Source organism: Terribacillus aidingensis (genome assembly GCF_040703035.1).
Classification (GTDB): Bacteria; Bacillota; Bacilli; order Bacillales; family Amphibacillaceae; genus Terribacillus.
On record NZ_CP159996.1, the window covers coordinates 2,358,593 to 3,281,338 of the forward strand.

Below are 922,746 nucleotides of genomic sequence, written 5' to 3' on the forward strand. Positions count from 1 at the left end.
TGGCATACAGCAGTCGCATTCCGAAAACAGAGAGCGGCCGCTGCTGCATATAAGACTGCAGAAATTCAGCCGTTTCCCCTTCCTCCTTCTTACAAAAGGCAGTCCTTGTGAATTCTGCCAAGTCACGAGCTGGATGGTCATAAATGATGTTATGAGGCAGCACATATGTATCTGCCAGTTCAGAACCGTATTTGGTGAATACCGTGGTCGGCTGATCATAGTCCGTGAAACGGAACTCATTGCTTGTTTCATTCAAATATTGAATGGCAAGCTCTGTCCTGCCGATAACATAGTGAAAGGTATCCAGAAATACCCGTTCTTCATGGACAAGCGGCCGTTTCTGATACATGTTTGAATAAAGCCGTTCTGCCTGCGACAGACGAGCAGTCCAAAGATCACTCCACTTTCCGTAGCTGGAGAGTGTATCAGGCGCAAATGGACATCCGGCACCCAGCTGATGAAATGCTGCCAGCTCTGCCCCATGCGCATCAAGACCCCTTGGATAAGGCGGCGGCATTTCCACAACGAGATACGCCGTATTTTCATAGACCGTCAATATCTGTCCATCCGTTGTCAGCATTGGCTGCGCAAGACGGGGAAAACCTGCCTCTTGCATATAAACAGTGATAGCAGCCAATTCATAATAACTGTCTTGATCCGTCCTTGCTGGTATAATGACATATAGTCGATCCGTTGTCTGATAAGCGTGATAATTCCGGTAGGATACCGGCTTGCCGCTGAAACCTGGAATATACTGCTGCATCAACTGCAACACGAGCAAACACCTCCTATTTCATTTTATGATGCATAGGTAAGAAACATGTTCCAGTACTGATGGTTGGCGCATAGGCTAGAAGGGTATACTGCTAAACAGAGAATCATACATAGGAAAGTGAAGTGATCTTATGACAGCTGAATTAGAGAAAAAAGCGCGGGAGTGGCTCATCGAACGCGGTGTGCAAGTAAAAGATATCGCGGAGCTTGTACATTTTCTCCAAGAGAAATATTATCCTGGCCTTACGATGGACCGTTGTATTTATAATGTAGAACGTGTATTGTCCAAAAGAGAAGTTCAAAACGCCATCCTCACAGGGATCCAGCTTGATGTACTAACGGAACAAGGAAAACTGGAACAGCCGCTGCAAGATAACCTGGCGAGAGATGAAAGCCTGTATGGTATCGACGAAGTGATTGCACTTTCCATCATCAACTTATATGGATCTATAGGATTTACGAATTATGGCTATATCGACAAACAGAAACCTGGTATTTTGGCCAAGCTGAATGACAAAAGCAGCGGGGAATGCCATACCTTTCTGGACGACATTGTAGGGGCAATCGCGGCTGCAGCAGCGAGCAGACTTGCACACAGCCAGAACGACGAAGAAAATATTGATGGATAACAAAGAAGCAGCTTTCTGGCTGCTTCTTTTTGTTGTATAAAAACTGTATCCATTCAGTATATTCCCGAATATAGTGTAAACGTCTAGTATACGAGGAGGGAATCTTTTGGAAAATACCACAGCCGGCTATCCGAACCACTTAGCATGGCATGAAACTCTTGAACTGCATGAACTTGTCGCTTCACAAGCTGTTGCCTTGATGAAAATGAAACAATTCATTGGGAATATCAACGACGGTGAACTTCGCTCCATTTATGAACAGACGATCAAAGGTCTGGAGAACAATTTGAATGAACTGCTTCAGTTTTTTCCTTATGCACCCGGACCCAACGAAGTAACAGATACACGACAAGTCAGTCCTGCTTTCTATGCCGGTGATTTGCTTCTTTTCGCCAAGACATCTGTCCGGAATTATGCGATTGCTATCACAGAAACTGCTACACCTGTTCTCCGCGAAACGCTAAGAAAGCAGTTACAGCTGGCAATCGATACGCATGCGAAAATCTTTGATTATATGTACAGAAGAGGCCTTTACCCAGCATATAACTTCGAGCGTCTGCTGCAAAATGATATCAGAAATGCCAATAGAGCACTGCAGATGGGTTACTGACATCTTGATATAAGGGCTTAATTAATAAGGAGCAGCCTCCAATAGAGGCCGCTCCTTATTTGAATTCCCATTCCGTTAACGTATCAATCGTATATGTTGGTTTGGGGTCTAAAGAAGGAAGCTCTTCCCTTCTTGTAAATCCGGTGCAAACCATCAGTGTATCCATTCCTGCCCGGATACCTGCTGTTATATCTGTTAAATAGTTGTCACCAACCATAAGAACTTGTTCCTTATCCATATCCAATAGCTTCCTTGCTTGCTCCATCATGATGTTCTCTGGTTTGCCGATAAAAGTCGGTTCAATACCAGTGCTGACAGAAATGACAGCTGTCATCGCACCGTTTCCCGGCATTAAGCCAGCATCTGTAGGCAGGGCTCGATCACTGTTTGTGGAGAGGAACTTTGCTCCTGCCCGAACAAGCAGACATGCCTTTGCCAGCTTCTCATATGTGATCGATGTATCAAGACCAATAACAACAAAATCACAATCTTCTTCTGCTAAGGTGAGCTCTTCTTTCGACAAGGCATCAAACAGCCCTTCCTCACCGATGGCAAATACCCGGGCAGCTGGATTGTGCTCACGGATGTATGCTGCGGTCGCCATGCTCGTCGTGAACACATCTTCCGGTTCTGCTGCGATATCCATTTGACGGAGCTTAGAAGCTACTTGCTCCTGGGTGCGCGTTGAATTGTTCGTTACGAAAAGATGCTTTTTACCGGCCGCCTTTAGTCTCTGAATGAATCCTGGCGCGGCTTCGATCCGCTCCTTACCGAGGTACATCGTTCCATCTAAATCAATCAGATATCCATCATAAGCTTTCATCTTGGCTGCTCCTTGAAAAAGCGGAAGCTGTCCGCGTCTCATCCACCAGATATGCTCTTACCCACTCTACATATTGCCCAAGCAAATCGTGATGTTTCTCCATCGTATCCGAAAGTCTTTGGTGATCCACCTGCTGATATTCAGCAGTGAGCATTTTACGCAGCACAATCACTTCTTTAAAGGCTGGTGCAGTGTCTTCGGCTATCACCTTTTCATCTGCAAGGATATCGATAATATCATCATAACTGCCCGGATCACGCATAATAAATCCATCAATTACACTGTTGCCCGTATCCAGTATACCTTCAATCAAGAGCTGCGCCCGCCGTTCAGCCGCAAGCTTATCTGTCAGCCCGGCAGAATGAGATACCTCTGCTGCCAGCAGTTCTTCCATATATGTAAGGATTGCTTCAATCTTTCGTTTATCCACAAAGTACATCGTATTTGCCCCTCTCTTGCGCGTTTACTTTGCCGGAACTTTTTTCACGACAAAGTATGCACAGCCAAAATTGCAATACTCATACAAATAATCTTCCAAAGTGCTGATTTTCGTATCGAAGGTGGCTTTTGGGTTGTCGTCATCAAAAAAACCTTTCAGACGAAGCTGCTCATATCCCCAGTCACCGACAATGTAATCATATTTCGTCAGGATTTCGCTGTAGCGGTTTTGGAATGCCTGTTCCTGAAAGGCTCCCTTTACATCCTGCACCACTTCATAGTGCTTGCCTTGTACTGTTGTTTTCACCATCTATCGACTCCCCTATCTTGTTTCTAGTGTAGCATATTTCTTTTATATTTTCGCATTCCTTCCTTTCAACTATTGATCGGGACTCATGAATTTCTGATCTCTGTACAAACTAACAGTAAACGTATAAGGAAAGGTGAGCAGCACATGAAAAAGATGCACATTGCCATGCTGCTAATTCTCCTGCTAAGCAGTTTCCCGTTCTCCGTCTCTGCAAAAGGAGAAGAAAACGTAAATAAAGCAAAGCAGGATCGCATGGCGCTTTACAAAAAAACAGCAGCTGCCACAGGTCTTCCTTGGTATTATTTAGCTGCAATCGACCAGTACGAGCATAATCTTCCGTCACAATCCAAAGAAGATAAGCTGATCGCAATCGAAATCCCGGAAGAAAAATGGTTCGGGGCTGCTGCACATGAACAGCAGGCAGACGAAGCTTCTATTTTATGGTTTCAAGGATTAGGACGTGATGGAGATGGAGACAAGAAAGCCGATCCGGACAATCCAGAAGATGTACTCTTTACGATGGCTTCATTTATCCAGCGGGTCGGGACAACGAAGAACGATATTAAAATCGCCCTTTGGCATTATTATGAGCGCGATCTCACCGTACAGACGATAATGAATACTGCCAAGCTATATGAGAAATTCGGAACAATCGAACTGGATAAACGCTCCTTCCCGCTTCCTCTCCATCATAATTACAGTTACCGCAACACATGGGGAGATGCAAGAGGGTTTGGAGGCAGGCGAATTCATGAAGGTACGGACATCTTCGCTAACTACGGAGTCCCGGTATATGCGACTACGTATGGCGTCATTGAATTGAAAGGCTGGAATTTGTATGGAGGCTGGCGTATCGGTCTTCGTGACAGCAATAATATCTACCATTACTATGCCCATTTAAACGGATTCGAAAAAGGCGTATCCGTCGGGAATGTTGTCAAACCTGGTGATGTGATCGGATATGTAGGTGCCAGCGGCTATGGACCACCTGGAACATCCGGCAAATTTCCGCCCCACTTGCATTACGGCATGTATAAGGACAACGGGCGCTCGGAGTTTTCCTTTGACCCATATCCTTATCTACGGATATGGGAGCAAAAATCCAAACAGCAAAAAAAGGAAGGCTGAGTTTATTCGCCTTCCTTTTGCATTGGGATGGAGAAAGATGGAGATGAACCGGACTCTCCTCCATTGTTATAGAATTCCGGCACTTGCCCTTGAATTACCGTACTTCCCAACAGAACATCCTGCGTGACGGTTGTCGTCTTCGTGGAAAACGGAATGATGATTCGGACATTCGCTTTTATTTCGACCATGAAGACGAACATTGCGTTATTTATACCGTATTCTTCCACCTTTACATCAACACCGGATTCTACATAGCCGATCATTTCGAATTTCACCGGGATCCGAGGACCAAGATTTGCAAGCAAAGCATTATTGGTTGCTTGACCGAGCGGTATCTCGACAAGTGTCGGATCTTCCTCCAATTTCTCCTGAATAACATCCGCCGCTGCTTCCTCAGCCAGCTGTTCTTCGCTGACTGCCGGCATTTCGCCATCCTCCATCAGCCGCAAATAGTTTTGGACGCGAAAGGTCACTTTCCGCAGCACTTCGTTCACTGTCGCTGCATCCCAGCTGGCATGTGTCACATTTCCGTTAGTATCTTTCTCTACTTGCACAAATGCGTTCAAGTCCAAATCCGCTTCCTTCTCTGCCTGTACAGCCTGATTTATCGCCTGTTTGGCAAACTGCTCTGTCTTTGTTTCAGCAATTGCCATAAGCGTCGGCTCCAGGCCCCTATTCACAAGCCAAAGGCTTAAACTAGTAAATAGCAGGAATAGCAGCAAGGTCATCAGGAGTACATGACGAAAGGAAGGTGATGCTTTAGTAGCTCTACGCTGCCATGGACGCATGGAAAAAACCCCCTCGAATCAAACATATGCTTGACCAAGGGGGCTTAGAATAAGCTAGTTCATCTCAGCAGATGTCGAACAAGCTACAACTGTTATATTCAAATGTTCATACAAGTCTACCTCATACGGTTCAGGTTCTGTACCATCCGCTTCCTGAAGAATACGGATAATTGGTCTCGTATTTATATCTTCATTTTGACGAATCACGATACCCGTTCTTCCATCACTAAGACGGACAGTCAGACCAGTAGGATAGATTGCCACGCTTCGCTTGAAAGCCTCGACCATCTCCATATCGAACTGATCCCCCGCGCCCGCAAACAGTATTTCCAGACCTTCATGCGGCAGCATGGCATCCCGGTAAACACGGTTGCTTGTCACGGCATCGAAGACATCGGCAATGCCAATGATTTTCGCATACAAGTGAATATCGGAACCGCTGATGCCTCGCGGATAGCCGGAGCCATTCATCCGTTCATGATGCTGGTATGCGCAATGCGCGACTACCAGAGGGATATTATTCATCTTGCGCAAATAATGGAAACCCTTTGTTGTATGTTCCTTAATCTGCTCGAATTCAGAGTCAGTTAATTTGCCGGTTTTCTGCAATACTTCCTGCGGAACGAACATCTTGCCTACATCATGGAGGATTGCTCCGAAACCAATCTCCTCCACAACGGAAACCGGAAGCTTCATTTCATTGGCGATGGCCATCGCATACAATGCTACATTGACTGAATGAGAGAAAATGTAATCATCATATATGAGCATATCGGAAAGAATCGTCAGTGTCTGACGCTTTGGCCGCAGATTACTAACCATCTCCTGGATGGAATGCGTAATTTTATCCGTCATCTTTTCAGTCAAATAACGTCCATTGTCACTCTTTTTGATTTCCTGAAAACTCTTATGGATAACCTGCATTGCCTTTAGCCGTTTTTCATTGGAAGTGGAGAAGTAAAGCTCGATGTCCTGCAGCCTGTCGTCTCGGATATAGACGTAGGTATATCGCAGCTCTCTTAAGCGATCGATAATATTTACTGTCAACTCCACATCCCGCTGGATGAGAATACTGCCTTTATCATTATATACGGGTTGAGCGAGCTTACTGCCGGGCTTTACCGATTTTGTCGAAACTAGTCTCATTGACGTACCCCTTATCTTCTCCGACATTCCATTCTGATAAAATAGTACCAGAAAATCGGAAAACAATCTAGATTGACAAGGCAAGCTTCGACAATTTTTTTAAGACAGTAGAAGTAATGCTTCTTTACCTATGATCCCAGGTTTCCAGCCATACGCCGCTGATGCTTCAGTCACCTTTTCAAGCGGTGCTGCCAGCAGCTGCTCGATCGTTTTAACTCCGACTGCCCTGCCAGATATAATGTTGCGATCTGCCAGCTTTTCATTCAGCAAATCTACGTCCAATGCGCCGCACATAATATAGCCGACATCATTCGACACAACAAGCAAGGTTGTTTTCGGCAATACCACGGTTACAGCGGTAAAAGGCTTGCCATCTAGAAATAAAGGTTCTACAGTCATCAATTTAAAAACACCTCCGTTATATCCTATGTAGGAGAAACGGAGGTGTTTGCTCATTTTTCTATTTCCTGAAATGCTTCCAGAAGTAAATCACGGAGCATCTCCGGCATGAAATATGTCTTGCCTTCTGCTTGCTTTATATTGGGCAGCAAGCTGCCGAAAGTAAAGGTATCCGCCATTGCGGTTAAATAAAGCTTGGCAGGATCAAGCGGCTTACCGTGTATCTTTATGTTTACAGCCACTGGTTTTGCTTCTGTTCCTGTAATGTCGAACGTCAGTCCGCTGTAAATCATCTTTCCGATGACCTTCCCACGGAAGCCGAATCCTTTAAGAGGGAATGAAACAAAATCAGGCTGCAATGCAGCATTTACGATTTGCTCCAACGCTTCTCCAGTTAATGGAACTGTTGCCGGATTGATAGGATGTGGGCAGATCCGGTGAATATCCATATAAGAAACCGCCCCTGCCGGAAAGCTTTCCAGCAGCACCCCTGCGTTCAGAAAAGCGAGATCTGCCTTCGTCCATCTGCGCAGATAATCCGTCAACAGATCCATTGCACGAGAATCCTCATAAGGAGCACAAGGCATCGGATCTGGCAGAACGACGGCAGGTCGATGCATTGCTTTTGCTGCATTTTCCGAATAAACAGCGACATGCTCCGCTGTGTCTGCGTCATCCTTCAAATCTGCCACAGGAATAGCCCTGGCTCGCTTGTCGATAATACATCCCTGTTCTGTGTCCCAAGTGATCTCCACTTCACCGAAATGAAAGCCCTGCTTGCCTGCAGTCGTAATCAGACATTGGTTCACATATTCTCCTTCATGAAGCAAATGATGCGTATGCCCGCCGACAATCACATCGATTTCCGGAAAAGCAGAAGCTATGTCCCTGTCTGCATAAATTCCGAGGTGGGAAAGCAAAACAACCACATCGCAAGAAGAGCGAAGCGGGGCAATTTCACGCTTCAGAACTTCCATCGGGTCCTGGACGTTCCAGCCGATTAGATTATAGAAATCCGGAAACGGCGCTGTCAGTCCGATCATACCGACTTTTACACCGCCAGCTGTTTCGACCACCCAGGACGACTCCATCCAGCTCGGATCCCTCTCGGACTGTGAATGAAGGTTTGCGACTGCAACACGGAATTCCGCTTCATCGTACAAATGATAAAGGTCATCATAATCTAGTGTGATCCCTTCATTATTGCCGATTGTTGCGAAATCATAGCCAGCTTCGTTCAGCAGGCTGATATTCGCCTTGCCTCGGAATGCTTCTGCAATCGGACGTGCGCGATCGACATGATCACCGATATCAATCAGCCAGCACGTCTCGCCCGCTTCCTTCAGCTTTTGTTTATTTTCCTTCAGATAGCCGACAATCTTCGGCCAGTTCTCGAAATAGCTATGCAAATCATTTGTGTAGTTGATAGTCAGCTTTTCCTGCATCCTTCTCTACTCCTTTATGAAGACAAACCGTCCCAAATCAAACGGACAGCAACTAATACGAGCATGATACGCAATATCCAAACGACAGTATTTCCTTTCAGCATCTGGTTAATCCTCGCGCCGAGGAACCCACCAATAATCGCACCTGGAATAAAGGCCCATACAACGTTCCATTCCACATGCCCAAGGGAAATATGCATAACGGTACTGACGATACTGAGGAAAAAGACCATTAGCATACTTGTGGCAACAGCAACATGTGCTGGAAAACCGAACAGAAGGATCATGGCAGGCACCATGAAACTGCCCCCGCCAATTCCGAACATACCAGAAAGCAGTCCGACGAACAAAGACAGCACAAACGCCGCTATGAACCGGAAGCTATATGTATAAGTGGTCCCGTCAATCTCTTTTGTAACGATGATTCCTTTTGGATTAATCACTTCACGTTCCTTACGTTTTACGAAGAACATAAAGAAAACTAGCAGTACAAGTATGCCAAAGTATAACGAAAAACCATCACCTGATATAAAACGATTCAGGAATGAACCAAGAATAGCTCCTGGCAATCCACCTGCCAAGAAAATGAGTCCGCTTTTATAATCAACCCGTCCGCTTTTCATATATGTCAGCGTAGAAGTCAGGCCAGTAAAGATCATAAAGATGACAGACACACCAACGATTGCTTGTGGTGTAGCCCAGCTGAATTCATTCCAGAAGTTGCTCAAGATCAGCAGCGACGGTACTAGGATGATTCCTCCTCCCAAACCTACCAAACTGCCAAGCGCGGCTGCAAGGAGCCCTATTAGTAAACTTACGGCAAAAACCATGTGTATCCCTTCCATCTTTTCAACTGTAATAAAAAAGTATGACTGCATACAGCAGTCATACCATTATAACAGAAATCATTTGTATTTGACCGACCCGCCGTTCACCGGGAATTCTGCTCCAGTGACATACGTCGCTTTGTCAGAAGCCAAGAAGACAATCACATTGGCAATCTCCTCAGGCTTACCTATCTCCCCGCGAGGGATCTGACGGACTTCCTTCGCGAAGTAGCTGACTGCTTCCTCGCCTTCTTTATCGAACATATCGCTTAGCATATCGACCATGCCGCCCGGTTTGTTCCACATCGTTGTTCGTGTCGGACCAGGGGATACAACATTCACTCGAATCTCTCCGCCAAACTCATCAGACAAGGCTTGAGTCAAATTCAGGATAGCTGCTTTACTGCCGCTATAATCAATTGCAAACGAATCAGGTACATGGCCGCTCTCTGACGCAACATTGACGATGCTTGCACCCGGCTGTTTCTTCAGTTCTGGAATAGCTGCTTTCGTTAATGCTACTACAGCAAATAAATTCGTTTCGAAAGTCTCTCGCCAAATATCCAATGTTACATCCATGAAACTATCTTTATAGGTAGCAATCCCCGCAACATTCGCAAGGATATCCAGCTTTCCGAAATGAGAAACAGCCGCCTCGACCACTTTGTCAGCAGCTCCTTCATCTGTCAGATCCATCTCCAGCGGCAGAAAGGAAGAACGGTCTGCAATATCCTGCACATCCTCCACCGTCAAGCTGACACCGACAACCTTCGCTCCTTCATTCAAGAAGGCTTTCACCGTCTCCAATCCGATACCATCATTGGCACCAGTCACGATTGCTACTTTGCCATCTAAATTGTAACTCATGGACTTCATCTCCTTCGTTTCTTCACATAAAGGAAATGTTCCCAGAGGTTGTTACAGTCAAACATTATATCTCTCGCTTTACTATGCTCAGCTTGCCATATAATTTGTGTTCTTTCCCTTAAACTGCTTCAGCGTCGCTACTATAAGAAAGCTGACAATTACTAATAATAGCCACGAGCTCACCTTGCCTAAATGAACAAGGCTCCATGCTTCGGTTTGGTTCGGATATTCCCAAGCTCCGAAGAATGTAGCTATGTTCTCAGCTACCCAGATAAAAAAGCCGATGAGTACAAAAGATAACGCCAGCGGCATTCGGTAACGAATCCCGCCAACCTCGTAAGTAACCCATGCTCGCCAAAAGACGAGGAGTACCAGTCCAGATAGGATCCACCGAATATCAATCCAGAAATGATGCAGAAAGAAATTCAAGTAAATCGCAGCAGCAAGAGGAACGACAATAAGATACGGCGGCCACTTCACGAGATCCACTTTTAACCTTCTCCATGCTTGGCAAAGGTAACTCGCAACACTTGCGTACATGAAGCCGCTATACAAAGGAACGCCGAAGACTTTGAAATAGCCTTCTTCTGGATAAGACCAGGAACCCATATGTACCTTGAATAATTCAAGCGCAAGACCGATAAAGTGGAACACCGTAATCACCTTTAGTTCATCCCGTGTTTCAAGTCCGGAACGCAGCATCAGCCACTGCATCAAAAGGCAGATGATAAGCAGCCAGTCATATCGCGGCAGAAACGGGAGCGGAATAACTTGAGTCAAAGCCAAAGAAGCAAAGATAACGACGGGAAACAAACAGGATAAAGCCTGCTCCCACCCAAAACGAACAAGCTGCGTCAATGCTCCAAGCATTCTCGAAGCTAACGTTCTCTTTTGAAATAATTCCTGTCCTGCATAGTAAGTAATGTTTCGATTTCTATACATAGCCATATCCCTCCGGTACTCTCTTCGGCTTACCACATGTATGCTAATTCATTATTCTTCATCACTTCGGTATTCCAGGATATCTCCAGGCTGACAATCCAAAGCTTTGCAAATAGCATCTAATGTTGAGACCCGAATCGCCTTTGCTTTTCCGTTTTTCAAAATGGACAGATTCGCCATTGTAATTCCGACCTTCTCTGAAAGTTCTGTAACACTCATTTTTCTTTTAGCGAGCATTACATCAATATTTATAATTATCGCCATGTTGTTCACCTCAGACCGTTAAGTCATTTTCTGATTTAATATCAATGGCATTTTTCAGCAGTTTTTGCAGGACAGCAGCAAAAATTGCAACTACCAACGGCGCGAAGATAAGCGCCATTCCTACCAAAATAAGTCCTGGAGCATCGTCTCTCTCGGCAACGACATAAATTAGCGGCAGAAGTATAACGTAAACAATACTTATAGTTATAGCGCAGAGTTTAATATTCTTTAATGCCTTGACAGACAAATCGGAAAAAGCTACATTTTTGTCAATATAACCAAGCAGGCGAAAAGACTGATAAAGAGCTAGGAAATATGCCAATGCTGTTACATACAATCCAACCAAAGCAGGATATTTTAAAAATTCCACTTCCGGATAATAATCTGCCGAACCAAAAGCTATATTCGGAATCGCAAAAATACATAATGCAAGAACCGGTAAAGCCATTAGAAAGACAGCTAGCTTTAAGAAGAGTGTTTCTCGTTTCATTATAAGCACCTCACTTGTTTTTCTTAATTACGATCTTAATATATTATTTATCGTTTTACAATAAATAATTATTCAAAAACGAAAATTTTATATTGATTCTAATAGAAAAAGGAAACTCTTGTCTTCTCAAAAAAACATTTTTACACAACAAAAAAAGACGAACTTCAAGAGTTCGTCTTTTTCATATTAATAGTAAAGCTATTAACCGATGGAACCTTCCATTTCAAACTTGATCAGACGGTTCATTTCAACGGCATATTCCATTGGAAGTTCTTTCGTGAATGGCTCGATGAAGCCCATTACGATCATTTCAGTTGCTTCTTCTTGAGAGATACCACGGCTCATCAAGTAGAACAATTGCTCTTCGGATACCTTGGAAACTTTCGCTTCGTGCTCCAAAGAGATGTTCTCGTTGAAGATCTCGTTGTAAGGAATCGTATCGGAAGTGGATTTGTTATCCAGGATCAGCGTATCACACTCGATGTTGGAGCGAGCACCGTCTGCTTTCTTACCGAAGTGAACGATTCCGCGATATGTTACTTTACCACCTTGTTTAGAGATGGATTTAGAAACGATCGTAGAAGAAGTATTTGGTGCCAAGTGAAGCATTTTTGCACCAGCATCCTGATGCTGTCCTTTACCTGCAAGTGCGATGGACAATGTCATACCGCGTGCGCCTTCACCTTTAAGGATGACAGCTGGGTATTTCATTGTAAGCTTGGAACCGATGTTACCATCGATCCATTCCATCGTACCGTTAGCATCTACTGTCGCTCGTTTTGTAACCAGGTTATAGACGTTGTTCGCCCAGTTCTGGATTGTTGTATAACGGCAGTAAGCATCTTTTGCAACGAAGATCTCAACTACTGCACTGTGCAGGGAGTTCGTTGTATATACAGGAGCTGTACAGCCCTCTACGTAATGTACAGACGCACCTTCATCAACGATGATAAGCGTACGCTCGAACTGACCCATGTTTTCAGAGTTGATTCGGAAATATGCTTGCAGCGGAGTATCAGTCTTAACGCCCTTCGGTACATAGATGAAGGAACCGCCGGACCATACTGCTGAGTTCAAAGCTGCGAATTTATTATCGGAAGGCGGAATAAGCTTACCGAAGTATTCGCGGAACAAGTCTTCATTTTCTTTAAGGGCAGTATCTGTATCTTTGAAGATGATACCCATTTCTTCTAGGTCTTCTTTTAGGTTATGGTAAACAACCTCGGATTCGTACTGTGCGGAAACACCAGCAAGGTATTTCTGTTCAGCTTCCGGAATACCTAGCTTATCAAATGTGTTCTTGATTTCTTCCGGTACCTCGTCCCATGAACGCTCAGAACGCTCAGATGGTTTCACGTAGTAAGTGATTTCATCGAAGTCAAGCTCAGCAAGGTCACCACCCCACTGCGGCATTGGTTTCTTATAGAATTGCTCCAAGGATTTAAGACGGAAGTCCAGCATCCATTGTGGTTCTTCTTTCAATTTAGAGATTTCTTCAACGATTCTAGGTGTAAGGCCTTTTTCCGTACGGAAAATGGATACATCACGATCGCTGAAGCCGTACCGGTAATCTCCAATTTCAGGCGCTTTTTTAGCCATGGTAAAACCTCCTTATAGGATTACATCTATTTCACACGACAGTGTTCACGTTTTAGTTCTTTTCGACGCCTTGCTCCATTGCCTTCCAAGCGAGTGTTGCGCATTTAATGCGTGCCGGGAATTTCGCAACTCCCTGCAATGCTTCCACATCGCCCATTTCCAGATTGCCAGGATCGATTTCCTTACCTAGCATCATATCGGAGAACAGCTGAGACATCCGGAGTGCATCTTCAACGGATTTACCTTTGATGGCTTGTGTCATCATGGAGGCAGAGGACATGCTGATGGAGCAGCCCTCTCCTTCGAATTTCGCATCCTTCACCTTGCCATCCTCCACCTGGATCTGCAGCTGGATTCGGTCCCCGCACGTCGGGTTATTCATATCGACCACAAGAGCGTCTTCTTCCAGCTTACCACGATTCCGCGGATGTTTATAGTGATCCATGATCACTTGTCGGTAGAGTGTATCAAGGTTATTAAAAGACATTTCCGAAAAACTCCTTCGTTTTTGCCAGTCCGCTGACAAGTTTGTCGATATCGTCTTCGGTATTGTAAACGTACATGCTTGCACGGGCAGTAGCTGTGACGTCCAGCCAGCGCATAAGCGGCTGTGCACAATGATGTCCGGCACGGACAGCGATACCTTCTGTATCGAGAGCAGTCGCTGTATCATGCGGATGGACACCATCAATATTGAAAGTGACCACTGCAGAGCGTTTGTCTTTCGAAGGACCATAGATGGTCAGCCCCTCGATTTCGCTCATCCGTTCCATCGCATATGCAGTCAGCTTCTGATCATGTGCTTCGATATTATCCAGACCGATTTCAGTAAGGAAGTCAATCGCAGCGCCAAGACCGATTGCTCCTGCAATGATCGGAGTACCTCCCTCAAACTTCCAAGGAAGCTCCTTCCATGTTGAATCATACAGATGTACGAAATCGATCATTTCACCGCCGAATTCGACCGGTTCCATATTTTCAAGCAGTTCCTGCTTTCCGTAAAGGACACCGATTCCAGTCGGTCCGCACATTTTATGACCGCTGAAGCAATAGAAGTCACAATCAAGATCCTGCACATCCACCTTTAAGTGCGGTGCGCCTTGTGCGCCATCAACTAGAACGACAGCATTCTGCCGATGAGCAAGCTCGACGATTTCTTTTATAGGATTAATGGTTCCAAGAACATTGGAGACATGAGTCAAAGCTACGATCTTCGTTTGCGGACCGATCGATTTCTTCACATCTTCCATGTTCAACGTACCATCTTCGTTCAGTTCAAAGTATTTCAATGTTGCTCCGGTCGCTTTGACCGCCTGCTGCCACGGGATGATATTACTATGGTGCTCCATCGGTGTGATGATCACTTCATCACCAGGTTCCAAGTTCGCACGGGCGTAACTGTGTGCAACCGTATTGATTGCTGTCGTTGTACCGCGTGTGAAGATTACTTCCTTGGTGCTTCTGGCATTGATGAATTGCTGCACCTTTTCTCTAGCACCTTCATATTTATCCGTAGCCCGGGTTCCAAGTGTATGCACACCACGGTGTACATTGCTGTTGTCGTTCCGGTAATAGGCATCCACAGCTTCCAATACTTTTATCGGCTTATGGGAAGTTGCAGAGGAATCCAAGTAGACCAGCGGATGTCCGTTGACTTCCTGATGCAGGATCGGGAACTGTTCACGGATAGAGCGGGCATCCATTAGTTTACTTTCCCTTCAATTACCTGAGTCAGCTGATTTTTTACCGTTTCAATCGGCAGCTGGTTAACTACAGGTGCAAGGAATCCATGGATGATTAGACGTTCAGCTTCATGCTTCGTGATTCCGCGGCTCATCAAGTAATAAAGCTGAAGCGGATCTACACGGCCTACAGAAGCTGCGTGTCCTGCCACTACATCATCTTCATCAATCAAAAGAATCGGGTTCGCGTCACCGCGTGCACCTTGGCTAAGCATCAAAACACGTGTTTCTTGGGTTGCATCAGATTTGCTGGCACCATGTTCGATTTTACCGATACCGTTGAATACAGAGCTTGCCTGGTCTTTCATAACACCGTGGGACAAGATGCTTCCAACAGAATTCTTACCGAAGTGAACAATATTCGTCGTGAAGTTCTGGATTTGCTTTCCGCGTCCTACAACTACACTTTTCGCTTCGGAACCGGAGTTATCACCGATCAAGTGTGTAATATGCTCACTGATTGTGTTACCATCGTTCATTTGACCGATCGCCCAGTCAATGCGAGCATCACGGTAAGCTACACCGCGGCGTTTTGCATAGACAGTCGTACCTGCAGCATAGTTATCAACCGCACCATAAGATACGTTGGCATTATCTGCTGCAATGACTTCTGTCACAACGTTTGCGAATGTTGCTTGGTCAGCGTTATGTGAAATGCTGTTTTCAACATATGTTACAGCACTATTCGCTTCCGCAACGATCAAAATATGATTGAAGGAAGCTACTTTATCATCTTCCTGCCAGAAGATAGTTTGAAGCGGCTCGTCCACTACAACATTTTTCGGAACATAGACGAACACTCCGCCGTTCATCAATGCTGCATGCAGAGCAGTCAAACGATTTTCATCAATATTCACAGCATCCTTCATGTAGAATCTCTTCACCAAGTCACCGTGCTGCTGCAGGGCAGTGAAAATATCCGTGAAGATAACACCTTGGTCGCTCCATTTTTCGCTTAGAGCAAGGTATGCTGCACTATTATTACGCTGAACGTAAAGGTTTGGAGCATTATCCGTATCAATCAAAGCCGCCACACTTGCTGGCAGGCTTTCCAACGTATTGATTTTCTCCCCTGCTACTTCATGCACATACGTATCGAAATCCCAGTTCTTGATCCCAGTTTTATCGGGTTTTGGCATGTCCAAAGATTCCGATTGGGAAAGAGCTTGCTGACGAAGTTCCTTCATCCATTCAGGCTCATTGCGGGAACTGGAAAAACGGCTGATATATTCATCATTATATTGTTGCTTCGTTTCAACAGTCATAAGATCCCTCCTCCAGTTTACGCGTTAATTGTTTCGTCTTCGATGTTAAGCTCTTGTTTGATCCAATCGTAACCTTCTGCTTCCAAACGCTGAGAAAGCTCGGATCCGCCGGATTTCACAACACGGCCTTGCATCATAACGTGTACGAAATCAGGCTCGATGTAGTTTAGCAAACGCTGGTAGTGGGTAATAATTAGGCAACCGAAGTTTTCGTCGCGCAGTTTGTTGATACCTTTTGCAACAACTTTCAGCGCATCGATATCTAGACCGGAGTCGATCTCGTCAAGGATACCGATTTCAGCTTTCATCATAAGAAGCTGAAGGATTTCATTACGTTTTTTCTCCCCGCCGGAGAAACCTTCATTCAAGTAACGCTGTGCCATGTTCTTATCCATTTCAAGGAAGTCCATCGCTTCGTCCATCTCTTTGATGAATTTCATCAATGGAATCTCGTCACCTTCTTCACGGCGAGCGTTGATGGAAGAACGAAGGAAGTCAGAGTTTGTTACACCGCTGATTTCACTTGGATACTGCATTGCAAGGAACAGACCCGCACGAGCACGCTCGTCCACTTCCATTTCCAAAACATCTTCCCCGTCCAAAGTGATGCTTCCGCTAGTCACTTCGTATTTAGGATGTCCCATGATTGCGGATGCCAATGTAGATTTACCAGTACCATTCGGTCCCATTACTGCATGGAATTCTCCGCTCTTTATCGTAAGGTTTACACCTTTTAGAATTTCCTTATCTTCAATCGAAACATGTAGGTCTTTGATTTCTAAAACTGAACCTGCCATTTATAAACCCTCCGATAGCTGCTATTTTATAAGTTTCGATAATACGTTATTTAAACACATTATCAATTTATTCTCATTACAATCTTAAAGCATTATTAGACCATTATCAACTTTTTTACTAGATAAAAACACAGTTTTAACATGATCTTCTCCTATTGTATCACACATCCATTTCAACCCAAAAATATAGCCTCTGCTGAGAATTCCAGCAAAGGCATGAGAATAGTATTTCTTATTTATCGACAGGAAGAATCGCTCCGTCATAATTGTCTTCAATGAACTGTTTGATTTCATCGGAATGAAGGACATCCATCAATTTTTTCAATGCTTCATTGTCTTTGTTTTCTGCACGTGCAGCCACGATGTTGCCGTATGGAGAATCTGTACCTTCAAGGATCAATGCGTCTTTAGAAGGCGTAAGACCTGCTTGCAATGCATAGTTCGTGTTGATGACAACAAGTGCATCTTCTTCTGATTCATACGTATCCGGAAGGAATGCTGGGTCAACATCCATGCTGAATTTCAAGTTTTTCGGGTTGTCGCCGATATCATCCAAAGTTGCATCTACAGGTTCGACGCCATCTTTGATCGTGATAAGACCAGCTTCTTGGAAAATAGATAGGATACGGCCTTGCTCTGCTACGTTACGACCCATGATTACTTCTGTACCATCTTTAATATCATCGACGTTCTTGATATTTTTAGAATACACACCCATTGGCTCCAAGTGAACTGCTCCAAGGCTGATCAAATCGTAGCCAGTATCTGCATTGGAAGTCTCTAAATAAGGGATGTGCTGGAAGTAGTTCGCATCCAAGTCGCCGCTTTCCAAGTCATCATTCGGAAGTACATAATCCTGATATTCTTCAATCTCCAGATTGACTCCCTCTTTTTCAAGGATAGGCTGCGCTTCTTTAAGAATCTCTGCGTGTGGTGTGCTGGAAGCACCAACTTTGATTGTTGTTGTTTCTTCGTCGCCCGAGCCGCTGCCAGATGAACCGCAAGCTGCCAGGAAAATCATGAAAGCTGCTGATAAAATAACTAATAATGCCTTTTTCAAATGAATCCCTCTCCTTTATCGTTTATCTAGTTTATTTGAAATCAAGTCTCCAATGAATTGGAAGACGAATACAACAATAACGATTAATAGCGTACAGATAAATACAACATCAAACTGACGTCGCTGGAAACCATAAAAGTAAGCAAAGTCGCCTAATCCGCCTGCTCCGATAACACCTGCTACCGCTGTGGATCCGATCAGCGCAATTGCTGTTACTGTAAGACCAGAAACAAGGGCTGGCATGGATTCTTTCAGCAGTACTTTGAACATGATCGTACTGTTCTTCGCACCCATTGCCTTCGCGGCTTCCACTACCCCGTTGTCCACTTCCTTCAATGCAATCTCGACTAACCGTGCATAGAAAGGCGCTGATCCAATGATTAGCGCGGGCAATGCTGCCTCTGGACCACGGATGGTGCCGACTACAAAATCGGTGAAAGGGAACAAAAGTAATATTAGGATGATAAAAGGTATTGCCCTGAATATGTTGACGACAGCTGCTACAACTCCATAGACAACTTTATTTTCCCACAGCTTCCCTTTACTAGTCAGGTAAAGCAAAAGACCAAGGATGATACCGATGATGAATGTACCGATCAAAGAAAGGATTGTCATATAGAATGTCTCATAGATGGCCGTATTCAAATCTGCAATATCTACATTCGGGAACCACTTCTCAAACAAGTTCCTGCACCTCCGCTCTCACATTCGCTGCGCGGATGAAGTTCAGTGCCTTCTCCACTTCCTGTTCACTGCCTACCAGCTGCAGGAACAAATTACCGACTGCTCCGGTTTGTGTCTGCAGTACATTTCCTTGCAGGATGTTAATATCAACATCAAATTGTTTCGCAGTCTGGCTGACAACCGTCTGATTGACGTTTTCGCCGGAGAAGGAAAGTTTCACGATCGTACCTGTACCTTCTTTCACTACTGCTGCAGACAAGGAATCATACTGCTCGCTTCCATCCAGCTGCTGGACGAATCGCTTTGTGATATCCTGCTGCGGGTCTTGGAATACATGAGCAGCATCGCCTTCTTCTACCACTTTACCGGTATCCATTACAGCTACACGGTGGCAGATTTTACGGATAACATTCATCTCATGCGTAATCAATACAATAGTCAGACCGAGTCGTTTGTTGATGTCCACAAGCAAATCAAGAATGGAATCTGTTGTTTCCGGATCTAGTGCGGATGTTGCTTCATCACAAAGCAGCACTTTCGGGTCATTAGCCAATGCCCTTGCAATGCCGACACGCTGCTTTTGTCCGCCGCTCAGCTGTGATGGATAGGCATTTTCGCGCCCTTTCAATCCGACTAGCTCAATCAGCCGGTCTACTTTTGCTTTTCTTTCTTTTTTCGGCACACCAGCTATTTCTAATGGAAAAGCAATGTTTTGGTGTACAGAACGGGACCACAGCAGGTTGAAATGCTGGAAGATCATCCCGATTTCTTGTCTGGCAAGACGAAGCTCGTTTTTTCGCTGTTTAACGATATCCTTGCCATTAATGATTATTTCGCCGGCGGTCGGTTCTTCGAGACGATTCAGCAGGCGTACGAAAGTACTTTTTCCAGCACCGCTGTAGCCAATCACGCCGAAGATTTCACCCGACTCAATCGTAAGATTAAGCTGATCGACCGCTGTAATATTCTGTTTTTTTGTGCGATATGTCTTGGAGAGGTTTTTGATAGTGATCAATATCCGCTCCTCCTTCCTCATGTGGCTTTATAACCATAAAAAAAGCGTCTTCTTGTCCTGAGAACAAAAAGACGCATCTGCGTTCGATAATTGTTCTCTCATCTGTACAGGTTTCCCTGCAGGAATTGGCACCATACAGGAAAACCTGTGGTTGCCGGGCTTCATCGGGCCAGTCCCTCCGCCACTCTTGATAAGAGTTTGGTATATGATTGCTAAAAGGAGTTTAGCATCTAGTTAATAATCTTGTCAACATATTTTACATACTTCCTTGAGCTCCCAGAAATAGTAGTGCCTCCACAAGTAAAATATGCTGATAATCCCCCTCCACCACTTGCCTGTGACGGATACTGCGAAGCTGCACCTCGCCGCTAAGGAGCTCCTGCAATGTCTGCTCATCGGTACGTATATGTAAAATGCCATAAGGCTTGGAAGCTGGTGTCGTGAGGCTGCTTCTATCTATATGCAAATCGAAATGGGCATCCTCCCATTCAATGAAGACCTTCAGCCGCTTGTCATTACATAAAGGCAGCAAATCCTCCCTCACCTCGATCTGATGCTTGAGCTTTGTCAGTTTTTCGATGATCATCCGCCATCCCCTCCATATACTGTATTTGGCTCTTCTCGTTCTGATTTCCTGCAAGAAAAAACAGCTTTCCGGAAAGGAAAGCTGTTTTTATTCACTCAGCATCTTGGCCAGCATATGCTGGACGGATTGAAAAGCGTATATTTTTTCCTGAACTTCACCTTGTTTGAAGGTAATGAGACAAGGCACACTTTCAATCTGATGTTCCTGCATGAAATCAGGAAAGAGAGAAGCGTTCAGTTTATGATAGTATTCCTGGCCCATCATTGCCTCCACCGCAAGGAGCATTTTTTCAGCAAGCTGACATGTGCCGCAAAAAGGCGTGTGCACAAATATCCTTGCTTGCTCCTGGTGTATAACGGACTGGACCTCCGTTTTGATAATGTTAATAATTCATCCCTTCTTTCTTCAGACGAGGAAGAATGGATGCACCATGATACTTCTGCTAAGCAGGGCTGTGGCCAATTCTGGGGCCGGGGTCGCCGCTACCTCTCGATAGGTTCTGTCTACGTAAATATGCTGGGCATGCGGCAGCTCTCGTGCTAACTGTTTTCGCAGCTTATGACCAGCGCTGTCCTCATCCACCATAATATATACTTGCTTGTGATCCAAGTCATAGTCATACAACAGCTGTTCCAGCCGCTCGATGCCCAATGTTCCATTGGTGCAGATGATCGTCACTTCCTCATCGATGATCTTCCTTATCTGCTCTTTATCCGAGCGTCCTTCTACGATAATGACTTTTTCTTCATCACCCATACTGGCATCACCTATTCTGATCGATATTTGATTGCTTTCTTGCCCGAGCCCCCGAATAAAGGCAGCTTAGCAATGAACGCTTGCCATAGTATATGAAAAGAGACCGCTGCCCTTGCTAACAGATATCAACAAGGACCCAAAAAATTAATCCTCTTTAATCCGTCCTTCGTAATCCTCAACAGAAAGCAAGCTCTCATACGCTGCTTCATCGTCTGTTTCCACTACGATCATCCATGCTTTCTCGTATGGGGATTCATTTACGAACTCGGGGCTGTCGTCCAAATCTTCGTTCACTGCTACGACTTTACCGCTAATCGGAGCATACAGCTCTGAAACTGTTTTAACAGATTCGACGCTGCCGAATGGCTCGTCTGCTTTCAATTCGTCACCAACTGATGGAAGTTCCACGAACACGATGTCTCCGAGTTCATCCTGGGCGAAGTCGGTAATACCGATTCGATATTGATTGCCTTCTTCTTTTTTAATCCATTCATGTTCCTCAGTATAACGTAGATCTTTCGGTAAGTTGCTCATTTTTATTCCTCCACCTATTTTCTACAAGAATAGCTAACATATTTACTATAAGAGGTAATAGATAAAATTACCACCGTTTCTGCTTAATTCGAAGCAGTCACAGTTTCGTACACTTCCGGTTTGAAACCTACCGCTGACGCCTTCTCCCCAACTAATAGCGGTCGCTTGATAAGCATACCGTTTTCGGATAGCCATGACTTGAGCTGGGCATCATCTGCCTCTTTGATTTTCTCTTTATATCCGCCCTCCCGGTATACCTTTCCGCTCGTATTGAACAGTTTGGTAAGCGGCAATCCGCTTTTATCCGCTACCTCTTGCAAGATCTCCGGACTTGGAGGGTTCTCTACGATATGTATCGCTTCATAGGATACGTCATTCGCATCCAGCCATTTCTTTGCATTTTTACATGTACTGCAATTCGGGTACCAATAAAATCGGAACATACAGATCTCCTTCCTTTTCATACTGCTATTTTAGCATAGTCCTTTGCATCTTTCGCACAGAATAATCGCGAGGATCCCGGGTACGATAAAAAGGAAAAAGGAGGGATCCCATGCCAGCAGAAAATCAGCAAAATGTTATGCTGCAGCCGCCAGAAATGATCTCAGAAAAAGACTTACTGTATTTGAGCGATATGCTCAACTGGAACTTGAATGCCGCAAAAAAGGCACAGCATGCTGCCGGTGAAGTGCAGCTGACAGATGCCCAGGAAGCGCTGCACACTATCGGCCAGATGCATCAGCGCCATTATGATATGTTACTGGAGCATTTGAAGACAAAACCGCTCAATTAAGGAGGGAACGTTATGCCAGAGAATCAAAAGATAGAAAATCCCCAGACACCTGTCCCGACAACGCAGAACATGAATGACCGGGATCACGTCACTGATCTGCTTGCTACCGAAAAGTATATGACAGCTTCTTACAGCACGGCACTCAACGAAATGAGCAATCAGTCATTATATGAAACAGTAGCCCGTATGTTCAAGGAGACACAAGACTCCCAGCGAAATTTGTATAACTTGATGTTCCAGCATGGTTGGTACAGCCTGGAGCAAGCTCCGCAGCAAAAAGTGGAACAGGCTTATCAGCAATTCAGCAAAACACGTCAAGAACTTCCCTATACATGACACAGACGGACAATCAGCTGCTGATTGTCCTTTTTTTAAACAATCCAAAAAAATTATTGACGCAGAGGATACAAACCCGTAATATACTTGCATGTGCAACTATTTGAGCTATCTGAAAGGAGCGGACCATGAGCAGGACACAAGACGAGTTAGGACTGCTTTTATCCCGGACATACTTATCCTTGAAACGGGAAACGTCCCGCATGCTTCAACAGTTTGAACTGACACCAGAACAATTCTCCCTTATTGCGGAATTGGACAAGCAGGATAACATCACCCAAAAAGAGCTTGCCGACTTAACGGAAAGAGAGCAGACAACCGTTACGAAGATAGTCGATAAGCTTGTCAAAAAGGGACTGGTCACCCGCGGACATGATCTCCACGACCGCAGGGCAATCCGTTTGCAAATTACAGCAGAAGGCCGGGATCTGGTCAAAGATATCAAACCGAAGATAGAAGAAATCGAAAATCATGCTTATTTAGGTTTCCAACGGAAGGATATAGAATTGCTGCATACTCTGATTCGAAAGCTGCATCAGAATTTGCAGTGATTTTTTTCGCTAAATACATGCACGTGCAACTAATATAGAATGGAGTTTTTATTTTGCGTTTACAACCTTTGCGGGAAATGCTTAAAATCCCGAATACGAAAGTGGGCATGGCTTTTGCCATACTTGTCCCATTACTATTTTCCGTCATCTGGCTGACAGGCTATCATGATGCAACAAATCATCTGGACCGCTTGCATGTTGCTGTCGTCAATGAAGATGGCGAACAGGCCAATGCATTGGCAGAAAAAATGATGGATAATATGCCATTTGATGCGGATCTTGCTTCTTATGATGAAGCAAAGAAACAGCTGGATAAAAATGATATTACGATGCTGATTGTCATTCCGGAAGCATTCACCGAAAACTTAGCCAAACAGAGTGACACGACATTACAATTCTACTTGAACAGCTCCAACTCACAGGTTGCTTTATCGGCAGCTGAAAGTACAGCAAGACAAATGACGGACTCTATAGCTGGTTCCAATGTACAAGCAGAAATCATCAAAGAAAATCACATTGATAACTTCGCAACCAGCATGGTACCGATGATCCTTGGTTTCATCATCTTCATAGCTGTCATGACAATGAATATCCAAATGAACATTGTCACACAAATCCTGAGTCGCAAATTTGGCAAATGGCAGCTCTTCTGGAATAAACAGCTGCTTTTACTGATTATCGGTCTTGTCGTAACGACGATTATCGTAACGATTCATGCACTTGCAAACGATACAGCTGCTTCCTACATGCAGCTATGGGGATTCGAGCTGCTAGTTGTCTTTGCCTGCATCGCTTTCACACAGATGAGCTTTGCTATTTTCGGCAATGCTGGTGCTTTATTCAACGTTGCTATGATTCCGTTCCAATTGATGGCAGCCGGGAATATCATTCCGACAGATCTTTTGTCTCCTGTATTCCGTGTAATAGGCGCTGCACTGCCAGCTTCTAATGGGGTGCAAGGCTTCACTCAGCTAATTTACGCTGGAGAAAGTGTACCATCAACTATCCTTCATCTTGGATTGATCTTGATTATCACGTTCTTACTTACATGTGCAGCATTAATGCTGAAAAAACAGCAGCCTGTTCAGTTTGTTAAAAAAGACGAAAAAGCTGCAGCAGTATAAAAAGAAACCTCCGCATGCAGAATGCGGAGGTTTTTCTTATACTACTACATCATAACCTTGTTCTTCGATTGCTTCTTTCATATCATCTTTCGTCACTAATGTGTCATCATACACAACATCGACTTTTCCGCTGGCCAAATCCACGTCCACTCCTTGAATTCCTTCCAGTTCTCCTAGTGCTCCTTTGACTGCTTTCTCACAATGTCCGCAAGTCATCCCGTTTACTTGTAATGTCATTTCCATGTCTCATCTCTCCTTTAATTGTCTTTTCAATCGTAAAGCATTTGCTACCACACTGACAGAACTGAAGGCCATTGCTGCTCCAGCAAGCCATGGTGCCAGCAGACCGATTGCCGCGACTGGTATACCCGCACTGTTATATGCAAGTGCCCAAAATAAATTCTGTTTGATGTTGCGTATTGTTTTCGCACTATACCCTAATGCTTTTGGTACGAGTTTGAGATCTCCGCCAAGGATGGTCACTCCTGCTGCTTCTATTGCAACATCTGTGCCGGTGCCGATGGCAATTCCGATATCAGCGGCTGCCAATGCAGGTGCATCATTGATGCCGTCCCCTACCATCGCGACAGTAAAGCCTTCCTCCTGCAGAGCCGCAATTCGATCTGCCTTTCCAGTGGGAAGCACACTGGCAAAAACGGTGTCGATCCCAACTTTCGCCGCTATGCTGTCAGCTGTTCGCTGATTATCCCCTGTCAGCATGACTGTCCGGATACCTTGTGATTTCAATTGTTTAATAGCTTCTGCTGCATCTGGTTTAACGGCATCACTGACGGCGATGATCGATTCTATCTTTTTTTCTGCAGCAAGGTACATGACAGTCTTTCCTTCTTTTTCTAACGTATCAGCCTGGAGCTTAAAGTCTTCAAGCGGCACATTATTTTCTGTCATGAGTGCACTATTCCCAATTAGAATAGGAGTCCCTCCAACTATTCCTTTGATACCCCTGCCAGGTATATTCTCAAACGTTTCCGCTTCCTTGACTGGAAGACTATGCTCTTCCCCGTATTGAACAAAGGATTGGGCAAGCGGATGCTCTGATTGTTTTTCGAGCGCAATCGCTTCAGACAAGTGGTGCGCGTCACCAAAAATATCTGTCACCTGCGGTCTTCCTTGGGTGATTGTGCCAGTTTTATCGAAGACGACAGCATCTACCTTATATGCTGTCTCCAGTTGTTCGCCGCCTTTGAACAAGATGCCTGCTTCTGCTGCTTTGCCTGTGCCGACCATGATGCTTGTCGGAGTAGCGAGTCCCAGTGCACAAGGGCATGCGATTACCAATACAGCGATAGCTGCTGTCAAAGCTGGAGCCATCTCCCCTGGATTCACCAGGAGGATCCATACTGCAAATGTAAGTATACTAATTACTATAACTGCCGGAACGAAAAACGAAGAAACGCGATCGGCAAAGCGCTGGATAGGTGCTTTGGATCCTTGAGCACGTTCTACTGCACGAATGATTTCCGCAAGAACTGACTCTTCATTTGAATGTGTCACTTTTACTTGGATTGTTCCATTTCCATTGACTGTAGCACCTGCTACCTTATCGCCAATATCTTTGCTGACTGGAATACTTTCTCCAGTGAGCATCGATTCGTCAACATGGGTACTGCCTTTCACAATGATGCCATCTGCAGGAAGTTTCTCTCCGGGGCGTACAATAACGATATCACCCTGCACCAGCTCTGCAGCCGCAATTTTCTCTTCCTGTTCCCCACGCAATACGGTCGCTTCTTTCGCCTGTAAGCCGATGAGGGAAGTGATTGCTGTAGTAGTTCGCCCTTTCGCCATCTTTTCCATATATTTACCAAGAAGAATCAAGGTGATCAAAATGGCACTCGTCTCAAAATAAAGCGCAGGCATATGTCCGCTGCCTTGAAAACGAATTACTTCATATAAACTGTAGAAATATGCTGCACTTGTGCCGAGCGCAACCAGCACATCCATATTAGCTGACCCGCTGCGTAAGCTATGATAAGCTCCTCTGTAAAATTGCCAGCCGATCAAAAATTGAACTGGTGTAGCCAATAATAGCTGCACCCACGGATTCATGAGGATATGCGGTACTTCATACAAGCCCAAATGTCCGCCCATTGTAGCGAGCAGCGGCAAAGATAGCAAAGCGGATAGCAGTAGTTTCATTTGCATCATCCGGATACCTTTGTCTCTGGCTTGCTCATTTTCTTCCCTGGATTTACGCAGGCTTGCATCATAGCCTAATTTCCGGATGCGCTCGATAAATTCATCTGTACCTGTAAGCAGCGGATTATAGCGGATGGCTGCCGTCTCTCCAGCCAGGTTGACAACAGCTTGCTGGATGCCCTCCTGCTTGTTCAGCACCTTCTCGATTCTTGCTGAACAGGCAGCGCAAGTCATTCCTTTTATATCAAGGGAAACTTCCTCAGGTTCCACTCCGTAGCCTAGCTTTTCAAGCTTACCTGTTAAATCTGTTTCATCCACCTGGTTCGGATCAAAAGAGATTGCTGCCTTTTCTGTTGCCAGATTGACATTGGCCTCTACCGTATCCATCTTGTTCAGCACTTTTTCGATACGGGTGGCACATGCAGCACAAGTCATACCGGTAATGGGTACTGTTACTTGCTTCTTCTTCATATGGACCGCCTCCTATTTGCCGAATTGCTGCAGTACTTTCATCAATTCATCAATGGCCTCTTCCCCATCTCCATGCTGAATTGCATGGGAAACACAATGCTTCATATGTCTTTCGGTTACTGCGGCTCCGGTTTTTTTCAGTGCCGCCTGAATAGCTGATATTTGAACAAGGATATCCACACAATATCTATCTTCCTCGACCATGTTCTGAAGTCCTCTAACTTGTCCCTCGATTCGTTTGAGCCGATTAACAAGCGCTTGCTTCTCTGTCGTAGTCCTTGATTTGACTGGCTTTTTATCTGAATGTTCCATAGCACACCTCCTTTATACCCCCTATAGGTATACAAATATAATATACCCCCACCAGGTATATGTCAATAAATTGATTTTAAATCGAAACGATTATGATTTACAAATCGAAATGATTACGATAGAATAAGTCTTTGTGAAGAAGTACGTGATTAGAAAGGTGATAGAAAATGACATCTATCCTTCAAATAGATACTATTAATTTCTCATATGAACAGAAGGCTGCCTTACGCGAGGTCTCCCTTCAAGTAAAAAAAGGTGACTTCCTCGGTTTGATCGGTCCAAACGGCGGGGGTAAAACAACATTGATCAAGCTGGCACTTGGAATGCTGCAGCCTAATAATGGCTCCATCCAGCTTTTTGGACAGTCTGTTTCTTCCTTTAAGGACTGGAATAAAGTGAGCTTTGTATCCCAAAAGGCGAATGCCTTCAATAAAGGTTTCCCAGCTACTGTTTTCGAAGTAGTCGCAATGGGGCTTACCCCGAAAATCGGTTATTTCCGCAGATTCTCCGCTAAGCACCGGGCCGCTGTAAAGCAAGCTGTTGCGCAAGTGGATATGAGCGATTATCTGCACGAAAATATCAGCAGTTTGTCCGGAGGCCAGCAGCAGCGCGTTTTCATCGCCAGAGCGCTTGTAAGCCAGCCGGAATTGATCATACTCGATGAGCCGACTGTTGGAATCGACCACGCCAATGTGAAAGGCTTCTATGAATTATTGCAGCGGCTGAATGAGGAAAAAGGACTTACCTTAGTGATGATCACGCATGATTTGGCTGGGATTGCGCATTATGCATCCAAACTTGTTTATTTGGATCAGCAAGTCCAATACGAAGGCAGCCCAGAACAATTCAGCCTGCCTGAAACCGATTTACATGTATTGCGAGGTATTCATGCATGATTGCTGATTTTCTTCAATTTGAATTTTTACGAAATACACTATATACCGGTCTGCTAATCGGCTTGATTGCTCCATTACTCGGCTGCTTCATCGTCGTACGCAGACTGTCTCTGATTGCGGATGCCCTATCGCATGTAACCTTAGCAGGTATTGCATTCGGACTGTTGCTGGAGAAAAAGCTGGCAACTCCTGTGATAACACCGTTTTATGCGGGTCTTGGGTTCTCGGTTGCAGCATCACTGCTAATCGAGAAGCTTCGCAGCATGTTCCGTAACTTCCAAGAAATCGCTATTCCGATCATCCTTTCTGGAGGAGTCGGCTTGAGTGTTATTTTCATATCTTTGGCTAATGGTTTTACAACGGATCTTTTTTCTTATCTATTCGGATCTGTATCTGCTGTCAGCAGTGAAGACCTGCGTGTTATTGTGATCATCTCAATTATTGTCCTGCTAGTCATCGGATTCTTGTACAAGCAGCTGCTTGTGCTTTCCTTTGATGAAGAGCATGCGCGTGTCAGCGGCTTGCATGCAAGAGCAATCCATTTTATCTTCATGCTGCTGACTGCCCTTGTCATTGCAGCGAGCATCCGGATCGTTGGTGTGCTGCTCGTCTCTGCCTTGATGACAATACCTGTAGCAGCAGCCATCCGTCTGGCAAAGGGCTTTAAATGGGCAATGATACTGGCTATCCTCTTCGGGGAGACATCCGTTATTGTCGGCCTCTTCTCTGGTTATTATTTTGAAATACCGCCAGGGGGTACTATTGTTGTCGTATCGATCCTGATTCTTCTGTTGAGTTTCATCATTCAAAAGCTGCTGCTTGCGAACAAACGAAAAGCGGCATTCGAGAAAGGAGTTTCCTGATATGCAAGTGGACGAAGGTATTGCGATTCTGAAGGAAAATGGTCATAAATATACGGATAAACGCGCAGATATCCTAGCTTATTTTATCCATGCCAAAGGATATCGAAGTGCAAAAGCACTGCTTGCTTTCATGGAAACTAGCTATGCTGGTATCAGCTTGGATACTATCTACCGCAATCTCCGTCTTTTCGAACAGCTGGAGCTGCTCGAATCCCGTGAAAAAAACGGAGAAAAGCTGTTTAAAATCGCTTGCAGAAGCGGCACGCATCACCATCATTTCATTTGTGAAAGCTGCGGACTGACCAAACCGCTCCAGAAATGTCCGCTGCCAGTTTACACAGAAGAACTTGCGGATTATCATGTAAATACACACGCTTTCGAGCTTTATGGTCTTTGCCCGACGTGTCACAATCGTTAAGGAGTCGATATATATGCCAATCATTACAGTTAAAATGCTGGAAGGCCGAACGGATGAACAAAAAGAACAAATGATCAAGAAAATGACCGACGTGATGGTCGAGACAACTGGCGCTCGCGCAGAAGCAGTTTCCATCATCATCGAGGAAATGAACAAATCAAATTATGGTGTCGCAGGAAAGCGCCTATCCTAATGAAAAAGCAGCATGCCAGTTTGGCATGCTGCTTTTTTTATAGTATCACTTCCTCCAGCACTTTCCGTTCCTCCAGCTCGAAGAGGTTTTTACCTTCCGTCTGCTGGACCTGCTTCTGCATATAACTCTCGATCAATTTGGCTTCTTCTTTATTACCGACGAGGTGGATGCTTTTCCATTCTCTATCTTTTGCGAGCTTATCAAGGTCAGGTGCAAGAGATTTGTACCAGCGCTTCTGGTTAGCTTCCAAGCGGTTCTCGATCGTGTCCTTCTTCGATCCTTTTCCGCCTTTCCCTTTAATGGACAATGCCCGCTGCGGGCTAGCCTGCACCTTCCATTTCTCGGTGTCTAAATCCATCTCATATATCTTTGTGTCATTTATCTTCCCTAGGACGGCATCGATTACTTTGACTTGATTTCTTTGCACCAGAATGACGCCTGACTCTGGAAATTTTTCATACAGAGCCTGAAATTGATCCAGCTTCGGCTCATCTTCCCAGTGAAATTCTGTCGTGACTGGCATTTGGAGGCATTCCGCAAACCAAATATCATCCGCAGATGCAAACACGACACAGCTTTTTTTCATGCTTTGACCGTTATCCTCCAGGAACGCTTTCACCTTATCCTTCACTTTCAAGAATTGCTCCAGCTCCTGGGGGTCGTTCTTGAGATATGTTTCGAAGTTCTTCAATCCATTCTTTACGTGAATCTTCCATTCGCCACCTGTCTGATCACGGTTGGCGGGATCCGTATTCACATACATGCTAAGTACTTTCTGAGGATGGCGCTTGGCTTTTTGTGCGAGTTTCTCCATGTCCTTTGCGTAACACAAACTGCAATCACTCCTCTTACAAATTTGCTTAGTAAAGTAAAACTAGCATATAGCACTACATACCACATACAAGCTGATTGAAACGTTAAAAAGGAAGGAAATAAGGGAATGATGTTAAGATCGAACTATGTTACCTGAAGGCTGTGATAAATCATGTTAAAAAGGACCCGCACACAAATCCTGCAATTTACGTCTATTGGCGTACTTAACGCAGCAGTTGACCTAGTCGTACTCAATATATTACTACTTATCTGGCCAACGAAGAATAATCTCCTGCTGCTGCTTTTCAATACCATCAGTTATTTAGTATGTATTTGGAACAGTTATTATTGGAATACGAGATTTACGTTCCGTAAGCAGAAAAAATCAAGCAGAGCAGAGAAAAGTCTGTTCTTTGCGCAAGCTTTAGTTGCATTAGTAATCAGCAATCTTGTTTTCATCGCGGGTCTAGCTATCCTCCGAACAATTACGTTTGTATCCTTCCCGGCATATATTGATAATAATATAGCCAAAGGAGCAGCCATGTTCCTCTCTTCGGCCAGCAGCTTCCTATTCATGAAGTACATTGTGTTCAAGAGAAAAAAATAGGCGTATACCATGCGGTATACGCCTATTTTCATGCCTGGATATAAGCCGCACGTCGATCAACGAGTGCTTGACTAGCATGGTCGAGATTACGGACATCCACCTGAATGCCATATTCCCTATATTTCAGCACTAGCTTGTCCAATGCTCCTACTGCTGAATCATCCCACAATCTCGCTTCCTGAAAATCCAAGATGATTTGCTGCGTATCCTCCCGTTTCGGATCAAATGAAGCTAGAAAATCAGTTACCGAAACGAAAAACAGCTGTCCTTTGACCATATAGACTTTCTGTCCTTCTTGCTTCGTTCCTTTGACATTCACTTTTGATATCTTGGCTGCAAAGAACACAGCGCTCATCAGTACCCCGATAATGACACCGACAGACAGGTTGTGCGTCCACAGCACAGCTGCAACTGTCACGATCATGACTGCAGCATCCGTCAGCGGCATCCGATGCAGATTACGCACCGATGACCAGTCAAACGTTCCGATACTCACCATGAACATAACCGCAACAAGTGCTCCCATCGGGATTTGGACCAAAACATCATTGAATACGATTATAAGCAGCATTAGAAACGCACCAGCAATAAAGGTAGACAGACGGGTCCGTCCGCCAGCTTTAACATTGATGACAGATTGTCCAATCATGGCGCAGCCAGCCATCCCACCGAAAAATCCAGCAGCAATATTAGCAATACCCTGGCCGCGCGCTTCACGGTTTTTATTACTGTTTGTATCTGTATAATCATCCAGCAACTGCGCCGTCAGAAATGTCTCCATCAGACCCACGATAGCTAAAGCAATAGCATATGGAAAAATGATTTGCAGTGTTTCCATATTGAACGGAACATCCGGTATGAAGAAGGAAGGCAAAGCCTGCTTCAATTCACCCATATCCCCGACTGTTTTTGTGGAACTATGCGTAAGTGCTGCGATTATGGTCATAACGACAATCGCAACAAGCGGAGATGGAATAGCTTTCACAAAACGCGGCAGCACATAGATAATCACTAGTGCACCAGCCACGAAAGCGTAGATTTGCCATGACTCGCCCTCGAAATGAACGAGCTGCGCGATGAAAATCAAAATGGCTAAACTATTAACGAAGCCTATCATGACTGGCCGCGGAATAAAGATCATCAATCTTGCTACTTTAAAGACGCCGAATAAAATTTGGATGATCCCGGTCAATATGGTTGTAGCGAAAAGATACTGCAATCCATGATCAGCGACAAGACTCCCCATTACAAGTGCCATCGCACCAGTGGCAGCAGATATCATCGCTGGCCGTCCGCCTGCAAACGCGATGACAACGGCAATACAGAAGGAGGCATATAATCCGACCATCGGATCTACGCCTGCAATAATAGAAAAAGCAATTGCTTCCGGAATAAGTGCTAAGGCAACTAAAACTCCTGATAATACATCCTTCGGTACATTAGAAAACCATGCTTCTTTTATATTTGTAATCATGTACGACATAAACTCCTATCTCTTGACTTACAGCAGGTTATTATACCATATTCTTTAGAACCGTTGCAGCTGTGTATACCAGTAATCAAAACTGGACATATTGTATAAAAAAAGCAGCAGGTGAACAATGATGAAACATGTCAAAGCCATACTTCTGAAAGGGATATTCGCCTTTGCGATCCTTTATCTTTTCGCAGGTTTAATCTATCAATTATCCTTTACCAAGGTATTCCAGCTTACAATGATCCTCACTGTAATAGGCTATTTGATCGACATGCTATTACTGCCCAGCAAAGCAAATAAGACAACAGGATGGCTTGATTGTATATTCTTCACCATTGTCAGCTGGATGCTCATTGTTCTAGCGACTGATGGTCCTGTACATCCATTAGTAAGCGCGATACCAGCAAGCTTGATTCTTGCATGGTTGGACGGGACGTTTTTGCATGCTTACGTACGGAAATATGTGATTCGAAATGGCAAAGATCAATATTATAATGTCATTTTCCTGGATCAGTTTCGTGCAAAAATTGCTGGGGATCTGCCGATACGCGGTCCACATAAGGATTCCTGAAGCCGATGCATGAAGAAAACCCGTGGAGATAACTCCACGGGCTTTTTTTTATGCTTTTGGATCCCATCTGATGATGATACCGCATTCGGTTAGACCGCCGCCGAATCCGTATAGCAGCATTGTATCGCCATCTTTGACTTTGTTTTCCTGTAAAGCGAAATCAAACGCAAGTGGGATTGTTGCGGAAGATGTATTTCCTGCATATGCCATGCTAGTCAGTGTTTTTTCAACTGGATAATCCAAACGATCACAGATAGATTCTACCATCCGCATATTGGCGCTGTGCGGGATGAACCAATCAATATCATCTAGTGACATATTTGCTTCTTCAACTAGTTTCTTAACGCCCTTTGGCACACCAGAAACGGCCCATTTGTAAACTTCGCGCCCGTTTTGAACCAATTTCCCTGGGTTAGTAAGCTCTTCACCGTTCAGTTTTGTGGACAGACCAGTTTGGTAAAGATGACGGCCGCCTTCACCTTTAGTTCCCATATGGAAACCAAAAAAGCCCGGATTTTCAGCATCATACTCGACTAATGCAGCTCCTGCACCGTCACCAAATAGAATACAGCTTGTACGATCCGTATAGTCGGTGATTTTGGACAAAGTTTCTCCGCCCAAAACAAGTACTTTCTTATGCAAACCGGATGAAACCAATCCGTTTGCCATATGCAGCCCGTAAACAAAGCCTGCACATGCGCCTCCCAAATCGAGTGCCCCTGTGTTTTTCAATCCAAGTCTTGCTTGCAGCTGACTGGATACACTAGGGAATTTGTATTCACCTGTAACCGTAGCTACCAGAATCAAGTCCACATCATCCAATGACTTGTTGAAGTTCTTTGCAAGGTTTCTTGCAGCATTTTCACATAGATCTGTTACATACTCGTCTTCAGCAGCGATTCTTCTTTCTTTGATTCCAGTTCGCTGTACAATCCATTCATCGGAAGTATCGACCATTTTTTCAAAATCTGCATTGGTCAATACCTTTTCCGGGATATATGTTCCAATTGCTGTTATGCGTGCTTTGGATTCCATATTATCTGCCTCCTTCACATCTGCCTCCATTATACCATCTAGTTTTAATACCTGGTACTAAAAAGAGAAATTTAATTATCTTTTTTCTCGGCATGGGAAGCTAACAGCTCTAAAACAGCATCGTCCATTGGCGGGTTATGCAAGCCGGCACGCACGTCCCGATAATGCTGCTCAAAAGCTTGCGTCTTGGAGAGACCTCGGCCGCCAGCAATCCGCATTGCCAAGTCGACTACTTTAGCTGCAGCTTTTGTTGCATTCACTTTAACTGCTGCAAGCTCTGGTCCCATCATTTGCCGCTTCTCAGGATAGCTATCCCACAAGCTGGCAACATGATACATAAAATGTCTCGCTTGCATTAGCTCCAAATCCATCTCACCTATTTTCTCCCGGATATGAGGCACACTGATAATCGGTTTATCCAATGTGTTTGGCTGAAACTCTTTAGCAAATGATACAGCTTCATCACGTGCACTTTTAGCAATGCCTAAGTAACAAGCAGGAATATGCAGTAACGACCCCTTCGGTCCAGATTTCTTCCTAGCTCTTTCCACGTAACAATTTGCTGGTACTCTTACCTGTTCCAGAATTAAATCGTCACTGCCTGTTGCACGCATTCCCATTGGATTCCAAGTCTTTTCGACACGTACCCCATTTATTTCCCTGGCAATTAAAAAGCTTCCGATGGTCTTATCTTCTTCTAAGTAAGCAGTCACTAAATAGTAATCCAGGTCAGCTGCCATGGATGTGAATGTCTTGCGGCCAGTTAGTATATAACCATTGCCTTCCCGCACAGCTTTCGTTTCAGGAATCCCCCCTCTTGTGGGACTTCCTGTTTTCGGTTCAGATGCTGCGCGATTGACAATTTTACGCTCCTGAACAACTTCTTCCAGAAACTTTTCGAACATACCATTTGGCCAATCTGCATTTTCGCATAAGTCCTGCATGGTACTCAAGTGCCACCCTATGGATAGAGCAGCTGCTCCATCGCCGGCGGCAACTATCTCCTGAGCCATTAAGAAATCATGCAGATTTGCTCCGTCACCTCCTTGTGCTTTAGGTACAGTCAGCAGTGTATACGCTGATGTCCGCAAGGCCTCCACCACTTGTGGCGCCAGCTGTGCCTGTTCATCACCAATCTGTTTGTATTTCTTTGCCACCTCTGCTACTTGTTTCGCTTTAGTAAGAATATGTTCTTCCTTTGCAATAATCATGCCGAACCTCCTCATTTATCCCCTCTATTTTAGTGAAAAGAAGAAAAGAATACAAAAAAACCCGCTCAAGAGAGCGGGTTTTCTGTGTTACATACTCATACCCATGTGCATGTGACCGGAAGTCATCAGCCAGTATGTGCCGACGATGATAACGATAGCGATGAAGAATCCGAAAAGTGTATTCCCGGAAATCAAACCGCCGTCTTCTCCTTCAGTCATGTGCATGAACATAACGAGCTGCAAGGCAGCCTGAATCACAGCGAAAATCAAGATAATGATGAAGATCGTTGTTGATGACCAGTCTGTCCATAGCGCTGTTGCGAAGGCTACAAGTGTCAACGCGATTGAGATCAAAAATCCGATGATGTGCTTCCAAGGGAAATGTCCTTTTTTCGTTTGTTGACTCATATTAATTCACCATCCCCATCAAGTAAACGCATGTGAAGATAAAGATCCACACAACATCTAAGAAGTGCCAATAGAGACTAGAGATAAAGACCTTTGATGCCGTTTTTGGTGTAAGTCCTCTTCTTGCTAGTTGGATCAGAAGAAGAATGATCCAGCCGATACCGATCGATACGTGCAGACCGTGTGTACCAAGCAAGATAAAGAACATAGACCAGTGTGCACTAGTTCCTAGTGTAACACCTTCGTGTACATAATGTACGAATTCGTATAGCTCATAGCCGATGAATCCTGCACCTAGGATAAGTGTAATGATCATCCAGCCAATAACACCTTTTACATTGTTCGCACGCATTTCGTGAATCGCGAGTCCGCAAGTGAAGCTACTTGTAAGAAGCAGCATTGTCATAATCATGACTAGGCCAGCTTCGAACATCTCGATGGATGTTGGTCCGTCGCCTACACGTGATTGTAACGCGAAATAAGACGCGAATAGTGTCGAGAACAAAGCGATCTCTGCACCAAGGAAGGTCCAGAAACCGGTGATGTTTAACCGGCCGGCTTCTGATTGGTATTCCAATGGCGCGTTGGGGTTCACATTGTGATCATGTGCCATTTCTTCACAACCTCCTTTATTTATTCGCTTTCGCTTCTGTTTCTTTTATTTCTTCCACGCTGACATAGTAACCATCATTGTAATCGAATGAACGAACAATCATAGTGATGAAGATACCGACAGCACCTACGATTCCAATCCAGTACCAATGGAATACAAGCCCGAATGCTGCCATACCCATCAATGCAGACATGATTGCCGGTGTAGATGAGTTACTAGGCATGTGAATTGGTTTATAATCCGTGTTCTTCTGTTGATCAAGACCTTTTTCCTTCATATCCCAGTAAGGATCAAGACCTGTTACTTCAGGAAGAACAGCGAAGTTGTAATGCGGTGGGATAGACGATGTAGTCGCCCATTCCAAGTTACGTCCAAGACCCCAAGCGTCACCAGTTTTCTCTCTTGGTGAATATCTCCAGCTATAGTAGATATTGTATACGAAGATGATGAATGCAAGACCCATCAGGAACGCACCGATTGTGGAGATCATGTTCAATCCTGTCCAGCCATCTTCTGGCAAATAAGTGGAAATACGTCTTGGCATACCGTCCAACCCTAGGAAATACTGAGGGAAGAAACATACGTTGAAGCCGATAACGAAAATCCAGAATGCCCATTTACCGATTTTTTCGTTCAATTTATGTCCGAACATTTTCGGATACCAGTAAATCAGACCTGCGAAACAAGCAAATACAGTACCCGAGATCAGCACATAGTGGAAGTGAGATACTAGGAAGTACGTATTATGATACTGATAGTCAGCTGCTGCCATCGCAAGCATTACCCCTGTTACCCCGCCAATTACGAAGTTCGGGATGAAAGCAAGGGACCAAAGCATCGGAGTCGTAAAGGTAATACGTCCTCGATACATCGTGAATAACCAGTTGAATATCTTAACCCCGGTCGGGATAGAGATAGCCATTGTTGTAATAGAGAAGAAACTGTTCGCTTCAGCACTATTACCCATTGTGAAGAAGTGGTGAACCCATACAAGGAAGCTCAATACAGAAATCGTCACAATGGACACAACCATCGCTTTGTAAGCGAATAGCTGTTTTCTTGCAAATGTCGAGATGATCTCAGAGAAGATCCCGAACGCAGGAAGAATAACGATATATACTTCAGGGTGACCCCATACCCAGAATAGGTTGACCCAAAGCATCGGGTTACCATCACCTTGCAAGGTGAAGAGTACGGAACCGAATAAACGGTCAAATGTCTGCATAGCAAGTGCAACTGTAAGCACTGGGAATGCAAAGATGATGATCAGCATTGTGATCAATGATGTCCATGTGAACATGGACATTTTCATTAGTGTCATACCTTTCGTACGCATCTTAAGGATGGTAACGAAGAAGTTGATACCTGTCATCAATGTACCGATACCAGCAATCTGGATTGCTAGCAAGTAGTAGTTCTGACCAGGGCCTGGGCTGAATTCATTCGTCGCAAGCGGCGTATAACCAGTCCAACCGGCATCAGGTGAACCACCGATGATGAAGGAAATATTGAATAGAGCCATACCGACAAAGAATGTCCAGAAGCTCAAGTTGTTCAAATACGGGAATGCAACGTCACGTGCACCGATTTGCAACGGTACGATGTAGTTGATCAAACCGATCAAGAATGGCATCGCCATGAAAAGGATCATGATAACACCGTGTGTCGAGAATACCTCGTTATAGTGCTGCGGATCCAGGAATTCCATCCCTGGCTTCGCAAGCTGCGTACGGATCATCAAACCATCGATACCGCCGCGGAAAAGCATTAATAGGGCACTAAGGATATACATGATACCCAGTTTCTTATGGTCAACGGAAGTCAGCCATTCTTTCCATAGCCAACTCCATTTTTTAAAGTAAGTAAGGGCAGCTACAACGGCGATTCCACCGAGCAAGATGCTGATCTGTGCGCCCAAAATCAATGGATCGCCGGTAATGATAAACTCATTCCATTTTAAGTCCAAAACTCTTCCCCCTCTCTCTGTTACTCATGACCCGCATGTGCATGTTCTTCAGAGTCCATGTCTTCATCCGAGTTGTCTACAGTATTGTCTTGCTGATAGTACGGAATTTCGTCTTCACGCAAGAGATTTTGAGATTTGTCTTTTGCATGCGGATTCTTCGGCTCATAGCCTAAGCGATCCCATGCTTCCAATGTGTAGTCCGCATTTTTTGAATGGTCAATCCATTGCAAGTGCGTACCATTGAATTCAGCTGTTCCGTCCTCATAAACACCAGGAATCAAAAGATTGTCATACTCGTATTGTGTCAGTTCTGGAGCGGAGTTTTGTACGTCTTCCACCCACTGTTGGTAATCAGCTTCTTCATCGGCGTAGACTTTGAATCGTTGTTCGTTGAAGCCTTCACCTGTGAAGTTAGCGTTTCGTCCATCGTACGTGCCAACGTGGTCTGCTTGCAGATAAAGAGTTGTCTGCATGCCTGCCATGTTATATTTCTGACCGCCTAGGCTTGGTATCCATAGAGCAGCCATGGAATCGGCAGATGTCAATTTGAATTCCACCGGACGGTGAATCGGAATATGCAGATAGTTCACTGTTTCGATGTCTTCTTCTGGATAGGTAAATACCCATTTCCAGTTGATGGATGTTGCATGTACTACTAGAGGGTCTTCTTGCGCTGCTTCAGCCGTCTTAGGCTGAGGCGCTTCCTCTAGTGAATAGATCGTTCTGACAGTAGGGACAGCCAAAATTACTACGATGATAATCGGGATGATCGTCCAGATAGTCTCGAGCAGCATGCTGCCGTGTAGTTCAGGGCTGTACTTGTCGTGATCCTTTCTTTCTCTGTACTTGACAAGGATAATCGTCAAAAGTACGAATACAACCGCAACGATTGTAAGCATAAAGATGATTGATAGAATAATAAGGTCACTCTGCTGACTTGCCACTGGTCCTTTCGGATCAAGCACTTCCGGTGTAGAACAGCCGGCGAGCATTAGCGGCAGGGCAAGGAACAATAGAAGACTTAAGGGTTTCAATTTTTTAAGCATGCGCCTGCTTCCCTTCCTTTCTTTACCTGAATTCACGAGAACGGTTGTTTTCCCTCTGCATAGGAAAACAACCATATCCGCTATAATAGGGTTTTGATAAGTATTTCACAATGAAACTTCCGCATTCCCGCAGGAGTGGCAGAAACTCAGCTGGAAACACACAATCACACTGCCGAATAGACAGTGTCTGACAACAATCCAGAAACTAGTGTAATACAAAGCAGCCAAAAAGACCAGACTTGCCTGGTAAGTAAACAGTTCATTTTTCATTCTAACACCGGCAAAAAGAGAGAATAAGAATAAGTAGTGAACAAAATTTGAACGTTTCATGTAAATCTGCAACTATTTCTGGTTTACCAGCCATTATCTGGTTTTGCTGTAATACACCGTATTGCGAACAGTCTTACCATCTACATGCAGGCTGTCAGAATAATGTATCCCCTCCAGCTTATAGCCGAGCCGTTCCGGAACAGCCCGGCTTGCACTGTTTTCTTCATCGCATAGTATCTGAACCCGCCGGACACCAAGCTCTGTAAAGGCATACTCCGTTTGAGCTTCAACGGCTTCCGTCATAAATCCCTGTCCCGTATGACGTGTGTCCATCCAATATCCGATTTCTACTTTTGGAACATCCCAATCTATCCCGTGAAAACCGCTGGATGCAATGAATTCTCCAGTATCCTTACGGAAAATGAGCATTCGCAGATTGGTCCGATTGATCCAATTTGCGACCGACTGCCGGATATTTTCCTCCGTTTCTTCCGGAGTCGGCAGTTCCTGCGCAAATGGCATCCAGAGCTGCAGCTCCGGCAGAGATGCTTTGATAGCTTCGTTCATAGCTTTGCCATCACCGATTTTAGGCTGCCTGATGATAAGACGCTCTGTCTCAATAGTAGTCTTGAAATCTCTTAATATTGGATTCATCGCTGCTTCCCCTCCTAGAAATTTATTCTAGTATGAAGGAAGGTATTGGACCTTGCAATACTATTCAGGCTGCTTCTGGTTGCTTTTTCTCTTCTCGATAAGATATTGCGGATAATAGAATTCCAATGATAGAAATACCGGCTCCGATAACAGAAAGCCATGTATAGCCGAGATTTGCATCCAGCACAAGTCCGCCTATATAAGCACCGCCAGCATTCGCCAGATTGAATGCTGACACACTTGCTGCTGCTGCAATCGTCGGGCCCTCTTTTGCTGCCATAACGATTTTTGACTGCAATAAAGGAGTTGTTCCAAAAGCACCGGCACCAAACAGGCCAATAATTAAAACAGCAGTGATCGCATATGGTGTTGCCAGCGGGAACAATAGGAGAATGACAGTCAGCGTTGCAAATACATAGATTAACGTTCTAGTCACATTGCCAGCAGCTAGCCGCGGCGTTGAAAAATTACCAATTACGCTCCCCATTCCGAAGAAGAAGAGACTGATCATGATTCCGACGCCTCCAAAGCCAGTAACCGACCGCAGCAGCGGTTCAATGAACGTGTAGGCAGTAAACACACCTGAGTAGCCAAATATGATGATAGCTATCGTCAGCAGCACCTGTTTATGTTTGAATACACTAAGCTCCTGCTTGATACGCGGCGTTTCTGCCGGCTTTGTATTCGGTGCACAAATAAGCAGCCCGATTAATCCTAACACTCCGAGAACTGCAATTAGCCAGAATACGAGACGCCATTCTATCAGTGAGCCAAGATAAGCTCCGAATGGGACACCGATCATGATCGCGATAGTAAGTCCACCATTGACGGCGGCAATCGCCTGGACACGTTTACGCGGTTCCACAAGGTCACTTGCCATGACAAAAGCGAGCGCGAAAAATGGACCGTGCATAAAAGCGGAAGCGACACGCGAAATAAGCAGCACTGTAAAATTCGGTGCTGTCGCGCTAATAATATTACTGATGATGAAAATCAGCATAAACAGAAGCAGCATCGGCTTCCTTGGCAATTTGACAGATAAGGTTGTCATAAGCGGACCGAATATTGCCACACCAAGTGCATACATGCTGACAACAAGACCCGCTGATGCAATTGTCACACCGAGATCCGACGCGATATGGGTAAGTACGCCAGTGACGACATATTCCGTTGTTCCGATGGAAAAAGCGCAAACCATCAATACGGCAATCACTGTCGTAGGTTTAAATTGTCTGCCTGCTAGAGACATGTTAACTCCTCCTTTTTTCTGACATAATATCCGCTAACGATACAACAGAAAAGCCCTCTATTCAAACCATAACCCGGTCATTTAACAAAAAATTTATAGGAAGCGCATCCAAATAATTTAACAGGTTTTAACGCTTTGCAGGAGGGGTAATTTCAAGAGGTAAATAGTATTTAAAAGCTAGGAGGGAATCGAAGCTGGGATAAAAAAAGCGACCCGCTGGCCGCTTTTAGAATTACTTCGTGAAGTTTTGTTGTATATCCTGCGTAATAGCAGTCACTTCCTGCATACTTGCTGCATTCTGTTCCGCGACAGATACGATGCTATTGATACTGTCAGTTACACCACGGGTGTTATCAAGAACCTCATACATAGCTGCTGAAATCGCTTCAATTTGATTGCTCGTTATGGTGATCTCTGCTTGCAGCTGTTCAAACGTGCTTTGGGTCGTTGTGATCTTATCAGATCCGGCAACAACTGCTTCCTTTCCTGCACCAAGAGCATCGACAGCTTCCTTGGATTCTGTCTGGATGGCTTGGAATACACCTGTTATGTCCGTTACAGCAACACGGACTTGATCGGAAAGCTTGCGCACTTCATCTGCCACCACTGCGAATCCGCGACCCTGGTCACCTGCCCGTGCCGCTTCGATGGCAGCATTCAGCGCAAGCAGATTCGTCTGTTCGGCAATATCCTTGATTGCCTGGAGCAATGCACTGATTTGATCTGTCTTCCCATTCAAGCCGATTACTTTTTCATAGGAGAATGTAATTTTGCTTGTTATCGTATCCATATGATTGACGGAATCATCCATATGAGATGCGCCTTCTTTAGTCAATGCATCCATCTCACCAGCAACCTGCTTGGCTTCTTCCCCTTTTAACGCCACCATCATGACATTCTCAGCGAACTTCTGCATTGTTCCAGCTAACTCAGCTGAAGCATGGGATTGATTCTCTGAACCGATCGTAACTTCTTCTAAAGCGGTTACAATTTGATTCAGCGCTTCACCTGTCTGTTCCAGCTTATCAGATGCCGAATCTCTTTCTGGTTCTATATCCGGCTCAACCGTCGCTGCTGTCTCCTGTGGAAATGGAATCTCTGCGGCAGGTTCAGCTGCTGTTTCTTCTGTTTGATTATTGGATAGCAAAACATAAGTAAAGCTTCCCCCGGCCAAAACAAGTCCGATTATTAGATTAACCCACCACTCGAACAAGAAAACCCTTTCATTTTGCAGAAACAGCAAAATGGCATAAAGATATGCTGTACTCAACACACTAATGGCTTGTCTTTTTTTCATCATAATTCCCCCTTCCTCTCTTTTTTATTTATCGGCTAATATGTGCCGTTCATGAACCTTTTTCTACAATTTCTGCCTAATAACGCCTTTTTACTTCCCACATGCTATACTACAAGCTGACTAAAGGAGGCTGCTGCTATGCAAGAACTATTGGAAGAAGCAACAGAATTCATCCAGATAAGCTATCAAGAACTCGGGAAATCAGATAAAGAAATACAACAGCGCCTGTCTGAGATCAAAAATGAAATAAACAAAAACTCTACATATAACCATACGGCTGAAGAGCTTGAGCACGGAGCTAGAATGGCATGGCGGAATTCGAACCGCTGTATCGGCCGCTTGTTCTGGAATGGCCTTCTTGTAAGAGATGCACGGGAAGCCACGAATGCAGAGGAGGTAATGGAGAAGCTGTTCGATCATATTGAACAAGCTACAAATGATGGAATAATAAAGCCGATGATCACTATCTTCTCACCGGATGCTAATATCCGGATTTGGAATCATCAATTACTTCGGTATGCTGGGTACGAGACAGAGCATGGCATAATCGGTGACCCTGCTTCTGTACGTTTCACCAATGTTTGCAGAAACTTTGGGTGGGAAGGCAAAGGAACGATGCACGACATTCTTCCGCTCGTCGTACAAGTGGGTGACCAACCGCCTGTACTTCAAGAAATACCTGCCGATATAGTGAAGGAGGTCCAAATCGAGCATGAGGAGTATCCCAAACTAGCTGATTTAGATATACGCTGGTATGCAGTTCCGATCATATCAGATATGAAATTGGAAATCGGCGGTATAACCTATCACGCAGCACCTTTCAACGGCTGGTATATGGGTACCGAAATCGGTGCACGGAACCTGGCCGATGAGGACCGCTACCATATGCTGCCGAAAGTCGCAGAGGTTCTTGAACTTGATCAAAGCAAGGCATCTACACTTTGGAAGGATCGCGCATTGGTTGAATTGAATATCGCTGTGCTTCAATCTTTCCAAAAATCCGGTGTTACGATTGTCGATCATCACACTGCCGCTAAGCAATTCGCCCATTTCGAGAAGCAGGAGCAAAAAGCTGGACGTAATGTGACAGGTATGTGGAGCTGGCTCATTCCTCCAATGTCACCTGCAGCAACTCATATCTTCCATAAACCTTATAAGAATGAAATCATCAAGCCAAATTACTTCCATCAAGAAGATAAGTATTAAAAAAGCGCAAATGCATCTCAGCATCTGCGCTTTATTTCTTTCTTAATTTAATGCATCGGATACTTCTTTCACTTTTTCCATTTCAGACTCTAGTCCGCCACCAGATAGATACCAATAATCCGGACTTAAGTAAGCGATGTGGTTTTCCTTGGCTGCATTCGTACCATTAACTAATTCATTGTCCAATACTTTTTCAGCTGAAGATGAACCGCCTTCAACGACAGCGCCTCGATCCACTACAAACAAATAATCTGGATTCTTCTCAGAAATATATTCAAAGCCGATGGACTGACCATGCGTAGAAGATTCGATTGTATCATCCACTGCGGGCACTCCGTAAACATCATGGATGACTCCGAAACGGGAAGCTTTGCCGTATGCACTTACACTGCCGTCATTCACGAGTGTGATCAGTGCTTTTTCATCCATGCTTTCTGTTTTCGTCTTCAGATCAGCAATAGCATCATCAATTTCACCCAGCGCTGTTTCCGCTTCTGTTTCCTTACCTACGATTTGTGCAATCGTTTCTGTATTTTTCTTGAATGAGTTCATATAATCTGTCGTATCAACGCCGATGTAAATAGTCGGTGCTAACTCACTAAGCTGTTCATAATAGTCGCTTTGACGGCCAGAGATAAAAATGACATCCGGCTGCATTTCAGCTATTTTCTCTAAATCCGGCTCTTTCAGACCGCCGACATTTTCATAGTCGTTACTGCTGTATTTAGAAAGATAATCAGGAAGGTTCTCTTGTGGAACACCAGCTACATCGACACCGAGTTTATCCAATGTGTCTAATGCGCCCATATCAAACGCAACAATCTTCTCTGGATTTTTTGCCACTTCTGTTTTACCAAGCTCATGCTCAATTGTAAGCTTCTCTTCTTCTTTATCTGCACCGCTTGCACTATCGGAGTTGCTTCCGCATGCTGCTAGCAGAAGTACGAATAATAGACCTGTCATCAATAATGTAAGTTTCTTCATTTTATCTTGTCTCCTTTTTCTGTTTGATGTATGACATGCTGGCCAAGAAAGGCAGTTAGCTTCATAACGGCATCACCCCTTTAACCTGTACGGGTTTTAGAAATAGACACATATACGATTACAGCTGATATTATGGACGTCGATATCCAAATCATAGATGGATTTGAGAACGTCAGATTGGATAATATCTTCAGTAGGTCCTTCTGCTACAATCTGGCCATCCTTCATTGCCACGATACGATCGGAATAAACAGAAGCAAAATTGATATCATGAATAACCAGAAGAATTGTCTTGCCAAAGTCCTCCACCAGCTTCCGCAGCAGCTTCATCATCTGAACAGCATGTTTCATATCGAGGTTATTAAGCGGTTCATCAAGCAGGATATAATCTGTATCCTGCGCCAGTACCATAGCAATGAATGCCCGCTGCTTCTGACCGCCGCTGAGCTCGTTCAAATATTTATCTTCCATTTCCTCCAAGTCCACGTATGCAATAGCTTCACTAACCTTTTGTTCGTCTTCGGCAGTAAGACGCCCGCTGGAGTAAGGAAAACGGCCAAAGCTTACTAACTCACGGACAGTCAGTCTCATCTGGACGACATTGGACTGACGCAGAATGGCGATTGTCTTCGCCAAATCCTTACTCTTTTGTTTATGAACGTCTTTTCCGTCAAGATAGACAATACCATCATCCTGTTTTAACAAGCGGCTCACCATGGAAAGCAAGGTACTCTTCCCTGCACCGTTTGGCCCGATGAAGCTAGTGATCGCACCGCGTTTCACCTCTATGGAAACATCCTGAATGACTTTCTTGGTTCCGAAATACTTGGAAAGCTTTTCTGCAACGATCATATCTTCTTACTCTCCTTTACTAATAAATAAATGAAGTAAATACCACCGACGAAATTGATGATGACACTGATTGGTGTTGAGAAAGAGAAGATCCTTTCGACAACTAATTGTCCGCCGAGCAATGCAATCACGCTGAGCAGACTCGCTGCAATCAGCAGGTACGTATGCCGGAACGTCTGGAGGAATTCCCGTGCCAGATTGGCAGTCAGCAATCCTAGGAAAGTGATAGGTCCAACTAATGCAGTCGACACGGCAACAAGTACTGCAATGACCAAGAACATCCGTTTGACGATTTTCTCATACGGCACACCTAGATTCACTGCATGGTCGCGACCGATGGACATGACATCAAAGTAGTGACGATAACGGAAGATGTATATACAAAGCACTATAATGATTACTGCTGAAATGAGCAGTAGATCCGTGTTTACATCCGTGAAGCTTGCGAACATGCTGTCCTGAATCAGAAGAAACTCATTCGGATCGATAATCATCTGCATGAAAGAGGCCAAGCTGCTGAAAAATGTCCCCAGTACCAACCCGACAAGCAGCAGCAGAAACAGATTACTTTGTCCCTTGCGGAATAGCAGCTGATAAAGCCCAAAAGCGAAACCGACCATCAACAGGATAGTAAGGAAGAAATACGCATCACTCTGCAGGATCACAAATGTCCCAGAACCGAATAGGAAGACCACGATGGTTTGAATGAACATATAAACACTATCCAGTCCCATGATGCTTGGCGTCAGGATTCTATTATGCGTAATGGTCTGGAACACGACAGTTGAAACACCAATCGAAACAGCACATAAGATCATAGCCAGGATTTTTTCCAGCCGTGTGCGCAGCAGATACTCCATTGCTTGGAAGTTCATATGGATGAAAAGGTACAAGCCAGCCAATGACAAGGCGACAATAATCAGTAAGATGATTTTTCGTTTAAGCATAGGCGTTTCTCCTTAACAGCATATAAAGGAAGATACCTGTGCCTATGACGCCAACCATGAGACCTACCGAGATTTCATATGGATAGATGATCAAACGTCCTGCTATATCACATATGAGCAGGAATGCTGCACCAAGCACACCTGTATGCCAGATACTGTTCTTTAAATTGTCGCCCCTGTACATACTGACGATATTCGGTACGATCAAACCGAGAAACGGAATGACGCCGACCGTCAAAATGACAACTGCAGTTATGATTGCGACAATAATCAATCCTACATTCACAACATATTTGTAAGGAAGACCGAGATTCGTTGCGAAGTCTTCTCCCATGCCAGCGACTGTGAACATATTGGCAAACAGAAAAGCGATGATCAGCAGCGGTACACTTATGTAAAGAAGCTCATAGCGTCCTTCCATGATCAAAGAAAAGTCTCCTTGAAGCCATGAGGACATATTTTGAACCAAGTCAAACTTTAAAGCAAAAAATGTTGCGATCGAACTGACCACATTCCCCAGCATAATTCCAACCAGCGGTATAAAAATTGTATCCTTCTGCTTCAGCCTCTGTAGAATTCCCATGAAAAGCAATGTGCCAAATAAAGCAAAAGCAGCAGCGATACACATCTTCCATATCGGGCTGGCATCGGTGAAGAACAGCAAGGAAACAAGAATCCCCAATCTCGCCCAATCCATCGTCCCAGCAGTTGTTGGAGATACGAATTTATTTTGGGTAAGCTGCTGCATGATAAGCCCGCATATGCTGAGACTTACTCCAGCCATGACAATGCTAAGCATGCGCGGCAGCCGGCTGATCATAACGATATTCCAGGATTCCTCATCCATCTTCCACAATGCAGAAAATGACACGTTTTCCACCCCGACAAACAGGGAACAAACAGCTAATAGAACAGTAATAACAACCAAGTAAATCAACTTCATAAGCGTCAAACCTCTTCAGCAGCATCAATGATACTGATATTCATTATCAATTAGATTCTAGCTTTAGTATAGTAAATGGAAAAAGACTCGTCAATAGGATTTTTGGACTGACAAAGAAATATAACAATATTTAACCTACATAAGGAGTGTATCTATGCTTCCGCTTTTAAAGAAAGAAGACATCAGCACCTCAAACCAACAGCTTCCTAATTGGGCTCTTGATGCCTATAAGCCTTTTGCTGAAACAGTCACTAAACGAGATTTCCCCTGCTACTTCGGAATTGCAGCTCAAAAGAAAGGTGACTTGCGATATGGCTTCGTACCACACGACAACTGGGATGACGCGCTCAAGATTATCAATGAATTCACAAAACTGATGCATACGCAGGAAAAAGCTGTGCGTCGGGGTTTGTTCCTTTTCTTTGAGCCTGAAGAAACGGAACAAGATCTCGAATATTACCGCGATTACTTCTGGCGCTTCCTTCAGCGGCTGCATGAAGTGGACGACATACCGTGGCCAGCAGAACGCCCGCGGGATCCGGATCATTTCCTCTTCGACTATCATATTGGCGGTGAGGCTTACTTCCTTTTTGGTAATGCGCCAGCATATAAGCAGCGTATCACACGTGACCTGGGTCCTTCCCTTGTCATTGGACTGCAGCCACGCAGTATCTTCGACGGGCTGGAAGGAGACAAGCCCGCGGGGACAAAATCACGGGGTTCCGTCCGGGATCGGGTAGAAAAATGGGACAAGCTGCCGAAACATCCAGATATCGGTCATTTCGGTGATCATAGTCATCACGAATGGAAGCAATATTTCATTGGAGATGATGCGGAGCCAATACAAGGAGGTTGTCCTTTCCATCATAGGGAATTGAAGTATACATAAACTTCCTTCCAGTAGCGGATACTACCTTATATCTGCTTCGAAAGGAGGTCTACTATGCCAAACCCGGACAACCGTGCAGACAATGCCGAACGGATTGAGGATACAATCCAGCATACCCTGCAGAATGTGCATCAAACAGAGGACTTCGTCAAAGCGAACAGTGAGCATTTGACGGATGAAGAAATCTCATTTTTGAAAGAGAAGAACGAGCGACGCGCTGCAAGCGTAGATAGTCTTCGTCACGAGTTAAAAGAAGAAGCAAATTACCAACAGAATAAGAATAAATAAGAAGGTCCGCCACGTGGCGGACCTTCTGTTTAATGCGTTTGATTCATTGGAGCTGAATCGTAACTTTGCATCATGGCAGCCATATCACTTGGCTGTAATTGTGCCACCTGATAATAATGGTGTTTGTTTTGATACAAGAAGATTTCGTAGCTCATTTCGATCAAATTCGGTACCGAATCAGCAACAATCCTTCTTAAGACAGGGTTAGTGATTTCACAAGCCCCGCGTGTGCTCATGGTAGCTAGACTCTTTGTCTGCGTGAGCATATAAGTGGAAACACATTCGTCCGTTAGCTCATTAACGGAAGTAATCGGCTTTTTAGGCTGGGAAGGCTTTATTCCATATACAACATCATTTCCTTGCTGCATGCTGTAAGATGTGGTTGGAACTGTTGGATCCTGGCCAGTCTTAAATGTTTCCACCATCGTGTTATACGTTTGAGTAAGGAAATCACCTTGGCGCTGAGCAACCGTCTTTAGTTCTGGATCTTGAATGAACTGGTCAAAAATTTTATATTGATCAATCACACTGATCATCCCCGTAAGGATTTCATGTGTATCAAAAATTTCATGACCACCATGGTTTTGCTTGCCATGCAAAGTTGTCGGCTGATTCATCTGTGCAGTCTGCATCTGATTTTCCAATGTGATAACCCCCTATAAAATGTCGTGCCTTGTTAGTATGCTGTGTCATACGAGGACTTATGACCGGTTATTTATGCCTTTTCGCGACACGCGCATCTGCTTTATCGGAACGTGCCTGTGCTTCCAAATCATCAATATCCGCTTCCTCCTGTGAAAAGGAGATATCTCTCCCATCTCCATCCAGATCGGTATAACGCATATAATATTCTTCCAATGATTTATCCTTGTCGTTCACGGGCTTTTCCTCCTTAACGATGCTTCAGATTTTCTTCCGCCATCCGTACAAGTTCACGGACCATATTACCGCCAATGCTGCCGCCTGTTTTGCCATTTTCTCTGCTCGTTCTATTCCCTAAATCATCAGCCTGCTCTGTCTGATATGACTGGTTGGCATCCTGAATGATTTTATGTTTCAGCTGATCAAGACCTTCCCGCGCCTCGGGCACGAGTATTTTATTGCGCCTTGTCATCGATAATGACCAAGCGTATGTGCGTCACCGGTCTCGCCTTCATAGTCGGCACGCACATGCTTCTTGTTTGGATCCTGTTCATCCCGATTGGCTGTAAGCCCTTCCTCCATGCCTGGCTGGTACGTATCGTCAATCCAGATACCGCCATCCACACGATTCTTTTTCATGATGCTTCTCCTCCTTTCTGCATTAGTTTCTGTCTTTGGCGTCATAATATGAAAGGCACTTCTAGCCAAAAAAAAAGACCCCTGTACAAGACAGGAATCAGTTGTTGATGATCAAGAAGATTACGATCACAATCGCCAAAGCGATACGATAGTAGGCGAAGGGAACGAGTTTGTATTTGGAAATAATTTTCAAGAATGTACGGATAGCAATCAGTGCAAAGATAAACGCGCTGATGAATCCGACGATGAAGAATGGAATCACATCAGGTGTAAAAGCATGCAAGTGATTACGCAGCGAGACAAGACTCGCACCAGCCATGATAGGCACTGCCATAATGAAAGTGAAGTCAGATGCAACGCGGTGATTCAATCCAAGAATGACACCGCCGGAAATCGTTGCTCCAGAGCGGGAGAAACCAGGCCATAAAGAGATACACTGGAATAACCCAATCAGAAAAGCTTTTTTATACGTAAGACCATCTAATGAATCGATTGTTTCTGTCTTTTTGGATGATACTTTATCTGCAAAGATCATGAAGAAAGCCCCAACGACTAGTGCTACGATAACGTACCATACGGAAAACAGATACTCGTCAATGATATCATCAAACAATAGCCCAAGAACCCCTGCCGGCAGCAAGCCAACAATAACGATTCCTAGGTTGAACTTGTTTTGTTTTCCTGGCATCGATTCTGTTTTTCCCTGCAGCTTGCGAATACCAAGGATCTGCATGAACTTGTCCCAAAATACAATAACAGAAGCCAAAATGCTGCCAAGCTGAATGACGATAATGAAAGTATTTGCTACTTCATCGTTGAACAATTCGTGGATCTTCAGCCACATATCATCAACGATGATCAAGTGGCCTGTAGATGAAACCGGGGCAAACTCTGTCAACCCTTCGACTAGCCCCATGATCAAGGCCGAAAAGAACTCAATGATACTCATGCCTCTACTCCTCTAGCTACTTTTTTTCTTTTTATTCCGTCTGATGAACCAAATGACGAACAAGACGATAAGAATCGCCAGTACTACGATGACGACATCCTGGTAGTAACCAAGATATGTTTCCACTGTTGTCCAGGATTCACCTAGCCACAGACCGAGCAATACTAATACTGTATTCCAAATGAGTGTTCCTAATGTCGTGAAAATGAGGAACAGCGGGAAATTCATATTGGACATCCCAGCCGGTATGGAAATCAAGCTCCGAATCACAGGTACAAATCGGCAAAGGAATATTGTCCATACCCCATACTTATCGAACCAAGCATCCGCTTTATGTATGTCTTCTTTTTTTATTCGCAAAATATGTCCCCAGCGGTCCACGATTTTCTCCAGACGTTCTACATCCAAGAGAAGCCCGATGCCATAAAGGATAATAGCTCCAATAACGGCACCGATTGTTGCCGCGATAATAACACCAACTGCTGTGACACTATCAGAGGTGGTTGTCAGGAAGCCGCCGAACAGCAGGATGATCTCTGAGGGGATCGGCGGGAATACGTTTTCGCCTGCCATCAGCAATACGATCGCAAAGTAACCGAATTGTTCCATAAACTGCGTTATCCAATTATCCATTTTACAACTCCAAACGTAAATTATTTACCAAATCATTATAGCATCCTGTACTCGAAAAGGTGGAATTTTTTACGGATAATTAACATTCTAGCAGACAGCACCCAAGAGGTTAATAGAAACAGAGACTTAGTTTTCATTGGGCTGAAGTCCTAGGTTCACATTGTCGCACCTTTAACCTTATTTGTGATATAGTCTATAGAAGAAAAATGATTAATGTAGTAAGGGGGAATACGATGAAAATCGTGACAATCGAGCCTACCCCGAGTCCATATTCGATGAAAATCGTGGTGGATGACATGCTGCCAATGGGCAGCAGTTACGATTATAAACGAGAAGCTCAATCGTCTGCTGATCCAGACTACATCCAAGCTTTATTCAAAATAGAAGGTGTCAAAGGGATCTATCGTGTAGCAGACTTCCTAGCCCTGGAACGGAGTCCGAAAACAGCTTGGGAGACGATACTTCCTGCTGTACGGGAAGCATTCGGAGAAAAAAGCCAGGATACGACTGCAGAAGCTGGCATCCAAGAGCCGCATTACGGACAAGTAGATGTTCAGATTCAGACGATTTATGGTGTACCGATGCAAATCAAGCTTCTTTTTGATGAACAAGAGAAGCGGATCGGACTTCCTGCTCTGTTTACGGAAGCAGCAATGGAAGCAGCCGGGGACGACAATATTGTGTTTGCCCGTAAATGGGAAGAACAGTACCCCCGATACGGTAATCCAGATCAGGTAGGACAGGATATATATGAAGAATTGCTCGCAAGCTATAGTTCAGAAAGGCTGCAAGAACTCGTAGCACGTGCCAGGAATCCCCAAGCTCCGCCGGTAAAGCGAGAGCAGCCTGCAATGGATGTGTGGGATGAAGATGATTGGCGTGTACGTTATCGTGCCCTGGATGCGTTGGAGCCTGAAAAAGAGCATCTTTCTTTCCTGGATAAAGCTCTGCAAGACCCGAAAGCCTCCATTCGCCGGCTGGCAACTGCTTATCTCGGTATGATAGAAGATAAGGCTGTCTTGCCGTTGTTATACCGCGCTTTGCAGGATAAGGTAGTAACAGTCAGACGCACAGCTGGTGACTGCCTATCCGATCTTGGGTTTAAAGAAGCAACACCGGCGATGGAAGCAACACTTGCTGATCCGAGTCGGATAGTCAGGTGGCGGGCTGCAATGTTTCTATATGAACTTGGGGATAGCGAAAGCCTGCCGATGCTTGAAAAAGCAGCAAGACAGGAAACTGAATTCGAAGTGAAGCTGCAGCTAAACATGGCAATCGAGAGGATTGCCGGAGGCGAAGCAGCAAAAGGCTCCGTCTGGAAACAAATGACGGAAGCAGCCAAACAAAAGGAGGAATAAGAAAAATGAACGCATACGAAGAATATATGCGCGGCATCGTCCAGCCAATGCGGGATGAGCTGACACAAGCAGGATTCCAGGAACTGACTGACGCTGAGCAGGTTGAAAACTATGTAGAACAGACAAAAGGCAGTACGCTGGTAGTTGTCAATTCTGTTTGCGGCTGTGCTGCTGGTCTTGCACGACCAGCAGTTCGGGAATCCTTACAAAACGCTAAAAAACCAGATCATCTTGTAACAGTATTTGCAGGACAGGATAAAGAGGCTACAGAAAAGATGCGGGAATACTTCACAGATCAACCGCCATCCTCCCCTTCTGTCGCATTGATGCAGGACGGTAAACTGGTTCATTTCATCCCTCGTGAACAAATCGAAGGATATGACGTGGAAGAAATCGTGGAAAATCTTACAACCGCTTATAACAACCATTTGTAAAGAGCTGCTATTGCAGCTTTTTTTGTTTGTAATGAAAACCATTATCCGTCTCTCCTGCTCCACTTACTTCTAATCCGGATTATGTACTTCCTCTCGCACTTGTCCACCTAACTGGCATGCTGATGTCTGCCTGTTACCTTATCTTTCTCACATCATTTCATTCCAGGATTCTCAGCAGCTGTTATATAGGTCTGTATATTGCCCAAGGCGCATTCTCTTCTTTTAATCGTTTTCAGCAACGGAAATATGTATGCATACCTCATCATCTTGCTTGCCTGCGCTTCACTTTTACCAATACAACCGATACTCTATGTCCTTATATCAGGTATTCCGCATATCATGCTTATCAATTTCACAGGCGGATTGGTAGTAAGCGAAGTGATCAATCTCAGTTTCTATCACTACTTGAGAAAAGACTACAGAAGCCAAGTGCAGCTGGAGGAAGAAAAACGTAACTTCAAGAGCCTGTTCTTTGCCAATCCGCAGCCAGCAGTACTTATTGATTTACATACTAAAAATATTATTCTGTACAATAAACAAGCTGTACACTTTTTTGGTATAAGTCAACAAACAGTCAGCAGCTTTTCCCTCTCCTCCTTCTTACCTGACCAAAAAGAGCAAGAAATACTGCTAGGACTACTAAAGAACGAAGTGAAAATCGAGAATTATATCCCCCATAATCTGGTACATCATCCAACCTGGATGATGCTGAATTTTGAGCTGCTCAGTTATAATAAAAAAGATGCACTTTTAATCAGCGTGACGGATGTGACGAGCTTCAAAAGGATTGAAAAGAAACTGCAGGAGCATGCCAGCCGTGATGTCCTAACTGGATTATTCAACCGCCGTGCGGGCATTCAATTTATAGAGGATTTGCTCCAACGGGGGAAACATCCCTTCTGCCTCTGTTTCGTAGACGTGAATAACCTGAAGCATGTAAACGACAAGTTCGGACACAATCAAGGGATCAGCTTATCCAACTGATTGCCTCCACCATAGCATCAACCTTAACTGGAGGTAGATGTCTTTTCCGACATGGCGGCGACGAATTCATTATTCTGCTGCCTAAAAAAGTTCGTCCTCAGGTAGAGTAATTCCTAAAAAAACTGCAGGACAAATTAACCTATTTAGATGGAGCTAAGATAAAACGATATCCGATCGCAGCAAGCTTCGGTATCCATGACTATGCCTCAAGCTATACGCTGACTGTTTCAGAAATGATAGATATTCCTGATCAGGAAATGTACAAATCCAAACAACAGCACAAAGAAGCTCAATTCCAATAATTGGGCTTCTTTGTATATTGAAAACCCTTTCATATTTTGATAGACTTAATTTATCGAAGGAGGAGGGGTGCCAATGTGGAAAACAAACTTATTAATCAGCGGCAGCATAGTAGGATGTGCTTTAGTCACATGGGTTGCTTCTTTTTAAAATTTATTGAAAACGGTATCATCCATATTAGAGGGTAAACTGGCTTTCAGGCTGGTTTACCCTTTTTCTAATTATCCTTATAATAACTTTATAATTATTATAAATAAGTATTGATTTTTAATAAAAAGATGTTACTATGTTTATAGATTTACAAACACTACATACTCTGAGGTGATTTTCTTGGCAGATAAAAAACTTACTACTAGCTGGGGTGCTCCAGTTGGAGATAACCAGAATTCCCAAACTGCTGGCTCACGTGGACCTACACTGATCCAGGATGTGCATCTTCTTGAAAAACTAGCACACTTTAACCGTGAACGTGTTCCTGAACGTGTTGTACACGCAAAAGGTGCCGGTGCACATGGTTACTTTGAAGTCACTAATGATGTTTCCAAATATACAAAAGCAAACTTCCTTTCTGAAGTAGGCAAAAAAACAGATATGTTCATCCGTTTCTCTACTGTAGCTGGTGAGCTTGGTTCTGCTGACACAGTACGTGACCCTCGCGGTTTCGCTGTTAAGTTTTATACAGAAGAAGGCAACTATGATCTAGTCGGTAACAATACACCTGTATTCTTCATCCGCGATGCAATCAAGTTCCCTGACTTTATCCATACTCAAAAAAGACATCCGCAAACGCATTTGAAAAACCCTGACGCGGTTTGGGATTTCTGGTCTCTTTCTCCTGAGAGCCTGCACCAGGTTACGATTCTTATGTCTGATCGCGGTATTCCCGCAACATTGCGTAATATGCACGGTTTCGGTTCCCACACATTCAAATGGGTGAACGAACAAGGCGAAGGCGTTTGGGTGAAATATCACTTCAAGACGCAGCAAGGTGTTAAAAACATGGATCCGGCCGTTGCAGCGAAAGTTGCTGGTGAGCATCCAGATTATCATACAGAAGATTTATTCAACGCAATCGAAAATGGCGATTTCCCTGAATGGAAGCTTTATGTTCAAATCATGCCGCTTGAAGATGCGAACACATACCGCTTTGATCCATTCGATGTAACAAAAGTATGGTCCCAAAAGGATTACCCGCTAATCGAAGTTGGCCGCATGGTATTGAACCGCAACCCAGAGAACTACTTCGCTGAAGTAGAACAAGCTACGTTCTCTCCAGGAACTCTTGTACCTGGTATCGAAGTATCTCCAGACAAGATGCTTCAAGGTCGTCTGTTCGCTTATCATGATGCACACCGTTATCGTGTAGGTGCTAACCACCAAGCACTTCCAATCAACCGTGCGCGTAACGAAGTGAACAACTATCAGCGTGATGGACAAATGCGTTTCGATAACAATGGCGGAAGCGGCGTTTACTATGAGCCGAACAGCTTCAACGGTCCGAAAGAAGATCCAGCAAGCAAAATGGCACCATTCGAAGTATCCGGACAAGCTGACAGTGTTGGTTACGATGAAAACGACCACTACACACAGCCTGGAGATCTTTACCGTCTTATGACTGATGATGAAAAAACTCGTCTTGTACAGAACTTCGTTGATGCAATGAAGCCAGTTACAAGAAAAGACATTCTAGAACGCCAAGTAGGTCATATCTACAAAGCAGATAAAGAATGGGGTCAGCGCGTCGCTGACGGTCTAGGCATTGCACTTCCACAAGAAGTTTAATCCTAAAAGATAAAACAAAAGGATAGATGAACAATTATGTTCATCTATCCTTTTTCTTTTGTATTACGCCTTATTCGATTCGGCTATGGATATACATTAAACACCAAAAAAGTACACCACTCTACAGTGATGTACTTTTCCTCATTTATCAGGAGCATCTCCTATGATTCGCACTTCCCGGTGAAGACTTACACCGAACTGCTCTTTGACTGTCTCCTGGACGTGCTTGATAAGATTGATATAATCTGATGCTGTACCGTTGGCTACATTCACCATGAAGCCTGCATGCTTACCTGATACCTCTACACCGCCGATTCGAGTCAACTGCAGCCCTGCATCCATGATCAGCTTACCAGCAAAGTGACCTGGAGGGCGCTGGAAGACACTGCCGCATGATGGATATTCCAGCGGCTGCTTCGACTCACGAAGGTATGTTAGTTCATCCATTTTCGCTTTAATCGCCGTTTGGTCACCATCTTCCAATACGAATGTTGCTTCCACAGCGATGTAATTATTCTTCTGCAGAATGCTGGTCCGGTAACTAAGCTCTAATTCTTCACTTGTCATTACCTTACGCTCACCAGTATCAGTTATTACCACTACTTGCTCCAGAACATCCTTGACTTCTCCGCCATACGCACCAGCATTCATATACAATGCCCCGCCGATGGAACCAGGAATACCACAAGCGAATTCTAATCCAGTCAAACTCGCATCCAGTGCAATTCTGGACACATCTATTATCGCTGCACCTGATTGCGCTGTGATCCTATTTCCATCTACCTTCACTTCATCGAGTTTCGTCAGTATCATGACCACTCCGCGCAATCCGCCATCCTGAATGATCACATTCGATGCATTACCGAGGATTGTCAGCGGCACTCCATTTTCTTTTGTATAAGCAACAACCTGTTCAATTTCTGTGTAACTTCTCGGGAAAACAAGTACATCCGCTTTTCCGCCCACTTTTGTATACGTATAATCCGCAAGCGGTGCTTCTATAAGTACATCTGTAGCCTCTAAAAATTGCTTTATGTCTCTCTCCAATGCATTCACATTCATCATATAATCCCTCATTACTGTATTAGCCGCTGCAAATGAGCGTGCCCCAACCTGTATTGTATACCACTTTTCGCACACGTGACAATGCCCTTATTTACCTGTTAGGCCAGACACCTATAGTTTATGCAAAAAAATGACCAATTGCGCAACAATTACAGTTTAGAACAATGTCCCGCAATCACTTGGTATTGATCACCGATCAGCTGCCACACACGTGTATAAATAAAGTCACCGCTGATCTTTTCGTCCCCTTCCTGTCCTTCCAGGTGGATACGGGAAATTGTTACTGCTCCATCCTTTGTCGGTTTGATTTGCAAATCGGAACAAGATACTTGCGTGAAGCGCACAGCAAGTGTTCGATGCGCCTCCAAGTCCATATCCTTGGTCACATAGCTGCCCTCATGATTGATAAAAACAAGATCATCATGCAGAAAAGTATCCAATGCAAATATATCTCTCGTCTGCATAGCTTCCCTGAATTGCTGTTCCAAAAGTTCAAACTGATCCGGATTCGATACCTCTTCCGTCTGTTCAAGCTCTTCTTGGCCCTCTCCATTATCTGTATGTTCAAACCGTATAGGTCTCTCGAATTCATCTGGAGTGGATTCAATCTTAACTATGTGCGCAGTGGCAATATGTACGTCCCCAATCACGACAAAAGCTTTATTCATCATTCCTTGGTTGTTCGTTATATGCTCCAGTATTTGCTGTTCAGGTGCTTCAGTTCGAATTTTCTCACCTGTTGATAACGTTATAATTGTTTCATTCATCAGTCGTCACTCCGTTCTATTTTCCTCCGTTATAATGCAGCTGCCTTAATTGTATCGCGATACAGGTACTCAAGGAAACTATATGGCCTGTTTTCGTATTCGCAAACAATAAGAAAACCTCCTATAACTGTTAAGAGTAAGTTTAAAAGGGAAGGGATAAACTATATATGTAAATCTGGAGGTGTACAAGTTGAGTAATGATACGCGCGAATACCGTACAGGACAAGGTGTACCGCAAACAGGTGTATACATCTGTCAGTCCGGTGAAAGAGTCGAAATAAAAGAAAATGATGTGTTTCCTGTATGCCCTGCTAAGGGCGAGGAAACAACATGGAAACACGAAGAAATATAAGGTGGTGCCGAGATTTTTCTCAGCATCATCTTATTTTTTATGTATATACTAAATCCCCGCTCAATTCCTTATACCAATTCACCTTACATAAAACTAAGTCATGAAAGAACTAGCTTCGGATAGATTTTAAAGATTTCACCCTTAAAGAGGCAAAATAATATGTGCAGTTTCATCTAAACAATATATATAATCAAATTTGTAAGCGATATCATTTATTGTGACAGGGGGAAATATTGATGAAAATTCTACTTGCTTGCTCTTCTGGAATGTCCACAAGTTTATTAGTATCCAAAATGAGAGATGCCGCTCGAGAAAAAGGAATTGAGGCAGAGATTTGGGCGGTGGCACAGGATAAGGCTGAATCCGACATGGAAAAAGCGGATGTACTGTTAATCGGACCTCAAATGAGGTTCCTCTTCAAAAAAATTTCAAAAGTTGCTGGTGAGAAAGGTGTACCAGTCGATGTGATCGACCCTATTTCTTATGGACGCATCGATGGGGAAGCTGTTTTGGATAAGGCATTAGAATTGATCCAAAAAAAGGTGTAATGAGGGGGATCCATTATGGGAAGTAAATTTACCGAGACTTTAGAAAATATATTATTACCTATTGCAGATAAGTTAAATAATAACCGGTATCTTGGCGCACTGCGCGATGGTTTTATGGTTGCTTTACCTTTTATTATTTTCGGTTCTCTTTTTGTAGTATTAGCGAACATTCCTTTCCTGGACAAAATAATTAGCGAAAATGCTCTAGCAGAATATCAAAGTATTTTAGGACCTGCTTCTGCCTCTACTTTAAGTATTATGGGTCTTTTTGTCATCTTCGGCATCGCCTACAAATTGACTCAGCATTATGAGTTGGAAGCTTTGTATGGCGGCTTCGCTGCTCTAGCTTCATTCATAATCTTAACACCTCAAGTCTTAGAAGGGGTTGCAGGGGTTATTCCTGCTTCAGCGTTAGGTGCTCAAGGTTTATTCCTAGGGATTTTCACGGCCTTTGTATCAGTAGAACTATACAGATTTTTTGTTAAGAGAAATTGGACTATCAAAATGCCTCAGGGTGTGCCTGATGCTGTGTCGAAATCTTTCAGCTCCTTAATTCCACTAACTTTGACATTAACTTTCTTTTTAGCAATCCGCGCTATCTTAAGCTACACGCCTTACGAAACATTACAGAATTTTATTTATACTCTTATTCAACAACCCTTAACTTCTTTAGGAAGCGGTTTAGTGGCAACAATTATCGCCGTTCTTTTAATACAGGTATTTTGGTTCTTTGGACTTCATGGACAGATTATTGTCAATTCAATCATGGATCCGATATGGATGACATTATCCCTTGAAAATTTAGAAGCATTTAATGCTGGCCTAGAACGTCCAAATATTGTTAACAACCAGTTTATAGATACATTCATTGTGGGAATGGGCGGAACCGGTATGACAATGGCAGTAATTTTAGGTATTTTCCTATTCACCAAGAGCAGACAATTAAAAAACCTTGGTAAGCTTGGTGGACCAGCAGCAATTTTCAATGTGAACGAACCTCTCATCTTTGGTTTGCCGATTGTCATGAATCCTATGGTGATCATTCCTTGGCTGCTTTCTCCAGTAGTTGTTACTATCGTCACTTACTTTGCAATGTCAACTGGACTAGTTCCGGTTTCAACTGGAGTACATGTACCTTGGACAACACCAATTTTCATTAGCGGTATGTTGGTTACGAATTCAATTGCCGGCGCAATCATGCAATTAGTGAACCTAGTAATTGTTGTACTGATCTGGCTGCCATTCTTAAGAATTCTCGATAAGCAATATTTCCAGACTGAGCAAACAACTGCTAAAGATCAAAAACAAGGACGGGATGATAAAATTGTCTAACAAAGTAATCAAAGTACCTGATAACTTCATTATTGGTGCAGCTTCTTCTGCCTGGCAAACAGAAGGTTGGACCGGTAAAAAGGATTTTCAGGACTCCTATTTGGACCTTTGGTATAAAAACAATAAGAATGTCTGGCATAATGGCTATGGCCCGGCTTTAGCAACCGATTTTTATAACCGTTACAAAGAAGATATTCAATTGATGAAACAAATTGGGCTTACTCATTATCGAACTTCTATAAATTGGGCCAGGTTTTTAGTGGATTATGAAAATGCCATAGTTGATGAAGAATATGCTTCCCATTATGAAAACGTAATAGATGAATTACTCAACAATGGTATTGAACCGATGATTTGCCTTGAACATTATGAGCTTCCAGCTGTTCTTTTTGAAAAATACGGTGGCTGGGGTTCAAAACATGTTGTGGAATTATTTGAGAAGTATGCAGAAAAGGTTTTCAACCGATACGGCAGCCGTGTCAAACATTGGTTTACATTCAATGAACCAATAGTTGTACAGACCCGTGTTCATTTAGATGCCATTCGCTGGCCCTTTGAGCAAAATACAAGAAAATGGATGCAATGGAATTACAACAAATCTTTAGCTACAGCAAAAGTTGTAAGGCTATTCAAGCAAATGCAGTTAAAAGAGAAATTCGGTGCAAAGATTGGTAATATCATTAATCCTGAAGTAACATATGCAAGATCTTCTGCAGAACATGATCAAAAAGCTGCACGCATCTATGATTTATTCTTTAATCGAGTATTTTTAGATCCTTCTATTAAGGGAGAGTTTCCATCAGAATTATTTGAACTAATGGAGAAACATGACATCACGTTTGACTATACGGAAGATGAATTAAGACTTATTAAAGAAAACACAGTAGACTATGTTGGTTTAAACCTTTATTTCCCTCACAGGGTGAAAGCAAGAACTGCAGCATGGAACGAGGATACACCTTTCCATCCGGAATATTATTATGACAAGCACGAATTAATAGGGAAAAAAATGAACCCATATCGCGGTTGGGAAATTTATCCGCAAATAATGTATGATATCGCACTTCGAATGAAAGAGGAATATGGCAACATCGAATGGTTCGTTGCTGAAAATGGTATGGGTGTTGAAAATGAACATCGCTTTAAAAACGAAGATAATATAATTCAAGATGATTATCGCATTGAGTTTATAAATGAACATTTACAATGGTTATTAAAAGCCGTTGATGAAGGATCCAACTGCACAGGTTATATGCTCTGGGCATTTACAGATAATGTTTCACCAATGAATGCATTTAAAAATCGGTATGGTCTAGTAGAAATCAATTTAAATGAAAATCGTAACCGGAGCCTAAAAAAATCGGGTTATTGGTATAAAGAACTGATCGAGTCGAGACAGCTTGAAGTTTTAGAAGAAGAATATAAATAAGTGACGGACAGACTCAATGCAAAGAAGGAAAATAATATGAAGAACTTTTTGGCTATTGATATAGGTGGAACATTTGTCAAATATGGAGTAGTTTCAGAAAACGCTGTAATCTCTCGCATAAATAAAGTGAAAACACCAGAGTCCCTCCAATCTCTATTAGATTTTATCCAGCATTTAAGTCAATCATTAAGTAATATTTCGGGTATAGCTGTTAGTTGTCCTGGCGCTGTTTCTGATGATGGAATCATTTATGGATCCAGCGCTGTTCCTTACATCCATGGCCCCAATATGAAACAGCTTATAGGAGAAAAAACAGGTTTGCATGTATATCTCGAGAATGATGCAAATTGTGCGGGCTATGCTGAGATTTGGGATGGAAACGGCAAAGGAAAGAACGATGTTTTAGTAATGGTAATTGGTACTGGGATTGGCGGAGCTATTTTTAAGAATGGCAGTTTACATAAAGGAGCCAATTTACATGGTGGCGAATTTGGATATATGCTGCTCACTGACAGTATAACAAATAGCGATGATGTCTGGAGCAGGCTAGCATCCACTAAAGCTTTAGTAAAAAAAGTTGCTACTTTAAAACAGATCGATCCGTATGTTTTATCTGGAGAACAGGTATTTGAATTAGCTGAATCTGGCGATGTTGAGGTATACAAAATTGTGGAGGATTTCTACCACCTTTTAGCAGTCGGAATATATAACCTGCAATACATCTATGATCCTGAGGTGATATTAATAGGCGGCGGGATCAGCCAAAGAGCAGACCTAATTGAAAAAATTAACCAAAAGCTAGATCTTATCATCGGGAAAATCGACTTAGCTAAAATCAAACCTAGTATTGCTACATGTAAATTTGCACAACATGCTAATTTGTTAGGCGCTGTATATGGCTATTTAAAGTCTAATGAGCATCGCAGATAAGTCTTATATTGGAGGTTATTGAATGGAAACGATGGAAGAAATATCATTTCAAATCATTCTTTATGCAGGAAACGGTAAAGCAAATGCAATGGAAGCGATACAGGAAGCAAAGCAAGGAAATTTTGAACGTGCAGATGAATTGATCAAAGAAGCTGGTGAAGAATTAAGTAAAGCTCACAGTGTTCAAACAAAGCTGTTACAAGAAGAAGCAAACGGTAATGGGAACATTATTAGTGTATTGCTGATTCATTCCCAAGACCATCTAATGACAGCAATGACCGTTCGAGACCTGGCAGTAGAATTTATAGAACTTTATCGTTTTAAATAGCAGCCTATAGATGGAGGTTTATAAATGCAATTATCCTATACATTCCCCGAGGGCTTTTGGTGGGGCAGCGCTACTTCTTCTACACAAATTGAAGGTGCTGCAAATAAAGACGGAAAAGGTAAAAACATCTGGGATCATTGGTATGAATTAGAATCAAACCGTTTTTTTAATAACGTCGGTCCTGAATCTACATCTGATTTTTACCATCGCTATAAAGAAGACATCCGTTTGATGAAGCAAATTGGCCATAATTCATTCCGAATGTCCATCTCGTGGTCACGTTTAATTCCAGCAGGTCGCGGAGAAGTTAACCAAAGAGCCGTTAGCTTTTACAACTCTGTAATTGATAACTTGATTGATAATGGTATAGAGCCATTTGTTAATCTCTATCATTTCGATATGCCGCTTGATTTGCAAGATGAAGGCGGCTGGGAAAGCCGAGAAGTTGTTGAAGCATACAAAGACTATGCGAAAATATGCTTTGACTTATTCGGTGATCGAGTTAAAAAATGGTTCACTTTCAACGAACCTATTGTTCCAGTTGAAGCAGGTTATCTCTATAATATGCATTATCCAAATGTAGTTGATTTCAAACGAGCAGCACAAGTAGCCTATAATACAATTGTAGCAAGTGCAAAAGCAGTTGAAGTTTATCGTTCCCTTCAATTTGAGAATGGAAAGATAGGTATTATACTTAATTTAACACCTTCCTATCCAAGAAGCAGCCATCCTGCAGATTTAAAAGCCGCAGGAATTGCAGATTTATTCTTTAATCGCTGTTTCCTGGATCCGGCAGTACTTGGAAAATATCCTCCAGAATTAATTGAGATTATCAAAGAATATAGTGAGCTTCCGACTATACTTAATGGAGATTTAGAATTAATAAAAAATAATACCGTGGATATTCTTGGCGTGAATTATTATCAACCTCGCCGTGTAAAAGCAAAAGAATATACTGTTAATCCAGAAAGCCCACTTATGCCAGAATGGTTTTTTGATAGATACGAAATGCCTGGCAGAAAAATGAATAAATACCGCGGTTGGGAAATTTATGAAAAAGGCATATTCGATATATTGATTAACCTAAAAGAAAACTATGGAAACATAGAATCCTTTATCTCCGAAAATGGCATGGGTGTTGAAGACGAAGAAAGATTTATACAAAATGAGCAAATTCAAGATGATTATCGAATTGATTTTATTCGTGAACATTTAAAATGGCTGCATAAATCTATTGAAGAAGGTTGTAATGTGAAGGGTTATCACCTATGGACTTTCATGGACAATTGGTCTTGGATGAATGCTTACAAAAACCGTTATGGATTCATTTCAGTAAATATTGAAACAAAGGAACGCACTTTAAAGAAAAGTGCTCAATGGTTTACCGAAGTTTCACGCAATAATGGATTTTAGCCAAGAAAGCAGAATATCATAAGCGATAATACTATCAAGCGGTTCTGGTTCAGTTTGAGCCAGAACCTTTCCAGCACGAAAATAGAAAGCGCTTTCCCATAAATGTAGGAGTGGTGATTACAAAATGTTAACAAAAAGAGGCAAAATTATACTAAAGCAATTGATGTCTCTTGAAACACCGATAAGTGGAAAGTATTTGGCCAATCATATTCAAGTTAGTATCCGTACCATAAGGGAAGATGTAAAAATATTGAACTCTTTAATCAATGACCACGGTGCAACCATTGAATCTATAATGGGTAAAGGTTATCAGCTTCATATTATTCACGAGAAGCAATTTTATAAATATATTCGTTCCATAACTGGAGACCTAGAACTTCAATATGTGCCAAGTCAGCCAGAAGACCGTGTATCCTTTATAATAAAGCATCTACTCATGAGCGAACATTATGTGAAACTTGACGAGATTGCGGATTTATTATTTGTTAGTAAATCCACTGTACAAAATGATTTAAAAATCGTTAAGGAATCCCTCTCTAAATATAATATCCAACTCACATCTCGACCAAATCATGGCTTGAAATTATCAGGAAACGAATTGAAAATGCGATTTTGTATGTCTGAGTATTTATTCAACAGAAAAGCAGAAGGCAATCATTATTTACTGAGTGAGCAATTTATGTCTGAGGAAGAACTCCATACAGTTAAGAGAATCCTTTTAGAAAAAATCAATATGCACCATATTCCTTTATCTGATATAGCCTTTCATAATCTGTTGATTCATATTTCAATTGCTATTAACAGAATTAACTTTAATAACTACGTTAAAATATTTAAGAACGATCTAGATGACATATTGGACAAACATGAATATGTTGTCGCCAAAGAGATCGTAAAAGACGTTGAGTATACGTTTGATGTTACTTTCCCAAAGGAAGAAATCGCCTATATTGCAATTCACTTACTGGGAACGAAGATAGTTGCAGATTCACATGGAAATAGGGCAGTTAAAGGGCTTATAGAAGAAGGGATCGGTCAACTAGTAGACTATGCCCTTCAAAAAGTAGAACAAGAACTGAACCTGGGAATCAACGAAGATGATGAATTAAGAATGGCTTTAGCATTACACTTAAAACCCGCCATTAACCGATTTAAATATGGAATGAATATTAGAAATCCAATGTTGGACGATATAAAAAAGAATTACCTATTATCTTACGAAGCCGCTGTAATAGCAGGTAAAGCCATTGAGGCAGCCATAGAATCTAAAATAGACGAGAATGAATTGGGATATATTGCCTTACATATAGGAGCTGCCATAGAAAAAAACAAGTTGAAAAAGGGTCCGAGTCGGTGTTTAGTTGTTTGTGCTTCCGGGTTAGGGACAGCAAAACTTATATTTTATAAACTCAATAACTACTTTGGCCAATCTCTTGATGTTGTTGGTACAACGGAATACTACAAGCTTAATCAATATGACTTAACTGATATTGATTTTATTATCAGTTCCATTCCTATTCAGCAAAAATTGGCTGTCCCGGTAATCGAGGTTAACGCAGTATTAAGAGAGGAAGACCTGCAAAAAATAAAGAGACACTTCCTCACAAAAAAGGAAAAGCATCAAATCTACTTTCCTGAGAATCTTGTATTTTTAAGAGAAAATTTCACATCTAAAGAAGAAGTTCTTGAATTTCTAAACAGTAAATTAGTGAAAGATGGGTTAGTTGATCATACATTTCTCGAAGCAGTTTATGAGAGAGAAAAGATCGCTCCTACTGCATATGAAAATCTAGTAGCTATACCTCATCCTATCTCACCTCAATCCAATGAAACAATTTTAGCCGTATGTACATTGGAAAAAGCTATCATGTGGAATGATAAACCCATACAATTTATAGGACTACTCTGTGTTAAAAAGAAAAGTATGGAGGACTTACAGTCTCTATATGATATCCTATTAAAAATAATTGAAAACAGATCCATTGTGCAAAAACTGATCAAAGCAAAAACATATAGTGAATTCATTAAATTGTTGTAAGGCAATGTTATTTTATCGCATTGCCTTTCTTATAAACATATTCTACTCATATTTCTATACAGAAACTAATGCAACGGACCCTGCAAAAATCCTTCATATTAATTACCTCCCACCTTCTTCTATCCCAGCTGTATCCATATATATCAAAGCTAACTAATTCTCCTATTAACCGAGCCAGATATCGATCGTAACACTTCTACTATTGCATAAAAAAGAGCCTGGAACGTTTAAATGTTCCAGGCTCTTCTACAATCCAACTATGAAAGTGTTGAGAAATTCGGATTAACTAATCCTTTTGAAAGCATCATAGCGTGACAATAATCGGACCATTCTTAGTAAGGATAATCGTATGTTCCACTTGAGCTACATAGCTTTTTTCTGTAGCATATGTCCAACCGTCTTCTTTTTGGAATACTTCTTCCTCAGAAGTTGAGATAAATGGCTCGAATGCGATAACCATCCCATCCTTTAATAATTCATCATCAAATGTATCCTTGTAGTTATAAATATGGTCAGGTGCTTCGTGAATGGTGTGTCCAATACCGTGTCCTGTAAGGTTTGTGATAACAGTTAAATCATTCTGTCTTGCTGTTTGGAATACTGCTCTTCCAATTCCGCTTTTTTTGGAACCTGGTTTTGCTTTCTTAAGGCCCGCTTCAAATGCTTGTTTAGCCACATCGCATATCTTCGTTAATACTTCTTCTCCTTCGCCTACTACAAAAGAGATTCCCGTATCTGCGAAGTAACCGTTCTTTGAGCCAGAAACATCCACATTTACAAGATCCCCTTCAGCAATAACGCGACTTCCCGGAATACCATGTGCCACTTCATCATTCACACTAATGCAAGTATGGCCTGGAAAATCATATTCACTTTTCGGCGCGGAAACTGCACCTTCTTTTTCAAACATCTCCCCGGCTATATTATCAAGTTCTTTGGTCGTAATTCCTGGAACCGTTCTTTGTACCAATTCGTCTCTAATCGAGGCAACAATTCTGCCAATTTCTTTCAGAGCTTTAAAGTCTTCTTCTGTTTTTGCAATCATTTTTTCTACCCCACTTTCTTTATCCCGCTTTAATTTTATACAAAAATCGTCATTTTATCATTGTATTCTATACCGAAACGAAAATGATGCATTAAACTTAAATAGAAACAAAAAGGCTTCGAAACACTGTAATCAGCATTTCAAAGCCTTTTTTCCATCCAATATGTAAGGATGGAGACGGTGGGAGTCGAACCCACGTCCAAAGATAACGGCACTCAGGCATCTACGTGTGTAGTCGTTATATTATAGTTCGCACACGCTTCGACCTAACGACAGGCTTTCAGCGAGGCTAGCTTGATTGTCTTCTTCCGATTATCCGCAAGCCGAGAATAATGGCGTAGCCCACTTAAGTTTGAGACCCTCAAATCTGCCACATGGGCGATAGCAGCAAGGATCCTCCAGTGCTACTTACGCAGCTGCTAGAGAGTAGTTGTTGTTAGTTTTGCCAGTTATATTTAGGCGTAACGTTTTACGAGCCGTAACCTCGACACGCAGCCTGAGCTCGAACTATCCCTGTCGAATCCGTAACGTCCCCATGATAATGGGAGCTACAGGAAGTAACCCGTTCAATCAGGATAATCAAATCCCAGACAACTTCCATTATATCATCTTTATTAGAAAATGCAAGTTTAGTAATCGCGGTCGCGCACAGCACGATCTACGTCACGTTTCATCTGCTTTTGCTTGAGGTCTTCACGCTTATCGTATTTCTTCTTCCCTTTACCGACACCGATCAATATCTTCGCAAAGCCATCCTTTATATACAGCTTTATCGGCACCAAAGAATACCCTTGCTGCTGTGTCTGACCGATCAGTTTATCTATCTGTTTGCGATGCAATAGCAGCTTTCTAGTCCTTGTCGGATCATGATTGAATCGGTTTCCCTGCTCATAAGGGGAAATGTGCATATTGATGATACGGACTTCGCCGCGGTCAATCCTAGCAAAACTATCCTTTAAATTCACCCGCCCTGCACGGATCGACTTGATCTCGGTACCTTGCAAGACGATACCAGCCTCGATCGTCTCTTCGATCGCATAATCGAAATTAGCCTTTTTATTCTGTGCGAGTACTTTACCTTGTCCCTTAGCCATAGTCTTCTTCCTCCTAACTACGAGCTTTATTTTATCAGAAACTGTATGATAATCCTAACGATTCAAATACTGAAACGGGTATACACAAGTGATCCCGATTGATTGGAGTGTACATACATGACAACCATTAGACAATTGACAATAAATGATTACCGGGCAGTGCTCAACATGCAGACCGGTATTGAGGACGACTATGTACTCCGGATCTTCCCTCAGCTGATCGAGAATCCAGCCCAAACCTTGTTCGGCTTGGAAACGGAAGAAGGTATTGCTGCATTGGCAGGAGTATATCGTTTACCGAACGGAAATGGAATTCTCGGCCGATTGCGCAGTGATATCCGTTTTCATTCCAGAGGAAATGCTACTGCTTTGCTGCAGCATATTATTGCCTTTTGCGAAAAAGATCCAACGATGAATTGGGTCGGTGCGATCACCCGCAAGTCCAATCTTCCTGCTCAGAGAGTACTGGATAAGCTCCATATACATGCTGAGAGCTCCTTTATCAGTCTGCTGATGGAAGCGCCTGACAAGTTTGTCAGCCCTTCTGCTGCACCATGGGAATTGATTGAAGGAACAGAGAATAAGCGAGCTGCCATCGAACAAGCAGCTGTTGATACAAAAGCCGCTTTCTATCCATTTGAGGCATATTTCCCGATTCCTTATGCTTCCGCTATATTAGAGGATGCATATATAGAAAAGCTGGCTGTATTCCGTGATCCTGATTCCAGCCGCGTCATGGCAATTCAAGAAGACCATAAAGGCATGGATATAGCTCAAATCCAATATCTCTGGCCAGATGTGTTTCAGCAAAACGGCTTATGGGCTGCTGTGTTCAACTATCTCAAACAATCGGACAAGCCGCTGGTACCGCAGCTGGATGTGTCAGCCAAAAATGCCTCCAGTATACCGGCAGCCTTTAGTGGCAGCTTTACGGAAGATGATGCTCCTTGGCTCATTTACGGAAGATATATCAGATAACAAATGCCCCGACTATGAAAGTCGGGGCGTTTTTGTTTATGGTCTTTTCCTTGTATTGCGTTTTTTGCTCTTCTTCCCTCTTGCCGGCGGTTTCCACTTTCCTTTGTTCTTCGGCGGGCGATGATCACCTGGCTTGTTTTTCTTTTCGGCTTTGATAATAGTTGGACGATCTCGATTCTCACGCGGCTTACGCGGCTTCATGCCTACTACTTCAAAGTCGATGACACGCTCTTCAATATTCACCTTCACAACCCGAACAGTGATTTCATCCCCGATGCGGAATTGGTTACCAGTACGTTCTCCTACCATCGCATAACGCTTATCATCGAAGTGATAGAAATCATCTGTCAGGTAACTGACATGAACAAGACCTTCAATCGTGTTCGGCAGCTCGACAAACAATCCGAAGCCTGTTACGGAACTGATGACGCCATCGAATTCCTCGCCGATCTTATCCTGCATATATTCAGCTTTTTTCAGATCATCCGTTTCCCGCTCTGCATCGACAGCAGCACGTTCGCGTTCTGACGACTGTCTCGCGATTTCAGGCATCCGTTCTTTCCAATGATCCTGTGTCTTTTTATCCAGCTGATTGTTGACAATATACGTGCGGATAAGCCGATGCACGATTAAATCTGGATAACGGCGGATTGGCGAAGTGAAATGCGTATAGAATTTCGTAGCCAAACCAAAGTGACCCAAGCCTTGCGGATCATATTTCGCCTGCTGCATGGAACGCAGCATAAGTCGGTTGATGATCATTTCTTCCTGTGTTCCTCTTACCCGTTCCACGATCTTTTGCAGGGTCTGGGGATGAATATCCGAAGATGACCCTCTGACTGTATAGCCCAGGCTCGTAATGAACTCGAAGAAGTTCTGCAGTTTATCTGGGTCCGGATCAGTATGGATTCTATGAATGGCCGGTACATCCATCCAATGGAAATGTTCCGCTACTGTTTCATTGGCAGCCAGCATGAATTCTTCAATCAGCTTCTCTGCTACAGAGCGCTCCCGAAGGATAACATCAATGGCCTTTCCTTCCTCATCGACAGCAACCCGCGCTTCTGGAAAATCGAAGTCGATTGCTCCCCTGTCCATACGCTTCTTACGAAGGATAGCGGCTAAGTCCTCCATTTGCTGGAACATCGGTACAAGATCCGAATATCGTTCTTTCAGCTCTTGATCATCCTCCAGCAAAATTCGGTTCACTTCACCATAGGTCATCCTTTCATTCGTCTTGATGACACTTTGGTAAATCTCATGTTCCACCACTTCTCCTTGCGGTGTGATTTGCATGTCACATGTCAATGTTAGCCGGTCTACTTGCGGATTCAAGGAACAGATACCATTGGAAAGACGGTGAGGGATCATCGGTATGACACGGTCTACTAGATAAACACTAGTTGCTCGTTCCAAAGCTTCTTCATCAATAGGAGAGCCCTCTTCCACATAATAAGAGACGTCCGCAATGGAAACAACAAGACGATAGTTCCCATTCTCAAGACGGCTGACAGAAACTGCATCATCCAAATCCTTTGCATCTGCTCCATCGATTGTAACAGTCATCATATCTCTGATGTCCCGACGGTTCTCTATCTCGGCAGGATCGATCGTATCTGGTGTATTTGCTGCCTGTTCCAGTACTTCTGGCGGAAACTCAGTAGAAATACCATGCTTATAAATGATGGACAGTATATCAATGCCAGGATCATTCTTATGACCAAGTATTCGGATGACTTCACCTTCGGCACTCATGCGGCCTTCTGGGTACTTCGTGATCCTAGCAATTACTTTGTGGCCGTCAGTCGCTCCGCCTGATGCACCGCGCGGTATGAAAATATCATTCGGGATACGTTTATCATCGGCAATAAGGAAGCCAAAACGGCCATTATCTTCATACGTACCGACTACCTCCTGTATTGCTCGCTCCAGTATCCGAACAACTTGTCCTTCTTGACGCTGTCCGCCTTCAGCCTGATTCTCGATGCGTACCAGCACTGTATCATTATTCATGGCAGACTGCAGATCGGAGTAGTGGATATAAACATCAGCCACTCCCTCTTCCTCTGGTATGAGGAAAGCAAAGCCTTTCGCATGCATCTGGATCTTGCCTCGTACGAGGTTCAATTTCTCAGGCAGTCCAAAGCGGTTGCTTCTTGTCCGCACGAGCTGTCCTTCTGCTTCTAGTTCATTCAGGCCTTTGACAAGGACAGTGAATTCACTTGTATCATCGAGCGCCAATTGCTCCTCGATTTCTTCAACGGTTAATGGTTTAGCCGCATTTTCTTTGAAATAAGCCAATATTTTCTGTTTGATTTCTTCCATTATTGCTTCACCTTCTTTTCGGCTCTTTTTTCATCTAGTATGAACTATTCCCAATCAAGCGATTCGAGAAACTGATACACATCTTCATGCAGCTGTTCCTTTTCTTTCCCCATCGTAATGACGTGGGAAGAGTTTTCGTACCACTTGATTTCCTTCAAATCTGACTCTGCGTGCTCATAAATGAAATTCGCACTGTCTGTATTGATCATTTGGTCTTCTGTTGCTTGCACAACGAAGAGTGGTGCATAGATTTCATCTACATGCTTGCTCACATCGGTGATAAAAGCACCAAGGCGCTGAAACATGTCTGATGTTGCTGGTGCTTCCATCAATTCAGCTAATTCCTGCTCTATTTCCTGGTTATCTTTACCTTGCAGCTGTTTATGTTGTCTTGCATATAACTTGAATCCTTTGTTCAACTGGGTTTCGTTATCAAAGAACATTGGTGAACACATCGTTACAACGCCCTTTACCGGATAGGAATAAGCAAGTTTTAAACTAAGCACCCCGCCCAGGGATAAGCCGGCAACTGCGATTTTTTCATAGCCTTTATCCTTTAAATGCTGATAAGCTGCTTGGACATCCTCCCACCATTCATCCGAACTGGAGGCAACGATATCATCGGGTGTTTTTCCATGCCCGCGATAAATCGGAGCGTGCGCCGTGTACCCTTTACCAGCAAGAAACCGGCCCATCATCCGTACATCAGCTGAATGACCAGTAAAGCCGTGCAGCAGCAGAACAGCGCGATCTCCCTCTCCCTCAAATGTGAACGGCTCTGGCTGTTTCATTGTGACCATATGTATCTCCCCTGTTATTTCTATATTATTTATAGTAGATTTCCGGACTAGTTTTCCCTTCATCGGGAATAAATAATCCCCCACCACAGAAGTTGTGACGAGGGATGAAATTGGCTATTCGATTATTGCAGGACGTACGCCAAAAGGAACGTCAAAATGAAAAGGATTACTCCTGTTACAATTGTTCCACGATGGAGGAACAAGTCCAGTCCACGGGCTTTCTGTTTACCGAATAATTGCTCTGCACCGCCAGATATCGCTCCGGACAAGCCTGCACTCTTACCAGATTGTAAAAGGACTAGCGCGATTAGCGCAATGGCATCGATTATCAATAGAACTACTAAAGTTGTTTGCATCCCAGCACCTCCTATAACAGCAAATACCTGTGTCAACTGTAGCATATGTGTCAGATAATTGGCAAGATGTTCTTGTCCAATCGACGATATGCGACAAAGTTATGAACTATTTTTACGAAAAATGAATTTTAATGAAGTTTTTTGAACTTTTTTGGTTGCAAGGTGAAACCGTTTCCTCTATAGTGGACTTAGGTTCAGGAGGAGGTCATGTAAATGCTTACACCTGAGCGGCAGAAAATGATTTTAAAGATGCTGCAAGAGCAGCGCGTTGTAACGATTCCAGAGTTCGTGAAAGCAACTGACGCCTCCATTTCGACAATACGCCGAGATCTTATTGAACTGGAGAAGCAGAAGCTGCTGCAGCGGGTACATGGCGGAGCGACGATTGTATCATCATTAAGCTACGAAATGAGCTATACGGAGAAGGAAACCCAAAACCAAACCAGTAAGCAAAAAATCGCCGCTTATGCTGCAAGTCTTGTCGGTGAAGAAGAATGCATCTTCTTGGATGCAGGTACGACGACATTTCAGATGATTCCTTTCTTATCAGGCAGAAATGTAACCGTCGTCACAAACGGTTTGACACATTTGGATGCACTATATGAAAAGGACATCACCGTGTATGTAACCGGCGGTTTAGTAAAGGATAAAACGAGAACTTTGATCGGCAGAGGTGCAATGACAGCACTTGCCCAGTATCGTTTTGATAAATGCTTTCTCGGAACCAACGGTGTTCATCCGGAGAACGGCTATACAACACCGGATCCGGAGGAAGCTGCCATTAAACGCCAGGCATTGCTTCGATCAGATGAGGCTTTCGTTTTAGCTGACCGCAGCAAACTGGACAAGACAACCTTCGCCCATATAGCGGATCTGACAGAGGCGAAACTTATCGTCGACACTGTCAGTTCAAAACAGCAGACTGCTTACAAGAAACTTACATCAATAAAGGTTGTGGACTCATGAATTACACATGTACGCTGAACCCATCCATTGACTACATCATGCATGTGGCCGATTTCAAAGCAGAAGATTTGAACCGTGCTACACAGACAGCTTATTTTGCTGGCGGAAAAGGTATTAACGTATCCCGCTTGCTGAAACGACTTGATGTGGATACAACAGCATTAGGATATATCGGTGGTTTTACCGGTGCCTTCATCAGGGAAACCCTTGAAGGTGCTGGAATTGCACATCAGTTCATTGAAATAAATGAACCGACACGCGTAAATGTTAAGCTGAAGTCAGGCGGAGAAACAGAAATTAACGGTCCTGGACCGTCCATCACAACTGAACAGCTTGCTTTGCTTTTCGAACAGATCAGAAGCCTAGGCAAACAGGATGCCCTGGTTGCGGCAGGCAATGCACCTGGCTCCGTTCCAGCTGACATCTATGCGAGGATGGCTGATATCTGTGAAGAAAATGGAACTAGGTTCATCGCCGATACATCGAGTGCTGCACTTCGAGATTTAATCGGCAAACGGATGTTCCTCGTAAAGCCAAACCATCATGAATTAGGTGAGCTTTTCGATACAACCATCTCTTCTATTGAAGATATCGTCAGCTATGCCCGGAAGCTGCATGAAACTGGCATCGAAAATGTCATCGTTTCCATGGGTGGTGAAGGTGCCATCTTCGTGAACAGAGATCATGCCTGGAAAGCAGAGACACCAAAAGGAACAGTTAAGAACTCCGTTGGTGCTGGCGATAGTATGGTGGCAGGCTTCCTGGCCGCATATGAAAAATCAGGTGATTACGAACAAGCTTTCACCTACGCAGTAGCAGCAGGAAGTGCTACGGCATTCAGTGATGACCTCGGCGAGAGACAATATATAGAAGAATTAGTCAGCCAAGTCAAACTCACATCTATTTAAGAGGGGTGTTAATCATGCGCATTACAGAACTACTAACAAAAGATACCATCATCTTGCAGCTCGGGTCTCAATCAAAAGCAGATGTGATCGAGGAGCTTGTTTCCAAACTGGACCAAGCTGGCAAATTGAATGATAAAGCAGGATTCAAAGACGCAATCCTTGCACGTGAAGCACAATCTACGACAGGAATCGGTGAAGGGATTGCCATTCCGCATGGTAAATCTGCTGCTGTTAAAACACCAGCCATCGCCTTCGGTCGTTCTAAGGAAGGCTTGGATTATGAAGCATTGGACGGACAGCCATCCCACCTATTCTTTATGATTGCTGCTTCAGAAGGTGCAAACCAGACGCATCTGGAAACATTGTCCCGACTTTCTTCTTTCTTAATGGATAGTACGTTCCGGTCTAACATTGAAAATGCAAAGACTGAAGAAGAAATCATGAGCATCATCGATGCGAAGGAAAAAGAAGAGCTAGGTGAAGAAGAAGCACAAGAAAATCCTGCTGTAGAATTGGCACAGGATGCACCAGGCACACAAGGTAAAGTACTTGCCATCACTGCCTGCCCTACAGGTATCGCACATACCTTCATGGCTGCAGATAAGCTGAAGCAGACAGCAGCAGAGATGAATGTCCCGATTAAAGTCCAGACGAATGGAGCCGGCGGAGTTAAAAACCGACTTACAGATGAAGATATTAAAGATGCAACAGCGATCATCGTTGCAGCTGATGTCAATGTAGATCTTAGTCCATTCGAAGGCAAGCACGTTCTGCAAGTACCAGTTGGACGTGCATTGAAAATACCGAAAGAACTGATTGAAAAAGCACTTGCCCAAGATGCACCAGTTCATCACAACAGCGGTCGCAGCACAGAAACAGCAGCTGAGGGCGGACAAAAGAAAGAACAGCGTTCCGGATTCTATAAGCACATTATGAATGGTGTTTCCAATATGCTTCCATTCGTTGTCGGCGGTGGTATACTGATCGCACTCAGCATCCTATTCGGAGAATTGTTCCCGGACAGCCGCTTTGCTGAAATGCTCAATGAAATCGGAAGCAGCCAAGCGTTCTTCCTGATCGTTCCTGTACTTGCTGGTTTCATCTCCAGCAGTATTGCTGACAAACCTGGTTTCGCACCTGGTGCTATCGGCGGTTTGATTGCTGTCACTTATGGTCATGGCGATGCAACTAGTTCCGGATTCCTGGGCGGTTTAATTGCCGGTTTCCTAGCAGGTTATGTGACCCTTGGTATTAAAAAAGCACTATCTGGTCTTCCAGCTGTATTAGAAGGATTGAAAACGATTCTCTTCTTCCCTGTACTAAGTATTTTCATTACAGGTATGATCATGCTATTGATCAATCCATCTTTGACACAAGTATATGTAGCACTTTCTGACTTCCTTGAAGGCCTAGGAGGTACGAACTTAGTATTGGTAGGAATCGTTCTTGGTGCCATGATGGCAATTGACATGGGCGGTCCGATCAACAAAGCTGCTTACACATTTGGTATTGCAATGCTTGATGCTGGTAATTTGGAATTCATGGCTGCTGTTATGGCCGGTGGTATGGTACCACCGCTTGGACTTGCACTGGCAACTTCCCTATTCCGTCATAAGTTTACAAAACAGGAAAGAGAAACAGGTAAGACAGCATACGTACTGGGCGCATTCTTCATCTCAGAAGGTGTCATTCCTTTCGCAGCTGCTGATCCGCTTCGCGTCATTCCAGCGACAGCTATCGGTGCTGCAGTAGCAGGAGGTCTATCAGCCTTCTTCGCAATTGGCCTGAATGCACCACATGGCGGCATTATTTCAGCAAGTCTTGTAGATGGAAACCCATTGCTTTACTTCCTTTCCATCATTATCGGTTCTTTTGTCACAGCTATTATTGTAGGACTGTTGAAAAAAGACCTAAGAAAAGTATAAAATAAGATAGAATGAAAGCATTCACAAAAATAGGATGAAAGCATTCACATAAAAATTCTTTGGAGGTATTTACCATGGCAGAAAAAACAATGACTATCACAGATGAGACTGGCGTACACGCTCGTCCGGCAACAATCTTAGTAAATAAAGCGGGCGGTTTCAAATCCGACATCCAGCTTGCATACAACGGAAAAAGCGTTAACCTTAAATCTATCATGGGTGTTATGAGCCTAGGTATTCCACAAGGTGCTGAGATCACAATCTCTGCTGAAGGCGACGATGCAGAAGAAGCAGTCAACACAATTGCGGAAACAATCAAAAGCGAAGGCCTAGGAGAATAATTCCGATGAGCATGATAAACGGAATTGCAGCTTCAAATGGTATTGCTATTGCAAAAGCATACCATTTAGCTGTACCAGACCTCTCTTTCGATAAAACAACTGTTGCGAATGCGGAAGAAGAGATCAGCCGTTTGGATGCTGCCCTCGAGATCAGCAAAAAAGAGTTGGAGAAAATCCGCGAGAATGCTCGTGTGTCACTTGGCGACGAGCATGCCGAGATTTTCTCGGCTCATTTGCTTGTATTGGCAGATCCCGAACTGATCAATCCCGTTAAAGACAATATCCGCAATAACAACATTAATGCAGAAGCTGCTCTTGACGAGACAGCGACAATGTTCATCGACATGTTCCGCAGCATGGATAATGAATATATGAAGGAACGCGCGGCTGACATCCAGGATGTTACGAAACGCGTTATGGCACATCTGTTACAGGTTTCCTTCCCGGATCCTGCACTTATAGACGAAGAAGTTATCATTATCGCTGAGGACCTGACCCCTTCCGATACAGCACAGCTTAACAAGCAGTTTGTGAAAGGGTTTACAACTGATATCGGCGGACGTACTTCCCACTCTGCTATCATGGCTCGCTCTCTTGAGATTCCTGCTGTTGTCGGTACGAAGTCAATTACATCTTCTGCTGCTAACGATGTGATGATCATTGTTGATGGTATTGAAGGTACTGTCATCATTGACCCGACCGAGGATGAACTAGCAACATACAAAGCGAAACAAGAAGCTTTCGAACAGCAAAAGCAAGAATGGGCGAAGCTGAAGAACGAACCTACTATTACAACAGATGGCGTGCACGTAGAGCTTGTTGCTAATATCGGTACACCAGAAGACGTTACTGGCGTTCAAAACAACGGAGGCGAAGGCGTTGGCCTTTACCGCACAGAATTCCTTTACATGGGTAAGAGTGAGCTTCCAAGTGAAGACGAACAATTCGAATCCTATAAAGCTGTTCTTGAAAACATGGGAGACAAGCCTGTCGTAGTTCGTACACTAGACATCGGTGGCGATAAAGAGCTAAGCTACTTGCAGCTCCCTAAAGAAATGAATCCGTTCCTAGGCTACCGTGCTATCCGCCTTTGCCTGGAGCGTGATGATATCTTCCGTGTGCAGCTTCGTGCCCTACTGCGTGCGAGCGTATACGGCAACCTGAAGATCATGTTCCCAATGATCGCTACATTGGAAGAGTTCCGCCAAGCAAAAGCAATCCTTCTGGAAGAGAAAGAAAAACTTGTTGCAGATGGCGTATCAGTCTCTGATTCTATCGAGATTGGTATCATGGTTGAGATTCCTTCTACAGCCGTTGCTGCGAAGCAATTTGCGAAGGAAGTTGATTTCTTCAGCGTTGGAACAAACGACTTGATCCAGTACACTATGGCAGCTGACCGCATGAATGAACGCGTTAGCTACTTGTACCAGCCTTACCACCCAGCTATCCTGAACCTTGTGCATAATGTCATTGAAGCAGCACATGCAGAAGGCAAATGGGCTGGTATGTGCGGTGAGATGGCAGGCGATGCAATCGCAATCCCGCTTCTTCTCGGCCTTGGCCTTGATGAATTCAGCATGAGCGCAACAAGCATCCTGCCAGCGAGAACACAAATCACGAAGCTTTCTAAAGCAGACATGCAGGAACTAAGTCAACAGGCATTGACTCTAAGCACTGCTGATGAAGTAGAAGAGCTTGTCCGTCAAAAGACAGGTCAATAAGAAACAGCTCTCCGTAATGGAGAGCTGTTTTTTTAAAGATATTGTGATACTACTTCTATCGTAGTTTCCTTCGCCTTGCTTATTACATCTTCCGCTTTCATCTCATAGTATTCCGGTCGAAACAGCTCTACAGTCACTGGTCCTTCATAGCCCTTTTCCTTCAGTACAGATAGAATTCCTTTCAAATCTATCACTCCATGTCCAGGCCATACTCGATCTTCGTCTACTAGGCTTCCAATCGGAAAATCCTCTGTATCGTTCATATGAAGAATGAATATCTTTGATATATCTGCCTGTTTTAATGCTTCTATGCTTGAGTTCATTGCATGGAAGTGGAAACAATCCAATACTAAACCAACATTCGAATTACCGACTGTTTGTACGATATCGTAAGCTTGCTCAAATGTATTAATTGTACATTCCGGGTGTCCGACAAATTCCAATGCAAGCTTAATACCGTACGGTTCTGCAAGAACGGCTAGTTCATTCAGTATATCCACACTGCTTGCTTTGATATCTTTTTTAAGTATTTTATCCTTGGTAACCAGCGGAACCACAACAATATAAGGCACTTGCAATTTGTCGGCATATTCCAGCATCTGTTTGAATTCGTTCAGCAATCGATCATAATCATCTTTGCTGCGGTTATTAAAGTATACTAGAGCGTTTAATGCCAAAGGTTTGATATGACTTTCTTTGAAATAATTTGATAGATCCTTTAGCGAATGCTGTTCCAAATACTCCGGCAGCTTGTCCATTGTGCGAATCTCGATATAGTCATAGCCTTGCTTTTCACATAACTCGAGATCGGTAGCTAAATTAGAATTCTCCAATGTTGTAGCTTGATTAAAACCTAATTTCATTGTAACCCTCCTACTTCTTTGTAAAAAATCTTCTTTTTTCCTCTTATTTATAAAATCTGAGCTTCTCCTTCTTCCGCTCTATAAAATGCAGGCATATCTTCTAGCTCTATCGGCTCTCTCTGACCGGATTCCTGTGCCTTCAGACATGCATCAGATGTAACTGCAGCTACATACCCTTCCCAGGCAGAAGGACCTTGCAATGCCTCTTTCTTGGCCACCTGATTGATAAAAACCTGTAATTCTTTATCATAGGCATCTTGAAAACGCACTTTCCAATCCTGTAAGACGTCGGTGCTTTGTTTCCCGTTATGCCGTATTTTAAGACTTTCTGTCTCCGGAAGGCTCACGATTCCTTCTTCTCCAACTACTTCACATTGAATGTCATAGCCGTATTTAATATTAACGGACACTTCTGCTTGGATAAGAACTCCGGATTCTGTCTCAAGTAAGATGACTTGCGGATCACGCAGATGTGGGAGAGCATGTTTATTCTTTCGTGGATATAGTACTTGAACAAAGACATAGTTGTCTCCTAACAGCCAGTGCAGAATGTTTATTTCGTGGATCAAGGTATCCGTGATCGCCATATCTGTGGTGTAGGCTGCATCAACTTCTGGAGCACGGTGCGCACATTTGACCATGAGCGGTTCCCCTACTAGTTTGGAATCAATGGCTTGTTTCAGCTGCTCATAGCCTTTGTCGAACTGCCTCATAAAGCCAACTTGCACAATACGTTTGCCATATTCCATTTCATCCTGCATGATTGTTTGGCAGCCCTTTGCGGTAACGGAAAGAGGTTTTTCACAGAAGATATATTTTCCTGCTTCTATTGCTTTACGTACTGTTGCTTCATGCGCTGGTCCGATGCTTGTAACGAATATCGCATCCACTTCCTCTGCGTCTATCAATGCCTGATCGTCCGGATAAAAGTTAGCTTTGATTCCCAATTCAGTAAGAGCCTCTTCTGCAACTGCTGGATTAACATCTGTAACGGCCGTAATCTTCGCTCCAGATAATTTTTGTTCTACTCTATTCATATGCTCTTTTCCAATAGCACCTGTTCCAATTACTCCGATTCTTATTGTCATATGATGCTTCTCCTCCTTAATGGCATGTTTCCCTCCGAAAAGGAGGTCATGAGCTAGCATATGTACTAGTACATGCTCTGTCCTGATTTATCGGTATGGCTTCTAATTTTAAGAAAAGAATTTCTCCCTCTTCCTATACCCGATTTCGTGGTCTGGAACACAAGTCCCCAAGACGCAAGCGTACAAAAAAAGCGGGACATTCGATTACAACTATCGAATGTCCCGCTTTACTAATTATATCTTATGGATTTGTTGACCACAGACCAGCAGATTTAATAAATGTACGGCTGTTTAATTTCAGCTGTGCTACGACAAACTCTGCAATATCCTCAGACTGCATGACTTTTTCAGGATTGCCATCTGTCAGCTTGTTTTCAATTGCCAAATCGGTTGCCACTGTACTCGGAGTCAAGGCAGTTACCCTAATGTTGTGTTTACGCACTTCCATAGCTAGAGATTCAGTCAGTCCCAGTACACCGAACTTCGAAGCACTGTAAGCACTTGTAGCAGGAGCACCTTTTTGACCAGCTGTAGATGAAATGTTAATAATGTCTCCTGATTTTTGTTCGATCAAGTCTGGCAATAACGCACGCGTGACGTTATATACGCCCATCAGGTTTACATCAATGATATGCTTCCATTCTTCTGGATCAAGATCCATGAATCCGCCAAACTTAGCGATACCTGCATTATTGATTAAGATATCAATGCCGCCTAGTTCCTCTTTAACTTTATTGACTGCTGCTGTAACATCTTCCAGACTGGAAACATCCGCTGCAGCGTAAGCTGTTTTCACTTCATTTATACTAGCAGCTACTGCTTTTACATGCTCTTCTGTACGGCCTATCAAGCCAATATGCACACCCTCTGCTGCAAGTGCCTCTGCAAGTGCTTTTCCAATGCCGCGTCCGCCGCCTGTAATGATAGCTCTTTTTCCTTGTAATGATTGTGCCATTATGTAATTCCTCCTTCAATGAGTCTATTCGCTTTATATTATCAGCCCTAAACAGGGTCAACAAGAGTTTTGCTCAACGTATTTATTATTGTTTAGCTAACTAAAAAGCATACCCTCAAATCGCTAGCAATATTTCACGTAAGAATGAGACTCAGTAATAATCTCCTTCTTCATTATAGTTGATAGCCTGTCTTCGAAAATGGATAAAAGCGAGATAATATAGCTAAAATTTTTGGAAGCACAAGAACCGTCCCTCTCCTTCCTTTTGGCCTATTTATTCTATTAAGTGAAACTAAATTTACACCATATCGTATACTAAACTAGATTTTCAAAACAATTTAACAATTAACAACTATAGTCATAGGAGGCATTTAGTTGAGAAAAGGTAGAATACCAATCTTAGATACGAATATAGTAGCCGTTGCACTTTTTGGCATCATTATCGCGGTAATTACGGGTGCTGTAACAGAAAGTTTGGAGATTTTTCTTGGCAATTTACTATCGCTTCCATTCGTCTTTCTTTTACTATTTATCCTTTGGTTAAAGTACGGATACAGCGGCGTTCACCTGAATAGCATTAATGTGTGTGTGATGTTGATGATGTGGTCAGCATATGGAGCTGTTCCGCTCTTTAGTATCATCTGGGGGCACTGGGTAGTGTGGCTAACAATTTTATTTCATATTGTTACATTTGTGGTCGGGTTTATCAACCGAGAGAAACTTATCCTTGGACTAAATGGAAAGAGTGCTAGGGGAGATAATGAAAACAATCCCTTTATTTTGTATTACGTTTTAGGAATATTTGTCCTTGGTATTGTCGGAACGATTATTTTACACGTTACATTAGTGACAAGTACAGACGCAGTTTATTTTTTCGGATTCATCTATCTTCTTAGTTACTGTTTCTATGCAATAAGCCCTGCGTTCCTTGTCCACCCACTCCGTGCATTAGAGTTGGGGGTCATATCACAGCGTCATTATGATGAATATAATTGATTATGTGATGTGAAGAATCTAGCTATTCCACTTTAATCTTTATTTCTTAGCTATCTATACAAAAATACATCATTTTAAATTATATTTAAAAAAACAAACAAAAGTATACATTGTTTGGGACTGACCTCCGTTTTTGAGACAGGGATCAAAACACCTTCAAACAGCCAATTGTCGATATCATATCGGTGATTGGTTGTTTAGTTTCGTTTGTTGAGTAGAACGTCTCAGACTTTAGTGAGGAATGAAATGATTCGATGTAGGCATTATCAGCGGGCGTTTCCTTGCAGGACATGCTCATGGTAATTCCTTTTGCTTTAACAGCCTCCTGATACTCATACGAATTATAGACAGAACCTTGATCACTATGTAATACACAGTTCTCTGGTAATAATGGTAGCTGAGCGAGTGTAACTAATACAAAAGCTGTATCCTGCTTTTCTCCAATTGTAGAAGCAATCACTTCGCCATTTTCAATACATTCTTCTTCCAACTGATAAGATGATCGTGAAATACTTAGATGAACACATGTTTCTTGCACTGTCATTGTACTTCCCAATACCTCTACCAGTTCGACTGCCGTTTCTCTATCAACTTCCTTTCCAATTCCTTGGACTTTTTTAAAACTTCGTTTTGTTGTCTTAAGAAGCGATTCTCTGCTTCTCTAATTCCGAAGAGTAAGTGGGCCCTTTCATGTACACATATTGCTTCCAACAGGCTGTTCGAAACGGTGTACTTTTCCTAATTTATATCATCTAATCCATGTATCAACCTGTGTCTTGTTCCTAAAAGTTCAGCTCATTCATAATTTCTTTTACAGGTAAGCCCGCCAATTTCATTTCTACTGCCTTTTGTTTAATCTCTACTGGATAACTCACTCTTGTCCCCATAGAAAAAACACCTCCAAGCCTTATTTCGGATAATAATAATCCGTTTTCAAGATTGAAGGTGTTTTAATTTGTCTCAGCTTATGGGGTCAGTTTAGTGGATGGTTCTTTTTTCAGGATTAGTAATGAGACATATTAAAAACCCATAGGAAAGAATGTTCCAAATAGTTTTATGATTACAAATTATTATGTGGAACTTAAAAGCTTTTAATAGTTGGAATGCTGTTTCAATTAGAAGCAAAAAAACTAATATAGTTAGAGTCGAAAAGGTTGTTACAAAAGAGTACGTTTTATATATAATTTATATTGTTGATTCAATAAATTCCAGTGTTTTTTCAATAATAATTTGCTGATCATAATCAAGGGTTGCAACGTGATAGCTGTTTCTTAATGGATATAATGTCTTTCTTTCTGACCCAATCTCATCATGGATAAGCTGTGCATTTACCGGTGGGACTACATGATCCTCATCTGAAACAAAAATCAGTGCGGGACAGGTAATCTTAGTAAGATCTCCTCTTACCTTCTCCATCAATTGCAGGATTTCTTTGACAGACTGAACCGGTGTTTTTTCATAAGCCAGCTCTTTCACTTCAGAATTTTTGATATCAGAACCGATAGCATCCAGGTACCTTACTCCTCTTAATTCATGCACGTTTTCCATCGATGGTACGGTTACTGCTGCATTGATTGGAATGATGGCATGGATATCCGGATAATTTTCCGCCATATATAATGCCAGAGTTCCTCCCATTGATAAGCCAGTAACAAAGATTGTATCACAACGTTCCTTTAGCCAGTGATAACCTTCTTCAATCGAAGCTATCCAATCTTTATACGTTGTTTGTTCCATATCTTCATAGTGTGTTCCATGGCCTTTCAGACGCGGTCCACATACCGTATAACCAGCTTGGGCATATGCCTCTCCCAAAGGACGCATACTCTGAGTAGATCCTGTAAAGCCATGGGATACGAGAATTCCTATACGGTTTCCCTCGAAGTGAAAAGGTTCCGCATCTTTTAGTACCGGATATTGATTTGACATCTGATCATTCCTATCTGATATAACTCAACTATTCAGAAAACGCTTTCTTCATTTATTTATTCTAGCGCCCGCTATTTTTTAAAGCAACGAAAATCTTATTCGCATTAAAAAAGAGGATGAGCCCATATGAGCTCATCCTCTTCTTTTAACTTATTTATTCAAGTTGTAGAAAGATGCAAGTCCGCCGTAGATGCCGGATGCTTTCAACTCATCTTCGATACGAAGAAGTTGGTTGTATTTCGCAACACGGTCAGTACGGGATGGTGCACCAGTTTTGATTTGGCCAGCGTTAGTCGCTACAGCGATGTCAGCGATTGTTGCATCTTCAGATTCACCAGAACGGTGAGAGATAACAGCTGTGTAGCCAGCGCGTTTCGCCATTTCGATAGCATCGAAAGTTTCTGTAAGTGTACCGATTTGGTTCACTTTAACAAGGATGGAGTTACCAACGCCTTGCTCGATACCTTGTTTCAAACGTTTTGTGTTTGTAACGAATAGGTCATCACCAACAAGCTGGACTTTGTCGCCGATGCGGTCAGTCAATAGCTTGTGGCCTTCCCAGTCGTTTTCGTCCAAACCATCTTCGATAGAGATGATTGGATATTTGTTTGTCATTTCTTCGTACCAAGCAACCATTTCTTCAGAAGAACGAACTACGCCTTCACCTTTAAGGTTGTATTTGCCATCTTCGTAGAACTCAGAAGATGCAACGTCCATTGCAAGCTGTACTTCTTCACCTGGTTTGTAACCAGCAGCTTTGATTGCTTCTACGATTGTTTCAAGAGCTTCTTCGTTAGAAGAAAGGTTTGGTGCGAAGCCACCTTCATCACCTACACCAGTGTTCAAGCCTTTAGACTGAAGAACTTTCTTCAGGCTGTGGAAGATTTCCGCACCCATGCGAAGTGCTTCTTTGAATGTAGGAGCTCCTACAGGCATGATCATGAATTCTTGGATATCTACGTTGTTATCTGCATGCTCCCCACCATTAAGGATGTTCATCATTGGTGTTGGAAGTGTTTTGGAGTTGAATCCTCCAAGATAAGTGTAAAGAGGTACTCCAAGGTGATCTGCTGCTGCATGTGCTGCTGCCATGGAAACACCAAGAATAGCGTTGGCACCAAGTTTACCTTTGTTTTCTGTACCATCAAGTTCGATCAAAAGCTGGTCGATGATTACTTGGCGAGTAACATCGATACCGATCAATTCTGGAGCGATTTTTTCGTTTACGTTAGCAACTGCTGTTTGAACACCTTTGCCAAGGTAACGACCTTTGTCGCCGTCACGAAGCTCAACTGCTTCGTATTCACCAGTGGACGCACCACTTGGAACGATTGCAGAACCGAAAGCTCCGGATTCTGTTAGTACTTCTACTTCGATTGTAGGGTTACCACGGGAGTCAAGGACTTCGCGTGCATATACGTCAGTAATGTATGGCATTATTTTTTCTCTCCTCTTATTTTTGAATTAGGCTTGTGCCTGTCATTTCTTCTGGTTTCTCAACATCCAATAGATCCAGTAATGTAGGGGACAAGTCAGCTAGGATACCGCCGCTGCGGAGTTCAACGCCTTCTTTTGTCACAATTACAGGAACTGGATTGGTCGTATGGGCAGTCATTGGCTTATCTTCAAGCGTAACTACTTCATCCGAGTTGCCATGGTCAGCCGTGATGATGGCGTGACCGCCTTTTTCAATAATCTTGTCGACGATTTTACCGAGGCATTCGTCAACTGCTTCAATTGCCTTCACAGTCGGTTCCAGCATACCTGAATGTCCAACCATGTCAGGGTTAGCGAAGTTCAAGATGATCGCTTGGTGTTTGTCCTGATCCAAGTCATCAAGTAACGCGTCCGTCACTTCATATGCACTCATTTCAGGTTTCAGATCGTATGTCGCCACTTTCGGGCTGTTAATCAGGATCCGATCCTCACCAGGGAACTCTTCTTCGCGGCCGCCGCTCATAAAGAATGTAACGTGCGGGTATTTCTCTGTTTCTGCAATGCGCAGCTGTTTGATGTTGTTCTGAGAGAGCACTTCACCAACCGTGTTATCCAAGTTTACTGGCTTGTACGCAACATCGCCGTCTACCGTTTCACTAAAGTTCGTCATGCAGACGAATTCATTGATCGTTGGAGGGTGTTCACCACGATCAAAGTCACGGAAGTCTTTGTTTGCGAATGTCCGAGAAATCTGGATAGCTCGGTCCGGGCGGAAGTTATAGAAGATGATAGCATCATCATCCTGTATTTTCGCTACCGGTTCGCCGTTTTCCTCTGTAATGACAGATGGAAGGACGAATTCATCATAGATTTCATTTTTATAGGAATCTTCGATGACGTCATATGGGCTCTTATAGGCAGGTCCTTCTCCGTAAACCATCGCATCGTACGCTTTTTTCACACGATCCCAGCGTTTGTCGCGATCCATGGAATAATAGCGGCCTGTAAGTGTTGCAATCCTGCCAACACCGAGTTCCTTGATTTTGGCTTCTGTCTGATCAATGAATTCTTTCGCGCTTTTCTGACCGACATCACGGCCGTCAAGGAATCCATGGATGTACACTTTCTCCAAGTCATGCTTCTTCGCAAGCTCTAAAAGAGCGAATAAATGCTCAATATGGCTGTGCACGCCGCCATTTGATAAAAGACCGAAGAGGTGCAGACTCTTGTCGTTCTTTTTCGCATGGTCGACTGCTTTAAGTAGCACTTCATTATCATAGAAGTCGCCCTCTTTGATGGATTTATTCACGCGAGTCAGACTTTGATACACGATGCGTCCGGCACCGATGTTCAAGTGACCTACCTCAGAGTTACCCATCTGGCCTTCCGGCAAACCAACAGCCTCTCCGCTAGCAGTAAGTTCGTTATGCGGATACTTGTTCCAGTAACGGTCGAAGTTCGGCTTTTTGGCATGCTTCACTGCATTACCCTTTTCTTCATCGCGGATACCGAATCCGTCGAGGATGATGAGGGCAGCTAGTTTGTCCTGACTCATTTTGCACCAGCCTCCACAAGCGCTAGGAAGGAATCTGCTTCCAGGCTTGCACCGCCGACTAAAGCGCCGTCGATATCAGATTCTGCAAGAAGTTCGTCCACGTTTGCTGGCTTTACGCTTCCCCCGTATTGGATGCGTACAGCATCAGCTGCTTCAGCGGATACTTTCTCTTTCACAACGTTACGGATGAAGGTGCAGACCTCATTCGCTTGCTGTGCAGTTGCAGTCTTACCAGTACCGATAGCCCATACAGGCTCATAAGCAAGAATTACTGTTGAAACTTGCTCAGCAGACAGACCTTCCAAAGCCTTTTCAACTTGTCCGCCGACTACTTCGTTTGTTTTATCAGCTTCACGCTCTTCAAGCGTTTCGCCGATGCAGACGATTGGAGTGATTCCATGCTGCAATGCTGCATGTGTCTTCTTGTTTACAGACTCGTCTGTTTCGTTGTAGTATTCACGACGCTCAGAGTGTCCAATTACCGCATATTCCACACCGATGCTTTTCAGCGCTGTAGGGCTGATTTCACCAGTGAAAGCGCCGCTTTCTTCATAATGCATTGTTTGAGCAGCAATCTTAAGGTCCGTACCCTCTGTAAGCTTCACTAGCTCAGTCAAATACAATGCTGGTGCACAAACAATCGCTTCTGCTTTGTCACTGGATGGAATCTTCGCTTTCGTCGCTTCGATGAATTCTTTTGCTTCAGAAATTGTTTTGTTCATTTTCCAGTTTCCTGCGATGACGTTTTTACGCATAGTTCTCCATCCCTTCAGTCTTTTTATTTATCGTTCAATGCAGCTACACCAGGCAGCTCCTTACCTTCCATGAATTCAAGGCTGGCACCGCCGCCAGTGGAGATATGATCCATTTTGTCAGCAAGGCCGAATTTTTCTACTGCTGCAGCAGAGTCACCACCGCCGATGATAGAGAATCCTTCTCCTTCTGCCAATGCTTCACCCACTGCTTTTGTTCCGCCAGAGAACGCGTTCAACTCGAACACACCCATTGGTCCGTTCCAGATGATCAACTTGGAGTCTTTAACGATCTGTTTGTAAGTCTCACGAGTTTTCGGTCCGATATCCAAAGCTTCCCAGTCAGCAGGAATTTCTTCAATGCTCACTTCACGCTTGTTGGCATCCTCCGAGAAATCATCAGCAACAACAACATCCTCAGGCATAACCATATTGACGCCTTTGTCTTTTGCTTTTTGCATGAATTCTTTTGCTAAATCGATTTTATCTTCTTCAAGCAAGGATTTTCCGATTTCGTAGCCGCGTGCCTTAACAAATGTATAAGCCAAGCCGCCGCCGATGATCAGATTATCTACTTTATCAAGCAGGTTATCGATTACACCGATTTTATCTTTTACTTTTGCACCGCCAATGATGGCTGTGAATGGTCGTTCCGGATTGGATAGTGCTTTGCCAAGTACCTCCAGCTCACGCTCCAAAAGCAAACCTGCAACAGCTGGAAGATGTTTTGCCACACCTTCTGTAGAAGCATGCGCACGGTGTGCAGCACCGAATGCATCATTCACATACACATCAGCCATCGAAGCAAAAGCTTTTGCCAATTCAGGGTCATTCTTTTCTTCACCTGGCTCAAAGCGTACGTTCTCGATAAGAAGTACTTCGCCGTCAGCAAGCTCAGCTACTGCTTCGTTCACTTCTTCGCCATGAACCTGATCTACTTTTGCAACTTCTTTATCAAGTAAATCGCTAAGACGCTGTGCAACAGGGTCCAAACGCAAATCTTCCTTTACTTCGCCTTTCGGACGGCCAAGATGGCTTGCTAGAATTACTTTCGCACCTTGCTCTGTAAGGTGCTTGATTGTCGGAAGGGCAGCCTTGATCCGTGTATCATCGGTTACTGTGCCATTTTCCATTGGTACGTTGAAATCTACACGGCAGAAAACTTTCTTGCCGGCTACATCGATATCGCGGATTGATTTCTTGTTCATATCTACGCCTCCTCGAATACTTGTTACCTATGTATCTGTTCCTTCTATGTATTCGCCAATGGCAGGTTCTGTTCCTTCTTGTCGAATACACAGAAAAAAGAACAGGCATAGGTTAAAAGGGAGGGAGGTGCACCCCCCTCCCTTTCTACCACTGCTTATTAAAAATTAGATGCCTTTGCTTTTCAAGAACACAGCCAAATCTACACAACGAGTGGAGTAACCCATTTCGTTATCGTACCAAGAAACAACTTTCACCATGTTATCTTCCAATACCATTGTAGAAAGTGCATCTACAGTAGAAGAGTTTCTGTTTCCGATGTAGTCGGAAGAAACAAGCGGCTCTTCGCTGTAACCAAGAACGTGGTTAAGATCGCCTTCAGCAGCGTCTTTCAATGCAGTGTTCACTTGCTCAGCAGATACGTTTTGGTCTAATTCGACAACCAAGTCAACGATGGAAGCATCAGCAACTGGCACACGCATAGCCATACCATTCAATTTACCTTTCAATTCAGGCAATACTAGAGATACAGCTTTCGCAGCACCTGTAGTTGTTGGGATGATGTTTTGAGCTGCTGCACGTGCACGACGGTAGTCTTTATGCGGCAAGTCAAGGATTTGCTGGTCATTTGTGTACGCGTGAACTGTTGTTACTAGACCGCGTTTGATTCCGAATGCATCATGAAGTACTTTTGCAACCGGCGCCAAGCAGTTAGTAGTACAAGAAGCGTTAGAGATTACAGTATGCTCGGATGGATCATAGCTGTTTTCGTTAACACCCATTACGACAGTTAGGTCTTCACCTTTAGCTGGTGCAGAGATGATAACTTTTTTCGCTCCAGCTTCGATGTGTTTCTTCGCATCTTCACCATTTGTGAAAATACCAGTAGATTCAACTACTACTTCTACACCAAGATCTCCCCAGCCAAGGTTAGCAGGATCGCGCTCAGAAAGAACTTTGATCTCTCTACCGTCAACAACTAAGTTAGAGCCGTTTACGGATACTTCTGCATCAAGGATACCGTGTACAGAATCATACTTTAACAAATGGGCAAGCATATTCGCATCAGTAAGGTCGTTGATTGCAACTACCTCTGCTTCGCTGTTAGTTAGCGCCTGACGGAATACGTTACGTCCAATACGTCCAAAACCGTTAATACCAATTTTTACTGTCATGAAAATTTCCTCCTTGTAATAACTGAATGATTAAAGGGTTCAATGGCCCTTTATTAACTGGTTCGCTGCCGCCTCATCCGTTACCAGGATATTGTTTCTTCCCAGTTTGAAGTATGAGGCGATTGCACGAGCTTTCGAGGCACCGCCTGCAATAGCTATTACATGTTCTGCTCTATCTAAGTCCTCCAGCTGTAATCCGACTGTGCGGACACGATGGACTACATTCCCCTCAGCGTCGAAGTAATAACCAAATGCCTCACTTACTGCAACACCGCTTTTTATCTTTTCGACAAGCGGCGCAGGCGTCCGTCTCCGCTCCGCCATCGTCATGGCGTCACCGATACCGTGAATGACTACATTCGAACGGTTGATGATGGACAGGACTTCCTTAACGGAAGGCTCTTCGATAATTGTCTGATATGATTCTTCCCCGATCGGATCAGGAACATACAGCAGCCGGTACTGACTTCTGGCTCGCTTCGCCATAGCAGCACAAATCGTGTTCGCTTCGTTTTCCACCTGCTCACCAATACCGCCGCGGGCAGGTACGAACATGACGTTTTCAGCTGTATGAATTGGCGGCATCGCTGCTGCCAGCGCGGCCATGGTGGTGCCACCTGTCACTGCAACCGTATAGTTCGGATGCAGCGTCTTTTCCAGAAGCTGGGCACACCGTTTTCCCATCTCTTGTTTTACCCAATCTTGGGTATCACTATTACCGGGGACAACAATACAATTATCTATTCCTAGTGTTTCCCGGACTCGCTGTTCCAAAACACTTATTTCAGAGGCTTCGAGCATAAAAGCTTCCAATTGTTCGTGAACTTCCAGGCCGAACTCGGTAATCTGTACCCCTTTTGTTGTGATATAGATCAATCCTTGGTTCTGAAGGAAGTCAATTTCACCTCTGACGACTCGTTCTGCAAGATTCATGTTTTCAGCAAGTGTGCGACGTCCCAGCGGTCCCATTGTTTTGACAAACTGCAGGATTCCGTATCTTCGCTGCATAATTGCCAGAACATCCGGGAAAAGCTTTTTTTGTAGATCTATTATCGATCGCATAACATACCCCTTCTTCATAAAGCTTAATGGGTCAAAAATGTCCCAGTATGTCATATATTGTCCCACTTGCTATAAAAAAAATTCCTCTTGCACGATTATCATAACAGTAAGATTCGCTATATTCAACTTAAATCCATCGAAATAAACAATTTATTTATATATTTTTTTAACTTAACATTTTCATAACAAAAAGGCACCGACTACAAGTCGATGCCTTCCTACTATATATTATGTTAATGCAGTTTCCGGAACAGCTGCCTGTTCTTTCTTTTCCCAAGGACGGGAACGCCATCTCCGGTAAGCGAAGAAGCCGCGGAACCATTCATCTACACCCATCGCGATCCAGACCCCAAGTAAACCAAGACCGAAGGATACGCCGAGTGTGTAGCTAAGGAGTACAGCAATACCCCACATGCTGATGACTCCGATGATTGCTGGGAATTTCGCATCGCCAGCAGACTTGAGTGAACTCATCAAGACGATATTCATTGCACGACCAGGCTCCGTGAAGGCAACTGCCCAGAGAATCGGGATACCTACTGCCAGAATAGCCGGATCATCTGTGAACATTTGCAGGATAGGGGCTCCAGTCAGTGCGAATCCTAATGAAACAATGAAAGATGCGACCATTGCTATTTTCAGGGTACGCAAGCCTCGTTTGAGCGCACGATCGAATTGCTTGCCGCCGATATATCGAGATACAAGCAGCTGCGTACCTTCTGCAATAGACAATGTAAACAAGTAGCATAGCATGGAAATATTATTGATATATACACGCGCAGCCAGTGAAGCATCGCCGAAATTCGCTACAATTGCTGTGATGACAATCTGCGAATATTGATAAGACAAGTTTTCTGCTGCAGAAGGTACACCGATAACCAGGATATCCTTGATATCTTGTACGTTCAGCTTAATCAAATGTGTTCCTGTAAAACGTATTGCCAGATAACGATAAACAAAGTAGAACAATACAACAACCGCAAAAATACGGGCAATCACGATCGTCCAGGATACTCCGACAACACCAGTGATCGGCATGCCGAACAATCCAAAGATAGCAATCATATAGCCTAGCACACTCAGAACATTCATCAATACGGCAACTACCATGGAAACCTTCGTCCGGCCATTTGCCCGCAAGATTGCACTAAGTGTTAATGATAGAGATTCCAAGAATAAAGATGCACCGCATATTTTCACAAAGGTGGTAGCATAAGCGAGTGTCTCACCTTTTAAATCAAAGAAACTTAAAAATACAGAACCGAACAAAACGACAACAGCAGAAACGATCAAGCCAAACCAAAAGTTCATACCGAACGCTGTCCGAGCTGTCTGCCGGGCATGCGCCAAATCCTCTGCACCGAGCTTCTGGCCGATGATGATCATAGAAGCAATAGACGTGACGTTAAAAACCAAAATAAAAATGCTAATCAGCTGATTCGCTACGCCGACTCCGGCAGCAGCTAAATCTGAGTAATGACTCAGCATCAGTGTAGCAACAATACCCATTCCCATATGAAGTGCTAATTCAATAAACAGCGGCCAAGAGATGCGAAACAATGTTTGCTCAGATGTAGAAGTTGGGTTACCCAACAGACATTCTCCTTTTCGTTAAAATCAAACTCACTCTATATTAATCCTTTTTTTGAGAATGTAAAGGGCTTTACCTAAAAAAGACAAAAATTATTTTTTAACTCTACAACAGCTCTATAAACGCTTATCCCCTCGCTGTTTAGTGAGTATTCTCACAATTTTACAGGAAGCGTTTTCAAAGAAAAATAACAAATCCTCTAACTCCTTTCGCTGCATTTCATTAACAACCTATCCTCACTTTTATCAATTATTTGAGATGACTTGTGATGAAAACAAAAAACGCCTTCCTTATTTGGAAGGCGCTTTTAAAGCTAATTGTTTTTCTATTTCCTGCTGCTTCAATTCCCGGCGCAGGATCTTCCCGCTGATTTGTGTTTTCGGCAGTTCTTCCATTACTTCGATTTCCCTTGGAGCAGCATGAGCAGCCAGGTTCTTACGGACAAACAGTCGTAAAGATTCCAGCAGCTCTGGTGTTTCCTCATACCCATCACGTAACGTGATGAAAGCTTTGACGATTTCCCCGCGAACAGGATCTGGTTTTCCGATCACCCCTGCTTCTGCAACTGCAGGATGTTCAATCAGTTTGCTTTCTACTTCAAAAGGACCGATTCGCTCACCGGAAGAATTGATCATATCATCGTTTCGGCCTTGGAAGAAGATATATCCTTCTTCGTCCTTCAATGCTAGATCCCCCGAAATATACCAGCCTGGATAAACAAAATAACTCTCATATTTTCCTCGGTCGCCCCAGATATCCTGCATAAGACCCGGCCATGGGGTCTTAACGGCAAGCTGACCAATTGAATTCGCCGGCAGCTCATTCCCCTCTTCATCGAGGATACCAACTTGAATGCCTGGGAATGCACGACCCATTGATCCCGGTTTGATGGGTTCAGAAGGCAGATTGACAATGATATGCCCGCCTGTTTCGGTCATCCACCACGTATCGTGGATACGTAGCTGTAAGTTATCCCACGCCCAAGTAATGACTTCCGGATTGAGTGGTTCTCCTACGCTGAGGATATGACGCAAGCTGGATAAATCATAATCCTTGTACAAATCTCCTTTTGCCTTGAGCAGACGGAAAGCAGTAGGTGCACTATAAAGTGTCGTTACTTTAAGCTCTTCAATGATTTTATACCATGATTCTGCTTGGAAGCGTCCTCCTTGGATAACTATCGTTGCTCGGTTCAGCCATGGTGCGAACAAACCGTAGACGCTGCCAGTCACCCAACCTGGATGGGACGTGCACCAATACACATCATCATCTTGCACATCAAGCACCCACTTGCCGGATACAGCATGGTGGATGAAAGAACGGTGGGCATGCAGGACGCCCTTCGGCTTACCTGTCGAGCCGCTCGTATAATGTATCAGCAGACCGTCTTCTCTGTCGACCCACTCCACTTCTCCTGAAACAGCCGCATCAGGCTCAGCTGCATCAATTTCTTCTATTAAAAGAATTTCCTGCAAGGAGGGGATATCCTCGGCCGGCACTCGGTTGATCAAGTCCTGATCCGTTATGAGCAGCGTACCACCGCAATCATTGATCCGATCACGCACTGCATCTTCCATGAAGGCTTCAAACAAAGGACCTGCGATGGCGCCGATGCGGATCGTCGCCAGGATAGCAACATAGCATTCCGGATTTTTCGGTAAAAAGATAAAAACGCGATCGCCTTTTTCCACTCCATGTGAGCGGAGGACCTTTGCATAATGCTCAATTTTCTGCTGCAGCTGTTCGAATGTCAAACTGGATTGCAGCACTCCATCTTTCACATAATGCAAGGCCGTTTTCGCACCATAGCCTTCCTCGACGTGACGGTCGACAGCTTCATAGGATGCATTGCATTTTCCATCTTTCCTGCCGGACAACTCCTCTTCCAGCGCCTTCCAGTCATGGTTGTTAACTGCCTCTTGATAGCTTGGCAGATTATGCTTTCTGTCCAATTTCGGTGACAAGGCTGTAGTCATATGTCTGTTCCTTCCCTTCCAGTAAATCTAGAATGTCTTCTTTCCATTTTCCTAGCGCTGCACTCCCTCGGGAACGCGGTCTTGATAAAGCTATTTTCAAGTCTTTGGCCAAAGTCGATGGCCGCCCCTGCAGGAGCAGTACACGATCACTCAGATACAAAGCCTCATCGATATCATGCGTAACGAGAATAATTGTTGTGCCAGTTGTTTCCCAGATCCTCAATAGCAGCTCTTGCAGCTGCATTTTTGTAAATGCATCCAGCGCGCTGAATGGCTCATCCAACAGCAGGATATCGGGCTCTGTCACAAGCGCGCGTGCAATAGCCGCCCGTTGTGCCATACCGCCGGAAAGCTCCCGTGGATATAGTTTTTCTGCATCTTTCAATCCGACAAGCTCCAAATACCGCCGTGCCTTTGCCTCATTCTCCTTGCGGTCGCCCTTCAAGCCGAAAGTGGCATTGGCTAAGACTGTTTTCCAAGGCAGGAGCCGCGGTTCCTGAAAGATAAAGCCAACACGCTGATCAGAAGGGATGCTGATATTGCCTTCATAATCCGAATCAAGACCTGCCAGTGCCCGCAGAACAGTACTCTTGCCGCATCCGCTTGTACCGAGCAGACTTACGATTTCTCCTTTTCCGACTGAGAAATCCACTTGCTGCAATACTTGTTTTTCGCCGAAGCGTCGTCCAAGCGCCTTCACTTGTAGTGTCATGCTGATCCCCCCTCATTTCGCTAATGCTGTATCCTGCCAATGAAGCGATCGCTTCTGAATAAGCTTTATCACCCAATCCGTCAATTTACCAAGCAGTGCAAACAAGAAAATGCTGGCGATGATCACATCGGGAGCGTATGTGTTCTGCCCTAAAATAAGCAAATAACCAAGCCCTTGGCTGGCACCCATAATCTCTGCTGCAACAACGAACATCCAGCCTAATCCAAGACCGCTTCGTAAACCGGTCAGGAAAGACGGCAGGGACGCCGGAAGAATGATTCTTCTTACAAGCGCTACTCCATCAAGGCCGTACATTCTGCCTACTTCAATCAGTTTTCGATCCACTCCGCGAATACCATCAACGATATTCAAATAAACAGGGAAGAACACACCGACTGCAATCAAAGTAACTTTCGATGTTTCTCCAATACCCATCCAAAGGATGAATAATGGAACCCAGGCTAGTGACGGGATGCTCCGGAATGCTTGGATCAGCGGATCGAAAAATCGTTCCGAAAGCTCAGAATAGCCGACAAGTGTTCCTAATAGAATTGCTGCGATAGTTCCGATGATGAAACCGACAAACAGCCGGTAAACAGTAAGTAATACATGATCCTGCAGCGTACCATCCTGCAAGTATGTAATGATAGTCGACAAAATGGCACTAGGCGCGGGTAGCTGATAGGCAGGAATGACACCTGCTCTGCTCAGAATCTCCCATGCTGCCAGCAAAACAATCGGCAGCAGGGAACCGAGCAGTACAGGATGTGTTCTTAATTTCTTCCACATAAATCATCATTCCTCTCCAAGGTCTTGTGCGAATTTCGGCTCGATATACGAATCAACCGTTTCCGCTACATCTTTGTTGCCTTTCCATAGATTCGCCTTTTCCAGAACAGCGCCTGACTGATTCAGAATCTCCTGCTGTGTATCACCTGGTACAGATTCCGAGAAATCATTCCGTTCCAGCTGTTTTGCTGCAACTTCCTGGCTGATTCCCGCCTCTTTGGCAACAATCTCAGCTGTCTCTTCTGGATTCTCTTCGATCCATGCTCTTGCTTTGTCATAAAGCTTCAAGACTTCCTTCACTTCTTCAGGATGATTTTCAGCAAATTCTTCCCGAACGTTCAGGAAATTATATGTGTTGAAATCTTCGTTACGATAGAAAAGCTGGGCGTCATTTTCCAATTCAAGCTTCGCCATATGCGGGTCAAGTCCTGCCCATGCATCTACATCACCTGAAAGTAGAGCGCTAGCTCCGTCTGCATGCTGCAGATTTACAATTTGAACATCCTGTTCGTCCAAACCAGCTTCCTGCAAAGAACGCTGAAGGAAGATATACGGATCAGTCCCGACAGTTGCGGCGACTTTCTTCCCTTTCAAATCTGCTGGTTCTTGGATATCGCTGTCCTTAGCAGCAACCAATGCTGTCCATTCTGGTTTTGATGCCAGATATATACCTTGAATCGGATTGCCATTCGCCTTGGCAAGCAAGGCGGCACTTCCTGCTGTAGAGCCGAAATCAACGCTGTTACTGTTCAAAAATTCCAGTGCTTTATTAGATCCTTGGCTTAGTGTCCAAGTTACTTCGATGTCAGAATCCTTGAATGCTTCTTCTGCCCATCCTTTATTCTTTATCACCAGACTTGCTGGGGAGTAGTAGGCATAATCCAAGCGAATTTGTTTTAGTTCACCTGATGCACTGCTGGAGTTTCCGCAAGCTGCCAGAAAGACGATGACAACTAAACTAAGTAAAGCTAGTAAACTTCTTTTATCTATAAGGGGAATCTTATTCATCAATCGTTACTCCTTTGTTATCCAGTTCACAGGCATACGTGCTGATCGAACCGCGCAAGCGTTGTGCTTCTTTGTATGTGCAGCGATTGTGAACGACTTCCAATCCTGCTTCTCTTGCAATAGCTGCGGCTTCCTGCGACACGACACCTTCTTGGAGCCAGAAGATTTCCGGACGAACTTCCGCCGCTTCTTTAGCGAGTTCCACAGCTGCTTCAGGACTGCGGAAAATCTGAGCGATATCGATTTTCTCCGGTACGCTTGTCAAATCAGGATAAGCTTTTTCTCCCAATACACTCGTTTCGGCAGGATTAACAGGGATGATTTTGTATCCGAGTCGCTGCATCTTCCGTGCCAAACGATTACTTGGACGCTGTTCCTTACTGCTCAAGCCCACTACTGCAATAGTTTTCTGACGGCCTGTCGCATCTGTCGCACTGCCGAGTGCTTCCCGGATGACGGCTTCATCATTGATAACGATTTTCCTTGACTCGGAACGGATTCCCGTCGCTTTTTCCAAGGCACGGTCTAAATCGTGGATAAGATCATCTACTGACTCGATTCCAACAGATAGACGTACCAATTCTTCTTTTACTCCTGTAGCAGCGAGACCTTCCGCATCCAGCTGTAGATGTGTTGTTGACGCAGGATGAATAATCAATGATTTGGCATCCCCGACATTGGCAACGTGTGACCATAGCGCAACATTGTTGATCAAAGTAGCACCAGCTTTTCTGCCGCCTTTGATACCGAAGTTGACAATCGAACCAGCACCGTTCGGAAGCACTCTCTTACCTATTTCATACGATGGATGGCTGCTGAGCCCAGGGTAAGCAACCCAATCAACTGCCGGATGCTGTTCCAGATAGCTTGCCAGCTTTTCTGCATTTTGGACATGGCGTTCAACGCGCAAGTGCAACGTTTCCAGCCCCTGAATCAGCTGCCATGCATTAAACGGGCTTAGCGCAGCGCCTAAATCGCGAAGCAATTGCACACGCAATTTCGTGCTGAAAGCGAGTGTGCCAAAATCAAATGCATAGCGGATGCCGTTGTAGCTTGGATCAGGTTCTGTAAATGTCGGAAATTTCGGTGAATTCCAATCAAACCTGCCTCCGTCTACAATCAACCCTCCTATAGAAGTACCATGACCGCCAATCCACTTTGTCGCACTATGGACGACAATATCAGCACCAAGTGTAATCGGTTTGCTCAAAATCGGTGTAGCAAACGTACTGTCGACGATTAGAGGAATACCAGCATCGTGAGCCACTGCTGCTACTGCTTCCACGTCTAGTACATGCAGACTCGGATTCCCGATGATTTCAGCAAATACAGCCTTCGTTTTGTCTGTAATTGCTGCGCGGAAAGCTTCCGGATCGGTCGGATCGACGAATTTAACGTTGATTCCGTAGCGTGGCAGTGTCGTGTGGAAAAGATTGTACGTTCCGCCATACAGATTGGTCGCTGCTACGATTTCGTCTCCAGCGCCTGCCAGATTGAGAATGCTGTAGCTGATTGCTGCCATACCAGACGCAACACCGACTGCTGCAACGCCGTCTTCCAGCAATGCAATCCGTTTTTCCAATACATCGACGGTAGGGTTACCAATACGGGAATATATGTTACCAGGCTCATCCAAGGCGAATAGGCGCTCTGCATGATCTGTATCATGGAAAAGGTAAGAAGTTGTTTGATAAAGCGGCACCGCTCTTGAACCTGTTGTCGGATCTGGTGCTTGCCCGCCGTGTAATGCTAATGTCTCTGCTTTATAAACTTGATCTGTCATTTTGTCATTCCTCCAATTATTTATAAATGAAAAAACAGCTTCTCGTAAGAAGCTGCTGCATAAGCATGGAACTTCTTATCTCTCAAACTCTTTGTTTGCTGGAAGTAGCACCTTCCAAGCATTGCTGCTTGCAGGTTGCCGGGCATCATCGGACCAGTCCCTCCGCCTCTCTTGATAAGCTATTATGAAATTTTTATAGGTTGCTGAAGCAAATGACGGATATGATGTCCCCACTTCTCAAATTCAAGCAAAAAGCCATCATGTCCATATATTGTTGTTACATCTACATGGCGCGCACCTGGAACTTCTGCCGCAAAGCGGCTAATCTCTTCCGGAGGGAACAGCAGATCCCTCGAGAAGCCGAACGACAGTACAATCGCTTTTATACTTTGGGCAGCAGACTGCCAGCCACCTCTGCCCCTTCCGATATCATGGCTGTTCATAGCCTCCAGTAATGTCATGTAACAGTTGGCATCAAAACGATTGACGAGCTTCTCTCCTTGGTAGTTCAAGTATGATTCCACCTCATATGCTGCATCGTCCCTTTGGGATGCAGCGCGTCGGAAGCGCTCATTATATTGATGATCAGAACGGTAAGTAAGCATTCCTACCATCCGTGCAAGTCCAAGACCTGCTGCAGGTAATTTGTCTGCTGTGTAATTACCATTGTTCCAATTCGGATCAGATGTGATAGCTGTCTTGGCCAAGTGATTATAGGCAATCGCATAGTCACTCACAAAAGGAGTTGCTGCAAGGGGGATTAGTACATCCATAAAATCCGGGTACATGACACCCCATTCCAGCACTTGCATCCCTCCTAATGATCCGCCGATCACAGCCCTCAAATGAGAGATTCCTAGCTTCTCCAACGCAGTGCGCTGAACCGAAACCATGTCACGAATCGTGATAGCAGGAAATGCCGATGCGTACCTCTCTCCCGAAATTGGATCTATTGATAAGGCACTTGTTGTCCCGTTGCATCCGCCAAGCACATTGAATGTAATTATCTGATACCGGTCGGTGTCGATAAAACCTCCGGGCTGCAGCAATCCGCTCCACCAGCCTGGATCTGCACTGGTGCCGGCCGCAAACTGATCCCCTGTCAGAGCATGGCAGACCAGCACCGTTTCTCCCGATTCAGGACCGCTTTTTTCATAAGCAACCTCTACCTTTGAAAGGATATGACCTGATTCAAGCTCGAAATCCCCGATGAGAAGTTTGCCGGTTTGGTATAACTGTTGTGACTTCATGTTCCGTACGCTTCCTCCCCTCAAATAAAAAAGCCACCCTGAGAGGACAGGGTGGCAATATGTACCGACTTGTCTCTCTCATCTCTAAAGTGCATACGCACTTTCAGGAATTAGCACCTTATAAGCATTTCTGCTTGCAGGTTGCCGGGCATCGTCGGGCCAGTCCCTCCGCCTCTCTTGATAAGAGCTTGCTATTTATTTGTTAACAGGATTGTAGCATGTGTTATTTTATGAGTCAACTATAAATTCTGAAATTTCCATTTACGTTATAAATATCCCTGGAAATTTGGACGCCCCGCATCAGCTAATGCCAATGCGGGGCTAAAATGTAACTTTTCTATTGTAAGTAGAGGATACCTAATACATCCTCCTGCCGCGGTACTTGTTCCACATGGTAGTTTACACTTAAACGATGCAATCCCTACCTCTATTGCATCCTCACGGCTCCTAGGCCGCTCCAGTCTGAATAAGTACTTCTGATTAAAACTATAGCAGAATGCCAATGATCTTCGATAAAGTTACTTAAACATCGAAGACGTTAACTATCTTATCATGCTTTACAATTATTGTCAAACTCCCGATGTAGCACTTCTCCGCAGCTGACTATCTATTCCCGCTAGCAACCTGCACAAACCACCCTAAATTTCCCATCTTTCTTAGATGCAGTCCTATTTTAAGTAACACTTCATGACGAAAGCCCTGAAAACACTTACACAAGTTGGTCAGAAATATTCACGTAAGATAACCTGACAAGTTTGTTACATTTTTTTGTCTGGCACTTATAATGAGAAAAGATTTAAATTTTCAAACAATAAAGATACTCACAGGGGGTAGAGAAGATGGATATGGCTAATACGGTATTCATGTTTGTCGCAACTGTCTTGGTATGGTTGATGACACCAGCACTCGCACTCTTTTACGGCGGGTTAGTAAGAAGCAAGAACGTACTGAGCACAGCGATGCATAGCTTTACGACAATGGCAATCGTATCGATTATCTGGATTATTATCGGCTTTTCATTGGCGTTCTCACCAGGTAACGGAATTATTGGAGGATTAGATTTCTTCGGACTTAATAATGTTGGTTTCGAACCGGCTGAAGGACACACTATTCCATTCAACTTATTCATGATGTTCCAAATGACATTCGCGATTCTGACAACTGCAATCGTGTCTGGCGCTTATGCAGAACGTATTCGTTTCCCAGCATTTATTCTTTTTACAGTTCTATGGGTCCTCATCGTTTACTCCCCGCTAGCACACTGGGTATGGGGCGGCGGCTGGATAGCTGAAATGGGCGCACTCGATTTCGCAGGCGGAAATGTTGTCCACATTTCCTCCGGTCTTGCAGGCTTGGTTGTTGCCATCGTCATCGGCAAACGAAAAAATGCTGGTTCCACAGCACCGCATAACCTGATCTTCACCTTGATTGGCGGCGCTTTGCTTTGGTTCGGCTGGTTTGGGTTCAACGTCGGCAGTGAGCTTGCTTTCGATGATGTAGCAATGTATGCCTTCATCAATACAAATACTGCTGCTGCCGCTGGTGTACTAGGCTGGATGATCATTGAATGGGTCGTCAACAAAAAGCCAACACTACTGGGAGCTGTATCCGGTGCAATTGCTGGTCTTGTAGCTATTACTCCGGCTGCTGGTTTCGTTTCCCCGATTGCCAGTATTCCAATAGGCTTCATCGGCGGCCTTGTCTGCTTCTGGGGTGTCGGCTGGCTGAAACAGAAGCTTGGTTATGATGACGCACTGGATGCTTTCGGCCTGCATGCAGTAGGCGGTACGTGGGGCGGCATCGCAACTGGTTTGTTCGCTAGCGACTCCATTAACGCAATCGTGGAGCACAATGGTCTTTTCTACGGTGGCGGTATTGATCTATTATGGAGACAGGTGGTTGCCATCATCGCGACATTTGCCTTCGTCGGCGTGGTGACATTCATCCTGATCACAATCGTCAACCTTATCTTCAAAGCACGAGCTACTGATGAAGAAGAAGCAAAAGGCTTGGATCTCACGATGCATGGCGAGCGTGCTTACCAGGACTAATTAAAAGGAGGAACGGTATATGAGTGACATGTTCAAGGTTGAGATTATCACTAGAAATTCAGCGGATCTTGAAGCTTTCAAAATGAAAATGGCTGAAATCGGAGTATCTGGCATGACTTTCTCCCATGTGCAAGGCTGCGGTTTGGAAGAAGGCTATACGGAGTTATACCGGGGCGTCAAGAAAGTACAGAATGTATTTGATCGACTAAAAGTGGAAATCGTCGTCAGTGCAGTTCCAGTCGATGACGTCATTAAAGCCGCTAAAAGCGCACTCCATACTGGTAAAGCAGGTGACGGAAAGATATTCGTCTATCCAATCCAGCAAACAATTGATATCAATACAGGAAAACAAGGTCCGGCTGCCTTGTAAGAAAAGTGCTCCCTCATGGGGGCGCTTTTTTCTACGTGAAAAAGCCAGCCCATTTTCAGGCTGGCTGGGAGAAGAACATGAGCAGGCTAGTAACATTAGGGCGATTGTTCTCATACGATACAGCAGATAGCTCTAGCAGCAATCCCGCTTTTGGCTTGGGGGCCTGGCGGGAGAGCTACCTTTATTTCACTATTCTATATGATAGATTTTAGCCGTATTCGGGTCATTTTCTATGTGGCGGCGATCTTCATCCACAAGATCTTTCAATTTTTTTATGGCATCTTCAAATTCATGCTGTGATAACTGGTTTGTTGCACGCAGGGAGCAAAGCATAGCATAGGCAATCGGCATCGTATTCACTTCTACAATCACATCTACATCAGAGTTGCCGCTATGGGCAACATGGGAACGGTTGTCATTTCTGCTGGTTGAGAACGGGTTTTTTTCATATTTTCTTACATTGCTCATGTTTATTCTCCTTCCTTATTCTTTCTTATCTTCTGCCGCAAGAACCGCCGCGTCTGCGTCTTGGACGGCGGCCTTTTCCGTGGCCTTTGCCATGGCCTTTACCGTGGTCGTGTCCATGATCGTGATCGTGGTCATGGTCGTCATCTTCGAAATCCAGATCAAATTCTTCTTCTACTTCAGCATCTGCTTTTGTTTTCACGTAAACCCAAGAGTTGCCGCTTTTAACGACTTTAGCTGTGTTGTAGTTTTTGGATTTGCTTTCAGATTCAGATTCGTTATCTACGTTTGTACCTTCAAATTCTTCTTCTTCACGATCGTGTTTGTAGTAGCTCATAGTTTGATTTCCTCCTTCGTATTTGCATTTCTTTTCCCATTTTTCACCCATCAGTTATTCCTCCTTCTTTTTTTGTTATCGCCTTACAGTTATAAGCTATGCAGTTATCCCTTGATGTGTATGGTCAAACTGTTCAGGGGCAAACATGGAATTTGATGATATAGTGGAGGAAAGGAGGAGCACACAATGACTTTTGATTGCGAAGCATATGCTGAGGGCATTACAGTTCGACCTCTCCGTAAAGAGGATTATGCGAAATGGTTCAGCGGTTTCAGCCGGCGCAAGCTGTCCCAGCATGCCCATGATCCTGGACTGCTTGATATGACAGAATGTACAGATTCTTGGTTTTCCGATTTAGTGGACAAGCATCAGCAGCTCGCTGCAGAAGATAAAGCCTATATATTTGCTGTTTTCCGGCTAACAGATGGCATCCACCTTGGGATGATCGATTTTTCCACTCTGGCACGTGATGATTTCCATTGGGGAAGAATTGGATATACGATCCATAATCAGCATTGGGGCAAAGGCTACGGTAAGACAGCCGTACGATTGGCACTGGAAATTGGGATTTCCCAGCTTCACTATAACCGGATTGAAGCTCATATCAACCTGGACAATCCGCAATCAATCGCACTTGCCAAAAGCGTTGGCATGCATTATGAATGCATTCGCAAAGGTTTCATCTTTGAGAATGGACAATGGACAGATCACCTCGTCTTTATCCATACAGCACAAAAATGACGGGCTTCTGCTGAAGCCCGCCGATTCCTTTATCTATACTCTTCTTCATATTCCCTCTTCAGATTCTCTGCTTCTTCCGGCATTCCATCATGCCGCTCGTACGTATCAGTACCTGTTTCTTCATATACCGCCTGCTGCTCATGACCAGCACTATTATCATAACGAATTTCAACATACCCGCCATCTGCATATATATAAATATCAGATGTATCACGAGTCAAATTCATATCGTCGCCTTGATCAGAAAGATGCTCATTTTCCAGTTCAATCACTTGTTCAATCTCGGGATCATACTGCAATCCACAAGCGGCTAGGAATACTAACAAATGAGGCAAGGCTAAGAGTAGTTTTTTCATGAGTAAAACTCCATCAACCACTTTTACTACTCCTTAGCTTAATCTCACCTTCTTTAAACTACCTGTCAGGCGGTTGTTTTCTTGTAAGAAGCGTATTGTAAATACCTGTGCTGGCCAATCCTGCAATGCCGCCTGCCCAAAGCCGCGCGGCAAGTTCGAAATCGGTAAATGGATATGCAGCAGCACCCAGCATCGCACCGACTACAAGACTGAGAAAAGCTTGATAAGGCACCATACGAGGAAAGCTCCGCTTTAGCAGTTCCATCACCGCTGTCACAATCGGTGCAAGGATTGTTGCAAAGACGAGTACTTGGTACATTATTTCATTTTGAATAGGTTCCATATGTCACACCTCCCTCTTGTACTGCATACTATGCGGACAAGAAGAAACGTGCATTTGATACGAACCTAATATAAAAAAGACGTACAAGCTGCATCTGTACGTCTTTACATATTACATCATGGATTTTGGCGGCATCGTATCATGATAGAGGAACGGAGCTGGTTTCAGCTTCGGAGCTCCGGCAAACGGCTGCGGCTCTGCCACATAATTAAACTGACCTCTGCCGTCCATACTAGGTCCGCTTGCCCAGCGCCCTTTGGAGCTTGCATCCCCTCTGGAGAAGTTAAATAAAGTATACGCGACTTCTTCCTTCTGCAAGCTTCTTGGGAAGGTAGTCGGTACAACGATGTCTCCTTCTCTTTCCTCTAGTTCCCTGATTGCAGCTACCCATTGGTTCTGATGCATCGTATCCCGAGCAATAAGGAATGACAGCATATCGCGAACACCTGGATCGTCAGTCATGCCGTACAAACGTGTTACCTGAAGACGCCCTTGAGCTTCTGCGTTAAGATTAGCACGGAAATCAGCAAGCAAATTCCCGCTTGCGATGATATATTTAGCATTCCATGGGTAACCAGCAGCATCCGCTGGCAATGCCCCTAGACCTGATACAATTGCATGCTGCGGATTTGTACCACCCATGACAGCAGCTAGGACAGGATCTTGGTCATACGCACTTTTCTGGTCCTCAAAAGGTGCATCGTCAAGGAGCCTGGCAATCATAGTGGCAAGCATTTCAACATGCGCTATCTCTTCCGTACCAGTGTCAAAAAGCAAATCCCGATACTTAGCATCTGCCCTCGTATTCCAGCCCTGCATAAGGTATTGCATCATTACACTAATTTCGCCGAATTGTCCGCCTAAGGCTTCCTGCAACTGTCTCGCAAAAACCGGATCAGGTTTAGATGGTTTGGCATGGTATTGGAGCTCTTTGATGTGATAAAACATGTTGCACCCCACCTCTTTCGTTTTTATCCAACGCAGAATTATATGAGCGTCGGGACGAAAGTATGTATACATACAATAATAACGCGGGGCCAGATTCTTAAATTAATTTTCCGATGAGGATTCCTGCTGATTATTGCCCTTCCATAAGAATGTAATAGCCAGACCAATAATCAAAATTACTGCCGAAAAAAGATAAGGGTAATGAATGTTTATATCGAATAATATTCCACCTAACGCTGGACCAATGATATTGCCCAAACTAGTATATGTTGAATTCATTCCGGCAACAAAACCTTGCTCCTTGCCAGCTGTTCGGGATAAAAACGTTGTCAGAGCTGGTCGCAGCAAATCAAAGGCAAGAAAGATAAAGCAAGTTACAGCGAGTACTAATAAGAAACTGGAAATTACCGTAGACACAACAGCTAAAACACCACCGATTATCAAGCATAGCTGTATCAGCTTCTTTTCACCCATTACATCTACCATCTTCCCAAACAGCAGGACCTGCACGATCACGCCGAAGATAGAACTCACCGTAATAATTAATGCGATGTCTTTTGGATTAAAGCCGAACTTATGGTCAGAAAAGAGACTAAATACAGTTTCATAAGCTGACAAACCAAATGCGAGTACAAATACAATGAAAAACGCAATAAAGTAAATCGGATTCAATGATCTTCTCAAGTCACCCAGAAAACTAGTTCCCTTTTTACTGTCCGCAATCTCAGCAAGCTGCTCCTTCGTCAGAGGCTCTTTCAGTATGAAAATAGATAAAAAGCATGCTAGGAATGCTATAACCGCAGCAACGTAAAAAGGTGTTCGAATGCCATATTCGGCAATATATCCGCCAAGTCCAGGCCCAATTATGAATCCTGTACTAATTGCAGCCGATATGTATCCCATCGCTTTCGGCCGTTCTTTATTCGTCGTGATGTCAGCTACATATGCTGTGACACCAGGCATAATAAAGGAAGCACTGAAGCCGCCTAATATCCTTGATAGATAGAGTAAAGAGACATGTGTCGCCAAGCCAAAAATCAACTCAGAAACAGCGAAAAGAAACAAACCTGCTGTAATGAGTTTCTTTCTGCCGTATCGGTCCACCCAGCGGCCTGCAAATGGCGACATAATCAATTGCGCCCCTGCGAATGCAGCAACAAGATAACCCATCGTCTTGCCTGATAAGTGCATAATCTCCATGAATGACGGCATCACAGGAATGATAAGTCCCATCCCTAAAAAAGCGATGAATAAATTGCTTAATAATATAATTAATACGGATTTTTGTTCTTTTATTGGCTTCTTCAAATAATCATTCTCCTTTTGCTGCAGGGCTATATCAAAAAAGTTAAGTTAAGTTAATTAATCTATCCTCATTATAATTGTTTACTTTACTTTGTAAAGCAGCTAAATCAGATTCCCGGAAAAGAAAAAAAGCAAGGCTGGCAAACTGCCAGAACCTTGCTCTTAGAAAGTACTTCTGCGTCCCACAATTTTTAAAGCTTATCGTTAAGCAAAACCAAAATGCTATTTCATCGCTTTAGCTCTTAGGCTATACTTCCCGTCGGGCAGCTGTTTATATAACTTCGTTTTGCTTCAGCGCTTCTATCTCATCACGAGAATAACCTAACCCTTTTAAAATCTCGTCATTATTCTCTCCTAAATCTGGTGCAACAGACCTAATACTGCCTGGTGTCTTTTCAAATTTAGGGACAATCCCTGGTACTTTGATTTCTCCCAGTCTCGGATGCTTCACTTCGACAATGTTTTCGCGAGCTTGATAGTGCTCATTTTCAAAAATATCCGCAATGCTCAGTACCGGACTGATTGGCACTCCGTGAGTATCGAGCTTTTTCAATAACGCTTCCCGAGGGTGCTCACTAATCCAATCTGCGACAATTTGATTGATACTATCATTATTCTCCAGCCGGCTTGCATTCGTATGATAACGCGTATCCGTCAGCAAATCTGTACGTTCCATAGCAGCCGCCAGACGGTTAAAGGTTGTATCTGTACTTGTAACAAGTACGACCCAGTGATCATCCTGTGTTTTAAATGTCCCGGAAGGAGAAGAATGTCCCGCTAGCCCGGGTGAACGTTCCCGTATTTTACCGAGCTGATCATATTCAGCTATGAGAAATTCCATCATTCGAAAGACTGATTCATAAAGCGCAACGTCTATCATCTGTCCCGTGCCCGCTTCATTTGTATCTCGGTGATAGATAGCAGTCACAGCCGCAAAGGCGACATAAATACCGCATATATAATCAGTCAGCGAAAATGGCGGACTTACCGGATGACGATCGGTGAACCCCTGTAAATAGGTGTAACCGCTGAACGCTGTCGCCGGCGTGCCAAATCCAGCCTTTTCCCGGTATGGTCCTGTTTGGCCATAACCCGAAACACGAATCATGATTAAATTTGGATTGATCTCTTTCAGTACATTGTAGCCTACTCCCCATTTCTCCAGCGTTCCGGGACGAAAATTTTCCACTAAGATATCATGTGTCGCGGCCAGTTTTTTCATGATTTCCACACCTGCTGCTTTATGCAGATCAAGTGTTAACGATTTTTTGTTACGTGACAGACCGGGCCAGCGCAGCGGTTCATCTCCTTTGAATGGTCCAACACTTCTTGATGTATCTCCTCGTCCTGGTATCTCGACCTTCGTGACTTCCGCACCAAAATCCCCCAGCAATGCCGTTCCGAACGGTGCTGCAATCATTGTGGAAACATCTAGCACTTTTACACCTTCCAAAGGTGTTGGCATAGTTCTTCCCTCCTTCCTCAAGGAATGCTTACATGTGATTTAGCTTGATCAGGTGAATAAATATCATTTATGTTCCATTTTCCATCTGTAGGCACCGGCTCATTTTTCATTGCTACATCAATGACAACTGGTTCATTTCTTGCGATCGCTTCTTTTAATGCCCCTTTGAATTGCTCCGCACTTTCAATCTTGATTCCTTTTATGCCATATCCATTCGCAATTGCAGCGAAGTCAGGCGAGTAACTAGTACCATCTATCTGGAATCTCGTTCCGTAAGTAGTGTCATAATGCGCCATTTCCAAGCCAGCAATTGTACCAAAGGCGCTATTATTCATGACAACCCAGACAACCGGGATGTTTTCTTCTTTTGCTGTTGCCAAGACAGAAGGATTTTGTCCGAATCCACCATCGCCTATCAATGAAACAACTACCTTTTCCGGAGCAGCTATCTTGGCGCCAAGAGCAGCTGAACTGCCAAAGCCCATCGTTGCGAAGCCCCCAGGTGTTAAGATAGATCCTGGCGTATAAATAGGAAACTGCTGTCCTACACCGTTTTTATTCCAGCCAACGTCTGTTGTAAGATAGGCATCCCGCGGCAGAACGTCACGAACCTCAGCCAATATACGCTCTGGTTTCATCGGGAAGGATGTGCTGTGCACATTTTTGGAAATGCGCTCGCGTAATGATTTGCGATAGGCTATGATCGCTTCTTTTAGTTGCTGATTACGGTCAATGCCGTCTGGATATAAACGACGTGCTACCCTATTCAGTGCAATGAACGCCTTTTTCAGATCAGCAACCGCCCCAATCTCAACCGGATAGTTACGACCGATCTCATTCGAATCAATATCGATGTGAATCAATTTGGTTTTTGGAAAATGGAAGGTTACGTTATCATACCAGCTGCTTGAATCTGCTTCTGAAAAACGAGTGCCTGCCCCGAAAATATAATCGGCATTTTTTGTTTGCTCGTTAATGAAGCTTGTTCCCCAGAAGCCAGTCATGCCAAGCGTCAGTTCATGATCGTCAGGCAGAACCCCTTTTCCCATCAGCGAATGAGCTACCGGTATGTTCATATGCTCCACAAATTCCCGTAGCTCCTCCGCTGCATCGGCCAGCACCACACCGCCTCCGGCATACAGTACCGGGCGCCTCGCATCAGCTAATTTCTCTACAATGCGTGCTGCTGTTTCTTCATCTATTGATGGTTTTTCCACTACCTGGGTATGGTGCTGTAACAGCTTGAAGCTGTCTTCGTCTATTTTCTTCGAGAATATATCCATCGGTACGGATATAAGAACAGGGCCGGGGCATCCGCTTTCCGCCAGCTGGAATGCCTTTTGAAGGATTTCCGGAAACAGCTCCGCCTGATCAACACGCCATGCTCGCTTTACGAACGGACGATAGATTTCATATTGTGCGCCGTCAGCATGCATATTCACTTCTTGGTGCGGATGTTTGCCGTAATAATAACTTGGCACATCGCCTGCGATTACGACCATCGGAGTAGAGTCTAAAGCTGCATTGGCAACTCCTGTTGCAGCATTTGTCAAACCAGGTCCTAAGTGACTGAGTACTACCGCAGCCTTCTTCGTTACCCGTGCATATCCGTCTGCTGCATGTGACGCAATTTGCTCATGTCGTACATTAATGAACTTAATAGTGCTTTTTTCTAATTTTGCCAACACTGCGATGTTGGTGTGACCGCATAGTCCGAATATATGTTTCACACCACGAGATTCCAGGTATTTGACTAACTGCTCCGAAACCAACTTTTTCATATTAAGGTATCCTCCTAGCTCTTCGTGTTCGCTTACAGCAAATCCTGAAGTACGACCATCTTCATTTCTGTCATCTCTTCTGCAGCGAATCGAGGACCTTCCCTGCCGATGCCGCTGTTTTTAATACCGCCATATGGCCAATGATCCAAGCGGAAATTTGATGATCCATTGATGATGACACCGCCTACCTCCAGTTCTTTTACCGCTTTACGGATCACTTCCAGTGAATTAGAAAAAATGCCACTTTGCAGACCAAAATCCGAATCATTCACTTCTTTGATTGCGTCGTCCAAATCATGATAGGGCAGCACACTGACTACTGGTCCGAACACTTCCTGGCAGACAACTTTACTTTGCTTTTTCGGACGAAGCAGAATTGCCGGCACTATGGAAGCGCCATTCACCTTCCCGCCATGAATTAGCTCCGCCCCTTCTGCAACAGCGTCGCCGATCCATTCACTGATCCGCTCTGCTGTCTGTCTATTCACGACACACCCAACATCTGTGTGCTCATCTTCCGGATTCCCAACAATAAGCTCTGCTGTCCGCTGCTCTAGCTCTGCAACAAATGCGTTCAAGATTTGTTCATGCACATAAATACGCTGGACGGAAATACAGCTTTGCCCGGAATTACTGAATGCTGTTTTCGCACAAATGGCAGCGGCCCGCTCAACATTGGCATCTTTATGGACAATGGTTCCCGCATTTCCCCCAAGCTCTAGCAGTACCTTTTTCATGCCAGCCGTTTTGCTGATTTGCCTGCCACCTGGAACTCCTCCAGTGAAAGATACAAGATTGACTCGATCATCCTGGACGAGCTGCTCGCCTATCTCTTTTCCACCTAGAATCATGTGGATTGCCTGCGCCGGCATGCCAGCCTCCAGCAGCAGTTCCACAAGTGCAGTCGCAATTAAAGGCGCTTGCGGAGCTGGTTTTAGAACAGTGATATTACCAGCGGCAAAACTTGGTCCGATTTTATGACATATCAAATTGAGCGGTGCGTTAAACGGTGTTATAGCTGCCACTACTCCTACAGGAACACGAAACGTCAAAGCCATGGAGGACGATCCTCGCTCTGAAGCTCCTCCCGGGATTGTCTCACCCAAAAGTCGTTTGGCTTCCTCCGCTGACAGCTGCAATGTTTCTATGGAACGAGCAACTTCATCCCGCGTATTTTTAAGAGCCTTCCCTACTTCTTTTGCTATCAAATTCGCAAATTCATCTCTGCGCTCTTCCAGCAAAGCAGCAGCCCGATACAGCACCTTAGCCCGGAAGGCCTGTGTAAGAGCCGCAATTTGCTTTTTATTGCTTTTAGCTGCTGCCAATGCCAGCTCGACCTCTGTTTTATTTGCTGTTAATTGAAAGCCAACTTGTTCATTTTTATAAGGACCCAGCACCGGAATATGTTCACGATCATCGTCAATCCATACACCATTTACAAAAGGTCTGGCCTTTCGCATTCCCTATCACTCCTTGTGCATATCTTCTGGTATATTTCCTGTATATTTAACTAGCTTCTCTTCATTAGGACACGGGCCTTTGATCAATGTGCCCTGCATTAATTCTTCATAGGCATGCGCAACGATTCCCATTCCCCTCGAGAGGGAGAAGATCCCTTTGGCGGCTTCTGCCGGGATACCGAGTTCACATTGAATGGCTGCAGAAATGCCGTCGACGTTGATCGTAAACGCTCGATTTTTTACTGCTGACATCGTTTGCCTGTAATTTTCTAGAATCGCAAGATATTCTCCGGTAATTTCTCCGCTGTCGATCACTCTTTGCGCCAGATCGTACAATCTGTTAACTCGCGGATCCTGATCATGCAGCTGATGGCCAAAACCAGGAAGCTTCTTCCCTTCAGCAAGGAAACGCTGCAAGGTATCCGATACAGCATTTTTATTAGATGCTAGTTCTGTATTGGTTATATACAATAATTCCATTGCACCTTCGACAGCTCCGCCATGAATGTCTCCCAGCATATTGATTCCTGTAGCAACAGCCGAATTAAAACTAACACCGCAAGTAGCTGCCATTCTTGCTGCCGCTATCGAAGGGGCGCGCGGACCGTGATCCGCACCGGCTACAAGCACACTTTCGAATAATTCAGCTTGCTGATCGGTCAGTTCCTTGCCGACAAGCAGAAAAAACAGCATTTGGCTGTAAGATACATTCCCAATGAGATCCTCAATTCGTTTACCGCGAAGAACGATTTGATTTTTCTTGATGTCGCTAATCTCTGTTTCCCACCAGGCACCGCCTTTTTTGTAATGCTCCAATGCACTTCGTCCACTCATTCTCTCACCTCGCAAAATCTCAATCTTGTACACTAGTATATGTTTACGTCATCCAGATTCAGACTGATATATTCCTTCGCCGATTGTAAGCATCTTCTCGCATACTCTTCGAACCCTAAATCCTTTGTTCGCTGCAAATGAGGAATTTCCAAAGAAAATGGGATTTTCGGAATCTCCTGTAAAATCTCTTTGAGGGGAATACCACCTTCTCCAACATAGAGGCGTTCCTCTCTCATTATCTTGATCATCTGCTCTTTCGATGCTGGAATTTCTTTGCTCGCATCACATAAATGAAACATATGAAACCATTCAGCGGGTATCTTTTTGATATCGCCTACATTTTCCTTCGAACGATGAAAATGATGGCTATCAATCATCAGCCCTGCATTATCCTGAGCAGCAGTTGTGAGCATGCTGACAGCCTGCGCTAATGTAGCCACGGATGCAACTGGCACAAATTCCAATTCTACCGTCAATTGATAGGTTTTTGCTAATCCACATAATTGGATAAAACGCTCGGTTGCAAATACCAGATCATCAGTCCAAACGCTGCAAAGCACATGCCGAGCTCCAAGCTCTGCTCCGACTTCAAAAGCTGGTTCATACTGTTTCGGATCCATACCATCCACTATTTTGGCTAGCTCTATATCTAACACTTGGATACCAGTTTCACGAAGTGCTGTTTTTGTTTGTCTCAGCATCTTTCGGTTGCTAGCCAAGTTATAATCCGGTTCATTTTTCAGTCCCATACAAATCGGTCTGATGCTTACAAAATCAAAGCCTGCCCTGGCTGCAATATAAGTTAGTGTTGGGGGAGGACATGCCAATGCTGTCAGATGCGCTAAAGAAAATTGATCCTTCAAAGTGATCAACCTTTCTGTATTCTATCTTCTGAGCAAAATCCGCCATTTTCTTTTTATTTGAGACTATCCACCCAATAAGAGCAGTGCTATTTCCGGAATGAGGATGAGAAGAATCAGTGCTAGAAGCATGATTGCAATATAAGGGACGATAGCTTTTGAGATTTTCATGATTGATAAGCCGGATATTTCGCTGGCAACAAATAGATTGACTCCGATAGGTGGTGTGATGAATCCGATCACCAGTGTTAGAATGATGATCATCCCATAATGTACCGGATCGAATCCCAGCTCCACTCCAACCGGCAGCAACAGCGGTGTGAAAATAATGATTGCTGCCGTTGTATCCATTACCATTCCGACGAAAAGCAGCAGGATTACAATCAGAGCAATCAAAATAATAGGATTGTCGGAAATCGACAGCATTCCGCCAGCAATTTTAGCGGGCATTTGTTCAATGATCATGATTTTTCCGAATGCTGTAGCCGCTCCGATGATCAGCATGATAGTTGCTGTCATCAACGCTGCATTCCGACATACTTCATACAAGTCCTTTAGTCGCAATTCCTTGTACAACAACACACCAGCTATCAAACCGTACACAACTGCGACAACCGCCGCTTCTGTCGGTGTAAAGAAACCACCATATATCCCACCTAAAATGATCACAGGTACTATTAACGCCCATTTGGCATCCCAGACAGCACGTAACAAACGTTTAAAAGAAAAAGCTTCTCCGGTTCCGCTAAATCCTTTCTTTCTGGCATAAAAATATACATAGATCAGCATTAAAATGGCAATCAGAAGACCTGGCAGTACGCCAGCAATAAAAAGATCACCAACCGAAGTCCCGCTAGCTACGCCGTATACGATCATTGGAATACTCGGAGGCACGATCACTCCTAATGTCCCTGCCGCCGCAACTATGCCAGCGGCAAACTGCTTGCTATACCCTATCTGAACCATTGCAGGAATCAGAATTCCCCCAACGGCTGCAACAGTTGCTGGACCAGACCCTGATATGGCAGCAAAGAAGAAACATGTAATTATCGCCGTCATTGCGAATCCGCCTGCTATATTTCCAACGATCGATCCTGCTACCTTGATCAATCGTTTTGAAAGTCCTCCCTTTCCCATGATTTCTCCGGCTAAAATAAAGAATGGCACTGCCATGATCGGGAAAGAGTCTACAGATGTAACTAATCCTTGAGCTAAAAATTCCAGTGGCATATCTTGCGCGTATAACAGTGTAGCGATGGATGACAAAGCAAGCGCAATACCAATCGGGACGCTTAATAACAGCAAGAGGCCAAAGCTGCCAAACATAATGATTGCAGACATTTCTCACTCTCCCAATATCATATTTCCAGCATTAAAACACAGATGGATGCTCTTCATCGGAAAGCTCTTCCCCGTTGCGGATTGTTCGAAAATGCTGTAGAAGCTGCTGGATTATACGCCAGGATGTCAGCAGCATACTGACAGGTGCTGCCATGTAAACCAACCCCATATTTATTTGCAATGCAGGAGAATTCTGCCCCCACAGATAAATCTGGTTACTGATTTTACCGCCATAAATCAATAGAATGACAGCAAATGATAAAAACAGCATATTTACAATGATATGGAGGATGACACGCTGCTTCCCCTTCAACAATCTATAAATTGCATCGATACTTATATGCCGCTGCTTTTTCACTCCGTAGCTTATTCCAATAAAAACAAGCCATATAAAGCAGTAACGAGCTAATTCTTCCGACCATCCAATAGACGATCCCAAGATAAAACGCATCATGATTTGTGCTGAAATGACTATGACCATAACGGACAGCAGAAAGACCATCATGCATTCCTCAGCATAGCGATTTAGCCATCGAATAGATTTCATACGTACCCCCTTCAATCCATCAATCGGTTTCTGCTTCTATCTGCCTTAACCAATCATCTCCATACTTTTCGATAAACCTCTCACGTACCGGCCTTGTTGCTTCCCGAAAACGCCCCAGCTCTTCCTCGGTTAACTCCGTAACCTTCATGCCTTTCGCTTTTATAAAAGCAAAGCTGTCCTCCACTTCCTGTTGATTCATCTTTCTTTGCTCCTGCTGCACATCATCAGCAACTTTCTTAACAGCTTTTTGCTCCTCTGCCGTCAACGACTCCCAAAATGATTTACTCACCATGAACGGACTCGCATTGTAAATATGATTCGTGACTGTAAGATGATCCTGTACCTCATAGAAGTGACTGTTCACTACATTACCCACCGGGTTTTCCTGTGCATCGACGGTGCCTTGCTCCAGTCCTATATACAATTCACCGTAGTTCATCGGGGTTGGATTGGCACCCAATTCACTCCAAAGTTCCATATGCCATTCATTTTCCAATGTCCGGATATCGATTCCCTTGACATCGTCTACCGTTTTGATTTCCCGTACATTGTTACTAAGCATTCGAAACCCATTTTCCCAATAATTCAAACCAACCACATTCTGATCATCCAGTTCAGCCAAGAGACGCTCTCCAACTTCACCATCCAATACCTGATAAGCTTCCTTCTCATCTGCAAATAGAAACGGAAGTTCAAACACATTGAATGTATCAGCAAACTGGGCGATTGGTCCTGTCGACATGGAAGCCCCCTGGATCGTATTCAACTGCATCCCTTCAAATATTTCCCTGTCTCCTCCAATAACGGTATTCGTATACACTTCCACATCAATGGAGCCATCCGTTTCTTCTTCCAGCTTGCCTTCAAACATATACAGTGCCTTACTTAAAGAACGATCATCAGGCGTAGCGTTTGCAAGACGCATGACTTTCACTTCTTTTTCTGTTGAAGAATCTCCACTGCAAGCGCTTACAAATAACAGCATGCTAAAAAATGATAAAAACAGAAACAATTGTTTCATCCAACCCCCACTTTCTCCTGAATGGAACGATTGTGTTTATTTACTTGAAATTTCTTGTAGCTTCACACTTCTCTTCTCTCGAATGGAAAGATTGATTGCCTCCAGTACTTCTAACGTTCTTAATCCAGCTTCTCCTGGTACGCGAGGAATAATTGCCCCCCTCAATACATCTTCAAAGTGGGCTAATTCTGCAGCTATTGGATCCACAGTATCTTCAGGCAAGTATCGCTTCTCAATCAAAGGATGCTTCCAGCCATACGCTTCCTCACTGTATTGATAGCAACGAAAGCTTGGAAATGCCAAACTCCCTTTTGTTCCGAAAAAGTAATAGCAATCTTCCTCATAAAAATGATAGATTGGATTTTCCTTCAGATTGAATTCATAAGACCAAGGAGATGGCACACCATCAGAAAGGAAATATTGGATAACAGTCCCATCTTCAGCCTCCAGGATTGCCGTTACCGCGTCCTCCACTTCTCCAGACCGTATCTTATTCTTCCCAACAGCGTAAACGCTTTCAATTTTTAAACCGGTAACATAAAGTAAGTTATCCAAGTCATGAATGCCATTGATCAAAAGCGGCCCTCCGCCTGCCTTTACACGCCACGCTTCTTTGTAATAGTCATGATCTTTGGCAAGGGCCCACATCATATTCACGCCGATTAAGTCCCCGATGACCTTACTATCCAATAGGTGCTTCAAATGATTGATCTTTGCTGAATAACGACGATGATGACCAACTAAAAGCTGTACCTGTTTTTCCCGGCAATAATCTATCATCTCCTGAGCGGCATCAGGTGTGTCAGCGATAGGTTTTTCCACCAGACAATGTAAACCTTTATCCGCACAGTACTTCACAGCTTCTTTGTGTAAGTGATTTGGTAATGTGATAATCACCCCATCCAACAAACATTCATCGATGAGTTCCCTATAATCCTCATATAAAGGCACATCCAGTTCTTTAGCCCGATCTTTTGCACTCGCGTTACTACCAGCTACAGCCACCAATGTAATTCCAGTCATCTTTTTCGCTTGTTGAGCCAATGTAAAGCCATGATTCAAACCGAGTACCGCAATCTTCAACTCCATTCCTCCTTTTAGCATACTAGTATACAAGTTATGGACGACACAAAGCTCAGCTACTGAGATTGAGCTTCAAAATAATCAGCATATTTTCCCATTATGTCGCCATAGTGCCTGGCAGCTGTATCGAGATGCTGATTCAGCCTTCGTGCAACCCCTTCCCTGTCATTATTCTGTATCAGCGCAATCAACTCGTCATGGTCATGTATGACACGATCCATTTCCCTTGTTTCGAAAAATTCCAAATAACGGATCCGATTCACATGACCTCTGACCTGACGTACGATAGCTCCTAAAGTATGATTGCCGCAAATTTCAAGGACCTTATCGTGGAACACTTCATCATAGTGGTAGAAAGTAATAACGTCCTGCTTTTTAGCTGCATCTCTTTGTTGGTTCATAATATGCAGTAAATCCGCCTTGTAGTCACTTACCTGTAAATTGGATTCATCCCACCTGCCAGCTGCTTCCTGAAATGCAACTGCTTCCAGACTTTTTCTAACCTGTAACGCTTCCTGCACCTTTTTCTTTGAAATATATTTCACCCGGATACCTTTTTGGGGAATAATCTGCAGGAACTCCTCTGAAGCAAGTATTTGAATGGCTTCCCTTACAGGCGTTCTGCTTAATCCTAGTTCTTCGGCTATCGTGTTTTCATAAATCATCTGCCCCGGCTTGTAATCTAACGTGATAATCTTGTTGTATAAGTGTTTATAAACTTCATAAGCCAGTGTCTTACGCTGGACAGTCAACTTATTCATTCTTATCAACTCTTTATCCTCTGGATTGTATAATTCGAAAATGATACTAGTATACAAGTGGTTGCGCTTCATGCTTACACTGTATGCTTGTTGTTGAGATATATTGCCTGGTCTTTTTTTTGCAAATAAAAAAACAGCAAGAGCGGCATAAAGCCAAACTCTTGCTGTTTTTCTATGTATAAGCGCGCTCGGAGGGATTCGACCCCCCGGCAGACGTGGTACCGGAAACCAATTTTTAAAATGAAATTGCAAAGGATCATTTGCTTAAGTGGGTGTTATCTGAAGAAGATGATATTCCATTTCCGGAAATAACACCGAAGCATCCGATGCTTAGAAAGTTCACACCGAGTGAGATATTTGCATTAGAGGACTTGTTCAGAAAAGATATGGCAGTTATACATAAAGGAAATATTTAGTTTCCGCTATAATCAAGCCCACTCCCTATACGGGATTGGGCTTTTTATTTAGACCATGTCCCTTTCCTAAAACTGATTAGTACTTAATTCAATCCTATTAAAATAACCAAATAACTTGACTCAGTACTAATAGGTACTGTAGTTTATTCTAGAAAGGAGAGAAAGCATGAATAATAAAAGAAAAATAATTGACGCTTCCCTTGTTTTATTTAAAGAGAAGGGTTATAACCGTACATCAGTTGAAGATATAGTACGAAAATGTCATATATCTAAAGCTTCATTGTATAAAGAATTTGAGTCAAAGAAACAAATATTACTTGCAGCACTGGCCCAAATACATGAAGAAATTTATAAAAAAAATGCAGAGATAGAATTAACTAACGATAGTGAACATGAGAAGCTTACTAAAAAGGTTGAAATGATTATTTCTCACCACCATTTTAACCGTATCTTTTTTGATTCTATCAATGAAGCTTTTTCAAAAGAGGAGATTGGCCAATTATTAAAGTATGAAAAACCGGCTAAGTTGCAAAATTATAGAATGTATATGAATAACTTCAAACTTGCTTTTGATATTAATCTTAATAAGGATTCTTTAATGAATTTAGCTATTATCTTTGAAGGATTGTATAAGGAATGGCTGAATATAATTCGTTGCTATGATGAGGATAAAGCTGACTTTCTACAAATAGCAAAGAATATTGTATCAACTATGAAAATAATTGTTCAAACACAGGATTATGCAACTATCAAGCAACCCTCTTTAATAAATCAACTCCTTTATGATGAGAGTCAGATGTCTTTGGAAAAGGAAAACTCTTTGTTAGAAAAAATACATCGTATGACAGGAATTATTCAAAACAGTCCTATCGATGAGGAAGACAAAAGTGATTATCTCTTAAATATAACGTTTCTACAGCAAGAGTTGATGTCATCTAGACCTAGAAAATATCTTCTAAATACTGTACTACACTACTTATCTCAATTAGATGAGCTCAAGGCCATCGCGCAGTCTGTTTCCTTGGCTCTTAAAGAAAGCGAGGAAATCTTATGAAGAGTAGAACAACAAATAAAACGCTAGTTACGATTGGCGTGATGCTCGGATTGCTGTTTGCCTCTTTGGACCAAACGATTGTATCTACAGCCCTTCCTACTATCACAAGCGATCTTGGAGGCTTAGCTTTTTACAGCTGGGTCATAGCGGTTTACATGCTTACTGAATCTATTGGCATTCCAATCTTCGGAAAGTTATCCGATTTATTCGACCGAAAAAAAATATATTTGATCGGTCTTGGCTTTTTCTTGGTCGGATCTATATTGTGCGGATTAGCTCACGATATTATTTTACTAGTAATCGCTAGGGGAATTCAGGGAATTGGAGCTGGAGCTCTATTGCCTCTTGCTTTTACTATGATTGCCGATATTTATTCTGTGGAACAGCGCGCAAAGATATCGGGAGTTCTTGGCTCCATGTTCATGATTTCAAGTATCATCGGACCAGCAATCGGCGGGTTTTTGACTGAGAATCTAAGCTGGCATTGGATTTTCTTTATTAACATTCCTATCGCTTTAATAGCCGCAGTATTCATTTGGGTAGGTTATCAGGAAAGTACTGAAAAACAACAACCATCCATTGATTGGTGGGGAGCTATTACGCTTACTCTCGGTATTCTGGCTACTTTATTGACAACAGTTTTAACAGGCGGTGAAGGGGGAGATTCAGCAAGCCATACTTGGGGATCCCCATTGGTGCTTACTTTATTGATAGGGGGTTTAGTTTTACTTGCGCTCTTTGTTTGGATTGAAACGAAAGCAAAAGATCCTATTCTACCTATGTATTTATTTAAGAATCGAATAACTTCTATTTTATCAGTTGTCAGTTTCTTTATGGGTTTAGGTATGTTTGGCGCGATTTCTTTCCTCCCACTTTACTTGCAGAATGTGAAGCAGATGTCTGCAACGGCGTCTGGATACATGCTACTACCGTTGATGCTTGGTGCAATGATTGCAGGTATATTTGGCGGTTTTGTTCTAACAAGAGTCAAATATAGGAATCTTCTTGTCATTAGTTTGCTTGGTATGGTTGGTGGTTTCTTAATGTTATCCGCTCTCACTTCGAGTACCTCGCTGTTGTACTTTGGCTGTTGTGCTGGAATTATCGGTTTAGGAATGGGAGTTTTAATGCCAGCTTTAACAACCTTGACACAAGAACTAGTACCTAAGAAAGACATTGGGGCAGCTACCGCATCAATAAACTTATTTCGCTCACTAGGAGCTACAATAGGAATAAGTTTACTGGGAGGCGTACTGAATAGTCAGGTAGCTAATGATGCACAATCCAGTCTTCATCAAAATCCTGATCTTGCTGGTGTTCTTAGCCAGAACATTCAAGATGCATTACGCAATTCAGAGGGAATGTCACAAAATGCTTATAATGCTCTGCAGACAATATTTATAGATGGGCTTCATACACTATTTCTGCTCTCCGCAGGACTGATAGCTGTTGCCGTTATTTTTGCTCTTTTCATTGGTAATGGCAAGCTCAGCAGCAGTAAGCCTTTGGAAGAAAATACAACGTCTCAACATTAGATCTACCGACGATACATTTAGATATTTCCACTAGAAAAGAAATAGATGTGGAATACCCCCTCCCTCTCAGGAGGGGGGTTTTTACTATCGTACATCTACATACTTGCTGGAAGCGGTGATGTACAAACCGGATTTGATTTGATACATTTTGGAACCGCTCACAGTGTGATTGTGAATGCTTCGCCGGGTTTTACTTTGATTGCTTTGTCATTCCAGTTGGCGCTTTTATAGGTCCATAGCCAGCAATCGGAGTTGTCCTTCACAACGACAAGTTTACCATTAGCACCTTTGTCAGCATCGGAGCCAGGGGCTGTCGGTTTCTTTCCGTAGATTTCACATAGAGCATCCACGATCCCCCAAGCCATTAAGCCATTTCTTCGCCGTCCATGAAAAGACGTCCTTCTTTACCTGAGATTGTATTTTGTGCCTTGAATTGTCCTGGCATATTATCTCACCTCCACATTGAAGAAGAATTTTTCTGCAGCATCAACAGGCTGCGCGGCCATGTGCAATAGAATCCTAACTAAATATGCTGATTATAACTTAGTAAATGCAACCGACACTGGAAACTATATTACTCCTCCAAATTTAAATAAGGTATTTTGGCGGACTATAGAGAATTCAGGTGTAAAACGGATATCATTTCACTCGTTGCGCCACACTCATGCAACCCTTCTATTAAAGATTGGCGTTCACGCTAGGGTTTTGCAAGAACGACTGGGGCATGCCAGCATACAAATAACCTTAGATACCTACTCTCATTTAATTCCTGGTATGCAATCAGCAGCTGCTAAAATGCTGGGTCAGCTTTTCAATAAAAGAAGAGATTAAATTTATTTCGGAACACGAAGGTTTGCAATATGTTTGCAAAGTGCTTATAAACAAAAAAATAGCAAGAGCGGCATAAAGCCAAACTCTTGCTGTTTTCTATGTATAAGCGCGCTCGGAGGGATTCGAACCCCCGGCAGACGTGGTACCGGAAACCACCGCTCTATCCGACTGAGCTACGAGCGCATATGTAATTAATGTGACAACGATAATTATACGATAATCAGCAGTTATAAGCAAGTTCTTTTTAAATAGAATAGAAGCCCCTCACCAGGGGCTTCTGCTTATTTTGGATACATATATTCTGGTGCTGGCTGCAGCTCTTGTTTTTCGCCGTGTGCTGTTGGCGCTTCTTGATAGTTGAATTGGCCGCCATCAGGAGCTGTACCATTTGCCCAGCTGCCTTCTTTAGAGTCTTCCCCTTCAGAGAAGTTGATCAAAGTATGGCCATAATCAGCCACTTCCAATTCTCTTGGGAAGGAGCCTGGTACGATGATGCCGTTCTTCTCTTCCAGTTCACGCGCTGCTGCAATCCATTGGTTTTGGTGCATGGAATCACGTGCAAGCAGGAAGGATAGCATATCGCGTACACCTTGGTCTTCGGTCATTTCATATAGTCGAGCCACTTGCAGACGGCCTTGTGACTCAGCGTTGATGTTGGCACGGATATCTGCTAGAAGGTTGCCACTTGCGATGATATAGCCTGCATTCCAAGGAACACCATTGCTGTCTGTCGGGCGTGGTCCAAGACCTGAAACAATTGCATGCTGTGGATTCATGCCGCCTAGGATAGCACCGATGACAGGGTCCTTCGCAGCTTCTTCCTGCTCCTTAACAGGTGCTCCATCAAGAAGGCGGGCAATCATGGTTGCAATCATTTCAACGTGACCGATTTCCTCAGTTGCTGTATCCATGATCAAATCTTTATATTTCTCCTCGCCTCGTGCGCTCCATCCTTGGAATAAGTATTGTAAGGCTACAGTGATTTCACCGAATTGTCCACCCAAGATTTCCTGCATTTTCTTCGCAAACAGTGCGTCCGGTTTGTCTGGTCTTGCTGGATATTGTAGTACTTTCGAATGGTTGAACATGTGTTACCTCCTAGAGTTTTTTGCTTTTCGCTGTTTACATTCCACCTGGTAAATTTTCTAAACCACTTCCTAATGATGTAATTTAAATGAAAAATAAACCAGTATGCAGGAGTTTATCAGTTAAAAGTCAAAGTTAACGAGAGACTCTATTTCAAGCGTTTATATGCCTCCCAACTAGGGAAGCATGGAATAGGCGAAAGAAAGTAAGTATTTTGTTTGACCTTTATTGACCTTTTAGGTAATATAAGGTTAGTCATTACTTAGAATAATGAGCTCATATCCAAAGGAGGATCTACCATGAATCTAATCCCTACAGTTATCGAACAGACAAACAGAGGAGAGCGTGCTTACGATATCTACTCCCGTTTGCTAAAAGACCGGATCATCATGCTTGGCAGCGCGATCGATGATAATGTTGCCAACAGCATTGTTTCCCAGCTGTTATTCCTAGCAGCAGAGGATCCAGAAAAAGATATTTCCCTATACATCAACTCACCAGGCGGATCCATCACAGCAGGTATGGCTATCTATGATACAATGCAGTTCATCCAGCCGAAAGTATCCACTATCTGCATCGGTATGGCTGCATCCATGGGTGCATTCCTATTGACTGCTGGTGAAAAAGGCATGCGTTATGCACTTCCAAACAGTGAAGTCATGATTCACCAGCCGCTAGGTGGTACACAAGGACAAGCAAGTGATATCGAAATCCATGCTCGTCGTATCATCGAAATGAGAAAGAAACTGAACGAAATCATGGCAGAACGCAGCGGTCAGCCTCTTGAAGTAATCGAGCGCGATACAGACCGTGATAACTTTCTTACAGCTGAACAAGCAGTGAACTACGGCTTGATCGACAAAGTAATGGAGAAAAAACCAGTTTAAGACATAAGAAAAAGCCATCCAGCATTTATGCTGGATGGCTTTTTTCATGGATAACAAGTGTGTCAGCGAACAAATCGTGCAAGCCTTGCTTTTTTGGTGTAAAAGCTACTACTGCGTATAGGAAAAACAAAAACAGAAGACGATGAATGAAACGGCCGACTACTTCCCGGATCAGTGTATCTGACCAAGACAGCCGCTCACCGTCCTTCCGAATGACTCGAAGGCCGAATATCATTTTGCCTAATGTCTGCCCGCGCCATTTGGTCATGAACAGGAAATAAGCAAAGAATACCAAGCCTCCAAGCAAACCACTGACGCTCCAGATCCAAAGCGTAGCTTCACGGAAGGAATCAATCATCGTGAATGGTTTGACGATCAGACCCGTCAAGCTGAATACGACAATTAGGTCAACGATATATGCCCAAAATCGCATCCAAAATCCTGCATAGCGTCGTTCATCTGCTAATGGTGTCAGAGAAATCTCTGTTTCTTGTTGGTCATTCCTTATCTCAGCAGCTGGCTTTCCCTGATACGTATTTTCACAGGCATCCGCTGCTTTCTCCGGCGCGGTAGATTCGTCAGTGTCCGTTGTTTCAGGTATATCTGTTCTGGAATAATCCTGATCGGATGACGTCAGTTCTTCTGGATGCTCACGTTTCTCTTTATCCATTTTCTAACGCCCCCTATTCCGTATAAAGGTACATAGCTTCAGGTGAGTTCGATTTACCCATCAGCTGCTTGATACCAAGCAAATCAGAATCGGAAACAAACAGACCTTCGGCTGCTGTTGCCCAGAAGGAGCCCATACCAAAGCCATCTCCTGTATATTCGAATACTTCCGCGTTTTCAAGTCCTTGCTCTTCTTTCATCATAGCGATAGTATCTTCCAGATCTCCTAAATCATCGACGAGACCATTTTCCATTGCTTGTTTACCAGAATACACACGTCCGTCACCAAGTTCACGTACTTTATCCTCCGGCATACCGCGTCCGTCTACGATGACTTGGACAAAGTCAGCATACATATCGTCGATGATGGACTGCAGGATATCACGCTCTTCATCCGTCATGTCTCTTGCTCCAGACATGATGTCCTTATGCTCCGCACTCTTGATAACTTCCTCTTTGATACCGATCTTATCAGCAAGCTCCGCATAATTGAGTGTAGACATGATAACACCGATTGATCCTGTGAGTGTAGCTGGGTGTGCGACAATTTTATTCGCACTTGCCGCTAAATAATAGCCGCCGGAAGCCGCCGTGTTCCCCATCGATACATAAACAGGTTTTCCGTATTCCTCTTGAATTTCCACTACCTTATCGTGAATTTCAGCACTTTCGACAACTCCGCCTCCAGGACTGTTCACTTCAATGATGACACCACCAACTGTATCATCCATGCCCGCCTGCTCTAACTGCTCTAAAAAGGCTGCATGATTATATGTACCGCTTCCCAATAGCGAAGCTTCTTCTCCCGTATCCTGAATCGTGCCTTCCACTTTCAATACAGCAATCCGATTCATCACATCTCCATCTTCCACAATTTCTTCACTCAGAAAAGTGCTTCCTGTTGCTGTATCAATCGCGTCTGTGAAGTTGCTATTTATCACAGCGAACAAGGTCTGAAAACCGACCGATATGGCGAGCAGCCCCGCTGCGATACCGATGGCAATCCAACGTTTTGCGTTCAAAATGTAATCTCCTTTCTTTCTTATAAAAATCTTACAATACATAGCCTACACTAGGATAGCCTCACTTACCACATATTAGCAAAAAAAGCCCTGAATTATTCAGGACTTTTCTGCGGGAAAATCAGCTGGCTGCTGAGGGAGTGGTAATGAAGGCTGTCAGCTCCTCCATTGCTTCCACTTCATCCGAGCCGTCGATTTTCAAGGTGATTAATTCTTCTTGGGCTATAGCCAGGCTCATTAAACCCATGATGCTTTTGGCATTTACCGATTTGTTCCCTTTTTCCACAAACACAGAGGCACTGAAACGATTGGCTTGCTGGACGAAGCTTGCTGCAGGTCTGGCTTGCAAACCAGTATCCAGGGTGACACGCAAGGTTTTTTGGATCACATGTGATTCCTCCCATCTTCCAAGTAAGCGCTATCAAAATCATGAAAAAGAAAACACCCAATTGAGTGTCTTCTAAGTATACCACAAGCTATATCGGCTTTATACCTGCTTACGCTTTTTTAATAGATGTTCCATTACGAAGTCTATCCGCAAATTCATCTATTTTGCGAAGGCGGTGGTTGATTCCGGATTTACTGATCTTTCCGGTGGAAACCAGCTCGCCGAGTTCTTTCAGCGAAACATCCTGATGCTGGACGCGAAGTTCAGCGATTTCCTGCAGCTTATCAGGAAGTGCCTCTATTCCAACTGTGTTCTTGATGAAATTGATATTCTCGACTTGGCGGAAGGCAGCTCCGATCGTCTTGTTGAGATTCGCTGTTTCACAGTTGACCAGCCTGTTAACTGAGTTACGCATATCCCGGACAATCCGGACATCCTCGAATTTAAACAATGCACTGTGAGCACCTGCAATATTGAGAAATTCCGTGATCTTTTCCGCTTCCTTCAAATAAGTAATAAAGCCCTTACGGCGCTCTGTACTTCGGGCGTGCAGATCAAATGTGTTCATCAGCTCGCAAAGCGCATCACTATGTTCTTTATGCGTATTGAATATCTCCAGATGGTAGGAGGATGTTTCCGGGTTATTTACTGATCCTCCTGCCAAAAATGCACCACGCAAGTAAGCTCTGCGCTTTTCAGCGGTATCTGTGAAAGATGTGCTGATCGTACGGACAAAAGTGAATTGATCTTCGAGGATTTCCAGATTACGCAGCAGGTCATCCACTTGTTTATTCAGTCGCACGATATACACATTGTTTTTCTTCAGCTTCATCTTTTTTCGTACAAGCAATTCGATTGGATGCTGATAAATCGCCTTCAGCAGTGTATAGATACGTCTTGCGATGGCCGCATTCTCTGTTTGGACATCCAGCATATATTCCTGTCTCGAATAGGAGACAGAGCCGTTCATCCGGATCAAAGCTGCAAGCTCGCTTTTTACATCCGTCATTTCAATTGGAATTGTCGTCAATTCCTTCTTTATTTCTGATGCAAAGCTCACGAAGCTCTCCCCCCTTCTCGTGCCTCGCTTTTACAGCATTGCGTAAAGCAGCTTAGCTATTTTATGTGTATCATGCCGGAGCTTGCGCTGGTGATGGTCGATAATATCGGCTTCAATTACTTCAAGGCCTAAAGACTTTAAGCGGCTGATATCATATACGACCGGTTCGGCATGCTCTTCTGCATAATTTTCACGTATATCTTGCTCAATTGCACTATTATTGACGACTATTGTTGACACTATATCTACTCCGATATGATCATGTATAGCTTGAATATGATCTCCTGCTGTATAACCCGTCGTTTCGCCGTATTGCGTCATTACATTACATACATAGACAACCTTGCCAGGTGCGTCTCGCAAAGCATTCTCAATCTCAGGTACAATCAGGTTCGGCATAACACTCGTGTAGAGACTACCTGGACTGATGACAATCAAATCCGCCTGCTTAATCGCTTCGATTGCATCCGGCAATGGTTTGACCGGCAGCGGACTGACAAATACTCGTTTGATCTGTTTATTCGCAAGCGGGATATTTGATTCTCCCGTTACAATCTCTCCATCCGTCATCTCCGCATGCAGCACGACATTCTGATTGGCAATCGGATAAATATTGCCCTTCACCTTAAGTACACGTGATATTTCTTTGATTCCATTATAAAAGTCCCCGGATATAGAGGTCATCGCCGCCAGCAGCAGATTCCCCATCGAATGCCCCGATAATCCATTGCCATCCTTGAACCGATGCTGGAATAAATCAATCAGCATCGGTTCTGCATCGGCCAATGCGGCGATGACATTACGGATATCTCCTGGTGCCGGCATCGCAAGCTCGGTTCGCAGTTTACCTGAGCTGCCGCCATCATCAGCTACCGTTACAATTGCAGAAAGATCCACCGGAAGCTGTTTTAATCCGCGCAGCAGAACAGGCATACCTGTTCCGCCCCCGATTGCAACTATTTTTTTCCTTATCATCAGTGGCTTTTCCTTTCTACATCACGGTGCGTCACATGCGTCGCATAATTATCGCTGTACCTTTTTGCCAGATACTCTGCGATAGCTACTGAACGATGCTGCCCGCCAGTACAGCCAATGGCTATCACAAGCTGGCTTTTGCCTTCCTTGCGGTACTGAGGCAGCATGAAGGTGAGCATATCCTCAAGCTTCTGCAGGAAAGTATGCGTATCAGACCACTTGAATACATAAGACGAAACAGGTTCATCCAAGCCCGTTTGCGGTCTGAGATTCTCTACATAGAAAGGATTCGGAAGGAAACGTACATCAAAGACAAGATCCGCATCAATTGGGAGCCCGTACTTGAAACCAAAACTCAGCATCTGAACCGTGAACTCTTCATAATCGGTATCCTTGAAGCGTTTCATAATTTTCTCGCGAAGCTGCTTCGGTTTCAAAGTCGAAGTATCCACGATGAATTGTGCTCTTCCACGCATTTGATCAAGCAGTGCACGTTCCTGCTGGATACCTTCCAGAGGAAGACCTTCCGGCGCAAGCGGATGCGTCCTGCGTGTTTCTTTGTATCTGGTTACGAGCACTTCATCCTTTGAATCGAGGAATAAGACTTGCGGCTCCAGCCAATTCTCCTGTGTCAGCTTGTCCAATGCTTCAAACAAAGAATCAAAGAATTCCCTGCCTCGCAAATCCATGACAAGTGCTACCTTCTTAATATCATTGGCAGCATCACGCATCAAATCAAGGAATGTCGGCAGGAGTGCCGGGGGCAAATTATCCACACAATAGTAACCCAAGTCCTCGAAGCTTTGAACGGCAACCGTTTTGCCTGCTCCGGACATACCTGTAATGATGACGAGCTTGGTTTCATTCAACTGTTTCTCCATGCGTATCCCCCGTTTTATTCTGGTGTCGTCGGATCCAGCTTGGACTGCAGCAGCTGGCGATCCTCCGTGTAGACGAATGTGCCGAACAATGGCTCATCTGTGTTAAACATATGGGCGAATATATCCCGATCTCCCTCTGCCATCGGCAAATCCTTGATTTTCTTTTTATCTATCCATTCCAGCTTACCTTCCTGGCTTTCTTCAAGCAGATCACCAGTATATTCCTCAGCGAAGAAGGTGAACATCATCCATTCATGCACAACTTTCTCGCCTTTCTTTATAACAAAAGTAAACGTACCTCGAAGCTCGGGTTCATGTATCGTCAATCCTGTTTCTTCCCAGAACTCCCGGACAGCAGTTTCCTTGACGGACTCACCTAGTTCCATTTTTCCGCCAGGCGCTGAGTACCATCCTTTACTCGGTTTCTTCAATAAAAGAACTTTGTCATCAACTGCCAAGATGCAGTTTGCAACACGTTGCATGCTTCCACCTCTTTCTCTGTGTAAGTGGACATGTCGGGTTCGTTTTACACATCACTCTATATTATACTATTTCTGTTTATCTTCAAACAGTATTATGTTTCCTAAGTCTTTACCAAAAATCGCCGTTAATCCCTAAAAGAACAAAAAAAATGCATAGGTGCCGAGACACCTATGCCAATAACTAATTTATCTATTAAAAGGGGGTCAATTAGTTAAAACCAGTATAGCAAATGATTATGTCGCCCATGTTACAGCAGCATTAAGAATCATTTACAGGAAGGGCCTAGCTAATTACTTGCCGATAGCATTCAGCTCTTCTTTCAGAGTTTCCACATAGCCTTGAGCAGCTTGGGCAGCGATACTGCCGTCTCCTGTTGCTGTCACGATTTGTCGAAGCTCTTTATCACGAATATCCCCGGCTGCGAAAACACCTGGTACAGCTGTTTCCATGCGTTCATTTGTATGAATATAGCCAAGATCATTTGTGATGCCAAGAGATTGGAACGGTTCGCTCAATGGTACCATTCCGACATAGATGAATACACCATCAGCAGTTTTTTCGTATTTTTCTCCAGTACGCTGATTCAAAAGCGTTACGCTGGATACTTTATTATTTTCACCATTGATTTCCTCAACGGTTGTATCCCAGATAAATTCAACTTTTTCATTTGCGATAGCACGCTGCTGCAGAATCGGCTGTGCGCGTAATTTATCACGGCGGTGAACGATTGTAACCTTATCAGCAAAACGAGTCAGGTAAACACCTTCCTCAACCGCAGAGTCTCCTCCGCCGACTACGATCAATTCACGATTTTTAAAGAACGCACCATCACAGACGGCACAATAAGAAACACCGCGTCCGCTCAATTCGTCTTCGCCCGGTACACCAAGCTTTTTCCACTTAGCACCTGTAGTAATGATAAGGGAACGTGTTTTATATTCTTTGTTTCCGGCGATTATAGTCTTATATTCCTTGCCGTCCTTCACTTCCTTAATATCTCCGTACGCATATTCCGCACCGAATTTCTTCGCATGCTCGAACATTTTGTTGGAAAGATCAGGTCCTAGGATGGAATCATAACCAGGATAGTTCTCTACATCTTCCGTATTTGCCATCTGACCGCCCGGAATACCTCTTTCTAACATAAGCGTATCAAGATTCGCACGGGAAGTGTAGACTGCTGCAGTCATACCAGCTGGTCCCGCACCTGCAATGATCACGTCATAAATTCTTTCTTCAGTCATGTAAATTAACCCCTTTCCTCTTTATCAGTCGTTTTATCTACTCGTTAGCATATAAGATTCTGTGCATAACGTCCATCTTTCTGCCTATAGCATTTAAGAAAGCCAATAAAAATCTTCTTTTGTCAGATGGCTGAATCTGCGGCTGCCTTCTTGCCATAGCTTTTCAGCATAAGCTCCGTTACCAGCCTTCTTTGCCGCCAAGCTGAACCACTTATAATAGGAAGCATGTCCTTTCACTCGTCTTTTATCCAGATGAAGGAAGCGTTCAACGGCGTCTTCATAGTATCCTGTCATGGAAAAGGCACATGCGATACGTAAATGCTGCTCTTCATGGATAGGGAAGATATTGCGAAGCAGACGAAGATGTTCGTCTCTTTGGTCGAATTGATTCATGTCATGGTAGAACATAGCGAGATTAACATGTGTGTATACCGAGACTTGCTCACTCAATAAATGCTCTTCTTCCATTCGCACTGCTTCCTTTTGATTTCCGGAGAAGAAAAGTGCTTTGGCAAACTCATGCTTCGCCAGCATATGTTCCGGAAACATGCTCATCATCTCTTCCAGAATAGGCAAAGCAAACTGCCATTCTTCCCGCTCTAAATAATAAAACGCCGACTCCTGGAACATGATGAGCTCATCTTCTTCCTCTGTTGTCCAAAGCTCATCGTCCTCTTCCTCGGCTTCCACGTACGTCAATAGTTCTTCTGCCTGTTCCCGAAAGTCACCCTCCGGATCCATTTCCAGGTACATGTTAGCGTACTTCTCTGCATCGTGCATGTAACCAAGCTTGGAATAATTATGGGAAAGCAAATAAAAGCATTCCGCGTAATCATCTCCATGCTCTTTAATGATGTCATCCAGTATATAAATTGCTTTATGGAATGATCCCATTTCCGTAAAAATAACCGACTTCTGGCAGTGATAGATCACTTCCGTCGGTTCTTTTTCGATCGCTTTATTAAGCCATTTCATAGCTTTGTCCAGCTTACCGCTTCGATAGGCTTCAATGCCTTTTGTATAATAGAAATCTCCTTCTGGGATGAAGGGGATGATATTTGACGGTCGTGCCTGCTGCTCTGCTGGTTCCAGCGTTTGCATGTGTTTCCTCCTACTGCTTTTAGATATCCCAAGAAGTATACCATATTTCCACATTTGCTCCTACACTTGATGAAAAAAAGACTGCTCCCCCTTAGGGAAACAGTCTCTTTTTGATGAGGAAGCTTATACAGTTTGCAGGTCGTCTTCTTTTACCGGCACAACTGCTTCTTTCGCCAATACGTCTAGCTCACGCGTATACTCAGCTTTCTGTTCTGCAGAATAGCCCAGTGTTTCAGCCATGTAATCGATAACCGCATCTTTGTTTGTATGAACAAAGTTGATGTTGAATAGCAAAGCACCTGTACGTCGAACAAAGAAATCGACTGGTTTGAATGCAAGCTCTTCTTCGATTGCATAACGAAGCTGTGCAAATACAAGCGGATCGATGTTAGCAGCTTTTGCTTCATCCTTCAGCGTTTCGAAGCGTTCGAATACTTTATCAACGTTTGCTCCGTAACGGCTTACCATCTTAAGTGCATCTTCAGCAGAAAGACCAATTGCTTTTCCTTCATCCACTTTACGCTCCTTGAAGCGTTCGAAGCCTTTGGATCCGCCAACTTCTCCCCCAGAGATCGGAAGGTTCTTCGTATCCGCTTGGGAATAAAGGATGCCTTCCTCTTTCTTGAACTGATCAGCCACAAGATTAACTGCTTCGATTGCCATTTTACGGTAGCCAGTAAGCTTACCGCCAGCCATGGAAATCAAACCGCTGTCAGAAACGAAGATTTCATCCTTACGGGAAATCTCACCAGGCTTCTTGCCTTCTTCCTGGATAAGCGGACGAAGACCTGCCCAGCTGGATTCCACATCATCTTTTGTGATTTCCACTGTTGGGAACATGTAGTTAATGGAATCGATGATATAGTCACGATCTTCAACTGTCATAACTGGGTGCTTGATGTCACCTTTATAAGTTGTATCTGTAGTACCGACATACGTCTTGCCTTCACGCGGAATAGCGAAGACCATACGGCCATCTGGTGTATCGAAATATACCGCTTGGCGCAATGGGAAACGCTCGCCATCGAATACCAAGTGCACACCTTTTGTAAGGTGCAGCGTTTTGCCTTTTTTAGAACCGTCTTTTTCACGAAGTGTATCTACCCAAGGACCGCCGGCATTTACAATTTTCTTCGCGAAGATACGGTGTTTTTCACCAGTTGTAAGGTCTTCTGCTACAACGCCTGTCACTTTACCGCCAGCATCATAGATGAATTCAATCACTTTTGTGTAATTGATTGCGTGGACACCTTTTTCCACGGCCTTTTTCAAAACTTCAAGAGTCAAACGCGCATCGTCTGTTTTGTATTCTACATAACGACCGCCGCCCAGCAAACCTTCCGATTTAACTAGTGGCTCTCTATCCAATACTTCATCACGTTTCAACATTGTACGACGTTCCGCTCTTTTTACTCCTGCAAGAAAGTCATAGACGCGTAATCCGATGTTTGTTGTAAACGGACCGAATGTTCCACCTTTGTGGAAAGGAAGCAGCATCCATTCTGGTGTTGTTACGTGAGGACCATTTTCGTATACGATTTCACGTTCTTTACCAACTTCAGCAACCATTTTCACTTCAAATTGCTTCAAGTAGCGCAAACCACCGTGAACCAATTTTGTTGAACGAGAAGAAGTACCTGCTGCGAAGTCCTGCATTTCAACAAGACCTACGTTCATTCCGCGCATTCTTGCATCTAGAGAAATACCAGAACCAGTGATCCCACCACCGATTACAAGAACATCTAGAGGTTTATCAGTTAAATTTGCATAAATATCGTTACGTTTTTTACTAGAGAAAACAGCCATGCATGAACACTCCTTTTTAGATTCAGCGCTCCCATTATTTCTATACCCCATTAGTGTAGAAGTCATGTATAGAAAGCAGAAAGAGACCACAAATAATCCATACAATGTATAGATATTCGCGGTCTCTCCAAAGTCTCGGGCCGAATCATTAACTTGTGATTTCAGTATAACATGCTCTTCCCGATTTGAAAAGTTATATTACTTGAAAGTACGTGTCGCTTCCACAGCTTTTTTCCAGCCTGCGTAGAGCTGATCTTTTTCTTCTTTGGAACGATTCGGTTTGAACGTACGATCGATCTGCCATTTGTTAGCGATCGCTTCGCGGCTTTCCCAGAAGCCGACTGCTAAACCAGCCAAGTAGGCAGCACCTAAGGCTGTTGTTTCCTGAATGACTGGACGTTCTACATCTACATCAAGCATATCACTTTGGAACTGCATAAGGAAATCGTTTTTCACGACACCGCCATCAACACGAAGCTGCTTCACATCGATACCGGAATCCTCGATCATTGCGTCAACTACATCTTTGGATTGGAAAGCAAGTGATTCCAATGTTGCGCGTGTGATATGCGCACCAGTTGTACCGCGCGTGATACCAAACATTGCACCACGAGCATCACTATCCCAATATGGTGTGCCAAGACCTACGAAAGCAGGAACTACATAAACACCGCCATTATCGGCAACACTTGTAGCCAGACGCTCACTATCCGGAGAAGATTCGATGATCTTCAAGCCGTCACGCAGCCATTGAACTGCTGAACCTGCTACGAAGATACTTCCTTCCAGCGCATATTCCACTTTTCCATCAAGTCCCCAAGCAATTGTTGTCAACAGACCATGATCAGATTTTACAGCTTCTTCACCTGTATGCATAAGGACGAAGCAGCCTGTGCCGTAAGTGTTTTTAACCATACCTGGCTCATAGCAAGCTTGACCGAATAGGGCAGCATGCTGGTCACCAGCGATACCAGCGATTGGTACTTCTTCACCGAAGAAGTGATAATCGATTGTGTTGGCATACACTTCTGAGGAAGGTTTTACTTCCGGAAGCATTGATTTCGGTACATCAAGGATTTCCAACAGCTCGTCATCCCACTTCAATTCATGGATGTTGTACATCAATGTACGAGCTGCATTGGAATAATCCGTTACATGTGTTTTACCGCCGGACAGCTTGTAAACAAGCCATGTATCGATTGTACCGAACAGCAAGTCGCCGTTCTCAGCTTTTTCACGTGCGCCTTCCACATTATCCAAGATCCATTTCACTTTTGTTCCGGAGAAGTAAGCATCCAATAATAAACCTGTTTTCTCACGGAATAAATCATTATGGCCTTTTTCAATCAATTCATTTACGATGTCAGCTGTCTGACGGGATTGCCAAACAATTGCTTTGTGGATCGGACGGCCAGTGTTTTTGTCCCATACGACTGTTGTTTCACGCTGGTTTGTAATACCGATACCCGCAACCTGTTTCGCGTCGATATCCGCTTTACGAAGCACTTCTGCCATACATGCAGAGATAGATGTCCAAATTTCGTTCGCATCATGCTCTACCCAGCCGGATTGCGGGAAGAACTGTTCGAACTCCATTTGTGCAGTTTCCACAATGTCGCCATTGTGGTTGAACAAGATTGCGCGTGAGCTTGTTGTACCTTGATCAAGTGCCATGATAAATTTTTCCATTATTTAATCCCCCTTGTTTTCACACCATTAGTCGCTGCTTCAGCATTAGCTTTTGCAAGTTCCCCTCGGACTGCAACGATAATGATAACTAAAATGACAGCAGATAAAATCCAGAAACCTACTTGCAAGTCTTCCTTGAAAAATCCGTTATAGAAATATGCACCATATGCTCCACCAAGCAGCGGACCAACAACTGGAACCCACGCATACTTCCAGTTTGAAGAACCTTTGCCTGGGATAGGCAGCAATGCATGAGCGATACGCGGACCTAAGTCACGGGCTGGGTTGATAGCATATCCTGTCGGACCTCCAAGCGCCATCCCGATTACAACTACGAGCAAACCTACTAATAATGGATTGAATCCTTCTGCTAAAGAGTTGCCTCCAATGAATAGAATACCAAGCATTAGGATGAATGTGCCAATGATTTCTGTCAGCATGTTAGAAACAGGACTATCAATTGCAGGATCTGTAGAGAAAACAGATAGCTTTGCCATCGGATTGGACGTTTTCGCCCAGTGCGGCAAATAGACTAGGAATACGAGTACAGCACCCAAGAATGCCCCTAGCATTTCACCAGCTAGATATGTTGGTACTTGACCCCAAGTTATATCTCCGTTAATCGCCAAACCAAGTGTCACTGCCGGATTCAAGTGAGCTCCCGAGAAGCCACCTACTGCATAGGCACCCATAGCTACTGCAAGACCCCAAGCGATTGTAATTGTGATCCAGCCTGTGCCTTCCCCTTTTGACTTACTCAAGTTGCTTACTGCTACAACTCCTCCCCCGAAGAGTATTAGAACCATTGTGCCGATTGTTTCGGCTGCGAAGATACTCATTACGATTTTCCCCTTTGTTGATAGATTTTTTTGGAGAGCGCTTTCATTAAGCGTCCAAAATAACTGCGCTTCAGAAGAATCATAGAAAATAGCTAAGATCATCCTAAAAATATTACAAGGAAGCGCTGTCTTTTGGATAAGAAAAATCCATCACCTAATATAACATAGTATGCCCTTTGGCGTGTACTAAAAAGGTAATGGATTCTCCGTATCTCCGATCATAAATATTAACTTATAGGTAGACTTTACACCTATTTGAAAGCGGTGTCAACAACTTACCACAAACTTTTTTTAGAAGTTGAAACCGCTGTCGCACCTGCTTCCAATGCAGAATCCACATCTTCACGGGTCCGAATGAGCCCTCCGGCGATGACCGGGATGCCTACTTGCTCGGATACTTCTTTTATCATATGAGGAATTAACCCCGGCAACACTTCGATAAAGTCCGGCTGTGTTTTCTTGATCAAAGAAAGATTGTGATCCAATGCATGTCCATCAATTAGAAATAATCGCTGAACTGCAGTTATCTTATATTTTTTAGCTGCATTGATGACATTCGTCCGTGTCGATATGACACCATCCGGTTTCAGACGCTGACAGACAAAGTCCATACCCGCATCATCCGTTTTTAATCCCTGTATCAAATCGACATGCAGAAACACCTTCTTACCAGCCTTCTTCGCATATTTGATCTGGGAAGGAAGCTGTGCAATCCTTGTTTCGAGCAGGACCATCATCTGCATATCTTCCCGCTGAAGCAATTCGTCGAAGTCTCTTTCATTACGAGCTGCAGGCAAAATGCGCTGTCCTAAATCCATTCTATTCCTCCTTATAAAACAAGCAGACACACTAAGTTGTCTGCTTGTTCTTGCGTTGTTCTGCTGTATAAATCACTTGCATCGGATTACCGCCGACCATCGCACCAGGAGGCACATCCCGATGGACGAGCGTGGCAGCTGAGACAACCGCTCCGTCTCCTATCGTGACACCTGGCAGTATCGTCGTATTGGCTCCTACCATCACATTATCCCCGATAATGACGTCACCAAGACGGTATTCTGTCGTCAAATACTCATGAGCCAGAATCGTCGTATTATAGCCGATAATCGTATTCTTACCAATCCTGATCCTCTCCGGAAAGAGGAAATCAGGCACGACCATGAGAGCCAGTGCTGTTTCTTTGCCGATATTCATCTTAAGCAATGTCTTATACAGCCAATTTTTCACACCAAGAAAAGGCGTATAGCGGCCAATTTGGATGACGATGAAATTCTTTACTACCTTCCAAAAGGAAACTGTTTTATAAAGCTGCCAAAGTGAATTCGGCCCTTTAACGGGATAGCTTTCCGTTTTGCGCATGTACTTCTTCCTTTACGATATCGAATAAGTCACGGATATCCTCAAGCATATAATCCGGTCCATAAGCCAGCAAAGATTGCTTGCCTTTGATTGACCAAGCCACACCCGCAGTTTTAGTGCCGGCATTTTTACCAGATTCGATGTCATGGTAATTATCTCCGATCATGATCGCTTCCTCTGGCAAGCTGTCGAGCGCCTCCAAACCTTTCATAACCGGTTCTGGATGAGGTTTTGCTTGTTTGATATCATCATACCCGATTACCACATCAAACAATCCGCCAAGCCCGCATACCTGTAGCCCTCGCTTAGCAGTATCGCGCATCTTCGTCGTAACGATACCTAGCTTGAAGCCAGCCTGCTTGAGCTGCTGCAATGTTTCTGCCACATACGGGTAAGCCTCAACGTAAGCATCATGATGCTTCAGATTGTGTTCCCGGTATGCTGCAATCATTTCTTCCGCTCTTACAGGATCGATATTTTCGAACACATCCATCAGCGGAGGACCTATGAACGGAAGAAGTTCTTCCCGCTCATACGTCCGCCCCGTATACTGCTCCAGTGTAGCAGTATACGAAGCTAGAATCAGACTATTAGAATCTATCAGCGTTCCATCAAGGTCAAACAACAATGTCGTGATTGTCATTTCCCACTCGCCTCTCTATTTCTTAATCTTTATAACGAGGTGTATTCGCACCAGGACGTCGGCGGAGAATAACTATAATTATCGCAATGACGATGGCCACGATTGAGACGATTTGCGCTGCACGCAATCCCTCAGCTACAAGACTATCTGTCCGCATTCCTTCGATAAAGTAGCGTCCAAGACTATACCAAGCAAGGTAGAACAAGAACATTTCCCCGCGTTTCAGATTCACTCTGCGAAGGACGAGCAAAATAACGAACCCAAGTATATTCCACAATGATTCATAAAGGAATGTTGGGTGATAAAGAACGCCCTCAATACACATTTGGTTATTGATGAAATCCGGGAGATACTGAATGTAGTTTTGATATGCTTCTGCTGAAACAGGTCCACCGTGCGCTTCCTGGTTCATGAAGTTGCCCCAGCGTCCGATTGCCTGTCCAAGAATTAAACTAGGAGCCGCTATATCCGCCAGCTTCCAGAAGGAAATCTTTTTCACACGGCAGAAAATAATTGCTGTGATGATGGAACCGATCAAGGCACCATGGATGGCGATGCCGCCTTCCCATATTGCAAACACTTTCCAAAACGGACCATCCGCATAGCTTTCCCATTCAAAAACGACGTAATAGATACGTGCCGAAATGATGGCTGCTGGTATCGCAAATACAAGGAAGTCGACGAATGTATCTTTATGTAATCCGCGTTTTTTGGATTCGCGGATAGCAAGCCATAGTCCAAGCGCCGCACCGACTGCGATAATGACGCCATACCAATAAATCGACACTGAACCGAGCTGCAGAAATACCCGGTTAAGCGGTTGTACTTCACACATTTCCATCCGTCATGTCTCCCTCATTATCTTTTCCAGTTTCAATCATTTTGGTAAGACGCTGTGAAAATTCTTCAGCTGCATTCACGCCCATACGCTTCAGACGGAAGTTCATCGCAGCTACTTCGATGATGACTGCCAAGTTACGTCCAGGACGGACTGGTACTGTCATCTTCGGCACATTTACATCCATGATTTTCATCGTGTCTTCATCCAGACCAACTCGATCATATTGTTTCGACTGATCCCATGTTTCCAAGTTGATGACGATGGAAATTTTCTTGTGACTGCGCACTGCACCTGCACCAAACAGTGTCATCACATTGATGATGCCTAGTCCTCGAATCTCCAGTAAATGTTCGATTAAAGACGGGGAATTTCCGATAAGGGTATCATAATCCTCCTGTCGAATTTCAACACTGTCATCTGCAACAAGACGATGTCCGCGCTTGACGAGCTCCAATGCTGTTTCACTCTTACCAACACCACTCTGTCCGGTGATCAGAATACCTATACCGTAAATATCCACCAATACACCATGGACTGCGGTAAACGGCGCAAATTTCGCCTCCAGGAAGTTCGTAATCCGGCTGATGACGCGCGTCGTCTTATGTGGTGAACGTAATATCGGTACACCAGCAGCTTCTGCCGCTTCCTTCATTTCAGGCGGAACTTCCTGGCCTCTTGTGATAATAAGACCAGGCGTCACATCAGAGCATATCTTTTCGAAACGCTCACGCTTTTGCTCGCTTGTCAGTTCCTCAAGGAAAGAAAGCTCTGTCTTCCCGAACAGCTGCAGCCGATCCTTCGGATAATATTTAAAATAACCAGTCAACTCTATACCAGGACGGGAAATATCACTCATGAAAATCTCACGCTGTACGCCTGTATCCCCTGTCAGCAATTCCAGATTGAAACGATCCAATAAATCTTGAATGACCACTTTTGCCATAAGAACCCTCCATCCTAACAATTCTTGTTTATTCTAGCATACTTCCAGAAAAGATAGATACCTAGGCACAAAAAAGCCCTGCAGCTGTTGCCGCAGAGCTTCCTTCAGCTCGTAATCCGATCACGGATGAGCCAATTCAGGATAAGGTTCAGCAATGCCAGGATGATTGCCGCAATGATCGCTGTACCGAATCCCTCGATTATGAAAGTCTCTCCAATGAGACCTTGTGTGATCATTAAAGTTACTGCATTGATAACAAACAAAAACAATCCAAATGTCAAAGCAGTCAACGGCAGCGTCAACACGATCAGCACTGGCCGCACTAGGAGATTAAGCACCGACAAAATGAAACTTGCCAAGATGGCGGTACCAAATCCCTCTAGATAAAAAGAATCGAATATATAGCTGACGATAACCAGTGACACGCTGTTCAGCAATAGCGTCAAAATCCATCTAAGCATAAACTATCTCCATGTTACGGAAGGACCCAGACAGAACCTGTCTTCGTGTTCGCTTCCAGGTGAAGCTTCTCCGTTGCAGCTGGATGCGTTTCGAATTTGAGAGCCTTTTTGACAACTTCCTTCGATTCATCAATGACGATATATTCATCCAAATCACAATGCAGGGATCCGATATTTGTCGTAATCCGTCCATTAAGCGGGATCGCCGCTAAAGATTTCAAGCGAATACTTCCATTGGTGGCCTTGAAGAAGGCACTGTCAGGATCCTCATTATGCCACTCGCAATGGATGCTGCCATTGAACGTTTGCGCATCCAGCTTACGGAAGCTTCCTTCCAGTCGAAGCGAGCCGTTAACGGACTCACACAGAAGATCCTTTGCTGTCACTTGCTTCAGCTTGATACTGCCATTGGAGGTTTCAGCACTGACGATTGAACCGCCTCCTCCTTGCAGATCGATACTTCCATTCGTCGTTTTGCAATATATGTTCGTGCTGCTAACGGAATCTACACGAATCGTGCCATTGAAGGTCTTTACGATACATTCCTCATATACAGCTTCCGGAACGTACAATGTAATTTCAGGTTTGATTCGTTTATCCTGCAGGGAAAACTGCAGCTTGCCATCTGCAATAGCGAAATATGCTTTATCAGTGAACCGTTTCCTTGCTGCTTGCTCATCTTCCTCCTGATAGACCTTCGCTTTCGTCTCTAGCCGTGCCAAAGGCTCATTCCAGCTCTTGACCGTAATCGAGCCATTATAGATTTTCAGCTCCAATTTCGCGAATGTCTCATCTGCTTGGAAAATATGCTCTACCGTATAATGATCGCCGAAATTTAAATCCAGGTCAGCATTCTTTATCTTACTGAAAGCCTGCTGAACATATTGCAGCACTTTCGGACCGACAGTCTTTTTCTTGACTGTCTTGCCCCCGGTACGCTGCGTTTTAGATTCTTCACCTGCCGTCACAAGCTCCTGGACTACCAGTTCCTTCTCTTCGTTGGTATCCTGCTCCTGCAAAGCACCAAAGGCCCGCTCATCAAGAGCCGCAAGCTGCAGTTCTGCTTCCTCGGCTGTGAGCTTCCCCTCTTCCAGCTGTTTCAGAATTCTCTTTCTCTCTGTTCTCATACATAGCCTCCTTTTCACATATACGGATTATATGTTTTCGAAGTTCCAAGTATAGAATGTTTCCTCTTTGAAATGTTCCAGTGCGATGGCTTCCATGTTCTCTTCTGTAAGTTCTGCTCCAGTGACATTTCCAAGCACACCTTGCGCTTGGGATTTATGGCAAAGAATCGTCTTCACTTTCGTTTTTACAAAAGGACGGATATCCTGTACGACGTCAGGTTTTCCTAAGATCTCCTGGTATCCGCGCATAAACGCCTGCGCCCAAACTTTCGGACGGGTACTTTCCTCCATCCGTGACACAGCATCGATCGCAGCTGCACCAAGTGCATTATGATCCGGGTGAACTGCATATTCCGGATAATGCGTGATTACAAGTGTCGGTTTGATTTTCTCAAGCAGCTCTTTCAAATGATCACTGACTTTCGAAAGATCCTCGAATTCCAGCACTTTGTCCCGGTAACCGAGCATCTGCAGTTCCACATCCATCACTTTGCAAGCATCTTGCAATTCCTTCTTCCGAATCTCAGGTAAAGACTCACGAGTCGCAAAAGTTGGATTACCCATATTGCGTCCCATTTCTCCCAATGTACCGCACAAGTATGTAACCGGCACACCTTCCTGTCTGAACTTAGCAATTGTACCAGCAGCTCCGAAAGCTTCGTCGTCCGGATGCGGGAAGATGACTACTACGTGTTTTTCCATGATTATTGCTCCTCCTTAGAACGCTGTCTCGCTTATTTCCAATGAAACCATCAATCGGCCTTCCCGATCATGACCAGCCATGAGCAGACGATTCTTATCATCCAATTCCCACGCATTCAGTCCTTCTGCGTAAACCCAGCCATTGTCTGTTTTCAATCCAACGCGATAGGCCGTTCCAGCACCTTTTATCTTGCCATGCTCATAAGTCATCTGTGCATTCCGGATAAAAGCACCAACATTGTACGCTTTTTCGTTTACATGATTAGCATATGCACCATTTGTCGTTTCCAGATGTATAAACACTTTTTTTCCAGCAAATGCATCTATTTGTTCTTGCACTTCATTCAAATCAATCGGCTTCACCGTAAGTCGCTCCTTCCAAAGCTATATCTAAACAAATATTTTACTACAAATTCCACTGTAATGCTCATCTTGACGTTTTCCTATGTAAAAAGATACAGCGGGCAAAAGCCACGCTGTATCTTTTTAGCGTTCCGCAACATGCGTTGCATACTCTATCTGGCTAGTCGTACGTTCGCGGTCACGCTCAAGAATCGGCTTCAAGTACTTCCCAGTGTAAGATGCAGGCACCTCTGCCACTTCTTCCGGTGTACCAGTCGCTACAATCTCTCCGCCTCGATCCCCGCCTTCAGGACCTAAGTCGATAAGGTAGTCAGCTGTTTTGATAACATCGAGGTTATGTTCGATAACAAGGACGGTATCCCCATTTTCCACAATACGCTCAAGCACTTTCAGCAATCGGGAAATATCATCTACATGCAAGCCGGTTGTCGGCTCATCCAGAATATAGAATGTCTTACCATTACTGCGTTTATGCAATTCACTGGCAAGCTTCACGCGCTGCGCCTCACCGCCGGATAATGTCGTAGCAGGCTGTCCAAGTTTTACATAGCCAAGACCTACATCAGATATCGTCTGTAATTTACGCTTGATTTTCGGGATGTTGGCAAAGAACTCCAATCCCTCTTCAATCGTCATATCCAGTACATCTGCAATACTCTTACCTTTATATTTGATTTCAAGTGTTTCACGGTTATATCGTTTACCGTGACAAACCTCACATGGCACATAAACATCTGGAAGGAAATGCATCTCAATCTTGATGATTCCATCACCGCGGCAAGCTTCACATCGTCCGCCCTTCACGTTAAAGCTGAAACGGCCTTTTTTATAGCCGCGAACCTTTGCAGCGTTCGTGCTGGCATACACATCACGGATATCGTCGAAAGCACCGGTATACGTAGCCGGGTTCGAACGAGGAGTCCGCCCGATTGGAGACTGGTCAATATCGATCACCTTGTCCAGATGCTCCAATCCTTTAATTTCTTTGTGTTTACCAGGTTTTATTTTGCTCCGGTTAAGCTTCTGTGCCAGAGTTTTGTGCAGGATCTCATTGACGAATGTACTTTTACCGGATCCAGAAACACCTGTCACCGCTGTGAACAAACCAAGCGGAATCTTGGCAGATGCTTTCTTCAAGTTATTTTCTTCTGCTCCGATGATTTCAATGGAACGCTCCATATCTGGACTGCGTCGTTCAAAAGGCAGCGGAATGAATTTCTTACCAGATAAATATTGTCCAGTAAGGGACTTTTTATCTTTCATCACCTTTGCAGGTGTTCCCTGACTCGTGATTTGCCCGCCATGTTCACCAGCCCCAGGTCCGACATCAATTAGCCAGTCCGCTTCCATCATCGTGTCCTCATCATGCTCAACTACGACAAGCGTATTGCCAAGATCACGCATTCGTTTCATCGTTTCGATCAGTCTGTCGTTATCACGCTGATGCAGTCCGATGGAAGGTTCATCCAGTACATACAAGACACCAGTTAAAGCTGATCCAATCTGTGTAGCAAGACGGATACGCTGCGCTTCTCCGCCAGACAATGTGCCCGCCGAACGGGAAAGCGTCAAATAATCCAAGCCGACATTATTCAGGAATGTGATCCTGTCTATTATCTCCTTGGTGATCATGAAGGCAATTTGTCTTTCCTTCTCGTTCAATTCAAGGTCCTCCATGAAATGCTTCACTTCAATCACGGATTTGGCTGTAACATTGCTGATATGATGTCCGTTGATAAGAACCGCGAGCGATTCCTCACGCAGGCGGTGACCTTTACATTTCGGACACGGGCGGTTGTTCATATACTTTTCCATCTGTTCACGGATGAAATCGGATGTTGTTTCCCGATACCTCCGAGCAATATTAGTCAGAACACCTTCGAACTCGATATTGCTTTCTCTGACGCGGCCAAAATCATTTTCATAGCGGAAGTGAATCTTGTCCTTCTTCTTACCGTTCATCAGGATATCAAGCTGTCCCTCCGGCAGTTTGTTCACTGGTACATCCATATCGATACCAAAATGGCTGCAGGCAGCTTCCAGAAGCTTCGGATAGTATTGGGAGCTAGTCGGTTCCCATGCAGCAATGGCACCCTCGCGCAGTGTCAAATCCTTATTCGGGATGACAAGATCGGGATCGACCTCTAATTTCGTACCAAGTCCGTCGCAGGACGAGCACGCACCAAAAGGATTGTTGAAAGAAAACATGCGAGGCTCCAGTTCTCCAATAGAGAATCCGCAAATCGGGCAAGCGTGATGCTCACTGAAAAGCAGCTCCTCGACATCCATCACGTCCACGATGACTTTTCCGTCTCCAAGCGCAAGTGCCGTTTCCAAGGAATCTGTCAAACGACCAGTAACACCTTCTTTTATGACAATACGATCGACAACAACCTCGATAGAGTGTTTCTTTGTTTTCTCCAGCTTGATGTCATCATGAATCTCCATCATTTCTCCATCAACACGAAGACGGATATAGCCTTCCGCTTTAAGCTTTTCGAGCACCTTCACATGCTCACCTTTCTTACCGGAGATTACAGGTGCAAGTACCTGCAATCGAGAACGCTCTGGGAATTCCAAAATTCGATCGGCCATCTGTTCCACTGTTTGAGAGCTGATTTCAATACCATGCCTCGGACAAGTCGGACGTCCTACTCTGGCATACAGAAGACGCAGGTAATCATAGATTTCCGTAACGGTTCCGACTGTAGAGCGCGGGTTCTTACTTGTCGTTTTCTGATCGATACTGATAGCTGGCGACAAGCCTTCGATTGAATCCACATCGGGCTTGTCCATCTGGCCAAGGAACTGGCGGGCATATGCAGATAAAGATTCCACATAACGCCGCTGTCCTTCTGCGTAAATGGTATCAAAAGCGAGCGAGGATTTCCCTGAACCTGACAGTCCAGTCAATACGACTAGACTATCCTTTGGTATATCAACATCGATATTTTTTAAGTTATTGGCGCGGGCGCCTCTGACAGAAATATTTTTCTTCGCCACTTTCTTCACCCTTCCACTTTAAGTTCCAATACAAGATCACGAAGCTCGGCAGCGCGCTCGAAATTGAGGTCGCGTGCAGCCTGTTTCATTTCTTTTTCCATCTTGGCTATGACTTGTTCTTTTTCTTTCTTCGTCAGCTTCGTCAAATCCGGTGTATCTTTCTTATTTGTTCCGGACTCTTCGGAACTAATCGTAGCTTTAATGACATCCCGTACTTCCTTCTGAATCGTCCGCGGTGTGATGCCATGCTCTTTATTGTAAGCGATTTGGATTTCACGGCGTCGAGTCGTCTCATCTATTGCTTTTTGCATACTGTCGGTGATTCTATCTGCATACATAATGACATGCCCATTCTCATTACGAGCTGCCCGTCCCATAGTCTGAATCAACGAACGCTCGGATCGCAGGAATCCTTCCTTATCCGCATCAAGGATAGCAACAAGGGAAACTTCTGGAATATCCAATCCCTCTCGAAGCAAGTTGATTCCGATAAGTACATCATACTTCCCAACGCGCAAATCCCGGATTACTTCTATTCGCTCCAGCGTTTTGATTTCTGAATGCAAATAAGCAACTTTAATACCGATATCTTTCAAATAATCGGTTAAATCCTCAGACATTTTCTTCGTGAGTGTCGTGATCAATACACGCTCATTCTTTTCTGTCCGTTTATAAATCTCACTGATAATATCATCAATCTGTCCTTCAATCGGACGGATGTCGATTTCCGGATCAAGCAATCCTGTAGGCCGGATGATCTGCTCGACCATTTCCGGTGTATGTTCGATTTCATAAGGTCCCGGAGTTGCAGAGACATAGACAAGCTGTTCTGTCTTCTTCTCGAATTCATCGAATGTGAGCGGCCGGTTATCCATTGCAGATGGCAGACGGAAGCCGTGGTCTACAAGCACCTTTTTACGCGCTTGGTCACCATTGAACATTCCCCTTATCTGCGGCAGCGTAACATGGGACTCATCGACGACGACAAGGAAGTCGTCCGGGAAGAAGTCCAATAGTGTATACGGCGTAGCACCACGTTCACGGAAGGTAAGCTGAGCCGAGTAGTTTTCAATACCCGAACAAAAGCCCATTTCCCGCATCATTTCCAAATCGTAGTTTGTACGCTGCTCAAGACGCTGTGCTTCCAGCAGTTTGCCTTGCTCCTTGAATACAGCCAGCTGATCCTTGAGCTCTTTCTCTATATTAACGATAGCTTTTTTAAGATTTTCTTCGCGGGTTACGAAGTGGGATGCAGGGAAAATCGCGACATGTTCGCGGTCGCCGATGATTTCGCCTGTCAGCGCATCCACTTCACGGATCCGGTCGATTTCGTCACCAAAGAACTCAAAACGGATACAATGCTCTTCTTTGGAAGCCGGGATGACCTCGACAGAATCGCCGCGTACACGGAAGGTTCCGCGCTGGAAGTCGATATCATTTCGTGCATACTGGATGTCAACTAGATTACGAAGCAGCTCATCCCGATCTTTCTCCATACCGACGCGAACAGACAGCACCTGGCTCTTATATTCCTCCGGGGAACCTAAACCATAGATACAGGACACACTTGCCACAATCAGCACATCATTGCGCTCGAAAAGAGCAGATGTAGCAGAGTGGCGCAGTTTATCGATTTCATCATTGATGCTTGCGTCCTTCTCGATGAAGGTATCAGTCTGCGGTACGTATGCTTCTGGCTGATAATAATCATAATAACTGACGAAATATTCAACTGCATTGTTTGGGAAAAATTCCTTGAACTCACTGTACAGCTGACCCGCCAATGTCTTGTTATGGGCAATGACAAGGGTTGGGCGATTAATTTCCTTCACCATATTTGAAATAGTGAACGTCTTACCGGTACCCGTCGCACCTAGCAATGTCTGATGCCGCTTTTTCTGATGGATACCGTCAACAAGACGGTCAATTGCTCTCGGCTGGTCGCCTTGAGGGCTGTATTTAGATACTAACTCAAACGTTTCCTTTTCCTTCAATGCCAAATTCCTCCGTTCTGTTTGCTATTTTCATCATAGCATAAAATATATAAAAACACGAACAAACATTCGTTTAAAATTCCACATACCTGCTAGTATAGATGTTTACCTAATATACGAAACATAAACAAATAGATAGCAAAAAGCCGCCAAAAATTGACGGCTTTATTATTAGTTAGAAGCTTGGTCGTATTGGTTGACCTCGAATAGATCAATCAAATCGACTTTCGGATTTTTATCCGTGAACCAGCGGAGGGCGAAATCGTTCTTGAACAATGCCAAGTAATCCCCTTCGCGATCCTGTACGAGCAGACTGCGCTCGTCGAATAGGCGTTCATCCACTTGCTCGGCTTTCAGCCAGCGAGGAATGCGTTCTCCCATCGATTCCAATACCACTTCTACATTATACTCGTTTTTCATTCGATATTCGAATACTTCGTACTGAAGCTCTCCGACTGCACCTAAGATATAGCTGTTGTCGCGTTTACCGCGGAACAGCTGGATTGCTCCTTCTTGAACAAGCTGCTCGATACCTTTCTGGAACTGCTTGGCTTTCATAACGTTTTTGGCGGTAACTTTCTTGAACACTTCCGGCGGAAATTGCGGCAGCTCATCAAATTCAAAATTCGCTTTGCCTTCGACGAGTGTGTCCCCGATTCGGTAGATGTTCGGATCGTAAATACCGATAATATCGCCGGCATAAGCTTCTTCGACTGTATCACGGGATGATGCGACGAATTGCTGTGACTGGGAAAGCTTGATCGGCTTAGCTGAACGAGATAAATTGACGCTCATACCACGCTCGAATTTACCTGAGCAGACCCGCAGGAAAGCAATCCGGTCACGGTGAGCCGGGTTCATGTTTGCCTGAATCTTGAAGATGAATCCAGAGAACTCTTCTTTCTCGGGAGACATGATACCTTCTGTCGTGCGGCGGCTGCCCGGCGCAGGTGCAAGATTAACGAATGTATCAAAGAAAGTCTGTACCCCGAATGGTGCAAGTGCACTTCCAAAGAAAACTGGTGTCTGCTTACCAGCAAGCACACGATCCAATGAGAATTGGTCGCCGGCTTCCTCTAAAAGCTCCAGTTCACCTTTCGTATCCTCAAAAGTGGAATTGCCTGTTAAATCGGCATACGCCGGATCGTCCAGCTCATCGTAAGGAATGAATGATTCTTCTTCATTTCCATTAAAGCGGACAAATTGCTTGTTGTATCTATCGAAAATACCTAGGAAACGCTTGCCCATTCCTGCTGGCCAGTTCATTGGATAAGTCTCGATATCCAATACGCTTTCGATTTCCTCTAAAAGCTCCAGCGGCTCGCGGCCTTCCCGGTCAAGCTTGTTGATGAAAGTAAAGATCGGAATACCGCGCATCCGGCAAACTTTGAATAGTTTCAATGTCTGTGCTTCGATCCCTTTTGTCGCATCGATAATCATGACAACACTATCCACAGCCGTCAGCGTCCGGTACGTATCTTCACTGAAATCTTCGTGTCCTGGTGTATCCAGGATATTCACTTGATAATCTTTATATGGGAAATTCATTACAGATGATGTAACGGAAATTCCACGCTGCTTTTCGATTTCCATCCAGTCAGATGTTGCGAATTTGCCTGATTTCTTTCCTTTTACCGTACCTGCAGTACGAATCAAATTCCCGAATACGAGCAATTTCTCAGTCATTGTCGTCTTCCCGGCATCCGGGTGGGAAATGATGGCGAAAGTCTTACGCTTCTGTACTTCTTGTTTTATTTGCATCGGTTCATTACCTACCGTTCTATTATCATTCGTATAGCCTGATTGTCTTTGTGATTGATTTCTTATATCACACTGCGTCAAACCTCATTTCCGCTCCAAAAATCAGTCTTTCTCTACTATACCTAATGTTAGCGCTTTTAGGCAATATCCAACTGACTGGATGTTTTTCATTGACCCACAAGGAGAAAACGCTTTAATATGATACTAATAAGATTTTCATCAAAATTCGATCTATCCCGAGGAGAGACATAATATGCTAAAGAAACTATTCGGTAAGAATATTACGGAAGAAAGTTTTGTAAGCCCTGTCAATGGCAGAGTGGTCCCGCTTGAGGAAGTACCTGATCCAGTGTTTGCCGAAAAGATGATGGGAGACGGTATCGCTATTGAACCGACAGATGAGACAATTGTCAGTCCTATTGATGCAGAAGTCGTTCAAGTGTTTGAAACAAAGCATGCCATCGGCTTGAAAACACAAATGGGGTTGGAGCTGCTCCTTCATATCGGTCTGGATACTGTCAATCTGAAGGGAGAAGGCTTTGAGACTTTTGTCAAAGCAGGCGATAAAGTCTCTGCTGGCGATAAGCTCGTTACCTTCGAAAAAGCATTCATCGAAGCAAATGCGAAAAGCAGCATCACCCCGGTGATCGTCACCAACTACGAAGCAAGCGAGTACACATTGGAAGCACTCTACCCGGAACAAGCTATCGCTGGAGAAACTCAGATATTCCAAGTCAAGAAGAAATAAATTGAAACGGCAGCCATGTGCTGTCGTTTTTTATTTTGCCCTATTAGGGAAGGCTATAGCTATATCTGTTATAATGATAGGATAATGATTTTTTTAGACTGGAGACTGGGCTTTCATGCAATCTTATTTTCTCGACAAACAAGATATCATCAAAGTGACAGGCGATCGATTCTACCGAAGAGGATTGGAGTATGTCAATAAAGGGCGTGTGCAAGGTCTGAGCTTCACGCCATCCATCAACCAATGGAAGGCTGTTGTCCGCGGCACCGAAAACTATCCTGTACGGATTTTCTTCTTTGAGGACGACGATCTTGATGGTGTGTGCAGCTGCCCCGCCTATCACACCCATTATACATGCAAGCATATCGCTGCCGTTCTGATCGCGGTCAGCCGGAACCGGTTTGACAGTAATGGATACACAGTTACCGAAGAAACAGCTGCACCGACAGCTGCCCGTCAAACTGATTTTACGGATCGGCTTGTACAAGCATTCGTATCTCCTTCCGAACGACTGACATCCAAGCCTCCGGAAACTTTGAAGCTGGAATATAAGGTCGAACAGCGCTTTATGCAAACGAACGGTAACACGGTCTTCGAGGTCGAACTGAAGGCAGGTACAGCCCGCACCTACATCGTGCGCCTAGCTGAGGACTTTCTCCGAAGTGTGCTGCATCAAACCCGCTATCAGCTGACGCCGAGTTTTGCATTCGATCCTCGTGTACATATTGTTACCCCCGAGGACAAAGCTATCCTGGAGCGATTGCTGGAAGCTTGTGAGAACAGTATGATTCATGATTTCACAGCTTCTTCCCTTCAGTCGGAAAAACGCGCGATCAAGCTGACGCCTTCACTAGCCAAGACTTTGCTGCCGCAGCTTGCAGATGCAGGTGCCTCACTCCATTTGCTGCATACTGAACCGATGGATACATTTCAAGTGAGCAGTCAGCCAGCACGGTTGGACTTCTATCTTTCGACGGATGAAGACGACATGCTGCAGCTAGGAGTACAGGATATCGCAGCATATGAATATATCAAAAACTACCATTACCTAGTCAAGGATGACACGCTATATCCTGTACCTCCCGACCAGCGGGAATTGGTCAAGGAACTGTTCGCCATCCTTCCTTATCGCCATGATACACCTCAGACTGTATCGGATAAGAACGTGGACCGTTTTGTGTCGCAGGTTGTTGGCAAGCTGGAACAAATCGGACATGTGCATGTTGCTGAAACAGTCCGGAGCAAAGTCGAAATGGCTCCCCTTGTTGCAAAAGTCTTTTTAGATGAGACGGACGATGTACTGCACGCCAGTGTATCTTTCCATTATGGAGATCACGTCATCCAGCCAGGACAACAGCAGTCAGATATGCCTGTCATCAAACGTCAGCCCGCTAAGGAAGACAAAGTCCTTCAGCAATTGCATGCAGCTGGATTCCGCTTTTCCAAAGGCCGTTTCCACTTGCTCAATGTAGAGTATATGTATGTGTTCCTTCATGAGCATCTGCCAGCTTTACAAGAAGTGGCTGAAGTGTATATATCCAGTCGGGTGCAAGCGATGCAGGCCGATGATCAGCATGAGGTTTCCTCTTCCGTCAGACTGCAGCAGGAAAAAGGGATGCTTGAAATCAGCTTTGATGTTTCCGGTCTATCAGAGGCACATATTAGCAATGTCCTGCAGGCAATGGTAGAGAAGAAAAGATATTACCGTATCCCAGATGGTGCATTGCTCGATCTGGAGCAGGAATCCATGGAGAACTTCCAAGACTTCCTTGAACAGATGCAAATCAAAAAGAACCAGCTGAATAATCAGCATATTTTCGTACCGATTGCTCAAAGTATGCAAGTAGAAGAGTCCTTACGCGGAGCTGAAATGGAAGCAGCATTCCAGACACTGATTGAGCGGCTTCGCCATCCGGAACAAATCGAGTTTGACTTGCCATCTGGACTGCAGGCAACACTGCGGGATTATCAGCTGACTGGCTTCAAATGGATGAAAACACTAGCTTATTACGGACTCGGCGGTATTCTGGCCGATGATATGGGACTTGGAAAAACACTGCAGACGATTACCTATCTCACATCAGAACGAGAAGCTAACCCAGATGCACGCCCTGCTCTGATCGTCGTACCTTCCTCTCTGCTCTATAATTGGCAGAAGGAATTTGAGAAATTCGCTCCAAGCATGCGTACACTAGTTATTTCCGGCTCGGCAGCAGAACGGCAGGAACAGCTTTCCCAGCTGGAAGAGCATGATATTATCATCACGTCTTATCCTTTATTGCGGATTGATCATCATGTGTACGCTGGGCATGTGTTCGATAGTCTGATCCTGGATGAAGCGCAGGCAATCAAAAACCATGCAACGCAAACTGCCAAAGCAGTCGGACTGATTCAAGCTGGTAAACGATTTGCATTGAGTGGCACCCCAATCGAAAATAGGCTTGAGGAGCTGTGGTCGATTTTCCACACGATCTCACCTGGTCTATTCCGCAGCCGGAGGTCATTCACTGATTTGGAACCGGAAAAGATCGCCCGGATGACACGTCCATTCATCCTAAGACGAGTAAAAACGGACGTTCTGCACGAGCTTCCTGAAAAGATCGAGACAACGAACTATTCAGATCTTACGCAGGAACAAAAAGAAGTGTATGTCGCCTATCTGGAGCGTATACGTAGGAAGATCGATCAGACGATTGCAGAGAAAGGTTTCGATCGCGGTAAACTCGAAATACTTGCAGGACTGACACGACTGCGCCAAATCTGCTGTCACCCATCTTTGTTCATTGAGAACTACAGCGGCCAATCAGGTAAACTGGAGCAGCTGCTCCAGGTTATCCAAGAATTGAAGCAAAGCAATAAACGATTCTTGATTTTCTCCCAGTTCGCCAGCATGCTGGGAATTATCCAGCAGGCACTGGATGAAACGGACGTCTTCTATCTGGATGGCAGTACACCTGCCAAGGAAAGAATGCAGATGGCAGAAGCGTTCAACGAAGGAGAAAAAGACGGCTTCCTGATCAGCTTGAAAGCCGGGGGGACAGGACTAAACCTGACAGGTGCTGATACCGTTATCCTCTTTGACTTATGGTGGAATCCAGCTGTAGAAGAGCAAGCTGCTGGAAGGGCACACCGTATCGGACAGAAAAATGTCGTTCAGGTGATCCGCCTGCTTACACGCGGAACGATCGAGGAACGAATATTTGAGTTACAGCAGCGTAAACGAGCGCTTGTCGATCAAATCATCCAGCCTGGTGAAACGATGCTTAACACACTTTCAGAAGAAGAAATACGCAGCCTGCTATCCATGCAGGTAGAATAAGGAAGGAGCAAGCCATGTGGCTTGCTCCTTTTTCTTATAATACAGATTCGATTATCTCATCGAATTTATCACTTACCAGACTTCTGTTATTCAAGATTTCTTCATTCTTAAACGAAACACTTCCTCTATGCTCGTCTAAATTCAAGTTCTCCATTAATGAAGAAAATACGCCTCTGCTTCGCTTATCTATTTCAAAGTAAATCGTCGTCTCATACTCGTCCTGCAGGATATAAACCTCCAGTTCATCGAGTTTCTTTAAGTATCTTCCATGGGTAGGGATAAATTCGTACTGCTGAATATACGGTCTGGCTATCTTGATTCCGTATGGAGGCTTCTGATTTTCCATTTGCCTGAATCTGAATCCGATTACCTTTATTGCATCGATGATATTTTCATGCACTTCTGTCGGCTCAATGGATATATGATCTATGTCACTTAAATCAACTGCATTCTTCACATCCACATCCGTACCGATCCAAACCGGCGGTACATTCTTGAATGTCTTAGGATCCTGCATCGTAATTGGTGTATCCAAAGGAATTCGAAAAGAAAATGGAATCTCCTTTCTTTCCCCTTTTGAGATAATAAACGGCTCATTCACTTTATGCGTATACACAACTGCCTGCGACAGACGATCACTATCCTCATGTCCATACACCGTCATCAGTTTCAGATTGATAGAGTCGATCTCTTGGTCAGTTACGCCGCCCTTTATTTCAACGACACCATACAGAATCTCTCCTTGAACGAAATAATTATTCCTGATCTTTGTATCCACCTTAGCTGAACCAATTCCAACACTAGCAATCAATTTATTGAAAATAGACATATAATCACCTCATATTATTGGTTAGACTGTATACGCGTGGAGTGGAAAATAGTTTCAATTATTCCTTTATCTAAAAAATAAAAGGAATAATTTTCTTTTTATGGTACTATCAAAACTAGTACTTATTTTTAAAGGCTTGATAGTTTAATAGAGTACAAAGCCAATTTACAAAAAGAAGGTAACAAAATGGAGATCATCACTGAAAAATTACTGTTTATCGCTTTGTTCATTTTTATCATTCACTCGATAGAAACACTCGCTTATGCTGTAAGATTATCCGGTGCAAGAGTCAAAATGATTGCTTCGGCACTGTCTCTCTTTAACATAATGGTTATTGTATCAAGATTGTCGAATACGATGCAGCAGCCATTCTTAGGAAGTCTAATCGATTCTGCTCCAAAAGAAAATACGCTGGAGTTTGTAGAGACTCAATTCCGTTTCCTTATTGGCGCATCAACAGTTGGAACAGCATTAGGTATTCTCTTACTTCCTACTTTCATCGCACTATTTTCAAGAGCGATCATTCATTTATCAGAGGAAAAAGGTTCTGTCCCTTCTTTAATGAAAAGGGTTTTTTCATTACATTACATAAAGCGCAGCATAATGCATTTTAGTCTTCCAAAATTTTCTATTTACGGGATACGAAGGTGAAAGATATTCCAATAAGGCTCTTCCTCGTAAATATGCTTATTACCGCAATCTATACAATCGGGGTGCTAGCTGCATTATATGCGGCTTTATTAGTTCCAGATAGAGGGACTACAGCAATCATGGCATCAGGATTGATAAATGGACTAGCAACCATACTTTTGGTAGTTTTTATTGATCCCAAGTTATCTGTCATGGCAGACGATATCGTGAATCAAAGAGGAAGTTATAACAAACTAAAAAGTATGACGCTCATAATGGTAACGTCCAGGCTGTTGGGAACGTTACTAGCTCAAGTATTCTTTATATGGGGAGCAGAATACATAGCTTGGTTCACTAAATTCATTGCCTAAGCGTAATCCACACATCTGAATCTAATAAAAAGCCTACTTAACTGTAATCAGTTAAGTAAGCTTTTTTAATTGACGAATTTGACATTAACTGCTGATAGGCACAGCTTTCTTCTTATGCTGTTCCTGTACAAAGATAATACCAAGCTCATGCGGCTCGCCTTCATACATCGCTCGTTGTTTAATCCGTATTTCACCTTGTTCATCCCGGATTTCCATTTTGCAATATTGACTGTTGGATTGCACTGCTTCATAAAATGCTCGTTCTGTCGTTACACGGACGCCGTTCACTTTTTCGATTCGCTCTCCCGGCAGCAGACCGAGTCTGTCAGCTGGGCTTTCCGGAATGACACCAAGAACAAACATCCCATTGCTGCTCTCCGTATAATACATGGCGCGCTTGCGATCTTTGTTCCGGAAGGAGAGTGTGATGGCCTCTCTGCCGATAAGTGCGATAACGAAAGCTGCGATCGCGAAGTAATAGGAATACATACTTGCCAAACTCACTGCCAAGGTAAGCAACGCAAGCATCAAGACCATTTTCCCTTGCTTACGTGCCTCAATAAATGCTGGACGGCCTTTGGCAATACCGTCTATACCAGTCAGCAGCGGCACTAGCAGCAGGCCGTAGCTTGTTCCGTTTAGATGGAAGAAAGGCCACCATGGAGCGAACGGTTCAATTGCGCCAGCTGGCACTAACAAGAAGAAAGGAATGAACAAAAGCTTACGGAAACGATGCTGGCCAATCCAGCGTCCCCGAGGACCCTTGACAAGCTCTGGCAACGTATCCTCTCTTTTGATTGTAAGCAGCAGCACAGCTTCTGCAACCATAACGATACTCATGATCAGTGCAAAGCTGATCCAATTAAGACCTGTAAGGTCATCTGCCCATCCAGCCGGCAAATAGTCAGCAGCATATGGCGCTGCGCCCAAAGCGAGCAGAAAACTGAATCCGAAAATATAAGCGGATGACAGCCATGTGAAACGAAGCAGCAACGTCAGCAGAATCGTTACAGCGCTGATTAATAAGACGACTGCTGGTGTAACTACGATTCCCGCTCCAACACTCACGGCCGTAAGCAAAAGTCCGAAAACAAGTGACAGAACCCATGTGCCTGTCCACTCTTTGCCAAAACCAAATACCTTCGTACCGAAATTGTTCCGCTCTTTTCTGATTCTGCGGTTGGAAACGAACAGAGTCAGCAGCACTGCCCAATAAAGCAGCGGATTTAAAAAGAAGTTTCCGATCCCATAAAGCAGTTCGGTCAACCAATCATTCACCATTATGTGTCTCTCCCTATAAACCAACTCTTATGTATATTGTCTATTCTAACATGATACTTCTTGTTTTCCTATGGCAATAGAAAAAGCCTCCCGTATGAAGGGAGGCCTTGTATCAATTACTAAAGAGCTGCTGCAGCGCTTTGTCCATTTGGTTATCATGCTTGCCATCGCGAACTTGCTCGATGATCTTCGTTTGAAGCAGATCTGCTGTTTCCTGATCCACTTCACCTGTTGCCTGCAAATCATTATCCTGCTGGAACTGCTTGACTGCTGTTTCTGTCTTTTCATTGAAATAACCGTCCTTACGGCTCGGGTCAAATCCGAGGCCGTCCAGCATGATTTGCAGGTTCTTGATCTTGTCATTATTATCATTGAATGTCAGCTTTTCATTTTCATCCAACTGGATTGGTGAACTGTAGAAATACTCTGGCTGATTAACTTCAACAGTTGGTTTGATACCTTTTTCATGAATCCAATCTCCGTTAGGCGTCAGCCATTTGTATAGAGTCAGTTTGAGCATCGACTCATTCTCCAAAGGTACAGTTTGCTGTACAGTACCTTTCCCGAACGTCGTTTTCCCAATTAGCTCATAACCGCCGGCCTGATTCATCGCACCAGCAAGAATTTCAGATGCCGAAGCACTCCCCTCATCAATCAGGACATTGATCGGGTAATCCTTCTTCTCGTTCAATTCGGTATAAAACTCTTGTTTCTCACCGTTCTTATCTTCAATTTGCAAATATGGCTTTTCTTTTGTCACAAAGTTCTTCAGAATGTCCTCCACGGTAGTCAGGATTCCGCCTGGGTTACCACGGACATCGATGATCAATCCTTCGATATCTTCCTGCTCTAGCTTATCCAGCGCTGTCTTGAATTCATCAGCTGTGCTCTCGGAGAATGATGTGATTTCTAAGACACCTGCTTTTTTGCCGTCCACTTCTTTTGTATCTGCATAGACAGTTTCAACTGGAATCTCATCACGGGTGACATCAATCTTCAATTCTTCGGATACACCAGGTCTCTTGACGGACAATGTCACTGTCGTACCTTTTTCTCCGCGGATTTTATTTACTGCTTCCTGCAGATCCAGCCCCTGCAAGGAGTCACCATCCACTTCAAGAACTTGGTCGTTTGGGCGTAAACCAGCATCCTCTGCCGGTGAATCCTTGATCGGCGCCACGATTGTCACCTGCTTATCGACCATGCTCACTTCAGCTCCGATGCCTTCAAACGAAGACTCCAGCTGCTGATTCAGCTGTGTAGAAGATTCTTCATCCAGGAAGGAACTGTACGGATCATCCAATGTTTCCAGCATCCCCTGGATTGCCCCTTCCTGCAGCTGCTGCGCATCTGGTTTCGCTAACGCATTATCCTTGATGAGCTCGTACGCATTTTCCACCTCGGTCAGACTGCCCGAATCATCTGAAGCTGATTGGAAACCAGACTCTTCCTTATCTGCATATGATGTAAAAGCATAGCTGCCGCCTGCCCCGACAATCAATGCCACAATAATCGCTATTACGAATGTCGCTTTTCTAATCTGCACGTTCGCCTCTCATCCTTTCTTACTTGTCCAATCCGTTAATCCTACTATTATGCTAAACTCCCTCTATCTTATCACTAAAAGAAGCAATTGATGTGAAAAAGGCACCTCCATTAATGGAGAATGCCTTTTACAATTCTGATATTAGAAATATTTCATTGGGTCTACTGCGTTACTCTTCGCACCGTTCCATTTACCTTCATGAATTTCGAAATGAAGGTGGGAACCAGTTGATCCGCCAGTGTTACCCATTTTCGCAATTTCCTGTCCTCTGGAGACTTTCTCTCCTTGAGAAACACCACGGCTGCTCATGTGACCATAAAGTGTTTCATACGTACGGCCGTTTATGGAATGTGTAATGATGATAACATTTCCGTAACCATTCATCGTACCGCTGTAAGAAACTACGCCGCTTGCCGCAGCATAGATTGGCGTTCCTGTAGCATTAGCTATATCTTGTCCATAGTGGTTGCCAGTTGATCCGCTTCCGAATGGATCTTGACGGACACCAAAGCCAGAGCTTAAGCGACCTGCTGCCGGCCATGAGAAGATACCAGCTTGTGCTGATTTTGCACTGGATGAGCTGCTGGAGCTCGATGAACTGCTAGAACTGCTAGAACTGCTGCTGGATTTAGAGCTGGATGAAGAAGACTCTTTTTTGCTTGAGGTAGAATCCTCCTGCGCAGCAGCTTTCGCTGCGGCAGCTGCTGCTTTCGCTTCTGCTGCTGCTTTTTCTTGTGCTGCGAGATCCATTTTCTCAGACTCGGCATCCTCTTGTGCTAAACGAAGTGCTTCCGCTTGGTTAGCTGCAAGCTCTTTCTGTTCTTCAGCAGAAAGAATTTGCTCGCCTAATCTCTCATATTCATCCTCAAGCTGCTGTTTTAGGTCTTCTTGCTCGCTTGCTTGGGATTTCAAATCAGATTTGATATCTTCCAATTTATCTTTTTGATCCTGCAAATTCTGTTTTTCATCTTCACGCTGCTGCTTTTGATCCTCAAGCTTCTGCTTCGCTTCGATGTAGCCGTTCAACAGCTCTTTATCAGAATCCATGATAGTAGTTACCGCGTTCAGACGGTTTACCATATCACCAAAGTTTTTGGAGCCCATCAATACTTGCAAGTACTGTACGTCTCCGCCGTTTTGCTGGATGCTGACGAGACGGTCAGATAATTTATCCTCACGCTTGTCGATGTCTTCTTCCGTTTCTACGATTTCACCAGAGATTTTTTCGATCTTTTCGTTCGTCTCAGTGATTTCGTCTTCTTTGTCATTCAAAGCATTTTCATTCTTATCGATCTGGTTATTCAAATCATCCAGTTTCGCCAGCAGATTGTCCTGCTCTTCCAGGTTTTCAGACTGCTCAGATTCTGCGTTATTGATTTGACCTTCAAGCTCGCTTTGCTTATTGCTGTTTTCCTCTTGCTGCTTTTGCAGATCCTCTATCTCGCTCTGTACATCAGATGAGGATTTCGCGAACGTGTGAATTGGAGTATGTAGGATTGCTCCCGTAGCTAGAACAGCTACAAGAACAGGCTTGATCATCTTCTTCATTCTTCTCTCATTCCCTTTCTTCCTTTAAAAGCATATATGGTAGGTTTATTAGACTTTAAGAAACTTGCGGACACTCATGACACTTCCCCAAACACCGATGATCGCGCCGATTGCCAGCAGTATACCTGCAAGCTGGAATGCGAATGGTGCATAAGGGAGAATCTCGACGAAACCGATACTGATGTTATCAGTCAAGTTGTGTGACAGGTAGTAGTACCCGCCAAGAACTAGTGCGACTGGTATTATGGCACCCAATACTCCGAGCAGCAGACCTTCGATAAAGAAAGGCCAGCGGATAAAGGAGTTTGTTGCTCCAACCAGTTTCATGATGCCGATTTCTCTGCTTCTGGCAATGATTGTTATTTTAATTGTATTTGAAATCAGGAAGATGGCCGTGAACACAAGACCAACGATCAAGACCGCACCGATAATCCGAGCGTACTTGTTTACAGTAAAGAGATTCTCTACCGTCCCCTTACCATAATCCACTTTGTCGACTCCATCCAGTTTCGAAATTTCTTCCGATACAGAAGCTATGTCATGCGGATCAGATGTTTTGACAATATACGTGTCACTCAATGGGTTGTCTTGTTCAAACAAATCCCATTCTGTTTGTCCCATATCTTCCATGAGCTGGTTTAACTGTTCTTCTTTTGAGGAATACTTTACAGAACCAACTTTATCAATCGATTCAAGCTGACCTTGGATTGACTGAACCTGGTCTTCAGCAAGTGTAGGATCCAGATAAACGCTCATTTCAACATCTGACTCAATATTGGTAGCGAATTTATTTAAGTTGAATACTACAGCCAGGAAGACACCGACCAGGATCAATGTTACCGTTACTGCCCCGATCGAGGCGATGGTCATCCAGCCGTTACGGAAGATGTTCTTTGATCCTTCCCGCAGATGGCGTTTCGCGGTATTAAATTTCATACCCGTAGTCACCTCCTGCTTCGTCACGGACGATACGGCCGTTTTCGATGGCGATGACACGTTTTTTGATCGTATTAACGATTTCTTTACTGTGTGTAGCCATGATGATGGTTGTTCCTTTGTTGTTGATATCCTCCAGCACCTTCATGATGCCCCAGGATGTTTCTGGATCCAAGTTCCCTGTCGGCTCGTCAGCGATCACGACCTTCGGGTTATTCGCAATTGCCCGGGCAATTGCCACACGCTGCTGCTCCCCTCCGGAAAGCTCATCAGGTAACGATCTAGCTTTATCTTTTATTCCAACAAGATCGAGTACTTCCATCACACGATCTCGGATCACTTTAGGAGACTCTTCTATTACTTCCAGGGCGAAGGCAACATTCTCATAGATTGTCAGTTTCGGAAGCAATTTGAAATCCTGGTACACAACACCGATTTTCCTTCTGACTCTTGGAATATGGCGTTCTTTATACGTGCTCAAATCTTTGTTATCTACTTTCACGATACCCGTGCTCGGTTTCTCACCTCGGAAGATCATCTTCACGAAGGTTGACTTACCGGCTCCGCTCGGTCCTACTAAATACACGAATTCCCCACTGTCGATATGCACGTCGACACCCTTCAGCGCTGTAACGCCATTGGAATACGTCTTATGCACACCCTTCATTTCTATCATGTTTTAACTCACCTTTGTTTTTATATTAATCTGCTAATTCATCAACTAAGTATGTCGAACATTGGCGAAAGCAAACGAAAAAGCTCTCAAACCTGAAACCATTATAACATCTTATTCCTATTTTTTTAGACATAATAATATTACATTTGTGTTTCAATATATGACAATAGACTCGGTTTTTGAAATATATTGCGTAGTATCTTGTCGCATCCACTCGCTGCTAAGGAAAAAAACACAACAAAATACCCATACAGCTTCTGTATGGGTATTTGTCGTTTATTACTTCTGCTGTTCCAGAAGCCATTCGGCGATTTTTTCCGCCTCTTCTCCTTCAGCCTGTCCGGCAGGCATACCGCCTTTGCCGTTTTCCATGATATCCACGAGTTCTTCTTTTGTATACGTAGAACCAAGGCTATCAAGCGGAGGACCGCCATTGCCGCCGCTCAAGTCCTGACCATGGCACATGGCACAGTTGTTTTCATACGCTTCTTGCGGTGTTCCGGCCGTGTCATCACTATTCCCGCAAGCAGCAAGGAAGAGCATGAACATCAAACTGCAGCCAGTTAAAACTAGTTTCTTCAAGAGAATCGCATCCTTTTCTTTGGGATGGAATAACGGTTCAGCTTGTTATGTTACAGGAATTTTACAAAAAGCTCTTAAATTGTGGAACGCAAGTATGCATTGATGAATGGATCTAGCTGTCCATCCATTACAGCTTGTGTATTTCCGGATTCTTCATTCGTCCGATGATCTTTTACCATGGAATATGGATGGAATACATAGGAACGAATTTGGCTTCCCCAGCCAATTTCCTTTTGTTCCCCGCGAATTTCGTTCAGCTCTTGCTGCTGCTTCTCAATTTCTAGCTGATACAGCTTTGCTTTCAGCATCTTCATTGCATGCTCACGGTTTTTGATCTGTGAACGCTCGGATTGACATGTCACGACAGTATTAGTAGGAAGATGTGTAATCCTTACGGCAGAATCCGTCGTATTGACGTGCTGTCCGCCGGCACCGCTTGAACGGTACGTATCGATTTTCAAATCCTCTGTCCGAATGTCCACATCGATATCATCGTCGAATTCTGGCATCACATCACAGGATACGAATGATGTATGACGACGACCTGAGCTATCAAATGGGGAAATACGCACAAGACGGTGCACTCCTTTTTCAGCCTTCAGATAGCCATACGCATTCAAACCTTTGATCAACAGCGTTACACTTTTCACGCCAGCTTCCTCACCAGGAAGGTAATCAAGCGTCTCCACTTTGAAGTTATGCTTTTCAGCCCAACGCGTGTACATACGAAGCAGCATGCTCGCCCAGTCCTGAGATTCCGTTCCGCCGGCACCTGGGTGCAGCTCCAGAATCGCATTATTCTTATCATACGGCTCACTCAAAAGCATAAGCAGTTCGAATTCATCCATTGCTTCACGCATGGAGACGATTTCTTCCTCCAGCTCATTGCGAAGATCTTCATCGTCTTCTTCCTTCACCAATTCGAAACTAACATCCAAATCCTCATGCTGGGATACTAGCTTTTCATAGCCTTCCACTGATTCCTTCAGGACATTGGATTCATTGATGATCTTCTGTGCTCCTTGCTGGTCATCCCAGAAGGATGGCTCAAGCATCAAATCTTCTAACTCGGCAATACGGGCTTTCTTCTGATCTAAGTCAAAGAGACCCCCTAAAGTCAGTTAGTTGTTTTTCCATTCGATCAAGTTCATTTCTGATTTCTGCTAATTCCATTTTCTCTCACCTCATATAAGTCTATAACACACACCATCATACTCTATGACTGGGACAGAACCCGTGCAACCATTAGTAGGGGTTTGTCAAAATCACTGACCATGGCAGTTTTTGTATTTCTTGCCGCTGCCGCATGGGCACGGATCATTTCGCCCTATCGTGTCACCTTTGACAACTGGAGCTTTTTTCTTTTTCTTATCGGCTTGTGTATCATCGCCACTGACAGCTTGGACACCTTTGGCAACTTGTTCACGCTGCAGGTTATCGCGGATTTCTGCTTTCAGTACGTAACGCGTAACTTCTTCCTTGATGGAACTAATCATCGCTTCGAACATGTTGTACCCTTCCAGCTGGTATTCACGAAGCGGATCGTTCTGACCATACGCGCGCAGGTGGATACCTTGGCGAAGCTGATCCATCTGATCGATATGATCCATCCATTTCGTATCAACTGTACGAAGCAGGATAACTTTTTCGAATTCGCGCATTTGATCTGGAGTCATTTCTTCTTCCTTCTGTTTCAAATGCTCACCGATTTTCTTAAGCAGCAATTCTTCAATTTCTTCTTCGTCTTTGTTCTTCAGCTCATCAACTGTAAGCTTGTCCTGTGGCAGCAGGTTGGCATGTACATATTCCACCAATGCATCCAGCTCCCAAGTTTCCTCTGAATCGTCAGCAGTATGTGCCTGAACAACCATATGAACCGTATCGCGGACCATTTCATCGATGATAGCATTCAGGTCATCGCTATCGATTACCTCGAAGCGCTGTTTGTAAATGATTTCCCGCTGTTCGCGTAGGACATCATCATAAGAAAGAACTGTTTTACGTGAGTCGAAGTTATTCCCTTCCACTCGTTTCTGAGCTGATTCTACAGCACGCGATACCATCTTGCTTTCAATCGGCGTGTTGTCATCCATGCCTAGACGATCCATCATGCTGCGCATGTTATCGGATCCGAAGCGGCGCATCAGTTCATCTTCCATAGACAAGTAGAACTGTGTCACACCAGGGTCACCTTGACGTCCGGCACGACCGCGAAGCTGGTTATCAATACGGCGGGATTCATGACGTTCTGTCCCGATAACAGCAAGTCCGCCAAGCTCTCGTACACCTTCACCAAGCTTGATGTCTGTACCACGGCCAGCCATGTTCGTTGCGATGGTCACCGCACCTTTTTGACCGGCATCCTCAATGATCTCCGCTTCACGGTGGTGGTTCTTCGCATTCAATACATTATGCGGTACACCAGCACGTTTCAGCAGCTTGCTGATCAGCTCGGAAGTTTCGACAGCTACTGTACCGACAAGCACAGGCTGACCAGTTTCATGACGAGCCTTGATTTCCTCTACAACCGCACGGAACTTGCCTTCCATGGATTTAAAGATGTAATCAGCTTTATCCTGACGCGTGATATCTCTATTCGTCGGAATCACAAGCACGTCCATATTGTAAATGTTACGGAACTCTTCTTCCTCTGTCTTCGCTGTACCGGTCATACCAGCAAGCTTTTTGTACATACGGAAGTAGTTCTGGAAAGTGATCGATGCCAGCGTCATGCTTTCATTCTGGATCTGCAAACCTTCCTTCGCCTCGATTGCCTGGTGAAGACCGTCGCTGTAGCGGCGTCCTTTCATCAGACGTCCTGTAAAGCTATCAACGATGATGACTTCATCGTCTTCTACAACGTAGTCCGTATCTCGCTGCATCGTCACATGGGCTTTCAATGCCTGGTTGATATGATGCGTGATGGATACATTCTTCAAATCGAACAAGTTTTCCAGGCCGAAGAATTTCTCTGCCTTGTTGATACCTTCCTCAGTCAGAAGAACGGACTTAGTCTTGATATCATTCGTATAATCTTCTTCCTTCTTCAACACACGAACAAAGGAATTAGCTTGTGTATACAAGCTTGCTGATTTAGCAGCTGAACCGGAAATGATCAATGGTGTCCGCGCTTCATCGATCAAGATGGAATCGACCTCATCGATGATGGCAAAATTGAGCGGACGCTGTACCATCTGGTTCTTATACAGCACCATGTTGTCACGCAAATAATCGAAGCCAAGCTCATTATTCGTGCTATATGTGATATCTGCCGCATATGCTTCCTGCTTCTGTTCACGTGTCATGCCCGAGCTATTCTGTCCGACAGTCAACCCAAGGAATTCGAATAGCGGACGGTTATTCTCAGCATCACGTCCTGCAAGATAGTCATTGACTGTGACAACATGCACACCTTCGCCAGATAAAGCGTTCAAGTATGCAGGCAGCGTACTTGCAAGTGTTTTACCTTCCCCTGTTTTCATCTCGGCAATGTTTCCGCCATGAATGGCGATACCGCCTAGCAACTGTACATGGAAAGGACGCATGCCGAGTACACGATCAGCTGCTTCTCTTACGGTTGCAAATGCTTCTGGCAGCAAGTCATCCAAGGACTCGCCATCCTTATAGCGCTTTTTGAATTCATTTGTCTTTTCTTTTAATTGTTCATCTGTATATGCTCGATATTCATCTGCTAATGTTTCTATTTGTTCGGCTGTTTTCTGGGCACGGCTGACTTGCTTCTGCGTACCGTCTCCAAACACCCGTTTAAGTAGTCCACGCATAATAACGCTCCTCTTTTAAATCAAAAAAGTATAGTCCAAAAATAATAATAACACTAGGTTTAGCGGTTTACAAGAAAGGGAAACCAGCTCCTTCCAAAAACAAAAAAACAGCGGCGCCCAGTCCCGGGACGCCGCTTTACATGGAAGGAGTGCCATGTCAGACATTCGCAATATTGTAATCGCTACTCCAGCCGCATGAGCCACCATCAGTTGGAATGCGCAGCCCCAAGGGAGGAGGCTGCGACATCCTGGTGGAGTCTTGCGGGGGAAAAGGAAGACTGCCCCTCAGAAGACACGTGATCTGGAGGACAGATCCCGCTGCATTTGTTCGATGCACCAGCGTTCGAGCTGCTCTTGCTTCCATTGAAGTTCCGCCAGCCTTCGATTGGTCGCTGCGATGATCTCGAGCAGCTGTGTGATCGTATGCTCATGCTGTGTGAGTTGGGAATGGGAGACTCGGTGGACAGCATAATCTGAATCTCTGATGGTCAGTACCTCCTTTTGTTGTAGCTGACTTATTTATATCATGGGACTTTCGAAAGGAAAAACGACCGTTTTCGTAAAACGACGAAGGACTTCCTCCATAAAACACTAGAATTCGTCATCATCCGACAGCTTTCATCCCAATTTTTAAGTGATTTTGAAATATTCCTTCTGCGTTTTTGCAAAACGGACCAAATTAAAAGGCAGACGCAAATGCGTCTGCCGCGTTCCAGTTTTCTTTAGGTAGGCTCGATAAGCCCATATCTTCCATCTTTACGCTTGTAAACGACATTTGTGTCTCCACTCGTCGCATTCGTATATACGAAGAAGTTGTGACCCAGCAAATCCATCTGCAAAATCGCTTCCTCGGAATCCATCGGTTTCAAGTCAAAACGCTTGTTTCGCACAATCTCGTACGGACTCAGATCTTCTTCTTCCTCCGTTGCGACGACAGCACTAGCTGCACTTTCATTCTCCATTGCAGCGAATGCATGCTTCGGTGCATCTCCGCTTTGACGGGAGCGTCGATTCACTTTCGTCTTATGCTTTTTAACCTGACGTTCCAGCTTCGTAACAACCAGATCAATTGCAGCATATAGATCAGAATGACTTTCCTCTGCCCGCAACAGCAGGTTCTTCATCGGAATCGTCACTTCAATCTTCGACTCATTGTTATGCACACTCAAGTTTACGTGAGCCTCGGAATCTACCGGGGAATCAAAATATCTCTCCAGTTTGCCTACCTTCTTCTCGATGTAGTCCTTGATCGCTTCTGTAGCCTCGACATTCTCGCCACGAATATTGTACTTCATAACAAGTGTCCTCCTTTCATCCTTATGAGGATACTTTCTACATTCCCTTTACAATACCTTCATAAACACAGAAAAGAGTCAGAAAAATAAGAAGTTTAATCGAAGTTTGTCACGAATTTCTCAACAAAACTTTACATAAGAAAAGTGCCTGAACCAAATCGGTTCAGGCACTTTTTATTTACGTTTATCGAGGAATCTGCCGTCAAGCATATGCATGCTGCCATACGGATTTATATATTTCTTGCCGGACTGCTTCTGCTTCTTAATTGTACGAATATCAGTCTTTAACTGGTCGAAAATATTTTGAACCTGCTTGCTGATTCGTTCATTCATCGGCAGAAGCTCTTTGCCCAAAAGATTTTCCTCCGTCGAAAAAGGCGGCTTCAGCTCCTCCAGCTGTCCAGAGCGGACTTCTAAAAGTGCTGTAAGGGATTGGACGACTTCTTCCCGGTTCTCAGCTGTTACCGGCTGGCTGACGAGTGTGTCTAGCTGGGCAGTCGTATCATACAGTGCCTGCACCCGATTCATCAGACAGTTGCTCCTGTGCCGAATTGCTGCTTGCGGGTTTGTTTTACGACTTCTTTCCATGTGTCGCGGAAATCGGTAATCAAATCCAATGCACTGCTGAGTGCTCGCTGATCGTTGTGGGTATTGGCTTGGATAAGCTGCTGATTGATGAAATCATACAAAGGCATGATCTCTTTTGAGATTGGCACCTCCGGGTCTAGAGTGATCATCAGCTCCCGCACGATGTTCTGTGCTTTTTGAATATTGGTGTTCTTCGATTCAATATCCTTCTTCTCAATGGCTTGCTGGGCAAATTTGATGAATTTGATACAGCCGTTGTAAAGCATGAGCGTCAGCTCACCTGGAGAAGCGGTCTGGACAGAATTTTGCTGATACGCCTGGTAATTTTGTACCGACATGATTGTATTACTCCTTTAGCGCTTATCCTCCAAAGTTGGACATTAGATAAGCGGATTGTTGGTTCATTTGACTAATGGCCTGTTCCATAGCAGAGAATTGGCGCCAGTAGCGATCCTCTACTTGGATAAGATAGTCTTGGAAGCTATCAATTCGGTCCTGGACATCATTAAGTTTTTTACCTATAGAGAACTGATCATTTGTGTAGGTTGACTTACCAGCTTTTTGATATATGTTGTCCATCGTAGTTTTTAATGTATCTTCAATCCGATTGACAATTCCTCTGTCTCCGCCTTCCACGTCATTAGAGAAAAGCTTGTATACCCCATCCGGATTCTCAGTTAATGCAGCCTTCAATTTTTCCTCATTGATAATCAGCTTTCCATTATCTAAGTAGTTGTTGGAAGTAGTGATACCAATTTGTGCAAGCTGTGTATACGATCCGTCACTTTCTACTTTATTATACCAAGCAGAGCGCAGTGAGTAGAGACTGTTTTGAAGGACAGAGTCTCCTTTTAACATGCCGCTTTTCGCTTTTTCTTCCCATAGCTTGATTTCATCTTCCGACATTTCTTTTTTCTGATCATCTGTCAAAGGCGGATAATCGCGATTTACTTTTTCGCTGAGTTTAGCATTTATGTCTTCTACTATCTTATTATAGGAATCGACAAAGTCTTTTATCTTGTTAAATGCCGCATCAACGTCATTGGAGACTGTAACTTTGACTGGACTATCTGTTTTTTCGGTAAAATTAAATGTAACACCGCCTAGCGTGTAACTATTGCTATGGGACGTTATAGGCAATGCGCCATTATATGTGAATTTGGCATCTACACCGCCAGTCTCAGCAGATTGATCAAGCTGTAGGAAGCTATTGAAAAAGTTATTACTAAATTCAATTTCTTTCCCAGCTGTATTAAAATCACCAGTATCCTTTTTTTCTAGGATGACTTTTTTTGACTGTTCATCGTAAAAAGCTCGAACACCTGCATCTGAGTTTGAGATATCTTTCAGGATTTTATCTAGACTGTCAGTTGTGCTAAATTCAAAATCGGTTGTTTGAGCCTCTCCATTCTTATCATAGGTTGTGATAGAGAACTTTAAATCGTCTGCGGTAACAGTACCATTTGTAAAACTCTGATCTCCGATTTCTGCTTTGGGATCGAAGTCTGTTCCAGCGATTGCTGCCTGACTTACATTAATCGCCGAAGTTGCAATCTCGTTCACTTGAATGGAATATGTCCCATTTGCGCTCGAAGAGGTTGCTGTTGCTGTAACAGCAGAACTAGTCGATGATGTAGTTTTCACGTTATAAGTAGTGGATAATTTCATGTTAAGTAAACTACTATCAAAACTAGATAACGACGTATTTACTTCTCTGTATGCATCCTGCTGCCAATTCAATTTTATCTGCTGCTGCTGAAGTTTATAAAGCTTCTGACGCTCAGCATTCATCAACTGCTCTACAAGGGAATCCGTATCCATTCCGGACGCAAGACCCCCGACTCGCATAGAGTTGCTGCCAGAAATACTATCTACCATATGATCACCTGCTCCTTATATTTTCTTATCAACGAGAAGTCCCATGAATTCTGCCATTTTGGCATATGCATCCAAAAGCTTCTTCGGCGGAATTTCCTTTATGACTTCTTGCGTATCTGAATCAACTACTGTCACAAAATAGCGATCCAATTCTTCATGAAGTTCAAATTTCATGTTTGTGTGGGTTGGTTCCAGGAATTGATTCATTGTTTCGATCACTTTTTCGATATCGGATTTGTCATAATCGATATACGTTTTGGAGGCATCTGAAGCCGTCTCCTGTTTATGTAATACTGTGTTTGCTACTGGACGACTTTCGCCCGAGGTGTGTGTAATATGCTGTGAAGCAGAAGAAGATAATTTGTCTATCATCAAAAAGCCAACTCCTTGCACATGCGTTTCTTTTTATATCGGCAGGATAGGCAGGATGTGTAGAGATGTAAATAAAAAAGCATAAAAAAAACGGGTACAGCAGCTGTACCCGCCTGTCCTAAAATCAATTAGAGAATACCGCCATTGATTAAGATAGCTTAATCTATCATGCAGGAATAATCTTCAGGTTTCTCAATGAGGTCAAGCGCAATTTTGTTGGTGGTAATCTTCGTTTTATACTAGCGCGGAAACCCCCAGGACAGTAGGCTCAACTTGTCAGAAGTTTCACACATATTATTTGATAGAGATACGATTACTTGTACGGATTGCCTGCGTCAATGTTGCCGTTGTTCTAGCGTTGAAGCTAACACCAAGCTGAACCGCAGTTTGCGCGATTTCCGGGCGCATTCCTGAGATTACCGTTTCGACACCGACTAGCTTCAATGCTTCTACTAGATAAAAGATTTGCTGTGCTACCATTGTGTCGATGATGATGACACCAGAAAGATCAATGAATAATAGATCCACATCCTGCTCAGTACAATTTCGAAGGGTATTCTCCAAAATAAGTTTTGCACGGTTTGTGTCAATATCCCCTACCAATGGCAGAAGTGCTGTCGTATCATTTAAAAGGATTACTGGCGAACTAAGTTCATTAATCATTTCCTGCTGAGCCTGAAGTTTCCGGTTTGAGTAATGATGCATCTCTTCTGTAACTTTAAGGATTACCTGATCAAAAGCTGTAATAATTTCACGATTCCAAAGATCGAGCATTTCAGGTTTGATAGTGTCTTTATGTAAAGTATAAAATTCATTTATTAAGTCTAGATGCTGTCCGCGAGTTACAACAAATTCACGGATTATTTGATGAGTCGGCGTACTCAAGTGATTCTCATCACGAGCTGTAGAAATAATCCACTCTTCAAAGCTCTTATTGAAGGTCTCCTTATCCTCAATGAAAATACGGAAGAAATGAAGATGAAAATCGTAGTTTTGCTTTTTGAGGTTTTGTATGGTCTCTGGATCAGTGGATGCGTAAACGCCTGAACTTTTAGATTTATCAAGCTGCTCATACCATCTGTCGTTAAGTTCCTTCGCTTTTTCCTTTAAAAACAAATATAAGTCCTTATTCCTATGCATATTCCTGCTCCTCCTAGAGATTCATTTGACATCATACCTGTTTAAATATACGTAATTTCGGCTTTTTTGTAAATTTATAAGAAAATTTCTGGAAACTGACCCATTCTCTTGTACTAGGAAGAATAGACCCCTCCCTGTACCCATATAGCTGAGTTTCAAAACATCTTTTTTTAAAAATGTATCTCTTTTATAACAATAATAAAACCGCCCCTGAAAAGGCGGTTTTATACTGGCTGGGTATAAGCTGAAATTTTCTCCTGAATAAACTGCCATACTCTTTCAGAAGACTTGCTGTCTTGGTAGTGATGCACTTGGTCTCGAATCTGTTTCCGTTCAGCGCTATACCAAGAAGGATTCTCTAAGAAGGTCGACAAAGCATCCTGCAGTGCCTCCTGCGTCGTCACCTTTGGTCCAGGTGTCCAGTTCGTATAGGAATCGAGAATGAATCCACGATTCTGCTGATACGATTGAAGATCAACAGGTGAAAAGATAATCGGCTTATCCAATAATAAATAATCAAAATAAATGGAGGAGTAATCCGTAATCAGCATATCTGCAAGCGGCATAATTTCATATAAATCCATTCCATAACGAGTCAGCATCTCATCTGTAAGCAAATGAACACGTGTCTGCATCTCGAAATGATTCAAGAATAGCTTTTCTTCAGCTGGATGCAGCTTTACAATCAGCTCCAAATTTTCTCTCTCTAAGAAATCGTAAAACTGATCATTATCGAAACTTTCCATCCCAAAAAGATTATCTCGATTAAGGTTTGTATCGGCTCGGTCATTGTGCGCCACTTGCCGATACGTCGGCATGAAGAAAATCATCCGGCTTTCACTTGGGTCTATATCGAATTCTTCTCTTAGAAAGTGCATATCAGGCCGTTGCAGAATCAGATCATTACGTGGTGCACCCGTCAGCTGGATATGCTCTGGATTCAGTTTAAAACAGCGAATCATTAAGTTACTGAAGAACTCAGAATACGAACACACATAGTTGATGCTTCCCCAACGATCTGCCAACACATGCTTGCTCTGTTCATTTTTGTCCTGGAATCCCATTGCTTTAAGCGGGAAGCCATGCCAAGTGTCTATGATCAGCTGATTAGGATTGTAAAGCTTTTTATTATGCTTGATATTCGCCTCGGTAATAACCAGCACTTCGGCAGCCTTGACTTTCTCCTGAAACTCCTGTGTCTCCTGCTGCTGCAGCAGTTCAACATCAAATGTATCATGAATGGATTCCGGAATATGCTTGGCTAAAGCGTACGTGTTCGAACCACTGCTATTACGCGCTACCATGACTAGCTTTTTACGACCAGTTGTAGATACAGATTGTTCCTCTGTACGGAAAGGCGCCTCCCGATGCAGCTGATCAATTTTCCACGTTCCAGCTTTATTTATTAACTCAAGCCGGCAATAGATTTTCTCGGACCGATTTTGCTCCTTCCACATTTGGATGAGAAGTAAACGTACCGAGGCCCTTTTATAATGATAATCGACAGATTCTACTTTTGGATATGCAACCTGCCTTGTTACATCAGCATCTACAGGCTTGAACTCCTCGCTTATATATCGCTGGGTAAAAAAGCTGGCTAAGTAGTCAATCTCTTCCTCTGATTGAACAACCAACTCTGTCCCTTCAATCGCACAAGCCAGGATATCATTAAGGACTTTATAATAAAGATATTGCGGGTCATGTATCGCCTGCATTGGAATTTCTGCAGAGCTCTCCTCTTTCAGGGCAGTTTCCAATTGATCAATTACCGATTCAATGTAGTACGGCTGAACCATAGCCTGACAAGCTTCAGGAGTAGGCAGTTCATATTTACCTTCTGCAATGGCTGGCACATCTTCAAGTGTAGGCATCGACCCATGAGAACCCAGGTTGATAGGAACAACGCCTCTTGCCAGCGCTTCTATTTTCATCTGATTCGATTCGGGATAGCTGCCATTTAAAATTAAAGCTGTCGCAGATTCTAGAAGTGACCAAAAGTCCGCAGCGCTATCTTTCCAAACAATTATTTCCTCTACCCCAATCTGCTGAGCCAATTGCTGTATAGCTGCCTTATCAGGTCCATCACCGATTATCGTTAGGGCCACATTGTCCTGTATGCTCCTGAAAGTGGTAAAAACCTGTTCGAAATAATTATCAAACAAAGTTAACTCTCCGACAAAAAAGAAATGGACTTTATCTTCTGGACGAGGTATCACAGCAGGCTTCCCCTGTATAATTGGCTCTCCGATCAAATGCAGCCACTGATCCTGAAAAGAATAGCGCTGCACAGCTTCCTCCAGTTGCTCATTCATCACTAAGTGACGATCACTAAATTTCAGCGCCTCTTCATATCCATATTCCTCTGGTGCTCCCTGCAGCCAAGAATAGATTCTCGGTAACGGACCATACAACTGCGCTACTGCTGTTCGGCATACATAATTCATCAGCGGTGCACGTACTGCTACTATCACGTCCGGCTTGCCATGATGCCGCAAGCTATTTGTATACCCTTCGATTAAAGAATCTGGATTCTCATATTCCAGTCCGCTCTTCTCTCCATAGTAGTGGATTTCTGGCAATGTTGACTCCCATTCTGTATCCTCTGGTCGATAGGATTGGAACACACGCACGTGGTGACCACGTTTAGCCAGCAGACTTGCAGTCTTGGTTATAATCTGTTCCAGGTGGCCGTTGCCATCAGCGTAGATAAAGGCAAAATCAATGATCATGGTAAATACTCCTTTATATTAAAAGATTCGTTTTACCTGCCAAGTTCCATTATCGTTCACAATTTTCACTCTGACTTCTTCTATATTATCATGCCTGTCTTTTTGATAGCTAAAACGAACGATTGCTCTTGTGTAAGAATAATTAATAGCATTGATTTTCAAGTCATACCAATGGATGCCATTCCCTGATAAGCGTTTTTCTAGAGCAGGATAAATATCCGCAGTTATGAATTTACAAGTAACTTCATCTTCTACATGACTCTCACTAACAACTTTTTCATTTACAATAAAGTCATTAGTTGTTAGACTTCGGAGAATATCATCCATTCTCTCTACCACTCTCTCAGCTTCGTATTCTATAACTGAATCGATACACACCTGTGGATCAGGCAGCTTAACTTTTCCAGATTGTATATCGTTAAGAAGGTCTTTTAATTTATTTTCATCCCCTTTGGGAACAATCCATCCGTTAATACCATTCTTAACTATATCCATGGGCCCATCACAATCAGTTGAGATAACCGCCACGCCGCGGGAGAGCGCTTCTACCAACACTAATCCAAACCCCTCAAAATCAGATGGCAAAACCAAAACTGACGCTTCATCTATCTCGTCCCAGGGAGCATCCTTCCACCCTAACCATGTTATCTTTTCATTAATATGTAATTCATCTGCTAAATTATAAAGCATATTCTTATCAGGACCATCTCCAATACAAGTTAGATCCCATTCATCATGAACACCCGCTAGCGCCCCTAATAATAAATCTAGTCTTTTTTCCTTATTACTCAATCTACCTATGAATATAATCTTCAATTCATCAGGACGAATTATTTCTTTTTGTTCTATGTCTACAGGGTTGTTCACTAAATAGATCGGCTGTTCCTCAGTAATGTCTTTTATTGTGCGTCCAATACTTGAAGAAATTGCAAAATGCGTATCGCTATACTTAAGAAATCTTCCTCCTCCGAAATAAGCCGGGGGTCCATGAAGCCAAGATACTACAGGAGTATTAGGTTTAAAGCGGGCAATAGCCGACCTGCAAATGTAGCTTAATATGGGAGCATGTGTGGCTATGATTACATCCGGAAGTTCCGCGCTCTTCAAGAAGTTTGTATAACCAGCTTGCATAGAAGAGACAGTCTCTTCCTCGACCTTTCCACCCTGGCCATAATAATATAATTCTGGTATTGTATCTGCCCAAGCTTTAAATTGCGGGGAATGTGTTTGTAATACACGCACTCTATTCCCTTTTCTCACAAGACCATTTACAACAGTAGTCAATACGTCCTCTAAACCGCCTTTTCCTTCTGCATATCCTAAAACGATATCAATTAGCATCATATTCGCCTCTTTCTCTCTTTTAAATCATAAAAAAGACACCTTATATAAGGTGCGCTTTTTTTAAATTCCTAATAGTTTCTCTTCAAGCCACATACTATCCTTGAATAAATCTAAAGCTTTCATCACATATGGCTCAGGATCCGCGTCAGTTTCAATTATCTGCTTATAAAATAGGTAATCATCATTATATTTATGTAACGCTTCTTTAGCTATTCTATTAGCTTCTTCTAAATTATCGTGCGCCTTTAACCATGTAATTATATTTAGGTAGTCTTGTCTTTCTAAAGTATGTTCTTCTGATTTTTCGTATAAAATCATAGCGAGATCTTGCTGTGATAATTCGAACAATATTCCTCCAAGTTTTGCATATATTGATGGAGAGAATAAAGAAATTTGTTCCAGCAACTCATTAGCAATTTCGTAATTTTGATACTTGATTAATTTCTTAATCATATAACTAAATTCTAAAGTATAATCTTCTTTTTTCAGTTCGTCTTTATTAAAATCGTCATCGATCATAAAACCTAATACTGAATTAAGTATGATATTTCTATATACATGTTTTAAGTTTTGGGAAGGTTTTAAGCGATGTAATAAATAGATATCCCCTGCATCGATAAATCTAAGTTGTAAAGCCTTAGCAAGTTTTTGTTCGTCGTTTCTCAGCCAATCATTTTCAAGTCCTGCAAATCTAATTGCAGATATTTTCACTTCCAAAATGTCTAAAACGTCTTTATCCAGTTTTACATTGTTTGCAATTTCTCTGACAAGTTCATATAGACCTTCATTTAGAAGAAAACGAATGACATCATATAGATGGAACTCTAGATAGGGTTTTGTGATAACAAATGTTTCTTTTGCAGAAGTATGGATTGCTAGTATCTTCAAAAGGCTTGTGAGTGAGTCAAAGCAGCGGTTATTTATATTCAAAGCTTTGGAATAATAAGCTACGGCCTTCTCCATATCTTTTTCGAGTTCGTAAATTTTAGCTAACCTTAAAGATGGTAGATATTCAATTGCATCCGAACTCTTCACAACAGTTTTAAACGTTGATTTTTCACTTAATATTAGCGTGAAAACCTGCTTAGCATCTTCAAGTCTACCTTGGGCTATATAAATAGAACCTTTAATATATAGGAAATCTGCTGCATCTCGATATATTCTTATCGCATCTTGAAGTACATTAAGCGCATCATTATGTCTATCCAACAAAATCAATGTTTCTGTAATATTAAGCAAACATATAGGAACCCAATTTATAAAAGGATCTTCTTTTTTCTTGTATGCAGTTACAAAGGCATCAAGTGCTTGTTCGTATTTCTTTTCTATCTTCAACTCGTTACCAAGATTATAATAGTCGAAACCACTTTTTTCTCTCTTAAGTTGTAGATTTATTAATTTCTTGTTTCTATTTGTCTTTTGCTTTGTTTTCACTACTTCTTCCATGTAACCAGAGTGATATGCGATTAGATCAGATAATTTAACAGTGATATTCTTATTTTCTTTATGTGTTATTTGTTCATGTATAGCTCTGGTATATTCGTAAGCACCGGAATTCTTATACAATCTGACATGTTTATTTTCAACAATTCGATTCCCATTGTCACCCACGAAATTAACTATATTTATTGCATACACATCGTCTTTACTATTTTTCAAATCTTCGATTACAGCGCGAGCATTTGTTGCCTCAAGAAATTCATCTGCGTCTAATACAAGAATCCATTCACCTAGAGCATGACTAGCAGCAAAATTCCTTGCATCAGCAAAGCTATTATTCCAGTCAAAGTAAAATAGACGTACATTTTCATACTCTTTAATTATTTCGATTGTACTGTCAGTAGAGCCCGTATCGACAATAACAATATCTTCTACTAAATCCACAACCGAATCTAAACAACGTTTTATCACTTTCTCTTCATTCTTTACAATCATACAAAGAGAAACAATTGGTTTTTTCAAAATAAACACCACCTCAATCTATAAAAATACTGGTCCAAAAAATTGGACCAGTATTTTTATAGGCGAAAAAGAATTCGCCTATAATGAAATTACTGAAGAAGTTGCAATACACCTTGTGGCTGCTGGTTAGCTTGTGCAAGCATAGACTGTGCAGCTTGAGAAAGGATATTGTTTTTAGTGAATTCCATCATTTCAGAAGCCATGTCAACGTCACGAATACGAGATTCAGAAGCTGTTAGGTTTTCTGAAGATGTTTGCAAGTTGTTGATTGTGTGATCCAAACGGTTTTGGTAAGCACCAAGTTTAGAGCGCTCAGCAGAAACTGTTTCGATTGCAGCGTTGATTGTAGAAATCGCAGCGTTAGCATCACTTTGAGAAGAGATGTTGATACCAGCAGTAGCAGAATCACCTTCTACGCCTAGCGCTGAAGCACCCATGTCAGCAATTGTAAGTTCAATGTTTTGATCTTGGTTAGCACCGATATGGAATGTCATTGCAGTTGCAGCTACATCACCGTTGATTAGTTTCTTCGTGTTGAATTCAGTGTCTGTAGAGATACGAGTGATCTCTTGAGCCAACTGATCCACTTCTTTTTGAAGCTCTGCACGGTCTGTATCAGTGTTAGTGTCGTTGGCAGACTGTGTAGCCAATTCACGCATACGCTGTAGGATAGAGTGAGTTTCGTTCAAAGCACCCTCAGCAGTTTGGATCAAAGAGATACCATCTTGTGCGTTTTTGGAAGCCATGTCAAGACCACGGATCTGTCCGCGCATTTTTTCGGAGATTGCTAGACCTGCAGCATCGTCTCCAGCTTTGTTGATTTTAAGACCTGAAGATAGTTTTTCCAAAGATCCTTGTGTTGCAGCAGAGTTAGCACTTAGTTTGTTGTAAGTGTTAAGAGCAGCGATATTATGATTGATTCTCATTTTAAAAATTCCTCCTTGAGTGTAAGTACAGCCCACATCCTTGTGGTTTTATTGGTTCGCAGCGGTCGGCCGCCCGAGCTTACCTTTGCTGTACTATTTATATCGGAGGATTTCAGCATATGTTTAGCTTTTTCTTTATTCTTTTTTTAAGAATTTAAGTAAATCGACAGAAGTGTCTGCAGCAGCACTATTTTCTTGTTCAATCGATAGATAAACTTCTTTACGATGTATAGCTATCTCTCTAGGAGCATCTATACCAAGCTTGATCTGTTCTCCATCGATGCTCAGGACTTTTATTTCAATATCGTCACCAATCTTAACCGACTCTCCTACTTTTCTTGTCAGAACAAGCATTATTCCGCCCTCGCTTTCTCAGATTGCAAAGGTGTACGGGAGGAGAAATCATCCGTAAGAATGATTTGCTGCCCTTTCAATGCATCTACATTGATAATAATCGGTGCTAATAGATTAATCGTGCTCTTCTCAAAAGGTTTCCGTAATGTGAGTATAGATAAAATCTTCACTTGATCCGGAGTTGTGATTGCCAGCTCGTCTTTCGTTTGATCTCCTAAGTCAAATGTATATTCCTTACGGAAATGGTATGGACTAGCCACTACAAATGCAACGTGGGCTGTTACAGTACTTTGCAGGATCTGAAATACAGGATTGTCAGGAAAATCAATCAATACAAACATCTTTTCATCCTGGAATCCGGGTAAACCTTTCACGAAGTGAATCACTTTATTTTCATCTACTGACATACTTCCAAAATATTTTGTTTCAATATCCATTTCTAAACTCCTTATATGTTTATCTCGAACCCATTAACACCATAGAATTTTAAGTTTTCGAAGTCTACTTTAAGCGACTGGTATTGCATGATACCTGTATCCACCTGGCCTCGCTCATAGGCAAACTGCGGTTTATTCGGCGTATTCTTTATTTCCGGAGAGTGGATCTTCACATCGATATTCAAATCAGAAGGCTGATAATCGATCTTTACAGAAAATCGAGAAGGGATCCACCCAATTGCGAAATCCTTCAGTTTCCGTTCATCTATCCGTTTTGCTTGGGCCACAATCGGATCTCCGCCTTTTTCAATTTCCATCATTTCCTTACCTTCCTGGACACGGCGCGCGATGCCTTCCAAGTTAGATTTCTTGCCAAGCTCCGCAAAATCCTCTATCCGTTTAAAGACAGATTTCAAGTCCATATCATTCCACGCTTGTGTCTGATCAATCGTAAGCTTGGATGGTGTTGTATGCATCGTAATTTCAGCTTGGGGCTGACGAATCGTTTGTTCTGCTTCAGGCTGTTGGATATTCACTGTCGCATCGGTTGTATTAATACTGATCTTAGCCTGCTGAGATTGTAATCGCACTTGAGGCATTTGCATAAGTATTACTCCTTTCTATACAAAAAGCCCCGCCTACTGGCAGAGCTTTATCTATTTTTATCGTAGAAAGTCCATAAGGGTTGGTTGAATAATTCGCGCACCTGCTGACATCGCCGCTCGATGAACTGCTTCCTGGGAAGTAAGATTCATTATAACTTCTTCCATTTCGGCATCCTCGTTATTGGACATCAATTCTGTGGCAGACAGCTCCTGATCACCCAAGCGGGATTCTACAAGATCCATCCGATTCATCCGTGCACCTATATCTGCTCTTTCGTTGACAAGATTATTGATATTCTCGTCTATTAGTCCAATATACTGATCTAAGTCTTCATCAGAACCATCTGAGCGGAGTGCTGCAGAGAAATTACTCAAGTCATCGAATAATTTATTTCCGAATACTGCACCTCCATCGACATTGATTTTAACATCAACACCTTTGGATAAAGTCAGATTAACTGCATTAGAATTAAAATCTACAGTAGTACTGCCATCCTCATTAATCGTAACTGGAGCAGTATTAGTGGCGGATCCATTAAAAATATATTTCTCATTCACTTGTGTATTTGCAATTGTTGCCAGCTGTTCTTTCAGCTGATCAACTTCCTCTGCAATATTACTTCGCTGTCCCTCTTCATATGTACCATTGCTCGCTTGGACAGCCAATTCGCGAAGTCGCTGCAGCGCACTTGTAGCGTTGCTCAGAGCAGAATCAGAGTTATCAATCCAAGTCTGCGCCTCTGATAGGTTTCGCTTGTACTGTGCTACATCACGTACTTCAGTTCGATAACTCATACCCTTTGTCGCAACAACGGGATCATCAGAAGGCCTTGTGATTTTCTTACCTGATGAAAGCTGTTCAGAATACTTATTCAAGTCGCTATAACTGTTGCTCAGATTACGCAGCATACTGTTGGACATCATACTTTGTGTTATACGCATGTTTCACTTACCTCCCTACTAATCCCATGTTGTTAATAATTGTATCGAGCATTTCGTCTACAGCTGTCATGCTGCGGGCAGCAGCATTATAAGCGTGCTGGAACTTGATCATGTTGGTCATTTCTTCATCTAGTGACACACTGGAAACAGATTGACGCTGCAAATCAGCTTGATCGACTAACGAAGTAGAGTTAGTTGCTTGTCTCTTTGCTTCTTGTGCGTTCACGCCCAATGTACCGATCATACCTTCATAGAAACTGCTGACGGAAGTGTTACCTAGTCCTTCTAATGGGGAACGCATCGCTTCGGAGAGCTTCTTCGCATTTTCGCCATTACCGGAAGTACCGTCTGCACTTACTGCTATTAGATCAGGATTGCCATTTATCTCATCGGACAAACTGATATTTGCTGCAGCTCCGTACTGCGATCCGCCTGCGTCAAAGAAATCAATTCCAGAGAGGGTGCCACCTTTTGTATAGCCAGTCTGCTGCACTGCATTGATAGCCTGTGCAAAGTTGAACGCCATTTTATCAAGGTTTTGCATCATTTCCGGATATGTACCTTTAATAGAACCATCTTCCAGATATCCGTATGAATCCATCAGGCCCTTAAGCTCCCCTTTGGAAGTAAAATCCTCTACAGAAATCTCTGTATCTCCAAAAGTAATACTTTCAACAGCCTGCATGCCGTTCTCATCTTGACCATACTGGACTGATAAAGGCTGATAGGTTTTCGTGTCAGGATCAACCAATACTGCTTGTGCTGCACCCTGTTCATCAACCAATGTGATTTTCGCAATACCTTGAGCTGCTGTTGGAGCTAAGCCGCCTGATTCCTGGTATTCCACTTTGATGTTGACCATCGAGGAAAGCTCATCGATGAGTACATCTCGTTTATCATACAAATCATTTGTCACCATACCGTGCGGTTCCATTTCGGCGATCTGTTTGTTCAATTCATTGATTTGGTTCATATAAGAGTTGATGCTCTTCACGGACACATTATCAATTTGATCACGTAGGTCGCCACGAACATTCGTAAGGCTGTCAGAGATATAATTGAACGTATCTGCTACTGCCTTACCCTTTTCTAAGGCAACAGAACGGGCTCCTGATTCATCTGGTGTAGCCGAAAGATCCTGTAAGGAGCTCCAAAAATCATCCAAAACAGCAGATAAGCCCGAATCAGACGGCTCGTTAATAATCCCTTCCATTCGGTTCAATGCTTCGGATTTCATGCTCCAGTAAGCAGAAGTTCCAGTCTGCGAACGGTATTGCGCATCCAGGTAGCTGTTGCGGATACGTTCGATTGAACCTGCTTGGACCCCTGTTCCCTGTTGTCCGGCTATTTGTGGACGATTTAGTCCTGCGGCTGGATATGGGGAGATTTGTTCGAAGTTAACGCGCTGTCTTGTATAGCCTTCTGTATTTGCATTCGCAATATTATTGCTTGTCGTATATAACGCCGTCTGTTGCGCAAAAAGCGCAGAGCGGGCGATTTCTAATCCTTGGAATGTTGATCCCATGTATATTCCCCTTTTACCGATAGCTTTTCCGTATCTGTGTTATGCTTTGGAGTCAAACAAGGCGCGATTCTGCGGTCGCTGCTGATCCTGGTTAGGTGTACCATAATTCAATGATTGGATGGAGGGAGCAAGCATATCCAGTGAAATCTGCAAGAATTGCATCGACTGCTCCAGCAGCTGCTGATTGAGCGCTTCCTGCTTCTTGAGCTCCGTCACCGTCTCAGTAAGGCCGATCAGTTGTTGTTCAAACTGAAGAGCTGACTTCTGATCTGTAATCAGTTCCAAAAGCTCCGAAACAGTAGACGGCACCGGAAGTCCAGAAGCAACAGCCCATGATTCTGTTTGCTGAATTCGCAATTTCTCAATCTGGGCGACAGCTTGCACATGCTTCTTTTCTGCAAGCAGCTGCTTCTGCAGGCTTTCCATGTCGTTTGATTTCAGATGATCTGTTTTCAGCCGACTGATTTCAAGAAGACTCCGATGCAATTTATGCAGTTTTTCAATCGTTTCTAATAATGCTTGTAAAGCCATGGTTGCTCCTCCTTGGTCTTATGACCAAAAATCCATCATTTTCTTAGCGGTTTTCTCTGCATCGACTTTATATTCGCCATTTTGTACTGCGGCTTTTATCTGTTCCACATGGCTCTGGCGGCTCGCCTGGATTTTGTCGCCTTCCTGAAGGCGTTTCGCCTCTGAGGAAATCTCCAATTTATCCTGGCGCTGACTTGCTTTTTGCAAATCTGCCTGCTGCTTGAGCTGTTTTGTGTACGGATTGAAACCGGATTGGTTCGGACCTTGAATTTTCAAAGATCTACACCCCTTTCCAACTTCTTAACACTCTTACAGATAGTATCGGTCAACATCGGGGAAATGTTAAGCGATTTAATGAATTATTTCACAGAACGATTTGCATTGTAATAGACACGCTGCTCTTTAACACCGGCAGCTGCTACACGTTTCTCATCCAATTCGCGAGCAACGTCCAGATCTTTGCGCATTTGATCTTTGCAATCTGTGCAAATTTCGCCTTCTGTAATTTGATTGGAACAGTTGCGGCAAGAATATGACAGCATCGGGAATTGACTTGGCTGCAATCGTTTTTCACGGACAAATTTGATGATCAATGATTCTGGTACGGTTGTGACTTCCGTAATTTGCTGGATGGTTGCTTGGCGATTTTCACGTTTGCGCAGATACTGGTAGACCATTTGGAAGGAACGCTCTTCCTCTCGATGGCAATTCGGACAAATATCTCGGTAATCTCGCGCGAATACGCTTCCGCAGCGGACGCAATTTGCTAGTTCTAACATAGGCTAACGCCCTCCTCCTAGTATAATAGGTACACTCGTAAGTGACCTGATTAGTATAATTATAGCATGATAATATAATAAACCCGCGGTTCACACGACATTTGGCATATGGGAAAGTTACCCCCTGATTAACGTACAGGCCGTTACAAATTCGGTACCATTTTCCTTCAAAACCTGCGCAGCATGCCGAAGCGTTGTTCCTGTTGTATAAATATCATCGATCAAAACAGCGAATTGGGGTGGTTCCGATAGTAAATAAAACGGATTATCAGCTGTCACTCTGTGCAATCGGCTACGCTTGGATTGCTTTTCTCCATGCTTTCTTCCTAGTGCATTCTTCCGCTTGGCCCGTGTAAAAGCTGCCAGCTCTTCCGCTTGATTGAAGCCTCTCTCTGCCATCCGCTCTGCGCTTAATGGAATAGGAACAACCTCATACTTGGACTCCTTGAAATGCTGAAGATAGAGTTTCCGAAATTCGGCTTCAAACACTTTTCCCAGCACATAATCGCCGCGATATTTCCATCTTGCTATATAATCCTGCATAAATGGCTCATAGCTGTACAAAGAAACATTCCTCTCCAGCATAGCCTGATAGCTCGTTTTCTCCCACTCGAGACAATCTGAACAAGTAATAGAAGCCGTCTGTTTCATGCAACTTGTGCAACCCGGCTCTTTCAGTCTGTGAAAAGACACTTCACAATCCAAACAAAGGAGTGATATCCGCTCCGGCCAAAAGAAAGTGGACCAGCTGGGACGGGAAGCGTACGATTCTCCGCATCCTACACATAGACTCATAGCCGCTTTGCCCTTCGATTCATGTCGGTGATGGACCGCACTGCCTTATCCATAGCATCGCTTCTTCCTTCATGAAAGAAGACAACCTCTCCTGTCGGATCAGCTGGACTTCTGCCGGCGCGGCCTGCAATCTGCACCAATGCCGCCTCATCAAAAACATCATGACCAGCATCCAAAATTGCCACATCCACAGAAGGAAACGTCACACCTCGTTCAAGAATGGTTGTCGTTAGGATAATGGCTATATCCCGATTTCGGAATGCCTGCACTTTTGCCTCTCTGTCTTTATCGGCAGCATGGACAGTTCTTATTAGTGTTTCCGCATCTCTTTTTGGCAGGATTTTTTGTGCGGATGGACGAAGCACTTCCTTTGCCTCTTCTTGCAGTCTATCAGCAAGCACGACGGTAGGAAGAAAAATCAGTACCTGCCTTGTCGGATTACTGCGCTTGTTGAGCCAAAACAGCAGCCTTTTCGGAAAATTCCCTTTTCGTAATTGTTTCTGCAAACCAAAGCAAAGCTTTGATGCAGGTACTGGAAGAGGCTGCCCATGAAAGCGTACGGGAACGAAAACATGAGGGAGGGTTTTGGCAGCGATTTGCCGCTTTTCTTTTCGCCGTGGTGTTGCAGTGAGGAAAATGGAGGCACATGTCGATTTCCTGGCTTTTTCCGAGGCGATATGGAGCATCGGGTCAGTATGATATGGAAAAGCATCGATCTCGTCAATGATGAGTACATCAAAAGCATGATAAAACCGCAGCAGCTGATGCGTGGTCGCCAGGATGAGCTGACCGTCACCCGTTTTATCCGGACTGCTGCCATATAATGCTTGAACAGTGACAGTTGGGAATGCCTGTTGGAATCGCGGCAGCAATTCCCTGACCACATCCGCTCGCGGTGTCGCAAGACAAATTCGTTTGCCCTGTTGGAGCGAGATCGTAATCCCTTGGAATAGCATCTCCGTTTTACCCGCACCGCAGACAGCATGTACCAGCAGCTTCCCATTCTGCTTCATCGCCAAATCAATTGCATTTGCGGCAAGCTGCTGATACCTGGTCAGTTCTCCTTCCCAAGCACAAGGATTATCATGATAGGGCCACTCAGGCTCCGGGTCAGTCCATTCATAGAGATGTTCACAGGCACTTACTCTTCCCATTTGAATACAGTTCCTGCAATAAAGATGGATACTGCCACAGATCTGACAGTTAATACTTTGCAAATGAGGCTGTGTCGCATTGCACCGATTACAATATAAGCTGTTTTTTTCTTTTCGGATTGTTGGAATCTGTTTGAAGTGATGTTGTTGGAGAGCTTCCTGAAGGGCATTAGCTGAGAGTGGAATTTCACGGCTTAATAATCGTTTACCAGCATAGCGTTTTGGATCAAGTTCCATTTACTTGCTCCTTTCTATAAAAAAAGGGGAGAGAAACTATCTCCCCTTACACTTTGTACCACAAAAATCCAATGGCACCTTCGCCAAGATGGGTGGCGATAACCGGGCCGAAATAAGATACTTCTATTTCTGCATTTGGGTATTCGGCCGCCCATTCCTGACGCAGACTTTCTGCTTCCTCAGGTCGATTGCCGTGAATGATGCAGGCCTTCATTTTTGCACCATCTGCAGCTTGCTCATCGAATAATGCTTTGATTCGGCTGATTGCTTTCTTCTTCGTCCGGATCTTTTCAAACGGTACGATCTTTTTATCCTCAAAATGAAGAACCGGTTTTACCTGGAGCAGACTGCCGATAATGGCTTGGGCTCCGTTCAAGCGTCCTCCGCGTTGCAGATTGGACAAATCATCAACGATGAAATACGCTATCATCGTTTCTTTCATTTCATCCAAACGCTTAAGAATATCTTCAACGCTTGCGCCTTGTTTCACCATACGTGCTGCTTCCAATGCATAGTAGCCTTGGGCCATACAGCTCAGTTCGGAATCATACGCATGGACGTCGATTCCTTCTACCATATCGTCGGCAGCCACCATGCTTTGGTACGTACCGCTGATTCCACTGGAAAGATGCACACTGATAACGGCATCATAGGATTCGCTCAGCTCCTCCAGCTTCTCGATCACTTTACCTACGACTGGCTGGGATGTCTTAGGCAATGCCTTTTGCTGCTTTATCTTGTCATAGAATTCCTCAGCAGTGATATCCACTTCTTCCTCATACGTTGCATCGTCGAAAACGACCTGCAATGGGATCATATGTATGTCAAATGCTTCTCGCTGTTCTGGCGTAAGATATGCTGTACTATCTGTCATTACAGCAATATTCATGCTATCGGTCTCCCTTACGTTTTTCTGCCTTCTATCTAACGATTTCTGCCTTCTATCTTACCCTATGCCTGTCCTTTTTGCATCCATCAATTAGGAATTCATCTCATGCCATTCTAAAGTGATTTACAGATTCCCAGTCTGGAATCACAGTTTTGTCCTAGCTCTCCATCAGAAAAACAAAAAAAGCCCGGGCTTTATCACCCGGACTCCCACCTTACAATACTTCGACCCAGCCGTTGCGGATTGCTGTTACAACTGCTTGTGTACGATCATTAACATTCATTTTTTGCAAGATATTACTAACGTGGTTCTTGACTGTTTTTTCACTGATATACAGTGCTTCCGCTACGCCGCGGTTGCTCTTTCCGTCAGCAAGCAGCTGCAGCACTTCACATTCCCGGCGTGTAAGCAGATGCAATGGACGGCGGTGTTCGCCGATTTTGCTGGAAATGGATGAGTTGCTTTCCTCAGAAAGGCGTCGGTATTCCTTCACAAGATTATGAGTGACTTTCGGGTGCAAATAGGATCCGCCTTCACTGACGACCTTGATGGCATCAATCAGAGAATCTGCATCCATTTCTTTCAGCAAATACCCTTGTGCGCCAGTTTTCAAAGCATGTGTTACGTAGTTTTCATCATCATGGATGGAAAGTATGATGACGTTGATATCTGGACGGTGTTTGATCAAGTCAGCTGTTGCTTGTACACCGTTTGTAGTCGGCATATTAATGTCCATCAGTACGACGTCAGGATTGAACTTTTCAACAAGCTCAAGTGCCTCTGACCCGTCGTCTCCTTCTGCTACAACCTGGAAAGCCGGTTCGAATTCCAGGATGCGTTTGACACCCTCTCGAAATAGCTTATGGTCGTCAATCAATAATATTCCAGTACTCATGTGTTCGCTCCTCCTACAAGTTCTTGTCATTTTCATCTTTTGCTGTGTGCTCTAAGAAATTATGAGTAAGTTGTCAATATAAGTGCGTTAACAAGTCCCGTCTAAGCGGTTGACATTACATGCTTCTAATTATAAGCATAATTACCTGATTACCGCCACTTATATCCTTCTTTTTATCCTTCTGTAAGCGGTACCTTGATTAGGACTCGGGTCCCTTTTCCGATATCGGAATGGAAGGCAATGGAACCATTCAGCATCTCGACACGCTCGCGCATCCCGATAATTCCGAATGAGTTTTCTTTCTTCACTGTAACATCGAAGCCCTTTCCATCATCAATAATGCTAATAACTACCAAGTCCTGCATTACTTCCAGGCGGACCTTGATTGTACTTGGTTCTGCATGCTTGACTGCATTCTGGACTGCTTCCTGGGTAAGACGGAACAATGCCACCTCATACTTCGGATCCAGACGCTTTTCTGCCTTTAATGCTGTGAAATCAATATGGATGTTATTGAATTCTTCGATATTGGCCAAGTACTTTCTAATCGTAGGCAGCAAACCGAGATCATCCAGCGCCATCGGGCGAAGGTCATAAATGATGCGGCGCACTTCGTACAGAGAGCTGCGGACCATCTTACGCATATTCTGGATCTCGAGCAGCGCTTCCTCTGTACTCCTTTCTCGGAAAGTACGGTCAACAAGTTCGGATCTGAGCAGGATATTCGCAAGCATTTGAGCTGGGCCGTCATGCATTTCCCTGGAGAGCCTGCGACGTTCTTCCTCTTGCGCTTCAATGATTTTCAAACCGAATTCCTGTTTCTCCTTCGCATCGATAATGAGCTGGGAAACTTGTTTGAAATCGTCATTCAAATAATTGAGGACCACACTGATCTTGCCTACCAGACCTTCTGCACGCTTCATCTTCAGTTCCAGCCCCTGCAATCGGCGCTGAATCTCATCACGGCGTTCACGCAGAAGCTTTTCCTTTTCACGGGACATGCGCAGCTCAATCTGCAGCTTATGGGTCTGCTCGTACACTTCCCGGATCTCTTCTTCCGAATAGCGATCAAAATCACGGCTCACATCAGACAAACGCATTTTGGAATAGCGGACTTTCTGCTCCAGCTGATCACCTTCCTTGATCATATCACCCACTTTTTCCTTTGTGAGCTGCAGATCAGCAAGAAGCTGCTCATATTCCATGCGTGACTCTTCCCCTATGTAAAAAATCTCATCCTTGCTGTTCTCGACAGCTTCCACCATCTCATTGATGATCCGGTCGAGCGCTTTGTCTTCGATTTTTTTACCCATTTCATTTCTCCAATCTTGTATGCTATATCATTCGAATTACCCAACTGCTTTATGGGGTTTGCGGGATACTTTTCTATGTAATTCGTCATGTTTTCTGCTATCTTTATATAATGAGTGCTCAAGGAGGTAAAATGCAAGATGCTTACAACTTATTTTACCGTAAAATCGGAAGGTTCACACGAAATTGTCATCCAAAAATCCCGTTTTATCGGTCATGTGAAGCGCGTTGAGACAGAAGAAGAAGCAGTCAACTTCGTTCAGAAAATCAAGAAAGAGCATAAAGACGCCACTCATAACTGCTCAGCCTATATGATCGGCGAACACGACCTGATTCAAAAGGCCAGTGATGATGGCGAACCGAGCGGAACTGCTGGTGTGCCGATTTTGGAAGTATTGAAAAAGAAGGGCTTGAAGGATACTGCTGTTGTCGTCACGAGGTATTTTGGCGGCATTAAGCTTGGAGCTGGCGGTCTGATTCGCGCTTATTCCGGATCTGCTGCTCAATCGATCGACGAAATCGGTGTCGTAAAACGGCAGCTCATGCAGCTTGCAGAGATTCATATCGACTATACACTGCTCGGAAAAGTCGAAAACGAACTGCGGCAATCTGCCTATACATTGCGAACCATTGATTATGCTGACCGCGTCGTGCTGCACGTCGCCTTGCAATCTGGACAGGAAGAGGAGTTCCAAGCATATGTTACAGACATGACAAATGCACAGGCAGAAATCACATTTGGCGGTCAAGAATATATAGAAGAAGATGTGTAAAAGTCAGCGCGACTTCTACACATCTTTTTTTCGACAAAATATTACCCGGGAAATCAATCTCCTGTATGATAGTCCGCTGCCTTCAAACCGCTTAGTGCACCCTGATCCGCGATGATGGTGACATTGGGATGCTCTTTAATGATGGATGCAGGAAATGCTTCGGTTTTATCACCGTATACTAGCCTTTCCAATACAGAAGCTTTTTGTTCTCCTGCCACAAGCAGCAGCAATTCTTTACTTTCCATAATATTTTGGATACCCATCGTGATGGCATGTGTCGGAACAGCTTCTAAGCTTGGGAAAAAGCGGGCGTTCGCATTTCTGGTCGTCTTGTCCAGCTCCACCACATGGGTCCGCTGCTCAAATGGTGTATGTGGTTCATTGAAACCAATATGCCCATTCAAACCAATACCGATCACCTGTAAATCAATACCGCCTGCTTTTTCAATCAGGTCCTCATAAGCCTGACACGCTGCATCCATATCATCTGCTCTACCATCCGGAAGATGCGCTTTTTCTGGAGACAGGTCAATATGGCGGAACAGATGCTGGTTCATATAATGTGCATAGCTATTCTCGTCATTTGACTGAAGTCCTACATATTCATCCAGATTGAAAGTTTCAGCTTCTGCAAAAGAGATGCGTTTTTGATTATACATCTCGATAAGTGCGTCATACATGCCCTCCGGTGTTGATCCGGTTGCAAGCCCAAGCACAGCATCAGTTTTTTTAGAAAGCTTCTCAGCAATACGCTCGGCAGCCATTCTGCTAAGCTCGTTATAATCCTTTGCTTTTTCCATTGTCAGCATGATTCTTCCTCCTTGTGATAAGCCAAGTTCCCCCTGCAATAGGTTGCTTGCAATGTCAGCTGGTCATCCAGCAGAACGATATCGGCGTCCTTGCCTATTTCCAGTGAACCTTTTCTGTCATAAATACCATACTGCTTGGCTGGATTCTCTGCCGTCATCTTGGCAATATCAGCAACAGAGACATCTGCATATGCAGCCATATTCCGTATAGCATCCTTCATTTGCAGCATACTGCCGGCAAGAGTCCCATCCGGAAGCAAAGCTTTACCATCCTTCACGTTAACAGCTTGCCCGCCAAGATCATAAGTACCGTCTTCCAGCCCTTTTCCGCGTAAGGAATCTGTAATGAGAATCAACCGGTCAGAACCAACATTCTGGTAAATCAATCGAAGCATTTCAGGTGCTACGTGAATGCCATCCGCTATCAGCTCGGACATAAGCGCTGGCAGTAAAAAACCAGCACCGACAGCTCCTATATCACGGTGGTGGATGCCATTCATCTGATTGCACAAATGAGTCAGCTGCGTAATGCCCTGTTCAGCTGCTTCCTTTATCTGCTCAAAAGAGGCATCCGTATGTCCTGCTGATACTGTGATCTGCTCCGAAGCAAGCAGCTGCGTCAGCTCATAGTCTTTGTCGCACTCTGGCGCAAGCGTCACTACCTTGATTTTATTCCCTGAGAGCTTCTGCCACTTCTGGAAGAGTTCTGTATCTGGCTTACAAATGTGTGCAAGCGGCTGTGCTCCTGCTTTTACCGGATTGACAAACGGACCTTCCAAATGTACACCGATCAGTTCAGCTTCTTCCGGTTGATGTATATACAAACGCACTTGTTCCAGCGCAGTCTCAATTGCCTCTTTTTCCTGGGTGATGGTAGTAGCCAGGAAGGCAGTTGTTCCTTCATTCGGCAGCCAGGCAGCCATCTTGTGCAGACTTTCCTGTGTCGCATCCATCGTGTCTGCTCCTGCAGCCCCATGAATATGCCCATCGATAAAGCCAGGCAGTGCATATTGATTTTTCCCATCAACTTCCTGATCATACTGCAGAGATGGCTTATCTTCTCCTATTTCTACTATTTCCCCATTCGTTATGCCGATATAACCCGTTACCAGCTTTTCTGGCAAGCATATTCGGACATTCCGAAGCAAGATGTCACCCATAGCAAGATTCCTTCTTTCCTTGATAGTATCAATAGCTTAGCACAAGGTATACACATTGTCTAACCATATAGACAATGTGTATACAATTAAAAAATGACATGGTATACTAAGCAAAATATAACGACAGAGGAGCACCCACATGATCGATAAAAATTCACCCATTCCGCTTTATTTTCAGCTGGAGCAGGCGATCCGTGAGCGCATCGAGTCGGGCAGCTTGCTTCCTGGGGAGATGCTGCCGCCTGAAAGGCATTATACCGAGTCTTTAGGTATAAGCCGAATGACTGTTAGGCATGCAATGCAAGCCCTGATAGAAGATGGACTGCTGGAAAGAAGACGAAACAAAGGTCTTTTCGTGAAAGTTCGTCCTTATCATCAATCTTTATCAAAATTGACAAGTTTCAGTGAAGATATGCAAGCCCGGGGACTCACTGCATCGAGCAGTATATTGGAATGGAAGGAAATAAAATTGAGCAGCCTGGCTGCAGACAAGTTGCAAAAAGAAATTGGTTCCTCAGCGATCAGAATCAAACGTTTACGATCGGCAGATCAGGAACCGATTGCTGTCGAAACCATAACTTCCCCTCTGGAAATGGCTAAGGATCTGACAGAGAACAAGCTGGAGGAGAGCTTCTACGCTTATTTAGAAAAGGTAATGGGGCTGACACTTCATCGCGCCGAACAGGAAATTGAAGCTGATTTAGCGGACGAGTATTTGGCTGACTTATTGAAAGTAACACCCGGCGATGCCGTCCTGCGCATCCATCGCTTATCCTATCTGGACGATGGCCGGCCCTTCGAGTATGTAACGAGTACGTATAGAGCGGACAAATACACGTTTACAAGCAGCTTCTACCGTTAAGGGCACACAAAAAGAGCAGCGCCGGATTCCGGAACACTGCTCTTTTAACTTTGGCTTACTGTTCGATATGATTGTAGTTCTTGAATTAGCTTTGTCATCATGTCTTCCATATTGTTGATCTGTTTGTTTTCTGTCTGGGAGATCAGCTTTACTAGGATGCTCTTGTATATTTCCTGCTCTTTCACTATGTCACCTCGTTTGATAAATCGATACAATACGTTATGTACGTAATCTGAATCGTGTGAATCATAGTGAATATACCACATTTTTTGCAAAAGGATGTCTATTTTTGCCATAAATGAGGATTTTGTAGCAGTTATGATCGTTTCCAGTAAATCTGATACAGATTTCTGCCGATAATTACCACAAGCAGTCCCACACATGCACCGATTGTATCGATGACCACATCTCCAACATATGGTGTCCTGCCGGGTGTCAGGCTTTGATGAAATTCATCGAAGCAGGCATATAGGATCGAAATCACCAATGCTATTCGCAGTGACAAGCGATATTTCAAACCAAATCCCTTATAAAGCGCCGTAAATGCAAGAATTGCAAGGCAGAAATAGACACCAAAATGAGCTGCTTTCCTTATGAAGAATTCCACGACAGAATATACTCCTACTGCCTGGACACTGACTTCCTGTCCATGATAGGCGAATTTGATAGGGGACAGGAATGGTTCAAGCGGACTTAAATCAATGTGGGAAGCAAGCATCGGCTTGATGTCCTGCTCCTGGTAAGGGGTGGCGGAAAATAGGAAGATGATGATGATGCAAGCCAGCGGCAGCATACCATAGACCCATTTTTTCAAACTCATATTCTCCCCTCCCTTTTTCTGGATAAGATTCGATTATATCATAACAGCACATAGAAAGGCAGCTCATCCTCTGCTTCACTTTACTAAACCTTTACACGAAACAGCTTCCGCGCTGGAAAATATTTATATATAATATAATTTAGAAAATAAACAAGCCTGCTTGTACATAAAGGAGAACATATGAAACGATTCGCTGTCATACTAGTTGTTGCGGGGCTTTTGTTAGTAGGATATGGAGGATTTGAATGGTATACGACCGCAAAGGCCCAGAAAGATTCCCTGTCCGATGCGAAATCAATGCTTCATGAAGCTCATGCAGCAGAGAAGCTGACACCTGAGCAAGCAGAAGAGGAAGCCAGCAGTTTCGAACCAGGCCAGGGCGATGTTGTTGGTGTGCTGCATGTACCGAAGCTGGATGCAGATTTGCCGATCGTCGAAGGTACAGATGCAGATGATCTGGACAAAGGTGTTGGCCATTATAAAGGAACTGCCTACCCGCTCCAAAATGACCAAATTGTCTTATCCGGCCACCGCGATACAGTATTTCGCAATATGGGGGAAGTGAAAGTAGGCGATACCTTTGTGGTTGAAATGCCATACGGCTCTTTTACCTATAAAGTTGAGAATACGAAAATCGTCGATAAAGATGATTTAACTGTCATCGTTCCAACTGCTCCAGAGGAAGTTTTGACTGTAACAACATGCTACCCGTTTTCTTATGTAGGAGATGCTCCAGAACGTTTTGTCTGGACAGCAGTACCTGTAGAAACAGAATAAACCGAGCAGCCTGGACTGCTCGGTTTTCTATTGCACTTGTTTCCAAATATATTTACCTATTTCCAGCGAAGCTGTCGCTGCTGGGGACGGCGCATTGCATACATGCAGTGTACGCTTTCCGCGTACCAGCTGAAAATCATCCACCAACCCTCCATCATGCTGCAATGCCTGTGCACGCACGCCAGCCGGGGCAGCTTCCAGATCATCTGCTTCAATAGCAGGAATAAGCTGCTGAAGACTTTTGACGAACTGACTTTTAAAGAAAGATCGGAAGTACTCCGCCGCTCCCTGCCGGTAATACTTTCCGGCAAGCTTCCAAAACCCCGGAAAGCGCAGTGTATCAGCCACATCTGCAAAGGCGACATCTGTCTTTCGGTATGCCTCCCGCTTAAAACCGAGCACTGCATTCGGCCCTGCTTCTACTCCACCGCCGATCATCCGGGTAAAATGGACACCTAGAAATGGGAATGCCGGATCCGGCACAGGATAAATCAAGTGTTTGACATAGTGCTTAGCTTGCGGTTTAAGCTCATAATATTCTCCGCGGAACGGAACGATTTTCGTGTCAGTCAAGTAACCAGCCGCTTTCGCGATTCGGTCACTGTGCAGACCTGCACAGTTGATGACATAGCTTGCTTGAAGCGAACCTGCTTTTGTATGTACGACTGCTTGGTGCAGCTTTTCCTCAATCTGCACCACTTCACTGCCAAGCAGGATCGTACCGCCCTTTGACTGAATTCGTTCTGCCAGCACATGACAGACTTGCTTATAATCCACAATACCTGCCTGCGGGACACGAATAGCCGCAATGCCATTCGCGTAAGGTTCGATTTGCTGTAACTGATCCCTATCTATTTTCTCAATAGCAAGTCCATTAGCCAGACCTCGGCGATACAGCTGATCCAATTGTTCCAGCTCTGCTTCTTTGGTCGCAACAATTACCTTACCGCATTGCTCAACTTCAATGCCTGCTTCCCGACAGAAGTTAAGCATGCTCTCACTTCCCCGCTTCGCAAAAGCGGCCTTGAAGCTGCGAGGTTTGTAATAGATGCCCGAATGGATCACGCCGCTGTTATGGCCGGTTTGATGCATCGCCAGCTCTTTCTCCTTTTCCAGGATAGCAATTCTCTTATCAGGTGCTTCCTGCAATATCGCATAGGCAGTGGCCAAACCAACAATACCGCCTCCAACAATAGCTATGTCATACATCTGTATCGCCCCTTTTTAGTCTTCAGGGGTTAGCTTCTTCTCGACATTCCGCAGATGAATCAAGCACTGCAGACGAGCTAGCTCTGCTTCCCCTGCCCGGATGGCTTCATAGATATTCTCATGCTCCTTGTAAATGATTTGCTTATTTCGCAAAAGATCTTGTTTTTCTTCAAATGACAACGCCAATGCTTTCTTATAGACAGTGTCCAGATTGGCAAAGGTCTGAATCATGACCGGGTTATGTGTCGCTTTCATCACAGCAAGGTGGAAAGCAAAATCTGCATTTCTCCCTTTAAGTGATCCAACACTGTCAACATCGACTTCCTTCATTAGTTCAAGTGCAGAGCGCATTTCATCCAATTCTTTCTCCGTACGTCGTTCTGCTGCCAGCATGGCTGCTTCCGGCTCAAGGATCTTCCGCATTTCGAAAAGATAGCGGAAGCTGGCAAGATTCGATTCATCTACCATCACTTGGTGGAAGAATTCACCATGAAATGCTTGCTCCACGTACGTACCGCCGCCTTGCTTTGATGTAACGGCACCTTGTGCTTTCAACTCGCTCAATGCTTCCCGTATGGAAGCACGGCTAACGCCATATTTTTCACAGAGCTTCTTCTCCGTTGGCAGTTTGTGTCCCGGTTTGATATCTCCTTCCACTATTTGTTCCAATATTTCAGCCGCAATACGATGCGCCACCTTCTCCTTTTTCATGTTGTATACTTCTTCTCCTTTTTTGTCTGACAAGTACTAACCTGTAAAAATTACAAAATCTCTTTTTCCATCCTGTTTGTTGACTCAAAATTGTTGATATATCTAGGTTTCTCTGACTCAATCATTATTCTATCATTCCTTTTGTAATCAGCAAGGATTTTTTGCCTTACAAATTTATCTTGCCAACACCTGTCTTTTATGTTTACAATCACAGTAGCGAAGGGGGTACGTGTATGGAAAACGAAAACAAATCGTTGGCGCCCGCCAGTCCTACTCCTCCGAAAACCTTCGGCCAGAAGCTCCGCAATGTCGGACCTGGCTTCGTCACCGCAGCAACGGGCGTCGGAACAGGCGATCTTATCGCAGCTCTTGTAGCCGGATCAGGCTTCGGCATGATGCTCGGCTGGGCAATCATTTTAGGTTCTATCATCAAATATTTCCTCACCGAGGGGGTCGGCAGATGGCATCTCGCAACTGGCAAGACCATCCTGCAAGGCTGGCACTCTCTTGGTAAATGGGCAACCGGCTATTTCGGTGTCTACGCAATTATCTGGGGCATCCTTTATGGTGCCGCAGCAGGATCCACGAGTGCATTGATGATGCGTTCGATGTTTCCGATCATGCCGCTCTGGGCATGGGCCATCATCCATCTTCTCGCAGGATTTGCCTTGATCTGGACAGGTAAATACATGCTCTTCGAGAAAGTGATGCTCGTCTTCATCGGTATCATGTTTGTCACAGTAGTAGGAACTGCAGTTATCTTGCTTCCTGATATCGGGAATATCGTTCAAGGTATTGTCATACCGAAAATGGATGCTGGAAGCTTCTTGCTCGTCATGGGTTTGATAGGCGGCGTCGGAGGAACGATTACGATGGCTTCCTATGGCTACTGGCTGCAGGAGAAGAAATGGCAAGGAAAAGCTTGGGTCTCTATGATGCGCGTCGACAACAGCGTCGCCTACATCGTAACTGCCATCTTCACACTTTCCTTGATGGTCATCGGGGCAGAGTTCTTGCACAGCTCCAATATCCAGATTAATGGAGAAGAAGGCTTAATCACACTGTCTGGCATGCTTGGAGAGGAATTCAACGGTGTTGTTTCCTGGATGTTTATGATCGGTGCATGGTCAGCTGCATTCTCCTCGTTAATCGGAGTATGGAATGGCGTTCCATACTTGTTTGCGGATTTCATCCGTACCATTCGAAAAAAAGGGCAGTCAGAAGACAAACCTGTCTCCGAAAAAGATCCTGCTTATCGTTTTTATCTTGTTTGGCTTACATTTCCGCCAATGCTGTTGTTATTCTTCGGCGAACCGGTCGGACTTGTATTGATTCAAGGAGCACTGGGAGCATTGCTCATGCCGTTCTTGGCAATTACACTCATATGGCTGCTCAACTCGAAGCGCGTTGAACCAGATTACAGAAATGGCTGGATTACAAATGGCGTATTGGGGATCAGTATTTTGTTATTCGGTGCATTAATGGTCAACGAATTAATCAATTTATTCTGATTCGCCGGGGGAGGGCACATCTGTGTCCTTCCTTTCCTTGTCAGGAAAGTTGACATGATTCTAGTAAGCTATGCTATTATTACACTTATGGATTTATTAATCTTACAACGTGGGGGTACAACATGAAGCGTTTTAAAATTGGACTAGCCTACCAGATTTTAATTGGTTTAGTGCTAGGTGTTATTGTTGGTTCCATCTTCTACGGCAATGAAACTGCCGTTAGTATTCTACAGCCTCTTGGCGATTTATTCTTACGCGCGATTAAGATGATTGTTATACCGATCGTTATCGCCTCTATCATTGTTGGTGTAGCCGGCACTGGTGACGGTAAATCAGTTGGTAGACTAGGTTTTAAAACACTCGTCTACTTCGAAATTGTTACAATCATTGCATTAGCAATCGGCCTTACTTTTGCGAATGTCTTCCAGCCCGGCGAAGGTATCAACCGTGCCGAGCTAGAAACAACAAGCATTTCTCAGTATGAAGAGACTGCCGAGACACAAGAAGATCGAACTATCGTGGATACGATTCTTGAAATCATCCCGACGAACGTCTTCCAAGCAATCGGTGAGGGCGATATGCTCGCTATCGTATTCTTCTCCGCCCTATTCGGCCTTGGGGTAGCAGCCATCGGTCAAAAAGGACAGCCTGTACTGAACTTCTTCGAAGGCGTCAGTCAGACCATGTTCTGGGTAACGAACCTTGTTATGAAATTAGCGCCAATCGGTGTATTCGGACTTATCGGTGTTACCGTTTCGAAATTTGGTATTTCGTCTTTAGTTCCATTAGGTAAACTTGCACTTGTAACATATGGTGCGATGGCGTTCTTCATCCTTGTCATCTTCACTATCATCGCTAAGATTGTAGGCATCAACTTGTTCAAGATGCTGAAAGTATTGAAAGATGAGCTATTGCTTGCGTTCTCCACTTCCAGTGGTGAAACAGTATTGCCTCGTGTCATGTATAAGATGGAACGCATGGGTGCACCTAAATCCATTGTTTCCTTCGTACTGCCGACTGGTTACACATTCAACTTGGATGGATCAACCATGTACCAGGCACTTGCGTCTCTATTCATCGCACAGATGTATGGTATCGATTTGACTATCTGGGAGCAACTCGGAATCATGGCATTGCTGATCGTTACATCTAAAGGTATCGCAGCGGTACCTGGGACAAGCTTTGTCGTATTGCTTGCAACATTGAGCTCTGTAGGATTGCCAGTCGAAGGACTTGCATTCATCGCTGGTATCGACCGTATCCTTGATATGGGACGTACTGTGGTAAACGTTGTGGGTAACAGTCTTGCAGTTATCGTCGTTTCCAAATGGGAAGGTAAATTCAATTTGAATAAAGAGTACTTGAACAATGGCGGTTCTGAAGAAGTAAAAGTAGGCTGAGGATTTTCCTCGCCTACTTTTTTTATACCCATATGATCTTAAAATGCCTGCTGCCTTCAATATAATTTAAAAGCGGCACATCCTCTGATACAACCTGTCCGATCACATTGACTTTATCGTCTTGCGGCAAGCTTCTCCTAGTGATTTGGATTTCACCTTTGTAACGCTTATACAGATCGTTATCGATGGTTATGCTGCCTTCGTTTCGTTCGATACAGTTGAAAGGTGTCACATCTGCATCCTCGAACATCCCGCTCATCCGTGACTCCTCTGATCGGATTACATCCCGAGCCCGATCCGGACGATTATGTGTCCCTTTTTCCAGTAAATGATGCGCTTCCGTTAATTCACCATAAGGTTGCGCACGAAGTGTAATCGTAGTTGATGCATCCTTCAGCTGCATCAAAGCCCCATCTGTCACATCTGGATCTCCAATCAGGATTTTGTCCACATTGTACGCTTTCAGTTCTGTGAAGGCTGCATACGTTCCATACATACGATGCTGTTCCAATGTTGGCAATCCTAGATGAAGCGGTCCTCGAAGATTACGGTCGCCTGGTACGAAGGCTTGGACCTTCAAGCCATATGATTGAAACAGCTGATTCTTTGTCAAAAAATCACTGAGTGCAAGCCCCGTTTCCGGCCGAGGGTAAAAATTGTGCCAAACTTCTGTGTGGGTAGTACGCAGACCCAGTTGAATAAGTCGCTCTAGCTGGTCTTTTGTAAGTGTACTAGCATTCAAAGCGACCTTCATCTTTTGAGATAAGCGGACAATAACATCATCCTCAATCCCATAATCTATCCGTAAACCTGTCAGTCCCCAATCCAATACCGTTTCTGCAGTATCCCAGTCCAAATCGAGCTTTTCCATCGAAGCCGTTGAAATATCCGCAATCAACTCCATATCCAGGGCAGAAGCAATTGAACCAAGAAGCTGCAGTTTTGTTTGATAAGCGGAGGCATCTTCCTCCGGGATGTGAAGCGATGTAAACAAACTCCGGAAGCCAGCTGCATGAAATCGCCTGATTTTTTCTTCCTCTATACGTTCCTGTAAATACACAGATATCCCTAACATCCTTATCCCTCCTATGTAAAAAAAGGGCGTCATACAGACGCCCTGTTATAGTTATATATCCTTTGCCATGTCTTCCTTAAACCCGAAGAAGTAAGTAAATACGAACCCAGCGATATAAGCGACAAAAATACCAATCAAGTATTGCAGGTACTTTCCTTCCGCGATGAGCGGCGTTAAAGAAAGTCCGGAAACACCGATTGAAGTCGCGCCTGTCGCAAACAACGCCTGCGTAGCTCCACCGACAGCGGCCCCAAGACATGCTGTTAAGAACGGACGACCGAGCGGCAAGGTTACCCCGTACAATAGCGGCTCACCGATACCAAGGAATCCGGCTGGCAAGGCACCTTTGATAATATTCCGCAGACGCTTATTGCGCGTTTTGACGAAGACAGCAATGGAAGCTCCGACCTGCCCGCCGCCAGCCATCGCCAATACAGGAAGCAATGCTGTAAAGGTGAAAGTCTGGATCAGCTCCATGTGAATCGGTGTCAAGCCGTGATGCAGACCAACCATAACGAGTGGCAGGAAGAATCCAGCCAGCAAAGCACCTGCTACGACACCACCAACATCAAGAATAGCGTTGATTCCGGTAGTAATGCCATCTGACAGCACACCGGCAACCGGCATAATGACTAGCAAAGATGCAACGCCGACAAACAGAACAGTTAAGATAGGGGTAAAAATAATATCAATACTATTAGGCATGAATTTTCTTACGCGTTTCTCGATGAAACTCATCAGCCAAGCTGCAAAGATGACGCCGAATAATCCGCCTCGGCCCGGAACGAGCGCTTCACCGAATAACGTAATATTCGCCAGCGCTGGATTGAACAAAATCATACCGGCAATGGCACCTAGTACCGGAGATCCGCCGAATTCCTTCGCCGTATTCCAACCGACTAGTATCGCTAGGAAACTGAACAAACTGCCGCCAATGAGCTGCAGGATCTGGATGATACTAAGCGTAGGATCCGCACCCGCATTGACAGCGAAGCTGACGCCTCCATTGATGATACCGGAAGCAATCAACCCAGGGATAAGCGGAATGAATATATTACCGATACGCTTTAATAGGAATTTGATCGGCGTTTTATTTTTTTCCTTCATGTTCTCCCGTTTGAGCTGGGCTTTTTCTTCAAAGGTAAGATTGTCGATTTCGGCTGCTTCTTCCCCGACACCGAGACCGGTGATTCGGCTGATTTCATCGGAGACTTTGTTTACAGTACCAGGTCCGACTACGATTTGAATCGTATCATCTGCCACTACGCCCATGACGCCGTCAATTCGTTTCAGAGCATCAAAATTCACCTTGTTATCATTCTTAACCCGTAAACGCACTCGTGTCATACAATGTGTCAATGAGACGACGTTCTGTTCTCCGCCAACTTCGCGGAGAATGTCTTCTGCCAATTGCTTCATCTTCGCCATTCTGATTCCTCCCCTTTACGCTTTTATCGCTGAACGGACAAATCCCTCTGCATTAAGAAGCTCCGACTCTGCCTCCTCTTTTGTAACATCAAGCAGCAGCATGACAATCGCTGTTTTTACCTGACCGTCTGCTAGATCCAAAACTTTCTCAGCTGCATCATATTTCGCACCAGTTGCTTCCATGATGATGCGTTTGGCACGCTCCTGCAGTTTGTCATTCGTCGGCTTCACATCGACCATCAAATTTTTATATACTTTTCCGACACCTACCATACTGGCAGTGGAAATCATATTGAGCACCAGCTTTTGCGCTGTTCCTGCTTTCAGTCTTGTCGAGCCTGTCAGTATTTCCGGCCCTGTTTCTACCTCAATGCTGATTTTCGCATGTTTAGAAATAGCTGCATCTTTATTGCAAGCAATGCTGACGGTTGCTGCACCTACGGCTGCAGCATAATCCAGCGCCCCGATCACATACGGTGTTCTGCCGCTTGCAGCAATCCCAATTACGGTATCTTTTGCTGATAATCCAATCTCCTCCAGCTCTCTTGCACCAAGCTCTGGATTATCCTCCGCTCCCTCTTTTGCCTTTCGAAAAGCGGACATTCCTCCTGCCAGCAGACCTTGCACCATGTCATCCGGTGTACTGAAAGTCGGCGGACACTCTACTGCATCCAAAATACCTAGCCTGCCGCTTGTACCTGCACCAGTGTAAATGAGCCTGCCGCCAGCTTGAAATGTAGAGATTACTTGTTTCACTGCTGCTTCAATTTCCGGCAGCGCTGCCTCGACCGCGTCCGGCACTGTTCTATCTTCCTTGTTCATCAGCTGCAGTACTTCCTTAGTGGAAAGCTGATCTAGCTTCATCGTACTTTCGTTGCGCTTTTCTGTCGTCAGTTTATCTAGCATTGTTTCCCCTCACTTTTGCTCTGTTTGGAATGCTTGCTGAATTGCCTGCCGTGATTTTTCCAATGCCTCGATCGTATGATCATAATTTTGTCCCGCCACTGCTGTGTAAATGATATCCATCAAGTACATTTGCACGATCCGAGAGCTAGTAGCCGCACTGCGAATGCGAGCTTCTTTTGCCACTGTGAACAGCTGAATGTCTGCCAGCTCCTGCAGACGATTAGGACCTAACTTTGTCATCACAATTGTCGTCGCTCCTGCTTCCTTCGCCTGTTTTAAGACAGGTAGCAGCTGTTCTGTTTCTCCGGAGTAACTGATAGCAAAAGCAACATCTCCATACGTCAGATTCGCAGCTGAAGCCAGCTGCTGATGGGCATCACTGTAAGCCGTGCACCATTTGCCAATCCGGCCAAATTTCTGCTCACCATCCTGTGCGACAAGATAGGAAGCTCCAACTCCATAAAAATCAATCTTCCTTGCTCTGGAAATCATGGATACTGCTTGCTCGATTGCTGCCGCTTCATTTACCTGCATCGTTTGGCTAATCGATTGTGTATGCTTCACGGCAATCGCTTCAATTAAGTGTGCAACCGAATCATTCGGCTTGATTTCACCAAACACATTTTTGTTACCGCTTTCATTTTGCAAATCTCCCGCAATCTTCAGCTTCAGTTCTCGGTATCCTGTCACGCCGATTGATTTACAAAGACGGATAACGGCCGCCTCACTGGACCCGCTTTTCCCTGCCAGCTCCTGCACCGAAAGCTTTACCACTTCAGATGGATGAGCAAGTATGTAGTTGGCTGCATTCTTTTCAGAGGGCTTAATCGAAGGTAAGCTTTCTCGAAGCAGTGTTAAACCGCCCTTCACTGTCAGGATCACCTGCTTTCATTTTTAAAATTTTAATTCATATTTAGATTATATTACTAAAATAAAATTTCATGAAGTGTTTTGTGAGAATTATTTACATATTTTTTCCTGCACATGGTTATGGGAATAGATAATGTGGGTATCGAAAGTCGCTTACATAATTTAGAATTTTCAATCTTTAGAATCATAAATTTAAATCCAATAATTTAAATACAGTAACTTTTTCCTGTTTATAACAGCGTTCACTATTTGTCACCATACTTATAGTAATGTTAAATTTCCTCTGTATGGTTCGGTACATCGAATGACAGACGGTTGTAATCTCCTATGTCTGCGAAAAGGATCCCTTTAGATCAGGAGCTTTCAAATTATGCCTTTAAATAAGAAAGATTTAAATAAAGCAGTACGCTTTTCATTGCTTCTATACAGTACTTTAATAGGATTAGCCAGTACTATCTGTTTCATAACCGCTATCTTCTTCGTGATTCCAAAGGAAGATTTACCTTATTTAATTGAACCCCTCGTAATGATGGCTGTGTATCTTTATGGGACTTGCGCCATTGCATTATTTGTACGTTAAAATTTTTTCAGTATGAAGAAGATAAATAATAAGGAACAATAATTATCTTCAGTAGATTGTGTGGTTAGTATATAAATAGTTACATAATTTATGAAGTATAAATTACATGGTAATAAAGTGAAGTTTAAATCCTATAGTGTAAAAGACAATAAACTCATAACAAAAAACCCGCCTCCCGGCGAGTCTTTTCTATGCCAAATACGCTTCCGTAATCGTCGGATCCGCAAGCAGCGTCTGGCCTTTGCCGCTGCGCCAGATGCTGCCGGTTTGGAGGACGTAGCCGCGGTGGGCGACTTTGAGTGCTTGGAAGGCGTTTTGTTCGACGAGCAGGATGGTCATGCCATCGTCATTGAGTTCTTTGATAATATGGAATATCTGTTCAACGATGATTGGGGCTAAACCCATGGATGGTTCGTCGAGCATGAGCAGGTCAGGGTCCATCATCAGAGCCCGGCCGATGGCTAGCATTTGCTGCTCGCCGCCGCTCATCGTACCGCCGAGCTGATGAAGCCGTTCCTTTACTCGCGGGAAATAGCCGAATACTTTCTCCATCCTTTGTTCAATCAGCTTTTTATCTTTTACCCCGAATGCGCCAATCTGCAGATTTTCCTTCACCGTCAGCTTCGGGAAGATCCTTCTTCCTTCCGGGACATGTGCTACACCTAGCTTCGTCGTCTGGTGGGCTTTTCGGGAGGTGATATCTTGGCCCTTATACATGACAGAACCTTCCTTTACTGGCACGAGTCCGCTGATCGTTTTCAGAGTAGTAGATTTTCCGGCTCCGTTACTGCCGATCAGCGTAACGATTTCCCCTTCCTCTACCGTCAAGTCAATTTGCTTCAGTGCTTGGATTGCGCCGTAAAAAGCAGTCACTTGTTTCAGCTCCAGATAGCTCATCCTTCCGCCTCCTGTTCCTCGGCCGCTCCCTTACCCAAATACGCCTCAATGACCTTTTTATCATGACGTACTTGGGCTGGCAGTCCTTCTGCAATCAATTCTCCATGGTCAAGTACATAAATATAATCCGAGATTTCCATGACGAGCTTCATATCATGCTCAATCAAGATGATCGTCATATCCATCTCTTGTTTGATTTTTTGGATAAGACCTGTCAGGTCCGCCGTCTCTTTTGGGTTCATACCGGCAGCAGGTTCATCGAGCAGCAGGACGGACGGCATCGTCGCAAGCGCCCTGGCAATTTCCAAACGTCGCTGACTGCCATATGACAAGCTGGCAGCTTCATCATTGTAATGCTCTTCCAGTCCGACATATTCCAGCAGCCGATATGCTTCCCGTTCGGCTATGCGTTCTTCCTTATCCACTCCTGGCAAATGAAAGATCGTCCCGAAAATACCTGCCCTCAAATGTGTATGCATACCGACTAGTACATTTTCCAAAACAGTAATTGGGCCGAACAGGCGGATATTCTGGAATGTACGGGAGATACCTTTTTTAGCAACCGCATGAGGTTTCAGACCACCGATTGACTCCCCGCGCAGCTTGATGCTACCGGATGTTGGTTTATAAACACCAGTAATCATATTAAAAAAAGTTGTCTTGCCAGCGCCGTTCGGACCGATTACAGCTGTTATCTTATTGGCTTCGGCCCGTAGGCTGATTTCCTTATTGGCAGTCAATCCTCCGAATGTTTTGGTCAGTTTCTCAACTTCCAGTATTGCCATGTTCATCCTCCTTTGGTGCACCAACGGATTGCAGTCGTTTCTTCGTGCCCTTCTCAGATAAAAATTTGCGTTTATCGTATACGACATTCTTTGCCGGTATTAGGCCTTTCGATCGATACAGCGCAAACAATATGAGCAATGCGCCAAAGAAGAAGCGCTGCATTTTCACCGGTGACATGGCATCTGGCAAGGTGATGATGCCTGCGGTGCTTAAGCTGTTGAACCACATCGTCAGTTCATTCAGCACTTGGGCATTCAGGATGGTCACGACGGCAGCACCAAGGATGACACCGGGCACACTCCCCATCCCTCCGAGCAGAACCATGACAAGAATGTTGATCGATTGGAGCATCGTGAAACTGGTTGGGTCAATGAAAGCTTGCTTGGCAGCAAAAACGACGCCCATCATACCAGAGAATGATGCGCCGATTGCGAAAGCCATCAGCTTCGTTTTTACGAGCGGGATGCCCATCGCTTGAGCCGCAATTTCATTTTCACGAACAGCTTTCCAGGAACGGCCCAGTTTCGAATGCTCCAGACTGCGAACAGCGAAAATGACGAAAAGCAAAATGAACAAAACGACAAAATAAATCTGGTTGGAATAAAGCAGTTCGATACCGAAAATCTTAGGTGGTGCGATCGAAGACAAACCTAGTGCACCATTCGTAATATTGACTGGCTGATCCATGTTATTGAAAACGATCCGGATGATTTCCCCGAACCCCAGTGTAACAATGGCCAGATAATCACCTTTCACCCGCAGCACCGGGATTCCAAGCAACACACCGAACAGTGCAGCGACGAAACAGCCGATGATGATGAAGATCCAGAAGCTGTTCCCCGATAACGGATACGTACCGAACGGCATGAAGTTGGACGCCTGTGCTGTGGCGAAAATACCGTATGTATAAGCCCCGACGGCAAAGAAGGCCACAAAACCAAGATCCAATAAACCCGCCATTCCGACGACGATATTCAAACCAAGTGCCATGCTGACATATATACCGACAAGCGTTGCTACATCCATGTATTCCTGATAAGCAGGTCCCTGCATCGCAGAAAATGGCAGGATGAAGAACATGATGGTAAGACCGATTGCCCACTTTGACCAGTTCGGCAGCTTGGTATAGTACAAGAGCAAAAACGATAACAGCAGCAGCAAAAATGCCGCGACCGAACGCTGTGCCAAGATCAAGCTAAGGGAAGTGAGCGCGATATAGCCGACTAAGAGCCCGAGCTGTAGCCACTTGTTCCCACGAATTTGTTCCAGGATTTTTTTCATATGTCACCTACACTTTCTCGATTGCGGCTCTGCCGAACAAGCCTTCTGGCCGGAATATCAATACGAGGATAAGGATGGCGAAAGCAAACACATCTTTGTATTCGGAGCTAAGGACGCCCGCTGTTATTGCTGAAAGATTTGCAGCTGCGAACATTTCCAATAGTCCGAGCAGCATACCGCCAGCCATGGCACCGCGGATATTTCCGATTCCGCCCAAAACCGCAGCAGTGAAGGCCTTCAATCCAAGGATAAAGCCGATATACGGGTCGATTGTGCCATAATGAATGGCGAACAGCACTCCCGTTGCACCGCCTAAAGCTGATCCGACAAAGAAGGTAACGCTGATAACTTTATTTACATTCACACTCATCAGGGAAGCAGTATCCTGATCTTGCGCAACAGCACGCATGGCCAGTCCCCACTTTGTCCGATTGACGAAAAACTCCAATGCGATCATCATCAGAATCGCAACCACGATGACGACGAGGAAAGAATAGCGGATGTTCAAGCCGCTAATCGACAAACTGCCTGGGAAAAGCGATGGTGTATTGACGATATAGTTATTCTGCTGTGTCTCTGTGATAAAGCGGACAATGTCCTGCAGCAAAAAGGAAACGCCGATTGCTGTAATCAAGGTAATCAGTTTCGATGCTTTTCGGAGCGGGCGGTATGCAAGTCGTTCGATACCCATGCCGAGCATACCGGTTAGCCCTCCTGTAATTACTAAAACAAGAAGCAAAACGAATATCGCTGGCATGACAGCAACCCAGCCAAGACCAGTCAAGCCGATCAGTACGGCTGTTCCGATAAAAGCTCCTGCCATGAAAATTTCTCCGTGAGCAAAGTTGATAAGTTCCAAAATGCCGTAAACCATCGTATAGCCGAGAGCGATGATTGCATAGATAGCGCCAAGCGTCAGGCCATCAATCAGTACTTGCGGAAGTGTATCCCAAACCTGTGTCATCATTCCAACTCCTTTCTTGTAATGAAAAAGGATATGGTTCCGTGACCATATCCTTTTCACTTCTTACTGTGAAATTTCGCCTTGGATTTTGGCTGGATAGCTTGCTTCATCGAATTTGTAAATGAATATTTTTGCGAATTCGTTATCTCCTTTATCGTCAAAGCTGACCTGAGTCATCTCCCCTTCATAATCATCGACTGCACGTACAGCAGCAGCGACTTTATCTTTAGCAGGAAGCTTGCCTCCGTTCTCCTCTGCTGCATCCAGTATGCCTTCCATCAGCACCTTGGCTGAATCATAGCCATAAATGGAGAAGGATTCCGGTTTGGCTCCATATTCATCTTCATAGTTTTTAGCAAATTCAGTCGCACTTGAATCGCCGGCTACCGAAGTCAGATAAACATTGCTGACTGTGTCACCAGCAATCTCGACAAGTGTGGAAGAATCCATTCCGTCACCACCCATAAAGGCTGCATCGATACCATTATCACGTGCCTGCTTGATCAGCAATCCACCCTCTGAGTACAGGCCGCCAAAATAGACAAGATCCGGATCAGCCGCTGATACTTGATTCAGCACACCATTGAAATCTTTCTCTCCGACAGTGATTCCGGCTTCCCCTACGATTTCGGCACCCTCTTCTGCAGCTGCCTCAGCAAAAGCAGTTGCCAAGCCTTGCCCATAAGCTGTCTTATCATTGATGACAAAGATTTTTTTTGCACCAATCTCCTGGACTGCATATTCAGCACCAGCTGGTCCTTGGAAATCATCTCGCGCTACAATCCGGTTGACCGATTTCAATCCACGATCGGTTACATCAGTTGCTGTTGAAGCCGGCGATACAGAAGGGATATTATAACGTTCATACACTTCGCTTGAAGGTATGAAAACTCCAGAGTTCAAATGAGCCACGACACCGTACACATCTTGATCGGAACCGATGATCTGCGCGTTGGAAACCCCTTTCTGCGGATCACCTTGGTCATCGTATTCCACTAGTTCCAGACTGAAACCTGCTTTCTCGAAAGCAGCTTTTTCCTCTTCCACCGCCATAGCAGCTCCATTTTTGATCGCTTCTCCTAATGTCGCACTGCCGCCAGACATTGGTGCTTGAAGCGCAATCTTCACTGTTTCGCTGCTTCCTCCGCCCGATGCAGAATCCGTATTACCGCATGCCCCCAAAAAACCAAGTGCCAATGTACTTGTCATCGCTAAAGCCATTACTTGCTTCCTCATCTGTATTCCCCCTTTGCTTCTTTCAGCGTTTGTAAGATTATGTACGTGCCGCCTCGAAGTTAGGTCTAATAATATACAGGCTAAAGAAGCAAGTCAAGATAGTTTTTAGAAAATTATTAATATTATGTATATTTGTCAGGAACCCTGACAAACCGCGGTTTTTAGGAGATGTTAGCGTATCTAACAAAAAAAAAGAGCACCTGCCAATATGGCAGGTGCTCTCAAATTTTACGACCACCACATCGTAGTGGCAGGTTCATTTATCACGACATTTTTCAAATTATCGACAGCTCGCTGGAAGCCTTCTTCGATCGACATCAACGAGTCTTCATGCTCAATGCTGATGACATAATCATAATCATATGTGCGCAGCGCACTGATCATCTTATTCCATTCCTCTTGACCGTGTCCGAGCCCGACTGTGCGGAAGTTCCATGCCCGCTGTTTGATATTGCTGTACGGCTGCATGTCAGTCAGGCCATACATGTTCACATTTTCAGGGTCGATATACGTATCTTTGGCATGGAAATGATGGATTGCGCCGGCTTTACCGAGTATCTTAATGGCAGCGGTTGGGTCGATTCCCTGCCACCACATATGACTTGGATCAAAGTTTGCTCCGATAGCATCACTCGTCAGCTCTCGAAGCTTGAGCATTGTATATGGTGTGTGAACGAGGAAGCCGCCGTGCAATTCCAGCGCAATTTTGACTTGATGCTCCTCTGCAAATGAGCCAAGCTCCTTCCAGTAAGGAACAAGCTTCTGTTCCCATTGCCAGTTCAGCACATCGCCATATTCAGTCGGCCAAGCGGTGACCGGCCAATTCGGCTTCGTTGCACTCTCTTCAGAACCTGCCACGCCGGAAAAACAGTTTACAACCGGAACACCCATTTTAGCAGCAAGCTTGATCGTCTTGCGCAGAGTCCAATCCGATTCTTCGGCAAATGTCTTGTCTGGTGAAATAGGGTTGCCATGGCAGCTGAAAGCTCCGATCGTAACGCCGTATTTCTCAAATGCTGCTTGGTATTGCTTCAACGCATCCTCACTCTGCAGCAGCTCATCAATCGGGCAATGCGCATTTCCCGGATAGCCGCCGGTGCCTATTTCCACTGTATCCAATCCTGCTTGTTTCACGCGTGCAAGCATATCCTCGAGTGAAAGCTCCTGGAACAGAACCGTAAAAACGCCTAGTTTCATACTTGTTCCCCTTTCTCTACTGCCTCTGCTGCAAGCGAAATTATTTTTTTCGTGCCATTGGAATCCAAGGCTGCCAAGATGACAGCTAGCGCGGATCGGCCTTTTTCTGCCGTAATTGGACATGTGGAATTGTTTTCGAGTACACAGCTGGCAAACGCGTCCACGACGCCAGAATTCGATTGTGTCTGGGAATCATTCGTTTGAATCGCTCCAAGTGAATGATTACTGCGATTTCCGTTATGATACTCGACAACCAAACTGTATTCAGGGCTTTCCTCGAGACGGATGACCCCTTTCTCGCCATAAATAATCGTGGAATTGTCTTCTTCCGCTACATACGACCAACTGGCCGTAAGTGTCCCGATGATTCCTGACTTTGTACGTAATACCGCAACTGCATTATCATCCACGTCTGCATAAGGCTTTGCCAACGTATCGACAAATGCCGCTACTTCGTGAATCGGTTCATCGAGAAGGAATTCAATCAAATGGGACTTATGCACGCCTAGATCACCAAGCGCTCCGATATAAGCTTTGTCTTTATCAAAGAACCAGCTGTTTTTCCCATCAATACTCCACTGTTCCGGGCCTCCGTGACCGAATGTCGTCCGGAAGCTGTAGATCTTGCCAAGCTCGCCGTTTTGAATCATCTCCCGCGCCTTTTGATGAGATGGGACAAAGCACTGATTATGTGCTATGAGCAGAAGCTTGCCACTCGCCTTTTGTGCTGCGATCATGTCATCCGCTTCCTCCAATGTCGTTGCCATCGGCTTTTCACAAAGCACATGTTTCCCCGCTTGCAGAGCAGCGATCGATACCGGTGCGTGCAAATGGTTGGCAGCACAAACGATAACGGCATCGATTCGCGGATCCTCGATCAGCTCTTCATATTCGGTATATGCTGTTGCGTTATATTCTTTGGCGATTTCCTCCGACCGGCTCGGCACCACATCACAAACAGCAGTGATTTCAGTATTCGGGTTGTTTTCAAGCTCCGGCAAATGGCGATTACGTGCAATACTTCCTAGTCCGACTACTCCTACGCGTAAGGTTTTCATTATCCAGCAGTACCTCCAAGTTTATTATTCTTTGACAGATCCGCTTGTAAGACCAGCGACGATACGACGCTGGAACAAGAGTACGAGAACAACGATCGGGATCGTCACGATAACGGTTGCAGCAGTGATATCTCCCCACGGAACGGTGTATTGACTTTGATAGAAAGAGATACCGACTGGTATTGTGCGCCAGCGATCATCGGTATTGATCGTCAAGGCAAATAGATATTCATTCCAGGCAGCAATAAAGACAAGAATGGCTGTCGTAAACACACCTGGTGCTGCCAGCGGGAAGATGATTTTGCGGAATGTCTGGAACGGGGTAGCTCCATCCAGCTTCGCTGATTCTTCCAGTGCAAGCGGAATTTTGATGAAAAATGTCGATAGAATCCAGATTGCCAGAGGCAAACTGATCGTAATGTACGGGATTACCAGACCAAGATAGCTGTTGCGCAAGCCTGCATCGGTGACAAAGTTGAAGATCGGTGATAGGACTGCGATTTGCGGAAACATGGATGCAGCAAGTACCAATCCTAGAATTAATCCTTTGAAGCGGATTGGCAGCCGTGTGACCGCATAGGCTGTGAATGATGCGACAATGATGGAGATGATCGTGGTGAGCGTTGCCACAACAAAGCTATTCAGCATGTACATAAGCAACGGCCTTGTTTCCAATGCCGATGCATAGTTATCCAATGTCATATTGCTTGAGAACCATTGGAAGGAGGAAAAAATTTCTCCCTGTGGTTTAATTGATGTCAGGAACACCCAAATAAACGGGAACATGACCAGGAATACAAAGATAATTAAAAAAATGTAGAAGCCGACGCCAGCACGTTTTACCATACTATTCTCCTCCTCCGTCCTATTGTTTTAGCCTTCCGCTGAACAAATCCGAGCCGATCAGCTTGATGAAAATCGTACTGAGCAATGCGACACTCAAGAATACAATTACACTCAAAGCAGAACCTGCACCGAAATTCTGCTGTTCAAACAGCAGTTTGTAAGCATAGACGCTGATGGATTCCGTCGAGTTGGCTGGACCTCCGCCAGTAAGGACGTAGATAAGGTCGAACACACGGAAAGCATCCAATGCACGGAATAAGACTGCAACTAGGATTGCCGAACGGATCATCGGCAGAGTGATGGAGATGAACTGCTGGAATTTATTTGCCCCGTCCACTTCCGCTGCTTCATAGAGCGAGCGAGGAATGGTCTGCAAGCCAGCTAAAAGTAAAAGTGCCATATACGGTGTCGTTTTCCAAATGTCTGCAAACATGATAGAGAACATACCGCCCGCCCCAGTCGAAAGCAGTGCGCCTGGGTCATCAATGAGACCGAACTGAGCCATATAATGAGCCATGATACCGGACTGGCCATCAAACAGGAAGGTCCACATCATTGCCGCTACCGCTGTCGGAATCGCCCATGGCACGAGTACAGCAGCGCGGACAAGCCCACGTCCAATGAACACACGGTTGATCAGTAAAGCAACAGCTAACCCAATGGCAAGTTCGACACCTACAGTAACGACGGTGAACAATAACGTGTTAAGCATCGCCGTCCATGTACGTCCATCACCAAGGTAAGTTGTATAATTCTTTAACCCAACAAAGTTCGGCTCAAGAATCGAACCTTGCGTATTCGAAAGCTGGGATTCCAGGTCCGTCAGCGGCTGGACAGCTTCCTCAGGAGCACCTTCCCGCAAAGCCTGGACAGCGGCCGTCTGCTCATCCAACGTGTTGGCAAAGCCATCCGCCCACTCCTCGGGCACCTCTGTCAGCCGGAGCTCCTCATCGTTTACAGGCTGGAAATTTTCCAGCATAGTGTTGACTTCTTCATACCGGTCTGCAAGTCCTTCATCGGTATTCAATAATGTTTCATGCTGTTCATCCAATGCTGTTGTGATATCATCCAATGCCCCGCCCGCATCCGGCATCGCTTCTCTGACATCTTCCATTGTGTCGTAAACGAGATATCGGTTATCGGCATAGGTCTCGAGATTGATGCTCAAGGATGAAATCCGCTCTGCTTTGGCCGGGTCATTCAAGCGGTAATCGAACAAGCTGTTCCATGCTGACAACATAATCGGCCAAATGATGATGACGGCAATAAGAATGATAGACGGTGCGACCATCGCGTAACCAAGCTGCCGTTCACTCAGCTGAAACCGTCTTTTTTTCGGTTGCTTCATACACTCAGCTCCTTTAATTGGTTACGGATTCCAACGCAGCTTGCATTTTCGTCTCCATACGCTCTACCGCTTCCTCAGCAGTAATATCTCCTGCCAGCGCACGGGAAAGCTCGATTTGCATGATATCGGAGATTTCTGGATAAATTGGCGTAATCGGGCGCGGTATCGCATTCTGAAGCGAATCGTAGAAATCCTCGCTTGCAAGAACGGCACTGACATCCGTGATCTCTTTATCGTCATACAAAGCTTCCAATGTCGGAGCTTTACCACCTTCGAGTGCGCTGATCTTCTGCCCTTCTTCTCCGCTCATCCATTTCACGAAAGTCCAGGACGCTTCTACTTCATCGGAGTAGCGGTTGATCATCCGCATCCATCCTCCAAGTGATGACGCAGCTCCTTCACTTCCGGCCGGAAGCGTAGCAATGCCGACATTCCCTGCTACCTTTGATATCTCCGGATCATTCGCTGTATCATTCAAATATGGCCAGTTCCTTGCATAGACGGCATTTCCTTCATTGAAAGAAGACTCTGTGTCGATTTCCTGGAAGTTAAGTATATTGTTCGGAACAAAATCACTATTCGTTATGTCGATCATCTTCTGTAAGCCTTCAATTGCTTCAGGGCTGTTAATAACAACGTTTCCATTAGCATCCAATACCTGACCGCCGTAGGAGTAAATATACTCAATGGCATTGGTCACGATGCCCTCATACTGAGCTGCTTGCATAAGATAGCCGAATTCAGTACCTTCCTTCCCCATATTCTCTTGGGCTAATTGTTCCAGCTCATCCCAGGTTTTGGGCACTTGATCGGTTATGTCCGTCCGATAATAAAGCAATCCTGCATCTGCATAACCAGGCATAGCATACTGTCTGCCGTTATATCTGCCTGCCTCTACCGTAGCTGGGAAGTAAGCGTCCATATCCACTTGATCCCGTTCAATCAATCGGTCGAGCGGCAGCACATAGTTTGCCTGGCCGAACTCTGCAGACCAGACAATGTCTGCATCAAATACATCGATTTCCGGGCTTCTGCCGCTGAACATTGTCACATACTGGTTATGGGATTCCCCAGTATCAGATGGCATTTCCCTCACCACCACATCAATGTCCGGGTGCTCCTTTTCGAATGCTTCGACTAGTATATCCGTGGCACCAGTCGTGTCCGTCCCCCTCGCGTATGTAATCTGGACTCTGTCATCACTCGCACCATCTCCGCTCGTCACGGCCGAGCAGCCTGCCAGCCCAATGCCGGCAAGTAAGGCAACCATCAGAAAGCTTCGCTTCATCACAGCTCCTCCTCGCATTTTGGTAAACGCTTTCTTTAGTGCGGTTATCTCATTCCCTCCTTTTTGTAAGATTAAGCCTATCCCCCTAAATTTTGTCTTTTCTGCAGAAGTTATAAAAAGTTTATCATAATATTGCAAACGCTTTCAATAATATTGTATATACAAGTTTCGCCAAAGAAAAAAACACGCCTGTCTCAGACGTGTTCCTTTCCTCTTCCTCATATAGTATGCAACAGCATATCAAGCAAATCATAATTTGCTTGTTTATCCGTCTTTTCATCGAGCATTGTAAGTAGATCCTTCTCAATCAGCTGATTTGCTTTGATTCCGATTGCGTAACCGGACTGGCCCTCCATCAGCATATTCACCGCTTTGACACCCATTTTGTTTGCAAGAATCCGGTCAAATGCAGATGGTTCACCGCCGCGCTGAATGAATCCAAGGACTGTTGTACGTACTTCGATATTCATCTGTTCTTCGATGAATTTCTGGAGTTCATCCAAATCATACATCCGTTCCGTGACAACAATGATATTATCATTCCTGCCCTTGGAAATTTTGTCTTGGAGCTTCTCACAAATCTGTTCGAAGCTAAGTTTATATTCAGGCGTGGAAATGATATCTCCTTCTCCTGCTACAGCAGTGAACAATGCCAGATCGCCGCAATGTCTGCCCATTACTTCCACGATGGTCGTCTTGTTATGCGATAGACCAGTATCCTTGATTCGTCCGATGGAGCTGAGCACTGTATTCAATGTGGTATCGAAACCGATAGAGTAGTCGGTGTAATCCAGATCATTGTCAATCGTTCCCGGAATGCCGATGACTCGGATGCCTAATTCATGCAGCTTTTGTGCACCTTGAAGTGAACCTTCCCCACCGATGACGATAACATCAGCAATACCATAGTTGCGAAGCACTTCCACTGCCTGCTTTCTGCCAGACTCATCCATGAAAGCAAGCGAGCGTGACGTTTTCAAGATTGTTCCGCCTTTATTGGCGATCGTCTCTACATCAGGTGTGCGGATGATAGATAATTTGTCCTCAATCAGACCTTGGTAACCGCCTTCCACACCATAAACTTCAATATCATGATAGTTTGCCGCCTTGACGATTGCCCGTATAGCAGCATTCATACCCGGTGAATCTCCACCGCTAGTTATAACAGCCACTTTATGTAACATCGGTTCACCTCTCCACCATATATGTCTTAGTTTTATTATACAACAAGTTTGGCAGGAAACAGAACAAAGACAGGCATGAAGCCTGCCTCTGTCATACAGAAATGACGAGTTTTCCGATCATGCTGCCATCTTCTAATCGTTTATGTGCTTCCTGCAGATTTTCGACGGTAAGGCCATCGAGCTCTTGTGCCTTCGTTGTACGTATGCGTTCGTCCTCGATCAGTTCTGCTACTTTGGACAGGATCTCGCCTTGCTTATGTCTGCTAGGTGTCTGATGGAGCGTACGTGTAAACATATACTCCCAGACAAGTGTGAGGCTCTTGGACGTCAAATCTGTTAATTTAATACCTTCGACCGGTCCTGTAATAGCGCTTATGATGCCTTCTGGTTTTACGACCTCAATAATGTCATCCCATGCCTTGTCCAGCTGATGCATACAGAAAACATAGTCAACACTTTCAATTCCCAGCTTTTCGAGCTGCGGCTGGAATTGTTCATGATGATTGATTACCCGTTCGGTTCCGTGCTGCTTCGCCCATGTAACTGACTCTTCCCGTGAGGCAGTTCCGACAACATTCAGCCCATACAATTTCGCGAACTGAGATGCAATCGACCCAACACCACCGGCTGCATTGACCAGCAATATCGTCTTGCCTTTATTCGCTTCCTCATCCAGCGGGATATGCATCTTCTCAAACATAGCTTCCCATGCAGTCAATGCCGTCAACGGCAATGCTGCAGCTTCTGCAAAACTGAGATTTGCCGGCTTTTTAGCGATAACCTTATGGTCGACAAGCTGAAATTCACTATTGGATCCTTGACGCGCAACGGACCCTGCATAATAGACTTCGTCTCCCGGCTGGAATCCTTCTACATTCTCTCCGACTTCCTCGATGATTCCCGCTGCATCGAAGCCGAGAATGCGGAATGTACCATCATTCTCTTTCAGCTTGCGCTGTTTTGTATCCACTGGATTGACGCTGACAGCCTTCACTTGGACTAGTACATCCTCACCTGAGGCAGTTGGCTTATCCACCTGTTCTTCTATAAAACTGTCTGCCTGATCCACGGATTTGTTTTTGTATATTCCGATTGCACGCATCTATTTCTCCTCCTCTATTTTTATCTGTTTATGTAAAAGCCGTCGACTTAAGACGGCTTTATACTCACTTCTTCGCTAGGCGCAGTATCGGCTCCAAGGCTTCTGACTTTCCGTAGTGCGGGACAACAGCTGATGGTGCTGCTGCCCACTCGCAAGCATTTCGGATAACAGTCTGCACATTTTTATCATAGTAAGTCGGGTACGTTTCATGACCGGGTCGGAAATAGAATATTTTCCCTTTTCCTCGATTGTACGTGCAGCCGCTGCGGAAAACTTCGCCGCCTTCGAACCAGCTGATGAACAGCGTATGGTCTGGTTCTGGTATATCGAAGTGCTCACCGTACATTTCTTCTTCCGGAAGCTCGAAATACTCACCAAGACCCCTCGTTATCGGATGACTCGGCTGAACCACCCAAATTCGTTCCTTCTCACCATCCTGTCTCCATTTCAGGTCACATGTTGTTCCCATCAGGTTACGGAATATTTTGGAGAAATGGCCGGAATGGAGGACAATCAGCCCCATGCCTGCCAGAACACGCTGCTTCACTCGCTCAATAGAATAGTCATTCACTTCATCATGCGCCTTATGTGCCCACCAGATCAGGACATCCGTTTGGTCCAGCGTCTCTTGGTCCAATCCTTGCTCCGTATCATCAAGTGTCCTTGTCTGTACAGCAAATCCGGCGTCCTCCAGGAATTCGGCAATTGCTCCATGAATGCCTCGGGGATAGATGCTTCTCACCTGGTCGTTTTCCTTCTCATGACGGTATTCGTTCCAAATGGTAACGCGCATAAGATGCTCCTTCTTCCTTTTTTTATCCTATTCCCCATGTTAAGTAGCTACCCGGTTCCCTACTAGATTATGCAGTGAATTTTATTTTACTAATTACATTAGCCCTTTTCCTTTCATCTCCTGCCCAGAGAAAAAGATCCTGCAAAAAATCTGCAGGATCTCATCCAAGAAGTACAGCACCATAGAACAGAGCACCAAGGATAACAAAGGCAGGGTGCACCTTCCATCTCTCCATAAGCAGATAGCTTAGTACAACCAAGATAATCGTATGTATCCAGCCTGCACTTTCATAGGATGTATGGAAAAAACTGATTGCCATCCCAGCCAGAAGCACAGCGATTGTCGGTCGAATATAAGCAGTCATTCTCTTCACACGAGGCGAATCCTTAAACTTCGCTAAAATACTTAACAATCCAATCATTAAAATAAGGGAAGGTGCTACTGTAGCGAACAAACCAATTGCCGCTCCAAGCACACCGGCTTGCTGAAAACCGATCACACCTGCCAGTTTCGTGGCAATCGGACCGGGAAGTGCGTTGGCCAGTGCCAGCATCTGGCTGTAATCAGCTGTTGTCATCCAGCCATATCTATCCACCACTTCATTTTCAATGAGCGGAATGGTAGCTGGACCGCCGCCATATCCGACGATTCCAGGAATGAAGAAGGCAAGGAATATTTGCCAATAAATCATGCTTTATCCTCCTCCTTCCTTTTCTCCGGTATGACAAGTGCAAACAGGAGAAGCGCCAGGATAAGGAATGCTGGATGGATATGAAGCAGTTCAATCAGCACGACAGATGCAGCTAACAAAGCAACGATCTGCCAGCTCTTCAACCCATTACGGGATTTTTTCAGAAAATCCAATGTCATCACTGCCAGCATGACCCCAACTACAGGGATAACGGCTGTTGTCATTCCGCTGAGCCAAGGCTGGTCGCTCAATGCATCGACAAAATAAAATAAAGCGATGAGCAGCACGACTGTCGGAATGACGGTAGCGATTAATGCGCTGATCATACCAATCCAGCCGCCGACTCGATAGCCGATGTAGCCTGCCAGCTTCGTTGCTATCGGACCAGGCAAACTGTTGCCAAGTGCCAGAGTGTTATCGAATTCCTCATCGTCCATCCACTTATACTGTTTGACGACTTCCTTTTCCACAAGCGGGATCGATGCAGGTCCCCCACCGTAACCGAGGATGCCGACACGGAAAAATGCCATAAATAATTGCCAGTAAATCATGTTGTTCAACCTCTCTAATACGAAGCGATACTGCCATCAGCTCTCGCTTCTGTTCCTCCATATAATGTTCCGTTCTCCGGGTCGCGCCAGATGACTTGTCCGCGTCCGAATGTGGATCTATCCGCTTTGACCTCGATATCATGCCCTTTTCGTATCAGTGCCTCTGCAATATGCTTCGGGAAATCGGCTTCCACGTGGAATGTTCTGCCTTTGATCCACTGCCAGCGTGGGGCATCCAGAGCTGTTTGTGGGTTGAGCCCGAAATCAAGCATATTCATGACAACCTGGGCATGCCCCTGCGGCTGCATGAATCCACCCATTACGCCAAAAGGACCGATCGCTTGATCGTCTTTTGTCAAAAAGCCTGGGATGATTGTGTGGAAAGTCTTTTTCCCGCCTTGCAAACTATTGGCGTGCTCAGGATCGAGACTGAAATTATGTCCGCGGTTTTGCAGCGCTATACCTGTACCTGGTACAACAAGTCCGGAACCGAAGCCATGGTAGTTGCTTTGAATGAAGGAAACCATATTTCCATCGCTGTCTGCCGTTGCCAAATACACTGTTCCGCCTGCTTTCGGTTCGCCCGCCTCTGGTTCTTGTGCTGTCTCTCCGATTTCGGCCCGTCTTTTGGCCGCATAAGCATCTGACAGCAATTCCTCCACAGTGACAGGCATATGCTGCTCTTCCGTTATGTATGCATGACCATCAGCGAATGCAAGCTTCATCGCTTCCATTTGCTTATGATACGTATCAATCGATTCTTTTTCCTGGAAAGAGAAGCCTTTCAAAATATTCAAAGCAGAAAGAGCAACCAACCCTTGGCCGTTCGGTGGAATTTCCCACACATCGTAACCGCGGTAATTCACCGAAATTGGTTCAACCCATTCCGGCTCGTAAGCTGCCAAATCCTCTTTCGTCAGGAAGCCGCCATTATCAGCAGAAAATTCCGTCATTTTAGCAGCTAGCTCTCCTTCATAAAAAGCAGCAGCGTCTGTACGTGCTATTTGGCGCAGTGTTTCAGCATGATCAGGAGATCTCCATATGTCACCTATTTTCGGATACTCTCCATTTGGAGCGAATGTATCAAACCAGCCAGTGTACATAGTATCTGTACATGATGTGCTGAACTTTTGGTATGCGCGTTCCCATAGCTTTGCAACTGTCGGCGTTACCGCAAATCCGTTTTCAGCATAGTAGATTGCTGGCTGCAGCACTTCGATTAAAGGGAGCTTCCCGAAGCGCTTGCTGAGGGCAGCCCAACCGCGTGGTGCGCCTGGTACAGTTACCGGGAGGAAGCCATGCAATGGCATTTCTTCGTGTCCAAGTTCTCTCACTTTATCGATACTAATGGATTGGGGTGCTGGACCGCTGGCATTAAGACCATACAGCTTGTCCTTGATCCAAACGAGTGCAAAAGCATCACCGCCTATTCCATTCGAAGTCGGCTCCACAACTGTCAGCATGGCTGCAGTTGCAATCGCGGCATCGACTGCATTGCCGCCCTTTTTCAGCATATCCAGTCCTGCTTGTGCAGCAAGCGGCTGCGATGTGGCTACCATTCCCTGCCTTGCAATAGTCGTCATTCGCTGAGAATGATATGGGTAATACAAATGATCTGTCTTCATTCAGAATCCCCCTTATGTAAGAAGCCCGGAATACCGGGCTTATGACCATCCTAGCAGATGATGGATTGCTTTTGCTACCCCATCAGCTTCATTTGTATCAGTCTGATAGTTTGCGACTTCCTTGACTGCATCCTGGGCATTGCCCATCGCCACGCCGCAACCAACAGCTTCGATCATCTTAATGTCATTGAGGCTGTCGCCCATGGCAATTACCTGCTCCATTTTGATACCAAGCCTGTCGCATACCTTTTGCACTGCTTCTGCTTTATTGATACCTACCGCGTTGACCTCGATGTTTGTCGGACTTGAATTGGATAGCTCCAGTTCATTCTTATCGGATAGTGCTTTGACGATCGCTTCCCGCTTTGCATCATCGAATGTATCAAAGCCGAATTTAAGCCAATCGTATTCCTCCATATTCGCAGGGAAATTACCGCGGAACACATGCTCTGTGCTGACTGCCCAATAATGCGTATCATACTCATCTGCAAGACGTTTCATTTTTTTGATCAAATCATCTTCGATCAATACACGCTCGAGCAGCTCGCCCTCAGCAGTCCATATTTCACTGCCATTTACTGTGACCAGAAAAGATTTCAGTCCAAGATCATCAGCATAAGGTTTACATGTCCGGATACCTCGGCCTGTGCTCAGGATGACATGGACACCTTCTTCCTGCGCGCGTTGTATCGCCTGCCTATTCGCATCCGATACCTCTTCGCGCGGATTGAGCATTGTTCCATCCATATCAAGTGCGATCAGTTTGTATTCCTTCTGTATTACGTTCTCAGCCATCCAATCTCCCCTTTATGTAAATGCTTAGTCCATGTCCATTATAGTATAGTCGTCTTTATTTTTCCTTTCAGACCGATTCCAGTTGGCCAGTAAAGCTGGCAGTACTCGCCAGTCAGAGAAACTCGGTACCCCTTCGAGCTTCCCGCCGAAGTAGACAGGCTGCAGTCCTGCATTTCTGCTCCCAGCTACGTCAACCTCGATATGATCTCCAACGAAAACGGCTTCTGATGCTGCTGCCTCTACTTCTAAGAGTGCCATCTCAAAGATTGCCGGATCCGGCTTTCGCAAGCCGACAGCTTCGGAAATAATCAAGCTTTGGCAATGCCAGTACAAGCCAAGCTGTTCGATCACCTGCTGCTGAAGCAAGGCAGGACCATTCGTGACCAGACCCAATGTATAGGACATACTGAGTTCCTGCAAAGTCTCAAGCGCCTCCGGAAACGCCACCGCGAACTGTGATACCCTTTCAAAATAATCTGCAGTCAATATAGACTCCATGCTTGCATCCAAGGAAAATCGGGTTAATAGCTCCTTATAGACAATCGGCTTCTCCACATAACCGTTTTGATCCAATTCCAGAAATGTTTCTGTAAAATCCGATTCACTGACTCCCGGAAGCTCAGATTGAAATCGCTGAAATTGATCAGCCAAGAACCGCTGTAATGTAGTATGCCTGTCGTGGATTGTTCCATCCAAATCGAAAAGAATTGCTTTCATTCTGTCTCTCCGTTTCTCTTTTTCTCCATCATACGCCTTTTGAGAAAGATTGTCAGTACTCCGCTATACTTACATTAGGAGGTGAGAAAAATGAAAATAACTATCTATCATGAACATCAGGAGCAGACACTGTTATTCCTACATGGAGGCGGTGTTGGTGGCTGGATGTGGAAAAAGCAAATAATGCATTTTAAAGACTACAGATGCGCCGTGGCGGAGTTGGACTTTGAGGCAGCCAACGTCACAATAGAACATCTAGCGAATCAGCTGTTGAAGTGGACAGAAAACAATAAGCGTAACGGTAAGCTAGCTTTAATCGGGTTTTCCATTGGCGCACAGATTGCCTTGCAGATGGTAAGCAAGCGCCCAGATTTGTTCTGTTTTACAATGCTTAACAGCCCGCTTACAATTCCAGTCAATCTACCAAGAAACATTATTCGAGTCGCTGTCAGCTTAACCCATCCATTGATCAAAAATAAAAGTTTTGCAGCTTTGCAGGCGCGCGCCCTCTCTATTTCTGCCGAAGACTTTGATACGTATTACCAGCATAGTTTACAAATATCCTCTATGGCACTCACTAAAATGCTTAAAGAAAATATGCAGTTTGCTATTCCCAAAAATTTCTCTAACATCGAAACCGATATTCTTGTAACGGTAGGTGCAAAGGAAAAGCAAATTATGAAACGATCCGCATCTGAAATAACATACCGTAATTCCTATTGCAGTAGCCTCTTAATTGCTGATATAGGACATGGTTTTCCTGTCGAACAGCCTCTGTTGTTCAACCATCTGCTGCGTCAAAAAATGACCGCCTGTCAATCCTGATTCCGATAATCCCATAAAATACGCCATTCTCCCTTATCCTTTGTTACATAGACATACTGGACAAAGGAAAAGCGCCCGTACTTTCCTTGATAGTTTTGTTGGACTGTATACGAATAGACGTCTCTATAAGTCTTTCCATTTGGTTCTGCCCGCCATTTTTTCTGCTTGTCTCCCTTTTCTATTTCAAATGAAAAAGTGTCTGCACCAAAATGACTCATAAATACATGCGAACGGTCTGACACATAATCCTTAAGCGGAAATCGAGTCTGCAGATCCTTATGCAGCAAGCCCCAGGATGAAGAAAATTCACCCTTCTGTTCTAACGTATAAAAATCTTCCACAGCCTTTTTAGCTTGATTGGGAGAAGTGTTTTTCAGAAAGAGGGCAAACAGACAAAGCAGCAGCATACTTAACAAGCATATAGCCATCAGTTGCTTACGTTTGATTCTCCGGTAATGACGCATAAACCAAGCCCCCTTTAGGACTAGCTTATTCACTACCCGCAGGAGGTAGTATGAAAAAATGAATGCGACAGAAGTCTTCGGTCAGTGAAAAATCCAAACTCAGATAAATCCTCAATTAAGAATTTATCTGAGTTTGGATTTATTATTTTCAAAAAAGTATGGATGGTCTTCCCTTAAACTTATTGCTTCTGCATTTTACCGAAGGATTCATTGGTTGCATAAAACCCGCTGCCTTTACCGGTATACCGTGACAGCTCCTCTTCTTCCTCCTCCGTTGCTTCCCCTCTGATGCTAAGGAAGTAGAGAAAACTCACATCCATCTCTTTATCCTCTGCACTGCCTTCTGGGCCGGGGTGAAGGTCACGGAGTTCATCAGCATCAGCCTCCATACCCCATTTTATATGGTTGTATAGGTTCTCGAATGTCCTTTCTGCATCTGGAGTAATATTCTCCGCCATAAACTCCTGTTTCACTTGTTCCAGATTATGCGTTCGAATATATTCGATAAACTCTTTTCCATCACCATACTGAAAGAACTCTCCCCAAATAGTTGGTGTCTGCTCTCCTAATTGGAACAGCATCAAATACTTGATTTCGAAACGCTCTCTTTCCTCCGCATGGCGCTCCCCGCGCTCAGAAGCATCTTCGGTAATTTCTCCTTCAAAGAAATCCATACAAAACTTCTTGTATTCGCCTTCAAATTGACGCATCACTTCCCATAGACGATGGATTTCCTTATCAAATAATTCCTTGCTGCGAAAAATGGACGCCAGCATGAAGAAGCGGAATAAACCCCGGAAATGCGTATTGATCTTTTTCTGACTCCAATCATAATGCTCCTTACGAAAGGCATCATTGATCTTATCCAAATAGTCGAAATCCAATGCTTGTCTCAGCCTGTCAAAATGTTCTTCATCTACCAATTCTGTCGGGCGCACCTTTAAGGTATCGTACTGCAGCTTCAGCTGTTCCCGGTGCCGTTTGGAATTCTGCATAGGGCGTTTACGCGCTCCCGTATTGTAAAATACAGCTATCCCTACAAGTATGAGGACAACTGCTATCCCTATAATCGTAACAATTCCATCCATCTCTTCTCCTCCTGCCCATGACAAATAGAGCTGACTCACTCGTCAGCTCTATTATGATTCCTTTAGCTTTGCAATACACGCAGCAGCTCTTGATTGAATTTTTCTTTCTCATCGAACATCAGTCCATGGCCGCTATTTTCAAAAGGTATAATTGTTGAATTAACAATTCCGCCTATTGTTTCATTAGCAAAATCGAATGGACAGATTTCGTCCCTCTGGCCATGGAAGATATATGTCGGAGTACTGATATGAACAAGCTCATCGCGCAAATCTTCATCACGAAGCGCCTCCATTGCTTGAATCGTACCATGACTGCTAGCTTCCAGACCAAGGTGGAAGAACCATTCCAGGAATGGATCAGAATGTTCCTGTGCGAAGAACATATCACTGAAGTCCTCCAGCGTTTTCGGGCGATCTGCTTGCAGCTGCGCAATCATGTCATCCGCTTCTTCTTTCTTCATGCCAAACGGATAAGCATCGCGCTGTGTGAACACTGGTAATGCAGCCGACAATAGCAGCAATTTGTCCACTTTGGCAAGACCGTATTTATTCATATAACGGACAGCAATCGGACCTCCCATCGAAAAGCCGGCCAAAACAAAGCGGTCCAGTCCAAGATGCTCAATTACTGCGTGCACCGCTTCAGCTTGTGCATCATACGTATAGGTGTTCCATGGTTTGTCTGATTTGCCGAATCCAAGCAAATCAATACCAATAAACCGATAGCCGTGCTTCGGCAGCTCATTCATTTGATACTCGAACATCTTGTGATTTACCGGCCAGCCATGAAGAAAGACAACTGGGATGCCTGCGCCAATATCTTCTGCGAAAATGTTATATCCTGATTCTGTTTTGATGATATGTCCCATTGTTATCTCCCCTTGCGGTTATAGTCTTGTTCTCTTGGTTCTTTCTTTTCTCTTGTTCTCAATTCACGGAATAAGAAAAATGCCCCAACTACACCTGAAAGAATAGTGAGCAGAAGAAATAGCGTATTGGTTGTAAATGCAAAGATTAGTAGGAAGACAAGCGCCAGGATGAAAAATCCAAAATAGCCTGCTATCTTCATACATCTCACTCCTTCCAACTTATGTTTTATGTTCTTGCTTTTATATACCCATTAGCTGCCAGTTTTAAGCAAAAGAAAAAAGCATGCCTCCCGTGCATGCTTAATGTGTGTGCAAAACAGTGCCTTCCGGTCCTATCAAGCTTATCTCCAATTCAATTTCCCTGTTGATATCATCCTCTAAGTCATGAGCCTCCACGACCTCCGCAGCTTCTCCCTTCACATCTTCCCAAACAGTATGCATTCCGTGATCAACTTCCTCTCCCTCGTTCTGGATGCGCAAGGTGATAATGCCTTCCGGCTGAAAACCAACTCCAAGCACTTCGTACGTATCATAAACAGCCAGTTCCTCAACTGCTGTATCGTTCACTTCCTCCAGTGCATGACGAATCATCTCTTCGTGGACATCATTATAGGGGACAGGGTGGGTGGATCGGTCAGTGAAGAAAAAGAGCAGGCCAGCTATCACCATTGTCCCCGCCAGAGCGAGACGCAATCCAAGGCTTCGTTTCATCAGCATACCTCCATTCCTTGCTACTATATGCAGCAAGCTATGGAAACTTGTCCATAGAAAAAAGGAGTACGCCTCCAAGCGCACTCCTTTCATTAATTTATTTATCTTCTTCTCTGCGTTTCCGTTTGAACGGCCACCAGTTCAGCTCACCAAGTGTCGTAGCTACTGCCGGGATAAGCAGCGGCAGTATCACAAGTCCATACAATAACAGACCGATGATAATGACTGTCGCAACTTCCAGAAGCGTCAAGACACCAGATGGCATCATGGCAGCGAATGTACCCGCCAAGATTATAGCTGCGGTAATGATAACTCCACCCATTTTCTTCATCGAGTGAATCATGCCTGCCTGCAAATCACCACGCGCTTCTTCTGTGAAGCGGTCGAGCAGGAAGATCGAGTAATCCACTCCAAGCGATATCAAGATAACGAAGCTGAAGAATGGGACAGCCCAACTCACACCCGCATAATCCAAACCGTTGACAAAGATCAATTCGGTAATAGAGATAGCTGTATAGTAGGTTAGCAGCAAGGATCCAATCATGTAAGCCGGAATGACCATAGAACGGAACAGTAAAGTCAGGATGATGAATAATCCGATCATCATGATGACCATTGTCCGTGAAAGGTCAGATGTAGATAGATCCTCCAGGTCGGCGTTGGTGCTTGTTACTCCTCCATAAACGATCTCTGCATTTTCATAAGGTGTGTCCTTCACTTCTGCATCGACACGGTCCTTAATTGTCTGCAATGTTTGAATCGCTTCCTCGGAATATGGATCTGCATCCAATACAACATCAAGTGTTACACCTTCTCCATCACGGAAGGCATACGTATCGATACTTTCCTGGAAGTCACCCTCCAAGGCATCCTCCGGAATATACATACCAGTCTCGCGGACTGTCTCGCTGTCGCTGATATCACGCAATGTATCAGATGCAGTTGTCAGTCCATCTGATACTTGTGTTAGCCCTTCGTTTGCAGAGCCGACGCCATCTGCAAGCTGCTGCAGCGTTTCAGTCAATGTACCAACCTGCTCCTGCTGACCTTGCAGCTGCGTATCAGCTTGTTCCAGACCTGATTGTATCTGTGCGAGCTGCTCGCTAATACCTGCGAGCTGAGCAGATGCTTGCTGGATATTACCTGTTTGCTGTAATTGGCCAGTTACTTGCTGCAATGCAGTATTGACTTGGCCAAGACCTTCTGTTGCATCAGATAGGCCGCCACCGCTTGATGAACCAGCACCGCCTGCCTGACCAGAAATTTGGTTCAGACCATCCTGTACTTGCGTCAGGCCATCCTGCACTTCTCCGATTCCATCAACAGCATCATTGATGCCATCCGCAATTTGACCAGTTTGGGAATCTACATACAAATCATCGATCTTCTCACCCGTTGGCTGTGTTGCTGTGCGGACCTTTTCCACACCATCAATCTTGCTGATTGCATCACTCAAATTATCAAGGTATGGCAGCGTGTTTGCTGTTGTCAGGTTTTCATCATCATTGATGACAACCTGTATCGGCATAGCTTCTCCTTTTCCGATAGCGTCTCCGATAGCATTAAGCCCTTTGATGGAACTATAATCACTGCTGATTTCTTCCGTTGAGTTAAAGGAAACTTGTTCATCATACGTGAGCACGAACGGCACTGTGATTGCTGCTGTGATTGCCAGGAACAGCACCGGTCTTGCAACCGAATGGCGTCCAAGGAAATGCCATAGTTTGTTGTCTCCGTGAGAGGCAGCTTTTTTGGAAGGCCAAAATAGTTTCTCACCAAGCGTTACCATGAACAGCGGCAGCACTGTCACAAGGACGATCAATAAAACTGCGACCCCTACAGCAACTCCCACTGCAGATTGGAAGATAGCAAACTTCGCAAAGAAGATAGATGCAAATCCTACAAACACTGCAATGGCACTGATGAATAGTGTACGTCCAGCTGTCCGATATGCCGTAATGGTAGCTTCGACTTTATCATGCCCATTAGCAAGCTCCTCCCGGAAACGGCTGAGCAGCAGAATGCAATAGTCAGTACCGATACCGAATAAAATCGCAACCAGGAATGTCTGGGTGAACGTTGAAATCGGGAAGTCCAACGTGTCCACTAAAATAGCCAGAATTCCCTGGCTGATCAAGTATGTAATACCTACTGTGATCAATGGAACGAATGGTGTCACGATCGAACGGAACACGATCAAGAGCAAAGCTACGATAATGAAAACTGTAATCAGCTCTGTCTTCTTCAAACCTTCTTCAGATGTATTGGCAAAATCTTGGTTGATCAGTGATGCACCCGTTACATATGCCGTAGCATCTTCAGGTACCGTATCATAAATCTCATCTGCTATTCTTTCCACTTCTTCATCCGATCCTTCGACCGTTACCGGCATCATGACCGTCTTTTTATCTTCGGATGTCATTTGATCCTGTATCTCTTGATTATCTGTCAGCGGTGTTGTAATCTCACTGACACCGTCAATTTGTTCGACTTTATCGATGACCCCCTGAATCATGTCCTCGCTCTCTTGATCCAAGGCCTCGTCAAGCTCGAACACGACACTTATGGAATTACTATTTCCCCCGGCATCTTCTAATATATCGCTAGCGCGTATGGAGACCGCATCTTCCGGAAGCTGTGTCTGTCCTTTATCTGATGCCAGCTGGGTCAGATTCGGTGAAAAAATCGTCAATCCAACCGCGAGCAGGATAACTGCAATCGCGATGACCCATTTGAAACGAATGATTGTCCTCAATTTTCCTTCTCCCCTTTTTTAAGCTGTTCTTTTACATCTGTAAAAATCCGGATGAATGCTTCTACATCTTCATCCTTAATATGCTCGAAAAGCCCGCAGAACCTATCATAGATGGCTTCCTCCGCTTGTTTCAGGATCTTTTCCCCATTCTCTGTAATTTGCACAAACTTCGTCCGCTTATCCCCTTCTGAATCGACCCATTCTACCCAGCCCTTCTCATGCAGTTTTTTCAGACGATTGGAAATCGCACTCTTATGTACTTGCTGCACGATAGCCAAGTGACCAGGCGAAGAAGCTCCATACAAGCTCAAGATTTTTATCAAACCAACCTGCTGTGGCGATACCTCCTTGAACACGTCATATGCAGAGCCTTTCTTATGGAACAATTCGGTTGCCATGAATGACACCTCATTGAAGAGATCAATTGCTTCTTTCAATTTATCCAAAATGGTTTACCCCCTATACCAATTCAGTTTATACCCTAAACTATTAGCAGTCAAACCTTTTACTATCTAAAAATATTATGTAATTAAGAAAAAGTCATGACAATAAGAAATGGGCAATTATAGGCAGCAAGCCATGAAGAGAGGATTTCGGAGATAACTTGAGCTGGCAGATGGATCAGGTTATCATCGGCTCAACCCGGAAGTGGTCCAAAACGGGCGGACCGATAAATGACGTCTGCACGGATTGCCGGGGCGTCGTCACAGTCGACAGCCAAACGAGCAGCATCACGGAGAACGTTGAATATTATGCACTCGGTCATATAAGCGAGTTTGTCCAGCACCTTCCATATACAATCGCTTCACAATCAGCCAGCACCTTTGTTTGAGATGAAGGACGATGAGAATGTTCAATATAAAAAAGGCGGCCTGCTTCATGCAGCCGCCCTTTTTATTTTTTTGCTGGAGTTCCTTGATGGAATAACATCCGCCAGCCGCCCGGCTGATAACGCCAAATGGAGCTTCGCAGCTGCTCTCTTCCCGATCCTGCGTCACGGGTACGAAATGTAGCCAGAACTGTGTCTTCAGACAATATCCGTACATCGAAATCCCTTATATCCAAATCAACTGAATCCAATCCATTTGTGACAATATCATTTTTACGGAATGATTGACCGGATGATCCGTGTTCCAAAAAGTCTTCTGTCAGTAAATTGCCGACAGCGTCTGTCGATAGTCTCGTGTCATCTTCCAGCAGGGATCTTTCTAATTGCAAAATTGTCTCTTTCACTTGCAGCTGTTCATCCATCTCGACTCGCCTCGCTTTTTATCTTAATTATATCTTTACGTCCATTCTATGAAAAGGGTTTCAAAATACAACAAAAAAGACCTGCTGACCATATTTGTATACATTTATGAAAACTGGTACAGTATTTAAAAGATGGGGTGACAAGATGGAATTGAAAAGAACACCGCTCGTTGCGGCACTATTGAGCTTTCTATTCGCTGGCTTGGGTCAGTTTTATAACCAACAGAATTTGAAAGGGACTATCTTCATCCTGATCAATCTGATCAACTTGTTCCTGATGTGGTTTGTTGTTGGTCTGTTCACGTTTTTCATTTTCTGGATCTATAATATCTATGACGCCTATAAAATGGCAAAACGCGCGAATATGAAGCTCGCCCGTCAGAGCGGAAAAGTCGAGCCTTCGCCTAACTAAAACAGCTGCCCTACTTAGGCAGCTGCTTTCATATTGATACAAGCGCCTTATAAAACTCCTCATACGACTGGGCTTCTAACAGTTTCTGAACATGCTCCGGCTCCTCGATGATGCGCACCAGCTGCTGATACATACCGGTAAAATCCTCATCGCTTTCCTTTTCGATACATAACAGACACACAAACCGTACTTGCTTACCGGACCAGTCGATTGGTTTTTTTAAGGTGCAGATCACCCACAAGGTCTCTTCCACTCTCGCTTCAATCGGATGCGGTACTGCTACAAAATTTCCAAAGCTGGTTGGCGCCATAGACTCTCTCTCATATACAGCAGCAAGAAAATCCTCGCCAACCTTTCCATCCGTTTGCAGCACCTCAGTCAAATAAGCCAGAACTTCCTCCTTGCTCTCTAGATCCTGCTGCAGGTATACATAAGCAGGATTAATATAGCGGATCTGCTGACCGAAATGCAGGTAAGCTTCCAGCTTTGAAATTGCTTCTTTATCCAGAATGACGGGGACGAGAATAACCGGTAATGGTGTGACAGCCGATTCAATTGGAATTGTACTGATTATCAAGTCAGCTTCCCATTCTTTTTCGCGAAGCAAGCGATAATATTCGATTGTATCAATGATATCCAACTTGTCCGGAAAAAGTGATTGCAGCTTATATCGAAGCAGCTGTGCACTGCCTGCGCCAGATGCACAAACTAACAAACATCTGATTTTCCGCCCTGTTTGCTTGCTTCGTTCTAAGGCAGCACCGATATGCAGCGCCAAGTAACCGATTTCCTCCTCTGCCAGCTGAATGCCGACCTCTTTTTCTACAGCACAAGAACCGATAACAGCAGCCTCAAATGCAAGCGGATAATGCCGTTTAATATCCTCAAGCAGCGGGTTGTGTACATTCATGCCATACAGGTGTCGATGCACAGCAGGCTTAAGATGCAAACTCAAGCCACGCAGCAGCTCTTGGTCAAGCCTGAGATCTAATCCCGTCTTATCATATATCCTCGCTACAATTGCTGCTGCCAAGTCCGGCATCCCCATGTGACCATCCAATTTACTTTTGGATACATAATCTGTTCCCATCAGATGAATCGTCATATAAGCTACTTCAACCTGCGGGAAAAACAGATGAAGCTCTGCCTCCAGCATAGCGGTAAGCTGGGCTGCTTCCCGGAAGGCCGGCTGCTGGATGATATCCTGCATGGCATCAGGGGCAAGCTCCACATATTGTTCATCCTTGATCCGCCGGCAGGCAATCGCTATATGCGTAACCAAGTTCTGCACTGCTACATCCGACAGTATCAATTGATTTTCCGTCACAAACTTATGCACAATATCATGCACGTAGCGAATCTCCGCTTCAGAGATAATGCTATCCGGTAAACTGTACGCTTTATGCCAACCGGCCTGCTTCGAGAAAAATGCAGACAGGAAATACCGTCTCTCTGTCTCTGTTCCAGCAATACGAATACCGTACTTCGGCTTTTTCTCCAGATCCAGCCCCGATTGCTGTAATAAAGAGCGCACTTGTTTAAGATCGTTCTGCACTGTCGGAAAACTGACAAAACAAGCTTGTGCCAGGTCTTCCATCTTGATAAAGCCATCTGCTAAAAGCAACAGCTGCATAAGATGATTCACTCTTTCTGCAGGTGTTTCTACCCGCGTATACAGACGCTCCTGCTTTACTCGGATAGTTTCCTGCAAGTACTGCTGAAAGAGCTTTTCCTCTATGACCATCAGCCGATAGCCCTGCCCTCGTATCGATTCGATTTTGGCATAGTCCGCCGGCAGTTCCTGCTGCAGCAGCTTGATATCAGAACGCACTGTCCTTTCAGAAACAGCCAGCTTCCTTGCCAGTTCATCCGCTGTCAGCGTTCGCGATTCAGATGACAGGAAAGTCAATACTTCCAACAGCCTTGGTTGCAGCATTCAGATTCACCCCCATATCCTCCATGCCTATGCAAAAAAGGCGATCAAATGACCGCCCAGCTTTAAACTGACCCTCTAGCTGCTGCCTGTCTGGCCAGCTCCTCCTGCAAATAAATGATCTCTTCCGCTAATTCCCGTACTGTCATGGCATTCATCAAGTGATCCTGCGCATGCACCATCAAGAGAGTCAAGGTCGTCTGTTCACCACCTGCCTCGGCAGTGATAAGTTCCGTCTGGATATGATGCGCCTGATTGATCGCTTCTTTGCTAGCCTGGATTTTCTGTTTCGCTTCCTCAAATGCATGCTGTCTGGCCAGTATCATTGCTTCCATCGCATAGCTTCGGCCATCACCGCCATGCAGTATCAACTGAAATGCTTTCTCTTCTATATTCATCACGTTCCTCCTTTTTACCTGCTCACCGGATCTGTGCCGTCTTCTGACGCTGCCACTTCACGCTGTCTTGCTTCCTCTTCCTTAAGCTGGTTTTTCTCAAGAGCGCGGAAGAACGGATAATAGATAACCATCGCAATCGCTAAGTTGATCAGCTGAATAACAGCACCTGAGATTTTCCCTCCTGTAGCCAGGTAACCCGAGATAAATGGCGGCATGGTCCAAGGAACAACAATTCCTGCTGGTTTAGCCACCAGACCTGTGCTCATCCCGATGTATGTGGTGATGACCATTACGAGCGGGACAGTGATGAACGGTATGATCATAATCGGATTCAGTACAATCGGAAGACCGAAAACGACTGGTTCGTTAATATTGAAGATCGCTGGACCTGTTGCTAGTTTACCCAGCTGTCTATTTTGCTTAAGCTTCGCCCGCCAAATCATGATCAAAACCAAACCGATCGTCGACCCTGATCCACCAACATGAATGAACACTTCAAAGAATTGAGCTGTAAAAATGTGCGGCAGTTCTGTGCCAGCAGCAAATGCTGTGGCGTTTTCAGCTGTCGCCTTCAGCCAAATCGGGGACATGATTCCGCCGACGATATTGGCACCATGCAGACCGCACACCCAAAGCAGCACGATCATCAATTCTGCGACAAAGCTGCCGATGAAGGAGGAACCGACGAGCGTAAGCGGTGATCCAATAACAGTTGCAATCAAATTATGGATATCACCGAACGATGTTGCTTCTACAAGCAAACGAATAAGCCAAACAAGGATGATGACAGCAAAACCTGGAATAAGTGCAATGAATGACCGCGCCACAGCCGGCGGTACGCCATCTGGCATGCGGATGACAATATTCTTTTTAACTATGAATCGATACACCTCGGTAGCTAGCATTGCCACCAGCATTCCGACGAACAAGCCGCCGCTGCCCAGTAAGGAAACCGGCACGAAATTGGCAGTAGCTTCTCCAACTTGGAAAGGACTGTAAGGTGTTGCAAGCAAGAATGCAGATAGCGCAATTGCTCCTGAAGACAGCGGATCCACGCCATCTGATTCATATGCTTGCGCCAGTCGGTACGCGATACCGAAACAAGCAAATAACGCCATAACATCAAAGGTTACATTAACAGGATATTGCAGCTTCGTACTCCATGACTCCCCAAAAATACCAGCCATGAAATCGGCGTATCCCGGAATCGGCAAGTTACCTAGAATAAGGAAGAGTGATCCGACAATGATCAATGGCATTGTCAGGATGATACCATCCCGCAGCGCTACCAGATGCCGCTGTGCTGCAACTCTACCAGCAATCGGCATTACCTTCATCTCAAGAAAATCATTGAACCGGCTCATCTAGCTCACCCCTTCTTCGCAAATAGCGATTCAGCATGATGAAGCACATTCTTTCCATTTCCAGTACCATAATCGACACTATTGATTACATCAACCGGAATACCGCGCTCTTCTCCTAGTTTTTTCATCTGTGGCAGCATGTAGCGTACTTGCGGACCAAGCAACAATACGTCAGCCTGTGCAATATGTTTTTTCGCCTGATCGGCAGATACAGCTTGAATATTGTACGTTTTCGATTCTGCTACTGCTGTTTTCTCCATTTTTGAGACAAGCAGACTAGTAGACATTCCTGCGGCACATACGAGTAAGATATTCATTTTTCTACCCCCTTCGGTTCTTACTCTCAATATACGATGAAAGCGTTTACATTTCCTGCTATTCTTTTGCCGTATCACAACGGAAACTTGTTTAAGTACAGGAAGCCGGCATGCATGCTGCATCCCGGCTCTGCCCTATAATACTTTTATATTCAATAGTCCTGCCAATTCCTTACGCAAACCATCCAGTTCCTCGATGCCTTTAAAGTTGGCAATCAAGCCTTGGATGAGCAGCTTTTTCGGCTCTTTTTTCTGCATCTCTTCCTGAATCAGTTCAACAACTCCTTGCAGCTCCTGCACATCCTGGACATCTGCATCAAGGGTTAGAATAACAACCTGCATCCGTTCTAACACCTGTTTTACTTCCCGCTCCTTCATCTCTTTCTCGAAAATGGAAGCTGAAACTGGTGTTGCATCTGTCACAAGTGGTTCAGCTTTCCTTTTCAAAAGACCTTCCACCATATCATCCATTCGTTCGAGAATATAAGAAGCTGTCTTGTCCAGATCCAAGATCAGCCCATGAAGAAGCATATCACCGATGATTTGTGCAAGAATCCCTTCCTGCATCATTCTTAAATCCTTTAAATACGGTTTGCTTTCTTCTCCGTATACTTCAAGCAAATCAAGCTCTGTCTTACGCCTTCCCTTTTCCATTTCCTCCAGGAAAAACAATTCCATCTCTTTCCCTATATCGGAATCGATATCGTGACGCTGCATTACGATGAAATTTCCGCGTTTGACGAGTTCACGCATCATGGTTGCCAGACGCAGCTTTGCTTTCTCCCGGCTGTCCAAATCCAGCTGATCGACTTTTCCGATCTCTTTCGTTATCAAACGGATATGATAGCGAAGGATTTCTGCCATCAGCTCTTCCTTGGATTTGAAGTAAAGGTAAAATGCCCCCTTGGAAAGCTTGCTCGCGACTGCAATCTCTTGAATGCTTGCAGCATGATAGCCCTTTTTGGCAATAATCTCAGTTGCTCGTTCAATTATTGTGATTTTTTTCTCCTGCATATTGCCTTTCCTTTCGACTGACCGGTCGGTCATAAGTGTGTTAAGAGACTGTGAATAATATATGAATTCTTAGAATTAAGCTGTAATTAAGCTATTGAACTTCCTTATATCCTTGATATAATTGTTGCATTGTGATGTGGTTGCCTATATAGTATAGAGGACTAATGACCAGTCGGTCAAATGGAGAGTAAAGGAGCTGGACCGTGAGAAAGTTTATCAACTTTTCTTTGAAAAATAAGGTTGCCGTATGGTTACTTACCATCATGGTTGTCGTGACAGGTATTTATGCTGGAACAAATATGAAACTGGAAACACTTCCGGATATCAGTGTACCAGTCCTCACCGTAACAACTACATATCCTGGCGCACCGCCAGAGGAAGTCATGGAAAATGTAACAGAACCAATTGAGCAAGCTGTCCAAAGCTTGGATGGCATAGAGAATGTAAGCTCTACATCGATGCAGAATGCATCAACTATCCAGTTGGAATACGCCTATTCCAAAAATCTGGATGATGCAGAAACGGAAGTAAAGGAAGCACTTGAGAATGTACAGCTTCCAGAGGATGCAGAAGAACCAGAAGCTGCACAAATCAATTTGAATTCCTTCCCTGTCATCACACTTAGTGCTTCTAATAGCAATCAAACAATAGAAGAACTGACACAGACTGTCGAATCCGATCTCCAGCCAGCACTGGAAGGAATTGAAGGTGCCGCTTCTGTTGGCATCTCTGGACAGCAGCTGCAGGAAGTTCAAATCACTTACGATGAAGATGCTCTGGCAGAAAATGGTTTGACACAGGATACTGTCGGTCAAGTCATCCAGAACAGCAGTGATTCTTACCCGCTCGGCTTGTACCAATTCGGTAACAGCGAGAAAAACGTTGCTGTAGATGGCAACATTGTCACACTTGATGATTTGCGTAACTTGGAAATTCCGGTTACAGGCAGTGCAAGTGCACAACAGGCACAAGGCGGCCAGGAAGCGGCTGCAGGTCAAAGCCCTCAGGCAGCTGCAGGCGGTCAAGCTGATGCTGCAGCACAAGCAGCTCAGGCTGCACAAGCTCCGACTGAACTTCCAACCGTCCAGCTGCAGGATGTAGCTGAAGTGGAAGTAGTCGGTGAAGTAGAATCTATTTCCCGTACAAATGGCGAAGATTCCATCGGGATTGACATTACGAAAGATCCAAACGCCAATACAGTAGAAGTTGTTAATGCAGTAAAAGAAGAAATCAAGCAGTTTGAAGATGATCATGAAGGTATGACCATCACGTCAACAATGGACCAAGGTGCACCAATCGAAGATTCTGTCCACACGATGGTGAACAAAGCACTCTTCGGTGCCATTTTCGCTGTGATTATCATTCTCCTGTTCCTGCGGAATATCCGTTCTACAATCATTTCTATCATTTCGATTCCATTATCGATTTTGATTGGTCTGATTTTCCTATATGAAATGGATATCAGCTTGAACATCATGACATTGGGTGCCATCACCGTTGCCATCGGCCGGGTAATTGATGACTCGATTGTTGTTGTAGAAAATATCTACCGACGCATGTCCTTGGCAGATGAGAAACTGCGCGGCAAAGACTTGATCATTGATGCAACACGTGAAATGTTCGTCCCGATTCTATCCTCTACTGTTGTAACAGTAGCAGTATTCCTTCCTCTTGGATTAGTTGAAGGACAAATCGGAGAATTGTTCCTGCCATTCGCATTAGCTGTCGTATTCGCTTTGCTGGCATCCTTGCTCGTTGCGGTTACCGTTGTACCGATGGTGGCACATACATTGTTCCGCAAACGATTGGATCGCGGCACTAGCGAAGAAGATGCAAAAAATTATGTACACAAAGAAGAAAAACCAAGCAAACTGGCGAATTTCTACAAGCGAGTCTTGAATTGGAGCTTGTCGCATAAAATCATCACTTTCGTTATTGCGCTTGTTTTACTAATCGGAAGTCTGTTCTTAGTTCCTTCGATTGGCGTCAGCTTTATTCCTAGTACCGGCGAGAATATGGTCGTTGCGTCTTATTCACCTGAACCAGGTCAAACACGCGAAGACATTCAGGAAGTTGCTGACCAAGCCGAGGATATGCTGCTAGATCGCAACGGCGTTGAGACGTTGCAGTATACAATCAGCAGCGGAGGTAATCCGCTCTCAGGTTCAACCGGAGATTCAGCCCTCTTCTATTTAGGCTATAGCGATGATTATGAAGATATCCAAAGCGAGACAGAAGCAGTCGTCGATGATCTGCAAGCCTTGACAGACCAAGGTGAGTGGGGATCCATCGACATGACGGGCACAAGCAGCAACACAACACAATATTACATCTACGGTGATAACGTAGAAGATATTCAAACTGCGTCTCAGCAGGTCATTGATCTAATTGAAAATGACAATAACTTTACTAACGTGGATTCTGATGCTTCTGAGCAATATGACAAATATACAATTGTAGCCAACCAGGAAGAACTGGCTCAGTTAGGTTTGACAGCAGCTCAAGTCACGGCTCAGCTGTCCAACATTGGCAGCCAGCCGTCAATCGCTACTATTCAAAATGATGATGGCGAAGCACTGGATGTTTATGTGCAAGTAGCAAACGAATCTTTCGAGGATAAAGAAGATCTGGAAAATACAACGATCCAAACTTCACTCGGAACAGAAGTGGCTCTGAACGAAATTGCTGAAATCGAAGACGGTCAGTCTCCGAATACATTGCAGCGACGTGATGAAAAACTTTACGGTTCTGTATCTGCTGATATTACAAGCGATGATATCGCAACTGCTACTAGCGGTTTGCAAGAAGAGATTGATAACCTTGAATTGCCTGATGGCGTAAGCATCGATCAGGGCGGGGTTTCTGAACAGATTAATGAATCGTTCAGCCAGCTTGGTCTTGCAATCCTGGCAGCGATTGCGATTGTATACTTCGTACTAGTATTAACATTCGGCGGAGCACTGGCACCGTTTGCTATCCTATTCTCCCTGCCGTTCACAGTCATTGGTGCGTTGGTAGGATTGCTCATCGGCGGCGAGACAATCAGTGTTTCCTCCCTTATCGGGGTGCTTATGCTGATCGGTATCGTTGTAACGAACGCCATCGTTCTAGTTGATCGTATCATTCATAAGGAAAAAGAAGGCATTCCGACTCGCGAAGCGATTCTCGAAGCCGGTGTAACTCGTCTTCGTCCGATACTGATGACAGCCATTGCTACAATCGGTGCACTTGCACCACTTGCTTTCGGCTTCGAAGGCGGCGGTTCCGTTCTTATCTCGAAAGGACTTGGAATCACTGTAATGGGCGGTCTTATCAGTTCTACCTTGCTGACACTTGTTATCGTACCTATCGTGTATGAAGCAACAACACGCTTCAGCCTGCAAGAGCATCATAAAGCAGAGCGCCAGCGCCGCAAGGAAAGAAAACGAGCGAAGAAAGCAGCTAAGGAATAAAACAAGAAAAGCCTGCAGTATTTATACACTGCAGGCTTTTCTATTAACTTGGAGGATTCGATGAAACCAGAACGCATACTGACCGTAGAAGCATCCGACTCTCTGAATTTTCTCTTGTATGTAAATAATTACGTTAAACAGGAAAAGCACCGCTTCCCGTACTTAGAAGGAAATCCATGGAATTTGCAAGAACCATCAATTTTACAGCCGTTATTACAGCATCACTGGAACGAAACCTTAACTGCACCTACTTATCCTCCCCTGCCTGTTTACCAACAAAAAGAAAAATTCCGTTTACTTTTTCATGATGAAAACAGCTTTGAAAGCTGCTTGAACACCTTCTATTCATGGTGGGGAAGCATGGCCGGAAAAATGGCTATTGAACGTTTTGTCGATCAAGACAGCATCAATTCGTTGTATACCCTTTTCCTTTTAACCAACAAAGATCAACTAACCATTAATCTTCTTTACGAAAATGACATTCTGGGAAGCCCCATCGTTGATAATCAGCTAGTTCTTAGCTTAAGAGAAACATTTGTGAGAGAGGAAATGATAACAACAATGCAAGATCGTCTAACTTTTAATGGGAATAAGTAAGAAAGCTTGAGTTATATACACATAATGTTGCAACTCGTATACACTTGTAACGTGCAGAGCGGGGAATCATCTACAGTAAAAAGCTCCGGCAATGTGCCGGAGCTTACATTATTCTTCATCTGATATTCTTCCAAGGAAGAATCCATCTACCTCGCTAATCTTTCCGCGCCATAGAAGATCAGAATTAGCTGGTGTAGTTTTATTTTCTGATAGATATGTGGACATATTTTTTAAATGAATGTACTCCGCATTGCTTTGCTTGGTGTCCGCCGATTCCTCCGCCTGCTTCAAAGCTTCCTTCAATTGCTTAGCCACATCATTTTTTTCTGAGATGCTGTCTTTTAAATTGGAGAAATAAGATGCGGCTGAAATGATAGTCCCAGTGACCAGCCCACCTTTCACATGCAGTGTTATATCCGTGGAGAAATCATGATGATTAGCTGCTTGTACAAAGAATGATAAGATTTCATCTTTAGCCATTTTCAACCCTCCTAATTACTTTGTTACGTCATCTTGTCGCACGATTGTTATTCCATTGCTGTTCGCAGTATCTTCCTCTTTTGACGAGTTATCATTCAAAAGCTGGTTCAATTTATTTTCCAATTCTTCGATTTTCTGCTTTAAATGCTCATTCTCATCACGCAGGTTCTCGTTAGCTTGGTTGTTCTGGCTGCTTGGATCCTTTTGTTTATCCTGATTGTTGTTATCATCTTGATTTTCTTGATTGTTGCTATCATCTTGCTTATCCTGATTGTTCTTATCATTTTGATTGTCCTCGTGGTTCTTATCATTCTCGTTCTTTTCTTCTTGTTCTTCTGTGTTATTATCTTCGTCCGAACTCTTGTCTTTTTTAAATTTATCCTGCACCATATTGATGGTCTGGTCTTTCATCTGCTTAACTGATTCACCTAAGTCTTTTCCCGTCACCTTCGTTTTCGCTGATTTGAAAGTACCTGCGATTTTCTTCCCGATATTTGGACTAGTTAGTAGTCCGATTGAGGCTCCGGCTATACCACCTGCAATTGTCCGATTCCAAGTATTATCTACCTTCCTTACTTTATCTGCTGTTTTAACTACTGCCTTATTTACAACTTTATCTTTCATTTCACTCATTTTCTGTTCCTCCTTAATCCGACATTTTTTGTTCTAGTAATTCCAGGCGTTTCTGAAGCTGTTCGTTTTCCTCCTGCAGCCTTTTCGTATTGCTGTCTGCTTTTGAGGATAGATATGGATCTGATTCCCACCAGTCTAAGCCAATTTCTTTTGCTTTATCGACCGAGGCTACGATTAAACGTATCTTGATGGTAAGCAGTTCTACATCAGCTATCCCTACTGTGATGTCCCCAGCAATAACGACACCTTTATCCAGTACTTTTTCCAATACATCGACCAAGTTACTCGTGTTGCTCTGAACGACTTGTTGATCTGCCATGTTTTCACTTCTTTCCTGGTAAGAGATTTCCTAATGGGCCAAGGTCAATATTCAAATCTTCATCTTTTAAGTTGAAGATTAGCTTCAGTTCTTCCATCTTTAATTCCAAATTCATCAATGCCATGCCAAGATCTTCAATTTGCTGATCCGATAGTGTTCCGCCTTCCACCCGACGAATGGCATGACGTTCGACAATCTGGCGAAGCAATTCGATCACTGTCATAACTAATTGTGCCAAACCATGTTCCGCATCATCAGGATCTAAATGGATTCGCCCGCTCTTCGGCTGCTGCACTTCCATGTTCCAACTCCTCCTTCTGTTTATCAAATGCTTCTGATGTAAAGTCCATCCGTGTATTACCGGATTGATTTTGTACTAGTGTCTCAACAGAGGCAATCAGCACTCGCAAGTCTAAGTACACTAAGTCAACTCCAGCAATTGAAATAATTAAATCTCCTTTTATTGCAACACCCTTATCGAGGATGACATCAAGTATATCTATCAAGGAAACATCCTTGTTTCTGTCGATCGTCTCACGTGTATTCATCTTGTGCCTCCATCTAATAGACGAAATGATAAGCTGGCCAAGGTCCAGTTGCTTCGAATCTCCATCCAGACGAAGCACTTTCTTCATTTTTCTGTTGAACAAGCTCTAAAAATGCTTCTACTTGGTTCTCCTGGATAAGATAAACACTATTCCAGCTCATTTCCAGCTCACGACCTGTGACGTCCTTGCTCCAGGCTGTCTTCACTTTCTCTTCTGAAGCAATTTCAGTTAGTTCAGCATGTACCTGTTCACAGAATTGGTTTTTCTCTTTTTCTAATTCACCATCAACAAGCTGATCGATTTTCCGCTTTTTAAAGAATTGACGGCCGGGAGGCAAGCTCTCTATTTCCTTCATCTTTTCTTTAATGCTGGGGCTGTGCTGCAGTACGTGCTCACGGAGGGGTTCATCATCACAGTAGATTTTCAGATTCCATTCCTGGCTGTCTTTAATTCTGACAAATAGACTTTGGATTGTATCTGCTTGTTCACGCAGCTTCTCTTCCAGACTGTCCTGACTCAGGTAGATTGTACAGAACTTCATTGGAATCAGCGTATACTGCTTTTGCAAATCAAGCAGCACTTCATGATGGTGCATTGCACTCTCCTGAAGCCATTCAAGGTCGTCCTTCATTCTCGACTCCAATGCTTCCCCTTCATACGCTTCCGCATCCACTTTCGTATAAATAGCTGCAATATCCCCGTATATTGCAACCGCTGCTTGCTGTTCCTTATCAATGCCAGCAAAAGAAGAAAATGGCGTTTTATCCAGTTCAATAACAGGTACAATACCGTATAAATAAATATAATTTTCCTTCTGTTCCATATCCCTTACTCCTTATCCTCTTCTTCAGCAAGCTTTTCCCACTCATCCAATTCACGCTGCTTGGCTACTTCATAGCGCAGCAGCAGTTCCTGTTCCTTTTCTTTGTATGCCGCTTCTGAGATTTCCTCCAACTCATACAGCATCTGCAGTTGAATCAACTTTTGCTGTATAACGGAGATATCGAAATACTCCTTATCAGCTTCGCCCTTAATTTCTCGCCCAATTCTTATCAGTAGTTTGATTGGTGCAGAGACCAGAAAAGGGATCATGATGGCTTTTCAACCTGTAAACGAATATTGATAAAGTTATATGCTGGCCATGGGCCGGAATATTTAAAATCTACTTTTCCTTCCCATTTGTCATGGAGCTCATTGACTGCTTCATCAAATTGAGATTCTTTTTCCTTATCCAGCAAAAACGCACTGTTAAGCAGCATTTTCTCGCTGATCGGTTCATTTGCTTTTGCTGCTGTGGCGAGCTTCTGAAGCGGCGTAAGAATCTGTTCTTCCATTTGCCGGCGCTTGTCTGTAAAGAACTTCTGTGTTAGTTCACCAAGCTTCATTCGATCATAGTATCCAGCTTCCTTGGATTTTTTGCTTACGGCTTCTTTCAGTCTGACGATAGCAGGATCTTTATGAATTTCCTCCTCCAGCCATTCCTGTTTGCCGATCACTTTCAATCCCAGCTCGATCTTATTGCGAATCTCCGGAAATAGTTCTGTAAACTGAGGTTCTAGTTTCTTCAGTATCACCTTGGCATCTTCATCCGTTTTAAAAACATTGCCGAAACTGACCGGAATCATCTCTTCCTGTTTCTTCATGACAGAGGAAAGGATAGCTTGATGAGCCATTAAATTATCCTTGGTAGGATGATAAATTTTCTGCGGAACTTTAGCCGCCACAAATGCCATATCCCTATGGTGAATCATATATGTGCTTCCAGAAACGCCATCCAGCTCCACATCTCCGAAGCTCGGCTGAACCGGATTCTGTACTGCGCAAAATACATACGTTCCATTCATTGCTGCTGCCTCCTTTATTAATGATCTACTGCACTTCTGTAACGTGTACTTTGTCTTGAATAAGATTCAATTTCTGCATCTTTATTCAGTGTGACGCTATACACACCAAGCATTTCGTCTTTTGCATACTTCTTCATATAATCCCTTTCTTCAAATACTTCTATAGTGACAGTCCATCCGTCTGCACTATCTTCACCCTGTCTCGGTTCCACTGCTGTGATTTTATGGGGCGGCGCGATATATTCTTCAAAGAAGCTGCTAACTTTTTTCATGATTTCTGTAATGCTCATATTCCCCCCCCTTTAACTAAATTATGAAAGAGGAAACAGTCCTAAAGCCTGCTCTCCTCATACACTGAATAAGGAATTGCTTCGTTCATTCTTTTGCTCCGGTAATCCCTCATTTTGTACTTCGTCACGCAATAGCCCGACTGCTTCCGCATATCGCAGCCATGTATCCACACTTGCGATTACGACTCTGGCCTCGATTGTTAGAATTTCAATTCCTACTACAGAGACCCGGACAAACGCGTCAATTACAATCCCTTTATCTAAAATGCGGTCAATTACATCTGCCAAGCCGGAACTATCTGTACTTTTTTGAACTGCCATGTTAAACACTCCTTCTTATTTTTTCTTCACGTCGCTCAACTTTTTCGCTGCTGCCGGCCCTTTTACATCCCGGTAGCTTTTTATATCTTCAATATGTTTGATTTTAGAAACAGACTTGACTTGCGGGCCATGGTTATCAGATCCGCGGTCACCCTCCACCTTGTCCTTCATCTGCTTTGCAGTATCCTGGAGTTCATCTTTCCAATCCAGTAATTTCGTCCTCAGCTTATCGGCCGATTGCTGAGCCTTTTCGTGTACATCAGTACCTTTGTTTTCCTTGATATGTTCAAGTTTTGAAGCGGCAGTTTCTGCTTTTTCTCCTACCTTATTCGATAGAGAGGCTTCCATTTGATCCTTTGCTATCTGCCCCATTTTTTTCTTAAGGTTTTTCTTCTTTTCCTCGGGAATAGCTTTTTTTAGAACACCGGTTACCAGCCGCGTTGCTGCCTTAGCTGTTATTGTTTTGTAAGCTTTAACGATTGCTCACCTCCTGTGCACATAGAAGCTACATTCCCAGAAGTAATCACTTTTATAGCAAAAAAATTGTGAATGAAGATATTGGCATCATTGGTAACAAAAAATAAGAAAACCGCGCTATCTGATGCGATAGCGCGGTTGCAACGTTTCTTGCTCTTAATAATATTGTTAATCACTGTTTCCTTGTAAAGATGTTCATTTTTTAGTTGACTTTCTAATTTCTAATAAGTGGAATCTTACCTTATATTCACCACATAATCATGTGCAGTTAATCCATAGACACTTTTGAAATGCTTATTCAAATGAGTCAGATCAACAAACCCACAAGCCGCAACTGCTTCATATATATCTTTGTTTTTCTCTATGATTTGCTTCGCATGCTGGACTTTGCTACTTAGGAAATACTGATACGGCGAAATGCCCGTATGCATGTTAAACAATCTAATAAATTTGTATTTCGAAATTTGTAATTCATGACTTATTTCATCCAGTTTTAGTACACCTTGAAGGTTGCTGTGAATCATTTCCTTCGCCTTCAGAATTAATGCATTATCCTTTTTACTGGTAGTATTTAATTCCGTTTTTGTGAGTCTATCTGCTAGAGAAACTGCTAGTTCATTACTTAGGACTTCTTCGGTTTCATTTAATATTGCCTGACCAAGTCTCAGGATCTTTTTTTCGAGTCCAGCATCATATACGATTGGCTCTGCAAAACGAATCAATTCCTTTTGCCCTGTAATTTCCTGCAGCAACTCCGGCTCCAAGTACAGCATCACATACTCAAGACCAGTCTCATCGTGTGCCATACCATCATGTGTCTGTTCCGGATTAAATAACATCACGCCATTTGGATAAGACAATTGCTTGTGGCCTTCCAAATTATATTGTTGTATACCTCGTAAGGTAACACCCATTGCATACTCCCTATGCGCATGTTTCTTATATGTGAATTCCTTCATGCTCGCCGACAAGACAGTGATCCCAGCCGACTTCTTATAGATGAACTTTTCCATTTCCTTCACCTCTGGTTATCTAAATCCATATCATGCAGGCTGCATAGAGTAAAAACACTGCCATGAGTATATTTACTACTTTGGTATGTTTCTGCAGGAATCTCTTAAAGATAGTTCCGAAAAGGATCCATCCAATGAAAGCCAAGAAACCAATTATCGTTATAACAGCAACAAAGATCAGTATCACTACATTTTCTGTATAGTTTTTCATAACGAAACTGGGAATGACAGTCAGTGTAAAGATAATCACCTTCGGATTTAAAAACTGCATGAAGAAACCGGATAGAAAAGTGCCGTTCAGTTGGCCGCTCTTTTTCGAGCTATCTGACTTATATATTTGATATGCAAGGTATACCATGTAAAGACTTCCGATTACTTGCAGGAAAACTAGTATTTTCGGTAAAACAGTTACAAGTACTGCATTCAGTATAGCAGATAGAAATAACAGCAGACTAAATGCGAGGGTCGCTCCGTACGTATAGCGCATTGCTCTTTTAGTACCAAATTGATTCACAGTTGATAAGATAACAATATTCGTAGGTCCAGGTGTAAATGTAACGATAAAGCAGTAAATAAGAAAAGAAGTGATATTCATGCTGACTCTCCTTTTTCAGTGGTCTAACATGAATATAAACCGAAACAACTGGTGTTATATAGTACATTATTGCAATTGCTTTCCAATAAAAAAAGACTGCCCTATAGGCAGTCTCCACAAATCTTCAACCTTATTCAGCAACGCAATTATTTTTCCGCGTTGCTAAACTCACTATAATCATGACAACGCAGTTGATGACCAAAGCAATGATTCCCGTGTTCACATCATTCCATGATGCTGGCAAGGCTGGGATAAGATCCACTAAGGTTGTTTGACTGATTGTAATATACGCAACAGTTATTAGTCCGGCAATGATTCCCGCTGCTGCCCCATACTTATTGATGAAGCTGCGCTTCCACAAGCTGCAGAATAGTGACGGAGCGAGTTGCGTCATCAGACTGTAGCCCATCAATATGATATTCGATAACGTTGCTCCTCCGTGCAGTGTGAAATAGACTGCCAGCAAGGAAACAATCGGAACAAACAATCTAGCCAACTTTCCTATTGTCTTGTCACTTGTCTTAGGTGCAAACACCTGATAGATATTTTTTGCAAGTAGAGTGGCTGTATTCATGACCAGCAAGGAACCTGGTACCAACGCTGTCAGCAATCCCGCGCCGCCGATGATACCGATCACCCACGGGTCGAAGGTCTCAATCGATAGTCGCAATAGGGAAAGATCCACATCTTCCCCTTCCAATCCAGGCACAGCCAGAATCGATGCTGTTCCGACGAAAAAGACGAATAAAAGCATAAGTGTATAAAGCGGGCTTATTATCGCGTTTTTACGGAAGACCTTCTCGCTTTTCGCTGTATACGTGGAACTGAACACTTGCGGCCACATATAGAACCCAAGCACGAGCAGCAAAACAGTTGAGATGACCCATGTCATACTATAGCCTTCATCCGGGAACTTGAGAAATTCAGGGTTAGCCGCGTGAACTGCCTCGAACATAGGCTGGAAGCCGCCATAATAATGAAGCGGCAGATAGATACCGAGGAAGCAAATGACGATTACCATGACAATATCCTTGATTGCAGCTGTCCATGCTGAACCATGTACGCCCGAAAGCATCACATAAATCGTTAAGCTGATAGCGCCGATCCATACAGCAGTTTGCATAGAAATAGCCCCATATGATGCTTGTGAAACGATGATTCCCAACCCCTTAAGCTGCACAACAATGACAGGAATCATACCAATCACCCCGACTAGTGCAACAAGTACACCTAGATACGGACTGTTAAACTTACTGACGAAGAAATCAGATTGTGACACAAGTCTATGTTCCTTCGCGTATCGCCATATGACCGGCAAAAGCCAATAAGACATAACATATGACAAACCAATATACATAAGTACATATAAAGCAGGTGCGCCTTTCCCATATGCCCAGCCGCTTCCACCCAGGAAGGAGAATGTTGTATAAATTTCCCCTGCCATTAACAGGAAGACAAAAATGCCGCTGAATCCTCGGCCTCCGACTGTCCATTGCTCCAGGTCCATATCCTTTCCTTTTGTGGATCTGATCCCCAGGAAGACTGCCAAAAGCAAAAATCCCGATATAATTATAAGTGCAATATTCATTTTTTCTCATCCTCTTTATTCCGTGGATCTAGTTTGTACATGATTGCCAAGATAACCGATGTAAGAACAGTCCATAGAACCACCCAAAACATCACGAACGGCATGCCAAGTACAAAAGGTTCCACTCTATTTGCGAATGGGAGGAATCCCAGCATCCCGATGAAGGGAATGACAGTGAGAAAATATAAACGTTTCATTTTTGATTTCACCATCCAAGTTTGTTTTACATTGCTTTTCTCTCAAAAAGCACATGATGATATCATAATCCTTCTGCTCTTGATAAGCAAAATTAATTTAACAAGAAGAAATCAAGTGGTTAAGACAAAAGTGCTATAGCCAAAAAAATCCGAACGAAGCAAATCTTTCATTGAATTTGCATCGTTCGGATTTTTTATTCGAATTACTAGTATGGATACCGCTCCGGCAGAATACTTCGCTTACCGCGGGCACAGCCTCAGCCTCCTCGCGGAAAATCACCGCTGTGGGGTCTTCGACTTGTGCTTTTCCCGCAGGAGTCTTCGTATTCTGCCTGCGCTGCTGTATCGATATATAAAAGAGATATTAGTTACTACTAATAACTAGCGGAGGAAATACACGGAGACTCCTCAAAATAAAGACCAATTTTTTCGTGCGATGTTATACAAAGTAGCATTCCTTGTCCTGCGGAAGGAAGGCCTAGGTGAGACCCCGGAGTGCGCCAGCACGAGGAGGCTCACCAGCCACCTGCTATACAAACAAGGATTTTCTGCATCAAACGAATATATCCATAATCAATACGCCGCCGAATGCTACAAATGACAGTATCGTTTCGAGAACGGTCCATGTTCGGAATGTCTCTTTGACGGTAAGTCCGAGGTACTCCTTGACCATCCAGAAACCGGCATCATTCACGTGGGAGAACATGAGGGAACCGGCTCCGGTAGCGATGACGAGTAGCTCTAGATTGACACCTGACATGTGCGCGATGATCGGAGATACAATACCTGCTGCTGTTGTCAGCGCAACTGTTGCGGATCCTGTTGCAATTCGGATCAGGCCGGCAACGATGAATGCGAGTACGATTGGAGAAAGAGATAGATGCTCTGACATTTGCGCAATTGTATCGCCAACTCCACTGTCGATGAGCACCTGCTTGAACCCTCCGCCAGCACCAATAATCAAGATAATGGAACCAACCGGCAGGATGCACTCCTCCGTCATTCTCTTCAAACGATCCTTATTCATACCTTGACGGAAACCAAGGAAATAGTAAGCTGCAAATACTGCAATCAATAGCGCTACTAACGGACTTCCGATAAAGACAAGCAGTTTCTCCGCTAGACTAGGAAGCGGCAGATATGGCCCAATTGCTGACAATATCATCAATATGACTGGCAGCAGGATAACAAAGAAGCTGATACCTGTGCCTGGCTTGCTTTCAGGCTGTGTCACTTTAATGAGATTAGGCTCTCCTACTGGAATAACCCGTTTATGCACCCACTTGGCAAATACCGGTCCGCCTAGAATACCTGCAGGGATAGCGATAATAAGGGAGTACAATAATACCATTCCAAGATCTGCCTCGAAAATGCTGATAGCTGCCAGTGCACCTGGATGCGGCGGCACAAGTCCGTGCACAATGGATAGACCGGCTATGACAGGCAAAGCGATCAGCAAAATATTCTGCTTTGTTGTCTTATAGATACTGATAACAAGCGGGAGTACGATCAGAATACCCACCTCAAAAAATACTGGAATTCCGATGATGAAACCGGCAATAAACATAGCCCACGGTAATCTTTTCGGCCCAAACATCTTTACGAAGAAGTCTGCCACCTGATTACCGGCACCCGAATCCGCCATCATCTTACCAAGGATCGTACCGAGCGCAAGGATACCGACTAGATGCCCAAGGACACCGCCGACACCTGTCTCATAAGCTCCGACAATCTGATCAAATGACAAACCTGCGGTAATGGCAAGGAAGAGACTGGCCACGGTCAAGCTGATAAACGCATGCCATTTGAAAACCGTGACACCGATGATAACGATCACGATTGATAATAAGGTCATGAGTAAAAGATAGATTTCCATCTCTCGATTTCCCCTCTCTCTATTTAAGCGCTTTCAAACCTATAGGCGAAAGTTGCTGCTTTAGCGCAGCATCCTCCGCTGGAAATCAGCGATTCGTTCATATTCTGTTTGGAAGCTTCTGGACAACTGAATATAAATACTCATTAGTTCCTGATACACTTCTACACAATCCGGATCTGGAGTATGATGATACGTTCTGCCAATCATATCGTTTACCACATCAAAGGAATCGATATCCCCTAAGCTGTACAAACCGAGAATAGCTGCTCCTAAGCAGGAGCTTTCATAGCTTTCCGGTATATGCACTTCCTGATCGAATATATCCGCCATCATCTGTCTCCACATTTCAGATCGTGCAAATCCACCTGTTGCTTGGATTCGTTTCGGCTTACCGGTAAGTTCCGTTAAAGCAAGCAGCACAGAGTACAGATTGAAAAGCACACCTTCCAGCACCGCCCGGATCATATGCTCCTTTTTATGATGCAGACCAAGTCCGAAGAAAGAACCGCGGGCATTGGCATCCCAAAGTGGTGCCCGCTCCCCGGCAAGGTATGGATGAAATAGCAAACCGTCTGATCCTGGATTTACCGTTGAAGCGATTTTTGTCAGCACTTGATATGGATCGATACCAAGTCTAGCTGCTGTTTCTGTCTCAGCAGCTCCGAGTTCATCCCGTACCCAGCGTAGCACGACGCCTCCGTTATTCACGGGACCACCGATAACCCAATGATTCTCCGTCAAGGCATAACAGAATATACGGCCCTTCGGATCAGTTGTCGGTTTGTCCGTTACAGCTCGGATCGCGCCGCTGGTTCCGATTGTTACGGCTACTACACCTTCTTCGACGGCGCCGACACCAAGATTCGAAAGGACACCATCACTTGCACCAATGATGAATGGTGTTTGCCGCAGCACACCAAGTTTTTCTGCCATTTGCTCGGTGAGACCAACAAATTGGTACGTCGTCGAAACAGGCTCAGATAGTTTATCTTCCGTAACCCCAGCTACCTGCAATGCTTCCTTATCCCAAGCAAGCTCTTCCAGGTTGAACATTCCGGTTGCAGATGCGATGGAATAATCGACCTTATAACTGCCGAACAGTTTGAAAAAGACATACTCCTTAATAGAGATGAACTTAGCTGCTTGTTCAAAAGTGGCTGGATGTTCTTCTTTAAGCCAGCGCAATTTTGATAGAGGAGCCATCGGATGGATCGGTGTGCCTGTGCGTAAGTAGATGCTATGGCTATCCGTCTCTTCTTTGATTTTTTCCGTCCATTTCGTCGCGCGGTTATCAGCCCATGTGATACATGCTGTGAGCGGTTTATCATTTGCATCAACTGCTATCACACTGTGCATGGCGGAACTGAAGGAAATACAGCGGATTGCCGCTTTGTCTACGCCGCTTACCTGAATCGTATCCCGGATTGCCGTTACAACAGCTTGGTAGATGACTTCCGGATCTTGTTCTGCGGTTTCAGCTGTAGGCGAATGCAAAGGATATTCAATGCCTTCCTTTGCAATTACCTCACCCTCGGTTGTGAACAGGACTGTCTTCGTACTTGTTGTGCCCATGTCCACACCGATCATATAGGAAGCTGCCAACGTCTTCCCCTCCCTTTTCTTTAGCGTTTCACCACTGCATGTCCACCGAATTCATTTCGCAGTGCTGCTACTACTTTTCCAGAGAAAGTATCTTCGTCCAAGGAACGGTAACGCATCATAAGTGACATTGCGATGACTGGAGTTGCAGCTTGCAATTCAAGCGCCGTCTCAACCGTCCATTTTCCTTCACCGGAAGAATGCATCACGCCGCGAATCGCATCAAGTTTTGGATCCTTGCTGAAAGCAGATTCCACAAGTTCCATCAACCAAGAACGGACAACGGAGCCGTTGTTCCACATCTTCGCAACTTGCTCATAATCAAAGTCGTAATCACTTTTTTCTAACACTTCGAAGCCTTCGGCAATTGCCTGCATCATGCCATACTCGATTCCGTTATGGACCATCTTCAGGAAGTGACCGCTGCCGCTTTTACCAGCGTAGTGATAGCCATTTTCCACGCTGATCGCTTGGAAGATAGGTTCAATCGTCTTGAACACCTCTGCATCGCCGCCAATCATTGTACATACGCCGTTACGAGCACCGTCTGTTCCGCCGCTTGTACCAACGTCGAAGAAGTGTACGCCTAGTTCAGCGAAAATTTTGGATCGTTCCACGGATTGCTTATAGTTAGAGTTACCGCCATCCATCAGGATGTCTCCCTCGGATAGATAGCCTTTTAATTCCTCTAGCACTTTATCAGTGATTTCACCAGCCGGTACCATCGACCAGACAATTTTAGGGCTTGGCAGCTGTTCTACCAATTCTTTTAAAGAACTTGCAGCTGATCCCTTGGATTCAGCGAATTTAGCACGTGCTTCTTCACTTACATCAAAAGCTGTAACATCGAAGTTATTATCCAATAAGTTCAAACCAAGATTGAATCCCATTTTTCCAAGACCGATTAATCCAATATGCATGATAAGTTAGCTCCTTCAAAATAATTTTCGATTTATGATACCATAATACGAAAATAATTTTCATATAGCAAGCGCTTTCAGTTAATTTGTGCTATACTGCTTGTAACAAATAGGACGAAAGGCAGCTGATTTTCTTGGCACAACAAGGTTTAACGGGGATTCGTTCACACTATCCAAGACTGAGTGAAAAAGAGAAAAAAATTGCAGATTTCATTTTGGAACACCCGGAAAGTATTGTTCACCAGACTATCAGCCAAGTAGCAGATCAGCTCGAAGTAGCAGATGCTACTGTTTCCCGTTTCTGTAAACGAATCGGCTACAAAGGCTTCCAAGCACTGAAAATTGCTTTAGCACCAGAAATCATTTCTCCCAATAAGATGCTGCACGAAGACGTAAACGATACGGATGAGGCAAAAATGGTTGCGGAAAAGATTTTTCATTCCAATATCCGAACCCTGGAAAATACATTGCAGGTGCTGGACAAGGCGGAGCTGGAGCAGGCTGTCTCATTGCTCCTAGAGGCAAGAAGAGTGGAGTTCTATGGTTTTGGCGGATCGAATATGGTCGCAATGGATGCGTATCATAAGTTTGTCCGCTCTGGTGTGCTGGCCTTCGCGTTTCCTGATGCTCACTTGCAGCTCATGTCTGCTTCCCAACTGACCGACCAGGATGTTGCTTTTATCTTTTCTCATTCGGGAGCCAGCAAGGATGCCTATCAGCTGCTGCAGACCGTCAAGAAAACAGGCGCCAGAACGATCGCCATCACTGGCTTCCCCAAATCCCCTATCGGCCAGCAGGTGGACGTTGCCTTGCATACTAGCTCAGAGGAAACCGATTATCGTTCCGAAGCGCTCGCGTCGCGGATTGCACAACTGAGTATCATCGATGCTCTTTATGTAACAGTCATCATGCGTCAGAAAGAAAAGGCACAAACTTCCGTTGAAAAAGTTCGTAACGCTATCGCCGCAACAAAAATGTGACCCGCCAGAAGCTGACGGGTCACTTTCCATTGAGATTTACTGTTGTAATTTCGAACTTGTCAAACCGATGTCTTGCAAAGGAATACTCGAAGGCAATACCGGTATTGAGATAAGCGACCTGCTCTATCACAAGTACCGGTTCATTTTCGGATAATCCCAGTTCCTTCATGTCTTGTGCTGTTGCTTGCTCCGCTCTGATCCGGCGGCGTGATCCTGCAATTTTCAAGCCTAATTCTTTTTCCATGTATGCATATACCGAGTTATGCAGGACTGTCGGGGTGATACCTGGAATAAGCGGCGTCGGCATATACGTTTCTTCGATAACATGAGGATTATCATCGACACAGCGTACACGGATATGATGATACACAGGCGTATCTTCTGAAATGGCCAAGTACGATGCCACTTCAGCTGTAGGAGCAATCATGTCAAACAATAAAAGCTTTGAGGTAACTTGCTTCTCCTTCATTAAACTGGTAAAGCCGAGCGTTTCATTCGTTCCCACATGAATGTAATCCGACTGGAAGGAAGACTGCACAATGAATGTTCCATGTCCGCGCTTTCGGAAAACGATTCCCTCTGATGCAAGTACATCAAGCGCGCGCTTAACTGTCATCCTGCTGCAGGAAAATTCTTCGACAAGGCTATGTTCATCTGGTAACGGCTGGTCCAGAGGGTAGAATCCTGATTCGATACGATGTCTGATTTCTTCTGATATCACTTGATATTTCATAGTGTTCCTCCTCTGCTGCCGATCTGTTTGTTGTTAGCTTATCAAAATACTGGAATTGCAGCAATCTGCCAATGAAAATGACGGCCATATTGGCCGCCACTATCAGAAACCGTTTCGCTGTACGACTTGTTTCATCCATTCGCCGCTTTTCTTGATTGTGCGTTCCCCGTCTTTCTCCAGGTTAACCGACACAAAGCCATAGCGATTTTTATATGCATTCGTCCACGACCAATTATCCATGAACGTCCACAGATGATATCCCTTTACATTTGCTCCTTCATTCAAAGCCTTGTGCACCCACCGTAAATGATCCTTGATGAAATCGATTCGGTAGTCATCTTGAATGATTCCATCACTGTCGCGGAACTTCTCTTCCCCTTCAACTCCCATACCATTTTCAGAGATGAAACAAGGGATGTTCCCATAATTATCTCGCAGGTTGACAAGTATATCGTAGATTCCTTTTTCGTAGATTTCCCAGCCTCGATGCACATTCATCTTCCGGCCAGGCATCTCATAGGAATCGAAGAATCTGTCAGGCATGAACGGTGCATCTGGGTGGACACTATGTTCCTTTGCCTTCACACGTCGCGGCTGGTAATAGTTCACTCCGAGCAAATCAACCGTATTCTCACGAATGATTTTCAAATCGTCTTCCGTATAAACTGGCATATATCCCTCATTACGAAGTATGTCTACCAGTTTATGCGGAAATTCCCCTTTCACAGATGGATCCAGAAAGGAACGATTGAAGAAAGCATCAGCAATCCGGGAAGCCTCCACATCAGCTGGATTGCTGCTTCGCGGATATGATGGGGTCAGATTCAGAATGATGCCAATCTCCCCATCCTGTGCTTGTTCCCGGTACGCCTGAATGGCAAGGGAACTTGAGAGCTGCGTATGATAACCTACTTGCACAGCTCTCCTGAAATCTACGACATTAGGATAGTGGAAATCATACAGATAACCACCTTCTACCGGCACGATCGGCTCGTTATGCGTGAACCACTTTTTCACTTTATCGCCGAACAAACGGAAGCATACAGACGCATAATCTCTGTAAGCCTCGACGACTTCTCTGCTTTCCCAGCCGCCTTTTTCCTGTAGTACCATCGGCATATCGAAATGGAACAAATTCACGAATGGCTCAATATCGTTATCCAGCAGTTCATCGATTACATTCTGATAAAACGCTGCTGCTTTTTCATTGACTGCTCCTGTACCCTCCGGTATCAGCCTTGACCAGGATATGGAGAATCGAAAAGAATTATGGCCAACCTGTTTCATTAAAGCGATGTCTTCTTTGTAACGGTAGTAGAATCCGGATGTATCGGCAGGGCCGATACCATTATGAAAACGATTCGGCTCCTGCTCATACCAATAATCCCAAATATTCGGCGTCTTCCCGTCAACATCCGCAGCACCTTCCATCTGAGGTGCCGATGAGGAGGAACCCCACCAAAAGTCCTCGGGGAATAGATAGTTTACTTGGTCTTTCTTCTGTTCTGTCACTTCCATATCAAATCTTCTCCTTTGGTACTTGCATATCCGATTTTGCATTTTTCTGTTCCGCTTCTCTTTCCTGCTTTATATTCATCCGGTCGATAAATTTGAGGAATGGGAACCAAATGGCGAATACGATCAAAACGTTAACGAGCTGCAGCAGAGATCCGGCAATTGAGTTGGTTGCCAGGAATCCGCTAATGAAAATCGGAACGGTCCACGGTATCGTTACCCCAGTCGGCGGCGGCACGAGACCAATCGCCATCGCTATATAACTGACCACCGTTACAACCATCGGCGCAATGATCCATGGCAGCAAAATCAGCGGGTTCATAACAATCGGCAGTCCGAAAATGACTGGTTCGTTGACATTGAAAATACCCGGCCCGATCCCAAGCTTTCCGACCTGCTTCATCTGCTTGCTCCGCATGAACAGGAGTATTGCCGCCAGTACGGCAAGCGTCATCCCTGTCCCGCCTGCACCGACCAGATAGACTTCGATGAACTGTTTATTGATGATATGCGGTACTTCACCACCAGCTGTATAAACTTGCAGATTTTCCAAAGACAATGTATTCCAGATTGGATCCATGACCGAGTTGATGATGATCTGTCCATGTAATCCGAAGAACCAAAGGATTTGGATGAAGAACACGGCAATCAAGGTAGCCGTAAGCCCTCCGCCAAGTCCGACGAGCGGTGCCTGCACCGTGTTGAAGATGACATCATGCAAATTCGTGTTGAAGCCTTGCGTCACAATGATATTAAGTACTAAAAATACCGACAGCGTGACAACCGCCGGAATGAGGGCAGCGAATGATTGCGATACTGCTGGCGGCACACCTGCTGGCATCCTGATGACAATTTTCTTCTGTGTAATAAATCGATAAATTTCCCCGGAAACAAACGCGACGATCATACCGAGGAACATACCCTTTGCTCCAAGACGGTCGACAGCAAGTACATTACTCACCACTTCCCCGCTCTCTGTCGACACAACGAATGGTGTCAGCAGCAGGAATGCGGTCAATGCTACAGCCCCGCCGAAAATGGCTTCCACTCCATAGCTTTTCGCCAAATAATACCCGATACCAAAGACGACGAAGACAGACGCGATATTCATTGTGGCATTCGGCGCTGGTCCAAGCGATTCTTGAATACCAGCGAGCAGCGATTCACTCATTACATTGTCCAAAAATGGCAAGTTTGCCAAAACGACCATGATAGAACCGAAAATCGTCAATGGGAACGCCAGCATGAAGGCATCCCGCAGCACACCAAGATAGCGATTGTTATTCAGCTTACCGGCAATCGGAATCAAAAACTTACTAAACTTATCGAACATTGCCTGCTTCCTCCTTTAGCTCTTCAGCTCTTGGAAAATTGGTATCATTTCTTTGACCATTTCTTTCATCGTCAATGTAGACATAAAATGGTCCTCTGCATGAAGGAACAAAAGAGAAAGTTCCTGCCGCTGGTGGCCTGCTGCTTCCTGCTGTACCAGCTGGAAATGGACCTTGTGTACAAGTGACAGATCATCTTCTGCATCTGCCAGCATGTCATTGACTTTCTCTATATCACCCTCACGATAAAGCCGAAGTGCTTGCAATACTTTACTTCTGGCATTACCGCTATGCAGGATCATCTGAAAACAAACCTGCTCCTCGGTCAGCTCTTCTAATTTCAGCTCACTCATGATGTTGCTCCAATCAGACCAAGCGCCTGTTTATACGCTTTCTCTCCATCAGCCATCCCATATGCCATCATGTCGATCACGTCAACTTGGATACCATATTTCTGCGCTTCAGCCGCGAGTTCCCCTTTGAGAAAGCTCATTTGCGGACCGATTAGTACAACATCTGCCTCTGCCATATCTTTTTTTGCCTGATCCTGACCGACTGCCCAAATCTTTGCTTCTTCTCCTATGGAATCTGCAAACGCTTGCATTTTGGTGACCAAAAGACTCGTGCTCATACCGGAACTGCATGCTAAAAGGATTCTGTTCATTTGATAACACTCCTCGGATTTATTAAAAGCGCTTTCATTTGTATTATATAACTAATTTTATATTTGTCTAGACATTTAGTAATAAATGTTTAGTCTTTTGTCGCACTGACTACATGTTAGGCAATAGTAATAGGCTTTCATTGCCTTAATATGTTAAACTAGCTTTATCTTTTTAGGGACGGTATAGCTGCTTTTGAATCAGTTGAAAGTAGTTTTCTTATCATCGCAGTCTATTAACACCACCCCCTTAACCGTCCAGCATATTATGACTAATAGGAGTATTGGTATATGGCTGTTATTGAAAGCACGGAACAATTTATCACCCATCTGCACACATGGCATAAAACAATCAAAACACGCGACCGGACTTTGTCGGCTAAACTGCGCGAAGAAGCATATTCAGCTTTGCATGAAGGTGAATTCACGGACGAACTATGGGATCGTTTTTTGCTGCTCGATGCACGGTTTGATTTTCTGAAAGGCGATACGGATCTTTGCGAGGAAAAACTGCAGCGGTTGAACCCGGATGAGTTGAACGATTACCAGTCTTTTTTCTACTATAGTTTTCTGGCAATCGTGAAGTATAGCAGAAAAGAATACTTTACAGCTATCGATTTATTGGAAAAAGCAGAGTTACATATGCACGCAGTTGAGGATGAAGAAGAGCATGCCGGCTTGCATTATAATAAGGCGATGCAATTCTATTACTTAGACATCAATGCCTTGTCCAGTTTTCATTTGGAAAAGGCAATAGCTATCTATTCTGCATATCCGCAATATGAACTGAAGGTTGCAAATTGCAAATCCCTCCAAGGATTGAATCAAATCGATCTGCGGGAATTCGATAAGGCAGAAAGCAATCTCCTCGAAGCCCTCTCCATTGCCGAAAAACTCGGACAGGAGGATATGGTTGTTGCATGCGGATTTAACATCGGTCTCATGTACCACAAACAAAATGCAGATGAAAAAGGCATCCCGTATCTGCTGCAGGCTGTTACGCACTCGGAACATCCCTTGTACATACAGGCACTATTCACGCTGACTCGTTCCCTTTACATTTTAGGAAAAGCCGATCAAGCGGAGACCTATTACAAAATCGGCATGCGTGTATGCGAAGAAAAGGGAAACCTGGAATATCGCTGGCAGTTCGCCATTCTTTGGGCGAAATATGTAGAGCGTGACACAATGGATTATGTGTACGATTCAGCCATTACTTATTTTAAGGAAAACGGTCTGTTCTACTTGATGCGCTGCTATGCCCGCGATTATTCACAATTCTTATGGGAAGCACAGCAAATCGAACAATTCCATTATTATCACAAACTTGCATTGTCGAATGACTTCCAATGAAAAACGGCTCATCAGTAGATGAGCCGTTTTAAATGGACTAGAATAATAGCTTTAATAGATATCTAATGTAGATCACACTTCAGCATTGATTTTTTATCGTGTTAAAACCTGGATCAATATATAAGCAAGGAATAAAATCTCCTAATCGGTTAAAAGTGATTGATCCAAATGAGCGCTTGTTCATAGTCATCAAAAAATTTCACGGAGTCTCTAGTATTAGATTGTTGTAAATAATCCATGATTTCACCTTCTTCAAGGAGAAATGCAATTGCCTTACTGTGATTCAGAATACTTTCATCAAAAAATTTATCTTTCCATGCTTTTTGAACAGAAAAATGATCTGGTGTGTAACCTTTTCTATCCACCAACAATTTGTATTTACGACCCTCAGAAATGAATTGCTGACAAGCTTGCTCAAAACCGTTGAACCATTCATTAACATCTTCAATTTTAATCTTACCAATTAGATGGGTAGTAATTAACTCTCCTGAAGTTGTTGTGCTGATATTCTGTTCAATCAACTTGTATCATCTCCTTGATTAACATCAGGTCTTGAAGTAAATCTAATGATGCTTTCTTTAAAGCTGGTTTCATTATTGCAAAATCTTCATCACTACATTCTTCTCTACTTAAGATGCCCAATGGAATGGCTGTACCAGATAGGAAGGCAACTGTGTTTGTTTATTACCTTTTGCCGAATTTATCTGCATCTGTGTCAAGAACATACTAGTAGACAGATTGGCCCCTTCCAGATTTGCATCCCGCAAATCTGCTCCGATAAAATCGACAGCCCTTAAATCGGCATCCTTCAGGTCCGCTGCAATCAGATAGGCTCCTTGAAAATCGGCTGCTCTAAGGTCTTTTCCTTTTGCACTTTTCCCTATCCAATCTGCACCTCTATAGTCCAGTTTCCGTTTGTTAGGAATGGAATTCGTTATCGTATGTCGGATGTGACTGCTTGTCTTGGAAAGTAACTCATTCACAGGCTTGCGCAGCTCTATTATATCCAAGGTCTGTAAGTTGTCGGCATCAAGAATTGTTAAGCTTTCTAAATCCTTTAGCAGAAGTGTAAGTTCTTTATGTAGATCCTGCGGCAGTCGATAAGACAATGCCTCTGTAACATAAGCCAGCATCTCGTACAGCTGTACCATCACCGGAAATACAGAGAACATCTTATCGGCTGTTTCCTTGCTTTCTGTCCAATCCTGTCCATTGAACGTTACTTGGGAGACTTGTTGACCAGCACCGAAACAATCAAATACGGTACATCCCTTAAACCCCTTCCCCCTTAGTTCACTATGAATCTGACACCGAAAATCAGATTGCAGGTTAGGACATGGTACACCTGCAGGTTTATCAATGGCAAAGTCGCTGGATGCTGCAATATGAAGCGCTGTACAGCACAAGCCAAAACAGTTAGCACAATCTGCCCGCATACTCTTCCTATACTCCTCAGCAGCAAAGTTATCAATCTGATAAGACATTAGCATTCTTCCTTATAGTGTAGTTTTTTACTTTTCTACTTTCCCCTAGTCATCAAATCCAACAGCAGCTGAAATCTCTGCAGTACATCCGTCAAATCAAGCTCCAGCGCTTCGTTGATCTGATTAATCCGGTAATTCACCGTATTCGGATGGACAAAGAGTGCTGCTGCAGTCGGTTTGATTTTGCAGTTGTGAAGCAAATACATTTCAAGGGTTTTCAGGAGTTCTTTCTTATCGTTCGGATCGAGCTTTTGAATCTTTTTCAGATGTTCGCTTTCATAGCCAAGTTCCTCATTCTTGTCAGCAATAGCCTGAAGATAGCGCCACACGTGTAAATCCTTGTAATAAAGAGATAAAGGGCGATGGGTCAGAATGCCGGCATGGATGACCTCTTTTGCTTGATTCGCACTTTTCAGCAAGTCGAAAGGATGTTGATAAATACCTCCAACACCACTCATCACAGTTGCGTCTTTATCCTTCACATAATCACGGATTCGCTGGATGACTTCCTTGGCTAATGCTTCAATTGGCGCATCTGCTCGCTTTCCTCCTAATACGATAAGCAGAATGTCTTCTTGTATGAGAACATGATGCAATTTATCTTCAAGCTGCAAGGAAGTTTGGGCAACCTGCTGTAAATCATAAAGAAGCGCTTCGTCCTTTGCTGTCAGCTGTACAGCCGCAACAGCAAAATGTTCCGGCAGCTTCACACCGAATTCCTTTGCTCCCCATTCCAAATCTGAAGCTGATTTATATACCCTATTAAAAATATTCTGATAAAATTGATCCTCTTTTTCCTCTTGCTTCAGCTTCGACTTCTGTATGTCATAGATGAGCCTGCCGATATGGAAGGAAATATCATATAAAAAGTCGATCCCTTCAACAGGGAGCGGTTCCTCCATCTGCTGAATCCAGATAAAGCCCATAATACGGCCTTCATGCTTTGCACTTACAACAATTCTCGTATTCAAGCCTATTTCCGGCATTGCTTCTACTACAAAAGGACGCTCATATGTTTTTAGCTTATTTACGACACCTGCTTCAATAAACGTTTCATAAATTGGCAGCGTCCACTTCTTTGTGAAAATCGTCTGCTGGTTCGCTTCATCAAAATGTTGGATGTAATGCGAATTATACGCAAGTAATGTATAATCGGCACTCTCGACAATCACTGGCCGTTCCAGCTCGAAGCTAAGCAAATCGATGACAGCATCCAAGTCATTGATGGATAATACACGATCGAATAACTCCATAGCTCATACCCCTAAGCATTTTCTTTTATCATACTCCAGCAGGAGGGCTTTGCCTAGATACTTCCTTTTTTTCTATAAAAACCAAAAATATTGATAAACTTTAACTGAGTATTAGTTCTCTTTAATTATTTATATTTAAAAAACTACATAATTCTATTTACCTACCGATAAATAATTGTAGCCGTAATATAAGCAGAGAGAGGGACAATATCAATAATGGAAGAAAATAAAAAAAGAGGTAATTTCTTTAGTAGGAAGATTTTACGCAAAATACTTTATCCTATTCTTGCAATGTTTGTCATTTCAGGAGTAGTAACAGCCTATTTCGGCTATGAATTCAGCCGTAACATGGTGCTTGAAAGCCAATCCAATCAAATGGAGGATCAAACAGTTGTTCAGCTGAACAGCATCTACGATCTATTCCTCGACAATATCGAGTCTACATTGGGAAGTATCAGCAGAACCCAATCATTACAGGAAGATGATATGGACCGACTAGCTGTAACGATGGAAAGCTATACAAAAGACAACCCAAATATTAGTACTATTTTCTACCAGCCAATTGACGGTGACATGGTAGCCTATCCGAAAGCCAATTTACCAGATGACTATGATCCGACTACACGGCCATGGTATCAGCTTGGTTTAGAGCTGGAAGAGCGCGCTGGTTATACAGATCCATACATGTCAGCCGATTCAAGCGAATCAGTAGTCGATGCGGTTAAGCCTATCTTTGACAATAATAATCAACTTAAAGGCATGGTTGTCGTCGAATTCAAGCTTTCCCGTCTGAAGGAGCTGACAGAGCAGGTTAAAGTCGGTGAGACAGGATTCGCTGCGGTATTTGATGGTACAGGACATTTCCTATCCCATCCGGATGCTGAAAAACTAGGTACAGATGCAACGAAAGAGAAGTTCTGGGAGAAGATACAGTCGACTGGGCGAAGCGGAATCATAAATTATGAATTTGAGGGCGAAGAACGTGTTCTTGCCTTTACAACGAATGATAGAACAGGCTGGACAATTGCAGCAATTGTTCCAAAACACGAGTTCAGTGATTTAGCACAAGGTATTATACTTCCTTTGATCATCACTGTATTGATTGTTTTAGCTGTTGCACTAATCGTTACCTTCTTCGTTGTGAACTCTGTAGTACGGCCGATAAAGCAACTGCGAGACAAGATGAAGCAAGTAGAAGATGGCGATTTGACTGTTAAGATGAATAGTAAAGCCTCTGATGAAATTGGCGATCTATCCAACAGCTTCAATAATATGATTGGGAACATCCATTCTATGATGCAGAATAATACTGCGATTTCTGCTAATGTGCAGTCCGCATCACAGGCGCTTGCGGCGAATGCAGAAGAAAATGCTGCCACTTCCGCTGAGGTAGCTGCGACCATGGAAGAAATTTCTGCAGGTACTACGAGCCTGGCTGAAATCATGGAGCGCAATACTGTTGCGACAGAAGCATTGTCCGAAAATATTAAACTAGTAAATGCGCACAACCAGCAAGTATATGAAGAAGCACTACAAATGACCGATTCAGCCAAAGTCGGCGGTTCACAGATGCAGCAATTGATTGAGCAATCCAAAGATGCCATCGAAGCAACCAGCAAGATTGAACAAGCTGTACAGAACCTGCAGCAAAAATCCGCTAACATAAGCGGTATCGTTAACACGATCACAGATATTGCCGGGCAGACGAACCTGTTGGCACTGAATGCTGCCATTGAAGCAGCACGTGCAGGCGAAAGCGGAAAGGGCTTTGCTGTCGTAGCAGATGAAGTGCGCAAACTGGCAGAACAGACAGAACACGCACTTCGCGATATCGGTTCCATCGTGCAGGAGATTCAAACTGAAACGGCTGAAACAGCAGCCTTCGCTTCGAAGACTGGCGACGTTGTCCGCGGTCAAGAAACAGCGGTAAATAATACAAAAGAAATCTTCATTCAAATCCAGCAAGCAATTGCGCATAATATGGAATTGACTGCACGGACGAAGGAAGAAATGAAACTCATGATGGAAAGAGAAGCTACCCTGGCAACCAATACTGGTGAAATTGCAGCAATCAGTCAGCAGACAGCAGCCGGTACAGAAGAAATTACGGCATCTGTAGCCGACCAAACTCATTCCATGGATCAATTAAAAGAGCTAGCAGAAAAGCTCGAGCAAGATGCCAATACCTTACAAGAGCAGCTTCAGCAATTCAAATTAGATTAACAAAAACCCGCTTTCCAACAGGAAAGCGGGTTTTTTCTATACAAAAGCTGGCAGCGGATCAGAAAATACTGCACTATCCTGTTGCATTTCCTCATCTGTCAGTAGGCACGAATCCAGATCCCTTCTAATTTCTTCTTTATCTAAACCAATCCCAATAAAAACCAGCTCCGTCATTCTGTCTCCATAAATGGGGTGCCATCTAGCATCCAGTTCTTTGTCCTCGGCTCGGAGAGCTTCCCGTTCATCTGGCGGATATGTGCTTATCCACGGTCCCGCAGCTTCGATTGCCAGCGAACGTCCCGCCTGTGACAATAAACCGCTTGTATCCGGGCGGGATGCAAGCCAGAAAAAGCCCTTCGCCCGCACAACATCGCTCGGCCATTTCTCCAGCCACTTCATCCAACGATCCGGATGGAACGGCCGTTGTCTTCGATAGACAAAAGAAGAGATTCCATACTCCTCTGTTTCTGGTATATGCTCACTGTTCAACTCCTTGATCCAGCCAGCAGATTGACTGGCTTTCTCAAATGAAAATTCCTTTGTATCTAACACAAGACTCGGATCTACTTTTCCAAACTCCGTTTGATGGATATTCGCTTCTGGGTTCAGTGTATGCATCAAGCTGTATAGCCGTTGCAGTTCATCCTTATCCAGCTGATCTGCTTTATTAAGCAAAATCACATCCGCGAATTCGATTTGGTCGATCAGTAAATCAGAAATCTCTCGTTCGTCCTCCTCTATTGCCTGCTGCTGCCGGTCCAATAAGGACTCTCCAGATTGATAATCATGCCAAAAGCTCCCTGCATCCACAACCGTCACCATCGTATCCAGCCGGCATTTGGCAGATAAGTCAATTCCGAGTACATCTTCTTGATACGTAAAGCTTTGCGCTACCGGAATTGGCTCGGATATCCCTGTTGATTCTACAATGATATAGTCGATGTCCAAGTCAGCCAGCTTGTCAATTTCGATTATCAAATCTTCTCGGAGCGTACAGCAGATACAGCCATTTTCAAGCTGGATTAGCTTCTCATCGGTGCGCTTCAATCCGCCCTTCTCGACCAAATGGGCATCAATATTAATTTCACTCATATCATTCACGAGCACACCTATTTTCAGCTGCTGCTTATTGGCAAGCAGATGATTAAGAAGCGTTGTCTTACCTGCTCCTAGGTAACCGCTCAAGACGGTCACTGGTATTCTTCGATCCACCGCTTACCAGCTCGCTTTCCGAACACCAGGCACTTGCCCTTTATGAGCATACTCGCGGAATTTAATCCGGCTCATGCCGAATTGCCGCATATAACCGCGCGGGCGTCCGGTTATTTCACAGCGGTTTTTCAATCGTGTCGGCGAAGAATCACGGGGCAGCTTCTGTAATGCTTCGTAATCTCCTTTTTCCTTCAGTTCCCTTCGCAGTTCTGCATACTTCATCACGAGTTCCTGTCTTTTTTTCTCTTTTGCTATTTTCGATTTTTTTGCCATTATTACTTCCTCCTATTTATTGAGCTGTCTGGATCTTCCAGCGAAATGGATCTGGCAGCTGTGACCAATCGCCTGCAAGCTCTGATTCTGTCAGCAGGCAACTGTCCAATTCCTCTGTTATTGCTTGCTGATCCAAGTCTGTTCCGATGAACACAAGCTGTGTTTTTCTGTCGCCATAGTGGGGATGCCAATCTTGATTGATGGACGGATTTTCCCGTCGAATGAACTGCTGTCGTTCCTCATCCAAGGAAGCAACCCAATAAGATACCGGCTCGATATTCGCTGCCGGACCAGCTTGCGATAGCAGCAAAGCATATTGATTACGCGTCGCACACCAGGTTATTCCTTTGGAGCGGATAATATTTTCCGGCATTGTTTCTACGAACTGCATAAAGCGCTCTGAATGAAAAGGATGCTGCCGGACATATGTGAACGAGCCGATGCCATATTCTTCTGTTTCAGGTGTATGCTGCTCTGGTCCATTCTCCAATTCCTTCAGCCAGCCAGCAGAAGAGCTCACTTTCTCAAAGTCAAACGATTGGGTAAACAGTATGTCATGCGGATTGACTTTACCGTGTGTTGCCTCAATGATTTTCGCTTCTGGCTGTAATAGACGCATGACGTGTTTCAGATCACGCAGTGCTGTTTCTTCTACAAGATCACATTTGTTCAAAATGAGTACATTACAGAACTCAATCTGATCGAGTAAGAGATCCGCAATTTCCCGTTCATCATTCTCAGCAACCTCCTGCTGCCGATCCAGCAAACTCTCACCTGAGCCGAAGTCATGCCAAAAGCGATTTGCATCCACTACCGTCACCATCGTGTCCAACGTCGTAAAATCGGATAAGTTGATGTTCAACTGATCATCGATATACGTAAACGTCTGTGCCACAGGAACTGGTTCACTAATCCCGCTCGACTCGATGAGTATATAATCAAAGCTGCCATTTTTGGCCAGCTTCTCCACTTCAACCAACAGGTCATCTCGCAGCGTGCAACAGATGCAGCCATTGGACATTTCGACCAGCTGTTCATCTACTCGCGATAATGTCCCCTCGTTTTCCACCAAGCCTGCATCAATATTGATTTCGCTCATGTCGTTGACAATGACTGCAACTTTCAAGCCTTCACGATTGTGTAGAATATGATTGAGCAGCGTCGTCTTCCCTGCACCCAGATAGCCACTAAGAACCGTTACAGGTATCTTCTTGTTCATTCTATTCCTCCTAAACGTAATTATTACGATTTAAAAATAACGAAATTTTTTTTTGCCTTATGCACCCTTTGTGTGAAAATCGTCTATATCACCAAGACAATAAGCGAAACCAGTCCGCAGTTCTTCTTCCTCCAGCTCTCTTCCTATGAAAATAAGTTCATTTTGCTTGTCTTCTCCTTGCTTCCACTCTCTGTCAGCAGAACTTGCAAATAGCATATGAACACCCTGAAACAGCACACGCCTGTTCTGCCCTTTCACATGGAGAATACCCTTATAGCGGAATAAGCTCTCTCCCTTTACCTGAACCAAATAAGAAAACCATTTATCCAAACGTTTCGGGTCGATCTGCCGCTGATCCTTCAGTACGATTGCTTGAATATCATCATGATGGTGGTGATTGTGATCCAACATGTTTGGACGAACACTCAACTTTTGATCAAGCGAAAAGCTGAATACATCCAGCAATTTAAATATTGGAACTTGACTGTTTTGTGCGAAGAAAAGTTCCGCCTCCGGATTCATTCTTTGAATGCGTGTCGTTAAAAGTTCCAACTCTTCCTTTGTAACTAAGTCCTTTTTATTGATGATAACTTTATCCGCAAAAGCAATTTGCTCCCGAGCAACAGCATGAGCATGTAACTGTCTATCGGTATGTAAAGCGTCCACGACTGTACAAACACTATCCATCTCAAACCAATACCGCATAACATCATCCATCAGGAAAGTCTGGATGACAGGCGCGGGATTTGCCAATCCTGTTGTTTCAATGATCACGCGCTTAATTTCGGTGCCTTCCTTGTGCGCACGAACGAGCATGTCTTTGAGTATTCTAATCAAATCACCGCGAACATTACAGCAAATACAGCCATTGTTGATTTCAATTATCTCTTCCTTCGTCTCCTCGACAAACCTTCCGTCGATTCCTGTTTCACCGAATTCATTGATGATAACGGCTGTATTACTGCTTCGTACATCACGAAGTATTCGATTTAATAACGTCGTCTTCCCTGCTCCAAGAAACCCTGTCAAAATCGTGACGGGAATTTTGTTTGTTCTGTTAGACATGATACACCTCTCAAATCTAATTCGTAATTGTTACGATTTAAATCATACATGATGAAACAAAGCTTGTAAAGTCTGTCCACTAAAAATTGTCCGGAGATAACCTTACAAAGTGTTTGTTAGATTGATGAAGAGTCTGTAAAATTGGTTTCAATATATCCTGCAGCGGGTATAATTTGGTTGAAACACCGAAAAGGAGAGATGTAACATGATTAACAAATTAGAAGAGACACCAAAAGTAATCCATTGCAAAGATGACGCTGAGTTCAGAGACTGGCTCACCAGATTGAGCGAACCAGAGAACGAAGAAGAGTTAGACGGCTAATCAGCTTCTCCTCTATCTTCCTTCTTTTTTTATCTCCTCATATATAAAAAGCGTGCCTATGATGGCACGCTTTCCTTCGTTTTTGGACGAGTTTTGCTTGCTCGGAGGAGCTGTCTAGCTACGAAAGCCGGGAACTGCGGCCTAAGCGGTCTTTTCCGCTTTTCTTTGTTGTCTAGCTGCGAAAGCCAGGAACTACGCCGGAAGTGATAAATCCCTGCGTAGTTCCTGGCTTTCTCTCTTCCTTCTCCGTTCCTAAACGGCTTTCTCCGCTTTTCGTTAATACATCTCGCTAACTGTCTTCGCCAGCATATGAAGCTGCAGATAATCCGGTCCGCCGGCTTTGGAGTCGGTTCCTGACATTTTGAAGCCGCCGAATGGGTGGTAGCCTACGATGGCGCCGGTGCAGTTGCGGTTGAAGTACAGGTTGCCGACGTGGAATCGTTCTTTCGCATATTCGATGTGGGCTCTGTTTTTCGTAATGACTGCGCCTGTGAGACCATACTCTGTGTTGTTGGCGACGTCGATTGCTTCCTCGAAGCTGGATACTTTCGAGAAGCCAAGGACTGGTCCGAAGATTTCTTCCTGCATGATGCGGGATGTCGGAGACAGTTCAGAGAAAATGGTCGGCTGAATGAAGAAGCCTTTGCTGTCATCGCTGGAACCGCCGCTTACGAGCTTGCCTTCCTGTTTGCCAACTTCGATATACTCGGTAATCTTATCGAAGGAATCTTGATCAATGACAGGTCCCATATATACATCTGCACTTTCTGGTGCTGCAGTAATGCGGGATTCTGTGATTTCAATTACTCGCTGAAGCACAGCGTCATATACCTTCTCATGCACAACAGCACGAGATCCAGCCGAGCATTTTTGTCCGGCAAAGCCGAATGCGGAAACTGAGATTGCTTCAGCTGCAAGCTCGATATCAGCATCTTCATCAACAACGATCGTATCCTTCCCGCCCATTTCTGCAATGACGCGTTTCAGATGCTGCTGCCCTGGTTGTACCTTGGCTGCTTTTTCGAAAATACGTGTACCAACATCACGGGAACCAGTGAACGTAATGATGCTTGTTTTCGGATGTTCTACAAGATAATCGCCTACTTCAGCACCACTTCCTGGTACGAAGTTAATAACGCCTTTTGGAACACCTGCTTCCTCGAGCACTTCAACGAACTTAGCCGCAATGACAGGTGTTGCACTTGCCGGCTTGAGAACTACCGTGTTACCTGTCACTAGTGGTGCAACAGTTGTTCCAGCCATAATTGCGAACAAGAAGTTCCACGGTGAAATAACGACAGTTACGCCCGTTGCTGTGTAAATGTAGCGGTTCGCTTCACCTTCACGAGACATGACAGCTTTACCTGGAGCAAGCTCTATCATCTGACGTGCATAATATTCCATGAAATCAATTGCTTCTGCTGTATCCGCATCCGCTTCCTTCCATGGCTTGCCTGCTTCCTTCACGAGTAGTGCAGAGAAATAATGCTTTTTGCGGCGGACAATTGCTGCTGCACGCATCAAAATATGGGCACGTTCCTCCGGCTTTGTATAGCGCCATGTTTCAAAAGCTGTTGCTGCAGCCTCGATGGCACGTTCCGCATGCTCCTGAGAAGCTTTGGAAACCTTCCCGACTACTTCTTCTTTATTCGCTGGATTGATAGAGACGATTTTCTCATCGGTCGTCACTTTTTCACCGTCAATCACAAGCGGGTACGATTCTCCCATCACCTTTTGTACCTGCTCCAGCGCTTTATGGAAAGCCTGCTGCTCTTTTTCCTCTGTAAAATCGGTGAACGGTTCATGTTTATAAGGTGTCGTCATGATCAATCGCTCCTTTTCTTCTATTTTTGTGTCATACCTTTGAATGCGAATGCAATATTCGCTGGCCGCTCGGCCAGTCTGCGCATGAAGTAGCCATACCAATCATCCCCATAAGGCAAGTAGATCCTGACTTTATAGCCTTGCTTGACCAGCTCCTGCTGCAGCTGCTGCCGCATGCCATACAGCATTTGAAATTCAAATTTGTCTTTCCCTATCCCTTTTTCCAGGGCATAATGTTTAGCAAAGGAAACCATCCGATCATCATGTGTTGCAATCGCAGTATAACTGCCGCTGTCCAGCTGTTTAGCAATCAGCTTGCGATAATTCGCATCTACATCCCGTTTTTCCGGGAAAGCGACCGATTTTGGCTCTTTATATGCCCCTTTGACTAAGCGGATGAACGGCTGCAGATGCTGCATCCTGTCCAAATCATCACTGCTGCGATAAAGATACGCCTGGATGACGGTACTCACATTTTGAAACTCAGCTTTGAGTTCTTGGAACAACTCCAGAGTCTTTTGACAGCGTTCCGAATCCTCCATATCAATCGTCACCATCACATCCAGACGATCGGCAGCCGTCAGGATGCGGCGAAGATTCAAACGGACAAGCTCTTCACTGATATCAAGTCCCAGTGACGTCAATTTCAAGGATACTTGCGCATCCAGATTCGCCGCTTTAATCATCTCCAGAGCTGCGACTGCCTCGCCAGCTCGTTCTACAGCTGTTTGCGGATCAGCCACGTATTCACCAAGATGATCTACTGTCACACTCATCCCTGTTTGATTCAACTTCTGGATGAATGGTACTGCTTGATCGAAGGACACACCTCCGACGATTTTTCCTTTGACCATTCGAATGCCATATAAATTAGCCAATTTGTTCAACGGCTGATTCTTTGATAAATACAAGAAAAAATTGCGAGATAAAGCTTCCAACTGTGACACCTCCCAATCCACTTGCACATGTGCTATATCTTTATTGTAGAAATCTATTGAAGGGCTTTCAATATGCAGAAAAGACAAACAATTTTAGCTTTTTTGTGTAAAATACACAAAAATATCTTGTGAGGAAAGTTACATTTTAGGGTTGGCTGGTTTACTGCAGGGTACTTTTGGAAAAAGGTACATAGCTGCCGACCCCATCCGATAACTACTATATTAATAATGGAGGGCTTCTTGTGAAAAAGCGTAAATGGATTTGGATCGGGGGAGCAATCCTCATTATTGGAATTGCCATTGGAGGGTATTTGATGGAGAGACAACCACTGCGCAAGCTTGCTCAAGACGATGATCTGCTTATAGGCTCTTCGATTCGCTATGATGCCCTGCTGGAGGATGATACATACCAGAAACTGGCTACCACAGAATTCTCCAGCTGGACGATCGAGAATGAAATGAAAATGGATGCCATGCAGCCAGAGCAAGGAGCCTTCAATTTTGTTAAAGTAGATAAGATGGTGCTAATGGCAGAAGAGCATGATATCAAACTCAGAGGACATGTACTTGTTTGGGGAGAAGCGCTGCCCGCATGGGTATCTCAACAGGCTGTAGATCGCGCTTCCGCAGAGCAAGTGCTCAAAACCCATATCCAAGAAATTGTCACTCATTATCAAGGCCGCATCGACACCTTTGATGTTGTCAACGAAGCGTGGAATGATGATGGTACCTTACGGGATACGATTTGGCTCCGCACGATTGGACCTGATTATATTCCCCTCGCCTTCCAGTGGGCTCGTGAGGCCAATCCAGATGCTAAGCTGTATTACAATGACTATGGTAATGAAATGTCCAACGCTAAATCAGAAGCGATGCTGGAAGCTTTGAGCAATTGGAAACAAGAAGGTATCCCAATTGACGGTATCGGTATGCAAACGCATGTAGATGCTGCTGACCCCCGCTTTTCCAAGGATCGCATCCAGGAATGGTTCACCCGTATAGAAGATGCAGGCTTTGAAATCGCTGTGACGGAAATGGACGTAAAGCTGCAAAATCTCAACAATGGGGATGCCAAGAATGTCCAAGCTGAACGGTACGGAGATGTGATGGAAGTGTGTCTGGATACACCAGCCTGCGGGGAGTTCACTGTCTGGGGCATATCAGATAATCATAGCTGGGTTACCGAGCAGGAATCTCCAAATGGCAAACCGCTCCTCTTCGATGAAAACGGGCAGCCGAAGAAGGCTTATAACACATTGAAACGAAAACTATTATTCTAAGCAAGGAAGTGATACATCATGCAAACTTCAGAAATCATTTGGCTAATCGCTTCCACAGTCATTCTGCTCGTTCTATATGGGTTGGCCCGGAAACATCTAGCTGCTAAGTATTTGCTGCTGGCTGCCTTTCTTGGTATCAACCTTGTCTACTTGATTTGGCGGACGGCATTCACATTGCCGACAGTCGGGATACTCAGTCTGATAGTCGGAATCCTGCTGCTGGTGACGGAATGGGCTGGATTTTTACAATCCGTCGTTTTCACCATCCTCTCCTGGAAGCCGTTCAGGCGGAAAACCATTCCGCTTTCGGAATTCAAGGAACTGCCGACAGTCGATGTATATATTGCCACTTACAATGAACCAGCAGATCTTCTAAAGCGGACGATTGCAGCGAGCCAAATGATGACTTATCCGCAGGACAAGCTCAAGGTCTATGTCTGCGATGATGGAAGACGAGCAGATATCCGGCAATTGACTGAATCCATGGGTGCTTACTATTTAGATCGACCGGATAATAAGCATCAAAAAGCCGGGAATCTGAACCATGCGATGACTAAAACAGACGGCGAGATCATCGTCACGATGGATGCTGATATGGTACCGCGCGCCAATTTCCTTGAACGCACGCTCGGCTACTTTACCGATAATAAAGTCTCATTCGTCCAGGCACCGCAAGTATTCTATAATGCAGACGCATTCCAGTACAATCTGTTCTTCGAGGATAATATTACGAATGAACAAGACTTCTTCATGCGCCGTTTGGAGGAAGGAAAGGATCGCTTCAATGCAACGATGTATGTCGGAAGCAATGCTTTGTTCCGCCGAACTGCATTGGAGGAAATCGGGGGTTTCGCAACGGGCGTCATAACCGAGGATATGGCAACAGGCATGCTTCTCCAGACAAATGGGCAAAAAACAGTCTTTGTGAATGAAGCATTAGCTGTTGGCTTATCCCCTGAAACGTACGCCGACCTTCTAAAGCAGCGCGACCGCTGGTGCCGAGGCAATATCCAAGTCATCCGTAAATGGAATCCGCTCACAATCAAAGGTCTGAGCTTCATGCAGCGCTTGCTGTACATGGATGGAATACATTATTGGTTCTTCGGTATCTATAAGATGGTGTATTTACTGGCACCATTGCTGTTCCTGCTGTTCTCCATCTATAGTCTGCAAACCGATTTCTCGACTCTATTGCTGTTCTGGCTGCCGGCGTTCCTATCGTCACAGCTCGCGTTCCGCCGCATGGCAGATAACAAAAGGACGACGATTTGGAGTCACATTTATGAGGTGGCACTCGCCCCTTACATGGCTGTATCTGTTCTAACGGAACTATTCTTCCGAAAATCGATCAAATTCAATGTTACCCGCAAAGGAATAGTGAATAATCGCCGGCATTTTCTCTGGCGGACAAGCACACCATATGTGATTCTGCTTGCAATGAGCATTGCTAGTATGATTATGATCGGAATAGATTTGTTTACCCCTATACAGATTTACGAAAATGTCGAAATGCTCTATATCAATATTTTCTGGGTGCTATACAATGCTGTCGCACTTGTCATGGCTTTGATCATTTCGGTGGAACGGCCGCGCTTCCGAGAAGCAGAGCGCTTTGATGTGACGCTGGAAGCAGAGCTTCTGAATAGTCTTGATGAGAAGAAGCATCCCATACGAATCATTGACTTAAGCGAATATGGCGCAAGGCTGGAACTGCTTGATGCAAAAGCAGCCCATCTGCTGTCAGCCGGAAGTCCGCTGACGCTTTCCTCAGGTCCGCTGCAAGGCTTGAAGCTTCACAAGCATTGGGTTTCCCAGCAAGGAAAAAGCTATTATGCAGGCGTATCCTTCCAGGATGTCACGCAGGAACAGTACCGTGCCCTTATCAAACTCCTGTTCGTCGATGCACCAGACATATATACGAGCAGGGAATATGTAAATTCAACACTATTGCATGCAGTTTCCCGCTTCTTCCGTCAAACACAAGTCGAACCAAAACAATCCGAGCGGCAGAGCATCAGGGAAACAATCTCGGTTCCTGGCGTCCTCTATTTTGCTGATACTGGTAAAATAGAAACCACTCTTATTGATTACAGTCTGAGCGGCTGCCAAATCGAACTGAAGAAACCGATTAAACCAGGTCAAGTACTGCGTCTGCACGCCAATCACAACAGCTTCCGCGAAAGTGATGTACGTGTCCAATGGGTGCAAAAACGCGGACGAAAATATTTAGCAGGTTTGCGATTCCTGACCGAGACAGCTGAATCGGATACTGCGTAAATAAATATGGACATCTAAACAATAAATGATATATTATGACAATAGAAAATGAAGCTTCGACTCTTTATCTGTATGTGGGCACTTGGGTAAAGAAGAGCTACTAGTGCAACCGCCATTTTATTGGCGGTTGTTTTTTATTTTGAATAAGAAAGTAGGTTTTACATGCAACTCCGGATCTTGTTGACATTTCTTTTATGTAGTTTTATGGCATTATCCTTTACAGCATCGTCCTCTATTCCTTTGACCGATGGTTCAATTCTGCTTTTAGCCATTTTTTCCATCCACGCCGGAAGCTTTGCCAGACAATTTATCACGTTGCTTATGCTTAGTCTTTCTTTTGGTTTCTTTCTACTTTTCTATGCATTATTCACGCATGCATCTTTGACAGAACAGGTTTATTATTTGCTTCGCCATATTCTCGTAACTGTTAGTATGGTTTTAATTTGGCTTACCTATGGAATAACATCACGCTATCGTAACGAAAATATAGCATTAAAAGAGAAGATCCAAGCACTTGAAAAATATGCTGGTTCTTCCCAATTACTAACTTTGACTGAATTTAAGAGTCGTGTGAAGTTGATTTCGACCGGGACGAAACGACGTAATGAACAAAATTATTATGTTTTTGCTTCCATCGTTACTCCTGATAAAGTGCTAGAAACAACAAACTCTATTTCCCACATTGTAAGTGAGGGGATTTTAAGCTCGATACGCGCCGAATTCGACTTAGTCACACAAGTAAAAGAAGAGCAATTCCTTATCTTCCTTCAGAACACCAATGAAGCAGGGTGTCAAATCGTAATTGACAGATTGATGGGTAAACTTCGGAATCAATTTAATCTAATTGATCCTCCTCTCATATGTGAAACTGTACTGGAGGAAGAGATAGAATCTATCTTAGAGATAACCCAGCCATTCAAAGGAGCAGCAGGATGAAGATTATTCTAGTAGCAGTTATGGCCTTTTTCTGGATTCTACTCATCTATTATTCCATTCTTACAATCGCCGGCGTTTTACAGCGATTGAAAAGGAAAGAAGAAATTACTTTACCGTCCTATCCTTCTATTGCTGTTTTAATTCCTGCGCATAATGAAGGAGTCGTGATAAAGCAGACTTTAGAAGCCATGATTCGACTAAAATACCCAGGAGCATTGGATGTCTATGTTTTGGATGATTCCTCTACAGATGACACAGCCGAGATCATTCAAAAATTCAGCAGTACTTTCTCCCGTATACATTATTTAAAAGTCCCTCCTGGGTCTCCGAAAGGAAAATCAAGAGTACTTAATTATGGGTTATCTGTAACGACATCCGATTATTTCATTGTCTTTGATGCAGATAATCAGCCCGCTGAAGACAGTGTGTTGGAATTGATTCACGCTGCAGAACGTACTCCTGACGCTGGGGGAGCAGTAGGATATGTTAAGACTATCAATGCAGACCGAAATGTATTGACCAGAATGATCTCGATCGAATTTCAGGTCTTTCAGCTATTAATGCAAAGTGGTCGATGGAAGATGTTTAAAACAGGTTCCCTGGCAGGAACGAACATGCTGCTTCGAAGAAGTGTTCTGCAAGAAGCTGGGGGGTATGACCTGTATGCTCTTGCCGAGGATGCAGAACTTACTGTTAGGCTGACGGCTTTAGGGTGGAAATTACCTGTTGTTCACCACTCGAGAACATGGGAACAGGAACCAGAAAAGATTAGTATCTTTGTCAGACAGCGTACAAGATGGCTGACAGGTAATATCTATCTATTGGAGAAATCGTTTCATGAATGGAGTTATTGGAAAGGAAAGACGTTTGTCCATAGCTTCCAGCATGTTTTGACTTATTTATTATTTGTATTAATGCTGCTATTTTCAAATACATGGTTCATTCTAAGCTTACTAGGAGTCAACCTGCCCGATTTTGAATCTCCTTTGCTGTTGTTCTGGTTTATGAGCTATGTAGTCTATACTGCTCAGGTTGTCAGTGCAATGGTGCTTGAAAGGACAATTACACCATTTAATGTACTTATCGGCTTAATCATGTATTTCACTTATGCTCAGATCTTCCTGTTATTGCTTTTACGAAGTGGACTTTCTTATATATGGAGCAGGCTGACGAAGCAAACTATTAAGTGGGATAAAACAGAAAGGTTTAAGGATGATGCAGCATAAAAGTTATGTTGCTAAAATACTTTTGCTGCTGATTTGTAGCCTTCTTCTGTTTTTAAATTTCTCTTCTTCTGTTGACCAGGAAACAGTTACTAGTACCGTCAAACAACAATACAAGAACAAAGAAGGTTTCATTGCTAGCTATGGAGATGGAGAACGCGACACTAGTCCTATCCTTCTTGAAAGCCTCGGGCAATACATGGAATATTTACTCCTAGTCGGAGATAGCCAAGAATTTGAGGAGCAGTTTCTCCTGCTTCAATCTAACTTCACAGTCAATACCAATGAGGGCATCTTTCTAAAGTGGCAGCTTGAAGAAGATGTAACTGCAAATGCTTCAGTAGACGATTACCGGATAATAAGAACACTGCTAAGAGGGGGAGAACAGTTTCATAATTCCTCTTACACTAATTTTGCAGGACAGATATGGGATACAATGAATAAAACACAAACTGTTAATGGTTTAATCGTTGATTTCTATGATTGGTCATCACAACAAAGAACATCCGAGATTCATCTCAGTTATATAGATTATGATGTTCTGGAGAAGCTGCAAGCTTCCAAATTACCTAGATACAAGCAAATCTTGTCAGATGGCCTGACAGACAAGATTTTTTTCAATGAAATCTACAACCCGGAAAACAATAGCTACCAAACAGCAAATGCAGAGACGGTAAATATGATTGATCAATTCTTGATTGCTATTCAGTATGCAGAAAGTACACATGAAAAACCGAAAAGTTTTCATGATTGGGTTCAAACTCAAATGCAAAATAATGGTATATTATATGGAAGCTATAACCGTAACACCGGCAAGCCCGTAGTTAATTATGAATCTAGTGCTGTATATGCGCTTGCTTTGATTTATAGTTTAACAGTAGATGATCAGCAAATGTCCAAGACTCTATATAGCCAGCTGCAGAAACAATCACCCTTGCAGGCTGACCCAAATTACAATGATATCCATTTTTTTGATTATATGTATGCTTCTTATGCAGCAACACTATATAAAGAACAAAAAAGCAGTCGTTGACTGCTTTTTTTTATCCTTTAATATATGCATACAGCTCCTGCGTCTCTGTTTCAGCACCAAACGCACGCGTTGCCCCCCAAATTTTATCCACTTCTGCTCCATTGATTTCTGCGTCCATATCATGAAAAATCCGATGCACATAACGCAGACTGTTCAGGTCCGCGCTGTCTGTTGCGATTCGCATGAACGCTTCAGTGTTCCACATATCGTTTACAGCTTCTGATGGAGCAAAGCCTTCTGTTCGCAGCCTTTCGACATCCTTCTGCAGCTGCTGCCATTCCTCTGATTGAGCCAGATAGTCGATATCTACATTATCGATGTGTCCCCAGCCAGTGAGATCATTCAAATATGCATGCTGGTCACTGATGATTTGTTTGACCAGCTCTTCATTCTGATAGGCAACTTGTTCATCATAGACGTCGTATGTGAACGTAGACAGGAAATCCTTTGTATCGCCAGAAAGTTCTTCCAGCTTGGATGCCCCATCTCCTTTCTCTACTGGCTTCAATTGTTTATCTTCCGGCATTTCAGCTGGCAATTGTTCCTGCTGCGGTGCCTCATTTTCTTTCCCGCTGGCTGTATCGTTTTCTTCCTGAGATAGGAAGAAGTAGATGCCAGTACCTGTTATTGCAAGTACACAAATACATAATAATGTTATAAAAAATGCCTTCACTGCTTCCACTCCTCTGCTAGACTGCTAGAATGAATTTCCAGTTTAAGATTGCTAGAGTCCATTATAGCAATAATTCCCAGCAGATTCTGTCGAAAAGCAAAAAAATAGGACGCTGATTGCGTCCTATCCTCATTCCTCATCTTCCATCACACGATAAGCTTCATTAAACAATATCAGCTGGCAATCTATCAGCTCTTCCTGATCGCCTCTTGTTACATAATGATAGACTCCGTTTTCATCCTGCTCTCTTGCCTTGCTATTATCCTTTAGCATGACATCCAGGATGTCCCGGATTCGTCGCTTGATAGGTCCGTCGAATATCGGGAAAAGGATTTCCACCCGCTTCTCCATATTCCTTGTCATCATATCAGCTGAGGAAAGCTGTATCTTTTCCTCCCCATTATGATGGAAATAATAGATTCGCGTATGCTCCAAATATCTGCCGACAATACTCCGTACACGTATATTATCGCTCACACCCTTGATTCCAGGACGCAGGCAGCAAATGCCTCGGATGATTAAATCGATCTTGACACCGGCGATGGAAGCTTCATATAGCTTCTGAATGATTGGCTTATCGGTGATCGAGTTCATTTTCATGATAATTCGCCCGTTACCATACCGTTTATGTAAGCGAATCTCTTCATCAATCATACTGATCATATCTGACCGGATATCAAATGGAGCTACCGACAGATGATGGAAGGTCGGTTTCTCAGTATAGCCGCTTAAGTAATTGAAAAAGTTAGTCGCATCAATGCCGAATTTCCGCTTGGAGGTAAACAGCCCCATGTCTGTATACAGCTTGGCCGTCTGATCATTATAGTTCCCTGTGCCAAGATGAACAAAGCGCTCAATTCGATTATGCTTCTTCCGCACGACAAGTGTTATCTTGCTGTGCGTCTTCAGATGCGTCATACCATAGATAACGTGACAGCCGGACTTTTCCAGTTCCTTTGCCCACTGTACATTATTTTCCTCATCAAAGCGTGCTTTCAGCTCGAACAGCACGGTAACCTGTTTCCCTTTTTCTGCTGCACGCTTTAACGCATCAATAATAGGCGAATCGCCGCTCACTCGGTAAAGCGTCTGCTTAATCGCCAGCACATCGGGATCATCTGCTGCTTTTGAAACGAAATCAACAATAGGCTCGAATGATTCATACGGATGATGCAGGAATATATCCCGATCATTGATAGCATCAAATAAATTCTCATCTGTTCCGATTTCAGCAGGCGGCTGCGGGATGAGCGTCTCATAAACTAGATGCTCCCGTTTTGCTGCAACAAGCTTGTAGAACTGCATCATTCGCGTCATGTCGATCGGTCCATCAATCTCATAGACATCCTTCCGATGGATATCCAGTGTCTCTGTCAGGAAGGTGATCATTTTGTAGTCATACTCTTGTTTTGGGATCTCCAGCCGGATAGCTGCTCCCCATTTACGTTTCTTGAGCTCTTTTTCTATTTCCTTCAATAAATCCCGGGCGCCTTCTTCATGAATCGTCATGTCAGCATTCCGTGTGATACGGAAAACTGTCACAGATTTAATTTGGTATCCGCGGAATAGCTTATAAATGTAGTGACTGATGATATCTTCCAGGAGAACAAAATGGAGTTCATCTTCCCTTGTATCCTCCAGCTGAATAAAGCGGTCCAGAACAGCCGGCACCTGCACGATGGCTGTCTTCTGCTGAGCAGCTTCATCCATCTCATGCTCGTCCAATAAGGAGACAGCCAGATTCAGACTTTTGTTTAGAAGCATTGGAAACGGACGATAAGCATCCACTGCCATCGGCGTAAGTACAGGGAATATTTCTTCTTCAAAATACGTTTCCAGACGAAGCAGCTGGGCACTGGACAGCTGCTCCATGTTCAATAATTCTACTTTCTCTTCTTTCAACTCCGGGATAATCACATCCTGGAATACACTGTTCTGCATCTCCACGAGACGATGCGCCTTTGCTCCAATTTTTTGAAGCTGCTGTTTTGGTGTCATACCAGCTTTATTTTCCGGCCGGTTGAATCCAGCTTTCACCTGATCCTTCAAACCAGCCACGCGCACCATGAAAAACTCATCCAGATTAAAACTGAAAATCGACAGGAACTTTAGCCTTTCCAACAAAGGGTTGCGCTCATCAAGCGCTTCCTCCAGCACTCGTTCATTAAATGCAAGCCAGCTCAACTCTCGGTTATTGTAATTTTTCGGGTTATTCAGATCAACCCGCAGCTGTTCCTCAGTTCTCAATTTCCATGCACCACTTTTCGACAGTATTCTTCACTTCTAGTATATCAGTCAGTAAAAAAAGAGATTATGAAGTTATTGTAAATTTCAACTTATATGGAAATGAGTATCTTCACGGAAAAACAGCCCTATATTTCGTCTCAGCTGTTTTTCCAGATGTTTTTTCTGTTTTTCCACTTGATACCATTCTGCACGCCAGTCTTTGTTACATATTACAGTAAGCAGAAGATCGTCTCCATCCTCCTGCAAGTCGATGTCAGCCACAATATTCCGTTTCGTAGCATGCAAGCTGCTTGCCAGTTTGATAATAGCTCCCAGCAGCCGGTAATGTGCAAGCTCCTCTTCCTTGAACCAGGACTTGAATACTTCTGCGTTACGATTATAGAAAGATTTATTCTTGAAGGAAGCGAGTAATGCCAGAATGATTCGATCTTTATGAAGCAAGCCATCGATTGTCCGATTCGCCAACAAGTAGAACGTGTGCTGATTTCCGGATTCTGTATCAATATACGCTCCGACATTATAAACATAAGCAGCATACTTCACGAGAAACTTATCATGGTCATTCAATTCTACCAGCCCTGTTGTCTCCACTAGCTCCGCCAGCAATACAGCTGTTTTTTGCCGCTGCAGTGCATGTGTTCGATCAATCTCGAAGTCCTTCGCCAGCTCCTCGAAGCTTCGTTCCTGTACGTCTGTGAATAATATCATTTCATTACGGCGATGCAGCACTTCATACAACAATCCATCCCGCAATCCTTTTCGGCTGAGAACAAAATCTGTTGTTCCTACGATATCAAGCAAGCAGCGGAACACCTGTATTGCCGGCAAAATGATATCAGCTCTATCCTTTGACAGACCATCCACCTTCTGCAGCTCGGCAAAGCTGAGCGGAGCAAGCTCTGATTCCATGTTTTCGATATCTTGCTTCTTCATCTTATATTGATGCAATCCAGCCAGTGGATAACCGACTTTTTCCTGATGCATCTGGACGACATTCCGAGCACTTCCGCCAATTGCGAGGATTGGCAGCTGTTTATCCAGCAGCCATTCCAATGTTTGCAGCTGCTCACATACAAATGTATGGATATGCTCCAGTTCTTCCTCCGTCGGCTTCTCTCCTGCTACAAATTGCCGCTTCAGAGATAAAGCTCCAAATGGGAAACTATGATAGTTTAGCAGCTTGCGATTCTCGAAATACGTCACCTCCGTGCTGCCGCCACCGATATCGATGGTTATACCATCCCGAAACGGTGTACTGTTCGCCACAGCCATATAACCGAGATATGCTTCTTCATAGTCTGATAGGACCCTGATAGTAAAGTCTGTTTCTTTATCTACCTGTTCTACTATTTCCTGTTGGTTCTTCGCATGTCGAACGGTAGCTGTTGCCACACATGTTGTGGATTCCAGCTCATAAAAGCGTGTCACTTCCTGGAAGCTGTGCAATGTTTTAATCAATGTCTGGATTCCCTTTTCGTCCAGGACTCCATCAGCAGTCAAATAATTGCGCAGACGCGCGACAACCTTCACATTCTCTTTTTCTTTGATTCTGCCGCTCTTGTCACGCAAATACACGACAAGGCGCATCGTATTCGATCCGATATCTATAATGGCATAATACTTTGTATTCATAACAAGTCCCCTCACGTCGAAATCCTTTCTCTCCATATTACCCAAAATGGAGCTGGCATAACATTGTCCCTAAAAGAAAAGCCGCACAATTGTGCGACTGTCTGATTTATCCTACTGCTTCTATTTCTTCCTTTTCATCCGCATCATCTGAAGGGTTTTCTGGTTGTTCGGAGTCTTGTTCCGGTACTGGGTCCTCTTCTGGTTCTTCCGCTGCAGGAGGCTTCGGATTTGGTTTCGGTTTATCTGCAGGTTTATCCTCTTCTTTTGACGGTGCAGTATTACTATCATTCTCTTTCTCTGCATCCGTTTCTCCAGAAGAAGCCCCCCCACCTGAACCACTAGATGATCCTCCACTGGAAGATCCTCCACTATACCTGCTGGAGCTGCTTCCACTGTAACTGGATGAACTGCTGCCAGATGTGCTGCTTGATGGCGCAGTGTAGCTTGATCCAGGTGTTTGATAAGTAGAATCAGAGCTAAAACCGGACTCTGTTTCATCTTCTGTAACCACTGGTTCTTCAGTTGTCTGAACTTCTTCCGTTTCAGACTCTAATTCAGCAACTTCTTCTTCCTCCACTGCAATCATTTCTTTCTGGAGGGCAAACTCTCCATCGATATGCTCGATTTTCACTTCTTTCGGTTCTTCTGTTAGCTTTGATTTAGCGGCATAAGACTGCTCTTTTTGCTCATTCGCCTTAAGGGAACTGCTTGTCACAGATTTGTTCTGGACATAGAAGAAAGCCGAGACTGCAATACCAAGGAAAAGGATGAATGTCCCGATCAGCAGCGTCTCCTTTTTCACTTTTCGGCAGCCTCCTCTTCATACAGTTCAATCGGCAATCCGTCTGGATCCTGGAAGAAAGTAAATGCTTTCTCTGTGAAAGGATCAATTCGGACAGGTTCTGTCTTCACACCCATTGCTTGAAGTCGTGTTACTTCCTTTTCGACATCATCTACTGTGAAAGCAAGATGCCGCAGTCCAGCTGCTTCTGGATAACTAGGCCGTGCTGGGGGATTCGGGAAGGAGAACAATTCGATAATATATGTATCTCCCAAAGCAAGATCGAGTTTATAGGAATCTCGTTCTTCCCGATATACTTCCCGAATTACTTGTAAGCCTAATATCTCTGTATAAAATCGCTTGGATTCTGTATAGTCCGAGCAAATGATTGCAATATGATGCAAAGCCTGCAGCACAGTGCTGCCCCCTTCCCGCATTTCCATTTCTTCCATTCTACTACAATTAATTCCACTATTCAGCACCATTCCACAAAATCATTTGCTTCTTTACAAAATGTCGGAAAAATCAAGACCTGCTGCCAATTCCTTTGCCTGCTTACGATTTTTCACACCAAGCTTTTCATAGATTCGGTGAAAATACACTTTTACCGTACCAAGTGATAAGTCCAGCTCCTCCGCTATCTCATTATTCCGTTTGCCAAGCTGAAGATGATAGATAAGCTGCAGCTCCCTGTTTGTCAGCTTGTTTTGCAGTTTCTGCTCTGTTGTCTCTTCCCACCAGTACGCCAAGATCTGTTCAACGTATTTCCGATGTTTCTTCGGTACTTTCTCTGTATCCATCAGTTCGTTCAGCATGTCGCGCACTGTATCGCCGTTTTTCCAATACGTACGCAAATATTTATGATCGGCGCTGAGATGCAGTGCATCACTCATAACTTGCAATGCTTGCTCACGTTCAGTTGGATACAGCAGCACCGCTTGAATGATGTACAATTCGATTTCTGCACTTATCCGATGACCGAATTTGACGAGTGGCAGCAGCTTTTGGATATAGCTCTGCGCCTTTTCTGCTTCACCCAGCGCAGCGTAAGCCCACACAAGTGTGATGTATTCAAATAGACTTTTCTGCTGCATTGGAGGCTCTTGAAGAACGAAAAGAGAAAGCCAATTTTGAATTCGCTTTGTATCACCTTGATGAATTGCGATACGAATTCTTGCCGCCTCTGCTTTCTTGAACCAATCTGCTGAAGCATTGCTCCGCGTGAGCATATCCTTTAGCGCATGAAGCGTAGCTTTGGCTGATTGAGCATCACCTTGCTGTTCGATTTCATGACGTGCTTTTAGAATATATGTAGGTACGAGCAGACCTGGCAGTCCAAACAAGTCAGCAATAATCGATGCTTGTTCCAAATGAATTTTCACTTTGCTAGCCATACCCCATTCGTAGTAAAGCTCGGCCATGCTCAAGTGATAATAGCCGCTGAACACAGACTCTTTCGAAACTGTATGTCCCAAAGCTTCGTATAAGCGCTGAACACCACGTAAATCACCACCTCCACCTAGAGGGGAATGAAGAATAGTGGCATCGTGACGATTATAATCAACCGAATGGGAAAAGTATCTGCTAGAGTTCGCACTGTACACTAATGCCTTGCTAGCATGATCCATTGCCCCCCTGGCATCATCCTCTAATAAGGAAATAAAACTTTTCAAGGTATACAAATCGGCAAAATGCCTCTTTTCTTCTTCTTCGGAAAGCTGTAGTTCCCGGCGCAGCAGCTGTTCTTCCATCATATATGCATGGCGCTGTGCGAGCTTCGGCTGAAAGCGCAGGCATTGCACCCAGCCATAAATGATCCCTAATTCCAGCTGATAAATAAACTTTCGCGGCAGTTTACCGATCCATTCCTGCAGCTGGTCCACACGTCCTTCCTGCAGCAGCAGCGGAGCTGTTTTGATCAAAAGCTGTTTGACACGCTCCAGGTCTCCTGCTTTCCATGCGTATTGGATAGCCATGAGCAGCATTTCTTCGTTCTCGTACCATTCGCTAGCCCGAATGTACAAGTCATTAACGTCTGTTGTCTGCATATCGAGCATTTCTTTCAGGTAAGTGCGGAAGTGCTTATTGTAGGAGAACCAGCCTGGCTCCTCCTGACTCTCGATGAGCAATCCTTGTGTCCTTAGCCGACGCATGATTACCCGGCCACGTCTTGTGCCTACAATATAATCACATAACCGGACGTGCATCGTATTCAAAATAGAAGTGCTGAGCAGATAGGTCCGCTCATTCTCAGGAAGGCTATGAACGATTTCCTGAATCAGCTGCCTTGCAACCACAATATTTGAAAACTGGAGCTCGGAGTAATCCTCCTGGAACTGCTCATACATGTGGATAAGCTGAAGACCGGCAGCCCACCCATTTGTCTGCTGCAGAATATTTTGAACAGCAGCCTCCGTTGGCTCCTTGTGCAAATGATTTCGGATATAAGTCTCAATCTCTTCCTCTGTGAAGATGAGATCCCGCTTCGTAATCTGAAGTACTTGCCTCTGCCGCAGCAGCCGTTTCATCGAAAGACCCGGAAAAGTCTGCCCCGATACTATAATGTGAAAAGTGTCTGGCATTTCTTCTAGTAATGAAGTCAATTCATACAGTTCATTGGAATTTGTCATCAGATGAAAATCATCAATGATCAGTGCACCAGCCACATGATGCTCACGCAAATAAGCACACCATGTGGCAATGAAATGTGTCGGCGAGTAAGAAGCGGATTGAATGATATCCAATAGTTTTTTTCGTTCCTGATCTGGCAGACCAGGCATATGTAAGATTGCCTTCTTCCAGAAAGCGACGCGCTGGATATCTTCTTCCTCTAGATTGATCCAGCCTACTTCCAAATCAGTCCGTGCGGCCCATTCCTGGAGCATTGTTGTCTTGCCGTAGCCAGAGGGAGCTGTCAACGTCGTCAGCTTGCACTTTTCGATCTTTGTCCAGACACTGTCCGGCTTAATCCGTTCTATTCTCATCTGACCGACTTTCAAAGTAGATTCAGCCGTTTCATTCCTGCTAGCTTCATGTTCCCGCATCCCCATCAACCTTTTTCATCTTAGTTGCTATTAGTATAGCAAAATTTGTAGAAATTTGGTGGCACAATCTAGCACTTTTGTATCTATAATTACAAATCGTAGTAGTATAATGGAAACATTTCCACAACAATCCAAAAGGCACCCGCTGCTGTGCAGCAAGGTGCCTTACAAATCAAAGTTCTTGTCCGTTTGTCGCGATTACACGCTGATACCAGGCAAAACTCTTCTTCTTCGTTCTTTTCAACGTGCCATTGCCTTCGTTGTCACGATCTACGTATACAAAGCCATAACGCTTCTTCAATTCCGCTGTCGAAGCACTGACTAGGTCAATCGGTCCCCAAGTCGTATAGCCGATCAAATCAACCCCATCAGCTACAGCTTCCCGCATTTGCTCGATATGAGCACGCAGATAATCGATACGGTAATCATCCTGAATGCTGCCGTCTTCTTCGACCTTATCCACGGCACCCAGGCCGTTCTCAACGATGAACAAAGGCTTCTGGTAGCGATCATAAAGAATATTCAGCGTCGTACGCAATCCTTTAGGATCAATCTGCCAGCCCCATTCAGAAGACTCGAGATAAGGGTTTTTTACCCCTGTCATCAAGTTTCCTGCTGCTGCTTCCTTCAGCTTTTCTTCATCTGTGGTCGCAATGAAGCTCATATAATAGCTGAAGCCAATATAGTCGACAGTGTGCTCGCGCATGAGTTCCTCATCACCAGCAGCAATCTCGAACTCTATATCATTTTCAGTAAAATACCGCTTCATATAAGTTGGATAATATCCACGTACTTGTACATCTGAGAACTGCAATGTTTTGCGATCCTGCTCCAGGGCTGCGAATACGTCATCTGGATTCGGCGTGAGTGGGTACGTCGTCATAGACGCGATCATACAGCCAATTTGTGCTTCCGGATTGATTTCATGAGATGCTTTAACCGCCAATGCGCTTGCAACGAATTGATGATGAGCAGCCTGATACATAATGTTCAGCTTGTTCTCACCCTCTTCGAACACCAAACCGCCGCCAGTGAATGGTGCATGCAGCACAACATTGATTTCGTTGAATGTCATCCAGTATTTCACTTTGCCGTTATAGCGCTCCAGCACAGTGCGGGCGAATTTCTCATAGAAGCCAATCACTTCCCGATTGCGCCAGCCACCATATTTTTTCACTAAATTTAATGGCATCTCATAGTGAGAGATGGTAACGACAGGCTCCATGCCTTGTTTGCGCATTTCATCGAACAAATTGTCATAAAATTTCAAGCCCGCTTCATTCGGCTCGGCATCATCACCATTCGGGAAAATTCGCGTCCAAGCGATGCTTGTACGGAAGCATTTGAAACCAAGCTCACCGAACAGTGCTAAATCTTCCTTGTAGCGATGATAAAAGTCGATTCCATCGTGATATAGATTCAGTTTGGCTGGATCCTCAGATGCTGGATACATAATGCCGTCCGGCGACACATCCGCAGTAGACAACCCTTTGCCATCCTCTTGATAAGCACCTTCCAGCTGATTGGCTGCAACAGCGCCGCCCCATAGGAAACCTTGTGGAAATTCTTTTTTCACTTCTGCCATGATTTAGTTCCTCCCTGTCTTTTCATTTTCCGTTAAATAATGATATAGCGCACCGTATAAATTAGCATCACTTTGATAATGGCAGCAGACAATTGCTGGATCCGCTGCATGGAACGGGTTTGCTTGCTTTAACTCTTTTACAGTTTGCTGAATTCGTTCTACCACTATTGGCTGCGCACTGATGCCGCCGCCAATGGCAAACACTTCTGGATCGAAAATATATTGGAGATTCAAAATCTGTACGGCGATGCTCTGGCAAAATTGATTAAAAATCTTATTCGCAGCCGTATCGCCAGCATTGATGAATTCGAATGCCTTCTTTCCATCTGTGACATCCGCTACTTCTTTTTCCTGATTGATACGTTTGATCATGTTGACTGCTGAACCAGTACCTCCAAAGAAGGTGGCTTTCTTTGACTTCTCGTCAACTGCTTCCATCACATAACTCAGTTCTCCTGCCAGCAGATTCCGGCCATGATGGACACTGCCATCCATTAGGATACCGCCGCCCACTCCGCTGCCAAGCACTAAGACGATAGCATCACGCTTGTCCTTGAGACTGCCGAGCCAAAGCTCCGCGAGCGCTGCACAGCGGCCATCATTTTCAACCGCAATAGTCACACCATAGCGCTTCTGGAGTTTTTCTTTCAGGTTCACACCATGCTGGAAAGGAAAGGATCCGCCATTATAGATAACACCAGTGTCTGTATCGACAGCTCCCGGCGTACTGACAGCTATGCCTCGTACATCCTCCTGATACATGTCATCTATGCAGGCAAACAAGATTTTATCGAAAGCTTCAACATTTTCCCGGGAAGCCGGCCGGCTGTCCTTTTTGATAATTTTGCCGCCTCTGTCCATCAAAGCGGTTTTAACCAAAGTTCCGCCGATGTCGACTACAAGATACATGCCCTGCACCTCCTCCGGTTGTCCTATTACAAAACCCCTGCATATTTATGATATAATGACACCGATTACATTTCTGGTATTGATTTCGTTTTTTTGGTAGTTACTTTCTATTTTCTGCAATGGGGGTTATGTATGCCGAACGAATGGTCCACCGTCACACGATTGCTTCAACAGACTTTTTCTATACCTGTTACCTATCAGTCAGAAGCTGCACCCTCTAGCTCTCCATATGTACAGGAAGAAGCTTCCGGCTTTTCTTTTTACATACCATTTGAAAATAACGGCGGGATGCTGCAGCTTGGTCCTGCACCAGAAACTAGCCTGTCAAAGGAGAAGCTAATTGATATCGGCTCACTCGCTTATTACATGCTCTACCAGCGCGAACTGGATGCGGCCGCATTGCAAAAGCCCTCCTTTGAACTGCCGATGATTCAGTCTGCCGAAAACAGACAGAATACCAATTTGCACCATCACCCTTATTTAGAGGAAAAGCTTTTCGACTGTATCCGTGCCGGCAAGCCAGATCTCGTCAAGGAACAGCTGCAGAGTTTTCCTGACGAGCTCAGCGGGACATTAGCGAAACAGAATGCAGTTCGAAACCGGAAGAACCTTGCTATAACGGCAATCACATTAGCCACGCGCGCTGCCATTAACGGCGGACTGGCTCCTGAGCTTGCCTTTACGATGAGTGATTTGTATATCCAGCAGATTGAGGAAAAGAAGGATTTGCCTGCACTTGTGCGTCTCCAAACTGAAGCACTGTGCACATTTGCTGAAAAAGTAGGCGAAATAAAGGCGGGAACATATTCGCGTAAGATCGCCCATTGCGTCCATTATATCTACCAGCATCTTTACGAGGTTCTCACGCTGAAGCAGCTCGCTGACATGCTAAAGATGAATCCGACATATTTATCCGCTCGATTCAAACAGGAAGTCGGCATGCCCATACGGACCTACATCCAGCACCTTCGAATCGAGGAAGCCAAGCTCTTGCTGCGGCTGACGGATCATTCTCTGCTGCATATTTGTGCTTTGCTTCAGTACCATGACCAAAGCTATTTCACGAAAGTATTCAAAAAACATACAGGCCTTACACCCCGGAAATTCCGGGAGCAGGCATAGAAAAAGCCGACAGCAGAAGCTGTCGGCTTTAAATTAGTTTGCTGGCTGATTCGATTTTTTGGCACGGATGACAGAAGGTCGTCCGATAGAATAGTAATCGATATTCGCTGTTTCTACATAGCTGAGGGGGTAGCAGTTACGGCCATCGATAACGATTGGCTGTTTCATCTGCTGTTCGAACACAGTCAGCGGAAGATCCTTGAACTCATCCCACTCTGTCACGATGATCGCTACGTCAGCATCCTGTAGTGCTTCCTCAGTACTTGCAGCATAATGAACAGTCTCTGGAAGCAATCGCTTCGCATTGTCCATAGCGATTGGATCAAATGCGGAGATGTTTGCACCAAGATCAGTCAATTTCTGGGCAAGAACAATGCTTGCTGATTCACGCATATCGTCGGTATTCGGCTTGAATGCAAGACCAAGCATGGCAACTTTCTTGCCTTCCAATCCGCCGCGTACGACCATTTGCGCCATATCAACAGGAATTTGCTGCTGCTTGTTATTTACATTGATAACGGATTCCAGCAAATCGAATGTATGATTCACATCTCCAGCAATCTGAACAAGTGCTTTTGTATCTTTCGGGAAGCAAGAGCCGCCATAACCGATTCCAGCATTCAGGAATTTATCACCGATACGTTTATCCATACCCATTCCTTTTGCAACATCTTCAATGTTGGCACCTAGCTTACCGCAAATCGTACCAATTTCATTGATAAAGCTTATTTTCGCTGCCAGGAAGGCATTGGACGCATATTTAATCATTTCGGCACTCTCGATATCCGTACGGAATACCGGTACGCCAAATGGTTTATTGATTTCTTCTATTAAAGCTGCTGCTTCTTCAGACTCAGAACCGATTACGATACGATCACCATTATATGTATCGTGTACAGCAGAGCCTTCGCGAAGGAATTCCGGATTAGATACAACCTCAATCTGCACATCACGATCAAGAGCTTCTGTAATCCAATGCTTCACAAGCTTGTTCGTACCGACAGGCACTGTACTCTTTGTTACGACAACTGCTCCTTTGTCTGTTACATGAGCAGCGATATCCCTTGCTACCTGCTGGACAAAGTCAAGGTTAGCAGAACCGTCCGCTCTCTCTGGGGTACCGACAGCAATATAGATAGCATCTGCATCATGGAATGCGATGCTGTGGTCAGTCGTGAAATGAAGATTGCCTCTTTCGATATTTTTGGTCATTAATTCTGCTAGACCTGGCTCATAGATTGGAGACAAGCCTTGATTCATCTTGGCAACCTTCGTCTCATCGATATCCACACATGTGACATCATGTCCTACATCTGAAAGTGCCACTCCTGTAACTAAGCCTACATATCCTGTTCCAACAATTGCAATTTTCTTCATTTTTACGATCCCTTCTTGTTTCGAGGTGTACAAACACTTCTACTAAGCTATAACTAAAACGAATTTTTTCTAAAAGATAATGATACTAGTTTACTATAAATTATCCAATATGCGGTTATTATTTACGATATTTTTTCATGAATTTTACAATTTTAACTGTAATGTAAAGAGGGCATAAAGATGCCCCCTCGCTTTTTTTCACTATTTTCTGCAATCCTGAATAAATGCAGAATCCCGCAGCTTGCGTTTCACTTCTTTTCCCCAGTTCTTCACTGCATCCTCCGTAGTCTGCTCGATTGCGGCGATTTCCTTCACAGCATAACCATGGATTATGTACCAGTACACCCATTTCCATTGCTTATCAGTGAGTGTATGTTTGACACGCTTCCAGAATTCTTGTTGTTCGATTAAGTCGAGTTCTTGCTGGATGAGTTCCTTTGTGTGGGCTTCATTGATGATGAGGTCGGTTTTTTCTTTTTCGCGGATGATTTTTCTGAGGTGGTCAATTAGGCGAAAGCGGATTGTTCTGTTGGCGTAGGCGTTAAAATCACCTTTTGATTCATCATATCCGGTCCAGGCGAGGAACAATGCCATAATTCCTTCTTGCAGAAATTCATCGTGCGGATCTCGAATACGCATTCGGTGGATATGATAATGAATCATATTTTTATACTGGTTCAGAATCAAACTAAAATCGTTATTGCGAATGTCCTTCAATGTCATCCACTCCCTTTGGTTTTTGGGTAGAACAGCTTACGAATACTTATCCTCCTTTATGCAATATTTAGGACTATTTATTCATCCCATGCCATTCTGTCTTATAATCGTATCTTTTGCAAGAAAAGGGTGAATTTACCATCTTCGACATCTTAAAGCATAAACAGCTCGTTTTTACAGGAACTTAACTGCAGGATTTGTCGCATTTTCAAGAAGCAAAACGAAAACACGCATTTTCCATTAAGAAATGCGTTTTTCAGACAGTGTATTAATAATTTGTAAAATAAAAAGATGGACTACCCTTCCAACGCTCTGAATAGGCTGTACAAGTCAGCCAAAAGGAGGCCAAGCATGGGTAATATACTCAATTATATATTGTTAGGAGTAAGTCTCTCTGCGCCAGTCGGTCCAGTCAATGCCGCTCAAATGGAAAAAGGAATCCGCGGGGGATTCCTGCAAAGTCTATCTGTCGGGTTCGGTGCCATGCTGGCAGATATCCTGTATATGCTGCTTGTATATCTTGGGTTTTATCATGTCATCATGATCCCGGTCGTCCAGTCTTTTCTTTTCTTCTTCGGAAGCTTTGTTTTCCTTTATCTTGGTATCGAGAGCGTTCTGAAAACACGGACCTTGACTCGAGCCAGTATGACGACGGTTGCGCCGCTGCAAGGACTTCGATATGGTTTCTTTCTTGCACTCGTAAATCCAATCAGCATTATGTTTTGGGTAGGCGTTTATGGATCCGTTCTTGCCAAGATAGTCGAACAAGGCGAGTCAAATCATTTATTGCTTTACACAATCAGCATCTTTGTAGGTGTTTTTCTATGGGATAATGTAATCGCCCTTTTATCCAGCAGCCTGCGTCGTTTCCTGAATGATCGACTGCTGCGGCTGATTACCTTTGTTTCTGGCATGTCATTGCTTGGTTTTGGTATCTATTTTGGCTATTTAGGCATTTTGAGTGTGCTCTGATTTTTTCCGTTTGACCCAAATACCGATAATAAGAATAAGTACCGCAAAGCCGGCACTTACATATAAGCCTGGACGTACTTCCGCTTCGACTGCTGTTCCGCTGATTCCTGCGAGCAGCAGAATACCTCCTATTACCGTCACCAGCTTATTGCCCATCTTGAACTTTTCAATCTTCCAGGCAGATGCCAGAATAAACATCCAATTGTACAATAGCAGCAATCCTGCCGCCGTGGTGATGTACTCATATATTTTCCCGGGCAATAATAAAGCGGTGATGATACTGGCAAGCAGACCTACTGCCGCCAGCAGCATACTAGCCAAAGGAAGATCTTTATATTTCAATTTCTTCGCAAACAGCTGCGGCGCATCTTTGTCTTTTGCCAAAACGACAAGCAGATTCGTTACCGCAAAAAGTGCTGCACATAAAGTGGAGAACCCAGCAATGATGACAGCAGCATTAAACACATGCGGGAAGAAATCAAGCGGCGTTTTCGATAGCGCCGTAACAAATGGACTTTCATTCATCTTGAAATCATGCGTCTTGACCATGCTGATTGCCAAAAGCAACGAAACGACATAAAAAATCGCCAGTCCGATCAGCATAATTGTCCCAGCCTTTGCGGCTTCTTCCTTCTTCTTCAACTGCATGGACATCATCCCGATAACCTCAATACCCCCAAAAGCATAAAAAGCATAAATCAGCGATGCCCATAGCCCTTTGTATCCATCATGAAGGAACGACTCCTCAAAAGGCTTATACGTTGATTCTGTAGAGATAACGTTAAATAACACAAGTGCTGCCAATATAATAAACATCGTAATTGCTGCAGTTTTGACGACCGCAAATATATTCTCCATCTTATTGAATCCCTTGGCACCCGTTAGGACTACAATAATTGCAAGTACAGCGTAAATGGTGGAAAACACCCATAGAGGTATTTTTTCAAACCAAAACTGGCTCAAAAGCGAAATCGCCGTCAGCTGACTTCCCATAATCAATATATTCGAGCACCAATAGCTCCACCCGCAGCTAAAAGCCGCCCAACCACCGAAGGCTTTGCCTGCGTAATAACAGAATGAGCCTTCCTGCGGGTCATTTGCAGTCATTCTTGCCAATGATAAAAATACAATCAATGTGCCGATTGCGGCAGCTACGAAAGAAATGACAATGGAAGCACCAGTCAAATGGATGCCGATGACCGAACCAAGGAAATACCCCGTTCCAATCGTACAGCCAATCCCGACAAGCGACAGCTGCCACCATTTCATATTGCCTGTATTGGATGTCTTGCCCTGCCCGTTATTACCTGGATGCTTTTTCAAGTCCGTTCCCTCCTCGTCCTGTTAGTATGAGGAGTAACGATGGAATTATGTAAGACAAGCATGGTATGATGTTGTTATTGATTATGCAAAAGGAGCAGTATAATGGATTCTAAACCATCTAAAGGTAAAAAGGCTTTCTTCTACACGATGCTCGTATTACTAGCTGTAATGATGATCTTAACGATTTATATGGTGATTAACGGATATAGCGATTTGCTGGGTTCCTAAGAAGCTGCTGAAGCTCCTTTCTCTTCCTAGCATAAATAAAAAAGCTGATGTTCTATTGAACATCAGCTTTTTATTCATACCTGCTGCAGCTCTATCTCCATAACAGACAGGTTTTCATTTGGGTTATCTCGGCTCAGCACTCTTTTTACATGACCATCTTGATTGAAAATGGTCACTTTCTTTCTTGTACCATCTTCAAAAAAGTCAACTTCCTGCTGCAGAGAGGATCCATCCGGATAATAAACAAATCGTTTCACTTGTTTGTTATTCTGGAACTGAACTGCGCGGTGCGGCTTATCCTTTTTGTAAAATATCTTTCGGAAGTATGTTCCGTCCGGGTTGTACTCTAGTTTTGTGTACAGACTGCCATCCAGATAAAAATCTGTTTTATTCTCCAAATTCCCGTCTTCATCATATTTATAGGAAGACGCCATTCTTCCGGCTCGCTTGTAGCCTTTTGCATACAGTACCTCCTGGAGCTTCCCATTTGCAGAAAATACTCTGGCTGTATGCAGGAACCCTTGCTGGAACTCATGCCTTGCAACTAATGCATTGAAGTTATACAGCAGGATAGAGAAATCATCTTTTCTAAACAAGATCTTAACCCTTTGAAGTTTATTGATAACGATCGATACTTCATTGGCTTTTTCGATATAGTTGCTTCCCTCTCGCAATAACCGGTATCCCTGGGTGCTCCAAGCAACCGCTGCTGCAAATTTCCCCGTTTCATCAGGCGTGTAGATATAATGATGTCCTTCTTTGATAATCACTTTTGCTATGATCTTATTCCTGACATAAAACATGAACCCGCGCTTTGCACCGTTAGGATAATAAATTTTGCATATTCTCAATCCATTTTTATCATGGAACAGTGCATCGACTGGCTTGTGATCCGGTATTTCTGTTAAAAGCAGTCTTCTGTCCGTCTCGAATCCTGCGGTAATATCCAGAATGTTTTGCTGAAGCTTGAAAAGGTGAAGATTATCATCAGCAATCAGCTTTTGCTTGTCTTCATCAGCTGGATTCCCGCTCACAATAGCATCTAATGCAGATAAGAAGTCCTGATAATATTCGTCATTATAATGATAATAACCCCGGCCGTACACATGGTCATGCGTGGAATAGTAGTCCATATGCTTGAGTTCGATAATAGGGATTTCAGGATAATTTGCTTCAATGTATTCGTATAACGAATGCAAATATAAATTAGTCTCTACTGCTCTTCTGGCACTGTACTTCCGATGACCTTCATCTGGAAATGTGTAAGCAAGAGGAACAAGCTGCTCCCCGTCCGAAACCTTAAACTGAGCAAAGGCTTTATGCAGGATGACCTTCTCTAAAGGATAATACTGCTGCAAACCCTCGATAAAGGTATCGATGTATCCGTATAGATCGTCCGCATTACCCGGCTCATTTAGAAAATCCACTCCGAAGCTCTCCAGAACCTTCTGGATCTCTGGACGACGTTCCACGTATGTCTCCCCGATTTTAAGTGTTGGCATTCGTTCGTCAATCAAATCGAAAATGAAGTAATCTGCGCCGCCAATAATGAACTTCTTCGTGAAGCTGTCATCCACCTGTTTGAGCACAAAGTCGCTGACACTTTCGTTATTGGTAAGCTGCAGCTTTATTTCTCTGATAATTGAAGCCTCATCACCGAGCGCAGCTGGAGCAGTGGAAATGACTTTTAAAGGCTTTTGAAAGATATACTTATTTACTTTGTATGTTTTCTTGTCCTGATAATTGAAGGACTCTCTCGTTACGCAGGATCCTTTTATTTCTATATTCAACATCAGCCAATCCCCTCTTCTTATCGAGAATTTCACGTATATAGTTGTACGTTTCTTCGGTATTGTTTCCGTCGGTTCTCTCAACCATCAGGCTGAATTTCGATTGGTAGGCTGCTTTCTGTTCCTGAACAAAATTACTCTGGATAAAAGCATTCAATTGATCGAAATCGTAAATAATGTCGCCAAATGCATTCTCCTTCTGCAGGATGTTCCGGGCACCATATTCTTTTTCTGCCTTTACCTTATCCTCCCAATAGAAGATGACATTGCTTCCGCCGGCAAATGCATAGAACGTAACAGAAGAATAATCAGAGATAAGCACTTTCGTTTTAAGAAGGATATCTTTTATGTCACCAGCGTATAGCTTGGATTGTATGTCGGCATAGATAGCAGGGAATTGATCACGCAGTATCACCTTTGCTTTCGGGTGAAGCACTACATTGATCTTTTTCCCTTCATAGAAAGGATCACTGTTGATCATACGGATAAATTGTATGTACCTGCCTACATAAGAACCTTCTGTTTTACCACCTGTCAGATCCCAAGGTCTCCATGTAAGCATGAAGGTTATTTCTTCTTTTTGGACTGTCTCTTTTGATTCGACATACAGGTCCAGATTAGGAAGACCGGTAGGTATAATATCGTCGTCTGTATAATTTGCATACTTCAAAAAATTCCGACTTTCTCTTCTGGAGCTCGTTACGATATAATCCGGTGCAATCGGCACTCTTTTATTGAAGTAGCCTCTTTCAAATACATTTGTTGCTAAAGCTACACCATGCTGAAGGAATATTTTATTTTTGTTATCTAGAATTTTCTTCTTGATCAACCGATCATTGTCGTACAGACGACGCTGGATATGAGTAGCTAAATCTGAGGAAATCAATGCATCTGCTTTGAAGATATTATAAAAGCTTCTAAGCGTATTTTTTTTGATGATATATTTGCTGCCAAACTGTTCGATTAATGCCGGGTATAAGTCCGATTTGCTATCAATAATGAATCTTGCCATCGTATCGTTTTGCTGTCTGGCATATTTAAAGATCTCATAGGCTGATTCGCTGGCTCCTTCACAAAACTTCTCAAAAAGGATGATACGATTATTTTTCCGGGCGAATACTTTCACAATCACATACGCAATTGCTTCTTTCATTACGATCGATTTATGCAGCTTGTTGGAGTACACGAAAACTAACTGCCCTGTGACCGATTTCCTGATAAATACAGATAAACTCTTGCTTATATGGTAATTGAACGTATTGTAAAGATAGTGCTTACGGCTGTACTTATCAAAGCCGCTCTTCTTGAACGGATAATAATAATTCGCCGTGTCGTTATGTATTCGAAGAAACATCGGTAAATTGATAGAGCTTGTTTCTATGTATATTCGTTCGAGATCCTTGGCTGGGATGATGCAGAAGAATGTATGATATAAAAGCTTCAGCTTACTGGTATTGAAGGTATTCTTCTCGCGTATCGTCTTTGAGAACAAATATTTGATCGGAAATCTGTGCTTCTTGTCATATCCTAGGGCGATCTCATATTCCTGTATATTTGTATACCTGAATCGCAAAACCCCTATGAACAGAATCATATTCAAAAGAGGAATGCTCCAAACACGCTGCGAAGGAGCTAATTCAGCTTTTTCAATTATCTGCTCCTCTGTAAGGCTTTTATGCTTACGGGTCACAATAAAGGATAATCTCATTCGCTTGTCCAAATAAAAAATGACTTGCTTTCCTTTGTGATAGACAATTTCCTTAATCGTAACGTTATGAGACTCGTCGTTCTCTTCCGTAATTATCTGGCCTGCTGCATCATACACATAGTATTTCTTATTGGTGCTTCTCTTTCTCGTAATCAAATTCACCGAACCGTTAAAGTCCAGAAACCCATCCTTGAAAACGAGAGAGCCATTAGATACTTCGCTGTAGACGGACAATCTGCTGTCTCCTCTCATATCTTCACTAATAATTTACAAATAAAAAAGATAATTTACATTCGCTTAAAATTATAGATTCATCCTTCTCCGCACGAAAGATGAAGAAAGTAATGAAGTTTTTAGTCGAAATAGATATAATCAGCAACTTTTCTCCCGTCTTTTTCCTTACTTGTTCCAATTAAATCATTCTTCGCCTTCCCGTCTAGGACAAGAGATGTACTTCCTCCTCCATCCAGCACATATGCAACCCGTATATATTTGATTTTATTTTTGATGATGTGATAAAAGTCCGTATAGGTTATGCCGCTGTTTTGCTCTGTTCTGCCATCGAATGTATAGATGTAAGTATTGTTGTAATAATCCTGCATGATGATTTGCCGAGGATTATCGATTTTTATATTTGGAATGGTATAGGAGCGATAGTAGTTTTTCCACTCACCATCTGCAACCAAAGGAAAGAAACCTTGCCACGTATTCACGATATTCTTCTCTTTTATTTCCTTATCCGCAAAGCGTGACTGAAACGTATACAGCCGGCCTGCACGATCACTGCCAAGCAGCCAGCTATTACCCAAATCACTTTCCTCTTTTTGGAATTCTCCATCTTTCATTTGTATACCATAAGCCTCACCCTTGTCGGGATTGAATACACTGGCATTGATCGCCACGCTAGCATCCTGTCTCTTTGAAAAGGATAGTACCTCCTCCAGGCCTTTGCCGAAGTCATCGTTTGCATATGCCTTCTTTACCGGGGAGGTCTTACCAAGTTCATTCTGATAATATATTTTGGTTACATAGTAAACGGAATCATTGTAGTCATAGGAATTAAAAACCACCTTGGTTTTATCATAGGTGGATGGGGAAAGATCTATAGGAAGGATGATGAAAGATAGCAATACTGTTAAGCAAATGAAACCTATTTTGAATGGCTGCTTCATGCGGCGTGCTCCTTTTTAGTTGCCTCAGGTTAGTAGTAAAAACATAAGCAGTTTCTAGGTTATCATTAATGTTTTAAGGTATAAATAGAGCGATAAGGCTAGATGATGTGAGGGAGAAACAGTTAAAAACAGTTCAGATAGCACAGATAAGACCAAGGCTTTCTAATTAATGCATAACAAATATATGGATGATTATAAGGACAAAAGAAACAGCCTCCCAATATTTAGGAAGGCTGTTTCTGGCTGTTTTCTATGAAATCATATCGTGGACTTTATCTCGTTCCTCTTGAGAAACTTCATAATAATAAATATCATCGATGGTTGTGCCTGCACCCTGGATTTGGTAATTCTCAGAGTTCTGACGCACATTCCGGTAGTTCTTGAATAGATCCGTCATCGTTGAGAAGTCCATATTCGTTTGGACGTTATCACCTAACGCACTTAAAATATCATCAATCTTGCTAACAGAGTTGATGCTTGCACCTTTATCGATAACCGCTTGGATTACTTGACGCTGTCGAGCATTACGGCCAAAGTCGCCATCTGGATCCAAGTGGCGCATGCGCACATAGCCCATTGCTTTTGGTCCGTCCAGCTGAATTTCTCCCTGTGCATAGTGATAGCCTTTTTGGTAATATCCTTCATCGATCCAATCAAGCTGGTTATTCACTGTGATACCGCCAACTGCATCAACAAAGTCGGATAAACCTTCCATGTTCATTTCTGCGAAATAATCGATTTCAGTATCCAGGAAGTTCTCTACGGTATCAATTGCCATATCCACTCCGCCGAATGCATATGCGTGGTTAATTTTATCGGTTGTTCCATGTCCTACAATTTCTGTACGTGAGTCACGAGGAATACTTATTAGTTTCATAGAATTATTCGCTGGATCAAGCGACATTACCATCAGTGCATCGGAGCGCCCTGCATCATCGTCACGCTGGTCAACACCTAGCAACAATACATTCAGCTTCTCTTGATCCTTCACTTTTGTCACTGATTGTTTCATGTCAATTGAATCTGAACCTTTTTGCATCGTATTAACTGTCGTCTTCGCTTTATTGGCAGCATAGATGCCCGTTGCTGCTACGGCAATTATTAATACAGCAATAATACTCAAGGTCACTTTCAGCCAAGTTCTTTTCTTCTTACGCTTTTCTTTCCTGCCCAAAACCATATCCCCCTTATTCTGCTACCACTGGAAATTAAATTATATCAGAAAAACCTCTTCTTTTTCCGTTTAATTGTAAAAAGAAGAGGTCTATATTACTGATTTAAGAAGTTTTGCGCTTCTTGGGCATTCTGTTCCAAACCGCCCACATTAAATTCCAGCACTGCTCCTACACCATAGCGAGCATCATGATAGGTGTCATCCATCGGAATACGCATAGTCTCCATATCCGCTGTTTTTCCTCTTAGGACATCTGTTCCCATCGACAACAACAATCCGTTACGCACATTTGTACTGATATACCCATTGGCAATACCAATCATCTTAGGCAGCTTCGCAACAGTCGTCACACTGGCAACTTCCTCTTTCAGCTTACCTAAGACTTCCTGCTGCCGCTGTACCCGACCGTAGTCACCATTCGCATCATGGCGGAAACGGCTGTATGCTAGCAGCTCTTCACCGTGAAGTCTTTGCGTGCCTTCCGTCAGCTGTACACCCAATGCTTTCTGGTCAGTTGTCATTTCTGGTGTCACTGTTACTTCAATGCCATCTGGTGCTACGGCATCAACGAGCTTCTCGAAGCCTTTAAAGTCAACCTCCGCATAATAATTAATATCGATTCCAAAGTTTTCGGTAACTGTCTTACGTACTAGTTCTGGTCCGCCGATTGAATAGGCCGCATTGATTTTATTAAAACCATACCCAGGAATATTCACATACGTATCACGCATGATCGATATCAGCTTTGGCTGTTTCGTATCCGAGCTGTAATTGGCAATCATGATTGTATCAGCCCGTGCATTATCTCCCCCGCGGGAATCACTGCCGAGTACAAGTACATTTACGTTATCAACATTTTCGTCGGAACCATTGAATTCAACTTCATCGCTTAAATTATTATCTGCGTTCGCAGCTCGCGAAGCAGAAATATATTCATATGCAGCATAACTTCCAATCGCTAAGAATGCGATCAGGAATACCATCATAAACAGTCTGAATTTGCGCACCTTCTTCTTCTTGCGCCTCTGACGTTGTAAAGTCACAATTATCCGCCTTTCTGAAAATACCTACTAAAGATAATAGCATGAAATGCCTATATGGAATATAGTTTTAATAATTTTTGCAAAGAATATCCAGTATAAATAAACCAATTTACTGTACGGCCAGTCAGAACTTATTTGTACTTATTTATTTGTATAACGAACCGGTACAAATGTACGGGATATTTCATTACATTTTGTTTGTCTTTTTTTGTAAATTAACTTATTAATTTCCGAATATATAGTAATATATCCTTATAGTATTAGTAGATTATAACAGCGAGGGAGGATAAAGCGAGGTGGAAGGAATAGTCCCCATTGAGCCGGCAGCACGTCAGCCAGTATTTGTTGGTCGCCAAAAGGAATTAACAGTGTTCCATGACTGGTTAAAGAATAATGACGCAACGTCTGCTTTAATTGCCATCTCTGGTATGGGCGGCATTGGAAAAAGTTCTTTGCTGGCAAGGATGAACTATCTCGCTAAAAAAGAAAGTGTCAGAACAGTTTTTCTGGATGGCAATGCCTGTCCGCAAACACCAGCAAGCTTTATGGAATATGTTCATAGCCTGTTGCAATCCTTCCATCAAAAAGCTCCTTTGGATGTGTTGTTCCATAATCCAACAGGCATTAAACTACTCCTATGTATCGATCATTTTGAAGGACTTGCAGTATTAAGAGACTGGTTTTTGCACACATTTGTTCCACAATTAGCTGTGAATGGCATTGGGATAGTAATTGCTACCCGAAAGCCCTTGCCCATATCCATTGCACATATACAGACACTATCTTTGCCGCTGGATTATCTATCTTATGAGGAATCGGTTCAATATATTGAGAAAACAACCTCTTTGTTTCCCAAACAAATTCATGACTTAGCGAATAAAACAGATGGACTGCCTTTAAGCCTTGCCTTAGCTGTAGACATGGTGACTACAAGTACAAATCCAGATGTGCGCGCTGTTAGTCAAACAATCAGTGCGAAAATATTAAAAGAAGTAACCGCTGTTTCACTCCACCCGCTACTTGAAGTACTTATTGTCATGGAGTATGCCAACCAAGAAATATTCGAAGCTGTACTCGGGCGGAAGGTGAGCTTGGAAGATTATCGTAATCTGCAACTGCTGTCATTCATTGATTTGCACCCTTTTGGATTGAAGCTGCATGACGTGGCGAAAAGTTACTTACTTCAGGATTTCCAGCTGAGGGAGCCGACCAGACTTTATCAGCTTCATCGATCTTGCATGCGGGCACTGTATCGAGAGCTTACACATGCTTCTCAAACAGATCGCGTAATCATTGCATCTGCGCTGCTCAAGATGAATCAAGCGATGTGGCCAAAACATAATGCTTATGCAAGTTTTACACAGCGAATTCATCAGGTGCGAACAGGCAGGCTGATAGCCAGTGACCTTCCCCGGCTTCATGAGCTTTTGGAGGAATGGTGTTTTTATAGTGTTGATAAAGAACATAACCAGAACTACCATGATTTCTTGGATGCCGTGGTTCAAATGGATCCAGACAGTATAACCATTTTACGCGATTATACGAATAAGCCGATCGGCATGTTCATCACGGTGCTTTATACGACACGAACGGCTCCTTTGCTGCTCCAGCATTTTCAGAATGAGCTAAATGCTATCTTTACAGCAAAGGTTTGCAGACACGCTGCATTGCAAGCAGATACTTATATTCCCATTCTTGTAACAGCACAGAATGACATTACTGCCTATACAAGAGAAGAACTAGTTGGCATGCTGATTGTGGAACAGCTTGTGAAGTTAGAGTCAGGCAGAAGAGCTATACTCGTAGCTACGAACAATTCACTCAAACAGTTCCTGCGTACAATAGGCTTTAACAGCCGCCCTGTAACAGACACAAGCTGCGATACTTCCTGGGCGAAAGCTGACATTATGGAGCTGGATCTGCGTACAAGACCTTTTGGTGATTGGGTCCTGCACATGATGCCGGAAGAACAACATAAACAGAACAGCTTATCTGTAAATCACATGCGGCGTATCCTTCAATCCATCCAGTCACCCAGTGAGTTAAACCGTTATTGCAGCATGTTCACAGACTGTAACGATGGACGAGCTGTACAGCAAAAGGTTTTGCAATGTCTTCAAAATCCTGATGGACTTTCTAAAGAACAACAGGACGTACTATTAAACAGCTTTGTCCGCTACCCGAATAATATAGTAAAAGCTGTAGCTGCGAGCAATATGAGCAGAGCTACTTTTTATCGCCAGCAGAAGAAAGCACTTCAAAAACTTACTGATATACTAGTATTATAAAAAAGAAGCGACACAGTGAGCCGCTGTGTCGCTTCTTTTTATGTATTATACAAACCGCTTTTTAAGCCCTTTTCTGCCAATCCTCTCAGGCTCTTCCCTTATAACCACAGCGCCTTCCACCATCTTCCAGCTGTTATTCATCAGCATATAAGCAGCCTGATTACCAAATTGTTTACCCACTTCCTGATAAGCCCTCAGCAAACCAAAGCCTTTACCAGATTGATGATTATTTGAACCAACAAAATGAACCAGATTGGAAGCAATCAGCTGCTGTGTGAATTTCCGTACCTTCCCACCATGATCCCCATTGACACTCCCTGCAGCAATCTGTACGAAGCAGCCGTTTTTGACTAGCTCGTAGAGAAATTCCGGCTGCTGATTCACATACCCGTTCTTCTCCGGACTAGCAATCACAGGATGAAACCCAGAAGCCTGCATCTCCCGGATCAATTGCTTCACATAGCTAGGAAGCGGATTCTCAGGTAACTCCAAGTAAAGATAGCTTGTATTTGTATTAACTGCCAGTAAATCCATGAAATCCCGTTCTTTGAGCAAATCATTGGATACAAGCGCTTCCTGCCCAGGCAGAACCTGTAATGGAATTCCCTCTTCCCGAAGTATTTCATTAAATTCATCTATACTGGCATAAATCCTTTGTCGATTATTAAAAGAATGCCGACTCTGATCATGCGGAGTAGCCACGATTGTATCAATTCCCTCAAATACAGCTTCCTCCGCCATCTTCAAGCTTTCCTCCAGCGTACTCGGACCATCATCCAAACCATGCAAGATATGGCAGTGGATATCTATCATTAGGAAGCCTCCATTTCAGTATATGTGCTTACTGAAATGGTAGCATGAGGATAGTTGTGAATTGTCTCATTTTTGTCTCATCATAGAAATAAACAGAGGATCCTACCAAAACACCTGTTACACTAATCCTTTCTGACGGATGCTATTATGTAAAATAATATAATTCAAAGGTGTTGTATTTAAGAGATTATTATTGGCTATTAAGGAAGATAGACTCTAAAAAAGAAAAAAATAGTAATATTACCTAAATTCTTATTGCCTTCACCAATTCTTTAAATTAGACTGATTGGTATAAAGAGGTGAAACATTAATTGAATAAGATGATAGAAAGTTTCCAAAGGCTTGGCGGAATTCATGGAATCATAGTAATGTCTTTTTATAGATATGGAAACTGGGTTTATTACAAAGTAAAAATTCCAGGAATAAGACACATACTATGGACATTTTACAGGTTAATTGATTTTTGTTTTGTAAGATTATTTTTGAATTGCGAGATACCTGCACAGTGTCATATTGGAAAGAACATTAGATTACCACATGGTGGAAATGGAATCATTCTTCATAAGAATGTCATAATTAAGGATAATGTAACAATCTTTCATCAAGTAACTCTAGGCATTGTAAATTATGGTATTGGCTTAGAAAAGATTGTCGTGGAAAATGGTGCTCTAATTGGATGTGGAGCTAAGATATTAGGCAATGTTACAATTGGAGAGAACGCAAAAGTAGGCGCAAATACGGTAGTATTAAAGGATGTTCCCGTTGGATATACAGCGGTAGGATCATCTGCAGAACTAAAGTTAAATAATAATAATAAAATACAGATTTAAAACTAAATTACAATTCTGCTCGACAAGTTAAGCGTTAACTAAATTGCATACAGAATACTAACTAATATGGGAAATAAAAGTGAGCACCTCATATAACGAGTTTTTTTCTAGGGCTAGTGGATATGTTGAAAAATAGTGACTGATTAGATTCATCTAACATTTACACCAATGCCCTAAAATTACGTAGGCCTTGTTCATAAATTTGGCAAACAGAAAAGAGTGTACATAGATAATTGAATGAATATTAAAAGAGCAGTGAAATCACTGCTCTTTTAATATTTCATTTTTTCTCCCTCGAGCAAGTAAAGACATTAATAGAAAGTAAAGTACATTAATTAAATAGTAATGTGCATTCGGGTTAAAGTTAGAACAAATTAAATTCCCTACAAATATAGAGATAACTAATAATTTTAAATGTCTATCGGGATTATTCTTTAGCGCTCTTATAAATAACCATATATTAAACCACACAAATAAGCCAAATATTATAAATCCATTCTCAGCTAAAATATTTAGATACTGTGAATGCAAATCAATATCTAATATTCCGAATCTCTCGTATAGAAAGGCGCGATATTGTCCAGTACCTACTCCAAACCAAAAATCATTAGAGATTACACGATCAAAAGCTAAATTGAATTGAGTAAACCGCGCAGATTGAGTATCTCCACGTTCTGTAAAGAGTTTTTGTATGATTTCATCTAAAAATACGAACAAGATAAAAGCAGCTATTGGTGCAAAGAAGCACGTAAAAATTATTTTAAAATATGTTTGAGATCTCTTTTTGGCTTTAGAAAATAGAAAGAAAATTATAATCTGAACAGCTATTGAAACGTACCCTATTCGGGTAAAAGTAAGCACAGAAGCTATAGTTGTTAAACATAAGACTAAAACATTGAAAAATGATTTTCTTTTAATGAAATTATAAAGCACAACTCCAAAAAGAATTGCACCGAAGTTACCAGCAGAGTTGTTCGTCCCCGCAAGACCAACAGCTCTTGAAGCTGCTTCAGCACCTTCTGTATAAAGAATAGAGCCGTTAAATGAACCTAGAAGAAGTCTTAAACCAGTTATATATTGTAAAATACTAAGTATGGCATTGATTAATGCGAGAACCGTTACTCCTTTCAAGATTTTTTCTACAGGTAAATATTTTATGCTCTTTATAATTAGGTATAGCATCAATACACTTATGTAAGTAAAAACAATAGAGTAATATTTGTAAAAATCTTCAACCCTTAAAGAGAGATCAAGAATAAAGCTTATAAATAAAGGTAAAAAAAATAGAGTTTCTTTACTAAAAGTGAAAGTATGTTTATTAACAACAAATAACAAACAGGCAAAAATAGCATAAGTTATAGTATTAATTCTAACTGGGTTTGTTTCGTTTAAGAGATATTGTTCATTTCCTAGAGACGGATTAAAGGTGAAAATAAATAAAATCATTAAAATGATAATGTTTTTATATTTATCGTCACCAACAAATAGAAATTTTGAAAACAGGAATATAGACCCGAAAAATAAAAGCATTAATAATGAGATAAGCATATGAGCCTCCGAGCTTAAAATTGAAATTGCTAAGACAATATTAACATACAAAAATATGATAAAAATACTCAATTTTCCATTGTTTCAAATAAAGAAGGCACGTCCTCTCGATTGATTAAAATAACAATAAGATGTTTAATTAAATAATTTCACCACTTTAACTCACAATTAGTAAAGTTAAAAAGCGTCAATGTCTCCAATTAAATAACCTCAACTAATCATCAAAAAAGGTACATCTATACCAAAAACTCAGAATTACTTCAATATAATAAACCTACATAAGAGGAAGTCAAAAAGGTTGTTAAGATTACGCTTAACAACCTAAAGGTATCAGCTTTATTAATAAAGGTTTAAGATTTTGACAATAAACTCTCATTAATTATACTATCCCATTCGAGAGAAATCCGGTGTATATCTTCCTCTACCAATTCATCTCCCATTTGTACTTCTATTATCTCTATATCTGTTATTGCTTTTATAGCATGTTTAGTAGCTAGTGGTATATGAATTGTATCTCCCGATCTAATATGTTTAAATTCTCCATCGAGTAGCATTATCCCTTCACCTTTAACAATTGTCCAGGTTTCACTACGCTTAAAATGAATCTGGTAGCTCAAGTTCTTCCCTTTAATAATCCCTATTCTTTTGGTTAGTACTTCATTACCCTCATTATATTTTTTATAGTCTAATACTTTATACCATCCCCATCTTCTCTCTTCATACATAGGTCTTCCATTAAACTTACTAACGTAATCTTTCACTTTGGGGCTTGAATCTTTATCAGACACTAATATCCCATCAGCACTAGCCGCTACAACTATATTACTTGAGCCTATTAAAGTAACAGGAATATCTAATTCATTTATTATATGTGAATTAGTAACTGTCGGATCTATGACTCCTTTACCAACAAGATTGTCAGTCATTTCATCAGTTAAAGTATTCCATGTGCCCAAATCCTTCCAATAACCTTTGTATGGGGTTACAGTCACATTACTAGCGTTCTCTACAATTTCATAATCAAAGCTGTTTTTTGGAATTGAATCATATTGAGATAATAAATCTAAATAATTAGTGGGCAACCCTCTATTCTCTAATAAATTCATTAAATATCCCAACTTAAATCCAAAAACACCACAATTCCAGAGGGCATTCTTTTTAATTAATTCTTCAGCAGTTTCTTTATTAGGCTTTTCATGAAATGAATTGACTGCTAGATAGTTTCTATCTTTCGTAGAAGTGATTTTTGGTTGAATATATCCATATTTTTCAGATGGAATAGTTGGTTTTACTCCTAGTAATGAGATGTCAACATTAGGTAAACTTATTACTTGCTCTAACTCCTTTACCTTTTCAAAAAAGCTAGATTCTACATATGGATCAACAGGTAACACAATCACAGGCTCATTATAATCACATTCTAATTCACTCTTTAAATAAGTAGTTGCTAGTGCAATTGCTGCGAAAGTGTCTCTTCTCTCCGGTTCAATTACTAAAGGTACACTTCCGATTTGGCTGTATATCATATCTTTTTGAGAAGCACTAGTGGCTATAATAGATTGGGAGTCTAAGCCACAACTTTTTAGCTGACTCCATACTCTTTGAACCATTGAAACCTTATTTTTGTTTTCATCTTCAAGAATCTTTATAAATTGTTTGGAACGGGCATCATTTGATAATGGCCATAGTCTCTTACCAGACCCACCGGATAACAATATAAGTTTCATAATTTCCCCCTCTGGAGTATTAAGCTGTCAATTTCGTCATCAATCACTTTTGTAAAGTTATCCCAGCTGAATTTTTGAACATGTTCCCTTGCATTTAAACCCATTTGTAACTTGTTTTCATTATTAATTAGTTTGTCTATAGCACTTTTATAATCATCAATATTATTATCTGCCAAATAACCAGTGACTTCATTAATTATGCTCTCTTTGGGACCACCTTGATTTATGGCAATTACAGGTTTCCCAGCAGCCATCCCCTCTAAAGGAACAATTCCCCAGTCCTCATTTGGAGCTGTAAATAAAACCGCCATACTATCTTTGTACAATTCCAGTAATTCCTCAGAAGAAGGGGACACTCTAAATGAGATCAAATCAGAATTTCTTAAATAAGATTGTAACTCCTCAAAGTATTGTTCACTTTTTTTATCTACTGCACCAGCAATTATAAGTTTTATATTTTTCTTAGGAGCCTGCGATTTAAGATAGGCCTTTATACCAAGCTCTATATTTTTAGTCCACATTATCCTTCCTGGTATAAGAAGGTAATCCCCACTTTTCACTTTCCAGGAGCTATACTTTTCAATATCCACACCCGGGTTTGCGATTGATATAATTGAATCATCAGCTAAATCTGCATTTAGAACTCTGTTCTTCACTTCTTGACTATTACAAATAACTCTTTCAAATTTCTTCCATGCAATTTTATCAATAGTCTTAAAAACTGTCCCAAAAAATAATAGCTTCAGTTTTGCTTTGTTTCCATTTAATTCGAGATATCTATTTTGAGTATGTTTATCATGTATTATTTTCAAAGGTGTGTGACAGAAACAAACACTTGGCAAATTTCTTTGCTTCTTAAAGTTTATGAAATCTCCTAGCCCTTCACTTGATATCATTAAAAGATCTGACTTAAAATCTATTCGTTTTTGGAATAGTATACGTAGTGCCGCTGCTGTAACATTAAAAATATCTCTCTTAACAGGAACTCTAAGAAGCTCATTCACTTCTAAATTATCAAATTCTGGAAAAGTGTTGTCTTTCTCATAACGATTTGTATAGATTATCCAGTCATGTCTACTTCTATGAACTAGTTCTAAGATAGTTTTCTCGGCTCCTCCTTTTAAATAAATCCAAGGATGATAAATAGCCACCTTAGCCAATTTTATTCCCCCAATATCTTTTCATATAGTCTTACTAATTCCACACTGGTTTTATCTCTGGAATACCTCGATAGTTCCTTAGTACCTTGCTCAACTAAATCATCTCTGGTTTTACTTTCATGAAGAAGAGTCCTAATTGCGTCACTTATTTCAGATATATTGTAAGGATCAACATAAATGGCTGCCTTCCCTGCTACTTCAGGCAAAGCTGTTGTGTTTGATGTTATTATAGGGATACCAGAAGCCATTGCTTCTAAAAGTGGTATACCAAAGCCTTCTGCTATTGTTGGATATACTAACATCGTGCTGCCTTTATATAAATTTGCAAGTTCAATATCACTAATAGAACCGGTAAATATAACTCGGTTCTCAATATTTAATTCCTTCACAAGACTAAATATTTCTTCATACAGCCATCCTCTCCCACCTGCAATAACTAATTTGAGATCATTGTAAGCATTAGAGAACTTAAAACTCTCAATAATTCTAGCTATATTCTTTCTAGGTTGAACTGTACCAACAAAAAGAATATAGTCTTCTATAATGTTTAATTCTCTTTTAGTTTTATGTATAGTGTCCGATGTAACAGTATTCAAAGCATTTTCAAAAGATAAGCTGAGAGAGTTTGGGATCATTGTTATTTTCTGTTCTTCAATTCCGTACTTTTCCATAATAGATTCTTTAGAATAATTAGAAACCGTAGTTATATGTGTGCATTTTCTTGTAGTAATAGGAGTTGTTAGTTTTAATCTCTTTAAAGTGCTTTTAGAAAAGAACTCTTTAAAATCTTCAAATAATATATCGTGAACTGTAACCAATGTCTTAGAGAAATTTACTGGTGGAATAGCAAAAGGCACATGAAGTAAATCAAAATTGCCTTTTTTAACTTGATAAGGAATCTCAAGACCTCTCTGCAACACAACTGAATTAGATTTTAAGTCCACTTTATTAATATTATGAGGCACCCATTTATCATCCTTAATTAAAACTGATAAGTCTAATTTATTATTATTCTTACTAAGACCCATAACTAAATTTTCAAAATATACTTCATTTCCTGCTGTTCTAACTCCGACATTATGAGCATCAATTAGTACTTTCTTCATAAGCCCACCTTTTTATAGTTTATTTAGTCCTTCGATAAATTCACTTAAAAGTAAAGCACGATTTTCCCATGAATATTTTCTGGCTTCTTCTTTAATTACATTTGATTCAAGTGAAGCATCATCGAGCAATCTTTTTACAGTATTAATAAGCTCCTTGTAATCTGAATATATACTTATAAAGTTATCTTTACGTCTTTCTAATTCAGTGGTTTTTTTTGCTACTACCGGTATTCCAGAAGCTGCATATTCATAGAGTTTCATAGGACTTCTACCTTGGTTAGAAGGATGATCTGATAAAGGTAATAGTCCAATATCTGCTGCTTGCAAATATCCAGGTAAATCTCGGTATTCACGAGTTCCAAACAAAAAGATGTTTTTTTCATACCTAATAAGTCGTATGTCTTTTTCTTCATAAGGACCTATTAAAATTAAATTCAACTCCGGAATACCTCTTGCTAGTTCAAAGATTGCATTCATATCAAGTCTTTTATCAATTGCTCCCATATAAACTGCTTTTGGTCCTTTTATATGTGCATAATCCTTAGGTTCAGGCCTATATGTATTAAAGTGTTCGAATTCAACACCATTTTCAATAAGCTGTCTTGGAATCTTTTTATTTAATAGCCTGATCTTATTCAGTACAGGTTCAGATGTTCCAATTAGAGCATCTGCATTATTCATAATAAGTGCTTCCGCTTTTCTTATTACTTCATCATCTTCCATATCCGTATACAAATCTGTGGGTCTATAAATTGTTATCTTCGGGTTAATAATACTCTCAATGCCTATAAAACTTGGTTGATCTAATATTAATACATCAACATGCTGGAATATATCGCTTTTTATTCCAGGGATCATAGTACTACATGTATAGTTCAATTTAGACGAGTTGAAGAAGTGCCTTGACATTTTCCATGGAATTAAAGAAAAAGGTACTATATCAATTAAATTGTCATTTATCTTGACCCTTTGATTCCTTAACGATCTCTTCAGCTTATAGTTAGTTACTTTATCTTTCCATTTTGCAAAATGAAGAGGCGTTACTGGTGAACTAAGATGTATAACGTCATTTTGTTTTGACAGCTCTCTAGCAAGGTGATGAGAGCCTACAACGAATGGTCCATTCATTAAAGTATGACTCGCAAAAAGTATTTTCTTATTCTTTAACATACTATTAGCCTATTTCCTTTTGTTTTAGAATTTTAATTAAGTCTTCCAGGTAATAGTCCGCATTATATTTTGCCATTACCTTTTTTAATGCATTGTCAGAATATATCTTTTGTTTTTGGATATTGTTAGCGAGATTAATTATTTCAATAGACAAATTTTTTATTAGCTCACTGTTATTCTCTATCACGATCCCAGAAGAGTCACCAAGAATTTCTGGGATTGCACCGACATTAGTCGATATTATAGGCTTACCTGCTGCCATTGATTCAATTATTGTAAGGCCGAATGGTTCATTCCACAGAGAGGGTAAAACCACAATATCAGCTGATTGTATGATCTTTGCAAGTGAAGGATGATCTAAATAACCAAGTAAGCTAATATTATTGTGCTGTGTTTTCGATAACAAGTTTGCTACTTTTTTATAATATTTTTTGTCCGAAAATTCACCCGCTATTAATAATCTAAGCTTATTATTTTGTTTATATGCTATATTAAAAGCTTTTATAAGTTCATATACACCTTTTTCTTTAATGATTCTCCCATGAAAGAGAATTATCGTTTCATTGTTTATTTTATTATTTTCTTTGTTACTGTTTTTGTTACTAAAAAGATTAACGTCTACTCTATTAAGAAATGTATGTACTTTATCATTTTTTTTGTTAGCTTTTACTTTATTTGATAAATATTCACTAACCCCTAAAATCTTGTCGTATCTACTTATAACTTCGTTTGTAAGATAGTCTTTTTCATTAAGAAAATCATTATGAAGGTGTAATGCGACCTTTGACTTTATCCCCATCCTTCTTAAGGTGAATATGAATAAAGGTCTATTTTCTACTATGATCCAGTCGTAATCTTTCTTTCTAATTTCACGTGCTGCATTAAAGCAGAATAAATCAAAATAATTCGGGATTTTAAAAATGCGATATACTTTATTTAGTAATTTTTGAATTAGTGGTTTTTTTGAATATCTAATGTAATAAAAAAGCGAGTTTTTGTATTTCTTGCTTTCTTTAATTGCTTCTTGGTTTTCTTTAGAATATATATCAATATTAATCAATTTATTATTTTCATTGTTTTTCAACAATAATTCTACTAGTGTTTCAACTGCACCTCCTTCTACTGCTGGGATAGGCTTAACTTCATTGCAAAGAATTGCAACATTCATATATCTCCCCCCTTAAGAAAAGTCATAAATCTCTTTATGTTTAAAAATATGAATAACATTTCTAATTGTCTTACTTTGTAGAGATATTATTAATATGAATATTATTAGATTGAATAACTGAATATACTTTAAGTCAATTGAATTTAAACATGCTGTTGCAAATAAGATTATAAAAATATAAGTGTGTAATCTTACGGATATTTTCATACCATTAAAATAAGAGAAAATTGATCTAACTACAAAAAATACAATGTAAGAAAATGCTGTCGATATAGCGGCACCAACAGCCCCATATGCCGGTATTAGGAGTAAATTAAGAAGTGTGTTAGGGACTAAAGCTATCAAACCTACCCAAACACTCAGGTAACTTTTTCTGCTAAATACAATACCTAAGCAAGTAGTTTCACTTATAGTATAAATAATCGGCTGAAGACAAAGAAAAGCAACCAAATACTTAGCATCTGCGTAATCAGTTGAGAGAATAGTTACAATTAAATCTTTACTGAATAATATAGCGAAAAACATAACAGACATAACCAATAAAATTATTTCACTGATTATCTTAAAGTAAAATATATCCTTATTCTCTTCATACCACCGATAGGCATTTGGTACCCAAAAAGTAGTAAAGCTCGATTGAACTATATTCAGTACTGCTGCAACCTTTAGTGTCGCTGTGAAGATGCCTACTTGGGTAAAATCGCTTAAGGATCTTAATAATATTTTATCTAACGAATTTAACAAACTAGAAATAGATGTAGCAATAACTATAGGAAACCCAAATATTATTAAACCTTTTAATAACTTTTTATCGAAATTTAAGGGAGTGATACTTAATATTTTTCTGTACCTTACAATCAAATATAAATCCCCTAAAATTTGCCCAATAGTAATTGAATACACTACTGCCAAGAAATCCCTACGAATAAAAAGTACAAAGATTAAAGTGACAACAAGTACCACTGCTTTCACTAGGATATTTAAAACAGAGTATTCAAATGCTTTTTCTTGCATTCTTAAGTCCAATAAAATAAATCTTTCAATTACCATAAAAAATATCATCATACCAAATAAATATGAGGCAATTTTAAATGCAGGATCTCCAAATAGCATAGTTGATATAAGATCCGGTAGTAAGATTGAAATAATTATAATAAGAAAAGATAATGTCATAGGAATGCTAATGGCATTCTGGAATAATTTTTTTTTGTCTGATAAGGCATGATATTCTCTAGTATATGCTTGATCTATACCTAGATAGATAAATGTAGCAAGCATCATTTGAAACACAGTAAACATGCTAGCTTTACCATATTCTTCAGGATTAATAAAATAAGTGGTTAATGGAATTGTTATAAGATTTATAAATGCGCCTATTAACGGCCCTATGGAAAACCCTACAAATTTTTTAATTAGGTTATTCATTATTATTAATGAGTCTATACTCCTTTGCCTTTAACTTATTCAACTCTTTAATCCATATACGTTCTATACTACTAATAGAAAAATCTTTTGATCTCTCCAGACTCAATGTGTGCAAGTTAACTCTTTCACTTTTATTATTTATCAAGTTATTAACAGCATTAATAAATTCATTACAATCATATTTATCTATTAAGATGCCATACCTCCCCTCTCCTGTAATCTCTTTTGGACCACTGTTATTAAAACTAACAATAGGTAATCCCGAAGCCATTGCTTCGGTTATTACTAAACCAAACCCTTCCCATCTTGAAGTAGAGATAAAGATCGAACCTGTTGCGTAAAGATCTGCTAATTCTTCTGAAGATAAAGCCCCTAACAGTTTTATTTTTTCTATTAGATTATTATTTTTTATTAATCTTTCGAATTTCTTCCTATCTGAACCATCACCTGCGATAATTATTTTCCATTCTGGATTCAGATGTTTAGAAATTTCCAATAAATAATCTAGTCCTTTTTGTTGAATTTCTAACCTTCCGACGAATATAATATTTTTATTGTTGAGATTACTTACTTTTGGTTCTGTCAATGTCAAAGGGTTGTATATACTAATGGTATTAGAATTATGCCTTGCAAATTCACTTACATCTTCATTAGTTAAACATACTACTAAATCAGCTTTTTCTAATCCCATACAGTAATCGTCAATAATATTGCTATAGTACTTATTCATATAAACATCATAATTATTGTGTTGCCAGGCTACTATTTTGCTAAAAGGACTTGCTTTCTTTATTAACGGTATAGCTGCAGTTAAGTTGCCTTGACAAACAATAATGAAATCAAAATTATTCACTTTTAGATATTTTAGTAGGTCTTTGTATTGATCCTTAAATATCAAACTAGCCTTTATAGGATCACCTGTAATTTTGTATTTATAATTTTTGAATTTCGTAATTATCTTTCTATTTATTGTCCTCTTTCTAATTGCGTTTGGTTTTTTTATGCTACTAGCAAGTTTATAGTAATAATAATTCTTTCCAGAGAAATCCAAAACGGTAACTTCATTATCATTTTTATTTAATGCGTTGGCTAACTCTGTAGTTACTCTTTGGACACCACCAAGATCAAATCCATCATTAACTAAACAAATCTTATACATTTCGTATACTTGTCTCCCTTTAATCAGTAAGCATTTTTTGAACCAAATAAAACAAACACTGTTTTAAGTATAAGCTTTATATCAATCCATAAGTTTCTTTCACGTATATATTTTAAATCTAACTCAATCCATTCTCTAAAACTTATATTACTTCTACCTCCAATTTGCCAATAACAGGTTAAGCCAGGTATAACAATGAGCCTTTGCTTTTCATAATCTGTATAGAGTTTAACTTCCTCTGGTAACGGAGGTCTTGGACCAACTAAGCTCATATCACCGATTAATACATTGAATAATTGCGGCAATTCATCTAGACTAGTTTTCCTTAATACCCTACCAATTTTTGTGATTCGGGGGTCATTTTTAATTTTAAATACAGGTCCATCCGCTTCATTCTCATTTATTAAGGTTGCTTTTAATTCTTCTGCATTGGACACCATTGAACGAAACTTATACATATTAAATTTACGACCATTCTTTCCGACTCTTTCTTGATAGAAAAATACTGACCCATTATAATCTTCAATCTTTATAATTATTGAAATTAATACAAAAACCGGAAGAAGCAATATGATTCCTATTAGCGACAAGATAACATCCATAATCCTTTTTGAAATAAGATATGATTTACTATCATCATTCAAAACAGTATTTACGTTTACTGTTTTTAGTATTTGTTGCTTAGACTCCGCCATTTACTATCCTCCCTCTATATTAGAAAATGCCAAGAATTTTTCTTCTAACTATTCTTTCAGGTAAATCCCCTACTATTGTTTCACCTGCAACCATAAGTTCCGCATTTTCTATATAACTATAGATAAGATCTTCGCCATATGTATCTTCAATTTCTTGAAACGCATCTCGCATGATAAATCCTCTACTACGAATATTATGTGCATCAGAAGCTATAAAATGAGTAAGATTAGATTGAATAATTTCGTGGCTAAAATTCCGTATTTTCTTTCCAAACTTCCCTACTATGCTTGCTGCAGTCACTTGAGTCAGTACTCCACTTTTTACAAGTTCATAAAGCTTGTCTGGCTTGGACAGCAATTCACTATTACGTTCAGGGTGCACGATTACGGGCATGTAACCTTCCACTTGAAGATCATAAAGCAGTTTGTTCGTATACTTAGGAACAGTTGAGGTAGGTAATTCAACAAGGATATAAGGAGTATCAAGATTCACGGGTAAAATTTCTTTGGCTGATAACCCTTCAGCAAGGTCACCATATATTCTGGTTTCTTGTCCTGGCAGGATATTAACTTCTATATTTTCTTCCTCTAAGATTCTGTTTAATTCATCTACACGCGTAAGGATGTCTTCTCGATAATTATCAAATTGATTATTGCGGTGATGCGGGGTAGCGACAATGGTATGAATACCTTGTGCCGCCGCTGACTTTGCCATTTCTATACTGTCTTCCAATGTTCTTGCTCCATCATCAACACCCGGAAGTATATGGCAATGAATATCTATCATACGATCTACACCCTTCATTTCCCCAAATTATTCAAAAAAATAATGACATATTTCCTATATCCCGCACGAAAATATATCCCCGTTAATCGAGGACATATTTTTGCTCAGGTTAACTACCATAGTAGTAGTAAGTATTCGATTTCTTTTGCGCTACATCATTCAGTACAATTCCAAGAAGCTTAGCATGTGCCGGTTCAAGCAGCTCTTTTGCTTTTTGAATCGCATCATACTCAGTCTGTTCGCTGCGCACGACGATCAGAGCACCATCACACGTATTAGCTAGGATCTGTGCATCCGTTACAGCCAATACTGGCGGTGTATCAAAGATAACCATGTCATACGTTTCATGTGCTTTTAAAATCAATTGTTTCATAGCGTTAGAACCCAATAGCTCAGAAGGGTTCGGCGGAATAGGTCCGCATGTCAAAATGTCTAGATTCGGAACGTCTGTTTCTTTGGTTGCTTCCTCTAAGGGTTTCTCGCCTACTAGTACAGTGCTAAGACCCGCACGATTATCTAGCTTGAATGTGTAATGTACAGTTGGTTTACGTAAATCAGCATCAATTAACAATACCTTTTTACCCTGTTGCGCAAAGACAACAGCCAGGTTTGCCGTTGTAGATGATTTCCCTTCGGATGGACCAGAAGATGTCACTAGAAGTGAACGCATCGTTGCATCCACTGATGCAAATTCAATATTTGTACGGATTGTACGATACTGCTCAGATATAGGAGATTTCGGATTGAACTTTGTTATGAGAGATCGGACATTTGTCTTAAACTGTTTTTTTCTTTTGGCCACTGTACTCTCTCCTAACTTGTCTCTTATCAGCAGGTGCTGCATATTGCTTACTCGTTTTCATGTCTTCCTCGGTCATATGGCTAATGATACCGATAACTGGTATGCCAATGCGTTTCTCGATATCAGCCTCTGTTTTAACAGTATTATCAAGATACTCTAATAAGAATGCGAGACCGATTCCCACCATTGCGCCCAGTACAAGGGCAATAGCAGTATTCAATAGGATGTTTGGACTAGCCGGTGATGGATTTTCTACTGTTTCAGCTAAAGATAAAGGCTTAACGTTTTCTAAATTCATTAATTCCGGAATTTCTTTTTGGAAAACATCCACTGTAGTATTGGCAAGTTCGGCAGCTTTTGCCTGGCTTGTATCAGTTGCTGTTACGGTGATGATCTGTGTATCAGCTTCGGAGGCAACTTCCAGCTTCTCTGCCAATTCACTGGAAGAGAGGGATAAGTTCATTTCCTTTGAGACCTCGTCCAGGATGACTGGACTTGTCATGACAATCTTATATGTATTGATCAAGCTAATATTGGATTGGATGGCATTATTCAGAGTGGAAACGTCCACGTTTTCTTCCTGGTTGACTACGACAGATGCACTAGCTTGGTAGGTCGGGGTAATCAAAAAATAACTGACTAAAAAAGCAATTGCAGCGAAACTGACGATTAAGGATAAAATCATTAGTGTCCGTTTCTTCAATACTGCGAAAATTTCCTTTAAAGAGATTGTCTCTTCCATTCATGTCCCTCCGATGAGATGTACTAAAAAAGATAAGTCCAAAGACAAAGAAAAATGCTAACTTTTAGAAATTTATATGTACTTTTTTATTATAAAGGCTTTGACCAGCCTTGCAATGACTGTTTTTGTCGAAAATATGTAAGCGCTACAATTGTCACTTGCATCTTGTCGAAACATCGTTATAATATATAGTCCATTTTTCTTAGTCAGCAATTAAAAACATGAAAAGTATACCACAAATTTCCCAGATACAACATAGAATTACCAAATTATAATAAAAAAACCGAACCCACTTGCGCAGGTTCGGTTTCTTCTTATTTGTTTTCTGTTACAACACTGTTATTCAGATATTCCTGAAGCTGATCTTTTAAGTCAGGACGATCAAGTGCGAATTCGATTGTCGCTTTGATGAATCCAAATTTATCACCAACGTCATAGCGATCACCAGTGAACTCACAAGCATAAACAGCTTGTTTCTTGTTCAATTCCTTGATCGCATCTGTAAGCTGGATCTCTCCGCCAGCACCTGGAGGAAGAGTTTCCAAGATATCGAATATCTCCGGAGTCAATACATAACGACCCATGATAGCGTAGTTAGATGGAGCTTCTTCTTTCTTAGGCTTCTCAACCAAGTCACTTACTTGCATCAGGTTCGGCTCGCTTGTAGAACCTTGAGGTGCAACAACACCGTACTTGGATACTTCAGATTCAGGTACTTGCTGAACACCAACAACAGAACCGCGATACTTTTCAAATGCCTCTGTTAATTGTTTCAATGCTGGAGTGCCTTCTGTTTTCACAATGTCATCACCTAGCAATACTGCGAATGGCTCGTTGCCGATGAATTTCTTAGCAGTAGAGATTGCGTGGCCAAGACCTTTTGCTTCTTTTTGACGGATATAGTGGATATCAGCCAGGTTGGAGATGTCTTGGATTTCCTCAAGCATCTTCATTTTATCCTTTTTAATAAGCTGATCCTCTAATTCGTAGGATTTGTCGAAGTGGTCTTCAATCGCACGTTTACCGCGGCCACTGACAATGATGATATCCTCGATACCTGATTTTACGGCTTCTTCAACAATGTACTGAATTGTCGGTTTGTCGACGATTGGCAGCATTTCCTTTGGCTGTGCTTTTGTTGCTGGCAGGAAGCGTGTACCTAATCCTGCAGCTGGGATGATGGCCTTTTTGATTTTCATACGTTCTGCACCTCTTTATGTAATGTATGTAGATAGCGTGTAGAGTGTTTCGTACAAATTATACTTCCCGATGCAATGAAGATAAAACATATTTCCATACGGCAAAGTGCAACTCATACTAAAGTCCCTCTACCTTTACTGAATCTGTAAAAATAGTAACATACTTTTCAGAATTGGCTCAATAGATAACTTTCTACATTTCCCTACAATATACGAGTTTAATATTACAGTTACATTACAACTGCGTAAATTCTGGTAATTCAGGTGCCAAATTATGCTATAGTATGATTAATTTCTATGGATTATGAAAATAAAGGAGAACGTTACTAGAATGAAAAAGACGATTGTTACCCTTGCTGCTACTGCGGTAATTGCTAGTTCATATGCCACAACTGTTGACGCTGCATCTTACAAGGTTCAGAAGGGCGACTCGCTCTGGAAGATTGCTAGCAAATACGACACTTCCGTAAATAAATTAATGGAAATCAATGGACTGAAAAGCTCCATTATCTTCCCTAACCAAGTATTGCAGACTTCTGGTTCATCCAGTTCATCTAAATCTACTACGAAAACATCTTCATCATCTTCTAGCAGTGCATCTACATATACTGTTAAATCCGGTGATACGTTGAGTGGTATTGCATCTAAACATAAAATTTCTTTGAGCAACTTGAAAAAATGGAATAATATCTCCGGATACTTGATCTATCCTGGCGACAAGCTGAAAGTTTCTGCAGGAGGTTCTTCTTCATCGAATAACTCTTCCTCCAATTCCGGAAGCTCATCCAACAATAACAGCAGCAGCTCTTCTTCTACTTATAAAGTGAAGTCTGGTGATTCACTATGGAAGATCGCTAACAACAACGGCGTATCTGTCGCGAACCTGAAAAGCTGGAACAACCTATCTTCTGATGTGATCCGTGTTGGTCAAACATTGAAGATCAATGGTAAAGCGAGCAGCGGTTCATCTTCTTCTTCGAAGCCTGCGAATAATACACAAGTGGATTCCGCTAAGACTTCTAAGAGTGTGGACAAGCTGATCAGCGTTGCTAAATCCCAGCTTGGCAAACCATATGTATGGGGCGGTTCTTCAACTGCTGGCTTCGACTGCAGCGGATTCATCTATTATGCTTTCAAGAACGCTGGATATGATATCTCCCGTACATCTGCGGAAGGCTACTTCAACCGTTCTTACTATGTAAACTCACCGCAGCCTGGTGACTTGATCTTCTTCAAAGGTACGTATAAAGCTGGTATCTCCCATATGGGTATCTACCTTGGCGGCGGTCAGTTCATCCATGCGGATAACGACGGTGTACGTATCACAAGCACAAACAACCCTTACTACGCTAAGCATTTCGATAGCTACAAGCGTTTCTATTGATCATAAGAGCTTGGGACAGAACCTTCTGTCTCAGGCTTTTTTATTTCGCTTTCTGGAGATATGAGCTGGCGCAGGTCTGTCAGCTTACGCGCTACTTCCGCCACCAGGAATAGCATAACAAGTACACCAATGATATAGAAAACAATTTGGAACATGTCGTTCCCTCCTATGTTAGTTACTTTATAAGACGGTTCGGAGGGCACTTTGGTTTCGTTTTATTTTATTGGTATGCATATTTCACAATAATGCTCCTTTAGAAGCTTCGCAGTGAATCTTTCAAAGGTAGGCCGACTATCAACTTCCAAACTACGATCGGATAACGTACCAAATATATCTTTCCATGCTTGCTTCATCGCCTCCACAGTATGCTGTACCGTGAAACTGATATACTTACCTCCTTTCAACTCTCCAATAAGTACTGTATCATCCTTCTGAAAATCTTCAGGTATGATTAGAGCAGCGTCATATCGACATTTGTGCGGATCTGTCGTTTCTACATTGTCCTGCGATATGCCCAGGATGATCGAGGTGTCATCCAGTAGTTTTTCTGCTGCTGCCCATTCCTTTAATTTTTGCATCGTTTCATAATTAGCAGCGCCATAAGGCCCTACTCTACGGAAGTAAGCAATCCGGTAAGTTGGGATGGTTTCAATTTTTACTTTCATTTACATCCTTCTTTCCTTTTTTTGTTTTCCTGCCTCTCGAATGTAATATGTTATAAAAAATTATTCAATTGAATTTTCAAAAAATATTTATTAGGCATAAAAAAAGGCTTATTCCTATATTCGGAATAAGCTTTTTTTATGAACGATCCGGTACTTGGCTACTTCTACACGTGTACCTTCCGTTGTGGAAGACGTAATATCGAAGTTATCCATAAGACGCTTCACTCCTGGAAGTCCGCGTCCCAATCCGCCACCTGTCGTATAGCCATCCAGCATGGCTTCCTGCAGGTTTTGTATACCAGGGCCGTTATCTTTGGCGATAATATGGATGCCTATCCTTCTTGTATCTTTTTCGCTGCGGATACAGATTGTTCCGCTGCCTGCATATTTGTAAATGTTCCGGGCAAGCTCTGAGATGGCTGCAGTGATGCGTGCTTGTTCGACCGCACTGAACCCTAAGTCTGCTGCTAGCTTCCTGCCGCATGATCTGCTTGTGACAATATCTTTTTCATTTTCTATCTTCATTTCAGTCACCTTCCCCTCACCAGGAGCTGACGCCGTGTGGTTACTTATACTGATAGATAGGTCTCCTTCTGTTTGGCCTAAATCCATTAAAATAAGCCAAAGTAAAGACGCTTTTCGCTGTCCCTACTTTGGCTTTATCGCTAGTTCCATGCCCAGCTGATTGCTAGCCAATATCATTTAGTTTCTTCAAAGGGTCGATTATAACGACTATGATGCTCCGATCTGATTCGAACTCCCAATCAGCGAACACCTCTTGTACAGCGCCTTCCAGCAGATGACTTTCTTTATCAAATGCCTTGCGGAACGCTTGCTTTTCCAGTTTACTCTTCGCTCTTCGCAATACTTCTGTCTCACCGAGATTGAAGATTTCCTTCTCAATGTCGACCAGAATGCCATCGCGGTAGATAACTAGAGTTCTACTATTCAGTTTAACTGTTTTTACTGTATTTGGCAACTTTTGAATCGATTCCGTAATCATAGCGACCAGCTCATTGATCTGCTGAGGGTATTCCATTTGCTCTAGTGCGATGATTGTTTCCCTTGTGGCTACTATAACACCGCCATTCGTCTCTATATCCCAATCATAGAAGAAATGCTGATATTCGCGCCCAGTCCACTTCTCAATTTGTTTTTTCAATTCGGGGAGGCATTTATCCATGAGTGTATCTCGTGTGTCGTATACCATAGCGTATTGCTCTTGTTCCAGAAGCACCTTTTCAACCGGTGTCAGCAAATCCCGCACATAAATACAGACTATAGCTTCAGAAATAGAAACAAATACCCCTTCAGGTCCTTTTCCGAAGTGTTTTCGCAAGAGCCCTGCCGTAAACCCTGCCAGCTCTTTTTGTTGTTCTTTAATATTCATTCTCGTATACCCTGTTCCCGATAGATTTTTTAATTTTATTGTACTTTATAAGCGCCTTATTTGGATATAAAAAAAAGCCTGCACTAACGAATTTTAATCGTCATTGTGTAGGCTTCGTTGTTCTGTTCCATTGACATGGATAATTCTTCTCCTTCCAGGATAATGCGGGGCATATCGTCCAATGTCCGCTTCGCTTTCGGGTTTTCATAAATGAATGATTGCGGCATAAAGAACAGGCTGTTTTTACCATCTGTTCCTTTTTCGAGTACGATGTCATGCAGATCTGGTATTTCGATCATATGATTGTCTATATATATTTTTGCAACTATTGGTTTATGGTTGAAAACGAAAAAGTAATTATCATTGATGGACGAACCTCTTTTTGTTCGCTCGACAAAATCCTGCACACTTAACGTCAATGAAGGGCAAGTCATCTCTTACCACTCCTTTCCTGTCTAAGCATATGGAAAGCTTTTTCATAGGTGGCTTGCTACTTAGTATGTACCCTTCCTTCAAAAAGATAAACGATTTATCCACAGGCTTTCTGAAACTTTTGAACCAGAGCAAATGTGCTTTAAAACAGGGGTTATGATACACTAGGTGCTGTGATTTTACTTTATTCGACAACTGGGGGCAGACTTATGTATCCTACGAACACGATACGTGAAAAAGCGTCTTTATTCTTTCACATATTATGGCCTATCCTCGTGACACAAATCAGCTACAATGCCATGACTGTGCTGGATACGATGATGTCTGGACGTGCCGGCACAGATGATTTGGCTGGTGTGGCCGTTGGCTCCAGTCTATGGATGCCAGTCTATACCGGATTGACTGGGATCATGCTGGCCATCACGCCGATGGTCGGACAGCTGATCGGCAACAACCGCCGCAGCGATGTCGGGCGGACAGTTATGCAAGGATTTTATCTGGCTATTGTAATCTCATTGGTTGTACTGGCTATCGGCGCAATTGCTCTGCAGCCTGTACTCGGAATCATGGACTTGAGTTCTGACGTACATACAGTGGCGACAGATTATCTGCACGGACTATCGATCGGTATCATCCCGCTGTTTGCCAGCGCCGTTTTGCGTAATTTCTTTGATGCACAAGGCTATACGAGAGTATCAATGGTGATTTTGTTAATGGCACTGCCAATCAATGCGTTGCTGAATTATCTGCTCATTTTCGGTAACTTCGGTTTTCCGGAACTTGGCGGGGCCGGTGCCGGCTATGCGACAGCCTTTACATATTGGTTCATATTCGGGGCAAGTGTGTTTCTGACATTCAAGCTGAAAGAGATGCGAACGCATTACCTGTTTGTCCGATGGTATAGGGTATCATTTCAGGCTTGGAAGGAGCAGTTGAAGATCGGTGTGCCAATGGGTCTCAGTACATTCTTCGAAGCCAGTATCTTCAGTGTTGTTACGCTGCTGATGGGTTCCTTATTCGATACGACTGTCATTGCAGCCCACCAGACGGCATTGAACTTTACGACACTCATGTTCATGGTACCGCTAAGCATCTCAATTGGTATGACAATCGTTGTATCGCATGAGGTCGGTGCCCGACGGATGAAACACGCCAAGCAATACGCCATTCTTGGTGTCAGTTCTGCATTAGTGATTATCGGTATTTTGAGCTTATTGTTATTCATTTTCCGCGAGCAGATCAGTTACTTCTACACATCTGATCGTGCGGTCGTATTGCTTGCCATGCAGTTTATGCTGTTCGCGATCATGTACCAGTTTTCCGATGCAGCCCAAGCATCCCTGCAGGGTGTACTGCGAGGTTATAAGGATGTTACCATCCCGTTCATCATTGCCTTTATTTCCTATTGGATCGTCGGTCTGCCAAGCGGGTATCTATTGTCCAGATTCACATCACTAGAACCATTCGGGTTCTGGGTCGGTATCACGCTCGGTCTCACCTGCGCCGCTATTGGTTTCTTCCTGCGACTGCGATTCATCCAGCGGAAACAAGAGCAAGCTGCTGTATAAACACCTCCATCTCGGAGGTGCTTTTTTGTACAACTTTCCTAGTTTCCCCAATCAACGCTTCCAATCTCAAATTAATGTCTCAAAATTCAACCTACTTTCCCAATAAAAATCTACTAGGAAACATGCTATGCTTGATACAGGCAAAATCTTACAGACTAGGGAGTGTAACTGATGCGTTCTGACGTCACATTCAACTCAGAAGAGCTAAGGGAACTGCTCAATTTGTGGTATATGAATATCAAATTGAAGAAAGTCCAAGCAGCGGAAAAGCTTAAAACGGAAGTATCCGAACAGCTCGCTAAAGGTGAAGCGAATGACGACGTCGTCAAGCTAGCACTTCTGATCCATAGCCGCCACCATATCCTATGCAAGAATTATTCCGAAGCAGAAAAGCTCATCAGCCAAGTAGAAGGATTCTCTCCTTATCTCAAGGAAGAGCACCTCTACTATCTGCATCTGTTCAAAGGCATGTATCTGTATTCGACCAAGGATTATTACAATGCCATCGAGGAATACGGGGAAGTCGAACCCTACCTCGGCTATATCCAGGATGAAATCGAAAAAGCGGAATTCTTCGATGTGTTTGCATCGGCGCTTTATTACTTGGATTATACAAATCGTTCTGCCATTTATGCAGAGAAGGCGATTTATATTTATCAGTTGTATCCGACGTATGAGAAAAAGCTGACAAGAGCTAAAATCTTGATTGCTTTAAACTATATCGATATGTGCGAATTCGATTTAGCCGAAGAATATCTTCACTCTGCTTTACAGGATACTAATACGAAACATGATGTTATGGTACAAGTGAGTGTCTATCATAACTTAGGGATTCTTTATGATCGAAAAGGACTCAATGAAGCAGCCAAACGTTATTTAACAAAGGTCATCCAGCATGAGGACTTTGAAAATTACTTATCCACTGTTTTTCTTTTATGTGAAATATCATTTCGGGAAAAGGAATATGAAAATGGGGTTACCTACCTTAAAATGGGTAAAAGACGCTTGGAACAGGAACCGGATGAAGATTACTATTGGAAGTTTCAGATCCTACACGCTAAATATATTGAACCAGATAAGTATATAGATACACTATCAAAAGCTGTAGATTACTTCTCAAGTGCTCATCGCATTTACGAGACACAAAAATACGCTGATGAGCTAGCTAGCTATTTTAGTAATGAGAGAAATTTTGAAAAAGCGAATCATTTTTATAGGTTGGCTTTAGGTAATCAAAATAACATTATTATGTTCCATTCAAGGAGGTGATGATGATGACAAAGAAAAGAATCGTAGGATTACTAGTACTTGTAACAATCCTAAGCAGCATTGCAGGCATTTCATTCAATGATACTGCTGAAAAAGGACACCTGCCTAACGCACCTGTTCTGACGGACCTCTAATACTTTAAAAATAGAAAAAACCGGCATCCGCCGGTTTTTTCTATTTTCCGTATCTATAGCTAGGTGCTCCCACTACATCTGCCTCGTATACAAAGATACCACCAGCAAGTGGCTCCTTCTCCAAGTCTTCTTCCGTCAGACCCTGTCTTGCTGTCGTGATGTACAATGTCTTCCGTTCCGGACCACCGAACGCACAGCTTGTCACTTGGCTGACTGGCAAATGGACATCCTCGAGACGCTCACCTGTTTGCGGATTCCATCGAGACACCTTGGATCCGCCATAATGGGCTATCCACAGATTTCCTTCTTCATCGATCGTCATACCGTCTGGTTTGCCATCCTTGAACGAAACAACTGTACGAGGGTTGCTGATTTCACCCTTCTTACCGTCGTAATCAAAGCATTGCACCTCGCCGGTCGGTGTATCTATATAGTAGAAGTACTTATGATCCGGACTCCACGCTAGACCATTGGAGTTCCCAATACCATCAATGATGCGTGTCAGCTCTTGATCCACTTCCATACGATAGAAGGCTCCTTTATGACCGCTACCCTTTTTCGGCATCGTACCTGCCCAAAGCCTCCCGTAAGGATCCGCCTTTCCATCATTGAAACGGTTGGAAGGTCTGTCAGTTTCCGGGCTGTGAAGCAGCACCTTCGCTTTGAGCTCGCTATCAGTTTCATAAATGCCTTCTTCCATCGCCATAATAAGTCCGCCATCCTTTTTCAGTATGACTGCTCCGATTTTCTGGTCGACTGGAATCTCCCGATGTTCTTCCGTTTTCGTATCATAAACATGAATTGCTTGACCATTTATATCCACCCAATATAACTCTTCCGTTTCTTCCCGCCAAAAAGGACCTTCGGCCAAGCTCTGTTTCGCATCTAAGAATAATTTCGCTTCTGCCACATTCTCCACTCCTTTACGTATGTATTACCTGCTATAGTAATAATACCATTATATGATTTACTTATTACCTGAATTGCTATCATCTAAGCATCCTATTGAAAAAAGGAGGGAATACGATGTTCGAAACAGAACGACTGCTTATTCGTCCGTATACAACTGAGGATCTTCCTTTTTTGGAGAGCTTGGTCAGCGACCCCCGCGTGGTCCGTTATATCGGAAACGGAAAACCAAGAACAAAAGAAGGCGCCCGTTTATTCTTTAATTGGAATTTGTCTCATATGAAAGAAGAGCAGCCATTAGGGCTGCAGCTTTTGGTTGAGAAAGCTAGCGGGGAACCAATTGGGCACGCTGGACTGGTTCCGCAGGAGGTGGATGATGTAACGGAGCTTGAAGTTGGCTATTGGATTGCTCCAGCATATTGGGGAAAGGGTTTTGCCACTGAAGCTGCTGCTGCATTTCAGGAGTTGGGATTCGATCATTTGAACGAAAATAGAATAATTGCCTTGATTTATCCCGAGAATATTGCCTCCTGCAGGGTTGCTGAGAAGCTAGGGATGCATGTTTGGAAAACGATCGAGCGCCATAACAAGGAAGTATTCGTTTACGCCAAAGAAAAAACCCCTCCTATTTAGGAGGGGAGGAAATTATGCATCATAACCATTCGGACGATTCTGATGCCATCTCCACGCATCACCGATGATGTCTTTCATATCTGTACGTGACGGATTCCATCCAAGTACTTCCTTCGCCTTCGCAGAGCTTGCGATCAAGACAGCTGGGTCACCAGCACGGCGTGGACCGACTTTGGCCGGGATTTCCTTGCCAGTCACTTCTCGTGCAACGTCAATCAACTCTTTAACAGAGAAGCCTTGGCTGGAGCCGAGGTTAAAGATATCACTTTCCCCACCTTTATCCAAGTAATCTAACGCCAGCAAATGGGCATCTATCAAGTCGACAACATGGATATAGTCGCGGATACATGTTCCATCTTCTGTTGGATAGTCATCACCGAAGATGCTGATATGCTCCCGCTGTCCGAGTGCTGTCTGGAGGATGATAGGAATCAGATGACTTTCCGGCCGATGATCCTCGCCAATCTGACCACTAGGATGTGCTCCGCCAACATTGAAGTAGCGTAGTGAGACGAATTTAATACCGTACGCTCCGTCACACCATTTCATCATTTTTTCCATCATTAGCTTGGACTCACCGTAAGGACTTTCTGGATTTGTGTCCAGATCCTCTGTCAATGGCACAACATTCGTGTCGCCGTATGTTGCTGCTGTAGAAGAGAAGACAATCTTCTTCACTTCATGCTTACGCATTGTCTCAAGCAGTACTTGCATACCATACACATTGTTGCCAAAGTACTTCAACGGATCTTCTACTGATTCTCCAACAAGGGAGCTAGCAGCAAAGTGGACAACCGCATCGACTTTTTCCTTTGTGAATACATCATCCAGGAATGCTGCATCACGAAGATCTCCTTCATAGAAAATGGCATTCTTGTCCGCAGCTGCGGCATGACCTGTAATTATGTTATCAATAATGACTGCCTCATGCCCTTTCTCCAAAAGCATGGCTACTGCATGGGAACCAATATAACCTGCACCGCCTGTAACTAGTACTTTCATAGATTTTTCCTCGATTCTCTTATTATTATCACTCAAATTATAGCATGCTTGCGGTCAAATAAATGGTAATTTTTACACCTTATTCCATTCGTGAAGATGCATACTGCGCACGCCATTAACCAAGTACGGATCCTGCTCAGCAAGCGTTCTTGCTTCTGCCTCGTCTTCTGCCTGATAGATAACCAGTCCGCCTGTTCCATCTGCGAATGCTCCTCTTGCAAAGATAAATCCCTTTTCATCCAAGTCAGCCAGGAAATCCAAATGTGCCTGGCGGTATTGCTGGTTCAATTCCGATTTCTCCATTTTAAGAAATGCAGCAAAATATTTCATTGGAAATCTCCCCTTCTATTTTATTTTGCGGTCTTGGCAAGCATGAGTGCTCCGACAATGCCTGCATTATCCTCCAGGCCTGGCGGAACGAGATAATTTTCCGGCAGCGGGACATAGCGCTGCATGAGAGTTTCAAGTTCTTGTTGAACCATCTCATGAAGCCCCTCCTTCTTCATGACGCCGCCGCCCATGACGATTTTCTCGGGGCTGAGCACCAAGGTGTAGCTCATGATTGCCTGAGCCAAATAATAAGCTTCCAGCTGCCATACCGCTTCTTGATGATACAGCTTTTGTGCCTTCTCCCCCCAGCGTGCTTCAATAGCCGGTCCAGCTGCCAGCCCTTCCAAGCAGTCCTTATGATACGGGCATTTCCCAGGATACGCATCATGCGTATTCCGACGTACAAGCAGATGACCCATTTCCGGATGGGAGAAGCCTCTTAAGGTTTCTCCATTCACAATGGCTCCTGCACCAATACCTGTTCCAACTGTAATATACAGACAGCTGCCTGCATGTTTTGCTGCTCCGTGCATATACTCCCCTAAAGCAGCTGCGTTTACATCGGTATCCAGCTTTACCGGCACACCGAGCCTGTTTTTAAGTTCCGACAGCAGCGGATAGTCCTTCCACTGCAGCTTTGGTGTGTTGCCGATGGTGCCGTAAGTCGGGCTGTCTTCTTTTACATCAACTGGCCCGAAGGCTCCGACTCCTAGTGCTTCGATCTGTTTGTCATGGAAGAAGTCAAACACCAGCTGCAGCGTTTCTTCCGGCTTCGTTGTCGGGAAAGATGCTCTTTCTTCTACATTTCCATGTTCATCACCAACAGCACAAACGAATTTTGTACCGCCAGCTTCAATTGCTCCATATCGCATCACTATCACCTCATTTGTCTCTCTTATTCTACTATGGGATTTTTCTCCTTCTCCGTCAATAGTTACCCTGGACTGTACAAATGCGGGAATTGTTATAAAATAGTAATACTGAATTGTATCTAATAATCTTAAAAACTAGATTAGTCTGTCAGAAATGGGGGGATGCATGATGACTGCTCTGCAAGCAGTAACTGCATTTGCGCATGAACGCGATTTACGTAAAAGTTTTAATAAACTAGCCAGAAAAACTTTCGGCTTTGATTTTGAATTATTATATAAAAGCGGATTGTGGAATGAACGCTATCATACACATGCCTTCGCTGATGACAAACAAATTGTGGCGAATGTTTCTGTAAGCGCACTCACAGTACATATCAACCAGCAGAAGACAAAGGCGGTTCAAATCGGAACCGTCATGACTGACCCAGCCTACCAGAACCAAGGACTGGCTACCCAGCTGCTGCAGCGTGTTATGCAGCAATACGAAACGGACACCGATCTCATCTATCTGTTTTCCCGTCCAGGAGTGGAAAACTTCTACGAAAAACTCGGTTTCACTGCTGTGCAGGAAAAATTATTTTCCATTCCGGTATCTTCTGAGCCGCGCCCGGTACCGGATTATCGGAAGCTGAAGCCAGCTGTCAACCCACAGGACATGGTAGTGCTGCTTGATCGCTATGGCAAACGCCATCCGCAGTCTACTATTCTCGATGTGTCAGACGCTCAGCACATTCTTGGCTTCCACACATTATATGACCCGGAAATAGAGATTATTGAGCTATTGGAGCCAGCAGCCCTGCTGCTTTATAAAAAGATTGGGCAGACGATGCATCTGTATGAAGTGATCAGTCAAACACGGCTTGTCTGGCGGCAGATTGCAGATTACGTCTCCCAGCCAGGGGTGACCGAGGTCATCTTTCATTTCACACCGACTTTTCCGGACTTGGAGCCTCTCTCCCACACGCACACGGAACGAGATACACTCTTTGTAAACAAACCGGAGCTGCTGCCCGCAGACTTCCAGTTTCCCGAATTGTCCCACGCATAATATAATGGGAAGAAAGCAGTAATAGAAAGGAACGAAAGCAATGCTAGATTTAGAAATGCTGAAAGACAAGGTCGAATTTTTCGAAGCACATGACTTGTCTACATTAGAAAAGAAAATCAATGAACAGATTCAGCACAACAAAGCGATTTTGCTTGAGCTGCACCACGTTGCACACAACATGCATGTAGATGAGAATGGCAGACGTTTTTTTAGTGCTGTAGCTCATTTTAAAGCGAAGTGAAGATAAAACTTCACACTAAAATACCGTCCATTCCGGACGGTATTTTTATATTCCTAGAAGATAATCCCCGTAACAATCGCTACCGCAATTACAGCAAATGCTGTTCCGGTTGCCCAGAGAATGGTGAATCGCTGGAATTCCCCGAAATCTACCTTCGACATTCCGACGAGCAAGTATGTAGCCGGAACGAGCGGGCTAAGTAAATGGACAGGCTGTCCAAGCAAGGATGCACGGGCAATTTCCGCTGCAGAGAAGCCATAGTTAGCTGCTGCTTCTGCCAGGATCGGAACAACACCAAAGTAATAGGCATCATTAGACATAAAGAATGTGAATGGAATACTTGTGACTGCAACGATGATACTGAAAGCAGGACCCCATGAATCAGGAATGATGGAAATAAGGCTGGATGCCATAGCATCTACCATTTCAGTTCCTGATAAGATACCAGTGAAAATACCAGCTGCGAATACAAGCGATACGACAGCCAGTACGTTTCCAGCATGATCAGCAATACGCTCTTTCTGCTGCTTCAGGTTCGGGTAGTTGATTGTGATAGCAGCGGCAAAAGCAAGCATGAACAATACCGGCAGCGGCATGATACCTTTGATCAGACCAAACATCAAAAGTGCAGTCAATGCAAAGTTGACCCACAATAGCTTCGGACGCTTCAATGATGCATCGACTGTGGCAGCCTGCTGCTGCAGGATGCGCTGTTCTGCATCATCGAATGTAACAACACCAAGACGTTTCTTTTCCCTGCGTCCCATGATGAAGGCAGTGAAGAAAATCCAGATTGCTCCACCAATCATAGTAGGGATTAGCGGAACGAATACATCGCCCACATCAACATTAAGGGCTGCAGCAGCACGCGCTGTCGGTCCGCCCCACGGCACCATGTTCGTCAAACTTACACACATGACGGCGATAGCCGGCAATATAAGCGGATTCATTTTCAAGCGCTGGTACAGCGGGAAGAACGCAGATACAGTAATCATATAGCTTGTCGTTCCATCTCCATCCAAGGACACGACAAGTGCAAGAGCAGCTGTACCCATAACGATCTTCGTCGGATCTCCTTTAACCGCTTTCAAAATACGGCCGACGACTGGATCGAATAAACCTGCGTCAATCATGATTCCGAAATATAGAATCGCGAATAATAGCATGATTCCAGTTGGTGCCAAATCTGTGATACCTTGCAGTGACATTTCCCCTAAGTCACCTGCATGCCCGGTCAGAATTGCAAATATAGCCGGGATGATCATCAGCGCAATGAGCGCAGATAGCTTTTTCGTCATAATCAAATACATGAATAGAAAGACCATCAAGAATCCCATTATTGCTAACATGCTAAATCCCCCTCATCGTCTCCTGAAACAATTCCCCCAAATCCTAAGCAGCGTTGAATAATATATTACAACTATTGTATGCGCTTCCAAAAATATTTTCAACAGTTTTGTTACTTTTTTAAGTAAGAAAAGTAGGCAGAGAAGTTGAAATGGCTCTACGACAGCTTTTCTTACTTAAAATCGGGTAGAATACCCTATGTTTAAATCATTATAAACGCAAGTCACCCTATATACTGTATAACACTTATACATATAATGAGTTACACTAAATCATCTTGCCGGATTTCCAATTTTAATAAACCTATTGCATGCTGCACTCTATAACTTTTAGCTGCTTCTATTAAAATATATGCTCTATCCAAATAGAATGCCGGCCAAATACACCACGATGGTAACAGTAATGCTGCTCAAAATTGTCGTCACCAGAACAGTCTGCGCCGCTAAATCCGGATTGTTATTATACTCCAGTGCGAATATCGAACTGTTGCGGGAAGTCGGGAATGAGCTGGCAATGAACAGTGACTGCGCGACAGTTCCGTCCAGACCAAGCAGGAAAATGATACCTAAGGCTGCAGCAGGTCCGATCAGCAGGCGAGCTATCGTACTCATATAAAGCACAACATGCGGACGCTTCAGCTGAATCTGTGCTACCTGGGCTCCAAGCGTGATCAAGGCAACAGCTAGGAAAGCATCAGCGATTGAAGTGATAGGATTCCATATAAAAGTCGGAATGTCCACATGGAATGATGCGCAAAGAATCCCTAGAATGATAGCATAAATCATCGGTAGCCGAACAAGCTCCTTCAATATAGCATTCCCTTGGCTTTTGACACTCACCATATTGTAAAGGCCGTATGTAAAGGTGAGCAGATTCTGGTACACCATGACAATCAGCTGAATGGATACCCCTAGCGGATTTGACTGAAAAACAAGCTGACTGACTGGAATACCGTAGTTTCCCGAGTTCATGAGCACCACGCTGTTCTTATAGGTGGCAGCCACTCCTCGTTCGAGCTTGAACAGCCTGCTCGTGATCTCCGTAAAACCAACGGAAAACACTGTGAACAGCAGCAGGAATAACATGATTTGACCGAACACCGAAAGCGGCATACTGCTTTGATACATATTGATAAAACCGTTCACAGGCAGGAAGCAATACGTCAGCAGCTTGGACAAGGTCCCAAGCTGTAATGAAAATTTTCGCTGCAGGATGACACCAACAGCAAGCAGAATCAATAACGGCGCAATTACTTCCAGGAAAATCAATGATAATACAGCCATGTGCTCCCTCCTTTTGTAAGCGTATACAGGCTCATTATACTGCTAACATTTTCAAAACTCTATAGGAAGCAATCAAAAAAACAGCCACCTTGTTGGTGGCTGTCACGGCTATGCACGCTTTCGAAGCTTATTGATGCCAAAGAATATGACACCTGCTGCCACCAGGGCAACCCCGCCCAGCAGCCAATTGAATACATTCGTACTTGTATTCGGTAATGGCTGTCCTTCCGCATCATCCGTATCTGATTTTGCAGAAGCAGCTGTCTGTCCACTATCCTTCTCATCAGTTGCTGGATCTGTCGTTGTAGTTTCCGTTACCGTTTCAGTTTCTTCTTCTACTTTTTCTGTCTCCTGCTTTGGTTCCTCATTTACCGGTGCAGTTGTCTCTTCTGCTGGTTCTTCCTTCTCCGGCTCATTCGGTTCTGTTACAGGCTGTTCAGGCTTTTCTTCTGGCACAGGTTCTGGCTGTGTTTCAGGCTTCTCTCCAAGTGCGTAGGCAGCTATCGTTCCTGACACTTCATGTGCCGCCAATAGCAGTGTCTGGCCAGTCGGACTTTCTTCTGCCGGAATGTATGTCAGCCCTTCCGGTGCAACATCGCCGCTTGCACTATCCACAGCCGCTTCATCTCCTTGGAAGTTCCGGCTGGAGAAATACGTTGAGAACGCCGGGCTCGCTGGATTTGACACGTCATAAGCCATGATACCGCCTGTCCGCTCCAGACCAATGAATGCATATGTTTTGCCATCTACGTCTCCAGTAATGACTGTTTCCGGCTCTGGCCCTTTGTCGTCACTGCGGTTATCCAGCTTGTCTTCGTCGTTTGTCGTATTGAAATACTCTGGATTTGCTTCAGCTGTGATTTTCTCAAAATCAGCACCGCTATCATATACTTGCTGCAATGAATCTGCATCCCAGATCGAGAAGCTGCGCCCGCCGAATCCGTAAACTGCTTCATATTTACCCTCTGCATTTTTAGGTGCCACAATACTTGTGTTCAAACGGCCAAGCTTTTCATCTTCAAACAGCCCATCCTGCACAAGCTGATCAAGCTGCTCCTGTGTGTATCCTTGATATAAATCCGCATTCAATGCATAAGCATCCTCTGCTGCCAGATCCGCTACCCGTACTTCCTCTGAAAAGCCTTCCCAGTCCTGGGCATCACCTTCATTGGCAGTAATGAGATACGTCTTGCCACCTGATTGGAAAGCTGTCATCCCATCTGGCATATACATACTGAGCACCGGCCAATTGCCGATTTGGATACCCTCATCTTTATTAGATGGATCAAGTTCCACGCCCTCTTTGGAGAAATCCTTGTATCCTAAACTCTTCACCGTTGTGAAGCTGTTCGACTGCAAGTCAAGCTTTGCAATGGCATTGCTCTCCTGAATAGCGACATAAGCATAACGGTTGTCCTTGTCTACAGTTATGTATTCTGGCTCCAGGTTTTCAGCATACGTTGAGTTTTCCGGATCTGGATTGACTTTACGGACATCCGAATCGACGATGTCATCCGTAAAATTAGCTGATTCCGCTGTAAGGTTGTCCAACCCACTTCCTACATTAATAATGCTGACCGAGCCCTCTGGATTGACTGTGTAATCATCGGAAGGCTCCCCCTCATTGGCAACAAGCACCTTTGTTCCGTCGTGCGTGAAAGTAACCATATCGGGCAAAACTCCGACCTCGACGCTAGCAAGCTTGTTCCCGTCTGTATCTAGCAAGACGACATGACCTGGATCGGTCTTCACCTCACTAGGTACCGACACCGCAATATAATCACCTTCCGGGTGGATAGCTACGCTAGTCACATCAGAAGCACTTACCCCAAACGATTCCAGAGATACCCGTTTCAGAAGCGGAATCTCTCCATTCCCATCCTTCAATCCATTCAAATCGAGAATATCCAGAGCTCTAGCAGCACCATTCACTGAAAAGGCACGTTTTGAATTAGCATCGTACGCTACAATCTCTGTACCGCCTTCACCAATACCACTGCCGCTGTTATAGCGGCCAATCTGTTCTACTTGAAGTGCTTGCGCTTGACCTCTGTTGTATACCTTCAGCTCTTCTGCATGCCCGACAGCAGGCAATGTTAAACTAGCCGCCGCCAGCGACATAGCCGTCCACTTCTTCCAACTCTTCACCTTCGCCACCCCAACTCTATCATTAGAATATGTATGATAGTCATGATAGCTTAGTGGCGTGAAGTTCCTGTTAAAAGTGTATGAAGTTCTTGTAATGTTGCAGGACAAAAAAGAAGACTGCCATTTCATGGCAGCCTTCAAGTTTCATTCACCGTATCCCTCAACGTCCCCAACGCTTTAAAGATACTATAGTTTGATGGTAAATCATCGCCTGCGCATTATCTAGTAAACAGAAAATACATGGACAATAGACAAGCATAGAACAATCCAGATACAAGAATGGCATTCCACAAACCAACAAAAAAGTCGTTTTCTTTCAGGATCATTGGTCCATCCTTTCTTCAGCAACAGCAGGGGTTTCTTATATCATTATCGGTTTGTATCTGGCTCTTCTTTAGATGTTTACAAATATTCCTATGAAGTTGTTGTAAATCCACTGGTAGCGAAATCTTCCAAAGTGAAGCACATAATCAGCTCTTTTGTACCTCTATTAATTTACCTGTTACAGCAACTCGCTGTTTTCCTGAGAGCGTACATGTAACTAACGTAATCTCTGGTTCATCTGTATTTTCCAGTATCGCGATATTATTAGGCTCAACAATCTTTACACTGTCTACTTCGTAGATATAGGTCGCATCCTTATCCTGAAGTTTAATTTCTGCTCCTGCCTTCACCTCAGGTAACTGTCTGAAGAAACGATCGCCGCGGTATCCGCGATGACCAGCTATCGAGAAATTGTCCTTAGCAGGATTCTGATCCGTCTTAATTTGCGTCAGCGCTGCAGCTAAATTCTCATCTGTTGTCTCATTAAGCACATATTGCTCTAATTCGATTGATGGAATTTCGAGCTTCATCATATTCGCTAATTCATCCTCCGACCACTTTTGATCTTGCTCTCCCCCTGCTTGCGGTACGTCTCCTGCCTCAATACTGGCGAATGCTTTTTCTAATTCACTTACTTCTTTCGCATGCATTCTTTCTATGGAGAGGGGAGTGGCAACTAGCGCCACTCCTAGCAAAAGAAACACAACACCTGCTATCAGTTTCCCTTTTTTCATCCTACTGCCTCTTTCTTACTGTCTGTGTTCGGAATGCGTTCCAAATGCACAACCCTCCAACACCGAACGATATGATACCAGCCATCAGTATCAATGATAGGAGCTGCTCGCCAGTCTGCGGCAAACTTGCTGGCAGTCCATTTTGGTTATTAGCAGTTGGTTTTTCACCTGTTCCGTCACCTGCTGCAGGGACAGTAGTGTTTCCTGGAGCAGGATCTTTATCGGATTCATTTGGTGTATCACCACTTGCTGGCTGTTCCGGCGTGTTAGGCTCTTCTGGTTCCTCAGGATTCTCTGGTGTTTGTTCGCGTGTATTTGTCACCGTAACAACTACTGCTTCCACTTGCGCTTTTTCAACTGTAAATGCAATCGGCTTATCGTCTAACTGATATCCAGCCGGAGCCTTTGTTTCAACGAATTGATAGTTTCCTGGCTTAAGATCATTAATAGTGATTTGACCAGCTTCGTCAGTAACTAGGTCTTCTTGGATTGTTTCTCCTTTGTCATTTACTAGTTTGAAAACAGCGCCTTCTAGTTTCTCAGTACTATCATCTGCATCGACTTTCTCCAATACAGCTGTTCCTGGCGTCAATTCGTTTACTGCTGTGACAACGGCAGCTTCTTTTTGACCTTTTTCTACAGTCACTTCGATAGGTGTAGTATCCAGCTCATACCCGATAGGTGCCTTCGTTTCTACGAAGGTGTAAGAACCTGGTGCAAGATCTTCGACTATGATGCGTCCTTCGCTGTCGGTATGCAAATGGTCTTTCACCACATTACCCTTTTCATCCAACAATCGGAATTCCGCATCAGCAAGATGAATTTCCGGATTGTCCTTATCTACTTTGACAAGCGACACAATGCCTGGCTGAAGCGTATTTTCCGCTGCTACTGCCAGTGGTGTTTGCTGCCCTTTTTCGATTGTGAAGTTTATCGGTGTTTCATCCAGCACATAATTTTCTGGAGCACTGGTTTCGATTAGCTGGTAATCTCCCGGCTTCAGATTTGTTATTGACAGAAGACCATCGATATTCGTTGTCAGACCTTCCTGCAGTGTTTCTCCATTGCTATCCAGCAAACGGAATACTGCTCCCGCTAATCTGATGTTGTTGTCTTTGCTGTCCACTTTCTCCAGGTGAACTGCTCCTGTTGAAAGTTGATTGTCCAGCTGAATCACAGCAGTTTCTTGCTGGCTGCGTTCAATTGTCACCTGTTTCGATGTCGGATCCAAGTCATAGCCGAATGGCGCTTCTGTTTCCTTGATAATATAATCACCAGGAACTAGATCACTAAATTGCAGCTTTCCTTCTTTATCCGTCTTACCGGAAGCTATTTTTTCTCCAGCAGCTGTCAACAGGTCGAATGAGGCTCCCTCTAACTCGACTGTTTCATCCTCACTGTCAACTTTATAAATTTCCAATGATCCTTTTTTCAGATCATTCTCAGCTGTAACTGTTACTTTTTCTGTCTGACTTCTTTCAATTGTGAACGGAATTGGCGTGCTATCTGTCAGGAAGTCAGTCGGTGCTTCTGTCTCAACAAATTGATAGCTTCCCGGTGCCAGACCGTCGATTGTTATCTTACCAGCTTCATCTGTCGTCAAATCCTTTTCGATGACATTGCCATCCTGATCTTGCAGGTCAAATACAGCTCCCGAAAGTTTTTCGCTATTGTCATGCGCGTTGACTTTCGTCAATTCCACTTCGCCAGGGATGAGTGTATTCTTTGCTGTGATGAGTAATGGCTCTTTCTGACTCTTTGCAATCTCGAAGTCTATCGGTTTGTCATCGAGTACATAATCTGCTGGTGCTTTTGTTTCAATGAACTGGTATGCACCAGGTTTGAGATTTTCCACTACTATTCTGCCGTTTTCATCCGTCTTCAGTTTCTCTGCCACAACGTTGCCTTTGTTGTCCACCAGCTTGAATTCTGCATCGGCCAGTGTAATAGATTCATCCACGCTGTCTTTCTTTTCTAACACAACACTTCCAGGAATCAGCTCGTTTTCTGCGTATACTACAGCAGCTTCCTTCTGACTCCGTGTAACTTCCACATCAATTGGTGTTGCATCCAGTACGTAATTTTCCGGTGCTTTCGTTTCAATGAATTGATACTTACCTGGTGCAAGATCTATAACAATGATACGTCCATCTTGATCAGTGACCAAGTTTTCCTGGACAGTTGCCCCAGTATCATCAACTATCTTGTATTCTGCTCCAGAAAGCGGCACATTTTCATTATCTTTATCCAATTTGATCAAAGATACAGCACCAGGTGTCAGTGTATTTTCCACCTCCACAGTCGGGATGACTTGCTGTCCTTTTTCGATTGTGAAAATGATTGGTGTATCGTCCAACTTATAATCTGTCGGTGCTTGGGTTTCGATCAGCTGATAATCACCCGGTTTTAAATCTGTGATGGATAGTTCGCCATTTTCATTGGTTGTTAGTCCTTCTTTAATCGTCTTGCCTGTTTCATCCTGCAATTCGAATACCGCTCCGGCAAGGCCTATCGCATTCTCTTTGCTGTCGACTTTCTTCAATAAAACAGAACCTGTTGTCAATTCGTCCACTTGCTGCACTGCAAGCAGCTTTTCTTGGCTGCGATCTACTGTTACAGGGATTGTATCCGCATTCAAGTCATAACCAAATGGCGCTTTTGTTTCGACAATCTCATAATCTCCAGGAAGCAGATCTTTGAATTGAATTTTTCCTGTCTCATCCGTTTTACCTGTTGCAACGACGTCTCCAGCTTTTGTCCGAAGCTCGTATTCTGCGCCTTCCAGACCTTTTTCCAAATTGTCTTCGCCGACTTTAGTGATCTCAACAGCGCCTCTTTTCAACTCGTTGACAGCTGTTACAGATACTGCTTTCTCTTGGCTGCGCGCAATTTCGAATGTGATTGGCGTTACATCCAAAACAAAGTGCTCTGGCGCTTTCACTTCTACAAATTGATATTTTCCTGGCGCTAGACCAGCTACAGCAATTTTGCCGTTTTCATCAGTCACTAGATTTTCTTTCACAACATTGCCTGATGCATCCTTCAGAGCATATTCTGCACCAGCTAATGTTTCGCCAGTATTGTGTTTATTGACCTTCTTCAGTTCGACCTCGCCTGGCTTCAGCGTGTTCGTCTGTTGAATCACAAGCGCTTCTTTCTGGCTCTTTTCAACAGTGAATTTTATTGGTTCGGCATCCAGCTCATAATCTTTTGGTGCATCGATTTCAATGAACTGGTACTCGCCTGGCTTCAGATTGTCGACTGTGATACGTCCGTCTTTATCCGTTACCAATCTTTCTTCCACAACATCGCCCTTGCTGTTCACCAGCTTGAAGGAAGCACCTTCCAGCGTGATGCTGTGATCGGCACTATCAATCTTCTCCAGGACCACACTTCCTGGAATAAGCGTATTCGTAGCAGTGACAACAGCAGCTTCTTGCTGTCCTTTTGCCACTTTCACTTCAATTGGTGTTTCATCCAGCTGGTAATGTTCCGGTGCTTTTGTCTCCACGAAATAATAAGTTCCTGGAGCAAGATCTTCAACAACAATTCTGCCTTCTTCGTTCGTGACAAGATTATCTTTCACAACCTCGCCACTCGCATCTTGCAGTTTGTATTCTGCGCCTGCCAAACGAAGATATTGATCATCTTCATCTACCTTGACCAAAGAAACTGCTCCTGGAGTAAGTGTATTCTCTGCTATGACCTGGGCAGCTTCCGCTTGACTGCGCTCGATCGTAAATGGAAGTTTTTCTCCATTCAACTCATAATTCACCGGTGCTTTCGTTTCTTGGAAATAATAACTGCCTGGCTGCAAATCGGAAACAGTCAGCTTTCCTTCTGCATCAGTCTTTAATCCTTCATGGATGAGCTCTCCATTTTCTGTATAAAGCGAAAACTCTGTATCAGCTAGAAGGGAATTATCTCTATCATCTACCTTTGTCAAAATGACTTCTCCTGGCAAAAGCTTGTTGTTCATTTCACGCTCTACCTGAATCGTTGCTTCATTGCTTTTCTCGATTGTGAAGGCAATTGGTGTCTGATCAAGTTGATAATCCTTTGGTGCTATTGTTTCGACCAACTGATAGTCACCAGGTGCAAGCTGATCGACAACGAGTACACCAGCTTCATTTGTTGTCAGTCCCTCTCTCAGCGTCTTGCCGTCCGCTGTTTGCAATTCAAACACTGCTCCTGCAAGCAATGTCTCCTTCTGGTCCCTATCAACCTTTGTCAGTTGAATAGCGCCAGTGACTAGCTTATTTTGAATTTTACCAAGATCAATTTCAGCCTGTTTAGCTGGATTAATTTCAAACTCATGCACTGCTGTGTCCAGCTGGTAGAATTCCGGAGCTTTCGTTTCCACGATTGCATATTTGCCTGGTCGCAAATCCTTTACTTCCACCAATCCATTTTCATCGCTTGTAAGGTTATCTTTAACGACTTTGCCTGCGGCGTCTTTCAAAGTGAAGACTGCACCCTGCAATGGGTTGCCTGCTTCATCGACCTTCTGCAGTTTCACACTGCCCTTTTTGACTGCATTGTCTTTTGTGACAGTCGTCACAGTTGTCTGGTCGGATTTGATTTCAAAGTAAACAGGATCTTTATTTAATTCGTATAGATCCGGTGCCTCTGTCTCAATAAAACGGTAATTGCCAGCATCTAAATCTGTTACGGAAATCGTTCCATCTTCATCTGTTGTCAAGTTCTCCTGGATTTGTTTCCATTCCCCATCCACTTGCTGCTCCAATGCAAAAACTGCTCCTTGAAGCTTCTCTCTCGTTTCACTATCATATTTCGTCAGTTTCACATCTCGTGTGATTTCTTTGTTTTGAATAGTCGTTTTTGTGTCGCCATCCACAGTAACTTTTTTTGTATCCTGGATGCCCACCACATAGCCAACTGGCGCTTTATCTTCTTTCAGAAGATAATCGTCATACAGCAGATTCTTGAATAACGCTTTTCCATCTTCGCCTGTTGTCACTGTACGGATTGCGATCTTTCCTTCACTGTCGTACAACGTGAATGTTGCACCAGCTAATGCCTCTCCTGTCGCTGCATCCACTTTGGACACTTCCAAGCTGCCGTATTCTCCCGAACCAGAACCACTGCCCCCGCTTTTGCGGACAATGATTGTCTTGCCAGATTCGACTGTTTCTGTTGTGATATTTTCACCGGAGAAGGTTGCTTTGTTGCTGACCGACTCACCGTTTGCGGCATTGATATACGATTGGTATTCCAGGATATAAGCACGATCAATATCATCCAGGAACGATAACTCAAACGTCTGGCTGCCATCATCAGCAGTAATGATATCGAGCTTATAAGCCTCTTTCGATACTTCCTCTCCTTTTGAAAGACCGCCATTTTGCGCGACATTCGTTTCATATAGCTTGAAGCTGTCTTCTAAAAGGATTTGGTTGGCTTGCTGTTCATCTCTCACTTTCGCTTTCGATACATGGGATTGACCTTTATTGATGTCAATCTTCCAATTGATCACGTTTCCGTTTTGGGTGCCATCTTTTTCGTTATAGCTGCCGCCATTCGCAACGGAAACCTGCGCGTTCAAATTGATCGGTTCTTTGCCATCACTCGTCAGCGTAGCAGTGTTGTCGTAACGATTGACAATCAGCTCCCCAGCAAGGCTGGTTTTGTATTCGATCCAATATGCTTTACTGTTATCTTTAAGAATGTGCAACTTAAAACCAGGTTCATTCTTATCATTCTTAACAGTTTCCACATTATAATCTGTGCCATCTTGCAGCTCTGCACCTTTTCTGACACCATTATTGCCGCCAGTCAGCTCTACTTCATACACCTTCAATGAGCCATCAACTAAGTTTTGCTTGCCTTGGATGTAATCTGTCACAACAATATTATCCAAGTCCTTCAAGTCATAGTTGACTCCGACATTCCATGTGATTTCCTTTGAAACAGCATTATAAGAACCGTTCTTGAATCCGTTGTTTACTGTGTAGTTATCCGGATTGAATCCTGCTGCCGCCTCTTTGGTCTGGTCATTGCCTGATTCATCTTTCCAATCAAGCTGGACATGGTTTCGGAATTGTTTTTGTTCTCCAAGCTGGTCGTAATTAAATGCAGTAGTATAGGTAATACGATACGGCGTCTTGATCTCGTTTTTGAATTTGATCGTAAATCCATCTGCTGATACGACAAGTTCATAATCGTTTTCGGATACTGTTTCACCAGTAGCACGGTCTACTATCTTAAACGTATCCTCTTTCATCGTCAGTCCCTTGTTCGGGTACGTGTCTGTAATAAAAACATCTGTCATCTTATGGGAATCTTTATTGAAATCAATGGTCCAGTTATTCGTTTTATCCTTATAATTAACATTGGAGTAGCCTTTAGAAAGTACTTGCTGACTGACTCCTTGACCCGTTTCACTCGTGTTTTCTCCGACTACCACACTATTGTTGATGCGGCCGTCTTCCATAACCCGGCCATCAGCTTTTGTCTGATACGTTATTTTGTAAGCGTTCTGGATATCTTCTTTAAATTGGAGCTGGAATCCGCGCTTTCCATCCGCAGCAGGCTGTTCATCTACTTGATAGTTCGTATACGGTTCAGCCCCTGTTTCCTGTCCATTTTCGCCAATCGTGATTTTTTCGACATTCAATGAGTCACGAATCAGTACGTGGCTAGCATCGAATAAGTCTTGCAATACAGCGTCTTGCTGCTGGATGTTTTTTTCATTGTAGTTGTATTGAATTTCCCATGTGATTGTTTGCTTTTCGGCATCATAAGCAATACTGCGTTTCGCAAGCGGTTTACCCCGGCTCACACTGACAGAAGCCTTTGCTGACAATTCTTCGGTGTTCGAACCTGCTAGGAATGCTGTATTCTCATATCTCGTACCTTCAGCGTCCGTAATATCTGTCTTGAACTCCACACGGTACGCATCTTTAAGCTGACCGAAATTGATCTGGAAAGGTTCTTCTTGGACCGTATAGGCGGAAGGACTTACCTCCTCCCCTTGCTTCACACTGCCATCCAGCTGCACATCCAGCTTATACACCTTGATAGAATCAGGCTGCAGCTGTTGATTGGCTTGAAGCGGGTCTTTCAGAACAGCATCTTCGATAGTCTTCAGTTGTTTGTTAAAATCAACTGTCCAAGTAATTTCTTTTGCGTTATAGCCGCGATCTGTCTTCCCGGATTTATCAATTGCACTTCCAGGTTTCGGCTGGAATTTAACTGGGATTACCGCTACATCTTCTTCTTTGATCGTAAAAATGATTTCCTGTTCGATACTTCCTTCAATTCTTTCATGGAACTCTGTCCAGAAATGCAATGTACCTTCTACATTGGATAGCTTAGTAATATTGTCATTGAAGGTCAGGACAACCGTACCATCCATGCTCATCTTATAAGTTCCGACACTTTCATTACCAAATTGAAGCTGGCCATCTACATCGTTATAAAGCTTAAAGTAGGCTGGCAAAGAGAAAGTAAAAGTCGATCCCGCTCCGTATGGATGGCCATTTTGCAAGGCCCAATCCATATCAATGGTAACTTCATCCCCTAAAGCCGGCTGATTATCCGGGTTTTCATCAGCATGTATGATGTTTCCGTCTTTGTCTTTTAATACGATGTTTGAGATGATATTCTCTTCTATTTCACCTGTAAGGCGATCTTGGGCTGCAATTTCATTGTTTGCCTGTTTTACTTCAGCGTTTTCTTCAGCTTGCTCTTGATCTGTGTCCTCAGTCTCTTCTTTCACAGGCTCATCTGTTTCCTCTGTCTTGTCAGCAGCTGCAGCTTCTTCCGCTGCTTTTTCTTCTTCCACAGGCTGCTCCTCTTCTTTCACTGGTTCAGCTGGAAGCTCATCTCCTTGTGGTTCCTCTGAAGGCTCTTCCTCCGGCAGGGGTTCTTTCTCAGCTGCTGGATTCAAAAATAGCGGAATTACCTGTTCTTTGTTTTCAACGTAGAATGTTAAGTTCGTCTCTTGTTCCTCGCTGGCTTGAAGGGTCTGAACAACCTGTGCTGTTACCTCCAGCTCCCCGCTTGCAGGCTCTTGTTCTTCATTCGTAAATTGGAAAGATAATACCCCATCTTTCAGTTCATAAATTCCGACTTCGGCTTCTTCTGCATTAAGCAGAGTTGTTGATTCAATTGATGTAAAGTCAAGTTGGTCTGGTAGTGTAATCTTGTATGTATGATCTGATGTGTGCTGGTTTTTGTTCCAATTCACTTTCAGTTTCAGCTGTGCATCTCTGTCTAAACGATTCTCTGAACTGATAACATTTCCGTCTCCATCAGTTACGTCGATTACCGCCTCAAAAGCTTCCGGATCATTTCCTTCTGCAAAAACTTGTGCGGTTCCAAGTGAACCGGACAAAACAGTTTGCATAAGCAGGATGGTAATAAGCATCATTACAGGAATCTTTCTTATCACTCTCTCGTTCTCCTCTACAATTTTTTATCGGGTGTCTGCCCAGACTTCCTCACATTAGCAAAGGCTTCTGAACAAAAACTGTACATTTTATCCAGAAAGAAGTGATAAAAGACCTGCAAATATTGTCGAAAGGCAAAATTTTTTCCAAATACAGGCTAATTTCCCACATTGGATTGTTATAATACTAGCTAGAAGACTTTATGCAGGAGGCTATAGTATGAAAGTGATGCTCGTAGATGATGAGCCATTAGCGCTGCAATTTCTCGAAACACAATTACATAGCATTGGAGAATTTAAGATTGTCGGTGCTTATCAAACATCTCGTGGACTAACCGAAAAAATTAAAGAGAAGAAACCTGAACTTCTTTTTCTAGATATAAAGATCGGCTCTGTAAATGGCGTCGAACTTGCAGCAGCCATCCAAGAAGAACATCCAAATTTACCAATTGTATTTGTCACTGGCTATCATGAATATGCTGTTCAGGCATTTGAATTAAATGCCCTGGATTATATTGTGAAGCCAATTCAGAAAGATAGACTAAGGAAGACGATCCAGCGCTTGTATACGGAAGTACAGAAAAATACATCTCATGCACCTATACAAATAAACTGTATGCCAACATTACAATTTCTTCAGAATGGTGAGGTACTGCCTGTACAATGGCGAACATCAAAAGCGAAGGAGGTATTTTGCTATCTGCTTCATCATGCAGGAAAGCCGATACGCAAAGATGTATTAATTGAAGAGTTCTGGAAAGATAAGGAGCCAGAGAAGGCTTTTACGCAGCTGTATTCCACGATCTATGTTATCCGGAAGACATTGTCTGCATCGCTTCCCGGCTTGTCCCTGCGCAGCGCCAATCAGTGCTATCAGCTATACCTGGGAGATGCTGAAGTGGATGTTATGGAATGGCGGAATCAAATAACCCATTTACCGGAACTAAATGAACATTCTCTATCCACTTATCAGAGACTGCTGCGACAATACAAAGGGGATTATTTCTCTGCAGAGACTTACGCCTGGGCAGAATCAGAGCAAAGGCAGCTGAGAGAGATTTGGTATAAAACCGCTGCACAGGTCGGGGTATTCTTAGAGGAGCAGAACGTATTGGAAGATGCTATTTCCCTTTACTTGCGTATGCAATCAAATTATCCGTATATTGCACACAGTTATATACGTCTCATGCATCTATACGATAGCTTTGGGGAAACCGGAGAAGTTGTCAGTCACTATGAACGCTTAAAGCAGATGCTGGAGGAAGAATTTGATATTGCTCCAGAGGCAGAACTGATGGATTGGTATGAATCGTGGAGAAAGCGGCATATGCAGGCTTAACTAGCAGGAGGACATGATGAGACGCAGCATGAAAATGATGATTATTTTAACTTTTGCAATTGTCTTGACGTTAGGAAGAGTGATCTGGTATCACTCCCAGATACCTGAAGTTCAGCCTGAGGCAATCAATGGACAGCTGGATGCACACCAAGTTGATTTTTCAAACAGTCACTCTATAGCATTGAATGGCGATTGGAAACAGCTAAACAATGCTGATACCCCCCTCTATACACCGCTTCCGAAATATATGGAAGCAAAAGCTGCAGGCACTTATGAAATGACGATACAAACCGGTGAACAGGTTGATCGCTATGCCCTGTCCGTCCGATCGCTTTACTCCAGTTTCTCGGTATATGCCAATGATCAGCTTGTCTACCAAAGCACAGATCTTGAAAAAGGACCTCCCACTCCTGTTTCCATTACAGATCTGCGTGCAAACGAGAATGGTCAAATCAAAATCAAATTCACGTTTGATGAATTCCAAGGCAATAAGCGGGCACGATCATTGATCAGCGTGAGATTCGGCTCCTCCCAGCAGATTCAAAAGGAGACATATCAAGCAGGCCTGCTCCAGTTTTTTGTTGGTGCCATCATATTTATCCACGCAATATATGCATTTGTACTTTACATAATGAAACCAAAAAAAATTGGTACTTTCTTTTTTTCCATTGCAGCTTTATTGGCGAGCATAGCTGTTGTAGCTTCCGATTACAATACACTGGGCTACGTCATGCCGCTGAGTCACGAGTGGTATGTTCGAATGGTTTATTTCAGTTATATTGGCTTAAGCTTTTTCTTTTTGCTTTTTGTCGTCTTCACCTATACAAAAGCAGCTTACAGGTGGCCATTTAAAATCCTTTATGTCCTTTTTATTGCCTATTTGATTTATATCCTTGCAGCACCGATTGAATTCGTTCGGTATGTTATCGGCATCGCTATTTCTTTGGTAGTAGCTTTCTCCATCATTTTCTTGATTTTATTCCGGACTGTTCTTCTCAGCGGCGAGAAAGCTTTGCCACTGTTCTTTGCAGGTGCTGCTGTTATCTCTCATGTCGTCTGGTCTATCATTGTAAGTTTTCTCCCTATCGGGGATACGTTGCGAGCTGCTATCAAGGCTGGCTTTTATCCTTTCGATATAACAGTTGCATTGGTATGCTTCTGCAGCTTTTGGTTCCTGCGCTTTTTCCAGACAGAAACTGAGAACGAGCAATACATTAAACAGCTGGAAGCGGAGCAGAGACGTAAGGACCAATTCTTAGCAAATACATCTCACGAGCTGCGCACACCATTGCATGGAATGATGAATATGGTCCAAAGCGTACTGGAACAGGAAAACAAGCTGACAGATCACAGCAGATATCAGCTGGAACTTGCGAAAACACTCAGTCGGAAGATGTCTTATCTTATAAATGACTTGATTGATGTCGATCAGATGAGGACCAATAAAATCCGACTCCAACCTTCTGCTATGTCCATTGAACCTATCCTGGTCGGAACAGTCGATATGCTTCGTTTTATGGCAGATGAAAAGGATGTAAAGATCCATATGCGACTGCCGCAAGGCCTTCCTTACATACATGCAGATGAACACCGTGTCACGCAAATCGTGACAAATATACTGCATAATGCTTTAAAGTTTACATCGGAAGGTAACATAACCATTGAAGTTTCAGCGGATGAGTCCCATCTCTTTGTTAAGATAATGGATACTGGAATCGGAATGGATGCCAAGACGCAGGCAAGGATTTTCAGCCCTTATGAAAAAGGAGAAAATTCCATTTCTGAAAGCGAAGGTATCGGTCTGGGGCTTAGTATCAGCAGACAGCTGGCCGAGCTGCATGGGGGTTCTTTGTCTGCAGAATCAGTTCATGGAAAAGGTTCGGTTTTTACTCTCAGTTTGCCACTCGAGGCGGACTGTCCGGAAGAATACAAAGCAGATGCAATGGCACGCGTCGAATCTGCCGCTTCAGAGCAGTTTGCCGAACCGGATCTTCAAGCAGACAGCGGCTATCGCATACTTGCAATAGATGATGATCCCGTGAACTTAAAGATCTTAAAACAAGCACTGAAAACAGAAGGCTACCAGATCAAAACAACTGCATCACCGCATGATTTTTTCCGGCAATTGGATACAGACAGATGGGATTTGTTGATTATTGATGTGATGATGCCTGAGATATCAGGTTTCCAATTAACGAAAATAGTGCGCAGCCGCTACAACCTTACAGAATTACCTGTTTTATTGCTGACTGCGCGCTCACAGCCTGAGGATGTATATGCAGGTTTTCAAGCAGGTGCCAATGAGTACGTTACCAAACCAGTGGATATGGTCGAGATGAAAATACGTATCAAATCACTGCTGGAGTTAAAAAGCTCCATCGAAGATCGACTCAGCATGGAAGCTGCCTGGCTGCAGGCACAGATTCACCCACATTTCCTGTTTAATACATTAAATACAATCGGCGCATTAAGTGCGATTGATAATGACCGCATGCTGCTATTGCTTCAAGAGTTCGGTAACTACCTGCAAGCAAGTTTCAATGGAAAGAACCTATCAAGCAGTATCCCCATTGAAAAAGAATTGGAATTGGTTCGATCTTATCTATATATCCAAAAGGAACGATTTGGAGAAAGGCTGCATATCAGCTGGGATATTAATTATGAACTTAAGTTCAGTATTCCTCCTCTGACGCTACAGCCCTTGGTTGAAAATGCAATTCTTCATGGTTTACAGCCAAAAGAAGATGGTGGCACCATTCTGATACAACTGTTTAGAAAAGGAGATAATGCCTTTATTCGAATTAAAGATGACGGCATTGGTATCACTCCCGATAAACAGCGGCGATTGAATATATCTACTGGCCACCAAGATAGCATCGGCTTGATCAATACGCATTCCCGACTGCAAAAGCTGAACGGCTGTGGGCTGATACTTTGCAGCGAAGAAGGATTAGGCACCACGATACAAATCAGCATCCCTATAATAGAAGGAAAGAAGAAGACCAGTAATCCCTAAGGAAGCTGGTCTTCTTCTTCATTTCAAATTCTCCGGCAGACTATGGATGGAAGCAATCAGTGTATTCAGCTTGTTTTCGATCCGGTGCATCAAATAAAATGTGACAGCTGCCGGAAACCCGAATTCCTTTATGATCGCAAGCCATGGATCCATCAGCTACGCCTCCTTTCTTATTAAAAAGGAGTGCAGCACGCAGCGGCTGCACTCCTTTGGGATTAGAATACTTCCTGTACAGTACGATCGACGATACGGGCTGCTTTTTTAGAGACAAGCGCTCCGCCGCTCGATGTGATGACATTCTGTGCGAGAATCGCATCCATCGCCTGATTGATTGCTGTCTCGTCGTATGGTTCCACAGGCTGCTCCAAACTGATGGTTACAGTCTTGCCAGCTTCATTTAAAAACTGCAGATCAAGCTTCTTCATGCTTTATTCCTCCTTTTTTGTCGAATTAAGATTCACGCAGGATGGAGTGGTCGTTCTTCTCCACTGCGTACAGATTGCGCTGCTGCAATGGTACCAATGCATTGGCGAAAGCCTGCAGCTCATCCGGTGTTGCATCGAGTCTGATGTTGTTAAAAGATTTTGTTTTGTATTTGTCTTTTCCTGTGTCAGGATCTACACCGTCGTATAAAACGATGCTGAGACGTGTTTTATTATGGGTTGCAATGACTGCCATGTTTCTCCCCTCCTTTCACAGCTATAATCGGAGCATGGCCCGAAAAAGTGTGGAAAAAGTTTAGAAAAATGATCAAGGGTACAGCCTCAGCCCAGTCACGAGCGGGATAGGCTTGTAATATAATAGTAATTTTACGTTGCTGCTGTTTCATAGTACAATTAAGGTTAGCATGTTCTGCTAACAGGTAGACTTTACCAGCAAAATTAATGAATAAACATACAGATACATCAGTAAATAAAGGAGTTTAATCATGAGAAGAAGGTCACCTTACCAATCCCAGCCTCCCAGGCGAATAGTGAAGAAAAAAGTAAATAAAAAACGAATTTTGATGCTGCTCCTTATCCCCGTTTTAATCCTTGGAGCAGGCGGAGCAGCCTATGCTGCTCATTTATGGACCTCCGCAGCCAGTGCCATTGACAATGCCCATGTCGCAGATACACGGGATAAATCAGCATTACGGGATGAAGCAGTCGACCCCGTCGAGGATAATGTTTCGATTCTATTCATGGGAGTGGACGACAGTGACACCCGCGATGAAGGTAATTCCCGCTCCGATGCAATGATTCTTGCTACTTTCAATAAAAAAGAGCATAGCGTAGATTTACTGAGTATTCCGCGTGACTCTTACGTATACGTGCCGGAAGTCGATCGCCAGACAAAAATCACCCACGCACACGCTTATGGCGGTGCCCAGGCTAGTGTGGAAACCGTTGAGAATTTCCTCAACGTCCCAGTCGACTATTATGCAGAAATCAACTTCAATGCCTTCATGGACATCATCGATACACTAGGCGGTATCGAAGTGGAAGTTCCTTATGAGCTATATGAACAGAACTCAAAGGATCAAAAAGACGCAATCCACCTGGAAGAAGGATTGCAGGAGCTTAATGGGGAAGAAGCACTAGCGCTTGCCCGTACCCGTCATTACGACAATGACATCGAACGCGGTAAACGCCAGCAGGAAATCATCAAGGCGATGATCACCAAAGCATCATCAGCTGGATCTGTATTCAAATATGATGCATTGATTCAGGATGTAGGCGACAACCTAAGTACAAGTCTTACATTCGATCAGATCAAGAGTTTCATCTCTTACGGAACAAGCAATGACCTGACAATTAACACATTGAATTTGGACGGCACCGGCGGTAAGCTATCTGACGGCATTTGGTACTATCAAGTCGACCCAACTTCACTGGCAGATGTACAGACACAGCTTCGTAAACATCTCGGCCTGTCTGAGGAAGTAGACACGGATAGTGTGGAAACGGATGGAAGCGGAGTTTACGATGATAGTACCGGAACTACTGACTCTACTGGTTCTACTAGCAGCGGAACCGGAGAAACTGGTACCACTGACAGCAGTACTGGAACAACAGGAAGCACTGGTACATCTGACAGCAGTACTGGAACAACAGGAGGCACTGGTACATCTGACAGCAGTACTGGATCTACTGGAACCACTGATAACAGTACCGGAACTAGCGGATCAACAGACAGCAGTACAGAATCAAGCGGGACTTCAAGCTATGATACAGGCAGCTCTAGCACTGACAGTACGTCCAGCAATTCAACTAGCGGTTCAACCTATGAAGGTACAACAGGTACCACAACGAACGACAGCACTTCGGTCGGCTCGACAGGAAATACTACAACACCATAAACCAAACAAAACTGCCACCCCTCTTTTGGGTGGCAGTTCCTTTTGTCACATTAGTCTTCGCCATTGTAAAGACAGTGTAAATTAAAATTGTTTTCTATTGTTGTTGCTAGTATAATTTAAGAGGTCTGAACAAAAGAACATCCTAGCAGGAAGGACTTTTTTATGAAATCAGCAATTACTGTTCTTAAAGAACAATTCAAGCATTTTAATCTCATTAGACGCATATCGCTTTATGAACTTAGGAATAACAATAATGCAAACTATCTAGGATTGGCGTGGGAGATTATCAGCCCTGTCATTCAAATCGCAATCTATTGGCTAGTATTCGGTTACTTGATTAGCGGTGGTGAAGGACGAACGATTCCGAATCCAACTCCTGGAGAACCTGATTTGCAGTTCTTCCCTTGGCTTGTTTCCGGTTTGATTATCTGGATGTTTTTCCAGCCCGCTGCAACTCAAGGCGCTAAATCAATCTATTCCAGACTGCGATTGTTATCCAAGATGAATTTCCCGATGAGCGTGATTCCAAATATCACGATCTTCTCTAAATTCTATCCACATTTGATACTCGTAGTTTTGACAATAATTCTTATGCAATTTACTGGTTATCCAATCAGCGTTTATATGCTGCAGCTGCCATACTTCATGGTTGCGACATTTGCATTCACGTATGCATTTGTGTTGCTTATGACAACTCTAACAACGCTTATCCGGGATATTCAGTTGCTTTTGCAAGCAACTTTAAGAATGGTGCTATATCTGACACCTATACTATGGGTTTCTCATAAGCTGCCGGATCCTTTGATTATCGTGATGAAGCTTAATCCGCTTTATTATTTGGTCGAAGGTTACCGCGCATCATTGATGGGACAGAATGGCTGGTACTTCATAACATCATGGGAGTACACAATCTACTTCTGGGTAGTCACTGCAATCATCTTCATGATTGGTGCTGCCTTACACATCCGTTTCAGAAGACACTTTATCGACTTTCTCTAATTAGAAAGGGATTTTTATGGATAAATCAATCATTGTTGAAAATGTAAGCAAAAAATATAAATTGTATAGCAAAAGCTCAGATCGTATTAAGGACATCATTTTCCCGAAGGAATACGGGGAAGACTTTTACGCATTGCGCAATGTCAGCTTTACGGCTGAGAAAGGTGATGTTGTCGGATTTATCGGTATCAACGGTTCCGGTAAATCTACATTATCGAATATCATAGCTGGCATCGTTCCCGAAACGACGGGCTCAGTTACCTTGAATGGCGATGCAGCTTTGATCGCTGTTTCCGCTGGTTTGAAGGGTGATTTAACGGGCAGACAGAACATTGAATTGAAGTGTTTGATGCTTGGACTTAACAAGAAGGAAATTGCCGAGCTTGAACCGAAAATCATCGAATTTGCTGAGCTGGAGAAGTTCATCGACCAGCCAGTTAAAAATTACTCGAGCGGAATGAAGTCACGCCTTGGGTTCTCTATCTCTGTTAATATCGATCCGGAAATCTTGATTATCGATGAAGCGTTATCCGTAGGTGATAAGGCATTCGCTGAGAAGAGCCTTGCCAAGATGCATGAATTCAAGGATAAAGGCAAGACGATGATATTCGTCAGCCACTCGCTTGGACAAATGAAGCAGTTCTGCGATAAAATCCTTTGGCTGGAATTTGGACAAGTACGGGAGTATGGCTCTATTCATGAAGTCATCCCGAGATACGACCAATTTCTGAACGAATACAAGAAGATGTCGAAGGAAGAAAAAGAAGCATATCGTGAGCGCGCCATCGCAGGTGCAGGGAATTAAAAAAGACAGAGAGGCTACTCGCCTTTCTGTCTTTTTATTTGCGTATAAGGACGCGGAACATAAATTCAAATGCTTTAAGGATCCGTTTCCACCGGAACGGCTGCTTAATCAAGCGGTAAAGCCATTCCAAATTCAGTTTTATCCATGCACGAGGTGCACGCTTCATTTCTCCGGCTAATATGTCGAATACACCGCCGACACCCATGAATACACCTTTTTCAAATAGATGCTTATGAGCAGCGATGAAGTTCTCTTGTCTCGGGAACCCCATTGCAACAAAGATAAGATCTGGTTTAGTTGCAGCTGCTTGCTCTGCAACTGCAGCTTCTGCATCTGCATTAAAATATCCATGGTGGCTTCCGGCAATGCGGATACCGGGATACTGAGAACGCACACGGTTTACTGCTCGTTCGTTCGCTTCCTGTTTCGCTCCAAGGAAGTAGCAGCTAAGGTTATGCTTTTCAGCATAGCTGAGCAGCTTGAACATAAGATCGAAGCCAGTCACGCGTTCTTCAATTGGGTTACCAAGTATTTTAGAGGCAATGACGACCCCTGCACCGTCCGGTATTATATAGTCAGCACTTTTGACACTTTGTTTATAAACAGCATCCACTCTTGTCTGCATGACAATCTCCGGGTTAGCCGTTACGATATACGTACTTTCGCCAGCGTTGATCCGTGGATAAAGATGCTGCTGCAATAGTTCTTTTTGCGTTAATTTATTAAAAGGAATATCCATTATTTCTACGATTTCTTGATTTGACACACTTGTAACAACCTTTCAAGATCAAACCATCAGGTAGGAATCTTCGTATGATAGACTTTCCCATTATGCCACGAAAACAATAACTTTACAATTATTCACATAGAATTTACACAAATAGAAAACAGCCGGTAATATACCGGCTGTTTTCTTATTTACGGCCAAATCCGAAGAAAGATCTTTTCTTCTCCTGCGGCTTCTCGTTTTCTGATGGCGTATAGGATTGTCCGAACATTTCTACCCAATCCTTTTTGTAGCTCTCTTCACTGAATCTCTCAATCACTTCTGTTGCACGCTCTGATAGTCTGTCACGAAGATTTTTGTCATTCATGATAGCGACTACTTTATCAGCCAGTGCCTTCTGATCGCCTTTTTTCACAAGATAGCCATCGATATCATCCCTGACAATATCTTTTGGTCCATACTTGATATCATAGGCGACCGCTGGCGTTCCCGCTGCAAGTGTCTCTGTAAGCACCATGCCGAAGCCTTCGAAATCGGAAGTTAAGATTGTACAAGCTGCTGACTGGTAGGATGCTGTCGGATCAGAGGAGAAGCCTAACAGCTTCACGTTCTTCTCCAGTCCAAGACGTTTGATTTGAGCCTTCAGCTCATCCTCAAGCGGTCCAAATCCGTAAATATGGTACTCTGCATCCGGGATCTTGTCCACCACGTGTTTAAAGGCTGCAATTCCTTCATCCAGGCGCTTTTGTCCCTCAAAGCGAGCCAGTGTGACAGCTACCTTCGGCTGGTAGGCTTGCTGTGCAGCTGGCGTGTCCGGTGCTGCGTGCGGAATGACATGCAGCTTCGTTGTTACCTGGTAGCGGGAAGTAATATCCTTTTCCTGTTCATGCGTCAGGAAGACGACATGGTCAAAGCTATTGATACCTTCCACGAAATGATTCCAGGATTTCTTCGTTTTCGCGCTATCATCATAAGGTGATTCGAAGTGGTTATTGTGCGCAACTGCAACTTTTTCCACATCTGCTTTTACGAGCAGGACAGTTTCATCTGTCTTTCTTGAATCAGACATGAGCACAGGTGCTTCATAATCTAGTACTGCTGTATCTATCCAAGCAGCATACGCATGGTTGATAGAATCGTATTCGACATCTTCTTCACCGAAGAGGATGGTCCTGCCTTCACTGCCCGATGGATTGACCCATACCGTAATACGGCATGTGCCGTCTTCCAAAAGATAGCGGTGCAGTTTCGGCTTATTCGTAAAGTGATCCATGTGGCTCGTCCTCACAAGACGACCATCCCGCAGGTATTCTGCTCTGCTGAGACGTGTACGGCTGTCATCCATATAATCGATGAGCTTCAGCGAGCCGTCCCCATTGAAGCGACGATATTCTTTATAAACGCCGTCCTTATAATAGCGAAAAGCAGGCTGCTTGCTCTTTTTATCCTGGATAGCGTGCAATCCCTCAACTTCGGCAGATGCTTCTTTAGGTTTATCCACCTTGCTGATATGAAGAAGATCCGTGAAATAATTTCTCACTTCGACTCTTCTATCCAGCTGGCCTGACTTATACAATTTTTCGATGATGTTCTTGTGGTCCTGCTGAAAAGCCAGTGTGAAGAAAACAACTTTCCCGTAATGGTCTGCGAGAATATTCGCCCGCTTCATTACTGCTTTCGTCAGGCCGCCTCGCTCCACATTCAGTGAATTGAACACGAATATTGGGGTCTTCATCATTTTATCCTCCTACTGGTATGCAATTTCGCTAAAAACACAGTACCAAACAGTCATTTACCATATCTAAGGGTATTACTTTTTCATAAAACCGAATAATGATTTTTTCTTCTTATTCCCTTGTCCTGATTGTGAGCTAAACACTTCTATCCAAGACTGATTATAATTGTCTTCGCTGAAACGTCCGGATATATCAATAGCCTTTTCAGCCATCTCTCTGCGCAGTTCACTATCCTCCATGACGGATAGTATCCGATCAGCGAGCAGTTTCTGATTGCCGGCTTCCACAATGAAGCCATCCACTCCATCCCGGATGATTTCCCTTGGGCCGTATTTCATATCATAGGTGATTGCCGGTGTACCTGCGGCCATACTTTCTGTCAGCACCATTCCAAAACCTTCGTATTTTGATGTAAGGATGGAGCATGCTGCTGATTGATAAGCTGCTGCCGGATCAGTGGTAAAGCCCATCAGCTTCACATTATCCTGCAGCCCAAGCTCCTTGATCAGTTTCTGCAGCTGCGATTCCAACGGTCCGAAGCCGTAAATATGATAGCGTGCATCTGGCAGCTTGTCTACGACATGCCGGAATGCACGAATGCCCTCATCCACAGCTTTCTCTTCCGAATATCTCGACAAGGAAACCGCAAGATGCTGATCGACGCTTCCTGCAGCAGCAGGGGCCGTTGGTGGCGCAGCATGCGGAATAACATGCAGCTTTTGTGAATCAACTTGGTATCTGGAAATAATATCCTGTTTCTGATGTTCTGTCAGAACGATGACCTTGTCATAATCATTGATTCCATCAAAGAAGGTATGCCATGTGATTTTCGTTTCAGAATCATCTTTATATGGTGCAGCGATATGAGAACTATGCGCGACGCCTATTTTCTCGTAATCACCTTTTACTCGAAGCACCGTTTCATCTGTTTTTCTGGAATCGGATAGAAGAACTGGTGAATCATAGATCTTGACCGCCTCTTCAATCCAATCCGCATAAGCATGCTCGATCTTTGCATATTCCTTGTTCAGATCGAACCGAATAGTGCGGCCTTCTGTATTTGGTTCATCCAGCCAAACAGCAATCCTGCAAGAACCGTCTGCATGAAAATACCTATGCAGCTTCGCCTTATTATTAGAGATATCCATGTGACTTGCCCTGACTAGACGACTATTACGCAAATATTCTTCTCGCCGCTGCCTTGTTCGGCTCTCGTCCATATAATCAATCAGTTTCAGCGAGCCATCCTGCTCAAATCGGCGATATTGTTCATAAAATCCATTGTTATAGTAGCGATAAGCTGGCAATTTACTTCTCTTATCAACAATATGGCTGTAGCCTGGAAGCTCCACGGCTGTTTTCACCGGTTCCGTAACATGCTCCATTTCGAGCAGCTCGGCGTAGAAATTCCTCACCTTGATACGCCTGTCCATCTGTCCGGATTCGTAAAGCTTTTCAATAATATTCTTATGATCCTGTTGATAGGCAAGTGTAAAGAAGACAACCTCCGGACAATGATTGACCAAGAGGTTGGCACGTTTTAATACCGCTTTTGTTAAACCACCGCGTTTAACATTCAATGAGTTAAACACGAAGATTGGTGTTTTCATTGCTGTGTCCTCCTAAGCGGAATTATTGTTCATTTAAGATAGCATAACTTAACAGTTATTTAAAACGATAACCTTATCATGCTCTTAGCATCCGCTTGATTTTGTTGGCGATACGCTGTTTTTTGCTAAGCTGTTTCGGTTTCTTTTTCGTCGTATCCTGCAGTTTAAAGGATAGGTTACCGTGCTTTGTATTGTAGGTTGTGACATTAAGCAAATGATTCTTTTTCTTGGAAGATGTAAGCTTAGTTGTCGCATGACGAGGCATCTCACCTAAGATTCGCGCGATAGCTGTATAATTCTCGATTCTGCTGACAAGATGCAAATCTACTATGTCCTTCTCCGCTTCGATCCTTTCGATTATGGATGCCGGGATGACAACATGGAATGCCGATAGCATCTGCTCTTGCATCACTTCAGGATTCACAGGAACTGGATTGTCTATATGATAAGCACCTTTTTGAACAGCAAGAGAGGTTACGCGGTCACTATCCCTGTCGCTAAGCTTCAAATAAAGCTGTTCCTCGGAGGCGTCAACCAAAGAATGATAGCTATACCCTTCTAGTAACAAGCCTTCTGCTTTTTTCTCCACACGTGTTACAGCTGCCGTAAGCTTATTCGAGCGGTGGAAGGATAAAGATTCAGCCTTAGCCAATTCATAAGCTTTTTCTGCCTTCGGATAGATGAGACCATGGAATACTTGCATATTACCTGGATGACGCTCTGCATACCAGAAGTTGATAAGATCATCAAGCTCACCTTGCTCAATGATTCGAAGCAGCAGCTTCTCCCTTGTATTGAAATTCGCATAAATCTCCAGGAAATTATGCTGCTTGATCAATTCTTTCAAGGAATTGAAGATGAATAGCTTATCCTCCATCTGGAAGGAGCGTGTGATCGTCGTGCGCAGTTCAATATTCAGTACTCGTGTTAAGTATTGATAATAGGTGAGCAGCTTTTTCTCTTTAGGAAGCTGCAAACCAGCAACTGCAGCAAGCGTCTCTTCAAACTGATGCATGTAAAGACGGCCAGTAATTGGTTTTTTTGTAAGCTGCTCTCTGCCTACAGTGAGATTATTCGTGAGATAATAGCATGGGTAATCTTTTACGATAGATATAGAATTAGAGTAAGCATAAGCTTGGATGACGAATGGCTGATCCTCACCAAGCGAGTAATGTTCTGGGAACCGGATATTATGCTCACGAAGCAAGCTTACTCGGAACAGCTTCTGTACGCTGACTGTGTACATGGCGTTAGAGCCATAGAAGCTGAAATTATCTGGGTTCCGCTTGAAAATGGCTTGGGGAACACCTCTATTGATACCGACATATCTCCCGACAACGATGTCACTGTCGTATTGAAGGATTTTCTCCTCCATCCGCTCTAATGCTTCTTCTCCAAGATAATCATCTCCGTCTACGAAGAAGATGAAATCACCTGTCGCAAGCTCGATTGCCTTATTTCGCGGACCGCTCGGTGAACCGCTGTTTTCCTGGTGGACAATACGTACAAAACTGTATGTATTGCTGTACTCCTCCAAAATTGCTGGGCTTTGGTCAGTAGACCCATCATTTACACAGATAATCTCCAGTTTGTCTTTATCAATGGTCTGATTGATGATACTGTCCAGACACTGCCTGATTGTATTTTCGTCATTATAAACTGGAATTGCAATTGTATACTTCAACTTCATCTTATCCTCCGATATTTACATTCATTTTACACTAACTTTATTTTACAACTAATTCCTACAATATGTAACAAAAAATCACACCACGTGCGATTTCACGTGGTGTGATTTTTTTATTTTAAGTATGCTGAATGAATCCATACTTCTTTCCCTGCCAACATACCTCGATACCAAGTATTATTTCCGACTTTCTCCGTCAAATTGACCTGAAACTCTTTACCTGCATAACTCGAGAGATCATAGACAAGGTCTTTCGAGCCGCCCCATGCTTTGGCATAAGCACTGCCTGTTCCTAAGACATGCAAGGTTTTACGTGTCTTATCAACTGTAACATGTGAATACGTCTTTATCTGTGCTGCTTCCACCCAGCCAATGGTACCGCTTGTGCTGCTAGGCTCTCTGCTGATCAGATAATATGTTTTCTTATCAAAAACAAGTTGTTTCTTTATGTAATATACCTGATTTGTATAGCCATTCGTTGCCTTTTTGGCACCTGTTGTTATACCAGGGGAAGTCAGAATGAGGGCTTCTGCCCTCACATGACCAAGCCTGCTTGTCTTGCTCTCTTCTTTTGTAGACAAATAAGCACTGTGCAGCCACATCTGCTTTCCGTCAAGAGTTCCGCGATACCAGGTATTATTGCCGACTTTCTCCGTCAGATTCACATAAAAGGCCTTACCTCTTGATGCAGACAGATTACCGCTGACAAGATTCTTGCTTCCGCCCCAGGCTTTATTATAAGACTTTCCAGATCCAGTCAGGTAAAGCGTCTGAGCAGTCTTATTGACGCCCTTATGGTCATGTGTCTGCAGCTGTTCCGCTTTTACCCAACCTACTACTTCTTCTGTCCTGCTTGGTGCATAGCTGATAAGGTAGAATAGCTGTCCATCTCTTTCAATCTGCTTCTTGATGTAATAGACCTGATTATATTCATTGCTTGCAGCATTTCTGTATTTAGCTGTATTTTTAGCTTCTGTGTAGATTTTGGCTCCACTGCGCAGATGTCCCAGCTTGCTTGTATTGCTTTCTTTTCTCTTATCAGTGACAAAGCTGGAGTGCACCCACACTTCCTTACCATTGAGGGTACCGCGTATCCAAGTATTGTTCCCGACTGTTTCCGTAAGGTTTGAGGTGAAAACCTTGCCCTTCATTGACGCTAAATCATACACTTGGTTCTTGGAACCACCCCAGGCTTTATTATAGGCTTTACCGACTCCCGCAACTGTGTACATATACTGATCATGGTTAACCGTTTTATGATCATATACTTTCACATCACTTGCTTTCATCCACCCTATTGTCCCGGAAGAGGGACTTGGCTGAGTGCTTAATAAATAGTAAGTGGTTCCGCTGACGTTGGCTTGCTTCTTGATGTAATAGACTTGGTCTGTTTTAGTTGATCCTGCTTGTATACTGCTGGACAAGTTCGATAGATTCGGATAGATTCTCGCACTCGTAGTCCGAATATGTCCTAGTTTGCTAGTGTTGCTGTACTTAATCGCTTTCTGGTTATACTTCTCCGTAACAAGTGTCACAAATTCGCTCCAGTTGTAGCCGTATTGTGCAAAGTAGCCATGCGGGTCTACATGTGTCGTACCACCCAGGAAATTGCTTACAGCTTTATGCGACCACAACGTTCCTCGTCCATTCGCTTCTGCACTTGTTACACCAAGATTATATTTTGCCAGCACATAAGCAATATAATCCGCATAGTTATTAATAGATTTTGCAAAGTCCTCGAAGTTATCCTCCCGGACCAATTCCACATGAACAAAACGTTGGTTCGCGTAATATCCCCCGCCCCATGCGGCATAATCAGTCGGATGGATTTCGATGATATTTCCATGATCGACAAATGCATGAACAAATGCATTATTGTAATTCTGTGTCATGTAGTTTATCTCACCGCGGATTGTAGAATTTGGATTTGCTGTTTCATGTGCTACGACACCTTCTACAGCACCTCTCCCGTTTCGGTAATTGAATTTGGGAAACTGGCTTTTATACTCATATTTAATGGAAGACGTAGACGGCGTATTTTTTTTAATCCAGTCGTTAACGTCCGGATAACTAGCTCGAATAGATAAGCGAGGTTCTGTAGAGGATTGTACTTCAGATTCATCCACTCCATCACGCCACTCAAGCGGAATGTATTGAAGCTCTTCAGCAGATAGCTTACTGATATCAATTCCATAAACCATCGTACCCTCTTTAATACCGAGTTCGTTGTATCGTGGCTCTTCTTCCTCTTGCTCTTTGACTGCAGATTCCTGCTTCGTACTGTCTTGTTCTGTATCTGGCGTATCTGTTTGTAATTCTGACTGCTCTGCCTGTTCTTCTTCAGATTCCTGTTCTTCTGCTGCTGGCAGATCAGTTTCTTCCTTGCCAATCGATTCATTATCTATCTGAGCAGACGACGCAGCAGGTTCCTTTTCGGTCTCTTTTGCTATCGATGAATCTTCTGTGTCTATTTCCTGAGGTGCAACATTAGTATTAGAATCACTAATGTTATCCTCTTTATTCTGAACATCATGCTCTTCTGCAAAAACTCCCACTGGCATGATACTGAAACATACCATCAAAACGACTATCAAGCTAATAACTTTTTTCATTTTTACCCTCTGTCCTCTAATTAGAAAATGGTTATAGCTGCCGTTTCAAAATTCGCCTCCTTCTCGGCCTGATTGGACTAGGAAGTATGTGATGTAAAATAATTGCTAAAACCTTTCCTACCTAATATATCGACAAAAAATTTACAATCTGAAATACTAATTTACAAAAAAAGCACATTATCCGTATCGGATAATGTGCTTTTCTGATTTAACGATAGTTTGGTATATCAAGATACAAGGTATATATACCCATATTTTGATATAAATTGTACATCGTTGAGACTTGTTTGGATGCCCAGCCGATATCGGTAGCGTACTGCTTGCCGAATGTACCGGTTGCTGCCATCGCCTCAGGGTTCCATCTCATCTTATACAATGTATTTTGACCTGAATTGATGTAGCCGGATCCTATATACTGTGCTCCCCCGACTATCGCAAGATATGGAGAAGTCCAGCCTTCTTCATAAGCACGTTTTGCCCCGCATTCTATTGCGCAGGAGTCATAAGCTCCGATGCCATACATGTTATAGACCTTCGTGCCGTTATACATTACTCCTTGGGCAAGTGTGGAAGAACCATTACCTGTCTCAAGTGTAGCATGTGAAACCAAATAAACATCATTGATTCCGTAAAGCTTAGCTGCATCAATGAATGCTTGTCCTTGTCCGGAAAGTGTTCCTTTTCCATTAAGGTATTTATTCAATGTCGCTGCGTCTGCATCACTGGCTCTCGTCAGATCCAGGAATTGGAAGCGCTGTCGCTCATCATTGATGAAGTTATTTGGATCCAGATAGTACTCGATATCCTCCGGACTTGCATTCACCCACTGACGTGAATTCGTGAATTCAATTTGCAGCCAGCTGCCTGATTGACCAAGAACAGTGACTTTTGCTCCTTTGCTCAATGTTCCGACTACCCAATAGCTAGTACTAGGACCGCCGCGTACATTCAGCAGGTCTGCCGTAACTTGGTTATTGCTGTTGATGTATTCAGCAGATACATATGTCTTGTACTCGCTGTCTGTCTGTGCAGATGCAGTACTCTGAATAGCTACTGCTTCTTCCAGTGTCAAATCGTATTGTGTTTGTTTATCGTAGCTTTCAACCACAAATGCTTCATGCAGCCACATCGTTTTCCCATCCAGTACACCACGGTACCAAATGTTGTTTCCGACTTTTTCTGTCAGATTGACTTTGAATTGAGAACCTTCATATTTGGACATATCGCTTGCGACTAAGTCCTTCGATCCACCCCACGCTTTAGCGTAGGAACTGCCTTTTCCATTCGAGTAGAATGTTTTTGCAGTTTTGTCGATAGTCGTATGTTCATGCGACGACATCTCAGTGGATTTCACCCAGCCGACAACACCAGTTGTACTGCTTGGCTCTTTGCTGATCTTATAATACGTTGTGCCATTCACTTCAACTTGTGCCTTGATATAGTAGACAGCATCCGTCAGGCCTGCATCAGAAGCATTTCTTCCTGATGTATCAGACCAGTTATCGTACACGGTTGCACTACCATTCAAATGGCCAAGACGGCTGATCTTCGTTTCACTTACTTCCTGGACGTAAGCACTGTGAATGAACACTTTTTTACCACCGAGCATTCCGCGGTACCACGTATTATTCCCGACTGTCTCAGTCAGATCAACACTGAAAACTTCATTCTTATAGTCTGATAGATTATAAACTAGATCCTTGGATCCGCCCCAAGCTTTGGCAAATGCCTGGCCAGTTCCTTTCACAAGGAAGCCCTTCTTCTCTTTGCTGATCGTTGTGTGATCATGCGTAGACAATTGGGATGCTTTCACCCAGCCAACAACTCCGTTAGTTGCGCTCGGTTCCTTGCTGATTAAGTAGTAAAGCTCACCTGCAACAGTTGCTTCTTTTTTAATGTAATAGACAGCATCTGTGTATCCGCCATTTACAGCCGAAAGTGTAGAAGCCGGGTTTTTCAAATCAGGATAAATCACTGCATCGGCATGCAGATGACCAAGCTTACTTACACGCTGCTCAGTGATTTCAGGCTCGTATGCTGATAGATAAGCAGAATGGATAAACACTTGCTTACCATCCAGCATTCCGCGATACCATGTATTACTGCCGACAGTCTCAGTCAAGTTTACATAGAAGGTTTTGCCTTCTAGATCGCTCAGGTTGTAGACAAGATCCTTAGATCCTCCCCATGCCTTCGCAAAAGCTTGGCCAGATCCTTTAACAGTGAAGGTCTTCTTGTTTTTATCGATTGTCGTATGAGTATGCGTAGACAACTGGGATGCTTTCACCCAGCCAACAACACCGTTAGTTGCACTTGGTTCTTTGCTGATCAAATAATGCAGTTCTCCGTTTATCTTCGCCTGCTTTTTGATATAGTAAACGGCGCTTGTGTAACCACCGGCTACTGCATTGATTGCAGAAGACGGATCATTGATATCTGGATAAATAACCGCACTGCTCTTTAGATGACCAAGCAGACTAGTTTTCTGTTCCTCTTCGATTTTAACTGGCTCATATGCTTCCACGTAAGCAGAATGGACATAGACAGTCTTACCAGCTAGGGTTCCTTTGTACCAAGTGTTGGCACCGATTTTTTCTTCAGCGCTCACTTTGAACTGCTGGCCTTTGTATTGGCTAAGGCTATAGACAAGATCCTTAGATCCTCCCCAAGGCTTGCTGTAGGCATTCCCAGATCCGCTGATGACAAATGTCTGCTGATCGCTGTTCACTACCGAATGCTCATGTGTAGTCATTTCAGTAGACTTCACCCAGCCGACAACACCAGACGTACTGCTTGCCTGTTTACTAATAAGATAATATGTTTCATTATTCCATTTCGCTTGTTTCTTGATGTAGTAAACAGCGTCTGTATAGCCGCCAGCGACAGCTCCTTTGAAAGTATCCATATCGTTAAGATCCGGATAGATGACTGCATTGGAACGCAAATGACCCATTAGGTCAATTGAAGTTTCCACGGGAGCAGCTGCTGCAGCACGCATCGTCTGCTTTTCAGAATCATCAGCCTCTTCGGTGTCAGTTTCGGAATCTTCCTCTACTGCCGGGGCATCAGTTTCTTTCTCCTGGTTCACAGCTTCATCCTCAATCTGCTGATCTTCGCTGTCGGTTTCGTTACCTGTTGTAACATCACTCTTGTTTTCTTGCGTTTCTTCAACAGGGGCTGTTTCTGTTTCATTAGTCTCATCGACAGTGCCAGTTTGATTCTCTGGAGCAACAGTTTCTGACTGCTCTGTCTGTGTCTCATCTACTTGCTGGCCAGATTCTGTCTGCTGATCAGACTTTATCGTTTCTTCCGCAGACACGTAGTTGGCCGGAGACACTAAGCTAAACAAAAGCAGAAAGATTAAAACATATGCAAATTTCTTCATTTCACCCTCCAAAATATTCAGTTTTCAATGTGCAGACGCCATAGCATCGTTATTGTGTATCGAAAAACGCATCGACCACTCCTTCGTTTTTACTAGGAATAGGCAACAATGGTATGTAGTAGGCAACTATTTACCTATTTATCTATAATTCTACAAAATCAAACAAAGCTTTACAATCTAATATCTGATTTTCATTTAGTTTACAATTAAAATAGTTCTATAGATTCAATTTTTTCCATTATATTGAAAAAGACTTTTCCCGCTTATATAAATCAAAATTAATTAATAAAAACCACCGTCAGCTAGTGACGGTGGTTCACATTATTTAATCACTTGTTTTACTACGCGTTCCGAAGCTTTCCCATCCTCTAGATAACAGAAACGGTTGTAGAATGCTTCAAATCGTTCATCCGGCTGATAGCCTTCCCTGTCAATTCGTTTTACTTCTTGGATGATTTGCTCTGTTTGTTTCAATAAAGGTCCAGGAGCAGTTTCTTCAAAATCAAAGTAGAATCCGCGAAGGTTATCCCGATAGTCATCCAAATCATACACGAAGAACATCATAGGACGACGCAGGTTGGCATAGTCAAAGAATACGGAAGAATAATCCGTAATCAGCATATCAGCCATCAAGTAAAGTTCACGGATATCTTCATGCTTGGAAAAGTCATAAGCAAATCCTTCATAGCTGGAAAGATCTAAATTCTCAGCAACAAGATAATGAAGACGCAATACAACGACATATTCGTCTCCCAGTTCCTGACGCATACGTTCCAGATCCAGCTCTAAATCAAACTTATATTTTCCTTTCTGATAAAACTGATTATCCCGCCAGGTTGGTGCATACAGGATAATTTTCTTATCCTCAGAAAGCCCGCAGCTTTTTTTAAGTGCTTCTATATTCTCCGGCTTATTATGTGTATAAAGGAAGTCGTTTCGCGGGTATCCTGTTTCAAGCATATCCTTCTCAAATCCGAACGCCCTCGCGAAGATTTCACTGGAGTACGCATTTGGCGAAACAAGATAATCCCATTTGGAAGCTTCGAATAAGAAATTGCGTTTATACGCCTCGGTATTCGTACCAGGCATATGCACCTCGTCCATATCTGCAGCAAGTCGCTTCAGCGGTGTGCCATGCCAGGTTTGCAAATAAATCGTATGATTTGGTTTTGGAATCCATAGCGGCAGACGACTGTTGGAGACCCAATACCTTGCCCTTGTCATAAGGAACAACCAACGAACGGAAAACCTGCGCACATAAGGAACGTCCTTTGTTTCAAAGTAAGGAACTGCACGTCGGTCCGAGCTCCAATACATTTTGTACTCCGGATGGTGTTCCCGCATGTACTCATAAATCGCTCTTGGATTGTCACTGTATTGTTTGCCAAGGAAACTTTCGAAAACCATAAGTTTTTTATCAACAGGCAAGATAGCTCCGAAAAGCTTGAACACCTGCTGATAACTATTTTTAAGGAATCTGCCTCTGCGGATACTGACCCACTTGCGTCTCGCTCGCGAGATACTTTCCCGAATAAAGAAATACTCAGAAGTTTGAACAGAAAGATATTTCGACTTCTTCGTTAATCTCACGGTCATTTTATATTTCTTACCATTGATAGTCGTTTTCGCAGCCGCTGGCAAGGTTGAATCTTTTTTCAGATGGCGCATGCGGATACTGCGGATGGTCTGGCGCACACCATTGTGTGAATAAGTCAGCTCTACATAAAATTTCAGAAACTTCTTATCTGACAAATCAATATGAGGTGTTATATCGAATAGTCCCTCAAATCCAGAGTGCCGGAGCAGCTCATTTCCTTCATATTTATCTGCTAAGTCCTCGCGTTCCTTAAACTGAAGCGGGAAAGTGAGCTCTTCCTCTTCATTCAAGTTGTTTGTCACCACGAGTTTCAGTTCTTCCAATTTATAAGCATCGCTTTGGTATAGCGGAGCATAGTTAATTGAACCGGAAAAATGCATGACTCCCGTTTTCTTTAAATGAACTTCTTCCAAATTGGCAAACAAAACATAATCGTTTACTCGGAAAGAGATGTTACCTTTTCCGGTGCGATACGGGTAGAAAACCTTGTCCGTTCCTGGTATGAAATAGGAATTATATTGCAGGTGCTCCGGCGGATTAGAAATCCGAGCCCGCTTCGTTTCTCCTTCATTTTCCCGTTCAACGTACAGATCCCACATAACTCCATCCTGAAGCATCTGTGTATGCTCCGACGGGTCCAGCGTTACTTTACAAATCGTATATTCATCTACGCTGTGATCTTCATTAAATGTAAGGTAAATGTCCTCATTTGTATAACGATTCATCAATAAGAACCGATATGTTTCATAATCAGCGATGTAGGAGGCTTTTATCGGAATCTCCATATAGAAAATTCCCGCTTCAATACGAACCGATATGGCTCTCCTATTTCGAAGGCTGATGTTTTCCATGCAGTACTTTCTCCTCTCGACTAGCAAATCCATTCCTTATTATAAATTTCATATGTAGGTAATTCAACAATGCTTTTGTAAAGTTCTTTACATATACTTCGTATTTGATTTGGTTTTTTTGCTCTTCCTTAGCATGTTTCATACCTAGTCATTTATACATTTTCTTAACCAATTGTAGGAAAATTAGGTAAATATGTATGCAGATTCGACAATTCGCGCATATATTTGCATTCTATTATCATAGCAGACTTGAAATTTAATTAAAATGTAAATATAATGTTAATCAGGTGTAAATGTTATGATCTATACTTACACTGTGACAATGATGATGCAGACAACTTTTATATATGAAAAACCAAAACTAATAAAGGAAATGAGGCACAACAATGAAGAAAGTAATTACGTACGGTACATTTGATTTGTTGCACTGGGGCCATGTAAACTTGCTTCGCCGCGCGAAAGAAATGGGCGATTATCTAGTAGTGGCAATCTCTTCTGATGAATTCAACAAGCTGAAAGATAAGAAGTCTTACCACAGCTTTGAAAACCGCAAAATGATCCTTGAAGCGATTCGTTATGTGGATGAAGTTATCGCAGAAGAAAGCTGGGATCAAAAAGTCCACGATGTAGTGGACCATAACATTGATGTATTCGTCATGGGCAGCGACTGGGAAGGCAAATTCGACTTCTTGAAAGACCATTGTGAAGTCGTATATCTTCCACGTACAGTTGGTATCTCCACTTCTAAGATCAAAGACGATCTTTTAGATGTTAATAATGGTTAGAGAACTTGCTATTTCTCTCTATCTAGCGTTCTTCAAAACGCTATTTATATGTTTCAAGCTATTTCCCCAAAAGAACAAAACCACCTTGGTTTCCTCTTTTGGGGATAATGTTTTGTATACGGCTAAATCGCTTGAAAAATGGAACGCGGGAGAAATAGTCATATTAAAAACATCTTCCTGCAGGGAAGAATTCACTGATCTGGATGCGGAGATTGTACCATTTGCCATGACGAATATCAGCGCTTTTGTAAAAGGTATCTATCATCTGGCCACTTCACGCGTCGTGATGGTAGATAATTACTTCGGATTTCTTGCCGTAACGGATTTCAAACCAAATGTCACATGCATTCAGCTGTGGCACGCAGCAGGTGCGATGAAGAAATTCGGCTTGATGGACCCTTCTGTCCAGACTAGAAGTCCAAAGGCACAGGAAAGATTCAAACGGGTTTACAGCCGTTTCACATATGTTACGGTCGGTTCGGAAAAGATGGCATCCATCTTCCAGGAGAGCTTCGGTCTGTCGAATGCGAATATATTGCGGACTGGTATGCCGCGAACGGATTTCTTCTTCGACGATAGTCAAATCGATCAATTCGAGAGAGAAATCACCGAGCAATATCCGATTATCAAGAAGCGTAAGGTTATCCTATATGCTCCGACTTATCGCGATGATGAGCTGGCCAAGCCTAAAATAGAACTTGATATCGAACGCTTATATCGGGAGCTGGGTCAGGAATATGTATTGTTCCTTCGCCTTCATCCTGCTGTTACATGGGATCTAGCAAACTATTACCCGAATTTCGTAATCGATGTCACACACTATAAAAATATCAATCCACTTTTACTAGTGACGGATATCTTGATTACCGATTATTCTTCCATACCATTTGAATATTCGCTGCTGAACCGCCCGATTATCTTCTTTACGTATGATCTGGAGGATTACCAGAAAAAACGCGGTGTGTCAGACGAATATCTAGAATCATTACCTGGACCAATGGTCAGAGATACAAAATCAATCATTAAAGTGATCAAAAAGAGTGATTTCCAACTGGAGAAGGTACAGGCTTTCTCTAAACAGTGGAACCAATACTCAAACGGACATGCGAGCGAGCAGCTGGTACAAGCGATGTATACATCCAACCCGGCCGTTGCTGCAACAGCCAATCCGTCCACACAGACGACACGCTGATAATTTCAGCGTGTTTTTTTGTATAAAAAAAACCCCTTCTCCAATGGAGAAGGGGTTTCCTTTATTGCTGATGCTGTTTGCGCCGTTCTTCTTCTGTTTCTGTCACTTTCGGGAAACCTACCATATTGAGTAATGGGCGATAGCGGTCGCTGATCAGTCCCGTAATCTCGACGATCAATTCAATCAGTATTGCCAAGGCAATAATCAGGATGGTCGATCCCCACATGGTTGCTTCCGTGTAAAGTACACCTGTAATGCTGAAGATTCCGCTGATCGCATAGATAACAATAACAGTCTGGCGATGCGAGAATCCTAGATTCAAGAGACAGTGATGCAAGTGCAGCTTATCCGGTGCTGACAAAGGCTTCTTCTGTACAATCCGGCGGATGATAGCAAATGTTGTATCCAGGATCGGAACACCAAGTATGATGATCGGCACGATCAAGGAGAACAATGCAACGTTCTTGAACAACCCGCTTACGGATAGAACAGCAATCATATAACCGAGGAATAATGCTCCTGTATCCCCCATGAATATCTTAGCCGGGTGGAAGTTGAACACTAGGAAGCCAAGTGTGCTGCCTAAAAGCAGGACGCCCATCATTGCAGAGATTGGGTTACCCATGCTGATGGCGATCATGGCAATCGTGAACAGCGCGATAGCTGACACTCCTGCTGCCAATCCATCCAATCCATCAATCAAGTTGATAGCGTTCGTTATACCGACAATCCACAGAATCGTGATTGGAATTGCCCAAACACCGAATTCAATTCGTCCAGTGAATGGCAATGTTACAAAGTCGATCTGGATGCCGCCCAATACCGTTACAGTAGCGGCTGCAATCTGTCCGATTAACTTCACTTTTGCGGATAGCATGAACTTATCGTCCAGCACTCCGATTAAAGTAATCATTGTTGCACCAATCAGGATTGGTGCTGTATTCGAATCATGTGGCATGAAAACCAAATAACCGATGATGAAACTGATGTAAATGGCCAATCCGCCCAGTCGCGGCATGATTTTCTGGTGTACTTTTCTAGCGTTTGGTTTATCCGTTGCTCCGATTGCGAATGCCAGCTTTTTCACCATAGGCGTCAGCGCAATTGAAAGGATGAAACATGCTGCCAACGCTACGATTAAAGGCGTTATGTGTACCATTTGTATCCTCCTAAATAGCTTGCAAATCGTTCCAAAAATGCTTTTATAATCCAAGTATCATAAATTACTAGATTTCGACAGTATTCTGCGTAGGTTCTGTACTATTATAATGTTTCTATTGACAAAACACAATTGCACATAATGTAAATTTTACATCATAACCGGGTTAAGCGCCTTTACATTTCTTTTACATTTATCAAGCTTCTTTGATAAAGTTGCTGAGAATCGTGAACATCCGCTCTTTCCCTGATTGAAATGGCTCTGGTTCAAAGTGCTCTGTCTCCTGTATTACCTTACCGAGATCTTCTCCTTCTCCCCAGCTAAGGATATGCTTCTGTTCCAGGAAGATGGACATCAGCTGCAGCTGATGATCATCATTATGTTCGCCGTACTTTTTCAGTCTGGCTGCCGCGATTACCTTTTTACCCTTTTTCAAGGCAGAGATAACCGATCCGGTACCTGCATGCGTGATCACAAGCCGGGCATCCTCCATCAGCTGATCCATGACCTCATAGTTAACGAATGGTTTTATTGTCAGTAAGTCACTGTCAAACTTCGTGTGTCCAGCTTGAACGATAACTTCCTCATTGATGATTCCTTCCCGTTTCAGCCGTTCCACCTCTTCAAGCAGTCGGGTGAATGGAAGCTCGTGGGTACCTAAGACGACCAGTATCAATAGATGGACCCCCCATAGACCGCTTTCGGATAAATCTGTTTCATCGTCTCCCATTGGACGATGAATAAATCGGCGATAGGATAAATCAGCTTACCTGAAATGGTCGGTGAAGTGGACTTTGCAAAGCTCTCGATGAAGATGACACGCTTCCCAAACAGCTTGGCGATATAGCACATCGGCACGGATGTATGTGCTCCCGTGGAGATGACAACATCCGGACGATGCTTCAGGAATAAAAAGATCGATTTTATAATGTTATAACTGAACTTGAATATATAGCGAAAAGGATAATTGCGTGCGCCGTATACAAGGAAGCTCATCGGGTGCTTGCCCTTCATCTGCTCCGTGATTTCAGATTTCTCTGTCACGATATGGTAGTCATATTCCTTGAAGAGCGGCTCCAGCTGCAAAAGCTGCGTTAAATGTCCGCCAATGGATGAGATCAGAAGCAATTTTTTCTTTTTCATTTTCATCACAGATTCGCTCCATTCCAGTTAAGGTGAGATGCTATTGAAAGAATTTCTCAGGCTTCTGTTTGACCAACCCATACAGGAACCCGAGGAACAACGCCAGATAAAATCCGGATGCCGGTGACGATAAAATGTGTCCGGCTATAAATGCTGCACCAAGACCGATACAAGCGCCAACACCGCTGAATAAAGCAGTTGTGCTTACTGTACGGAATCGCTGCTTGAAGATGAATACCAGGATTCTGCCGATAATAAACAAAAGCGGCAGTACGAGGATCAGTGTCCCGAGATATCCAAAGCCGAAGAACCAATCCAGGATATCCATTTCAATGATCCTAGGTTCTTCCCCGGTATAGTTTCCGCCAATTCCCATGCCAAAGACTTTCTGGATGACGGGTGCCCGTTCAAAGTAATAAAGTACTGTGCCAAAGAATTCTTCCCGGCCATTCAATGCCATGAGCTGCCAGGAACTCCACTGTCTTACGCTGCCAGGAGGCGGGACCTCCCCTTCTGCTTCCTCCGGCAATGGTGGCGCTTCTGCTTGTTCCTGCTGCTGTGCCGCCTTTTCATTTGCCATGTCTACAGATAACCCGAGGTTATTACCGATTGGCATCTCAGGAGAGATGAAGACGGTCACTGCTAGCAAGACTAACACGACACCAGACTGGATGAAGTTGCTTCGTGTGATGATTGCTTGTATGAGAAGTATTAGGAACGCCATTCCCAACACAAGCAGGGCTGCTCCGAATGCGACCTTCGTTCCGATTGTCAGCATCGCCCATATCATGACTGCTATAAGTGCTGTACAGATAATTTGCGCCACAAGTCCCTTCTTTATGAAGAGATAGTAGATGATTGCCCCGCAGAAACCCATACCTAAAATGGCACTGATTTCATTACCGGAAAAGAACCAGCCAGAATGTCCTTGCTTTGCTAAGTAATCATAGCTCCGCTTCCCTGTACCAGTTAGTTCGGCAAGAAGCATAACGACACTGACGACACTTGTGTTTATAAATAGATATTTCGGTACAATCACTTTCCATTCCCTATTTTCTCCTATATGGCGGAAAATCATCACATAGACAAGTAAGGCTGTGATAAAGAAGAAGGTCTTCAGGATAAACGTCAATTCGCCTGCCGCTGAAACGGGATCCTTCCATATCATATTGACACCGAAATTGATGGCAAAATAGACAGCCAGCACCAGCATGTAAATGAAAGTATTTCTGCTCCAGCGCCGATCCGGATAGCTAAGCATGTACAATGCCCCAATCGGAATGACGAGCAGCCGTACTGGATTGGAAATCGGTATCGAGAAGTACGACAGCAAGTCGAGAAACGGCTGAGCCAAAATGAAGAAAATAAAAAGTTTTTCGAATATATGATAGTTGTGCTTGAGTTTCTGTGTCAGAGCTTGCAAAATGATTGTCCTCCTTCTTGCCACTCTTGCCAATTACTTAGCAGCGGAGCCGCCTCTTCCCAATAGGATATAAAATGATTTGATTTTCATCAGGAATACGCAGATCAGAAATACGATGACACCGACTGCTGAACAGATCATAATCGTCAGGATAGGCTGTACATCGCTTAAAGTCTCTTTGATCAAGAGAACAGCGATTCCCATGATGAGTACACTGGCAGTCGTCTTGGCGACATCTGCTAGCATTGCACTTACAGATATGCCACCCGTGAGCTTCCGGAACAAAAGGAAGCAGGCAACTGCATAGATCAAGCCTGTCACGGATGAAGAAAGCGGGATACCGATGAAACCGAAGCTTTCTGTAAATAAGTAGTTGAGCAAAAGCTTCAAACCGATAGATAAGAACCCCAGCCGCATCATGTAATGTCCCTTTTCCATCGTATAAAAACCATTGTTGACGATAATGACCAGACTGTAGAACAAGATGGTTCCGAAGTAATAATATGCTGCGATGCTCGTCTCTCCTGCATGCTGTGCAGTGAATTCTCCGTTTACAAAAAGCAGGGTAACTATCTCAGGCATCAGCAGCATCATTCCTGTCAGAACTGGCAGCAGGACGAAATACATAATCTGCAGGCCGCGTGTGATGTTCTCCTTAAAGCTTTCCATGTCCCGCTTTGCATATGCGGCAGCAAGCAGTGGAAATACAATTGTACCAACTGTCACTCCGATAATATTCTGCGGGAATTGTGTTAAGTTCTTTGCGATATTTAAATATGTAACAAAGCTACTGCCAAGCATATTTGCAAAAGATGTATCAATCAGCAAAGTAATTTGACCGATCATCGCCGTAAGCGCTACCGGAATGAAGATATGGTAGAAGCGCTTGTTTTCTTCCCAATTTATTTTGCCTTTTAAGGTAAGCGTCCGTTTTGGGAGCAAGAGCAATAGCTTGAATAGCAAGCTCAGGATCACGCCTGCCAAGTTACCAAATGCAAAAGCATAAGCCCCGATCTCATCCGCGAAGAGCAAGGCGCTTCCAATTGTTCCTAAGAGCACGATTGCTTGTGCCAGTACCGATAAATAGTATTTGTTCTCGGCATCGAAGTAGGCTTCGAGCACCGCATTGACACCGACGAATAGTAACGAGGAAAGGAATATGATCGTCATGATCATTGCCATATGCGCTGTATCGCCTGTCAGATTCGGATATAGAAGACGGATATATACCGGCGCGATAAAAATGAAAACAACCGAGATCAGTAAACTGAGCAGCAGTGTCCCTTTCCATACATCCTGCAGATGTGAAAGCCCTCTGCTCTTTTCTTTGTATTTGATATAACTTGGAACGAACGCACTCTTCATACCTGTTGTCAGGAACAAGATGAACATATTCGGCAGTGCGAATGCCGCGTAGTAGGCGTCCGATTCGCCGCTGGCTCCGAAATAATTAGTTATGAGCATATCCCGGATCAACCCTGACACCTTCAGAACGAGGGTCACGAACAGCAGCAGCAGACTGGCGATGCGAAGTTTCGACTTCATGATAGGACCTCTCTCTATTGCCCATGCAGATATAGCTTATGGGATGCGTATTGCTGGCTAAATTATAAGACTGAACAGAAAGCCGTTTCAAGGCAATTTACAGTAACTTAACGTACCGCATAGCATGCAACACGCCTTCATCCCTTCCAGTAACTGGGCTGGGGCATAACTTTACAAAATATTCGCATATTCATACTATTTACAATTACTTCACCATTGGTTAACAGTTGCACAATAATCCTTTGCTAGACTTGGTTCGACATATCCTAGAAAAGGAATGGAGTGTACGTAGTGAAAATAGCTGTATTGATTCCATGCTACAACGAAGAACAAACAATCGGTGATGTTATCGATGCTTTCCGGAACCAGCTGCCCCATGCAGATATCTATGTGTTCGACAACAACTCAAAAGACAAGACGAGCGAGGTTGCCCGGAGGCATGGCGCAATCGTCCGTCATGAATATCAGCAGGGCAAGGGACATGTTGTCCGTTCTATGTTCCGTAATATTGAAGCGGATTGTTATGTAATGGTCGACGGGGATAATACATATCCTGCTGAATTCGTCCATGATTTGATTGCACCGATCCAGGAAGGCCGAGCCAATATGGTTATCGGGGACCGTCTGTCGAATGGCACATATGTAAAAGAGAATAAACGCAAATTCCATAACCTTGGTAACACAATGGTGAAAAGTTGCATCAACTTCCTATATAAAAAGAAGCTTAGCGATATCATGACAGGCTACCGTGCCTTTGACCGTCTTTTTGTCAAGACAATGCCCATCATGAGTCCCGGCTTCGAGATCGAGACCGAGATGTCAATCCATGCACTCGATAAGCGACTTGCAATCGTCGAAGTACCTATCGCTTATCGGGACCGTCCGGAAGGAAGCCATTCAAAATTGAACACACTGGCTGATGGCCGCAAAGTGCTGTATAAGATTTTCACCCTGTTTAAGGAATACAAACCGATGCTCTTTTTCACAGCATGGTCCCTGCTGTTTCTCATTCTCGGGCTAGCTGTCGGCATTCCGGTTATTGCTGAATACTTCGCTACCGATTTCATCACCCGGGTTCCTTCAGCCATCCTCGCTGTCGGATTAGTTGTCCTATCGGTGCTGAGCTTTGCTTGCGGCGCAATTTTGGATACTGTTGCTTCCAATCAGCGTAAGCAATACGAATTGGAATTGAACCGGATTCAGGCAGAAAGCAAACCGAAACCTGTCCAAGGTATGACCAGAACTGGAGGCTCCATGTAATGACGCTTGTTCGAAATCTTTTGATCAGTGTGGCTGCAGGTCTTGCAGCCACTATTTCTGTATTGGCTGTTATGCAGGAAAGGCAGGACACGTCACTTTTGAAATATGCTGTCCTTGCTGTTATCAGTATTTGTTTCTTTTATGCTTTCCTTATCTTTAGTAAACAAATTCTCCGGGCTGTTCTGGAGAAACGTTACATAATGATAGGCATTGCTTTGCTGTCAGTTTATACGCTGATCAGCTTGATTGACTGGCCGCTGTTCATCAATCGCCCTTGGTATGAGACGGTAATTGTAGATGTCATTTCACTCGCTACAATTTTCTGCTTCTTTTCCTTCATTGCTTTTATCCTGCTACGCGGAGGTTATATGTGGCATAGGACGGCGGTAAGCAGGTGGCAAATCCTTTGGTATATGCTGCCGATGATTCTTGTTTGGATGGTCTACTTGCTCGCTTTCTTCCCAGGTAATATGAGCCCTGATTCCTTGAACCATTGGCGGCAAGTAGAAAATATGGAGTTCAATAACTGGCATCCATTCGCTTACACAATGGTGATTCTCGTCCTGACACAGATTTGGGATTCTCCGGCCATCATCGTGTTATTCCAAATTTTGCTCATGTCGTTTGTGTATTCCTATGGAATCTATTCCTTCCGCCAATATGGACTCGGAAAAACGATCGCTTGGATTGCAGCCCTCCTATGGGCAGCACTGCCGGTAAACGGCATTTTCTCCACCATTCTTTGGAAGGATGTCGTTTATAGTACTTTCATCGTTTTCCTGACACTCTTTGTTATGAAAACAGTGCTGCAGGAAGGGAAAAATCTGCGGACTTGGAGTGGCATCGCGACATTTACAGTAGTTCTCCTCGGCATTGCATTCTTCCGTAATAATGGATTACCAATTGCCATTTTAACGGCGATAGGCATGCTCCTTGCTTATCGGAGAAACTGGAAGCAGCTGCTGACACCGCTCGTGCTCGTTTCCGCTCTTTATATTGTCGTCACGGGACCAGTATTTACTGCTTACAACATCCAATCTGCCAACCCGAATGAATCTATGAGCATACCGACGCAGCAGATTGCCGCAGTCGTATCCCAGGATGGAGAACTGACGGAAGAACAGCTCAATTACTTAGATACGATATTGCCGATTGAGGACTGGGATGCGTACAATCCATATCTGACAGATCGTATCAAGTTCCACGATAATTTTAAGGACGATGTCATTGTGGCCGATATGGGCAAGTACTTATCCATCTGGTTCGATATTGTCAAACAGAACCCAGCTACCGTCATCGAGGCATATCTGAAGCAGACTTCCCTCGTATGGCAGATCAATAAGCCAGTGGACGGTTATACAAATCCGTACACGATTGACGTGGATCCAAACGAGATGGGATTGGAAACGAGACCGGTGAGCCAAACACTATATGATGTAGTGGAATATGGTCTGGAAACATCCCGCTACCATACAGAAGAACTCTTCTGGCGTCCGGCTGTTTTCAGTATTCTCATCATCTTATTCAGCTTGATCGCTTCCCGGAAACTTGGAGCAATTGCTTGGCTGCCGATTTTGCCAGTGCTTTTGAATACGGCAACAATCTTTGTTGGACTGCCGGCTCAGGATTATCGCTATCAAGTAAGCAATAGCATGGTAAGTATCTTCTTCCTTCTCTTTGCATGTTTGTACAAGAAAGGAAAGGAGCCAAGCCATGGAGAACGCGCGACCTCAACAAAACAGTCATAACAAGCAAAAGCTCGGTATAGCTTTAATCTTATTGTCAGCTGTCTTTACAAGCGTCGGTCAGTTGTTGTGGAAGATCGCGGACGGGGAAATCAATATTCCCCTCCTGATCGGCTGTGCCTGTTATGGAGCAGGAGCAGTCACCATGATGATTGCATTCCGTTTCGGTAAGCTTAGTGTGCTGCACCCGATGCTGAGCCTTGGTTATGTGTTCGCATTAGTGATGGGCTCCATCTTTTTGGATGAGCATATTTCTGCCATGCATATCATCGGGACGGCGCTGATTATCGTTGGGGCGATCCTGATTGGGGGTGGGGAGAATTAGCTGGATCTTATTAGTTACCTGTACGATGCTCGGTGCGGGCGGCGGATTCTTCTTCAAGCGGGCCAGTGATCCATCAACACATACGTCTCGTACACTTCTAATTGGTCTCACTTGTTATGGATCTGCTGCATTGATCAACATCTATGTGCTCGCATTGCTGCCTTATTCTGTCGTCTTCCCACTGACGGCCATTACCTACGTGTGGACATTATTGCTGTCGTATTACTTCTTAAAAGAACATATTCGCTTACGGCAAATAGTCGGTGTCGGACTGCTTGTCGCCGGCGCTGCCTGTCTTGTCCTATAAAAAAACGACTCCCGCTTTAATCGCGGGAGTCGTTTTCTTTTTGTACAGTCTTATTGACTAGTCTGTAGGGGCGTACACGTACCAATTCAGTAAATTGTTCCGATAGATGCAAGGTTGAAAATTTGAAGTTCGAGTCTGCCCAGCGCATGATAAAGCCGACAGTAGCTGCCATTTGAAAATGAATCATCAGATCATAATCCACCGGAATCCTTGGAGTTTCTGTTTCCATATAAAAATCACCTGATAAGCAGTCGACGAATACTCGCAGCATCTTGTCAGCTATATCAGGATAAAGAATTCGCAGAGCCTGCAAGACATGCCTTTCTTCATAAATATGTGTGAATATGCGCATCGTGGAAGGAGCCTGCTCCTGTAAATCGACAAAAGCACTTTCCTTATAAGGTTCTAACAAAGCGATAGCAATACCATCCAGGAAATCAGCAAGGATACTTTCCTTCAGACTCTCTTTATCAGCAAAATGCTTATAGAAGGTGCCACGGTTATAATCGGCTTGATCGGCTATTTGCTGGATGCTGATCCTCTTTTCTTCTTCCTCCAGAATCAAATCGATATATGCCTGTTTAAGCGCCTTCACACTTCTTTTGCTACGTCGGTCCGTTTTCAATTTCATCAACAAAACCGCCTTTTTTGTATATTAAATCTATTTATCTTCTATCTCTAAAATCTTTTTGTTGATTAGGTTACATTAGCTAAATTATTGAGCATTGTTACCTAGTTGTCAATGCGCTAAGATTACTATGACATAACCTTCTAAAAATCTTCAGTAATATCTTCTATATATACTAAGGAGGCTCGCACAGTGAAGGAATTCCAAGGAAAGGTCGTTTTGATCACTGGCGCTGCCGGCGGAATCGGGTCAGCTGCAGCCAAAGCATTTGCAGAAGCAGGCGCCAAGCTTGCGTTGGTCGACCTTTCAGAAAAGGCATTAGACAGGGCTGCGGCAGCTATTGAAACAGAAAAGATCCTGCTTCCTGCAGACGTCACGAAAGAAGCAGATGTAGAACAATTCGTGGAAAAGACACTGCAGCGATTTGGAAGAATTGATGTGTTCATTAATCAGGCAGGATTGAGCGGTGACTTTGTTCCGATTACTGAACAAACTGCAGCGAGCCTGGAGGAAGTACTTCAGGTGAATGTGGTCGGTGCCTTCCTCGGCTTAAAACATGTTTTGCGTGTCATGATTGAGCAAAAAAGCGGCGTAGTCGTCAATACTGCATGCAGCGGCAGCTTACTGGGCGGACCGGGTATGAGCACGTACGTAGCCTCCAAGCACGCTATGCTCGGACTTAATAAGACAGCGGCTTTGGAAGTCGCAGATTACGGTATCCGAGTGAACGCAATTTGCCCGTCAGCTTTGGACACAGAATGGATGGAAGCTATCGAAACGAAGGCAGCTAAAGGGAATGAGAACACAGCCCGCCGAGGCTTTGAAGCGAGTTCACCTATGAATCGGTATGGAGAAGTCGAAGAGGTGACTGGACTGATGCTCTTCCTCGCTTCTGATCGCTCCAGCTTCATCACCGGCTCTTATTACCGTGTTGATGGCGGACAAGGAACAACATCAGTATAAAAAAGAAAGACGAGCGGACAGGTACCTGTCTGCTGCGTCTTTTTTAGTTGGAATCAAATTCTTCTTTCAGTTTATCAAAGAGGATGCGGGCACCTTCCGGACTTAAATACAAGTTGTCTGCATACTGCTTGTTTTCCGGCGTGATTTCTCCCGTTATAGCACAAGTAAAACCAGGCTGATACTTTCGGAAGATGATCTTGTCACCTTCGACAAAAATTTCCACAGGATCTTTTTCTTCTATGCCGAACTCTCTTCTAATTTCTTTCGGCACGACGACACGCCCAAGATGATCGACCCGTCTCGTAATCCCGGTACTCTTCATGAAAACGCCTCCTTTACTGTGATGTTAACACTATACTATATATTTCTTATTATTGAAAATATTATTGTCGTAAAAAGAAGCACAAACACTGATTCTGTTTGTGCTTCTTTTTGTTACTGAAGGATTCCTTCGAGTTCCTGTCGTGTCCGGTCTGCAATAGCAGCATCTGAGCCGAGATAGAAAATCTCAGGCTGATCGGTAACCTTATTTAGAAAAGCTCGTGTCGGCTTCGTAACAGCATCCGGTCTCGTCAGAACGATAGGTGCATCATATTTAGCTGCAAGCGGTGCACCAGACAGACTGTCTACCGTCGTTTGACCGTTAGCAAAGAATACTTGATCCGGATTGTTTCCATAATACTTCGTGATAACAGCAGCATTCGTCGAATAGCGATCAGGTCCGTATACACGTTCCACAGAAGCACCAAGCTGCTTGACTGCATCCGCTACACGTTTAGACACGACTGTCTCACTGCCGATAATTGTCACTTTTTTAATACTATTGCGCTTGATATAATTCTTTACTTCTTCATGCAGCTCTCCCGTTCTTGTCAGCAAGATAGGGATGCCTTCTTTTCCTGCATGAGGTCCGATAGTGAGCGCATCCGGCGATTTCTCATCTCCGACTGCAAGGAAGACCTCTGATGGCTTACTTGCAACAGCTGCTACTTCCTCTGCTACTTTTACGGCTGTCGCATAACGAGTAGAGCCGGCTACTCGTTCGACTGTGCTATTAGGAAACTTTTTACGCAAATCGTTCTCGACATTTTTCGAAATAGCTGGTTCTGCACCGACTATATAGATGGTAGACGGATTCAGTCGATCAATCTCCGTAATTGTCACCTGCTCCAGCTTATTCTGATCCGTTAACAGAAGCGGAGAATCCGTTTGGGCTGCCAGGACGCTTCCTGTGAAAGCATCAATTGGCAGATCGCTTCTTCCAATTACGACTGCTTCAGGAGATTCCAGATGCCAGCCGTAGTTGGAAATGCTCGCACTTGTGGCATTACGGCGTGAACCCTCCAAATTGTGCACGACCATAGGTGCCTTGCTCAAATAACCGCTGGCTACATAACCTGTTTTGCCGCTGCTAGTACGCACTGGATACCAGACATAGTGATTTACATTGGAATTATTTGCAGTGTAGCCGCCAGTGATTGTCAGCTTTTCCCCTCTTGACAAGGAGCCGATGGAAGAACCATTCGGACTATTGCGCAGCGTGAGCTGGTCAGCTGTAACATATACTGTGCTGCCATTTCCATAATTCTGTGTGCTTTCATGCAATGGTCCAGGCGTGGATACTTGGTTTGTCTGGAATGAGAAGTATGAACCAAGTTTTCCGCTAATTCTGCCAGGTGTCAAAAGATGAGTCGGGAAAGGCGTCGTGGTAATCAACGACTGATTCTCCATTTCCTTATACACAAGCTCCTGGTAAGCAGTTTGCGGATTTGCTATTGGATCATTCCGTTCTAACCGTCCATTGTATGCCAGAATAGCAAAGTACCAGTTTTCTAATTTATCAGGATTACCATCGTTGACCTTTGGAATCAGATTATATGCCAAAGTGGATTCAGCTTTCGCGTTAGCCTCATTCCATTTGTCTTTCAGAATACGCATCCCGCGATCGATATTGTAATCGATATCGTGCATCAGGCGCTCTATTTCCTCGGTGTCATTGCGGTTATAATCGGAAACCTGCATGATACCGATACCAATACAATCATAGCCGATCACCACATTGGATCCGTCCGAAATGCTGCAGGAAGCCTGATAGGAAGGTGTGCTCCCCGTCCAATACTGTTTCCAGCCGCTTTCACGGAAAGCGATTGATTTCACGATCTCTGCTGGCACATCGTATTTAACCGCAGCTGCTGTCAGCTTACGGCTGATGGTGTCATAGCTTGGGTTTGAATAGCTTGCAGCACTAGCACGAAACGTGCGTGCTTGTGAAGCACTTGCTGTCGGTTCTGTCCGCTTATCCTCTTTCGTCACTTGCTGCGGAGCTACTGTGAATGCTTCGATATATACTTCTTTCGGTTCTGCAAGCGGTACATCCTGTTCGATTTTTGGGTAGCTTACTTCAAGCTGTGTCCCTTCCTCATCTACAGTGAGTCTCGCTCCTTCATATAAATCGGATTGATAAATGCGTTCCAGTTTCTCATTTGTGACATGCAAGATATCGAATTGCAAGGCTTGTGCTGTTCCATGTGTACGATACTCTACAATTACATAAGATGTATTGTCCATTGTTGTTTCCTGAACAGAGGCAATATCTGCATCTGGAATCGTGGATTCATAAAGTGTCCCAGAATCTCCCTTAATCCGAATTACCCCGTTCGTATCATTCGTTACTTCGACAGTTTTACCATCTGACAATTGTACCGTTGCCGCACCCTCTGAAAAAGCATGACTATTCGACTCTGCTTGGACATCAGCAGGCTGGATAAATGCTAAGCATGCAAGAAAAAGACCAGCAAAAAAGACATATATATTCGTCGCTCTGCTTCTTTCCACCTGTTACCCTCTTTCTTTTACTAGATTCGCAATACAAAATGCTTATGTCGAATTTTGTATCACCTCTTTTAAACTATAAAAAGAGTAGGCGGAATTTACTATACCCTCAGAACAAACTTAACATTGCAAAAACCGATTTTACAATCGCTTAACAAAAAAGCCCAACCATAGTTGGACTTCATCGAGAGAATATTTTTGTCAAGCGAGGCTTGATTTCTTCCACTTCATAAGCTGCTGCTGTCTGTTTTGCCGATTCTTGAATCGTTTGCTTCGCTGCCTCTGGCAGTTCCATATAGGCAGTGATGCAGCCAGCCAGCTCCTCAGCAGATCCTGGTTCAAAAAGAAAGCCATTCCTGCCATGTTGCATATAGTCTAACAGTCCTGCCATCCGGCTGCCGATTACAGGTGTTCCGCAAGCCATCGCTTCCAGACCTACAAGACCAAGGCTTTCTCCTTCTCGCATCGTTGGAAAACAGAACACTGTCATACTATTGTATACACTGTTCAGCTTTTGTTGGGACAGAAGCGGGAAATGCACAAGATTTTTCCGTAATCCATAACTGTCCACCATATTATCAAAGCTTTCTTTCTCCAGTCCATCACCGATGAACAATAGCTTGCGTTTTTCCAGTTTGCCTTGTTCCTTCAGGAGCTTGGCAGCCTTCAGATAGACATCCCAGCCTTTTCCTCTATCAATCCTGCCAACAAATCCTATATAGCTATATGCCGGATTGATCTCAAGCTCCCGGCAAGCAAGCTGGGTATCTTTCTCATAGAAGGTATCCTTGTTAATGCCTCCGGATGGAAATATTTCGATCCGATTCGTCAAACCATATTTCTGCTGCACAAGCTGCTTATAATAATCACTCGGTGTAATGACAGTATCTGATACTTCTAATAAACGCTTCACGTAAGGCTGGTATTTCTGCCGTTTCTGAAACTCTGGCACAACATCACTGCCATGCACATTTGTGTAGACAACCATATTCTTGTTCAATTTCTTGGCAATCAGCACCGGAATTGAATTATGTGTTGCATAATGCACATAGGTAACATCATATTTCCGGAAAACAGATTTCCCGATCACTTTGATAAAATGACTGGCATAAGCAATCAGCTTACCTAAGGAACTCGATTGCTTTGTGACGACAGTACGGTCGAATGCTACTCCCGACTGTGCAAGGATCTTTTCTGTATTTTCGACAAACACCCCATAATTGGGATGCTGCTTGCTTGGATACATATTTGCGATCAAATGAACTTTCATACGAATGCCCCTTACGTACTTAATTGTAAACAAATTGTACGCTTATTCGACAATGCTTGCAGTAGGATTGTCTACTTCTTTAGAAACAATTTACAATCAATGATCAAGCAGACCGAGGAGGAATTCATAGCTTGAGAAGGAATCTCTCCAGGTCGACCAATTTATTTGCTGCGGTTTCCACGGCGTAACGAAAGGTTCATTTTGGTAATAATCACCTTGATTCGCAGGAAGGAATGCTCCTGTTTCGAGACCAGATGTGATAGCTGCCTGGTTATCATTCTGCGCTCCGATATCCACCTTGGTTGTGAATAACTGACCGTTTGCCATTCTCCAAACTTGATCGTCTTCCACCTGTGCCGGTTTAACGGTAGGAGCTTGACTGGCATAAGCAAGTAAAATATCGGTATCCACATGATAGCCAGCTAAAAGCTTATCTGCTTGGTCATCTTCTGCCAAGTAAGATGCTTCAAATTTGTACGTGCTTTCTTTTCCGGCATTAGAAACGGGCTGTTCAGCCAACTCCGTGATTTCCCCTTTCAAAGCAGGACCATCTTTAAGCTTCGCCTCAATCGTCATGGCATTCTGCACCTGTTTCCGCTCCGATTCGACCAGTTCTCCAGTAATAACGAGTTCACTGCTCTTTATCGTAATAATAGGTTTATTCCCAGGTTCATTGATAGCTTCCACAGTGCCTGCCGCTGGACTCGTGACAGTCACATATTCCCCTGTCTCCTCCAAACCAGCCAGCTGTTCTTCCGCGGCTGCAAGTTCTGCATTTTTCTGGGCAAGCTCTTTTTCCAAACTGATGCGGTATTGCTCCTGCAGCTGGGCAGTCTGCTCTTCCGTTGCCTGCTGCAGCGCTTCAGTTGCTTGATCTGTATTTTCCTCGTTCTCAGGTTCGTCAATCGTTTCTGGAACGCTCACATCTTCTGAAAATGCTGTAGCAGTAATATCAGACTCGCCTGCTTCTGAAATTGCTTGCTCCACTGCCGCCGCCTGTTCATCCAGCGAAGTAATGCTGGCTGTCAATTCACGGTACGTTTTCGCATAATCTGCTACTTTATAGGTGAAAAGGTCAGCTCCCTCTTCTACTGCATCGCCAGGCTCTACAAGCATTTCTGAGACAGATCCTGACTCGGAATCCAAGTAGACTGGCACTTCATTCGCAGAGGCTAGTACACCCGGAACAGATAACGTCTCTGTTACATCCTGCGCTGTTACCTGCTCCCACTTATGTATAAAATTCGTCCTGCCTACCCGGCCTTCATCATCCAAGAATAGGATGGAGATGTTGACCAGTACAAGGACGATTCCTAATGCTAGTAATAGCTTTTTCTTCATCCTTCAAGTCCTCCTATGCGAAGATGAATGCAACAATTTTGTTCCCGATGCCGCCAAGCAGAGTCAGCAAAAGCATGTAGCAAAGATAGATCATACCGACAACAGCCCATACATGCCATCGTTTAGCAGGGAAAAGCATAAGCAAACATCTGGTTTGGAAATACAGGATGAACAGCTGGAACAATGACATTGCGCCAAACAAGCTGATTACCCAGGGTCTGTCTGTAACCAAATCTGCAATGACACCAAGTGAAAACGGCGAGCGATCCCATTCCAGGCCGGCTGCTGGCAATAGGATCAGCCAGGAGAGAGCTTCCAGCAGGAATACAATACCTACACTTAATTGGATAACTAGCAGCTTCTGATAAGGAATTTCATAAAAAAGGTAAAATACGAGAGACACAACAAAAATGATAAGCAGTCCCAGTCCTAATCCGGAGACGAGACGGCCGATGATGAACCAAAACTTCGCGTATTCATAATCCGAACCTATGTAATCTGCTTTCAATTGATTCAGCGTCTCTGTCCCAGCACCAACCCATCCCAGCGCTGCATAAACGAGACAGAAAGCGAGGAGGATCAAGACAGTCCATAGCCAATGGCCACGCAGCTGCTCAGCTTCCCGCAGTTTGAATAATGTTTCCTTCGGGTTAGTCAGGAGACGGAAAGGATTCGTATGATATGTCATGTTATGCCATCCTTCTTCTATGTATATAGTAAAAGATTACCGTAATTTTTCAAAATTTGCACATATATTTACAATAAAAAAATAGACTGGCAATATGCCAGTCTATTTAATAAGACTGTTGCTTGGGCGAAGTGCAGTGCGATGCTTCGCGCGTTTTGGCACAACTGGGTTGCTGAGTTTTCCTTTCACGTACTGTATGCCTACATAAGAAAGCAGAGATAACATATACAGTATAGGTGCATAAAGCAGGCCCCAAGCAAACGTGTGCGTCACAGCTGATTGATCGAGTGCCTGATCAAAGATGCTGCGCCATAGTGTATGAATCAAGTAGATACCAACTACATTTTTAGCAATAATGCTAACATAACGATGCTTTCCGATGTTACGTGCTTTCAAGGTGAACAGCAGAAGGGAAATTGTCAAAGGAATTGTACTGATAAGATACTCTCCCTGCGGCAAATCCAGCCCGTAATATAGGATAGACCGCTCCATCAGCTGCAGAACAAATCCAGCAGCTACCATTATAACGATCGTCCTTACACGGATTGCTTGTGCTGCATGAACGATTTGTTTTTCATATAAACCAAAGCAAGCTCCTAGTGCTGTATAAAATAAACCAAAGTAAATTCCGTTTCTTGTCGTCTCTTCCATCGTGACATGGAAGAGTGGTCCATAAGATTGTCCCAGGAGACCAATTAGATTAAGAATAAGACCCACTAACAAGGTCACCTTCATTAGGCGTAATCTGTAAGCCGCATAAATGATGATGATTGAAAAGATCAAAGCGAACATAAACCAAAGCTGAAATTGCGTATAAGATATCCCATCCAATAATGTGCGCCACTGGAAGGTATCCTGAATGTATGCCGTCAGCTCAGCTTTTTGCTCACTCATTGTTCCGTTTGAAGTCGTAAGCATCTTTATAAAATCATATACCCAATAAAAAGCAAACCATGCAGCAAGCAAGCTGATCAGCTTTCCAGTATAGCGTTTGAAGTACGCGAATGTGTCATCTGTTCGCTGGAGTTTCATTGCAAATAAATAGCCTGATGCAGCAAAGAAGAACGGGACTGAGAAGCGTGCGATTGTATCGATGATGAATGCCCAGGTTTCACCGTTCCCGAATGGGACAGCGGTGTCTCGGAATGTATGTGTATGAATACAAACGACGCCGAAGATCGCCAGGCATTTGAAGAAATCAATGGAGTAATTCCTCGTCATGTGCATCTACCTGCTTTCTATATTCTAAGAAATCATATCCGTCTTTTCTTCTTTATATACCCTCAATTCGGGGTGCCGCAAGAGTTTTAACAGAACTGTAACGACAACACAATCTGCTCGCAATATGATTACAAACTCTATCCAATTAGCCCTAATTTTTCCCACAAAAAAAAGCACTTACAGTAGTAAGTGCTTAGGTGGTTTGGCTGAATGCCTGCACAAGCAGATCAAGCTTCTTGGCATCACTTGGCGGCTCATAGCTATCGTCTTTGAAATGCTCGTCGAATGCAGCAGTCAATGCGCCGAAACGGCTGTCCTGCAGAATGGATTGGTAAAACTCGAAAAGCTGACCGTATTGTTCGATATAACGCGTCATCTTCTTATCGAATCCAATCAAGTGATTGGCTGATGGCATACCTAGGAATGAAATTCTTGCCGGATCATATATCGGATAATGCACATTCAAAAGATGCAGCATATGCGTAACGAGGGGAAATTGCATGGAAGGGTTGCCCCGGCGATTTCTCACTTCATATAACGCTGCTGTCAATCCGACGATTTTCCGCTTGTCCGGCTGACATGCGGCTTCCTGGAACAGACGGAAAAAGGTTTGTTCGAATGCCTCTGTCAGATTGGGATTGACCAAGCCTATGTAGTGCTTCAATACGTATTGAAATACTGGACTGTGTTCAGGTCTTCTCGCTTCTTGGCGCAAGAACGCATCGAGGGCGATATCCTCCCGTCTGATTGATGATAGAAGCTGGTCTTTATGAAGCAGCAGCTGCTCCAGAAAATCGGCTTCGGTATATGTGTCGCGCATAAGACAGGTTTCCTCCTCCACTCCAAAGCTGGTAATGATAGTTTACATGATAACATAACCGCTTCGGCAGAAGAAGTGATTGATAGCTTCAGGATAAGCTTTGCCCCATGAAGAAATGTTCATTATTAAGTAAGGCAATGACAGTACCTGTCCTTTTATACTGCTGGTCGAAGGAACGCTCTGACGTTTCTACAAACAAAGCAGTACCATTATAGAAGCTGACTCGGGTGCGGCTTTTTGTTTCTTTAAAGGATTGAATATGATAGAAGGACAGCCAGACGCAATGGGTGTTCGTAGGTGAGGAAGTCGGGAGCATAAAAACGCCATGGGCCGGATGCACTGGAATAGGCACCTTCTTGTCCGTCCGCAGCAGTCTGCCAATTGCATGTACTCTGCCCTCATAAGAGGATCCGTACTGCATGCAGCTATGATCAATGATCGTAAGAGGTGATTGTTCCACCCATATTTCTTTATCGGCTTCAAGAACACGGGATTGGTACACTGGATCGCGCAAACGAAAGACAGCAATGGTATTGCGGGTGATGATGTACTGTTCCCTTTTTTCTATTTGCATAATTTCCCCCTCCAATTGACTGATACAAGACTATATTACTATAAACAGCTGCCCTAATATGTAAAGGAGTTGTAAAAAATAGTAAAAAAGGACGAAGCATACGCTTCGCCCTTTTATTTGATTGCAAAAGTGATTTCAGCTTCGCAAGCAAGCTCTCCATCAACAGTTGCTGTTGCTTTTCCTTTACCGATTGGTCCTTTCAAACGGACAATCTCTACTTCCAGCTTCAATGTATCACCTGGTTTCACCTGGCGTTTGAAGCGGCATTTATCGACGCCGGCAAGGAAGCCGATTTTTCCTTTGTTTTCTTCCTTCATCAGCATCGCAAATGCACCTGTCTGTGCAAGAGCTTCAAGGATCAAGACACCTGGCATTACCGGATAATCAGGAAAATGTCCTTGGAAGAATGGTTCATTGATTGTTACATTCTTCTTGCCGACAGCGCGTTTGCCTTCTTCGATTTCAGTTATTTGATCCACAAGCAAGAAAGGATAGCGATGCGGGATTATTTCTTTGATTTGTTGAACATCATACATAATATGGTGAGCCTCCTGAATGGTTGTCTTTCCTAACGTATTATACCAAAAATGATGCTTGCATGTTTAACGCGTTTTGCGTTAAGGGTATGGTTCTATAAAACTGCTGGGAGGGAAGCCAATTGCTTAATCTTTTATTATGGATCGGCATCATCGTAGTCGCGTTCTGGCTTATTGGTGTCATTTTCAATATCCTCGGAGGAATCATTCACATTTTCCTTATCATTGCTGTGATCCTGTTCGTTATTTATGCAATCAGGAAAAGCAGGGGAAGGAAATAGAAAAAAGGCTTGCCCGGTAACCGGAGCAAGCCTTTTTTATGACTTCTGGTTGATCAAGTCATATATGTGTGTCCATGTATCTCGTTTGAGGACGTCCAGCGCGTTGCCATCACCCAGTACGCCGTAGCCGAACAGCAAACCAAGCAGCAGGAAGACGATCAGGATAATCGGCACTACAAGCAAGCGAAGCCAAATCGGAAATAATCTTCTCCGCTGTTTTTTCGGCGCCTTTTCTCCTTCTGCCTGCTTCTTTTTATCATGTTGTTCTTTTGTCTGGAGTTTGGATGCATTACTCGGCATAGCGTTGTGGCTCCTTATTCTTATCTAATCTGGTTAATGAGACCGCTCATCTGATCACTCATGGAAATGGAGCGTGCATTGAACTGATAAGCGCGCTGTGTATTTACCATTGCAGTCATCTGTTCACTAAGATCAACGTTTGACCCTTCCAGGCTGCCTGCCTGCAATTCGCCTTCTCCCTCATTAAGCGCTTGGGCAAGCGCAGGGTCAGCAAGCTCAAAGGCAGTATCACCTGTACGTGTCAGGACGCGTGGATTATCGATGGCTGTAATCTGAAGGTTTGCTTCCACAGCATTTACTCCATTACGCTCTACAACGATTTCTCCGCGGTCATTGATTGTAATACTATCAAAATCAGAACGTAATGCAATAGGTCCATCGACACCGTTCACCAAGTTTCCTTCTGCTGTCGTCAAAGCAACTGTGCCGTCCTGCTGCGGCTGAAGGTAGAAATTCCCGGCACGTGTATAGAGCTGCTGTCCGTTTTCGCCTGTAATCGTGAAGTATTGGTTGTCATTCAAAAGTGCTGCATCCAGATTGCGATCCGTTGTCTGGATCGTTCCCATCGTCATGAGCGGGTTTGTACTGCTCATGTATGCTCCAGAGCCGATCCGGATGCCGTCACTTGTGCTTCGGCTTGTCGTATTCGCCTCATCATTCGGCGGGTTATACATCTGCTGATAAAGCAAGGAAGAGAAATTAGAGGTCTGTGCTTTATAGCCTGATGTATTTGTATTCGCCATATTATTCGCGATCAAATCCAATCGCTGCTGCAGCTGCCCCATTGTTACGGCAGCCTGTGTCATCATCCTGCTCATTTTGCTCCTCCTTTACAGCTTCCCGACTTCATTGACTGCTTTTCCAAGGCTATCATCATATGCTGTCAGTACTTTTTGGTTCGTTTCAAACGTCCGGTATGCCTGCATCATGTCTGCCATTGTCTGCTGCAAATCGACATTCGAGCCTTCTACTGCACCCTGGACGATATTATATGTCACTCCAGCAGTTGCCCGGGCATCTGCTGCCTGAGCTTCTTCGCTTGCGGTATATACGTTCTCACCCTGCTTGTCCAGCAAATTTGCATCCTGTACGTATGTCAGGCCGAGCTGGATATTCCTGCCGTCGGTGAATTGCATAGAACCATCGGCTGACATCGTATATGTTTGATTATTTGTCTGAATCGGGTTGCCTGCTGTATCAAGAACATAACTGCCTTGATCATTCGTCAGAAAACCTTCTGCATCAATGGTAAAATTGCCATTACGAGTATACGCTTCACCATCAGCTGTCTGCAGATTGAAGAATACAGAGCCATTTTCATCCGGGTACGCTCCGTCCACTAGAGCCGTATCTGTACTGATACCTGTTTCCCGTAAATCTCCTTGGACAAAGTTCGGAATCGTCTCTTGCACATACACGCCGGAATTGATACTGCCGATTTCCTTGGAAGTCGTAACATAGCGGGAGTTATCCGCTGATGTCGGCTTGCTCTCCATCGATTTCAAAAGCATCTCCGGAAAAGCCCGCAGCTGCCCTTGATCTGCTTTATATCCATTTGTATTCGCATTAGCTAAGTTATTAGACAGTACTTCCTGTCTGCGCTGCTGGGCGAGCATACCGGATGCAGCTGTATATAATCCTTTAAGCAATGTTTCGGTCCTCCTAGGCAGTTAGATTGCCAGTGTTTTTGGTTTCTATCTATTTATATCGGCAGAATCCTAAACAAATTGAACCTCTTCCGTATACATTAGAGAATAAAGTACACAGAAGAGGTCAAATTATCATACTACTTTACGTTTTTCCAGTTTGTCGATGTTTTCAAGCATGATGCCAGTACCTTTTGCTACACAATCCATCGGATCTTCCGCAATGAATACAGGAACCTTCAATTGTTCAGCAAGCAGCTGGTCAATACCGTGAAGCAGTGCTCCACCGCCAGTCAGGATAATACCGCGGTCGATGATGTCTGCAGACAGCTCAGGAGGTGTCTGTTCCAGTACAGTACGCGCCGCTTGTACAATCATGGCAACTGACTCACGCAGTGCTTCTTCTATTTCTTGCGAATGTACAGTGATCGTACGCGGAAGACCGCTTACCATGTCCCGGCCGCGGATATCAATCGATTCCTGACGTGCGCCTTCAAATACTGTCGCAATTTCAATTTTGATATTTTCGGCTGTACGTTCACCGATCAATAGCTTGTATTTACGTTTGATATACTGCAGGATTTCTGAATCGAACTTATCCCCAGCCATCCGAATGGACTGTGCTGTCACGATGTCACCCATGGAAAGAACAGCAACATCTGTTGTGCCGCCGCCGATATCGACGACCATATTACCGCTCGGCTGGAAGATATCCATTCCTGCACCGATAGCTGCAATTTTCGGTTCTTCCTCCAAGTATACTTTCTTACCGCCGGATTTCTCCGCAGCTTCCCTGATTGCTTTTTGTTCCACTTTCGTGATATTAGTTGGGCAGCAAATCAGCATTCGCGGTTTAGATAGAAAACCTTTTACATTGATCTTGTTGATGAAATAGCGGAGCATCGCTTCAGTTACATCAAAATCAGCGATTACGCCGTCTTTCAACGGACGAATCGCCTCAATATTTCCAGGTGTTCTGCCTACCATGCGTCGTGCTTCTTCCCCGACTTCAAGTACATTGCCTGTAATTCTGTCCATCGCGACAACGGATGGTTCATTCAGAACGATACCTTTTCCTTTTACATGTATTAGTACGTTTGCCGTACCGAGGTCAATTCCTATATCTCGTGCCAATATCCTCAGATCCTCCCTGTAAAGATAGAAACTTTGTCGCATCCGTTCGAGAACATAATGCTACTTATCTTATAGTGTAGCACAAAACATGGAGAATAGTAGCAAATTCTGAAAGAAAAGAAGGATAAAAGTAGGAATATTGGAAAGGGATTGGATGAACCTTTACAGGATGAAAGTTGGGTTTTAGGCAGGAGCGTCGGTATTTGTTTCCAGCTTATACTTCAATTTGGTAGCCTCCCCGCCCCTTAGATGACGGATAGCTTTGTGATAATCAAGGATCTCCTTCACTTCATTGGCCAAATCCGGATTGATCTCCGGCAGTCTCTCTGTCAGATCTTTATGCACAGTACTCTTGGATACACCGAATTCCTTTGCAATCACGCGAACTGTCTTCTTCGTTTCCACAATGTGCTTACCTATGCGCACCGTGCGCTCTTTGATATAATCATGCACAGCCCATGCCTCCTTAAGTTGACGGTTCTTGATGTTCATGAGACAAGATGAGAAGCGATGAAGTAATTCGGATATGTATTTTTCTTGTGCAAGTCATAGATGATTGGGCATCTGCGGCGTTGAGCGCTTCACACTCGTTCCCTTCAAACACTTGCTTTGGTTTGTAACATCTTATTAGCTGGAAAGCTGTTTTATTCCATAAAAAAGACCCTCTCAGCTAGTGGAGGGTCTGTCGTTATCTATTTTCTGGATTGCGTACATAGGTAAACGGGAAAAATAGAAGTCTTTATGTCTGCGGATGAATAGGTGATAGGATGCCACTAGATAATCCTTATTCTGGTGGATGAGTCCATAGAAGTATTTATAAAAAGCTGTCTGTTTTTCAGGCTTCCACTTAGGATAGCGCTTTCTTGCATTTTCCACTTCGCCAAGCTGAAACTCGATATATGCAAGTGCATGCGGGTCATCTGTCAAATACGTATGCAAAATCCCAAAGTGGGCTGCTACGATCGGCAGCACTTGCCGGTCAAGTAATTGTGCCAGACAAGTGATGCTGTATTGCTTTGCCATCTTGCTCCCTTCAGCAAGATGAGAAAAGCTTGCAATCTTGTCATCGAAAAGGAAGGTCAAACCCATCTTGTAATGCTGTACGGCTCGCTGGCCTGGCAGATATGTATGTTGGAGAATGTTCCTGCTATGTTTCCGGGCAATGATCAATTCGTTCCGTTTCCAATGATATTGGAACAGCAGCTTGTCCATTCGTACAGTCATCATGATGCGCAGGAAATAATCTTTGATAAGGATAATCGTCTCCTGTAATTCATCCAGATAATATGCAATGGCATGATAATCGTGGCATTGGAAATGCTGGTAGATCCTGCCGAACAGAATCAAAGCCTTCGCCTCTGGAAAATCCGCTTGATGGCGGCTTATCTGCCTTTCAAACTCATTACCTGGCAGCTTGTACACCTGGTACTGATTTATTAGTTCATATAAGTGGGCATATGACCTGTTCCGCCGGTGCAATGATTGCTTATTCTTTTGTATCAGCAGCTGAAGCTCTTCTTCATAAAAGTTCATACCAAGGAAATCCATTGCTGCCAACTGAACATCGGCAGATGCGGAATGTACACAGAAATTCGCAGTCAGGTCTGTTACCTGCTTCACATCATGACTTGTCTCTACTAGCTGAATGAAGGACCAAAGATCTGTCATCCGGCTTGTTGCTGCCGAGAGCTTGCCCAAGTCAGTCGCTTCCTTACGCAAACTGGATTGATTCAACGTTCCTTTCTCCTCTCACATTTCCCAATCTTACCTCCATGGAATCACTTGACTTCGACTTTCACTTTGTGTTTTGCACCATTTCATTATTCCATCTTTTCAGATAATTTCAAGCAGTTTCTAGTCTGATTCGTTCGACAAATTATTAGGTTTCCTGGTTTTATTGTTGGGCTGCTTTATGCCTAAAAAAAGCACCCCGGGCTCGGGGTGCTTCTGTCGAATCAAGTTTGGGCTGAAGAAGAGGAAGACGTTGCTTCGTCCTCTGGCTGCTCATCTTGTTCTGGAGATTTTTCTTCATCAGATGTATCAGGCGTTTCTTCTGTATCACCTGATTCATCTGTTGGAGTTGCTTCAGCATCTGCATTTTCTTCCGCTGGAGCTTCAGTCTCAGTCTGTTCATTCTGACCAGCTGTGTCAGCTGTATCTTCCTGTACTGCTTCTGCTTCAGCTTTTGCTTCCTGCAATTTGCTTACAGGCTGATTGAAAAAGCTTTCCGGGTTTACAGGTGTATCGCCGTTAAGCACTTCAAAGTGCAAATGTGTCGCTTTATCTTTTGCAAATAGGCTCTGTCCTGCTGTTGCAAGCACATCACCTTGTTTCACTTCCTGGCCTGCTTCTACTTTCACATCTTCCAGACTTGCATAATACGTTACTACACCATTTTTATGCTCGATCTGAACAACGTTTCCGTGGAGGGCATCTTCCTTCACTTCTGTGACTGTCCCGCTCAGTGCAGCAAGGACATCGAATGCTCCGCCATCAGCTGCAGCGTAATCCACTCCGGTGCTTTGATAGTATTTGTTGTCGTAGAGTACGAGTGCATTCTCTTGGGCTTCGCTGTCTGCATTGTGGTCATAGAATTTCGTTACGACTGTTGCTTCTGCGTCTTCAGCTACAGGAGCTTTCACTACTTCGTCTTGTTCTGCTACAGGAGTTGCTTCTTCATCTCCATTAAAATTCAGGGAGTCGAAGATGCCTTTGTCATCCTCTGCTTGTTCCGGATCATTCGTACCGCTTTGGTACCACAATACGGCTGTCAGAAGCAAAGCAGAAATACCAAGATACAACGCTGGGAAAAACCATTTTTTACGGAAAAGACGTTTCCACTTAGATTTTGAAACGCTATTTTTTTCCTTCATAGATCATCACCTCTGCAACCATTGTCGTCACAAAGATAGATTCCTATACATATGTTTCAGAAAATTTTTCCATCCTTACTTGGACACGAGCTTGGCGCCTTCTGCCGGCAGTTTATTAATCTCCGTATCTTTATAATAGTACGTCAGGATATCCTTATACGATTTGCCTTCTGCAGCCATGCCATTCGCACCATATTGACTCATCCCGACGCCATGACCATACCCCTTTGTTTGAAAGATGAGATGATCATCCTTCATTGATAACGTGAAATCTGTCGATTTGAGTCCTAGTTTTTCGCGAATTTCCCTGCCTGTGAACTGCTTGCCTCCAATTGCCACTTCGGCTACGCGCTGACTGCTGTTGCGTTTCAGCTCACCTGGGGGGGTATTCGGATCAATTTCGACACCAAGCAGCTTCTCTGCTTCCTCGATTTCAATTACTTTCTGATCTTCAAATTTCGGTGACTGCTTATCCCATGGACTTTCAACTGATTTCAAATATGGCAGCGGATTTTCCCAATAGTTCTCCGCATTTTCCGTGTATCCATTGCTTGTGGAGAAAAAGGAAGGCGTAATCGGTTCACCGTCATATGTGATAATCTCCCCGCTTGTTCCTTCCGCCGCCTCTGTCAGCTTCGTCATTTTTTCTTCATAATCCCTGCCCCATGCCTGGCGGAGCTCGTCTTCATTCTTGTATACTTGGTCGCTGGTAGAATCCGATACCTCAATCGCTTCCGGTTTCTCTGCTTGATGATCTTCCATATAACGTACCACGTAAGTCCGAGCTGCGACCGCTTGCGCCTTGAGTGCTTCCAGTTCGAAGTCGGCGGGCATCTCAGAAGCGACTACACGTGTCACGTACGTCTCAAGCGGAACCGTTTCAACTGTATTGCTTGCTGTACGGCTTACTTCCACTGCTACACTGGCTGTTTCCTTGATCTCTTTTTCTTGTTCCATTGCTGTTGCCGTCCTCTCCATTCCGCCGGGGTCTATAAATGGTACTACAATCAATGTAGGGAGCGCCACGATGACAGTGAATAAACAGACGATCAAGATGCTGATGACTATGTGGGACTTGAGACGTCGCTTTGTGCTTGGTTTCTTATTTTGCATAGAGGACCTCCTTATCTGCCTGCTGGTCTACTCTTTACTCTATGTATCTTCTGTGGATTGCTAGAACATCTGCCCATAAAAAAATAGAGTACCCGCGGGCACTCTATCAGCTCCAATATCTTCTGACGGCACAAAGCTCTGTTTCATATACTGTGCCCGCCAAATTCAGTATTTCAATTTGTCTTCCTGTTTTCGGGGCATGCAGCATTTTTCCGTTTCCATAATAGAAACCAACATGGTGAATACGTCCCTTTCCACCATCATAAGCGAAGAACAGCAAATCCCCCGGTTCTGCTTGATCCAAACTAATGGCTTTTCCCTCCAAAGCCTGTGCACTCGCATCCCGCGGAATGACATAACCGCTCGCAAGATGCATATTGTAAGCAAATCCGGAGCAGTCGTAGCCCCAGCTGCTCATTCCGCCCCATAGATAGTCCAGCCCAATGAATTGTTCCGCATACGTGATCAGTGCCTCACCGTCTTCCTCATGAAAAGTCCAGATACTGCTTTGGGCCTTGGAAAGTCGCCCCCGACCGAGCGGTGTCAGAACGGTAAAGGCTGTTCCCGACTCTTCAATAAATGGCAGCTTTGTCAAAAAACTGAGTTGAACTATCTTGCCGGAACCCTCTACTTGCAGAGCAGCCTGCTTCGCTCGTACTTCAACCATATGATCTGATTTTGGCAGCGGATCTGCAAGCTGACGAGCGGGAATCCATCCGGGATATCCTTGTTCATCTTTTGGTGTGGACTGGGAGGGTATCACCACTTTGACCCAGTCACCCTTCCGCTCCACTTCCCATACTGTTGTGCCGAATAGCACTTGTGATTGAAGCAAATTGTTTTCATGAAGCTCCAATCTATCGGCGTGAGAAAGGTCATGCACCCAGCGTGACGGATTAGACGGATTAGAAACAATCGGTGTATCCACTTGTCTGGAGGAGGCAGGATTTGTCCACAGATTAGCGACGGAAACAGCAATCACACTTTCTTTCATAATACCTTTTCTCCTTGGACATCCACTGCCAGGATACCGAGCCCTGGCGATGCATTGAGCAGCAGTCTGCTACCTTCATATCGGACACCGCCTGTAACGATATCCTCCCGGAGCATGAGCGGTGCATCAAAATCGACCCGTGTAATATGCTGCTGACTGGCAGCCAGATGCGCTGCTGCACTGATACCGATTCGGGATTCGATCATACAGCCGACCATGCATTCTACACCATAAGAGCGAGCTATACGGGCGATATCCAGGGCAGGCTGAATGCCGCCCGCTTTCATCAATTTGATATTGAGCAAGTCAGCCGCACGCATTTCCAGCAGTGCAAGGGCATCCTGCGGAGAAAATAAGCTTTCATCAGCCATGACTGGTGTCTGGACATTTGCTGTTACATACTGTAATCCCTTCAAATCTGCAGCAGCTGTGGGCTGTTCCACAAGTTCGATAGCAAGATCCATATCCTCCATCCTGCTGATGGCACGGACTGCGGTTTTCCTATCCCACCCTTGGTTTGCATCAAGACGAAGCGTGATACTGCTGCCTACTGCCTCCCGAATTGCTTGAAGTCTTTTTATATCCGTTTCGATATCATCCTTGCCGACTTTTATTTTCAAGGTCCGGAAACCGTCCTTTACATAGCCTGCAGCGTCTGACGCCATTTCCGATGGTGTATTGACGCTGACTGTGTAGTCGGTTTCCAATGTATCACGAGCGCCGCCCAGCAGCTGATACAGCGGAATACCTGCATACTGTGCAATACAGTCATGCAATGCCATATCTACAGCTGCTTTGGCGCTTGTGTTGCCGACGAGGCATTGCTGCAGCTGATGAAATAATGCGTCTCGTTCCAGCAATGACATGCCGATGATGGCAGGTTTGATGATGGCTTCAACAGCATAACGAATGCTTGCCAGGCTGTCTCCCGTTATCACATGCGTCGGCGGAGCTTCCCCCCAGCCAATCACACCATCATCAGTTGTCACTTTTACAACGATGCTCTCTGCTACTGTCACCGTTCGCAGCGCTGTCTTGAAGGCTTTTTTCAAAGGAACTGCAGATTGGTATACATCTATTCGAGCAACCTTCATGCTCTCACCCCAGCACTCACCTGCAGGGTTTTCGTTTTTGTATCCATCGTTGCTTCTGTTCCAAGCGGCACTGTGATATTCGGATTGCAATGTCCGATACGGAACCCTTTAAGGACAGGCTTTTCCAGGTCCGTCAGGTAATCAACAAGGACTTGATCAAAGGAGAGTGACGTTTCTGGATCCTTCGCTTCGCAATCCGTGAAATCCCCAATAAGAATGCCTGCTGCCTGATCCAGCTTGCCTGCCAGCTTCAGCTGATTCAGCATACTGTCAATTTTATATGGCGATTCAGAAACATCTTCTAACAAAAGCAGCTTACCCTTTGTATCAATTTCATCTGGTGTACCAAGTGTACTCGTCAGCAAGGATAGGTTGCCGCCAACTAATGCTCCTGTAGCTCTTCCATGCACGATAGCCTCCAGCGGAGAAATAGCTGTTGTATAAACAACATCCTGTGGGATGAAGAATTGCTGGAGCAAATCATAACTCAGTTTGGCAAAGTCAGATTCCCCCATGTCGGAAGCTACCATGGGACCATGAAAAGTAATCAGTCCAGTCCGCTGTCTGATTGCTGTATGTAGATACGTTATATCACTGTATCCGAGCAGCACTTTCGGGTTTTGTTTGATAGCTTCATAATCCAGCATTTCAACAATCCGAGCAGAACCATAGCCGCCTCTGCTGCAAATGATTCCTTTTACTTCATTATCTTTGAACATATCGTTCAGATCAGCAGCTCGATCAGAGTCAGAACCCGCAAGATAGCCATATTTGTCAAACACATGCTTCCCCAGCTTCACATGCAGACCTAACGATTCCACAATCTTGATCCCCTGCTCGAGTTCCTCGCGTTTAATCGGACCTGCTGGTGATACAATCCCGATTGTATCTCCTTTTTTCCACACAGATGCTTTCATCATTATCTCCTCCCAGTCTATATGTATGGTATGACAGACGGAAGAGAAGTGGCTCTCACCACTTCTCTTCATCTGCTTTATTCAATATCCGCCCATTTCAGCTCCAAGTAGCCGACTGGGTGCATGATGACATTCTTTACATTCGTCTTTTGCAGGTACACATGCTGGTAGAAGTGAAGCGGTACGATCGGCATTTCATCCATCAATATTTTCTCTGCTTCCATCAGCATCTCGTAACGCGTAGCCTCATCGCTTTGTGTTTTCGAGTCAGCAATCAGCTTATCGTATTCTTCATTGGACCAGCCTGTTCGATTAGAAGAGGATTCAGTCGTAAAGCTTTCCAGGAAGTTAACCGGATCGCCATAATCAGCCAAGAAGGATCCGCGGAACAACTGATAGACGAGCTTCGTCTGCTCTTCGCTGAACACACTGGATTCGACGGTCTGCAATGTTACATCAACACCTAAGTTTTCAGAAAGCATATTCTGCACGCCTTCAGCCAAGCGTTCGTTTTCTGTATTTGTACCATATGTCAGTGTCACAGCAGGCAACTCATCCCAGCCTTCTTCAGCCATGCCTTCTTCCAGCAATTTCTTCGCTTCGGCTGGATTATCTTGGATTAAATCGCCATTTTCTTCACGGAAGTCACCGCCATCAGGTGTTTCAAAGCCATATGGTACGAAGCCGCGAGCAGGCTGTTCGCCAATACCGCGGACAAACTCGACGATATCATCACGATTCATTGCCATAGCAAATGCTTTACGGATTTTTTCATTCGTAAATGGTTCTTTCTGTACGTTGAAGCGGAGGAATTGATCACCGGCCTGCACCTCAGTTACCAGCTCATCACTTTCCATCAGTTCCTTCGCATTATCCGCAGGGATGGAGGATCTGTCCAAGTCTCCGCTCTGATACATTTGGTACTCCGTATTCCGGTCAGCAACCATTGCCCAGTTCACTTGATCCAGCTTCACTGTTTCAGCATCCCAGTACTCTGGGTTTTTGACCATGATCAGTTCTTTATCATGCGACCAGCTGTCAATTTTGAATGGACCGTTGCTAACATATGTGTCTGCTTCGGCGAACCATTCCGGATTTTCCTCTGCTACTTTTTCATTGACTGGGAAGAAAGCAGGGTTAGTCAGCAGGTTCAAAAAGTATCCAGTTGGTGCTGTTAGTGTCACTTTGAACGTCTTTTCATCGACTGCTTCAATGGCAACATCATCCGCACTGCCTTCCCCGCTGTTATACGCTTCGGCTCCTTCAATCACATATGCCAGGAATGCTGGCTGATAAGCCTGTTCCGGATCAAGCATATGCTTCCATGCATAGACAAAATCGTTGGCAGTAACGTCATCACCATTGGACCACTTGGCATCTTCACGAAGATGGAAAGTATATTCCTTGCCGTCCTCGCTGACATCCCAGCTCTTTGCAATCGCTGCTTGTGGCTGGTGACTTTCATCAAGACGAGTCAGTCCCTCCATCAAGTTGTTGACCATTACCCAGGAAACACTGTCAAAGCCTTCTGGCGGATCAAGGGATGTAGGCTCCTGGCCGTTATTAAGGCGAAGGACTTTCTTATCCTCTCCTTCTCCACCATCGCCGCTTCCTCCGGCACTGTTATTCGCAGTACACGCAGATAGCAAAAGGACCAATGCAGCAAGACAAGCAATCATAGATAATTTCCAGTTTCTTTCCATCTCTTTTCCCCCTTGAAATTTGATCAGACTGGCTGCCGTTTGGCTCGTGCATCCTGCAGCCAGCATTCCACCTGATGTGAATCGGATAGATAACTGGTGCTAGGATGTACATTTGCGCATACCTGCATCGCATGCGCACAGCGGGCCGTAAATGGACAGCCTTGCGGCGGTGCGAACAAATCCGGCGGAGTCCCGTCGATTGGCTGCAGGATATCTTCTTTCATATCGAGCCGTGGCACGGATTGCAGCAAACCGATTGTGTACGGATGCTGCGGACGATAAAAGATATCATCCTTATCACCGGTCTCAATGATCTTCCCACCGTACATGACAGCGACACGATCTGCTACGCGGGCAACGACCCCAAGGTCATGTGTGACAAGAATGATGGATACTCCCGTCTTTTCCTGGATTTCCTTGAACAGCTCCATGATCTGTGCCTGGATGGTCACATCAAGTGCTGTCGTTGGTTCATCAGCAATGAGCAAATCTGGTTCACATATTAGCGCCATAGCGATGACAATCCGCTGCCGCATCCCGCCGCTGAATTGATGCGGGTATTGCTTCAGCCTGCTCTCCGGATTGGCTATACCGACAAGCCGGAGCATTTCCAAGGCCTTTGCCTTCGCTTCGCCTGAACTCACTGATGTGTGCTGCTTCAGTCCTTCCGTCAGCTGATCACCGACAGTCAAGGTCGGATTGAGTGCTGTCATCGGATCTTGAAAAATCATCGAGATGTCGACACCGCGGATAGCTCTCATTTCCTTTTTCGATGTTTGTACAAGATCCTTGCCTTTGAAACGAATCGAACCGCGGACGATTTTACCGGACGGAGATGGAATGAGCTGCATGATGCTGTTGCTCGTCACACTTTTCCCGCTGCCGGATTCACCAACAATCGCAAGCGTCTCTCCTTTTTTCAAATACAGATTCACACCCCTGACAGCCTGGACTGTTCCGCCATATGTCGAGAAATGCACATGCAAGTCATCAATTTCAAGTATCTTTTCCATTCTGTCACCTCCTCAGCTTCGGATCGAATGCATCCCGTAAGCCATCACCAAGTACATTGAAGGCGAACATTGTCAAACTGATGAACAATGCCGGGAAGAACAGCAGCCACCAATCTCCGGATAAAATTGCAGACAGACCATCATTGGCCATCGATCCCCAGCTCGCATTCGGCGCTTGTATACCAAGACCTAAAAAGCTTAGGAAAGCTTCTGCGAAGATTGCGGATGGTACAGTCAGCGTGATCTGCACGATGATCGGACCCATCGTATTCGGCAGCAAGTTCTTGCGGATGATTCGACCTGTACTTGCTCCTAATGTTTTGGATGCAAGCACATATTCATGGTTGCGCAGCTGCATCACTTGGCCGCGGACAATCCTAGCCATTCCAATCCAGCCCGTAATCGTCAAAGCAACAATAATCGTGAAGAGACTCGGCCCCATTACAACAAGCAGCAAGATAACAACCAGCAAATGCGGCAGTCCGTAAAGCACCTCGATGATACGCATCATGACACTGTCCGTACGTCCGCCTTTATAGCCTGCGACACCTCCATATATGATTCCGATAAAGAAATCGATCAAGGCAGCCGCTACACCGACAAATAACGAAACACGTGCTCCGTGCCAAAGCCGGGTAAACACATCACGTCCCAAATTATCAGTGCCAAACCAGTGTGCAGCAGATGGCGCTAGGTTTTGGTTCCGTAATGCCCCTTCTGAAATGGAATAAGGCGAGAAAATTGGAGCGAAGACTGCTGCTAGGATTAGGACGATTAGAAAGAATAACCCTGTAATGGCTAATCGATTTTGCTTCAATCGCAGCCATGCATCTTTGTAGAAGGACAAACTTGGACGAGCTACTTCCTCCGCTTTGTTCAGATCCTTTTCTATCGGCTGGAACCATTCATCCGGTATTTGCTGTCCAGTCGTATCAATCGGTCTATTATGATGTTCCATATCAGCTGCCTCCTTTCTTGTGCAGCTTGATTCTTGGATCCAGAATGCTGTAAACGATATCGACTAGGAAAAGCATGAAAATGAGAAAGGCACTGTAGAAAACGGTCGTCCCCATAATGACTGGGTAATCACGGTTGTTTATACTTTCAACAAAATACTTTCCCATACCAGGTATGGCAAAAATACGTTCAATGACAAATGTTCCTGTCAGGATAGCAGCCACCAATGTTCCCAGAATGGTAACTACGGGCATCAGAGCATTCCGCAAAGCATGCTTAATGACGATTTTAGCTGGTGACAGACCTTTTGCCCGTGCGGTCTTGATATAATCCTGTGTCAGAACCTCCAGCATGCTGGATCTTGTCAAACGGGCAATGATCGCTGTAGGTCCTGTCGCCAAAGCAATGATCGGCATGATCATATGCATCGGTGAAGACCAAGTCGCAGCTGGCAGTATCTGCAAATTCACTGCAAGCTGCTGAATCAGCAATGTTGCCAGGATGAAGTTCGGTATGGAGATACCTAATACAGCCAATGTCATCGCTATATAATCTATAATGCCGTTATGCTTCAGCGCAGCCAGGACACCTAAAGTAATACCAGAAATAAGGGCGATTGTAATTGTCCACATGCCAAGCTCTGCTGATATCGGGAAACCGCGGCCAAGCAAATCATTCACGGTTTCAGTCGGCTGCTTGATGGACGGACCGAAATCAAATGTTGCCAAGGATTTAAGCCAGATGCCGTATTGAACGATCATTGGCTCATCCAAATGATAATGTGCATTCAAGTTTTCCTGGACAGCTTCACTTGTGCTCCGATCCTGTGTCGTGAACGGATTCCCTGGAATGCTGTGCATCAGGATGAATGTCAGTGTCGCGATAACGAATATGGTTGCTATCATAATTACAAATCGGCGAATCAGATAAATCGCCATAAGCTGTCACTCCTAACTGAAGGTCGTATGCATGGCAAGCTCCGTCATAACGAGCATGGCACGATACGCTTCGATGATGTCTTTGGCTGGAAAAGCAACAATGGTTGTACCTGGCTCGATATAGGTTCCTGGCATCAGATGGGCCCATTCCGCTTGTCCATAGTTGGTGAATTCAATTCGCAGAACGATTTTATCCGGCGGGACGAGCGGTTCCGCCATAGTCACTCTCTCTATCGCTTCTTGGACCTTTTCACGAAGAAGCTTGCTTGCTTTCTTCGGTGTCAGCGTTAAAACTGCAGAGCGGGATAGTGACTGTTTGACTGGAGCTGTTACAACCCCTGGAATAAGCTGTTCTGCCTCTACACACGCTTGATCATCACCTGCAACCAGAAGGACCGGTACACCGTAATGCCCAGCAACGTACGCATTGAAACCCAGTTCTCCGATCGGCTCATCATTCAGAAAAAAGTTACGGACCCCGTGAATCATGCTGTGGGACATGACACCGAACTGTCCAGCTCGCGCATGATAGCCGGAAAACATCACTCCTGCAAAGCTTGCATCCAGACTTTGCACCATTGAAAGCGGTTTCACTTCACCAGATATCAAATAAGCCTCTTCATGTAATTCCTCTACCAAAAGGTTATTCATTTTAGAATGGCTGTCGTTAACAAGAACATATGCTGCACCTGCATCCATCGCTGCCCCAATGATGCTATTTGCTTCGGCAGTCATAATTCTTCTTGCCCGTTCGTAATTATGTTTTGAACTGTCTACATATGTATAATCCGGTAAACCGACGATCCCTTCCATATCCACCGACAGGTATATTTTCATTCTACCCCTCTCTTCCGAACATTCTTTATTAGTTGAATTTTCTAAATAATTATAGCATAGCGCTATACGCTTAGGAAGAAGAATTACCAATTTGTAGGGAAGGTTTTCTCACAAAGACATTAAAAATAAGCCCCTTCTAACAAAGGGACTTATCCTTAGTAGTCTTAATAAGTTGTTTCTTCCATTGTAGCAGCTGCTTCTTCGAACACTTCATCATTTACGCGTTCGATATCTGCACCAAGTGCTGCCAGTTTTCCATGGAAATTCACGTAACCGCGATCCAAATGCTTAAGCTCTGTAACGCGCGTATAACCATCTGCAATTAATCCTGCCAGAATAAGAGCTGCTCCAGCACGCAGATCTGTTGCCGCTACTTCAGCTCCTTGCATGTTTGTCGGACCTTCCATGATGACACTGCGGCCTTCGATTTTAATCTTTGCATTCATGCGGCGGAATTCTTCCACATGCATGAATCGATTCTCGAATACTGTTTCCGTAATGATGCTGGTGCCTTCTGCACATAGCATCAAGGCCATCATCTGTGACTGCATATCTGTCGGGAATCCTGGGTGTGGCAGCGTTTTGACATCTGTCGCTGTCAATTTGTCAGGACCGATAACACGAATGCCATTTGCTTCTTCCTTGATAATGACACCCATTTCTTCCATTTTAGCAGCAGCTGCACGCACGTGCTCCATTTCAATGCCTTCAATCAAGACATCACCTTTCGTGATTGCGGCTGCAACCATGAAAGTGCCAGCTTCGATACGGTCTGCGATCATGACATGCTCAGCGCCTGTCAATTCTTCAACACCTTCGATACGGATTGTTTCTGTACCAGCGCCAATGATCTTCGCACCCATCGCATTCAGATAGTTTGCTAGATCCACAATCTCTGGTTCTTTTGCACAGTTTTCGAGAATAGTAGTTCCTTCAGCTAGTGCGGCTGCTGTGATGATGTTCTCTGTTGCACCTACACTAGGTACATCCAGATATATTTTAGCGCCCTGCAGGCGTCCTTCAGTACGTAATTCTACATAGCCGTTGCCGACCTGTACACTTGCTCCCATCGCTTCGAACCCTTTCAGGTGCTGATCGATTGGTCGGGAACCGATTGCACAGCCACCTGGCAGTGCCACTTTCGCATGACCGAAACGTGCCAACAATGGGCCTAAAACCAATACAGATGCCCGCATCTTACGAACATACTCGAAAGGCGCTTCTGTCGTCATTTGCTTTGTAGCATCGACAGTGATAGTTCCATTGCTGAATACCACCTCAGCACCCATGCTGCGTAACACTTCATTGATGGTAAATACATCGGCTAAAGCCGGGACATTAGTAATAACACTTTTTCCTTTACTTGCAACTATACTTGCTGCGATGACAGGCAGTACGGCATTCTTCGCACCTTCGACCTTGACAGATCCTTTAAGCTGCCTTCCACCACGGACGATGATTTTTTCCAAGTTACATTCTCCTCCGCGTCCAATTTCACTATATTAATATTCAGTCGTTATGATAGGCGTTCCTACAGTTACGGTTGATTGCCCATTCCCATCATGCAGCGCAAGCTGGATATTCATGTTGTCTGCTAAGGAACGGCTGGCTTTCAATTGTGTTGTATATCCTGTTGTCGTAGTGTAAACGTTATCTTGCATATTCGTTAGTGGTTGAACATCTAATTTTTCCATGACATTCTGAAACAAAATACCACCGCTTATTTTATCACCGAAACCCGCTTTGAGACAAGCGAATTTTGTCGCATTATATGTGAAAAATCGCGATTCTGCCGCAGATGTCAAGTCTTGGACAGATTGTTGCACCTTTTCTGTCCATTCTGACCCGGAAACTGTATAAATAAGTTCTGCCTGGTATGCCTTATCTGTAGGTACTACCAACAATATACGTTCGGCAATGGTATTTTGTTTATGGGGGGTATGTACCAAAAATTTTGTAGCTTTTTCCGTTTTTTCTTCTACAATGGTTCCCGCATTATTCATATCCATCAACTTTCCCTCGATATCGTCCCGGGAAATTGTCTCTCGTATTGTGACCTCAAAGGATATAAGCTCGGCCCCTTCGCTATCCAAAACTTCATACATACGATTTACATCATCTGATACGTCAGCTTTCACTGCTCCATATGATTCCAGGCTATTACCTACCAGCATAATGATTATTACGATTAGTCCAAGATAATGTTTCATTTTTCTTTCTCCCCTGTCCGACCATTTTAGAAACAGTATGAACAGAGATGAAAAAGCTTATACACTTTTGATAGAATGCTAGAGTAAATATTGGAGCTGTTTGGTCCAGCTGACCAGTTGAAGAAATACATTACTTACAGTTGTCCCGATAACAATCGTCAGTAAAATAAGCAGCATCCTTGCCTCAAATACTTTCCCTTTTTTTATTAATGCATCTACATTGACCCCCATCAATATACGCCAAGTAATTGCCATAAAAGCTATGTGGGAAACTATACCCAGCATCGCATCCTGTCCTAATACCGCAAACATGATATACACTCCTTAACGGATAAACAGGTAAATACGCGCTTTTTAGCCACATAATACCTTGATATCCAAATTTCCGTACCATTAAACCCGTTTCTTTCAAATTATAACGGCATTTGCTAAGCCCCGCCATCATTATTGCCCAGGAAATGACATAATAAAAAAACAGCATTCCTTGTGGGAATGCTGTTTTTATCAGCGGGCGTGAGACGCGACATCAAGTCGGTTGATTGCCCGGTTAAGCGCTTGTTCAGCGCGGATCTGGTCTAAGTTAGCCTGCTTATCCTGCAGACGTTTCTCAGCGCGTTGCTTCGCCTGTTCTGCACGGTCCACATCAATGTCACTCGCTCTTTCGGCTGACTGAGCAAGGATTGTGATCCTGTCCGGACGGACTTCAAGGAATCCGCCGCTTACAGAAACCCAATCCGTGCGACCTTGGATCTGTAGACGAACCGAGCTAACCTTCAATGGCGCTACCAGCGGAATGTGACCTGGCAGGATACCAAGTTCACCATTTTCCGCCGTACAGCTAACCATTTCATAGTCTTCTTCCAGAACAGGGCCATCAGGAGTAACAATGCTTGTTGTTACGGTACTCATCAGGAGCCCCTCCTATCCTACTATTACATGATTGCTGCTTACTGGTTAACGCCAGCTTTTTCAAGCACTTCTTCGATACGTCCAACAAGGCGGAAAGCATCTTCCGGAATGTGATCGTATTTACCTTCAAGGATTCCTTTGAAGCCTGCAACTGTTTCTTTTACAGGTACATAAGATCCTTTTTGGCCTGTGAATTGCTCAGCAACGTGGAAATTCTGAGATAGGAAGAACTGTACGCGACGTGCACGTGCAACGACAAGTTTGTCTTCTTCACTAAGCTCATCCATACCAAGGATTGCAATGATATCCTGCAATTCACGGTAACGCTGCAATGTTTGCTGCACTTGACGTGCTACATTGTAATGTTCTTCTCCGACTACGTTCGCATCCAATGCTCTGGATGTAGAAGCCAATGGATCTACGGCAGGGTAGATACCTTGTTCGGATAGTTTACGGTCTAGGTTTGTTGTTGCATCCAAGTGAGCGAAAGTTGTAGCCGGAGCCGGGTCTGTATAGTCATCGGCTGGTACATATACTGCTTGGATGGAAGTAACGGAACCTACATTTGTAGATGTGATACGCTCTTGCAGCTGACCCATCTCAGTAGCAAGTGTCGGCTGGTAGCCTACTGCTGATGGCATACGGCCAAGCAATGCGGATACCTCGGAACCTGCTTGTGTGAAACGGAAAATGTTATCGATGAATAGAAGTACGTCCTGACCTTCTTGGTCACGGAAGTGCTCTGCCATTGTCAAACCAGTCAATGCAACACGCATACGTGCTCCAGGCGGTTCGTTCATCTGGCCGAAGACCATTGCAGTCTTCGCGATAACGCCGGAATCCTTCATCTCGAAGTACAAGTCGTTACCTTCACGAGTACGCTCTCCAACACCAGCGAATACCGAAATACCACCGTGTTCTTGCGCGATGTTGTTGATCAGTTCCTGGATAAGTACAGTTTTACCTACACCTGCACCACCGAAGAGACCGATCTTACCACCTTTGATATATGGAGCAAGCAAGTCGACAACTTTGATACCTGTTTCAAGGATCTCTGTTTCTGTTGCAAGGTTTTCGAATGCTGGTGCTTCACGGTGGATAGGATCTTTCTTGATTTCGCCTTGGATAGGCTCATCCAAATCGATTGTTTCACCTAATACGTTGAAAATACGTCCTAGTGTAGCTTCCCCTACAGGTACGCTGATTGCTGCTCCTGTATCCACTACTTCTTTCCCGCGCTGTACGCCTTCTGTAGAAGACATCGCGATTGTACGAACACTGTCGTCACCAAGGTGAAGTGCAACTTCCAATGTCAAAGAAGAAGTTTCGTTCACTTGGACAACTAGTGCATTATAGATGGCAGGCAGGTGGCCGTTAGGGAAACGTACGTCCACAACCGGACCCATAACCTGCGTAATGATACCTTTGCTCATCTGGACCCCTCCTATCTGTATTCTTAGGATTGCTGCGCAGCCGCTCCGCTGACAATCTCACTGATTTCTTGTGTAATAGCTGCTTGACGTGCCCGGTTATAAGTAAGCGTCAGCTCATCGATCCGTTCGTTTGCGTTGTCTGTCGCACTTCTCATTGCTGTCATACGTGCAGCGTGCTCACTAGCTTTCGCATCAAGCAACGCACCGTAAATCAAGCTCTCGGCATATTGAGGCAGCAATACTTTCAAAATTTCTTCTGCATCAGGTTCGAACTCGTACATGCTTTGTACGGAACGTCCTTTTTCCGAAGAAAGATCTGTTAATGGAAGCAGCTTCTGGGAAGTTACTTCCTGGGAGATAGCACTGTTGAAGTGGTTGTAGAACAATACCAATTCATCGATTTCTTCTTCTAGGAACATCTCCACTGCTTCAGATGCGATCTGCTTGATATCAGCAAAGTCTGGCTGATCAGGCAGTCCGATGATTTCTTTGGCAATCGGCAGGTTGTTCTTTTTAAAGAAGTCCCGGCCGAAACGTCCGGCAGCAATCACCGTATATTCATCTGCAGAAGCGTGCTGATGCTGGATGGTACGATACACTTCGCGGATTACGTTGTTGTTGTATCCGCCAGCCAGACCACGGTCAGCCGTGATGACAAGATAACCTGTCTTCTTGACTGCACGAGTTTGCAGCATAGGATGTGTCGCGTCGCCTGATGCAGCGATCTGCGTCACAACCTCCTGCATTTTCTCACTGTATGGTACAAAAGCTTTTGCATTCTGTTCTGCCCGCGTCAGTTTAGACGCAGAGACCATCTGCATCGCTTTCGTAATTTGTTTCGTCTTTTTGGTAGAGTTGATTTTACTCTGGATATCTCTTAAGGATGCCAAGGCGCATGCAGCCTCCCTTCCGTAAGGAATACGTGCAGCATTCCGAAATTTATAGAAACGTTAGTTTACGACGAATGTCTTCTTGAATGCTTCGATCGCATTGTTAAGCTGATCAGAATCAGCTGGGTTGCCAGTCTCACGGATGCCTTTAAGCAAGTCCGCTTGATTCGCAGCAAACCATGTGTGGAATTCATTCTCGAAACGAACAATCTGCTCAACCGGAATATCATCCAAGTAGCCATTTACTAGCGCATAGATAATTGTTACTTGCTTCTCAACGGAAAGCGGCTGATGCAGGCCTTGCTTCAGAACTTCTACAGTACGTGCTCCGCGGTTTAGACGGGACTGCGTCGCCGCATCCAAATCAGAACCGAACTGTGCGAAAGATTCAAGCTCACGGAATGCAGCCAAATCAAGACGCAATGTTCCGGCAACCTTCTTCATCGCTTTGATCTGTGCTGATCCACCTACACGGGATACAGATAGACCTGGGTTGATCGCTGGTCGTACACCTGAGAAGAACAAATCGGACTGCAAGAAGATCTGTCCATCCGTGATGGAGATAACGTTTGTTGGGATATAAGCGGAAATATCACCAGCTTGTGTTTCTACGAACGGCAATGCAGTGATGGAACCGCCGCCTTTTGCGTCACTTAGCTTCGCTGCACGCTCCAATAGACGGGAGTGCAAGTAGAAAACATCCCCTGGGAATGCTTCACGGCCTGGAGGACGTTTAAGAAGCAAGGAAAGCTCACGGTATGCGGCTGCTTGTTTAGAAAGATCATCGTATACGATCAAGACGTGCTTGCCGTTGTACATGAACTCTTCACCCATAGCTACACCTGCATATGGTGCTAGGTAAAGCAATGGTGCAGGATCAGAAGCACCTGCTGCTACTACGATTGTGTAATCAAGTGCACCGTGTTTACGAAGTGTTTCTACTGTACCGCGTACAGTGGATTCCTTCTGGCCGATTGCAACGTAGATACAGATCATATCTTGATCATGCTGGTTAAGAATTGCATCAATAGCTACAGATGTTTTACCAGTCTGACGGTCACCGATGATCAGCTCACGCTGACCGCGGCCTACAGGTACTAGTGCATCGATTGCTTTGATACCAGTCTGAAGCGGCTCATGAACGGATTTACGATCCATTACGCCTGGTGCTGGAGATTCAATTGGACGAGTGCTGCTAGCTTCGATTGGACCTTTACCATCGATCGGCTGCCCTAGTGGGTTAACAACACGTCCGATAAGCTCTTTTCCAACAGGTACTTGCATGATACGTCCTGTACGACGAACTTCGTCTCCTTCGCGGATGCCTTTGTATTCACCAAGAATAACGACACCGACATTTGATTCTTCCAAGTTCTGTGCAAGTCCCATGACACCGTTAGAGAACTCGATCAATTCTCCGGACATTACATTGTCCAAGCCATGGACACGTGCGATACCGTCACCAACTTGAATAACAGTACCAACATCACTTACTTCTATTTCAGCGTCATAACTTTCGATTTGCTGTTTGATCAACGCGCTGATTTCTTCAGCTTTCATGCTCATGCGGTCTCACCTCTATCCTTATTTGCTCACATTTACTAAATTTCGTTCGATACGAGTCAGCTTGGTTTTAATCGAGCTGTCGTAGATTGTATTGCCGATCCGTACTTTCAAACCGCCTAGCAGTGTCGGATCAATCTTGTTATCGATGGAAACAGCTTGTTTGCCGAGCTTTTTCGCAAATGTCTCTGCCACTGTCTGACGTTCCGCTTCGGAAAGCTCACGGACAGAATAAACTGTCGCTTGTGCAGTTCCTTGCTTTTCGTCATACAACGTTTGGAAAGCATCCGCCACTTGCGGGATACTGCTGATACGTCCAGCATCCAAAAGCAGTTTCAACGTATTGCGAACTTCGATGCTTCCTGCAGCGAAGCTAGTTTCGATCAATGCTTTCTTTTTGTCCAAGCCAATCTTAGGCTCTGAGAGGAATCGGAGGAAAGCAGCATCGTTTTGTGCCACTTGCTTCGCTGTGTGCAATTCCGCTCGCACGGTTTCCACGATATCGCGGTTCTCTGCCACTTCGAACAGCGCTTCTGCGTATCGTTTTACAATGGTCACATCACGCATAGCTTATCGCTCCAATTCTTTCACATAGTCACTAATAAGCTTGTCCTGATCGTCGGAAGAAATTTCTTTCTCGATGATTTTGCTTGCAATCTGTACGGAAAGGGATGCCACTTGTGCTTGCAATGCTTGCATTGCTTTTTCCTTTTCGTTGGCGATATCTTCGACCGCTGCGTCTTTCAGGCGTTCAGCTTCACGGCGCGCTGTAGCAATGATCTGCTCTTCCTGCTGCTGGCCCGCTTTTCTTGCTTCTTCTATGATAGATTGTGCTTCTGCACGTGTTTGTTTCAATTCCTCTGCTGCAGTTTTAGCTGCTGCTTCGGCTTCCTTGCGGCTAGCTTCTGCCGTATCAATCTCATTTGAGATATATTCCTGGCGGTCCTGCATGACTTTCAATAAAGGCTTCCATGCGAACTTCTTAAGAAGCGCCAGCAGGATGATGAAGCTGATAAGTTGAATCAACATGCTACCGATAGGTAATCCACCTACTGCAGCACCAATCGTAAGTGTTTGCAACTGTGCCACTCCTTTCGAGCTAAACTATCTTTTTCCCGATTTATCCGGGGCCTTACAAAAAGAATGGCGAATATTCAAGATATAGAATTTCGCCATTCATTCAAATTATAGAGTACTTGCGATAGGTGAATTACATTACCATGAACGCGATAACTAGGGCGAAGATAGGAATAACCTCTACTAGTGCGACACCGATGTACATTGTAGTTTGAAGTCTTCCAGCAAGCTCAGGCTGTCTTGCGATCCCTTCTACTGTGCGGCTAACGATCAGACCGTTACCAATACCTGCGCCTAGTGCGGCTAAACCAATTGCAATTGCAGCTGCTAATGAACTCATGTTTAAATTTCCTCCTTGTATTTAAAAACTGATTAATGTGCTTTTGAAACTTTGTGCGACATGTAAACCATTGTCAGCACTAGGAATATATAAGACTGGATTGTCCCGATGAAAAGACTGAAGCCCTGCCATGCGATCATCGGCACGAATGCCAATACTGTCGTAAATGGCGGGTTAACGCCAGCCAGAGACTCCCCAATCAAGGATAACAATACTTCCCCTGCGAAAATGTTACCGAAAAGACGCAATCCGAGTGTCAGTGTATTCGCTGCTTCCTCGATTAAGTTCAATGGAAGCAAGAACGGCACCGGACGAATGTAGCCCTTGAGGTATTCTTTTCCGCCAAGAATCTTGACACCATAGAAGTTGGTGAGCAAGATGACCATCACTGATAATGTTAGTGTGGTTGCTGCATCGGATGTCGGTGATTTCCACCAAAGATTATGGTCTTGACCCACGACAACCATGATGATGACACCAAGCATGTTACTCACAAAGATGTACATGAAGAGCGTCAGACCGAGCGGCAGGAATTGTTTGCCTGTTTTCCAGTCCATTGCGTCGCCAATCACTTTCTTTACGAAGTCAACTAGCATCTCCATCACGTTCTGGAAAGCACGAGGTCTGCGCTGCAGATTCCTGCTGCCCATTACACAAAGGATAAAGACGATAACAGAGGAGATGATGGTCATCAGAGATGTCGACAAGTTGAAGTCGAGCCATTCGATACCGAATGCATTATTCCACATTGGTGATCCGTGATTCAATTAATTTCACCTCTTTCATTACTAGTCTTTTAAACTCGTGAAGAAACTATCTATAAAGATAATGATGTAGCCAGCAGCTAAACCAATAACTACTGCAATAAGATGGAAATAAGCGTCAAAACGAAGTGCGAGCATCACAGCCAACACAGACGCTGCCATGCGGGAAAAGGTGCCTAAGGCTGGTATTCTGCCATGTGTAGCGACAGCTTCAGTGAACTGTCTGATCTTCCGTTGAAGAAGCCACACAGAGAAGAAGCTGACGGAGGCCCCAAGAAACAAGCCGAGGAAAATGCGCTGGTACGGAGTGAAACCCGCTCCAAGCATCAAAAGTGCCAGTAAATATAGCATCCATTTGAGTTGTCGTGCATGGATCATCTTATTGACTTGCTGCATCTTCATTACTCCCATGCGTGTAAGACGTACATTTACTGCTTATACTTATGTATGGAAAGCGGTAAATACGAAAAGATGGATCAACCTGCAAACCACATATAAGACATATAATTGCTTGTCCACCATTGTTCTTTCTTGCGCCGGTGTTTTACATGATCTGTAGGGACGCTGCGCGCAAACCACGCCTCACTTATGATACAAGCTGCCCACCACACGCAATGTATAGAATACAATAGGCCTATTCGTGGTGTCAATACAAGATTGTGAAATAAATTACAAAGTTAATAATTTCCTTCCACAACAACATTGGATACGCTTCCACGAAAGCAATTAAGCAAAGGACTATCCGTCATCAAACGCATAGGCCTCCGCTTACTATTATATAGGATAATCAGCTGTTCATATATGACAATTCTGTGACATATAATTCACTTACTTGTACTATTTCACGAGCATCCGGTCTGACAAATAAAGCGGCAGTTCCGTGGTCACATACTTTCCATCATTAAGACGAAGCTGAATCAAAGCCAGATAGACTCCGGGTTTTCCGGCTTCCCTCTTACTCAGTCTCCCCTCCAGCAGCCCTGCATCCACTTGTTTTTTGGTCAGCAGCTTTCTGTTATAAATAAGTGTATCTGGGTCATACAAGTCTATTCGGAGTTCAGCCGCTCCTTCAGGCAAATAGATTTGATAGTGGTAGGCACCTCTTCTGTCAAGCGGTTTCCATTCCATTTCGAGCCCCATTGCCTTCGGGTAATCAGCGTTTTTTAAGAGGAATAAGTAAGGGATCTGTACTTCCTGTTTCCCAAATCGGGCTGATACATATCCTTGGTGGACACCAGCTTCCTGTATATCAGGATTGACAGAGATACTTATTTTTAATCGTTTCGTTTCATGAGGCGCTAGCTTGACTGCCAATGGTACCTTCCAGCGTATACCACTCACTGCTTTAGGCTGATCGAATTGCAGATGCTGCTGGACGTCGCTTACATTATGGACAGTAAGTACGTATTCTGTTTCTTGCTTTGTATCAATCTTTCCGAATCGAATCAGAGGATTTTCAATGATGACTGGCGTAGAGATTGCTTTGGATGGCTGCATTTTCCCCATGCCTTGTTCAATCGGGGCATAGGGCTGCCCATCTGGCTTCAGGAGCTGCTGTGCCGTTGTAAGCAGCGCACCTATTTGCTGCTCATCAGTCCATTCTGGATGCGCTTCTTTAACGAGTGCCAGGGCTCCTGCCACATATGGCGCAGCCATACTCGTACCCTGTAGAGCTTGATAGCCGGATTGGGGGACAGTACTCCATACAGGAGCGCCAGGCGCAGCTATTTCCGGCTTGATGGCCCAGTTCCTAGTAACAGGTCCTCTCGAACTGAATGCAGCCATTCTATTCTGGAGCTCTATTTGCTTCGCCGACAGCTGTGCAGTCTGCACATTTTTTAGGAGCCATAATCCATCCCGCTTTGTGACGGCTGCCACAGGGATTGAAACTGGCTTTTTGCCATCCTGGATGGATGCTTCCAAAGGACCGCTCCCATCGTTATAAATGAGGACAGCTGCAGCATTCGCTTGCTCCGCAGCTCTAGCTTTTTCTGCAAATGGTATTTTTCCTCTTTTGAAGACGACAATTTTTCCTGTTGCATCCGGAAGCTGCCTTTCTCCCGTACCGCCATCCATTATCGGCAAGGAACGCCGCTGCTTCCACTCAACAGCTCCTTGAAGCGGCAGAATCGGAATCAGTTTCTTATAAAAACGCTCGTACAGGACAGCTGTTTTCTGCGGTGTGGTAACAGCACCGACAGATAATGCTTTCGTGGCAGTTGCAGGGGAACCGACTGTCCAATTAGCAGGACCTTCATTCCCATTTGCTGTTACGACGATCACGCCCAGCTCCACTGCTTTATTCACTGCCAGGCTGGTCGGCCAATCCGGTCCGTTCACAGAGCTTCCCAACGACAAATTGATGATATCCATCTTATCTTCGACCGCTTTTTCAATAGCCGCAATCACTTGGACTGATGTTCCTGTACCACCTGGTCCCAGTGCCCGATAGCTATAGATGTCAGCATCCGGGGCAATACCTTTCATTTTTCCATTTGCTCCGATAATGCCAGCAACATGGGTCCCATGAATTGTCGCTTCTCCTTCTTCAGGTTTTGTCTCCATCGGATCGTCATCCCAGTCAACAACATCAAAGCCGCCTTTGTAATTCTTTTTCAAATCAGGATGGGTGTAATCAATACCAGTATCGATGACACCGACTTTGACCCCTTTCCCGGTAACACCCGCAGCACTAGTCCCAAGGAACTCCTGCGTCACAAATGGAACTTCCGCTTTTCTTGTTTCTGCTTTATAGGTATGCACCTGATGGATATTCAGCAGGTGACTGTGCTGGGACAAGTCATTCAGCTGCGCGTCCGTTGCGCGCAGTGCCAATCCTTGGAACAAGGTGTCGAATTCTTCTACGACTTCGATAAAAGGATAATGCATCTCTAAATACTCCCGATAGGCAGATACATCTCCGTCCAATTCAATAATAACCGTCCTCTGCTCTGCTGCTTGAACCGGCTGAAAACCGAAGATGATACATACACATATGAACAGTAAACTTAATCGCTTCACAGCCTCTCCCCCCTCGTGCCATTAGGATGCACGTGTGAAGATTCCCTATGCAAAAACCAGCTGCCCTATTTAGGATCAGCTGGTTGGAAAGGTATAGGCGGCTGCGATTGTAAGCCGAAATAAAATTGAAGATAATCGGCAATACGAATCGAAGCTCGTCCATCTCCATAAGGATTGGACGCTTGTGACATTTCTTCATGTGCTTGACCATCACGAAGAAGCTTGTCTGCCATATTGAAAATGGTCTTTTCATCTGTACCGGCAAGTTTTAATGTACCTGCCTCGATACCTTCGGGCCGTTCTGTCGTATCACGAAGTACAAGCACAGGAACTCCAAGCGACGGCGCTTCTTCCTGGACACCACCAGAATCTGTGAGAATCAAGTAAGCCTGGGAAGCAAAGTTATGAAAATCAATCAGCCCTAGCGGCTCGATCAGTTGAATTCGATCATGGTTCCCGAGGATTCGATTCGCTATGTCACGCACTGCTGGATTCAAGTGCACCGGATAGACAATCAATGTGTCTGGATGAGCATCAGCAATCCTTCTGATCGCAGTGAACATATGCTCCATATTCTCACCAAGATTTTCCCGACGGTGGGCTGTGACAAGCACTAAACGTTTGCCAGCAGCTTGTTCCAGGATAGGATGCTGATAATTCGGGTCGACAGTAGTCTGTAAGGCGTCAATTGCTGTATTGCCTGTAACAGCAATAGCTTCCACGCTCTTATTTTCATTAAGCAGATTTTGCCGTGCTTGAGCTGTCGGAGAGAAATGAAGATCTGCTATCACACCAGTCAGCTGCCGATTAAGCTCTTCCGGAAACGGTGAATACTTGTTCCAAGTACGCAACCCCGCTTCCACATGCCCGACAGGGATCTGATTATAGTATGCAGCCAGTGATGCTGCAAAACTAGTTGTCGTGTCCCCATGTACAAGCACGATATCCGGCTTTATCTCTTGATATAGCTCGTCCAGCCCTTCCATCACCTTTGTAGTGATATGTGCCAGGCTTTGCCGTGCTTTCATGATATTCAAGTCATAATCAGGAGTGATGTCAAATATGGTTAGTACTTGATCGAGCATTTCCCGCTGCTGTGCAGTCACCGCGACAATCGTGTCGAACTGCTCTGACCGCTTTTTCAATTCAAGAACAAGCGGTGCCATCTTGACTGCTTCAGGACGTGTCCCGAAGACAAGCATGACTCTTTTTTTACTTGGTGCCATACAAACGATCCCCAGCATCGCCAAGACCTGGTACGATATAGCCGTGTTCATCAAGTTTTTCATCCATTGCAGCTAGGTAAATATCTACATCCGGATGTTCTTTCTTGATCACTTCCACGCCTTCAGGAGCAGCAATTAAGCACATTAGACGAATCTGTTTCGCACCGCGCTTTTTCAAGGAGTGAATCGCATCATTAGCAGATCCGCCCGTTGCAAGCATCGGATCGATGACAATCAATTCACGTTCTTCAATATCAGATGGGAGTTTGATATAGTACTCCACTGGCTGCATTGTTTCCGGATCTCGGTACATACCAATATGTCCGACACGCGCAGCAGGGATCAGGCGCAGGATTCCTTCCGTCATACCAAGACCCGCACGCAAGATCGGTACAAGTCCGATTTTCTTCCCAGCAAGTACCTTCGTTTTCGCTTCTACGACAGGTGTTTGAATCGTTGTCTCTTCCATTGGCAGATCACGTGTGATCTCAAACGCCATAAGCGCAGCAACCTCATCCACCAACTCACGGAACTCCTTCGTACCTGTATTCTTATCACGTATGTACGTAAGCTTATGCTGAATTAACGGATGATCCAAAACAAAAACATTACCCATTTCCGAACACTCCCTCTAAAAATATTCAAATCTTAACCAGTATACAGAAAGAGAAAAAGGAACGCAATGAAAATAAGGAAAGCAGAAGAGACCGTTTAGGGGACAGAGAGGTTAGTGAGATAGCAGGAATTAAGCAAAACCAGAAAAACGAAAAAACATTAGAAAAAGAGCCTGGGACATAACTAAAATGAACAGTGATCCTTGGCACCGCTTCGGCAGAACACTCCGCTTGGCTAGATAATCAAATAAAAAACCGAACTTACGTAAATCTCCTTAGAAGATTCACGATATAGTTCGGTTACAACTATTTAAGGCACTTATGTCCCAAACTCAATCACAGTAATACTCACTGGAATTCTTATTTTTTCACCTGGATTTCACAGGATCATCAGTAGACTATGTCTATAAAATAGGAAGCCAGATCCCATATTGCTGATAGCAGTAAAGATTGCAAGTATATTATTCCCCATCGTTAAAAAGTTTTGAACTGTTACCACTTCTCTTTCTGTTTCAATCTTATGACTTTTTAAGTTCCATAGAAATAAGCTTGTCATCATCAGCAATGGGAGGCCAATCCCCGTGGACACATTTTTGTGTTTCGACAAAATAACTATATCATCTCAATTATAATAAAGAAAGAAAGACAGCCGCTCATGCGACTGTCTTTCTTCAATTACTTATAAAGCGGGAAACGATCAGCCAACGCTTTGACGCGGCCTTTCACTTCCTCCAATTTCGCTGCATCATCATGATGCTTCAATGTTGTAGCGATGATAGCAGCAAGCTCGTCCATTTCCGCAAGCTTGAAGCCGCGGGTAGTGACTGCTGCTGTACCGATCCGCACACCACTTGTGATGAATGGACCTTCTTTATCAAATGGAATCGTGTTTTTGTTCGTTGTCACACCGACTTCATCCAATGCATGCTCTGCGTCTTTACCTGTAAGACCTAGTTTGCTTACATCAAGAAGAAGCAGGTGGTTGTCTGTACCGCCAGATACAAGACGGACGCCTTCTTTTGTAAGGCCTTCCGCAAGACGCTGTGCGTTATCAACAATCTGCTGCGCATAAGCTTTGAAATCATTATCCAGGATTTCTTTGAAGCTTACTGCTTTCGCTGCGATTACATGCATCAATGGTCCGCCTTGCATTGCTGGGAAGACAGCTTTATCGATCTGCTTAGCGTACTTCTCTTTTGTCAAGATCATACCACCACGAGGTCCGCGCAATGTTTTATGCGTTGTTGTTGTCACAACATCTGCATAAGGAACTGGCGATTGATGTACGCCTGTTGCTACAAGACCAGCGATATGCGCCATATCAACCATAAGATAAGCACCGACTTCATCAGCAATTTCGCGGAATTTCGCAAAATCGATTTCACGCGGATAAGCACTTGCTCCAGCTACGATCAGCTTTGGCTTTACTTCAAGTGCTTTTTCACGTACGACGTCGTAGTCAAGCTGCTCTGTTTCCTGATCCACACCATATTCCGTGAAGTTATACAGCTTACCGCTGAAGTTCACTGGACTGCCGTGGGTCAAATGGCCGCCATGACTGAGGTTCATCCCAAGAACCGTATCGCCTGGCTCCAAAAATGCGAAATAAACAGCCATGTTTGCCTGTGCACCGGAGTGCGGCTGTACATTGGCATGCTCTGCACCGAAGATTTCCTTTGCTCGGTTAATTGCGAGATTTTCTGCTACATCAACATATTCACAACCGCCATAATATCTGCGGCCTGGATAGCCTTCCGCATATTTGTTTGTGAGTACGGAGCCTTGCGCTTCCATGACAGCCTGTGATACGAAGTTCTCAGAAGCGATCAGCTCGATTTTGTCGTGCTGGCGCCCTCTTTCGTCTTCTATAGCTTGGAATAGTTCTGGATCATTCGCTTGAATATGTTTCATCGAAACATGCCTCCTCGTGTATTGTTGATGTATGTCGTAGCCGGTGTTTTAGTCAGGGTACACAGCCCTCACGCCGCCGATCAGTTTAGGTCTTGTGTAAGCTGTATTGATCCGGGCACCGCCGATATACCGCTGTTTGAGACGGAATGGCACTGCAACAGGCTTCAGATGCATCCCGATCATCGTTTCCCCGATATCAATTCCGGCATCCGCCCGGATATCTTCGACCAACACAGGATTCTCAAACTGCTCATAAGCGCAAGCAGCCATCGAACCACCGGCTCTTGCAACAGGTTTCGCGGAAACTTCGGTTAAACCGTATTGCCGACTGATATGCTTCTCTACTACAATAGCACGATTTAGGTGTTCACAGCACTGAAATACGAGATTTATGCCAGTTTCTTTTTTCAGCCATTCCAGCTGCTGGTAAAGCAGTTCTGCAATTTCCATATTTCCTGCACTGCCGATTCGCTCACCAGCTACTTCGCTTGTCGAACATCCGATCAAGAATAAATCTCCCTTATGCAAATGCCCACAGGAAGCAAGCTCCCTTACAACAGTTTTAATATGATCTGCGATTGCTTTCATGTATACCCTCGCTCTTTACTTGCTTTCGTACTCTGAAATTTTGTTGACGCGGTTTTGGTGACGACCTGCTGTAAATTCAGTTCCAAGCCACGTTTGAACGATTTCGCGTGCCAGTCCTGGCCCGATTACACGTTCACCCATTGCCAGCATGTTGCTGTCATTATGCTCACGCGTTGCTTTTGCGCTGAATACATCGTGCACGAGTGCTGCACGGATGCCTGATACTTTGTTCGCCGAAATACTCATACCAATACCAGTACCGCAAATCAGGATACCGCGATCGAATTCGCCGTTTGCTACTCTTTCTGCAGCTGGAATTCCGTAATCCGGATAATCAACGGAGCCCTCACAATCACAGCCTGTATCTACAAATTCAATATTCAACTCAGTTAAAAGATCTGCAATTTCCTTACGAAGATTTACTCCACCGTGGTCTGATGTTAGAATCACTTTCATTTTCTTCATCCTTCCTTCCGAATTCCGCGTGATGCACGGATGATTGTTGTGTAAAATGGAATTGTTTCATTTGTTCTCTGAGCCTGCCAGCTTGTTCCTCGAGTGATGCCGATAATTGCTCCAGGTTATGCATGACAGATGCTTGCTCCTGAACAGAAGCACTTACTTCCTGCGCTCCGGCTGACGCCTGCTCAGCAAGTGTCGCCACACCTTTGGACTGATCTGTAACCGAAGCAATTTCTTCTCGTTGCTGCAAGGTCAGCTTGCCGATTTCCTGAATCGACGTAACAACGTGTGTAATCGCTGCCGTCATTTCCTCCATGACGACACTGCTTTCGGAGCCTTTTTCTGCCTCAGTCCGTGCCAGTGCCAATTGCTCGTCAATTTCCGTAACAACTTGTCCAATGTTCTGCTGGATCTCTTTAATATTAACAGAAATGTCCTGTGCTGCCTGTCTGCTTTCATCCGCCAGCTTCCGAACCTCTTCAGCTACTACTGCGAATCCCCGTCCCTGTTCGCCGGCACGCGCCGCCTCGATAGAAGCATTAAGTGCAAGCAGATTAGTCTGTTCCGCTATATCACTGACAAAACGGATGATCTCTTCGATTTTTGAAGCGTTCTTTTCGAGCTGCTTAACATTGCCGATTGAATGCTCCTGTTTTTCTGCGATCATTTGAATTCCCTGTACCAAATCCATTACAACTGTCTGGGAACTATGCAATTTTCCAACCATCCCATTGGATAGTTCCTGTGACTGATCCGCTTTAGTCCGGACATCCTCTGACAAGGCTGTTGCGTTGTCGAGTGATTGCACAATGCTGCCGACCGCACCTGATGTAGATTGCGCTCCTTCAGCCATCGTCTGCATAATTCCATCAATCTCAATGACTTTTTCAGATGCAGTCATTGTTTCAGACTGGATCTGTCTGGCGTACTGATCATTCGCTTTTGCATTTGCATCAATGTCTGAGATCATTGACTTCAGGTTATGAAGCATTTTCTGAAAAGCGCGTGTCAAAGCACCAATCTCATCATTCGAAGGAACAACCTCCCATTCTTCCTCCAGGCTGCCGTCAGCAGCTTTTGTTGCAACCTTTTCCAAATCCTTCAACGGCTTCGTGATAAAGCGGGCTGCAGAAAAGGCTAGGATCCCGGTCCATAAAACACCGAGAAATAGTGTGAGAAGAACCAGTACCGGACCGGCAACATCCCAATATTGCTGTACAAAGGGATGCACAATATAAATGAATAATGCACTCACACTATAGGTGACCAATGCGAGAACTGTGGCGAAAATCGCCAGTTTGAGACGCAGACTGAAGCTTTTCATGACATAATCCACCATCCATGCTGATATTTTGGTATGAGAGTCTTTTTACCTACTTCTCATTGTGAATCTTTTCTGCCAATTTATCAACATAGAAATCCAATTCCTTCAGCGTCGTGCGGTACACTTCAACAGAACGCCCGAAAGGATCCATGATATCCGCTGCAGGCATACTTGCTTCAAGCTCCTGAATATGTGCGATCTCGTGCTGGTGGGCGCGCATGAATTCCCTTTGGAATGCAGCAGGGTCTCCAGAAAAACTGCTGGCGAACCGGACACGTTTCGTTTCCAGATCAGCATACGCTTCCTGCAATGATTTCCAAGCAGCTGCCGCCTCCTGAGACGCATATTCCGGCAAGGTATACAGTTTTTCAGCCGCATAAGGATACTGTTCCAGCAATAATTGTTTATGCTGTTCCGTCATCGTCAGGATCAAATCGGCCCAATCCACACGCTCTCTCGTCACAGGCTTGGATTGGTGACTAAACAGTACTCCAGCCTCCTCCATGACCGTTACCGCCTGATGAGAGGCCGGTGACCCGTCATGTGCGAATATACCAGCGGACTGTACCTCCACCTGCGGCAGCCGTTTGCGCACAAGTGCTTCTGCCATCGGGCTTCTGCACGTATTGCCAGTACAAACAATTAATAGTTTCATCCAAATATCTCCTTGCTTCTAGAATGGTTCTACTAGTAGTATACAACAGGTGAGGCATTCTTACATCGTCATGGACATCTGCACGAATCCGGTAATATTTATCATATGAAAAGGAACGTCACACTGGACGTTCCCTTTTTGCTTATATTCTTCCTGTCGCTGCCTTTTCGAGCCTATTCATGATAGCTGCACCGACTCCATGCTTCTCGAAGCTTTCACAAAGGATGACAGTTACATCTGATTTCTTGAAATGCCTGAGCGCATCGTACAGATGCTCTGCTACTGTGGAGAGATCGCTTCGTGTGCCGCAGATTTGAATCCGTTCACTCTGCAGCATTTGCGCAAGCTCCTCTGTCGCAATAATGCCGACCTTCTCACCTGCTTCAGTAAGCTTGTCCGCGTGCAGCTGCATCTCTTTGTCCACTAAATATAGCGGAGCTTCTGGTGCATAATGGGTGTATTTCATACCTGGTGCCTTTGGTTTCTCTTTCTCTCCGCCAGCTAGTCCAGGATCCACCATCACTGTTCCGATGACCTCTTGGATCGCTTCAGCTGTCACTCCGCCTGGCCGCAATATGACTGGCACTGCTTCCGTACAGTCAACCACTGTGGACTCCAGGCCGATTCCAGTCGGGCCACCGTCCATGATCCCGGCAATTCGTCCATCCAGATCATGGACTACGTGTTCAGCTTTCGTCGGGCTGGGTCTGCCTGATATATTCGCACTCGGTGCTGCAATCGGTAACGCTACTTCCTGCAAAAGACGTAAGCCAACCGGATGACTCGGTATCCGGATACCAATTGAATCTAGTCCAGCACTGACATTCGCTGCAACTGTCCCTTTGCTCTTCAATATAAGCGTAATCGGCCCAGGGCTGAATGCCTCTAGAAGTTTATAAGCAACATCAGGGATATCTTCAACAAGGTCTTTCAGCTGCTCTTTGTCAGCCACGTGGACGATGAGCGGATTATCAGACGGACGGCCTTTTGCCTCGAATATTTTCCGGACGGCTTGTTCATTTGTTGCATCAGCGCCAAGACCATAAACTGTCTCGGTCGGAAAAGCAACAGCCTCCCCTTTTTTAAGAAGAGCTGCTGCCTCCTCCATCGCTATTTTATCGAAGGACTGCTGTAACACAGTCCAATGCTTCGTTTCCATCATGGATCAGATGCTCCTTTTGCTAATATCACTAAGAGCTATGATACCACATAGACTGACAATCCCCAATGTCAGAGCGCCTTCTCCCAAAAGCCATGTCTAGCTTCAAATCCATACAGAGCCATTAGTTGGTCGAGCGTTTCATGGTGGCTGATCAGCCGCAGACTGCTCGCTTCCCGCCTTCTTGCTTCTATGCTGGCAAGCTCCATACAGGTTAAAATGATTGTCCCGTTAGCTGGCGGCTTTACGTACATGGAATGCACGCGCAGAGCCTCGCCATGCTGTTCCAAACAGAAAAACGCCCGCCATCCTTCTTCCGCCTCTATGATATAACCCTCTTCATATAGTTTCTGCTGCTCGAGATTCCACCGGGGCAGGCTATTCTCAAAAAAAGCATCCAGCTCGGACAGCTCGCACGCTTGAGCAGGTATCAATTGCATAAAAAATCCTCCCGTCTAGCAGTTATTACTAGATTATATGAACGGGAGGAATAGAATATGATCCTAGCTGAACCATTCTAATAGAAAGAACTTCACTTTAGGCTTTTCTTCTTCTGCTGGCGCTTCCGCCACTACTTCGACTGGCTCTGCATCTGCATTCTCTTCTGCTTCTGCTACACTTGTACCGCTGGAGAAGTCCAGAAAGCAAAGCGGCGGGAAGAGCACACACCACCAGTTTTCGCCTTCACCTTCTCCAAGTGTGATCAATACTGCCTCATACTGCCCTGCCGGATAAAGATAGGTTCCGTAAAGCTTTGCCGGAAAAGAAATCTCATCACTGTACTCCACGTTGAACCCTTGGCTCTTCCCTTGTTCATTCAGCACACGAGCGACCGTCTTCTTAATCTCAGGCAGCTGCTCTTCAATAAGTGCCCGCGCCTCTTCAATATCCGTCATATCCTTCACCCAGCTATTGATCTGTGCATTCACTTCATCCCGGATCAAGCGCTTCAGCTGCTGATCACCATCTGAATTGCTATTTGCCAGAATACGGAGACGTATTGCTTCATCCGGAATTTCTTTCACTGCTTGGGAACTATTGCTCACCTGCGCTTCTGTGCCATTTCCCGGATATAAAATATATAAAAATAATAGAACGATTGCAGTCAGGGAAAAACAAAGCTTCTTCATATCTGGTACCTCTTTCCTTTTTGTGTGATGGTACCAGTATGAACATGCTGGGAGGAATTAAACCTATGAATCTAGTTTTTTTCCACAAAAAAAGAACTATGCCTGAGCACAGTTCTTTTATTCTTGTATCCAAGCAAACACCATACGGTCCTTACCATTGATATCCTCTCGTACTTCCACTTCTGCGGATGGGAACTCCTCCACTAGCAAATCACGGACAGCCTGTCCTTGCTGCCAGCCTATTTCAAAGGCAGCAATAGCCGGAAAAGCGAGGATATCTGGTAATCCGGTAATGATTTCCTTGTAAGCCGCAAGTCCGTTATCATCGGCGAACAAAGCGAGACTTGGATCAAAGTTTTTCACCGTGTCGCTCATATGTTCTTTGTCCGCTTCATCAATATATGGCGGATTGGAAACAAGCACATTCACTTTTTTTCCAAGCTGACGGAGCGGTTCCAGGTAACTTCCTTGCTTTAGAGTGATAGATGCCCCTAATGTGCGGCTATTGCTCTGGGCAATGAGCAAAGCTCGCTCGGATATATCCGTTGCTATTACTTCAGCCGCAGGAAAAGCAAGCTTCAAGGAAGTTGCTATAATGCCGCTGCCAGTACCGATATCGGCAATCGTCAAATCCTGTCCGGTCAGCTGCTGTTGAATCATTTTTTCTAAACCAAGGACAAGCTCTTCCGTTTCCGGTCTTGGAATGAGCACATCCCGATTCACATAATAGCGTCGGCCAAGAAACTCTTCTTCTCCTGTCAAATGCTGGAGTGGTATTCCTGTTTCTGCATGCTCTTGTATGTCTTTTCGGAAAGCAGCATAAAGCACAGGATCCACCGGTTCCCTCATATTCATCAGAAGCTCCGTTTTATTGATGCCAAGATGAAACAGAAGCAACAGTTCCGCTACTCGTTCTTCCCGCTGATGTGCTTGCAGGATTGCTATCGCCTCCTGCAAAGCCTGACTGATAGTCGGATACTGCTTATTCTCCGATTTGCTCAAGTTTCTTCGCCTGCTCTTCCATGATCAATGCATCGACTACTTCATGGAGCTTCCCTTCCAGAATCTGATCTAATTTCTGGATTGTAAGTCCGATTCGGTGATCTGTCACACGGTTTTGCGGGAAGTTGTATGTTCTGATACGCTCAGAACGATCCCCTGAACCGACAGCCGATTTCCGGGCATCATCGTACTCAGCCTGCGCTTCCTGCTGGAACTTATCATAAATGCGGGCACGCAGGATTTTCATTGCTTTTTCTTTATTCTTGATCTGGGATTTCTCATCCTGCATGGAAACAACGATTCCTGTCGGCATATGCGTCAAACGGACCGCAGACATCGTCGTGTTTACACTTTGTCCTCCTGGACCGCTGGATGTGAATGTATCCACCCGGATATCTTTGTCCTGAATGTCTACTTCCACTTCTTCCGCTTCCGGCATAACTACTACAGTCGCTGTCGATGTATGGATACGACCGCCAGATTCTGTTTCAGGAACACGCTGCACACGGTGGGCGCCATTTTCAAACTTCAGATTGGAATAGGCATTGGCACCATTAATCATGAAAATGATCTCCTTATAGCCGCCAACTCCAGTCGAATTCGCTTCCATCAATTCCGTCTTCCAGCCTTGTGCTTCCGCATATCTGCTGTACATACGATATAGATCACCGGCAAACAATGCTGCTTCATCTCCGCCAGCTGCTCCGCGGATTTCCATGATAACGTTTTTGTCATCATTTGGATCTTTCGGCAGCATCAGAATGCGCATCTGCTCTTCCAATTCAGGAAGTCGCGGTGACAACTCTGAGATCTCCGCTTTGGCCATATCGATGATTTCCGGATCTTTCTCCTCGGCAAGCATGGTCTTAGCATCTTCTACTTGTGCGCTGATATCTTTGTATTCGCGATAAGCTTGCACAACATCTGTCAGCCCTGCTTGTTCTTTGGAAAACTCACGTAATTTATTCGTATCACTGATCACATCGGGATCACTTAGTAATTCATTCAGTTTCTCATAACGGTCTTCTAGTGCTTGTAAACGATCTAGCATAGCGACACCTCTTTCCTTGCTTTATTATAGCTTCTCCCAACAAACCTATCAATTCATGCTAAGCTTTTGGCGAATCTGTTCAGCCGCTCTCTTTTGGGCCTCTATGATCATGTCACAAAACTGATCGAATTCTGGATCTGGCCGCTGCCAATCCGGATGATTATTGAAATTTTCAATTGCTTCCCTGACTCCTTGGTCGAAGCGCTTTGTAGCTGTGAATGACGGTACGAGCCGTTTTATTTTACTAGTATCGAAAACAGCACATTCCGCCTTATCTCCAAGCAGCGATCCTTCCAGATCAGGTCTGCACATAACGAGGAAGTCTGTCGACACATGAACTTTATTTACACGCTTTCCTAAAGCATCTCCGATTATGTCGTAGATGCTGTTCCACGTCAGGACTTCATCAGAAGTGATGTGCACCGTCTCTCCAATTGCAGCTTGATTTCCCATCAACCCGACAAACCCTTTGGCGAAATCGGTATTGTGAGTCAAAGTCCAAAGCGAGGTCCCATCACCATGAATGAGAACAGGCTTGCCTTGCTTGATCCTCTCTACTACTTGCCAGCTGCCATTAGCGCCATAAAAAGCCACAGGAATCTTCTTATCTCCATATGTATGGCTCGGACGGACAATTGTTATAGGCAGTCCATTTTCCCGATATGCCTTTTGCAGCACTTCTTCTGCGTCTATTTTAGCCCGTGAATAGCTCCAGTAGGGATTCACGAGTGGTGTGCTCTCCGTTGTCTTATAGTGACGGGGCGGTTTTTGGTATGCAGATGCGGAGCTGACAAAGATGAATTGTTTTGTCTTATCTGCAAAAAGACGAATATCACGTTCAACGTCCGATGCTGAAAAAGCTATGAAATCTGCTACAACATCAAACTGCATATCCTGTAGTTTCGCTGCAACTGCTGCTTCATCTGTAATATCAGCTATGATACTATGACAGCCCTCTGGTACAGGCTTCGAGCCGCGATTAAGCAAATATAGCTCCCATCCTTGTTTTACAGCCAAATCGGTTACGCTTGAGCTGATTGTTCCGGTACCTCCGATAAATAACGCTTTCATTTCTGCCAGTCCCTTCATTCTTTAATGTAGTTTTTGTTCATTTCACAGGGGTGGATTGGTGTGGCATCTGCGGCAAACAGGATAATAAGAGTCATTGCCGCCAATCTGTATCTGATCTCCTGTATACACTGGCTTGCCATCGTCGACTCGCAGGTTCATGGTTGCTTTTCGTTCACAGAACCAGCAGATTGTTTTCATCTCTTCGATTTTATCCGCATAAATGAGCATATAACGGCTTCCTTCGAACAGCTCATTTTGAAAATCATTCTTCAGTCCAAAGCCCATAACAGGAATGTTGAATGTATCAACGATGGCCGCCAACTGGAGCACATGCTCTTTGCTTAAAAATTGCACTTCATCAATTAGAACACAATGCGGTGTCGGTTCGTGTGATTTGACGATTTCCATGATGTCGGTTTCTTCGAAAATCGGAATTGCTTTTCGGCGTAATCCAATCCTGCTGGAAACATAGCCGACTTCATCTCTTGTATCAATGCCGGATGTGAAGATAAGAACCGATTTGTTTTGTTCCTCGTAATTATTGGCCACTTTCAGTATTTCAATTGATTTTCCGCTGTTCATTGCGCCATATTTGAAAAATAATTGTGCCATGTCATTTCTCCTTGTCAAATAAAAAAGATAGTGCCACATTACACTATCTTTATCCATACTATATCTATCCCACTTATGTATATCTGGATGGTCAGTGTACATGTAATGGCAAGCTTTAAAAAAGGGTTAGAAGCAGAAAAAACAGGCAAAGGGTGTTTGCCTGTTTTCTTCTTCATATCTTAAGCTATTAGCTCAAGTTGTATTTCTTCTTGAAACGATCTACGCGGCCGCCAGCTTTGTCAGCTTTTTGCTTACCAGTGTAGAACGGGTGAGAAGCTGAGCTGATTTCCACACGAATCAACGGGTAAGTGTTGCCATCTTCCCATTCGATTGTTTCGTCAGAACTCTGAGTAGAACCAGTCAAGAATTTGTAGTCAGAACTAGTATCTAGAAATACAACTTTGTTATATTTCGGATGGATTTGTTCTTTCATGCGTTAGCACTCCTTTTTGCCCTGAATCCCTTGGAAACAGAGTTTATTGTGAGAGACCGATAACACTGTCGTGAAAGCTCACATAACGTGATTATAACAGTCTGTCTAGCCCATTGCAAGAGGAAATCCATGTAATCAGACGCGCTTATTCGTGCCTTTTCGTTTCATGTCCTCTTCCATATTCACAAGGAATTCCTCATTGTTTTTAGATGCTTTCAAACGGCGCAAGAAACGCTCGGCGAAGTCATGAGAATCCTGCATTGTCTTACGAATTGCCCACATTTTATCCAATTGACCTTTCGGGACAAGCAATTCTTCTTTTCTTGTGCCGGAACGAACCATATCGATTGCCGGGAAGATGCGTCTTTCAGCAAGGGAACGATCCAAATGCAGCTCCATGTTACCTGTTCCTTTGAACTCTTCGTAAATGACATCATCCATGCGGGAGCCTGTGTCGACAAGCGCAGTAGCAAGAATCGTGAAGCTGCCGCCTTCCTCGATGTTACGAGCAGCACCGAAGAAACGTTTCGGACGGTGGAAAGCTGCTGGATCGATACCACCGGAAAGCGTACGTCCGCTTGGCGGGATAACCAAGTTATACGCCCGGGCAAGACGTGTAATGCTATCCATCAGTACGATAACGTCCTTTTTATGCTCAACTAAGCGCATCGCGCGTTCCAGTACCAGCTCGGAAACCTTGATATGGTTTTCCGGTACTTCATCGAAAGTGGAACTGACAACATCGACATCCGGGTGAACGGAACGTTCGATATCCGTCACTTCCTCGGGACGTTCATCTACTAGCAAAATAATAAGCTTGGCATCTGGATGATTTGTTGTGATGCTGTTGGCAATCTGTTTCAGCAGCATCGTTTTCCCAGCTTTTGGAGGGGCTACAATCAATCCACGCTGCCCAAAACCAACTGGCGTCATCAAATCGATGATACGTGTAGACACTTTACGAGTCTCCGTCTCCAGTTTCATCTGCTTATCTGGATATAAAGCTGTCAGTGCAGGGAAATGCACGCGCTCCTTCGCCACTTCCGGATCTTCATTGTTTACCGCATCTACATGCAGAAGTCCATAATAGCGTTCATTTTCTTTCGGTGGGCGAACCTTACCGGAAACTTTATCTCCATTCCGCAAATCAAAGCGTCTGATCTGCGACGCACTGATATAAATATCCTCTGCACTTGGAGCATAATTGATCGGCCTGAGGAATCCGAAGCCCTCGGATGGTATGATTTCCAGGATACCGTCCATGAAAAGGAAACCATCCTTTTCAGCCTGTGCTTTCAGAATGGCAAAAATTAATTCGCGTTTCGTTAGTTTCGCATAATACGAAACACGGTATTCGCGTGCCATCGTGTATAATTCTTTCAATGTCAATGTTTCTAGATGAGAAATAGATAGTTCAGCCACAAAATCACCACACCTATTGTATTTAAGGACTTGTCCTTATCTGTTTGGCTGTTTATTGTCATTTCCTTCGTTGGTGCTTCAAAACTGGTGGAATCTGATTCAAGCTATTGGCCGGCATTCATGACCGAAGAGGTTGCAAGGGATTCTTTTTGACCATGCATAGCACTTGGAAGAAAAGGAAGGATGGTAGTGTATAACTAGAATAGAAGATTATAACTATCATTTTTTACCACAATACAGCTTTTTTAAACTTGCTGCGTTTTTTAGCATAACTAATCATACATTTTCGTACTTGAATATTCAACTGTATTTTTCACGTGAAACGAAGGAATTTTTAAATATAAAAAGACTGGCTTACGCCAGTCTCTGCATGAAGAAGGTTAGATGACAAGATTCGATTTCTCTTGCAGGCGGTGCCCGCACAGATAAAGAATAAGCTATCAGTTAAAATTTCTTCAGCTCTTAACCTGCAGCCGGTCAAGAGTTCTGAAACTGCTCTACTTCCTGCTCGCTCATCTCTTCCCGCCAAATATTGGCACCTAGTGCGACCAGCTTCTCTGTTATACGCTCATAGCCGCGGTCAATATGTTCAACACCGGTGATTTCTGTCACACCATCCGCCATCAAGGCAGCAATGATAAGTGCTGCCCCTGCCCGAAGATCACTCGCTTTTACCTTAGCCCCTTCCAGCTTAACAGTACCAGTAACGATGGAGGCTCCTCCCTCTACCTTTACCTGGGCGTTCATCCGGCGCAGTTCATCAATGTGCTTAAAACGTGCCTGATAGATGGTGTCCGTAATGACACCAGTACCATGTGCTTTGGTCAAGAGAGCAGTAAAAGGCTGCTGCAGATCAGTCGGGAAGCCTGGATAAACCAGTGTCTTTACATCGACACTATTCAGTCTGGCTCCAGGCCTGACTGTCAGCTGTTCCTCCCCTTCTACAATCTCTACGCCCATCTCCCGCAGCTTGGCTAGCAAGGATTCCAGATGCTGCGGAATGACATTGTCAATAACTACTTCTTCCCCTTGGGAAGCAGCCAGGATTGTATACGTACCAGCCTCAATTCGATCAGGGATGATGGTATGACGGCAGCCGTGAAGATGATCGACACCTTCGATACGAATCACATCTGTTCCAGCACCTTTGATCTTTGCGCCCATACTCGTCAAAAGCGTCGCTACATCAATGATTTCTGGTTCCTTGGCTGCATTCTCAATTACTGTCTTCCCTTCAGCTCGCACCGCGGCAAGCATGATATTAATCGTAGCCCCAACACTTGGAACGTCCAAATAAATTCGCGCTCCACGCAGCACATCCGCTCGCAAGTAGATTGCACCTTGCTCATTCGTCACTTTAGCTCCTAACGCTTCAAAGCCCTTGATATGCTGATCAATAGGTCGAGGGCCAAGATAACAGCCGCCAGGCAGGCCGATGACTGCCTGCTTGAACCGTCCGAGCATCGCACCCATGAAATAATAGGAAGCCCGGAGTTTCTTCACTTTTCCGTTCGGAAGAGGCATGGACGTCATTGCGGAAGGATCAATCGTAATTGTTTGACCGGTTTTAGATACTTTGCCGCCAATTTCTTCAAGCAAATGACTCAGCGTCTCAACATCTGATATCTCGGGCAGCCCTTCTATCGAAACGGAAGATTCAGCCAGTATCGCAGCTGGCAGCAATGCTACTGCGCTGTTTTTCGCTCCGCTTATCTTCACTTTTCCTTTAAGAAGGTTTCCGCCCTCTACTAGTATTTTCTGCATAAGGAACTCCTCACATTTAGGATAACAGCAACGTTAGTTTCCTCTATTTTACCATAATTATACTATATACGACTGTTCCAGTCTGCAAGAAATCGTTGGATACCTGCATCTGTCAACGGATGCTCTACTAATTTCCGCAGGATATCAAAAGGAACGGTCGCGATATGCGCTCCATGCTGAGCGGCTTCTGTTATTTGAATCGGATGCCGGATGGAGGCTGCAATGATTTTCGTCTGGATCATATGCCGATCGAAAATCTCCGCAATCGTACCAATCAAGTCCATCCCATTATGCCCGATATCATCCAGTCTTCCGATAAATGGCGAGACATATGTAGCCCCAGCACGTGCCGCAAGCAATGCTTGGTTCACGTTAAAGATAAGTGTCACATTCGTCTTGATATTCAACTCGGATAAAACCTTAACTGCCTTCATTCCTTCGAGGGTCATTGGAATACTCACGGTAATATTAGGGGCAACTTTAGCAAGCTCCTTGCCTTCTTCCACCATTTCATCTGCTTGTTCGGAAACAATCTCCGCACTGACAGAGCCAGACACCTCTTCCGTTATCTGCCGTAGCCTATCGTGAAATGATATACCTTCTTTGGCCACCAGCGTCGGATTCGTTGTCACCCCGGATAGTACACCAAGTGCATTAGCTAGCTTAATTTCTTCCAAGTTCGCAGTATCCACAAAGAACTTCATTTGTTCCACTCCTTAAGTAATTCCGAAGTAGTTTATGCAGGACTCCCTCATATGGCAAAGGATTAAATGAGCATACGGTAAATTTCTTCGGTTTCGGCGCTGTATGCAGGAGGTACATACTCCTGTAACTCCACTCTACAGGTTAAGTTACCGATTTTCCCATTCCTAAACCTTATGAGCTTTCTAAATCGACCCGTCGAAGATTCTGAGAACGAAGGAGATTATGCTTTCGCCCTCACTTTATTCCCTTGTTTCTGAACGGTTTTTTCTTTTCGTTTAAATAAAAAAAAGAAAACCAACCATATTGGTCAGTTTTCTTTTTTGTTTTGATATGCTTACGCTTTGCCTGAAGAGCCGAATTCGCGCATTTTGCCGATTACTGTTTCTTTGATAGCTTCGCGAGCTGGTCCTAGGTATTTACGAGGATCGTATTCATTTGGTTTTTCTGCCAATACTTCACGAACGCGTTTAGCAGAAGAGATTTGGTTTTCTGTGTTCACGTTGATTTTAGAAGTACCAAGCGTGATTGCTTTTTGGATATCTTTTGTCGGGATACCAGTACCGCCGTGCAATACCAATGGAAGACTTGTTGTATTGAAGATCTCTTCCATACGGTCAAAACCAAGGTTTGGTTCGCCTTTGTAAGGGCCGTGTACGGAACCAAGCGCAGGTGCGAAGCAGTCAACGCCAGTTTCCTCCACTAGTTGTTTACATTCAGAAGGAATCGCATACGCTGCGTCTGCATCATCTACGATAAGATCGTCTTCTTGTCCACCGATGCGGCCAAGTTCTGCTTCTACAGATACGCCGTGGAAGTGTGCAAGCTCAACTACCTTCTTCGTAAGTGCGATGTTTTCTTCCAAAGGATGGTGGGAACCATCGATCATTACGGAAGTGAAGCCAGCGTGGATCGCTTTCGCACATGTTTCAAAACTGGAACCGTGGTCAAGGTGAATTGCTACTGGGACAGTGATGTTATAGTCTTCCATAAGACCTTTAACCATCAATACTACTGTCTTGAAGCCACCCATATATTTCGCTGCACCTTCGGATACACCAAGGATGACAGGAGAGCTTTCTTCCTGTGCTGCTTGCAGGATTGCTTGTGTGAACTCAAGGTTGTTGATGTTAAACTGTCCTACAGCATAGTGATTGTCTTTTGCTACATCTAGCATTTCTTTCATTGATACTAAAGGCATAACAAAAATCCTCCTTCAAATTTGCACGACGGTCGGCAACTATCTATGTGAAGTCGTGTATTTATCGCTTCCATACATAAGAATACCAACTCACCCGCCATGGTGCAACATTTCCCGCACTTTTATACCAGATTCGACCCTTGTTTTAATACTTGATTCACCATTTTTCGCACATTAAGTATGTCGAAAGGCTTAGCAAGCACACAAATTAGAAAGTCATAATTCTGCAGGAAAGTTTCTGCTTCCTCCGCCAATCCGCTCATCATGATTGTCGGGATAGACAGACCCTGTTCCTTCAGCCTGTCCAGTACCGCTGGTCCATCCAGCACCGGCAGCTTATAATCAATCAGCAGTAAATCCGGCTTCTGTCTTTTTATCTGATCAAGAGCATTTGCTCCCGTGCCGACGGAAATCACTTCATGTCCTTCTTCCCGGATGACTTCCTCCAGCAATATTCTGATACCTGGCTGGTCATCCACGATCAACACGCGCTTATTCATCCGCATCTCCCCCTAGAAAACGAAGCAAGCAGCTGCTCGCTTCGACATAATGTTCACTGCTGTGACCCAATTACACCTTTTTCTAGTAAAAAGCTCCAAATTCCTGCTTATCCACTCAAAATATTGTATACGGTCGTATCAATCAGCCTTCTTTATGCTGTAAAGATGCTCCGACAAATCCGTGGAACAAGGCATGCGGACGGTTCGGACGGCTCTTGAATTCCGGATGATATTGAGAAGCGATGAACCAAGGATGATCCTTGATTTCAATAGTTTCAATCAGGCGTCCATCTGGGCTTGTACCGGAGAAGACAAAGCCTTTTTCCTCCATTTGTACACGATACTGGTTATTGAACTCGAAGCGATGGCGGTGACGCTCATAGATAACATCTTCATTGCCATAAGCTTCTTTTGTTTTCGTGCCTTCCTGCAGACGGCAAGGATATACGCCTAAACGCAATGTACCGCCAAGATCGGAAATGTCCTTCTGTTCAGGCAGCAAGTCGATAACTGGATGCGGAGTAAGCGGATCGATCTCACTGGAATGTGCACCCTCAAGATGCAAAACATTACGTGCGAACTCGATAGTTGCCAGCTGCATGCCAAGACAAATGCCAAGGAACGGAATTTTTCTTGTGCGGGCATAGTGGATTGCTTCAATCTTACCTTGAATACCGCGATCACCGAATCCTCCAGGTACAAGGATACCATCTGCATTGCCGAGCAATTCCTCTGCATTATCAGCTGTTACATCCTCGGAATTGATCCATTTCACTTCGATATCTGTGTCATAAGGGTAGCCTGCATGCTTCAAAGATTCCACAACAGAAATGTACGCATCCTGCAGCTCCACATATTTACCTACCAATGCAATTCGGACAGTTTTCTTAAGATTTGTTACATGCGCTGCCATCGCGGACCATTCTGTCATATCAGCTGGCGGACACTCCAATTTGAAGTGATCACATACAAACTGATCCAGGTTTTGACGCTGCAAGGCAAGCGGTACATCGTAAAGTGTATCTGCATCAATACATTCAACAACTGCATTGACTTCCAAATCACAGGAAGATGCGATTTTTTCTTTCATATCCTGGCTGATAGCCATTTCAGAACGAAGAACGATTGCATCCGGCTGGATACCAAGCGAGCGAAGTTCTTTAACGCTATGCTGTGTAGGTTTTGTTTTTAATTCTCCAGCTGCCTTGATGAAAGGCACAAGCGTACAATGCAGATACATCACATTGTCACGTCCGATATCGGATTTGATTTGACGGATTGCTTCCAAGAACGGCAACGACTCGATGTCCCCTACGGTTCCACCGATTTCCGTGATGACAACATCTGCGTTCGTTTGTTTACCGGCACGGAATACTTTGTCTTTGATTTCATTCGTGATATGCGGGATAACTTGGACAGTACCGCCAAGATAATCACCACGGCGTTCTTTTTTCAACACAGTGGAATAAATCTTTCCTGTTGTCACATTGGAGTATTTATTCAAGTCGATGTCGATGAAACGCTCATAGTGCCCAAGATCCAAATCCGTTTCTGCTCCATCTTCCGTGACGAAGACTTCTCCATGCTGATATGGACTCATTGTTCCTGGGTCCACGTTGATATATGGATCAAATTTCTGGATCGTCACCTGCAAACCTCTATTTTTCAACAAACGGCCAAGTGATGCCGCTGTGATGCCTTTCCCTAGAGAAGATACTACTCCTCCTGTAACAAAGATATACTTTGTCAACGCAATCCCTCTTTTCTAGCATTTATTTATAGAATACCCATGTCCTTAAAAAAAGTTTAAGAAAAAATAAAAAGCGCTCCCTTTGTTAAGGGAACGCGTCTTCGGACAATTAAAGAGCCCACATAAAATATTACTGATTCTCTAGTGTAAAGTCAATAACATTCAGCGAATATATTCGCTTAGCGGTCTTCCTCATCGTCGTCTTCGTCACCAGTCAGCTGTATGTCTTCTCCGACGATTTCACGAGTTTCTTCGTCTGTATCATCGCTTTGATAATCGCCTTCGTAATCATCTTCGGCTACGTCATCATCAGCTAGATCATCATCTTCTTCATCATCGCCGTAATCTTCATCAAAGCCTTCTTCGTCCAAAGTGAAGTCTTCTTCAAGATCATCCAGATCCTCATCTTCATCCGCAGTACGTTTCTTTCTTTTCTTCGTTGGTTCGACTGTAACGTCTTCGTCGAATTGATCTACTGAATACCAGCTTTTCAATCCCCAAAGATTGGATCCTGCTGTCATGAAACGGCCATCTACGTTCAAGTCCGTATAGAACTGAAGCAAGTATTCTTCACGCTGATCGGAGCTCAATTGTTTGATGTCAGCTACTTTATTGAATAAATCTTTATAATCGGTTGCTTTGTTTTCTTCCTCAAGAATCAGATTCGTCAATTCCACGAGGGAAAAATCAGCAAGCTCTTCTTGGCTGTATTCTTTCAAACCCACTGTCACAGCACTCCCTTTGTCAATAAGTTGGTTATGTTCACGTCTACCGTTTTAGAACCATACCTTACATTATATTGCCAGGCCTATCAAAATGCAATATTTCTTCAGATCAGCGGCGTTTTTTAACTTGTTTGACGTTTTTAGACAGCTGCTTGAACTGCTTCCTCTGTTCCAGCTGAGCTTTGGCAGAGGACTTTCTATCAAGATACTGAAGCTCCCGCTGCAGCTTGAAGTAGCTGTTGAGCCGTTCTTGCTCTATCTCACCAGTCTGTACTGCCTCCTGCACACGACAGCCAGGTTCGTTCTTATGTGTGCAATCACGGAAACGGCACACCTCACCAAATCGCTCGATATCGGAAAATGCTGCTGACACGCCAGTCTGCTGCTGATCCCATAGCTGCAGCTCACGCATACCAGGTGTATCGATGATCATCCCGCCGCCGGGCAGCTGTACAAGCTCACGATGCGTAGTAGTATGTTTGCCTTTTCCATCATCTTCCCGGATCTCCCCTGCCAGCTGTACTTCTTTTCCATACAGCATGTTGACGAGAGTGGACTTCCCTGCACCTGAGGATCCGAGGAAAGCCGCAGTGATTCCTGCTGTAAGCTGTCTTCTAATCGCATCGACACCTCTTCTGTCAACTGCGCTTGTGACATAAATGTCAACCCCCGGAGCTATTGCTTCGACTTCGCTCAATCTTTCTTCTGTATCCTGGCACAGATCACCCTTACTTAAAATGATAACTGGTAATGCACCGCTATCATAAGCAGCCAATAAATAGCGTTCCAGTCTGCGAAGATTATAATCCTGATTCAATGCCATTACCAAGTATACATAATCGACATTCGCAGCAACGATTTGTTCCCTAGTTACCGTTCCTGCTTCTTTCCGTGAAAACTTGCTTTTTCTTGGCAGCAAGACGTGTATCGTAGCTTTCCCTTCTTCATGCCGGGCATCTACCAGTACCCAATCCCCGACTGCTGGGAAATCGCCATTTTGCCGAAACTTCCCTGACGGTGTTGCCAGCATCTCTCCTCGGTCATCCAGCACTCTGTACATATGTTTATGCTCAAGCACGATACGTGCAGGCGTCCAAGCCTTATCATATGCTTGCTTTGCTGCTTCCAATTGGTCATTCCATCCTAATAAATTCCATGCTCTGTTCATGTTTTCCTCCTAGTGGGACCTTTTTTGGCCATAATAAAAAGGACTGTTTGCACAGCCCTCCCACTAGAAGTTTAAATAGCAGAAATATCCGCTATTCCAGACAAGCAGAAGGGATGTGCATAGTGACGGACGGCTTTTGAGTCATCGCAAATGTCAACATAATCATCATCCCTTTCTGCGTCCGGCTTTACCGTTCGCTTTGATTTGTTTTTATGATACATGATATTGGCTATATTTGTAAAGCCTATTATTACCTTAGGAAAGGAGATCGGTATATGTATGTCTTCTTCCTCCTGCTCGCTCTCCTGTTCCTCCTAATAGTTCTGGTATGGGTGGACTTGTCGCTTGGCAGGAAGTACAGCAAAAGAAAAGCAGTCAATCGGTTGGTCGGCGATAAACATGCCTTTGTTTCCACGTTCGATGATGGAGTCAGTTTCTTCGAGGCACTGATCCGTGACATAAAAGCTGCACAGCAGTCTGTTGATATTCAATTCTTTCTTGTGAAATGGGACGAACCTACACAACAGCTGACAGAATTACTGCAAAAACGCGCACAGGAAGGAATCAAAATCCGTTTCTTACTGGACAGAATCGGAGGCTACCGCTTGCCCCGGAAAGAACGACAGCGTCTGCGCCAATCTGGTGTAATGCTCCGATTTGCTAATACACCACGCTTTCCTTATCTTCTGTATAACCTGAACTTCCGTAATCACAGGAAAGTCACCATCATCGATCAGCGAAGTGTCTATATAGGTGGATTCAATATCGGCAAGGAGTACTTGAGCAAGGAGCCCCGGTTCGGTTACTGGCGTGATTGTGTTGTGAAGCTCGAAGGCGAAGCGGTCTACACATTTGTACAGCTATTTGCTTCCGATTGGGGTGATCCATTTCACGTACTGCCTAAGCAAGCTCCTGCACTCGATGGCGCCCAAATAGAAGTAGTAATTACAGAAGCTGATGGCTATGAAGACTGGCTGCTTCATCAGATTCATCAAGCAAAGGAATATCTTTACATTGGAACACCCTATTGTTCACCGACCAGACGCGTAGAAGCTGCCCTCAAGCGAGCTTCAGATAGGGGTGTCGATGTAAGATTAATGCTTCCGTCCAAGGTGGATCATTATGTTGTCAATCAAGTGTCCTTCCATTTTGCAAGGCGTCTGCTGCAGCATGGCATACGAATCAATTTATATTATAATGGCTTCTATCACGCGAAAATCCTGCTCAGCGATGGCGTATGGTGCGCTGTCGGTTCCGCCAATCTTGATGGTCGGAGTCTGTTGATTAACAAGGAGCTTACTGTGACCATTAGGGAAAACGACCTCTTTTACGCACAGCTGCTTGCTCTTTGGAAAAAAGATGAACAATCCAGTATTCCAGCAACCATCAAGACGATTCAAAAACGTCCTTGGATCGCTAAGGTTACCGGCATTCTGTTTAGGCCATTACGGAATTACCTATAAAAAAAAGCCCGCCAGCATTGCTGCCGACAGGCTTTTTTTTATTTTTTACATTTTTTCTGGTGCTTCCACACTGATTAGTCGCAATGCATTTTTGATTGTGATGCGAACTGCTTTCATCAACGCAATCCGAGCTTTTGTCAGCTCTTGATTATCCGGGTTCAATACCTTCTCCGCATTATAGAAGCTGTGGAGTGCAGAAGCCAGATCAAAGGCATATTGCGTTATACGGTGCGGCGTACGTTTTTCAGCTGCATCTGTCACTACTTGAGGGAATTCCCCAAGACGTTTTAGAAGATCCAATTCTTTCTCAGCAGTCAGAAGACTCGCATCGTAGGCTCCTTCTGTCTGGAATCCTTTATCAGCAGCCTGCGCGAGCATCGTGCTGATCCGGGCATATGCGTACTGTACGTAGAAAACAGGGTTTTCATTGGATTGGGATTTTGCCAAATCCATGTCGAAGTCGAGATGAGAATCACTGGAACGCATGACGAAGAAGTAACGCATCGCATCGATACCGACTTCCTCCATCAATTCACGCAGTGTAACTGCTTTTCCAGTACGTTTACTCATTTTAACCTTTTCGCCATTTTCGAACAGGTTTACCATCTGGATAATCGTAACTTCCAGTGTATCAGCGTCATAGCCAAGTGCTTGGATAGCAGCGCGCATACGCGGGATGTAGCCATGGTGATCGGCTCCCCATACGTTGATCAGTTTCGAGAATCCGCGATCAAGTTTTGTTTTATGATAGGCGATATCCGGAGTAAGGTACGTATAGCTGCCATCCTGTTTGATGAGTACACGGTCCTTGTCATCACCGAAATCTGTCGAACGGAACCAGACAGCGCCGTCTTCTTCAAAGACATAGTCCGTTTCACGAAGTGTTGCCAATGCCGTATCGATTTTTCCGTCTTGGTAAAGAGAAGTTTCTGAGTACCACACATCAAATGGAACACGGAAATCAGCAAGATCCTTCTCGAGCTTTTTCAGCTCATAAGTCAAACCATACTGACGGAAGAAAGCAAGGCGCTCCTCTTCCGGTTTAGACGCATAGCTATCTCCATGCTTTTCGGCAAGCTCTTTCCCAATTCCGATGATATCCTTACCGTGATAGCCATCTTCCGGCATCTCAGCATCTTGTCCAAGCGCTTGCAAATAACGTGCCTGTACACTGCGTGCAAGATTATCGATCTGATTACCAGCATCATTTATATAATATTCGCGTCCAACCTCATAGCCTGCTGCATCGAGGATGTTGCAAAGAGAATCGCCTACTGCCGCACCACGGGCATGTCCAAGGTGCAAGTCACCTGTCGGGTTCGCCGAAACAAACTCAACTTGGACTTTTTCTCCTTTACCTGCGTTCGTGCGTCCGAAATCATCGCCAGCTTCCAAAATAGTAGATACTAGTTCGCCAAGATAGCTGTTACGCATGAAAAAGTTAATAAATCCTGGCCCGGCGATTTCGATCTTTTCAACAGGTGCCTGGTCGTAATCGAAGTTCTTCTGCAGATCCTCTGCGATGGCGCGTGGTGCTTTCTTCGCAACACGAGCAAGCTGCATTGCAATATTCGTTGCATAGTCGCCATGCGCTTTATCCTTCGGCTGCTCTAAAATGACAGCAGGAATTGTCTCTTTATCAGCCAAACCAGCCTTCAAAACAGCTTCCTGAATCGCCGTTTTCAATTTTTGTTCTGTTTGTTGTACGATATTCATCCGTTACTCTCCTCCTGCACACGCAACGTCAATGCATGTCTTCTAGACTGCACCTGATTCAAAGTTACTGTATAGCTTATTGTAAGTTCCGCCGGGCTTCCAGCTGCCAGCGGCGAGAACGTCATCGCGTGTGTGCTTGTTTCCATATGCATTGTACCATAAGGATGGCGGTATACGTTCTCTGTCGGCTGATTCTTTATGAAAACTTGCTTCATATCAAATCCGCCTGAGCGTTTGATGCTCACCTTATCAGTCGAGATGGTAATCATAGTTTTCGTTTCCCCGACTTCTTCGGATTCCTCTGTGAAATTGACGACTGTCAATCCCCCATTGGCGGAATAGGTACCAGCTGCCTTCAGAGTTGTATACTCCGTATCATCTTCCTCCGTTATTGCCGTATCCATCTCGATCCATACCGGAATTTTCGTTTGACGCATGCAGCTCTCCCCTTTCAGTAAGAAAAACGCTTCTCACGGAAGCGCCTCTCCATTTTTATTTCAATAGATCTTGTACGAACTTCGGCAGTACAAAAGCAGCTTGATGCAGCTCTGGTGTATAGTATTTCGTTTCGATAGGCTGGAACCGTTCTGCTTTCACTTCTTTTGGATGATGCACCTTGCTGCCCATCGTGAACGTCCACAGACCACTTGGATAAGTAGGGATATTCGCCGTATACAGCTCTGTAACCTGGAAGATTTCTTTCACATCTTTGTACACCTGTGAAATCAGGTCTGCTTTGAACCATGGATTATCTGTCTGCGCAACAAACAAGCCATCCTCTTTGAGTGCTTTAGCAATCCCGGCATAAAAGCCTTTCGTGAATAGGTTGACTGCTGGTCCTACTGGTTCTGTCGAGTCGACCATAATGACATCATAGGCATTCTCACTTTCAGCAATGTGCATGAAACCGTCACCGACGCGCACATCTGCACGCGGATCATCCATTTTACCTGCGATGGAAGGCAAGAACTTCTTGGAATACTCGATAACTTTGCCATCGATATCAACAAGCGTCGCTTTTTTCACTTTGTCATGCTTGAGTACTTCACGGATAACACCGCCATCTCCTCCGCCAACAATCAGCACGTTCTCCGGATTCGGGTGCGTGAACAATGGTACATGGGCAACCATCTCGTGATAGACAAACTCATCCCGCTCTGTAGTCATGACCATGCCATCCAATGTCAGCATATTGCCCCATTCTTCCGTCTCCAGCATGTCCAATTTCTGAAAATCAGTCTGCTCACTGTGGAGGGAACGCTTCACTTTTGCTGTGATACCGAAGCTGTCTGTCTGTTTTTCTGTATACCAAAGTTCCATTAGCTGTCAAAACTCCTCTATGTGTAAAATCCTTTAACATCTCGCAACTAGTGTTAGTCATTTTTATAGCTTTAAACAATCAAATTATAGAGAAATTCCGAAAAAAAGCAACCCTTTCCAACGTTTATTATCCTACTGGATGACGATACTGTTTTTGACACCATGAAGGAAGCAGGCGATAGATTTGATTCGGATTCCGATAGCCAGTTGGCAGAGGTGGCTCCGGCCCAAAAGGCTGGCAGCTGTCATTCTTGGAAGCATGATAACTGCCATCGGCGGACTGCTCCTCATTTGTTATCTGATGGGCCCTCCGGCGATGACAAATAAATGGAGTACAACATTCTATGCGAACGACAGCACAATCCTCGGTGAACAGTATGGCAACACACAGAAACGCTGGATCGCCTTGGACGAAGTTTCTCCGCATTTGATTCATGCGACTATCTTGGCAGAAGACAAAAATTTCTACAAACATCATGGTTTTGCCTGGAAACGTATATTTGCTGCCGCCATGCAAGACATCAAGGCTGGCGCCAAGGTTGAAGGAGCCAGTACCATTACCCAGCAATATGCCAAAAACCTTTACTTAACGAATGATAAGACATGGACTCGAAAATTCAAAGAAGCAATATACAGTATCCGCTTAGAAATGTTTTACTCGAAGGATGAAATATTGGAAGGCTATCTTAATACGATTTATTACGGGCATGGGATGTATGGTATCCAAGCAGCGAGCGATTACTATATGGATAAAGATCCCGGCAGTTTAACAGCTGCTGAAGCCGCACTGCTTGCCGGCATACCAAAGGGGCCATCCTACTATTCCCCATTTCAAAATAAAGAGCTTGCTGATGAAAGGCAGGAATATATTTACGGACTGCTGCAGGATGCAGGTTATATCACAGAACCCGAATCACTTCCCGCTGTGTCGCTGTCGACAGAACAGGAACGGGAAACAATTAGACGTGCCGGTTATTTTCAGGACTATATTACAGATGAATTAGCCGAGGTTCTGGGGATGGATAAGGATGAGGCTGTAGCTTCTGGATATCATGTCTATACAACGATGGATTCTGACCATCAGCTTAAACTCGAGACGCAAATAGCTGATACGATTCCGGCTGATACAGAACTGCAGACAGGAGCCATTGCAATGGACCCAGATTCTGGTGCAATTACAGCTATGGTCGGCGGAACTGATTACAAGTTGAGCACATATAACAGAGCTACTACTAGTAAACGTATGCCGGGCTCCTCGTTTAAGCCTTTTGTCTATTACACTGCCTTGAAAAATGGTTTTACACCAATGACACAGTTAAGAAGCGAAGAAACGACCTTTGAGCTGCCAGATGGCGGCGAATATGCTCCTGGTAATTTTCACGGCTATTATGCAAATGAGGAAATCACGATGGCAGAAGCTATCGCGATGTCGGATAATATTTATGCGGTGAAAACGAATTTAATGGTTGGCGCGGAGAAAGTCGCTGCGGATGCCAAGAAGCTTGGAATAACAAGTAATTTACAGGCGGTCCCGTCCCTAGCCCTCGGAACTTCGCCGGTATCTGTTGAAGAAATGGGCGTTGCCTACAGCCGGATAGCCAACGGTGGTAAACAGATAGAGAGCTATACGATTGAAAAAATCGTCGATCGCAACGGGAAGACTATTTATACTCATAAACCGCAGAAAACCAAAAGCAAGCTGGATAAAAAAAGACTGTTCGTGCTCACGGATCTCATGACAGGTATGTTCGATGATTCGCTTAGCAGCTATATGCGCGTCACAGGAGCATCAATCAAGGATCAGCTGAGCCGGCCATACGCAGGCAAATCTGGAACGACAACGACGGATAGCTGGATGGTCGGATTCAGCCCTGACTTAGTGACAGCGGTCTGGACCGGCTATGATGACAACCGCTCCATGGAGAAAGTAAAGGAATTGGCCTACAGCAAGGAAATTTGGGCAGGCTTTATGGAAGCAGCCCATCAGGGCGAACCAATCAAAGCATTCCGCCCTCCTGCAGGCGTACGCGGCGTATTTGTTGATCCTGATTCCGGCTTCCTTTCTACGTCGTATTGTGAAAAGCGCCGATTCACTTACTTTGTACGAGGGACGGAGCCAAAGCTATACTGCCGGCCTGATTTGGATGAGTTTCCTCTCCGGCAAGATCAGAAAGAACCGATGAATAGACGGAAACGCTGGTTCGATTGGCTATTTTAATAGGAAAAGCCGCTGTCCTCCTTGAGGACAGCGGCTTTCATTTATTGCAATTGATTTTCTAAATCCTTCGGTGACCTGCTCCAGAATTCCGGCTTGTATTCCTTAAGGAAATCCAGCAGCAATCCCTTCGATAGCTCATCCATATGCTCGAGCACGTACTTCCCTTTCATGGATTGCTCCATATGCTTCACATGCTCCGGCATTGATTTATAGGCGATACGATTCGGTCGATCGACGAGGATCTCGCTGGCAGCAGCTCCAAAATAATAAGGGCCATCCCCGCCATTTTGCACGGTTACCCAGACAATCCAATACAGCTTCCCGTCTTGTACCTTATCCTTCTCATGCTGGAAACGTACGCGTCTTTCCACTTGACTGCGGGCGTGCATCGCCGCCATGTCCACGTACGCTGTTTTCTCGTGTGGATCAACGATGACCGGACTCATATTTTCCAGACTGATGGAACCGACCCCATATCCCCCGTGACCATCTGTAGAATCATCCTTCATGATCGTGAAAGCATTATTTTTCTTCTTTTCCACGTATACCGCTCCCTCGACTTTTGCTTCTATAGTAGCATGTGTCGGATTATTACTTCAATTCAATTGTTTTATCATGGAAGCGGAAAGCATTGGTTGAGACGACAGTTGATGCGGCAGCTTGGGTCAGAATTGTTTTCGATATCTTTTCTTTCTTTGGAAGATTAATCCCGAGTCTCCTTAACTCAACCCCTTTCAATCCGTCCACCATCAGTTGAACACAGCCAATCAATAGCAGGTATGCCAGTAAGATACTGATTGTATAAAAACCCTGCCCCGTCATTAGCATATAGCGGAGAAAGGAAATCTGAGAAGACCATTCACTAGTGGCTGGAGAACCAGAGAAGCCCTCTTCCCCAGGCACCGTACCACCGAAATACAACTGAAACACACCTAAATGGATGAATAGGACTATTACTTGAAGTGTTTGCTGGCCGAAAAGGATATAACATCTAATTTTGATCTGCGGCCACACATGTTTTCTTAAAAGCTGCAAGCGGCTCGCTCCAAGGACAACTCCGCTTGTTACGTATGCACTTGATAGGGATTGATGTATTTCCTTTCCTAACAGTATGGTAGTTAGCGGTAATACTAACAGGAACAGAATCACTATTTGCCATATGATCTTCTCTGGAAATGACAGTATCGAGTCCGGCGCAATAATTGGCGTTAAAAGCATTATCGCTAACAAAGACTGCGGCACATAATGTAATCCATCTGCCAGTTGGTCCAGGAACTTCCGGATCCTTGCTGGCATTAGCAGGACGCAGGGAATAGCAAGTAAGAACCCACCTCCGATCCGCAATGCAGCGACCAGCAAAGTGAATCCGATTGTATACTTAGCACCTGCCAACAGCACATCATCCAAATGCCTCCCCAGTCGATCCGTTCCCAGCCAATAGTCTTCTCCCGGTCCAAACGGCGCTTTTTGTACCATATTACCCGCATTATCATATTGATAGTGATCCACATTGATAACCGGATCCGCTGCTAGCGAATATATACAGCTGCTGATAAACAGCAAGGCAATCAACGCGAAACCCACGATGAACTTTTTATTTCTATAGATCTTTTGATTATGTGAAACTCTAGCGAATGGTATGCGGTTTCCATTGCTCCTTGTTCCAAACAGCGGTGCCGCCTTCCATGCAGGTGCGGAGGAAATTCCTGACTTTCGTCCGAAGATCATTTCTGCAATGGAATAGATGAAATAGAATGGCACAAAGAATGCTGCTAGGATAAAGAAAAAAATGATACTCTGTACTGGTTGCAGCAGCATCTCTTTCAAGATACTTGTAATACCGTACAGATTCATTAAATATTCAATCGCTGGCAGTGCTGAGAGCGTAGCCCAAGTAATGACTTTTGTATGCAGGAAAGCAGATGGCAGGATATTCGGTAAGACATGACGGAATAGAATAGCCTCCTATCCCCTTACTTTTCGCTAATAGTACATAGTCCTTTTGCTGCTCCTCTTCCAGCGTAGACAGTACGATACGGTAGAAGGTTACAAAAGGCAGAATCGCTAATATCAGAATCGGCAGAACATAGATTTCTTCTTGTCCTACAGAGCTGAAACGGAATAGTAAAAAACCGAATTGTTTATAAAAGAAAACAACAAATAATTGGATACCGAAAGCTAATATGACATCCGGGATGGATTCAAGCAGATAACCCAGCCGCTTAAATGGGAAGACGACTTTGTTTGGCAGCAGACAAGAAACGACTGCAAACAGCAACCCTCCAATAAATCCAGTCAACAATGCTCCAAACAGGATTGCCATGGAGTACGACATCGCAGGAGCAAGATAATCGAATAATGGATAAACCCGTCCATAACCTTGATCATATACCCAACGGGAAGGGTCTAGTATTTGCTCAACTAAAACAGCAACCGCACGGAAATAGCCCGATGAATCCGGCATGAATAGTGATGGGACACAGCTTATCATTACAAGTCCAACCAAACCAACAAACAGATAACCTACAAAAGAGACAGCTCGCATTCATCCCACTCTTCTTCCTCATGATATTTAGTGCCTTTTCAAAATTCCATTATATTATAATTTTCTGTTAATTATATACAAAAATGTAAGATTACTAAACAGGAATGTGCAAAATGGACAAATATTCGGCAGAAAGTACACAATTCAATAAGCCCTTCTGCATGTAAGCCATCTAAATAAGGATCAACACCACAGTAGGATTATGGCAAGTTCGAATCGGGAAAAGTACTCACGCAGCAACAATTGAAAGGGGAATTTTATGTATTTTTGGCTTAGCTTGATTTTCGCAGCGGGGTTTGCACTTATTCATTACTGTTCTAAATATATGAGTTTTCTAAAGGAAACACCTCGGAGCAAGTTCCTGTCGGTTTCTGCGGGAATTGCTGTCGCTTATGTATTTGTGCATCTTCTCCCTGAGTTGAATACTTATCAGGAACAATTGGAAGCTGAACTTGGAGATAGTGTATGGCGCTATGCAGAACATCATATTTATATTGTTGCTTTGATTGGTTTGGTACTTTTCTATGGATTGGAAAGAATGGTGACAGTATCGAAACATACAGATAGACTCAAAGATCCCGAAGCGGCCGGATCAGGTATTTTCTGGCTGCATATCAGTTCTTTCTTTTTATATAACGCTATTATAGGCTACTTGCTGGTACGGGAAGAGTATGAGTCTCCCCTCGGGATGTTGTTTTACTTTCTTGCTTTAGGTGTCCACTTCATTACCAATGACCGGAGCCTGCGGAGTGACCACAAGCGTATTTATGATAGATATGGAAGAATACTTCTCACTGGAGCAATTCTAATAGGATGGTTGATCGGTATTTTAACCGAATTGAACGAAGCTGCAATCTCGATCCTCAATGCCTTTATTGCAGGCGGTATCGTATTGAATGTACTGAAAGAAGAGCTTCCTGAGGAACGGGAAAGCAGTATCGGAAGCTTTCTGATTGGTGCAGTCGGTTATACCATATTGTTATTACTGGTTTAAGTAAAAGAGCGAAGGATCATGCGGATCCTTCGCTCTTTTCATGCTTGCTGCTTTTTTAGCGTATGGATGAATTCCCAAGCTTGGGTCATCTCTTCGTCTGTATAATTTTGTTTCTTTTTTACTGTCCGTACTTTTTCCTCTACTTCATCCTGCGGAAGCTCTTCGAAATACAGCATCGTGGAAACCAACTCCAGGAATCGGGAGCTCTTTTCTTTCAGCAGGCGGATAGCCTCCTGATAATCAGGGAATTGATTATCATAATGTGTGAGAAACTGTTGGCCTTCCTCCGTAATTGTATAACGGTATTGGAAATAGCTGCTTTTATCCTCTTTTGTCTCTTTGATCAGACCGAGGTTGCTCAGTTCATCCACACGCAGGGATAATTCCTCCGAATAGGGACCGAAAAGATGGAATTCATATTTTTCACCGAACGGAATACCATTTTTCTTCAGTATGTAAATCATCTTCTGTAGTTTCTTTCTTCCTACCACTTCTTCTACGGAAGAAAAAAATTGCAGGAGATTTGCGTGGTTGGCTAGCATAGCTGCTCCTCCTTATTGGAATAAAATCTCATAAATCCGTTGCTTCTGTTGACTGTCATCCGGCAGTGCTTCCAGAATGTCCTGAGGGAAATATAATTTATGGTCTGTTCGTTTCTTACCCGAAATCGCTTCGACAATATCCGATTGGCGCGATAATTCCTTCAATTTCCCATTAGGCAATTGTAAGTGAATCGGCAAGCGCTCCTCTTCCTCGCCTGGACGGTAGAAGTCATAAGGCAAATCAGATGAAGAATCATCAATCAGATAATATTCCGGATCGATTCCTACTTCGCTGAAGAGCCTGGACAGTTCGACCATCTCTTTCATATGCAGGAGCGGATTGAACTCGATATACTTGAATAATCGGCGATTCAGGAATCTCTCACACAAGTCTCTTAGTATATCATCATCTTCTTCAAGCCAAGCCTGGAAATAGAAGGATGTGACATTTTCATCAAGCCGTATATAATCGTCCAAGGTAACATTTTCATCAAACAAGGAAATGAAGTGCTGCGGTCGCAGCTTGAATGTATAATCACTTTTATAGAGCGCTTTTGCACGATGTAATATCTTCGTCAGAATCACTTCCGCACTGCGTGTTACAGGGTGGAAATATACTTGCCAATACATCTGATAGCGGCTCATGATATAATCTTCGACCGCATGCATGCCGGACTCTTTGATTACGACCTGATCTTCACGTGGACGCATCACACGAAGTATGCGCTCCATATCAAAATGTCCATAGCTGACACCTGTGAAATAAGCGTCACGCTGCAGATAATCCATCCTGTCTGCATCAATTTGGCTTGAAATGATACTGACAATCAATTTGTCATCATAAGTCTTATTAATGACTTCGGCTACTTTTTTAGGAAAACTTGCACTCACTTTCCGCAGCACATGATTGACCCCTGTATCCCCCAGGATAATCTTGCGGGTGAATTCCTCATGATCCAATCCGAAAACCTTTTCAAAGGAATGGGAATAAGGGCCATGACCAAGATCGTGGAGCAAAGCAGCACATAAAAGCAGCAGCCGCTGTTCCTTTTTCCAATTCTTGCGGTTCTCGAAATTGTTCACAATCCGTCTGACTATCTCATAAACCCCTAGGGAATGATTGAAACGGCTGTGTTCGGCACCATGAAACGTCATATAAGAGGTTCCAAGCTGCTTGATTCTGCGAAGCCGCTGGAATTCTGGCGTCGCAATCAGATCCCATATCACCCTGTCACGGACATGTACATAACGATGCACAGGATCTTTGAAAACTTTTTCTTCATCTAGCTTTTCATCTCGATACGCCATTTCCTCTGCCTCACTTTATGTCATTCTGTCTCGTATTTTTTTGTCCAATAGAATTAGTTTATAAAATATCGGCTCCCCAGTAAATAACCAAAAGTAATTTTTACTCGTTTCTTGTCTACCCTATTCTTTGCTATACTATGTATTGGCGTTTAACGCCATTCAGCTGAAAAGGAGCGCGTTCTACGTGTTACATACATTACTTCAAACATCTGAATTCCGTATTATTGATCATTCCGGTGAAGACGGTCCCGAACAGGCGATGGCCTCCTTCGCGATAGACGATGCATTGGCTATTTCTGTCGGCGAAAATTCGGCTCCGCCAACTGCAAGGATGTGGATCCATGACCGCACGATTATGCTCGGCATACCTGATTCCCGTCTGCCTTATATCAAGGAGGGAATATCTTATTTGCAGGAAAAGGGCTATAAAGCAGTCGTCCGAAACTCTGGCGGACTAGCTGTGCTGCTGGATAAAGGCGTTGTCAACCTATCCTTCATTTTCCCGGATGCCAAGCAAATCGGAATCCATGACGGGTATCAAGCAATGGTTTCCTTCATCCAATATATCTTCCAGGATCTTACCGATAAAATCGAGGCATTCGAGGTAGTCGGTTCTTATTGTCCCGGCACCTATGATCTGAGCATAGACGGCCGGAAATTTGCCGGTATCTCCCAGCGCAGGGTGAAAGACGGTTCTGCCGTCCAAATTTACTTATGTGTAGATGGAAGCGGCGCGTCACGTGCAGAAATCGTTAGAGGATTCTATGAAAGGGCTAAAAAGAAAGCGGAAACTCGCTTCACCTTCCCTGATGTAGTGCCGGAAACGATGGCATCATTGGAAGAATTGCTCCAAGTTACTCTTACTAGCGAACAAGTTTGTAGACGGATTGCTGATGGCCTTGCATCTATCACGAACATCAATCCTACTGCTGAGATGACGGAACGAGAAGTTCAGCTGCAGCAGGAACGGATGAAGCTGATGCGTGCCCGTAATGAGAATTTCCAATAAAAAACCGCTGACCGATTATCGGTTCAGCGGTTTTCTTCTTTTTCCAAAAAGGTTAAGGCTTGTTTAACCGAAGAAAAGAACTTAATGTTCTGATCACTGAAATCTGCTTGACGTACACTTTCCATGGCCATTTTCGGATGGAAGCCAGTGACAATCAGACGTGTACCCATCATATCCAGCAGCTGATGCAAGCGCAGTACACCATGATGGACACCGCTATGGAAGTGACTGATTCCTTGCAAATCAAGAAGGAAATTCCGCTCTCCTGACTGTTGAACATGTTCTCCTACTCGTTCCAATATCTGATTCAGTCTGCGATCATCGACATCCCCAATCAATGGTAGAATCGATGTCGTATCCGTGATTGGGACAATAGGCGTGGATAAACGGGAAACTTCCTCCAAGTAACGGGAAACAAGCTCTTCGTTTTGCTTTCGCTGTGTCACGTCTTTCTGGACACCAACAAAGAACGTCTTCTGCTCACTTTCCAAAAAGATAGGATAGATCTCCAGCTCGTTCCAGAACATCTCACCGTTCTTGCGGTAATTTTTCAGTTCGACCACAACAGCTTTTTCATTTCGTATTGCATTCCGAACAGCAGCAACATCTTCTTTTTTCGTATCTTCCCCTTGAAGAAAACGGCAATTATGGCCGATAATCTCTTCAGAGGGATAACCGGTAAGTTCTTCGAAACCTTTGTTTGTATAAATAATCGGATTATCAGGAAGTGAGGGGTCTGTGATTACCACTCCTGCTCCTACGTAATCGATGGCATGCTTCACAAACTGATCTGTTACTTCGGATGAATAGCGGATATCTTTGCCCAACAAATACTCACTCCTTTTGCATCTGAGACAAGGCTATTCTACTATACTTGAGCTGGAAAAACAAAACAAACAAAAAAGAAGCCTCCCTTTATGAGAGGCTTCTTTCCTATATGCTTATTCTACAGACTGTGCGGCAGTGATAAGTGTAAGCTTGTACACATCATCTGCATTACAGCCGCGGGACAAATCGTTTACTGGTGCGTTCAGGCCTTGCAGGATCGGACCTACAGCATCGAAGTTACCTAGACGCTGAGCAATTTTGTAACCAATGTTACCTGCTTCGAGGCTTGGGAATACGAACACATTCGCATCACCTTTCAATACAGCATCCGGCGCTTTTTTCGCAGCAACGGATGGTACGAAAGCTGCATCGAATTGGAATTCGCCATCGACCACTAGGTTAGGGTTTTTCTCTTTTGCAATCGCAAGCGCATCTGCTACTTTCTCTGTTTCCGGAGATTTAGCAGAACCTTTTGTGGAGAAGCTTAGCAATGCAACTTTCGGATCAATACCAAACATAGCTGCTGTTTCAGCACTTGCTACAGCAATTTCTGCAAGATCCTGGCTGTCAGGTGCGATGTTGATGGCACAGTCACCGAAAACATAGCGCTCATCTTCTCTTACCATTACGAATGCACCAGAAGTCTTTTTGTATCCTGGCTTCGTTTTGATGATTTGCAATGCTGGACGTACTGTATCCGCAGTAGAATGAGCCGCTCCGCTCACAAGACCATCAGCTTCACCAATATAAACAAGCATTGTACCGAAGTAATTTTCATCTTTTAGTAATTTCTTTGCATCTTCTTCTGTCGCTTTTCCTTTGCGGCGTTCCACGAACGCTGTAACCAGCTCATCGAATTTATCATACGTATCTGGATCAAGAATTGCTGCGCCGTGCAAGTCGATAGACAGTTCTTTTGCCTTCTGTTCCACTTGCTCTTTATTGCCGACCAAAATCGGTGCAATAATCCCCTCTTCGGCAAGCTTTCCTGCTGCTTCCAAAATACGTTCATCCAAGCCTTCCGGCAAGACGATCTTTTTATTTTGACCTGTTACTTTTTCCCGCAATGTTTGAAATAAATCACTCATCCTAAAACCCTCCTAGAATATGTCTGCATTTTCTATAGTAAATCTTTTTGTTTTACTTTTAAAGTCATATCAGCTGATGCTGATTTTTTTAATTAAAATAACCGCTTCTTTAGATGTTCCCATTTCTGTCAAAGTATACACACCAGGCATACGGAACAGTTGATATAATAGAGGTGGGAACTAGAAAGCAGCGACTAGCATGATGAGATGTCGTTTGTGTTACACTATACAAAGAATGTGAACGAAAAAGGAGTGTTTAGGCATGGCAGAAGCAGTAGAAACCATGGACGGCTGGTATTGCCTGCATGATTTCCGTGTAATGGATTGGACAAGCTGGAAACTGGCTTCCGAGGATGTGCGTCAAGCAGCAATCGAGGAATATCAGAACTGGCTTTCAAATATGGAACAAGTTGAGGAAGCAAAAAACGGCAGTCAGCTTGTCTATAAAATAATTGGTCATAAAGCTGACCTGATGTTTATGATTATGCGTCCGACAATGGATGAATTGCAGGAGATCGAAACAGCTTTCGATAAGATGCAGATCGCATCTTTCATGACGAAAAGCTTCTCTTACTTATCTGTCGTCGAGCTCTCCAAATATATGAGCAAACCTGGTGTTGATATCGAACAGAAACCAGAAGTACAAGCGCGTTTGAAACCAATTCTTCCTCGCTGGGATTATATGTGCTTCTACCCAATGGATAAACGTCGTATGAATGATGACAACTGGTATTCACTCGAAAAAGATGCTCGCTCAAAACTTATGTATGAGCACAGCAAAACCGGACGTAAATACGCTGGGCAAATCAAACAAATCATCACAGGTTCGTTTGGTTTCGATGATTGGGAATGGGGCGTTACATTGTTTGCACACGATCCACTGCCAATCAAAAAGCTAGTGTATGAAATGCGATTCGACGAAGTGAGCGCACGTTACGGCGAATTCGGTGACTTCTATTTCGGAAATAAGCTGGATAAAGAAGCAGTATCCGACTACTTCCAAATTTAATGAAAGCTGGACCAACTTGGTCCGGCTTTTTTTATTCCTTTGTTCTACTCCCCTTCCAGGCTTCATATCATGTCAAAGAACAGGCATGAGTTCCTTAGACATGAGGTAAGGCGATAACAGTTAAATGAAGGCCGGAGCATTTCTTGTATTCATGGTAGTCGTACGATCGAACACAATTCCTGCCTTCACAGTTTTAGCCAGCCAAAATGTCTTCTGAAAGGATATAGGAAAGGGGAATGAAAATGAGCAAGAACCCGAATCAAGAAAACCAGTCTCCGAGCACCCCGCAGTATCAGGAACAGAGCCCGGCTTATACTTATCCGCAAGTCCCGAACTATAGCTACCCAACTCGTCAGCAAAACCAACCGTTTTTCCCGCAGCAGCAACAACAGCAACAAGTCCCGTCACAAGTTCAAGGCGGAGGGCCAGCAGGACCAGGACTGCCAGTTGAGCAGTCTTATATCGAGAACATTCTGCGTCTGAATCGAAATAAGCTGGCCACCGTGTATATGACCTTCGAAAACAATGACCGTTGGAACGCAAAAATCTTCAAAGGCGTGATCGAGGCTGCTGGTCGTGATCATCTAATCTTACGTGATCCAGAGAACAACCGGCGTTACTTATTATTGATGGTCTATCTCGATTATGTAACATTCGATGAACCGCTTAATTATAGTTACCCTTTTGGCAATCCAGGCGGCACTGCAACTTATCCACCACGATAAAAAACCTCTGCTTCGGCAGAGGTTTTTTCCTTATAAATATTTAATTGCTGAATAGCCTAGCAGCACCCATCCGATCAGGAATGCCACACCACCGACAGGTGTAATGATAGCAAAGATCGTGATTCCGCTGACAGCATATATGTAAAGCGTTCCTGAAAATAGCAGGATGCCCGCGATAAAGAAACCGCCAGCAGTCGTCAAACTGCCTGCTTGGATCTTTTGCAGCAATAATGCTACTCCGATGATCGCCACTGTATGGAACATTTGATATTGAACTGCTTTTTCCCACGTGGCAATTGCCTTCTCTGACAATCTTCCTTCCAGTCCGTGCGCTCCGAATGCTCCAAGTGCTACAGTAAGGAACCCACTTATAGCTCCGATTATGAGTAATGCTTTCATTTTTCTGCTCCTTTATATCAAAAATCGAACAATGACTTACCGTTCGATTCTTCATCATCATCTTCAAATGCTTTTTTGGGCGGCTGCTGGGCCGGCCATTCCCCTGTCATCGCTGCCCATTCAGCTGCTGATGGGCTTACTGCTGCTTCTGACGGTTTAGACACCTTAGGCACCTGCGTTTTGACTGGATGCTCTGAACGCTCAATTTGCAAAAACAAGTCACACATCGAACGGACCGCCCGAACGTGTTCCCGCTGCTTTTGTACATCCTTAAGGTCCAATGCCCTTTCCAGCTCCTCTTTCATATGCCGAAGCACTGCTTCTTCACTTAACAAGTCGAACACCTCCATCGTTTTGCTGCTACATGCATTATAACAGATATAAAAGGAAATATTTAATCCCGAAACAAGAACACATGTTCCTTTTTGTTGAAAAATTGGTATACTGTTCATAACATATTCAAAAATAGGAGGTTAATAAGTGAAGACAGACGATATAGAAAAATTGATGCTATCGGATGGAATTACAGGTTTAAGTATGGCTTATATGGAGACTGGTCATTCTTTACAATCCTTTTGTGCCGGTTATGCAGATCAAGTGACAAGAAGAACAATTAACAGTTCCACTGCTTTTCATGCTTGCTCTATGAGTAAATTGGTTACAGCCTTTCTCATCCTCACTCTTGTTTCCAAGGACAAGCTCCCATTAGATGCTAATGTTAATGACCTGCTATGTAAGTGGAAATTGAAAGATACTTATTATAACGCACCTAGTCTAAGGCAACTGCTGCAACATCAAGGCGGCATCATTGATCCGGAACACAGTTTTCCAGCTCTTCCTTTCGATTCAGCTTTATTCAGCACGGCTGAGCTTTTGGAAGGCACAACAATAGCATGCGCAAGGCGCATTGTGACCGAACAAGAACCCAGCACAGTTTTCTCCTATAGTGATGCAGGTTATATGATTGTACAGCTTGCATTGGAAGATATATATAACAAGCCCTTCAAAGCACTTATGGAAACATACGTGTTAGATCCCCTAGGAATGAAGAACAGCTTCTATCACGATTCTCTGCGTCACCCATTTGCTTATGGACATCAGAATCTGAACCCAATCCCTAGTCTATATCCTTATTACCCGTATGATGCCGCTTGCGGTTTGTGGACAACACCGACAGATGCAATGAAGCTAGTTGTTGCATTCCACGAGTCCTTAAAGGGATCTTCCTCCGCTTTCATTGACAAGCAGGATGCGGAGGAGTTACTCCAGTCTAATAGCGAAATTCCTTATGCAGGATTGGGAGTCTTCTTGGAAAGTATTGAAGGAACTGTGGAATATTCTGCGCTCGGCTGGGGAGAGGGATTTCAGTGCCTGCTAGCAGGAAAACCGGAAACAGGAGATGCGCTTATATGCATGATCAATACCGATCCTGGCAAACATCAAATGGAAACCATTCTTGGCGACATTTATAAACGTTCTTCCCTAGCCAGAAAATAAAAAGACCCGCCGTATGGCGGGTCTTCTGTTATTGCGCTTGCTTTAGTATATCTAATTGTTCGGCGACATATTGTTCATGCATCCATTTCAAGAAATCATATTCTGTGGCTGTGGAAGGGCGCTTCATGTCCTGTTCCACCTGGTCGACAAAAGATAAAAAGCTAATCATTGCTAATTACCTCCTCTGGTTATACCTCTATCATCATTCTAATAGAGAATTGGATGCTTGACAACAAATTTTCAAAATATTCACGACAAATTAATAGTTCTATACAAATTTATCAATCTTCCTTATTTTGCAAACGCAGCTCCAAATGACTGATTCGCTGCTTCAAGGCATCAACATCTGCTTTCGTGGCAAGTCCCAGGTCATGGACTTTTTTCTGCATATTCTCTTGATTCTTCTCGTTCCATTCATTGGATTTGGCTTCTCCCTTATCTACAAAGCGCTGGATCAAATCCTTCGCTTGCTGTGGTGTTATCTCTCCCTTCGCCACAAGCTCTTTCAATTTAGCATCCAGCTTTTCCTTCCCAGCCAAAGCAGCACCAACACCTAAAAGAAATCCTTTTCGTAACAAATCCGCCATTATCATAACCTCCTAGTTTTATTTATGGATCTAAGCAGCAGAACATGCTTGATGAAGAGAATTAACCATAATCCAAAGAAAATGAATGTCAGGATGAACCCGACGAGGACGAGCCATAATGTATGGTGGATGATTCCTTGGATGCCAGTGTATGTCGAACCTGCCGTCAAAGCGAGTAACAGAACCGTATAAAAGAAGTAAAATTGGTGCAGCAGCTGGTTCTTTTGCTTATCCCTTTCCCAGCCGCGCTGCTTCTCTCCGTCAGTGAGCCAGTCGACGAGTGCTCTTGGCATCGACAGGAATGGACGAAGTGAATTAGTAATGATACCAGTATAAATGGAGCTATGTTTTTTCGACCCTCTCATCCACCGCAGGATGACGGGTTTCCCCCATTCTACTAAATCTGCTTGCGGATAAATGACAGCCACCAGGCCAATTGCCAAGAAAACTGCCCGTCCGAGGAAAGCGAAATCTGCCGGGAGCTGGATCGGCTGTTCCTTTACGATCACCTGCAGCTCCTCCATCAGCTGCAAGAAGGATTCAGTATCTCCTACATCCAGCTGCCCGCCCTTATACAGGTCCACTGTTTTCCGAAGTATCCGTTTCACTTTCTCCGAATCTGCTGACGGAAGCAAAAACTCCATTTTGTAAAGGGCTTGAATGACAGCCTCATAATCATCGAGTACGATGCCCTGGATAGCCTCCCGTAAGTATTCCGTGTCCGTTGCTCTAATCTCACCGACCATACCAAAATCGAGCAGTACGATTTTCCCGTCAGGCTGAACAATGATATTGCCTGCATGAGGATCAGCATGGAATATACCGCTGTTTAGAAACTGATCTGAAAAGAATTGAAAAAGTGCTTTGGCTACTTGCTCACGGGGGATCTTCTGGGCATCCAGATAATCTGTATCCGTCACTTTCCGCCCCTCTACCCAGTCCATCACAAGTACTCTGCCCGTGCAGAGCTCAGGATAATAATCAGGTACTCTGATATCAGGATTTCCTTTGTACCGTTTCCGGAAATAATCCGCATGCTCCAGTTCTTTCCTGAAATCCAATTCCCGGCTGATGATGGTTACTACTTCCGCGTATAAAGCCTTCAAGTCCGATTTCTTACCGATACTCGTAAATCTTCGGAGGAGGTAAAAAATGATTCGGAGCGCTTTGAAATCCATATGGAAGATCTGCCTGACATTGTGCCGCTGGACCTTGACCGCAATCTTCCGACCGTTCTGCAAGTATGCCTCGTACACTTCGCCGATAGAAGCAGAAGCAACTGCTTTAGGGTTCAGATGCACAATCTCCGTTTCATAGCGGCCGCCAAGCTCTTCCTTTAATATTGCTTCCGAATGTGTAAATGATGTCGGCTTTACCCTGTCGACGAGGCCTTCCATCTCCCGGATGAACACTTTTGGCAGCAAATCAGCACGCGAACTGAGAAACTGGCCTAACTTGATCAGCAATCCGCCCTTCTTCTCCGCCATTTTCCGATATTCCCGCGCCTGCTTGGTCAGTAATGCTTCCCATTCCTGTTTATCCTGTTCATCCCATACACGGCTATGCAGCAGGTAAAACCAATAGATCTGCACCATAAATCGGATAACCATCCACACGATAGCCATAATACGACGGGTGGATTTGACACGCATGCACACACCTCATTTTCAGACAATTGCCTTCTTTCTTGCTATTTTCTATTATAGCTAGTACTTCTCTTGCTTGTCTATTAACCTGTGGCTGTGTCGAAAAACGTAAAAATAGTAGTTTTATAAATATTTTTTAATAAAACAGTTTATTTTTTCTCAGAAAACGCTTACAATATTGATATATAAGACTGATGGTAAACCAAAAACCCTTAACGGAGGTATAGTATGTCTAGCATATCTAAAAATGCTGTTCTGCCTGAAAAACGTTCCGTCGAAAATACTAAGTCAAACAAACAATTTTTGTACCCTTCTTACCTGCTTGAAAACCAGCTGATGGATGCTGTATCCGATGGTGATTTGAACGGGGCATTATCTATAATTGAAAGCCTATCCACTTCAGAACGCCCGAAGTATGCCTTTCAACCATTACGTTCTGCCAAGAACCAATTGATCAGCATTTGTACGCTCTACACACGTGCTATCTTAAGAGGCGGCGCTTCCCAAGAAGTAGCATCGAGCCTCAATATGACTTATATGCTTGAAATCGAGAACTGCCAGACAGAGCAGGAACTTTCAGAATTGGAATATGATATGCTCGTCCGTTTCATCGAAGGCTTGAATAAAAGCAGAGCTACACAATACTCCAACATCATCAATGAAGCTATCGGCTATATTCAGTCACATATCTTGGAAGATTTGAGCTTACAGGCAATCAGCTCTCACTGCAATGTGAATCCGAGCTACCTTTCCCATCTATTCAAAAAAGAAGTTGGCGTTTCCACAGTCCAATTCATCAATCAAAAGAAGATTGAGGAGGCCAAATACTTCCTGCTTCATACAAACCAATCGATTGCTGATTTGGCTAAGAAGTTCAACTTCTGCAACCAAAGCTATTTCACGGCACAATTCAAGTTCTATACATCCATGACTCCAAAACAATTTCGCGACTCACGCGCAATTTAAAAATACCGCACAGGATAACCTGTGCGGTATTTTTATGGGCTTTTCAGCTCTATCAACGGTTTCCATATCCGCAGCATCCAGCGCTGGGAAAGTACCAGTACAATGCTTAGTGTGACAATCAGGAGACCTAACACATCCAGACTATTGCTTACTTCGAACAAATCATCCACCCTGATCCACTGAATGAAGAATCCGTGCAGGAGATAAACATACAGTGTTCGCTGTCCATACTTCGTAAAAGCCATTTCTTTGTTTGGTACAAGCGACAGCACGCTTATCATTATCAGCCCTGAAAACATATAGACCAACAAACGGATCAATCCGCCTGCTTCCCCTGCTCCTAAAACTGCATAAGATTTCGATCCGAGCAGCCAGTCAGTCGGGAAGTCAGGGTAGAGATAAAATAAAGCACCTGCTGCCAGCAGCAGCAGTCCGCCTCCTATCCTGACAGGCAAACTCCGAAGTACGGCAAGCTGATCCTTTGTCACCCAATATCCGATTAAGAAAAACGGAAAGAAAACAAATGTCCTGGAAAGGCTCATTGCTCCTCCAATTTCATTAAAGTAACCCACTAACAAACCGATGAACACTGCTAGCAGAATACCAAGGCTGGGACGTATCCTTTTGTATGGAATAAGCAGTATATGCCAGCAGAACAAGCTAAGTAAAAACCACAGCGCCCATTGCGGCACAAGAATGGATTCCATCCAGCCCTCTTTTCCGATCATGTAATAGTAAAACGTGTAGATGACTTGGAAAAACAAAAACGGTAAAAGCAGCTTTTTCGCGAGTTTTTCAATGGCAGCTTTATTGCCTGCTCCCCTTGCAAAGAAACCAGCCAAAAAGATAAAAATAGGCATGTGAAAGGTATATATCATTGTATAGCTCCATTGCAGGAATAACATGTCCTGATACGGCTGAATTAGATGTCCGAATACGACAAAGGCAATCATAAGCAATCTTGCATTATCAAAATACGCATCGCGTTCCATTCTATCGCTTCCTTCTTCCGGATGTATTCTTCCATAGTAAGGAGCACGGAGCAGAAACGCTATAGCGGACGCGGCTTCTTCATCTACTTGTTAGCCGGCTGTCAAGATGCTGTCATATACGACATCCGTGTGTAAAAAGAAGGGCAGAATTATCCAGCTTCCGGTTTCTTTTTAGGTCGGCTTGCCGTCTTTTTCCTCGTGGTCTTCTTGGCTGCGGGCTTATCTTTTTTCGCTTTATCGAGAGATGCCTGCAATGCGTCCATCAAGTTGGTTACATTGCTAGGCTGTTTCTTAGCTGTAGGAATATGAACTTCTTCATGATCCCGCTTCGCTTGAATCAAATCAAGCAGTGCTTCGCGGTAATCATCATTGTACTTCTCCGGATCAAATGTAGCTGTCAGCTGTTCAATAAGCAGCTTAGCTGTTTTCAGCTCTTTATCGACAATAGCATCCTCTGCAGGGATATTTGGCACATCAGCGACATTTCGAACCTCATCAGGATAATGGATCGTCTCCACAACGAGCACATTCTTATACACACGTATAACAGCCAGCTGCTGCTTCGAACGGATGACCATAGAGGCAACACCGATTTTCCCTGTATCCTCAAGTGCTTTTCGCAATAAGCTGTATGCTTTTGTTCCGCCTTCATTTGGAGACAAGTAGTAGCAGCGTTCAAAATAGATTGGGTCAATTTCCTCTAAGCTGACAAAATCGACGATCTCCACTGCTTTGTCTTCCTGCTCCTTCTGCAACGCCTGCAGCTCGTCCTCATCCAGCACGACAAATTTATTCTTCGTGTATTCATAGGCTTTGACGATATCCTCTGTCTGTAATTCCTTCTCACAATGCGGACAGACTTTTTCATACTTTACCGGTGTGTTGCATTCTTTATGCAGCTGCCGCAGCTTCACATCTTTATTTTCCGTAGCAGCATGCATTTTCACGGGAATATTTACAAGCCCGAAGCTGATTGTTCCCTTCCACATCGTATGCATGAACTGATCACTCCTTTTTATCCTAGTTTGTACGTCTGTTCCATGTTTAATTCCGGTGCAATGCTTCAAACTAAGAAAGAAAGGAGTGGAATACGATGCAGGTAATGAAACCAATCTATCGAGATGATTGTCCGGTCGGGGAAGGATGGATTTATGAGGTAAAGTATGACGGATTTAGAGCAGTTCTGACAGTTGCAAATGACAATGTGACACTGACAAGCAAAAATGGAGTCGATTTATCTCCCCAATTCCCCGAGATCATCTCGTATGCTGAACAGCATATGAGTTTAGTGGATAAGCACATTCCTTTCTCAATTGATGGTGAACTGATCATACCTAAAAATGCACTTAGCGGTGATTTTGGTTTGCTTCAAACACGCGGCAGATTGAAATCAGCTGATCGAATCAACCAGATTGCGTCTAACCGCCCTGCTGTGCTGATGGCCTTTGATTTGCTAATTGACCGTGGTAAGAATCAGGAAAAACGGCGGCTGACTTCCAGGAAGCAAGCATTACAGGAGCTGATCGACCTATTCAATAATCATTCAGGAGCTATACGGTACGTGGATTATTCCTTAGACTCATCTTCTTTGATGGATTCTGTCATTTTGCATCAGGGTGAAGGCATCATAGCTAAACGCTCAGCGAGTACATATAAGACTGGAAAGCAGCATCATGACTGGTATAAGATAAAGAATTGGCGTACAATTACTGCGATCCTGACAGGATATGATAAGGAAAATGATTATTTCCATGCACAGCTGTCAGATGGAACAGGTCATTTCGTGCCGATCGGAAAATGCAAGCATGGGATGGAAGAAACAGAGCGAAGCACACTGACAGCTTTTTTTAAGGAAAATGGAAAAACAGAAAATAATCTCCTGCTTCTCCCTCCAGCAGTTTGCGCCAAGATAAATTGCCTCGGGCAGGCGGACGAGGAATTACGCGAACCTAGATTCCATAGTTTAGCCCCCACAGTGGCAGCAGCCGATTGCACAGAACAGCAAGCAGCTATAGATCTTGCCCAGTTTCCGCAATCAGTCGAGCTGAGCAAACTGGACAAGCTATATTGGGAAGAAGCACAGATTGATAAGCTGCGTTATCTGCTTTATATTCGGACCGTAGCACCATTCATGCTGCCTCATATGATAAATCGGGAGATGACGATTATCCGCTGCCCCGACGGAATTGAAGCGGACTTTTTCTATCAGAAGCACAGACCTGATTATGCACCTGATTTTATTCCAGATACGAAGTCATTGCAGTGTCCGGATTTGCAGACGTTGATTTGGTTCGCAAACCACGGAAGTATCGAATTTCATGCACCATTTCATCATATCGGAAATGAGTTTCCCCGGGAAATCGCAATTGATCTTGATCCGCCAACGGATGATGCACTTCCTCTGGCTATCAAGGCTGCAAATTTGCTTAAGAACTGGCTGGATCAAATGCAGCTCTCTTCGTTTATCAAAACCTCTGGCAGCAAAGGGTTGCAGCTGTACATCCCGTTACCGGAAAACCAGCTTACTTACGAACAAGCAGGCACCTTTACAGAAGCTTTAGCAAGATTACTCGTCCAACAGCATCCAGATCTTTTCACAATTGAACGAATGAAGAAAAATCGCCATGAGCGTTTGTATATCGATTATGTTCAGTTCGGTATGGGAAAAACACTGCCAGTTCCATACACGGCACGAAAACGCAGCAGCGGCACTGTCAGTACTCCATTGTTTTGGGAGGAAGTTAGACAGGGGCTATCTCTTGAGGACTTCACCATTTTCACTGTGCCAGAGCGCTTACGCCAAAAAGGCTGCCCCTTCGCTTCCTATGGGGAAGCCAGGAACAGCCAAAGGTTGGATTCTATTATCCAATTGGTATGATCATTTGAATTCGAACGCCCATGCTCCTTGGCGGAAGACTGCGACAGTAGTGCCGTCTTCTTTCACGCCATCGATGTCCAGATCTGCAGATCCGATCATGAAATCTTCATGCATGATGCTGTCATTCACGCCTGCTGCTTCGAGTTCTGCAGCTGTCATATCATTGCCGCCTGCAATACAAGTCGGATATGCTTTTCCTAATGCAAGGTGGCAGGAAGCATTTTCATCGAACAATGTATTATAAAAAATCAAACCGGATTGTGAAACTGGAGACTTATGCGGAACCAGTGCTACCTCGCCAAGTCGTTTAGCACCAGCATCGGCTTCCAGAAGGTTTTTCAGCGCTTCTTGGCCCTTTTCTGCCTTATAGTCAACCACTTCGCCATCCTTGAAAGTCAGCTGGAAATTCTCGATCAGCTGGCCATTGAAGTTGTAAGGCAGTGTACTGGAGACTGTACCGTTCACACCATTCTTATGAGGCATTGTGAATACCTCTTCAGTTGGGATATTGGCATTGAATTCGACCCCTGCATCTGTCGGACCAGAACCGCCGCTCCAAATATGCCCTTTTGGAAGCTCGATTGATAAATCTGTACCTTTTGCTTTATAAATCAATTTGGTGAACTGCTGCTTATTCATATAGTCGGCAGCTAGGTGCAGCTGTTTGTTATGCGCCTTCCAGGCAGCATTCGGATCTTCATTCCCTGTAACGCGGCTGATGCGCAGGATTTCTTCCATCATTGCTTCCTGTGCTTCCTCGACCGATTTGTCCGGGAACACTTTCTTGGACCATGCTACGGTCGGATAAGCAACGATTGACCATTGCATTTTGTCCTTCATCATGTAATCACGATATGGTGTTAATCCTTTTCCAGCAGCTTTCATATATGCCGCAACTTTGGATCCATCTACTTTTTCCAAAAGATCAGGATTTTCACCAAGAATATTCAGAACTGCGTAATTATCCTTGACCATTTCGTTACGAGCATGAAATTTCCATGCAGGTACATTCTCCAAAGCTTCGATCGGAGCATGTGTATAACGCTGAACGACCAACTCATCATCTAACCACTCTGTATGTACATCTTTAGCACCTGCTTTATACGCCTCTTCCGCTACCATGCGCGTGAAACGAACAGATTCAATCGGTGCTACAAGCAGAAGTCCTTGTCCTTTTTGTAGATTAACACCGGTCTGGATAGCCAGTTTGGCAAATTGCCGAAGCTGTTCTTCGAATTTTTTCATTTGAATACCCCTCCATTAAAACAAATATACCTACCTATTATATCGTAAAATTTGAATATTCACGAAACATAAGTGAGCTTAGACATAACCGATTGTTTTTGCGTAAGAACAATTAATTTCCTGAGCAGTCAAAAACCCGAACTCACACAAATCTTTTTTGAAGATTCATGTCAAAGTTCGGGCTTTCGATTTAGTCCAGCTCTTACTTATTCGTCAAAGCTTGCTCCAATGTTTCGATATTTTTATCCATCAGACTGAAGTAATCTTCATCTGCATCAATTTCATCCTCTGTGACCGTTTCCAGGTTATGGATTCTGAGTACGTCTGCTCCGATTTCATCTTGAACGATGGTTGCAACCTTCGGCGAGATATTCTGTTCGAACAATACATAGTTCAGCTTGTTATCTTCTGCAGTATGGATGATTTCCTCTAATTCCTGCTGTGAAGGTTCATTTGTCGGTGAAAGACCAGTTATAGCAATTTGTTCGATACCATAACGATCTTCCCAGTAGCCATACGCTGCATGAGAAACGATGATTTTCTTGTTATCCTTGCCTTCTACAGCATGTTGGAATTTCTGATCAAGCTCGTCCAATTCTTCCGCTACCGCTGCATAGTTGTCTTCGTATGTTGTTTCATTATCTGGGTCAAGCTCAACAAGTGTATTTTTCATATTCTCTGCCATCTGCTTTGCACGTTCCGGATCAAGCCAGTAATGCGGATCGATACTTCCATGGTCGTGCTCTTCTTCTGTTGCCTCTTCTTCATGATCATGTTCATCTTCCGTAGCCTCATGACTATGATCATGCTCTTCTTCCGTAGCCTCATGACTGTGATCGTGCTCTTCTTCCGTAGCTTCGTGACTATGATCGTGCTCTTCGTCGAAAGGAAGCAGGTTGATACCATCTGCTAATTGGGCTATCTTAACATCTTTGTCCCCTATCGCATCGGCAATTGTTTTAGCGTATGTTTCCAGCTCATCACTCGAATAGAGGAATGCATCTGATTTCGCGATATCCACCATCTGATTCGACGTTGGCTCGAAGTTATGTGCATCACTTCCAGGCGGAAGTACGGATTCCACTTCCACTTGGTCGCCGCCAATTCGTTCAGCAAAATACTGAATTGGATAAATCGTTGTATAAACCTTTAGATTTCGATCTTCTGTGCTTTTTTGACTGTCGTCATTTCCACAAGCTGCAAGCAGAACCAAAAGCAAGGCCGTACTGATTAAAAATAATGATTTCTTCAAAATGATTCCTCCCGTTACATATAAACTCTAATCGAGATTATATCGTAACCATTACTATTTGTAAACAGTAGTAATTACGTTTCGTTCACAAAAAAATACTGCCTATCAATTATTGACAGGCAGGGCAAATGCCATACACTTCGAAATTATGGTTTTCTATAGTATAGCCACCTGGCAGCACCGTTTTCACATCTGCTATAGGACAAACATCAATTGCTTTCGTAATGCCGCATTGTTTGCAGATGAAATGATGATGATGGCCTTCTATATTGCAATGGAAACGGAAATGCTTATCTCCGTCAATAGTTGTCATTTCCAGGATACCAAGTTCGGCCATCGTATAAAGATTACGGTACACGGTATCATAGCTGGCACTCGGAAAGTCCTCACGAAATTCCTTCCAAAGATCATTCACCGCAGAATACTGGGACCGTTTCTGGAAAATATCCAGCAGTTTTTCGCGCTGCTTTGTCTGTTTAAAGCCATTTTCTTTCAGAATATGCATCGCACGTTCATTATTCATACGCTTTCCGTCCTTTATCTTGCAAAATTATAATGATTTCTTCTCGATATTCAAGTCTGCCTCTAAGCTTACTTCCACATTCCCTTTAATTGCTCTTGTGATCATACAGCTTTCTTCCGACTTGACGGCAAGCTTCTCCAGCATCTGGAATTGCTTCTCTGTTGCTTCTTCTTTCAAATATACTGTAGGTCTATGGATAATTCGCTTGTACGTAATTACGCCATTTGTTTCGTCAACAATACCTTCTGATTCCAGTTTCATTGATGATAGTGGCAAATTCGCACGTTCGATCATTGCTGCTAACGTGATGATATAGCAAGTAGCCGCTGCTCCGAGCAGCATCTCATCTGGATTTGTACCGATGCCGGGACCACCCATTTCTGGCGGAATACTAATTTCCGTCTTCAGGTTTCCTGCTTCTATTGTACCGGAGCTGTTTCTTCCTCCCGGCCAGGCTGCCGCTAAATGAAAATGATGTTCTGACATGGTACTCGTCCCCTTCTGCTATCGTTGTGCTATCTTCTATTTTAACGCTTCTCAGCAGGAAAAACAAAATGTCTGATCAAAAAACCTTCTACCAAAAGGTAGAAGGTTTTTTAAAATTATTCAGTTCCGCCAGCGGAATCCTCTTTTTTATGATCGCCTTTGTTTTTACCGGACACAATCCAGCCGACTACTGCAATTGCAACCAATACACCATAGAAGATTAGTTTCCAAGTAGTGGAATGAGCAAAGTCATGTGGCAACACACCCACAGCATCATGAGCAAGTGTACTAACTGTGAGCTTAACCCCTACCCAACCTACGATAATAAAGGCTGCAATCTCCAAAGCTGGTCTAGAGTGGAGAAGGTCCACGAAAATGTTAGCTGCAAAACGCATAATGATCAGACCAATGATACCGCCTGCAAAGACTACATAAAACTGTCCGCTATCCATGCTTCCTACCTGGCCCCAGCCAGTCGGAGGAAGTGCAACAGCGAGTGCTACTGCAGCAAGAATGGAGTCAACTGCAAAAGCAATGTCAGCAAGCTCGACTTTCAAAACAGTCATCCAGAAGCCACTCTCTTTTTTCGGCTTCTTGTTAGCAACATCATTGTTCTTGGCACTGAATTTGTCGTACAGGTTCTTTATGGATATGAACAATAGATACGCAGCACCAATCGCCTGTACTTGCCATACATCGACAAGGAAAGAAATGACGAATAGCGATAAGAATCTAAATACAAATGCTCCCATTAATCCATAGAAAAGTGCTTTTTTACGTTGATCTTCAGGTAAATGCCTTACCATGATTGCGAGTACTAATGCGTTATCCGCTGCAAGCAGTCCTTCAAGTCCGACAAGGACAATCAGAACCCAGCCATACTCGAGAAGTAATTGTGCATCCATGTAGTTACGCTCCTTTAAGTGTAGTATGCGATTATCTTTGCAATCATACCCCTACTTAGTAAAGGCGTAACACTTTTTACTAAAAAAAAGCGAGACCTTTACCAAGAAGGTAAAGGTCTCGCTAACAACGTCTGAGTTGCCAATAAAGCCGGAGATTTCTCTCGGAATGACGACTTTACTGTACAGCTACTCCCCTTTAAAAGCATATTGCGCTTATCACACATTCAGTCTAGTAGAATACAAGGCGAATGTCAACAATTTATTGCAGGTATTTGCCAAGATCTGCTTTGAGCTTCTCTAACAGCTCCAGACTGCTTTCCCGGCTTGCACTGTTTACACCATAATAACTCTTGATCTTTGGTTCTGTTCCGGATGGACGCAGGCATACCCAGCTATCCTTCTCAAGGAATAGCTTGATTACATTTTCCTGTGGAAGTGTGATTTTCTCTTCCGTATCGGATTCGAGAATACGGCGTGTTTGTGTGGAATAGTCCTCCACTGTAAGTACCTTCAGGCCGCCGAGCTCTTGTGGTGTGTCTGCGCGTACAGCATCCATCATAGCGGCAATCTTCTCAGCGCCATCCTTGCCTTTTAATGTAATGGAATGAAGATCTTCCAGGAAGAAGCCATGCTTCTCATACAATACATGCAATGCTTCAAGCAATGTCTTCCCTTGAGCACGCCAATGCGCAGCCATTTCGCAAGCGATCATAGCAGCCTGCACAGCATCTTTGTCACGGACAAAGTCACCGATCAAATAACCATAGCTCTCTTCATAGCCAAACAAGAAATTCTCGTCTGTTGTTTCGAATTGCTTGATTTTTTCACCGATATATTTGAAACCAGTAAGGGTATCGATTGTATCGACACCATAAGAAGCTGCTACCGCACGTCCCATTTCAGTCGTTACGATTGTTTTGATTAGTTTTCCGTTACGCAAATCAGCTTCTGAAGCATTCGCTAGCACGTAATCCAGCATCAATGTACCAAGCTGGTTTCCAGTCAGCACTTGATAAGCACCATTTCCGTCCTGTACAGCAACTCCTAGACGGTCTGCATCCGGATCAGTTCCAATCAGGACGTCTGCTCCAATTTCCTTTCCTTGCTCCATAGCAAGTGTGAAAGCCTGATGCTCCTCTGGGTTTGGAGATTCAACTGTAGAAAACTCTGGATCCGGCTTTGCTTGTTCTTTGACCACATGCACATTTTGGAAGCCAAGCTGGTCCAAACCGCGTAAAACAAGATCATGGGATGTACCATGCAGCGGAGTGAACACGATTTGGAGCTTGTCCAATTGCTCTCTCGCAGAATCAGACATATTAGAGATTGTTTTCAGTTCCTTCAGATAGGCACTGTCCACATCTTCTCCGATCGAATGCAGCAAACCGTTTTTACGGATAGTTTCCAGATCTTCAACCTCTACAGCCAGTTCGTTTTCCACTTTTGCAATTTCCGCAATAATAGCTTCTGCCTGTTCGGGAGGAATTTGGCCGCCATCTTCGTTATACACTTTAAAGCCATTATATTCAGGTGGGTTGTGGCTTGCTGTAATCATGATACCAGCAGCAGCGTTAAGATGACGTACCGCGAATGATAGAAGCGGAGTTGGTCGCAGGGATTCAAATACATGCGCCCGAATACCATGAGCCCCAAGAACACGTGCCGTTTCATCCGCGAACTCTGGTGACATGTAACGAGAGTCATACGCAACAGCTACGCCGCGTTCTTTATAATCGGAAATGTTCTTTTCCATATATACAGCCAAACCTTCTACAGCTTTGCGGACAGTATAAATGTTCATTCGGTTTGTACCCGCACCAAGCACACCACGCATACCGCCTGTACCAAATGTTAATTCTTTATAGAAAGCATCCTCCAAAGCTGCTTCATCATCTGCAAGCTTCGTCAGCTCCTCTTTATATTTCGGATCAAGTGCTTTGAATGTAGTCCATTTCTTATATGTATCTTGCCATACCATGAGCTTTCCTCCTGAAAAATAAGTATAGTGATATCCTATCACATTTATAAGTTGAAATGGCGCAGAATCCCATCCTGCTGGAAATTTAATAAATACTTGGGGAAAGGGTTACGCCATAGCCCGGCTATGCTATGCTAAGCTATATCAATAATTGGAAAGGATACTGATCTAAGTTGACTCAGAAAAAATGGTTTCAAGGCCTTGTGGCCGCTGTTCTGACTTTCACACTTATACTGTTGATTGCGAAAGTCGATTTCATCTTCCAGCCTCTGGCTACATACATAGGAGCGATTGCATTCCCGATGATTGCAGCCGGCCTTCTATTCTATATCACCAAACCGCTCGTCCGGCTCCTGGAGAAAATCCGCTTCCCAAAATGGGTAGCCATCCTAACGATATTCCTGCTCTTGATTGCGCTGGTATATTTCGTCTACAAATTCGCTGCACCAATCGTGCAAACCCAATATCAGGCATTGGTGAATAACATCCCGGGCATCACAAATCAACTCACATCGATTGTGGACTATTGGGAGGAGAATCACTCTGCATTGCCTGATCAAGTAGAGGAATCCATCCAAAATTTCGCAACAACCTTACAATCCAGCTTGCAGGATGTTCCAGGTTATCTGATCGGTTTCATTTCCAGCCTGGTCAACTTCCTGTTCACATTGGTTTTGATACCCTTTTTCTTATTCTTTATGCTTAAAGACGGAGAAAAATTGATTCCATTTATAACAAAATTTTTCGATAAGAGAAAAGGTGCCAGTGTTAAGAAGCTGATGGAGGATTTGAATCATACGTTAGCATCCTTCATCCAAGGTCAGTTCATTGTATCGGTGTGTGTCGGCACGATGTTATTTATCGGATATGTGATTATCGATCTCAAGTATGCCTTCACTCTCGCTATTATCGGACTGGTCTTTAACGTCATTCCGTTTCTCGGTCCGTACCTAGCTGCTGTACCTGCTATTCTTGTTGCTTTATTCCAAGAACCAAAACTAGCTATCTTAGCTGCAGTCGTCATGCTCATTGCCCAGCAGATTGAAGGAAACCTGATTTCTCCGAATGTCATGGGAAAAGCACTGAGTATCCATCCGCTGACAGTTATCACGCTTATTCTGGCAGCCGGAAACATTGCTGGCTTCCTCGGTCTTCTGTTCGTCATCCCATTCTATGCCGTGTGCAAGACTATCATCTCCCACTTCTACCATGAATGGGTCGATTATAGGATGAAGAAAAAATCTGCTGCTGGAGTTCAAGCAGAATAGGAGGTCAACTATATGGTAAACAATCAGCCTCCCTTATGGACAAGAGCCTTCATTTTCTTATTGCTGGGCAATTTGTTCACTTTTATGAGCTTCCAGATGCTGCTGCCGAATCTGCCGCCGTATATCGCCTCCATTGGCGGCAGCAGCTTACAGGTTGGATTGGTAACAACAGCATTTTCGATTGCCGCAATTCTAATCAGGCCATTCATTGGCCATATCCTGCTGACGAAGAAAAGGAAAACGCCGATACTGATCGGTTCTTTCCTTTTGCTCGTCTGTGCAATTCTATATCCCTTCACCCAAATCGTTACACTTCTATTAATATTCCGCTTTCTGCATGGAGCAGCTTGGGGATGGAGCACCACCACAAATGGCACAGCCGCGGTTGACCTTGTACCGAGAAGGCGTGTCGGAGAAGGCATGGGTTATTTCGGTCTTTCTATTACTATCGGTATGATCATTGCACCAAGTGTCGGTATCTTCCTCTATCAAACTTATAACTTTCGGACGCTAATTCTCGTATCGATCGTACTTGGCATGGTTGCTTTTCTATTTCTGGCACTAACTCGATATGCTGAACCTGAAGCATTGTCACGAAACCAAGCCCAGCCGCCTAAATTTTCTTTTTTCAAGTCATTGATCGAGAAGAAAAGTGCCTATCCTGTATTCATTACGTTTCTTACATCATTCGGGTACGGTTCCATCGTCACTTATCTTGTCCTTTTTGGACAGGAACAGCAGCTTACTGGAACATTTCTCTTTTATTTAGCCAATGCGTTATGCGCAACGGTTTCCAGACCATTTACTGGCCGTTTGTTCGATGCCAAGGGACCTTGGGTGCTGATCATGGGTTGTTCCGTTGTTGCTTTCCTTGCCATGTGGATACTCAGCATAGCATCAGCTAACTGGTATTTCATCGTCTCCGGTGCCTTATTCGGAATCGGTTATGGGTCTATGATCCCCGCTTTGCAAGCGTGGACAATTTCCAAGACAGATGTAGAAAGAAGCGGCATTGCCAATGGTATGTATTATTCATCTATCGATTTTGGCATTGGTTTGAGTGCCATCATCCTTGGCATTCTGCATCAATTCGTTTCGACATCTACCCTGTTCCAAATGTCGAGTTTCCTATTTTTGCTTGTATTTTTGTTCACGTTGACCGATTTTGTTATCAAGCGTCGAAGAGATCAGCAGCTCGCTTTAAATGTAAAGAAATTATAAAGAATACAACAAAAATGAGATAAATCAGTAATCACGGGTAAACAGGTACTATCGTCCTTTTTTCTGCATACTTTGGTGCTTTTATTTGTATTTATTTATAAAAGCATGTAGTATAGGGATAATATTTTCAACATTGTATTTATTTCGGATAGCGATGTTGATGTTGTGTTTCTTCCATAACCCGTTTCAGAGCGGCAGCGGTTTGCAAGGGATTTCCCCGGGAACCGGGAATTCAGGCTTACAAGATAACTGATTCCGGCTGAATGGGCTATTGAAGAGTATTTTAGGGTATTCCATACTTATAAGGAGGATCTACTTATGCAGACTACAAATGTTTTGGAGCTGAAAAAACAGTACGAACAAACACATTTCGAGCTGTTGAAATTGTTGAACGAACAGGCAAGCCTTAAGCAGCAGCTGAAGGATCTTCCTGAAAGTGAACGCAGCCAGTCCGAGAAACTTCTTCTGGCAGAACTAAAAGCACAGAATGAAGCTGGTGTGCTTGGAGATTCCACGATGGATTCGATCTTCAAGGCTGTTTTGCAAGCGAAGACGAAAGAAGAAGAGGCCGCGAGCAAGCGTCCGATGCTTGTATCCCGTGCTTATAAAAACGAAGATACAGTTATCGACTTGAAAGGTGAAAAGGTCGGTACCGGTAAAGCAAGCTTCGTCTTTGGACCTTGTTCTGTGGAAAGCTACGAGCAAGTGGCTGCGGTAGCGGAATCCTTAAAAGACAAAGGACTTAAATTACTACGCGGCGGTGCCTTCAAGCCCCGTTCATCACCATATGATTTCCAAGGCTTAGGTGTAGAAGGCTTGGAAATTCTGAAGCGTGCAGCGGATGAATACGATTTGGCAGTCATCAGTGAAATCGTCACTCCGCATGACATCGAGAAAGCACTTGATTTTGTCGACGTCATCCAAATCGGCGCACGCAACGCCCAAAACTTCGAATTACTGAAAGAAGCAGGACGCACCAATAAACCTATCCTGCTTAAACGTGCCCTGTCTGGTACTATTTCGGAATTCATTGCAGCGGCTGAATACATCCACTCCGAAGGCAATGGTCAAATCATCCTTTGCGAGCGCGGTATCCGCACATATGAAACAGCGACACGGAATACATTGGATATTTCGGCTGTACCAATCCTGAAACAGGAAACGCATCTTCCTGTAATGGTTGACGTAACACACTCTACTGGCCGAAAAGATATCATGCTTCCATGCGCGAAAGCTGCATTGGCTGTCGGTGCAGATGGAGTCATGGCTGAAGTTCATCCGAACCCTGCTGTTGCACTGTCTGATGCAGGTCAGCAAATGGATATTCCGGCATTCGATAAATTCTATAAAGAACTTGCTGCCTTCCAAAGCAAGATCTAAAAACGAAGAGGACCGTCACTATTTTGTGACGGTCCTCTTTTTATTTAAAGTCGATTGCACAGCTCTCAGCGATTCTTCGATAGCCAATTTTCTGGTACAGCTTGTTGGGTCCGGGATCATCCGCATTTGTGAACAAGCAGCAGAATTGCTTCCCATCCTCCAGCAATTTCGCAGAAAGTGCCGCTACGAGCGTCTGGCCATATCCCTTTCGCTGCTGTTCCTCAGGAGTGAATACCGCGTTAATCACAATCCCATTCCGACTTTCTCTTGAGCAGCCAGCCATACTTACGATCTGACCATCAACCATCCAGACATACATCCGCTTTTGCGCAATCAGTCTGCCGATTACTGTATCCGCTCGTTCCTCTGTCAAATGTTCTCCAGTAGCTTTTCCAAATTGTATTAGCCAATCACGTAACAGGACAAAATCACCATTAACGGCCGCACGCATCTCCCCTCTGGCAGCACTTATATCTGCTACTTTATCGAGCTGATAGATGAACTGATTCATGTGTACTTTTATCTGTGTTTCGTTCAGCTGCTGCCAAGCTCGCGCAAATTGATTCGCAAGTTTTACTGGACCGATAACTCCGGGGACATCGGGTGTTAATGTTTGAACAAGTTCGGCCAGCTGGGCAGCTTCTTCATCAGTCCAGACTGCGCCATCAGACAGGATGATCCGATTTCCTTTCGTATTCAAAAAGACTATTCGAATTCCTTCATGGTCCTCTCCATACCCAAAAACCGATCCCATATCTTCTCCCTCTGCCATTCTGCCAAGCAAACCCAACAGCAAATTATTTTCTGCTTCACGCTCCAATAAAAATGATTCAGCTTTTGCCAGCAGCCGATACACATCCTGTTCTTGGATAAAACGCATCCTTTCCCCTCCTCGCTTGACGTTTAGACTTCTTCTTTCCTATTCTTAGTGTAGAGGTGATGGCATGAATAAACAAGAGCTGGAAACCAAACTGGCTGAATTGAAAATGACGTATGCAAGTGTGCAGGCAGACGCTGATAAACTGGCATCAAGCGGTGCTGGCTCAGCCCACATGGAAAGACAGCTTGAGGAGATGGAAATCGAGATTAAATCGCTTCGTCAGCAGATCCGGGCACTGGAATAATTCCACAGTTCCCGGATATACTAATACATGCAGAGTATTTGGATTACACATAAAAAAAGCGTATAATGAGTATAATGAAAACGCATTTTTTGCGTTTATTTTTTTAAGGGAGAGATTTTATACATGAATAGTCCGGATGATCCTGGGAGTCCAGTTTTACTCCAACTCGTATTGATTGGTATTTTAACAGTACTGAATGCTTTTTTTGCTGCAGCAGAAATTGCATTGGTCTCACTGAATAAGAATCGCATCTCACAGCAAGCAGACGACGGTGATAAGAAAGCGGCAATGCTGCAAAAACTTATTGCTGATCCAAGTAAGTTCATCGCAACTATCCAAGTGGGTATTACGCTGGCAGGCTTCTTCTCAAGTGCCTCAGCTGCTACCGGACTTGCAGATCGATTCGCTGGTGTGCTTGGAGATATCCCTTACGCCCAGCAAATCAGCGTGGTGGTCATTACTGTCTTGCTGTCTTATGTAACACTTGTATTCGGTGAATTATTCCCGAAAAGGGTTGCCCTTCAAAACGCGGAGAAGATTGCCAGATTCTCTGTCACACCGATTCTATTTATCAGTAAAATCGCAATGCCATTCGTCAAATTCCTTTCCTTCTCCACGAATGTACTTGTGAAAATCACACGTGTAGGAAATGATGCAGAAGCTGAAAAGGTCTCCAGGGAAGAGATCAAACTTCTTGCTCAGACTGGACAGGAGGAAGGAATCCTGAACGCGGATGAATTCGACATGATCAAAGGTGTTTTCGACCTTGATGATAAAATTGCACGTGAAATCATGACGCCGCGGACAGATACATTCACACTTAGCATCGATACCCCGGCTGAAGAACTTGCAGATATTCTGCTCGAACAGAAATATTCCAGAATTCCAGTCTACCAGACAGACAGCGATACTATTGTCGGTATTCTGAACATGAAGGATTATTTCAAAGCAGTACGAGAGTATGGATTTGATGGAGTGCGACTCGAAGCAATTTTGCGGGAAGCGCATTTCGTGCCCGAGACTAAATACATTGATGACCTTTTAAAAGAATTGCAGCAGACACATAATCATCTTGCAATCCTGATCGATGAGTATGGCGGCTTTTCCGGCATCGTCACAATGGAAGACATGATTGAAGAGATTGTCGGAGATATAGATGATGAATACGATGAAATCGAAGGAGAGCTGACCCGTATCGATGATAATACGTATATGGCGAGCGGTTCCCTTCAAATTGATGAATTCAATGATTTCTTTGATACAGATATCGATGTACCGAACTTCGATACGATTGCAGGCTTCATTCTAAGCCGCATCGGTTCGATACCTGATGAGGATTCCGATACAGTTGTGGAATATGAAAACATGCTCTTCACTGTAGAATCTGTACGTGATAATCGACTGGAGAAAATTAAAATTGAATTGAAGCGCCCGCATAGCGAGGCAACGATTTAAAATAAGAAACTGCCTGTTCCATAACAGGCAGTTTCTTATTTTTCGACTAAAAAGCGATGAAGCCTCTAATCATGTTATGCTGTATGTAATGAGAAATAGGAAAGGGTTTTGAACGTGGAAGCTACAGCGCAGCAAATATTGAAGGATTATTACGGCTACGATACCTTCCGTAAAGGACAAGCCGAAGTAATCGAGCATGTGATGAAGAATGAAAATACATTAGCGATCATGCCGACAGGCGGAGGAAAATCGATTTGTTACCAGGTGCCCGCTTTAATGCGCCGTGGTACTGCACTGATCATCTCTCCGCTTATCTCCCTAATGAAGGATCAGGTCGACGCACTGACGGCAATGGATATACCTGCTGCTTATATAAACAGCACACTCGAAGCTGCCGAAATGGAATGGACGATGCAGCAAGCTGCAGAAGGTGCCTTCACCTTCCTTTATGTGGCACCAGAGCGACTGGAGAATTCTCGTTTCCTGCACATGATCCGTCGCCTTTCGATAAGCCTGATTGCTTTTGATGAAGCTCACTGTATTTCCCAATGGGGACATGATTTTCGCCCAAGCTACCGATCCGCTATCAGCATACTGGATAAACTGACAGAGACACCGCCTGTCATGGCTCTGACCGCTACCGCTACGCCACAGGTAGCAGACGATATTCAGAAACTGCTGGATATCCAGGAAGACTTCACGACTCGCACAGGCTTTGCTCGTGATAATCTTCGCTTTCAAGTAGTTAAAGGTGCAGATAAGGAGCGCTACATCCTGGATTTCATTCAAAAACGCAAGCAGGATACCGGTATCATCTACGCACCTACCAGAAAGCTAGTCGATCAGCTTTCCCTGTTCCTGGACCGACAAGGAATCAAAACAGCTAAATACCATGCCGGCATGAGCGAGGCAGACCGACAGGCCGCACAATCTTCCTTCATCCAAGATGAAGTCAGTGTCATGATTGCAACGAATGCTTTCGGAATGGGTATCGATAAAAGTAACGTACGTTATGTTCTGCACTATGCCTTGCCTATGAATATGGAAGCCTATTATCAGGAAGCAGGCCGTGCAGGTCGTGACGGTGAACCGAGTGATTGTGTACTGCTCTTCTCAGGGCAGGATGTACATTTACTGAAGTTCCTAATTGAAAATTCATCTTCCGATACACAAGCGGAATATCAAAAACTGCAGCAGATGATGAATTACTGCCATACACAGAGCTGCCTCCAGACGTATATGCTTCACTATTTTCAAGATCCGCACATCCCAGAGGATTGCGGCAGATGCAGCAACTGCCTGAATGAATTCGAGAAAACGGATATGACACGAGAAGCACAGATGGTACTTTCCTGCATCAAACGGATGGATGAGCGCTTTGGTGCTGTATTGGTTGCGAAGGTATTGAAAGGTTCCAAGGACAAACGAATCAAGCAATTCGGTCTCGAAAGTCTTTCCACTTACGGCATTATGAAAAATCGGACAGAAAAAGATATCACACATTTCATTCATTATCTTTCTGCTGAAATGATTCTCGCTCCAACTGATGATAAATATCCTGTTCTGACACTAACAGATGAAGCTGTCCAAATTCTTAAAGGTGAAAAGAAAGTAATGATGCAAATTGCCAAAGCTACGGAGACAGCCGAAGCGGATTATGATGAAGCGTTATTCCAAGAATTGCGGGAATTGCGCAAGCAGATTGCCCAAGCAGAAGGACTGCCTCCATACGTCATCTTCTCAGATGCAACACTAAAAGAGCTATGCCGATACATTCCGCATACGCAAGATGAGATGCTGGGGATCAAAGGTATCGGGGAAAGACGGATGGAACAGTATGGAGATCAATTCCTCGAAGTGCTAAAGCAGCATGAGCAGACAGCGATTGTACCTAACCGTGATCAAAAGCCATTACTCCAGGAAAAGCAAGATACTCCAAGTCATCTAATCAGTTATGAAGCCTTTGAGAAAGGCAGTTCCATGGAAGAAATAGCAAAGGATAGAGGCTTGACTCCAATGACTGTCAGCAATCATCTTTTCAAAGCCTATGCAGATGGAGAACCGCTGGACCTGCAGCAATTTTTCACATCAGAGCAGGAAACAGCAGTTCTCGATGTACTGAAGCAGCATGATGAACTTCCAAAGCTTCGGGAAATCAAGGAACAAATGGATGTAGCGTGTGACTACCATGCCATTCGTGCTGTACTCGTGCACCATGGTATTCTAGATCAATGAAAAACCCGCATTACTGGCTTACTCCAGTAATGCGGGTTTTTATTTAATCGAATTTGATTGCCCAGCTTCCATCACGGAAAACGGGTTCGGATGATCCATCTGCAAAAATGCCGTCAATGGATAGGTCTGCTGATCCGATCATGAAATCAGTATGTGTCAAACTGTCGTTAACTCCATGCTTATCAAGCTCTTCCGCATTCATGGAAGCTCCGCCTTCCAGTGTAGTCGGATAAGCTTTTCCTAAAGCAACGTGACAGGAAGCATTTTCATCATACAGCGTATTGTAGAAGATGAGACCAGACTGGGAAATTGGAGATTCATGCGGTACTAATGCAACTTCTCCAAGACGCAAAGCTCCCTCGTCTGTTTCAAGCAAGTGCTTCAATGTCTCCTGACCTACCTCGGCTTTATAATCGACAACTTTTCCTTCTTTGAAGGTAAGTGTGAAGTTATCGATTGTATTTCCATCATAAATCAATGGTTTTTTACTAGAAACAGTTCCCTCAACGTCGTATTTATGCGGCATCGTGAACACTTCCTCAGTCGGCATATTCGGATTGAATTCAGTACCGCCCTCGGTAGTAGAAGAACCGCCTTTCCAAATATGACCTTCTGGTAAGCCAATCGTCAAATCTGTTCCTTCAGATTTAAAATGCAGCTTCTTGTATCGTTTGCCATTCAGTACGTCGCGGGCATTGTGCAGCGTAGCATTATGCTCCTTCCACGCCTGAATCGGATCGTCCTGATCAATACGGACAATCTTGAAAATAGAATCCCAAAGAAGCTTCGTTGCTTCCTCAGCAGATTTCCCTGGGAAGATTTTTTGTGCCCAGGCGTCTGTCGGAATAGTTATGATCGTCCATGGAACGATATCATTCATTGTATAGTGCCGAAGATGTTGCAAGGCTTTAGCAGTAGCTTTCGTAGCTTGTGCTACCTTGTTACCATCCACATCCTTGAGAAGGTCAGGGTCAGTGGAACGAATCTGCAAAAGTGCTGCACCCTTCTTCATATAGTAAGCACGCTGCTCTACCAGCCAATCAGGGATGTCTGTCAGCACTTCCTCGGATTGATGCTTATATTTCAAAAGCATGAGAGTATCATCTGACCAATTGATATGTACCTCACTTGCGCCCAGCTCATAAGCACGTTTCGCAATCAAGCGGACAAATTCCGCTCCGTCAAGCGGTGCCATGATGAATAGCGGTTGATCCTTTTGGATATTTACACCTGTTCGCAAAGCGACCTCAGCATATTTTTCTAATAATTCCTTATCTGGCATTGGAATCAATCCTTCCCGTCATTAAATTCAGACTATTCTTCCATTCTAGTAAAGTATGCGTAAATTGGCACGAAATATGCCTTGTATGTGTAGCTGCAGTGATCAGAAACGGTTTCTTAGGCTTTTCTTGGTGTCTAACTCCAAAGACTAGAAACTGCGGTATAAGTGATGAATCCCCGCGTGGAAAGGACACCCACTCAGGGCTTTCTCACTTACCGCTCTGTTTCTGAACGGTCACCTCCGCTTTTCTTTCGCGATCCAGCTACAGAAACCAGAAACGGAGCGGTTTCTTACGCTTTTCTATTGTCTAGCTCCAGAAACCAGAAACTGCGCTGTAAGCAAGGAATCCCTGCGTGAGGGAAAACACCTCACTTCGGGCTCCCTTGCTTACCGCTTCGTTTCTAAACGGTTTCTTACGCTTTTCTATTGTTTCTGACTTTCGATTTCTTCTACTAGCAAGGACAGTGCTTCCCATCGCTCCATCTTTTGTTCCAGTTGCTGTTCCAGCTCTTGTTGTTCGGTAAACAGTTCTTGGACACGCTCACTGTTACTGCCTGCCTCGGTTATCCCTTCGGCACACGCTTCCAGTCGCTCTTCCAGATCAGCAATTTCGTCTTCTATAGAGTTCCATTCCTGCTGTTCTTTATAAGAAAGCTTCTGCTTTTTCTTTTCTTTCTGCGCTTGGACTGGCTCTGACTTTGTCTGTTGCAGTTTCGGCTGTTCCTGAACCTTTTCCCGGTACTCGCTATAGTTGCCATAGAACGTTGAGACTGCCCCTGCTCCTTCGAAAAGGATTAGCTGGTCCACTACACGGTCAAGGAAATAACGATCGTGGGAAACCGTTATGACGACACCTGGATAGCTCTCCAGATAATCTTCCAGAATGCCTAATGTTTCCGTATCCAGGTCATTGGTCGGTTCATCTAGAAATAGGACATTCGGTTCCTGCATCAATACACGAAGCAAATACAGCCTTTTTCGCTCACCGCCTGATAAACGGTGGATATACGTATATTGGTGATTCCGCGGGAATAGGAATTGCTCCAGCATCTGTTCTGCTGTGATGATGTTTCCATCTGCGGTACGGATAACTTCGGCTGCTTCCTTAATATAGTCAATAATGCGCAGCTGCTGGTCCATATCCTGCTGCAGCTGTGTATAATACCCCAGCTTTACTGTCTCTCCGGTCTCAACCTCCCCTGCTGTCGGCTGAATTCTGCCTGCAAGTGTATTCAAAAGAGACGTCTTCCCGCTCCCATTCGGACCGATAATTCCAATACGATCTCCTGGTTTGAACAGGAAGTCGAAATGACTGAATAACGGCTTATCCCCGAATTGGACCGTTACTCCTTTTGCCTCCAGCACTTTCTTTCCTAAACGGGCTGCTCCAACCTGTAAGTCCAGTTCGTTCTCCTGTGTCTGAAACTTGGTTTCTTTCATTTGCTCTACTCGCTGGATCCGTGCTTTTTGTTTGGTTGTCCGGGCTTTTGCTCCGCGGTGCAGCCAAGCAAGTTCCCGGCGCAATGTATTCTGGTGCTTTTCCTGATCCAGCAGTGTCTGAGCCTTCCGTTCGGCTTTTTTCGTCAAATATGTTTCATAGTTTCCTTCATATCGATAGAGACTGCCCATCTCCAATTCAAAGATGTGGCTCGTTATCCGATTCAGGAAATACCGATCATGTGTGACAAGCATAAGAGCTCCAGGATAGCTAGGCAAATAGCCTTCAAGCCATTCGATTGTCTCGTTATCCAGATGATTTGTCGGCTCATCCAGAAGCAGCAAATCAGCAGGCTGAATAAGCGCTTTTGCTAATGCTACCCGCTTACGCTGTCCACCTGATAAAGTGTCGACAAGAGCTGTATAATAATCTACGCCAAGCTTCGTCAGAATTGTTTTCGCCTGCGTACTTGCATCCCATGCATCTTCTGCATCCATTTTAGCTTGAAGGGTGAACAGCCTATTTTGCGTCTTTGCGTTATCCGGCTCCTTCTCCAAGCTTGAGAGTGTTTCCTCATATGCACGAATTGTCTGCAGGATTGGACTAGTACCGCTAAAAACTTCCTCCAGAACTGTTTTACCCGGAGTCAATTCCGGCTCCTGGGCCAAATAAGCCAGCTGAAACGTTTTGCTGTGGTCGATGTTTCCGCCATCCGAACTTTCGATACCAGCCAATACCTTCAGCAAAGTTGATTTTCCAGTTCCGTTTACACCTACCAGACCAATTCTTTCGCGGCTTTCGATGTGGAATTCGATTTCCTGAAACAGCTGTTTATCTCCATATGTCTTCGTAAGATTCTCTACACTGAAAATACGCATGTACTCCTCCTTCCCGGACAAGGAAAAAGCCGCCCGTACAGGCGGCTTTTCCTCATCCATCCCTGCTTATTGCTGTGGCATGGACTTTCTGGCACCATGATTGACAGGGCCTACATATTGATTAAGCTTGAAGCCTCCGCGAATCGCTTCTGTAATGAATGTCTTCGCTTCATAAATCGCTTCTTTCACACTGCTGCCGTTCGCTAGCAGCGCACAGATAGCTGCAGAACTTGTGCAGCCAGCACCGTGAGTATAAGTCGTATCGACATTCTCACTCTCAAGAATTCCAAAGCTTTCTCCGTCATAAAGCACATCAATTGCTTTATCTGTCTCAAGCTTGCTGCCGCCTTTTACAAGGACGTATTTCGCACCGAGTGCATGGATTTTCTGTGCTGCTTCTTTCATTTCTTCCACAGAATGAATCAGTGGCATTTGCGCCAGTTTAGCAGCCTCGAACAAGTTAGGTGTGATCACAGTCGCAAGCGGGACCAGTTTCTCACGGAGACTAACTGTGTTTTCCGGCTGCAGTTCTTCATCCGCACCTTTACATACCATAACCGGGTCAATTACTACATTGGGTATGTTGTTTTCTTTGATCATATTTGCAGCCAATTCGATGATTTCCGGAGAACCTAGCATTCCTGTTTTCACTGCATCAACACCAGCACCTACTACGATCGTATTCAGCTGTTCCTTTACAGTATTCACATCAACCGGGAATACATTATGATGCCAGTTATTATAAGGATCCATTGCAACGATTGTCGTCACAGCAGACATTCCGTATACGCCAAATTCCTGCATTGTCTTCAGATCCGCTTGGATACCTGCTCCGCCAGAGGAATCTGAGCCTGCAATTGTCAAAGCTTTTTTCATGTCCGTTACCCCTTTTGCACACATGCTGTCATTTTTTTCACTAGTTTTATTATACTCCTTTTCCTCCATGACTATCAACCAGCCTGCATATAAGCAAAGAGATGGAGTTAACTTTTGAGGAATTCTGCATTTTATAAGGTTTTTCGTCAATCCTCTCTCCTTTTACTGGAAAACTATGTTGGATTTGTAATACAATGAATCTAGTTGTTTTTACCTATTTTCTTAAGGAGGTGTTCCCTGTTGGAAGAGTATGGATTGGAAGAATCATATTTAAATAAGAGTTCTGCGCTCCATCGCCGGCATTATGGTCAGTATTTCACCCCCGATTATATTGCACACATGATGAAACAGTGGGTGCTGCATAATCTGGAGGGCAGGAGGCTGCTTGATCCTGCTGTCGGTATGGGGAAGCTGGTTAAAGATATACCCACTACATATGATATAGACGCTTACGATGAAGACTTAGAGATTCTGGAAGCTAACAGGCACTTTTTCTCATCCCATTCGTCCATTCAGCTATATGAGCATGATTTCCTTGTAGATGGATGGGACAAAACATATGACGGTATTATATGCAATCCTCCCTATATTCCTTTTCGAAACGAAGATGAGAAGGAAATATACTTAAACTTATTCCGGCAGAATATGGGCGTCTCGCTTTCTACATATACTAATTTGTACGGTCTATTTATTTTGAAAGCACTGCATCAGCTAGAAGAACACGGACGTGCTGCATTTATTGTACCTTCAGACTTTTTGAATGCACGTTATGGAACGAAAATAAAAGAATACCTTCTGAATGATAGCGGCTTGGAAATGATCATAAATACTGACATCCAAATGGGCTGGTTCAAAGGGGCAGCGACTACCAGCTCTCTGCTGCTATTCGATAAGTCAAACAGAAGTGACACAATTGAGTTTATTCGAACGCAATCCAATGAGGAGCTTCAGCAGGCAGCAGCATATATGCTGTCTGATCGGAAAAAGCCCTTGGGTATCATTCGCCGCCAACAGGATCTTGCCCCGGCTGATAAATGGAGATTACATTTCTATCAGGAAGACCAGAAACGTTTCAAGAACGTCCAGCCGCTTAACCATTTTGCTGCTGCTAAACAGGGTATAAAAACTGGATCAAATCAGTATTTCTGCTTCAATAATAGCAAGATGCGCCAGTGGAACATCGGTAAGCAGCATTTTCTGCCTTGTATTTCTAAATCAGCTCAATTGAAAAATCCCTTTTTTACGTATATTGATTACAAACAGCTCGTGCAAGAGGATGAACAAATGCTTCTGCTGAACGCAGATGATGAACAATTAGATCATGCATTGGTACAGTATCTAGAGGATGGCAAGGCCCACCGCGTAGATCAGCGCCACCTCATCAGATCCCGCAAACCATGGTACCGGTATCCTGTATTGGACGCAGCTTCGATCTTGGTAAGTGTATTCAACCGGAAGCAGATACAGTTTGTGCGAAATAAAACCAATGTCCGCCATCTGGACCAGTTAATCGGTATTCATTTTTATGAGGAATACGAACAAGATGCAGATCTTTTCATGGCTTATTTCCTCAGTGACAGAGCGCAGGAGCTAATGGCAAATCCTCACAAGGAATACGGTAAGGATCTGAAGAAACTGGAACCTGATGATCTGAACTCATCCCTTGTCTTGGATGTTCACGCACTTTCTGAGGATCAGAAGCAGGAAATCCGCAGTCTATACGGACGAATTGAATATTTAACGACACATGACGGAGATCAGCGGGAATTGGAGCACCACTATCGGCTGCTGAACGAGTTGTTTCATGATTGGATACAACCATATGAGGAAGAGGAGCTGTAAAAAAAGCTCCTCTTTTTTTGGTTAAAAACGCTAAACTATTCCTGGATTCCTCCGATAGATACGAATGTACATGTATAGCTACTAGGGGGATGACATTGGAAAATAAAATTGAAGCAATCATAACAGCAGTGCCATATATAAAAGCAATCCTTAGAGAAGAAGCAATGATCACCATTTTTGATGCAGAGCAGTATCTGTATTATTCTCCAAGTGCAGATCTAAACTTCCACCATAAAGCTGGAGATCCATTACCTGAAGATTACAAGCAATTCAAGCAAGTCAATCCAGACGGCGTTACTATCGTAAAAGTACCGAAAGAACAATTCGGCGTACCATTTGATAGCATTTCCATCCCGATAAAAGACGATGATGGGAAGATGATTGGCGGCTTGAATTGTGCAGTGACGACAGCCAAACAAGATCTGTTCAAGGACATTATCAGCAGTATGGAAAGCGCAACCGATGCTTTACTAGGAAAGATACAGCATATTGCAGCGCATTCTGAGGAGCTATCTGCAACGACTGAGCAAATCTCTGAGAATACACGCAATACAGTGGCACATTCTGCTAAAATAACTGATATTGCAGGAACGATCAAAGGTATCAGTGAGCAGACGAATCTTCTCGGCCTCAACGCAGCCATTGAAGCAGCACGCGTCGGCAGTGCTGGCGCCGGATTCGGAGTTGTGGCTACAGAAGTCCGCAAGCTCAGTATTGAATCAAAGAATGCAACTATCAGTATCGAAGAAACACTTCGTGCAATAAAGGATTCTATCAACCGGATGCAAAATGATTTCCAAGAAATTGCAAGCTCTTCCCAGGAAGAAGCCAAGCTGGTTACTGAGTTTATGACTGAAATTGAAACACTGACAAAAACAGCTGCCGACCTGCGGGAATATGCAGAAAAGAATATATTGACATAAAAAAGACGAGCCTAGCATGAAAGCAGGCTCGTCTTACTTATTATTCTTCGAAATTACGGCCATCGTTACGGTACCATGGATAGTCTGTTCCGAATGCCACTGCCATTTCCTTGGATCGTTTTAACCGTTCCTTACGATAGGCAGCACGCTGCGGCGCACCATCATGCAGCCACTTCTCTTCCGGGCTTTCCGGAAATACTTCTGGTACTACAACCGGCTGTTTGTTGTCATCCAATGCAACCATCGTTAAAAACGCTGTTGCCGATACCTTTCTGTCTCCTGTGCGCAAATCCTCTGTCACTGCTTTGACAAAAACCTCCATGGAGGTATTGTTTGTCCACGTAACAAATGCTTCTACACAGATTGTATCTCCTACTTTCACCGGTGCAAGGAAATCCACACTGTCGGTTGAAGCTGTCACAACAAGCTGTCTAGCATGGCGGTATGCAGCGATTGCTGCTACGTCATCGATATGAGCCATGAGCGTCCCTCCGAACAGCGTACCGTGGTTGTTCGTATCAGGAGGAAGTACATGGGACGTTTTAACTGTCAAAGATGCGATACATGGTTTCGATTTCACTATGGGTTCCTTCTTTCCGCCAGACTTTAGGCTACAAGATCGGGGAGATCAAACGCGAAAGGGATTCCTTGAAACGAATCCAGTTTGACCTCTGCTTATATAGTTTATGTGAAAGCTGTGTTGATAATAGGATATCCTCTTCAAATTTTTCTTTCAATACCCCTGCCGTATTTTGATCATATAAAAATGCATTTACTTCGAAATTCAGACGGAAGCTTCGGACATCGATATTAGCCGTTCCGACTGAAGATATCTTATCATCTACAACAATCGTCTTTGCATGCAGGAAGCCATTTTGATAAATATAAACTTGGGCACCAGCCTTGATCAAGTCACCCGCATTCGAGTAAGTTGCCCAATAAACAAATGGATGATCCGGCTTGTTCGGAATCATGATCCGGACGTCTACCCCTGACAGCACAGCAACCTTCAGTGCATCTGCCAGACTCTCATCCGGAATGAAGTATGGCGTCTGGATATATACATACTTCTTGGCAGAGAGAATCATCTTGATATAGCCATGCTTGATCTGCTCCCATTCAGAATCCGGTCCACTTGAAACGATCTGCACCCCGACATTACCAACTGGTTCAGATAAATAATAGCGGTCTTCATATTCGATATCATGCCGGGAAGCTTGGTTCCAATCCAAAATGAAGCGTGTCTGCATTGCTCTTACGGCCTCTCCAGTGATCCGCAGATGCGTATCACGCCAGTAACCGAATTTTTTATCATAACCTAAATACTCATCCCCGATATTAAAGCCGCCAATATAGCCTACCTTCCCATCGATGATAGCCAATTTACGGTGATTTCGGTGATTTAGCTTCAGATTGATTTTCGGAATGAAGGACGGGAAGAAAGCTTCGATTTCAACACCAGCTTTTACGAGTCTGCGAACATAGTTCTTCTTGATACTTCGCGAGCCCATATCATCATACAAAAAGCGCACTTTGACGCCTTCTTGTGCCTTCATAATCAATACATCTGCCAACCGTTCGCCAAGCTTGTCGCTTCGCACAATATAATACAAAAGGTGAATATGGTCCTTTGCCTGCGAAAGATCATGCAGCAGCGCATGAAACTTCTTCTGGCCATCCGTGAACAGCTCTACATCATTCCCCTGCGTCAAAATTGCATCATCATTCCGCAAATGCATGTAGGCCAGGTCTTTGTATTCCTTAACCGCCTCCTGTTTATAGACGAATGTATCTTCCTCGATAGCGCGTAATTGGGCCTGTACTTGCTTCTTCACGCCAAGTCTGGATTTCGTATCCCAGGTGAATATCTTACCCGAGAGCTTGCGGCCGAAAAGCAAATAAATAACGAAGCCCGCTACCGGAATAAAGACGAGTACTAGCAGCCATGCCCATGTGACACTGGCATCGCGCCTTTCCAGGAAAACAATCGCTAATGCCAGGAGAATATTTATGATAGTTAATAATCCTAATAAATACGCAAATATATGCACATGAGCGTCTCCCTTCATATGTAGCATATTTCCAATTACCCATACTAATATATAGTATCACAGCAAGCATTGACAACTTCTTGTAACCCCAAAAGAAACAAAAGTATTGAAAAGCGTCAAACTCAACCTTACACTTGAATCATACAGAGAAAGAAAGAGAGGCCATAATAATATGCAATCGCAATCATCCAAGTCCGGCGTCGTGTATGCAGCAATTGCATACGTGATGTGGGGCGTACTGCCGCTTTTTTGGAACTTATTAGGGGAAATAGACGCAGGTCATCTGCTGGCTCACAGAATCGTCTGGTCCTTTGTGACGATGATCCTTGTAGTTCTTTTGCTAGGGAAAATCCATCCCTTCCTGAAACAAGTAAAGGATTTAGTTTCAGATAAGCGTGCGTTCTGGGGTCTGTTCGCTGCTTCCTTGACCGTAAGCCTCAATTGGCTCGTATTTATCTGGGCGGTAAATTCCGGACATGTCCTGCAGTCCAGCTTAGGTTATTATATAAATCCACTGATCAGCATTTTGCTCGCGATGATTGTCTTGAAGGAAAAAAGTACTCGCTTGCAAATTGTCAGCTTCATCCTTGCCGCTCTTGGGGTACTCTATCTGACTATCAGTTACGGTGTGTTTCCTTGGGTATCATTCCTGCTCGCAATCAGTTTCGCTGTTTATGGCCTGTTGAAAAAAGTCGTTACCATTCCGCCGATGTTCGGACTGACAATCGAAACAATGTTCGTCACACCGCTGGCCATTTTGTATCTGCTATTTGTACCCGCAGCACATAGCGAACCGATAGCTGCAGGTACAGCTATCATCCTATTTTTGTCTGGGGCTGCCACAGCCGCACCGCTTCTGCTGTTTGCCCATGGAGCCCGCAGGCTTACTTTGACACAAATCGGTTTGCTCCAATATATTGGCCCGACACTCATGCTTCTCTTAGGTGTCACTTTATTCGGCGAAGCATTCACACATGCACACCTGATCGCTTTTTCATGTATTTGGGGAGCTCTAGTCCTCTACACCATTTCGGGTATCCGGCTGAAGCGCCTGACGACGAAGCAGCTAAAACAAGCCCAAGCTGCAAAATAAGCCACCTTTATTTACGAAAAGGTGGCAAGAAAAGCAATAACACAAATAATCCACATAAGATAGTAGCAAAGATGTATAATGTCCCTTTGATGATCTCCTCCTGAAACAAGAAGGAGAATACACTGGTAACAAGCAGCAGCAAAGCCGTTACAGCAGCCGGGATGAATAAGACGAACGGGTTCTTTGTGAAATGTCGCAGCACTCCGATACTAAGCAGTGCAATTCCAGAAAAAGCTAACAGCAGCAAGGAAAAATCCATACCTGCACCTCCTGCTGTTCAGCTTATTCAGGAACTGCCCAATCGGTTATAACATATCGGCAATTCCTGCCGGTATTTTTTTAAAACTGCCGTTCCTCCTCAATCTCCTGGTGAGCATCATAGATGACAACTTTGCTAGGCGCATTATCCTTGGCAAGTCCTTCCGCTTCCAGAACAGCATCATCACGCGAACTATGTTATTCCGTCGGTGCCACCTTTTTTATCTTCACGCACCAGCCAGACACATCCTTATTCGGGACAACACTGTATTCTTTCATACCATGTCCCTCCTTCATAACTTTACAAATTTTGTTCCCAGCTGTTCATCTCGTGAAACATTACATGCCAGCTGTTCCCACTATTCAACTCCCTTTAAATCTAGTAAAATATAATTTTACACTCAATTCACGATTGTATTTTATCGTATCCCGCTGTCTAAGGAATTTACTAGCGGGAATACGTAACTATATTTCTACCAAACGAGGGTGATGATGCTTGCAAAAAAGAAAAATCTACTTGGTTATCGCATCATTTCTGCTTGTTATCGTCATCGGCGCAATGATTGTCCTTGCTGCATCCGAACAAAAAACAACAGTCACCAATTCCCCTGCAGAGGTTGTTCCACCTGAAACTGATTCCTCCGGAAATCCTGATGAAGACGCTGCTGCATCGGAAGAAGAAGCGGATAGTTCTTCTGATATAAAAGATGCTTTCCAGCGATTGCTTAAGGATACACTAGGCCTCTTCATCAAGGAAGATTTGCATATTACGGCTGTTGGTGATAGTTTGACTCAAGGAGTCGGTGATGAGACCGAGAAAGGCGGCTATGTCGGTATTCTTCAGCAAACCTTTGAACAGACAGATGATCGTGTGAAGATTGATAACTTCGGTAAACGCGGAAATCGAACAGATCAGCTGCTGAAAAGACTGGATGATCCTATCATTTCAGCTTCCATCGAGAATGCTGATGTTGTCCTGATTACAATCGGTGCCAATGACATTATGAAAGTGACAAAGGATCACTTCACCGACTTGGATTATGAGGACTATAGTGCTGCCATGCCAGCCTATGAGGAACGAATGAATGATGTTTTCAATAAAATTGATACGTTGAATCCAGATGCAGAGGTATATTTGATCGGCTTTTATAACCCATTCGAGGAGAACTTCCCAGAACTACAAGACCAGCTCGGAACAATCATTAATGAGTACAATGCCATAGGCAAGCAGGTCGCAGAAGAGAAAGACCAGCATTATATCGAAACCGCTGATTTATTCGAAAATAAAACAGCTGATTTATTATCTGAAGACTACTTCCACCCGAATGAAGTCGGGTATGGAAAAGTTGCAGAAAGGGTATTGGAAAGCATCAAGCCCGTAATACAGGAAGACGATGAATAGGCAGGTGATGTATCGTGGAAAACAGGAAGAACGAATCTCAGCCACCGAAGCAGCGTGACTGGAAAAAATACTTTAAAATATTAGCTATTGCGAATGGTATCGTCCTGCTGCTTCTATTGCTGCTCATTTTCCTTCCGGCATTCAGTCCGGCACCGGAGCCTCCGAAGGAAGCACAATTTGACAGCTCTGACTCCTCGGAGTTCACAATCAGCTCAACGAAAGCAAATGTTAATGAACTGATAAACGCATATATTGATAAAGAGCTTAATGATAATTCCGATAATTATGCTGTCGTTCTAGGTGATGATGCTGTAGAGCTAAGCGGAGGTATTACGGCATTCGGCGTGCGGATTCCGCTGCAGATGACACTCGAGCCGCAGGTACAGGATAACGGAGATCTATTGCTTGTACAGCGTGATATCTCCCTCGGCAGTCTTTCCCTGCCGAATGATAAAGTTCTCAAATATATAGATAGATATTATAAAATGCCGGAGTGGGTAACTATCAACCCGGATGAAGAATCCATTTATGTTGCTGTTACCCAAATGGAATTAGAGAACAATTTCCATGTGGAAGTAGAGCAATTCGATTTACCGAATGATAATCTTAGCTTTAAACTGTATATCCCGAATGATACATTCGGCTTGTAAATAAAACAGGGCATCCCCTTAAAGGGATGCCCTGTTTTTTTACGGAAGAAGCCCATTCTCATGGACATAAATTGCAGCTTGTGTCCGGTCCTGCACTTCGAGCTTACTTAGAATATTACTGACATGCACTTTGACTGTCTTTAAAGCAATGAACAGCTCAGAGGCAATCTCTTGATTCGATCTGCCCTTCGCTATCAAAAGCAGCACCTCCTGCTCTCTCGCTGTCAATGTATCGTGTAAAACGGGAGCTTGGGGCTTTCGCATGCGTGCCATCACTTTATTCGTCACTTCAGGCTCGAAGACTGACGTGCCATTATATGTAGATCTGATTGCCTTCGCTATTTCAGAAGCTTTGGATGTTTTCAGCAAATAGCTGGCAGCTCCTGCTTCCAGGGCTGGATATACTTTATCATCATCCAGGAAGCTTGTGACGACGATTACTTTGGCTTCTGGCCAAGCAGCTATGATTTGTCTGGTCGCCTCAATTCCATCCATACGGTCCATTACAAGATCCATTAAGATGATATCCGGACGCAAATCAAGTGCAAGCCCCACCGCTTCCTCTCCATTATCTGCTTCACCTATCACCTCGATATCAGCTTGGGTGGATAAATAGGCTGAAACTCCGATTCGGACCATTTCATGATCGTCTACAAAAAGCACCTTGATCATGCTTCTTCTTCCTCTCTGTCAAGCATCGGAACGCGTACCTCCAAGCGTGTGCCTTGCTTCGGCACACTTACCACACGCAGATGAGCGCCGATTTCCGCTGCCCGCTCCTTCATATTTTGTAAACCGTATGCACCCGGCTGTTCGGTACCTATTTCAAAACCGATACCATCATCTGCAACAAGCAGGATAATAAAGCTGTCGCGCTGCAGCAGTTTGATTGACAAGCTTTCCGCTTTCGCATGACGCAGCGTGTTGGATACCGACTCCTGCACGATTCGGAACAGCTGATCCTCGATACCTATCTCTACAGGAAATGTGTCCAGTTCCCAGTCGATCGATAGGGGTACCTTTGCCCGCAAATCTTCCAGGAGCAGCTCCATTCCTTCCTGCAGCGTTTTCCCTTTCAGTGCAGCCGGTCTTAGATGCAGAAGCAGTGCCCGCATCTCCAGCTGTGATTGCTGCACCATTGCCTCCAGCTGCTTCAATGCTTTAAACAGAGCTGTCTCTTCTCCCTCGGATTCCGTCAAAGCAGAAATCAGCATAGATGCTGCAAACAGCTCTTGACTGACTGAATCATGCAACTCCCTTGCCAGGCGATTCCGCTCCTCTGATACAATACGCTGGACCTCTTCCTCACGATCGATCACACGCTCATTTGTCAGCTTTTGGGCAAGCTTAGCCTGTTCATTCATATAAGTCTGAAGACGTTCGAGTTCAGCCCATGTCTGCTGCAGCTCGGTTAAGCTGAAGCTGCGTTTCTTCAACGGCTGCTGGCCTTCCCGGATGCTTTCCATTTCCCTCGCCGCCTGATGCCAGCGCTTGCGCCAATACAGCCCGGAGAACAATCCAAGAATTGCTCCAGAAAAAAGGACAAAGAGCGGTGCTGCAACTAAAAATGGCAGGGTGCTTTCATGCATCGTCCAGATATCTTTCCAATCATCCAAAGGAAAATCGATAATATACAGAACAGTTAATCCTACCAGCAATAGCACACTGTACAGCATACCGAAGCCAACATGGCGTTTCACGATATTACTCATACGCGCACCACCTCCAGCTTACCGGCTACTACACTCGTAACGATTTTGATGCGCTGAGAGGATTGCTGATAGCCTTTCGTACGCAAATGGATCACTTTGCTCCAGCAGTTCTGTTCCCTGTGGTCGAAAATTGTGACTGAGCCATACACAACTGAATGATGGACATCGACTTCTATATCATATGGCACAATGATTCGTACATTACCGAGCACTTTTCGCACCATCAGGACGGCTTCTTCTTTTGGCAGCACAGTATAATTCAAATCAATGATTGTATCACCTATGAACGATTGGATATTCGTATCCTGCCACTCATAAACGCCACTGCCTGCCGACTGCGCACCAAACCAGCTGTTTTGGAATAGAGATTTCTGTTCGAATACTTGCTCCTCTGACGCAGCCTGGTCAAAGGAAGGCTGATAGGTTTGCGGTTTATTTGCCGCACTGTCATGGATTTTCGAAAAGTAATAGATAATGCCTGCTGTCAGAACAAGATAAAAAGCAAATGATTGCAATAAACTGAAGGCAACAATGACTATCCCTATCCAAAACATGACTGGTCTTTTACCATTGGAAAGCCTCCGTTTTCCAAGATAAATGAAGAATATCCCGATTCCGATCCCTATCAGGACACCTGTGCCTGATATCAATAATTCAGCCACAAAAACGACAGCTGCTGTGATCAGCAGCCAGCGGATCATATCGTTAGGCTTCAATTCCGAGGCACTCCCTTTCATGCGGCAAGTGTAAATAAGGAAGCACACAGCCGCCTGTGTCCTTCCTAGATTACCATGATGTGCCTATTTTAACTAGATTTCTTCTCAAGCTCTGCAAGCTTGGCATCCAATGTCATTTTCCTATAATCTGCGTCCACTTTCCGTTCCAAACGGTCAATATAGCCTTCCAAATCATTGAATTTGTTTGTAGCAAATTCGAATTCAGGTTTATGTTTCAATATTTCATTCATGCTTCGATGTGCTTTTGCGACATTCTCACGCTCCGCGAACTCCATTTTCTTTACATAAAGGTCTTTTAGTTTATGCTTCATCTGCACGTACTTCTTCTCAAGCTCTTGCAGATCAGAACTCGCTTTATCCATCATTGCTTTAATCTTGTCTGCGCGTTCCTGATATTGCTCACGTTCGTTTTGCGCTTGTTCAGCAAGTTCTGCTTCCCCTTGCTCGGCAGCAAGCTTCGCCTGTCTCTCACGTTTATCCGCCATTGCCTGCGCTGCATGATATTCCTTCGTGAAATCATGCTTGAGCTGGTATTGCTTTTCGATCAATTCACGAATCTTTTTCGCTTGCTGCTCGCATTGACGAATATATTGACTGAGTTGAACCGTTGGATTCTTTTCTTCCTTCTTATCCAAGATTTCGTGAAAATCTGCTGCTACCGCCTGTTTGATACGAGTTAAAATGTTTTCCATGTGTACCTCTCCTTTTTTGTTTAAAATATGTCATCAACAAGAGCCAATACTGGGATGAGCAGTGCCAAAATCGGGATAAATGCCCAAATCCACCTATTATCCTGCCGATTCGGCTTGGCCTGCTCCTTCAGCTCTTCCACTTCCAATTCCAGCACACGTATTCGCTGCTCCAAGTAATCGTCCACTATGCTCTTCCTTTCACTTACAGAGTATAATCGAACTTCTCAGCTTCCTTTTCCTTCTTCCAAGCCCGGTACATGTAATACAAAGCTGCAAGAGCAACCAATCCGATCAACGCCGGCAAATTGGAAAGTGAAATACATACACCAATTCCAATCACTACACCCCAGCCAATCTTGGCACCGACACTATCTGTCAGGATGAACCTCCTCAACCCGTAATAGCCAATTGCTACACTGATAGCCAGCACAAGCAGCGAGCCCAGATTAGTCAAGAGCACTGCCGCAGCAATAACCGCACCGATGATCAATAACACCTTCTTCATCAAGCCTCTCTCCTTCCTTTCATACTCCTAGTCTACCGCTATCCCCGCTCCCCCATAACGACCCCCAGCCATAACTTGAGTAAGACTTTGGTCTTACGAAAAGCGTAAGAAACCGGTTAGAAACGGAGAGGTAAGCAAGGGAGCCCGGAGTGGGGCGCTTTTCCCCCAAGTAGGGATTCATTGCTTACAGCACAGTTTCTGGTCACCGCAGCTAGACAACATTGAAAGGCGGAAAAAGCCGGTTAGGAACGGAGAAGGAAGTGAGAAAGCCCGGAGGGTGTCCTTCCATTGCAGTAACTAATCATATTGCTCCAATAAAAACAAACAAAAAACGCTCGTAAATTATCGAGATAATTTACGAGCGCCCTTATTAACTAAACGTCTAAATCAAATATGAAACTTCCGCTTCAACTTCTCTACCCACTTTTTAGGCATTCTATATGAAATCAGGAGCAAAATAGAACCTAATAAAGTAGACGGAAGAAGCTCATCCACAGAATGAAAAACTATGTTTTCTGTATCTGCATACCTGCCTACTATAAACTCAATTCCAATGAGGAGTATAAGAATAGAGAAAATGATATAGCCGCTTTGGCGAAACCAGCTTCTATTCCTTTTAAAAATAGCTATATTTATTACCAGCAGTAACAGAGAAATACCCAGGAGTGGGAATGCTGTTTCGACTGACCATCCTGTATATCCATTGATTACGTCAAAACCTACTAAACCAGCGCATATTGTTATGAGTAAGACGATAATTTTATCTCTAGTTCCTTTCACATAACCAAAGGCAACATATAGAAAACTCCAGCATATAACAATAGATAAGTTGCTGTATAAAGACCATGTCAACTCTTTATTCAATATGACATCTATAAGTGTAGGAATAAGGAATCCCAGGATCATCAGAACACATAGAACACGATACACAACACGTATGAAAAAATTCACCAGGTTTTCATATAAACTATAATATGTTGGAAACCCGTTCGTATCCAGCAATTCTTCATCGCTTACTATTTTCGGTATGTATGTAAAGCATAGCGGACAAGGAATTTGATCCTTTTCAACACTCACCCCGCATTTAGGACAGTAAGCCATTAATATGCACTCCTGTTGGTTTCGATTTTTATTTGTACGCCTTCTTTAACTAATTTCCTAAAAAACATTCTTTCTACCAGTCGGTCATTTGACAAATTACCAAAAGTAATATACATATCATCCTTGTAGCTTATTACTCCAGCTTTTATCTTGTTGCCGATACTTGGCGGAGGATAAAATTCAAAGCGCTCCACATGTTTTTCTAATTCTGTATCAAGTGATATTACTCCTAGATTGGAGATCGAGCTTGTGTATAAGTTTTCGCCAAACCTGGCGTGCACCATTGGAGAGATCCAATCTTTTACAAACAAAGGCAGCGCCCGTAGCAAAAAATTACGTTCTCCCCTCACTCCGCGCGCAATTAATGTTTTTAACTGTTTATCATTTAGATATCGTTTTAGCTCTATACTAATCGTTTCAATGATATCCTCGAAACTATATGTACCAAGACGAGGATCTACCGTTACCGGAACACTTACAAAGAAATTCTTCAATGTATTCGTTTTAAAGAAATTACGTAAATTAACGGGGACATTTATTGTAATAGGCCTTCTTGTTTTCGAATTTTGCGATTGAATATCAATCAATATTTCAGCATATAACGCTAGCAAATAAGTTGTGATACTTGTTTGGTATTGCTTTGCTATCTTCTTCAATTCCTGAATCTCCAGCTTACCAGTCGTAACGTGATACACGCCTCTTTTGTCCAATCTTAATGGCAGCTTATAAGCTCTATCCAGTGTGTCCTGCCAGTTTGGAACCAGCTTTTCGTAATGCTGAAAAAAGGCGTTATCAAAATTAAATCCATTAAGCCTTTCCCGTATACAAGGCAGGTCAACGCCTTCTTTTTTCAAATAGTTTCTTACCAACAGCTTTAAAAATTCTATTCCTCCAGTACCGTCGGTCAGCATATGGGACAGCTCTAGAGAAATTTTTTTATTATAGTAAAGCACTCTGTAAGGAAATGTGTTACGACCTCTGAAAAATAAATTGGAACAAGGATAAAAATGCTCTTCAGATACAGTAGGGATAGTGGCTGTTTTTTCGAAGTAGTACCAAAATACGCCTCTTTTTACGATAACCTTGAAGGAAGATATCTCTTCTAATGTTTCCTCTAAAGCTTCTTGAAGAAATGCAGCATTGACAGATTTGTACATACTTACAGAAAGACGAAAGACAGTGGATACCCTGGAAGAAACAGTAGAAGCATAAAGCTTACCAGCACTATCTAGTTTGTACCAATCTGTTTCCATACTACTATCTCCTTTTTGTGCTCGGTTTCTTAGTTATAAATAAGATGAACTCATTTTAAACCTAAACATAAAATTGTACTATATTCTATTTCATATTCTTTCAGCTATTTTGTTTACTTAGGCTTGAATACTTTCCTCTTCTCCCAGATTAAAACTGACAGACATAAAAAAACTCCGCTGATTATTTTGAACGGAGCTCTTCGTGGAAGAAACGTTTTCCGATAACAAATAATATAAGTATTATACCTAATAGTAAAATACCGGTACCCATAGCAGAAAAGACAACTTCCAAAATGGCAATCTCCGTAACCTGAAGGATATGATACATTGCTAAACCTCCAAACGGAAAAATCAAGATAAGACCTGTGACAATGCCTGGGGCGTATTTCCTCTCTGCAATCATTGCAACAGCATGGGGCACGATAACATTTAGAAGCATAGCGCCAATCAAACCGATTTGAAGGTACTGAAAATATACATTAGATGGCCAGAGCAGATACAATGTACCAATGGAACATGCAAGTAATGTTATGACAGTTACCGCAAAATGGAATACCTTTGGCTCCACTGTCTTTTGATACTTGCTTGTCTTAGACCAAGCAGGCAAAAAGATAGCTTCCTCTATATTATGTAATGTAACTGCGATAAGGAAAAGCAGGATTTCCATATAACCTCCCCCTCCCCTTCATTATCGCATATTAACCAAATCAGTTGTTTAACTTCCGAATATCAGCTAGTATCATTTGACTCTTCGGCATACTCGGCATGGCAGAATGACTATAGCTATAATCCTGCTTTGGTACATTATATTGCAGGCGATTTGTAAGAAAGTCAATGCTAACTTCCATCACCTGTATCGTGACCCATTCTCCAGCACAGCGATGTCCCATGTCAAAGTCCCCGCCGCCCTGCGGGATAAAGTCAAATGGGCTTTCCTTCCAATCGAGGAATCGGTCTGGATTGAATAGATCCGGCTGTTCCCATAAATGCGGATCATGATTGTTACCATACAAATCCAGCAAGGTCATGGTACCTTCCTTGAATTGATAGCCCTCCCATTCGAAATCCTGTTTCACTTTTGCCATGGTTGCGGGGAAGAATGGATAGAAGCGGCGGGTTTCTTGTACGAACCTGCGGATACTGCCATCCCCCTTTTTCAGCCGTTCTCTTTCTCCTGGAAACTGATGCAGGGCAAGTGCAGCAAATGCAATATAAATACTGATGGCGACTATCGGCCGCAGTATGTTCAGCACTTCTACAGCAACTATCTTTTTAGGAAGCAGCTTTCCATCACTATCCCGATGCTCGGAAAAAACGCGGAGTGCACCTTCCTTAGTCGCATGCAGATTCCCATTCCTTACCTGCTCGACAAGTCCGGCAATCCAGTTCTCCGCATCAGAACGGGAGGTTCGTCCTTTCCAGTGGGCGGGTCCTACGGCTGCTGGCGATTCGAATAGGTGTCGCATTTGCTCTGTCCTTTTTTCCTCATCATCCAGCGGCACCCCTGCCCAATCACATGCGGCCTTCATCAGGATTTTCTGTGATTCTTTATATAACGTTATCTGATCGATTTTTTCCCACTGCTCGCTAGCCTTCTCCCATTCCGATTCCAACAATTTATCGAGCTGCTGCAGCTGAGCCTTAGACATGATGGACATGAACATCCCCTTGCGATTACGATGCTGTTCCCCATCCAGCGTCTGAACACCGCCTTCGCCAAATAGTGTTTTAACAAGCCGATTCGGAGCAGCTCCAGCACGAATGAACTTATCTGGGTCATAAAAGAGCGCTGCACCTTCTTTTCCACCAAGACAAATAGCCTTTTTTCCGAGCAATGTAGTCTCAAACACATTTGACTGAAAGCTTTTTCTCCTATGCAGGATGAATTCATAGCCTTCTTTTAAAAAAGCTAGACTATGATCTAATCCTTCTTCCTTCGGCATGGACATATCATGTCACCCTTCCCTGTTTTGTTTGTCTATTTCCCTTGGATTGCAGGATGAAAACGAAAAGTACCTTGCTTATTTTCTCTAAGCAAGGTACTTCCTATGTATTAAAATGCTACATAAAATGGGTGCTGATTCTCATCGAGGCAGCTCTCGATCCGTTCCAGAAAGTTTCCCCAGGTTACCATTTCCTTTACTTCTTCAAGCGGAAAATAACCAGCTTCCAGACTTTCTTCCGAAGGCGTACAAACACCGCCAATCGGTTTACCTAGGAAAAGGGTATTGCAGATACTTTTTTCTGTATTTTGATAGACTCCGCAAAACCTGTTCACTTCTATATCGATTCCGCTTTCTTCCTTCACTTCCCGAATTGCTGCCTGTTCAAGTGATTCTCCTTCTTCCACTTGACCTCCCGGCATCTCCCAGCCTCGTTTTGGTCCTTTAATCAGTAAAATATGTCCTTGGTCATTCCGAACAATTGCTGCGGCGGAAACAATATGTTTTGGTGGCATCTTAAACTCCTCCTTCTTGTTTCGACGACGGTTCCTGCTGCTATAAAGATTTTTTATGAGCATTTCTCCCATCTACCGTTAATGGTAGAATCTAAAAAAAGGAGGCCATTCAATTGCCTGAGATCATTCTTCTTGGATTCGCTTTAGCTGCTACGCCAGGCCCTGATTTTTTGCTTATGACACGAAACACCTTGTCGCATGGCAAAGGATTCGGGTTCATCACATTGCTCGGCAACCGCTGCAGCCTGCTCATTCACATTAGTTTTGCCTTACTCGGACTATCGATGATTCTGCAGGAATCTGTAATCCTGTTCACTAGCATCCGGCTGCTTGGGGCATGTTATTTGATTTATCTTGGAATCCAGAAAATCATTCATCTTTTACGCAGCAAAAAAAGCACGCATGATAGCGCAGCATTTACCATCACAAAAGTGCAGGCTTTCCGGATGGGGTTCCTAAGCAACTTCCTGAATCCAAAAGTCAGCTTGTTCTTCCTGAGTATCTTCCCCCAATTCGCTAGTACCGACCAGCTGCAAAACCCATTTCTGCTTATCATCTGCTTCCTGCTTGGCAACAGTGCGTGGTACGTTGGGACATTGCTGCTTGTCGGCATGAAACAAATCCGTAAGATTGTCGTTAAATTTCAATCTTACTTGGATGTAGTGTTTGGCTTTGTCTTCCTCATCTATGGAGGGAAAATCGTCTGGGATGATGTGCTGCGCAAAATCATCTTTTCTCCCCGCCTGTATTAAAATAAGCCCTGCCAGATGGCAGGGCTTATTCGTTTATTGCTTCTTAAATTTAGCAAGTGCATCAGCTAATGCAGTATTTGCGAAGCTATCATCTTGCTGATTCTTCTTCAAATACTTCTGTACATCACGCTTACTCGCTTTATTGGTTTTCTCTTTCTTGCGGCGTTCGTTGAACGTACTCAGCTTTTCACGATGTCCGCATTTGCAGAAGAAAATCTGACCTTCCCCTTCACCGCGCAGTTCCAAACGTTTATGACAGTTCGGGCAGCGTGCATTCGTCGTTTTGGCGATATTTTTCTTATGTCCGCATTCCCGGTCCTGACAAACGAGCATACGACCGCGTTTGCCATTCACTTCAAGCATCAGTTTGCCGCAATCCGGACACTGTGTGCCCGTCATATTATCATGCTTATACTTATGCTCGCTGTTCTTGATTTCGGTAACGACTTCTTTCGCATACTGCTTCATTTCAGAAATGTATTGCTGCTGGTTCAGCTTGCCTTCTGCTATGGCACTTAGCTTCATTTCCCACTCTGCAGTCAATGCTGGTGATTTCAAGTCTTCCGGTACAAGCTCAAGCAGCTGTCGACCTTTGGAAGTCATTTTCAGATACTTGCCTTGTTTCTCGATATAGAATGTATTGAACAATTTGTCAATGATATCAGCACGTGTCGCAACTGTGCCAAGTCCGCCAGTCTGGCCGATCGTTTTGATAAGATCTTTGTTCTCACCAGCCATGAAACGGACCGGATTTTCCATCGCATGAAGCAAGGTGCCTTCTGTGAATCGTTCCGGCGGTTTCGTCTCGCCCATCGTCATCCGATACGCAAGCGACCACTCCTCGCCTTTTTCGACGTTCGGCAACGTTTGATCGTCATCAGCTTCCACGTCATCAAAGTTGTTCGCATAGACTTCCTTCCAGCCTTGCTTTTGTACGATTTTACCTTTGGCAGTGAAGGATTCTCCAGCTGCTTCAACAGTCAATGTTGTCTGTTCATATTCAAACGGCGGGAACAGGACAGCGAAGAAACGCTTGATGACCAAATCATAGATTTTCCGTTCCTTATCGGAAAGGTCAGCACCATACGCATTCTGATCGGTTGGAATGATTGCGTGGTGATCAGATACCTTCTTGTCGTCAACAAATGCTTTTGTCGCTTTAATTGGTGCGTTCGTAATTTTCGTTGCCAGACGGCCGTAGCTTCCTACACCTGCAGCTTTAACCCGATCCTTCAGCGTAGGAACGATATCAGAAGAAAGATAACGTGAGTCCGTACGCGGATATGTGAGAAGCTTATGACGCTCATACAGCTGCTGCATGATATTGAGTGTTTCTTTACCGCCAAACCCAAACAGACGGTTCGCATCGCGCTGAAGTTCAGTCAGATCATACAACTGTGGAGCATAGCTCTTCTTCAGCTTCTTCTCCACTTCCTTCACTGTACCCTTAACCTGATTCAGCTTCTGAAGCACCTGCTCTGCCTTATCTTTAGAGAACGTCCGTGTACTGTTATGCTTCTGATCCTTCCAGACGAGGCGCAAGCCTTTCTGAGTCTTTGCTTCGATGCCATAGAATGTCTCTGGCTTGAAGTTCTTTATCTCTTCTTCCCGGTGATGGACCATCGCGAGTGTCGGCGTCTGCACGCGTCCACTGGACAGCTGCGCGTTGAATTTCGTCGTCAATGCGCGTGTTGCATTCAGACCGACATACCAATCAGCCTCAGAGCGGGCTACCGCTGCTTTATAGAGATTCTCAAACTGCTTGCCGCTTTTCAGGTTTTTAAAACCGTCCTTGATCGCTTTATCCGTAACCGAGGAAATCCACAACCGTTTCACAGGCTTGTTCACACGAGCTTTTTCCAAAATCCAGCGTGCAACAAGCTCCCCTTCACGCCCGGCATCAGTGGCAATGACAATATCACTGACATCACTTCTGTTCAATTGCGTTTTTACCGTGCTGAACTGTCTGCCAGTCTGCTTGATCACAACAAGCTTCAGCTTATCCGGCAGCATCGGCAAGTCCTCTATTTTCCAAGTTTTATATTTATCGTCATATGTCTCCGGGTCTGCCAATGTCACTAAATGACCAAGCGCCCACGTTACAATATAGTCTTTTCCTTCCATATAGCTGTTCGTCTTCTTCGTACAGCCAAGAACACGCGCTATATCGCGGCCGACAGATGGCTTCTCTGCCAGTACAACCGTTTTACCCATGAAAACATCCTTTCTCGAATCACTTCCTATAGTTTAGCACATGGCGGCTTTTTTCGGGAGCAAGCGGCATGGGCAGCAGTTTCTAAAGGAGTCACTTCTCTGCTTTCATTCTACCCTTCACCATATCTTTTACAAATTTTTGAACATTGACTTACACTCTTATTTCCCGTAAGCTTAAGGCATGCGTGACATTTTTGATCATGGAGGAAAAGGTATACATGATAACGGTAAATAATGTAGGTCTACAATATGGCGACAAAAAGCTATTTGAAGAAGTTAATATAAAGTTCACCCCTGGAAACTGCTATGGGGTTATAGGTGCAAACGGTGCCGGAAAATCCACTTTCTTGAAAGTACTTTCTGGTGATGTTGAGCCGCAGGTAGGTAACGTAGCGATTGGTGATGGAGAGCGTCTTGCCTTCCTGAAACAGAACCACTTCGGTTATGAAGAGCATGAAGTTCTGCAAACGGTCATGATGGGTCATGAGCGTCTATTCAAAATCATCGAAGAAAAAGATGCGCTTTATGCAAAAGCAGACTTCTCTGAAGCAGACGGCATGCGTGCTGCTGAACTTGAAGGTGAATTCGCAGAGCTTAACGGTTGGGAAGCAGAATCTGATGCCGCTGTTCTATTAAAAGGCTTAGGTATTTCTGAAAACTTACATGATAAAAAAATGGCTGAATTGACTGGTTCCGAGAAAGTGAAAGTGCTCCTTGCACAAGCTTTGTTCGGCAACCCTGATGTTTTGCTTCTGGATGAGCCTACCAACGGACTTGATTTGCAAGCGATCCAGTGGCTGGAAGAATTCTTGATCAATTTCGATAACACAGTTATCGTCGTATCCCACGACCGTCACTTCTTAAACAAGATTTGTACACATATCGCGGATGTTGACTTTGGTAAAATTCAGCTTTATGTCGGTAACTATGACTTCTGGTATGAATCCAGCCAGTTAGCTACACAAATGGCACAGGATGAAAACAAGAAAAAAGAAGAGAAAATCAAGGAATTACAAGCGTTCGTCGCGCGATTCAGTGCGAATGCTTCGAAATCGAAGCAAGCGACTTCCCGTAAGAAGATGCTTGATAACATCACATTGGAAGACATCAAGCCTTCTTCCCGCCGCTATCCGTATGTAGGATTCCAGCAAGAGCGCGAAATCGGTAATGATGTGCTTACTGTCAAAGGCATTTCGAAGACAATCGACGGTGTTAAAGTACTCGATAACGTCAGCTTCACAATCGGCCGCGAAGACAAACTTGCCCTAGTCGGCCGCGATGAGATCGCGAAAACAACACTATTGAAAATCATCATGGGTGAAATGGAGCCTGACGCTGGTGAGTACAAATGGGGTATCACTACTTCCCAATCGTACTTCCCGAAAGACAACTCCAAATACTTTGATGGTGTGAATTTGACTTTGGTAGAATGGCTTCGTCAGTACTCTCCTGAGGACCAGACAGAGACGTTCCTTCGCGGTTTCCTAGGACGTATGCTTTTCAGTGGTGAAGATGCACTGAAAGAAGCGAACGTGCTTTCCGGAGGAGAAAAAGTACGCTGTATGCTATCGAAGATGATGCTTAGCAAATCGAATGTATTGGTAATGGATGAACCGACGAACCACTTGGATCTTGAATCCATCCAATCCTTGAACGAAGGATTGATCAAATTCAAAGGTGTGCTTCTCTTCACTTCGCATGACCAACAGTTTGTGAACAGTATCGCGAACCGTCTGATTGAGATCACTCCAGCTGGTATCGTAGATAAAGAAATGACGTATGATGAATATGTTTCTGACAAAAAGCTGCAGAAAGAAATTGCAGCAATGTACAGCTAATCTATCAAGCTCCAAGGCTTTCTGCTTTGGAGCTTATTTCTTAGGAGGCAATCATGTTCTATACAAGTAATATAGAGACGCCTTTAGGTAATGTACAGATCACAGCAACCGATCAACTCATAACAAGCATCCTATTCGGTGAACAGCTGCCGGCTAACGAGAACACGCTAACAAAACTGGCTCAAACACAGCTGCAGGCTTATTTTAACGGTGAACTTACCAATTTCCAGCTGCCACTGGCGATGAACGGAACTTCCTTTCAGCAGCGTGTGTGGGAACAGGTCAATCAAATACCATATGGCAGTTCCGCTTTTTATAGCACAATTGCCGAAGATGCAGGAAATGGACGAGCCGTTCGGGCAGCAGCCAGTGCGGTCGGGCGAAACACATTCGCTATCGTTATCCCCTGCCATCGGGTTGTCGGCAGGAACGGAATTGTAACAGGTTACCGCTGGGAGCCGTGGCGTAAGAACTGGCTGTTGGAATTCGAACAACAAAGGAGCAGATGAAAGATGAAAGTACTTGTGACAGGAGCCGCCGGTCATATTGGCAAGAATTTAGTCAAAGCTATCCACGATCAATATGATCTAGTGATGACCGATATTAAACAAGACGAAGACTTAAATCAATTCGGTACATTCAAACAAGCTGATCTTGCCGTAGCAGAAGAAGTCGAACAGCTGGCAGAAGGTGTGGATGCAATCGTCCATTTGGGCGGGATTGCAACGGAAAGCACATACGAGAAGATTAACCGAAACAACTTCAATGGAACCTACCATGTATACGAAGCAGCCCGGAAGCATGGTATCAAACGTATCGTTTTCGCCAGCAGCAACCACGCTGTCGGCTTCCACCCGATCAATCAATCAATCGGACCAGATGCCCCTCACCTGCCAGATACATACTACGGTTCCAGCAAAGCATTCGGCGAGAACCTGGCGAATATGTATCACAAAAAGCACGGCATTGAAACAGCCAGCCTGCGCATCGGCAGCTATTTGGAGAAACCCGCGGAGCATCGCAACCTGAATACATGGATCAGTGTCCGGGATATGAATCAGCTGATTGTCTGCTGTTTGGAGGCGGACCAAATCGGCACGAGTGTCTTTTATGGCGTTTCTTCCTTGCATAATGACTACTTTGATAATCGATATGCAGCCAAAATCGGCTATGATCCCGAAGACAATCCTGAGGATTACCGGGAAGAAATAGAAAATGTGAAGATGGAAAATGTGACTGACTTTGTTGGCGGGATGTTTACCAACTTCGGAAGATGATTCGAACTATCCGTCCAGTCTGGATGGATAGTTCTTTTTTACATAGATAGTAAAGGAATCTCGCAATCTGCCGCGAAATTCTTACAGGAATGAAATAAAACATAGAAAAGGATGAACTTACATGGTACAAGGAATCAATTCTTATATTGTGACAAACGGCAATGGACAAGAAGCAGTCAAATTATATGAGGATGCTTTAGGAGCTCAAGTACTGCATATACAAACTTTTGGTGAGATGCCGGAGGATCCTAACCACCCAATTCCGGCTGAAGCAAAGGATCGCGTTTTGCATGCGCATTTAAAAGTGGGCGGCAACGACTTGATGCTATCTGATACATTCCCAGGTCAGCCGCTCGAGCTAGGCGACCAAGTAGGAATTGCCGTTATTATCAGCGCTCCGGAAGAAACAAAGGTTGTGTTTGAGAAGCTATCAGTCGGCGGCCAAATCATTATGGAACTGCAGCAGACCTTCTGGAGTCCTTTATATGGGCAGGTCAAAGATAAGTTCGGTGTAACATGGCAGGTATCTACTGCAGATGAGCCGCAATAGAAGATAGGCAAGGTATAAAACACAGCTATAGAGGCAGGGACATAACACGGTCTCAACCTCCAGTTCACCACTGCGGGGTCTTCCACTCGCGCTGTTCCCGTAAGGGTCTCCGTGTTCTGCCTACGCTAGGTTAGATAAAGAATCAAAAATCCGAACTTATGCAATTTTTCGTATGAAGATTTGCACTATAGTTCGGTTTTTTATCTAACTAAAACACTTTTGTCCCAGCCCCTTATTTTTTTAATAAAAAACGTACAGAAAACAAGAAGTTCTCTGCACGCTCGTCAATCTTACCATCTCTATTTTTTTATATTTCCTGACAGCTTTAACGCTTCCTTCAGCTGATTGAATGATCCGCCTTTACCGTACATCAATACGCCGCCGCGATAGATTTTAGCAGCAATCCAAGCAATCAGCAAAATGGTTGCTACAAGGATTGCGATGGAAAGGGCTATTTCCCAGGCAGGAACGCCAAGCATTCCAATACGTAAAAACATAATCATCGGTGTGAAGAATGGAATGTAAGATGTCACGACTATGAGTGGTGAATCGGGTGAGCTAAGTCCATAGATAGATAGAAAGAATGCTCCCATCACCAAGAAGATAACCGGACTAACAAGCTGCTGGACATCCTCCATTCTGCTTACAACCGATCCGAGCCCTGCACAAATTGTGGCATATAAGAAGTAGCCTAGGATAAAGAAAATCAACGCAAACGTTAATGTGACCGGCGATGCATTTGCGATACCAATAAAATCGAAGAAGCCTCCGCCCAGTTCTTCCCCGCGGATCTGCACCATTGCATACACGGCTACCGTGATTAAAGCGACTTGTGTAAGTCCTACCATTCCAATCGCCAGAATCTTGGCGAACATTTGGCCGACTGGCGAGGAGCTGGAGATCAAGATTTCCATCACTCTTGATGATTTCTCATTGGTGATATCCGTTGCAATCATCATGCCGTAAACAATCACACTCATATATAGAGCAAAAACTAAAATATAAACAAGTCCATATGATCCTGCCAATTCTTCTTCCGTTTTTGCATTATCATCAAGGGCATCCCGCTGGAAAGACACTGGTGCATATATATCCTGCATGGTCGCTTCGTCAACGCCTGCCTGTGAAGCTGCTTGGGCAACTTTGATTTGCTGCAGCTGTGCTTCTATTGTTTCACTGGTACTGTTCGTGAGCTGCATACTGTAAAAAGCGGCTTCTGGCAAGCTTTGCTCAGACTGACTTAAAACGAGCAGTCCTTCATATTCCTCATTCTCTACTGCATCTTTCGCTGCTTCTTCGCTTCCATTAAATAATTCAGGCTGATATTCTTCTGCACTGGCATTTAATGCTTCAAAGGTCTGCTGATTTTCTGTTTCATCTATAACAGCTACGACCGGTTCTTCAGAATCGCCGGTAAAACGGTCGATAATATCCGGCACATAAAAGACTCCACAGATAACAAGTAAAAATATCGCACTCGAAATAACATAACCTTTTGTTTTTACTCGAGAGAGATAGGTATGCGAAAACACAGTCCAAAACTTACGCATAAGACTCACCTGCCTTTTCAATGAAGATATCATTCAGCGTTGGTTCCTCCACTTCAAATTTGCTGACAAATCCTTTCTCGGTCAGCTGCTTCCATACAGAAACGGCATCTTCTGATGATGCAATCTGAAGTCGGCATCCCTGCTGCGTTTGATGGTACTTCACCACACCTGATGCTTCCTTTAAAAAGGTTAAGTCATAGTCTGCTGATATGGTAATGTTCTTCTTGCGGAAAGATCGCTTTATTTCGATTAAGTCTCCCTCTACGACCGGCTTTCCGTGCTTCATTATGCAAAGAAAACGACATAGTTCTTCTACATGTTCCATGCGGTGAGACGAGAAGATGATTGATGTTCCATTATTTTTCAATTCTATTACAGCCTGCTTCAGCATTTCCACATTAACCGGATCCAGTCCTGAGAATGGTTCATCCAATATCAATAGGCGAGGATTGTGCAATACAGCGGATATGAATTGTATTTTCTGCTGGTTTCCTTTAGAGAGCTCTTCCACTTTCTTGTTTTCATATTCTGTTATATTAAATCGATCAAGCCAGTTCTTTATTGCTTTCACACTGTCTGCCTTTGCCATCCCCCTAAGCTTGGCTAAATACACGAGCTGATCCTTTACGGTAAGCTTTGGATAAAGTCCGCGTTCCTCTGGAAGATAGCCAATTTCATCACTCTGATCATACGTAATCTTTTTTCCACGCCAGAATATTTCTCCTTCTGTATTCTCCAATAAGTTAAGAATCATACGGAAAGTAGTCGTTTTACCTGCACCGTTAGCTCCTAGGAATCCAAAAATTTCTCCCTCTGGTATCGACAATGTCAGCTGGTCGACAGCAGTATGCTTGCCGAACCTCTTCGTCACATCCTTTAGTTCAAGCACTAGCACCATCCTTTCTTTTTCCTCTTAATGAATCTACGGATGGTTGCTGGAAATGTTTCATATATCATAAGTTTGAACTAAGCGTTTGGGGCTGGGGGCAGACAGATCTTTCTTCTCTTAAGCAAAAAAAGAGTGCAGGGAAATCATGATTTCCCTGCACTCCAACCACGGAGAAGCAAGTCATTTACACCTGCTTCCTTGCTCTAATCAACTCTTCCACTTGCTGTCTGTCTCCTTGATGCAATGCATCGACAATCTTACTTCCAACCACTACTCCATCACAATATTGGCTCAGTTCCTTCACATGCGCTGGTGTAGAAACCCCGAAACCAGCCAGTACTGGTGCGTTGCTGATTTTTTTCAGCTCCTGCAGATGTGCTCCCAGCTGATCGACGAAGGTCGCTCTCTCCCCTGTCGTACCTGCAACTGTCACGGCATAAAGAAAGCCTTCAGCGCGCTCAGCGAGTGCCCGGATCCTTTCTGGTGTACTGGTCAAAGCGACCAAACGAATCAGAGCTATTTCATGCTTTTGAAGAGCTTCGACAACAAGTCCTTCCTCTTCAAGCGGCAGATCTGGCAGGATAAGACCAGATATCCCTGCTGCAGCACAGGCTGACGCGAAGTCTTCCACACCAAAGGCGAAGACTGGATTCAAGTACGTCATGATAACAAGCGGCACATTGCGGCTGGCTTTTTCCTTAGCAACCTCATCGAGTACTGCACGGACAGTCGTGCCCGCCTCCAATGCGCGAATTCCAGCTGCCTGGATAGTTGGCCCGTCCGCGACTGGATCTGAAAAAGGAAGTCCCAGCTCGATTCCTGTTGCACCACTATCAGCAAGAAATTGAATGCGTTCATTCAAACTGTCCAAGCCGCCATCACCAGCCATTATATATGGTACGAAAGCTTTTTCCCCAGCTTGTGATACCGTTTGAAATGCATTATCCAGCATAGCTTTACTCATGCAGATCTCCTCCTGTTTCATGCGCTTCCCTGATTGTGTTTACATCCTTATCCCCGCGTCCGGACAAACAGACAACAAGCACATCCTCTTCACCCATCACTGGCGCCAGCTTTTTACAGTATGCAACTGCATGCGCGCTTTCCAGTGCTGGTATGATTCCTTCTGTTCTGGATAGGAGTCGCACAGCCTCTAGCGCTTCTTCGTCGGTAACAGCATCGTACGTAACTCGACCAGCATCTTTTAAATAGCTATGTTCCGGACCGACGCCTGGATAATCCAATCCGGCCGAAATGGAATGAGGCTCCTGTACCTGACCGTCTTCATTTTGAAGCAAATAGGATAATGATCCATGCAGAATTCCCGCTTTCCCCTCTGTAAGAGAGGCCGCATGCTTACCTGTTGGCAGACCCATACCTCCTGCTTCCACACCGTACATTTTAACATCGCGATCATCCACGAACGGATAGAACATGCCAATTGCGTTACTTCCTCCTCCAACGCAGGCAACAATTGCTTCCGGCAGCTTGCCTTCTGCCTCGATGATCTGCTTGCGGGTTTCATCGCCGATAATCCGCTGGAAATCGCGGACGATTTGCGGGAATGGATGCGGGCCGGCAGCTGTACCGAAAATATAATGTGTATCTTCTACATTCGCCGTCCAATAGCGCATCGCTTCGTTTACCGCATCCTTCAAGGTGCCGTTACCCTGATCGACGGATACGACTTGAGCGCCTAAGAGCTCCATCCGGTACACGTTCAATGCTTGTCGTCTGACGTCTTCTTTTCCCATGAAGATGATGCATTCCAATCCTAGCAACGCGCTGACTGTCGCAGTGGCAACACCATGCTGGCCAGCGCCTGTTTCAGCTACAACCTTTTTCTTGCCCATCCGCTGTGTGAGCAACGCCTGCCCGATTGTGTTGTTGATTTTATGTGCCCCTGTATGGTTAAGGTCTTCTCTTTTCAAATAGATCCTCGGTCCGCCAAGAGTTGCTGTTAAACGTTCTGCAAAATAAAGCGGGGTCTCCCGTCCGATATACTGTTTCAAGTAATAGCGCATCTCTTCTTGGAAGGCAGGATCTTCCTTCGCTTCCTTGAATGCCGCTTCTAGTTCCAAGATGGCTGGCATGAGTGTTTCTGGTACAAATCGGCCGCCAAAGCTTCCATAATGCCCGGTTTCTGTCGGATATGTTGCCATGTTTTTCACTGTCCTCTCTTTGCCGCTGTAATGAATTGTTTTATTTTAATCGGATCCTTTTGTCCATCTGTCTCCACACCGCTGCTGACGTCGACACCAATCGGACTTACTTCTTCAATCGCCTGCTGTACATTGCCAGCATGCAATCCGCCTGCAAGAAAGAGCCTTTCCGTCGGAATTGTTTCTGAGCTTGCCAGCGACCAGTCGAATGTGGTGCCGTTCCCTCCCCTATATGCTTCAGCCGGACTATCCAGCAGATAGTAATCACATGGGTAATCAGCCAGCTTCTTCAGGTCATCCTCTGAACCTACCGAAAAAGCTTTAATGACAGGCTTGCGGATAGCTTTAATGTAGTCTGGTGTTTCATCGCCATGCAGCTGAATATAATCCAGTTCTGCCGTCTCGGCTATGACCAGCAAACTCTCGATCGACTCATTGACAAATACACCTACTTTTTTCACGTGAGCTGGAAGCTTTTTCCCGATGCCGGCAGCTTGCTCAGGTGATACTCTCCTTCTGCTGTCCGCAAAAACGAATCCGATCATGTCAGCTCCTGCTTCCACCGCTGTCTGCCCAGCCTCCACCGACTGAATGCCGCAAATCTTGACGATCATGACTGCTCCGCTCCTACCGGAACTTGGAGTGTCTCCAGTACTGCTGCTGCATCGTCAGCTCGCATAAGTGTTTCACCAACAAGAATTCCCCTTGCCCCTGCTTTTGCTGCACGAGATGCATCAGCTGATACCGTTATGCCGCTTTCGCTGATAACAAGAGTATCTGAGGTGTCAATTCTTTCTATCAATCTTTCTGTTACACCCAAATCCACCTCGAAGGTTTTTAGGTTTCGATTATTGATGCCGATGATATTGGCACCAAGCTTTTGCGCTTGCTCTAATTCTTCTTCATTGTGCACCTCTACCAGCACATCCATCTCTTTGGATTTTGCATACTGATAGAGAGCGTGCAATCGCTCTTCTTCCAATGCCGCTACAATCAATAGAATTACATCAGCACCATAATCAGCTGCTCGGTCTATCTGAATTTCATCAAGGATGAAATCTTTATTCAATATCGGTACTTCCACTGCCTCCCGGACAGCTGCCAAATCATCCATCGTGCCTTTGAAAAACGGTAAATCAGTCAACACTGAAATTGCACCCGCTCCTGCGGCTTCGTAGATCTTTGCCTGGTCCGCAGGTACAACATCGGGATTGATCAATCCTTTGGAAGGTGAAGCACGCTTGATTTCTGCGATAATCTGCAGCTGTTTCTGTTCTTGGAATCGTTCATATAACGATATCGGCTTGCGCTGCGCTGCTGTCGGTCGATATGTTTGCTTCATTGTACTAATTTCCGTTCGCTTCTCTTCTAGTATCCTTGCTAAGAATGTCATGATCTCACTTCCCTTTGTTTATAATCGATCAAGTATTGCAGTTTCTGTCTAGCAGCTCCGCTATCAATGCTTTCCTTAGCAAGCTCGATGCCTTCCTGTATAGAAGCCACTTTTCCATTCGCAAATATGCCAAGTCCTGCATTCAAAACCACTGTTTCCTGATGGACACCTTTCTCCCCATTCAACACACGCAGAAGAATGTCTGCATTCTCAGCTGCATCACCGCCCTTGATTGCTTTAAGCGGATAAACCGGCAGGCCAACCTCATCCGGATGAAGAGTGAAAGCTGTCTGTTTACCGTCCTCCAGCAGGACAAGATGGTTCTCTCCTGCAAGTGATGCTTCATCCATATATCCTGCTCCATTAATGACAATCGCTCTTTTGCGTCCCAGCTTATGGAGCGCTTCGGCCATCATCCCAAGCATATCGCGGCGATAGATGCCGAGCAGCTGTGAATCAAGCTGGACTGGATTCGTCAATGGCCCAATTAAATTAAAGATCGTAGGAATTCGCAGTACTTTGCGCAGCTGCATCACCTGCTTCAGACCTGGATGAACATGAGGCGCGAATAAGAAGGCGATACCATTCTCCTCAAGCAGATGCGTCATCTCCTCTGCCGGCAAATACAATGGGATCCCCAGCTTCTCCAGTACATCCGCACTTCCGGTTCTGCTTGATACGCTGCGATTCCCATGTTTGGCGATCGTAATACCCGCTCCAGCAATGACAAAGGCTGCCGTCGTACTAATGTTGAAGCTTTGCGATCCATCGCCTCCGGTACCGCAGTTATCCATTACATTTGCTGCCTGAAGGGGAATTGTCTGCGCTTTTTCCCGAATTGCAGCCACCATACCAGCTACTTCATCCGCTGTTTCCCCACGGGTTTGCAGCATCGAAAGAAATGCACCTGCCACAGCATCCGGCATACTGCCATCCAGCAACTCCCGGGATGCCTGCAGCGTTTCTGCATACGTCAAAGCCTGTGTATTCGTAAGCTTAGCCAATAATGGTTCCATTACTTTCCCCTTCTTTCATGGTTAAAATATAATGCCTCACGATCTCCTTACCTGCTTCTGTTCCGATTGATTCCGGGTGGAACTGCAGTCCGTAAACCGGATAGCGGATATGCTGGACAGCCATGATTTCCTCGTCATCCTCTGAATAAGCGGTAACTTTCAATTCATTCGGAATATTGCGCTTATCGATGACTAGAGAATGATAGCGCATGATCGGCAAATCTTTTACTATCCCTTCGATTGCAGGTTCTCCCTCATATCGAAGCGTCGATGTCTTGCCATGCTTGATTTGCCCTGCACGGATAATGTCCGCACCGAAGGCTGTACCGATTGCCTGGTGACCAAGACATATGCCGAGTATCGGAATCTTTCCTGCAAAGTGGCGGATTGCATCGACACATATTCCTGCATCTTCCGGTCTGCCCGGACCAGGTGAGACGATGATTGCCTCAGGTTTCAACGTTTCGATGTCCTGGATGGAGATGGCATCGTTACGTACAACCTTGACTTGTTCCCCAAGCTCCGCTGTGTATTGGAAAAGATTATACGTAAAAGAATCATAATTATCGATCAGCAGTATCATGTAATCCGACCTCCGTTAAAGATTTCGCTTTATGCAGTGTCTCGTGATATTCTGTCTCGGGATCGGAATCATACACTAGTCCGGCTCCCGCCTGTACATACGCCTTGTTGTCTTTTATTATCATCGTTCGAATAGCCAGCGCCAGATCGAGATCGCCATTCATATTTATATAGCCTACCGCCCCGGCATAGAGCCCTCTTTTTTTCTTTTCAAAATGATTGATCAATTCCATTGCCCTAATCTTAGGAGCACCTGATACGGTTCCAGCAGGAAGTGCTGCAACCAATGCGTCCAATCCAGTCATATTATCTGCTAGTTCTCCTTGGACTTCAGAGACAATGTGCATGATATGCTGGTACTTTTCCACCGTCATATACTTTGTCAGCTCGACGGTGCCGACCTTACATACACGTCCCAGATCATTGCGGCTTAAGTCGACAAGCATCCGATGCTCTGCCAATTCCTTTTCATCGGCCAGCAGTTCAGTCGTCAGCTGTTCATCTTGCTCTGCCGTTTTACCACGGGGCCTTGACCCAGCAATCGGGTTAGCTGTCACTTTATTGCCGCTAGCTTTGATCAAGCTTTCAGGGGACGCACCCAGTACGGTATAGTCCTCAAAATCGAGGAAGAACATATACGGCGAAGGATTGCTTGCCCGCAGCTTTCGGTAAAAGCTAAAAGCATCTCCATGGAAGTCTGCTGTCAATCGCTGCGAAAGTACTATCTGGAATACATCACCGGCTTTGATGTACGTTTTGGCATCTTCCACCATCTGCATAAATGTTGTTTGATCCGTCTCAGGCTGGAAATAGACTGGCTTCAATACTGCATCGGGTATGTTCTTGAAGGTTGTAATCTCTCGCTCCATAACCTCCAAACGAGCCTGGAGCATATCCGCCGACCGGTTTCCTGCGCCATCAATAGCCAGTAAAGTTATCTGCTGATGCTTATGGTCATAAATGATGATATCCTCATAAAACATAAAATGAACTTCCGGCATACCAATCGGATCCTCTGGCACTTCTCCAATCACTTCATATTGCCGGATCGAATCATATGCCATATATCCGACAGCACCGCCATAGAAAGGAAACTCAAGCGGCAGCTCCATTCCGCTTATCTGTTTCTTCAGAACCTCTAACGGTTTATCTGCCAGCTTCTCTTCCTGTCCTGAAGACTTCAGCGTTGTTTCCTGTCCCTTCCCGATCAATTCTTTATAAGGATTAGCTCCAATGATGGAATAGCGACCCTTTCCTGTATGGTGTACCGAACTTTCCAGCAAAAACTTCTTTTCTCCTGCCAGCCGTTTATAAATTACGACAGGTGTGAGTGTATCTCCGTTCAATTGCTTCTTCTGAAATCGAACACTATCCGTAACCGTCATCTTTCTCGCTCCCTTTTCTTTGAAATAAAAAAACCGTCCCCTATGCACATGATTGGTTCATGTGCATAGGGGACGGTTTTACACCGCGGTGCCACCTCTATTGAAAGCTCTTTTGCTTTCCTCTCATTCGGTTACGAAAGCTTTAGCCTTGATATCCTATCCCGGTAACGGGGGAAACCGGATTCCCCTACTATGTTTCAAGGAATCTCTCTGAAGTCCATTCCATGCTGCCGATTTGACCTGGATCTCACCACACCAGGCTCTCTGTGCAAATCAAGCAGCATGTACTCCTCTTCATCAACGAGTTATGTGTATAAAAAAAGGGCAATCTCTCAATAAAGGACGAGATTACCCGTGGTACCACCTTTGTTAGCTAGCGAACTAGCTCACTTTGCTCCTGCTATCGGGGGAGTTGCCGCCACAGCTTACTGGTGATTTCAGCTATGGTGCTCGGAAGTCCATTCACGTATGTGTCACACCGGTTTCCACCATCCACCGGCTCTCTGAAGTGACCACATAAGCTACTACTCTTCGTCTTCGCTCACGTATCAGATATGTTGGATTCATTGTATTACCCTTGTTTTCGTTTGTCAAGGGCGACTTACTCTGCATCCAATAAATCAGGCTTGCCATTCTCTCCGAAAACAAGTTCTTTTCGCGGCAGATGCTGTTTTGTTTCTTTTTCAATTTGTTTTATTTGATGTCTGTCGCGAGGTGTCACAAAGGCTACCGTTAAGCCCGTACTGCCTGCCCTGCCTGTACGGCCGATGCGGTGGATATAGCTTTCAGTATCCTCCGGAAGATCGTAATTGAATACATGGGTCACACCTTCAACATCCAACCCCCGAGCTGCTACATCTGTTGCAACAAGGAACTGTGTCTTATACTCCCGAAAATTCTTCATAGCACGTTCCCGCTTTGCCTGTGATAAATCACCATGCAGTTCATCCGATTCGAAACCCTGCGCGCGCAAATATCCATGCAGCTCAGAAGCACGTCTTCTTGTCCGGCAGAAGATAATAGCAGCAAATGGACGATACATTTGCAATAACACCTTCAATGCATTCCGCTTCTCACGATCAGACATTTCCAGGACAATCTGCTTTATTTCCTTCAGAGTCACATTGGTTGTTTGAATGGTGATTTCCTTTGGCTTTTGCATCTGGGAGGATGCCAGCTGGCGGATTTCCTTCGGCATTGTAGCAGAGAACAGCAGTGTTTGTTTCGTATTCGGCAATGCATTTGCAACGTCCTTTACATCATGCCAGAATCCCATATGCAGCATCTGATCTGCCTCATCCAGCACGAATGTCCGGACATGGGAAAGATCCACTGTGCCGCGACGCATATGGTCTAGCAGACGACCCGGTGTCGCGACAACGATATCCACTCTGCCTTCCAGTTTCTTAAGCTGCTTGACGATATCCTGACCGCCATAGACTGCCAGCGTACCAATTTCTTCTTCCGGATGAATCAGCTTCGCCAGTTCATCATAGATCTGGATAGCCAGCTCCCTCGTCGGGCTCAGAATAAGTGCCTGAATGCCAGCGCTATCTGCTTCCAGCATTTCCAATATCGGCAGCAGGAATGCAAGTGTCTTACCAGTACCTGTCTGTGCTTTGGCAATCACATCTTTTCCAGCCAAAATTTCTGGAATAGCTTGCTTTTGAACAGGTGTTGGTTCTGTCAGACCTAATTTATGTAATATTTCCAAACGATTATTTTGTAAGTTTAGATCATTGAACACGTTCATGTTGTTCCCTCTTTCATACTTTTTACATAATTATTATGTGAAGTTTCCATAGAAGTACGCGCGAAAAGTTTGTAAGATACTAGTATACACATAAAAAGGGGGAAATTATATGCAAAAGTGGCTGATCGGCATTTTTGTCCTGCTGATCATCAGTTTCAGCATAATCGGTCTTTTTCGAGGGGAAGGAAATATCCAAAGCATTAACGAGACAAGTAAATCTTCTGTAAATTTAAAATAGTGATGCGTTTATCCTGCACACACGCGGGTAAACTATAATATAAATAAAAACAGGCAGAGCAAACCGCCATTTGCTCCACCTGTTACGCTATTTGTATTAGTCTAGTACTTTTACTGTTACAGTTTTACGTCCCCAGTTCAAAGCAGTTCCTTGATCAGGTACGTGTACATCGATCTTATTACCTTTGATTGCACCGCCAGTATCGCCTGCAATTGCTTCACCATAGCCTTCAACCCATACTTTGGATCCCAAAGGAATGACACTAGGGTCTACTGCAATAACTTTCGCATTAGGATTAGCGTTCAAATCGATACCAGTTGCTGTTACACCAGAGCATCCTTCACATTGACCAGTATATGCAGTTGCGGATACTGTCAATTCTTTCGTTGCTTCTTGGCTAGTACTTGTAGCTGCTTTTTCTTCTTGGGCAGGAGCTGCTTCTTGTTTAGCAGGTTCTGCTTTTTGTTCTGTTTGTGCAGGTGCTTCTTGCTTTTCTTCTTGTTTAGGAGCTTCTTGTTTAGGAGCTTCTGTCTTAGCAGCTTCCTGCTTCACTGGTGCTGTTTCAGTTACAGCCCCGCCAGTTACAGCTAGTTGCTGACCTATTACAATCAAATCGGAATTAAGGCTGTTCCAAGATTTCAACTCGCCTACCGATATATTGAACTTCCCTGCGATCTTAGAAAGAGAATCGCCTTTTTGTACTGTGTATGAGTCTGTTTGGTTTGTTTCTTTATCTATAGTTAATTTTTGATTAGGAAAGATTAGGTCAGAATCAAGTTGGTTAAGCTCTTTAAGCTGATCTACACTCACTTCGTATTTGTCTGCGATTTTCCAAAGAGAGTCCCCTGTTTGAACATTATATTCAGCAGCTGATGCTGTTGTACTGAATGCCCCCGCAATTACTAGTCCTGTAGCTAAAGATACGACTGTTTTTTTCATACGTCGTTTACCTCCTTAAATTTCTAACAGAACTTATGGTATCACATGGGCTTAGCTAGGTGGGTTACAGGAAGTTTAAGGTTATATTACAGGCTAGGACTCCAGCAATACTATTGTTACACTGTAATCTTTCTGTAATAAAACATTCGATAACCAAGCTTTTAGGGGCTTTTTTGTAATAAAAGGCCTCTTTTTATTCCATTAATTGTAAATGAGCAAAATTAAATTTCTTGTTGACTTTGTTTGCACTCGCTTTTTTCCATTCAGTTTTTGTCGTTTTTCCGGCTTTATTAGGACAAATGTTACAAAATCAATCCTTGATTTCCCTTTTTTATTCCAATTACAGAAGAAAACAGGAGCGGGAGCTCCTGTTTTCTACTTCTTCACTACCCAATTATGATTGCAAGTTGCTTCAATTACATTTCGCTTGCTGATGTAATCTGCAATTAGTTCCGTCATATCTGTTGTGATCTCCCTGACAACATGCTTTCCTTTGAACATGACGTAATCTCCACCGCCAGCTGCCCGGTAATTATTCATTACTACCTCATACATCTCATCTGCAATGACAGGGGTGCCCTTGATGGTCAATTCCTGTACACGGTCTCCAATTTCGCGGCTGATATCCAATATATAGCCGATTCCTTCCCACATGTCATAATTGTAGTGCTGCGGCTTAGGTTCCAGGAAGGAGCGGCTCACCTCAAGCTCACCCTCTTGATCCAAATTGAAGTAAGTGGCAGAGAGTTCAAGAGCATGCTTCATATCTGCTCCAGAAATCTCAATCACCTTTAACGTGTTTGGATAGATATAATTGGAGACGATATCGCGCATCGTAATATTCTGCGGAAAACCAGGTGACGCATTATGAAACAATGCTGTACTGGAGATGGCAGCATTTGCTGCATCCATCTGAACTTTATTGATGAACTCAATAAATGGTGTCTCCTTCACCCTCGTTTCAAAGGCATCATGGATGATCATATCTCCATTTATTTTCCCGATCGGCTGGTCCAGCCATTTCTGTGTTTCCTCTTCATAGGAAGAAACTAGTCTCAGAATCGTTTCATCAGGCAGAATTTCATTCGTGATCGTATGTAATTTCGTCTCTGATGTGACACGTTTTCTACTATTATACAGATGCTCGACAGCAATCGAGACTTCTCCTAGGAATGCACCATTGGATCCAGGCTGCACAACGGTCACATTATTCACCTTTTCAGCAAGTGATCGATGCTGGTGACCGGTGACCAAAATATCAATTCCTTCTATTGAATGGCAAATTTCATAGCCCACATTTTCACCAGTAAGTGATTCTGTTGGTTCTCCGGTTTCCAGATCACGTTCGAACCCGCCATGATAAGCAACGATAAGGACATCAGGCTGTTCTTTTTCCCGAACTTCCTTCACCCATCTTCTCGTCGATTCCAGGACATGCTCGAACGTAAGCCCCTCAATGTGGTTTGGATCTTCCCAGTTAGGAATGAAATGAGTGGTGACACCGATGATCGCCAGCTTGATACCATCGATCTGTTTGATTTCGTACGGTCTGCCGAATACAGGTCTCTTTTTCGTCTCATCCAGGATATTCCCGCAAAGATATGGAAAGTCTGCAAGCTGAATAGCTGATTGCAGATATGGCATGCCATAGTTGAATTCATGATTTCCTATTACCGCAGCATCATATTTGAGCTCGTTCATACATCGGATCAAGGGGTTATCCTTATCTGCTTGGTATTTTGCATGATGATACGTCAGCGGTGTTCCTTGTATCATATCCCCATTATCCAGCAGCAGAACATGCTTCTTTTCTTCTCTTATTCTTTTAATTAAGGTAGCTACCCGTGCCAGTCCCTGAGGAGCTGGTTCGTGATCCCGGTATGTAGTAGGAAAGATATTCCCATGCACATCACTAGTAACGAGCATGGTGATATTTGTCACTTTTTCAAGCATACTTTTGATTCCTCCGACCTCTTTTTCAGAATTAAAACAGTTTTTGCTATAATCTATCATAACATGCCAAAACTATCTTTACATTCTTATTACAGTAAGTTAACATAAATTGGAACAAGTCGTGATATAGTTGTTCATGCAGTGCAAATTAAACAATTTTTGGGGGTATATCATGTTTAAGAAAATTGCAGGTGTCGGTGCAACTCTATTTCTAGCAGCAGGGTTGCTTAGTGCATGCGGATCCGACGATTCAAACGCAGAGGGCGGCAGCGGCAGCAACGGAGATCTAGAAGAACTTCGTGTGCAGTTCGTTCCTTCTCAGAATGCAGAGACACTGGAAGCAAAAGCAAAACCGCTTGAAGGACTTCTTGAGGAAGAGCTGGATATTCCTGTCGAAGTAAGCGTATCCACTAACTACAACACTATCGTCGAGGCGATGTCTTCTGGTCAAGTTGACGTTGGTTTCCTACCGCCTACAGCATATGTTTTGGCGCATGACAAAGATGCCGCGGATGTTATCCTTCAGTCCCAGCGCTATGGTGTCAATCCGGAAGATGGTTCTCCTACAGATGAATTAGTAGACTACTATCTTGCACAATTCGTAGTTAAAGCTGATTCCGATATTAATTCTCTTGAAGATCTTAAAGGCAAAAGCATCGCTGTACAGGATGTAACTTCTTCTGCAGGTTATGTATGGCCAGCAGGCGCGCTCGATGAAGTAGGTTTGGATATCCAGCAAGATTTGACTCCGACAATCGTCAAAGGTCATGATGCTGGTATCATCAGCGTATTGAACGGCGATACAGATGCAGCTGTTACATTCCAGGATGCACGTAATACTGTAAGCGGCGACTATCCAACAGTATTCGAAGATACGAAAGTAATCGCTACGACAGAAAAAATCCCGAACGACACAATCGCAGTCACTCCAGAGATCAGTGACGAATGGAAAGAAAAAATCACTGATGCTTTCATTAACATCGGTAAAGATCCAGAAGGTCTGGAGATCATCCGCGATGTTTACACACATGAAGGTTACGTGAAATCAGATGACAGCAACTTCGAAGTTGTTCGTCAGTACGCTGAAAAATACGGTCTAGAATAATCAAGTTCGTTTCATAATCTATCTATCAATCCAGCCAGCCTGAGATATCCTTGGACTGGCTGGGCTTTTGTCTGTATGTATATATTTCCGAATAGTACTTCTCCGCTTTACTATTAAATTACATAAAAAGGTTGGTATAGAAAGTGATAGAATTTCGCAATGTTTCGAAAACATATCCGAACGGCGTCAAAGGTTTGAAGAACATCAACTTGACTATTGAAAAAGGCGAGTTCATTGTCATTGTCGGTCTTTCCGGTGCTGGTAAGTCCACACTGCTGCGCTCGATTAATAGATTGCATGAAATCTCTGAGGGAGAAATCCTGATTGATAACAAATCCATCACCGCTGCAAAAGGAAAAAGCTTACGTATGTTCCGCCGTGACATCGGCATGATCTTCCAAAGCTTCAATCTCGTTAAACGTTCTTCTGTTCTGCGTAATGTCCTTTCAGGACGTGTTGCTTATCATTCCACATTACGTACCGTTTTCGGCTTATTCCCGAAAGAAGATGTCAACTTGGCTCTAAATGCTTTGGATCGTGTAAATATCATCGACAAAGCGTACACACGTTCTGATCAGCTATCCGGTGGTCAGCAGCAGCGTGTCTCCATCGCCCGGGCATTGGCTCAGGAAGCTAAAATTATCCTAGCTGATGAACCAGTTGCATCTCTTGATCCGCTGACGACTAAACAAGTAATGGATGACTTGAAAAAAATAAATCAAGAACTCGGTATAACGACAGTTGTCAATCTTCACTTCATCGATATTGCCCGCCAATATGCAACACGAATCATCGGACTGAATGCTGGTGAAGTTGTGTTTGACGGACCAGTGGAAGAAGCGACAGATGAGAAATTCCAGGAAATCTATGGACAGCAGCTGGAAAAAGAACAGCAGCGTGCGCCAATTGGAGCTGGATCCGAATGAGTCAGCCTCCAAAAAAAATGGTTCCAAAACCCCCGTCAAAACTCAAGCATTATCTCACAGGCATCATTGTGCTCGCTTTGCTTGCCTGGAGCTACTGGCGCTCTGAAGCCAGCATCATGGATTTGTTTACCAATAGTGATCAAATGGCGACCATTTTAATTGAAATGTTTCCGCCAGACTGGGGCTATTTCCTTGAGATAATCGATCCTATGCTGGAAACGATCCGTATGGCTGTTATTGGTACAACATTTGGTGCGATTATAGCCGTTCCTATAATCCTGCTGTGTGCGAATAATGTTAACCGGATTCCTTGGATCTCCTACCCAGCACGTTTTGTGCTCAACTTGATTCGTACTGTACCTGAGCTCCTTCTTGCAGCTGTTTTTGTTGCTATTTTCGGACTCGGTATGATTCCTGGTATCTTTGCTTTGACGATTTTTTCAGTCGGAATCATCGCCAAATTGACTTATGAATCAATCGAAGGCATCGATAAAGGACCAATGGAAGCAATGACTGCAGTTGGCGCGAATAAAGTGCAATGGATCACCTTCTCTATCATTCCGCAGGCTGCTGCATATTTCGTATCTTATGTGCTTTACACATTTGAAGTAAATATTCGGGCCGCGGCAATTCTTGGACTAGTTGGTGCTGGGGGTATCGGTCTCCTATTTGACAGCAACCTTGGCTTCTTCAACTATCCGAATGTCAATACCTTAGTTTTCGCAACTCTTATCGTTGTCGTGATCATCGATTTTGTCAGCAATAAACTTCGGGAGAAATTACTATGAGCCAACTTTCAACACAAACCGTCGACAAACCAAAAGGCCGCGGTAAACGGGTTTTCAACCGTGTGCTAATTCTAGTAATTTTGGCTGCGATCTATGTTTGGGCATTCTCAGGCGTCGAGGAGTTCGAGATTAAGGATACAGCCGGACAAATTTCCAAGGCTATCTTTGAAGGAATTATTCACCCGGATTGGGACTTCATCAATGATGAGGAAGGTTTAATTTACGGGTTGATTGACACATTAGCGATTTCAATACTTGGTACATTTATTTCAGCGATCCTTACCGTGCCATTTGGCTTTTGGGCTGCAAGACGCCGTAGTAAAGGAGGCTTCTTCGTTACAGGAGTAGGACGTTTTATCCTTAGTTATATCCGGGTATTTCCAGAGGTTGTATTGGCTATAATCTTTATCAAAGCAGTTGGTCCAGGTTCCTATGCCGGAGTACTGGCATTAGGGCTTCACTCCATAGGTATGCTTGGCAAACTATTTGCTGAAGAAATCGACGCTATTGATCATGGTCCCCGTGAAGCACTTATAGCTACTGGTGCGAATCGTATCCAAGTACTGGTTTACTCCGTATTACCGCAAGTACTGCCTGGATTCATTTCCTATACGCTTTACCGTTTCGAGCTAAATGTCCGGGGGGCTTCCATCCTCGGTATTATCGGAGCAGGTGGTATCGGAGCTCCGCTTATCTTCGCATTGACTTCCCGTAACTGGCCGCGTGTCGGCATCATTTTATTAGGTATCATCATATTGGTATCTGTAATCGATTTGATTTCCGGCTACTTACGCAAGAAAATCGTATAAAGAAAAGCGATTCTGCTATAAGCAGAATCGCTTTTTTTAGTTCAATATTGTCGTACGTTCGCTTGCAGGCACTCTAGGCTTCACTTTCGGTTCTTTACCGATAAATCCGACTTGCAGTAGTCCGATGTTTCGTTCACCTGGTTTGATTTGCAGTAATTCCCTCGCATCTGGGTTCTCAAGCAATGTATTCGTCTTCCAGATCGTCCCGATTCCTTTTTCCCAAGCAAGCAGGCTGAAGTTCTGGATCAGCATACTTGCTGATGCATAATCTTCTTCACGGAGTTTCATTTGTGTGTTTTCCTCTAATACAACAGCTATCCAAAGCGGGACATCAGTGATTTTCTTTTTCAGCGCCTCTGCTTTTTTCTCTTTCTCTTCAGCCGTTGCCGCACCTTTCACTCCTTGCTTCGCATTGATTTCACCAAGCTTTTGTTTCGTCTCGCCATCAATCAGAATAAAACGCCAAGGCTGAGTCATTTTGTGATTTGGTACCCACACTGCTATATCAAGTAATTCCTGTATCTCCTTATAGGATAGTTGTTTGGTTGTATCATAGTTCGTTACGGATCTTCTGCCTTTTATCAACTGTTCCAATTGCATCTGTACCACTCCTCTTCCATTCTCCGTACTTTTCTTTAATTGAAAATCATTATCAATATCATATCTGAATATTCCATACACTGTCAATGTGCGAGTAATTTGGAAAAAATCTTACTTTTTTATGAAACTTTTCGGATAACGCTTGAACAGACACCAATTTTGTGACAATATAAATGATAACGAATCTCATTCTCAAAGCAACGAGAAGAGGAAAGGGGTACCAGTAATGGGACGTTTACAGACGGAATTACTCGAAGTAGCCTATGGAGATAAATCAATCGTAAAAGATTTGACTATAGAAATACCTAAAGGAAAGATTACAGCTCTTGTCGGAGCGAATGGTTCTGGCAAATCCACTATACTTAAAACGATGGCGCGTGTCATGAAGCCGAAGAACGGCACGGTACTATTGGATGGGAAAAGCATTCATAAACAGTCAACGAAAGCGGTTGCGAAGCAGCTTGCCATCCTGCCCCAGAATCCAGTTGCACCAGAAGGTTTGACAGTAGCTGAACTTGTTGCATACGGGCGCTACCCTCATCAAAAAGGATTCGGAACCCTAACTCCTTATGATAAGGAAGTAATCAATTGGGCAATAGAAGTGACTGCGATGGAGGATTTCGCACAGCGTGCAGTCGATCAGCTTTCTGGCGGACAGCGTCAGCGCGCATGGATTGCGATGGCATTGGCACAAGAAACGGAGACGCTCTTCCTTGATGAACCGACAACATTCCTGGATATGGCGCATCAGCTGGAAGTGCTTATGCTGCTGCATAAACTGAATCGTGAAGAAAATCGCACAATTGTCATGGTTGTACATGATCTCAATCATGCGACACGTTATGCAGATCATATGATTGCTATCAAAAAGGGACAGGTCATTTGTGAAGGTTCACCCGCTGAAACCGTCACTGCAGAAAACCTGCGGGAAGTATTCAATATCGAAGCTGATGTGATCATCGACCCGCGTTCAGGAGTGCCTCTCTGCTTGCCATATAATATTCTCGGAAGTACCGCTCCTGTTGAGCCAGAACGTATGATGGAGAAAACTTTAGCATAAATAAAACGCGTTGCAGCTTTCTGCAACGCGTTTTATAATGCCTGCTCTTCTTCGATTTGTCTTGTTGCTCGGATAAACGCTATTGCTCCGCCTATCTCCTTTTCAGTCAGCTTCCTTTGATCGACTGACAGCTCTGTATCCCCCCGCTCTGTCAGCTCCAGGCTTCTATCAAAATGACGTCCCAGCAAATCGTCACAGCTTGTTCCAAATAAGTCTGCCAGCATAATCAGTGCCTCAAATGACGGACGCCGATATCCGGATTCGTAGCCTGCATATGTGCTCTTGGCAATACCAAGACGGTCTGCTGTATCTTGCAGTGACCAATTTTTCTTTTTCCTTAATTCAGATAACCGATCCAGATTCATCCTACTTCCCCCGCTCATTTTTCCTTCCTATTATTATAGCATCGTTTCGTACGCGATACGAATAATATAATCTTGATTAACCCTAATACCTTCTCTATAATTAGGGTTAAAGTACGCAATTAGCGAATAACATTTTGAGATAGATAGAAGAGGTGCAGGGAATGAAGAAGCTATTATTACTTACCACCGGCGGCACCATTGCATCAGTCGAAGGATCAAATGGCCTGTCACCGGCTGTAGATGCGAATGAATTATTAAGCTATGTTTCCAATATGGATAATGATTATACAATGGAAACAATCTCGCTCATGAATCTGGACAGCACAAACATGCAGCCGGAAGATTGGGTGACGATGGCGGATGCAGTCAAAAATCATTATGATGCTTACGATGGCTTTGTCATCACGCATGGAACCGATACGATGGCTTATACGGCAGCAGCTCTGTCCTATATGCTGCAAAACGCAAACAAACCGATTGTGATCACTGGCTCGCAAATCCCGATTACGTTCCAGAAAACAGATGCGAAAAAGAATATTAAGGATGCCATCCGCTTTGCTTGTGAAGAAGTTGGCGGTGTCTATGTTGTATTTGATGGCCGTGTTATACAAGGAACACGGGCAATAAAGCTGCGGACGAAAAGCTATGATGCATTTGAAAGCATCAATTACCCGTACATCGCCTTCATCCATGAAGATGAGGTCGAATACAATAAAAAAATTCAAAGCGAAAAAGTCCCGTTTACCGTTGATACTTCCCTCTGTACTGATGTACTCTTATTAAGGTTGTACCCGGGCTTGAAGCCCGAGATATTAGATGCTTTAGGAAGCATGTATAAAGGAATTGTAATCGAGAGCTATGGCAGCGGCGGTATTCCATTCGAAGGACGCGACCTTCTCCTAAAGATAAACGAATTGGTGGAAAGAGGCATTATAGTCGTCATCACTACACAATGCCTTGAAGAAGGCGAAGACATGAGTATCTACGAAGTCGGGCGGCGCATCAACCAGGAGTTGGTGATTCGTTCAAGCAATATGAACACAGAGGCAATCGTACCGAAACTCATGTGGGCACTAGGCCAATCCACTGATCCTAAAGAAGTGAAACGCATGATGGAAACACCGATCGCTGAAGATATTACTATATGGCCCTCTTAAATAAGTGAAAAGGAAGGTTCAGTTCATGGCAGACTTACAAGAGAACTACCGGATTGAGAAAGACTTTCTGGGAGAAAAACAAATTATAAAGGATGCCTATTACGGCATTCAAACGCTGCGCGCGTCAGAGAATTTCCCTATAACGGGTTACCGCATCCATGAAGAAATGATCAAAGCACTTGGTATCGTGAAAAAGTCAGCTGCTCTTGCCAATATGGATGTAAAACGCTTGTATGAAGGACTCGGCAATGCAATTGTTCAAGCATCAGATGAAATCATTAACGGCCTATGGCATGATCAATTTATCGTAGATCCAATCCAAGGCGGTGCTGGCACCTCTATTAATATGAATGCTAATGAAGTTATCACGAACCGCGCCCTGGAGATCCTCGGTCATGAAAAAGGTGATTATCAGCATTTAAGCCCTAATACACATGTAAATATGTCTCAATCGACGAATGATGTATTTCCGACAGCCATCCATATTTCGACATTGAATATGCTTGAGAAATTACTCGATACGATGGAATATATGCAGCAGGAATTCAAGAAGAAAGCGAAACAGTTCGATTCTGTCATCAAAATGGGGCGTACGCATCTTCAGGATGCAGTGCCGATTCGTTTAGGACAGGAGTTCGAAGCTTACAGCCGTGTGCTGGAAAGAGATATCAAACGAATCAAGCAGTCCCGTCAGCATCTGTACGAGGTCAATATGGGAGCAACAGCCGTCGGTACAGGTTTGAATGCAAACCCTAAATATATCGAACATGTTGTCGAACATTTGGCTGCCAACAGCGGCCTGCCGCTTGTAACTGCTGAAAATCTTGTCGATGCAACACAGAATACGGATGCCTATACCGAGGTTTCCGCTTCTCTGAAGGTTTGTATGATGAACATGTCCAAGATTGCCAATGACCTACGCTTGATGGCTTCTGGCCCGAGAGCAGGACTGAACGAAATCAACTTACCGGCACGTCAGCCAGGATCATCCATCATGCCTGGGAAAGTGAATCCAGTCATGGCTGAGATGATCAACCAAATCGCATTCCAAGTAATCGGCAATGATAACACGATTTGCTTGGCATCCGAAGCTGGACAGCTGGAATTGAATGTCATGGAACCTGTGCTTGTGTTCAACCTACTGCAGTCCATCAGCATCATGAATAACGGCTTCCGCTCCTTCACTGATAACTGTTTGATCGGCATTGAGGCAAATGAAGCTTTATTGAAGGAATACGTAGATAAAAGTGTTGGCTTGCTAACGGCAGTCAATCCGCATTTGGGCTATGAAGTTGCAGCACGGATTGCACGTGAAGCGATACTTACTGGTAAATCTATCCGTGAACTTTGCCTCCAATATGATGTCTTAACTGAAGAAGAGCTTGATATTATCTTAAATCCTTACGAAATGACAAAACCGGGTATTGCAGGCGAGGAGCTTTTTGATAGATAATAGAAAAATGTGCGTGCGACCTATTTCTTTTAAAAAATAGGTCACAGGGCGCATGTTTATCCGTTTCTATTTGTAAGCGGGTTCATTATTATTTTTAGGAGGACTGGTTTTGAAAGAAGCAAGATTACCAACAATTACTGAGATAATCATCATACTAGGAATCTTTCTAGCACTTGTATTATCATTCACAGTCTATCTTGACCTGCCGATTCAGCTGGCAATTTTCATATCATGGTTTGTTGTCATCGTACTTGGCATACGACTTGGTCACCGGTATCAGGACTTGCAGAAATCGATTATGGGCGGTATATCGAACGGATTGGAAGCAATCCTGATTCTTGTTGCCGTTGGAGCATTGATTGGTACATGGATCGCCGGTGGTGTCGTACCGACATTAATATACTATGGTCTAGAATTCATTCACCCTAGTATCTTCCTGCTTGCAACCTTGATCATCTGTTCCATCATGTCCGTTGCTACAGGAACGTCCTGGGGAACAGCTGGTACAGCTGGTATCGCGATGATGGCGATTGGCGAAGGACTAGGTATGCCGCTGCCGCTAGTAGCTGGAGCTGTCTTATCGGGTTCCTATTTTGGAGACAAGCTGTCCCCGTTATCAGATAGTACGGTGCTTGCATCCTCTCTATCTGACGTAGACGTGCTCGAGCATGTGCGGGCTATGCTTTTCCTTTCTGTTCCAGCATTCGTTATCACCGCCATTTTGTTTACCGGTGCCGGATTTATCTACGGTGGAGATGATATTGACCAAGCAAGGGTCGATTCGTTGAAAACAGCCTTGATGGATAACTTCGATATCGGCATCATCATGCTGATTCCAGCTATAATCGTGCTTGTTTTGCTGGCTATGAAAAAGCCATCCATGCCAGTCATAGCTATAGGTGCGCTGTTTGGTGCCATTTGGGCAGCTGTGTTCCAGGGAATGAATTTTGCAGAAGCACTAGGCACTGCTTATAGCGGTTTCTCCATTGATACAGGTGTTTCATTCATTGATGGCATACTAAACCGCGGCGGTGTGTTGGGTATGCTCGATACCTTGATGGTAATCATCTTCGGTCTAGGTTTCGGCGGACTGCTAGAGAAGCTAGGTGTCCTGCAAGTCATCGTTTCTACTTTCGAAAGGAAACTGGTATCGGCAGGCAATACGACCGTCGCGACCCTCATTGTCGCATTTCTTGGTAATGTTCTAGGCTGTGCGATGTACGTTTCCTTGATATTGACTCCTAAAATGATGATGAAGACGTACGACAAGCTTCAGCTGGACCGTCGTGTTCTTTCTCGTAATACCGAGGTCGGTGGTACGCTCACTTCCGGTATGGTTCCTTGGTCAGATAATGGTATCTACATGGCTGGTATTCTAGGCGTTTCCACTTTCGCTTATCTGCCTTTCATGTGGCTGAGCTTTGTGGCAATCGGACTCGCTGTCATCTACGGTTACACTGGAAAATTCATCTGGTACAACAAAGAAAAAACAGTAGCTGAAAAGTAAAAAAAGACCTTCAAGCACATATTGCTTGAAGGTCTTTTTGTATTACCAGCGCCAAAACAGGTTCTTCACCCAATTCCACACAGTACCGATAATATTTTTGACTATGTCCACAATCGGATGATTTGGTTTTTCGTCTTCATCAGGCTGATCAGGTTCGGTCGGTGGTTCTTCCGGGTCCACTGGCGGCTCCTCGGGTTCTGTAGGAGGATCAGTCGGTGTATTTCCGCTCACTTCGGAAATGCGTCCCTCTGCTGTATAGCTTATCGGCCTCATTTCGAAGCTGCGTACATATTCCACAGTAGCCTCCAGGTCCTCTGGTCCCATTATAGGGTTGCGTCCCAGCTCGCTTATCGGACGATACTTATCTCCTAATGATGTACCCATGAAGTTATTCACTGTCAGTGTATATACTTCATCTTCGTCAATAGGCGAACCATCAGGAAGCTTAATGTCCACAACCTGATTTGTTTCTCCATCCCACGTATACGCAAAGCCGCTTATACTGTAATCCGGACCGTAGGAAGTGATCTGGGCATTCAATATAGGCGCCAAATCAGCTCCATCGATTTCAAATGTCATGAGTGTATTATTGAAAGGCTGGATATTGAAAAGCTCACCCCAAGTAATATCACCTTCCAATAAATCATCCCTGATTCCTCCGCCGTTCATCATAGCGAAATCACTATTCATTGCATGATTCATGCCATCAGCAAGCAAATTGCCAAGTGCATTATCACCTATTTCCCCTTTTACAGCATAACCGCCAGTCATCGTATTAGCTGCGACACCTACAACTTCGTTCATGATTGGCGCCACTTCTTCTGCGTATTTAGACAGTATAGCTCCGACTGTCGAATCAGGTGTGTAGTCCGCTTGATCTGCCCAGACAATTTCAGCTTGCTTGGATACGATATCGCCAGTTTCACGGTCGATTTCCAGGTCCACATCAGAGAAAGCTTTGCCGTATTCAGATGCTTGTACTATAAGTTTATTGTCTACAGTAGCGTTGACGACAGCATGGTTATGCGCTGCAAAGATAATATCAACTTCGTCATCTACCGCATTTGCCATGTCAGCTGCGTCACCTGTAGCACTATCTCCGCTCTGCTCCGCTGGCATATGAGACAGAACTACAATAGCCTTCACGCCTTGCTCCTTCAGTTCTGCTGTTGCTTTGTTGACTGCTTCTACCTCATCTGTAATGGTAATGTCTTGAATTCCTTCCGGCATGACCATACCAAGGGATGCTGTCGTATTTACTCCGATAAAGCCTATTTTTTCTCCGTCCACTTCCTGAATGCTGTATGGAGGAAGAATTGTCTCACCACTGTCTTTGTAGACACAGTTCGCACAAAGTGTGGCAAAGTTCGTACCATCATAGCCAGGAGTCCCATTCGGGTGCTCCCCGCCTTCCACGATACGCAGCAGCTCTTTTGTTCCTTCGTCCAATTCATGGTTGCCAATTGTACCGACATCGAAGCCCATCGCTTCCATAATCTCGATTGTCGGCTCATCCTGAAGCAGAGCTGATACAGGTGAGCTGCCGCCGATCATATCTCCGGCATGTACTAACAAACTATTTGGATTCTCTGCTTCCCGCTGTTTGATAGCTGCAGCAGTATAATCCATACGACCGAATGTACCATCCATCGTACCATCTTCGTTTGTATCAAGTTCGTATTGCTGATCAATCTTACCGTGAAGATCATTCATACCAAGCAGCTGCACCGCCAAGTTATCTTCATTAGCTGGAGGCTCTGTACCACCATCTGCAGTATAGCCTTCTGCAATTGCATCCTCTTCTGTCCAGAAGAAGATACGCTTATCAACCGGAATAGATTCCCATTCAGTTGGAACTACATATTCCTTTGTATCCGAGTTTCCAACATATTTATCCAGACCGCCGCCATCATAGCGGGCCCGGAATTCAAATGGCAGTTCCTCCAGCGGCGATTCAGGATTCCAGATACCTTTTTCCTGTTCTTTTGCATCCGCAACAGCTTGCTGGAAGATGTCATATTCGTCTGTATCCCCGATTGGTGAGATGAAATAAGTGACTGCCAGTCCTTCTTTCACCAATTCCAGATTCATATTTTCGCCTTCATCAGTGATGACCTGTGCCAGCAAACGGCCATAGTTATCTGTCGGCTCTTCACCCACTTTAAGGGTAATTTCTTCGCCTGCAGAAAGCTTTGTCTTCAAATAATCAGACGAAGCTTTTCCATGATCCAGCTGGTTCTGATCCAATTCATTTTTTACAGAGTGGAATGTCTCTGGCGTATCCGCATTTACAAAACGCACACGATCCGAGCCTAAAACAGGGTCTTGAAGACGGATTGTGTCTCCGTCTGTGACAGATTCTACAATTGCTTTGTACGTACCTTCCGTATGAGGTGCTTCTGGCTGTTCTGCCGCAACCTGCATATCCTCCTGCTTACGAGGAAGAATTTGATAGCTGTCGTATTGGCTCAGGATAGCGGTAACGTCATACCACTTACCTTCTTCGATAGTCGAAATATCCAACGCGGATTCCATGATACGCAATGTAACAGATTCATAGTTTTCATTGATAAACTGCACATTGTAGCCACCGCCAGCTGGGCTTTCCGGAATATCCTTGATGTAACCTGTCACCTGGACAAGCTTTCCTTCAGCCGGTTCAGCTGATGTTTCATCCTGAAGCTGACTGATTTTCATTTCTTCAGCTAAAGGTATCTCATTACCGACAGAAACGATTGTGACGCCATCTTCTGCTGGTTCTATTTCAGTTAGTCCTTTATAACTCGTAATTTTCCCAGTAACGCGGATAAGGTCGCCTTCCTTGATATCCGGAAAGACAGCTGTATCAGTATGATAGATATTGATACCTGCTGTATCGTCTTGAAGGAATGTGGATAACTTCCCACCGCCGATACTAGCATTATCTGCTGTAGCAATTCCTTCCACTGTTACCGTTTCACCAGTCTTGCCCTTCACATCGGCTATCGGCTGGACTGTACCTACCTCTGGCTCTTCTTCAGGATTCTCACCAGGCTGCTCTTGCCCGTGAGAGCCGATGGTGTTAAACGTATCCTTTTCCGTTACCTCCCACTGCTCTGAAACGAAGACTGTGCTGCCTTCGGTCACTTCAGTGGATCGGATGAGGCCTATATCCTTGGCTGTGTCCTGATCATTCCCGATTTCTCCAACCACATCCAGAACAGCACCATCCTGCTGGAGAGCAACTGCATCATTTCCATTGAAGTTAATGACGCTCCCGTTTGTCTGATCCGCCGCTGCAAGCAATTCTTCGCCAGCACGCGGGTTGGCAATCACATATGTAGCACCAGATTCCAATGTACCCGATAATGTCAGGGAAGCAGTCGCTTCCGCATTGCCATTGAAATATCCTGCCAGCTCGAATTGACTTAGATCAATCGGCTCGCTTGTCGGATTATAAAGCTCAATCGCTTTATTATAAGAGCTTCCTTCTACGTATTCCGATAGAATTGGTGCCGCAGCACGTTCTGCAGCTTGTACAGAAGAGAAGCTCGGCAAAATCCCGGAACAAATAAGTGTGACTATTGCAAAAACAGATATGATTCTTTTGCCCATCTACTTGATTCCCCCAAAATATTAGTAAGTTCGGCAAATACTGGCGAACTCCGTCATTTACCATACTAGCGGGAATGCCGTTTTCCTGATATAGGAGGATAGTTTTGATTCTGGTTAATTTTCTGTAAAGCAACCGGGGTATTTTGGGCAAAAAGGAAAAAAGCAGCCGAAGCTGCTTTTCTAACGTAGTGGATAGGCGTCCATATAAGCTTTGGCTGCATGAAGCACACGGGCATCCTGAAATCGGTTGGCAGCTAGCTGCATGCCGATCGGCAAGCGCCCTTGTGATAGACCTGCTGGCAGGGAAGCTGCCGGAAGACCAGTCACATTGTAAGCATGTGTCATCATCCAGTCTGCATCTTCCTTTACTTGCTGCCCATCAATGACAGACGGACCTAACAAATGATAGTCGAATGCTGGAACTGCCAGTGTCGGCGACAGCACCAAGTCGTAATCCTGGAGTACCGTCTGAAGCCTGTTCCAAACTGTCGAGCGATTTCTTTCGTATGCACGATAATCCGAGGCCATCAATGGCTTGCCTTTTTCGATCATATCGCGATAGGAATCTGACACCCATTCTGGATTGGTTTCAAGCAATTTGGCACTGCCTGCTGCTGAAGACGCATACCACATACTTGTAAAGAATCCATTGAATTCATGTCTATCCATGTCAAAATTAAGATCTACTGTCTCAATAGACATTCCGAGCGACCGCCAATTATCAAATGTTGCTTCGACAACTTTCTTCACTTCTGGATCCACAGCATACATGCCGAAGTCCGGTGTATAGGCGATACGCAAACCTTGAGCTTGTTCCTCCAAATAGGAAGAGCCGATATGACTATCCAGAAGCGGCAGACTGAAAGGATCTGTTGTGGACGGACCCTGAACTGCCTCAAGGAAAAGCGCACTGTCATCTGGATGATTGGAGAGCGGTCCATGATTGACGAACGGAGAACTTGATCCAAATACATTACCTAGATTGTTATCCATCGGAATACGGCCATATGTCGGCTTAAAGCCAAATACACCGCAAAGGCTGGCCGGAATTCGAATGGAGCCTCCTCCATCGCTTCCCTCTGCCAGCGGCACCATTCCTGCTGCAACAGCTGCAGCGGCCCCGCCGCTTGATCCGCCTGCTGTCTTGGTATGATCCCAAGGATTCACAGTCGCACCGAAAACCATATTATCCGTCGTACCTTTATGACCAAATTCAGGCGTGTTCGTCTTGCCCATGATCAGAGCACCCGCTTGGCGCAGACGCTTGACGATCGTAGCGTCCCGATCAGCAATATGATTCCTATAAGCCGGTGAACCAAACGTGGTACGCATACCTTTTACCGGAGTAAGATCTTTGATCCCGACTGGAATACCATGCAAGAGCCCTGTCTCTTCGCCGCGCATCACTGCCGCTTCTGCCTCTTTCGCCTCCGCAAGCAGCTCATCATTCATGGTAACGAACGCATTAATCTCGCCGTTTTTACGCTCTGTCTGATCCAAATAATAAGAAGCAACCTCAACTGGTGAGATTTCCTTATCTTTGATAGCCGTCACTAATTCGCGTACTGTTTTGCCTTCCACTGTCATCGCCCCTTTTTATCCTCTACACGTATCATAACGCTAGCATGTCCAGCGTTCAACCATCAGAGGATCATTGCAGCAACCCAGCCGAAGACGATGACAGGCAGGTTGTAGTGGAGGAACGTCGGGACGACTGTATCCCACATATGGTCATGCTGTCCATCCGCATTCAGACCCGACGTTGGTCCGAGCGTACTGTCAGAGGCAGGTGAACCAGCGTCACCAAGGGCACCTGCTGTACCAACAAGTGCAATGATCGCCATCGGACTGAAGCCTAGTTCGATTGCCAAAGGTACAAAGATCGTTGCGATGACTGGCACTGTTGAGAATGAAGACCCAATTCCCATAGTTACAAGCAAGCCAACAACTAGCATCATCAATGCACCAAGAGCCTGGCTGCCATGAATTGCTTTTGCTGCAGTTTCGACCAGCGATTCAACATCTCCAGTAGCACCAATTACGCTGGAGAAACCGGAAGCGGAGATCATTACGAATCCAATAAAAGCCATCAGGCGCATGCCGTTGGTCAAGATTGTATCCGCTTCTTTCCATTTGAGTGTTCTTGTAACATAGAGCACGATAATACCGGCCAAAGCACCGAATACCATGGAGTCAGTCCAAATCTGAACGGCTAGTGCTGCAACAATGGATAAAATGGAAAAGATTAAGGTAGAACGTTTCAGATTCACATTCTCTTCTTTCACTTCATCTGGGACTGGCAGTTCGACAGTTTGATACTGTCTTGGTTTTCGATAAGAAAATAGTGCAATAATCAGACCTGCCACCATTCCCAAGGATGGAATAAGCATTGCAGTCGGGATTTGATCCGGATTCACTTCCATACCACTGGCTGTCATATTCGTTGCTACGATTTCATGAAAAATCTGACCATAGCCTGCTGGCAGAAGCATGTATGGCGTTACCAAACCAAATGTCAAAATGGTAGCCGTCAAGCGGCGGTCAATTTGCAATTCATTCATGATCTTCAAAAGCGGCGGAATCAATAATGGGATAAAAGCGATATGCACCGGTATGACATTTTGTGAAAAGCAAGCCATGATCAAGATCAAGATAAGAATAAGTGCACGTGTACGCTTCTTAGCGTAAGCTGTGTCTTTCTTTCCACTAATGGAAATGATGCCTCTCACCATCGCCTCCGGAAGACCTGTGCTAGCAATTGCCACAGCAAATCCACCGAGCATTGCATAGCTTAAGGCGACATTTGCGCCTCCTCCTACACCATCTGTGAACGCACTAAGCGTTCCATCTATTCCAAGCCCTCCGACTAATCCGCCGATAAGAGATCCTAATATCAAAGAAAAAACGACATTGATTCGCAGTAAACTGAGGACCAGCACTGCGATAACTGCTAAAACAACTGCGTTCACTTCAAATTCCTCCATCACTTTATTATGGTAAAGTATTAAAGTACAATAACAGATAATCCAACTTTTTGTCAATGAATTTAGGATAAATCGGAATATTCACACCATAAGAAAAACCAGCATTTCTGCTGGTTTCCCTCTATTTAATCAGATATAACCACATCAATCAGCTCGAATGTGGTGACATCTGCAAGACCTCGGTTTGTTACGCGAATTTCTGGAATAACCGCCAAAGCAATCAAGGAGAATGTCATAATCGGATCCGTTATGCTGCACCCGAGGTTTTCCCAGGCTTTCACCAGACTACTTACTTGTTCAACGACTGTTTCCAATGGCTGATCGGACATCAGTCCGGCAATCGGCATCGGTAATTCTGCTAAAACTTCGCCATCCCGTACAGCAACAAGCCCGCCGCCGATTTCTGCCAGTCGGTTTGCAGCGATGGCCATATCCTCTCGATTTACGCCCATGACAAGCAGATTATGACTATCATGTGCCACCGTCGAAGCTACTGCTCCATGCTGGAACTGGAAGCCGTGGACAAATACATTGGATATTTGGCCGGTTCCTTTATGCCGCTCGATACATGCTAAATGGATGATGTCCTGTTCCTTATCGATCTGTACAGCCCCATCCTGCACCTGTAAGATGGCTGTCATCTTCTCTGTTCGCGCACTTCCTTCAATTGCTCTGACGACATTTACTTTTACGTCACCGTCTGAGCGATCTGTATGGTGAAGAAAATCGTCGGCTTTCATTTCACGCGCTAGATGAACGGAGCTTCGCACAGCATCCGGATATGTGTATGTAGGGAATGCTTGCTGCAGCTCACCATTTTCAAATTGGATGCTTCCATCCGCAATAACAGTAGCTGCTTCCATCTGCTGCAAATCCTCTATTAGAAGCAAATCCGCAAATTTACCAGCACTGATGCTGCCAATATCATTTTCCATATGGAAATATCGAGCCGAGTTGATCGTAGCCAGCTGGATTGCTGTCACAGGATCAAGCCCTTCCTCAATCGCTCGGCGGACAACGTGGTTCATATGTCCTTTTGTAATCAATGTTTCCGGATAAACGTCATCCGTCACCAGCGAAATATTGCGTGTGTCGACATTATACTCCGTGATTACCTTGATTACTTCCTTCACGTCACGCCAAGCTGAACCTTCGCGAATCTGCACGTGCAACCCTGCACGAAGCTTAGCCAATGCATCTTCTTTGGCAATTGTTTCATGATCGGATGTAACACCTGCTGCAATATATGCTTGCAGCGCATACGGATCCTCTGAAGGGAAATGGCCGGTAACTGTCTTCCCTGCTTTGATTGTCTCCGCTATTTCGCCATGCATTTTGCTATCTCCATAAACGACACCAGGGAAGTTCATTACTTCTCCCAGTCCTTGGACATTCTCCCACGTAAGTCCTTCCTGTATATCTGCTACAGAGAGGCTTGCTCCTGCATCTTCCAAATCATCTGTTGCCGGTACACATGACGGGAACGTCGTATACACTTTCAATGGCAGCTGCTGCCCTTCCTCGTGCATGTAACGAACACCTTCAATACCGAACACGTTCGCAATTTCATGAGGGTCCATGAATACAGTAGTTGTACCTTTTGCAAGTGCTGCCTTGGAAAATTCCGTCACGGAAAGCATCGTACTTTCCACATGCATATGACCGTCGATCAGCCCTGGTACTAGGTATTGTCCATTTGCTTCTATCACTTTTGTGTCAGGTCCTTCATGCTCTTTCAATGCTTTTCCGACCAGTGCTATCCGGTCGCCTGATACGACAACATCGGTATGCTCCAGCAGTTCTCCTGTGAATACGTTGACTAGCACACCATCTCGGATAATCAAATCAGCGGGACGCTTTCCTAATGCAACCTCACCTAATCGTTTTGCTGCTTCATATAATTTCGTTCTTTTTCCCACTGTGTTCAACTCCTATTATCCTTATACGTTATGCCCATAAACGTGTAAAAAATTCCCGGCACCGTGGAACTCAAGCTCGGGAAACGCTCTTTCTTATACGCATTTATTTCTATTTATAGAATCATACTTCCGCTGCTTGCGTCAACCCCGACATACGAAAAAACCGCCCTGTCAGGCGGTTTCCAGCTGTTATTTCTTTCTCGTATCAAGCGGTGTCAGCCTAGCTTCAATACTCTCCCGCTCACCTTCGAGAAACGGCGGCAGCGCCAGTGTCTCACCTAAAGCATTCGGATCTTCATCCGTTGCAAATCCAGGTCCGTCTGTGGCAAGCTCAAACAAAATACCATTCGGCTCCCGGAAATAAAGAGATTGGAAATAATAACGGTCCACCAGTCCTGAATTCGGCAAGTGAGCAGCATATAGGATTTTCTTCGCGCGCTCCAATTCGTCCCTGTCTTTCACCCGGAAAGCTACATGGTGCACACTTCCGCGGCCAGGACGCTCCCGCTGTAATTCAGGTACAACTTCTACCATTATTTCAGCGCCTGTGCCGCCTTGGCCAACCTCATATATATGCAAATTCGTTCCATCAGCAAGCTGTGCCTCTGTTTTCTTACGGAACCCCATTAGTTCTACTAAGACACGTTCTGTCGGTGCAAGCTCCGGCACAGTCAGCTTTACCGGCCCAAGACCAACGATAGCAAACTCCGCCGGTACATCGGCATCTTCCCAAGGAACTCCTGCAGGGACACCTTCGTTCTGTTCATCCGAAACAAGCATGAGCCGCTGCTTTTCCGGATCCTCGAAGAAGAGAACTCTTCGTCCTTGCAGTTCCACTTCTTGTGACTGAATATTATATCCTTCTAAACGATCAGCCCAATAACGAATTGCTTCATCTGATGCGACACGCAAGGATGTAAGGGAAATACTGTTATTCCCCGTATACGTCCGGCCAGCACGATGAATTTCGAAAAAAGTTAGATCTGTTCCCGGACTGCCAAGCTTGTCAGCATAGAAAAGGTGATACATCGACGTATCATCCTGGTTGACTGTCTTTTTGACAAGGCGCATTCCCATCACTTTTGTATAAAAATCATAGTTATTCGCTGCGTTTGCTGTTATGGCTGAAACGTGGTGAATACCGTGAAGTTCCATCATCTGCTTCGCCCCCTAAACGTACAATGTATTAGTTACTTACAAAATGTAACCTACTTCAAATAAAAATGCAAATGCTCCCTCTCTTTATTGATAGAATTAAAGTGAAGGAGGACAATTATGCTGACAACTCTTTATGTTGTGCGTCATGCGCATACTATTTATACACCCGATGAACGGAACCGGACATTATCCGAGAAAGGATATCGTGATGCGAGGATAGTTCAGAAGCTTTTAGCAGCCGAACAAGTAGACACCTATATCTCCAGCCCCTATCGACGTGCTTGGGAAACGATTGTGCGTAATGCTTCCGCTGCTGTGCTGGATGAAAGACTGCGAGAGCGGCAAGTAGCCACTGCACCGGTTGAAGACTTCCAAGGAGCTATGGACCGTTTATGGTCACAGGAAGAATATCTGTTTCCGGGCGGTGAATCGAATAGGAGTGCTAGAGCAAGAGGCGTGAATGCCTTTCAGGATATACTCGCTGCTTATCCTGGTAAACGGGTCGCCATCGGAACGCACGGTAATCTGATGGTGCTGACAATGGGGCATTACGACACCCGGTTCGATTATGAATTCTGGAAACAGCTGAAGATGCCTGCTATCTGGAAGCTAACCTTCGATGACCACCAATACATACAGGCTGAGCCTTTATCTATACAAAAATAGCGGACATCATCTGTCCGCTATTTTCCATCCGTATGCAATTTCAGGGTAAGAGACCCCTTCAATCTGAAGCTTGTCTTCAGCGATTTTCACTCCGCCTAAGCTTTCATAGAAATGCCTGGCATCATTTCCGACGAGCATCCATGCCACCACGCCTGTTAACCCGTCGGTGGCAAGCCGATTTTCCAAAGATCGCATAAGCATCTTTCCGATCCCACGATTCTTATTGGCAGGATCAAGATAAACTGCGTATACCTCGCCATCGTAATCTGGATGTATATTATCCCGGCATCTGCCTCCGCTGATAAAGCCGACAACCGTCTCACCTTCTTCTGCAACAAGCAGTAAGGATCCGGACCCCAGCACCCTTTCAAACCGAGCTGCTCTTTCTTCCGGTCGAATGGCAGTTAGATAATCAGCAGGCAATATATCCTGATAGGCAAATTGCCAGCCAAGCATACTAATTTCTCCGATCCTATTACAGTCAGCTTTTCTTGCTTCACGTATGGTAACTGTCATCCTGATCCCCCTTTTTAGATTAAGCTAATACAGTCGGCTGAAAATCAATCAATAAGACAGCTCGTACACCTGGGCGATCTGCTTCCCCTTTTTGGATTGGGCTGACATAGTGACTAACCGCCTCATCATGTACTCCGTAGGATTCCAACGGCTTATGGATTTCAAAGCTTTCGTGGAATTGACTGGAGTCCGCGTCTTTAGGCAGCTTTCCGGCACAAGCAGGAGTCGCAATGATATTAAGCCCTCCAACGACATTATCCCGCTTGATAAGATGGGCAAATGTGAATGGTTCGCCATCCTGATGAATCAGATTCGGCGAAGATACGCCCTCTTGTCCCTCTTCTGCCACTTCCAGCTTCACAAAGTGAATGCCCGCATGAACCGGTAAAATCAAATCCTCTTTACGCCAGAAAGTTTCGTGATAATCATGCATGATGATTTTCTGTAGTAATTTGTTTTCCAGGATATGATCCGGTAGGGACGGGAATTCACGGTAAGAATCCACATACTCCGGATTGAAGCGTCCCTGGAAATACTGCGCCATGCTTCCGTTTTCCCGTTCGATACCCGGCAGCCATTCCAATCGGTCATCCTTGTCGAAGATGATCGCCCGTGAATAGCGACGGTAACGATTTAAATCAAGCGCATAGCTATCTGCGGGCAATGTATCGAAAACAGCCTGTATTTCAGCTAAATCCTGTTCCATCCCCTCATATGCCAGATCCTTTTGTAAATCATATATGCTGTATCCTTGTTTCTCTAATGCATTCATGCTTAAACCTCCACAAAACTATAATCTTTCTCTATCATAATACATGCAGAGATAAAGGAACATGCTTTCGTTTGCGATTTTGTGACATTTGAAAAGGAGTGGACCATTTGAGAGAATCAAAAGCAGAATTTGAAAAGCTATTCCAGACAGCTTCCAACCTCCAAAAGCTGCTGCAGGCTGGTGACGTACTGTACAGTTCGATTGGTCCTTCCACCTTCTTCTTCAGCCACGCTGGTATAGTCGGCAGTGACGGGCGGATTTTCCATGCACACCCATCAGGCGGTATCACCGAATCATTGACAGTGTATCTGTCCCGTCACCGCTACGGCGGAACAATCACGCTGCTCCGGCCAAAAATAGATCCGTCTGGTGCAGCGGATTGGGCAGAACGTTCCATCAGCTTGATGAAAGGATACCGTTTCAGCCGCACCTTGGCAGACCCTGCTTGGAATTATTGCACCAAGTTCGTTTGGCAGGCATTTTGGAGCGGCGCCAGCACCGATTTGACCAGTGCTCGAAAACAGCTGCCCAAACGCTGGATCTTTCCGCACCATATCAAGCACTCCTCCCTTTTTGAGCCGATTGCAAAATTCTCTCTTGAGTATCGGCTCTAGTCATAATTTTCTGGTAAAATGATGAAGATAGTATAATTAAAGGGGGATCTTGACATGCAATTTGAACAGAAATTAGAGAAATATGCCGAGTTGCTGCTGCATATCGGCTTGAAAGTTAAGCAAGGACAGGACTTGATGATTGTAGCTGATCTAGCTGCTGCACCTTTTACAAAGGTCGTAGCTGAGAAAGCATACGAAGCCGGCATGCGGGACGTAATTGTCGATTATCAGGATGATAATATTACAAAAGCAAAAGTGAAGCATGCAAAAGAAGAAGATTTGGATTACTTCACCCCATTCCGAGGCCGTGTGTATGAAGAACTAGCAGCAGCGGACACAGCTTTCCTGGAGCTCAAGACACCGAATCCATCTCTTTTTGACGGAATTGATCCAGCAAGGGTTGCACGCTATACAAAAGCAGTGGGTGCTGCCAGACAAGGGTATCAAGCTTACAAAACAAATGGTCGTATTAATTGGCTGATCGCTTCGGTACCAACTGTCGAATGGGCAGAGTCTGTCTTTCCCGAATCACAAGGGCAGCAAGCTATCGATAAGCTATGGGATGCTATCTTCTTCACAACTCGCTCCGATCAGGAAAATACAGTCGAGCTGTGGGAACAGCATGTTGCAGCCATGAAGAAGAATGCTGACCACTTAAATGCACGCGACTATCGCAAGCTCCATTATACGGGGCCAGGTACTGATTTAACGATTGAACTGCATCCTGATTCCTTCTGGACTTGCGCAGAATTCATGAAAGAAGATGGCTCTACATATATCCCGAATCTTCCTACAGAAGAAGTATTTACTATTCCAGTTAAAAATGGAGTAAACGGAACAGTTAGCAGTACAAAGCCATTGAATTATGCTGGTACGTTGCTGGAGAACTTCTCCCTTACCTTCGAAAATGGAAAAGTAGTAGATTTCAAAGCAGAAAAAGGCTATGAAACATTGAAGAACTTGCTGGAAACGGACGAAGGCGCACAATTTCTTGGAGAGGTTGCACTTGTACCGCATCAATCACCGATTTCCCAGTCGGGAATCGTCTTCAATAATACCTTATTCGATGAGAATGCTTCGTGTCATTTGGCTCTCGGACAAGCGATTGGCATGTGCGTGAAGGATGCCCGCGAGAAATCTAAAGGAGAACTAGAGGCAATCGGCTTCAACTACAGTCTCACACATGTTGATTTCATGGTTGGCTCTGGGGAATTATCTATTACTGGCGAAACACCAGATGGCACCGTGGAACAAATCTTCGAAAAGGGAAACTGGGCTTTTTAAGAATATAGAAAAGGAGCAGCATTACGCTGCTCCTTTTGCTATGTACGGCAGATCATGAGTACTTCTCGGTAATAGCCAAGCTGATGAGGACAAAGTTCTTCATGCGCAACCTCGATTCGCTGACGTGGAGCTCCTGCAACAATTTCCGCTTCTACGCTTGCTGCTTTTCCTTCGACGAGCTTCTCCAAATCATTAACCCGCATCCGTACGATTTGTACCACTTCTTCATTCAGAAGAATATCCGGGAGTTCCTCCAAATAGTAAAAGAATTGGTGACAGAACTCTCGATCGACCAGGTTTTTAGCAAATAACTCTTCTTGAATGATTCCTTTATAAAAAAGATCGCTCTCCTGGAGCGTAACACCCAATTCTTCCTGCACCTCACGTAAACCTCCGACCACAGGCGTTTCGCCGCTTTCCAGATGACCAGCTGCGGTAATGTCGTATTTCCCGGGAAATTCACTTTTATTGAAAGAACGCTGCTGTAGATAAATGTATAGTTCTGTACCATCATGTTCCACGAACCAGCAGTGAAAAGTCTCATGCCAGTCTCCATCACGATGGACTTCCTCTCTTTCTTTCACCCCAAGCTCCCGATGCTGCTCATCGAAAATCGTCAATAGCTCCATGTTTTGCCCCCATACTTATTCCTTTTTTTCTAATGTAAGCGATATCGCCAGGCTTGTCTACCGTATATTTCCAATCAGATTGAGTTATCGCGCATTTCCTCGACTAATGGCATGATTTCCTTAGTAAAACGTTCCATTTCCTGCTTGTGCGGCGAAAATTGAAGCAGCAGAAGACTGACACCGGCATGCTCGTAGGCAAGTATCCGCTGCGCAATTTGCAACGGAGTACCAACCAGATGCGGCCGTAAGCCCCTTGCAGAAACAGCATCGTCACTGATCTTGCTTTTTTGTGCCAATTCTTCCTCTGTTACATATGATTCGTAATCCGCACCGGTAATTCTTTCCCATTCCTGGTAAGCTTCTTCCTCCGTTTCGCGGCAAATGACATAAGCTGTCATGCCGAATTCGGTAAACGGAGACTTGCCGGCTGCTTCACGGCGAATCTGCATATCAGCGATCATACTGGCCACTTCCTGTACAGTACCGCCCTTCATTACATAGGCATCGCATGTCTCGGCAATTGTCTGTCGTAAGTAGTCACTCTCTCCGCCTGCGTATAATGGCGAGATCTCTTTGCTCTTGCCAGCTGGTAAATAATCGACGTGCTGAACTTGATAGTACAAACCATCATAGGTGTAATTGCCAGCTGTCCAAACTCCGCGCAGCACTTCGAAAAATTCCTCGGTTTGCATATAGAAATCCTCTGATCCCGCTATATCGCCATCTTGGCGCTTTTGTTCCTCTTCGCGCAAGAAAGAAACGACTGCCAGGGAAAAACGGCTATTACTTACCTGATCAATCATTACTGCTTGTCTCGCGGCTTCCACGGGCTGATCAATGCTCGGCCGGACTGCTGCCATGATGTGCAGTCTATCGGTTGCTTCCGCAATAGCACCAGCAGCTTCCCAAAAGTTAAGCTGCTGATCGGCATTTTTCCCTTGGTATAGGTAGGTATCTGGAAGAAAGACGGCATCGAACCCTAAATCCTCCGCCAGATGCGCCGTTTCCTGCACATCTGACAAACTTAGCGGTCCACCATCCTCCACATGACGCAGCCAGCTGCTAGAAACTGGCTGCCAGTATGCATATTTCATTGTTATTACTCCTTTTGCACATAGGAAATCCTACCGAACGACACATCGATTCTACTAAAAAAGCTTCTTCGATGAGGAAGAAGCTCTGTATTGCAGCCGTCGTCATCTTATCACGCAGCTTTCGCTGCAGGTCGTAGCACCTTCCTGCAGGACTGCCCTCCTGCAGTGGGTTGCCGGGCTTCATCGGGCCTTTCCCTCCGCCACTCGTTATAAGATTTCTTATGAATTGTACTTCCTACTATACCAGATTTGCAGTGTCAGATTCAAACAGAACAACTGCTATGCCTGTTGCATATACTCCTCCATCAAAAGGCGGAACCCATCCTGTCTTGCTTTTTCTTCATAAACAGGACTGGTGAGCATGAACTCAATCTCCCCGCCGTAGTAGTCTTCCAGCTCTCCAAGCTGCTGCAGCACCTCAGCTGGTGTTCCGATTACCATGGTTGGACGATTGTCCTCAAGACGCTCCTTTTCATAAGGAGACATTTTATAATCTGCTGCTGTATCCGGACGCAGCATCCCTTTGACGGGCCTTCCCTGTTCCTGAAGCAGCGATGCAACCTCATGGCTCTTTGCCAATGCTTCTGCAGCTTCTGTCGTCTCTGCACAGAACAAAAACAGACTGACCATTATTTGCGGCTGCTGCTTCCCTTTCCGGAAGGATTTCTGATACACATCCATCACTGCCGCATCCTTTTCTCCCCGTATGAATTGGGCATAAGCGAATCCGATTCCATGATATGCAGCAAGACCTGCACTGCCAGCGCTGCCGCCCAGCAGCCAGACAGATGGAGCGGTGCCAATGCTCGGCATCGCTACCAAGTCCCCGAACCGATGTTTTTCTTCTTTTCTTATATTCAAATAATGAAGCAAATCACGTATCTGCCGATCATACCAATCCTCCGGCACAGCTCTATGCTCTTGCAGCGCTCTTTTCGCTGCCGGCATGCCTCCTGGCGCCCGCCCGATACCAAGGTCGATTCTTCCTGGATGAAGCGCTTCGAGCAATCTTGCATTTTCAGCAACTTTATACGCACTATAATGAGGCAGCATAACACCGCCTGAGCCAATACGGATACGGGATGTTTTAGCTGCAAGATGCCCCATCAGAAGCTCTGGACTGCTGTGGGCGAGGCTGCCGGCGTGATGCTCGGACACCCAGAAACGCACATAGCCAAGCTGATCGGCAAGTTCGGCCAGCCGCACTGTTTCCTCCAATGCCTCTGTTGCATTACCGTCTTCTTTGATTCGGGATTGATCCAATATACTAAACTTCATACTATCCACTCCTTCTTTGTATCATATCCTGTGCGAAAGACTTTTAAAAACAATCCGTTTTTCTGTATGCTAGAATTGACTGAATAAAAAGGATGGTGCTCATATGATTGGATTTATCGGATTAGGAATCATGGGTCAAAACATGGCAGCTAATCTGCTCGAAAAGGGCGAACAATTAGTTGTCTATAATCGTACAAAAGAAAAAGCTCAAGCACTATTGGATAAAGGTGCTGTCTGGGCAGATTCACCCCGGAAAGTCGGAGAACAAGCTAATATCGTATTTACGATGCTGACAGATCCTGCAGCTGTCCAAGCAGTTGCTTACGGAGAAGATGGGCTTTTCAGCGGGATGCAGGAAAACAGTTTATGGGTTGATGTCAGTACTGTTAAGCCAGCGTTCACAAAAGAGATGGCAGAAGCCGCTCGTGCGCACCATATCCGTTTTGTTGATGCACCGGTGTCCGGCTCAAAGGCACCGGCACAGCAAGGTAAACTTCACTTCCTTGTCGGCGGAGAAGAACAAGATGTCAAAAAGGTCACTCCGCTGCTTGAGAAAATGGGACAAAGCATCCAGCATATGGGCGCCAATGGTAATGGCTCAGCGACTAAGCTGGCAGTGAATATGCTGCTTGTTCAGTCCTTGACTGGTCTATCTGAAGCAATCAGCTTCGGCGAAGCAGTCGGCCTTGATAAAGAGCATCTGATGGATGTATTGCTTGCCCTTCCTGTTACAAGCGATATTCAAGCAGGTAAAAGGGATACGATTCTCCAGCAGAACTTTGAACCGCAATTCCCTCTGGAGCATGCTTACAAGGACTTGCAGCAGATTTCCGAAACAGCTTATGAAGCAGGCGCTCCTCTTCCAATGACAAACAGTGTGAAAGAACTGTATGCATTAGCGAAGAAAAATGGTTATGGCAAACAGGATGTTGCTGCCGTTTATGCACTTTTAGCAAGAGATTGAGACGAATCAGACTAAGAATCCGAATTTTTTCGGATTCTTTTTTTATTCTCATTTATTTTTTTTAATTAACATTGGCATATTAACAAAAGGCGCAGGGTATCAAGCTCCGAGATACTTAGTTTGTGTGAAGTAATTTTTTTGCTTATTTTCACCAAATTATAATCATTATCATCTGTCTAGTTTATTAAATTTTTTAAATCAGTTGATAAGTTGCATTGCACATACAGAACACTTTCATATCAATATTTTTATGCTAAGATAATTAATGGTTTTTATAATTTAATAACTTTCTAAAGGGGTCTTCATCATGGCTGATTCATCTAACAAACCAAAACGGGAGGTCAAGTGGATTCCGCTCCTGATCACTGTATTGATCGGCGTAATTCTTTGGTTCGTCCCTTCACCAGATGGTGTTAAAGCAGAAGCATGGCATTTATTCGCTATCTTTGTTGCTACGATCATCGGTCTGATCATTAAACCGATGCCAATGGGCAGTGTCGCTATCCTTTCGCTGACGGCTATCGTTTTGACGAAGACACTTGGACTAGAAGAAGCGCTGAGCGGCTTCCAGAACAGTACAATCTGGCTCATCGTCATTGCATTCTTTATTTCCAGGGGTTTCATCAAAACCGGCCTCGGATCCAGAATTGCCTATTTGTTCGTACGTCTATTCGGTAAGAAGACTTTAGGCTTGTCTTACTCGTTGATTGGCAGTGACTTGATTCTGTCCCCGGCTATGCCATCCAATACAGCTCGTGCCGGCGGTATCATTTTCCCGATCATCCAGTCGTTATCAAACTCATATGGCTCTAAAAGCGGTGATGGTTCGGAGCGCAAAATCGGTTCCTTCCTGACTTTTGCATCCTACCAGGGAAACGGGATTACTTCCGCAATGTTTCTCACAGCAATGGCAGCAAACCCATTGGCAGCAAGTGCTGCAGAGAGCGTCACTGGCCAATCCATCTCTTGGGGCAGCTGGATTCTCGCTTCCATCGTTCCTGGTATCATCAGTTTGATCGTTATTCCATTCGTCATCTTCAAGCTGTATCCTCCTGAAATCAAGGAGACACCGAAGGCAACTGAGATGGCAACAGAAAAATTGCAAAGCATGGGTAAACTGAAGCGTTCTGAATGGTATATGATCGGCGTATTCTTATTGCTGCTCGTATTGTGGATCTTTGGTGAGAGCTTCGGAATCGGCTCTACGACTGCAGCTTTCATCGGACTAGTCGTACTATTGCTGACAGAAGTTTTGACTTGGTCTGATATCAAGCAGGAACAAGGTGCATGGGACACACTTGTATGGTTCGCTGTGCTTGTCATGATGGCAAATTACTTGAACGAACTTGGTCTTGTCCCTTGGTTCAGTGACATTATGGGGAATGTCGTAAGTACGCTTTCCTGGCCTGTCGCTTTGCTCATATTAGCTATCGTGTACTTCTACTCCCACTATTTCTTTGCGAGTAACACAGCACACGTTAGCGCTATGTATGCAGCCTTTCTTTCAGTAGTTGTGGCAGCTGGCGCGCCGCCATTATTGTCAGCCCTACTGTTAGCTTTCTTTAGTAACTTGTTCGGCTGTTTGACACACTACGGCAGCGGTCCTGCACCTGTATTCTTCGGAGCAGGCTTCGTCACCCAGCAAAAATGGTGGGGACTTGGCTTCCTCATCTCCATCATCCATCTTGTCGTCTGGATCGGTATCGGCGGACTTTGGTGGAAACTGATTGGTCTATGGTAAATAAATAAAAACAGGAATCCTTTGTGGATTCCTGTTTTTTTAATTGCTTGTATAAGTAGCTGCATCTGCAGCTTCAATAAACGGACTCAAGTTACCAATGCTGTACATATGCAATTCATGCATCGCGCGTGTACATGCTGTATAAAGCAAGGTACGTTCTGATTCATGGCCATAAGCCTCATCTGAGACATCGTACAAAATGACAGCATCGAATTCGATACCTTTGGCAAGATATGCCGGAATAACCGATAACCCTTTTTTATACTGGGAAGTTGTCTCTGTAATCAAATCTGCTTCCATTTCATCCTTGATCCAGTTATGCGCTTCTTTGCTTTCTTTACTAGTTTTGGCGATAACAGCAATCGTCTCATAACCTGCCTCCTTCAAGGAGTGGATTTTCTCCAAGACCAGCTTGCGTCTCTCTGTATCATCGGCTGTTTTCGTCAGCGTCGGAAGATCTCCATCACGGTTGAATGGCTGGATTCGCTTTGCATGATCCAAAAGCTCCTTTGTAAAATCAACAATCTGCCTCGTTGAACGGTAGCTGCGCCATAGCTCGATCCGATGGCTGTCAACTGTGTTGCCGGAGAGCACATTCTCCCCTGTCAGTGCATGTGCCTGAATGGCCTGATTGATATCCCCAAGCAATGTCATCCGTGCATTAGGGAATGCCTGCTGTAAATAAGCGAATTGGAAAGCAGAATAATCCTGCGCTTCATCAATAAGCACATAACGGATGGTTTTATCCGAACGGTCACCAAGCACTTTATCACGGAAATAGACAAACGGCGTCACATCTTCCCAGCTCATGTACTTGCGGATGAGATTTTGCTTGGTTGTTTCATATAGTTCCGTCCATGATGCTGGCATTTCCGGACGTCTTTCAGCTGTCAGCATACGTAAATAGGATTTTTTCACATTGATGAAGGCATGCTTGCGCACTTTCTTGATCAACGGGCGAAGCTTTCGTTCCACAACCCATTTGCGAAGGATTTCTTCCTCCTGTTTGTTTTCCTCAAAATCATCTGTTTCTGTGCGGTCTTTCTTTTGAAGCTCGGAAAAGGCCTCGACATAGTCTTCCTTCTCCATCAGCTCTACTTCTTCCCGGACCCAATCTTTCCTTGTCTCCCAATCACCCCAAAGCTGCAGCTTTTCTACGATCCAAGCTGCCGTCAGCTCTGCTCGGTTCGAAATCGGCAAAGTGTTGGATAGGCTGTAGAAATAAGATTGAATCTCCTGTTTGCTCACGATACGCTGCTTGCGGAAGCTGACGTCCTTGAATATAAGGCCGGCGCGCTTGAATTCATCCAGCTTGTCATCGATATACTTTTTAAAATCAAGGCTTGCTTTATACTGGATTCCAGCCAGCCGCTGCTCTTTTTCCTGACCGGAAGCAAGCAGCATATACTCCATCTGTTCAAATGGTGTTTCGATCGTTTCTCTGCCCTCCAGCTGGGCATCCATATGGGCATAGAAAGTAGCTTGCTTCATATTATCTTCGCCAAGCTCCGGCAGGACATTGGAAACATAGCTATTGAACAGCGGGTTCGGCGACAGCAGTACAATATTCTCAGCTGTAATGCGGTCACGATAATGGTATAGCAGGTAAGCAACACGCTGCAGTGCTGCTGATGTTTTCCCGCTGCCTGCAGCACCTTGTACGATCAGATTAGCTGCTGATTCATTGCGGATGATTTGATTTTGTTCCTTCTGAATCGTGGCGACGATACTTTTCATCTCTGTACTGGCATTACCGCCCAGAACATATTGCAGCAGACTGTCTCCAATCGTCACTCCAGTATCGAACAACGCTTCAAGCTTGCCATTCCGGATGATGAATTGTCGTTTGAGTGTCATATCACCCTGAATCTTGCCTTCTATCGTTTCATACGAAGCACCACCAGGGGAGAAGTCATAGTACATACTGGAGATTGGTGCACGCCAATCATAAATAAGGAAATCTTCTTCTTTCTCATCCATCAGACTCGCTAAGCCTACATAGATTTCTTCGTCTTGATCAGCGCCCTCTTCCCGGAAGTCGATACGACCAAAATAAGGGTTGCGCTGCAGCCGATCCAACGTCTTCACTTCATTGTGAATCTGCTGATGCGTTCGTTCCCGCTCCCCTAGAAGCTCTGCTTGCTGCTTCAAGCTGGCTTGTGTTTCGTTCACATCATCCGGTTCATCCAGGTTTACGGTCACATCCTCCCAGAAGTTTTTCCGAAGATCAATTACTTTCTCCCGCAGACCCTGTATCATGCCTGCCGTTTTTTCACGCTTCTTTTCGATCGTCTCCTGGACGCGGGCCACACGGGCTTGTTCGTCCTTCAAATCCTTTTCATCTTCTGTCATTCCGGCGTCCCTCCAAAACAATTGACATTTATATATAAATGATGTATAATTTTAAATGGTTTGCTAAATTATGTTATGTTAGCAGAACATCCTCTATTTTATCATGTTCATTGTTCCCCTGCAATTTTTCTCTATCCTGTCATTTCCAAGCTGTCCTTTTGCATATCCTTTCTATTCGTGTGTATAATTAGTTAGGGAATCGAAATATTAACGCGAAAGAAGTGTTTTTCATTCATGACGGACGAACAGCTCGCAAAGCGTAATCTGTTTATCATGTGGTTCGCCAACTTCTTCATCTCGGCAAGCCTGAGTATGATCATGCCATTTCTATCCTTATATATTTCATCATTCGGCACATTATCTGAACGGGAGGTTCAGAGCTGGTCAGGTATCATTTTCGGGGTAACTTTTGTTACCGCATTCATCTGTTCGCCTTTCTGGGGTAAAATCGGCGACCGGTATGGACGAAAGCTGATCCTGATCATATCTTCCTTCGGCATGGGGGTTTCCATTCTCCTGCTCGGATTCACCGAAAATGTATGGCAGCTATTCATGCTTCGTGTGTTCATGGGTATCTTTACAGGCTTCATCGGTATATCCCAAGCATTCATCTCGACTCAGACGCCCAGCCACATTGCTGGACGTGTGCTAGGCACCTTACAGACCGGAAGCATCACCGGTATGCTTTTCGGACCAATGATTGGCGGCATACTTGCAGACAGCATCGGCTTCCACGGTACGTTCCTGCTCGTATCGATAAGTGTCTTCACCTCTGCTCTCTTGGTCACCTTCGGTACAAAGGAATATCCGGTCAAGATTCAAAAAGGCGAAAAGTCACACTATACCTCAAAGGAAGTGCTCGCACATATTCTGCGGGACCCGATTTTATTGGTCGTACTCATCTTAAGTTCATTGATCCAAATTGCCAATTTCAGTGTCCAGCCTATTTTATCCTTGTATGTGCAAGAACTGCACGGACCTGAGAATATAGCATTCTACTCCGGTATCGCCTTTTCAGCGGCTGGCCTTGGCAATCTGCTCATGACAAGGACTTGGGGTAAGCTTGGCGACCGTATCGGATATGTGAAGATTTTGATTGGACTTATTTTTGCAGCTGGTATCGTTTATATACCCGGCGCACTGGTCGGCTCCGTATGGGAACTCGCTGCTATCCGACTGCTTCTTGGTATGGCGATAGGCGGCATCATTCCTTTACGCGTCGCCTATATCAGGCAAGCTGCTCCGCTTACGATGCAAGGAGAAGTACTCGGATATAATAACAGCCTCCGCTTCCTCGGAAACTTCATCGGTCCGATACTTGGCGGGATGATGGCTGGATACTTCGGATTCTCAGCTGTATTCTACATGACAAGTGCACTGCTCATCATCTGCGGCATTACCTTGCTCACTGCCCATATCCGGAATGCTCGTGCACAAACACGAACTTCTTCCATTTAAAAAAAGATTGCCGAACAAATCGGCAATCTTTTTTTCTTACATATTAAAGCTTCGCACGGCAATCGCTTCGATTTCAACATTTGCACCTTTAGGCAGTTTGGAAATCTCTACCGTTGCACGTGCCGGGTATGGCTCGGACAAATGACGCCCGTATACTTCATTCACAGCTGCAAAATCATCTAAGGATGTAAGGAAGATTGTTGTCTTCACGACTTGATCAAATGACAATCCTGCTTCTTCCAAAATAGCAGACAGGTTCTTCATCACCTGATCTGTCTGTTCCTCAATCGTTCCTGCCATCTCTCCTGTTGCCGGATCCAATGGAATCTGACCGGAAATATAAACCGTCCCTGCAGTTTCTACCGCTTGAGAATAAGGTCCGATTGCTTGTGGTGCTTTGTCAGTTTGGATGATATTACGCATTCGTATCTCTCCTATTTAAACAGATTTAATTACGAAGTCTAAAACAGATTTTTGAAGAAGTCACCTATCGACTTGAAGAAATCTTTCACACTTTGCCAGAAACCATCATTTCCAGCCACTTCATCTATCTTATCCTGGATTGTAGTAGCGATGTCATCAAGCTGTGATTTTACCCCATCGAAATTGATGTCCAGCTCACGCATTTTATCGAAAAGATCGATAAGCAGCTGACGATCTTCATCGCTAAGGCTGATTTCCAGCTTGCTCAGCTGATCCGTTACGATCTGCTCCACATCTTCCCGTGTTGCAGGATTCTGCTCTGCAATTTCTTGCTTGATATCTGTTAAGAGCTGGGTAACCTTTTCGTTATCCAAGCCTTCTTTTTGCGCAAGATCTGTAGCCAGATCAAGCTCTTCATTAGCTACCTCTGTCCGCTCCGGATCCAGGTTCCCATCGGCTGTATCGTACGCCTTGTAGATGCCTGTCAAAGCGGAATGTCCGCTAACCTTAACCGGGGAAGCTACATCTACTGTTGCATCCTCAATACCAGCTGTCAGCAGCGCATTTTTATACATATCCACTGTTACCTGCGTGATATTGTCAGGTGTGACGATTTGGACATCCAGTCCATGACCCTCGTCTTCTCTTGTGATCATCGCTGAAGAATACATTCTGGAATTTGCATCTCCATTTATGTATTTCACGATATCATCGGCTGTAACCGGAATTTCTTCTATATTATCCGTATTTGTGACACCAAGGTCTTCTCTGACTTGTTCTTTTTGTGCTTCTGATAATGAATCTCCAACTACGACAATCGGCAAGCCGAATTTTTCATTGATACTATCCGTGTTCTTTCCTGTACTTGCGGATACAACATCGGAAAAGGCAAAGCTGAACATCAAAGCAACTGCGAAACAAGCCGCTATGCATTTGGTTAACCCTCTCATGGAAATGATCCACCTTTTCTTCAATATGGTCTTGCTTTCCCCATTATAAGCTTTTCTAGGAATAAATAAAGCATTATCCTGACAAGCAGGAAAAGCGGACATATAAAAAGAGCTGTATCATAAGTGATACAGCTCTCCCATTAAGAACGCTTCTGAACAGAACCATCTTTTTTATGGATAATCGTTTCTGTCCCTTTATTATCCGCAATCTCTTTCGCCCGTTTGATTGCGTCCTGTTTGTTATCGAAGACCTGCGACGGCCGTTTTGACCCTTTAGATTGTACTGCCCAGCCATCCTCATGCGGAACAACTTCCTCTGCATTATCGATCAAATCCGGATTACTATGTGAGGCATTTGAGTCACGTTTTGTCGGATCATCGTGCTTTAGAAAGTCCTTCACTTCCTTTTCGGAGGCATTCGACTTCCACTCTTTCGCCTGATTGGTCGCAATCGGAATAGCCCTGCCTTCGTCGTAGCCTTCATCCACCATCACATTGGCAATTTCTATCGCTTTCTTTTTTATCGGCTTGTCCAGATTCTTAAACGAAGCAGGATAATCGTCCATCGTCCATGGCATGCTAAAAACTCCTTTGCGTATTTTATAAACATACTATTCCCCCTGCTGTATCCATGAAACTCCCTAAGCAAAAGAGTTGTATGCGCAGTTTTCCCGTCTTACAATTGCCCTATTACGTAAGAGGAGATGATAGCACATGGCGAAAAACGAAGAAATCCAATTGGCTAAACGTCCGGAAGGCACACCAACAGAAGAGAACTTCCGCTTTGTCGAAACAGAAATTCCTGAACTTGAAGAAGGACAGGTGCTCATCAAGAGCATCTATATCAGCGTGGATCCGTATATGCGCGGAAGAATGAACGATACGAAATCCTATGTCCCGCCATATGAACTGGATGCTCCCATCTCAGGAGGCATTGTCGGCCAAGTGACGGATTCCAAATCCGATCAATTCCAAAAAGGCGACTATGTACTCGGAAACCTGCCATGGGCCCGTTTCAATGCAGCAAATCCTGATAATCTGCAAAAAGTAGATCCAGAGCTCGGACCGATTTCCACTGCATTAGGTGTGATGGGTATGCCAGGTCTAACTGCATATTTCGGTTTGACTGATATTGGCGAACCAAAAGCTGGTGAAACAGTCGTTGTTTCAGGTGCAGCTGGTGCAGTCGGTTCAACTGTTGTCCAAATTGCCAAGATTCTCGGTGCGCGTGTAGTCGGAATTGCCGGCTCTCCGAAGAAACTCGATTATGTGAAAAACACACTAGGTGCGGATGAAGTAATCAACTATAAAGAAGACAATGTAGCAGAAGCATTGGAAAAAGCATGCCCGGACGGCGTCGATGTTTACTTCGACAACGTAGGCGGACCCGTATCCGACGCAGTTTACCCACTGCTCAACGCGCACGCACGTATCCCTCTTTGCGGCAGCATTTCTTCTTATAATAAAAAAGAAGACCAAGGCCCTCGCGTCCACGGCTATCTCGTCAAATCCAAAGCCAAAATGCAAGGCTTCATCATAGGTGACTACAGCGACCGCTACGCCGAAGGAAAGAAACAGCTATCCAAATGGTTCAGCCAAGACAAGCTTACCTTCGAAGAAAATATAGTAGAAGGTTTTGAAAATGTGCCGGATGCTTTTCTTGGACTGTTCAAAGGGGAAAACCTAGGTAAGCAACTGGTTAAAGTAGCGGATGAAGAATAATAAAAATGCCTGACAGAAATTAATCTGTCAGGCATTTTTATTTAGAAAACGCTAATTAACCGTTCACTTTATTCTGTACTATTTGAATATAGTTGCCGCATGTATCGTCAAAAACGGCTAATGTGACTTCTCCCATTTCTGTCGGCTCTGTAGTAAACTTCACACCGTGTTCCAATAACCGTTTATACTCTTTCTCAATATCCGTCACGCCAAACATCGTTGCGGGGATGTCTTGCGCAAAAAGCTTCTCCTGATACTCTTTAGCAACTGGATTGTTATTCGGTTCGAGCAAAAGTTCGGTACCGTTTTGCTCTTCAGGAGAAACAAGGGTTATCCACCTGAATTCTCCAGCAGGTTCATCATGCTTTTTCACAAATCCCAGCGTTTCTGTGTAAAATGTCAATGCCTTGTCTTGATCGTCTACGAATATACTTGTCACAACGATTTTCATAATGTATTTCCTCCTTTGATAATTGCAGCACATGATACTCCGCTAGAATTCTTGATTCAAGCAGAGAAACATTCTAATTACTATAAATGAATTATAACACCTGAACAAAACAATCCTTCATCCATTTTCGCCATTACATGTAATAGTATGCACAAAAAAGACATCCCTTTATTAGGGATGCCTCCTCATAAACTCAAATGGTCATATTTTTACAAGTTCCCTATGGCCATACAGTTATTACCGCTTATCTATTATCCACTTTCTCTGGATACATATCATGGTTCATCATGCGATGATCAGCCATTTGCTCATACTTCGTGCCTGGACGGCCGTAGTTGACGTATGGGTCGATAGAGATTCCGCCGCGTGGTGTGAACTTGCCCCATACTTCGATGTAGCGTGGGTTCATCAGTTCTTTCAGGTCGTTCAGGATGATGTTGATGCAATCTTCATGGAAGTCACCATGGTTACGGAAGCTGAAAAGATACAGCTTCAGTGATTTGCTTTCCACCATCTTTTCATCAGGAATGTAGCTGATGTAAACCGTACCGAAATCCGGCTGGTTTGTAATCGGGCACAGCGTCGTGAATTCCGGACAGTTGAATTTCACGAAATAGTCACGGTATGTGTGTTTATTATCAAAGGTTTCGAGAACCTCAGGTTTGTAATCGAAGTCGTAAACATTGTTTTGGTTTCCAAGCAATGTTACGTCTGTCATTTCTTCAGGATTTCTTCCTGCCATTTGTATTCCTCCTTGCAAACTTTTACACAAGCGATTCTTATTATAAAGGATTTTCTTCTTTTTGTCTCATGAAGGCGATGACTTCTGCATCAGTCGGCATTCCTGCCTGCGCGCCGTGTGATCCGATCTGTAAGGCAGCAGCTGCATTTGCATAGCTGCAAGATTCCGCCAACGGGCTGCCGCTTGCCAGCTTCAGTCCAAGTGCTGCATTGAATGTATCGCCCGCACCTGTTGTGTCTACTGCTGAGACAGGGAATGCTGCCACATGACCGCCACTGTAGACAACGCCTTCCTCACCCTTTGTAATGACAAGCTTGTCGGGGAATTCCTGTAATGCTTTATCCGTATCTTCAAATAGGATTGCCGCTTCTGACTCATTCGGCGTAATGTAAGCAGCCTGGTTGATAATTTCATAAGGAAGCGGCTGCGCTGGAGCTGGATTCAATATGTAAGGCACGTTTGCCTCTTTACAGCACTTTGCAGCTGCTGCTACTGTCTCTAGTGGAATCTCTAGCTGGATAAGGACGATATCACTGTTTTGGATGACATCCCTTTTTTCCTCTATATAATCCGGCATAAGCTTAAAGTTGGCTCCTGGAATGACTGTAATGCTGTTATCTCCATCCACTACTTGGATGACCGCTACACCAGATGATGTGTCAGCTCTTCCAATATGCTCTGTTTTTACTCCTTCCTGACGAAGGACTTGCGTTAATTCATCCCCAAAAGGGTCCTGGCCGACCATGCCGATCATCGTAACGTCTGCTCCTAGACGCGCTGCCGCTACAGCTTGATTGGCACCCTTACCGCCAGGAAACGTCTCAAAACGTTCACCAAGTATTGTTTCCCCTGCTGCAGGACGTTTAGCTGAAGTTGCTGTCAAATCCATATTGAGACTGCCGATCACGGTTATCTTTGGCTGTTGCGACATAGCTAGCCCTCCTTAAAATACGATCGTTTTATTGCCGAATACAATTACCCGGTCATCTATATGCCATTTAATCGCCCGCATTAATACACTGCGCTCGACAAGACGTCCGACACGTTTCAAATCTTCCGCTTTATCCTTATGATTAACCCGATGTATATCTTGTTCGATGATTGGGCCTTCATCCAAGTCGGAAGTCACGTAATGGCTTGTTGCACCAATCAATTTCACTCCGCGTTCATATGCGCGTTCATATGGCTTGGCACCGATAAAAGCCGGCAGGAAGCTATGATGGATATTGATAATCTTATTTTTAAAATTCTCCAGGAATCCAGGTGTGAGTATCTGCATGTACCTTGCGAGAATGACTGTATCGATGTTGTATTGTTCCAATAGGTCAAGCTGCTGACGCTCTGCTTGCAGACGGATATCTTTGTTTGCAGGTATGTGATGGAAAGGAATATTGTAGGATTCCGCTAGTTCCCTTGCGTCTTCATGATTACTCACAATAACCGAAAGATCAGCCATGAGATTTCCACTCTGATATTCCCAAAGTATCTCCTGCAAGCAATGCAGCTCCTTGGAGACGAAGAGTGCCAATTTTTTCATATCTCGTACGCTCACTAGCTGCCACTCCATCTGAAAATGGGCTGCTATGTGCTGGAAGCCTTCCTCCAGCAGCTGCTGTGTGTCGCCATCTTGCTGACACTCGAATTCGATCCGAAGAAAGAAGCTCCCTCCATCTGGATCCGTTGTATATTGATTTGACTCCATAATATTTGCTTGCTGATTAAAAAGAAACTCGGAAACTGCTGCAACAATCCCCGGCTGATCAGGACAGGAAATGACGATTCTATATCTGTTTTCGTTCTTCTGCTGGAAAGCTTTGATTTTTTCTAGATAATGTACGGCCATGACTAACCTCCTAATATTCTTCTATCTTAACGATTGTATCTTGTTTCTACAACAGAGAATTGTGACAAAAAAATACGATTCCAAATGATTGGAATCGTATGTATTGTATGAGCGAAGAGAAGCTTTATTCACCCGCAATCTGTTTCAGTGTTTCAATGCAGAAATCAACTTCCGCTTTATTTGTATTGAGCGGTGGCAATATCCGTAGTACGTGCTCTCCAGCTACTAGCACGAGCAAACCGAGATCTCGAGCCTGATTGACGAGGTCAATCGCTTTTCCTGTTGTACCGAGACCAAGCAGCAATCCTTTTCCCCGTACATCAGTGAAAGCACGTGATGCTGCTGCGATTCCTTCCAGTTCACTACGGAAATAGTCAGCTGTCTCTTGAACTTCAATCAAAAATGGAGGATTCGCGATTACTTCCAGTGTTGATTTGCCAGCTGCCGCAGCCACCGGATTACCTCCGAAGGTGCTGCCATGACTGCCTGCTTCAAATGCCGCAGCTGCTTTGCCCGTTGCAATCATTGCTCCGATCGGGATACCAGAAGCCAGTCCTTTTGCCGTTGTCAGCACATCTGGTTCCAGCTCGTACTGCTCATAAGCATAAAGGGTGCCGGTACGACCGACTCCAGTTTGTACTTCATCCAGCATAAACAGTACATCGTGCTCCTTACAAAGGCGCTCCACTTCCTTTACCCAAGCAGAATCAGCCGGGATGACACCGCCTTCCCCTTGGACAAGCTCCAATAATACGCCGCATGTATCCGGACCGATCAGCTCATCAAGTGCTTCCACATCATTATAAGGAAGATGCCGGAAGCCTTTTGTCAGCGGTGCGAAATGCTTTTGTATCTTTTCCTGACCTGTTGCAGCCAACGTCGCTAATGTCCGGCCGTGAAACGACTGACTGAATGTGACCACCTCATAGGCATTTGTCCCTTTCACCTTCTGGGCATAGCTGCGCGCCAGCTTGATTGCCGCTTCATTTGCCTCTGCCCCGCTATTGGCGAAGAATACTTGATCAGCGAATGTATGACCAGTCAAAAGCTCCGCCAACTGCTCTTGAATCGGAATATGGTATAGATTGGAACAGTGCCAAATGGTGTCCAGCTGTGCCTTGACAGCTTCCTTTACTGTTGCGGGGGCGTGACCTAAATTACAAGTAGCAATTCCTGCAGTATAATCAAGGTATTGCTTACCGTCAGCATCCCAGACATAGCTTCCTTCTCCTTTTGCGATAGAGATTGGAAATCTGCTATACGTTGGCATCACAGATGATACAGCTGCATTCGTTTCAGACATGATGTGCCTCCTCCGATAAAGTGATGGTAGTACCTGCGACTTTACCTTCCACTAACTGCAGCAAACTGTCATCAGCCAGTCCGTTGACGATCGTAACCTTTCCTGCTCCATGCTCCAATGCTTCCAGCGCTGCCCGCACCTTCGGGATCATACCATCCTTGATGAACCCTTCCGCTATCATTTGCTTCAATTCACTGTCTGTTACATTTGTGAGCATCTGTTTTTGCCCATTCACTTGCCGATAAATGCCCGGAATGTCACTTATGAAGCACAGCTCCGCGTTCAATGCCCGTGCGATGGCTGATGCCGCTAAATCGGCATTTATATTGAATCTGGAATTGCCCTCACCTCCAGCGAGCGGTGATATGACCGGGATGTTGTCTTGAGAGACAATTTGCTCGATAAGCGCCGTATTTACTTCTGTGACAGTACCGACAAGTCCTAGTTTATCTGCATTCGCAACAGGTTCCGCGTAAAGCAGCTTACCATCCAGGCCGCTGACCCCATAAGCATCTGTTCTGCTCATCAGCTTACGGACCAGGAACTTGTTCACTGCTCCGCTGAGTGCCATCTCGACAACATCCAGCACCTCTTCGGTTGTCACCCTTAAACCATCGACGAATTCCGGCTTCACACCTGTTTGTTCCAGCAGCTCATTGATCAGCTTGCCGCCTCCATGGACAATGATAGGCTTCCAATCACCCTGCTTTTGAATAGCAGCGATATTATCATAGAAATTATCCGGCAGCTTATCGATTATACTGCCGCCGCACTTTATAATAAGAAAATTCATTTCGCCGCCCCCTTCATGTCCGGTAAGAAGCATTGATTTTGACGTAATCGTATGACAAATCACAGCCCCAGGCGGTCGCTTCTCCGTTTCCTTCCTGCAAATCGATCGTGATTACGACATTGTCCTGCTTTAAATGTTCGCTAGCTTCCAACTCATCAAATAAAGCGGGTGTTCCTTCCTTTACGACCAATACATCTCCGAGCCAAACCGAAATTTTTGCAGGAGAAAATGCTGCACCGCTATAACCTGCTGCCGTAATGATACGGCCCCAATTTGGATCGGCTCCATAAACTGCTGCTTTCACCAGGCTGGAGGCAACTACCGACTTTCCTATTTTCCGCGCCTCTTCTGCCGATTGCGCCTGACGTACACGAACTTCTACAAGCTTCGTCGCGCCTTCTCCGTCACGAGCGATTTTCTTGGCCAATTCCTGTGAAACATATTGGAATGCCGCGCAGAATTTTTCCCATTCCGGATGGTTTGGATTAAGCTCCTTGTTGCCTGCTTTTCCGTTTGCAAGTACAAGTACCATATCATTTGTACTCGTATCTCCATCTACCGTGATCATATTGTAGGATTTATCCGTCGTTTTCCGCAGCTGCTGCTCCAATACATCAGCCGGAATGACGGCATCCGTTGTCACGAAGGCTAGCATAGTCGCCATATTCGGATGAATCATGCCAGATCCTTTTGCAGCTCCGCCTATCGTTATTGGTACACCATCAATTTCGACGCTGACTGCAATTTGCTTTGTGCAAGTATCTGTTGTCAAGATGGCCTGAGCGAAATCCTCTGCCTTGCCTTCTCCTGAGATTGAATGAATACCCGACATTATCTTATCCATCGGCAGCTGGACGCCAATCAGTCCAGTTGATGCTACCGCCGTATGCTGTACTTGAATTCCGAGCTGCTCTGAGAAAGCTTTGCGCATCGCATAAGCATTTGTCAAACCCTCTTCTCCTGTACATGCATTTGCATTGGCGCTATTCACTACAATTGCCTGCAGCTTCCCCTCTTGCTTAATACTTTCCTCTGTCACAAGAAGCGGAGCTGCCCGAAAAGAATTCAATGTGTATACTCCAGCAGCTGCTGCTGGCACTTCTGAATAGACCCATCCCATATCGAGCTTGTCATGCTTGCGAAGGCCAATTGCGACACCACCCGCCTGGAATCCGCTCGGACTGGTGATATTGCCATTTTCAATGACTGTATATGCAGCCTGTTCTGTCTTTATCATTAGATCCCTCTCCTTTATGGATAAACCGGCAGCATCCACAATCCTGCAGTCTGCTCCCAGCCTTGCATGATATTCATATTCTGGATAGCTTGGCCTGCCGCTCCTTTTACTAGGTTGTCGATAACCGATACGATAGTCAGCCTGTTTGTCCGCTTATCTAGATGCAGCCCGATATCACAGAAATTACTTGTAGCTACTTCCTTTGTCGCCGGCCATTCTCCTTGCGGTCTGATACGTACAAATGGGTGTGATCGATAATAATTTTCATATGATTCCAATAATTCAGCTTCTGATAAGTCCTTTTGAAGATCTGCATAAATGGTAGCGAGAATCCCTCTCGTCATCGGAACAAGCTGCGTGGAAAAGGTAATAGGCTTCTGCGTACCGCCGACACCTGCCACAACCTGTTCTATTTCCGGGATATGCTTGTGTGCACCTAATTTATAAGCTTTCATATTCTCATTTATCTCACTATAATGCGTAACAGAACTTAGTGACTTGCCTGCTCCGGAAAGACCTGATTTGGCATCAACGATAATGGAAGATGGATCAATCAAACCATTATGTACTGCCGGCAGCAGACCGAGAAGCGTGGCTGTCGGGTAACAGCCCGGATTAGCTACAAATGCAGCGTCTGCAACCTCCTCGCTATTCAGCTCAGGCAATCCGTAAACAGCTCTTTCCAGCAGGTCAGCTGAAGCCGCGTCCAGCTTATACCATTCCTTATAGACTGCTGGATCCTTCAAACGGAAATCACCTGCTAAATCTACACATCGAATACCAGCTTCCACAAGCTCCGGAAGAAGATCCCTGCTCACACCAGGAGGAGCAGCAAAGAATGCAAAGTCCACTTGCTCTTTCAATTCCGAAACATCAAAAGTTTCCATAGTTCCTTCTACAAAACCATCCGTATGCGGATACAATGCTGTTAATGAGTTTCCCGCATTAGAATGGGAGATAATCGCCTTCACTTCTGCATATGGATGTATATGCAGAAGCCTTAGTAATTCCACCGCTCCATAACCTGTACCGCCTATTATTGCGACTTTCACGGACGTAACCTCCTATAAACAAGTACGAATTAGTTAGTAATTATACTTTAGTATGTATTTTTATTCAATAGGAAAGGTGAAAATTATACACTTGCTGCTGTCTCACCATATCCCAGTGTTATACGTTGTAAATACATTTACTTTTTAGGGGAATATTCCTTATCTCAGGTTAGTTTATTACGTCGCATACTATTAAGAGCAAGCAAAAGTTGTTACTTCTTTATTGAAAATAGAGGAGATTCTGAGATGACAAAATTGATCTGCCTACGCTGTTATGTGAGAGTGTTTCATCCTGATGAAAATATCCTTCTTCCTGAGCAGAAAGAACTTCGAATATCTCTAATAGAGAAAGCACGCACCCGTTGTGCGCTTTCATGCATATACTTATCAAAATCATTGCACTCACCATACAATATGTTATACTGCTATCAAGTAATTTGTAAGCGCTATCAATAAGTTCATCTTGCACTTTTCTGCTACTGCTGTAAAATTTGGTATGCTAAACTGCTAGACAAAGGAGAATGATATATGCGATCAAAGAAAACACTCATCCACGCTGCAGTAGATATCAATCAAACTGCAAACCAGTTCAAATCAAGTATTGTATTAGTAATGGATAACAAAGTGGTAGATGCCAAAAGTATGCTCGGACTTTCCAATAGTGTACTGACATCCGATTTTTTCCGCTTGGAGATATATGGCGAGGACGCTGAAGAAGCGAAGAAGGCAATGCGGGATGTATTCCTAAGTAATGGCTTGCCAGTGGAAATCAGCAATAAATAAAAAGACAGCTTCGGATAACCGAAGCTGTCTTTTCTATTAGATTCGGGCTGGTTTAGGAATGATCTTGTTGCGAAGCTGACCGATTCCTTCGATTTCTATCTCAACCACATCTCCGTCTTTTAAGAACTGCGGCGGATCCATTGCGAAGCCAACGCCATTCGGAGTTCCTGTCATGATGACATCTCCTGGTTCCAATGTCATGATGCCTGAGATGAAAGAAACCAAATGAGGTACTGAGAAAATCAGATGTTTTGTACTGGAATCCTGTCGTTTTTCCCCATTCACAAACGTACGGATCGAAAGATTGGATACGTCTTCGATTTCTTCCGCAGTAACAAGATGCGGACCCATCGGGGCACTGCGATCTAATGTCTTTCCTTGAAGGAATTGCGGAGTCCGGCGCTGCAAGTCACGAGCAGACACATCATTGGCAATGGTATACCCTGCTATATAGTCCATTGCCTCACTCTCTGTTACCTCCTGCGCCCTTCTACCGATTACAACCGCAAGTTCTCCTTCATAATCAAGCTTTTCGGTAAGCTTTGAATGGTATACACCTTGGTCATGCGCACATACCGCATTAGCGAATTTACCGAAAAGAACTGGGTAATCTGGCAGTTCCCGGCCCATTTCCTCGATATGGTCCTTATAATTCAAACCAACACAGACAATTTTCCCGGGCTTCGGCACAGGTGGTCCAAGTATGATTTCTTCTGTTCTAAACTGGACCTCCTCCAGCCCTTCCGCAAGCGCAAATGCCTCGGCACGGAATGCACGCTTCATTGCATGCGGACCCATTTCATAGAAAGCATTCGGATCAGCTGGCAGCAAACTCCCGACTGTCATCGCCAAATCCATCTCGTTCTCTGACAGTAAATAATACCGGTACGCTTCCTGTAAATCGATTATACGCCCTTCCACTCTGCTTCCGATTCGATACGGATTAAGGTCTCTGCCAACTTTATAAGCTACTAGCTTCATCCAAACCCTCTCCTTTTTATGCGAATACTCAAAATTGACTCTCTCTTTCTATGATATAGTAAGAAAGTCAGACAGCATAGAAGAAAGGGAGTCATAAAATGAAAAACGTCTATTTAAATCATGATGGCGGAGTCGATGATCTTATTTCGCTATATCTTTTATTGAAAATGGAGAATGTGCGTCTTATCGGCTGTTCCGTCATTCCAGCAGATTGCTATTTGGAACCTGCACTGTCAGCAAGCCGAAAAATCAATGATCGCTTCGGCAATCCGGACACACTTGAAATTGCTGCGTCCACTTCCCGAGGTAAAAATCCGTTTCCGAAAGACTGGCGGATGCATGCCTTCTTTGTTGATGCATTGCCAATTTTGAATGAATATCTTCCGGTGCGTACAAAGGTTGCCGAAAAACCTGCCCACCTAGATATCATAGATAAATTGAAAGCTCAGGAAGAGAAAACGACTCTCATTTTCATCGGACCGCTTACTGATTTGGCACGAGCATTGGAAATGGATCCGTCTATTGAACAGCATATCGAAAAGCTTGTATGGATGGGCGGCACATTGCTTCCAACAGGGAATGTGGAAGAACCAGAACACGATGGAACAGCTGAATGGAATGCCTTCTGGGATCCAGAAGCAATGGACACTGTTTGGAAAAGTGACATACTAATTGATATGGTAGCGCTGGAGAGTACAAATCAAGTTCCTCTTACTGTGGATATCCGCGAAGAATGGGCACGCAACCGCAAGCATGAAGGTGTGGATTTTGTCGGTCAGAGCTATGCTGCTGTACCGCCGCTCGTTCACTTCGAAACAAATTCAACGTATTATCTGTGGGATGTACTTACAACAGCTTCTGTCGGCAATAGTTCCTTAGTTAAAAAGCAGCCTGTTCATGTCAGTGTAGAGGCTGATGGTCCATCACAAGGACGTACATATGAGGATAAAAACGGGAAAGAAATTCAATTGGTTCATGATGTCGATCATGATGCTTTCTTCTCTTACATCCTGTCATTGATGAAAGCATAATACACCGCATTTTCATATAATTGGTATCGCATATATACAATAAATTTGTTATACTATTCCGGGGTTGTTATCCACATGTGGATAACCTAATAAGTACGAACGGAAAGAAGGCAGATTAGAGATTATGTATATGGATTACCATCATCACACGAATAACTCAATCGATTCCAAAGCTGTCATGCAGGACGTGTGTGAACAAGCTATCAGCAAAGGAATCAAAGAAATCTGTTTCACCGAGCATTTTTCCGTAAATCCATCTGCGCCTACATACGGTCATATGGATTTCGCTAAATATCAGCAGGATATTAAAGGCTCTCAGGATTCCTATGGTAACCAACTTACAATCAAGATGGGAATCGAGCTGTGCGAACCGCATCTCATGATGGATGTGTACCAGACAGAGCTCAGCTCGATTCCATTTGATTTTATCATGGGATCTGTTCATAATATCGACAACCAGAAGCTGCGTCTTCATCTTCGTGCGAATGAGGACACTTTTTACGATGATTATTTCGCAGAAATGTACAAGCTCGTTTCGGATGCCGATATCGACGTACTTGCTCACATTGATTTGATGAAGCGGTACGCAGTCCAAGAAGGGCATGATGTTTATCTATTCGAACAACATAAAGATCAAATTGCCGCGATTTTGGAAAAAGCGATACAGCGCGGTATCGGTATTGAGATCAACACTTCCGGTTTGCGGAGCTCACTTAAAGAGGCTCTGCCTACACCGCAGATCGTTTCTCTATATCGTGATCTAGGCGGGAAGATCCTGACACTTGGCTCTGATTCCCATAAAGCAGAGACAGTCGGGGCAGGTATAAAAGAGGCTGCACAAATTGCCAGACAATGCGGATTCACTCATATCTGCCAATTTGATAAGCGCGAACCGCGTGCTGTGCCTTTACCTTTAAGCTAATACTTCCTTTTCATTACGCAGCTTATGCTTGATAAAAGCTTTGAATTGCTCATCCTGACTGTCCGGCACCAATGCTGGATTGTCAGGATTTTGCATATAGGATTCTTCTTCACCCCATAATTCTTTCCTCAGCACTCGCAGTCTTACATAATACGTCATCAGCTTCAGATCAAGCCACATTTCTTCTTTGAAGAACTCAAATACTTCTGCCTGACTTGCTGTTGTCTCCTCTTTCTTCTGTGCAATCGTATATTGCGCCTGTACGATCTTATTCAGATGCTCTTCCATCACTTCCTGTTCAGCAGTTGTGAATGTCCCCTTACTGATTGTATCGTTCATCAGCTTCTCGGCTTCTGCTGTATGCTTCAATATTGATTCCTGCTCCTGCCGAATTGTATCCAACAGATCAAAAAATCTAGAAAATGCCTGCTGGATGATGTCGGTAGCAAGACGCATCACATTCTTCTCCACAGCCTCAAGCAGCTGACGAAAAGAATGATAGCGCGTGTCCGTCAGTTTAACTCCATCATCTGAAGTCAACCTCCGAATCATCTGCACACTGGTCATATAGCTATAGTAACGGGCAGCCAGATCCTCCACTTCATGCTGCGCAGGTACTCTGCCGTCCTCTGCAATAAGCAGGCGTTCATTGCTGGGCATAAATGTAAAATAATAATGCACTGGTATGTTATTGTCCTTGCATACAGCAGGACATACATCCATACGTTCATCATCCTGCTTCCGATTGCGCTCGGCCGCTTCACTCACCTGCTGCGGTAACAACTCTTTCGTAATCATCCGAATTCCTCCGTTCTTTCCTGCTTATATCTAGTATTTCACAAATTTAACTAACTCAATCCTACCTTATTTCCCTATTCTTATGTAAGCATTTTCATTCCATAATAAAAAATAACAGCCCTAATAGGACTGTTATTCTGTCTCAGCTTTTCGAGGCAATATCAAGACTTCCACTCGGCGGTTCTTTTCCCTGCCTTCAGCTGTATCGTTTGAAGCGATCGGTTTAAACTCACCGTATCCTTTTGAACTGAACCAGCGTGGGTCAAGCTCCTCGTTTTCCAATACGACTTTCATGAAATTAACAGAACGCATCACACTAAGCTCCCAGTTGGAATTGTATGATGATGTGCTTATCGGCACATTGTCGGTATGACCGCTGATGATTACTTCGCGCGGCGGATCCATCACAAGAAGATCCGAAATCTCTCTTGCGATCTCTTCATCACTTACACTGACCTCACTGCTGCCCGAGTTGAACAAGACATTGTCGTTGATAGTCAGCAGCAAGCCCTCGTCTGTCAACGCAGTTGAGAACTTATCACTCAGATCTTTATCCTTGATATATGTCTCTATCTTCTCCTGAATCTTTTTCAGCTCTTCCTGTTCGGCTGCTTCCAATTCAGCTTCATTAGCTTTCTCTTTATCAGCCTCTTCAGATGCAACTGTCTCTTCTTTCTTTTCTTCTTCATTATTCTGATCAATAACAGTTGAACTAGTATCGTTTCCTGGAGTCATGCTTGTATTAGATTCCAATAACCCTTCTCCGCCATGCAAGATACTGCTGAAGGAGTCAGATATTTTGGCGAACTTCTGCGCATCGATCGAGCTGGTGGCAAACAAGACGATGAAAAGCGCCAGCAGAAGTGTCAGAAGATCGGCATACGGGAGCAGCCAGGATTCGTCCACATGTTCTTCATGCTTTTTGTGCTTGCGCTTCCGGCTCATACTGCCACTTCCTCCTCCGTCTCAGCATCAGCAAACTCAGCTTTTTCTTTACTTGGCAAGTAAGCAAGCAGCTTCTGTTCGAGCATGCGCGGTGTCTCGCCTTCTAAGATGGAAAGGATACCTTCCACCATCAGCAGCTTATGCTGTACTTCCTGCTGTGTCTTCCGCTTCAATTTATTGGCGATCGGGTGACAGATGACATAGCCTGTGAATATCCCCATTAAAGTTGCAACAAAGGCAGCAGCAATAGCATGACTTAACTTATCGATATCTGATATGTCGCCAAGTGCCGCAATAAGGCCGATAACAGCTCCCAGTACACCTAATGATGGTGCATAAGTGCCGGCCTGTGTGAAAATAGATGCACCAATCGCATGACGATCTTCTAACGCATCAACCTCTTCATTTAAGACATTACGGATATATTCTGGTGACTCTCCATCAACAGCCATGCTCAATCCGTTCCGAAGAAAATCATCTTCTACATCACGAGCACTGTTCTCCAATGCAAGCAATCCTTCTTTCCGGCTGATCTGCGACCATTCCGAGAACATACGGACAAGCTCTTTTGTATTGAATTCCTGTTTATTCTTAAATACAACGCCAAGCAGCTTAGGGAATCGTTTCAATTCATTTCCCGGAAAAGCCAGTACAACAGAAGCTGCTGTACCTACGATGATGATCAGTATGGCAGCAGGGTTAATAAGTGCTGCAGGACTTACACCCTTCAATACCATCCCGACTCCTACTGCAACCAAGCCCAATATAACACCAATGATTGATGATTTATCCATATTTCCATTCTCCTAAAAAAGTTTGATTACCATTAATATCGGATGCAATTATAAAATCTGTATGCTTTTTCATAAACTTTACGTTTCTTTTCCAGCAGAGAAGGTTATCAGTAACAAAAGTGTCAAATTTTATTCGACAGTATAGTCTGCGGCCTTTTACCTAAGCTAAACATTGCAAAAGACACAGTTGGCAGGAAGACACGTGACAAAGGTGGTGTTTGTTTCTGTTGTGAAATCGCATACATACCACGTAAGATAGAAGCAAGCACTACTTTATACAATATTTTTTCACATATAAAAGGGGGAAAAAGCATGGCACAGGAAAAAGCCAGTGTCCGCGCTCGTGTTCAAAAGTTTGGCTCATATTTGAGCAGCATGGTTATGCCAAACATCGGTGCATTTATTGCTTGGGGTCTTATTACCGCTTTATTCATTCCGGATGGATACTTTCCAAATGAAACGATCGCTGCGATCGTTAGTCCGTCCATCACTTATTTACTGCCATTATTAATTGGTTTTACTGGAGGACGTCTCGTCCACGATATCCGAGGCGGTGTCGTTGGGGCAATCGTCACCATGGGGGCAATTGTAGGCTCTCCGGATACTCCGATGTTCCTTGGTGCAATGGCAATGGGTCCGCTCGGCGGATATGCCATCAAATTGTTTGACCAGTATATCGGTTCTAAAGTACGTTCCGGTTTCGAAATGCTAGTCAATAACTTTTCTGCCGGTATCATCGGCGGTGCACTTGCTATCGGTGCAATCTATTTCGTAGGTCCGCTTCTTGAAGGTTTGACGAACGTATTGTCAGCTGGTGTTGACTGGCTCGTTGGACTTGGTCTTCTGCCGCTTGTTAACGTCTTGATTGAACCAGCGAAAGTATTGTTCTTGAACAATGCGATCAACCATAGTATTTTTACTCCGCTTGGTCTTGAACAATCAGCAGAAGTCGGTAAATCCATACTATTCCTGCTGGAAGCTAACCCAGGACCAGGATTAGGTATCCTACTTGCTTTTATGGTCTTTGGAAAAGGAAGCGCAAGAGCATCTGCACCAGGTGCAGCAATCATCCATTTCTTCGGGGGGATTCATGAGATTTACTTCCCGTATATCTTGATGAAACCATTCTTGATCGTTGCGGCAATTGGCGGCGGTGTAACAGGTACACTTATCTTCTCCCTATTGGATGTTGGTCTTCGTGCGGCAGCATCACCAGGTAGTGTCATCGCAATCTTCTTGATGGGTAATCCAAGTGACTACCTCGGCCTGGCACTTGGTATTCTCGGTGCAGCTGCAGTATCATTCGCTATCTCTGCTGTAATCATGAAGAGCAGTAAAGCTTCCGAAACGAATATTGAGGAAGCAACTGCGAAATCTAAAGAAATGAAAGGTACAAAACCAACTGCTGCAGTTGGTATCAACCAATCAGCTGGTGCAACAGATGAAGCAGTAGAAGCTAACACACAGCATGCAGATACTAGCAGTAATTCATTCGACTACAGCAATGTAAACAAAATTACATTCGCTTGTGATGCAGGCATGGGATCAAGTGCAATGGGTGCTTCCCTTCTGCGTAAGAAGATGAAGGATGCAGGATTGACTGAAATCAAGGTGGATAATGCAGCCATCTCCAATATCCAGAATGATGCTGATATCGTCATCACACAGAAGAATCTGACGGACCGCGCCCGCAACAAACGTCCTGACGCTGAGCATATCTCAGTGGAAAACTTCTTGAACAGTCCGAGATACGCAGAACTGATCGAGAACCTTAAAAAGCATCAATAAGCAAGGAGTGATTGATTTGGAATTGGTTAGCAGCAGAGAAAGAAGAATAATCCTGCAATTGCTGCGTTCCAGAAACCAATTCATCTCCATTCGAGAGCTGGCAGAGCTATTACATGTCAGCTCTCGAACTATTCACCGGGAATTGAAGCAAGTGGAACGGACACTTGCCGAGAATAAGCTGTCCCTGCTGCGCGTTACCGGATCCGGTATCCGGATTGAAGGAGAAAGGGAACAGATGGAAGCATTGCAAGAGCAGCTGCGTGATGCGGTCGAGGTAGATACGACCCAGGAAGAGCGGCTGCTTCATTTGCTTTATCTACTAGTTGAGGCTGCCGAACCTGTTAAAGTAGCTTATTTGGCAAATGAAGTGCAATTATCGAAGACGGCTTTATCCATGTATTTGGATGCATTGGAAGCAAGACTAGCCGATTATTCGCTGTCCATCATAAGGCGTCGAGGTGTTGGAGTTGAGCTGGATGGAGAAGAGAACGAAAAAAGGAAGGTACTCGTCCAGCTCATGATGGAACAGCTGGATCAAGCATCCATCTATACTTTTACAAATGATCACGAAGAACAGAATTTGCATCAGTTCCTTCAAAACATCATAAAGGATCAGCGTATGACAATGGTCGAAAAGTACGTAATGGATCATTTGACCAAACTGTCGTATTCCATTGCAGATAATGCCTACGTTGCATTGATCACCTATATCAGTATTACAATCAAAAGAATACAGCAGGCCAAGAGCGTTACACTATCTCCCCCGCTGCTCGAATCTTTGCAAAAAACGGAAGAATATACGATTGCCGCGGCACTCTGCAGGGAATTGGAAGATACCTTCCCTGTAACGTTTTCAGCTTCTGAGATCGGTTATATTGCCGTACAGATCCAAGGTGCGAAGCGGAACGAAACGAAACATTGCTCTGATCCACTGTTTGAGCTGCAAGTACAAGCTTTCATCCAATTGGTTGCTGCTTCGATACAGCTGCCGCAGCTGGAAAAGGACGAAACTTTTACTGATGGACTGCTCGCTCATATCGAACCGGCTATCAGCCGAGCGAGGGAAGGTATTCAAACGTACAATCCGCTTACAGAGAAGATTGAACAAGATTATCAAGAAGTTGTAGCCGCAGTTCGAGAAGCTCTTGAAACGGTGTTTCCTACCTTTCGTTTCGGACAAGGAGAAGTTGCCTTCCTGGCACTGCACTTCGCTTCTGCAAGGGAAAGACAGCGCAGCAGACAACGATTGCATGCCTTAGTCGTTTGCGCAAGCGGGATTGGCACTTCCAAGATGCTTGCCAGCAGGCTGCAGAATGAGTTTCCCGAAATCACCCAGGTGTCGCTGTCATCTTTTCTAGAGTTGAAAGATATGGAGTTGGAAAGCTTTGATTTGCTTATTTCAACAATCAGCCTTGACCAATTCCACCGCCAATACTTGCTTGTCAATCCACTCCTGCCTGGACCGGATGTCAAACGAGTAGATGCATTCATTCAACAGGAACTTCCGACTATTTATAAGAAAAGAAAACATATAGCACCCACTAAAGCGTCACCCGCAACATTTCCGACAGTTTCAGCTTTCGATTCAAAATTAGAGGAATTGAAGAAATTGACAGCGGCGACTCGAACTGTATGGAATAACTTTATGATCGATGAGACATATCAATCGCAGATAGATTTGTTCTCCTATATCGATCAGCGTGCAGCGGATCATGCTGTCATCAAGAAACAAGGAACGCTTGCAATCCTTCTCCGACAACGTGATGAGCTCGGAGGAATGGGTATCCCTGATACAAGAATGGCTTTGTATCATAGTCGCAGTACAGAAATCGAGCAGCCCGCATTTTGGATGATGGCGCTATCCTCCCCTATTATGATCAAGGGGATGGACAACAAAGTGATGGAGGCTGACCGCCTTTTCATCCTTGCTGCACCGGACAATTTGCCTGCGAGCTGTTACGAGCTGTTCAGTAAGATCAGTATCCTTATTTTAGAAGAGCATATTCAGCACATGATTCGTTCTGCGGATCAGGATGCACTCAGCAAGGAATTGGCGCAGCTGCTCACTGCCCACATCCAACAATTCACAGATCACTTAGGAGGGTAATCATGGAAGTATTACAAGAAGCAAATATTTTGATGAACACGACATTGGACAATCAGGAAGATGCTATCCGGAAAGCCGGCCAAATTCTTGTGGATAATGGCTATGTAAATGAAACGTATGTGGATAAAATGATCGAACGAGAAGCATTGACATCTACTTATATGGGTAATTTCGTAGCTATTCCGCATGGTACAGAAGATGCAAAAGGCGAAGTTATCGCTTCCGGTATCTCTATCATTCAGGCACCAGAAGGCGTTACATTCGATGGTAATGAAGTGAAGCTCGTTTTCGGTATTGCCGGTAAAAACAATGAACATTTGGATATCCTTTCGCAAATTGCTATCGTTTGCTCCGAGGAGGAAAACATTGAAAAGCTTGTGAATGCAACAAGCAAACAGGAGATCATTGACATGTTCTCTGAGGTGGATGCGTAATGAAGAGCGTACACATTGGTGCCGGCAATATCGGCAGAGGCTTTATCGGCGCCCTTCTCTCTCATGCGGATGTACATGTTACTTTTGCTGATGTGAACAGTGACATCATCTCTGCTTTGAAGGAAAAGCAGCAATATGAAGTCGTCTATGCACAGGAAGAAGCACATTCCGAAACCATAACCGGTGTTACTGGTTTAAATAGCGCCACAGAAGAAGAAGCTGTCATCAAAGCAATTGCAGAAGCTGATCTTGTTACGACCGCAGTCGGCCCATCCATCCTGCCTCATGTTGCACCTGTAATCGCCAAAGGACTCGTCAAACGGGCAAAACAGCCCAAACCGGTCCATGTCATTGCATGCGAGAATATGATCCGGGGATCAAGCCAGCTGCGTGAGTTTGTCATTTCTCACATCGATGAACAGGATATGGAAAATGTAAAAAGCTATACAGCATTCTGCGATGCTGCTGTTGATCGGATTGTTCCGATTCAGGAGCAGCAGGATTTGCTGACAGTCCAAGTGGAACCTTATTTCGAATGGGTTGTGGAGAAGAAGAACTGGCAGGGTGAACTACCAGCAATAGATGCTATCACTTTTGTTGATAATCTGGAGCCTTATATTGAAAGAAAGCTTCTGACAGTTAATACGGGTCATGCTGCCATTGCCTATGCTGGCTACGCAAAAGGCTACGATACAATCATCGACGCTATTAAAGATGAAGAGATTCTTACTTTAGCTAAGCGGGCGCTGCAAGAAACAAGCTCTCTATTACAAGAAAAATGGGGCTTCGAGGAAGATGACCTGTCCCACTATATCGCAAAAATCCTTCAGCGTTACCAAAACCCATACATTTCAGATATGGTGACACGCGTGGGACGCGGACCGATCCGTAAGCTTGGACCTAAGGATAGATTGGTCTACCCAGCACAAGCATTGCTGGAGCAAGGCAAATCGGCTGATGCGCTACTTACGACAATCGCTTTTGCATTGGAATTCGATCCAGAAGGCGATGATGAAGCGAAAGAGTTGCAGGAACGCATCAAGTCTGAAGGAGCAGCTTCCGCTTTATCTCATATTAGCGGACAGCCTAAAGACAGCGAGCTAGTAAAGCAAGCTATCGAAAAATATGAACAACAAAAAGACAGAGCGTAAAGCCTGACCAAAAAGGAGGATCAATCCGTTCCATTTTGAACGGATTGATCCTCTTTTTTTATGTTATATCTTTCATTAACTTTATGATACGTCTCCTGCAAGACCTCTGCATACCTTTTCCCGTCGTTAGCCTCTATCTCCGCAAGGAATCGTTGAACTGTTTTAAATGTTATGTTCGATAGATTTTACTGTAGGCATAGATGCAAATACAAATTCTATTCCCTTAAGTTGGTCTTTTCATTTTGTCTTCAATAAACGCTTTTGCATCCAGATAGCTGCCTGCATGCCATCCCCCATCGCGATACTGACCTGCTCAGAATGAACCGTAATATCTCCGGCTGCCCAGACTCCTTCTACGCTTGTTTCCTTTGTACGGGGATTGTTTTCTATATGCTTATTCTTATGAAGTTCCACGCCCAATGATTCTGCCAGCTCGCTGTTCACTTTGTTCTTACCAAAAGCAACGAAAGCTTTCTCCGCCCATAGCTTCTCGCCATTCACTAGGAAGCCTTCCAATTTATCCTCGTCGTCTAGTACGACTTCTTGGATCGGCTGGTCATAGTATTCGATCGAGTGCTTTTTCAATTTCTCGAAAGTTTCCTCGGACACCGGCTCCCGCTCATGATTAACAAAGACTATATCATCCGACCAGTAATGAAGCATGATGGCTAAATGTGCCCCTGCTTCTCCTGAACCAGCAACAACTGTCCGCTTGCCGCTTATTTCATAGCCATCACAATCAGGGCACACATACACATCCGTACCAAGCAGCGGATACAGCTCCTTGATCGGTATACGGTCTGTTATTCCTGTCGAGAACAACAGAAGTTTTGCATCATGCGTATTTCCGTCTGCTGTTTTGACTGTGAAGCCTTCCTTCCATTTCTCCACTTCCACTGCTTCCTGCTGTTCAATACTAATACAGCCATACGAATCAATCTGTTTCCTGCCCAGCTCCAGCAAATGATTTCCTGATACCCCATCTGGCCACCCAATTAAATTATGGTAGCTTTTGCACCAATGCGATCTTCCGTCATTACGCTTATCGAGAACAAGTACATCACGCTTGTATCTGCCGAACTGTATAGCAGCTTGAATACCTGCGATTCCGCCGCCAATAATAATTACCTCATACATTAACTTGCCTCCTAAAATTTATAGCAATGTTTCTGCACCGTCCGCATAAAGGACACTTCCTGACATATGCCCGGAAGCATCGGATGCGAGAAAGCAGACAATAGATGCTACATCTTCTGGCTTACCAGGCTCCCCTTTTAAAGGATGCTGACCTTTGGGAAAGATTTTGGGTATTTCCACTTCTGCCAGATGCTCCTCGTCTTTGTTCGTCCGTTTTTCAATATTCGTTTCGATTCCACCTGGGCAAATGACATTCACCCGAATACGATAAGCCGATAACTCCAATGCAGCCATTTTACCGAAAGCAGTTTCTGCAGCTTTTGAAGCACTGTACGCACTCATGCCGAAACCAGAAAATGTACGATTTCCATTTATTGAACTTGTAATGATGATACTCCCGCCATTGCTTTTCATGTAAGGGATGGCGAATTTTACTGTCAGAAAAGTACCTTTCGCATTCGTTCCGAGGGTCTTATCCCAATCCTCCTCAGGCAAATGTTCAATCGGAGAAAGCGTGCCGTTGATGCCCGCATTAGCAAAGACGATATCCAGCTGTCCGAACTTATCCAGCACTTGCTTGTACGCCTCCTGCAGCTGACTGCTATCTGCTACGTTGACTTTGGCTGCTATCGCCGCTCCTCCAGCTGACTCGATTTCTGTTGCTGTCTTCTCTACAGCAGAAGCGTCCATATCAAACAACCCTACTCGGACACCCTTTTCAGCTAGCATGGCGGCAGCTGCCTTTCCGATACCAGATCCCGCTCCAGTCACAACCGCCACCTTACCATTCAATGATGCATCCATTCCGTCATCCACTCCTTCATCTATTTACTAGTTATTTCCTTACTAATCCTGAAGTAAAACCCGATCCATCAAAAAAGAGTATCCGTATAGGATACTCCATTAGTGTTCGTCTTCGTTTTTCAGCGCCAAGCGAATATGAGCCAAATGATGTTTGCCATGCCAAGCATAGATGCCGATATTTTCTTTCAAGCTCACCTCACCTGATTCCGGATGCCGGAATGTCCGAGCCAACTGTTCGGCAGTAAGTGATTGCAGCAGAATAACCCATTTATGGTGGATGGAATCAAGCAGATTTAAAGCAGCTTGAGCTGGCATGTCATAGTCTGGCAGCTTGGCCCATTCTGCTTCTTCGTATGATTTAATGATTGGATTTTCTTCTGTCAATGCCAATTTGAAACGGATGAAGGAGTTAAGATGGCTGTCAGCTAAATGATGTACAAGCTGCTTGATAGTCCAGCCACCTTCCCGATATGTATGCTGGAGATCAGACTCTGACAGCCCCCTCACTAATGATGTTACCTGCTCTGGCAGCTGGTTTATTTCTTCTATCCACCGCTTCACTTGCTCCTCCGCTATAGGTCCTTCCTGTCGAAACTGACCAATTGGATATTTCCTGTCCATCAAACCCCTCCTTCACTTCATTTTAGATAATTTTACCATAGAAAAAAGCCTGCACCCACTGGGCACAGGCTTTTTTCAAGATACTTGTGAAGCTGCGTTTGCTTCTGTAATCCGGGCTTCTGTTTCTTTATCGAAGAAATGTACTTGATCCATATCGAACAATAGCGTGCGCTTATCCTTGTTCTTAATATCCGAACGGGCGTCAACGCGAGCAACAAATTCCTGTCCAGCCATATCCGCATAAAGGAAGCTTTCAGCACCCATCAATTCGACTACATCGATTGTCGCTTCCACTTCATGCGCATGCGCCAGGCTTTCTTCATAATCTGCATCGTGGATATGCTCTGGCCTGATACCCATTACAACCTCGCCGCTGCCATAGCCTGCCTCTTGCAGCATTTTTCGTTTTGATGGCGGAAGCTGGAATGTAACATTGCCTAATTTTGCTTTGCCATCCTGGATAGTCACGTTGAGGAAGTTCATAGATGGAGAACCGATGAAGCCGCCTACGAACATATTATTTGGATTGTCATACACATCCTTCGGTGCACCTACCTGCTGGATGATACCGTCTTTCATGACAACAAGACGGCTTGCCATCGTCATTGCTTCTGTCTGGTCATGCGTTACATAGATTGTAGTCGTCTGCAAGCGCTGGTGAAGCTTTTGGATTTCCGCACGCATCTGCACACGCAGCTTTGCATCCAAGTTGGAAAGCGGCTCATCCATGAGGAATACTTTCGCATCACGGACAATCGCACGTCCTAGTGCAACCCGCTGACGCTGACCTCCGGAAAGGGCTTTCGGCTTCCGGTTTAAGTAATCTGTCAATCCCAGAATCCGGCTTGCTTCCTGCACTCGTTTGTCGATTTCGTCCTTTTTGAATTTACGCAGCTTCAGACCGAATGCCATATTATTGTATACGTTCATATGCGGATATAGCGCATAGTTTTGGAATACCATTGCAATATCCCGATCCTTTGGAGGGATATCGTTCATTCGTTCTCCGTCCATATAGAAGTCACCGCCTGAAATTTCCTCCAGACCAGCAATCATACGTAAAGTCGTTGATTTCCCGCAGCCGGAGGGACCAACGAAAACGATGAATTCTTTGTCATCTATCTCTAAGTTGAAATCTTCAACTGCCGTAACGTTCTTATCATAGACTTTCTGGATATTCTTCAACTGTATTTTAGCCATGTAAGCGCCTCCTTTTGTATACCTTTACTTTACCTTGTTTCGGAGTTTATTTCCATTTGTCACTTGCACAAAATGTAAGCGCTTTTATTGTGCGATATGCTAAGAAGCGCAGCTTTAGCTACGCTTCATCTCTCCTTCTTCCAAGAGCACTGTATCGTCCAAATAGACCGTCGGAGCTTTTACAACGCAATCGATATGGACACCAGCAGCCACCATGCCTCCGAAGGTGTTGTTGCTGCCAAAAGCGATATGAATCGTTCCATATACTTTTTCATCCTCCAGGACATTGCCAGTGATTCTGGCTTTGTCATTCGTACCAACACCGAATTCCGCTACATTGCGGCCATCACCACTTCCAAGCATTTGCAGCAGCATTTCTCCTTGCCGGCCAGTAGCTTCTGTCAAACGCCCTTCTTCTATTGTAAGAAGAATAGGTTCCTCCATCTTGCCTAAACCTGAAATCGAGCCATCGATCCATAAACGGCCTGAAGCTGTACCTTCCAATGGCGCGATATATGCTTCACCAGAAGGCAGGTTTCCGGATTGCCCCTTTTCCCGATAAATACCTGTACTTGGTACGCCGCTGCGGCCTTGGATGGAGAAGCTTAGTTCTTCGCCGTCTTTTTGGATTGTTACTTGTTTCGATTGGCTCAATTTTTCCGTTACTTCATATGTCATTCTTTCAACTGTATCATAATCTGTACTTATTGCGCCTTCCAAAAACATATCATATGTAATCCCCGGCATCGTCGCAACGCGAACTCCGGCTGCTACCGCATCTTTTTTTGCCTGTGTATGCGTTAGGGAATGCTCTGTAATACAAACTGCTACATCACAGTGCTTCATTGCTTCTGCCACTCCGCTCGGCGGTTCTTGACCAGACTTCTCCCTATCTTGCATAACTAGCAGCAATGTTTCCGACCCGATTGATCTGCCAGCTGCATAGAGGGCTTCCGCCAGCTCCTTCTTACTGTCATCTGTTACGATAAGCAAGGTTTCTTCTTTTTTCAGTGCCAAACTGCTGCTCAATACATTCCTGCTATTCTCCACCAATTTACTTCCCATTGGATATCCCTCCTGTTTCTTCCTATTATACACAAAGAAACCGACTGCTTAAGCAGACGGTTTCTAATTCAGATGAATAGAAGCAAACTGACAGCCATCACCATCATGCCGCTGATCAATCCATAAATGGAGGTATGACCTTCATCGTATTTCTTAGCAGCTGGCAGCAGCCCGTCAAGTGAGATAAAGACCATGATTCCTGCTACTGCAGCAAAGATAACTCCAAACATAATATCGTTCAGGAACGGCATCAGAACAAGGTAAGCAAGAACGGCCCCTACTGGTTCCGACAAACCAGATAAGAAAGAAAGCCCAAAAGCCTTCTTCTTATTGCCCGTCGCAAAGTAGACTGGCACAGCAACAGCAATTCCCTCCGGAATGTTATGGATAGCAATGGCGACTGCAATAGCTATGCCAAGTGAAGGATCCTGCAAGGCAGACGTGAAGGTGGCAATACCTTCCGGGAAGTTGTGGATGGCAATAGCCAATGCGGTGAAAGTCCCCATTTTGAGCAAGGCTTGATTCTGTACTGGATTATCCATCTCCTCCACTTTCTTGCCTTCATGCGGGTTGTTTTGCTTTGGTATCAACTTATCGATTAGTGCAATGAGGAGCATACCACCGAAGAATCCTCCTACAGTTGCCCAGTTACCTGCCTGGATACCCATCGCGCCAGTCAAGGCGTCTTTTGCCTTGACGAAGATTTCGACCATTGACACATAAATCATCACCCCGGCAGAAAAACCGAGACTGAGTGATAAGAATTTTGTATTTGTTGTCGAAGTAAAAAATCCCATCAGACTGCCTATACCTGTTGCAAGGCCGGCCATCAAGGTCAAACCTAAGGCCAGTAATACGTTTTCGTCCATCATTGCCCTCCTTGTTCTGCTCACAATCTATTTTCTCTTATTATGCACTATAACAATAAAGTTTCCTAGTAGAAACTTTTAAGCATTAGAAACCCCTATCCCTCCATACTATATGCAATACAAAGCCTAAGTTTCCAATAAAAAAAGCTGGCATCGATTGCCAGCCTCGTTTTATTCCAATGCATCGACGAACTCCATATTGACCAGCTCTTCGTATTTGTATTCTCCCTTATATACACCTGTCTTCGTGACTACATCCATCGTCTTATCTGTTGCTTCCTCTGTTATATACCCATCCTTGCTCCATAGTTCATCAGCATACGCCCGATCCAGTGAGGCTTGCAGACTCGCTTCCTCTGTTGTAGGAAACTCCTTCTTTAATACCCGCATCGCCAGCTCTTCATCCTTATCTACTGCTTTCAAAGCTTTTGTAATAGCAGTCACGAATTTCTGGACAGTTTCGGGATCTTCGTCAATGGTAGACTGCTTTACACTGATGACACTATACGGATAATCTCCCAAACTAGGAAATCCATAAAAAGGTTCCTTCCATACCCCTTTTTCAATACCATCGTATATTTGCGGTTCAGCTCCATTGGCAATATCCGCCTGGCCGTTTTCCACTAATGATACGACTGCACTTGCGTCGGCAGGCTCCTCAAGTAAAACGTCTTTGCCTGGCTCCATACCGAGCTCCATGATCAAATAACGTGTCAGCAGGTTCGGACTGCCGCCATAACGCCCAGCAGCGATTGTTTTTCCTTCCAGGTAAGCTGCCAGCTCTTCCTCTGATGCTCCTGCAGGAGGTGTGTCTCCGCCTGCCATCAAGTAGACATTCGCTCGATTAACCACGTTGACGACAGATACGATTGGGTCATTTGAGTCGATATTGGCAAGGGCATTCGAATCCGGACCGGCGATATTACCCCAGGCATCACCACTTACAACGGTTGTCACATGTGCTCCGCCAGTTGCGGTTACTACTTCTACATCCAGTCCTTCATCCTCAAAATACCCTTCATGGATTGCTGCATACAGCGGCAGATAGCCAGTCAAGTGCACTGGTTCTGCAATAGTGATTTTCTTCAGCTTCTCTTCCTCACCGCCACCTGTACATCCTGCCAGGATACCAAGCAAAACTGCCAAACAAATCACACCAAACAACCGTGCTTTACTCATTGGACACCTCCTATTGTTTCGGCTCTTGACCGCGAAGCAATAACTTTTCCAAGCTGACTGTCCCTGCGTACATGAGCAAAGACAATAGTGACAATACGACAACACCTACCCAAACAAGGTCAATATCTAAAATCTGTCCTGCATAAAGGATCATCCTGCCAATCCCTTGACGGGAACTGATGAATTCTCCGACGATGGTTCCTGCAAGCGCCAATGCGATATTGATTCGCAGACTGCTGACGATCCAAGGCATCGTTGTCGGGACAACTACTTTTGTAAAGACATGTCTGCGTTTCGCCCCTAAAGAATAAAGCAGCTTTTCCAGATCTCTATCAATTGCTTTAATGCCGCTATGAGCAGCCAGTGCAGTTACGATAACTGTCATCAGGAATGCGAGCATCACTTTGGAAAAGAATCCGATGCCGAAAAGAATAACAATGACCGGCCCAAGCGCAAGCTTTGGAATGGCATTAAATGCAATTAAATAGGGCTCTGATATTCTTGAATAGTAAGCAGACCACCAAAAAGACAGACCGACCAGGGAGCCAATAACGGTTCCTGATGCAAAACCAGCAAGTGTGGCAAGCGATGTATAGACCAAGTCATCCCAAAGCGTGCCTTCCAAAAATGCGACTTTGGCAGTTTCATAGATTGTACTTGGACTGCTCCAATAATAAGGATCCATCACCTCGTATCGTGTCAGAACCTCCCACAGCACAATCATCAGAATCCCAAGACCAATCTGACCGCCGAATACTATACGCTTCATGCGCTGCAGGCGTTTTTTCTCATCCTCGATGTAGCGTTTCTTTTCAGGTTGTGCCATTGTCTTTCGGTTCCTCTCTAAGCAAATCCAGCAATGTTTGCTTTAATGATATGAAATTGTCCGACAGCAATGTCTCTTCCCCGCGCGGCCGTTCCAATTCCACGTGAATTTTTGCTTTAAGCTTGCCGGGACGATGCGACAGGACATAAATATCATCTGATAAGTAAATTGCTTCATCTATATCATGGGTGATGAATAAAATAGTTTTCTGAAAATCCTCCCAAATGCGTAGCAGCCATCCTTGCATCTGCAGTCTCGTCTGTGCATCAAGCGCCCCGAACGGCTCATCAAGCAGGATCACATCCTGGTCATACAGCAGCGTCCGCAATAATGCTGCCCGCTGTCGCATACCGCCTGATAACTCTGGCGGATAATTATTTTCAAAGCCTTGCAAACCATATCTCTCTAGTAATGGCTGAGCTCGCTTCCTGGCCTCCCGCTTCGAAACACCCTTGACTTCCAAGCCTAGAATCACATTATCCAAGATTGTCCGCCATGGCAGCAGAAGATCCTTTTGAAGCATATATCCGACATAACCACTCTTGCCGACAATATCCTGCCCATCCAATAGGATTTTTCCAGTGGTCGGTTTAATAAGCCCGGCAATCATATTAAAGAGTGTCGACTTGCCGCAGCCACTGGGGCCAATAATACTGACAAATCGTCCAGCAGGTATTTGCATTGTAGTCTCCTGCAATGCAACAACTTCCTGTCCGTCGCGTCTGAATATCTTGCTAGCATCTACGACTTTTAATTTATACATTGCGCCACTCCTGTCATTTCTATAGACCCATCATACGCAGGAGCGTGCTAAATGATTACAAATTAATAGCATGTCCAGCACAATTTTCCTTATTTCCGCAAAAAGCACAAAAAAACAGCCTGCACAGTCGGATATGCCACGCAACATATCACCTGTACAAGCTGTAAGACAAGCCGAACAATGCATTCTGCTTGCAAATGAGAGGGATTAACCGAGAACATGACGAATGTTGCCTATTGGTTACAGTTCGTTTGTTACCCGAAAATCTTACCCTTACTTTAGCATAGGGAATATAGGATAACAGCAAACTTGTAAGAAAATATGACGCCCTTTTTACAAAGAAACAGCCAATGCGTAAATGCACTGGCTGTACTTGTCATAAAACTTTACTCAAGAAAGCTTTTGTCCGTTCTTCCTTCGGATTATTGAAAATTTCCTCCGGTTTCGCTTCCTCTACGATATAACCGCCATCCATGAACAGCACCCGATCACCGACTTCGCGCGCAAAGCCCATTTCATGCGTCACAACTATCATGGTCATGCCTTCATTCGCAAGCTGCTTCATAACTTCGAGCACTTCACCGACCATCTCTGGATCAAGTGCAGATGTTGGTTCATCGAACAGCATCACCTTCGGTTCCATGCATAAAGCACGAGCAATTGCGACACGCTGCTTCTGTCCGCCGGAAAGCGATTCAGGATATACGCCCGCTTTGTCCTCCAGACCAACTTTACGAAGCAGTGCAAGAGCCTTTTCTTCCGCATCTTTCTTTTTCCATTTGCGGACAACCATCGGAGAAAGCATGATGTTCTCCAGTACTGTCTTATGAGGGAACAGGTTGAACTGCTGGAATACCATGCCGACATCTGTACGCACTTTATTAATGTTTACTTTTCTCTGGGAGATATCTGTTCCTTCTATATAAACATGACCACCCGTAATATTCTCGATTCGGTTGAGGCACCGAATGAAAGTGGACTTGCCGGAACCTGAAGGGCCGATAACGACGACCACTTCCTTTTCCTCTATTTCGACGTTAATGTCCCGCAGCACCTCGAGATCGCCGAACGACTTTTTTAGATTTTTTACGCTGATCATCTGTCGCATACTTCCTTTCCAAAAAGCTCTGTACATATGATAATACTAAACAAACGACGAAATATAAAACGGCAACAGCCAAATACGGCTCCCAAATTCGGGAAGTCGCGCCTACCGCTACTCTGCCCCAGTAAAACAGTTCCGGTGCAGCAATGACGGCTCCAAGTGAGGAATCCTTCACCAACACAATAAATTCATTGCCAAGCGGCGGAATCATCCGTTTGAATGCCTGCGGCAGCACGACATGCCGCAGCACTTGCGCATGGTTCATACCGAGACTGTATGCAGCCTCCCGCTGCCCCTTATCGATTGAGTTGATACCAGCACGGAAGATTTCTGCAATATAAGCTGCAGAATTCAATGCCAAAGCCACGATCAATGATATAAGCGGCTCCGGCGGCTTAATGAAAATCGGCATCACCGCAAAGTGGATCAAAAAGATCTGTACTAACAGCGGGGTGCCTCTGAAAATATTCACATACCAAATGAACGGCAGCCTGAGGATCGGATTGTTCAAGCTTTTCCCCATTCCGATCACTAGTCCGATCAAAGCCCCAATGAGGAACCCTATCAAAGACGCCAGGATTGTATAACCTAATCCTCTCATGAAGAAAGGCATATATTCACTAATAATTTCCCATCTAAAATCCATTTCTCTCACCTCAGTATAGCTGATAAATCAACACATAAATATAGCGTAACGGTAATTATCGTTACGCTATATGATTCTTCTTATGGCTGTGCGCTTTCCAGACCTTCAATATCTGGTGTACCTTCGAACCATTCCTGATAAATCTCTTCATACGTTCCGTTTTCCATGATCGTGTGAATAGCTTCATCTATTTGTTCTTTATATTCACTGTCCTTCGGAAGCAGCATACCGTAGTATTCCTGTTCAAAGTTCTCATCGTCTTCAACTAAAGTAAGATTGGCATCAGGATTATTTTTCACATAATGCTGAGCTACTGCGATATCGGTAACAACAGCCTCTACATCACCGTTTTGCAAAGCCATCATAGTTGCTGCAGATGAATCGTACTTAGAAAGATTACTGCTGTTCTCCCCAACAAGTTTCTGTGCAGCTTCATCACCAGTCGTACCGTTCTGTACGCCGATCTTCATCCCTTGCAGATCATCGGCTGATTGAATATCTGTTCCTTCTGGTACAGCGATAACTTGCGTTGCCTCGAAGTAAGGTGCTGAGAAGTCATAAGTTTCTTTTCTCTCATCCGTTATTGTGATACCAGCCATTCCAGCTTGCAGCGTTTCATCCTCTACTCCGACAAGCATCGGATCCCAGCCAGTGTTTTCGTATTCATAATCGAGACCTGCTTCTTTCATGACAGCATCTAGCAAATCTGCATCAAATCCAACAATTTTATCACCTTCCATGGATTCGAAAGGAGCGAAGGTCGCTTCTGTTCCGATAGTGAGTTTCTCTTCACCAGAACCACTTGATTCGTTATTGGATATACACGCACTTAAGAATAAAACACTAAAAAGTCCCGCTGCTGCCATGAGCTTCTTTACTGATTTCATAGTTGATCTCCCTTTTCTATCTATATTGTAAACTTGCAATAAAATCTATAATTATTCATTCCGGTGCATTTATTTTACATAACATCCTATGCCTTGTAAATATAAAAATAGAACAAATCATTACTTTTCGACTATTTACGCTGTTTAAATTGTCAGTATATTGAGATTTTGTGTTACAGTACACGTATACCATAGGAAAGCAGGGGAATATATGACATCAACCAGCAAAGTATTCGCAAAGGAGTTTGAGCAGCTTATAGATCTTCAGCAAGTACGTGACGCCCTCTATTTTCTCAAGCAGGATAATGAACAGACGACAAAGGATCAAATAGAAGTGACAGAAGTGGAAGCACCTCCCTTCAAAGAAGAAGACCGCGCAGCCTTTTTCAAAGAGAAACTGGCAGCTTTTGGCTTGGAGGACTTGAAAACAGATGACGAAGGAAATGTATATGGCATACGAAAAGGCAGCGGCAAAGGACCTACGGTTGTCATCGCAGCCCATTTGGACACCGTCTTTCCTGCTGGAACAAATGTGAAAGCAAAAATTGAAGATGGAATCGTCTATGCTCCCGGAATCGGGGATGACGGACGCGGCTTGGCAGTTTTACTGACTTTACTGCGTACTTTGGAAGAAAATAAGATTGAAACGGAAGGAGATATCGTTTTCCTTGCTGATGTCGGAGAAGAAGGTCTGGGAGACTTGCGTGGAATGAAAGCATATTTCCGGGATAATACATATGTGGATGGCTTCATTTCTGTGGAACCAGGTGCGCCTGGCGACTTAATTTATTGCGGTGTCGGCAGCAAACGCTACAATGTAACCTTCAAAGGAAAAGGCGGACACAGCTTTGGGGACTTTGGTACTTCAAGTGCCATTCATGCAGCTGGACGCGCTATCGCTGCGTTAGCAGATCTGACCGTTCCAAATGATCCGAAGACAACATACAACGTCGGCACGATTCATGGTGGTACATCCATCAACACCATCGCACAACACGCAGGATTCCAGCTGGATTTACGTTCTGTATCCAGCGACGCTCTTGCAGAGTTGGAAGCCAACGCACTAGCTATCATTGAAGAAGCGGCACAGGCAGAAGGCGAAGCACGAAAGCAGCCGGGCAGCATCTCCGTTACGACAGAGCTTGTAGGAGACAGACCTGCTGGCAGCCAGCCAAAAGATGCACCGATTCGTCACATTGCACTACAGGCGGCTGAAGTTCTTGGTATTGAAGTAGAACGGGAGGAACCGCTTAGTACCGATGCAAATGTTCCGATCAGCCTGGGTATTCCAGCCCTAACACTAGGCGGCGGCGGTAACAGCGGCGGACACCATACACTGGAGGAGTTCTTCGATCCGACGGATGCCTTCTACGGACCGCAGCGAATTCTGCTTGCCCTGCTTGGAATGGTTGGCGTTAAGGATGCGACCGCTCCAATGCTTCCTATCCGAAACTAAAAAATAAGCAAGAGCCGGTACCGGCTCTTGCTCATTTTTTTCAATTATGCGGAGGATATTCATATTGGATATCGTCCCATTTACGAGAATACTTAACGCTCAAGTCTACCCCTTCAAAATACCATGCATCTGAACGTTCGACGAAGAATGTTATACCCTGTACTTCCTCACTTGTAATTGGATCATTTGGCTGTTCCGCGGAAATACCAAGTGAAAATCCTTCTTTAATGCCGCCCATCCCGCCATAGCGAACATAAAAACGCACAGCACTGCCAGGTTCAAGGTCCATTTCTTGAACAAACCAGTTTGATGCGGGCTTTGTAATGGAGATCTGCATAATTTCACCCCTTCTATACAACTATAACAAATAGTGACAAAGTGTACCTCATTCGACAAAAATCAAACGAAAACATTGATAATTATTAATAAAAAGTTTACAATCTCTAGAGGATAGTTTACAAAAAATTATCATTATATGTTCCCAGGAACAACCCTATTCAAACACCATTCGGAGGTTTTGTAATGTTCAAGAAGAAACAAGACAAATTCTCTTTGCTTTTAGCTGATATAGCAAAGAATATTGATGAGACTGCTGACTTTTTTGTTACGTATAAAGTGAAAGATGCAGCAACTTTATCCGAGTTTTCCAATAAATTGAAGGAATACGAGACAAAAGGTGATCAGCTTGTACATACGATCATCAAGGAATTGAATCATGCCTTCATTACACCAATCGAACGCGAAGACATCCTTCAGCTGACGAACAGCTTGGATGACGTACTTGATGGAATAGAAGAATTTTCTGGAATGATGGACACTTATGGTATCTATTCTTCCGATAGCTTCATCGACCAGTTTACAGAAGAAATCCGTTCTTGTGCAAAGGAAATCTTGATTACAATCGATTTGCTTTCACACAACAAACTGAAAGAAATACAAGAACATGCAATCAAAATCAAGGAGCACGAGCAAAACTGTGACACGATCTTCCGTAAATCCTTGAAACAGCTCTTCCAGAACGAAAAAGATCCAATCAAGGTGATTCAGTACAAAGAGTTGTACTACATCCTTGAAGAAATCGCCGACAGCTGTCAGTCTGTTGCGAACAATCTTGAAACAATCATCATGAAGAATTCGTGAGGCGTAAACAATGGATGTTTTATTAGTACTAACCATCTTAACCGTCATTTTCGCCCTTGCATTTGACTTTATCAATGGCTTCCATGATACGGCCAATGCTATTGCAACATCTGTATCAACTAAAGCATTGAAACCAAGACACGCTATCATTTTGGCAGCAGTCATGAACTTTGTGGGTGCCATGACTTTTACTGGAGTGGCAAAGACAATTACAAGCGATATCGCTAATCCGAATGACATCGTCAACGGATCTGTCGTTATCCTGGCTGCACTGATTGCAGGAATTGCATGGAACTTAATTACGTGGTACTACGGTATCCCGAGCAGTTCTTCCCATGCCATCATCGGTTCTCTTGCAGGCGCAGTTATAGCATCAAGCGGATTTGGAATTCTCAATGTAGAGGGATTTTTGAAGATCCTGCAAGCTTTGATCATTTCCCCGATTCTGGCTTTTGTTGTAGGTTTTATTCTATATAACATCATCAAGCTGATTTTCCGGGAAAAGAACTTGCCGAAGACAAACAAGAATTTCCGTCGCGTACAGATCTTGACTGCAGCGCTGCAATCATTTACCCATGGTACAAACGATGCCCAAAAAGCAATGGGGATCATCACGATGGCATTGATCACAGCAGGTCTGCACACAACATCTGATATTCCATTTTGGGTACAAGTTGCCTGTGCGACTGCGATGGGACTTGGTACTTCAGTAGGTGGATGGAAAATCATCAAAACTGTCGGTGGTAAAATCATGAAGATTCGTCCAGTGAACGGTGTTGCAGCTGATTTGACTGGAGCGTTCATTATTTTTGGTGCCACATATATTCATTTACCGGTAAGTACGACACATGTTATTTCCTCCTCTATCATGGGGGTTGGTGCAGCTCACCGACGCAAAGGCGTTAACTGGGGTACTGCAAAGCGCATGGTCATCACGTGGTTCATTACCTTACCGATCACTGCTACCCTAGGTGGCTTGATCTATTACATCTTAAATATTTTCTTCTAATATATAGAAAAGCACGCTTGGAATTAACCAAGCGTGCTTTTTTTAGTCTTTTCGCAATCGTCTTGCCAACACATTCCCGAATGTCTGCATTGCTTGTACAAGTATGATCAGGATGATGATAACGACATACATAACGACAGGCTCGAAGCGCAAATGCCCATATTGATATGCCAAATCTCCAAGACCGCCAGCACCGACTAAACCAGCCATTGCTGTGGCTCCGATCAATCCGATTGTTGCGATTGTTAAACCTAGAATCATCGTAGAACGTGCTTCCCTGATGATTACACTCCAGATTATTTTACTAGTCGATATCCCCATCGATTCATATGCCTCGATAACACCTTTATTCACTTCCAGTAGCGCAGATTCCATTAAACGCGCTATATAAGGAGCTGTATAGACAACAAGAGGAAGGATAACACCTTCTACGCCAATTGTGGTTCCGACCAAAGCCCTTGTCAGAGGTAAAAGCAGGAATAAAAGGATGATAAAAGGAATGGATCTGATTACGTTGATGATCGTATTCACGATTGAATAAAATACTCGATTCTCTGCTTGGCCGCCTTTTCTTGTCATGACCAGCAAAATACCTAGCGGCAGTCCGATCACGATTGAAATAGCTAATGAAATACCTGTCATCAGCAGCGTTTGCCAAAACGCCTCGGTGATGTCTGCACCCCATTCTGTCCAGAACTCAATCATGACGCCACCTCCTCAACCGTTACTTGCTGCGACTCCAAGTAAGAAATTGCCTTCTCCACTTCTGCTGGATCTCCTTGCAAATGGATAAGCAATTTACCAACGGAGCTGGCTTTCAGCTGATCAATTCCACCTGCCAGTATACTTGGAACAACATCAAATTTCTTTGTGATGGCCGCAAGGAATGGCTCATTGGAAGCTTCTCCGATAAACGTCAGTGAAACGAGACGCCCTGTAGCAGAAAGTCCTTTTTTCACGCTGTCCGGTACTTGGAAATTCGCATCATCAAAGACAAATTTCCGGGTCTGCGGATGTTTCGGTTTGGTAAAGACATCGATAACAGCGCCTTCTTCCACCAGCTCTCCATGGTGCATAACACCGACACGATCACAAATACGCTGGATGACATCCAGTTCATGTGTAATCAGGAAAATGGTGATGCCAAGCTCCTTATTCACTCGGAGCAGCAGTTCAAGGATGGAAGACGTCGTATTCGGGTCCAAAGCACTTGTTGCCTCATCACTTAACAGCACTTCCGGTTCTTGCGCAAGTGCTCGCGCGATAGCCACTCGCTGCTTCTGGCCACCAGATAATTGAGCCGGATATACATTCTTCTTTTCTTCCAGACCTACAATTTTCAGATACTTATCAACACGTTCCTTGATTTCATGCTTCGGTACCTTACTCAGCTTGAGTGGTCTAGCGACGTTTTCGTATACTGTTGCAGTCGTCAGCAGATTAAAATGCTGGAATATCATACCGATTTTCCCTCTTGCTTTACGAAGCTGCCACTTCTTAAGCTTCGTGAGGTCTACACCGTCGATGAATACTTCGCCCTCAGTCGGACGCTCCAGTAAATTGGCACAGCGGATCAGGGTACTTTTCCCTGCTCCGCTGAATCCGATGACGCCATAGATTTCACCTTTATTGATTTTCAAGGAGACGTTTTTCAACGCCTCCACTTTTTTCTTGCCAGTGGTAAAGGTCTTCGATACATTTTTTAGTTCAATCATACTGCTTCCCCCTTACCAGCTTGGAACAACGGATCCTTGGAATTCATCTTCCACAAACTGTTTCACTTCATCAGATTGGTAGATTTCTTGAAGCTTCTTCACAACCTCATCTTCCGTGTTCGCTGATCTTACAACAAAATAGTTGGACCAAGGATTGTTTTCTGATTCCTCTGCAAAGATTGCATCATCATTGATATTCAAGTCAGCACCCATCGCAAAGTTCGTGTTGATTGCCGCTGCTGCTACTTCTGGAAGCTGTGCTGGAAGCTGGGAAGCATCCAATTCAACGATTTCCAGGTTCAGTGGATTTTCTACGACATCTTTTGCCGTGGCAGAGTTTTCTGCTTCTGGATCAACTTTCAATACTCCAGCTGTCTCAAAGAGCTTCAACGCACGATATTCGTTGGCTGGATCATTCGGTACAGCGATCTTGTCGCCTTCCTTCAATTCAGAAATATCCGAAATCTTATCTGTATAAATACCCATTGGGAACGTTAGCGTCTTAAATACTTCTTTCAATTCATAACCTTGGTTCTTTACTTGGTCTTCTAGGAAAGGAAGTGTCTGATAGCTGTTCGCATCAAGGCTTCCATCATCCAACGCGCTGTTTGGTGTGTTGTAATCATTGAATGTTTTGATTTCGACATCGATACCTTCATCTGCTGCTAATTCTTTTACTTTTTCCATTACTTGCTCATGCGGTCCGCCGCTGACGCCGACCAATATTTTGTCATTTGCCAGTGCAGCAGATTTGTCATTGCCGCATGCCGCTAAGAATAATGCCAATAATCCGATAAGTCCAAAGCTTAAGATTTTTTTCATGTTGCTCTCCCCTTTTTCTTCGCTGTTATCAACTACAATAAAAAAGCGCCTCTCTAGAATAAGAGAGGCGCATGGTATCCGTATGCACTCATTCTCTTATCTCTCAGTACAGCTGTTCGCCGTCTGCAGGAATTAGCACCTAGATCATCGATCTGGTTGCCGGGCTTCATAGGACCTGTTCCTCCGCCGCTCTTGATAAGAATTTCATTATACATTTGTTGTTGATCTGTTTGTTACTTTACCTTCCAAACTAGTTATTGTCAATATAATTTTAAAATTTATAGAAAAATCAATCTGTTTTCTTGTATTATGATTGCTGGAGAGTATGCAGGCATTCAACCCAGTCTAAGAATACGAGAATATGACTGCATATCTTTAAAACAAACGATTGATCAAGCTGCAATTGCCGACAGAAGTCTACATTTATTCTTTGTGAATCACTTTGATAATGCTGTCTACTAATTGATTTATGACGAATTCGGCAGATTACCTTTTAGTTGTATATGCGTTTTGAATACTTTACTTCACGTATCCTATTTTTCATTAAAATTATTTAAACTGGCTAGATCACAGCATGTCAGAAAGTAATCCATTGATTTATAGAGTAGACTTTTTTGACAAAATAAAAAGCCGGATGATAACCATCCGGCTCTCCTGTGTACTAGGCCTCCCAACACATACGTACACACACTTACTCTCTCTGTATACCAAAGCGGGCGTTGATCTGCCCTCGCAGCATTTGCTGGCGGCTTTCTCGTTCCGCTTCTTTCCTCTTGTCTCTTAGCATCTGCTGACGAATTTCGAAGGTTTGCACACCCTCTTCCCTTTTGTTGGCGATCTCGATCAATTGCTCTACATCCGAAAAAGAGTACTTGCGATTTCCCTTCGCTGAACGTTCAGGAAAAATGAGCTTGCGTTCCTCGTAATAACGAATTTTGCGTTCAGTCAGACCAGTCAGCTCGCTCACAATACCTATTGTGATTACTTTCCTGTTCTTGTAAGAAGGCTCGTTACTCATCTGTTCACCTCATCACCATGTGCTGTTACTCCACATTATACCGTATTTATCCATTCATCCTAGTGTTGTGTGAGGAAACCTAACAAACAACAAAATAGTTCGTCAGCATCGCTAACATGTTTGATGCAAAATTATTCGGCTATAAGTATACTGAGCGTAACAGTAAAAAGGGAACATCAGAAAGGAGCGTCAAGCACGTGGCACATGATCAGGAAGCCCTTGATTTAGCCAAGCAAATCGTAGAACTCGACCTGAAGCGTGACGAGTGCTGGGAGGATCTTGCTGCACTTGCAGGAGACAGAGCATTCGAACTGCTTCGGCTCGTTCAGAATAGATAATATGAAAAAGGAGACCTGTAAAAGGTCTCCTTTTTATTTCACATAATTTGGGTAGTCTGTAATGATTCCGTCAACACCAGCTCGGATTAAAGGCTGGACTTCCCCAGGTGCCCGTACTGTCCATGGCATAATTCGCATTCCACGTGTATGGATTCTGCCAACTAATGTATCATCCTGTGTGACGTTTGTAAAATGCGTATTTACATAGTTTGCATACGTAGATATTTTATCAAGTTTACGATTTGTGAGGTCAGCACTTCTTGACGTCAATACACCAAGCGGTACATGCGGCAACAGCTGGGAAAGATACGCAATTGATCCAAAATTGAAGGATTGCAGAATCACTTCCTCATAAAGAACATTAGCCAAATCATATTTTTCCAGCAGTTCAGCTGCAGCTTCCTCTATTCCATCATAAAGCTCTGGCGATTTTAATTCGATCAGGAACTTTGTTTTTCCTTTATACCTTCTTATTACATCCTCTAACAACGGGATTCGCTGACCTTCATACACCGAATCATATCCAGCACCTACGTCATATGACTGTAAGGCGGCAAACGTAAGATCCTTCACGTACACGGCCTCTTCAGGAGCATCGACAGCTGTGCGATTTATAGATGTATCATGAATGACGACAAGCTGACCATCCTTGGACATTTGTACATCCAGTTCGATAAAATCGGCTTGCATCTCTACAGCCAGATCAAAAGCAGCGATTGTATTTTCAGGTGCAAATCCGGAAGCGCCGCGATGAGCGATGACAGGCAGTATTCCATTTTGCATGTACTGACTATCAAGCGACCTTGTAGTTACGGACTCATACGATGGATTAATCTGATTCATCATTCGGATCATCTCCCTGTAGTTATCTGGATTGTAATCTTTGTTCTATGCAGAGTACATGAATTGGACGGTGATCTTTGTTATCTTCTTGACTTTAATATAGCGACTTTTTATTAAGCAGATGTTGAGCTGCTGTGTAGAATGATGCAGCTTATCTTAAGAACGTGTAAACATGCCACAAAGCTTAGATGTTTGTAATCTTGTAAGATGGGGAATGCTATTATCACAACACATTAAATCACATCATTGTTTGGAGGTAGGTATTATGAGTTTCATCTTATATCTAATTGTTGGTGGTATTATCGGCTGGCTGGCAGGCTTGATCCTTGGACGTGACGTTCCAGGTGGTATCATTGGTAATATCATTGCAGGTATTATCGGGGCATGGCTTGGCGGACTTATCTTCGGAGACTTCGGTCCTGACCTCGCAGGTATAGCAATCATCCCTGCTTTGATCGGTGCCATTATCTTCGTATTTGTATTAAGCCTAATTCTACGCAAAATGCGTAGAAAGTAATGGAACACAAAAGGACTTGCAGGCAATATTGCCTGCAAGTCCTTTTTTTGTGCCGGGATTGTATGAGCTTTGTAAAATAAACAGTCATCTCCCTCTTTTCTGTAAACGCTTTTTCACCCACTCTTCACGTTAACTCAATTTTCACTCGTTATAGTATAGATGAATTCGCAGAAAGGAGCAGATTATGACACATGTATGCTTGGCTGGTTTGAAAAAGTCTTACGATGGCAAAAAAAATGTTATTGAACAAGTGGACCTGCAGCTGGAGCAAGGCGAGTTCTTCGTGCTTGTCGGTCCTTCAGGTTGTGGAAAAAGCACTATTCTCCGCATGATAGCTGGCCTGGAGCCGATAACGGGCGGGGAATTGTTTGTGAATGGCAAGAAGATGAATGATGCACCACCGAATAAACGGGATTTATCCATGGTCTTTCAGAATTATGCATTGTATCCGCATTTGAATGTGGAACAAAATATCTCCTTCGGCTTACATACAAAAAAAATTTCACGCGAGGAACAACGACGCCGCACTCTCGAAGCTTCCGACATGCTCGGATTAGCTGATTACTTAAAACGCAAACCACGTGAGCTATCTGGCGGCCAGAGACAGCGTGTCGCCCTAGCCCGCGCCATTGTAACACAAGCTCCTCTTTGCTTGATGGACGAGCCATTATCAAATCTGGATGCGAAACTGCGGACGCGGATGCGTTCGGAAATCCGGCAGATACAGCGGAAGCTCGGGATTACGATGATTTATGTTACACATGATCAGACCGAAGCAATGACGATGGCAGACCGGATGATGATCCTTCATGAAGGCGAAGCGATGCAAATCGGCAAACCGCTTGATATCTATAATAACCCTGCCAATACATTCGTAGCATCATTTATCGGATCACCTGCCATGAATGTAATGGAAGCTGACGTTTCTCCAAGCGGTATTGTTCTATCACCAAATTGCACCTTACCTAACCCAATGAAAGGCAATGTAAAAGCAGCAAGCAAGAATGTCCAGGTCGGTATACGGCCAGAGCACATCCTATTTGCTGCTCCAGAACAAGCCGATGCTATAGTAGAGGTCGTTAATACTGAGATTCTTGGTACAGAAACGCTCATTACTTTCATTCTGGATGAATCCAATGAGCAGTGGATTGCCCGATGGAACGGACAATGGCAATTCTCTGTCGGAGATCGGATTCCGATTCGTTTCGATTTGGATGCCATCCATCTCTTCTCAAAAGACAATGGACGGATTCTATGGGCAGCTAATGATGGACAACCGAAGCAGACAGCCAGAGAGGTGCTAAGATGAACGCTTCCCGGGATTTACAGTCTGTTCGACCTCAGGAAAGCGCGCCAAAGCGGAACCTATTTTCCTTTCTGGAGGGCTGGCTCTATTTGCTTCCTTCTATCATTTTGTTCGGCGTGTTCGTTTTCTACCCAATGTTCCGAACCATATACTTGAGTTTCTTTTTAGCTGACCAAATGGGTCCATTCGAATTCGTCGGATTGGAAAACTATCAGTATATCCTAAGCTCTGACAGTTTTCAGAGCAGCGTAAAAGCTACCATTCTTTTTGTGCTGTACACAGTACCCGCAGGCATCCTGCTCGCTCTTTTCCTGGCTTTGCTGACAAATGAAAAGATCCAAGGAATCGGCATATTCCGTACATTGTTTTCCTCCACAATGGGGATGAGCGTTGCAGCATCCAGCGTCATTTGGATGTTCATGTATAATCCTTCAATCGGCGTATTCAGCAGAATTGCCGAGTGGCTGGGCTTTCCGGCCGTACAATGGCTGCAGGATCCCGACTATGCCTTGCTTGCAGTATCATTATCCACGATTTGGATGAATGCCGGCTTCGCATTTCTGATCATACTTGGAGGATTACAGAACATCGATACACACCTATACGAGAATGCAAAAGTGGCGGGAGTAAGCTATATTTATCAGCTTCGCCGAATTACGCTGCCCATGCTGTCCCCCACTTTATTCTTTATCGTGACAGTATCGTTCATCAATGCCTTTCAGACATTCGGACAAATTGACATCCTTACAAAGGGCGGACCGGTAGAATCAACCAATGTAATCGTCTATTCCATCTATAAGGATGCCTTCATCAATAACGATGTCGGCTCTGCGAGTGCTCAGGCAGTCATCCTGTTCTTCTGCGTCCTGCTGCTGACAGCACTGCAGTTTAAGCTTGGCGAGAGGAAGGTGCATTATCAGTGATACTCGCAAAGCGTATCAGCCTTTATGCGGTCCTGATCATCTGTGCCATTATCATGATGTTTCCAATTTTCTATGCTTTCAGCATCTCGTTCATGGATGGCGGGGAAGTGATGGGCGGCCAGCTTCTTCCTAGCAGTCTATCGCTGGATAATTACGTCGAGGTATTTCAAAAAGTGCCGCTTCTAACCTACTTGCTCAATAGTTTCGTCACATCAGCCATTGTTATGATTGGCCAGCTGTTAGTCAGCAGTTTAGCCGCCTTTGCCTTTGTTTTCATGAAATTCAAAGGTAGGGATTTCGTCTTCTTCTTGTTCATTTCGACCATGATGATACCTTGGGAAGCAACGATGGTACCGAACTTCATGACCATACAAGGTCTAGGCTGGACAAACAGCTATCTTGGTTTGACAGTTCCGTTCTTTGCTTTGGCATTCGGAACCTTCCTATTGCGCCAGCATTTCAAGACAATACCGCAGGAACTCTACGAAGCTTCTCAGGTAGCTGGTATTTCAAGATTCCGTTTCTTCTGGAATGTCATCCTGCCTGTCAGCCGGTCGAGCTTAATCACCTTAGGTATTTACAGCTTTCTTACCAATTGGAATATGTATCTTTGGCCGTTGCTAGTAACAAATACGGAATCTGCAAGAACCGTTCAGATCGGGCTTAAACAGCTGCAAGCACAGGAAATCGCATCTGACTGGGGTATCGTCATGGCCGGTGTCGTCATCGTCATTCTGCCTACACTGCTGCTGTTGTTCGCCGGACAGAAAAAACTGCAAAAAGGTCTCACGCAAGGTGCAATCAAATAAAATCGAAAGAGGTTATATGATGAAAAGACTATTAGCTGGTTTATCTGTTTTATTTGTACTGTTCCTCACTGCTTGTTCCAGTACGGATTCTGCGAGCGGTACGACTGAGGATGGCAAGACTGAAATCATCTTCTGGCATGCCATGGGCGGAGAATTGGAAGCAAGTGTCAATGAAATCGTAGACGAATATAACAGTTCACAGGATAAATATACTGTAAAACCAGTTTATCAAGGTTCCTATGAGGAATCTTTAACAAAATTGAATACTGTTGCAGGTACTGCAGATGCTCCAGCAGTTACACAGATTTTTGAAGCAGGTACAAAACAAATGATAGACAGCGGAAACATCCAGCCTGTCCAAAAATTCATCGATGAAGAAAACTACGATACATCACAATGGGAAGAAAATATCTCCTCCTACTATCAAGTGGATGGAGAACAGTATTCTATGCCTTTCAACTCCTCCACTCCTGTGCTTGTCTATAACAAAGATGCATTCAAGGAAGCTGGACTTGATCCTGAGCAAGCGCCTCGCACTTACAGCGAGCTGAAGGAAGCTGCAGAAAAGCTGACGATCAAAGAAGGAGATAAAACGTCACAATATGGTCTTTCCATCTTGAATTATGGGTGGTTCTTCGAGGAATTGCTTGCCACACAGGGCGGAATGTTCGTCGATAATGAAAATGGTCGCGAAGGCGAAGCAACAAAGGCTTCCTTCAACGATGAAAAAGGTCAGAAGGTATTTGAATTGATCAGTGATATGTATGAAGCTGGAACCTTCTATAACAGCGGCCAAAATTGGGATGATATGCGGGCATCGTTCCAGACTGGAACGATGGCAATGATGCTTGATAGCTCTGCAGGCATCAAAGGGCTTGTCGATAATGCTGATTTCGAGGTTGGCGTAGCTTATTTGCCGCATCCGGATGATGTGGATCCGCAAGGGGTCATCATCGGCGGAGCATCCCTCTGGATGGCGAAGGATATTGATGAGAACCAGCAGCAAGCTGCATGGGACTTCATGAAATACTTATCAACAGCAGAAGTTCAGGCAAAATGGCATGTAGAATCTGGTTATTTCGCCATTAACCCAGCTGCATATGAAGAAGATATCGTAAAACAGGAGTGGGAAAAATATCCGCAGTTAAAAGTAACTGTTGATCAGCTGCACGATACAGTGCCAAGTACAGCAACACAAGGTGCTTTGATTTCCATCTTCCCAGAAGCACGTCAGCAGATTGTAACTGGTATGGAGAGTCTATACCAAGGTGAAAATCCTAAAACTGCATTGGATAAAGCAGCAGCTGAGGTGGACACTGTCCTTGAAAAAGGCAGTCGCAGCAGATAAAAAGACGTGAGAGCATTTTGCTCTCACGTCTTTTTAATACGAAGCTCTTCCAGAACGCTTTGCTTTGCGTTTATTGATAATTTTCTTAACGATCGGATAGATAACAGGTCCATACTTAATCGCTTTTCGAATAAGGTTTTTCATGCTGAAACGCCTCCATTCTTTTGTTTGTATATCCCCTGCATGAGAGTTACTTAAACATGTGCCAAAGAAAAGGCGATGAACATCCCTATTGCTGTTACAATCCCTACAGCTGGACCGCCCTCTTCATATGCCTCAGGAGCCATGGTGGATGCGACCATGGCAATAATTGCTCCCCCTGCAAATGAGTTTAGTATAGCTCTTGTACTAGCGCTCGTATCCTGGAGTAAAACAGCTCCTATTAGTGCACTTAAAGCGGAAATCACGATTACGGCTATCCACATGAAAATGATGCGCTTCCGGCTATAGCCGCTGCTTTGCATCCCTGAAGTACTGGAAAGACCTTCTGGAAAGTTACTGATAAAAATGGATACGATCAAAGCAGTACTAGCACCGCCCCCGCTCGCCAAGCTCAATCCGATCATGGCTGATTCCGGTATTGCATCCATTACTGTACCTGCGAATATTGCTAGTCCTGAACCCTTCTCGTCTTTATGATGTGTCTCGTGCAGTCGGCTGCTTTTACGATTCTTCCCGCCACTGCGGGATATAAGGATATCCAATATAGTAAAAATAACTGCGCCTCCAAGAAATCCAATCGCTTCTTCCTGCAACCCGCCACTGATTTCATATGCTTCCTCCAAGAGTTCATAGGAGGTAGAACCAATCAGTGCTCCTGTACCTAGAGCCATAATAAACCCGATAATTCGCTTTTTTACGGGTACAAGCATCAGTACGGCAGCACCAATTAAACTGGCAGACCCTGCTATGGCACCCCATAAAATTGCTTCCCACATATTCATCTTCCTTTCCGTGTCTTGTAGAGCCATTGCCAAAATGAGAAGAAATTAAACATGCGTGAAGTGTTCCTTATAAAGAAAAGAAGACCGTCTGAACGGTCTTCTTTTCAAGCAGCTGCTTGCTGCGGTTCATATTTTTTCAGAAGGCTGGAAAACACTGCTGCCAAAACCTGCTGGAACAGCATCCCTATTACAACCGGGATAGCGACAGGAGCCGGAAAGAAACTTACAGCAAGCACTACCCCTGCACTGATATTCCGCATTCCCCCAAGAAAGGTTACACTTACAATCTCCGTTCTATCGCAATGGAGTAGCTTACCAAGAAGCCAGCTTATCAGATAACCGGTAAACGATAAACAGAATACAAGCAATACAATCCCAATCACTGTCATATCGATGCCAGTTAAGTGAGGGGCGACCACTGATGCGTTAATGGAAACGACAGCTATAAGGCCTATTTTCGAGAATGGCGACAGGTTCTTACTTAATGCGCTTGTGACGCTTTTGCTGCAAAATTGATTAACTAACATACCCGCTACCGAAGGTATGACAATCATCCATAACAAACCCTCCATCATCGGGAGTATGTCCAGCTGGACATCGCCTCCTACCAGTAGATGCAGAATCAAAGGTACAAGCAATGGAGAAAGCAATGTGCCTAAGAGAATGGTTGATAAGGTAAGTCCAATATCCCCATTCTGCATAGCAACCCAGACAAATGCTGTAATACCAGTCGGAATTGCTGTCAGCAGCACTAGACCCGTTATCGTATTTATATCTCCAGGAAAGAGCAGATGTCCGAAGCCAAACGCGATCAAAGGCATAATGAAATGAAGCACTGCAAAAGCAAGCAGCATCGGTCCAGGTCTTTTAACAGCATGCAGCAGGCTGTTAAAATTAGCTGATAAGCTTCCAGCGAATGTCATACATGCAAATATCCAAGGGACCAATGCCTCTCCATGATGCAGGAAACTCGCAAAGATAAACCCCGCCAGCACACTCGCAGGGGTGAGAAAAGGCATGTATCTGGCAAGCACACGATTAAGTTGATCCATGAAGGATATCCTTCTTTCTAATTTTGTTTCTCCTTTCAGTATAACAATAATATTGTTAGCTGCATGAAAAAAACCGCAGCTTCGCAGCTGCGGTTTTGATTATTGAATTTCCATACGCAAATCGCCGACCTTGGCCCATCCGATCGATTTGATCACATGATAAAGACCAAGTGAAATGATCAGCGGCATGATGACGCCTGTTACTAAATAAATCAAGAAAGCTTCCCAGCCTTGGCTGGCCAGGATATTAAGCGGTGCAATGAATGAATTCAAGCCCAAACCTGCCAGTTCGTAAGACGTTGTAAACCCTAGCAGCACTGTTGCGATCGGTGCACAAACAACTGCCGCTACAAATGGCGGGATGACAAGCGCTGGATTCTTTATTAAGTTAGGGAATTGTACTTTTGGTGTAATGACAAACTGTGCCAGAAAACCACCTAAATCGTTTTGACGGATGCTCATGAACGTAAACCCGACAAACTGTGCCGTACAGCCGATCAAAGCAGCCGCACTGGATACCGGATCCAGCTGTAATGCAATTGCCAAAGCTGCAGAAGAAGCTGGTGTCATCAACAGGATACTCCACACCAATGAAATGACGATAGATGCAAGCAGCGGTGAGCCAGTAACAGAGTTGGCAATCTGTCCGCTCATCCATGTTAGCATCGGTGTTGTAACTGCAGCAAGTCCCGCTCCAGCAATCCCCCCTACAAGTACTGCCGCAAACGGGATAGCCATCATATCAAGCGGTGTCTTCCCTGCTACCCTTTTACCTACATATGTCGCAACGACAGCAGCAAGCACTGCACTGATCGGCTGTCCCGATACCATCGATGTCAGTAAGCCGTCATCGCCTACAGTCATTGCAGCTCCGCCGATCGTCGCACTGATCATTGCACTGAAAACAACCAACGTATTGCCGCCCAGCTGAACAGCGATTCCGGCACCTAAAGCGGGTGCCAACAATGCTTTAGCAACAGTACCGACAGCAATCAATGTCGGCCAGTTCAGAAATTCACCAAAAGTCTCCATCAATAGACCGATACCGAGGGTCACGAGGACTGCATTTGCCATTCCTTGTGATGCTTTGTACATTCGCTCGATTAAGTATTCCTTCATTCTTCTCGCTCCCTCTCCCTACCAAATAGTTTGTCAATTCAGACTATTTAGCTTTCCATTCTCTCTTTTTTTTTGTATAAGGGCGTGACTCCTTACACTCTAGTACATTTTAAATGAGTACATATTAGTATTTAGATATACTACCATCATTTTTAGGAGGAAGTAAATATATTTCTTATAACATTATTTAATTTTTCAGTTATTTTATGGTTTCCGTAGCCAAAACTTTCCCCTTATGTCGATAAGGAAATCCATTGATATATTATGCTCAGCCACCTTCAAGCCTAATATCCTCCCGATTACTCCACCATACTTAGTGTTATAAGTTAATCCTGTCTTTGTAATGGTTATTTTTTCATGTTAGGATGTTGGTTTATCTGGGTATAACAATAGGTAGTAAAAGTCTGATAAGACCTTTAGCATGACAAATTTAGGAGGTGCCCTCCCATTACGGATTTAATCGAATATTTCACTACTAATTTTACATTCATACTTGGATATACATGGGATCATATCAAGCTTGTCGGTTTAGCAATTATCATCGCAATTGTGATCGGTGTCCCATTAGGTATTTATTGCTCCGTCAATAAATACGCTGCCTCCACTATTCTCCAAATTGCTTCTATCATGATGACTATTCCAAGCCTCGCTTTATTTGGAATCATGATTCCAATTCTTTCACTCATCAACGAAGGAATCGGTACGTTACCGGCTGTTATCGCACTTGTACTTTATTCACAGCTGCCGATCATCCGGAATACGTACACAGCTATCAGCAATGTCGATCCCGACATACGTGATGCGGCAAATGGCATTGGACTGACTACATTCCAGCGCCTCTATAAAGTGGAGCTTCCAAATGCCATGCCATTAATTATGGCTGGTATCCGCACTGCTACCGTCTTAAATATCGGTGTTGGCGCCATCGCTACGTTAATAGGCGCTGGAGGTCTTGGCGGTATCATCTATCAAGGAATCCTTCGTACCAACAACACAATGATCCTTGCAGGTGCAATTGCGGTTGCTGTTTTGGCATTGATTGCTGATTTGTTCTTGCGCTTAATCGAAAATCTATTTACGCCAAAGGGTGTAAAAAAATAATAAGGGTGACATTATGATTCATTTCAACGATGTAACAAAGGTATACAACGGCAATGTAAAAGCTATTGAAAATATGAATTTCACAGTCGAAGATGGTGAATTAGTCATTATGCTGGGACCTTCCGGCTGCGGAAAGACGACTTTGCTTCGAATGGTGAACCAGCTGGAGAGTATTACAGACGGCGACATTATGCTCAACGGTAAAAGCGTGCGTCATTCCAATAAAATAGAGATGCGCCGCAATATTGGTTATGTCATTCAATCGAACGGCTTGTTCCCGAATATGAATATTGAAGATAACGCCATGATTGTTCCTAACCTGCTTGGCTGGGACAGAAAAAAAATGCGTGATCGCTTCAATATGCTGATGGAACTTGTAGGCTTGAAACCAGATGAATATCGGAAACGATACCCGCATGAGCTTTCCGGAGGTCAACAGCAGCGTGTCGGCGTGGCCCGTGCCTTGGCTGCTGATCCGCCAGTCATGTTGATGGATGAACCTTTCGGTGCACTGGATCCGATTATCCGCACCCATCTTCAAGAGGAATTCCTGCAAATTCAAAAAGAGCTAAAGAAAACGATCCTGTTTGTCAGCCATGACATTGACGAAGCGGTCAAGATGGCAGATAAAATCGCCCTGCTTAAAGGCGGCAAAATGATGCAATACGCTGAGCCAGCCAAAATGCTGAACAAACCAGCCAACAGCTTTGTTGCTGAATTCGTCGGTCAGGACCGCGTACTGAAGAGCATGAGTCTGTATACAGTAAAAGACCTTGCCGATGCAATTACATTAAAGCCTGTTATGGAATCACCTGATTCTCAGGATATCAACGAAAACCTTTCCCTGCGTGTGGCTATATCGAAGATCTTAAATCAAGAAGCTGATCAGCTGATTGTTGAGAACGACAATGGTACTCGCAAAGGAAGTATTACTTTGGACTTGATCGAGCAGTTCCTGCACCGCGAGATCAAGGAGAGCGTCTGAGGGGGCTGTAATCATGGACCGGACAAACAAGACCATCGCCTTGATTATCAAGCTTATCTTCTGGGCACTGCTCATTGCCTTCTTTGTGTGGGCATTCGCCAACAATATGTTCAGCAAAATCTGGGAACAGCCGGATACTTTCCTGCGCTTACTCGGGGAGCATATTACGATTGTACTCCTTTCAGGAGCTGCTGCTGTGCTGCTTGCAGTACCACTAGGCATCTTCGTTACACGGCCAAAGTTCCGTAAATCCGAATGGCTGATCGTAGGCATCGCGAATCTTGGGCAAACTATTCCGAGTTTAGCTGTGCTTGCACTCGCCATGGGCTTCCTAGGTATTGGAATCAGCGCAGCAGTAGTTGCCTTATTCGTCTATTCCCTGCTGCCTATTTTACAAAATACGATTGCTGGCCTGGATTCCGTTGACGACAACATGATTGATGCTGCCAAAGGAATGGGACTTACAAACACGCAAATCCTTTGGAAGATCGAGCTGCCGAATGCACTCACCTCGATTATTGCAGGCGTGCGGACAGCATTGGTCATCAATATCGGGACCGCTGCACTTGCCTATCTAGTCGGTGCCGGCGGACTGGGTGTATGGATTTTCACTGGTATCCGTCTCTTCGATAATGCTTTCTTAATGTCCGGAGCCGTTCCTGTCACACTGCTAGCTATCGTGATTGACTATCTATTCAAGTGGCTGCAGTTCGCCTTAGTGCCAAAAGGACTCCGTCTTGCTAGAAAAGCACAAAATTCGTGAAGAAAGGATACCTGAATTGATGAGAAAACGATTGACCCTATTTGCTTTATTAACAGCTTTACTAGTTGTGCTAAGTTCATGCGGTCCGGGCGGAAAAACTGTTACCGTCGGAGCAAAAACTTTCACCGAGCAGCTGGTAATAGCCAAAATGACAGCCTTCATATTGGAGGATAACGGTTATAATGTTGAAGAGATTCAAAATCTCGGCTCCTCTGCCATGCGTCAAGCAATCGAAACCCGCCAGGTTGATATGTCTTGGGAGTATGTTGGTACAGCACTTGTCACCTATTTGGATCAAGAACCGATTGCAGATAAAGATGAGGCAATGCAAAAGGTTCGGGAATTGGATAAGGAGAACGGCATTGCCTGGACAAACTTAACCGATGCTAATAATACGTATGCTTTGGTTATGGAAAGAGAAAAAGCCGATGAGTTAGGCATTGAAACTTTAAGTGATTTGGCAGCTTACGCGAAAGAAAATCCAGAAGACCTTCGATTCGGGATGGAGACGGAATTCGCAAATCGGAGAGATGGAATGCCTGGATTAGAAGAATATTATGGATTCAAAGTTCCTGATCCCAATATCCGTGAAATGGAAATCGGTCTTTATTACACAGCATTGAAAAATGATGAGATTGATGTCACTCAAGCTTTTGTAACTGATCCGCAAATTAATTCGATGGATTTAAAGATATTGGAAGACGATCAAAAATTCTTCCCTTCCTACAATTATGCTGCCACCTTCAATCAAGAAACCTTGGATGAGTACCCAGAGCTGACAGAATTACTGGAACCGCTCCAGAATGCTCTGACAGAGGATACTTTACGTGAACTGAACTACCAAGTGGATATTGAGCAAAAGAGTGTAGAACGTGTAGCCAAGGACTTCCTCGACGAAAATAATTTACTCAAGAACTAAAAAAACGACCCGGACAGGGTCGTTTTTTTACGCTATCATAGATGTATTACGTACTAGGAGACGAAAGAATGTTATTATCGATATTCATTTTTTTGCTTGCAGGAATTGCCGAAATTGGCGGCGGGTACTTGATCTGGATATGGCTGCGTGATGGCAGACCAGGTTATCTTGGATTTTTAGGCGGTATCGCCTTGATCATGTACGGTGTGATTGCCACTTTCCAGACATTTCCGACGTTCGGTCGTGTGTATGCAGCATATGGCGGTGTTTTCATTGTACTCTCCATTCTATGGGGCTGGTTCATCGACAAAGAAACACCGGATATGTATGACTGGATAGGAGCCGGCTTATGTGTAGCAGGCGTCGCTGTCATGCTCTGGGCTCCGCGACATTAAAAAAGCTGCCAGCATAGACTGGCAGCTTTCATTTTATACAGTTGTTGAACCATCAGAGCTTAAGATATTACGGTACATGGAAGGACGGCGGTCACGGAACAGCCCCCATTCCACACGCTGCATAGCCAGCTCGTCCAAATCGAACGTAGCAGTAAGGATTTCTTCTTTTGTACGTCCTGCTTCCGCCAGCAAATTCCCCTGCGGACCAGCGATAAACGAAGAACCATAAAACGTGATAGAGGAATCCTCATCCGTTTCCACACCAATCCGGTTTGAAGCCAAAACAGGCATCAAATTGGTTGCTGCGTGTCCTCGCATACACATTTGCCAGTGATCCTTCGAGTCAATGCTTGCATCCTCCGGTTCGGAACCGATTGCTGTAGGATACAGCAGGATTTCCGCTCCTTGAAGCGCCATGCTGCGCGCTGCTTCCGGGAACCACTGATCCCAGCAAATGCCCACACCTATCTTCCCGAATTTCGTCTCCCACACTTTGAAGCCAGTGTCCCCAGGGCTGAAATAATATTTCTCTTCATAGCCCGGTCCATCTGGAATATGCGTTTTCCGGTAGATACCAAGAACAGAGCCATCCGCATCGATCATAGCGACTGTATTGTAGTTTGCATTGTTCTTTTTCTCATAGAAGCTAATTGGAAGTACTACTCCAAGCTCCTTCGCCACTTGTTTGAAATGCTGCACTGCTTTGTTCTGCTCCAGCTCTGTTGCAAACGCGTAGTAAGCAGGCTTTTCCTTTTGGCAGAAGTATGGTGTTTCAAACAACTCCTGTAGCAGGATGACATTCGCACCTTGAGCTGCCGCTTGGCGGACAAGCTTCTCGGCATTGGCGATATTCTCTTCAACGACACTGGAACAAGCCATTTGTGTAGCTGCTAAAGTTACCTTTCTCACTTACTTCACTCCTTCACTGCAGGCATCTGCTGTGTAGTACAATGTACATTTCCGCCCTCTTTGATGATAGCTAGTCCATCAATTGTACGGATTCGGCGATCCGGGAACTGCTCCTGCAGCAGCTTGATTGCCCGTTCATCCGTTCCTGCTGCGGTATTACCGAAAACAGGAAGGATAATGCCTCCATTTACAAAATAGAAATTAATATAGCTCAAAGTCAAGCGCGTGTCATTCCAGGCAGCCTTAGGCGGCTGTTGGATAGCGATCACTTCAATCTGACGTCCTTTCGCATCTTTCGTCTCATCAAGAATGCGCAGATTCTCTTGAGTGATTTCATAGTTCTCGTCTTCCGGGTCATCTGTCACCTGCAGCAGCAGTTTACCAGGTGCGGCAAAGCAGGCGATATTATCGACATGTCCATCCGTTTCGTCCCCAGCAACACCACGCTTCAGCCAAATCACTTTTTCAATACCAAGATACTCTCGAAGATATGCTTCTATATCTTCCTTGGAAAGGTCTGAATTGCGGTTTGGGTTTAAAAGGCACTCCTCTGTTGTAATTAGTGTCCCTTCCCCGTCCACGTGAATGGATCCGCCTTCTAACACTAATGGAGCATCCAATTGCTTCACACCGAAGTGATTCAGAACAGCCGGAGCTACTGCATCATCCAGATCCCATGGGAAGTATTTTTCTCCCCATGCATTAAAACGCCAGTTTACACCAGCCAGTTTGCCAGCTTCGTCCCGGACGAATGTCGGGCCGTTATCTCGAAGCCATGCATCGTTATGAGAAACCTCAAGCAGTGTTACATTTTTATCTTGTCCTACATAAGCAGCTGCTGCATCGCGATCCTTGGCGTTCACCAATACGGTAATCGGCTCGAATTCCGCAATCGCAAGAATCAGTTCAGCATAACCCTTACATACAGCTTCCCAATCCTCCGGATAGACCATTGAGTCCTTCACAGGCCAGCTGATCAGCGTACGCTCATGCTTCTCCCATTCAGGAGGCATTGTATATGTCAAATGTTGTTCCATTTCGCATCACTCTTCATTATAGATTCTTTAAAACAGACTTTCCGGAATATCATATAACAAAAGCACCTGAACAACAATCAGAAAGAGGACTTTTTATGATAGATACCAGAAAATAACTGTTCACATTCATGTAACGTTTTCTTTAGGGATGGGTAGTCTGATGAACAAAAATAAAGGCTGCGGATGAACTGCTTAAAATTTGCGCGGATACGCAGGTTCGCTTCGGTCACTTCCGAGCTTACCGCCTAAATTATACCATTAAAAAACGAAGGATTTCTCCTTCGTTCACTCTGCTGCTTGGGCAACTGGTACTGCATTCGGTTTTGGAAGTGGTTTGGCGAATTTTTCTTTAAAGTAGCTGATAACAAATGAAGTAACTGCTATGGAAACAATGGAATAGATACCTTTGATAAGACCAACTGAATAAAGGCTGACCATGACCACGCAGAAATCAAATATAAAGTTGATCGTTCCAGGATTTGTTCCAAAACGTTTCTGCAGGAACAACGCAAGAATATTTGCTCCCCCTAAGGATGCTTGATTCGCAAAAAGGATGATCAAGCCAAATCCGACAATCAGGCCGCCTGCCACAGCTGCAACGATCCCCGGAAGTTCAATAGCGGGATAAAACGGATGGAGAAATGAGAACAACGTCAAAATTGATACGGATACTATGGTTGTTACCGTAAAACGCCATCCCATATTAATAAATGAAAAGATATAGAATGGAATGTTAATGATAAAGAAGACGACACCAAAAGGCATAGACAGTATATAGGATAATCCTAAGGAAAGCCCTGCTGTACCGCCCGTTACCAGCTCTGCACTTTTGAGCATATACAAGCCGATGCTGGCCAGGAAGCAGCCAAGAACGATTTTCAGATATTTTTGCGGCAAACGAATTGCTCCTCTCAAAGTTAAAATCCATGTTGAAACACGCCCATTATGGACAATATGAGCGAACATAATCACGACATCCTGTTTCTTCACTTTCTATGTTAGAATAAATAACACGAGAAATGAATAGATATTTGCAGGCAATATCTTGATTCGAGTTTCATATTGAAAATTATATGCAGAACTTACCTGCAATGTGAAAGGGAGCGTTTATATGGATCACATCGACCGCACACTGCTGGAGCTGCTGCAGCATGATGGCCGAATCACAATTAGCGAATTATCCAAGAAGCTAGCACTGAGCAGGCCGAGTGTTTCAGAGCGGATGGCAAGGCTTGAGGAGCGCGGTGTTATCGAGCATTACACAGCCCGAGTTGCGCATGCGAAGGTTGGATTGGATATCTTGTTGTTCATCCAGGTTAGTGAATTGAAGATCCCTCATTTGGAGTTTGAAAATCTGATTGCAAAGGAAGAAGCTGTACTTGAATGCCACAGGGTGACCGGACCGATCAATTATTTGCTGAAGGCAGCAGTCCCTGACATGAATGGCATGCGGGAATTGATCGACCGGCTGATTCCGTATGGCGCATTTAATACTTCAACTGTACTGACATCTCCAGTAGCTTATAGAGCGTTATTGCCTAGGGAAGATCAATAATGTTTCCATTCCTGTTGATAGATTTCAATCAAATGAGGATCAACCAATGTATTTGGGCGAAGGCTGACTTTCTCTCCATCCGCGCTGGTGATTTCCTTATCCTCATCCTTTCCGAATTCTGTCATTCCAGGAATCATGGAAGATTTTAAGTATTCGGTTGGCACGGTAACCTCTAAATTTTTTGGGTCAATCGGATTTCTGCTGCCCATGACAAATCCCCAGTTACCGAAACTTGGCACATCCAGATGCAGATTCTCTGTTTCAAGCCCCGTTGCGCGGATCGTTTCGTCTATTGTCCAATAAGATTCTGTTGCGAACACCGGGCTAGTGGCTTGGACAATCATTGCACCCTCCGGATGCATATGATTTCGCACTAGAGAGTAGAATTCCTCGGTGTATAGCTTGTTCAAGCTCTCGTCATTCGGATCGGGCAAATCAACGATGATCACATCATAAATCTGGTCCGTTTCCTTCAGATAAGTGAAGGCATCCTGATTGTGGATGGTGACTTTGTCATTCAGCAGAGAGCGATTGTTTAAATCTAGCAGTCTCGACTCTGTCTTAGCCATTTCTGTTACAGCAGGGTCGAGGTCGACCAAGGTAATGTCTTGAACGTCGTCATATTTCAAGAGTTCATTTGCTGCTAATCCGTCCCCTCCGCCAAGTATGAGCACATGATCATGCTGTTTGGCTTGGGACATGACCGGATGCACAAGCGCATCATGGTAGCGGTGCTGATCAAATGAACTGAACTGCAATCCGCCATTCAAATACAGCCGCAGGTCATCTCCATCCTGGGTAAGGATGATTTTCTGATATTGGCTTTGCTCCATGTGGATGATTGGATCCTCGTAAAGCTTCTGCTCGAACGAAAATGCAGTTTCCTCTCCGAAAAAGACACCAAGAATGAGCAAAATCCCGATGAATATACCGACTGCAGCATGCAAGGCAACCCGCTTCACTTCTTCCCGGAATAACCACAGTACGACCAGTGCAACTACTAAATTAACTAGACCGACTAGAAAAGCTGATTTAACGATTCCGAACTGCGGACGCAGCAAGAAGGCAAAAAGCAGACCGCCGATCAGTCCGCCTGCATAATCACTGAACAGAACACGTGCTGTACTCCGACCTATCGTCTCGCCGATCTCATTCGCCTTCCTAATCAGAATCGGCAGCTCCACTCCGGTTAACGCACCAACGATAATTGTGACGAAATAGAGATAGAACGCGTCAGTCCCGTCAGGGGTATATGCTGTGATCCCGAACATCGTAAAGCTAGAAAAGCCACCAATCAAAGCTACGAAAAATTCGATATAAATAAATGCTAGAATGAGTCGCTTCGTCACACGCTCACTTATGCTGGCACCAATCCCCATACCAGTCAAAAACAAAGAGATGGTGAGTGTATATTGCTTCACACCATCTCCGAGAATATAGGAACCTAATGCCCCGAACAAAACTTCAAATATAATACCGCATATGGAAACGATACCTGAAGCCCAATAAATAAATGAGGTTTTATTTGTTACTTTTTGCTGCATGTCTTTCATCTCCGAACTGCTTTTAGCTTACGTAATGGACGCACCGATGACGAACCCAAGACCGATTGAAACCGCTAAGGAAATAATTCCGACCGCAATATTGTTATCTTTCAGCTTGGATTGAACAGAAAATCGGCGTGTCACACCCTCAAATACGAAGTAGGCAATCATCTGCAGGACAACACCGTATGCGCCCCAGATGAGTGTTTCCCAAAGTTCACTGCTGTGGTAAATGGAGAATGACAGAACAAGGCAGATTCCGATGATCTTACCGCCGATAGATAAAGCTACAGCTGTATTGCCCTTTTCGATTTCCTCCCAGTCCCGGTACTTATGTGTGATCAGCTCAAAGATGATAAGTCCGATGATGACAATCACAACTGCAATGACAAAGTATAGAAAAGTCGATAAAAATGGATTCATGATTCTATGCCTCCTTAATTTTGATTATTTACCTGCATCCGGTCCGCCGCCACGATAGTTGGACGTACCGCGTCTCGTACTGCTGCCCGAACCACCGCTATCATCATTCGACCGATATGTTGACGTGTAGCCGCCATAACAGCCGCCATTCTGACAAGTATCCATTCTGTTCTGGCTCCAGTTACTGCCAAAGAGGGAATTCAACAGGGCAAATGTAAAGAATGTATTCAAATAGTTCGGTGAGTAGTTATTTCGTACAAATGTACGATCTGCTACTTCCATCAATGTGACATCGCTATCTTCGTCACTCGGTTTCAAGGTAATGAAAACATCGTCATAAATCATCATCAGCTGTCCGTTTTTCTTGTCGCTGATTTCATCCGGACCTTCGGCTTGCTTAAATAACTCTTCCAATTCATCTACTGTATAAAGGCGTGTCGCATACACATTTGCACTACCGCGTCTTTCACCGGAAACAACATCAAGCAAATAAAAGTTATTGTCGATCAACGTTTCGATCGATTCACCTACACTATTCTCAAATTTAGACGTGACTGTCTCCTTGTCCGGTTCATCAGGTATTTCGCTGACAGAAGCAGTTTGCTCATCGGAATTACCGCACCCGGCCAGAATAACAACAAATACAAGACAAAGACCCGCCAGCCAGTATTTCATGAAGGCTCCTCCCTTCTTTCGATTTCCTTATGTAAAGCAGACAGACGAAAACCCTTGCTTCACGCAAGGGTCAGCCTGCCGATGGCTATGGCTGCTTATTCTTTACCCATTTTCTTTTTCAGGGCAGCTAACTCATCGTCTACACCATTCTTCTCAAGAGCAGCGAATTCATCATCCAGGGATCGGTTAGATCGGGACATATCCTCGCTCGTCTCAGCTTCTGCTTCATACTGCAATACTTTTTCTTCCATGCGCTCGAAACCGCCGCGGGACTCGTCGCTGCCAATATTGGACATTGTACGGTTCATCTTTGTACGTGTTTTGGCAGATTCTGCACGTGCCTTGAGGGAATCTTTTTTCAGTTTCATTTCCCCGTATTCCTTTTTCATCTCATCCAGCTTCTGACGGATGGACGCTACATCGCTTGATGCACGCTCCCATGATGCGTAAAGTGAATCAGCTGTCTGCTGATGCGTCTGCTTATCTTCCAAAGCGCGGCGAGCCAAATCATCATTGCCAGCTTCAATCGCTGTCTCCGCTTGCTGCTGACGTTTATCAGCCATTGCCTTGGCATCATCGTATTTGCGTTTCAGCATCTTTTCGTTTGCAATTTGCTTCGCTACCGCTGTTTCTGCTTCACGGATATCTGCTTCCATGTCACGCATGAACTGATCCAGCATTTTCACCGGATCTTCTGCTTTATCAAGCATTGCATTCAATTCTGAGTTTACGACTGTTTTTACACGGTTAAAAAATTTAAACATACAATTCGCTCCCTTTAATTAATTTAATTTGAACCCGCAATGATTTTAATTTCACGCGGTTTGATTTCATAACCATAGCTGACTTCAATTTCGCTTCCCCAGCCTTCGAGACCAAGGAAATGCTCTTCATCTTCATCATAATAATCGGCAAAATGGACGATTGAGCCATTCACATTACGACTTCTTCCTTCACCGACGACTCGAGCTTCACCTTGCTCATCAAGGAAGTAAGTCCGGCCTTCGTGCGTCAGCTGCTTCGGATATGGTTTTGATACCGAAAGCGGAATTTTTTTATATATACCCAGCTCCAGTTCATCATCCATCTCAGCAGAGAGCCAAAGGATCGTATCCCCTTCCACCAGCTGGTAGTCGAACCATTCATAGCTCCCTTGACGGGAAGTGATTTTTCCGACTACTTCATAGGTGACCAAGTCATATTCGACAATGTCGCCCACTTGGATGGACAGTGCATTGCGTTCCCTTACAGCAGGACGCTCAGGGGACTTTTTCTTGAATATACGGGAAAGAATACCCAAAACCTTTCACCATCCTCTTATCTTGTATCTTATATACGGGCAGGGATACAGAAGGTTTCAAACTTTTTTCCTGCTTGTCTCTAATTATACAGGTGTACAGTCATACATGCATGCACTTGCTGCGGCGAAACAGGATTATCAATGTCAAAAGAAGGGGAAAATAGCTACAGATTGTCACAAAGGAGAAATTTTATGATCATCCGTTTCGGCTACGTATCTACCGCATTGAATTTATATGAAGCATCGCCAGCAAAAACCATGACATTTGCCAGGTGGTCCAAGCTTGAGAAAGAAGAAAGATTGGCACAGCTGCAAGCACTCACAAGGGAAAACCTAGAGCGGACGATTCGAATCCTTCATTATAATATTGCCCACCAGATCAAACTTTACCGTTTCTCTTCCTCTCTTGCGCCACTGGCGACACATGAGGAAGTAGGATGGGATTATATTACACCCTTGACAGACTTGTACGAGGAGATCGGAAGGCTCGTGCGGGATTACGGTATTCGTGTAAGCTTTCATCCGAATCAGTTTACCCTTTTTACAAGCGATAAACCGCATATTACGGGAAATGCTGTTAAAGATATGCAATACCATTACAATATGCTGACTGCTATGGGATTAGAAGACGAAGCATATATCAACATCCATGTAGGCGGAGCATACGGAAACAAAGAACTTGCCCTGGAGCGTTTCCATAAGAATATCAAGCAGCTTCCAGATCCGATCAAGAGACAGATGACGCTGGAGAACGATGACAAAACGTATACAACAACTGAAACGTTGGAAGTATGCGAGAGACATAACATTCCAATGATGTTCGATATCCATCATTACATGGCAAATCATGCAGAAGAAGAGCCATTAGAAGACATTCTTCCGCGTTTTATGGCCACATGGAAAGAACGTAAACATGTACCAAAAGTCCATACGTCTTCTCCTAAATCAGAGAAGGCATATCGCAGTCATGCTGATTATGTAGATGTGGAATTCCTGATGCCTTTGATCAAGCATTTGAAAGAAATCGACCAATCAGTGGATTTCATGATTGAAGCAAAACAAAAGGATAAAGCTGCGTTACAGCTGGCAGAGGATGTCGCTCGCATACGGGGTGTGAAAAGAATTGGCGAGGCTACCGTAGAATTATAAAAAACAGGCATTCCGATGATGGAATGCCTGTTTTCATTTCACTTTGATTGCTTTAATTCGATTTTGTAAATTTTTCTTTTCAGTAGAGGATTTCAGCTTATCAACTGCCGACTGAGCAGATTGCTTAGCCTTTTTCGTTTTGTCTTTCTCCGCTTTCTTCACTTTCGATTTAGCGTCAATCAGTTTCTTTGCATCCGCCGCTTTTACCTTCACTTTATCAAGACGCTTCTGAAGATTATCCTTATCCTTGCCGGATTGCAGCTCCTTGAGTGCATTCTGTGCCTTCTGAATATTAAAATCGCTAATGTTCTTCTCAGCTGCCTTCACCAGATCATTTGCTGACTTGATTTGGGCCTGCTTCACCTTATCAAGACGTTTCTGCAAATCTGTTTTGTCTTTGCCATTAGTCAGTTTTTTCACAGATTGCTGGGCATCATCAACATTCTTTTTAGTCTTGCTTTTCTCCGCCTTACTGGTTTTGTCTTTTGCTTCCTGTACTAGCAGAGCTTGCTTTACCTTATCTAAGCGCTTTTGCAGATTATTCTTTTCGGTTTTATCTGTCACTTTATTGATGGCAAATTGTGCTGCATCAATGTCTGTTTTCTTCTTGCTCTTTTCCGCTTTGGCGGCTTTGTCCTTCGCTTCCTGCAGCGTTAGAGCTTGTTTCACTTTATCCAATCGCTTCTGAAGGTTTTTCTTTTCAGTGCTATCCGTTACTTTATTGATGGCAGATTGTGCTGCATCAATATCTGTTTTCTTCTTGCTCTTTTCCGCTTTGGCGGCTTTGTCCTTCGCTTCCTGCAGCGTTAGAGCTTGTTTCACTTTATCCAATCGCTTCTGAAGGTTTTTCTTTTCAGTGCTATCTGTAACTTTATTGATGGCGGATTGCGCTGCATCAATATCTGCTTTACTTTTGCTCTTCTCCGCTTTGGTAACCTTATCCTTTGTTTCCTGTAGCGTTAGCGCTTGTTTTACTTTATCAAGCCGCTTTTGCAAATTCTGCTTGTCCTTATTATTCGATAAGGCCGCTACGAGTTTCTGTGCTGTATCATAGTTTCCCTGATTGCTAGCTTTCTCAGCTAGCTCAACGGCCTCCAAGGCTGGCTGATACCCTTTATCTTTCTCAGACTGATATTGGACTAGCCCGTAACCGAATAGACTGTCCCGGCCTTTTTGCCCAAGGTCCTTGCTATATCGCTGCAAACGTGTGCGCAGCTGATCATTCGCTTCATTCGGGTATTGCTGTTTCAACAGCGCAAGCATCGCTGTCACATGCGGTGTGGCTTGTGAAGTTCCGCTCATCATCGCATAATAGGTACCAAGATAGGTGCTTGTAATATCTGCTCCTGGCGCAGATAGTTCTACCTTACTTCCTACTGAAGAGAAGGAAGCGATGTTATTTTGCGATTCAGAAGCAGAAACAGCAATCACTTTGTCGAAGGCTGCCGGATAATCCAATGGTCGGCCTGCCCCTTCATTCCCGCTTGCTGCAACCAGCAAGATGCCTTTCTGGTATGCTTTATCCACAGCATCCTGTAATGCCATGCTCTTATAAGCAGTTCCCATGCTCATATTGATAATGTTCATATCATTGGATATTGCCCAATCGATACCTTCCAGCAGATCCGAGAGATTTCCTCGGCCGGCATTATCCAGCGCTTTGACTGCATATAACTGTGCATCCGGTGCAACACCATAGGTTCCATATCGATTATGCTTTGCTCCAATGATACCGGCCACATGCGTCCCGTGCCCTTCATCATCTTTATAAGAGGACGTATAGCTTACAGCGGAGTATCCTCCTGCTATTTTTAAATCCTCATGTGGATATATTCCACTATCTATTACGGCAATTTTGACACCTTTGCCAGTTAAGCCTTCGTTCCAGGCAAGGGACGCCTGGATTGGCTTTAAGTTCCATTGATCTAAAATTGGAGATGCAGCTTCTTTTACAGCTCGAATGCTTGTAATTCCGTTATCGGAAACTGAAATCTTAACGTCCGGCTCGACATACTTAATGTCCGGATCTTCCTTCAATTCCTCGATCGTTCCGGTATCAGCGGTGATCGCAGCCACCGGCAAATTATCGTATTCCTTTTCGACTGCTGCATCACTTCCCTGAACTGCTTCTTCTCCCTTCTTATTTTCATACACGATAATCATCTGCTTTTCTTCCTCAGCATATGTTTTAACAGCCGGAAACAGGAAAGTCAGACTCAGCAACAACGAAACAAGAAATAGGCTCTTTATCGAAACCTTCATCATTCGCGTAATTTTCCTCTCAATTAAGTGAATTTCATGATACTTATATCGGTCCAAACCAGGAAAACATAATAGCTAATACAAGAGTTTCAAAAAAGATTGATAGCTTCCATTACCTGCTTCTAAATTTAGTGTGTCGGTTCCTCATATAAAGTATCAATCCAGCCGCAGCTAACATGCCCCCTGCCGCAATCAAATTCCCAATTTGGGAGGCTGTATCCGGCAGCTGCTTTCCTTGTTGGTCTTCTGGATTTGCTTTGCCAGCTGATTTATATGTGAAAATAATCTCGTCTGTTACTCTATTGGATTCGTCAATCTGTTGCACAGCCCCTGAATCAACATTCTCCTTTCCAGCAGAGTCAGCCTGTTGCAGCACAGTTTCTAAATCAACTCTCTCCTTCTCAACAAAGTCAGACTCAACCGGTACATGGACTGAATTCCCATCAGTCAGATCGTCATTCACGGAAATGTCCTGAATTGTATCACCTTCTTCGTCATTCCCTTCAGGTGTACCCAGCTGATTTTCTCCGTTTTTAATATGCTGCTCCAATTCATTTATATATGCTGACAGTTCTTCGAGGGTATTAAAATCATCAAGTGTTAGATCTTCAGCTGCAAGCTGAAGATCAAGCTGCTCTCGAGCCAATCCCGCTTTTTCTAAAAGCAAATGTACAGACACTCCATTTATATTTTGATAGATTACGTCATTAACTTCATCAAGGTTTTGGTAGTTGTATAAATCGAAGCCATTTGCAGCAAACAAATCTGCCAGATCATCTATTGTCATTTCTAATTTATTTGCCAAAATACGTAATTCCCCAGCTGTGACTCTATCTTCCTTCACTTCATCTCCTGTATTTCCTGACATGCTTCCCTCCGAGTCATTTGAGAGAAGCTTTTCGTCCTGTACTGGAGCAGGGTATTGAATCAAGCCGTAACCATACAGCTGATCACGCGCTTCCTGCCCGAGATCCTTGGTATACTGTTGCAGCCGTACCCTTAATTGTTCATTTGTATCAGCAGGGAACTGCTGCTTCAATATAGCAAGCAAAGCAGATACATGAGACGTTGCCTGGGATGTGCCGCTCATGATACCATAACCGGAGCCTGGCAATGTACTCTTGATATTTGCTCCTGGTGCGGAAAACTCTACCTTCTCCCCAACCGATGAAAACGCAGCGATATTGTTTTCAGAATCGGTAGCAGAAACAGCAATGACAGGCTCGTAAGCAGCAGGATAATCCACTGGATACCCAGCTCCTTCATTGCCGCTGGCGGCAACTAACAAAATGCCTGCTTGATAAGCCTTTTGCATAGCTTCTTCCAGCGCATCACTTTCATCTGCAGTACCCATGCTCAGATTGATGATGTCCATGTCATTGGAAATAGCCCAATCGATTCCTTCCAATAAATCGGAAAGATATCCTTCCCCGGTATTATCAAGTACTTTGACAGCAAAAAGATCTGCATCCGGTGCTATACCATCTGTTCCTTTTTCATCGTGTTTTGCTCCGATAATTCCCGCTACGTGTGTACCGTGACCTTCATCATCTTCAAAGGATTCTGTGTAATCGACTGTCGAAATACCTCCGGCTACTTGCAAATCCTCGTGGGCAGCAATCCCGCTGTCCATGATGGCAATTTTGACACCTTTTCCTGTCAGACCGTCATGCCATGCCGCAGGAGCCCCAATGGCAGCAAGATTCCATTGATCCGAAACCACTGTTTCGTCCGGCTGCATGTCACCGCTCTCAGCAATTTTGATTTTGCTATCTGGTTCAACATATTTAATATCCGGATCACTCTTCAATTTATCGATTGTAGCTGTATCCGCAGCTATTGTTGCAGCCGAAAGGTGATCATATTGTTCTTCAATCGCAGCATCACTTGCCTCAACTGCTTTTTCACCCTGTTCGTTCTCATAAACGACGACCATACGTTTTTCTTCTTCCGCATATACCTTTTCAGTCGGCAGCTGGAACACTAAACCGACTAGAAGCAAAGCAAAGATACTTTGCTTCATTAAAATTTTATTCATTTGCAATATTCCTCTCAACAATAGAATCCTGCTATTTATATCGGTACAGATTAGCCAATATAAAATGTCTTACACCGAATCAATCAGAATTATGGTTAAGAGATTAGGATTTTTTAACAAGAAATAAGCAAGCAATCCACATTATGTAAAACATGTGGGTTGCTTGCTGTTTTTTGTTAAATCTTTATATAGAGGTTATCCTCATGAAGTACAAATCCGGACAGCGTCCTCCCTCTTATTGACTGTAAACTCCTCCCCGACCTTTGCCAGCAAACCGGTTTTATGAAGCAAACGTTTCGGCTGGCCGTGAACACCAAGGAATAGCAGCTGCTTATCATCCGCTTCATAATAATCGACGAGTTTATGCAAAGCTGCTTCAGCGGATGTATCCATATAAGATACCTTTTGCAAATCAAGGATAAGGGAATCTGGTTCCTCATGTATCGTCTTTTCCACTACTTCCTCCAGGATATCAGTAGATCCGAAGAACAAAGGTCCCTCAAATTGCCACACCCGCACACCATTGGTTTCTTTAACTTGAATTTGTTCGTCTTTTACAAATAGTACAGTGCTCATACGTTTGACGAAAACGACAAATGCTAGTAATAGTCCGCACCCCACACCGACAGTCAGATCAGCAAGGACTGTCAACGCGAAGGTGACAATCAAAATGAAGGAATCAAATGTACGCATCCTGATAATATGGATGACCTCTTTACGTTCACTCATATTCCATGCAACTACCATTAGAATCGGAGCCATGCTGGCAAGCGGGATAGCAGAAGCATAAGGGGCTAGCAAAAGCAGAATGATCAGGACAAAGGCACAATGCACCACTCCGGATACCGGAGAAAAAGCATTACTCCGTATATTGGTAGCGGTCCGGGCTATTGCTCCAGTCGCTGGAATACCTCCGAATAGCGGGACAGCGATATTCGCCACTCCTTGACCAATTAATTCTCTGTTGCTGTGATGTTTCGTTTTCGCCATATTATCAGCAACTGTAGCAGACAGGAGTGATTCTACTCCGCCCAGCAAGGCTATGGCCACTGCAGATGGCAGCAGGTAGATAATCTTGTCCAATGTGAAAGCGGGTAACTGGAGCTGCGGCAGCTGGCTCGGTATATCACCGTACACACTGCCGATGGTTGCCACCTGTCCTTGGAAAAACAGGACTGCTACAACTGTCGATACAATCAAGCCTGCCAGTGCTCCTGGTACTTTTGGCAAGATCTTAGGCGTGAGGAGAATGGCAGCAAGGGATACACCTGCAATGATCAAGCTGTATAGATTGATTGTATCCGCGGCTGCAAGCAGTGCTTGCATTTTCGGGAGGAATCCCTCTTCTTGTTCAGCCTGGATGCCCGTGAAATTCCCGATTTGCCCAGAAAAGATAATGACCGCGATACCTGCTGTAAAACCGACTACTACTGGCCGAGGTATGAATTTGATCAAACTCCCGAGCTTGAGCAGGCCGAAAATGACGAGCAATATCCCAGCCATTATACCTGCCACCAAAAGATCCTGATAGCCAAATTGAATGACAACACCTAAGAGAATCGGAACAAATGCTCCAGTTGGTCCGCCGATTTGGAACCTCGATCCACCAAGCAATGAAATAAGCAGACCGCCGATGATGACTGTATACAGTCCATATTCAGGATTCACTCCTGATGCAATAGCAAAGGACATTCCAAGCGGGATGGCCACGATACCGACAATGATTCCCGCAATGATATCCCGACGCAGCGCTTGCAAATTATAGCCGCTATATCTTCCAAGTCCCTTCATTTCATCACTACCCTTCTTTTTGTTGTCACCTTGCCTTTTCAGTTTGCATACATTGCAAGAAGCGTCCTGCTGCAACCTCCTTTACAGATTCGTTGGAATCAAGTATTCGACAAAAGCTGAAATTTGTATATCATACCCATTGGCTATAAATCCTGCTATTCTCATAAAAGCGTCTTTACTTACTTTAGTTTCTTAATCCTAACTATCTTCCTGCTCACATAGAAGCTAGGTTCGTAAAATATTAGTAAACGTCGTTCTATAGAGGTTTGTTTGTAAAATGTTTGTAAGTTAATCCATCCTATCCATACTTTCTGCCTGTCCCTTTCTGCCTGTGACTAACCACATGTTTAGAAGCTGGTTATCATCCTAATCTCCTCTTTAGATTGTTAGAATTCTTATAAATAAGAGAAAGATTAGAATTTGCTTAGAGTATTTATATATGCTAATATATGCATATAAGCAAATAAGAGGAGCGTCTGCATATGAAGTACGACACACACCCGGAACTGACAGAAGAACGATTGACACATGTATCGCAAATCTTCAAAGCCCTCGGCGATCCGACTAGAATCCGAATCCTGCACTTACTGCTTGATAAGGAGTACAGTGTCAATGAAATAGCGGAGAAGCTTGAGCTGCATCAGTCCACCGTCTCTCATCAGCTGAGCTCAATGAAGAAAATCCGGCTCGTCAAATCGAGGCGGGAAGGCACGACGATCTATTATTCCCACGATGACAAACATGTCATCGATTTACTGACAGAAGCCATCAACCACGCCTGCCATAACTAATAAACCGGAGGAATATGTATGGGACACGGACATGCACACGATCATGGACATGATTATCACCACCATCACGGACATAATGCGAATAAAAAAGCTTTACTGATAAGTTTTATCCTGACAGCTGGATTCATGATGCTGGAAGCAATCGGGGGTTTTCTTACGAACAGCCTTGCCTTGCTGTCGGATGCCGGACATATGCTTAGCGATGCTGTATCTCTCGGAGTCGGCCTGTTTGCATTTATACTCGGCGAACGAGTAGCTAATTATAGTAAAACATATGGCTATAAGCGATTCGAGATTCTGGCCGCCTTATTCAATGGCGTCACTCTCATCCTTGTATCCCTCTACATTTTCTATGAAGCAGTCCAGCGTTTCCGAGATCCAGCGGAGATTGCTTCCGGCGGTATGCTGATTATTGCTGTCATTGGTTTTCTTGTTAATATTCTAGTCGCCTGGATCCTGATGCGAGGTGATACGAGTGAAAATCTGAATGTACGCGCAGCCTTCTTACATGTAATCGGGGATTTGCTCGGATCTGTCGGTGCTATCGCAGCTGCATTGCTCGTGCTTCTGTTCGGTTGGAATTGGGCCGACCCGGTCGCAAGTGTCATTGTAGCCGCCCTAGTAATAATAAGTGGCTGGCGAGTTACAAAGGATGCCATTCATGTACTCATGGAAGGGACGCCACGGAACGTCGAAATGACTAAGATCATTGATTGTATAGAAAAAGCCCCTGGTATCATTGCCATTCATGATTTGCATGTATGGAGCATTACCAGCGGCCAGAATGCCCTTTCCTGCCACGCGGTAGTGGAAGGTGACTTGCTAATCGAGCAGAGTCAGGCCGTGCTGCGCAAGATTGAGCATGATCTAGAGCACTTAGGAATCGGTCATGTGACTATCCAAATGGAAACAGCCGCCCACACACATGAAGAATCACTCATGTGCCAGCATGATGCCGGCTCCCATGCGCATATTCATACACATTAAAAAGACAAGGATACTAGTATCCTCGTCTTTTTTTATGGAAGGAGCAAAACCTCTATCTAGTTGTTCGTTGTAACTAGTTACCAAATAAAAATTCTGCTAAACGTTCTCCAAATAGCATGACCACACCGGAACCAGCACCAAGCACAGAAATGATGCTGATCAAGATAGCACCACTGACACGTAGCTTTTCATTTTTGAAAGTCATATTGGACTGGAGTTCTTGTATATTCCTCTCCTGTTCATATAGCCTTTCCATAAACTTATCCTGTGCTTCCTTTTGCTTTTCCAAGGTATCTGCCATCTTTCCAGTGTGGCTCTCAATGTTTTCCAGCCATCTTCCCAAAGGAAGCAGCTTCTCATTGATGCTAACCAAGTCTTCCTTGATACTGTCGATTTCCTGTTGGAAATCTCCCCGAAGCTTCAGCTGCATTTCCAAGAGCTCTGCACGCGAAATTTGTTCGCTCTTCTTTTCGGGATCCAACCTCTTCTGCCCCTCTCTTCAGCCTGCTCCCTCCCTGGTTTTATAGTATGCATGTACTTTTCTGTCCGATTGTGTCCGCTCCTGTCGTACTACACTGCCTTTTGCTCGGCATTCAGCTTCCTGATATCAAGCTGTGGCGTAATCAAATACATAATGATAGTACCAGCCAGCCCGATCATCGTAAGCAATATCCCCATGGTGATGGATGACAGAAATCCGCTGAGCGTAACGGTCAAGGAAACAATCAGCATGGAGAGGTTATACTGAAGACCACCGAATGCCATGTATGCACTGCGCTTGTCATCCGGCGGAATTGCTGCCATATAGGACTGCTCCACTGGCACTCTGAATACTTCACCAATTGTTAGTACTGCCATCATGATGAACAGCACCCAGATATTATTCGAGAAAGTCAGCGCTGCATATCCCATTGTAAAGATAAGACAGCTGGCAACAAGAACGAATCTGTCCTTCATCCCAACAATAAGCTTGGCGGCAAATAAGGCAAGCAAAGCAACCAGAATGGTATTCTCACTCCGCAAAAAGCCCATCATCTTCACGCCATCCACTTCCCAAAACAGAAATTGCTGTGTCGGCATCTCTTCGGACAATCGGATTCCGATATAACTTGTCAGCTGGAATTCCATGCTCAGGACAAGGATCCCGCCTGCAATAAACCAGACAAACAGCCGATCCTGCATGACCGATTGATAGGTGCCGAAAATCTGGGTGATGTGCTGAAGCGGCTTAATCTCCACTTTCTCCGGAAAATGCGTCTCCGTAATAAAGAAATAGACAACAAACAACGTTCCTGCTGCTGCGATCGTCAGCGCCATGAATAATTGGAATAAATAGTTCTCAAACATGAACGCACCAGCAATACCACCTAAGGCGATAGATAAATTACTAGCCCAATATCCAATAGAATAAATCAAACGTCGCTGATCTGGTGTACTGACATCAATCAGCATGGCGTCATTAGCTGGTCCAGCCAATCCCCAGCAAATACTGTTCACCATGATCATTGCATACGTTATCTCAGCTGATTCGAACCATGGTGAATTACTCACCATCATCATGAAAAATGCCACCAGCCGGAGTGTTTCAGCTATAAGCATGATCTTGCGCCGTCCGAATAAATCACTAAAGTAACCGCCAAGCAAAGACATCCCGATTCCGAGGAATACATTGACAAGAAGCAGCAGTCCTGCCACTTTTGCTCCGAAATGCATTGCTAAGTAGATGGTCATGAATGGGGTTACCATACTGCCGATCAAGCTGGACACGAAGGATTCCACAAGCCTTATCTTTATATTTGGATGAAAATCCCTAAATCGCATCGTATTCCCCCTTTTCTATATTTTCTAATTATATAGATATTTTACAGGAAATTCCATGGTGATTGGAAGAAAAAATGACCCCTGGCTTAGCCAGAGGTCATTCCGAATGTGATTGCAGAAAGTTGATCATATGCTCAAAACTGTATTGCGCTTCTTCCAAATATAATTTCCGTTGGTATTCATGCCCGGCCGCCGGATGGGAAGTGTCAAAGAACATCCTTTCCACTTCCACCCCTTCCTTCTCCAGTTCATCTGCCATTTCCACACTTTGGGGATGCAGTTTATCAGACTCACCGGATGAAATGAAAGTAGGAGGATAATCGTCCGTAATCTGAAATACCGGAGACATGTCTCGCAGTCGTGGGTCATGGCTATAGTTTTTATTTCCTGTATACGACCAAAGGAATGTCGTCATATTGCTGAAACCCGTTTGCTGGGCTTCTTCAAGATTCAATACCCCATTGTAAAGCAATGTACCCCGAACCTGTTCCGGCTGAAGCGCTGAATTCTCGCCAATTACAGATTCTGTAGTTGGGTTGGTAGCCATTGCAGCGACCATGCCCGCAAGGTTTGCACCCGCTGATCCTCCGCCGACGAATACTTGTTCCGTATCACCATGGTAACGGGGTGCTTCTCTCAGCGCAAAGCTGATGGCATCATTCAATTGATAAAGCTGTGTCGGAAAATTATATTCCGGTGCCAGCCCGTAATTAACGTTCACAACAAGATAGCCTTTCGATGCAATCCACATCGTGAATGGATTTTGGGCTTCCTTGTCTCCTCCGATCCATCCGCCGCCATGAATATAGATGACGATCGGAAGCGTTCCTTCCGCATCCTCCGGATAATAAAAGTCCAATTTGCCGTCATAGTTCTCGGTCGGATAGGCAATATCCTTCACGGTTACGACATTTTCCGGGTAAGGCATTTCCGGCTGTTTGTTGCTTTGATCGATTGCCATAAAAGCTCTAATCTCGGAAGAAAAGAGACTGCCGATGAGGAGCAGGATACCGATTGCCAAAATGACAATTCCCAGAATCCAAGCTCTTTTTCTCCGCAACATGCTATCTCTTTCCTCCCCTCTGTCCGCTCATACGCTGTTCTATTAGCTTATAATAAATACGGTGTAATATCCAAGCCTTGCGTCTGTCCAAGTATTACCTCTGCTACAAGCTTGCCGGAATACGGTGCAAGGTTAAGCCCCGCAGGACCAAATCCAGCAGCCAAATGAAGTCCGTCCACATTCTTGACCGGACCAAGAATCGGATAAGGGTTCGGACCTGCAGGGCGAAGGCCGACACGGAATTCTGTCACTTCCTCATCCGCAAGACCAGGCGCTACCTTCAACGCTTCCCGTACCACTTCCTGCATGCCGGCCGCAGTCAGCTTCGTATCGTAGCCTGACCCGACTTCCCTCGTAGCCCCTGCCACAACTTTCCCGCCATCGAAACCGAGCAGATAATGACTGCTTTTCGGAAGAATGACGGGCCAGTTGCTTGTATCGGCATTCACATGCATATGCATGATCTGCCCTTTTTGCGGCTCTACCGGCAGTTTGATGCTAACCGGCTCCAGCAGTTTATTGATCCACGCTCCAGCAGCTGCTACAACAGTATCTGCTTCGATAGTTACCTCGTCGACACACACACCGGTAACCTTGCTTCCTTCATGGAGCAATGATGCTTCTCCCTGCACATACCGTACACCGCGTGCTTCTCCTGCTTCCAGTAAAGCTTGAAGCAGCTGCCGTCCATCAACCCGAGCGGCTCCTTCAAGAAAGAGAGCTGTCATATCTTCCCGCAGCGGCGGGAATTTAACCCGCGCCTCTTCTGCACTCAGTCTTCTGATTTCCCCTATTTCCGGTGTCTCAACCCGCTGTTTATAAGCAAGTTTTTCCAGCTCATCCAGCCGCTTCTTACTTGCACTCACATACAATGCTCCCACTTGCTTATAACTTACATTATTCTGACCATCCTCTTTCAGCATCTCAAGCAGCTCAGGATAATAGATAGCACCTGCTTTGGCTAAACTGAAATAAGGTTTGATTCTTACCCGCTTTGACAGCCAAGGAGAAATGATACCTGCTCCAGCAGCAGTAGCCTGCCCTTTTGCTTTTGAATCGACTATCGTCACTTCGGCTCCTGCTCTGGCCAAATGATAGGCTGTGCTGGCTCCGGCAATTCCTCCGCCCACAACGACAATATGCATTACGTTTCCCCCAATTTCTTTTTCTCCCTATTATACACTCATGCGTCATCTGTTTCAGTGTATACCTTTCATGCTAAACTAGTAATATAAACTTCAAGGAGATGAAGATAATGAAGCAAACATTGATCGACCGACTTTCTACATATGCGAAAGTGGATACACAATCCAATGAAGACATCGAAACAACCCCATCCACCCCAGGACAGCTTGAGCTTGCAAATATGCTTGTTGATGAGCTGAAACAGATTGGGATGGAAGAAGTCACAATCGATGAAAATGGCTATGTAATGGCAACACTGCCGGCCACAACAGATAAAGACATACCAGTTATCGGATTTATGGCACACGTCGATACAGCAACAGATTTCACTGGTAAAAATGTCAATCCGCAAGTGATCGAGAACTTTGACGGAAATGATATCACGCTCAATGAAAAGCTTGATGTCGTTTTGTCCGCAGCTGAATTTCCAGAATTGCCTGGCTACAAAGGGCATACGCTGATGACGACAGATGGAACGACGCTTCTAGGAGCAGATAATAAAGCTGGTATCGCAGAGATCATGACCGCGATGGAATATTTGATTCAGCATCCTGAAATCAAGCATGGCAAAATCCGAATTGCTTTTACACCTGATGAAGAAATCGGTCGTGGACCGCATAAATTCGATGTAGAAGCTTTCGGCGCTACATACGCGTATACAATGGATGGCGGTCCTCTAGGTGAATTGGAGTATGAAAACTTCAATGGTGCTCAAGCCAAAGTTATCTTCAATGGTAATAACGTGCATCCAGGCACAGCTAAAAACAAAATGGTCAATAGCATGAAGATCGCGATGGAATTCCATGCCAAGCTGCCAGAAGATGAAGCACCAGAGTATACAGAAGGACGCGAAGGTTTCTTCCATCTGCTTTCTATTCAAGGAGATGTTGAACAGACTAAGCTCCATTATATTCTGCGGGACCATGACCGGGACAAATTCGAGGCGAAAAAAGCATTGTTCGAAGAAATTACTGCTGAAATCAAAGCAGAATACGGCGACAAGAGTATCCAGCTTGATATGCATGATCAATATTACAATATGCGTGAAAAAATTGAACCTGTCATGGAAATCGTCGATATTGCATCCAATGCAATGAAGCGCCTAAGCATTGAACCAGTAATCAAACCAATTCGCGGTGCGACAGACGGATCCCAAATTTCTTATAAAGGCTTGCCGACACCGAACGTCTTTACAGGCGGTGAAAACTACCATGGCAAGTTCGAATATATCTCCGTCGACAATATGGAAAAAGCAACAAAGGTTATCATAGAAATCGCAAAACTGTTCGAGGAACAAGCTTAATAAACATGGAGCCGGTTTTTCCGGCTCCCCTATCATTGACATTCAGTCATTTATTTCATATAATTATCTCGAATTCGAGATAAAAAGGAAGCGTGAAAGACTATGGCAACTGATAACGTAGGCTTATCGTTAAAACTATTCATTGTACTGACAAGAGCTCTCCAGTCCATCAAGAAAAGGGTCGAGGAAGATATTAAGAAGCAAGGAATCAATTTGACGGAATTCGCTGTGATGGAACTGCTATTCCATAAAGGAGATCAGCCGATCCAGAAAATCGGCAGCAAAGTACTGCTATCCAGCAGCAGCATCAGCTATGTAGTAGACCGCCTTGTTCAAAAAGAAATGATCAGAAGACGTCCCTGCCCAGAGGATCGACGCATTACGTTCGCAACTTTGACCGAAAAAGGACGTGCTTTCATGGAAGATTATTTTCCAAAGCATGAACAAGCGATTCACAGCATTTTAGCAGGTCTTGACGACGATGAAAAAGCTCAAGTCATCGAACATATTAAAACATTAGGATTGTATGCCGAGGGTACTTCGACTGACAAATAAAAGGAGGAACACACATGATACATGTCTTCAAAGCTGCTAAACAAGCAGACAAGCCGACCTTCCTGCTGCTGCACGGTACTGGCGGAACCGAAAGGGATCTTTTGCCGCTGGCTGACCTGATCGATCCTGATGCAGCCGTGTTAAGTGTCCGGGGAAATGTTTCTGAAAATGGCATGCCGCGCTTCTTCAAACGTCTTGCTGAAGGCGTTTTCGATGAAGAGGATTTGATTTTCCGGACAGAAGAACTGCGCAGCTTCCTTGATGAAGCAGCAAAGAAATACGAATTCAATCGAGACAATATTATCGCAATCGGTTATTCCAATGGTGCTAATATTGCAGCCAGCCTCCTGTATCACTATACTGGTTCACTCAAAGGCGCAATTTTACACCATCCAATGGTGCCAAGACGAAATATCACACTTGCAGAGCAGCAAGGAACACCTGTGTTCATCACAGCAGGAGATAACGATCCAATCTGTCCGAAATCCGAAGCAATAGAGCTTGAGCAAATGCTGAAGGAAACTGGTGCTGATGCATCCATACACTGGGAAAGTAATGGTCATAGTCTAACCCATACAGAGGTTCAAGCAGCTGCTGAATGGTACCGTAAACACTTTTAAGCATACGCCTATGGCGTATGCTTTTTTTTGCACTAAAAGAGCCCGCACTACTAAGCGCAGGCTGTTTAGCATTATTCCATCCCTATCCAAACACTCTTTACTTCCGTATAGTTATCCAATGCGTAAGATCCCATTTCCCTTCCGATACCGGATTGTTTATATCCGCCGAAAGGAGATGCAGCATCGAAAGCATTGTAGCAGTTCACCCATACTGTTCCAGCCCGAAGACGGTTTGCAATATAATGTGCTTTTGTGACATCTTGCGTCCATACTCCTGCAGCAAGTCCGTATTCGCTGGCATTTGCGCGACGAATCAATTCATCCAGATCGTCATAAGGCATTGCCGATATGACTGGTCCGAAGATTTCTTCCTTGGCAATCGTCATTTCATCACGGACATCAGCGAAGATCGTCGGTGAGACAAAATAACCTTGCTCCTGCGGCTTACCGCCCCCAGTGACCAGCTCTGCTCCCTCACTTCTCCCCTTCTCGATATAGCCAAGCACTCGCTCCTGCTGCTCCAATGATACGAGCGGACCGATTTCCGTATCTGCATGAATACCAGCACCCTGCTTGATTTTCTCTGCATGGGAAGCCATGTCGGCAATCACATTATCGAATTGCTTCTTCTGGATGAAAACACGCGATCCAGCGCAGCAAACTTGTCCTTGGTTGAACATGACACCATTCAATGTGCCAGGAATTGCTTTTGTCAAATCGGCATCTGGCAAAACAATATTCGGTGATTTTCCGCCAAGCTCCAATGTTACTCGCTTGAGTGTTTTAGATGCATTCGCCATGATTTGTTTCCCGACGCTTGTGGATCCCGTGAATGCAATCTTATCAACCTGCGGATGATCGACAAGCGGCTGACCTGCCGTTTCCCCGAAACCTGGTACGATATTGAGGACACCAGCAGGGAATCCTGCTTCCTCTGCCAGTTCAGCTAAGTATAATGCAGACAATGGCGTCTGCTCAGCAGGCTTTAGTACAACCGTACATCCGGTAGCCAGTGCTGCTCCGAGCTTCCACATCGCCATTAAGAGCGGGAAGTTCCATGGAATGATCTGCCCCACCACGCCTAGTGCTTCATGTCTTGTATAGTTGAAATATGGGCCATTAACAGGAATCGTCTGTCCGACGATCTTAGTCGACCAGCCTGCATAATAGCGCATATGTTCAATTGCCAGCGGAATATCCGCATTTGTCGTTTCCCTGATCGGTTTCCCATTGTCCAATGTTTCGAGCTGGGCAAGTGCATCTGCATTTTCTTCCATTAAGTCCGCCAGCTTATACATGATTCTGCTTCGTTCTGCTGCCGTCATTGTTGACCAAGGGCCTTCATCGAATGCAAGTCGTGCCGCCTTCACTGCACGGTCGATATCCTCCGATCCAGCTTCATAAACAGTTGCTAGTACTTCGCCCGTTGCCGGGTTATACGAATCGAAAGTCTTCTCTGTTGCACTTGCCACGAACTCCCCATTGATATACAGCTTCTTCGTCCCATTCAGAAAACGCTCCACTTTCTCGTGCATACCTGCTGCTAATTGACTCATAGAAATCCTCCTCAGATTGTATTCTAGTTTTGTCTAAGCGTCATGATGCGAGATAATAGACTACAGGAAACCGCTTACAGTTGATATGGTAGCATCTTAAGGTTATAGAAAGCAATTGATAGCACAGAAGAATAGTACGCTATATTTCGACATAAAAAAAGCTCAACCGACAGGCTGAGCCTCCATCCTGATATTTTGCAGGAACTGCTTTACAACTTGTTCATATTCCTGCTTGTTATCGGCAAGCGACATCGCATGATCACCCTTTTCGAACAGATGCAAATGCTTGTACCCACTTCGTTTCCTGTCATATAAGTCTTTCGTCATCTGAACAGGTATATAGGAATCTGGCAAGCTGCTGATAAAGAGAACCGGTTTCTCGATATTCGCAACAGAATGGATTGGGGAAACATCCGGGAAACGATAGCCATCCAATTTACGCACGATTAATTCTGCAGCTGGCAGGAACACTTGCCGCGGAAGACGGAATTGGACTTTCAGCCTGTAAGCGACCTGTTCTGCAAAATCACTGTAAGGACAATCGGCGATATAGAAATCTGCCCCATCCTCCACTGTACCCGCATAAAGCAGAGCAGTTGCTGCACCCATCGATTCGCCATGCACACCAAGCTTCAAATCGTAATCATATCTTTCCTTCGTCCACTGTATCACCCGGGCAAGATCGTGCCTTTCCTGATAGCCATACGTAATACTTTTGCCATCGGAAAGTCCATGCCTGCGTTGATCGTACAATACAACGTTGAAACCTAGTTCCAGAAATACGTTCATGTATTTGATACTATTATATTTATTAACTGCTACTCCATGCGAGATGACCATGACATGCCGGGAATCTGGATCTCCTACATAATGTGTACCATAAATCTTCCCCTCACTTGAAGGTACACTGAATTCCTCCTTGCGCAGTGCATCGTAGGCCGCTTTGTTGTAGCGGCCAGCCTCCACCTCACGACTGATCGTCTCTTCCTCCGTGAAGGCTTTCATTTTCCGCAGTTCCTTGTTCACCAGTGTCGTAACAATAGCTGTGTACCCTCCAAGCAAGCCGGCAACGGAAAGAAATAACCCTTTTCTCCCCATATCACTACCCCCTTTTTATATTCTATTTTACAATAAGTAAGACAATCATTGCTTTTTCAAACAAAATGAGTTAACTTATCAATTGATAAGTTATTAAAGAGGGCAGGCATTATGGCTAGAAAAAAAGAAGTTTCCGCTGAACAGACCCAGCGCACTATTATTGCGACAGCTGAACGGCTTTTCATGACACATGGCTACCGGGCGATTTCAACTCGCCGGATAGCAGAGGAATGCGGCATTACACAGCCAGCGTTATATCATCATTTCCCAAATAAACAGGCCATCTATCTCGAAGTTGTCCGTTCCATCATGGTCCAGACAGAGGAAGCAATGGCACATGTGCTGCAGGATCATGCTGACAGCAAGGAGCGCATTCGGAAGATAGCCTATTTTATGATTATGAACCATCAAGGTGACATGACGCAGATGTTTCATGATCTGCAATACGAGATCGATGAACAGCACCGGAAAACGATTCAAGACTGGTGGATGCGCAGCTACTTCAATCCGGTTATGCAGACACTGACAGAAGGAATCGCAAAAGGTGATATATCTTCTATTTCTTCTGCCCCGCCAATGGAGCTGACATTTTTCGTACTTGAAATGATGAAATCCTTCCTGCCTCCATCCAAGGAGGATCATGAAGCCCGGCGTGCATTCGCAGACAAGAAATCGAAGATGCTTGTAGACATCCTTTTTGACGGAATCCGGAAAAAATAAAAGATTATGTGCATAATCTTTTATTTTTTGGGTATAACTTATCAGTTGATAAATTAATTAGGAGGATCATTCATGCAAAAATTAGGTGCTTTTATTAGCGGCAAATCTGGGCGCTGGATCATTCTGGCTGCTTGGATTGTCCTTGCACTCGTATTAAATCTTACCTTGCCGCAGGCAAACTCTCAAGAAGATGAGCAAGCTGAAACATTCCTGAACGATACGAACAGTGAGGAAGCAGCTCGTATCATAGAAGAGGAATTCACTGACAACAGCGGTCTGCCTGCCTTGCTGACGTGGTATCAGGAAGATGGGCTGACAGATGAAGACCTGCAGTCGATTCAGCAGTTCAGCGCTGATTTGCAGGAAGCTGACTTGGAAGCTGCAACCGTGACGCCATTCCAGGATATTCCGCTTCCAGCATTAAAAGAACAGCTTTCCGATGACGGTACGACGCTCGTCATGCCGATCCTTTTTGATAATGGTACAGCAACAGAGACAGTCGAAGCTGGTCTTGAAAAAATCCAAGATACAGCAAATGAAGCATTCACGCAAAATCCATTTGAACAAGATTTGAATAGCGGCGATCTGCTCGTCCGAGCAACGGGTCCTGCCGGTATTTCCGTTGATGCTGTCGGCCTCTTCTCTCAAGGAGATACGACACTTCTATTTGGAACCGTACTGATTGTGCTTATCTTCCTTCTCGTTATCTATCGATCTCCGATATTGGCATTTGTGCCTCTTATCGGTGTAGGTTTTGCTTATTTAGTCATAAGCCCAATCCTTGGTGCATTAGGAAAGGCCGAATTGATTTCATTTGATTCACAGGGACTTGCAATCATGACTGTACTGCTCTTTGGTGCTGGTACCGATTACTGCTTATTCCTCATCACTCGCTTCCGGGAAAACCTCTGGGAGATAAAGAGCAAGAAGACAGCAATCGTCCGGTCCCTCTCCTCTGCGAGCGGAGCAATTGCCATGAGTGGATTAACCGTAATCGTTGCCATGCTAGTCTTACTTGTTGCTGATTATGGATCGATTAATCGTTTTGCTATTCCATTCGGAATCGCTATCTTTATTATGCTGCTTGCAAGTCTTACACTCGTGCCAGCTTTGCTCACTATTATTGGACGCGCATCCTTCTTCCCGTTCATCCCTAGAACAGAAGATATGCAAGAGAAGCGCGCAAAAGAAAAAGGAAAGCCAGTTCGTACGAAGAAACCGCACAATAAGATTGGCAATAGCGTGGGCAGACTTGTCATTCGCCACCCATGGAAGATAGCTATCATTACACTTGTTGTACTTGGAATTCTTGCCGGAATTTCATCCCGTATCACGTATACGTATGATACGCTGTCATCCTTCCCAGATGATATGCCGTCAAAAGAAGGATTTGAAATACTGACAGATCACGTAAATGCTGGTGAGCTTGCACCTGTTTCCGTCCTTGCTGAGACAGATGATCCAGAGGCTGTCCGGAGCGCTTTGGAAGAGTTGCCTTATGCAGCTGCTGTAATGGATCCGGAGCAGTCAGAGTCAGACGATCAATTGATCCGTATCCAGCTTGAACTGGATGAAAATCCTTACTCAAATGAAGCAATGGCACACATACCTGACATAAAGGAAACCGTATCGGATACAACCGGAGATGCCGATAGTGTTTGGATTGGTGGTCAAACAGCAGAACAGTATGATACACAGCAAGTGACAAAGCATGATGAAAAATGGGTTATCCCAATCGTTGTCGGCTTCATCACTTTACTTTTGCTCACCTATTTGCGATCAATTACGGCTACGATCTATTTGGTCGCAACTGTTTTACTCTCCTTCTTTAGTGCATTGGGCCTTGGCTGGCTTATCCTGCACTACGGATTCGGTGTTGAAGCAATCCAAGGCTTTATCCCGTTGTATGCTTTTGTGTTCATTGTTGCGCTTGGAGAAGACTATAACATTTTCATGATCTCAAGCATTTGGAAACGAAGTAAAACGATGCCGCTTAAGCAAGCAATTGCTGACGGTGTTGCACATACAGGCGGTGTTATCACGTCTGCCGGTCTGATTTTGGCAGCAACATTTGCTGTATTGACGACATTGCCTATTCAAATACTTGTCCATTTCGGAACAATCACAGCAATAGGTGTGCTGCTCGACACCTTCTTAGTCCGTCCTTTCCTTGTACCTGCTATCACAACGATTCTCGGTAAATGGGCTTTCTGGCCTTGGAAGAAGCGGATTCAGCAAACAGAAGAAAATGAACAAAAGGCGCATGCCTAAAAATGCGGGACAGCTATGCTGTTCCGTTTCTTTTTTGCAAGCAAATCTTTTCCATATACACATGTCTATTTGCTACAGTTAGGACAGACTTATAAAAAAGGAGCTGAGCAAGAAATGACAGAACGTGTACAATTAGGAAAATCCGGTTTGTATGTTAACCCGATTGGTGTCGGTACGAATGCAGTCGGAGGCCATAATCTCTATCCAAACTTAGATGAGGATCAAGGCAAGGAGGTTGTCCGCCAAGCGATTGAAAATGGGATGAATTTCTTTGATACAGCTTATATTTACGGTCCGGAAAGATCTGAGGAGCTTGTCGGTCAGGTTATCAAAGAAAGCGGCAAACGCGATGACATTGTAATCGCAACGAAAGCAGCCCACAAAATCATCAATGGTGAAACACTGATGGACAACTCGCCGCAATTCTTGAAGGAATCTGTGGATAGCGCATTGAAGCGTCTGCAGACAGATTATATTGATTTGTTCTATATCCACTTCCCTGACGAAGATACACCGAAAGCAGAAGCTGTCGGTGCGCTGAAGGAATTGAAGGATCAAGGAAAAATCAAAAGCATCGGGGTTTCCAACTTCTCGATCGAACAGCTGAAAGAAGCGAATATTGATGGTTATGTAGATGTATTGCAGTCTGAATATAATCTGTTCAAACGCGGGGCAGAAAACGATCTTCTACCGTATACAGCTGAAAATAATATCTCCTTCGTACCTTACTTCCCGCTTGCATCTGGCTTGCTAGGCGGTAAATACGACGAAAATACGAAGTTTGACGATTTGCGCGCGAATGATCCACTATTCCAAGGTGAAACGTTCAAGCAAAACCTGAAAAAAGTTGATCAGTTGCGCGATATCGCTTCTAAGAAGGATGCGGAGGTTGCTCATGTCGTGCTCGCTTGGTACCTGACACGAGACAGCATCGATGCGATTATCCCTGGAGCGAAACGTCCTGAACAAGTACTGAATAACTTGAAGACGCTCGACGTCAAACTATCAGCAGATGATGTCGAAGCAATCGATAAAATCTTTAGATAAGAAAAAAGCGGATGCCAAAGCATCCGCTTTTCCTTTATTCTTGTTCAGATTGAACAAGAATCTTCACTTGGTTCTTTTCTTTGATCAAGGTCTCGAATCCTTCTTCGACTACTTCATCCAGCTTGATTTTCTTTGTGACAAGCTTCTCAGCTGAGAAGTAGCCCTTTTCCATTAAGGAAAGCACTTGCGGGAATACATCTCGATAACCAATGATACCCTTAATAGAACGCTCCTGAATCACTATATCATTTGGCATGATTTCAGCTGGTTTTTCCCAGATGCTGACGATCATTGTTTCGCCACCTATATCTGTAGACTGAATCGCCTGACGCAAGACCACTGGTACGCCTGTTACCTCAAAGGCAACTTCTACACCACCATCTGTCAATCTTCTGATTTCCTCAACTGTATCATCCACCTTGCTTGGATCGACGACAATTGCACCTAACTCTTCCGCTTTTGCTTGACGTTCCGGTGAAAGTTCAACAGCATAAATTTCCGTTGCACCTGCTGCTTTCAAGGCCTCTATAACAAGCAAACCGATTGGACCACATCCGAATACAGCTACTTTGTCTCCTGCTTTTACCTTACTGGAACGTACCGCGTATAACGCAACCGCTGAAGGCTCCACCAATGCACCTTGCTCATAGCTTAAAGAATCCGGAAGCTTGAACAGCAGCTCTTCATCGACTGCTACGTATTCACTCAAGCCGCCGCCTCCACCAGCAAGTCCAAGGAATCCCATTTGCTTGTCCAAATTATATGCGCCTTGATGTCCATGTGTTGCAAAGATAGGTTCTACAACAACACGATCGCCAACCTGATATTCTTTCACTTCTGGTCCTACTTCAACTACTTCACCAGAGAATTCATGTCCCATTGTCACTGGAGCCACTTCACCAGTCAGCGGATGCGGATTATCTACTGGAATGAAAATCGGTCCTCCAAGATATTCGTGCAAGTCACTTCCGCAAATACCGCACCATTTAACCTTCATTTTCACTTGGTTCGGTTTGATGACAGGCTCGTCAATCTCTTCTAATCTCACATCTTTCTGATTGTGCCAACGTAATGCTTTCATTTGTTCCATCCCCTTTTAGCAGCATTTATTTCTACATTTCTAGTATACTGCTGGAAAATGTTATAATAAATTTCGGGTTATTTAACTTAAATAAACGTTTGCTTAACTAAATGAATGAGGGATCGACATGACTATCGAACAATTGAAATATATAGTAGCCATCGCACGATCAGGCTCGTTAAAAGCAGCTGCCGCTGAACAGCATGTCACTCTCCCAGCACTGAGCCAAGCACTTACCAACCTGGAAAGAGAGTTGAATATCAGTCTTTTCCGCCGTTCCCGCACAGGCACGACGCCAACCGAGGAAGGCAGCAAGCTTATACAGCATGCAGAGTCTGTCTTAGAGAAACTGCAGGAATTCACTGATGAAGCAGAGACATATACAGAATCTCTGAATGGAGAGCTGAAGATTGCAAGTTTCCCTGGACCAATGGAAATTTTAGTTGAGCTTTTCTCTGAGTTCCGCAAGCTTCATCCAAATATTAAAGCTTCTTTATTTGAGAACACATCACAGCGTATCATGAGAAAAGTTGATGCCGAAGCTGTAGATATCGGACTTGTTATTTATACAGAGAAGGAAGTTCAAAAATATCGTAATCTTGTCTTTAAGAAACTGCTTGATGGACATATGGTGACAGCTGTCAATAACCGGCATCCGCTAGCTAAGGAAAAATTGATTACGGAAGAGATGCTTGTTAAGCAGCCGATCGTTCTTTATAATGACGCTTATATCCAGGCATTTATGCGCCAGTTCAAATCGCTACAATACGATATCCTGTTCACCACGAACAACGTACAAACAATACGAAATATGGTTGAGAATGAAACAGCTATCAATATCGGCTTTGACTATGCTTTCCGGACCGATGCCGAGCTTTCGAGAAGCAAAGACATCACACTTCTTCATTTTGCTCCGCCATTTTTTCAGACCTACTCTTTCGGCTATGTCTATCACGGAAACAATACACTCTCCCGCGTAGCTAGAACATTCTTACGTGAATTGGAAGAAACTATCCTTGCTAAGGAAGAGCTACACGTAAAGTCAGGTCCATCACTATACACGCATATAAAAAACACGCCTGTCCTTTGACAGGCGTGTTTTAAAATTAAGCAGATGTTGTTCCTTGTCCGCCATCGATTCGATAATAAGAACCAGTGATGAATGATGCTTTTTCAGAAGAAAGGAATAGCATCAAATCAGCGATCTCTTCCGCTGTAGCATAGCGCTTCATCGGTACACTTGCTTCAAAGCCTTTTCTAGCTTCTTCTTCATGTCCTTGCGCAGCGTTCGTTTCGATAGAACGCATCATTGCTGTATCTACACCAGATGGTGCAACTGCATTGACACGTACGCCATAGTCCGCTACTTCCAAAGCTGCCGTTTTATTGATTCCGATAAGGGCGTGTTTTGAAGCAATATAAGCACTCATGCCTGGAGCGCCAAGCAAGCCGCCGTTAGAAGCTGTATTCACGACAGCGCCGCTCTTCTGTTCTGTCATTACTTTCAATACATGCTTCAATCCAAGGAAGGCGCCTACAACGTTGACAGCCAATACTTTTTCTAAGTTTTCGACAGTTGAATCAACGATATTTTTGAACTCTCCGTTGATACCAGCGTTATTGATGAACACATCAATACGTCCGAACTGTTCCTTCGTTTTTTGCACGTAATCAATTACGTCTTCTTCTTTCGCAGCATTAGCTGCCAGCAAGATTTTCTCTGCATCAATGGATGCTGCAGCTTTCTCAAGCGCTTCCTGTGAAAGATCGACAAGAGCCAGTTTTGCTCCTTCTGCTGCAAATTTCTTAGCAGCTGCGATTCCAATTCCGCCTGCTGCGCCTGTAATAAGTACCACTTTATCTTTGAATTCCATCTCTTAAGTCCCCTCTCAGAATATGTACTATCCTACTTATTATCGGTAACCTTCTTACTATTTTCAACTAGAATGCTTATAATTTTACAAAAAAAACAGGAGAACATGATGTTCTCCTGTTACTCTGTAGGATTCAAAATGCGATGCAGGAAGCGCTGCGTACGCTCCTCTTTTGGATGAGACAGAACTTCCGCCGGCGGTCCTTGCTCAACAATGACACCGCCATCGATGAAGATGACTTCATCCGCAATCTCCTGTGCGAATTTAATCTCATGCGTGACAACAACCATCGTCCAGCCTTCGTTAGCCAGATCCTTCATGACACGGAGCACTTCCCCAATCAGCTCAGGATCCAGTGCTGAAGTAGGTTCATCAAAAAGCATCAATTCAGGCTTGATTGCAAGCGCACGTGCTATACCGACACGCTGTTGCTGCCCGCCGGATAGCTGATACGGATAAAGATCCTTTTTATCCTTCAATCCTACTTTATCAAGCAATTCAATTGCTTCCGCTTTAACAGTCTGTTTGTCCCGTTTCTGAACCTGAACAGGCCCTTCCATGACATTCTCCAGAACAGTGCGATGCGGAAATAGATTATAAGATTGAAATACCATCCCTGATTTACGGCGCAGCTTGATTAACTCCTGCTGTTTAACCTTCTGTCCAAAATCGACCTGATGGTCTTCGAAGCCGACAATACCTTCGTCCGGTATTTCCAATGCATTCAGACAGCGAAGCAAGGTTGTCTTACCAGAACCGGATGGTCCAAGGATTGCGATTACCTTACCTTTATTCACTTGCATATCAATAGATTTCAGTACTGTATTTGTACCAAAAGTTTTCTTTAAACCTTTTACTGCTAGCATAGCTACCCCTCCTTACCTTGCTGTATAGCGGTCTAATCTGCGTTCGAGCTGATGCTGTGCCAGCGAAAGGACGAAACAGATGATCCAATAAATGAAGGCAGCCAAGATATAGATGTAAACAATCTGATCCAAATTCGTCGCACCGATTTGCTGTGACTTACGAAACAGCTCGGTTACGAGAATCTGAGATGCCAAGGATGTTTCCTTCACTAAGCTAATAAAGCTATTGGATAAAGGCGGTACGGAAACTCGCAGCGCCTGGGGCAGAATGACACGAAACAATGTATTCCGATAAGTCATCCCGATTGTAAAGCCTGCCTCCCACTGCCCCTTAGGAACTGAGAGAATGGATGCCCGGATGATTTCCGAAGCATATGCTCCGACGTTTAAAGAAAAAGCAATAATTGCTGTCGGATAAGGATCTATCATAATATTTAATTCCGGCAGTAAGTAGAAAATAATGAATAGCTGAACAAGCAGCGGTGTGCCGCGGATAGCAGAGACATAAACAGAAAAAATCCACCGCAAAGGCTTGATATTCGAGATCCTAACCAATGCCGTGATGAGTGCGATAATGATGCCTAGAAAGAACGAAATAAGAGTCAAGGGGATCGTGACTTTGATCCCCTCGATCAGTATCGGCCAGAATGACTGCTGCAACAGCTCCCAAGGGATGACAATCCCGCCGAATACCATATTATTTGTTAACATCTTCGCCAAACCATTTCGTTGAGATTTCCGCTAATGTACCATCTTCACGCATCTCATCAAGTGCTTTGTTGAACTGATCGACAATTTCACCGCTATCCTTACGGAATGTGAAGTATGTCTCGGAAGGTTCGCCAGTTTCGAAAGCGATTTTCACAGGTGCTTCCTTATCCGTATTATTCAGATAGTCAAGCACAGCAAGCTTATCGTTGAAAGTAAGGTCAACACGACCTTGTTCAATCAGCTGAATGGATTGAGCCAAGCCTTCCACACCTTCAATTTCCGCGCCAGCTTCAGTAGCTAATGCATTGTAGTTACTTGTTAGAGACTGTGCGGATGTCTTACCTTCTACATCTTCAATCGATTTGATGTCATTGTTATCTGCAGCTGTTACCACAACAGACTGAGATTTTGTGTATGGATCTGAGAAGTCATACTGACCGACACGTTCGTCATTTTCCCCTTTACCCACTTGGTTCGCAATCACATCGAAACGATCACTGTTCAAACCAGAGAACATGGAATCCCATTGTGTCTCTTCAAATTTCACTTCAAGACCCAAATGCTTACCGACTTCCTTCATCACTTCCACGTCATAACCTGTAAGTTCACCGTTATCATCATGGAATGTGAACGGAGAGTATGTTCCTTCTGTTCCTACTGTAATTTCACCTTTATCTTGAACTTCTTGCCAAAGATCAGCGTTGCCGCCTTTATCACCAGAATCGGAAGCAGAATCATCTCCGTTGCCACAGGCAGCAAGAATTGCAAATATCGACATAAATAGTAGACCTAATAGTGCTTTCTTCATGTACCAAACCCACTTTTCTATAATTTTTAACTTCATCAGTTTAAGGCCAACATCAGGAAAAGTAAAGAAAAAAGTCTGAGTAAACTAATCAGGATTAAATCACATGCTCTGCGCTTATTATAAACGTAACTGCAGCTCGCCATTCAGCTTAATTCAAGTAGTAATCCACACATCCTCCCAAAAGGAAATTTAAGACGTTCCGTGTTACAATACCCAGCCCGTAAATGGATGGAACTTATTTCGCGGCAAATTAAACATATAATGCTTTCATTCCATGTGGAAGAAAGTACATGAAAGCGAATATGTGTAAAGAAAACACAGAATGGTCACATTAACAGCAGAGTGAAAGCTGGAGGTAACAGAGATGACCAACATCGTGAAAAAAAACTATAAAACTGCTTGTAAATTCGTTCTTCCTTCTATCGGCCTGAGTACAGAGGTCTCTTTCGGTATAGTGGAATGAATAAGAAGCAACGCGGCCTTTTCCTGACAGCTATCGCAACAGGGACAATGCTCAACCCACTGAATTCTTCGATGATTTCTTTGGCACTTCATGCTATACAGCATGATTTTTCACTGAGCTTTGCCACAGTCTCATGGCTAATTTCTACTTACTATTTAGCAAGTGCGATTGTTGTTCCAATTGCCGGCAAGGTCGGAGATCTTATTGGACGGCGTAAGATGCTTTTGATCGGCCTGCTGCTTGTTGCTGTTTCTGCTGTTGGTGCCCCATTTGCAGACACATTCCTTATTTTATTAGGCATGCGGCTGTTCCAGGCAGTTGGCAGCAGTTCCATTTATCCAGCTGGTATGGCACTTGTACGTACCCATATACATGAGAAACAAGCATCAGCACTTGCCATACTATCCATTTTCACTTCGTCCATGTCAGCATTTGGTCCAACCGCCGGCGGATTTCTGATCGACTTTGCTGGCTGGCAGTCCATTTTTACAGTGAATGCTCCATTCATTTTGCTTAGCTTTCTGCTGACTTGGTTCGCTGTCCCAAAGGATCCAGAAACCACGCACTACACTTTCCGGGAGTTCTGGAAACAACTCGACACCATTGGAATTATTCTATTTGCAATCGGTATGAGCTTTCTATTGTACTTTCTGCTGTCTTTCGAGCATGGCGTCCATTTGCTGCCATTGGGTATAGGCATTATTTTTCTTGCAGCATTCATTGTGCGTGAATTACACACTGCCTTCCCTTTTATCGATGTCCGTCTATTACGGAGCAATAAACGGCTGACGCTTGTCTATATCCAGTTCATACTATTGAACATATTCAACTACAGTCTCTTCTTCGGACTGCCGAGCTTCTTCCAGGATGTTTTGCATTACAGCCTGAAGACGAGCGGTTTGATGATGATCTTCCTTTCTGGTGCAAGTACGCTTGTGTCATTCTTGATGGGTCGCTGGATCGATCGTTCCGGTACAAATATTCCTACGATTGTCGGAGCTGTGCTCATGATTGGCGGAACTGCAACATTAGCTGCCATATCCCAGCACCTGACTCTCGGAAACATTGGTACTGTCCTCATTTTTCTAGGAATTAGCTACGGCATCGGTAATGTCACCTTGCAAGCAGCCATGCTGCACGCTTCCCCCGAATCTATTGTCGGGACAAGCTCAGGCCTCTTCCAGACATGCAGATACCTTGGTTCCATTCTTTCTTCTGTTGTCTTAGCGATTGTATTCGGCTCTGACTTGTCGCTGCCTGGGTTCCGGTTTCTAATGATTGTCCTCGTCATCACCGGAGTGACTTTCTTAATCACAGCTGTTTATTCAAAACAACTGGAAGAAGCAGCGGGATGAATTCGGCTGCTTCTTCCATAGCCTATTGACAGTACCTGTTAATGGTCATACAATTATACAAAATAACAAATAGTCCCATTCTTTTTTATTGCTTCTAATTGAAATCGCTTACAAAAGAGGAGGAATACAATTGAAATCCACGACTAACCCTTATTTTGTTAAAGTACATGAACAAGACAATGTTGCAATCGCAGTTGCCGATGGTGGTCTTGCTGGCGGAACTTCCCTTGCAGATGGCATTGTCACACAGGAGCACATTCCCCAAGGCCACAAGATTTCTCTGCAGCCCATCCAAACAGGCGAACCTGTTATCCGCTACGGTGAAGTGATCGGACATGCCACAACAGATATTCCTACCGGCAGCTGGGTCCAAGAACGTCACTTGCTCATGCCCACCCCACCGCCGCTGGATGAACTCTCTCTTTCCCCTGCTCCTGCTGTCCACCTTCCTTCATTGGAAGGCTATACATTCGAAGGTTATCGGAATCCGGATGGATCAGTCGGCACCAAGAACATACTTGGCATTATAACAAGTGTCCAATGTGTCGTCGGTGTCATGGATCACGCAGTTAAGCGACTGAAACAGGATATTCTGCCGAACTATCCAAATGTGGATGATATTGTCGGTCTTCATCATGCGTATGGCTGTGGGGTTGCTATCCAGGCACCAGAAGCAATCATCCCGATTCGCACTGTACAGAACTTAGCCCGTCACCCGAACTTTGGCGGTGAGACACTAGTCATTGGTCTTGGCTGTGAGAAACTCATTCCATCACGAGTCAATCCTAGCGGAAACGATGAGGATATTATTATGCTGCAGGATCAGCAAGGCTTTCATGCAATGGTGGACAAAATCATAGAAAAGGCCGAAGCAAAGCTAACTATGCTGAATAAAAGAAAACGGGAAACTTGTCCTGTCTCTGACTTGGTTATTGGCACACAATGCGGCGGAAGTGATGCTTTCTCCGGCGTTACCGCAAACCCTGCCGTTGGTTATGCATCGGATTTGCTCGTCCGCGCTGGAGCAACAGTAATGTTTTCCGAAGTGACGGAGGTTCGGGATGCGATCCATTTACTTACACCTCGAGCAGCCAGCAAGGAAGTTGCCGAAAAACTAGTTCGCGAAATGGATTGGTATGACCGTTATTTAGCTTCTGGTCAGGCAGATCGGAGCGCCAATCCGTCACCCGGGAATAAAAAAGGCGGTTTATCCAATATAGTAGAAAAAGCTTTAGGCTCTGTCGCCAAGTCTGGACAAAGCACAATTACGGATGTCCTCGCACCTGGAGAACGTGCTGAAACGAAGGGTTTAATATTTGCTGCCACTCCAGCCAGCGACTTTGTCTGCGGTACGCTCCAGCTCGCTTCCGGCATCCACCTGCAGCTCTTCACAACTGGCCGCGGCACACCATACAGTCTGGCGATGGCCCCAGTCGTAAAGATATCAACACGCACCGCCCTTCAGCAGCAATGGAAGGATTTAATTGATATCAATGCTGGTACAATTGCTACTGGAGAAGCAACATTAGAAGAAGTTGGCTGGGAGATTTTCAACTTTATACTGGATGTAGCAAGCGGAAGAAAACAGACCTGGGCAGATCATTGGGGAACCCATAATGATCTAGCTCTATTCAACCCTGCTCCAGTTACGTGAAAGAGAAAAACCCCGATGCATTGAGACTAGAGCATCGGGGTTTTTCTTTTATCCTATGAAAAAGCGCAAACCAGCCATGAGTACAACACCAATTACTACCGTAAATAATAGACTCTTGGTCCAAAGTGCGAAAAGAATGGTAGGAATCATGATTGCGATGACCTGCCAGTCGAAGGAAAGTGGTCCGTTTTCCCCTAGAACATTCGAGACAACAAGTGCAGTCAGTATACATATTGGGATGTAAGACAGCCATCTCAAGGCAAGCACTGGCAATTTTAGATTTCTGATGATCAAAAAAGGCAATACACGCGGTACTATCGTCACTGCCGCACAAGCAGCAATCAGCAGCAGCATGGAAAAAGATACGTTCATTTCTCCGTCACCACCCCTATCGTTGCGCCAAGAATGGTAGCAAGCAGTACAGCCATATGGGAACTGACAAAAAATGAGAAACCTATCATCAGTATGACGATACACAATATTAACCGAATATAGTGCTTTAATTTCGTCGATTCAATTGCATCCAGCTGCAGTACAAGCAGTGCAATGAACATACTGGTCAATGCGAAATCCAGACCAAATGCCTCTGGATCTGCTATCCAATTACCAAACAATGCACCGAAAGCACAAGAAATAATCCAGCATATATAAGCTGTCACGTTCAACCCATTCATCCAGCTTGCCGTCATTATCCGCTTCTGTTGCACCTTGCTGGAAGCCACACCAAAAGTCTCATCTGTCAGCAGCACGCCAAATCCGATGTTCTGCCAAACAGAATACTGCGTAAAATGCGGTGCCAGTGTCGCGCTCATAAGAAAATGACGTAAATTCACAATAAAGGTCGTTAAAATAATTGCGGCAGCCGGACTTCCATCAAGCACTAAGGCAGCAAATATAAATTGAGCCGACCCAGCATATACAAGTACTGCCAGTAACACTACCTCCAGCGCACTGAGTCCTGCTGCAATACCTACTACTCCAGCAGCAATACCTATGCTGATATATCCAAGCAGTGTAGGGACACAATCTCTTACCCCCTGCCTGAAAGTAATATCGTTATTCTCCTCCGCACCAATAGATGCTTGTACATCGGCCATTCTGCTCTCACCTTCAAACTTCTCTAGTATTGGTTGTCAGTATATCAAAGGGAGGTACTTAATGGGAATAACACAAAGCTTCTTAAAAACTTCCTGAAAAGAGTTTTAGCATTATATTCTTTCTCTGTATAGACTACGGTGAATCTAGTCAAGATTACATATTCCCATAGTCTTTCTCTATGCGCTATTAATAACAAAGTATATTATCAGTCAGAATTAACTTTTTTTAGGATGATATATATATAACTATAATATGTTTTCCAACCGACGAATCTGGGTATAAATACTTAGTTTCAAAAAGAATAGGAGAAGATTACAATAATAATTAACCAGCAATCTACGACACAAGTCCTGGATGACAATGCCGTTCTAACCGCAGCGGAGAAGTCTTTAGCTATGATAGAGTTCACGCCATTCGGCGAAGTATTGTGGGCTAATGAGAACTTCGCTGCAACCATAGGCTATCCAAAGACAGAGCTGCCAGGTAAGCACCACCGGCAATTCTGTGCTCCGGATTTTGCCCATAGCACAGATTATAACCAGTTCTGGAGCCGTCTGCGCAGCGGTCATTCTTTCCAGGATAAGATCATGCGAATTGCAAGGAATGGTGATGTAATCTGGCTGGAAGCTACATACATGCCTGTTCATGATGAAGATGGCGGGGTGCAAGCTGTCCTGAAAGTTGCAACTGACATTACAGCACGAGAAATTGGAACTAAAACCATTACATCCGACCTGCAGCAAATGGCGAATCATCTTCGTTCCCGCACGGGTTCCGGTATCGAAAAAAACAATGGCGCTGCAGATTCGATCGATTCCATCGTTGCTGCCACTACCGCTAATATAGATGCAGCGGAAGCCTTAAGTAAACAAGCAGGCTCTATTCAATCACTTGTCAAAACTATCAGAGACATTGCAAACCAGACGAATCTACTAGCATTGAATGCTGCCATTCAAGCAGCTCACGCAGGCGAACATGGCAGAGGTTTCAATGTTGTTGCGGATGAGGTACGGAAACTGGCATCACAAGCAGCAGAAGCAGCAAAGCAGGCTCAAGAGAATATTGGGAAGATGACTGAGCATATTTATCAGATTGAATCTGTCTCACATCAGGCTCAGCAACGGAGTATGGACGGTAAATTGCGAGTTCAGAAGGTTATAGAAGAACTTTATACCCTTGAGCAAGCAGCCCAGAATCTGGATAAACAAGCAAACGAGCTCAGCCTTCTTATGTAAAGAACCGCATTATTGTGGGATTTTTCACCTGCCCAGAAACAGACTAGTATAATACTCACATGTATTATCTGTCGAAACTAAAACATCTGATTACCAAGAGGACGAATGGTTAATTGACATAAATCAGCAAAGCTAGTACGCTAAATCCCGTTAAGGAATGAAGTTTGGGGAGTAATTCAGTATGTACAAATTTGAGATTGATGACAAACAGAAAGTGCTTCATATAACGGCAGAAGGGTTCTTTAAAAATAATGAATCCGCGGCCTTCATGGAGACACTTTATGAAACATTCGGATCTATCCAAGCCACCGAATACGACTTAATTGTCGACCTTATTCATTTGAATGTAATAAAGCAGAATCTGGTTTATCGAATTGCTGATGCTTTTAAGTTATATGACGAGCTCGGTTTCCGTAATATTGTCATCATCAATCCAATTTCCATTTTAGCGAAAGTACAGCTTTTTAATATTGCAAGAAGTGTGCATTTTACCGGCACCTTCGTAGATTCACTGGAGGAATGGCGGACGCGTTAACGCGCCGCCATCCCGTCCGGAGTTTTCTTTTTTGCCATATGGACAAGCAGACCTATCAGAGTGAGCACGATAAGTGAGGTCAATGCAATTCTGCTAGCCAAATCCCCGTATCCCCTTAAAACCAGCGTAATACTACCATAAATCATCGGCCCGATGATCGAAGATACCTTTCCCGAAAAGGCGAACAAGCCAAAGAACTGCCCTTGTTTTTCAACTGGAGATAAATCTACAATTAAAATCCTCGATGTAACCCAAATTGATCCTAATGCAATCCCGAAAAGACTGCCTGCTATCCAAAACATCCATTGTGCTGTTGCCAATACTCCTATCGTCAAAGCAATTACCATAATTAAAGCCACAAATGAAAATGATCGATGGGCACCTACTCGATGAGCTATCTGCCCAAAGCAAAATGACCCGATGATAGCTGTAACCGTGGACACTAGGTACAGAATGATGAATTGTCCTGAACTGAACCCAACAACCGTGACAGCATATACGCTCATGACAGCAATAGTTGTCGCTATCGCATCATTAACAAAGAAATAAGCTACCATGAACCTAAAAATGGATTGATGCTTACGTATTTCCTTGAAGGTGGAGAAAATTTCTTTATAACCAGTTAATAGACTCACACTAGCCTGTTTCTGTACCGACTTCTTTTCTTTTAGGAAGAATACAATCGGAAGCGTGAACACTAAATACAGACCTGCCGTAGCAAGAAATACATATTCATATCCTTCATCCAGCCAAAAATAAACAAGTAAGCCTACAAGCGTGCCCATATAACCAACAGCTACACCGAACCCTGATAATGTCGATAGACGATTCCGTGGTACCAAATCACTGATTTTCGCATCATAAAATATAAGGCTGCTGTTATAGAAGAACTTGGCCAGTACAAATACAAGAACAGTTGCTACAAACGGTACTGGCATTCCCCATAACATTCTTTCCGAATCCCACCCTGCAAATAAACCCATTAAAACTGTACACAGAATCGAGACCGCCGCGAACCGGATGATATAACGCTGTTTATAACCAGTCTTGTCTATCCACACCCCAAATAATGGGGAGAAGATGACGAGAAAGAAGCTAGCCAGCGCATTCGCATAGGCAATCAGCGTATTGCCTAGCTGTTCCAGTTCTGCGGTATTGCCAATTGTATCGGTTACATAAAATGGAAAGAAGACGGTTGTAATATTTGATGAAAAAATCGTATTGGCAAAGTCATATAAAGCCCACGACAAAATAGGCAGAGACAGCAAAAAACCAAAGCCCCGGTTTTGATCGGATGTCTGCCTTAAACGTTTACTTTCCATAGGAAACCTCCTTTTTCTTCCACTATACCTCATGCTTGTCTACCCGCATGTCTATTTACAAAAAAATTACAGTATGCCGAAAAGTTCCTGCTTCCAATGCGACTATGATTGATTAATGTTAGTTATAAGCTGGTGGATATGGGTGATTCGCTGTCATTTTCGTTTAAGAGAGAAAGGATAAAGCTTCTATGAACTTAAATTGCCATGCTGCCTGCCAGTTGTCCTGTAAATTCGATTGGTACGGTTAGTCATTAAACACGGCATACAAAAAGACACGGAAACAATATTGTAATTGTTTCCGTGTCTTTCACTGAGAGACGTTCTCCTTCAGCTTCTTCATTTCTTCCACCCATGCCATTACTTCGGCACGGATCTCTTCTTGCCGTTCATTTACCTGGTCAATCTTTTCTGCTTCCAGTTCGCTCAACTCTTGTTTCGCTGTATCAAAGCGTTCTTGGATAAGCTGCGATACAGCAGCGCTCATTTCCTCTGTGATGACTCCCTCGTTTGCAAGTCTTGTAAGTGCAGCTTCGTACCGCACCTCTTCATTACCCATTATATTTGTTATATTAGCGAGTACCTGCCGCTGGCGATCATATTCATCGCCTACCTCCCATCCATTCGGAGGTATATTGACAGGCGCCCATGCCAAGTCCAAGTTGGATGGCAGCCATTCATATTCAATGGTAGTTTGCAGATCTGCCGCACTATTAGCAGCGTAATATTCACCTCTGCCCGCGGTAGCTACATCAGCAAGTTGATTTTCCGATTCCTCATCGACATCGAACCCAATAACATTAATAATGCCCCTCTCATCCGATGCTGCCTGTTCGGCTGCTTTAACCGGATCACCGCCGCAAGTCTCTTTGCCATCGCTGACAATATAGATTGCGGTTGCACCATCCATTGAACTGCTTTTATCAGCTGCTTCTTCAATTGCTCCTGCCAGCGGCGTCCAGCCTCTGGCCTCGATTTGATCTGTTGCTTCACTAAATTTCTGGTTGTCATAAGCACCTGAGGCATATACCTCTTCAATACCCGAACACGATTCATCCATATCTGCATCTGATTCAGATCCTTCATGCCCATAGACAATCAGGGAAATATTACTTGAATTGCCTAGTGTTTTAGCGAAACTCTTCACAGCATCTTTGGCAACTTTCATCTTTTGCTCTCCGTCTACTTCCAGAAGCATACTGGAGCTGGCATCCAGCAAAATAATGGCGTTTTCAGCTTCAGATGATGCACCAGCATCTCCTGAAGCTTTCGGCTGCGGCAGATACGGATCATCGAAAGAAGGCTCCAGATCTTCTGCCTCCTGAATCGTTTCTCCATAATGCGGACTCCCCAGAACAGCTATTAAAGCCTTATGCAGTGTTTCAGGGTCATCATCAGCCTCGATTGTTTCCTTTAAGGATGGAACTGCTGCATCAACAAAGTCAGTAACAGATACATTTTCATCATTTTTTGCTGTATCAGCTTCTATTGGAATTTCAGAAGTCTCTCTTCCGCCCTGTTGTTCTTTTAGCTTTGACAGCGACCCTTCCGTGCTGACTTCCTGTATCGCGTTTACATCCAATTTACCGTCTGCTTCTTCAGTCGCCTCTTTAGCAGCAGATTCTTCGACTGGAGCACTATTCGAACTGCATGCTGCCAAAATGATAAGCGAAACCAAAAGCAAAAAAACGGAAGTGTTTTTCATCCGAACTTCACTCCTCTCCTTTATTGCTATCAGTACGAATCATCACCAGCTAAGTTTCAAGTTTAGTGAAACAGAATCCCCACTACTCCGTCACTTGTTCCACGATGGAATGCCCTGTCGAAGCATCATCGTACATCCATTGCCACTGTTCATGCAGACGTATCCTGCCATCTGCCAAGATTTCTGGTATGGAGACACAATGCCCGCTCCTAAGCTCATATTGATCATTAATATGATGGTAACGGAAACGAAGCTTACCATCTGGTTCCACCAAGCCGATCAGCCTTCCTTCCAGAATTGATCCGCCCGCATAATCCGCAGTCAGAATCTGTCCTTCTTGCTGATAATGAAAGGTAGTTTCACTGGATGTTTCTCCGTTATCTGTGTTCGTGACAGCGCGGAAAGTCAGATTATGATAATTCATCCTGTCCCTCCACTTTAAGCCGTTTCCTTGCCTGTTCAGCGCGCAACCTTGCCTCTTCCACTGTTTTAGCAACGGATAATGCTACAGCAACTCTGCGCCCTACTGTTGTCACTGGTTTACGGAAGACACGGATCTGCGTCTGGGGCTCCTGCAACGCTTCTCTTAAACCCGAAATGCGATAAGATTCCAATGCTGTATCTGCTTTTAACGGACTAGTTGCACCAGGCTGCACAAGCTTGATCTCTGTAATCGGCAAGCCTAATATTGCCCGTACGTGCAAGGCAAACTGAGACAGTTGCTGTGTCACCATTGTCACCATGCCTGTGTCATGCGGACGTGGTGATACTTCACTGAAGTAGACTTGATCCCCAGCAAGGAAAAGTTCTACTCCAAACAAGCCGTAGCCGCCTAATCCTGTTGTGATACGCTCGGCTATCTCCTGTGCTTCTTCCAGCTGATAATCTGTCAGCTGATGCGGCTGCCAGGAAGCGATATAGTCACCATTTTCCTGTTCGTGCCCAATTGGCTCGCAGAAGAAAGTGCCGTTTACCGCACGGACTGTCAGCAGGGTGATTTCCGCGTCAAAACGAATGAATTCCTCTACAATGACACGTGGTTTCTGCACCCTTCCGCCTTCCATGGCAATTTGCCAGCTTCGTTCGATGTCCTCTGTTTTTCGGCAGACACTTTGTCCTTTGCCAGAAGAACTCATCAACGGCTTGATAACACAAGGAAACCCGATCTCTTCTACAGCTTCCTGAAAGGCTTCATATGTATCCGCAAAACGATAGCCTGCTGTCGGAATATCCAATGTTTCTGCAGCAAATCTGCGAATGCCTTCACGATCCATCGTCAGCTGGGCAGCTTTTGCAGTCGGTACGACATGATAACCTTCCTTCTCCAGCTCAATCAATTCGTCTGTAGCGATTGCTTCGATCTCTGGAACAATAAAATCTGGTTTCTCCCAATCTACGATCTGTCTGAGCTTTTCTGGATCAAGCATATCGATAACATAGCTGCGGTCGGCAACTGCCATTGCCGGAGCCCCATCGTATCTATCGACTGCTATCGTCTCTACACCGAGTCGCTGTGCTTCGATTACAACCTCTTTTCCAAGTTCTCCAGATCCGAGCAGCAGCAGTTTTTTCGTTTGATACATACTATCGCCTCCTGAGTTGCAATTAGTAAAAAGTTTTGCGCCATGATTCGACTTTATCTGATAAACTTATGTTACCATGCCTGTCCAATTCAGGTAATCCTTACTTTTGCCGCAGGAGGAAAAACGTTGCTTCCGTTCATTGATATACCGGGTATCCATTTTCTTTATACAATTACCAGCGTATTGCTCATAAGCGTACTCACCAAGCTTGTATTATATGTGAGCCAGCAAATGATGCGGACTGCAGTCAGTACCTGGAAAGTGATTCTAGTATCATTAGGAACTGGCTTGAGTGCTGTACTGGCTACATATTCGTTTACCCTATCGATTGATGCGGGTCCTGCACCGCAAGCAACATGGATTTTTTTCGCAATCAATTTTTGTGTAAGTTCCATTAGCGGTGCTCTTATTCTGCTTGTCGTTCGCAGTCCTATTGGAAATACCAAACATGATTTGCTTTTCAGCCTTTTATTGGCCGCTTTGATATATCTTTTGTACATGATGACACCGTTTTTCTTATATCCGTATTTGCGTGATGTCCACCTTGTAGAAGTACTTACTTCCATAGTTATGACACAATCGACTATATTCAGCTTATTCCGTTTCGTCAATATGTACACAAATGGAGAACAAATGAAGTGGAGCAAGCTGCTATTATCACTCGGAAGCCTGATGTCAGGAATTGCCATTGTCGGTTTAGGTTATTGCATCTTTGCAGCTTTCACTTCTTATTATTCAACAGCATCCCATAGCTTTCACTTTTTAATTCCAACAGTTATCGTTTTGACTTCCAATACAGTCTTGACTGTCATTCCGCTGCTTTATAGAAACAGAGCACTGCTGATGACACATCAGCTCTATCAATCTCTGTTCAATGACAATCCTAATGCTGTATTGGCAGTCAAGAGTGATGGTTCGATTCAGCATGCCAATAAAGAAAGCAAGTTTTTGACTGGTTATGATGAGGACACTATCACAAAGATGGATGCAGCGGCTCTGTTCCTCGATAAGGAGATATTCCGTGATTACCTAAGTATTATTGAAAATGGCGGATCACATCAATGGGACACTAAATTAGTCAACCGTTCCGGTGTTCAAAAAGATGTACACATAACTGGCATACCTACTATTGTGAAGCATCATATCGTTGGTTACTTTCTCGTCATCAAAGACATCTCACATATGATTGAAACAGCCAAACAAGTTGAATTCCTTGCCTATCATGACGATCTGACCAAACTGCCCAATCGCCGCCTTATGCAGCAGCAAATGCAGGACTATGCAGACAAAGGCATTACTTTCAGTATTCTGTTGATTGATTACGATTTGTTCAAACGCATCAATGATATTTTCGGACATTCCTTTGGGGATAAGGTATTAATTGAAACAGCAATTCGACTGGAAAAGATCCTGGATGGCAAAGGCACCGTCAATCGGGTCGGCGGAGATGAGTTCCTGCTTATCGTTCCTGGAAAGCCCTCCAATCGACTGGCTCAAGTCATTGTCGAGCAGTTCCGGCAGCCGATGCGGCTTCACGATTATGAACTCGTATTGCAGGCAAGTATCGGTATTGCTTCCTTCCCGGAACATGCGGAAGACATGGATAGTCTCTATAAGTACGCTGATATAGCAATGTATCAAACGAAAGAAAACGGCGGAAATAATTACACTGTGTTTCAGCCGGAAATGGCAGAAAAACAGGTGCTTCGTTTCGAGATTGAGCATGAGCTGCAGGAAGCAATCGAAACACAGGCTTTTGATTTGTACTTCCAGCCAAAATTCCACAGCTTCACACGTACCATAACCGGAGCGGAGGTGCTGCTCCGCTGGCATCACCCCGAGCGCGGCTTCATTCCTCCAAATGTGTTCATTCCGATTGCTGAGGAGAGCGGATTGATTGTCGCAATTGAACGCAGTGTTATTGAACGTGTAATGGCTTGTTTATCGAAGTGGCGGAAAGAAACATACGAATGCACTATCCCGTGCATTTCCATCAACGTATCTGTGATTACATTCCTGCAGGATGATTTCTCAAGTTTCTTCCGGGAGCGACTGAAGCATTATAATCTGAATGGGAACATGCTGGAGCTCGAAATCACAGAACGTGTTGTCATGCAGAACGAAACCAAAATAAATTCCACCCTCCAGAAACTGCGCGAAACAGGCGTTAAGATTAGTATCGATGATTTCGGTACAGGATATAGTTCCTTGAACTACCTGGATAAACTCCAGGTCGATATTTTAAAAATTGATCAAACGTTCATTCAACATATCGAGTATAATCAATCCATTGTTGCCACCATCCTGTCGCTGGCTGAAAACCTCAAGCTTCACACAATAGCCGAAGGGGTCGAAACGGAAGCACAGCTGCAAGCACTTCGCGGACTTGGCTGCACAGAGGTACAAGGTTATCTGTTTTCCAAGCCGCTTCCCCAATCTGATTTTGAGTCAGCTTATATTATGCAAATACCCGCGGATGCCTAGCATTCCGGGTATTTTTTGTATAGATCTTTTCCTGCTGCCGCATACTAACAGCATTACTTTGGGAGGATGTGGGAATATTGCGGAACTATGCTGACAAAAAAGCCATACTGCTGTGCGTGGCAGCGATACTGGTCTTCGTCTCTCCCCTATTCCTGCTGGGAGATCACGCCCATATCCGGGTACATGATAATCTCGACTCCAATCTGGCTTGGTATAAAGTACTTGCTGAAAGCGGGCAAATGTTCGGCAACGTCCATGCAGTAATTCCACAGATTATCGGGGGGCTGCCCCGGGATGCTGTCGGCACAGAATGGACACTCATCGTTTGGCTGCACGCTTGGTTTCCGACAATGACCGCTTACGCAATCAGTCAGCTGCTTACCCGACTGATTGCGTTTCTTGGTATGTATTTGCTGCTCCGCACCCATGTCATACGGAATGTCAAAGCGCATTGGATTACAGCTCTCGTTTCACTAGCATTCGCTCTCACACCGTTCTGGCCCTCCGGCATGCTTAGCACTATGGGGCACCCGTTAGCACTTTGGGCTTTCCTGTCAATCAGATCCAAAAAAGCAAATTGGATGCATTGGACCGCTATTACCTTATTACCGCTATATGCTAGTTTCGTTCTAGGATTTTTCTTCTTCCTCGCTCTCATGGGGATTGTATGGCTGGTCGACCTGCTTCGGTATCGCAGGCTGAATCTGCTATTCTTGGCAAGCATCATCTGGATGACAGCTATTTTCCTGGCAACGGATTACCGGCTCGTCTATACAATGATTGCTGGTTCCGAAACGATGCATCGTGTTGAATTCGTGTCTTCGAGACAGGATTTTGCTCAAACACTACGTTTGTTCTGGAAAAACTTTACGCTGGGACATAATCACGTTATGACACTACACACCTTTGTGATCCTGCCTGTACTGACGATTGCTTTGCTGCTGGTCCTTTTCAGTCGAGGTCGGACAAGGCCAATGAACATTTATCTCGGCCTCACCGGATTGAATCTGCTGTTATCTTTTTGGTACGCCCTTTGGTTCAATAAGATATGGAGAATACCAAAAGAACATGTCGATATACTTTCTGCATTTAATTTTGCCCGGTTCCATTTCCTTCGTCCGCTCGTAATTTATGTTAGTTTCGGGTTGGCATGCTACCTGCTATGGCGGCTTGGAAAGCGCAGCATACGCGTTTTTGTGTACGCGTGCCTCTGTCTCCAGCTTGTCGTATTGGCACTATCCAACGAAGAGATCGTTTATGGCCTATATAAGCAAACACCTTCTGTCGAGGCCTTCTATGCTGTCGATCAATTCCGGGAAATCCGCGACTATATCGGCAAGTCTCAAGACACATATAAGGTGGCAAGCATCGGTTTGCATCCTGCTATTGCCCAATACAACGGTTTCTACACTGTCGATACATACAACAATATTATCCCTTTGACCTACAAGCATCAGTTCCGTGAAGTCATTGCAGGAGAGTTGGCAAAGAGTAAGAACCTGACACGTTACTTCGATGAATGGGGCAGCCGGCTGTATATTTTTTCGGCAGAGCTAGGAAAGCATTATGACTTTCGGAAAGATTCCGACCGCAGCATCCAGAATCTCGATTTGAATGCAGCGGCTTTACGAGAGCTTGGCGGTGCCTTCATCTTATCTTCCGTTTGGATCGAGAATGCGGCCGAGAATGATTTACATTATGAACGAAGTTTCGATCATGCCGACTCTGCTTGGAAAGTCCATCTATACCGGGTACAACCATAAAGGAGGGAATCCATTGAATACATCTTTGCCTGTCCTTACATTAGTGATTCCTTGTTATAACGAAGAAGAAATCTTGACAGATACTTGCTCTAAGCTCACATCGACACTTGCTGCCTTGATGCAGGAGCAGCTTATATCACCAGCAAGCAGTATTTTATTCGTGGATGATGGCAGCAAGGACCATACATGGCAGCTGATCAAAATAGAGCATCTAGCCAATCGGTTCGTCACGGGAATAAAGCTCGCAGCTAATGCAGGACATCAGCGAGCGCTTCTCGCTGGAATGCTCCATGCAAAGGATTATTCCGATTGTGTCATTACGCTGGACGCTGATTTGCAGGACGACATCTCCGTCATCCGTACATTCGTACTGCGTTATCTCGAAGGCTACGAGATTGTGTATGGCGTGCGCAATGACCGCACATCAGATACCGGTTTCAAGCGTAATACCGCTGCACTCTTCTATCGGACAATGGAGATGCTGGGTATCAAACTCATTTCCAACCATGCCGACTATAGGCTGCTGAACAACCGGGCTCTTTCGGAGTTGACGCGTTATGGTGAATCAAAATTATTCCTCCGTGGTATCATCCCGCAAATCGGTTTCAAGTCCGATATTGTGACTTATGAGCGAAAACCGCGCCTGGCCGGGGAAACGAAGTACCCACTAAAGAAGATGCTTAGTTTCGCTTTTGAAGGTATCACCTCATTCAGCGTTGCTCCTATCCGTCTTATAGCATTGGTTGGCTTTTGTCTGTTTCTTATCAGCTTGCTCGCAGCTTGCTATGCAGCTGTCCAGAAAGTATTTGGTAACCCCGATGCCGGCTGGACTTCCTTGATCATTTCTATCTGGCTTCTCGGAGGTTTGCAGCTCATGGCAATCGGTATTATCGGTGAGTATATTGGTACGATTTTTGCAGAAGTAAAAAAGCGGCCTTTATATACAATTGATAGTATTTTGAAGCAAATGCATCCGCAAGACAGTACGCATTTTACAAAAACTTAACAAATATTTTGCATTGCTGCAGTTTTTCTGTTAGAATGTCTTACAAACAGGATACCCCCAAAATATTTCTGTTTTGTTTGCTGCTGTGTGCTCAGTAGCAATAAAAAAGCCACTCATTTGAGTGGCTTTTTTGCTTTTATCAATCCCCGCTTAGTCTTGTCTCACGGGCAGTCTCCGTTTGCTTTTCAACATAATTATGATACTTCTGATGCCAAGTTTTAATAGATACGATATAAAGAACAACGTTTGCCGCAATGAGTATGGCGATAACCGGCCAGAACCAGTTCGAAACCGCAGCTTCCTCGTAAGCCAGTCCAATTGGAGAGAAAATGACATAGAAAATGACAATCGAGAAAATCAACGTAATGGACACAGGAATAGCGTGTTTCCAAGGAACAAGATGATCTTCCCCATTCTCCGCATAAAAGACCGGTTTGATCACTTTCAATGGTTTTACTTTTGCCATGATAAGCATGAATACAACCTCGATAGCTAACAAGATTCCGTATACATGAATATAGTTGATACCAGGATCCCAATCGAATATTTGCCGGAAGCCCCATACCATCATGTAGTAAGCAACAACGTGGAATATGATGACCACTTTAGCGGCTGAAGCTGGTACACGTTTAAAGATCATCCCCATCAATACGATAACAAGGATAGGGATATTAAAGAATCCAGTGAACTGTCTGATTAAATTCCATAAGCCATCCGGTGCGTACATAAGAAATGGTGCTACAAAGAAGGAAACGAGCGCAATGATAATACCAAGGATTTTGCTGACCTTGATCAATTTTTCATCAGAAGCATCTGGTTCGAATACTGGCTGGTAGATATCAAGCACCAACAAGGTAGCGACACTATTCAAGATAGAGTTGAAGCTGCTCAGCACGGCGCCGAATAATACGGCAAGGAAAAATCCGAGCATCCACACTGGCAATACATCACCGACAAGCGTCGGGTAGCTCAAGTCTCCATTTTGGATGGAGTCACCATATAAATGATACGCGATGACACCAGGAATAAGCATGAAAATCGGGACTAGCAGCTTTAGGTATCCAGTATACAGAACGCCTTTTTGTCCTTCTGCCAGGTTCTTTGCTCCTAAAGCACGCTGGATCACATACTGGTTTAACGCCCAATAAAATAGGTTGGCAAAAAGGATTCCCGTAAAAATGGAGAAGAACGGAACATTATCCGTACTGCTGCCAATAGCATTTAGCTTTTCTGGACTATTTTGGACGATATGCTTCATCCCATCTACCATATTTCCGTTACCTAGCAGAATGAAGCCAAGTATCGGGACGAGAAAACCGATGATGACCAAACCGATACCGTTCAGCGTATCGGAAACTGCCACAGCCCTTAAGCCTCCGAAAATGGCATAAACTGCACCAACGATACCGACGAACCAAACTGTCAGCCACAATGCCTGTGTATATGTAATATCGAGAAGTTCTGGTAAATCGAATAATTGGAGGACGGATACACCGCCGGAATAAAGCATGGAAGGAATTGTTACACACATATACCCGAGCAGGAACAAAATGACGGTCAAACGCCGGACAGTTTCATCGTACCGTTTGCTTAAAAATTCCGGTATGGTGGAAATACCAATTCCAAGAAACTTAGGCAGCAGGAAGATTGCCATGATGATAGCGGCAAGGCCAGCTGTCACTTCCCAAGCCATACCTGACATATTATTTGTGAAACTCTGTCCGTTTAATCCAATCAGCTGCTCAGCCGATAGATTTGTCAGCAGCAGGGAACCAGCTATGAACAACCCAGTCAATCCACGCCCAGCCAGGAAGTATTCATCCGCCGTGCTGACATGTCCTTTCGTCATATAGTAGGATACCACTGCGACCAGCGCCATGAAAAAGGCGCAGGAAAGCAAAATAAAAATGATTTCTCCAATACTGAACATGCGATCACCCTTTATGTAAGATATGCCTGATTTTTGTCGGGCATATCTTAAGTAACCGTTATCATGCATCAGGAAACCTATTTAACAAATAATTATCATTTATCTGCCCGAATATATACGAGCTCATAGTGATCTTCCTCATGAAGTGTAACCCATGACAACTCAAGCTGCAGTGAATCACCTAGCATCTGCTTCGCTTGCTCACCGGACATCAATTGTTTTTCTGCTCTAACTGCATCTGGAACAGTGTCTACTATACACTCTCTAATTAGTCCTGAATAAATTCCGACATGGATGCTTGCTTCCACCCCTTCTACAGAAATACCTGATTTAGTGTAAGCAAAAAGAAAGATATATGTTGGTTCAAGCTCGTCCTCGATAGCAGCATCCGGGGCAAGCTGCTCTCCTGCATGCTTCCATTCCTCCAGCGGCTGCTCGATTACAGCGGAAAGAAAGTGAATTGCTTGCTGTTTAAGATCTTCCTCTGTATATCTCCTGCCTTTATTCCATGGCGTTGCTCCTGAATAAAACAATACATCCTTATTCTTTCGAACAGCTACTTGATCAGGGATTTCCTCAATTGAATGTTGGTCAGCAAGGGCTTTTTCTGCCCAAAGCTGGACACCATCTTCGTTACAATAATTAATGTAGTCATCCGTTATTCCCATCAAACCGGTCCATTCCTTTTGACCTGCTGGTGCCTCGATATCTGTAAGAACCGGCGGCAGTTCGGTGAATAACACCGTGCCGTCTGTATGTACACCAATGACCTGATCCGAAAGCTTATAGGTTGTATGTCCATCTTCCACTCCAAGCACAATAGGTGATTCGGCAAGTAACCTCTGTTTTGCCTCTATCGTATCTAGAGGACTATCACTATCGATTAACGTATACGCATTTCGATATAGCTGCGCTGCCGTAACAAAGCCCGAATCATGAATCTCCACAGCCAATCCTGCACCAGGAATCGGTAAATGATAATCCGGATCCTTTTCAGCTAAACGAATCATCACGCTATGCCTCGAGTTATCCTCCTCTACTGCTTCTGTTGCTTCCGGATAAAAAACTGCAGCAAACTGCTGTGCGATTACACGAGCATCGGTTTCTCCTTTATCCGGCAGCATCATCTGCAAGTCAAACCCAATAAGATCTCCTTTTTCATCTATATCTACAATGCCACATGGCTCTCCTTCTGCTGTGAGAAGACGCAGCACACTGCCTTGTGCTGTAACCTGCACTTCTTCAGGAAGAAATTGCTTAAGACTCTGTATTAGTTGTTTCATCCGTGTACTCCTTTTATCATTTATTCCTATTATTATGACATACAAATAAAAATACACACAACAGCTGCTGCTGTTGTGTGTCAATCATTGTCCATGGACGACCAATTTCACTTTTGACCCTACCGGATCTATAAGTGTGTAACTATTCATTTCCTGTTTTATCGGCAGTCCAACTGACTCCGCTCTTTTAATCGCTTCCTGCAGTTTCTCTTCATCCGGGAAGACAATGGTGAACCATTCCATGCCTGCTTCGTTTGGATTAACAGAAGGTGCATTAGCACCATGCCACGTATTAAGGCCAATATGATGATGATAGCACCCTGTTGAGACGAATAATGCACCAGGATAGCTAGAGACAACTGTCTGGAAGCCAAGTACATTATTATAAAATGCAGCTGCTTCACCTAGATGACGCATATATAAATGGATATGCCCCATAACAGTTCCTTCCGGAAGACCACTCCATTCATCTTCAGACGCTTCCTTCAGCAAGTTATCCCCATCCAGCGGGTCCGTTGTCATTTGGATCTCTCCATCGATCCATTTCCAGCCTGTATCTGGTTTATCCGCATAAATCTCAATTCCATTGCCATCAGGGTCGTTTAAATAAATAGCCTCACTTACTTCGTGATCAGATGCCCCAAATGGAACTCGATTCAACACAAAAAATTTCACTATATCCGCTAAATCAGCTCTGGTAGGCAGAAGCAGGGCAAAATGATACAAACCAGCATGTCGCTCCGGCATTTTTTGAAGCTCTTGACCTTCCTCCAGATAAAGCAGGATGCTGCTTCCAGTTCCTAGCGCTGCCTTCCCTGGTCCTTCTTCGATAATTTTTAAGCCAATTATTTTTGTATAATAAGCAACAGATTGCGTCAAATCTGCTACGCGTAATTTCACTTGCCCGATATATGTTTGCGGCGGTTGTTGGTAGTGCATACAATATCCCCCTCATCACTTACTTTATGTAAGTAAGTATATTTTAGATATCTATTTACGTCAAGTAACAAAAAAAGGAACACCACATTATGTGGTGTTCCTCTTATTTATGGCATTAATAGACCAACAATCGTTGCAGAAAGGAAGCTGACAAGTGTAGCACCGTAAAGCAGCTTCAATCCGAATTTCGCTACAACGTTTCCTTGTTTTTCATTCAAGCCTTTCACCGCACCGGCAATGATACCGATAGAGGAGAAGTTCGCAAAGGAAACAAGGAATACAGAAACGATGGCAATAACGCGATCACTCAAGACAAAGTCTCCGCCAGAAAGAATCTGCATCGCTACGAATTCATTGGATACCATCTTCGTAGCCATGATGCTTCCTGCATCAACAGCTTCTGACCAAGGCACACCCATAAGGAATGCGAATGGAGAGAATACATAACCAAGCAAGTCTTGGAAGCTGATACCGAAAATTCCTGAGAAGATGCTGTTGATCATAGCAATCAACGCAACAAAACCGATTAGCATCGCAGCAACAACTATAGCTACTTTAAAACCATCCATGATATATTCGCCGAGCATTTCGAAGAAGGATTGCTTCTCGCCTTTTTCTTCCTCAATCATATCTTCCTTAGGATCTACCTCATAAGGATTGATGATAGAGGCGATGATGAATCCGCCAAACAGATTCAATACAAGTGCTGTTACGACATATCGTGGGTCCAGCATTGTCATATATGAACCAACGATTGACATGGAAACAGTTGACATCGCAGATGCACAAAGCGTATACAGACGATGACGCGGCAGCAAAGCAAGCTGTTTTTTCAATGAAATGAATACTTCTGACTGACCTAGAATCGCTGATGCAACTGCGTTATAGGATTCCAGTTTTCCCAGACCATTTACTTTGCTAAGTGCAAGACCGATATATTTAATGATGAAGGGAAGGATCTTCCAGTATTGAAGGATACCTATCAATGCCGAGATGAAGACGATCGGCAGCAGCACATTCATAAAGAATGTGGATTCTTCTACATTCACTAATCCGCCGAAGACGAAGTTAATTCCTTCAGCAGCGTAGCCAAGTAAGAGATTAAATCCATCAGAGATACCTTTTACTAAGATGTTACCTACTTCTGTATTCAATAGAATGAATCCAAGTACAAGCTGCAGGATGATCATGATGATGATCGGGCGAATCTTAATCATTTTTTTATTCGAACTAGCAATCCAAGCTAATCCCAGAAACACGAATAAACCGATGATGCCGATAATATAACTCATGTTGTTCCCCTTTCGCGTATATAGCCAAAACTGCGACGATGTTAATCATCAAAGTAAAACATATTTTTCACAACGTGTCCTATTATGCCATATTAATTACATATTACGTAGAACTAAATTAAAAGTAATTCTATTAACAATATTCAAACTACTAACCTAAGTGCACAGCCTCGTCTTATCAAAGACAAGGCTGCCAATTAGTGGGGTGAATCTACACTCAGAACGACCATTTCATCGTAGGTGACAGCTTCTCTTAGTTTAGCTGCTGTCGCCATAGATATACGTTCTTCCTGTACATATTCATGAATTGCATCCCTCTCCATCCGGATTGCGCGCATCCGGAACTTATGAAGCTGCTCTTGAAATGCTTCATCGCTTTCAAAGGAGCGATAGCGTCCGACTAGTTTCTTATTGTATAGCTGTGTCACAATCAAAGCTTCATGTCGGTTGGCAGTAGTCGTCTGCTCCCGTATCGCATCAATAGCTGCTTGGGCGCCAGCAGCCCGCAATTGTTTTATTTCATTGCCTACATCTGGATTCATACTAAGAATCTGTTCAGCATGCATCTCCCAATTTTCTTTCCAGCGCTTGCGGAATTTACGGCGTATCCTGGCAATCTGGAATGCCCGTTTAAACCTGCTGAAAGTGGTATTGACGAGGTATTGCTCCGGCTGTGTGATAATGACCTGGTATAACTGATAAGCATCCTCTGAAACAACCTCTTTTGATGCCATGTCTTTGATGCGTCTCTGCTCTGCTTCCCTTCCGACCTTAATCAAAGATTCAATCGTCTGCTTGTTCGGATCTTGCAATATTCCTTTTTCGAGATCGACAAGCTGCTCCTCCAAGTCACGTACAACCAAGTTAACTGCCAGCTGCGTTTCCCTGACTGCATCTGCTTGGAGCTGATTAATCGTCTGCTTAAGGATAAGTCGATATACCTCTTTGAAGGAAAGCAGGCCATCATCACTTTTAAACGGCTTTGGAATCAAGGTCGGTAACGCTGCAGCTGCAAAAATCAGACTAAGCAGAATCACTCCTGTTGCGACGAACAATACCGTATTCCGCATTGGGAACAGTGAGCCATCGTCCAAATAAAAAGGAATGGACAAAGCAGTTGCCAGTGTTATTGTTCCATGGATTCCACTGGTAGCCATAATAAGCGCATAATAACCACGTCCGACAGTTTCTGTATCCTCTGTATTCAGTTTGTATTGATAATTCCTGGATATAAAACGTTCCATCCGGCTTTTTGGCGGTATCGTAAAAGGCTTGTATAAGCTGTACACCCAAAGGAAGCGGATAACGAACAAAGCGATAAAGACGATGATAATAACCCCGAACAAGCGCCCCATCCCGATTTCGTCCGTATCTTGAATTCCCTGATACACTTCTGGCAATAAGAAACCTAACAATACGAATACAAGACCATTCAAAACATATTCGACAATAGTCCACGTATTATTTGACAGGATTTGGAGCTTAGTTGTTGTCTGCTGCAAGCGATCACGTTCAATTCCGTGAATGATACTAGCGGCTACCACAGCCAAAATCCCTGAAACATGCACCTCTTCCGCCAGTACATATAGGAAGAACGGCGTCATGACCTGCAGGACGATAAGCATGGAATCATCCTGGAAGCCATATTTCATCAGCTGCAGACGGATGGTGACAATCACATACCCAGCCACTGCCCCGATGACCAAGCCGCCTAATGAAACGAACAAAAATTCCACTGATGCTCCCCCGAACGAAAAGACGCCTGTCAGCGCAGCAGCAAGCGTAACTTTGAAAGACACGATACCGGCTGCATCGTTGAGCAAGGACTCTCCTTCTAGTATTGGCATCACATTCGATGGCAGCTTCAATCCACGCGTAATTGATTTCACCGCCACATTATCTGTCGGCGATATCGTTGCAGCTAAGGCGAAGGCAACGGCCAGCGGCATAGACGGAATAAGCCAGTGAATCAAAAAGCCGCCTAGTCCGACAGTAAGAAATACAAGTCCAAAAGCAAGGAGTATAATTGGCGTCCGCAGCTGCCATAACTCTTTTCGAGATGCTTTTTGACCCTCACTGAATAGGAGTGGAGCAATTACACAGATCATGAATAATTCGGGCTCGAATTCCAGTGATATATGAAGTGGAAGAATAGATGCAGCTAAACCTAAGATAATCTGGATCAGTGCAAGCGGCAGAGGCAGTATTTTACTGACTGCAGTCGAAAGGAGAACGGCTAATAATAATACGAACAATGCTGTAAAGAAACTCATGCTGTTTTTCAACCCTACCTTCAAATAATATAGCTAGTTTACGTTACTTCATCTTTTTCACTCAAAAAGACCGCTGCCATAAGGAGCGGTCTTTATTTTTAGAAGAATGTCATTCGATAGGAACTATTGAACTCTGCTTCCGGCGCCAATTTCTGTATCCCGGCCTTTTGTGATAGAACTCCTGCTGAATCCGTTGTATCAGCTATTCCGAACCATGGCTCGATACATACAAAAGGAGCTATCGTACCTGATGCTGCATCATACTTGGACCATATTCCGACATATGGAAAATCCGGCATAGATACTGCCACACCATTTCCCTTGTCGGATTGGAGACGAACTTCTTCGATGTGATCGTAAACAATGGCATCATTCTCGAAAAGTGCTGCCTGAATCGGCATAGCTGGCAATACAGCAGGCTGCTCTTTTTCACGGATTAATCCATCAGCCAGCGCATATGCCGTGACTTGTTTGTCTTGTACTGATTTCAAGTGAAGCTTATAATCGGCAGCATATTCACCCGAAGTGAGCGGGACACGAAAAGCAGGATGCGCACCTATAGAAAAGTACATCACTTTTTCCTTTTCCAAACTGTTCACTTTCCAGTCCACATGCAGCTGATCAGCCTCCAAGCGGTAACGAATCTCCACTCGGAATTCATAAGGATACACACCTTGGTATTCCCCATTGGCATCTTTTGTGAATGTAACAGAAGCAGTTTGTACGTCTGATACTTGAAAAACGGCATCCCGCAGGAAACCATGCTGGGTAAGTTCGTATATCTTACCTTCTGCTGTGTACTGTCCATCCTTCAATCGACCGACAATCGGGAACAAAACAGGAGAAACGCGCCCCCAATAGGCGGCATCTCCGCTCCACATATAAGAAAGCTGCGTTTCTTTATGCAGTACGCTTCTCACTTCTGCTCCAAGATCAGCAATCTCGACTACCAGTGTTTCATTTTCGAGACGTATCATGCTTGTCCCACCTCTAAGATCTTCTTGCGAATCGCTTCTGCAACGCCATGTGCGTTATTGGAAGTCGTAATAAAATCGGCAGCGTCCTTTATAGCTGGAATAGCGTTATCCATAGCCACGCCGCAGCCCGCATACTGGATCATGGATAAATCATTTCCATTATCCCCAATTGCCATTACCTCTTCCCGTTTGATTCCAAGCTGCTCGGCCAAATTTTTCACCGCGCTGCCTTTGCTGGCTTCCGGATGAAGTATTTCATAGAAATACGGCGCGCTCTGTACCATCGTAAATCGTGCTTTCCATTCATCCGGTACATTGGCAATCGTCTCGCTTAACCGCTCCGGCTCATCAATGAACATCACCTTTGGAACGAGCACATCCCGTGGAATTTCATCGACAGCCCGGTAATGCAACGGCATCTTCGTCATGAATGATTCCAAGACAGTATAGTTACTGATGTTCCTGTTCGATGTATACAAGTTTTTCGAATCAAAGTAATGCATTGGCGTATTGAGTTTCAAACTAAGCTGATGCAAGTCTATAAAGTCATCGTAAGATAAAGATAATTGCGATACCACTTCATTCGTGTGGGCATTCTGAACGAGTGCACCGTTGAAGGCAATGACAAAATCTCCGTCTTCATTCAGGATCAATTCTTCTAGGTACCGATACACACCATGAATTGGTCTGCCTGTACACAGAACAATTTTAACCCCAAGCTTTTTAGCTTCCTGAAGTGTTTCATGTACTTCCATTGTGACTTCATGCTGATCATTCAATAACGTCCCATCCATATCTATTGCTACGAGCTTATACATACTTCTTCCCCCTTTTTAGTTGTTTGCTATGTATTCTCTTTATCAGTATATCGAAAGTAAACTCGCTTCGGTGCTATAAACCTTTATAGTAGGCTGCGATTTTCCTGATAACTTTACAGCCATTCCTCTGGAATACCCGCTGCATGGTCAGATTTTCTGCATGGGTACTGCCTTCATAAACAACTGCACCCATTTCTTTCAGCATCCTTAAACTGGCGGCGTGGACAACTTGTCCTAAACCTCTGACGCGAGCTGGCGGTAAGGTGCCGACATAATAAATGCGACCTTCTCCATCACTTCCTGGTTCCAGATGAGGAATTGTCATGGCAACTGGTATATTCTCCTCATAAATGATTCGGCAGCTGTCTTTCCATTTTTCTCCTAGAAGGGCTTTTACGTCATCCAGCTGATTTTCTATCGAACGTGAAGAGGCACGATTAGCTGACTGCTCCATACTGGACTTCCATATCTCCAAAAATCTTTTTTCATCTGTTTCACCCATTCCGATAGCTTCCCAACGATAACTAGGAGAAAGCGGCTGTACGTCTTCCAGTTGTTTACGATACAGGTATTTCTTTGCAAATAGATCATATCCATAATCGGACAAAAGCGAATGAAAGGTGTCATAATGTTTATCTTCTGTACATACAGTTACTCTAGCATGAATAGAGGAGATTTTACCCATGACACTCTCCGCATGCTGGAGCAGCTTCTGCAAACTCTCTGCAGAAGCCGGCCTTATTTGCTCGATATCGACTTGATTCGAGAAACGCGCGAACTGAAAATGAGCTGCAGTGTCTACCATTTCAATTCATCCAGCAGCTTTTGAAGTCCGATAGCTTCATCTTCAGAAATGTTCCAATGCGCTATTTCTTCCTTGATAGATGCCAACGAGCCGTATTCCCTGACAAATCCATTCAGACGAGCTGTGATTGTGGAGGCATGGAATGCTGCTTCATTTGGAAAGTTCACCATCAGCTGCTCCGTCGCCTTTTTAAAACGTTTCAAGTAGTACTTCTGGTGATGCGGTTCTGCTTCGGTAAAATCATGCAAAGGAGCTATTTCTGTATATATAGGTTCTTCTCGGTCACCTTCCAGCTGCAGTTTTACAGCTTCCATTAATGTTTTCTGTTCGGCATTCCGATACATCAGCAGACTGATATACTGCCTTTCTTTATACGCTGGCCGGTTCGGATTATGATCATTCCAGAATTTGCGCAGCAGCTGTTCTAGTGAAATTGCATCTGGATCGAAGGATACTTCGAGTGTTTCGGTGTGATCACCCATCTGCCTATAAGTCGGGTTCGTTTTCGTTCCTCCGGCGAATCCGACTCTCGTACGGAGGACACCTGGCAGCTGACCGAAATTCGCTTCTGGACTCCAAAAGCATCCCATACCGAACACAAGCGTATCGATTCGTTTATTTTCTAGCATGCGCTGCTCAATAGCTTGTATGTTTATGTCCATATACCTATCTTCCCCTTCCATAATAGAGAATTAGAACTGTAAATCAATTCCACATCATTCGGCAGTAGTTGACGCTTTACATACGAATATTCCCATTATTTGACTAACGAATCATCATTCCAACAAGGTTTTCCTATGCTATTATGTGACTTATGAACCAGGTTGTAAGCAGGAGCTATTTCAATTTTTAATGATCATGACAACACGTGTTAACTTCCTATAAGCCTGCTCGTTATAAAAAAGGAGGAAGAAAGTAAGATGATGACAATTCCTGGCAGCATGGGAACACGTGCATTGCCACGTATCAAGCGTACGTATATGCGTCCGCGTATCGTCGCGTTCATTCCCGCTCACAATGAAGAAAAATCTATTCAAGACTGTTTGACGGGCTTAAAAGAGCAGGTACTGCCAAGCGGTGTCGAGCTTGACGTGTTTGTAGTAGCGGACAATTGCACTGACCGGACAGAAGAGGTAGCAAAAGAAACCGGCGAAGAACTCGGATTATCTATTGAAATAATCGTAACAGAAAACAACAAACAGAGAAAAGTCGGAGCACTTAATGCCGTCTGGAAAGCTATATACGGAGACAACATGGATATTTATGAAATGGAACGGACCGATTTCGAGATTGCATATCAGCGCTCTGTCAAAGGTATCCTTGGGATGGATGCTGACAGCAGACTAGCACCGCGTGCTTTGCAGCATTTATGGGATGGATTGATGAGTTCCCGGAATATTGGCGGCGTAATGGCGAAATATACGATGCGAATGCCGAAAAAGAAGAGCTTGCTGTCCAAGGATGACCCTTATTATGAGGAAAAGCTTGCTAGCGGTGAATATGGCGGTCCCATGTCCAGGTGGTGGACGCACCAGCAAAAACAGGATATGGCGAGCTGGCTTCTCAGCCTGCAATACCGCGGCGGAAGCACGTATGTACTTGGTGGCCAGGCTACGCTTTTCCGACCAGAGGCATTGTATGAAGTAATGCAAAGCAACAAGCTGGATGGACCTTGGCAGAATGATACAGATGTAGAAGATATGCTGTTGACGTGGCAGCTTCAGAAAAACGGTTGGAAAACACTGATTAGTCCGAATGCCCGCTGCTTTGTTGATGCCATGCGCTCTTATCACACTTTCCGCAATCAGCGGGTAAAATGGAGCTCTGGTACTGTGAACTTGCTGACTGATCGTGATCTGATGATGAAAACGAGGCATACCGGTCATTTGTGGCGCTCACAACTCAAGACAATGATGGATTTGCTTGTGCGTGTTTTCTTCGTCCTGCTTTTAGGTGCTGCCATTGCAACAGATCAATTCCTGTGGTCGTGGGTATGGGTAATACCGATTGCACTCGCCTCGGTACTCAACACGATACTGGCGTTGAAAACGCCGATGCATCGACCCATAGACGTAATCCTTGCTTTCCTGCTGATAAGTCCGGAGTTATATTTATGGGTCAATCTGATGACATTCGCACAAGTCTGGGCCGAAAAATTATCCAATGATAAAAAAGACGGCTGGGCCAATCAGTACCAAGCAGAGGCAGGTAAAACAAGAAGCAAGCTTCTGCAAGGTGTCCTTGCTGCGCTATTGTTCATTAGCATTGCCGTTTTTGCTTGCTACTATTTCCGTGATTATCTTACAAGTGAAGCTGTCCAGCAAGCGACGAAGCCATACTTGATGGCCGGCTGGATCGGACTGACTGGACTGACTGTTTTCATGTCCTTCATTATGATCTATCAAATCTGGACATTACGCACCAGACACAGCGCGTGAATTGACAGGCTGCCCTTTCCCTGGGCAGCTTGTATGTTTTATACTTGTAGCAATAGACAGAAAGAAGGGATTCCTTTGTTGTTCCGGCCTTGCATTGATTTACATAATGGAAAAGTAAAACAGATTGTCGGCTCGTCGATTACAGATGAAAATGATCATGTTATTGAAAATTTCGTATCCGCGCATGATTCTGCCTACTATGCGGATCTTTTCAAGGAGAAACAAATTGCCGGCGGACATGTCATCATGCTTGGTCCTGGAAATGAAAAGGCTGCGATAGAAGCATTAAAAGCTTATCCAGGCGGCCTGCAGATCGGCGGAGGTATTCGACCAGAGAATGCAGCGGACTATCTCGATGCTGGAGCCAGCCATGTAATTGTCACATCTTATATTTTCCATGATGGCATGCTTGATGAGGATCGGCTGCGTAAAATGAATGAAGCTGTCGGTAAAGAACAACTCGTCATTGATTTAAGCTGTACGTCTCATGATGGCAAATGGTTTGTCGCAACGGATCGCTGGACGAAGCGGAGCAGCTTCGAGGTCAATGCAGAGAATTTGGAGATGCTAGCGGCATTTTGCGATGAATTTCTCATCCATGCCGTTGATGTGGAAGGAAAACGGAATGGCATTCAAGAAGAGCTAGTCTCCCATTTGGCTGCACATATGCCCATTCCCGCAACGTACGCAGGGGGTATTCGTTCCCTTGAAGATATCGACCTTTTCCGCCAGCTGACAGATGATCGAATGTGCTATACCATCGGCAGCGCGCTCGATTTATTCGGCGGTGATATTCCTTTGGAAGCTGTAGTATCCAAGGAAAATAACTAAGACCCTCCCAAGATCGGAAGGGTCTTTTTTATTTCAGTTTATCTGTAAAATTCGAGAGGAAACCTTGTGCTTTCTCTGTCAGATTTCCGACGACATCATTAGCCTGATCCGTTACGCCTTGTGCAGCTTCTGTACCTTGTTCTACCGCTTCTTGACCTAATGCTGTCCCATGTTCTGTCAGCTCAGCAGCCTGATCTGCTAGACTATCGACGCCTGCTGCTTCTGTCACTTGGTCGACAGCTTGCTGCGCTTGCTCGGTTACTTGCTCACCGTTCAGCAGCTCACCTGCTTTGTTCACAAGCTCTTCTGGTGCTATGTCACTTATCTTATTCCCGATAAGCTCTTTGAAGGAATCAAAAATGCCCATATAAACACCTCCTATGGGTTCACTATATGGCATGCGCGCTTGCTATACAACTCATATGAAGCTATTTCCATGTAAAGAATCTGTGAACATTCTATAGCTGAGCTGTATATTCCCATACATCCGCCAAAGACATCTCCAAGGACCGGGTTGGCTCCCATTTGAGTGCCCTGATTTTTTCCGACATCATCGGCAGCTTCATTTCCATTGCTTCTTCTGTTTCAGACCGAATGGTAAAGTCAAAGCTGCTCACTTGGCGGAAGAGTGACAGAATTTCACCTAAAGAAACCCATCTACCAGAAGTAATTTCATATGTCTCTCCAGCTGTTCCTTTAAGAAATAGTGTTTCATAAGCCGTGACTAAATCTCTGACATCGATAAAATCTCGTGTCACAGCTGCATTACCAACCTGGAATTGTGATTTCCCGGATGTCTGCAGCTGTCTTAACTGCTTCGCAAATAATGTACACACGCCATTCGAAACTCCAGGTCCAATGATGTTGGAGGGCTTGGCGATGATCACATCGACCTGAAAAAGATTATGCCATGCCAGACCAACAGTCGTCTGCATCGTTTTCGTAAGACTGTATGGATGAGTCGGAGATGCTGCATCGCTTAGTTCATCCTGCAGCACACTTCCAGCTATCACCACACGCGTCGATAGTCCAAGAACCCGTACAGCTTCAACGAGATGCAGCGTCGAATCCACATTTGCCTGCCAGCTTTTAAAAGGTCTTTTCCATGATTCTGGCACACTGTTTTCCCCAGCAAGGTGCAGGATATAATCCGGATTCGTCTTCTCCAGCAATGCATGTACAGCGGCTTTATCACTTAAATCCAGAGAATGAATATGCAAGTTTTCTTGCATTAGGTCCAGCTTTGTCAGCCGAATCACAGCGTGAACAACATAGCCTTTACCCAAGAAATGCTGTACTGCATGTTTTCCAGTAAATCCGCTCGCTCCAGTAATCAAGATCCGTTTACTCATGTGTACCTCCTATCAGACAAGATAGATATCCTCAAACAATTGTGTCCACAGCGCATTATTTCCTTCCCAAATCTCGTTATTTGGCAGCTCTACGCTGTAGACATTGTTAAGCGGCCAATGCTTTTCAATAATCCCCGAAACTGGTCCATGGTTGACAACTAAAATACGGAAGTCATGGCTGATGATAGAACGGAGTACGCGCTCCAGCTCCGCTGTTTCTTTAAAAGAGGCGTTCGTCCTGACAAATAAAATGCGCTGAGCTTTATGGAGACTCTCAAGAAGTCGATTAGCCCTGCGGTCAAGCTTCGCTTTTACCTGCGGATACATACGTAATTGGGTCAAACTGTTACGCATGGTATCAAAATCATGATTGGAATAGATAACATTTCTTTCGTCCAGCACAAGCAGCATTTGTTCTGTTGCCTTCCCGATAATGCGCAGATTCTCCCGGAGCATAAAATCTGCAAATCTCTTTTCAAACAGCTCTCTCACTTTGGGTAATTGGGGAGTACCCATCCAATCGAGCGGGCCGGAAAACGGACGAAGACCATTCTTTTTCAGCTGAATCGCGCCCAGACATAAATCACCAAGACTGAATACCGCATCATAGCCGCCTTTTATCTGGTCGTTTCCCAAGCTTCATTCTCCTTTCGCAATCTCCCCTCCCTACCATATATTCGCTTACTGTTCTTACTGGCAGGGCATCTTGTACATTGCGAGGAAAATCACGACAGCTGCCACGTCCTTTTAATGCCTTCGTAAATACCAATAGCTGGATCCCAACCCAATCCAGCCGCTGCTTTCTTGTTACATAGACAGCTGTGGGATATATCGCCTGCTCTTTCAGATGTAAATGTAATGTCCAGTGAGGCACCCAGCTGTTTGAAACATGTTGCCAAATCGAGAATGGACGTGCTGGTACCAGTGCTAGCATGAAAGATTCCTATTTGATCTGCCTTCATTGCCTTAAGATTCGCCGTGACAATGTCTTTGACAAAGATGAAATCACGCGATTGAGAGCCATCCCCGTGAATCATGATAGGTTCTTTTCGTTTCAGTTTTTCAGTAAAAACAGCCACTACCCCACCTTCCCCTTTTGGCCTCTGCCCCGGACCGTAGACATTTCCATAGCGAAGGATGGTATATGGAAGCTGATACATGTTGTGGAAAAGCTTAATATAATATTCTGCCGTCAATTTGGAAGTCCCATAGAATGAGATCGGTTTAACTGGATCATCCTCTGTGATGGGCAGCTTGATCACATCTCCATAAACTGCTGAGGTAGAGGCAAAGATGAATTTCTTCACACCGGCTGTCCTGCTTGCTTCCAGCATATTGATAGTACCGCCGATATTCACATCAGCATCATAAACCGGCGCAAGAATACTCTTTGTTACATCTGCCTGAGCTGCAAGGTGAAAGACAACATCCGGCTCTTCCTCAATTACCGCACGATAAGCATCCGCACTTTTCACATCAAACTGATACAGTTTAACATCTTGCGGAACTGCTTCATTTCCGGAGTCGCTTGCAGAAAGATCATCCAAGATTACAACTTCCGCTTGCTCCTCCAGCAAAGCATTAACTAAATGACTGCCAATAAAGCCCGCCCCGCCTGTTACGATCGCTTTCATTGTCCCCCTCCTTCAACTCTTTGCAGCGTATCTTTTATAGATTTCCATAAGATGATCCACACCCGCTTCCATGGACCAATGTGACATCCCCCACTCCTTCGCTTGTTCACCAAGTACTTTTCGATAAGGCTCATCGTCAAGCAGCGTTTGGATGGCACTGTGTAACGCTGCAGTATCAGCTTTGGGGATGACTAAGCCTGTAACGCCGTGGTTAACCATTTCCGGCAGTCCCCCAGCATCACTGACGATGACAGCTCTTCCGCTAAGCTGTGCTTCTATCACACTTAAAGGCTGGTTATCTATCAAACTTGGACTTACCACTATATCCGCAAGCTTCAAAATGCTTGGTACGTCTTCCCGCTTACCAGTGAAGACTACATGTGCTTGCAGACCGGCATTCATCACCCGGTTCTGCAGCTGCTGTTTGTGCCTTCCTTCACCGATCATCCAGCAAACCCAATCCTGACGATCCTTCAATGAAGCCAGTGCATCGACAAGATAGCCTAGTCCTTTCAATTCAATCAAGCGCCCTGTGTAGACAATAAGTTTCTTTCCGGGAGGAACCTGCATCGTTGTAGGTAATGCCTGCTGCTCGAGAAACCTACCGATAGAAAAACCGTAATGCAGCTTCTCAAATTGCCCATTCGGGACAGCGAAATCCTCCACCAGAATGTTACGCAGCCAGTCATTGGCAACAATGGTAACACTTGCACTTTGTGCTCCCAGCTTCTCAATATGATCGAAGTATGCCTCTGCCAAATGAGAAGTAGATGACTTTTGGGAACTTTGCAAAATATGGCGCATCTCATGAGATACCAAACCATGCAAAGTTGCGATAAGCGGCACTCCATCAGGCTTGACTCTATCCAATGCTACCGTTGAAAGAACATCCTGAGTATGAATGATGTCATAATCGTGCAGTCCAAATTCAGCCGCTGCAAGTTCATATGTGTACCGCTGGGTTTCCATATACTCGATATAATTATTTCGATACATTTCCGGATACTTACTCCGCGGCAGAATACTGCTGACATAGGGAACCCAGCGTTCTCTTGGGATCAATTTATCTTTCCCAACGAGATGGACATACGAATTCTCTCCGCCATAGCCGAGAATGTCAGCAGTATGTCCCATCTCTTCTAAACGAGTCTTCAATTGCGACATATAATTCCACACACCGCCTAGATGCGGAATGGACCAGTAAGTTGCTAATAATATTTTCATCGTTTACCTCCCGCGCTTCAGACGCCCACTATACAGCCCTATCAGTATATGGAGGACCGAAAAGCATGTGCCTGGCAAAAAAAGCTTCCCATTATGAACGGGAAGCTTCTATTCTTTTGGTACAGCAGCCAGGATATCCAAATCAGGAATCGTGACCCTATGATTATTGATCCATATTGTTTTGGAGCCATTTTCGTTAGCCGTAATTGGGAAATTATACACTTTGCTGTAAGGTTCAAACGGAACTGGTGTGGCTGGAATAAGCTTGGGAGGCATCGCTGATGCAGCAGCTGCCCTTTTCGCTAGTTGAGCTGACTGCTGCTTTTCCTCTATTTCGGTCGATGCTGCAAGAGAAGTTGTTAGACTCCTGTGATGCAGAAAAGATCCTCCCCAGTTAGTTCCTCCGCTTCGATATTGATTTGCCATTATCATCACCTCTTCCCAGCCAGTATATGAATCTACCGGGTTCTTGCCATTCTTTCGCAAAACCCGGTGCATCAATCCAATCCCTTCTGTCAATCCATCCATATACTAATCAACGAAAATACGCTTAGAAAACAGCGGTTTTAAAGGAGGTTATTTGTGAAGGTTTTAACTGTTTTAGGAACACGACCAGAAATAATCCGACTGTCTCTCATTATCAAAAAACTGGATCTGCTCGCAGATAAGCATATTCTCGTACACACAGGCCAGAATTACACCTCCACCTTGAGTGATGTATTCTTCACTGAAATGCAGATTCGAAAACCAGACTATATCTTGTCGCAAAGCCAGCAGACACTAGGGGAACAGCTCGCAACCATGTATAAGGAAATGGAAGCGATCCTGCTCGATGAAAAACCTGACAAAGTACTTGTTCTCGGAGACACCAATAGTGCACTAAGCGCTTTGCTTGCTGAGCGGATGCACATACCGGTAGTTCATATGGAGGCGGGCAATCGCTGTTTTGACTTAGAGGTGCCGGAAGAGAAAAACCGGCGGGTCATTGATGCAATCTCCAGCCTCAATTTACCGTACACGCCCGGAAGCAGGGAAAATCTGCTGCGTGAAGGTCTGCCTGCAAAACGTGTTATCGTATCCGGCAATCCAATTTATGAAGTATTGAAACACTATGATTCTGACATTCGCAAGAGCCGGATATTGAAAGAGCTTAAGCTGAAGAACAAAGAGTATCTTCTGACGACTATCCATCGGGCGGAAAATGTCGATCACCCCGATCGGCTACGTGAGATCCTTCTTGGTTTAAGTGAGACAGCAGAGAATCTTCAAAAACGGATGATATGCAGCATCCATCCGCGCACAAAGTCCAAAATCACAAAAACGGACGAATTGACACTTAGTCCACTCGTCGAATTCTACGAACCTTTCGGCTTTTTTGACTTCGTCACATTAGAAAAGTACGCCTTCCTTGCCCTGACTGATAGCGGCACTGTACAGGAAGAATGCTGCCTTTTCCGCGTCCCAACTGTTACTGTCCGCAAAACGACAGAACGTCCTGAAACGGTTGCATGCGGCAGCAACATGGTATCTGGCATTGACGCAGCAGCTATCGAGCGGTCCGCCATGATTATGGCTGCCAGTTCAAAAGATTGGGAGTTCCCTGCAGGATATGCAGATTCCCACGTTTCGGATAAAGTGATTAAAATTCTTTTAGGAGGTTTGGAGATTGTATAAGGATAAAACAATTTTCATTACAGGGGGAACGGGTTCTTGGGGGTATGAGCTTGTAAAACAGCTGCTGCTCCATGACCCTAAGGAAATACGGATTTTCTCCCGTAATGAATCCCATCAATTCACAATGAAGCAGGAATTCAATAATAATCCTAAACTTCACTTCAAAATAGGCGATATCCGGGATCGGGATGCATTAATCGAGGCTACGGACGGAGCAGATTATGTATTCCACCTGGCTGCACTGAAACACGTGCCCGTTTGTGAAGATCAACCACTGGAAGCACTCAAGACAAATGTTATCGGAACCCAGAACGTCATCGAGGCTGCTATTCACCATAACGTTGATAAAGTCATCTATATTTCCACAGACAAAGCTTCTGATCCAGCCAATTTCTATGGATTGTCCAAAGCAATGGGGGAACGGCTGATCACGCATGCCAATACGTTGCACGCCAATACGACATTCGTCTGCATCCGCGGCGGGAATGTACTCGGCACAAATGGAAGTGTCATCCACGTTTTCAAAAAGGCTATAAAGCAAAAGGGAAAAATCGGGATAACAGATCCCAATATGACCCGCTTCTTCTTGACTGTCGAAGATGCCATCAAACTTGTTTTCAAAGCTACTTCCGAAGCAGTCGGCGGAGAGATATTCATTATGAAAATGCCGGCAATCAAAATTACCGATTTGGCAAAAGTCCTGATGGAATCATCCGGCAGTACCGACGTAGAATTCGAAATACTAGGTATTCGACCGGGTGAAAAGATCCACGAGCTGCTTTTGACTGTAAATGAAAGCCACTCTGCCATTCTTTATGATGAGCGCTACTTCGTCATTCTACCGGATATCAAATCCGAAGCGATAAAGAAACGGTACAAAGACTACAAGAAGGTGGAAATCACCAACTACAACTCCAGCCAAAACCTGCTATCCATGGAGGAAATCAAGACCATGCTATCCAAAGGCGGTTTTATCTGATGACAAAGATACTTATCCTCGGCGGTAAAGGTATGGCAGGACATGTGATGTATGAGTACCTGCGCAGACAGCCGGAATATGAGGTCCGCTTCACATCCCGCGACAAGACGGATAAGAGCAGTATTTATCTTGATGTTACGGATACAATTTCCCTAGAGAAACTAATAGCTTCTGAGAACCCTGATATTGTGATCAACTGTACCGGTATCTTGAACGCAGCTGCTGAACAGGATCCCTTGCTCGCTTTCCGCGTCAATAGCTTACTGCCTCACCAGCTTGCCGCTTTCATGGAAAGGCAGCAAGGACGCCTGATTCAAATCAGTACAGATTGCGTATTTTCAGGTGATAAAGGACGTTACACAGAATCTGATTTCCGGGATGGAAATTCTGTCTACGCCCAATCTAAGCAGCTCGGCGAAGTAACAACTGCTCCTCACCTCACTATTCGCACTTCCATCATCGGACCTGAGTTGAAAGACGATGGCATCGGCCTCTTTCATTGGTTCATGAGTCAAAGCGGCGAGATAAAAGGTTACGAACGTGTTTTCTGGAATGGGGTAACAACGCTTGAATTAGCAAAAGCGACTCATTTCTTTATTCAGCAGAAGACGAGCGGTCTTTTTCATTTATGTCCTTCAGATACGATCAGCAAGCTTGACTTGCTGCTGTTATTAAAAAGTGTATACGAAAAAGACGACGTCCAGATCATTCCAGACGACGTCCATGTATTGGATCGGACAATTGTAAACACAAGGGTTTCACCAGCATATGCTGTACCATCTTTTCGCGAGATGCTCGAAGAACAAAGAAAATATTACCCTTTGCTATCATCCTGAACACCTAATGCAAGCAGCATCTGTTTGAATGATGCTGCGTACGCAGAGTAATGGAAACGCTCCTTTACATGGCGGATGGCGTTTTCCCGTATCCGATTACGGAGCTCGGTGTTTTCCATCATTTCCTTTGCTTCCCGAAGTGCGGAATCCATGTCGCCGATTTGATAGTACTTGCCAGTTTCATTATGAATGACTGCTCTTCTGACGCCATCTGAATCTGTCGTAACGACTGGACAGCCGCAGCTGATTGCTTCCAGCACAGCATATCCAGCTCCTTCGACTTTGGAAGTGGCCAATAGGAAGCCGCCGGAATCAGCAATTAAGGAAAAATAATACGACATATCTTGATGCGGGACATCTGGCAGGATGGAGACATGACTCCTCAGCTGCAAGCTGTCCAGCATTTGTTCAAAAGCAATATTCTCATTAGGTTCCGCTAAAGAAGGATCATGGAACATATAAAGCTGCAAATCCGGCCGCAGTTCTGTAAGCAGCTTATGACCGATTTTCAAAAATTCACGCCAATTCTTATTGTCTTCAATTCTGCCAATCCAAGCAATGATAGGTTTTTTTGCTGCAGTTCCGGGCAAGTAGGTAAAGGCGCTTGCATCAAAGCAATTATCAAAAGCAAATGTCGGCGTATTCGGATAGAACTCCTGATAGATATCTGCTATATGATCTGTCATGGGATGCAGCAAAGCATTGGCATAGTTATTCACAATCGGTACAGCCATTTTCAATTGGGAATAAGCTAATTCCTTCGGTCCGAACCCCTGCACTTCCAGAATCAGTTTTCCCTTGAAGCCAAGCCTGCGAAAACGCGGGAAGCTGAGAAAATCGGAGGTTACGATTGCCGCGTCAAACTCGTTTTCATCAAATATTTGCTTGAGTTCGGTGTCCTCATTCGTAATATATAATGGCGCGCCATGGTCATTTACTAAGTCCCGACGTTTCCCATAATACAGAAAATGTGAAGAGATACCCACAAGCTCCAGGGCTGCCCGCCGTTGTCTATTGAGTGTTTCAACACCGCCGCTCGGTACGTAAAACACAAATAACACCTTCATGTCCTGCCTCCTTCATTAGGCGTGCCAAAGTTCATCCTTACCATGCTTATGCTGGAGCAGCGATTTTATGACGACTAGAGGAGGAAGCAGACTTGCTGCCAAAAGTAACGATCATCATCCCATTTTATAATGACAAATATGTCCCTCATGCTATTCAAAGCGCCTTAGATCAAACATATCCGAACATTGAGGTACTGCTTGTTGATGATGGGTCCACAACTGAAATGGATAAGCTCGAACCGTATATGGAACATATTACGTATGTACGGAAGGAAAACGGTGGTACAGCTACCGCCTTGAATCTCGGTATTGAAAAAAGCACTGGAGAATATATCGCCTGGCTCAGCTCCGATGATATGTTCCTGCCAGAGAAGATACAAGTGCAGATGAACTATATGCTTGCCAACAACGCACTTGTAAGTTTTGCGAACTACCATTTAATAGATAAAGATAATCAAGTTTTTTACCCTTGGTGCGGCAAACGTTTTTCTCCTGCCAATAATGAGAAGGAAGTCTACGAATCTTTCCGTACGGAAAACCCGGTTAACGGATGTACGATCGTCGCGCGAAAAGATGTCTTTGACACGACTGGCCTTTTCAATCCGGGCTTTTTGTATACCCATGATTATGATATGTGGTTCCGGATGCTCCTCACAGGTTTCCACATGCATTATATAGATGAAGTGCTGATCCATTTCCGATCACACGCAGAGTCCGGCACATCCAGATTCCAGCCTCAAATTAAGCATGAAATCAAGACAATAGAAGATTATTACCGCCCAATACTGGATGAATACCTGGATAAATATGCATCGTTCAATCAAAAGGAGTCAACATGATGGATAAACAGCAATTCAAATTACTGATCAAACGGGCTCCAGCGGGCTATACCCTTCCGGATGTCCGTTTCTTCCCGCTGATGGAAAATCACCGCAAAACAACTTAAAGGTGGCTGCCTATTATGAGAATACTGCTTGTTTCCTATTATCCGCTTCCGCATGTCGGCGGCCTATGGACAGTCGTGAACAATCTTTCAAATGAACTAAGACGGATTGGACATGATGTTGATGTCCTTGCACAGACGGAAAGTCTATCAGAATACCGAATCATCGGTCAGGATGCTCCCTTCCAGGTTGCCGATATTCGCCCTCATATTGAATCTGAGCTCTCTGCTGCCTTCCCGAATCTTGAAGCTGGTTCCTGGATTCATACGACGGAGGTCTTGCGTTACAGCCTGGAATTGACAGCTCTTGCTTTGGATATTTCCAAATATGATGTCATCCACGCCCAGGATGTGATTGCCGCTAATGCTATGAAAAGAATCAAGCCGGATCACATTCCCCTTGTCACAAGTGTCCATGGCTATTTGACGAAGGAAATTTTCCTGGCACTCCAAGGCATTTATCCGAGAAAATCTGATGAAGAACTATACAGCAGTTTGGAATATCAATACCATGAACATCTCGAACATATTGGCTGTCACGTTAGTGAGTTCGTCCATACGCAAGCAGATATTACGAAGCAGAATCTGATCCAGCAGCACCGGATTCCGGAAGCTCGATTTGTCCAGTTTCCATATGGGATGGATATTGCATCATTTAACAGCCGCCCGCATCAGCTTGATCGAATACCAGCTGCAACGAAACCTGTCATACTCTTTGTCGGCCGGCTCGTACAGTTAAAAGGCGTGCATGTGCTTATTGAGGCACTGCGTCAGCTGAAAGCAATCAACACGGAATGGGAATGCTGGATTCTTGGTGATGGTTTCGAAGAAGCGATCAAGCGCTTCACCGATCAGATGGAGGACGCGGATCTATTATCAGACATCCGCTTACTAGGTTCTGTGGCGAATGTGAAGGACTTCCTGGAGACAGCTGATATCTTCGTTCTGCCAAGCCTGCAGGATACCCAGCCCCATTCTGTCATGGAAGCGCAGCTGAGTGGTATACCAGTAGTGGTAAGTAATGCGGGAGGTCTGCCAGAAATGGTTGAAGAAGGTGTTACTGGATTACTTTCAGAAGCTGGTGATTCATCCAGTCTGGCAAATCAGCTCGCTCGCTTGCTGGCTGACCCTGCCCTGCGGCTGCGATTGGCAGCCCAAGCCAAGGAATGGGCAAGAAATCAATGGTCATTAGTAAACATGGGGGAAAACACAGAAAAACTCTATAAAAAAGCCCTTTCTATGCCAGACTGATAGAAACGGTGAACTTGTACCAAGATGGCTGTCCTTTACAGAATGAAGATACGTTCATATATTACAGTATCTTCTATATGAAGGGAGGACATAAACTTGGTTACAGTACTAGATGCTAGAACATCCCAAAATGCCAGCACCTCGAACTCTATTTCCATTCCTGTCACAGTTGGTACACCGCAGGCTTTCGGTCAGATTGGACTTATCACTGCCGGAACGACAACTCCGATCCGAGTGCAGATGAGCGGCATTATCTCGTTGCAGCTACCCCTTCTGCCAGCTTTGACAACTGTCAGTGTCACCATCGTCCGCGGTACTCAAATATCTGATCCGGTTGTTTTCTCAGCAGAATCTAACTTGGATCTCGAGATTCTTGGACCGCAAGCATTCAACTTCGTTGCAGCTGATGTGAATATTTCACCGCCTGTTAACGGACAACTAACGTATACTGCGTTCATTTCATCCAACTTGCTTGGAACCACTCGCGTAGGTCCGGAAAGCTTTTACGGCATTGCTTTCACTGGTTAATTGAAATTCAAAACTAGACGTATCTTCTCCTTCATCTGCCGTGCCTGTTTGACGACACATTCATATCTTATTTTAGAAAGGTGGTGAATTGAATGCCTAGATTTGATTTGAGAGTTTACGGACCAGGACTCCCTGGAGATCGCCGAAGAATCACTGGCCAATTTGTGACAGATGGTCCTGGGTTCGATGACGATGGAGATTTTGGTTTTGATGATGATGAATTTGACGTAGATCCAGAAGTTGGCGGTACTATCTGGGGTAATCAACGCGGAGCTTCATTCCTATCTCCTCGCACACCTGTACTGCCTTACTAATAAATAAAAACGGCAATCCAGTTGGGTTGCCGTTTTTGCATGGAAGAAAATAGGTAAAGCGTGTTCCGAACTTTCTCAAAAAGACTGCCTTAAGAGACGGCAGTCTTTGTCGATTATGGTTATGCTATTATTATCGCCGCTGAAGCTGTCTGGAGAAAGTCTCTACCAGCAATACGACAGCTGCTGCCGCGTGCAGGATCCATCCAACGAAAGGTATCCATCCAAGAGCGGATGCGGTAATTCCGATGATGCTGCCAGCGAGCGGTCCCTGAACCCGAACAGCGAGCACCAACGTGATGATGTGAAGCACCAGCATGATGACCAGCGGCATCCATCCATTGGATAATATGATGATACCGCCAAGGACAGGAATCGCCAAAACAGCCTCCAAAATTCCTGTAATCAGCTTCATAGTTCTTGTTGCAGACATAAAACTCGCCCTCTCTATACGTACTGGTTTTCTACATATACGTATCATACAGCAAAATGTTCCACGGTAAAAAAATTCTATTCAATGCGCCTTCTTATGTCGTATAATGGTACGTCAAGATTTTTAGCGTCAAAAATACGGAAAAGAAACAAGGGAGATGACAATGACAAAGAAACCGATCATTCAATTCAACAATGTAATGAAACAGTACGATAAAGATACCACCGTTTTGGACAATGTCAGCTTCGAAATCGAGCGTGGTAAATTCTATACCCTTTTAGGTCCTTCAGGGTGCGGAAAAACGACGATTTTACGTCTGATTGCAGGGTTCACAGAAATGACTTCCGGTGAGATGTTATTTGATGGAAAGCCTTTGAATAAGATTCCTGCCAATAAAAGATCTGTGAACACAGTATTTCAGGATTATGCTCTATTCCCTCATCTAAATGTATATGAAAACGTCGCCTTTGGTCTGCGCATCAAAAAGATGCCTCAAAAGGAAATCGATGAAAAGGTGAAAGAAGCATTGCGTTTCGTCAATCTGGCAGGATATGAAAAGCGAGAAATCAGTGAAATGTCTGGCGGGCAGCGTCAGCGCGTTGCAATTGCACGAGCCGTTGTGAACGAACCCGAAGTAATTTTGCTGGATGAGCCATTATCCGCACTTGACCTGAAATTGCGCACAGAGATGCAGTATGAATTGCGTGAGATGCAGCAGCGTCTAGGTATCACGTTCATCTTTGTAACGCATGATCAGGAAGAGGCACTGGCTCTCTCAGATGAGATATTTGTCCTTAACAACGGCAAAATTGAACAAAGCGGCACACCAACAGACATATATGATGAGCCGATCAACCGTTTTGTGGCTGACTTTATCGGAGAATCCAACATTGTGGATGGCCGGATGATTCGGGATTATGAAGTGGAGTTCACCGGCAAACGTTTCGCCTGTGTCGACCAGGGTTTGCAGCCGAATGAACCTGTTGAAATTGTCATCCGTCCCGAGGATTTGCATATAACAAGCGCAGAGGCTGGTAACCTGCGCGTCAAAGTGGATTCCCAGCTATTCCGCGGAGTCCATTACGAAATATCCAGCTACGATGATGCTGGTAACGAATGGCTGGTTCATTCTACGAAGAAAGCTGTTGTCGGAGAGGAAATCGGACTTGCATTCGATCCGGAAGCCATTCACGTGATGCGTCTGAATGAGACGGAGGAAGAGTTCGATAAACGACTTGAGGCGTACGACGATGGAGAATAAGACGACTCGCAACCTGTATACGATTCCTTATGTCATCTGGATTGCTTTCTTCGTTATCGCACCGATTCTATTGGTCCTGTATTATTCCTTTCAGGATTTGAACGGGAATTTCTCCCTGACTAACTATCGGAACTTCTTTACGCCTATTTATCTGGAGATGACATTAAGCTCCTTCTGGTATGCATTTTTAATTACGCTTATCACTTTGCTCTTTGCTTACCCGACAGCTTATTTGCTTACAAAGCTGAAGCATAAACAATTATGGCTTTTATTGATCATTGTCCCAAGCTGGATCAATCTATTATTAAAAGCATATGCATTCCTAGGTATTTTTGGCACATACGGCATGGTCAATAAATTTCTGGAAACAATCGGCGTCGGATCAAAGCAGCTTCTTTTCACAGATTTCAGTTTCGTGTTCGTTTCTGTCTATATTTTCATTCCATTTATGATATTGCCGATTTTCAATGCTCTGGATAAGCTGAACCCTACTTATTTAGATGCAGCGAATGATTTGGGGGCATCACGCTGGACGACATTCCGCCGGATTGTTTTTCCTTTGACGCTTGATGGTGTGAAGGCAGGCTGTCAGATTACATTCATCCCAGCTTTATCTCTATTCATGCTCACACGACTTATCGCCGGCAGCCAAGTGATTTCACTCGGTACTGCGATTGAACAGCAATTTCTAGTTACACAGAATTGGGGTATGGGATCGACAATTGCTGTCTTCCTGATCATATTCATGTTCATCATCATGCTTTTAACGGGAACAAAAAGGAGGAGAGCACGTGGATAAAAGAATTTCTCCCCTATCACGAATTTTTCTGATCATTATGTTTGCACTATTGTATTTGCCTATCTTTTACCTGATCTTTTATTCGTTCAACAGTGGCGGCAATATGTATGATTTCGAGAACTTTACGTTTGATTGGTACAAAGAGCTGTTTCAAGACACTCGACTGTTGATCATTGTTTTGAATACCATCGTCATTGCCCTCCTCTCCGCTTTGATTTCAACAATCATCGGTGTGCTTGGTGCGATTATGATCTATAAAATACGTTCCAGCCGAACAAAGTATACCTTGTTGTCACTGAACAATATTTTGATTGTGAGCCCGGATGTCATCATCGGTGCCTCCTTCCTCATCCTGTTTACGATCGCGGGTATTCAGCTTGGATTTTATTCGGTGCTGCTGTCGCATATCGCTTTCAGTATCCCGATTGTCGTTTTAATGGTGCTGCCTAAGCTGTCCGAGATGAGTCCTTCTCTGCTTGATGCAGCAAGAGATTTGGGGGCATCACGCTGGGAAGTCATCACTAAAGTTGTGATTCCTTATATCACTCCAGGTATATTCGCTGGCTTTTTCATGGCACTTACGTATTCGCTCGATGACTTTGCTGTTACGTTCTTTGTAACAGGAAATGGTTTCACCACATTGTCCGTCGAGATTTATTCCCTGGCAAGACAGGGAATTTCCTTGTCCATCAATGCACTTTCAGCAATCATTTTCCTTGTTACAATGCTGATAGTCGTCATTTATTATTTTATTACCCGCCGCGGCAAGCGATCACCTGATCTGGAGGTGCTCAAATGAAGCAGCTGATACGTTTAGCCGTTGTGATCGTTGCTGTGAGCGCTATTCTGCTTGTTACGATTTCGCGCTTGAATGCATCTCAAGGCTACTCTGGCGGCAATACGCTTACTGTTTATAACTGGGGCGACTATATTGATCCAGAAGTAATTGACGATTTTGAAAAAGAAACAGGTATTACTGTCGTCTATGAAACATTCGATTCGAATGAAGCAATGATGACAAAGATACAGCAGGGCGGAACAAGCTATGATGTTGCTGTACCTTCAGAATATACGATTGAAAAAATGAAGGAAGAGGATTTGCTGCTGCCGATCGATCACAGCAAGATACCGAACCTGAAAAATATCGATCCCCGATTCATGGATCTGACGTTTGATCCTGGAAACGAATATTCTGTACCATATTTCTGGGGAACTGTTGGTATTGTGTACAATACCAAGCAGATTGAAGGTATCGATTTTAATAGCTGGGAGGATCTATGGGATCCGGCCTTAAAAAATAAAATCGTGCTGATTGATGGTGCGCGTGAAATTATGGGAATGGGACTTAACAGCCTTCATTACTCCCTCAACGATACAGACCCAGAACATTTACAAGAAGCTTATGACAAGCTGGTCAGTCTGAAACCGAATGTCAGAGCATTACTTGGGGATGAAAACAAGCTGCTGATGGCATCCGGAGAGGTTTCCATCGGAATAACGTGGTCTGGGGATGCATCTGAGATCATGGCTGAAAATGAGGATCTCGACTATGTCGTTCCAGAAGAAGGCTCCAATCTATGGTTCGATAATATGGTCATTCCGAAGACAGCCAAGAATATCGACGCTGCACATGAGTTCATCAACTTCATGCTCGATCCAAAGATCGCTGCACAAAATACCGAGTATGTAAGCTACTCCACTCCGAACAAAGAAGCATTGCAATATATGCCGGAGGAAATGGTCAATGATGAACGCTTCTACCCGCCGACGGAACTGACAGATCGTCTCGAAGTATATGAGAACCTCGGCAAAGAAAACCTGGCTAAGTATAATGAATTATTCCTGAAATTCAAGATGGAATAAGCAAAAGCATGCGTCACGGCGCATGCTTTTTTCTATGAAAAAAACCTTATCCAGTTCATCTGGATAAGGTTTTCATCTGCTTACAGTTGTGCACCATTTGTTTCAATCACGTCTTTATACCAATGGAACGATTTCTTCCGGCTTCGCTCCAACGTACCGCTCCCATCATCATGCTTATCGACATAGATGAAACCATAACGCTTAGAGTACTCCCCTGTAGAGGCACTTACCAAGTCAATGCAGCCCCAGCTTGTATAACCCATCAAATCCACGCCATCTTCAATGGCTTCACCCATCGCTTTGATATGATCACGAAGGTATTCGATGCGATAATCATCGTTGATGCTGCCATCTTCTTCGACTTTATCATACGCTCCAAGTCCGTTTTCCACGATGAACAATGGCACTTGATAGCGATCATACATATCATTCAATGCAATACGAAGACCTAATGGATCGATTTCCCAGCCCCAGTCGCTTGCTTTTAAGAACGGGTTTTTCACACCAGACATGATATTGCCCTGTGCCTTCTCATCATCGCTCTTTTCTGCTTTCTCTGTGCGGGACATGTAGTAGCTGAAACCAATGTAATCGACTGTTCCTGCTTGAATTGTTTCCAAGTCACCTTCTTCAATTTGCAGCTCTACGCCTTGTTCCTTGAAGAAACGTTTAGCGAAAGCTGGATAAGCACCGCGTACCATCACGTCTCCGCAGTAGTTGTTGAACAGGCGAGCTTCCTGATCTGCGTAGAAGATATTTTCCGGCTTGCTGTCATAAGCGTAGACTGGTGCATAGATAATCATGCAGCCAATTTGTGCCTCCGGACTTACTTCATGACAGTATTGGACAGCTTTTGCACTGGCAATAAACTGATGATGCAGACCTTGGACTACTGATTGGTACTTATGCTCACCAGGCTGGATGGAGAAACCTAGGCTCATGATCGGCATGATAAGTCCGCTATTGATTTCATTGAATGTCATCCAATATTTCACTTTGTCTTTGTAGCGATCCAAAACAGCTTTGGCATAACGCTCGAAGAACGTAATGACCTCACGGCTCTTCCAGCCTCCATATTCTTTCACTAGGTTAACTGGCATTTCATAGTGAGAGATAGTAACAACCGGTTCAATACCGTGCTTAAGCAGCTCGTCGAATACACGATCATAGAAAGCAAGCCCTTCCTCATTCGGCTTCAGTTCATCGCCTTTCGGGAAAATACGAGTCCAGGCAATGGACATACGGAATACTTTGAAGCCCATTTCCGCAAATAGCGCGATATCTTCTTTATAACGATGATAAAAGTCGATTGCTTCGTGGTTCGGGTACGAGTATTTATCCGTATCGATTTCAAAATCAAATCCTGGCTCTGCCAAGATGCGCAGACGCTCTTTCCCGCCTGGAAGTACATCCGCGATATTCAAGCCCTTATTGCCTTCATGGAAGCCTCCTTCCATTTGGTTAGCTGCCGTTGCGCCGCCCCATAGGAATCCTTGTGGAAATACTGTTTGATTTGTCATAGTCTATCTCTCCTTTTATGATTTAGGATGCTTCTTTTGATGTAGTTGCAGGAACTGCCAAATCCAGTATTGCTTCACCGCTGTTAATAGTTCCTTCTGCAAGTGCTGTGATATCTTCATATTCAGCTGTATTTGTGATGATAATAGGTGTTATTACGTCATATCCTGCTGCTTGAATGGCTTCTATATCAAAGGATACAAGTTTTTGTCCTGTTTGAACTTTATCACCTGAGGCGATATGAGCTGTGAAATGCTCCCCATTCAATTTCACCGTATCAATACCGACATGAATCAAAACTTCAGAGCCATTTGTACTTCTTAAGCCAATAGCATGTTTTGTTGCGAATAACGTAACTACTTCACCATCTACAGGAGACACTACTTCACCTACTGTCGGAAAGATTGCTGTACCTTTACCCATGATTTCCTGCGCAAATGTCGGATCACTTACTTCAGCAAGCGAGCGAACCTCTCCTGTCAGCGGACTAGCAATGACTTCAGATGCTCTCTCAGAATCTGTTTCTTCTGCTGTATCTACTGCTTTTTCTTCTGTCGTTGTTGTTTCCTCAGCAGGTGCTGCAACCTCTTCAAAGCCCATGATCCATGTCATGATAGCTGCTGCAACGAATGCCAGGACTAGACCAAGAATGGCAAAGATGAACTCTGGTCCTACGAAAGTCGGAAGACCTGGAAGTCCTGCCATACCGGCAACGATATAGGCTTTTACATCCGTAAGTGCATATAGTAATCCACCGGCTGCAGCACCGATCAAGGCTGCAACGAATGGTTTCTTCAATCGCATATTAACCCCGTACATAGCAGGCTCTGTAACACCCATAGTTGCTGTTAAAGCAGTTGTGAAGGACAAAGACTTGAATTTTTTGTTTTTAGATCGCATTGCAACCGCGAATGCAGCACCAGCTTGTCCAAAGTTGGCAAGGAACATGGCTGGAATCATATAATCAAATCCATTTACTGCAATATTATTCAGCATAATTGGCACAAGTGCGTAATGCATACCAGTTATGATGATAAGTGAGAACGTTCCTGCAAGCAGGATCATAGCGATTATTCCAGCATTCTGGAATAAGAAGTTTGTTCCCGTAGACAAGTAGTTACCGGCTATAGCTCCAAGTGGCCCTACTGTAATCAAGGTAACTGGAACTACAACTAACAAAGTAACTGTCGGGACAACAATCAGTTTTAAGGAAGCATGTGTTACACGGTCTACCCATTTCTCCACATAAGACGCAATCCAGATAGCCAGCAAGATTGGTATAACCGTAGATGAATAGGTTGCGACTGTTACTGGCAATCCTACAAAGGAGATGGATCCTCCTTCTGCGAACATAGCAGTCAGCGTCGGATGCAGGATGGCTGCTCCTATCGCAGCTGCCACATACGGATTGGAGCCGAATTTACGTGCTGCACTGATTGCCAGAAGTATCGGCAGGAAGTAGAATGCACCGTCTCCGATTACAGTCAGGATTTGATACGTCTGGGAGGCTTCTTGCAGCCACCCGAATGTCACTAGCAACGCCGCAATACCTTTGATCATACCGGCACCAGCGATAGCTGGCAGAATCGGCGTGAATACACCGGAAATAACGTCGAAGATAGAGCTGATTACATTTTTCTTTTGTTTCGATTCTTCGCCCTCTGTACTCTTTGATTCACTTAAATTGCTATTTGCTATAATTTCCTTATAAACCTTAGGTACCTCATTGCCGATAATCAGCTGAAACTGACTGCCGCTGATATTGGAGCCAAGAACACCATCTACCTGCTCCAATGCTTGCCGATCTGCTTTACTGTTATCGTACAAGTTGAAGCGAAGGCGTGTCATACAATGGATGACATTTTGTACGTTCGATTCTCCGCCTACCAATTGCAAAATTTCTTCTGCTGTTTTACGATGATTCATGATAGACCCTCCATTCGGGGATATTATAGTGAGGATAAAGGATGCCGCCTTTATCCTTTTTTCTTTGATAAGCTCAAGGTTTGGTACACAAAAAAACCCAAACTACACCCCGTGCACAGAGTTTCCTCTGTCTTCGGAATATAATTTAGGTTTTGCCTGCTTATCAGTAACAATCCTAAAGGATAGTTGTATTCGGTTGTTTGTATTACACACTCAATTTATCATGTAAGCGGATTATTGTCAACGCTTTCATGATTTTTTTTATTCGTTCTGATAGATATCATTTGCTGCTGGCGTATTTTCCGGTTGTTTCCTCGTTAGCTTTCATACATTGCACACATAGGGGAATCCTCCCATTCATTTACACGCTCCAATAAAGCAATAGTCACCGGTACCTTCTGTCTTACATAGGCTATGGCACATGATGAGATGAAGGAGGAACCCCCGCTTGACAGACCTGACAATGGCCCATTGGATGTATCTGGCAGGAACACTTTTGATTATTTTAACGATGCTAGTTCGGCAGAATGTGCTGGTTCCAGCATTATTGATGACCTTCTTAGTAGGTTGGACGTATACGGGGACGCTTGTAGAGGGACTGCAGGCAACCTTCAGCGCAAGTCTCACAGCTGCCTCGGAACTATTTAATATCTTCTTAATTATTACCGTTATGACTGCTTTGCTGCAGTCTTTAAAAGCATTACGGGCTGATGAACGGATGATCCGTCCTTTTGGTTATATTATGACTAACGGCCATACTTCCTTTTGGGTATTGGCATTCATTACGTACTGTATTTCCCTATTCTTTTGGCCTACACCTGCCGTACCGCTCGTAGGTGCAATTCTGCTCCCTGTTGCAATAAAAGCCGGTCTGCCGCCACTAGCAACTGGTGTGGCAATGGCGATTTCCGGCCAAGGTATGGCCCTTTCTGCTGACTATATTATTAAAATCGCACCAATGCTGAGTGCAACAGCCGCTGGTGTAGAGACAGCAGCGGTGGCAGACAAAGCGCTTATATTATCGCTTATCACCGGTATCACAGCCTTGCTGCTGGCATACTTCCGTATTCGAAAAAAAGTCTCTGCCCCTTCCAATGTGCATCTGGAAAGATGGAATGGGAACGATGCGTCCAGTGAAGCTCATTCAGGTAATAACCCGAGGTTCAGTGTCTTGTTTGCAATTCTGGTGCCTGCTGCCTTTCTTGTTGTCGTTATCTACATGGCCTATACGGCCTTCAGCAATACAGCTTCTCTTGAGGGCGGGGCAGGTGCTGCTTTAATTGGAGGTGCTGCTATCCTTCTTATGATTGCAGCAGCAGTCGCTTACAATTGGAAACAATCCTTGCATAATGTGAGTGACCACTTGGTAGACGGCTTCACCTTTGCTTTCCGGGCAATGGGACCAGTAATTCCGATTGCAGGATTTTTCTTTTTAGGAAGCGGAGAAATATCTGCCAGGATATTCGGTCTGGAAGATGCGGCGCAGGCTCCTTCCTTTCTCTTTGATTTAGTAGAAGCTGGTCAGCACTATATTCCAGAGAATCCTATTTTCGCCGGATTTGGTTTACTGATAGTCGGCATGGTAACTGGACTGGACGGTTCAGGCTTTTCCGGGCTCCCTCTCGTCGGGGCCCTTTCAGGCGCCCTAGCACCTGCTGTCGGTATGGATGCCTCTACGCTTGCTGCAATTGGACAAATGGGAGCGGTTTGGGTGGGTGGCGGCACGCTGATTGCCTGGTCTTCTATTGTAGCGATCGCTGGATTTGCACGGGTACCAGTAATGGAATTAGTGCGGCAATGTTTTATCCCAGTCGTTACCGGACTTTTACTTTCTACCATCATCGGAATTTGGTTATTGTAAGAGCTACAGAGACTTTAGACATAAGTGCTTTACCCAAATCAAAAACCGTACTAAGTGAGATCTTCTTTGTGAAGATTTAAGTACGGTTTTTCTATTACAATGCTTGTATGATTTTAGACTTCTCCTAGGAAGGATAACGGCACACGATCATTTATACAGAGCTTGTCTCAGCTGAGAAGCTCCTTCTGCGACAGCTTGATGCGCTTCCTCTACTTGAGCTGTAAAACCAGCAAACCCATGGATCAGCCCTTCGTAATTCTTCACGAAAACATCGACACCCTCCTGCTTTAGCTGTTCAGCATAAGCCAGTGCTTCATCCCGCAACGGATCATATTGAGCTGTCAAGATAGCTGCAGGCGGCAATGTATGGAGCAGCTCAGAATGAACAGGCGATGCATATGGATTAAGACGGTCTGCTTCCGTCCGGTAATAATGACTGCGGAACCAATTCATTAAACGTTTGGTCAATAAAAAGCCTTCCGCATTTTCACGCAACGAAGCCGGCTCTTCTCCGATATATCCCGTCGATGGGTATAGAAGCAATTGGAATACAGGTTTATGTCCGCTTCTTTCTTCTGCCAGCAGACATGCAACTGTTGCCAGATTCCCACCTGCACTATCCCCTCCGACAGCTATTTTGTTGAGTTCGATTCCTAATCCTTCTGCATTGGCGGTTATCCATTGGTAGGAATCATACGCATCTTCCACTGCTGCCGGGAATTTATGTTCCGGTGCCAGCCGGTAATCTACCGAGATCACTGTACAATCTGCCAGATTGGCAATCTCACGGCAAGTTGCATCATGTGATTCAATGCTGCCGACAACCCAGCCGCCGCCATGATAAAAGACCAGTGCTGGCTGCACCTTGTTTTCAGAACGATAGATGCGGATCGGCAGCGCCCGATCATTTAATTCGATTCGACTGTCTTCAACTTTAGCTACTTCTTGTTTCGGTCCATCATCCTGCATTCTGGCTTGGTTGCGAAACTGTTCGGGTGAGACAGTTTCAAGCTGTATCGGCTGAGCATTCACTTCTTTCAAAAATGCTTGTATTTTTGGATTCAATCCCATGATACTTCCCCCTTTTCATTCTTTTTTCCACTATCTTACTGTAATTTAAACATGGGTGCATTGCAGCTCCCTCTAACAAGGTTTACAATAAGATAATTCCATACTGACGGGGGTACAGCTTATGAAGAAATCAACGTATATCTGGTTAGGCATCGCTTTATTCGCAGCAGCACTGAATTTACGCCCGGCAATCAACTCCATTTCACCGCTTATTGAAATCATTCAATCGGAATTACATATGAATGCATCCAGCGCAAGTCTGCTCACTTCCATACCCGTTTTATGTATGGGGATCTTCTCACCGGTTGCCGCCAAGTTGGCCAATCGCTTCTCGCTTGAATATGTGATCGGCTGGTCCTTAGCTGTCATTGGCATTGGTACCATCATTCGCCTGTTCACTCATACTTCCTTCTTCCTTCTATTAACTGCATTCCTGGCAGGTATCGGTATTGCAGCTGCAAGCCCCCTGCTTTCCGGGTTTATCAAAAAGTACTTTCCTAATAGTAGCGCGTTTATGATCAGCATTTATACTGCTGCCTTAGCTGTTGGTGCTGGCATGGCTTCCGGGGGTGCAGCACCGATTCAGCACATAGTTGATTCCTGGCAAGTCTCTTTGGCTGCCTGGTCATTATTAGCTCTGGTAGCAATCATAATATGGGTCCTCGTCGTATTGCCTCAAAAAAAGAAGGATAGGGCAATCCAAACATTCGGCGGCGCAGAGAAACTGCCTTGGAACCAGTGGAATGCCTGGCTGCTTACCTTTTCCTTCGGTGGTATGTCGTTTATTTTCTATTCGTTGACTGCTTGGCTCCCCCCTATTGTAGAAAATATGGGGTACAGCAAAATCTATGCGGCCAACTTGCTCGTCATATTCATGCTTCTGCAAGTACCAGCTAACTTAGCCATACCTTATCTGCTGAAGAAGATTCCAAGCCGTCTCTTCTGGCTTGTAACGGCCGCCCTATTCGAATTGATCGGCTTTGGGATGATCTCCTTATCCTTCCTGCCTTGGCTGGCAGCTTGTTTCATCGGCCTCGGGGCTGGCGGTTTGTTCGCAATGAATTTGCTGCTTCCGATCGATGTGACAACAACCCATCAGGCAGCAGCCTCCTGGTCTGCCATGGTGCAGTCAGTCGGCTATATCCTCGGATCATTCGGCCCTGTTATTCTAGGGGCTGTCAATGATATGACCGGAAGCTTTTCTTATTCCATCTTTGTATTGATAGCTGTGAATCTTTTGATGATCGTGATGCAGGTTCTCTCCGTCAAACGGAACTTCAAGCAAGAAAAAGTTGCCTCCAGACCAAAAATTGGATGATTAGCAGTTTGCTAGATTGGGTATCTTATTACTACAAACCCAATCACAAGGAGGATTCAAATCATGAGTTCATTAACAAAAGACGTTTTCACAACATATGCCGAGGAAGATACATTCGAGCTGGAGCCATACTTAGATCATCTGTTTGAATTGAATGAAGAAGAATCCGATAATGAATAAATAAAAGAAGCAGTAAGAAGCAGCGGCTGCGGAACCGCTGCTTCTTTCTATTCACCTTTTTTCTCCTGCTGTCCTTCGAGAATCTTCTTCTGCACAAAGCGCAGATGCTCATACATTGCTGTATGCGCTTTGTATGCATCTCTTTCCTTCAATGCTTCATATATACGCTTGTGATGTGCTACTGTCTTTTCTTTTTCCCTTACAATGATATGGTTATTGATTTTTGCATGATATAAGAGAAGCGAGTGAATCATACCATCGAGAATTAGGTTATTCGCACTTAAGGCAATGATCCGATGAAATCGTTTATCTGCCTGTCCATAGTTATTGTCCTGTGATTCCTCGATTTCCACGATCGTTTCATAAAGTTCTTCCAGCTGTTCGTCGGTAATCTTCTCCGTTGCGATAGTAATCAGTCCGAGTTCCAATACGATCCTTGCCTCGATGATCGCTTGGATATTATCACTTGCTAAATTAAGCATATCCGAAAAAGGCGCCGAGCCAACCTTCAGATTGAAATAAGTGCCTTCCCGTGTTTTGCGTGTAATGATGCCGAGGGTCTCCAATGCACTCAAGGCTTCGCGCAAAACAGTACGGCTCACGCCGAGGATCGTGATAAATTCCGCTTCGGTGGGCAGTTTGTCCCCCGGCTTCAGCTGGCCGCTCGATAGCAGATGCAAAATCCGTTCCACGACTTGTTTGGATAATGTTTTTCTGTTGACGTGCTCCACGTTCATTTGCAATGGGTCTCTCTCCATCATGTCCAACACCTTTATATGTGATAAACCTATGATACTGGGAATGGCACTAAAATACAAACGCATACAAAAGAGCCGCTCATAAAGATGCGGCTCCGAATCTATCATCGAACAAGACAAGGCTTCTTGTTATCGAATTTCCAATCCCGAATCAAATATTGCATGGCTGCAGCGTCATTCCGGGCACCAAGTCCCATCGATTTATACAGCTTATGGGCTTCTTCTACCTGCTCCATGTCAATCTCGATTCCCAGACCAGGCTTATCGGGTACCGCTAGCTTTCCTTCAATAATCTCATAAGGCTCTTTTGTCAATCGCTGTCCATCCTGCCAGATCCAATGTGTATCGATAGCTGTGATAGTCCCAGGTGCAGCTGCCGCTACATGTGTGAACATAGCCAAAGATATGTCAAAATGATTATTGGAATGCGATCCCCAGGTAAGTCCCCACTCATGGCACATCTGTGCGACCCTTACAGAGCCCTGCATCGTCCAGAAATGCGGATCGGCAAGCGGAATGTCTACTGCCTGCGACTGGATAGCATGCCCCATCTGACGCCAATCAGTTGCAATCATATTCGTGGCAGTCGGCAGTCCCGTAGCTCTGCGGAATTCCGCCATAATCTCACGTGAGGAATAGCCGTTCTCAGCCCCGCAAGGATCCTCTGCATACGCCAGGATATCATGCTTGCCTTTACAGAGACGAATTGCCTCATCCAGAGACCATGCTCCATTCGGATCAAGTGTTATCCGGGCATCCGGGAATCGTTTGGCTAATGCCTCAATTGCTTGTATTTCCTCTTCACCAGCCAGTACGCCGCCCTTTAGCTTGAAATCTCGGAAACCATACTTTTCATATGTTGCCTCTGCCAGACGTGCGATGGCTTCTGGTGTCAATGCTTCTTCATTACGTAAACGGAACCAATCCGATTTTGCATCAGGCTCACTCTTGTACGCAAGATCTGTCTGTCCGCGATCGCCGACGTAGAACAAATACCCAAGCACATCCACTTCGCTGCGCTGCTGCCCTTCGCCTAGAAGCGCAGCGGCTGGAACTTGCAGGAACTTGCCGAGCAAGTCGAGGAGTGCCGCCTCCAACGCTGTAACTGCATGGATTGTTGTGCGTAAATCAAAAGTTTGTTCACCACGGCCTCCTGCATCTTGATGAGCGAATTGCTGTCTTACTTGATTGAGGATTGCTTGATAAGAGGCGATTGACTCTCCAATTACAAAGGCTTTCGCTTGTTCAAGCGTCTGTCTGATCTTCTCTCCGCCCGGTACCTCCCCAACACCAACAGCACCAGAATTATCTTTGAGAATAACGATGTTACGTGTGAAATATGGGCCGTGTGCACCGCTCAAATTAAGCAGCATACTATCCCGGCCAGCCACCGGAATCACTTGCATCTCTGTAACAGCTGGCACGTGATTTGATTTCTCTGCTTTTATATTCTCTGACACTTGGTTCATGTTTCTATCCCCTTCCAGTTATTTTGTTGGTGCTTCCAATTCTACGCGTTCGATTTTTCCAACGATGAATAGATAGCTTAGGATGGCAACAAGTGCATTGGCTCCTACGAATATAAGTGCACCATTAAAGGAACCTGTTGCATTGACGATGTAACCAATGATGATCGGGGTTGTGATGGAAGCAATGTTTCCGAATGTATTGAAAAGCCCTCCGCTGACACCAGCTGTCTGCTTCGGAGATGTATCCGAAACGACTGCCCAGCCTAAAGCACCAAAGCCTTTCCCGAAGAAAGCGAGTGACATGATAACTACCACAAGCCATTCTGCATCGACATAGTTACAAATGATCATAGTGCAGGAAAGCAGCATTCCGATGATAATCGGAGTCTTACGCGCAATCGTCAAAGAAAGATTTTTCCGGAGCAGGAAGTCGGAGAACATCCCGCCAAGGATTCCCCCGAGGAAACCGCAAATAGCTGGCAGAGAAGCAATGAATCCCGCCTCTAGAATAGACATGCCGCGCCCTTGAACCAAATAAACCGGGAACCAAGTCAGGAAGAAGTAGGTCAGTGTTGTAATACAATACTGCGCGATATAAATACCAATCAGCATCCGCTTTTTCAACAGCTGTTTAATGAAAGGCCACTGAGATTGTTTCTCCCCCGTGTTTTCCTTCTTCTGATCCATATCCACGACTCCGCCGCCAGCTTCGATATAATCGATTTCCGCTTGGTTTGCCCTTGGATGCTCACGCGGATTACGGATCACTTTCAGCCATACAAATGCCAAAGCGATACCGATTGCTCCCATTACATAGAAGACAGACTCCCAGCCGAATCTGTAAGTCAGCCATCCCATCAGCGGTGAAAAGATGACAAGTGCGAAATACTGAGCTGAATTGAAGATAGCTGATGCTGTTCCCCGTTCATTACTCGGGAACCAAGCTGCGACAACTCGGCTGTTTCCCGGAAATGACGGCGCTTCAGCAAAACCGACAAGGAAACGAAGAGCAAACAAGACGATAATGGCTGTTCCTGCGGCAAAAAAGCCGATTGCTCCTTGTAGCAAAGTGAAAATTGACCAGAACAAAATGCTCATTCCGATAACAAGCTTGGAACCGAATTTATCCAGCAATATCCCGCCTGGTATTTGCCCGACTACATAAGCCCAGCCGAATGCAGAAAACACATAACCCATACTGACAGCATTCAATCCGAGGTCTGACTGCAATGCATCTCCCGCTATACTGATCGTTGCTCGGTCAGCATAGTTGACGGATGTGACTAAAAACAACATCATGACGATAAACCAACGGACCTTCGATTTCTTCATCTGTGAATTCTGCAGGTTATCTCTGACTTTATCCATATGCTTCATTCCTCCGCTCTATTGTAAGCGTTATCAATATTCAAGAAGGAAAAAGGGCCTAGAAACAGCCCTCTATCCTTTGACAAATACAGTCTTGATGCTCGTAAAGAATTCTTTGGCAGCTTCTCCCTGCTCTCTTGAGTGAGAGCTTGACTGCTTCATTCCGCCGAATGGAGCCTGCAGCTCTACACCGGCGCTTTCTGCATTGACACGGACAAGTCCTGCTTCCATATCTTCCACGAACTGCAGGAATCGCCCAATGTTCTTCGTGAAGATGGATGCACTTAACCCGAATTTCACATCATTCGCCACATCTATTGCTTTTTCCTCCGAATCCACCTTGATCAAAGCGATGACAGGACCAAAAATCTCCTCTTGAGCAATCACCATGTCATTGGTTACATCCTCAAAGATAGTCGGCTGGACGTAAAAGCCTTTACCATAATCTCCATCTGTCAGCTGCTCACCACCTAGGATAAGCTTAGCTCCTTCTTCCATACCTTTTTGGATATAGTGAAGGCAGTTTTCCAGCTGCGCTTTACTTGCTATCGGACCAAGCCACACGTCCTGCTCGAGACTGTTGCCAATCGTGATTTCCTTCGTCTTTTCAATCAGTCTATCCCGGAATGCTTCATATATCGGCTCTTCTACAATGACTCTGCTTGTAGCAGTACACTTTTGACCCGTGGAACGGAATGCACCGCTGATTGTTGCATCCACTGCCTGTTCGATATCTGCATCAGCAGCTACAATGACCGGATTTTTCCCGCCCATCTCCAGCTGATACTTTGCTCCTCTCTCCAATGCCGTCAAACCAATGCCTTTTCCGACATTATTGGATCCCGTGAAGGTAATACCATTTACCTTCGGATGCTCGGCCAACCCTTTCCCGATGACAGAACCAGCACCAGTAACCAGATTGATGACGCCTTTTGGAAAACCTGCCGCTTCAAAGCACTCGATTATTTTGATTGCTGTAATAGCAGTTTCAGAAGCCGGCTTAAACACGATTGTATTGCCGTAAATAAGCGCAGGTGCCATTTTCCAAATAGGAATTGCAACAGGGAAGTTCCACGGAGCAATGACACCGACAACTCCTAAAGGAACTCGCGTTGTATACATGAAGGCTCCAGGATCAGTCGATGGAATAACATCACCTGTTTTCCGCATCCCCTCCGCTGCATAATACTTCAGGATGGCAATACCGCGCTGCGTTTCACCGCGAGCTTCCGGCAATGTTTTTCCCATCTCTTTTGTGGCCGTTTCGGCAATCTCTTCGGTACGGTCCTCCAGGATAGCTGCAGCTCGATAAAGGAACTCTCCTCTGGCAGCACCGGATAAGCTTCGCCATTCCTTCCGTGCTGCATCCGCTGCTTCAACTGCCGATTCCAAATCGACGGTTGTAGAGCTCTGGATCTGACCAACAGGGTTGCTGGTATCTGCTGGATTAATGACCGTGATCTGTTCTGCTGATTCTGATTCCTGCCATTCTCCATTGATAAAGTTACGGTATACATTCGTTGTTACATTTGTAGCCATGTATTAGCTCTCCTTTATCTCTGAGATTTTCTCTTTGCGCGGATATTTGTCCAGTGCCTTCGAAAGTATCTGTTCCATTTCGTTATAGTGCTCTTTTGTTACTGGTACAACCGGAGGACGTACATACCCTCTTGTCTGCAAGCCGATGATCTCCATCCCTGCTTTGATCAAGGAAACGGCGTAGCCTTTGCGTTGTTTCCTTATACTGTTGATTGGCAGGATGACATCTGCATATAATGCATCCAGCGTATCCTGGTCGCCTGCTAGCAGCGCCTCATAATACATTCGGGAAATATGCGGGATATAATTTGAAATAGCCGAGGAATAAGTTGTTATCCCGAGCGGGACATAAGCAGGCATTGTGACCTCCGCCATCGGCATACCGTTCAGGAAATCAAGTCTCCCCTTAAATTCCTGCGTCAGACAAATATTCAAATCCATATTCCCGATGCCATCCTTAAACCCCTTCAGTTGGGGAAAAGCCGCCAGCCGTCTAACCGTCTCGACAGAGTAGACAGCATTATCCCTTTGATAGATAATCGCATCCAAGTCTGGTGCACTCTCGAATATTTCTTTTGCATACTGATAAAGTCCTTCCTGCTCCCCTTGAATTAGATAAGGCGGAAGCAGCAAAAATCCGTCAGCACCTTTTTCCTCTGATATCGCAGCAAGTTCAACAGCAGTACGGAGATTACCGCCGACTCCCGTGTAAATCGGAACCTTGCCAGCAACTGCTTCCATCGCTGTATCCAGCATCGCTTCATACTCTTTCCTATCCAAAGATTGGAATTCACCGGATCCACAAGCGATATAAATAGCATCCAGACCTTCTTCTACCAGAAAGTGGACATTTTCAAATAGTGCTTGTTCATCAAGCTTTCCAGCTTCGGTAAATGGTGCCACCGGAAACCCTAGAATACCTTTGGCTATTCCTGTTGATTGTCCCATAGTGTACCTCCTCAAGTAAGCGTTATCAATTCCGTTTGTTTAATTGTATTACAAATAGACAAAAGTGCAAATAATTTTTAGGTCTTTGAAAATACCGAAGAAAATATTGATAAAAGAAAAAACAGTATTCAACGAAACAGAGAAAGTATCGCCATAAAATACGGCATAAAAAAAGGGACCTAATCCCTATCTGTAATTTCTTCCGTAATTGGGTTTCGTTTCACTCCCAATCGGTTATACAACAACTAACCCCCATATCTTAATCAGTTACAAAATTGTTCAGCATGTATCCAATGAATTCGTTCATTGGATATTTTTTTGTGTATAAAAATAATAGTGAAGTACCAGAATACATCAAAGGAAACAAAATAAAGGAAAAAGCAATTTAAAGATGTAAAATTGCTTTTTCCTTATTTTGTTTCCTATTTAAGTGAAGACTCTTTTAAACGCTGAAATCTTCATGAATGAATCCGCCATAGAACTTGTTAGAAGGTACTTCGTAGCCTGTTACCGTTCCGAATTTCCGCATCATTACAGCGTTCCATGCCAGGAACCAAGCTCGATCCTCCTGCAGTCCATCCAGCATCATCGGCGTTACTTCCACTTGTCCGTCAAAGAGATGCACACCAAGTGAAGCAAGCTTCTCTAAATCCCCCGTCAGCTCATAATCAGCAAGCATCTGGCGATAATTGAATTGACAGCTGTCAAACTTGAAGTATGGTTTGAAGAGCTTGTACAGCCTGCTGTCACCCGCCATCAGATATAAGACGGCAAGGCAGCCTTTATGCTGTAATACTTCCGCATTCCCAATACCAGCCCGCAAATTCTGATACTTGATTTCGTGATCCTCATCGTGGAATTTAATATACATGTTCATCCCTCCTCCCAAATGAATTTGCTTATTCAGTAGTAGGAATCTTTTCCCTTTCCTTCTAAAAGACAAACAAAAAACCCCGTCCGACGGACAGGGTTTTTTAGCTATCAGGAAGATGTATAAGATCCTCCATTGATGTGGATTGCTTGACCAGTCATATAAGAAGCTTCATCAGATGCAAGCATTACATACGGCCACGCATGCTCGGAAGGCTGCCCTGGGCGTCCCATCAGGCTGTCTTGTCCGAACTGCTCAATTTTATCTTCCCCGATAGTAGCCGGGATGAGCGGTGTCCATACTGGACCAGGTGCTACAGAGTTAGCACGAATTCCTCTCTTGATAAGGCTTTGGGCGATACTGCGCGTCCAAGCTGTGATAGCACCTTTTGTCGCTGAATAGTCCATGAACATCGGGTTGCCTCGGTAAGCATTGATGGAAGACGTACTGATGATGGAGTCTCCTGCTTTCATATGACGCACAGCTGCTTTCGTCAAATAGAATTGGGAGAAGAAGTTAACACGGAATACTTCCTCAAATTGTTCTGAGGAAATCTCAAGCACATCCTCCCGCACATACTGAATAGCTGCGTTGTTCACTAGAATATTGATCTTGCCGAATTCCTCAACTGTCTTTTCGACTAAGCTGATACAATGCTCCTCATCCTTGATGTCCCCTGGCAGCAGCAAGCAGCGCTTACCTTCTGCTTCCACAAGACGTTTCGTCTCTTCAGCATCTTCCGTTTCATCAAGGTAGCTAATTGCGACATCCGCACCTTCTTTTGCATATAGGATAGCAACTGCACGGCCGATACCGGAATCACCGCCTGTGATAAGAGCTGCTTTTCCTTCCAATCTTCCTACACCTTTGTAATCTAGCGGCTGATGCGGCAGTGGATCCATTTTTGCTTCAATGCCCGGCTGGCGATCCTGCTGGTGCGCACTAGTTGAGCCATTCATCATATCTTTCGGTTCCATAGAAAAGTCTCCTTTGTATCTTGATTGATACAATACCTTTCCACATCTTCCTCGCAGTCAAACGTCGAACCGAAAGTAAACTATCAGGCTCTGCCATTATCACTTGCTCAGACGAAGCACTTTCACCTCATAGGAATCCAGCTGAATCTCTCCTTCTACATCCCCTTCCTCCAGTACATCCTCATACACTTGATCCAGTTGTATGTTACTTGTCTCTTCACTGAAATTCATGACAAAGATAAACAAGAAATCAGCATTATAGCGTACTTGAATGGATACTCCTTCTTGCTTCGTAATACCAACTGGTGCGTGAATCTGCTCTGTTTTCAATATTTCCGAATAAAAGTCGTCCTGGAATGCATCCTCTAATCTAGCACCAATATAATAGGCAATGCCCTCTCCATAAGCATGCTCCGTGACAGCCGGTGTTCCTGCATAGAAATCTTCTTCATATACGGCTAGCTCATTCGCGTTAATGAGTTCGAGAACAGTCGCATAATCTTTCAATTCATAATACTTGCCTCTATAAAGGACTTGATTGCGATCTCGCGGATACAGTGTATCCGTTTCGGTTGGCCGTAATCCGAATACATCCGAAAGCTTCTCCTGCCATGCTCCTTTATGCACCAGGTCGTGCTCATTCACCACACCGCTGATATACGTCATGACCAGTTTACCGCCATTTTTCACAAATGCTTCGAGTTTTTCTGCGGTCTGGTCATCCATCATATACAGCATCGGGACGACTAAAAGCTTATACTTGGAGAAATCGTGATTTTTCATAATAACGTCCACTGGAATATCCCGTTTCCAAAATGGCCGGTAGTGTGCATGCATCGTCCTAATATATTGCTTGGAATCCAATCCATATCCTTGTGCATCTTCTAACGCCCAGTCATTTTCCCAATCATACAAGAGCGCTACTTCCGCAGCACGATGCGTCCCTTTAAGGCTGGCTAGTTTTTCCATTTTCTCACCTAGCTCTGCCACTTCCCGGAATACACGATTATCCTGCGAACGATCATGATCGACGACCGCTCCATGAAATTTCTCTGTTGAACCACGTGATTTGCGCCATTGGAAATAAAGGATACTATCCGATCCATGAGCAAGCATCTGCATCGAAGCAAGGATATGCATGCCTGGCCGCTTCGCTTTGTTAACAGGATGCCAGTTGACGGCACTTGGTGTATTTTCCATCAGTAAAAATGGCTGATCCTTTAGTGTCCGGTACAAGTCATCAATGAATCCAACCTTCATCGCTAGCTCTGCAGTTGTTTCCCAGTCATTATGCCAAGTCGGATACGCATCCCAGCTAATTACATCAATCTTTTCTGCGAAACGGTTGTAATCCAGTCCGCGGAATGGGATTAAATCAGGTGTGTCTGCCATAAAATTAGTCGTAACAGGAACGTCCGGAGTAATCTCACGTATCGGAACCATCTCATTCTCCATGAAACGGACAGTTTGATCAGTTGAGAATCGCCGCCAATCCAGGCGCAGTCCATGCACGCCATCTTCTCCATTCGGTGAAGGTGATTCTACCTGTTCCCAATCAGTAAACGTATGACTCCAAAACGGTCCCCACCATGCATCGTTCAAGCTTTCTAGATTTCCGTCGTATTTCTCTTTCAGCCATTCACGAAAAGCACTCTGGCAACGTTCGCAATGGCAATCACCGCTGTACTCATTGGAAATATGCCATAGCAGTAACGCCGGATGCTTTCCATACCGCTCTGCCAGCTTTCGGTTTATCTTCTCTGTTTTCTCCAAATATGTCGGGGAAGTGAAGCAATGGTTATGCCTGCCTCCATGCAGCTGTTTTACTCTTGCTGCATTCACTCGCAGTACATCCGGATATTTTTGAGACATCCATGCAGGTCGAGCACCGCTTGGAGTAGCTAAAATCACTTTTCCGCCAAAGGAATGTATGTCATCGAAAATCTTATCCAGCCATTCAAAATTGTACACACCCTCTTCAGGCTCTAATGCACTCCAAGCGAAAATGCCAACCGAGAAAGTGTTCGTATGTGCCAATTGCATCAATTCAATGTCTTCTTTCAGAACATCGGGGTACTTCAGCCACTGATCGGGGTTGTAGTCTCCTCCATGCAGCAAAAAAGGTGCTTTTAACTCGCGCTTCGATTGATTCATTTTCTTCTCTCCCTTTTCTGGTTATCCTTTCGTTCCGCCTGTCGTCAGACCCGAAACAAAGTTCCGCTGCAGCAGCAGGAAGACGATGGCGATTGGAATACTGATCAGTATGGCTCCAGCTGCAAACGTCGTATAACTCGCTCCCATAACCTCATTCACTAAGTTAAACAGACCAATTGGAAGTGTATAAGCTTCCGTCGTACGCAAAATGACAGAGGACAAAACAAAATCGCCTAATGGCACCGTGAACCCATTCATGGCGACAACCGCCAGCATCGGCTTCGATAATGGCATGATGATTTGCCAAAATGTCCGGGTGAAGCTTGCGCCATCTATCCGCGCACTTTCATCCAGCTCCATCGGAATGGAATCCATATAGCCCTTCATTAAATACGTATTCATCGGAATCAGCCCCCCGATGTACAGCAGGATCAGCAGCCAATGACTGTTGACCATATCCAGCATCTGCGCCAGGACAAAAAGGGCGATTAGTGCTGAAAATTGCGGAATCATTTGCAGCAGCAGAAAGACAGTCAATGTATTCTTCCTGCCTCTGAAACGGAATCGTGAAAAAGCATAGCCTGTGAACGAAACACTGATGATAGCACCAAGCATCGTGAAGAAGCTGATCTTAACCGAATTCAAATACCACTGCACATACGGCAGGGATTCAGAGCCTTCGAACAGTTCTTTATAATGTGCCAGCGTCGGATTTTTCGGAATGATGGATGTACTGATCAAGCTGTTTCCAGGGTTGAAGCTTGCGCCAATTGTCCACGCGAGCGGATATAGAATCATTATCGACATAACAATCAGCACACCATAGGAAAGTGTAAGGCGAATCAAACGTGATCGATTCCGCATGCTCATGCTCCTTCCTTGAATGTACTTGATTTTCGGAACTGCCATAACGCAATGGATACGACAACAACAGATAACATGATAGTCAGGGCAGCTGCCAAAGCATATTGGCTGGACTGCATCGTCAGCTTATAAATCCATGAAACCAAAATATCTGTTCCGCCGGCAGTGGAATCCGGAACCGCCGGACCTCCCGCATTAAACAGATAGATAATATTGAAGTTATTAAAGTTGAATGTGAATTGCGTTATGATAATAGGTGAGATCGACAATAGAATCATCGGCATCGTAATATGGCGGAACTTCGAAAAAGCCGACGCCCCATCGATTGTCGCCGCTTCATACAAGTCCTCGGGTATCGATTGCAGCACACCAGTTGTCACAAGAAAAATGTACGGAAAACCAAGCCACCCTTGCATCATGATCAGTGCGAATCGCGCCCAATTCGGATCTGTCAGCCAAGGAATGGCATCGAGACCGAGTGCGGCAAGGATATCGTTGTTAACAGCTCCGAAACTGTCATTGAACAAGCCTGCGAAAATCAATATGGTGACGAAGCCAGGAACTGCCCATGGCAAGACGAGGATCGTACGAAACAGTTTCTTGAAACGTATTTCTTTTTGATTCACAACCACTGCGAGAAAGATTCCTAATGCCACTTGCAGTGTGGATGCTACGATTGTCCAGACTACTGTCCATGCAAGTACATCGAAAAAAGTTGAACGCCAGATATCGACAGTGAAGATTTCCTTGAATGTACTGAACCCGACCCATTCGACCAGTTTAGCTGGTGGTGAATTATATAAATCATAATTCGTAAAGGCGATCGCAAAGCTGAAAAGGATCGGGAAAACGACAGCGAACAATAGCAGCAGGAATGCCGGTCCGCTGATCAAATACGGATAGCCCTTGAACAGCACATGCTGATACTGCTGCCGAAGTGTGTAAAGCGTCTGCTTGTTATCTCGCATAACGCCCGTTTTATAAGCATCCCGCAGATTTAAATAATAGACGATCAAACCTAGGAAGATGACAATCAACGCTATGAGTCCTTCTGCCAATAGGAAAATCGAGTTATCTCTTGGGATCTCAGTCCCTAGCGTAACGATTCCCCACAGTCCCATATTCAACAGATCCTTAAATGCAACAAAGAAAGAAACTGTTATCAGCAGAAACAATAATCCTTTCAGCCATTGCCGATGATAAAACTGACCGAAACCTGGTATGATCGAGAGCAACAATGCTACTTTACGATGCTGCATGCCTATTCCTCCTCTTACATAGGAAATACGTGCCGGCATTGTGCCGGCACGTATCCATCATTTCTCGCCGTGATTTGCCTCAATTTGACCTTTAATTGATTTTACTGCCTGATCGAGAGCTTCCTGCGGCTCGGATTTCCCAGTCGCAATCGTCTGCAAAGCAGCATCCGTTGGTTTCCACACTTCATTCATTTCCGGTATGCCAGGTGTGAGGTCAGAGAACTGTGATTGTTCTGCAATCGCCTTTGAAGCATCGCTTTCCATCACTTCCTGATCCTCTGCCAGCGCCTTCACTGCCGGAACCTCTTTTGTCTTTTCATAACGAACCTTTGATACTTCTTCATTACTTAAATACTTCACTAGCTCTTCTGCCAGCTCCGCATTTTTAGAGAACGTGCTTACGTTATAGCTTTTTACTCCGATAAATGCGCGCATATTTTCTCCATTGGATAGCTTCGGCAAGGAAGCAATGCCATAGTCGACTCCAGCTGTTTCAAATGGTTCCAGATTCCATGGGCCTGATATGATGGCAGCCGCTTTCCCTTCGGTAAACAGCGACTCGATAACGTTGATTCCTTGCTCACCCACTAAGCCCGACGGGAATAGCTTCTCATCGTAGAAACGCTTGATCTCACTTGCGCCTTCTACCGCTCCTTCATTGTTTAATCCGATGTCTTCCGGATTAAACGTACCATCGCTGTTCTTGCCGAAGACGTAGCCGCCATAGCCGCTCAGCACGCTATTGGCATAATAGGTCTGATCAAACAGTGCCAGGAAACCATATTGCTCCCCTTGACGAACTTCTTTGGAATAATTGAACCACCCCTCCAAATCCTGTGGCAGTTCTTCTTCGGTAATAAGATCCTTATTATAGTAGAGCATCGTCGTTTCAACAGCTTTCGGAAGTCCATACACTTTACCGTCGACGATTTGCGATTGCATGGCTGATTCTGTGTAAGCGGATTGCAACGTTTCATCAACCGCCAATTCTTTCACTAAACCCTCCGCAACAGCAGATCCCATTTGGTCTCCCGGCATTGTGAATACATCAGGGCCTGACCCAGCTGGGCCGTCCAGCCGTAAATCTTCTAATTGCTGGGCATAGTTTTTCTCAACGATTTCTACCGTCACATCATGTTCTTTTTCAAACTCGGCTACAGCGTCTTCAATACCGATTGCTTTCTCTTTATCTTCCCAAATGACTAATTTGTCACTTTTTTCGGACTCACTTCCATCCGCACCGCTCTCTTGCGGTCCACACCCAGCCAGTAAAACTCCCGTCATTAAACCAGATACCAAGCCAAGGACTAGCTTTTTCCTTTTCACTCGACCCCACTCCTTTTATTGAAAGCGTTTACAATATTAAACATAGCATTCTGTCCATCCGAAGTAAACAATTATTTTACTTATTTAGGTAAATAATTTACGCAAACAAAAAACGACTTTTTTAGTCAGTCGTTTTCGTCATCGTACTCTTTCTTTCGACAATCTCGCCAGTAATTAGTACTGTCTTAGATAATGTCCGCTTACCTAGTATTTGTTCCAGCAGCAAATCAATAGCTGACTTGCACACTTCATTCAAATCGATACGGACAGTCGTCAAAGGAGGAGATACATATTTTGCCACACTGATATTATTGATACCGATAACGCTCACCTGCCCCGGAATAGCGATACCTTCTTCATTCAATGCCTGGAGCATACCTACAGCAATCGGATCAGCAGCCGCAACGAATGCACTCGGCAGCACACTCAATTCATCCATCGCCTTTTTCATTAAGCCATAACCATTTTCAACGCTGAAACCACGTCTGCAAAGAACGGATCGATCATCCAGGATACCCTTTTCCTCCATATAGGTACGGAAAGCCTTCTCTCTGGGATCCATCTCATCCATCATCGTATCCGGGTTTTGAAAGGTTCCGCCAATGAAGCCTATTTCGCGGTGCCCTTGCTCCAGCAAATGGTCTATCTGCTTCCTCGTAATCCATTCCAAATCGGGACGTACAGCATCGTAATGATCCGGATTTGGAGATGAATCAATGAAAACACCATTCTTAGTTAAGTTCTGCAGCTTTACGTGCTCCGCTTTCGTGAAGCTCCCCACCGCCAGAAACCCTTGGATAGTATCGGGAACAGCTTCTATCCCATCCTCTTTTTTGTATAAAGTCAATTCAACATTGCGTTCTTTCGCACATTGTTCCAGTGCCTTACGCATCGTTTTGAAATAAACATCCTCCAGCTCTTCTGTAACTGTTACCCAATAGAGAAAAGCTATTTGCTTAATCCGTATATGGACTTCTTTCTTTCGATAGTTCAGCCGTTCTGCCACTGCAAATATTTTGTCCTTTGTTTCTTCTGTCACAGATAGGCTTTCGTCGTGATTCAGCACCCTGGAAACTGTGGAAACAGAAAACCCGACTTCATTTGCGATTTCTTTTATTGTTGCCAAACCCCTCACCTCTTCTGATTAGATTATGACAGATAAACACACACCAGTAAACTTTTTACTAAATATTCAACTCGCAAAATAGGCTTAAGTATCCCTTGCTTCCAATTTCTCCTTATAGTACACTATCTGTAACTTAGTTAATTAAATTAATAAAGTACATTCAGGAGGCATCGTAATGACGCTTAATCAGAATCTAACAGCTTCATTTCAAAAAATCTTCCAAACTACTGAAAATCCACGCCAATTCTTTGCACCTGGCAGAATCAATTTAATCGGTGAGCACACTGATTATAATGGCGGACATGTATTTCCAGCAGCAATCTCTTATGGGACTTATGCTTTAGCGGCAAAACGCAGTGACAACTTACTCAGATTTTACAGCATGAACTTTTCTGAAACCGGTATCATTGAACGCAGGTTAGATGATCTTGCCTTTCAATCCAACGATGATTGGGCCAATTATCCAAAGGGTGTATTACTTTATTTACAGCAAGCTACCGACAAAATAACATCTGGCATGGACATCCTTTATTACGGAGATATACCAAATGGAGCCGGTCTCTCTTCTTCTGCTTCCATTGAGCTAGTTACTGGCGTATTGGCTGATAGCATATATGGACTTGGAATGGAACGTATTCCGCTTGTACAGCTTGGACAACGGGTGGAGAATGAATATATCGGTGTAAACAGCGGCATCATGGATCAATTTTCGGTCGGGATGGGTAAACAAGGGCACGCTATCCTGCTTGACTGCAACACATTGGATTACGAGCATGCACCCGTAGATTTGTCTGAACATGTGATTTTGATTGCCAATACGAATAAGCAGCGAACTTTATCCGGTTCAAAATATAACGAACGCCGATCAGAATGTGAAGCTGCCCTGCAGGATTTACAGCAAAAACTCAAGATTAATAGTCTCGGCGAGCTCTCACCAGAAACATTTGAACAGCATCACACATTAATCAGCAATCCTGTCCACGTCAAACGTGCACGTCATGCTGTATATGAGAATAACCGCACGATCGAGGCGTTGAAAAAGCTTCAAAGGCATGACTTGGCTGCTTTCGGGGAATTGATGAATGATTCGCATCGTTCACTGCGGGATGATTACGAAGTGACTGGACAGGAACTCGATACGATTGTTGAAGCTGCCTGGGCACAGGATGGTGTTCTCGGCGCTCGCATGACAGGTGCTGGATTCGGCGGCTGCGCAATTGCATTAGTGGAAAAAGATAAGATTGATGCAGTCCAAGCAGGTATCCAGCAGCACTATAAAGAAAAGATCGGATATGAGGCAACCTTCTATACTGCTACGATCGGTGACGGTGCAAAGGAATTAGCATAAAGGATGTGTTCATATGATTTATTCAGATATCGAGGCTTTACTAGAGCAGACTTGCAAGGAAGATTTAATAAAGGAACGGGATATCATCTACGTACGAAACCAAGTAATGCACTTGCTGAAGATGACAACATACCCGGCACATAAAATTTTGACGAGCTCTGGTTCGATACCGGATTTAGTCGATCGAATCGTCGATTATGCCGTGAATGAAGATATCATCGATAACATTTTGGATGAGAAAGAGATGCTTGCGGCATCGTTGATGAATTGCTTTATACCTCGCCCTTCCACTGTCCAGGCATCATTTGACAGCTATTATAAGAAATCACCGGAACAGGCAACGGATTACTTTTATAATCTAAGCAAGAACAGCAACTATATCCAGATGAATCGGATCAAAAAAAATATATCGTATAAAGTACAGACCGAATATGGCGAAATGGACATTACCATCAACTTGTCCAAACCTGAAAAAGATCCAGAACAAATCAAGCGCGAACGGATGATGAAGCAGGATAATTCCTACCCTCTCTGTGTGCTCTGCAAAGAAAATGAAGGCTATTCAGGAAGAATTGGATATCCTGCAAGGTCCAACCACCGCGTAATTGAATTGTCACTAGGAGAGGAGAAGTGGCTTTTCCAATATTCTCCTTACGTTTATTATGATGAACACAGCATCGTATTATCAGAGGAACATCGGGATATGAAAATCAATGCAGATGCATTCCGAAGACTGCTTGAATTTGTGGAGAAGTTCCCTCATTATTTCATTGGCTCAAATGCCGATTTGCCGATTGTAGGAGGTTCTATTCTCTCCCATGATCATTATCAAGCAGGGCGCTATACCTTTGCCATGACCAATGCGGAAGAACGCTATACCTTTTCGATTCATTCGCATCCTGACGTAAGAGCTTCTGTTCTTAAGTGGCCGATGACGGTCATTCGGCTCCAGGCGAACGACCAGGGGAAATTGGTAGAGGCAGCCGATAGTATTCTGGCCTTTTGGCGCAACTACGATGACAAAAATGCATCCATTCTATCTTATACAGACAACACGCCGCATAATACAATAACTCCGATTGCCAGAATGCGTGATGATTTGTATGAAATGGATCTTGTACTTCGCAATAACCGGACGACAGCTACCCACCCATTGGGTATCTTTCACCCGCATGCAGATGTGCATCACATCAAAAAAGAAAATATCGGATTGATTGAAGTGATGGGCCTCGCTGTATTGCCGCCGCGCTTGGAAAAAGAGCTAGAAACAATTTATAAGTTTCTAGCCGGAAAAGTCGATGCAGTGGACCCTCCGCACGAAGAATGGGCTCGGGTATTGCGTGCGGAACATGGATTCCTTCATAACGAACAATATGCAAAAGAAGTTGTTCAAAAAGAACTTGGCAAGAAATTCGTCCGCGTATTGGAGGATGCTGGAGTCTTTAAGGACGACAAAGTCTTTCAGCGCTTCATCACAAAACTCAATCAGAAAGTGGTGTCTTCATGATCGAAAAGACTATCCTCCAGGATGGGTGGGAATTGTACACGGTCACCAATAATAACGGAATGCGTCTTGAGGTTCTGAACTTTGGAGGCATCATCACGTCCCTGGAAGTACCTGATAAAGACGGGGACTTAGAGAATATCGTACTAGGCTATCGCGACCTTCAAGATTACAAAGATAATCCCAACTACTTCGGTGCTTTGATCGGCCGGGTAGCTGGACGGATAAGAGAGTCTGAATTCGTATTGGATGGCCAAACATACAAACTGGAAGCAAATGAAGGGAACCACCATTTGCACGGCGGTCCTGAAGGGTTTCACCAAGTACTTTGGAAGGTAGAACCTTTTGAAGAGAATGAAATAAACGGTCTTCGACTTTCTCACACAAGTAAGGATGGTGAAGGCGGCTACCCAGGGAGCCTAACAGTGAATGTCACCTACACACTCACAGAGGACAACAAATTAGTTATCCTTTATGAAGCAGCCACTGACAAGGCAACTCCTGTAACTCTGACAAATCATACGTACTTCAATCTCAGCGGAAACCTGAAAAGAACCATTGCGAAGCAGCAGGCATTGGTCGCAAGTGATCAGTACACAGAGTTGGATGAAGAACTGATTTCAACCGGCAGACTGCTGGATACAGCTGCTTCACCATTCGCCTTGCGGTCATTCAAACCGTTAGAGGAAGTATTCGGCGCACAGCATGAACAGCTTCGCATTGCCGGGGAAGGTATCGATCACTACTTCTTGTTTTCAAGCAATGAGAAACCAAAAGCTGGTCTCTATGATCCAGATAGCGGAAGACTACTGACTATCCAATCGAATCAGCCTGGCCTCGTCGTGTATACAGGTAATGGCCTGGATGATTCATTGGTACTTAGAGAACGCAAATCTGAAAAGTACCTGGGGATTTGTTTTGAAACACAGGCTTTCCCTGCTGGCTTGCATCATGTTGGTTTTCCAGATCTCATCTTGAAGCCTGAAGAGCCGTACCGAAAAGAGACTGTATTCTCTTTTTCAACCAAATAATTATAAAAGGAGCCAGCCAATCAATCGATTGGCTGGCTCCTTTTATTATACCGGTGCAAACAGGTCCACCAACTGCAGCGCTACTGCCCCTAATGCTGTCGCATGCTTTCCATGTTTACTTACCATTATTTCAGTCTGAGCCGCTTGGTCCGTCAGGGCTCGGCTCGCAATTTCTTCCTTCAGTGGGGGGAGGAGAAATTCTGCGCTCTCCATTACGCCTCCACCAAGAATGATCCGATCGGGATTCAACAGATGAATTAAATTGATCAGACCGATCCCCAGTATCTGGCCAGTCTTTTCCAGAGTGGTTTTAGCTTCTTCATCTCCAGCTCTTGCTGATTGATAGACAGCTTCTCCACTCGCCATACTCGCTCTCCGCGCGATAGACGGGCCACTTGCAAGTGTTTGCAGGCAGCCATTGTTTCCGCAAGCGCATTTCTCTCCATTCGGATCAATAGACATATGCCCAAGCTCTCCAGCCAAGCCAGCCGCTCCGTGGAAAAGCTTTCCACCGATGATGATTCCCGCACCAATTCCGCGTCCGATATTAACGGCCACCATACTATCCTGCATATCATACCCACCGAACCATGATTCACCGAGCGCCATCGCCCGTGCGTCATTATCCACCTTCACAGGAATGCTGAATCTAGTTTCCAGCTCCTCCTTGATTGCAATGTTACGCAATCCTAAAAGAGGAGCTACTCGCGAAACACCTGTCTCTACATCGACGACTCCATGCATCGCTACTCCAATACCTATGATCTGCCCCGTTTGCACGCTAAGCTGATCAAGCAATTGCTGGATCGCTGTTACAACTTGATGCAAAAACTCGCTATTCGTATGCACATGAAGTGGATGTGAGACGAGCCCTAATATCTCTCCTGTCAGATTCGTCAAAATGCAGTCGACTGTTCCAGGACCAGCATCGACACCGATGACGAACCACTCATCTGTCCGGATATGAAGCATGGTAGGCTTTCGTCCGCCGCTCGAGGATCCGAGCTTACTTTCCTCCACCAGACCTTGTTCCATCAGCTCTTTAACGATGATACTGACTGTCGGAGGTGTCAGGCCTGTCTCCTTTGCAATATCTGCGCGTGATATTGGCGCTGCCACGCGAATCTTATTGAGGATCAAAGATCTATTCACTGTTTTCATCAATTGAAATGTGCCACGCTGCATATAAACCGCTCCACTGTCAGTAGTAATTTCAGTATATCATCATTCAAACTAAGCCGACGCCATGTAAATCTAATCTCTAGATCTCTATATCTTTAATCACTCTTGCTGGATTTCCCCCGACTACAGTATTTGCAGGGACATCTTTCGTTACGACTGCACCTGAACCGACAACCGCATTATTCCCGATTGTAACACCAGGATTAATGACAGCACGTCCGCCGATCCAGACATTATCTCCAATTGTCACCGGCTTGCCCAATTCATATCCAGAATTACGTTCTACCGGATGCAATGGATGCGTTGCGGTATAAATATGTACACCTGGAGCAAGCATGCAATTATCACCGATACGAATTTCACAAATATCCAGCATTACACAATCAAAATTCGCATAGAAGTTCTCTCCAAGATGGATATTGTACCCGTAATCACAGCGAAAAGTCGGTTCGATGTAGGATTTGCCTTTTGCAGAGCCGAGTATCTGCTGCAATAAATTCGCTCTCTCGGCATGTTCATAGCTTGTCGTATCATTATATTGCCGAATCAACTCTCGAATTTCCATCCGTCTATCCGTTAATTCTTTATCGGACGGACGATAAAGCTCTCCAGCCACCATTTTCTCTCTTTCTGTCTTCAAATTACCTTCTCCCCTTTCTGATAATGATAATCTCTCACTTTATATATCTATTGTTATAAAACTCGTAAACACTGACCATACTGATTCTATTATATCGCAAAGGAGAATTACTATGCACACCCGCCTCAAAGTTGCACTGCCTCTATTATTCATACTCATTGCACTTTTATTGATCTTGCCAGTCCAAGCAGATGCCAGCGTTTCCAATACAGGACAGACGACTGCAAACCTGAACATCAGGGCAGCCCCCTCTACGGATGCCGCCATTATTGGTAAGTTCCCGGCAGGCACACAGTTCCAGTATATCGACAGAGGGGATGGCTGGGGACAGATTACGATTCAGAGCCAAACAGGTTATCTCAGCTTGGATTATGTAACAGCAGTGAATGAAGAAACAGCCGCCTCCGCATCTGCTCCCACTGAATCATCAAACGGGCAGCCTGTGCAAAAAATAGTTATTGATCCCGGTCACGGCGGCAAAGATCCCGGTGCAATCGGCAATGATACGATGGAAAAACGGGTTGCCCTTACTATATCCGAAAAACTGCAGCACAGATTGCTTGCTAATGGGTATGACGTAAAAATGACGCGCAGTGAGGATGTTTTTATACCTTTAACAGAACGAGCGACATTTTCGAATAACTGGAAAGCAGATTTATTTGTAAGCGTCCATGCCAATAGTGCTACATCTTCGTCAGCAAAAGGATTGGAATCCTACTACTATGGGGCAAGCAGCAGCGGGAAACAGCTTGCTTCCAGCATACAAACTGCACTAGTAGCTAACACGAATAATGAAAATAGAGGCACACATAGTGCTGATTTCTATGTACTGCGACATACATCCATGCCAGCTGTACTCGTTGAAACAGGATTTATCTCGAACCCTGCTGATGCTGTACTTCTAAACGATTCAAGTTACCAAGATAAAGTAGCTAATTCAATTGCAGAAGGAATAACAGAGTATGCAAGCTAAAGCAGAGCTGCCGATATGGCAGTTTTTTACATAATATTCACACTATCTCTATTCATATAATCGTATAATGGGAAGGAATAAGGGGGGGATTGATATTTGAAGTATTTCGTGGATTTCATTCTAGCAATCATACTTACCGGACTCTCCTATTACATCGGCAGCATCTTATTCCGGCACGGTATGCCGATCTGGCAAGCAATGGTAATCGGCTTTTCCGTCGTTGCTCTTGGCGCATTGACAGAAGCACTAGGTGCACCGATTTGGCTGATTGTGCTCGTTCCTTTCCCAGTAGGTATGCTGCTGCTGTACCTGTTCCTGCAAGCACCTATCTATAATTGGTTCATTACTTATGCAACAACCTTAACTATTTACACCCTGATTCACATCCCGATGAGCTACTACTTCCAATTTCATAGTTTGATACCTGCTTGGAAGTTATCCTAATGCTGGAAAAGGAGACTGCACGAAGCAATCTCCTTTTTCAGCATTACTCTATTTTAAAGCCAGAAGATAGTATCTGGATGCTTTTTCAAAGTCATGATTATCTGTGTAATATTTAGCCAGTCGTTCGGAAAAGTGACGGACGCTATTCTCATCCTCAATAGATTGAAAATACTCAATGCCTTCCCGCCAGACTAATTCGAAACTGTCCTTATCGACATATTGCTTATGAAGCATGGCGAACATCCATTTATACGCATCTTCATCCCGCTTCTTACTTAAAGCAAACCCCTCAGTAAAATACTCCATTGCACGATCCTTCAAGCCAAGCCGGAAACTGGATTCTGTCACGTAGTATAGACTCTTCAAATAATATTCAGGATGCTTGTAATGCATAGATTGTTCAAATTGCTCCATTGCCTTCTCAAGCTGATTTTGCTTGAAATACAGTACTCCAAGATTGTGATGGATATACATGGGTAGCTGCAATTCGGACTCTGCCGCATCATGCTGCAGAGCAGATAGGAACAACTCTTCCGCTTTACGGAAGTCTGCCAAATGCATATGATTCAACCCTTGGAGCATGCGGCATTTGGCAAGCTGCAATTTCTGATTGTACCGAAAAGCTGATTCGATTGCTTTATTAGCATTTAAGACCGAGAATGCAGTCATATTCATATAGTAGTACGTATTTGCCAATTTGTAATAGAAATCAGACACTTCACGGGGATTAAATTCCACTGATAAAAACGATTCAGCGCGCTCATATTGGACAATTGCTTCCTGCAGCTTGTTTTGCCGGTACAGCAGCAGTCCCTTGAAAAAGTGGAAGTAATAAAGATTTTCACCGGTGAGCACGAATGCATCAGCAGCACCTTCAAGCAGCTTTTCTCCCTTGTCCAAATCACCTTTCAGCATCTCCAGACGCGCATCGAACAGCATACTTTTTGCAAGCAGCTTTTCATCATGAATGGAAGGCTCCTGTTCAGTTATTCTACTACGGATATGCTCACCAACACGGACCTGTTCCAATTTAATATTTTCGTATAACTCATCAAGCAGCTCGTTAAATATCTCCGCATTCTTCAAATCTGTTTGGTACATCGGCTCACCCTCTTTCTATTCATATCTGAATCATCGGTAGATTTCCAGTAATGTTTAGGCGATCAGAAAGAAAAAGATCCACCATTTGGTGAATCGGTTTATTTTAGTTCTTTTCCATATATTCGGTATGCTTTCTCGTTCGGATAAACGAATCTTTCAGCAGTTCCCATCCATTACGTTCATAAAACTTAATTGCTCCAGTATTATTCTCACGAGAAGTCAGGACAGTGGTCCTGTTAGGAGCTGCAGTTAGCAGCTAATCTAATCAGCACAGAATTTCTGGCCAGTTTCCGGATCCTCATCCTGCACACTCTCCCGTTTCCAATTTTTATCTATTATATAGAAAGCCGAATCAATTTGTAGCCTGCCCTTGCATTGTTTTGGATCGCAGGCTGTAGGATGAAACCTTCTTCTTCTGATATTTGAATACATCCACTCTGTCTGGATATGGATACACAAGAAAGCGTCCTTGCTTAGTTTCTATCTCATACGGCACGCCTTCAGGAGCAGGCGCGTAATAGTATTTTTCTAAGAAGTTGGCCTGATTGAATTGATCGATAATAAGCTGCGCTTCTTCTTCTGAAAGAGCCTTGCCATCCCGTTTGACAGTTACATCATAGGATAGCTTCGGATGCAGCTGGAATCTCTTTCCAACTTTGTCCACAACACCACTCGGTGCTGATGCCGCTAAAACTTTAATCAAACTAGCTACAATCAATAAGACAATAAATACCCACGACAAATCTTTTCGCCTCGATTCCAATTAATCGTGCTTATGATAACACAATTTCATCAAACCTTCTTCTTCATTTTTGACAAGAAAATGACAGTTACACCTTCCGTCCTATTTCAAAAAATGGTTCTTTAAACTTATACTGGTAAAAGGAGGTGATATCATATGAAAACACCAAAAACGTTAACGATGATTTCATTAATCTTATTGATTTTACTCTTTATCGCTTGTCTTCTCTTCACGATCACTCTGCCCCAAAATCAGTCCATGGAACAGGCAGTGACCCGATATCTTGAGAACGATCCAAAGTACCAAAGAACACTTGATTCTGGTGAAACCCCTTCGATCTGCCCTGGTGAGATGGCTTCTGAAACAATGTCTGCCCTGCAAGTATTCTTCGCCATTCCTACCATATACATAGCCATCATTACTATCATTGTACTGATTGGCTACACCCTTATATCCAAAAGACCTAAAGGTGCCGCATTAACACTATCCAGCGCAGGGATTTTATCTCTGGCCACGGTCGTCATTCCTGTGCTTTTATTCATTGCTGGCGGTATGTTACGAAAGAGATCTGCATAAAAAAGTCTTCTCCGGCCTCGGAGAAGACTTTTTCTATTATTTCCGTAATTTTGATACAACCAATCCAAGCAAGCCACCGATGATCGAAGGTACCACCCAACCAAGACCTACCTCATAGAAGGGCAGCACCGCTTGGAAGAAGTCATTGACTGCTGTTATCTGCAACCCAGCTTCATTGAAGCCATCAAAGATACTTACACAGAATGTCAGTACGAGGCTTCCGATATATACTTCCCGTTTTCCGCCGAATAGCGGATGTAAGAATGTAAGGAACACCAAACTGATCGTAATTGGATAAATTGCCATCAAAACTGGGACTGAAATTGAAATTAATTCTGTAAGTCCAATATTCGCTACTATCGCACTGAAAACAGATAGCACAATAGCAAATGTCTTATAGGAAATACGCGGCATTAATTCATGGAAAAACGTCGAGCAAGATGTGATCAACCCAACGCTTGTCGTTAGACAGGCAACTGTAATCATCAATCCAAGGAAGATGATACCCCATGAACCGAAATAATAATTAGAAACATCTGCAAGAATTTCAGCACCGTTGCTTAAGTAACCAAGCTCACTGACACTGGATGCACCCATAAAGGAAAGTGCCGTATAAATCACTGCCAGTACAACAGCAGCTAGTGCAGTTGCCAATAAACAAACCTTCATAACTGAGCCTTTATTGGTTATACCTCTATCCTTCAGCGCATTGACGATTATAATCCCAAACACACATGCAACAAGCGCATCCAATGTCAAATAGCCTTCCTGGAAACCTTTGAAGAAAGCGTTTGACGTATACTCACTTTGAGGTGCATGGAATTTACCGATTGGAAAAATAATAGCAACGATAACAAGCAAACCGATAAAAGCAAGTTTGATTGGTGTCAGGAATTTTCCGATAACATCAATGATCTTAGTCGGATTCAACGACAACAAACATGTGACAGCAAAGAAAAGCACTGTAAACAAAACCAACGGAAGCGGACCTGGATCAGCAGATAAGAATGGTTTCAAACCAATTTCATACGATACATTTCCTGCACGCGGTATCGCAAAGAACGGTCCGATCGCAAGATATAAAATGATCGTATAAATCATTCCGAATACAGGATGCACCCTGCTGGATAATGACATTAGGTCTCTCTCGCCCGAATAAACAAAAGCGATGATTCCAATCAATGGTAAACCTACACCCGTTACAAGAAACCCTGCATTGGCTATCCATATATTTTCACCTGCTTGCTGCCCTAGCATCGGCGGGAAGATCAGATTCCCAGCTCCGAAGAACAAAGCAAAGAGCATCAAACCAAGAATGACGGTAAATGAACCTGGCACTTTCTTTGACACAAAAAAACCTCCACTAACTATTCGAATAGTCTGATAAATAACAAAATATTAATGTAATATGATTTTAGTCAGATTTTCTGACACAATACTGGTTAGTATAATACTGAATTGTGTAACATTCAAGGAGTTTTTGTTAGGAATGTTCTGTAAATATATGTATAACAAAATATTTCGGAAGCCATGGCGAATAATTTATCGGCTATTTCCGACAATAATCATAAAAGGAATATAATCATGGACTTCCCAATCATCCAGACGAACTTCTGGGATTCCGTTATTGGCATCCCGGTAACACTTATCCTTACCCAAATGCTAAAACTATTTTTCCCCTTACCAAAGCAGTATGTGCCTACAATCGCCGTTCTAATCGGACTGGCCCTCTCGATTTTCTACAGTCATCCACATGACTTGATAGCTGGTATCTTCATGGGCTATTTTTATGGCTATGCCGCAATTGGCAGTTATGCCGCTACAAAGACAACTTGGAAAGTTTTCCGTAGGGAAAAACGGGATTTTTCGTAAAGAAAAGCCCCTGCCATATGGCAGAGGCTATAAGAAGTTGCTTAGCCGGACTAGCATTATAACTACCATTATCCATATAAGCAAGGCTGATATACGATTAAGCATCAAAAGCATCTTGCCCTGAGCATCCAATTGCCCGATGAACCTTCCTGCTGCAGCTAAGCCAAAGAACCAAACCACGAAACAGTAATGCAAGCTATCGTGAAGCTCCATTTTTCGGGACCAGAATAATCAAGGGAGCTTGTTCCGAGTACACCGACTATTTCAAGAATGGCATGTGGATTAAGCAAAGAAACTGACGCAGCGAAAATGATTGCTTTCGGGGGACTGAACGTTCTTCGCCTGTTTGTACATTTCATATGCCTTTGAATTAATCGACCAGCTGGAATATGCATTAAAGCAACTAGCTGCCTTAGTCGTGAGCCTGCAAAAATAAACCCGTCAGAGAGAATTCTGACGGGTTTTACTACATTTACTTGTTTTACTTCCTTGTCTTTGCGTCTTTAAAAGCAGCCTTAGTTTGCTGAAGCAGTTCCTTGTCTGTCAGCAGCCGATAGCCCGTATGAGCTAATGCTTTGGCCCCTTTTATAACAGCTGCATCACCAATTTCTGATCGGGCAGCTTCCCTGAATTCTTCTGTATGACCAATCAGCTCTTCTGGCCCAATTTGGATATACGGGTGTGCAGTCGGCACTTCATAGCTGATATTACCTGTATCAGTCGATCCACGACCTTTATCTTTTTTCAAATGAACATACTCTCCGACTTTTTCTAATTCTTCTTTGAGCACTTCATCCAGTACTGGATTCAAAACAAAGTCCTTTACCTCGTTCTGGAATCTCTCAATTTTCACACTAGCCCCCGTAGCCAATGCAGCTCCCTTGGCTATATTCTTTACCTTATCGGAAACAGCCTGTGCTTTTTGCCACGTTTCTGCTCGGATGAAGAACCTTGCTGAAGCATACTCAGGTACGATATTCGGTGCATCTCCACCATTTGGAATGATGCCATGAATGCGTATGTCCTGCGGAAGGTGCTGGCGCAATGCATTTATTCCATTGAAAAGCTGAATAACGGCATCCAAGGCATTGATTCCTTTATCTGGCGCACCGGAAGCATGAGCTGGTTTTCCGTAGAAATGAAAATCAAGCGGATCGACAGCGAGAAACTCACCCGTTACACTTGTTCTGCCAGAAGGATGAATGATCAAGGCAGCATCAATATCCTTCAGCAGCCCATGCTTTACGAAGCTTCCTTTGGCACTGCCATTTGGTCCGCCTTCCTCGGCAGGTGTTCCAAGAACCGCTACACTACCACCTGCCTCATCCAATGTTTCCGCCAAGGCAACGCCTGCTGCTGTACTAGTGGTACCGATAATATTATGTCCGCAAGCATGCCCGATACCAGGTAGTGCATCATACTCAGCAAGGAATGCAATACGAGGACCTGGCTTACCGCTATCTTTCAGTGCATAAAAAGCTGTTTCATGTCCTGCTACACCTTTATCCACTTGGAATCCCGCTTCTTCCAGCAAAGCAATGAGCGTTTCGCTCGCGAAAAATTCCTGGTTTCCGATCTCTGGCTTCGCATGGATGGCCTGACTAGTCTGGATATACTTTTCTTTATTTGTATCCAAATGCAGTGAAATTCTGCTAACTTCCGTAACAGATCTACTCATAATCATTCCTCCTCCTGAAGTCTTTTCAGATGCTCCTGCAGTTCCTCTTTTGGTACATCTACCACGATAGAGCCACCATTTGTATCATTCTCGACTGCTTCCTTCACAGCTTCATCCTGATACAGCTCAACGATTTTCTGATATGTTTCATTGTTCTCGTCTTTCTTATTAACTGCGAAGACATTTACAAAGGGTGTAATGCTGTCATCTTTGGCATTTTCCAAATAAATTGGATCTTCCTTCGGATCAAGACCTGCCTGACCTGCTATACCATTATTGATGAAAGATGCTGCTACATCCGGCAAGACACGTGGAGTTTGCTGGGCAACAACAGGTACGATCTCAATGTTCTTCGGATTCTCTACAATTTTGGATGGATCTCCGAACTGGCCAAAGTCATCCGCTAATTTTATAACGCCAGCTGCTTCCAAAGCCCGCAGTGATCTAGCTTGGTTAGATGGATCATCCGGGATAGCAATCTTATCGCCTTCCTTCAGTTCATCAAGGCTTTCGATTTTCTCTGAATAAGCTCCAATTGGGGCAATGACTGTCGAACCGATTGGTACAATAGTATCGCCATTTTCTTTGGCATATTGACTTAGGAAGGCGATATGCTGGAATGAGTTCATGTCGATTTCACCGTTGGCCAACGCTTGGTTTGGCAGTGTATAGTCAGAGAATTCCACAAGTTCGATATTGATGCCCTCTTCCTTCGCCTTTTCCTTCAAAATTGGCCATTGATCCCCATCAGAACCTGTTACACCGATTTTCACTGTTTGGCTGCCATCTGCTGAGCTGCTCCCACACGCTGCAAGGATAAATACAAAGGCTAACGAAACGATTCCAAGTAGAGCTTTTTTCATGTCGATCATCTCCTTAAAATTTTTCTTGAAAGTGTATTGCCGACCCATTGGGCAAGCTGGACAAGCACAATTAAGATAACGACTGTAACAATCATGACGCTTGTATCAAACCGCTGGTAGCCATATGTCATCGCTACATGTCCGAGACCACCGCCGCCGACCGTTCCTGCCATTGCCGAGAAATCAATCAAACTGATGGTAATGAACGTCAATCCGAGAACGAGCGGACCGAGAGCTTCCGGAATCAAGATGGTAAAGATTATCTGAAGAGGACTGGCTCCCATGGCCTTGGCTGCCTCGATGACACCCGGGTCAATACTGATGAAATTATTTTCTACAACTCGTGCGATGCTGAATGCAGCTGCGATGCTCATTGGGAAGATCGCGGCCCATGTACCGATAGTCGTGCCAATCACCTCTCTGGTCAGCGGACTGATCGCGACTAGGAATATAATGAAGGGGATCGGGCGGATAATGTTGATCAGGAAGTTGATAATTTGAAAAAGAAACGCATTTTCTAGGATGTTTCCTTTACGGGTAATGAAAAGTAGAAGTCCGAGAATGATGCCGAATATAGAACCAATGACCAATGTGACAGCCACCATCAGAATCGTCTGACCAGTCGCCTCGACAATACGCGGCCAAAAAGTTTGCCAATCTACGCCCATGCCACATCCACCTCCTCTATTTGTACGATCTCTTCTAATTCCCTTACAGCACTGGCTGTTTTACCTTCGTCACCGTCAAAGCTGACAAGCAAATTGCCGTAGAATTTTGCCTGGATTTCTTGGACGGAACCATAGACGATATTCACGTCAATATCGTGCTTTCTTGTTACCCGGGATAAGACTGGATCGCTTGCCACCTCTCCTTTGAAAATGATTCGGTATAGCTGCTTCCCGCCTTTTTGCCGCCACTCATCTAATAACGATGGAGATGGGAGGTCCTGCTGAACGGAGCGGATAAAACGTTTTGTCGTCTGGTGGACAGGACTTGTGAATGTATCGAATACACCGCCAGTTTCTATAACCTCTCCATCCTCCATTACAGCAACCTTGTCACAGATTGCTTGAATCACATGCATCTCATGTGTGATCAGCAGAATTGTAATACCGAATTCCTTGTTCACCTTTTTAAGAAGACGAAGAATTTCACCGGTTGTATCAGGATCCAGTGCCGAAGTTGCTTCATCACAAATCAGAATATCTGGTGATGTGGCTAATGCTCTGGCAATGCCAACTCTCTGTTTCTGCCCCCCTGAAAGCTGCTCCGGAAAATCCTTAGCCTTGTCTGACAACCCAACGAAACGCAGCAGTTCTTCCACTCTCTCTTTTATTTTTGCTCGCGGCATTTTTGCTAGTTTCAAAGGATAAGCAACATTACCAGCAACAGTCCGCGAGGTTAACAGATTGAAATTCTGAAAGATCATCCCTATCCTGCGGCGTACTTTCCGAACTTCACTAGGACGAAGACTGGCTAAATCCACACCTTGCACTTCCACCGAACCTGCTGTCGGATTTTCCAGCACATTGACAAGCCTGAGCAAGGTACTTTTACCGGCTCCGCTAAAGCCGATAATGCCGAATATCTCTCCTTCCTCGATTGTCAGATTCACATTTCTAACAGCATGCACTTCCCGTTTTCCGATTGTAAATGTCTTTGAAACATCCTTGAAAGCAATCATCATTTTTCCTCCCATCAACACAAAAGAGCCCTCTTTTCCTTATCCAGAAAAAGAGGGCTCCACGTATGAAACTTCCTCATTCTCATCTTCCAAACGCTCATGAGCGTTTGCAGGAATTGGCACGGTATTTAGTAATAAACCCGTTGCCGAGACGTCATAGGGCCTGATCCCTCGGTCTCTCTGGATAAGAATAAAACAAGTATGTAGTTGTAAGATTTGATTACCATGTTATGGGATTGCAGATTGAAAGTCAATCTCTTTTTTAAAATTCTTTTCCCTGGTATTGGATAATCCCTTGCTGTGGCCAGCTTGCGTTAGCTATTTATACATTATCAAAAAAGGATTGCTTCACACAGCCTTTCAATCATAATAAGACGCATATTGGCTAGTTTGGATTAGTAGCTAAAGTATACGATAACCAAGCCTGTTTTCCTATACAGCCAAATTAAAAAGTCGCATCAAAGATTCGACTTTCAATGTTATTCAGCTTTTAGGTGCCAAGTGTAACTTACAAAATCCCCAATAAGGTCTGCAGGTACACGAATACCGCTGTATGCCAGTTCATCACCACTGTATATTTCTTCCGTACCATTGATTCTGTAGTTTTTAGCTCCATCCAATCCCTTCATCCGTAAAGAAGCGAGTGGTGCTGCTGGCTCTGCCAGAACACGATAATAGGAGACAAAAGCTTCTGTTTTATCTTCGTTAACAAACATCCAAGCAGTTTCATTGCCTTCAAAAGGACTTTTCAGCCGATAGAATCGACCGAACTGAACAAGTCTGCGAATCTCCTTATAGGTGTTAATCTGCTGCTTGACGACTTCCTTCTCCTCAGGACTAAGCTTTGTGAGGTCCAGCTCGTATCCTAGATTCCCTGCCATCGCGACGTCACCCCGCATCTCCAATGAAGTAAATCTGTGTACTTGATGGTTCGGAACATCAGATACATGGGCACCCATCGAAGCAATGGGATAAAGCAAACTTGTAGTATGCTGAATTTTAAGCCTTGAGACAGCATCTGTATTATCACTTGTCCATGTTTGTGGCATGTAATACAGAATTCCCGGGTCATAGCGTCCGCCGCCGCCTGAGCAGCTTTCAAACAGAATCTGCGGAAAACGGGAAGTGATCTTATCCATCACTTCATAGACTCCGAGAATATGTCGATGTGCTGTTTCCCGCTGACGCTCAGGAGGAAGCAAGGCAGAACCGACCTCAGACAGATGACGGTTCATATCCCATTTCACATAAGTGATTGGGGCACTTTCCAAGATGGCTGCTACTCGCTTAATAATCTCCTCCCGAACATCCTGTCTTGAAAAATCGAGCACGAGCTGATCACGGCTTTCCGTACGATACCGATTCGGCACATGCAGACACCAGTCAGGATGCTCACGGTACAAATCACTGTCCACCGATACCATTTCCGGCTCGAACCAAAGTCCAAATTGCATATCTAAATCGTTTACACGTTTCGCCACATCTTCAAGTCCATTCGGCAGCTTCGTTTTATCGACAAACCAATCTCCCAATGATGTGGAATCTGAATTCCGTTTTTTGAACCAGCCATCATCCAATACGAAAAGCTCGATCCCTAGCTCACTGCCAGCCTCAGCGATTGCCTCAATTTTATCAGCATCAAAATCAAAATACGTCGCTTCCCAGTTATTAATCAGAATCGGCCGCTCTTTATCTCTGTATTCTCCTCTTACTAGATGCTGCTGATAGAACCCATGCAGCGTTTGCGACATTCCTCCCAAACCATCCGCTGCATAAACAAGCACTGCTTCTGGTGTTTGAAATGTCTCATTTGGTTCCAGCAGCCACGTGAAGTCGAACGGATTGATACCCATTGTCACCCGAGTTGTCGCAAACTGATCGACTTCTGCCTGGGCTAGGAAATTACCGCTATAGACAAGATGAAAACCAAACACTTCCCCTTGATCTTCTGTTGCATGCTTCTCCATCAAGGCGATGAACGGATGCTGCTGATGACTGCTTGCTCCACGTGTGCTTTCTGTAGACTGTATACCCGCCTGCAAAGCACGCTTTTCGAGATGTCTTTCCTTTCCCCATGCCCCCGGCATGGTAAGCATGTCAAAGTCCGAACGGCGGAAGTCGATACTTGCACTAGCAGCCTGTAAGAGCTTTAAATTTTGTTTGCCATTATTACGGAATTGCACAGATCTTGCGACTACATCATACTGACTGAAAATTGTATAAAGCAAGATCACTTCCAAATGAAGTAATTCATCCTCCATCGTAAGTTCAAGCGTTTCTGCTCCTTCCTGACCAGCGTATGTTGCAGGAAGACCCGCCAGCTTCGGCTTACCACTGAAGATACGATGTGATTTGTAACGCAAATCAGTCACCGTTGATCCATTTTCCAACTGGATCTGATAGGCTGGTTTGCGAAAATCCGAATTGCCAAACTGTGGGTATTCCTGCGGCAGAGCATCCAACGTGAAAGTCCTGTCCCGATGATACGGATTCGGAGAAAATGAACGATCTATGTACTGCTGACGATTACTGTTGCGAAACTGTCGAATCTTCCTACCCCAATACTGATGCGTCAAATAACCATCCCGCTCCAGCTGCATCACATAACTAGTTGATTTCCCCTGCAGATGAAAAATACGTTTCTCTTTATCAAAAATGATTGTCATCGCTTTTTGTTCCCCCTATGATCATCAATTGTTAAAGTACATAAGCAAGCTCATAGTAACAAAGAAAGCGCTATCAATAAAGATATAATCGAATACTTAACAAAAAACACTGCTATGCATAGCAGTGTTTTTTTCACCTGTCTTCAATAACAATATAAGCTGCTTTCACGGGTCCATGTACCCCTACAACTAAGTTCATCTCAATATCAGCCGAGTTACTTGGTCCAGTAATGAAGTTAATACAGGATGCAATAGCTTTCCCTTCCTGTACTTGCTTTGAGATACGCTGAGCTGCCTGGGTCATGCGGGGTACGATGGTGCTTTTCGGTACAAGAGCAATATATTTATGCGGCAGCAGACTGACAGTACGGCCTTTCCCCTCACCTGAGAAGAGTACGACTGTCCCTGACTCAGCAAGAGTGATATCGCTGAATGTTATACCGATATTGGCCTTTTCCACAATTCCGATGTTGTCATGGCCAATAGAAGGATCCCATTCATGTACGTCGATTCCTTGGGCCGGCCATGTCTGAAGCTGATACCGTAAACCGAATGCATCGTAACGAGGATCCTGCCATATGGCCAACGGACCGCCTCCATATGCAGATACTGTTTCCGCCAGTACTTTCGAGAGGGAACGCGAATCGGTTTCAATCAGCTCGGTATGGATAAGCCGGCATTGTTCACGGAGTATATCTACCAGCTCATCCTGTGTTTTATCAGTCAGCGTCTTATCCTGCGGGCGATACTTCCAGTTCCGTACGGGCCTTTCTGTCAGTACTTCCGTGCGGCTGAGGCGGCTGGCGACATTCGTAAGGAATCTTTCACGGTTCTGTATCATACCTTGCCACTCTCCTTTTCGTGCTGCTTGAACCAATCTCGGAATCGTTCTTTGTTCGGAGCGGGAAAATCTCGAATTTCAGTCCATGCCTTCAGCGGTCCAGGACCTTTTGAAATCGTCTCATCCTTCGTAAAAGGCTTCATGACAGTGCTCGCCATTTTCGATCCAGCTGCATACAACGGATTCGAGGAAGCACCGATTCCAAAAGCTTTCATTGCCATTTTCTCTGAAATCGGCGCGCGGCCTTCCCGCTCGACAATCACTTGTCGATGACGGTGCAGCAGCTGATGCAATGGTATTTTAACCGGACAAGCATCCGTACAAGCAGCGCAAAGCGTCGATGCATACGGCAGCTCCTTGAAATCGTCATAACCTCCCAGCAGCGGCGTCAGCACTGCCCCGATTGGCCCTGGGTAAATGGAGTTATAGGAGTGGCCGCCAATGTGGCGGTATACCGGACAAACGTTGATACAAGCTGCACAGCGGATGCACTGGAGTACAGATTGGAATTCGGTCCCGAGAATACCAGAACGGCCGTTATCCACGATGACCAGGTGAAACTCGGATGGGCCATCAACCTCTTCTGCTGTCCGCGGACCAGTCAATGCCGTAATATAGCTCGTCAGCTTCTGACCGACTGCACTTCTTGTCAGAAGCCCAACCAGTACTTCGAATTCTTCAAATGTAGGAACGATTCGCTCCATCCCCATCACGCAAATTTGTGTATCTGGTAAATCAGAAACCATACCCGCATTACCTTCATTTGTGACCAGACCGACAGATCCAGATTCTGCGATGGCAAAATTACACCCTGTGATGCCGATATCAGCTTGCAGGAATTCCTGGCGGAGTTTCTCTCTGGCATGGAGTGCTAGTTCTTCCGGTTTTGAAGTCAGCTTATAGTCCAGCTTCTCAGTAAACACATCCTTGATCTGCTCTTTGTTTTTATGAAGCGCAGGTGTCACAATATGCGAAGGCGGATCATGGTCGTCCAGCTGCAGAATATATTCTCCGAGATCTGTTTCAATGACGTCACAGCCTTCTTGTTCCAATACACCATTCAAACCGATTTCCTCTGTGACCATGGATTTAGCCTTCAAAATTTTCCTGGCTCGTTTTTCCCTCACGAGACCTTTCACATAGTCATTTGCCTCTTCTGCTGTTGCAGCAAAAAATACATACCCGCCGCGCTTTTGCAGATTCTCGGAAAGCTCCTGTAAATAATAGTCGAGATGATCAAGTGTATGCTGACGTATCTCTTCCCCATGAGACCGCCATTCTTCCCAATTACCAAGCTCCTCCGCCGCATCCAGTCTTCTTGTCCTGAGGCGTTCCTGAGCCCCGGCAACTGCATCGCGCATAAACGTGTCTTCCATCTGCTTATTTACATTATCTTTGAACTTTTCATTCCCTATCTTCATCGCCATGCTGCCATCCCCCTTAACGACTGTTTAGTACCTCCGCGATATGCATCACTTTGACCGGCTTGCCGCGGCGCTGCATTCGTCCCCCAATATTCATTAGACAGCCGCCATCTGCTCCAATCAGGTAGCTAGCTTTCGTTTCAGTTACCGAATCTACTTTTTCATCGACCATCTGCTCTGAGATATTCCCCATCTTCACCGAAAAAGTTCCGCCGAATCCACAGCAATTATGCGCGTTAGGAAGCGGTTGCATTTCCAGGCCCTCTACATGCGACAGCAGCTTCATCGGTGCATCCTTCACGCCAAGCAGCCGTGTCATATGGCAGGATGGATGATAAGTTGCAATCCCTTCCAGCTTCGCCCCAACATCCTCTATTTTCAGGACATCTACAATAAACTCAGTCAGCTCATACGTCTTAGCCGCCAGCCGTTCCGCACGCGGACGCCACTCAGGATCATCCTGGAATACATGCTGATAATCCTTGAACATCGTGGCACATGATCCGGACGGTGTGACAATAACCTCTGCGTCTTCAAAAGTCGCAATCATCTTCTTCATTGCCTTTTTGGCATCTTCTACATACCCGGAATTATATGCCGGCTGCCCGCAGCACACCTGTCCCGATGGAAACACAATCTCACATCCGAGTCTTTCCAGTACTTCAACTGTGGCTATCCCAACATCGGACTGGAACATATCCACAATACACGTTGCAAATAGTGTAACCTTCATACCGTCACCTCTACAGATAAGGTCATCAGATGACCTGTATAATTTCTGTCTTCATCATACTACAATCGGTTACATTTTCCAACTCCTGTATAGACAGAAAAAGCCGACCCTAGTCGGCGGCTCATCCTATTCCATATAATTACGCAGTACTCCTTCTACATATTCCAAGTGTGCCACCATGGCAAGCCTTGCTTGCTCTGGCTGTTTCGTACGAATTGCATCCAGGATGGCTTCATGCTGCTTGTTCAATTCCTCAGGGGCTGCATTTTCACCAAATAAACAAATCTGCCTTGTTTCACGCATCGATTCCGCTGTTAAATCCGATACATGATGCATCAGACGGAGAAGCAGCTTATTGTTCGCCGCTCGGGCAATAATCATATGAAAAGCGAGATCAGCTCTCTCCCCCTTTTCTGGGTCTCCCGTATATGCCTTCATTTCCTTGAGCGCTTTTTCCATTTGTTCCAAGTCTTCTTCAGAACGGTTCAGTGCGGCCGATGCAGCAATACCTGTCTCCAATATATTACGGACCTCCATCAGCTCTGCCCGATCCTCCCCGCTCATGAGCAGCACGTGCTGAAGCGGATAAACGATTCCCTCTGGCTCGAACGCCTTCACGTATGTACCCTCGCCTTGCTTCATCTCTACTAACCCCATCGCACGGAGTGTGGCAAGAGCTTCCCTTATCGCAGAACGGCCCACATTGAAATTCTCAGCCAGCTGCGTTACGCTGGCAAGCTTCTCGCCCGGCTTTAAGTCACCATTTTTTATTAAAGCAAGCAGCTCATCTGCTACTTGTTCATATATTTTTTTCGGTTTGATTTGATTGTATTTCATTTGGGTGTCACCTCCCCTTTATTATAAACGGAAACTTCACAAAATTTCATTTCAAAAAAGGTCATAATATAAACAGATCATCTGTTCCTTCGGTATACTTTGAAGGTTTCCGATTAACCAAGTTATCCGCTTTTTGCATGATTAATCTGTTAATATATGCTATATAGATCCAATCTGTAATACATATGAATCATAATTGATAAAGAATTTAGTTAAACAATTCGCATTCCATCCAGGGAATTCTGGAAAGGAAGAGAGTTTATTATTTTTATGGGGATGTGGAAAAGTTGTTTGAAAAGAAAGTGACGTGGTTAGAACTTTTTTATGATTTACTTTTTGTTGCATCAGTTGCAGTTGCAACACACGTGTTGCTTCATGTAGAAGACGGTCATATACATGCTGAATACTTGTTTAAGTTTGTATTGATCTTTGTGCCGATCTGGTGGGCATGGGTAGGACAGACGATGTTTGTCAATCGTTTTGGACAGGACTTGTTCCATCAACGGTTGTTTTTAATTCTGCAAATGTTTTTTGCACTAGTCATGACCTCAAGTTTATCAGTCGATTTTGATCCATATTATCTTTCTTTTTTAATAGGCTATATTGGCTTAAGAGCTGTTACTGCTATCCAATACCTGGTTGTACAGCGAATAGAAGAGGGAGCCCGGAAGCAAGCAGCCCTGTATCTTGGAAAATACTTTTGGGTAGGAATTATCGTTTCGTTACTTTCCCTTTTCTTTGATTCATGGATCCGCTATGTTGTTCTCTACTTGGGGATCTTAATTGATATCATCATTCCTATGTTAGGAAGGAGATATTTAGTGAAAGTCCCCACCAATACGGCACATTTATTAGAGCGATTTGGATTATTCACTATCATCCTTTTTGGAGAATCCCTTGTCAGTACGTTGGCTGTTATCCAGCCAACACAAGGAGATTGGAATTCTATTGGACTAGCTGTCATAGCCTTTCTGCTCATTATCGCAATGTGGTGGCAGTATTTTGATAATGTAGAGAAGAAAGTGGATAAACACATTCAAACAGCCGGCCAAACGATCATTTATGGTCATCTCTTTATACTAATGTCATTAAGTGCTATTGCAGCATCCATCCGACTAATGGTCTTGGATGAGGTCGAGTACTTCTTTAACTTATTTTTTATTTTTGGTTCAGTATTGCTTTATTTCTTTTCAACTACTTTTGTGTTTCACCAATATAGACACGCGCATCATCGATTGAAAATATATCATCTAGGTTTATTTTTAGGTATTTTAGGCTTATTCTTCATTTTTAATCTGCTTGTGCCAGTTCCTTATATTGTAATAGTAGCAGAAATGACCTTATTCTTTATCATCTATGCAAAGTTGACTACGACTTAAAGGAATTCACGTAATAAAAAAACTTCCCACTCAGGAAGCTTTTTTTTACTTAACTACTAATCCTATCAATGAAGCCAATTGGATTGCTTGATTTGGAGAAACGATACAGCCTTTCAAATTTTCAATAGATACGGTCAACTGCTGGAAACTACTTGTGCTCAGATCAATTCCTTTGAGAGATGTCTGTTCAAAATTCACTTCATTCAGATCACAATCAGTAAATTCTATCTTTTTCATTCGGTTGGCATAGAAGTCCGCTCCTTGTAAACCGCAGGAGGAAAATATCACTTTCTCCATTTTCGATTGGCCAAATGATACAAGATTCACCAAAGAATCACGGAAAGAAACATTACCAAAACTAGACTCGGTCATATCTGCTCCGAGCATCTTACAGCCTTGGAATTCCACCCGGTGAATGGATGACTTGCCCATTTTCACATTGGAAAAATCACAATTCTCGAACCTGACATCCAGCAAGTCCATCCCGGTAAAGTCCGTATTGTTAAATCGGCTATTGCGGATTACTACCTTCGACAATCGCAGCCTGTACACTGATTCATTCGAAAGATCAGCTTGCTGCACCTGGCACATTTCTAATTCTGGTTCTTCTACAAAAAAGATATCGTGCATTCTTTTCTCAGGTAATTCCATCGCTACTTTTGGTTTATCAATCTGCATGATCTCTATCCTCTACTTTTGATTTCTTCCATTTGCTGTCTACAGTCTATCATATGGTGTCAATAGAAAAGAGCCCGCCTAAAAAGGCGAGCTCTTTATCAAGCTGCTTCCAGCTCAGTCTCTTTTTTCGGTCTGTGCTGCAAATGAGATACAATCCATCCAATGACACCGACCACTGCCAGATAAATCAATAGATCAACAAGCTGATGGCCTAGTACCGACCAGTCACCGAGCGTGATTGCTTCCTGCAAGCTATGCAAGGAATGGGCCATCGGCAAGTATTGACCTACGGATGCCAATGCAGACATAGTCAATTCGCTCGGGAACGTTCCGCCACAAGTTGCCAGCTGAAGAACCAGCAGTACAATGGCGAGCAGTTTACCGAGGTTGCCGAATAGTGTCACAAGCGTAAGAATGATCGTCATAACTGTCATAGACACAATGATACTGGACAAGAAGAATAACGGAACACTCTGCACATCAACTTGGAATCCGAACAAGAAGATAAGATCAAGAATAACCGCTTGTACAATCGCCACGACATACACCAGTGTCAGTTTACTGAAGAATTGTACCGTACCTGATACTTGCATATCCTGTCTTCTGCCAAGCGGCAGGATGTTGGCTGCCATCAAACCACCAACAAACAAAGCAAGTGACAAGAAGTACGGCGCAATGCCGACACCATAGTTCGGTACATCCGATAGCTGTTTCTCTGTCAGCTTAACCGGATCGGCGAACATTGTCGTCAACGCATCACTAGACTGGATGTTACTTGTTTTATCAGCCGCATCCTGCAGGCTTGTCGCAAGCTCATCGGATCCATCGGACAGCTTACTCATACCATCGTCAAGCTGTGCTGCCCCATCTGAAAGATCATTTGTACCGGAAGCAAGCTTCGCAGCACCACTCTGCAAGGATCCAAAGCCTTCTGAATACTCATCAAAGCCATTATTCAAATCTGTTGCTCCGCTAGCTAATTTATCCGCTCCGCTTACAGCTGAACCGAGTTTATCGCTGAATGAATCCATACCATCCGCTAATTTCTGCTCGCTTCCAGCCAGCTTATCTGCTCCTTCACCGAGCTGATGCTGACCGTCTGCTAATTTAGCTGAGGAATCTGCAAGCTGATCAGATGCAGCTGCTATTTGCTGGAACGTCTTATCGTCTTTAAGCTCTGGATGCTCTTTCATATACGATGCAACCAGCTTGCTCAAATCCTCAGAACCAGATGTGAATGCATCCTGATTATCTGAAAGCTTGTCACTTTGTGCTTTCCAATCAGCTAAACCGTCGGCAACCTTTTCCGTATTCGTCTGCAGAGAGGCTGCTCCTTCATCCAATTGACCTAAACCACTCGCCAAATCAGATGCACCTGTGTGCAAACTGCCGATGCCGTCAGAAAGTTTACCTTCAGCACCTGCCAGTTGATCAGCGCCGTTTGCTAAGTCGGACGCACCAGTCTTCAGATCACCAATTCCATTTTGCAGATTTTTCATACCGCTCTGCTCATCTGTAATCCCTTTATGAAGATCGCCAGCTCCATCACCTGCATCCTGTAATCCGTCAGCTACTTCATGGAAGCTTGTGAATACACTGTCAGCATACGATTTCGTAATACTGCTAGCCAATTTTGTTTTCATTTCCTCCATCGCAGAAGAACTGATTTGCGCAGCAACAAAGTTTTTCCCTGGATTCACTTCATACACAAGCTCCGCTTGCTGCGGTTTATCATCCATCAATGTTGTCACTTTCTCAGAAAAATCTTTCGGGATGGTTACTTTCATATAATACTTGCCATCTTCCAATCCATCTTCTGCCTTCTGGTCTGATACGAAAGCAAAGTCCATCGCCTGGCTTTTCTTTAATTCCTTAATGAAATCCTCCCCGGCATGCATTTCTTCGCCATCCATGCTTGCTCCATCATCCTGGTTGACGACAGCCACCGGTAAATCCTCGACATGACCATATGGATCCCAGTATCCGCCAAGGAACAACGCAGCGTAAATGACCGGAATAATCAGTAAGAATATAAGTGCAATACGCCCGTGCTTATGCTGAAACATCCGCTTTATATCAAAAAAGCCTAATTTTATTCCTTTCATAATTTCCCTCACCTTTATCTTTGTGAAATATTGAACATCTAAATAGCATAATGGCTCAGGTACATAATGTATAATATATATATCATTATAAATAATAGCCTCTATACTATCCGAAAGAAGGATGAACGTGGAATTACTACAGCTGCACTATTTCAAAAAAGTTGCTGAATTAGAGCACATGACACATGCTGCAGAAGCATTGAATATCGCACAGCCCTCACTCAGCAAAGCAATCAGCCGGTTGGAGGAGGACTTAGGTGTAAAGCTTTTCGAACGCTATAACCGGCAAATCAAATTGAATGAAAACGGCAGGATGTTCCTCCGGCGCGTTGATGCTGTCCTTCATGAGCTACAGGAAGCACGCCGGGAACTGAACGAAACGAATCAGAAAGCTGATCATACAATTCGGCTTTCCGTTACTATCCCACGCGTTTTACCTGATTTGATCAGCGGATTCCTTAGGGAAGAGTCCCAAGTCCACTTCAAACAATACGTACAGTCTGTGCCTTTGATGACGGAAAAGCTGCGCAGCGGCGAGCTAGATTTCTGTATCTCCTCCGTTCCGATTCAAGCTGAGGATATCGAATGGCAGCCGCTCATGACAGAAGAAATACTGCTGATTGCACCTCCCGGTCACTGGCTTGAGACAAAAAGCCATATCTCTCTTTATGAGCTGCGTGATGAAGCCTTCATCAGCATGAATGAAGGGTACGGTATTCGAAATTTGACCGATAAATATTGTCAGCTAGCCGGTTTTCAGCCACATATTGCCTTTGAGGGAGACGAACCTGGCGTCATTGGGGAGCTGGTAAACAAAGGGCTTGGGATAGCCTTCATTCCTTCTGTTTCATTAATCGGCAATAAAACATCCCACTTACCCGTCATTCGTCTGCAGGATCCTATTTGTGAACGAACAATCGGCTTGGCTTGGTCCACTAGAAGATACCTCAGCCCAGTTGCAGAGAGATTTCAGGGATTTTTATCTGACTACTTCGAGGCTCTGGAGAAAGAACTGCGAAAAACCGCTAACGTTCTAAGCAGCGAACTATAATAAAGGTTATTGACAAATCGTACAGAATTTTAAAAGAAAGGAGGGAATTCAATGGAGAAACGTCAGGAAATATTGCTTGGTCAAATGAGAACGTATCGTATGGAATTGCTTCAATTAGCTAAAAGCTTCACCGAAGAAGAGGCAGACATTATTCCCCAAGGCTTCCGAAATAATGTCAGATGGAATCTAGGACATGTTTTTCTGGATCAATATTTATGGATTCAAGCATTAACCAAAGAAGAAGCTCCCATCCCTAATGAATTTAAAGATTGGTTCAGCTACGGCACCACTCCTGCAGATTTTACAGACAATACCCCCGCTTTCACTGATCTGATTTCCTTATTACAAGCACAGCCAGATCAGATTTTCGAAAGGTACGCTGACCGTATGGATGAGGAGTACCAGGCTATCGATATGGGAATGGAAACTATCGAACAAGTACTTGTCAGGACAATATTTCACGAAGGAATGCACTTGCAAGCAGTATTAGATATAAAGAAGGCTCTGAACAACAAAAAATAGGTGATTCAGTTTTCTACAATAAGGAGTGTGAGATGATGAAATACACCAAAGCCACTAACTATGCACTCCATACTATCGCTTATCTGGGATTACTGCCTTCGGGAAGGGCAATTGCATGGCCAAGATGGCTATTTGGAAAAAGTGACTTTCACAGACAGAACTGAAATAGAACACTCAGGTGGTATTGTTACAACAGAATTGGTACAATCTCACTCCTTTATCTCCTCTCTCGGTTGTGATACGAGGCATAACGGCTATATCCTGGTTGACGAGTTAGGAAGGACCTCCGTCGAAGGAGTAGCTTATCCTAGCAGCACACGGAACCCGAGCAGCCATTGCATCAACTGTGATTTAACAATGGACGCGTTCCGGTAATCGAAAAGCCCTCAAAACGAGGGCTTTTCCTGTATAACGAATTATGGATTGCTAACCTAATTAGCTTCTGCTTCCATTTTATTTACTGACCTCTATCAAAAAGATTCTGTCCTCAAACCCACCGCGTTCTTCTTTCTTTTGCCGACGCGCGTATTCGATATCTTCTAATGATATACCCTTGGCATCAAGGAGAGCGTGCAGTACCTCCAGTAAATCAGCTGCCTCTTCAACAACTTCATTATGTTCTTCTGCTTTCGAAATTTCATTAGCTTCCTCTAACAGCTTAAGCTTCAATTCTTCTATATATCTATCTTGATCAAGGACTGCAGTTTTAGGTACTTTACCTGCTTGCTGAATAATGGCTGGAATATGATCACGCACCAGCTTGTTGTAAGTTGGCATACATCTCTCCCCTTCCGTAAACTAGGACTTTCCTGCTCGAATGGCATAAGCATCTAGAAGTATTCTCGATATCACCTGAAGCGGAAGTCTGGATCTTACCTCATAATCCGGAAAATAAGATGTTTCGGACTTATAACCTGTCAACGTCAATTCAGCTAGCGATGCGAGCGGACTGTTTTTATTACAAGTCAAAGCAATCATACTTGTATCATTTTCCTGACAGCTTTTTGCTGCATCCACTAGTTCTTCGGTATACCCGTTCAACGAAACAAAAATGACTAAGTCCCCTTCTTCCAGTCTCTTACTTTTCGTCCGGATAATATTTGGATCATCATGCAGCTCCGCATATTTATTCAGCAGTTGCAGCTTCACTTCCATTTCCTTTGCAATCAGCTCCGAAAAACCTCGTGCAAATAATATAACGCGCTTGCTGTGGCGAATTTTCTGGACAGTGTCTTCTATTAAACCGCTATTGAGCATTTCGATTGTACGCATCACCTCTTGTTCATTTTTTAAAATGGCATCTTTTATTTCTTCATCCACTTGCTCAATGATCGAAAAGTTCGGGTTCTGATCATTCTCATCCTTCAGCCGAATTTTAAAATCGGTAAACCCGTTATACCCAAGTTTTTTCATAGTACGAACAATGGTAGCCGTGGAAACATTCGCATCTTCACTTAACCGTACGATAGATAACTTAGGAATTGTGTTGAGGTTTTCCCGTATATAGCGGATTAAATACAGCTCCGCTTCACTCATCTTCTCTGTATGCTGGCTGACCCGAGTCAGAAAGGTTCCACTCATGACGATTCCCCCGTGTAAACGTTTACCAATATTGTAGCGAAATCAGCTGAGGTTGAAAACATTTACATAAAAATGCATGCCATAATGAAATTGTAAGAAAAACACAGATAGGCAGTGATGCGGATGATTTATACATGTACGATGAATCCAGCGATCGATCTTTTCTCTGAGTTTACCTCTTTTGATCCTTTCGTCGTAAACAGAAGCATATTTGAAGAGTATCAGCCGAATGGAAAAGCTATCAATATCTCATTTATGTTGAAGAAGTTAGGTATTTCCAATATGGCGACCGGATTCCTAGGTGGTTTTACCGGGGATTTCATTAAAAAAGAGCTTGAAGCTGCCGGAATTGAAACCGCATTCATAAAAGTGAATGGCATTACTCGTATCAATACCTTTATTCGTGCAGACAGCTTGGAATACAAAGCAGTAAACAGAGGGCCAGTCATTTCACAGCAGGCACAAGCGCTGCTGCTCGAACAAGTAAGGAATCTTAAAAATGGTGATTGGCTCTTTGTCTCGGGTAGTCTTCCACGCGGCGTAGATGATCAAATTCATATCGAGATCGCCGAAATTGCTCATCAGCAAGGAGTCAAACTAGTACTCGATATCAGCTCTCCTGTTTTACTGGATTGTCTCGCCTATGAGCCTTATCTCATTAAGCCGAATGATGAAGAGATAGCAAATTGGTTCAATCTTTCCGATCATACGGACCAGTCAGAACTGCAAACAGCAGCCGAACGGCTGCTGGAGCGAGGTGCGCAACGTGTCTTATTATCCTGTGGTTCTCGGGGGGCATTGTACTGCGACAGGAAGCAGGAACTGGCTGTAAACGCTCCTTCCGGCAAGATAGTGAACACTGCCTGTGCTGGTGACACGATGCTCGCTGCATTTGCTGGAAGATTAATGCTCGGAGATTCCGAAGAAGAAGCATTGGTTTATGCTACAGCTGCTGGCTCTTCTACAGCTTTCACATCAGGTTTATCTGATCTTAGTGATATCCCTTACTTAGCAGGGCAAATCCAATTAAAAAGAAAATGGGGTGTAAAGCATGACGTATAGAATTATTGCTGCAACCGGGTGTCCTACCGGTATTGCCCATACCTTTATGGCAAAAGAAGCCTTGGAAGAAGCTGCACGAAAACGCGGTATCAACATAAAGGTAGAAACACATGGACAGGACGGTATACAAGATGCATTGACGCAGGCTGAAATCGATGCAGCTGATGGTGTAATCATCGCTGCCGACAAAGATATAAATCGCGATCGTTTTATCGGTAAACGGATGGTGAACGTGGCTGTCAGCAAAGGAATCAAAGAGCCAGATAAACTGCTTGATAGCATCATCAATCAAACAGCGCCTATCTATAAAGATGGACAGCGTGCTGCTTCTGCTGGCAGTTCCGAACCGCAGCAAAAAGATTCTATTATTCGCAGTATCTACGTATCGCTCATGAACGGTGTCTCTCATATGCTGCCGATAGTTGTTGCTGGCGGTGTCATGATTGCCATCTCACTTATGTTCGGTATCCACTCTGCCGATCCTGAAAGTTCGCAGTACAACGAGTTCGCTTATTATATGAACACCATTGGCGGCATCGCCATGAACCTGATGGTACCAGTACTGTGTGCTTATATTGCAGAATCGATAGCCAAACGGCCTGGTCTCATAATCGGTTTCATCGTCGGGATGATCGCTTTCACCAATGGTACTGGTTTCTTGGGCGGTATTATCGGCGGTTTCATGACCGGTTATATCATTCTCGGACTTGGATACCTGTTCAAAGCTCTTCCAAAACAGCTTGACGGCTTGAAATCAATTTTCTTATTCCCAGTCTTCGGTATTTTCATCGCAGGTTTTGCAATGTGGTTCATTTCAGCTCCAATGGGCTGGATCAACCAAGCAATGATGGATTTTCTAGCAAGCTTCCAAAATTCAAATCCAATTGTATTAGGACTTATTGTAGGAATCATGTGCGCATTCGATATGGGCGGTCCAGTCAATAAAGCAGCTTACGTAACAGGAACTGCCCTGCTGTCAGATGGAAACTACTTCTTTATGGCAGGTGTCTCTGCTGCATGTATCGTTCCGCCGATTGCTACTGGCTTTGCAACACTATTTGCCGGCAAAGCTTACAGCACAAGCGAGCGCAGTGCTGGTCTGGTAAACTTCTTGCTCGGCTCAACTCATATCACAGAAGGGGCCATTCCATTCGCAGCGAAAAAACCGCTAAAGGTCATTCCGTTTCTAATGATAGGTTCCTCTATCGCAGCTATATTGACTTACCTATTTAAAGTACAGGTGCCAGCTCCCCACGGCGGATTTATCGTTCTGCCAATCGTTACGCATCCTTTCCTTTGGATACTGGCCATTCTCACCGGTGCAGTTGTAAGTGGATTCTTGATCGGTATGGATCAAAAGCGTACAGCTGCTAAAAACGCAGCGAAGGAAGCACCAATTGCTGAAACAGCAGCTGTGACAGAAAAAACAGCTTTACCAGTACAGGATGTCAGTCAGATTATGTCTCTCGACACAATCAAGGTGGATGTAAAAGCTGCAACACAAAAAGAAGTATTTCAGCAAATAGCTGCTACCGCTAAGCAGCACGGCATCATTACGGACCAAGCCGCTATAGTGGATGGCTTTCTCCAGCGAGAAAAAGAAAGTACAACCGGTATGGAACAAGGTTTCGCAATCCCCCATACCGAGCGGAGTGAAGTCCTGAAGCCAGCAATCATTATCTTCAAGCTAGCTGATGGAGTTGAATGGAACGCATTAGACGGGCAGCCAATTCAAATTGTCATCGCCATGCTTATACCAACTGGAACTGCCTCTAACCACCTGTATTACTTGTCAGAGGTTTCTAAAATGCTCGTACATCAGGAAACGATCGATCAGCTGCATCATGCAATCGACCCAAAAGATATTCTTGCCCTGTTTTCTACTAAACTATCTGCTTAAGGGAGCTGCTAACATGCTAAATTTAACACCCGCTAAACGAGAAGCACTTGAAAGACTATCAGACGAAAATGGTATCATCGGAGCCCTCGCTATTGATCAGCGAGGCTCCTTGAAAAAGATGCTGCAGCAGGAGAGCACAACAAATCAGGGAGACGATACAATCGTATCTTTTAAAGAACTGATTTCCGAGGAACTCACACCATACGCCACTTCTATCCTGCTGGATCCTGAGTATGGCTTGCCAGCAGCACAGAAACGCGACAAAAATGCCGGCCTGCTTCTCGCTTACGAAAAAACAGGATACGACGCGACACAGCCTGGGCGCATGCCGGATATTCTCGATGACTGGTCTGTTCAGCGAATCAAGGCTCTGGGCGCAGATGCGGTGAAATTCCTTTTGTACTATGATGTGGATGAGGATCCTAGCATTAATGAGAAGAAGCATATCTTCGTGGAACGTCTCGGATCTGAATGTCAGGCAGAGGATATTCTTTTCTTCCTGGAGCTCGTCTCCTATGACGCACACAATGATGATGTAAAGGGACCAGAATACGCCAAAGTTAAGCCACATAAAGTGAATGATATGATGATAGAGTTCTCGAAACCTCAATATAAAGTGGATGTACTGAAAGTTGAAGTACCGGTAAACATGGCCTATGTGGAAGGATACTCGGAAGAAACACCTGTGTACTCATGCGAAGAAGCACAGCGCTATTTCAAAGAGCAAAGTGAAGCAACTGATTTGCCTTTCATCTTCTTGAGTGCAGGCGTCAGTGCCTCCCTCTTCCAAGAGACATTACGTTTTGCAAAAGAAGCAGGTTCCAGCTTTAATGGTGTCTTATGCGGCCGGGCAACCTGGAAGGATAGTGTAGCCATCTTTGGTCGTGACGGAGAAGCTGCTGGGAAACAATGGCTGCAGCAAGAAGGCAGAACTAATGTAGAAGAGTTAAATGAAGTGCTGAAACAAACAGCGACATCCTGGAAACAAGCTGAAATACTAGCGTAAAAAAGGAGCATATGGGCCACCCCATATGCTCCTCCTGCTTATTGATTTAATACAAACTGTTGAAACACCTTTATCGCATCCCCAAACACATCTTCATCAATATCAAACTTCGGATGGTGGTGCGGATATTGACTCTTCTCTCCTTGCATACCGACCTTGACGAATACCCCCGGGATTTCCTGCAAGTAGTAGGAGAAGTCTTCTGAACCCATGACTGGCTCCAGTTCTTCATAGCGTTCTGCACCGAATGTTTTTTGCAGCAGCTCTTCTGCAAAGACTGCTTCTTTTTCATCATTGATTAGCGGTGGTGTACCGATGATGAAATCAACTTCCGCTGTAGCTCCAAAAGATTCACAAATCCCTTTTGTCAGCTTGCTAATCTGTTCTTGGATCGTCTGTACTGCTTCTGCAGAGAAGGAGCGCATAGTCCCGATGATTTTAGCTGAGTCTGGAATGACGTTATATGTGTTGCCGGCTTCAATTTTTCCCACAGAGATGACACTTGCATCCATCGGGTTGAGCTTACGGCTGACAATACTTTGCAATGCTTGGATGACATGTGTAGAGATATAAACCGGATCCACTGTCAAATGCGGTGTTGATGCATGACCGCCTGAGCCTTGGATCTTGATTTCGAAGTCATCAACAGATGCCATCATAGCTCCAGGACGAGTACCAAATTGACCCTTTTCCAATTCAGCATCAACATGAATGCCGTAGATGCTGTCAACGCCTTTCAATACACCTTCTTTGATCAGCTTATCCGCACCGCTCGGAGATGCCTCTTCAGAGGATTGGAAGATGAGCACGATATTCGGCTCCACTTCCTCTTTATGCAGTGTGATCCACTCTGCTACAGCAAGCAGGATAGCTGTATGGCCATCATGTCCGCACGTATGAGCTACCCCATGATGCTTGGAGATGTAAGGTTTATCCCCTTCTTCTACCATTGGCAGTGCATCCATATCCGCTCGAAGCGCGATCGTCTTCTCTCCTTTTGTGCCTTTCACAAACCCGACGACACTCGGCGGCTGGAAATCCAAGATCTCAATCCCTAGTTTTTCCAGTCTGTTACGTACGTATTTGCCTGTTTCGTACTCTTCCCCTGATAATTCCGGATATTGGTGAATATGCCGGCGATCCTGAATCGCCTGCTCTACTAATCTCTCTAATTCCATAATCTATTACTCCTTCTATTAAAACGGTCCGTATTGAATTAATTGGGCTATGATCAGCGCGATAATGGCAATGCCGATTTGGATAAGGAAGAATGGCAGGAACCACTTCACCCATTTCCCATAACCAATGCCTGCGATTGCAAGCAGAGCGATAATATTGCCAGTCGGCAAGATAGTGTTGGAGATACCGTCCCCAAACTGATAGGCTAATACAGCTGTCTGCCTTGTTACACCTATCATATCAGACAATGGCGCCATAAGCGGCATCGTCAAAGCTGCTTGTCCGCTTCCGGAAGGGACGAAGAAATTGATGCCCATCTGCAGGAATAGCATACCAACTGCAGAAAGTGCAGCAGGAATCATTCCAAGTGCGTTGGAAGCATGATACAGCAGCGTGTCCATCATTCCTGATGTGTTGAAGATGACAAGAATTGCCTGCGCAAATCCGATGATCAATGCGCCGCCAAGCAGGTCCTTCGCTCCAAGGATGAAGTTATCAGCAATACCAGAGAAAGAAATCCCTCCGAGGATACCCATCACCACACCGAACAGCAGGAATAACCCAGCAATCTCTGTAATGTACCAGCCGTATTTCAATACACCGATAATCAATACGACGTAATTAATCAAGAATGCTGATAGAACAAGCTTGTGACGAGTAGTCATTTTCTGCGTCTTGTTAAGAGCGGAAGTATCAGCTTTTCTGCCGAACTTTCCGTATTCACCAAGCTCTGGGTTCTTTTTCACTTTGCTTGCATAGCGTATCACATAGAAGACAGCCGCAAGATATAGGATAACGAAAAGTACAATCCGGAAACCGATTCCGGAGAAGGTTGGCAGTTCAGAAATGCCTTGCGCAATTCCGACTGTGAACGGGTTCATGACTGCTGCTGTAAAACCGACACCTGCGCCGAGTACAACAATGGCAAATCCGGTCAATGCATCGAATCCAAGTGCTATAGCCATAGGGGCCAAAATAGCTACATACACGATAGTTTCATCTGACATTCCCATTAATGCTCCAGCTGCTGCAAAGAACAGCATCAATACAGGGATAAGCAGCTTCTCTTTGTTCGCCATCTTTCTGGACAGCATATAAATAAAAGCATCAAGCGCTCCAGTGGCAGTGAAAATCCCAAATGCTCCTCCGACAATCAGGACGAAGAAAATAATATTAGCTCCATTCACCATACCAGTGTGAATGCTATTGAATATGCCGAGAAGACCGACATTTTCTCCATCGATGTAATGGAATGTTTCTGGGAGGATAACACTGCGGCCATCCTGATCCACACGGTCATACGATCCGCCTGGAATAATATATGTTAATATTGCTGCCACGATGATGAATGCGAAAATCATCACGTAGACATTGAAATGTTTTGGTTTCTTTTTGTTAGCAGCTTGCTGCTGCGAATCTTGTAAGCTGTTCATCTGGCTGTACTCCTTTAAGGAAGAATCTTCGTTGTATATTGTTTAATAAATATACAACGATTCATATAATAATACAACCGTATATTAATAAAATTTATAGCTTGATTATGCAAAGACATAAAAAAGCTAGAATCCTAAGATTCTAGCTTTTCTATTAGCTGCTGAAGAAGTCAACTAACGGTTTAAAGTCTTTACGCAGATCTACTTCATTTGGTTCTGCCTTCATCAGCTTCTCTACCATCTTTTCCAACAACTCCACGTCTTTGGAATCTGTATACTCAACAAAGTTGATAGAGTCCAGCCAGTCACGGTAGGAGTGCTTCGCCTTGCCGTAGCTGTTTCCGAAGACAAGACAAGGGGTTTTCGTGATGATGGAGAATACCATCGCATGCAAGCGGTCAGTAATGATCAATTTTTTAGAGCTGATCAGATCAAGCATCTCGAAAAAATGCTTTTCTCTGTCTGCATAATCAATGTTAGGTACGATGTTTTCATCAAGAACTGTATCTGTACGATCAACAGATCCAAATTTCTTTGTCCATTCCATTAGCTCGGAAACAAAGTCTTCTTCCATCACCTTTTCTTTATCAGCTCTCAGGAAGAACATAACCCCTTCCCGCTCCTGCTCACGAGGTACAACATCGAGTGACATTACCATATCAGGTGTATACATTACTTCTGACTCGAATGTATTTCTTACAACATCCAAGGTTTGCGATTCTCTGGCAGCAATAACCAGGTTTTTGTTCTGATGATACGCTTCCTGGGTTTTCTTTTTCTCCTCTTCCCCATGCTCATTGTCCTCAAAGAACACTGACTGTGGCATAGAGATGGATTTATAATCCTTGAAAGCAGCGAAGACCTTCCGTCGATCTTCTTCAATATCCAGATATAGGCTGCCAAGGTTTCCGCCGCCTGTGAACATGACGATATCATCTTCATGGATGATACCTTTAACAAACTCAATTCCCTCATCTGTCGCATAATCCATTATTTCAATGTACTCGTAATAAGGGAATCGGCTTTGGATGAATTTCTCGATGCTATAGGCAATTGCCTGGTCTCCGATATTTGTATAGCTCGGAGAACCGAATAGGAATACCTTACGTTTATCATTAGTAAAGGCTTCCGGCGAAACATTCGGCCCGATGCCCTTTGCAATATTAGTCGTATCAATTGGTTGTATAGTCATATGAAATGCCTCCTAAGCAATGCTTCTTTTATCCGTACTCTTCCATACCCCGAATCAAAAGAATTTATGCCTGAACAGCATCTCAATTTTTACCATTTACTATTCATCCGCCTACAAATCCGCCTGTTTATTCCAATGATAGTGGTAAATGTAATCCATCGTGCAATCCGGATCAGAAATCAATCGTTTACCGTCAGCCACCACGAAATTATCTATAAAATCATCGTAGAAGAGGTCATTACATAATAAGAAATACATCATGTAGTTTTCCCGCCCTCATCAGCAGTATCTGTGTAAATAAAATAGCCAACCTTTGTCGGATGATCCTTCACGAACTGGCTTGCTTTATATTTCCTCAGACTGCGAAAGATCAGCCAATCGCCTATACCTCCAGCTGTCAGGATTACGGAAACAGTAAGGAGTACTCCATTTCCGATGATAAATGAAATCACTAACGGAATCAGACCTGTCAGAATCACAGGCAAAAGTAATGCGACACGGTAAGCACTCACTTTAATTGGAATCATGCAATGTGCATAAGCAGCGCCGTCTTTCCAGGAGATTCCGTACTTAATTTGTCTAAGTTTTGCTTTCCCAAATACGATAAATCCGAATCCATGCAAGAGCTCATGCAGGATGATTCCTAAAACCACTAGCAGAAAAAATAGTAAAAGACCAAAAAGGCTTATGCGGAACTCCAATCCGTAAATAGCCAAATAAATAAAACTAGCTGCGAACATCAATCCAATCGTCAGGTACATCGCTTGTTTTTGTAATTTCCCCATATCAAACAATACTTCTCGCTTTTGCATGCTAAACACCTCCCCGGCTTTTACGAATCAGCAGCATCATCGTTTCATTAAATTGAGTCTATCTGTTTGGTATTTTATCTGACTGGCAAGGCTGAATGGTAGAAAGGGGCATACTATGACTGATTTTATCCATGATAATTTAATTGTTATCGGTCGGATTATTACCATCATTCCGTTAATGCTAGTTGTTACCTTATACATGGGTAAACGAGCAATTGGTGAAATGCCGGTCTTCGACTTTCTCATCATCGTCATCTTAGGAGCACTCGTTGGTGCTGATATTGCCGATCCAGAAATTGAACATTTGCCTACAGCCGTTGCTATAATCGCCATTGGCTTATTCCAAAAAGCAATCGTGAAGTGGAAAATATCTAATCGTAAAATCGGCAAGCTGCTGACACTCGGTCCTACAATCGTCATTCAAGACGGAATTTTACTTCGTGAGAATATGCAGAAAATCCAATATTCCATAGACAATATATTGTTTATGCTGCGCCAGAAAGATGTTTTCGATATACGAGACGTAGAGACAGCAGTAGTCGAACCAAACGGCACGCTAAGTGTCTTAAAAAAACCTAGCAAACTGCCTGTAACAAGGGAAGACCTTCAACTCCGGCAGCACACATCAGCGATTGCCTTTCCTGTCATTTCCGAAGGATACATACACCGCGATATTTTGACGCACTTCCATTTGGATGAAGAATGGCTAAGAAAACAATTAGCTGAACAAAACATCATTGGTTTGAATCAAGTCTTCTTTGCATCTATTTCACCCTCAAAGCGTCTTCATATCAGTTTGAAGAACCCGAAGATGCACACTCCTCCAGTCAACCATTAAAAAGAGCACTACCCTGTCAAGGTAGTGCTCACTGCTTGTTATGCTTCTGCCACTTTTAATTTTGAATCCTTATTTTGTTTTGCATTTTTCTTTTCCTTCATTGTCAAACCGGTAATTCCGTAGAACAGCGTGAATATCGGTGTGATAAAAGCAAGGAAGCAAAATGGCAGATACGTTACTGTTGCAATACCAAGTGCCCCAGCAGTATAAATACCGCCGCCGGTCCAAGGAACAAGCGGTGCTCCCTGCGTACCTGTATCCTCCAGGATACGGGATAGGTTCTCAGGTTCCAAGTTCAAACGATCAAAGATCGGCCGCATCAGCGTACCTCCCATGACCGTCGAGAAATACACCGAACCGCCAACCGCAAGCATGACATAGCTGACAATGACAGTAACCACCGTTAATACACCTGTATGCTTAATCTTCATCGCAAAGGAAGCTATCAATGCTTCGAGCACACCAGCATCAGCCAGCATGCCTCCTACTCCGAGCGCAAAGAGGAACAACGCAATAAGCTCAAGCATACTCGTCAAACCACCTTGATGCAGAAGTTCATCAACGACAGTAATACCGGATTCTACAGTATAACCGCCATAGAAGGTAGCCAATGTATCTACAAAGCTGAATCCTTGGTAAAAGATCGCAATAACCCCTCCAGCTGCAGCTCCTGCAAATATTGCAGGAATAGCTGGTTTCTTCATTGCCAGTAAAACTATAAGGACAACAATCGGAATTAGAGGAACAATCCCGAGATTAAAATTATCAGCTAAGTAAGATGTCAGTTGATTTACATCACTAGAATTAGTACTACTGCCCTGGTAGCGCATGCCGATAAAGGTGAAGATACCCGCAGTAATAATATAAGACGGTACAGTTGTCCAAAGCATATGCTTAATGTGCCGGAAGATGTTTCCACCTGTCACAGCCGGTGCCAGGTTTGTCGTATCAGATAATGGAGACATCTTATCACCGAAGAATGCCCCACTGACTATCGCCCCGCCGATTAAACCAACCGGTATACCAAGTGCCGTACCAACACCCATCATTGCCACACCAGCTGTACCAACCGTTCCCCAGCTAGTACCTGTTGCGACAGATACAAGAGAACAGAACAACAACGTTGTCACTAAGAAGAATTCAGGTGTGATTGCCTGCACACCATAATAGACTAAAGTAGGCACAGTTCCGGATGCGATCCATGCACCGATTAAAATGCCGACGGTCAGCAAGATGATTCCTGGCATCAATGCCTTACTCATAGATTTGACCATGGACTTCTCTATCTGCTGATAGTTGAATCCCAGCCCCATCATATAAGGAATGATGACTAGCATGCTGATAAACATCAGTATTTGAATCGGTGCATCAAATGCCAGAATTCCCACAGATACTACTGCCACGATGGACAAGAGCATCATTAATGCGTACATAAAAGATGGTTTCTTAATAGTCTTCTTATTATCGGTTTCCAACAAACCACTCCTTCGACCTGAGGTCGTTTATTTTCGCTGAACAAAAGTACAACTTTATTTCCCTACCCGTTCAGCTGTTTCACAAAACTCACTTTTATAATGCTACAGCATATCCACATCGAGTGAAAATAGCATCAGCCGCTGTTAAGCAGGATAGACTCGGCTCAGTTTGGCAGAACCGAAAATAAGTAGCGCGTTCTTACATATGCTCCAATATGATGCTTTATCTTCCATCTAATAGGCCATACCGTACCAATACTTTTCGGAAACATAAAAATAGACCTGCAAATATGCAGGTCTATCTAATCCAACTTATATCGAACAGTTATCGTCTGTGCACACACCAGCATCATCAGATCCGAAATTCTTGAATTTCGGCTGTTCGTTTTCTTCTTTCCAAACCTGATTCAACGCACCGATGAATGTTTCCATAGGCTGTGCACCAGAGATTGTGTACTTATTATTGAAGATAAAGAAAGGCACACCCGTGATGCCGTATTGCTGGGCCAATCGTTCATCTGCTCTTACCTCATCCAAGTGAAGTGATTCATTATCCAAAATCTCCGCTGCTTCTTTGCGATCCAATCCAGAAGCTTCTGCAACATCCAGCAGCGTTTCTTTTTCACTAAGGTTTTTCGATTCCGTGAAATATGCATACAGCAGTTTTTCGGTAATCGCCTTTTCTTTGCCTTTTGTTTCGGCAAACTTAGCCAAGCGATGTGCATGTAATGTATTCGTCGGCTTCATTTCCTCAAAATTGAATGTAAGCCCAACTTCAGCTGCGTGCTGTCCGATTTGCAGGTTGTTTACCTTCGCCTGCTCGATCGTCATGCCGTACTTCTCCGCAAGTGCTTCGTGGATGCTTTTTCCATTGTACACTCCAGCATTCGGATCCAGCTCAAAGCTCTTAAACTCTATTTCTACACTGTCCTTGTGCTCGAATTTCTCCAGCGCAAGTTCCAGCCTTCGTTTCCCTATATAACAGAAAGGACAGACAAAATCTGACCATACTTCAATTTTCATTGTGACACCCCTTTTCACATTAATTGATTTTAGCACAGACTAGACAATCCACAAAAATAGATGCCTGAAATTAACCTTTACGTAATTGGTGAATCTGGGTATGATACAGAAAAACAACATTGAGGGGAACGCTGATGCATCATCATAGACTAGTACGGCGGCCGTTAGCCTTTATCATCGTTTATGTAATTATCTATTATGGTTGGATTCTCCATTTCCATAAAAGTGAGATCGTTTTAACTTGGGGAGGTAACTTGCTAAGTATATTTGCCTGCCTTATAGCAGCTTTTTGGCTGGTACAAGCGGCTAGGCGAAAGAGTAAGACGACTGATCGCCTCTTTTGGATATGCATGGCAGCGGGTATGTTGAATGGCTTTCTCGCTGAACTTATATGGCTGTTCACGGAGAATCTGATTCATCAGGAAGTGCCATTTCCAGGACCGCCAGATGTATGCTATTTGCTGCAATATCTTCTCTATCTGATTGCTTTCTTTTATAAGATTTGGGCAGACAGAAGAAAAAATCAGCGCTTTTCTTTTCTATTTGATGTTCTAATTATCATGACTGTTGCATCCACCTTCAGCTGGCACTTTATCATTGATCCAATGGTACGTGCAGGAGATGTATCTACATTTTCACTAGGTGTATCCTTGGCCTATCCAGTCGGAGATCTCGCTTTATTATTCGGTGCTTTCTCGCTTTATTATACAAAGAATTTGCTGTCCAGCCCTGTTGTGCGACTCATTTTCTTCGGTTTACAGATCCAGATTATTACGGACTCCATTTATCTTTATCTTGTTTCTATTGATAGTTACTATTCCGGCAGTTGGCTTGATCCGTTATTTATGCTTGCCAATCTATTCATAGGTTATGCTGGCTGGATGTCACAGAAGGATGCATCTTATAACGTAGGTGAATCTATCTCAGGGCGTATAAGCATCTGGAAGCTTGCCTATCCATACTTGAGTGTAGTTCTGTTATTTGCTTTCTTGATTGCTCACTCCTCTCGGCTAAATGCTGTAAGCCTTGGTGCGGGTATGGCTATCACACTTGTTATAGCAAGACAGTGGTCTATCATTATGGAAAATCAGAAGCTTCTGCAGGAGATCTCATCTAAAGCAGATGCTCTGGAAATGAGTGAACAAAAATACAAATCATTATTTGAGCATCATCCTGATTCCGTTTTCTCGCTTGATCTTAATGGACGAATTCAAGGCACCAACAAAGCAGGCATGGATTTACTAGGCTATAGACAGGAGGAGTTGATCGGTTTAGCTAGTGCCTCCTTTGCTGAAAGTAAAGATCAGCCGATCGTCAACAACAAGATTGCTCAGATGAAGAATGGTAAACCTCTCGCCTATGAATTCACTCTGCGCAATAAGATTGGTAAATTCCACCACATAAGTATGACGAATATCCCTATTATGATAAAGGATAAGCTGGTTGGAATATTCGGTATCGGTAAAGATATTACTGTTGAGAAGAAAAATGAGGAAAAGATCCACTTCCTTGCCTATCATGATCCGCTGACAGGCTTAGCTAATCGCGCTCTTTTTGAGGAATCTTCTAAAAAAGCTATTTCCGAAAACAAATCACAGTTTGCTATTTTGTTCATTGATTTAGATAATTTCAAAAAAGTTAATGATACATTGGGCCATGATATAGGAGATAAACTGCTGCAGTCTGTCGCACAAAGACTAAAAGCTTGTATTAGGAGGTCTGATATTGCAGCTCGTAATGGTGGGGATGAATTTACAATTCTACTAAACCCGCTCACGAGTCAGGAGGAAACTCACAAACTGGCAAAAGATATCCTCCTCTCGCTCCGAGAGGTTCATCTTATCGATGGATACGAAATACAATGTCTTCCAAGTATAGGAATCTCGCTTTATCCTAACAATGGACGAACATGGACAGAACTTATGAAGCGCGCAGATCAAGCAATGTATAAAGTAAAAACAAATGGAAAAGGTAATTTGTGCTTCTATAACAATTAACTTAACCTGTGTCTCGTCGAGACACAGGTTATTTATCTTCTTGAATAAACGAATGAGGACATACATTATCCGCATAAAGTATAGCGTTTCTACTTATAAAGGAGCGATCGCATGAATCAGCCTCAGCAAACGACCTACGTGAGCAGCGTGGATCCGTATGTGTATCAAACGTTACAAGGAGTCAGAAACAAACAAATTGTAGTTGAAACCGTGCGCGGATCCGTCACAGGAAAACTGACAACAGTGCGTCCTGATCATATTGTCGTCGAGTCGGGAGGGTCGTCTTTTTTTATCCGTACTGCTCAAATTGTCTGGGTCATACCAAGAGGATAAGGAGGAAAGCAGATGATTAAACGCGAAAACAGACTTGCCATCGACTTGCCTATCCCTGAGCACGGGGATCCCAATGCTGCTGCCGCTGTCCAGGAACTGCTCGGCGGGAAGTTCGGCGAAATGTCGACCTTGAATAACTATATGTATCAATCCTTCAACTTTCGCAACAAGAAAAAACTGAAGCCCTTCTATGACTTAGTTGCAAGTATCACTGCTGAGGAATTCGGACATGTGGAGCTCGTTGCCAATACAATCAATCTCTTATCCCGCGGCAATACATTCTATACCGGAGATCCTGATGTTACGCCTCTCAGAACCGGTAAAGACAGCCGTAATACATATCAATTTATCGCTACGGCACAAACAGCATTGGCAGGAGACTCGATGGGCAGACCTTGGACAGGAGACAATGTCTTCTCCAGCGGAAATCTCGTACTGGATCTCCTGCACAACTTCTTCCTGGAGTGCGGAGCACGGACACACAAGATGCGTGTATATGAAATGACAGAACACGAAACAGCTCGGGAAATGATTGGTTACTTGCTCGTGCGCGGCGGTACGCATGTTTTGGCATATGCGAAAGCATTGGAGATAGCCACAGGTGTAGACGTTTCGAAACTAGTGCCTATTCCGGATCTCTCCAACACGAAGTTTGACCATGCCCGTAAGTTCGAGCAGCAAGGACTAGGAAATATCCTATTCACCTGGAATGACATGGGCGAATATGCGGACATCCGCAAAATTTGGAAAGGAGAAAACCCTGAAAACGGCAGTCAGCTAGTTGTTAAACAGGGCGCGCCGCGGGGCGGTCCGATTCCGGACTTGGAAGAGCTGCCGGAGGAATTCGCTCCTGGCATCGATCGGGATGACTACGAACGGATCGCGAAGCGTTTAATGGAGAATTTATGAGAGGCTGCCGGTAACCGGCAGCCCTTTTTAAACTTCATGTATCCAAATACGCATCTCACCTGCTTGTCTATTACACCAAGCATAATAGGGAATAGCACGTAATTTCACAGGTTCCAGGGAAGGCGAATCAGCCTGATAAAGCACGTCTGATTCTGCTGCTTTCACCCCCTCTGCCTCTAACACCACTACTCCGTTTAAAACTTCTTCTTCAAAAGCTGCCGTGATTTCGCTCTCTCGTGGAAGCTTTAATCCAGCAAGACTCTTACCGTTATCCACTTCCTCCAGACAGTAGACGACCGGCCCGCGCTGCAAGGCAACCTGGCCTTGATTCATTCCGATTTTCGGATTGCTATATACACGCATCACTGGCTGCGGCAGAAACAGCTCAACCTGATCACCCTTCTCCCACATTCGTTCTAATACTAGATAGCCGTTTACCAGATCGTCAGCTGCAACAGTCTCCCCATTCACGGATGCTTTCGCGTTCTCACACCAGCCTGGAATCCGAAATGCCAGCTTGAATTGCCCTTTTTCTTCTACTGTTACGCTAATACGAGCATCCCATGGATACTGATGTTTTTGTGTGAGCTTAATAGGCAGTTCACCAATCTTGGTTTCCACACTTCCAGCCATATAAAGATGTGTGTATAAGGTATCCTCTGTCTGCGTGTAGGCATAATCCTCAATGGACGCAATCATTCGAGCAAGATTTGGCGGACAGCATGCACAGGCAAACCACTTCTGCCGCACCTGTTTCACATGCTCTTGATCCTTGCGTCCAGCTTGATACGCATTCACTTCCAGCGGATTCACATAAAAAAATCGTTTACCATCCAAGTCCATCCCGCTAATCGTCCCATTATAGATTGCCCTTTCCAGCACGTCTGCATATTTTCTGTCTGGGGAGAGCAAGAGCATCTGCTTAGCCCAGAAGACTAGTCCGACGGATGCACATGTTTCACAGTACATGCTGTCATTCGGCAAATCATATGCATCAGTAAAGGCTTCCCCATTAACAGCTGAGCCGAGGCCACCTGTTATATACATTTTTCGCTTTGTCACATCATCCCATAACGTATCACACACCGCTTGCAGCTCCGCATCATTTGTTTTCCGTGCAAGATAAGCCATTGCTGCATATAAATACACCGCTCTTACAGAATGTCCGACCGCTTCCTCCTGCTGCCGCACAGGAAGATGCGCTTGCATATAGGCATAGCCGAGGCCAAAATTAGTATTCTGATCATTCCACGTCGGCGGGGCACCTAAGGTATGACGCCGCTCCTTTTCCATATCAAAATAATGCGGCTCCTGCCCGCGCTGCTCAATGAAATATGCTGCAAGCTCCAGATGCTCTCGATTCCCTGTAGCATCAAATAATCGAAGCAATGCCAGCTCGATTTCCGAATGTCCCGGGTAGCCCTGCAGCTTTCCGTCTTCTATTCCGAACGTACTCCGAATCAACTCTACATAGTTCTCTATAATCTCAATAAACGCACGCTTGCCAGTCGTTTCATAGTAGGCAACCGCAGCTTCAATCAAGTGACCTGCACAATACAGTTCATGGTTATCCCGCAAATTTGTCCATCTGTTATCAGGCTCCACCAGCATATAATAAGTGTTCAAGTATCCGTCGTCTGCCTGCGCTCTTCCTATTAACGCTATGACTTCATCTGCCGCTTCTTCCAATTCCGGGTTTGGGAAGCTTCGCAAGCTATAAGCAACTGTCTCCAGCCATTTCGCCACGTCACTATCCTGAAAGACAGTTCCATAATACTCGCCCGCTGCTTCCCCAGCTACGATGCGGAAATTTTCGATAGCATGGCTCGGAGCGGTATCCGGAAGCTGATCGTTCAATGCTTTCCATTGATATGGGATAACCTGTTCAGCTACAAGCTGCTTATAATTCGTCCAGAAGGCATCCTCTACAATTACTTTTTGGTTCTTATTCACACATGAAATTTCCATATCACACACTCCTCCTGCATACTGAAGTTAAGCGTTTTCAAAATACAGATTAGCATCTACAATAGAAGTGACATAGAACCAGATTCAACTTGGATTTACACTATTTCACCCAAAAGGCGGCGACACGGAAATGGAGAAATCCTATCTATCATTTTCAGCTCCACCACTGCCATATTTCGTGGAAGGAAACAGCACGACCTTTCACAAAGGACAGCAGCATCCTGCGAGAAGAAAATTAGGATTATTCGATATCATCCTCATCCGAAAGGGTACTTTATGTATCGGTGAAGAAGCATCGCAATGGGACATTTCTGCCGGCGATGCATTAATTCTTGAGCCGAACAAATATCATTATCCAACCGCTCGCTGCGCATCAGATACGACATTTTATTGGCTGCATATGCAAAGCTCATCCCGCTGGACGGAGCAGCCTGCTTGTGACCCTATCTTACCGGCTCAGACTATATCGTCGCTGCATTACCATACAGAGCATGCAACGATACATCTTCCAAAATATCAGCAAATACCTCACCGGAATGCGCTGTTCAAAACGGTAGAACGCCTGCTGCAATCCACCACCCAGCCGAGTTCTTTTGCTTTTTGGGAGACACAGCAATTGTTCATGCAAGTGCTGCAGCATTTATCTTATAATCCAATGCCACAGCACACCTCATTGCGATTAGCGGAACAAGTTGAAATGTATCTAAAACAGCATTACAACCAACACATCACGAATGCCACCCTGGCACAGCACTTCCATGTGCATGAAAACTACTTGGCCAGATGTATGAAACAAGCTTTTTCTTGCACTCCGCTTGCATACTTAGCAGCTTACCGATTACACCAAGCACGCTTGCTTCTTATAACAACAGACTGGTCTTTGCAGCAAATTGCGGGAGAAGTTGGTTTTACAAGACAAGGCTATTTCTCGAAAAGCTTCAAAGCGAAATACGGCTTATCACCAAGCCAATATAGACAGGACATGAGTAAAGCCTAGCTAACGAGTTTGGAGGTACGCTATAATGCAAATAACAAATACACAGCTAGGCAGTGATAGCATGACAGAAAAACAGACAACAGCTGATATAGAAAACATCATGAGCTCCATACTTGGTATCCAGCAAAAATCAAGAGCATTCATCAATTTGCTGACAGAAGGCGAAGCTCTCTCCGAGAACCATTTACTCCTCCTGCTCCAACTGAAGCTTACAGACGGCATGAAGGTCACCGCTATCTCCGATCTTTTTCATATCACACCTGGTGCAGCTACGTCCATGTGTGACAAAATGGAAAAAATGGGGCTTGTAGAACGAAAACGAGAAGATAAAGACCGAAGAGTTGTGCAGATGGTTCTAACCGCGACAGGCCACGCCAAAGTAGAAGACCTTTTCTTGAAATTCCAGTCAAAAAAACTGCAGGACATGGCTGCAGTTCTGACAGAAGTAAATGCTTTACTGCAGAAAATCATTATATAAAAAAGATCTCCGAGCTGGAGATCTTTTTTTATGCCTATTGACAGGACAGCAATCATTATACTTTAATTATAATATGTTTTAGTTATTAAAATATATTATAATTAAAGTATAGGGAGTGATCCGCCCTCGCCAAATAAAAATTTCAACTGCAACCAAGTCCGTGACCAGTATTGCTGCAAGTTTCATTAATCCATAAACATGATAAGGAGATGAAATAGATGCTGAAGTATCCTAAATCACTTCGTTTGTTATTATTGTCACCGGCAATTCTTGTGTTTGCTATCCTTTATGGCGGATTTATTACCGTCATTGTTCTCACTTTACTGGCCGGCATTTTAAATACATTTGGTTTCGAACAGTTCCAAATGTTCATCTGGCACAACATCAAACTCCCTGCAGCATGGAGTATCCCATTTGCGATTGTCGTGTCCGCCTTGCTTGGATATCTAACGATGCGCGTAAAACGGATCTTATCTTACCTTCTAAGTCAGGTGAAATAAATGGTATACAACTATTTCTCCTTCCCAATGCATTCAACAAAAATGATCCCCCCTGACACCAATGACATACCAAGCCATGAAACCAACAGCATCAGCTCTACTTCCTGCGATAAAGCTGAAGAAGATATAACTCGATCCGAGGCAGAACAAAAAAAATAAAGGAGCGAGTAAAATCGCTCCTTTAAAAACCAATTAGCAGTGTGTCAATTAGGTTCTCAGTTAGTCTTCGTTAATTTTCCGTGCAAAACTAACCGCCCATCTTCCGGATCCTGTAAATCATTGCATGTAGACAAGGTAATAATATCGTCCTTTTCGGTAACATGGATGTCAGTCTGCATCCTTGACTTATCTTTTATTACTTCTATAAAATTCATATACTCTTCGTCGTTAGAGAACTCGGTTTCAATATAATTAAAATCTGTAGTTGTTACATATACCGAGAAAATTTCTACTTTATAGCTCTCATAAATTGTATCAAATTGAAACTCTTTATGCTGTGAGAAGAAATCTTCCTCTAAGAACTTATCCAGCTGACCGAACATTGAACCGTCTTTCATCTGATGGCCGTAAATAATTGTTTGTCTATCCACTGATTCTGCCTGATTTCGATAATCCATAAAGATACTGCCTGATTTGGATATATCCTCTTTATAATTCCGATTCAAATAATGGTTATTATCGGAGCTTTGCAGTATAGGATAATCTATTTTTGTATCATCAACCGTTAACCAACCTACTATATTAGGATTGATGTCCAAGAGATTTTGAAATTGCGGGCGTACTGGATTTTCTGAAGCTATGGCTTTGTTTTCTTGCAGATTGCCTTTATACTGCTCTTGGATTTCCTTCATTACTTGTTCACTTTGAACATAATCAAAGCCAATCCCCCCTATCTTGATTAGGGAAAATAAAAACACAGCTACACATGTGAGCAGGATGACTTTTTGAAGCCAAGTCATTTTCTTGCTTTCCGTTTTCTTCATACTCTATCCGTACCTTTATAAGTCAGTATTGTTTTCCTTAAAAGCAATATGCCCCTTGAAGCTTCTGACAACTGCTTGCCTTTTTACTGCAAGGGGCACATGAATAGATATAATTATCTTCTTCTGAATTTTCTTTGCAGGACAACGATCGCAGCAGCAATGGCAGATGCTGCTAGTAATCCAACATACAAGATTATATTTGTGTCATCACCCGTTTTAGGGTTTTCAATTACATTTCCATCCGCCTTGCTCGACGCCACTGGCTTTACGGAATTGTTACTTTCCTTACTTGTTTCTTCTACATTAACATCCGTTTTCTTGTCTTCGTTTTCAGTAGGTGAATCTGTTGGGGTTTCCACTTTATCTGTTTCTTCCGGCTCTGGTGCTGATCCGTTATCATCTGTTGGATCCGTTCCAGGATTGTTGTCATCTCCTGTTTCAGTTGGCGGTACGACTGGAGAATTGTTTTCTTCCTCCTCCTGAGCATTACCGTCTACAACAAATAACGCATTTGCATCATAGGAAACTTCATAATTATCAGGAAGACCTGTGATTTCCACTGCAGAAAAGGCGCTCTTATCTGTCAGCGCATTATAAGAGATGATCGGTGTATCTGTATCAGGGATAAACCCTTCTGTAAAGTTTAGTTTTAGCGTTCCGCCAAATGTAGCCTCACCGTTAATATCAAGTACATCTTCCTTATTTCCGATTGTAAGCTCTAGTGTACCTGCTTCTGACTGCGTAAAGTCATTCCCAATCGTTACACCGCTTGATACATTCTCAATCAGCGTCCCATCCGTATTCACGACTTCACCTTCACCAAAAGCGGTGCCGGAGTTTGCAGCCAAAGTTCCTTCTTCCAGCAACGTACCTCCGGTATACGTGTTATCTCCCGATAACGTTAATGCACCTGTACCTGACTTGGTTAACTTACCAGAGCCTTCGATATCATTTTTCCACGTGTCGGCCTCACTAAATCCGCCTTGGGAGGCATCCATTGTTACAGTGACATCATTTTCAAACGCTTCATAACCTCCAGCAGCTGCAAATAAATTCAATCTTCCCCAGCCTTCCGTATCATCCAATACAGGATATCCGGATGGTAAGCCCGTTGTATATAATATCCAGCGGCGCTGCGCATCATCTAAATACGGGAAACGAGTCTCGATTAAAGCCTCGGCCCCCTTCGGCACTACCATTGGCTTTGTGGTATCTCCGATTTGTTCAAATCCATATGTAAGACGCTCGGTATAATTTTTCTTATTTGTCTCATAATCGCTGTAATTATCCTCAGAAGCACCTTCTTGGGTTAGCAATACTTCATGTGCCTGCGCATACGCAGCTTCTTTCACACTTTCGTTTGCCGGGTCATTCAGGGCAGATGCGGCAACAGCTGTTGCCATGACTCTTCCGCCCATAACATCCAGTGGTGAATGCATGCCGGCTACGATTCTGCTGTGCCCCATCTCAGAGGCTCTTGTCATTATTTCTTCGTATCTTTCTGGAACAGCATAGGCAAATCCATAAGAAGCAAGATAGGCTGCATTTGTATGTCCGCTCGGGAAGCCGCCATCGCTGCTGGGATCTTCTTTTATTCTTGGAACAAGTGTAGGAATTACACTTACTTCTTCACTCCATCGAAACGGTCGTTGGTAATTATAATAAGCTTTAGCATTAGAGGTCGATGCCCCAGTCCAACGTATGTTATTTATTAATTTCACCATACTTCCGAGGCTGGAATCTTCGTCAGCCCATACTCCATTGTTATTACTAGCGTCATCATACCCTACTGTTGTCGCGTCTGCCGGGATTTCATCCGGAATCGTCGTCCCGGCATTAGCACCAGCTATAAAATTATCAGTATACGAACCTAGTCCTGTAATTGCACTATAATTTTGATGACGACGATCAACTAAATAGGCCGTTATCGCCTCTTCATCTGTGCAATTTTCTGTGATCGAGATTGACTTCGCTATATTTTGATTATGTATTTCGGAATTTAACACTGTTCCATTATTCCATGAATCACCTGGTTCCCAGATTTCATGAAATTTAGAAAGCACACCAATAGAGGGATTTGATTCAGGGGTCATATTAGCCTTGTCGTTATTTGCATATGTATCGACGTAATAGCCATAAGAGGCTTCTTTTGGAGCAATCGCAGATTCATCCAAATTGTTTGCGGCTGAAACAGAATTAGTTCCTTGAAAACAAAAAGCTGCAGTTAATACTAAGACAGGGATGGTGGACTTACCTTTGTTTCTATTACTATTTTCATTATGCTTTCTTGGCATTCGCTCACTCCTCAACATTAGTACTACAAGATGATTCTAATGTTAAGTTGTAATGCTAGTATTAATTTATTGATAAGATATTGTATTTTTATACATTCTTCTAGCAATCACGCGTTGGATTTACTTATTTATACATAGTTTCTATTTCAATACTGTATATTCCTGTCATATATTGATATCAATATAAGAAGCTCTCAAGTGATTCGTATCACTAAAAAGATAGAATATGCTCACACAGACTCTATCTTTCTGGGAGCTAACGCAATTAGAACAATACCTCCCAATAACCTCCCAATGCCCACCCAGGCAAACAAACTAAGTTGCTCCCCTACTAATACAACACCTAAGACCGCAGCCGTAAACGGTTCAGCTAAGGAAAGTGACACAGCTGAGGATGCCGGAACTCGCTTCAGGCCTTTTGAAAACAAGAAATAGGCTGCTGCTGTCGCAACAATCCCTAGATGCAGACATACAGCCAGTCCGCTTGGCTGCAAAATCCAACTCATATCAAACAGGAAAAGGAACGGCATAAGGAAAACTCCTCCAATTCCAAAGATGACTGCAGCTGTCTCAAGAGGGCTTTTACCTTGCACAATTTGTGCGCTCAATAATGTATAACCTGCGAAGGATAGACCTGCTCCCAGTGCAAGCATAATTCCAACTGGCTTGATCATGACAGTATCATTTGTCAGAAACAGCAGTACACAGCCCATAATAGATAACAAAGTCGCTCCCCACCATATATAGCTTGGCCGTCTTCTGAATAATATTGACTCCAACACCCCTGACAAAATCGGCGCACTCCCTATCGCAATGACGGTACCTACCGCAACGCCGGTCTGATGGACTGCCGAAAAGAACAGCGGTTGATAGCACGCCATGCAAATCGCTGCGAGAAGCGTCAGTCCGATTGGCCAGCCTTTTACATTCAATCTTCCGAAAACGAGGGTTGACAAAATCAGAAACACTCCTCCAACCGCAAGCCTTGCAGCTCCAATTGCAATCGGATGGGCTATTGATGGTGCAAATGCCTGAGCCGTACCAGTCGTCCCCCAGAGTATTGCTGCAAACAGGATGAATAACGGTGCTATTTTCACGGCCATCTCACCTCGCCTTTTGCGTCCTTTTGTCCATCATGCCAGAAACTCTAGCATTCTGTAATGAATGAAAGGAGATTATCCGACATAAAACTTTCATATCTTTTCTCATGCTTGCCAGCACTTAGGTGATGCATTATCTTTTGCTTGAGCGCAAATACAGGACGATACCTTCTGCTATCAATAAGTTCACTGCTATCGATCCGTAGACCCCGATGGTATAACTTAGCGTATAGTCCATCCCTGCCTGAAACAGAACAGAAGAAATCAAATGAATGAACATATTTGTAAAACAGAAAAGATAACTGCGAATCATCCAGTGTTGATGCTTATCCAGCCTGCCTTTCCTGGCATGTACGATGGCAACTACAATCATGATCGGCCAAAACAAATTCACCAGATTGAACGGAACACTGACCAGTTTGCCTCCCGTTGCATAAGGAGCCAGGTAACCTGATGTCAACGATACAAGCATCACTGAAACAGCATACACATAGCCATTGATACGATGGAATTTCCGTTTATGCCAAGCCAATCCCCTCGAAAAATTCACCGCTCCACTCAGGGTCGCCAGACAAGCGACAAACACATGCACATACATGACATCCAGCCAGAGGGGCAGATGAAAGGATGCACGCAAATCTATTTTCTGTTCAAGGAAAAAGGCAGCTCGATGATCGAGGAGATAGTTATCTGCTAATGTATAAATGACATAAATGCTAATGAACAGAAGCAGCATTTTATATAAGATTCGGAAAGACATGAAGCCACTCCTTTTTTATTGTATGCATATGGATTAATGCTAATTGTTAGAGCTTCTATCCGTTAAAAAGGAATACAGCTTACCCATTATACTTAAAACATGATAATATGGTCTCCCAATCATAATACGGAGGATACACATGAAGAAGTATGTAGTTATTGGGCTCATTCTGCTGATTGCAGCAGGAGGACTCATTTATACCCAATTAAGATCGAATGCTCAACCTAACGAAAAAATGGTTCTCGGTTATACCACTTCGGATGAATCATCTTTTCATTCTTTGAAAGAATACCATGAATATCTTACTGCCATCGCAATGGATACATATTCTTTTGATACCGATGGCAAACTCTCTGGTGAAGCACCAGAAAACCAGCTTGAATATGCAAAGCAGCATGATATCGATACATATGCTGTGATCTCAAATTTCGGTAAAGCAGATTTCGATCCGGACTTGGCACATGCTGTTATGAGTGACAAAGACGCAAAAAGCAGTTTCATTGATCAGTTGGTACAGCTTGCCGCAGAAGATGATTTTACCGGCGTTAATATCGATTTTGAAGCTGTCTATCCTGAGGACCGAGACCTCTACTCTGACCTCATTAAGGATGTGGCAGGAGAACTCAAAGAGCATGACATACAAACGATGGTGTCTGTGCCAGCAAAAGATATCGATGATCCGGCAGATGATTGGAGCTGGCCATATAACTATGAAAAAATTGGAGCATATGCTGATTATGTACAAGTAATGACCTATGATGAACATGGCTCTTGGAGTGAGCCAGGCTCTGTAGCCAGCTTGGATTGGATGAATAAAATGCTGGCTTTTGCTACAGAAACGATCAACCCTAATAAGGTTATTATGGGAGTGCCAGCATATGGCTACGATTGGAATCTATCTAACCCAGAGGAGAATAAGTTGATGGAATGGGATAGCATCCATTCAAAGATAGTTGGTTACGATATAGATCCTATATACGAGGAAGGAACTGCGTCTACGTATTTCAATTTTGCTGAGGAAAATCAGGAGCACATGGTCTGGTTTGAGGATGAACGGTCATTGCAGAAAAAAACCTCCCTCACCAACACATACAGCATTACAGGTGTATCTGTGTATGCACTGGGACATGAGTCAGAATCTTTCTGGAAGGCCATTGGGTCAGGAATAAAATAAAACAGCAATCAAGGTTTACGCCTTGATTGCTGTTTTTCAATTACTCAATTACTTCGCTTTCTTAACTAGCTTCACAGCATCCTTCGACACGTAGAAGTTGCCGCCGCTTTGAACTGTTACACTATCCAGTTCATATTCGCGATCATTCACAATAACGATATTCTTGTTCACAGGGAATTCTGCTTTTTTACGTCCGTTTTTTACTATCAATACCGGGTTCGCAGCATCGGAGGAATCGATGCTCACTTCGCCCCAGTTACCAAACGCTGCTTCTGCTTCAACGAACATATTTTTGCTCAGCTTGTCCAGCTTGAAGCCCATGGCATCTGCTACGCTATGAGCAATGTCCGTGTTCTCGATCATACCTGATGGCTTACCTGGTCCATAGGAGTATAGGAACAGATCCTCACCCGTATGTCCGCCAGTCGTAAAGCCAAGGTTTGCTCGCTGCGCCAGGAGATCAACCAATGTGCCCCCAAGATCCTCGGATTTATTAATCGCTCTCTTCTCTTTTGCTGTTGGGTTCGTAATACCATATAGCTCCGCAACTTCCAATCTGTTGGAGCCATCTTCATTCAACTGGGACATAGCACCTTCCAGTGTCATTGTTGCTTCTTTCAACGGATCCACATAGGCAGATACTGGTGTAGAAGAATATGTGCCGTCCGTATTTTCATTTCCGATAGAGATTCCGCTGTTACCATGATCAGAAACTGCAATGACCATCGTGCTCTTATCTTTCTTAGCGAAATCCAATGCCTCTTTAACTGCATCATCAAATGACAGCGTATCGCTGATCATACCGACTGGATCATTTGCATGCGCTGCCCAGTCCGGCTTGCTGCCCTCTACCATCAGGAAGAAACCATCCTTATCTTTAGACAATGTTTGAATGCTTTTCTTCGTCATTTCTGCCAAAGTTGGCTCTTCCGGCTGCGTTACTTCCCGGTCCATATCGTAAGCCAGTGCTGCTGGTGCAAACGAGCCCCAAATCTTCTTCGATTTGGAATCAAGCAAGTCATCACGGTTTTCAACGAAATCGTAGCCTTTGTCATCAATGACACCTAGCAGATCCTCACCATCTTCACGGTTGCCATTTTCAAGGGATTCCTTCCCGCCGCCAAGGACGACATCAATATTTTGATAGACTTGCTGCTCAGCGATATTTCCATATTGTGAACGATGGTCCGCATGAGATGAAAAAGCTGCAGGAGTCGCATGCTGAATTTCAGATGTAGAAATGATACCAGTAGCTTTGCCGTTCAGTTTCGCCCCTTCCAGCACGTTCGTCACCGGACGATAGGGATCATTAGCGAGTTCTTCATCGACACCTGGGGAAGCAATCTTCTCCGGCAGGACACCGACAAACTTATCATTCGATTTATTGCCAGTAGCCATCGCTGTACCAGCAGGAGCAGAATCCGTAACGGCGGATTCTGCCGAATATGTACGCACACCACCAGAGGCCATCTGATCCATCGCCAAGTCATCGCCTTTGTACCATCTCGATAGCGTTGTTGTAGTAGAGCTCACTCCATCCTTAACGAGGACAATGACATTCTTCACCTTTGGATCCTTCTTCGCTTCTACCTCTTCCCTCTCCAAGTTCGTCAAACCGATTGAACCGACGGCTAGCGTCCCCGCTAACGTCACACCTAGTAATTTTTTGCTTAGCTTCATCTCTCATTCCTCCATATCATCTTTTTCGAAAAACACTCAAAAATAAAGTTAATAGATTAGGTCGTGTACGAGAGTAATTGTATAGGCTGATTGTTAACAGGATGTTAATGATGTATAAAGCTATCGTTAATTAATATAATGGAAATTCTGTCAGAAAAAAGGGTGAGGAGTTGCAAATAAATACTTTTATAATAGGGATTTTTCCTTATTATCGACACTATAAATACTACCGTGATTTGTTATAACCATTAATAACAATTATTTTTAAAGAGAATAATTAAAATAGTATAAATTACCCATTCAATCTCACCTTCAATATTTTCCAGTTATAATTACCCATCTAAAATCCGTCATAGTTAGTGTAAAACCGACAATTTTTTTGAACCGAAAGCACTTGTCCTATTATCGTTAAATATTCCCCCGAAGTGTCATACCATACTTCTCTATAAAAAAAACGACCCTTTCTCGGGTCGCTTTTCGATTTATAATTTGAACTTCGTCAGTAATTCCTGTAATTCCTCGGCCAAATTGGACAAGGCATTTGCTGATGCGGTGATTTCCTCCATAGAGGCTAGCTGCTCCTCTGTAGTACTTGCCATTGTCTCGGATGCCGCAGCATTTTCTTTTGCTATCGCTGCAAGCTCTTCTGCACTAGCAGTCATCTCCTGGACGCTTGCTGCTATTTGTTCGGTGATAGAGGAGATATCCTCGATCTGCGGGGATATTGTAAAGATACTATCTTTAATTTGGCTGAACTTTGTCGTTGTTTCATCGGTGGCCTGCAGTCCTGTTTCTACGTATCGTGCTGTCTGCGCCATTACTTTGACAGACTGCACAGTATCAGACTGGATATGCTGAATAAGTTCTGTGATTTGCATAGCCGAGCGCTGCGATTCCTCAGCAAGCTTCCGGACTTCATCAGCAACTACCGCAAAGCCTTTACCCTGCTCACCGGCACGCGCGGCTTCAATAGCAGCATTCAGTGCCAGCAAATTCGTCTGATCAGCAATACCAACTATCACATCTGTTATGCTTCCTATTTTCTTAGAACTTGTCTCAAGCTCCTGCATTCTAATATTTGATTCATTCACAGACGCATAGATATGTTTCATCTGTTCGACTGTCTGATTGACGGAATACTCTCCGTCCGCTGCTAAGCTAGCTGCCTGTTTCGTCGAATCCGACACCGTAGACAAACTGTTCGCTACACGGTCCATGCCGATTGCAATCTCACCAATCGCCTGCGCATTCTGTTCGACATGTATCCGCTGCGAGTCTGATCCTTCTGCTACCTCCTGCAATGTTGTCGTCACATGCTCGGTTGCAGAGGTTGTCTGCTCTGAGCTTGCAAGCAACTCCTCTGATGATGCTGCCAGCTGACCAGAATCAGTATCAATCTGCTTAATCAAACTGCTTAGGTTATCTGTCATTGTGTTGAATGCCTTTCCAACCTCAGCTAGTTCATCCTTAGAATGAATCTCTATCCGTTCACGCAAATCGCCCCCGCTCACTTGTACCGCAGTCTGCTTCAGCTTGTTCAATGGTTTAATGATAGAACGAACAACACCGAAGACCAGGAACCCTCCAGCAATTAGTGCTGCAGATAATACGATTAGCGTCGTGTATAGAATTGGTGCTGCTGCCTCATCTATCTCAGAAGCAGACATTACACCTGCAACCTTCCAGCCTGTTAATTTATTCGTCGTATAGACAAGCTCCTGTGTATCAGCACCCTGTTCGAATCGATATTTTCCATTTTCTTTCTCAAATTGCCGGATAAGATAATCGGCAGTAGCTTCAGATCCTTTTTCCTCTGTCGGATGGACGATAATATGCTTCGTCTGATCAAGAATAGAAGTATATCCTTCTTTGCCAATGTGTATCTTCTTAGATGTCTCTTCCAAATTACCTAATGTAATATCCATGCCAATGACACCACTGTTATCTTCGGTTGTCCGTGCAATTGTCACTACTAAGGTATTAGTGGATGCAGATACATATGGTTCTGTTATGACCACTTCGCCCGCTTTCTCTTTCGCCTGCTGGTACCAAGGCCGCTCCCGAGGATCATAATCGTCTGCAAGCTCCAAATCAGGGGACTGTATCATCAATCCTTCTTCGGTTCCGACATATGCCAGTTCAAGTTCCGGATGCAAGTCTGTGTATTGCTCTAGTTTCCGCCTTATCTCCGGGCTTTCCATGCCGTCATATAGATCAGAACCGATTTGACTGGCAAAGAAATCGATATCATGTATCTTTGGCTTGATTGTATCGTCTATCATACTGTTCAGTACATCCACGTTACTTGATGCACTTCCGATCAATTGAGCTGATAGCTCCTTCTTTGCACTCTGATACGCCAAGAAACCAATCAGAATGCTAGGTATAAGTAGAATGATGATAAAGGAAAGGATAAGCTTATTCCTGATAGTAAGCCCAACTCTGCCCTTCTCTAAGATGCGTTTCATAGTATTCCCCCTAATGTACTAAGCTGCTAACAACTTGTTACTTTCTTTATCGGCTAATGGAGGGGGAAGTTAGATAGCAATAAATAATTCTTTAGAAACAATATTTACCATCCATTCATTCTCATCTTCTCAAAAGAGAGGTCCAACTGACAAAACCACAACATCTATTAGCTATGCAAAATACTTAAACCAGATTAATGTCACATAAATTTAACCATTTCTTCTAATAGCGGAGAAACGGCGTGATTACGCCATTTCCATTGTGACACCCTTCACATAATCCCTTGACACAACTCTTTTAGTATTCTACTCTTACTAATAAATATAAATTTAGAATGATTATGTCTAAGTAATTCTAAGTTTCTAGTTATTAATTTATTTTGGGAGGCTATTTATTTATGTCACTTATCGGCAAAGAAGTACAACCATTCACAGCACAAGCTTACAAAAACGGAGATTTCATCGAAGTAACAGAAGCAAGTCTTAAAGGTCAATGGAGTGTAGTATGCTTCTACCCTGCAGATTTCAGCTTCGTATGCCCGACTGAGCTGGAAGATCTTCAAGATCAATACAGCACACTAAAAGATCTTGGTGTGGAAGTATTCTCTGTATCTACAGATACACACTTCGTACATAAAGGCTGGCATGACAGCTCTGAAAAAATCGGCAAAATCACATATGCAATGATTGGTGACCCATCCCAAGCAATTTCTCGTCAATTCGATGTGCTTAACGAAGAGTCTGGTCTTGCTGATCGAGGTACATTCATCATCGATCCAGATGGCGTAATCCAAACAGTTGAAATCAATGCAGACGGTATCGGCCGTGACGCAAGCACGCTTGTGAACAAAATCAAAGCAGCACAATACGTGCGTCAAAATCCAGGTGAAGTTTGCCCGGCGAAATGGGAAGAAGGATCTGAAACACTAACACCTAGCTTGGATCTTGTAGGCAAAATCTAAGGAGTGCGTTGAATATGGTACTTGATGCAAACATTAAAGCTCAATTGAACCAGTATATGGCGCTTATGGAGAACCCTATCGTTCTTAAAGTAAGCGCTGGTGCAGACGACGTTTCCAAGGAAATGCTTGCTCTAGTTGAAGAGCTTGCAGCTATGTCGTCCAAGATCACAGTAGAAAAAGCAGAACTAAACCGCACCCCGAGCTTCACCGTGAACCGCGTTGGCGAAGAAACCGGCATTGCTTTTGCCGGCATCCCGCTTGGTCATGAGTTCACTTCACTTGTCCTTGCTCTCTTGCAAGTAAGCGGTCGTGCACCGAAGGTCGATGAGAAACTGATCAATCAGATTAAGAACATCAAAGGTGAATTCCACTTTGAGGCTTATATCAGCCTGACTTGTCATAACTGCCCGGATGTTGTGCAAGCACTTAATGTGATGAGCGTATTGAATCCGAACATCACAAGCACGATGATCGATGGTGCGGCATTCAAGGAAGAAGTAGAAAGCAAGAACATCATGGCAGTTCCGACTGTTTACCTGAACGGGGAGAACTTCGGAAGCGGCCGGATGACGCTCGAAGAAATGCTAGCCAAAATGGGATCTGGTGCGGATGCATCCGAGTTCGATAACAAAGAACCTTACGACGTTCTTGTTGTCGGCGGTGGTCCAGCTGGCTCCAGCGCTGCTATCTATGCTGCCCGCAAAGGAATTCGTACTGGAATCGTAGCAGAACGCTTCGGCGGTCAGGTATTGGATACGATGAGCATCGAAAACTTCATTACCGTCAAGGAAACTGAAGGTCCGAAGCTAGTCGCAAGCCTGGAAGAGCATGTGAAAGAATACAACATCGATGTGATGAACCTGCAGAAAGCAACGAAAATCGCGAAAAACGATCTATTCGAGCTTGAGCTGGAAAACGGCGCGACACTGAAAAGTAAGAGCGTCATCATCTCCACAGGTGCACGCTGGCGTAATATCAACGTTCCTGGCGAGCAGGAATTCAAGAACAAAGGTGTTGCCTACTGTGCACACTGTGATGGCCCGCTATTCGAAGGAAAAGATGTAGCTGTTATCGGAGGAGGTAACTCCGGCATCGAAGCAGCCATTGATTTGGCTGGTATCGTAAACCATGTTACAGTTCTTGAATTCGCCGATACATTAAAAGCAGACGAAGTATTGCAAAAGCGTGCTTACAGCCTGCCGAACGTAACTATTATTACAAACGCGCAAACTACGGAGATCACTGGCGACGACAACGTCAACGGTATCACTTACGTAGAACGTGACACAAACGAAGAAAAACACATTGCACTGCAAGGTATCTTCGTCCAAATCGGTCTTGTACCGAACACAGAATTCCTAGCTGACGTCGTTGAGCGCACGCCGATGGGAGAAATCATCGTCGACAAGCACGGTCAAACGAATGTCCCAGGACTGTTTGCTGCTGGAGACTGTGCAGATACTGCTTATAAACAAATCATTGTTTCTATGGGATCTGGTGCGACAGCATCGTTGGGTGCATTTGATTATTTGATTCGGAATTAATTACTAGAAGAAAGCGTGCAGCTGTTATCAGCTGCACGCTTTCTTCTTGATATACAGACAAAATATACTTGTCCTACAGCAAACCTCAATTTACCTCTGCATTTTTATCAATCTGAGTAACTGTATTCAATTGTTCTAGGAAATCATGATAATAATTATCATGATAGTGTAATTGAAATACATCCCAACCGATAGTTGGCTTCGGAGAAATATAATACTGCTCATGATCCAGCTCTATAAATTTCAAGTCATACTTTGAAATCATATAGTTATCAAGCTTATCCCAAATATCATTATAATGTTGTAAAGAAGGCAGATAGGAAACCTTACCCTCTGAATCTAATAAACGATTGCTGAATCGCCCTTTATTAATGATCACTTCGCAATTAGGTACTTCCTTTTTTAAGAAATCCATGAATTTAGCTATTGAAGGCAACAATAAACCAAAATAGTCAGATGGACTTCTATCAATCTTCAAATGGAACTTTTCCGGCAGTTCATTAAAGAATGAAGTCTTGCTAATATAACCATTGTTTGTAACAAAACGATCTTGCGTGAAGAACACCCCTAAAAAGACATCTGTATAGAAGTCCATAATCAGATAATCCGGCTGCTTTACTTTTAGATCATGAAAGAAACTTTTGCTTAATTCTTCGATGGTCTTACGTTTATCAGCCTCATTATGCACGTTTTCTTCATCAATATAATCAATTTTAGTCTCGTCATAAGAAAATTCCCGGGAAAAAAGACTTATTAAAGATGCATGCAAAGATGTTGCTACACATTCATACCTCTCTTTATAGTTTTTATTCAATTTGGAGTTAAAATTATCTCTAGTGATACAAGAGCCATAACTGGCTATTTTAATAGTCATTATTTTCTCCTTAAAATACATTATTACTTATATATCGGATTAAAAAGTGATTAGTTGATACATTCTGTTTATTTTCTGCATTGCTATCATTATTACACCATTGATAAATTAGACACTGATTAATCCTGGCGTTTATTTATATTTCCCCGCATTATTTTTCACAGAAAAAAAGAAGATATCCGCGAACATCTTCTTCTTTTACACAATTATCTTCTCAAGTACACTTACAATTTTTTGTTTTTTGAAATAAAGATCCTGTGCTTCATCCATTCCGACTTCTTTGAAGCGAACGTGCGCTCCCGGTGCTGCTTGCGCTAACAACGGAATATCCGCGGATATTACTGTCGCTATCCTTGTATATCCTCCTGTTGTCTGCCGGTCCGCCATCAGAATAATCGGCTGACCATTGGCAGGCACTTGAATTCCGCCAAGCGGGATAGCTTCCGAGATTATGTCAGCAGTTATTTTGTGCCATAGTTCCGGACCTTTCAGACGATACCCCATACGGTCTGACTGAGGAGTGATTTCATAGCTCGATGATAGGAATGTTTTGATAGCCTCATCTGTGAAAGCATCTTGATGCGGCCCTAGGATGACTCTTGCAGTGACTTCCTTCTCGTACTTAGGTATTTCATCGTAATGAAGGGAACGCCCCGTTACTGCATGAGGATTCTCAGTACCGTACAGAATGTCTTCCTTCTCAAGAGCACGTCCGTTCAGACCGCCGATTTTTGCCTTCAGATACGTAGAGTTGCTGCCCATTACAGCTGGCAAGTCAAAGCCGCCTGCCACGCTGATATAAGAGCGAATCCCTTCCAATGGCTGACCGAATTCGATTAGCTGGCCCTCTTTCACGGCAAAACTCTTCCACATCGGCGCAGGCTGCCCATTCACTCTTGGCGACAGATTTCCTCCAGTTATCGCAATGACAGCATCCTCCAGCACCTTGAGTACCGGTCCCATCATTGTTACTTCGAGCCCTGCCTCGTCACGTTTATTTCCAACGAGAAGGTTGGCAATTTGCAGCGAGAAATCATCCATCGCACCTGCTACAACTACACCATATTCCTGGTAGCCAGTACGGCCGAGATCCTGAAAAGTTGTCAGCAGTCCGGGCTTGATCACTTGAAACAGCTTTCTACCCATGATGCTCGACTCCGAAATTCTGAATCGTGATTTGTTCTGCTTGAAGTCTTTCACGGAGCTGCTGGACGAATTGCAGTGCTTCCGGTTCATCTCCATGCACACAAATTGTATCTGCTTGAATGTTAATATCTGTTCCATCAACGGCAGTTACTTTACCTTCTTGAATCATACGAATGACACGATCAACCGCAACTGTCACGTCGTGAATCATAGCATTTGCTTGAGAACGAGGTGTCAGCGTTCCATCTGCCTGATACGTCCTGTCAGCAAAGACCTCCTGCGCAACGTTCAGTCCAGCTTTCTCTCCCGCACGTACTAGTTCACTACCGGCCAAACCGAACAGTACTAACTTCGAATCGACCGCATGCACTGCTGTCGCGATTGCTTCTGCAATAGCAGAGTCTTTCGATGCCATATTATATAGCGCTCCGTGCGGCTTCACATGCTGAACATATGTACCGCAGGCCTTGGCTGCTCCTTGCATTGCGCCTACCTGGTAAACAACAAGGTTATAGATTTCCTTCGGAGACAGCTTCATTTCCCGACGGCCAAAACCGGCTAAGTCGGGGAAGCCTGGATGAGCACCGATTCCAACACCAAGTTCGGCTGCTGTTTTAACCGTTTCAAGCATGACATTATGGTCACCTGCATGGAATCCGCATGCAATATTGGCAGATGATATGTATTTCAACACTTCCTCGTCATTACCAATTGTATAGGCGCCAAAACTCTCCCCTAAATCACTGTTTAAATCAATCGTCTTCATACCAGTCCCTCCTTACTTTTCCTTACTTACAATCTTATATTCCCCAAGACGAACTGCTTCCGTAATTGAATCGTACTCTTCTTTCGAAATTGGGACAAACCGCAGATAAGACCCGGAAGTCAATAAAATTGGCTGCTCTCTTTCCGGATCATATAATTTCAATGGTGTCTGACCGATGAGCTGCCAGCCTCCCGGAGTTTCCAGTGGATAAACGCCCGTCTGTGATCCAGCTATCCCTACAGAGCCTGCTGCAATTTTTGGTCGAGGATCCGAACGGCGTGGTGTCGCAATTTCTTCTGACATACCGCCCAGGTACGGAAAGCCCGGTACAAATCCCATCATATAAATCAAATAATCCTGACTCGAATGGATGCGGATGACATCTTCTACTGACAGACCGTTATGATCCGCAACGAAATTCAAATCAGGGCCTGTCTCCCCGCCATAGTAGGTAGGAATTTCATAAACAAGAGAAGCAGCCTCGGCCGCCCCTCCTTGAATATTCTCATATAGACGCTCCAATTTTTCCAGAAGCGCCTGGTAGCGGACCTTATCAGGACGATAAAAGATGGATAAAGTCGTATAAGCTGGTACCCATTCAATAATTCCCTCAATCTGTTCCGCCTTAAGCAGCTCCGCGAACAACCGGATTTTCTGATTTGTTTCCTCTGAGATCGTCTGTCCGAAAACGAGCTGAATGCCCGTATCTCCTAGCGGATGATAGGTAAGCTTCATTTTTGGGACCTCCTTCTCGATTTAGAACAATTTCTGCGCTTGGTTAATCAATGTCACAACCGCCAAATAAGTAGTTGCTAAAAGCACTATACCACCAAAGATCGTAAGCCATAGCGGATGTTTGTAGTCTCCGACGATAGATTTCTTATAAGCCGCTACTAACAATACACCAAGCCCGATAGGCAAAATAAGCCCGTTAATGGCACCTGCGATAACTAACAATGTCACTGGTTCGCCGATGAAGGAGAAGATGATTGTTGATACTACAATGAACAAAATTGTAACTAGCTTCTCATTCCTCGCAACCCATTTGGACAATGTCTTCAGGAATGAAACGGATGTATAAGCCGCGCCAATTACAGATGTAATACCCGCAGCCCATAAAATCAGACCGAACATTTTATATCCAAGTGTACCAGCAGCTTCCTGGAAAACAGAGGCAGCGGGGTTACTTGCATCCAACTTAAAGCCTGTCACCACGACTCCTAGCACAGCAAGGAACAGGAAGATACGCATGATTGACGCAATCAAAACACCTGAAACAGAACTTTGTGTTACTTGACGCAGACTTTCTTTACCGGAAATACCAGCATCCAAAAGACGGTGACCGCCTGCAAATGTGATATAACCGCCAACAGTACCACCAACGAGTGTAATGATTGCAAACACATCAATTTGTTCTGGAGCAAATGTACGCAAAACAGCTTCTCCGACTGGCGGTTCACTGCGGAATGCAACGTACAATGTCAGCAAAATCATAATCAACCCAAGAATGCGCGCAATCTGATCCATTGCCGCTCCTGCTTCTTTGGAAAGGAATATACCAATAGCGATAATACCAGTAATGATTGCACCAATAATTGTATCGATTCCGAATAATACGTTCAAACCAAGTCCCGCACCACCGACGTTCCCGATATTAAATGCAAGACCGCCCAATGCGACTGCAAAAGCAAGGAAGTATCCTAACCCTGGCAATACTTTATTTGCGATATCCTGTCCGCGCATTCTGGAAACGGCAATAATTCGCCAGATATTCATCTGTACACCAACATCCAGAATGATACTCATAAGAATAACAAAGCCGAAGCTTGCTAATAATTGATCAGTGAAAACAGCTGTTTGAGTCAGGAACCCTGGTCCGATTGCTGATGAACCCATCAGGAATGCTGCTCCTAATAGGACGCCCCATTTTCCTTTGGAAGACTGCTGCTGTTGTAATTCTTTTTCTTTTGACGCCATGTAAATCCCCCTTATGTAACGATTCTTTCAAATCATCTGTAGTATGTACTGCTTTCCATACATTATCACAAATATTTAATAAACAATAATTATTATAACTCGAAAATATTTGCTTACACAAGATGTAAAATAACCTCACATGATAAATCAGCTATCAAAAGCCATTTCACACAATATAAAAAAGGCCCGTAAAAGGCCTTCCTTAAGTAAATTATTGTGTTTTATCTATCCTCTTTATAGAAATATTATCAAACTTAGCACTGCCATCTTCCGCATACAAACTTATCGCTTGATCCTGCGGATGAGGGAATACTGTATTACTGTGCACCACATTCCCATCATCAACGAACATTTCCACACTTGTTTTATCTACGAGAATTGTGACATGTACGTGCTTCTTATCTGTATTAAATGGCGCCTTGCTTTCCTGATAGTCTCCAGTTTGATCAGGATTAGGAATGTAGCTTCTATTCACATATGAATAGCCTCCATCGACTGCGATACCTACATCGAGATGACGGGAGTGATCATTTGATCCCCGCAACTGCAGCCCGACGTTCGGACTTTCTGTCCACGAAATATCAGCATCCAATTGGTATGTTTCCGCCGAAACATCCAAGGTTTGCTTCTCATTTTGAAGACTTATATTCTCAACTGTGTCCGATGATTGAAAATGCTGATCCAGCGCAGCAATCGGCCGGGAAGCAAGATAAAAACCATCCTGATCCTGCTGCAATGTGATTTCCCTGACAATGGAGTCTGTACCATTGAATCCATCATATTTCATCGCGGGTGTGTGATCCGCATACGACCAGTTATTCATCCACGCGAGCGCATACCGCTTTGCTTGCTTATCTTCAGAAGGTCCGTCTTCGAAGGTGACCCCACCATACCAGTCAAAACCATAATCAAGCCATCTTGGATTTTCTTTATCCGGTGTAAAAGCTGCCCCTTCAAACTCTCCAGTCCAGTAGGCATAGGTTTTCGGTTCACCTTTCCCCTCTCCATTCGCACTCATACCTAGCACATATTTAACCGTACCATCCGGTGCGCGCAGCTGGAATAGATCCGGACATTCGAGTACGCCAATTCCATCTGTTTCAAAATCTCCAGTGAATGTCCAGGCTTTCAAGTCAGCAGATGTATAAAATCCAATTTTATCTCCTTCTGCCAAAAGCATGATCCAGCTATTTTTTTCCTCATCCCATATCACTTTGGGATCACGGAAATCCTGCGTACCCGGATTGGTAAGAACCGGTTCCTCGCTCTCCTGCTTAAAAGTATTTCCTCCATCTGTGCTGTACCAGAGATACTGTTCCTGCTGCCCAGTCTCTCCCGTCGGCTGGGTCATAATCGCAATTAGTGCATCCTCACCAAAACCGGCTGTATTGTTCTTATCGTGGACGACAGACCCCGTCCACGGATCACCGTTATCTGTTGTATATTTCGGAATTGCTACTCCATGATCCTCCCAATGAACTAAATCTTCTGATGTCGCGTGCCGCCATTCGGTACCGTTGCCTTCGGGGTAATCTTTATTGTAGAGATAATAATAGTGGTATTTGCCTTGATAATAAATTGGCTGCTGCGGATCATTTTTCCATTTGTCAGGAGAACTGAAATGGAAGACAGGACGATAAGAGATAGTTTGCGCCTTCCCTGGACTTTGATTTTGAGTTTTTTTCTCGTTGCTTAGCACAGAGGCTGCGACCACTGCAGCAACAAGTAAAATCAGCACGCCAAGCATCGTCCACCTCTTTTTCGAAAATCCATTAAACATATCGTCACCACACTTTTATTTGAAATGAAGGAAAAGGAAATGCCATATTGCTGACATTTCCTTTTCTGATTCTGATTTATTCCTCTTCGTACGTGATTTGCCCTTGCTCCAGGATACCATCTTCCACAACGGAAGAGCGTTTACCGTCGATATCCAGAAGGAACGAAGGCGCGAATGTAGATTTATGATCCTGGAAGAAACCGCGGTTCGTCATGTAGCTAGTTACGACGAAGTCATCCGATTTCTTTTGCGGAATCACATAATGTGCATATGTCCAAGTCAAATCATTAGGATCCAAGTCCTGATGCAGGACGATACCTGATTTGTTCATTGGCTTATATGGGCCAGTTAAGCTATTCGATACATAACCAAGCATATAGATGTCTTCATCGTCGATGCCATCGATTGTCATTTTGGCACCACGCGTACTCGTGAACAAGTAGAACTTGTCATCTTTCTTGAAGATGTTTGGACGCTCGATCTCATCTGTAACCGTATTGGAAACGATGAGCGGCTTCATTTCTTTTTTCAATGTGTAATCATCATTGATCTCTACAATACCGATTGCACCATTAGCCAGTTCCGCTGTGGACTTCTTATCGCTGTTTTGCAGCTGATTGAATTCTTCACGGAAGAACTTCATACCATTGCCGTAGTATGCACGATTATAAAGGGATTCTTCGCCAGAGTAGCCAAACTCTGTACCAGTATTAGCTTCGAATACTAGATACTTCTTACCTTTATCTTCAATGTAATGCGGATCACGCAATGTGTGGTTGTTGGCAAAATTACGGTCTTCAAATGCTTTATTCACATTTTCATATGTCTTTCCGTTGCCGCCATCATAAATGGACTTATAGTCTTCCACGCCATCAACTTGCAAGCTGCTTGTATCCTTTTCAGACACGTTCACCTGCGCAGTTGTCAAAGTTTGTTTACCAAAGATGCCTTGGCTTTCATCAAAGCCGCCGCGGTTTGTATAGAACAAGCGGATCTCGCCATCGATGAAGGCAGCAGAGCCAGACCATTCCTCCTGCTGACCAGCAAGTATTTTATCACCATTGAATTTATCATTGTCATCAAATACACGACCGGCATTCTTCCATGCATCAGCCGAATCATCGCCTGATTTTTTATAGAACATGTAAATGAATGTATCACTTGCATCTTTTGGATCACCAGCTAGCCCGAAAACAATTTGGTATCCATTGTAATCCGCTACTGTACCGTCCGGGTTTTGGAGCGGCCATGTATCCCAGACATCCATTTTGATTTCATTACCATTTTCATCGATCTTTGTAGCCGACTCGATATTTTTGATGGAAGAAGCATCAAAGCTAGGAACAGTATACCGTTCGTCCCCGTGCTGCCCGATCATTTCCTTCATGTCCTGACGTGTGATTTGTGAGGTACCATACGTTTCTTTGTACGGCTTCACATTTCCACCCTCATTGTTCGCCGAAGCCACTGTCAAACTGCTTCCCAGTACCAACGCTGCACTCAGTGAAACGACACTTGCTTTTAACGCCCGTTTCCGAAATTTCATCCCGTATTCCTCCTATGTATGATTGCTAATCCCGTGTAAGACAAGCCTTGGCAAACCTGACTTACGAGCTCAGTATAGGACAGTAAAACAAAAACCGGGATGGCTTATCTTGATCTTATTTTTGTCTAAATTTGATATCCATACAAAAAGTCCCTCCTGATTAGGGACTTCTACACTAGTGAGAGGAAACATTTTGGCGCCATGCATGATCCAGGTCCTGCAGTGCATCCCACTTCGACATCTCTTCATTCACGTATTGTTTCAGGATTCGGCCAAAGGCATCCTTCATAAACGGCGAATAGGAGGACCAATTAAAGTTCCGTCGCTCCTGCTGATCATATTGTCTCCACGCATCTCCGCTCAAGCTGGTTTCAGGCGGCTGAACAGTGCGGAATGCAGAAATGAAGCGAAGGTGTTCTGTTTGATATGCATGCCCTTCTTCAGATTCTGCCATCCATTTCAGGAATCGCTTCGCCTCCCTTTTCTCAGCTGCCCCGGATTGCTTATTGACGACCCAATAACTAGGCACACCAGTCACCAGCTGCGCATCCCCTCCGTCATCAAGTGGTATCGGAAACATTCCTGCATCCAGATCCGGCGCTTGTTTTGCCAATAGCGGCTCAACCCAATTCCCCTGAACAATCATAGCTGCCTCTCCTTTTTGGAAAGCTTCCATCTCAGCGTAATAATCTGCCGTTGCCGCATGCGGTTCTCCGTAAGCAAGTGTCAGATCCAGAAAACGCAGCATATTATGAAAGCTATCATTATCCGTAAAGCTTGCCTTACCTTCTGCCAGTTCCGACATAAACGCTTCGGGATCAGATTGCTCTGCGAAAGCTAAACTTGTTAAATGATGCCCAAGCTTCCATTCCTCGTAATAGCCATTGGCAAAAGGTGTCACACCTGCCTTTTTGAGCTGAGACGCCGCTCTCTCAAGCTCTGTATACGTATCAGGAAGCTCGTTGATACCCGCTTTCTCAAATAACACCTTATTATAAATAATGCCGAATCCTTCAATATTCATCGGCATGCCATACACCTTTCCACCCTCAGTAATGGGATCGAGTGTACCATCCCTAGCATCCGATACCCACGATTCCCCGCTCAAGTCCTCCAAGTAGCGCATCCACTCTTTCGTAGCAGTATAGCCGACATTGGTGAAGATATCCGGACCTTCCCCTACTGCCATTTGTGTTTTCAAATCAGAGAAATCATCCGAAATACCACCCACCGTTTCTACCTGGATATGAACATGGGGATGCGTCTTTTCATACATGCTAACCATGTCCTCGAACTCGGAAGCAACCTCCACTTTTGGATTACGAATTGTAAGGCTGACTGTTTCTTCTGCTTGCTTCTTCTCTTTTTCTGGTGGCATATTGCTGGCGGAAAGCAGCAGTAAAAGGATCGCAAAAAGTCCGTATAACAGTTTCTTTTTCATAATAATTATCTTTCCTCCCCCTGCTCATTATGCTCAGTTCTATAAGCAGTCGGGGTTAATCCTGTTTCCTTTTTGAATAGCTTCGAGAAATAGACTTCATCTTGATAGCCAAGCAGCCTGGCTATGTCATACATCGTTTTGTCGGTTATCTCCAGCCATTGCTTCGCCTGCTTCATACGGCAATCTGTCACATACCGGGATAATGTCATCCCGGTCTCTTGCTTGAATTTACGTGAAATATGCTCCTTTGACAGGAAGAAGAGCTTTGATAATCGCTCCAGGCTTACATCCTCCATGTAGTAGCTCTGTACATAAGCAACGATGTCTTGGCCGCGCTGTTCACTTTCCAGTTCTTCAAGTCTCCTAATGGTGCGATAACGATGCTCCGCCAGCTCTACTGTAAGCTGCTCGAATACAGAAGAAATCTCTTCCAGAGAACGCAGCGTCTTTTGTACAAGCCGTACGGGTATATCCAAATGCTGACGCAGCCAATTCTCTATCTGCAGCCACTGATCAGCTGCAGACATAACAACATACAAGTTATCCTCTTGCTGGAAACGGAATACATCACCAATTGCATATCGATGCAGTTCACTCGTCAGATCTTCCATTACTTGGTCCGGCTGATGCATATGATAAAAAGACAGCAACGTAAGATCGATTTTCTCTTCCTGCGGCAAAACATTTTGTAAGATGGAGAAATCCTTCAGCTCTCCCATACACAATGCCGAAACCTGCTGTTCCAAAATCAGCCTCCTCGCATCCCCGAGAACCTCTGCTTCGTTCTCCAGATACTGCTTATCAGCGATAATGGCTTGCGTCACGTTCTCCAGCACCTTAGTAAAAGCATCCGGATCGATTGGCTTCAGCAAATAATCAAAGCTGTTGAATTGAATAGCTTTTCGCATGAACTGGTAGTCATCATAACCAGTTACAAGAATGCACTTACCTCGGTAGTCAGCAGCATGCAACTGCTCCATCAGTTCAATGCCGTTCATACGCGGCATCTTGATATCAGTGAAAATGATCTCCGGCTGCTCCGATTCAATAAGCTCAAGCGCCTCTTCCCCGTCACTTGCTTCCAAAAGAACAGTTATTCCATTCTGCTCCCACTCACCAAGCGCACGCAGCACCTCACGCCCATTTCTTTCATCATCCACGAGTAACGCCTTCATGCTACTGACCTCCCTGCTCCTGTGCCGGAATACAAATCGTGACCTCAAACCCTTTTCCGTTCATATTATCAATTTGAAACGCTGCCTTATCGCCATGATGCAGCTGGATACGCTCCGCGATATTTTGCAGCCCTGTTCCGCCAGCAGCTCCCTTGCGCAGCAGACGAATCTCATCGGCGCTCACTGTTGCACCGTAGCTAGCTGCGCTGAATATCAGCAATCCGTCTCTTTCCGTTCCCTTTAGGATAAAGCTGCTTTTGTCTCGCATAGTTTCATAGCTATGCTTGAAGTAATTTTCTACAAGCGGCTGCAGCAGCATGCTTGGTATTCTGTATTCCTGCATATTCTTCTCTACTTGAATAGCAATCGGTAAATCTGCTCCAAAACGTTCTTTTTGCAATGTGATATAGGAGTCAATATAACCAAGCTCCTCCCGCACCGGTACGAGCTGATCGGCCTGCAATGCATATCGCATCATTTTGGATAAGGATACGAGCAACTTGTACACCTCCCGGTCATCAGACCGCAGCGCAACAGCTCCGATGGATTGCAATGCATTGAAGAGGAAATGCGGATTCACTTGTGATTTGAGCATTCTAAGCTGACTCTCTCTTGCCTCTAACTCAAGCCTATATTCACGTGCGATATGGGAATCGATTCGATTCAGCATCTCCTGCATATGCGCAGACAGGTGGCCAATTTCATCCTTACGGTCTGTTTTAAGCTGGACGTTCATCTGACCGCCTTCTATGGATCGTACCTTCTCACTTAATGTAATAATCGGTTTTGTAAACACACGGGAAACGACCAGAACCAGTATGGTCCCCAATAGGACAACGCCGATGCCTAATACGACATTCGTCCAGGCCGTCTCCCTCGCATCACGAAACAGCTCATCCTTTGATGTAACCTTGATCAGCTGCCAGTCAGCTAAAGGCTTGCCCAGCTCCTCCCGAAGGACGATATTTTCTCCCTCCGCAGCTAATTGAGACTCGTCCATATTTGTGCCGATCTGTTGAGAATCTTTGCTGTAGACGATCTCTTCCTTTCCATTCACAAGCAACACCTGTGTCCCTGCTTCTCTTGTGATAGCCTCAAGCAGCCGCGAGAAAGATGATACTTCTATATCAGTCGTCAGGAATCCTAGAAATTCTCCGCTAAGTACGTCTGTTATCCTATGCTGGATCGGCAGCACGATTGTATTGTCCGATTCCGGAACGATCGCTACTTTGTCTTCGTTCACGAGCACATGAGGAGTTTCCAGCATGTATGCTTCCTTCGACTCGTTCATCTCCCTGAAAGGTGAGTGCTCCAGATAATCCGGAGCAGGCTTTGGAGCACCGACATTTGATTGGTAAACCGTCAAAGACTGCTGATCTTGTTGAAAATAAAACCGCAGCTGCCGGATATCCGGTCGTGTCGCCGCATATGTCTCCACACTATTTTCAAAAGCTCGCACATGCTCTGTCGTTTCTGCCAGCATGCCATTCTCCAGTACCTGCTGGACCTCTGGCATATTGAACAAGCTGTAAGGCAGCCGGACCATCTCCTCTGCGTACTGTTCCAAATCTGCCCCGCTCTCATTTAATTCCTCTCGGCTCCTAGCCAAATCCCGCTCCTCGATACTCGATTTGCTATTCTCATAAATAAAAATCACAAAGAGAAAATAAGGCAGAATGATGAATAAGAGCAGCATGATGAATAACCGAGTCCTAATGCTCATGAATGCCTTCCTTCCATACCGTCCGTTGAAATAGTCAAACTTACCCTATAACATGCCCAATCAGCCGTCAATCCAACTTAAGTTACAATCAAAGATCCCGATAAACAGCGAAACATCGTTTTCACTCCCGCATATATGCTTCCACAGCCTGGACATCCCGAAATGGAAACCTTATCAAACATTTAATGTTAAAACACTGGATAAAAGGGAACAGTGAACATGGAGCATTTTTTCAGCTAAAAAACGAATTAAAGGAGTGGCAGATATGAACGACAAGCAATTTGATATCATTAAAAACGGCAAAGGCTTCATCGCAGCATTGGATCAAAGCGGCGGCAGCACACCGAAAGCATTGGCAGAGTACGGCGTATCCGAAGATGCTTATTCAAACGAAGACGAGATGTTCAAGCTCGTCCACGACATGCGCACACGTATCATCACTTCCCCTGCATTCAACAAAGACAAGATTCTAGGAGCTATCCTATTCGAACAGACGATGGATCGGGAAATCGAAGGCAAGTACACAGCTGATTACCTTTGGGAAGAAAAAGGGATTGTTCCATTCCTGAAAGTCGATAAAGGTTTGGCAGAGGAAAAAGACGGCGTTCAGCTGATGAAACCGATCGATAACCTGAACGAAACACTCGGCCGCGCATCCGAACGACATATTTTCGGAACAAAAATGCGTTCGGTCATCAAAGAGCCTAACGTCAGCGGCATCAAAGCGGTCGTCGACCAGCAATTTGAAATCGGAAAAAGCATCATCGCAGCTGGGCTCGTCCCGATAATTGAACCAGAAGTGAATATCCATAGTGAAGATAAAGAAAAGTGCGAAGAGATTCTTCGCGATGAAATCTTCCGCCATCTGAATGATCTATCGGAAGAAGAAAACGTCATGCTCAAGCTCTCCATCCCGACGAAAGCGAACCTATACAAAGAGCTGACCGAGCACCCGCGCGTCGTCCGCGTTGTTGTTCTATCCGGCGGTTATTCCCGTGACGAAGCAAATGAAAAACTGAAGGAAAATGAAGACTTGATAGCCAGCTTCTCCCGCGCATTGGCAGCAGATTTAAACGCAAATCAGTCTGAGGAAGATTTCAATGGAGCATTGAAGGATGCCGTGGATACGATTTATGATGCGTCTGTAAATAAGAAATGATGAAAAGCCGGAGAGCTGACGCTTTCCGGCTTGCTTTACTTTACCCAAACTAAACTATCATACTTGCCCATTACAAGCATTTATATTAACGATTGCACGAGAGCTATCGCCCAATGAAGACACAAGAAAATCAGGAATAAGCTTAACCCTCCTATAAATAAAATTAGTAAGCCCATCTGGTAAGAATTAGGGTTTTTATCAGCAAAATCCTTCTTGATTAGAGATCTAATTAATTTGAATAAAAACCAAATCAATACACAACTAACCGCTAGTACTAACAGAATGTACACAATATCTGTAATTAAATAAATTGCATCCAAAATAGCAGAATTCCAATTATAATAGGAAAACAGGTCATACCCGAATAGATCCAGTATTACTAAAACTGCTATAAGCGGCACCATTATGTATGCAGTTCTGCGTTCTTTTCTTCTGCGCTCTTCCTTATATCTTCGTATACTCTCTTTCTGTTCCTTAGATGGGCCTGGCCTATTTTTCTTTCTTTTTTTGTTTCTTGCCATTATAAACCCTCCATTAATAGGCATTATATATGCAAAAAAATACCATATTACAATATAAATATATCAGGAACAAAAACCGAGATAGAATACGTCCTTTTTCACATTCCAAATACAGTTTTGAGAGCTTTTATTTAAAATACAAATCTTCTAATCTTTCTTGATCTAGGTTATTTGATAAATCGATAAAAAAGTTTTGTTGCCACTTTTGCGTTTGTGCAGCTGTGTTATTTAAATCTCTTTCCCAAGAAGGGTATACTCGTATTGCCATTTTCCCTTTGATAGTTTCATTACTCAAAATTCCTTTTTCTAATAGTTTAGATTTCGGGAATATAAACTGACCCCTCAAATCGTTATCTATTATCGAAATTATAACTTTATCGGGACTTTCCGAAAAACTATAAGGTTGATTCTTATTATTTTCATCTTTTTCCCAAAACACTACAAAGTAGCCTCTTTTTTTAGGTGTTGCTTTGGCTAAACGGCTTCGATATGTTTTGTTCTCAATTTCAATCAACAAGCCTTCGTAGTCTTTATTATGATCTTCTGTAATCACTTTAGTAATTGTAGATTGATTAAAATTGGAAACGATATCTTCTATTAGCATCTTTGATTTTAGCAATTTAATTTCACCTCATTATATGTATACTTTTCAAGATAATTTATACAGACTCTAAACCTGGTGTAAATCAATGCTCCATAGTTCACCTGCCTGCAAAAAAGCCAGAGACGATATAGAATCTCTGGCTTTTTTTCTAATTTAATCCTTCGACATAATGCCGAGGAATCGCAATATATTCATAAACAAGTTGATAAAGTCCAAATACAGATTCAATGCCATTAGCGGAATCATCTCTTCTGTAACATGGTCTCTCGCCATTTGATTAAAATCATACAAGATGTAAAGAGAAAAGACGACAGAACCAATGCCTGAGAAAGCCAATAACGTGGTATCACTATACGGAACAAAAATTCCGATCAAACCTGTAACGATCAACGCAATCAAGGCTACAAATAAGAATCCGCCAAGGAAAGAGAAATCTCTTTTCGATTTAACTCCTACCAGCGCCATTACTCCGAAGATAACAAACGTCGTCGTGAAGGCATACAGGACGATGTTGGCTCCGCCAATGGAAGCATAATAAGCTACTGCCGGATACGTCGTGATACCCGAAATTACAGCAAAGATATAAATGAACGTATAGCTGACAGCCTTCTTCCTTCTAAGCCAGAAGGCAGCAATCAGCATACCTAATTCCACTACGATTAACGGCAGAATAAGCACAGGCGGCACAAAATGACCAGCATAGATTCCGATAGTCGCTAATAATAGCGTCATGAGGAATGTCTGCAGTACCTTCTGCATGATTGTTTTTTGATTTGATAGTGCGTATTCCAAGTTCATCTCTCCAGTTTCTAAAGATATTGTTAAGTTATATACGCAACACTTTAGCAAATGTTTCATTTTCTTCACAATTTTTGTAGAATCATGCGCTAGAGAAATGCATTTAAACTGACTTGGCCCTCTTAAAGAAATAGCAATTGTCTTGGAGCCTACAATTTTAGAACAAATGAAAACCCTGATTAAGAAAATCTCTAATCAAGGTTAATTGGATAGTTAAATTAATTAGGCGCTCTCGGCCCGAACTTTCTCAAGCCAATTTTTGGCAACTGACCCTGCAGTATTGTTAGGATCATTTGTATGGATAAGGTCATATTTATAATTTGCAACAATCTTATTGGCCTGTACATCGTAAATAATCTTAATTTCCGTTGGCATTTCGCGATCGTATTTCTTACATAATTTAATCATTTCTTTAATATCATCGTTTATGATTCTAACAACCGCTTTTTGTCGCTCAACTGACGTATCATATAAGAATTTTTCTTCTCCATCACTTAGCACATCATTTAGTTTGTGTCTTTCTAGAATATGCCCGTTGATATCATAAAAAAAGTCGTTAGAAATAAATCCTTCCTCGTGTGAGCAATATATATATATTTTATTCGCTCTTTCAGAAACATACTCTAAACATATAGAAACCATATCTGCTTGCAAATCACTAAAGAAATCCTCAAATACTTTACTCAATTCGCTCACCCCTAATTTAGTATACTTATTTCCTCGTACTTGCCGTCTACCTCATACTGTACGATAAATTCCGATGGCCGTGTATTCTTTCCATCGTATTTAATCTCAACATCTACTTTCACGGGTTTAGGAGGAATTTCTTTTAAAGCAGCTGCCCACTCATCCTCAAGCTTTTTATACTGCTTTAAGTTAACATCAGATAACTGCGACACCAAATTATCAATCTTAGGTGAACCCCCGAACCTATCACCAGCTAAATGACCTGCATGATCCTGTCCCTTTACTTTACCTAGTGTATTCTTACTGTGAGGTAATCTCTCTTCTCTTGTTGTTAATTGTAATTTTTCCGCCTCGAATTTTGTAATCCTTCCTGAAGCATCTGTTTCATAAAAATAATCGTACTCGCCCGTTTGATATCTAATATTTGGCTTCAGCCTGTTTCTTCTTCCGTTCGTAAACTGTTGCCCTTTTTCTACAACTGTTTTTACATCACTTGCACCGGAATCCCCTGCACCTGTGAGCCTAGAAGGCCCAAGTCGGTTCGCTACTTTTGCTGCACCCTTCTCAAGCTTATTAAAATTACCAGGAGATGCAAGTATTAAACCATTATCTGTTACAGCGCCAACTTGAGGAAACATATTTAATACCCTAGTAATACCCGCATCTCCCATTCGCGCAACTCTAACAGCTTCTTCTCCTAGCTTATTTTTTAGAATGTTTGTAGTATTAGTAACTGTGTGAGTAGCGCTCCTTAATCTTGCCGCAGTCTGCTGACCTGCTGTCTCTACTAATCTCACTACCTTTGACGTTTGATTAGTAATGTTGTCGGCGAGAGAGGAACTAAGTTTTGTCTTATTTAACAAGCTCCCTATATCTACCACCTTGCTTGTCGTACGCGCTGTTCCAGCAAAGCTCGTCACAGCCTTTCCAACAGGCAGAACATCAAGCGGTGCAAGCAAACCCCTCGTCCATCGTTCCGATGTATCCAGCTCCCGGCCTGAAGCCCAGTCCTGACCAGAAATAGCACTTCCCATTTCAACTGTCGCATAAGCCGCTCCTAGTACAGCACCAGCTGGCGGACACACAACAGTTACGCCGACGATGACGACGAGGGCTGCTATATTCACCCAAAATTCTTTTGTAAACTGCCCGTCCTCAATGGACTCATATTCAAAGGCTCGCGTGTTGACGGCAGCAGTGCGATAATCTTCGTAACTGATGTCTTCATCCGGGTTCTGTACTTTCCATTCCTCAAAAGAAGCCTTGATTTGATCGGCATAATAGTTGTCTCCGCTCAGTATATCATCGATGGTGATTTCTGTTTTCTCTGTTTCGTATTCTTGATAGGTACCATAATAAGAGATAGGTATTGTCTCCGTTGCACCAATATGGTTCGAGGTCGTGTAGTTGGAGATGGAAGAATCTCGCACTTTCTGGACAAAGGCATCAATATCTTCATAGAAGGGCTGATCGATTGTATCTTCTACTATATCGCCGACACTTCCACTGTAATCCTCCAGGACTTTAAAGTCCTCGAACAATCGCTGGTATTTATCTTTATCGCTTGTATAAGAGAACGAGACAACTCCGTCGGAATCATACTTCGCTACCTTTTCGCTTGCTTCGTCCAAGTTGTCTGTGATGTCTTTCATCGTATCGATCATGCCTTTGCCCCAGACACCCAGACCGATCAAGTTACGAAGACTATCTTTCGTCTTATCCCATTGGCTGCTTCGGTATTTTACATCCACGTTTTACACCTCCAATGCATCGATGATTTTCAAGGCGATGGCTTCATCTGTCTCGATCATCGTGTTCAGCGTTTCAATCACCAAGGAGGAGATGCGTGCATAGTGATCTTGCAATTCCATGAATTTATCATTCGCTTCAGGATAAGCTTCAATTGCTTCCATCGCTTTTCCTTCTTGATAAAATTTCGTGTTTTTTATAGTCTCGATTGCAGGCACGGCATTCGACTGCAGATCTTCCATAATAGCCATGAGCTGCTTATACATATCCGTGATTTCTATCGGATCAATCGTGATTTTCCCACTAGCCGCCATCTATCTTACCCCCTCTTTCTGTCGATATGGGAAGTCCAATGCATCAAATAATACCTTCATAAACCAATATTGACTTGCATGATAGTACTGCTTCTCTGTCGTATCAATCATAATCAGCTTGTCATGTTCCGAGAGGACAAGCCATTGCTGATAATGGTCCGGGTTGCTTGCGACCTGCGGCTTCACCCGGGGATGGAAAAGTTCTATATTTGCGATATTATTCGTTACACCAAGCTCGTTGATCGCTGCCCTTTCCTCAGCCGGCAGCTCTCGCCGCAGGAAATGTTTTTCTTCTTCGGCAGGCTCACGATTCAGAAGCGGTACTTTCTCGCTAAGCAATTTCAGAACAAGCGGCTTGGCCATCACATAGAGTTTGTACTCCTTCTCCGCTGTCTCTACAAGAATGATTACTTCTTCCGCTTGCTTCTCCCGAAACGCGAACATAAGGTTATTGATCCGCACATATTTTTGGCTGAAGAAGTATTCGTACAACGTTTTAATAATCACAGCACCCGATTTCGTCAGCTTGCCTTCCTCTGTGAAAATGCCTTTCTGAATCAAGCGTTTATGCGCCCGACTCCAAGGTTCTTCTCCCTGCAGCTGATAGATCTTTTTGTCCGGCAGGCCAAATAAAGCCTCCGCATCAAACGCCGCAGCGAGTAAATAGAGCTCGGTCACATGAAAGGTATCCCTATCTGGCTGCGTCATAGGCTCTTCACTTCCTTCACCAAATTATGGTTTTGGAAATCAGATTGGTAGTTCTCTATATTATCCAGCGCTTTCTTCTGCAAAGAGGCGGCATCCTTAAGATCAGCATGATACTGAAGCAGCAGCTCCAAGTAAGCAAGGAAGCTGTCACGTGACTTTCCTTCCCAGTTGGATCCTTGCACGAGCGAAAGCAGGGCTTCTCCTTGTGCATACGTATTATCCAATGATTCCTTCAGCTTTGCTGCCGATGATATCGCTGTTTCCAATTCAGCTTGATCGATCATCACATCCTTTGCCATAGCTTAGTCCTCCTCCGCTTCTTCCATTGCTTTACGCTTATAATGAAGATATCGTTCATATGCCCGATCACTCGCCGTAACGAGCTTACTGCGATATTCCTTCTCGTTATCCAAGTAATCCGTCAGCTTTTTATCAAGCCGCTCCTGCGCTGGTATGAAGTTATTACTCGGAATAGCATCCTCTGCCATACACGGTACACTCCCTTTATAGGAAGAAAAATAAGACTCCGCTTCGCTTACCAGCTTGTCATGTTCTGCTTTCGCTTCTTCCAGCTTGTTGTAAAGCTTAAGGTAGTCGTCTCTTTTTGCTTCCGTAGCTGTCTTAAACCATAAAAACGCCATCTTTTCAGCCCTTTCTGCCTCTTGATTCGAATTCTGAGGTTTCAGCCAATCAGTAAAATACATTTATATCCACTTATCTTCATTCATTCTATTATGAATCGCACCTGTATCAACGACCTACTCTCAAAATGCGTCAAAGCTACTAACAAGAAACATGCAAATTCAAGTCTTTTGTTATACAGAAATTGAAGTAATACAGGAAAAAAGATACAAACATCCAATTAAACAACAAAAGCCAGTGAATATGTACTTCAAAGGTACTCACTGGCATAAGTTATCTACGTTTAAACATCACAAGCAGATTCATATCCTATTATTTTACTTTTATTAATTGGAACCAATTTTTCGAACCATAAATAATACAGACAAAAAAGAGCACAACAGCCACTGCAGCTATTATTGGTGCAATCATGACACCTATAATCAAGCAGACCATGGCAGCTATAAAAAGAAGCAATGCAGTCATATTGATTCTTACCTCCACATTAGCCTCATCTACTACCTCCAGTTCCTTACTGCCAAAGAACCACTGCTTGGCCTTCAGCTTTACAGCCTCATCGCCAAGGCTGATAGTCGTATCCTCATCATTGCCGAGTTTTGCAGTATGCTGCCCATCTACATATAAAGCAACCCTAGCTAATCCACCCATCATACCTGTATTACGTTTCACATGAATCGCCATGCAGTGATCACTCCTATCCTATTGTAAAAGCATCAATAGCTTTAGCCACTGTCTGTTCGAATTTCTCGAGGGAATCCACAGCATCTTGGCTTGCCTCTACATGCTGCACTGCCATGTCCTGATATTCTTTTATAAGACTATTCAGCGATACATTGATATCATTGATTTTCGCCTGGACATCAAGCATCTCCCGGCCGCTGCCTCTATCTAGTTTTCCAGATTCGAAATTAGTCAGGGAATTTTGGAGATTCGTCAATTTCTGCTGAACATGATCTGCTTTTAATCTGATTTCACTCATGACTGCAGCTCCTTCTTCCGATCTGCACGAAGTCGTTCTAATGAATTTTGTTTTGTCGCCATCTGCATCTGACATGAATCGATTTCCGCAATAAGCATGCCCTTCGCCTGCTCTAACGCTTCCAGAACTCGCTGCACCTCATTTTGAGCCACATCTTTAAAGCTAGCCGACAGCTCTCCATTACGGAAAGCATCAAATTTATCTGCAAGCTCTCCCTTCCACGTCTGCGCTGTCAAATCGATATCCTGCCAATATTTCCTGCTTTCTTCATAATCCCCTTGCAGACCTGAGATTTCCGAAATCGCACGTTCAAGGCGCTGCACTTCTTCTTGCTTTTGGAGCACTTGCCCACGCAACCCATTGATTGAACTATTCATACTGCGGATTTGACTATCTATGGAAGCTAAAGACATTCCAATCATCCTCCTTGCTTTGCATCACACCGCACAAAACTTCATCACTACTACAGTAAAGGATTCCCAGAAAAAAATCTGTAAGACTTCTGCCTTGTTTTTCCAAAATACGACCGAATTGTACTGGTAAAAAGGTTGTGGATTTAGGAGACAGCCCATTTAGCTTCGACGCAACTTGAATCTATCGGCGAGGGTATCTATTACAAACTTTTAAAAATTTCATCCATGTTCCTCCTCAATAACTGAAGTACAGCTGTCATAAAGTCAGGACATATGTATAGTATCTGGAATTTCAGTTATGCATCATTTCCCCGTCCAGAACCATTTAAATCAAAATTATGTAATTATTTGGCATATAAATCCAACAAAACGGGTACTCAGATAGCGTAAAAAGCACTGATAAGAGCAAATATAACTATTTCCCTAGACACGATGTGAAAATACCCAAGGAAAAAGGTACTTAATACTCTACAAATTGGAAATTGAATTCGTTAGGGTGAAAATAACAGTTTTTATGGAAAGGAGCCCTTCCATGAGCGGAGAAATTAAAATTAACCAAGCCGAGGCTCAAAAAGGCATCCAAGAAATGAGTGATGCCCTGCAAGCATTGCAAAAACAGCTCGGCGAAACAATGGACGGCATTAAAAATATGCGCATGAGTGATATTTACAACGAAATTAAACAAGAATACGAAAACCTTATCGGTCAGTTCATCACGCTGTTTCAAGATAACATAGCTGTAACAGAGACAGCCGTACAGGAACTAGTCGAACTGGATCGAGAACTTGGCGATAACATTGCTTTAAAATAAACAACTGAGGAGGAAGTACGTTGAAAGAGTTCGCGGTCAAGGAAATTCACAAAGGCACAGAAACGTCCAAGATAGATCTAGACGCGCTTTCTGAACAACTATCAAACCTGCAGCAAAAAGTGAGGAATCTTTATAGCTTAGAAGAAGCTCTAAAAGGAGAAACAGGCAAGGCTATCCGATCTTTTTACAACGAAATCCATACCCCATTCATCACCTTCCTGCTTCAATCCATGGAAAATTACAAAGACAGACTGGATAAGATGAAGAGCGACGTCCAATCCTTCGAACCCAACCACCAGGGTTATATAAGTGAAGGTTTTCTAAACGACGAGCTGCACCCTGGACTTGATCAAGCTAAATCCAAGGTTGCCAGTGTCTCCGAGAACATCAATTCCGTATTATCCGGTGTGGCGGATATTACATATATAACAAAAATCAGTTATTCCGATTTTGAAACAAGTATTGAAGGCGGCAAACGTCAGATAGATGATGTCATTAAGGATCTTAGCGAACTCGACAGCAAACACGCATCAAAGCTGCAGGAAACACAAAGTGATCTGGATAAAATGAAAAAGTATCTGTCCGAATTGACCACCGGATTAAGTAGCGGCACTATATCGATCAGTGAATTCGATATGGCCTCCCTGCAGGATATGAATGCTTATATTAATGTCATTCAGCAAAGTTATGGAAATGGAAATATTGAGATCACGGAGGATAATATTGAGTATCTTCCTATGGCTGCGATTGCTGCTGCAACGAAAAATGCGGAAAAAGGGATGGATGAAGGTCCTCTCACTATCGTACAGAACGCCTACAAGAGCCTCGAGAAAGGTGAAATAACTAGAAAAGAATATAATGATATTCTCTCTACTGCTAGTAATAAAAATGGTTCTGATACAGATAAGACCGATACATTTATTGAATACACCAATAAAAATTGGGATAAGATTGGCCTTGATGTTACCAAGGATGGTGTAGCCAATGGAATTGAACAACTTGGTATATATATAGAAAAATCCGCTCATTCCGATGGTATGAAATTAGTTAGAGATATTTCATCAGGAACAGTGGGAATAACAACTAGAACTGCTAGAGGCAGAGCTAGTCGAATTAACAATAAGTTTGATCTAGGCAGTAAGCTAGCTAGTGGCGGCAAGTTTCTCGGAAAGTATGGACTCCCTGGGGCAACTGCTGTGTATGGTACGTATGAAGATATGAGCAAGAAAGACAAGACTTTTGGTGAGGCAGTTGCTCACAATGGAGCTTCATTTGGTCTGGGAACGGTTACAATGCTTGGAACCGCAGCCCTCGTTTCCAATCCTGGCGGATGGGCTGTATTAGGATCTATAGTCGTAGGTACAGGAGTTTCACATTTATTTAATTATGCTTACGATAACAATATTTGGGGACTTCAAGATGGTTTAGATACTATTGGCGGAAAAATAGATGATGCCTGGAATTCAACTGTAGATTCCGTACAGGAAATAGGAGAAGGTATAAAAGACGGCATAGAATCTTTAAGTAATCCTATGACTTATGTGAGGTGGATGTATTAATGCATGGAGAGATCAGAAGATTAAAGGGAAATTTAAGGTATAGAATATTAAATATCAATGAAGATTATTACTTAATAGACACTGGGGCATCTCCATGGAAAGCTATATCTCCTTTCCTTTTTCTATTATTTAGTAACCCAGGTTATAAGATTGATAAAGAAACCGCCTTACAGCTCTTAACTAATGAAAAAGTTCAAACAAGAAAATTTGCTCAGTACAGCTTGATCCCAGGAGGAATTGCAATTACGTTTTCCGGATTTCTAACATCAATAACAGATCGGATGCACATCAGTAGCACCATTCCAATTAATATTATTATCACTATTATATCATCAGTATTGATCCTTTTAACTTTTGGGTTTATCTTAAAAAAATTAAAACAAAACGTCGAGAATACTATTGACTATAATGAGCTACCAAAGCAAGAGATTAAGATATACATGCCCAAGATATCACATATTACAAAGATTTCATTTTTTAGTCTTTTTTTCATAACTGTTTCGGTCTGTGCTCTGATTATATTTATTCAAAATAATTATCTCTTTGCACTTTTAATTGGATTAGTTATGTTATTATTATTTCTTTTCTTAGGTGGATTAGGACTAGATCATGGTAAATACAAAATAAAATTTAAATAGGAGGAATGGTTATGCTCCCTATTGGATCAATCGTCTATCTTAATGAAGGAACAAGTAAATTAATGATCCTCAACCGCGGCCCCATTATAGAGCTTAACGGGGAACAAAAAATGTTCGATTATTCAGCTTGTGTTTATCCTCAAGGATTGGTTGCTGATAGTGTCCTTTACTTTAATGAAGAAAACATTGATGAAGTAATTTTTGAAGGATTTAAAGATAGTGACGAGGATCGCTTCCATTCCTTATATAAGCAATGGCTTGAGGAAAACGAGATTCAAAAAGGCGTTGTTAGCAGTCCATTGAAATAAAACAACAGACAAAGCATCAAGATTCTTGGTGCTTTATTCTGTTACATCTATTTTCTAATTAGTACTACAATAAAGATCTAAGGTGTTGGTATTATGAGCAGATAATTCATAGTAACAATGTTCTTTATAGGACGGCTATAGACAGTGGTAATTACAAAATAAACATATAGTAGAAGGATCATTTGCCAATTAAGCAATGAACACTTAACGAAAGTGGAATCACCCTATAAAGAAGTTGCAAGGTTTAAGACAATTTCATAAAAGAATGACTCTTCAAACACAAGGAGATCATGATATGAATTCCGAAGTTATTGTCATCTTAAAAAACTTTAGATATAACCTTATAAGGATAGATGAGGATTACTATATCTTGGATAGGGATAAGCCCTACGCACTGGTTTATTTCCTACCTTTCATATACTGGATGCTTCCTAAACGAGCAACAAAAATTAGTGCGCAATCAGCTCAACAACTGCAAACTGTAAGCCTCAATAATACAGATACGGGAGGCTCTAGTTTTGTTTATGCAAGTATTTCCATGACGATTGCCAACTTTTTAGCACCACTTGCTTATATGTTTGAAATTGATGTATCACCAGTATTAGCAGGTTTCATTGTATTTCTGTTGCTATCATCCGCTTTGTATTTCCGCTTTACGGTTAGTAAAATCAGTAAACGCTCCTTGATGAGACAGTTAAGATTACAAGATCATCATGACTACTGCTCAATGTGGATTATACCAAGATCATTAAAGATAATTGCGATGATGCTCTTCATGTGTCCTGTTTTATTATTCATGATTTCTGGTACAATTTATGGCTTTATAAGAGATGGAAGTTTATTCATACTGTTTCTTTCTACCTTTTTCTTTATCCTTTTGCTCTTCATGAATATAGTAACTGTCTTACCCGGTAAGAGTACAATGAGATTCTGGCTTAGAAAAAAGAAAAATACTGAATCCACAATTTTAGATAACGGCAGCAGCAGCCTGTAATATTCTTACTCAAAACATGTTTCTGACTATTTCTAGTCAAATAGAAAAGCCTCCCTTCGCAAACAGCAAAGGGAGACCTTTTCCTTATCTATCAAACGTAACTTTCTCAGAAACTTCACCAAGAGTCAATTTCGTTTCCCTCGGCTTCGTCTCCGCAATAACCTCACCATTCCGTACAGAATAAAGCACTGCAGCTTGCTTCCGAATCGCTTCGTATTCATTCTCTGCTTCCAGAACGATCAGATTAGCTGGCTTTCCTTCTTCAATGCCGTACTTGTCTTCGATATGCAGTGTTCTTGCGCTGTTTGCTGTGATCATGTCGATGCTATTAACAATTTGGTCGTAGCCCATCAGCTGTGTGACGTGGATGCCCATGTGCAGGACTTGCAGCATGTTGCCTGTTCCTAGCGGGTACCATGGGTCAAAGATATCGTCATGCCCAAAGCTGACGTTGATACCTGCTTCTTGGAGCTCTTTCACTCTTGTGATTCCTCTTCGTTTCGGATATGTGTCAAAGCGTCCTTGAAGATGGATGTTGACTAATGGATTGGCTACCATGTTGATATTGGATAGTTTCAGCAGCCGGAATAGCTTTGAAGTGTAGGCATCGTTATAGGAGCCCATAGCTGTTGTATGGCTGGCTGTCACTCGTTCGCCCATGCCATAGCGATGCGCTTCTGCGGCTACTACCTCGACAAAACGAGATTGTTCATCGTCGATTTCATCACAATGGATATCAACGAGACGATCGTATTTTTCCGCTAATTTAAATGCTGTCTGCAAGGACTCCACGCCGTACTCTCTCGTAAACTCGTAATGCGGGATGCCGCCGACAACATCTGCTCCCATGCGGAGTGATTCTTCCAGCAGTTCCTCACCATTTGGATACGATAAAATTCCTTCCTGGGGGAAAGCAACAAGCTGTAAATCAACATAAGATGCCATCTCTTCTTTTACTTCAAGCAATGCCTTTAAAGCTGTTAATTCTGGATCTGTCACATCGACATGCGTACGCACATGCTGGATACCTTGTGCAATCTGCCATTTCAACGCTTGCTTCGCCCGTGTTTTTACATCCTCCAGTGTGAGCAGCTCTTTCCGTTCCGCCCAGCGCTGAATCCCTTCAAACAACGTCCCGCTTTCATTCCAGTTTGGCTCTCCTGCTGTCAGCGTCGTATCCAGGTGGATATGCGGTTCAATAAATGGCGGCAGTACTAGGTTCCCCTGCACATCCATGATTTGCTCGTCTCGGCTTGCTTCGATCGATGGAGCGATTCTTTCAATCTTTCCTTCTGTGATTTGTATTTGCCAGAGGCCTTCTTTATTTCTTAGTTTCGCATTAGTAATAATCATGATTCTGTCACCTTTTCCACATTAAGATTTAGTTTCGCTTCAGCTGCTTTTGCTGTAATGACTGAAAGAACCACATATACTGCTGCCGCACCAATCAATCCGTTCAATGGCGGGATACCAGGCAGAAACTTCGCTGCACCAGCTCCGATCGCCCAGGCGATCATTGCATTCCAGTTCACTGCTTTGAATGTCATCGTTTCAAACGCTGGGTACTTCCCGCGGCGTACGATGAAGTAGTCTGCAATCAATATGGCGCCGATTGGCGGTAATACAGCGCCTAGCGTTGTTAGGAAACCGACAAAGTTGTTGTACAGCCACATCGCCAGAATCGTCCCGACAATACCGTTGAAGATAACCACTTTACTCTTTTTGATTTTCGTAATGTTGGAGATTCCTAATCCGGATGCATAAATCGCACTATCATTCGTCGTCCAGATATTCAGCCCTAGAACGATAATTGCTGGGAAGATAAGTCCTTGCAGGAACATTACTTCGGAAATATCCGATTGACCTGTTATAATCGCGCCGATCGCTCCGAAAAAGAACATAAGTGAGTTACCGACAAAGAAAGCGAAGACTGTTGTTATGACAGCATTTTTCGGTTTGTCAGCGAATCTCGTAAAGTCAGGTGTCAATGTTCCGCCGCTGATAAAGGACCCAACACAAATCGTCAGTGCTGCTGCAATGCTTATTTTCTCTGTTGGCTGATACTGCATAAGTTCACCAAATCCGCCAATAGTATCGACTGCCTCAAGGGCTGAAAACCCTCCAAGCGCAATGATCGACGGTACTGCGATAAAGCTTAGGATTGTCAGAGCTTTCATTCCGAAGAAAGCTGTTGCAGTCATTCCCAACCCCAGAATGATGATCAAAATATACGTATCTATTCCAGTTACTCTGTGAACCGGCACTGCGAACATAGCCGCGCCGACTCCGAACCAGCCCACTTGCGTTGCACTTAGCAGAAAAGAAGATAAGTAGGATCCTTTTTCACCAAAAGCATAACGCGTCAATAAATGCGTAGATAGTCCAGTCTTGGCTGAGATATGGGCAAGCGCCCCTGTATAGAGTCCCAGGATCAAGTTACCTGCTAGAACGATCCAAATAAATTCTGTCATGGACAAGCCTAATCCAAGCGTTCCGCCAGATACCATACTCGCTGAGAAAAATGTAAACCCAAGCATTACCATCATCATCTTCCAAAAACCGCTCCGATATGACCCCGGGACTGGCTGCAATGAAAAATCATGATCAATCTTTTTTTGTTCCATTATTATTCCTCCTGTTTTAGTTAGACTAAAACTGGTACCGAGGAAAAAAGAAAGAGGCTTCCTGCCATCACTGACAGGAAGCCTCTTTAAACATGAGGATATAAGGGTATAGCTATCCCATTACTCCGCATAGTTTCCGAATGTCCTTGTCAGCCTCACGGGACTGAATTAAAGGTACCAGTATCAAATTAAAGATATTATTACAATAATTTCGAGATAAGTCAACAACTTCTCGAAACACTCGTTTAGTAAAGCAGATTTTATATTAAGGAGATTTAATACAAAACGGCATCCCTTTAAGGATGCCGTTCCTATCTTACATCTGCTGCCATACCTAGAAGTCTTTCTTCACTGCCTTACCAATAACAAGATAAGCAATGATGAACCCGATGATACCAAGCACTACCGGCACAGCAGTGAAAGAGAACAAATTCGTGCCATCGCTATTAATCGAAGAAGATAAAATAACAATAATCAAAATTGAAGATGTGATCGTAGCAGGTACGGAATATTTCCTCATTCCGAAAAACAATGGAATAAGCGACATTCCCGCCACTGAAATCCCAGTGACCAACAGATGCCCCGTGTTTTCCCATAGTAGATTGATCGGGAATGAAAACCACAAGATGCCGTATATGTTATTCAGCAGACCGAAAATAATCGATAGCAGAAATACCGATACTAGAAACAATACAAATGTTAATAAGCTTATGACAATCACTTTAGCCATGAGCAATTGCTTCCGACTAACAGGTGTCGTGAACAGGACTGTTATCGTTTTACTCTTAAACTCCTCAATAACCATGTTCGATAGCAGAACCGAGGCATAAATGACAAATGCAGCTACCGCCATAACCTCAATAAACATCATAATTTCATCTGCGCTGGCAATAGAATCAGCGGTTATTTCCGTATCAACTCCAAGCAATAGAAGGATACCAAGTATTCCAGCGTTTATTAAAAGGAATGTCACACCTACCGTTAGGAAGTTCATTCTCTTCATTTCTAACCTCATCAGATTAAGCATGTTTTTTGCTCCCTTCCATACGCTGCATGAAATAGCCTTCCAGTGATAGATTTTTATTGTTGATCTTTCCAATTTCGACGCCATTGCGAACCATCGCCAGTATAATATCATTCTGAGAGATAGCAGGATCGTAGACGTTGATCAGATCCTCTTCTTCTTTCACTTGGAAGTTTTTCGCTTGAAGCTCATGCTCCAATACAAAAGCTGCTTTTGGATAGTCGGATACCGAAAGCTCGATATGCTCTGTGTGATTGCCTCGTATTTCTGCCATGGATGTTTCTTCAATCAACATGCCTTCACGGATAATCCCGATTGTATCGGCAATTTGCTCGATTTCTCCAAGAATGTGACTGGAGATCAAAAGTGTGATACCGTACTGCCTGCTGAGCTTGTAAAACAAGTCCCGCAGCTCCTGCATGCCGATCGGATCCAAGCCATTTACCGGCTCGTCTAAAATCAATAGCTCGGGCTTTGTCACGATGGCTCTCGCAATTCCCAATCTCTGTTTCATTCCAAGCGAAAATTCTCTGACCGGAATGTCTTCCACATTCTTCAAATTCACTAATGCCAACGCCTCCGAGATAGCATCTTTCTTGTAGTAGCCCATGTATTCACAATAGATTTCCAGATTCTTTCTGGCAGATAGCTTATCGTAAAAGATTGGATATTCGATGATACAGCCTATCCGTTTGAGTACTTCATGAGAATTGGCTTGCAGCCTCGTTCCGAGCACCTCTATGTCTCCGCCTGTTGGCTTGATGAGGCTGGTCATCATTTTCATAATGGTTGTTTTCCCTGCTCCATTCGGACCGAGAAATCCATAAATTTCGCCGCGCTTCACATTCATACTGACATTGGAAACAACGTCCTTCCCGCGGTACCCCTTTGTCAGCTGATGCGTTCTGATAGCATATGTCATACGCTAACCCCTTTTCGTTGATTTCCTTCACTTTATCAAAGGAAACTGTCATTCCACTTACGGAATCCTTACGACTTTCTTAAGTTTGCTGTAATCGCTTATTTTGGGCTTCGGGAATGTAAGTGTAAAGGTAGTTTTCGTATTTGGTATACTGGTGAAATGGATTTTCCCCTGCATTTGCTCCGTCAAGCGCTTGGCGATCATCAGCCCAAGACCGCTGCCCTGCGCTGTGGAGGTTCTCGCATCATCCCCTGTGTAAAGCCGCTCGAAGATCCGATCTTTATCAGTTTCCTGAATTCCTTTTCCTTTATCCCACACCTCTATATAGACGTTCTCCTCGTCCTGACGCAAGGTCATCCCAACGGTTTTTCCATCCTTCCCGTAGCGAATGCTATTGGACAATAGATTTTCCAAAATACGTGTAAGCGCAGCCGGATCTGCTTCTATATGTATCGACTCCTCTGGCAAATCAATATGTACAGCAAATCCCTTACTTGTTAACGTATCGTAATAGCCAAGTATCGCTTTGCGGCAAATCTCGTTCAGCTGAATCCGTTCCATTTCCAGCTGCCAATCCTCTGATTCGAGCTTCGCCAGGTCAAAGAAGGTATTGATCAATCCCGCAACCTCCATAACCTTTACTTGAACCTTGCCCAGAAGCACTTCTCTCTCTTGCGCACTAAACTGCTTGTCATGCTGAATCGTCTCTATATATCCAGAAATAACGGTGAGCGGTGTTTTCAAATCATGCGAAACATTCGAAAGCATCCGATTGGTGGATATCCGGAGGCGCGCCAGATCTGCCATGGATTCCTGGTGAAAATCCAGCAAATTATTAATCTCGTTCAGCAAATCGCGCAATCGCTGATCTTCCGTCACGAGCAATAACCGCTCAGCAGAATCCGTTGCAGTAATAGCTTTGAGTTTCACGGTCATATACTGCAATTGCCTGCTCATTTTCTTCTTTGTCCGGAAGTGCAGAAACAGCAAAATACCTATGCACACTACCAAAAAGGCAACAACATAAATCATGTGTTTATCTCCATCTTGTAACCAATGCCCCATATCGTTTTTATATACTTAGGAGCAGACGCATCATCCTCAACCTTCTCCCGCAATCTGCGGATATGGACATTAATGACATTATCATCCCCGTAATAGGCTTCCTTCCACACACTTTCAAACAGCTGTCCTTTTGTGAACACTTGATTTGGACTTGTTGCAAGCAAGCGTAAAATCTGGAATTCCTTTGCTGTCAGATTAACAGGCTCCCCTTTTTTGCTGACAGAGAAGTTATTCAAATCAATACGCAAATCATGCACACTCACGACTTGCTCCTTCTCTTCGTATGGCTGACTATACTGCTTCGACCGCCGCAGTGCCGCCTTCACCCTCGCGGTTAACTCAATGAGCGAAAATGGCTTTGCTATGTAATCATCTGCACCAAACCCAAGCCCCAGCGCCTTATCCACATCACTATCCTTCGCAGACATGATGAGTATCGGCAGCATGCTCTCACGCCTGATCAGCTGCACAATATCCAGCCCGTTATAAGCAGGCAGCATCAAATCAAGAATAATCAGATCTACACTTTCCTGAGCAAACAGATCCAATGCTTCCTGACCATCAAATGCCGTGAAAACCGTATATCCTTCCCTCTTCAAATGAGATGCGACCATCTCATTAATTTGTGTATCATCTTCCACTAGCAGTATGGATTCATTCATTTTTTCACTTCTTTCTCCCGAAATATTACATCTATAAAACCAGTATACGGGAAAAATAGAGGTGATTTTGTTTTATTTCTGATCTTTGACATGGTCCACAAATAAAAAAACAGCCTCCTATATACAGGAGGCTGTTCCTTTAAAATTTAAATTTCGCCAATGCTGCTTGTAAATCCATCGCCATCCCCGAAAGAGCTTCCGACGAAGCAGAAATCTCTTCCATAGCGGCAGATTGCTGCTGTGATGCAGCTGCATTCGTTTCATTGGATTCGGCATTTTCACGTGCCGTCATCTTGACTTTGTCCATTACTCCTACAATGCTATTACTTCCGGCTGAGACTCCTTTAATTGTTTGAGAGACTTCCTGGACGTTGTTTGTCACTTGATCAATTGCTTGTTTGATGGACTGGAATGATTCATTAACGTTTTCTGTTTTTCGGATGCCTTCTTCCACATTTTCTGCACCGTACTGCATGGCTGAAACAGCTTTATCTGTTTCAGTTTGGATATCCGAAATGAGAGAAGCAATCAGCTGTGTAGAATTAGCCGATTGCTCAGCTAGTTTTCTTACTTCATCCGCAACAACAGCAAAGCCTTTGCCTTGCTCACCAGCTCTAGCGGCTTCAATTGCCGCATTCAGCGCCAGTAGATTCGTTTGATTTGAAATATCACTGATCAGATGTCTCAGCGATTGTTTTCATAACATCTGACAGGTTCTCTCGCATCTCACTTAGATTCATTGTCAGCTGTCCAATTTCATCGTTTGAAGAATCCTCAACAACGTCAGAAAAATCACCTTTACCTGCATTATGCATGGCCTGAGAGATGCGACCCAGTCTTTTCTTAATACCTCGGGTGAAGAACAATACCACCACGATGGCTAAAATCACAACGATGACCAAGACTGCAATAAATATTTTTGTGAAGTCAGCAATACTTGATGCAACCATGCTATCCGAAGCCCCGACATACCATATGCCAACAACTTCTCCCCGGTCATTTTTTATTGGTGAATAAGCTGTCTGGTAACTGTTCCCGACTACCTCAGCTTCCCCATAATAGTTTTCTTCCTTCTCAATAACAGCTTGTTTAACTGCATCTGAAACCTGTGTTCCGACAGCGCGTTCTCCATCGGTCATTACATTCGTAGCAATACGAGTATCCTGTTGAAAGATCGTTACAGTATCCCCTGTCAATTCCCCTATCTCGTCTACCAAATCATAGTTATCGTTCATTTTGGTTTCACCTTTGTACAAGGCACCATCCCTGATTTCCCAGGAACCAGGATGAACCGCATTGATATACTCTTCGGCCAGCCGCAGATCTGATTTTGCTTTTTCTAATGCAATACCTTTCATTCCGTGTGTCATATTATTCATGACCACATAAGAGATAATTCCAGCGAATAGTAGAACAACTGTTAGCACAAGTAAATTTATTTTTGTGCCAAGCTTAAGACGATTGATGACTCTCATTCGTCACCCTCCTGATGTTTTCTAACCACTACTATCGTGAAATTAGCTGCAAATGTGGTTATGACGCACTTTCCCGTTTACAGTGGCTTATCATATATCGGCTATATTTTTCAGAATTAAAATTGTAAATTGTGGGATTGGTAGAAAATAGATTTATTTTCCATACCCCCCCTTATAAATGCGCTTACGCATCCTATAACCCATCAAATTTTTAGGTGATTATATGTTATTGAATTCTCGCTGACAACTTGCTATATTAAATTAATAAATAAGCAATCAATGATGTGACCAAGTAAATAAGGATTGTGAACCAGAAAATATAGCCTTGGCTGAGAGCTATATCACCCCTTCTTATTGAAACCTGCCACGGAGATGTTAGATAAAAACTAACCGAGTCGTTTCGTTACAAACGTAAAGGACTTAATACCTTATATTAAGTTGAACTAAGGTGGTACCACGTCTGTTAAGCATAGAGACGTCCTTTCTGGACTCTCTATGCTTTTTATATTTAAAGGAGGAAAAACAATGTCCCAAAAGACAAACGATTTTACAAAATGGTATATTGATACGATTCAAAAAGCTGATTTAATTGATTACACGCCAGTACGCGGCAGTATCGCATTCAAGCCGGATGGCTATGAAATCTGGGAGCATATTAAAGAAGAAATGGATAAGCGATTTAAGGAGACTGGTCACCGTAATGCCTATTTCCCTATGCTAATTCCTGAATCTTTCTTCCAAAAGGAAAAGGATCATATTGAAGGCTTCTCTCCGGAGCTTCCTTGGGTGACTGAAGCTGCTGGTGAACAGTTAGAAGAGCGTCTGGCATTGCGTCCGACATCGGAAACGATGATTGGCCATTTGTACTCTAACTGGATTAAGAGCTATCGTGATCTTCCTGTACTAATCAATCAGTGGGCGAATGTATTCCGCTGGGAGAAGAAAACTCTTCCATTCATTCGCACATCTGAATTCCTATGGCAGGAAGGTCATACGGCTCACGTGGATGAAAAAGATGCACGTAAAGAAACGATGCAAATGCTCAGCATCTACAAACAAGTCGTGGAAGAATTGCTCGCAATTCCTGTTTACGATGGACAAAAAACACCATCTGAGCGCTTCGCTGGTGCAGTAGACACCTTCTCCATCGAAGCAATGATGAAAGATGGTAAAGCCGTACAAGCTGGTACCTCTCACTACTTAGGAACAAAATTTGCGGAAGCATTTGATATCAAATATCTGAACAAAGAGAACAAGCACACGCACGTGCATACAACATCATGGGGTACATCCACACGTCTAATTGGTTCCGTCATCATGGTTCATGGCGACGAGCAAGGACTTGTTTTGCCACCGAGAATCGCACCGACGCAAGTTGTGTTGATTCCAGTCGGTCCATGGAAGAAGAACCCTGCAATTATGGAGAAGTTAGACGAAATATTTGCAGCTCTTAAAGCACAGGGCATCCGCGTTCGCCTTGATGATTCAGACCAATCTCCTGGTTTCAAATTCAATGAATGGGAGCTAAAAGGTGTCCCTGTACGAATTGAACTAGGACCACGTGATTTGGAGAATAATCAAGCTCTGATGAAAGCTCGCGATGCAGATGAAAAAGCAGCCGTAGCTTTAGAATCTGTAGTCGGGAACATCCAAAAAGAACTTGAAACGATGCAAACTCGACTATTCGAGAAAGCAAAAGCATTCCGCGCAGAGCACTCCCATACGCATATCGATACTATGGAACAACTGAAGCAGCATCTGGCAGAGTCCGAACAAAACGGCCAAATTCCTGGCTGGGTTCTAGCAGGCTGGTGCGGAGACGATGCTTGCGAGGAAGGCGTAAAAGAAGAAACGAAATTCACTACACGGAATATTCCGTTTGACCCGCCAGCAACTAAAAACACTTGCCTGCATTGCGGCAAGGAAGCAAAACATACAGTTTGGTTTGCTCGGGCATATTGATTTCTAAATTAAAAATGGATTGATCCAAGTGATCAATCCATTTTTTATACTTCACCATTCATAATGGATGCGGGACTAGTATCGTTTCTCCATCAAAAGACTTACCTTCCCTTCACGCACTTTCATTTCATACGGCGTATAGCCCATCTTTCCCCAAAAACAAACAGCTGATTTATTCCTTTTATATACCGCAAGCCGACACTTGTTCGTTTGCCGGCGCAACATACTTTCAAAATAATCATAAGCTTGCTTTGAGATATTCGAGCCCTGGAACTTCTTATGAATGACAAATGACTCTATCCAAGGTGTATTATCTAAAGGATTTTTCATCGTAAAATCGACGATCCCAATATACTTATGGTCATTTTTGATGAGCATACGTCTCATTTTATAGGATTGCGCCTTAGCAAATGTCGTTTCTATATCTGCTAAAGTAATTGATTTTCTATTTCTGGTTACTAGATTGTATTCCGGATTTGAATTCATTATTGCAAGTTCTATAAACATCTTATTCATGTCGTTTTTCTCTAGACTAAGCATAATAGTGATTAGTAGAACCTCTCTTTTGTTTGTTAGCTTATTTTTATATAAGCTACAACATCAACGTGTTTTTTACGTGTCCTTTACAAAGTGTTCATTGCAAAAGTGCATCCCAAGGACTCATTACCCAAAAACCTCTTCAAGGATTATAATCAAGTTTTGATGAAAGCTTGCGATGCAATGAAAAAGCAGCCGTAGCTTTAGATTCTAGTCGAGAACATTCAGAAAGAACTTGAAACGATGCAAACGACTATTCGAGAAAGCAAAAGCATTCCGCGCAGAGCACCCCCATACGCACATCGATGCAATGCATCAGTTAAAACAGCATCTGGCTGAGTCCGAACAAAGCGCCCAAATTCCTGGCTGGGTTCTAGCAGGCTGGTGCGGAGATGATGCTTGTGAGGAAGGCGTAAAAGAAGAAACGAAATTCACGACACGGAACATTCTGTGCGACCCGCCCAAAACTAAAAACACTTGCCTGCATTGCGGCAAGGAAGCAAAACATATAGTTTGGTTTGCTCGTGCATATTGATTTCAGCAAAAAAGGAATGATCTAATTTAGATCATTCCTTTTTTCTCTTAAGTGCCGAGCGTCATTTTCCGTAATTTAAGCTGACTAACTAAGGAAGTAATTAATGTATCCAATGGATTAATAATAGGACTAGAAGTCTTATTCTCAACTTCCTTAGCTGCATCCACCATAGATAATTGGGCAACGGAGATGACCTTACCTTCCTTAATGATAGTGCTGATAAACTCGAAAATCTCTCTATCATATTCCTGTTTCAAACCCTGCATTATCAACTTAAAAGTATCGTTTAGGACGATTACATCAATATCTAATGTTTTTTGATGATGTTCAGCATAGCGACTGAGACGTTCCATCGTACCTTTCACAGTAGCGGGATTAGTAAAAAGGATCGTCTGAGGATGTTTCACATTACTAATGATTTCAAAATAGGGTTCATCAATTTTGAATATTGGTACTGATATTGATAGCTGTTCTTCCTGTAAGAGTGCAATATAGTTTGTACAAGTAATGAGAATACCATCTACATTACATTGGGCAATCCATTCCAATTGCTCTTTCACTTTAATTTGAGCGTCCATTGATTTGAAATTATTATCGAATGTGACTCGATGCATTAAAGCAGGATCAACAAAATGGATTAATTCAACGTCATATGCAGCAAGTGCATTTTCCATATAATCAATATTTGAATAATGCGCGTGTAAACATCCTAACTTCCTTTTCAAATCCATCCCACCCCTCATTTATTTGAATCATTCTACCAATAGCCTTATAGAAATGTCTATGAACATAATTTTGAAAACTATTACCCGCCCTTCCCTTTTCTTTAATCCACACTATTTAAATAAGACTTTCGCCTCGTTTTTCTTATATGCAGCCGTTTATTACCAGTAAATTCGATGTGTTTTTCTCATTTTCCCACACACCAAAATTTTCCTTTATTATAATTAAACTAGGACAATAGCTAACGGAAAAATCTGGTGGTGAACAACATTAAAAATCTAGATGTTCGAGACATTCAGCAGCAAGTTGACAGTACCAAGGATTTCATCAGCAAAACAAAAGAAAGCGTCGAACAAGTCAAGCAAGCTCTTAACGGCATTACAACCCTTCATGACGGATTCGCAGGAAACACCGCAGATTCCATCCGCTCTTTCTATGAAGAAGCACACAAGCCCTTCCTCGAATTCATGGAAAGCTTTTTGGTACAATATGAAGAAGCACTAAGCACCGTCAGTGATCAGGTCCTCTCCTTCGAACCGAACGAAAGCGGCTTTATCCGCCAGGAGTTTTTAGAAGGAGAACTGACCAGTAAAATGCAGAAAGCACAGGACAGCCTATCAGCTACAAACTGACGCAATCAATCAGCAGCTTAATAGTGTCAGTGATCTAGCATCCGTATCACATGTAAAAGATGATGTTTTCCTTGATTCCATCACCGATGCAAAAAAGAGAATTACAGAACTCTCCCGTAAGTTTCGTATCAAACATTCTAAAAGATTTGGAATTATAATCCTAATGCGGACATTCTAAAATCCATATCCTTCTGTATGGTATTTATTTCTCATTAATTATACAGGAAATAAAAAATACGTAGTGAATGCGATTAAACTATTCTTTCTGAAATGCACACTTGGAAGCTGCCTCCACCATATTACCAGCCCTTACTTTTGATGAACTTTAGGAATTCATCCAAAAACTCATTATGCCCAAGATCACCATTGAGTGAATAGATAACCCCATCTATTTAACTCTTGTTTGTTTTAAACTAATTCAATTATTTCTTTTTAATACCAGCTTGTATTAAAAAAACTCTCTTAGAATATTTTAATTCTAAGAGAGTTAATATCAATTTCTATATTAGCTAATTAAATCACCTAGTCCAATGAGTACTAACAGCCACTTTAGTATAACCATCTGCATTTGATGTCACTTTTGCACGCATTGTACCAGGCTTAACATTGGTGAATGTATGATGTAGTGGTTTAGTAGCAGTAACAGTGCTCTGGTATGTTGCGATCGTTTTAAATGTACCACTGACCCTTCTCTGGAGTTCTACTTTAATGTTTACTCTACAACCATTACATTTGCCGTAACCAGGACTTACCCTATTTCCTTGAACAACAGAAATATTAACATTTGATCCACTATCAGAGGTAAAAAGAGTGTGGTGTATATATGTACCTATCGCATCATGATACTGAGTGAATCCTGTGGTGGTAGAGGCTGCTGATGCAGAATTTGGTTTTACTAGTACGCCTCCACCTATTATTAACATGGCTAGCATCATAAAAATTACGAGTTTTTTAGACAATATAATTGCTCCCTCTTCCATTTATTTGGTACAGTTAAAATATACCATGAATTGTAATAATGATCAATTTATACCAATAGTTAAAGCGAGTCTGGGAACATATGTTTCAGACTCGCTTTAACTCCTTTGAATTAACGTTCTACAACGAATGATCCTGTAATATTTTGATGAGTCCAATCACCACTACTCTTATTTTCACGACTATTAACTCTGACTCGATAACTCCCGGCAGTCATCTGTTTCAGTGGAAATACTTTTGTGATAGAGTTTTTGAAGTACCCATTCTGAATTTGCTTCCAAACCCATTTTCTACCTTCATATTTTTCTAGTCTTGCTTGATAGTAAAGAGTCCTTGGCTCATAAAAGTTATTTCCCTTCATATATAAATCAACTGATGTTGCTGTTCTTGAATACTTCTATGCATCTACTCCTCCAGATATCCAAAAATTAGGTTTACCAAGTCGTACATCAAAAGATACTGCTACCATATGAATCTCTCCTTTATTATTTATTACAGCTTAATTTTATACTGAAACTAGAGCTAAGAACTCTGGGGAAAATCTATAAAAAGAGGGACATACACTCGGTAGATACTTTACTATTTGTACCTACTTATAGCGCATTTATAGTCTGTTCGGTTCGGAAAAAAGCTATAGTCATTTCTTATATTAGTAAATTAGTAAACGAAATGTTCATGTTTAGGCGGTTCTAATTAATCATTCCAGCCTTGCGTGGGTGACATCGAGATTAAATACAAAGAAAGGACTCTCTAGTTTTGCTAAAGGCCCTTTAATGCATTTTCATTTAATACTGTAAATTTCACCTTTCTTATATTGTTTTTAATTGTCAAAGCTCGATTTAAATTAGATTAAACTGTAACTATAAAGTAGAAAAATAGGTTTAGTATTAATCTACAACTTGGAAAAGAGGGATAAAATCTTGAAAGATGAACCTGGTATCACTATAACATTGAGGGAAATATATGATTCTGTTCAAATAGTTGGGGATACATTAGAGAGAATGGAAAATAAATTTACACTACTAGAGGAGAAGTCAATGCTGGCTCTTAAATCCGAGGAGAAGAGCCAGGAAGCGTTACAAATAGCACAACAGGCTTACACGCTTGCAAAGGAAACACATGCTTTATTTTTAAAAGAGAGAACCGATAAAGAAGAACAGCAAAAATGGTTTAAGCGAACTATCATAGCAGCGTTAATTCCTTATCTTGTCTCAGGATTACTAGCCATTTCTTACTTTAACAGTCCTTGAAGCATTACTTTATTAGAGTAATGCTTTTTCTTTTTTCACAACCTATTCCCAAAATTATGGATTAAAGGAATACTCTCTTAACATGAAAGGGTTACTCAGTTATATAAGAAAAGAACTAAAATTAAATTAGAAAGAAAAGGCAATTAATCAGTAAAAATGTAAGTATTGTCCCTAAATTTAGGGTATAATAAGAACATACGTTCGCTATAGATTTTGAAAGGGGAACACATCATGCAAACAATACTAGAAAGCTCCAAATCAGAACGAAAGAAACTTATTAAGAACATTGAAAAACATCTTCGCAACTACAGTAACTATAAGATTGCCTCTGCTAACCTTCATAAGCAACTGGAATTTATATCTGATAATAAGCAGTTAAAACAAATTCCAGCTGGGCATGTCACCTTGCATATACCCGACAATGAATCATTAGCTCTACTACAGTCAGAATTCTGTCAACTACAGATTGTCATTGAGACGATTGATCGGTCTCTAACCGAACTAACAGATATCGAACAGAAGTTCATCCAGACTCGCTATTTCAATAAATGGTCTATTGAGAAAAGTGCCATGCATATTGGATATAGCGACAAAGCCCTTTTTGTCATTCGTAATCAAGTTATGGATAAGTTACTACTTAGCCTTGGCAGTGTGGCTTTGATGTAAGGAGGTGAAATTTGTGGATAAGGGAACCATAATACGCACTATTGTTTTGGTAATTGCTTTACTGAACCAATTCCTCGTAATATTTAACAAATCCCCTCTACCATTCAGCAATGAAGAATTAGAACAACTACTATCATCAGTATTTACTTTAGTAGCATCACTCATTGCTTGGTATAAGAATAATTACGTCACCAATAAAGGTAAACAACAAAGAGAAGCCCTACAAGAAGTCAACCTTACAAAAACATAATAAAGAGCACTTACATTTTAGTAAGTGCTCTTTATTATGTTTTCTATTAGGAACGTACTTTAAATTGCATAAGCATGTTCCCTCTTATAATACAAATGTATCTTATCTACACTATTAAGTAAGACCCCTTATATATATGTATCTAAGCAAATTAATTCTGACTTTTAGTTCTTAACTGAAGTTCTATGAATTGTTGAGCATCTTCAGGCATACGGGTTTTTGGTAATATTGAAACTCTCTTATCATGATAGAGGAAATAATACCAATCGTTCTCTCCTATATTTGATATCTTTTCCCATTCAATTTCATCTTTGTTATGTATGTATTCGTAATTTTGGATCTTAATTTTTTCCTCAAAGATTTCTGCAACATAATGTCCTGTAAACTGCTGACTCGACACTTTCTTCAAATCTTTTTCAACAGTAAAATAAAGAAAAAGTTTCTTTAAACTAAGGATGTAAATTAATAAAAATACTAATTCAATGATAATAACAATTGTTTCTGGAACACTTTGAAAGAGAAACCAGTACAGTACTAATAAAAAAACAAGTCCTAGCCCCATTCTAGTTCGATATGTCTTTTTGAAATCGGTGGAATTTTGGTAATAGTGCTCTAAATAGTTTCTATAATCCCCCATATCCAAATCATATTCGAATTTCAAAAATAACTCCTCCAAATTGTTTGTTGTATAGTGCAAACATAACATCCCCCCCACTCAAGCAAAGTGGGGGGAGTTATATTATGCGTCAGTTTCATCTTCATCTAAGTTTATACCAAAGAAACTAGCAAGTGCTGAAAGGGCTGCGCCTGCTTCAGGAGCTGTTGATCCTCCGGTAGTAGGAATTGATTGCAAAAGTAACAATGCAACCACACCGGCACCAGTAATTGCAACAGCTGTATATGCTGGGTTATTGACTCTTGTATTAAATAATTCTCATCGATAAGCGGTGCTTCTACCCAATGAAGGATGTACTTAAAAGTAAATGCTTATAAAAATAAAGATATACGTAAACGTTTATGTTTACGTATATCTTTATTCTTTAGCGTAGCCTCTAATGATTCTCACGATATTGAATATCTATTATGTTAAGGATTCACTATTATAAAAGCTACTCGTTATGAGTAGCTTTTTGTACTTCAAACGGAAACCAGGTTTGATATTATATGTTAGTTAACTTTACTTTTTATTCTCTTTATTAGTTCTGCATTTTCTTCTTCTGATAAATTATTTCGGAATTTAGGAACCACTAGCGTAATATCTTTAGGAAAGTAGAGAAAAATGTATAATTCGTCCTCGTCAACTTTCTTAAATTCCTTCCATTCCAAACGGTTCTTATTGCCATCTTTAGTGACCTCTAAAACTTGCGGGTTAAATTCAATCTTATATGTACCTTTTAAGAATTCATTGAATCCCTTCTTATAGCCTTCATTTAAAGCATTTTTTTCATTCAATTTATGGAACATGTAGTTACCTGCTAGAATCCAGATCACTAAAAGGATTGGATAAGTAATTAGAGCAAACATAAGGCTTACTTCACCTGTGAACATCTGATAAATAGCATAGCAAATAAATATTAAACTTGAGATTATTAAAGGTAAGATTCTCTTTTTTTTGTATTGACTCGAGTTTTTCACGAAGTTTTTTTGTAAGTGGACGAAAGAGCTATCATCTAACTTAAATTCAGCTATCATATCTTACTCCTTTCAAATATCAATGTTATGGTATGGTACCACAGTATATAAAATTTAGAAATAGGTCCTTTATCTAATAAAATAGGTGTGATATGGTTTCCAGCATAAAATAGGAAATTAATTTCCTTACATCTAATCTCGTCAGGATGTGTAGCTATAACCTAAGAAATTAGATCTATATGTTTTCAATATAAGAAGAGAGCCAGTTATCTATAAACGATAACTGGCCCACTTCATAATAATTTATATTCTTTAAGTGTTGTCCTCATCATCTTCGTCTTTCATTCCTAAGAATACTAACAGACTGGACATGGCTGCTGCAGTTAATGGAGCAGCTGACCCACCTGATTGTACTGTAGCATACAATAACACACCAGCAGCTACAGACACAGTTGCTACTTTACCTGCTGCTACTAGATTTTCACGTAGAAGTGTCAAATCAATGTCTGGAGCAAGGTTTCTAAATGTTAATGTTACTGCTACTTGGAGAGCTGCATCCGTACCAGCGGAAGAAGGTAGGTCAAACTTTCTTCCAATGAATTTCATTGCTAATCCCTCTGCAGTTACATTAAACTCTACTTCCATTTCACCGTTGCCGATTCCTAGTGCTAAGTTACGCATAAACCCTTCTGCTGTGTCTAGACGAGTAGTACTTATTTTTCCTTGTAACTCTTCCGCAGCCTGTGCTATTGAAAGTCCAATTTGTCCATTTGTTACAGTGACGGCATTTTCACTCTCACCAATTTTTACAATACGGGAGGCAATTACGTCAACAGTAAAGGCGGGCGAATCAAGTACTCTATAGTTTCTATCAAAAACAAACTCTGTAGAAAACAATGATGGATCAGATGTTACATAAGGTAGTCTGCTACCTACTACAGCCCAAGCTTGTCTAAACGCACTTTCCTCTGAGTTGTGTGGAGTAGTAATAGAAGAAACCCCTGCATCTCTGCCTGATGTATCTACTTTATCAATAGGGAGGCTTTCATTTTGTCCTGAATAGATGGTATATTCATAAAACTGGCTGAATGACCAATTGGATGGCATAGGATATCCTAGATTCCCACTAAAACCAGTAGACATATTTGATACAAAGCTGTGCTCTGCATATCCTTGTTCTGATACTTGAATGCAGGAATTTCGTGGCCCGTAAATACCTATCTTATATGCTGGGACGTCGCTATATTGTAGCATCCTATTAAATGTTGAAGATATTTCTTGGAAATAAGGAACGATTTTCTGCTTAACTTCGAAATCATAGGCATCAAAATCTACAGCAAAGTAAATTGTGGTTCCCGACTTAAATCCTAATGCACGTGCAGCAGAAATAGCGTTATTTGCGTCTACTATACCTTGACCAGCTACAAAATAATCAGAGTAATAACCACCATCTTGATAAATAGGGAAGACTTTTAAACCTTTACTAAACATTAAATTCAATTCAGCTCGAGTCAAGGCCTTAGATCTAGTTCCACCTACTGTACCGGTTAGATAACGCCCCACCATCTTATATCCATTATTAATGATAGTTTGGATGTTAGATGAGTTAAGAATAGTTGCAGTATCGCAAACGGTTGCTTTTCTACCAGTGTGTCCTGCACTACTTAACAATTGCTTAATTGTTGGCATGTCTGCAATCCCAGTTTGCGGAAGTGCAAGATCCTTTTGAAATTCAATAACTTTACTGCGAACATCATTATCGAAATTACCATCTACGCCGTTAAACCCGATCGTATCATAGCCGTTTCCAAGAAGTGCTCCTTGCAATATTTTTACGTTATTTCCTGTATTTCCTACAGATAAAACAGGGCACCCATTCGTTGTTCCTGGACCAAAGTTCCCGTTAGCTACATTAGGACTCATTCCCATTTCTGCTTGCAAACCATAAATCAAAGCTTTGTTTGTGTTACGCTCATATACACCGTTTGTTGGAACATAAGTGAAATACATTCCCCCATAATTAGCGTTTAAAAATTGTTGTACAGAACGCATATCTGCTGTTCCTAGGGAAGACAATTCATAACCATCTGTATTTAACAATGCTTTCATGACTTGTCCAGTTACTATACCTGTTTGCTCTATTCCAATATCCCTTTGAAAACGTTTTACAGCATTCTCAGTATCTTCATAGAATAAACCGGAGAAGCCTCCTGGATTATAGCCTTTCGTCCAAAAACCACCTTGCAGAATATAAACCATATTGCTTGGGACAGATCCAACTGGATGTCTTGATATATCCGAGAAAGCAGCCATTGTTTGATTTCCAAAACTATCAGCCAAGTTTGTGATACCTAACTCAATTTGTAGAGCACGAATTAATCCGTAGTATGTTTTATTTCTAGTTTGACCATCCTCAGGTACTTTGTTGAATCCTGTTACTCCGGAGTACGTCTTGTTTAACCATATCTGGGTTTCTCTTAACATTTCATCTGCCATTTATATCGCTCCTTGTAGTATATATATCAGAGATTTTTTGCTTAATAGCAGGTCATCTCTGTATATACATTCTGTCACAAGAGCAAGATACGCAACTCTACACTTTATCCTCTGTTACTCCATGAAAAGTTTAGAAGCTTAAGTTATAACTCAAATTTTAGTACTCAATAAAAATTTCTTATATTCATCTCTTGCTCTTTCTACTTTCTTTCGGATTGTTGTCGTATAGGGCTCCACGTAAAATTTGTTGATAAGATTCCCGACCCGCGTTCTGCACCTCCATCCGGGTTTGATAAATTTGCAAAGGGTACATGGGATTTCTTCACCGAAGATTTTTTCACAGTCTTTGATTCAAATGCAACTAAAGGGGAACGATTGCTTGCACTAGGGATGCTTACACCTTGGGGTAAAGGTTTTAAGGTTCTCAAAAAGGGCGGCGAAGGTATTTCCGACTTTGCAAAGTACATTGATGACCTTGGGGAGAGTAAGTCTGCTGTTAAAAAAGGATCCAAAGAAGTAAAAGAAGGTACGGATAATAAAATAAAAAGTGCTAGTGGAGCTAAACAAGATGACTCGTTTATTGGTACATTAAAAGGAGAAAAAATACATCTAAAAGATGTAAAAGTAGAAGAGATTACTTATACCAAGAGACTGCCCGAAGAGACAGCTATGCTGAGAAGGAAATTTAATAGCTCAATAAGAAAGAACTACCTAAAAGAATTTTCAACAGATCCAGTAAGAGTAGAATACCTTAAAAAAGCAGGTCTAAATGAGAATGATATAGCTAGAATGAAGAACGGGCTTAACCCCAAAGGGTGGCAAGTACATCATAACCTTCCATTAGATGATGGAGGTACTAATGATTTTTCAAACCTTGTATTAATAAAAAATGATCCATATCACAAAGTAGTAACCAATGAGCAAAACTCTTTGACAAGAGACTTACTACCGTCACAAAGCAAGAAAATAAACTGGCCTATGTTTAAAAATGAAATTTATCCACCTGAACAATCTAAATAACAGAAAGGAAGATTTTATGACTAGATGGAAAGAATTACTGAATAAAATAGCAAGTATAGAAAAAGAATATGACAGTACACTCAGTAAACCTGCAACAAAGGGTGAAATCACGAAAATGATCAATAGTCTAAAAGAGAAATTTGATCAAGTGTTTATACCTGACAGTTATCTAGATTTTTTACAAAATGTAAATGGCTTAGACTTTAATGGTCTTGTAATTTATGGGGTAGATGAATCTTTTCTGGATAATCCAGTAACTGAAGATGTTCATGGCTTTATAGAAACAAACGAATTGTGGTATGAAAATGACTGGCAAAAGCAGTATATATTTTTTGGTGACTCTGATACCGCGTGGTACGCTTATGACACAAAAGAAACCAGATATGTAGAACTTGATAAGCCCTCCGGCACGCACATTCAATCATTCGAATCCTTCGATGCGATGTTAGATGATGCCTTAGAACTGGTACTCTGAGATACTACTCTTGCGTTATGCTGTAATGGTCATTCGTTAAATAAACTTAACTTATAGTTAGATAGAATTACCGATCCTTGGGTTGGTAATTCTATCTATGTTTGTTAGATATCAAACTAATTCAGCTAGATATCATTTCTCACTTTACTTACTATATAATTTTTTTATTCTTTATTTACTCTCACCCAATACAACCCAAACAACAAAACAAACCACAAAGGAGTCAACAACAACGCCGGCCGTGTCTCATCAGCAACCAGCATAATAACCAGAACTCCCGCAAACAAAGCTAGCACCGCATAGTTCACAAACGGCGTAAATGGTGCCTTAAATGTTGATTTCTTCTGCAATTCCGGACGTGTTTTCTTATATTTAATATGACAGATAAGGATGATGCTCCATACCCATATAAAACAGATAGCACTAATGCTTGTGACAATTCCAAAGGCTTGTTCTGGGATAAGTTTGCTTAAGAGCGCTCCTACAGATACGACAATGGCTGATAGCCATAAGGCATTCGCTGGGACGTGCTTTTTATTCAGTTTAGCAAGCTGGGATGGCCCCTGATCTTGCTTGCTTAGATTATATAAAGTTCTACTTGTTGAGAACATACCGCTATTACCGGCTGATGCTGCGGATGTTAAGACGACGAAATTGATGATGCCTGCAGCGATCGGGATACCAACTAAACTAAATGTCTTCACGAATGGACTTTCGGCTGCATTCAGTTCTGTCCATGGGTTAATCATTAACAGAACGAGCAGTGCGCCAACGTAGAAAAATAGAATTCGTAAAGGTATCTTGTTAATCGCTGATGGGATGTTCTTAGCAGGGTTGGCTGTTTCGGCTGCCGATACCCCGATTAGTTCCACTCCGACATATGCAAAGACTACCATCTGGAAGGCTAGTAAGAAGCCAGAAATTCCATTCGGAAATAGTCCGCCATGCTCCCACAGATTTGTAACTGAAACGGTTCCTGCATCAGTCTGGTATCCGATCACCAACAGTACAATACCGATACCAATCAATGCAAGGATCGTAACCACTTTGATCAAGGCAAACCAAAACTCCAATTCCCCGAATAGCTTTACCGTTAATAGATTAAGCCCTAATAAAACGACTACACAGATAAGTGCAGGTATCCATTGCGGGATATCGAACCAATAGTTCACGTACACTCCGACAGCAATCACATCCGCCATCGCTGTCATGATCCAGCAAAACCAATACGTCCACCCTGTCACAAACGATGCCCAAGGTCCGAGGTAGTCTTCGGCAATGTCTGTAATAGACTGATAGCCTGCTTTCGATAACAGCAGTTCCCCTAGCGCTCGCATCACGAAAAACAGCGCTATACCTACGATCAAATAAGCGAAGATTATAGAAGGTCCTGCCAGCTGAATCGCTTTCCCGGATCCTAAAAATAATCCGGTACCAATCGTACCGCCAATAGCGATAAGCTGTACATGTCTATTGGATAAGTCCCTCTTTAACTCTTGTTGTGCCAACTCTAGCTCCTCCTTCATTTCAACCCAATAAAAAAAGAGATTGGAGGCTCTCCAATCTCTTGATCACAAGAATAACAAATACTATTGGTCATACGCGCGCAGCACAACACAAATACATATCCGATACTCTTCTGTCCTTTTGCCTGAGATTGTGAACCCTTCGGCGCCGCGTAAATAGCGGTCTCTCCAGAAGCTGCTCCTGCTATAGTGTGATCCATAGCATTCATAGCTCTATTATTAAGTTATTTAGATTCTGTTGAATAGTCATTATTCTATTCCTTGTTAGATTTTTTGTCAAATCCTATTTTGTATCTCGATTTGTCATTTCCGCTGACAGCTGCATCTCAATAATTTGTGTGCTGTTCACCAAGATTCCGCTAAACCCCTAAGATACTTGTACCCTTCCATATTTTATCAAGGACATATAATACCCTGTATCCTAAAATAATGGAGGTGAAGATATGTCAGTTGGACAATATCGTTCATTATGCCAAAAATATACCGGTAAAGCAGTTGAAATCCGTTGCCATGACGGAAAAGTCCATAGAGGAATCATCCAGCGGGTTGACCGAGATCGTGTTTATTTACAGCCAATGGGTCGCTCCAGAAATTTAGGCGGCTTCGGTTATGGCGGCTATGGCTATGGTTATGGCGGTGGTTTTGGGCGCGGATTTGGCTTTGGTTTTGGAGTAGCTTTCGGAGCCATCGCAGGGATAGCCTTGCTTTCTCTATTCTGGATCTGACTATATAGCAGTATTCCATATAAATTTGATTACCGTACGACAGCATGAAAAAGCCTGGAATTGGTGCAGCCGGGCTTTATTCATGTCCATGTCTCCGGAGTTCTCACAGGTTATGTAAGCATAAGCTCCATAAACCCCTACATAACTCCGGCAATAATACTAGCTTCGACAGCCAGCAAGTCTTCACTGGCTAAGCTGTATCTTTTCATATAATTTTTGACTACATGATAACCAACACAATACCCTAGCATCTTTGGATACCTACGATGACCAAATAAAATAGCTTGATATTCATGATCCTGCGGCAAAAGCTCCTGCTTCGGAACAATATAATCAGACCACATTTTCTCGATTTTCTTATCAGGATAAAACGATGCCCACCTGGCAGTCAGTTCCTCTCCCAATCTTTCCGTAACAGCATTTTCTGCTATCCCCTCTAATACAATCGTATCCAGCAAAGTGTACATCTCTTCGCTCTTATCAAAGCGATTCAGCCGGCAAACATGGTTATACTCATGCGTGAATATTGCTTTTATCTCCTCTTCTGTATTTTCTGGTGATAAAAATAAAAAGAGCTTATCCTTGAATGCTAAACCGGATTTACCGCCCAATTGCTTTTGCAGCCATTTATTACGCTCATCTGAAGGGAAGATATAGATAGGTATATCCGGACCTTCCCACTCCTTTTGCAGAAATGCCTCGTCCTGCTGCACAACCTCCCACACCTCTTGATCCAGCTGTTTACGCTTTTTCTTTATCGGACGGTACATGCCATGCCGTATGAAGTAATCATATATTTCAGCTGCAGAAGCGTCAGCAAAAAGTTCAGTTAGCTTCTCGCAAAGTGCGAGTGGATCTTCATAATCATCAATCAGCCATTCATCCGTTCTGATTACGCTCATTTTCTATCCTCCTAACATCACCAATTTATTCAGTATGAAGACTATTGGCACAAAACTTTTCTCTATTCATAGCATATTGCAATGATGTCATATAAAGGCAGGGGTTACGTTTGAATTACACATATCTTGATTGTCTCGCATTATTTGGAGTGGGCGGCGCCCATCCCGGCGGATTGCAGTTAACAAAGAAAATCTTGGCTGAGGAGAAAATCAGTAGCGATACAATACTTCTGGACGTAGGATGCGGCACGGGGCAAACTGCTGCTTACCTAGCTCAGCAATTCGGCTCCAGTGTTAGTGCCTTAGACAACAACAGCATCATGGTGGAGAAAGCCCTGGAAAGGTTCTCAGGTTTGAATATACCGATTGTTGCCAAACACGGAGACACTGAAAATCTCCCCTACCCGGATAAGCATTTTGATATTGCCCTCTCAGAATCCGTCCTTTCCTTTACCAATGTTACCTCCGCTATTCGTGAGCTCAAGAGAGTGCTGAAATCGAACGGAAGATTACTCGCAATCGAAACTGTATTGGAGCAAACAATCCCAGAAGAAGAACGGTCTTCTATTGTGGATTTTTATCGCTTCCCACAATTATTAACGGAGGATGAATGGCTGACAGCCTTTAAAAAAGCTGGATTTCAGCAAGTTGATATAACGAAATACCAACCAACATTGGATCAAGTTGATGAACAGAACGCTGCTGATTTCTCCCTATCAGAATCTATCGATGATGCATTGTTAGAGATATTGGAAAAACACAAGGAAATCATGCAGCGAAATAAAGATAAGTTGGGGTTTCGCATATTCAGATGTAGTTGAAACAAAAAGAAGCTCAACGCTAAATGTTGAGCTTCCTTTTTCATATTATCAAATGCTTCATGAATCCAAGGATTTTATTTACCACCATTCAGCATGCCTTCTTGTGGTATTTCAAGCTTGAAATGCGTGCCATTCGATGAACTGTCGACTATACTTATATCCCCTAAGTGTTCAGTCATCATCTTCTTCACAAACGCTAGACCTAATCCCATTCCTTGCTCTTTATCTCCCAGCGAAATAAAGGGATCAAATACACTCAACCAGTTCTCAGGATGTATACCCACCCCAGTGTCGATAAAGTGTATGATGATATTCCTATCATCAATCTCTGTGCAGATTGTTATCTTCTTTTCTGTCCTGTTTTCTGGTATTGCTTCCACGCTATTTTTGATCAAATTTATAAATACTTGTTTTAAGTTTGCTCTATTCAGATAAACATTCAGTGGTGAATATATATTTATGAACTCCAACTCAACTTTGTTTTCTTGCAGCATTCCGTCTGTAAATTCAATAGATTCTTGGATTATTTTCGCAAGATCATCTGTTTTATAGATCAATGCTGACGACTTCATGTACGCACTATAATTATCTGTAAGCTGCTCTAAATGGTCAGATGCATTACCTATCATTTTCAGTTTACGTTTATCACTTTCATCTAGGGAACCATTTTTGTCCATTATGCTTGAGAAGCCTTTAATAATAGAGTTTGTGTTCCTCACTTCATGAATCAAACTGCCAGTCAAATGACCCGTGTAGTCTAGTTTTTTCTGTTTTTCCAATAATTCATGAGAATGAGCCTTCAAATCTACATTCAGCTTTACAAAAATGTGCATGCTTGCAACCGAAAATAGTATTACACCAATGCTGCTAGTAAGAACGCCGGTTAAAGGAAAAAAGTTCAGAATTCCTGGTATGACCAGCAGCAATGCATTGAATGAAAAACCCATAAGGAAGTTCTTGAAGTGTGAATTCCGAATTCTCTTTGACAATACAGGCATAACTATTAAGAAAATTACAATGATAGCCATGTGTATGAAGTACACCCAAAATAGCGACCCATAATCAGGAAAATAGTAAACACCAGTATACCTCTCTTGGGTAACAGTCAATCCTTTTATTCCTAAGTCCGTCCAATTTATCACATACACGATAGCACTCCATATAGTGAAGCCAATCAGTGCTTTTTTGGTGAAAAAAGCATACGAAACATTCGTCAGCCAATTCCTCTTTTTCACCATTGATGGCTGGTCTTTGATAATCCGGTAAGCTATATATAATACAATAGGGAGCCCGAATGTCGGCCCCGCACGAAACAGCTTGAATAGAAATAGAATCATATCTTCTGACAGAACATCCTTAAAATAAAGAACTCCGATATCCAGCTGCCAAATGGTTATCAGGATCATATATATGATCATTCCCGTCGACAGCTTTGTTTCATTGTAAACTTTGCCTATGCTCAACGCTAAAAACAATGGCAGTAAACCAATGGCACATATTAATATACCAATAATCATACCTGCTAACCCCTAACTGCTGAAATCCACATCATGGATTTGACTATGTTCTTTTGTACAAAGTAATGTGGATTCCATTACGCGAATTAGTAGCTATAAAACCATAATTTTAGCTGCCTATTCTCATATATCCCTTTATAACTTATGCTTGTACATTATATCAGATGTATTCCGAGAGTTTTTAGATATAAATATTCTAGACGGTAACCGTTTATCAAGACCTAAATTATAAAAATCCTTAAAAATAAAAGAAGAGCACATATTAGTCATGTATAATATGTGCTCTTCTTTTATTTAATTTTAGTACCCGTTGACTGAAGACTTGATTTGAATATAATTCTAATATATTTAGAGTACGACAACGATTCCTGTTTTTTTGGCCATTTTAAACCAGCTGGGCCTGTTTTACGAATCGTTATCAACTCTCCAAATTGGGACCTCACTCACTTCAACTGTCCATCAAGCCCTGCCAGTGAATCGTTTGATCGCTTCCTCGGTCACCGGCGAGAAGAGGTTAACGAGGTTGCCGTCTGGGTCACGGAACAGTATAGCACGGTTCCCCCACGGCATCGTGGTCGGTTCCTTTACCCAATCCTCGATAAACGGCTTTAATCGTTCGTATTCTGCATCGACATCGTGGACAAGGAACTCTATGATGACAGAGTGATTGTCGGTCGCCACTGCTGAACCTTCACCGAACAGTGGCACAGTCTGGGAGTGGCCGATCGCCAGGGTGCACAATGGCGCAATGAGTTCGGCAAAGACGGGCGCGGGACGCTCCGCTGATAAGCCCATGACTTTCTCATAGAACTTGACTAGACGATCCACGTCGTCTGTAATGATGCGTACAGAAGCAAAATTCACAAGATACCATCCTTCCGATAATAAATGTATACAACAATACCATATACACTTTATTTTGTTATAAACTTCAGTAAAAACCAAATCCATTCAAAAACTGAATTATTTTACTGACTCCGATTATAAAAAAACGCTACTGACAACATTATGTCAGTAGCGTTTTAACATTTTTCGGGCTTCCTCAAGAATCCGATTTCGAAGTGATTCAGGCTCTAATACAATCACATCGGCTCCCCAGCCAAGTACCCATCGCAGCAATTCGTCCAGTTGACGAACGCGTAAGACCACATGCAATCCATCTTGATGCTCTTCCATATTCTCTATGTAATGATTGTTTGATTCCTTCACCTTATCTGCGATGTCTTTGTTAAATCGGAGGCGAACTCGCAAATGCCGATCGTCCGGAGGGGTATACTCCATTAAGTTAAAATGCACTGGTCGTTCAAATCGTTCTTCCAGAGCAATAAATTCCGTCATTCGAGACAATCGAAAATGGCGAATGTCTTGGCGCAGTTCACAACGGGCCACGAGCATCCATGATCCTTGAACGAGAACTAATCCATAGGGGGAAACGGTACGAACACTATGACGATTCCCATCGAAATCTGCAAGTTTTTTTACATAATGGAAGCTGATCATTCGCTCGTCTAATATCGCCCGACGAATTTTTTCTAAATATTCTTTTTCTTTTGATGGCGTGACCTGTTTATCGGAAATGAGCAAACGTATAGCCTTGCGTACACGTGATGTTTCATTGCGGACGCTCTCCGGTAGAATGACCTCGATTTTGCCGCGGGCAGCTTGTGCTCTGACACGATAATCATTATCAAATCGTTGTTCAATAAACTCCGTTCCCATCAACAAGCTTACGGCTTCTTGTACCGTGAAACTGATCGGCGGCAGGAAATAGCCTTCCATCAGAGAATACCCTGTCCCAGGAGCACCTATGATCGGAACGCTTGCTTCACTTAGCGCCTGAATGTCACGGTAGATGGTCCGAACACTCGTTTCAAATCTAGTTGCCAAATCTTCGGCACGTACAACTTCTTTACGTTGTAACTCCAGCACGATGGCTAACAAACGGTCTGTTTTGTTCATTGGTTTCCCACCTTGATGTTTGATAAAGAATAATAGTACCACGCCTTAATAGAGAAGATGCTATAACGAACCTGGTGCTGGCATCTTTCAGGAATCTCTACAAAATAAGGGTAAGACTTCTGTTTTGTGTTAGACTTTCATGAATTTGCTTTAGGCGCTTTTTGCGGTCATATGTGGCCATATTATAACCCCTGCTTAGATTTTATTCTTTCGATTCGTCCGAATATTATATTGCCTTGTTTAGTCATATTATAAATATCCTGGAGTCTCTCTAAATTCTTCTGGTTTTTTTGTGCTATTTCTTCACGTAAGACAGATCATCATGTGTAGTATTGTGTATTTGATATCCTTTACTATAAAGGAACCAATGCAATGATAAAACCTTTGATCGAACGGAAACTGTTGCTGCAGGAAGTGCTGCCGGCAGATGAAAGGTTTATATATGTACAGAGTTTTGAAGGTCAAGACGCTGAGTTGTTAATAAAAACTCAAGCGCTTGAAGGAATCGTCTTGAAGAAGGCTGATTCTCTATATAAGCCAGGCACAAGATCACCCAATTGGTTAAAGGTGATAAATTATCAATTTGAAGAGGTTGGTTTTTCAGGACTTCGCAAAGTCAAATTCGGTGTCCTAATGTCTTTTAAAGATGGATAGTTACAACCATTCAGCATTCCTTCTTGCGGTATTTCAAGCTTGAAATGCGTGCCACATGGCGAACTTTCGACTATCGTTATATCTCCTAAGTGTTCAATCATCATTTTCTTCACAAAGGGAAGACCCAATCCCATTCCTCGCTTTTTATTTCCCAAGGAGATAAACGGATCAAATACACTAACCCAGTTCTCTTGGGGCATGCCCTTACCAGTGTCGATAAAGTGTATGATGATATTTTTATCATTAATGTCTGTTCTAATAGATATCTTCTTTTCCGTCCTGCCTTCCGACATTGCCTCTACGCTATTCTTTATGAGATTGATAAACACTTGTTTTAAGTTTGTCTTATTCAGATAAACATTCAGTGGCGAATAGTTATTGATGAATTCCAGCTCGACCTTATTTTCTTGAAGCATCCCTGCTGAAAAATCAATAGACTCTTGGATAATCTCCGCTAGATCCTCTGTTTTAAAGGCTAATGCAGAGTCCTTCATATATGCACTATAATTATCTGTCAGTTGATCTAGATGTTCGGATGATTTACCTATCATCTCCAATGTCCGCTTATCCCTCTCATTTAGATCATCACTTTTTTCCAGCATACTCGTAAAACTTTTAATAATGGAGTTTGTGTTTTTCACTTCATGAATCAAGCTGCCAGTCAGCTGACCTGTATAGTCTAGTTTTTTCTGTTTTACCATTAATTTGTATGAGTGGCTTTTCAAGTCTACATTGAACTTAACGAAGACATACAGGCTTCCCAATGAAAATATAATGACACCAATACTGCTTGCTAGAAGGCGAGTTATAAGAATGTTGTTTAGACAGCCTGATACAATTAGCAGCAATGCGTTGAATGAAAAACCCATAAGGAGGTTCTTAAAGTATGAGTTTCGAATTCTTAATGATAATACACATACCACTAACAAGAAAAATATAATACCAGCCATGTGCAGGTAATAGACCCATAAAAGCGGTCCATACTCAGGAAAATAGTGAGTACCAGTGAATTCTTCATTAGCAATGACCAACCCAGTTACTCCCAAGTTCGTCCAACTTATGAAGTAAACAACCAGACTCCATATAGTGAAGCCAATTAGTGCTTTTTTTGTAAAAAAAGCATAGGACATTTTCGTAAGCCTATTCGTTTTTTTCGTGACGGATGGTTGATTGTTGATCATCCAATAAGCTATGTACAATACCATGGGAAGGGTGAAAATCGGCCCTGCACGAAACAGCTTGAACAGGAATAGTGCAATATCCTCTGACAGCACATCCTTAAAATAAAGAACTCCTATATCTAACTGCCAGATCGTGATTAAGATCATAGATATGATCATCCCCACCGATAACTTTGTTTCATTGTAAACTTTGCCTATGCTCCATGCTAAAAACAACGGCAGTAAACCGATGGCACATATTAATATACCAATAATCATATCAACTAAACTCCTAACCGCTAAAACCCACATCATGGAGTGTTATTTCAACCATGTCCATGTATTGTAATAGCTGCTAATCCCCTCACCATTTGGAGGTTCAGCATCATGTACTATGCTTAAAAAAGAAAAAAATCATTCCAGACTATGTATAAATTATTACACCATTTGTTATAGGATTTATAACCCATAACTCATTGCTACTATTATCATAAATTCCTTCATACCCAATGGATACTTATACCCACATATTATACCAGAGGTCTTCCATTTAACTACTACTGTTAGTAAAGAAAAACCTATTTGGAATACTTTACCTTGGATTAATCTGGGGTACAAATGAAGAGTTCATACTTTGAAAAGATAGAATGACCTAAACGAAAAAATGGTCATTGACAGCTGATACCCTTTATATATCTGAAAAATTTAAATATTGAAATTTATTATAATGTGTTATACAATCTCACAAACAGTGAATGAAGAGGTGGATGATGAAAACGTTAGAGCGATTTAGTCAGTTTGTCGGAAGTACCTTTGCGTATTGGGTCATTTTGTTTGCGGTAATAGCTTTTATGCTGCCGGCAGGATTCACATGGATTGTCCCGCTTATTACCCCGCTGCTCGGAATCATTATGTTTGGTATGGGTTTGACTTTGTCAGCAAGTGATTTTAAAGGCGTGGTAAAACGTCCATTTGAAGTTATGGCAGTCGTGGTCGCACAGTTCTTGATCATGCCGCTGCTTGCCTTTGCATTGGCAAAAGGGCTGCAATTGCCTCCCGAAGTTGCTGTCGGCGTCATTCTCGTAGGATGCTGTCCTGGCGGAACATCCTCTAATGTCATGACCTTCCTAGCCAAAGGTGATGTGCCATTATCCGTTACGGCCACAGCAGTCACAACCGTTCTCGCACCAATCGTAACACCTGCACTTATTCTTTTATTTGCGAGCGAATGGATTGAAGTCAGTCCGGTCTCCCTATTTATCTCAATCGTGAATGTCGTCATTATCCCAATTGTTTTAGGGCTATTAGTGAAACGCTTCTTCAACAGACAAGCTACAGCAAGCATCAAAGTACTGCCGCTTGTCTCAGCAATAGCTATAATCGGTATCGTAGCTGCTGTCGTATCCAATAGCCAGCAGCAGATTGCACAGACAGGTCTAGCAATCTTCGGTGTAGTCATCCTGCATAATGTGCTCGGCTACCTGCTCGGATTCGCTTTTGCCAAGCTTCTGCGAATGGATTTGCCCAAAGTCAAAACAACATCCATCGAAGTCGGAATGCAAAACTCAGGTCTGGGCGCCCAGCTTGCAACAGCACACTTCTCTCCCCTAGCTGCTGTACCAAGCGCTATCTTTAGTGTCTGGCATAATATTTCCGGGTCCATTCTGGCTAATATCTTTGCGAAGATGGGTAGCGATGAGAAGGAAGTAGATGCAAAGCAGCAGATATCCTAATAGAACAAGCCATCCTCATACTAGAGGATGGCTATTTTTTTATTAAATCCATATCTCCGCATTAAGTAATAAAAAGCAGCCCCTCCAGATTGATCCTTTCTCTTAGCTTTATCGCCAAATAGATAACCCTCTTATCGTTCCTAAGTCTTCTGTAGTGTTTTTCCAAATAACGAGTATTTAGTTCTGGTAAAAAGGAAGTGTTTTTACCATTTCCCCTTTCACCAAAATTTTCCTTTATTATAATTACAAGTAATGAACAGCTACGGATATATCAGGTGGTGAAGAAAATTAAAAATTTAGATGTACAGGAGATCCAGCAGCAGATTGAAAGCACAAAGAAATTTATCAGACAAACAAAGGAAAGCGTCGAACAAGTCAAACATGCCCTCAATGGTGTTACGACTCTTCACGATGGATTTGAAGGCAATATAGCCGATTCCATCCGCTCCTTTTTTGAAGAAACGCACAAACCCTTCCTCGAGTTCATGAACAGCTTTTTGATACAATATGAAGAGACACTATCGTCTGTAAAAGAAGAAGTTCTTTCCTTCGAATCGGACGAGCATGGATTTATTCGGGAAGAATTTTTAGAAGATGAACTAAGGAACAGGCTGGTGAAAGCTTCCACAAGTTTAACCTCAACGTCAATCGACATTAACCAACAGCTTTTATATGTCAAAGACATTGTGAACATACCTTCTATAGATAGTGAGCCATTCATCAATTCCATCAACAAGGGAAAAGAGAAACTATCAGAAACACTGTCGAATATGTATGACATGGACGCCAAAGCAACCAAGAAGCTTGATAAACCTGAACAGGATATCGAGCAGATGAAGACTTATTTAGCTAAGCTGAAGGATGTAATTGATAAGAATAATATTACTGTCGATAGGTACAGCTCGGAACAGCTGACGAAGCAGAATTTCTTTAAAGACTTCAAATTACAAGCTGACGGCAGACAAGCGTTGACAAGCGACACCCCAATCCCCCTAACGGAACAAGAGTACAAAGCTCTGCAAGATCAAATCAAAGACAGCAAAACCGTTCAAGATGACCGATTTGAATGGGATGGAGAATATTTCATCCTAGCAGATGGCCGCATCATTCGTGCATATATAAATCAAAACTCCGACTCCCCTGTCTCCCAAACATCCTTTGAATTTGTATCCCGCATTCCTGAGGATCGGGAGGATTTGAAGGAGCTTAAACAGGAAGATGCCAAGAAAGTAGTGAAAGATGGTACGATTGGCGGCTTTAATTATGTATTTGGAGATTTGTTAACACTTGCAGATCCTAATGCTTCTTTAGGTGAGTATTCCATGGCACTTCTATTCACCACCGGGAAACCTCTTAAAGCCGGCAAAGACGTTTATGAATTTGGCGCAACTTCTTGGAAAAGTTGGATAGATGACCTCTCCGATAGTACGGCTGCAGCTAAGGGACTTCCTGATGCCAAGGCTGGGAAGGTTGATGAAGTCAAGGATGCTACTAAGGGTACGGCAAATCTTAATCTTAAATATAAAGAAGGTTACTATGTCGAACATACGACAGGGCCCGTTAAAAAGTTTACTGAACGCAATGGTGTTAGCGGTGGACATAATTATAACGAGTTTAAGAGTTATTTTGAAAGTAATTCTAACAAGTATGAGTTGGACACTGTGGTTAAGAAAGAACATCCAAGTATAGATGGAATTTTTGATATAGAATATAAAGTTAAGTACGAAAAAATGGATTATACCGGGAAAAATGGGACAGGTGAATACAAAGTAATACCTAATAAAGACAAAATGTATAAAAAGACAGTGTATGATACAAAGATCATCTCGGATGATGAAATGATTAACTTAAGTAAAAAGGCAATGGCTGAAGGATTAAGCAATAAAAGGGAAATTCCTCTATTAAAACAAAAGAAGATTAAAATACAGGGACAAACAGACTACAATGGTACAAAGTTGAAATTTGAAGGGATTATGAATGCAGAAACTGGAGAGATAGAGAATGCTTATCCAGTAATAGAATGGGTGGATTAGTATGAACGTATATGAAGAATTTATTGAGAAGATGAAACAAAATAATTTGACTAAAGAGGCAGTAATAGATGTTTTGAACCTTTATGTAAATGGACGTAACTTTCTACAGCATTTAGAAGAATTTAAAAATAAAGAGGGAGAGCGCCGTGAGTATAATGGAATAATTTATTCAGAGGAATATGATCCAGATGAAGAGGAGTACTTTGGAGAAAATAAAGTTTTATTTTATTCTGGCGACGGTGAAGATGATTACGATATTGTGAATTATGACGAATTGTACCACTATATAAATGCTGCATGTAATTTTTATATAGAAAAAAATCCAGAGAAGAAAGAAGTTATTGAAGATTTGTCTATGAAGATCAAAGCAAAATATGCTATCAAATAACTATTAAAATAATTTGATGCTTTATGATATGGTGAGATAAAAGGAAACGAATTTGAGAAAAACCTTCAGTATTTAATTTGAAATGATTTTATATAACTTTCTCTCCAAGTATTGATGAGATTCTATCTTCTAATAAACCACTTCGTTACGTTCGACTCGTCAAAGTTATTACTTGGAGGAGCAGGATATTTTGTGATTAAGTATAATTACAGATTTAGATATATCGAAAAATATATAACGGTTGTAATGGATTTTGATGAAGAAAAGCATTTAAAATTTGCCAATATGATAAGTGATCCACTTGGTTCTGATATCTCATTGAGGATAGATGAATTAAAAGAAGATGTGGATAATTATATTAAATTACTAAAAGGACTCATACCTAGATATGACCACGGAGGAAATGCATCTAGTGTAATTTCATATAAAGACGTTACCATAATTGAAGATCCTTTTTTTGATGAAGATGAAGATAGTACTGAACCCATTTGTAAATTAGAGACAATTGAGTTTCTAAAAATAATATTAATATGGGCACGTGAAAACTATAAATATAAATGCAAACGTGAGGTAATTACCCGTGAAGAAGCTGAATTAGCTTTGAATTGGATTGAACAAAAGATAGGAGAAGTTAAAACATTAGAAGAAGACGAATGATGATTGAAATTAGATCGAGTTAAAGCTGCTATTTAAATTTCTCGATATTCTTCTAAAGGTATATAACAAATGAACAGTATCCATGATAGTAGAATACTTAGTTATAATGTAGACTTTGAATACTCAAAACTAACAATAAAAATTAATAGACGATGATGGTCAATATAGTGACTTGCTATTTGAAAATGTTTTTGCATTTCATTTCGAAGAGCAACTTCCTCATAGTTTGATACTAGACATATTAGAAGATGAAGTGGACACTTTTTATACAGATAATAAAGAGATTCTGGATAAAGGAAAAGATTATCACTGGCCCATGGATTACGAGAATAGTGAAGAGATGCTAAGCTATATAAAGTCAAAGAGCTACCGTTACTATAAAATTCAGTCGTCCTATGGTTTGAATGGATGGATTATTTCCAAAGTATTCCTAGTTAGGTAAGAAATAGTTTATATAATAATAAAGTGCTCAGCGATACACTTGCTGAGCATATTTAAATCAAATCAGAAAGGAAACACCCTCGTATCCACTTGCACAGCCCCCCCTGCGTTTAGAGTCTGATTATTCACATGTGACATTCCAAACTCTAGTGTAACTGCTAGCCGTACACCTTTGTCTTTATTTACAGTGAAGATGAATGGCAGAGCTTAGACTTACCTCTCCATTCCAATACTACAGGCTTCAATATGACCCTAATTTCACATCTAAATAATGTGGTTTTTTATCCCAATCCGAATAACATCATCCAACACTTCTAGATTCATATTATCATTGTAATAGTCATTTCCGCTCCAAGGTACATATATAGTTTTGGTATTCTCATTTTTGTCACACAGTTCAATATAAGCAATATCATTGAAACGTAAGAGCCGACCCAATATATGCGGTCTATCGACCACTTTATTACTTTCCGGATTATTAGTAGACATTCCCAAAGGATATTCTTCCTCTGAAGGCTCGTAATTTAATTCTGCAGCATCTAAATAAGATATATCCATCAGTATTTCATCACACTCAAACACATCTCTTCCAGCTTGATTATGTGCCTTTGCTTTTAGATTAGTATATGACAGTGTTTGGAATCTGGAACCTGGTATGTCAATAGACTCCACGTTCTCAAAAACAATACTTACAGTCTCAATTTCTTGCATTATTTACCCACTCCTCCATTTCACTTTCTGCATGCCCCAAGCTAATATATGTATTTGCTGTTATTGTAACATTATATTCCATAGAGACGTTGAATTAGAGAAGCGTGTTTTGCATTTATGCGAAATAGAATATCTCGTTTCAAGCTAGTTAATAAATAATGCTCAGCAACGTAGTCGCTGAGCACATCTAGGTGACTTTATTAAGCTTGGTATTCTTTATCAATAATTAGAATTGGTTTGATAGTAGATCCATTCGCTGAATCCTCAAATGCTTGCTGGATATCATCCATTTCATAGAATTTCACCAATTTATCGAATGGGAATTGACCGTTTTGATAGAACTTCACTAGTTTTGGAATGATCAATTGCGGTACCGCATCGCCTTCTACAACACCTTTCAGTGTTACAGCTTTTGTCATGATTTCATTGGTAACGTTGATAGTTAGGTCACGTTTACCAACGGCAACTGTCGCACATTCACCTTTGACACGTAAGCAGCGGATTGCAGCTAGTGTTACTTCTGGAACACCTGTTGTTTCCAAGGAGTAGTGCGCGCCTTTTCCAGTGATTTCTTTGATTTTCTCAGCGGCATCTTCGTTTTTGCTATTGATAATATGTGTTGCGCCAAGCTCTTTCGCTAATTCCAAACGGCTGTCATGGATATCAACAGCGATGATTGGGTAGCAGCCCGCGATTTTCGCAGCCATCATACCAGATAGACCTACAGCTCCTGTACCGAATACAACAAAGCTTGTCCCAGCTTCTGGAGCAAGGGAGTTCAAGACAGTACCACTGCCTGTCATTAGACCGCAGCCAAGTGGCCCTAATAGACGAAGGTCAGCCTCTTTATCGATTTTCACAACGTTCTTCTCATCTACTGTGCTGTACGTAGCGAAAGAAGATTGACCGAAGAACTGTGACACTTCTTGTTCCTCTTTATGAATTGGTGATACACCATATTTGTTTTTACCTGCGAAGTTAAGCTCCATCATGTTTTCACAGCCGCCAGCATTACCTTCCAGACAGTTATCACAATGACCGCAATAACTGAATCCAAGTACGACATGATCCCCTGGTTCAACAGTAATAACATTGCTGCCTACTCTTTCAACAATCCCTGAACCTTCATGTCCTAGTACAGCCGGATATGGTACTGGCAGCGAGCCATCAAGTACAGTTGCATCTGTATGACAAACACCCGAAGCAACAATACGCACCAATACCTCATCAGCTTTTGGCTCATCCAACTGCAGTGTCTGCTTGTTGAAATCGCTCTCTTCAGTAGTTAACATTGCTTGGATTTCCATCCTAATTCCCCCAGTTATACATTTTTCAATTATATTAAAGAGATTTATAATATAATTAACCTAAGTATAAAGAATCAGTTCAAAAGGTTTCAATCACTGAAAAATTGAAAATGTATGGGTTTTCAACTGTGAAGATAGTACTGTATAGTTTTTCAACAAAATATTCAAACTGTCTAAAATCATATATCATAGAGAAAGTGTTTAGCGAGGGAAAATCATGCCAAAAACAGACCGAAGAATTGAGCGCACGAAATCCACCTTAATAGCAACATTTCAGAAGCTTGTCTTAGAAAGAGGCTATTCCAAAGTTAAAGTAAAAGATATCGTAGACGAAGCCAATTACAATCGCACCACCTTTTACGTCCATTACGACGGCAAAGAGCAATTAGCCAAAGAAATGATCGAACTAGAAATGGGGCGTTTCTGTTATGAATTCTGCAAACCAGTTCGTGATAATCCCATCCTCGACCTAACGAAGATGAACCCAAATGAAACGGATGTATTCCAGTATATAAAAGATAACAGCCATTACTATGACTTGCTTGTTATTCAGGATCCGATACCAGGGATTCGCGAGGCTTTGTTAGAGGTGCTTAAAGATATCTTCCAGAATCGATTTTCCTTTATTGGAGATAAAGCATCTGAGATTAATGCAGATTATTTCACTCATTATAGAGCGTATGGTATTTATGGCTGGATATTGGAGTGGATTAGGGCTGGATATGATGCAACGCCTTCTGAGATGGCTAGGAGGATTATAAATTTGTTGCATTATCATTCTTCTTTGATGAGAGAGGTTAATAATTAAGGTTAATAATTAATATAAGACTTTATCCTGAGAAGATATAGAGAGCTATCTCTCAGGATAATTTTTACAAGCTTCACCTTATTATGATACGGTTCCCGTGGTGCATCTAAATGAGGTTTTGTTTAATATTTATTAAATAACCTCATTTTTCTTCTGCATAAGAATTCCTTCTCCTCATGAATATAATTCAAGTAATTAAGCATTTTGTCGATTAATTCTCTACAATTGCAATTCTTCAACTTAACCGACCTATAAGTATTAAAGTGCTTATTTGGTTTATCTGGGTATTGTTTTCCATCAATTAAAATTGAATCGGTTAGATAAGAAAAGTCAAACCACACATATTGTTATCAAGTAATTTATGGGCTATTTTTACTACAAACTCTTTTTCACTTTCAATAAATAATCAGAATTGAACTTCTTGAATTTGTATTCCTACAATAATGGGACTGTCTAACTTTTGACCAATTACATATTTGGCTTCAGTAATACCCGAACCCCGTATAAAACCGGAATCTGTAAAAACCTCTTGGTTTCTATCCTTTTTCTAATTATTCCCTGAAACTAAAACCACATCACCAATTTCATTTTGGATTCTACTATGCAATTCTGTTGCTAAAATCTCATGGTTAAGCTTTAAATAAAAATGTGCATACACCAATTTTCACTTCTAATCGAAGCCCTGAGAAGTGGACTGACGTTGTCGGCAACCATGGAATGATGACGGCGATATTAGACCGACTAAAGAACCAGCAAAAGATTTTTAAGGACTAAAAGTGTTCAATTGGGGTTGACGGCTACATAGCTCTCTCTATTTATACTTCCTTTTAATTTTCGGTACAATCTCCGGTAATGCTTTCATGAGCTCCATATTATGTTCCAATAGGTTACTAGTTTTTGGGTTATTAATCGAATCATGATCAATATTACTTGTTAATTCATCGATATAAGGAATTTCCTTTGGATTCGCTGTTGAATAGGCTTCTACCGATTTTTCAAAAATTATTTCATTAAGTCCCCACTCTCGGGACACTTTGTAAATTTCACCTTTTAATTTGTTCCGCTTCCATTCTTCATATGCTTCATCAAAGTTAACATCACTCGCTACATTTCCAGGTTCTAATTCCTCTTCAACAAATTGCTTCAGTAGCTCTGCTTGATCAAAATCACCCATATTACTTAATTCTTCAATATGTTGATAAATAATACGTAATGTTTCTGCGTCCACTGTTTGTTTTCCGTTTGTCGAAGTGGCTTTGTCCCCGATTAATTGAATTATATAATACGCATCTATTTTTTGTGTACCAGCTAGCTTTGCTTCACCTAAAGGTAATACAGGTAATTCTTCTGGATCGTCGTCCGGATTATCATCTCTCGTTACGTTACGATATGCACCGACATAACGCATCCACTCATGTTCTGTTATACCGAATGCTTCATCTACCCAAGCAAATTCATAATATTGCTGAATCGTATTTAGTTGACCGTTTGCCTTTTTAAAAGCTTTTACAAAGATTTCCTTTGCCTCTTCATCTTTTTCTAAGGCTTGCCATGCCGTTGGATCTTGTAATATCTGTATCACTTCTTGTGAGTATTTTACAAATTCATCTACTGCTACGGGATAGGGTTCTACAATTGCTTTACTACTCTTTCCGCCACTTCCATATAAAATTAATGCATCATTTACTGCTTCTTCCGTTATTCTTGGGTACTGGAAGTTGACAATCGTACCAAATTCCTTTTCTTTCCCATAGATACGGTTTGTGCGTGAATAGGCTTGAATTAATCCTTGTAGTGCAAGTGAACGATCCACATATAATGCGTTAATAAATTTAGAATCATAACCTGTTAGTAACTGATCTGCAACAATAACAAGGTCAATGTTTTTCGGATTTCGACCACTTCCACCTCGTGTTGCTCGTTCAACGACATCTTCATAATATGCATCGTCACCCCTTCGCTTATCACCGTAAGCATATTCAATTCCAGTGAAAGCTGCATAATCTTTAAACATCGTTTTAATTAATTCTGGATCGGTAGGTTCTTTATCTGCATCTGTTCCAAAACTAAATGTCATCGCCACGTTAATAGCAATATCATCACGTTCCGCTAATTGCTTTTTAAACTCTTCATAGTAAGCAATTACTCGATGTTTGAATGCGACAGTTAAAATGGCATTGAAAACCTTATGTCGTGATTGATCTTCCCAGTTGTTTAATATTTCCTCAACTACTCTCGGGATATGTGTCTCATCATGATAAAACAATAATTTACGTTTTTTTGCTTCCTTTTCTACTTCTAACTCGGAGAGTTCATATACTTGTCGTTCCAGTTTTCTCTTTGGGGTGTCAGGTTGTTCAGCTAATTTATATTCAACAATTTGCTCTCGTAATGTATCGTAACTTTCAAACTCTCCGGTATTTATGTAGTCAACATGAAATCCTAATACGTTTTTATCTGCAATTGCTTCATCTATCGTATATTGATGCAATAGTGGTCCGAAAAGCTTTTCTGTTGTATCGATGAGTTCACTCTTCTCATTGATCATTCCTTTAATCTTATTCTCATCAAATAAGGGTGTCCCAGTAAACCCATAAAACAAACCATTTTTCCGGAAGTAATTTTTAATGGTTACCATCATATCACCCATTGTCGTTCTGTGAGCTTCATCAATAATAAAGACGATTTTATTATTTGCTAAACTTTCGTCCTTCGCTTCAATTAAATCTTTCACAAGATTATTTAATTTAAACGTTGTCGTTACAACGATACCTGTACTAGGAGATGACAAGAGTTTACGTAATTGAAATGTGTGTGCTGTATCATCAACTGTTACTGATTCGTATTGTGCATATGCTTTAAAATTATCACTCGTACGACTGTCGAGTTCCTTTCGATCCACTAAGAAAACAACGTTATCAAATCCTGCTCTAGTTGATAAAAATAGAGCTGTTTTAAAACTCGTGATCGTTTTACCTGAACCTGTTGTATGCCAAACAAATCCACCATGAGGAATTTTATCTTCATTATCCCACCCTAAGGCAGCACCTTCGACAGCTTGTAAGGCATGTACTTGATAAGAGCGCAATAGCATATGCTTGCAATTTTCCGCTTCTCTTGCTTCATCAATGACTAAATAATCACCAACCATTTGGTGTGCCATCGGAATCATTAAGAAGTGACCAATGACATCTTCCCAATGATTAATTGGTTGATTATGCTTATTCGCCCAATGAAAAACAAAACTTGGATTAAATGCTTGAATTGACTTTGGTGTTGCAAAGTAACGAGTAGCTACTTCTGATGTCATCACCATCATTTGTGAAAATGCCATAAAATTATTCACATATTCACCATCTGCATAATAACGTTTAAACTGATTAAATGCTTCTTCTAACGATTTATCTGTACGCTTTTGCTCAATATTAATAAGTGGTAGACCATTAATGAGTAAAACAATATCAAAACGATTTCCATTCGGTGTTTCTACTTCTCTCGCGATATTATAACTTGAATCTCCACCACGTACTTGTGCCTTTTTTAAGATGGTCAAAGTAATTTGTTCGCGTGTTACGTCTGGATGAGCATCTCGATAAATGCCATCAATTTTCCCAGTTGATTGTTCCATTGCTAAAATCTTTGCCGCTTCATAACTATTATCAATTTGCGATACTTTTGCCATCACTTGTGCAAATTCATTGTCTGTTAAAGGAACACTTTCCAAGGCATCCGCATTCATTCGGTTCAGTTCTCCACGCCAATGATTTACTAAATCTTGTACAGTAACCTTTTGTTTATTTCCATTAAGAAAATCTGGTGCTTTCCATTTATATTGTTGTAGTTTTGCAGCGAACTTATCTTGAAAAGCTTTCTCTGCCGCGTTTTTTCGCCCATTACTCATTGAATAGCTTCCTCTCTACACAAACATTTCTTCTAAATAAGCCTCTTTCATTTTCTTTAGTTTTTCTAGCTTTTTTTCTTCTGTTTTAATTTGATCATCTAAGTTTGTAAAGAACAACGATAACATTTCTAGCTCTTTTATATTGTTTGAAATAAGTATTTCTATGTTTGACATTACATTATTCATAAGCTTTGGATTTCCAATCTTAGAAACATGTTTCCATGCCTTTAAATCAAGTATTTCAGCGACAGCTTTACAAGCATATCCTTCTTTAGAAATAAGGACACCATTAACATTTGTACTATAGAATTTACCTTCTCTGTAATTAACTGTACCCGCATTAGCCCCATCAGTAGTCCAGGTAATAGCTGTGTCAAATAAATAATCAGAATAATAACCCAATAGACCATTATTTTGGGTTTGTGAGGAATATACCGGATAATGTGAAATCTTACTCTGTTTTTTTTCGATTTTTGTTGTTGAAAGTACATTACCTCTTGTCACTTGAAATATATCCCCTACTCTTCGTCTTACCCATTTCTCTTCAAATCCCTCAAATCTTCTTTTCGGTAGGGTTTCGCCTTCTTGTGGTAACATTTCGGTTAAATAGGCAGACTTTAATGCTTTTACTTTAGCAATCATTCTTTCTTGATTTGCAATTCTTTCATCTAAAATCTTAAAAAATTTACCGATTTTTTGTTGTTCAATTAAATATGGAAACTTTATAGGCGAAGCATTTGCAGGTTTTAAAGTGAAGTGTTTAATTGTCCCACCTGAAGATGCAACATCCATATACTTTTGCATTCTTGGACTCATAAAATAAATACTCATAAAAGAGCCATCTAACAACTTTGAGGTCGATGTCTTTATATATAGAATAGCCCCACCCTGCACATACACTGGTGATTCGTCTTCTTTGTGATACACAACTCCAACTTTCCCACCACTGGTAAATAAAACATCTCCCTTTTGTGGCGCACCAGTTTTTAACACGAATCCTTCATAGGTCTCTTTAGAAATAAATAGTTCACCTTGTAACTTTTCATTTGCTAAATCACTGGATCTTAGATAGGGAATGCCTTTTTCTTCCCATAATTTATTTGAGATCCTCGCGCTATCTTTTACTTCTGCTAGTTCTCCTAACTTACGCAGTTCCCAATCATTCGTAAACCCTTCGAACCTTCTCTTTGGAAATGAATTCTTTTGTTCCATTACTCAGTCACCACCAGTTCTTCAAGCATTGCTTCAAATTGTGCTTCTAGTGATTTACTTTCTTCTTCAATGGTTTCTAACGTATCAGCATATCTTTCCTTTAATTCTTTCAATATATCCAGCTCATTTTTAAGAGGTGCTTCTACAAGTTTTATTATGTCTCCTGTTAATTGACCAAACCACTTTTTATATATCAGTTGATCGATTTCTTCATTCGTTAAGTTTTCAATTCTTTCTTCAACTTGTTCAGTTAATTCCTTTTCTTTTTCTCTAATTGCTTTGTTTAAAGATACTCTTTCATCCAATAGTTTTCTTACCTTGTCTAATAAAACATATTCACCCGTATCTTTAGCAACTTTCTTTAATTCTGCTTTTACTGCTGATAAAGTAAAGTCGTCTTCTCTAGCATTTAAAGCATCTCCTAAGATTTGCGCTTCTTCACTTTCTTCTACTTTTGCCGCTTCAACGAGTTCATTTATTTCATCATTAATAGCTGCTAAAGCTTCTTTTTGTGTTTCCACATCACGTAGTTCTTCTGTATAGAGTTCCTTTAATATAAGTTCATTCAGTACAATTGCTCCAACCCAACCTTCTTGTTCTGTTCGCTTTGTTTTACCAGAACCTTTTGTAACCATATTCGCTTCGCGTGTTTTTCCGACTGTGTAAAAGTCACTAATAGCAATTTTCTCTGTATCTTGGGATAGTATATTTTCCCATAACTCCGCAATAATTTGATAACCATCATACATATTAACGTGATTAAATTGTTTTAATAGCTCTTTAATTTCCGATAACATTTCTTCTTTTAACGGTTCAATATCGTTCACGTCAGCCACTGTTTTTAACTTTTCCCAATATGTATCCATATAGGACTCTGTTACTTCTTTTATTGCCTTAATTTTATTTTGTACGTCTACATGTGTTAGCACTTCTTCTCTTAAATCTTTTACTGATTGTGTTAATTCCACATAGCCTGGACGTACTTCAGTAAGCGCATTAAATAAAACATCTTTCGTCATCTCGTTTAGCACAGTTAGTTTTTTAATCTGGCTTAACGGAATACCGCCATACAAATGTGCATCTACATCATGGGCAATATCTTCTTCGACCACTTCAATATAACGTGGGATATTTATGTTATATTCATTTTCTATGATGTCTTTTTTTGTTGCAAGATAACTATACCCTGGTTCACTCGTCCGTTCGATATATGTATCAACAATTTTAGCGATATCCTTCTCTTGTAAGACGTGTTGCTTTCCTTCTTTTACAAACGATTTAGAAGCATCAATCATAAGAACAGGGTCATCTAACTTTCGGTTCTTTTTCAAAATCAACACCGTTACAGGAATGCCTGTATTGGTAAACAGTTTATCTGGCAAGCCAATGACTGTATCAATATAGTTTTTCTCTAATAGTCGTTTACGAATTTCCCCTTCTGCCCCTCCACGGAATAATACACCATGTGGAAGTACAATTGCCATCGTACCTTCTTGACCTAAATGGAATATGCCGTGTAATAAAAAGGCATAATCACCTTTAGAATCTGGTGGTAACACTCCTGCAACTTCAAATCGCGGGTCTGTTACTTTTAAGTCTTCTTGATTCCAATTTTTAACTGAGTATGGTGGGTTCATCACGACCGCATCAAACTGAACACCCTCGTTTGGGCGTTCTGGATTCTCAGGCCAATCTTGTCCTAGTGTATCGCCATTTTTCACCGTCATTTTTTCTGGTCGAACCCCATGTAATAATAGATTCATTCGTGTTAAGTTATATGTAGCCGTATTTTTTTCTTGCCCATAATAATGGAGATCTTTTCGGTTATCTTCTGTTAAATATCGACTAACCGTTAAAAGTAATGAACCCGAACCAACAGTAGGGTCATAAATCGATTTTACTTCCGTCGTTTTGGCAACAATTTGTGCCATGACTTCACTTACTTGACGTGGCGTATAGAACTCTCCAGCTTTTTTTCCCGATTCCATCGCAAACTGCCCGATTAAGTATTCGTAAGCATCTCCTAACACATCACCTTTTTGAAGTGCAACCATATTTAGATCGGCGAATAATTCAATTAATTTACGGATATTTTTACTTCGAGCATTCAAGTTGCTTCCTAAAGCAGTGTCAGTAAGATCAATCGTAGAACTAGAAAAAAGTCCTTTAAAATCATCGATATCTCCAGTTGTAGCAACAGTACGTTCAAAACTTTGTAAGCTCTCTGTTACCTTCTCTAATTCAAATGTGCCTTCACGAATATCTTTTAACCACGTCTGATATAAGTGTTTAGGTAAAACATAATAACCAAGGACATTTTGAATCATATTGATGAGATTGTCCCCATAACTTGCATAGGCCTCTTCATAAGCTTGGACAATTTCTTCCTCATTCCCTTTAGCACCGCTTGTTTTGACAAATGTTTCAAGTGTTTTATCACTAAGGAACTTATAGAACATTAATCCTAGCATATAATCTTTATAACGACTCGCATCCATAGAACCACGAAGGTCATTAGCACCGTCCCATAGTCTACTTTTAATATCATCTGATGTAATCATGTTCTTTCTCCCTCAATTATATTTATTTTTCAATCAGACCACTCGATAAGGAAGCCTTCGACAACTTTTATGCAATACTTTTTAATGTGGTATACCATCTCAACGCATCCGTATCGTCATGCTTCAAAAAAGTTACTCGCTTTTGTAAATAATCGGTGGTTATGGTTTTTCTTGATTTATAAACTAAGACTTTTAACCCGATTTATAATTGATAATTATATCTTAGGCTATCATGTAAACGTGATGATTTCATTTAAATGTTTTTCATCTCTTAGCTATTATTGAAATAGCTTCATTCATTTGTAACAATCATTTTTTATAATCCAGCTACGATATTCATGTTAACAGTTCAAAATCAATCACCTGTTTTTTTTCTTTTTTAGAAGGTTTACTAGGTCATTTGACTTTTTAGAGACTTGGGCACAAGAACCTTGTCTCACCTAGTCAAATACATACTTGTCGGTCCATTTTCGTGTCCCTGCGTCCCTATAGGATAATAGTTTAATCTACTTTTAAAAATCCTGTTTTCACTTCTTCCTCAATCACTTCTGTTAAACTGTTTCGTGTTATTTTCAAGCTTTTATTTGCTGTTAACCTAACTACTTTAGGAAAGCCGTCTTCATTTCCATCATATTAATAACACTCGAGTAATTCCCTTTATCACGAGTTGAGTGTGGAATTGGACCAAATAGAATAAGTCTATTTTCTGGTCTATGACTAATCGTTTAAAATTAATTTTTTTATATTCATTAAATCCTAAATGCAGTTTCACTCTATCTTTGTCAATTCCTTGATTTTTAAATATCTGATAGATAACGTGTTCTTTAACATTACTCTCTCCAAAAATATGTATATTTCCGTTTGGATAAGTAAAGCTGTTTTCTTGTTCTCGTAGCAAATCAATTAAATTATACTCATTTAAAGTTATTCTTAACGTTCTTTCGTCAGTAGCTTGTATAATTTTTCGAGTTAAAATAGATGAGGCTTCAGCAGCGATGTCAAATAGCAACTCTTGATCTACTTGCATCCTACCTCACCTCCATAATTTTATTCTTTTCTTCTTCAATTCGCTTAATTCTCTCCAAAGTAACTTTTTGTTCTCTCTTCAATAAATCATATGCTTTTCCAATTTTGTTTTGTTCCTCTTCTGTCAGCACTGGAATCATAATTTTTTCTAAATCTCTAATACTTAAAGTCTTCATCACGGTTCCTTTTTCGTATTTCTGTAGTTCTCTCATACCTAATTCACTTTGCAAATAAGCTTCAAGGTACTTTGTATTGATTTTATTTTCATCAATCTCTAAAAAGTATAAGTTACCGTTAACTAATATTTGTTTTTCTTTTTGTTCAATAGATGCCACTTTAAATGGAGACATTTTAGATATAATTAATGAATCATTTTTTATTACATGTTTTTCTAATGATGGATCAATTTTCTTTATAAATGGCAACTTCTTATTCACTATACCATTTGTAAAACTGTTCAAAGCTAAATATTGGTATGGTGTAGGTGTTTCCGACTCTATTTCCTTTAAATTATTATTAGAAATCATTGCACCACGATTAATTGTTTTGACAACATCTTTTAATTGTACTGTATTTTCATAAGGTAAATCTGGAATTAAATAGCGTTTTGAAGATAATATAAAATCTTCATTTTCTATAACTTCAAATTTGCAAGTTTTACTTAATGGTCCAATAACCTCAATTGCTTTAATGATTTCTTTAATATCGTCATCTTTTAAAACTGTTTTATGTCGTGTTTTAGTGCCCATTTTTGTCGCATCGACAAATGAAACACTCGAATTATTTTTACTTAAAACAAGCAAACTTACTGGTATGCCTGAATAATCCAATAACCCCCCCGGGAGATCTATGACTGCTTCAATTAAACCATCTTTTAATAATTGTTTTCGAATTAGGGCATCACGATTATTAACCATTGGAGCTTCATTCATTACAACTACTACTTTTTCAAAGTTTGAATGTAAAACCGCATCTAATACGAATAACCAAGTACTATCATAATTAGGAATTAATTCTTCGTATGCTGTCCCACTAATTTTTTTATTAAGTACTTCATCATATATATCTTTTGACACCCTAAGTCCGAGTGGTCCATTTATAAATACCTTGTTTGCTCCGAATACACTGATATCAGTTTTGAGTGCATTACCTAAAATAATATTTGATGTATCTTTATTCAGCATGTCTAGTAATAGTTTCGAATGAATATACGCCTGTGGATTAATTTCTACACCCATTAGTGCTACATCTTTTTCCATCGACAATTGCGCCAATGTAAAACCTAATCCTGAGCAAATATCAAGTACTGAATCTTTATTATGAATATCAAGTAGTCGATCTACTAATTTTATAATACTGATAGGCGTTTTTTGTATAGTGTTCTCACTATTATCAAATATTAATGTTTGTTCTACAATCTCTAGCCATTCCTTCTCTGATAGTATTGATATCTGTTTAAATTTTTCTATTAGATTACTATTATCCTCATAAAAATCTTTTAAGGCCCATTTTACTTTTTCATCTTCAATATTCGTGAGTATCTCCTCGAATCCCATTTTTCGCAACTTTTGACTTAAATATAAAGCAATAAACTGTGAGTAAGGTTCCTGTTTGCCATCTCCTCTTGTTTCACTAACTACTCTTAATAAATCATTGATTCTGTTCTCCAACACAAACACCTCCATGGTTTTTATATACCACATTTAATCTTGGTTTAAATATACCATTTATATCTTTTTTGTCAATGGTTTATATATACCAGGTTAAGATATCGATATTTTTTAAGATATTTATTGTTCTAAAACTTTGTTACATAAATTTAAAAATGATCACCAATTTTAAGCGATAACAGAAAATTATATAAGTTTAACATGATGCAATTACATGTTCTAAAGAAATGAGGCTATTCCCTTTAAGATGGGAATAGCCTCTCATGCCAGATTACGAATTCAATTAAAGCTTACGATGCAGAAGATGCTGTACTCAACTGTTTAATAGAATTCTTAAAAGATAGGGTTTGCTTTAATCAGACTATAGAAAATATTAATAAACACACGTTTAAATTAAATGTACAACTAAAACTACAGATAGATAGCATTGAAATAGAGCTTAAAGAAGTTAATTTCATATACGGAAGCAGTTGAAAAAAACCTCTTTCCAGTTTCCACTCTTCAGGAACGAGTACAGAAAGTATCTAAACGGAAGAGCAACTTAGAACAAAAGAAAAATGAACTCTGCAATAATCTAAGTTCATCAAATTAGAAAGTCATCCCACTAGATGTTATAAGACACTTATTAGAAAAATTTTTGCAAGTATACCAACAATCACCTAGAGATAAAAATAAACAACTCTTTCAACTTTTACTAGCTAATATAACTCTTGAAATCCGCTTCTTGCACTCGCATCGTTGATAAAGTACCATCTTATGTATTTAATTTAAAAAACTCTTAAGCGCTGAAATTTTATCTTCTATTTTTTTTTGATTATCACTTATCCCACTTTGACTCAAAGGTTCCTTCTGCTTGATTAGTTCAAGTTCTCGTTTTTTCCTTGAAACTTTATCGTCATTGCTCTCAATTAGACTAAATCTCAACGTTATGCTTGAATCTTCAATTTGTTCTTTATAAAATCCAAAGTATTTTGGATTCTTATATAGTTCAAACAAATGTGCTGCACACCTAACTAAAACAAAAACTGATTCGCCTATGTATAGTGCCTTAATTTTGTTGTTCTTTTCCACACTAATTTCATATACTCCAGAACCAATCGCCTTTATTAAATTTCCCTGAAAAAATTCAATGTTAATATTCATATTTGTTTCTTTCAAACTTAAGACCACCTGTCATATTTTTTATTACCCTTAAACCTCATCTACTTATGATATGGTTCCCCCTTAATAATCCGAAAAGCCCGATAAACCTGCTCCACCAACACCAGCTTCATCAACTGATGCGGAAATGTCATCTTCGAAAACGACAGCGCATAATCACTCCGTTGCATGACTTCCTCACTCAATCCCAGAGATCCACCAATCACAAACACAATCTTGCTCTTTCCATAAGTCGCCAGGCTGTCAATTTTCGACGCGAGTTGTTCGGATGTGATCATTTGGCCTTTTATTTCCAGGGAAATGACGTAGTCGTCGGGGCCGATTTTCGACAGGATGCGGTCGCCTTCTTTTTGTTTGACGATTTGCATGTCTGCTTCGCTCAGGTTTTCGGGGGCTTTTTCGTCTGGTACTTCGACTAGGTCGACTTTGGCGTAGGCGCCGAGGCGTTTTGTGTATTCCTCGATGCCTTGCTTGAGGTATTTTTCCTTTAGTTTGCCGACGCTGATGATGGTGATTTTCATTTGATTGCCTTCTTTCCGTCCAATTTGTCTCTATCTGTCATTATATAGCTGATTGGCGGAGTTTACACAGTGTTTTATGAAGAATGATGGAGTAGAATTCGTGTATGTTGAGGGTTGGTCTTTCCATTTCAGACTATTTCTTCCGATAGTTATTCACTTCTCTACTATATACGACCATGCTTAAGACAAATAAGATAGTGGAAAGCCAGGTCACAATGCCGCTCCATTCTCCATTCAAGAGCGTTACATTGATAATATTACTAATGTGCATAACGGCTATGATAATAATCAGAGTCGTGAGCGTTCTCATATGTTTAAACCTCCTGCATATCACAATTTAAATCAGTGAGAGTTTTTATCAAAATAGAGTTTCTTTTAATTACGTATACCCTACGCTTAAGTTCCATCAAAAATAGCCCCTCCTGCTCGCACAGAAGAAGCTGTTCTTATTCTCTCTTTTATAACCTCTTCTTAAAGCATAAATATAATAATCACAGAGGTAAGTATAGAGCTAGTACCAACTATAAAAGTGCTTTGTGTAATATGAGCAGCTAAATTAGCTTTGAAAGATTGCATATTAGGATCATTTTTTATTTGGCTATCCGCTTGTTCTGCAGACCTCGATTTCCGGACCATGCGTTCACCGATAATTTTGAAGCCTTGGATCAATGGTGTCAGGAATCCTGTATGTAGGATGAGTGCTATTGCGGCGATTATGATTAGGATGAGGCCGATTAAGAATGCAATATTAGATACATCTGCTAGCGAAAATGGAGCGGCAACTGTTGCGATGTACCAGCCGAGGAGGGTTAAGAAGAATAGAGAGACTTTCCACTTCATTTTACGTGCTCCTTTCCTATGTAACGGAAAGCGAGATCTGTCAGAGATCCCGCTTTCCATCATTTCAGTGTGTTACTCAGATACTTTTTCTGCCCATTTCAGGTAAGGGTAACGGTTTACCGGATAGACAATGTTTTCGAAGTTCTGGGAAGTCAGGTAGTTGTTTGTATAATGGTAGATTGGGTTGAATGGCAGATCTTCCATTAATACTGCTTCTGCTTGGTGCAATAATTCGTAACGTTTGTCTGGGTCTTGTTCTACTTTGGCATCGGCCATAAGCTGGTCGTACTCTTCATTCACCCAGTTTGTACGGTTGTTCGGGCTGTCACCTAGATAGTAATCGAGGATGACAACTGGATCTACAAGGACGCCAATCCAGCCCATGCGAGCCATTTGGAAGTTACCTTGCTGTGTTGTATCCAGGTATGTTTTCCACTCTTGGTTTTCAAGCTTCACATCTACGCCAAGATTGTCTTTGTACATGGCTTGTACTGCTTCCGCAATTTTCTTGTTGTTTTCTGCTGTATTATAAGAGATGGATACTTCCGGAAGCTCTGTCCAGCCTTCTTCTTCCATACCTTCTTCTAGAAGTTTTTTCGCTTCTGCTGCGTCTTCTTCAAAGTATTCGCCGCCAGCTTCACGGAAGTCGCCTTCTGGCGTTTCCACACCTGGTGGTACAAATGCATATGCTGGTGTTTCACCTGATTTGGTCACGTTTTGTGTCAGTGTTTCGCGATCCACTGCAAGCGTGAATGCTCTTCTGATTTTTTCATTCGTGAATGGTTCTTTTTCTACATTGAACATGTACATGTACGTACCGAAGTATGGTACTTCGCTATATTCTTCTGATTCCTTCTCTTGCTCAATCACATCAGATGGCAATGTTTGAATCAGATCCAGCTCACCTGTCTTGAACATTTGATAGTAAGTTGTTGCATCGTTGACGATTTTGTAGGTTACTTTGTCGAGTTTTACAACACTGTTATCCCAATAGTTTTCATTCTTCTCGATAACAACTTCACTGTCATGCGCCCATTTTGTCAGCTTGAATGGTCCGTTACTAACATACGTATCTGCTTCTGCAGACCATGCACTGTTCTCTTCCACAAGCTCCTGCTTTACCGGATAGAATGTCCACATTGTTAGTAGTTCGTCAAAGTAGCCAAGCGGTGCGCCTAGTTCTACTACAAGTGTCTTATCATCTTGTGCTGTGATACCAACGTCTTCTACCGCGCCATCACCTTTGTTATAAGCTTCTGCACCTTTGATATAGTACATGTAGAACGCAAAGGAGCTACCTGTGTCCGGATTCAAAACACGTTTCCAGCCGTACTCGAAATCTTGTGCTGTTACATTGCTGCCATCGGACCATTTTGCATCGTCACGAAGTGTGAATGTATACGTTTTTCCATCTTCGGAGACATCTACATTTTCAGCAGCTCCTAGTACTGGATTTCCGCTTTCATCTTTTGTATAAAGACCTTCAAATACGTGGTCTAGAACCCAGCCTGACGTCGTATCTGTTGCAAGTGCCGGATCCAAATCTGGCGGCTCACTCATTGCATTGACTGTGATTTCCTGCGGAATGTCTGCTGCGCTTCCTCCTGAGCTGCCATTACTGCAGCCTGCAGCAACGATTACAAGTATGAGCATACCTACTAGCCATTTTTTCATAACATCTTCCCCCTTCAAATTTGATTATTGTAAAGATGGCACGCTGTCCAGTGCTTTTCTTTCACTTCGCGCCACTCTGGCACTTCCTTGGCACATACATCCATCGCAAATGGACATCGTGTCCGGAAACGACAGCCGCTTGGCGGGTCGACTGGACTTGGCGGATCGCCGTCCAACACAATTCGCTCACGTCTTTCAGCTTCGGGATTTGCGATAGGAATAGCAGATAATAGCGCTTTTGTATAAGGATGAAGCGGATCGTGAAACAGCTCGTCGCTGTCGGATAGCTCCATCATCTTCCCTAAGTACATGACACCAATGCGGTCACTGATGTGCTTGACCATGCCTAAATCATGGGCAATGAATAAGTATGTCAGATCCTCTTGCTCCTTTAGGTCTTCCAGCAGATTGATGACCTGCGCCTGGATCGAAACATCCAGTGCTGATATCGGTTCATCGGCTACGATGAATTTCGGTTCGACCGCCAGCGCCCGGGCAATCCCGATCCGCTGCCGCTGCCCGCCGCTGAATTCATGCGGGTAGCGTTTGGCATGCTCTGGCTGCAGTCCAACTCTTTCTAATAGCTCATACACACGATCCTGCCGGTTTTTCCCTGTCGCTAATTTATGTGCATCAATCCCTTCAGCAATAATGTCGCCAACCCGCATCCGTGGATTCAACGAGGCGTGAGGGTCTTGGAAGATGACTTGAATTTCCCGGTTTATCTGTCGCTTTTGCTTCTTATTTAATTGACTCAAATCCAGGTCATTGTAGACGATCTTGCCTGAGGTTGGGTCTTCTAAGCCGACTATCGTTTTACCAAGCGTTGATTTACCGCTGCCGCTTTCTCCTACCAGGCCGAATGTTTCGCCGCGTTTTATCTCAATGGAGATATCATCGACAGATTTAACGGTCTTTTCTTTGCCTATCGGGAAGTATTTCTTCATTTGCTCGATCTGGATGATCGTTTCTGTCATGATAACTGCCTCCCTGCTGCAACCAATTCTTTAAGAGCTGGTGATCTGGAATCGTTCAGCCAGCATTTCGCTTCATGTCCGCTATCGATTGAAAAAGCAGGAGGCATTTCTGCTACACATACGTCCATCGCATATTTACACCGTGGCGCAAATGGGCAGCCCTTTGGAGGGGAAAATAAATCCGGCGGTGCGCCTTCGATCGGTACTAAGCGCTTTTTATCCGCAGCATCTATATCCGGAATCGACTCCAGCAGTCCCCATGTGTATGGATGCTTTGGATTATGGAATAATTCATTTACCGAAGCTGTTTCGACAATCATGCCGCCGTACATGACAGCAACCCGTTCCGCTGTCTCTGCAACAACTCCAAGATCATGGGTAATCAATATAATAGAAGTATCCATTTCGTCTTTTAGATTCTTCATCAAATCCAGTACCTGTGCTTGAATGGTTACATCCAATGCTGTCGTCGGTTCATCCGCAAGAAGAACCTTCGGATGACAAGCCAGCGCGATGGCAATCATGATCCGCTGGCGCATCCCGCCGCTGAATTCATGCGGATACTGCTCATAGCGTTCGGCTGGGTTTGAAATGCCGACACGCCGGATCATGTCAATCGCACGTTCCTTCGCTTCCTGTCCCTTGATGTTTTGATGAGCCGTAATACTTTCTGCGATTTGTTTACCGACCTTCATCGTAGGGTTCAAGGAAGTCATCGGATCCTGAAAGACCATACTTATCTGTGAGCCTTTCACCTTTTGCATATCACGTTTGGATAGCTTTAAGAGATCCTGCCCTTCTAAAAGCACTTCTCCGTTCTTTATTTTGCCTGGCGGAGTTGGGATCAGGCCCATGATGGATTGCACGGTAACACTTTTCCCGCTGCCGCTTTCACCGACTATGGCTAGGATTTCTCCCTTATCAACATGAAAGGAAACATCCCGGACAGCTTGTACTTCTCCTCCATATGTCTTAAAACTGACTTCCAAATTGTTCACTTCCAGTAAGCGTTCCAACATCCCACCTCCTATTTAGTTGCTTTCGGATCAAGTGCATCCTGTAGGCCGTCGCCGAATGCGTTAAACGCAAACATGGTGAGGGCAATCATGAATCCTGGGAAGAAGAGTCGCCACCACTGCCCGCTGAGAATGACGCCTAAGGAATCGTTCGCCATCGTTCCCCAGCTTGCAAATGGAGCCTGAACTCCTAATCCTAAGAAGCTTAAAAATGATTCTGCAAAGATCGAGGAAGGTATCGTAAAGGTTAGGTTCACGATAATGATACCTGCTGTATTTGGAATCAAATGCCGCCAAATGATCTTGGGGTGGGAGGTCCCCATCTTTTGGGCAGCCAGCACATATTCCTGTGACTTCAGCTGGAGTATCTGACCGCGTATAATCCTGGCCATCCCTACCCAGCCGGTAACCGACAGTGCAATGATGATGGATGTGATACCTGGCTCCATGATTACCATCAGCAGGATGACAATCAGCAGATAAGGAATACCGTACAGAATCTCCACGATTCGCATTAAAATACTATCAATCCGGTCACCGAACTTACTTCGTCCGGCCATGTAACCAGAGATTCCTCCGATTGTTACCCCGAGGATGATATCGATTGCTGCGGCAATGAGTCCGATCGTTAACGAAACCCGGGCGCCATACCAGGTTCTCGACCAGACATCCCGTCCTAAGTCATCGGTTCCGAACCAATGCTCACTGTTTGGTGCCACGTTGGTGTTGACCAGATCCTGTTTTGCCGGATCGAATGGAACCATATGCGGACCAGCTATTGCCAGAAATCCAATCACTAGCAGCAGGGTGAACCCAAGCACTGCCATCTTGTTTTTTAGAACAGAAAGGATTGTTTCCTTCCACACGCTCATGCTCGGGCGCTGGATAGGGGCATGTCCCCTTTTTTCTGGTGATAAGGGGCGAAAAAGGGAATCATCCACGCGTTTAGCTTCCATCTTACTCCCCTCCACTCGTTAGTTTTATTCTTGGGTCGATATAGCGGTAAGATAAATCGATGATGAATAATGTCACGACCAGCAATACACTGAAGAAAATCGTTGTTCCCATGATGACTGGATAGTCCCGGTTGAAAATACTATCTACGAAGTAACGGCCGATGCCAGGAATTGCGAATATTTTCTCAATAACGAATGTTCCGGTAATTAAGGACACAAATAAAGGACCTATGAAAGAAATAACCGGCAGGATAGCATTTCGAATGCCATGCCTGATGACTAGCTGCGTTTTTGATAATCCTTTGGCGTCTGCTGTCTTGATATAGTTCTGGTTTGTCACTTCAAGCATGCTGGAACGCATAAAGCGCGCGATAACAGCAAGCGGTGTAGCAGCTAATGCTAACGTTGGTAAGATGGAATGCTGCCATGTTCCCCATGAAGCAACAGGCAACATGCCCCACTCTACGGCAAAATACTTGATTAACAGCGGAGCCAGGATAAAGCTCGGAACAGATATGCCGATTATCGCGATGAACATCGATGCATAATCGAGCACTTTGTTATGATTCAAAGCTGCTACGATCCCTAACAGCAATCCTAGAGCCAAGGCGATGACCAATGCCTGTAAGCCTAGTAAGGCGGATGCTGGTGCACCATCGGCGATGATGGAATTGACTGATCTTGTTTCGGATTGAATGGAGAATCCTAAATCGAATGTCACCAAATCCCTCATATACAGCACATACTGCACGGCTATTGGCTCATCCAGGTTGTATTTCGCCCTGATATTTTGCAATACTTCTTCCGGAAGCACGTCAGCGTCTGAAGCAAATGGATCACCTGGAATGAACTTCATGATCAAAAATGTCAAACTTGCAATGACCCAGATTGTCAGCAGCATGATAAGCAATCGTTTTACAATATACACGGATTCACCTCCACTATTTTTCTACCTGTCACACTTATGCATTCACACTGCCAAGCACGCCATTTGTCGCTGTCATCGCTATAATCACACAGCCCCACATATGCTTGTAAGCTGTGACAATATCATCACACGTAAAGCGGATGCTTCGCGGACCAGTCAGTTCCACGGTAGGAAGTGTTGTTGTCATCATGGCCTGCTGCGGTCCTTTGAACTCGATGTTAAAGGTGACAGGCCCTTCTACTGTTTGCGGCTTAAAGCTCTTGATGTCTTTAACCGCCAGTTCTGCTTTTTTGCGGATCTCTTTGCGGGCAACTTCTGGGTGAAGCAGCTCGGCTGCAAATCGGTCAACAGCTCGTTTTGTCACTGCACCTTTTACATCAGGCAATGTTTCTTGCACCTCTTTTACATACGCATCATCACCGCTGATGAAAATAGCTGGTACGTTAAAGCCGCCTGCTACTAGCGTGTTCATTTCCGTCTCGCCGACAACTCTGTCATTGATCTTCATTTCATTCACACAAATACCTGCCAGTGTATGGCTAATGACTGTACGTTCTGATCCAGCTTCACGTCCATGATGTCCAACGAACATAATGCCATCGAAGGTGTCATCCAAGCCTTCCAGCTGGCACATGACGCGGTTATTACCAGACACCAGCCTTGCACGCGGATCCAGCTCTTCTACCAGTATGTTGGACATATTGCCATGCCCATCGGCGATGACAACCTCTTTTGCTCCGCCATTATAGGCTCCTTCAATCGCAGCATTCACATCTGCTGTCATCAGCTTTCTGAAACGCTGGTATTCGGAATTCGTTTTTAACTGCTGATTGGTTGCAACACCTGAGATACCTTCCATATCTGCCGAAATAAATATTTTCATCATGACCCACCTTTGAATGATAATTATAAATTTTCTAACTAATTAACTTAAAAAAAAGCGTGCTCAGAAAGGAAACGTTGATTGTTCATCGACACTCTTCACAAAGGCTTTTACTAGATCCTTTGTTGCGATCAAGTCGCCCACGTCTACAAGTTCAATGCTGGAATGTGTATAACGGGAAGGAATCGATAATACACCTGTCGGAATGCCTTTGTTGGCGTATGTGACTGCACCGCCGTCTGTCCCAATCCCAGTGAATACTTCCAGCTGATAGGGGATGTCCTGCTCCTTAGCTAGCTGGACTAGCAGCTTCTTCATCGTGTTTGGCACAATCAAACTAGCATCCATTACTTTAATGCCTGTCCCTTTCCCTAAGCTGAGGGTCTGATCCATTGTTTGCTCAAACGTATCACTCACTGCCGTTGTATCGATTGCGATAGCGACGTCTGCATCAATATGTTCGGAGGCTGTTTTTGCCCCTCTCAATCCGACTTCTTCCTGAACTGTGAACAAGCAAATGAGCTCGCCTGCGAAATCCTGCTCTATTTCTTCTAAAACTTGCAGGATCACAGCACACCCTGCCCGATCATCCAGTGACTTGGCGCGGATTTTAGGTTTTTCAGAAGTCCCGAGAATCTGCAGTTCAGAACCCCAAGTGACAGGAGTTCCTACCTCTATGCCCATTTCCACTGCTTCTTGATAAGAGCTTGCACCAACATCTATGTATAGCTGACTATGCTTTCTCACCTTTTGCGCGTCATCAAATTTAGCAAAGTGTGCCGAAAGCGTTCCGATTACGCCATTGATATGCCCTTCCTCGCCTAGCACCTTTACCGGCTGGGCAATAAGATTGCGGTCATCGTTGCCGCCCAGCTTTTCAAAGCGAAGAAATCCGTTTGCTTCTATCTTTTTCACAATAAAGCCGACTTCATCCATATGAGCTGTTAACAGAATGGCTGGTCCTGGCTTCGCCCCTTTTTTCTTGGCGATGACATTGCCAATAGGATCTATTATCACTTCATCTGTCTTACTGGTTAGATAATCCTTTAGAAAATAACTAACCTCCTGCTCGTAGCCGCTTGGGCCCTGCAGGCTGGTCAGCTTCTTTACTAATTCAATCAAGCGAGCAGCTCCTTCCTAGAGATATTCGAATGTATTCTTGTAGTTTTCCAATTGAATGATCGTATTGATCTCCGTGATTCCTTCGATGCCGTCAAGCTTGAGCATACAGTCCTTTATGTCCTCCTGGCTCCGGACATTGATTTGAATCAGCAGCTGATAGCTACCGCTAGTCATCGTGATATAGCGAACTTCTTTTATCCTGCTGAGTGCTTCCCTTACCTTTGTGATCGTTCCTTGCTTTGTTTTTATTTGAATAATCGCTCCAGCTTTCAAACCAAGTGCGATTGGATTCACTACGCCTACTACTTCAATGATGTTGTGCTGTACTAAGTTTTTATAACGAAGTCTGATTGTTTTCTCCGTCACTTTTAATTCACTTGCTATTTCTGAAAATGCTAAGCGGCCATCCTTGGATAACATTCGGATAATACCGCGGTCCAGCTCATCGATTTGATACTCCACTAATCTTCCTACTTTCGGACTTTTCTACTATTATACTCCCCTTTTTGATACATAACCTTACATTGAAGAACATTTACAATATTCAATTATTGATTTACTATCGTAATTAGGAATTAGGTATAGAGGGTATTATATTGGATAAGTTTTCAGAAATCAATGATAATTTAGATATTTATGGAGGTTATTGTATGAAGGCCATAACAAATGTATCTGGCGTAGACGGAACAGGAAACACATTTAGAGATACAACTATTTTAATCAAGGACGGAAAATTCACTTCTATCGACGCATCCAGCATTCCTGAAGGTTATGAAATCATTGATGCTAGCGGCACATACTTCACCCCTGGATTAATTGATGTGCACACCCATTTGGGTGTGCATGAAGAAGGCATAGGAAAAGAAGGTCACGATTTTAATGAAACAAGCGCAGCAGCAACGCCACAGGTGCGCGCAATCGATGGAATAAACCCGCAAGATCGAGGATTTGAGGATGCCAGACGTTCGGGTGTTACGACAGTCCAGGTTATGCCTGGAAGTGCCAATGTCATTGGCGGGGAAATGTGTGTGTTAAAAACAACAGGGACAATCGTGGATGATATGGTCATCCGCAATCCTTCCGGTCTGAAAGCTGCAACAGGAGAAAATCCAAAACGTTTCCACGGTGATAAAGGAAGAATGCCTACGACTAGAATGGGTATCGCGGCCATTCTTCGCGAGAAATTTATTGAGGCGCAAACCTATCTGGAAGATCGTGAAGCTGGAAAAGCAGCCAGAAACCTAGGCTTAGAGCATATCGTCAAAGTATTAAATAAAGAAATACCCCTCCGCGTCCATGCCCACCGTGCGGATGATATCGTCACTGTTTTACGCTTGAAAAAGGAATTTGATATTGATTTAACGATTGAGCATTGTACCGAAGGACATCAAATCGCACCGTTCATCGCCAAACAAGCTATTCGTGTATCGGTAGGACCGACAATGACACCTCGCTCCAAAATAGAGCTTGCCGATAAAGGCTGGAACACACTGCTTGCCCTGGCAGAAGAGTCTGTCCCATTCTCCATCACGACCGATCACCCTGTCATTGCGATTGAGCATTTAATGACAAGTGCGATTTTAGCTGTTAAATACGGCTTGTCGGAAGAAGAGGCTCTTAAAGCCATTACACTAAATGCGGCGAAACATCTAGGCGTAGATGATAGAGTCGGTTCTGTTGAAGCTGGCAAGGATGCTGACTTTGTCCTCTGGACCGGCAACCCATTTGATTTGCGAAATAAAGCAGTGCAAACCTATATAAACGGCGAATTAGTATAAGAATGCACGGCAGGTTTCTTAATAGACCAGGCTTATATGGAGAAACTTGTCCCATATCATGACAAATAAATAGATGTCCCATGACAGGAGGCAGCAAACTATGACAGCAAACGGTCTTTCAGCACAAGATTTAGTCGAATTCTCCTTCTTATCGGATCCTCAGTTATCACCAGATGGCAATTGGGTTGTTTTCGTGAAGCGAGTAATCAACAAGAAAGAAAAATATCAATCAAATCTATTCCTGATGCACGTGGACTCAAAGGAAATCACACAATTTACCCAAGGTGATTTCTCAGATGTGCAGCCGAGATGGTCACCTGATGGACGATACATATTCTTTGTGTCTAATCGCTCCAAGAAGCAGCAAATATGGAAAATTGCTTTTAACGGTGGTGAAGCAAGTCAGGTTACCACTTTTAAAAGAGGTGCTTCTCAGCCTGTTTTGTCACCAGACGGAAAGAAGGCTATCGTTACCGTACCGTTAACCGCATCAGACGATCTGGAAGACAAGGAAGCTAAAAACGAAAAGACAGAGGAAAAACTAAAGCCATATATCACAACGAACCTGGTGTACAAGTCCGATGCAAAAGGCTTTTCAGACGAAACCTTCGATCATCTCGTATTGATAGAGTTGAAAACTGGTACAGTCACCTTACTAACAGATGGGCAATATAACCATCATTCGCCGGCATTTTCTCCAGATGGCTTGCATGTTGCATATAGTGCCAACCGTTCAGAGGATCCGGAGCAGACATTTTTCTCAGATATCTATCAGTTAGATTTAACTACAAATGATACAGAAAAACTTACGAACAGCGACAAACGATTCTATACACCAAACTACTCACCTGATGGAACAAAGCTCTCTTTATTGGGTGATGATATGGAATACACAGGAGCAACGCTCACTAGAGTCTGGACACTGGATCTTGCAACAAAAGAACTCTCCTGTTTAACGAGTGAATGGGATGTGGAGTGTCATGATGTCGCTATCAATGATATGGGCACAGGTGCTGCAAGTGCTGGCGCCGTCTGGAGCAAGACAAATGATGCCTTATTCTTCTTAGCAAGTGAACGAGGATCCACTAGCTTATATCAAGTGACGTTAGATAAAAACATCACCAAAGTTGTTGGCGGGAAACGCCAGGTTTACGCTTTTAGTACTGATAAGAATCAGGAGCGGTTTGTGTACGCTGTCAGCCAATCAGCCGCTATTCCTGGCGACTTATTTGTGTCAACCTTATCAGGCGATGACGAGCAGCGCTTAACAGCTGTGAACGAGCACTTGCTGCAAACGAAAACATTATCGGCTCCAGAGGATTTTCGTTTTAAAGCAAATGATGGAACCGAACTGCAAGGCTGGATCATGAAACCAGTTGGCTTCCAAGAAGGCGGAACGTATCCGCTTGTCTTAGAGATTCATGGCGGCCCGCATGCGATGTACAGTCATGCTTTTATGCACGAGTTTCAAGTTCTTGCTGGCAAAGGCTATGGTGTCCTGTTCATGAACCCAAGAGGAAGTCATGGCTATGGGCAGCAGTTTGTCGATGCAGTGCGCGGTGATTATGGCGGCATTGACTATGACGACGTGATGGGCGCTGTAGATTATGCTTTGGAGAATTATGGCTGGATTGATTCTTCCCGTTTAGGTGTTACTGGCGGAAGCTATGGCGGCTTCATGACGAATTGGATCGTCGGCCATACAAATAAGTTTAAAGCGGCCGTTACACAGCGTTCGATCAGTAACTGGCTCAGCTTCTATGGTGTGAGTGATATCGGCTACTACTTCACCGAATGGGAACACAAAACAACTGTGATGGAAGACCCCGAGGAGCTGTGGAGAATCTCTCCGCTCCGTTATGTAAAAGATGTGGAAACACCACTGCTTATTTTGCATAGCGAAAACGATTATCGCTGCCCGATTGAACAAGCCGAACAGCTGTATATCGCATTAAAGCAGCAAAAGAAACCTACACGTTTTGTACGTTTCCCAGAATCAAATCATGAGCTGTCCCGAAGCGGAGATCCAGGTTTGCGCATTATTCGTCTTACTGAAATAACGAACTGGTTCGATCAGTATTTGAAATAAAAAGGAGAATTAGATTTGAACATCTTACTCACAGGATTTGAAGCTTTTTTAGGGATGACATCAAATCCTACAGAAGTGATTGTACGCAGCTTGGACGGAGAAACGATAAATGGGAAAAGGATAATCGGCAAGGTGCTCCCTGTAGATTTCAAGAAAACGTCCAGCGTTATCATAGAACATATCGACGAATACCAGCCTTCTGCTGTCATTTCTCTAGGACTGGCAGCTGGCAGAAATAGAATCACCCCAGAAAGAATCGCGATAAACTGCATGGATGGAGAAGCAGACAATGCTGGAAATCAGTATGACGGGCAAAAGATATTTGAGGATGCACCTGATGCCTACTTCTCGACCTTGTCTATTAAAGATATGGTGGCGAAACTGCTGGAACATAATCTGCCAGCGAAGATTTCTAACACTGCTGGCACCTATTTGTGCAATCAAACGATGTACACCGTCAGACATCACATCGAAACAAATAAGCTGGATATGATCTCAGGATTCGTGCATATACCAGCACATCATGAATTGGCATTGAGCAACCCTAAGCTGCCTTCTTGGTCAGTGAAGGATTTGGAAGAAGCGGTGCGAGTTATTATTGGAGCAGTTTAAAATTCGTTGTAGAACTATAAAGTTTGGACAGAGATGTTATTAACAGATAAAGCTCCTCCTGCTATACAGGAGGGGCTTTTACTTGTACATATACTCTCTATTCAACTGCCTCTTTGTTATTATGATATTTTTTAAAATTATCTGTCCATTCACTAGATAATTGTGCTACTATACTCCCATTAATATTTTTTGATTTGAATAGGAGTTGCATCATGTCACAAGAACACTGGAAATCCAAATTAGGTTTTATATTGGCAGCTGCTGGTTCTGCCATCGGCTTGGGAGCCATCTGGAAATTCCCGTATATCGCAGGTACTGGCGGAGGCGGCGCATTCTTTCTAATCTTTTTGCTTTTTACTGTCATACTTGGCGCGCCGCTTTTGATAGGGGAGTTTATCATTGGCCGCAGAACAAAGCTTGATGCTGTATCTGCTTATCAAAAGATTGCACCTGGGTCATTCTGGACTGTCATCGGCAGACTGGGTGTCGTTACTTGCTTTATTTTATTATCCTTTTACAGCGTTGTTGGCGGCTGGATTATTATTTATCTATTTGAAGCAATCCGCGGCAGCCTCAATGGGCTCTCACAGGATGGTTATGGCACGTTATTTAATGACATCATCTCTAACCCTGGCCCGACACTCTTCGCTCAGTTTCTTTTTATGCTGATTGCCATCCTTGTGGTTGCTAAAGGGGTGCAAAAAGGGATTGAAGTAACAAGTAAAATCATGATGCCGGCGCTGTTTCTTTTATTCCTTATCTTAGTCATTCGCTCTGTCAGCCTGGATGGCTCAATGGAAGGAATTAAGTTCCTGCTGGTTCCTGATTTTTCTAATCTGACATCTGAGTCCGTATTATTCGCACTTGGGCAAGCATTTTTCACCCTATCCGTCGGTGTATCCGTCATGGTTACTTATGCTTCCTACTTGCCAAAGACGCAGCATCTACCGCAAGCGACTTTTTCCATCATTATTATTAATATTTTTGTAGCACTTTTAGCAGGCTTAGCTATCTTCCCTGGAGTATTCTCCTTTGGGCTGGAACCTGATGCTGGCCCGGTACTGATCTTTGCTGTCTTGCCAGCGGTATTCAGCAACATGCAATTCGGTACCCTATTCTTCATCATCTTCCTGCTATTATTCTTATTTGCAGCTTTAACCTCTGCCTTCTCTATGCTGGAGATCTTTGTGGCTGCCACGACAAAAAAAGACAACACCAAGCGCACAAAACGATCATGGCAGCTCGGCATGTTGATTTTCTTGGTCGGAATTCCGTCCTGTCTGTCATATGGCGTGCTGTCTGACTTCCTTATATTCGACAAGACAATATTTGACTTGTTCGATTATACAGTCAGCAATATATTAATGCCCTTGGGAGCATTGCTTATTTCACTCTTTGTCCCGCTAAAAATAAAGAAAAGCGAGCTTTTTGAAGAATTGGCTCTTGGATCGAATGTTGGCAGGAGCTTCTTTAATGTCTGGTATTATTTATTAAAATATGTCACGCCAATCGCTATTATTATTGTCTTTTTAGATGTGCTTGGGCTTTGGGATTTTATTTTTGGATTATTTTCATAAGTGGATAGTTGAGAGGACGTAGGTTTACGTCCTCTTTGTTTATGTATCCAATCTCCAAATCTAAGCAGAAACGAAGAAGGCGGGTATGTCTATATGCTTGTTGATTTCACTTCATATGAAACAGAGCCCCTTCTGCTTTCACAGAAAAGGCTCATAAACTCTGATTATATTGTTTTATCTTTTAGAGGTATCATTCTGAGAGTCTCGTGTCGCTCTCAATCAACTATTTTTGTCCCATGAACTTCTCTAACATTCAGTTCAGAAGTGATAAAGTTAAGGTTTTTACTAGAAATTCCTCCACCAGGAAGGATAATGATCCTGTCATTTGCATGCTCAATATATTCCTTCAACCTGGCTAGATTATCTTCGACTCTCGTATCTAACGGGCCTCCATGGGTTAGGATTCGGTGTACCCCGTGTTCCACCAGCCAATCAATCGCTTTAAGCTGATTTTCAGGGCTTATATGGTCAAACGCCATGTGAAAGGTTATCTCCAGTCCTTTTGCTACATCCAATAAAGGGATCATAGCGTCTTCATCAATCCAGCCAGTATCATTTAAGCAACCCAGTACCACGCCATCTGATCCTAATTCCTTTAAATGGACAAGATCTCGCTTCATCATGTCCACTTCCTCTTTACTAAAAACAAAATTTCCGCCTCTTGGTCTAATCATGCTCATAACCTTAATGTCTTTACCATGGCAATAATTGATAGTTACTTCAGCTACACCGTGACTTACGGTTGTCCCCCCAGCTGCAAGGTTATCGCAAAGTTCAACCCTGTCAGCACCTTTAGCGATAACTTCGGGGACATTCGTAAAATTCTCTACACAGACTTCTTTAAGCATATGTATACCCACCTTACCTATGATATGGCTTGCTGTGTTTCAATAGTATTATCTCAGCCTTATTGGTAATTAACAAACGCTGGTGCAGGATCTAGTTCCAGAACCTCTTCCGGTGTCATGACAGGTTCGTCTTTCTTATAAAACACCTTGAATCCTCCATATTGGATAGGCTGATTATGTACAAGCTGATGATACCCAGATCGTTTTAAAGCTGCAATGCCGTGGCCATCATTATTCAGCACCACTTCCACGTTTTCTGCGGGATGGATGGCTTCTTTATTGTTGATGATGATGTCTGCAAATTGGTGGACAATGACAACCTTGTCAGGAAGTCCATTCTCAGATGCTAGATTTGATACATAATCGATAGCTTCTTGTACATTCTCGCCATCAACATGCCCCAAATCTTCTCCGGGAATTTGCCCCTCTTTCACATGAAATTCCGTATCAATAGCTAAGTGGACATAAGGCAATTTCAAATATTTCTCCAATGACTTCACTTGATTCTTAATATTGTCTCGTCCCAATTGAACATCGAGGATCAGCAAAGCATCGTTCTCTTCGGCTAACTTCGCATATCTTTCAATATCCTCATTAGCTGTCGCATGCATATAAAGCCCATCCTCCCCAGGGTTTCGCTGGGCAACCGTTGCGATTAATTCGATAGCTGGGATAGCCGGTCTCTCAGGATCCAGTTCGGAATAAGCCTTGGTTTGGTCCTTCAATTTCTTCATTAATTCCTCTGGGCTGTACTCTCCCAGAATCCCCATGCTAGTAGAATCAGGATGACCATAATAAGAAACGATTCTATTTTTCTGAAGCGGTCCATCTGTTTCATCTTCCGTACCTTTTTCCAAGGTTTGACCTAAAGGAACGCTCCTCTCCGTATCATCCCCATGCGCCTCTGTTTTTGGCATTTCCGCCAGCTGTGTTTCTGTATAATGACTTTCCAGCGGTTGAGCCTCCTCAGAAGGTTTAATAGCTTGATAGCTAGGCTGAGACGCAGGTTCTGAAGAAGTTGCTGCCTGCTCATCCGAGCTCACCTCTGACTTTTCTTTTGACTTCGGCTCTTGGTCTTGTGTATTTGCTTCCTGCGAACAGCCTGCTAATAATAAAGCCGGAATGACTGCAAGGCTAGCGCCTGCCATAATTAACTTTTTCATATTATCCCACCTGTGTTAAAAGTATTTCTTTGCTGGAAGAGTGTTTTACATCAAACAATGAAATCTTACATTATATATGTAAAAGTCGAAAGGTGCCTTTTACACTTACCACCTTCATAAATTAATAAACACCTTTTAGATCTCTATTAAAAGTCAATATTCTACAAGAGAGCCCTAACCTCATGTGTTACATTAAATATTAGAGATCACTAGGAGGTTTTTCTTATGGGACAAGAGGAAAGAACGGTATGCTTCGACCACGATTTAAAAATAGAAGCATATCGTTTTGAAGGAATCATGCAGAAATTCCCGAACCACTTCCATGAATATTATGTGATTGGTTTTATAGAGAAAGGGCAACGAAGACTATTATGTAAGAAGAAAGAATATGTAATAGGTGCCGGTGATATTATATTTTTCAACCCCTTTGACAATCATGCTTGTGAATCAATTGATAACCAAACTCTAGACTATCGCTGCTTGAATATCACACCTGAAATCATGCAAAAAGTGACAAAAGAGATTACAGGGCAGGATTATCTCCCAAACTTTATTTCTCCTGTTGCCTACCAAAGTGAAAAAGCAAAATTATTACATAATCTCCACCAAATGATCATGGACGAAATATCAGATTTTGAGAAAGAAGAAACTTTTTATTTTCTTATTCAACAGCTTATTGAAGAATATACCGAAGCCATTGAAGATGACCCAAAAGCTATGAAACAAGAAATCGAAAATATCTGTCGCTATCTGGAAGAACATTATGCGGAACATATTGCATTAAAAGATTTAGCAAAAATAGCGAATATGAACAAATATTCTTTATTACGTTCCTTTACTAGATTTAGAGGTATAACCCCACATCGTTACTTGCAAACAGTTCGTATTAATGAAGCAAAAAAACGATTGGAACAAGGAGTAAAACCAGTAGATACCGCAATAGAGACAGGTTTTGCAGATCAGAGTCATTTTAGCAATTCCTTTTTAGCTTATATTGGATTAACGCCCGGTCAATACAGGAATATTTTTATTTCGAATGACAGATAATCCGCTATAAAAAAATTAAAAAGTAAACTGAGAAAACAAGGAGTGAATGTTTTATGTCTAGTGAAGAGATTCGCTTTTCAAAAGCTCTCAAGTCGATTGCTAGAGACCAAGAAATAAAAGCCTATCTTCAAAATTCAGAAGAGCTTTATCCCTTTCTCATTAAAGGTGCAGACCGTTTTGTAGCTGGAGAAACACGCAGGGAAGGAATGAGCCGTGTCATAAGCCTTTATAATAAAGGCTATCAGGTTTCATTGGAGTTTATCGGCGAAAACACAACGTCTAAAAAAGAATGTATGATTGCCAAAAATGAATTTATAGAATTAATAAAAGATCTAGGAAATAATCAACTGGCGGCTACCGTATCATTAGATCTATCTCATATCGGGATGATGATTTCTGAGAAGATTGCATTTGCTAATTTAGAAGAGTTAGCAAATGAAGCACAAAAGCGTAATATTCAACTTATGATAAGTATGGAAGAATCGCAAAAAACAGATACGATTTTATCACTATATAAAAGGATATCGAAAATTTTCTCAAATGTTGGGATAACATTACAAGTTCATTTGAAGCGTTCATACAATGACCTTAATGACCTACTGAAAACGACTGGCAGAATACGTTTAGTAAAGGGAGCTTATCAAGAGCCGGAAGGTATATATATACCAAGATCCGAGGAGTTAAATACACGGTATTCAGAATTTGTATCCAAGTGTATCGATAGTAATCATCCATTGTCTATTGCTACACATGATGAAAGTTTATTGATGGACCTAAAAGCGAAGGGTTTTCTTTATAGTCCGAATGTTGAAGTAGAGATGCTGGATGGGGTTCAGTCTGACCTTTTAAAATCATTAAAAGAGGATAATATCCAGGCTAAAGTTTACGTAACATACGGCAGTGAGTGGTATTTGTATTTAGTTCATCGGATTGCTGAGTATCCTCCGAATATATATACTTTTATATCAGATATTATTGAACAAAATAATGATAGAGAGAAAAATGCTTACTAAACAAAAACTTTTTTCTATTGTTCCTTTGTATATTAGGAACAACAAAGATCTGGTGTTCAGAATTATAAGTTGAAGATTCAATGGTTACTCTGCAGTAACACATAGGGTATTTGAATAACTGTCCTGTCTTCCATTGCTTCGATGGTAATTGTAGAGGGCTCCCTTTTAATCATACAGGCAGCAAAGTCTTTTTCTAAGGTAAAGGCTACATTATATTCCCTGCCGTCAGTCAACAAACAGCCCCTTCTGCTCTCACAGAAAGGGCTTTTCTCTTTCAATAGGATGTGATTTGCTAGTTTTTTATCAGTTTCACTCAATCTTTAAAACAATACCTGTACAGTTATGCAGAGTGGACTTAATTATGACGATTTTTTTCTCCCCATTCACATAATTGCTCCAAAACAGGTAATAGCGTTTCTGCTTTAGGGGTGAGACTGTACTCCACTTTAGGAGGAATTTGAGGATATTCTTTTCGTCTGACCATCCCATCTGCTTCCAATTCTTTAAGCTGGGAACTCAACATCTTAAAAGTGATTGGCTCTAGCTTTCTTTTCATTTCATTAAAACGAACGGGTTGATTTTCTGCCAATAGGTAAAGGATGAGCATTTTCCACTTACCTCCAACAACGGAAAGTGTATAACCAAAAGGCGTCTCCCGGACATTCCCCTTCTCTTTATAATCGGCCATTCCCATATGAACACTATCCTTTCCGGTAGTATCTATCAAAAAAGTGCGTACTATTTTCCCTTTTCTATTCATTTTATACTTACCTTAGTTCTAATAAAAGGAGAGAAAAATATGAAGGATATCAAAACATATAACCATGACCTTTGGGATCATGGTATCAGTCAAGGCTACAGCGTGAACGGTACGATTTACGTTTCAGGCCAATTTTCACATAATGAGGACGGCACATTCATTGGCGAGGATAATATCGAAGCACAGACGCGACAAACACTCGAAAACCTTGATCGTGTACTAAAGGAATTTGATGTCACAAAGTCCAACCTTGCTTATGTGGAAGTCTATCTAACTAATCCTCAAGAGCATACTGAGTCCGTTATTACCCTTTTCAAGGAATATCTAGATACTCATCGTCCAGCAGGCAGCCTCATCGGCGTCACCTACCTGGCATTTCCGGAGCAGTTGATCGAAATCTCTGCTATCGCACACACCGATTAAATAAGCTGTATTATATTCTATGAATGTGTTGTGAATTATGTATTACTTTTCATCGAGAAGAGACTGGAATAAAAGCATTCCAACAAAAAGAAAACCCGACCTATGTTACAAATCTGTATGGGCAGATTTGCATTAGATCGGGTTTCTGGTTTACTGTTCTTATTTATTTCAACTGCTGGTAAGAGGCCAACCGATGAATATGCACTGCCAGATACGCAAGCTCTTCCTTCGGCAGCATTGTACCGTGGACTTGTGAGATGTAGTTCTCGATCTTGAAGGCGATGTCCATGGCTTGCGGGTACAGATTGGCAATTTGTTCGAACAATAGATTTTCTGGGTCGTCGAGCATGCTGTCGGCGTAGAAGCGCTCGACGAAGAATTTCACGTGCGTGATGAAGCGGCCGTAATGGATGTTGTCGGTGTCCATTTTGATTTGCAGGGCGTAGCGGACTAGGTTGACGATGCCGCCGATCATTTTTGCATATTTCATCCCGTCGTTCGATTCCTGCTTTTCGCCTTGGGCATTGATCAAATGGAAGGCAATATTGGCTGCTTCCTCTTTCGGCAGCTCGATCTGAAACTGCTTGTTAATCAGCTTCAAGGCATACGTGCCAACCTCAAATTCTTCCTGGTAGAAATTCTTGATTTCCCAGAACACTCTATTTGTGATATTGATATTCTTTTTATAGCGTTCGACCGCGAAATGCAAATGGTCCATTAGCGTGAAATAGATACCTGTGTTAAGCTTTGTGCCGAGCTGCTGTTCGGCATGCTGGACAATTTGCTGTGTCAGGTCGATAAATGCTTGCGGAATGGAATCCAGCAGGCGCAGGAACTCTTTGGCTTTGGCATTTTCAATCGGCATGAAAGTCTGGTCAGCTTGGTCCTCTTTGATGATGCTGCCGGCTTTTTGGCCATAGCCGATTCCTTTGCCGAATAGGATATATTCTTGTCTTTCCTCGCCCTCCACCAGCACGACGCTGGAATTGAGCACTTTTTTGATCTTAATCATCGGCCTCACCTATCCTCTGCGGTGTATCTATCAGTCGAGGTCTTCCCCATTGCTTTCAATCACTTTTTTGTACCAATAGAAGGAGTCTTTACGCTTACGTTCGAGCGTGCCATTGCCTTCGTCATCTTGATCTACGTAGATGAAGCCATAGCGCTTCGACATTTGGGATGTGCCGGCACTGATGATATCAATCGGGCCCCAGCTCGTGTAGCCGAACAGCTCAACACCTTCTTCAACAGCTTCCTTCATTTGACGGAAATGCTCACGGAAGTAGTCGACGCGATAATCGTCATGAATACTGCCGTCGCTTTCGACTTCGTCCTTGGCGCCCATGCCGTTTTCAACGATGATCAGTGGCAGTCTATAACGATCATACAGCTCGAGCAAACTGATTTTCAATCCGATCGGGTCGATTTGCCAGCCCCAGTCAGTAGCCGGAAGATAAGGGTTCTTCACTCCTCTTACTGTGTTACCAGCAGTCTTCTCCAGGCCATCTTCTACTGACTCTGTCAGGGACATGTAGTAGCTGAAGGAAAGATAGTCTACTGTATTCTCTTTCAGAATCTCCAAGTCGCCTTCTTCCATTTGAATGTGGATACCTTTACGCTCCAGCTTCTTCAATGTCAGGCGCGGATACTCTCCGAATACCTGTACATCAGCATAGAAGTAGTTCTGCAGGTTCTTCTTAAGCGTGATTTCCACATCTTCTGGCTTACAAGTGTTGGGATATGTCGTAAGCTTTGTCAGCATACAGCCGACCTGACTGCCAGGGATGATCTCGTGGCAGTCTTTTGTAACTAGAGCAGATGCAACGAACTGGTGATGCAGCGCCTGATATACCTGTTCTTCTTCCTTACCTTCCGGGCAGCGGTCTGGAATAATGCCTGCAGTTGTGAACGGATGGCGGTTGATACTGTCGATTTCGTTGAAAGTAAGCCAGTACTTCACGTAATCTTTATAGCGGTTGAAGCACACATTGGAGAAGCGGACAAAGTCATCAATCACTTTGCGCTCGACCCAGCCGTTATACTTCACACTGAGTGCCAATGGCATTTCGTAGTGGGATAGCGTTACTATCGGCTCGATATTGTACTTTTTCATTTCTTTAAACAGGTTGTCATAGAACTCCAGACCTTTTTCGTTCGGCTCTTGTTCTTCTCCTGTTGGGAAGATACGGCTCCAGGCGATGGAGACACGCAGTGCTTTAAAACCCATTTCAGCGAATAGTGCCAAATCCTCTTTGTAATGATGATAGAAATCGATACCGCGGCGCTTCGGATAATATTTATCAGTCGGATCATCCATTGCTTTTTGAACAACATCTGAGCTAATTGCTACGTGGCCTTCATAATCATCAAGACTCAGGTCGGAACGGTAGCTCGCTACATCCGCTACGCTCATTCCTCTGCCGTCTACATTCCAAGCACCCTCTGCCTGATTGGCGGCAATAGCGCCGCCCCATAAGAAATCTTTAGAAAATGTCATCTGTTTCAGCCTCCTAGTTGGGTAATGACCATCAGCTTATCCTGACGGGTAACGTTTTCTTGTTTGTTGATTTGAACATTATATTTGTCTGTATTGGTGATGATTGCGAGTGTGACAGGATCAAAGCCGGCTGCTTTGATTTTCTCTAGATCAAAAGTGAGCAGCACATCGCCTGCTTTTACTTGATCTCCGACTTTGACCTGCGGTGTGAAGTGCTCGCCGCCAAGCTGTACCGTGTTCAGTCCCACGTGGAACAATATTTCTGCACCTGTCTCTGTTTTCATGCCAAGTGCATGACTTGTTTCGAATATCATTGAGATCTCGCCGTCCACCGGAGCATATAGTTCACCTTTAGAAGGGACAACTGCGATTCCATCACCCATTGCTTTGGAAGAAAATACTTCATCCTGCACTTGTGACAGCGGTATCATTTTGCCGGCTACTGGGCTGGTGAAAGTTTCCCCTCGGCCGATTTTCTCAGCAAATTTCTCTTCTTCTGGCTGTACTTGTTCTTTGTCTTTGCCGAGAATGAAGGCAGCAATGAATGCAACTGCGAAAGATAATACGAATCCGATTGCTGCGTACAGAATGTTACGCGGCAGATCTTCAGATAGGAACATACTCATGCTGGCAAGTCCTGGACCAACGACAACGAATGCCTGCAATCCAACGATTCCGACAAATGTACCGCCTACGAATGCTCCTATCATAACACTCGCGAGTACCTTTTTGTTTTGCAATGTAACACCGTATAGTGCAGGCTCTGTGATTCCGAAGAATGCTGAGATACCAGCAGATACAGCCGTTGTACGAAGCCGTTTATCTTTGGTACGCAATGCGATGGCAAAGCAGGCACCGCTTTCCGCGATGTTATGCGCAAGAGAAGCTGGCATGTAAAGTGCTTCACGGCCAGTGCCACTCAATGTAGTCAGTGCGTAAGGCAGCAATGCTTTGTGCATTCCCATTGCAACCATGAATGGCAGCACACAGGCGAGCAACGCAACTGCAAGCCAGCCAACATATTCATACACCCAAAGGATGACGGCAGCGAAGCCTTGACCAAATGTGTAACCAGCAGGTCCGAGCAATAGCAGCGCAATCGGCACTGTAATTACTAGTGACATCATCGGTACGAAGAAAATCCGAATCGGTTTTGGTGAGAAACGTGTGAACAGCTTCTCCATCTGTGCATAAAACAGGACAGTAAGAATTGCCGGGAATACTTGATATGCATAAGCGATATTTTGCAGGTTGAATGAAAACAGCTGTGCACCTTCTGTGAGCATCGTTGTCATGTTCGGCAAAATCAGGGCGCCGACTGCTGATAACGCAACTAACGGATTAACCTTCAGTTTATTTGCCGTTGTTACTGCTACTAGCAATGGCAGGAAGTACAAGGGTGCATCCCCGACCATGTTCAGTATCTGATATGTCTGGCTTTCGGTTTCCAGGACTCCCATCAAAGCAAGCAAGAGTAAAAGTGACTTCAGGATACCGCCGCCTGCGATAGCTGGTACTAACGGCTGGAACACACCGACAATAAAATCAAGAATGGTTGCGCCGATCTTTTTCTTCTCTTTTGGCTGATCAGCAGCTTCCTCCCCGCCAACATCCCCAATAAGCTTCTGGAGCTCATTGTATACCTCCACCACATCATTACCGATAACAACCTGGCATTGCGCTGTCATGCGAACAGCGATGACACCTGGCGTACTTTCCAGCGCCTTGATATCTGCCTTCTTGTTATCGACGAGCGAGAAACGCAGACGCGTCGAGCAATGCCCAAGATGCGCGATATTCTCCTTGCCCCCAATATGCTGCAAAACGTCTGTTGCGACTTGTTTGTAATCCATCCCTAACCCTCTCTTTCTCGATGCGACGGGTAGAAAGAAAACAAAAAAGGACCTAATACGGCAAATGAATACATCTTGCCGAATTAGATCCTGCCTGCATTACCAGTCACATGTCTAATGGTTTTATTTAACTGACTTCAGTATAAAATATAAAAATGTAAGCGTCAACATTTTGTTGTGATAATTATAAATATGTTTTGTTTAACTGGAAAACTCAAGCACAGCGTTTTCACTCAACTGTAAGGATACCCAAGGTTTTAGTGGGAAATAATAGTAATAATGAGTTAGGAAAAGGATGTGCTTTATTTGGATTTTATACAAAGCCAGCAAACACTTACAACTTTAGAGTGGGTGCTTCGAGCAGTCGTATCATTTGTCTTTTTACTGATTGTCGCTAAAGTTCTTGGTCAGCGGTCTATTTCACAGCTTCGGCTTCTTGATTTTGTTATTGCATTAGTTGTTGGAAATATTATTGCCCACCCTTTATCAGATGAAGAGCTTGGCCTCAAAGGATCCATCGTTACAACTATTGTATTGGTGCTGTTATATCTGGGCGGAATATTTCTTATCTTGAGATGGCCTTGGTTTCGTAATTTGATCAATCATAAGCCGATCCCGATTGTGAAAGAAGGAAAGATCCTTTATGAAGGCTTACGGCATGCAAGAATATCGATCGATGTATTATTAGAAGAATTACGGCAAGGCAAAGTGGAGGATGTAAAGAAAGTGGCCCTAGCACTTTGGGAGGCTGAAGGAAGAATATCGTTCTTTCTGGACCCTAAATATGAACCGATCACACCAGAGACCATGCAAATAAACATGCAGCCTTTTTATCTCCCACGAACGATTATAAAGGACGGGAAAATTGTTTATGAAGAACTGAAAGAAACATCTAAGGATGAAGCGTGGGTTGTGTCCTATCTAAACAATACGTATCAGACTGAAGTAAAAGATGTATTGCTTGCCACAACTGATAAAAATGAAAATCTAAACGTATTCTTGTATCGCTAGCTTTAATGGTCGTATTTTTGACTATATAAAGGCAAGAAGCTGCAGTATCTATTAGGATACGGCAGCTTCTTTTAGTTCCATTTATTTCTTTTCTTTTCCTTCTTCATTTGTGGTCAATTCCTCCGAAAATTCCGTTACCAGGTTTTGAAGAGGCGGACCAAATGCTGCTTTCCTTCGATTGCGGGATTTTACAGCCAAGTAGATGAGTGTATAGAATACCACCATGACAATTCCTGAAATCAAGCCGGTTTCCTGTCCTGGAACAAAAGGCATACAAAGTAAAACGATAATCATACTTATTAAAGCAATCCAGGAATTATAGGGAAATCCCGGCATTTGGCAAATGCCATTCGGCGGACAGCCATGCTTTTTGCGGTGGCGGATATGGCTCGCCATAATGACGGCGTAAGTGAAGATCAATGCAAATCCCCCGGTGCTGATCAACACCAAATATGCCCTTGGAAATAGAAGGCCGAATCCCAGTCCCAGCAGCATGGCGAGTCCGGAAAACAGAATCCCGCGATAAGGAACATCTCCCTTGTCTCTCAGCCAGCTTGGCGCATGTCTCTCATCGGTCAGGGAGCGAATCATTCTGCCTAGTCCAAAGATGGCAGCCAGCATCGCCGATAAAATGGCTGAAATAAGAACAATGTTTATTGCAGTCCCTGCCCAGCCTATGCCCCAGCGATTAAGGGAAGCGACCATTGGACTGGTGTTTTCATTCAGTGATGCAGTTGGAATAAGCGGCAGCAATACAGCAGCATAGAGGACATAAAGACCAACCAGCGAAAAAACTGTATAACGGATCGCTTTGGGAATTGTTTCACGTGGATTCTCTGCTTCTGAGGCAGCAAGCCCGATAATTTCAAAACCTGCATAAGCAAAAACGATCAGCAGCATACTTCCGGCAAGTCCTCGAAGTCCGCCTGCCATCAGTGGTTCATCCGCCAGCGCCCCTGCCCCAACTGGTCCTGATCCCGGAAGCCATCCAAAGATCAACACAACAGCTGTAACGATAAAGAAGATGATGGCAAATATTTTCACACCAGAAAGCGCACTCTCCAGTTTTCCAAGCTTATCAGCACCCAATAAATTAATAAGCGTCACGCCAATAATAACGGATCCCCCGAGCAACGCAATCGAGATATTCGGGAACCACTGCCGGAACAAAATACTAATGGCAGTAGCTTCACTGGACATAGACAATATGGTGCCCGTCCAATAAAGCCAGCCAACTACAAACCCTGCCCCCTGCCCCAGGTTCTGGGCTGCAAAGGTGCTGAATGACCCCATAGAAGGATTGGCCACCGTCATCTCTGACAGAGCATACAAGATAAAGTAAACCAGCACACCCGCCAAAATATAAGCAATTATAATGGAAGGTCCCGCTGCCCGGATGGCTACCGACGAACCAAGGAAAAAGGAACCCCCTATTACGCTCCCCAACGCCATCATCGTTAACTGTGTAGCAGATAAACCTTTACCTTTTTTCTCCATGATTTTCTCCTCAAAGTCGTGATATGTGTAATTATTATCTGCTGTTATGAGGAAACAATTCTTGAAGAATTGGTGCAGGGAAAATAACGTCCATTATTAATGCCCCAGTTAATACTTGCGTGAATATCTGAAAATCATCTCCCTAAGATGAAAATCATCACCTTCAATTAACTCGGTAATCTTGTTACCCTAAATGAAAGCGCATTCAAAGATGGGAGGGAAAGCGATTCGTAACCTATAGGAAACCATGATTTTGGTGCAAACATGCAGGACAGTTTACGAATTAGCATTTCTAAAAAAGAGGAGGTTTTATATTGAAAGCTAAAAGATCACCACACATTTCCATATATCTTTTGATCATTTTTACTTTCTTATTAACATCTATCACTCCTAATATTACTAGTGCCAAAAAAATCAAGGAAGAAACTGAAATTAATAATTTAAAGGTTAATTACCAAGACAATCCTATAGGAGTGGAATCAGATGGCATACGGTTCAGCTGGTCGCTCTCTTCTAATGTTATAGGACTGAATCAGAAAGCATATCAGATAACCGTCAAAGACGAAAAAGGTAAAAGAGTTTGGGATAGTGGTGTTGTGAAAGATTCGAAATCGGTTGGTATTTCCTATAACGGTCGGGAGCTTGATTTGGAATCGCGCTATACCTGGTCTGTTGAAGTAACGCTTTCAAATGGAAAAGAAGTAAAATCGGATTCTGCCTATTTTGAGACAGGGACTGATTTTGGAAATGCAGACTGGATTTATCATAAACAGGAGGCTGAGGACTACTTCAAAGAAAATGTAGGCGCTTCTCTTAATGCAACCATAGAAGAAGGAGGCTTCACGCTGAATTGGGGCATGAAAAATAAGACAAACGGACTTGTATGGAGCTTTAATGGAACCAATCTTATACAGAGCGTAACTAAAGACGGGGTAACCAAACAGATTGGGACTGTAGATCTGAAGGACAGGATTTCATTAAAAGAGTCCTTTGATTTGGAGGTCTCAGCAAACTCAAAATCCATCAAAACCTACATCAATGGCGCTTTGGTAAATACAATTCCTAAAACCTACGCGATCGAAGGATCATATATTGCCCTGACAGCGAGCCCTGCATCCAGAAATACTCCAGCACAAAAGGCGAGCTTTAAGGATGTAGCTGTGACTTTGGATAAGAAGGAAGAGCCGATAACAGAGTTCAATGGAGGTACGCCAGATGATAAAGGCGCCCTAGTACTGAGCGGTACAACGGCTTACCAAAAGAATTACCAAGGCAAACCTGTACAGTACGAGGATGAATTAACCTCCATGCCTATGTTCCGAACAGAGAAGGATTTAAAAGGAAAGATTGATTCGGCCCGTTTATATATCACTTCATTAGGTGCTTATGAAGCTTATATTAATGGGAAAGAAGTAATGGTTACGAACGGAGATGGTACAAAACTGAACGATACATTTAACCCGGGTTGGACTGACTATCACAGTTACGTTAATTATCAGTCTTATGATGTTACCGACTATATGAAAGGAAACAGCGTGGCTTTAGGGGTTAAGGTTGGTACTGGCTGGTATGGCGGGCAGGCTGGTAGTAATGGCGGCGGTAATATTTACAATGAAATTGGTGACGATTTAGAGAAAGAACTAGCGCTTCTCTCAAAACTTGTTATTACCTATAAGAACGGGAAGCAAGAAGTCATCACTTCCAATCAAGATGAATGGAAAGTATCCACAGAAGGCCCGATTAAGCTTAATGATTTCTTTATCGGAGAAAACTATGATGCCCGTATGGAGGAAAATGTAGCTGGTTGGGATAATACTGGATTTGACGATTCTGACTGGAGTAAAGTAAACGAGTTTGATTATGATGGAGATCTTGTGGCTAGCAGTGAAGGTGCTGCATATATGCTGAAAGAAAACAAGATACAACCTGCACCAAATAAAGACACATTCATTTTTGATCCGAATGATATTGATTATTCCAACGAAGAATTGAAGCTAGGTGAAGTAAAACGCAAAAAAGTTGATCCGACAAAAGATATCAAACTCGCGAAAGGAAAAACGCTCATAGTGAATCTCGGTCAAAATATAGCTGGTGTTCCAGGTATCTCCGTCTCCGGGGCTGAAGGCACGACGGTCAGTATGCGCGGAGCTGAGATGCTTAATGATGGAAGAGATCACGAAAAGAGCAGTTTTGGGAGTGACGGGCCAAAAGGAACACTTTATTGGGCAGGTCTTACTCGCGGCAGGGAAAAAGATCAAAACTGGTATACAGACCACTATACCTTGAATGATAAGCGAGTACAGAATTACCTTCCAAGTTTCACGTTCCACGGCTTCCAGTATCTCGAAATCACAGCAACTGATGACATCGTTATACATGATGTGTATGGACAGCCAATCACGTCATCGACCAATCATACTTTATCGATTAAAACGAATAATGAAAATGTTAATAAATTGTTCCAGAATGCTCTTTGGGGACAAAAAAGTAACTTCTTATCGATACCTACCGATACGCCTGGACGGTCAGAGCGTTTAGGCTGGACAGGTGACATACAAGTATTTGGTGATACTGCTCTTTACAATTTTGACTCCGTTGCATTCTTGAACAATTACTTGGATATACTCAAGGATTATGCTAAGAACAATGATGGTTATATTGCAGATTATCTGCCGACCATTAACAAGGCTAACGCTACAAACGCAGGCTGGTCGGATGTTATTATTACGCTGCCATGGGATATTTATATGCACACTGGCGACATTACTGTTTTGGAAGAAACCTACGAGATAATGCAGAAGTACATGAAAAATGTCATGACTGACGGCATGAAAGCTACTTACGGGGATTGGGTTGCCATGGAAGGGACTGCTCCACAGTTCATGAGTGCCATGTACCAAGCACTGGATGCTCAGAGAATGGCGGAGATTGCTACACTGCTTGGTGAAACCAATGATGCTGAAATGTACACGGAAGAATCACAGCGCGTCATTGATTTGGCAACGGAGAAATACGTGGATGAAAACGATAATCTCCTTTCTGTCAGTGCTGACAACTTCAACCGTGGTTTCTTGATTGAACTATTCAAAGACAATTCCCAGACAAGTATCATTTGGGCACTTAAAATGGGAATGTATGACTCCGAAGAGCAAAAACAGAAGTTCATCGAAAATCTCTTGAAAAATATCGCTAATGAAAACCGTTCTGAAAGATACAATGCCGGTGAAAACACACTCTCTACAGGGTTCCTGGGTGTAAATGAGTTATTACCGGTGCTTACGGAAAATCAACTTTCTCCTAAAGCCTACGATATTTTACTACAAGATAATATGCCTTCCTGGCTGAATCATGTCAAGCTTGGTGGAACTACCACTTGGGAACGTTGGAATGCATATACAAGCGAGTACGGCTTTGATGATGCTGGTATGAACTCCTTCAACCATTACGCCTATGGCTCCGTAGTCGAGTGGATGGTGGAATATATGGCAGGTATACAAAAGGATGAGCAAAATCCAGGCTTCAAACACATTATCTTGCAGCCGACCATGGATACAGGTGAAAAGTATAATGACCAAAAACGTATTGATAGCGTAAAATCAGATTTCGACTCCTATTATGGAAAAGTAGTTTCCAATTGGAAATCTGACGATGGAAAATTGAAGTCTTACGAAGCGGTTGTTCCAGCAAATACTTCCGCGACACTTTATTTGCCAGTTGACGTTGACTCAATTGCGAAGGATATTCCAGGTGTTACGTACAAAGGAAATGAGGAACGCTCCGGCATTAAAGTAGCAGTATTCGAACTGCAAGCTGGCGGATATAAGTTCAGTGTGAATAAAGGAAAGCTTAAGGCAGAATTGATGGACGGATATGTAGTAGAAATAGCCAAAGGAAAAAGCGGCAAGTAAAATGATTTCCTCCCTATGCATACTAAATCCATCGTAAATCGCGGAAACAAAAAGAGAATATGAAAAAATCAAATGCCACATACCCAATCATTTACGTGGGTATGTGGCAATTTTGAATTCGAAGCGTATATTTTACTTTAAGTTCTTAACCCCAGTCTCCAGCATTTCCATCTGCAGCACAGTCTGTTCATCCGTAATGGTCTTATTTTTACCATTTATGACAGCTTCATATAAGTCGTCATAGACCCTGCCATAATCCCCATCTACAGATTTCACTTTTTCTTCGTGGATTGTACCGTCTTCATCAATGTAAGTCAGTACACCATAATGGTCTAATGTATCGACTCCAAAGTCCTTGTTTTCAGGCATATAAAATTGCTTCAAATGTTCTTCCTGACGATCTTTCGTTTGCTTGACAAAGCTTCCCTTTTTGCCATACAGAACAAAGCTTGGTCTTTCTTTCAGTCTGAAGTAACTGGATTTCACCGATACCTTTAGCGTGCCGTAATATAAATCCAAATCAAAATAATCATTCATTCTTCCTTGTCCCAATAATTGCCGTACATCATAGTGGACATGATCTGGCTTGCCAAAATAGCCGATAACCTGATCTAGTGTATGGCAGCCATGTCCATACAAATAGGATTCTGCAGGATCGAAGGAGTGTGCGGACTCAGGTACTTCAGGACGGAAATAGTCATAATGCATTTCCACTTCAAGCAATTCCCCTAGTTTACCCTCTTCAATTACCTTTTGAACGGTTAAGAAATCACTGTCAAACCGTCTGTTTTGATATGCCTGTACAACTAATCCTTTTTGTTTTGCCAGTGCAAATATTTCTTTCGCCTGTTCGGAGGTTTCCATAAATGGCTTTTCGACCAAGCAGTGTTTATTATGTTCCAATACTTGTTTGGCGTACTCAAAGTGGCTGTCATGTTTTGTACAAATCACAATAAGCTGGATGTCCTTGTCATGCAATAGTTCATCCAAATCAGAAGTGTAGGTTACTCCTGCAATCTTATCCCAATTATCACGATCTGGATTTCTTCTATATATTGTTTTGACCTTGATGTTCTCTCTTTGCAGAACGAATGGCAGATGATATCTGTTTGTGCTTTTCCCGTTTCCGATATAACCGATAGTAAGCATGAGCATCCTCCTAAAATGAATATATGTACTTTTTTATTGATTTGTCCTAGATTTCCATATTGTCGTATGAAAAAGTACCTCCTAGGATGGATAAGTTCATCATACCAGGAGGTACTTCTCAATTCATATAGAATTACTTATTACATCAAGCCGATAGCATGGAAGCCAATACCGATTGCGAACAATCCAAGGATCATGACAATCGGAGAAACTTTCTTTCTAAGCAGCCACATGCAAAGCAGTGTGATCAATAGACCTGCCAAACCAGGGATCAAGCTGTCCAAGTTATCTTGTAAAGTCGTTACACTGGTCTCGCTTAACGATCGGCCGGCAGCTTGCTGTTCCAGAGCCGTCCTGATGCCTTCCGAGCCTTCCGGTAATTCATCCCAATCGATATAAGCACCTTCGTCGAGCTGAACTTCAGATACAGTTGGCGCGAATGCAACGGATACCCACCTGTTTACGAGGGACCCTAATATGAACATCCCGAGTATCGAGGCGCCCTTGGTTATATCCTGCAGCAAGCCGCCAGATAAGTCTTCGGTGATTTTGGAACCAGCTTTGTAGCCAAGTTCCTGTGTATACCAAGTGAATCCCATACGAATGAGGTTCCATAAAACAAAGTAAAGAATTGGGCCGAGAATGTTACCAGTCAAAGCAAGAGAAGCAGCCAATGCACCAAGAATCGGTTTCACCGTGAACCAGAAGGTTGGATCCCCGATACCTGCCAATGGTCCCATCATTCCGACTTTAACACCTTGAATAGCCTTATCGTCAACTGGGGCACCATTAGCGCGTTCTTCTTCAAGCGCTAACGTTACTCCGATGATCGGTGAAGCAACATATGGATGTGTATTGAAAAATTCCAAGTGACGCTGCAATGCTGCAGCACGGTCTTCTTTCGTTTTATATAATCTTTTGATTGCGGGAATCATGGAAAATGCCCAGCCGCCGTTTTGCATACGCTCGTAGTTCCAGGAGCCTTGAATGAAAGTGGAACGCCACCAAATAGCAACGCGATCTTTTTTGGATAACTTCAATTGTTCAGCCATTTTTTCTCCTCCTCCTTTTTAATAGTCATCGATGATCTTGCCTAACGGATCGCCAGTGTTTCCGTTTCCGCCGCCACCTGAACCGCCTTGTTTCGTAAGTGCTAGATAAATAAGTGCAAGTGCTACACCGATACCGCCAAGACCCAAAAGTGTGATGGACGGGATTGTAGCTAATACAAAACCAATCGCGAAGAATGGCCATACTTCTCTTGTTGCCATCATGTTGATAACCATTGCATAACCAACCGCTACTACCATTCCTCCGCCGACTGCCAAACCGTCTGTCAGCCATGCTGGCATCGCTGTAAGCAAGTCTCTAACCGGCGCTGCGCCAATCGCTACAATCAATGCAGCCGGGATCGCAATACGCAGACCCTGCATGATGATTGCGATGATATGCCACATATCAATCTTTCGGAAGTTCCCTTCCTTTGCTGCTGCATCCATCAGATGCACAATACCTGTCGCCAGCGTTCGAACGATGATTGTCAAAAGCAAACCTGCAACTGCAAGTGGAACTGCAATCGCGATTGCAGAAGTAACACCTTCTTCACCTTGACCACCCAAAACTAAAATAATTGCAGATGCAACCGAGGCCAATGCAGCATCCGGTGCTACAGCTGCCCCAATGTTTGCCCAGCCTAAAGCGATCAGCTGAAGGGTTCCGCCCAGTATAAGACATGGAACTACTTCTCCTGTAACTAAGCCGATTAACGTACAGGCAATGATTGGCTGGTGGAAGTGGAATTCATCTAAGATTCCTTCGACACCGGCTAAAAATGCCACGATAACAACTAATATGATTTGAATCATCGTCAAATCCATGATCATTCATCCTCCTTTTTATCTGATTGTCAGGATTACCTTTGTTTGTTTAACTCTGCTTGAGCCCTTCTCAAAATCTCGTCCATATTGCCTTTGGAATCGCCAGGCACTTTACGTACATCGAATTTGAGACCCTTTTCTTTCAGCTTCGCGAACGTATCGATATCGTCCTGGCTGAAGGCAAGTACCTTATTCGGCTGCACTTTACCAGGTGAGTGGGCCATCGAACCAACATTGATTGTTTCGAGTGGTACGCCGCCTTCTACTGCTCTGAGCGCATCCTGCGGGTTCTCGAAGAGAAGCAGTGCGCGCTGACCGCCAAAGTGCTGATCATCCTTTGCAAGTTCGATCATCTTATTGACTGGAACAACGTGTGCTTTTACACCTGATGGAGCAGCCTGCTGGATCAACTTCTTACGAAGATCATCCTTTGCTACCTCATCAGAGACGACGATGATGCGTGTAGGATTTGTATTCTTCGTCCAAGCAGTCGCTACCTGACCGTGAAGCAAACGAGTATCGATCCGGGCCAATACGTAATCGAATGTACCAGGGGCACCCGCATTGGATGGTCCTGCCGCAGCAGCTGCAGCAGGAGCTGCTGGCTCTAATGCTTCCGGTTTCACTTGAACCGCTTCTTTCGCAGTGCTAAGAATTTTCGAAGCAATCTCATGCGCCGTCTCCATGGAGAAGCGCGATGCAAAAGCTTCAATCAGCATTGCCAGGTTTAAGCCAGCTACAATCGCCCATTTGTCCTCGTTCCCCTCAATCAAGCTGTTGGCTTGGTTGAAAGGAGTTCCACCCCAAAGATCGACTAAAAATAATACTTGATCCTTGTTGTCGAAAGAGGCGATTGCTTTTTCCATTTTTAACTTTACATCAGCAGGTCCTTCGCTTGGCATCAATGTAACAGCTTCCACATTTTTCTGTTCTCCGAAGATCATCGTCCCGGATTGCAAGATACCAGTAGCAAATTCACCATGCGTGGCAATGATAATCCCTACCATCTTTTTACCTCCTATTAGCATTATTGTTAAAGCTGGAATACACATGGTTCAGCTCGCCTAAAGCGATCACTTATTCGATGGAAAACGATAAAAAAGGCATGAGTAAAAAGCAGATTAATGGAAGATGTAGGTATAGAAGGACCCTTTACTTCGTTTTAATCCATGCTTTTTTACTCATGCCTGATCGAATCAGTAACACGTAAAAAATAATTGCGATAGCTATTTAATTTTATCTTGCAAGCGCTTTAATTATGCATTAAAAAAATAAAGCACTTGAGTTCTTTAGTGAGCTTCCAAAAATATTGTAGCACACCATTTTTCCCCTTACAAGACTATTAAGTCAAAAATTTAGTTCATTCTGACCAGATAACAATTTTAGATATTGTTACTTTTTAACTTTACTTTTTATCCCACGCTTGATGACATCAAAGAATCCTAATGATTTCACCATATGATTCGGATCGACATATTCACGAATCGCTCGGAAAACTCTTTTTGGATCTTTAGAAGAAAATGTATATGTCCCGTTACGTTTCGTTTTGATGGCATAACGCGGAATCCATTTCCCTTTCAACAGAACAGAAGCTATCACAAGATCAACTTCTTCCCAAGGAATCTGAATAAACTTACGCGCATCACGATTATTAAAGAATTCAAATCCTTTATCTCCGATCATGATCTTCCCATATTCCGACATTTTATGTGAGGTTGCATCAACAACTAGATCGACTTTTGTATTGATTGACTGAACCATTTGATCTCCCCCAATTCTTTTACTAATGATAATTATACATGCAATGCTAGTTTATGCAAAAAGTACTTCAAACTATGGTGAAGCAATACAAGGCCAATGCTATAATGGAATCTATATGGAAAAAAAGGAGACGAAGAACAATATGACTAAAAAAAGGAAGAAAAGACGTGCACTGCTTCCTTTCCGTCTTAATATTTTATTCGGGATTGTTTTCCTGCTATTCTCTGCCTTAGTTCTGCAGCTTGGAGTTGTACAAATCATCAATGGCGAAGAACATCAGGCAGTGTTGGAAGAGACAACGAATGATATCGCTGAGATTTCAGTTCCGCGCGGTATGATATATGACAGTGGAGGAAATGTAATAGTAGGGAATGAACCAGTATATTCGATTACATACACCCCGCCAAAGAACGGAGACCCTGCTGACAAGCGGCTAGATATCGCCACCAAACTCGCCGGCATCATTAAAATGGAAGATAAATCCACAGAAAAAATCTCTGAGCGTGAATACAAGGAATATTGGTTCTTATTGAATACAGAAGAAGCGAATAAACGCATAACCGCTTCTGAAAAAGCATCACTAGATGATACGGAAGTGTACGACACAACACTTGAGCGTATTACAGAGAAAGATTATAAAGAGCTTGAAAATGATGAGAATGCGAAACAGATCATTGCCATCAAGCGTGAGCTGGATAGTGCGACCGAACTTGTTCCACATGTCATCAAGAACAAGGACGTAAGTGAAAGGGAATATGCGACGATTGCTGAGAATATGGGTGACATGTCCGGTATCAATGTGACAATCGATTGGATACGTCATTATCCGTATGACGGTTCTCTTCAAGGTATTCTTGGCAGTATCAAGACTGGTATCCCAGAAGGAGAAAAGGATTATTATCAATCACGTAACTATCAATTGAACGACCGGATCGGCACAAGTGGTCTGGAGATGGAATATGAAAGCCTCCTGAAAGGTGACAAAAAACGCGTACGTTATGTAACGGATAATAATAACAACATTGTTTCCCAAGAAGTAATTTCTGAAGGACAGCGCGGTCAGGATCTTCAGTTATCTATCAATATGGATTTCCAAAAGGAATTGGATAAGATTGTACGGGATGAACTGAAGGGTGCTATCAATAGGCATCCGGGATTAAACCGTTACGTGGAAGATGCGATGGCAGTCATGCTCAACCCAAACACCGGCGAAATTTATGCTGCCAGCGGACAGCACTATAACCGGGAAAACAATAAGTATGAATCTGCCGATACGAACACTGTCTTTAGCGCGAACGCAGTCGGGTCAACTGTTAAGGGAGCGACCTTGCTTGCCGGTTATCAAGAGGGCGTCGTGAATATGGGAGATGTATTCATCGATAAAAAAATGAAAATTGCAGGTACAGAGCCCAAAGGATCTTATAAAGATATGGGTCCCACCTCTGACTTGCAGGCTTTACAGAAATCTTCCAACGTATATATGTTCAATATCGCACTGCGCCTAGGCGGCGAATACCATTACAAATACAACCAAAGTGTGTCATTTGATCCTGATTCTTTCCGGGTATTGCGCAACTATTATAATCAAGTGGGATTAGGTGTGGAAACCGGTATAGACTTGCCTTCTGAATCTACCGGTTACGTAGGGAACGCAGGTTTAGCTGGTAACCTGATGGACTTTTCGATAGGTCAGTATGACACGTATACCACCATGCAATTAGCTCAGTATATCTCAACGATCGCAAATGGGGGATACCGTATTAAGCCTCATTTCGTTAGTGAAATACATGATCCCTCTAATGAAAAAGACAAATTAGGTCCGCTAACAGAAACAGTGTCTCCCGAAGTACTGAACAAGATTACTGCAACTGATGAACAAATTGAACAAGTGAAGACTGGCTTTAAGAGGGTCTTCCAAACAACGGACGGTACTGCTTATCGTCATCTTACGGATAAGGCAAAAAGCTATAATATCGCTGGTAAGACAGGAACTGCACAAACAAGTAAAAATGGTACGGACTTGGAAAACTGGACATTGATCGGCTATGCAGATGCAGACAATCCTGAAATCGCATTCGCTATCGTAGTGCCAAACCTAGGCATTATCAGTGGCGGAAATCAGTATCCAATAACATATAATATTGCCAATCGTGCTCTTACGTACTACTACGAGCATACTGCGCCTGAAGAAGAATAGAAATCCAATTAAATTATATTAAAGGAATATCCTAGAACTCCAACAAAGTTTAGATATGTATGTAATTAGGGCATGTTGTCCGGTATCACCGGATACATGCCTTGAATACTTTTACAATCTAAAATAAAAACCGATATGCCCCTCACTTTTCAAGTATAATAAAGCCTATTCAGATAGTGCATATAATATTTGTTGGAAATAATACTATATATATGACGAAATCAAAAAACGAGGTTAAAAAATGAGTAAAAGTAGTTTTGCGGATTACCATGTAGGTGAAGAAATAAAAAGAGCACTAGATGTGTTAAAATACGAAACTCCAACAGAGGTTCAAAGTGAAGTCATTCCATTAGCATTGGAAAATAAAGATCTTCTCGTAAAAGCTCAAACAGGAAGCGGTAAGACTGCCTCCTTTGGTATTCCCGTGTCCGATATGGTGGTATGGGAGGAGAAGAAACCACAGGCCTTGGTCCTTACCCCGACTAGGGAGCTTGCGGTTCAAGTCCGTCAAGATATCACGAATATCGGCAGATTTAAACGTATTAAAGCAGTAGCTGTTTATGGAAAAGAACCTTTTAAGAAGCAAAAGGATGAATTACAACAAAAAACACATGTAGTCGTTGGAACGCCTGGAAGGGTCATGGATCATATTGAACGCGAGACCCTAGTCTTGGATCAAATAAAGTATCTTATCATAGATGAAGCTGATGAGATGCTTAATAGAGGTTTCATTGATGAAGTGGAGGCGATCATTAAAAAGCTGCCTTCTAACCGAGTCACCATGGTTTTTTCTGCTACCTTCCCTAAAGATATTGAAAATCTTTGCCTTAAATATATGAAAGACCCTGCGCGTATTGAGATTGAATCTACCGGAGTCACAGCTGATACCATTGAACATTTATTAATCGAAGCAAAAGAAGAAGATAAGATTTCACTTCTCAAAGACGTCACAGTTGTAGAAAATCCAGACAGCTGCCTCATTTTCTGCCGAACGAAAGAACACGTAGATACTGTATATAATGAGCTGAATGAAGTTGGTTATCCTTGTGAGAGGCTCCACGGGGGACTAGAACAAGAAGACCGTTTTGCTGTTATGGAAGGCTTCAAAACGGGAAAATTCCGATATCTGGTGGCGACCGATGTAGCTGCCCGAGGTATTGATATTGATAATGTGAAACTTGTCATCAACTATGACGTTCCAATGGAAAAAGAAGCTTACGTACACCGAACTGGAAGAACCGGCCGTGCTGGGAATAAAGGAAAAGCCATCACGTTCTCGACTCCTTATGAAGGAAAATTCATAAAAGCGATTGAAAGATACATCGGCTTTGACATACCTACTACAGAAGCTCCCGATCGTCTAGAGGTTGCTGAGGGAAAAGACGCTTTTGAAGAAAAACTCAGCAGCAAACGCATTGTAAGAAATAATAAAACAGCCCGAATTAATCAAGATATTATGAAGCTCCATTTCAATGGTGGTAAAAAGAAGAAAATTCGTGCTGTTGATTTTGTTGGAACGATCGCAAAAATCCCTGGAGTCTCAGCAGAAGATATCGGCATTATAACTATCCAGGATCAAATGTCATATGTCGATATTCTGAATGGAAAGGGCTCAATTGTCTTACAAGCCATGGAAAATACGACTATCAAAGGGAAAAAGTTAAGAGTGAGTAAAGCGATTAAATAGATTATAGAACGTAAATCCCCCTCCTTTTAAAGATAGAGGGGGATTTTTGCTTCCATTAGAATCCAATAACAAAATAAGACGAGTAGCAAGGTTAGCATTCAAGTTTGAGATATTAATTTATTCTACAGTACTGCTAAATGAACATTAACAAATCAAGATCGTTGGCGCAGGTCATCGAGCGATTTCACAACTGTATGCGGAATCGGCTTCCATTCAATTTTCTTGAACAACGCCACGATGGAGATTGGCAGATAGGTAAACAAAAAGAGCGGGAAAGTGAACAGATAAAAGATTTTCTTCCAGTTTGGACAACGGATTTTACTCCACTCCATTATGGTCGTAATAAGCCCAAGTACAAACAGCAATCCATAAATCCACAGAACCCCTAAAGCTCCGCCTATAAGATAGGTCTCAAACAGTCCTTTTCCTTCTAAGGATACTAGTAAAAGTATCAGTACATTACCGATAAGGCAGAGAATAGAAACAATCACTACAGGCAGCACCGTCATCATCATATCAAAGCATGAAAATCTATTGCCTTTTCCACGCAACATACCATAAGATAGCTCTTTACCGTATTTCATGAAGACCTGGTAAAATCCCTTAGCCCAACGCAAACGCTGTTTCCAGGATTGACTGAATGTTGAAGGCTGTTCGTCATAAAATACTGCGCTGCTGCAATATCCAATCTTTTCACCTTTAATAATCTGAGCGACTGTGAATTCGATGTCTTCTGTAAGAAGATGATGGACCCAGCCGCCATTTTCTTTAAAAACATCAGCATTCACTAAGAATCCGGTTCCTGAAACGGCACAACTTGTTTTAAGAAACATCCTTGGACGGTTAAGGAACTCTGCTTCATACAAAAACCAAAGTGCATATCCAGATGTAATCCAATTTTGATCATAGTTTTTGGAGTTCCTGTAGCTCGTTATAACCCTGTATCCTTTATTAAAGGTTCTGTTCATCTCAAGAATGTAATTCTCATCAAGAAGATTATCCGCATCAAATACAAAGTATCCATCGTAATTTTCAGATGAATAGTCCATTTCAATGATATTAAGTATATGCTTAAGCGCATATCCCTTCCCAACCAGCTTATCATTGAAGCGTTCCGCGACAATCGCTCCTGCTTCCCGGGCAATGTGGGCTGTATTATCCGTACAGTTGTCAGCAATGACGAAGATATCATATAACTCCTTAGGATAATTCTGGTTTTTTATACTTTCGATCAACTGTCCGATAACGAGCTCTTCATTTCGAGCCGGAATTAAGAAAGCGTATTTACGAAGAGGAACTTCTTTCTCACCTGATTCTTTGGTTTTTCTCGCTTTAAAGGCAACAATTATGTAGACTACTTTATAAACAAATACCAATGTAAATAATAATCCTATGAAGAAAATGAATTGACTTAAAATTTCCAACGTATCTTTGACCATAATACACCCCGCATCTTAGAATAATAGTCTGATAGTTTATTTCTTCATCCATTTCCATCTGATTTCTTTCATGACTCTAAACAAACTCATGTTATTTTAGTTTCCAAGGAAATATTCTAAAATAATTAATAGCGCAATCGCAGTATTTCACTTCTTTGTACCCTAATATAAATGTAACAAACATAGATTTTCTCTCAGCACGTTTCTTGTAAAGATTTGATTAATTAGGCTAACACAAAACGACGCCTTCCATAGGATAGGCGCCGAATCTTATAAGAACCTGTCTAAAAGCAGGTTTATCTGTTATAGAGATTTATATTTACATTAAAAAAATATAATATTTTCTTAAAGGAATAAATGCCTGATTTACTAAATCTTATTTATAAATTATGACAGCCTTCATAAATAATAGCATCCTGCTTTAGATGCCAGCTTATTTGATGGAATCCTGCTGCAAAGCTCATTATTTATATCATTACTTAAAGGAGAATTGAGATCAATGTACTTTATTTCCGGAATCATTTTTATTGCCATTTCAATTGTAATGTTCTTTTTCGTTGATTTGTTTTCTAGGGCTTTTCCGCATGAAGTAATGCTATCTGATGAAGATGTGATGCAAGGGTATTATCAAACCGGTTCCCTATGGTTTCCCATTATTGCTGGGATAATCGGCTTATTTTTCATTGTGCTGCATTTTCTGCTGCATGGAAAAACAAAATGATCACGTCTACACTAAAAGCCCTCCTAAGAAGGAGAGCTTTTTCTTTGTATATTTTAGATCATCAGCTCTGTCTCATTATTCTTTATTTCTGTTCCAGGATATGAAATACTTTAATCTTACTAATATCTCCTTCCAATCCCTAGTTTTCCAATTCAACAATCAACAAAAAATGGTAGAATTGTATCTGATAATAATATTTATAAAAGGAGCCTTTCACTATGGGACGCAATCTCCCGAATCACTTCGATATTGCGGCTCTGATGGATAATTGGTCTGTCAGTATACAGCTTGATAAAAAAGGTACTGCTGCAACTATCCATCAAGAGCTTAGGAAACATATTAACGAGTTTGATGTCGAGACGCTTATCACATATTACCTCTTTGAGAGCCGCTATTATTTGATATTAAAAGACGCTTTAAATAGCGTTGCATCACTTGATAATGCAAAAGCACACCAAGACCACTTCCATGATACCCACCGATATTTCTTGCACTTAGCAGAAGGTATTCTTTTCTATGATGAAGGAGATTACCAAAATGCACTTCATTATTTTGAGAAAGCTGAGCGTTATATCGAACTCCTGGATGATCCTATAAGTATAGGTGAATTCCACCTTCGAAAAGCCATGACCTACTATTTTCTCGACATTACCAACCTGTCTGTTCTTCACACTGCAAGAGCTTCAAAAATATTCAAATCTACTAAAAGACTGGAATTCCTGCTTGCACGGACACACATGCTGCAGGGATTGAATTACATCGATCAGCTCAACTACGACTCAGCTGAAAAATCTCTTCTCAAAGCTTTAACAATTTTCGAGGAAAAAGAAAATCAAAATTTTATCTCTTCTACAAATCTTAATCTAGGTGTGCTTTATGTGAAGCGTGGTTTGCCGGCTATGGCAATTCCCTATCTTAATGCAGCATTGCAAGGAAAACAAAAACGAATTGAATTAAAAATCTTATTCTTATTAACTGATTGTTATTGGAAAACAAATCAACCCTCTAAAGCGATAGCATGCTATAAAGAAGGATTTCAAGCAAGCATTGAAGAAAATGATATGACAAAGAAATGGGAATTCGCAATGCTGCATAAAAAATATGAAGACAGGCTGAATTTTGAGATTGTCTGGCAGGAGGGGATAAATTATTTTCAAAGAGTAGAAGATAATTATAACGTCAGGCTTTTTTCGAAAGAACTAGCGCAATACTATGCAGATAACAATCAGCATGATCTTGCAATGAAATACTATCTGTTAACTCTTACATAAAAAGAGGAGGATTTGTTTGAAGAAGGTTATCTTTTCATTGGTACTGATAGGTACTATTGTTATAAGTAGCTTAGTCGGATATGCAAATCATCATAGAATTACAGAAAAGCCAACCGATCTTGGCAGTACAGTATTTCTCTTAAAGGATAAATAAACACTTTACGAATTAAAGAACGGACATCATATGATACTGATGTCCGTTTCTCATTTGAGAACTTCTTTTTCCAGGAGGATACAAGGCTATCATTTCTTAGCTGATCTTCAAAACTGGCTTCAATGCAACTCCAGCCTTTGAATCAGCAAAGGCTTCGTTAATCTGGTCGAAATCATAGAACTTCACCAGTCTGTCGAATGGGAATAATCCCTTCTTGTAATAATCAATGAGTTTTGGAATGAAAAGTTTCGGTACTGCGTCTCCTTCAATTACACCTATCATGGCTTTGCCTTCGGCCATAATGTCATTATGCACATCGATTTCCATTGTCGGCGTCACCCCCACGATAGCACTTACTCCAAGCGGACGAAGTGCATGCAAGGACTGGCGGACAACTGGAGGTACTCCGGTTGTATCAATTGCATAATTTGTACCGCCATTTGTAATAGCCTTGATTTCCTTAACTACATCAACCTTTGAACCATTGAATACATCTGTAGCGCCTAATTCCTTCGCCAGCTCCAATCGTCTGTCATGTACATCAACAGCGATGATTCGCTCGCAGCCAGCAATTTTGGCAGCCATGATAGCACTCAAACCAACTGCTCCGCAGCCATAAATAGCGATTGTTGAACCGAATTCTGGTTTCAATTTATTTAGAACAGTACCACTGCCCGTTTGAATTCCACAGCCAAGCGGTCCGAGCAATGCTAGATCAACATCTTTGTCCACTTTCACGACATTACGCTCATTCACGATGGCATATGTACCAAAGGAGGATTGTCCGAAAAATGTAGAAACCTCGTGGTCATGCTGATGAAGGCGATGTGTATGATCCTCCATTTTGCCGTCAAAGTTCAATTCATTGAAACGCACACAAGCTGCTGGGTGTGCAGATAAGCAATTTTCACATTCTCCGCAGGATGCGAACGACAAAACAACATGATCACCAGCTTCAAGATTGCGGACACCACTGCCTGTTTTCTCGATAACACCGGACCCTTCATGCCCCAGTACTACCGGAAAAGGTGATAACCCCGCATCCCTTGCAACTGCATCTGTATGACAAACACCAGAAGCCACGACTTTAATTAATACTTCATTGGCTTTTGGCTCCTGCAAATCCACTTCCTCGATCTTGAAATCTTCTCCTTGCGCATGTGTAACTGCAGCTGTGATTTTCACAAATGTCACCCTAACCTCTCATCTAATTTCTTAATAAGGTCCTGAGAAATATGTTCGAACGTTACTCTAGTCAAAGATCTCTCTGCTATTTAACGCTGATATGGAGTAATATTGTCTTATAAGTGAAATAGTATACCGCTCTAGAGAGGATGTGGATGCAAGTTGATTAGATTCGGTGTTGTCGGAACAAATTGGATTACCGAGAGATTCATTGCAGCTGGCAGACAGCATAGGGATTTTAAAGTCACAGCTGTTTTTTCCAGATCGGAAGAAAAAGGACAAGCATTTACTAAGAAACATCAGCTTCAATTCGCCTTTACAGATATAAACGAGATGGCTAAACATGAAGGAATAGACGCCGTCTACATAGCCAGTCCCAATGCCCTTCATGCGGAGCAAGCCTTATTGTTTATGGAGAATAGCAAGCATGTTCTTTGCGAAAAGCCTTTTGCCTCCAACAGCACGGAAGTATCACATATGATCAAGAAAGCAAAACAGGAAGGTGTGGTTCTTATGGAAGCAATGAAATCTACATTCATGCCCAACTTCTTAGCAGTCAAAGAACATCTGCATAAAATTGGTCCTGTTCGATCTTACTTTTCTTCTAGCTGCCGTTACTCTACTTTCTACGACGATTTAAAGAACGGATCGCTGCCAAACCTATTCAATCCCGCCTTATCTGGCGGAGCTTTGATGGATCTTGGTGTTTACACTATCGCGCCCCTTGTTGCATTGTTTGGCAGACCCACATCTATCCATACTACTGGCACCATTTTGGAATCAGGCGTTGACGGGCAAGGGCATATACTGTTTGAATATGATGAAGTCAAAGCAAGTGTCATGTTTTCCTGCATCACGAACTCCTATCTTCCTACGGAAATCATCGGTGAAAAAGGTACGATTGTAGTTCACCATATCTCCAGTCCAAAAGGTGCAGAAATACATTATCCTGACGGAACGAGTGAAGACATTAGCAGACAGCAGGATTATGACCCGATGTACTACGAAATAGCCGAGTTCATCCAGCTCATCCAAACGAATACGCTGCAGTCTTCGGTCAATACATGGGAAAATTCAATTATTACCATGGAAATACTTGATCAGGCGAGAAAACAGATGGGCGTACCAATTAACTAACTTAATTCGGTCTAACTAAAAAAGACACTTCTCTGCGAGAAGTGTCCTTTTTCTATATAATACAGTTATTATTGATTGCCTTTCTTAACCCACTCCGCAACAGAAACCGTACGTTTCGCTTGGTGCTTCACAGCTGCTTCCACATCTTCAATCATCTTACCGTCTTGACCCACTGTTACACTCGTACCGTAAGGATTTCCACCAGCTGCGAATAGTACTGGATCTGTGTAGCCAGGTGTAGCGATGATTGCGCCCCAGTGCATCATGGATGTGTAAAGGGAAAGCAATGTTGCTTCTTGTCCGCCGTGCGGGTTTTGCGCAGATGTCATGGCGCTGACTACTTTGTTGATTGTTTTGCCGGTTGCCCATAGACCGCCTTGAAGATCAAGGAATTGCTTCATTTGGGATGGCATGTTACCGAAACGTGTTGGCACGCTGAATATAATTGCATCAGCCCATTCCAAATCAGCAGAAGACGCAACAGGTACGTCTTTTGTTGCTTCTGTTTGTGCTTTCCAAGCTGGGTTCGCATCAATGACAGATTGTGGTGCAAGTTCCTGCACTTGCAGTACTTTTACTTCTGCGCCTGCTTCTTTTGCTGCTTCTTCAGCCCATTTCGCCATTTGATAGTTCGTGCCGCCCATGCTGTAATAAACTACTGCTAATTTAACGTTTTCCATTGTTTCATGCTCCTTTGTTTTTCTGAATAATTTAGATAGAAAGCTCATTTGATTTTCTCCTCTATTGTCTTAATCCACTTCTCTTACTTCAAAAGGAAGGACATTATTTTCAATTTTCTCTCTGTGCTGCTCGTACTGCGCTGGCAGCATCAATTTCTCACCCATTGTTTCCTGCGATTCATCAATCGCAAATCCTGGAGGATCTGTTGCGATTTCGAATAAAATTTCACCGTGCTCCCGGAAGTAGATGGCATTGAAGTAGTTTCTATCTTGAACGCGTGTGACGCCATAGCCAAGTCCATCCACATACTCACTCCAATCCAGCTGATCCTGATCATCGCTTGCACGCCATGCAATGTGGTGAACAGTACCGACGCCCATTTGGCTTTTTCCGCTCGTTGTGAGTTTAATATCAATGATATTACCAATATCGCCTATAGCTTGGTAGCGGACATAATCACCCTCTTCTCCTACTTTCGCCAATCCCATTTGCTCGAGTAGCTCTGCTGTTGCACCAGGAGTCTTAGAGTAAAGTGTCGCCCCTCCGAATCCTTTGATCGCAACGTCAGGTGTCACACCACCAAACGTCCATGTATTCGTTTCGCCTGCTTCTCTTTCCACGATTTCTAAATGCAGACCATGTACATCATCGAATTGTAAGTATTTCTCCCCGAAACGTTCCGCTTTCGTAAACGCAATTTCGAATTTTTCCAGTCTGTTCTCCCAGAAAGTCAATGCACCTTTTGGAACCACATAAGATGTGACGCCAACTTGACCGTCACCAATTCTCCCTTGATACGCATTCGGCCAAGGGAAGAAGGTGATTATCGTGCCTGGTTTACCTTCTTCATCTCCAAAGTAAAGATGGTATGTGCCCGGGTCATCGAAGTTCACAGTCTTTTTCACGAGACGAAGTCCTAATACACCAGCATAAAAATCAGTGTTTTCCTGTGGATGTCCTACAATTGCGGTTATATGGTGAATTCCTTGTGTTTGTTTTGTCATGTCTATTCACTCCCTATTTTTTTATTGATAACTAACAAATTCACTAGTCGGTCTGCGATATCCTCTTGGCTTTCTGCTTTCTGTTTTTTCTTTGCCGATGGTAATCATCAGCACGGCTTCATATTGATCAGGTATGTTTAGTTCCTCTTTAACTTTGACAGCGTCAAAGCCGATCATCGGACAAGTGTCCCAGCCTTTTTCCTTAGCCGCCAGCATGAACAGCATAGCGGAAAGGGACGCATTCCGGATTGCTTCGTCCCGGTGAAATTCCTGCCCTCGTTCTTCATAGAAAGAAACAGTATCTGTCACCATAAGGTCATATTCTTGTTTATTGATGACACCTAATAAATTCAAGCCTTGATAAATGTCGGCTGCTTGCTCGAAGGCTTGTTTATCGCCTAGTACAAGTATCACTGCCGAAGAACTCTCAACCTTGTACTGTCCATTTGCTGCATCTTTCATTTTTTGTTTCTTTTCAGGATCTAAAACAACCACGTAATTCGTGTGCTGCAAGTTGAACGCTGATGGACCTAGCTTCACCACATTGAAGATCTCATCAAGTTCTTTTTTTGTAATCGGTTTGTCCGGGAGAAAGTTGCTTGCCGATCTCCGCTTATTTACTAACTCGATAAAATCTGCCATCTCTTCTTCATCTCCTCATTACCTCGAATTCGAGATATATGATTAAAAAAATATAATTTCATTTAATTCGAATTCGAGATATTAGGCTAAAAAAAATATGAGCATTCTAGAAGAAGTTTTTTATCTCGAATTCGAGATAATTATATATCAGTTTAATTTATCCTGTCAACAGGTTATTCCCATTATTTTTTTTAAACGCAAAAGACCGGCACAATGCACCGGTCTTTCCCCCTTTTATACAGACTCTCTTCTTAGCGCTACATCCGGTCGATTCCAGTTCTGCATCCAATTGCGGATAGCTGTCACCATGATGACAAGTCCGAGGACAAGCATGATAATCGATAGGATACCGTTAAGCAGGTTGTAGCCAGCTGCTTCTGCATTCAAGTATACATTCGTTACCATCCAATACCCTGCGTAGTTGACCGTCACGTATAGATACGCGAGCGGGATTAGGCAGGTAAGCATATAGCGGCGTTTATCTGCGATCTTCAGTATGATGGTTGCTCCAATAATCAATCCGATGGAAGCCATCAGCTGGTTGGATACACCGAACAATGCCCAAACGGAGCTGATATCTCCGGAGAACAGCAGGTATCCCCACAGGAAGCAGGCGAGCGCACTGGCGAAAATATTACCTGGCAGCCAGTCGACACGTTTAAGCGGCTTGTAAAAGACACTGCCGAAATCCTGGATCAAGTAGCGCGCGACACGTGTACCGGAATCAATCGCTGTCAGAATGAACAATGCCTCGAACATGATCACAAATTGGAAGAAGAACGATGCCAAATTGTCGAACCAGGAGATGGATGTGAATATAAACGTCATCCCGACCGCCAATGTAACGGCTCCTCCTGTCCTTCCTTCCAGATCAAGTCCGATGGATTCGCTCAAACTCGCCAGGTTCACTGTACTCATATTGAGCGTCTGGAAAACAGCTGGAGTGGAATTGATCGCAAAATAGTCTCCTGGATGAAGAGCTGTTGCTGCAATCAAGGCCATGATTCCGACTACACACTCTACAAGCATCGCGCCGAAACCGACCGGCTTGATGTCACTCCAGCAATTGATCATTTTAGGTGTCGTACCAGAACCTACAAAAGCGTGGAAGCCTGAGATTGCCCCGCAGGCAATTGTAATCGAAATGAACGGCCAGACCGGACCATTCATTACTGGTCCTCCACCACCGACGAACTCTGTGAATGCCGGCATTTGAATTGCAGGGTTTACAATGAATACCCCTAGGATAAGAGCTAAGAATACTCCAATTTTCAAGAAGCTGCTCAAATAATCACGCGGTGCCAGCAATAACCACACCGGTAATGCAGCAGCAAAGAATGCGTAAATCGGTAAAAGAATGGATAATGTCTTTACATCTAATGTTAAAAAGTCCCCTAGTGGCGTATCAACGATAAGCGGTCCGACAAATACGCCAGCCATGATCAGCGCGAAACCGACGATAGTAGCCAGCTTCAAATTACCAGTTTTACGATGATACAAACCGACAGCCATTGCAATCGGAATCGTGATACCAACCGAGAATGTCCCCCACGGATTCTCTTCCAGAGCATGCAATACAACCAAGGATAAGCCCGCCATCGTAATCGTGATAATGAATAGCATGGCAAGTCCTGTACAGAAACCGGCAACAGGTCCAAGCTCCCGTTTCGCAATTTCCGCAACCGACTCTCCCTTTTGCCGCATGGATGCAAACAAGACAACCATATCATGGACAGCTCCCCCGATAACTGCACCAATCAATAGCCATAACAAACCTGGCAAGTAGCCGAACTGTGCTGCCAAAATCGGTCCAACAAGCGGACCTGCCGCAGCAATTGCCGCGAAATGGTGTCCGAATGACACCCATTTGTTTGTCGGCACATAATCCTTGCCATCCTCCAGCTCATGCGCTGGTGTTTTCTTTGAATCATCCAGCTTGAGCACCTTTACCGCCATGAATGTTCCATATAAGCGGTACACAATCATCAAAATACAAATCGACCCGATTACCATTGTAATCGCATTCATATTGTTCCGCCCCCTCAAAGCAGAAGTTATCTACTCCTCCACTATACGGGACAATCCAACTATTGATAGCGTTTACATTACAGAAAGCGTAAATCTTCGGGTGAATTGCAGGATTGGAAGGCTGAAATGCAATAATCCTGCTGTGACACTATCTACTTTATACAGAATAAGAACCCAACCTGACATAAAGTACCTTCAACCGAACCAGAAGATGCTATAGTCTGACATCATGGAAAAATGGTTTAAACCTCCATACCAAATGGTATATAGATGAAAAAGAAGGAGTGATATAAATGAAACATGTGAAAGCACTTTTGATCAAATTCATCATGATTTTAGCTGTTTTATGGATTGTATTCACCCTTATGTTCGACGCGGAATTCAGTGATACACTGCTGATGAGTGTTGTGTTGACGGTCGCTGCGTATGTAATCGGTGACTTACTGATTCTAAGAAAAGCAGGTGATCGTGATAAGTCAGATGGCGATTTTAAAAAGCGAAATACAATCGCTACGATCAGCGATGCTGTTCTGACTTTCATCGTTCTTTGGGCGTTAGGGGAAGCTATATTGAATCCTGATGATAATGTTGTGATGGCATCTTTGATTTCTACAGTGGTAATTGGCATTGCCGAATGGTTCTTCCACCGTTATGTCAATAATAAAGTGATCAGAGACCGCCATGCCCATACTGTTGCGTACTGACCTGTATTCTAGTGAAAATAGTTAGTAGAAGGAATCCCTGAGATCGGGGGTTCCTTTTAATTTCGATTGTAAAAAAAGAGAAGGGGAAACGGGCTATTTTGAAATTTAGACGACAAAAATAGTAATTAAATAAACTCTTTACATGTTTTGCGCTTCCATTTAACTCGGAATGTCATGCTAAGTGTATGTGAAACTATATAAACAATCTTCTATTTGTCACGGGCTTGGACGATATTAGTCTTAGGCCTTGTATCTGACTATTCACTCCTTGGATTTGTACTTTCATCCCTGCAGTATATTACCGCTATTATTGTTCATGGAAAAACAAAGCTCGGACAGAATGACTGCCCGTGCTTCTTCATGCTGTTTCATCGTGCCGTGCTTTTCTAATTCTTAAAAGTACCATTTGCCATATCATTGAGAAAGTTAATCCCCAATAGTAAAATTGATTGAAACCAAATCCTGTATCTTGTGAAGGCCTTACTATATTCAACACCGTCAAAGAGAAGAGAAAGATTGCCAGACAGATAAGATCATAGATCAAATTTCTCCCCGCCAAAGCTCCGCCAATTACTAAAATAACGGCAACAGCAGCCAGCCAACTGCTTTGCATAAACCGCAGAGCGCTTATTTCCGGATAATAATGAGCTATTAGCCATAAAGTTATGATAGCAAAGGTAGCAATGCGCAGCCAAATCGAAAAATCTTTCATCCCAAATCCCCCTTACAATGCCGTTTTAGTTACCATACCAGAAAAAAGCAAGAAAGAGTATATAACGAACTCAGAGAAAAATAACGACCTTTAGAATGCCACTCCTTGTTCAAGGCAGGAAGGCAAGTGGTACAGTATAAATTAAAACAGCTGCAATAAAGAATCCAATCATAATATAACTTTGAATTCTCCAAAACTTCTTCATCTCTGCTTTTGATTGAAATGGCATGGAAGCCAGCAAGGAAATAATCATTATAAATAGACCTATACACAAGACAATGCCAGAGCTAAGAAGCAGAAACATGCGTACAAGGCTTTCTAAAAATTCTTCAAGGCTCGCGAACCAGTCACTAATGGAAGCCGATACTTCCCCTATTCCATAATCCTCTTCTGTTGTAGAAGCCTTCAGCAATACGAATTTATGTAATAAGTTCATAATCGCAGCCCCTCTTCCCAGCTTCAGAATTATAATGCTTACACAAATACCCCATTTCCAGTACCCATTATTTGTAAACCTGACTCTTTAAAGTATAGCATGTAAAATTCGAGCCAGAAGTAAAACAAGTACTCCCACCATCATAAGAATTCTCCTGACCTCTAAACGTAGCAATCTTTCTTCCATCGCTCTTTTAGTACGTGTATAAATGGAAAAGGTCGCTAATCGAGATTATAATCCCATATTACTTTTATGTAGATGAATCACGTATATATGAAGCATATGTCCCCTAGGAAGGAAAATCAGCTGATAAAAGCGTATAGATAATTGAAGGAGGAAAGAATATGAACACTATACATATCTATCTCACATCATTTCATACTCGGCTCGTGTGTACTGCTGCCCTGAACGGTACGTCCTCATGACACAAGCATCCTTTTCCCATGTCCTGCAGATTTTCCCATGTCCAGATATACAGATAACTGCAGCTTATTACAAAAAAATAGGATTCCGATCTGTTCCTTATCTTAATAGTATGGAGCCGCATATATGCCTCTACCGTGATACTATCGAACTGATTTTGACGCAATCAGCAATTCATAAGATCTTCCCAAATCGTATACAGTATGGCTACGGATATGATGCGTATTTCATTACAGACAAACAGGCAGCAATGCAGCAGGAATTTTTAGACAAAGGGATCACTATCGTCCGCCCATTAATGATTACTGACTACGGTAATAAGGAGTTTGTTTTTGAAGATATTGATAGCCGATGGATAGCTGTCGGAAATAAGATCTCATAAGAAAAGACCGTGTTCCATTCAGGAAACGGTCTTTCTTTACATACATCTATATAAATTACGCACGGTTCTTAATGCCGCCGCTTACTTCTTCGGGCTTTATCGTTTTAATTTTCTTTATGAAATAATAATGCTTAATCAGACCAAGTACAATTAATACGATTTTCACAAGCCATATATCAATATAAAATACCGAAAACAGAATGAACGCATCCGCTATTATGTTGATTCGGATTTTTTCTTTCAGAGTCATGCCTTTCTTTTCTTTGATAGCCAGTACATATTTAGTATAGAAAGTGGTGCTTTTAAACCAATCGTCAATTCGTTTGGAGCTTTTTGCATAACAAAATGTAGCTATCATCAAGAACGGGCCGCCTGGCAATACCGGCAAAACGATTCCTGCTATCCCGAAGCCTAAGAAGATGGTTCCAAGCAGGAAGAATAGGACGTTCTTCAGTTTTTTTATGATCATCACCTAACTTTATAAATACCTTTGATTACCTCGCATTATATCAAAAAAACAAGATTGAAAGTAAGCAGTTATATCGCTATTGCTAACACCCTTACGACAACTGTAAGAAATCTGTCAATATAATGGAAAAGTATAGAAAAAAGCTCTCATCATTATGAGAGCTTTCCATTTGCTTATTCTTCTACTTTTCTAATTTCCATGCCCTTCCGCTTTAATAGGCTTTTGAGTCCCGCGCGGAATGTGGAATACGACTCGAATCCTTGAAACCCAGAATTAGATAGGACAAGCTTCTGAACCAATTTAGCTGAAAACCCGACGAATATCGTTTCGACTCCCATCAGCTTCAGCGCCTCTGTCAGATTCTTTATATTAGCACTCAACTCCCTGTAGCCTATTGTGTCTATATCCAAGTAGTTGATGCCAGTAAGATCAATGATGACTGTATCTGCATCAACATCGACGACGCTGCCTACGATTTTATCTTGTATATGAGTAAAACGCTCTACAGAAAATGTACCTGTCAGCGGAACGAGCATTGTATTCGGTACGATGGATGGAATCATCGGTGCGGATAATTCCTTGATCATTGCTTCATATTCTGCCAGTTTCTTCTTCAGCTGTTCATTTTCCTGCTGCAATTCTTCTTTACTAGCTATGTCCCTCATCACCTTACTGTGAATTTTTCCTCTCTATCTATAGCAGTATTATACACGCTCTTCCTGAGATGTAGTATATACTTTCCCCCTTCGCACATTCTGTAATCTTCTTGTAACTTACATATTTATGCATGTTTATCTACAAATTTCGACGGAAATGGTAAAATATAACGAAAGACGACTATAAAGGGGACGCATATGGATAGGAGTTTGCTCGTATTAGATCAAGATTTGACAGCGGCTTTAGAGGATTGGTATATGCATATCCGGCTTGGGAAAAGGCAAGAAGCCTCTGATATGTATCATGAATTGTCAAACCGGGCAGAGGAACTGAAACAGGAGGATAGGCTTTACATAGTCTTTTTACTGCTCTCCTGCAGGTTTCATGTGCTTGTATCGAATTTGAAAAAAAGTAAATATTATCACGAGGAAGCAGGCAAGTATAAGCATGCTTTTATTCCAGCATTACATTATTATTATCATCTTGCTGAGGGTATGCGCTTAGGTGAGGAAAAGGAATATATGTGTGCACTGGCTTCCTTTGAACTGGCAGAGGAATATCTCCCCTCTATTGATGATGAAGTAGAGCAAGGTGACTTCCACTTCCGCAAAGCGATGACGTATTACTACTTGGACATTTCATCTCTTTCTGTCTTCCATACAGAATATGCAGTGAACGTATTTGAAAAACACCCCGCTTACCGCTACCTGCTTGCTCGCAGTCTTTTAATGCGAGGACTGAACTTTATCGATCAAAAAGAATTCACGCAAGCAGAGAACGCTTTAAATGATGCCCTTTCTCATACAGATTTCAAAAATGAAGGTGCTTTGGCTGCATTAATTCAACATAATATCGGTAACTTATATGCTGCACAGCAAATGCCATTAGCAGCTATCCCATATTTAATGGCTGCCCGGAAGTATCGGACATATCCCGCTTATTTGAAGACCTTATTCCTCCTGGCAGATTCTTATTGGAAAACTGGACAGCAGGACAAGGCAATGGATGCATACCAGGAAGGATTCCAGCTTAGCATCGAGGAGAAAGATGACATATTCAAGTGGGAATTTGCTATGCTGCACAAGAAGTTTGTCGATCATGCAAATTTCGAAACAGTGTGGACAGAGGGAATTGACTTCTTTTTAGAGCAAGGCGATAAGTTCAATGTGCGAACTTATGCCAGTGAACTGGCAGCGTACTTTACGGAAACCGGACAAGACGATATGGCTATCTATTATTACAAATTAGCTTTGCAATCCTAGTCCACGGAAATTACAACAAGAAACGGCAGAAGTATCATTATAAGGAGGAGCATATGTCTCATAATTTAGTCTTACTAAAGCCGATTTCCGAGGAAGATGCCCAGGCATTGCTGCCGATCTGGTCAGACGCAGCAGTAACAAAATGGACACGTTATCCTGTTTTACAATCTTTATCAGAAGTGAAGAACCGTATCAAGCAGCTGGAACAGACGAAGCATACTAGCCGGTACACAATTCGTCAGCACGATGATCAGGCCGTCATTGGCACTTGTGGATTCAAACGTTTGAACTTCCTGCATGAAACTGGGGAGATTGAATTCGAGCTCGGCAGTACCTTTTGGCGCCAGGGCTTCATGACCGCAGCTCTCCAGCAACTTTTGCACATCGGCTTTGACAGATTGCAGCTGAATCGGCTTGAGGTCAAGGTCAATGCTGATAATATTCCTTCTCAGCGCTTGGCCAGACGTGCAGGCTTTTGCCAGGAAGGCATCATTCGTCAAGGAAGGAAATGGGATGGGCAGTTTCAGGATGTTCTTCTCTTCAGTCTGCTTCAATCTGAATTTCGTTCCTCCACCGCAGTTGAACCAATCGGACAGCTCGAGCTGCTGCGCTTGCTGAACCTGACAAAGAGTTCTTCGACATATATGAATGAAATTGTTAGTGAAGTGAATGATCATGTCGTACGCCTTGCCGTCATTGAAGGGGACTATCATTGGCATAAGCATGATGATTGTGATGAAGCGTTCTTTGTACTCGAGGGCGAGTTATACATAGACCTCGATAAAAAGACAGTCAGCTTACAGCCAGGTGACCTATTCACAATCCCTGCTGGTGTTATGCATCGGACCCGTTCCAACCAGCGGACCGTGAATATCTGCTTCGAAAAAGCTGTAAATGAAATAACCGGAAGCAAAAAGGAGACATCTTTATAGATGCCTCCTTTTTGCTTAATTATCAATAAGTGCGCTAAGTTCTGCTTGGAATACTTTTACTTCATCTTGATTATATGTGCTTAACTGTACCGTCACAATGCCATTGCCGCGACGTTTTGGGACAGTCTCGATCACTTCAACGACAACCCGAAGCTCATCATCTGGATAAACCGGCTTTATGAATTGAATATTGTTCATTCCGGTCCCCGCGACTACATGCTCTCCGTAAACACCAGTCTCAACCCACAGCTTGAAGGATGTACTCATTGTCTGCATTCCTGACGCAATCAGATTACCAAAGCGCCCTTGCTTGGCCTTTTCTTCGTCTATATGCATATATTGGGGATCGTACACTTTTGCAAATTCAATAATGTCTTCTTTAGAAAGCTTTATGCTTTTCGTTTCATACCGCTGTCCTGCTTCAAATTCACTGAATTTCATTTCTGGCACCTCTGTTTCTGTCTGCTTTACTGCTTATAATTTCACTTATATCGTCTCTGCTCGAAGTAGCGACATGTATATGAATTCATGTCGGTATTATATAGAAAAATATCAGAGAAGTACACCGTGTTAATATCAGATTCACCATGCAAATCGTACAAAGCAAAAATTTTATGTTTAGTTTGTGGTCAAACAGGGTATTTTATATGAGTTAAATAAGAGCGGTGTATAACAAGGATCATCCTTATGTTGGATGATAACTATGGCTGTGTATTCACTGAATAGATGGAAATATGTGTAGAGGAAAGGAGGAATTTACTCCCCTTTACTTGCTGATTTATTATGGTTAATACAATTCAACTTACTGAATCCAAAACCTTTCAAATACGCTTTGAAAGCTTTTTTGATTACATTTTTTAAATCAAATTTCAGTATGGTTAAGGAGCTTTTGCACACAATATGTTACATGTAAGCAGAACGATGGATTAAACCTTAAATCAAGAAGTATGGGTGATAACAGTTAGATACATTTTCCTCATATGACAGCTTAGCTGGTTCTTTTCCGTTGCCCTTAGCGAAACGCAGGATTTTGAAGCCAGTTTAACTGAATTTGTTGTCCTTGTATAACCGTATACCATGGAGTTGACAAAAAAATGAAATTTAACAAGAAGAAAATCAACGTTGTAGATATTCAAACAGCGAAGAAAAGCGTATTTGCTACCGGAGTAGGAAATGCGATGGAATGGTTTGATTTTGGGTTATATTCCTATTTGGCTGTTATTATCAGTCAAAACTTTTTTAGTGCTGTACAAAATGATGAGTTAAAATTAGTGTTTACCTTTGCGACATTTGCAATTGCTTTCTTAATGCGCCCTTTAGGCGGTATTATATTCGGTAAAATCGGTGACAGATCCGGAAGAAAAGTCGTTTTAACAACCACAATTATTTTAATGGCCTTTTCTACATTACTCATCGGGTTATTGCCTACTTATGATCAAATTGGAATCTGGGCACCGATATTGCTATTAGTCGCCAGAATCATCCAAGGTTTCTCGACTGGTGGTGAATACGCTGGTGCAATGGTCTATATTGCCGAGTCTTCTCCCGATAATAAGCGTAATATACTGGGAAGCGGATTGGAAATTGGTACACTGACTGGTTATATATTGGCTTCACTCGTTGCCAGCATACTCTTTATCGCTTTATCAGATGAACAGATGGCCTCATGGGGATGGCGAATCCCGTTCTTGCTCGGATTACCGCTAGGACTTATCGGTTTGTACCTGAGAAAGAGCTTAGAGGAATCACCGATTTATGAAAACGAACTTTCGAATACTGAAGGACAGGAACAAGAAGAAGAAAGCTTCCTGTCTATACTGAAAAACCACAAAAAAGATATTATTGTTTGTTTCGTAGCTGTTGCATTCTTCAATGTGACAAACTATATGCTGTTATCTTACATGCCTTCTTATTTAGATGAAATCATTGGCTTATCCAGTACTGTAGGTACCGTATTGATCACACTTGTCATGATCATCATGGTGCCACTGACATTACTGTTCGGCCGACTCAGTGATAAAATCGGAAACAAAACGGTATTCTTAATTGGTTTAGGCGGATTAACACTTCTTTCTGCGTTTGCTTTTTATTTAGTGAACTTGAATGGGCTGGTGTATGTCTCGATAGGTATTCTCATTCTGGGTGTGCTGCTTGCAACGTATGAAGGGTCTATCCCCGGATCATTGCCAACGCTTTTTTACACAGATATACGATATCGGACATTATCTGTAACGTTTAATGTCTCGGTTTCTATTTTCGGTGGTACGACACCATTAGTTTCCACCTGGCTCGTTCACCAAACAGGGAATAATTTAGCGCCAGCCTGGTATTTAACGATCGTGAGTATCATTGGATTCCTAGTGATTCTATTCTTGTTCAAGAGTACTTCAGGGAAATCCTTAAAAGGATCTTACCCAACAGTTGCTACGAAGTCTGAGTTTAAAGAAGCTGTTGAGAATCCAGAGGATGCACTATGGTGGAAAGCTGAACAAGAAGATAATAAGCCTGTGTGATGCTCGTAAGTTACCATAAAATAAGCTCAACCTCTCTTATGAGGTTGAGCTTATTTTATTTTCACTAACGCCCAATGTATTTAAATGATTGAATATGTGTCTGTGATAACTCGATAACGTCCATGGTGAATTGTTCCTCGGGAGTTTGGAAATCCTCTGCAATCAAGTCACGGACTAACCCATAAAATCCAAAAGCCGTGTAAATCTTAAAGTAATCCATATTCACTTGCATATCATTGATCGTTTTGAATTCGAACTGCTTTTCATATATATTCTTAATCGCATTGGGAAAGCGGGTATGCATGCCTGGCAGAGTGTCTTCATATTTGATTAGCTCAAAAAAGTTTTTGTGTTCATAAATGTATGCAATAAGCGAGAAGGATGGGACATCTATCTCTTTTGTAGATGTTCTTCTTCCTGGTGTGTACATAATACCCGCAGAGTCCTCAAGCCCCGTGAACATTTTATCAAGCAAATCCTCAGCCAACTCGATTTTATCTTGGTAATGGAAGTAGAATGTACTGCGGTTATATGCTGCTTCTTCGACAATATCCTTCACTGTGACAGCATGATATCCCTTTTTCTTAATCAGCTTGATTAACGCCTCACGAAAATGCGTTTTTGTCCGATTACGCCGTTTGGATGTCGAATCTTGTTCCAGTTCCATAAAAAAAATCCCCCCTTAGTCCGACAGTATTGGAATATCTGTCTAATACATAAACATCTGCTTTTCAGCTACTGATTGAGAAATGTGTCCAAAGTATTACAATTAAATTGTAACCGATTTAATTTCATTATACTGGGGGAAATAAGAATGGGGAAATTACAAAACAAAGTTGCACTAATTACAGGGGGAGCATCAGGGATTGGCGCTGCTACAGCTCGGCTTTTCGCAGCAGAAGGCGCTAAGCTCGTATTAGTCGACTTGAACGAAGAAAAGGGAAAAATGGTGGAAGAAGAGCTGAAAGCGAATGGTACAGAAGCAATCTTCATCAAAACAAATATCACAAGCGAAAACGAAGTAGCTGATCTGTTCAAACAAGCAGTTACTGCCTTCGGTAAAGTCGATGTTGTGTTCAACAATGCCGGAATCGGCCGTGTGCATCCTTCGCATGAATTGGACTATGCTGAATGGCGTAACACAGTAAACGTGGACTTGGATGGTGTATTTTTAGTTGCCCGCGAAGCACTTCGCGTCATGCTTTTGAATGGCAGCGGCAATATCGTAAACACTGCTTCCATGTATGGCTGGGTCGGCTCACCTGGATCCGCAGCATATAATGCAGCAAAAGGCGGCGTCGTGAATCTTACACGTTCTCTTGCACTTGAGTATGCGGACAAAAACATCCGTGTAAACGCACTATGCCCGGGATTCATCGACACACCAATCATCCCAGAAGATGATAAAGCAGCACTTTCCACGATGACACCAATGAAACGTCTTGGTAAAGCGGAAGAAATGGCGAAAGCTGTTTTATTCCTAGCTTCCGACGACTCTTCTTACATGACTGGTAACAGCTTGATTGTTGATGGCGGTTATACAGCTCAATAATATTTAAAGCCCCACTTCCTGATCGTGAGTGGGGCTTTTCTTTTGCTTTAACTACTTCTCAACTCCATACGATATCAAGCTTATCCGCATAAAAAGCAATTGCCTTCCGATATTCCAAGATGTCACAATCCGAGGTGGTTTCCGCCAGCAATTGAAGGAGAATCTGCATTGCTTCACCATGATCTTTCTGATTATATTTCACCATGGCGAAGAAAACTGGAAAAGCATTATTTTTCGGGAAGAGCTTCATTGCTTCCTTCAAGATTTGCTCAGCTTTTTTATAATGTCCGAGTGTTCGGTATGTACTTCCTAACCCTAAATAAGCTCCTTCTTCATTCTCACTTGATAATCCAATTTTAATTGCTCTTTCATAATATGGTACAGCATTAGCTTCCTCTCCAAGCACATCAAAGCTCCACGCACATTGGTACTGTATTTCCGCATCATCCGGATAAGCGGAAGCCAACTCAATCAACCTTTCATTGGCTTCTGTCAGCTTGCCTGCTTCTCTTAGACTAATCGCCTCAGTTAGCTCATTCATAGACCAAATCGCTCCTTAACTTCCCTCACATAGGTTCTGCTGACTGGCACTTTAGAGCCATCCTCCATCACAAGATTATAAGTGGAATTGAACCATGGCTCTAGCGCTGTTACATGTTCGAGCTGAACGATGTAACTGCGATGGACACGCATAAAACTTGAAGCTGTCAGCTTCTTTTCCACAGATGCCAGCGGCTCATTCAAATGGAAGAGTTTCTGAAGTGTCTTAATCTGGGTTTTGCCGCCTTGCGTAGTGATATATAGGATAGATTGAATGTCCAGCAGGGAAATCCGTTCATCTTCCATGACTGGCAGCTTTTTAATTGGCGTTTTAGGCTCTGGAACAGCCGGGATCATACGCTGCAGCTTGTGAATGCATTGATTGATCCGCTGTTCGTCGAACGGCTTGAGCAAGTAATCCGCTGCGTGCAGCTCAAATGCTTGTAAAGCATAGTCATCATACGCTGTAGCAAAGACGAAGGATGGTGATTTTGGCAGCTCTTGCAGTTTCTCCGCCAGCTGCAGACCAGTTCCCTCAGCAAGTTCTATATCCAAAAAAACAACATCTGGCGCTGTGTTACGAATGGCTTCATAGCTTTTGGTTAACGTAGATCCTTCCCCGACAACTTCGACTTCCCCACTGTTTTCCAAAAGAAAGACAAGCTCCTGCCGGGCGAGCGGTTCATCCTCGACGATAAAGGCTGTCATCATATGGTATCTCCCCTTTCTGATTACTTGGAAGCTGGATACGAATCGAGGTGCCTGCCTCCTGCTTACTCGTAATAAGCATAGTTGCTTCGTGATTATAAATACCTTCCAGTCGTTCACGTATATTAATCAGTGCTGTTCCTGTTCCTGTTACCGAATCGACAGTCTGCTGACCTGCTTGATTCAGCTTATCCTGTTCGATTCCACGTCCATTATCCTTCACGGTAATGCTGACATAACCCTCTTTTCTTTTGATACTGATCAGGATTATTCCGTTTGCTTCTGTGTCACGAAACCCATGCTTCACACTATTCTCCACCAATGGCTGCAGCAGGAATGGCGGGACAAGTATCTGCTCCAAGCCCGGCTCTATCTCAAGCTGCAACATGAATTTTTCTGGAAATCTAGCTTGCTCAAGCGTTATATAAGCTCTAATATGTTCGATTTCTTTCTCAAGCGGAATCAGTATATGCCTTGCACCCTGCAGGTTGCTCCGAAAAAAGCGGCTCAGCTCCTGCAGCAGGCGGCGCGCCTGATTCGGATCCGTTCTGCAAAGAATGGATATCGTATTAATGCTGTTAAATAGAAAGTGTGGATGTACTTGTGCTTGCAATGCTTTGATCTCTGCGTCCTTCAGAAGCTTACTCTGCTGCTCTGCTTCAGCGAGCTCCAGCTGTGTGGAAAATAGATTAGCTAACCCTTCTGCCAGCTCCTGCTCCACCCGCGTCAAATCATTGGGATTCCTAAAATACAGCTTTAACGTGCCGACTGTTTCCTCTCCGACTCGAAGCGGCAGAACGACCGCCGCACGCAGCGGGCAGTTCGGATGGGAGCATAAAATCTCTTCCTGTGATTTAGCTGTCAGTACACGGCCTTCCCGAAGCGAACGCTTTGTCAGCTCGGTAGCAAAACCATGGATTGGCAAGTGATGATCAGACCCCACGCCAACATGAGTCAGCACGCCATGTTTATCTGTTATGGCAATCGCATCGGCCTCAGTCCATTCCAGCATGATTTCAGCAACTTTATTACACGAGTCTGTGTTCAGCCCTTTCCGAAAATAAGGGAGCGTCCTGTCTGCAATAGCAAATGCTGCATTCGTCTGCAATGCTCGCGTACGCTCCTGCTCCCGCAGAATGATCTGGATGATCAGCATGAACAGCAGCATGCCGATTCCATTGATCACAATCATTGGCAAACCGATGATTTGTACAAGCTGCCAAGCGGGTTCCATGTTGGATGCTAATAACAAAATCAGCGCCATCTGGATGATTTCCATTGAAACACCGATCAGGATAGCATATCCTGCTGTCAGCTGTTTTTTCTGTTTTCGCCGTCGTCCGAAATAGCCCGCTGCTAAACCAGCTAACACAGTCGAGATTGCACAAGCCTCGGCTGTGAATCCGCCTAGAAATAATCGGTGCAAACCAGCTATTAATCCCACACCCAGCCCAACAAAAGGTCCTCCCAGCAAGCCGCCGATCGTCACCCCAAGAATCCGTGTATTTGCAATGGCACTATCCGCCTCAATGTCCAATAACCACGTGTTGGCCATACGGCTATCACCATGTATTTCCACGCCTGTGTAGTTACTCAACACACCAAAGAAGCCGAAAATAAGCAATAAAAGCAGCTTCTCCTTCATTGATTGATTATGAAGAATAAGCCGTCGAAACGCTTTCAATTGGGAGAACAGGAAAACCGTTATCAAGATGATACCTACCCGCTCAATCATTAATGGAACCAAACTCAGCATGCTGTCTCCCCCCGCAATATGTCTTAGTTCCATTTTATCGGAAAGGCTTCCAGTTTAATAGATAACGCATCAAAATGATCCTGCTTTTCTGTTATAATAGTACGAGTTTAATACCGTTTAGGAGGCTTTTACATATGTTGAAAAAGAACGCCCTTTATATACTCTTCCTTGGTATACTCTGTATCCTCGCGGGAATTGCTGTGATGATTTGGGCTAGTGATAAATTTTATTTAGGAATTGCTTTTGTTGTGCTTGGATTAGTGTATGGACTGGCTGGATTATTGCTGTACCGCAGATTGAGAAAAATAGCAGCGAAAAAGGCTGAGTCTAAAGAGTAATCGAAACAAAATAGCCTTTCGTGTGAACACTTTCTTGTAATTTCTATCGATTATAAATGGAGGAAAAGGCGAGGAAACTATCCATCAAAATAAAGCTGGAAATCTCCCCGTACGTTTCAGCAGGAATAGCTGTAGCGGCTAGTTACTTCACCATCAAGAAAATTCGCAGCTACTTAACCGCCTTGCTTTCACTAAGCTTGGCGGTTTTCATTTATCTTTAGTAAGGGAATAGTCCTACATGAAAATTTGGAGGACAGGTGATCAGATGGAGATGGAGAAGAAGTACTGGAAAGAAAGTGTTATCTACGAATTATATACCCGTAGCTTCAAAGACAGCAACGGAGACGGAATCGGTGATTTTGGCGGTATATTAGAAAAGATTGACTACTTGGAATATCTCGGAGTGGATACTGTTTGGCTTCCGCCAATCTATGTATCTGCCGATGTCGACCACGGCTATGATGTAAAGGATTTCAGAGCTATTCAGCCGGAGTACGGGACAATCGAACAATTCGATGTCTTACTGGCAGAGTTTCATCGTCGCGGCATTAAACTTGTGCTCGATATTGTCCCGAATCATACCTCCATTGAGCACGAGTGGTTCCAGCAAGCGAGATCTTCCAAGGATAATCCTTATCATGATTATTATATTTGGGAACAAGGAAATACTGATGGTTCCCCGCCTTCGAATTGGCGCTCCCATCTTGGACAACCTGTATGGACGTGGAACGAGCAGACAGAAGAATATTATTTGCATCTGTACAGTGATAAACAGCCTGATCTAAATTGGGATAACCCGCAAGTCCGCCAAGAAATATATGATATTATGCGTTTCTGGCTGGAAAAAGGAATAGACGGCTTCCGTATTGATGCAGTGAATGTCATCTCGAAGGATCGGCGTTACCCAGATTCTGACCAAGGGACCTTGCAGGCTAATGGTGAAGAATACTTTAAGAACGGTCCGCACATCCACGACTATCTGCATGAAATGAACAAAGAGCTGAAAAAGGATTTTGAATTCTTCACAGCAGGTGAAACTTCTGCCGTACATGATCACGATGTTCTTCGGTATACAAAGCCGGAGCGGGAAGAGTTGGACATGGTATTATCTGCTGAAGCATCTGAGCTCGCTGATCAGGATGAAGATAAATACAAGAGTAAGGACTGGACAGTACATGATTTCCGAGAGGTACTACGCAAATGGCAGAAGGATGTCGGTGACGGCGGAGGCTGGTTCGGCTTATATCTCAGCCATCATGATGCACCGCGAATGGTTTCTACCTTTGCAGATGATGGAGAATATCGGATTCCATCCGCAAAGCTATTAGCTACAATGCTGCATACTTTGCGCGGCACACCGTTCATTTTCCAGGGAGAAGAACTTGGAATGACCAACTATAACCATTTCGATTCTATTGATGAAATAGATGACCAGGAAGCACTCAGCTATTATGATTTGAAAGTGAACGAGCAAGGTGAGTCAGAAACGAAAATTATGGATCGGATACAGGAGAAGACACGTGACCATGCCAGAACCCCAATGCAGTGGGATACCTCTGATCATGCAGGGTTCACAATCGGCACACCTTGGCTTCCGGTCAATCCAAATCATAAAGAAATTAATGTGGAATCAGGTGTTGAGAATCCTGATTCCGTTCTGCAGTTTTATCGAAAACTAATTCGGCTGCGTAAAGAAAATTCCATAATGGTGTATGGGGAATTTGAGATTATCCTTAACGACCACGACCAAATCTTTGGGTATATACGCAGGCTCGATGATGAGGAATGGGTTATCCTGCTGAACATGACGGATGAAGAAGCACACTACGATATCCCCAGTGCATGTGTGGATGATTGGGATAACAAGCATTGTGTCATTAGTAATTATCCACATGTGGATAATCAAGATACATTAAGACCGTATGAAGCAATTGTGTATAAGTATGTAAAATAGTTGAGATATTATAAGAGGAGTGTCTGATAGACTCTCCTCTTAAGATATGAAAAAAATACTACTAATGTGTCAATTTCTTGACTTATCTAATTCAAAAGTTCATCATAAAGTTGTAGGATAATTTACCTAAACATAAATTCACTGGGGGTAACACATATGTCAACAATCGAAGGAAAAGTAGCAATCGTTACAGGAGCAGCATCTGGTATTGGTCTAGCAACTGCTGAAGCTTATGTAAATAAAGGCGGTAAAGTAGTCATTGCAGACTATAACGCTGAAGCAGGACAAAGAGAAACAGACAGACTGAAAGCAGCTGGCGGGGACGTTCTTTTCATCCAGTTCAACGCTGCTGAAGAAGATTCTATTAAAAATTTGATTGACCAAACAGTAGCACACTATGGTCAAGTTGATATTCTTGTAAACAACGCCGGTATTGGCGGCATGAGTGCAACGCATGAGCTATCTTATGAAGATTACCGTAAAGTAATCGCCATCAACCAAGATGGTATCTTCTTGGCTTCCAAATATGCTATCCAGGAAATGCTGAAATCAGGCGGCGGTGTCATCATCAATACATCTTCTGTTCTAGGCTTCGTTGCACAGCCTGGCGCGTTTTCTTACAACGCCAGCAAAGGTGCTGTTAACACATTGACTAAATCTCTTGCTGTGGAATATGGCGATAAAGGCATTCGTGTTAACGCTGTAAACCCAGGATTCGTTGAATCAGGAATGGTGAACAAAGAAGCTCTTGGCGACTTCTATGATGGACTTGTAGCGAAACACCCAATCGGCCGTCTTGGCAAAGCGGATGAGATCGCACACGCTATCGTATTCTTGACTGAAAACGACTTCGTAACTGGTGAAACGCTTGTAGTAGACGGCGGTTACCTAGCTCAGTAATATAAAAATGAAAGGAGAACAGCTAAGCTGTTCTCCTTTTTTAATCTATGCACTTTAGAACGTATATGAGTCGCCATCATTTGGTACGAACACATTTGTCTCCATACCTTTTTCATGACAAAAGTTTATCAATTCTTCCCTAGACAATGTCCAATGATTGACCGCTTCCATATGCACTGCAATAATCTTTGCATTGCTGGCTGCTTTGTAAACTTCATGGACGTCTTCTTTTCCCATTACCAGAGCTCCACCCTCTAAAAATTGATTGTCCCCAGCGTTCACAACTATAACCTCTGGCTTATGGTTATCGATTGTATTTCCAACTTCCTCGTACCAGACTGTATCGCCTGCAACATATAAGGGTTGTTCACTTTCATGCTTAAACACAACGCCGCAAACAAGCCCGGCCATCTTCAATACTTCCCCCCTGCCATGTTCACCTTTTGTTTTAACTAACTGGATACCTTCAAAGACAGTTTCATTCGTAAGTACTTCAACATTCTCGAAACCAGCTCTTTGGATCGCTTCTGCATCCTCTTCGTTTTGGGAGAATACCTTAATCTTTTTGGGTAACGCCTCTTTAGCTGCATCGTCCCAATGATCTAGATGAAGATGCGTCACAATAACTGCATCGATATCCTGTATGATACTATCGATAGAAAGCGGCAAGCTCACTAGGGGATTCTTTTGATCCAGCCTAAGTGAATTTGGAAAAGGCGGAAATACACCTTTGTGTGCTAACATAGGATCTATTAAAAACTTTTTACCTGCATATTCAACTACGATTGTTGCATTACGGATTTGCGTTATTTTCATTAAAAGTCCTCTCCTCTTTTTGTACTTATCTTAGCTCTATAAATATTCTATATAATGACCTACCTGCAGATACATACTCTAAATAAAGTCTTTTTTCTGGATGACTTTTTTTATGAAAGGAGTTAAACCATGTTAGACCAAACAGATTTGCAAATCCTGGAGGAACTGTCCAAGAACAGTCGTATTACCATGAAAGAATTAGGAGAAAAAGTCCATTTGACCAGTCCCGCTGCTTCGGCCAGAGTAGCAAAATTGGAGGATAGCGGAATCATTGAAGCTTATACAATACGAATTAATGACGTTAAAATGGGATTTTACATACATGCTTTTATTACTATCTTCACACAGAATACAAATCACAGGCCTTTTCTTTCCTTTACAGATGCACAAAAGGACTTTGTTATTCAGAACTACAAAATCAGCGGGGATGGCTGCTACCTTCTGGAATGTAAATTTCAGTCTAATGAAACGATGAATACATTTTTGGAAGAATTGAATCAGTATGCTAACTATAAACTCTCTATTGTCATAAATAAGAACACATAAAAAAGGTAACTGCACTGAAATTGCCCCAAAATAAAACACCTCCATTTATTCGGATATCAATAACTGTTTCCGAATTTGGAGGTGATTTAAATAAGATAATGAGGTAGAACTCATTATTGCTGGTTTTTCGTATTCTTCTATTCTCCAAAAAACTGATGGGCATATGTATTCCGAACAGACATAACCATTCCCAGCAGGATCATATTAGAAAATAAAGAACTCCCTCCATATGTCAAAAAAGGAAGGGCAATGCCTTTAACTGGCAACATCCCCTCTACCATACCTATGTTCTGCACTATTTGTATAGTAAGACTCAAAGCCAACCCGGCACAAATATACGTTCCGAATGGATCATTACTCTTTGAACCTATCTCTAAAATCCTGGTTATTAGTAGGAAAAAGAGCAATATAACAGCTGACCCTGTCAGAAATCCTCCCTCTTCCGCAATAGAAGCAAAGATAAAATCTGTATGCTTTTCCGGAACATACACGTTCCCTTCTTCTATTCCTTTCCCTGTAAGACCTCCTGTTCCAACTGCCAACACAGATCTTCTGCTTTGAAATGCTTGGTTGCTATTATCACTAGGATCCAGCCAACCTATTATTCTATCCTGCTGATGGGGTTTAAGCTTAGGTATCACATCATCATAAATAATCTCTGGTTTAAATAAAAATAAGAAAACAACCATACCGATTACAAGTAATGGTACCAATATGCCTATTGTTACTACAATTTTGTTAAGCTTTATCATCCCTAACATGGCCACGATTGCAAACATGTAAAGCATGACCATACCTGTATCTGGCTGTTGATAGACTAGTAAGCTCGGAGGAATCGTCACCAGTAATATTTTACCCAGTAGTAACAAATCCTCCTGTACTGTTCTGTTAAGGCGTTTTTCTTTAGTATCAGCTATCAATTTGGCTACCAATACAATCAAGCTAATTCGGAAAAACTCTGATGGCTGGATGGATCCTACAAAAGGAATACTGAACCATCTTTTCGCTCCGAGTATATTAGGCGCAATCGATTCAGGAGCGATAGTAAGAAACAATAGCGACAAAACTGAAACAATATAGAACGACCAAGCAAGCAAACGAAGCTGATTTAAATCCAATAGTCTGAACAATAACAGAAGAGTAAAGCCAATTATGTAGTTGATAAATTGCTTCTGTGCAAAATTCTGGCTGCCGAATTGTCCTCCAGACTGCGTACTAAAAATGAATAAAATACTGATTCCGCACAATAAACATAATATGATCATGATCAGTTTATCCAACTCACCCAATCGCAATTTCTTCCCAAACATAGTTAACGCCTTCTTTCCACGATAGGAATGCGGATTTGCTTGGCTTCCCGTGAGATCTGCAAAATAATTCCCATCGTAAACAGATTTACAATAAGAGAGGAACCACCATAACTAATAAAGGGCAATGGTATTCCTGTAATCGGTAAAAGGCCTGCAACTGCACCTAAGTTGAAAACCACTTGAACCATAATTTGAAACAAAAAACCAATCGTCAATAAAGTACCGAATGAATTCTTTGCATGTAATGCTATATAAACTCCTTTTATAAGGAGCCCGAAATAAAGGAAAAACACCACGGCCAACCCAAAAGTCCCCAATTCCTCCAATACAACAGCCATGATAAAATCTGTATGAGCTTCGGGAAGAAAACCGAGTTTCTGAATACCGCCTCCTACACCTTTTCCTAATACACCGCCTGAAGCAATGGCTTCATAGCCATTAATCAGCTGATAACCTTTACCATTTGGATCACTGAATGGATCCCGAAAGGATAAGATGCGCGCTAATCGATAAGGAGCAGATACAGCTAAATAAACCACAGCGCACGCACCAACTCCGACGATACCGAGCAGATGACGTTTCTTGACTCCCGCACACAACAGAATAAAGACACAAGGTATCGCTATAGATGTAGCAGTTCCTAGATCCGGCTGCATAAGAATGAGCAAGAATACCACCCCTAGCAGTAAGAGCGGCGGTAATAGCTCTTTACTGAAATTAGTAAGTGTCTTCTCTTTTTTTCCGTACACGGATGCAAAATAGACAACCATTGTGAATTTCACGAATTCTGCTGGCTGAAGGACGAGAGAACCTATTTGCAGCCAGCGCTGGGAATTATTCCGGACTTCTCCAAACCAAGGCGTAAGGACAAGTATGAGTAAAAGCCTCGATCCAATAATAAGAAGCGGAATCCATTTTTGATACAGCTTATAAGGCAGAAAAAAACCTATTGCCATAGCAAAGATTCCAATCAAAAACGATATCCATTGTCGATGAAAAAAGAAGTTTGAGACATTATATTTTATTGAACCTAATGAATAGCTAGCGCTATAAACCATGATCAATCCAAATAAACTAATACTTGTAATTAAAAAAAGTAACGTCTTGTCTAGCTCTTTTAATTTCGATAACATATCGAGCATCTCCAATTAAGCAAACTAAGTCATCTAGAAAAATACCGGCTTTCGCAATGATAGCGGTAGTGTTGACAATATGTCAACACTACCGCTGAATTTCTACCCCAACATTGACAAAACATCAACATTTCTATATGGTATCTTACTGAGAAAAAAGTCAGAAATAAATAGTGAGGAAAATTATTATGGATTTTTGGATTTTGCTATGCAAATATCTCTTTTTAGGTCTTGTTCAGGGAATATCCGAACCGATCCCAATCAGTTCAAGTGGACACTTGATTATTGCGCAGCATCTATTAGGTATAGAAGTAAAGGATTTAAGCTTTGAAGTAATCGTCAACACAGCTTCTCTTATTGCTGTGATACTTGTTTATAAAAATCAAATTGCCAGATTATCTGCTTCAACTTACCAATACATAGTGAAGCGAGAAGAAACAAAAAAAGATGATTTCAAACTCGTTATCTATCTTATTATCGGGACAATACCAGCCGCATTATTGGGACTGCTATTTAACGATTTTATTGGAGAGAATCTGAAAAGTACATTTACGGTTGGCATCGCGCTGCTTTTAACTGCAATATCTTTGTTCCTTATCAGAAACATCAAAGGAACTATAAACTCACAAAAGATAGGCTGGAAAGAGGCACTACTGGTAGGACTTGGGCAATCAATTGCTCTTATTCCTGGTGTGAGTCGCTCCGGTGCAACCGTCGTGGCAGGCATGCTTACAGGAATGAATCGAAATACAGCATTAATGTTCTCCTTTTTACTCTATATACCGGTAAGCTTAGGAGCTAGTATCCTAGAGATTCCTGATATGTTCAGCCAAAATATTACTACAGATTATTTAATCGCATATGCTGTAGCGTTTGTTGCATCTCTTATCGGTACTTATTTTGCTTTGAAATGGTTTATCGACGTCATGAAAAAAGGTAAATTGATATATTTTTCTATCTATTGCTTATTCTTAGCGATTATCACATTGTTTCTATTAAAAAAACACCCAGCCAAGCGATGCTTGGCTGGGTGTTTTTTTAGATGAATATATCCAATATCATCGTAAATACAAGACCTGATACAGCTACAACTGTCGATAGTACAGTATAAGTTCCAAAGGCTTCTTTCAGTGTCATACCTAAGGATTCTTTTACCATCCAGAATCCAGCGTCGTTAACGTGAGATGCAATTGCACTGCCGGCACCTGTTGCAAGAGCTACTAGCTCCAGGTTTACATCTGGCATAGTACCTAGTGACGGAATAACCAGCCCCGCTGTTGTCAGTGTAGCAACTGTTCCTGATCCAAGACAGATACGAAGGATTGCTGCAACCATCCAAGCGAAGAATACTGGAGACATGGATGTATCTGCAAAGATAGAGGCTACATAGTCACCAACACCGCCATCGATGAGGACCTGCTTCAAGGCTCCGCCTCCACCGATGATCAATAGAAGCATTCCAAGTGCGTTAATAGCTGATCCACAGGAATCCATCAGTTTCTTAATAGGAATATTTCTTCTTATCCCCATTGTGTATATCGCAACTAATAGTGAAATTACCATCGCTGTGGAAGAGTTACCCACAAAGCGGATGATTTCTATTAACATATTGTCAGCAAATCCTCGTTCTGCTTGCAGGATATCCACAGCTGCGCCAATTGCCATGAGGATAACTGGGAATAGTGCAGTGAAAACACTGATACCGAAACCTGGCATTTCTTCTTCTTTGAATGTTTTTGCAACACCAAAGGATTCACTGCCCT

At 43.6% G+C, this 922,746-nt stretch carries 881 protein-coding genes, 1 tRNA gene, 1 other RNA gene, 9 pseudogenes, 8 riboswitches and 3 other annotated features (2 of these 903 only partly in view); of the genes and pseudogenes, 257 read left to right on the top strand and 635 right to left on the bottom strand.

The window, feature by feature from the left end; all coding sequences use genetic code 11:
• Positions 1–775, bottom strand: partial view of a hypothetical protein gene (locus ABXS78_RS12445; RefSeq protein ID WP_366247476.1) — the 5' portion only. 176 nt of this gene lie to the left of the window's left edge; 775 of the gene's 951 nt are visible here — the first part of the coding sequence; it begins with the start codon at positions 773–775; its stop codon lies off the left edge, out of view.
• A 130-nt stretch (positions 776–905) separates the two neighbouring features.
• Here ABXS78_RS12445 and ABXS78_RS12450 point away from each other — a divergent pair, with 130 nt between their 5' ends.
• Positions 906–1,403, top strand: coding sequence for a phosphatidylglycerophosphatase A (locus ABXS78_RS12450; RefSeq protein WP_095224326.1), 498 nt, complete (start codon positions 906–908; stop codon positions 1,401–1,403).
• A 106-nt stretch (positions 1,404–1,509) separates the two neighbouring features.
• The gene (locus tag ABXS78_RS12455) at positions 1,510–2,013 is read left to right on the top strand and encodes a spore coat protein (protein ID WP_366247477.1); all 504 of its coding nucleotides are present in this window, start codon (positions 1,510–1,512) and stop codon (positions 2,011–2,013) included.
• 55 nt (positions 2,014–2,068) lie between these two features.
• On the opposite strand, the gene ABXS78_RS12460 is transcribed toward ABXS78_RS12455, so the two are convergent.
• Genes ABXS78_RS12460 through ABXS78_RS12470 form a run of 3 tightly spaced genes read right to left on the bottom strand, consistent with a single transcriptional unit; the run spans position 2,069 to position 3,584 of the window.
• On the bottom strand, positions 2,069–2,836 hold the full coding sequence (locus ABXS78_RS12460) for a TIGR01457 family HAD-type hydrolase (protein WP_366247478.1): 768 nt from the start codon (positions 2,834–2,836) through the stop codon (positions 2,069–2,071).
• Positions 2,823–3,275 (bottom strand): DUF86 domain-containing protein, encoded by a 453-nt coding sequence (locus tag ABXS78_RS12465; protein ID WP_366247479.1) that lies wholly within the window; start codon positions 3,273–3,275, stop codon positions 2,823–2,825. Before ABXS78_RS12465 ends, ABXS78_RS12460 begins: the two co-directional genes overlap by 14 nt.
• Before the next feature lie 24 nt (positions 3,276–3,299).
• A complete protein-coding gene (locus ABXS78_RS12470) occupies positions 3,300–3,584 on the bottom strand; it encodes a YutD family protein (RefSeq protein WP_095224329.1) in 285 nt (94 codons plus the stop codon).
• A 144-nt stretch (positions 3,585–3,728) separates the two neighbouring features.
• Here ABXS78_RS12470 and ABXS78_RS12475 point away from each other — a divergent pair, with 144 nt between their 5' ends.
• Positions 3,729–4,712: a M23 family metallopeptidase gene (locus ABXS78_RS12475; protein ID WP_366247480.1), complete on the top strand. Its 984-nt coding sequence runs from the start codon at positions 3,729–3,731 to the stop codon at positions 4,710–4,712.
• A 2-nt stretch (positions 4,713–4,714) separates the two neighbouring features.
• Here ABXS78_RS12475 and yunB read toward each other — a convergent pair whose 3' ends face one another.
• The 22 genes from yunB to ABXS78_RS12585 all read right to left on the bottom strand — a co-directional run bounded on the left by yunB (position 4,715) and on the right by ABXS78_RS12585 (position 22,361).
• On the bottom strand, positions 4,715–5,500 hold the full coding sequence (yunB, locus tag ABXS78_RS12480) for a sporulation protein YunB (protein WP_095224331.1): 786 nt from the start codon (positions 5,498–5,500) through the stop codon (positions 4,715–4,717).
• Positions 5,501–5,554: 54 nt separating this feature from the next.
• Entirely contained in the window at positions 5,555–6,646 is a 1,092-nt protein-coding gene (locus ABXS78_RS12485) for an HD-GYP domain-containing protein (protein ID WP_095224332.1), read from the bottom strand.
• 99 nt (positions 6,647–6,745) lie between these two features.
• Positions 6,746–7,048 carry a DUF1805 domain-containing protein gene (locus ABXS78_RS12490; RefSeq protein ID WP_095224444.1) on the bottom strand — a complete coding sequence of 101 codons (303 nt, stop codon included), beginning with the start codon at positions 7,046–7,048 and terminating at the stop codon, positions 6,746–6,748.
• A gap of 50 nt (positions 7,049–7,098) precedes the next feature.
• Positions 7,099–8,490, bottom strand: a complete 1,392-nt coding sequence (locus tag ABXS78_RS12495; protein ID WP_366247481.1) for a bifunctional UDP-sugar hydrolase/5'-nucleotidase — start codon at positions 8,488–8,490, stop codon at positions 7,099–7,101.
• Between the two features lie 14 nt (positions 8,491–8,504).
• The gene (locus ABXS78_RS12500) at positions 8,505–9,320 is read right to left on the bottom strand and encodes a sulfite exporter TauE/SafE family protein (RefSeq protein WP_366247482.1); all 816 of its coding nucleotides are present in this window, start codon (positions 9,318–9,320) and stop codon (positions 8,505–8,507) included.
• A gap of 75 nt (positions 9,321–9,395) precedes the next feature.
• Positions 9,396–10,184: an SDR family oxidoreductase gene (locus tag ABXS78_RS12505; RefSeq protein WP_366247483.1), complete on the bottom strand. Its 789-nt coding sequence runs from the start codon at positions 10,182–10,184 to the stop codon at positions 9,396–9,398.
• A gap of 87 nt (positions 10,185–10,271) precedes the next feature.
• Complete coding sequence (locus ABXS78_RS12510) at positions 10,272–11,054, bottom strand: DUF817 domain-containing protein (RefSeq protein ID WP_366249942.1); 783 nt, start codon at positions 11,052–11,054, stop codon at positions 10,272–10,274.
• Between the two features lie 123 nt (positions 11,055–11,177).
• Positions 11,178–11,390, bottom strand: a complete 213-nt coding sequence (locus ABXS78_RS12515; RefSeq protein WP_038564903.1) for a helix-turn-helix transcriptional regulator — start codon at positions 11,388–11,390, stop codon at positions 11,178–11,180.
• Positions 11,391–11,400: 10 nt separating this feature from the next.
• Positions 11,401–11,880: a DUF2975 domain-containing protein gene (locus ABXS78_RS12520; protein WP_095224336.1), complete on the bottom strand. Its 480-nt coding sequence runs from the start codon at positions 11,878–11,880 to the stop codon at positions 11,401–11,403.
• Positions 11,881–12,081: 201 nt separating this feature from the next.
• Positions 12,082–13,479, bottom strand: a complete 1,398-nt coding sequence (gene sufB / locus ABXS78_RS12525) for a Fe-S cluster assembly protein SufB (protein ID WP_095224337.1) — start codon at positions 13,477–13,479, stop codon at positions 12,082–12,084.
• 52 nt (positions 13,480–13,531) lie between these two features.
• Positions 13,532–13,966: a Fe-S cluster assembly sulfur transfer protein SufU gene (gene sufU, locus ABXS78_RS12530; protein WP_366247484.1), complete on the bottom strand. Its 435-nt coding sequence runs from the start codon at positions 13,964–13,966 to the stop codon at positions 13,532–13,534.
• A complete protein-coding gene (locus ABXS78_RS12535; protein ID WP_366247485.1) occupies positions 13,956–15,182 on the bottom strand; it encodes a cysteine desulfurase in 1,227 nt (408 codons plus the stop codon). The genes sufU and ABXS78_RS12535 overlap by 11 nt, the downstream gene beginning before the upstream one ends.
• Complete coding sequence (sufD, locus tag ABXS78_RS12540; protein WP_366247486.1) at positions 15,182–16,486, bottom strand: Fe-S cluster assembly protein SufD; 1,305 nt, start codon at positions 16,484–16,486, stop codon at positions 15,182–15,184. Before sufD ends, ABXS78_RS12535 begins: the two co-directional genes overlap by 1 nt.
• A 17-nt stretch (positions 16,487–16,503) precedes the next feature.
• Complete coding sequence (gene sufC / locus ABXS78_RS12545; protein WP_095224341.1) at positions 16,504–17,283, bottom strand: Fe-S cluster assembly ATPase SufC; 780 nt, start codon at positions 17,281–17,283, stop codon at positions 16,504–16,506.
• Between the two features lie 232 nt (positions 17,284–17,515).
• Positions 17,516–18,343, bottom strand: coding sequence for a MetQ/NlpA family ABC transporter substrate-binding protein (locus ABXS78_RS12550; protein ID WP_366247487.1), 828 nt, complete (start codon positions 18,341–18,343; stop codon positions 17,516–17,518).
• A 15-nt stretch (positions 18,344–18,358) separates the two neighbouring features.
• A complete protein-coding gene (locus ABXS78_RS12555; protein ID WP_366247488.1) occupies positions 18,359–19,027 on the bottom strand; it encodes a methionine ABC transporter permease in 669 nt (222 codons plus the stop codon).
• On the bottom strand, positions 19,020–20,042 hold the full coding sequence (locus ABXS78_RS12560; RefSeq protein ID WP_366247489.1) for a methionine ABC transporter ATP-binding protein: 1,023 nt from the start codon (positions 20,040–20,042) through the stop codon (positions 19,020–19,022). The genes ABXS78_RS12555 and ABXS78_RS12560 overlap by 8 nt, the downstream gene beginning before the upstream one ends.
• A 95-nt stretch (positions 20,043–20,137) precedes the next feature.
• A riboswitch (SAM riboswitch) is annotated at positions 20,138–20,239 on the bottom strand.
• A 59-nt stretch (positions 20,240–20,298) separates the two neighbouring features.
• Complete coding sequence (locus ABXS78_RS12565) at positions 20,299–20,628, bottom strand: hypothetical protein (RefSeq protein ID WP_366247490.1); 330 nt, start codon at positions 20,626–20,628, stop codon at positions 20,299–20,301.
• A gap of 87 nt (positions 20,629–20,715) precedes the next feature.
• Positions 20,716–21,018 (bottom strand): thioredoxin family protein, encoded by a 303-nt coding sequence (locus tag ABXS78_RS12570; protein ID WP_366249943.1) that lies wholly within the window; start codon positions 21,016–21,018, stop codon positions 20,716–20,718.
• A 15-nt stretch (positions 21,019–21,033) separates the two neighbouring features.
• Entirely contained in the window at positions 21,034–21,384 is a 351-nt protein-coding gene (locus tag ABXS78_RS12575) for a toprim domain-containing protein (protein WP_038564869.1), read from the bottom strand.
• 144 nt (positions 21,385–21,528) lie between these two features.
• Positions 21,529–21,918: a glycine cleavage system protein GcvH gene (gene gcvH, locus ABXS78_RS12580; RefSeq protein ID WP_093725748.1), complete on the bottom strand. Its 390-nt coding sequence runs from the start codon at positions 21,916–21,918 to the stop codon at positions 21,529–21,531.
• Between the two features lie 83 nt (positions 21,919–22,001).
• Complete coding sequence (locus ABXS78_RS12585) at positions 22,002–22,361, bottom strand: arsenate reductase family protein (RefSeq protein WP_366247491.1); 360 nt, start codon at positions 22,359–22,361, stop codon at positions 22,002–22,004.
• A 110-nt stretch (positions 22,362–22,471) separates the two neighbouring features.
• Between ABXS78_RS12585 and ABXS78_RS12590 the strand changes: the two genes are divergently transcribed.
• The 4 genes from ABXS78_RS12590 (at position 22,472) to ABXS78_RS12605 (ending at position 24,722) form a co-directional block, all read left to right on the top strand.
• Positions 22,472–22,711 (top strand): hypothetical protein, encoded by a 240-nt coding sequence (locus ABXS78_RS12590; protein ID WP_095224346.1) that lies wholly within the window; start codon positions 22,472–22,474, stop codon positions 22,709–22,711.
• Between the two features lie 12 nt (positions 22,712–22,723).
• The gene (locus tag ABXS78_RS12595; protein ID WP_095224347.1) at positions 22,724–23,047 is read left to right on the top strand and encodes a spore coat protein; all 324 of its coding nucleotides are present in this window, start codon (positions 22,724–22,726) and stop codon (positions 23,045–23,047) included.
• Positions 23,048–23,175: 128 nt separating this feature from the next.
• Positions 23,176–23,598, top strand: a complete 423-nt coding sequence (locus ABXS78_RS12600; protein WP_095224348.1) for a MarR family transcriptional regulator — start codon at positions 23,176–23,178, stop codon at positions 23,596–23,598.
• 53 nt (positions 23,599–23,651) lie between these two features.
• Positions 23,652–24,722: an ABC transporter permease gene (locus tag ABXS78_RS12605; protein WP_366247492.1), complete on the top strand. Its 1,071-nt coding sequence runs from the start codon at positions 23,652–23,654 to the stop codon at positions 24,720–24,722.
• Between the two features lie 36 nt (positions 24,723–24,758).
• Here the strand turns inward: ABXS78_RS12605 and copZ are convergent, their stop codons facing one another.
• The 3 genes from copZ to ABXS78_RS12620 are packed head-to-tail and all read right to left on the bottom strand — an operon-like array spanning position 24,759 to position 27,665.
• Positions 24,759–24,965: a copper chaperone CopZ gene (gene copZ / locus ABXS78_RS12610; RefSeq protein ID WP_366247494.1), complete on the bottom strand. Its 207-nt coding sequence runs from the start codon at positions 24,963–24,965 to the stop codon at positions 24,759–24,761.
• Positions 24,966–24,968: 3 nt separating this feature from the next.
• On the bottom strand, positions 24,969–27,353 hold the full coding sequence (locus tag ABXS78_RS12615) for a heavy metal translocating P-type ATPase (RefSeq protein WP_366247495.1): 2,385 nt from the start codon (positions 27,351–27,353) through the stop codon (positions 24,969–24,971).
• A 12-nt stretch (positions 27,354–27,365) separates the two neighbouring features.
• Positions 27,366–27,665 (bottom strand): metal-sensing transcriptional repressor, encoded by a 300-nt coding sequence (locus ABXS78_RS12620; RefSeq protein WP_366247496.1) that lies wholly within the window; start codon positions 27,663–27,665, stop codon positions 27,366–27,368.
• A gap of 167 nt (positions 27,666–27,832) precedes the next feature.
• Between ABXS78_RS12620 and ABXS78_RS12625 the strand changes: the two genes are divergently transcribed.
• From ABXS78_RS12625 to ABXS78_RS12640, 4 genes are read left to right on the top strand one after another with little or no spacing between them, the layout of a single operon-like run.
• Entirely contained in the window at positions 27,833–28,561 is a 729-nt protein-coding gene (locus ABXS78_RS12625; RefSeq protein ID WP_366247497.1) for a metal ABC transporter ATP-binding protein, read from the top strand.
• Positions 28,558–29,424 carry a metal ABC transporter permease gene (locus tag ABXS78_RS12630; protein WP_095224353.1) on the top strand — a complete coding sequence of 289 codons (867 nt, stop codon included), beginning with the start codon at positions 28,558–28,560 and terminating at the stop codon, positions 29,422–29,424. Before ABXS78_RS12625 ends, ABXS78_RS12630 begins: the two co-directional genes overlap by 4 nt.
• Position 29,425: 1 nt before the next feature.
• Entirely contained in the window at positions 29,426–29,842 is a 417-nt protein-coding gene (locus ABXS78_RS12635; RefSeq protein ID WP_095224354.1) for a Fur family transcriptional regulator, read from the top strand.
• A 13-nt stretch (positions 29,843–29,855) separates the two neighbouring features.
• Positions 29,856–30,035 (top strand): 2-hydroxymuconate tautomerase, encoded by a 180-nt coding sequence (locus ABXS78_RS12640; RefSeq protein ID WP_366247498.1) that lies wholly within the window; start codon positions 29,856–29,858, stop codon positions 30,033–30,035.
• A gap of 37 nt (positions 30,036–30,072) precedes the next feature.
• Here the strand turns inward: ABXS78_RS12640 and ABXS78_RS12645 are convergent, their stop codons facing one another.
• Positions 30,073–30,867, bottom strand: coding sequence for a VLRF1 family aeRF1-type release factor (locus tag ABXS78_RS12645; protein WP_366247499.1), 795 nt, complete (start codon positions 30,865–30,867; stop codon positions 30,073–30,075).
• A gap of 153 nt (positions 30,868–31,020) precedes the next feature.
• On the opposite strand from ABXS78_RS12645, the gene ABXS78_RS12650 reads away from it, so the two are divergent.
• Positions 31,021–31,455, top strand: coding sequence for a GtrA family protein (locus tag ABXS78_RS12650; protein WP_366247500.1), 435 nt, complete (start codon positions 31,021–31,023; stop codon positions 31,453–31,455).
• A 28-nt stretch (positions 31,456–31,483) separates the two neighbouring features.
• Here ABXS78_RS12650 and ABXS78_RS12655 read toward each other — a convergent pair whose 3' ends face one another.
• Entirely contained in the window at positions 31,484–32,929 is a 1,446-nt protein-coding gene (locus tag ABXS78_RS12655; protein WP_366247501.1) for a SulP family inorganic anion transporter, read from the bottom strand.
• A gap of 127 nt (positions 32,930–33,056) precedes the next feature.
• On the opposite strand from ABXS78_RS12655, the gene ABXS78_RS12660 reads away from it, so the two are divergent.
• A complete protein-coding gene (locus ABXS78_RS12660) occupies positions 33,057–33,503 on the top strand; it encodes a DUF2512 family protein (RefSeq protein ID WP_095224362.1) in 447 nt (148 codons plus the stop codon).
• A gap of 48 nt (positions 33,504–33,551) precedes the next feature.
• Here the strand turns inward: ABXS78_RS12660 and ABXS78_RS12665 are convergent, their stop codons facing one another.
• The 9 genes from ABXS78_RS12665 to ABXS78_RS12705 form a co-directional block, all read right to left on the bottom strand.
• Positions 33,552–34,538 carry a ketoacyl-ACP synthase III gene (locus ABXS78_RS12665; protein ID WP_366247502.1) on the bottom strand — a complete coding sequence of 329 codons (987 nt, stop codon included), beginning with the start codon at positions 34,536–34,538 and terminating at the stop codon, positions 33,552–33,554.
• A 71-nt stretch (positions 34,539–34,609) separates the two neighbouring features.
• On the bottom strand, positions 34,610–35,749 hold the full coding sequence (locus tag ABXS78_RS12670; protein WP_366247503.1) for an acyl-CoA dehydrogenase family protein: 1,140 nt from the start codon (positions 35,747–35,749) through the stop codon (positions 34,610–34,612).
• 87 nt (positions 35,750–35,836) lie between these two features.
• Positions 35,837–36,157, bottom strand: a complete 321-nt coding sequence (gene qoxD / locus ABXS78_RS12675) for a cytochrome aa3 quinol oxidase subunit IV (protein WP_038564835.1) — start codon at positions 36,155–36,157, stop codon at positions 35,837–35,839.
• A 1-nt stretch (position 36,158) separates the two neighbouring features.
• Positions 36,159–36,770, bottom strand: coding sequence for a cytochrome aa3 quinol oxidase subunit III (gene qoxC, locus ABXS78_RS12680; RefSeq protein ID WP_095218366.1), 612 nt, complete (start codon positions 36,768–36,770; stop codon positions 36,159–36,161).
• A gap of 16 nt (positions 36,771–36,786) precedes the next feature.
• Positions 36,787–38,736 carry a cytochrome aa3 quinol oxidase subunit I gene (gene qoxB, locus ABXS78_RS12685; protein ID WP_366247504.1) on the bottom strand — a complete coding sequence of 650 codons (1,950 nt, stop codon included), beginning with the start codon at positions 38,734–38,736 and terminating at the stop codon, positions 36,787–36,789.
• A 20-nt stretch (positions 38,737–38,756) separates the two neighbouring features.
• Entirely contained in the window at positions 38,757–39,782 is a 1,026-nt protein-coding gene (qoxA, locus tag ABXS78_RS12690; protein ID WP_366247505.1) for a cytochrome aa3 quinol oxidase subunit II, read from the bottom strand.
• 363 nt (positions 39,783–40,145) lie between these two features.
• Positions 40,146–40,706 (bottom strand): GNAT family protein, encoded by a 561-nt coding sequence (locus tag ABXS78_RS12695; protein ID WP_366247506.1) that lies wholly within the window; start codon positions 40,704–40,706, stop codon positions 40,146–40,148.
• 64 nt (positions 40,707–40,770) lie between these two features.
• Positions 40,771–41,955, bottom strand: coding sequence for an MFS transporter (locus ABXS78_RS12700; protein ID WP_366247507.1), 1,185 nt, complete (start codon positions 41,953–41,955; stop codon positions 40,771–40,773).
• Between the two features lie 232 nt (positions 41,956–42,187).
• On the bottom strand, positions 42,188–43,255 hold the full coding sequence (locus ABXS78_RS12705) for a methyl-accepting chemotaxis protein (RefSeq protein WP_366247508.1): 1,068 nt from the start codon (positions 43,253–43,255) through the stop codon (positions 42,188–42,190).
• 135 nt (positions 43,256–43,390) lie between these two features.
• Between ABXS78_RS12705 and ABXS78_RS12710 the strand changes: the two genes are divergently transcribed.
• Positions 43,391–44,458 carry a nitric oxide synthase oxygenase gene (locus ABXS78_RS12710; RefSeq protein WP_366247509.1) on the top strand — a complete coding sequence of 356 codons (1,068 nt, stop codon included), beginning with the start codon at positions 43,391–43,393 and terminating at the stop codon, positions 44,456–44,458.
• Positions 44,459–44,500: 42 nt separating this feature from the next.
• Here ABXS78_RS12710 and ABXS78_RS12715 read toward each other — a convergent pair whose 3' ends face one another.
• The 4 genes from ABXS78_RS12715 to ABXS78_RS12730 form a co-directional block, all read right to left on the bottom strand.
• The gene (locus ABXS78_RS12715) at positions 44,501–45,442 is read right to left on the bottom strand and encodes a siderophore ABC transporter substrate-binding protein (RefSeq protein WP_366247510.1); all 942 of its coding nucleotides are present in this window, start codon (positions 45,440–45,442) and stop codon (positions 44,501–44,503) included.
• A 96-nt stretch (positions 45,443–45,538) separates the two neighbouring features.
• Positions 45,539–46,294 carry an ATP-binding cassette domain-containing protein gene (locus ABXS78_RS12720; RefSeq protein ID WP_366247511.1) on the bottom strand — a complete coding sequence of 252 codons (756 nt, stop codon included), beginning with the start codon at positions 46,292–46,294 and terminating at the stop codon, positions 45,539–45,541.
• Positions 46,291–47,241, bottom strand: coding sequence for an iron chelate uptake ABC transporter family permease subunit (locus ABXS78_RS12725; RefSeq protein WP_366247512.1), 951 nt, complete (start codon positions 47,239–47,241; stop codon positions 46,291–46,293). The genes ABXS78_RS12720 and ABXS78_RS12725 overlap by 4 nt, the downstream gene beginning before the upstream one ends.
• Complete coding sequence (locus tag ABXS78_RS12730) at positions 47,234–48,184, bottom strand: ABC transporter permease (protein WP_095224374.1); 951 nt, start codon at positions 48,182–48,184, stop codon at positions 47,234–47,236. The genes ABXS78_RS12725 and ABXS78_RS12730 overlap by 8 nt, the downstream gene beginning before the upstream one ends.
• A gap of 154 nt (positions 48,185–48,338) precedes the next feature.
• Between ABXS78_RS12730 and ABXS78_RS12735 the strand changes: the two genes are divergently transcribed.
• Positions 48,339–49,073 carry a YqcI/YcgG family protein gene (locus tag ABXS78_RS12735; protein WP_366247513.1) on the top strand — a complete coding sequence of 245 codons (735 nt, stop codon included), beginning with the start codon at positions 48,339–48,341 and terminating at the stop codon, positions 49,071–49,073.
• Between the two features lie 54 nt (positions 49,074–49,127).
• Entirely contained in the window at positions 49,128–49,361 is a 234-nt protein-coding gene (tlp, locus tag ABXS78_RS12740) for a small acid-soluble spore protein Tlp (protein ID WP_095224376.1), read from the top strand.
• 29 nt (positions 49,362–49,390) lie between these two features.
• Here tlp and ABXS78_RS12745 read toward each other — a convergent pair whose 3' ends face one another.
• The 6 genes from ABXS78_RS12745 to ABXS78_RS12770 form a co-directional block, all read right to left on the bottom strand.
• The gene (locus ABXS78_RS12745; RefSeq protein WP_366247514.1) at positions 49,391–50,005 is read right to left on the bottom strand and encodes a spore coat protein; all 615 of its coding nucleotides are present in this window, start codon (positions 50,003–50,005) and stop codon (positions 49,391–49,393) included.
• 67 nt (positions 50,006–50,072) lie between these two features.
• A complete protein-coding gene (locus ABXS78_RS12750) occupies positions 50,073–50,240 on the bottom strand; it encodes a YfhD family protein (protein ID WP_353615331.1) in 168 nt (55 codons plus the stop codon).
• 13 nt (positions 50,241–50,253) lie between these two features.
• Complete coding sequence (locus ABXS78_RS12755; RefSeq protein ID WP_366247515.1) at positions 50,254–50,475, bottom strand: alpha/beta-type small acid-soluble spore protein; 222 nt, start codon at positions 50,473–50,475, stop codon at positions 50,254–50,256.
• Positions 50,472–50,642: a hypothetical protein gene (locus ABXS78_RS12760; protein WP_176465816.1), complete on the bottom strand. Its 171-nt coding sequence runs from the start codon at positions 50,640–50,642 to the stop codon at positions 50,472–50,474. The genes ABXS78_RS12755 and ABXS78_RS12760 overlap by 4 nt, the downstream gene beginning before the upstream one ends.
• 97 nt (positions 50,643–50,739) lie before the next feature.
• Positions 50,740–51,591: an undecaprenyl-diphosphate phosphatase gene (locus ABXS78_RS12765; RefSeq protein WP_366247516.1), complete on the bottom strand. Its 852-nt coding sequence runs from the start codon at positions 51,589–51,591 to the stop codon at positions 50,740–50,742.
• Between the two features lie 12 nt (positions 51,592–51,603).
• Positions 51,604–52,224 carry a DedA family protein gene (locus ABXS78_RS12770; protein WP_095224379.1) on the bottom strand — a complete coding sequence of 207 codons (621 nt, stop codon included), beginning with the start codon at positions 52,222–52,224 and terminating at the stop codon, positions 51,604–51,606.
• Between the two features lie 233 nt (positions 52,225–52,457).
• On the opposite strand from ABXS78_RS12770, the gene ABXS78_RS12775 reads away from it, so the two are divergent.
• The 4 genes and pseudogenes from ABXS78_RS12775 (at position 52,458) to katA (ending at position 57,082) form a co-directional block, all read left to right on the top strand.
• Positions 52,458–53,582: a conserved virulence factor C family protein gene (locus ABXS78_RS12775; RefSeq protein WP_366247517.1), complete on the top strand. Its 1,125-nt coding sequence runs from the start codon at positions 52,458–52,460 to the stop codon at positions 53,580–53,582.
• A gap of 5 nt (positions 53,583–53,587) precedes the next feature.
• The gene (locus ABXS78_RS12780; RefSeq protein ID WP_095224381.1) at positions 53,588–54,016 is read left to right on the top strand and encodes a BrxA/BrxB family bacilliredoxin; all 429 of its coding nucleotides are present in this window, start codon (positions 53,588–53,590) and stop codon (positions 54,014–54,016) included.
• Between the two features lie 705 nt (positions 54,017–54,721).
• Positions 54,722–55,110 (top strand): annotated as a pseudogene (locus ABXS78_RS12785) (GGDEF domain-containing protein).
• Positions 55,111–55,630: 520 nt separating this feature from the next.
• On the top strand, positions 55,631–57,082 hold the full coding sequence (gene katA / locus ABXS78_RS12790) for a catalase KatA (RefSeq protein ID WP_366247518.1): 1,452 nt from the start codon (positions 55,631–55,633) through the stop codon (positions 57,080–57,082).
• A gap of 141 nt (positions 57,083–57,223) precedes the next feature.
• Here katA and murB read toward each other — a convergent pair whose 3' ends face one another.
• Together murB and ABXS78_RS12800 are read right to left on the bottom strand one after the other, a co-directional pair.
• A complete protein-coding gene (gene murB, locus ABXS78_RS12795) occupies positions 57,224–58,147 on the bottom strand; it encodes a UDP-N-acetylmuramate dehydrogenase (protein ID WP_366247519.1) in 924 nt (307 codons plus the stop codon).
• Between the two features lie 149 nt (positions 58,148–58,296).
• Positions 58,297–58,914 carry a nuclear transport factor 2 family protein gene (locus ABXS78_RS12800; protein WP_366247520.1) on the bottom strand — a complete coding sequence of 206 codons (618 nt, stop codon included), beginning with the start codon at positions 58,912–58,914 and terminating at the stop codon, positions 58,297–58,299.
• Between the two features lie 190 nt (positions 58,915–59,104).
• On the opposite strand from ABXS78_RS12800, the gene ABXS78_RS12805 reads away from it, so the two are divergent.
• The 8 genes from ABXS78_RS12805 (at position 59,105) to ABXS78_RS12840 (ending at position 67,284) form a co-directional block, all read left to right on the top strand.
• Complete coding sequence (locus tag ABXS78_RS12805) at positions 59,105–59,266, top strand: hypothetical protein (protein ID WP_176465818.1); 162 nt, start codon at positions 59,105–59,107, stop codon at positions 59,264–59,266.
• Positions 59,267–59,499: 233 nt separating this feature from the next.
• Entirely contained in the window at positions 59,500–59,814 is a 315-nt protein-coding gene (locus ABXS78_RS12810; RefSeq protein ID WP_095224387.1) for a PTS sugar transporter subunit IIB, read from the top strand.
• A gap of 15 nt (positions 59,815–59,829) precedes the next feature.
• Positions 59,830–61,146, top strand: a complete 1,317-nt coding sequence (gene celB / locus ABXS78_RS12815; protein ID WP_095224388.1) for a PTS cellobiose transporter subunit IIC — start codon at positions 59,830–59,832, stop codon at positions 61,144–61,146.
• Positions 61,139–62,575 carry a glycoside hydrolase family 1 protein gene (locus tag ABXS78_RS12820; RefSeq protein ID WP_366247522.1) on the top strand — a complete coding sequence of 479 codons (1,437 nt, stop codon included), beginning with the start codon at positions 61,139–61,141 and terminating at the stop codon, positions 62,573–62,575. Before celB (ABXS78_RS12815) ends, ABXS78_RS12820 begins: the two co-directional genes overlap by 8 nt.
• 36 nt (positions 62,576–62,611) lie before the next feature.
• Entirely contained in the window at positions 62,612–63,505 is an 894-nt protein-coding gene (locus ABXS78_RS12825) for an ROK family protein (protein ID WP_366247523.1), read from the top strand.
• Positions 63,506–63,527: 22 nt separating this feature from the next.
• On the top strand, positions 63,528–63,833 hold the full coding sequence (locus ABXS78_RS12830) for a PTS lactose/cellobiose transporter subunit IIA (protein ID WP_095224390.1): 306 nt from the start codon (positions 63,528–63,530) through the stop codon (positions 63,831–63,833).
• A 24-nt stretch (positions 63,834–63,857) separates the two neighbouring features.
• Positions 63,858–65,246: a glycoside hydrolase family 1 protein gene (locus tag ABXS78_RS12835; protein ID WP_366247524.1), complete on the top strand. Its 1,389-nt coding sequence runs from the start codon at positions 63,858–63,860 to the stop codon at positions 65,244–65,246.
• Positions 65,247–65,370: 124 nt separating this feature from the next.
• Positions 65,371–67,284: a BglG family transcription antiterminator gene (locus ABXS78_RS12840; RefSeq protein WP_366247525.1), complete on the top strand. Its 1,914-nt coding sequence runs from the start codon at positions 65,371–65,373 to the stop codon at positions 67,282–67,284.
• A gap of 304 nt (positions 67,285–67,588) precedes the next feature.
• On the opposite strand, the gene map is transcribed toward ABXS78_RS12840, so the two are convergent.
• The 3 genes from map to smpB form a co-directional block, all read right to left on the bottom strand.
• Positions 67,589–68,329 carry a type I methionyl aminopeptidase gene (gene map / locus ABXS78_RS12845; RefSeq protein ID WP_366247526.1) on the bottom strand — a complete coding sequence of 247 codons (741 nt, stop codon included), beginning with the start codon at positions 68,327–68,329 and terminating at the stop codon, positions 67,589–67,591.
• A 169-nt stretch (positions 68,330–68,498) separates the two neighbouring features.
• Positions 68,499–68,864, bottom strand: a transfer-messenger RNA (tmRNA) gene (ssrA, locus tag ABXS78_RS12850).
• A 94-nt stretch (positions 68,865–68,958) separates the two neighbouring features.
• Positions 68,959–69,423 (bottom strand): SsrA-binding protein SmpB, encoded by a 465-nt coding sequence (smpB, locus tag ABXS78_RS12855; RefSeq protein ID WP_095224394.1) that lies wholly within the window; start codon positions 69,421–69,423, stop codon positions 68,959–68,961.
• A gap of 117 nt (positions 69,424–69,540) precedes the next feature.
• Between smpB and ABXS78_RS12860 the strand changes: the two genes are divergently transcribed.
• The gene (locus ABXS78_RS12860; RefSeq protein ID WP_366247527.1) at positions 69,541–70,401 is read left to right on the top strand and encodes a GNAT family N-acetyltransferase; all 861 of its coding nucleotides are present in this window, start codon (positions 69,541–69,543) and stop codon (positions 70,399–70,401) included.
• Between the two features lie 36 nt (positions 70,402–70,437).
• Here ABXS78_RS12860 and rnr read toward each other — a convergent pair whose 3' ends face one another.
• From rnr to secG, 3 genes are all read right to left on the bottom strand, one after another.
• Positions 70,438–72,726: a ribonuclease R gene (gene rnr / locus ABXS78_RS12865; protein ID WP_366247528.1), complete on the bottom strand. Its 2,289-nt coding sequence runs from the start codon at positions 72,724–72,726 to the stop codon at positions 70,438–70,440.
• 44 nt (positions 72,727–72,770) lie between these two features.
• Positions 72,771–73,526 (bottom strand): alpha/beta fold hydrolase, encoded by a 756-nt coding sequence (locus ABXS78_RS12870; protein WP_366247529.1) that lies wholly within the window; start codon positions 73,524–73,526, stop codon positions 72,771–72,773.
• A gap of 122 nt (positions 73,527–73,648) precedes the next feature.
• On the bottom strand, positions 73,649–73,882 hold the full coding sequence (gene secG, locus ABXS78_RS12875; RefSeq protein ID WP_038564772.1) for a preprotein translocase subunit SecG: 234 nt from the start codon (positions 73,880–73,882) through the stop codon (positions 73,649–73,651).
• Between the two features lie 213 nt (positions 73,883–74,095).
• On the opposite strand from secG, the gene ABXS78_RS12880 reads away from it, so the two are divergent.
• From ABXS78_RS12880 to ptsP, 5 genes are all read left to right on the top strand, one after another.
• Positions 74,096–74,848 carry a DeoR/GlpR family DNA-binding transcription regulator gene (locus ABXS78_RS12880; RefSeq protein WP_366247530.1) on the top strand — a complete coding sequence of 251 codons (753 nt, stop codon included), beginning with the start codon at positions 74,096–74,098 and terminating at the stop codon, positions 74,846–74,848.
• On the top strand, positions 74,845–75,756 hold the full coding sequence (gene pfkB, locus ABXS78_RS12885; RefSeq protein WP_366247531.1) for a 1-phosphofructokinase: 912 nt from the start codon (positions 74,845–74,847) through the stop codon (positions 75,754–75,756). The genes ABXS78_RS12880 and pfkB (ABXS78_RS12885) overlap by 4 nt, the downstream gene beginning before the upstream one ends.
• 14 nt (positions 75,757–75,770) lie before the next feature.
• Positions 75,771–77,681 (top strand): fructose-specific PTS transporter subunit EIIC, encoded by a 1,911-nt coding sequence (locus ABXS78_RS12890; protein ID WP_366247532.1) that lies wholly within the window; start codon positions 75,771–75,773, stop codon positions 77,679–77,681.
• A gap of 74 nt (positions 77,682–77,755) precedes the next feature.
• The gene (locus tag ABXS78_RS12895; RefSeq protein WP_038564763.1) at positions 77,756–78,022 is read left to right on the top strand and encodes a phosphocarrier protein HPr; all 267 of its coding nucleotides are present in this window, start codon (positions 77,756–77,758) and stop codon (positions 78,020–78,022) included.
• A gap of 5 nt (positions 78,023–78,027) precedes the next feature.
• On the top strand, positions 78,028–79,743 hold the full coding sequence (gene ptsP, locus ABXS78_RS12900) for a phosphoenolpyruvate--protein phosphotransferase (RefSeq protein ID WP_366247533.1): 1,716 nt from the start codon (positions 78,028–78,030) through the stop codon (positions 79,741–79,743).
• A gap of 32 nt (positions 79,744–79,775) precedes the next feature.
• Here the strand turns inward: ptsP and ABXS78_RS12905 are convergent, their stop codons facing one another.
• From ABXS78_RS12905 to ABXS78_RS12915, 3 genes are all read right to left on the bottom strand, one after another.
• Positions 79,776–80,606 (bottom strand): sugar phosphate isomerase/epimerase, encoded by an 831-nt coding sequence (locus tag ABXS78_RS12905; RefSeq protein ID WP_366247534.1) that lies wholly within the window; start codon positions 80,604–80,606, stop codon positions 79,776–79,778.
• Between the two features lie 47 nt (positions 80,607–80,653).
• Positions 80,654–81,694 (bottom strand): Gfo/Idh/MocA family oxidoreductase, encoded by a 1,041-nt coding sequence (locus ABXS78_RS12910; protein ID WP_366247535.1) that lies wholly within the window; start codon positions 81,692–81,694, stop codon positions 80,654–80,656.
• A gap of 241 nt (positions 81,695–81,935) precedes the next feature.
• A complete protein-coding gene (locus ABXS78_RS12915; protein ID WP_366247536.1) occupies positions 81,936–82,649 on the bottom strand; it encodes a 3-ketoacyl-ACP reductase in 714 nt (237 codons plus the stop codon).
• A gap of 375 nt (positions 82,650–83,024) precedes the next feature.
• Here ABXS78_RS12915 and ABXS78_RS12920 point away from each other — a divergent pair, with 375 nt between their 5' ends.
• Positions 83,025–83,645, top strand: coding sequence for a hypothetical protein (locus ABXS78_RS12920; RefSeq protein ID WP_366247537.1), 621 nt, complete (start codon positions 83,025–83,027; stop codon positions 83,643–83,645).
• A 177-nt stretch (positions 83,646–83,822) separates the two neighbouring features.
• Here ABXS78_RS12920 and ABXS78_RS12925 read toward each other — a convergent pair.
• From ABXS78_RS12925 to metX, 15 genes and pseudogenes are all read right to left on the bottom strand, one after another.
• A pseudogene (locus tag ABXS78_RS12925) lies at positions 83,823–84,532 on the bottom strand (hypothetical protein).
• Positions 84,533–84,830: 298 nt separating this feature from the next.
• Positions 84,831–85,574, bottom strand: coding sequence for an alpha/beta fold hydrolase (locus tag ABXS78_RS12930; RefSeq protein ID WP_366247538.1), 744 nt, complete (start codon positions 85,572–85,574; stop codon positions 84,831–84,833).
• Positions 85,575–85,724: 150 nt separating this feature from the next.
• Positions 85,725–87,011, bottom strand: coding sequence for a phosphopyruvate hydratase (gene eno / locus ABXS78_RS12935; RefSeq protein ID WP_366247539.1), 1,287 nt, complete (start codon positions 87,009–87,011; stop codon positions 85,725–85,727).
• 16 nt (positions 87,012–87,027) lie between these two features.
• Positions 87,028–88,566 carry a 2,3-bisphosphoglycerate-independent phosphoglycerate mutase gene (gpmI, locus tag ABXS78_RS12940; protein WP_366247540.1) on the bottom strand — a complete coding sequence of 513 codons (1,539 nt, stop codon included), beginning with the start codon at positions 88,564–88,566 and terminating at the stop codon, positions 87,028–87,030.
• Positions 88,563–89,321 carry a triose-phosphate isomerase gene (gene tpiA / locus ABXS78_RS12945; protein ID WP_366247541.1) on the bottom strand — a complete coding sequence of 253 codons (759 nt, stop codon included), beginning with the start codon at positions 89,319–89,321 and terminating at the stop codon, positions 88,563–88,565. The genes gpmI and tpiA overlap by 4 nt, the downstream gene beginning before the upstream one ends.
• A gap of 23 nt (positions 89,322–89,344) precedes the next feature.
• Positions 89,345–90,526 (bottom strand): phosphoglycerate kinase, encoded by a 1,182-nt coding sequence (locus ABXS78_RS12950; RefSeq protein ID WP_095224411.1) that lies wholly within the window; start codon positions 90,524–90,526, stop codon positions 89,345–89,347.
• Positions 90,527–90,691: 165 nt separating this feature from the next.
• Positions 90,692–91,699: a type I glyceraldehyde-3-phosphate dehydrogenase gene (gap, locus tag ABXS78_RS12955; protein WP_095224412.1), complete on the bottom strand. Its 1,008-nt coding sequence runs from the start codon at positions 91,697–91,699 to the stop codon at positions 90,692–90,694.
• Positions 91,700–91,738: 39 nt separating this feature from the next.
• On the bottom strand, positions 91,739–92,761 hold the full coding sequence (locus ABXS78_RS12960) for a sugar-binding domain-containing protein (RefSeq protein WP_095224413.1): 1,023 nt from the start codon (positions 92,759–92,761) through the stop codon (positions 91,739–91,741).
• Positions 92,762–92,989: 228 nt separating this feature from the next.
• Positions 92,990–94,354: an MATE family efflux transporter gene (locus ABXS78_RS12965; protein ID WP_366247542.1), complete on the bottom strand. Its 1,365-nt coding sequence runs from the start codon at positions 94,352–94,354 to the stop codon at positions 92,990–92,992.
• Positions 94,355–94,642: 288 nt separating this feature from the next.
• Positions 94,643–96,328: an acetate--CoA ligase gene (acsA, locus tag ABXS78_RS12970; RefSeq protein ID WP_366247543.1), complete on the bottom strand. Its 1,686-nt coding sequence runs from the start codon at positions 96,326–96,328 to the stop codon at positions 94,643–94,645.
• A complete protein-coding gene (locus tag ABXS78_RS12975; RefSeq protein ID WP_366247544.1) occupies positions 96,288–97,040 on the bottom strand; it encodes an ABC transporter ATP-binding protein in 753 nt (250 codons plus the stop codon). The genes acsA and ABXS78_RS12975 overlap by 41 nt, the downstream gene beginning before the upstream one ends.
• A gap of 12 nt (positions 97,041–97,052) precedes the next feature.
• Entirely contained in the window at positions 97,053–97,829 is a 777-nt protein-coding gene (locus tag ABXS78_RS12980; protein ID WP_366247545.1) for an ABC transporter permease, read from the bottom strand.
• Positions 97,830–97,835: 6 nt separating this feature from the next.
• On the bottom strand, positions 97,836–98,837 hold the full coding sequence (locus ABXS78_RS12985; RefSeq protein WP_366247546.1) for an aliphatic sulfonate ABC transporter substrate-binding protein: 1,002 nt from the start codon (positions 98,835–98,837) through the stop codon (positions 97,836–97,838).
• Positions 98,830–100,620 (bottom strand): PLP-dependent aspartate aminotransferase family protein, encoded by a 1,791-nt coding sequence (locus ABXS78_RS12990; protein WP_366247547.1) that lies wholly within the window; start codon positions 100,618–100,620, stop codon positions 98,830–98,832. Before ABXS78_RS12990 ends, ABXS78_RS12985 begins: the two co-directional genes overlap by 8 nt.
• A 72-nt stretch (positions 100,621–100,692) precedes the next feature.
• A riboswitch (SAM riboswitch) is annotated at positions 100,693–100,801 on the bottom strand.
• Between the two features lies 1 nt (position 100,802).
• Positions 100,803–101,870, bottom strand: coding sequence for a homoserine O-acetyltransferase (gene metX, locus ABXS78_RS12995; RefSeq protein ID WP_366247548.1), 1,068 nt, complete (start codon positions 101,868–101,870; stop codon positions 100,803–100,805).
• 75 nt (positions 101,871–101,945) lie between these two features.
• Positions 101,946–102,057, bottom strand: a riboswitch (SAM riboswitch).
• 652 nt (positions 102,058–102,709) lie between these two features.
• Here metX and ABXS78_RS13000 point away from each other — a divergent pair.
• A complete protein-coding gene (locus ABXS78_RS13000) occupies positions 102,710–103,921 on the top strand; it encodes an ammonium transporter (protein ID WP_366247549.1) in 1,212 nt (403 codons plus the stop codon).
• Positions 103,922–103,940: 19 nt separating this feature from the next.
• On the top strand, positions 103,941–104,291 hold the full coding sequence (locus ABXS78_RS13005; protein ID WP_095224419.1) for a P-II family nitrogen regulator: 351 nt from the start codon (positions 103,941–103,943) through the stop codon (positions 104,289–104,291).
• A 189-nt stretch (positions 104,292–104,480) separates the two neighbouring features.
• Here ABXS78_RS13005 and ABXS78_RS13010 read toward each other — a convergent pair whose 3' ends face one another.
• Together ABXS78_RS13010 and ABXS78_RS13015 are read right to left on the bottom strand one after the other, a co-directional pair.
• The gene (locus ABXS78_RS13010; RefSeq protein ID WP_366247550.1) at positions 104,481–104,759 is read right to left on the bottom strand and encodes a hypothetical protein; all 279 of its coding nucleotides are present in this window, start codon (positions 104,757–104,759) and stop codon (positions 104,481–104,483) included.
• 25 nt (positions 104,760–104,784) lie between these two features.
• Entirely contained in the window at positions 104,785–105,093 is a 309-nt protein-coding gene (locus ABXS78_RS13015; RefSeq protein ID WP_366247552.1) for a hypothetical protein, read from the bottom strand.
• 186 nt (positions 105,094–105,279) lie between these two features.
• Here ABXS78_RS13015 and ABXS78_RS13020 point away from each other — a divergent pair, with 186 nt between their 5' ends.
• A complete protein-coding gene (locus ABXS78_RS13020; protein WP_366247553.1) occupies positions 105,280–105,834 on the top strand; it encodes a GNAT family N-acetyltransferase in 555 nt (184 codons plus the stop codon).
• A gap of 29 nt (positions 105,835–105,863) precedes the next feature.
• Here the strand turns inward: ABXS78_RS13020 and ABXS78_RS13025 are convergent, their stop codons facing one another.
• The 14 genes from ABXS78_RS13025 to ABXS78_RS13090 form a co-directional block, all read right to left on the bottom strand.
• Positions 105,864–106,190 (bottom strand): hypothetical protein, encoded by a 327-nt coding sequence (locus tag ABXS78_RS13025; RefSeq protein WP_366247554.1) that lies wholly within the window; start codon positions 106,188–106,190, stop codon positions 105,864–105,866.
• A gap of 58 nt (positions 106,191–106,248) precedes the next feature.
• Positions 106,249–106,533 (bottom strand): holin, encoded by a 285-nt coding sequence (locus tag ABXS78_RS13030; protein ID WP_366247555.1) that lies wholly within the window; start codon positions 106,531–106,533, stop codon positions 106,249–106,251.
• Positions 106,534–106,644: 111 nt separating this feature from the next.
• A complete protein-coding gene (locus ABXS78_RS13035; protein ID WP_366247557.1) occupies positions 106,645–107,481 on the bottom strand; it encodes a manganese catalase family protein in 837 nt (278 codons plus the stop codon).
• Positions 107,482–107,583: 102 nt separating this feature from the next.
• Entirely contained in the window at positions 107,584–108,789 is a 1,206-nt protein-coding gene (locus tag ABXS78_RS13040; RefSeq protein WP_366247558.1) for an MFS transporter, read from the bottom strand.
• Positions 108,790–109,057: 268 nt separating this feature from the next.
• Positions 109,058–110,251, bottom strand: coding sequence for a CaiB/BaiF CoA-transferase family protein (locus ABXS78_RS13045; protein WP_366247559.1), 1,194 nt, complete (start codon positions 110,249–110,251; stop codon positions 109,058–109,060).
• A 17-nt stretch (positions 110,252–110,268) separates the two neighbouring features.
• Positions 110,269–112,032, bottom strand: a complete 1,764-nt coding sequence (locus ABXS78_RS13050; RefSeq protein WP_366247560.1) for a thiamine pyrophosphate-binding protein — start codon at positions 112,030–112,032, stop codon at positions 110,269–110,271.
• Between the two features lie 32 nt (positions 112,033–112,064).
• Entirely contained in the window at positions 112,065–113,492 is a 1,428-nt protein-coding gene (locus ABXS78_RS13055) for an aldehyde dehydrogenase family protein (RefSeq protein WP_366247561.1), read from the bottom strand.
• A 6-nt stretch (positions 113,493–113,498) separates the two neighbouring features.
• Positions 113,499–114,326 carry a citryl-CoA lyase gene (locus tag ABXS78_RS13060; protein ID WP_366247562.1) on the bottom strand — a complete coding sequence of 276 codons (828 nt, stop codon included), beginning with the start codon at positions 114,324–114,326 and terminating at the stop codon, positions 113,499–113,501.
• A 32-nt stretch (positions 114,327–114,358) separates the two neighbouring features.
• Positions 114,359–115,189, bottom strand: coding sequence for a TIM barrel protein (locus ABXS78_RS13065; RefSeq protein WP_366247563.1), 831 nt, complete (start codon positions 115,187–115,189; stop codon positions 114,359–114,361).
• 63 nt (positions 115,190–115,252) lie between these two features.
• Positions 115,253–116,527, bottom strand: a complete 1,275-nt coding sequence (locus ABXS78_RS13070; protein WP_366247564.1) for a TRAP transporter large permease — start codon at positions 116,525–116,527, stop codon at positions 115,253–115,255.
• A gap of 31 nt (positions 116,528–116,558) precedes the next feature.
• Positions 116,559–117,074 (bottom strand): TRAP transporter small permease, encoded by a 516-nt coding sequence (locus ABXS78_RS13075; protein WP_366247565.1) that lies wholly within the window; start codon positions 117,072–117,074, stop codon positions 116,559–116,561.
• A gap of 19 nt (positions 117,075–117,093) precedes the next feature.
• Complete coding sequence (locus tag ABXS78_RS13080) at positions 117,094–118,095, bottom strand: TRAP transporter substrate-binding protein (protein ID WP_366247566.1); 1,002 nt, start codon at positions 118,093–118,095, stop codon at positions 117,094–117,096.
• A gap of 36 nt (positions 118,096–118,131) precedes the next feature.
• A complete protein-coding gene (locus ABXS78_RS13085; RefSeq protein WP_366247567.1) occupies positions 118,132–119,178 on the bottom strand; it encodes a Gfo/Idh/MocA family oxidoreductase in 1,047 nt (348 codons plus the stop codon).
• A gap of 56 nt (positions 119,179–119,234) precedes the next feature.
• On the bottom strand, positions 119,235–119,939 hold the full coding sequence (locus ABXS78_RS13090; protein ID WP_366247568.1) for a GntR family transcriptional regulator: 705 nt from the start codon (positions 119,937–119,939) through the stop codon (positions 119,235–119,237).
• Positions 119,940–120,521: 582 nt separating this feature from the next.
• Between ABXS78_RS13090 and ABXS78_RS13095 the strand changes: the two genes are divergently transcribed.
• Both ABXS78_RS13095 and ABXS78_RS13100 read left to right on the top strand, forming a co-directional pair.
• Positions 120,522–121,409, top strand: a complete 888-nt coding sequence (locus ABXS78_RS13095; protein WP_366247569.1) for a helix-turn-helix domain-containing protein — start codon at positions 120,522–120,524, stop codon at positions 121,407–121,409.
• A complete protein-coding gene (locus ABXS78_RS13100) occupies positions 121,406–122,944 on the top strand; it encodes an MDR family MFS transporter (RefSeq protein WP_366247570.1) in 1,539 nt (512 codons plus the stop codon). Before ABXS78_RS13095 ends, ABXS78_RS13100 begins: the two co-directional genes overlap by 4 nt.
• An 84-nt stretch (positions 122,945–123,028) precedes the next feature.
• Here the strand turns inward: ABXS78_RS13100 and ABXS78_RS13105 are convergent.
• A pseudogene (locus ABXS78_RS13105) lies at positions 123,029–123,222 on the bottom strand (DUF5776 domain-containing protein); the annotation flags it as partial.
• Between the two features lie 89 nt (positions 123,223–123,311).
• Positions 123,312–123,389: pseudogene (locus tag ABXS78_RS13110) on the bottom strand (hypothetical protein); the annotation flags it as partial.
• Positions 123,390–123,448: 59 nt separating this feature from the next.
• On the opposite strand from ABXS78_RS13110, the gene ABXS78_RS13115 reads away from it, so the two are divergent.
• Complete coding sequence (locus tag ABXS78_RS13115) at positions 123,449–123,775, top strand: tyrosine-type recombinase/integrase (RefSeq protein ID WP_366247571.1); 327 nt, start codon at positions 123,449–123,451, stop codon at positions 123,773–123,775.
• A 107-nt stretch (positions 123,776–123,882) separates the two neighbouring features.
• Here the strand turns inward: ABXS78_RS13115 and ABXS78_RS13120 are convergent.
• Together ABXS78_RS13120 and ABXS78_RS13125 are read right to left on the bottom strand one after the other, a co-directional pair.
• Positions 123,883–123,958, bottom strand: a tRNA-Arg gene (locus tag ABXS78_RS13120).
• Between the two features lie 98 nt (positions 123,959–124,056).
• A complete protein-coding gene (locus tag ABXS78_RS13125) occupies positions 124,057–124,863 on the bottom strand; it encodes a manganese catalase family protein (protein ID WP_366247572.1) in 807 nt (268 codons plus the stop codon).
• Between the two features lie 297 nt (positions 124,864–125,160).
• Between ABXS78_RS13125 and clpP the strand changes: the two genes are divergently transcribed.
• The gene (clpP, locus tag ABXS78_RS13130) at positions 125,161–125,748 is read left to right on the top strand and encodes an ATP-dependent Clp endopeptidase proteolytic subunit ClpP (RefSeq protein WP_038564644.1); all 588 of its coding nucleotides are present in this window, start codon (positions 125,161–125,163) and stop codon (positions 125,746–125,748) included.
• A gap of 25 nt (positions 125,749–125,773) precedes the next feature.
• Here clpP and ABXS78_RS13135 read toward each other — a convergent pair whose 3' ends face one another.
• From ABXS78_RS13135 to ABXS78_RS13250, 24 genes are all read right to left on the bottom strand, one after another.
• Complete coding sequence (locus tag ABXS78_RS13135; RefSeq protein WP_366247573.1) at positions 125,774–126,418, bottom strand: RDD family protein; 645 nt, start codon at positions 126,416–126,418, stop codon at positions 125,774–125,776.
• 13 nt (positions 126,419–126,431) lie between these two features.
• Positions 126,432–127,439, bottom strand: coding sequence for a signal peptide peptidase SppA (gene sppA / locus ABXS78_RS13140; protein ID WP_366247574.1), 1,008 nt, complete (start codon positions 127,437–127,439; stop codon positions 126,432–126,434).
• Positions 127,440–127,560: 121 nt separating this feature from the next.
• The gene (locus ABXS78_RS13145; protein WP_366247575.1) at positions 127,561–127,827 is read right to left on the bottom strand and encodes an HPr family phosphocarrier protein; all 267 of its coding nucleotides are present in this window, start codon (positions 127,825–127,827) and stop codon (positions 127,561–127,563) included.
• 109 nt (positions 127,828–127,936) lie between these two features.
• Positions 127,937–128,887 carry a DNA-binding protein WhiA gene (gene whiA / locus ABXS78_RS13150; protein ID WP_095224102.1) on the bottom strand — a complete coding sequence of 317 codons (951 nt, stop codon included), beginning with the start codon at positions 128,885–128,887 and terminating at the stop codon, positions 127,937–127,939.
• Between the two features lie 30 nt (positions 128,888–128,917).
• Positions 128,918–129,862, bottom strand: a complete 945-nt coding sequence (locus ABXS78_RS13155) for a YvcK family protein (RefSeq protein ID WP_095224103.1) — start codon at positions 129,860–129,862, stop codon at positions 128,918–128,920.
• Positions 129,862–130,743, bottom strand: coding sequence for an RNase adapter RapZ (gene rapZ, locus ABXS78_RS13160; protein ID WP_095224104.1), 882 nt, complete (start codon positions 130,741–130,743; stop codon positions 129,862–129,864). Before rapZ ends, ABXS78_RS13155 begins: the two co-directional genes overlap by 1 nt.
• A gap of 14 nt (positions 130,744–130,757) precedes the next feature.
• The gene (locus tag ABXS78_RS13165) at positions 130,758–131,225 is read right to left on the bottom strand and encodes an 8-oxo-dGTP diphosphatase (protein WP_093880390.1); all 468 of its coding nucleotides are present in this window, start codon (positions 131,223–131,225) and stop codon (positions 130,758–130,760) included.
• Positions 131,226–131,516: 291 nt separating this feature from the next.
• Positions 131,517–132,470 carry a thioredoxin-disulfide reductase gene (gene trxB, locus ABXS78_RS13170; RefSeq protein WP_366247576.1) on the bottom strand — a complete coding sequence of 318 codons (954 nt, stop codon included), beginning with the start codon at positions 132,468–132,470 and terminating at the stop codon, positions 131,517–131,519.
• 93 nt (positions 132,471–132,563) lie between these two features.
• Positions 132,564–133,571, bottom strand: a complete 1,008-nt coding sequence (locus ABXS78_RS13175; RefSeq protein ID WP_366247577.1) for a hypothetical protein — start codon at positions 133,569–133,571, stop codon at positions 132,564–132,566.
• A 123-nt stretch (positions 133,572–133,694) separates the two neighbouring features.
• Entirely contained in the window at positions 133,695–135,377 is a 1,683-nt protein-coding gene (locus ABXS78_RS13180) for an FAD-dependent oxidoreductase (RefSeq protein ID WP_366247578.1), read from the bottom strand.
• A 198-nt stretch (positions 135,378–135,575) separates the two neighbouring features.
• Complete coding sequence (gene glpK / locus ABXS78_RS13185; RefSeq protein WP_286160791.1) at positions 135,576–137,066, bottom strand: glycerol kinase GlpK; 1,491 nt, start codon at positions 137,064–137,066, stop codon at positions 135,576–135,578.
• Positions 137,066–137,905, bottom strand: a complete 840-nt coding sequence (locus ABXS78_RS13190; protein WP_366247579.1) for an MIP/aquaporin family protein — start codon at positions 137,903–137,905, stop codon at positions 137,066–137,068. Before ABXS78_RS13190 ends, glpK begins: the two co-directional genes overlap by 1 nt.
• Positions 137,906–138,180: 275 nt before the next feature.
• Positions 138,181–138,723: a glycerol-3-phosphate responsive antiterminator gene (locus tag ABXS78_RS13195; RefSeq protein WP_366247580.1), complete on the bottom strand. Its 543-nt coding sequence runs from the start codon at positions 138,721–138,723 to the stop codon at positions 138,181–138,183.
• A 31-nt stretch (positions 138,724–138,754) separates the two neighbouring features.
• Positions 138,755–139,264, bottom strand: a complete 510-nt coding sequence (locus ABXS78_RS13200; RefSeq protein WP_366247581.1) for an acyltransferase — start codon at positions 139,262–139,264, stop codon at positions 138,755–138,757.
• Positions 139,236–139,907 carry a pyrophosphatase PpaX gene (gene ppaX, locus ABXS78_RS13205; RefSeq protein WP_366247582.1) on the bottom strand — a complete coding sequence of 224 codons (672 nt, stop codon included), beginning with the start codon at positions 139,905–139,907 and terminating at the stop codon, positions 139,236–139,238. The genes ABXS78_RS13200 and ppaX overlap by 29 nt, the downstream gene beginning before the upstream one ends.
• 22 nt (positions 139,908–139,929) lie before the next feature.
• Positions 139,930–140,748 (bottom strand): prolipoprotein diacylglyceryl transferase, encoded by an 819-nt coding sequence (gene lgt / locus ABXS78_RS13210; protein WP_366247583.1) that lies wholly within the window; start codon positions 140,746–140,748, stop codon positions 139,930–139,932.
• A complete protein-coding gene (gene hprK, locus ABXS78_RS13215; RefSeq protein ID WP_095224114.1) occupies positions 140,735–141,691 on the bottom strand; it encodes an HPr(Ser) kinase/phosphatase in 957 nt (318 codons plus the stop codon). Before hprK ends, lgt begins: the two co-directional genes overlap by 14 nt.
• A gap of 104 nt (positions 141,692–141,795) precedes the next feature.
• Entirely contained in the window at positions 141,796–142,152 is a 357-nt protein-coding gene (locus ABXS78_RS13220; RefSeq protein ID WP_095224115.1) for a phage holin family protein, read from the bottom strand.
• 14 nt (positions 142,153–142,166) lie between these two features.
• Positions 142,167–143,279 (bottom strand): DUF4097 family beta strand repeat-containing protein, encoded by a 1,113-nt coding sequence (locus ABXS78_RS13225; protein WP_366247584.1) that lies wholly within the window; start codon positions 143,277–143,279, stop codon positions 142,167–142,169.
• A 27-nt stretch (positions 143,280–143,306) separates the two neighbouring features.
• Positions 143,307–143,981 (bottom strand): bacillithiol biosynthesis deacetylase BshB2, encoded by a 675-nt coding sequence (gene bshB2, locus ABXS78_RS13230; protein ID WP_366247585.1) that lies wholly within the window; start codon positions 143,979–143,981, stop codon positions 143,307–143,309.
• Positions 143,982–143,996: 15 nt separating this feature from the next.
• Entirely contained in the window at positions 143,997–144,344 is a 348-nt protein-coding gene (locus tag ABXS78_RS13235) for a YojF family protein (protein ID WP_095224118.1), read from the bottom strand.
• A 123-nt stretch (positions 144,345–144,467) separates the two neighbouring features.
• A complete protein-coding gene (gene uvrA / locus ABXS78_RS13240; protein ID WP_366247586.1) occupies positions 144,468–147,347 on the bottom strand; it encodes an excinuclease ABC subunit UvrA in 2,880 nt (959 codons plus the stop codon).
• A gap of 5 nt (positions 147,348–147,352) precedes the next feature.
• Complete coding sequence (gene uvrB / locus ABXS78_RS13245; RefSeq protein WP_366247587.1) at positions 147,353–149,341, bottom strand: excinuclease ABC subunit UvrB; 1,989 nt, start codon at positions 149,339–149,341, stop codon at positions 147,353–147,355.
• A gap of 171 nt (positions 149,342–149,512) precedes the next feature.
• Positions 149,513–151,102, bottom strand: coding sequence for a peptide chain release factor 3 (locus ABXS78_RS13250; RefSeq protein WP_366247588.1), 1,590 nt, complete (start codon positions 151,100–151,102; stop codon positions 149,513–149,515).
• Positions 151,103–151,355: 253 nt separating this feature from the next.
• Here ABXS78_RS13250 and ABXS78_RS13255 point away from each other — a divergent pair, with 253 nt between their 5' ends.
• Positions 151,356–151,850, top strand: a complete 495-nt coding sequence (locus ABXS78_RS13255; protein WP_366247589.1) for a PTS glucose transporter subunit IIA — start codon at positions 151,356–151,358, stop codon at positions 151,848–151,850.
• 115 nt (positions 151,851–151,965) lie between these two features.
• Positions 151,966–155,169, top strand: coding sequence for a DEAD/DEAH box helicase (locus tag ABXS78_RS13260; RefSeq protein ID WP_366247590.1), 3,204 nt, complete (start codon positions 151,966–151,968; stop codon positions 155,167–155,169).
• Positions 155,170–155,203: 34 nt separating this feature from the next.
• On the opposite strand, the gene ABXS78_RS13265 is transcribed toward ABXS78_RS13260, so the two are convergent.
• Positions 155,204–155,998, bottom strand: a complete 795-nt coding sequence (locus ABXS78_RS13265; protein WP_366247591.1) for a sporulation protein — start codon at positions 155,996–155,998, stop codon at positions 155,204–155,206.
• A gap of 186 nt (positions 155,999–156,184) precedes the next feature.
• Here ABXS78_RS13265 and ABXS78_RS13270 point away from each other — a divergent pair.
• Positions 156,185–156,999, top strand: a pseudogene (locus ABXS78_RS13270) (lipid II flippase Amj family protein).
• 84 nt (positions 157,000–157,083) lie between these two features.
• Here ABXS78_RS13270 and ABXS78_RS13275 read toward each other — a convergent pair.
• The 31 genes from ABXS78_RS13275 to ABXS78_RS13425 form a co-directional block, all read right to left on the bottom strand.
• Positions 157,084–158,280: a PDZ domain-containing protein gene (locus tag ABXS78_RS13275; protein WP_366247592.1), complete on the bottom strand. Its 1,197-nt coding sequence runs from the start codon at positions 158,278–158,280 to the stop codon at positions 157,084–157,086.
• A gap of 112 nt (positions 158,281–158,392) precedes the next feature.
• Positions 158,393–159,820, bottom strand: coding sequence for a S41 family peptidase (locus tag ABXS78_RS13280; protein ID WP_366249944.1), 1,428 nt, complete (start codon positions 159,818–159,820; stop codon positions 158,393–158,395).
• A 147-nt stretch (positions 159,821–159,967) separates the two neighbouring features.
• Positions 159,968–161,374, bottom strand: a complete 1,407-nt coding sequence (locus ABXS78_RS13285; protein ID WP_366247593.1) for a peptidoglycan DD-metalloendopeptidase family protein — start codon at positions 161,372–161,374, stop codon at positions 159,968–159,970.
• Between the two features lie 48 nt (positions 161,375–161,422).
• Positions 161,423–162,310 (bottom strand): permease-like cell division protein FtsX, encoded by an 888-nt coding sequence (ftsX, locus tag ABXS78_RS13290; RefSeq protein WP_366247594.1) that lies wholly within the window; start codon positions 162,308–162,310, stop codon positions 161,423–161,425.
• Entirely contained in the window at positions 162,300–162,986 is a 687-nt protein-coding gene (ftsE, locus tag ABXS78_RS13295; protein ID WP_366247595.1) for a cell division ATP-binding protein FtsE, read from the bottom strand. The genes ftsX and ftsE overlap by 11 nt, the downstream gene beginning before the upstream one ends.
• Positions 162,987–163,265: 279 nt before the next feature.
• The gene (locus tag ABXS78_RS13300) at positions 163,266–163,568 is read right to left on the bottom strand and encodes a cytochrome c (protein ID WP_366247596.1); all 303 of its coding nucleotides are present in this window, start codon (positions 163,566–163,568) and stop codon (positions 163,266–163,268) included.
• Positions 163,569–163,642: 74 nt separating this feature from the next.
• Positions 163,643–164,741, bottom strand: a protein-coding gene (gene prfB / locus ABXS78_RS13305) for a peptide chain release factor 2 (protein ID WP_366247597.1) whose coding sequence is annotated in 2 segments (ribosomal slippage) — positions 163,643–164,677 and positions 164,679–164,741 — 1,098 coding nt in all. Because the reading frame shifts where the segments join, the coding sequence is not laid out codon by codon here.
• Positions 164,742–164,833: 92 nt separating this feature from the next.
• Positions 164,834–167,350, bottom strand: coding sequence for a preprotein translocase subunit SecA (gene secA / locus ABXS78_RS13310; protein ID WP_366247598.1), 2,517 nt, complete (start codon positions 167,348–167,350; stop codon positions 164,834–164,836).
• A gap of 722 nt (positions 167,351–168,072) precedes the next feature.
• Complete coding sequence (gene raiA / locus ABXS78_RS13315) at positions 168,073–168,645, bottom strand: ribosome-associated translation inhibitor RaiA (RefSeq protein ID WP_366247599.1); 573 nt, start codon at positions 168,643–168,645, stop codon at positions 168,073–168,075.
• Positions 168,646–168,819: 174 nt separating this feature from the next.
• Positions 168,820–169,173, bottom strand: coding sequence for a flagellar protein FliT (locus ABXS78_RS13320; RefSeq protein ID WP_366247600.1), 354 nt, complete (start codon positions 169,171–169,173; stop codon positions 168,820–168,822).
• Positions 169,173–169,571, bottom strand: a complete 399-nt coding sequence (fliS, locus tag ABXS78_RS13325) for a flagellar export chaperone FliS (protein WP_366247601.1) — start codon at positions 169,569–169,571, stop codon at positions 169,173–169,175. The genes ABXS78_RS13320 and fliS overlap by 1 nt, the downstream gene beginning before the upstream one ends.
• Positions 169,572–169,593: 22 nt before the next feature.
• Entirely contained in the window at positions 169,594–171,111 is a 1,518-nt protein-coding gene (locus ABXS78_RS13330) for a flagellar hook-associated protein 2 (RefSeq protein WP_366247602.1), read from the bottom strand.
• A gap of 15 nt (positions 171,112–171,126) precedes the next feature.
• Positions 171,127–171,483, bottom strand: a complete 357-nt coding sequence (gene flaG, locus ABXS78_RS13335) for a flagellar protein FlaG (RefSeq protein ID WP_366247603.1) — start codon at positions 171,481–171,483, stop codon at positions 171,127–171,129.
• Between the two features lie 294 nt (positions 171,484–171,777).
• Positions 171,778–172,623: an STAS domain-containing protein gene (locus ABXS78_RS13340; protein ID WP_366247604.1), complete on the bottom strand. Its 846-nt coding sequence runs from the start codon at positions 172,621–172,623 to the stop codon at positions 171,778–171,780.
• Positions 172,624–172,847: 224 nt separating this feature from the next.
• Complete coding sequence (locus ABXS78_RS13345) at positions 172,848–175,352, bottom strand: CDP-glycerol glycerophosphotransferase family protein (protein ID WP_366247605.1); 2,505 nt, start codon at positions 175,350–175,352, stop codon at positions 172,848–172,850.
• A gap of 18 nt (positions 175,353–175,370) precedes the next feature.
• Positions 175,371–176,696, bottom strand: coding sequence for a glycosyltransferase (locus ABXS78_RS13350; protein WP_366247606.1), 1,326 nt, complete (start codon positions 176,694–176,696; stop codon positions 175,371–175,373).
• Positions 176,697–176,756: 60 nt separating this feature from the next.
• Positions 176,757–178,658 carry a glycosyltransferase gene (locus tag ABXS78_RS13355; RefSeq protein WP_366247607.1) on the bottom strand — a complete coding sequence of 634 codons (1,902 nt, stop codon included), beginning with the start codon at positions 178,656–178,658 and terminating at the stop codon, positions 176,757–176,759.
• Positions 178,659–178,747: 89 nt separating this feature from the next.
• A complete protein-coding gene (hag, locus tag ABXS78_RS13360; protein WP_095224143.1) occupies positions 178,748–179,584 on the bottom strand; it encodes a flagellin Hag in 837 nt (278 codons plus the stop codon).
• A gap of 135 nt (positions 179,585–179,719) precedes the next feature.
• Complete coding sequence (gene csrA / locus ABXS78_RS13365; protein ID WP_095224144.1) at positions 179,720–179,938, bottom strand: carbon storage regulator CsrA; 219 nt, start codon at positions 179,936–179,938, stop codon at positions 179,720–179,722.
• Positions 179,938–180,375: a flagellar assembly protein FliW gene (gene fliW, locus ABXS78_RS13370; protein WP_366247608.1), complete on the bottom strand. Its 438-nt coding sequence runs from the start codon at positions 180,373–180,375 to the stop codon at positions 179,938–179,940. The genes csrA and fliW overlap by 1 nt, the downstream gene beginning before the upstream one ends.
• Before the next feature lie 11 nt (positions 180,376–180,386).
• Positions 180,387–180,980, bottom strand: a complete 594-nt coding sequence (locus ABXS78_RS13375; protein WP_366247609.1) for a DUF6470 family protein — start codon at positions 180,978–180,980, stop codon at positions 180,387–180,389.
• A gap of 57 nt (positions 180,981–181,037) precedes the next feature.
• Positions 181,038–181,922, bottom strand: a complete 885-nt coding sequence (gene flgL, locus ABXS78_RS13380; RefSeq protein WP_095224147.1) for a flagellar hook-associated protein FlgL — start codon at positions 181,920–181,922, stop codon at positions 181,038–181,040.
• A gap of 7 nt (positions 181,923–181,929) precedes the next feature.
• Entirely contained in the window at positions 181,930–183,447 is a 1,518-nt protein-coding gene (gene flgK / locus ABXS78_RS13385; protein ID WP_366247610.1) for a flagellar hook-associated protein FlgK, read from the bottom strand.
• 39 nt (positions 183,448–183,486) lie between these two features.
• Positions 183,487–183,978 carry a flagellar protein FlgN gene (locus ABXS78_RS13390; RefSeq protein WP_095224149.1) on the bottom strand — a complete coding sequence of 164 codons (492 nt, stop codon included), beginning with the start codon at positions 183,976–183,978 and terminating at the stop codon, positions 183,487–183,489.
• 18 nt (positions 183,979–183,996) lie between these two features.
• Entirely contained in the window at positions 183,997–184,254 is a 258-nt protein-coding gene (gene flgM, locus ABXS78_RS13395) for a flagellar biosynthesis anti-sigma factor FlgM (protein ID WP_095224150.1), read from the bottom strand.
• A gap of 83 nt (positions 184,255–184,337) precedes the next feature.
• Positions 184,338–184,757 (bottom strand): TIGR03826 family flagellar region protein, encoded by a 420-nt coding sequence (locus ABXS78_RS13400; protein WP_095224151.1) that lies wholly within the window; start codon positions 184,755–184,757, stop codon positions 184,338–184,340.
• A 117-nt stretch (positions 184,758–184,874) separates the two neighbouring features.
• Positions 184,875–185,408: a ComF family protein gene (locus tag ABXS78_RS13405; protein WP_366247611.1), complete on the bottom strand. Its 534-nt coding sequence runs from the start codon at positions 185,406–185,408 to the stop codon at positions 184,875–184,877.
• Between the two features lie 140 nt (positions 185,409–185,548).
• Positions 185,549–186,943 carry a DEAD/DEAH box helicase gene (locus ABXS78_RS13410; RefSeq protein ID WP_366247612.1) on the bottom strand — a complete coding sequence of 465 codons (1,395 nt, stop codon included), beginning with the start codon at positions 186,941–186,943 and terminating at the stop codon, positions 185,549–185,551.
• 46 nt (positions 186,944–186,989) lie between these two features.
• Positions 186,990–187,832, bottom strand: coding sequence for a DegV family protein (locus tag ABXS78_RS13415; protein ID WP_366247614.1), 843 nt, complete (start codon positions 187,830–187,832; stop codon positions 186,990–186,992).
• Between the two features lie 214 nt (positions 187,833–188,046).
• Positions 188,047–188,727 carry a response regulator transcription factor gene (locus ABXS78_RS13420; RefSeq protein WP_038564508.1) on the bottom strand — a complete coding sequence of 227 codons (681 nt, stop codon included), beginning with the start codon at positions 188,725–188,727 and terminating at the stop codon, positions 188,047–188,049.
• A 173-nt stretch (positions 188,728–188,900) separates the two neighbouring features.
• The gene (locus ABXS78_RS13425; RefSeq protein ID WP_366247615.1) at positions 188,901–190,040 is read right to left on the bottom strand and encodes a histidine kinase; all 1,140 of its coding nucleotides are present in this window, start codon (positions 190,038–190,040) and stop codon (positions 188,901–188,903) included.
• A gap of 138 nt (positions 190,041–190,178) precedes the next feature.
• Between ABXS78_RS13425 and ABXS78_RS13430 the strand changes: the two genes are divergently transcribed.
• Positions 190,179–190,811 carry a YigZ family protein gene (locus tag ABXS78_RS13430; protein WP_366247616.1) on the top strand — a complete coding sequence of 211 codons (633 nt, stop codon included), beginning with the start codon at positions 190,179–190,181 and terminating at the stop codon, positions 190,809–190,811.
• 53 nt (positions 190,812–190,864) lie between these two features.
• Here the strand turns inward: ABXS78_RS13430 and nagB are convergent, their stop codons facing one another.
• Entirely contained in the window at positions 190,865–191,620 is a 756-nt protein-coding gene (gene nagB, locus ABXS78_RS13435; protein ID WP_366247617.1) for a glucosamine-6-phosphate deaminase, read from the bottom strand.
• A complete protein-coding gene (gene nagA / locus ABXS78_RS13440; RefSeq protein ID WP_366247618.1) occupies positions 191,614–192,780 on the bottom strand; it encodes an N-acetylglucosamine-6-phosphate deacetylase in 1,167 nt (388 codons plus the stop codon). The genes nagB and nagA overlap by 7 nt, the downstream gene beginning before the upstream one ends.
• Before the next feature lie 139 nt (positions 192,781–192,919).
• On the opposite strand from nagA, the gene ABXS78_RS13445 reads away from it, so the two are divergent.
• Complete coding sequence (locus ABXS78_RS13445; RefSeq protein WP_366247619.1) at positions 192,920–193,642, top strand: GntR family transcriptional regulator; 723 nt, start codon at positions 192,920–192,922, stop codon at positions 193,640–193,642.
• Between the two features lie 316 nt (positions 193,643–193,958).
• Here ABXS78_RS13445 and ABXS78_RS13450 read toward each other — a convergent pair whose 3' ends face one another.
• Positions 193,959–194,462 carry a VanZ family protein gene (locus tag ABXS78_RS13450; RefSeq protein WP_366247620.1) on the bottom strand — a complete coding sequence of 168 codons (504 nt, stop codon included), beginning with the start codon at positions 194,460–194,462 and terminating at the stop codon, positions 193,959–193,961.
• A 180-nt stretch (positions 194,463–194,642) separates the two neighbouring features.
• On the opposite strand from ABXS78_RS13450, the gene ABXS78_RS13455 reads away from it, so the two are divergent.
• Entirely contained in the window at positions 194,643–195,239 is a 597-nt protein-coding gene (locus tag ABXS78_RS13455) for a class D sortase (protein WP_095224161.1), read from the top strand.
• Positions 195,240–195,266: 27 nt separating this feature from the next.
• On the opposite strand, the gene lhgO is transcribed toward ABXS78_RS13455, so the two are convergent.
• Both lhgO and ABXS78_RS13465 read right to left on the bottom strand, forming a co-directional pair.
• Entirely contained in the window at positions 195,267–196,448 is a 1,182-nt protein-coding gene (gene lhgO, locus ABXS78_RS13460) for an L-2-hydroxyglutarate oxidase (protein WP_366247621.1), read from the bottom strand.
• Positions 196,449–196,463: 15 nt separating this feature from the next.
• Positions 196,464–197,159, bottom strand: a complete 696-nt coding sequence (locus ABXS78_RS13465; RefSeq protein ID WP_366247622.1) for a FadR/GntR family transcriptional regulator — start codon at positions 197,157–197,159, stop codon at positions 196,464–196,466.
• A 233-nt stretch (positions 197,160–197,392) separates the two neighbouring features.
• Here ABXS78_RS13465 and ABXS78_RS13470 point away from each other — a divergent pair, with 233 nt between their 5' ends.
• Together ABXS78_RS13470 and ABXS78_RS13475 are read left to right on the top strand one after the other, a co-directional pair.
• Positions 197,393–198,670: an Nramp family divalent metal transporter gene (locus ABXS78_RS13470; RefSeq protein ID WP_366247623.1), complete on the top strand. Its 1,278-nt coding sequence runs from the start codon at positions 197,393–197,395 to the stop codon at positions 198,668–198,670.
• Positions 198,671–198,792: 122 nt separating this feature from the next.
• Positions 198,793–200,070: a cation:dicarboxylase symporter family transporter gene (locus ABXS78_RS13475; protein ID WP_366247624.1), complete on the top strand. Its 1,278-nt coding sequence runs from the start codon at positions 198,793–198,795 to the stop codon at positions 200,068–200,070.
• Positions 200,071–200,092: 22 nt separating this feature from the next.
• Here ABXS78_RS13475 and ABXS78_RS13480 read toward each other — a convergent pair whose 3' ends face one another.
• The 22 genes from ABXS78_RS13480 to ABXS78_RS13585 form a co-directional block, all read right to left on the bottom strand.
• On the bottom strand, positions 200,093–201,145 hold the full coding sequence (locus ABXS78_RS13480; RefSeq protein WP_366247625.1) for a MupG family TIM beta-alpha barrel fold protein: 1,053 nt from the start codon (positions 201,143–201,145) through the stop codon (positions 200,093–200,095).
• A 51-nt stretch (positions 201,146–201,196) separates the two neighbouring features.
• Positions 201,197–202,573, bottom strand: coding sequence for a PTS transporter subunit EIIC (locus ABXS78_RS13485; RefSeq protein ID WP_095224167.1), 1,377 nt, complete (start codon positions 202,571–202,573; stop codon positions 201,197–201,199).
• Positions 202,574–202,588: 15 nt separating this feature from the next.
• Positions 202,589–203,479: an N-acetylmuramic acid 6-phosphate etherase gene (gene murQ / locus ABXS78_RS13490; protein WP_366247626.1), complete on the bottom strand. Its 891-nt coding sequence runs from the start codon at positions 203,477–203,479 to the stop codon at positions 202,589–202,591.
• 9 nt (positions 203,480–203,488) lie between these two features.
• Positions 203,489–204,349, bottom strand: a complete 861-nt coding sequence (locus ABXS78_RS13495; RefSeq protein WP_366247627.1) for a MurR/RpiR family transcriptional regulator — start codon at positions 204,347–204,349, stop codon at positions 203,489–203,491.
• A 769-nt stretch (positions 204,350–205,118) separates the two neighbouring features.
• Positions 205,119–205,826 (bottom strand): ABC transporter ATP-binding protein, encoded by a 708-nt coding sequence (locus tag ABXS78_RS13500; protein WP_366247628.1) that lies wholly within the window; start codon positions 205,824–205,826, stop codon positions 205,119–205,121.
• A complete protein-coding gene (locus ABXS78_RS13505; protein WP_366247629.1) occupies positions 205,823–206,611 on the bottom strand; it encodes an ABC transporter ATP-binding protein in 789 nt (262 codons plus the stop codon). The genes ABXS78_RS13500 and ABXS78_RS13505 overlap by 4 nt, the downstream gene beginning before the upstream one ends.
• Positions 206,592–207,893, bottom strand: a complete 1,302-nt coding sequence (locus ABXS78_RS13510) for a branched-chain amino acid ABC transporter permease (protein WP_366247630.1) — start codon at positions 207,891–207,893, stop codon at positions 206,592–206,594. Before ABXS78_RS13510 ends, ABXS78_RS13505 begins: the two co-directional genes overlap by 20 nt.
• Before the next feature lie 7 nt (positions 207,894–207,900).
• Complete coding sequence (locus ABXS78_RS13515) at positions 207,901–208,860, bottom strand: branched-chain amino acid ABC transporter permease (RefSeq protein ID WP_366247631.1); 960 nt, start codon at positions 208,858–208,860, stop codon at positions 207,901–207,903.
• Between the two features lie 60 nt (positions 208,861–208,920).
• Positions 208,921–210,093 carry a branched-chain amino acid ABC transporter substrate-binding protein gene (locus ABXS78_RS13520; RefSeq protein ID WP_366247632.1) on the bottom strand — a complete coding sequence of 391 codons (1,173 nt, stop codon included), beginning with the start codon at positions 210,091–210,093 and terminating at the stop codon, positions 208,921–208,923.
• Between the two features lie 228 nt (positions 210,094–210,321).
• On the bottom strand, positions 210,322–211,290 hold the full coding sequence (locus ABXS78_RS13525; RefSeq protein WP_095224176.1) for a sugar phosphate isomerase/epimerase: 969 nt from the start codon (positions 211,288–211,290) through the stop codon (positions 210,322–210,324).
• Positions 211,287–212,348 (bottom strand): Gfo/Idh/MocA family oxidoreductase, encoded by a 1,062-nt coding sequence (locus ABXS78_RS13530; protein WP_366247633.1) that lies wholly within the window; start codon positions 212,346–212,348, stop codon positions 211,287–211,289. Before ABXS78_RS13530 ends, ABXS78_RS13525 begins: the two co-directional genes overlap by 4 nt.
• Positions 212,349–212,372: 24 nt before the next feature.
• A complete protein-coding gene (locus tag ABXS78_RS13535) occupies positions 212,373–213,194 on the bottom strand; it encodes a carbohydrate ABC transporter permease (RefSeq protein ID WP_095224178.1) in 822 nt (273 codons plus the stop codon).
• A 19-nt stretch (positions 213,195–213,213) separates the two neighbouring features.
• Positions 213,214–214,542, bottom strand: a complete 1,329-nt coding sequence (locus tag ABXS78_RS13540) for a sugar ABC transporter permease (RefSeq protein WP_366247634.1) — start codon at positions 214,540–214,542, stop codon at positions 213,214–213,216.
• Between the two features lie 13 nt (positions 214,543–214,555).
• Complete coding sequence (locus tag ABXS78_RS13545; protein WP_366247635.1) at positions 214,556–215,830, bottom strand: ABC transporter substrate-binding protein; 1,275 nt, start codon at positions 215,828–215,830, stop codon at positions 214,556–214,558.
• 218 nt (positions 215,831–216,048) lie between these two features.
• Positions 216,049–217,014, bottom strand: a complete 966-nt coding sequence (gene pfkA / locus ABXS78_RS13550) for a 6-phosphofructokinase (RefSeq protein WP_366247636.1) — start codon at positions 217,012–217,014, stop codon at positions 216,049–216,051.
• A 91-nt stretch (positions 217,015–217,105) separates the two neighbouring features.
• On the bottom strand, positions 217,106–218,116 hold the full coding sequence (locus ABXS78_RS13555) for a zinc-binding alcohol dehydrogenase family protein (RefSeq protein WP_366247637.1): 1,011 nt from the start codon (positions 218,114–218,116) through the stop codon (positions 217,106–217,108).
• A gap of 64 nt (positions 218,117–218,180) precedes the next feature.
• A complete protein-coding gene (locus tag ABXS78_RS13560) occupies positions 218,181–218,909 on the bottom strand; it encodes a ThuA domain-containing protein (protein WP_366247638.1) in 729 nt (242 codons plus the stop codon).
• 160 nt (positions 218,910–219,069) lie between these two features.
• Positions 219,070–219,600: a chromate transporter gene (locus tag ABXS78_RS13565; protein ID WP_366247639.1), complete on the bottom strand. Its 531-nt coding sequence runs from the start codon at positions 219,598–219,600 to the stop codon at positions 219,070–219,072.
• On the bottom strand, positions 219,597–220,151 hold the full coding sequence (locus ABXS78_RS13570) for a chromate transporter (RefSeq protein ID WP_366247640.1): 555 nt from the start codon (positions 220,149–220,151) through the stop codon (positions 219,597–219,599). Before ABXS78_RS13570 ends, ABXS78_RS13565 begins: the two co-directional genes overlap by 4 nt.
• Before the next feature lie 14 nt (positions 220,152–220,165).
• On the bottom strand, positions 220,166–221,776 hold the full coding sequence (ggt, locus tag ABXS78_RS13575; RefSeq protein WP_366247641.1) for a gamma-glutamyltransferase: 1,611 nt from the start codon (positions 221,774–221,776) through the stop codon (positions 220,166–220,168).
• Positions 221,777–221,815: 39 nt separating this feature from the next.
• Positions 221,816–222,571 (bottom strand): Cof-type HAD-IIB family hydrolase, encoded by a 756-nt coding sequence (locus ABXS78_RS13580; protein ID WP_366247642.1) that lies wholly within the window; start codon positions 222,569–222,571, stop codon positions 221,816–221,818.
• 24 nt (positions 222,572–222,595) lie between these two features.
• Positions 222,596–223,288: an HAD family hydrolase gene (locus ABXS78_RS13585; protein ID WP_366247643.1), complete on the bottom strand. Its 693-nt coding sequence runs from the start codon at positions 223,286–223,288 to the stop codon at positions 222,596–222,598.
• Between the two features lie 90 nt (positions 223,289–223,378).
• Between ABXS78_RS13585 and ABXS78_RS13590 the strand changes: the two genes are divergently transcribed.
• A complete protein-coding gene (locus ABXS78_RS13590; protein ID WP_366247644.1) occupies positions 223,379–224,113 on the top strand; it encodes an alpha/beta hydrolase in 735 nt (244 codons plus the stop codon).
• On the opposite strand, the gene ABXS78_RS13595 is transcribed toward ABXS78_RS13590, so the two are convergent.
• From ABXS78_RS13595 to ABXS78_RS13625, 7 genes are all read right to left on the bottom strand, one after another.
• Positions 224,104–224,577, bottom strand: a complete 474-nt coding sequence (locus ABXS78_RS13595; protein WP_366247645.1) for a hypothetical protein — start codon at positions 224,575–224,577, stop codon at positions 224,104–224,106. The genes ABXS78_RS13590 and ABXS78_RS13595 overlap by 10 nt on opposite strands.
• Positions 224,578–224,756: 179 nt before the next feature.
• Positions 224,757–225,665, bottom strand: a complete 909-nt coding sequence (locus ABXS78_RS13600; protein ID WP_366247646.1) for a hypothetical protein — start codon at positions 225,663–225,665, stop codon at positions 224,757–224,759.
• Positions 225,666–225,727: 62 nt separating this feature from the next.
• Positions 225,728–226,534, bottom strand: coding sequence for an alpha/beta hydrolase (locus ABXS78_RS13605; protein WP_366247647.1), 807 nt, complete (start codon positions 226,532–226,534; stop codon positions 225,728–225,730).
• 2 nt (positions 226,535–226,536) lie between these two features.
• Positions 226,537–226,734 carry a hypothetical protein gene (locus ABXS78_RS13610; RefSeq protein WP_366247648.1) on the bottom strand — a complete coding sequence of 66 codons (198 nt, stop codon included), beginning with the start codon at positions 226,732–226,734 and terminating at the stop codon, positions 226,537–226,539.
• A gap of 100 nt (positions 226,735–226,834) precedes the next feature.
• Positions 226,835–227,245 (bottom strand): hypothetical protein, encoded by a 411-nt coding sequence (locus ABXS78_RS13615; RefSeq protein ID WP_366247649.1) that lies wholly within the window; start codon positions 227,243–227,245, stop codon positions 226,835–226,837.
• Positions 227,246–227,342: 97 nt separating this feature from the next.
• Positions 227,343–230,000 (bottom strand): MMPL family transporter, encoded by a 2,658-nt coding sequence (locus ABXS78_RS13620; RefSeq protein ID WP_366247650.1) that lies wholly within the window; start codon positions 229,998–230,000, stop codon positions 227,343–227,345.
• The gene (locus ABXS78_RS13625) at positions 229,997–230,446 is read right to left on the bottom strand and encodes a MarR family transcriptional regulator (protein WP_366247651.1); all 450 of its coding nucleotides are present in this window, start codon (positions 230,444–230,446) and stop codon (positions 229,997–229,999) included. The genes ABXS78_RS13620 and ABXS78_RS13625 overlap by 4 nt, the downstream gene beginning before the upstream one ends.
• A 170-nt stretch (positions 230,447–230,616) precedes the next feature.
• On the opposite strand from ABXS78_RS13625, the gene ABXS78_RS13630 reads away from it, so the two are divergent.
• Positions 230,617–230,832 carry a hypothetical protein gene (locus ABXS78_RS13630; protein ID WP_366247652.1) on the top strand — a complete coding sequence of 72 codons (216 nt, stop codon included), beginning with the start codon at positions 230,617–230,619 and terminating at the stop codon, positions 230,830–230,832.
• A gap of 62 nt (positions 230,833–230,894) precedes the next feature.
• On the opposite strand, the gene ABXS78_RS13635 is transcribed toward ABXS78_RS13630, so the two are convergent.
• A complete protein-coding gene (locus ABXS78_RS13635; protein WP_366247653.1) occupies positions 230,895–231,251 on the bottom strand; it encodes a DUF4440 domain-containing protein in 357 nt (118 codons plus the stop codon).
• 145 nt (positions 231,252–231,396) lie between these two features.
• Between ABXS78_RS13635 and ABXS78_RS13640 the strand changes: the two genes are divergently transcribed.
• Positions 231,397–231,663, top strand: coding sequence for a hypothetical protein (locus ABXS78_RS13640; RefSeq protein WP_366247654.1), 267 nt, complete (start codon positions 231,397–231,399; stop codon positions 231,661–231,663).
• A 28-nt stretch (positions 231,664–231,691) separates the two neighbouring features.
• Here the strand turns inward: ABXS78_RS13640 and ABXS78_RS13645 are convergent, their stop codons facing one another.
• The 5 genes from ABXS78_RS13645 to ABXS78_RS13665 form a co-directional block, all read right to left on the bottom strand.
• Positions 231,692–233,599 carry a BglG family transcription antiterminator gene (locus ABXS78_RS13645; protein WP_366247655.1) on the bottom strand — a complete coding sequence of 636 codons (1,908 nt, stop codon included), beginning with the start codon at positions 233,597–233,599 and terminating at the stop codon, positions 231,692–231,694.
• Positions 233,600–233,661: 62 nt separating this feature from the next.
• Entirely contained in the window at positions 233,662–233,994 is a 333-nt protein-coding gene (locus ABXS78_RS13650; RefSeq protein ID WP_095224199.1) for a PTS lactose/cellobiose transporter subunit IIA, read from the bottom strand.
• Positions 233,995–234,008: 14 nt separating this feature from the next.
• Positions 234,009–235,358 carry a PTS cellobiose transporter subunit IIC gene (gene celB, locus ABXS78_RS13655; protein ID WP_095224200.1) on the bottom strand — a complete coding sequence of 450 codons (1,350 nt, stop codon included), beginning with the start codon at positions 235,356–235,358 and terminating at the stop codon, positions 234,009–234,011.
• A gap of 5 nt (positions 235,359–235,363) precedes the next feature.
• Positions 235,364–235,675, bottom strand: coding sequence for a PTS sugar transporter subunit IIB (locus tag ABXS78_RS13660; protein WP_095224201.1), 312 nt, complete (start codon positions 235,673–235,675; stop codon positions 235,364–235,366).
• A gap of 135 nt (positions 235,676–235,810) precedes the next feature.
• Entirely contained in the window at positions 235,811–236,689 is an 879-nt protein-coding gene (locus ABXS78_RS13665) for a helix-turn-helix domain-containing protein (RefSeq protein ID WP_366247656.1), read from the bottom strand.
• 203 nt (positions 236,690–236,892) lie between these two features.
• Here ABXS78_RS13665 and ABXS78_RS13670 point away from each other — a divergent pair, with 203 nt between their 5' ends.
• Together ABXS78_RS13670 and ABXS78_RS13675 are read left to right on the top strand one after the other, a co-directional pair.
• Positions 236,893–240,141: an efflux RND transporter permease subunit gene (locus tag ABXS78_RS13670; RefSeq protein ID WP_366247658.1), complete on the top strand. Its 3,249-nt coding sequence runs from the start codon at positions 236,893–236,895 to the stop codon at positions 240,139–240,141.
• A gap of 60 nt (positions 240,142–240,201) precedes the next feature.
• Positions 240,202–240,738, top strand: a complete 537-nt coding sequence (locus ABXS78_RS13675; protein ID WP_366247659.1) for a hypothetical protein — start codon at positions 240,202–240,204, stop codon at positions 240,736–240,738.
• 108 nt (positions 240,739–240,846) lie between these two features.
• On the opposite strand, the gene gvpU is transcribed toward ABXS78_RS13675, so the two are convergent.
• From gvpU to gnd, 18 genes are all read right to left on the bottom strand, one after another.
• On the bottom strand, positions 240,847–241,218 hold the full coding sequence (gene gvpU / locus ABXS78_RS13680; RefSeq protein ID WP_366247660.1) for a gas vesicle accessory protein GvpU: 372 nt from the start codon (positions 241,216–241,218) through the stop codon (positions 240,847–240,849).
• 15 nt (positions 241,219–241,233) lie between these two features.
• The gene (locus ABXS78_RS13685; RefSeq protein ID WP_366247661.1) at positions 241,234–241,851 is read right to left on the bottom strand and encodes a YtxH domain-containing protein; all 618 of its coding nucleotides are present in this window, start codon (positions 241,849–241,851) and stop codon (positions 241,234–241,236) included.
• 13 nt (positions 241,852–241,864) lie between these two features.
• Positions 241,865–242,170 carry a gas vesicle protein gene (locus tag ABXS78_RS13690; protein ID WP_366247662.1) on the bottom strand — a complete coding sequence of 102 codons (306 nt, stop codon included), beginning with the start codon at positions 242,168–242,170 and terminating at the stop codon, positions 241,865–241,867.
• 4 nt (positions 242,171–242,174) lie between these two features.
• On the bottom strand, positions 242,175–242,471 hold the full coding sequence (locus ABXS78_RS13695) for a gas vesicle protein K (protein WP_038564390.1): 297 nt from the start codon (positions 242,469–242,471) through the stop codon (positions 242,175–242,177).
• Positions 242,425–242,718 carry a gas vesicle protein gene (locus ABXS78_RS13700; RefSeq protein WP_366247663.1) on the bottom strand — a complete coding sequence of 98 codons (294 nt, stop codon included), beginning with the start codon at positions 242,716–242,718 and terminating at the stop codon, positions 242,425–242,427. The genes ABXS78_RS13695 and ABXS78_RS13700 overlap by 47 nt, the downstream gene beginning before the upstream one ends.
• A gap of 13 nt (positions 242,719–242,731) precedes the next feature.
• On the bottom strand, positions 242,732–243,541 hold the full coding sequence (locus tag ABXS78_RS13705) for a GvpL/GvpF family gas vesicle protein (protein ID WP_366247664.1): 810 nt from the start codon (positions 243,539–243,541) through the stop codon (positions 242,732–242,734).
• 5 nt (positions 243,542–243,546) lie between these two features.
• A complete protein-coding gene (locus ABXS78_RS13710) occupies positions 243,547–243,810 on the bottom strand; it encodes a gas vesicle protein GvpG (RefSeq protein WP_095224211.1) in 264 nt (87 codons plus the stop codon).
• Positions 243,807–244,562: a GvpL/GvpF family gas vesicle protein gene (locus ABXS78_RS13715; protein ID WP_366247665.1), complete on the bottom strand. Its 756-nt coding sequence runs from the start codon at positions 244,560–244,562 to the stop codon at positions 243,807–243,809. Before ABXS78_RS13715 ends, ABXS78_RS13710 begins: the two co-directional genes overlap by 4 nt.
• Positions 244,563–244,579: 17 nt before the next feature.
• Entirely contained in the window at positions 244,580–244,852 is a 273-nt protein-coding gene (gvpO, locus tag ABXS78_RS13720) for a gas vesicle protein GvpO (protein WP_095224213.1), read from the bottom strand.
• Positions 244,853–244,909: 57 nt separating this feature from the next.
• Entirely contained in the window at positions 244,910–245,173 is a 264-nt protein-coding gene (gene gvpJ / locus ABXS78_RS13725) for a gas vesicle protein GvpJ (RefSeq protein WP_095218620.1), read from the bottom strand.
• A 15-nt stretch (positions 245,174–245,188) separates the two neighbouring features.
• A complete protein-coding gene (locus ABXS78_RS13730; RefSeq protein ID WP_366247666.1) occupies positions 245,189–245,545 on the bottom strand; it encodes a hypothetical protein in 357 nt (118 codons plus the stop codon).
• 341 nt (positions 245,546–245,886) lie between these two features.
• The gene (locus ABXS78_RS13735) at positions 245,887–246,663 is read right to left on the bottom strand and encodes an AraC family transcriptional regulator (RefSeq protein ID WP_366247667.1); all 777 of its coding nucleotides are present in this window, start codon (positions 246,661–246,663) and stop codon (positions 245,887–245,889) included.
• Positions 246,664–246,682: 19 nt separating this feature from the next.
• Positions 246,683–247,258 (bottom strand): LysE family translocator, encoded by a 576-nt coding sequence (locus ABXS78_RS13740; RefSeq protein ID WP_366247668.1) that lies wholly within the window; start codon positions 247,256–247,258, stop codon positions 246,683–246,685.
• 130 nt (positions 247,259–247,388) lie between these two features.
• A complete protein-coding gene (locus ABXS78_RS13745) occupies positions 247,389–248,846 on the bottom strand; it encodes a sodium:solute symporter family protein (protein WP_366247669.1) in 1,458 nt (485 codons plus the stop codon).
• Positions 248,843–249,043: a DUF3311 domain-containing protein gene (locus ABXS78_RS13750; protein ID WP_095224264.1), complete on the bottom strand. Its 201-nt coding sequence runs from the start codon at positions 249,041–249,043 to the stop codon at positions 248,843–248,845. Before ABXS78_RS13750 ends, ABXS78_RS13745 begins: the two co-directional genes overlap by 4 nt.
• A 553-nt stretch (positions 249,044–249,596) precedes the next feature.
• Entirely contained in the window at positions 249,597–250,919 is a 1,323-nt protein-coding gene (locus tag ABXS78_RS13755) for a gluconate:H+ symporter (protein ID WP_095224221.1), read from the bottom strand.
• Between the two features lie 60 nt (positions 250,920–250,979).
• A complete protein-coding gene (gntK, locus tag ABXS78_RS13760; protein WP_366249945.1) occupies positions 250,980–252,506 on the bottom strand; it encodes a gluconokinase in 1,527 nt (508 codons plus the stop codon).
• 35 nt (positions 252,507–252,541) lie between these two features.
• Positions 252,542–253,438: a phosphogluconate dehydrogenase (NAD(+)-dependent, decarboxylating) gene (gene gnd, locus ABXS78_RS13765; RefSeq protein WP_366247670.1), complete on the bottom strand. Its 897-nt coding sequence runs from the start codon at positions 253,436–253,438 to the stop codon at positions 252,542–252,544.
• Positions 253,439–253,572: 134 nt separating this feature from the next.
• On the opposite strand from gnd, the gene ABXS78_RS13770 reads away from it, so the two are divergent.
• On the top strand, positions 253,573–254,418 hold the full coding sequence (locus ABXS78_RS13770) for a MurR/RpiR family transcriptional regulator (protein WP_366247671.1): 846 nt from the start codon (positions 253,573–253,575) through the stop codon (positions 254,416–254,418).
• A gap of 19 nt (positions 254,419–254,437) precedes the next feature.
• On the opposite strand, the gene ABXS78_RS13775 is transcribed toward ABXS78_RS13770, so the two are convergent.
• The 5 genes from ABXS78_RS13775 to ABXS78_RS13795 form a co-directional block, all read right to left on the bottom strand.
• On the bottom strand, positions 254,438–255,151 hold the full coding sequence (locus ABXS78_RS13775; protein WP_095224224.1) for a GntR family transcriptional regulator: 714 nt from the start codon (positions 255,149–255,151) through the stop codon (positions 254,438–254,440).
• Positions 255,152–255,253: 102 nt separating this feature from the next.
• Positions 255,254–256,669, bottom strand: coding sequence for a glycoside hydrolase family 1 protein (locus tag ABXS78_RS13780; protein WP_366247672.1), 1,416 nt, complete (start codon positions 256,667–256,669; stop codon positions 255,254–255,256).
• A 1-nt stretch (position 256,670) separates the two neighbouring features.
• Positions 256,671–257,999, bottom strand: a complete 1,329-nt coding sequence (gene celB / locus ABXS78_RS13785; protein WP_095224226.1) for a PTS cellobiose transporter subunit IIC — start codon at positions 257,997–257,999, stop codon at positions 256,671–256,673.
• A gap of 15 nt (positions 258,000–258,014) precedes the next feature.
• Entirely contained in the window at positions 258,015–258,350 is a 336-nt protein-coding gene (locus tag ABXS78_RS13790) for a PTS lactose/cellobiose transporter subunit IIA (RefSeq protein ID WP_366247673.1), read from the bottom strand.
• Positions 258,347–258,661: a PTS sugar transporter subunit IIB gene (locus tag ABXS78_RS13795; RefSeq protein WP_095224228.1), complete on the bottom strand. Its 315-nt coding sequence runs from the start codon at positions 258,659–258,661 to the stop codon at positions 258,347–258,349. The genes ABXS78_RS13790 and ABXS78_RS13795 overlap by 4 nt, the downstream gene beginning before the upstream one ends.
• Positions 258,662–258,949: 288 nt before the next feature.
• On the opposite strand from ABXS78_RS13795, the gene ABXS78_RS13800 reads away from it, so the two are divergent.
• A complete protein-coding gene (locus ABXS78_RS13800; RefSeq protein ID WP_366247674.1) occupies positions 258,950–260,011 on the top strand; it encodes a hypothetical protein in 1,062 nt (353 codons plus the stop codon).
• 149 nt (positions 260,012–260,160) lie between these two features.
• Here the strand turns inward: ABXS78_RS13800 and ABXS78_RS13805 are convergent, their stop codons facing one another.
• The 3 genes from ABXS78_RS13805 to ABXS78_RS13815 form a co-directional block, all read right to left on the bottom strand.
• A complete protein-coding gene (locus ABXS78_RS13805) occupies positions 260,161–260,532 on the bottom strand; it encodes an STAS/SEC14 domain-containing protein (RefSeq protein ID WP_095268395.1) in 372 nt (123 codons plus the stop codon).
• A gap of 108 nt (positions 260,533–260,640) precedes the next feature.
• Positions 260,641–261,495 (bottom strand): pentapeptide repeat-containing protein, encoded by an 855-nt coding sequence (locus tag ABXS78_RS13810; protein ID WP_366247675.1) that lies wholly within the window; start codon positions 261,493–261,495, stop codon positions 260,641–260,643.
• Positions 261,496–261,530: 35 nt separating this feature from the next.
• Positions 261,531–262,748: a helix-turn-helix domain-containing protein gene (locus ABXS78_RS13815; protein WP_366247676.1), complete on the bottom strand. Its 1,218-nt coding sequence runs from the start codon at positions 262,746–262,748 to the stop codon at positions 261,531–261,533.
• Between the two features lie 216 nt (positions 262,749–262,964).
• Here ABXS78_RS13815 and ABXS78_RS13820 point away from each other — a divergent pair, with 216 nt between their 5' ends.
• Positions 262,965–264,971: a methyl-accepting chemotaxis protein gene (locus ABXS78_RS13820; RefSeq protein WP_366247677.1), complete on the top strand. Its 2,007-nt coding sequence runs from the start codon at positions 262,965–262,967 to the stop codon at positions 264,969–264,971.
• A 36-nt stretch (positions 264,972–265,007) separates the two neighbouring features.
• Here ABXS78_RS13820 and ABXS78_RS13825 read toward each other — a convergent pair whose 3' ends face one another.
• The 6 genes from ABXS78_RS13825 to ABXS78_RS13850 form a co-directional block, all read right to left on the bottom strand.
• Complete coding sequence (locus ABXS78_RS13825) at positions 265,008–266,183, bottom strand: GTP-binding protein (protein ID WP_366247678.1); 1,176 nt, start codon at positions 266,181–266,183, stop codon at positions 265,008–265,010.
• A 3-nt stretch (positions 266,184–266,186) separates the two neighbouring features.
• The gene (gene rpsN, locus ABXS78_RS13830; protein WP_095224234.1) at positions 266,187–266,456 is read right to left on the bottom strand and encodes a 30S ribosomal protein S14; all 270 of its coding nucleotides are present in this window, start codon (positions 266,454–266,456) and stop codon (positions 266,187–266,189) included.
• A gap of 16 nt (positions 266,457–266,472) precedes the next feature.
• Positions 266,473–267,675, bottom strand: coding sequence for a GTP-binding protein (locus ABXS78_RS13835; RefSeq protein ID WP_366247679.1), 1,203 nt, complete (start codon positions 267,673–267,675; stop codon positions 266,473–266,475).
• A gap of 57 nt (positions 267,676–267,732) precedes the next feature.
• Complete coding sequence (locus ABXS78_RS13840) at positions 267,733–268,740, bottom strand: GTP-binding protein (protein ID WP_366247680.1); 1,008 nt, start codon at positions 268,738–268,740, stop codon at positions 267,733–267,735.
• 598 nt (positions 268,741–269,338) lie between these two features.
• On the bottom strand, positions 269,339–270,886 hold the full coding sequence (gene pruA / locus ABXS78_RS13845) for an L-glutamate gamma-semialdehyde dehydrogenase (protein WP_366247681.1): 1,548 nt from the start codon (positions 270,884–270,886) through the stop codon (positions 269,339–269,341).
• A 20-nt stretch (positions 270,887–270,906) separates the two neighbouring features.
• Positions 270,907–271,824: a proline dehydrogenase family protein gene (locus tag ABXS78_RS13850; protein ID WP_366247682.1), complete on the bottom strand. Its 918-nt coding sequence runs from the start codon at positions 271,822–271,824 to the stop codon at positions 270,907–270,909.
• Between the two features lie 242 nt (positions 271,825–272,066).
• Between ABXS78_RS13850 and ABXS78_RS13855 the strand changes: the two genes are divergently transcribed.
• From ABXS78_RS13855 to ABXS78_RS13875, 5 genes are all read left to right on the top strand, one after another.
• Positions 272,067–273,104, top strand: coding sequence for an endo-1,4-beta-xylanase (locus ABXS78_RS13855; RefSeq protein WP_366247683.1), 1,038 nt, complete (start codon positions 272,067–272,069; stop codon positions 273,102–273,104).
• Positions 273,105–273,122: 18 nt separating this feature from the next.
• Complete coding sequence (locus ABXS78_RS13860; RefSeq protein WP_366247684.1) at positions 273,123–275,381, top strand: glycosyltransferase family 2 protein; 2,259 nt, start codon at positions 273,123–273,125, stop codon at positions 275,379–275,381.
• A 40-nt stretch (positions 275,382–275,421) separates the two neighbouring features.
• Positions 275,422–275,505, top strand: a riboswitch (cyclic di-GMP riboswitch).
• A 38-nt stretch (positions 275,506–275,543) separates the two neighbouring features.
• Positions 275,544–276,317 carry a hypothetical protein gene (locus ABXS78_RS13865; protein WP_366247685.1) on the top strand — a complete coding sequence of 258 codons (774 nt, stop codon included), beginning with the start codon at positions 275,544–275,546 and terminating at the stop codon, positions 276,315–276,317.
• Entirely contained in the window at positions 276,314–277,543 is a 1,230-nt protein-coding gene (locus tag ABXS78_RS13870) for a glycosyltransferase (protein WP_366247686.1), read from the top strand. The genes ABXS78_RS13865 and ABXS78_RS13870 overlap by 4 nt, the downstream gene beginning before the upstream one ends.
• On the top strand, positions 277,530–278,573 hold the full coding sequence (locus ABXS78_RS13875; RefSeq protein ID WP_366247687.1) for a hypothetical protein: 1,044 nt from the start codon (positions 277,530–277,532) through the stop codon (positions 278,571–278,573). Before ABXS78_RS13870 ends, ABXS78_RS13875 begins: the two co-directional genes overlap by 14 nt.
• 10 nt (positions 278,574–278,583) lie before the next feature.
• Here ABXS78_RS13875 and ABXS78_RS13880 read toward each other — a convergent pair whose 3' ends face one another.
• From ABXS78_RS13880 to ABXS78_RS13915, 8 genes are all read right to left on the bottom strand, one after another.
• Positions 278,584–279,246 (bottom strand): hypothetical protein, encoded by a 663-nt coding sequence (locus ABXS78_RS13880; protein WP_366247688.1) that lies wholly within the window; start codon positions 279,244–279,246, stop codon positions 278,584–278,586.
• 129 nt (positions 279,247–279,375) lie between these two features.
• Positions 279,376–281,493, bottom strand: coding sequence for an RNA degradosome polyphosphate kinase (locus ABXS78_RS13885; protein WP_366247689.1), 2,118 nt, complete (start codon positions 281,491–281,493; stop codon positions 279,376–279,378).
• A gap of 84 nt (positions 281,494–281,577) precedes the next feature.
• Positions 281,578–283,125 carry an exopolyphosphatase gene (gene ppx / locus ABXS78_RS13890; protein WP_366247690.1) on the bottom strand — a complete coding sequence of 516 codons (1,548 nt, stop codon included), beginning with the start codon at positions 283,123–283,125 and terminating at the stop codon, positions 281,578–281,580.
• 106 nt (positions 283,126–283,231) lie between these two features.
• Complete coding sequence (locus ABXS78_RS13895; RefSeq protein ID WP_366247691.1) at positions 283,232–283,927, bottom strand: hypothetical protein; 696 nt, start codon at positions 283,925–283,927, stop codon at positions 283,232–283,234.
• Entirely contained in the window at positions 283,924–284,322 is a 399-nt protein-coding gene (locus ABXS78_RS13900; RefSeq protein WP_217973748.1) for a VOC family protein, read from the bottom strand. The genes ABXS78_RS13895 and ABXS78_RS13900 overlap by 4 nt, the downstream gene beginning before the upstream one ends.
• A gap of 90 nt (positions 284,323–284,412) precedes the next feature.
• Positions 284,413–286,950, bottom strand: a complete 2,538-nt coding sequence (locus ABXS78_RS13905; protein WP_366247692.1) for a LuxR C-terminal-related transcriptional regulator — start codon at positions 286,948–286,950, stop codon at positions 284,413–284,415.
• 172 nt (positions 286,951–287,122) lie between these two features.
• Positions 287,123–288,535, bottom strand: a complete 1,413-nt coding sequence (locus tag ABXS78_RS13910; RefSeq protein WP_366247693.1) for a 6-phospho-beta-glucosidase — start codon at positions 288,533–288,535, stop codon at positions 287,123–287,125.
• Between the two features lie 3 nt (positions 288,536–288,538).
• The gene (locus ABXS78_RS13915; protein ID WP_366247694.1) at positions 288,539–289,444 is read right to left on the bottom strand and encodes an ROK family protein; all 906 of its coding nucleotides are present in this window, start codon (positions 289,442–289,444) and stop codon (positions 288,539–288,541) included.
• Positions 289,445–289,576: 132 nt separating this feature from the next.
• Between ABXS78_RS13915 and ABXS78_RS13920 the strand changes: the two genes are divergently transcribed.
• Positions 289,577–290,566 carry a helix-turn-helix domain-containing protein gene (locus ABXS78_RS13920; RefSeq protein WP_366247695.1) on the top strand — a complete coding sequence of 330 codons (990 nt, stop codon included), beginning with the start codon at positions 289,577–289,579 and terminating at the stop codon, positions 290,564–290,566.
• Positions 290,567–290,599: 33 nt separating this feature from the next.
• Here ABXS78_RS13920 and ABXS78_RS13925 read toward each other — a convergent pair whose 3' ends face one another.
• Both ABXS78_RS13925 and ABXS78_RS13930 read right to left on the bottom strand, forming a co-directional pair.
• A complete protein-coding gene (locus tag ABXS78_RS13925) occupies positions 290,600–291,943 on the bottom strand; it encodes a UDP-glucose/GDP-mannose dehydrogenase family protein (protein ID WP_366247696.1) in 1,344 nt (447 codons plus the stop codon).
• 201 nt (positions 291,944–292,144) lie between these two features.
• Positions 292,145–292,660, bottom strand: coding sequence for a sigma-70 family RNA polymerase sigma factor (locus ABXS78_RS13930; protein ID WP_366247697.1), 516 nt, complete (start codon positions 292,658–292,660; stop codon positions 292,145–292,147).
• Positions 292,661–293,011: 351 nt separating this feature from the next.
• Here ABXS78_RS13930 and ABXS78_RS13935 point away from each other — a divergent pair, with 351 nt between their 5' ends.
• Entirely contained in the window at positions 293,012–293,632 is a 621-nt protein-coding gene (locus ABXS78_RS13935) for a LysE family transporter (protein WP_366247698.1), read from the top strand.
• Here ABXS78_RS13935 and ABXS78_RS13940 read toward each other — a convergent pair.
• Positions 293,609–294,901, bottom strand: coding sequence for an amino acid permease (locus ABXS78_RS13940; protein ID WP_366249946.1), 1,293 nt, complete (start codon positions 294,899–294,901; stop codon positions 293,609–293,611). The two genes, ABXS78_RS13935 and ABXS78_RS13940, sit on opposite strands and share 24 nt — an antisense overlap.
• A 156-nt stretch (positions 294,902–295,057) precedes the next feature.
• Between ABXS78_RS13940 and ABXS78_RS13945 the strand changes: the two genes are divergently transcribed.
• Complete coding sequence (locus ABXS78_RS13945; RefSeq protein ID WP_366247699.1) at positions 295,058–295,183, top strand: hypothetical protein; 126 nt, start codon at positions 295,058–295,060, stop codon at positions 295,181–295,183.
• A gap of 74 nt (positions 295,184–295,257) precedes the next feature.
• Here the strand turns inward: ABXS78_RS13945 and ABXS78_RS13950 are convergent, their stop codons facing one another.
• The 5 genes from ABXS78_RS13950 to ABXS78_RS13970 form a co-directional block, all read right to left on the bottom strand.
• Entirely contained in the window at positions 295,258–296,976 is a 1,719-nt protein-coding gene (locus ABXS78_RS13950) for a DUF6270 domain-containing protein (RefSeq protein WP_366247700.1), read from the bottom strand.
• Entirely contained in the window at positions 296,894–298,915 is a 2,022-nt protein-coding gene (locus ABXS78_RS13955; protein WP_366247701.1) for a CDP-glycerol glycerophosphotransferase family protein, read from the bottom strand. The genes ABXS78_RS13950 and ABXS78_RS13955 overlap by 83 nt, the downstream gene beginning before the upstream one ends.
• Positions 298,916–299,034: 119 nt before the next feature.
• Positions 299,035–299,853 (bottom strand): phosphodiester glycosidase family protein, encoded by an 819-nt coding sequence (locus tag ABXS78_RS13960; RefSeq protein WP_366247702.1) that lies wholly within the window; start codon positions 299,851–299,853, stop codon positions 299,035–299,037.
• A gap of 250 nt (positions 299,854–300,103) precedes the next feature.
• Positions 300,104–301,033 (bottom strand): LCP family protein, encoded by a 930-nt coding sequence (locus ABXS78_RS13965; protein WP_366247703.1) that lies wholly within the window; start codon positions 301,031–301,033, stop codon positions 300,104–300,106.
• Between the two features lie 89 nt (positions 301,034–301,122).
• Positions 301,123–302,070, bottom strand: a complete 948-nt coding sequence (locus ABXS78_RS13970; protein ID WP_366247704.1) for an LCP family protein — start codon at positions 302,068–302,070, stop codon at positions 301,123–301,125.
• A 296-nt stretch (positions 302,071–302,366) separates the two neighbouring features.
• Between ABXS78_RS13970 and ABXS78_RS13975 the strand changes: the two genes are divergently transcribed.
• Positions 302,367–304,358, top strand: a complete 1,992-nt coding sequence (locus ABXS78_RS13975) for a hypothetical protein (protein ID WP_366247705.1) — start codon at positions 302,367–302,369, stop codon at positions 304,356–304,358.
• Positions 304,359–304,403: 45 nt separating this feature from the next.
• Here ABXS78_RS13975 and ABXS78_RS13980 read toward each other — a convergent pair whose 3' ends face one another.
• A complete protein-coding gene (locus tag ABXS78_RS13980; protein WP_366247706.1) occupies positions 304,404–305,171 on the bottom strand; it encodes a CpsB/CapC family capsule biosynthesis tyrosine phosphatase in 768 nt (255 codons plus the stop codon).
• Positions 305,172–305,491: 320 nt separating this feature from the next.
• Between ABXS78_RS13980 and ABXS78_RS13985 the strand changes: the two genes are divergently transcribed.
• Positions 305,492–306,001 carry a hypothetical protein gene (locus ABXS78_RS13985; RefSeq protein ID WP_366249947.1) on the top strand — a complete coding sequence of 170 codons (510 nt, stop codon included), beginning with the start codon at positions 305,492–305,494 and terminating at the stop codon, positions 305,999–306,001.
• A 261-nt stretch (positions 306,002–306,262) separates the two neighbouring features.
• Here the strand turns inward: ABXS78_RS13985 and ABXS78_RS13990 are convergent, their stop codons facing one another.
• From ABXS78_RS13990 to galU, 13 genes are all read right to left on the bottom strand, one after another.
• On the bottom strand, positions 306,263–307,549 hold the full coding sequence (locus ABXS78_RS13990) for an O-antigen ligase family protein (protein WP_366247707.1): 1,287 nt from the start codon (positions 307,547–307,549) through the stop codon (positions 306,263–306,265).
• A gap of 350 nt (positions 307,550–307,899) precedes the next feature.
• A complete protein-coding gene (locus ABXS78_RS13995; protein ID WP_366247708.1) occupies positions 307,900–309,276 on the bottom strand; it encodes a sugar phosphate nucleotidyltransferase in 1,377 nt (458 codons plus the stop codon).
• Positions 309,273–310,427: a glycosyltransferase gene (locus tag ABXS78_RS14000; protein ID WP_366249948.1), complete on the bottom strand. Its 1,155-nt coding sequence runs from the start codon at positions 310,425–310,427 to the stop codon at positions 309,273–309,275. The genes ABXS78_RS13995 and ABXS78_RS14000 overlap by 4 nt, the downstream gene beginning before the upstream one ends.
• An 11-nt stretch (positions 310,428–310,438) precedes the next feature.
• Complete coding sequence (locus ABXS78_RS14005; RefSeq protein ID WP_366247709.1) at positions 310,439–311,542, bottom strand: glycosyltransferase family 1 protein; 1,104 nt, start codon at positions 311,540–311,542, stop codon at positions 310,439–310,441.
• A 12-nt stretch (positions 311,543–311,554) separates the two neighbouring features.
• Positions 311,555–312,712, bottom strand: a complete 1,158-nt coding sequence (locus ABXS78_RS14010) for a glycosyltransferase (protein WP_366247710.1) — start codon at positions 312,710–312,712, stop codon at positions 311,555–311,557.
• A gap of 4 nt (positions 312,713–312,716) precedes the next feature.
• A complete protein-coding gene (locus tag ABXS78_RS14015; RefSeq protein WP_366247711.1) occupies positions 312,717–313,880 on the bottom strand; it encodes a glycosyltransferase family 4 protein in 1,164 nt (387 codons plus the stop codon).
• Between the two features lie 12 nt (positions 313,881–313,892).
• Entirely contained in the window at positions 313,893–315,305 is a 1,413-nt protein-coding gene (locus ABXS78_RS14020; protein WP_366247712.1) for an oligosaccharide flippase family protein, read from the bottom strand.
• Complete coding sequence (locus ABXS78_RS14025; protein ID WP_366247713.1) at positions 315,298–316,464, bottom strand: glycosyltransferase; 1,167 nt, start codon at positions 316,462–316,464, stop codon at positions 315,298–315,300. The genes ABXS78_RS14020 and ABXS78_RS14025 overlap by 8 nt, the downstream gene beginning before the upstream one ends.
• Positions 316,465–316,487: 23 nt before the next feature.
• Positions 316,488–317,159 carry a sugar transferase gene (locus ABXS78_RS14030; RefSeq protein ID WP_366247714.1) on the bottom strand — a complete coding sequence of 224 codons (672 nt, stop codon included), beginning with the start codon at positions 317,157–317,159 and terminating at the stop codon, positions 316,488–316,490.
• 19 nt (positions 317,160–317,178) lie between these two features.
• A complete protein-coding gene (locus ABXS78_RS14035) occupies positions 317,179–317,946 on the bottom strand; it encodes a CpsB/CapC family capsule biosynthesis tyrosine phosphatase (RefSeq protein ID WP_366247715.1) in 768 nt (255 codons plus the stop codon).
• A gap of 109 nt (positions 317,947–318,055) precedes the next feature.
• Positions 318,056–318,748, bottom strand: coding sequence for a CpsD/CapB family tyrosine-protein kinase (locus ABXS78_RS14040; protein WP_366247716.1), 693 nt, complete (start codon positions 318,746–318,748; stop codon positions 318,056–318,058).
• On the bottom strand, positions 318,723–319,490 hold the full coding sequence (locus ABXS78_RS14045; protein WP_366247717.1) for a Wzz/FepE/Etk N-terminal domain-containing protein: 768 nt from the start codon (positions 319,488–319,490) through the stop codon (positions 318,723–318,725). The genes ABXS78_RS14040 and ABXS78_RS14045 overlap by 26 nt, the downstream gene beginning before the upstream one ends.
• Before the next feature lie 314 nt (positions 319,491–319,804).
• Positions 319,805–320,689 carry a UTP--glucose-1-phosphate uridylyltransferase GalU gene (gene galU / locus ABXS78_RS14050; RefSeq protein ID WP_366247718.1) on the bottom strand — a complete coding sequence of 295 codons (885 nt, stop codon included), beginning with the start codon at positions 320,687–320,689 and terminating at the stop codon, positions 319,805–319,807.
• 331 nt (positions 320,690–321,020) lie between these two features.
• On the opposite strand from galU, the gene ABXS78_RS14055 reads away from it, so the two are divergent.
• A complete protein-coding gene (locus tag ABXS78_RS14055; RefSeq protein WP_366247719.1) occupies positions 321,021–322,073 on the top strand; it encodes a LysM peptidoglycan-binding domain-containing protein in 1,053 nt (350 codons plus the stop codon).
• On the opposite strand, the gene ABXS78_RS14060 is transcribed toward ABXS78_RS14055, so the two are convergent.
• The 5 genes from ABXS78_RS14060 to ABXS78_RS14080 all read right to left on the bottom strand — a co-directional run bounded on the left by ABXS78_RS14060 (position 322,067) and on the right by ABXS78_RS14080 (position 324,562).
• Positions 322,067–322,228: a hypothetical protein gene (locus ABXS78_RS14060; protein ID WP_366247720.1), complete on the bottom strand. Its 162-nt coding sequence runs from the start codon at positions 322,226–322,228 to the stop codon at positions 322,067–322,069. The two genes, ABXS78_RS14055 and ABXS78_RS14060, sit on opposite strands and share 7 nt — an antisense overlap.
• Positions 322,229–322,288: 60 nt before the next feature.
• Positions 322,289–322,738, bottom strand: a complete 450-nt coding sequence (locus ABXS78_RS14065; protein WP_366247721.1) for a GyrI-like domain-containing protein — start codon at positions 322,736–322,738, stop codon at positions 322,289–322,291.
• A 114-nt stretch (positions 322,739–322,852) separates the two neighbouring features.
• Entirely contained in the window at positions 322,853–323,263 is a 411-nt protein-coding gene (locus tag ABXS78_RS14070; protein ID WP_366247722.1) for an ATP-binding protein, read from the bottom strand.
• Between the two features lie 163 nt (positions 323,264–323,426).
• Entirely contained in the window at positions 323,427–324,128 is a 702-nt protein-coding gene (locus ABXS78_RS14075) for a Na-translocating system protein MpsC family protein (protein WP_366247723.1), read from the bottom strand.
• Positions 324,129–324,211: 83 nt separating this feature from the next.
• Positions 324,212–324,562, bottom strand: coding sequence for a hypothetical protein (locus tag ABXS78_RS14080; RefSeq protein WP_095220864.1), 351 nt, complete (start codon positions 324,560–324,562; stop codon positions 324,212–324,214).
• Positions 324,563–324,769: 207 nt separating this feature from the next.
• Between ABXS78_RS14080 and ABXS78_RS14085 the strand changes: the two genes are divergently transcribed.
• The 3 genes from ABXS78_RS14085 to ABXS78_RS14095 all read left to right on the top strand — a co-directional run bounded on the left by ABXS78_RS14085 (position 324,770) and on the right by ABXS78_RS14095 (position 327,531).
• Positions 324,770–326,128, top strand: a complete 1,359-nt coding sequence (locus ABXS78_RS14085; protein ID WP_366247724.1) for an MATE family efflux transporter — start codon at positions 324,770–324,772, stop codon at positions 326,126–326,128.
• Between the two features lie 171 nt (positions 326,129–326,299).
• Positions 326,300–327,397: a hypothetical protein gene (locus tag ABXS78_RS14090; RefSeq protein ID WP_366247725.1), complete on the top strand. Its 1,098-nt coding sequence runs from the start codon at positions 326,300–326,302 to the stop codon at positions 327,395–327,397.
• A 5-nt stretch (positions 327,398–327,402) separates the two neighbouring features.
• On the top strand, positions 327,403–327,531 hold the full coding sequence (locus tag ABXS78_RS14095; RefSeq protein WP_366247726.1) for a hypothetical protein: 129 nt from the start codon (positions 327,403–327,405) through the stop codon (positions 327,529–327,531).
• 40 nt (positions 327,532–327,571) lie between these two features.
• On the opposite strand, the gene ABXS78_RS14100 is transcribed toward ABXS78_RS14095, so the two are convergent.
• Positions 327,572–328,441 (bottom strand): SMP-30/gluconolactonase/LRE family protein, encoded by an 870-nt coding sequence (locus ABXS78_RS14100; RefSeq protein ID WP_366247727.1) that lies wholly within the window; start codon positions 328,439–328,441, stop codon positions 327,572–327,574.
• 116 nt (positions 328,442–328,557) lie between these two features.
• On the opposite strand from ABXS78_RS14100, the gene ABXS78_RS14105 reads away from it, so the two are divergent.
• Positions 328,558–329,073, top strand: coding sequence for a GNAT family N-acetyltransferase (locus tag ABXS78_RS14105; protein WP_366247728.1), 516 nt, complete (start codon positions 328,558–328,560; stop codon positions 329,071–329,073).
• A 12-nt stretch (positions 329,074–329,085) separates the two neighbouring features.
• On the opposite strand, the gene galE is transcribed toward ABXS78_RS14105, so the two are convergent.
• From galE to ABXS78_RS14120, 3 genes are all read right to left on the bottom strand, one after another.
• Positions 329,086–330,075, bottom strand: coding sequence for a UDP-glucose 4-epimerase GalE (galE, locus tag ABXS78_RS14110; protein ID WP_366247729.1), 990 nt, complete (start codon positions 330,073–330,075; stop codon positions 329,086–329,088).
• A gap of 72 nt (positions 330,076–330,147) precedes the next feature.
• Complete coding sequence (locus ABXS78_RS14115) at positions 330,148–330,405, bottom strand: YciI family protein (protein ID WP_366247730.1); 258 nt, start codon at positions 330,403–330,405, stop codon at positions 330,148–330,150.
• A gap of 20 nt (positions 330,406–330,425) precedes the next feature.
• On the bottom strand, positions 330,426–331,280 hold the full coding sequence (locus ABXS78_RS14120; RefSeq protein WP_366247731.1) for an ROK family protein: 855 nt from the start codon (positions 331,278–331,280) through the stop codon (positions 330,426–330,428).
• A 163-nt stretch (positions 331,281–331,443) separates the two neighbouring features.
• On the opposite strand from ABXS78_RS14120, the gene ABXS78_RS14125 reads away from it, so the two are divergent.
• Together ABXS78_RS14125 and ABXS78_RS14130 are read left to right on the top strand one after the other, a co-directional pair.
• Positions 331,444–332,325, top strand: coding sequence for a GNAT family N-acetyltransferase (locus ABXS78_RS14125; protein WP_366247732.1), 882 nt, complete (start codon positions 331,444–331,446; stop codon positions 332,323–332,325).
• A gap of 40 nt (positions 332,326–332,365) precedes the next feature.
• The gene (locus tag ABXS78_RS14130; protein ID WP_095219391.1) at positions 332,366–332,566 is read left to right on the top strand and encodes a DUF2536 family protein; all 201 of its coding nucleotides are present in this window, start codon (positions 332,366–332,368) and stop codon (positions 332,564–332,566) included.
• Positions 332,567–332,619: 53 nt separating this feature from the next.
• On the opposite strand, the gene ABXS78_RS14135 is transcribed toward ABXS78_RS14130, so the two are convergent.
• From ABXS78_RS14135 to ABXS78_RS14155, 5 genes are all read right to left on the bottom strand, one after another.
• Entirely contained in the window at positions 332,620–333,915 is a 1,296-nt protein-coding gene (locus ABXS78_RS14135) for a citrate:proton symporter (protein WP_366247733.1), read from the bottom strand.
• A gap of 354 nt (positions 333,916–334,269) precedes the next feature.
• On the bottom strand, positions 334,270–335,196 hold the full coding sequence (locus tag ABXS78_RS14140; RefSeq protein ID WP_366247735.1) for an AEC family transporter: 927 nt from the start codon (positions 335,194–335,196) through the stop codon (positions 334,270–334,272).
• 108 nt (positions 335,197–335,304) lie between these two features.
• Positions 335,305–337,344, bottom strand: a complete 2,040-nt coding sequence (locus ABXS78_RS14145; protein WP_366247736.1) for a choice-of-anchor I family protein — start codon at positions 337,342–337,344, stop codon at positions 335,305–335,307.
• 470 nt (positions 337,345–337,814) lie between these two features.
• Complete coding sequence (locus tag ABXS78_RS14150; RefSeq protein WP_366247737.1) at positions 337,815–338,402, bottom strand: class D sortase; 588 nt, start codon at positions 338,400–338,402, stop codon at positions 337,815–337,817.
• A gap of 1 nt (position 338,403) precedes the next feature.
• Positions 338,404–346,818, bottom strand: a complete 8,415-nt coding sequence (locus ABXS78_RS14155; protein WP_366247738.1) for a SpaA isopeptide-forming pilin-related protein — start codon at positions 346,816–346,818, stop codon at positions 338,404–338,406.
• Between the two features lie 217 nt (positions 346,819–347,035).
• Here ABXS78_RS14155 and ABXS78_RS14160 point away from each other — a divergent pair, with 217 nt between their 5' ends.
• Positions 347,036–348,154 (top strand): response regulator, encoded by a 1,119-nt coding sequence (locus ABXS78_RS14160; protein WP_366247739.1) that lies wholly within the window; start codon positions 347,036–347,038, stop codon positions 348,152–348,154.
• Positions 348,155–348,167: 13 nt separating this feature from the next.
• Positions 348,168–351,170: an ATP-binding protein gene (locus ABXS78_RS14165; protein ID WP_366247740.1), complete on the top strand. Its 3,003-nt coding sequence runs from the start codon at positions 348,168–348,170 to the stop codon at positions 351,168–351,170.
• Positions 351,171–351,188: 18 nt separating this feature from the next.
• On the opposite strand, the gene ABXS78_RS14170 is transcribed toward ABXS78_RS14165, so the two are convergent.
• From ABXS78_RS14170 to ABXS78_RS14180, 3 genes are all read right to left on the bottom strand, one after another.
• Positions 351,189–351,323, bottom strand: a complete 135-nt coding sequence (locus tag ABXS78_RS14170; protein WP_366247741.1) for a YvrJ family protein — start codon at positions 351,321–351,323, stop codon at positions 351,189–351,191.
• A gap of 62 nt (positions 351,324–351,385) precedes the next feature.
• Complete coding sequence (locus ABXS78_RS14175) at positions 351,386–351,595, bottom strand: DUF2922 domain-containing protein (protein WP_366247742.1); 210 nt, start codon at positions 351,593–351,595, stop codon at positions 351,386–351,388.
• A gap of 25 nt (positions 351,596–351,620) precedes the next feature.
• Positions 351,621–351,848, bottom strand: coding sequence for a DUF1659 domain-containing protein (locus tag ABXS78_RS14180; protein ID WP_366247743.1), 228 nt, complete (start codon positions 351,846–351,848; stop codon positions 351,621–351,623).
• 250 nt (positions 351,849–352,098) lie between these two features.
• Between ABXS78_RS14180 and ABXS78_RS14185 the strand changes: the two genes are divergently transcribed.
• From ABXS78_RS14185 to tagH, 3 genes are all read left to right on the top strand, one after another.
• Positions 352,099–353,511, top strand: coding sequence for an LCP family protein (locus tag ABXS78_RS14185; protein WP_366247744.1), 1,413 nt, complete (start codon positions 352,099–352,101; stop codon positions 353,509–353,511).
• A 162-nt stretch (positions 353,512–353,673) separates the two neighbouring features.
• Positions 353,674–354,510 (top strand): ABC transporter permease, encoded by an 837-nt coding sequence (locus ABXS78_RS14190; protein ID WP_366247745.1) that lies wholly within the window; start codon positions 353,674–353,676, stop codon positions 354,508–354,510.
• 16 nt (positions 354,511–354,526) lie between these two features.
• Positions 354,527–355,315, top strand: a complete 789-nt coding sequence (gene tagH / locus ABXS78_RS14195) for a teichoic acids export ABC transporter ATP-binding subunit TagH (protein ID WP_095220885.1) — start codon at positions 354,527–354,529, stop codon at positions 355,313–355,315.
• A gap of 34 nt (positions 355,316–355,349) precedes the next feature.
• Here the strand turns inward: tagH and ABXS78_RS14200 are convergent, their stop codons facing one another.
• From ABXS78_RS14200 to ABXS78_RS14230, 7 genes are all read right to left on the bottom strand, one after another.
• Positions 355,350–356,081, bottom strand: coding sequence for a WecB/TagA/CpsF family glycosyltransferase (locus ABXS78_RS14200; RefSeq protein ID WP_366247747.1), 732 nt, complete (start codon positions 356,079–356,081; stop codon positions 355,350–355,352).
• 148 nt (positions 356,082–356,229) lie between these two features.
• The gene (locus ABXS78_RS14205; RefSeq protein ID WP_366247748.1) at positions 356,230–357,780 is read right to left on the bottom strand and encodes a glycosyltransferase; all 1,551 of its coding nucleotides are present in this window, start codon (positions 357,778–357,780) and stop codon (positions 356,230–356,232) included.
• Positions 357,781–357,852: 72 nt separating this feature from the next.
• A complete protein-coding gene (locus ABXS78_RS14210; RefSeq protein ID WP_366247749.1) occupies positions 357,853–359,388 on the bottom strand; it encodes a glycosyltransferase in 1,536 nt (511 codons plus the stop codon).
• 76 nt (positions 359,389–359,464) lie between these two features.
• Positions 359,465–361,078, bottom strand: a complete 1,614-nt coding sequence (locus tag ABXS78_RS14215) for a glycosyltransferase family 2 protein (protein WP_095220888.1) — start codon at positions 361,076–361,078, stop codon at positions 359,465–359,467.
• 110 nt (positions 361,079–361,188) lie between these two features.
• Positions 361,189–363,687, bottom strand: coding sequence for a GW dipeptide domain-containing protein (locus ABXS78_RS14220; RefSeq protein ID WP_366247751.1), 2,499 nt, complete (start codon positions 363,685–363,687; stop codon positions 361,189–361,191).
• A gap of 208 nt (positions 363,688–363,895) precedes the next feature.
• The gene (locus ABXS78_RS14225; RefSeq protein WP_366247753.1) at positions 363,896–367,072 is read right to left on the bottom strand and encodes a GW dipeptide domain-containing protein; all 3,177 of its coding nucleotides are present in this window, start codon (positions 367,070–367,072) and stop codon (positions 363,896–363,898) included.
• Positions 367,073–367,393: 321 nt separating this feature from the next.
• The gene (locus ABXS78_RS14230) at positions 367,394–369,520 is read right to left on the bottom strand and encodes a CDP-glycerol glycerophosphotransferase family protein (RefSeq protein ID WP_366247754.1); all 2,127 of its coding nucleotides are present in this window, start codon (positions 369,518–369,520) and stop codon (positions 367,394–367,396) included.
• Positions 369,521–369,906: 386 nt separating this feature from the next.
• Here ABXS78_RS14230 and tagD point away from each other — a divergent pair, with 386 nt between their 5' ends.
• A complete protein-coding gene (gene tagD / locus ABXS78_RS14235; RefSeq protein ID WP_366247756.1) occupies positions 369,907–370,305 on the top strand; it encodes a glycerol-3-phosphate cytidylyltransferase in 399 nt (132 codons plus the stop codon).
• Positions 370,306–370,417: 112 nt separating this feature from the next.
• Positions 370,418–371,497, top strand: a complete 1,080-nt coding sequence (locus tag ABXS78_RS14240; protein WP_366247757.1) for a CDP-glycerol glycerophosphotransferase family protein — start codon at positions 370,418–370,420, stop codon at positions 371,495–371,497.
• 61 nt (positions 371,498–371,558) lie between these two features.
• Here the strand turns inward: ABXS78_RS14240 and ABXS78_RS14245 are convergent, their stop codons facing one another.
• The 5 genes from ABXS78_RS14245 to murJ form a co-directional block, all read right to left on the bottom strand.
• Positions 371,559–372,656 (bottom strand): MraY family glycosyltransferase, encoded by a 1,098-nt coding sequence (locus ABXS78_RS14245; RefSeq protein WP_366247758.1) that lies wholly within the window; start codon positions 372,654–372,656, stop codon positions 371,559–371,561.
• Between the two features lie 196 nt (positions 372,657–372,852).
• Entirely contained in the window at positions 372,853–373,332 is a 480-nt protein-coding gene (pssE, locus tag ABXS78_RS14250) for a PssE/Cps14G family polysaccharide biosynthesis glycosyltransferase (protein WP_366247760.1), read from the bottom strand.
• A complete protein-coding gene (pssD, locus tag ABXS78_RS14255; RefSeq protein WP_366249949.1) occupies positions 373,329–373,805 on the bottom strand; it encodes a PssD/Cps14F family polysaccharide biosynthesis glycosyltransferase in 477 nt (158 codons plus the stop codon). Before pssD ends, pssE begins: the two co-directional genes overlap by 4 nt.
• Positions 373,806–373,839: 34 nt before the next feature.
• On the bottom strand, positions 373,840–375,222 hold the full coding sequence (locus ABXS78_RS14260; RefSeq protein WP_366247761.1) for an O-antigen ligase family protein: 1,383 nt from the start codon (positions 375,220–375,222) through the stop codon (positions 373,840–373,842).
• A gap of 33 nt (positions 375,223–375,255) precedes the next feature.
• A complete protein-coding gene (gene murJ / locus ABXS78_RS14265) occupies positions 375,256–376,767 on the bottom strand; it encodes a murein biosynthesis integral membrane protein MurJ (RefSeq protein WP_366247763.1) in 1,512 nt (503 codons plus the stop codon).
• A gap of 291 nt (positions 376,768–377,058) precedes the next feature.
• Between murJ and ABXS78_RS14270 the strand changes: the two genes are divergently transcribed.
• The 4 genes from ABXS78_RS14270 to ABXS78_RS14285 are packed head-to-tail and all read left to right on the top strand — an operon-like array spanning position 377,059 to position 380,404.
• Complete coding sequence (locus ABXS78_RS14270; RefSeq protein ID WP_366247764.1) at positions 377,059–378,027, top strand: glycosyltransferase family 2 protein; 969 nt, start codon at positions 377,059–377,061, stop codon at positions 378,025–378,027.
• Complete coding sequence (locus ABXS78_RS14275) at positions 378,027–379,775, top strand: DUF6020 family protein (RefSeq protein ID WP_366247765.1); 1,749 nt, start codon at positions 378,027–378,029, stop codon at positions 379,773–379,775. Before ABXS78_RS14270 ends, ABXS78_RS14275 begins: the two co-directional genes overlap by 1 nt.
• Positions 379,741–380,097, top strand: coding sequence for an EamA family transporter (locus ABXS78_RS14280; RefSeq protein ID WP_095220901.1), 357 nt, complete (start codon positions 379,741–379,743; stop codon positions 380,095–380,097). The genes ABXS78_RS14275 and ABXS78_RS14280 overlap by 35 nt, the downstream gene beginning before the upstream one ends.
• On the top strand, positions 380,084–380,404 hold the full coding sequence (locus ABXS78_RS14285) for an EamA family transporter (RefSeq protein ID WP_366249950.1): 321 nt from the start codon (positions 380,084–380,086) through the stop codon (positions 380,402–380,404). Before ABXS78_RS14280 ends, ABXS78_RS14285 begins: the two co-directional genes overlap by 14 nt.
• A 16-nt stretch (positions 380,405–380,420) precedes the next feature.
• On the opposite strand, the gene ABXS78_RS14290 is transcribed toward ABXS78_RS14285, so the two are convergent.
• The gene (locus tag ABXS78_RS14290) at positions 380,421–381,035 is read right to left on the bottom strand and encodes a TetR/AcrR family transcriptional regulator (RefSeq protein ID WP_366247767.1); all 615 of its coding nucleotides are present in this window, start codon (positions 381,033–381,035) and stop codon (positions 380,421–380,423) included.
• A gap of 189 nt (positions 381,036–381,224) precedes the next feature.
• Here ABXS78_RS14290 and ABXS78_RS14295 point away from each other — a divergent pair, with 189 nt between their 5' ends.
• Positions 381,225–381,995: a glucose 1-dehydrogenase gene (locus ABXS78_RS14295; protein WP_366247768.1), complete on the top strand. Its 771-nt coding sequence runs from the start codon at positions 381,225–381,227 to the stop codon at positions 381,993–381,995.
• A 43-nt stretch (positions 381,996–382,038) separates the two neighbouring features.
• On the opposite strand, the gene ABXS78_RS14300 is transcribed toward ABXS78_RS14295, so the two are convergent.
• The 9 genes from ABXS78_RS14300 to fabZ form a co-directional block, all read right to left on the bottom strand.
• Positions 382,039–382,317, bottom strand: a complete 279-nt coding sequence (locus tag ABXS78_RS14300; protein ID WP_095220905.1) for an AbrB/MazE/SpoVT family DNA-binding domain-containing protein — start codon at positions 382,315–382,317, stop codon at positions 382,039–382,041.
• 113 nt (positions 382,318–382,430) lie between these two features.
• Positions 382,431–384,830, bottom strand: a complete 2,400-nt coding sequence (locus tag ABXS78_RS14305) for a cell wall-binding repeat-containing protein (protein WP_366247769.1) — start codon at positions 384,828–384,830, stop codon at positions 382,431–382,433.
• A 178-nt stretch (positions 384,831–385,008) separates the two neighbouring features.
• Entirely contained in the window at positions 385,009–386,097 is a 1,089-nt protein-coding gene (locus ABXS78_RS14310) for a glycosyltransferase (RefSeq protein WP_366247770.1), read from the bottom strand.
• 96 nt (positions 386,098–386,193) lie between these two features.
• Positions 386,194–387,438: an efflux RND transporter periplasmic adaptor subunit gene (locus tag ABXS78_RS14315; protein ID WP_366247771.1), complete on the bottom strand. Its 1,245-nt coding sequence runs from the start codon at positions 387,436–387,438 to the stop codon at positions 386,194–386,196.
• Positions 387,439–387,451: 13 nt separating this feature from the next.
• Positions 387,452–388,126, bottom strand: a complete 675-nt coding sequence (locus tag ABXS78_RS14320) for a hypothetical protein (RefSeq protein WP_366247772.1) — start codon at positions 388,124–388,126, stop codon at positions 387,452–387,454.
• A 102-nt stretch (positions 388,127–388,228) separates the two neighbouring features.
• Complete coding sequence (locus tag ABXS78_RS14325; RefSeq protein ID WP_366247773.1) at positions 388,229–389,347, bottom strand: acyltransferase; 1,119 nt, start codon at positions 389,345–389,347, stop codon at positions 388,229–388,231.
• A gap of 193 nt (positions 389,348–389,540) precedes the next feature.
• Positions 389,541–390,167: a hypothetical protein gene (locus tag ABXS78_RS14330; RefSeq protein ID WP_366247774.1), complete on the bottom strand. Its 627-nt coding sequence runs from the start codon at positions 390,165–390,167 to the stop codon at positions 389,541–389,543.
• An 88-nt stretch (positions 390,168–390,255) separates the two neighbouring features.
• Positions 390,256–390,741 carry a competence protein ComK gene (locus ABXS78_RS14335; RefSeq protein ID WP_366247775.1) on the bottom strand — a complete coding sequence of 162 codons (486 nt, stop codon included), beginning with the start codon at positions 390,739–390,741 and terminating at the stop codon, positions 390,256–390,258.
• A 113-nt stretch (positions 390,742–390,854) separates the two neighbouring features.
• Complete coding sequence (gene fabZ / locus ABXS78_RS14340) at positions 390,855–391,277, bottom strand: 3-hydroxyacyl-ACP dehydratase FabZ (RefSeq protein WP_095220913.1); 423 nt, start codon at positions 391,275–391,277, stop codon at positions 390,855–390,857.
• 122 nt (positions 391,278–391,399) lie between these two features.
• Here fabZ and ABXS78_RS14345 point away from each other — a divergent pair, with 122 nt between their 5' ends.
• Positions 391,400–391,558 carry a lmo0937 family membrane protein gene (locus ABXS78_RS14345; protein ID WP_286160647.1) on the top strand — a complete coding sequence of 53 codons (159 nt, stop codon included), beginning with the start codon at positions 391,400–391,402 and terminating at the stop codon, positions 391,556–391,558.
• Between the two features lie 36 nt (positions 391,559–391,594).
• Here the strand turns inward: ABXS78_RS14345 and ABXS78_RS14350 are convergent, their stop codons facing one another.
• The 52 genes from ABXS78_RS14350 to rsgA all read right to left on the bottom strand — a co-directional run bounded on the left by ABXS78_RS14350 (position 391,595) and on the right by rsgA (position 441,754).
• Positions 391,595–391,858, bottom strand: a complete 264-nt coding sequence (locus ABXS78_RS14350) for a DNA-directed RNA polymerase subunit beta (RefSeq protein ID WP_095220914.1) — start codon at positions 391,856–391,858, stop codon at positions 391,595–391,597.
• Positions 391,859–391,878: 20 nt separating this feature from the next.
• Entirely contained in the window at positions 391,879–392,676 is a 798-nt protein-coding gene (locus ABXS78_RS14355; protein ID WP_366247776.1) for a flagellar hook-basal body protein, read from the bottom strand.
• Positions 392,677–392,688: 12 nt separating this feature from the next.
• A complete protein-coding gene (locus ABXS78_RS14360; protein WP_366247777.1) occupies positions 392,689–393,507 on the bottom strand; it encodes a flagellar hook-basal body protein in 819 nt (272 codons plus the stop codon).
• Between the two features lie 132 nt (positions 393,508–393,639).
• Positions 393,640–394,641: a rod shape-determining protein gene (locus ABXS78_RS14365; protein WP_095221237.1), complete on the bottom strand. Its 1,002-nt coding sequence runs from the start codon at positions 394,639–394,641 to the stop codon at positions 393,640–393,642.
• Between the two features lie 180 nt (positions 394,642–394,821).
• On the bottom strand, positions 394,822–395,091 hold the full coding sequence (gene spoIIID / locus ABXS78_RS14370) for a sporulation transcriptional regulator SpoIIID (protein WP_038564118.1): 270 nt from the start codon (positions 395,089–395,091) through the stop codon (positions 394,822–394,824).
• A 213-nt stretch (positions 395,092–395,304) separates the two neighbouring features.
• The gene (locus tag ABXS78_RS14375; protein ID WP_366247778.1) at positions 395,305–396,372 is read right to left on the bottom strand and encodes an AimR family lysis-lysogeny pheromone receptor; all 1,068 of its coding nucleotides are present in this window, start codon (positions 396,370–396,372) and stop codon (positions 395,305–395,307) included.
• Between the two features lie 221 nt (positions 396,373–396,593).
• A complete protein-coding gene (locus tag ABXS78_RS14380; RefSeq protein ID WP_366247779.1) occupies positions 396,594–397,511 on the bottom strand; it encodes a peptidoglycan DD-metalloendopeptidase family protein in 918 nt (305 codons plus the stop codon).
• Between the two features lie 75 nt (positions 397,512–397,586).
• Complete coding sequence (spoIID, locus tag ABXS78_RS14385; protein WP_366247780.1) at positions 397,587–398,624, bottom strand: stage II sporulation protein D; 1,038 nt, start codon at positions 398,622–398,624, stop codon at positions 397,587–397,589.
• A 106-nt stretch (positions 398,625–398,730) separates the two neighbouring features.
• On the bottom strand, positions 398,731–399,618 hold the full coding sequence (locus ABXS78_RS14390; protein ID WP_366247781.1) for a C40 family peptidase: 888 nt from the start codon (positions 399,616–399,618) through the stop codon (positions 398,731–398,733).
• The gene (locus ABXS78_RS14395; RefSeq protein WP_366247782.1) at positions 399,615–400,712 is read right to left on the bottom strand and encodes a dipeptide epimerase; all 1,098 of its coding nucleotides are present in this window, start codon (positions 400,710–400,712) and stop codon (positions 399,615–399,617) included. Before ABXS78_RS14395 ends, ABXS78_RS14390 begins: the two co-directional genes overlap by 4 nt.
• The gene (locus tag ABXS78_RS14400; RefSeq protein ID WP_366247783.1) at positions 400,709–401,632 is read right to left on the bottom strand and encodes an LD-carboxypeptidase; all 924 of its coding nucleotides are present in this window, start codon (positions 401,630–401,632) and stop codon (positions 400,709–400,711) included. Before ABXS78_RS14400 ends, ABXS78_RS14395 begins: the two co-directional genes overlap by 4 nt.
• 74 nt (positions 401,633–401,706) lie before the next feature.
• Positions 401,707–403,332: a peptide ABC transporter substrate-binding protein gene (locus ABXS78_RS14405; RefSeq protein WP_366247784.1), complete on the bottom strand. Its 1,626-nt coding sequence runs from the start codon at positions 403,330–403,332 to the stop codon at positions 401,707–401,709.
• Positions 403,333–403,355: 23 nt separating this feature from the next.
• Entirely contained in the window at positions 403,356–404,345 is a 990-nt protein-coding gene (locus ABXS78_RS14410) for an ABC transporter ATP-binding protein (RefSeq protein ID WP_366247785.1), read from the bottom strand.
• 4 nt (positions 404,346–404,349) lie between these two features.
• Positions 404,350–405,303, bottom strand: a complete 954-nt coding sequence (locus ABXS78_RS14415; protein WP_095220925.1) for an ABC transporter permease — start codon at positions 405,301–405,303, stop codon at positions 404,350–404,352.
• Position 405,304: 1 nt separating this feature from the next.
• Entirely contained in the window at positions 405,305–406,240 is a 936-nt protein-coding gene (locus ABXS78_RS14420) for an ABC transporter permease (RefSeq protein ID WP_366247786.1), read from the bottom strand.
• A 12-nt stretch (positions 406,241–406,252) separates the two neighbouring features.
• Positions 406,253–407,077: a M55 family metallopeptidase gene (locus ABXS78_RS14425; RefSeq protein ID WP_366247787.1), complete on the bottom strand. Its 825-nt coding sequence runs from the start codon at positions 407,075–407,077 to the stop codon at positions 406,253–406,255.
• 164 nt (positions 407,078–407,241) lie between these two features.
• Entirely contained in the window at positions 407,242–408,546 is a 1,305-nt protein-coding gene (gene murA / locus ABXS78_RS14430; RefSeq protein ID WP_366247788.1) for a UDP-N-acetylglucosamine 1-carboxyvinyltransferase, read from the bottom strand.
• Between the two features lie 33 nt (positions 408,547–408,579).
• Complete coding sequence (locus ABXS78_RS14435) at positions 408,580–409,287, bottom strand: YwmB family TATA-box binding protein (protein WP_366247789.1); 708 nt, start codon at positions 409,285–409,287, stop codon at positions 408,580–408,582.
• Between the two features lie 78 nt (positions 409,288–409,365).
• The gene (locus ABXS78_RS14440; protein WP_095220930.1) at positions 409,366–409,599 is read right to left on the bottom strand and encodes a DUF1146 family protein; all 234 of its coding nucleotides are present in this window, start codon (positions 409,597–409,599) and stop codon (positions 409,366–409,368) included.
• Positions 409,600–409,791: 192 nt separating this feature from the next.
• Positions 409,792–410,196, bottom strand: a complete 405-nt coding sequence (locus tag ABXS78_RS14445) for a F0F1 ATP synthase subunit epsilon (RefSeq protein WP_141234103.1) — start codon at positions 410,194–410,196, stop codon at positions 409,792–409,794.
• 38 nt (positions 410,197–410,234) lie between these two features.
• A complete protein-coding gene (gene atpD / locus ABXS78_RS14450) occupies positions 410,235–411,629 on the bottom strand; it encodes a F0F1 ATP synthase subunit beta (protein ID WP_095220932.1) in 1,395 nt (464 codons plus the stop codon).
• A gap of 23 nt (positions 411,630–411,652) precedes the next feature.
• A complete protein-coding gene (gene atpG / locus ABXS78_RS14455; RefSeq protein ID WP_095220933.1) occupies positions 411,653–412,519 on the bottom strand; it encodes an ATP synthase F1 subunit gamma in 867 nt (288 codons plus the stop codon).
• 60 nt (positions 412,520–412,579) lie between these two features.
• Positions 412,580–414,085, bottom strand: coding sequence for a F0F1 ATP synthase subunit alpha (gene atpA, locus ABXS78_RS14460; RefSeq protein WP_366247790.1), 1,506 nt, complete (start codon positions 414,083–414,085; stop codon positions 412,580–412,582).
• Positions 414,086–414,103: 18 nt separating this feature from the next.
• Positions 414,104–414,649, bottom strand: coding sequence for a F0F1 ATP synthase subunit delta (locus tag ABXS78_RS14465; RefSeq protein ID WP_366247791.1), 546 nt, complete (start codon positions 414,647–414,649; stop codon positions 414,104–414,106).
• Positions 414,650–414,652: 3 nt separating this feature from the next.
• Complete coding sequence (gene atpF, locus ABXS78_RS14470; RefSeq protein WP_095221238.1) at positions 414,653–415,111, bottom strand: F0F1 ATP synthase subunit B; 459 nt, start codon at positions 415,109–415,111, stop codon at positions 414,653–414,655.
• A gap of 181 nt (positions 415,112–415,292) precedes the next feature.
• Positions 415,293–415,499: a F0F1 ATP synthase subunit C gene (atpE, locus tag ABXS78_RS14475; protein WP_077307123.1), complete on the bottom strand. Its 207-nt coding sequence runs from the start codon at positions 415,497–415,499 to the stop codon at positions 415,293–415,295.
• 32 nt (positions 415,500–415,531) lie between these two features.
• Positions 415,532–416,266 (bottom strand): F0F1 ATP synthase subunit A, encoded by a 735-nt coding sequence (gene atpB, locus ABXS78_RS14480; RefSeq protein WP_095220936.1) that lies wholly within the window; start codon positions 416,264–416,266, stop codon positions 415,532–415,534.
• 21 nt (positions 416,267–416,287) lie between these two features.
• Positions 416,288–416,659 (bottom strand): ATP synthase subunit I, encoded by a 372-nt coding sequence (locus ABXS78_RS14485; protein WP_366247792.1) that lies wholly within the window; start codon positions 416,657–416,659, stop codon positions 416,288–416,290.
• Between the two features lie 441 nt (positions 416,660–417,100).
• Complete coding sequence (locus ABXS78_RS14490) at positions 417,101–419,284, bottom strand: S8 family serine peptidase (RefSeq protein WP_366247793.1); 2,184 nt, start codon at positions 419,282–419,284, stop codon at positions 417,101–417,103.
• A gap of 65 nt (positions 419,285–419,349) precedes the next feature.
• Positions 419,350–420,510 carry a UDP-N-acetylglucosamine 2-epimerase (non-hydrolyzing) gene (gene wecB, locus ABXS78_RS14495; protein ID WP_366247794.1) on the bottom strand — a complete coding sequence of 387 codons (1,161 nt, stop codon included), beginning with the start codon at positions 420,508–420,510 and terminating at the stop codon, positions 419,350–419,352.
• Complete coding sequence (upp, locus tag ABXS78_RS14500; protein ID WP_366247795.1) at positions 420,497–421,126, bottom strand: uracil phosphoribosyltransferase; 630 nt, start codon at positions 421,124–421,126, stop codon at positions 420,497–420,499. The genes wecB (ABXS78_RS14495) and upp overlap by 14 nt, the downstream gene beginning before the upstream one ends.
• 673 nt (positions 421,127–421,799) lie before the next feature.
• Complete coding sequence (glyA, locus tag ABXS78_RS14505) at positions 421,800–423,035, bottom strand: serine hydroxymethyltransferase (RefSeq protein ID WP_366247796.1); 1,236 nt, start codon at positions 423,033–423,035, stop codon at positions 421,800–421,802.
• Between the two features lie 48 nt (positions 423,036–423,083).
• The gene (locus ABXS78_RS14510; protein ID WP_366247797.1) at positions 423,084–423,623 is read right to left on the bottom strand and encodes a TIGR01440 family protein; all 540 of its coding nucleotides are present in this window, start codon (positions 423,621–423,623) and stop codon (positions 423,084–423,086) included.
• Positions 423,624–423,638: 15 nt separating this feature from the next.
• The gene (gene rpiB / locus ABXS78_RS14515) at positions 423,639–424,079 is read right to left on the bottom strand and encodes a ribose 5-phosphate isomerase B (protein WP_366247798.1); all 441 of its coding nucleotides are present in this window, start codon (positions 424,077–424,079) and stop codon (positions 423,639–423,641) included.
• Positions 424,033–425,409 (bottom strand): methyl-accepting chemotaxis protein, encoded by a 1,377-nt coding sequence (locus tag ABXS78_RS14520; RefSeq protein ID WP_366247799.1) that lies wholly within the window; start codon positions 425,407–425,409, stop codon positions 424,033–424,035. Before ABXS78_RS14520 ends, rpiB begins: the two co-directional genes overlap by 47 nt.
• Before the next feature lie 49 nt (positions 425,410–425,458).
• Complete coding sequence (locus ABXS78_RS14525; protein ID WP_366247800.1) at positions 425,459–426,064, bottom strand: low molecular weight protein arginine phosphatase; 606 nt, start codon at positions 426,062–426,064, stop codon at positions 425,459–425,461.
• Between the two features lie 142 nt (positions 426,065–426,206).
• Positions 426,207–427,223 carry an L-threonylcarbamoyladenylate synthase gene (locus tag ABXS78_RS14530; RefSeq protein WP_366249951.1) on the bottom strand — a complete coding sequence of 339 codons (1,017 nt, stop codon included), beginning with the start codon at positions 427,221–427,223 and terminating at the stop codon, positions 426,207–426,209.
• Between the two features lie 71 nt (positions 427,224–427,294).
• The gene (locus ABXS78_RS14535; protein WP_366247801.1) at positions 427,295–427,663 is read right to left on the bottom strand and encodes a hypothetical protein; all 369 of its coding nucleotides are present in this window, start codon (positions 427,661–427,663) and stop codon (positions 427,295–427,297) included.
• Between the two features lie 63 nt (positions 427,664–427,726).
• Positions 427,727–428,353: a stage II sporulation protein R gene (gene spoIIR, locus ABXS78_RS14540; RefSeq protein WP_366247802.1), complete on the bottom strand. Its 627-nt coding sequence runs from the start codon at positions 428,351–428,353 to the stop codon at positions 427,727–427,729.
• Between the two features lie 117 nt (positions 428,354–428,470).
• Positions 428,471–429,355: a peptide chain release factor N(5)-glutamine methyltransferase gene (gene prmC, locus ABXS78_RS14545; RefSeq protein WP_366247803.1), complete on the bottom strand. Its 885-nt coding sequence runs from the start codon at positions 429,353–429,355 to the stop codon at positions 428,471–428,473.
• Positions 429,336–430,406, bottom strand: coding sequence for a peptide chain release factor 1 (gene prfA, locus ABXS78_RS14550; RefSeq protein ID WP_366247804.1), 1,071 nt, complete (start codon positions 430,404–430,406; stop codon positions 429,336–429,338). Before prfA ends, prmC begins: the two co-directional genes overlap by 20 nt.
• A 48-nt stretch (positions 430,407–430,454) precedes the next feature.
• On the bottom strand, positions 430,455–431,477 hold the full coding sequence (locus tag ABXS78_RS14555) for an SDR family oxidoreductase (protein ID WP_366247805.1): 1,023 nt from the start codon (positions 431,475–431,477) through the stop codon (positions 430,455–430,457).
• A 42-nt stretch (positions 431,478–431,519) separates the two neighbouring features.
• The gene (locus tag ABXS78_RS14560) at positions 431,520–432,089 is read right to left on the bottom strand and encodes a thymidine kinase (protein ID WP_095220949.1); all 570 of its coding nucleotides are present in this window, start codon (positions 432,087–432,089) and stop codon (positions 431,520–431,522) included.
• Between the two features lie 187 nt (positions 432,090–432,276).
• A complete protein-coding gene (locus ABXS78_RS14565) occupies positions 432,277–432,522 on the bottom strand; it encodes a type B 50S ribosomal protein L31 (RefSeq protein ID WP_038564035.1) in 246 nt (81 codons plus the stop codon).
• Between the two features lie 135 nt (positions 432,523–432,657).
• A complete protein-coding gene (gene rho, locus ABXS78_RS14570; protein ID WP_095220950.1) occupies positions 432,658–433,944 on the bottom strand; it encodes a transcription termination factor Rho in 1,287 nt (428 codons plus the stop codon).
• A gap of 477 nt (positions 433,945–434,421) precedes the next feature.
• Complete coding sequence (locus ABXS78_RS14575; RefSeq protein WP_095220951.1) at positions 434,422–435,708, bottom strand: UDP-N-acetylglucosamine 1-carboxyvinyltransferase; 1,287 nt, start codon at positions 435,706–435,708, stop codon at positions 434,422–434,424.
• A gap of 62 nt (positions 435,709–435,770) precedes the next feature.
• On the bottom strand, positions 435,771–436,412 hold the full coding sequence (gene fsa / locus ABXS78_RS14580) for a fructose-6-phosphate aldolase (RefSeq protein ID WP_366247806.1): 642 nt from the start codon (positions 436,410–436,412) through the stop codon (positions 435,771–435,773).
• Between the two features lie 335 nt (positions 436,413–436,747).
• Positions 436,748–437,611 carry a class II fructose-bisphosphate aldolase gene (locus ABXS78_RS14585; RefSeq protein ID WP_095220953.1) on the bottom strand — a complete coding sequence of 288 codons (864 nt, stop codon included), beginning with the start codon at positions 437,609–437,611 and terminating at the stop codon, positions 436,748–436,750.
• Between the two features lie 122 nt (positions 437,612–437,733).
• Positions 437,734–438,111 carry a response regulator gene (locus ABXS78_RS14590; protein ID WP_176465610.1) on the bottom strand — a complete coding sequence of 126 codons (378 nt, stop codon included), beginning with the start codon at positions 438,109–438,111 and terminating at the stop codon, positions 437,734–437,736.
• Between the two features lie 142 nt (positions 438,112–438,253).
• The gene (locus ABXS78_RS14595; RefSeq protein ID WP_366247807.1) at positions 438,254–439,861 is read right to left on the bottom strand and encodes a CTP synthase; all 1,608 of its coding nucleotides are present in this window, start codon (positions 439,859–439,861) and stop codon (positions 438,254–438,256) included.
• A 179-nt stretch (positions 439,862–440,040) separates the two neighbouring features.
• Complete coding sequence (rpoE, locus tag ABXS78_RS14600; RefSeq protein WP_366247808.1) at positions 440,041–440,586, bottom strand: DNA-directed RNA polymerase subunit delta; 546 nt, start codon at positions 440,584–440,586, stop codon at positions 440,041–440,043.
• A gap of 109 nt (positions 440,587–440,695) precedes the next feature.
• Positions 440,696–441,754 carry a ribosome small subunit-dependent GTPase A gene (gene rsgA, locus ABXS78_RS14605; RefSeq protein WP_366247809.1) on the bottom strand — a complete coding sequence of 353 codons (1,059 nt, stop codon included), beginning with the start codon at positions 441,752–441,754 and terminating at the stop codon, positions 440,696–440,698.
• Positions 441,755–442,029: 275 nt separating this feature from the next.
• Between rsgA and ABXS78_RS14610 the strand changes: the two genes are divergently transcribed.
• Entirely contained in the window at positions 442,030–443,217 is a 1,188-nt protein-coding gene (locus ABXS78_RS14610) for a phospholipase D-like domain-containing protein (protein WP_366247810.1), read from the top strand.
• Positions 443,218–443,262: 45 nt separating this feature from the next.
• Here ABXS78_RS14610 and argS read toward each other — a convergent pair whose 3' ends face one another.
• From argS to ABXS78_RS14630, 4 genes are all read right to left on the bottom strand, one after another.
• Positions 443,263–444,933, bottom strand: coding sequence for an arginine--tRNA ligase (gene argS / locus ABXS78_RS14615; RefSeq protein ID WP_366247811.1), 1,671 nt, complete (start codon positions 444,931–444,933; stop codon positions 443,263–443,265).
• Positions 444,930–445,370 (bottom strand): DUF1934 domain-containing protein, encoded by a 441-nt coding sequence (locus tag ABXS78_RS14620; RefSeq protein WP_366247812.1) that lies wholly within the window; start codon positions 445,368–445,370, stop codon positions 444,930–444,932. Before ABXS78_RS14620 ends, argS begins: the two co-directional genes overlap by 4 nt.
• 55 nt (positions 445,371–445,425) lie before the next feature.
• On the bottom strand, positions 445,426–446,253 hold the full coding sequence (speE, locus tag ABXS78_RS14625) for a polyamine aminopropyltransferase (RefSeq protein WP_095220968.1): 828 nt from the start codon (positions 446,251–446,253) through the stop codon (positions 445,426–445,428).
• A 132-nt stretch (positions 446,254–446,385) separates the two neighbouring features.
• Positions 446,386–446,526, bottom strand: coding sequence for a hypothetical protein (locus ABXS78_RS14630; protein WP_366247813.1), 141 nt, complete (start codon positions 446,524–446,526; stop codon positions 446,386–446,388).
• 43 nt (positions 446,527–446,569) lie between these two features.
• Here ABXS78_RS14630 and ABXS78_RS14635 point away from each other — a divergent pair, with 43 nt between their 5' ends.
• Positions 446,570–448,471 carry a PBP1A family penicillin-binding protein gene (locus ABXS78_RS14635; RefSeq protein ID WP_366247814.1) on the top strand — a complete coding sequence of 634 codons (1,902 nt, stop codon included), beginning with the start codon at positions 446,570–446,572 and terminating at the stop codon, positions 448,469–448,471.
• A gap of 41 nt (positions 448,472–448,512) precedes the next feature.
• On the opposite strand, the gene ABXS78_RS14640 is transcribed toward ABXS78_RS14635, so the two are convergent.
• Genes ABXS78_RS14640 through ABXS78_RS14650 form a run of 3 tightly spaced genes read right to left on the bottom strand, consistent with a single transcriptional unit; the run spans position 448,513 to position 451,016 of the window.
• The gene (locus ABXS78_RS14640) at positions 448,513–449,013 is read right to left on the bottom strand and encodes a YwhD family protein (protein ID WP_366247815.1); all 501 of its coding nucleotides are present in this window, start codon (positions 449,011–449,013) and stop codon (positions 448,513–448,515) included.
• A gap of 49 nt (positions 449,014–449,062) precedes the next feature.
• Entirely contained in the window at positions 449,063–450,325 is a 1,263-nt protein-coding gene (locus ABXS78_RS14645) for an ABC transporter permease subunit (RefSeq protein ID WP_366247816.1), read from the bottom strand.
• A 7-nt stretch (positions 450,326–450,332) separates the two neighbouring features.
• Complete coding sequence (locus ABXS78_RS14650) at positions 450,333–451,016, bottom strand: hypothetical protein (protein ID WP_366247817.1); 684 nt, start codon at positions 451,014–451,016, stop codon at positions 450,333–450,335.
• Positions 451,017–451,275: 259 nt separating this feature from the next.
• Here ABXS78_RS14650 and ABXS78_RS14655 point away from each other — a divergent pair, with 259 nt between their 5' ends.
• Positions 451,276–452,010 (top strand): hypothetical protein, encoded by a 735-nt coding sequence (locus tag ABXS78_RS14655; RefSeq protein WP_366247818.1) that lies wholly within the window; start codon positions 451,276–451,278, stop codon positions 452,008–452,010.
• A gap of 38 nt (positions 452,011–452,048) precedes the next feature.
• Here the strand turns inward: ABXS78_RS14655 and ABXS78_RS14660 are convergent, their stop codons facing one another.
• Together ABXS78_RS14660 and ABXS78_RS14665 are read right to left on the bottom strand one after the other, a co-directional pair.
• Positions 452,049–452,552 carry a YwgA family protein gene (locus ABXS78_RS14660; protein WP_095220978.1) on the bottom strand — a complete coding sequence of 168 codons (504 nt, stop codon included), beginning with the start codon at positions 452,550–452,552 and terminating at the stop codon, positions 452,049–452,051.
• A 12-nt stretch (positions 452,553–452,564) separates the two neighbouring features.
• Entirely contained in the window at positions 452,565–453,860 is a 1,296-nt protein-coding gene (locus tag ABXS78_RS14665) for an HD domain-containing protein (RefSeq protein WP_366247819.1), read from the bottom strand.
• Between the two features lie 184 nt (positions 453,861–454,044).
• Here ABXS78_RS14665 and ABXS78_RS14670 point away from each other — a divergent pair, with 184 nt between their 5' ends.
• Entirely contained in the window at positions 454,045–454,869 is an 825-nt protein-coding gene (locus ABXS78_RS14670; RefSeq protein ID WP_366247820.1) for a lipoate--protein ligase family protein, read from the top strand.
• 23 nt (positions 454,870–454,892) lie between these two features.
• On the opposite strand, the gene ABXS78_RS14675 is transcribed toward ABXS78_RS14670, so the two are convergent.
• Both ABXS78_RS14675 and pta read right to left on the bottom strand, forming a co-directional pair.
• Positions 454,893–455,696, bottom strand: coding sequence for a PAS domain-containing protein (locus tag ABXS78_RS14675; RefSeq protein ID WP_366247821.1), 804 nt, complete (start codon positions 455,694–455,696; stop codon positions 454,893–454,895).
• A gap of 114 nt (positions 455,697–455,810) precedes the next feature.
• On the bottom strand, positions 455,811–456,785 hold the full coding sequence (gene pta / locus ABXS78_RS14680) for a phosphate acetyltransferase (protein WP_366247822.1): 975 nt from the start codon (positions 456,783–456,785) through the stop codon (positions 455,811–455,813).
• 262 nt (positions 456,786–457,047) lie between these two features.
• Between pta and hemQ the strand changes: the two genes are divergently transcribed.
• Positions 457,048–457,794, top strand: a complete 747-nt coding sequence (hemQ, locus tag ABXS78_RS14685; protein WP_366247823.1) for a hydrogen peroxide-dependent heme synthase — start codon at positions 457,048–457,050, stop codon at positions 457,792–457,794.
• 236 nt (positions 457,795–458,030) lie between these two features.
• On the top strand, positions 458,031–458,519 hold the full coding sequence (gene gerQ / locus ABXS78_RS14690; RefSeq protein ID WP_095220988.1) for a spore coat protein GerQ: 489 nt from the start codon (positions 458,031–458,033) through the stop codon (positions 458,517–458,519).
• 30 nt (positions 458,520–458,549) lie between these two features.
• Here gerQ and ABXS78_RS14695 read toward each other — a convergent pair whose 3' ends face one another.
• Together ABXS78_RS14695 and ABXS78_RS14700 are read right to left on the bottom strand one after the other, a co-directional pair.
• A complete protein-coding gene (locus ABXS78_RS14695; RefSeq protein WP_366247824.1) occupies positions 458,550–458,918 on the bottom strand; it encodes a DUF423 domain-containing protein in 369 nt (122 codons plus the stop codon).
• 17 nt (positions 458,919–458,935) lie between these two features.
• Positions 458,936–459,253 carry a YwdI family protein gene (locus ABXS78_RS14700; RefSeq protein ID WP_366247825.1) on the bottom strand — a complete coding sequence of 106 codons (318 nt, stop codon included), beginning with the start codon at positions 459,251–459,253 and terminating at the stop codon, positions 458,936–458,938.
• Positions 459,254–459,398: 145 nt separating this feature from the next.
• Here ABXS78_RS14700 and ABXS78_RS14705 point away from each other — a divergent pair, with 145 nt between their 5' ends.
• Positions 459,399–460,415: a serine hydrolase domain-containing protein gene (locus ABXS78_RS14705; RefSeq protein ID WP_366247826.1), complete on the top strand. Its 1,017-nt coding sequence runs from the start codon at positions 459,399–459,401 to the stop codon at positions 460,413–460,415.
• Between the two features lie 28 nt (positions 460,416–460,443).
• Here the strand turns inward: ABXS78_RS14705 and ABXS78_RS14710 are convergent, their stop codons facing one another.
• From ABXS78_RS14710 to ABXS78_RS14720, 3 genes are all read right to left on the bottom strand, one after another.
• On the bottom strand, positions 460,444–460,584 hold the full coding sequence (locus ABXS78_RS14710; RefSeq protein WP_176465612.1) for a hypothetical protein: 141 nt from the start codon (positions 460,582–460,584) through the stop codon (positions 460,444–460,446).
• A 112-nt stretch (positions 460,585–460,696) separates the two neighbouring features.
• Complete coding sequence (locus ABXS78_RS14715) at positions 460,697–461,002, bottom strand: hypothetical protein (RefSeq protein WP_366247827.1); 306 nt, start codon at positions 461,000–461,002, stop codon at positions 460,697–460,699.
• A 2-nt stretch (positions 461,003–461,004) separates the two neighbouring features.
• On the bottom strand, positions 461,005–462,654 hold the full coding sequence (locus ABXS78_RS14720; protein WP_366247828.1) for an AarF/UbiB family protein: 1,650 nt from the start codon (positions 462,652–462,654) through the stop codon (positions 461,005–461,007).
• Between the two features lie 222 nt (positions 462,655–462,876).
• On the opposite strand from ABXS78_RS14720, the gene ABXS78_RS14725 reads away from it, so the two are divergent.
• A complete protein-coding gene (locus ABXS78_RS14725) occupies positions 462,877–463,614 on the top strand; it encodes an AraC family transcriptional regulator (RefSeq protein ID WP_095220996.1) in 738 nt (245 codons plus the stop codon).
• Positions 463,615–463,646: 32 nt separating this feature from the next.
• Here the strand turns inward: ABXS78_RS14725 and ABXS78_RS14730 are convergent, their stop codons facing one another.
• On the bottom strand, positions 463,647–464,606 hold the full coding sequence (locus tag ABXS78_RS14730; RefSeq protein WP_366247829.1) for an acyltransferase family protein: 960 nt from the start codon (positions 464,604–464,606) through the stop codon (positions 463,647–463,649).
• Between the two features lie 149 nt (positions 464,607–464,755).
• Positions 464,756–465,604, bottom strand: a complete 849-nt coding sequence (locus tag ABXS78_RS14735) for a Ku protein (protein WP_095221000.1) — start codon at positions 465,602–465,604, stop codon at positions 464,756–464,758.
• Positions 465,605–465,699: 95 nt separating this feature from the next.
• On the opposite strand from ABXS78_RS14735, the gene ligD reads away from it, so the two are divergent.
• Entirely contained in the window at positions 465,700–467,484 is a 1,785-nt protein-coding gene (gene ligD / locus ABXS78_RS14740; protein WP_366247830.1) for a DNA ligase D, read from the top strand.
• Here the strand turns inward: ligD and ABXS78_RS14745 are convergent, their stop codons facing one another.
• The 6 genes from ABXS78_RS14745 to ABXS78_RS14770 form a co-directional block, all read right to left on the bottom strand.
• Positions 467,485–468,729: an aminopeptidase gene (locus ABXS78_RS14745; protein ID WP_366247831.1), complete on the bottom strand. Its 1,245-nt coding sequence runs from the start codon at positions 468,727–468,729 to the stop codon at positions 467,485–467,487.
• Positions 468,730–468,931: 202 nt separating this feature from the next.
• The gene (locus ABXS78_RS14750) at positions 468,932–469,981 is read right to left on the bottom strand and encodes a zinc ABC transporter substrate-binding protein (RefSeq protein WP_366247832.1); all 1,050 of its coding nucleotides are present in this window, start codon (positions 469,979–469,981) and stop codon (positions 468,932–468,934) included.
• A 109-nt stretch (positions 469,982–470,090) separates the two neighbouring features.
• A complete protein-coding gene (locus ABXS78_RS14755; RefSeq protein WP_095221008.1) occupies positions 470,091–470,504 on the bottom strand; it encodes a Fur family transcriptional regulator in 414 nt (137 codons plus the stop codon).
• Between the two features lie 27 nt (positions 470,505–470,531).
• Entirely contained in the window at positions 470,532–470,990 is a 459-nt protein-coding gene (locus ABXS78_RS14760; RefSeq protein ID WP_366247833.1) for an OsmC family protein, read from the bottom strand.
• A 116-nt stretch (positions 470,991–471,106) separates the two neighbouring features.
• Positions 471,107–471,895: a TerC family protein gene (locus ABXS78_RS14765; RefSeq protein WP_095221011.1), complete on the bottom strand. Its 789-nt coding sequence runs from the start codon at positions 471,893–471,895 to the stop codon at positions 471,107–471,109.
• A gap of 259 nt (positions 471,896–472,154) precedes the next feature.
• Entirely contained in the window at positions 472,155–473,873 is a 1,719-nt protein-coding gene (locus ABXS78_RS14770) for a phospho-sugar mutase (protein WP_366247834.1), read from the bottom strand.
• 173 nt (positions 473,874–474,046) lie between these two features.
• Here ABXS78_RS14770 and ABXS78_RS14775 point away from each other — a divergent pair, with 173 nt between their 5' ends.
• The 3 genes from ABXS78_RS14775 to ABXS78_RS14785 all read left to right on the top strand — a co-directional run bounded on the left by ABXS78_RS14775 (position 474,047) and on the right by ABXS78_RS14785 (position 477,742).
• A complete protein-coding gene (locus tag ABXS78_RS14775; RefSeq protein WP_095221015.1) occupies positions 474,047–475,141 on the top strand; it encodes an AI-2E family transporter in 1,095 nt (364 codons plus the stop codon).
• A gap of 12 nt (positions 475,142–475,153) precedes the next feature.
• Positions 475,154–476,362 carry an MFS transporter gene (locus ABXS78_RS14780; RefSeq protein ID WP_366247835.1) on the top strand — a complete coding sequence of 403 codons (1,209 nt, stop codon included), beginning with the start codon at positions 475,154–475,156 and terminating at the stop codon, positions 476,360–476,362.
• Between the two features lie 318 nt (positions 476,363–476,680).
• A complete protein-coding gene (locus ABXS78_RS14785; RefSeq protein WP_366247836.1) occupies positions 476,681–477,742 on the top strand; it encodes a bifunctional 3-deoxy-7-phosphoheptulonate synthase/chorismate mutase in 1,062 nt (353 codons plus the stop codon).
• Positions 477,743–477,782: 40 nt separating this feature from the next.
• On the opposite strand, the gene ABXS78_RS14790 is transcribed toward ABXS78_RS14785, so the two are convergent.
• The gene (locus ABXS78_RS14790) at positions 477,783–478,622 is read right to left on the bottom strand and encodes a GNAT family N-acetyltransferase (RefSeq protein WP_366247837.1); all 840 of its coding nucleotides are present in this window, start codon (positions 478,620–478,622) and stop codon (positions 477,783–477,785) included.
• Between the two features lie 64 nt (positions 478,623–478,686).
• Here ABXS78_RS14790 and ABXS78_RS14795 point away from each other — a divergent pair, with 64 nt between their 5' ends.
• The 3 genes from ABXS78_RS14795 (at position 478,687) to recQ (ending at position 482,556) form a co-directional block, all read left to right on the top strand.
• Entirely contained in the window at positions 478,687–478,866 is a 180-nt protein-coding gene (locus tag ABXS78_RS14795) for an SE1832 family protein (RefSeq protein ID WP_366247838.1), read from the top strand.
• Between the two features lie 123 nt (positions 478,867–478,989).
• Positions 478,990–480,321 carry a hemolysin family protein gene (locus ABXS78_RS14800; protein WP_366247839.1) on the top strand — a complete coding sequence of 444 codons (1,332 nt, stop codon included), beginning with the start codon at positions 478,990–478,992 and terminating at the stop codon, positions 480,319–480,321.
• Positions 480,322–480,435: 114 nt separating this feature from the next.
• Complete coding sequence (gene recQ / locus ABXS78_RS14805; RefSeq protein WP_366247840.1) at positions 480,436–482,556, top strand: DNA helicase RecQ; 2,121 nt, start codon at positions 480,436–480,438, stop codon at positions 482,554–482,556.
• Between the two features lie 43 nt (positions 482,557–482,599).
• On the opposite strand, the gene ABXS78_RS14810 is transcribed toward recQ, so the two are convergent.
• From ABXS78_RS14810 to pdxK, 3 genes are all read right to left on the bottom strand, one after another.
• Positions 482,600–483,838, bottom strand: a complete 1,239-nt coding sequence (locus ABXS78_RS14810; RefSeq protein ID WP_366247841.1) for an aminopeptidase — start codon at positions 483,836–483,838, stop codon at positions 482,600–482,602.
• Between the two features lie 423 nt (positions 483,839–484,261).
• A complete protein-coding gene (locus ABXS78_RS14815) occupies positions 484,262–486,154 on the bottom strand; it encodes an ABC-F family ATP-binding cassette domain-containing protein (RefSeq protein ID WP_366247842.1) in 1,893 nt (630 codons plus the stop codon).
• Positions 486,155–486,220: 66 nt separating this feature from the next.
• Positions 486,221–487,030 (bottom strand): pyridoxine/pyridoxal/pyridoxamine kinase, encoded by an 810-nt coding sequence (gene pdxK / locus ABXS78_RS14820; RefSeq protein WP_366247843.1) that lies wholly within the window; start codon positions 487,028–487,030, stop codon positions 486,221–486,223.
• A gap of 240 nt (positions 487,031–487,270) precedes the next feature.
• Here pdxK and ABXS78_RS14825 point away from each other — a divergent pair, with 240 nt between their 5' ends.
• Both ABXS78_RS14825 and ABXS78_RS14830 read left to right on the top strand, forming a co-directional pair.
• On the top strand, positions 487,271–488,872 hold the full coding sequence (locus ABXS78_RS14825) for an N-6 DNA methylase (protein WP_366247844.1): 1,602 nt from the start codon (positions 487,271–487,273) through the stop codon (positions 488,870–488,872).
• A gap of 89 nt (positions 488,873–488,961) precedes the next feature.
• Entirely contained in the window at positions 488,962–489,795 is an 834-nt protein-coding gene (locus ABXS78_RS14830) for a methyl-accepting chemotaxis protein (protein WP_366247845.1), read from the top strand.
• Positions 489,796–489,835: 40 nt separating this feature from the next.
• Here the strand turns inward: ABXS78_RS14830 and ABXS78_RS14835 are convergent, their stop codons facing one another.
• Positions 489,836–490,375 carry an acyl-CoA thioesterase gene (locus tag ABXS78_RS14835; protein ID WP_366247846.1) on the bottom strand — a complete coding sequence of 180 codons (540 nt, stop codon included), beginning with the start codon at positions 490,373–490,375 and terminating at the stop codon, positions 489,836–489,838.
• Positions 490,376–490,406: 31 nt separating this feature from the next.
• A complete protein-coding gene (gene cls, locus ABXS78_RS14840) occupies positions 490,407–491,846 on the bottom strand; it encodes a cardiolipin synthase (protein ID WP_366247847.1) in 1,440 nt (479 codons plus the stop codon).
• 172 nt (positions 491,847–492,018) lie between these two features.
• Between cls and rarD the strand changes: the two genes are divergently transcribed.
• Positions 492,019–492,939: an EamA family transporter RarD gene (rarD, locus tag ABXS78_RS14845; RefSeq protein WP_366247848.1), complete on the top strand. Its 921-nt coding sequence runs from the start codon at positions 492,019–492,021 to the stop codon at positions 492,937–492,939.
• Between the two features lie 7 nt (positions 492,940–492,946).
• Here rarD and ABXS78_RS14850 read toward each other — a convergent pair whose 3' ends face one another.
• Together ABXS78_RS14850 and ABXS78_RS14855 are read right to left on the bottom strand one after the other, a co-directional pair.
• Complete coding sequence (locus ABXS78_RS14850) at positions 492,947–493,198, bottom strand: hypothetical protein (protein WP_095221044.1); 252 nt, start codon at positions 493,196–493,198, stop codon at positions 492,947–492,949.
• A gap of 80 nt (positions 493,199–493,278) precedes the next feature.
• Positions 493,279–493,476, bottom strand: a pseudogene (locus ABXS78_RS14855) (DUF2188 domain-containing protein).
• A 217-nt stretch (positions 493,477–493,693) separates the two neighbouring features.
• On the opposite strand from ABXS78_RS14855, the gene ABXS78_RS14860 reads away from it, so the two are divergent.
• Complete coding sequence (locus ABXS78_RS14860) at positions 493,694–494,599, top strand: GDSL-type esterase/lipase family protein (RefSeq protein ID WP_366247849.1); 906 nt, start codon at positions 493,694–493,696, stop codon at positions 494,597–494,599.
• A 14-nt stretch (positions 494,600–494,613) separates the two neighbouring features.
• On the top strand, positions 494,614–495,249 hold the full coding sequence (locus ABXS78_RS14865; protein ID WP_176465614.1) for a YpmS family protein: 636 nt from the start codon (positions 494,614–494,616) through the stop codon (positions 495,247–495,249).
• Positions 495,250–495,288: 39 nt separating this feature from the next.
• Here ABXS78_RS14865 and ABXS78_RS14870 read toward each other — a convergent pair whose 3' ends face one another.
• The 11 genes from ABXS78_RS14870 to ABXS78_RS14920 form a co-directional block, all read right to left on the bottom strand.
• A complete protein-coding gene (locus tag ABXS78_RS14870) occupies positions 495,289–495,921 on the bottom strand; it encodes a response regulator transcription factor (RefSeq protein WP_366247850.1) in 633 nt (210 codons plus the stop codon).
• Positions 495,918–496,961, bottom strand: a complete 1,044-nt coding sequence (locus tag ABXS78_RS14875) for a sensor histidine kinase (RefSeq protein WP_095221054.1) — start codon at positions 496,959–496,961, stop codon at positions 495,918–495,920. Before ABXS78_RS14875 ends, ABXS78_RS14870 begins: the two co-directional genes overlap by 4 nt.
• Positions 496,958–497,677, bottom strand: coding sequence for a cell wall-active antibiotics response protein LiaF (gene liaF / locus ABXS78_RS14880; RefSeq protein ID WP_366247851.1), 720 nt, complete (start codon positions 497,675–497,677; stop codon positions 496,958–496,960). Before liaF ends, ABXS78_RS14875 begins: the two co-directional genes overlap by 4 nt.
• An 89-nt stretch (positions 497,678–497,766) precedes the next feature.
• Positions 497,767–498,390, bottom strand: a complete 624-nt coding sequence (locus tag ABXS78_RS14885; RefSeq protein WP_366247852.1) for a PspA/IM30 family protein — start codon at positions 498,388–498,390, stop codon at positions 497,767–497,769.
• A gap of 20 nt (positions 498,391–498,410) precedes the next feature.
• A complete protein-coding gene (locus tag ABXS78_RS14890) occupies positions 498,411–498,575 on the bottom strand; it encodes a hypothetical protein (RefSeq protein WP_366247853.1) in 165 nt (54 codons plus the stop codon).
• 17 nt (positions 498,576–498,592) lie between these two features.
• Positions 498,593–498,895: a flagellar basal body rod protein gene (locus ABXS78_RS14895; protein ID WP_366247854.1), complete on the bottom strand. Its 303-nt coding sequence runs from the start codon at positions 498,893–498,895 to the stop codon at positions 498,593–498,595.
• A 387-nt stretch (positions 498,896–499,282) separates the two neighbouring features.
• The gene (locus ABXS78_RS14900; RefSeq protein ID WP_366247855.1) at positions 499,283–499,996 is read right to left on the bottom strand and encodes a DUF6320 domain-containing protein; all 714 of its coding nucleotides are present in this window, start codon (positions 499,994–499,996) and stop codon (positions 499,283–499,285) included.
• The gene (locus ABXS78_RS14905) at positions 499,996–501,249 is read right to left on the bottom strand and encodes an alcohol acetyltransferase (RefSeq protein ID WP_366247856.1); all 1,254 of its coding nucleotides are present in this window, start codon (positions 501,247–501,249) and stop codon (positions 499,996–499,998) included. Before ABXS78_RS14905 ends, ABXS78_RS14900 begins: the two co-directional genes overlap by 1 nt.
• Positions 501,250–501,430: 181 nt before the next feature.
• Positions 501,431–501,916, bottom strand: a complete 486-nt coding sequence (locus ABXS78_RS14910) for an HXXEE domain-containing protein (RefSeq protein WP_366247857.1) — start codon at positions 501,914–501,916, stop codon at positions 501,431–501,433.
• A 40-nt stretch (positions 501,917–501,956) separates the two neighbouring features.
• On the bottom strand, positions 501,957–503,198 hold the full coding sequence (locus ABXS78_RS14915) for a cytochrome P450 (protein WP_366247858.1): 1,242 nt from the start codon (positions 503,196–503,198) through the stop codon (positions 501,957–501,959).
• A 104-nt stretch (positions 503,199–503,302) separates the two neighbouring features.
• On the bottom strand, positions 503,303–503,707 hold the full coding sequence (locus ABXS78_RS14920) for an NUDIX hydrolase (RefSeq protein WP_366247859.1): 405 nt from the start codon (positions 503,705–503,707) through the stop codon (positions 503,303–503,305).
• Between the two features lie 113 nt (positions 503,708–503,820).
• On the opposite strand from ABXS78_RS14920, the gene ABXS78_RS14925 reads away from it, so the two are divergent.
• Complete coding sequence (locus ABXS78_RS14925) at positions 503,821–504,459, top strand: LysE family translocator (protein WP_366247860.1); 639 nt, start codon at positions 503,821–503,823, stop codon at positions 504,457–504,459.
• A 33-nt stretch (positions 504,460–504,492) separates the two neighbouring features.
• Here ABXS78_RS14925 and topB read toward each other — a convergent pair whose 3' ends face one another.
• Positions 504,493–506,673, bottom strand: coding sequence for a DNA topoisomerase III (gene topB / locus ABXS78_RS14930; RefSeq protein ID WP_366247861.1), 2,181 nt, complete (start codon positions 506,671–506,673; stop codon positions 504,493–504,495).
• A 218-nt stretch (positions 506,674–506,891) separates the two neighbouring features.
• Between topB and ABXS78_RS14935 the strand changes: the two genes are divergently transcribed.
• From ABXS78_RS14935 to ABXS78_RS14950, 4 genes are all read left to right on the top strand, one after another.
• Entirely contained in the window at positions 506,892–508,511 is a 1,620-nt protein-coding gene (locus tag ABXS78_RS14935; protein ID WP_366247862.1) for an ATP-binding cassette domain-containing protein, read from the top strand.
• 53 nt (positions 508,512–508,564) lie between these two features.
• Positions 508,565–509,020, top strand: a complete 456-nt coding sequence (locus ABXS78_RS14940; protein ID WP_366247863.1) for a methylated-DNA--[protein]-cysteine S-methyltransferase — start codon at positions 508,565–508,567, stop codon at positions 509,018–509,020.
• A gap of 3 nt (positions 509,021–509,023) precedes the next feature.
• On the top strand, positions 509,024–509,788 hold the full coding sequence (locus ABXS78_RS14945) for an NAD(P)-dependent oxidoreductase (RefSeq protein WP_366247864.1): 765 nt from the start codon (positions 509,024–509,026) through the stop codon (positions 509,786–509,788).
• A gap of 121 nt (positions 509,789–509,909) precedes the next feature.
• Positions 509,910–510,338: a VOC family protein gene (locus ABXS78_RS14950; RefSeq protein WP_366247865.1), complete on the top strand. Its 429-nt coding sequence runs from the start codon at positions 509,910–509,912 to the stop codon at positions 510,336–510,338.
• Positions 510,339–510,637: 299 nt separating this feature from the next.
• Here ABXS78_RS14950 and ABXS78_RS14955 read toward each other — a convergent pair whose 3' ends face one another.
• From ABXS78_RS14955 to ABXS78_RS15000, 10 genes are all read right to left on the bottom strand, one after another.
• A complete protein-coding gene (locus ABXS78_RS14955; RefSeq protein ID WP_366247866.1) occupies positions 510,638–511,921 on the bottom strand; it encodes an ABC transporter permease in 1,284 nt (427 codons plus the stop codon).
• Positions 511,881–512,786 carry an ABC transporter ATP-binding protein gene (locus ABXS78_RS14960; RefSeq protein WP_366247867.1) on the bottom strand — a complete coding sequence of 302 codons (906 nt, stop codon included), beginning with the start codon at positions 512,784–512,786 and terminating at the stop codon, positions 511,881–511,883. Before ABXS78_RS14960 ends, ABXS78_RS14955 begins: the two co-directional genes overlap by 41 nt.
• Positions 512,787–512,961: 175 nt before the next feature.
• The gene (trpA, locus tag ABXS78_RS14965) at positions 512,962–513,741 is read right to left on the bottom strand and encodes a tryptophan synthase subunit alpha (RefSeq protein ID WP_366247868.1); all 780 of its coding nucleotides are present in this window, start codon (positions 513,739–513,741) and stop codon (positions 512,962–512,964) included.
• Entirely contained in the window at positions 513,734–514,939 is a 1,206-nt protein-coding gene (gene trpB, locus ABXS78_RS14970) for a tryptophan synthase subunit beta (protein WP_366247869.1), read from the bottom strand. Before trpB ends, trpA begins: the two co-directional genes overlap by 8 nt.
• 5 nt (positions 514,940–514,944) lie before the next feature.
• A complete protein-coding gene (locus ABXS78_RS14975; RefSeq protein WP_366247870.1) occupies positions 514,945–515,553 on the bottom strand; it encodes a phosphoribosylanthranilate isomerase in 609 nt (202 codons plus the stop codon).
• The gene (trpC, locus tag ABXS78_RS14980; protein ID WP_366247871.1) at positions 515,550–516,332 is read right to left on the bottom strand and encodes an indole-3-glycerol phosphate synthase TrpC; all 783 of its coding nucleotides are present in this window, start codon (positions 516,330–516,332) and stop codon (positions 515,550–515,552) included. The genes ABXS78_RS14975 and trpC overlap by 4 nt, the downstream gene beginning before the upstream one ends.
• Complete coding sequence (trpD, locus tag ABXS78_RS14985) at positions 516,329–517,348, bottom strand: anthranilate phosphoribosyltransferase (protein WP_366247872.1); 1,020 nt, start codon at positions 517,346–517,348, stop codon at positions 516,329–516,331. The genes trpC and trpD overlap by 4 nt, the downstream gene beginning before the upstream one ends.
• Positions 517,329–517,931, bottom strand: a complete 603-nt coding sequence (locus ABXS78_RS14990; protein WP_366247873.1) for an aminodeoxychorismate/anthranilate synthase component II — start codon at positions 517,929–517,931, stop codon at positions 517,329–517,331. The genes trpD and ABXS78_RS14990 overlap by 20 nt, the downstream gene beginning before the upstream one ends.
• Positions 517,912–519,315 (bottom strand): anthranilate synthase component I, encoded by a 1,404-nt coding sequence (gene trpE / locus ABXS78_RS14995; RefSeq protein ID WP_366247874.1) that lies wholly within the window; start codon positions 519,313–519,315, stop codon positions 517,912–517,914. Before trpE ends, ABXS78_RS14990 begins: the two co-directional genes overlap by 20 nt.
• 65 nt (positions 519,316–519,380) lie before the next feature.
• Positions 519,381–519,625, bottom strand: a binding site (T-box leader).
• A gap of 25 nt (positions 519,626–519,650) precedes the next feature.
• Positions 519,651–519,862: a binding site (T-box leader), on the bottom strand.
• A gap of 54 nt (positions 519,863–519,916) precedes the next feature.
• On the bottom strand, positions 519,917–521,068 hold the full coding sequence (locus ABXS78_RS15000) for a DEAD/DEAH box helicase (protein ID WP_095221093.1): 1,152 nt from the start codon (positions 521,066–521,068) through the stop codon (positions 519,917–519,919).
• Between the two features lie 109 nt (positions 521,069–521,177).
• On the opposite strand from ABXS78_RS15000, the gene ABXS78_RS15005 reads away from it, so the two are divergent.
• Entirely contained in the window at positions 521,178–521,306 is a 129-nt protein-coding gene (locus ABXS78_RS15005; RefSeq protein WP_255220708.1) for a hypothetical protein, read from the top strand.
• 96 nt (positions 521,307–521,402) lie between these two features.
• Here ABXS78_RS15005 and ABXS78_RS15010 read toward each other — a convergent pair whose 3' ends face one another.
• Together ABXS78_RS15010 and ABXS78_RS15015 are read right to left on the bottom strand one after the other, a co-directional pair.
• Positions 521,403–522,245 carry a LysM peptidoglycan-binding domain-containing protein gene (locus ABXS78_RS15010; RefSeq protein ID WP_095221094.1) on the bottom strand — a complete coding sequence of 281 codons (843 nt, stop codon included), beginning with the start codon at positions 522,243–522,245 and terminating at the stop codon, positions 521,403–521,405.
• Between the two features lie 375 nt (positions 522,246–522,620).
• Positions 522,621–524,198: a bifunctional UDP-sugar hydrolase/5'-nucleotidase gene (locus tag ABXS78_RS15015; protein WP_366247875.1), complete on the bottom strand. Its 1,578-nt coding sequence runs from the start codon at positions 524,196–524,198 to the stop codon at positions 522,621–522,623.
• A gap of 172 nt (positions 524,199–524,370) precedes the next feature.
• On the opposite strand from ABXS78_RS15015, the gene ABXS78_RS15020 reads away from it, so the two are divergent.
• From ABXS78_RS15020 to phnE (ABXS78_RS15035), 4 genes are all read left to right on the top strand, one after another.
• Complete coding sequence (locus ABXS78_RS15020) at positions 524,371–525,303, top strand: phosphate/phosphite/phosphonate ABC transporter substrate-binding protein (protein ID WP_366247876.1); 933 nt, start codon at positions 524,371–524,373, stop codon at positions 525,301–525,303.
• 143 nt (positions 525,304–525,446) lie between these two features.
• A complete protein-coding gene (gene phnC, locus ABXS78_RS15025) occupies positions 525,447–526,229 on the top strand; it encodes a phosphonate ABC transporter ATP-binding protein (RefSeq protein ID WP_366247877.1) in 783 nt (260 codons plus the stop codon).
• Positions 526,226–527,017, top strand: coding sequence for a phosphonate ABC transporter, permease protein PhnE (gene phnE, locus ABXS78_RS15030; protein ID WP_366247878.1), 792 nt, complete (start codon positions 526,226–526,228; stop codon positions 527,015–527,017). The genes phnC and phnE (ABXS78_RS15030) overlap by 4 nt, the downstream gene beginning before the upstream one ends.
• Positions 527,014–527,826 (top strand): phosphonate ABC transporter, permease protein PhnE, encoded by an 813-nt coding sequence (gene phnE, locus ABXS78_RS15035; protein WP_366247879.1) that lies wholly within the window; start codon positions 527,014–527,016, stop codon positions 527,824–527,826. Before phnE (ABXS78_RS15030) ends, phnE (ABXS78_RS15035) begins: the two co-directional genes overlap by 4 nt.
• Positions 527,827–527,862: 36 nt before the next feature.
• On the opposite strand, the gene ABXS78_RS15040 is transcribed toward phnE (ABXS78_RS15035), so the two are convergent.
• Positions 527,863–528,426 (bottom strand): nitroreductase, encoded by a 564-nt coding sequence (locus ABXS78_RS15040; RefSeq protein WP_366247880.1) that lies wholly within the window; start codon positions 528,424–528,426, stop codon positions 527,863–527,865.
• Positions 528,427–528,652: 226 nt separating this feature from the next.
• Between ABXS78_RS15040 and ABXS78_RS15045 the strand changes: the two genes are divergently transcribed.
• Positions 528,653–529,486: an ABC transporter ATP-binding protein gene (locus ABXS78_RS15045; protein ID WP_366247881.1), complete on the top strand. Its 834-nt coding sequence runs from the start codon at positions 528,653–528,655 to the stop codon at positions 529,484–529,486.
• Positions 529,487–529,518: 32 nt separating this feature from the next.
• Here the strand turns inward: ABXS78_RS15045 and ABXS78_RS15050 are convergent, their stop codons facing one another.
• A complete protein-coding gene (locus tag ABXS78_RS15050) occupies positions 529,519–529,851 on the bottom strand; it encodes a helix-turn-helix transcriptional regulator (RefSeq protein WP_366247882.1) in 333 nt (110 codons plus the stop codon).
• Positions 529,852–530,012: 161 nt separating this feature from the next.
• Between ABXS78_RS15050 and ABXS78_RS15055 the strand changes: the two genes are divergently transcribed.
• The 3 genes from ABXS78_RS15055 (at position 530,013) to nhaC (ABXS78_RS15065) (ending at position 533,968) form a co-directional block, all read left to right on the top strand.
• Positions 530,013–531,008, top strand: coding sequence for an asparaginase (locus tag ABXS78_RS15055; protein WP_366247883.1), 996 nt, complete (start codon positions 530,013–530,015; stop codon positions 531,006–531,008).
• 25 nt (positions 531,009–531,033) lie between these two features.
• Entirely contained in the window at positions 531,034–532,461 is a 1,428-nt protein-coding gene (gene aspA, locus ABXS78_RS15060; protein ID WP_366247884.1) for an aspartate ammonia-lyase, read from the top strand.
• Between the two features lie 109 nt (positions 532,462–532,570).
• Entirely contained in the window at positions 532,571–533,968 is a 1,398-nt protein-coding gene (gene nhaC / locus ABXS78_RS15065; protein WP_366247885.1) for a Na+/H+ antiporter NhaC, read from the top strand.
• A gap of 42 nt (positions 533,969–534,010) precedes the next feature.
• On the opposite strand, the gene ABXS78_RS15070 is transcribed toward nhaC (ABXS78_RS15065), so the two are convergent.
• The 5 genes from ABXS78_RS15070 to ABXS78_RS15090 all read right to left on the bottom strand — a co-directional run bounded on the left by ABXS78_RS15070 (position 534,011) and on the right by ABXS78_RS15090 (position 543,620).
• Positions 534,011–537,562 (bottom strand): 5'-nucleotidase C-terminal domain-containing protein, encoded by a 3,552-nt coding sequence (locus ABXS78_RS15070; RefSeq protein ID WP_366247887.1) that lies wholly within the window; start codon positions 537,560–537,562, stop codon positions 534,011–534,013.
• Between the two features lie 180 nt (positions 537,563–537,742).
• Positions 537,743–539,143, bottom strand: coding sequence for an amidase (locus ABXS78_RS15075; protein ID WP_366247888.1), 1,401 nt, complete (start codon positions 539,141–539,143; stop codon positions 537,743–537,745).
• Positions 539,144–539,205: 62 nt separating this feature from the next.
• On the bottom strand, positions 539,206–540,531 hold the full coding sequence (locus tag ABXS78_RS15080) for a Na+/H+ antiporter family protein (protein ID WP_366247889.1): 1,326 nt from the start codon (positions 540,529–540,531) through the stop codon (positions 539,206–539,208).
• A 140-nt stretch (positions 540,532–540,671) separates the two neighbouring features.
• Positions 540,672–542,474, bottom strand: a complete 1,803-nt coding sequence (ade, locus tag ABXS78_RS15085; RefSeq protein WP_366247890.1) for an adenine deaminase — start codon at positions 542,472–542,474, stop codon at positions 540,672–540,674.
• Positions 542,475–542,654: 180 nt separating this feature from the next.
• Entirely contained in the window at positions 542,655–543,620 is a 966-nt protein-coding gene (locus ABXS78_RS15090) for a ring-cleaving dioxygenase (RefSeq protein ID WP_366249952.1), read from the bottom strand.
• A 120-nt stretch (positions 543,621–543,740) separates the two neighbouring features.
• Between ABXS78_RS15090 and ABXS78_RS15095 the strand changes: the two genes are divergently transcribed.
• Positions 543,741–544,289 (top strand): histidine phosphatase family protein, encoded by a 549-nt coding sequence (locus tag ABXS78_RS15095; RefSeq protein ID WP_366247891.1) that lies wholly within the window; start codon positions 543,741–543,743, stop codon positions 544,287–544,289.
• 6 nt (positions 544,290–544,295) lie between these two features.
• On the opposite strand, the gene ABXS78_RS15100 is transcribed toward ABXS78_RS15095, so the two are convergent.
• Positions 544,296–544,805 (bottom strand): GNAT family N-acetyltransferase, encoded by a 510-nt coding sequence (locus ABXS78_RS15100; RefSeq protein ID WP_366247892.1) that lies wholly within the window; start codon positions 544,803–544,805, stop codon positions 544,296–544,298.
• A gap of 19 nt (positions 544,806–544,824) precedes the next feature.
• Positions 544,825–545,577, bottom strand: coding sequence for a 2OG-Fe dioxygenase family protein (locus ABXS78_RS15105; RefSeq protein ID WP_366247893.1), 753 nt, complete (start codon positions 545,575–545,577; stop codon positions 544,825–544,827).
• A 107-nt stretch (positions 545,578–545,684) separates the two neighbouring features.
• On the opposite strand from ABXS78_RS15105, the gene ABXS78_RS15110 reads away from it, so the two are divergent.
• Positions 545,685–546,191, top strand: coding sequence for a hypothetical protein (locus ABXS78_RS15110; protein WP_366247894.1), 507 nt, complete (start codon positions 545,685–545,687; stop codon positions 546,189–546,191).
• Between the two features lie 54 nt (positions 546,192–546,245).
• Positions 546,246–547,475, top strand: coding sequence for an aminopeptidase (locus ABXS78_RS15115; protein ID WP_366247895.1), 1,230 nt, complete (start codon positions 546,246–546,248; stop codon positions 547,473–547,475).
• A gap of 38 nt (positions 547,476–547,513) precedes the next feature.
• Here the strand turns inward: ABXS78_RS15115 and ABXS78_RS15120 are convergent, their stop codons facing one another.
• From ABXS78_RS15120 to ABXS78_RS15130, 3 genes are all read right to left on the bottom strand, one after another.
• Positions 547,514–548,104 (bottom strand): NUDIX domain-containing protein, encoded by a 591-nt coding sequence (locus ABXS78_RS15120; protein WP_366247896.1) that lies wholly within the window; start codon positions 548,102–548,104, stop codon positions 547,514–547,516.
• 74 nt (positions 548,105–548,178) lie between these two features.
• The gene (locus tag ABXS78_RS15125) at positions 548,179–549,198 is read right to left on the bottom strand and encodes an LLM class flavin-dependent oxidoreductase (RefSeq protein WP_366247897.1); all 1,020 of its coding nucleotides are present in this window, start codon (positions 549,196–549,198) and stop codon (positions 548,179–548,181) included.
• Between the two features lie 104 nt (positions 549,199–549,302).
• Positions 549,303–549,414: riboswitch (SAM riboswitch) on the bottom strand.
• A 63-nt stretch (positions 549,415–549,477) separates the two neighbouring features.
• Positions 549,478–550,476, bottom strand: coding sequence for an LLM class flavin-dependent oxidoreductase (locus ABXS78_RS15130; protein WP_366247898.1), 999 nt, complete (start codon positions 550,474–550,476; stop codon positions 549,478–549,480).
• Positions 550,477–550,579: 103 nt separating this feature from the next.
• Between ABXS78_RS15130 and ABXS78_RS15135 the strand changes: the two genes are divergently transcribed.
• The gene (locus ABXS78_RS15135; protein WP_366247899.1) at positions 550,580–551,440 is read left to right on the top strand and encodes an NAD(P)-dependent oxidoreductase; all 861 of its coding nucleotides are present in this window, start codon (positions 550,580–550,582) and stop codon (positions 551,438–551,440) included.
• A gap of 307 nt (positions 551,441–551,747) precedes the next feature.
• Positions 551,748–553,181 (top strand): anion permease, encoded by a 1,434-nt coding sequence (locus ABXS78_RS15140; RefSeq protein WP_366247900.1) that lies wholly within the window; start codon positions 551,748–551,750, stop codon positions 553,179–553,181.
• 39 nt (positions 553,182–553,220) lie between these two features.
• On the opposite strand, the gene helD is transcribed toward ABXS78_RS15140, so the two are convergent.
• The gene (helD, locus tag ABXS78_RS15145) at positions 553,221–555,533 is read right to left on the bottom strand and encodes an RNA polymerase recycling motor HelD (protein ID WP_366247901.1); all 2,313 of its coding nucleotides are present in this window, start codon (positions 555,531–555,533) and stop codon (positions 553,221–553,223) included.
• A 234-nt stretch (positions 555,534–555,767) separates the two neighbouring features.
• Here helD and ABXS78_RS15150 point away from each other — a divergent pair, with 234 nt between their 5' ends.
• A complete protein-coding gene (locus tag ABXS78_RS15150) occupies positions 555,768–556,991 on the top strand; it encodes an MFS transporter (RefSeq protein ID WP_366247902.1) in 1,224 nt (407 codons plus the stop codon).
• Positions 556,992–557,027: 36 nt separating this feature from the next.
• Here ABXS78_RS15150 and ABXS78_RS15155 read toward each other — a convergent pair whose 3' ends face one another.
• The 3 genes from ABXS78_RS15155 to ABXS78_RS15165 form a co-directional block, all read right to left on the bottom strand.
• Positions 557,028–557,414, bottom strand: a complete 387-nt coding sequence (locus ABXS78_RS15155; protein WP_095221146.1) for a RidA family protein — start codon at positions 557,412–557,414, stop codon at positions 557,028–557,030.
• Between the two features lie 38 nt (positions 557,415–557,452).
• A complete protein-coding gene (locus ABXS78_RS15160; RefSeq protein ID WP_095221148.1) occupies positions 557,453–558,364 on the bottom strand; it encodes a DUF1002 domain-containing protein in 912 nt (303 codons plus the stop codon).
• A 140-nt stretch (positions 558,365–558,504) separates the two neighbouring features.
• Entirely contained in the window at positions 558,505–558,942 is a 438-nt protein-coding gene (locus ABXS78_RS15165) for a DUF2188 domain-containing protein (protein WP_366247903.1), read from the bottom strand.
• A 136-nt stretch (positions 558,943–559,078) separates the two neighbouring features.
• Between ABXS78_RS15165 and ABXS78_RS15170 the strand changes: the two genes are divergently transcribed.
• Positions 559,079–560,086, top strand: a complete 1,008-nt coding sequence (locus ABXS78_RS15170) for an NADP-dependent oxidoreductase (RefSeq protein ID WP_366247904.1) — start codon at positions 559,079–559,081, stop codon at positions 560,084–560,086.
• A 55-nt stretch (positions 560,087–560,141) separates the two neighbouring features.
• Here the strand turns inward: ABXS78_RS15170 and ABXS78_RS15175 are convergent, their stop codons facing one another.
• From ABXS78_RS15175 to argC, 8 genes are all read right to left on the bottom strand, one after another.
• Positions 560,142–560,537: a VOC family protein gene (locus tag ABXS78_RS15175; RefSeq protein ID WP_366247905.1), complete on the bottom strand. Its 396-nt coding sequence runs from the start codon at positions 560,535–560,537 to the stop codon at positions 560,142–560,144.
• Between the two features lie 244 nt (positions 560,538–560,781).
• Complete coding sequence (gene queF / locus ABXS78_RS15180) at positions 560,782–561,279, bottom strand: preQ(1) synthase (protein WP_095221154.1); 498 nt, start codon at positions 561,277–561,279, stop codon at positions 560,782–560,784.
• 40 nt (positions 561,280–561,319) lie between these two features.
• Entirely contained in the window at positions 561,320–562,210 is an 891-nt protein-coding gene (rbsK, locus tag ABXS78_RS15185) for a ribokinase (RefSeq protein WP_366247906.1), read from the bottom strand.
• A gap of 12 nt (positions 562,211–562,222) precedes the next feature.
• Complete coding sequence (gene purU, locus ABXS78_RS15190; protein WP_366247907.1) at positions 562,223–563,122, bottom strand: formyltetrahydrofolate deformylase; 900 nt, start codon at positions 563,120–563,122, stop codon at positions 562,223–562,225.
• Between the two features lie 124 nt (positions 563,123–563,246).
• Entirely contained in the window at positions 563,247–564,425 is a 1,179-nt protein-coding gene (locus ABXS78_RS15195; RefSeq protein WP_366247908.1) for an acetylornithine transaminase, read from the bottom strand.
• Positions 564,418–565,218, bottom strand: coding sequence for an acetylglutamate kinase (argB, locus tag ABXS78_RS15200; protein ID WP_366247909.1), 801 nt, complete (start codon positions 565,216–565,218; stop codon positions 564,418–564,420). Before argB ends, ABXS78_RS15195 begins: the two co-directional genes overlap by 8 nt.
• Before the next feature lie 13 nt (positions 565,219–565,231).
• The gene (gene argJ / locus ABXS78_RS15205) at positions 565,232–566,455 is read right to left on the bottom strand and encodes a bifunctional glutamate N-acetyltransferase/amino-acid acetyltransferase ArgJ (protein ID WP_366247910.1); all 1,224 of its coding nucleotides are present in this window, start codon (positions 566,453–566,455) and stop codon (positions 565,232–565,234) included.
• 14 nt (positions 566,456–566,469) lie between these two features.
• Positions 566,470–567,507: an N-acetyl-gamma-glutamyl-phosphate reductase gene (argC, locus tag ABXS78_RS15210; RefSeq protein ID WP_366247911.1), complete on the bottom strand. Its 1,038-nt coding sequence runs from the start codon at positions 567,505–567,507 to the stop codon at positions 566,470–566,472.
• A 528-nt stretch (positions 567,508–568,035) separates the two neighbouring features.
• On the opposite strand from argC, the gene ABXS78_RS15215 reads away from it, so the two are divergent.
• Positions 568,036–568,290, top strand: a complete 255-nt coding sequence (locus ABXS78_RS15215; RefSeq protein ID WP_038563758.1) for an HPr family phosphocarrier protein — start codon at positions 568,036–568,038, stop codon at positions 568,288–568,290.
• A 36-nt stretch (positions 568,291–568,326) separates the two neighbouring features.
• Here the strand turns inward: ABXS78_RS15215 and ABXS78_RS15220 are convergent, their stop codons facing one another.
• Positions 568,327–569,271: a fumarylacetoacetate hydrolase family protein gene (locus ABXS78_RS15220; RefSeq protein ID WP_366247912.1), complete on the bottom strand. Its 945-nt coding sequence runs from the start codon at positions 569,269–569,271 to the stop codon at positions 568,327–568,329.
• A 98-nt stretch (positions 569,272–569,369) separates the two neighbouring features.
• On the opposite strand from ABXS78_RS15220, the gene ABXS78_RS15225 reads away from it, so the two are divergent.
• A complete protein-coding gene (locus ABXS78_RS15225) occupies positions 569,370–570,302 on the top strand; it encodes a nucleoside hydrolase (protein ID WP_366247913.1) in 933 nt (310 codons plus the stop codon).
• Positions 570,303–570,432: 130 nt separating this feature from the next.
• On the top strand, positions 570,433–571,224 hold the full coding sequence (locus tag ABXS78_RS15230) for a histidinol-phosphatase HisJ family protein (RefSeq protein ID WP_366247914.1): 792 nt from the start codon (positions 570,433–570,435) through the stop codon (positions 571,222–571,224).
• Here ABXS78_RS15230 and ABXS78_RS15235 read toward each other — a convergent pair.
• The 3 genes from ABXS78_RS15235 to motA form a co-directional block, all read right to left on the bottom strand.
• On the bottom strand, positions 571,216–572,022 hold the full coding sequence (locus ABXS78_RS15235) for a hypothetical protein (protein WP_366247915.1): 807 nt from the start codon (positions 572,020–572,022) through the stop codon (positions 571,216–571,218). The genes ABXS78_RS15230 and ABXS78_RS15235 overlap by 9 nt on opposite strands.
• Before the next feature lie 132 nt (positions 572,023–572,154).
• Positions 572,155–572,967 carry a flagellar motor protein MotB gene (motB, locus tag ABXS78_RS15240; protein WP_366247916.1) on the bottom strand — a complete coding sequence of 271 codons (813 nt, stop codon included), beginning with the start codon at positions 572,965–572,967 and terminating at the stop codon, positions 572,155–572,157.
• The gene (motA, locus tag ABXS78_RS15245) at positions 572,964–573,761 is read right to left on the bottom strand and encodes a flagellar motor stator protein MotA (RefSeq protein ID WP_366247917.1); all 798 of its coding nucleotides are present in this window, start codon (positions 573,759–573,761) and stop codon (positions 572,964–572,966) included. Before motA ends, motB begins: the two co-directional genes overlap by 4 nt.
• A gap of 312 nt (positions 573,762–574,073) precedes the next feature.
• Between motA and ABXS78_RS15250 the strand changes: the two genes are divergently transcribed.
• The 4 genes from ABXS78_RS15250 to ABXS78_RS15265 are packed head-to-tail and all read left to right on the top strand — an operon-like array spanning position 574,074 to position 579,241.
• The gene (locus ABXS78_RS15250) at positions 574,074–575,549 is read left to right on the top strand and encodes a PTS mannitol transporter subunit IICB (RefSeq protein ID WP_366247918.1); all 1,476 of its coding nucleotides are present in this window, start codon (positions 574,074–574,076) and stop codon (positions 575,547–575,549) included.
• Positions 575,550–575,565: 16 nt separating this feature from the next.
• Positions 575,566–577,656 (top strand): BglG family transcription antiterminator, encoded by a 2,091-nt coding sequence (locus tag ABXS78_RS15255; RefSeq protein WP_366247919.1) that lies wholly within the window; start codon positions 575,566–575,568, stop codon positions 577,654–577,656.
• 2 nt (positions 577,657–577,658) lie between these two features.
• Positions 577,659–578,090: a PTS sugar transporter subunit IIA gene (locus tag ABXS78_RS15260; RefSeq protein WP_095221183.1), complete on the top strand. Its 432-nt coding sequence runs from the start codon at positions 577,659–577,661 to the stop codon at positions 578,088–578,090.
• Positions 578,090–579,241: a mannitol-1-phosphate 5-dehydrogenase gene (locus tag ABXS78_RS15265; RefSeq protein ID WP_366247920.1), complete on the top strand. Its 1,152-nt coding sequence runs from the start codon at positions 578,090–578,092 to the stop codon at positions 579,239–579,241. The genes ABXS78_RS15260 and ABXS78_RS15265 overlap by 1 nt, the downstream gene beginning before the upstream one ends.
• A gap of 237 nt (positions 579,242–579,478) precedes the next feature.
• On the opposite strand, the gene ABXS78_RS15270 is transcribed toward ABXS78_RS15265, so the two are convergent.
• The 12 genes from ABXS78_RS15270 to ABXS78_RS15325 form a co-directional block, all read right to left on the bottom strand.
• Entirely contained in the window at positions 579,479–580,378 is a 900-nt protein-coding gene (locus ABXS78_RS15270) for an NAD(P)/FAD-dependent oxidoreductase (RefSeq protein WP_366247921.1), read from the bottom strand.
• A gap of 18 nt (positions 580,379–580,396) precedes the next feature.
• Positions 580,397–581,182, bottom strand: coding sequence for an SDR family NAD(P)-dependent oxidoreductase (locus ABXS78_RS15275; protein ID WP_366247922.1), 786 nt, complete (start codon positions 581,180–581,182; stop codon positions 580,397–580,399).
• A gap of 99 nt (positions 581,183–581,281) precedes the next feature.
• Complete coding sequence (locus ABXS78_RS15280; RefSeq protein ID WP_366247923.1) at positions 581,282–581,806, bottom strand: YfiT family bacillithiol transferase; 525 nt, start codon at positions 581,804–581,806, stop codon at positions 581,282–581,284.
• A gap of 72 nt (positions 581,807–581,878) precedes the next feature.
• On the bottom strand, positions 581,879–583,003 hold the full coding sequence (ugpC, locus tag ABXS78_RS15285; protein WP_366247924.1) for a sn-glycerol-3-phosphate ABC transporter ATP-binding protein UgpC: 1,125 nt from the start codon (positions 583,001–583,003) through the stop codon (positions 581,879–581,881).
• Between the two features lie 114 nt (positions 583,004–583,117).
• The gene (locus tag ABXS78_RS15290) at positions 583,118–584,068 is read right to left on the bottom strand and encodes an aminopeptidase (protein ID WP_366247925.1); all 951 of its coding nucleotides are present in this window, start codon (positions 584,066–584,068) and stop codon (positions 583,118–583,120) included.
• 68 nt (positions 584,069–584,136) lie between these two features.
• Positions 584,137–584,937 carry a zinc transporter ZupT gene (gene zupT, locus ABXS78_RS15295; RefSeq protein WP_366249953.1) on the bottom strand — a complete coding sequence of 267 codons (801 nt, stop codon included), beginning with the start codon at positions 584,935–584,937 and terminating at the stop codon, positions 584,137–584,139.
• Between the two features lie 171 nt (positions 584,938–585,108).
• A complete protein-coding gene (locus ABXS78_RS15300; protein ID WP_366247926.1) occupies positions 585,109–586,116 on the bottom strand; it encodes an ABC transporter substrate-binding protein in 1,008 nt (335 codons plus the stop codon).
• A gap of 10 nt (positions 586,117–586,126) precedes the next feature.
• Positions 586,127–586,942: an ABC transporter permease gene (locus ABXS78_RS15305; RefSeq protein WP_095221199.1), complete on the bottom strand. Its 816-nt coding sequence runs from the start codon at positions 586,940–586,942 to the stop codon at positions 586,127–586,129.
• Complete coding sequence (locus ABXS78_RS15310) at positions 586,929–587,705, bottom strand: ABC transporter ATP-binding protein (RefSeq protein ID WP_366247927.1); 777 nt, start codon at positions 587,703–587,705, stop codon at positions 586,929–586,931. Before ABXS78_RS15310 ends, ABXS78_RS15305 begins: the two co-directional genes overlap by 14 nt.
• 376 nt (positions 587,706–588,081) lie before the next feature.
• Positions 588,082–588,804, bottom strand: coding sequence for an amino acid ABC transporter ATP-binding protein (locus ABXS78_RS15315; RefSeq protein WP_366249954.1), 723 nt, complete (start codon positions 588,802–588,804; stop codon positions 588,082–588,084).
• Positions 588,743–589,456 carry an amino acid ABC transporter permease gene (locus ABXS78_RS15320; RefSeq protein WP_366247928.1) on the bottom strand — a complete coding sequence of 238 codons (714 nt, stop codon included), beginning with the start codon at positions 589,454–589,456 and terminating at the stop codon, positions 588,743–588,745. The genes ABXS78_RS15315 and ABXS78_RS15320 overlap by 62 nt, the downstream gene beginning before the upstream one ends.
• 80 nt (positions 589,457–589,536) lie before the next feature.
• On the bottom strand, positions 589,537–590,343 hold the full coding sequence (locus tag ABXS78_RS15325; RefSeq protein ID WP_366247929.1) for a basic amino acid ABC transporter substrate-binding protein: 807 nt from the start codon (positions 590,341–590,343) through the stop codon (positions 589,537–589,539).
• Positions 590,344–590,554: 211 nt separating this feature from the next.
• Between ABXS78_RS15325 and ABXS78_RS15330 the strand changes: the two genes are divergently transcribed.
• Positions 590,555–591,799, top strand: coding sequence for a M20/M25/M40 family metallo-hydrolase (locus tag ABXS78_RS15330; protein WP_366247930.1), 1,245 nt, complete (start codon positions 590,555–590,557; stop codon positions 591,797–591,799).
• 40 nt (positions 591,800–591,839) lie between these two features.
• On the opposite strand, the gene ABXS78_RS15335 is transcribed toward ABXS78_RS15330, so the two are convergent.
• A complete protein-coding gene (locus ABXS78_RS15335) occupies positions 591,840–592,136 on the bottom strand; it encodes a HesB/YadR/YfhF family protein (RefSeq protein WP_095221210.1) in 297 nt (98 codons plus the stop codon).
• Positions 592,137–592,321: 185 nt separating this feature from the next.
• Here ABXS78_RS15335 and ABXS78_RS15340 point away from each other — a divergent pair, with 185 nt between their 5' ends.
• The gene (locus tag ABXS78_RS15340; protein WP_095221212.1) at positions 592,322–592,939 is read left to right on the top strand and encodes a DUF47 domain-containing protein; all 618 of its coding nucleotides are present in this window, start codon (positions 592,322–592,324) and stop codon (positions 592,937–592,939) included.
• Positions 592,940–592,949: 10 nt separating this feature from the next.
• Positions 592,950–593,948: an inorganic phosphate transporter gene (locus ABXS78_RS15345; RefSeq protein WP_366247931.1), complete on the top strand. Its 999-nt coding sequence runs from the start codon at positions 592,950–592,952 to the stop codon at positions 593,946–593,948.
• Between the two features lie 42 nt (positions 593,949–593,990).
• Here the strand turns inward: ABXS78_RS15345 and ABXS78_RS15350 are convergent, their stop codons facing one another.
• From ABXS78_RS15350 to ABXS78_RS15365, 4 genes are all read right to left on the bottom strand, one after another.
• Positions 593,991–594,653: a methionine ABC transporter permease gene (locus tag ABXS78_RS15350; protein ID WP_095221215.1), complete on the bottom strand. Its 663-nt coding sequence runs from the start codon at positions 594,651–594,653 to the stop codon at positions 593,991–593,993.
• A complete protein-coding gene (locus tag ABXS78_RS15355) occupies positions 594,650–595,663 on the bottom strand; it encodes a methionine ABC transporter ATP-binding protein (protein ID WP_366247932.1) in 1,014 nt (337 codons plus the stop codon). The genes ABXS78_RS15350 and ABXS78_RS15355 overlap by 4 nt, the downstream gene beginning before the upstream one ends.
• A gap of 12 nt (positions 595,664–595,675) precedes the next feature.
• Positions 595,676–596,485 (bottom strand): MetQ/NlpA family ABC transporter substrate-binding protein, encoded by an 810-nt coding sequence (locus tag ABXS78_RS15360; RefSeq protein WP_366247933.1) that lies wholly within the window; start codon positions 596,483–596,485, stop codon positions 595,676–595,678.
• 93 nt (positions 596,486–596,578) lie between these two features.
• Positions 596,579–596,687, bottom strand: a riboswitch (SAM riboswitch).
• Positions 596,688–597,176: 489 nt separating this feature from the next.
• Positions 597,177–597,503, bottom strand: coding sequence for a MerR family transcriptional regulator (locus ABXS78_RS15365; protein WP_038563668.1), 327 nt, complete (start codon positions 597,501–597,503; stop codon positions 597,177–597,179).
• A 197-nt stretch (positions 597,504–597,700) separates the two neighbouring features.
• Between ABXS78_RS15365 and ABXS78_RS15370 the strand changes: the two genes are divergently transcribed.
• Complete coding sequence (locus tag ABXS78_RS15370; RefSeq protein WP_176465621.1) at positions 597,701–597,841, top strand: hypothetical protein; 141 nt, start codon at positions 597,701–597,703, stop codon at positions 597,839–597,841.
• A gap of 33 nt (positions 597,842–597,874) precedes the next feature.
• Here ABXS78_RS15370 and ABXS78_RS15375 read toward each other — a convergent pair whose 3' ends face one another.
• Positions 597,875–598,687, bottom strand: a complete 813-nt coding sequence (locus ABXS78_RS15375) for a glycerophosphodiester phosphodiesterase family protein (RefSeq protein WP_366247934.1) — start codon at positions 598,685–598,687, stop codon at positions 597,875–597,877.
• Between the two features lie 262 nt (positions 598,688–598,949).
• Between ABXS78_RS15375 and ABXS78_RS15380 the strand changes: the two genes are divergently transcribed.
• From ABXS78_RS15380 to ABXS78_RS15400, 5 genes are all read left to right on the top strand, one after another.
• Complete coding sequence (locus ABXS78_RS15380) at positions 598,950–599,201, top strand: GlsB/YeaQ/YmgE family stress response membrane protein (RefSeq protein ID WP_095227770.1); 252 nt, start codon at positions 598,950–598,952, stop codon at positions 599,199–599,201.
• Between the two features lie 184 nt (positions 599,202–599,385).
• Positions 599,386–600,510, top strand: coding sequence for an ABC transporter ATP-binding protein (locus ABXS78_RS15385; RefSeq protein WP_366247935.1), 1,125 nt, complete (start codon positions 599,386–599,388; stop codon positions 600,508–600,510).
• The gene (locus ABXS78_RS15390; protein ID WP_366247936.1) at positions 600,507–601,430 is read left to right on the top strand and encodes a sugar ABC transporter permease; all 924 of its coding nucleotides are present in this window, start codon (positions 600,507–600,509) and stop codon (positions 601,428–601,430) included. Before ABXS78_RS15385 ends, ABXS78_RS15390 begins: the two co-directional genes overlap by 4 nt.
• Complete coding sequence (locus tag ABXS78_RS15395; RefSeq protein WP_366247937.1) at positions 601,427–602,239, top strand: carbohydrate ABC transporter permease; 813 nt, start codon at positions 601,427–601,429, stop codon at positions 602,237–602,239. The genes ABXS78_RS15390 and ABXS78_RS15395 overlap by 4 nt, the downstream gene beginning before the upstream one ends.
• A 19-nt stretch (positions 602,240–602,258) precedes the next feature.
• Positions 602,259–603,587, top strand: coding sequence for an ABC transporter substrate-binding protein (locus tag ABXS78_RS15400; RefSeq protein ID WP_366249955.1), 1,329 nt, complete (start codon positions 602,259–602,261; stop codon positions 603,585–603,587).
• A 194-nt stretch (positions 603,588–603,781) separates the two neighbouring features.
• Here ABXS78_RS15400 and ABXS78_RS15405 read toward each other — a convergent pair whose 3' ends face one another.
• The 3 genes from ABXS78_RS15405 to ABXS78_RS15415 form a co-directional block, all read right to left on the bottom strand.
• Positions 603,782–604,525 carry a ZIP family metal transporter gene (locus ABXS78_RS15405; RefSeq protein ID WP_095221231.1) on the bottom strand — a complete coding sequence of 248 codons (744 nt, stop codon included), beginning with the start codon at positions 604,523–604,525 and terminating at the stop codon, positions 603,782–603,784.
• Positions 604,526–604,635: 110 nt separating this feature from the next.
• Positions 604,636–605,583: a bile acid:sodium symporter family protein gene (locus ABXS78_RS15410; RefSeq protein ID WP_366247938.1), complete on the bottom strand. Its 948-nt coding sequence runs from the start codon at positions 605,581–605,583 to the stop codon at positions 604,636–604,638.
• A 99-nt stretch (positions 605,584–605,682) separates the two neighbouring features.
• Positions 605,683–606,702, bottom strand: a complete 1,020-nt coding sequence (locus ABXS78_RS15415) for a PTS sugar transporter subunit IIC (RefSeq protein WP_366247939.1) — start codon at positions 606,700–606,702, stop codon at positions 605,683–605,685.
• A gap of 549 nt (positions 606,703–607,251) precedes the next feature.
• On the opposite strand from ABXS78_RS15415, the gene ABXS78_RS15420 reads away from it, so the two are divergent.
• The 5 genes from ABXS78_RS15420 to ABXS78_RS15440 all read left to right on the top strand — a co-directional run bounded on the left by ABXS78_RS15420 (position 607,252) and on the right by ABXS78_RS15440 (position 610,865).
• On the top strand, positions 607,252–607,803 hold the full coding sequence (locus ABXS78_RS15420; RefSeq protein WP_366247940.1) for an ABC transporter permease: 552 nt from the start codon (positions 607,252–607,254) through the stop codon (positions 607,801–607,803).
• A 13-nt stretch (positions 607,804–607,816) separates the two neighbouring features.
• Positions 607,817–608,788 carry an ABC transporter ATP-binding protein gene (locus ABXS78_RS15425; protein WP_366247941.1) on the top strand — a complete coding sequence of 324 codons (972 nt, stop codon included), beginning with the start codon at positions 607,817–607,819 and terminating at the stop codon, positions 608,786–608,788.
• 13 nt (positions 608,789–608,801) lie between these two features.
• The gene (locus tag ABXS78_RS15430) at positions 608,802–609,551 is read left to right on the top strand and encodes an ABC transporter permease (RefSeq protein WP_095221251.1); all 750 of its coding nucleotides are present in this window, start codon (positions 608,802–608,804) and stop codon (positions 609,549–609,551) included.
• 19 nt (positions 609,552–609,570) lie between these two features.
• Complete coding sequence (locus tag ABXS78_RS15435; RefSeq protein ID WP_095221560.1) at positions 609,571–610,470, top strand: glycine betaine ABC transporter substrate-binding protein; 900 nt, start codon at positions 609,571–609,573, stop codon at positions 610,468–610,470.
• Positions 610,471–610,538: 68 nt separating this feature from the next.
• Positions 610,539–610,865 (top strand): YnfA family protein, encoded by a 327-nt coding sequence (locus ABXS78_RS15440; RefSeq protein ID WP_366247942.1) that lies wholly within the window; start codon positions 610,539–610,541, stop codon positions 610,863–610,865.
• 33 nt (positions 610,866–610,898) lie between these two features.
• Here the strand turns inward: ABXS78_RS15440 and aguB are convergent, their stop codons facing one another.
• From aguB to ABXS78_RS15455, 3 genes are all read right to left on the bottom strand, one after another.
• The gene (aguB, locus tag ABXS78_RS15445; protein WP_366247943.1) at positions 610,899–611,774 is read right to left on the bottom strand and encodes an N-carbamoylputrescine amidase; all 876 of its coding nucleotides are present in this window, start codon (positions 611,772–611,774) and stop codon (positions 610,899–610,901) included.
• Positions 611,775–611,779: 5 nt separating this feature from the next.
• Positions 611,780–612,811, bottom strand: a complete 1,032-nt coding sequence (locus ABXS78_RS15450) for an agmatine deiminase family protein (protein WP_366247944.1) — start codon at positions 612,809–612,811, stop codon at positions 611,780–611,782.
• A 285-nt stretch (positions 612,812–613,096) separates the two neighbouring features.
• The gene (locus ABXS78_RS15455) at positions 613,097–613,708 is read right to left on the bottom strand and encodes a YitT family protein (RefSeq protein ID WP_366247945.1); all 612 of its coding nucleotides are present in this window, start codon (positions 613,706–613,708) and stop codon (positions 613,097–613,099) included.
• A 214-nt stretch (positions 613,709–613,922) separates the two neighbouring features.
• Here ABXS78_RS15455 and ABXS78_RS15460 point away from each other — a divergent pair, with 214 nt between their 5' ends.
• Positions 613,923–614,366 (top strand): Lrp/AsnC family transcriptional regulator, encoded by a 444-nt coding sequence (locus ABXS78_RS15460; RefSeq protein WP_038563623.1) that lies wholly within the window; start codon positions 613,923–613,925, stop codon positions 614,364–614,366.
• On the opposite strand, the gene ABXS78_RS15465 is transcribed toward ABXS78_RS15460, so the two are convergent.
• The 5 genes from ABXS78_RS15465 to ABXS78_RS15485 all read right to left on the bottom strand — a co-directional run bounded on the left by ABXS78_RS15465 (position 614,360) and on the right by ABXS78_RS15485 (position 618,308).
• A complete protein-coding gene (locus ABXS78_RS15465) occupies positions 614,360–615,919 on the bottom strand; it encodes a polyamine aminopropyltransferase (protein WP_366247946.1) in 1,560 nt (519 codons plus the stop codon). The genes ABXS78_RS15460 and ABXS78_RS15465 overlap by 7 nt on opposite strands.
• Positions 615,920–615,937: 18 nt before the next feature.
• The gene (locus ABXS78_RS15470) at positions 615,938–616,333 is read right to left on the bottom strand and encodes a DUF350 domain-containing protein (RefSeq protein WP_366247947.1); all 396 of its coding nucleotides are present in this window, start codon (positions 616,331–616,333) and stop codon (positions 615,938–615,940) included.
• Positions 616,334–616,357: 24 nt separating this feature from the next.
• The gene (locus tag ABXS78_RS15475; protein ID WP_366247948.1) at positions 616,358–617,008 is read right to left on the bottom strand and encodes a DUF4247 domain-containing protein; all 651 of its coding nucleotides are present in this window, start codon (positions 617,006–617,008) and stop codon (positions 616,358–616,360) included.
• A gap of 95 nt (positions 617,009–617,103) precedes the next feature.
• Positions 617,104–617,772: a PspA/IM30 family protein gene (locus ABXS78_RS15480; RefSeq protein ID WP_095221268.1), complete on the bottom strand. Its 669-nt coding sequence runs from the start codon at positions 617,770–617,772 to the stop codon at positions 617,104–617,106.
• Positions 617,773–617,795: 23 nt separating this feature from the next.
• Positions 617,796–618,308, bottom strand: coding sequence for a DUF4178 domain-containing protein (locus tag ABXS78_RS15485; protein WP_095221270.1), 513 nt, complete (start codon positions 618,306–618,308; stop codon positions 617,796–617,798).
• A 192-nt stretch (positions 618,309–618,500) separates the two neighbouring features.
• Here ABXS78_RS15485 and uvsE point away from each other — a divergent pair, with 192 nt between their 5' ends.
• Positions 618,501–619,457 (top strand): UV DNA damage repair endonuclease UvsE, encoded by a 957-nt coding sequence (gene uvsE, locus ABXS78_RS15490; protein WP_366247949.1) that lies wholly within the window; start codon positions 618,501–618,503, stop codon positions 619,455–619,457.
• Positions 619,458–619,490: 33 nt separating this feature from the next.
• On the opposite strand, the gene ABXS78_RS15495 is transcribed toward uvsE, so the two are convergent.
• The 3 genes from ABXS78_RS15495 to ABXS78_RS15505 all read right to left on the bottom strand — a co-directional run bounded on the left by ABXS78_RS15495 (position 619,491) and on the right by ABXS78_RS15505 (position 625,548).
• Positions 619,491–621,722, bottom strand: coding sequence for a S8 family serine peptidase (locus ABXS78_RS15495; RefSeq protein ID WP_366247950.1), 2,232 nt, complete (start codon positions 621,720–621,722; stop codon positions 619,491–619,493).
• 109 nt (positions 621,723–621,831) lie between these two features.
• A complete protein-coding gene (locus ABXS78_RS15500; RefSeq protein ID WP_366247951.1) occupies positions 621,832–623,757 on the bottom strand; it encodes a S8 family peptidase in 1,926 nt (641 codons plus the stop codon).
• Positions 623,758–623,958: 201 nt separating this feature from the next.
• Positions 623,959–625,548 carry a SulP family inorganic anion transporter gene (locus ABXS78_RS15505; protein WP_366247952.1) on the bottom strand — a complete coding sequence of 530 codons (1,590 nt, stop codon included), beginning with the start codon at positions 625,546–625,548 and terminating at the stop codon, positions 623,959–623,961.
• A 482-nt stretch (positions 625,549–626,030) separates the two neighbouring features.
• Between ABXS78_RS15505 and ABXS78_RS15510 the strand changes: the two genes are divergently transcribed.
• Positions 626,031–626,339: a metalloregulator ArsR/SmtB family transcription factor gene (locus ABXS78_RS15510; RefSeq protein WP_095221276.1), complete on the top strand. Its 309-nt coding sequence runs from the start codon at positions 626,031–626,033 to the stop codon at positions 626,337–626,339.
• An 18-nt stretch (positions 626,340–626,357) separates the two neighbouring features.
• Positions 626,358–627,326, top strand: a complete 969-nt coding sequence (locus ABXS78_RS15515) for a cation diffusion facilitator family transporter (protein WP_366247953.1) — start codon at positions 626,358–626,360, stop codon at positions 627,324–627,326.
• 73 nt (positions 627,327–627,399) lie between these two features.
• On the opposite strand, the gene ABXS78_RS15520 is transcribed toward ABXS78_RS15515, so the two are convergent.
• The 4 genes from ABXS78_RS15520 to ABXS78_RS15535 form a co-directional block, all read right to left on the bottom strand.
• Complete coding sequence (locus tag ABXS78_RS15520; RefSeq protein WP_366247954.1) at positions 627,400–627,807, bottom strand: hypothetical protein; 408 nt, start codon at positions 627,805–627,807, stop codon at positions 627,400–627,402.
• Positions 627,808–627,896: 89 nt separating this feature from the next.
• A complete protein-coding gene (locus ABXS78_RS15525; RefSeq protein ID WP_366247955.1) occupies positions 627,897–629,147 on the bottom strand; it encodes an MFS transporter in 1,251 nt (416 codons plus the stop codon).
• 97 nt (positions 629,148–629,244) lie between these two features.
• Entirely contained in the window at positions 629,245–630,210 is a 966-nt protein-coding gene (locus ABXS78_RS15530) for an alpha/beta hydrolase (RefSeq protein ID WP_366247956.1), read from the bottom strand.
• A 47-nt stretch (positions 630,211–630,257) separates the two neighbouring features.
• Positions 630,258–631,355, bottom strand: a complete 1,098-nt coding sequence (locus tag ABXS78_RS15535) for an FAD-dependent oxidoreductase (protein ID WP_366247957.1) — start codon at positions 631,353–631,355, stop codon at positions 630,258–630,260.
• 110 nt (positions 631,356–631,465) lie between these two features.
• On the opposite strand from ABXS78_RS15535, the gene pepT reads away from it, so the two are divergent.
• From pepT to ABXS78_RS15550, 3 genes are all read left to right on the top strand, one after another.
• Positions 631,466–632,698: a peptidase T gene (gene pepT / locus ABXS78_RS15540; RefSeq protein WP_366247958.1), complete on the top strand. Its 1,233-nt coding sequence runs from the start codon at positions 631,466–631,468 to the stop codon at positions 632,696–632,698.
• A 102-nt stretch (positions 632,699–632,800) separates the two neighbouring features.
• The gene (locus tag ABXS78_RS15545; RefSeq protein WP_366247959.1) at positions 632,801–633,253 is read left to right on the top strand and encodes a MarR family transcriptional regulator; all 453 of its coding nucleotides are present in this window, start codon (positions 632,801–632,803) and stop codon (positions 633,251–633,253) included.
• Between the two features lie 14 nt (positions 633,254–633,267).
• Positions 633,268–633,873 (top strand): alpha/beta hydrolase, encoded by a 606-nt coding sequence (locus tag ABXS78_RS15550; RefSeq protein WP_366247960.1) that lies wholly within the window; start codon positions 633,268–633,270, stop codon positions 633,871–633,873.
• A 71-nt stretch (positions 633,874–633,944) separates the two neighbouring features.
• On the opposite strand, the gene ABXS78_RS15555 is transcribed toward ABXS78_RS15550, so the two are convergent.
• Positions 633,945–635,429 carry an aldehyde dehydrogenase family protein gene (locus ABXS78_RS15555; RefSeq protein WP_366247961.1) on the bottom strand — a complete coding sequence of 495 codons (1,485 nt, stop codon included), beginning with the start codon at positions 635,427–635,429 and terminating at the stop codon, positions 633,945–633,947.
• 162 nt (positions 635,430–635,591) lie between these two features.
• A complete protein-coding gene (locus tag ABXS78_RS15560) occupies positions 635,592–636,527 on the bottom strand; it encodes an alpha/beta hydrolase (protein ID WP_366247962.1) in 936 nt (311 codons plus the stop codon).
• Positions 636,528–636,638: 111 nt separating this feature from the next.
• On the opposite strand from ABXS78_RS15560, the gene ABXS78_RS15565 reads away from it, so the two are divergent.
• The 3 genes from ABXS78_RS15565 (at position 636,639) to ABXS78_RS15575 (ending at position 640,565) form a co-directional block, all read left to right on the top strand.
• Positions 636,639–637,247, top strand: coding sequence for a helix-turn-helix domain-containing protein (locus tag ABXS78_RS15565; RefSeq protein ID WP_366247963.1), 609 nt, complete (start codon positions 636,639–636,641; stop codon positions 637,245–637,247).
• Positions 637,248–637,319: 72 nt separating this feature from the next.
• Complete coding sequence (locus tag ABXS78_RS15570; protein ID WP_366247964.1) at positions 637,320–639,518, top strand: MMPL family transporter; 2,199 nt, start codon at positions 637,320–637,322, stop codon at positions 639,516–639,518.
• Between the two features lie 114 nt (positions 639,519–639,632).
• Positions 639,633–640,565, top strand: coding sequence for an aldo/keto reductase (locus ABXS78_RS15575; RefSeq protein ID WP_366247965.1), 933 nt, complete (start codon positions 639,633–639,635; stop codon positions 640,563–640,565).
• 34 nt (positions 640,566–640,599) lie between these two features.
• Here the strand turns inward: ABXS78_RS15575 and ABXS78_RS15580 are convergent, their stop codons facing one another.
• Positions 640,600–641,646: a 2,3-butanediol dehydrogenase gene (locus ABXS78_RS15580; protein WP_095221300.1), complete on the bottom strand. Its 1,047-nt coding sequence runs from the start codon at positions 641,644–641,646 to the stop codon at positions 640,600–640,602.
• A 127-nt stretch (positions 641,647–641,773) separates the two neighbouring features.
• Here ABXS78_RS15580 and ABXS78_RS15585 point away from each other — a divergent pair, with 127 nt between their 5' ends.
• The gene (locus tag ABXS78_RS15585) at positions 641,774–642,736 is read left to right on the top strand and encodes a LysR family transcriptional regulator (protein WP_366247966.1); all 963 of its coding nucleotides are present in this window, start codon (positions 641,774–641,776) and stop codon (positions 642,734–642,736) included.
• Positions 642,737–642,752: 16 nt separating this feature from the next.
• On the opposite strand, the gene ABXS78_RS15590 is transcribed toward ABXS78_RS15585, so the two are convergent.
• The 4 genes from ABXS78_RS15590 to ABXS78_RS15605 form a co-directional block, all read right to left on the bottom strand.
• Positions 642,753–643,520 (bottom strand): glucose 1-dehydrogenase, encoded by a 768-nt coding sequence (locus ABXS78_RS15590; protein WP_366247967.1) that lies wholly within the window; start codon positions 643,518–643,520, stop codon positions 642,753–642,755.
• Between the two features lie 119 nt (positions 643,521–643,639).
• On the bottom strand, positions 643,640–644,386 hold the full coding sequence (locus ABXS78_RS15595; RefSeq protein WP_366247969.1) for an amino acid ABC transporter ATP-binding protein: 747 nt from the start codon (positions 644,384–644,386) through the stop codon (positions 643,640–643,642).
• 12 nt (positions 644,387–644,398) lie between these two features.
• On the bottom strand, positions 644,399–645,097 hold the full coding sequence (locus tag ABXS78_RS15600) for an amino acid ABC transporter permease (protein ID WP_366247970.1): 699 nt from the start codon (positions 645,095–645,097) through the stop codon (positions 644,399–644,401).
• Positions 645,084–645,905 carry an amino acid ABC transporter substrate-binding protein gene (locus tag ABXS78_RS15605; RefSeq protein WP_095221308.1) on the bottom strand — a complete coding sequence of 274 codons (822 nt, stop codon included), beginning with the start codon at positions 645,903–645,905 and terminating at the stop codon, positions 645,084–645,086. The genes ABXS78_RS15600 and ABXS78_RS15605 overlap by 14 nt, the downstream gene beginning before the upstream one ends.
• 459 nt (positions 645,906–646,364) lie before the next feature.
• On the opposite strand from ABXS78_RS15605, the gene ABXS78_RS15610 reads away from it, so the two are divergent.
• Both ABXS78_RS15610 and garD read left to right on the top strand, forming a co-directional pair.
• Positions 646,365–647,723: an MFS transporter gene (locus ABXS78_RS15610; RefSeq protein WP_366247971.1), complete on the top strand. Its 1,359-nt coding sequence runs from the start codon at positions 646,365–646,367 to the stop codon at positions 647,721–647,723.
• Positions 647,724–647,847: 124 nt separating this feature from the next.
• Entirely contained in the window at positions 647,848–649,377 is a 1,530-nt protein-coding gene (gene garD, locus ABXS78_RS15615; protein WP_366249956.1) for a galactarate dehydratase, read from the top strand.
• A 48-nt stretch (positions 649,378–649,425) separates the two neighbouring features.
• Here garD and ABXS78_RS15620 read toward each other — a convergent pair whose 3' ends face one another.
• The gene (locus tag ABXS78_RS15620; RefSeq protein ID WP_095221312.1) at positions 649,426–649,749 is read right to left on the bottom strand and encodes an AzlD domain-containing protein; all 324 of its coding nucleotides are present in this window, start codon (positions 649,747–649,749) and stop codon (positions 649,426–649,428) included.
• Entirely contained in the window at positions 649,746–650,474 is a 729-nt protein-coding gene (locus ABXS78_RS15625; protein ID WP_366247972.1) for an AzlC family ABC transporter permease, read from the bottom strand. The genes ABXS78_RS15620 and ABXS78_RS15625 overlap by 4 nt, the downstream gene beginning before the upstream one ends.
• Positions 650,475–650,825: 351 nt before the next feature.
• Here ABXS78_RS15625 and ABXS78_RS15630 point away from each other — a divergent pair, with 351 nt between their 5' ends.
• Both ABXS78_RS15630 and ABXS78_RS15635 read left to right on the top strand, forming a co-directional pair.
• Positions 650,826–651,710, top strand: coding sequence for a methyl-accepting chemotaxis protein (locus tag ABXS78_RS15630; RefSeq protein ID WP_366249957.1), 885 nt, complete (start codon positions 650,826–650,828; stop codon positions 651,708–651,710).
• Between the two features lie 181 nt (positions 651,711–651,891).
• Complete coding sequence (locus tag ABXS78_RS15635) at positions 651,892–652,245, top strand: hypothetical protein (protein WP_095221317.1); 354 nt, start codon at positions 651,892–651,894, stop codon at positions 652,243–652,245.
• Here the strand turns inward: ABXS78_RS15635 and ABXS78_RS15640 are convergent.
• From ABXS78_RS15640 to purT, 4 genes are all read right to left on the bottom strand, one after another.
• Positions 652,242–653,567 carry an MFS transporter gene (locus tag ABXS78_RS15640; protein ID WP_366247973.1) on the bottom strand — a complete coding sequence of 442 codons (1,326 nt, stop codon included), beginning with the start codon at positions 653,565–653,567 and terminating at the stop codon, positions 652,242–652,244. The genes ABXS78_RS15635 and ABXS78_RS15640 overlap by 4 nt on opposite strands.
• 307 nt (positions 653,568–653,874) lie before the next feature.
• On the bottom strand, positions 653,875–655,269 hold the full coding sequence (locus tag ABXS78_RS15645; RefSeq protein WP_366247974.1) for a VWA domain-containing protein: 1,395 nt from the start codon (positions 655,267–655,269) through the stop codon (positions 653,875–653,877).
• 82 nt (positions 655,270–655,351) lie between these two features.
• On the bottom strand, positions 655,352–655,693 hold the full coding sequence (locus ABXS78_RS15650; protein WP_366247975.1) for a n-acetylglutamate synthase: 342 nt from the start codon (positions 655,691–655,693) through the stop codon (positions 655,352–655,354).
• A complete protein-coding gene (purT, locus tag ABXS78_RS15655; protein WP_366247976.1) occupies positions 655,680–656,852 on the bottom strand; it encodes a phosphoribosylglycinamide formyltransferase 2 in 1,173 nt (390 codons plus the stop codon). Before purT ends, ABXS78_RS15650 begins: the two co-directional genes overlap by 14 nt.
• 126 nt (positions 656,853–656,978) lie before the next feature.
• On the opposite strand from purT, the gene ABXS78_RS15660 reads away from it, so the two are divergent.
• The 3 genes from ABXS78_RS15660 to ABXS78_RS15670 all read left to right on the top strand — a co-directional run bounded on the left by ABXS78_RS15660 (position 656,979) and on the right by ABXS78_RS15670 (position 662,105).
• A complete protein-coding gene (locus tag ABXS78_RS15660; RefSeq protein ID WP_366247977.1) occupies positions 656,979–659,336 on the top strand; it encodes an EAL domain-containing protein in 2,358 nt (785 codons plus the stop codon).
• A 77-nt stretch (positions 659,337–659,413) separates the two neighbouring features.
• Positions 659,414–661,099, top strand: a complete 1,686-nt coding sequence (locus tag ABXS78_RS15665) for a DUF6044 family protein (protein WP_366247978.1) — start codon at positions 659,414–659,416, stop codon at positions 661,097–661,099.
• A 13-nt stretch (positions 661,100–661,112) separates the two neighbouring features.
• The gene (locus ABXS78_RS15670) at positions 661,113–662,105 is read left to right on the top strand and encodes a glycosyltransferase family 2 protein (protein WP_366247979.1); all 993 of its coding nucleotides are present in this window, start codon (positions 661,113–661,115) and stop codon (positions 662,103–662,105) included.
• Positions 662,106–662,244: 139 nt separating this feature from the next.
• Here the strand turns inward: ABXS78_RS15670 and ABXS78_RS15675 are convergent, their stop codons facing one another.
• The 9 genes from ABXS78_RS15675 to ABXS78_RS15715 all read right to left on the bottom strand — a co-directional run bounded on the left by ABXS78_RS15675 (position 662,245) and on the right by ABXS78_RS15715 (position 673,084).
• On the bottom strand, positions 662,245–664,035 hold the full coding sequence (locus ABXS78_RS15675) for a solute:sodium symporter family transporter (protein ID WP_366247980.1): 1,791 nt from the start codon (positions 664,033–664,035) through the stop codon (positions 662,245–662,247).
• 95 nt (positions 664,036–664,130) lie between these two features.
• On the bottom strand, positions 664,131–665,318 hold the full coding sequence (locus ABXS78_RS15680) for a hypothetical protein (protein WP_366247981.1): 1,188 nt from the start codon (positions 665,316–665,318) through the stop codon (positions 664,131–664,133).
• 84 nt (positions 665,319–665,402) lie between these two features.
• Positions 665,403–666,257, bottom strand: a complete 855-nt coding sequence (locus ABXS78_RS15685) for a VOC family protein (RefSeq protein WP_366247982.1) — start codon at positions 666,255–666,257, stop codon at positions 665,403–665,405.
• Positions 666,258–666,364: 107 nt separating this feature from the next.
• Complete coding sequence (locus ABXS78_RS15690) at positions 666,365–667,549, bottom strand: NupC/NupG family nucleoside CNT transporter (protein ID WP_095221339.1); 1,185 nt, start codon at positions 667,547–667,549, stop codon at positions 666,365–666,367.
• Positions 667,550–667,746: 197 nt separating this feature from the next.
• Positions 667,747–669,822 (bottom strand): Na+/H+ antiporter, encoded by a 2,076-nt coding sequence (locus ABXS78_RS15695; RefSeq protein ID WP_366247983.1) that lies wholly within the window; start codon positions 669,820–669,822, stop codon positions 667,747–667,749.
• A gap of 98 nt (positions 669,823–669,920) precedes the next feature.
• The gene (locus ABXS78_RS15700) at positions 669,921–670,799 is read right to left on the bottom strand and encodes an aldose 1-epimerase family protein (protein ID WP_366247984.1); all 879 of its coding nucleotides are present in this window, start codon (positions 670,797–670,799) and stop codon (positions 669,921–669,923) included.
• Positions 670,796–671,617, bottom strand: coding sequence for a sugar-phosphatase (gene yidA, locus ABXS78_RS15705; protein ID WP_366247985.1), 822 nt, complete (start codon positions 671,615–671,617; stop codon positions 670,796–670,798). Before yidA ends, ABXS78_RS15700 begins: the two co-directional genes overlap by 4 nt.
• Before the next feature lie 73 nt (positions 671,618–671,690).
• The gene (locus ABXS78_RS15710) at positions 671,691–672,422 is read right to left on the bottom strand and encodes a GNAT family N-acetyltransferase (RefSeq protein ID WP_366247986.1); all 732 of its coding nucleotides are present in this window, start codon (positions 672,420–672,422) and stop codon (positions 671,691–671,693) included.
• On the bottom strand, positions 672,416–673,084 hold the full coding sequence (locus ABXS78_RS15715; protein WP_366247987.1) for a peptide-methionine (S)-S-oxide reductase: 669 nt from the start codon (positions 673,082–673,084) through the stop codon (positions 672,416–672,418). The genes ABXS78_RS15710 and ABXS78_RS15715 overlap by 7 nt, the downstream gene beginning before the upstream one ends.
• A 258-nt stretch (positions 673,085–673,342) precedes the next feature.
• Here ABXS78_RS15715 and ABXS78_RS15720 point away from each other — a divergent pair, with 258 nt between their 5' ends.
• Positions 673,343–674,860: a glycosyltransferase family 2 protein gene (locus ABXS78_RS15720; RefSeq protein ID WP_366247988.1), complete on the top strand. Its 1,518-nt coding sequence runs from the start codon at positions 673,343–673,345 to the stop codon at positions 674,858–674,860.
• A 75-nt stretch (positions 674,861–674,935) separates the two neighbouring features.
• On the top strand, positions 674,936–675,691 hold the full coding sequence (gene hisA, locus ABXS78_RS15725; protein WP_366247989.1) for a phosphoribosylformimino-5-aminoimidazole carboxamide ribotide isomerase: 756 nt from the start codon (positions 674,936–674,938) through the stop codon (positions 675,689–675,691).
• A gap of 28 nt (positions 675,692–675,719) precedes the next feature.
• On the opposite strand, the gene ABXS78_RS15730 is transcribed toward hisA, so the two are convergent.
• From ABXS78_RS15730 to ABXS78_RS15755, 6 genes are all read right to left on the bottom strand, one after another.
• Complete coding sequence (locus ABXS78_RS15730; RefSeq protein WP_366247990.1) at positions 675,720–676,058, bottom strand: hypothetical protein; 339 nt, start codon at positions 676,056–676,058, stop codon at positions 675,720–675,722.
• Between the two features lie 91 nt (positions 676,059–676,149).
• The gene (locus ABXS78_RS15735) at positions 676,150–677,043 is read right to left on the bottom strand and encodes an NAD-dependent epimerase/dehydratase family protein (RefSeq protein ID WP_366247991.1); all 894 of its coding nucleotides are present in this window, start codon (positions 677,041–677,043) and stop codon (positions 676,150–676,152) included.
• A gap of 12 nt (positions 677,044–677,055) precedes the next feature.
• Complete coding sequence (locus ABXS78_RS15740) at positions 677,056–677,679, bottom strand: DUF1796 family putative cysteine peptidase (protein ID WP_366247992.1); 624 nt, start codon at positions 677,677–677,679, stop codon at positions 677,056–677,058.
• 89 nt (positions 677,680–677,768) lie between these two features.
• On the bottom strand, positions 677,769–678,677 hold the full coding sequence (locus tag ABXS78_RS15745) for an NAD-dependent epimerase/dehydratase family protein (protein WP_366247993.1): 909 nt from the start codon (positions 678,675–678,677) through the stop codon (positions 677,769–677,771).
• Positions 678,678–678,689: 12 nt separating this feature from the next.
• Positions 678,690–679,901, bottom strand: coding sequence for a glycosyltransferase family 4 protein (locus ABXS78_RS15750; protein WP_366247994.1), 1,212 nt, complete (start codon positions 679,899–679,901; stop codon positions 678,690–678,692).
• A 108-nt stretch (positions 679,902–680,009) separates the two neighbouring features.
• The gene (locus tag ABXS78_RS15755; protein ID WP_366247995.1) at positions 680,010–680,327 is read right to left on the bottom strand and encodes a hypothetical protein; all 318 of its coding nucleotides are present in this window, start codon (positions 680,325–680,327) and stop codon (positions 680,010–680,012) included.
• 156 nt (positions 680,328–680,483) lie between these two features.
• Between ABXS78_RS15755 and wecB (ABXS78_RS15760) the strand changes: the two genes are divergently transcribed.
• Genes wecB (ABXS78_RS15760) through ABXS78_RS15770 form a run of 3 tightly spaced genes read left to right on the top strand, consistent with a single transcriptional unit; the run spans position 680,484 to position 683,390 of the window.
• Positions 680,484–681,575, top strand: a complete 1,092-nt coding sequence (gene wecB / locus ABXS78_RS15760) for a UDP-N-acetylglucosamine 2-epimerase (non-hydrolyzing) (protein ID WP_366247996.1) — start codon at positions 680,484–680,486, stop codon at positions 681,573–681,575.
• Entirely contained in the window at positions 681,568–682,554 is a 987-nt protein-coding gene (locus ABXS78_RS15765; protein WP_366247997.1) for a polysaccharide biosynthesis protein, read from the top strand. Before wecB (ABXS78_RS15760) ends, ABXS78_RS15765 begins: the two co-directional genes overlap by 8 nt.
• Complete coding sequence (locus ABXS78_RS15770; RefSeq protein ID WP_366247998.1) at positions 682,554–683,390, top strand: SDR family oxidoreductase; 837 nt, start codon at positions 682,554–682,556, stop codon at positions 683,388–683,390. Before ABXS78_RS15765 ends, ABXS78_RS15770 begins: the two co-directional genes overlap by 1 nt.
• On the opposite strand, the gene ABXS78_RS15775 is transcribed toward ABXS78_RS15770, so the two are convergent.
• Complete coding sequence (locus ABXS78_RS15775; protein ID WP_366247999.1) at positions 683,369–684,457, bottom strand: glycosyltransferase family 4 protein; 1,089 nt, start codon at positions 684,455–684,457, stop codon at positions 683,369–683,371. The genes ABXS78_RS15770 and ABXS78_RS15775 overlap by 22 nt on opposite strands.
• Positions 684,458–684,549: 92 nt before the next feature.
• Between ABXS78_RS15775 and ABXS78_RS15780 the strand changes: the two genes are divergently transcribed.
• From ABXS78_RS15780 to ABXS78_RS15795, 4 genes are all read left to right on the top strand, one after another.
• Complete coding sequence (locus tag ABXS78_RS15780; protein ID WP_366248000.1) at positions 684,550–685,296, top strand: glycosyltransferase; 747 nt, start codon at positions 684,550–684,552, stop codon at positions 685,294–685,296.
• A 122-nt stretch (positions 685,297–685,418) separates the two neighbouring features.
• Entirely contained in the window at positions 685,419–686,651 is a 1,233-nt protein-coding gene (locus ABXS78_RS15785; protein ID WP_366248001.1) for a glycosyltransferase family 4 protein, read from the top strand.
• 96 nt (positions 686,652–686,747) lie between these two features.
• The gene (locus ABXS78_RS15790; RefSeq protein WP_366248002.1) at positions 686,748–687,179 is read left to right on the top strand and encodes a hypothetical protein; all 432 of its coding nucleotides are present in this window, start codon (positions 686,748–686,750) and stop codon (positions 687,177–687,179) included.
• A 92-nt stretch (positions 687,180–687,271) separates the two neighbouring features.
• Complete coding sequence (locus ABXS78_RS15795; protein WP_366248003.1) at positions 687,272–687,493, top strand: hypothetical protein; 222 nt, start codon at positions 687,272–687,274, stop codon at positions 687,491–687,493.
• A gap of 130 nt (positions 687,494–687,623) precedes the next feature.
• Here ABXS78_RS15795 and ABXS78_RS15800 read toward each other — a convergent pair whose 3' ends face one another.
• Positions 687,624–687,923, bottom strand: a complete 300-nt coding sequence (locus ABXS78_RS15800) for a hypothetical protein (RefSeq protein WP_366248004.1) — start codon at positions 687,921–687,923, stop codon at positions 687,624–687,626.
• Between the two features lie 163 nt (positions 687,924–688,086).
• Here ABXS78_RS15800 and ABXS78_RS15805 point away from each other — a divergent pair, with 163 nt between their 5' ends.
• The 4 genes from ABXS78_RS15805 to ABXS78_RS15820 are packed head-to-tail and all read left to right on the top strand — an operon-like array spanning position 688,087 to position 691,846.
• Complete coding sequence (locus tag ABXS78_RS15805) at positions 688,087–689,184, top strand: ABC transporter ATP-binding protein (RefSeq protein ID WP_366248005.1); 1,098 nt, start codon at positions 688,087–688,089, stop codon at positions 689,182–689,184.
• Entirely contained in the window at positions 689,174–689,983 is an 810-nt protein-coding gene (locus ABXS78_RS15810; RefSeq protein WP_366248007.1) for an ABC transporter permease, read from the top strand. Before ABXS78_RS15805 ends, ABXS78_RS15810 begins: the two co-directional genes overlap by 11 nt.
• Positions 689,976–690,782: an ABC transporter permease gene (locus ABXS78_RS15815; protein ID WP_366248008.1), complete on the top strand. Its 807-nt coding sequence runs from the start codon at positions 689,976–689,978 to the stop codon at positions 690,780–690,782. Before ABXS78_RS15810 ends, ABXS78_RS15815 begins: the two co-directional genes overlap by 8 nt.
• Positions 690,779–691,846: an ABC transporter substrate-binding protein gene (locus ABXS78_RS15820; RefSeq protein ID WP_366248009.1), complete on the top strand. Its 1,068-nt coding sequence runs from the start codon at positions 690,779–690,781 to the stop codon at positions 691,844–691,846. The genes ABXS78_RS15815 and ABXS78_RS15820 overlap by 4 nt, the downstream gene beginning before the upstream one ends.
• An 80-nt stretch (positions 691,847–691,926) precedes the next feature.
• Here ABXS78_RS15820 and ABXS78_RS15825 read toward each other — a convergent pair whose 3' ends face one another.
• Together ABXS78_RS15825 and ABXS78_RS15830 are read right to left on the bottom strand one after the other, a co-directional pair.
• Positions 691,927–693,366, bottom strand: a complete 1,440-nt coding sequence (locus tag ABXS78_RS15825; RefSeq protein ID WP_366248010.1) for a glycoside hydrolase family 1 protein — start codon at positions 693,364–693,366, stop codon at positions 691,927–691,929.
• 22 nt (positions 693,367–693,388) lie between these two features.
• A complete protein-coding gene (locus tag ABXS78_RS15830) occupies positions 693,389–695,290 on the bottom strand; it encodes a beta-glucoside-specific PTS transporter subunit IIABC (RefSeq protein WP_366248011.1) in 1,902 nt (633 codons plus the stop codon).
• A gap of 448 nt (positions 695,291–695,738) precedes the next feature.
• Here ABXS78_RS15830 and ABXS78_RS15835 point away from each other — a divergent pair, with 448 nt between their 5' ends.
• A complete protein-coding gene (locus ABXS78_RS15835) occupies positions 695,739–697,151 on the top strand; it encodes a hypothetical protein (protein WP_366248012.1) in 1,413 nt (470 codons plus the stop codon).
• Between the two features lie 147 nt (positions 697,152–697,298).
• On the opposite strand, the gene ABXS78_RS15840 is transcribed toward ABXS78_RS15835, so the two are convergent.
• Complete coding sequence (locus ABXS78_RS15840) at positions 697,299–698,222, bottom strand: alpha/beta hydrolase (RefSeq protein ID WP_366248013.1); 924 nt, start codon at positions 698,220–698,222, stop codon at positions 697,299–697,301.
• Between the two features lie 121 nt (positions 698,223–698,343).
• Here ABXS78_RS15840 and ABXS78_RS15845 point away from each other — a divergent pair, with 121 nt between their 5' ends.
• Positions 698,344–699,540 (top strand): MFS transporter, encoded by a 1,197-nt coding sequence (locus ABXS78_RS15845; RefSeq protein ID WP_366248014.1) that lies wholly within the window; start codon positions 698,344–698,346, stop codon positions 699,538–699,540.
• Between the two features lie 227 nt (positions 699,541–699,767).
• Here the strand turns inward: ABXS78_RS15845 and ABXS78_RS15850 are convergent, their stop codons facing one another.
• The 12 genes from ABXS78_RS15850 to ABXS78_RS15905 form a co-directional block, all read right to left on the bottom strand.
• Complete coding sequence (locus ABXS78_RS15850; protein WP_366249958.1) at positions 699,768–700,478, bottom strand: FadR/GntR family transcriptional regulator; 711 nt, start codon at positions 700,476–700,478, stop codon at positions 699,768–699,770.
• Between the two features lie 104 nt (positions 700,479–700,582).
• Positions 700,583–701,947, bottom strand: a complete 1,365-nt coding sequence (gene gudD / locus ABXS78_RS15855; protein ID WP_366248015.1) for a glucarate dehydratase — start codon at positions 701,945–701,947, stop codon at positions 700,583–700,585.
• A gap of 18 nt (positions 701,948–701,965) precedes the next feature.
• Positions 701,966–703,279 carry an MFS transporter gene (locus tag ABXS78_RS15860; RefSeq protein ID WP_176465632.1) on the bottom strand — a complete coding sequence of 438 codons (1,314 nt, stop codon included), beginning with the start codon at positions 703,277–703,279 and terminating at the stop codon, positions 701,966–701,968.
• A gap of 108 nt (positions 703,280–703,387) precedes the next feature.
• A complete protein-coding gene (gene gucD, locus ABXS78_RS15865; protein ID WP_366248016.1) occupies positions 703,388–704,854 on the bottom strand; it encodes an alpha-ketoglutaric semialdehyde dehydrogenase GucD in 1,467 nt (488 codons plus the stop codon).
• 3 nt (positions 704,855–704,857) lie between these two features.
• Positions 704,858–705,802, bottom strand: a complete 945-nt coding sequence (gene kdgD, locus ABXS78_RS15870) for a 5-dehydro-4-deoxyglucarate dehydratase (RefSeq protein ID WP_095221399.1) — start codon at positions 705,800–705,802, stop codon at positions 704,858–704,860.
• A gap of 442 nt (positions 705,803–706,244) precedes the next feature.
• Positions 706,245–706,673 (bottom strand): hypothetical protein, encoded by a 429-nt coding sequence (locus tag ABXS78_RS15875; RefSeq protein WP_366248017.1) that lies wholly within the window; start codon positions 706,671–706,673, stop codon positions 706,245–706,247.
• Between the two features lie 110 nt (positions 706,674–706,783).
• Positions 706,784–707,650, bottom strand: coding sequence for an SDR family oxidoreductase (locus tag ABXS78_RS15880; protein ID WP_366248018.1), 867 nt, complete (start codon positions 707,648–707,650; stop codon positions 706,784–706,786).
• A gap of 99 nt (positions 707,651–707,749) precedes the next feature.
• A complete protein-coding gene (locus ABXS78_RS15885; RefSeq protein ID WP_366248019.1) occupies positions 707,750–709,804 on the bottom strand; it encodes a beta-galactosidase in 2,055 nt (684 codons plus the stop codon).
• A 21-nt stretch (positions 709,805–709,825) separates the two neighbouring features.
• Positions 709,826–710,668 (bottom strand): sugar ABC transporter permease, encoded by an 843-nt coding sequence (locus ABXS78_RS15890; protein ID WP_366248020.1) that lies wholly within the window; start codon positions 710,666–710,668, stop codon positions 709,826–709,828.
• Positions 710,669–710,670: 2 nt separating this feature from the next.
• Complete coding sequence (locus ABXS78_RS15895; protein WP_095221408.1) at positions 710,671–711,927, bottom strand: sugar ABC transporter permease; 1,257 nt, start codon at positions 711,925–711,927, stop codon at positions 710,671–710,673.
• Between the two features lie 57 nt (positions 711,928–711,984).
• A complete protein-coding gene (locus ABXS78_RS15900; RefSeq protein WP_366249959.1) occupies positions 711,985–713,211 on the bottom strand; it encodes an extracellular solute-binding protein in 1,227 nt (408 codons plus the stop codon).
• A gap of 163 nt (positions 713,212–713,374) precedes the next feature.
• Positions 713,375–714,379, bottom strand: a complete 1,005-nt coding sequence (locus ABXS78_RS15905; RefSeq protein ID WP_366248021.1) for a LacI family DNA-binding transcriptional regulator — start codon at positions 714,377–714,379, stop codon at positions 713,375–713,377.
• Between the two features lie 175 nt (positions 714,380–714,554).
• On the opposite strand from ABXS78_RS15905, the gene ABXS78_RS15910 reads away from it, so the two are divergent.
• From ABXS78_RS15910 to ABXS78_RS15920, 3 genes are read left to right on the top strand one after another with little or no spacing between them, the layout of a single operon-like run.
• Positions 714,555–715,727 (top strand): galactokinase, encoded by a 1,173-nt coding sequence (locus ABXS78_RS15910; protein WP_366248022.1) that lies wholly within the window; start codon positions 714,555–714,557, stop codon positions 715,725–715,727.
• A 13-nt stretch (positions 715,728–715,740) separates the two neighbouring features.
• A complete protein-coding gene (gene galT, locus ABXS78_RS15915; RefSeq protein ID WP_366248023.1) occupies positions 715,741–717,234 on the top strand; it encodes a UDP-glucose--hexose-1-phosphate uridylyltransferase in 1,494 nt (497 codons plus the stop codon).
• The gene (locus tag ABXS78_RS15920) at positions 717,231–718,262 is read left to right on the top strand and encodes an aldose epimerase family protein (RefSeq protein ID WP_366248024.1); all 1,032 of its coding nucleotides are present in this window, start codon (positions 717,231–717,233) and stop codon (positions 718,260–718,262) included. Before galT ends, ABXS78_RS15920 begins: the two co-directional genes overlap by 4 nt.
• 45 nt (positions 718,263–718,307) lie before the next feature.
• On the opposite strand, the gene ABXS78_RS15925 is transcribed toward ABXS78_RS15920, so the two are convergent.
• Together ABXS78_RS15925 and maa are read right to left on the bottom strand one after the other, a co-directional pair.
• A complete protein-coding gene (locus ABXS78_RS15925; protein WP_366248025.1) occupies positions 718,308–719,447 on the bottom strand; it encodes an ROK family transcriptional regulator in 1,140 nt (379 codons plus the stop codon).
• A gap of 76 nt (positions 719,448–719,523) precedes the next feature.
• The gene (gene maa, locus ABXS78_RS15930; RefSeq protein WP_366248026.1) at positions 719,524–720,084 is read right to left on the bottom strand and encodes a maltose O-acetyltransferase; all 561 of its coding nucleotides are present in this window, start codon (positions 720,082–720,084) and stop codon (positions 719,524–719,526) included.
• 112 nt (positions 720,085–720,196) lie between these two features.
• Here maa and ABXS78_RS15935 point away from each other — a divergent pair, with 112 nt between their 5' ends.
• Positions 720,197–721,057, top strand: coding sequence for an N-acetylmuramoyl-L-alanine amidase (locus ABXS78_RS15935; RefSeq protein WP_366248027.1), 861 nt, complete (start codon positions 720,197–720,199; stop codon positions 721,055–721,057).
• A gap of 96 nt (positions 721,058–721,153) precedes the next feature.
• Positions 721,154–721,501, top strand: coding sequence for a hypothetical protein (locus ABXS78_RS15940; protein ID WP_366248028.1), 348 nt, complete (start codon positions 721,154–721,156; stop codon positions 721,499–721,501).
• A 48-nt stretch (positions 721,502–721,549) separates the two neighbouring features.
• Here ABXS78_RS15940 and ABXS78_RS15945 read toward each other — a convergent pair whose 3' ends face one another.
• Both ABXS78_RS15945 and ABXS78_RS15950 read right to left on the bottom strand, forming a co-directional pair.
• Positions 721,550–722,602: a hypothetical protein gene (locus ABXS78_RS15945; RefSeq protein WP_366248029.1), complete on the bottom strand. Its 1,053-nt coding sequence runs from the start codon at positions 722,600–722,602 to the stop codon at positions 721,550–721,552.
• A 352-nt stretch (positions 722,603–722,954) separates the two neighbouring features.
• Entirely contained in the window at positions 722,955–723,344 is a 390-nt protein-coding gene (locus ABXS78_RS15950) for a YfmQ family protein (RefSeq protein WP_366248030.1), read from the bottom strand.
• Positions 723,345–723,500: 156 nt separating this feature from the next.
• Between ABXS78_RS15950 and ABXS78_RS15955 the strand changes: the two genes are divergently transcribed.
• Positions 723,501–723,920, top strand: a complete 420-nt coding sequence (locus ABXS78_RS15955) for a DUF4064 domain-containing protein (protein WP_366248031.1) — start codon at positions 723,501–723,503, stop codon at positions 723,918–723,920.
• Between the two features lie 36 nt (positions 723,921–723,956).
• On the opposite strand, the gene brnQ is transcribed toward ABXS78_RS15955, so the two are convergent.
• Complete coding sequence (brnQ, locus tag ABXS78_RS15960) at positions 723,957–725,270, bottom strand: branched-chain amino acid transport system II carrier protein (protein ID WP_366248032.1); 1,314 nt, start codon at positions 725,268–725,270, stop codon at positions 723,957–723,959.
• A 234-nt stretch (positions 725,271–725,504) separates the two neighbouring features.
• Between brnQ and ABXS78_RS15965 the strand changes: the two genes are divergently transcribed.
• A complete protein-coding gene (locus ABXS78_RS15965; RefSeq protein WP_366248033.1) occupies positions 725,505–725,792 on the top strand; it encodes a hypothetical protein in 288 nt (95 codons plus the stop codon).
• Positions 725,793–726,273: 481 nt separating this feature from the next.
• Here ABXS78_RS15965 and ABXS78_RS15970 read toward each other — a convergent pair whose 3' ends face one another.
• The 9 genes from ABXS78_RS15970 to ABXS78_RS16010 form a co-directional block, all read right to left on the bottom strand.
• Complete coding sequence (locus ABXS78_RS15970) at positions 726,274–727,470, bottom strand: M20 family metallopeptidase (RefSeq protein WP_366248034.1); 1,197 nt, start codon at positions 727,468–727,470, stop codon at positions 726,274–726,276.
• A 2-nt stretch (positions 727,471–727,472) separates the two neighbouring features.
• Positions 727,473–728,333: a MetQ/NlpA family ABC transporter substrate-binding protein gene (locus tag ABXS78_RS15975; RefSeq protein ID WP_366248035.1), complete on the bottom strand. Its 861-nt coding sequence runs from the start codon at positions 728,331–728,333 to the stop codon at positions 727,473–727,475.
• A gap of 5 nt (positions 728,334–728,338) precedes the next feature.
• Positions 728,339–729,001, bottom strand: coding sequence for a methionine ABC transporter permease (locus ABXS78_RS15980; RefSeq protein WP_095221446.1), 663 nt, complete (start codon positions 728,999–729,001; stop codon positions 728,339–728,341).
• Positions 728,992–730,017, bottom strand: coding sequence for an ATP-binding cassette domain-containing protein (locus ABXS78_RS15985; protein ID WP_366249960.1), 1,026 nt, complete (start codon positions 730,015–730,017; stop codon positions 728,992–728,994). The genes ABXS78_RS15980 and ABXS78_RS15985 overlap by 10 nt, the downstream gene beginning before the upstream one ends.
• Positions 730,018–730,096: 79 nt before the next feature.
• Positions 730,097–730,208: riboswitch (SAM riboswitch) on the bottom strand.
• A gap of 288 nt (positions 730,209–730,496) precedes the next feature.
• Positions 730,497–732,683, bottom strand: a complete 2,187-nt coding sequence (locus ABXS78_RS15990) for an alpha-galactosidase (protein WP_366248036.1) — start codon at positions 732,681–732,683, stop codon at positions 730,497–730,499.
• A gap of 133 nt (positions 732,684–732,816) precedes the next feature.
• Positions 732,817–733,524, bottom strand: a complete 708-nt coding sequence (locus ABXS78_RS15995; protein ID WP_366248037.1) for a lactate utilization protein C — start codon at positions 733,522–733,524, stop codon at positions 732,817–732,819.
• A complete protein-coding gene (locus ABXS78_RS16000; protein ID WP_366248038.1) occupies positions 733,521–734,951 on the bottom strand; it encodes a LutB/LldF family L-lactate oxidation iron-sulfur protein in 1,431 nt (476 codons plus the stop codon). Before ABXS78_RS16000 ends, ABXS78_RS15995 begins: the two co-directional genes overlap by 4 nt.
• A gap of 13 nt (positions 734,952–734,964) precedes the next feature.
• Positions 734,965–735,681, bottom strand: a complete 717-nt coding sequence (locus ABXS78_RS16005) for a (Fe-S)-binding protein (RefSeq protein WP_366248039.1) — start codon at positions 735,679–735,681, stop codon at positions 734,965–734,967.
• Positions 735,682–735,807: 126 nt separating this feature from the next.
• Complete coding sequence (locus ABXS78_RS16010) at positions 735,808–736,518, bottom strand: FadR/GntR family transcriptional regulator (RefSeq protein WP_366248040.1); 711 nt, start codon at positions 736,516–736,518, stop codon at positions 735,808–735,810.
• A gap of 287 nt (positions 736,519–736,805) precedes the next feature.
• Here ABXS78_RS16010 and ABXS78_RS16015 point away from each other — a divergent pair, with 287 nt between their 5' ends.
• A complete protein-coding gene (locus ABXS78_RS16015) occupies positions 736,806–737,897 on the top strand; it encodes a low temperature requirement protein A (protein ID WP_095221460.1) in 1,092 nt (363 codons plus the stop codon).
• A 45-nt stretch (positions 737,898–737,942) separates the two neighbouring features.
• On the opposite strand, the gene ABXS78_RS16020 is transcribed toward ABXS78_RS16015, so the two are convergent.
• Positions 737,943–738,575 carry a pentapeptide repeat-containing protein gene (locus ABXS78_RS16020; protein ID WP_366248041.1) on the bottom strand — a complete coding sequence of 211 codons (633 nt, stop codon included), beginning with the start codon at positions 738,573–738,575 and terminating at the stop codon, positions 737,943–737,945.
• A gap of 98 nt (positions 738,576–738,673) precedes the next feature.
• The gene (locus ABXS78_RS16025) at positions 738,674–740,680 is read right to left on the bottom strand and encodes a YhgE/Pip domain-containing protein (RefSeq protein ID WP_366248042.1); all 2,007 of its coding nucleotides are present in this window, start codon (positions 740,678–740,680) and stop codon (positions 738,674–738,676) included.
• A 127-nt stretch (positions 740,681–740,807) separates the two neighbouring features.
• Between ABXS78_RS16025 and ABXS78_RS16030 the strand changes: the two genes are divergently transcribed.
• Together ABXS78_RS16030 and ABXS78_RS16035 are read left to right on the top strand one after the other, a co-directional pair.
• Positions 740,808–741,731, top strand: coding sequence for a LysR family transcriptional regulator (locus ABXS78_RS16030; protein WP_366248043.1), 924 nt, complete (start codon positions 740,808–740,810; stop codon positions 741,729–741,731).
• 51 nt (positions 741,732–741,782) lie between these two features.
• A complete protein-coding gene (locus ABXS78_RS16035; RefSeq protein ID WP_366248044.1) occupies positions 741,783–742,253 on the top strand; it encodes a DinB family protein in 471 nt (156 codons plus the stop codon).
• Between the two features lie 453 nt (positions 742,254–742,706).
• Here ABXS78_RS16035 and ABXS78_RS16040 read toward each other — a convergent pair whose 3' ends face one another.
• Both ABXS78_RS16040 and ABXS78_RS16045 read right to left on the bottom strand, forming a co-directional pair.
• A complete protein-coding gene (locus tag ABXS78_RS16040; protein ID WP_366248045.1) occupies positions 742,707–743,030 on the bottom strand; it encodes a nucleoside triphosphate pyrophosphohydrolase in 324 nt (107 codons plus the stop codon).
• Positions 743,031–743,051: 21 nt separating this feature from the next.
• Positions 743,052–743,834, bottom strand: coding sequence for a MurR/RpiR family transcriptional regulator (locus ABXS78_RS16045; protein WP_095221470.1), 783 nt, complete (start codon positions 743,832–743,834; stop codon positions 743,052–743,054).
• Positions 743,835–743,957: 123 nt separating this feature from the next.
• Here ABXS78_RS16045 and pfkB (ABXS78_RS16050) point away from each other — a divergent pair, with 123 nt between their 5' ends.
• Genes pfkB (ABXS78_RS16050) through lacD form a run of 3 tightly spaced genes read left to right on the top strand, consistent with a single transcriptional unit; the run spans position 743,958 to position 747,802 of the window.
• Positions 743,958–744,896: a 1-phosphofructokinase gene (gene pfkB / locus ABXS78_RS16050; protein WP_366248046.1), complete on the top strand. Its 939-nt coding sequence runs from the start codon at positions 743,958–743,960 to the stop codon at positions 744,894–744,896.
• A complete protein-coding gene (locus ABXS78_RS16055) occupies positions 744,886–746,796 on the top strand; it encodes a fructose-specific PTS transporter subunit EIIC (protein WP_366248047.1) in 1,911 nt (636 codons plus the stop codon). Before pfkB (ABXS78_RS16050) ends, ABXS78_RS16055 begins: the two co-directional genes overlap by 11 nt.
• Positions 746,797–746,809: 13 nt before the next feature.
• Entirely contained in the window at positions 746,810–747,802 is a 993-nt protein-coding gene (gene lacD, locus ABXS78_RS16060) for a tagatose-bisphosphate aldolase (protein ID WP_366248048.1), read from the top strand.
• A 38-nt stretch (positions 747,803–747,840) separates the two neighbouring features.
• Here lacD and ABXS78_RS16065 read toward each other — a convergent pair whose 3' ends face one another.
• The 5 genes from ABXS78_RS16065 to ABXS78_RS16085 all read right to left on the bottom strand — a co-directional run bounded on the left by ABXS78_RS16065 (position 747,841) and on the right by ABXS78_RS16085 (position 752,418).
• Positions 747,841–748,980 (bottom strand): amidohydrolase, encoded by a 1,140-nt coding sequence (locus tag ABXS78_RS16065; RefSeq protein WP_366248049.1) that lies wholly within the window; start codon positions 748,978–748,980, stop codon positions 747,841–747,843.
• Positions 748,981–748,998: 18 nt separating this feature from the next.
• Positions 748,999–750,414, bottom strand: a complete 1,416-nt coding sequence (locus tag ABXS78_RS16070; protein WP_366248050.1) for a C4-dicarboxylate ABC transporter permease — start codon at positions 750,412–750,414, stop codon at positions 748,999–749,001.
• Positions 750,415–750,568: 154 nt separating this feature from the next.
• Positions 750,569–751,606: a polysaccharide pyruvyl transferase family protein gene (locus ABXS78_RS16075; RefSeq protein WP_366248052.1), complete on the bottom strand. Its 1,038-nt coding sequence runs from the start codon at positions 751,604–751,606 to the stop codon at positions 750,569–750,571.
• Positions 751,607–751,717: 111 nt separating this feature from the next.
• Positions 751,718–751,867, bottom strand: a complete 150-nt coding sequence (locus ABXS78_RS16080) for a hypothetical protein (RefSeq protein WP_366248053.1) — start codon at positions 751,865–751,867, stop codon at positions 751,718–751,720.
• Positions 751,864–752,418: a DUF3267 domain-containing protein gene (locus tag ABXS78_RS16085; protein WP_366248054.1), complete on the bottom strand. Its 555-nt coding sequence runs from the start codon at positions 752,416–752,418 to the stop codon at positions 751,864–751,866. Before ABXS78_RS16085 ends, ABXS78_RS16080 begins: the two co-directional genes overlap by 4 nt.
• A gap of 115 nt (positions 752,419–752,533) precedes the next feature.
• Between ABXS78_RS16085 and ABXS78_RS16090 the strand changes: the two genes are divergently transcribed.
• Positions 752,534–753,256 carry a DUF421 domain-containing protein gene (locus ABXS78_RS16090; protein WP_366248055.1) on the top strand — a complete coding sequence of 241 codons (723 nt, stop codon included), beginning with the start codon at positions 752,534–752,536 and terminating at the stop codon, positions 753,254–753,256.
• 38 nt (positions 753,257–753,294) lie between these two features.
• On the opposite strand, the gene nhaC (ABXS78_RS16095) is transcribed toward ABXS78_RS16090, so the two are convergent.
• Positions 753,295–754,731, bottom strand: a complete 1,437-nt coding sequence (gene nhaC / locus ABXS78_RS16095; RefSeq protein WP_366248056.1) for a Na+/H+ antiporter NhaC — start codon at positions 754,729–754,731, stop codon at positions 753,295–753,297.
• A gap of 312 nt (positions 754,732–755,043) precedes the next feature.
• A complete protein-coding gene (locus ABXS78_RS16100) occupies positions 755,044–755,754 on the bottom strand; it encodes a DsbA family oxidoreductase (RefSeq protein ID WP_366248057.1) in 711 nt (236 codons plus the stop codon).
• A 134-nt stretch (positions 755,755–755,888) separates the two neighbouring features.
• On the opposite strand from ABXS78_RS16100, the gene ABXS78_RS16105 reads away from it, so the two are divergent.
• The 3 genes from ABXS78_RS16105 (at position 755,889) to ABXS78_RS16115 (ending at position 758,993) form a co-directional block, all read left to right on the top strand.
• Positions 755,889–757,751, top strand: coding sequence for a DUF4084 domain-containing protein (locus ABXS78_RS16105; protein WP_366248058.1), 1,863 nt, complete (start codon positions 755,889–755,891; stop codon positions 757,749–757,751).
• Positions 757,752–757,862: 111 nt separating this feature from the next.
• Positions 757,863–758,084, top strand: coding sequence for a YuzF family protein (locus ABXS78_RS16110; protein WP_095221494.1), 222 nt, complete (start codon positions 757,863–757,865; stop codon positions 758,082–758,084).
• 12 nt (positions 758,085–758,096) lie between these two features.
• Complete coding sequence (locus tag ABXS78_RS16115; RefSeq protein ID WP_366248059.1) at positions 758,097–758,993, top strand: manganese catalase family protein; 897 nt, start codon at positions 758,097–758,099, stop codon at positions 758,991–758,993.
• Positions 758,994–759,020: 27 nt separating this feature from the next.
• Here ABXS78_RS16115 and ABXS78_RS16120 read toward each other — a convergent pair whose 3' ends face one another.
• Entirely contained in the window at positions 759,021–760,961 is a 1,941-nt protein-coding gene (locus tag ABXS78_RS16120; RefSeq protein ID WP_366248060.1) for a beta-L-arabinofuranosidase domain-containing protein, read from the bottom strand.
• Between the two features lie 130 nt (positions 760,962–761,091).
• Here ABXS78_RS16120 and ABXS78_RS16125 point away from each other — a divergent pair, with 130 nt between their 5' ends.
• The 3 genes from ABXS78_RS16125 (at position 761,092) to ABXS78_RS16135 (ending at position 762,936) form a co-directional block, all read left to right on the top strand.
• Positions 761,092–761,958, top strand: coding sequence for an AraC family transcriptional regulator (locus ABXS78_RS16125; RefSeq protein ID WP_366248061.1), 867 nt, complete (start codon positions 761,092–761,094; stop codon positions 761,956–761,958).
• Positions 761,959–761,983: 25 nt separating this feature from the next.
• Positions 761,984–762,436, top strand: a complete 453-nt coding sequence (locus ABXS78_RS16130) for a MarR family transcriptional regulator (protein WP_366248062.1) — start codon at positions 761,984–761,986, stop codon at positions 762,434–762,436.
• Between the two features lie 218 nt (positions 762,437–762,654).
• Positions 762,655–762,936 carry a hypothetical protein gene (locus tag ABXS78_RS16135; RefSeq protein ID WP_366248063.1) on the top strand — a complete coding sequence of 94 codons (282 nt, stop codon included), beginning with the start codon at positions 762,655–762,657 and terminating at the stop codon, positions 762,934–762,936.
• A gap of 215 nt (positions 762,937–763,151) precedes the next feature.
• Here the strand turns inward: ABXS78_RS16135 and srtB are convergent, their stop codons facing one another.
• The 4 genes from srtB to ABXS78_RS16155 all read right to left on the bottom strand — a co-directional run bounded on the left by srtB (position 763,152) and on the right by ABXS78_RS16155 (position 768,073).
• Complete coding sequence (gene srtB / locus ABXS78_RS16140; protein ID WP_366248064.1) at positions 763,152–763,919, bottom strand: class B sortase; 768 nt, start codon at positions 763,917–763,919, stop codon at positions 763,152–763,154.
• A 113-nt stretch (positions 763,920–764,032) separates the two neighbouring features.
• Complete coding sequence (locus ABXS78_RS16145) at positions 764,033–766,213, bottom strand: phosphatase PAP2 family protein (RefSeq protein ID WP_366248065.1); 2,181 nt, start codon at positions 766,211–766,213, stop codon at positions 764,033–764,035.
• A gap of 230 nt (positions 766,214–766,443) precedes the next feature.
• Positions 766,444–767,316, bottom strand: a complete 873-nt coding sequence (locus ABXS78_RS16150) for an EamA family transporter (RefSeq protein ID WP_366248066.1) — start codon at positions 767,314–767,316, stop codon at positions 766,444–766,446.
• 130 nt (positions 767,317–767,446) lie between these two features.
• Complete coding sequence (locus ABXS78_RS16155) at positions 767,447–768,073, bottom strand: DUF2306 domain-containing protein (RefSeq protein ID WP_366248068.1); 627 nt, start codon at positions 768,071–768,073, stop codon at positions 767,447–767,449.
• Between the two features lie 139 nt (positions 768,074–768,212).
• Here ABXS78_RS16155 and ABXS78_RS16160 point away from each other — a divergent pair, with 139 nt between their 5' ends.
• Positions 768,213–769,247 carry a glycosyl hydrolase family 18 protein gene (locus tag ABXS78_RS16160; RefSeq protein ID WP_366248069.1) on the top strand — a complete coding sequence of 345 codons (1,035 nt, stop codon included), beginning with the start codon at positions 768,213–768,215 and terminating at the stop codon, positions 769,245–769,247.
• Positions 769,248–769,295: 48 nt separating this feature from the next.
• Here ABXS78_RS16160 and ABXS78_RS16165 read toward each other — a convergent pair whose 3' ends face one another.
• Together ABXS78_RS16165 and ABXS78_RS16170 are read right to left on the bottom strand one after the other, a co-directional pair.
• Positions 769,296–770,927 (bottom strand): alkaline phosphatase, encoded by a 1,632-nt coding sequence (locus ABXS78_RS16165; RefSeq protein WP_366248070.1) that lies wholly within the window; start codon positions 770,925–770,927, stop codon positions 769,296–769,298.
• Positions 770,928–771,409: 482 nt separating this feature from the next.
• Positions 771,410–773,395, bottom strand: coding sequence for a methyl-accepting chemotaxis protein (locus tag ABXS78_RS16170; RefSeq protein WP_366248071.1), 1,986 nt, complete (start codon positions 773,393–773,395; stop codon positions 771,410–771,412).
• Between the two features lie 398 nt (positions 773,396–773,793).
• Here ABXS78_RS16170 and ahpC point away from each other — a divergent pair, with 398 nt between their 5' ends.
• Both ahpC and ahpF read left to right on the top strand, forming a co-directional pair.
• On the top strand, positions 773,794–774,357 hold the full coding sequence (gene ahpC / locus ABXS78_RS16175; RefSeq protein ID WP_095221508.1) for an alkyl hydroperoxide reductase subunit C: 564 nt from the start codon (positions 773,794–773,796) through the stop codon (positions 774,355–774,357).
• 14 nt (positions 774,358–774,371) lie between these two features.
• Positions 774,372–775,901, top strand: coding sequence for an alkyl hydroperoxide reductase subunit F (ahpF, locus tag ABXS78_RS16180; protein ID WP_366248072.1), 1,530 nt, complete (start codon positions 774,372–774,374; stop codon positions 775,899–775,901).
• Between the two features lie 85 nt (positions 775,902–775,986).
• Here the strand turns inward: ahpF and ABXS78_RS16185 are convergent, their stop codons facing one another.
• The 10 genes from ABXS78_RS16185 to ABXS78_RS16230 all read right to left on the bottom strand — a co-directional run bounded on the left by ABXS78_RS16185 (position 775,987) and on the right by ABXS78_RS16230 (position 788,329).
• Positions 775,987–776,775 (bottom strand): DUF6270 domain-containing protein, encoded by a 789-nt coding sequence (locus ABXS78_RS16185; RefSeq protein ID WP_366248073.1) that lies wholly within the window; start codon positions 776,773–776,775, stop codon positions 775,987–775,989.
• Positions 776,776–776,973: 198 nt separating this feature from the next.
• Positions 776,974–777,921, bottom strand: a complete 948-nt coding sequence (locus ABXS78_RS16190) for a biotin-dependent carboxyltransferase family protein (RefSeq protein ID WP_366248074.1) — start codon at positions 777,919–777,921, stop codon at positions 776,974–776,976.
• On the bottom strand, positions 777,914–778,687 hold the full coding sequence (locus ABXS78_RS16195; protein ID WP_366248075.1) for a 5-oxoprolinase subunit PxpA: 774 nt from the start codon (positions 778,685–778,687) through the stop codon (positions 777,914–777,916). The genes ABXS78_RS16190 and ABXS78_RS16195 overlap by 8 nt, the downstream gene beginning before the upstream one ends.
• A 12-nt stretch (positions 778,688–778,699) precedes the next feature.
• Positions 778,700–779,422, bottom strand: a complete 723-nt coding sequence (gene pxpB / locus ABXS78_RS16200; RefSeq protein WP_366248076.1) for a 5-oxoprolinase subunit PxpB — start codon at positions 779,420–779,422, stop codon at positions 778,700–778,702.
• 21 nt (positions 779,423–779,443) lie between these two features.
• On the bottom strand, positions 779,444–780,664 hold the full coding sequence (locus tag ABXS78_RS16205) for an NRAMP family divalent metal transporter (protein WP_366248077.1): 1,221 nt from the start codon (positions 780,662–780,664) through the stop codon (positions 779,444–779,446).
• Between the two features lie 211 nt (positions 780,665–780,875).
• Entirely contained in the window at positions 780,876–782,444 is a 1,569-nt protein-coding gene (locus tag ABXS78_RS16210) for a GH32 C-terminal domain-containing protein (protein ID WP_366248078.1), read from the bottom strand.
• A 76-nt stretch (positions 782,445–782,520) separates the two neighbouring features.
• Positions 782,521–783,990, bottom strand: a complete 1,470-nt coding sequence (locus ABXS78_RS16215) for a glycoside hydrolase family 68 protein (protein ID WP_366248079.1) — start codon at positions 783,988–783,990, stop codon at positions 782,521–782,523.
• A gap of 175 nt (positions 783,991–784,165) precedes the next feature.
• On the bottom strand, positions 784,166–785,431 hold the full coding sequence (locus ABXS78_RS16220) for an extracellular solute-binding protein (RefSeq protein WP_366248080.1): 1,266 nt from the start codon (positions 785,429–785,431) through the stop codon (positions 784,166–784,168).
• Positions 785,432–785,436: 5 nt separating this feature from the next.
• Positions 785,437–786,606 (bottom strand): response regulator, encoded by a 1,170-nt coding sequence (locus ABXS78_RS16225; protein WP_366248081.1) that lies wholly within the window; start codon positions 786,604–786,606, stop codon positions 785,437–785,439.
• A 1-nt stretch (position 786,607) separates the two neighbouring features.
• Complete coding sequence (locus ABXS78_RS16230; protein WP_366248082.1) at positions 786,608–788,329, bottom strand: sensor histidine kinase; 1,722 nt, start codon at positions 788,327–788,329, stop codon at positions 786,608–786,610.
• A 265-nt stretch (positions 788,330–788,594) separates the two neighbouring features.
• On the opposite strand from ABXS78_RS16230, the gene ABXS78_RS16235 reads away from it, so the two are divergent.
• Positions 788,595–789,488, top strand: coding sequence for a fructose bisphosphate aldolase (locus tag ABXS78_RS16235; RefSeq protein WP_366248083.1), 894 nt, complete (start codon positions 788,595–788,597; stop codon positions 789,486–789,488).
• A gap of 80 nt (positions 789,489–789,568) precedes the next feature.
• On the opposite strand, the gene ABXS78_RS16240 is transcribed toward ABXS78_RS16235, so the two are convergent.
• The 12 genes from ABXS78_RS16240 to ABXS78_RS16295 all read right to left on the bottom strand — a co-directional run bounded on the left by ABXS78_RS16240 (position 789,569) and on the right by ABXS78_RS16295 (position 796,903).
• Positions 789,569–790,009, bottom strand: coding sequence for a hypothetical protein (locus ABXS78_RS16240; protein ID WP_366248084.1), 441 nt, complete (start codon positions 790,007–790,009; stop codon positions 789,569–789,571).
• A gap of 127 nt (positions 790,010–790,136) precedes the next feature.
• Entirely contained in the window at positions 790,137–790,628 is a 492-nt protein-coding gene (locus tag ABXS78_RS16245) for a MepB family protein (protein WP_366248085.1), read from the bottom strand.
• A gap of 138 nt (positions 790,629–790,766) precedes the next feature.
• Complete coding sequence (locus ABXS78_RS16250) at positions 790,767–791,372, bottom strand: Bax inhibitor-1/YccA family protein (RefSeq protein ID WP_366249961.1); 606 nt, start codon at positions 791,370–791,372, stop codon at positions 790,767–790,769.
• Between the two features lie 261 nt (positions 791,373–791,633).
• Positions 791,634–792,053, bottom strand: coding sequence for a DUF600 domain-containing protein (locus ABXS78_RS16255; protein WP_366249962.1), 420 nt, complete (start codon positions 792,051–792,053; stop codon positions 791,634–791,636).
• A 56-nt stretch (positions 792,054–792,109) separates the two neighbouring features.
• Entirely contained in the window at positions 792,110–793,849 is a 1,740-nt protein-coding gene (locus ABXS78_RS16260; RefSeq protein ID WP_366248086.1) for a DNA/RNA non-specific endonuclease, read from the bottom strand.
• A gap of 3 nt (positions 793,850–793,852) precedes the next feature.
• Positions 793,853–794,161: a hypothetical protein gene (locus ABXS78_RS16265; RefSeq protein ID WP_366248087.1), complete on the bottom strand. Its 309-nt coding sequence runs from the start codon at positions 794,159–794,161 to the stop codon at positions 793,853–793,855.
• Positions 794,162–794,869 (bottom strand): DUF5081 family protein, encoded by a 708-nt coding sequence (locus ABXS78_RS16270; RefSeq protein ID WP_366248088.1) that lies wholly within the window; start codon positions 794,867–794,869, stop codon positions 794,162–794,164. It lies immediately after the preceding gene.
• Entirely contained in the window at positions 794,866–795,168 is a 303-nt protein-coding gene (locus ABXS78_RS16275) for a WXG100 family type VII secretion target (protein ID WP_366248089.1), read from the bottom strand. The genes ABXS78_RS16270 and ABXS78_RS16275 overlap by 4 nt, the downstream gene beginning before the upstream one ends.
• 3 nt (positions 795,169–795,171) lie before the next feature.
• Positions 795,172–795,573, bottom strand: coding sequence for a chorismate synthase (locus ABXS78_RS16280; RefSeq protein ID WP_366248090.1), 402 nt, complete (start codon positions 795,571–795,573; stop codon positions 795,172–795,174).
• A gap of 250 nt (positions 795,574–795,823) precedes the next feature.
• Complete coding sequence (locus ABXS78_RS16285) at positions 795,824–796,192, bottom strand: hypothetical protein (protein WP_366248091.1); 369 nt, start codon at positions 796,190–796,192, stop codon at positions 795,824–795,826.
• Between the two features lie 13 nt (positions 796,193–796,205).
• Positions 796,206–796,490 (bottom strand): YwqI/YxiC family protein, encoded by a 285-nt coding sequence (locus tag ABXS78_RS16290; protein WP_366248092.1) that lies wholly within the window; start codon positions 796,488–796,490, stop codon positions 796,206–796,208.
• The gene (locus ABXS78_RS16295; RefSeq protein ID WP_176465630.1) at positions 796,487–796,903 is read right to left on the bottom strand and encodes a DUF5082 family protein; all 417 of its coding nucleotides are present in this window, start codon (positions 796,901–796,903) and stop codon (positions 796,487–796,489) included. Before ABXS78_RS16295 ends, ABXS78_RS16290 begins: the two co-directional genes overlap by 4 nt.
• A 532-nt stretch (positions 796,904–797,435) precedes the next feature.
• Between ABXS78_RS16295 and ABXS78_RS16300 the strand changes: the two genes are divergently transcribed.
• From ABXS78_RS16300 to ABXS78_RS16320, 5 genes are all read left to right on the top strand, one after another.
• Positions 797,436–797,714, top strand: a complete 279-nt coding sequence (locus tag ABXS78_RS16300; protein ID WP_366248093.1) for a YwqI/YxiC family protein — start codon at positions 797,436–797,438, stop codon at positions 797,712–797,714.
• Positions 797,715–797,734: 20 nt separating this feature from the next.
• Positions 797,735–799,273, top strand: a complete 1,539-nt coding sequence (locus tag ABXS78_RS16305; protein WP_366248094.1) for an LXG domain-containing protein — start codon at positions 797,735–797,737, stop codon at positions 799,271–799,273.
• Complete coding sequence (locus ABXS78_RS16310; RefSeq protein ID WP_366248095.1) at positions 799,273–799,911, top strand: DUF443 family protein; 639 nt, start codon at positions 799,273–799,275, stop codon at positions 799,909–799,911. Before ABXS78_RS16305 ends, ABXS78_RS16310 begins: the two co-directional genes overlap by 1 nt.
• Positions 799,912–799,922: 11 nt before the next feature.
• A complete protein-coding gene (locus ABXS78_RS16315; protein ID WP_366248096.1) occupies positions 799,923–800,219 on the top strand; it encodes a DUF4176 domain-containing protein in 297 nt (98 codons plus the stop codon).
• Positions 800,220–800,514: 295 nt separating this feature from the next.
• The gene (locus ABXS78_RS16320) at positions 800,515–801,213 is read left to right on the top strand and encodes a DUF443 family protein (protein WP_366248097.1); all 699 of its coding nucleotides are present in this window, start codon (positions 800,515–800,517) and stop codon (positions 801,211–801,213) included.
• A gap of 84 nt (positions 801,214–801,297) precedes the next feature.
• Here ABXS78_RS16320 and ABXS78_RS16325 read toward each other — a convergent pair whose 3' ends face one another.
• The 8 genes from ABXS78_RS16325 to ABXS78_RS16360 all read right to left on the bottom strand — a co-directional run bounded on the left by ABXS78_RS16325 (position 801,298) and on the right by ABXS78_RS16360 (position 808,985).
• Positions 801,298–802,566: a cytosine deaminase gene (locus tag ABXS78_RS16325; protein ID WP_366248098.1), complete on the bottom strand. Its 1,269-nt coding sequence runs from the start codon at positions 802,564–802,566 to the stop codon at positions 801,298–801,300.
• Entirely contained in the window at positions 802,563–803,837 is a 1,275-nt protein-coding gene (gene codB / locus ABXS78_RS16330) for a cytosine permease (protein WP_366248099.1), read from the bottom strand. Before codB ends, ABXS78_RS16325 begins: the two co-directional genes overlap by 4 nt.
• Before the next feature lie 334 nt (positions 803,838–804,171).
• Entirely contained in the window at positions 804,172–804,840 is a 669-nt protein-coding gene (locus ABXS78_RS16335; RefSeq protein WP_366248100.1) for an ABC transporter permease, read from the bottom strand.
• A 16-nt stretch (positions 804,841–804,856) separates the two neighbouring features.
• Positions 804,857–805,783, bottom strand: a complete 927-nt coding sequence (locus tag ABXS78_RS16340) for an ABC transporter ATP-binding protein (RefSeq protein ID WP_366248101.1) — start codon at positions 805,781–805,783, stop codon at positions 804,857–804,859.
• A 57-nt stretch (positions 805,784–805,840) separates the two neighbouring features.
• Complete coding sequence (locus tag ABXS78_RS16345; protein ID WP_366248102.1) at positions 805,841–806,815, bottom strand: sensor histidine kinase; 975 nt, start codon at positions 806,813–806,815, stop codon at positions 805,841–805,843.
• Complete coding sequence (locus tag ABXS78_RS16350) at positions 806,812–807,510, bottom strand: response regulator transcription factor (protein ID WP_366248103.1); 699 nt, start codon at positions 807,508–807,510, stop codon at positions 806,812–806,814. The genes ABXS78_RS16345 and ABXS78_RS16350 overlap by 4 nt, the downstream gene beginning before the upstream one ends.
• A 139-nt stretch (positions 807,511–807,649) precedes the next feature.
• Positions 807,650–808,198, bottom strand: a complete 549-nt coding sequence (locus ABXS78_RS16355) for a methyl-accepting chemotaxis protein (protein ID WP_366249963.1) — start codon at positions 808,196–808,198, stop codon at positions 807,650–807,652.
• Positions 808,179–808,985: a cache domain-containing protein gene (locus tag ABXS78_RS16360; RefSeq protein ID WP_366248104.1), complete on the bottom strand. Its 807-nt coding sequence runs from the start codon at positions 808,983–808,985 to the stop codon at positions 808,179–808,181. The genes ABXS78_RS16355 and ABXS78_RS16360 overlap by 20 nt, the downstream gene beginning before the upstream one ends.
• Positions 808,986–809,255: 270 nt before the next feature.
• Positions 809,256–809,471 (top strand) — a binding site (T-box leader).
• Between the two features lie 39 nt (positions 809,472–809,510).
• Between ABXS78_RS16360 and proS the strand changes: the two genes are divergently transcribed.
• A complete protein-coding gene (proS, locus tag ABXS78_RS16365; RefSeq protein WP_366248105.1) occupies positions 809,511–810,947 on the top strand; it encodes a proline--tRNA ligase in 1,437 nt (478 codons plus the stop codon).
• 75 nt (positions 810,948–811,022) lie between these two features.
• On the opposite strand, the gene ABXS78_RS16370 is transcribed toward proS, so the two are convergent.
• On the bottom strand, positions 811,023–811,463 hold the full coding sequence (locus ABXS78_RS16370) for a GNAT family N-acetyltransferase (protein WP_366248106.1): 441 nt from the start codon (positions 811,461–811,463) through the stop codon (positions 811,023–811,025).
• Positions 811,464–811,719: 256 nt separating this feature from the next.
• On the opposite strand from ABXS78_RS16370, the gene ABXS78_RS16375 reads away from it, so the two are divergent.
• A complete protein-coding gene (locus ABXS78_RS16375) occupies positions 811,720–812,019 on the top strand; it encodes a hypothetical protein (protein ID WP_366248107.1) in 300 nt (99 codons plus the stop codon).
• Positions 812,020–812,066: 47 nt separating this feature from the next.
• Here ABXS78_RS16375 and ABXS78_RS16380 read toward each other — a convergent pair whose 3' ends face one another.
• Positions 812,067–812,750, bottom strand: a complete 684-nt coding sequence (locus ABXS78_RS16380; protein WP_366248108.1) for a hypothetical protein — start codon at positions 812,748–812,750, stop codon at positions 812,067–812,069.
• Positions 812,751–813,002: 252 nt separating this feature from the next.
• Between ABXS78_RS16380 and ABXS78_RS16385 the strand changes: the two genes are divergently transcribed.
• Both ABXS78_RS16385 and ABXS78_RS16390 read left to right on the top strand, forming a co-directional pair.
• Positions 813,003–813,374, top strand: coding sequence for a T7SS effector LXG polymorphic toxin (locus ABXS78_RS16385; RefSeq protein WP_366248109.1), 372 nt, complete (start codon positions 813,003–813,005; stop codon positions 813,372–813,374).
• Between the two features lie 4 nt (positions 813,375–813,378).
• Positions 813,379–813,552 (top strand): hypothetical protein, encoded by a 174-nt coding sequence (locus ABXS78_RS16390; RefSeq protein ID WP_366249964.1) that lies wholly within the window; start codon positions 813,379–813,381, stop codon positions 813,550–813,552.
• Positions 813,553–813,892: 340 nt separating this feature from the next.
• Here the strand turns inward: ABXS78_RS16390 and ABXS78_RS16395 are convergent, their stop codons facing one another.
• On the bottom strand, positions 813,893–814,333 hold the full coding sequence (locus tag ABXS78_RS16395; protein ID WP_366248110.1) for a hypothetical protein: 441 nt from the start codon (positions 814,331–814,333) through the stop codon (positions 813,893–813,895).
• Between the two features lie 939 nt (positions 814,334–815,272).
• Here ABXS78_RS16395 and ABXS78_RS16400 point away from each other — a divergent pair.
• From ABXS78_RS16400 to ABXS78_RS16410, 3 genes are all read left to right on the top strand, one after another.
• Complete coding sequence (locus ABXS78_RS16400; RefSeq protein WP_366248111.1) at positions 815,273–815,602, top strand: hypothetical protein; 330 nt, start codon at positions 815,273–815,275, stop codon at positions 815,600–815,602.
• 231 nt (positions 815,603–815,833) lie between these two features.
• Complete coding sequence (locus tag ABXS78_RS16405; RefSeq protein WP_366248112.1) at positions 815,834–816,268, top strand: transcriptional regulator; 435 nt, start codon at positions 815,834–815,836, stop codon at positions 816,266–816,268.
• A gap of 4 nt (positions 816,269–816,272) precedes the next feature.
• Entirely contained in the window at positions 816,273–816,518 is a 246-nt protein-coding gene (locus ABXS78_RS16410; protein ID WP_366248113.1) for a phage holin, read from the top strand.
• Between the two features lie 151 nt (positions 816,519–816,669).
• Here ABXS78_RS16410 and ABXS78_RS16415 read toward each other — a convergent pair whose 3' ends face one another.
• The 3 genes from ABXS78_RS16415 to ABXS78_RS16425 all read right to left on the bottom strand — a co-directional run bounded on the left by ABXS78_RS16415 (position 816,670) and on the right by ABXS78_RS16425 (position 820,646).
• A complete protein-coding gene (locus ABXS78_RS16415) occupies positions 816,670–817,179 on the bottom strand; it encodes a YcxB family protein (RefSeq protein ID WP_366248114.1) in 510 nt (169 codons plus the stop codon).
• A gap of 506 nt (positions 817,180–817,685) precedes the next feature.
• Entirely contained in the window at positions 817,686–818,210 is a 525-nt protein-coding gene (locus ABXS78_RS16420) for a YcxB family protein (RefSeq protein WP_366248115.1), read from the bottom strand.
• 252 nt (positions 818,211–818,462) lie between these two features.
• The gene (locus tag ABXS78_RS16425) at positions 818,463–820,646 is read right to left on the bottom strand and encodes a glycoside hydrolase domain-containing protein (RefSeq protein ID WP_366248116.1); all 2,184 of its coding nucleotides are present in this window, start codon (positions 820,644–820,646) and stop codon (positions 818,463–818,465) included.
• A gap of 375 nt (positions 820,647–821,021) precedes the next feature.
• On the opposite strand from ABXS78_RS16425, the gene ABXS78_RS16430 reads away from it, so the two are divergent.
• Together ABXS78_RS16430 and ABXS78_RS16435 are read left to right on the top strand one after the other, a co-directional pair.
• Complete coding sequence (locus ABXS78_RS16430) at positions 821,022–821,666, top strand: HNH endonuclease signature motif containing protein (RefSeq protein WP_366248117.1); 645 nt, start codon at positions 821,022–821,024, stop codon at positions 821,664–821,666.
• A gap of 16 nt (positions 821,667–821,682) precedes the next feature.
• On the top strand, positions 821,683–822,141 hold the full coding sequence (locus ABXS78_RS16435) for a YrhA family protein (RefSeq protein WP_366248118.1): 459 nt from the start codon (positions 821,683–821,685) through the stop codon (positions 822,139–822,141).
• Between the two features lie 164 nt (positions 822,142–822,305).
• On the opposite strand, the gene ABXS78_RS16440 is transcribed toward ABXS78_RS16435, so the two are convergent.
• Entirely contained in the window at positions 822,306–823,649 is a 1,344-nt protein-coding gene (locus ABXS78_RS16440; protein WP_366248119.1) for an amino acid permease, read from the bottom strand.
• Between the two features lie 121 nt (positions 823,650–823,770).
• Positions 823,771–823,849: riboswitch (glycine riboswitch) on the bottom strand.
• Positions 823,850–824,110: 261 nt separating this feature from the next.
• Here ABXS78_RS16440 and ABXS78_RS16445 point away from each other — a divergent pair.
• Positions 824,111–824,392, top strand: coding sequence for a hypothetical protein (locus ABXS78_RS16445; RefSeq protein ID WP_366248120.1), 282 nt, complete (start codon positions 824,111–824,113; stop codon positions 824,390–824,392).
• A gap of 137 nt (positions 824,393–824,529) precedes the next feature.
• On the opposite strand, the gene ABXS78_RS16450 is transcribed toward ABXS78_RS16445, so the two are convergent.
• Positions 824,530–825,294, bottom strand: a complete 765-nt coding sequence (locus tag ABXS78_RS16450; protein WP_366248121.1) for a DUF2268 domain-containing protein — start codon at positions 825,292–825,294, stop codon at positions 824,530–824,532.
• A gap of 110 nt (positions 825,295–825,404) precedes the next feature.
• Here ABXS78_RS16450 and ABXS78_RS16455 point away from each other — a divergent pair, with 110 nt between their 5' ends.
• Positions 825,405–826,115 (top strand): methyltransferase domain-containing protein, encoded by a 711-nt coding sequence (locus ABXS78_RS16455; RefSeq protein WP_366248122.1) that lies wholly within the window; start codon positions 825,405–825,407, stop codon positions 826,113–826,115.
• A gap of 74 nt (positions 826,116–826,189) precedes the next feature.
• Here the strand turns inward: ABXS78_RS16455 and ABXS78_RS16460 are convergent, their stop codons facing one another.
• The 3 genes from ABXS78_RS16460 to ABXS78_RS16470 form a co-directional block, all read right to left on the bottom strand.
• A complete protein-coding gene (locus tag ABXS78_RS16460; protein ID WP_366248123.1) occupies positions 826,190–827,632 on the bottom strand; it encodes a HAMP domain-containing sensor histidine kinase in 1,443 nt (480 codons plus the stop codon).
• A gap of 459 nt (positions 827,633–828,091) precedes the next feature.
• Positions 828,092–828,496, bottom strand: coding sequence for a VOC family protein (locus ABXS78_RS16465; RefSeq protein WP_366248124.1), 405 nt, complete (start codon positions 828,494–828,496; stop codon positions 828,092–828,094).
• Between the two features lie 147 nt (positions 828,497–828,643).
• Positions 828,644–829,591 (bottom strand): YafY family protein, encoded by a 948-nt coding sequence (locus tag ABXS78_RS16470; RefSeq protein WP_366248125.1) that lies wholly within the window; start codon positions 829,589–829,591, stop codon positions 828,644–828,646.
• A 342-nt stretch (positions 829,592–829,933) separates the two neighbouring features.
• On the opposite strand from ABXS78_RS16470, the pseudogene ABXS78_RS16475 reads away from it, so the two are divergent.
• Positions 829,934–830,245: pseudogene (locus tag ABXS78_RS16475) on the top strand (hypothetical protein); the annotation flags it as partial.
• Here ABXS78_RS16475 and ABXS78_RS16480 read toward each other — a convergent pair.
• On the bottom strand, positions 830,170–831,684 hold the full coding sequence (locus ABXS78_RS16480; RefSeq protein WP_366248126.1) for a HAMP domain-containing sensor histidine kinase: 1,515 nt from the start codon (positions 831,682–831,684) through the stop codon (positions 830,170–830,172). The pseudogene ABXS78_RS16475 and the gene ABXS78_RS16480 overlap by 76 nt on opposite strands.
• A 491-nt stretch (positions 831,685–832,175) precedes the next feature.
• Here ABXS78_RS16480 and ABXS78_RS16485 point away from each other — a divergent pair, with 491 nt between their 5' ends.
• From ABXS78_RS16485 to ABXS78_RS16500, 4 genes are all read left to right on the top strand, one after another.
• The gene (locus ABXS78_RS16485; RefSeq protein ID WP_366249965.1) at positions 832,176–833,138 is read left to right on the top strand and encodes a bile acid:sodium symporter family protein; all 963 of its coding nucleotides are present in this window, start codon (positions 832,176–832,178) and stop codon (positions 833,136–833,138) included.
• 278 nt (positions 833,139–833,416) lie between these two features.
• Positions 833,417–835,171, top strand: coding sequence for a T7SS effector LXG polymorphic toxin (locus ABXS78_RS16490; RefSeq protein WP_366248127.1), 1,755 nt, complete (start codon positions 833,417–833,419; stop codon positions 835,169–835,171).
• A 1-nt stretch (position 835,172) separates the two neighbouring features.
• Positions 835,173–835,559 (top strand): ribonuclease toxin immunity protein CdiI, encoded by a 387-nt coding sequence (gene cdiI / locus ABXS78_RS16495; RefSeq protein WP_366248128.1) that lies wholly within the window; start codon positions 835,173–835,175, stop codon positions 835,557–835,559.
• A gap of 192 nt (positions 835,560–835,751) precedes the next feature.
• On the top strand, positions 835,752–836,216 hold the full coding sequence (locus ABXS78_RS16500; protein WP_366248129.1) for a hypothetical protein: 465 nt from the start codon (positions 835,752–835,754) through the stop codon (positions 836,214–836,216).
• A gap of 705 nt (positions 836,217–836,921) precedes the next feature.
• Here ABXS78_RS16500 and ABXS78_RS16505 read toward each other — a convergent pair.
• On the bottom strand, positions 836,922–837,368 hold the full coding sequence (locus tag ABXS78_RS16505; protein WP_366248130.1) for a hypothetical protein: 447 nt from the start codon (positions 837,366–837,368) through the stop codon (positions 836,922–836,924).
• A 200-nt stretch (positions 837,369–837,568) separates the two neighbouring features.
• A complete protein-coding gene (locus tag ABXS78_RS16510; protein WP_366248131.1) occupies positions 837,569–838,675 on the bottom strand; it encodes an NAD(P)-dependent alcohol dehydrogenase in 1,107 nt (368 codons plus the stop codon).
• Between the two features lie 217 nt (positions 838,676–838,892).
• On the opposite strand from ABXS78_RS16510, the gene ABXS78_RS16515 reads away from it, so the two are divergent.
• Positions 838,893–839,483 carry a TetR/AcrR family transcriptional regulator gene (locus tag ABXS78_RS16515; RefSeq protein ID WP_366248132.1) on the top strand — a complete coding sequence of 197 codons (591 nt, stop codon included), beginning with the start codon at positions 838,893–838,895 and terminating at the stop codon, positions 839,481–839,483.
• Between the two features lie 648 nt (positions 839,484–840,131).
• Positions 840,132–840,257, top strand: coding sequence for an ATP-binding protein (locus ABXS78_RS16520; RefSeq protein WP_366248133.1), 126 nt, complete (start codon positions 840,132–840,134; stop codon positions 840,255–840,257).
• Positions 840,258–840,294: 37 nt separating this feature from the next.
• Here ABXS78_RS16520 and ABXS78_RS16525 read toward each other — a convergent pair whose 3' ends face one another.
• The 17 genes from ABXS78_RS16525 to ABXS78_RS16605 all read right to left on the bottom strand — a co-directional run bounded on the left by ABXS78_RS16525 (position 840,295) and on the right by ABXS78_RS16605 (position 860,393).
• On the bottom strand, positions 840,295–843,384 hold the full coding sequence (locus ABXS78_RS16525) for an HsdR family type I site-specific deoxyribonuclease (RefSeq protein ID WP_366248134.1): 3,090 nt from the start codon (positions 843,382–843,384) through the stop codon (positions 840,295–840,297).
• A 15-nt stretch (positions 843,385–843,399) separates the two neighbouring features.
• Positions 843,400–844,596 (bottom strand): restriction endonuclease subunit S, encoded by a 1,197-nt coding sequence (locus ABXS78_RS16530; RefSeq protein ID WP_366248136.1) that lies wholly within the window; start codon positions 844,594–844,596, stop codon positions 843,400–843,402.
• Positions 844,596–847,157 carry a type I restriction-modification system subunit M gene (locus ABXS78_RS16535; protein WP_366248137.1) on the bottom strand — a complete coding sequence of 854 codons (2,562 nt, stop codon included), beginning with the start codon at positions 847,155–847,157 and terminating at the stop codon, positions 844,596–844,598. The genes ABXS78_RS16530 and ABXS78_RS16535 overlap by 1 nt, the downstream gene beginning before the upstream one ends.
• 628 nt (positions 847,158–847,785) lie before the next feature.
• Positions 847,786–848,184 carry a hypothetical protein gene (locus tag ABXS78_RS16540; protein WP_366248138.1) on the bottom strand — a complete coding sequence of 133 codons (399 nt, stop codon included), beginning with the start codon at positions 848,182–848,184 and terminating at the stop codon, positions 847,786–847,788.
• A gap of 1 nt (position 848,185) precedes the next feature.
• The gene (locus ABXS78_RS16545) at positions 848,186–849,853 is read right to left on the bottom strand and encodes an N-6 DNA methylase (protein ID WP_366248139.1); all 1,668 of its coding nucleotides are present in this window, start codon (positions 849,851–849,853) and stop codon (positions 848,186–848,188) included.
• A 762-nt stretch (positions 849,854–850,615) separates the two neighbouring features.
• Positions 850,616–851,011: a hypothetical protein gene (locus tag ABXS78_RS16550; protein ID WP_366248140.1), complete on the bottom strand. Its 396-nt coding sequence runs from the start codon at positions 851,009–851,011 to the stop codon at positions 850,616–850,618.
• Positions 851,012–851,055: 44 nt separating this feature from the next.
• Positions 851,056–851,535, bottom strand: coding sequence for a 23S rRNA (pseudouridine(1915)-N(3))-methyltransferase RlmH (rlmH, locus tag ABXS78_RS16555; RefSeq protein ID WP_318539783.1), 480 nt, complete (start codon positions 851,533–851,535; stop codon positions 851,056–851,058).
• Between the two features lie 133 nt (positions 851,536–851,668).
• Complete coding sequence (locus ABXS78_RS16560) at positions 851,669–851,845, bottom strand: hypothetical protein (RefSeq protein WP_366248141.1); 177 nt, start codon at positions 851,843–851,845, stop codon at positions 851,669–851,671.
• Positions 851,846–852,006: 161 nt separating this feature from the next.
• A complete protein-coding gene (locus ABXS78_RS16565) occupies positions 852,007–852,375 on the bottom strand; it encodes a DUF3899 domain-containing protein (protein WP_366248142.1) in 369 nt (122 codons plus the stop codon).
• A gap of 72 nt (positions 852,376–852,447) precedes the next feature.
• Positions 852,448–854,049 (bottom strand): peptide ABC transporter substrate-binding protein, encoded by a 1,602-nt coding sequence (locus ABXS78_RS16570; RefSeq protein ID WP_366248143.1) that lies wholly within the window; start codon positions 854,047–854,049, stop codon positions 852,448–852,450.
• A 14-nt stretch (positions 854,050–854,063) separates the two neighbouring features.
• Entirely contained in the window at positions 854,064–855,026 is a 963-nt protein-coding gene (locus ABXS78_RS16575; protein WP_366248144.1) for an ABC transporter ATP-binding protein, read from the bottom strand.
• Positions 855,023–856,045: an ABC transporter ATP-binding protein gene (locus ABXS78_RS16580; protein WP_366248145.1), complete on the bottom strand. Its 1,023-nt coding sequence runs from the start codon at positions 856,043–856,045 to the stop codon at positions 855,023–855,025. The genes ABXS78_RS16575 and ABXS78_RS16580 overlap by 4 nt, the downstream gene beginning before the upstream one ends.
• A gap of 8 nt (positions 856,046–856,053) precedes the next feature.
• Positions 856,054–856,998 carry an ABC transporter permease gene (locus ABXS78_RS16585; RefSeq protein WP_366248146.1) on the bottom strand — a complete coding sequence of 315 codons (945 nt, stop codon included), beginning with the start codon at positions 856,996–856,998 and terminating at the stop codon, positions 856,054–856,056.
• Between the two features lies 1 nt (position 856,999).
• Positions 857,000–857,926 carry an ABC transporter permease gene (locus tag ABXS78_RS16590; protein WP_093726102.1) on the bottom strand — a complete coding sequence of 309 codons (927 nt, stop codon included), beginning with the start codon at positions 857,924–857,926 and terminating at the stop codon, positions 857,000–857,002.
• A 34-nt stretch (positions 857,927–857,960) separates the two neighbouring features.
• Positions 857,961–858,812 carry a M55 family metallopeptidase gene (locus ABXS78_RS16595; RefSeq protein WP_366248147.1) on the bottom strand — a complete coding sequence of 284 codons (852 nt, stop codon included), beginning with the start codon at positions 858,810–858,812 and terminating at the stop codon, positions 857,961–857,963.
• Positions 858,813–858,872: 60 nt separating this feature from the next.
• Positions 858,873–859,931 (bottom strand): M42 family metallopeptidase, encoded by a 1,059-nt coding sequence (locus ABXS78_RS16600; protein ID WP_366248148.1) that lies wholly within the window; start codon positions 859,929–859,931, stop codon positions 858,873–858,875.
• A gap of 15 nt (positions 859,932–859,946) precedes the next feature.
• Positions 859,947–860,393 carry an Lrp/AsnC family transcriptional regulator gene (locus ABXS78_RS16605; RefSeq protein ID WP_366248149.1) on the bottom strand — a complete coding sequence of 149 codons (447 nt, stop codon included), beginning with the start codon at positions 860,391–860,393 and terminating at the stop codon, positions 859,947–859,949.
• 188 nt (positions 860,394–860,581) lie between these two features.
• On the opposite strand from ABXS78_RS16605, the gene ABXS78_RS16610 reads away from it, so the two are divergent.
• The 4 genes from ABXS78_RS16610 to ABXS78_RS16625 all read left to right on the top strand — a co-directional run bounded on the left by ABXS78_RS16610 (position 860,582) and on the right by ABXS78_RS16625 (position 865,987).
• The gene (locus ABXS78_RS16610; protein ID WP_366248150.1) at positions 860,582–861,709 is read left to right on the top strand and encodes an amidohydrolase; all 1,128 of its coding nucleotides are present in this window, start codon (positions 860,582–860,584) and stop codon (positions 861,707–861,709) included.
• 100 nt (positions 861,710–861,809) lie between these two features.
• Positions 861,810–863,798, top strand: a complete 1,989-nt coding sequence (locus ABXS78_RS16615; protein ID WP_366248151.1) for a S9 family peptidase — start codon at positions 861,810–861,812, stop codon at positions 863,796–863,798.
• 15 nt (positions 863,799–863,813) lie between these two features.
• Positions 863,814–864,410: a pyroglutamyl-peptidase I gene (locus ABXS78_RS16620; protein ID WP_366248152.1), complete on the top strand. Its 597-nt coding sequence runs from the start codon at positions 863,814–863,816 to the stop codon at positions 864,408–864,410.
• Between the two features lie 212 nt (positions 864,411–864,622).
• A complete protein-coding gene (locus ABXS78_RS16625) occupies positions 864,623–865,987 on the top strand; it encodes a sodium-dependent transporter (protein WP_366248153.1) in 1,365 nt (454 codons plus the stop codon).
• Positions 865,988–866,202: 215 nt separating this feature from the next.
• Here the strand turns inward: ABXS78_RS16625 and ABXS78_RS16630 are convergent, their stop codons facing one another.
• Both ABXS78_RS16630 and ABXS78_RS16635 read right to left on the bottom strand, forming a co-directional pair.
• The gene (locus ABXS78_RS16630) at positions 866,203–866,835 is read right to left on the bottom strand and encodes a copper homeostasis protein CutC (RefSeq protein ID WP_366248154.1); all 633 of its coding nucleotides are present in this window, start codon (positions 866,833–866,835) and stop codon (positions 866,203–866,205) included.
• 59 nt (positions 866,836–866,894) lie between these two features.
• Positions 866,895–867,998 (bottom strand): hypothetical protein, encoded by a 1,104-nt coding sequence (locus ABXS78_RS16635; protein ID WP_366248155.1) that lies wholly within the window; start codon positions 867,996–867,998, stop codon positions 866,895–866,897.
• Positions 867,999–868,223: 225 nt separating this feature from the next.
• Here ABXS78_RS16635 and ABXS78_RS16640 point away from each other — a divergent pair, with 225 nt between their 5' ends.
• Together ABXS78_RS16640 and ABXS78_RS16645 are read left to right on the top strand one after the other, a co-directional pair.
• On the top strand, positions 868,224–869,045 hold the full coding sequence (locus ABXS78_RS16640; protein WP_366248156.1) for an AraC family transcriptional regulator: 822 nt from the start codon (positions 868,224–868,226) through the stop codon (positions 869,043–869,045).
• A 53-nt stretch (positions 869,046–869,098) separates the two neighbouring features.
• Positions 869,099–870,058, top strand: coding sequence for a proline dehydrogenase family protein (locus ABXS78_RS16645; RefSeq protein ID WP_366248157.1), 960 nt, complete (start codon positions 869,099–869,101; stop codon positions 870,056–870,058).
• A 92-nt stretch (positions 870,059–870,150) separates the two neighbouring features.
• On the opposite strand, the pseudogene ABXS78_RS16650 reads toward ABXS78_RS16645, so the two are convergent.
• Positions 870,151–870,294, bottom strand: a pseudogene (locus tag ABXS78_RS16650) (Crp/Fnr family transcriptional regulator); the annotation flags it as partial.
• Positions 870,295–870,413: 119 nt separating this feature from the next.
• A complete protein-coding gene (locus ABXS78_RS16655; RefSeq protein WP_366249966.1) occupies positions 870,414–870,752 on the bottom strand; it encodes a helix-turn-helix domain-containing protein in 339 nt (112 codons plus the stop codon).
• 105 nt (positions 870,753–870,857) lie between these two features.
• Between ABXS78_RS16655 and ABXS78_RS16660 the strand changes: the two genes are divergently transcribed.
• Positions 870,858–871,241: a RidA family protein gene (locus tag ABXS78_RS16660; protein ID WP_366248158.1), complete on the top strand. Its 384-nt coding sequence runs from the start codon at positions 870,858–870,860 to the stop codon at positions 871,239–871,241.
• Between the two features lie 163 nt (positions 871,242–871,404).
• Here ABXS78_RS16660 and ABXS78_RS16665 read toward each other — a convergent pair whose 3' ends face one another.
• The 3 genes from ABXS78_RS16665 to ABXS78_RS16675 are packed head-to-tail and all read right to left on the bottom strand — an operon-like array spanning position 871,405 to position 875,591.
• Positions 871,405–872,253: a PRD domain-containing protein gene (locus tag ABXS78_RS16665; RefSeq protein WP_366248160.1), complete on the bottom strand. Its 849-nt coding sequence runs from the start codon at positions 872,251–872,253 to the stop codon at positions 871,405–871,407.
• 30 nt (positions 872,254–872,283) lie between these two features.
• A complete protein-coding gene (locus ABXS78_RS16670) occupies positions 872,284–873,738 on the bottom strand; it encodes a glycoside hydrolase family 1 protein (protein WP_366248162.1) in 1,455 nt (484 codons plus the stop codon).
• 5 nt (positions 873,739–873,743) lie between these two features.
• A complete protein-coding gene (locus ABXS78_RS16675; protein ID WP_366248163.1) occupies positions 873,744–875,591 on the bottom strand; it encodes a beta-glucoside-specific PTS transporter subunit IIABC in 1,848 nt (615 codons plus the stop codon).
• A 306-nt stretch (positions 875,592–875,897) separates the two neighbouring features.
• Here ABXS78_RS16675 and ABXS78_RS16680 point away from each other — a divergent pair, with 306 nt between their 5' ends.
• Positions 875,898–876,602 carry a YetF domain-containing protein gene (locus ABXS78_RS16680; RefSeq protein WP_366248164.1) on the top strand — a complete coding sequence of 235 codons (705 nt, stop codon included), beginning with the start codon at positions 875,898–875,900 and terminating at the stop codon, positions 876,600–876,602.
• Between the two features lie 81 nt (positions 876,603–876,683).
• Here ABXS78_RS16680 and ABXS78_RS16685 read toward each other — a convergent pair whose 3' ends face one another.
• On the bottom strand, positions 876,684–878,099 hold the full coding sequence (locus ABXS78_RS16685) for an amino acid permease (RefSeq protein WP_366248165.1): 1,416 nt from the start codon (positions 878,097–878,099) through the stop codon (positions 876,684–876,686).
• Positions 878,100–878,413: 314 nt separating this feature from the next.
• Between ABXS78_RS16685 and ABXS78_RS16690 the strand changes: the two genes are divergently transcribed.
• Positions 878,414–882,007 carry a family 78 glycoside hydrolase catalytic domain gene (locus tag ABXS78_RS16690; RefSeq protein WP_366248166.1) on the top strand — a complete coding sequence of 1,198 codons (3,594 nt, stop codon included), beginning with the start codon at positions 878,414–878,416 and terminating at the stop codon, positions 882,005–882,007.
• A gap of 132 nt (positions 882,008–882,139) precedes the next feature.
• Here ABXS78_RS16690 and ABXS78_RS16695 read toward each other — a convergent pair whose 3' ends face one another.
• The 5 genes from ABXS78_RS16695 to ABXS78_RS16715 all read right to left on the bottom strand — a co-directional run bounded on the left by ABXS78_RS16695 (position 882,140) and on the right by ABXS78_RS16715 (position 886,794).
• A complete protein-coding gene (locus tag ABXS78_RS16695) occupies positions 882,140–883,156 on the bottom strand; it encodes an oxidoreductase (RefSeq protein ID WP_366248167.1) in 1,017 nt (338 codons plus the stop codon).
• A 140-nt stretch (positions 883,157–883,296) separates the two neighbouring features.
• Positions 883,297–884,208: a PTS system mannose/fructose/sorbose family transporter subunit IID gene (locus ABXS78_RS16700; RefSeq protein WP_095221706.1), complete on the bottom strand. Its 912-nt coding sequence runs from the start codon at positions 884,206–884,208 to the stop codon at positions 883,297–883,299.
• Between the two features lie 18 nt (positions 884,209–884,226).
• On the bottom strand, positions 884,227–885,027 hold the full coding sequence (locus ABXS78_RS16705) for a PTS mannose/fructose/sorbose transporter subunit IIC (RefSeq protein WP_245840394.1): 801 nt from the start codon (positions 885,025–885,027) through the stop codon (positions 884,227–884,229).
• 41 nt (positions 885,028–885,068) lie between these two features.
• Positions 885,069–886,040 (bottom strand): mannose/fructose/sorbose PTS transporter subunit IIA, encoded by a 972-nt coding sequence (locus ABXS78_RS16710; RefSeq protein WP_366248168.1) that lies wholly within the window; start codon positions 886,038–886,040, stop codon positions 885,069–885,071.
• Positions 886,041–886,425: 385 nt separating this feature from the next.
• Positions 886,426–886,794, bottom strand: a complete 369-nt coding sequence (locus ABXS78_RS16715; protein WP_095221710.1) for a DUF956 family protein — start codon at positions 886,792–886,794, stop codon at positions 886,426–886,428.
• A gap of 142 nt (positions 886,795–886,936) precedes the next feature.
• On the opposite strand from ABXS78_RS16715, the gene ABXS78_RS16720 reads away from it, so the two are divergent.
• Entirely contained in the window at positions 886,937–888,991 is a 2,055-nt protein-coding gene (locus tag ABXS78_RS16720; protein WP_366248169.1) for a penicillin-binding protein 2, read from the top strand.
• A 241-nt stretch (positions 888,992–889,232) separates the two neighbouring features.
• Complete coding sequence (locus ABXS78_RS16725) at positions 889,233–890,678, top strand: DEAD/DEAH box helicase (RefSeq protein WP_366248170.1); 1,446 nt, start codon at positions 889,233–889,235, stop codon at positions 890,676–890,678.
• A 152-nt stretch (positions 890,679–890,830) separates the two neighbouring features.
• On the opposite strand, the gene ABXS78_RS16730 is transcribed toward ABXS78_RS16725, so the two are convergent.
• The gene (locus ABXS78_RS16730) at positions 890,831–892,117 is read right to left on the bottom strand and encodes a glycosyltransferase family 2 protein (RefSeq protein WP_366248171.1); all 1,287 of its coding nucleotides are present in this window, start codon (positions 892,115–892,117) and stop codon (positions 890,831–890,833) included.
• A gap of 499 nt (positions 892,118–892,616) precedes the next feature.
• On the opposite strand from ABXS78_RS16730, the gene ABXS78_RS16735 reads away from it, so the two are divergent.
• From ABXS78_RS16735 to ABXS78_RS16745, 3 genes are all read left to right on the top strand, one after another.
• Complete coding sequence (locus ABXS78_RS16735) at positions 892,617–892,838, top strand: hypothetical protein (protein ID WP_366248172.1); 222 nt, start codon at positions 892,617–892,619, stop codon at positions 892,836–892,838.
• A 218-nt stretch (positions 892,839–893,056) separates the two neighbouring features.
• Entirely contained in the window at positions 893,057–894,109 is a 1,053-nt protein-coding gene (locus ABXS78_RS16740; RefSeq protein ID WP_366248173.1) for a tetratricopeptide repeat protein, read from the top strand.
• Between the two features lie 16 nt (positions 894,110–894,125).
• The gene (locus tag ABXS78_RS16745; protein ID WP_176466457.1) at positions 894,126–894,263 is read left to right on the top strand and encodes a hypothetical protein; all 138 of its coding nucleotides are present in this window, start codon (positions 894,126–894,128) and stop codon (positions 894,261–894,263) included.
• Positions 894,264–894,359: 96 nt separating this feature from the next.
• Here the strand turns inward: ABXS78_RS16745 and ABXS78_RS16750 are convergent, their stop codons facing one another.
• Complete coding sequence (locus ABXS78_RS16750) at positions 894,360–895,448, bottom strand: NAD(P)-dependent alcohol dehydrogenase (protein ID WP_366249968.1); 1,089 nt, start codon at positions 895,446–895,448, stop codon at positions 894,360–894,362.
• Between the two features lie 162 nt (positions 895,449–895,610).
• Between ABXS78_RS16750 and ABXS78_RS16755 the strand changes: the two genes are divergently transcribed.
• Positions 895,611–896,585 (top strand): Gfo/Idh/MocA family oxidoreductase, encoded by a 975-nt coding sequence (locus tag ABXS78_RS16755; RefSeq protein ID WP_366248174.1) that lies wholly within the window; start codon positions 895,611–895,613, stop codon positions 896,583–896,585.
• Between the two features lie 68 nt (positions 896,586–896,653).
• Here ABXS78_RS16755 and wrbA read toward each other — a convergent pair whose 3' ends face one another.
• The 4 genes from wrbA to cstA form a co-directional block, all read right to left on the bottom strand.
• On the bottom strand, positions 896,654–897,265 hold the full coding sequence (wrbA, locus tag ABXS78_RS16760; protein WP_366248175.1) for an NAD(P)H:quinone oxidoreductase: 612 nt from the start codon (positions 897,263–897,265) through the stop codon (positions 896,654–896,656).
• Between the two features lie 69 nt (positions 897,266–897,334).
• Entirely contained in the window at positions 897,335–898,270 is a 936-nt protein-coding gene (locus ABXS78_RS16765) for a ring-cleaving dioxygenase (protein ID WP_366248176.1), read from the bottom strand.
• Positions 898,271–898,291: 21 nt separating this feature from the next.
• Complete coding sequence (locus ABXS78_RS16770; protein WP_366248177.1) at positions 898,292–898,912, bottom strand: nitroreductase family protein; 621 nt, start codon at positions 898,910–898,912, stop codon at positions 898,292–898,294.
• Between the two features lie 234 nt (positions 898,913–899,146).
• Positions 899,147–900,940 carry a carbon starvation protein CstA gene (gene cstA / locus ABXS78_RS16775; protein ID WP_366248178.1) on the bottom strand — a complete coding sequence of 598 codons (1,794 nt, stop codon included), beginning with the start codon at positions 900,938–900,940 and terminating at the stop codon, positions 899,147–899,149.
• 293 nt (positions 900,941–901,233) lie between these two features.
• Here cstA and ABXS78_RS16780 point away from each other — a divergent pair, with 293 nt between their 5' ends.
• Entirely contained in the window at positions 901,234–901,644 is a 411-nt protein-coding gene (locus ABXS78_RS16780; protein ID WP_366248179.1) for a YndM family protein, read from the top strand.
• A 358-nt stretch (positions 901,645–902,002) separates the two neighbouring features.
• On the opposite strand, the gene ABXS78_RS16785 is transcribed toward ABXS78_RS16780, so the two are convergent.
• A complete protein-coding gene (locus tag ABXS78_RS16785; protein ID WP_366248180.1) occupies positions 902,003–902,356 on the bottom strand; it encodes a hypothetical protein in 354 nt (117 codons plus the stop codon).
• 109 nt (positions 902,357–902,465) lie between these two features.
• Positions 902,466–902,792 (bottom strand): hypothetical protein, encoded by a 327-nt coding sequence (locus tag ABXS78_RS16790; protein ID WP_366248181.1) that lies wholly within the window; start codon positions 902,790–902,792, stop codon positions 902,466–902,468.
• Positions 902,793–903,213: 421 nt separating this feature from the next.
• Between ABXS78_RS16790 and ABXS78_RS16795 the strand changes: the two genes are divergently transcribed.
• Positions 903,214–903,597, top strand: a complete 384-nt coding sequence (locus ABXS78_RS16795; RefSeq protein WP_366248182.1) for a glyoxalase — start codon at positions 903,214–903,216, stop codon at positions 903,595–903,597.
• 55 nt (positions 903,598–903,652) lie between these two features.
• Here the strand turns inward: ABXS78_RS16795 and ABXS78_RS16800 are convergent, their stop codons facing one another.
• The gene (locus tag ABXS78_RS16800) at positions 903,653–904,066 is read right to left on the bottom strand and encodes a YbaN family protein (RefSeq protein WP_366248183.1); all 414 of its coding nucleotides are present in this window, start codon (positions 904,064–904,066) and stop codon (positions 903,653–903,655) included.
• A gap of 173 nt (positions 904,067–904,239) precedes the next feature.
• Entirely contained in the window at positions 904,240–904,731 is a 492-nt protein-coding gene (locus tag ABXS78_RS16805; protein WP_366249969.1) for an STAS domain-containing protein, read from the bottom strand.
• A gap of 189 nt (positions 904,732–904,920) precedes the next feature.
• Between ABXS78_RS16805 and ABXS78_RS16810 the strand changes: the two genes are divergently transcribed.
• The 3 genes and pseudogenes from ABXS78_RS16810 to ABXS78_RS16820 all read left to right on the top strand — a co-directional run bounded on the left by ABXS78_RS16810 (position 904,921) and on the right by ABXS78_RS16820 (position 906,917).
• Positions 904,921–905,985, top strand: a complete 1,065-nt coding sequence (locus ABXS78_RS16810) for a hypothetical protein (RefSeq protein ID WP_366248184.1) — start codon at positions 904,921–904,923, stop codon at positions 905,983–905,985.
• Positions 905,986–906,038: 53 nt separating this feature from the next.
• A pseudogene (locus ABXS78_RS16815) lies at positions 906,039–906,503 on the top strand (GNAT family N-acetyltransferase); the annotation flags it as partial.
• A gap of 126 nt (positions 906,504–906,629) precedes the next feature.
• On the top strand, positions 906,630–906,917 hold the full coding sequence (locus tag ABXS78_RS16820) for a cupin domain-containing protein (protein WP_366249970.1): 288 nt from the start codon (positions 906,630–906,632) through the stop codon (positions 906,915–906,917).
• A 15-nt stretch (positions 906,918–906,932) separates the two neighbouring features.
• Here the strand turns inward: ABXS78_RS16820 and ABXS78_RS16825 are convergent, their stop codons facing one another.
• Positions 906,933–907,358: a MaoC family dehydratase gene (locus ABXS78_RS16825; RefSeq protein WP_366248185.1), complete on the bottom strand. Its 426-nt coding sequence runs from the start codon at positions 907,356–907,358 to the stop codon at positions 906,933–906,935.
• Positions 907,359–908,011: 653 nt separating this feature from the next.
• Between ABXS78_RS16825 and ABXS78_RS16830 the strand changes: the two genes are divergently transcribed.
• Positions 908,012–909,430: an MFS transporter gene (locus tag ABXS78_RS16830; protein ID WP_366248186.1), complete on the top strand. Its 1,419-nt coding sequence runs from the start codon at positions 908,012–908,014 to the stop codon at positions 909,428–909,430.
• Between the two features lie 64 nt (positions 909,431–909,494).
• Here ABXS78_RS16830 and ABXS78_RS16835 read toward each other — a convergent pair whose 3' ends face one another.
• Complete coding sequence (locus ABXS78_RS16835) at positions 909,495–910,097, bottom strand: TetR/AcrR family transcriptional regulator (protein ID WP_366248188.1); 603 nt, start codon at positions 910,095–910,097, stop codon at positions 909,495–909,497.
• A gap of 147 nt (positions 910,098–910,244) precedes the next feature.
• Here ABXS78_RS16835 and ABXS78_RS16840 point away from each other — a divergent pair, with 147 nt between their 5' ends.
• Positions 910,245–910,982, top strand: coding sequence for an SDR family NAD(P)-dependent oxidoreductase (locus tag ABXS78_RS16840; protein ID WP_366248189.1), 738 nt, complete (start codon positions 910,245–910,247; stop codon positions 910,980–910,982).
• Positions 910,983–911,040: 58 nt separating this feature from the next.
• Here the strand turns inward: ABXS78_RS16840 and ABXS78_RS16845 are convergent, their stop codons facing one another.
• From ABXS78_RS16845 to ABXS78_RS16855, 3 genes are read right to left on the bottom strand one after another with little or no spacing between them, the layout of a single operon-like run.
• Positions 911,041–911,523: a tetratricopeptide repeat protein gene (locus tag ABXS78_RS16845; protein ID WP_366248190.1), complete on the bottom strand. Its 483-nt coding sequence runs from the start codon at positions 911,521–911,523 to the stop codon at positions 911,041–911,043.
• Positions 911,520–912,233, bottom strand: coding sequence for a LytTR family transcriptional regulator DNA-binding domain-containing protein (locus ABXS78_RS16850; RefSeq protein WP_095221748.1), 714 nt, complete (start codon positions 912,231–912,233; stop codon positions 911,520–911,522). The genes ABXS78_RS16845 and ABXS78_RS16850 overlap by 4 nt, the downstream gene beginning before the upstream one ends.
• Positions 912,205–913,986, bottom strand: a complete 1,782-nt coding sequence (locus ABXS78_RS16855; protein ID WP_366248191.1) for a sensor histidine kinase — start codon at positions 913,984–913,986, stop codon at positions 912,205–912,207. Before ABXS78_RS16855 ends, ABXS78_RS16850 begins: the two co-directional genes overlap by 29 nt.
• A gap of 134 nt (positions 913,987–914,120) precedes the next feature.
• On the opposite strand from ABXS78_RS16855, the gene ABXS78_RS16860 reads away from it, so the two are divergent.
• The 3 genes from ABXS78_RS16860 (at position 914,121) to ABXS78_RS16870 (ending at position 917,178) form a co-directional block, all read left to right on the top strand.
• Complete coding sequence (locus ABXS78_RS16860; protein WP_366248192.1) at positions 914,121–914,324, top strand: hypothetical protein; 204 nt, start codon at positions 914,121–914,123, stop codon at positions 914,322–914,324.
• A 238-nt stretch (positions 914,325–914,562) separates the two neighbouring features.
• Entirely contained in the window at positions 914,563–916,278 is a 1,716-nt protein-coding gene (locus tag ABXS78_RS16865) for an alpha-glucosidase (protein ID WP_366248193.1), read from the top strand.
• A gap of 156 nt (positions 916,279–916,434) precedes the next feature.
• On the top strand, positions 916,435–917,178 hold the full coding sequence (locus ABXS78_RS16870) for an SDR family NAD(P)-dependent oxidoreductase (RefSeq protein WP_366248194.1): 744 nt from the start codon (positions 916,435–916,437) through the stop codon (positions 917,176–917,178).
• A 54-nt stretch (positions 917,179–917,232) separates the two neighbouring features.
• Here ABXS78_RS16870 and ABXS78_RS16875 read toward each other — a convergent pair whose 3' ends face one another.
• Entirely contained in the window at positions 917,233–917,994 is a 762-nt protein-coding gene (locus ABXS78_RS16875) for an MBL fold metallo-hydrolase (protein ID WP_366248195.1), read from the bottom strand.
• Between the two features lie 129 nt (positions 917,995–918,123).
• Here ABXS78_RS16875 and ABXS78_RS16880 point away from each other — a divergent pair, with 129 nt between their 5' ends.
• Positions 918,124–918,540, top strand: a complete 417-nt coding sequence (locus ABXS78_RS16880; protein WP_366248196.1) for an Lrp/AsnC family transcriptional regulator — start codon at positions 918,124–918,126, stop codon at positions 918,538–918,540.
• A 137-nt stretch (positions 918,541–918,677) separates the two neighbouring features.
• Here the strand turns inward: ABXS78_RS16880 and ABXS78_RS16885 are convergent, their stop codons facing one another.
• Positions 918,678–919,850 carry an FtsW/RodA/SpoVE family cell cycle protein gene (locus ABXS78_RS16885; protein ID WP_366248197.1) on the bottom strand — a complete coding sequence of 391 codons (1,173 nt, stop codon included), beginning with the start codon at positions 919,848–919,850 and terminating at the stop codon, positions 918,678–918,680.
• Positions 919,851–919,852: 2 nt separating this feature from the next.
• Positions 919,853–920,983: a putative lipid II flippase FtsW gene (ftsW, locus tag ABXS78_RS16890; RefSeq protein ID WP_366248198.1), complete on the bottom strand. Its 1,131-nt coding sequence runs from the start codon at positions 920,981–920,983 to the stop codon at positions 919,853–919,855.
• A 188-nt stretch (positions 920,984–921,171) separates the two neighbouring features.
• On the opposite strand from ftsW, the gene ABXS78_RS16895 reads away from it, so the two are divergent.
• Positions 921,172–922,029 (top strand): undecaprenyl-diphosphate phosphatase, encoded by an 858-nt coding sequence (locus ABXS78_RS16895; protein ID WP_366248199.1) that lies wholly within the window; start codon positions 921,172–921,174, stop codon positions 922,027–922,029.
• Here the strand turns inward: ABXS78_RS16895 and ABXS78_RS16900 are convergent.
• Positions 922,022–922,746 carry the 3' portion of a gluconate:H+ symporter gene (locus tag ABXS78_RS16900; protein WP_366248200.1) on the bottom strand. Its footprint extends 622 nt past the window's final position, so the window shows 725 of its 1,347 coding nt (coding positions 623–1,347); its start codon lies beyond the right edge, outside the window — the gene reads right to left on this strand; the stop codon is at positions 922,022–922,024. The genes ABXS78_RS16895 and ABXS78_RS16900 overlap by 8 nt on opposite strands.

What these genes read in the sequence shown, in the direction of transcription:
- ABXS78_RS12450 (WP_095224326.1), top strand. Translation starts at nt 906, where the DNA reads ATGACAGCTGAATTAGAGAAAAAAGCGCGGGAGTGGCTCATCGAACGC.
- ABXS78_RS12460 (WP_366247478.1), bottom strand. Translation starts at nt 2,836, where the DNA reads ATGAAAGCTTATGATGGATATCTGATTGATTTAGATGGAACGATGTAC.
- ABXS78_RS12465 (WP_366247479.1), bottom strand. Translation starts at nt 3,275, where the DNA reads ATGTACTTTGTGGATAAACGAAAGATTGAAGCAATCCTTACATATATG.
- ABXS78_RS12470 (WP_095224329.1), bottom strand. Translation starts at nt 3,584, where the DNA reads ATGGTGAAAACAACAGTACAAGGCAAGCACTATGAAGTGGTGCAGGAT.
- ABXS78_RS12475 (WP_366247480.1), top strand. Translation starts at nt 3,729, where the DNA reads ATGAAAAAGATGCACATTGCCATGCTGCTAATTCTCCTGCTAAGCAGT.
- yunB (WP_095224331.1), bottom strand. Translation starts at nt 5,500, where the DNA reads ATGCGTCCATGGCAGCGTAGAGCTACTAAAGCATCACCTTCCTTTCGT.
- ABXS78_RS12485 (WP_095224332.1), bottom strand. Translation starts at nt 6,646, where the DNA reads ATGAGACTAGTTTCGACAAAATCGGTAAAGCCCGGCAGTAAGCTCGCT.
- ABXS78_RS12495 (WP_366247481.1), bottom strand. Translation starts at nt 8,490, where the DNA reads ATGCAGGAAAAGCTGACTATCAACTACACAAATGATTTGCATAGCTAT.
- ABXS78_RS12500 (WP_366247482.1), bottom strand. Translation starts at nt 9,320, where the DNA reads ATGGTTTTTGCCGTAAGTTTACTAATAGGGCTCCTTGCAGCCGCGCTT.
- ABXS78_RS12505 (WP_366247483.1), bottom strand. Translation starts at nt 10,184, where the DNA reads ATGAGTTACAATTTAGATGGCAAAGTAGCAATCGTGACTGGTGCCAAT.
- ABXS78_RS12510 (WP_366249942.1), bottom strand. Translation starts at nt 11,054, where the DNA reads ATGCTTGGAGCATTGACGCAGCTTGTTCGTTTTGGGTGGGAGCAGGCT.
- ABXS78_RS12515 (WP_038564903.1), bottom strand. Translation starts at nt 11,390, where the DNA reads ATGGCGATAATTATAAATATTGATGTAATGCTCGCTAAAAGAAAAATG.
- ABXS78_RS12520 (WP_095224336.1), bottom strand. Translation starts at nt 11,880, where the DNA reads ATGAAACGAGAAACACTCTTCTTAAAGCTAGCTGTCTTTCTAATGGCT.
- sufB (WP_095224337.1), bottom strand. Translation starts at nt 13,479, where the DNA reads ATGGCTAAAAAAGCGCCTGAAATTGGAGATTACCGGTACGGCTTCAGC.
- sufU (WP_366247484.1), bottom strand. Translation starts at nt 13,966, where the DNA reads ATGTCTTTTAATAACCTTGATACACTCTACCGACAAGTGATCATGGAT.
- ABXS78_RS12535 (WP_366247485.1), bottom strand. Translation starts at nt 15,182, where the DNA reads ATGGATGCCCGCTCTATCCGTGAACAGTTCCCGATCCTGCATCAGGAA.
- sufD (WP_366247486.1), bottom strand. Translation starts at nt 16,486, where the DNA reads ATGACTGTTGAAACGAAGCAACAATATAATGATGAATATATCAGCCGT.
- sufC (WP_095224341.1), bottom strand. Translation starts at nt 17,283, where the DNA reads ATGGCAGGTTCAGTTTTAGAAATCAAAGACCTACATGTTTCGATTGAA.
- ABXS78_RS12565 (WP_366247490.1), bottom strand. Translation starts at nt 20,628, where the DNA reads ATGATCATCGAAAAACTGACAAAGCTCAAGCATCAGATCGAGGTGAGG.
- ABXS78_RS12575 (WP_038564869.1), bottom strand. Translation starts at nt 21,384, where the DNA reads ATGGGTGATGAAGAAAAAGTCATTATCGTAGAAGGACGCTCGGATAAA.
- gcvH (WP_093725748.1), bottom strand. Translation starts at nt 21,918, where the DNA reads ATGAGCAACTTACCGAAAGATCTACGTTATACTGAGGAACATGAATGG.
- ABXS78_RS12585 (WP_366247491.1), bottom strand. Translation starts at nt 22,361, where the DNA reads ATGTTCCGATTTTATTGGTACCCGAATTGCAGTACATGTAAAAATGCA.
- ABXS78_RS12590 (WP_095224346.1), top strand. Translation starts at nt 22,472, where the DNA reads ATGCCAGCAGAAAATCAGCAAAATGTTATGCTGCAGCCGCCAGAAATG.
- ABXS78_RS12595 (WP_095224347.1), top strand. Translation starts at nt 22,724, where the DNA reads ATGCCAGAGAATCAAAAGATAGAAAATCCCCAGACACCTGTCCCGACA.
- ABXS78_RS12600 (WP_095224348.1), top strand. Translation starts at nt 23,176, where the DNA reads ATGAGCAGGACACAAGACGAGTTAGGACTGCTTTTATCCCGGACATAC.
- copZ (WP_366247494.1), bottom strand. Translation starts at nt 24,965, where the DNA reads ATGGAAATGACATTACAAGTAAACGGGATGACTTGCGGACATTGTGAG.
- ABXS78_RS12615 (WP_366247495.1), bottom strand. Translation starts at nt 27,353, where the DNA reads ATGAAGAAGAAGCAAGTAACAGTACCCATTACCGGTATGACTTGTGCT.
- ABXS78_RS12620 (WP_366247496.1), bottom strand. Translation starts at nt 27,665, where the DNA reads ATGGAACATTCAGATAAAAAGCCAGTCAAATCAAGGACTACGACAGAG.
- ABXS78_RS12625 (WP_366247497.1), top strand. Translation starts at nt 27,833, where the DNA reads ATGACATCTATCCTTCAAATAGATACTATTAATTTCTCATATGAACAG.
- ABXS78_RS12630 (WP_095224353.1), top strand. Translation starts at nt 28,558, where the DNA reads ATGATTGCTGATTTTCTTCAATTTGAATTTTTACGAAATACACTATAT.
- ABXS78_RS12635 (WP_095224354.1), top strand. Translation starts at nt 29,426, where the DNA reads ATGCAAGTGGACGAAGGTATTGCGATTCTGAAGGAAAATGGTCATAAA.
- ABXS78_RS12640 (WP_366247498.1), top strand. Translation starts at nt 29,856, where the DNA reads ATGCCAATCATTACAGTTAAAATGCTGGAAGGCCGAACGGATGAACAA.
- ABXS78_RS12650 (WP_366247500.1), top strand. Translation starts at nt 31,021, where the DNA reads ATGTTAAAAAGGACCCGCACACAAATCCTGCAATTTACGTCTATTGGC.
- ABXS78_RS12655 (WP_366247501.1), bottom strand. Translation starts at nt 32,929, where the DNA reads ATGATTACAAATATAAAAGAAGCATGGTTTTCTAATGTACCGAAGGAT.
- ABXS78_RS12660 (WP_095224362.1), top strand. Translation starts at nt 33,057, where the DNA reads ATGATGAAACATGTCAAAGCCATACTTCTGAAAGGGATATTCGCCTTT.
- ABXS78_RS12665 (WP_366247502.1), bottom strand. Translation starts at nt 34,538, where the DNA reads ATGGAATCCAAAGCACGCATAACAGCAATTGGAACATATATCCCGGAA.
- ABXS78_RS12670 (WP_366247503.1), bottom strand. Translation starts at nt 35,749, where the DNA reads ATGATTATTGCAAAGGAAGAACATATTCTTACTAAAGCGAAACAAGTA.
- qoxD (WP_038564835.1), bottom strand. Translation starts at nt 36,157, where the DNA reads ATGAGTCAACAAACGAAAAAAGGACATTTCCCTTGGAAGCACATCATC.
- qoxC (WP_095218366.1), bottom strand. Translation starts at nt 36,770, where the DNA reads ATGGCACATGATCACAATGTGAACCCCAACGCGCCATTGGAATACCAA.
- qoxA (WP_366247505.1), bottom strand. Translation starts at nt 39,782, where the DNA reads ATGCTTAAAAAATTGAAACCCTTAAGTCTTCTATTGTTCCTTGCCCTG.
- ABXS78_RS12695 (WP_366247506.1), bottom strand. Translation starts at nt 40,706, where the DNA reads ATGAATCCAATATTAAGAGATTTCAAGACTACTATTGAGACAGAGCGT.
- ABXS78_RS12700 (WP_366247507.1), bottom strand. Translation starts at nt 41,955, where the DNA reads ATGTCTCTAGCAGGCAGACAATTTAAACCTACGACAGTGATTGCCGTA.
- ABXS78_RS12705 (WP_366247508.1), bottom strand. Translation starts at nt 43,255, where the DNA reads ATGATGAAAAAAAGACAAGCCATTAGTGTGTTGAGTACAGCATATCTT.
- ABXS78_RS12710 (WP_366247509.1), top strand. Translation starts at nt 43,391, where the DNA reads ATGCAAGAACTATTGGAAGAAGCAACAGAATTCATCCAGATAAGCTAT.
- ABXS78_RS12715 (WP_366247510.1), bottom strand. Translation starts at nt 45,442, where the DNA reads ATGAAGAAACTTACATTATTGATGACAGGTCTATTATTCGTACTTCTG.
- ABXS78_RS12720 (WP_366247511.1), bottom strand. Translation starts at nt 46,294, where the DNA reads ATGATCGTTGCAGAAAAGCTTTCCAAGTATTTCGGAACCAAGAAAGTC.
- ABXS78_RS12725 (WP_366247512.1), bottom strand. Translation starts at nt 47,241, where the DNA reads ATGCTTAAACGAAAAATCATCTTACTGATTATTGTCGCCTTGTCATTG.
- ABXS78_RS12730 (WP_095224374.1), bottom strand. Translation starts at nt 48,184, where the DNA reads ATGAAGTTGATTTACTTGGTTGTTATTACTGTTCTATTAGCTGTTTGT.
- ABXS78_RS12735 (WP_366247513.1), top strand. Translation starts at nt 48,339, where the DNA reads ATGCTTCCGCTTTTAAAGAAAGAAGACATCAGCACCTCAAACCAACAG.
- tlp (WP_095224376.1), top strand. Translation starts at nt 49,128, where the DNA reads ATGCCAAACCCGGACAACCGTGCAGACAATGCCGAACGGATTGAGGAT.
- ABXS78_RS12755 (WP_366247515.1), bottom strand. Translation starts at nt 50,475, where the DNA reads ATGACAAGGCGCAATAAAATACTCGTGCCCGAGGCGCGGGAAGGTCTT.
- ABXS78_RS12760 (WP_176465816.1), bottom strand. Translation starts at nt 50,642, where the DNA reads ATGAAAAAGAATCGTGTGGATGGCGGTATCTGGATTGACGATACGTAC.
- ABXS78_RS12765 (WP_366247516.1), bottom strand. Translation starts at nt 51,591, where the DNA reads ATGAGTATCATTGAGTTCTTTTCGGCCTTGATCATGGGGCTAGTCGAA.
- ABXS78_RS12770 (WP_095224379.1), bottom strand. Translation starts at nt 52,224, where the DNA reads ATGGATAATTGGATAACGCAGTTTATGGAACAATTCGGTTACTTTGCG.
- ABXS78_RS12775 (WP_366247517.1), top strand. Translation starts at nt 52,458, where the DNA reads ATGAAAATCGTGACAATCGAGCCTACCCCGAGTCCATATTCGATGAAA.
- ABXS78_RS12780 (WP_095224381.1), top strand. Translation starts at nt 53,588, where the DNA reads ATGAACGCATACGAAGAATATATGCGCGGCATCGTCCAGCCAATGCGG.
- murB (WP_366247519.1), bottom strand. Translation starts at nt 58,147, where the DNA reads ATGATGAATGTGAATGCATTGGAGAGAGACATAAAGCAATTTTTAGAG.
- ABXS78_RS12800 (WP_366247520.1), bottom strand. Translation starts at nt 58,914, where the DNA reads ATGAATGAAACAATTATAACGTTATCAACAGGTGAGAAAATTCGAACT.
- celB (WP_095224388.1), top strand. Translation starts at nt 59,830, where the DNA reads ATGGGAAGTAAATTTACCGAGACTTTAGAAAATATATTATTACCTATT.
- ABXS78_RS12825 (WP_366247523.1), top strand. Translation starts at nt 62,612, where the DNA reads ATGAAGAACTTTTTGGCTATTGATATAGGTGGAACATTTGTCAAATAT.
- ABXS78_RS12830 (WP_095224390.1), top strand. Translation starts at nt 63,528, where the DNA reads ATGGAAACGATGGAAGAAATATCATTTCAAATCATTCTTTATGCAGGA.
- ABXS78_RS12835 (WP_366247524.1), top strand. Translation starts at nt 63,858, where the DNA reads ATGCAATTATCCTATACATTCCCCGAGGGCTTTTGGTGGGGCAGCGCT.
- ABXS78_RS12840 (WP_366247525.1), top strand. Translation starts at nt 65,371, where the DNA reads ATGTTAACAAAAAGAGGCAAAATTATACTAAAGCAATTGATGTCTCTT.
- map (WP_366247526.1), bottom strand. Translation starts at nt 68,329, where the DNA reads ATGATTGCAAAAACAGAAGAAGACTTTAAAGCTCTGAAAGAAATTGGC.
- smpB (WP_095224394.1), bottom strand. Translation starts at nt 69,423, where the DNA reads ATGGCTAAGGGACAAGGTAAAGTACTCGCACAGAATAAAAAGGCTAAT.
- ABXS78_RS12860 (WP_366247527.1), top strand. Translation starts at nt 69,541, where the DNA reads ATGACAACCATTAGACAATTGACAATAAATGATTACCGGGCAGTGCTC.
- rnr (WP_366247528.1), bottom strand. Translation starts at nt 72,726, where the DNA reads ATGGAAGAAATCAAACAGAAAATATTGGCTTATTTCAAAGAAAATGCG.
- ABXS78_RS12870 (WP_366247529.1), bottom strand. Translation starts at nt 73,526, where the DNA reads ATGGTCACAATGAAACAGCCAGAGCCGTTCACATTTGAGGGAGAGGGA.
- secG (WP_038564772.1), bottom strand. Translation starts at nt 73,882, where the DNA reads ATGCAAACAACTTTAGTAGTTCTATTGATAATCGATGCCATTGCGCTA.
- ABXS78_RS12880 (WP_366247530.1), top strand. Translation starts at nt 74,096, where the DNA reads ATGCTTACACCTGAGCGGCAGAAAATGATTTTAAAGATGCTGCAAGAG.
- pfkB (WP_366247531.1), top strand. Translation starts at nt 74,845, where the DNA reads ATGAATTACACATGTACGCTGAACCCATCCATTGACTACATCATGCAT.
- ABXS78_RS12890 (WP_366247532.1), top strand. Translation starts at nt 75,771, where the DNA reads ATGCGCATTACAGAACTACTAACAAAAGATACCATCATCTTGCAGCTC.
- ABXS78_RS12895 (WP_038564763.1), top strand. Translation starts at nt 77,756, where the DNA reads ATGGCAGAAAAAACAATGACTATCACAGATGAGACTGGCGTACACGCT.
- ptsP (WP_366247533.1), top strand. Translation starts at nt 78,028, where the DNA reads ATGAGCATGATAAACGGAATTGCAGCTTCAAATGGTATTGCTATTGCA.
- ABXS78_RS12905 (WP_366247534.1), bottom strand. Translation starts at nt 80,606, where the DNA reads ATGAAATTAGGTTTTAATCAAGCTACAACATTGGAGAATTCTAATTTA.
- ABXS78_RS12910 (WP_366247535.1), bottom strand. Translation starts at nt 81,694, where the DNA reads ATGACAATAAGAATCGGAGTAATTGGAACAGGTGCTATTGGAAAAGAG.
- ABXS78_RS12915 (WP_366247536.1), bottom strand. Translation starts at nt 82,649, where the DNA reads ATGGCACAATCATTACAAGGAAAAAGAGCTATCATTACAGGCGGCGGA.
- ABXS78_RS12930 (WP_366247538.1), bottom strand. Translation starts at nt 85,574, where the DNA reads ATGTCAAATCAATATCCGGTACTAAAAGATGCGGAACCTTTTCACTTC.
- eno (WP_366247539.1), bottom strand. Translation starts at nt 87,011, where the DNA reads ATGCCATACATTACTGACGTATATGCACGCGAAGTCCTTGACTCCCGT.
- gpmI (WP_366247540.1), bottom strand. Translation starts at nt 88,566, where the DNA reads ATGAGTCAGGACAAACTAGCTGCCCTCATCATCCTCGACGGATTCGGT.
- tpiA (WP_366247541.1), bottom strand. Translation starts at nt 89,321, where the DNA reads ATGCGTAAAAACGTCATCGCAGGAAACTGGAAAATGAACAAAACAATT.
- ABXS78_RS12950 (WP_095224411.1), bottom strand. Translation starts at nt 90,526, where the DNA reads ATGAACAAGAAATCAATCCGCGATATCGATGTAGCCGGCAAGAAAGTT.
- gap (WP_095224412.1), bottom strand. Translation starts at nt 91,699, where the DNA reads ATGACAGTAAAAATTGGTATTAACGGTTTTGGACGTATTGGACGTAAC.
- ABXS78_RS12960 (WP_095224413.1), bottom strand. Translation starts at nt 92,761, where the DNA reads ATGCGATCGATAATAGATCTACAAAAAAAGCTTTTCCCGGATGTTCTG.
- acsA (WP_366247543.1), bottom strand. Translation starts at nt 96,328, where the DNA reads ATGACTACAGCCTTGTCACCGAAATTGGACAGAAAGCATAATCTGCCA.
- ABXS78_RS12975 (WP_366247544.1), bottom strand. Translation starts at nt 97,040, where the DNA reads ATGACACTACAAGTGAAGGCGCTTGGACGACGCTTCGGCGAAAAACAA.
- ABXS78_RS12980 (WP_366247545.1), bottom strand. Translation starts at nt 97,829, where the DNA reads ATGTGGAAGAAATTAAGAACACATCCTGTACTGCTCGGTTCCCTGCTG.
- ABXS78_RS12985 (WP_366247546.1), bottom strand. Translation starts at nt 98,837, where the DNA reads ATGAATAAGATTCCCCTTATAGATAAAAGAAGTTTACTAGCTTTACTT.
- ABXS78_RS12990 (WP_366247547.1), bottom strand. Translation starts at nt 100,620, where the DNA reads ATGACAGATCAAGTTTATAAAGCAGAGACATTAGCATTACACGGCGGG.
- metX (WP_366247548.1), bottom strand. Translation starts at nt 101,870, where the DNA reads ATGAAGTCACAACAGTTATACCAAACCGGCAAACTTCTCATCGGGGAT.
- ABXS78_RS13000 (WP_366247549.1), top strand. Translation starts at nt 102,710, where the DNA reads ATGGATATGGCTAATACGGTATTCATGTTTGTCGCAACTGTCTTGGTA.
- ABXS78_RS13005 (WP_095224419.1), top strand. Translation starts at nt 103,941, where the DNA reads ATGAGTGACATGTTCAAGGTTGAGATTATCACTAGAAATTCAGCGGAT.
- ABXS78_RS13010 (WP_366247550.1), bottom strand. Translation starts at nt 104,759, where the DNA reads ATGAGCAATGTAAGAAAATATGAAAAAAACCCGTTCTCAACCAGCAGA.
- ABXS78_RS13015 (WP_366247552.1), bottom strand. Translation starts at nt 105,093, where the DNA reads ATGAGCTACTACAAACACGATCGTGAAGAAGAAGAATTTGAAGGTACA.
- ABXS78_RS13020 (WP_366247553.1), top strand. Translation starts at nt 105,280, where the DNA reads ATGACTTTTGATTGCGAAGCATATGCTGAGGGCATTACAGTTCGACCT.
- ABXS78_RS13025 (WP_366247554.1), bottom strand. Translation starts at nt 106,190, where the DNA reads ATGAAAAAACTACTCTTAGCCTTGCCTCATTTGTTAGTATTCCTAGCC.
- ABXS78_RS13030 (WP_366247555.1), bottom strand. Translation starts at nt 106,533, where the DNA reads ATGGAACCTATTCAAAATGAAATAATGTACCAAGTACTCGTCTTTGCA.
- ABXS78_RS13035 (WP_366247557.1), bottom strand. Translation starts at nt 107,481, where the DNA reads ATGTTTTATCACATCAAAGAGCTCCAATACCATGCCAAACCATCTAAA.
- ABXS78_RS13045 (WP_366247559.1), bottom strand. Translation starts at nt 110,251, where the DNA reads ATGCCAACACCTTTGGAAGGTGTAAAAGTGCTAGATGTTTCCACAATG.
- ABXS78_RS13050 (WP_366247560.1), bottom strand. Translation starts at nt 112,032, where the DNA reads ATGAAAAAGTTGGTTTCGGAGCAGTTAGTCAAATACCTGGAATCTCGT.
- ABXS78_RS13055 (WP_366247561.1), bottom strand. Translation starts at nt 113,492, where the DNA reads ATGCGAAAGGCCAGACCTTTTGTAAATGGTGTATGGATTGACGATGAT.
- ABXS78_RS13060 (WP_366247562.1), bottom strand. Translation starts at nt 114,326, where the DNA reads ATGAGTGGACGAAGTGCATTGGAGCATTACAAAAAAGGCGGTGCCTGG.
- ABXS78_RS13070 (WP_366247564.1), bottom strand. Translation starts at nt 116,527, where the DNA reads ATGTCTGCAATCATTATGTTTGGCAGCTTTGGCCTCTTGCTGTTATTA.
- ABXS78_RS13075 (WP_366247565.1), bottom strand. Translation starts at nt 117,074, where the DNA reads ATGAAATCTATTCGATGGCTAAATCGCTATGCTGAGGAATGCATGATG.
- ABXS78_RS13080 (WP_366247566.1), bottom strand. Translation starts at nt 118,095, where the DNA reads ATGAAACAATTGTTTCTGTTTTTATCATTTTTTAGCATGCTGTTATTT.
- ABXS78_RS13090 (WP_366247568.1), bottom strand. Translation starts at nt 119,939, where the DNA reads ATGAATAAGTTGACTGTCCAGCGTAAGACACTGGCTTATGAAGTTTAT.
- ABXS78_RS13095 (WP_366247569.1), top strand. Translation starts at nt 120,522, where the DNA reads ATGAATAATAAAAGAAAAATAATTGACGCTTCCCTTGTTTTATTTAAA.
- ABXS78_RS13100 (WP_366247570.1), top strand. Translation starts at nt 121,406, where the DNA reads ATGAAGAGTAGAACAACAAATAAAACGCTAGTTACGATTGGCGTGATG.
- ABXS78_RS13115 (WP_366247571.1), top strand. Translation starts at nt 123,449, where the DNA reads ATGTGCAATAGAATCCTAACTAAATATGCTGATTATAACTTAGTAAAT.
- ABXS78_RS13125 (WP_366247572.1), bottom strand. Translation starts at nt 124,863, where the DNA reads ATGTTCAACCATTCGAAAGTACTACAATATCCAGCAAGACCAGACAAA.
- clpP (WP_038564644.1), top strand. Translation starts at nt 125,161, where the DNA reads ATGAATCTAATCCCTACAGTTATCGAACAGACAAACAGAGGAGAGCGT.
- ABXS78_RS13135 (WP_366247573.1), bottom strand. Translation starts at nt 126,418, where the DNA reads ATGGATAAAGAGAAACGTGAGCATCCAGAAGAACTGACGTCATCCGAT.
- ABXS78_RS13155 (WP_095224103.1), bottom strand. Translation starts at nt 129,862, where the DNA reads ATGATAAGGAAAAAAATAGTTGCAATCGGGGGCGGAACAGGTATGCCT.
- rapZ (WP_095224104.1), bottom strand. Translation starts at nt 130,743, where the DNA reads ATGGAGAAACAGTTGAATGAAACCAAGCTCGTCATCATTACAGGTATG.
- ABXS78_RS13165 (WP_093880390.1), bottom strand. Translation starts at nt 131,225, where the DNA reads ATGCAACGTGTTGCAAACTGCATCTTGGCAGTTGATGACAAAGTTCTT.
- trxB (WP_366247576.1), bottom strand. Translation starts at nt 132,470, where the DNA reads ATGACTGAAGAAAGAATTTATGACGTGATCATTGCAGGTGCGGGACCA.
- ABXS78_RS13175 (WP_366247577.1), bottom strand. Translation starts at nt 133,571, where the DNA reads ATGCAAACGCTGGAACCAGCAGAGCAGCAGGCACGACCGTCAAATATC.
- ABXS78_RS13180 (WP_366247578.1), bottom strand. Translation starts at nt 135,377, where the DNA reads ATGGCTGTTTTCTCTAGTAAAAAACGTAACGATATTTATGCAAATTTA.
- glpK (WP_286160791.1), bottom strand. Translation starts at nt 137,066, where the DNA reads ATGGAAAAATTTATCATGGCACTTGATCAAGGTACAACAAGCTCACGC.
- ABXS78_RS13190 (WP_366247579.1), bottom strand. Translation starts at nt 137,905, where the DNA reads ATGAGTATCTTCGCAGCCGAAACAATCGGCACAATGGTTCTAATACTC.
- ABXS78_RS13195 (WP_366247580.1), bottom strand. Translation starts at nt 138,723, where the DNA reads ATGGATTTAGGACAGCGCATTTTGCCTGCAGCTCGTAATGAAAGAGAC.
- ABXS78_RS13200 (WP_366247581.1), bottom strand. Translation starts at nt 139,264, where the DNA reads ATGCGCAAAACGGAAAGCTATCCCGTTAAAGGGCCGAATTCACTTTGG.
- ppaX (WP_366247582.1), bottom strand. Translation starts at nt 139,907, where the DNA reads ATGACAATCACGACATTGTTGTTTGACCTTGATGGAACGCTGATAGAT.
- lgt (WP_366247583.1), bottom strand. Translation starts at nt 140,748, where the DNA reads ATGGAAATGTGTGAAGTACAACCGCTTAACCGGGTATTTCTGCAGCTC.
- hprK (WP_095224114.1), bottom strand. Translation starts at nt 141,691, where the DNA reads ATGGCAAAAGTGGTCATTCAAGATTTATTGGATCGTTTCAATCTGGAA.
- ABXS78_RS13220 (WP_095224115.1), bottom strand. Translation starts at nt 142,152, where the DNA reads ATGCTTAGATGGATTTTGACGCTATTGCTGAACAGCGTGTCACTGGTT.
- ABXS78_RS13225 (WP_366247584.1), bottom strand. Translation starts at nt 143,279, where the DNA reads ATGAGAACAGAGAGAAAGAGAATTCTGAAACAGCTGGAAGAGGGGAAG.
- bshB2 (WP_366247585.1), bottom strand. Translation starts at nt 143,981, where the DNA reads ATGGAAAAACACGTAGTAGTCATCTTCCCGCATCCGGACGACGAAGCT.
- ABXS78_RS13250 (WP_366247588.1), bottom strand. Translation starts at nt 151,102, where the DNA reads ATGCAAATAAAACAAGAAGTACAGAAGCGTAAGACTTTCGCCATCATT.
- ABXS78_RS13255 (WP_366247589.1), top strand. Translation starts at nt 151,356, where the DNA reads ATGCTAAAGAAACTATTCGGTAAGAATATTACGGAAGAAAGTTTTGTA.
- ABXS78_RS13260 (WP_366247590.1), top strand. Translation starts at nt 151,966, where the DNA reads ATGCAATCTTATTTTCTCGACAAACAAGATATCATCAAAGTGACAGGC.
- ABXS78_RS13265 (WP_366247591.1), bottom strand. Translation starts at nt 155,998, where the DNA reads ATGTCTATTTTCAATAAATTGATTGCTAGTGTTGGAATTGGTTCAGCT.
- ABXS78_RS13275 (WP_366247592.1), bottom strand. Translation starts at nt 158,280, where the DNA reads ATGGTGAATGATTGGTTGACCGAACTGCTTTATGGGATCGGAAACTTC.
- ABXS78_RS13285 (WP_366247593.1), bottom strand. Translation starts at nt 161,374, where the DNA reads ATGAAGAAGATGATCAAGCCTGTTCTTGTAGCTGTTCTAGCTACGGGA.
- ftsX (WP_366247594.1), bottom strand. Translation starts at nt 162,310, where the DNA reads ATGAAATTTAATACCGCGAAACGCCATCTGCGGGAAGGATCAAAGAAC.
- ftsE (WP_366247595.1), bottom strand. Translation starts at nt 162,986, where the DNA reads ATGATAGAAATGAAGGGTGTGCATAAGACGTATTCCAATGGCGTTACA.
- secA (WP_366247598.1), bottom strand. Translation starts at nt 167,350, where the DNA reads ATGCGTGGACTACTTAAACGGGTGTTTGGAGACGGTACGCAGAAGCAA.
- raiA (WP_366247599.1), bottom strand. Translation starts at nt 168,645, where the DNA reads ATGAAGTACAATATTCGTGGCGAGAATGTCGAGGCTACAGAAGCGATC.
- ABXS78_RS13320 (WP_366247600.1), bottom strand. Translation starts at nt 169,173, where the DNA reads ATGAATCGGGTGCAGGCACTGTATGATACGACTGCCCAGCTAGACACA.
- fliS (WP_366247601.1), bottom strand. Translation starts at nt 169,571, where the DNA reads ATGTCGGTACAAAATTACCAGGCGTATCAGCAAAATTCTGTCCAGACC.
- ABXS78_RS13330 (WP_366247602.1), bottom strand. Translation starts at nt 171,111, where the DNA reads ATGGTAGATAGTATTTCTGGCAGCAACTCTATGCGAGTCGGGGGTCTT.
- flaG (WP_366247603.1), bottom strand. Translation starts at nt 171,483, where the DNA reads ATGATAGACAAATTATCTTCTTCTGCTTCACAGCATATTACACACACC.
- ABXS78_RS13340 (WP_366247604.1), bottom strand. Translation starts at nt 172,623, where the DNA reads ATGCATAGGAATAAGGACTTATATTTGTTTTTAAAGGAAAAAGCGAAG.
- ABXS78_RS13345 (WP_366247605.1), bottom strand. Translation starts at nt 175,352, where the DNA reads ATGATCATTGATTTTGCCTTTATCTACGCTGATGGCAACGGCCACCTG.
- ABXS78_RS13350 (WP_366247606.1), bottom strand. Translation starts at nt 176,696, where the DNA reads ATGATGCTAATTGATATCGTTTTAGGATATGCAGAAGGAAAAGGCGGT.
- hag (WP_095224143.1), bottom strand. Translation starts at nt 179,584, where the DNA reads ATGAGAATCAATCATAATATCGCTGCTCTTAACACTTACAACAAACTA.
- csrA (WP_095224144.1), bottom strand. Translation starts at nt 179,938, where the DNA reads ATGCTTGTTCTGACAAGAAAAGTAGGAGAGTCGGTTAAGATTGGTGAC.
- fliW (WP_366247608.1), bottom strand. Translation starts at nt 180,375, where the DNA reads ATGGATATTGAAACAAAATATTTTGGAAGTATGTCAGTAGATGAAAAT.
- ABXS78_RS13375 (WP_366247609.1), bottom strand. Translation starts at nt 180,980, where the DNA reads ATGCAAATGCCTCAAGTGCGATTACAATCTCAGCAGGCTAAGATCAGT.
- flgL (WP_095224147.1), bottom strand. Translation starts at nt 181,922, where the DNA reads ATGCGTATAACACAAAGTATGATGTCCAACAGTATGCTGCGTAATCTG.
- flgK (WP_366247610.1), bottom strand. Translation starts at nt 183,447, where the DNA reads ATGGGATCAACATTCCAAGGATTAGAAATCGCCCGCTCTGCGCTTTTT.
- ABXS78_RS13390 (WP_095224149.1), bottom strand. Translation starts at nt 183,978, where the DNA reads ATGGCTTTACAAGCATTATTAGAAACGATTGAAAAACTGCATAAATTG.
- ABXS78_RS13400 (WP_095224151.1), bottom strand. Translation starts at nt 184,757, where the DNA reads ATGTTAGAACTAGCAAATTGCGTCCGCTGCGGAAGCGTATTCGCGCGA.
- ABXS78_RS13405 (WP_366247611.1), bottom strand. Translation starts at nt 185,408, where the DNA reads ATGAAACAGACGGCTTCTATTACTTGTTCAGATTGTCTCGAGTGGGAG.
- ABXS78_RS13410 (WP_366247612.1), bottom strand. Translation starts at nt 186,943, where the DNA reads ATGGAACTTGATCCAAAACGCTATGCTGGTAAACGATTATTAAGCCGT.
- ABXS78_RS13415 (WP_366247614.1), bottom strand. Translation starts at nt 187,832, where the DNA reads ATGAATATTGCTGTAATGACAGATAGTACAGCATATCTTACGCCAGAA.
- ABXS78_RS13420 (WP_038564508.1), bottom strand. Translation starts at nt 188,727, where the DNA reads ATGAGTACTGGAATATTATTGATTGACGACCATAAGCTATTTCGAGAG.
- ABXS78_RS13425 (WP_366247615.1), bottom strand. Translation starts at nt 190,040, where the DNA reads ATGGGTAAAAAAATCGAAGACAAAGCGCTCGACCGGATCATCAATGAG.
- ABXS78_RS13430 (WP_366247616.1), top strand. Translation starts at nt 190,179, where the DNA reads ATGCTTACAACTTATTTTACCGTAAAATCGGAAGGTTCACACGAAATT.
- nagB (WP_366247617.1), bottom strand. Translation starts at nt 191,620, where the DNA reads ATGCTGACAATGGAAAAAGCAAAGGATTATAACGAGCTTAGCAGAATG.
- nagA (WP_366247618.1), bottom strand. Translation starts at nt 192,780, where the DNA reads ATGGGTGACATCTTGCTTCGGAATGTCCGAATATGCTTGCCAGAAAAG.
- ABXS78_RS13445 (WP_366247619.1), top strand. Translation starts at nt 192,920, where the DNA reads ATGATCGATAAAAATTCACCCATTCCGCTTTATTTTCAGCTGGAGCAG.
- ABXS78_RS13450 (WP_366247620.1), bottom strand. Translation starts at nt 194,462, where the DNA reads ATGAGTTTGAAAAAATGGGTCTATGGTATGCTGCCGCTGGCTTGCATC.
- ABXS78_RS13455 (WP_095224161.1), top strand. Translation starts at nt 194,643, where the DNA reads ATGAAACGATTCGCTGTCATACTAGTTGTTGCGGGGCTTTTGTTAGTA.
- lhgO (WP_366247621.1), bottom strand. Translation starts at nt 196,448, where the DNA reads ATGTATGACATAGCTATTGTTGGAGGCGGTATTGTTGGTTTGGCCACT.
- ABXS78_RS13465 (WP_366247622.1), bottom strand. Translation starts at nt 197,159, where the DNA reads ATGAAAAAGGAGAAGGTGGCGCATCGTATTGCGGCTGAAATATTGGAA.
- ABXS78_RS13470 (WP_366247623.1), top strand. Translation starts at nt 197,393, where the DNA reads ATGGAAAACGAAAACAAATCGTTGGCGCCCGCCAGTCCTACTCCTCCG.
- ABXS78_RS13475 (WP_366247624.1), top strand. Translation starts at nt 198,793, where the DNA reads ATGAAGCGTTTTAAAATTGGACTAGCCTACCAGATTTTAATTGGTTTA.
- ABXS78_RS13480 (WP_366247625.1), bottom strand. Translation starts at nt 201,145, where the DNA reads ATGTTAGGGATATCTGTGTATTTACAGGAACGTATAGAGGAAGAAAAA.
- ABXS78_RS13485 (WP_095224167.1), bottom strand. Translation starts at nt 202,573, where the DNA reads ATGGCGAAGATGAAGCAATTGGCAGAAGACATTCTCCGCGAAGTTGGC.
- murQ (WP_366247626.1), bottom strand. Translation starts at nt 203,479, where the DNA reads ATGCTAGATAAACTGACGACAGAAAAGCGCAACGAAAGTACGATGAAG.
- ABXS78_RS13500 (WP_366247628.1), bottom strand. Translation starts at nt 205,826, where the DNA reads ATGAGCTATCTGGAGCTGAAACAAGTGACTGCTTTTTACGGCGCAATC.
- ABXS78_RS13505 (WP_366247629.1), bottom strand. Translation starts at nt 206,611, where the DNA reads ATGGCAATACTGGAAGTTGAGAAACTGACCAAAACATTCGGAGGATTG.
- ABXS78_RS13510 (WP_366247630.1), bottom strand. Translation starts at nt 207,893, where the DNA reads ATGAAAAAAATCCTGGAACAAATTCGTGGGAACAAGTGGCTACAGCTC.
- ABXS78_RS13515 (WP_366247631.1), bottom strand. Translation starts at nt 208,860, where the DNA reads ATGATGACACAGGTTTGGGATACACTTCCGCAAGTACTGATTGATGGC.
- ABXS78_RS13520 (WP_366247632.1), bottom strand. Translation starts at nt 210,093, where the DNA reads ATGAGGAAGCAAGTAATGGCTTTAGCGATGACAAGTACATTGGCACTT.
- ABXS78_RS13525 (WP_095224176.1), bottom strand. Translation starts at nt 211,290, where the DNA reads ATGAAACTAGGCGTTTTTACGGTTCTGTTCCAGGAGCTTTCACTCGAG.
- ABXS78_RS13530 (WP_366247633.1), bottom strand. Translation starts at nt 212,348, where the DNA reads ATGAAAACCTTACGCGTAGGAGTAGTCGGACTAGGAAGTATTGCACGT.
- ABXS78_RS13535 (WP_095224178.1), bottom strand. Translation starts at nt 213,194, where the DNA reads ATGGTAAAACGTGCTGGCGTCGGCTTCTACATTTTTTTAATTATCTTT.
- ABXS78_RS13540 (WP_366247634.1), bottom strand. Translation starts at nt 214,542, where the DNA reads ATGAAGCAACCGAAAAAAAGACGGTTTCAGCTGAGTGAACGGCAGCTT.
- ABXS78_RS13545 (WP_366247635.1), bottom strand. Translation starts at nt 215,830, where the DNA reads ATGAAGCGAAGCTTTCTGATGGTTGCCTTACTTGCCGGCATTGGGCTG.
- pfkA (WP_366247636.1), bottom strand. Translation starts at nt 217,014, where the DNA reads ATGTTACATAAAGTGGCTGTTATAACTAGCGGTGGAGATTCACCGGGT.
- ABXS78_RS13555 (WP_366247637.1), bottom strand. Translation starts at nt 218,116, where the DNA reads ATGCGTGCAATCGGAATATACAAAAACAAATCCGTGGATCAGGCAGAC.
- ABXS78_RS13560 (WP_366247638.1), bottom strand. Translation starts at nt 218,909, where the DNA reads ATGCGCGTTACCATTTGGAACGAATACCGTCATGAGAAGGAAAACGAC.
- ABXS78_RS13565 (WP_366247639.1), bottom strand. Translation starts at nt 219,600, where the DNA reads ATGATTTATTGGCAAATATTCCTTGCCTTCTTCATTCCTGGAATCGTC.
- ABXS78_RS13570 (WP_366247640.1), bottom strand. Translation starts at nt 220,151, where the DNA reads ATGATTTACTGGCAATTATTTATGGCATTTTTCCGTGTCGGCATCCTC.
- ggt (WP_366247641.1), bottom strand. Translation starts at nt 221,776, where the DNA reads ATGAAGACAGATCATTTGTATTACCCATATCATTCTCAGCGAATGACG.
- ABXS78_RS13580 (WP_366247642.1), bottom strand. Translation starts at nt 222,571, where the DNA reads ATGGCTGAGAACGTAATACAGAAGGAATACAAACTGATCGCACTTGAT.
- ABXS78_RS13585 (WP_366247643.1), bottom strand. Translation starts at nt 223,288, where the DNA reads ATGAAAGCAATTCTTTTCGATTTGGATGGAACAATCCACGACAGGCAT.
- ABXS78_RS13590 (WP_366247644.1), top strand. Translation starts at nt 223,379, where the DNA reads ATGAAAATAACTATCTATCATGAACATCAGGAGCAGACACTGTTATTC.
- ABXS78_RS13595 (WP_366247645.1), bottom strand. Translation starts at nt 224,577, where the DNA reads ATGCGTCATTACCGGAGAATCAAACGTAAGCAACTGATGGCTATATGC.
- ABXS78_RS13600 (WP_366247646.1), bottom strand. Translation starts at nt 225,665, where the DNA reads ATGGATGGAATTGTTACGATTATAGGGATAGCAGTTGTCCTCATACTT.
- ABXS78_RS13605 (WP_366247647.1), bottom strand. Translation starts at nt 226,534, where the DNA reads ATGGGACATATCATCAAAACAGAATCAGGATATAACATTTTCGCAGAA.
- ABXS78_RS13610 (WP_366247648.1), bottom strand. Translation starts at nt 226,734, where the DNA reads ATGAAGATAGCAGGCTATTTTGGATTTTTCATCCTGGCGCTTGTCTTC.
- ABXS78_RS13615 (WP_366247649.1), bottom strand. Translation starts at nt 227,245, where the DNA reads ATGAAACGAAGCCTTGGATTGCGTCTCGCTCTGGCGGGGACAATGGTG.
- ABXS78_RS13630 (WP_366247652.1), top strand. Translation starts at nt 230,617, where the DNA reads ATGGATCAGGTTATCATCGGCTCAACCCGGAAGTGGTCCAAAACGGGC.
- ABXS78_RS13635 (WP_366247653.1), bottom strand. Translation starts at nt 231,251, where the DNA reads ATGGATGAACAGCTGCAAGTGAAAGAGACAATTTTGCAATTAGAAAGA.
- ABXS78_RS13640 (WP_366247654.1), top strand. Translation starts at nt 231,397, where the DNA reads ATGGAATTGAAAAGAACACCGCTCGTTGCGGCACTATTGAGCTTTCTA.
- ABXS78_RS13645 (WP_366247655.1), bottom strand. Translation starts at nt 233,599, where the DNA reads ATGCTGCAACCAAGGCTGTTGGAAGTATTGACTTTCCTGTCATCTGAA.
- ABXS78_RS13650 (WP_095224199.1), bottom strand. Translation starts at nt 233,994, where the DNA reads ATGAATATAGAAGAGAAAGCATTTCAGTTGATACTGCATGGCGGTGAT.
- celB (WP_095224200.1), bottom strand. Translation starts at nt 235,358, where the DNA reads ATGAGCCGGTTCAATGATTTTCTTGAGATGAAGGTAATGCCGATTGCT.
- ABXS78_RS13660 (WP_095224201.1), bottom strand. Translation starts at nt 235,675, where the DNA reads ATGAATATCTTACTCGTATGTGCCGCAGGAATGTCTACTAGTCTGCTT.
- ABXS78_RS13665 (WP_366247656.1), bottom strand. Translation starts at nt 236,689, where the DNA reads ATGCAGGAGAAAAAAATCACAATAATTGAACGAGCAACTGAGATTATT.
- ABXS78_RS13675 (WP_366247659.1), top strand. Translation starts at nt 240,202, where the DNA reads ATGAAACCAGAACGCATACTGACCGTAGAAGCATCCGACTCTCTGAAT.
- gvpU (WP_366247660.1), bottom strand. Translation starts at nt 241,218, where the DNA reads ATGGCTAAAGATGAAATCTTATCATTCTTTGTACAAGCAGCTAATCAT.
- ABXS78_RS13685 (WP_366247661.1), bottom strand. Translation starts at nt 241,851, where the DNA reads ATGAGTGAAATGAAAGATAAAGTTGTAAATAAGGCAGTAGTTAAAACA.
- ABXS78_RS13690 (WP_366247662.1), bottom strand. Translation starts at nt 242,170, where the DNA reads ATGGCAGATCAACAAGTCGTTCAGAGCAACACGAGTAACTTGGTCGAT.
- ABXS78_RS13695 (WP_038564390.1), bottom strand. Translation starts at nt 242,471, where the DNA reads ATGGAAGTGCAGCAGCCGAAGAGCGGGCGAATCCATTTAGATCCTGAT.
- ABXS78_RS13700 (WP_366247663.1), bottom strand. Translation starts at nt 242,718, where the DNA reads ATGAATACACGTGAGACGATCGACAGAAACAAGGATGTTTCCTTGATA.
- ABXS78_RS13705 (WP_366247664.1), bottom strand. Translation starts at nt 243,541, where the DNA reads ATGGAACAGAAGGAAAATTATATTTATTTATACGGTATTGTACCTGTT.
- ABXS78_RS13710 (WP_095224211.1), bottom strand. Translation starts at nt 243,810, where the DNA reads ATGATCCCTTTTCTGGTCTCTGCACCAATCAAACTACTGATAAGAATT.
- ABXS78_RS13715 (WP_366247665.1), bottom strand. Translation starts at nt 244,562, where the DNA reads ATGAATGGAACGTATGTATTTTGCGCAGTACAGAATCCGGTTCAGCCG.
- gvpO (WP_095224213.1), bottom strand. Translation starts at nt 244,852, where the DNA reads ATGAGCATTACAGAAATCATGAAAAAAGTTAGCAGCTTCTTTGAAGAA.
- gvpJ (WP_095218620.1), bottom strand. Translation starts at nt 245,173, where the DNA reads ATGGCAGTTCAAAAAAGTACAGATAGTTCCGGCTTGGCAGATGTAATT.
- ABXS78_RS13730 (WP_366247666.1), bottom strand. Translation starts at nt 245,545, where the DNA reads ATGGGGCAGATAGCAAAGGATCAAATGGAAGCCTCTCTATCGAATAAG.
- ABXS78_RS13735 (WP_366247667.1), bottom strand. Translation starts at nt 246,663, where the DNA reads ATGGAAAAGTTCATCTATAAGAAGTCGGCTGGGATCACTGTCTTGTCG.
- ABXS78_RS13740 (WP_366247668.1), bottom strand. Translation starts at nt 247,258, where the DNA reads ATGAATATCACTTCTTTTCTTATTTACTGCTTTATCGTTACATTTACA.
- ABXS78_RS13745 (WP_366247669.1), bottom strand. Translation starts at nt 248,846, where the DNA reads ATGAATATTGCACTTATAATTATATCGGGATTTTTGCTTTTGGCAGTC.
- ABXS78_RS13750 (WP_095224264.1), bottom strand. Translation starts at nt 249,043, where the DNA reads ATGAAACGTTTATATTTTCTCACTGTCATTCCCTTCATCGGGATGCTG.
- ABXS78_RS13755 (WP_095224221.1), bottom strand. Translation starts at nt 250,919, where the DNA reads ATGGAAATCTATCTTTTACTCATGACCTTATTATCAATCGTGATCGTT.
- gntK (WP_366249945.1), bottom strand. Translation starts at nt 252,506, where the DNA reads ATGATCGGTGTGGACATGGGCACAACAAGTACGAAGACAGTCCTGTTC.
- gnd (WP_366247670.1), bottom strand. Translation starts at nt 253,438, where the DNA reads ATGCATATTGGATTAATCGGTCTTGGAAAAATGGGATTCAATCTTGGT.
- ABXS78_RS13775 (WP_095224224.1), bottom strand. Translation starts at nt 255,151, where the DNA reads ATGAAATATCAAGTGATATCAGAAGAAATCAGACATCGTATCGAATCA.
- ABXS78_RS13780 (WP_366247672.1), bottom strand. Translation starts at nt 256,669, where the DNA reads ATGGAAGTGACAGAACAGAAGAAAGACCAAGTAAACTATCTATTCCCC.
- celB (WP_095224226.1), bottom strand. Translation starts at nt 257,999, where the DNA reads ATGTTCGATAAGTTTAGTAAGTTTTTGATTCCGATTGCCGGTAAGCTG.
- ABXS78_RS13790 (WP_366247673.1), bottom strand. Translation starts at nt 258,350, where the DNA reads ATGAGTGAGCTGAAATTAGAAGAGCTGACCGAGGAGCAGGTTTGTTTT.
- ABXS78_RS13795 (WP_095224228.1), bottom strand. Translation starts at nt 258,661, where the DNA reads ATGAACAGAATCCTTTTAGCATGCAGTTCCGGTATGAGCACGAGTCTT.
- ABXS78_RS13800 (WP_366247674.1), top strand. Translation starts at nt 258,950, where the DNA reads ATGGCTGTTATTGAAAGCACGGAACAATTTATCACCCATCTGCACACA.
- ABXS78_RS13810 (WP_366247675.1), bottom strand. Translation starts at nt 261,495, where the DNA reads ATGTCTTATCAGATTGATAACTTTGCTGCTGAGGAGTATAGGAAGAGT.
- ABXS78_RS13815 (WP_366247676.1), bottom strand. Translation starts at nt 262,748, where the DNA reads ATGGAGTTATTCGATCGTGTATTATCCATCAATGACTTGGATGCTGTC.
- ABXS78_RS13820 (WP_366247677.1), top strand. Translation starts at nt 262,965, where the DNA reads ATGGAAGAAAATAAAAAAAGAGGTAATTTCTTTAGTAGGAAGATTTTA.
- rpsN (WP_095224234.1), bottom strand. Translation starts at nt 266,456, where the DNA reads ATGGCAAAAAAATCGAAAATAGCAAAAGAGAAAAAAAGACAGGAACTC.
- ABXS78_RS13835 (WP_366247679.1), bottom strand. Translation starts at nt 267,675, where the DNA reads ATGAACAAGAAGATACCTGTAACGGTTCTTAGTGGCTATCTGGGTGCA.
- ABXS78_RS13840 (WP_366247680.1), bottom strand. Translation starts at nt 268,740, where the DNA reads ATGTCTAACAGAACAAACAAAATTCCCGTCACGATTTTGACAGGGTTT.
- pruA (WP_366247681.1), bottom strand. Translation starts at nt 270,886, where the DNA reads ATGACGACACCTTATAAACATGAACCGTTCACCGATTTTACAGAGGAA.
- ABXS78_RS13860 (WP_366247684.1), top strand. Translation starts at nt 273,123, where the DNA reads ATGCAAACTTCAGAAATCATTTGGCTAATCGCTTCCACAGTCATTCTG.
- ABXS78_RS13865 (WP_366247685.1), top strand. Translation starts at nt 275,544, where the DNA reads ATGCAACTCCGGATCTTGTTGACATTTCTTTTATGTAGTTTTATGGCA.
- ABXS78_RS13870 (WP_366247686.1), top strand. Translation starts at nt 276,314, where the DNA reads ATGAAGATTATTCTAGTAGCAGTTATGGCCTTTTTCTGGATTCTACTC.
- ABXS78_RS13875 (WP_366247687.1), top strand. Translation starts at nt 277,530, where the DNA reads ATGATGCAGCATAAAAGTTATGTTGCTAAAATACTTTTGCTGCTGATT.
- ppx (WP_366247690.1), bottom strand. Translation starts at nt 283,125, where the DNA reads ATGAATACAAAGTATTATGCCATTATAGATATCGGATCGAATACGATG.
- ABXS78_RS13905 (WP_366247692.1), bottom strand. Translation starts at nt 286,950, where the DNA reads ATGCGGGAACATGAAGCTAGCAGGAATGAAACGGCTGAATCTACTTTG.
- ABXS78_RS13910 (WP_366247693.1), bottom strand. Translation starts at nt 288,535, where the DNA reads ATGGCAGAAGTGAAAAAAGAATTTCCACAAGGTTTCCTATGGGGCGGC.
- ABXS78_RS13915 (WP_366247694.1), bottom strand. Translation starts at nt 289,444, where the DNA reads ATGTATCTTGTAGTCGACATCGGCGGAACTTTGGTTAAAACCGCTTTG.
- ABXS78_RS13920 (WP_366247695.1), top strand. Translation starts at nt 289,577, where the DNA reads ATGCCGAACGAATGGTCCACCGTCACACGATTGCTTCAACAGACTTTT.
- ABXS78_RS13925 (WP_366247696.1), bottom strand. Translation starts at nt 291,943, where the DNA reads ATGAAGAAAATTGCAATTGTTGGAACAGGATATGTAGGCTTAGTTACA.
- ABXS78_RS13935 (WP_366247698.1), top strand. Translation starts at nt 293,012, where the DNA reads ATGGGTAATATACTCAATTATATATTGTTAGGAGTAAGTCTCTCTGCG.
- ABXS78_RS13940 (WP_366249946.1), bottom strand. Translation starts at nt 294,901, where the DNA reads ATGAAATGGTGGCAGCTGTCGCTTGTCGGGATTGGCTGTACGATTGGA.
- ABXS78_RS13945 (WP_366247699.1), top strand. Translation starts at nt 295,058, where the DNA reads ATGGATTCTAAACCATCTAAAGGTAAAAAGGCTTTCTTCTACACGATG.
- ABXS78_RS13950 (WP_366247700.1), bottom strand. Translation starts at nt 296,976, where the DNA reads ATGTTGAATATAGAAATAAAAGGATCCTGCGTAACGAGAGAGTCCTTC.
- ABXS78_RS13960 (WP_366247702.1), bottom strand. Translation starts at nt 299,853, where the DNA reads ATGAAGCAGCCATTCAAAATAGGTTTCATTTGCTTAACAGTATTGCTA.
- ABXS78_RS13965 (WP_366247703.1), bottom strand. Translation starts at nt 301,033, where the DNA reads ATGGTTTTGGGCAGGAAAGAAAAGCGTAAGAAGAAAAGAACTTGGCTG.
- ABXS78_RS13980 (WP_366247706.1), bottom strand. Translation starts at nt 305,171, where the DNA reads ATGATAGATATCCACTGCCATATCTTGCATGGTTTGGATGATGGTCCG.
- ABXS78_RS13985 (WP_366249947.1), top strand. Translation starts at nt 305,492, where the DNA reads ATGATAGAAAGTTTCCAAAGGCTTGGCGGAATTCATGGAATCATAGTA.
- ABXS78_RS13990 (WP_366247707.1), bottom strand. Translation starts at nt 307,549, where the DNA reads ATGCTTATCTCATTATTAATGCTTTTATTTTTCGGGTCTATATTCCTG.
- ABXS78_RS13995 (WP_366247708.1), bottom strand. Translation starts at nt 309,276, where the DNA reads ATGAAACTTATATTGTTATCCGGTGGGTCTGGTAAGAGACTATGGCCA.
- ABXS78_RS14005 (WP_366247709.1), bottom strand. Translation starts at nt 311,542, where the DNA reads ATGAAGAAAGTACTAATTGATGCTCATAATGTCGGAGTTAGAACAGCA.
- ABXS78_RS14010 (WP_366247710.1), bottom strand. Translation starts at nt 312,712, where the DNA reads ATGTTAAAGAATAAGAAAATACTTTTTGCGAGTCATACTTTAATGAAT.
- ABXS78_RS14015 (WP_366247711.1), bottom strand. Translation starts at nt 313,880, where the DNA reads ATGAATGTTGCAATTCTTTGCAATGAAGTTAAGCCTATCCCAGCAGTA.
- ABXS78_RS14020 (WP_366247712.1), bottom strand. Translation starts at nt 315,305, where the DNA reads ATGAATAACCTAATTAAAAAATTTGTAGGGTTTTCCATAGGGCCGTTA.
- ABXS78_RS14025 (WP_366247713.1), bottom strand. Translation starts at nt 316,464, where the DNA reads ATGTATAAGATTTGTTTAGTTAATGATGGATTTGATCTTGGTGGTGTC.
- ABXS78_RS14030 (WP_366247714.1), bottom strand. Translation starts at nt 317,159, where the DNA reads ATGGCGGAGTCTAAGCAACAAATACTAAAAACAGTAAACGTAAATACT.
- ABXS78_RS14035 (WP_366247715.1), bottom strand. Translation starts at nt 317,946, where the DNA reads ATGATAGATATTCATTGCCATATACTTCCGGGTGTTGATGATGGAGCA.
- ABXS78_RS14045 (WP_366247717.1), bottom strand. Translation starts at nt 319,490, where the DNA reads ATGGAAGAGACAATCTCTTTAAAGGAAATTTTCGCAGTATTGAAGAAA.
- galU (WP_366247718.1), bottom strand. Translation starts at nt 320,689, where the DNA reads ATGAAAATCAAAAAGGCCATCATCCCAGCTGCAGGATTAGGTACACGC.
- ABXS78_RS14055 (WP_366247719.1), top strand. Translation starts at nt 321,021, where the DNA reads ATGAAAAAGACGATTGTTACCCTTGCTGCTACTGCGGTAATTGCTAGT.
- ABXS78_RS14060 (WP_366247720.1), bottom strand. Translation starts at nt 322,228, where the DNA reads ATGTTCCAAATTGTTTTCTATATCATTGGTGTACTTGTTATGCTATTC.
- ABXS78_RS14065 (WP_366247721.1), bottom strand. Translation starts at nt 322,738, where the DNA reads ATGAAAGTAAAAATTGAAACCATCCCAACTTACCGGATTGCTTACTTC.
- ABXS78_RS14070 (WP_366247722.1), bottom strand. Translation starts at nt 323,263, where the DNA reads ATGAAGATAGAAAATGAAAAAGATATTGTCACAAGCAGATCATGCGGC.
- ABXS78_RS14075 (WP_366247723.1), bottom strand. Translation starts at nt 324,128, where the DNA reads ATGAATATTAAAGAACAACAAAAAGAGCTGGCAGGGTTTACGGCAGGG.
- ABXS78_RS14080 (WP_095220864.1), bottom strand. Translation starts at nt 324,562, where the DNA reads ATGACTTGCCCTTCATTGACGTTAAGTGTGCAGGATTTTGTCGAGCGA.
- ABXS78_RS14085 (WP_366247724.1), top strand. Translation starts at nt 324,770, where the DNA reads ATGTATCCTACGAACACGATACGTGAAAAAGCGTCTTTATTCTTTCAC.
- ABXS78_RS14090 (WP_366247725.1), top strand. Translation starts at nt 326,300, where the DNA reads ATGCGTTCTGACGTCACATTCAACTCAGAAGAGCTAAGGGAACTGCTC.
- ABXS78_RS14095 (WP_366247726.1), top strand. Translation starts at nt 327,403, where the DNA reads ATGACAAAGAAAAGAATCGTAGGATTACTAGTACTTGTAACAATCCTA.
- ABXS78_RS14105 (WP_366247728.1), top strand. Translation starts at nt 328,558, where the DNA reads ATGTTCGAAACAGAACGACTGCTTATTCGTCCGTATACAACTGAGGAT.
- galE (WP_366247729.1), bottom strand. Translation starts at nt 330,075, where the DNA reads ATGAAAGTACTAGTTACAGGCGGTGCAGGTTATATTGGTTCCCATGCA.
- ABXS78_RS14115 (WP_366247730.1), bottom strand. Translation starts at nt 330,405, where the DNA reads ATGAAATATTTTGCTGCATTTCTTAAAATGGAGAAATCGGAATTGAAC.
- ABXS78_RS14125 (WP_366247732.1), top strand. Translation starts at nt 331,444, where the DNA reads ATGATGACTGCTCTGCAAGCAGTAACTGCATTTGCGCATGAACGCGAT.
- ABXS78_RS14130 (WP_095219391.1), top strand. Translation starts at nt 332,366, where the DNA reads ATGCTAGATTTAGAAATGCTGAAAGACAAGGTCGAATTTTTCGAAGCA.
- ABXS78_RS14135 (WP_366247733.1), bottom strand. Translation starts at nt 333,915, where the DNA reads ATGTTAGCAATAATGGGATTCTTGATGGTCTTTCTATTCATGTATTTG.
- ABXS78_RS14140 (WP_366247735.1), bottom strand. Translation starts at nt 335,196, where the DNA reads ATGGCTGTATTATCATTGATTTTCCTGGAAGTAATTGCGCCGTTATTG.
- ABXS78_RS14150 (WP_366247737.1), bottom strand. Translation starts at nt 338,402, where the DNA reads ATGAAAAAAGGGAAACTGATAGCAGGTGTTGTGTTTCTTTTGCTAGGA.
- ABXS78_RS14160 (WP_366247739.1), top strand. Translation starts at nt 347,036, where the DNA reads ATGAAAGTGATGCTCGTAGATGATGAGCCATTAGCGCTGCAATTTCTC.
- ABXS78_RS14165 (WP_366247740.1), top strand. Translation starts at nt 348,168, where the DNA reads ATGATGAGACGCAGCATGAAAATGATGATTATTTTAACTTTTGCAATT.
- ABXS78_RS14170 (WP_366247741.1), bottom strand. Translation starts at nt 351,323, where the DNA reads ATGGATCCATGGCTTGCGATCATAAAGGAATTCGGGTTTCCGGCAGCT.
- ABXS78_RS14175 (WP_366247742.1), bottom strand. Translation starts at nt 351,595, where the DNA reads ATGAAGAAGCTTGATCTGCAGTTTTTAAATGAAGCTGGCAAGACTGTA.
- ABXS78_RS14180 (WP_366247743.1), bottom strand. Translation starts at nt 351,848, where the DNA reads ATGGCAGTCATTGCAACCCATAATAAAACACGTCTCAGCATCGTTTTA.
- ABXS78_RS14185 (WP_366247744.1), top strand. Translation starts at nt 352,099, where the DNA reads ATGAGAAGAAGGTCACCTTACCAATCCCAGCCTCCCAGGCGAATAGTG.
- ABXS78_RS14190 (WP_366247745.1), top strand. Translation starts at nt 353,674, where the DNA reads ATGAAATCAGCAATTACTGTTCTTAAAGAACAATTCAAGCATTTTAAT.
- tagH (WP_095220885.1), top strand. Translation starts at nt 354,527, where the DNA reads ATGGATAAATCAATCATTGTTGAAAATGTAAGCAAAAAATATAAATTG.
- ABXS78_RS14205 (WP_366247748.1), bottom strand. Translation starts at nt 357,780, where the DNA reads ATGATGAAGACCCCAATATTCGTGTTCAATTCACTGAATGTGGAGCGA.
- ABXS78_RS14210 (WP_366247749.1), bottom strand. Translation starts at nt 359,388, where the DNA reads ATGAAAACACCAATCTTCGTGTTTAACTCATTGAATGTTAAACGCGGT.
- ABXS78_RS14215 (WP_095220888.1), bottom strand. Translation starts at nt 361,078, where the DNA reads ATGAAGTTGAAGTATACAATTGCAATTCCAGTTTATAATGACGAAAAT.
- ABXS78_RS14220 (WP_366247751.1), bottom strand. Translation starts at nt 363,687, where the DNA reads ATGAAAAAAGTTATTAGCTTGATAGTCGTTTTGATGGTATGTTTCAGT.
- ABXS78_RS14225 (WP_366247753.1), bottom strand. Translation starts at nt 367,072, where the DNA reads ATGAAGAAATTTGCATATGTTTTAATCTTTCTGCTTTTGTTTAGCTTA.
- ABXS78_RS14230 (WP_366247754.1), bottom strand. Translation starts at nt 369,520, where the DNA reads ATGGAAAACATCAGCCTTCGAAATAGGAGAGCCATATCGGTTCGTATT.
- tagD (WP_366247756.1), top strand. Translation starts at nt 369,907, where the DNA reads ATGAAGAAAGTAATTACGTACGGTACATTTGATTTGTTGCACTGGGGC.
- ABXS78_RS14245 (WP_366247758.1), bottom strand. Translation starts at nt 372,656, where the DNA reads ATGGTACACATAACGCCTTTAATCGTAGCGTTGGCAGCATGTTTCATC.
- pssD (WP_366249949.1), bottom strand. Translation starts at nt 373,805, where the DNA reads ATGAAAATGAAAAAGAAAAAATTGCTTCTGATCTCATCCATTGGCGGA.
- murJ (WP_366247763.1), bottom strand. Translation starts at nt 376,767, where the DNA reads ATGAAGTCGAAACTTCGCATCGCCAGTCTGCTGCTGCTGTTCGTGACC.
- ABXS78_RS14275 (WP_366247765.1), top strand. Translation starts at nt 378,027, where the DNA reads ATGACGCTTGTTCGAAATCTTTTGATCAGTGTGGCTGCAGGTCTTGCA.
- ABXS78_RS14280 (WP_095220901.1), top strand. Translation starts at nt 379,741, where the DNA reads ATGGAGAACGCGCGACCTCAACAAAACAGTCATAACAAGCAAAAGCTC.
- ABXS78_RS14290 (WP_366247767.1), bottom strand. Translation starts at nt 381,035, where the DNA reads ATGAAATTGAAAACGGACCGACGTAGCAAAAGAAGTGTGAAGGCGCTT.
- ABXS78_RS14300 (WP_095220905.1), bottom strand. Translation starts at nt 382,317, where the DNA reads ATGAAGAGTACCGGGATTACGAGACGGGTCGATCATCTTGGGCGTGTC.
- ABXS78_RS14310 (WP_366247770.1), bottom strand. Translation starts at nt 386,097, where the DNA reads ATGAAAGTTCATTTGATCGCAAATATGTATCCAAGCAAGCAGCATCCC.
- ABXS78_RS14315 (WP_366247771.1), bottom strand. Translation starts at nt 387,438, where the DNA reads ATGAAGAAAAAGCTATTACTAGCATTAGGAATCGTCCTTGTACTGGTC.
- ABXS78_RS14320 (WP_366247772.1), bottom strand. Translation starts at nt 388,126, where the DNA reads ATGACATATCATACGAATCCTTTCCGTCTCCTGACTAACCCGAAGGAA.
- ABXS78_RS14325 (WP_366247773.1), bottom strand. Translation starts at nt 389,347, where the DNA reads ATGACGAGGAATTACTCCATTGATTTCTTCAAATGCCTGGCGATCTTC.
- ABXS78_RS14330 (WP_366247774.1), bottom strand. Translation starts at nt 390,167, where the DNA reads ATGCGCGACACATATACCGAAGCCGATTTTCTGGAGCAGCTGCTGCTT.
- ABXS78_RS14335 (WP_366247775.1), bottom strand. Translation starts at nt 390,741, where the DNA reads ATGCAAATAGAAAAAAGGGAACAGTACATCATCACCCGCAATACCATT.
- fabZ (WP_095220913.1), bottom strand. Translation starts at nt 391,277, where the DNA reads ATGTATGATGTTCAACAAATCAAAGAAATAATCCCGCATCGCTATCCT.
- ABXS78_RS14350 (WP_095220914.1), bottom strand. Translation starts at nt 391,858, where the DNA reads ATGCCGAGTAATGCATCCAAACTCCAGACAAAAGAACAACATGATAAA.
- ABXS78_RS14355 (WP_366247776.1), bottom strand. Translation starts at nt 392,676, where the DNA reads ATGAGCAGGATGATGACACAGGCTGCCGTAACAATGGGGCAGCTGCAG.
- ABXS78_RS14380 (WP_366247779.1), bottom strand. Translation starts at nt 397,511, where the DNA reads ATGAAGGAAAAAAATAGCGTTTCAAAATCTAAGTGGAAACGTCTTTTC.
- spoIID (WP_366247780.1), bottom strand. Translation starts at nt 398,624, where the DNA reads ATGCAAAATAAGAAACCAAGCACAAAGCGACGTCTCAAGTCCCACATA.
- ABXS78_RS14390 (WP_366247781.1), bottom strand. Translation starts at nt 399,618, where the DNA reads ATGAAAGAAAGTGTGATTGCTGTTTCCGTCGCTAATCTGTGGACAAAT.
- ABXS78_RS14395 (WP_366247782.1), bottom strand. Translation starts at nt 400,712, where the DNA reads ATGAAGGTTGCTCGAATAGATGTATACCAATCTGCAGTTCCTTTGAAA.
- ABXS78_RS14400 (WP_366247783.1), bottom strand. Translation starts at nt 401,632, where the DNA reads ATGATGAAAGCATCTGTGTGGAAAAAAGGAGATACAATCGGGATTGTA.
- ABXS78_RS14405 (WP_366247784.1), bottom strand. Translation starts at nt 403,332, where the DNA reads ATGGAAAGAAACTGGAAATTATCTATGATTGCTTGTCTTGCTGCATTG.
- ABXS78_RS14410 (WP_366247785.1), bottom strand. Translation starts at nt 404,345, where the DNA reads ATGGAAAAGATACTTGAAATTGATGACTTGCATGTGCATTTCTCGACA.
- ABXS78_RS14415 (WP_095220925.1), bottom strand. Translation starts at nt 405,303, where the DNA reads ATGGAACATCATAATAGACCGATTGATACGACTGGACAGCAAATACCG.
- ABXS78_RS14420 (WP_366247786.1), bottom strand. Translation starts at nt 406,240, where the DNA reads ATGGCGATTTATCTGATTCGCCGATTTGTAATTATGATAGCAACCATA.
- ABXS78_RS14425 (WP_366247787.1), bottom strand. Translation starts at nt 407,077, where the DNA reads ATGAAAATATACCTGTCGGTGGATATGGAAGGGATCGTCGGTTTACCG.
- ABXS78_RS14435 (WP_366247789.1), bottom strand. Translation starts at nt 409,287, where the DNA reads ATGAAACATTATCTTGGACTAATCGTAATAATCATTATGCTGGTAGGT.
- ABXS78_RS14440 (WP_095220930.1), bottom strand. Translation starts at nt 409,599, where the DNA reads ATGTTTGCGGTATTAGGACAGGATGCGATGCTGGGTATAGTTTCCCAC.
- ABXS78_RS14445 (WP_141234103.1), bottom strand. Translation starts at nt 410,196, where the DNA reads ATGAGTACCGTAACAACAAGCATTGTTACTCCTGATGGCCCTGTTCTG.
- atpD (WP_095220932.1), bottom strand. Translation starts at nt 411,629, where the DNA reads ATGAGCAAAGGTATCATTACGCAGGTTATGGGTCCGGTTGTGGACGTA.
- atpA (WP_366247790.1), bottom strand. Translation starts at nt 414,085, where the DNA reads ATGAGCATGAAAGCTGAAGAAATCAGCGCGTTGATCAAACAGCAAATC.
- ABXS78_RS14465 (WP_366247791.1), bottom strand. Translation starts at nt 414,649, where the DNA reads ATGCGTGATGTGACCATTGTAAAACGATACGCAGAAGCGCTGTTCGAA.
- atpF (WP_095221238.1), bottom strand. Translation starts at nt 415,111, where the DNA reads ATGTTGATTCAACTTATCAGCTTCATCATCCTGCTGGCGCTTCTTAAG.
- atpE (WP_077307123.1), bottom strand. Translation starts at nt 415,499, where the DNA reads ATGAGTTCATTAGCAGCTGCAATTGCAATTGGTTTAGCCGCACTAGGC.
- ABXS78_RS14485 (WP_366247792.1), bottom strand. Translation starts at nt 416,659, where the DNA reads ATGCAGCAAGTCAATAAGATGATCCATGCACGACAACTCAAATGGATG.
- wecB (WP_366247794.1), bottom strand. Translation starts at nt 420,510, where the DNA reads ATGGCACCAAGTAAAAAAAGAGTCATGCTTGTCTTCGGGACACGTCCT.
- upp (WP_366247795.1), bottom strand. Translation starts at nt 421,126, where the DNA reads ATGGGTAATGTTTTTGTTTTGGATCATCCGTTAATTCAGCATAAGCTT.
- glyA (WP_366247796.1), bottom strand. Translation starts at nt 423,035, where the DNA reads ATGAAACATATTCAAGCGAATGATCCAGAACTATTCCAAGCTATAGAA.
- ABXS78_RS14510 (WP_366247797.1), bottom strand. Translation starts at nt 423,623, where the DNA reads ATGAAAGCAATCGCAGATCATATTAAAACTGTTGTAAGGGAGCTTGCT.
- rpiB (WP_366247798.1), bottom strand. Translation starts at nt 424,079, where the DNA reads ATGAAAGTGATTCTAACATCAGACCACGGTGGAGTAAATCTTCGTAAG.
- ABXS78_RS14520 (WP_366247799.1), bottom strand. Translation starts at nt 425,409, where the DNA reads ATGAAAAGCTTCAGTCTGCGTCTCAAACTGGCGATTTTCGCCACAGTT.
- ABXS78_RS14525 (WP_366247800.1), bottom strand. Translation starts at nt 426,064, where the DNA reads ATGAAACTATTAATTGTTTGTACTGGCAATACGTGCAGAAGCCCGATG.
- ABXS78_RS14530 (WP_366249951.1), bottom strand. Translation starts at nt 427,223, where the DNA reads ATGGAAACGAAGCATTGGACTGTGTTACAGCAGTCCTTCGATAAAATA.
- ABXS78_RS14535 (WP_366247801.1), bottom strand. Translation starts at nt 427,663, where the DNA reads ATGCAATTGATACCTGCTCAAGCGTGCGAGCTGTCCGAGCTGGATGCT.
- spoIIR (WP_366247802.1), bottom strand. Translation starts at nt 428,353, where the DNA reads ATGAAGAAGCTTTGTTTTTCCCTGACTGCAATCGTTCTATTATTTTTA.
- prfA (WP_366247804.1), bottom strand. Translation starts at nt 430,406, where the DNA reads ATGCTAGATCGTTTACAAGCACTAGAAGACCGTTATGAGAAACTGAAT.
- ABXS78_RS14555 (WP_366247805.1), bottom strand. Translation starts at nt 431,477, where the DNA reads ATGAAAGCGTTATTTATCGGAGGTACCGGAACAATCAGCTCAAGCGTA.
- ABXS78_RS14560 (WP_095220949.1), bottom strand. Translation starts at nt 432,089, where the DNA reads ATGGCACAATTATTTTTCAAATATGGCGCAATGAACAGCGGAAAATCA.
- ABXS78_RS14565 (WP_038564035.1), bottom strand. Translation starts at nt 432,522, where the DNA reads ATGAAAGAACAAATCCATCCGAAATATAACAAAGTTGTATTTCTAGAT.
- ABXS78_RS14575 (WP_095220951.1), bottom strand. Translation starts at nt 435,708, where the DNA reads ATGCAGAAAATACTAGTAGAGGGCGGAAACCTTCTTAAAGGAAAAGTG.
- fsa (WP_366247806.1), bottom strand. Translation starts at nt 436,412, where the DNA reads ATGAAGTTCTTTGTGGATACTGCGAACTTGGAAGAAATTAAGCTAGCT.
- ABXS78_RS14585 (WP_095220953.1), bottom strand. Translation starts at nt 437,611, where the DNA reads ATGCCTTTAGTATCAATGAAAGAAATGCTAGATGTAGCAAAAGACAAT.
- ABXS78_RS14590 (WP_176465610.1), bottom strand. Translation starts at nt 438,111, where the DNA reads ATGAATAAGCGCGTGTTGATCGTGGATGACCAGCCAGGTATCAGAATA.
- rsgA (WP_366247809.1), bottom strand. Translation starts at nt 441,754, where the DNA reads ATGAACAGAGCATGGAATTTATTAGGATGGAATGACCAATTGGAAGCA.
- ABXS78_RS14610 (WP_366247810.1), top strand. Translation starts at nt 442,030, where the DNA reads ATGTATGTCTTCTTCCTCCTGCTCGCTCTCCTGTTCCTCCTAATAGTT.
- argS (WP_366247811.1), bottom strand. Translation starts at nt 444,933, where the DNA reads ATGAATATCGTACAACAAACAGAACAAAAATTGAAAACGGCGATTCAG.
- ABXS78_RS14620 (WP_366247812.1), bottom strand. Translation starts at nt 445,370, where the DNA reads ATGCGTCAAACGAAAATTCCGGTATGGATCGAGATGGATACGGCAATA.
- speE (WP_095220968.1), bottom strand. Translation starts at nt 446,253, where the DNA reads ATGGAACTTTGGTATACAGAAAAACAGACAGACAGCTTCGGTATCACA.
- ABXS78_RS14630 (WP_366247813.1), bottom strand. Translation starts at nt 446,526, where the DNA reads ATGGCAGTTATCATGCTTCCAAGAATGACAGCTGCCAGCCTTTTGGGC.
- ABXS78_RS14635 (WP_366247814.1), top strand. Translation starts at nt 446,570, where the DNA reads ATGACAAATAAATGGAGTACAACATTCTATGCGAACGACAGCACAATC.
- ABXS78_RS14645 (WP_366247816.1), bottom strand. Translation starts at nt 450,325, where the DNA reads ATGAATCTGTACGGTATTACAAGTATCTTGAAAGAGATGCTGCTGCAA.
- ABXS78_RS14650 (WP_366247817.1), bottom strand. Translation starts at nt 451,016, where the DNA reads ATGCGAGCTGTCTCTTTTGTAGGTTATCTGTTTGTTGGTTTGGTTGGA.
- ABXS78_RS14655 (WP_366247818.1), top strand. Translation starts at nt 451,276, where the DNA reads ATGTATTTTTGGCTTAGCTTGATTTTCGCAGCGGGGTTTGCACTTATT.
- ABXS78_RS14660 (WP_095220978.1), bottom strand. Translation starts at nt 452,552, where the DNA reads ATGCTAGCCAACCACGCAAATCTCCTGCAATTTTTTTCTTCCGTAGAA.
- ABXS78_RS14665 (WP_366247819.1), bottom strand. Translation starts at nt 453,860, where the DNA reads ATGGCGTATCGAGATGAAAAGCTAGATGAAGAAAAAGTTTTCAAAGAT.
- pta (WP_366247822.1), bottom strand. Translation starts at nt 456,785, where the DNA reads ATGAGTGATTTATTTCAAACATTGCGGGAAAAAGTAACAGGTCAAAAT.
- hemQ (WP_366247823.1), top strand. Translation starts at nt 457,048, where the DNA reads ATGGCAGAAGCAGTAGAAACCATGGACGGCTGGTATTGCCTGCATGAT.
- gerQ (WP_095220988.1), top strand. Translation starts at nt 458,031, where the DNA reads ATGAAAATGAGCAAGAACCCGAATCAAGAAAACCAGTCTCCGAGCACC.
- ABXS78_RS14695 (WP_366247824.1), bottom strand. Translation starts at nt 458,918, where the DNA reads ATGAAAGCATTACTCATAATCGGAGCTATAAGTGGGTTCCTTACTGTA.
- ABXS78_RS14710 (WP_176465612.1), bottom strand. Translation starts at nt 460,584, where the DNA reads ATGATTAGCTTTTTATCTTTTGTCGACCAGGTGGAACAGGACATGAAG.
- ABXS78_RS14715 (WP_366247827.1), bottom strand. Translation starts at nt 461,002, where the DNA reads ATGGCGGATTTGTTACGAAAAGGATTTCTTTTAGGTGTTGGTGCTGCT.
- ABXS78_RS14720 (WP_366247828.1), bottom strand. Translation starts at nt 462,654, where the DNA reads ATGCGTGTCAAATCCACCCGTCGTATTATGGCTATCGTGTGGATGGTT.
- ABXS78_RS14725 (WP_095220996.1), top strand. Translation starts at nt 462,877, where the DNA reads ATGTCTAGCATATCTAAAAATGCTGTTCTGCCTGAAAAACGTTCCGTC.
- ABXS78_RS14730 (WP_366247829.1), bottom strand. Translation starts at nt 464,606, where the DNA reads ATGGAACGCGATGCGTATTTTGATAATGCAAGATTGCTTATGATTGCC.
- ABXS78_RS14735 (WP_095221000.1), bottom strand. Translation starts at nt 465,604, where the DNA reads ATGCATACGATGTGGAAGGGAACAATCAGCTTCGGGCTTGTAAATATT.
- ligD (WP_366247830.1), top strand. Translation starts at nt 465,700, where the DNA reads ATGCAGGTAATGAAACCAATCTATCGAGATGATTGTCCGGTCGGGGAA.
- ABXS78_RS14745 (WP_366247831.1), bottom strand. Translation starts at nt 468,729, where the DNA reads ATGAAAAAATTCGAAGAACAGCTTCGGCAATTTGCCAAACTGGCTATC.
- ABXS78_RS14755 (WP_095221008.1), bottom strand. Translation starts at nt 470,504, where the DNA reads ATGAATAATGAACGTGCGATGCATATTCTGAAAGAAAATGGCTTTAAA.
- ABXS78_RS14760 (WP_366247833.1), bottom strand. Translation starts at nt 470,990, where the DNA reads ATGTCAGAACATCATTTTCATTTAGCGGCAGCCTGGCCGGGAGGAAGA.
- ABXS78_RS14765 (WP_095221011.1), bottom strand. Translation starts at nt 471,895, where the DNA reads ATGGATGCACAATTACTTCTCGAGTATGGCTGGGTTCTGATTGTCCTT.
- ABXS78_RS14770 (WP_366247834.1), bottom strand. Translation starts at nt 473,873, where the DNA reads ATGGTATGGCAAGATACATATAAGAAATGGACTACATTCAAAGCACTT.
- ABXS78_RS14780 (WP_366247835.1), top strand. Translation starts at nt 475,154, where the DNA reads ATGGTAAACAATCAGCCTCCCTTATGGACAAGAGCCTTCATTTTCTTA.
- ABXS78_RS14785 (WP_366247836.1), top strand. Translation starts at nt 476,681, where the DNA reads ATGCAGACTACAAATGTTTTGGAGCTGAAAAAACAGTACGAACAAACA.
- ABXS78_RS14790 (WP_366247837.1), bottom strand. Translation starts at nt 478,622, where the DNA reads ATGCGTTTTATCCAAGAACAGGATGTGTATCGGCTGCTGGCAAAAGCT.
- ABXS78_RS14795 (WP_366247838.1), top strand. Translation starts at nt 478,687, where the DNA reads ATGAATAAACAAGAGCTGGAAACCAAACTGGCTGAATTGAAAATGACG.
- ABXS78_RS14800 (WP_366247839.1), top strand. Translation starts at nt 478,990, where the DNA reads ATGAATAGTCCGGATGATCCTGGGAGTCCAGTTTTACTCCAACTCGTA.
- ABXS78_RS14810 (WP_366247841.1), bottom strand. Translation starts at nt 483,838, where the DNA reads ATGCCAGATAAGGAATTATTAGAAAAATATGCTGAGGTCGCTTTGCGA.
- ABXS78_RS14815 (WP_366247842.1), bottom strand. Translation starts at nt 486,154, where the DNA reads ATGCGTATTTTCAGTGTAGAGAATCTTACGAAGACATATGGAGATAAA.
- pdxK (WP_366247843.1), bottom strand. Translation starts at nt 487,030, where the DNA reads ATGAAAAAAGCTTTGACAATTGCAGGCTCAGATTCCTCTGGCGGAGCA.
- ABXS78_RS14830 (WP_366247845.1), top strand. Translation starts at nt 488,962, where the DNA reads ATGACATTGGAAAATAAAATTGAAGCAATCATAACAGCAGTGCCATAT.
- rarD (WP_366247848.1), top strand. Translation starts at nt 492,019, where the DNA reads ATGCAATCGCAATCATCCAAGTCCGGCGTCGTGTATGCAGCAATTGCA.
- ABXS78_RS14850 (WP_095221044.1), bottom strand. Translation starts at nt 493,198, where the DNA reads ATGGATTTTTCCTTGCTGCTGTTAGCTTTTTCTGGAATTGCACTGCTT.
- ABXS78_RS14870 (WP_366247850.1), bottom strand. Translation starts at nt 495,921, where the DNA reads ATGATCAAGGTGCTTTTTGTAGACGATCATGAAATGGTCCGAATCGGA.
- ABXS78_RS14875 (WP_095221054.1), bottom strand. Translation starts at nt 496,961, where the DNA reads ATGAGTAATATCGTGAAACGCCATGTTGGCTTCGGTATGCTGTACAGT.
- ABXS78_RS14885 (WP_366247852.1), bottom strand. Translation starts at nt 498,390, where the DNA reads ATGGAAAACATTTTAACTCGTATCAAACAGGCGGTAGCAGCAGATTTT.
- ABXS78_RS14895 (WP_366247854.1), bottom strand. Translation starts at nt 498,895, where the DNA reads ATGAAGAAGGTGTTATTGATCATCGGTGCGGTTATTGCTGCGGCAGTG.
- ABXS78_RS14900 (WP_366247855.1), bottom strand. Translation starts at nt 499,996, where the DNA reads ATGGCTTACTGTCCTAAATGCGGGGTGAGTGTTGAAAAGGATCAAATT.
- ABXS78_RS14905 (WP_366247856.1), bottom strand. Translation starts at nt 501,249, where the DNA reads ATGGAAACAGATTGGTACAAACTAGATAGTGCTGGTAAGCTTTATGCT.
- ABXS78_RS14910 (WP_366247857.1), bottom strand. Translation starts at nt 501,916, where the DNA reads ATGGAAATCCTGCTTTTCCTTATCGCAGTTACATTACATAATATAGAG.
- ABXS78_RS14915 (WP_366247858.1), bottom strand. Translation starts at nt 503,198, where the DNA reads ATGTCCATGCCGAAGGAAGAAGGATTAGATCATAGTCTAGCTTTTTTA.
- ABXS78_RS14920 (WP_366247859.1), bottom strand. Translation starts at nt 503,707, where the DNA reads ATGCCACCAAAACATATTGTTTCCGCCGCAGCAATTGTTCGGAATGAC.
- topB (WP_366247861.1), bottom strand. Translation starts at nt 506,673, where the DNA reads ATGGGTAAAACGGTTGTACTGGCAGAGAAGCCATCTGTCGGCCGCGAT.
- ABXS78_RS14935 (WP_366247862.1), top strand. Translation starts at nt 506,892, where the DNA reads ATGATAACGGTAAATAATGTAGGTCTACAATATGGCGACAAAAAGCTA.
- ABXS78_RS14940 (WP_366247863.1), top strand. Translation starts at nt 508,565, where the DNA reads ATGTTCTATACAAGTAATATAGAGACGCCTTTAGGTAATGTACAGATC.
- ABXS78_RS14945 (WP_366247864.1), top strand. Translation starts at nt 509,024, where the DNA reads ATGAAAGTACTTGTGACAGGAGCCGCCGGTCATATTGGCAAGAATTTA.
- ABXS78_RS14950 (WP_366247865.1), top strand. Translation starts at nt 509,910, where the DNA reads ATGGTACAAGGAATCAATTCTTATATTGTGACAAACGGCAATGGACAA.
- ABXS78_RS14955 (WP_366247866.1), bottom strand. Translation starts at nt 511,921, where the DNA reads ATGATATCTTCATTGAAAAGGCAGGTGAGTCTTATGCGTAAGTTTTGG.
- ABXS78_RS14960 (WP_366247867.1), bottom strand. Translation starts at nt 512,786, where the DNA reads ATGGTGCTAGTGCTTGAACTAAAGGATGTGACGAAGAGGTTCGGCAAG.
- trpA (WP_366247868.1), bottom strand. Translation starts at nt 513,741, where the DNA reads ATGAGTAAAGCTATGCTGGATAATGCATTTCAAACGGTATCACAAGCT.
- trpB (WP_366247869.1), bottom strand. Translation starts at nt 514,939, where the DNA reads ATGGCAACATATCCGACAGAAACCGGGCATTATGGAAGCTTTGGCGGC.
- ABXS78_RS14975 (WP_366247870.1), bottom strand. Translation starts at nt 515,553, where the DNA reads ATGATCGTCAAGATTTGCGGCATTCAGTCGGTGGAGGCTGGGCAGACA.
- trpC (WP_366247871.1), bottom strand. Translation starts at nt 516,332, where the DNA reads ATGACATTCTTAGCAAGGATACTAGAAGAGAAGCGAACGGAAATTAGT.
- trpD (WP_366247872.1), bottom strand. Translation starts at nt 517,348, where the DNA reads ATGGAACCATTATTGGCTAAGCTTACGAATACACAGGCTTTGACGTAT.
- ABXS78_RS14990 (WP_366247873.1), bottom strand. Translation starts at nt 517,931, where the DNA reads ATGATACTGCTGATCGATAATTATGATTCTTTTACGTATAATCTTTTC.
- trpE (WP_366247874.1), bottom strand. Translation starts at nt 519,315, where the DNA reads ATGACGGTTACGGATAGTGTTCGATTTCAGAAGAAGCAATTGAACGGA.
- ABXS78_RS15000 (WP_095221093.1), bottom strand. Translation starts at nt 521,068, where the DNA reads ATGAACGTGTTCAATGATCTAAACTTACAAAATAATCGTTTGGAAATA.
- ABXS78_RS15005 (WP_255220708.1), top strand. Translation starts at nt 521,178, where the DNA reads ATGCAAAAGTGGCTGATCGGCATTTTTGTCCTGCTGATCATCAGTTTC.
- ABXS78_RS15010 (WP_095221094.1), bottom strand. Translation starts at nt 522,245, where the DNA reads ATGAAAAAAACAGTCGTATCTTTAGCTACAGGACTAGTAATTGCGGGG.
- ABXS78_RS15015 (WP_366247875.1), bottom strand. Translation starts at nt 524,198, where the DNA reads ATGCTTGAAAAAGTGACAAATATCACCATGCTCGTTACTAGTGATGTG.
- ABXS78_RS15020 (WP_366247876.1), top strand. Translation starts at nt 524,371, where the DNA reads ATGTTTAAGAAAATTGCAGGTGTCGGTGCAACTCTATTTCTAGCAGCA.
- phnE (WP_366247878.1), top strand. Translation starts at nt 526,226, where the DNA reads ATGAGTCAGCCTCCAAAAAAAATGGTTCCAAAACCCCCGTCAAAACTC.
- phnE (WP_366247879.1), top strand. Translation starts at nt 527,014, where the DNA reads ATGAGCCAACTTTCAACACAAACCGTCGACAAACCAAAAGGCCGCGGT.
- ABXS78_RS15040 (WP_366247880.1), bottom strand. Translation starts at nt 528,426, where the DNA reads ATGCAATTGGAACAGTTGATAAAAGGCAGAAGATCCGTAACGAACTAT.
- ABXS78_RS15045 (WP_366247881.1), top strand. Translation starts at nt 528,653, where the DNA reads ATGGGACGTTTACAGACGGAATTACTCGAAGTAGCCTATGGAGATAAA.
- ABXS78_RS15050 (WP_366247882.1), bottom strand. Translation starts at nt 529,851, where the DNA reads ATGAATCTGGATCGGTTATCTGAATTAAGGAAAAAGAAAAATTGGTCA.
- ABXS78_RS15055 (WP_366247883.1), top strand. Translation starts at nt 530,013, where the DNA reads ATGAAGAAGCTATTATTACTTACCACCGGCGGCACCATTGCATCAGTC.
- aspA (WP_366247884.1), top strand. Translation starts at nt 531,034, where the DNA reads ATGGCAGACTTACAAGAGAACTACCGGATTGAGAAAGACTTTCTGGGA.
- ABXS78_RS15070 (WP_366247887.1), bottom strand. Translation starts at nt 537,562, where the DNA reads ATGGGCAAAAGAATCATATCTGTTTTTGCAATAGTCACACTTATTTGT.
- ABXS78_RS15090 (WP_366249952.1), bottom strand. Translation starts at nt 543,620, where the DNA reads ATGGAACTTCACGGTATTCACCACGTTTCAGCCATAACAGCAAACGCA.
- ABXS78_RS15095 (WP_366247891.1), top strand. Translation starts at nt 543,741, where the DNA reads ATGCTGACAACTCTTTATGTTGTGCGTCATGCGCATACTATTTATACA.
- ABXS78_RS15100 (WP_366247892.1), bottom strand. Translation starts at nt 544,805, where the DNA reads ATGACAGTTACCATACGTGAAGCAAGAAAAGCTGACTGTAATAGGATC.
- ABXS78_RS15105 (WP_366247893.1), bottom strand. Translation starts at nt 545,577, where the DNA reads ATGAATGCATTAGAGAAACAAGGATACAGCATATATGATTTACAAAAG.
- ABXS78_RS15115 (WP_366247895.1), top strand. Translation starts at nt 546,246, where the DNA reads ATGCAATTTGAACAGAAATTAGAGAAATATGCCGAGTTGCTGCTGCAT.
- ABXS78_RS15120 (WP_366247896.1), bottom strand. Translation starts at nt 548,104, where the DNA reads ATGGAGCTATTGACGATTTTCGATGAGCAGCATCGGGAGCTTGGGGTG.
- ABXS78_RS15125 (WP_366247897.1), bottom strand. Translation starts at nt 549,198, where the DNA reads ATGAAATATGCATACTGGCAGCCAGTTTCTAGCAGCTGGCTGCGTCAT.
- ABXS78_RS15130 (WP_366247898.1), bottom strand. Translation starts at nt 550,476, where the DNA reads ATGAAGTTTAGTATATTGGATCAATCCCGAATCAAAGAAGACGGTAAT.
- ABXS78_RS15135 (WP_366247899.1), top strand. Translation starts at nt 550,580, where the DNA reads ATGATTGGATTTATCGGATTAGGAATCATGGGTCAAAACATGGCAGCT.
- ABXS78_RS15140 (WP_366247900.1), top strand. Translation starts at nt 551,748, where the DNA reads ATGGCTGATTCATCTAACAAACCAAAACGGGAGGTCAAGTGGATTCCG.
- helD (WP_366247901.1), bottom strand. Translation starts at nt 555,533, where the DNA reads ATGACAGAAGATGAAAAGGATTTGAAGGACGAACAAGCCCGTGTGGCC.
- ABXS78_RS15150 (WP_366247902.1), top strand. Translation starts at nt 555,768, where the DNA reads ATGACGGACGAACAGCTCGCAAAGCGTAATCTGTTTATCATGTGGTTC.
- ABXS78_RS15155 (WP_095221146.1), bottom strand. Translation starts at nt 557,414, where the DNA reads ATGCGTAATATCATCCAAACTGACAAAGCACCACAAGCAATCGGACCT.
- ABXS78_RS15160 (WP_095221148.1), bottom strand. Translation starts at nt 558,364, where the DNA reads ATGAGAGGGTTAACCAAATGCATAGCGGCTTGTTTCGCAGTTGCTTTG.
- ABXS78_RS15165 (WP_366247903.1), bottom strand. Translation starts at nt 558,942, where the DNA reads ATGCCATGGACGATGGACGATTATCCTGCTTCGTTTAAGAATCTGGAC.
- ABXS78_RS15170 (WP_366247904.1), top strand. Translation starts at nt 559,079, where the DNA reads ATGGCGAAAAACGAAGAAATCCAATTGGCTAAACGTCCGGAAGGCACA.
- ABXS78_RS15175 (WP_366247905.1), bottom strand. Translation starts at nt 560,537, where the DNA reads ATGAAAATCGTTGTGACAAGTATATTCGTAGACGATCAAGACAAGGCA.
- queF (WP_095221154.1), bottom strand. Translation starts at nt 561,279, where the DNA reads ATGGCAGGAAGAAATCCTGAAGAAATGACAGACGTAACATTGCTTGGA.
- rbsK (WP_366247906.1), bottom strand. Translation starts at nt 562,210, where the DNA reads ATGTCGCAACAGCCAAAGATAACCGTGATCGGCAGTCTCAATATGGAT.
- purU (WP_366247907.1), bottom strand. Translation starts at nt 563,122, where the DNA reads ATGGCCGTACATTATCTAGAAAAAATCAAAGCTTTCCAGCAGAAGAAC.
- ABXS78_RS15195 (WP_366247908.1), bottom strand. Translation starts at nt 564,425, where the DNA reads ATGTCTGAAACGAATGCAGCTGTATCATCTGTGATGCCAACGTATAGC.
- argB (WP_366247909.1), bottom strand. Translation starts at nt 565,218, where the DNA reads ATGAATTTTCTTATTATAAAGTGCGGCGGCAGTATAATCGATAAGCTG.
- argJ (WP_366247910.1), bottom strand. Translation starts at nt 566,455, where the DNA reads ATGATAAAGACAGAACAGGCTGCATATACAGTCATTGAAAATGGCAAT.
- ABXS78_RS15215 (WP_038563758.1), top strand. Translation starts at nt 568,036, where the DNA reads ATGCGATCAAAGAAAACACTCATCCACGCTGCAGTAGATATCAATCAA.
- ABXS78_RS15220 (WP_366247912.1), bottom strand. Translation starts at nt 569,271, where the DNA reads ATGAAGCTAGTAGCTTATAAAGTTGGCAGAGACCTTAATCCGTATCGA.
- ABXS78_RS15225 (WP_366247913.1), top strand. Translation starts at nt 569,370, where the DNA reads ATGAAAAACGTCTATTTAAATCATGATGGCGGAGTCGATGATCTTATT.
- ABXS78_RS15230 (WP_366247914.1), top strand. Translation starts at nt 570,433, where the DNA reads ATGGATTACCATCATCACACGAATAACTCAATCGATTCCAAAGCTGTC.
- ABXS78_RS15235 (WP_366247915.1), bottom strand. Translation starts at nt 572,022, where the DNA reads ATGATTACGAAAGAGTTGTTACCGCAGCAGGTGAGTGAAGCGGCCGAG.
- motB (WP_366247916.1), bottom strand. Translation starts at nt 572,967, where the DNA reads ATGAGCCGGAAGCGCAAGCACAAAAAGCATGAAGAACATGTGGACGAA.
- motA (WP_366247917.1), bottom strand. Translation starts at nt 573,761, where the DNA reads ATGGATAAATCATCAATCATTGGTGTTATATTGGGCTTGGTTGCAGTA.
- ABXS78_RS15250 (WP_366247918.1), top strand. Translation starts at nt 574,074, where the DNA reads ATGGCACAGGAAAAAGCCAGTGTCCGCGCTCGTGTTCAAAAGTTTGGC.
- ABXS78_RS15260 (WP_095221183.1), top strand. Translation starts at nt 577,659, where the DNA reads ATGGAAGTATTACAAGAAGCAAATATTTTGATGAACACGACATTGGAC.
- ABXS78_RS15265 (WP_366247920.1), top strand. Translation starts at nt 578,090, where the DNA reads ATGAAGAGCGTACACATTGGTGCCGGCAATATCGGCAGAGGCTTTATC.
- ABXS78_RS15270 (WP_366247921.1), bottom strand. Translation starts at nt 580,378, where the DNA reads ATGTATGAGGTAATTATTATTGGCGGCGGAATCGCAGGTATTCAAGCT.
- ABXS78_RS15275 (WP_366247922.1), bottom strand. Translation starts at nt 581,182, where the DNA reads ATGGATGCATCATTGAATGGTAAGGTGGCGGTTGTGACTGGAGCGGGA.
- ugpC (WP_366247924.1), bottom strand. Translation starts at nt 583,003, where the DNA reads ATGGCTAAAATACAGTTGAAGAATATCCAGAAAGTCTATGATAAGAAC.
- ABXS78_RS15290 (WP_366247925.1), bottom strand. Translation starts at nt 584,068, where the DNA reads ATGGGAAGTAAATTGGTGGAGAATAGCAGGAATGTATTGAGCAGCAGT.
- zupT (WP_366249953.1), bottom strand. Translation starts at nt 584,937, where the DNA reads ATGGACGAAAACGTATTACTGGCCTTAGGTTTGACCTTGATGGCCGGC.
- ABXS78_RS15300 (WP_366247926.1), bottom strand. Translation starts at nt 586,116, where the DNA reads ATGAGTAAAGCACGGTTGTTTGGTGTGATTTGTTTGGCAGTTTTGCTT.
- ABXS78_RS15305 (WP_095221199.1), bottom strand. Translation starts at nt 586,942, where the DNA reads ATGGCACAACCTGAAAAGAAACGCTACATCGAGGATGAGAAAAAACGC.
- ABXS78_RS15310 (WP_366247927.1), bottom strand. Translation starts at nt 587,705, where the DNA reads ATGTATAAATTAAAAGTCGTAGATGCTAGCAAGATATTCAGACGCGAC.
- ABXS78_RS15315 (WP_366249954.1), bottom strand. Translation starts at nt 588,804, where the DNA reads ATGATCAGCGTAAAAAATCTAAAAAAGTCGTTCGGCGATCTCGAGGTG.
- ABXS78_RS15320 (WP_366247928.1), bottom strand. Translation starts at nt 589,456, where the DNA reads ATGGATTTTAGATGGGAAATTATTAGTGAATATATGCCTTTCTTCATG.
- ABXS78_RS15325 (WP_366247929.1), bottom strand. Translation starts at nt 590,343, where the DNA reads ATGAAATCAGTAAAGAAGCTCATGGCAGCAGCGGGACTTTTTAGTGTT.
- ABXS78_RS15330 (WP_366247930.1), top strand. Translation starts at nt 590,555, where the DNA reads ATGACATCAACCAGCAAAGTATTCGCAAAGGAGTTTGAGCAGCTTATA.
- ABXS78_RS15335 (WP_095221210.1), bottom strand. Translation starts at nt 592,136, where the DNA reads ATGCAGATCTCCATTACAAAGCCCGCATCAAACTGGTTTGTTCAAGAA.
- ABXS78_RS15340 (WP_095221212.1), top strand. Translation starts at nt 592,322, where the DNA reads ATGTTCAAGAAGAAACAAGACAAATTCTCTTTGCTTTTAGCTGATATA.
- ABXS78_RS15345 (WP_366247931.1), top strand. Translation starts at nt 592,950, where the DNA reads ATGGATGTTTTATTAGTACTAACCATCTTAACCGTCATTTTCGCCCTT.
- ABXS78_RS15350 (WP_095221215.1), bottom strand. Translation starts at nt 594,653, where the DNA reads ATGATTGAGTTCTGGACAGAATGGGGTGCAGACATCACCGAGGCGTTT.
- ABXS78_RS15355 (WP_366247932.1), bottom strand. Translation starts at nt 595,663, where the DNA reads ATGATTGAACTAAAAAATGTATCGAAGACCTTTACCACTGGCAAGAAA.
- ABXS78_RS15360 (WP_366247933.1), bottom strand. Translation starts at nt 596,485, where the DNA reads ATGAAAAAAATCTTAAGCTTTGGACTTATCGGATTATTGGCATTATTC.
- ABXS78_RS15365 (WP_038563668.1), bottom strand. Translation starts at nt 597,503, where the DNA reads ATGAGTAACGAGCCTTCTTACAAGAACAGGAAAGTAATCACAATAGGT.
- ABXS78_RS15375 (WP_366247934.1), bottom strand. Translation starts at nt 598,687, where the DNA reads ATGATGAATCAGATTAATCCATCGTATGAGTCCGTAACTACAAGGTCG.
- ABXS78_RS15380 (WP_095227770.1), top strand. Translation starts at nt 598,950, where the DNA reads ATGAGTTTCATCTTATATCTAATTGTTGGTGGTATTATCGGCTGGCTG.
- ABXS78_RS15385 (WP_366247935.1), top strand. Translation starts at nt 599,386, where the DNA reads ATGACACATGTATGCTTGGCTGGTTTGAAAAAGTCTTACGATGGCAAA.
- ABXS78_RS15390 (WP_366247936.1), top strand. Translation starts at nt 600,507, where the DNA reads ATGAACGCTTCCCGGGATTTACAGTCTGTTCGACCTCAGGAAAGCGCG.
- ABXS78_RS15400 (WP_366249955.1), top strand. Translation starts at nt 602,259, where the DNA reads ATGAAAAGACTATTAGCTGGTTTATCTGTTTTATTTGTACTGTTCCTC.
- ABXS78_RS15405 (WP_095221231.1), bottom strand. Translation starts at nt 604,525, where the DNA reads ATGTGGGAAGCAATTTTATGGGGTGCCATAGCAGGGTCTGCCAGTTTA.
- ABXS78_RS15410 (WP_366247938.1), bottom strand. Translation starts at nt 605,583, where the DNA reads ATGGATCAACTTAATCGTGTGCTTGCCAGATACATGCCTTTTCTCACC.
- ABXS78_RS15415 (WP_366247939.1), bottom strand. Translation starts at nt 606,702, where the DNA reads ATGAAGGAATACTTAATCGAGCGAATGTACAAAGCATCACAAGGAATG.
- ABXS78_RS15425 (WP_366247941.1), top strand. Translation starts at nt 607,817, where the DNA reads ATGATTCATTTCAACGATGTAACAAAGGTATACAACGGCAATGTAAAA.
- ABXS78_RS15430 (WP_095221251.1), top strand. Translation starts at nt 608,802, where the DNA reads ATGGACCGGACAAACAAGACCATCGCCTTGATTATCAAGCTTATCTTC.
- ABXS78_RS15435 (WP_095221560.1), top strand. Translation starts at nt 609,571, where the DNA reads ATGAGAAAACGATTGACCCTATTTGCTTTATTAACAGCTTTACTAGTT.
- ABXS78_RS15440 (WP_366247942.1), top strand. Translation starts at nt 610,539, where the DNA reads ATGTTATTATCGATATTCATTTTTTTGCTTGCAGGAATTGCCGAAATT.
- ABXS78_RS15450 (WP_366247944.1), bottom strand. Translation starts at nt 612,811, where the DNA reads ATGGAACAACATTTGACATATACAATGCCTCCTGAATGGGAGAAGCAT.
- ABXS78_RS15460 (WP_038563623.1), top strand. Translation starts at nt 613,923, where the DNA reads ATGGATCACATCGACCGCACACTGCTGGAGCTGCTGCAGCATGATGGC.
- ABXS78_RS15465 (WP_366247946.1), bottom strand. Translation starts at nt 615,919, where the DNA reads ATGAAAGACATGCAGCAAAAAGTAACAAATAAAACCTCATTTATTTAT.
- ABXS78_RS15470 (WP_366247947.1), bottom strand. Translation starts at nt 616,333, where the DNA reads ATGAATCCATTTTTATCGACTTTTCTATACTTTGTCATTGCAGTTGTG.
- ABXS78_RS15475 (WP_366247948.1), bottom strand. Translation starts at nt 617,008, where the DNA reads ATGAAATACTGGCTGGCGGGTCTTTGTCTTGTATTTGTTGTTATTCTG.
- ABXS78_RS15480 (WP_095221268.1), bottom strand. Translation starts at nt 617,772, where the DNA reads ATGTTTAAATTTTTTAACCGTGTAAAAACAGTCGTAAACTCAGAATTG.
- uvsE (WP_366247949.1), top strand. Translation starts at nt 618,501, where the DNA reads ATGATCATCCGTTTCGGCTACGTATCTACCGCATTGAATTTATATGAA.
- ABXS78_RS15495 (WP_366247950.1), bottom strand. Translation starts at nt 621,722, where the DNA reads ATGATGAAGGTTTCGATAAAGAGCCTATTTCTTGTTTCGTTGTTGCTG.
- ABXS78_RS15500 (WP_366247951.1), bottom strand. Translation starts at nt 623,757, where the DNA reads ATGAATAAAATTTTAATGAAGCAAAGTATCTTTGCTTTGCTTCTAGTC.
- ABXS78_RS15505 (WP_366247952.1), bottom strand. Translation starts at nt 625,548, where the DNA reads ATGAAGGGACTTGGAAGATATAGCGGCTATAATTTGCAAGCGCTGCGT.
- ABXS78_RS15510 (WP_095221276.1), top strand. Translation starts at nt 626,031, where the DNA reads ATGAAGTACGACACACACCCGGAACTGACAGAAGAACGATTGACACAT.
- ABXS78_RS15515 (WP_366247953.1), top strand. Translation starts at nt 626,358, where the DNA reads ATGGGACACGGACATGCACACGATCATGGACATGATTATCACCACCAT.
- ABXS78_RS15525 (WP_366247955.1), bottom strand. Translation starts at nt 629,147, where the DNA reads ATGCGATTTAGGGATTTTCATCCAAATATAAAGATAAGGCTTGTGGAA.
- ABXS78_RS15530 (WP_366247956.1), bottom strand. Translation starts at nt 630,210, where the DNA reads ATGTTGCGGAGAAAAAGAGCTTGGATTCTGGGAATTGTCATTTTGGCA.
- ABXS78_RS15535 (WP_366247957.1), bottom strand. Translation starts at nt 631,355, where the DNA reads ATGCATATTGTCGTTGTGGGCGGAGGAATTGCCGGAGCCAGCACAGCC.
- pepT (WP_366247958.1), top strand. Translation starts at nt 631,466, where the DNA reads ATGAAGCAAACATTGATCGACCGACTTTCTACATATGCGAAAGTGGAT.
- ABXS78_RS15545 (WP_366247959.1), top strand. Translation starts at nt 632,801, where the DNA reads ATGGCAACTGATAACGTAGGCTTATCGTTAAAACTATTCATTGTACTG.
- ABXS78_RS15550 (WP_366247960.1), top strand. Translation starts at nt 633,268, where the DNA reads ATGATACATGTCTTCAAAGCTGCTAAACAAGCAGACAAGCCGACCTTC.
- ABXS78_RS15555 (WP_366247961.1), bottom strand. Translation starts at nt 635,429, where the DNA reads ATGAGTCAATTAGCAGCAGGTATGCACGAGAAAGTGGAGCGTTTTCTG.
- ABXS78_RS15560 (WP_366247962.1), bottom strand. Translation starts at nt 636,527, where the DNA reads ATGGGGAGAAAAGGGTTATTTCTTTCCGTTGCCGGCTTGCTTGGAGGG.
- ABXS78_RS15565 (WP_366247963.1), top strand. Translation starts at nt 636,639, where the DNA reads ATGGCTAGAAAAAAAGAAGTTTCCGCTGAACAGACCCAGCGCACTATT.
- ABXS78_RS15570 (WP_366247964.1), top strand. Translation starts at nt 637,320, where the DNA reads ATGCAAAAATTAGGTGCTTTTATTAGCGGCAAATCTGGGCGCTGGATC.
- ABXS78_RS15575 (WP_366247965.1), top strand. Translation starts at nt 639,633, where the DNA reads ATGACAGAACGTGTACAATTAGGAAAATCCGGTTTGTATGTTAACCCG.
- ABXS78_RS15580 (WP_095221300.1), bottom strand. Translation starts at nt 641,646, where the DNA reads ATGAAAGCATTACGTTGGCACAATCAGAAAGATGTGAGATTAGAAGAG.
- ABXS78_RS15585 (WP_366247966.1), top strand. Translation starts at nt 641,774, where the DNA reads ATGACTATCGAACAATTGAAATATATAGTAGCCATCGCACGATCAGGC.
- ABXS78_RS15590 (WP_366247967.1), bottom strand. Translation starts at nt 643,520, where the DNA reads ATGGAATTCAAAGATAAAGTGGTACTTATTACAGGCGCAGCAGGCGGA.
- ABXS78_RS15595 (WP_366247969.1), bottom strand. Translation starts at nt 644,386, where the DNA reads ATGCTAGCAGTAAAAGGTTTAAAGAAAACTTTTGGTACAAATACAGTA.
- ABXS78_RS15600 (WP_366247970.1), bottom strand. Translation starts at nt 645,097, where the DNA reads ATGTTAACAAATAATATGGTATTCGGCGGGATTGTCATCCCTTGGGAG.
- ABXS78_RS15605 (WP_095221308.1), bottom strand. Translation starts at nt 645,905, where the DNA reads ATGAAGAAAGCACTATTAGGTCTACTATTTATGTCGATATTTGCAATT.
- ABXS78_RS15610 (WP_366247971.1), top strand. Translation starts at nt 646,365, where the DNA reads ATGAATAAGAAGCAACGCGGCCTTTTCCTGACAGCTATCGCAACAGGG.
- ABXS78_RS15620 (WP_095221312.1), bottom strand. Translation starts at nt 649,749, where the DNA reads ATGAACGTATCTTTTTCCATGCTGCTGCTGATTGCTGCTTGTGCGGCA.
- ABXS78_RS15625 (WP_366247972.1), bottom strand. Translation starts at nt 650,474, where the DNA reads ATGGCCGATGTACAAGCATCTATTGGTGCGGAGGAGAATAACGATATT.
- ABXS78_RS15635 (WP_095221317.1), top strand. Translation starts at nt 651,892, where the DNA reads ATGTACAAATTTGAGATTGATGACAAACAGAAAGTGCTTCATATAACG.
- ABXS78_RS15640 (WP_366247973.1), bottom strand. Translation starts at nt 653,567, where the DNA reads ATGGAAAGTAAACGTTTAAGGCAGACATCCGATCAAAACCGGGGCTTT.
- ABXS78_RS15645 (WP_366247974.1), bottom strand. Translation starts at nt 655,269, where the DNA reads ATGAAAAACACTTCCGTTTTTTTGCTTTTGGTTTCGCTTATCATTTTG.
- ABXS78_RS15650 (WP_366247975.1), bottom strand. Translation starts at nt 655,693, where the DNA reads ATGAATTATCATAATCTGACTTTCCGCGCTGTCACGAACACAGATAAC.
- purT (WP_366247976.1), bottom strand. Translation starts at nt 656,852, where the DNA reads ATGTATCAAACGAAAAAACTGCTGCTGCTCGGATCTGGAGAACTTGGA.
- ABXS78_RS15675 (WP_366247980.1), bottom strand. Translation starts at nt 664,035, where the DNA reads ATGTTCAGTATTGGAGAAATCATTTTTATTTTGCTTTCCTGCGCCTTT.
- ABXS78_RS15680 (WP_366247981.1), bottom strand. Translation starts at nt 665,318, where the DNA reads ATGAAACAACTAATACAGAGTCTTAAGCAATTTCTTCCTGAAGAAGTG.
- ABXS78_RS15685 (WP_366247982.1), bottom strand. Translation starts at nt 666,257, where the DNA reads ATGCACTACCAACAACCGCCGCAAACATATATCGGGCAAGTGAAATTA.
- ABXS78_RS15690 (WP_095221339.1), bottom strand. Translation starts at nt 667,549, where the DNA reads ATGAGTTATATTATCGGCATCATCGGTTTATTCGTGTTTCTGGGATTA.
- ABXS78_RS15695 (WP_366247983.1), bottom strand. Translation starts at nt 669,822, where the DNA reads ATGAGTTTCTTTACAGCATTGTTCGTATTATTATTAGCCGTTCTCCTT.
- ABXS78_RS15700 (WP_366247984.1), bottom strand. Translation starts at nt 670,799, where the DNA reads ATGATACGTCTCGAAAATGAAACACTGGTAGTCGAGATTGCTGATCTT.
- yidA (WP_366247985.1), bottom strand. Translation starts at nt 671,617, where the DNA reads ATGTATAAGCTCGTAGCAATAGATATGGATGGGACGTTATTGAATGAT.
- ABXS78_RS15710 (WP_366247986.1), bottom strand. Translation starts at nt 672,422, where the DNA reads ATGGTAGACACTGCAGCTCATTTTCAGTTCGCGCGTTTCTCGAATCAA.
- ABXS78_RS15715 (WP_366247987.1), bottom strand. Translation starts at nt 673,084, where the DNA reads ATGGACATAAACATACAAGCTATTGAGCAGCGCATGCTAGAAAATAAA.
- ABXS78_RS15720 (WP_366247988.1), top strand. Translation starts at nt 673,343, where the DNA reads ATGATGACAATTCCTGGCAGCATGGGAACACGTGCATTGCCACGTATC.
- ABXS78_RS15730 (WP_366247990.1), bottom strand. Translation starts at nt 676,058, where the DNA reads ATGGGCATTTTTGATTCCTTCAAAGAGCTTATCGGGAATAAGATAAGT.
- ABXS78_RS15735 (WP_366247991.1), bottom strand. Translation starts at nt 677,043, where the DNA reads ATGAGTAAACGGATCTTGATTACTGGAGCGAGCGGATTTACTGGAAAA.
- ABXS78_RS15745 (WP_366247993.1), bottom strand. Translation starts at nt 678,677, where the DNA reads ATGAAAGCGATCGTAACAGGCGGGGCGGGCTTTATTGGCAGTCATTTA.
- ABXS78_RS15750 (WP_366247994.1), bottom strand. Translation starts at nt 679,901, where the DNA reads ATGAAAATATTATTAGCAACTTACTGGTCCATTCCGCATCTAGGCGGT.
- ABXS78_RS15755 (WP_366247995.1), bottom strand. Translation starts at nt 680,327, where the DNA reads ATGGCAAATCAATATCGAAGCGGAGGAACTAACTGGGGAGGATCTTTT.
- ABXS78_RS15770 (WP_366247998.1), top strand. Translation starts at nt 682,554, where the DNA reads ATGACAAAGATACTTATCCTCGGCGGTAAAGGTATGGCAGGACATGTG.
- ABXS78_RS15775 (WP_366247999.1), bottom strand. Translation starts at nt 684,457, where the DNA reads ATGAAGGTGTTATTTGTGTTTTACGTACCGAGCGGCGGTGTTGAAACA.
- ABXS78_RS15785 (WP_366248001.1), top strand. Translation starts at nt 685,419, where the DNA reads ATGAGAATACTGCTTGTTTCCTATTATCCGCTTCCGCATGTCGGCGGC.
- ABXS78_RS15795 (WP_366248003.1), top strand. Translation starts at nt 687,272, where the DNA reads ATGCCTAGATTTGATTTGAGAGTTTACGGACCAGGACTCCCTGGAGAT.
- ABXS78_RS15800 (WP_366248004.1), bottom strand. Translation starts at nt 687,923, where the DNA reads ATGTCTGCAACAAGAACTATGAAGCTGATTACAGGAATTTTGGAGGCT.
- ABXS78_RS15805 (WP_366248005.1), top strand. Translation starts at nt 688,087, where the DNA reads ATGACAAAGAAACCGATCATTCAATTCAACAATGTAATGAAACAGTAC.
- ABXS78_RS15810 (WP_366248007.1), top strand. Translation starts at nt 689,174, where the DNA reads ATGGAGAATAAGACGACTCGCAACCTGTATACGATTCCTTATGTCATC.
- ABXS78_RS15820 (WP_366248009.1), top strand. Translation starts at nt 690,779, where the DNA reads ATGAAGCAGCTGATACGTTTAGCCGTTGTGATCGTTGCTGTGAGCGCT.
- ABXS78_RS15825 (WP_366248010.1), bottom strand. Translation starts at nt 693,366, where the DNA reads ATGACAAATCAAACAGTATTTCCACAAGGATTCCTATGGGGCGGCGCA.
- ABXS78_RS15830 (WP_366248011.1), bottom strand. Translation starts at nt 695,290, where the DNA reads ATGAATCATCGTAAAACAGCAGAAGAAATTTTGCAATTGGTAGGCGGA.
- ABXS78_RS15840 (WP_366248013.1), bottom strand. Translation starts at nt 698,222, where the DNA reads ATGGGATTGAATCCAAAAATACAAGCATTTTTGAAAGAAGTGAATGCT.
- ABXS78_RS15845 (WP_366248014.1), top strand. Translation starts at nt 698,344, where the DNA reads ATGAAGAAATCAACGTATATCTGGTTAGGCATCGCTTTATTCGCAGCA.
- ABXS78_RS15850 (WP_366249958.1), bottom strand. Translation starts at nt 700,478, where the DNA reads ATGGAGAGAGACCCATTGCAAATGAACGTGGAGCACGTCAACAGAAAA.
- gudD (WP_366248015.1), bottom strand. Translation starts at nt 701,947, where the DNA reads ATGAACCAAGTGTCAGAGAATATAAAAGCAGAGAAATCAAATCACGTG.
- ABXS78_RS15860 (WP_176465632.1), bottom strand. Translation starts at nt 703,279, where the DNA reads ATGAAGAAATCGAAGGTCCGTTGGTTTATCGTCATGATGTTGTTTTTA.
- gucD (WP_366248016.1), bottom strand. Translation starts at nt 704,854, where the DNA reads ATGGCTACAAATGTAACAACGAATGTATACCGTAACTTTATCAATGGA.
- kdgD (WP_095221399.1), bottom strand. Translation starts at nt 705,802, where the DNA reads ATGGGACAATCAACAGGAATAGCCAAAGGTATTCTAGGGTTTCCGGTG.
- ABXS78_RS15875 (WP_366248017.1), bottom strand. Translation starts at nt 706,673, where the DNA reads ATGTATATTAAATTCCACGATGAGGATCACGAAATCAAGTATCAGAAT.
- ABXS78_RS15880 (WP_366248018.1), bottom strand. Translation starts at nt 707,650, where the DNA reads ATGGAACCGAAAGATATGATGAATGGCTCAACTAGTGCGCACCAGCAG.
- ABXS78_RS15885 (WP_366248019.1), bottom strand. Translation starts at nt 709,804, where the DNA reads ATGAATCAATCGAAGCGCGAGTTAAAAGCACCTTTTTTGCTGCATGGA.
- ABXS78_RS15890 (WP_366248020.1), bottom strand. Translation starts at nt 710,668, where the DNA reads ATGCGGAATCGATCACGTTTGATTCGCCTTACACTTTCCTATGGTGTG.
- ABXS78_RS15895 (WP_095221408.1), bottom strand. Translation starts at nt 711,927, where the DNA reads ATGCAGCATCGTAAAGTAGCATTGTTGCTCTCGATCATACCAGGTTTC.
- ABXS78_RS15900 (WP_366249959.1), bottom strand. Translation starts at nt 713,211, where the DNA reads ATGACGGGAGTTTTACTGGCTGGGTGTGGACCGCAAGAGAGCGGTGCG.
- ABXS78_RS15910 (WP_366248022.1), top strand. Translation starts at nt 714,555, where the DNA reads ATGACGCTTAATCAGAATCTAACAGCTTCATTTCAAAAAATCTTCCAA.
- galT (WP_366248023.1), top strand. Translation starts at nt 715,741, where the DNA reads ATGATTTATTCAGATATCGAGGCTTTACTAGAGCAGACTTGCAAGGAA.
- ABXS78_RS15920 (WP_366248024.1), top strand. Translation starts at nt 717,231, where the DNA reads ATGATCGAAAAGACTATCCTCCAGGATGGGTGGGAATTGTACACGGTC.
- ABXS78_RS15925 (WP_366248025.1), bottom strand. Translation starts at nt 719,447, where the DNA reads ATGCAGCGTGGCACATTTCAATTGATGAAAACAGTGAATAGATCTTTG.
- ABXS78_RS15935 (WP_366248027.1), top strand. Translation starts at nt 720,197, where the DNA reads ATGCACACCCGCCTCAAAGTTGCACTGCCTCTATTATTCATACTCATT.
- ABXS78_RS15945 (WP_366248029.1), bottom strand. Translation starts at nt 722,602, where the DNA reads ATGTACCAAACAGATTTGAAGAATGCGGAGATATTTAACGAGCTGCTT.
- ABXS78_RS15955 (WP_366248031.1), top strand. Translation starts at nt 723,501, where the DNA reads ATGAAAACACCAAAAACGTTAACGATGATTTCATTAATCTTATTGATT.
- ABXS78_RS15965 (WP_366248033.1), top strand. Translation starts at nt 725,505, where the DNA reads ATGGACTTCCCAATCATCCAGACGAACTTCTGGGATTCCGTTATTGGC.
- ABXS78_RS15970 (WP_366248034.1), bottom strand. Translation starts at nt 727,470, where the DNA reads ATGAGTAGATCTGTTACGGAAGTTAGCAGAATTTCACTGCATTTGGAT.
- ABXS78_RS15975 (WP_366248035.1), bottom strand. Translation starts at nt 728,333, where the DNA reads ATGAAAAAAGCTCTACTTGGAATCGTTTCGTTAGCCTTTGTATTTATC.
- ABXS78_RS15980 (WP_095221446.1), bottom strand. Translation starts at nt 729,001, where the DNA reads ATGGGCGTAGATTGGCAAACTTTTTGGCCGCGTATTGTCGAGGCGACT.
- ABXS78_RS15985 (WP_366249960.1), bottom strand. Translation starts at nt 730,017, where the DNA reads ATGATTGCTTTCAAGGATGTTTCAAAGACATTTACAATCGGAAAACGG.
- ABXS78_RS15990 (WP_366248036.1), bottom strand. Translation starts at nt 732,683, where the DNA reads ATGACAATCATTTTTGATAAAGAGAAACGTATTTTTCATCTGCAGGGG.
- ABXS78_RS15995 (WP_366248037.1), bottom strand. Translation starts at nt 733,524, where the DNA reads ATGATACAGAACCGTGAAAGATTCCTTACGAATGTCGCCAGCCGCCTC.
- ABXS78_RS16000 (WP_366248038.1), bottom strand. Translation starts at nt 734,951, where the DNA reads ATGGCGATGAAGATAGGGAATGAAAAGTTCAAAGATAATGTAAATAAG.
- ABXS78_RS16005 (WP_366248039.1), bottom strand. Translation starts at nt 735,681, where the DNA reads ATGAAGGTTACACTATTTGCAACGTGTATTGTGGATATGTTCCAGTCC.
- ABXS78_RS16010 (WP_366248040.1), bottom strand. Translation starts at nt 736,518, where the DNA reads ATGAAATACAATCAAATCAAACCGAAAAAAATATATGAACAAGTAGCA.
- ABXS78_RS16020 (WP_366248041.1), bottom strand. Translation starts at nt 738,575, where the DNA reads ATGCAGATTGATAAACCAAAAGTAGCGATGGAATTACCTGAGAAAAGA.
- ABXS78_RS16025 (WP_366248042.1), bottom strand. Translation starts at nt 740,680, where the DNA reads ATGAAAGGAATAAAATTAGGCTTTTTTGATATAAAGCGGATGTTTCAG.
- ABXS78_RS16035 (WP_366248044.1), top strand. Translation starts at nt 741,783, where the DNA reads ATGGAGAAACGTCAGGAAATATTGCTTGGTCAAATGAGAACGTATCGT.
- ABXS78_RS16040 (WP_366248045.1), bottom strand. Translation starts at nt 743,030, where the DNA reads ATGCCAACTTACAACAAGCTGGTGCGTGATCATATTCCAGCCATTATT.
- ABXS78_RS16045 (WP_095221470.1), bottom strand. Translation starts at nt 743,834, where the DNA reads ATGAGTGGAACCTTTCTGACTCGGGTCAGCCAGCATACAGAGAAGATG.
- pfkB (WP_366248046.1), top strand. Translation starts at nt 743,958, where the DNA reads ATGATTTATACATGTACGATGAATCCAGCGATCGATCTTTTCTCTGAG.
- ABXS78_RS16055 (WP_366248047.1), top strand. Translation starts at nt 744,886, where the DNA reads ATGACGTATAGAATTATTGCTGCAACCGGGTGTCCTACCGGTATTGCC.
- lacD (WP_366248048.1), top strand. Translation starts at nt 746,810, where the DNA reads ATGCTAAATTTAACACCCGCTAAACGAGAAGCACTTGAAAGACTATCA.
- ABXS78_RS16065 (WP_366248049.1), bottom strand. Translation starts at nt 748,980, where the DNA reads ATGGAATTAGAGAGATTAGTAGAGCAGGCGATTCAGGATCGCCGGCAT.
- ABXS78_RS16070 (WP_366248050.1), bottom strand. Translation starts at nt 750,414, where the DNA reads ATGAACAGCTTACAAGATTCGCAGCAGCAAGCTGCTAACAAAAAGAAA.
- ABXS78_RS16075 (WP_366248052.1), bottom strand. Translation starts at nt 751,606, where the DNA reads ATGACTATACAACCAATTGATACGACTAATATTGCAAAGGGCATCGGG.
- ABXS78_RS16080 (WP_366248053.1), bottom strand. Translation starts at nt 751,867, where the DNA reads ATGATGTATTTCTTATTATGTAATGACCTCTTCTACGATGATTTTATA.
- ABXS78_RS16085 (WP_366248054.1), bottom strand. Translation starts at nt 752,418, where the DNA reads ATGCAAAAGCGAGAAGTATTGTTTGATATGGGGAAATTACAAAAACAA.
- ABXS78_RS16090 (WP_366248055.1), top strand. Translation starts at nt 752,534, where the DNA reads ATGACTGATTTTATCCATGATAATTTAATTGTTATCGGTCGGATTATT.
- ABXS78_RS16100 (WP_366248057.1), bottom strand. Translation starts at nt 755,754, where the DNA reads ATGAAAATTGAAGTATGGTCAGATTTTGTCTGTCCTTTCTGTTATATA.
- ABXS78_RS16105 (WP_366248058.1), top strand. Translation starts at nt 755,889, where the DNA reads ATGCATCATCATAGACTAGTACGGCGGCCGTTAGCCTTTATCATCGTT.
- ABXS78_RS16110 (WP_095221494.1), top strand. Translation starts at nt 757,863, where the DNA reads ATGAATCAGCCTCAGCAAACGACCTACGTGAGCAGCGTGGATCCGTAT.
- ABXS78_RS16115 (WP_366248059.1), top strand. Translation starts at nt 758,097, where the DNA reads ATGATTAAACGCGAAAACAGACTTGCCATCGACTTGCCTATCCCTGAG.
- ABXS78_RS16120 (WP_366248060.1), bottom strand. Translation starts at nt 760,961, where the DNA reads ATGGAAATTTCATGTGTGAATAAGAACCAAAAAGTAATTGTAGAGGAT.
- ABXS78_RS16125 (WP_366248061.1), top strand. Translation starts at nt 761,092, where the DNA reads ATGGAGAAATCCTATCTATCATTTTCAGCTCCACCACTGCCATATTTC.
- ABXS78_RS16130 (WP_366248062.1), top strand. Translation starts at nt 761,984, where the DNA reads ATGCAAATAACAAATACACAGCTAGGCAGTGATAGCATGACAGAAAAA.
- ABXS78_RS16135 (WP_366248063.1), top strand. Translation starts at nt 762,655, where the DNA reads ATGCTGAAGTATCCTAAATCACTTCGTTTGTTATTATTGTCACCGGCA.
- srtB (WP_366248064.1), bottom strand. Translation starts at nt 763,919, where the DNA reads ATGAAGAAAACGGAAAGCAAGAAAATGACTTGGCTTCAAAAAGTCATC.
- ABXS78_RS16145 (WP_366248065.1), bottom strand. Translation starts at nt 766,213, where the DNA reads ATGCCAAGAAAGCATAATGAAAATAGTAATAGAAACAAAGGTAAGTCC.
- ABXS78_RS16150 (WP_366248066.1), bottom strand. Translation starts at nt 767,316, where the DNA reads ATGGCCGTGAAAATAGCACCGTTATTCATCCTGTTTGCAGCAATACTC.
- ABXS78_RS16155 (WP_366248068.1), bottom strand. Translation starts at nt 768,073, where the DNA reads ATGTCTTTCCGAATCTTATATAAAATGCTGCTTCTGTTCATTAGCATT.
- ABXS78_RS16160 (WP_366248069.1), top strand. Translation starts at nt 768,213, where the DNA reads ATGAAGAAGTATGTAGTTATTGGGCTCATTCTGCTGATTGCAGCAGGA.
- ABXS78_RS16165 (WP_366248070.1), bottom strand. Translation starts at nt 770,927, where the DNA reads ATGAAGCTAAGCAAAAAATTACTAGGTGTGACGTTAGCGGGGACGCTA.
- ABXS78_RS16170 (WP_366248071.1), bottom strand. Translation starts at nt 773,395, where the DNA reads ATGAAACGCATCTTAGAGAAGGGCAGAGTTGGGCTTACTATCAGGAAT.
- ahpC (WP_095221508.1), top strand. Translation starts at nt 773,794, where the DNA reads ATGTCACTTATCGGCAAAGAAGTACAACCATTCACAGCACAAGCTTAC.
- ahpF (WP_366248072.1), top strand. Translation starts at nt 774,372, where the DNA reads ATGGTACTTGATGCAAACATTAAAGCTCAATTGAACCAGTATATGGCG.
- ABXS78_RS16185 (WP_366248073.1), bottom strand. Translation starts at nt 776,775, where the DNA reads ATGACTATTAAAATAGCCAGTTATGGCTCTTGTATCACTAGAGATAAT.
- ABXS78_RS16190 (WP_366248074.1), bottom strand. Translation starts at nt 777,921, where the DNA reads ATGGGTAGAAAGCTGTTTCAAGTGATCAAGCCCGGACTGCTGACAACT.
- ABXS78_RS16195 (WP_366248075.1), bottom strand. Translation starts at nt 778,687, where the DNA reads ATGAAGACGATTGATTTAAACAGTGATTTAGGGGAGAGTTTTGGCGCC.
- pxpB (WP_366248076.1), bottom strand. Translation starts at nt 779,422, where the DNA reads ATGAAGCTTACCTATCATCCGCTAGGAGATACGGGCATTCAGCTCGTT.
- ABXS78_RS16205 (WP_366248077.1), bottom strand. Translation starts at nt 780,664, where the DNA reads ATGGCGTCAAAAGAAAAAGAATTACAACAGCAGCAGTCTTCCAAAGGA.
- ABXS78_RS16210 (WP_366248078.1), bottom strand. Translation starts at nt 782,444, where the DNA reads ATGTTTAATGGATTTTCGAAAAAGAGGTGGACGATGCTTGGCGTGCTG.
- ABXS78_RS16215 (WP_366248079.1), bottom strand. Translation starts at nt 783,990, where the DNA reads ATGAAATTTCGGAAACGGGCGTTAAAAGCAAGTGTCGTTTCACTGAGT.
- ABXS78_RS16220 (WP_366248080.1), bottom strand. Translation starts at nt 785,431, where the DNA reads ATGAAAAAGAAACTGTTATACGGACTTTTTGCGATCCTTTTACTGCTG.
- ABXS78_RS16225 (WP_366248081.1), bottom strand. Translation starts at nt 786,606, where the DNA reads ATGAAGGCGTTACTCGTGGATGATGAAAGAAATGGGCGTGAGGTGCTG.
- ABXS78_RS16230 (WP_366248082.1), bottom strand. Translation starts at nt 788,329, where the DNA reads ATGAGCATTAGGACTCGGTTATTCATCATGCTGCTCTTATTCATCATT.
- ABXS78_RS16235 (WP_366248083.1), top strand. Translation starts at nt 788,595, where the DNA reads ATGAACGACAAGCAATTTGATATCATTAAAAACGGCAAAGGCTTCATC.
- ABXS78_RS16240 (WP_366248084.1), bottom strand. Translation starts at nt 790,009, where the DNA reads ATGGCAAGAAACAAAAAAAGAAAGAAAAATAGGCCAGGCCCATCTAAG.
- ABXS78_RS16250 (WP_366249961.1), bottom strand. Translation starts at nt 791,372, where the DNA reads ATGCAGAAGGTACTGCAGACATTCCTCATGACGCTATTATTAGCGACT.
- ABXS78_RS16255 (WP_366249962.1), bottom strand. Translation starts at nt 792,053, where the DNA reads ATGGTTTCTATATGTTTAGAGTATGTTTCTGAAAGAGCGAATAAAATA.
- ABXS78_RS16265 (WP_366248087.1), bottom strand. Translation starts at nt 794,161, where the DNA reads ATGGCGGCTAGTGGGAAAATCACGATTGATCCGATAGAAATCACGGAT.
- ABXS78_RS16270 (WP_366248088.1), bottom strand. Translation starts at nt 794,869, where the DNA reads ATGACGCAGCCAGATAGGGATACCTTTCATGTGACCGAGCTCTATTTA.
- ABXS78_RS16275 (WP_366248089.1), bottom strand. Translation starts at nt 795,168, where the DNA reads ATGGCAAAGGATGTGATGATCGATCAAGCTGAATTGGAAACAGCGATA.
- ABXS78_RS16280 (WP_366248090.1), bottom strand. Translation starts at nt 795,573, where the DNA reads ATGTATTTTACTGATTGGCTGAAACCTCAGAATTCGAATCAAGAGGCA.
- ABXS78_RS16285 (WP_366248091.1), bottom strand. Translation starts at nt 796,192, where the DNA reads ATGGCGATTCATGTGAAACGTAATACAGGTATGATGGGTGGATTAGCT.
- ABXS78_RS16290 (WP_366248092.1), bottom strand. Translation starts at nt 796,490, where the DNA reads ATGAGTGAAATCAGATTAAAAGCAGATCATGTTCAGCAGAAATTGACG.
- ABXS78_RS16295 (WP_176465630.1), bottom strand. Translation starts at nt 796,903, where the DNA reads ATGTCTTTAGCTTCCATAGATAGTCAAATCCGCAGTATGAATAGTTCA.
- ABXS78_RS16300 (WP_366248093.1), top strand. Translation starts at nt 797,436, where the DNA reads ATGAGCGGAGAAATTAAAATTAACCAAGCCGAGGCTCAAAAAGGCATC.
- ABXS78_RS16310 (WP_366248095.1), top strand. Translation starts at nt 799,273, where the DNA reads ATGCATGGAGAGATCAGAAGATTAAAGGGAAATTTAAGGTATAGAATA.
- ABXS78_RS16315 (WP_366248096.1), top strand. Translation starts at nt 799,923, where the DNA reads ATGCTCCCTATTGGATCAATCGTCTATCTTAATGAAGGAACAAGTAAA.
- ABXS78_RS16320 (WP_366248097.1), top strand. Translation starts at nt 800,515, where the DNA reads ATGAATTCCGAAGTTATTGTCATCTTAAAAAACTTTAGATATAACCTT.
- ABXS78_RS16325 (WP_366248098.1), bottom strand. Translation starts at nt 802,566, where the DNA reads ATGATTATTACTAATGCGAAACTAAGAAATAAAGAAGGCCTCTGGCAA.
- codB (WP_366248099.1), bottom strand. Translation starts at nt 803,837, where the DNA reads ATGGAACAAAAAAAGATTGATCATGATTTTTCATTGCAGCCAGTCCCG.
- ABXS78_RS16335 (WP_366248100.1), bottom strand. Translation starts at nt 804,840, where the DNA reads ATGAAGAGAATGAACTTCCTAACGGTAGGTGTGACATTCCTTTTAATA.
- ABXS78_RS16340 (WP_366248101.1), bottom strand. Translation starts at nt 805,783, where the DNA reads ATGACATATGCTATCAGAACGCATCAGCTGACAAAGGGGTACCGCGGG.
- ABXS78_RS16345 (WP_366248102.1), bottom strand. Translation starts at nt 806,815, where the DNA reads ATGATTTATGTTGTTGCCTTTTTGGTAGTGTGCATAGGTATTTTGCTG.
- ABXS78_RS16350 (WP_366248103.1), bottom strand. Translation starts at nt 807,510, where the DNA reads ATGAATGAATCCATACTGCTAGTGGAAGATGATACACAAATTAATGAG.
- ABXS78_RS16360 (WP_366248104.1), bottom strand. Translation starts at nt 808,985, where the DNA reads ATGAGAGTCATCAATCGTCTTAAGCTTGGCACAAAAATAAATTTACTT.
- proS (WP_366248105.1), top strand. Translation starts at nt 809,511, where the DNA reads ATGTCCCAAAAGACAAACGATTTTACAAAATGGTATATTGATACGATT.
- ABXS78_RS16370 (WP_366248106.1), bottom strand. Translation starts at nt 811,463, where the DNA reads ATGAATAAGATGTTTATAGAACTTGCAATAATGAATTCAAATCCGGAA.
- ABXS78_RS16380 (WP_366248108.1), bottom strand. Translation starts at nt 812,750, where the DNA reads ATGGATTTGAAAAGGAAGTTAGGATGTTTACACGCGCATTATTCAAAT.
- ABXS78_RS16405 (WP_366248112.1), top strand. Translation starts at nt 815,834, where the DNA reads ATGCAAACAATACTAGAAAGCTCCAAATCAGAACGAAAGAAACTTATT.
- ABXS78_RS16420 (WP_366248115.1), bottom strand. Translation starts at nt 818,210, where the DNA reads ATGATAGCTGAATTTAAGTTAGATGATAGCTCTTTCGTCCACTTACAA.
- ABXS78_RS16425 (WP_366248116.1), bottom strand. Translation starts at nt 820,646, where the DNA reads ATGGCAGATGAAATGTTAAGAGAAACCCAGATATGGTTAAACAAGACG.
- ABXS78_RS16435 (WP_366248118.1), top strand. Translation starts at nt 821,683, where the DNA reads ATGACTAGATGGAAAGAATTACTGAATAAAATAGCAAGTATAGAAAAA.
- ABXS78_RS16445 (WP_366248120.1), top strand. Translation starts at nt 824,111, where the DNA reads ATGTCAGTTGGACAATATCGTTCATTATGCCAAAAATATACCGGTAAA.
- ABXS78_RS16450 (WP_366248121.1), bottom strand. Translation starts at nt 825,294, where the DNA reads ATGAGCGTAATCAGAACGGATGAATGGCTGATTGATGATTATGAAGAT.
- ABXS78_RS16460 (WP_366248123.1), bottom strand. Translation starts at nt 827,632, where the DNA reads ATGATTATTGGTATATTAATATGTGCCATTGGTTTACTGCCATTGTTT.
- ABXS78_RS16470 (WP_366248125.1), bottom strand. Translation starts at nt 829,591, where the DNA reads ATGAACAAAACAGACCGTTTGTTAGCCATCGTGCTGGAGTTACAACGT.
- ABXS78_RS16480 (WP_366248126.1), bottom strand. Translation starts at nt 831,684, where the DNA reads ATGATTATTGGTATATTAATATGTGCCATCGGTTTACTGCCGTTGTTT.
- ABXS78_RS16485 (WP_366249965.1), top strand. Translation starts at nt 832,176, where the DNA reads ATGAAAACGTTAGAGCGATTTAGTCAGTTTGTCGGAAGTACCTTTGCG.
- cdiI (WP_366248128.1), top strand. Translation starts at nt 835,173, where the DNA reads ATGAACGTATATGAAGAATTTATTGAGAAGATGAAACAAAATAATTTG.
- ABXS78_RS16505 (WP_366248130.1), bottom strand. Translation starts at nt 837,368, where the DNA reads ATGCAAGAAATTGAGACTGTAAGTATTGTTTTTGAGAACGTGGAGTCT.
- ABXS78_RS16510 (WP_366248131.1), bottom strand. Translation starts at nt 838,675, where the DNA reads ATGGAAATCCAAGCAATGTTAACTACTGAAGAGAGCGATTTCAACAAG.
- ABXS78_RS16515 (WP_366248132.1), top strand. Translation starts at nt 838,893, where the DNA reads ATGCCAAAAACAGACCGAAGAATTGAGCGCACGAAATCCACCTTAATA.
- ABXS78_RS16525 (WP_366248134.1), bottom strand. Translation starts at nt 843,384, where the DNA reads ATGAGTAATGGGCGAAAAAACGCGGCAGAGAAAGCTTTTCAAGATAAG.
- ABXS78_RS16530 (WP_366248136.1), bottom strand. Translation starts at nt 844,596, where the DNA reads ATGGAACAAAAGAATTCATTTCCAAAGAGAAGGTTCGAAGGGTTTACG.
- ABXS78_RS16535 (WP_366248137.1), bottom strand. Translation starts at nt 847,157, where the DNA reads ATGATTACATCAGATGATATTAAAAGTAGACTATGGGACGGTGCTAAT.
- ABXS78_RS16540 (WP_366248138.1), bottom strand. Translation starts at nt 848,184, where the DNA reads ATGCAAGTAGATCAAGAGTTGCTATTTGACATCGCTGCTGAAGCCTCA.
- rlmH (WP_318539783.1), bottom strand. Translation starts at nt 851,535, where the DNA reads ATGAAAATCACCATCATCAGCGTCGGCAAACTAAAGGAAAAATACCTC.
- ABXS78_RS16560 (WP_366248141.1), bottom strand. Translation starts at nt 851,845, where the DNA reads ATGAGAACGCTCACGACTCTGATTATTATCATAGCCGTTATGCACATT.
- ABXS78_RS16565 (WP_366248142.1), bottom strand. Translation starts at nt 852,375, where the DNA reads ATGAAGTGGAAAGTCTCTCTATTCTTCTTAACCCTCCTCGGCTGGTAC.
- ABXS78_RS16570 (WP_366248143.1), bottom strand. Translation starts at nt 854,049, where the DNA reads ATGAAAAAATGGCTAGTAGGTATGCTCATACTTGTAATCGTTGCTGCA.
- ABXS78_RS16575 (WP_366248144.1), bottom strand. Translation starts at nt 855,026, where the DNA reads ATGACAGAAACGATCATCCAGATCGAGCAAATGAAGAAATACTTCCCG.
- ABXS78_RS16580 (WP_366248145.1), bottom strand. Translation starts at nt 856,045, where the DNA reads ATGTTGGAACGCTTACTGGAAGTGAACAATTTGGAAGTCAGTTTTAAG.
- ABXS78_RS16585 (WP_366248146.1), bottom strand. Translation starts at nt 856,998, where the DNA reads ATGGAAGCTAAACGCGTGGATGATTCCCTTTTTCGCCCCTTATCACCA.
- ABXS78_RS16595 (WP_366248147.1), bottom strand. Translation starts at nt 858,812, where the DNA reads ATGATGAAAATATTTATTTCGGCAGATATGGAAGGTATCTCAGGTGTT.
- ABXS78_RS16610 (WP_366248150.1), top strand. Translation starts at nt 860,582, where the DNA reads ATGAAGGCCATAACAAATGTATCTGGCGTAGACGGAACAGGAAACACA.
- ABXS78_RS16615 (WP_366248151.1), top strand. Translation starts at nt 861,810, where the DNA reads ATGACAGCAAACGGTCTTTCAGCACAAGATTTAGTCGAATTCTCCTTC.
- ABXS78_RS16625 (WP_366248153.1), top strand. Translation starts at nt 864,623, where the DNA reads ATGTCACAAGAACACTGGAAATCCAAATTAGGTTTTATATTGGCAGCT.
- ABXS78_RS16630 (WP_366248154.1), bottom strand. Translation starts at nt 866,835, where the DNA reads ATGCTTAAAGAAGTCTGTGTAGAGAATTTTACGAATGTCCCCGAAGTT.
- ABXS78_RS16635 (WP_366248155.1), bottom strand. Translation starts at nt 867,998, where the DNA reads ATGAAAAAGTTAATTATGGCAGGCGCTAGCCTTGCAGTCATTCCGGCT.
- ABXS78_RS16640 (WP_366248156.1), top strand. Translation starts at nt 868,224, where the DNA reads ATGGGACAAGAGGAAAGAACGGTATGCTTCGACCACGATTTAAAAATA.
- ABXS78_RS16645 (WP_366248157.1), top strand. Translation starts at nt 869,099, where the DNA reads ATGTCTAGTGAAGAGATTCGCTTTTCAAAAGCTCTCAAGTCGATTGCT.
- ABXS78_RS16655 (WP_366249966.1), bottom strand. Translation starts at nt 870,752, where the DNA reads ATGGGAATGGCCGATTATAAAGAGAAGGGGAATGTCCGGGAGACGCCT.
- ABXS78_RS16660 (WP_366248158.1), top strand. Translation starts at nt 870,858, where the DNA reads ATGAAGGATATCAAAACATATAACCATGACCTTTGGGATCATGGTATC.
- ABXS78_RS16665 (WP_366248160.1), bottom strand. Translation starts at nt 872,253, where the DNA reads ATGATTAAGATCAAAAAAGTGCTCAATTCCAGCGTCGTGCTGGTGGAG.
- ABXS78_RS16670 (WP_366248162.1), bottom strand. Translation starts at nt 873,738, where the DNA reads ATGACATTTTCTAAAGATTTCTTATGGGGCGGCGCTATTGCCGCCAAT.
- ABXS78_RS16675 (WP_366248163.1), bottom strand. Translation starts at nt 875,591, where the DNA reads ATGGATTACAAACAAGTCGCAACAGACGTTTTGCAGCATATTGGGGGC.
- ABXS78_RS16685 (WP_366248165.1), bottom strand. Translation starts at nt 878,099, where the DNA reads ATGGAGAAAAAAGGTAAAGGTTTATCTGCTACACAGTTAACGATGATG.
- ABXS78_RS16695 (WP_366248167.1), bottom strand. Translation starts at nt 883,156, where the DNA reads ATGCTTACTATCGGTTATATCGGAAACGGGAAAAGCACAAACAGATAT.
- ABXS78_RS16700 (WP_095221706.1), bottom strand. Translation starts at nt 884,208, where the DNA reads ATGGCTGAACAATTGAAGTTATCCAAAAAAGATCGCGTTGCTATTTGG.
- ABXS78_RS16710 (WP_366248168.1), bottom strand. Translation starts at nt 886,040, where the DNA reads ATGGTAGGGATTATCATTGCCACGCATGGTGAATTTGCTACTGGTATC.
- ABXS78_RS16715 (WP_095221710.1), bottom strand. Translation starts at nt 886,794, where the DNA reads ATGGTTCAGTCAATCAATACAAAAGTCGATCTAGTTGTTGATGCAACC.
- ABXS78_RS16720 (WP_366248169.1), top strand. Translation starts at nt 886,937, where the DNA reads ATGACTAAAAAAAGGAAGAAAAGACGTGCACTGCTTCCTTTCCGTCTT.
- ABXS78_RS16725 (WP_366248170.1), top strand. Translation starts at nt 889,233, where the DNA reads ATGAGTAAAAGTAGTTTTGCGGATTACCATGTAGGTGAAGAAATAAAA.
- ABXS78_RS16730 (WP_366248171.1), bottom strand. Translation starts at nt 892,117, where the DNA reads ATGGTCAAAGATACGTTGGAAATTTTAAGTCAATTCATTTTCTTCATA.
- ABXS78_RS16735 (WP_366248172.1), top strand. Translation starts at nt 892,617, where the DNA reads ATGTACTTTATTTCCGGAATCATTTTTATTGCCATTTCAATTGTAATG.
- ABXS78_RS16740 (WP_366248173.1), top strand. Translation starts at nt 893,057, where the DNA reads ATGGGACGCAATCTCCCGAATCACTTCGATATTGCGGCTCTGATGGAT.
- wrbA (WP_366248175.1), bottom strand. Translation starts at nt 897,265, where the DNA reads ATGGAAAACGTTAAATTAGCAGTAGTTTATTACAGCATGGGCGGCACG.
- ABXS78_RS16765 (WP_366248176.1), bottom strand. Translation starts at nt 898,270, where the DNA reads ATGACAAAACAAACACAAGGAATTCACCATATAACCGCAATTGTAGGA.
- ABXS78_RS16770 (WP_366248177.1), bottom strand. Translation starts at nt 898,912, where the DNA reads ATGGCAGATTTTATCGAGTTAGTAAATAAGCGGAGATCGGCAAGCAAC.
- cstA (WP_366248178.1), bottom strand. Translation starts at nt 900,940, where the DNA reads ATGAATGCGATTACAATGGTAATCGGGTCGATTTGTATTTTGATGATT.
- ABXS78_RS16780 (WP_366248179.1), top strand. Translation starts at nt 901,234, where the DNA reads ATGAAACATGTGAAAGCACTTTTGATCAAATTCATCATGATTTTAGCT.
- ABXS78_RS16785 (WP_366248180.1), bottom strand. Translation starts at nt 902,356, where the DNA reads ATGAAAGATTTTTCGATTTGGCTGCGCATTGCTACCTTTGCTATCATA.
- ABXS78_RS16790 (WP_366248181.1), bottom strand. Translation starts at nt 902,792, where the DNA reads ATGAACTTATTACATAAATTCGTATTGCTGAAGGCTTCTACAACAGAA.
- ABXS78_RS16795 (WP_366248182.1), top strand. Translation starts at nt 903,214, where the DNA reads ATGACACAAGCATCCTTTTCCCATGTCCTGCAGATTTTCCCATGTCCA.
- ABXS78_RS16800 (WP_366248183.1), bottom strand. Translation starts at nt 904,066, where the DNA reads ATGATCATAAAAAAACTGAAGAACGTCCTATTCTTCCTGCTTGGAACC.
- ABXS78_RS16805 (WP_366249969.1), bottom strand. Translation starts at nt 904,731, where the DNA reads ATGAGGGACATAGCTAGTAAAGAAGAATTGCAGCAGGAAAATGAACAG.
- ABXS78_RS16810 (WP_366248184.1), top strand. Translation starts at nt 904,921, where the DNA reads ATGGATAGGAGTTTGCTCGTATTAGATCAAGATTTGACAGCGGCTTTA.
- ABXS78_RS16820 (WP_366249970.1), top strand. Translation starts at nt 906,630, where the DNA reads ATGAATGAAATTGTTAGTGAAGTGAATGATCATGTCGTACGCCTTGCC.
- ABXS78_RS16825 (WP_366248185.1), bottom strand. Translation starts at nt 907,358, where the DNA reads ATGAAATTCAGTGAATTTGAAGCAGGACAGCGGTATGAAACGAAAAGC.
- ABXS78_RS16830 (WP_366248186.1), top strand. Translation starts at nt 908,012, where the DNA reads ATGAAATTTAACAAGAAGAAAATCAACGTTGTAGATATTCAAACAGCG.
- ABXS78_RS16835 (WP_366248188.1), bottom strand. Translation starts at nt 910,097, where the DNA reads ATGGAACTGGAACAAGATTCGACATCCAAACGGCGTAATCGGACAAAA.
- ABXS78_RS16840 (WP_366248189.1), top strand. Translation starts at nt 910,245, where the DNA reads ATGGGGAAATTACAAAACAAAGTTGCACTAATTACAGGGGGAGCATCA.
- ABXS78_RS16845 (WP_366248190.1), bottom strand. Translation starts at nt 911,523, where the DNA reads ATGAATGAGCTAACTGAGGCGATTAGTCTAAGAGAAGCAGGCAAGCTG.
- ABXS78_RS16850 (WP_095221748.1), bottom strand. Translation starts at nt 912,233, where the DNA reads ATGATGACAGCCTTTATCGTCGAGGATGAACCGCTCGCCCGGCAGGAG.
- ABXS78_RS16855 (WP_366248191.1), bottom strand. Translation starts at nt 913,986, where the DNA reads ATGCTGAGTTTGGTTCCATTAATGATTGAGCGGGTAGGTATCATCTTG.
- ABXS78_RS16860 (WP_366248192.1), top strand. Translation starts at nt 914,121, where the DNA reads ATGTTGAAAAAGAACGCCCTTTATATACTCTTCCTTGGTATACTCTGT.
- ABXS78_RS16865 (WP_366248193.1), top strand. Translation starts at nt 914,563, where the DNA reads ATGAAAATTTGGAGGACAGGTGATCAGATGGAGATGGAGAAGAAGTAC.
- ABXS78_RS16870 (WP_366248194.1), top strand. Translation starts at nt 916,435, where the DNA reads ATGTCAACAATCGAAGGAAAAGTAGCAATCGTTACAGGAGCAGCATCT.
- ABXS78_RS16875 (WP_366248195.1), bottom strand. Translation starts at nt 917,994, where the DNA reads ATGAAAATAACGCAAATCCGTAATGCAACAATCGTAGTTGAATATGCA.
- ABXS78_RS16880 (WP_366248196.1), top strand. Translation starts at nt 918,124, where the DNA reads ATGTTAGACCAAACAGATTTGCAAATCCTGGAGGAACTGTCCAAGAAC.
- ABXS78_RS16885 (WP_366248197.1), bottom strand. Translation starts at nt 919,850, where the DNA reads ATGTTTGGGAAGAAATTGCGATTGGGTGAGTTGGATAAACTGATCATG.
- ftsW (WP_366248198.1), bottom strand. Translation starts at nt 920,983, where the DNA reads ATGTTATCGAAATTAAAAGAGCTAGACAAGACGTTACTTTTTTTAATT.
- ABXS78_RS16895 (WP_366248199.1), top strand. Translation starts at nt 921,172, where the DNA reads ATGGATTTTTGGATTTTGCTATGCAAATATCTCTTTTTAGGTCTTGTT.